The 922,746-nt window shown below is 63.1% G+C and carries 781 protein-coding genes, 14 tRNA genes, 10 rRNA genes, 16 pseudogenes and 2 riboswitches (2 of these 823 cut by a window edge); of the genes and pseudogenes, 417 read left to right on the top strand and 404 right to left on the bottom strand.

Annotation, left to right across the window (positions count from 1 at the left end):
* Both AA0Z93_RS06985 and AA0Z93_RS06990 read left to right on the top strand, forming a co-directional pair.
* Positions 1-746, top strand: the 3' portion of a protein-coding gene (locus tag AA0Z93_RS06985) for a VOC family protein (protein ID WP_413045790.1). 646 nt of this gene lie to the left of the window's left edge; the window shows 746 of its 1,392 coding nt (coding positions 647-1,392); its start codon lies off the left edge, out of view; the stop codon is at positions 744-746.
* A gap of 206 nt (positions 747-952) precedes the next feature.
* Complete coding sequence (locus AA0Z93_RS06990; protein ID WP_413045789.1) at positions 953-2,314, top strand: NorM family multidrug efflux MATE transporter; 1,362 nt, start codon at positions 953-955, stop codon at positions 2,312-2,314.
* Here AA0Z93_RS06990 and AA0Z93_RS06995 read toward each other — a convergent pair.
* Positions 2,311-3,972 carry a putative bifunctional diguanylate cyclase/phosphodiesterase gene (locus AA0Z93_RS06995; RefSeq protein WP_413045788.1) on the bottom strand — a complete coding sequence of 554 codons (1,662 nt, stop codon included), beginning with the start codon at positions 3,970-3,972 and terminating at the stop codon, positions 2,311-2,313. The two genes, AA0Z93_RS06990 and AA0Z93_RS06995, sit on opposite strands and share 4 nt — an antisense overlap.
* Before the next feature lie 236 nt (positions 3,973-4,208).
* On the opposite strand from AA0Z93_RS06995, the gene rep reads away from it, so the two are divergent.
* Together rep and AA0Z93_RS07005 are read left to right on the top strand one after the other, a co-directional pair.
* Positions 4,209-6,218, top strand: coding sequence for a DNA helicase Rep (gene rep, locus AA0Z93_RS07000; protein ID WP_413045787.1), 2,010 nt, complete (start codon positions 4,209-4,211; stop codon positions 6,216-6,218).
* 126 nt (positions 6,219-6,344) lie between these two features.
* The gene (locus AA0Z93_RS07005; protein ID WP_413045786.1) at positions 6,345-6,914 is read left to right on the top strand and encodes a xanthine phosphoribosyltransferase; all 570 of its coding nucleotides are present in this window, start codon (positions 6,345-6,347) and stop codon (positions 6,912-6,914) included.
* Positions 6,915-7,103: 189 nt separating this feature from the next.
* On the opposite strand, the gene AA0Z93_RS07010 is transcribed toward AA0Z93_RS07005, so the two are convergent.
* The 5 genes from AA0Z93_RS07010 to dadA all read right to left on the bottom strand — a co-directional run bounded on the left by AA0Z93_RS07010 (position 7,104) and on the right by dadA (position 12,882).
* Positions 7,104-8,972, bottom strand: a complete 1,869-nt coding sequence (locus AA0Z93_RS07010; protein ID WP_413045785.1) for an acetyl-CoA hydrolase/transferase C-terminal domain-containing protein — start codon at positions 8,970-8,972, stop codon at positions 7,104-7,106.
* 203 nt (positions 8,973-9,175) lie between these two features.
* Positions 9,176-9,601, bottom strand: coding sequence for a c-type cytochrome (locus AA0Z93_RS07015; RefSeq protein WP_413048331.1), 426 nt, complete (start codon positions 9,599-9,601; stop codon positions 9,176-9,178).
* Positions 9,602-9,737: 136 nt separating this feature from the next.
* Positions 9,738-10,286: a cupin domain-containing protein gene (locus tag AA0Z93_RS07020; RefSeq protein WP_413045784.1), complete on the bottom strand. Its 549-nt coding sequence runs from the start codon at positions 10,284-10,286 to the stop codon at positions 9,738-9,740.
* A 99-nt stretch (positions 10,287-10,385) separates the two neighbouring features.
* Positions 10,386-11,459, bottom strand: a complete 1,074-nt coding sequence (alr, locus tag AA0Z93_RS07025; RefSeq protein ID WP_413045783.1) for an alanine racemase — start codon at positions 11,457-11,459, stop codon at positions 10,386-10,388.
* 121 nt (positions 11,460-11,580) lie between these two features.
* Positions 11,581-12,882, bottom strand: a complete 1,302-nt coding sequence (gene dadA, locus AA0Z93_RS07030; protein ID WP_413045782.1) for a D-amino acid dehydrogenase — start codon at positions 12,880-12,882, stop codon at positions 11,581-11,583.
* A 155-nt stretch (positions 12,883-13,037) separates the two neighbouring features.
* Between dadA and AA0Z93_RS07035 the strand changes: the two genes are divergently transcribed.
* Positions 13,038-13,526, top strand: a complete 489-nt coding sequence (locus AA0Z93_RS07035; protein ID WP_028693190.1) for an Lrp/AsnC ligand binding domain-containing protein — start codon at positions 13,038-13,040, stop codon at positions 13,524-13,526.
* Between the two features lie 3 nt (positions 13,527-13,529).
* Here AA0Z93_RS07035 and AA0Z93_RS07040 read toward each other — a convergent pair whose 3' ends face one another.
* Complete coding sequence (locus AA0Z93_RS07040) at positions 13,530-13,883, bottom strand: YkgJ family cysteine cluster protein (protein WP_413045781.1); 354 nt, start codon at positions 13,881-13,883, stop codon at positions 13,530-13,532.
* A 132-nt stretch (positions 13,884-14,015) separates the two neighbouring features.
* Between AA0Z93_RS07040 and AA0Z93_RS07045 the strand changes: the two genes are divergently transcribed.
* A complete protein-coding gene (locus tag AA0Z93_RS07045; RefSeq protein WP_413045780.1) occupies positions 14,016-15,296 on the top strand; it encodes an NAD(P)/FAD-dependent oxidoreductase in 1,281 nt (426 codons plus the stop codon).
* Here the strand turns inward: AA0Z93_RS07045 and AA0Z93_RS07050 are convergent, their stop codons facing one another.
* Positions 15,297-15,692, bottom strand: coding sequence for a DUF1127 domain-containing protein (locus tag AA0Z93_RS07050; RefSeq protein ID WP_413045779.1), 396 nt, complete (start codon positions 15,690-15,692; stop codon positions 15,297-15,299). It lies immediately after the preceding gene.
* On the opposite strand from AA0Z93_RS07050, the gene AA0Z93_RS07055 reads away from it, so the two are divergent.
* Together AA0Z93_RS07055 and AA0Z93_RS07060 are read left to right on the top strand one after the other, a co-directional pair.
* Complete coding sequence (locus tag AA0Z93_RS07055; protein ID WP_413045778.1) at positions 15,691-17,121, top strand: PLP-dependent aminotransferase family protein; 1,431 nt, start codon at positions 15,691-15,693, stop codon at positions 17,119-17,121. The two genes, AA0Z93_RS07050 and AA0Z93_RS07055, sit on opposite strands and share 2 nt — an antisense overlap.
* A gap of 60 nt (positions 17,122-17,181) precedes the next feature.
* The gene (locus tag AA0Z93_RS07060) at positions 17,182-18,738 is read left to right on the top strand and encodes a phospholipase D family protein (RefSeq protein WP_413045777.1); all 1,557 of its coding nucleotides are present in this window, start codon (positions 17,182-17,184) and stop codon (positions 18,736-18,738) included.
* Between the two features lie 10 nt (positions 18,739-18,748).
* Here the strand turns inward: AA0Z93_RS07060 and AA0Z93_RS07065 are convergent, their stop codons facing one another.
* Positions 18,749-19,891 (bottom strand): MFS transporter, encoded by a 1,143-nt coding sequence (locus tag AA0Z93_RS07065; RefSeq protein WP_413045776.1) that lies wholly within the window; start codon positions 19,889-19,891, stop codon positions 18,749-18,751.
* Between the two features lie 101 nt (positions 19,892-19,992).
* Positions 19,993-21,486 carry an aldehyde dehydrogenase gene (locus AA0Z93_RS07070; protein WP_413045775.1) on the bottom strand — a complete coding sequence of 498 codons (1,494 nt, stop codon included), beginning with the start codon at positions 21,484-21,486 and terminating at the stop codon, positions 19,993-19,995.
* A gap of 196 nt (positions 21,487-21,682) precedes the next feature.
* Here AA0Z93_RS07070 and AA0Z93_RS07075 point away from each other — a divergent pair, with 196 nt between their 5' ends.
* Both AA0Z93_RS07075 and AA0Z93_RS07080 read left to right on the top strand, forming a co-directional pair.
* Positions 21,683-22,042 carry a cupin domain-containing protein gene (locus AA0Z93_RS07075; protein WP_413045774.1) on the top strand — a complete coding sequence of 120 codons (360 nt, stop codon included), beginning with the start codon at positions 21,683-21,685 and terminating at the stop codon, positions 22,040-22,042.
* 701 nt (positions 22,043-22,743) lie between these two features.
* Positions 22,744-22,941, top strand: a complete 198-nt coding sequence (locus tag AA0Z93_RS07080) for a hypothetical protein (RefSeq protein ID WP_413045773.1) — start codon at positions 22,744-22,746, stop codon at positions 22,939-22,941.
* Between the two features lie 74 nt (positions 22,942-23,015).
* Here AA0Z93_RS07080 and rpmG read toward each other — a convergent pair whose 3' ends face one another.
* Both rpmG and rpmB read right to left on the bottom strand, forming a co-directional pair.
* Positions 23,016-23,171, bottom strand: a complete 156-nt coding sequence (gene rpmG, locus AA0Z93_RS07085; protein WP_021702025.1) for a 50S ribosomal protein L33 — start codon at positions 23,169-23,171, stop codon at positions 23,016-23,018.
* A gap of 11 nt (positions 23,172-23,182) precedes the next feature.
* Positions 23,183-23,419, bottom strand: a complete 237-nt coding sequence (rpmB, locus tag AA0Z93_RS07090) for a 50S ribosomal protein L28 (protein WP_028693180.1) — start codon at positions 23,417-23,419, stop codon at positions 23,183-23,185.
* A gap of 359 nt (positions 23,420-23,778) precedes the next feature.
* Between rpmB and AA0Z93_RS07095 the strand changes: the two genes are divergently transcribed.
* Positions 23,779-25,365, top strand: coding sequence for an ABC transporter substrate-binding protein (locus AA0Z93_RS07095; RefSeq protein WP_413045772.1), 1,587 nt, complete (start codon positions 23,779-23,781; stop codon positions 25,363-25,365).
* 3 nt (positions 25,366-25,368) lie between these two features.
* On the opposite strand, the gene radC is transcribed toward AA0Z93_RS07095, so the two are convergent.
* The gene (radC, locus tag AA0Z93_RS07100; RefSeq protein WP_413045771.1) at positions 25,369-26,052 is read right to left on the bottom strand and encodes a RadC family protein; all 684 of its coding nucleotides are present in this window, start codon (positions 26,050-26,052) and stop codon (positions 25,369-25,371) included.
* A gap of 125 nt (positions 26,053-26,177) precedes the next feature.
* Between radC and coaBC the strand changes: the two genes are divergently transcribed.
* From coaBC to AA0Z93_RS07135, 7 genes are all read left to right on the top strand, one after another.
* Positions 26,178-27,386, top strand: coding sequence for a bifunctional phosphopantothenoylcysteine decarboxylase/phosphopantothenate--cysteine ligase CoaBC (gene coaBC / locus AA0Z93_RS07105; protein ID WP_413048330.1), 1,209 nt, complete (start codon positions 26,178-26,180; stop codon positions 27,384-27,386).
* Positions 27,387-27,391: 5 nt separating this feature from the next.
* A complete protein-coding gene (gene dut / locus AA0Z93_RS07110; protein ID WP_413045770.1) occupies positions 27,392-27,847 on the top strand; it encodes a dUTP diphosphatase in 456 nt (151 codons plus the stop codon).
* Between the two features lie 99 nt (positions 27,848-27,946).
* A complete protein-coding gene (locus AA0Z93_RS07115) occupies positions 27,947-29,335 on the top strand; it encodes a phosphomannomutase/phosphoglucomutase (protein WP_413045769.1) in 1,389 nt (462 codons plus the stop codon).
* 29 nt (positions 29,336-29,364) lie between these two features.
* Positions 29,365-30,279 (top strand): acetylglutamate kinase, encoded by a 915-nt coding sequence (gene argB, locus AA0Z93_RS07120; protein WP_296266894.1) that lies wholly within the window; start codon positions 29,365-29,367, stop codon positions 30,277-30,279.
* Positions 30,280-30,364: 85 nt separating this feature from the next.
* Complete coding sequence (locus AA0Z93_RS07125; protein ID WP_413045768.1) at positions 30,365-31,018, top strand: CsgG/HfaB family protein; 654 nt, start codon at positions 30,365-30,367, stop codon at positions 31,016-31,018.
* Between the two features lie 27 nt (positions 31,019-31,045).
* Entirely contained in the window at positions 31,046-31,414 is a 369-nt protein-coding gene (locus AA0Z93_RS07130) for a DUF4810 domain-containing protein (RefSeq protein ID WP_413045767.1), read from the top strand.
* Positions 31,411-32,070 carry a DUF799 domain-containing protein gene (locus tag AA0Z93_RS07135; RefSeq protein WP_413045766.1) on the top strand — a complete coding sequence of 220 codons (660 nt, stop codon included), beginning with the start codon at positions 31,411-31,413 and terminating at the stop codon, positions 32,068-32,070. Before AA0Z93_RS07130 ends, AA0Z93_RS07135 begins: the two co-directional genes overlap by 4 nt.
* Before the next feature lie 57 nt (positions 32,071-32,127).
* Here AA0Z93_RS07135 and pyrE read toward each other — a convergent pair whose 3' ends face one another.
* Positions 32,128-32,769 (bottom strand): orotate phosphoribosyltransferase, encoded by a 642-nt coding sequence (pyrE, locus tag AA0Z93_RS07140; protein WP_296266902.1) that lies wholly within the window; start codon positions 32,767-32,769, stop codon positions 32,128-32,130.
* A 79-nt stretch (positions 32,770-32,848) separates the two neighbouring features.
* Here pyrE and AA0Z93_RS07145 point away from each other — a divergent pair, with 79 nt between their 5' ends.
* On the top strand, positions 32,849-33,628 hold the full coding sequence (locus AA0Z93_RS07145) for an exodeoxyribonuclease III (protein ID WP_296266903.1): 780 nt from the start codon (positions 32,849-32,851) through the stop codon (positions 33,626-33,628).
* A gap of 80 nt (positions 33,629-33,708) precedes the next feature.
* Here the strand turns inward: AA0Z93_RS07145 and rph are convergent, their stop codons facing one another.
* Positions 33,709-34,431 (bottom strand): ribonuclease PH, encoded by a 723-nt coding sequence (rph, locus tag AA0Z93_RS07150; protein ID WP_296266905.1) that lies wholly within the window; start codon positions 34,429-34,431, stop codon positions 33,709-33,711.
* Positions 34,432-34,663: 232 nt separating this feature from the next.
* On the opposite strand from rph, the gene AA0Z93_RS07155 reads away from it, so the two are divergent.
* Together AA0Z93_RS07155 and gmk are read left to right on the top strand one after the other, a co-directional pair.
* Positions 34,664-35,527, top strand: coding sequence for a YicC/YloC family endoribonuclease (locus AA0Z93_RS07155; protein WP_413045765.1), 864 nt, complete (start codon positions 34,664-34,666; stop codon positions 35,525-35,527).
* A gap of 12 nt (positions 35,528-35,539) precedes the next feature.
* Positions 35,540-36,169 carry a guanylate kinase gene (gene gmk, locus AA0Z93_RS07160; protein ID WP_413045764.1) on the top strand — a complete coding sequence of 210 codons (630 nt, stop codon included), beginning with the start codon at positions 35,540-35,542 and terminating at the stop codon, positions 36,167-36,169.
* Positions 36,170-36,200: 31 nt separating this feature from the next.
* Here gmk and AA0Z93_RS07165 read toward each other — a convergent pair whose 3' ends face one another.
* Positions 36,201-37,748 (bottom strand): APC family permease, encoded by a 1,548-nt coding sequence (locus tag AA0Z93_RS07165; RefSeq protein WP_413045763.1) that lies wholly within the window; start codon positions 37,746-37,748, stop codon positions 36,201-36,203.
* Positions 37,749-38,267: 519 nt separating this feature from the next.
* Between AA0Z93_RS07165 and AA0Z93_RS07170 the strand changes: the two genes are divergently transcribed.
* The 5 genes from AA0Z93_RS07170 (at position 38,268) to AA0Z93_RS07190 (ending at position 42,889) form a co-directional block, all read left to right on the top strand.
* Positions 38,268-39,143, top strand: a complete 876-nt coding sequence (locus tag AA0Z93_RS07170; RefSeq protein WP_413045762.1) for a LysR family transcriptional regulator — start codon at positions 38,268-38,270, stop codon at positions 39,141-39,143.
* Between the two features lie 141 nt (positions 39,144-39,284).
* The gene (rpoZ, locus tag AA0Z93_RS07175; protein WP_101322874.1) at positions 39,285-39,548 is read left to right on the top strand and encodes a DNA-directed RNA polymerase subunit omega; all 264 of its coding nucleotides are present in this window, start codon (positions 39,285-39,287) and stop codon (positions 39,546-39,548) included.
* 43 nt (positions 39,549-39,591) lie between these two features.
* Positions 39,592-41,700 (top strand): bifunctional GTP diphosphokinase/guanosine-3',5'-bis pyrophosphate 3'-pyrophosphohydrolase, encoded by a 2,109-nt coding sequence (gene spoT / locus AA0Z93_RS07180; RefSeq protein ID WP_413045761.1) that lies wholly within the window; start codon positions 39,592-39,594, stop codon positions 41,698-41,700.
* Positions 41,701-41,723: 23 nt separating this feature from the next.
* Positions 41,724-42,104: a RidA family protein gene (locus tag AA0Z93_RS07185; RefSeq protein WP_296266918.1), complete on the top strand. Its 381-nt coding sequence runs from the start codon at positions 41,724-41,726 to the stop codon at positions 42,102-42,104.
* A 56-nt stretch (positions 42,105-42,160) separates the two neighbouring features.
* A complete protein-coding gene (locus AA0Z93_RS07190) occupies positions 42,161-42,889 on the top strand; it encodes a hypothetical protein (protein WP_413045760.1) in 729 nt (242 codons plus the stop codon).
* Between the two features lie 247 nt (positions 42,890-43,136).
* Here AA0Z93_RS07190 and AA0Z93_RS07195 read toward each other — a convergent pair whose 3' ends face one another.
* Positions 43,137-44,009 carry an NAD-dependent epimerase/dehydratase family protein gene (locus tag AA0Z93_RS07195; RefSeq protein ID WP_413045759.1) on the bottom strand — a complete coding sequence of 291 codons (873 nt, stop codon included), beginning with the start codon at positions 44,007-44,009 and terminating at the stop codon, positions 43,137-43,139.
* 186 nt (positions 44,010-44,195) lie between these two features.
* On the opposite strand from AA0Z93_RS07195, the gene exbB reads away from it, so the two are divergent.
* The 6 genes from exbB to AA0Z93_RS07225 all read left to right on the top strand — a co-directional run bounded on the left by exbB (position 44,196) and on the right by AA0Z93_RS07225 (position 50,897).
* Positions 44,196-45,158 (top strand): tonB-system energizer ExbB, encoded by a 963-nt coding sequence (gene exbB / locus AA0Z93_RS07200; protein ID WP_413045758.1) that lies wholly within the window; start codon positions 44,196-44,198, stop codon positions 45,156-45,158.
* A gap of 3 nt (positions 45,159-45,161) precedes the next feature.
* Entirely contained in the window at positions 45,162-45,590 is a 429-nt protein-coding gene (gene exbD, locus AA0Z93_RS07205) for a TonB system transport protein ExbD (RefSeq protein ID WP_413045757.1), read from the top strand.
* Positions 45,587-46,318 carry an energy transducer TonB gene (locus AA0Z93_RS07210; protein ID WP_413045756.1) on the top strand — a complete coding sequence of 244 codons (732 nt, stop codon included), beginning with the start codon at positions 45,587-45,589 and terminating at the stop codon, positions 46,316-46,318. The genes exbD and AA0Z93_RS07210 overlap by 4 nt, the downstream gene beginning before the upstream one ends.
* A 93-nt stretch (positions 46,319-46,411) precedes the next feature.
* Positions 46,412-47,335, top strand: a complete 924-nt coding sequence (locus AA0Z93_RS07215) for a hydrogen peroxide-inducible genes activator (protein ID WP_413045755.1) — start codon at positions 46,412-46,414, stop codon at positions 47,333-47,335.
* Between the two features lie 2 nt (positions 47,336-47,337).
* Entirely contained in the window at positions 47,338-49,416 is a 2,079-nt protein-coding gene (gene recG, locus AA0Z93_RS07220) for an ATP-dependent DNA helicase RecG (RefSeq protein WP_413045754.1), read from the top strand.
* 77 nt (positions 49,417-49,493) lie between these two features.
* Entirely contained in the window at positions 49,494-50,897 is a 1,404-nt protein-coding gene (locus tag AA0Z93_RS07225) for an HDOD domain-containing protein (protein WP_413045753.1), read from the top strand.
* 17 nt (positions 50,898-50,914) lie between these two features.
* Here AA0Z93_RS07225 and AA0Z93_RS07230 read toward each other — a convergent pair whose 3' ends face one another.
* Positions 50,915-51,289, bottom strand: a complete 375-nt coding sequence (locus AA0Z93_RS07230; RefSeq protein ID WP_413045752.1) for a helicase — start codon at positions 51,287-51,289, stop codon at positions 50,915-50,917.
* A gap of 462 nt (positions 51,290-51,751) precedes the next feature.
* Positions 51,752-52,018 (bottom strand): annotated as a pseudogene (locus AA0Z93_RS07235) (HU family DNA-binding protein); the annotation flags it as partial.
* Positions 52,019-52,337: 319 nt separating this feature from the next.
* On the opposite strand from AA0Z93_RS07235, the gene AA0Z93_RS07240 reads away from it, so the two are divergent.
* From AA0Z93_RS07240 to AA0Z93_RS07260, 5 genes are all read left to right on the top strand, one after another.
* A complete protein-coding gene (locus AA0Z93_RS07240; RefSeq protein ID WP_413045751.1) occupies positions 52,338-52,889 on the top strand; it encodes a chorismate--pyruvate lyase family protein in 552 nt (183 codons plus the stop codon).
* Positions 52,889-53,779 carry a 4-hydroxybenzoate octaprenyltransferase gene (gene ubiA / locus AA0Z93_RS07245; protein ID WP_413045750.1) on the top strand — a complete coding sequence of 297 codons (891 nt, stop codon included), beginning with the start codon at positions 52,889-52,891 and terminating at the stop codon, positions 53,777-53,779. The genes AA0Z93_RS07240 and ubiA overlap by 1 nt, the downstream gene beginning before the upstream one ends.
* A 99-nt stretch (positions 53,780-53,878) precedes the next feature.
* Entirely contained in the window at positions 53,879-54,568 is a 690-nt protein-coding gene (gene phoB / locus AA0Z93_RS07250; RefSeq protein WP_413045749.1) for a phosphate regulon transcriptional regulator PhoB, read from the top strand.
* A 42-nt stretch (positions 54,569-54,610) separates the two neighbouring features.
* Entirely contained in the window at positions 54,611-55,912 is a 1,302-nt protein-coding gene (gene phoR, locus AA0Z93_RS07255; RefSeq protein WP_413045748.1) for a phosphate regulon sensor histidine kinase PhoR, read from the top strand.
* 278 nt (positions 55,913-56,190) lie between these two features.
* On the top strand, positions 56,191-57,531 hold the full coding sequence (locus AA0Z93_RS07260) for a hemolysin family protein (RefSeq protein ID WP_413045747.1): 1,341 nt from the start codon (positions 56,191-56,193) through the stop codon (positions 57,529-57,531).
* Between the two features lie 250 nt (positions 57,532-57,781).
* On the opposite strand, the gene AA0Z93_RS07265 is transcribed toward AA0Z93_RS07260, so the two are convergent.
* The 6 genes from AA0Z93_RS07265 to AA0Z93_RS07290 all read right to left on the bottom strand — a co-directional run bounded on the left by AA0Z93_RS07265 (position 57,782) and on the right by AA0Z93_RS07290 (position 65,757).
* Entirely contained in the window at positions 57,782-58,675 is an 894-nt protein-coding gene (locus AA0Z93_RS07265; protein WP_413045746.1) for a response regulator, read from the bottom strand.
* Positions 58,676-58,835: 160 nt separating this feature from the next.
* Positions 58,836-59,606: a phosphate signaling complex protein PhoU gene (gene phoU, locus AA0Z93_RS07270; RefSeq protein WP_413045745.1), complete on the bottom strand. Its 771-nt coding sequence runs from the start codon at positions 59,604-59,606 to the stop codon at positions 58,836-58,838.
* A 116-nt stretch (positions 59,607-59,722) separates the two neighbouring features.
* Entirely contained in the window at positions 59,723-60,556 is an 834-nt protein-coding gene (pstB, locus tag AA0Z93_RS07275; protein ID WP_296266950.1) for a phosphate ABC transporter ATP-binding protein PstB, read from the bottom strand.
* A gap of 104 nt (positions 60,557-60,660) precedes the next feature.
* On the bottom strand, positions 60,661-62,331 hold the full coding sequence (gene pstA, locus AA0Z93_RS07280) for a phosphate ABC transporter permease PstA (protein ID WP_413045744.1): 1,671 nt from the start codon (positions 62,329-62,331) through the stop codon (positions 60,661-60,663).
* A 17-nt stretch (positions 62,332-62,348) separates the two neighbouring features.
* Positions 62,349-64,637, bottom strand: coding sequence for an ABC transporter permease subunit (locus tag AA0Z93_RS07285; RefSeq protein WP_413045743.1), 2,289 nt, complete (start codon positions 64,635-64,637; stop codon positions 62,349-62,351).
* A gap of 136 nt (positions 64,638-64,773) precedes the next feature.
* Positions 64,774-65,757 carry a phosphate ABC transporter substrate-binding protein PstS gene (locus AA0Z93_RS07290; protein WP_413045742.1) on the bottom strand — a complete coding sequence of 328 codons (984 nt, stop codon included), beginning with the start codon at positions 65,755-65,757 and terminating at the stop codon, positions 64,774-64,776.
* A gap of 486 nt (positions 65,758-66,243) precedes the next feature.
* Here AA0Z93_RS07290 and AA0Z93_RS07295 point away from each other — a divergent pair, with 486 nt between their 5' ends.
* Entirely contained in the window at positions 66,244-66,597 is a 354-nt protein-coding gene (locus tag AA0Z93_RS07295) for a hypothetical protein (RefSeq protein ID WP_413045741.1), read from the top strand.
* 1 nt (position 66,598) lies between these two features.
* On the top strand, positions 66,599-67,105 hold the full coding sequence (locus AA0Z93_RS07300; RefSeq protein WP_413045740.1) for a DUF6392 family protein: 507 nt from the start codon (positions 66,599-66,601) through the stop codon (positions 67,103-67,105).
* 36 nt (positions 67,106-67,141) lie between these two features.
* Here AA0Z93_RS07300 and AA0Z93_RS07305 read toward each other — a convergent pair whose 3' ends face one another.
* On the bottom strand, positions 67,142-68,431 hold the full coding sequence (locus AA0Z93_RS07305; RefSeq protein WP_413045739.1) for an MFS transporter: 1,290 nt from the start codon (positions 68,429-68,431) through the stop codon (positions 67,142-67,144).
* A 415-nt stretch (positions 68,432-68,846) separates the two neighbouring features.
* Here AA0Z93_RS07305 and AA0Z93_RS07310 point away from each other — a divergent pair, with 415 nt between their 5' ends.
* Together AA0Z93_RS07310 and AA0Z93_RS07315 are read left to right on the top strand one after the other, a co-directional pair.
* Positions 68,847-69,245, top strand: coding sequence for an acyl-CoA thioesterase (locus AA0Z93_RS07310; RefSeq protein ID WP_296266960.1), 399 nt, complete (start codon positions 68,847-68,849; stop codon positions 69,243-69,245).
* Between the two features lie 30 nt (positions 69,246-69,275).
* On the top strand, positions 69,276-70,172 hold the full coding sequence (locus AA0Z93_RS07315) for a D-hexose-6-phosphate mutarotase (protein WP_413045738.1): 897 nt from the start codon (positions 69,276-69,278) through the stop codon (positions 70,170-70,172).
* A gap of 28 nt (positions 70,173-70,200) precedes the next feature.
* Here AA0Z93_RS07315 and AA0Z93_RS07320 read toward each other — a convergent pair whose 3' ends face one another.
* The 5 genes from AA0Z93_RS07320 to AA0Z93_RS07340 all read right to left on the bottom strand — a co-directional run bounded on the left by AA0Z93_RS07320 (position 70,201) and on the right by AA0Z93_RS07340 (position 73,832).
* Positions 70,201-70,734, bottom strand: a complete 534-nt coding sequence (locus AA0Z93_RS07320) for a DUF3299 domain-containing protein (protein WP_413045737.1) — start codon at positions 70,732-70,734, stop codon at positions 70,201-70,203.
* Positions 70,735-70,784: 50 nt separating this feature from the next.
* Positions 70,785-71,030 carry a GlsB/YeaQ/YmgE family stress response membrane protein gene (locus AA0Z93_RS07325; RefSeq protein ID WP_413045736.1) on the bottom strand — a complete coding sequence of 82 codons (246 nt, stop codon included), beginning with the start codon at positions 71,028-71,030 and terminating at the stop codon, positions 70,785-70,787.
* A gap of 90 nt (positions 71,031-71,120) precedes the next feature.
* Positions 71,121-72,206, bottom strand: coding sequence for a 5-(carboxyamino)imidazole ribonucleotide synthase (locus AA0Z93_RS07330; RefSeq protein ID WP_413045735.1), 1,086 nt, complete (start codon positions 72,204-72,206; stop codon positions 71,121-71,123).
* An 11-nt stretch (positions 72,207-72,217) separates the two neighbouring features.
* Positions 72,218-72,709, bottom strand: a complete 492-nt coding sequence (purE, locus tag AA0Z93_RS07335) for a 5-(carboxyamino)imidazole ribonucleotide mutase (protein ID WP_296266970.1) — start codon at positions 72,707-72,709, stop codon at positions 72,218-72,220.
* Positions 72,710-72,926: 217 nt separating this feature from the next.
* Positions 72,927-73,832 carry a LysR substrate-binding domain-containing protein gene (locus AA0Z93_RS07340; protein ID WP_413045734.1) on the bottom strand — a complete coding sequence of 302 codons (906 nt, stop codon included), beginning with the start codon at positions 73,830-73,832 and terminating at the stop codon, positions 72,927-72,929.
* Between the two features lie 180 nt (positions 73,833-74,012).
* On the opposite strand from AA0Z93_RS07340, the gene aspA reads away from it, so the two are divergent.
* The 6 genes from aspA (at position 74,013) to AA0Z93_RS07370 (ending at position 80,380) form a co-directional block, all read left to right on the top strand.
* Positions 74,013-75,437, top strand: coding sequence for an aspartate ammonia-lyase (gene aspA / locus AA0Z93_RS07345; protein WP_296266973.1), 1,425 nt, complete (start codon positions 74,013-74,015; stop codon positions 75,435-75,437).
* A 382-nt stretch (positions 75,438-75,819) separates the two neighbouring features.
* A complete protein-coding gene (locus AA0Z93_RS07350) occupies positions 75,820-76,146 on the top strand; it encodes a DUF1778 domain-containing protein (RefSeq protein ID WP_413045733.1) in 327 nt (108 codons plus the stop codon).
* A complete protein-coding gene (locus tag AA0Z93_RS07355) occupies positions 76,106-76,660 on the top strand; it encodes a GNAT family N-acetyltransferase (protein WP_413045732.1) in 555 nt (184 codons plus the stop codon). Before AA0Z93_RS07350 ends, AA0Z93_RS07355 begins: the two co-directional genes overlap by 41 nt.
* Positions 76,661-77,125: 465 nt before the next feature.
* Complete coding sequence (locus AA0Z93_RS07360; protein ID WP_413045731.1) at positions 77,126-78,118, top strand: AraC family transcriptional regulator; 993 nt, start codon at positions 77,126-77,128, stop codon at positions 78,116-78,118.
* 112 nt (positions 78,119-78,230) lie between these two features.
* Positions 78,231-79,271: a histone deacetylase family protein gene (locus tag AA0Z93_RS07365; RefSeq protein WP_413045730.1), complete on the top strand. Its 1,041-nt coding sequence runs from the start codon at positions 78,231-78,233 to the stop codon at positions 79,269-79,271.
* Between the two features lie 2 nt (positions 79,272-79,273).
* The gene (locus tag AA0Z93_RS07370) at positions 79,274-80,380 is read left to right on the top strand and encodes a polyamine ABC transporter substrate-binding protein (protein ID WP_413045729.1); all 1,107 of its coding nucleotides are present in this window, start codon (positions 79,274-79,276) and stop codon (positions 80,378-80,380) included.
* A gap of 139 nt (positions 80,381-80,519) precedes the next feature.
* On the opposite strand, the gene AA0Z93_RS07375 is transcribed toward AA0Z93_RS07370, so the two are convergent.
* Complete coding sequence (locus AA0Z93_RS07375; RefSeq protein WP_413045728.1) at positions 80,520-82,049, bottom strand: PLP-dependent aminotransferase family protein; 1,530 nt, start codon at positions 82,047-82,049, stop codon at positions 80,520-80,522.
* A 90-nt stretch (positions 82,050-82,139) separates the two neighbouring features.
* Between AA0Z93_RS07375 and AA0Z93_RS07380 the strand changes: the two genes are divergently transcribed.
* Positions 82,140-82,769 (top strand): FMN-binding negative transcriptional regulator, encoded by a 630-nt coding sequence (locus tag AA0Z93_RS07380; RefSeq protein ID WP_413045727.1) that lies wholly within the window; start codon positions 82,140-82,142, stop codon positions 82,767-82,769.
* 11 nt (positions 82,770-82,780) lie between these two features.
* Positions 82,781-83,227 (top strand): N-acetyltransferase family protein, encoded by a 447-nt coding sequence (locus AA0Z93_RS07385; protein ID WP_413045726.1) that lies wholly within the window; start codon positions 82,781-82,783, stop codon positions 83,225-83,227.
* Between the two features lie 3 nt (positions 83,228-83,230).
* Here the strand turns inward: AA0Z93_RS07385 and AA0Z93_RS07390 are convergent, their stop codons facing one another.
* Entirely contained in the window at positions 83,231-84,130 is a 900-nt protein-coding gene (locus AA0Z93_RS07390) for a homocysteine S-methyltransferase family protein (protein WP_413045725.1), read from the bottom strand.
* A 105-nt stretch (positions 84,131-84,235) separates the two neighbouring features.
* On the opposite strand from AA0Z93_RS07390, the gene AA0Z93_RS07395 reads away from it, so the two are divergent.
* Positions 84,236-85,057: an ABC transporter substrate-binding protein gene (locus AA0Z93_RS07395; protein WP_413045724.1), complete on the top strand. Its 822-nt coding sequence runs from the start codon at positions 84,236-84,238 to the stop codon at positions 85,055-85,057.
* Complete coding sequence (locus AA0Z93_RS07400; protein ID WP_413045723.1) at positions 85,054-85,875, top strand: amino acid ABC transporter permease; 822 nt, start codon at positions 85,054-85,056, stop codon at positions 85,873-85,875. Before AA0Z93_RS07395 ends, AA0Z93_RS07400 begins: the two co-directional genes overlap by 4 nt.
* A 584-nt stretch (positions 85,876-86,459) precedes the next feature.
* Here AA0Z93_RS07400 and oadA read toward each other — a convergent pair.
* Together oadA and AA0Z93_RS07410 are read right to left on the bottom strand one after the other, a co-directional pair.
* Positions 86,460-88,268, bottom strand: coding sequence for a sodium-extruding oxaloacetate decarboxylase subunit alpha (oadA, locus tag AA0Z93_RS07405; protein ID WP_413045722.1), 1,809 nt, complete (start codon positions 88,266-88,268; stop codon positions 86,460-86,462).
* A gap of 94 nt (positions 88,269-88,362) precedes the next feature.
* Positions 88,363-89,778 carry an acetyl-CoA carboxylase biotin carboxylase subunit gene (locus AA0Z93_RS07410; RefSeq protein ID WP_413045721.1) on the bottom strand — a complete coding sequence of 472 codons (1,416 nt, stop codon included), beginning with the start codon at positions 89,776-89,778 and terminating at the stop codon, positions 88,363-88,365.
* Between the two features lie 189 nt (positions 89,779-89,967).
* On the opposite strand from AA0Z93_RS07410, the gene AA0Z93_RS07415 reads away from it, so the two are divergent.
* Entirely contained in the window at positions 89,968-90,927 is a 960-nt protein-coding gene (locus tag AA0Z93_RS07415; protein ID WP_413045720.1) for a LysR family transcriptional regulator, read from the top strand.
* On the opposite strand, the gene AA0Z93_RS07420 is transcribed toward AA0Z93_RS07415, so the two are convergent.
* The gene (locus AA0Z93_RS07420) at positions 90,872-91,087 is read right to left on the bottom strand and encodes a PA3496 family putative envelope integrity protein (RefSeq protein ID WP_413045719.1); all 216 of its coding nucleotides are present in this window, start codon (positions 91,085-91,087) and stop codon (positions 90,872-90,874) included. The two genes, AA0Z93_RS07415 and AA0Z93_RS07420, sit on opposite strands and share 56 nt — an antisense overlap.
* A 126-nt stretch (positions 91,088-91,213) precedes the next feature.
* Entirely contained in the window at positions 91,214-92,080 is an 867-nt protein-coding gene (gene hexR / locus AA0Z93_RS07425; protein WP_413045718.1) for a transcriptional regulator HexR, read from the bottom strand.
* A gap of 214 nt (positions 92,081-92,294) precedes the next feature.
* On the opposite strand from hexR, the gene uvrD reads away from it, so the two are divergent.
* The 3 genes from uvrD to AA0Z93_RS07440 all read left to right on the top strand — a co-directional run bounded on the left by uvrD (position 92,295) and on the right by AA0Z93_RS07440 (position 96,005).
* Positions 92,295-94,478, top strand: a complete 2,184-nt coding sequence (gene uvrD, locus AA0Z93_RS07430; RefSeq protein ID WP_413045717.1) for a DNA helicase II — start codon at positions 92,295-92,297, stop codon at positions 94,476-94,478.
* Positions 94,479-94,632: 154 nt separating this feature from the next.
* Positions 94,633-95,481, top strand: a complete 849-nt coding sequence (locus AA0Z93_RS07435; RefSeq protein ID WP_413045716.1) for a Tim44 domain-containing protein — start codon at positions 94,633-94,635, stop codon at positions 95,479-95,481.
* Positions 95,482-95,597: 116 nt separating this feature from the next.
* Positions 95,598-96,005, top strand: a complete 408-nt coding sequence (locus AA0Z93_RS07440) for an SMI1/KNR4 family protein (protein ID WP_413045715.1) — start codon at positions 95,598-95,600, stop codon at positions 96,003-96,005.
* A gap of 286 nt (positions 96,006-96,291) precedes the next feature.
* Here AA0Z93_RS07440 and AA0Z93_RS07445 read toward each other — a convergent pair whose 3' ends face one another.
* Positions 96,292-98,055, bottom strand: a complete 1,764-nt coding sequence (locus AA0Z93_RS07445; protein WP_413045714.1) for a cation:proton antiporter — start codon at positions 98,053-98,055, stop codon at positions 96,292-96,294.
* A gap of 288 nt (positions 98,056-98,343) precedes the next feature.
* Here AA0Z93_RS07445 and AA0Z93_RS07450 point away from each other — a divergent pair, with 288 nt between their 5' ends.
* The gene (locus tag AA0Z93_RS07450) at positions 98,344-98,829 is read left to right on the top strand and encodes an acyl-CoA thioesterase (protein WP_296267010.1); all 486 of its coding nucleotides are present in this window, start codon (positions 98,344-98,346) and stop codon (positions 98,827-98,829) included.
* Here the strand turns inward: AA0Z93_RS07450 and pdxY are convergent.
* Positions 98,826-99,698: a pyridoxal kinase PdxY gene (gene pdxY, locus AA0Z93_RS07455; protein WP_413045713.1), complete on the bottom strand. Its 873-nt coding sequence runs from the start codon at positions 99,696-99,698 to the stop codon at positions 98,826-98,828. The two genes, AA0Z93_RS07450 and pdxY, sit on opposite strands and share 4 nt — an antisense overlap.
* A 115-nt stretch (positions 99,699-99,813) precedes the next feature.
* Here pdxY and AA0Z93_RS07460 point away from each other — a divergent pair, with 115 nt between their 5' ends.
* Positions 99,814-100,218: a DUF3301 domain-containing protein gene (locus AA0Z93_RS07460; RefSeq protein ID WP_413045712.1), complete on the top strand. Its 405-nt coding sequence runs from the start codon at positions 99,814-99,816 to the stop codon at positions 100,216-100,218.
* A gap of 3 nt (positions 100,219-100,221) precedes the next feature.
* On the opposite strand, the gene AA0Z93_RS07465 is transcribed toward AA0Z93_RS07460, so the two are convergent.
* The 3 genes from AA0Z93_RS07465 to zigA are packed head-to-tail and all read right to left on the bottom strand — an operon-like array spanning position 100,222 to position 103,068.
* Positions 100,222-101,190, bottom strand: a complete 969-nt coding sequence (locus AA0Z93_RS07465; RefSeq protein WP_413045711.1) for a CobW family GTP-binding protein — start codon at positions 101,188-101,190, stop codon at positions 100,222-100,224.
* A gap of 40 nt (positions 101,191-101,230) precedes the next feature.
* On the bottom strand, positions 101,231-101,863 hold the full coding sequence (locus tag AA0Z93_RS07470) for a DUF1826 domain-containing protein (RefSeq protein ID WP_413045710.1): 633 nt from the start codon (positions 101,861-101,863) through the stop codon (positions 101,231-101,233).
* Positions 101,860-103,068, bottom strand: a complete 1,209-nt coding sequence (gene zigA / locus AA0Z93_RS07475) for a zinc metallochaperone GTPase ZigA (protein ID WP_413045709.1) — start codon at positions 103,066-103,068, stop codon at positions 101,860-101,862. The genes AA0Z93_RS07470 and zigA overlap by 4 nt, the downstream gene beginning before the upstream one ends.
* 102 nt (positions 103,069-103,170) lie before the next feature.
* Here zigA and AA0Z93_RS07480 point away from each other — a divergent pair, with 102 nt between their 5' ends.
* Positions 103,171-103,548, top strand: a complete 378-nt coding sequence (locus AA0Z93_RS07480; protein WP_413045708.1) for a glutamine synthetase — start codon at positions 103,171-103,173, stop codon at positions 103,546-103,548.
* Positions 103,549-103,575: 27 nt separating this feature from the next.
* On the top strand, positions 103,576-104,466 hold the full coding sequence (gene folE2, locus AA0Z93_RS07485; protein WP_413045707.1) for a GTP cyclohydrolase FolE2: 891 nt from the start codon (positions 103,576-103,578) through the stop codon (positions 104,464-104,466).
* 1 nt (position 104,467) lies between these two features.
* On the opposite strand, the gene AA0Z93_RS07490 is transcribed toward folE2, so the two are convergent.
* Entirely contained in the window at positions 104,468-104,995 is a 528-nt protein-coding gene (locus AA0Z93_RS07490) for a DUF3617 domain-containing protein (RefSeq protein ID WP_413045706.1), read from the bottom strand.
* Between the two features lie 128 nt (positions 104,996-105,123).
* On the opposite strand from AA0Z93_RS07490, the gene cls reads away from it, so the two are divergent.
* Positions 105,124-106,563: a cardiolipin synthase gene (cls, locus tag AA0Z93_RS07495; protein ID WP_413045705.1), complete on the top strand. Its 1,440-nt coding sequence runs from the start codon at positions 105,124-105,126 to the stop codon at positions 106,561-106,563.
* Positions 106,564-106,565: 2 nt separating this feature from the next.
* Here the strand turns inward: cls and cfaB are convergent, their stop codons facing one another.
* From cfaB to AA0Z93_RS07550, 11 genes and pseudogenes are all read right to left on the bottom strand, one after another.
* Positions 106,566-107,750 carry a C17 cyclopropane fatty acid synthase CfaB gene (gene cfaB, locus AA0Z93_RS07500; RefSeq protein ID WP_413045704.1) on the bottom strand — a complete coding sequence of 395 codons (1,185 nt, stop codon included), beginning with the start codon at positions 107,748-107,750 and terminating at the stop codon, positions 106,566-106,568.
* Positions 107,751-107,846: 96 nt separating this feature from the next.
* Positions 107,847-109,085, bottom strand: a complete 1,239-nt coding sequence (gene hcnC, locus AA0Z93_RS07505; protein WP_413045703.1) for a cyanide-forming glycine dehydrogenase subunit HcnC — start codon at positions 109,083-109,085, stop codon at positions 107,847-107,849.
* Between the two features lies 1 nt (position 109,086).
* Positions 109,087-110,481, bottom strand: coding sequence for a cyanide-forming glycine dehydrogenase subunit HcnB (gene hcnB / locus AA0Z93_RS07510; protein WP_413045702.1), 1,395 nt, complete (start codon positions 110,479-110,481; stop codon positions 109,087-109,089).
* Positions 110,478-110,783 (bottom strand): cyanide-forming glycine dehydrogenase subunit HcnA, encoded by a 306-nt coding sequence (gene hcnA / locus AA0Z93_RS07515; protein ID WP_413045701.1) that lies wholly within the window; start codon positions 110,781-110,783, stop codon positions 110,478-110,480. Before hcnA ends, hcnB begins: the two co-directional genes overlap by 4 nt.
* Positions 110,784-111,230: 447 nt before the next feature.
* Entirely contained in the window at positions 111,231-111,629 is a 399-nt protein-coding gene (locus AA0Z93_RS07520; protein ID WP_413045700.1) for a hypothetical protein, read from the bottom strand.
* 2 nt (positions 111,630-111,631) lie between these two features.
* Complete coding sequence (locus AA0Z93_RS07525) at positions 111,632-112,198, bottom strand: hypothetical protein (RefSeq protein ID WP_413045699.1); 567 nt, start codon at positions 112,196-112,198, stop codon at positions 111,632-111,634.
* 301 nt (positions 112,199-112,499) lie between these two features.
* A complete protein-coding gene (locus tag AA0Z93_RS07530) occupies positions 112,500-112,718 on the bottom strand; it encodes a DUF4926 domain-containing protein (RefSeq protein ID WP_413045698.1) in 219 nt (72 codons plus the stop codon).
* Positions 112,708-113,136 carry a DUF6883 domain-containing protein gene (locus AA0Z93_RS07535; RefSeq protein WP_413398584.1) on the bottom strand — a complete coding sequence of 143 codons (429 nt, stop codon included), beginning with the start codon at positions 113,134-113,136 and terminating at the stop codon, positions 112,708-112,710. Before AA0Z93_RS07535 ends, AA0Z93_RS07530 begins: the two co-directional genes overlap by 11 nt.
* Positions 113,137-113,162: 26 nt before the next feature.
* Positions 113,163-113,462, bottom strand: coding sequence for a hypothetical protein (locus AA0Z93_RS07540; RefSeq protein WP_413045697.1), 300 nt, complete (start codon positions 113,460-113,462; stop codon positions 113,163-113,165).
* Complete coding sequence (locus AA0Z93_RS07545; RefSeq protein ID WP_413045696.1) at positions 113,459-114,139, bottom strand: pre-toxin TG domain-containing protein; 681 nt, start codon at positions 114,137-114,139, stop codon at positions 113,459-113,461. The genes AA0Z93_RS07540 and AA0Z93_RS07545 overlap by 4 nt, the downstream gene beginning before the upstream one ends.
* Before the next feature lie 35 nt (positions 114,140-114,174).
* Positions 114,175-114,810 (bottom strand): annotated as a pseudogene (locus AA0Z93_RS07550) (hypothetical protein); the annotation flags it as partial.
* 271 nt (positions 114,811-115,081) lie between these two features.
* Between AA0Z93_RS07550 and AA0Z93_RS07555 the strand changes: the two are divergent.
* The gene (locus AA0Z93_RS07555) at positions 115,082-115,348 is read left to right on the top strand and encodes a hypothetical protein (RefSeq protein ID WP_413048328.1); all 267 of its coding nucleotides are present in this window, start codon (positions 115,082-115,084) and stop codon (positions 115,346-115,348) included.
* Between the two features lie 548 nt (positions 115,349-115,896).
* On the opposite strand, the gene AA0Z93_RS07560 is transcribed toward AA0Z93_RS07555, so the two are convergent.
* The 8 genes from AA0Z93_RS07560 to AA0Z93_RS07595 all read right to left on the bottom strand — a co-directional run bounded on the left by AA0Z93_RS07560 (position 115,897) and on the right by AA0Z93_RS07595 (position 130,469).
* Positions 115,897-116,295: a DUF6911 family protein gene (locus tag AA0Z93_RS07560; RefSeq protein ID WP_413045695.1), complete on the bottom strand. Its 399-nt coding sequence runs from the start codon at positions 116,293-116,295 to the stop codon at positions 115,897-115,899.
* Positions 116,295-116,759 carry a hypothetical protein gene (locus tag AA0Z93_RS07565; protein WP_413045694.1) on the bottom strand — a complete coding sequence of 155 codons (465 nt, stop codon included), beginning with the start codon at positions 116,757-116,759 and terminating at the stop codon, positions 116,295-116,297. Before AA0Z93_RS07565 ends, AA0Z93_RS07560 begins: the two co-directional genes overlap by 1 nt.
* An 86-nt stretch (positions 116,760-116,845) precedes the next feature.
* Entirely contained in the window at positions 116,846-117,031 is a 186-nt protein-coding gene (locus AA0Z93_RS07570; protein ID WP_413045693.1) for a hypothetical protein, read from the bottom strand.
* A 23-nt stretch (positions 117,032-117,054) separates the two neighbouring features.
* Positions 117,055-117,921, bottom strand: a complete 867-nt coding sequence (locus AA0Z93_RS07575) for a hypothetical protein (protein WP_413045692.1) — start codon at positions 117,919-117,921, stop codon at positions 117,055-117,057.
* Positions 117,922-117,938: 17 nt separating this feature from the next.
* Positions 117,939-127,475, bottom strand: coding sequence for a hemagglutinin repeat-containing protein (locus tag AA0Z93_RS07580; protein ID WP_413045691.1), 9,537 nt, complete (start codon positions 127,473-127,475; stop codon positions 117,939-117,941).
* 38 nt (positions 127,476-127,513) lie between these two features.
* The gene (locus AA0Z93_RS07585) at positions 127,514-129,217 is read right to left on the bottom strand and encodes a ShlB/FhaC/HecB family hemolysin secretion/activation protein (protein ID WP_413045690.1); all 1,704 of its coding nucleotides are present in this window, start codon (positions 129,215-129,217) and stop codon (positions 127,514-127,516) included.
* A 225-nt stretch (positions 129,218-129,442) separates the two neighbouring features.
* Positions 129,443-130,021 carry a hypothetical protein gene (locus tag AA0Z93_RS07590; protein ID WP_413045689.1) on the bottom strand — a complete coding sequence of 193 codons (579 nt, stop codon included), beginning with the start codon at positions 130,019-130,021 and terminating at the stop codon, positions 129,443-129,445.
* Between the two features lie 13 nt (positions 130,022-130,034).
* A complete protein-coding gene (locus AA0Z93_RS07595; protein WP_413045688.1) occupies positions 130,035-130,469 on the bottom strand; it encodes a DUF3592 domain-containing protein in 435 nt (144 codons plus the stop codon).
* A 287-nt stretch (positions 130,470-130,756) separates the two neighbouring features.
* On the opposite strand from AA0Z93_RS07595, the gene zapE reads away from it, so the two are divergent.
* A complete protein-coding gene (gene zapE, locus AA0Z93_RS07600) occupies positions 130,757-131,830 on the top strand; it encodes a cell division protein ZapE (protein ID WP_413045687.1) in 1,074 nt (357 codons plus the stop codon).
* A gap of 87 nt (positions 131,831-131,917) precedes the next feature.
* Complete coding sequence (locus tag AA0Z93_RS07605; protein WP_413045686.1) at positions 131,918-132,670, top strand: sulfite exporter TauE/SafE family protein; 753 nt, start codon at positions 131,918-131,920, stop codon at positions 132,668-132,670.
* A gap of 34 nt (positions 132,671-132,704) precedes the next feature.
* On the opposite strand, the gene AA0Z93_RS07610 is transcribed toward AA0Z93_RS07605, so the two are convergent.
* From AA0Z93_RS07610 to AA0Z93_RS07620, 3 genes are all read right to left on the bottom strand, one after another.
* Positions 132,705-133,601, bottom strand: a complete 897-nt coding sequence (locus AA0Z93_RS07610) for a hypothetical protein (protein WP_413045685.1) — start codon at positions 133,599-133,601, stop codon at positions 132,705-132,707.
* A gap of 10 nt (positions 133,602-133,611) precedes the next feature.
* Positions 133,612-133,777, bottom strand: a riboswitch (yybP-ykoY riboswitch).
* A 106-nt stretch (positions 133,778-133,883) separates the two neighbouring features.
* Complete coding sequence (locus AA0Z93_RS07615; protein WP_413048327.1) at positions 133,884-135,944, bottom strand: TonB-dependent siderophore receptor; 2,061 nt, start codon at positions 135,942-135,944, stop codon at positions 133,884-133,886.
* A gap of 213 nt (positions 135,945-136,157) precedes the next feature.
* Positions 136,158-137,171, bottom strand: a complete 1,014-nt coding sequence (locus AA0Z93_RS07620; protein ID WP_413045684.1) for a hypothetical protein — start codon at positions 137,169-137,171, stop codon at positions 136,158-136,160.
* 456 nt (positions 137,172-137,627) lie between these two features.
* Between AA0Z93_RS07620 and atzF the strand changes: the two genes are divergently transcribed.
* The 9 genes from atzF (at position 137,628) to AA0Z93_RS07665 (ending at position 151,206) form a co-directional block, all read left to right on the top strand.
* Positions 137,628-139,448, top strand: coding sequence for an allophanate hydrolase (gene atzF / locus AA0Z93_RS07625; protein WP_413045683.1), 1,821 nt, complete (start codon positions 137,628-137,630; stop codon positions 139,446-139,448).
* A gap of 63 nt (positions 139,449-139,511) precedes the next feature.
* On the top strand, positions 139,512-143,150 hold the full coding sequence (uca, locus tag AA0Z93_RS07630; RefSeq protein ID WP_413045682.1) for an urea carboxylase: 3,639 nt from the start codon (positions 139,512-139,514) through the stop codon (positions 143,148-143,150).
* 49 nt (positions 143,151-143,199) lie between these two features.
* Positions 143,200-143,922 carry a GntR family transcriptional regulator gene (locus AA0Z93_RS07635; protein ID WP_413045681.1) on the top strand — a complete coding sequence of 241 codons (723 nt, stop codon included), beginning with the start codon at positions 143,200-143,202 and terminating at the stop codon, positions 143,920-143,922.
* A gap of 65 nt (positions 143,923-143,987) precedes the next feature.
* On the top strand, positions 143,988-145,253 hold the full coding sequence (gene urtA / locus AA0Z93_RS07640) for an urea ABC transporter substrate-binding protein (protein WP_413045680.1): 1,266 nt from the start codon (positions 143,988-143,990) through the stop codon (positions 145,251-145,253).
* An 82-nt stretch (positions 145,254-145,335) separates the two neighbouring features.
* Positions 145,336-146,835: an urea ABC transporter permease subunit UrtB gene (urtB, locus tag AA0Z93_RS07645; protein WP_413045679.1), complete on the top strand. Its 1,500-nt coding sequence runs from the start codon at positions 145,336-145,338 to the stop codon at positions 146,833-146,835.
* A complete protein-coding gene (gene urtC, locus AA0Z93_RS07650; RefSeq protein ID WP_413045678.1) occupies positions 146,835-147,914 on the top strand; it encodes an urea ABC transporter permease subunit UrtC in 1,080 nt (359 codons plus the stop codon). Before urtB ends, urtC begins: the two co-directional genes overlap by 1 nt.
* Positions 147,911-148,762, top strand: a complete 852-nt coding sequence (gene urtD / locus AA0Z93_RS07655) for an urea ABC transporter ATP-binding protein UrtD (RefSeq protein ID WP_413045677.1) — start codon at positions 147,911-147,913, stop codon at positions 148,760-148,762. The genes urtC and urtD overlap by 4 nt, the downstream gene beginning before the upstream one ends.
* 10 nt (positions 148,763-148,772) lie before the next feature.
* Positions 148,773-149,471, top strand: coding sequence for an urea ABC transporter ATP-binding subunit UrtE (urtE, locus tag AA0Z93_RS07660; RefSeq protein ID WP_413045676.1), 699 nt, complete (start codon positions 148,773-148,775; stop codon positions 149,469-149,471).
* Positions 149,472-149,706: 235 nt separating this feature from the next.
* Entirely contained in the window at positions 149,707-151,206 is a 1,500-nt protein-coding gene (locus AA0Z93_RS07665; protein ID WP_413045675.1) for a Fic family protein, read from the top strand.
* A gap of 86 nt (positions 151,207-151,292) precedes the next feature.
* On the opposite strand, the gene AA0Z93_RS07670 is transcribed toward AA0Z93_RS07665, so the two are convergent.
* From AA0Z93_RS07670 to rpmH, 22 genes are all read right to left on the bottom strand, one after another.
* Positions 151,293-151,739 carry a DUF6516 family protein gene (locus AA0Z93_RS07670; protein WP_413045674.1) on the bottom strand — a complete coding sequence of 149 codons (447 nt, stop codon included), beginning with the start codon at positions 151,737-151,739 and terminating at the stop codon, positions 151,293-151,295.
* Between the two features lie 242 nt (positions 151,740-151,981).
* Positions 151,982-153,817: a glutamine--fructose-6-phosphate transaminase (isomerizing) gene (gene glmS / locus AA0Z93_RS07675; RefSeq protein WP_413045673.1), complete on the bottom strand. Its 1,836-nt coding sequence runs from the start codon at positions 153,815-153,817 to the stop codon at positions 151,982-151,984.
* Between the two features lie 2 nt (positions 153,818-153,819).
* On the bottom strand, positions 153,820-154,596 hold the full coding sequence (locus AA0Z93_RS07680; protein ID WP_413045672.1) for a DeoR/GlpR family DNA-binding transcription regulator: 777 nt from the start codon (positions 154,594-154,596) through the stop codon (positions 153,820-153,822).
* Positions 154,597-154,767: 171 nt separating this feature from the next.
* A complete protein-coding gene (gene glmU / locus AA0Z93_RS07685) occupies positions 154,768-156,135 on the bottom strand; it encodes a bifunctional UDP-N-acetylglucosamine diphosphorylase/glucosamine-1-phosphate N-acetyltransferase GlmU (RefSeq protein ID WP_413045671.1) in 1,368 nt (455 codons plus the stop codon).
* Positions 156,136-156,250: 115 nt separating this feature from the next.
* Positions 156,251-156,676, bottom strand: a complete 426-nt coding sequence (locus AA0Z93_RS07690) for a F0F1 ATP synthase subunit epsilon (RefSeq protein WP_296267075.1) — start codon at positions 156,674-156,676, stop codon at positions 156,251-156,253.
* A gap of 44 nt (positions 156,677-156,720) precedes the next feature.
* Complete coding sequence (gene atpD, locus AA0Z93_RS07695) at positions 156,721-158,097, bottom strand: F0F1 ATP synthase subunit beta (RefSeq protein ID WP_296267076.1); 1,377 nt, start codon at positions 158,095-158,097, stop codon at positions 156,721-156,723.
* Positions 158,098-158,124: 27 nt separating this feature from the next.
* Positions 158,125-158,985 carry a F0F1 ATP synthase subunit gamma gene (gene atpG, locus AA0Z93_RS07700; protein ID WP_413045670.1) on the bottom strand — a complete coding sequence of 287 codons (861 nt, stop codon included), beginning with the start codon at positions 158,983-158,985 and terminating at the stop codon, positions 158,125-158,127.
* A gap of 49 nt (positions 158,986-159,034) precedes the next feature.
* Positions 159,035-160,579, bottom strand: a complete 1,545-nt coding sequence (gene atpA / locus AA0Z93_RS07705) for a F0F1 ATP synthase subunit alpha (RefSeq protein ID WP_313738947.1) — start codon at positions 160,577-160,579, stop codon at positions 159,035-159,037.
* Between the two features lie 21 nt (positions 160,580-160,600).
* Entirely contained in the window at positions 160,601-161,137 is a 537-nt protein-coding gene (locus AA0Z93_RS07710) for a F0F1 ATP synthase subunit delta (protein ID WP_296267079.1), read from the bottom strand.
* A 12-nt stretch (positions 161,138-161,149) separates the two neighbouring features.
* The gene (locus AA0Z93_RS07715; protein WP_296267080.1) at positions 161,150-161,620 is read right to left on the bottom strand and encodes a F0F1 ATP synthase subunit B; all 471 of its coding nucleotides are present in this window, start codon (positions 161,618-161,620) and stop codon (positions 161,150-161,152) included.
* Positions 161,621-161,678: 58 nt separating this feature from the next.
* Entirely contained in the window at positions 161,679-161,936 is a 258-nt protein-coding gene (gene atpE, locus AA0Z93_RS07720; protein WP_003097235.1) for a F0F1 ATP synthase subunit C, read from the bottom strand.
* Positions 161,937-162,082: 146 nt separating this feature from the next.
* A complete protein-coding gene (gene atpB / locus AA0Z93_RS07725) occupies positions 162,083-162,952 on the bottom strand; it encodes a F0F1 ATP synthase subunit A (protein WP_296267082.1) in 870 nt (289 codons plus the stop codon).
* A 16-nt stretch (positions 162,953-162,968) separates the two neighbouring features.
* A complete protein-coding gene (locus AA0Z93_RS07730) occupies positions 162,969-163,376 on the bottom strand; it encodes a F0F1 ATP synthase subunit I (protein ID WP_413045669.1) in 408 nt (135 codons plus the stop codon).
* Between the two features lie 148 nt (positions 163,377-163,524).
* Positions 163,525-164,397, bottom strand: a complete 873-nt coding sequence (locus AA0Z93_RS07735; RefSeq protein ID WP_413045668.1) for a ParB/RepB/Spo0J family partition protein — start codon at positions 164,395-164,397, stop codon at positions 163,525-163,527.
* Between the two features lie 9 nt (positions 164,398-164,406).
* Positions 164,407-165,195 (bottom strand): ParA family protein, encoded by a 789-nt coding sequence (locus AA0Z93_RS07740; protein ID WP_413045667.1) that lies wholly within the window; start codon positions 165,193-165,195, stop codon positions 164,407-164,409.
* 18 nt (positions 165,196-165,213) lie between these two features.
* Positions 165,214-165,864, bottom strand: coding sequence for a 16S rRNA (guanine(527)-N(7))-methyltransferase RsmG (rsmG, locus tag AA0Z93_RS07745; protein WP_413045666.1), 651 nt, complete (start codon positions 165,862-165,864; stop codon positions 165,214-165,216).
* The gene (mnmG, locus tag AA0Z93_RS07750) at positions 165,861-167,753 is read right to left on the bottom strand and encodes a tRNA uridine-5-carboxymethylaminomethyl(34) synthesis enzyme MnmG (protein ID WP_413045665.1); all 1,893 of its coding nucleotides are present in this window, start codon (positions 167,751-167,753) and stop codon (positions 165,861-165,863) included. The genes rsmG and mnmG overlap by 4 nt, the downstream gene beginning before the upstream one ends.
* 514 nt (positions 167,754-168,267) lie before the next feature.
* A complete protein-coding gene (gene mnmE, locus AA0Z93_RS07755) occupies positions 168,268-169,638 on the bottom strand; it encodes a tRNA uridine-5-carboxymethylaminomethyl(34) synthesis GTPase MnmE (RefSeq protein ID WP_413045664.1) in 1,371 nt (456 codons plus the stop codon).
* Positions 169,639-169,724: 86 nt separating this feature from the next.
* Positions 169,725-171,407 carry a membrane protein insertase YidC gene (yidC, locus tag AA0Z93_RS07760; protein ID WP_413045663.1) on the bottom strand — a complete coding sequence of 561 codons (1,683 nt, stop codon included), beginning with the start codon at positions 171,405-171,407 and terminating at the stop codon, positions 169,725-169,727.
* A 2-nt stretch (positions 171,408-171,409) separates the two neighbouring features.
* Positions 171,410-171,655: a membrane protein insertion efficiency factor YidD gene (gene yidD / locus AA0Z93_RS07765; RefSeq protein ID WP_413045662.1), complete on the bottom strand. Its 246-nt coding sequence runs from the start codon at positions 171,653-171,655 to the stop codon at positions 171,410-171,412.
* Positions 171,648-172,052, bottom strand: coding sequence for a ribonuclease P protein component (rnpA, locus tag AA0Z93_RS07770; protein WP_296267331.1), 405 nt, complete (start codon positions 172,050-172,052; stop codon positions 171,648-171,650). The genes yidD and rnpA overlap by 8 nt, the downstream gene beginning before the upstream one ends.
* Positions 172,053-172,065: 13 nt before the next feature.
* Entirely contained in the window at positions 172,066-172,200 is a 135-nt protein-coding gene (gene rpmH / locus AA0Z93_RS07775) for a 50S ribosomal protein L34 (RefSeq protein ID WP_002551315.1), read from the bottom strand.
* Positions 172,201-172,785: 585 nt separating this feature from the next.
* Here rpmH and dnaA point away from each other — a divergent pair.
* From dnaA to gyrB, 4 genes are read left to right on the top strand one after another with little or no spacing between them, the layout of a single operon-like run.
* Positions 172,786-174,315 carry a chromosomal replication initiator protein DnaA gene (gene dnaA, locus AA0Z93_RS07780; protein ID WP_413045661.1) on the top strand — a complete coding sequence of 510 codons (1,530 nt, stop codon included), beginning with the start codon at positions 172,786-172,788 and terminating at the stop codon, positions 174,313-174,315.
* Between the two features lie 40 nt (positions 174,316-174,355).
* The gene (gene dnaN / locus AA0Z93_RS07785; protein ID WP_413045660.1) at positions 174,356-175,459 is read left to right on the top strand and encodes a DNA polymerase III subunit beta; all 1,104 of its coding nucleotides are present in this window, start codon (positions 174,356-174,358) and stop codon (positions 175,457-175,459) included.
* 16 nt (positions 175,460-175,475) lie between these two features.
* On the top strand, positions 175,476-176,579 hold the full coding sequence (gene recF / locus AA0Z93_RS07790; protein ID WP_413045659.1) for a DNA replication/repair protein RecF: 1,104 nt from the start codon (positions 175,476-175,478) through the stop codon (positions 176,577-176,579).
* Positions 176,580-176,583: 4 nt separating this feature from the next.
* Positions 176,584-179,004, top strand: coding sequence for a DNA topoisomerase (ATP-hydrolyzing) subunit B (gene gyrB / locus AA0Z93_RS07795; protein ID WP_413045658.1), 2,421 nt, complete (start codon positions 176,584-176,586; stop codon positions 179,002-179,004).
* A 326-nt stretch (positions 179,005-179,330) separates the two neighbouring features.
* Here the strand turns inward: gyrB and AA0Z93_RS07800 are convergent, their stop codons facing one another.
* The 4 genes from AA0Z93_RS07800 to glyQ form a co-directional block, all read right to left on the bottom strand.
* Entirely contained in the window at positions 179,331-180,101 is a 771-nt protein-coding gene (locus tag AA0Z93_RS07800; protein WP_413045657.1) for a lysophospholipid acyltransferase family protein, read from the bottom strand.
* Between the two features lie 62 nt (positions 180,102-180,163).
* A complete protein-coding gene (gene gmhB / locus AA0Z93_RS07805; protein ID WP_413045656.1) occupies positions 180,164-180,691 on the bottom strand; it encodes a D-glycero-beta-D-manno-heptose 1,7-bisphosphate 7-phosphatase in 528 nt (175 codons plus the stop codon).
* A 3-nt stretch (positions 180,692-180,694) separates the two neighbouring features.
* Positions 180,695-182,749: a glycine--tRNA ligase subunit beta gene (gene glyS / locus AA0Z93_RS07810; protein ID WP_413045655.1), complete on the bottom strand. Its 2,055-nt coding sequence runs from the start codon at positions 182,747-182,749 to the stop codon at positions 180,695-180,697.
* Positions 182,746-183,693 (bottom strand): glycine--tRNA ligase subunit alpha, encoded by a 948-nt coding sequence (gene glyQ, locus AA0Z93_RS07815; RefSeq protein WP_313738935.1) that lies wholly within the window; start codon positions 183,691-183,693, stop codon positions 182,746-182,748. Before glyQ ends, glyS begins: the two co-directional genes overlap by 4 nt.
* An 83-nt stretch (positions 183,694-183,776) precedes the next feature.
* Between glyQ and AA0Z93_RS07820 the strand changes: the two genes are divergently transcribed.
* Both AA0Z93_RS07820 and AA0Z93_RS07825 read left to right on the top strand, forming a co-directional pair.
* Positions 183,777-184,328, top strand: a complete 552-nt coding sequence (locus AA0Z93_RS07820; protein ID WP_413045654.1) for a DNA-3-methyladenine glycosylase I — start codon at positions 183,777-183,779, stop codon at positions 184,326-184,328.
* A 39-nt stretch (positions 184,329-184,367) separates the two neighbouring features.
* Complete coding sequence (locus tag AA0Z93_RS07825; RefSeq protein ID WP_413045653.1) at positions 184,368-185,255, top strand: lysophospholipid acyltransferase; 888 nt, start codon at positions 184,368-184,370, stop codon at positions 185,253-185,255.
* A 181-nt stretch (positions 185,256-185,436) separates the two neighbouring features.
* Here AA0Z93_RS07825 and AA0Z93_RS07830 read toward each other — a convergent pair whose 3' ends face one another.
* From AA0Z93_RS07830 to def, 5 genes are all read right to left on the bottom strand, one after another.
* Positions 185,437-185,748: a tetratricopeptide repeat protein gene (locus AA0Z93_RS07830; protein WP_413045652.1), complete on the bottom strand. Its 312-nt coding sequence runs from the start codon at positions 185,746-185,748 to the stop codon at positions 185,437-185,439.
* Positions 185,749-185,762: 14 nt separating this feature from the next.
* Positions 185,763-187,136 (bottom strand): Trk system potassium transporter TrkA, encoded by a 1,374-nt coding sequence (gene trkA, locus AA0Z93_RS07835; RefSeq protein ID WP_413045651.1) that lies wholly within the window; start codon positions 187,134-187,136, stop codon positions 185,763-185,765.
* Positions 187,137-187,157: 21 nt separating this feature from the next.
* Complete coding sequence (gene rsmB, locus AA0Z93_RS07840) at positions 187,158-188,468, bottom strand: 16S rRNA (cytosine(967)-C(5))-methyltransferase RsmB (protein WP_413045650.1); 1,311 nt, start codon at positions 188,466-188,468, stop codon at positions 187,158-187,160.
* Positions 188,465-189,397: a methionyl-tRNA formyltransferase gene (gene fmt / locus AA0Z93_RS07845; RefSeq protein ID WP_413045649.1), complete on the bottom strand. Its 933-nt coding sequence runs from the start codon at positions 189,395-189,397 to the stop codon at positions 188,465-188,467. The genes rsmB and fmt overlap by 4 nt, the downstream gene beginning before the upstream one ends.
* A gap of 61 nt (positions 189,398-189,458) precedes the next feature.
* Positions 189,459-189,965: a peptide deformylase gene (def, locus tag AA0Z93_RS07850; RefSeq protein WP_413045648.1), complete on the bottom strand. Its 507-nt coding sequence runs from the start codon at positions 189,963-189,965 to the stop codon at positions 189,459-189,461.
* A 208-nt stretch (positions 189,966-190,173) separates the two neighbouring features.
* Between def and dprA the strand changes: the two genes are divergently transcribed.
* Together dprA and AA0Z93_RS07860 are read left to right on the top strand one after the other, a co-directional pair.
* Positions 190,174-191,289 (top strand): DNA-processing protein DprA, encoded by a 1,116-nt coding sequence (gene dprA, locus AA0Z93_RS07855; protein ID WP_413045647.1) that lies wholly within the window; start codon positions 190,174-190,176, stop codon positions 191,287-191,289.
* Positions 191,290-191,327: 38 nt separating this feature from the next.
* Positions 191,328-191,885 carry an L-threonylcarbamoyladenylate synthase gene (locus AA0Z93_RS07860; protein ID WP_296267132.1) on the top strand — a complete coding sequence of 186 codons (558 nt, stop codon included), beginning with the start codon at positions 191,328-191,330 and terminating at the stop codon, positions 191,883-191,885.
* 266 nt (positions 191,886-192,151) lie between these two features.
* Here AA0Z93_RS07860 and AA0Z93_RS07865 read toward each other — a convergent pair whose 3' ends face one another.
* Positions 192,152-193,129 carry an NADPH:quinone reductase gene (locus tag AA0Z93_RS07865; protein WP_413045646.1) on the bottom strand — a complete coding sequence of 326 codons (978 nt, stop codon included), beginning with the start codon at positions 193,127-193,129 and terminating at the stop codon, positions 192,152-192,154.
* Positions 193,130-193,259: 130 nt separating this feature from the next.
* On the opposite strand from AA0Z93_RS07865, the gene hemF reads away from it, so the two are divergent.
* Positions 193,260-194,183 carry an oxygen-dependent coproporphyrinogen oxidase gene (hemF, locus tag AA0Z93_RS07870; RefSeq protein ID WP_413045645.1) on the top strand — a complete coding sequence of 308 codons (924 nt, stop codon included), beginning with the start codon at positions 193,260-193,262 and terminating at the stop codon, positions 194,181-194,183.
* Positions 194,184-194,199: 16 nt separating this feature from the next.
* Positions 194,200-195,024: a shikimate dehydrogenase gene (aroE, locus tag AA0Z93_RS07875; RefSeq protein ID WP_413045644.1), complete on the top strand. Its 825-nt coding sequence runs from the start codon at positions 194,200-194,202 to the stop codon at positions 195,022-195,024.
* Between the two features lie 199 nt (positions 195,025-195,223).
* Here aroE and AA0Z93_RS07880 read toward each other — a convergent pair whose 3' ends face one another.
* From AA0Z93_RS07880 to betC, 3 genes are all read right to left on the bottom strand, one after another.
* A complete protein-coding gene (locus tag AA0Z93_RS07880) occupies positions 195,224-196,789 on the bottom strand; it encodes a SulP family inorganic anion transporter (RefSeq protein WP_413045643.1) in 1,566 nt (521 codons plus the stop codon).
* Positions 196,790-196,874: 85 nt separating this feature from the next.
* A complete protein-coding gene (gene choX, locus AA0Z93_RS07885; RefSeq protein WP_413045642.1) occupies positions 196,875-197,801 on the bottom strand; it encodes a choline ABC transporter substrate-binding protein in 927 nt (308 codons plus the stop codon).
* Positions 197,802-197,815: 14 nt separating this feature from the next.
* Positions 197,816-199,333: a choline-sulfatase gene (gene betC / locus AA0Z93_RS07890; RefSeq protein WP_413045641.1), complete on the bottom strand. Its 1,518-nt coding sequence runs from the start codon at positions 199,331-199,333 to the stop codon at positions 197,816-197,818.
* Between the two features lie 109 nt (positions 199,334-199,442).
* Here betC and AA0Z93_RS07895 point away from each other — a divergent pair, with 109 nt between their 5' ends.
* Both AA0Z93_RS07895 and AA0Z93_RS07900 read left to right on the top strand, forming a co-directional pair.
* Complete coding sequence (locus tag AA0Z93_RS07895) at positions 199,443-200,345, top strand: choline sulfate utilization transcriptional regulator (protein WP_413048326.1); 903 nt, start codon at positions 199,443-199,445, stop codon at positions 200,343-200,345.
* A 34-nt stretch (positions 200,346-200,379) separates the two neighbouring features.
* Positions 200,380-200,712, top strand: a complete 333-nt coding sequence (locus AA0Z93_RS07900; protein WP_413045640.1) for a DOPA 4,5-dioxygenase family protein — start codon at positions 200,380-200,382, stop codon at positions 200,710-200,712.
* Positions 200,713-200,770: 58 nt separating this feature from the next.
* Here AA0Z93_RS07900 and trpA read toward each other — a convergent pair whose 3' ends face one another.
* Together trpA and trpB are read right to left on the bottom strand one after the other, a co-directional pair.
* Positions 200,771-201,577: a tryptophan synthase subunit alpha gene (gene trpA, locus AA0Z93_RS07905; RefSeq protein WP_413045639.1), complete on the bottom strand. Its 807-nt coding sequence runs from the start codon at positions 201,575-201,577 to the stop codon at positions 200,771-200,773.
* Positions 201,574-202,791 (bottom strand): tryptophan synthase subunit beta, encoded by a 1,218-nt coding sequence (gene trpB, locus AA0Z93_RS07910; protein WP_413045638.1) that lies wholly within the window; start codon positions 202,789-202,791, stop codon positions 201,574-201,576. Before trpB ends, trpA begins: the two co-directional genes overlap by 4 nt.
* Positions 202,792-202,900: 109 nt before the next feature.
* On the opposite strand from trpB, the gene AA0Z93_RS07915 reads away from it, so the two are divergent.
* Entirely contained in the window at positions 202,901-203,797 is an 897-nt protein-coding gene (locus AA0Z93_RS07915) for a LysR family transcriptional regulator (RefSeq protein WP_413045637.1), read from the top strand.
* Here the strand turns inward: AA0Z93_RS07915 and AA0Z93_RS07920 are convergent.
* A complete protein-coding gene (locus AA0Z93_RS07920) occupies positions 203,794-204,117 on the bottom strand; it encodes a DUF883 family protein (RefSeq protein ID WP_413045636.1) in 324 nt (107 codons plus the stop codon). The two genes, AA0Z93_RS07915 and AA0Z93_RS07920, sit on opposite strands and share 4 nt — an antisense overlap.
* Positions 204,118-204,268: 151 nt before the next feature.
* Between AA0Z93_RS07920 and AA0Z93_RS07925 the strand changes: the two genes are divergently transcribed.
* On the top strand, positions 204,269-204,484 hold the full coding sequence (locus AA0Z93_RS07925; protein ID WP_296267156.1) for a dodecin: 216 nt from the start codon (positions 204,269-204,271) through the stop codon (positions 204,482-204,484).
* Between the two features lie 90 nt (positions 204,485-204,574).
* Positions 204,575-204,796, top strand: coding sequence for a DUF1161 domain-containing protein (locus tag AA0Z93_RS07930; RefSeq protein ID WP_296267157.1), 222 nt, complete (start codon positions 204,575-204,577; stop codon positions 204,794-204,796).
* 52 nt (positions 204,797-204,848) lie between these two features.
* On the opposite strand, the gene AA0Z93_RS07935 is transcribed toward AA0Z93_RS07930, so the two are convergent.
* Positions 204,849-205,853: an LLM class flavin-dependent oxidoreductase gene (locus tag AA0Z93_RS07935; RefSeq protein ID WP_413045635.1), complete on the bottom strand. Its 1,005-nt coding sequence runs from the start codon at positions 205,851-205,853 to the stop codon at positions 204,849-204,851.
* 149 nt (positions 205,854-206,002) lie between these two features.
* Between AA0Z93_RS07935 and AA0Z93_RS07940 the strand changes: the two genes are divergently transcribed.
* Both AA0Z93_RS07940 and AA0Z93_RS07945 read left to right on the top strand, forming a co-directional pair.
* Positions 206,003-206,428 carry an OsmC family protein gene (locus tag AA0Z93_RS07940; protein WP_413045634.1) on the top strand — a complete coding sequence of 142 codons (426 nt, stop codon included), beginning with the start codon at positions 206,003-206,005 and terminating at the stop codon, positions 206,426-206,428.
* 93 nt (positions 206,429-206,521) lie between these two features.
* Complete coding sequence (locus AA0Z93_RS07945) at positions 206,522-206,755, top strand: DUF1161 domain-containing protein (protein ID WP_413045633.1); 234 nt, start codon at positions 206,522-206,524, stop codon at positions 206,753-206,755.
* Positions 206,756-206,803: 48 nt separating this feature from the next.
* Here AA0Z93_RS07945 and AA0Z93_RS07950 read toward each other — a convergent pair whose 3' ends face one another.
* Together AA0Z93_RS07950 and AA0Z93_RS07955 are read right to left on the bottom strand one after the other, a co-directional pair.
* Complete coding sequence (locus AA0Z93_RS07950) at positions 206,804-207,217, bottom strand: hypothetical protein (RefSeq protein WP_413045632.1); 414 nt, start codon at positions 207,215-207,217, stop codon at positions 206,804-206,806.
* A gap of 50 nt (positions 207,218-207,267) precedes the next feature.
* Complete coding sequence (locus AA0Z93_RS07955) at positions 207,268-207,681, bottom strand: hypothetical protein (RefSeq protein ID WP_296267167.1); 414 nt, start codon at positions 207,679-207,681, stop codon at positions 207,268-207,270.
* A 63-nt stretch (positions 207,682-207,744) separates the two neighbouring features.
* On the opposite strand from AA0Z93_RS07955, the gene AA0Z93_RS07960 reads away from it, so the two are divergent.
* On the top strand, positions 207,745-208,854 hold the full coding sequence (locus AA0Z93_RS07960) for an aminopeptidase (protein ID WP_413045631.1): 1,110 nt from the start codon (positions 207,745-207,747) through the stop codon (positions 208,852-208,854).
* Here AA0Z93_RS07960 and AA0Z93_RS07965 read toward each other — a convergent pair.
* A complete protein-coding gene (locus tag AA0Z93_RS07965; RefSeq protein ID WP_413045630.1) occupies positions 208,844-209,494 on the bottom strand; it encodes an HAD family hydrolase in 651 nt (216 codons plus the stop codon). The two genes, AA0Z93_RS07960 and AA0Z93_RS07965, sit on opposite strands and share 11 nt — an antisense overlap.
* Positions 209,495-209,534: 40 nt before the next feature.
* The gene (locus AA0Z93_RS07970) at positions 209,535-210,083 is read right to left on the bottom strand and encodes a gamma carbonic anhydrase family protein (protein WP_413045629.1); all 549 of its coding nucleotides are present in this window, start codon (positions 210,081-210,083) and stop codon (positions 209,535-209,537) included.
* A gap of 104 nt (positions 210,084-210,187) precedes the next feature.
* Between AA0Z93_RS07970 and prlC the strand changes: the two genes are divergently transcribed.
* From prlC to AA0Z93_RS07990, 4 genes are all read left to right on the top strand, one after another.
* Positions 210,188-212,239 carry an oligopeptidase A gene (prlC, locus tag AA0Z93_RS07975; RefSeq protein WP_413045628.1) on the top strand — a complete coding sequence of 684 codons (2,052 nt, stop codon included), beginning with the start codon at positions 210,188-210,190 and terminating at the stop codon, positions 212,237-212,239.
* Positions 212,236-212,514, top strand: coding sequence for a YheV family putative zinc ribbon protein (locus AA0Z93_RS07980; protein ID WP_413045627.1), 279 nt, complete (start codon positions 212,236-212,238; stop codon positions 212,512-212,514). Before prlC ends, AA0Z93_RS07980 begins: the two co-directional genes overlap by 4 nt.
* 137 nt (positions 212,515-212,651) lie before the next feature.
* A complete protein-coding gene (locus AA0Z93_RS07985; RefSeq protein ID WP_413045626.1) occupies positions 212,652-214,676 on the top strand; it encodes a M3 family metallopeptidase in 2,025 nt (674 codons plus the stop codon).
* A gap of 93 nt (positions 214,677-214,769) precedes the next feature.
* A complete protein-coding gene (locus tag AA0Z93_RS07990; RefSeq protein WP_413045625.1) occupies positions 214,770-215,828 on the top strand; it encodes a PA0069 family radical SAM protein in 1,059 nt (352 codons plus the stop codon).
* Between the two features lie 127 nt (positions 215,829-215,955).
* Here the strand turns inward: AA0Z93_RS07990 and AA0Z93_RS07995 are convergent, their stop codons facing one another.
* The 8 genes from AA0Z93_RS07995 to AA0Z93_RS08030 all read right to left on the bottom strand — a co-directional run bounded on the left by AA0Z93_RS07995 (position 215,956) and on the right by AA0Z93_RS08030 (position 229,668).
* Positions 215,956-221,418 (bottom strand): S8 family serine peptidase, encoded by a 5,463-nt coding sequence (locus AA0Z93_RS07995; protein WP_413045624.1) that lies wholly within the window; start codon positions 221,416-221,418, stop codon positions 215,956-215,958.
* Entirely contained in the window at positions 221,375-221,890 is a 516-nt protein-coding gene (locus AA0Z93_RS08000) for a hypothetical protein (protein ID WP_413045623.1), read from the bottom strand. Before AA0Z93_RS08000 ends, AA0Z93_RS07995 begins: the two co-directional genes overlap by 44 nt.
* A complete protein-coding gene (locus AA0Z93_RS08005; protein ID WP_413045622.1) occupies positions 221,891-222,415 on the bottom strand; it encodes a hypothetical protein in 525 nt (174 codons plus the stop codon).
* Positions 222,416-222,604: 189 nt separating this feature from the next.
* Positions 222,605-223,717: a hypothetical protein gene (locus tag AA0Z93_RS08010; protein ID WP_413045621.1), complete on the bottom strand. Its 1,113-nt coding sequence runs from the start codon at positions 223,715-223,717 to the stop codon at positions 222,605-222,607.
* Between the two features lie 353 nt (positions 223,718-224,070).
* Positions 224,071-224,574, bottom strand: a complete 504-nt coding sequence (locus AA0Z93_RS08015) for a DUF5625 family protein (RefSeq protein WP_413045620.1) — start codon at positions 224,572-224,574, stop codon at positions 224,071-224,073.
* Between the two features lie 110 nt (positions 224,575-224,684).
* Positions 224,685-226,100, bottom strand: a complete 1,416-nt coding sequence (locus AA0Z93_RS08020) for an HlyD family type I secretion periplasmic adaptor subunit (RefSeq protein WP_413045619.1) — start codon at positions 226,098-226,100, stop codon at positions 224,685-224,687.
* On the bottom strand, positions 226,097-228,259 hold the full coding sequence (locus tag AA0Z93_RS08025; protein WP_413045618.1) for a type I secretion system permease/ATPase: 2,163 nt from the start codon (positions 228,257-228,259) through the stop codon (positions 226,097-226,099). Before AA0Z93_RS08025 ends, AA0Z93_RS08020 begins: the two co-directional genes overlap by 4 nt.
* Before the next feature lie 44 nt (positions 228,260-228,303).
* Positions 228,304-229,668, bottom strand: coding sequence for a TolC family outer membrane protein (locus tag AA0Z93_RS08030; protein WP_413048325.1), 1,365 nt, complete (start codon positions 229,666-229,668; stop codon positions 228,304-228,306).
* Positions 229,669-230,104: 436 nt separating this feature from the next.
* On the opposite strand from AA0Z93_RS08030, the gene AA0Z93_RS08035 reads away from it, so the two are divergent.
* Positions 230,105-230,824: a carbonic anhydrase gene (locus AA0Z93_RS08035; protein ID WP_413045617.1), complete on the top strand. Its 720-nt coding sequence runs from the start codon at positions 230,105-230,107 to the stop codon at positions 230,822-230,824.
* A 191-nt stretch (positions 230,825-231,015) separates the two neighbouring features.
* Positions 231,016-232,545, top strand: coding sequence for a SulP family inorganic anion transporter (locus AA0Z93_RS08040; RefSeq protein ID WP_413045616.1), 1,530 nt, complete (start codon positions 231,016-231,018; stop codon positions 232,543-232,545).
* A gap of 76 nt (positions 232,546-232,621) precedes the next feature.
* Here AA0Z93_RS08040 and AA0Z93_RS08045 read toward each other — a convergent pair whose 3' ends face one another.
* Positions 232,622-233,263 carry a hypothetical protein gene (locus tag AA0Z93_RS08045; protein WP_413045615.1) on the bottom strand — a complete coding sequence of 214 codons (642 nt, stop codon included), beginning with the start codon at positions 233,261-233,263 and terminating at the stop codon, positions 232,622-232,624.
* Positions 233,264-233,684: 421 nt separating this feature from the next.
* Between AA0Z93_RS08045 and AA0Z93_RS08050 the strand changes: the two genes are divergently transcribed.
* Together AA0Z93_RS08050 and AA0Z93_RS08055 are read left to right on the top strand one after the other, a co-directional pair.
* Positions 233,685-234,317: an SCO family protein gene (locus AA0Z93_RS08050; RefSeq protein WP_413045614.1), complete on the top strand. Its 633-nt coding sequence runs from the start codon at positions 233,685-233,687 to the stop codon at positions 234,315-234,317.
* A gap of 88 nt (positions 234,318-234,405) precedes the next feature.
* A complete protein-coding gene (locus AA0Z93_RS08055; protein ID WP_413045613.1) occupies positions 234,406-236,586 on the top strand; it encodes a M48 family metalloprotease in 2,181 nt (726 codons plus the stop codon).
* A 42-nt stretch (positions 236,587-236,628) separates the two neighbouring features.
* Here AA0Z93_RS08055 and AA0Z93_RS08060 read toward each other — a convergent pair whose 3' ends face one another.
* From AA0Z93_RS08060 to AA0Z93_RS08070, 3 genes are read right to left on the bottom strand one after another with little or no spacing between them, the layout of a single operon-like run.
* Positions 236,629-237,399 (bottom strand): MetQ/NlpA family ABC transporter substrate-binding protein, encoded by a 771-nt coding sequence (locus AA0Z93_RS08060; protein WP_413045612.1) that lies wholly within the window; start codon positions 237,397-237,399, stop codon positions 236,629-236,631.
* A 57-nt stretch (positions 237,400-237,456) separates the two neighbouring features.
* Positions 237,457-238,128 carry a methionine ABC transporter permease gene (locus AA0Z93_RS08065; protein WP_413045611.1) on the bottom strand — a complete coding sequence of 224 codons (672 nt, stop codon included), beginning with the start codon at positions 238,126-238,128 and terminating at the stop codon, positions 237,457-237,459.
* Complete coding sequence (locus tag AA0Z93_RS08070; protein ID WP_413045610.1) at positions 238,128-239,135, bottom strand: methionine ABC transporter ATP-binding protein; 1,008 nt, start codon at positions 239,133-239,135, stop codon at positions 238,128-238,130. The genes AA0Z93_RS08065 and AA0Z93_RS08070 overlap by 1 nt, the downstream gene beginning before the upstream one ends.
* Positions 239,136-239,359: 224 nt before the next feature.
* On the opposite strand from AA0Z93_RS08070, the gene katE reads away from it, so the two are divergent.
* Entirely contained in the window at positions 239,360-241,504 is a 2,145-nt protein-coding gene (katE, locus tag AA0Z93_RS08075) for a catalase HPII (protein WP_413045609.1), read from the top strand.
* Positions 241,505-241,627: 123 nt separating this feature from the next.
* Here the strand turns inward: katE and AA0Z93_RS08080 are convergent, their stop codons facing one another.
* The 4 genes from AA0Z93_RS08080 to zur form a co-directional block, all read right to left on the bottom strand.
* Positions 241,628-242,335, bottom strand: a complete 708-nt coding sequence (locus AA0Z93_RS08080) for a PA5502 family lipoprotein (RefSeq protein ID WP_413045608.1) — start codon at positions 242,333-242,335, stop codon at positions 241,628-241,630.
* A 129-nt stretch (positions 242,336-242,464) separates the two neighbouring features.
* Positions 242,465-243,247, bottom strand: coding sequence for a zinc ABC transporter permease subunit ZnuB (gene znuB / locus AA0Z93_RS08085; RefSeq protein ID WP_413045607.1), 783 nt, complete (start codon positions 243,245-243,247; stop codon positions 242,465-242,467).
* Entirely contained in the window at positions 243,240-244,013 is a 774-nt protein-coding gene (gene znuC, locus AA0Z93_RS08090; protein WP_413045606.1) for a zinc ABC transporter ATP-binding protein ZnuC, read from the bottom strand. The genes znuB and znuC overlap by 8 nt, the downstream gene beginning before the upstream one ends.
* Positions 244,010-244,495: a zinc uptake transcriptional repressor Zur gene (zur, locus tag AA0Z93_RS08095; protein ID WP_413045605.1), complete on the bottom strand. Its 486-nt coding sequence runs from the start codon at positions 244,493-244,495 to the stop codon at positions 244,010-244,012. The genes znuC and zur overlap by 4 nt, the downstream gene beginning before the upstream one ends.
* 65 nt (positions 244,496-244,560) lie before the next feature.
* On the opposite strand from zur, the gene znuA reads away from it, so the two are divergent.
* Positions 244,561-245,499, top strand: a complete 939-nt coding sequence (znuA, locus tag AA0Z93_RS08100) for a zinc ABC transporter substrate-binding protein ZnuA (protein WP_413045604.1) — start codon at positions 244,561-244,563, stop codon at positions 245,497-245,499.
* A 49-nt stretch (positions 245,500-245,548) separates the two neighbouring features.
* On the opposite strand, the gene AA0Z93_RS08105 is transcribed toward znuA, so the two are convergent.
* Complete coding sequence (locus AA0Z93_RS08105) at positions 245,549-246,499, bottom strand: homoserine kinase (protein WP_413045603.1); 951 nt, start codon at positions 246,497-246,499, stop codon at positions 245,549-245,551.
* Positions 246,500-246,567: 68 nt separating this feature from the next.
* Entirely contained in the window at positions 246,568-246,855 is a 288-nt protein-coding gene (locus tag AA0Z93_RS08110) for a DUF2782 domain-containing protein (protein ID WP_413045602.1), read from the bottom strand.
* A 75-nt stretch (positions 246,856-246,930) separates the two neighbouring features.
* Here AA0Z93_RS08110 and polA point away from each other — a divergent pair, with 75 nt between their 5' ends.
* Positions 246,931-249,696, top strand: a complete 2,766-nt coding sequence (gene polA, locus AA0Z93_RS08115; protein ID WP_413045601.1) for a DNA polymerase I — start codon at positions 246,931-246,933, stop codon at positions 249,694-249,696.
* Positions 249,697-250,078: 382 nt separating this feature from the next.
* On the opposite strand, the gene yihA is transcribed toward polA, so the two are convergent.
* A complete protein-coding gene (gene yihA / locus AA0Z93_RS08120; RefSeq protein WP_413045600.1) occupies positions 250,079-250,711 on the bottom strand; it encodes a ribosome biogenesis GTP-binding protein YihA/YsxC in 633 nt (210 codons plus the stop codon).
* Positions 250,712-251,242: 531 nt separating this feature from the next.
* On the opposite strand from yihA, the gene AA0Z93_RS08125 reads away from it, so the two are divergent.
* From AA0Z93_RS08125 to AA0Z93_RS08145, 5 genes are all read left to right on the top strand, one after another.
* Positions 251,243-251,860, top strand: coding sequence for a c-type cytochrome (locus AA0Z93_RS08125; RefSeq protein ID WP_413045599.1), 618 nt, complete (start codon positions 251,243-251,245; stop codon positions 251,858-251,860).
* A gap of 168 nt (positions 251,861-252,028) precedes the next feature.
* Complete coding sequence (gene dsbA / locus AA0Z93_RS08130; protein WP_413045598.1) at positions 252,029-252,664, top strand: thiol:disulfide interchange protein DsbA; 636 nt, start codon at positions 252,029-252,031, stop codon at positions 252,662-252,664.
* 11 nt (positions 252,665-252,675) lie between these two features.
* Entirely contained in the window at positions 252,676-253,551 is an 876-nt protein-coding gene (locus tag AA0Z93_RS08135; RefSeq protein WP_413045597.1) for an endonuclease/exonuclease/phosphatase family protein, read from the top strand.
* Positions 253,552-253,716: 165 nt separating this feature from the next.
* Positions 253,717-255,945 (top strand): diguanylate cyclase, encoded by a 2,229-nt coding sequence (locus tag AA0Z93_RS08140; RefSeq protein ID WP_413045596.1) that lies wholly within the window; start codon positions 253,717-253,719, stop codon positions 255,943-255,945.
* A 60-nt stretch (positions 255,946-256,005) separates the two neighbouring features.
* Positions 256,006-256,782 carry an N-acetylmuramoyl-L-alanine amidase gene (locus AA0Z93_RS08145; protein ID WP_413045595.1) on the top strand — a complete coding sequence of 259 codons (777 nt, stop codon included), beginning with the start codon at positions 256,006-256,008 and terminating at the stop codon, positions 256,780-256,782.
* Positions 256,783-256,925: 143 nt separating this feature from the next.
* Here the strand turns inward: AA0Z93_RS08145 and AA0Z93_RS08150 are convergent, their stop codons facing one another.
* Entirely contained in the window at positions 256,926-258,704 is a 1,779-nt protein-coding gene (locus AA0Z93_RS08150) for a KinB sensor domain-containing domain (protein WP_413045594.1), read from the bottom strand.
* Entirely contained in the window at positions 258,701-260,047 is a 1,347-nt protein-coding gene (gene algB / locus AA0Z93_RS08155; protein WP_296267233.1) for a sigma-54-dependent response regulator transcription factor AlgB, read from the bottom strand. The genes AA0Z93_RS08150 and algB overlap by 4 nt, the downstream gene beginning before the upstream one ends.
* Positions 260,048-260,267: 220 nt before the next feature.
* Here algB and AA0Z93_RS08160 point away from each other — a divergent pair, with 220 nt between their 5' ends.
* The 6 genes from AA0Z93_RS08160 (at position 260,268) to AA0Z93_RS08185 (ending at position 265,727) form a co-directional block, all read left to right on the top strand.
* Complete coding sequence (locus tag AA0Z93_RS08160) at positions 260,268-261,083, top strand: BON domain-containing protein (RefSeq protein ID WP_413045593.1); 816 nt, start codon at positions 260,268-260,270, stop codon at positions 261,081-261,083.
* Between the two features lie 190 nt (positions 261,084-261,273).
* The gene (locus AA0Z93_RS08165; RefSeq protein ID WP_296267238.1) at positions 261,274-261,570 is read left to right on the top strand and encodes a hypothetical protein; all 297 of its coding nucleotides are present in this window, start codon (positions 261,274-261,276) and stop codon (positions 261,568-261,570) included.
* Between the two features lie 44 nt (positions 261,571-261,614).
* A complete protein-coding gene (locus AA0Z93_RS08170) occupies positions 261,615-261,782 on the top strand; it encodes a DUF1328 domain-containing protein (RefSeq protein ID WP_296267240.1) in 168 nt (55 codons plus the stop codon).
* Positions 261,779-262,216, top strand: coding sequence for an inhibitor of vertebrate lysozyme family protein (locus AA0Z93_RS08175; protein WP_413045592.1), 438 nt, complete (start codon positions 261,779-261,781; stop codon positions 262,214-262,216). The genes AA0Z93_RS08170 and AA0Z93_RS08175 overlap by 4 nt, the downstream gene beginning before the upstream one ends.
* A 752-nt stretch (positions 262,217-262,968) precedes the next feature.
* Positions 262,969-264,315, top strand: a complete 1,347-nt coding sequence (gltP, locus tag AA0Z93_RS08180; RefSeq protein ID WP_413045591.1) for a glutamate/aspartate:proton symporter GltP — start codon at positions 262,969-262,971, stop codon at positions 264,313-264,315.
* 182 nt (positions 264,316-264,497) lie between these two features.
* The gene (locus tag AA0Z93_RS08185) at positions 264,498-265,727 is read left to right on the top strand and encodes a nucleoside recognition domain-containing protein (protein ID WP_413045590.1); all 1,230 of its coding nucleotides are present in this window, start codon (positions 264,498-264,500) and stop codon (positions 265,725-265,727) included.
* On the opposite strand, the gene AA0Z93_RS08190 is transcribed toward AA0Z93_RS08185, so the two are convergent.
* From AA0Z93_RS08190 to AA0Z93_RS08255, 14 genes are all read right to left on the bottom strand, one after another.
* A complete protein-coding gene (locus tag AA0Z93_RS08190; RefSeq protein ID WP_413045589.1) occupies positions 265,709-266,737 on the bottom strand; it encodes a DUF5924 family protein in 1,029 nt (342 codons plus the stop codon). The two genes, AA0Z93_RS08185 and AA0Z93_RS08190, sit on opposite strands and share 19 nt — an antisense overlap.
* A gap of 74 nt (positions 266,738-266,811) precedes the next feature.
* Complete coding sequence (locus AA0Z93_RS08195; protein ID WP_413045588.1) at positions 266,812-268,233, bottom strand: M16 family metallopeptidase; 1,422 nt, start codon at positions 268,231-268,233, stop codon at positions 266,812-266,814.
* 33 nt (positions 268,234-268,266) lie between these two features.
* Positions 268,267-269,925 carry a Na/Pi cotransporter family protein gene (locus AA0Z93_RS08200; protein WP_413045587.1) on the bottom strand — a complete coding sequence of 553 codons (1,659 nt, stop codon included), beginning with the start codon at positions 269,923-269,925 and terminating at the stop codon, positions 268,267-268,269.
* A 227-nt stretch (positions 269,926-270,152) separates the two neighbouring features.
* The gene (locus tag AA0Z93_RS08205; RefSeq protein ID WP_413045586.1) at positions 270,153-271,460 is read right to left on the bottom strand and encodes a CitMHS family transporter; all 1,308 of its coding nucleotides are present in this window, start codon (positions 271,458-271,460) and stop codon (positions 270,153-270,155) included.
* Between the two features lie 282 nt (positions 271,461-271,742).
* Entirely contained in the window at positions 271,743-273,701 is a 1,959-nt protein-coding gene (locus AA0Z93_RS08210) for a DUF4105 domain-containing protein (protein WP_413045585.1), read from the bottom strand.
* Positions 273,698-274,018: a DUF2388 domain-containing protein gene (locus tag AA0Z93_RS08215; RefSeq protein ID WP_413045584.1), complete on the bottom strand. Its 321-nt coding sequence runs from the start codon at positions 274,016-274,018 to the stop codon at positions 273,698-273,700. The genes AA0Z93_RS08210 and AA0Z93_RS08215 overlap by 4 nt, the downstream gene beginning before the upstream one ends.
* Positions 274,003-274,347: a DUF2388 domain-containing protein gene (locus tag AA0Z93_RS08220; protein WP_413045583.1), complete on the bottom strand. Its 345-nt coding sequence runs from the start codon at positions 274,345-274,347 to the stop codon at positions 274,003-274,005. Before AA0Z93_RS08220 ends, AA0Z93_RS08215 begins: the two co-directional genes overlap by 16 nt.
* Before the next feature lie 78 nt (positions 274,348-274,425).
* On the bottom strand, positions 274,426-274,743 hold the full coding sequence (locus AA0Z93_RS08225) for a DUF2388 domain-containing protein (RefSeq protein WP_413045582.1): 318 nt from the start codon (positions 274,741-274,743) through the stop codon (positions 274,426-274,428).
* A gap of 292 nt (positions 274,744-275,035) precedes the next feature.
* Positions 275,036-275,248, bottom strand: coding sequence for a DUF1127 domain-containing protein (locus AA0Z93_RS08230; RefSeq protein ID WP_296267266.1), 213 nt, complete (start codon positions 275,246-275,248; stop codon positions 275,036-275,038).
* Between the two features lie 348 nt (positions 275,249-275,596).
* A complete protein-coding gene (locus AA0Z93_RS08235; protein WP_413045581.1) occupies positions 275,597-277,090 on the bottom strand; it encodes an acetyl-CoA hydrolase/transferase family protein in 1,494 nt (497 codons plus the stop codon).
* A gap of 238 nt (positions 277,091-277,328) precedes the next feature.
* Complete coding sequence (locus tag AA0Z93_RS08240) at positions 277,329-278,780, bottom strand: NAD(P)(+) transhydrogenase (Re/Si-specific) subunit beta (protein ID WP_413045580.1); 1,452 nt, start codon at positions 278,778-278,780, stop codon at positions 277,329-277,331.
* Positions 278,777-279,097 carry an NAD(P) transhydrogenase subunit alpha gene (locus AA0Z93_RS08245; protein ID WP_413045579.1) on the bottom strand — a complete coding sequence of 107 codons (321 nt, stop codon included), beginning with the start codon at positions 279,095-279,097 and terminating at the stop codon, positions 278,777-278,779. The genes AA0Z93_RS08240 and AA0Z93_RS08245 overlap by 4 nt, the downstream gene beginning before the upstream one ends.
* Before the next feature lie 11 nt (positions 279,098-279,108).
* Positions 279,109-280,230, bottom strand: a complete 1,122-nt coding sequence (locus tag AA0Z93_RS08250) for a Re/Si-specific NAD(P)(+) transhydrogenase subunit alpha (RefSeq protein WP_413045578.1) — start codon at positions 280,228-280,230, stop codon at positions 279,109-279,111.
* 417 nt (positions 280,231-280,647) lie between these two features.
* Positions 280,648-281,565: a LysR family transcriptional regulator gene (locus AA0Z93_RS08255; protein ID WP_413045577.1), complete on the bottom strand. Its 918-nt coding sequence runs from the start codon at positions 281,563-281,565 to the stop codon at positions 280,648-280,650.
* A 162-nt stretch (positions 281,566-281,727) separates the two neighbouring features.
* On the opposite strand from AA0Z93_RS08255, the gene AA0Z93_RS08260 reads away from it, so the two are divergent.
* From AA0Z93_RS08260 to lapD, 10 genes are all read left to right on the top strand, one after another.
* Complete coding sequence (locus AA0Z93_RS08260) at positions 281,728-282,909, top strand: acyl-CoA dehydrogenase (RefSeq protein WP_413045576.1); 1,182 nt, start codon at positions 281,728-281,730, stop codon at positions 282,907-282,909.
* Positions 282,910-282,922: 13 nt separating this feature from the next.
* On the top strand, positions 282,923-284,143 hold the full coding sequence (locus AA0Z93_RS08265; RefSeq protein ID WP_413045575.1) for a CaiB/BaiF CoA transferase family protein: 1,221 nt from the start codon (positions 282,923-282,925) through the stop codon (positions 284,141-284,143).
* Between the two features lie 527 nt (positions 284,144-284,670).
* Positions 284,671-286,207: ribosomal RNA gene (locus AA0Z93_RS08270) — 16S ribosomal RNA — on the top strand.
* 86 nt (positions 286,208-286,293) lie between these two features.
* Positions 286,294-286,370, top strand: a tRNA-Ile gene (locus tag AA0Z93_RS08275).
* Between the two features lie 6 nt (positions 286,371-286,376).
* Positions 286,377-286,452: transfer RNA gene (locus AA0Z93_RS08280), tRNA-Ala, on the top strand.
* A gap of 257 nt (positions 286,453-286,709) precedes the next feature.
* Positions 286,710-289,601 (top strand): 23S ribosomal RNA (locus tag AA0Z93_RS08285).
* A 126-nt stretch (positions 289,602-289,727) separates the two neighbouring features.
* Positions 289,728-289,843 (top strand): 5S ribosomal RNA (gene rrf, locus AA0Z93_RS08290).
* 109 nt (positions 289,844-289,952) lie between these two features.
* Positions 289,953-290,068, top strand: a 5S ribosomal RNA gene (gene rrf / locus AA0Z93_RS08295).
* Together the 16S, 23S and 5S rRNA genes with 2 tRNA genes alongside form the textbook arrangement of a ribosomal RNA operon.
* 258 nt (positions 290,069-290,326) lie before the next feature.
* Positions 290,327-291,031, top strand: a complete 705-nt coding sequence (gene lapG / locus AA0Z93_RS08300) for a cysteine protease LapG (RefSeq protein ID WP_413049035.1) — start codon at positions 290,327-290,329, stop codon at positions 291,029-291,031.
* Positions 291,032-291,041: 10 nt separating this feature from the next.
* Positions 291,042-292,985 (top strand): cyclic di-GMP receptor LapD, encoded by a 1,944-nt coding sequence (gene lapD / locus AA0Z93_RS08305; RefSeq protein ID WP_413049036.1) that lies wholly within the window; start codon positions 291,042-291,044, stop codon positions 292,983-292,985.
* A 63-nt stretch (positions 292,986-293,048) separates the two neighbouring features.
* Here lapD and AA0Z93_RS08310 read toward each other — a convergent pair whose 3' ends face one another.
* Both AA0Z93_RS08310 and AA0Z93_RS08315 read right to left on the bottom strand, forming a co-directional pair.
* Entirely contained in the window at positions 293,049-293,390 is a 342-nt protein-coding gene (locus tag AA0Z93_RS08310) for a tryptophan synthase subunit beta (RefSeq protein WP_413049037.1), read from the bottom strand.
* Positions 293,391-293,501: 111 nt separating this feature from the next.
* A complete protein-coding gene (locus tag AA0Z93_RS08315) occupies positions 293,502-326,168 on the bottom strand; it encodes an immunoglobulin-like domain-containing protein (protein ID WP_413398573.1) in 32,667 nt (10,888 codons plus the stop codon).
* 720 nt (positions 326,169-326,888) lie between these two features.
* Here AA0Z93_RS08315 and AA0Z93_RS08320 point away from each other — a divergent pair.
* Together AA0Z93_RS08320 and AA0Z93_RS08325 are read left to right on the top strand one after the other, a co-directional pair.
* Positions 326,889-329,045 carry a type I secretion system permease/ATPase gene (locus AA0Z93_RS08320; RefSeq protein WP_413049039.1) on the top strand — a complete coding sequence of 719 codons (2,157 nt, stop codon included), beginning with the start codon at positions 326,889-326,891 and terminating at the stop codon, positions 329,043-329,045.
* The gene (locus tag AA0Z93_RS08325; RefSeq protein WP_413049040.1) at positions 329,035-330,411 is read left to right on the top strand and encodes an HlyD family type I secretion periplasmic adaptor subunit; all 1,377 of its coding nucleotides are present in this window, start codon (positions 329,035-329,037) and stop codon (positions 330,409-330,411) included. The genes AA0Z93_RS08320 and AA0Z93_RS08325 overlap by 11 nt, the downstream gene beginning before the upstream one ends.
* Before the next feature lie 94 nt (positions 330,412-330,505).
* Here AA0Z93_RS08325 and AA0Z93_RS08330 read toward each other — a convergent pair whose 3' ends face one another.
* The 5 genes from AA0Z93_RS08330 to AA0Z93_RS08350 form a co-directional block, all read right to left on the bottom strand.
* A complete protein-coding gene (locus tag AA0Z93_RS08330; RefSeq protein WP_413049041.1) occupies positions 330,506-331,993 on the bottom strand; it encodes a YifB family Mg chelatase-like AAA ATPase in 1,488 nt (495 codons plus the stop codon).
* Between the two features lie 138 nt (positions 331,994-332,131).
* Positions 332,132-332,947: an AraC family transcriptional regulator gene (locus AA0Z93_RS08335; protein ID WP_413049042.1), complete on the bottom strand. Its 816-nt coding sequence runs from the start codon at positions 332,945-332,947 to the stop codon at positions 332,132-332,134.
* An 85-nt stretch (positions 332,948-333,032) separates the two neighbouring features.
* Complete coding sequence (locus AA0Z93_RS08340) at positions 333,033-333,638, bottom strand: LysE family translocator (RefSeq protein WP_413049043.1); 606 nt, start codon at positions 333,636-333,638, stop codon at positions 333,033-333,035.
* A gap of 211 nt (positions 333,639-333,849) precedes the next feature.
* Complete coding sequence (gene mgtA, locus AA0Z93_RS08345) at positions 333,850-336,546, bottom strand: magnesium-translocating P-type ATPase (RefSeq protein ID WP_413049044.1); 2,697 nt, start codon at positions 336,544-336,546, stop codon at positions 333,850-333,852.
* Between the two features lie 959 nt (positions 336,547-337,505).
* Positions 337,506-337,775 carry an accessory factor UbiK family protein gene (locus tag AA0Z93_RS08350; RefSeq protein ID WP_413049182.1) on the bottom strand — a complete coding sequence of 90 codons (270 nt, stop codon included), beginning with the start codon at positions 337,773-337,775 and terminating at the stop codon, positions 337,506-337,508.
* 376 nt (positions 337,776-338,151) lie between these two features.
* Here AA0Z93_RS08350 and glnK point away from each other — a divergent pair, with 376 nt between their 5' ends.
* From glnK to sutA, 3 genes are all read left to right on the top strand, one after another.
* Positions 338,152-338,490 carry a P-II family nitrogen regulator gene (gene glnK, locus AA0Z93_RS08355; protein WP_002555808.1) on the top strand — a complete coding sequence of 113 codons (339 nt, stop codon included), beginning with the start codon at positions 338,152-338,154 and terminating at the stop codon, positions 338,488-338,490.
* Positions 338,491-338,538: 48 nt separating this feature from the next.
* Positions 338,539-339,870: an ammonium transporter gene (locus AA0Z93_RS08360; protein WP_413049045.1), complete on the top strand. Its 1,332-nt coding sequence runs from the start codon at positions 338,539-338,541 to the stop codon at positions 339,868-339,870.
* Positions 339,871-340,329: 459 nt separating this feature from the next.
* The gene (gene sutA / locus AA0Z93_RS08365; protein ID WP_413049046.1) at positions 340,330-340,653 is read left to right on the top strand and encodes a transcriptional regulator SutA; all 324 of its coding nucleotides are present in this window, start codon (positions 340,330-340,332) and stop codon (positions 340,651-340,653) included.
* A 66-nt stretch (positions 340,654-340,719) separates the two neighbouring features.
* On the opposite strand, the gene AA0Z93_RS08370 is transcribed toward sutA, so the two are convergent.
* From AA0Z93_RS08370 to lptM, 6 genes are read right to left on the bottom strand one after another with little or no spacing between them, the layout of a single operon-like run.
* Positions 340,720-341,415 (bottom strand): HAD family hydrolase, encoded by a 696-nt coding sequence (locus tag AA0Z93_RS08370; RefSeq protein ID WP_413049047.1) that lies wholly within the window; start codon positions 341,413-341,415, stop codon positions 340,720-340,722.
* A complete protein-coding gene (gene xerC / locus AA0Z93_RS08375) occupies positions 341,412-342,311 on the bottom strand; it encodes a tyrosine recombinase XerC (protein ID WP_413049048.1) in 900 nt (299 codons plus the stop codon). The genes AA0Z93_RS08370 and xerC overlap by 4 nt, the downstream gene beginning before the upstream one ends.
* Positions 342,311-343,012, bottom strand: a complete 702-nt coding sequence (locus AA0Z93_RS08380; RefSeq protein ID WP_413049049.1) for a DUF484 family protein — start codon at positions 343,010-343,012, stop codon at positions 342,311-342,313. The genes xerC and AA0Z93_RS08380 overlap by 1 nt, the downstream gene beginning before the upstream one ends.
* A 14-nt stretch (positions 343,013-343,026) precedes the next feature.
* Positions 343,027-343,857, bottom strand: coding sequence for a diaminopimelate epimerase (gene dapF / locus AA0Z93_RS08385; protein ID WP_413049050.1), 831 nt, complete (start codon positions 343,855-343,857; stop codon positions 343,027-343,029).
* A gap of 4 nt (positions 343,858-343,861) precedes the next feature.
* Positions 343,862-345,109 carry a diaminopimelate decarboxylase gene (gene lysA, locus AA0Z93_RS08390; protein ID WP_413049051.1) on the bottom strand — a complete coding sequence of 416 codons (1,248 nt, stop codon included), beginning with the start codon at positions 345,107-345,109 and terminating at the stop codon, positions 343,862-343,864.
* A 9-nt stretch (positions 345,110-345,118) separates the two neighbouring features.
* Complete coding sequence (gene lptM, locus AA0Z93_RS08395) at positions 345,119-345,256, bottom strand: LPS translocon maturation chaperone LptM (RefSeq protein WP_296269168.1); 138 nt, start codon at positions 345,254-345,256, stop codon at positions 345,119-345,121.
* A 188-nt stretch (positions 345,257-345,444) separates the two neighbouring features.
* Here lptM and cyaY point away from each other — a divergent pair, with 188 nt between their 5' ends.
* The 3 genes from cyaY (at position 345,445) to rnk (ending at position 346,543) form a co-directional block, all read left to right on the top strand.
* Positions 345,445-345,777, top strand: coding sequence for an iron donor protein CyaY (gene cyaY / locus AA0Z93_RS08400; protein ID WP_413049052.1), 333 nt, complete (start codon positions 345,445-345,447; stop codon positions 345,775-345,777).
* Position 345,778: 1 nt separating this feature from the next.
* On the top strand, positions 345,779-345,988 hold the full coding sequence (locus tag AA0Z93_RS08405) for a DUF1289 domain-containing protein (RefSeq protein WP_413049053.1): 210 nt from the start codon (positions 345,779-345,781) through the stop codon (positions 345,986-345,988).
* Between the two features lie 144 nt (positions 345,989-346,132).
* Positions 346,133-346,543 (top strand): nucleoside diphosphate kinase regulator, encoded by a 411-nt coding sequence (rnk, locus tag AA0Z93_RS08410; protein WP_413049054.1) that lies wholly within the window; start codon positions 346,133-346,135, stop codon positions 346,541-346,543.
* Positions 346,544-346,584: 41 nt separating this feature from the next.
* Here the strand turns inward: rnk and AA0Z93_RS08415 are convergent, their stop codons facing one another.
* The 4 genes and pseudogenes from AA0Z93_RS08415 to AA0Z93_RS08430 form a co-directional block, all read right to left on the bottom strand.
* Positions 346,585-347,430, bottom strand: coding sequence for a hypothetical protein (locus AA0Z93_RS08415; protein WP_413049055.1), 846 nt, complete (start codon positions 347,428-347,430; stop codon positions 346,585-346,587).
* Between the two features lie 171 nt (positions 347,431-347,601).
* Positions 347,602-349,638, bottom strand: a pseudogene (locus AA0Z93_RS08420) (class I adenylate cyclase); the annotation flags it as partial.
* 142 nt (positions 349,639-349,780) lie between these two features.
* Entirely contained in the window at positions 349,781-350,026 is a 246-nt protein-coding gene (locus AA0Z93_RS08425) for a TIGR02647 family protein (RefSeq protein WP_413049056.1), read from the bottom strand.
* Positions 350,027-350,104: 78 nt separating this feature from the next.
* Positions 350,105-350,419: a hypothetical protein gene (locus tag AA0Z93_RS08430; protein ID WP_413049057.1), complete on the bottom strand. Its 315-nt coding sequence runs from the start codon at positions 350,417-350,419 to the stop codon at positions 350,105-350,107.
* 147 nt (positions 350,420-350,566) lie between these two features.
* Here AA0Z93_RS08430 and AA0Z93_RS08435 point away from each other — a divergent pair, with 147 nt between their 5' ends.
* On the top strand, positions 350,567-351,226 hold the full coding sequence (locus AA0Z93_RS08435) for a glutathione S-transferase family protein (protein ID WP_413049058.1): 660 nt from the start codon (positions 350,567-350,569) through the stop codon (positions 351,224-351,226).
* 48 nt (positions 351,227-351,274) lie between these two features.
* Here the strand turns inward: AA0Z93_RS08435 and argH are convergent, their stop codons facing one another.
* On the bottom strand, positions 351,275-352,669 hold the full coding sequence (argH, locus tag AA0Z93_RS08440) for an argininosuccinate lyase (protein ID WP_413049059.1): 1,395 nt from the start codon (positions 352,667-352,669) through the stop codon (positions 351,275-351,277).
* 306 nt (positions 352,670-352,975) lie between these two features.
* On the opposite strand from argH, the gene AA0Z93_RS08445 reads away from it, so the two are divergent.
* From AA0Z93_RS08445 to rsd, 7 genes are all read left to right on the top strand, one after another.
* The gene (locus AA0Z93_RS08445) at positions 352,976-353,722 is read left to right on the top strand and encodes a LytR/AlgR family response regulator transcription factor (protein WP_413049060.1); all 747 of its coding nucleotides are present in this window, start codon (positions 352,976-352,978) and stop codon (positions 353,720-353,722) included.
* Between the two features lie 117 nt (positions 353,723-353,839).
* Positions 353,840-354,781 (top strand): hydroxymethylbilane synthase, encoded by a 942-nt coding sequence (hemC, locus tag AA0Z93_RS08450; protein ID WP_413049061.1) that lies wholly within the window; start codon positions 353,840-353,842, stop codon positions 354,779-354,781.
* Positions 354,778-355,554, top strand: a complete 777-nt coding sequence (locus AA0Z93_RS08455; protein ID WP_413049062.1) for a uroporphyrinogen-III synthase — start codon at positions 354,778-354,780, stop codon at positions 355,552-355,554. Before hemC ends, AA0Z93_RS08455 begins: the two co-directional genes overlap by 4 nt.
* Positions 355,555-355,589: 35 nt before the next feature.
* Positions 355,590-356,699 carry a uroporphyrinogen-III C-methyltransferase gene (locus tag AA0Z93_RS08460; protein WP_413049063.1) on the top strand — a complete coding sequence of 370 codons (1,110 nt, stop codon included), beginning with the start codon at positions 355,590-355,592 and terminating at the stop codon, positions 356,697-356,699.
* On the top strand, positions 356,696-357,934 hold the full coding sequence (locus AA0Z93_RS08465; RefSeq protein WP_413049064.1) for a heme biosynthesis HemY N-terminal domain-containing protein: 1,239 nt from the start codon (positions 356,696-356,698) through the stop codon (positions 357,932-357,934). The genes AA0Z93_RS08460 and AA0Z93_RS08465 overlap by 4 nt, the downstream gene beginning before the upstream one ends.
* A gap of 219 nt (positions 357,935-358,153) precedes the next feature.
* The gene (locus AA0Z93_RS08470) at positions 358,154-358,666 is read left to right on the top strand and encodes a disulfide bond formation protein B (protein ID WP_413049065.1); all 513 of its coding nucleotides are present in this window, start codon (positions 358,154-358,156) and stop codon (positions 358,664-358,666) included.
* Positions 358,667-358,892: 226 nt separating this feature from the next.
* The gene (rsd, locus tag AA0Z93_RS08475) at positions 358,893-359,363 is read left to right on the top strand and encodes a sigma D regulator (protein ID WP_413049066.1); all 471 of its coding nucleotides are present in this window, start codon (positions 358,893-358,895) and stop codon (positions 359,361-359,363) included.
* A 2-nt stretch (positions 359,364-359,365) separates the two neighbouring features.
* On the opposite strand, the gene AA0Z93_RS08480 is transcribed toward rsd, so the two are convergent.
* Positions 359,366-360,031, bottom strand: a complete 666-nt coding sequence (locus AA0Z93_RS08480) for an FKBP-type peptidyl-prolyl cis-trans isomerase (protein ID WP_413049067.1) — start codon at positions 360,029-360,031, stop codon at positions 359,366-359,368.
* A 137-nt stretch (positions 360,032-360,168) separates the two neighbouring features.
* On the opposite strand from AA0Z93_RS08480, the gene AA0Z93_RS08485 reads away from it, so the two are divergent.
* Complete coding sequence (locus tag AA0Z93_RS08485) at positions 360,169-360,972, top strand: AlgP family protein (RefSeq protein WP_413049068.1); 804 nt, start codon at positions 360,169-360,171, stop codon at positions 360,970-360,972.
* Here the strand turns inward: AA0Z93_RS08485 and AA0Z93_RS08490 are convergent.
* Complete coding sequence (locus AA0Z93_RS08490; protein WP_413049069.1) at positions 360,954-361,427, bottom strand: TIGR02444 family protein; 474 nt, start codon at positions 361,425-361,427, stop codon at positions 360,954-360,956. The genes AA0Z93_RS08485 and AA0Z93_RS08490 overlap by 19 nt on opposite strands.
* A gap of 51 nt (positions 361,428-361,478) precedes the next feature.
* On the opposite strand from AA0Z93_RS08490, the gene AA0Z93_RS08495 reads away from it, so the two are divergent.
* From AA0Z93_RS08495 to AA0Z93_RS08505, 3 genes are all read left to right on the top strand, one after another.
* Positions 361,479-363,389, top strand: coding sequence for an ATP-binding cassette domain-containing protein (locus AA0Z93_RS08495; RefSeq protein ID WP_413049070.1), 1,911 nt, complete (start codon positions 361,479-361,481; stop codon positions 363,387-363,389).
* Positions 363,390-363,507: 118 nt separating this feature from the next.
* Complete coding sequence (locus AA0Z93_RS08500) at positions 363,508-364,140, top strand: LysE family transporter (RefSeq protein ID WP_413049071.1); 633 nt, start codon at positions 363,508-363,510, stop codon at positions 364,138-364,140.
* A 148-nt stretch (positions 364,141-364,288) separates the two neighbouring features.
* Positions 364,289-364,531 carry a DUF2789 domain-containing protein gene (locus tag AA0Z93_RS08505; RefSeq protein WP_413049072.1) on the top strand — a complete coding sequence of 81 codons (243 nt, stop codon included), beginning with the start codon at positions 364,289-364,291 and terminating at the stop codon, positions 364,529-364,531.
* A gap of 496 nt (positions 364,532-365,027) precedes the next feature.
* Here the strand turns inward: AA0Z93_RS08505 and AA0Z93_RS08510 are convergent, their stop codons facing one another.
* The 3 genes from AA0Z93_RS08510 to AA0Z93_RS08520 all read right to left on the bottom strand — a co-directional run bounded on the left by AA0Z93_RS08510 (position 365,028) and on the right by AA0Z93_RS08520 (position 368,989).
* The gene (locus AA0Z93_RS08510; RefSeq protein ID WP_413049073.1) at positions 365,028-365,465 is read right to left on the bottom strand and encodes a CBS domain-containing protein; all 438 of its coding nucleotides are present in this window, start codon (positions 365,463-365,465) and stop codon (positions 365,028-365,030) included.
* Positions 365,466-365,626: 161 nt separating this feature from the next.
* Entirely contained in the window at positions 365,627-367,288 is a 1,662-nt protein-coding gene (locus tag AA0Z93_RS08515; protein WP_413049074.1) for a J domain-containing protein, read from the bottom strand.
* A gap of 9 nt (positions 367,289-367,297) precedes the next feature.
* Positions 367,298-368,989 carry an Hsp70 family protein gene (locus AA0Z93_RS08520; RefSeq protein WP_413049075.1) on the bottom strand — a complete coding sequence of 564 codons (1,692 nt, stop codon included), beginning with the start codon at positions 368,987-368,989 and terminating at the stop codon, positions 367,298-367,300.
* A gap of 193 nt (positions 368,990-369,182) precedes the next feature.
* On the opposite strand from AA0Z93_RS08520, the gene AA0Z93_RS08525 reads away from it, so the two are divergent.
* A complete protein-coding gene (locus AA0Z93_RS08525; protein WP_413049076.1) occupies positions 369,183-370,379 on the top strand; it encodes a GGDEF domain-containing protein in 1,197 nt (398 codons plus the stop codon).
* A 120-nt stretch (positions 370,380-370,499) separates the two neighbouring features.
* On the opposite strand, the gene AA0Z93_RS08530 is transcribed toward AA0Z93_RS08525, so the two are convergent.
* From AA0Z93_RS08530 to AA0Z93_RS08540, 3 genes are all read right to left on the bottom strand, one after another.
* Positions 370,500-370,576: transfer RNA gene (locus AA0Z93_RS08530), tRNA-Arg, on the bottom strand.
* Between the two features lie 101 nt (positions 370,577-370,677).
* Positions 370,678-371,541 (bottom strand): ABC transporter ATP-binding protein, encoded by an 864-nt coding sequence (locus tag AA0Z93_RS08535; protein ID WP_413049077.1) that lies wholly within the window; start codon positions 371,539-371,541, stop codon positions 370,678-370,680.
* Positions 371,538-373,121 (bottom strand): ABC transporter permease, encoded by a 1,584-nt coding sequence (locus AA0Z93_RS08540; RefSeq protein WP_413049078.1) that lies wholly within the window; start codon positions 373,119-373,121, stop codon positions 371,538-371,540. The genes AA0Z93_RS08535 and AA0Z93_RS08540 overlap by 4 nt, the downstream gene beginning before the upstream one ends.
* 295 nt (positions 373,122-373,416) lie before the next feature.
* On the opposite strand from AA0Z93_RS08540, the gene AA0Z93_RS08545 reads away from it, so the two are divergent.
* Positions 373,417-374,463, top strand: coding sequence for an ABC transporter substrate-binding protein (locus tag AA0Z93_RS08545; protein WP_413049079.1), 1,047 nt, complete (start codon positions 373,417-373,419; stop codon positions 374,461-374,463).
* Positions 374,464-374,504: 41 nt separating this feature from the next.
* Entirely contained in the window at positions 374,505-375,410 is a 906-nt protein-coding gene (locus AA0Z93_RS08550; RefSeq protein WP_413049080.1) for a TauD/TfdA dioxygenase family protein, read from the top strand.
* Between the two features lie 210 nt (positions 375,411-375,620).
* Here AA0Z93_RS08550 and AA0Z93_RS08555 read toward each other — a convergent pair whose 3' ends face one another.
* The 3 genes from AA0Z93_RS08555 to AA0Z93_RS08565 all read right to left on the bottom strand — a co-directional run bounded on the left by AA0Z93_RS08555 (position 375,621) and on the right by AA0Z93_RS08565 (position 378,035).
* Positions 375,621-376,466: an IS3 family transposase gene (locus AA0Z93_RS08555; protein ID WP_413048345.1), complete on the bottom strand. Its 846-nt coding sequence runs from the start codon at positions 376,464-376,466 to the stop codon at positions 375,621-375,623.
* Complete coding sequence (locus tag AA0Z93_RS08560; protein WP_413046095.1) at positions 376,463-376,822, bottom strand: transposase; 360 nt, start codon at positions 376,820-376,822, stop codon at positions 376,463-376,465. The genes AA0Z93_RS08555 and AA0Z93_RS08560 overlap by 4 nt, the downstream gene beginning before the upstream one ends.
* A gap of 292 nt (positions 376,823-377,114) precedes the next feature.
* Complete coding sequence (locus AA0Z93_RS08565) at positions 377,115-378,035, bottom strand: LysR family transcriptional regulator (RefSeq protein ID WP_413049081.1); 921 nt, start codon at positions 378,033-378,035, stop codon at positions 377,115-377,117.
* A 192-nt stretch (positions 378,036-378,227) separates the two neighbouring features.
* Here AA0Z93_RS08565 and AA0Z93_RS08570 point away from each other — a divergent pair, with 192 nt between their 5' ends.
* The 5 genes and pseudogenes from AA0Z93_RS08570 (at position 378,228) to AA0Z93_RS08590 (ending at position 384,104) form a co-directional block, all read left to right on the top strand.
* On the top strand, positions 378,228-380,621 hold the full coding sequence (locus tag AA0Z93_RS08570; RefSeq protein ID WP_413049082.1) for a TonB-dependent receptor: 2,394 nt from the start codon (positions 378,228-378,230) through the stop codon (positions 380,619-380,621).
* Positions 380,622-380,632: 11 nt separating this feature from the next.
* Positions 380,633-382,309, top strand: coding sequence for an aryl-sulfate sulfotransferase (locus AA0Z93_RS08575; RefSeq protein ID WP_413049083.1), 1,677 nt, complete (start codon positions 380,633-380,635; stop codon positions 382,307-382,309).
* A gap of 333 nt (positions 382,310-382,642) precedes the next feature.
* Positions 382,643-383,154, top strand: a pseudogene (locus tag AA0Z93_RS08580) (GntR family transcriptional regulator).
* Positions 383,151-383,969: pseudogene (locus tag AA0Z93_RS08585) on the top strand (FAD-binding protein); the annotation flags it as partial. The pseudogenes AA0Z93_RS08580 and AA0Z93_RS08585, both read left to right, overlap by 4 nt.
* Entirely contained in the window at positions 383,955-384,104 is a 150-nt protein-coding gene (locus tag AA0Z93_RS08590) for a gamma-butyrobetaine hydroxylase-like domain-containing protein (RefSeq protein ID WP_413049183.1), read from the top strand. The pseudogene AA0Z93_RS08585 and the gene AA0Z93_RS08590, both read left to right, overlap by 15 nt.
* Positions 384,105-384,106: 2 nt before the next feature.
* Here the strand turns inward: AA0Z93_RS08590 and AA0Z93_RS08595 are convergent, their stop codons facing one another.
* Both AA0Z93_RS08595 and AA0Z93_RS08600 read right to left on the bottom strand, forming a co-directional pair.
* Positions 384,107-385,780 carry a GspE/PulE family protein gene (locus AA0Z93_RS08595; protein WP_413049084.1) on the bottom strand — a complete coding sequence of 558 codons (1,674 nt, stop codon included), beginning with the start codon at positions 385,778-385,780 and terminating at the stop codon, positions 384,107-384,109.
* A 53-nt stretch (positions 385,781-385,833) separates the two neighbouring features.
* Positions 385,834-386,163, bottom strand: a complete 330-nt coding sequence (locus AA0Z93_RS08600; protein ID WP_413049085.1) for a hypothetical protein — start codon at positions 386,161-386,163, stop codon at positions 385,834-385,836.
* Positions 386,164-386,286: 123 nt separating this feature from the next.
* Between AA0Z93_RS08600 and AA0Z93_RS08605 the strand changes: the two genes are divergently transcribed.
* On the top strand, positions 386,287-386,757 hold the full coding sequence (locus AA0Z93_RS08605; RefSeq protein ID WP_413049086.1) for an Lrp/AsnC family transcriptional regulator: 471 nt from the start codon (positions 386,287-386,289) through the stop codon (positions 386,755-386,757).
* On the opposite strand, the gene AA0Z93_RS08610 is transcribed toward AA0Z93_RS08605, so the two are convergent.
* Positions 386,746-388,146 (bottom strand): inorganic triphosphatase, encoded by a 1,401-nt coding sequence (locus tag AA0Z93_RS08610; protein ID WP_413049087.1) that lies wholly within the window; start codon positions 388,144-388,146, stop codon positions 386,746-386,748. The genes AA0Z93_RS08605 and AA0Z93_RS08610 overlap by 12 nt on opposite strands.
* A 148-nt stretch (positions 388,147-388,294) precedes the next feature.
* Between AA0Z93_RS08610 and argE the strand changes: the two genes are divergently transcribed.
* Together argE and argA are read left to right on the top strand one after the other, a co-directional pair.
* On the top strand, positions 388,295-389,437 hold the full coding sequence (gene argE, locus AA0Z93_RS08615; protein ID WP_413049088.1) for an acetylornithine deacetylase: 1,143 nt from the start codon (positions 388,295-388,297) through the stop codon (positions 389,435-389,437).
* Between the two features lie 124 nt (positions 389,438-389,561).
* Positions 389,562-390,860 carry an amino-acid N-acetyltransferase gene (gene argA / locus AA0Z93_RS08620; protein WP_413049089.1) on the top strand — a complete coding sequence of 433 codons (1,299 nt, stop codon included), beginning with the start codon at positions 389,562-389,564 and terminating at the stop codon, positions 390,858-390,860.
* A 314-nt stretch (positions 390,861-391,174) separates the two neighbouring features.
* Here the strand turns inward: argA and AA0Z93_RS08625 are convergent, their stop codons facing one another.
* Positions 391,175-392,551, bottom strand: a complete 1,377-nt coding sequence (locus tag AA0Z93_RS08625; RefSeq protein ID WP_413049090.1) for a glutamine synthetase family protein — start codon at positions 392,549-392,551, stop codon at positions 391,175-391,177.
* A 627-nt stretch (positions 392,552-393,178) separates the two neighbouring features.
* Between AA0Z93_RS08625 and AA0Z93_RS08630 the strand changes: the two genes are divergently transcribed.
* The 8 genes from AA0Z93_RS08630 (at position 393,179) to AA0Z93_RS08665 (ending at position 402,594) form a co-directional block, all read left to right on the top strand.
* Complete coding sequence (locus AA0Z93_RS08630) at positions 393,179-394,537, top strand: glutamine synthetase family protein (RefSeq protein WP_296269136.1); 1,359 nt, start codon at positions 393,179-393,181, stop codon at positions 394,535-394,537.
* Positions 394,538-394,583: 46 nt separating this feature from the next.
* Entirely contained in the window at positions 394,584-395,945 is a 1,362-nt protein-coding gene (locus tag AA0Z93_RS08635) for an aspartate aminotransferase family protein (RefSeq protein ID WP_413049091.1), read from the top strand.
* A gap of 262 nt (positions 395,946-396,207) precedes the next feature.
* Positions 396,208-397,305: a polyamine ABC transporter substrate-binding protein gene (locus AA0Z93_RS08640; protein ID WP_413049092.1), complete on the top strand. Its 1,098-nt coding sequence runs from the start codon at positions 396,208-396,210 to the stop codon at positions 397,303-397,305.
* Positions 397,306-397,480: 175 nt separating this feature from the next.
* On the top strand, positions 397,481-398,575 hold the full coding sequence (locus AA0Z93_RS08645; RefSeq protein ID WP_413049093.1) for a polyamine ABC transporter substrate-binding protein: 1,095 nt from the start codon (positions 397,481-397,483) through the stop codon (positions 398,573-398,575).
* Between the two features lie 58 nt (positions 398,576-398,633).
* On the top strand, positions 398,634-399,776 hold the full coding sequence (potA, locus tag AA0Z93_RS08650; RefSeq protein WP_296269132.1) for a polyamine ABC transporter ATP-binding protein: 1,143 nt from the start codon (positions 398,634-398,636) through the stop codon (positions 399,774-399,776).
* 35 nt (positions 399,777-399,811) lie between these two features.
* Positions 399,812-400,693 carry an ABC transporter permease subunit gene (locus AA0Z93_RS08655; protein WP_413049184.1) on the top strand — a complete coding sequence of 294 codons (882 nt, stop codon included), beginning with the start codon at positions 399,812-399,814 and terminating at the stop codon, positions 400,691-400,693.
* On the top strand, positions 400,690-401,553 hold the full coding sequence (locus AA0Z93_RS08660) for an ABC transporter permease subunit (protein ID WP_413049094.1): 864 nt from the start codon (positions 400,690-400,692) through the stop codon (positions 401,551-401,553). Before AA0Z93_RS08655 ends, AA0Z93_RS08660 begins: the two co-directional genes overlap by 4 nt.
* Positions 401,554-401,805: 252 nt before the next feature.
* Complete coding sequence (locus AA0Z93_RS08665) at positions 401,806-402,594, top strand: RHS repeat-associated core domain-containing protein (protein ID WP_413049095.1); 789 nt, start codon at positions 401,806-401,808, stop codon at positions 402,592-402,594.
* Between the two features lie 219 nt (positions 402,595-402,813).
* On the opposite strand, the pseudogene AA0Z93_RS08670 reads toward AA0Z93_RS08665, so the two are convergent.
* Together AA0Z93_RS08670 and AA0Z93_RS08675 are read right to left on the bottom strand one after the other, a co-directional pair.
* Positions 402,814-403,464, bottom strand: a pseudogene (locus AA0Z93_RS08670) (RHS repeat-associated core domain-containing protein); the annotation flags it as partial.
* 15 nt (positions 403,465-403,479) lie between these two features.
* The gene (locus tag AA0Z93_RS08675) at positions 403,480-403,779 is read right to left on the bottom strand and encodes a hypothetical protein (protein WP_413049096.1); all 300 of its coding nucleotides are present in this window, start codon (positions 403,777-403,779) and stop codon (positions 403,480-403,482) included.
* Between the two features lie 227 nt (positions 403,780-404,006).
* Between AA0Z93_RS08675 and AA0Z93_RS08680 the strand changes: the two genes are divergently transcribed.
* From AA0Z93_RS08680 to AA0Z93_RS08690, 3 genes are read left to right on the top strand one after another with little or no spacing between them, the layout of a single operon-like run.
* A complete protein-coding gene (locus AA0Z93_RS08680; RefSeq protein ID WP_413049097.1) occupies positions 404,007-405,095 on the top strand; it encodes an efflux RND transporter periplasmic adaptor subunit in 1,089 nt (362 codons plus the stop codon).
* Complete coding sequence (locus tag AA0Z93_RS08685) at positions 405,092-406,159, top strand: efflux RND transporter periplasmic adaptor subunit (protein ID WP_413049098.1); 1,068 nt, start codon at positions 405,092-405,094, stop codon at positions 406,157-406,159. Before AA0Z93_RS08680 ends, AA0Z93_RS08685 begins: the two co-directional genes overlap by 4 nt.
* Positions 406,156-409,212 carry an efflux RND transporter permease subunit gene (locus tag AA0Z93_RS08690; protein ID WP_413049099.1) on the top strand — a complete coding sequence of 1,019 codons (3,057 nt, stop codon included), beginning with the start codon at positions 406,156-406,158 and terminating at the stop codon, positions 409,210-409,212. The genes AA0Z93_RS08685 and AA0Z93_RS08690 overlap by 4 nt, the downstream gene beginning before the upstream one ends.
* 185 nt (positions 409,213-409,397) lie before the next feature.
* Here the strand turns inward: AA0Z93_RS08690 and AA0Z93_RS08695 are convergent.
* Positions 409,398-410,086, bottom strand: a pseudogene (locus AA0Z93_RS08695) (NYN domain-containing protein).
* Positions 410,087-410,541: 455 nt separating this feature from the next.
* Here AA0Z93_RS08695 and oscA point away from each other — a divergent pair.
* The 6 genes from oscA (at position 410,542) to AA0Z93_RS08725 (ending at position 415,236) form a co-directional block, all read left to right on the top strand.
* A complete protein-coding gene (oscA, locus tag AA0Z93_RS08700) occupies positions 410,542-410,724 on the top strand; it encodes a sulfur starvation response protein OscA (RefSeq protein WP_296269125.1) in 183 nt (60 codons plus the stop codon).
* Positions 410,725-410,780: 56 nt separating this feature from the next.
* Positions 410,781-411,788: a sulfate ABC transporter substrate-binding protein gene (locus AA0Z93_RS08705; RefSeq protein WP_413049100.1), complete on the top strand. Its 1,008-nt coding sequence runs from the start codon at positions 410,781-410,783 to the stop codon at positions 411,786-411,788.
* Positions 411,789-411,872: 84 nt separating this feature from the next.
* Positions 411,873-412,691 carry a sulfate ABC transporter permease subunit CysT gene (gene cysT / locus AA0Z93_RS08710; RefSeq protein WP_296269123.1) on the top strand — a complete coding sequence of 273 codons (819 nt, stop codon included), beginning with the start codon at positions 411,873-411,875 and terminating at the stop codon, positions 412,689-412,691.
* A 13-nt stretch (positions 412,692-412,704) separates the two neighbouring features.
* A complete protein-coding gene (gene cysW, locus AA0Z93_RS08715) occupies positions 412,705-413,583 on the top strand; it encodes a sulfate ABC transporter permease subunit CysW (protein WP_413049101.1) in 879 nt (292 codons plus the stop codon).
* 3 nt (positions 413,584-413,586) lie between these two features.
* The gene (locus AA0Z93_RS08720) at positions 413,587-414,576 is read left to right on the top strand and encodes a sulfate/molybdate ABC transporter ATP-binding protein (RefSeq protein ID WP_296269121.1); all 990 of its coding nucleotides are present in this window, start codon (positions 413,587-413,589) and stop codon (positions 414,574-414,576) included.
* 219 nt (positions 414,577-414,795) lie between these two features.
* Entirely contained in the window at positions 414,796-415,236 is a 441-nt protein-coding gene (locus tag AA0Z93_RS08725) for an acyl-CoA thioesterase (protein WP_413049102.1), read from the top strand.
* A gap of 51 nt (positions 415,237-415,287) precedes the next feature.
* Here the strand turns inward: AA0Z93_RS08725 and AA0Z93_RS08730 are convergent, their stop codons facing one another.
* From AA0Z93_RS08730 to AA0Z93_RS08755, 6 genes are all read right to left on the bottom strand, one after another.
* Positions 415,288-415,764, bottom strand: a complete 477-nt coding sequence (locus AA0Z93_RS08730) for a glycine zipper domain-containing protein (protein WP_413049103.1) — start codon at positions 415,762-415,764, stop codon at positions 415,288-415,290.
* Positions 415,765-415,995: 231 nt separating this feature from the next.
* Positions 415,996-416,838, bottom strand: coding sequence for a DUF3800 domain-containing protein (locus tag AA0Z93_RS08735; RefSeq protein ID WP_413049104.1), 843 nt, complete (start codon positions 416,836-416,838; stop codon positions 415,996-415,998).
* 201 nt (positions 416,839-417,039) lie between these two features.
* A complete protein-coding gene (locus AA0Z93_RS08740; protein WP_413049185.1) occupies positions 417,040-419,367 on the bottom strand; it encodes an FdhF/YdeP family oxidoreductase in 2,328 nt (775 codons plus the stop codon).
* Positions 419,368-419,390: 23 nt separating this feature from the next.
* A complete protein-coding gene (gene fdhD, locus AA0Z93_RS08745; protein WP_413049105.1) occupies positions 419,391-420,218 on the bottom strand; it encodes a formate dehydrogenase accessory sulfurtransferase FdhD in 828 nt (275 codons plus the stop codon).
* A 125-nt stretch (positions 420,219-420,343) separates the two neighbouring features.
* Entirely contained in the window at positions 420,344-421,708 is a 1,365-nt protein-coding gene (locus AA0Z93_RS08750; RefSeq protein WP_413049106.1) for a GTPase/DUF3482 domain-containing protein, read from the bottom strand.
* 129 nt (positions 421,709-421,837) lie between these two features.
* A complete protein-coding gene (locus AA0Z93_RS08755) occupies positions 421,838-423,229 on the bottom strand; it encodes a DUF2868 domain-containing protein (protein WP_413049186.1) in 1,392 nt (463 codons plus the stop codon).
* 55 nt (positions 423,230-423,284) lie between these two features.
* Between AA0Z93_RS08755 and AA0Z93_RS08760 the strand changes: the two genes are divergently transcribed.
* Positions 423,285-423,797: a dihydrofolate reductase gene (locus AA0Z93_RS08760; RefSeq protein WP_413049107.1), complete on the top strand. Its 513-nt coding sequence runs from the start codon at positions 423,285-423,287 to the stop codon at positions 423,795-423,797.
* 310 nt (positions 423,798-424,107) lie between these two features.
* The gene (locus tag AA0Z93_RS08765; RefSeq protein ID WP_413049108.1) at positions 424,108-424,878 is read left to right on the top strand and encodes a ParA family protein; all 771 of its coding nucleotides are present in this window, start codon (positions 424,108-424,110) and stop codon (positions 424,876-424,878) included.
* Here AA0Z93_RS08765 and trxC read toward each other — a convergent pair.
* From trxC to betI, 7 genes are all read right to left on the bottom strand, one after another.
* Positions 424,875-425,309 (bottom strand): thioredoxin TrxC, encoded by a 435-nt coding sequence (trxC, locus tag AA0Z93_RS08770; RefSeq protein WP_413049109.1) that lies wholly within the window; start codon positions 425,307-425,309, stop codon positions 424,875-424,877. The genes AA0Z93_RS08765 and trxC overlap by 4 nt on opposite strands.
* A 28-nt stretch (positions 425,310-425,337) precedes the next feature.
* Entirely contained in the window at positions 425,338-426,798 is a 1,461-nt protein-coding gene (gene selO, locus AA0Z93_RS08775) for a protein adenylyltransferase SelO (RefSeq protein WP_413049110.1), read from the bottom strand.
* Positions 426,799-426,844: 46 nt separating this feature from the next.
* On the bottom strand, positions 426,845-430,147 hold the full coding sequence (gene mscK, locus AA0Z93_RS08780) for a mechanosensitive channel MscK (RefSeq protein WP_413049111.1): 3,303 nt from the start codon (positions 430,145-430,147) through the stop codon (positions 426,845-426,847).
* 40 nt (positions 430,148-430,187) lie between these two features.
* Positions 430,188-431,930: a potassium/proton antiporter gene (locus AA0Z93_RS08785; protein ID WP_413049112.1), complete on the bottom strand. Its 1,743-nt coding sequence runs from the start codon at positions 431,928-431,930 to the stop codon at positions 430,188-430,190.
* Positions 431,931-432,191: 261 nt separating this feature from the next.
* Positions 432,192-433,883: a choline dehydrogenase gene (gene betA / locus AA0Z93_RS08790; protein ID WP_413049113.1), complete on the bottom strand. Its 1,692-nt coding sequence runs from the start codon at positions 433,881-433,883 to the stop codon at positions 432,192-432,194.
* 249 nt (positions 433,884-434,132) lie between these two features.
* Complete coding sequence (gene betB, locus AA0Z93_RS08795; RefSeq protein WP_413049114.1) at positions 434,133-435,605, bottom strand: betaine-aldehyde dehydrogenase; 1,473 nt, start codon at positions 435,603-435,605, stop codon at positions 434,133-434,135.
* A 30-nt stretch (positions 435,606-435,635) separates the two neighbouring features.
* The gene (gene betI / locus AA0Z93_RS08800) at positions 435,636-436,301 is read right to left on the bottom strand and encodes a transcriptional regulator BetI (RefSeq protein ID WP_413049115.1); all 666 of its coding nucleotides are present in this window, start codon (positions 436,299-436,301) and stop codon (positions 435,636-435,638) included.
* A gap of 480 nt (positions 436,302-436,781) precedes the next feature.
* On the opposite strand from betI, the pseudogene AA0Z93_RS08805 reads away from it, so the two are divergent.
* Positions 436,782-438,325: pseudogene (locus tag AA0Z93_RS08805) on the top strand (BCCT family transporter); the annotation flags it as partial.
* Positions 438,326-438,578: 253 nt separating this feature from the next.
* Positions 438,579-438,728 carry a hypothetical protein gene (locus AA0Z93_RS08810; protein ID WP_413049116.1) on the top strand — a complete coding sequence of 50 codons (150 nt, stop codon included), beginning with the start codon at positions 438,579-438,581 and terminating at the stop codon, positions 438,726-438,728.
* Positions 438,729-438,760: 32 nt separating this feature from the next.
* Here the strand turns inward: AA0Z93_RS08810 and AA0Z93_RS08815 are convergent, their stop codons facing one another.
* From AA0Z93_RS08815 to gpmI, 4 genes are all read right to left on the bottom strand, one after another.
* Positions 438,761-439,534, bottom strand: a complete 774-nt coding sequence (locus tag AA0Z93_RS08815) for a divergent polysaccharide deacetylase family protein (protein WP_413049117.1) — start codon at positions 439,532-439,534, stop codon at positions 438,761-438,763.
* 7 nt (positions 439,535-439,541) lie between these two features.
* Positions 439,542-440,867 carry a S41 family peptidase gene (locus AA0Z93_RS08820; protein WP_413049118.1) on the bottom strand — a complete coding sequence of 442 codons (1,326 nt, stop codon included), beginning with the start codon at positions 440,865-440,867 and terminating at the stop codon, positions 439,542-439,544.
* 95 nt (positions 440,868-440,962) lie between these two features.
* Positions 440,963-442,288 carry a murein hydrolase activator EnvC family protein gene (locus tag AA0Z93_RS08825; RefSeq protein WP_413049119.1) on the bottom strand — a complete coding sequence of 442 codons (1,326 nt, stop codon included), beginning with the start codon at positions 442,286-442,288 and terminating at the stop codon, positions 440,963-440,965.
* A 123-nt stretch (positions 442,289-442,411) separates the two neighbouring features.
* Positions 442,412-443,947 (bottom strand): 2,3-bisphosphoglycerate-independent phosphoglycerate mutase, encoded by a 1,536-nt coding sequence (gpmI, locus tag AA0Z93_RS08830; RefSeq protein WP_413049120.1) that lies wholly within the window; start codon positions 443,945-443,947, stop codon positions 442,412-442,414.
* A 205-nt stretch (positions 443,948-444,152) separates the two neighbouring features.
* Here gpmI and AA0Z93_RS08835 point away from each other — a divergent pair, with 205 nt between their 5' ends.
* The 3 genes from AA0Z93_RS08835 to secB are packed head-to-tail and all read left to right on the top strand — an operon-like array spanning position 444,153 to position 445,350.
* Positions 444,153-444,566 carry a rhodanese-like domain-containing protein gene (locus tag AA0Z93_RS08835; protein ID WP_296269098.1) on the top strand — a complete coding sequence of 138 codons (414 nt, stop codon included), beginning with the start codon at positions 444,153-444,155 and terminating at the stop codon, positions 444,564-444,566.
* A 2-nt stretch (positions 444,567-444,568) separates the two neighbouring features.
* Entirely contained in the window at positions 444,569-444,823 is a 255-nt protein-coding gene (grxC, locus tag AA0Z93_RS08840; RefSeq protein WP_413049121.1) for a glutaredoxin 3, read from the top strand.
* A gap of 41 nt (positions 444,824-444,864) precedes the next feature.
* The gene (gene secB, locus AA0Z93_RS08845; protein ID WP_296269096.1) at positions 444,865-445,350 is read left to right on the top strand and encodes a protein-export chaperone SecB; all 486 of its coding nucleotides are present in this window, start codon (positions 444,865-444,867) and stop codon (positions 445,348-445,350) included.
* Positions 445,351-445,407: 57 nt separating this feature from the next.
* On the opposite strand, the gene trmL is transcribed toward secB, so the two are convergent.
* Positions 445,408-445,863, bottom strand: coding sequence for a tRNA (uridine(34)/cytosine(34)/5-carboxymethylaminomethyluridine(34)-2'-O)-methyltransferase TrmL (gene trmL / locus AA0Z93_RS08850; RefSeq protein ID WP_413049122.1), 456 nt, complete (start codon positions 445,861-445,863; stop codon positions 445,408-445,410).
* Between trmL and AA0Z93_RS08855 the strand changes: the two genes are divergently transcribed.
* Entirely contained in the window at positions 445,862-446,305 is a 444-nt protein-coding gene (locus AA0Z93_RS08855) for a hypothetical protein (RefSeq protein ID WP_413049123.1), read from the top strand. The two genes, trmL and AA0Z93_RS08855, sit on opposite strands and share 2 nt — an antisense overlap.
* A gap of 189 nt (positions 446,306-446,494) precedes the next feature.
* Here the strand turns inward: AA0Z93_RS08855 and AA0Z93_RS08860 are convergent, their stop codons facing one another.
* The 7 genes and pseudogenes from AA0Z93_RS08860 to AA0Z93_RS08890 form a co-directional block, all read right to left on the bottom strand.
* The gene (locus AA0Z93_RS08860; RefSeq protein ID WP_413049124.1) at positions 446,495-447,286 is read right to left on the bottom strand and encodes a carbon-nitrogen hydrolase family protein; all 792 of its coding nucleotides are present in this window, start codon (positions 447,284-447,286) and stop codon (positions 446,495-446,497) included.
* Between the two features lie 14 nt (positions 447,287-447,300).
* Positions 447,301-448,983 carry a flavin monoamine oxidase family protein gene (locus AA0Z93_RS08865; RefSeq protein WP_413049125.1) on the bottom strand — a complete coding sequence of 561 codons (1,683 nt, stop codon included), beginning with the start codon at positions 448,981-448,983 and terminating at the stop codon, positions 447,301-447,303.
* Positions 448,984-449,227: 244 nt separating this feature from the next.
* Positions 449,228-449,683, bottom strand: a complete 456-nt coding sequence (locus AA0Z93_RS08870) for an Lrp/AsnC family transcriptional regulator (RefSeq protein WP_413049126.1) — start codon at positions 449,681-449,683, stop codon at positions 449,228-449,230.
* Between the two features lie 126 nt (positions 449,684-449,809).
* Positions 449,810-450,604 carry an OBAP family protein gene (locus AA0Z93_RS08875; protein ID WP_413049127.1) on the bottom strand — a complete coding sequence of 265 codons (795 nt, stop codon included), beginning with the start codon at positions 450,602-450,604 and terminating at the stop codon, positions 449,810-449,812.
* A 131-nt stretch (positions 450,605-450,735) separates the two neighbouring features.
* Complete coding sequence (locus tag AA0Z93_RS08880; RefSeq protein ID WP_413049128.1) at positions 450,736-451,503, bottom strand: NAD(P)-binding domain-containing protein; 768 nt, start codon at positions 451,501-451,503, stop codon at positions 450,736-450,738.
* Between the two features lie 273 nt (positions 451,504-451,776).
* Positions 451,777-452,988, bottom strand: a pseudogene (locus AA0Z93_RS08885) (type II toxin-antitoxin system HipA family toxin).
* Positions 452,989-453,112: 124 nt separating this feature from the next.
* The gene (locus AA0Z93_RS08890) at positions 453,113-453,373 is read right to left on the bottom strand and encodes a helix-turn-helix transcriptional regulator (RefSeq protein ID WP_413049129.1); all 261 of its coding nucleotides are present in this window, start codon (positions 453,371-453,373) and stop codon (positions 453,113-453,115) included.
* Positions 453,374-453,803: 430 nt separating this feature from the next.
* Between AA0Z93_RS08890 and AA0Z93_RS08895 the strand changes: the two genes are divergently transcribed.
* The 3 genes from AA0Z93_RS08895 to AA0Z93_RS08905 all read left to right on the top strand — a co-directional run bounded on the left by AA0Z93_RS08895 (position 453,804) and on the right by AA0Z93_RS08905 (position 457,888).
* Entirely contained in the window at positions 453,804-454,304 is a 501-nt protein-coding gene (locus tag AA0Z93_RS08895) for a sigma-70 family RNA polymerase sigma factor (RefSeq protein ID WP_413049130.1), read from the top strand.
* Positions 454,301-455,290 (top strand): FecR family protein, encoded by a 990-nt coding sequence (locus tag AA0Z93_RS08900; protein ID WP_413049131.1) that lies wholly within the window; start codon positions 454,301-454,303, stop codon positions 455,288-455,290. The genes AA0Z93_RS08895 and AA0Z93_RS08900 overlap by 4 nt, the downstream gene beginning before the upstream one ends.
* Positions 455,291-455,470: 180 nt before the next feature.
* A complete protein-coding gene (locus AA0Z93_RS08905) occupies positions 455,471-457,888 on the top strand; it encodes a TonB-dependent siderophore receptor (protein WP_413049187.1) in 2,418 nt (805 codons plus the stop codon).
* On the opposite strand, the gene AA0Z93_RS08910 is transcribed toward AA0Z93_RS08905, so the two are convergent.
* The 3 genes from AA0Z93_RS08910 to AA0Z93_RS08920 all read right to left on the bottom strand — a co-directional run bounded on the left by AA0Z93_RS08910 (position 457,879) and on the right by AA0Z93_RS08920 (position 459,479).
* The gene (locus tag AA0Z93_RS08910) at positions 457,879-458,613 is read right to left on the bottom strand and encodes a hypothetical protein (RefSeq protein WP_413049132.1); all 735 of its coding nucleotides are present in this window, start codon (positions 458,611-458,613) and stop codon (positions 457,879-457,881) included. The genes AA0Z93_RS08905 and AA0Z93_RS08910 overlap by 10 nt on opposite strands.
* Before the next feature lie 112 nt (positions 458,614-458,725).
* A complete protein-coding gene (locus AA0Z93_RS08915) occupies positions 458,726-458,968 on the bottom strand; it encodes a hypothetical protein (protein ID WP_413049133.1) in 243 nt (80 codons plus the stop codon).
* A 10-nt stretch (positions 458,969-458,978) separates the two neighbouring features.
* On the bottom strand, positions 458,979-459,479 hold the full coding sequence (locus AA0Z93_RS08920; RefSeq protein WP_413049134.1) for a hypothetical protein: 501 nt from the start codon (positions 459,477-459,479) through the stop codon (positions 458,979-458,981).
* Between the two features lie 205 nt (positions 459,480-459,684).
* Between AA0Z93_RS08920 and AA0Z93_RS08925 the strand changes: the two genes are divergently transcribed.
* The gene (locus AA0Z93_RS08925) at positions 459,685-460,650 is read left to right on the top strand and encodes a tetratricopeptide repeat protein (RefSeq protein ID WP_413049135.1); all 966 of its coding nucleotides are present in this window, start codon (positions 459,685-459,687) and stop codon (positions 460,648-460,650) included.
* 136 nt (positions 460,651-460,786) lie between these two features.
* On the opposite strand, the gene AA0Z93_RS08930 is transcribed toward AA0Z93_RS08925, so the two are convergent.
* The 5 genes from AA0Z93_RS08930 to rpsU all read right to left on the bottom strand — a co-directional run bounded on the left by AA0Z93_RS08930 (position 460,787) and on the right by rpsU (position 469,220).
* Positions 460,787-460,863, bottom strand: a tRNA-Ile gene (locus tag AA0Z93_RS08930).
* 16 nt (positions 460,864-460,879) lie between these two features.
* Complete coding sequence (locus AA0Z93_RS08935) at positions 460,880-464,626, bottom strand: bifunctional diguanylate cyclase/phosphodiesterase (protein ID WP_413049136.1); 3,747 nt, start codon at positions 464,624-464,626, stop codon at positions 460,880-460,882.
* A 164-nt stretch (positions 464,627-464,790) separates the two neighbouring features.
* Positions 464,791-466,644 (bottom strand): RNA polymerase sigma factor RpoD, encoded by a 1,854-nt coding sequence (gene rpoD, locus AA0Z93_RS08940; RefSeq protein WP_413049137.1) that lies wholly within the window; start codon positions 466,642-466,644, stop codon positions 464,791-464,793.
* Between the two features lie 67 nt (positions 466,645-466,711).
* Positions 466,712-468,709 (bottom strand): DNA primase, encoded by a 1,998-nt coding sequence (dnaG, locus tag AA0Z93_RS08945; RefSeq protein WP_413049138.1) that lies wholly within the window; start codon positions 468,707-468,709, stop codon positions 466,712-466,714.
* Positions 468,710-469,004: 295 nt separating this feature from the next.
* Entirely contained in the window at positions 469,005-469,220 is a 216-nt protein-coding gene (rpsU, locus tag AA0Z93_RS08950; RefSeq protein WP_002551877.1) for a 30S ribosomal protein S21, read from the bottom strand.
* Between the two features lie 203 nt (positions 469,221-469,423).
* On the opposite strand from rpsU, the gene tsaD reads away from it, so the two are divergent.
* The gene (gene tsaD, locus AA0Z93_RS08955; RefSeq protein WP_413049139.1) at positions 469,424-470,449 is read left to right on the top strand and encodes a tRNA (adenosine(37)-N6)-threonylcarbamoyltransferase complex transferase subunit TsaD; all 1,026 of its coding nucleotides are present in this window, start codon (positions 469,424-469,426) and stop codon (positions 470,447-470,449) included.
* A gap of 41 nt (positions 470,450-470,490) precedes the next feature.
* Here tsaD and plsY read toward each other — a convergent pair whose 3' ends face one another.
* Positions 470,491-471,060 (bottom strand): glycerol-3-phosphate 1-O-acyltransferase PlsY, encoded by a 570-nt coding sequence (gene plsY, locus AA0Z93_RS08960; RefSeq protein ID WP_413049140.1) that lies wholly within the window; start codon positions 471,058-471,060, stop codon positions 470,491-470,493.
* Positions 471,061-471,134: 74 nt separating this feature from the next.
* Here plsY and folB point away from each other — a divergent pair, with 74 nt between their 5' ends.
* Together folB and folK are read left to right on the top strand one after the other, a co-directional pair.
* Positions 471,135-471,491, top strand: coding sequence for a dihydroneopterin aldolase (gene folB / locus AA0Z93_RS08965; RefSeq protein WP_413049141.1), 357 nt, complete (start codon positions 471,135-471,137; stop codon positions 471,489-471,491).
* Complete coding sequence (gene folK, locus AA0Z93_RS08970) at positions 471,482-471,991, top strand: 2-amino-4-hydroxy-6-hydroxymethyldihydropteridine diphosphokinase (protein ID WP_413049142.1); 510 nt, start codon at positions 471,482-471,484, stop codon at positions 471,989-471,991. Before folB ends, folK begins: the two co-directional genes overlap by 10 nt.
* 45 nt (positions 471,992-472,036) lie before the next feature.
* Here folK and AA0Z93_RS08975 read toward each other — a convergent pair whose 3' ends face one another.
* The 11 genes from AA0Z93_RS08975 to AA0Z93_RS09025 all read right to left on the bottom strand — a co-directional run bounded on the left by AA0Z93_RS08975 (position 472,037) and on the right by AA0Z93_RS09025 (position 486,124).
* Positions 472,037-473,275: a multifunctional CCA addition/repair protein gene (locus AA0Z93_RS08975; protein WP_413049143.1), complete on the bottom strand. Its 1,239-nt coding sequence runs from the start codon at positions 473,273-473,275 to the stop codon at positions 472,037-472,039.
* Positions 473,276-473,334: 59 nt separating this feature from the next.
* Complete coding sequence (locus tag AA0Z93_RS08980; RefSeq protein WP_413049144.1) at positions 473,335-474,900, bottom strand: SpoVR family protein; 1,566 nt, start codon at positions 474,898-474,900, stop codon at positions 473,335-473,337.
* The gene (locus tag AA0Z93_RS08985; RefSeq protein ID WP_413049145.1) at positions 474,897-476,171 is read right to left on the bottom strand and encodes a YeaH/YhbH family protein; all 1,275 of its coding nucleotides are present in this window, start codon (positions 476,169-476,171) and stop codon (positions 474,897-474,899) included. Before AA0Z93_RS08985 ends, AA0Z93_RS08980 begins: the two co-directional genes overlap by 4 nt.
* A gap of 142 nt (positions 476,172-476,313) precedes the next feature.
* On the bottom strand, positions 476,314-478,236 hold the full coding sequence (locus AA0Z93_RS08990) for a PrkA family serine protein kinase (protein WP_413049146.1): 1,923 nt from the start codon (positions 478,234-478,236) through the stop codon (positions 476,314-476,316).
* Between the two features lie 281 nt (positions 478,237-478,517).
* Positions 478,518-478,847 carry a thiosulfate sulfurtransferase GlpE gene (gene glpE / locus AA0Z93_RS08995; RefSeq protein ID WP_413049147.1) on the bottom strand — a complete coding sequence of 110 codons (330 nt, stop codon included), beginning with the start codon at positions 478,845-478,847 and terminating at the stop codon, positions 478,518-478,520.
* Between the two features lie 11 nt (positions 478,848-478,858).
* Positions 478,859-479,725, bottom strand: coding sequence for a symmetrical bis(5'-nucleosyl)-tetraphosphatase (locus AA0Z93_RS09000; RefSeq protein WP_413049148.1), 867 nt, complete (start codon positions 479,723-479,725; stop codon positions 478,859-478,861).
* Entirely contained in the window at positions 479,725-480,105 is a 381-nt protein-coding gene (gene apaG, locus AA0Z93_RS09005; protein WP_413049149.1) for a Co2+/Mg2+ efflux protein ApaG, read from the bottom strand. Before apaG ends, AA0Z93_RS09000 begins: the two co-directional genes overlap by 1 nt.
* Positions 480,106-480,224: 119 nt before the next feature.
* Complete coding sequence (rsmA, locus tag AA0Z93_RS09010) at positions 480,225-481,031, bottom strand: 16S rRNA (adenine(1518)-N(6)/adenine(1519)-N(6))-dimethyltransferase RsmA (protein WP_413049150.1); 807 nt, start codon at positions 481,029-481,031, stop codon at positions 480,225-480,227.
* A complete protein-coding gene (gene pdxA / locus AA0Z93_RS09015; protein WP_413049151.1) occupies positions 481,028-482,017 on the bottom strand; it encodes a 4-hydroxythreonine-4-phosphate dehydrogenase PdxA in 990 nt (329 codons plus the stop codon). Before pdxA ends, rsmA begins: the two co-directional genes overlap by 4 nt.
* Entirely contained in the window at positions 482,014-483,333 is a 1,320-nt protein-coding gene (locus AA0Z93_RS09020) for a peptidylprolyl isomerase (protein WP_413049152.1), read from the bottom strand. Before AA0Z93_RS09020 ends, pdxA begins: the two co-directional genes overlap by 4 nt.
* The gene (locus tag AA0Z93_RS09025; RefSeq protein WP_413049153.1) at positions 483,314-486,124 is read right to left on the bottom strand and encodes an LPS-assembly protein LptD; all 2,811 of its coding nucleotides are present in this window, start codon (positions 486,122-486,124) and stop codon (positions 483,314-483,316) included. The genes AA0Z93_RS09020 and AA0Z93_RS09025 overlap by 20 nt, the downstream gene beginning before the upstream one ends.
* Before the next feature lie 131 nt (positions 486,125-486,255).
* Here AA0Z93_RS09025 and AA0Z93_RS09030 point away from each other — a divergent pair, with 131 nt between their 5' ends.
* The 3 genes from AA0Z93_RS09030 to AA0Z93_RS09040 are packed head-to-tail and all read left to right on the top strand — an operon-like array spanning position 486,256 to position 488,719.
* A complete protein-coding gene (locus AA0Z93_RS09030; protein WP_413049154.1) occupies positions 486,256-487,275 on the top strand; it encodes an aminoglycoside phosphotransferase family protein in 1,020 nt (339 codons plus the stop codon).
* Entirely contained in the window at positions 487,272-487,943 is a 672-nt protein-coding gene (gene murU / locus AA0Z93_RS09035) for an N-acetylmuramate alpha-1-phosphate uridylyltransferase MurU (RefSeq protein ID WP_413049155.1), read from the top strand. The genes AA0Z93_RS09030 and murU overlap by 4 nt, the downstream gene beginning before the upstream one ends.
* A 2-nt stretch (positions 487,944-487,945) precedes the next feature.
* A complete protein-coding gene (locus AA0Z93_RS09040; RefSeq protein ID WP_413049156.1) occupies positions 487,946-488,719 on the top strand; it encodes a TerB family tellurite resistance protein in 774 nt (257 codons plus the stop codon).
* Between the two features lie 109 nt (positions 488,720-488,828).
* Here the strand turns inward: AA0Z93_RS09040 and AA0Z93_RS09045 are convergent, their stop codons facing one another.
* Positions 488,829-489,836: an alpha/beta hydrolase family protein gene (locus tag AA0Z93_RS09045; protein ID WP_413049157.1), complete on the bottom strand. Its 1,008-nt coding sequence runs from the start codon at positions 489,834-489,836 to the stop codon at positions 488,829-488,831.
* A 98-nt stretch (positions 489,837-489,934) separates the two neighbouring features.
* Between AA0Z93_RS09045 and AA0Z93_RS09050 the strand changes: the two genes are divergently transcribed.
* The 9 genes from AA0Z93_RS09050 (at position 489,935) to trpE (ending at position 500,664) form a co-directional block, all read left to right on the top strand.
* Positions 489,935-492,328, top strand: coding sequence for a PAS domain S-box protein (locus tag AA0Z93_RS09050; protein WP_413049158.1), 2,394 nt, complete (start codon positions 489,935-489,937; stop codon positions 492,326-492,328).
* Positions 492,325-492,954: a response regulator gene (locus AA0Z93_RS09055; RefSeq protein WP_413049159.1), complete on the top strand. Its 630-nt coding sequence runs from the start codon at positions 492,325-492,327 to the stop codon at positions 492,952-492,954. The genes AA0Z93_RS09050 and AA0Z93_RS09055 overlap by 4 nt, the downstream gene beginning before the upstream one ends.
* Positions 492,955-493,139: 185 nt before the next feature.
* Positions 493,140-494,264 (top strand): ABC transporter ATP-binding protein, encoded by a 1,125-nt coding sequence (locus tag AA0Z93_RS09060; RefSeq protein ID WP_413049160.1) that lies wholly within the window; start codon positions 493,140-493,142, stop codon positions 494,262-494,264.
* Between the two features lie 40 nt (positions 494,265-494,304).
* On the top strand, positions 494,305-495,339 hold the full coding sequence (locus tag AA0Z93_RS09065) for an ABC transporter substrate-binding protein (RefSeq protein WP_413049161.1): 1,035 nt from the start codon (positions 494,305-494,307) through the stop codon (positions 495,337-495,339).
* Positions 495,340-495,403: 64 nt separating this feature from the next.
* The gene (locus AA0Z93_RS09070; protein WP_413049162.1) at positions 495,404-496,651 is read left to right on the top strand and encodes an ABC transporter permease; all 1,248 of its coding nucleotides are present in this window, start codon (positions 495,404-495,406) and stop codon (positions 496,649-496,651) included.
* A 12-nt stretch (positions 496,652-496,663) separates the two neighbouring features.
* Positions 496,664-497,491, top strand: coding sequence for an ABC transporter permease (locus AA0Z93_RS09075; RefSeq protein WP_413049163.1), 828 nt, complete (start codon positions 496,664-496,666; stop codon positions 497,489-497,491).
* Positions 497,492-497,622: 131 nt separating this feature from the next.
* On the top strand, positions 497,623-498,297 hold the full coding sequence (rpe, locus tag AA0Z93_RS09080; protein WP_413049164.1) for a ribulose-phosphate 3-epimerase: 675 nt from the start codon (positions 497,623-497,625) through the stop codon (positions 498,295-498,297).
* Positions 498,294-499,112, top strand: coding sequence for a phosphoglycolate phosphatase (locus tag AA0Z93_RS09085; protein ID WP_413049165.1), 819 nt, complete (start codon positions 498,294-498,296; stop codon positions 499,110-499,112). Before rpe ends, AA0Z93_RS09085 begins: the two co-directional genes overlap by 4 nt.
* Positions 499,113-499,182: 70 nt before the next feature.
* Positions 499,183-500,664 carry an anthranilate synthase component I gene (gene trpE, locus AA0Z93_RS09090; RefSeq protein WP_413049166.1) on the top strand — a complete coding sequence of 494 codons (1,482 nt, stop codon included), beginning with the start codon at positions 499,183-499,185 and terminating at the stop codon, positions 500,662-500,664.
* Between the two features lie 58 nt (positions 500,665-500,722).
* Here the strand turns inward: trpE and estP are convergent, their stop codons facing one another.
* Positions 500,723-502,624, bottom strand: a complete 1,902-nt coding sequence (estP, locus tag AA0Z93_RS09095) for an esterase EstP (protein ID WP_413049167.1) — start codon at positions 502,622-502,624, stop codon at positions 500,723-500,725.
* 370 nt (positions 502,625-502,994) lie between these two features.
* On the opposite strand from estP, the gene AA0Z93_RS09100 reads away from it, so the two are divergent.
* The 4 genes from AA0Z93_RS09100 to AA0Z93_RS09115 are packed head-to-tail and all read left to right on the top strand — an operon-like array spanning position 502,995 to position 506,219.
* A complete protein-coding gene (locus AA0Z93_RS09100) occupies positions 502,995-503,588 on the top strand; it encodes an aminodeoxychorismate/anthranilate synthase component II (RefSeq protein WP_413049168.1) in 594 nt (197 codons plus the stop codon).
* Positions 503,589-503,604: 16 nt separating this feature from the next.
* Positions 503,605-504,654 carry an anthranilate phosphoribosyltransferase gene (trpD, locus tag AA0Z93_RS09105; RefSeq protein WP_413049169.1) on the top strand — a complete coding sequence of 350 codons (1,050 nt, stop codon included), beginning with the start codon at positions 503,605-503,607 and terminating at the stop codon, positions 504,652-504,654.
* The gene (gene trpC, locus AA0Z93_RS09110; protein WP_413049170.1) at positions 504,651-505,484 is read left to right on the top strand and encodes an indole-3-glycerol phosphate synthase TrpC; all 834 of its coding nucleotides are present in this window, start codon (positions 504,651-504,653) and stop codon (positions 505,482-505,484) included. Before trpD ends, trpC begins: the two co-directional genes overlap by 4 nt.
* A 30-nt stretch (positions 505,485-505,514) precedes the next feature.
* Positions 505,515-506,219, top strand: coding sequence for a biotin/lipoate A/B protein ligase family protein (locus AA0Z93_RS09115; RefSeq protein ID WP_413049171.1), 705 nt, complete (start codon positions 505,515-505,517; stop codon positions 506,217-506,219).
* On the opposite strand, the gene crp is transcribed toward AA0Z93_RS09115, so the two are convergent.
* Entirely contained in the window at positions 506,216-506,860 is a 645-nt protein-coding gene (crp, locus tag AA0Z93_RS09120) for a cAMP-activated global transcriptional regulator CRP (protein WP_413049172.1), read from the bottom strand. The genes AA0Z93_RS09115 and crp overlap by 4 nt on opposite strands.
* Before the next feature lie 185 nt (positions 506,861-507,045).
* On the opposite strand from crp, the gene AA0Z93_RS09125 reads away from it, so the two are divergent.
* Positions 507,046-507,468, top strand: coding sequence for an OsmC family protein (locus AA0Z93_RS09125; protein ID WP_413049173.1), 423 nt, complete (start codon positions 507,046-507,048; stop codon positions 507,466-507,468).
* A 47-nt stretch (positions 507,469-507,515) separates the two neighbouring features.
* Here AA0Z93_RS09125 and AA0Z93_RS09130 read toward each other — a convergent pair whose 3' ends face one another.
* From AA0Z93_RS09130 to hemJ, 5 genes are all read right to left on the bottom strand, one after another.
* Complete coding sequence (locus AA0Z93_RS09130; RefSeq protein WP_413049174.1) at positions 507,516-508,559, bottom strand: DUF2157 domain-containing protein; 1,044 nt, start codon at positions 508,557-508,559, stop codon at positions 507,516-507,518.
* Positions 508,560-508,585: 26 nt separating this feature from the next.
* Positions 508,586-509,233, bottom strand: a complete 648-nt coding sequence (coq7, locus tag AA0Z93_RS09135) for a 2-polyprenyl-3-methyl-6-methoxy-1,4-benzoquinone monooxygenase (protein ID WP_413049175.1) — start codon at positions 509,231-509,233, stop codon at positions 508,586-508,588.
* Between the two features lie 94 nt (positions 509,234-509,327).
* The gene (locus AA0Z93_RS09140) at positions 509,328-509,666 is read right to left on the bottom strand and encodes a histidine triad nucleotide-binding protein (RefSeq protein WP_413049176.1); all 339 of its coding nucleotides are present in this window, start codon (positions 509,664-509,666) and stop codon (positions 509,328-509,330) included.
* A 77-nt stretch (positions 509,667-509,743) separates the two neighbouring features.
* Complete coding sequence (locus tag AA0Z93_RS09145; RefSeq protein ID WP_413049177.1) at positions 509,744-510,526, bottom strand: SDR family NAD(P)-dependent oxidoreductase; 783 nt, start codon at positions 510,524-510,526, stop codon at positions 509,744-509,746.
* A gap of 80 nt (positions 510,527-510,606) precedes the next feature.
* A complete protein-coding gene (gene hemJ / locus AA0Z93_RS09150) occupies positions 510,607-511,029 on the bottom strand; it encodes a protoporphyrinogen oxidase HemJ (RefSeq protein ID WP_413049188.1) in 423 nt (140 codons plus the stop codon).
* A gap of 145 nt (positions 511,030-511,174) precedes the next feature.
* Here hemJ and argC point away from each other — a divergent pair, with 145 nt between their 5' ends.
* Positions 511,175-512,209 carry an N-acetyl-gamma-glutamyl-phosphate reductase gene (gene argC / locus AA0Z93_RS09155; protein ID WP_413049178.1) on the top strand — a complete coding sequence of 345 codons (1,035 nt, stop codon included), beginning with the start codon at positions 511,175-511,177 and terminating at the stop codon, positions 512,207-512,209.
* Positions 512,210-512,358: 149 nt separating this feature from the next.
* Positions 512,359-512,709 carry an iron-sulfur cluster insertion protein ErpA gene (gene erpA, locus AA0Z93_RS09160; RefSeq protein WP_296269039.1) on the top strand — a complete coding sequence of 117 codons (351 nt, stop codon included), beginning with the start codon at positions 512,359-512,361 and terminating at the stop codon, positions 512,707-512,709.
* A gap of 61 nt (positions 512,710-512,770) precedes the next feature.
* On the opposite strand, the gene AA0Z93_RS09165 is transcribed toward erpA, so the two are convergent.
* Both AA0Z93_RS09165 and AA0Z93_RS09170 read right to left on the bottom strand, forming a co-directional pair.
* Positions 512,771-513,862 carry an anhydro-N-acetylmuramic acid kinase gene (locus AA0Z93_RS09165; RefSeq protein ID WP_413049179.1) on the bottom strand — a complete coding sequence of 364 codons (1,092 nt, stop codon included), beginning with the start codon at positions 513,860-513,862 and terminating at the stop codon, positions 512,771-512,773.
* Positions 513,863-513,865: 3 nt separating this feature from the next.
* On the bottom strand, positions 513,866-515,275 hold the full coding sequence (locus AA0Z93_RS09170; protein ID WP_413049180.1) for a peptidoglycan DD-metalloendopeptidase family protein: 1,410 nt from the start codon (positions 515,273-515,275) through the stop codon (positions 513,866-513,868).
* A 211-nt stretch (positions 515,276-515,486) separates the two neighbouring features.
* Here AA0Z93_RS09170 and tyrS point away from each other — a divergent pair, with 211 nt between their 5' ends.
* From tyrS to bfr, 55 genes are all read left to right on the top strand, one after another.
* Positions 515,487-516,680, top strand: coding sequence for a tyrosine--tRNA ligase (gene tyrS, locus AA0Z93_RS09175; protein WP_413369209.1), 1,194 nt, complete (start codon positions 515,487-515,489; stop codon positions 516,678-516,680).
* 568 nt (positions 516,681-517,248) lie between these two features.
* A 16S ribosomal RNA gene (locus AA0Z93_RS09180) occupies positions 517,249-518,785 on the top strand.
* Between the two features lie 86 nt (positions 518,786-518,871).
* A tRNA-Ile gene (locus AA0Z93_RS09185) sits at positions 518,872-518,948 on the top strand.
* Between the two features lie 6 nt (positions 518,949-518,954).
* A tRNA-Ala gene (locus tag AA0Z93_RS09190) sits at positions 518,955-519,030 on the top strand.
* 257 nt (positions 519,031-519,287) lie between these two features.
* Positions 519,288-522,179, top strand: a 23S ribosomal RNA gene (locus AA0Z93_RS09195).
* Between the two features lie 126 nt (positions 522,180-522,305).
* Positions 522,306-522,421, top strand: a 5S ribosomal RNA gene (rrf, locus tag AA0Z93_RS09200).
* Between the two features lie 149 nt (positions 522,422-522,570).
* On the top strand, positions 522,571-523,530 hold the full coding sequence (gene birA, locus AA0Z93_RS09205) for a bifunctional biotin--[acetyl-CoA-carboxylase] ligase/biotin operon repressor BirA (RefSeq protein WP_413045568.1): 960 nt from the start codon (positions 522,571-522,573) through the stop codon (positions 523,528-523,530).
* A complete protein-coding gene (locus tag AA0Z93_RS09210) occupies positions 523,520-524,272 on the top strand; it encodes a pantothenate kinase (protein ID WP_413045567.1) in 753 nt (250 codons plus the stop codon). The genes birA and AA0Z93_RS09210 overlap by 11 nt, the downstream gene beginning before the upstream one ends.
* A gap of 7 nt (positions 524,273-524,279) precedes the next feature.
* The gene (locus tag AA0Z93_RS09215; protein ID WP_413045566.1) at positions 524,280-524,705 is read left to right on the top strand and encodes a hypothetical protein; all 426 of its coding nucleotides are present in this window, start codon (positions 524,280-524,282) and stop codon (positions 524,703-524,705) included.
* A gap of 144 nt (positions 524,706-524,849) precedes the next feature.
* Positions 524,850-524,934, top strand: a tRNA-Tyr gene (locus tag AA0Z93_RS09220).
* A 22-nt stretch (positions 524,935-524,956) separates the two neighbouring features.
* Positions 524,957-525,030, top strand: a tRNA-Gly gene (locus AA0Z93_RS09225).
* Between the two features lie 23 nt (positions 525,031-525,053).
* Positions 525,054-525,129, top strand: a tRNA-Thr gene (locus AA0Z93_RS09230).
* Between the two features lie 192 nt (positions 525,130-525,321).
* Positions 525,322-525,397, top strand: a tRNA-Trp gene (locus tag AA0Z93_RS09235).
* Between the two features lie 44 nt (positions 525,398-525,441).
* Positions 525,442-525,810, top strand: coding sequence for a preprotein translocase subunit SecE (secE, locus tag AA0Z93_RS09240; protein ID WP_296269190.1), 369 nt, complete (start codon positions 525,442-525,444; stop codon positions 525,808-525,810).
* 9 nt (positions 525,811-525,819) lie between these two features.
* Entirely contained in the window at positions 525,820-526,353 is a 534-nt protein-coding gene (gene nusG / locus AA0Z93_RS09245) for a transcription termination/antitermination protein NusG (protein ID WP_296269191.1), read from the top strand.
* A 119-nt stretch (positions 526,354-526,472) separates the two neighbouring features.
* Positions 526,473-526,904 carry a 50S ribosomal protein L11 gene (gene rplK, locus AA0Z93_RS09250; RefSeq protein WP_028633698.1) on the top strand — a complete coding sequence of 144 codons (432 nt, stop codon included), beginning with the start codon at positions 526,473-526,475 and terminating at the stop codon, positions 526,902-526,904.
* Positions 526,904-527,599 (top strand): 50S ribosomal protein L1, encoded by a 696-nt coding sequence (rplA, locus tag AA0Z93_RS09255; RefSeq protein ID WP_296269192.1) that lies wholly within the window; start codon positions 526,904-526,906, stop codon positions 527,597-527,599. Before rplK ends, rplA begins: the two co-directional genes overlap by 1 nt.
* Before the next feature lie 201 nt (positions 527,600-527,800).
* Positions 527,801-528,301 carry a 50S ribosomal protein L10 gene (gene rplJ / locus AA0Z93_RS09260; RefSeq protein ID WP_296269193.1) on the top strand — a complete coding sequence of 167 codons (501 nt, stop codon included), beginning with the start codon at positions 527,801-527,803 and terminating at the stop codon, positions 528,299-528,301.
* Between the two features lie 78 nt (positions 528,302-528,379).
* A complete protein-coding gene (gene rplL / locus AA0Z93_RS09265) occupies positions 528,380-528,745 on the top strand; it encodes a 50S ribosomal protein L7/L12 (protein WP_033703494.1) in 366 nt (121 codons plus the stop codon).
* Between the two features lie 220 nt (positions 528,746-528,965).
* The gene (rpoB, locus tag AA0Z93_RS09270) at positions 528,966-533,039 is read left to right on the top strand and encodes a DNA-directed RNA polymerase subunit beta (protein ID WP_313740365.1); all 4,074 of its coding nucleotides are present in this window, start codon (positions 528,966-528,968) and stop codon (positions 533,037-533,039) included.
* A 64-nt stretch (positions 533,040-533,103) separates the two neighbouring features.
* Positions 533,104-537,303 (top strand): DNA-directed RNA polymerase subunit beta', encoded by a 4,200-nt coding sequence (rpoC, locus tag AA0Z93_RS09275; protein ID WP_296269196.1) that lies wholly within the window; start codon positions 533,104-533,106, stop codon positions 537,301-537,303.
* Positions 537,304-537,513: 210 nt separating this feature from the next.
* Positions 537,514-537,885: a 30S ribosomal protein S12 gene (rpsL, locus tag AA0Z93_RS09280; RefSeq protein ID WP_003257088.1), complete on the top strand. Its 372-nt coding sequence runs from the start codon at positions 537,514-537,516 to the stop codon at positions 537,883-537,885.
* A gap of 106 nt (positions 537,886-537,991) precedes the next feature.
* A complete protein-coding gene (rpsG, locus tag AA0Z93_RS09285; protein ID WP_003246741.1) occupies positions 537,992-538,462 on the top strand; it encodes a 30S ribosomal protein S7 in 471 nt (156 codons plus the stop codon).
* Positions 538,463-538,492: 30 nt separating this feature from the next.
* A complete protein-coding gene (fusA, locus tag AA0Z93_RS09290) occupies positions 538,493-540,637 on the top strand; it encodes an elongation factor G (protein WP_413045565.1) in 2,145 nt (714 codons plus the stop codon).
* A 27-nt stretch (positions 540,638-540,664) separates the two neighbouring features.
* On the top strand, positions 540,665-541,858 hold the full coding sequence (gene tuf, locus AA0Z93_RS09295; RefSeq protein ID WP_413045564.1) for an elongation factor Tu: 1,194 nt from the start codon (positions 540,665-540,667) through the stop codon (positions 541,856-541,858).
* Positions 541,859-541,999: 141 nt separating this feature from the next.
* Entirely contained in the window at positions 542,000-542,311 is a 312-nt protein-coding gene (gene rpsJ / locus AA0Z93_RS09300; RefSeq protein WP_003186070.1) for a 30S ribosomal protein S10, read from the top strand.
* Positions 542,312-542,391: 80 nt separating this feature from the next.
* Complete coding sequence (gene rplC / locus AA0Z93_RS09305; RefSeq protein WP_296269199.1) at positions 542,392-543,027, top strand: 50S ribosomal protein L3; 636 nt, start codon at positions 542,392-542,394, stop codon at positions 543,025-543,027.
* Positions 543,028-543,039: 12 nt separating this feature from the next.
* A complete protein-coding gene (gene rplD, locus AA0Z93_RS09310; RefSeq protein WP_296269200.1) occupies positions 543,040-543,642 on the top strand; it encodes a 50S ribosomal protein L4 in 603 nt (200 codons plus the stop codon).
* Positions 543,639-543,938 carry a 50S ribosomal protein L23 gene (gene rplW, locus AA0Z93_RS09315; protein WP_296269201.1) on the top strand — a complete coding sequence of 100 codons (300 nt, stop codon included), beginning with the start codon at positions 543,639-543,641 and terminating at the stop codon, positions 543,936-543,938. Before rplD ends, rplW begins: the two co-directional genes overlap by 4 nt.
* 14 nt (positions 543,939-543,952) lie before the next feature.
* On the top strand, positions 543,953-544,777 hold the full coding sequence (gene rplB / locus AA0Z93_RS09320) for a 50S ribosomal protein L2 (protein ID WP_296269202.1): 825 nt from the start codon (positions 543,953-543,955) through the stop codon (positions 544,775-544,777).
* A gap of 16 nt (positions 544,778-544,793) precedes the next feature.
* Entirely contained in the window at positions 544,794-545,069 is a 276-nt protein-coding gene (rpsS, locus tag AA0Z93_RS09325) for a 30S ribosomal protein S19 (protein WP_013789761.1), read from the top strand.
* An 11-nt stretch (positions 545,070-545,080) separates the two neighbouring features.
* The gene (gene rplV / locus AA0Z93_RS09330; protein WP_003103908.1) at positions 545,081-545,413 is read left to right on the top strand and encodes a 50S ribosomal protein L22; all 333 of its coding nucleotides are present in this window, start codon (positions 545,081-545,083) and stop codon (positions 545,411-545,413) included.
* A 13-nt stretch (positions 545,414-545,426) separates the two neighbouring features.
* Positions 545,427-546,113, top strand: coding sequence for a 30S ribosomal protein S3 (rpsC, locus tag AA0Z93_RS09335; RefSeq protein WP_003255481.1), 687 nt, complete (start codon positions 545,427-545,429; stop codon positions 546,111-546,113).
* A gap of 12 nt (positions 546,114-546,125) precedes the next feature.
* Positions 546,126-546,539 carry a 50S ribosomal protein L16 gene (gene rplP, locus AA0Z93_RS09340; protein ID WP_009397508.1) on the top strand — a complete coding sequence of 138 codons (414 nt, stop codon included), beginning with the start codon at positions 546,126-546,128 and terminating at the stop codon, positions 546,537-546,539.
* Complete coding sequence (gene rpmC, locus AA0Z93_RS09345; RefSeq protein ID WP_002555481.1) at positions 546,539-546,730, top strand: 50S ribosomal protein L29; 192 nt, start codon at positions 546,539-546,541, stop codon at positions 546,728-546,730. Before rplP ends, rpmC begins: the two co-directional genes overlap by 1 nt.
* 2 nt (positions 546,731-546,732) lie before the next feature.
* Positions 546,733-546,999, top strand: coding sequence for a 30S ribosomal protein S17 (gene rpsQ, locus AA0Z93_RS09350; protein ID WP_023534981.1), 267 nt, complete (start codon positions 546,733-546,735; stop codon positions 546,997-546,999).
* Positions 547,000-547,022: 23 nt separating this feature from the next.
* Positions 547,023-547,391, top strand: a complete 369-nt coding sequence (gene rplN, locus AA0Z93_RS09355; RefSeq protein ID WP_011063774.1) for a 50S ribosomal protein L14 — start codon at positions 547,023-547,025, stop codon at positions 547,389-547,391.
* An 11-nt stretch (positions 547,392-547,402) separates the two neighbouring features.
* On the top strand, positions 547,403-547,717 hold the full coding sequence (gene rplX / locus AA0Z93_RS09360) for a 50S ribosomal protein L24 (RefSeq protein WP_016715319.1): 315 nt from the start codon (positions 547,403-547,405) through the stop codon (positions 547,715-547,717).
* Positions 547,718-547,737: 20 nt separating this feature from the next.
* Complete coding sequence (gene rplE, locus AA0Z93_RS09365) at positions 547,738-548,277, top strand: 50S ribosomal protein L5 (RefSeq protein ID WP_023535025.1); 540 nt, start codon at positions 547,738-547,740, stop codon at positions 548,275-548,277.
* Between the two features lie 13 nt (positions 548,278-548,290).
* Positions 548,291-548,596, top strand: a complete 306-nt coding sequence (rpsN, locus tag AA0Z93_RS09370) for a 30S ribosomal protein S14 (RefSeq protein WP_296269204.1) — start codon at positions 548,291-548,293, stop codon at positions 548,594-548,596.
* 209 nt (positions 548,597-548,805) lie between these two features.
* Entirely contained in the window at positions 548,806-549,198 is a 393-nt protein-coding gene (gene rpsH, locus AA0Z93_RS09375) for a 30S ribosomal protein S8 (protein ID WP_296269205.1), read from the top strand.
* 12 nt (positions 549,199-549,210) lie between these two features.
* Positions 549,211-549,744, top strand: a complete 534-nt coding sequence (gene rplF, locus AA0Z93_RS09380) for a 50S ribosomal protein L6 (protein ID WP_060478898.1) — start codon at positions 549,211-549,213, stop codon at positions 549,742-549,744.
* Positions 549,745-549,754: 10 nt separating this feature from the next.
* Entirely contained in the window at positions 549,755-550,105 is a 351-nt protein-coding gene (rplR, locus tag AA0Z93_RS09385) for a 50S ribosomal protein L18 (RefSeq protein WP_003255467.1), read from the top strand.
* A gap of 3 nt (positions 550,106-550,108) precedes the next feature.
* Positions 550,109-550,609 carry a 30S ribosomal protein S5 gene (gene rpsE / locus AA0Z93_RS09390; protein WP_003255465.1) on the top strand — a complete coding sequence of 167 codons (501 nt, stop codon included), beginning with the start codon at positions 550,109-550,111 and terminating at the stop codon, positions 550,607-550,609.
* 2 nt (positions 550,610-550,611) lie between these two features.
* On the top strand, positions 550,612-550,788 hold the full coding sequence (gene rpmD / locus AA0Z93_RS09395) for a 50S ribosomal protein L30 (protein ID WP_029614570.1): 177 nt from the start codon (positions 550,612-550,614) through the stop codon (positions 550,786-550,788).
* 3 nt (positions 550,789-550,791) lie between these two features.
* Positions 550,792-551,226 carry a 50S ribosomal protein L15 gene (gene rplO / locus AA0Z93_RS09400; protein ID WP_043192539.1) on the top strand — a complete coding sequence of 145 codons (435 nt, stop codon included), beginning with the start codon at positions 550,792-550,794 and terminating at the stop codon, positions 551,224-551,226.
* Positions 551,227-552,558, top strand: coding sequence for a preprotein translocase subunit SecY (gene secY, locus AA0Z93_RS09405; protein WP_028695413.1), 1,332 nt, complete (start codon positions 551,227-551,229; stop codon positions 552,556-552,558).
* A gap of 27 nt (positions 552,559-552,585) precedes the next feature.
* The gene (rpmJ, locus tag AA0Z93_RS09410) at positions 552,586-552,702 is read left to right on the top strand and encodes a 50S ribosomal protein L36 (protein ID WP_002555468.1); all 117 of its coding nucleotides are present in this window, start codon (positions 552,586-552,588) and stop codon (positions 552,700-552,702) included.
* 130 nt (positions 552,703-552,832) lie between these two features.
* Positions 552,833-553,189, top strand: coding sequence for a 30S ribosomal protein S13 (gene rpsM, locus AA0Z93_RS09415; RefSeq protein ID WP_003255457.1), 357 nt, complete (start codon positions 552,833-552,835; stop codon positions 553,187-553,189).
* A gap of 18 nt (positions 553,190-553,207) precedes the next feature.
* Positions 553,208-553,597 (top strand): 30S ribosomal protein S11, encoded by a 390-nt coding sequence (gene rpsK / locus AA0Z93_RS09420; protein WP_003255454.1) that lies wholly within the window; start codon positions 553,208-553,210, stop codon positions 553,595-553,597.
* Positions 553,598-553,612: 15 nt separating this feature from the next.
* On the top strand, positions 553,613-554,233 hold the full coding sequence (rpsD, locus tag AA0Z93_RS09425) for a 30S ribosomal protein S4 (RefSeq protein ID WP_028695415.1): 621 nt from the start codon (positions 553,613-553,615) through the stop codon (positions 554,231-554,233).
* A 22-nt stretch (positions 554,234-554,255) separates the two neighbouring features.
* Positions 554,256-555,257 carry a DNA-directed RNA polymerase subunit alpha gene (locus AA0Z93_RS09430; protein WP_296269207.1) on the top strand — a complete coding sequence of 334 codons (1,002 nt, stop codon included), beginning with the start codon at positions 554,256-554,258 and terminating at the stop codon, positions 555,255-555,257.
* Between the two features lie 42 nt (positions 555,258-555,299).
* On the top strand, positions 555,300-555,686 hold the full coding sequence (gene rplQ, locus AA0Z93_RS09435) for a 50S ribosomal protein L17 (RefSeq protein WP_028695417.1): 387 nt from the start codon (positions 555,300-555,302) through the stop codon (positions 555,684-555,686).
* A 171-nt stretch (positions 555,687-555,857) separates the two neighbouring features.
* The gene (locus AA0Z93_RS09440; protein ID WP_413045563.1) at positions 555,858-557,297 is read left to right on the top strand and encodes a catalase; all 1,440 of its coding nucleotides are present in this window, start codon (positions 555,858-555,860) and stop codon (positions 557,295-557,297) included.
* 163 nt (positions 557,298-557,460) lie between these two features.
* Positions 557,461-557,925, top strand: coding sequence for a bacterioferritin (gene bfr / locus AA0Z93_RS09445; protein WP_296269209.1), 465 nt, complete (start codon positions 557,461-557,463; stop codon positions 557,923-557,925).
* 71 nt (positions 557,926-557,996) lie between these two features.
* Here bfr and uvrA read toward each other — a convergent pair whose 3' ends face one another.
* Positions 557,997-560,831, bottom strand: a complete 2,835-nt coding sequence (gene uvrA, locus AA0Z93_RS09450; RefSeq protein ID WP_413045562.1) for an excinuclease ABC subunit UvrA — start codon at positions 560,829-560,831, stop codon at positions 557,997-557,999.
* 129 nt (positions 560,832-560,960) lie between these two features.
* Between uvrA and AA0Z93_RS09455 the strand changes: the two genes are divergently transcribed.
* Complete coding sequence (locus AA0Z93_RS09455) at positions 560,961-562,352, top strand: MFS transporter (protein ID WP_413045561.1); 1,392 nt, start codon at positions 560,961-560,963, stop codon at positions 562,350-562,352.
* 9 nt (positions 562,353-562,361) lie between these two features.
* Positions 562,362-562,928, top strand: a complete 567-nt coding sequence (locus tag AA0Z93_RS09460; protein WP_413045560.1) for a single-stranded DNA-binding protein — start codon at positions 562,362-562,364, stop codon at positions 562,926-562,928.
* A 401-nt stretch (positions 562,929-563,329) separates the two neighbouring features.
* Here AA0Z93_RS09460 and AA0Z93_RS09465 read toward each other — a convergent pair whose 3' ends face one another.
* Together AA0Z93_RS09465 and AA0Z93_RS09470 are read right to left on the bottom strand one after the other, a co-directional pair.
* Positions 563,330-563,641: a hypothetical protein gene (locus AA0Z93_RS09465; protein WP_413045559.1), complete on the bottom strand. Its 312-nt coding sequence runs from the start codon at positions 563,639-563,641 to the stop codon at positions 563,330-563,332.
* A 4-nt stretch (positions 563,642-563,645) separates the two neighbouring features.
* Complete coding sequence (locus AA0Z93_RS09470; RefSeq protein WP_413045558.1) at positions 563,646-563,834, bottom strand: hypothetical protein; 189 nt, start codon at positions 563,832-563,834, stop codon at positions 563,646-563,648.
* A 161-nt stretch (positions 563,835-563,995) separates the two neighbouring features.
* On the opposite strand from AA0Z93_RS09470, the gene gcvA reads away from it, so the two are divergent.
* Both gcvA and AA0Z93_RS09480 read left to right on the top strand, forming a co-directional pair.
* Positions 563,996-564,889, top strand: coding sequence for a transcriptional regulator GcvA (gene gcvA, locus AA0Z93_RS09475; RefSeq protein WP_413045557.1), 894 nt, complete (start codon positions 563,996-563,998; stop codon positions 564,887-564,889).
* Positions 564,890-564,981: 92 nt separating this feature from the next.
* Entirely contained in the window at positions 564,982-565,686 is a 705-nt protein-coding gene (locus tag AA0Z93_RS09480; RefSeq protein WP_413045556.1) for an SDR family oxidoreductase, read from the top strand.
* 125 nt (positions 565,687-565,811) lie between these two features.
* Here AA0Z93_RS09480 and AA0Z93_RS09485 read toward each other — a convergent pair whose 3' ends face one another.
* Together AA0Z93_RS09485 and AA0Z93_RS09490 are read right to left on the bottom strand one after the other, a co-directional pair.
* On the bottom strand, positions 565,812-566,801 hold the full coding sequence (locus AA0Z93_RS09485) for an asparaginase (protein ID WP_413045555.1): 990 nt from the start codon (positions 566,799-566,801) through the stop codon (positions 565,812-565,814).
* 141 nt (positions 566,802-566,942) lie between these two features.
* The gene (locus tag AA0Z93_RS09490; protein WP_413045554.1) at positions 566,943-568,385 is read right to left on the bottom strand and encodes an alanine/glycine:cation symporter family protein; all 1,443 of its coding nucleotides are present in this window, start codon (positions 568,383-568,385) and stop codon (positions 566,943-566,945) included.
* Here AA0Z93_RS09490 and AA0Z93_RS09495 point away from each other — a divergent pair.
* The 4 genes from AA0Z93_RS09495 (at position 568,384) to AA0Z93_RS09510 (ending at position 571,380) form a co-directional block, all read left to right on the top strand.
* Entirely contained in the window at positions 568,384-568,569 is a 186-nt protein-coding gene (locus tag AA0Z93_RS09495) for a hypothetical protein (RefSeq protein ID WP_296269217.1), read from the top strand. The two genes, AA0Z93_RS09490 and AA0Z93_RS09495, sit on opposite strands and share 2 nt — an antisense overlap.
* Positions 568,562-569,380, top strand: coding sequence for an XRE family transcriptional regulator (locus tag AA0Z93_RS09500; RefSeq protein WP_296269218.1), 819 nt, complete (start codon positions 568,562-568,564; stop codon positions 569,378-569,380). Before AA0Z93_RS09495 ends, AA0Z93_RS09500 begins: the two co-directional genes overlap by 8 nt.
* Before the next feature lie 190 nt (positions 569,381-569,570).
* The gene (locus AA0Z93_RS09505) at positions 569,571-570,455 is read left to right on the top strand and encodes a sugar nucleotide-binding protein (RefSeq protein WP_413045553.1); all 885 of its coding nucleotides are present in this window, start codon (positions 569,571-569,573) and stop codon (positions 570,453-570,455) included.
* On the top strand, positions 570,448-571,380 hold the full coding sequence (locus AA0Z93_RS09510) for an NAD-dependent epimerase/dehydratase family protein (protein WP_413045552.1): 933 nt from the start codon (positions 570,448-570,450) through the stop codon (positions 571,378-571,380). The genes AA0Z93_RS09505 and AA0Z93_RS09510 overlap by 8 nt, the downstream gene beginning before the upstream one ends.
* Positions 571,381-571,455: 75 nt before the next feature.
* Here AA0Z93_RS09510 and AA0Z93_RS09515 read toward each other — a convergent pair whose 3' ends face one another.
* The 5 genes from AA0Z93_RS09515 to AA0Z93_RS09535 form a co-directional block, all read right to left on the bottom strand.
* The gene (locus AA0Z93_RS09515; protein ID WP_296269221.1) at positions 571,456-572,139 is read right to left on the bottom strand and encodes an OmpW/AlkL family protein; all 684 of its coding nucleotides are present in this window, start codon (positions 572,137-572,139) and stop codon (positions 571,456-571,458) included.
* Between the two features lie 104 nt (positions 572,140-572,243).
* Complete coding sequence (locus AA0Z93_RS09520; RefSeq protein WP_413045551.1) at positions 572,244-572,813, bottom strand: DUF3299 domain-containing protein; 570 nt, start codon at positions 572,811-572,813, stop codon at positions 572,244-572,246.
* Positions 572,810-574,075: an ABC transporter permease gene (locus AA0Z93_RS09525; RefSeq protein WP_413045550.1), complete on the bottom strand. Its 1,266-nt coding sequence runs from the start codon at positions 574,073-574,075 to the stop codon at positions 572,810-572,812. Before AA0Z93_RS09525 ends, AA0Z93_RS09520 begins: the two co-directional genes overlap by 4 nt.
* The gene (locus AA0Z93_RS09530; RefSeq protein ID WP_413045549.1) at positions 574,075-574,785 is read right to left on the bottom strand and encodes an ABC transporter ATP-binding protein; all 711 of its coding nucleotides are present in this window, start codon (positions 574,783-574,785) and stop codon (positions 574,075-574,077) included. The genes AA0Z93_RS09525 and AA0Z93_RS09530 overlap by 1 nt, the downstream gene beginning before the upstream one ends.
* Positions 574,786-575,367: a DUF2796 domain-containing protein gene (locus tag AA0Z93_RS09535; protein WP_413045548.1), complete on the bottom strand. Its 582-nt coding sequence runs from the start codon at positions 575,365-575,367 to the stop codon at positions 574,786-574,788.
* 135 nt (positions 575,368-575,502) lie between these two features.
* Here AA0Z93_RS09535 and AA0Z93_RS09540 point away from each other — a divergent pair, with 135 nt between their 5' ends.
* Both AA0Z93_RS09540 and AA0Z93_RS09545 read left to right on the top strand, forming a co-directional pair.
* Positions 575,503-575,862, top strand: coding sequence for a hypothetical protein (locus AA0Z93_RS09540; protein ID WP_413045574.1), 360 nt, complete (start codon positions 575,503-575,505; stop codon positions 575,860-575,862).
* A gap of 79 nt (positions 575,863-575,941) precedes the next feature.
* Complete coding sequence (locus AA0Z93_RS09545; RefSeq protein WP_413045547.1) at positions 575,942-577,444, top strand: hypothetical protein; 1,503 nt, start codon at positions 575,942-575,944, stop codon at positions 577,442-577,444.
* Positions 577,445-577,495: 51 nt separating this feature from the next.
* Here the strand turns inward: AA0Z93_RS09545 and trxA are convergent, their stop codons facing one another.
* Genes trxA through AA0Z93_RS09560 form a run of 3 tightly spaced genes read right to left on the bottom strand, consistent with a single transcriptional unit; the run spans position 577,496 to position 579,517 of the window.
* Positions 577,496-578,371 carry a thioredoxin gene (trxA, locus tag AA0Z93_RS09550; RefSeq protein WP_413045546.1) on the bottom strand — a complete coding sequence of 292 codons (876 nt, stop codon included), beginning with the start codon at positions 578,369-578,371 and terminating at the stop codon, positions 577,496-577,498.
* Between the two features lie 29 nt (positions 578,372-578,400).
* Positions 578,401-579,060, bottom strand: a complete 660-nt coding sequence (locus AA0Z93_RS09555; protein WP_413045545.1) for a class I SAM-dependent methyltransferase — start codon at positions 579,058-579,060, stop codon at positions 578,401-578,403.
* Position 579,061: 1 nt separating this feature from the next.
* A complete protein-coding gene (locus tag AA0Z93_RS09560) occupies positions 579,062-579,517 on the bottom strand; it encodes a YbaY family lipoprotein (RefSeq protein WP_413045544.1) in 456 nt (151 codons plus the stop codon).
* 106 nt (positions 579,518-579,623) lie between these two features.
* Between AA0Z93_RS09560 and nrdR the strand changes: the two genes are divergently transcribed.
* From nrdR to AA0Z93_RS09610, 10 genes are all read left to right on the top strand, one after another.
* Positions 579,624-580,088 carry a transcriptional regulator NrdR gene (gene nrdR / locus AA0Z93_RS09565; RefSeq protein ID WP_413045543.1) on the top strand — a complete coding sequence of 155 codons (465 nt, stop codon included), beginning with the start codon at positions 579,624-579,626 and terminating at the stop codon, positions 580,086-580,088.
* Between the two features lie 2 nt (positions 580,089-580,090).
* Positions 580,091-581,221: a bifunctional diaminohydroxyphosphoribosylaminopyrimidine deaminase/5-amino-6-(5-phosphoribosylamino)uracil reductase RibD gene (gene ribD / locus AA0Z93_RS09570; protein WP_413045542.1), complete on the top strand. Its 1,131-nt coding sequence runs from the start codon at positions 580,091-580,093 to the stop codon at positions 581,219-581,221.
* A 43-nt stretch (positions 581,222-581,264) separates the two neighbouring features.
* Complete coding sequence (locus tag AA0Z93_RS09575; RefSeq protein WP_413045541.1) at positions 581,265-581,930, top strand: riboflavin synthase; 666 nt, start codon at positions 581,265-581,267, stop codon at positions 581,928-581,930.
* Between the two features lie 23 nt (positions 581,931-581,953).
* Positions 581,954-583,045, top strand: a complete 1,092-nt coding sequence (gene ribBA, locus AA0Z93_RS09580; RefSeq protein WP_413045540.1) for a bifunctional 3,4-dihydroxy-2-butanone-4-phosphate synthase/GTP cyclohydrolase II — start codon at positions 581,954-581,956, stop codon at positions 583,043-583,045.
* 91 nt (positions 583,046-583,136) lie between these two features.
* On the top strand, positions 583,137-583,613 hold the full coding sequence (ribE, locus tag AA0Z93_RS09585; protein ID WP_413045539.1) for a 6,7-dimethyl-8-ribityllumazine synthase: 477 nt from the start codon (positions 583,137-583,139) through the stop codon (positions 583,611-583,613).
* Positions 583,610-584,110 (top strand): transcription antitermination factor NusB, encoded by a 501-nt coding sequence (nusB, locus tag AA0Z93_RS09590; protein WP_296269235.1) that lies wholly within the window; start codon positions 583,610-583,612, stop codon positions 584,108-584,110. Before ribE ends, nusB begins: the two co-directional genes overlap by 4 nt.
* Before the next feature lie 18 nt (positions 584,111-584,128).
* The gene (gene thiL / locus AA0Z93_RS09595; RefSeq protein WP_413045538.1) at positions 584,129-585,094 is read left to right on the top strand and encodes a thiamine-phosphate kinase; all 966 of its coding nucleotides are present in this window, start codon (positions 584,129-584,131) and stop codon (positions 585,092-585,094) included.
* Between the two features lie 274 nt (positions 585,095-585,368).
* A complete protein-coding gene (locus tag AA0Z93_RS09600) occupies positions 585,369-586,109 on the top strand; it encodes a substrate-binding periplasmic protein (RefSeq protein ID WP_413045537.1) in 741 nt (246 codons plus the stop codon).
* Between the two features lie 90 nt (positions 586,110-586,199).
* Positions 586,200-586,817 (top strand): GTP cyclohydrolase II, encoded by a 618-nt coding sequence (gene ribA / locus AA0Z93_RS09605; protein ID WP_413045536.1) that lies wholly within the window; start codon positions 586,200-586,202, stop codon positions 586,815-586,817.
* Positions 586,818-586,910: 93 nt separating this feature from the next.
* Positions 586,911-587,729, top strand: coding sequence for a cobalamin-binding protein (locus tag AA0Z93_RS09610; RefSeq protein ID WP_413045535.1), 819 nt, complete (start codon positions 586,911-586,913; stop codon positions 587,727-587,729).
* A gap of 188 nt (positions 587,730-587,917) precedes the next feature.
* Here the strand turns inward: AA0Z93_RS09610 and dxs are convergent, their stop codons facing one another.
* The 5 genes from dxs to pobA all read right to left on the bottom strand — a co-directional run bounded on the left by dxs (position 587,918) and on the right by pobA (position 593,542).
* Positions 587,918-589,813 carry a 1-deoxy-D-xylulose-5-phosphate synthase gene (dxs, locus tag AA0Z93_RS09615; RefSeq protein ID WP_413045534.1) on the bottom strand — a complete coding sequence of 632 codons (1,896 nt, stop codon included), beginning with the start codon at positions 589,811-589,813 and terminating at the stop codon, positions 587,918-587,920.
* A gap of 162 nt (positions 589,814-589,975) precedes the next feature.
* Positions 589,976-590,863, bottom strand: coding sequence for a (2E,6E)-farnesyl diphosphate synthase (gene ispA / locus AA0Z93_RS09620; RefSeq protein ID WP_413045533.1), 888 nt, complete (start codon positions 590,861-590,863; stop codon positions 589,976-589,978).
* Positions 590,860-591,105 carry an exodeoxyribonuclease VII small subunit gene (locus AA0Z93_RS09625; RefSeq protein WP_413045532.1) on the bottom strand — a complete coding sequence of 82 codons (246 nt, stop codon included), beginning with the start codon at positions 591,103-591,105 and terminating at the stop codon, positions 590,860-590,862. The genes ispA and AA0Z93_RS09625 overlap by 4 nt, the downstream gene beginning before the upstream one ends.
* Positions 591,106-591,417: 312 nt before the next feature.
* Positions 591,418-592,059 carry a 3,4-dihydroxy-2-butanone-4-phosphate synthase gene (gene ribB, locus AA0Z93_RS09630; protein WP_413045531.1) on the bottom strand — a complete coding sequence of 214 codons (642 nt, stop codon included), beginning with the start codon at positions 592,057-592,059 and terminating at the stop codon, positions 591,418-591,420.
* A gap of 79 nt (positions 592,060-592,138) precedes the next feature.
* Positions 592,139-592,280, bottom strand: a riboswitch (FMN riboswitch).
* Between the two features lie 77 nt (positions 592,281-592,357).
* Entirely contained in the window at positions 592,358-593,542 is a 1,185-nt protein-coding gene (pobA, locus tag AA0Z93_RS09635) for a 4-hydroxybenzoate 3-monooxygenase (RefSeq protein WP_413045530.1), read from the bottom strand.
* A gap of 125 nt (positions 593,543-593,667) precedes the next feature.
* On the opposite strand from pobA, the gene AA0Z93_RS09640 reads away from it, so the two are divergent.
* From AA0Z93_RS09640 to AA0Z93_RS09660, 5 genes are all read left to right on the top strand, one after another.
* On the top strand, positions 593,668-594,543 hold the full coding sequence (locus AA0Z93_RS09640; protein WP_413045529.1) for a helix-turn-helix domain-containing protein: 876 nt from the start codon (positions 593,668-593,670) through the stop codon (positions 594,541-594,543).
* Positions 594,544-594,683: 140 nt separating this feature from the next.
* Positions 594,684-595,112 (top strand): TOBE domain-containing protein, encoded by a 429-nt coding sequence (locus AA0Z93_RS09645; protein WP_413045528.1) that lies wholly within the window; start codon positions 594,684-594,686, stop codon positions 595,110-595,112.
* A 261-nt stretch (positions 595,113-595,373) separates the two neighbouring features.
* Positions 595,374-596,357, top strand: coding sequence for a DUF1852 domain-containing protein (locus tag AA0Z93_RS09650; RefSeq protein WP_413045527.1), 984 nt, complete (start codon positions 595,374-595,376; stop codon positions 596,355-596,357).
* Between the two features lie 28 nt (positions 596,358-596,385).
* A complete protein-coding gene (locus AA0Z93_RS09655) occupies positions 596,386-597,414 on the top strand; it encodes a methionine synthase (protein ID WP_413045526.1) in 1,029 nt (342 codons plus the stop codon).
* Between the two features lie 385 nt (positions 597,415-597,799).
* On the top strand, positions 597,800-598,240 hold the full coding sequence (locus AA0Z93_RS09660) for a hypothetical protein (protein ID WP_413045525.1): 441 nt from the start codon (positions 597,800-597,802) through the stop codon (positions 598,238-598,240).
* 68 nt (positions 598,241-598,308) lie between these two features.
* On the opposite strand, the gene AA0Z93_RS09665 is transcribed toward AA0Z93_RS09660, so the two are convergent.
* Positions 598,309-599,265 (bottom strand): hypothetical protein, encoded by a 957-nt coding sequence (locus AA0Z93_RS09665; protein WP_413045524.1) that lies wholly within the window; start codon positions 599,263-599,265, stop codon positions 598,309-598,311.
* Positions 599,266-599,398: 133 nt separating this feature from the next.
* On the opposite strand from AA0Z93_RS09665, the gene AA0Z93_RS09670 reads away from it, so the two are divergent.
* The 4 genes from AA0Z93_RS09670 (at position 599,399) to AA0Z93_RS09685 (ending at position 603,811) form a co-directional block, all read left to right on the top strand.
* Positions 599,399-599,734, top strand: a complete 336-nt coding sequence (locus AA0Z93_RS09670; protein ID WP_413045523.1) for a hypothetical protein — start codon at positions 599,399-599,401, stop codon at positions 599,732-599,734.
* A 46-nt stretch (positions 599,735-599,780) separates the two neighbouring features.
* On the top strand, positions 599,781-600,311 hold the full coding sequence (locus AA0Z93_RS09675; protein ID WP_413045522.1) for a sigma-70 family RNA polymerase sigma factor: 531 nt from the start codon (positions 599,781-599,783) through the stop codon (positions 600,309-600,311).
* Between the two features lie 2 nt (positions 600,312-600,313).
* On the top strand, positions 600,314-601,282 hold the full coding sequence (locus AA0Z93_RS09680; RefSeq protein ID WP_413045521.1) for a FecR domain-containing protein: 969 nt from the start codon (positions 600,314-600,316) through the stop codon (positions 601,280-601,282).
* An 84-nt stretch (positions 601,283-601,366) separates the two neighbouring features.
* Positions 601,367-603,811, top strand: coding sequence for a TonB-dependent siderophore receptor (locus AA0Z93_RS09685; RefSeq protein ID WP_413045520.1), 2,445 nt, complete (start codon positions 601,367-601,369; stop codon positions 603,809-603,811).
* 9 nt (positions 603,812-603,820) lie between these two features.
* On the opposite strand, the gene AA0Z93_RS09690 is transcribed toward AA0Z93_RS09685, so the two are convergent.
* The 6 genes from AA0Z93_RS09690 to AA0Z93_RS09715 form a co-directional block, all read right to left on the bottom strand.
* On the bottom strand, positions 603,821-604,291 hold the full coding sequence (locus tag AA0Z93_RS09690; RefSeq protein WP_413045519.1) for a nuclear transport factor 2 family protein: 471 nt from the start codon (positions 604,289-604,291) through the stop codon (positions 603,821-603,823).
* An 81-nt stretch (positions 604,292-604,372) separates the two neighbouring features.
* Entirely contained in the window at positions 604,373-605,206 is an 834-nt protein-coding gene (locus AA0Z93_RS09695) for a hypothetical protein (RefSeq protein WP_413045518.1), read from the bottom strand.
* A gap of 56 nt (positions 605,207-605,262) precedes the next feature.
* Entirely contained in the window at positions 605,263-607,104 is a 1,842-nt protein-coding gene (locus AA0Z93_RS09700) for a hypothetical protein (RefSeq protein WP_413045517.1), read from the bottom strand.
* 12 nt (positions 607,105-607,116) lie between these two features.
* The gene (locus tag AA0Z93_RS09705) at positions 607,117-608,676 is read right to left on the bottom strand and encodes an OmpA family protein (protein WP_413045516.1); all 1,560 of its coding nucleotides are present in this window, start codon (positions 608,674-608,676) and stop codon (positions 607,117-607,119) included.
* A 504-nt stretch (positions 608,677-609,180) separates the two neighbouring features.
* Positions 609,181-610,905, bottom strand: a complete 1,725-nt coding sequence (gene poxB, locus AA0Z93_RS09710; RefSeq protein ID WP_413045515.1) for a ubiquinone-dependent pyruvate dehydrogenase — start codon at positions 610,903-610,905, stop codon at positions 609,181-609,183.
* A 216-nt stretch (positions 610,906-611,121) separates the two neighbouring features.
* On the bottom strand, positions 611,122-613,038 hold the full coding sequence (locus tag AA0Z93_RS09715) for a methyl-accepting chemotaxis protein (RefSeq protein WP_413045514.1): 1,917 nt from the start codon (positions 613,036-613,038) through the stop codon (positions 611,122-611,124).
* Positions 613,039-613,835: 797 nt separating this feature from the next.
* On the opposite strand from AA0Z93_RS09715, the gene AA0Z93_RS09720 reads away from it, so the two are divergent.
* The 6 genes from AA0Z93_RS09720 to AA0Z93_RS09745 all read left to right on the top strand — a co-directional run bounded on the left by AA0Z93_RS09720 (position 613,836) and on the right by AA0Z93_RS09745 (position 618,129).
* A complete protein-coding gene (locus AA0Z93_RS09720) occupies positions 613,836-614,735 on the top strand; it encodes a tyrosine-type recombinase/integrase (RefSeq protein WP_413045513.1) in 900 nt (299 codons plus the stop codon).
* Positions 614,732-615,307: a tyrosine-type recombinase/integrase gene (locus AA0Z93_RS09725; protein WP_413045512.1), complete on the top strand. Its 576-nt coding sequence runs from the start codon at positions 614,732-614,734 to the stop codon at positions 615,305-615,307. The genes AA0Z93_RS09720 and AA0Z93_RS09725 overlap by 4 nt, the downstream gene beginning before the upstream one ends.
* Positions 615,304-615,912, top strand: coding sequence for a hypothetical protein (locus AA0Z93_RS09730; protein WP_413045511.1), 609 nt, complete (start codon positions 615,304-615,306; stop codon positions 615,910-615,912). Before AA0Z93_RS09725 ends, AA0Z93_RS09730 begins: the two co-directional genes overlap by 4 nt.
* 113 nt (positions 615,913-616,025) lie before the next feature.
* Positions 616,026-616,202 carry an AlpA family phage regulatory protein gene (locus AA0Z93_RS09735; protein ID WP_413045573.1) on the top strand — a complete coding sequence of 59 codons (177 nt, stop codon included), beginning with the start codon at positions 616,026-616,028 and terminating at the stop codon, positions 616,200-616,202.
* Entirely contained in the window at positions 616,199-617,743 is a 1,545-nt protein-coding gene (locus AA0Z93_RS09740; RefSeq protein WP_413045510.1) for a replication endonuclease, read from the top strand. The genes AA0Z93_RS09735 and AA0Z93_RS09740 overlap by 4 nt, the downstream gene beginning before the upstream one ends.
* 95 nt (positions 617,744-617,838) lie before the next feature.
* Positions 617,839-618,129 carry a hypothetical protein gene (locus tag AA0Z93_RS09745; RefSeq protein ID WP_413045509.1) on the top strand — a complete coding sequence of 97 codons (291 nt, stop codon included), beginning with the start codon at positions 617,839-617,841 and terminating at the stop codon, positions 618,127-618,129.
* On the opposite strand, the gene mobV is transcribed toward AA0Z93_RS09745, so the two are convergent.
* The 12 genes from mobV to AA0Z93_RS09805 form a co-directional block, all read right to left on the bottom strand.
* Positions 618,103-619,098, bottom strand: a complete 996-nt coding sequence (gene mobV / locus AA0Z93_RS09750) for a MobV family relaxase (RefSeq protein WP_413045508.1) — start codon at positions 619,096-619,098, stop codon at positions 618,103-618,105. The genes AA0Z93_RS09745 and mobV overlap by 27 nt on opposite strands.
* 3 nt (positions 619,099-619,101) lie before the next feature.
* Complete coding sequence (locus AA0Z93_RS09755; RefSeq protein WP_413045507.1) at positions 619,102-619,479, bottom strand: hypothetical protein; 378 nt, start codon at positions 619,477-619,479, stop codon at positions 619,102-619,104.
* Between the two features lie 402 nt (positions 619,480-619,881).
* Positions 619,882-621,225: an ATP-dependent nuclease gene (locus AA0Z93_RS09760; protein ID WP_413045506.1), complete on the bottom strand. Its 1,344-nt coding sequence runs from the start codon at positions 621,223-621,225 to the stop codon at positions 619,882-619,884.
* Entirely contained in the window at positions 621,225-622,181 is a 957-nt protein-coding gene (locus tag AA0Z93_RS09765) for a reverse transcriptase domain-containing protein (RefSeq protein ID WP_413045505.1), read from the bottom strand. The genes AA0Z93_RS09760 and AA0Z93_RS09765 overlap by 1 nt, the downstream gene beginning before the upstream one ends.
* A gap of 933 nt (positions 622,182-623,114) precedes the next feature.
* Positions 623,115-623,816 (bottom strand): LexA family transcriptional regulator, encoded by a 702-nt coding sequence (locus tag AA0Z93_RS09770; protein ID WP_413045504.1) that lies wholly within the window; start codon positions 623,814-623,816, stop codon positions 623,115-623,117.
* Between the two features lie 383 nt (positions 623,817-624,199).
* Entirely contained in the window at positions 624,200-624,727 is a 528-nt protein-coding gene (gene ppa / locus AA0Z93_RS09775; RefSeq protein ID WP_413045503.1) for an inorganic diphosphatase, read from the bottom strand.
* 93 nt (positions 624,728-624,820) lie between these two features.
* Positions 624,821-625,636: a zinc-dependent peptidase gene (locus tag AA0Z93_RS09780; RefSeq protein ID WP_413045502.1), complete on the bottom strand. Its 816-nt coding sequence runs from the start codon at positions 625,634-625,636 to the stop codon at positions 624,821-624,823.
* Positions 625,637-625,645: 9 nt separating this feature from the next.
* Positions 625,646-626,293, bottom strand: a complete 648-nt coding sequence (locus tag AA0Z93_RS09785) for a DedA family protein (protein ID WP_413045501.1) — start codon at positions 626,291-626,293, stop codon at positions 625,646-625,648.
* Between the two features lie 384 nt (positions 626,294-626,677).
* Positions 626,678-627,535: an ethanolamine ammonia-lyase subunit EutC gene (eutC, locus tag AA0Z93_RS09790; RefSeq protein ID WP_413045500.1), complete on the bottom strand. Its 858-nt coding sequence runs from the start codon at positions 627,533-627,535 to the stop codon at positions 626,678-626,680.
* Positions 627,536-627,544: 9 nt separating this feature from the next.
* On the bottom strand, positions 627,545-628,939 hold the full coding sequence (locus tag AA0Z93_RS09795; protein WP_413045499.1) for an ethanolamine ammonia-lyase subunit EutB: 1,395 nt from the start codon (positions 628,937-628,939) through the stop codon (positions 627,545-627,547).
* Between the two features lie 48 nt (positions 628,940-628,987).
* Complete coding sequence (gene eat, locus AA0Z93_RS09800; protein WP_413045498.1) at positions 628,988-630,436, bottom strand: ethanolamine permease; 1,449 nt, start codon at positions 630,434-630,436, stop codon at positions 628,988-628,990.
* Between the two features lie 343 nt (positions 630,437-630,779).
* On the bottom strand, positions 630,780-632,300 hold the full coding sequence (locus tag AA0Z93_RS09805) for an aldehyde dehydrogenase family protein (RefSeq protein ID WP_413045497.1): 1,521 nt from the start codon (positions 632,298-632,300) through the stop codon (positions 630,780-630,782).
* Between the two features lie 266 nt (positions 632,301-632,566).
* Here AA0Z93_RS09805 and AA0Z93_RS09810 point away from each other — a divergent pair, with 266 nt between their 5' ends.
* The 4 genes and pseudogenes from AA0Z93_RS09810 to AA0Z93_RS09825 all read left to right on the top strand — a co-directional run bounded on the left by AA0Z93_RS09810 (position 632,567) and on the right by AA0Z93_RS09825 (position 636,819).
* Positions 632,567-634,498: a sigma-54-dependent Fis family transcriptional regulator gene (locus AA0Z93_RS09810; RefSeq protein WP_413045496.1), complete on the top strand. Its 1,932-nt coding sequence runs from the start codon at positions 632,567-632,569 to the stop codon at positions 634,496-634,498.
* Positions 634,499-634,564: 66 nt separating this feature from the next.
* Positions 634,565-635,914: a UDP-N-acetylmuramate:L-alanyl-gamma-D-glutamyl-meso-diaminopimelate ligase gene (gene mpl, locus AA0Z93_RS09815; protein WP_413045495.1), complete on the top strand. Its 1,350-nt coding sequence runs from the start codon at positions 634,565-634,567 to the stop codon at positions 635,912-635,914.
* Positions 635,911-636,540, top strand: a complete 630-nt coding sequence (ubiX, locus tag AA0Z93_RS09820) for a flavin prenyltransferase UbiX (protein WP_413045494.1) — start codon at positions 635,911-635,913, stop codon at positions 636,538-636,540. The genes mpl and ubiX overlap by 4 nt, the downstream gene beginning before the upstream one ends.
* Positions 636,537-636,819: pseudogene (locus AA0Z93_RS09825) on the top strand (YceK/YidQ family lipoprotein). Before ubiX ends, AA0Z93_RS09825 begins: the two are co-directional and overlap by 4 nt.
* 347 nt (positions 636,820-637,166) lie before the next feature.
* On the opposite strand, the gene AA0Z93_RS09830 reads toward AA0Z93_RS09825, so the two are convergent.
* The 3 genes and pseudogenes from AA0Z93_RS09830 to AA0Z93_RS09840 all read right to left on the bottom strand — a co-directional run.
* Entirely contained in the window at positions 637,167-637,808 is a 642-nt protein-coding gene (locus AA0Z93_RS09830; RefSeq protein WP_413045493.1) for an oxidoreductase, read from the bottom strand.
* A gap of 161 nt (positions 637,809-637,969) precedes the next feature.
* Positions 637,970-638,659, bottom strand: a pseudogene (locus AA0Z93_RS09835) (C13 family peptidase); the annotation flags it as partial.
* Between the two features lie 74 nt (positions 638,660-638,733).
* Positions 638,734-639,715 (bottom strand): annotated as a pseudogene (locus AA0Z93_RS09840) (MORN repeat-containing protein); the annotation flags it as partial.
* 258 nt (positions 639,716-639,973) lie between these two features.
* On the opposite strand from AA0Z93_RS09840, the gene AA0Z93_RS09845 reads away from it, so the two are divergent.
* Genes AA0Z93_RS09845 through AA0Z93_RS09855 form a run of 3 tightly spaced genes read left to right on the top strand, consistent with a single transcriptional unit; the run spans position 639,974 to position 641,649 of the window.
* Positions 639,974-640,336 carry a CidA/LrgA family protein gene (locus AA0Z93_RS09845; protein ID WP_413045492.1) on the top strand — a complete coding sequence of 121 codons (363 nt, stop codon included), beginning with the start codon at positions 639,974-639,976 and terminating at the stop codon, positions 640,334-640,336.
* Positions 640,333-641,049, top strand: a complete 717-nt coding sequence (locus tag AA0Z93_RS09850) for an LrgB family protein (RefSeq protein WP_413045491.1) — start codon at positions 640,333-640,335, stop codon at positions 641,047-641,049. The genes AA0Z93_RS09845 and AA0Z93_RS09850 overlap by 4 nt, the downstream gene beginning before the upstream one ends.
* Positions 641,050-641,058: 9 nt before the next feature.
* Complete coding sequence (locus AA0Z93_RS09855; RefSeq protein WP_413045490.1) at positions 641,059-641,649, top strand: LON peptidase substrate-binding domain-containing protein; 591 nt, start codon at positions 641,059-641,061, stop codon at positions 641,647-641,649.
* A 29-nt stretch (positions 641,650-641,678) separates the two neighbouring features.
* Here AA0Z93_RS09855 and AA0Z93_RS09860 read toward each other — a convergent pair whose 3' ends face one another.
* On the bottom strand, positions 641,679-642,995 hold the full coding sequence (locus AA0Z93_RS09860; RefSeq protein WP_413045489.1) for a bifunctional DedA family/phosphatase PAP2 family protein: 1,317 nt from the start codon (positions 642,993-642,995) through the stop codon (positions 641,679-641,681).
* Between the two features lie 4 nt (positions 642,996-642,999).
* Positions 643,000-643,710: a DNA-3-methyladenine glycosylase gene (locus tag AA0Z93_RS09865; protein ID WP_413045488.1), complete on the bottom strand. Its 711-nt coding sequence runs from the start codon at positions 643,708-643,710 to the stop codon at positions 643,000-643,002.
* A gap of 304 nt (positions 643,711-644,014) precedes the next feature.
* Here AA0Z93_RS09865 and AA0Z93_RS09870 point away from each other — a divergent pair, with 304 nt between their 5' ends.
* From AA0Z93_RS09870 to AA0Z93_RS09935, 14 genes are all read left to right on the top strand, one after another.
* The gene (locus tag AA0Z93_RS09870; protein WP_413045487.1) at positions 644,015-645,286 is read left to right on the top strand and encodes a glutamate-5-semialdehyde dehydrogenase; all 1,272 of its coding nucleotides are present in this window, start codon (positions 644,015-644,017) and stop codon (positions 645,284-645,286) included.
* Position 645,287: 1 nt separating this feature from the next.
* Entirely contained in the window at positions 645,288-645,947 is a 660-nt protein-coding gene (nadD, locus tag AA0Z93_RS09875; RefSeq protein ID WP_413045486.1) for a nicotinate-nucleotide adenylyltransferase, read from the top strand.
* Between the two features lie 43 nt (positions 645,948-645,990).
* Positions 645,991-646,413, top strand: a complete 423-nt coding sequence (rsfS, locus tag AA0Z93_RS09880) for a ribosome silencing factor (protein WP_413045485.1) — start codon at positions 645,991-645,993, stop codon at positions 646,411-646,413.
* Between the two features lie 9 nt (positions 646,414-646,422).
* The gene (gene rlmH / locus AA0Z93_RS09885) at positions 646,423-646,890 is read left to right on the top strand and encodes a 23S rRNA (pseudouridine(1915)-N(3))-methyltransferase RlmH (protein WP_028695508.1); all 468 of its coding nucleotides are present in this window, start codon (positions 646,423-646,425) and stop codon (positions 646,888-646,890) included.
* A 16-nt stretch (positions 646,891-646,906) separates the two neighbouring features.
* Positions 646,907-648,799, top strand: coding sequence for a penicillin-binding protein 2 (mrdA, locus tag AA0Z93_RS09890; protein ID WP_413045484.1), 1,893 nt, complete (start codon positions 646,907-646,909; stop codon positions 648,797-648,799).
* Between the two features lie 38 nt (positions 648,800-648,837).
* Positions 648,838-649,941: a rod shape-determining protein RodA gene (gene rodA, locus AA0Z93_RS09895; protein WP_413045572.1), complete on the top strand. Its 1,104-nt coding sequence runs from the start codon at positions 648,838-648,840 to the stop codon at positions 649,939-649,941.
* A 17-nt stretch (positions 649,942-649,958) separates the two neighbouring features.
* Positions 649,959-650,969 (top strand): lytic murein transglycosylase B, encoded by a 1,011-nt coding sequence (gene mltB / locus AA0Z93_RS09900; protein WP_413045483.1) that lies wholly within the window; start codon positions 649,959-649,961, stop codon positions 650,967-650,969.
* A complete protein-coding gene (locus AA0Z93_RS09905) occupies positions 650,970-651,986 on the top strand; it encodes a septal ring lytic transglycosylase RlpA family protein (RefSeq protein WP_413045482.1) in 1,017 nt (338 codons plus the stop codon).
* Positions 651,987-652,162: 176 nt separating this feature from the next.
* Positions 652,163-653,323, top strand: coding sequence for a D-alanyl-D-alanine carboxypeptidase family protein (locus tag AA0Z93_RS09910; RefSeq protein ID WP_413045481.1), 1,161 nt, complete (start codon positions 652,163-652,165; stop codon positions 653,321-653,323).
* A gap of 73 nt (positions 653,324-653,396) precedes the next feature.
* The gene (locus AA0Z93_RS09915; RefSeq protein WP_028695514.1) at positions 653,397-653,672 is read left to right on the top strand and encodes a DUF493 domain-containing protein; all 276 of its coding nucleotides are present in this window, start codon (positions 653,397-653,399) and stop codon (positions 653,670-653,672) included.
* The gene (gene lipB, locus AA0Z93_RS09920) at positions 653,672-654,319 is read left to right on the top strand and encodes a lipoyl(octanoyl) transferase LipB (protein WP_413045480.1); all 648 of its coding nucleotides are present in this window, start codon (positions 653,672-653,674) and stop codon (positions 654,317-654,319) included. Before AA0Z93_RS09915 ends, lipB begins: the two co-directional genes overlap by 1 nt.
* A gap of 2 nt (positions 654,320-654,321) precedes the next feature.
* The gene (gene lipA / locus AA0Z93_RS09925; RefSeq protein ID WP_413045479.1) at positions 654,322-655,335 is read left to right on the top strand and encodes a lipoyl synthase; all 1,014 of its coding nucleotides are present in this window, start codon (positions 654,322-654,324) and stop codon (positions 655,333-655,335) included.
* An 86-nt stretch (positions 655,336-655,421) separates the two neighbouring features.
* Positions 655,422-656,357, top strand: a complete 936-nt coding sequence (locus AA0Z93_RS09930; RefSeq protein ID WP_413045478.1) for a S66 peptidase family protein — start codon at positions 655,422-655,424, stop codon at positions 656,355-656,357.
* A 296-nt stretch (positions 656,358-656,653) separates the two neighbouring features.
* Positions 656,654-658,822, top strand: a complete 2,169-nt coding sequence (locus AA0Z93_RS09935; protein WP_413045477.1) for a TonB-dependent siderophore receptor — start codon at positions 656,654-656,656, stop codon at positions 658,820-658,822.
* A 193-nt stretch (positions 658,823-659,015) separates the two neighbouring features.
* On the opposite strand, the gene AA0Z93_RS09940 is transcribed toward AA0Z93_RS09935, so the two are convergent.
* The 5 genes from AA0Z93_RS09940 to leuS all read right to left on the bottom strand — a co-directional run bounded on the left by AA0Z93_RS09940 (position 659,016) and on the right by leuS (position 664,992).
* Positions 659,016-660,332: a lytic murein transglycosylase gene (locus AA0Z93_RS09940; RefSeq protein ID WP_413045476.1), complete on the bottom strand. Its 1,317-nt coding sequence runs from the start codon at positions 660,330-660,332 to the stop codon at positions 659,016-659,018.
* A 61-nt stretch (positions 660,333-660,393) separates the two neighbouring features.
* Complete coding sequence (arfA, locus tag AA0Z93_RS09945; protein ID WP_413045475.1) at positions 660,394-660,558, bottom strand: alternative ribosome rescue factor ArfA; 165 nt, start codon at positions 660,556-660,558, stop codon at positions 660,394-660,396.
* An 88-nt stretch (positions 660,559-660,646) separates the two neighbouring features.
* Positions 660,647-661,684: a DNA polymerase III subunit delta gene (gene holA, locus AA0Z93_RS09950; protein ID WP_413045474.1), complete on the bottom strand. Its 1,038-nt coding sequence runs from the start codon at positions 661,682-661,684 to the stop codon at positions 660,647-660,649.
* A 36-nt stretch (positions 661,685-661,720) separates the two neighbouring features.
* Positions 661,721-662,326 (bottom strand): LPS assembly lipoprotein LptE, encoded by a 606-nt coding sequence (gene lptE, locus AA0Z93_RS09955; RefSeq protein ID WP_413045473.1) that lies wholly within the window; start codon positions 662,324-662,326, stop codon positions 661,721-661,723.
* A gap of 59 nt (positions 662,327-662,385) precedes the next feature.
* On the bottom strand, positions 662,386-664,992 hold the full coding sequence (gene leuS, locus AA0Z93_RS09960; RefSeq protein WP_413045472.1) for a leucine--tRNA ligase: 2,607 nt from the start codon (positions 664,990-664,992) through the stop codon (positions 662,386-662,388).
* A gap of 227 nt (positions 664,993-665,219) precedes the next feature.
* Here leuS and AA0Z93_RS09965 point away from each other — a divergent pair, with 227 nt between their 5' ends.
* Positions 665,220-665,534: a hypothetical protein gene (locus tag AA0Z93_RS09965; RefSeq protein WP_413045471.1), complete on the top strand. Its 315-nt coding sequence runs from the start codon at positions 665,220-665,222 to the stop codon at positions 665,532-665,534.
* Between the two features lie 132 nt (positions 665,535-665,666).
* Entirely contained in the window at positions 665,667-666,428 is a 762-nt protein-coding gene (locus AA0Z93_RS09970; protein WP_413045470.1) for a YdcF family protein, read from the top strand.
* 309 nt (positions 666,429-666,737) lie between these two features.
* Here AA0Z93_RS09970 and lnt read toward each other — a convergent pair whose 3' ends face one another.
* The 4 genes from lnt to AA0Z93_RS09990 are packed head-to-tail and all read right to left on the bottom strand — an operon-like array spanning position 666,738 to position 670,585.
* Positions 666,738-668,255 (bottom strand): apolipoprotein N-acyltransferase, encoded by a 1,518-nt coding sequence (gene lnt / locus AA0Z93_RS09975; RefSeq protein ID WP_413045469.1) that lies wholly within the window; start codon positions 668,253-668,255, stop codon positions 666,738-666,740.
* Between the two features lie 8 nt (positions 668,256-668,263).
* Positions 668,264-669,103: an HlyC/CorC family transporter gene (locus AA0Z93_RS09980; RefSeq protein WP_413045468.1), complete on the bottom strand. Its 840-nt coding sequence runs from the start codon at positions 669,101-669,103 to the stop codon at positions 668,264-668,266.
* 5 nt (positions 669,104-669,108) lie between these two features.
* Positions 669,109-669,597 carry an rRNA maturation RNase YbeY gene (ybeY, locus tag AA0Z93_RS09985; RefSeq protein WP_413045467.1) on the bottom strand — a complete coding sequence of 163 codons (489 nt, stop codon included), beginning with the start codon at positions 669,595-669,597 and terminating at the stop codon, positions 669,109-669,111.
* On the bottom strand, positions 669,590-670,585 hold the full coding sequence (locus AA0Z93_RS09990) for a PhoH family protein (RefSeq protein ID WP_413045466.1): 996 nt from the start codon (positions 670,583-670,585) through the stop codon (positions 669,590-669,592). The genes ybeY and AA0Z93_RS09990 overlap by 8 nt, the downstream gene beginning before the upstream one ends.
* Positions 670,586-670,823: 238 nt before the next feature.
* Here AA0Z93_RS09990 and AA0Z93_RS09995 point away from each other — a divergent pair, with 238 nt between their 5' ends.
* Complete coding sequence (locus AA0Z93_RS09995; RefSeq protein ID WP_313740780.1) at positions 670,824-671,150, top strand: DUF1820 family protein; 327 nt, start codon at positions 670,824-670,826, stop codon at positions 671,148-671,150.
* Positions 671,151-671,162: 12 nt separating this feature from the next.
* Here AA0Z93_RS09995 and AA0Z93_RS10000 read toward each other — a convergent pair whose 3' ends face one another.
* The 4 genes from AA0Z93_RS10000 to AA0Z93_RS10015 all read right to left on the bottom strand — a co-directional run bounded on the left by AA0Z93_RS10000 (position 671,163) and on the right by AA0Z93_RS10015 (position 674,589).
* The gene (locus AA0Z93_RS10000) at positions 671,163-671,708 is read right to left on the bottom strand and encodes a tetratricopeptide repeat protein (RefSeq protein ID WP_413045465.1); all 546 of its coding nucleotides are present in this window, start codon (positions 671,706-671,708) and stop codon (positions 671,163-671,165) included.
* A 141-nt stretch (positions 671,709-671,849) separates the two neighbouring features.
* Positions 671,850-673,133 (bottom strand): glutamate-1-semialdehyde 2,1-aminomutase, encoded by a 1,284-nt coding sequence (gene hemL, locus AA0Z93_RS10005; protein ID WP_413045464.1) that lies wholly within the window; start codon positions 673,131-673,133, stop codon positions 671,850-671,852.
* Positions 673,134-673,150: 17 nt separating this feature from the next.
* Entirely contained in the window at positions 673,151-673,774 is a 624-nt protein-coding gene (gene thiE / locus AA0Z93_RS10010; protein ID WP_413045463.1) for a thiamine phosphate synthase, read from the bottom strand.
* Positions 673,775-673,791: 17 nt separating this feature from the next.
* Entirely contained in the window at positions 673,792-674,589 is a 798-nt protein-coding gene (locus tag AA0Z93_RS10015) for a hydroxymethylpyrimidine/phosphomethylpyrimidine kinase (protein ID WP_413045462.1), read from the bottom strand.
* 341 nt (positions 674,590-674,930) lie between these two features.
* On the opposite strand from AA0Z93_RS10015, the gene amn reads away from it, so the two are divergent.
* Entirely contained in the window at positions 674,931-676,394 is a 1,464-nt protein-coding gene (gene amn, locus AA0Z93_RS10020) for an AMP nucleosidase (protein WP_413045461.1), read from the top strand.
* A 6-nt stretch (positions 676,395-676,400) separates the two neighbouring features.
* Positions 676,401-677,030: a pseudouridine synthase gene (locus AA0Z93_RS10025; RefSeq protein ID WP_413045460.1), complete on the top strand. Its 630-nt coding sequence runs from the start codon at positions 676,401-676,403 to the stop codon at positions 677,028-677,030.
* 235 nt (positions 677,031-677,265) lie between these two features.
* Here AA0Z93_RS10025 and AA0Z93_RS10030 read toward each other — a convergent pair whose 3' ends face one another.
* Complete coding sequence (locus AA0Z93_RS10030; RefSeq protein ID WP_413045459.1) at positions 677,266-677,469, bottom strand: DUF2788 domain-containing protein; 204 nt, start codon at positions 677,467-677,469, stop codon at positions 677,266-677,268.
* Between the two features lie 58 nt (positions 677,470-677,527).
* The gene (locus AA0Z93_RS10035; protein ID WP_296269314.1) at positions 677,528-678,004 is read right to left on the bottom strand and encodes an Lrp/AsnC family transcriptional regulator; all 477 of its coding nucleotides are present in this window, start codon (positions 678,002-678,004) and stop codon (positions 677,528-677,530) included.
* A 397-nt stretch (positions 678,005-678,401) separates the two neighbouring features.
* On the opposite strand from AA0Z93_RS10035, the gene AA0Z93_RS10040 reads away from it, so the two are divergent.
* Positions 678,402-679,328: a DUF6515 family protein gene (locus tag AA0Z93_RS10040; protein WP_413045458.1), complete on the top strand. Its 927-nt coding sequence runs from the start codon at positions 678,402-678,404 to the stop codon at positions 679,326-679,328.
* Positions 679,329-679,635: 307 nt separating this feature from the next.
* Here the strand turns inward: AA0Z93_RS10040 and AA0Z93_RS10045 are convergent, their stop codons facing one another.
* On the bottom strand, positions 679,636-680,907 hold the full coding sequence (locus tag AA0Z93_RS10045; RefSeq protein WP_413045457.1) for an Hsp70 family protein: 1,272 nt from the start codon (positions 680,905-680,907) through the stop codon (positions 679,636-679,638).
* 163 nt (positions 680,908-681,070) lie between these two features.
* Here AA0Z93_RS10045 and cbpA point away from each other — a divergent pair, with 163 nt between their 5' ends.
* Complete coding sequence (gene cbpA, locus AA0Z93_RS10050; RefSeq protein ID WP_413045456.1) at positions 681,071-682,027, top strand: curved DNA-binding protein; 957 nt, start codon at positions 681,071-681,073, stop codon at positions 682,025-682,027.
* A gap of 2 nt (positions 682,028-682,029) precedes the next feature.
* A complete protein-coding gene (locus AA0Z93_RS10055) occupies positions 682,030-682,335 on the top strand; it encodes a chaperone modulator CbpM (RefSeq protein WP_413045455.1) in 306 nt (101 codons plus the stop codon).
* Between the two features lie 128 nt (positions 682,336-682,463).
* Here the strand turns inward: AA0Z93_RS10055 and AA0Z93_RS10060 are convergent, their stop codons facing one another.
* On the bottom strand, positions 682,464-682,979 hold the full coding sequence (locus tag AA0Z93_RS10060; RefSeq protein WP_413045454.1) for an N-acetyltransferase family protein: 516 nt from the start codon (positions 682,977-682,979) through the stop codon (positions 682,464-682,466).
* 892 nt (positions 682,980-683,871) lie between these two features.
* Here AA0Z93_RS10060 and AA0Z93_RS10065 point away from each other — a divergent pair.
* Complete coding sequence (locus tag AA0Z93_RS10065) at positions 683,872-684,174, top strand: hypothetical protein (protein ID WP_413045453.1); 303 nt, start codon at positions 683,872-683,874, stop codon at positions 684,172-684,174.
* A gap of 163 nt (positions 684,175-684,337) precedes the next feature.
* On the opposite strand, the gene cycA is transcribed toward AA0Z93_RS10065, so the two are convergent.
* The 9 genes from cycA to cbiE form a co-directional block, all read right to left on the bottom strand.
* Positions 684,338-685,729, bottom strand: coding sequence for a D-serine/D-alanine/glycine transporter (cycA, locus tag AA0Z93_RS10070; protein WP_413045452.1), 1,392 nt, complete (start codon positions 685,727-685,729; stop codon positions 684,338-684,340).
* 461 nt (positions 685,730-686,190) lie between these two features.
* Positions 686,191-687,549, bottom strand: coding sequence for a PepSY-associated TM helix domain-containing protein (locus AA0Z93_RS10075; RefSeq protein ID WP_413045451.1), 1,359 nt, complete (start codon positions 687,547-687,549; stop codon positions 686,191-686,193).
* Positions 687,550-687,880: 331 nt separating this feature from the next.
* Positions 687,881-689,938: a TonB-dependent copper receptor gene (locus AA0Z93_RS10080; RefSeq protein ID WP_413045450.1), complete on the bottom strand. Its 2,058-nt coding sequence runs from the start codon at positions 689,936-689,938 to the stop codon at positions 687,881-687,883.
* A 61-nt stretch (positions 689,939-689,999) separates the two neighbouring features.
* The gene (locus AA0Z93_RS10085) at positions 690,000-690,458 is read right to left on the bottom strand and encodes a DUF2946 domain-containing protein (protein ID WP_413045449.1); all 459 of its coding nucleotides are present in this window, start codon (positions 690,456-690,458) and stop codon (positions 690,000-690,002) included.
* Positions 690,459-690,477: 19 nt separating this feature from the next.
* The gene (locus AA0Z93_RS10090; RefSeq protein WP_413045448.1) at positions 690,478-690,960 is read right to left on the bottom strand and encodes a copper chaperone PCu(A)C; all 483 of its coding nucleotides are present in this window, start codon (positions 690,958-690,960) and stop codon (positions 690,478-690,480) included.
* 47 nt (positions 690,961-691,007) lie between these two features.
* A complete protein-coding gene (locus tag AA0Z93_RS10095) occupies positions 691,008-691,394 on the bottom strand; it encodes a DUF2946 domain-containing protein (protein WP_413045447.1) in 387 nt (128 codons plus the stop codon).
* Between the two features lie 212 nt (positions 691,395-691,606).
* Positions 691,607-692,344 carry a cobalt-precorrin-6A reductase gene (locus AA0Z93_RS10100; RefSeq protein ID WP_413045446.1) on the bottom strand — a complete coding sequence of 246 codons (738 nt, stop codon included), beginning with the start codon at positions 692,342-692,344 and terminating at the stop codon, positions 691,607-691,609.
* Positions 692,341-693,435 (bottom strand): cobalt-precorrin-5B (C(1))-methyltransferase, encoded by a 1,095-nt coding sequence (locus tag AA0Z93_RS10105; protein ID WP_413045445.1) that lies wholly within the window; start codon positions 693,433-693,435, stop codon positions 692,341-692,343. Before AA0Z93_RS10105 ends, AA0Z93_RS10100 begins: the two co-directional genes overlap by 4 nt.
* Complete coding sequence (gene cbiE / locus AA0Z93_RS10110) at positions 693,428-694,639, bottom strand: precorrin-6y C5,15-methyltransferase (decarboxylating) subunit CbiE (protein ID WP_413045444.1); 1,212 nt, start codon at positions 694,637-694,639, stop codon at positions 693,428-693,430. The genes AA0Z93_RS10105 and cbiE overlap by 8 nt, the downstream gene beginning before the upstream one ends.
* A 132-nt stretch (positions 694,640-694,771) precedes the next feature.
* Between cbiE and cobG the strand changes: the two genes are divergently transcribed.
* From cobG to AA0Z93_RS10140, 6 genes are all read left to right on the top strand, one after another.
* Entirely contained in the window at positions 694,772-696,103 is a 1,332-nt protein-coding gene (gene cobG / locus AA0Z93_RS10115; protein WP_413045443.1) for a precorrin-3B synthase, read from the top strand.
* On the top strand, positions 696,096-696,722 hold the full coding sequence (locus AA0Z93_RS10120; protein ID WP_413045442.1) for a precorrin-8X methylmutase: 627 nt from the start codon (positions 696,096-696,098) through the stop codon (positions 696,720-696,722). Before cobG ends, AA0Z93_RS10120 begins: the two co-directional genes overlap by 8 nt.
* Positions 696,719-697,453, top strand: a complete 735-nt coding sequence (locus AA0Z93_RS10125) for a precorrin-2 C(20)-methyltransferase (RefSeq protein WP_413045441.1) — start codon at positions 696,719-696,721, stop codon at positions 697,451-697,453. The genes AA0Z93_RS10120 and AA0Z93_RS10125 overlap by 4 nt, the downstream gene beginning before the upstream one ends.
* Complete coding sequence (gene cobJ, locus AA0Z93_RS10130; protein WP_413045440.1) at positions 697,441-699,147, top strand: precorrin-3B C(17)-methyltransferase; 1,707 nt, start codon at positions 697,441-697,443, stop codon at positions 699,145-699,147. The genes AA0Z93_RS10125 and cobJ overlap by 13 nt, the downstream gene beginning before the upstream one ends.
* Positions 699,148-699,236: 89 nt before the next feature.
* Positions 699,237-699,929 (top strand): hypothetical protein, encoded by a 693-nt coding sequence (locus tag AA0Z93_RS10135; protein ID WP_413045439.1) that lies wholly within the window; start codon positions 699,237-699,239, stop codon positions 699,927-699,929.
* 105 nt (positions 699,930-700,034) lie between these two features.
* Positions 700,035-700,670, top strand: coding sequence for a hypothetical protein (locus tag AA0Z93_RS10140; RefSeq protein WP_413045438.1), 636 nt, complete (start codon positions 700,035-700,037; stop codon positions 700,668-700,670).
* Positions 700,671-700,917: 247 nt separating this feature from the next.
* On the opposite strand, the gene AA0Z93_RS10145 is transcribed toward AA0Z93_RS10140, so the two are convergent.
* The 7 genes from AA0Z93_RS10145 to prmA all read right to left on the bottom strand — a co-directional run bounded on the left by AA0Z93_RS10145 (position 700,918) and on the right by prmA (position 711,176).
* Positions 700,918-703,680: a response regulator gene (locus AA0Z93_RS10145; protein WP_413045437.1), complete on the bottom strand. Its 2,763-nt coding sequence runs from the start codon at positions 703,678-703,680 to the stop codon at positions 700,918-700,920.
* A 337-nt stretch (positions 703,681-704,017) separates the two neighbouring features.
* Complete coding sequence (purD, locus tag AA0Z93_RS10150; protein ID WP_413045436.1) at positions 704,018-705,313, bottom strand: phosphoribosylamine--glycine ligase; 1,296 nt, start codon at positions 705,311-705,313, stop codon at positions 704,018-704,020.
* Positions 705,314-705,496: 183 nt separating this feature from the next.
* Positions 705,497-707,104: a bifunctional phosphoribosylaminoimidazolecarboxamide formyltransferase/IMP cyclohydrolase gene (gene purH, locus AA0Z93_RS10155; RefSeq protein ID WP_413045435.1), complete on the bottom strand. Its 1,608-nt coding sequence runs from the start codon at positions 707,102-707,104 to the stop codon at positions 705,497-705,499.
* A 78-nt stretch (positions 707,105-707,182) separates the two neighbouring features.
* Complete coding sequence (gene fis / locus AA0Z93_RS10160; protein ID WP_008093076.1) at positions 707,183-707,503, bottom strand: DNA-binding transcriptional regulator Fis; 321 nt, start codon at positions 707,501-707,503, stop codon at positions 707,183-707,185.
* On the bottom strand, positions 707,500-708,513 hold the full coding sequence (gene dusB, locus AA0Z93_RS10165) for a tRNA dihydrouridine synthase DusB (RefSeq protein ID WP_413045434.1): 1,014 nt from the start codon (positions 708,511-708,513) through the stop codon (positions 707,500-707,502). The genes fis and dusB overlap by 4 nt, the downstream gene beginning before the upstream one ends.
* Positions 708,514-708,796: 283 nt before the next feature.
* Positions 708,797-710,131 carry a DUF3426 domain-containing protein gene (locus AA0Z93_RS10170; RefSeq protein ID WP_413045433.1) on the bottom strand — a complete coding sequence of 445 codons (1,335 nt, stop codon included), beginning with the start codon at positions 710,129-710,131 and terminating at the stop codon, positions 708,797-708,799.
* Positions 710,132-710,291: 160 nt separating this feature from the next.
* A complete protein-coding gene (gene prmA / locus AA0Z93_RS10175; protein WP_413045432.1) occupies positions 710,292-711,176 on the bottom strand; it encodes a 50S ribosomal protein L11 methyltransferase in 885 nt (294 codons plus the stop codon).
* Positions 711,177-711,348: 172 nt separating this feature from the next.
* On the opposite strand from prmA, the gene AA0Z93_RS10180 reads away from it, so the two are divergent.
* Entirely contained in the window at positions 711,349-715,257 is a 3,909-nt protein-coding gene (locus AA0Z93_RS10180) for a hypothetical protein (protein WP_413045431.1), read from the top strand.
* A gap of 57 nt (positions 715,258-715,314) precedes the next feature.
* Here AA0Z93_RS10180 and accC read toward each other — a convergent pair whose 3' ends face one another.
* From accC to AA0Z93_RS10210, 6 genes are all read right to left on the bottom strand, one after another.
* Positions 715,315-716,670: an acetyl-CoA carboxylase biotin carboxylase subunit gene (gene accC / locus AA0Z93_RS10185; RefSeq protein WP_296269347.1), complete on the bottom strand. Its 1,356-nt coding sequence runs from the start codon at positions 716,668-716,670 to the stop codon at positions 715,315-715,317.
* 17 nt (positions 716,671-716,687) lie between these two features.
* Positions 716,688-717,149, bottom strand: a complete 462-nt coding sequence (gene accB / locus AA0Z93_RS10190) for an acetyl-CoA carboxylase biotin carboxyl carrier protein (RefSeq protein ID WP_413045430.1) — start codon at positions 717,147-717,149, stop codon at positions 716,688-716,690.
* 94 nt (positions 717,150-717,243) lie between these two features.
* A complete protein-coding gene (gene aroQ / locus AA0Z93_RS10195; RefSeq protein WP_413045429.1) occupies positions 717,244-717,696 on the bottom strand; it encodes a type II 3-dehydroquinate dehydratase in 453 nt (150 codons plus the stop codon).
* A gap of 163 nt (positions 717,697-717,859) precedes the next feature.
* Positions 717,860-719,641: a protein-disulfide reductase DsbD gene (locus AA0Z93_RS10200; RefSeq protein WP_413045428.1), complete on the bottom strand. Its 1,782-nt coding sequence runs from the start codon at positions 719,639-719,641 to the stop codon at positions 717,860-717,862.
* Between the two features lie 332 nt (positions 719,642-719,973).
* A complete protein-coding gene (locus tag AA0Z93_RS10205; protein WP_413398578.1) occupies positions 719,974-721,935 on the bottom strand; it encodes a methyl-accepting chemotaxis protein in 1,962 nt (653 codons plus the stop codon).
* Positions 721,936-722,235: 300 nt separating this feature from the next.
* A complete protein-coding gene (locus AA0Z93_RS10210) occupies positions 722,236-723,810 on the bottom strand; it encodes a diguanylate cyclase (RefSeq protein WP_413045427.1) in 1,575 nt (524 codons plus the stop codon).
* Between the two features lie 340 nt (positions 723,811-724,150).
* Here AA0Z93_RS10210 and AA0Z93_RS10215 point away from each other — a divergent pair, with 340 nt between their 5' ends.
* The 4 genes from AA0Z93_RS10215 to speA all read left to right on the top strand — a co-directional run bounded on the left by AA0Z93_RS10215 (position 724,151) and on the right by speA (position 728,480).
* Positions 724,151-725,215, top strand: coding sequence for a DUF2333 family protein (locus AA0Z93_RS10215; RefSeq protein ID WP_313741397.1), 1,065 nt, complete (start codon positions 724,151-724,153; stop codon positions 725,213-725,215).
* 1 nt (position 725,216) lies between these two features.
* Positions 725,217-725,756, top strand: coding sequence for an NUDIX hydrolase (locus AA0Z93_RS10220; RefSeq protein WP_413045426.1), 540 nt, complete (start codon positions 725,217-725,219; stop codon positions 725,754-725,756).
* 209 nt (positions 725,757-725,965) lie between these two features.
* On the top strand, positions 725,966-726,334 hold the full coding sequence (locus AA0Z93_RS10225) for a translation initiation factor Sui1 (protein WP_413045425.1): 369 nt from the start codon (positions 725,966-725,968) through the stop codon (positions 726,332-726,334).
* Positions 726,335-726,566: 232 nt separating this feature from the next.
* Entirely contained in the window at positions 726,567-728,480 is a 1,914-nt protein-coding gene (speA, locus tag AA0Z93_RS10230; RefSeq protein WP_296269356.1) for an arginine decarboxylase, read from the top strand.
* Positions 728,481-728,810: 330 nt separating this feature from the next.
* Here the strand turns inward: speA and AA0Z93_RS10235 are convergent, their stop codons facing one another.
* Positions 728,811-730,145, bottom strand: a complete 1,335-nt coding sequence (locus AA0Z93_RS10235) for an MATE family efflux transporter (protein WP_413045424.1) — start codon at positions 730,143-730,145, stop codon at positions 728,811-728,813.
* A gap of 262 nt (positions 730,146-730,407) precedes the next feature.
* Here AA0Z93_RS10235 and AA0Z93_RS10240 point away from each other — a divergent pair, with 262 nt between their 5' ends.
* Positions 730,408-735,315, top strand: a complete 4,908-nt coding sequence (locus AA0Z93_RS10240; protein WP_413045423.1) for an alpha-2-macroglobulin family protein — start codon at positions 730,408-730,410, stop codon at positions 735,313-735,315.
* Between the two features lie 334 nt (positions 735,316-735,649).
* Here AA0Z93_RS10240 and AA0Z93_RS10245 read toward each other — a convergent pair whose 3' ends face one another.
* Positions 735,650-735,943, bottom strand: coding sequence for a hypothetical protein (locus AA0Z93_RS10245; RefSeq protein ID WP_296269359.1), 294 nt, complete (start codon positions 735,941-735,943; stop codon positions 735,650-735,652).
* Between the two features lie 65 nt (positions 735,944-736,008).
* On the opposite strand from AA0Z93_RS10245, the gene pbpC reads away from it, so the two are divergent.
* A complete protein-coding gene (gene pbpC, locus AA0Z93_RS10250; RefSeq protein WP_413045422.1) occupies positions 736,009-738,363 on the top strand; it encodes a peptidoglycan glycosyltransferase PbpC in 2,355 nt (784 codons plus the stop codon).
* A gap of 169 nt (positions 738,364-738,532) precedes the next feature.
* Here the strand turns inward: pbpC and AA0Z93_RS10255 are convergent, their stop codons facing one another.
* The 8 genes from AA0Z93_RS10255 to AA0Z93_RS10290 form a co-directional block, all read right to left on the bottom strand.
* Complete coding sequence (locus tag AA0Z93_RS10255; RefSeq protein ID WP_413045421.1) at positions 738,533-739,309, bottom strand: response regulator transcription factor; 777 nt, start codon at positions 739,307-739,309, stop codon at positions 738,533-738,535.
* A 111-nt stretch (positions 739,310-739,420) separates the two neighbouring features.
* Positions 739,421-739,891 (bottom strand): prepilin peptidase, encoded by a 471-nt coding sequence (locus AA0Z93_RS10260; protein ID WP_413045420.1) that lies wholly within the window; start codon positions 739,889-739,891, stop codon positions 739,421-739,423.
* A 407-nt stretch (positions 739,892-740,298) separates the two neighbouring features.
* Positions 740,299-740,859 carry a DUF4136 domain-containing protein gene (locus AA0Z93_RS10265; protein WP_413045419.1) on the bottom strand — a complete coding sequence of 187 codons (561 nt, stop codon included), beginning with the start codon at positions 740,857-740,859 and terminating at the stop codon, positions 740,299-740,301.
* Between the two features lie 17 nt (positions 740,860-740,876).
* On the bottom strand, positions 740,877-741,509 hold the full coding sequence (locus AA0Z93_RS10270; protein ID WP_413045418.1) for a DUF4136 domain-containing protein: 633 nt from the start codon (positions 741,507-741,509) through the stop codon (positions 740,877-740,879).
* A gap of 23 nt (positions 741,510-741,532) precedes the next feature.
* On the bottom strand, positions 741,533-742,282 hold the full coding sequence (locus AA0Z93_RS10275) for a methyltransferase domain-containing protein (RefSeq protein WP_413045417.1): 750 nt from the start codon (positions 742,280-742,282) through the stop codon (positions 741,533-741,535).
* A complete protein-coding gene (locus tag AA0Z93_RS10280) occupies positions 742,279-742,584 on the bottom strand; it encodes a MazG-like family protein (RefSeq protein ID WP_413045416.1) in 306 nt (101 codons plus the stop codon). The genes AA0Z93_RS10275 and AA0Z93_RS10280 overlap by 4 nt, the downstream gene beginning before the upstream one ends.
* Positions 742,585-742,664: 80 nt before the next feature.
* A complete protein-coding gene (locus AA0Z93_RS10285; RefSeq protein WP_413045415.1) occupies positions 742,665-743,858 on the bottom strand; it encodes a MaoC/PaaZ C-terminal domain-containing protein in 1,194 nt (397 codons plus the stop codon).
* Position 743,859: 1 nt separating this feature from the next.
* Positions 743,860-745,212 carry a 3-oxoacyl-ACP reductase gene (locus tag AA0Z93_RS10290; protein WP_413045414.1) on the bottom strand — a complete coding sequence of 451 codons (1,353 nt, stop codon included), beginning with the start codon at positions 745,210-745,212 and terminating at the stop codon, positions 743,860-743,862.
* A gap of 246 nt (positions 745,213-745,458) precedes the next feature.
* Here AA0Z93_RS10290 and AA0Z93_RS10295 point away from each other — a divergent pair, with 246 nt between their 5' ends.
* Positions 745,459-746,736: an acetyl-CoA C-acetyltransferase gene (locus AA0Z93_RS10295; RefSeq protein ID WP_413045413.1), complete on the top strand. Its 1,278-nt coding sequence runs from the start codon at positions 745,459-745,461 to the stop codon at positions 746,734-746,736.
* Positions 746,737-746,767: 31 nt separating this feature from the next.
* Here AA0Z93_RS10295 and AA0Z93_RS10300 read toward each other — a convergent pair whose 3' ends face one another.
* The 6 genes and pseudogenes from AA0Z93_RS10300 to AA0Z93_RS10325 form a co-directional block, all read right to left on the bottom strand.
* A complete protein-coding gene (locus AA0Z93_RS10300; protein ID WP_413398586.1) occupies positions 746,768-747,535 on the bottom strand; it encodes a methyl-accepting chemotaxis protein in 768 nt (255 codons plus the stop codon).
* Positions 747,536-747,625: 90 nt separating this feature from the next.
* Positions 747,626-748,711 (bottom strand): annotated as a pseudogene (locus AA0Z93_RS10305) (cache domain-containing protein); the annotation flags it as partial.
* 121 nt (positions 748,712-748,832) lie between these two features.
* Entirely contained in the window at positions 748,833-750,776 is a 1,944-nt protein-coding gene (locus AA0Z93_RS10310; RefSeq protein WP_413045412.1) for a methyl-accepting chemotaxis protein, read from the bottom strand.
* A gap of 256 nt (positions 750,777-751,032) precedes the next feature.
* Complete coding sequence (cueR, locus tag AA0Z93_RS10315) at positions 751,033-751,431, bottom strand: Cu(I)-responsive transcriptional regulator (protein WP_413045411.1); 399 nt, start codon at positions 751,429-751,431, stop codon at positions 751,033-751,035.
* Positions 751,428-753,827, bottom strand: a complete 2,400-nt coding sequence (locus AA0Z93_RS10320) for a heavy metal translocating P-type ATPase (RefSeq protein ID WP_413045410.1) — start codon at positions 753,825-753,827, stop codon at positions 751,428-751,430. Before AA0Z93_RS10320 ends, cueR begins: the two co-directional genes overlap by 4 nt.
* Positions 753,828-753,881: 54 nt before the next feature.
* Positions 753,882-754,268 carry a hypothetical protein gene (locus AA0Z93_RS10325; protein WP_413045409.1) on the bottom strand — a complete coding sequence of 129 codons (387 nt, stop codon included), beginning with the start codon at positions 754,266-754,268 and terminating at the stop codon, positions 753,882-753,884.
* 149 nt (positions 754,269-754,417) lie between these two features.
* On the opposite strand from AA0Z93_RS10325, the gene AA0Z93_RS10330 reads away from it, so the two are divergent.
* From AA0Z93_RS10330 to AA0Z93_RS10340, 3 genes are all read left to right on the top strand, one after another.
* A complete protein-coding gene (locus tag AA0Z93_RS10330; RefSeq protein ID WP_413045408.1) occupies positions 754,418-754,615 on the top strand; it encodes a heavy-metal-associated domain-containing protein in 198 nt (65 codons plus the stop codon).
* A gap of 427 nt (positions 754,616-755,042) precedes the next feature.
* On the top strand, positions 755,043-756,218 hold the full coding sequence (locus AA0Z93_RS10335; protein ID WP_413045407.1) for a multidrug effflux MFS transporter: 1,176 nt from the start codon (positions 755,043-755,045) through the stop codon (positions 756,216-756,218).
* Between the two features lie 477 nt (positions 756,219-756,695).
* The gene (locus AA0Z93_RS10340) at positions 756,696-757,406 is read left to right on the top strand and encodes an ArsR/SmtB family transcription factor (RefSeq protein WP_413045406.1); all 711 of its coding nucleotides are present in this window, start codon (positions 756,696-756,698) and stop codon (positions 757,404-757,406) included.
* A gap of 8 nt (positions 757,407-757,414) precedes the next feature.
* Here AA0Z93_RS10340 and AA0Z93_RS10345 read toward each other — a convergent pair whose 3' ends face one another.
* The 6 genes from AA0Z93_RS10345 to AA0Z93_RS10370 all read right to left on the bottom strand — a co-directional run bounded on the left by AA0Z93_RS10345 (position 757,415) and on the right by AA0Z93_RS10370 (position 763,272).
* Positions 757,415-758,362 (bottom strand): adenosine deaminase, encoded by a 948-nt coding sequence (locus tag AA0Z93_RS10345; protein WP_413045405.1) that lies wholly within the window; start codon positions 758,360-758,362, stop codon positions 757,415-757,417.
* Between the two features lie 115 nt (positions 758,363-758,477).
* The gene (locus AA0Z93_RS10350; protein WP_413045404.1) at positions 758,478-759,830 is read right to left on the bottom strand and encodes an 8-oxoguanine deaminase; all 1,353 of its coding nucleotides are present in this window, start codon (positions 759,828-759,830) and stop codon (positions 758,478-758,480) included.
* A 118-nt stretch (positions 759,831-759,948) separates the two neighbouring features.
* Entirely contained in the window at positions 759,949-760,635 is a 687-nt protein-coding gene (locus tag AA0Z93_RS10355) for an SDR family oxidoreductase (RefSeq protein WP_413045403.1), read from the bottom strand.
* A 391-nt stretch (positions 760,636-761,026) separates the two neighbouring features.
* Positions 761,027-761,611, bottom strand: a complete 585-nt coding sequence (locus tag AA0Z93_RS10360) for an IMPACT family protein (RefSeq protein WP_413045402.1) — start codon at positions 761,609-761,611, stop codon at positions 761,027-761,029.
* 9 nt (positions 761,612-761,620) lie between these two features.
* Positions 761,621-762,283 (bottom strand): TetR/AcrR family transcriptional regulator, encoded by a 663-nt coding sequence (locus tag AA0Z93_RS10365; RefSeq protein WP_413045401.1) that lies wholly within the window; start codon positions 762,281-762,283, stop codon positions 761,621-761,623.
* Between the two features lie 71 nt (positions 762,284-762,354).
* The gene (locus AA0Z93_RS10370) at positions 762,355-763,272 is read right to left on the bottom strand and encodes a LysR family transcriptional regulator (RefSeq protein WP_413045400.1); all 918 of its coding nucleotides are present in this window, start codon (positions 763,270-763,272) and stop codon (positions 762,355-762,357) included.
* A 118-nt stretch (positions 763,273-763,390) separates the two neighbouring features.
* Here AA0Z93_RS10370 and AA0Z93_RS10375 point away from each other — a divergent pair, with 118 nt between their 5' ends.
* The 10 genes from AA0Z93_RS10375 to recD all read left to right on the top strand — a co-directional run bounded on the left by AA0Z93_RS10375 (position 763,391) and on the right by recD (position 781,400).
* Positions 763,391-764,737, top strand: a complete 1,347-nt coding sequence (locus AA0Z93_RS10375) for an aspartate aminotransferase family protein (protein WP_413045399.1) — start codon at positions 763,391-763,393, stop codon at positions 764,735-764,737.
* A gap of 69 nt (positions 764,738-764,806) precedes the next feature.
* Positions 764,807-766,300, top strand: coding sequence for a CoA-acylating methylmalonate-semialdehyde dehydrogenase (locus AA0Z93_RS10380; RefSeq protein WP_413045398.1), 1,494 nt, complete (start codon positions 764,807-764,809; stop codon positions 766,298-766,300).
* A gap of 541 nt (positions 766,301-766,841) precedes the next feature.
* Positions 766,842-768,378 (top strand): 16S ribosomal RNA (locus tag AA0Z93_RS10385).
* A gap of 86 nt (positions 768,379-768,464) precedes the next feature.
* Positions 768,465-768,541 (top strand) — tRNA-Ile (locus AA0Z93_RS10390).
* 6 nt (positions 768,542-768,547) lie between these two features.
* Positions 768,548-768,623: transfer RNA gene (locus tag AA0Z93_RS10395), tRNA-Ala, on the top strand.
* A gap of 257 nt (positions 768,624-768,880) precedes the next feature.
* A 23S ribosomal RNA gene (locus AA0Z93_RS10400) occupies positions 768,881-771,772 on the top strand.
* Between the two features lie 126 nt (positions 771,773-771,898).
* Positions 771,899-772,014: ribosomal RNA gene (rrf, locus tag AA0Z93_RS10405) — 5S ribosomal RNA — on the top strand.
* A 151-nt stretch (positions 772,015-772,165) separates the two neighbouring features.
* The gene (gene recC, locus AA0Z93_RS10410) at positions 772,166-775,648 is read left to right on the top strand and encodes an exodeoxyribonuclease V subunit gamma (RefSeq protein ID WP_413049007.1); all 3,483 of its coding nucleotides are present in this window, start codon (positions 772,166-772,168) and stop codon (positions 775,646-775,648) included.
* Positions 775,645-779,340 carry an exodeoxyribonuclease V subunit beta gene (gene recB, locus AA0Z93_RS10415; protein WP_413049006.1) on the top strand — a complete coding sequence of 1,232 codons (3,696 nt, stop codon included), beginning with the start codon at positions 775,645-775,647 and terminating at the stop codon, positions 779,338-779,340. The genes recC and recB overlap by 4 nt, the downstream gene beginning before the upstream one ends.
* Positions 779,337-781,400 (top strand): exodeoxyribonuclease V subunit alpha, encoded by a 2,064-nt coding sequence (gene recD / locus AA0Z93_RS10420; protein ID WP_413049005.1) that lies wholly within the window; start codon positions 779,337-779,339, stop codon positions 781,398-781,400. Before recB ends, recD begins: the two co-directional genes overlap by 4 nt.
* A gap of 26 nt (positions 781,401-781,426) precedes the next feature.
* On the opposite strand, the gene AA0Z93_RS10425 is transcribed toward recD, so the two are convergent.
* Positions 781,427-781,792 (bottom strand): SHOCT domain-containing protein, encoded by a 366-nt coding sequence (locus tag AA0Z93_RS10425; protein ID WP_413049004.1) that lies wholly within the window; start codon positions 781,790-781,792, stop codon positions 781,427-781,429.
* A gap of 113 nt (positions 781,793-781,905) precedes the next feature.
* Positions 781,906-782,856, bottom strand: a complete 951-nt coding sequence (locus tag AA0Z93_RS10430; protein ID WP_413049003.1) for a LysR family transcriptional regulator — start codon at positions 782,854-782,856, stop codon at positions 781,906-781,908.
* A gap of 134 nt (positions 782,857-782,990) precedes the next feature.
* On the opposite strand from AA0Z93_RS10430, the gene AA0Z93_RS10435 reads away from it, so the two are divergent.
* Positions 782,991-784,517 carry a CoA-acylating methylmalonate-semialdehyde dehydrogenase gene (locus tag AA0Z93_RS10435; RefSeq protein ID WP_413049002.1) on the top strand — a complete coding sequence of 509 codons (1,527 nt, stop codon included), beginning with the start codon at positions 782,991-782,993 and terminating at the stop codon, positions 784,515-784,517.
* Between the two features lie 10 nt (positions 784,518-784,527).
* A complete protein-coding gene (mmsB, locus tag AA0Z93_RS10440) occupies positions 784,528-785,415 on the top strand; it encodes a 3-hydroxyisobutyrate dehydrogenase (protein ID WP_413049001.1) in 888 nt (295 codons plus the stop codon).
* 90 nt (positions 785,416-785,505) lie between these two features.
* On the opposite strand, the gene AA0Z93_RS10445 is transcribed toward mmsB, so the two are convergent.
* The 7 genes from AA0Z93_RS10445 to AA0Z93_RS10475 all read right to left on the bottom strand — a co-directional run bounded on the left by AA0Z93_RS10445 (position 785,506) and on the right by AA0Z93_RS10475 (position 791,943).
* Positions 785,506-785,850: a cupin domain-containing protein gene (locus tag AA0Z93_RS10445; protein ID WP_038411964.1), complete on the bottom strand. Its 345-nt coding sequence runs from the start codon at positions 785,848-785,850 to the stop codon at positions 785,506-785,508.
* 99 nt (positions 785,851-785,949) lie between these two features.
* The gene (locus tag AA0Z93_RS10450; RefSeq protein ID WP_413049000.1) at positions 785,950-786,882 is read right to left on the bottom strand and encodes a phosphatidate cytidylyltransferase; all 933 of its coding nucleotides are present in this window, start codon (positions 786,880-786,882) and stop codon (positions 785,950-785,952) included.
* A 1-nt stretch (position 786,883) separates the two neighbouring features.
* Positions 786,884-787,507 (bottom strand): lysophospholipid acyltransferase family protein, encoded by a 624-nt coding sequence (locus AA0Z93_RS10455; RefSeq protein WP_296265371.1) that lies wholly within the window; start codon positions 787,505-787,507, stop codon positions 786,884-786,886.
* A 9-nt stretch (positions 787,508-787,516) separates the two neighbouring features.
* Positions 787,517-787,951 carry a hypothetical protein gene (locus tag AA0Z93_RS10460; protein WP_413048999.1) on the bottom strand — a complete coding sequence of 145 codons (435 nt, stop codon included), beginning with the start codon at positions 787,949-787,951 and terminating at the stop codon, positions 787,517-787,519.
* A 267-nt stretch (positions 787,952-788,218) separates the two neighbouring features.
* Positions 788,219-789,529, bottom strand: coding sequence for a phosphatase PAP2/dual specificity phosphatase family protein (locus AA0Z93_RS10465; RefSeq protein WP_413048998.1), 1,311 nt, complete (start codon positions 789,527-789,529; stop codon positions 788,219-788,221).
* On the bottom strand, positions 789,526-791,283 hold the full coding sequence (locus tag AA0Z93_RS10470; RefSeq protein ID WP_413048997.1) for a bifunctional alpha/beta hydrolase/class I SAM-dependent methyltransferase: 1,758 nt from the start codon (positions 791,281-791,283) through the stop codon (positions 789,526-789,528). The genes AA0Z93_RS10465 and AA0Z93_RS10470 overlap by 4 nt, the downstream gene beginning before the upstream one ends.
* Positions 791,284-791,325: 42 nt before the next feature.
* On the bottom strand, positions 791,326-791,943 hold the full coding sequence (locus AA0Z93_RS10475) for a CDP-alcohol phosphatidyltransferase family protein (protein WP_413048996.1): 618 nt from the start codon (positions 791,941-791,943) through the stop codon (positions 791,326-791,328).
* A gap of 190 nt (positions 791,944-792,133) precedes the next feature.
* Here AA0Z93_RS10475 and AA0Z93_RS10480 point away from each other — a divergent pair, with 190 nt between their 5' ends.
* Positions 792,134-792,898 carry a sulfite exporter TauE/SafE family protein gene (locus tag AA0Z93_RS10480; protein ID WP_413048995.1) on the top strand — a complete coding sequence of 255 codons (765 nt, stop codon included), beginning with the start codon at positions 792,134-792,136 and terminating at the stop codon, positions 792,896-792,898.
* Here the strand turns inward: AA0Z93_RS10480 and AA0Z93_RS10485 are convergent.
* Positions 792,888-793,202, bottom strand: coding sequence for a putative quinol monooxygenase (locus AA0Z93_RS10485; RefSeq protein WP_413048994.1), 315 nt, complete (start codon positions 793,200-793,202; stop codon positions 792,888-792,890). The two genes, AA0Z93_RS10480 and AA0Z93_RS10485, sit on opposite strands and share 11 nt — an antisense overlap.
* 170 nt (positions 793,203-793,372) lie before the next feature.
* Between AA0Z93_RS10485 and AA0Z93_RS10490 the strand changes: the two genes are divergently transcribed.
* From AA0Z93_RS10490 to ggt, 3 genes are all read left to right on the top strand, one after another.
* Positions 793,373-793,960, top strand: coding sequence for an NAD(P)H-dependent oxidoreductase (locus AA0Z93_RS10490; protein WP_413048993.1), 588 nt, complete (start codon positions 793,373-793,375; stop codon positions 793,958-793,960).
* A gap of 90 nt (positions 793,961-794,050) precedes the next feature.
* Entirely contained in the window at positions 794,051-794,947 is an 897-nt protein-coding gene (locus tag AA0Z93_RS10495) for a LysR substrate-binding domain-containing protein (RefSeq protein WP_413048992.1), read from the top strand.
* Between the two features lie 73 nt (positions 794,948-795,020).
* Entirely contained in the window at positions 795,021-796,688 is a 1,668-nt protein-coding gene (ggt, locus tag AA0Z93_RS10500) for a gamma-glutamyltransferase (protein WP_413048991.1), read from the top strand.
* A 310-nt stretch (positions 796,689-796,998) separates the two neighbouring features.
* On the opposite strand, the gene AA0Z93_RS10505 is transcribed toward ggt, so the two are convergent.
* Positions 796,999-798,915 carry a methyl-accepting chemotaxis protein gene (locus AA0Z93_RS10505; RefSeq protein WP_413048990.1) on the bottom strand — a complete coding sequence of 639 codons (1,917 nt, stop codon included), beginning with the start codon at positions 798,913-798,915 and terminating at the stop codon, positions 796,999-797,001.
* Positions 798,916-799,177: 262 nt separating this feature from the next.
* Positions 799,178-800,074, bottom strand: a complete 897-nt coding sequence (locus AA0Z93_RS10510) for a neutral zinc metallopeptidase (RefSeq protein WP_413048989.1) — start codon at positions 800,072-800,074, stop codon at positions 799,178-799,180.
* Positions 800,075-800,279: 205 nt separating this feature from the next.
* Between AA0Z93_RS10510 and pcaH the strand changes: the two genes are divergently transcribed.
* Together pcaH and pcaG are read left to right on the top strand one after the other, a co-directional pair.
* Positions 800,280-800,999, top strand: coding sequence for a protocatechuate 3,4-dioxygenase subunit beta (pcaH, locus tag AA0Z93_RS10515; RefSeq protein ID WP_413048988.1), 720 nt, complete (start codon positions 800,280-800,282; stop codon positions 800,997-800,999).
* A 10-nt stretch (positions 801,000-801,009) separates the two neighbouring features.
* A complete protein-coding gene (pcaG, locus tag AA0Z93_RS10520) occupies positions 801,010-801,615 on the top strand; it encodes a protocatechuate 3,4-dioxygenase subunit alpha (RefSeq protein ID WP_413048987.1) in 606 nt (201 codons plus the stop codon).
* Positions 801,616-802,021: 406 nt separating this feature from the next.
* On the opposite strand, the gene trmA is transcribed toward pcaG, so the two are convergent.
* Positions 802,022-803,107 (bottom strand): tRNA (uridine(54)-C5)-methyltransferase TrmA, encoded by a 1,086-nt coding sequence (gene trmA, locus AA0Z93_RS10525; protein WP_413048986.1) that lies wholly within the window; start codon positions 803,105-803,107, stop codon positions 802,022-802,024.
* On the bottom strand, positions 803,104-804,399 hold the full coding sequence (locus AA0Z93_RS10530) for an NCS2 family permease (protein ID WP_413048985.1): 1,296 nt from the start codon (positions 804,397-804,399) through the stop codon (positions 803,104-803,106). The genes trmA and AA0Z93_RS10530 overlap by 4 nt, the downstream gene beginning before the upstream one ends.
* A gap of 410 nt (positions 804,400-804,809) precedes the next feature.
* On the opposite strand from AA0Z93_RS10530, the gene AA0Z93_RS10535 reads away from it, so the two are divergent.
* Positions 804,810-805,286 (top strand): GNAT family N-acetyltransferase, encoded by a 477-nt coding sequence (locus AA0Z93_RS10535; RefSeq protein ID WP_413048984.1) that lies wholly within the window; start codon positions 804,810-804,812, stop codon positions 805,284-805,286.
* A gap of 8 nt (positions 805,287-805,294) precedes the next feature.
* Here AA0Z93_RS10535 and AA0Z93_RS10540 read toward each other — a convergent pair whose 3' ends face one another.
* Positions 805,295-806,518 (bottom strand): MFS transporter, encoded by a 1,224-nt coding sequence (locus AA0Z93_RS10540; RefSeq protein WP_413048983.1) that lies wholly within the window; start codon positions 806,516-806,518, stop codon positions 805,295-805,297.
* 709 nt (positions 806,519-807,227) lie between these two features.
* Here AA0Z93_RS10540 and AA0Z93_RS10545 point away from each other — a divergent pair.
* Genes AA0Z93_RS10545 through AA0Z93_RS10555 form a run of 3 tightly spaced genes read left to right on the top strand, consistent with a single transcriptional unit; the run spans position 807,228 to position 809,844 of the window.
* The gene (locus AA0Z93_RS10545) at positions 807,228-808,670 is read left to right on the top strand and encodes a cytochrome ubiquinol oxidase subunit I (protein WP_413048982.1); all 1,443 of its coding nucleotides are present in this window, start codon (positions 807,228-807,230) and stop codon (positions 808,668-808,670) included.
* A gap of 3 nt (positions 808,671-808,673) precedes the next feature.
* Positions 808,674-809,681: a cytochrome d ubiquinol oxidase subunit II gene (cydB, locus tag AA0Z93_RS10550; RefSeq protein WP_413048981.1), complete on the top strand. Its 1,008-nt coding sequence runs from the start codon at positions 808,674-808,676 to the stop codon at positions 809,679-809,681.
* Positions 809,682-809,694: 13 nt separating this feature from the next.
* Positions 809,695-809,844, top strand: coding sequence for a DUF2474 domain-containing protein (locus AA0Z93_RS10555; RefSeq protein ID WP_413048980.1), 150 nt, complete (start codon positions 809,695-809,697; stop codon positions 809,842-809,844).
* Between the two features lie 32 nt (positions 809,845-809,876).
* On the opposite strand, the gene AA0Z93_RS10560 is transcribed toward AA0Z93_RS10555, so the two are convergent.
* Entirely contained in the window at positions 809,877-810,995 is a 1,119-nt protein-coding gene (locus AA0Z93_RS10560) for a methyltransferase (RefSeq protein ID WP_413048979.1), read from the bottom strand.
* Positions 810,996-811,089: 94 nt separating this feature from the next.
* Positions 811,090-811,803: an autoinducer binding domain-containing protein gene (locus AA0Z93_RS10565; RefSeq protein ID WP_413048978.1), complete on the bottom strand. Its 714-nt coding sequence runs from the start codon at positions 811,801-811,803 to the stop codon at positions 811,090-811,092.
* A 202-nt stretch (positions 811,804-812,005) separates the two neighbouring features.
* Here AA0Z93_RS10565 and AA0Z93_RS10570 point away from each other — a divergent pair, with 202 nt between their 5' ends.
* The gene (locus AA0Z93_RS10570) at positions 812,006-812,782 is read left to right on the top strand and encodes a ferredoxin--NADP reductase (RefSeq protein ID WP_413048977.1); all 777 of its coding nucleotides are present in this window, start codon (positions 812,006-812,008) and stop codon (positions 812,780-812,782) included.
* A 52-nt stretch (positions 812,783-812,834) separates the two neighbouring features.
* Here AA0Z93_RS10570 and mscL read toward each other — a convergent pair whose 3' ends face one another.
* The gene (gene mscL / locus AA0Z93_RS10575; RefSeq protein WP_028696186.1) at positions 812,835-813,254 is read right to left on the bottom strand and encodes a large-conductance mechanosensitive channel protein MscL; all 420 of its coding nucleotides are present in this window, start codon (positions 813,252-813,254) and stop codon (positions 812,835-812,837) included.
* 175 nt (positions 813,255-813,429) lie between these two features.
* Between mscL and radA the strand changes: the two genes are divergently transcribed.
* Positions 813,430-814,803 carry a DNA repair protein RadA gene (radA, locus tag AA0Z93_RS10580; RefSeq protein WP_313740377.1) on the top strand — a complete coding sequence of 458 codons (1,374 nt, stop codon included), beginning with the start codon at positions 813,430-813,432 and terminating at the stop codon, positions 814,801-814,803.
* 388 nt (positions 814,804-815,191) lie between these two features.
* Here radA and AA0Z93_RS10585 read toward each other — a convergent pair whose 3' ends face one another.
* Together AA0Z93_RS10585 and AA0Z93_RS10590 are read right to left on the bottom strand one after the other, a co-directional pair.
* Positions 815,192-816,709, bottom strand: coding sequence for a nucleobase:cation symporter-2 family protein (locus AA0Z93_RS10585; RefSeq protein WP_413048976.1), 1,518 nt, complete (start codon positions 816,707-816,709; stop codon positions 815,192-815,194).
* 263 nt (positions 816,710-816,972) lie between these two features.
* On the bottom strand, positions 816,973-817,338 hold the full coding sequence (locus tag AA0Z93_RS10590; RefSeq protein WP_413048975.1) for a PilZ domain-containing protein: 366 nt from the start codon (positions 817,336-817,338) through the stop codon (positions 816,973-816,975).
* Positions 817,339-817,507: 169 nt separating this feature from the next.
* Here AA0Z93_RS10590 and AA0Z93_RS10595 point away from each other — a divergent pair, with 169 nt between their 5' ends.
* The 3 genes from AA0Z93_RS10595 (at position 817,508) to yjiA (ending at position 820,945) form a co-directional block, all read left to right on the top strand.
* On the top strand, positions 817,508-819,574 hold the full coding sequence (locus tag AA0Z93_RS10595) for a carbon starvation CstA family protein (protein WP_413048974.1): 2,067 nt from the start codon (positions 817,508-817,510) through the stop codon (positions 819,572-819,574).
* Between the two features lie 18 nt (positions 819,575-819,592).
* Complete coding sequence (locus AA0Z93_RS10600; RefSeq protein WP_413048973.1) at positions 819,593-819,790, top strand: YbdD/YjiX family protein; 198 nt, start codon at positions 819,593-819,595, stop codon at positions 819,788-819,790.
* 156 nt (positions 819,791-819,946) lie between these two features.
* Entirely contained in the window at positions 819,947-820,945 is a 999-nt protein-coding gene (yjiA, locus tag AA0Z93_RS10605) for a GTPase (RefSeq protein WP_413048972.1), read from the top strand.
* A gap of 53 nt (positions 820,946-820,998) precedes the next feature.
* Here yjiA and AA0Z93_RS10610 read toward each other — a convergent pair whose 3' ends face one another.
* From AA0Z93_RS10610 to AA0Z93_RS10620, 3 genes are all read right to left on the bottom strand, one after another.
* Complete coding sequence (locus tag AA0Z93_RS10610) at positions 820,999-821,559, bottom strand: hypothetical protein (RefSeq protein WP_413048971.1); 561 nt, start codon at positions 821,557-821,559, stop codon at positions 820,999-821,001.
* Positions 821,560-821,731: 172 nt separating this feature from the next.
* Positions 821,732-822,985 carry a serine hydroxymethyltransferase gene (gene glyA, locus AA0Z93_RS10615; protein ID WP_413048970.1) on the bottom strand — a complete coding sequence of 418 codons (1,254 nt, stop codon included), beginning with the start codon at positions 822,983-822,985 and terminating at the stop codon, positions 821,732-821,734.
* 223 nt (positions 822,986-823,208) lie between these two features.
* Complete coding sequence (locus tag AA0Z93_RS10620) at positions 823,209-826,967, bottom strand: EAL domain-containing protein (RefSeq protein ID WP_413049033.1); 3,759 nt, start codon at positions 826,965-826,967, stop codon at positions 823,209-823,211.
* A gap of 328 nt (positions 826,968-827,295) precedes the next feature.
* On the opposite strand from AA0Z93_RS10620, the gene AA0Z93_RS10625 reads away from it, so the two are divergent.
* The 3 genes from AA0Z93_RS10625 (at position 827,296) to gdhA (ending at position 831,112) form a co-directional block, all read left to right on the top strand.
* Complete coding sequence (locus tag AA0Z93_RS10625; protein WP_413048969.1) at positions 827,296-827,718, top strand: hypothetical protein; 423 nt, start codon at positions 827,296-827,298, stop codon at positions 827,716-827,718.
* A gap of 142 nt (positions 827,719-827,860) precedes the next feature.
* Entirely contained in the window at positions 827,861-829,528 is a 1,668-nt protein-coding gene (gene ettA, locus AA0Z93_RS10630) for an energy-dependent translational throttle protein EttA (RefSeq protein WP_413049032.1), read from the top strand.
* A 243-nt stretch (positions 829,529-829,771) separates the two neighbouring features.
* The gene (gdhA, locus tag AA0Z93_RS10635; protein WP_413048968.1) at positions 829,772-831,112 is read left to right on the top strand and encodes an NADP-specific glutamate dehydrogenase; all 1,341 of its coding nucleotides are present in this window, start codon (positions 829,772-829,774) and stop codon (positions 831,110-831,112) included.
* A 421-nt stretch (positions 831,113-831,533) separates the two neighbouring features.
* On the opposite strand, the gene AA0Z93_RS10640 is transcribed toward gdhA, so the two are convergent.
* From AA0Z93_RS10640 to AA0Z93_RS10655, 4 genes are all read right to left on the bottom strand, one after another.
* On the bottom strand, positions 831,534-832,025 hold the full coding sequence (locus tag AA0Z93_RS10640; protein ID WP_413048967.1) for a GreA/GreB family elongation factor: 492 nt from the start codon (positions 832,023-832,025) through the stop codon (positions 831,534-831,536).
* An 81-nt stretch (positions 832,026-832,106) separates the two neighbouring features.
* Positions 832,107-832,466 (bottom strand): hypothetical protein, encoded by a 360-nt coding sequence (locus tag AA0Z93_RS10645; protein ID WP_413048966.1) that lies wholly within the window; start codon positions 832,464-832,466, stop codon positions 832,107-832,109.
* A gap of 129 nt (positions 832,467-832,595) precedes the next feature.
* Positions 832,596-834,449 (bottom strand): DUF4105 domain-containing protein, encoded by a 1,854-nt coding sequence (locus tag AA0Z93_RS10650; protein WP_413048965.1) that lies wholly within the window; start codon positions 834,447-834,449, stop codon positions 832,596-832,598.
* A gap of 75 nt (positions 834,450-834,524) precedes the next feature.
* Positions 834,525-835,013 carry a DUF3015 domain-containing protein gene (locus AA0Z93_RS10655; protein WP_296265555.1) on the bottom strand — a complete coding sequence of 163 codons (489 nt, stop codon included), beginning with the start codon at positions 835,011-835,013 and terminating at the stop codon, positions 834,525-834,527.
* A 238-nt stretch (positions 835,014-835,251) separates the two neighbouring features.
* On the opposite strand from AA0Z93_RS10655, the gene AA0Z93_RS10660 reads away from it, so the two are divergent.
* From AA0Z93_RS10660 to AA0Z93_RS10680, 5 genes are all read left to right on the top strand, one after another.
* Positions 835,252-837,690: a Lon protease family protein gene (locus AA0Z93_RS10660; RefSeq protein ID WP_413048964.1), complete on the top strand. Its 2,439-nt coding sequence runs from the start codon at positions 835,252-835,254 to the stop codon at positions 837,688-837,690.
* Between the two features lie 163 nt (positions 837,691-837,853).
* Positions 837,854-838,192 carry a hypothetical protein gene (locus tag AA0Z93_RS10665; RefSeq protein WP_413048963.1) on the top strand — a complete coding sequence of 113 codons (339 nt, stop codon included), beginning with the start codon at positions 837,854-837,856 and terminating at the stop codon, positions 838,190-838,192.
* Between the two features lie 124 nt (positions 838,193-838,316).
* On the top strand, positions 838,317-838,805 hold the full coding sequence (locus AA0Z93_RS10670; RefSeq protein ID WP_413048962.1) for a TIGR00645 family protein: 489 nt from the start codon (positions 838,317-838,319) through the stop codon (positions 838,803-838,805).
* A gap of 111 nt (positions 838,806-838,916) precedes the next feature.
* The gene (locus AA0Z93_RS10675) at positions 838,917-839,222 is read left to right on the top strand and encodes a DUF6482 family protein (RefSeq protein ID WP_413048961.1); all 306 of its coding nucleotides are present in this window, start codon (positions 838,917-838,919) and stop codon (positions 839,220-839,222) included.
* 87 nt (positions 839,223-839,309) lie between these two features.
* The gene (locus AA0Z93_RS10680) at positions 839,310-839,927 is read left to right on the top strand and encodes an FKBP-type peptidyl-prolyl cis-trans isomerase (protein ID WP_413048960.1); all 618 of its coding nucleotides are present in this window, start codon (positions 839,310-839,312) and stop codon (positions 839,925-839,927) included.
* Positions 839,928-839,988: 61 nt separating this feature from the next.
* On the opposite strand, the gene AA0Z93_RS10685 is transcribed toward AA0Z93_RS10680, so the two are convergent.
* The 3 genes from AA0Z93_RS10685 to AA0Z93_RS10695 form a co-directional block, all read right to left on the bottom strand.
* Positions 839,989-840,237, bottom strand: coding sequence for a hypothetical protein (locus AA0Z93_RS10685; protein ID WP_413048959.1), 249 nt, complete (start codon positions 840,235-840,237; stop codon positions 839,989-839,991).
* Between the two features lie 150 nt (positions 840,238-840,387).
* Positions 840,388-840,729: a zinc ribbon domain-containing protein YjdM gene (locus AA0Z93_RS10690; RefSeq protein ID WP_413048958.1), complete on the bottom strand. Its 342-nt coding sequence runs from the start codon at positions 840,727-840,729 to the stop codon at positions 840,388-840,390.
* A 118-nt stretch (positions 840,730-840,847) separates the two neighbouring features.
* Positions 840,848-841,816: a polyprenyl synthetase family protein gene (locus AA0Z93_RS10695; RefSeq protein ID WP_413048957.1), complete on the bottom strand. Its 969-nt coding sequence runs from the start codon at positions 841,814-841,816 to the stop codon at positions 840,848-840,850.
* A 244-nt stretch (positions 841,817-842,060) separates the two neighbouring features.
* Here AA0Z93_RS10695 and rplU point away from each other — a divergent pair, with 244 nt between their 5' ends.
* The 5 genes from rplU to AA0Z93_RS10720 all read left to right on the top strand — a co-directional run bounded on the left by rplU (position 842,061) and on the right by AA0Z93_RS10720 (position 846,110).
* Positions 842,061-842,375 carry a 50S ribosomal protein L21 gene (gene rplU / locus AA0Z93_RS10700; protein WP_296265572.1) on the top strand — a complete coding sequence of 105 codons (315 nt, stop codon included), beginning with the start codon at positions 842,061-842,063 and terminating at the stop codon, positions 842,373-842,375.
* A 38-nt stretch (positions 842,376-842,413) separates the two neighbouring features.
* Positions 842,414-842,671, top strand: a complete 258-nt coding sequence (gene rpmA, locus AA0Z93_RS10705; protein WP_023533198.1) for a 50S ribosomal protein L27 — start codon at positions 842,414-842,416, stop codon at positions 842,669-842,671.
* Positions 842,672-842,916: 245 nt separating this feature from the next.
* Positions 842,917-844,140, top strand: a complete 1,224-nt coding sequence (gene cgtA, locus AA0Z93_RS10710) for an Obg family GTPase CgtA (RefSeq protein ID WP_413048956.1) — start codon at positions 842,917-842,919, stop codon at positions 844,138-844,140.
* Positions 844,141-844,523: 383 nt separating this feature from the next.
* On the top strand, positions 844,524-845,642 hold the full coding sequence (gene proB / locus AA0Z93_RS10715) for a glutamate 5-kinase (RefSeq protein WP_413048955.1): 1,119 nt from the start codon (positions 844,524-844,526) through the stop codon (positions 845,640-845,642).
* Positions 845,643-845,654: 12 nt separating this feature from the next.
* Positions 845,655-846,110, top strand: a complete 456-nt coding sequence (locus tag AA0Z93_RS10720) for a CreA family protein (protein WP_413048954.1) — start codon at positions 845,655-845,657, stop codon at positions 846,108-846,110.
* A 249-nt stretch (positions 846,111-846,359) separates the two neighbouring features.
* Here AA0Z93_RS10720 and mksF read toward each other — a convergent pair whose 3' ends face one another.
* Genes mksF through mksB form a run of 3 tightly spaced genes read right to left on the bottom strand, consistent with a single transcriptional unit; the run spans position 846,360 to position 851,075 of the window.
* Positions 846,360-849,143 (bottom strand): Mks condensin complex protein MksF, encoded by a 2,784-nt coding sequence (gene mksF / locus AA0Z93_RS10725; RefSeq protein WP_413048953.1) that lies wholly within the window; start codon positions 849,141-849,143, stop codon positions 846,360-846,362.
* Positions 849,140-849,811, bottom strand: coding sequence for an Mks condensin complex protein MksE (mksE, locus tag AA0Z93_RS10730; protein ID WP_413048952.1), 672 nt, complete (start codon positions 849,809-849,811; stop codon positions 849,140-849,142). Before mksE ends, mksF begins: the two co-directional genes overlap by 4 nt.
* Positions 849,801-851,075, bottom strand: a complete 1,275-nt coding sequence (mksB, locus tag AA0Z93_RS10735) for an Mks condensin complex protein MksB (RefSeq protein ID WP_413048951.1) — start codon at positions 851,073-851,075, stop codon at positions 849,801-849,803. The genes mksE and mksB overlap by 11 nt, the downstream gene beginning before the upstream one ends.
* A 318-nt stretch (positions 851,076-851,393) precedes the next feature.
* On the opposite strand from mksB, the gene AA0Z93_RS10740 reads away from it, so the two are divergent.
* The 3 genes from AA0Z93_RS10740 to AA0Z93_RS10750 all read left to right on the top strand — a co-directional run bounded on the left by AA0Z93_RS10740 (position 851,394) and on the right by AA0Z93_RS10750 (position 853,468).
* On the top strand, positions 851,394-852,191 hold the full coding sequence (locus AA0Z93_RS10740) for an energy transducer TonB (RefSeq protein WP_413048950.1): 798 nt from the start codon (positions 851,394-851,396) through the stop codon (positions 852,189-852,191).
* Entirely contained in the window at positions 852,188-852,643 is a 456-nt protein-coding gene (gene rimI, locus AA0Z93_RS10745) for a ribosomal protein S18-alanine N-acetyltransferase (RefSeq protein WP_296265587.1), read from the top strand. Before AA0Z93_RS10740 ends, rimI begins: the two co-directional genes overlap by 4 nt.
* Positions 852,644-852,766: 123 nt before the next feature.
* Positions 852,767-853,468, top strand: a complete 702-nt coding sequence (locus AA0Z93_RS10750; protein ID WP_413048949.1) for a DUF3053 family protein — start codon at positions 852,767-852,769, stop codon at positions 853,466-853,468.
* Between the two features lie 107 nt (positions 853,469-853,575).
* On the opposite strand, the gene AA0Z93_RS10755 is transcribed toward AA0Z93_RS10750, so the two are convergent.
* Positions 853,576-853,947 (bottom strand): DUF2628 domain-containing protein, encoded by a 372-nt coding sequence (locus tag AA0Z93_RS10755; RefSeq protein WP_413048948.1) that lies wholly within the window; start codon positions 853,945-853,947, stop codon positions 853,576-853,578.
* Between the two features lie 64 nt (positions 853,948-854,011).
* Here AA0Z93_RS10755 and AA0Z93_RS10760 point away from each other — a divergent pair, with 64 nt between their 5' ends.
* The 3 genes from AA0Z93_RS10760 to AA0Z93_RS10770 are packed head-to-tail and all read left to right on the top strand — an operon-like array spanning position 854,012 to position 856,039.
* Complete coding sequence (locus AA0Z93_RS10760) at positions 854,012-854,716, top strand: transcriptional regulator (protein WP_413048947.1); 705 nt, start codon at positions 854,012-854,014, stop codon at positions 854,714-854,716.
* A gap of 26 nt (positions 854,717-854,742) precedes the next feature.
* A complete protein-coding gene (locus tag AA0Z93_RS10765) occupies positions 854,743-855,099 on the top strand; it encodes a RidA family protein (RefSeq protein WP_413048946.1) in 357 nt (118 codons plus the stop codon).
* Between the two features lie 28 nt (positions 855,100-855,127).
* Entirely contained in the window at positions 855,128-856,039 is a 912-nt protein-coding gene (locus tag AA0Z93_RS10770; protein WP_413048945.1) for a pyridoxal-phosphate dependent enzyme, read from the top strand.
* A 179-nt stretch (positions 856,040-856,218) separates the two neighbouring features.
* On the opposite strand, the gene AA0Z93_RS10775 is transcribed toward AA0Z93_RS10770, so the two are convergent.
* Both AA0Z93_RS10775 and AA0Z93_RS10780 read right to left on the bottom strand, forming a co-directional pair.
* Positions 856,219-857,031 (bottom strand): IS3 family transposase, encoded by an 813-nt coding sequence (locus tag AA0Z93_RS10775; protein ID WP_413398588.1) that lies wholly within the window; start codon positions 857,029-857,031, stop codon positions 856,219-856,221.
* On the bottom strand, positions 857,028-857,387 hold the full coding sequence (locus AA0Z93_RS10780) for a transposase (protein WP_413048944.1): 360 nt from the start codon (positions 857,385-857,387) through the stop codon (positions 857,028-857,030). The genes AA0Z93_RS10775 and AA0Z93_RS10780 overlap by 4 nt, the downstream gene beginning before the upstream one ends.
* 12 nt (positions 857,388-857,399) lie before the next feature.
* Between AA0Z93_RS10780 and AA0Z93_RS10785 the strand changes: the two are divergent.
* Together AA0Z93_RS10785 and AA0Z93_RS10790 are read left to right on the top strand one after the other, a co-directional pair.
* Positions 857,400-858,329 (top strand): annotated as a pseudogene (locus tag AA0Z93_RS10785) (IS30 family transposase); the annotation flags it as partial.
* A gap of 162 nt (positions 858,330-858,491) precedes the next feature.
* Positions 858,492-858,815 (top strand): annotated as a pseudogene (locus AA0Z93_RS10790) (IS66 family transposase); the annotation flags it as partial.
* A 62-nt stretch (positions 858,816-858,877) separates the two neighbouring features.
* Here AA0Z93_RS10790 and AA0Z93_RS10795 read toward each other — a convergent pair.
* The 3 genes from AA0Z93_RS10795 to AA0Z93_RS10805 all read right to left on the bottom strand — a co-directional run bounded on the left by AA0Z93_RS10795 (position 858,878) and on the right by AA0Z93_RS10805 (position 861,421).
* On the bottom strand, positions 858,878-859,339 hold the full coding sequence (locus AA0Z93_RS10795; protein WP_413048943.1) for a toxin-activating lysine-acyltransferase: 462 nt from the start codon (positions 859,337-859,339) through the stop codon (positions 858,878-858,880).
* A 4-nt stretch (positions 859,340-859,343) separates the two neighbouring features.
* Positions 859,344-860,849, bottom strand: a complete 1,506-nt coding sequence (locus tag AA0Z93_RS10800) for a hypothetical protein (RefSeq protein ID WP_413048942.1) — start codon at positions 860,847-860,849, stop codon at positions 859,344-859,346.
* Positions 860,850-861,226: 377 nt separating this feature from the next.
* Complete coding sequence (locus tag AA0Z93_RS10805; RefSeq protein ID WP_413048941.1) at positions 861,227-861,421, bottom strand: response regulator transcription factor; 195 nt, start codon at positions 861,419-861,421, stop codon at positions 861,227-861,229.
* A gap of 244 nt (positions 861,422-861,665) precedes the next feature.
* On the opposite strand from AA0Z93_RS10805, the gene AA0Z93_RS10810 reads away from it, so the two are divergent.
* Genes AA0Z93_RS10810 through AA0Z93_RS10820 form a run of 3 tightly spaced genes read left to right on the top strand, consistent with a single transcriptional unit; the run spans position 861,666 to position 866,489 of the window.
* The gene (locus AA0Z93_RS10810; RefSeq protein ID WP_413049030.1) at positions 861,666-862,919 is read left to right on the top strand and encodes an HlyD family secretion protein; all 1,254 of its coding nucleotides are present in this window, start codon (positions 861,666-861,668) and stop codon (positions 862,917-862,919) included.
* A gap of 10 nt (positions 862,920-862,929) precedes the next feature.
* On the top strand, positions 862,930-865,083 hold the full coding sequence (locus tag AA0Z93_RS10815) for a peptidase domain-containing ABC transporter (RefSeq protein WP_413048940.1): 2,154 nt from the start codon (positions 862,930-862,932) through the stop codon (positions 865,081-865,083).
* Complete coding sequence (locus tag AA0Z93_RS10820; protein WP_413048939.1) at positions 865,080-866,489, top strand: TolC family protein; 1,410 nt, start codon at positions 865,080-865,082, stop codon at positions 866,487-866,489. The genes AA0Z93_RS10815 and AA0Z93_RS10820 overlap by 4 nt, the downstream gene beginning before the upstream one ends.
* Before the next feature lie 631 nt (positions 866,490-867,120).
* Here the strand turns inward: AA0Z93_RS10820 and AA0Z93_RS10825 are convergent.
* On the bottom strand, positions 867,121-867,600 hold the full coding sequence (locus AA0Z93_RS10825) for a hypothetical protein (protein WP_413048938.1): 480 nt from the start codon (positions 867,598-867,600) through the stop codon (positions 867,121-867,123).
* A 1,137-nt stretch (positions 867,601-868,737) separates the two neighbouring features.
* Between AA0Z93_RS10825 and AA0Z93_RS10830 the strand changes: the two genes are divergently transcribed.
* Positions 868,738-869,850, top strand: a complete 1,113-nt coding sequence (locus tag AA0Z93_RS10830; protein ID WP_413048937.1) for an SbmA/BacA-like family transporter — start codon at positions 868,738-868,740, stop codon at positions 869,848-869,850.
* Between the two features lie 28 nt (positions 869,851-869,878).
* Entirely contained in the window at positions 869,879-871,024 is a 1,146-nt protein-coding gene (locus AA0Z93_RS10835) for a cupin-like domain-containing protein (protein WP_413048936.1), read from the top strand.
* A 219-nt stretch (positions 871,025-871,243) separates the two neighbouring features.
* Here the strand turns inward: AA0Z93_RS10835 and AA0Z93_RS10840 are convergent.
* The 3 genes and pseudogenes from AA0Z93_RS10840 to AA0Z93_RS10850 all read right to left on the bottom strand — a co-directional run.
* Positions 871,244-872,533 (bottom strand): annotated as a pseudogene (locus tag AA0Z93_RS10840) (DUF927 domain-containing protein); the annotation flags it as partial.
* A 461-nt stretch (positions 872,534-872,994) separates the two neighbouring features.
* Positions 872,995-873,071: transfer RNA gene (locus tag AA0Z93_RS10845), tRNA-Met, on the bottom strand.
* Between the two features lie 95 nt (positions 873,072-873,166).
* The gene (locus tag AA0Z93_RS10850) at positions 873,167-874,105 is read right to left on the bottom strand and encodes a FecR domain-containing protein (RefSeq protein ID WP_413048935.1); all 939 of its coding nucleotides are present in this window, start codon (positions 874,103-874,105) and stop codon (positions 873,167-873,169) included.
* 181 nt (positions 874,106-874,286) lie between these two features.
* On the opposite strand from AA0Z93_RS10850, the gene AA0Z93_RS10855 reads away from it, so the two are divergent.
* From AA0Z93_RS10855 to AA0Z93_RS10870, 4 genes are all read left to right on the top strand, one after another.
* On the top strand, positions 874,287-875,510 hold the full coding sequence (locus AA0Z93_RS10855; protein ID WP_413048934.1) for an MFS transporter: 1,224 nt from the start codon (positions 874,287-874,289) through the stop codon (positions 875,508-875,510).
* Between the two features lie 197 nt (positions 875,511-875,707).
* A complete protein-coding gene (locus tag AA0Z93_RS10860; protein WP_413048933.1) occupies positions 875,708-875,836 on the top strand; it encodes a hypothetical protein in 129 nt (42 codons plus the stop codon).
* 121 nt (positions 875,837-875,957) lie between these two features.
* Positions 875,958-877,133, top strand: a complete 1,176-nt coding sequence (locus AA0Z93_RS10865; protein ID WP_413048932.1) for an MFS transporter — start codon at positions 875,958-875,960, stop codon at positions 877,131-877,133.
* A gap of 974 nt (positions 877,134-878,107) precedes the next feature.
* The gene (locus AA0Z93_RS10870) at positions 878,108-878,944 is read left to right on the top strand and encodes an RHS repeat-associated core domain-containing protein (RefSeq protein ID WP_413048931.1); all 837 of its coding nucleotides are present in this window, start codon (positions 878,108-878,110) and stop codon (positions 878,942-878,944) included.
* A 244-nt stretch (positions 878,945-879,188) separates the two neighbouring features.
* On the opposite strand, the gene AA0Z93_RS10875 is transcribed toward AA0Z93_RS10870, so the two are convergent.
* The 5 genes from AA0Z93_RS10875 to AA0Z93_RS10895 all read right to left on the bottom strand — a co-directional run bounded on the left by AA0Z93_RS10875 (position 879,189) and on the right by AA0Z93_RS10895 (position 886,010).
* The gene (locus AA0Z93_RS10875) at positions 879,189-881,663 is read right to left on the bottom strand and encodes a TonB-dependent siderophore receptor (protein WP_413048930.1); all 2,475 of its coding nucleotides are present in this window, start codon (positions 881,661-881,663) and stop codon (positions 879,189-879,191) included.
* A 93-nt stretch (positions 881,664-881,756) separates the two neighbouring features.
* On the bottom strand, positions 881,757-882,719 hold the full coding sequence (locus AA0Z93_RS10880) for a FecR domain-containing protein (protein WP_413048929.1): 963 nt from the start codon (positions 882,717-882,719) through the stop codon (positions 881,757-881,759).
* Positions 882,712-883,227 (bottom strand): sigma-70 family RNA polymerase sigma factor, encoded by a 516-nt coding sequence (locus tag AA0Z93_RS10885; protein WP_413048928.1) that lies wholly within the window; start codon positions 883,225-883,227, stop codon positions 882,712-882,714. Before AA0Z93_RS10885 ends, AA0Z93_RS10880 begins: the two co-directional genes overlap by 8 nt.
* 259 nt (positions 883,228-883,486) lie before the next feature.
* On the bottom strand, positions 883,487-884,719 hold the full coding sequence (locus AA0Z93_RS10890) for a TIGR03862 family flavoprotein (RefSeq protein WP_413048927.1): 1,233 nt from the start codon (positions 884,717-884,719) through the stop codon (positions 883,487-883,489).
* Positions 884,720-885,095: 376 nt separating this feature from the next.
* Entirely contained in the window at positions 885,096-886,010 is a 915-nt protein-coding gene (locus tag AA0Z93_RS10895; protein WP_413048926.1) for a histone deacetylase, read from the bottom strand.
* Between the two features lie 323 nt (positions 886,011-886,333).
* Between AA0Z93_RS10895 and AA0Z93_RS10900 the strand changes: the two genes are divergently transcribed.
* The 6 genes from AA0Z93_RS10900 to AA0Z93_RS10925 all read left to right on the top strand — a co-directional run bounded on the left by AA0Z93_RS10900 (position 886,334) and on the right by AA0Z93_RS10925 (position 891,747).
* Complete coding sequence (locus AA0Z93_RS10900; RefSeq protein ID WP_413048925.1) at positions 886,334-886,903, top strand: GNAT family N-acetyltransferase; 570 nt, start codon at positions 886,334-886,336, stop codon at positions 886,901-886,903.
* 94 nt (positions 886,904-886,997) lie between these two features.
* The gene (gene tesB / locus AA0Z93_RS10905; RefSeq protein WP_413048924.1) at positions 886,998-887,867 is read left to right on the top strand and encodes an acyl-CoA thioesterase II; all 870 of its coding nucleotides are present in this window, start codon (positions 886,998-887,000) and stop codon (positions 887,865-887,867) included.
* On the top strand, positions 887,864-888,454 hold the full coding sequence (locus AA0Z93_RS10910; protein ID WP_413048923.1) for an HAD family hydrolase: 591 nt from the start codon (positions 887,864-887,866) through the stop codon (positions 888,452-888,454). Before tesB ends, AA0Z93_RS10910 begins: the two co-directional genes overlap by 4 nt.
* A 346-nt stretch (positions 888,455-888,800) precedes the next feature.
* The gene (locus AA0Z93_RS10915) at positions 888,801-889,913 is read left to right on the top strand and encodes an ABC transporter substrate-binding protein (protein ID WP_413048922.1); all 1,113 of its coding nucleotides are present in this window, start codon (positions 888,801-888,803) and stop codon (positions 889,911-889,913) included.
* On the top strand, positions 889,910-890,971 hold the full coding sequence (locus AA0Z93_RS10920) for a FecCD family ABC transporter permease (RefSeq protein WP_413048921.1): 1,062 nt from the start codon (positions 889,910-889,912) through the stop codon (positions 890,969-890,971). The genes AA0Z93_RS10915 and AA0Z93_RS10920 overlap by 4 nt, the downstream gene beginning before the upstream one ends.
* Positions 890,968-891,747: an ABC transporter ATP-binding protein gene (locus AA0Z93_RS10925; protein ID WP_413048920.1), complete on the top strand. Its 780-nt coding sequence runs from the start codon at positions 890,968-890,970 to the stop codon at positions 891,745-891,747. Before AA0Z93_RS10920 ends, AA0Z93_RS10925 begins: the two co-directional genes overlap by 4 nt.
* Here the strand turns inward: AA0Z93_RS10925 and AA0Z93_RS10930 are convergent.
* Positions 891,744-892,403 (bottom strand): hypothetical protein, encoded by a 660-nt coding sequence (locus AA0Z93_RS10930; protein ID WP_413048919.1) that lies wholly within the window; start codon positions 892,401-892,403, stop codon positions 891,744-891,746. The two genes, AA0Z93_RS10925 and AA0Z93_RS10930, sit on opposite strands and share 4 nt — an antisense overlap.
* Positions 892,404-892,497: 94 nt before the next feature.
* Positions 892,498-893,961, bottom strand: coding sequence for a M48 family metallopeptidase (locus tag AA0Z93_RS10935; RefSeq protein WP_413048918.1), 1,464 nt, complete (start codon positions 893,959-893,961; stop codon positions 892,498-892,500).
* A 472-nt stretch (positions 893,962-894,433) separates the two neighbouring features.
* Here AA0Z93_RS10935 and AA0Z93_RS10940 point away from each other — a divergent pair, with 472 nt between their 5' ends.
* Positions 894,434-895,381 (top strand): helix-turn-helix transcriptional regulator, encoded by a 948-nt coding sequence (locus AA0Z93_RS10940; protein WP_413048917.1) that lies wholly within the window; start codon positions 894,434-894,436, stop codon positions 895,379-895,381.
* A gap of 69 nt (positions 895,382-895,450) precedes the next feature.
* Here AA0Z93_RS10940 and AA0Z93_RS10945 read toward each other — a convergent pair whose 3' ends face one another.
* Positions 895,451-897,118: a phosphoethanolamine transferase gene (locus tag AA0Z93_RS10945; protein WP_413048916.1), complete on the bottom strand. Its 1,668-nt coding sequence runs from the start codon at positions 897,116-897,118 to the stop codon at positions 895,451-895,453.
* Positions 897,119-897,474: 356 nt separating this feature from the next.
* Here AA0Z93_RS10945 and AA0Z93_RS10950 point away from each other — a divergent pair, with 356 nt between their 5' ends.
* Positions 897,475-898,218: a phosphatase PAP2 family protein gene (locus AA0Z93_RS10950; RefSeq protein ID WP_413048915.1), complete on the top strand. Its 744-nt coding sequence runs from the start codon at positions 897,475-897,477 to the stop codon at positions 898,216-898,218.
* 166 nt (positions 898,219-898,384) lie between these two features.
* Positions 898,385-899,284, top strand: a complete 900-nt coding sequence (locus AA0Z93_RS10955) for an SDR family oxidoreductase (protein WP_413048914.1) — start codon at positions 898,385-898,387, stop codon at positions 899,282-899,284.
* Between the two features lie 68 nt (positions 899,285-899,352).
* Here the strand turns inward: AA0Z93_RS10955 and ychF are convergent, their stop codons facing one another.
* The 8 genes from ychF to AA0Z93_RS10995 all read right to left on the bottom strand — a co-directional run bounded on the left by ychF (position 899,353) and on the right by AA0Z93_RS10995 (position 906,148).
* Positions 899,353-900,453 carry a redox-regulated ATPase YchF gene (gene ychF / locus AA0Z93_RS10960; protein WP_413048913.1) on the bottom strand — a complete coding sequence of 367 codons (1,101 nt, stop codon included), beginning with the start codon at positions 900,451-900,453 and terminating at the stop codon, positions 899,353-899,355.
* Between the two features lie 22 nt (positions 900,454-900,475).
* Positions 900,476-901,060 (bottom strand): aminoacyl-tRNA hydrolase, encoded by a 585-nt coding sequence (pth, locus tag AA0Z93_RS10965; protein WP_296265634.1) that lies wholly within the window; start codon positions 901,058-901,060, stop codon positions 900,476-900,478.
* Between the two features lie 76 nt (positions 901,061-901,136).
* Complete coding sequence (locus AA0Z93_RS10970) at positions 901,137-901,739, bottom strand: 50S ribosomal protein L25/general stress protein Ctc (RefSeq protein ID WP_413048912.1); 603 nt, start codon at positions 901,737-901,739, stop codon at positions 901,137-901,139.
* 120 nt (positions 901,740-901,859) lie between these two features.
* Positions 901,860-902,801, bottom strand: coding sequence for a ribose-phosphate pyrophosphokinase (locus AA0Z93_RS10975; protein ID WP_028696334.1), 942 nt, complete (start codon positions 902,799-902,801; stop codon positions 901,860-901,862).
* A 46-nt stretch (positions 902,802-902,847) separates the two neighbouring features.
* Positions 902,848-902,922 (bottom strand) — tRNA-Gln (locus tag AA0Z93_RS10980).
* Between the two features lie 34 nt (positions 902,923-902,956).
* Positions 902,957-903,796, bottom strand: a complete 840-nt coding sequence (gene ispE / locus AA0Z93_RS10985; protein WP_413048911.1) for a 4-(cytidine 5'-diphospho)-2-C-methyl-D-erythritol kinase — start codon at positions 903,794-903,796, stop codon at positions 902,957-902,959.
* A gap of 3 nt (positions 903,797-903,799) precedes the next feature.
* Complete coding sequence (gene lolB / locus AA0Z93_RS10990) at positions 903,800-904,417, bottom strand: lipoprotein insertase outer membrane protein LolB (protein ID WP_413048910.1); 618 nt, start codon at positions 904,415-904,417, stop codon at positions 903,800-903,802.
* A 3-nt stretch (positions 904,418-904,420) separates the two neighbouring features.
* On the bottom strand, positions 904,421-906,148 hold the full coding sequence (locus AA0Z93_RS10995) for a tetratricopeptide repeat protein (protein ID WP_413048909.1): 1,728 nt from the start codon (positions 906,146-906,148) through the stop codon (positions 904,421-904,423).
* A gap of 166 nt (positions 906,149-906,314) precedes the next feature.
* Between AA0Z93_RS10995 and hemA the strand changes: the two genes are divergently transcribed.
* The 5 genes from hemA to murI are packed head-to-tail and all read left to right on the top strand — an operon-like array spanning position 906,315 to position 911,040.
* Entirely contained in the window at positions 906,315-907,592 is a 1,278-nt protein-coding gene (gene hemA / locus AA0Z93_RS11000; protein ID WP_413048908.1) for a glutamyl-tRNA reductase, read from the top strand.
* Positions 907,589-908,671, top strand: a complete 1,083-nt coding sequence (gene prfA / locus AA0Z93_RS11005) for a peptide chain release factor 1 (protein ID WP_413048907.1) — start codon at positions 907,589-907,591, stop codon at positions 908,669-908,671. The genes hemA and prfA overlap by 4 nt, the downstream gene beginning before the upstream one ends.
* Positions 908,671-909,501 carry a peptide chain release factor N(5)-glutamine methyltransferase gene (gene prmC / locus AA0Z93_RS11010; RefSeq protein WP_413048906.1) on the top strand — a complete coding sequence of 277 codons (831 nt, stop codon included), beginning with the start codon at positions 908,671-908,673 and terminating at the stop codon, positions 909,499-909,501. Before prfA ends, prmC begins: the two co-directional genes overlap by 1 nt.
* On the top strand, positions 909,495-910,250 hold the full coding sequence (locus AA0Z93_RS11015; protein ID WP_413048905.1) for a molybdopterin-synthase adenylyltransferase MoeB: 756 nt from the start codon (positions 909,495-909,497) through the stop codon (positions 910,248-910,250). Before prmC ends, AA0Z93_RS11015 begins: the two co-directional genes overlap by 7 nt.
* On the top strand, positions 910,243-911,040 hold the full coding sequence (gene murI / locus AA0Z93_RS11020; RefSeq protein ID WP_413048904.1) for a glutamate racemase: 798 nt from the start codon (positions 910,243-910,245) through the stop codon (positions 911,038-911,040). Before AA0Z93_RS11015 ends, murI begins: the two co-directional genes overlap by 8 nt.
* Positions 911,041-911,061: 21 nt before the next feature.
* Here the strand turns inward: murI and AA0Z93_RS11025 are convergent, their stop codons facing one another.
* The 5 genes from AA0Z93_RS11025 to AA0Z93_RS11045 all read right to left on the bottom strand — a co-directional run bounded on the left by AA0Z93_RS11025 (position 911,062) and on the right by AA0Z93_RS11045 (position 916,131).
* Positions 911,062-911,742, bottom strand: a complete 681-nt coding sequence (locus AA0Z93_RS11025; RefSeq protein ID WP_413048903.1) for an SDR family NAD(P)-dependent oxidoreductase — start codon at positions 911,740-911,742, stop codon at positions 911,062-911,064.
* A gap of 20 nt (positions 911,743-911,762) precedes the next feature.
* On the bottom strand, positions 911,763-913,181 hold the full coding sequence (gene phrB / locus AA0Z93_RS11030; RefSeq protein ID WP_413048902.1) for a deoxyribodipyrimidine photo-lyase: 1,419 nt from the start codon (positions 913,179-913,181) through the stop codon (positions 911,763-911,765).
* 40 nt (positions 913,182-913,221) lie between these two features.
* Positions 913,222-914,094, bottom strand: coding sequence for a MerR family transcriptional regulator (locus AA0Z93_RS11035; protein WP_413048901.1), 873 nt, complete (start codon positions 914,092-914,094; stop codon positions 913,222-913,224).
* Entirely contained in the window at positions 914,084-915,052 is a 969-nt protein-coding gene (locus AA0Z93_RS11040; RefSeq protein ID WP_413048900.1) for a YbgA family protein, read from the bottom strand. Before AA0Z93_RS11040 ends, AA0Z93_RS11035 begins: the two co-directional genes overlap by 11 nt.
* A 92-nt stretch (positions 915,053-915,144) precedes the next feature.
* Entirely contained in the window at positions 915,145-916,131 is a 987-nt protein-coding gene (locus AA0Z93_RS11045) for an NAD(P)/FAD-dependent oxidoreductase (protein ID WP_413048899.1), read from the bottom strand.
* Between the two features lie 187 nt (positions 916,132-916,318).
* Between AA0Z93_RS11045 and AA0Z93_RS11050 the strand changes: the two genes are divergently transcribed.
* Both AA0Z93_RS11050 and hemH read left to right on the top strand, forming a co-directional pair.
* Positions 916,319-917,224 carry a TIGR01777 family oxidoreductase gene (locus tag AA0Z93_RS11050; RefSeq protein WP_413048898.1) on the top strand — a complete coding sequence of 302 codons (906 nt, stop codon included), beginning with the start codon at positions 916,319-916,321 and terminating at the stop codon, positions 917,222-917,224.
* 14 nt (positions 917,225-917,238) lie between these two features.
* Complete coding sequence (hemH, locus tag AA0Z93_RS11055; RefSeq protein WP_413048897.1) at positions 917,239-918,255, top strand: ferrochelatase; 1,017 nt, start codon at positions 917,239-917,241, stop codon at positions 918,253-918,255.
* Between the two features lie 57 nt (positions 918,256-918,312).
* Here the strand turns inward: hemH and AA0Z93_RS11060 are convergent, their stop codons facing one another.
* Positions 918,313-919,587: a uracil-xanthine permease family protein gene (locus tag AA0Z93_RS11060; protein ID WP_413048896.1), complete on the bottom strand. Its 1,275-nt coding sequence runs from the start codon at positions 919,585-919,587 to the stop codon at positions 918,313-918,315.
* Between the two features lie 2 nt (positions 919,588-919,589).
* Positions 919,590-920,228 (bottom strand): uracil phosphoribosyltransferase, encoded by a 639-nt coding sequence (upp, locus tag AA0Z93_RS11065; RefSeq protein ID WP_296265666.1) that lies wholly within the window; start codon positions 920,226-920,228, stop codon positions 919,590-919,592.
* 164 nt (positions 920,229-920,392) lie between these two features.
* On the opposite strand from upp, the gene AA0Z93_RS11070 reads away from it, so the two are divergent.
* The 3 genes from AA0Z93_RS11070 (at position 920,393) to AA0Z93_RS11080 (ending at position 921,901) form a co-directional block, all read left to right on the top strand.
* Positions 920,393-920,950, top strand: a complete 558-nt coding sequence (locus AA0Z93_RS11070; RefSeq protein WP_296265668.1) for a hypoxanthine-guanine phosphoribosyltransferase — start codon at positions 920,393-920,395, stop codon at positions 920,948-920,950.
* A gap of 119 nt (positions 920,951-921,069) precedes the next feature.
* Complete coding sequence (locus AA0Z93_RS11075; RefSeq protein ID WP_413048895.1) at positions 921,070-921,540, top strand: hypothetical protein; 471 nt, start codon at positions 921,070-921,072, stop codon at positions 921,538-921,540.
* Between the two features lie 70 nt (positions 921,541-921,610).
* Positions 921,611-921,901, top strand: coding sequence for a PA4642 family protein (locus AA0Z93_RS11080; protein ID WP_413048894.1), 291 nt, complete (start codon positions 921,611-921,613; stop codon positions 921,899-921,901).
* Between the two features lie 67 nt (positions 921,902-921,968).
* Here the strand turns inward: AA0Z93_RS11080 and mqo are convergent, their stop codons facing one another.
* A protein-coding gene (gene mqo, locus AA0Z93_RS11085; RefSeq protein ID WP_413048893.1) for a malate dehydrogenase (quinone) crosses the window boundary here: on the bottom strand, positions 921,969-922,746 show its 3' portion. The gene runs 728 nt beyond the window's last position; the window shows 778 of its 1,506 coding nt (coding positions 729-1,506); the start codon falls outside the window, past its right edge; the stop codon is at positions 921,969-921,971.

The raw sequence follows: 922,746 nt of genomic DNA on the forward strand, positions 1-922,746 counted from the left end.
TGGTGGCCTTCAAAGGCCCGCACATCAACCACCTCACCCCGCGCACGCTGGACATCGACGCCATCCAGGCCGGCATGCCGGTCAAGGGCATCGCGCCCAAGGCCGTGATCGAAGGCCCGCCCGCCCGGCGCCATCCGATCCTGCTGCGCCAGACCAGCTTCAAGGCCTTGCAGGAACGGGTCGCCTTCCTTGGCCAAGGCGACATGGGCAGCCACACCGCGCGCTTCGGCGAGATCGAGCAACGCGGCGCGGCGCTCACGGCCCATGGCCGTCGGCTCTACGACCGGTTGCTCGATGCCACCCGCACAGCCCTCGGCGGCGCGCCGGCCGAAGCCAATGCAGAACGCTACCGCACGCTGCTGGCCGAGACCTTCGCCGCCTTTCCGGACGACCTGAAGCAGATGCGCGAAGAGCACCTGGCCTATTTCCGCTATTTCCCCACCGAACGCGGTCTGGCTGCGCGCAGCGATCCCAACCGGCCGCTGACCTGGGGGGCGCTGATCGCGGCCGGGCATGTGCAGGTCGAGCCACTGGTCTACGAAGACTTCCTGCCGGTCAGCGCTGCCGGCATCTTCCAATCCAACCTGGGCGACAACGCCCAGGCCGAATACGGCGGCAACGCCAACCGCGAGGCGTTCGAAGCCGCCTTGCAGATGCCTGTGCTGGACGAGCTGGCGCTGTACGCGCAGAGCCAGTACCGCTCCATGCAAGCCTGCGCAGCGGCACTGGATCTGCCCAACCTGTAAGCGTTGAGGGCGCTCGTATGGGGGCTGCGTAGTAGCGCTGCACATGATTGCGCAGGCTCGCCCGTCCAATGGGCCTGGCGTCGCGCCTGGGCATACGGACCCGCGCCGCATGACCCCGATGCCAGGACGCGGTGCACAATTGCTTTTGTACAACGCCGGCCCAAGCCTCAGAATCGGCGGTCCGCCCCGCTCACTCGAAGGCCATCATGCACGTCGCTCCGCTCACCGAACTCAAAGCCCTGTTGCGTCTGGCGGGGCCGCTGATCGCCTCGCAACTGGCGCACATGCTGATGGTGCTGACCGACACCTTGATGATGGCCCGCATCAGCCCCCAGGCCCTGGCCGGCGGCGGCCTGGGCGCGGCCAGCTATTCGTTCGTGTCGATCTTCTGCCTGGGCGTGATCGCGGCCGTAGGCACCCTGGTGGCGATCCGCAAGGGCGCCGGGGACATCGCCGGCGCCACACGCCTGGCGCAGAACGGCCTGTGGCTGGCCTGGGGCCTGGCCCTGCTGGCCGCCCTGGCGTTGTGGAACCTCGAGCCGCTGTTGCTGCTGTTCGGCCAGGATCCGCAAAACGTCGCCAGCGCCATGCAGTTCATGACCGTGCTGCCCCTGGCCCTGCCCGGCTACCTGACCTTCATGGCCTTGCGCGGCTTCACCAGCGCCTTGGGCCATTCCACCCCGGTGATGGTCATCAGCCTGGTCGGCACCGTGCTCAACTATCTGTTCAACCACGCGCTGATCGAAGGTTCGTACGGCCTGCCGCACCTGGGGCTGATGGGCATCGGCCTGGTTACTGCGGTGGTGTCGCTGGGCATGGCCATCGCCCTGGCGCTGTACATCCGCTGGCACCCGATCTACGCCCCCCACCCGCTGCGCCAGGGCCTGGCGCGGCCGTCGCTCAAGGCCCTGCGCGAACTGCTGCGCCTGGGCCTGCCCATCGGCGGCACCTACATGGTGGAGATCGGGCTGTTCGCCTTCGCCGCGTTGTGCATGGGCGTACTGGGCAGTACCGAACTGGCGGCACATCAGGTGGCGTTGCAGATCGTCTCTACGGCCTTCATGGTGCCGACCGGCCTCTCCTATGCGGTGACCATGCGCGTGGGCCTGTACTTCGGTGCTGGCCGATTGCTCGCCGCGCGCAGTGCCGGGCGGGTCGGCATCGGCTTCGGCGCCGCGCTGATGTTCGGCTTCGCCGCGTTGTTCTGGCTACTGCCCGAGGCGCTGGTGGGGATCTTCATCGACCGCGACGATCCGGCCTTCGCGGCCATCTTCGAACTGGCCGTGGCGCTGGTGATGGTGGCCGCCTGGTTCGAGCTGTTCGACGGCGTGCAGACCATCGCCATGGGCTCGATCCGCGGTTTGAAGGACGCCAAGACCACCTTCCTCATCGGCCTGGGCTGCTATTGGCTGGTCGGCGCGCCCTGCGCCTGGCTGTTCGCCTTCACCCTCGGCCACGGCGCGGTCGGCATCTGGTGGGGCTTGGCGCTGGGCCTGGGTTGCGCTTCGGTGGCGCTGACCTTCGGCTTCGAGTGGCGCATGCGCCGCTTGCTGGCCCGCCAGGCTTAGTTGGCCAGCGCGCGGCTGGCGCCACTGAGCAGGTAGGCCTTGAGCGCGTCGATCGGCAGCGGTCGGCTGACCAGGAAGCCTTGCACCTGGTCGCAGCCGAAACCGCGCAACCACTCCAGTTGCTCGTCGCTTTCCACGCCCTCGGCCACCACTTCCAGGTTGAGGTTGTGCGCCAGGTTGATCATGGCCGGCACCAATTTGCAGTTGTCCTTGTGGGCGCCCATGCCGGCGACGAAACTGCGGTCGATCTTGAGCAGGGTGATCGGCAGACTGTTCAAGTGCACGAACGACGAAAAACCGGTGCCGAAGTCGTCCAGCGAGAAGCGCACGCCCAGGCGCCCGAGGGCATCCATGGTCTGGCGCACCTGCTCGTTGCGGCGCATCACTGCGGTTTCGGTCAGCTCGAACTCCAGCCAGCGCGCATCCACGCCATGTTCGGCGATCAACCGGCTCAGGGTCGCCAGCAACTGGCTGTCCTGGAACTGCCGGAAGCTCAGGTTCACCGCCATGTGCAGCGGCGCCAGGCCGCTGTCTCTGAGGTGTTGCATATCACGCAGGGCACGCGAGATGACCCAGTAACCCAGCGGTACGATCAGCCCGCTCTGCTCGGCCAGGGGCACGAACTCGCTCGGTGGCAGCAGCCCGCGTTCGCCGTGGCGCCAGCGCACCAGCGCTTCCAGGCCGACGATGCGTCCATCGCCCAGACTCAGCCGGGGCTGGTAGTGCAGCTCCAGCTCGTCGCGGCGCAGCGCCCGGCGCAGTTCGCTTTCCAGGTCGGCCAGGCTGCGCGCGTTGCTGTTGATGCGTTCGTTGAACAGGTGGAAGGTGCAGCCCTGCACGGCCTTGGCCTGGCGCATGGCGATGTGCGCGTGCCACATCAGCGGGTCGGCGCCGCTTTGCGCGCGGGCATGGGCCAGGCCCAGGCTGCTGCCCAGCAGCAGGCTTTCGCCGTCGATCCAATAGGGTTCGGCCAAGGCCTCGGTGATGCGTTCGGCGATGCGCTGGGCGCGGTCGCCGTCGTGCCGGGTGTCGATCAGCAGGGCGAACTCGTCGCTGCCCAGGCGCGCCAGTCGATCGCCAGGCTCCAGCTGCTTCTGTAGGCGCGCCACCACTTGCAGGATCAGGCGGTCGCCGCCTTGGTGGCCAAGGGCGTCGTTGACGTGGCGAAAGTTGTCCAGATCGAGGTGGCCCAGGGCCAGGCCATGCCCTTCGTTCTGCGCCAGGCGCGCGCTGAGCAGGGCCTGGAAGCCCTGACGGTTGGCGATGCCGGTCAGGGGGTCCTGCTTGGCCAAACGCTGCAAGGTACTGAGCAGCAGGCCGCGCTCGCGCACATGGCGCAACGAACGGCGCATCACATCGCCGTCGAACTGGTCGCGTACCAGCCAGTCGCTGGCCCCGACCGGCGCGGTCGAGGGCTCGGCGTCGAGCAGCAGGATCGTCGGCAACGCGCAGCGCCCCGGCGCCGGTTGCAGGCTGGGGGTGGCCAGCAGGATGGCCTGGCGATCGTCGGCGAACAGACGGTCGACCGCGTCCCAGCTCGGCGCCTCCAGCAACACCATCCGGCCTTCGAGCCCCTGTAGGCAAAGGCGCAATTGCACGGCCCATTCCGGGTCATCGGCCAACAACAGCAAACGCAAGGGTTCGGCAGGCGCAGACACGCAGGCTCCTTAGACGCAAAAGGCATGGCGACGGACGACCGTATGCTACTCCACAACTGGAAATGGTTCTCAACAAAATAGAGGCACATTGCCGCATATCGCGTCGCATTCTGTCGTGCATGCTGCGCCAAAGCGCACGCGGCGGCAAATGTCATTTGCACGGCGGACGGTCGCGCCATGGCCGTGCATGCCTGCTAGAATGCGCGGCTATTTTCTGGCCACCCCCGGTTTACCGCATGTCCCGACTCAACCCCCGGCAGCAGGAAGCGTGCGACTACGTCGGCGGCCCCCTCCTGGTCCTCGCCGGCGCAGGTTCGGGCAAGACCAGCGTGATCACCCGCAAGATCGCCCACCTCGTACAGAAGTGCGGCATCCGCGCCCAGTACATCGTCGCCATGACCTTCACCAACAAGGCCGCGCGCGAAATGAAGGAACGGGTCGCCACCCTGCTGCGCCCAGGCGAAGGCCGCGGGCTGACGGTCTGCACCTTCCACAACCTGGGCCTGAACATCATCCGCAAGGAGCACGCGCGCCTGGGCTACAAGCCCGGCTTCTCGATCTTCGACGAGACCGACATCAAGGCCTTGCTCTCGGACATCATGCAGAAGGAATACGCGGGCGACGACGGCATCGATGAAGTGAAGAACATGATCGGTGCCTGGAAGAACGACCTGATCCTGCCCGCCCAGGCCCTGGAAAAAGCCCGCAACCCCCGCGAGCAGACCGCCGCCATCGTCTACACCCACTACCAGCGCACGCTCAAGGCGTACAACGCGGTGGACTTCGACGACCTGATCCTGCTGCCGGTCAAGCTGTTCGAAGAGCACCGCGACGTGCTCGAACGCTGGCAGAACCGCGTGCGCTACCTGCTGGTGGACGAATACCAGGACACCAACGCCAGCCAATACCTGCTGGTGAAGATGCTCATCGGCCAGCGCAACCAGTTCACCGTGGTCGGCGACGACGACCAGTCGATCTATGCCTGGCGCGGTGCGCGTCCGGAAAACCTGATGCTGCTCAAGGAGGACTACCCCTCCCTGAAAGTAGTGATGCTCGAGCAGAACTACCGCTCCACCAGCCGCATCCTGCGCTGCGCCAACGTGCTGATCGCGCACAACCCCCACGCCTTCGAAAAGCAGCTGTGGAGCGAGATGGGCGTGGGCGACGAGATCCGCGTGATCCGCTGCAAGAACGAGGACACCGAAGCCGAGCGCGTGGCCATGGAAATCCTCACCCTGCACTTGCGCACCGACCGCCCCTACAGCGACTTCGCCATCCTCTACCGGGGCAACTACCAGGCCAAGCTGATCGAGCTCAAGCTGCAGCACCACCAGGTGCCGTATCGCCTGTCGGGCGGCAACAGCTTCTTCGGCCGCCAGGAGGTCAAGGACCTCATGGCTTACCTGCGTCTGCTGGTCAACCCCGACGACGACAACGCCTACCTGCGGGTGATCAACGTGCCGCGTCGGGAGATCGGCTCGACCACCCTGGAGAAACTCGGCAACTACGCCACCGAACGCGGCGTGTCGATGTACGCCGCCAGCGAGGAGCTGGGCCTGGGCGAACACCTGGATGCGCGCTATACCGAACGCTTGCAGCGCTTCAAGCATTGGCTCGACGGCGTGCGCCACAAGGTCGCGCTGGACGATCCGATCGCCGCGCTGCATGCCATGGTCCGTGACATCGACTACGAAAACTGGATTCGCCAGAACACCGTCAGCGACAAGGCTGCGGAGTTCCGCATCAGCAACGTCTGGTTCCTCATCGACGCCCTGAAGAACACCCTCGAAAAAGACGAAGAGGGTGACATGACCATCGAAGACGCCATCGGCAAGCTGGTCTTGCGCGACATGCTCGAGCGGCAGCAGGAAGAGGAAGACAACGCCGAAGGCGTGCAGCTGATGACCCTGCATGCGTCCAAGGGCCTGGAATTTCCGTACGTGTTCATCATGGGCATGGAGGAGGAGATCCTCCCGCACCGCTCCAGCATCGAAGCCGACACCATCGAAGAAGAACGCCGCCTGGCCTACGTGGGCATCACCCGTGCCCGGCAGACGCTGGCCTTCACCTTCGCCGCCAAGCGCAAGCAATACGGCGAGATCATCGATTGCACCCCCAGCCGCTTCCTCGACGAATTGCCGCCCGAGGATCTGGCCTGGGAAGGCTTGGACGACGCTCCGGTGGAGGTCAAGGCCGCGCGCGGCAATACTGCCCTGGCCGACATCCGAGCCATGCTCAAACGCTGACCGAGCGCCGAATTCGCAACTGAACCCACACGACGTCGCGACCCCGGTCGAGACGCACTTGAAGCATTCAACCTTTGCCCCGGCATCATGGGCCGGGGCCATTTTCGTGACATCGAGGACACCACCGTGGAAGCACTGCAGCAGAAGATTCGCGACGAAGGCATCGTGCTTTCCGACCAGGTTCTGAAAGTCGATGCGTTTCTCAACCATCAGATCGACCCGGCCCTGATGCAGTTGATCGGCGACGAATTCGCCCGCCTGTTCGCCGAGGCGGGCATCACCAAGATCGTCACCATCGAAGCTTCGGGCATCGCCCCGGCGGTGATGACCGGTCTGCGCCTGGGTGTGCCGGTGATCTTCGCGCGCAAGCACCAGTCGCTGACCTTGACCGAGAACCTGCTGACCGCGTCGGTGTATTCGTTCACCAAGCAGACCGAGAACACCGTGGCCGTCTCGCCGCGCCACCTCAACAGCAGCGACCGTGTGCTGGTGATCGACGATTTTCTGGCCAACGGCAAAGCCTCGCAGGCGCTGATCTCGATCATCAAGCAGGCCGGCGCCACCGTCGCGGGCATCGGCATCGTCATCGAGAAGTCGTTCCAGGGCGGTCGCGCCGAGCTGGACAGCCAGGGCTACCGCGTGGAATCGCTGGCGCGGGTGAAATCGTTGGCAGGTGGCGTGGTGACGTTCCTGTAAAAAGAGCGGGTGAACCCACCTCTTTAGCTGCGTCGAACCTGTTGTGCCATAGGAACGGCCGACCCGCGCTCCGACAGACCGGTGCTTCGCCGACGAGATACGCGTTTGGTGCAGGAGCGGCCGGTTCGGCGCTCCTGCACGGATTTGCGAAGGCCAGCGTGATTACACGGAGCACCGAACCAGCCGTGCCTATGGATGGCTGGTCGCTTGCAATGCGGCCAACAGCAAACGCCGTTGCAGCTTTTGCTTGAAGCCTTCGGGTGCCTCCAGCTGCATGCGCCGCACATGCGCGGCATAGGCCTCCGGCAGCGGCGCGCTCAGCGCAGCCTTGGCCAGCTCCAGCGCCTTGCCGGGTTTGGCCCGGCGCTTGAGCCAGTCCAGCGCCCGCAGCAGATCGGCCTCTTCGTCGGTGAAGTCGCTGCCCAACGGGAAGTCCGAGAAGAACTGCGCGTGGCGCGCACGAATCCGCTCCAAGCGTTCGGGGTAGTTGTCGGTGAACCGTGCAGGGAGTCGAAAATCCTTGGCCAATTTGCCGGCTTTCTTGGCCTGGTCCATGAGGCCCGCTTGGAAACGCGAATCGCACACTGCCAGCAATCGCGCGATCACCTCGCTGTCGGTCTGCCCGCGCAGGTCGGCGATGCCGTACTCGGTCACCACGATGTCGCGTAGATGGCGCGGGATGGTGCAGTGGCCGTACTGCCAATACAGGTTCGAACTGACCTTGCCCTGCGCCTCGCGCCAACTGCGCAGCAGCAATACCGAGCGCGCGCCCTCCAGCGCGTGGGCCTGGGCGACGAAGTTGTACTGCCCGCCCACGCCGCTGAGCACCCGACCGTTTTCCAGTTGGTCGGCCACACCGGCGCCCATCAGGGTCGCGGCGAACACCGTGTTGACGAAACGCGCGTCGCGACGCTGACGCCGCTTGCGCGCCTCGTCGCCGTGCAACTCGTTGATGAAGCTGATGGCGGTCATGGCGAAACGTTCGCGCTCGGCCAGGGGCATGTCGCGCAGGTGCTGGTAGAAACGTCGCGGGCCGAGGAAGAAGCCGCCATGCACCAACGCACCGTCTTCGTCGGCCGGGCGCCTTACGATGCCGGCCTCGGCCAGCACCAACAGGCCGTTGACGAACATTTCGCTGCAACCGTACAGCCCCTGCGCAAAGGGTTCGAGGCCGCCCTCTTCGTCGATCAGCGCTTGCCAGGGGCTCAGGTCCAGCGCTTCGAGCAAGCTCCGGTACCCGCCGTTGTGCTGCTCGCGGGCCAAGAGCGCCGCAGCCACCGCATCGCCCATGGCGCCGATGCCGATCTGCAAGGTGCCGCCATCGCGTACCAGGGCGCTGACGTGCAGACCGATGCAGTGGTCCTGGGTGGTCACCGGCATGTTGGGGGTGGAAAACAGACGGCGCTGCTCGGGTTCTGCGATCAGCAGGTCGAACTGGCTTTCGCTCAGCTCGGCATCGCCCGGCATGTACGGCAGCTCGGCGTGCACTTGACCGAGCACGAGAATGGTTTCGCCTGCCGCGCGGCGCTTGGCGACCATGGGCAGCAGGTCGAGGGTGATGTCCGGGTTGCAGGCCAGGCTCAACTGGCCCGGCCGTTCGGGCGTGGTCGCCACCAGCTGCGCCACCAGGTTCAGGCCCTTGGCGTTGATATCGCGGGCAGCGTGGCTGTAGTTGCTGCTGACGTAGTCCTGCTGCGCGGCGTCGCTGTGCAGCAAACTGCCGGGCTGCATGAAGAACTGCTCGACACGGATGTTGCCCGGCAGACGGTCGCGGCGCAGGTCGGCCAGGTATTCCAGTTCCTGGTAGTCCGCGAAGACCCGTTCGACGAAGGCCTCGAGAAAACGTCGCTGCAAGCCATCGCCCAAAGGCGGGCGCCCCAGGCTCAGGGCCGTGTAGATCGTGAGGCGCCGTTCGGGGCAGTCGCGGATGCGCGCATACAGCGCGTTGACGAAGGCGTTGGGTTTACCCAGGCCCAGGGGCAGGCCCATGTGGATGTGGGCCGGAAGCTGCGCCAGCACTTGGTCTACCGCCTGATCGATCGAGCACCGTTGCGCCATCGTGGCCTCCATGAGCGTCCGGGGATGCGCACGTTGGACCCATGTTCAGGCGCTTTTGCTGCACGCTTGCTCGATGTGTGCGCCGCCCGTGCGTATGTCATCCGTCGCAGCGAGCGGCTGGCGATGCAGTCTCCCTGCGAGGGTCGGTGCAACCTCGGACAGGCACTGCGCGGCGTCTGGACAGATTGCGCCAGACGTTGCGGTTACAGGCCCGACATCTTCTGGATCGCCTGCTTGAGCTCGGCGTCCGAGCAATCGGCGCACGTACCGCGGGGCGGCATGGCGTTGAGGCCGGTGATGGCCTTGGCGAGGATGCCGTCGAGCCCCCCCTGATGGTCGGCCCGTTCCTTCCAGGCGGCAGTGTCGCCGATCTTCGGCGCACCGAGCAGGCCGGGGCCGTGGCAGGCGTTGCAGTGCTTGGTGATCACCTCATCGATGTTCTTCGCACCGCCCGCACCGCCGGCCGTCGCCGCCACCTCCATGCCTTTGCATTCCTGCCCCTGGACGCACACCTGCCCCACGGGCGCGAGGCGCCTGGCAAGGTCGTCGTCGGTCGTCGCCTGGGCACCGAGCGCCCACAGGGCGAGCATAACGGCTGGGAGGGCCAGCCTCTTCTTGATCTGGTTCACGCATACACCCTCATGGTGGCTGATCTCGCCCACGGCCACGGTCCACGCGGGCGCCGGGAGTATAACGACAAGCCCCGGGCGCCGGAACGACCCCACATTGCAAAGGGCTATCGAACCGCCGATAGCCTGCGCCAGATCAAAAGTTCGAGGGGGTGGCAGCGCTGATCAGCCGCGCAGGTTCTGCGAAGGGATTGCGGAAACGATGCGGACGGGTGCTTTCGAAGTAATAGCTGTCGCCGGCTTCGAGGATGAAGGTCTCGTGGCCGACCACCAGTTCCAGGCGCCCTTCGAGCAGAATGCCGGTCTCCTCGCCATCATGGGTGAGCATCTCGATGCCGGTGTCGGCACCTGGCGGATAGATCTCGTTGAGCAAGGCGATGGCGCGATTGGGGTGGGATTTGCCGACCAGCTTCATGGTCACGGCGCCGTCGGAGATGTCGATCAGCTCGTCGGCCTTGTAGACGATCTGCGCGGTGCTTTCCGGCTCCAGCTCGACGGAAAAGAACTCGACCATCGACATGGGAATGCCGCTGAGCACCTTGCGCAGCGAGCTGATGGAAGGGCTGACGCTGTTCTTCTCGATCATCGAGATGGTGCTGTTGGTCACCCCGGCGCGCTTGGCCAACTCTCGTTGGGAGAGGCCCTTGAGCTTGCGAATGGCTTGCAGTCGTTCGCCAACGTCCAAAGCGGAGCCTCCTGAAACGGTCGAATAGCGGCAAATGTGGCCGATATGATGGCGACCGCGTTCAGGATTTACAACACCGCTGCCTGTGCGTCGGCTGCGTCACTCGCCCGCGTAATCGCGTGGCACGCGCTTGAGGTTGCAGAAGATCTGATACGGGATGGTGCCGGCCTGGATCGCCACGTCGCTGGCCAGCACCTGCTTGCCCCACAGTTCCACCGGGCTGCCGACCACCGCCTCGGGCACGTCGCTCAGGTCGACGCAGAGCATGTCCATCGACACCCGCCCGATCAACCGCGTGCGCTTGCCGGCCACCACCACCGGCGTGCCCGTGGGCGCCTGTCGGGGGTAACCGTCGGCATAACCCATGGCCACCACGCCGACGCGCGATGCCTGCGGCGTGGTGAAGTGGCCGCCGTAGCCCACCGGCTCGCCGGCTGGCAGTTCGCGCACGCTGATCAGGCGCGATTGCAGGGTCATCACCGGTTGCAGGCGCGTGGCTTCGGCCTGGGGCACCTCGAAGGGCGTGGCGCCGTAGAGCATGATGCCGGGGCGTGCCCAGTCGCTGCGCACCTGGGGCCAACCCAGCACGGCCGGCGAATTGCTCAGGCTGCACTCGGCCGCCAGGCCCTCGCGGGCGGCCTGGAACACCGCCAGCTGCTGCGCGGTGGTCTCGACGTCGAGCTCGTCGGCGCGGGCGAAGTGGGTCATCAACACGATGCGCGCCACCTTGCCGCTGGCCAGCAGCCGCTGGTAGCCGTCGCGGTATTCGAGCGGCGACAAGCCGGCGCGGTGCATGCCGCTGTCGAGCTTGAGCCAGATCTTGAGGGGCTTGTGCACAGGCGTTCGTTCGATGGCCTGCAACTGCCACAGTGAATGCACCACGCACCACAGGTCGTGCTCGGCGATCAGCGCCAGCTCGCTGGCCTCGAAAAAGCCTTCGAGCAGCAGCACCGGTGCCTCGATCCCCGCCGCGCGCAGTTCCAGCGCCTCTTCGATGCAGGCCACGGCGAAGCCGTCCGCCTCGGCTTCCAGTGCCAGCGCGCAACGCACCGCGCCATGGCCATAGGCATCGGCCTTGACCACGGCCAACGCCTTGGCGCCAGATAGCTCGCGGGCGAGACGGTAGTTGTGGCGCAAGGCCTGGAGGTCGATCAGGGCACGGGCGGGACGCATGTCTGCAGCCTTCTGGCAGGTCGGGTGGAAAGACGAACCCAGGCACGCCATGGCCCGGGTTTGCAAAGGCCGGCATGCCGGCGCTGGTTTCGCAGGGCCGGCACACCGGCCCTGTAGGCGATTACGAGTGGGCCGGCGTCGGCTGGCCCTGGCGAGCGGCGCTCTGCCCATGGCCATAGCGCGAGATGTCCAGCCCCGCCGCACTGATCTGCGGCGTCTTGCGCGCGATCAGATCCGCCAGCAAACGCCCGGAACCGCAGGCCATGGTCCAGCCCAGGGTGCCATGGCCGGTGTTGAGGAACAGATTGCGCAGCCGGGTGGCGCCGACGATGGGCGTGCCATCGGGGGTGGCCGGACGCAGACCGGTCCAGAACTCGGCCTGGCGCAGGTCGCCGCCGCGAGGATAGAGATCGTTGACGATCATCTCCAGCGTTTCTCGTCGGCGCGGGTTGAGACCGAGGTCGAAACCGGCGATTTCGGCCATGCCGCCCACGCGGATGCGCTCGTCGAAACGGGTGATCGCTACCTTGTAGGTTTCGTCGAGGATGGTCGAGGTCGGCGCCATGGCCGCATCGGTGATCGGCACGGTCAGCGAATAACCCTTGAGCGGGTAGACCGGCGCCTTGATGCCGAGCGGCTTGAGCAGCTGCGGGGAGTAGCTGCCCAGGGCCAGCACGTAACGATCGGCGGTCTCCAGCTTGTCGTCGATCAGCACACCGTCGATGCGCTCGCCGCTTGCCTGCAACTGCTGGATGTTCTGCCCGAAACGGAATTCCACACCCAACTGCCGGGCCATCTCGGCCAGGCGCGTGGTGAACAGCTGGCAGTCGCCGGTCTGGTCGTTGGGCAGGCGCAGCGCGCCGGCGAGGATGTCCTTGACCCCGGCCAGGGCCGGCTCGACCCGGGCGATGCCGTCGCGGTCGAGCAACTCGAAGGGCACACCGGAACGTTCCAGCACGGCGATGTCCTTGGCGGCGGCATCGACCTGGGCCTGGGTGCGGAACACCTGGGTGGTGCCCAAGGTGCGGCTCTCGTAGGCGATGCTGGTTTCGGCGCGCAGCTCGTCGAGGCAGTCGCGGCTGTACTCGGACAGACGCACCATGCGTTCCTTGTTCAGGGCATAGCGGCTGGCGGTGCAGTTGCGCAGCATCTGCGCCATCCACAGGTACTGGTCGACGTCGCCGGTGAGCTTGATGGCCAGGGGCGCGTGGCGTTCGAGCAGCCACTTGATGGCCTTGAGCGGCACTCCTGGCGCGGCCCAGGGCGAGGCATAGCCGGGCGAGATCTGGCCGGCGTTGGCAAAGCTGGTTTCCATGGCCACCGCCGGCTGGCGATCGACCACGGTCACCTGAAAACCTTGCCGGGCCAGGTAGTAAGCGCTGACGGTGCCGATCACACCGCCACCCAGTACCAGAACTCGCATTGTCGCTTCCTTTGCGCGGCGTGCCGCGGGCATTCGCTGAGGTGGATGAGAATGGGCGCAGTATAAAAACTACCCGCCAGTGCATTCCACTGTATAAACGCCTATATTTGGCGACAATTCTCGGCACTTTCGCCTTTCACGGAGGGGCATCCCCTATGAGAACCCAGCATCAGAGCAAGCGCGAACTGGACAAGATCGACCGCAACATCCTGCGCATCTTGCAGAACGACGGACGTATCTCGTTCACCGAGCTGGGCGAAAAGGTCGGCCTCTCCACCACGCCCTGCACCGAGCGCGTACGCCGCCTGGAGCGCGAGGGCATCATCATGGGCTACAACGCCCGCCTCAACCCACAGCACCTGAAGGGCAGCCTGCTGGTGTTCGTCGAAATCGGCCTGGACTACAAGTCGGGCGACACCTTCGAGGAATTCCGCCGCGCCGTGCTCAAGCTGCCCCACGTGCTGGAGTGCCATCTGGTGTCGGGTGACTTCGACTATCTGGTCAAGGCGCGGATTTCCGAAATGGCCTCCTACCGCAAGCTGCTCGGCGACATCCTGCTCAAGCTGCCCCATGTGCGCGAGTCGAAGAGCTACATCGTCATGGAAGAAGTCAAAGAGAGCCTGTGCCTGCCGATTCCGGATTGAGCCTCAGACCAGCACCTGCCGGGTGCTGGCGATGAAGCGGTGCACCAGGCGCTCGGCCTCGGGTTCGATCGGCGTCTTTGGCCCGCGGCCGCGGGGGCAGGCCATGCGCGGCGTGGTGCCGAACAGTCGGCAGATCATCGGTCGGTTTTCGTACACGGTGCAGCCATCTGGCCCAAGATGCACGCAGTCCAGGCGCTCCAGCGCCGCCGCCTGCTCGGCCGCCGACTTGCGCGGCAGGCAGGCCATTTCCTCGCTGGAAGTGGTCACCGGCCCGCAGCAGTCGTGGCAGCCGGGTTCGCAGGCGAAGGTGGGGATCAGCTCGCGCAGAAAGTGGATCTTGTGGCGGTTGTCGGGCATCGGCAAAACACAGGGTCGGGAAAATGGCCCGCCAGTGTAAGGCAAGCGTCTGGCCTACCCAATCGCCCAGGGGTTGGCGCGGTGCAAAGGCAGCGCTTATCCTCGCCTCCTCGCCTTGCCCAGGACATACCCATGCCACACGCCGCTTCCTATTACGCCGCCAGTAGCGTGGCCCAACCCGATCATCCTGCGCTCAGTGGGATGCAACGCGCCGACGTCTGCATCGTCGGCGGCGGCTTCTCCGGGGTCAATACCGCCATCGAACTCGCCGAGCGCGGCCTCTCGGTGATCGTACTGGAAGCGCAGCGCATGGGCTGGGGCGCCAGCGGGCGCAACGGCGGACAACTGATTCGCGGCGTCGGCCATGGCCTGGAGCAGTTCCGCAAGACGCTCGGCGACGACGGTGTGCGCAGCTTGAAGCTGATGGGCCTGGAAGCGGTGGAGATCGTGCGCCAGCGTGTCGAGCGCCATGCCATCGCCTGCGACCTGACCTGGGGCTACTGCGACCTGGCGAACAAACCCGGCGAGCTGGACGGTTTCGCCGAGGACGCCGAGGAACTGCGCGGCCTGGGCTATGCCCATGAGCTGCGCCTGGTCAGCCAGGCCGACATGCACCAGGTGGTGGGCAGCCAGCGCTATGCCGGCGGCCTGATCGACATGGGCTCGGGGCACCTGCACCCGTTGAACCTGGCATTGGGCGAGGCGGCCGTGGCCGCGCAACTGGGCGTCGGTCTGTACGAGGCATCGCCCGTCACGCGCATCGACTACGGCCCGCAGGTGGTGGTGCACACCGCCCAAGGCCAGGTCCGTGCCGACACGTTGGTGCTGTGCTGCAACGCCTACCTCAACGGCCTCAACCGCGAGTTGGGCGGCAAGGTGCTGCCGGCCGGTAGCTACATCATCGCCACCGAGCCACTGGGGGAAGAACGCGCCCGTCAGTTGCTGCCGCAGAACATGGCGGTGTGCGACCAGCGGGTGGCCGTGGACTACTACCGACTGTCGGCCGACAAGCGCCTGCTGTTCGGCGGCGCCTGCCATTACTCGGGACGCGACCCGCAGGACATCGCCGCCTACATGCGGCCGAAGATGCTCAAGGTGTTCCCGCAACTGGCCGATGTGCGCATCGACTACCAGTGGGGCGGGATGATCGGCATCGGTGCCAACCGTCTGCCGCAGATCGGTCGCCTGGCCAGCCAGCCCAACGTGTTCTACGCCCAGGCCTACTCCGGGCATGGCCTGAACGCCACGCACCTGGCCGGGCGCCTGCTTGGCGAGGCCATCAGCGGCCAGGCCGGCGGGCGCTTCGAACTGTTCGACAAGGTGCCGCACATGACCTTCCCCGGCGGCCAGCACCTGCGCTCGCCGCTGTTGGCGCTGGGCATGCTCTGGCATCGGCTCAAGGAGCTGGTGTAGTCAGCCCTTCCAGAACGGTTTGGCGGCTTCCGCGTGGGCCTGTTGCAGGCTCAGGCCCACATCGCGCAGTTCCGCCTCGGTCAGCGTCAGCAGGGCCTGGCGGGTGTGCCAGCGGCGCAGCAGGCGCTGCAGGCGTGTCGGCCTGGGTTGGGCGCCGCGCTCGTCGAGCGCGACGGGCTGAATGTCCGATGTCGGCGAAACCTCGCTGAACCCATTCATGGTGGCTGCTTCCTGATCGTGGCTGGACAGGAGCATAGGATGCCGCGCGCCGCGCCCGAGGATACAGATCCAATCAAAGACGATTAAACCCACACAGATCGCGCCGAAGCAGGCATGAATGCTGTATTTTCCTGCGATCTGTACCGGTTTCTCCCGTTCACCCCAGGAGCGTGTCATGACGCTGTACGTCAACCTCGCCGAATTGCTCGGCACCCGCATCGAGCAGGGCTTGTACCGTCCGGGCCAGCGCCTGCCCTCGGTGCGCGCGCTGAGCCTGGAACATGGCGTGAGCCTGAGTACCGTGCAGCAGGCCTACCGCCTGCTCGAAGACAACGGCCTGGTCTCACCGCGGCCGAAGTCCGGCTACTTCGTCAACGAGGGGCGCAGCCAGGCGGCGCTGCCTGCGGTCAGTCGGCCGGCGCAACGGCCGGTGGAAATCTCCCAGTGGGAGCAGGTGTTGGACCTGATGAGCAGCACTCCAAGCCGCGAGGTGATCCAACTGGGGCGTGGCATGCCCGACGTCGACACCACCACTCTCAAGCCCCTGCTGCGCAGCCTGGCGCAGCTCAGCCGGCGCCTGGACATGCCTGGGCTGCATTACGACACCATCCACGGCAACCTGCGCCTGCGCGAACAGATCGCCCGCCTTACCCTCGATTCCGGCTGCCACCTGGCCGCCACCGACGTGGTGGTGACCACCGGTTGCCACGAGGCGCTGTCGTGCGCCATCCGCGCGGTGTGCGAACCGGGCGACATCGTCGCAGTGGAGTCGCCGAGCTTCCACGGTGCCATGCAGACGCTCAAGGGCTTGGGCATGAAGGCCATGGAGATTCCCACCGATCCACTGACCGGGATCAGTCTCGAAGCGCTGGAGCTGGCGTTGGAGCAGTGGCCGATCAAGCTCATCCAGGTCACCCCCAGCTGCAACAACCCGCTGGGCTACGTCATGCCCGAGGCGCGCAAGAAAGCCCTGCTGAACCTGGCCCAACGCTTCGATGTGGCGATTCTCGAAGACGACGTGTATGGCGATCTGGCCTACACCTACCCCCGCCCACGCACGATCAAGTCGTTCGACGACGACGGCCGCGTGCTGCTCTGCAGTTCGTTCTCCAAGACCCTGGCGCCGGGCCTGCGGGTGGGCTGGGTGGCACCTGGGCGTTACCTGGAGCGGGTGCTGCACATGAAGTACATCAGCACCGGCTGCACCGCCGCCCAGCCGCAGCTGGCGATCGCCGACTTCATCGCCGAAGGCCATTACCAGCCGCACCTGCGCCGCCTGCGCAGCCAGTACCAACGCAGCCGCGATGTGATGAGCGATTGGGTGGCGCGGTATTTCCCGGCCGGCACCCGCGTCAGCCGTCCACAGGGCGGGTTCATGCTGTGGGTGGAATTGCCCGAGCACTTCGATACCTTGCGGCTCAACCGGGCGTTGCTCGAACAAGGGGTACAGATTGCCGTGGGCAGTATCTTTTCCGCCGCCGGCAAATACCGTCACTGCCTGCGCATGAACTACGCCGTGCGCCCCTCGGCCGAACTCGAAGCCGCAGTGTGCCGTGTGGGTGAAACCGTGGGGCGTCTGCTGGCAGAAGACGACAGTGCCGGGTAACTTTGTGCTGCCCTGCAGGGTCAATACCTGCGGACTCACCGCGTACAGGACGCCTCCATCTTGAAACTCCAGCGAGCACTGCCTCTCGTACTGGCGCTGCTGTTCGGCCTGGCCGGTTGCGCCAGCGTCAGCCCACCACGCCAGACCAGCCAGGCCCTGCCCGCCGAGCAATCGCCATTCGGCCGCTCGGTGCTGAGCCAAGCGGCGGTCCACGACGGCCGTTCCGGTTTCCGTCTGCTGCCCAACAGCACCGAAGCCTTCCATGCCCGCGCCGAGCTGCTGCGCAACGCACAGACCAGCATCGACCTGCAGTACTACATCGTCCATGACGGCCTCAGCACCCGCGCCCTGGTCCACGAACTGCTCGCTGCCGCCGACCGCGGTGTGCGCGTGCGCGTGTTGCTCGACGACACCACCAGCGACGGCCTGGACAGCCTGATCGGCACCCTCGCCGCCCACCCCAACATCCAGATCCGCGTGTTCAACCCGCTGCACCTGGGCCGCAGCACGGGCTTGACGCGCACCGCCGGGCGCCTGTTCAACCTGTCGCTGCAGCACCGGCGCATGCACAACAAGTTGTTCCTGGCGGACAACAGCATGGCCATCGTCGGTGGTCGCAACCTGGGCGACGAATACTTCGACGCCGAGCCCAACCTCAATTTCACCGACATCGACATGCTCGGCATCGGCCCGATCGCCGACCAGTTGGGCCACAGCTTCGACCAGTACTGGAACAGCGCCCTGAGCCGGCCAATCATCGATTTTCTCTGGCGCGAACCCGACGCCGACGCCCTCAAGACCAGTCGCCAGCGCCTCGACGCCTCGCTGGCCAAGGCGCGGGTCGAGCGCAAGGCACTGTACGACCGGCTGATGGCCTGGCAACGGGCACCGCGCCTGGCGCAGTGGCGCAAGGAGCTGATCTGGGCACATGGCCAGGCGCTGTGGGATGCGCCGAGCAAGGTGCTGGCCAAGGACGAACCCGATCCGCAATTGCTGATGACCCAGCAACTGCTGCCCGAGCTACAGCAGGTGCAGCACGAGCTGATTCTGATCTCGGCCTATTTCGTGCCGGGCAAGACGGGCTTGGTCTACCTCACCGGCCGCGCCGACCAGGGCGTAAGCGTCAAGCTGCTGACCAACGCCCTGGAAGCCACCGACGTGCCAGCGGTGCATGGGGGTTACGCACCCTATCGCCGCACCCTGCTCGAACATGGCGTGCAGCTGTTCGAGCTGCGCCGCCAACCCGGCGACCCCAGTTCCACGCACGGCTTGAATTTCCGTGGCAGTTCCGATTCCAGCCTGCACAGCAAAGCGATGGTCTTCGACCGGCACAAGACCTTCGTCGGCTCGTTCAACTTCGATCCGCGTTCGGTGCTGTGGAACACCGAGGTAGGCGTGCTGGTGGACAGCCCGAAACTGGCCGAATACACCCGTGCGCTGGCCTTGCAGGGCATGGCCCCGGACGTCAGCTACCGACCCGAATTGCAGGACGGCAAGCTGGTGTGGATCACCGAGGACAACGGCCAGATCCATACCCTGACCCGCGAGCCCGGCGGCCTGTGGCGACGCTTCAACGCTTGGGTGGCCCAGGCGGTAGGGCTGGAGCGGATGCTCTAGCGCGGCCGGCTCATGCCTTGGCGGCGGGCGCGAACGCGCCGGGGCGCTGGGTCAGCCAGACCAGTCCCGCAGCGCCGGCGGCCATGATCCACAGCAGCGCATGGCCGCTGATCCACTGGCTGCCCGCCCCGGCCAGCAATGGCCCGAGCAGGCAGCCGATGCCCCACAGCTGGGCCACGTGGGCATTGGCCCTGACCAACGCATCGTCCCGATAGCGCTCGCCGATCAGCACCAGCGACAAGGTGAACAGGCCACCGGCGCTGGCGCCGAACAGCACCCACAGCGGCCAGATCGCAGGCGTATGCAGCAGTAGCGGGATCGTCAGGCTGGCGATCAGCAAGATCACCGCGCAGCCGGTGAACAGCAGACGCCGCGACAGGCGATCGGCCAGCGCGCCGATCGGCAGTTGCAGCACCGCATCGCCCACCACCACGGTACTGACCATGAACAGTGCCAGCTCGGCGGTGAAACCTTGCTGCAGGCAATACACCGGCAACAGCGTCAGAATCATCGCCTCGAAGGCGGCGAACAAGGCGATGGCCCAGGCGATCACCGGCAGGCTGCGGCAGAAGCCGGCCAGGTCGCGCAGGCCGACACTGCACGCTTCGGTGACGGGCGCGCCGTCACGGCCCAGCAGTATCAGCGGCGACAGCAGCAACAGCCCGGTGGCGGCCCAGAAACCGAAATCGTCGCCCGAGCCCAGTACGCCCAGCAGCAGCGGCCCGGCCAACTGGCTAAGGGCGTAGCTGCTGCCATACAGCGCCACCAGACGCCCACGCCACTGCTCGACCACCAACTGGTTGATCCAGCTCTCGCCCAGCACGAACACCACGGTCAGCGACATGCCGATCAATAGGCGCAGCCCCAGCCACAAGGGGTAGCTGGGCAGCACGGCCACCAGCGCGATCGACAGCGCCCCGCCCCAGAGGCACAGACGCATCGCTGCCGGCACTCCGACCCAACCCGCCAGCCGGCTGGCGAAGCTCGCCCCCAGCAGCACGCCCAGCGCCGGCATGGCGGCCATCACGCCGATGGCGAAGCTGCCGTAGCCCTGCTGCTCCAGGCGCAGCGACACCAGCGGCATGCTCACGCCCAGCGCCAGGCCCACGCTCAAGACGGCCGACAGTACGGCGAAATAGGTTGCCCAGCGCATGGCGGTTCCTTGGCAGAAGTGTGCGAACGACAGAAACGGCGCAGCCGGACCGACGTATCGGCCCGGCTGCGGGTACGGCCTCAGGGGCTTGGACTGGGCCGTTAGAGCTTGATCCAGGTAGCCTTCAGCTCGGTGTATTTCTCCAGCGCATGCAGCGACTTGTCACGGCCGTTGCCCGACTGCTTGAAGCCGCCGAACGGCGCGGTCATGTCGCCGCCATCGTACTGGTTGACCCACACGCTGCCGGCGCGCACGGCGCGGGCGGTCTTGTGCGCCTTGGAGATGTCCGCCGTCCAGATGCCTGCGGCCAGACCATAGGGCGTGTCGTTGGCGATGGCGATGGCTTCTTCGGCAGTGTCGAAGGTGATCACCGACAGCACGGGGCCGAAGATCTCCTCCTGGGCGATCTTCATGGCGTTGGTCACGCCGTCGAAGATGGTCGGCTCGACGTAGGTGCCGCCGGTCTCTTCGAAGATGCGTTTGCCACCGGTGAGCAGCGTGGCGCCGTCCTGATGGCCGGCATTGATGTACGACAGTACGGTGTTCATCTGCTGGGTATCGACCAGGGCGCCGACGGTGGTCGCCGGGTCCAGCGGGTTGCCCGGCTTCCAGGCCTTGAGGGCCTCGACCACTTTTGGCAGGAACTGGTCGCGGATCGAGCGCTCCACCAGCAGCCGCGAGCCGGCGGTGCACACTTCGCCCTGGTTGAAGGCGATGGCGCTGGCCGCTGCCTGGGCGGCGGCGTCCAGGTCGGGGGCGTCGGCGAAGACGATGTTCGGGCTTTTGCCACCGGCTTCCAGCCAGACGCGCTTCATGTTCGACTCGCCGGCATAGATCATCAGCTGCTTGGCGATGCGGCTGGAGCCGGTGAACACCAGGGTGTCGACGTCCATGTGCAGGGCCAGGGCCTTGCCCACCGTGTGGCCGTAGCCGGGCAGCACGTTGAGCACGCCGGCGGGGATGCCCGCCTCGATCGCCAGCTGGGCGATGCGGATGGCGGTCAGCGGGGATTTCTCCGACGGTTTGAGCACCACCGAGTTACCGGTCGCCAGGGCCGGGCCGAGCTTCCAGCAGGCCATCATCAAGGGGAAGTTCCAGGGCACGATGGCCGCGACCACACCGACCGGCTCGCGGGTGACCAGGCCAAGCTGGTCGTGGGGCGTGGGCGCCACCTCGTCGTAGACCTTGTCGATGGCTTCGGCAGTCCAGTGCACGGCATTGGCCGCGCCGGGGATGTCGATGCTGGAGGAATCGCCGATCGGTTTACCCATGTCGAGGGTTTCCAGCAGCGCCAGCTCTTCGACGTTGGCGCGCATCAGCTCGGCGAAGCGGATCAGACGCGCCTTGCGTTTGGCCGGGGCCAGTCCCGACCAGACGCCGGAATCGAAGGTGGCGCGGGCGTTTTCCACGGCCCGGTTGGCGTCGGCTACGTCGCAACTGGCAATCTTGGCGAGGAAGCGACCATCGACCGGGCTGAGGCAGTCGAAGGTTTCTCCGGCGCTGGCGTCGGTGTACTCGCCGTTGATGAAGGCGCGGCCTTCGATCTTCAGTTGCTGTGCACGTTGTTCCCAATCCGCATGCGTCAGGGTGGTCATACCCAAATCCTCCTCTTGTAAGGGTGCAACGCCGCACTGAGGGCGCGCAGGCGTTGTCTGAAAATACTGGCCGGGCAACGAGTGCGCACAGGCGCTAGCACCCTAAACCAGGCCGATCAAACTATCAATATATTTGACATGATCGGCATTTAAGACCTCATATGTTCATTTTATTAAACATTCACGGGGATCCATCATGAGCATCGCCACCATCATAGACTTCGCCCAGGCCCTGACCGAGGCCGAGCGCTACCGACCGGCCGCGGAAAAAATTCTCGCCGGCGATCCCGACCAATTGATCTATAACCACTATGCCAGCCCATGTGGCCAGTTCGCTGCGGGCGTGTGGGAAGGTGCCATAGGACGCTGGACGGTCAACTACACCGAGCACGAGTACTGCGAGATCGTTCAAGGCGTGTCGGTGCTGCGCGACGAAGCCGGCGATGCGAAAACCCTGCGCGCGGGTGATCGCTTCGTGATTCCCGCCGGCTTCAAAGGTAGCTGGGAGGTGTTGGAGCCGTGCCGCAAGATCTATGTCATGTTCGAGGCTACTTAGGCTCCACACCGAGCTTTGACATACCCGTCAGGCGAGACGGGAACAGGTGGTCGCGCAGGGTTCGGGTTCGTGCTGCAGGCCAGGCGCTGCAACGGTTTCGGCAGCCTGACGCAGGCTGCAGCCTTCCGCACAAAGCCTGGCATTGAGTACGCTGTGCCATTTGTCTGATGCAGTCTGCAAGCGACTGCGCTCGACCATCGCGCCGCTCACTCGGAGCACGTCACTGAAGGAGATAGGCCATGGCTACAGATACCCTTGTTTCGGCCAAGCACCTGCTTGGTTCGGTGTATGGGAAAGTGTCAAACCCTACGTCCGCGAGCTGACGGGCCTGCGCAGGGCCATCGAAGCTGGCGAGACGGCGACCGAGCAATGGCCAATGATCGCGTCTCCCACGTCGTTGACGACGCAGGCCGCATCACCGACCCGTACATCGCATGACCCCGAAACCGCCAGCGTCATTTTCGAAAGACCCGCGTTCGCAAGACCGCGGGTCTTCCATGTCCGCGACGCCCTCTTCTTCTCTGCGAACGGGCGTGCCTCACCTCACGGGCATGCGGTCAGGCTCTCGATGCCCGATGCTCCAGGCGTATATGACAGGCACTGAAGCGGTGCCGTCCTAAATACCTAACGCGGGCTGGCGCTACGAGCGCTGGATCATGGGCGCGCTCAATGTCGAGCACTTCTTGTACAGGAGAAACACCATGACCACAGATCCACTCGCTCCAGCACGCCATGTGATCGGCTCGCGTTATGTCGCAAGTGTCAAACCCTACATCCTTGAGTTGACCGGTCTGTCCCAGGCCGCAGGCCCCGGCGATGTGACCACCATGGACATCCGCAGCGACCGCGTTCTTATCCAGGTGGACGACGGCCAGATCGCCGAGTTGGTGATCCGCTAAGTCGGCTCCGCATTCGAGCGCATAAAAAAACCCGCCTCCTTTCGGAGGCGGGTTTTTTTCAAGTCGCCGATCAATTACTTGATCTTGGCTTCCTTGTAGGTCACGTGCTTGCGGACGACCGGATCGTATTTCTTGATCTCGATCTTGTCCGGGGTAGTACGCTTGTTCTTGTCGGTGGTATAGAAGTGGCCAGTGCCAGCGCTCGATACCAGACGGATCAATTCACGCATGATGCTCTCCCTTAAACCTTGTTGCCGGCGCGACGGATGTCGACCAGGACGGCATCGATGCCGCGCTTGTCGATGATACGCATACCTTTGGCGGAAACGCGCAGACGCACGAAACGCTTCTCGGATTCAACCCAGAAACGGTGATGCTGCAGGTTCGGCAGGAAACGACGACGGGTTTTGTTGTTTGCGTGGGAAATGTTATTCCCGGTTACCGGACCCTTACCGGTAACTTGACAGACTCTCGACATGCCTCAGCCCTCTAAAACCACATGCCCAACCCGGCATGGGTTGGCCGCTTAATCTCTCAGTCTTGGCGCCAGGCGCCGTATTTCAGGGGTCTTATTCGACCGGACCCGCTTGCGCGGCAGACCGAGCCCCTAGAAAAGAGCGCTGCTTTATACCAGAAAGACTTGTGCACAACAACTCTCCGCGTACATCGGAGCACGCCAGCACGGCTGCGGTCGGCCCGTGCGCAAGGCTGACGAAGCTTGCGCCGTTCGTCGCCGAATTAATCGCCAAGGCTGTGGTCATTTGCAGGCATCACCCCTACTGTAGGACGTTTCCAGCCAGAACCGGCCGATAGCCACCGACCCATCGAGGATTCCCCATGCGTGCCGCCGCGCTTTGCTTCGCGTTTTCTTCACTGTTTGCCGCAGGCATCGCTCAGGCCGCCCCGCTGGTGGTGTGCACCGAAGCCAGCCCCGAAGGGTTCGATGTGGTGCAGTACAACTCGCTGACCACCACCAATGCCTCGGCCGACGTGCTGATGAACCGCCTGGTGGAGTTCGACGCCGCGCAAGGCAAGGTCGTGCCGAGCCTGGCGCAGAGCTGGAACGTCTCATCCGATGGGCTGACCTACGACTTCACCTTGCGCAAAGGCGTGAAATTCCACAGCACCGCCTACTTCAAGCCCAGCCGCGAGCTGCAGAGCGACGACGTGCTGTTCAGCTTCCAGCGCATGCTCTACCCGGCCCACGCCTGGTACAAGACCGCGCCGGGCGGCTACCCGCATGCCCAGTCGCTGCAACTGGGCAGCCTGATCAAGTCGGTCGAAGCGCCTACGGCCGATACCGTACGCTTCACCCTCGACCACCCCGACGCCACCTTCCTTGCTACCCTGAGCATGGGCTTCGCCTCGATCTACTCGGCCGAATACGCAGACAAACTGATGAAGGCCGGCACGCCGGACAAGCTCAACAGCCAACCCATCGGCACCGGTCCCTTCGTGTTCCAGCGCTTCCAGAAGGACGCCCAGGTGCGCTACCGCGCCAACGCCGACTATTTCGCCGGCAAACCGGCCGTCGACCCGCTGATCTACGCGATCGCGCCGGATGCCACCGTGCGCCTGCAAAAGCTCAAGCGCAACGAGTGCCAGGTGGCCTTGTCGCCCAAGCCGCTGGACATCGCCGAGGCGCAGAAGGACAGCACCTTGCAAGTGGCCAGCACGCCGGCCTTCATGACCGCCTTCGTGGCCTTCAACAGCCAGCACCCGCCGCTGGACAAACCCGAGGTGCGCCAGGCCATCAACCTGGCGTTCGACAAGCACGCCTACCTGCAAGCCGTGTTCGAGAACACCGGCACCGTGGCCGACGGGCCTTACCCGCCGACCACCTGGAGCTATGCCAAGAACCTCCCCGGCTACCCCACCGACCTGACCAAGGCCAAGGCGCTGATGACCAAGGCCGGCCTCGCCGACGGCTTCAGCACCACGATCTGGACGCGTCCGTCCGGCAGCCTGCTCAACCCCAACCCGAGCCAGGGTGCGCAGATGTTGCAGAAAGACCTCGCCAAGCTCGGTATCAAGGCGCAAATCCGCGTGATCGAATGGGGCGAGCTGATCCGCCGCGCCAAGCAGGGCGAGCACGACCTGCTGTTCATGGGCTGGGCCGGCGACAACGGCGACCCGGACAACTTCCTCACGCCGCAGTTTTCCTGCGCCGCCGTGCAGTCGGGCACCAACTTCGCGCGCTTCTGCGACCCGCGCCTCGACCAGCTGATCAGCGCCGGCCGCACCACTGCCGACCAGAGCGTGCGTAGCCGTCTGTACCAGCAGGCGCAAACGCTGATCCAGCAACAGGCGCTATGGTTGCCGCTGGCGCACCCGTCCGCTTCCACCTTGCTGCGCAAAGGTGTCGAGCACTATCAGGTAAGCCCGTTCGGACGCCTGGACTTCACCAAGGTCAGCGTCGACTAGGATTCAGTCGGTCGAAAACCAGCCGTGCTCGACCATCGAGTACGGCTCTTCGTCGCCGACGATGATGTGGTCGAGCACGCGCACATCGATGACCCGCAACGCCGATTTCAACGCCAAGGTCAGACGCAGGTCGTCCTGGCTGGGCTCGGGCACGCCCGAAGGGTGGTTGTGACAGAGGATGACGGCCGCCGCATTGCGCGCCAGCGTGCGGCGGATCACATCGCGCGGGAACACGTTGGCGCGGTCGATGGTGCCTTGGAACAGCACGTCGAAACCCAATGGACGCAAGCGAATGTCGAAAAACAGACAGGCGAACACCTCGCTGGCCTCGTGCCGCATCATCGACTTCAGGTAGCGCCGGACCTGGCTCGGCGATTCCAACGCCGGCCCGCGCTCGATGGACTCGGCCAGGTGGCGTCGGCCGATTTCAAGCAAGGCCTGAAGCTGGGCGTAACGTGCCGGCCCCAGCCCCATCTCGCCGAGAAACGCCGCCCTGTCGGCTTCGAGTACCTGACGCAGGCCACCGAAGCGGGCGAGCAAGCCGCGCGCCAGATCGACCACGTTGCGGCCGGGCAACCCCGAACCGAGCAGCACCGCCAGCAGTTCGGCGTCCGACAGCGTATCGGCACCTTTTTTCAGCAGTTTTTCCCTCGGCCGCTCCGCCAACGGCCACTCCCTGATGTTCATCGTCGCTCCTTGTGTGCTAATGCGGCGTATTTGGGCGCTGTGTTAACCTATTTCGTCCCGTAAATGCGACGATCCGCCGCAGGCAGATTCGTCGCCGCATGCTTTCTCTGGAAAAAGGCCTTTCTATGCAGCGGCTGTATCGCAAGCGCATCGTGCTCGGCGTGGGAGGTGGCATTGCCGCCTACAAAAGCGCCGAGCTGATTCGCCGGCTCCTGGAACACGGTGCGCAGGTGCGCGTGGTCATGACCCGCGGCGGTGCCGAGTTCATCACCCCGCTCACGCTGCAGGCGCTGTCGGGCCACCCGGTGCACCTGGACCTGCTCGACCCTGCTGCCGAAGCTGCGATGGGCCACATCGAACTGGCCAAATGGGCGGACCTGGTACTCATCGCGCCCGCCACCGCCGACCTGATGGCGCGCCTGGCCCAGGGCATGGCCAACGACCTGCTGACCACCCTGGTGCTGGCCACCGATGCCACCGTGGCGGTTGCGCCAGCGATGAACCAGGCCATGTGGCGCGATCCGGCCACCCAGGCCAACCTGGCGCTGCTGCAACAACGCGGCCTCCAGGTGTTCGGCCCGGCGTCGGGCAGCCAGGCCTGTGGCGATGTCGGACTCGGGCGCATGCTCGAGGCCACCGACCTGGCCTGGTGCGCGGCAGAAAGCTTCAAGCGCCAGTCGTTGACCGGCAAGCATGTGTTGATCACGGCAGGCCCTACCCAGGAAAACATCGATCCGGTGCGCTACATCACCAATCATAGTTCCGGGAAGATGGGCTTCGCCTTGGCCGAAGCCGCCGCCGAAGCCGGGGCCAGGGTGACCCTCGTCACCGGCCCCGTGCACCTGCCGACGCCCGACCGCGTCACGCGCATCGACGTGGTGAGCGCGCGCGACATGCTCGCGGCCTGCGAAACGGCCATGCCGTGCGACCTGCTGATCGCCTCCGCTGCAGTCGCGGACTACCGCCCTGAAGTCATCGCCCCGCAGAAGCTCAAGAAAGATCCCACAACCGGTGACGGCATGCTGCTGCAGATGGTGCGCAATCCGGATATCCTCGCCACCCTGGCCGGTCGTAGCGACCGCCCCTTCAGCGTAGGCTTCGCGGCCGAAACCGAACATTTGCTCGACTACGCCACGCGCAAGCTCAAGGACAAGAACCTCGACCTGATCGTCGCCAACGACGTGGCCAATCCCAGCATTGGCTTCAACAGCGAGGAAAACGCCTTGACCGTGATCGACCGCCAGCAGCAAACCCTCTTCGCGCAGACCAGCAAGGGCAAGATCGCCCGGCAACTGGTCGGCTTCATCGCCGAACGACTCAATCAGGTTCAATAAGCTCCATGCACGCTCTCCAAGCCAAGATCCTCGACCCCCGCCTGGGCACCGACTTCCCGCTGCCGCAATATGCCACGCCCGGCTCCGCCGGCCTCGACCTGCGCGCCCTGCTGCAGCAGGACACCGTGCTCGAACCCGGCCAGACCCTGCTCATTCCCACGGGCCTTTCGATTTTCATCAGCGACCCGACCCTGGCCGCGCTGGTGTTGCCGCGTTCGGGCCTGGGCCACAAGCACGGCATCGTGCTGGGCAACCTGGTAGGCCTGATCGACTCGGATTATCAGGGCGAGCTGATGGTCTCGTGCTGGAACCGCGGCCATGCGCCCTTCACCCTCACCGTCGGCGAGCGCATCGCCCAGCTGGTACTGGTGCCGGTGGTGCAGGCGCAGTTCGAGATCGTCGAGGACTTCGCCGCCACCGAGCGCGGCGAAGGCGGCTTCGGCCACTCGGGCACCCGATAGCGCCACGCTTGGCCGACAAGGCGCCCGTGTTCGAACCGATCGACGACACTGGCGTCAAACGGCGCTCCGCGCCACGAGCGATTTGCCAGAGCACAGCCCATGAGCCCTATGCCTCCCACTCTGCCGGCCAGTATCTTCCGCGCCTACGACATCCGTGGCGTGGTCGGCCGCGACCTGCACCCCGATACTGCCTACTGGATCGGCCGCGCCATCGGCGCGCAGAGCCTGGCCCAAGGCGAGCCGCAGGTGGCGGTGGGCCGCGACGGGCGGCTGTCCGGGCCGCTGCTGGTCGAGCCGCTGATGCGTGGCCTGGCCGAAGCCGGTTGCCAAGTCAGCGACGTCGGCATGCTGCCTACGCCCGCGCTGTACTACGCAGGCCACGTGCTGCCCGGCCGCTCGGCGGTGATGCTCACCGGCAGCCACAACCCGCCCGACTACAACGGTTTCAAGATCGTCATCGCCGGCGACACCCTGGCCGACGAGCAGATCCAGGCGCTGCTGACGCGCGTGCAGACCAACGACCTGAGCCAGGGCGAGGGCCGGGTGCAGCGCGTCGACATCCTCGCGCGCTATCAGCAGCGCATCGTCGACGACGTGCGCCTGGCCCGGCCGCTCAAGGCCGTGATCGACTGCGGCAACGGCGTGGGCGGCGTCATCGCCCCGCAACTGCTGAGCGCGCTCGGCTGCGCAGTCACGCCGCTGTATTGCGAGGTCGACGGCACCTTCCCCAACCACCACCCCGACCCCGGCAAGCCCGAGAACCTCCAGGCGTTGATCGCCAAGGTCCGGGAAACCGGCGCCGACATCGGCCTTGCCTTCGACGGCGATGCCGACCGGGTGGGCGTGGTGACCAACCGCGGCACCGTCATCTATCCCGACCGCCTGCTGATGCTCTTCGCCCAGGACGTGCTGGCACGCCATGCGGGCGCCGGGGTGATCTTCGACGTCAAGTGCACCCGGCGCCTGCCTGCCCTGATCGAGGCCTGCGGCGGCCACGCGGTAATGTGGAAGACCGGGCATTCGTTGATGAAGAAGAAGCTGAAGGAAACCGGTGCCTTGCTGGCCGGCGAGATGAGCGGCCACTTGTTCATCCAGGAGCGTTGGTACGGTTTCGACGACGGCCTGTACGTCGCCGCGCGCCTGTTGGAGATCCTCAGCCACAGCGAGGTCGATGCCGAAACGCTGTTCGCAGCGTTTCCCGACGATGTTTCCACACCGGAAATCCACATCGATGTGACCGACGCGAGTAAATTCAGCATCATGGCTGCGCTGCAACGCGACGCCGATTGGGGCGAAGCACGCCTGACCACCCTCGACGGTGTGCGCGTGGACTACCCCCATGGCTGGGGCCTGGTGCGCGCCTCCAACACCACACCGGTGCTGGTGCTGCGTTTCGAGGCCGACGACCAAGCGCAGTTGCAACGCATCAAGCACATTTTCCGCACGCAGTTGCTGCGGGTCGCACCCGACCTGCAACTGCCATTCTGACCGACTCTCTGTCCTGCCTGGAGCCCCGCATGACCCTCGAACGCGATGCCGCTTCCCAAGTCGCCAAGGTATTGTCCGAAGCGCTGCCCTACATCCGCCGCTTCGTCGGCAAGACCCTGGTGATCAAGTACGGCGGCAACGCGATGGAGAGCGAAGAGCTCAAGACCGGCTTCGCCCGCGACATCGTGCTGATGAAGGCCGTGGGCATCAACCCGGTGGTGGTGCACGGCGGCGGTCCGCAGATCGGCGACCTGCTCAAGCGCCTGTCCATCGAGAGCCACTTCATCGACGGCATGCGCGTGACCGACGCCGCGACCATGGACGTGGTGGAAATGGTCCTCGGTGGCCAGGTCAACAAGAGCATCGTCAACCTGATCAACCGCCATGGCGGCAGCGCCATCGGCCTGACCGGCAAGGACGCCGAGCTGATCCGCGCCAAGAAACTCAAAGTCAGCCGCCAGACCCCGGAAATGACTTCGCCGGAAATCATCGACATCGGCCACGTCGGCGAGGTGGTCGGGGTCAACACCGAACTGCTGAACATGCTGGTGCGCGGCGACTTCATCCCGGTGATCGCGCCCATCGGCGTGGGCGCCGACGGCGAGTCGTACAACATCAACGCGGACCTAGTCGCCGGCAAGGTGGCCGAGGCGCTGCAAGCCGAGAAGCTGATGCTGCTGACCAACATCGCAGGCCTGATGGACAAGCAAGGCAAAGTGCTCACCGGCCTGACCACCGAGCAGGTCAACGAGCTGATCGCCGACGGCACCATCTACGGCGGCATGCTGCCGAAAATCAAATGCGCCCTGGAAGCGGTGCAGGGCGGCGTGACCACCTCGCACATCGTCGATGGCCGCGTACCCAACGCCGTGCTGCTGGAAATCTTCACCGACAGCGGGGTCGGCACCCTGATCACCAACAAGCAGCAGGCGCCGAACGCCTGATCGCTCAACGCCCCGGGTCCGCCCGGGGCTCGCACTTCGCAAACCCTGGAGAAACAGCGTGAAATACGCATCACATGGACTCGTGATGGCAGCCGCCATCGCTATCGGGTCGTTGGCTGGCTGCGCCACCGAAACCTCTACCGCCGTCGCCGTACAGCAGGTCGAAAGCGTCAACCGTCCCTACAGCGGCGTGCGTGCGCCCATCGCCGTGGGCAAGTTCGACAACCGTTCCAGCTACATGCGTGGCATCTTCTCCGACGGCGTCGACCGCCTCGGCGGCCAGGCCAAGACCATCCTCATCACCCATTTGCAGCAGACCAACCGCTTCAGCGTGCTGGATCGCGACAACATGAGCGAAATCCAGCAGGAAGCGTCGATCAAGGGCCAGGCCCAGCGCCTGCGCGGCGCCGACTACGTGGTGACCGGCGATGTCACCGAGTTCGGCCGCAAGGAAGTCGGCGACCACCAGCTGTTCGGCATCCTGGGCCGCGGCAAGACTCAGATCGCCTACGCCAAAGTGGCCCTGAACATCGTCAACATCAGCACTTCGGAAGTGGTGTATTCCACGCAAGGCGCAGGCGAGTACGCCCTGTCGAACCGCGAGATCGTCGGCTTCGGCGGCACCGCGAGCTACGACTCCACGCTCAATGGCAAGGTGCTCGACCTGGCCATGCGCGAGGCGGTCAACAAATTGGTCACGGCCGTGGACAACGGTCAATGGAACCCCCGCGCCCAGTAAGCGGCGCTGCGACAAGGAAGCCTTTCGATGAACATCGCCCCCGTGGCCTGGCGCAATGGCGCCGGCCTCGTGCTGGCCAGCCTGCTGCTGGCCGGCTGCAACGCACCCAAACCGCTGTACCAGTGGGAAAGCTACCAACCGCAGGTCTATCAGTACTTCAACGGCCAGTCCAAGGAAGAACAGGCCCTGGCGCTGGAGCGCGACCTGGAGAAGATCAAGGCCAAGAACGGCGCCGTGCCGCCGGGCTATCACGCACAATTGGGCCTGCTGTATTCGGGGCTGGGCAAGGACGATCAGATGGTTCAGCAGTTCGTGACGGAAAAGGCGCTGTTTCCTGAGTCGGCGGCCTACATGGACTTTCTGCTGAGCAACGCCCGCCAAGGAGCCAAGCCATGATCGAGCGATTCGCCGGTTGGATCGCAGGGATCTGCGTGCTGGCCTTGTTCGCCGGTTGCGCCGAGCGCCAGAGCGTGGACTATTCGGCCTACAAACAGAGCCGTCCCAAGTCGATCCTGGTCCTGCCACCGCTGAACCAGTCGCCTGACGTCAAAGCCACCTACAGCATGCTGTCGCAGGTCACCTATCCGCTGGCAGAGGCCGGTTATTACGTCATGCCGGTGGCCCTGGTGGCCGAGACCTTCAACCAGAACGGCATGACCCAGCCCGATGACATCCATCAGTTGCAGCCCCGCAAGCTGCACGAAATCTTCGGTGCGGATGCCGGTCTGTACGTGACGGTGAGCGACTACGGTACGAGCTACATGGTGATCAGCAGCGCCACCACCGTGACGGCGAGCGCCAAGCTGGTCGACCTGAAGACCGGATCGACCTTGTGGACCGGCAGCGCGACGGCTTCAAGCGCGGAAAACCAGCAGAACCAGGGGGGCTTGATCGGCATGCTGATCATGGCGGCGGTCAACCAGATCGTCAGCAGCGCCCAGGACGACGCCGGTTATCCGATCGCCGGCATCACCAGCGCACGCCTGCTCTCGCCCCACCCCAACGGCGGCATCCTCTACGGGCCACGCTCGCCGAAGTACGGCACGGACTGACGTGGCATGAGGCAATGAAAAAGGCGACCCGTAGGTCGCCTTTTTCATTGCCCGGACTCAGATGCCGTAACGCGCGCGGTAGGCTTCCACCGCCGGCAGATGCTGCTTGAGCTGCGGATCGTCGGCCAGGAATTCCAGCACCTGGGTCAGCGAAACGATGCTGACCACTGGGATGGCGAAGTCCCGCTCGACTTCCTGAATCGCCGACAGCTCGCCGTTACCGCGCTCTTCGCGGTTCAGGGCGATGAGGACTCCAGCCGGCTTGGCGTTCTGCGCCGAAATGATCTGCATCACTTCGCGAATGGCGGTGCCGGCGGTGATCACGTCGTCGATGATCAGCACGTCACCGGCCAGCGGCGCGCCGACCAGGCTGCCGCCCTCGCCGTGGTCCTTGGCTTCCTTGCGGTTGAAGCACCAGGGCACGTCGAGCTGATGCTGCTCGGCCAGCGCCACGGCCGTGGCCGCCGCCAGGGGGATGCCTTTGTAGGCGGGGCCGAACAGCACGTCGAAGGGGATCTTGCTGTCGACGATGGCGGCGGCGTAGCAGCGACCCAGTTGCGCCAGGGCGGAGCCGCTGTTGAAGAGGCCGGCATTGAAGAAATAAGGGCTGGTACGCCCCGATTTCAACGTGAACTCACCGAAGCGCAGAACACCGCGATCGATGGCAAAACGAATGAAGTCCCGCTGATACGGTTGCATGTAAGTCCCGAATATTACGGATTTAGCTAAATGGGTTGAGCTCGGGTATCATACACGCACGAGATTTATGGGGCCATTTATGCGGATCATCAGTGTGAACGTCAATGGCATTCAGGCGGCGGCCGAGCGCGGTTTGCTCAGCTGGCTTCAAGCCCAGAATGCCGACGTCATCTGCCTGCAAGACACCCGCGCCTCGGCCTGTGAACTCGACGACCCAGCTTTCCAGCTCGATGGCTATTTCCTTTATGCCTGCGACGCGGAGGTGCCTGCCCAAGGGGGTGTGGCGCTCTACTCGCGGATGCAGCCCAAGGCAGTCATCACCGGCCTGGGTTTCGAGGCAGCCGACCGTTACGGGCGTTACCTGCAAGCGGATTTCGACAAAGTCAGTATTGCCAGCCTGCTCTTGCCTTCGGGCATGAACGGCGACGCGGACTTGAACCAGAAGTTCAAGTTGATGGACGACTTCGGCAAGTACCTGGATAAGCAACGGCGCAAGCGCCGCGAATATATCTATTGCGGCTCGTTGTATGTGGCGCAGCAGAAGTTGGATATCAAGAACTGGCGCGACAGCCAACAGTCACCCGGTTTCCTGCCACCCGAGCGCGCCTGGATCGATTCAATCGTGGGCGACATGGGCTATGTGGATGCGCTGCGCGAAGTCAGCCGCGAAGGCGACCAGTACAGCTGGTGGCCGGACAACGAGCAGGCCGAGATGCTCAACCTGGGCTACCGGTTCGACTACCAGTTGCTCACGCCGGGCCTGCGCCGCTTCGTACGCAGCGCACGCCTGCCGCGCCAGCCACGCTTCTCGCAGCATGCGCCACTGATCGTGGACTACGACTGGACGCTGACCATCTAGGCCTTTCGCACAGCGCCCAAGGCCGCTCCAGATACGAAAAAGCCGACAGCGATGTCGGCTTTTTCGTGTCTGCCAAGGGCTCAGTCGGCCAGTGCGGCCGTCTGCAGTTCGAAGATCTCGTTCATACCCTTCTGCGCCAGGGCCAACATGGCATTGAAGTCTTCTGGCTGGAACGGCGCGCCTTCGGCGGTGCCCTGGACTTCGATGAAGCCGCCGGCACTGGTCATGACCACGTTCAGGTCGGTCTCGGCGGCGGAGTCTTCGAGGTAGTCGAGGTCCAGCACCGCTTCGCCTTTGTACATGCCCACGGAAACGGCCGCGATCATGTGCTTGAGCGGGTCGCCGCCCTTGAGCCCGCCGCGCTTCTTGATCACGCGCAGGGCATCGACCAGGGCCACCATGGCGCCGGTGATCGACGCGGTGCGGGTGCCGCCATCGGCCTGGATCACGTCGCAGTCGACGTACAGGGTGATGTCGCCGAGCTTGCTCATGTCCAGCGCCGCGCGCAGCGAACGCCCGATCAGGCGCTGGATTTCCAGGGTGCGGCCGCCCTGCTTGCCACGGCTGGCTTCGCGCTGGTTACGCTCGCCGGTGGAGCGCGGCAGCATGCCGTATTCGGCGGTCAACCAGCCTTGGCCCTGGCCCTTGAGGAAACGCGGAACGCCGTTTTCGACGCTGACGGTGCAGATCACCTTGGTGTCGCCGAACTCGACCAGCACCGACCCTTCGGCGTGCTTGGTGTAGTGGCGGGTGACGCGGATCGAGCGGAGTTGGTCGGCGGCGCGACCACTTGGACGTTTCATCTGGAGTTCCTGTACCGGGATTCGAATCTGCCGAGCATTATAGGGATGCGCGCCCGATGGCGACATGCCTATCGTCGCGGCGCGCTACCCCACCCCTCGCCAGCGCCCCACTCGACTGGCCGTCGCGGCGCCCCAAGGGCCGCTTGGGCGCCACTGCCGCACTGCGCTACAATCCCGCGCCTTGCAGCCCGAACGCTTTCCTCTTTCCCTACCCTTCGCGAGGTCGTTTCCCATGGTGCACAGCATGACCGCTTTTGCTCGCGTCGAGCGCGCCGGCAGCCAAGGCACCCTGGCCTGGGAGCTGCGCTCGGTCAACCACCGCTACCTCGAACCCCACCTGCGCCTGCCCGAAGCCCTGCGCGACCTCGAAGGCGCGGTGCGCGAAGGCCTGCGCCAAAGCCTGTCGCGCGGCAAGGTGGAATGCACCCTGCGCCTGGCCGAAGAAACCGCCGGCAAGCCGCTGCAGGTCGATCGCGAGCGCGCCGCGCAGCTGGTCGCCGCCGCCGAAACGGTGGCCGGCCTGATCCGGCAGCCGGCCCCGCTCAACCCCCTGGAAGTCTTGGCTTGGCCTGGCGTGCTGGTGGCCGACGCCAGCGATCCGCAAGCGCTCAATGCCGAGGCTTTGGGCCTGTTCGACGAAGCGCTCGAGGAGCTGCTCGCAGGCCGTGTGCGCGAAGGCCGGGAACTGGCCCGCCTGATCGGCGAGCGGCTCGACGCCATGGGCCAAGAGGTCGCCACCCTGCGCACCCTGGTGCCACAGATGCTGGCCGCCCAACGGCAAAAGGTGCTCGACCGCTTCCACGACATGCAGGCCGAGCTCGACCCGCAGCGCCTGGAACAGGAGATGGTCCTGCTGGCGCAGAAAAGCGATGTCGCCGAAGAGCTCGACCGCCTCGAAACCCACATCACCGAAGTGCGCCGCGTGCTCAAGTCCGCCGGCGCGGCCGGTCGGCGCCTGGATTTCCTGATGCAGGAGCTCAACCGCGAAGCCAACACCCTCGGCTCCAAGGCCTTCGACCCGCGCAGCACGCAAGCGGCCGTCAACCTCAAGGTGCTGATCGAACAGATGCGTGAACAAGTACAGAACATCGAGTAAGGCCATCCCACGATGAACCACAGCAGCGGCACTCTCTACATCGTTTCCGCCCCCTCCGGGGCCGGCAAGACCAGCCTGGTTTCGGCGCTCACCGCGCCTGGCAGCGGCGACGCGAACATTCGCGTCTCGGTCTCGCACACCACCCGTGCCATGCGCCCGGGCGAGCAGCACGGGGTGAACTACCACTTCGTCGACCAGCCACGTTTCCGCTCGATGATCGAGCAAGGCGATTTCCTCGAGCATGCCGAAGTGTTCGGCAACTTCTACGGCACCTCGCTCAGCGCCCTGCAGCAGACCCTGGACGAAGGCTTCGACCTGATCCTGGAAATCGACTGGCAGGGCGCGCAACAGGTGCGCAAGCTGATGCCCGAGGCGCTGTCGATCTTCATCCTGCCGCCGAGCAAAGAGGCGCTGCGTCAGCGTCTGGACGGCCGCGGCCAGGACAGCGAAGCGATCATCGCCGGGCGCATGAGCGAAGCGGTCAGCGAGATGCGTCATTACGACGAATTCGACTACGTGATCGTCAACGACGACTTCCAGACTGCTCTGGAGCAGCTCAAGGCGGTGTTCCTGGCCAATCGCGTACGCCTGCGCAAACAGCAGCAGCGCCACCGGGCGCTGCTCGAACAACTGGTCAGCTGATGGACACGAGGGGCTCGCCAGAGCCCCTCGTTCATTCCGGCAGGTGCAGCGTCGCCTGCTGGCGCAAGGTGGCGCCGAGGAAGTAGGCCGGCGCCCGCAGCCGCGATAGCACCATCAACACGATTCCCAGCAGCGAGATGATCGCCGCGATCACGAACACCAACCCCAGGCCGCCCACGTGCGAACCGCTGCCGAAGTCCGGCGAAGCGCTGTCGATGGCCGTGCGCACGAAGATCACCGAGAGGATGGCGCCGCCCAGCAGCGGGCAGAGGCCGCGCATCACGAAGTGCCGTACACTGCTGAACAGGCTGCGGCGGAAGTACCAGACGCAGGCGAAGGCCGTCAGCGAGTAATAGAAGCAGATCATCATGCCCAGCGCGGTGATGGTGTCGGCCAGCACGTTCTCGCTCAGGCTGCGCATGGTGACGTAGAACACCGCCGCCGCGACGCCGGCGCAGATGGTGGCGTAGCGTGGCGTCTGCGAGCGTGGGCAGACCTTGGCGAAACGCCGTGGCACCGCGCCGTAGTAACCCATCGCCAGCAATGTGCGCGCAGGCGACACGAAGGTCGACTGCAACGACGCGGCGGTACTGGCCAGCACCGCCACCGACATCATGATCGCCAGCGGCCCCATGACCGGCCCGGCCAAGTGGGCGAAGACGTTCTCCTGAATGCGCGGATTGCCCAGGCCCAGGCCGACCTCGCTGATGCCGGCGAACTGCAGGGTGGCGATGCCCGTCAGCAGGTACAGGCAGAGGATCAGCAGCACCGTCCAGGTGGCTGCCTTACCGGGCACTTCCTCGCTGCCGACGGACTCTTCGCTGACCGTCAGGCAGACGTCCCAGCCCCAGAAAATGAAGATCGACAGCGACAACCCAGCGGCGAAGGACGAGAAGTTCTCGACGCCGAACGGGTTGAACCACGACAGCTCGAACGCCAGCGGTGGCGGCGCCGTGGTTTCACCGAAGGCGGCGAAGGCGAAACCGATCAGCACCAGCAGCTGCAGGGCCACCAGCCCGTACTGCACGGTCATGGTGGTACCCATGCCGCGGCAACAGATCCACACCGCCAGGGCGATGAAGGCGCAACAGGTACCGATGTTGATCAGCAGATTGTCCGCCAGCGCGGCCAGGCTTTGCTCGCCGGTGATCTGGGCGAGGAACAGGTAGAAGAAGTCCACCGCCACACCGGCGAGGTTCGACAACACGATGGTGGTCGCCACCACCAGGCCCCAGCCGCCGATCCAGCCGATCATCGGCCCGAAGGCACGCGCCGACCAGGTGAAGGAGGTGCCGCTGTCGGGCTCGGCGGCGTTGAGTTCGCGGTAGCCCAGGGCGACCAGCAGCATCGGCAGAAAGCCGACGATGAACACCGCGGGCAAATGCGCGCCGACCTCGCGCACGGTCGGCCCGAGCGCGCCGGTCAGGGTGTAGACCGGCGCGATGGTGGAAATGCCCAGCACCACACTGGCCAGCAGGCCCAGGCTGCCTTTGGCCAGCCCTTTGCCAGACGAGGCAGTGGCGCCGCCGGCTTGCCCGGACGCAGCCGGAGGACGATCGGCGTGTGTGTAGTCGCTCATGAGTCCCTGCCATTGCTATGGGTAGTGTTTTCACAGGCCCTGCATGCAGGCGTGCGCTCGGGTATCGGGAGTTGCTGGCTCGACGCTGGCACGGTCATCGACCGGCTTCAGCGCGCGGCGCGGCGTGGGGCTTGCGCAGCGTCGCAGTGCGGCGCGCAGGCATGGCCCACACCGGGGGCGTCATTGTAATGATGCAGCTCGGCCTGTGAAGGCGAGTCGATGAAAAGAGCGTAGGGATAGGTGATGCGGCCAACGCATGGCGCGCAGCGATTGAGGCGAACAGGGTCGTAGACAAGGGATACCACCGTCATGGCCGTACGGCCTCCGATTCGCAGCCGTGTCGCGGAATACGCCGAGCGGCACATGCGACAAGGGGGAGGACGCGGGGTGTTGTTATTGTTCAGTGCCCGTCGAGGGGCGTGGGCCCGTGGCCCGCCGATTGATTCCCGGATGCGGTTTCACTATAAAATGGCCCCCGCGCAACAGACACTGGCATTTAGGCAAGCAGAGCGTGCATCCATGCAATATCAAATCACCCATGCCGACCTCTCGCTGGTCCTGGCCCTGGAGCGTGGACGCTCGCTGGCCAAGGCGGCGGAGTTGCTCAAGGTCGATGTCTCGACGGTGTTTCGCTCCATAAGGCGACTGGAGTCATCGCTGGGCACCGCACTGTTCGTCAAGAGCCGCAAAGGCTATCTGCCCACTGACACGGCGCAGGCCTTGGCCGAGCAGGCCGAACGCGCGGAAGTGGCGCTACAGGCGGCACGCATCGCCCTGACCAGCGGCGAACAGGTGGTCAGCGGCACGGTACGCCTGACCTGCACCGAGGCGGTGCTGCACGGGCTGCTGCTGCCGGCACTGGCCAGCTTCATGCCCAACTACCCGGCGCTGTCGCTGGAACTGGGCACCTCCAACACCTTCGCCAACCTCAGCCGGCGCGACGCCGACATCGCCCTGCGCCTGACCAACGCGCCGCCGGAGCATCTGGTCGGGCGCTGCCTGGGCTCGACCTCGTATGTGCTGTGCGGTCGTCCGGAGCTGCGCGAACCCTTGGCGCAGGGCGTGCACCACGTGCCATGGATCACCCCGGACGACTCGATGCCCGATCACCCCACGGTGGCCTGGCGCAACCAGCAGCATCCCAGCCTGATCCCGCGCTACCAGTGCAGCGGCATGTCCACCGTGGCGCAACTGGTCAGCAGCGGCATGGGCGTCGCGGCGCTGGCCGATTTCACCGTGCCGACCCTGCCGGGCATCGAAGCCCTGAGCGGGCCGCTGCCGGGTTGCGATACCCAGCTGTGGCTGCTGACCCGCCCCGATTGCCGGGCCTTGCGCTCGGTGCAGACGCTGTTCGAAGAGCTGACCCCACGGCTGCGCGAGGCCTTGCAACGTTAGACGGATGCCCCGATGTTCATCGCACGCCGGCGGAGACCGCCCTGCAAAACAGCGCTTCCCTATTGGCTGGTGATTTTTTAAACTACCCAGTCCGCCCGCCCAACCTGGGCACGCCCACCGTATTTGCTACCGAGGAACACCATGGCCCGCGTAACCGTAGAAGATTGTCTTGAACACGTGGATAACCGCTTTGAGCTGGTCATGCTGTCGACCAAGCGCGCTCGCCAGCTGGCCACCGGTGGCAAAGAGCCTCGCGTGGCGTGGGAAAACGACAAGCCTACCGTCGTTGCCCTGCGCGAAATCGCCGAAGGCATCATCACCAACGAATTCCTGGCCGCTGAAGAAATCGTCACCGAAGACCCGGTATTCGCCGCCTTCGAAGACGAGTCCAACGAGGCCGTCTGATTGAAGCCAGGTCGACGCCGAATGCTGTGCCAGAGGTGAACCCATGCCGAGCATAGACGCCCTCGCCGATCGGCTGTCGAACTACCTTGGGCCCGAACAGGTCAACCTGGTCCGGCGTGCCTATTTCTACGCCGAACAGGCCCATGACGGCCAACGCCGTCGCAGCGGCGAGCCCTACGTGACCCACCCCCTCGCGGTGGCGAACATCCTCGCCGAAATGCACATGGACCATCAGAGCCTGATGGCCGCCATGCTGCACGATGTCATCGAAGACACCGGCATCGCCAAGGAAGCCCTCAGCCAGCAATTCGGCGAAACCGTCGCCGAGCTGGTCGATGGGGTCAGCAAGCTGACCCAGATGAACTTCGAGACCAAGGCCGAAGCCCAGGCCGAGAACTTCCAGAAGATGGCCATGGCCATGGCGCGCGACATCCGCGTGATCCTGGTCAAGCTGGCCGACCGCCTGCACAACATGCGCACGCTGGAAGTGCTGTCGGGCGAGAAACGCCGCCGCATCGCCAAGGAGACCCTGGAAATCTACGCGCCCATCGCCAACCGGCTGGGCATGCACACTGTGCGCGTGGAATTCGAAGACCTCGGCTTCAAGGCCATGCACCCGATGCGCTCCTCGCTGATCAACCGCGCGGTCAAGAGCGCGCGGGGCAATCGCAAGGAAATCGTCGCCAAGATCGAGCACTCGCTGGCCAACTGCCTGGCCGAAGACGGCATCGAAGGCGAGGTCAGCGGCCGGCAGAAGCACCTCTACGGCATCTACAAGAAGATGCGCGGCAAGCGCCGCGCCTTCACCGAGATCATGGACGTCTATGCCTTCCGCATCGTCGTCGACAAGGTGGACACCTGCTATCGCGTGCTGGGCGCCGTGCACAACCTGTACAAGCCGTTGCCGGGGCGCTTCAAGGACTACATCGCGATTCCCAAGGCCAATGGCTACCAGTCGCTGCACACCACGCTGTTCGGCATGCACGGCGTGCCCATCGAAATCCAGATCCGCACCCGCGAAATGGAAGAGATGGCCAACAACGGCATCGCCGCCCATTGGTTGTACAAGTCCAATGGCGACGAGCCGGCCAAGGGCAACCATGCCAGGGCGCGGCAGTGGGTCAAGGGCATCCTCGAACTGCAGCAACGCGCCGGCAACTCCCTGGAGTTCATCGAGAGCGTCAAGATCGACCTGTTCCCGGACGAGGTCTACGTCTTCACGCCCAAAGGCCGGATCATGGAGCTGCCCAAAGGCTCCACGGCGGTGGATTTCGCCTATGCGGTGCACACCGATGTGGGCAACAGCTGCATCGCCTGCCGCATCAACCGCCGTCTGGCGCCACTGTCCGAACCGCTGCAAAGCGGCTCCACGGTCGAGATCGTCAGTGCTCCAGGCGCCCGGCCCAATCCGGCCTGGCTCAACTTCGTGGTCACCGGCAAAGCGCGCACGCACATCCGCCATGCCCTCAAGCAACAGCGCCGCTCCGAGTCGATCAACCTCGGCGAGCGCTTGCTGAACAAGGTCCTGACCGGCTTCGACAGCAGCCTGGACCAGATCGCCCCCGAGCGCGTCCAGCCGATCCTCGACGAGTACCGTCTGGAGCTGCTCGAAGACCTGCTCGAAGACATCGGTCTGGGCAATCGCATGGCCTACGTGGTCGCGCGGCGTCTGCTGTCCACCGAAGGCGAACCGCTGCCGGCCCCGGAAGGACCACTGGCCATTCGCGGCACCGAGGGCCTGGTGCTCAGCTACGCCAGGTGCTGCACGCCGATTCCGGGCGATCCGATCGTCGGCCACCTGTCGGCAGGCAAGGGCATGGTCGTGCACTTGGAAGACTGCGGCAACATCAGCGAAATCCGCCACAACCCGGAGAAATGCCTGCAGCTTTCCTGGGCCAAGGACGTCACCGGCGAATTCAACGTCGAACTGCGCGTGGAGCTCGAACACCAGCGCGGCCTGATCGCCTTGCTGGCCAGTAGCGTCAACGCCGCCGACGGCAACATCGAAAAAATCAGCATGGACGAGCGCGACGGTCGCATCAGCGTGGTCCAACTGGTGGTCAGCGTGCACGACCGCGTGCACCTGGCCCGCGTGATCAAGAAGCTGCGTACCCTGACCGGTGTGGTGCGTATCACCCGCATGCGTGCGTAGTCCGTCAACCGCAAGGAGTCATCATGACCAAGACTGTCATCACCAGCGACAAGGCCCCGGCCGCCATCGGCACCTACTCCCAGGCGATCAAGGCCGGTAACACCGTGTACATGTCGGGCCAGATTCCGCTCGATCCCAAGACCATGGAGCTGGTCGAGGGCTTCGAAGCCCAGACCGTGCAAGTGTTCGAGAACCTCAAGTCGGTGGCCGAAGCCGCCGGCGGCTCGTTCAAGGACATCGTCAAGCTGAACATCTTCCTCACCGACCTCAGCCACTTCGCCACCGTCAACGAAGTGATGGGCCGCTACTTCCAGCAGCCCTACCCTGCCCGCGCCGCGATCGGCGTGGCCGCCCTGCCCAAAGGCGCGCAGGTCGAGATGGACGCCATCCTCGTCATCGAGTGATGCCCCCGCTGACGGGCCGCAGCGTCCGTCACACCCTCTGCAATAAGGTCCCTACCATGAAACATGCCCTGTCCCTCGCACTGGCAGCCCTGGTTCTGAGCGGCTGCGCCAGCCACAAACCCGAAGATTTCAAAGGCACCTGGATCAACCAGCACGCCATCGATGTCGCCAGCAAAGGCACCAGCCTGCGCAAGGCCCTGTCCGAAAACGGCCCGGTGCTGGAATGGCGGATCGATGTCGACCAGCAGAAAGCGTCGCTGAGCAACGGTTTCGAAGCCGCCGACGGCCACCTGGTGGCGGACAAGAACGACTGGCAGGTCACCTTCGACGCCGGCCAACGCGAATCACTGAGCATGGACGGCCAGGAGCTGGTCCAGGCGCCCGGCAAACTGGGCGGCAAGCAGGTCTTCGAACGTAGCAGCGCACCGTCCAACACGCCGCTGGGCGGCGCGTTCGAGAAAGCCCTGTACCAGGGCTACCTGGGCGGCAACTGGAAGATCGTCGAGGGCCCTGGGCAAGGTAACTACGCTCAGTTCCGCGACGACGGCATGGTCACCGGCCTGCCGGGCCCCGACCGCTACGCGCTGTGCCTGGCCGGCGACTGCGCGACCATGAGCGGCGAAAACGACAGCCTGTGGCTGGAGCGCGAACAGCGCGGCTCGCCGTGGATCTTCAAGCGTGACGGCAAGACCCTGGAAATCTTCCAGGCTGTGAACCGCGCGCAGCCCAACGAAATGCCGCAACTGGCGGCAGGCGAACGTCGCTGGGTGCTGGAAAAGCAATAACGTCGAGATGCGCGCCGAGCTTGGCCAGGTGAAAGCCTGGCCAAGCTCTGATGCCACTCAGTTGAGCAGAAGTCGTGTCACCTGGGGCTGCTGCGCAACTCATCGCGGCTAAACCGGTGCGCCGGCCGGCCGCTACGACATGATTTGTGATAGCGGCTTTAGCCGCAACGGGCTCCTACAGAATTTGTAGGAGCGGCTTTAGCCGCGATGGGCTGCGCAGCAGCCCCAATGGCTTAGCTGACGAGTATCAGGCCAGGTCCTGCCCTTCATTGCCTCGCAGAATCGCCGCATAGCCTTCTTTATAGCTGGAATACTGCGGCGCCCAACCCAAAGCACGGGCGCGGACGTTGCTGCAACGCTTGCTGCCGGAACGCCTGACGCGCTGCTCGTCGGACCAGTGCGTCACCTCCAAATACTCGCGCAGCCACGCGACCACCTCGGCCAGCGGCGCCGGCGCGTCGTCGACGCCCAGGTAGTGCTCGTCCAATGCCACACCTTTGGCGTCCTGCTCCAGCAAAAAGGCCAGCAGACCCGCAGCATCGTCGGCATGGATGCGGTTGCCGTACAGCGGCGGCTCCTGCGCCACCTGGTAGCCCTGGCGCACCTGATTGAGCAGCCATTGTCGGCCTGGACCATAGATGCCGGTCAGGCGTACCACGCTGGCCGGGATGCCGCTGTCCAGCGCCAGCCGCTCGGCTTCGAGCATCAAGCGTCCCGAATAGCCGTCGGGTTCGGTGGCAGATGTTTCGTCGACCCATTCGCCATGCTGCTGGGCATACACGCTGCTGCTGGAAACGAACAGCAGGCGACGCGGGCGCTGGCCCTGGTCCGCCAACCAACCCAGGACCCGGCGCATGCCCTCGACATAGGCCGCCTGATAACCGGCCTCGTCGTGCTGGTTGGCCGACACGCAATAGATCAGGTAGTCGGGGCAACGCGCCGGCCACGCTGGAGGTATTTCAGGCTGCTCGAGGTCGCCGCGGATCGGCATGACGCCTTCCGGAAGCCGCTCGACGGAGCGCCGAAGCCCGCTCACCGCCCAGCCCTTGGCCAGCAGGCGACGCGCCAGGCGCCCACCTACATCGCCGCATCCTACAAGCATCGCGTAAAGCTCTGACATGGTGCCGCTCCAAAATCCAAAGGTTGAGCCTAGCCACACCTGAGGTTCCAGGTCCAACGATCCGACAAAAAAGAAACCTTATTACTTTTGTTAACAAGAATTAATTGCAATAATGGCGCCCTCTTTGTTCTCGGCCTTCCGCGAGGCCGTGGTGACGTCAATTCTTCTTCATCAGGTCCGGCCAGCATGAAACCTATCTCCCCTTCCGCTTCGCCAACCCCGTCGCGTGCCTGGCGCGCCATCGCCGCGCTGATGTTCAGCCTGGTCGTGGCACCCGCGGCACTGGCCGATGAACCTGCCGCGAACACCGCTCCGGCGGCCACCAGCGCCCCGGCCGCCGCCGCGCAAACGCCCGCCGCCGATGCGCCGGTCGCTCCGGCAGCAGGCGACACCGCCGCACCTGCCAGGGACGCCGACACCCAGGCTCTGGTCGAAGACACCAGTTTGGGCATGGCCCACGACTTGTCCCCATGGGGCATGTACAAGAACGCCGACATCGTGGTGAAGATCGTGATGATCGGTCTGGCCATCGCCTCGCTGATCACCTGGACCATCTGGATCGCCAAAGGCTTCGAGCTGATGGGTGCCAAGCGCCGCCTGCGCCGTGAAATCGCCGCGCTGAAGAAATCCGCCACCCTCAAGGAAGCCAGCGACGTTTCCAGCAAGGAAGGCACTCTGGCCCATACCCTGGTGCACGATGCCTTGGAGGAAATGCGCCTGTCGGCCAATACCCGCGAGAAGGAAGGCATCAAGGAGCGCGTGAGCTTCCGCCTCGAGCGCTTGGTCGCCGCCAGCGGCCGCAGCATGAGCAGCGGCACCGGCGTGCTGGCCACCATCGGTTCCACCGCGCCGTTCGTGGGCCTGTTCGGCACCGTGTGGGGCATCATGAACAGCTTCATCGGCATCGCCAAAACCCAGACCACCAACCTCGCCGTGGTCGCACCCGGCATCGCCGAAGCGCTGCTGGCCACCGCCCTGGGCCTGGTCGCCGCGATCCCGGCCGTGGTCATCTACAACGTCTTCGCCCGCTCCATCGCCGGCTACAAGGCGCAGGTGTCCGACGCTTCCGCGCAGGTGCTGCTGCTGGTCAGCCGCGACCTCGACCACCAGGGCGAGCGCACCGTCCCCCACATGGTGAAAATGGGGTAAGCCATGGGCCTGCATCTTAACGAGGGCGGGGACGACCTCGCCGAAAACCACGAGATCAACGTCACGCCGTTCATCGACGTCATGTTGGTGCTGCTGATCATCTTCATGGTCGCCGCGCCCCTGGCCACGGTCGACATCAAGGTCGACCTGCCGGCCTCGACCGCCAAGCCCGCGCCAAGACCGGAGAAACCGGTGTTCGTCAGCGTCAAGGCCGACCAGAAGCTGTACGTCGGCGACGACCAGGTACCGACCAACGCCCAGCTCGGCCCGATGCTCGACGCCAAGACCAAGGGCGACAAGGAAACCACCATCTTCTTCCAGGCCGACAAAGGCGTGGACTACGGTGACCTGATGGAAGTCATGAACACCATGCGTGCGGCCGGCTACCTGAAGGTCGGTCTGGTCGGTCTAGAGACGGCAGCGAAGAAATGACGAAGACGCGGCGAACACTGGCGCGTTATGGCGGCAGCCTGGCCCTTGTGCTCGGCCTGCATGCCGTTGCCGTGCTGCTCCTGCTCGACTGGTCGGTGCCCCAGCCCATCGAACTGCCGCCGGCAGCGATGATGGTCGAACTGGCGCCCCTGCCCGAACCGGCGCCACCACCACCGCCCAAAGTGGTGCCACCGCCACCGGCACCGGTCGAGGAACCGCCGCTGCCGAAGGTCGCCGAGGCGCCCAAGCCCAAGATCGCGATTCCCAAGCCGCCCAAGCCCAAGCCCAAACCACAGCCGCCCAAGCCTGTGAAAAAGCCTGAGCCGCCCAAGGAAGAGCCGCCCAGCGAACAAGTGGCCGAGACGCCGCCCAGCACCGAGCCGCCGAAGAAATCGGCCGCACCGGCGCCGAGCATCGCCTCCAACAGCAAAGCGCTACCGACGTGGCAGAGCGACCTGCTGCGCCATCTGGCCCGCTACAAGCGCTATCCGGAAGATGCGCGCCGCCGTGGCTTGCAGGGCATCAACCGCCTGCGCTTCGTGGTCGATGCCGAGGGCAAGGTGTTGTCCTTCTCGCTGGCCGGGGGTTCGGGTAGCGCAGCGCTGGACCGCGCCACGCTGGAGATGATCCGCCGGGCGCAACCGCTGCCCAAACCGCCCGCCGAGCTGCTGAACAACGGCAGCATTGAGGTGGTGGCGCCGTTCGTCTACTCCCTGGACCGGCGCTGAAACACAGGTTCTGTCATCCGTTGGCAGGTCTGATAACGTGCGTCTATCGATTGCAGCCGCTATGCTGGCCTCGCAACTTCATGGACGCACGTTATGACCCTCACTGAACTCCGCTACATCGTCACCCTCGCCCAGGAACAGCACTTCGGCCACGCCGCCGAGCGCTGCCACGTCAGCCAGCCGACCCTGTCGGTAGGCGTGAAGAAACTCGAGGACGAACTCGGCGTATTGATCTTCGAGCGCAGCAAGAGCGCCGTACGCCTGACCCCCGTCGGTGAGGGCATCGTCGCCCAGGCGCAGAAGGTCCTGGAGCAGGCCCAGGGCATCCGCGAGCTGGCCCAAGCCGGCAAGAACCAGCTCACCGCCCCGCTCAAGGTCGGCGCCATCTATACCGTCGGCCCGTACCTGTTCCCGCACCTGATTCCGCAACTGCACCGCGTCGCACCGCAGATGCCGCTGTACATCGAGGAAAACTTCACCCACGTGCTGCGCGACAAACTGCGCAACGGCGAACTGGACGCGGTGATCATCGCCTTGCCGTTCAACGAGGCCGACGTACTGACTCTGCCGCTGTATGACGAGCCTTTCTACGCCCTGATGCCCAGCGACCATCCGTGGACAGCGCGCAAGACCATCGACGCCGCGGAGCTCAACGACAAGAGCCTGCTGTTGCTGGGTGAAGGCCACTGCTTCCGCGACCAGGTGCTGGAAGCCTGCCCCACCTTGAGCAAGGGCGGCGACTCGCGCCATACCACCGTGGAGTCCAGCTCGCTGGAGACCATTCGCCATATGGTGGCCTCGGGCCTGGGTGTATCGATCCTGCCGCTGTCGGCGGTCAACAGCCACCATTACGCACCCGGTGTCATCGAAGTTCGGCCTCTCACGGCGCCGGCGCCGACGCGCACCGTAGCCATCGCCTGGCGCGCCAGCTTCCCACGGCCCAAGGCGATCGAGATCCTTGCCGACTCCATCCGCTTGTGTTCGGTGGTCAAGCCGGCGGCAGAGCAGTCGGCCTGAGCATGAGCGAGCTGTCGAACGTATCGGTCACCGCGCTGAAGGGCGTCGGCGAGGCCATGGCCGAAAAGCTGGCCAAGGTCGGCCTGGAAAACCTGCAGGACGTGCTGTTCCACCTGCCCGCGCGCTACCAGGACCGCACCCGCGTGGTACCCATCGGCGAGTTGCGTCCGGGCCAGGATGCGGTGGTCGAAGGCGTGGTCAGCGGCAGCGACGTGACCATGGGCAAGCGTCGCAGCCTCGTGGTACGCCTGGGCGACGGCAGCGGCACGCTGACCTTACGCTTCTACCATTTCAGCAATGCGCAAAAGGAAGGCCTCAAACGCGGTACCCACCTGCGCTGCTACGGCGAAGCGCGGCCCGGTGCTTCGGGCCTGGAAATCTACCACCCCGAGTACCGCGCGCTGACCGGCGACGACACCTCGCCACCGGTGGAACAGACCCTCACACCGATCTACCCGAGCACCGAAGGCCTGACCCAGCAGCGCCTGCGCGCGCTGTGCCAGCAGAGCCTGTCCATGCTCGGCCCGCGCAGCCTGCCCGACTGGCTGCCCGCCGAGCTGATCCGCGACTACCACCTGGCGCCGCTGGATGAAGCCATCCGTTACCTGCACAACCCGCCCGCCGACGCCGACGTCGACGAGCTGGCCGAAGGTCACCACTGGGCCCAGCATCGCCTGGCCTTCGAGGAACTGCTGACCCACCAGTTGTCGCAGCAACGTCTGCGCGAGAGCCTGCGCAGTCTGCGCGCCCCGATCCTGCCCAGGGCCACGCGCCTGCCGGCGCAGTACCTGGCCAACCTCGGTTTTACCCCTACCGGCGCGCAGCAGCGGGTGGGCAACGAAATCGCCTACGACCTCAGCCTGCACGAGCCGATGATGCGCCTGGTGCAAGGCGATGTCGGCGCCGGCAAGACCGTGGTGGCGGCACTGGCGGCGTTGCAAGCGCTGGAAGCCGGCTACCAGGTGGCGCTGATGGCGCCGACCGAGATTCTCGCCGAGCAGCACTACATCACCTTCAAGCGCTGGTTCGAACCGCTGGGCCTGGAAGTCGCCTGGCTGGCCGGCAAGCTCAAGGGCAAAGCCCGCGTCAGCGCGCTTGAGCGGATCGCCAGTGGCGCGCCGATGGTGGTCGGCACCCACGCGCTGTTCCAGGAAGAGGTCAAGTTCAAGCGCTTGGCCCTGGCCATCATCGACGAGCAGCACCGCTTCGGCGTGCAACAGCGCCTGGCCCTGCGCAAGAAAGGCGTGGACGGCGAGCAGTGCCCGCACCAGTTGATCATGACCGCCACGCCCATCCCGCGCACCCTGGCCATGAGCGCCTACGCCGACCTCGACACCTCGGTGCTCGACGAGCTGCCGCCCGGACGTACGCCGGTCAATACCGTGCTGGTGGTCGACAGCCGGCGTTTCGAAGTGGTCGAGCGGGTACGCGCCGCCTGTGCCGAGGGGCGCCAGGCCTATTGGGTGTGCACGCTGATCGAAGAGTCCGAAGAGCTGACCTGCCAGGCGGCGCAGAGCACCTTCGAAGAGCTGGGCAGCGCCTTGGGCGAGCTGAGCGTCGGGTTGATCCACGGTCGCATGAAGCCTGCGGAAAAAGCCGCGGTGATGGCCGAGTTCAAGGCCGGCAACCTGCAGCTGCTGGTAGCGACCACGGTCATCGAAGTCGGCGTGGACGTGCCCAATGCCAGCCTGATGATCATCGAGAACCCCGAGCGTCTGGGGCTGGCGCAATTGCACCAACTACGCGGCCGCGTCGGTCGAGGCAGCGCCGTGAGCCATTGCGTGCTGCTGTACCACCCGCCGCTGTCGCAGATCGGCCGCGAACGCCTGGGCATCATGCGCGAAACCAACGACGGTTTCGTCATCGCCGAGAAAGACCTCGAATTGCGTGGCCCCGGCGAGATGCTCGGAACCCGCCAGACCGGCCTGCTACAGTTCAAGGTTGCCGACCTGATGCGCGATGCCGACCTGCTACCGGCCGTGCGCGACGCGGCGCAGGCCCTGCTCGCACGCTGGCCCGAGCATGTCACCCCCCTGCTCGACCGCTGGCTGCGCCACGGCCAACAGTACGGCCAGGTTTGACGGCCATCTCAGACTCGATCCAGCCGGGTGATCGGCTGCTCACATTTCGCGATTGTAGGAACATTCTGGACCCGACCATGACTGAAGCTGCCCTCGACACCGCAACTCCGCGCGCGCCATCCGTGATCCGGCTGTTGCTCGACAAACTCGGCGTGGCCTACCGTGAGGTGCAGGACCACCCCTCGCTGCCGGCCGAGCGCAGGGTGCAGGCGATCCTGCTGGACGACGAGGTCGGCGCCTTGATGGTGCTGTTCGCCCAAAGTCAGTTGCTCGACCTCAAACGCCTCGAAGAGCTGACCGGGCGCAAGCTGGTGGCGGTGTCGGGTTCGCGGCTCAAGACCATGCTCGACAAGCACGCGCTCAAGGCGCTGCCCGGCATTCCGGCACTGACCAGTTCGCCCTGCCTGTACGAGCAGGACCTGCTCAAGGGCGAGTCGGTATTGCTCGAATCGGGAGAAACCGGGCTGCTGCTGGAGCTGCCGCGCGAAGCCTTCGAACGCCTGCTGACCAAGGCCAGCGCCGGCCGCTTCGGCCAGAACGTGCAGTGCATCCAACCCAACTTCGACCGTCCCGGCGACGACTCCAGGGAAATCTTCCAGGCCGTGCAGGCCTTCACCGCGCGACGTATCCAGCAGCGCCTGGAACAGACCATCGAAATCCCACCGCTGGCCGACACTGCGCAGAAGATCATCAAGCTGCGTGTAGACCCCAATGCCAGCGTCGACGACATCACCAGCGTGGTCGAGACCGACCCGGCCCTGGCCGCGCAGGTGGTCAGTTGGGCAGCCTCGCCCTACTACGCCTCGCCCGGCAAGATCCGTTCGGTGGAAGACGCCATCGTCCGCGTGTTGGGTTTCGACCTGGTCATCAACCTGGCCCTGGGCCTGGCGCTGGGCAAGACCTTGAGCCTGCCCAAGGACCAGCCGCAGCAGATGACGCCCTACTGGCAGCAGGCGATCTACACTGCGGCCGTCATCGAAGGGCTAAGCCGCGCCATGCCGCGTGACGGCCGCCCGGAAGTCGGTCTGACGTACCTTGCCGGGCTGCTGCACAACTTCGGTTACCTACTCCTGGCCCACGTCTTCCCGCCGCATTTCTCGCTGATCTGCCGCCATCTGGAAGTGAACCCGCACCTGTCGCATACCTATGTGGAGCAACACCTGCTGGGTATCAGCCGCGAGCAGATAGGCGCCTGGCTGATGAACCTGTGGGACATGCCCGAAGAGCTCACAGCAGCACTGCGCTTCCAGCACGACGCCAGCTACAGCGGCGAGCACGCCGCCTATCCCAACCTGGTCTGCCTGGCCAACCGTCTGCTGCGCGAGCGCGGCATCGGCGCCGGCCCGCAGGCACCGATTCCGGACGAGCTGCTGGCGCGCCTGGCGCTAACCCGGGAGAAAGCCAACGAGGTGGTCAATCGGGTGCTCGACGCCGAAGCACTGCTGCGCGAACTGGCCTCGCAGTTCAACGCGCCGCATTGAGCCGAAGCCAACGCGCTTCAGCTTCTTTTCTTGGGCTTGAGGTACTTCATCAGGCCCTGAAACCACATCACCAGGGCCGGGTTGCCCTTGATCTGAATGGCTTTGTCCTGAATGCCCTGCATGAATGCCAGCTGCTTGTTGCCGGCTTGCAGGGTGGCGAAGCCGTAGGCAGCATCCTTGAAGGCGATGGCGAATGCGGGCGCGGTGTGCAGGCCCGCGCGGCTGGTGATGCGTTGGTCGCGGACCTGGAAGTGTCGGCCGATCCTGCCGTCCAGCGTCTGCATCTGAAAAATCAGGTCCTTGCCTTCGAGCTGCTTCTGGAAGGCGGGATTGTTACGGCTGGCGCGCGCCATGAGCAGTCCCATTGCCCATAACAGAAAACGAAACTTCATTGACGCTTCTCGACTAGAAAGTGACTAGAGATCGCATTCTATCCACAAAAAATTGAATGCGCTCCAGTTTGCTGGGGCGTTCGTATACGAAAGAATGGCTCGCTCGTAAGCGTAATGTCGGTCAGTCAAGCAATCAGGGCCGCTTGGCGGTCCATCGCGGCTAAAGCCGCTCCAACAGGAAACGCACGGTCTGTATCGGTAGGAGCGGCCGGTTCGGCGCTCCGATTAGCCGCGATGGGCTGCAGAGCAGCCCTAAGCAACACCGTTCCGACCCAACGGGCTAGCATTGCGCCCGTAGGCGCCCTTCCTGCTTGTGTGGTAACGCCCGATTTACTTGCTAGCCCGGTTGCTGGCCTTGCTAGCGGATGCGGGCTTGGCCTTGCCGGCAGCCGGGGCGGCGGTTTTGCCGCTGGCCTTGGCGTCTGCCTTGCCGGCAGCCTTGGCAGGCGCGTCGCTGGGCACATTGATCAGTTCGCGCAGGTTCTTGCCGGGCTTGAAAGCGACGGTGTTGGTCGCCTTGATCTTCACCGGCTCCCCAGTTTGCGGGTTCTTGCCAGTGCGCGCGCCACGGTGGCGCTTTTCGAAGGTGCCGAAACCGACCAAGGTGACGGAGTCCTTGTCCAGCGCGCCAGTGATCGACTCGAGAATCGCGTTGAGTACCCGATTGGCCTTGTCTTTGGTCAAATCGGTTTTTTCAGCGATCACAACGGCGAGTTCGGGTTTACGCATAAATGAAGCCTCATTGACGGGATTTTTTTTGTTATGCCGTGCTGCCCGGGAAGGCAGCGCCAAGGCACCGTAGGCTCTAACCTGCGGTAGTCGGCAGTGAGGATGGCACGCTACCCCCACCCACGCCAGTTCCGAAAACGGCATTGTCGCCCGAAGGTAATGCCATAGCTGCCATACCCGACAGCTTTAGCGCCAATACGCGAAGTTATGGTGCTGCAGAGGGCATGGCACGGGCCGTAGCGCGTCCCGGCCATGGGCTGGAAAATTTCGCAACCATGCTAAGCTCGGCGCCTTTCCAGCCTGTTATCAGCGTACCGACGTGCCTCACACCACCCCGCAAGCAGCCACTGCCGCGTGGCTGACCCAACTGCCGCCCGCTACCGCGCCGGCACTCCTCGACTGGTTGTTCGACCAAGGGTCGCTGACCCGTCGGCTCACCGCATTGTCGGCCCAGCATTTCTCCGTCACGCCGCTGAACGAAGGCTGGCAGCCATTGCGCGCCGATGAGTGCCAGGCCCTGGGCCTTGCGCCCGGCGCCGAGGGTTGGGTGCGCGAGGTATACCTGCGCGGCCACGGCCAGCCCTGGGTCTTCGCCCGCAGCGTGGCGGCGCGCGCGGCCCTGGAGCGTGGCGGATTCGACCTGGAAACCCTGGGTTCGCGCTCGCTGGGCGAGTTGCTGTTCAGCGACGACGCCTTCATCCGCCACCCTTTGCAGGTGTGCCGCTACCCAAGCGCCTGGCTGCCCGCCGAGGCCCGCCACGAAGGGCTGTGGGCGCGCCGTTCGCGTTTCGAGCGCGACGGCCTGAGCCTGCTGGTCGCCGAGATCTTCATGCCTGCCCTGTGGCAGGCCGCCGCCAAGGAAGCCCGCTGATGTACCTGCAGCTGCTCAAGTCGCTCAATCGCCTGCACCCCCGCGCGTGGGACTTCATCCAACTGAGCCGCATGGACCGCCCGATCGGCATCTACCTGCTGCTCTGGCCCACGCTGTCGGCGGTGTGGATCGCCGGCGACGGCGCGCCGAGCCTGGCCAACGTGCTGATATTCGGCCTCGGCGTGGTGCTGATGCGCGCCGCCGGCTGCTGCATCAACGATTTCGCCGATCGCAAGGTCGATGGCCACGTCAAGCGCACTGCCGACCGGCCGCTGGCCGCCGGGCGCATCCGCTCGCGCGAAGCCCTGGCCCTGTTCGCCACTTTGGTCGGGTTGAGCTTCGCGCTGGTGCTGTGCACCAACGCCACCACGGTGTGGCTGTCGTTCGGCGCCCTGGCCCTGGCCGCCTGCTACCCGTTCATGAAGCGCTACACCTATTACCCGCAGGTGGTGTTGGGCGCGGCCTACGCCTGGGGCATCCCCATGGCCTTCACCGCCGCCAACGGCGAACTGCCCGCTGCCGCCTGGCTGCTGTACATCGCCAACCTGTTGTGGACGGTCGGCTACGACACCTATTACGCCATGGTCGACCGCGACGACGACCTGAAGATCGGCGTGAAGTCCACGGCGATCCTGTTCGGCGAAGCCGACCGGACGATCATCCTCAGTTTGCAGTTGCTGTCGCTGGGCTGCCTGCTGCTGGCGGGCAACCGCTTCGAGCTAGGCGGCTGGTTCCACCTGGGCCTGCTGGGCGCGGCGGCATGCTTCACCTGGGAGTTCTGGTCGACCCGCAGCCTGGAGCGCGACGCCTGCTTCAAGGCCTTCCTGCACAACCATTGGGCCGGGTTGCTGGTGTTCGTCGGCGTGGTGCTGGATTACGCACTGCGCTGATGGCCAAGGGCCTGGACCCAGGGCGTTTGTCACACAGCTGCAATAATTCCGTTATCTAATGCGCTGCACGACACAGTCACCCCAGGAGAGGTCTCGAGCATGGCAGGCAGAAGCATTCTGATCGTCGACGACGAAGCGCCCATTCGTGAAATGATCGCCGTGGCGTTGGAAATGGCCGGCTATGAATGCCTCGAGGCCGAAAACTCGCAGCAGGCCCATGCCATCATCGTCGACCGCAAGCCCGACCTGATCCTGCTCGACTGGATGCTGCCCGGCACCTCCGGCATCGAGCTGGCCCGGCGCCTGAAGCGCGACGACCTGACCGGCGCCATTCCGATCATCATGCTCACGGCCAAAGGCGAAGAGGACAACAAGATCCAGGGCCTGGAAGTGGGCGCCGACGACTACATCACCAAGCCTTTCTCACCCCGCGAGCTGGTCGCCCGGCTCAAGGCCGTGCTGCGCCGCACCGGGCCTGCCGACAGCGAGTCACCCATCGAGATCGGCGGCCTGCTGCTCGATCCGATCAGCCACCGTGTGACCATCGATGGCAAGCCCGCCGACATGGGCCCCACCGAATACCGCCTGCTGCAGTTCTTCATGACCCATCAGGAGCGGGCCTACACCCGCGGCCAGTTGCTCGACCAGGTGTGGGGCGGCAATGTGTACGTCGAAGAGCGTACGGTCGATGTGCACATCCGCCGACTGCGCAAGGCGCTGGGCGAAGTCTACGAAAACCTGGTGCAGACCGTGCGCGGCACGGGCTACCGCTTCTCGACCAAGAGCTGACCTGCGGCGCGTGCCGCCCGCCTACCGTGCAAGGACCGTCCATTGAACCAGAACTGGCATGCGACCCTGATTCGCCATCTGCTCGTGCTGATCAGCCTGTGCCTGCTCGGCGGGTTGATCAGTGGCGAATATGGCTGGAGCCTGGCGGTCGGGCTGGCGCTGTACCTGGGCTGGACCCTCAAGCAGCTGCTGCGCCTGCACGCCTGGCTGCGCAACCACCAGCCCGACGAAGCGCCGCCGGACGGCTACGGCCTGTGGGGCGAGGTGTTCGACAGCATCTACCACCTGCAACGCCGCGACCAACGCGTGCGCGGCCGCCTGCAAGCGGTGATCGACCGCGTCCAGGAGTCCACCGCAGCGCTGCGCGACGCAGTGATCATGCTCGACAGCGACGGCAACCTGGAATGGTGGAACCGCGCCGCGGAAACCCTGCTCGGCCTCAAGACACCGCAGGACGGCGGCCAGCCGGTGACCAACCTGGTGCGCCACCCGCGCTTCAAGGAATATTTCGAAGGCGAAAACTATGCCGAGCCTCTGGAGATCCCGTCGCCCATCAACGACCGCCTGCGCGTGCAACTGAACATCACCCGCTACGGCAACAACGAACACCTGATGCTGGTGCGCGACGTGACCCGCATCCACCAGCTCGAACAGATGCGCAAGGACTTCGTCGCCAACGTGTCCCACGAACTGCGCACCCCGCTGACCGTGATCGCCGGCTACCTGGAAACCCTGCTCGACAACGTCGACGAGGTGAACCCGCGCTGGGCCCGCGCGCTACAGCAGATGAGCCAGCAGGGCGCGCGCATGCAGACGCTGCTCAACGACTTGCTGCTGCTGGCCAAGCTCGAAGCCACCGACTACCCCTCCGACAACCAGCCCGTGGCGGTCGATGCGCTGCTCAAGACCGTCCAGGCCGACGCCCAGGCGCTGTCCGGCCCGCGCGGCCAACGGATCAGCCTCGATGCCGAACCGGGTGTACGCCTCAAGGGCAGCGAGTCGGAGCTGCGCAGCGCCTTCTCCAACCTGGTGTTCAACGCCGTCAAGTACACCCAGGAGGGCGGCAGCATCCGCATCCGCTGGTGGGCCGACGCCCAGGGCACGCACCTGACGGTACAGGACTCGGGCCCCGGCATCGAAGCCAAGCACCTGCCGCGCCTGACCGAACGCTTCTACCGCGTCGACTCGAGCCGCGCTTCCAACACCGGCGGCACGGGCCTGGGCCTGGCGATCGTCAAGCACGTCCTGCTGCGCCACCGGGGGCGGCTGGAGATCAGCAGCGTGGTCGGCCATGGCAGTACCTTCACCTGCCACTTCCCTTCCAGCCAGATCGCAACCCTGTAGGAGCGTCCGGCCGGCGCTCCGGTTTAGCCGCGATGGCCGGCAAAGCCGGGCCAAAGGTCTATACCTGACCTACCTGAAAAAACTCGACCCACGGTAAGCAAACCCCTGCACTACCCCTCACAGGTGAACCGGAGCGCCGTCTGCCCGCTCGTATATGCCTGTGTGGGCACCATGCTTTGCTTTTACAGTCTCAACCGCTACATTGGATCTCTTGTGCCAGCCCGTGCTGGCACTTTTTGTCTCTTCCCACTACCGACGGACCCCGTAAAAAATCCATCATGGACCCTTCCCCTGCGTTTAGCCTTTCCTCGTTGTTTGCCGATTTCGGCATGATTCTGTTCGCACTGTTCCTGGTCTTGCTCAACGGCTTCTTCGTCGCCGCCGAGTTCGCCATGGTCAAGTTGCGTGCCACCCGCGTCGAGTCGATCGCCGAACTGCACGGCTGGCGCGGCGGCATCCTGCGTAAGGTGCACAGCCAGCTCGACGCTTACCTGTCGGCCTGTCAGTTGGGCATCACCCTGGCGTCCCTGGGCCTCGGCTGGGTCGGCGAACCGGCGTTCGCCCACCTGCTCGAGCCGCTGTTGGCCTATTTCGGTGTCGATAGCCCGGAATTGATCAAGGGCATCTCGTTCTTCGTCGCCTTCTTCGTCATTTCCTACCTGCACATCGTGGTCGGCGAACTGGCGCCCAAGTCCTGGGCGATCCGCAAACCCGAGCTGCTGTCGCTGTGGACGGCGGTGCCGCTGTACCTGTTCTACTGGGCCATGTACCCGGCCATCTACCTGCTCAACGCCAGCGCCAACGCCATCCTGCGCATCGCCGGCCAGGGCGAGCCCGGCCCGCACCATGAGCACCACTACAGCCGCGAAGAGCTCAAGCTGATCCTGCATTCGAGCCGCGGCCACGATCCGAGCGACCAGGGCATGCGCGTGCTGGCCTCGGCCGTGGAAATGGGCGAATTGGAAGTGGTCGACTGGGCCAACTCGCGCGAGGACATGATCAGCCTCGACTCGCGGGCGCCGCTCAAGGAAATCCTGGCGATGTTCCGCCGCCACAAGTTCAGCCGCTACCCGGTATACGACACCGAACGCGGCGAATACACGGGCCTGCTGCACATCAAGGACCTGCTGCTGGACATGGCCGAAGCCGATCATGTGCCGGAGACCCTCGACCTGGAAGACCTCACCCGCCCGCTCGAGCGCGTGTCGCGGCACATGCCGCTGTCGGAGCTGCTGGAGCAGTTCCGCAAGGGCGGCGCGCACTTCGTGCTGGTGGAGGAAGCCGACGGCAAGGTGATCGGCTACCTGACCATGGAAGACGTGCTGGAAGTGCTGGTCGGCGACATCCAGGACGAACACCGCAAGACCGAGCGCGGCATCCTCGCCTATCAGCCCGGCAAGTTGCTGGTGCGTGGCGACACACCGTTGTTCAAGGTCGAGCGGCTATTGGGCGTCGACCTCGACCACATCGAGGCCGAAACCCTGGCCGGTCTGGTCTACGAGACCCTCAAACGCGTGCCTGAAGAAGAAGAGCTGCTGGAGGTCGAAGGCCTGCGCATCATCATCAAGAAGATGAAAGGACCGAAGATCGTGCTGGCCAAGGTGCTCAAGCTCGATTGATCTGCAGTAACCCCAGATGGCCATGGGTCGGCTGCGCCGCCCATCGCGGCTGATCGGAGCAGCGAACCGGCCGCTCCAACAGGAAACGCGTATTTCAAGGGAGCACTCTGACCTGTAGGAGCGGCTTTAGCCGCGATGGGCGGCAACGCCGCCCCGCGGCGGCAATGCATGCTGCCGACGAGAACGCCGTTGCAGCGCCACCGGCTCAGGTGCGCTCGAAGTGTGTCACCCTCACCCACCGCCCTACCGGTCAAGCGCCCGGCGTGAAGTGTTTCTGTGCGGTACCGCGAGCGATCAGGCGGGAGATGTAATCGAGCTTCTGCGCATCCTGGTCGACGAACTTGAACGTCAGTTGCAGCCAGTCGCTGTCAGGACGGGCTTCGAGCGCGGCGATAGCATGCAAGTAGCCGTTCAAACGCGCCACCTCGGCGCTCTCGCCCTGCTCCAGGTCGAGCACGGCGCTTTCCAGCACCTGCGGTAAGGTTTCGCCGCGGCGTACCACCAGCAAGGCTTCCTTGAGGCTCAGTGCCTTGATCACGCAGCCCTGCGCGCCACTGGCCAAACGCAACTGCCCCTGGCCACGGCCCGTCGGGGCTGGCGTCGGCGCGCTGGGCGCACGCACGGGCGCCACCGACGCCTGCGGCGAAGCAACGGCGGCGGCCTTGACCGTTTCCGGACGCCCGCCGGTCAATGCGCTCAGCGAATCGTTGGCGAACGCGGAACTGGCCCGCGCCGGCACGCCACTGAGCAGCAGTTCGAGCTTGCCGGTCTTGCTCAGGGCCTTCTTCACCTTGGTCAGCAACTGCTCGTTGGTGAACGGCTTGCCGACGAAGTCCGACACACCGGCCTGGATGGCCTGGATGACGTTTTCCTTGTCGCCACGGCTGGTGACCATGATGAACGGCATACCCTTCAGGGTCGGCTGCTGACGGCACCAGGCGAGCAGCTCCAGGCCGCTCATTTCGGGCATTTCCCAGTCGCACAGGACCAGGTCGAACGGTTCCTTGGCCAGCAGGGTCATGGCCTTGCGGCCGTTGACGGCGTCTTCCACGGCGATGCCGGGAAAGGCGCTGCGCAGCGCCTTTCTGACCAGATCGCGGATGAACGAAGCGTCGTCCACCACCAGCACTTTGACTTTACTCATCGAGACTCCTCATCTACCCCGCTAGCATACCGCTCAATAGTGGCATTTTGCCAAAATCGCGTTCGAACGGGCCGCGCGTCCAGCGCTTGCCCAAGCGTCGATGCCGGGCCGGAAACGACGACGCCCGGCATGGGCCGGGCGTCGTGACACACGCGCAATACTATTTATCGTCAGGCGACGGCGGAACATTAGCCAGCAGCGCATCGTCGGCCGCCTCGCCCTGCACTTCGGCGGTCATGCGTTTGAGGCCCATGTGCCGCACGTCGGTGCCGCGCACCAGGTAGATCACCAGTTCGGAGATGTTGCGCGCATGGTCGCCGATACGTTCGAGCGAGCGCAGCGCCCAGATCACGCTCAACACCCGCGAGATCGAACGCGGGTCTTCCATCATGTAGGTCACCAGCTCGCGCAGCGCAGTCTTGTACTCGCGGTCGATGGTCTTGTCGTATTGCGCCACCGACAGCGCCAGATCGGCGTCGAAGCGGGCGAAGGCATCCAGCGCGTCGCGCACCATGTTGCGCACCTGGTCGCCGATGTGCCGGACCTCGACGTAGCCGCGGGGCGACTCGCCCTCCTCGCACAACTGGATGGCGCGGCGGGCGATCTTGGTGGACTCGTCGCCGATGCGCTCCAGGTCGATCACCGACTTGGAGATGCTGATGATCAGGCGCAGGTCGGAGGCCGCCGGCTGGCGCCGGGCGAGGATGCGCACGCACTCCTCGTCGATGTTGCGCTCCATCTGGTTGATCTGCACATCGACGTCGCGCACCTGTTGCGCCAAGCCCGAATCGGCTTCGATCAGCGCGGTGACGGCATCGTTGACCTGTTTCTCCACCAGCCCACCCATGGCCAGCAGGTGGCTGCGCACCTCTTCGAGTTCGGCGTTGAATTGCTGGGAGATGTGGTGGGTGAGGCTTTCTTTGTTGATCATGCTATCGCTCCGCGATGAAGCTTCGAGCAGCAAGCTTCAAGCTTCAAATATGTCCGTGTCGTACCTGAGAAAAGTGCCCACCGCCATGCCGACAGCCCAGCGACGTGCAGCGGCCACTAGCCATAGCGGCCGGTGATGTAATCTTCGGTCTGCTTCTTCGACGGGTTGGTGAACAGCGTATCGGTATCGCCGAATTCCACCAGCTTGCCCATGTACATGAAGGCCGTGTAGTCCGACACCCGCGCGGCCTGCTGCATGTTGTGGGTGACGATAACGATGGTGTACTTGGACTTGAGCTCGTAGATCAGCTCTTCGACCTTGAGGGTCGAGATCGGATCCAGGGCCGAGCAAGGTTCGTCGAGCAGCAGCACCTCAGGTTCCACGGCGATGGTGCGGGCGATCACCAGACGCTGCTGCTGGCCGCCGGACAAGCCCAGCGCCGAGTCATGCAGACGGTCCTTGACCTCGTCCCACAGCGCCGCGCCCTTGAGCGCCCACTCCACGGCTTCGTCGAGTACGCGCTTCTTGTTGATGCCCTGGATGCGCAGGCCGTATACCACGTTCTCGTAGATGGTCTTGGGGAACGGGTTGGGCTTCTGGAACACCATGCCGACGCGGCGGCGCAGCTCGGCCACCTCCTCGCCCTTGCGGTAGATGTTGTTGCCGTAGAGGTTGACCTCACCCTGCACGCGGCAGCCGTCGACCAGGTCGTTCATGCGGTTGAAGGTGCGCAGCAGGGTCGACTTGCCGCAGCCGGATGGGCCGATGAAGGCAGTCACGCGCTGCTTGGGAATGTTCATCTTCACGTCGAACAACGCCTGCTTGTCGCCATAGAACAACGACAGGCCCGGCACTTCGATGGCCACGGTCTCTTCGGCCAGGCGCAGGCCCTGCTTGTCGCGACCCAAGGCAGACATGTCGATGCCGTGGTTGTGGGATTCGTGCTGCATGGTCTAACTCCGTCTTTAGCTGCAAGCGGTGAGCTGCACGCTGCAAGTTGGGGCACAAGCGGCAATCGGCTTGCCGCTTGTGGCAAATAGATATTGGCTGCGACTCAGCTGTCGAGGGCCTTGTACTTCTCGCGCAGGTGGTTGCGAATCCATACCGCCGAGAGGTTGAGGGTGGCGATCACCAGCACCAGCAACAGCGCCGTGGCGTACACCAGCGGCCGCGCCGCTTCGACGTTGGGGCTCTGGAAGCCGACGTCGTAGATGTGGAAGCCCAGGTGCATGATCTTCTGGTCCAGGTGCAGGTACGGGTAGTTGCCGTCGAGCGGCAGCGACGGCGCCAGCTTGACCACACCCACCAGCATCAGCGGCGCCACTTCGCCGGCGGCGCGCGCCACGGCGAGGATCATGCCGGTCATCATGGCAGGGCTGGCCATCGGAATGACGATCTTCCACAGCGTCTCGGCCTTGGTCGCACCCAGGGCCAGGGAACCTTCGCGCACCGTGCGCGGGATGCGCGCCAGGCCTTCCTCGGTGGCCACGATCACCACCGGCACGGCCAGCAGCGCCAGGGTCAGCGAGGCCCACAGCAGCCCGGGCGTGCCCAGGGTCGGCGCCGGCAGGGATTCGGGGAAGAACAGTCGGTCGATCGAGCCGCCCAGCACGTAGACGAAGAAACCCAGACCGAAGACGCCGTAGACGATGGCCGGCACGCCGGCCAGGTTGTTCACGGCGATGCGGATCAGCCGCGTCACCGGGCCCTGCTTGGCGTATTCACGCAGGTACACCGCCGCCAGCACGCCGAACGGGGTGACGATCACCGCCATGATCAGGGTCATCATCACCGTGCCGAAGATGGCCGGGAAGATGCCGCCTTCGGTGTTGGCTTCGCGCGGGTCGTCGCTGAGGAATTCCCATACCTTGCTGAAATAGGTCGCCAGCTTGGTGGGGATGGACATGGCATTGGGCTGGATGGCGTGGACCACCTTGCTCAGGTTGATCTCCACCTCGCGGCCGTTGCCGTCGCGGGCCACCAGGCTGTCGCGGGCGAAGGCCTGGTGCAGGCTGCCTAGACGCTCCTCGATGGCCTTGTAGCGGTTGTTCAGCTCGGCGCGCTCGGACTCCAGGTCCGCCTGGGCGGCGGCGTCCAGCTTGCCGTCGAGTTCGAGCTTGCGGCCTTGCAAGCGCAGGCGTTCGAGGCCGTGGTTGATGGCACCGATGTCTTTCTTTTCGAGACTCTGCAACTCGTCGTTGAGCTGGCTGGCGCGCTTGAGTCGCGCCTGCAGCTCGTTCCAGGCCTGAGCGCCTTGGGCCACCACGCGGTCGCCTTCCTTGACGCTGACCAGGTAGCCGTAGAAGTTGCCCCACTCGCGGCGCTCCAAGGCCATCAGGCCGGCGGGCTTTTGCTGGTCGACCAGCCATTCGCCGACCACCCAGCTGAAGTCGTTGCCATTGAGGTCGCGGTTACCGATCTTGATCAGTTCGCGGGTCATGAACTCCGGGCCTTCGTCGGGCACCGGCAGGCCGGCACCCTTGAGACGGGCGCGCGGCACCTCTTCCTTCTGCACCACTTCGCCGACCAGCACGTGATCAGCCTGGCCCGGCACCTTGTAGGTGGCCTGGATCAGGTCGGCCGGCCAGAAGTGCGCCAGGCCGCGCACGGCGATGACCGACAGCAGACCGATGGTCATGATCACCGCGATGGCTACGGCGCCACCGCTGATCCAGACGCCGGGGGCGCCGCTCTTGAACCAGCCTTTGAGGGAATCCTGTTTCACGGATCTCTACCTTCCTATCAAAGCGACGAGTATTTCTTGCGCAGACGCTGGCGAATCAGCTCGGCCAAGGTGTTCATGACGAAGGTGAAGAGCAGCAGCACCAAGGCGGCGAGGAACAGCACGCGGTAATGGCTGCCGCCGACTTCGGACTCCGGCATCTCCACCGCCACGTTGGCGGCCAGGGTGCGCATGCCTTCGAACAGGTTCATCTCCATCACCGGAGTGTTGCCGGTGGCCATCAGCACGATCATGGTTTCGCCCACCGCACGGCCCATGCCGATCATCAGCGCCGAGAAGATGCCGGGGCTGGCGGTCAGGATGACCACGCGGGTGAGGGTCTGCCACGGCGTGGCGCCCAGCGCCAACGAGCCCAGGGTGAGGCTGCGCGGCACGCTGAACACGGCGTCTTCGGCAATGGAGTAGATGTTCGGGATCACAGCGAAGCCCATGGCGATGCCCACCACCAGGGCGTTGCGCTGGTCGTAGGTGATGCCCAGATCGTTGCTGATCCAGTGGCGCATGTCGCCGCCGAACAGCCAGTTTTCCAGGAAGGGGCTGACGCCCAGGGCGAACCAGCCGATGGCGACGATCACCGGGATCAGGATCGCCGCTTCCCAACCGTCGGGCACGCGCAGGCGGATCGACTCGGGCAGACGGCTCCAGGCGAAGCCTGTGAGCAGAATGCCCAGGGGCAGGATCATGAACAGGCTGAACACACCCGGCAGGTGCCCTTCCAGGTACGGCGCCAGGAACAGGCCGGCGAAGAAGCCGAGGATCACCGTCGGCATCGCTTCCATCAGCTCGATCACCGGCTTGACCTTGCGGCGCATGCCGGGGGCCATGAAGTAAGCGGTGTAGATGGCGGCGGCGATCGCCAGGGGCGCGGCCAGGATCATGGCGTAGAAGGCCGCCTTGAGGGTGCCGAAGGTCAGTGGCGACAGGCTCAGCTTGGGTTCGAAGTCGGTGTTCGAAGCCGTGGACTGCCAGACGTACTGGGGCGCGTCGTAGTTCTCGTACCAGACCTTGCCCCACAGCGCGCTGAACGACACTTCCGGGTGCGGGTTGCGCAGGCTCAGCGGCAGCAGCTTGCCGCCTTCCTCAATGACGATGCGGTTGGCCCGTGGCGACAGCGCCAGCACGCCCGCGCCCTCGGCGACCGGCTCGACCAGCAGGGTGCGGTGCGCGGTGCTGTGGAACACGCCCAACTGGCCTTCGCTGTCGAGGGCGACGAAGCCCTTGCGGCGCTCTTCGGCGTCGATCTGCACCACTGGCGCCTTGCCCAGCTGGAAGCTGCGGATCAGCTTCAGGCGCTGTTCGCCGTCGGGGTCGCGGGCCATGAACCATTGGCTGAGGCCGCCTTTGGAGTCGCCGAAGATCAGCGAGATGCCGCCGACCAGCTGGCCGCTGGCGGTGATTTCGGCCTGGCCGTCTTCGAGCAGCTTGTAGCGGCCGTTGAGGCTCTTGTCACGCAGGCTGAACACGTCGGCCGTGGCACGGCCGTTGACCACGTAGAGCCATTGCTGGCGCGGATCGACGTAGAGGGCTTTGACCGGCTCGGACATCTGCGGCAAGGCGATGCGGTTCTGCTCGCTGGTGACCTCGCCGGTCATCATGTTTTCTTCGCGGGTGATCTGCACCACTTGCAGGCTGGCGCCGACCGAACCTGCCAGCAGCAGGTTCTCACCGTTGAGGTTGACGCTGACGTGCTCCAGCGCTCGGCCCTGCTCGTCGAGCACGAACGGCTGCTCGCCGTAGGGGAAATCGACGCCGGGGGCGATGGACTTCTTGCCGTCCGGGTAGGTGATCTTGTAGCTGTGGTGGAACAGCAGCGCCTGGCCGTTGGACAGGCCCAGAGCGACCAACGGGCTACCGGGCTGGTCGCTGCCGATGGAGGTGACCTGCACACCGGCCGGAATCGGCAGGTCGACGCGCTTGAGCTCGGCACCGCTTTTCGTGTCGAAGAACAGCACCTGGCCCTTGTCGGAAACGCGCATGCCCACCAGGTTCTGCTCTTCGAGGGCGATCATCAGCGGCTTGCCGGCGTCCTGCTGCAGCCAGGTCGGTGTGAGGGCGTCCTTGCGGGTCAGCTCGGCGCCTTGGAACAACGGCAGCACCACGTAGGCCAGGTAGAAGAAGATCAGCGTGATGGCGGCCAGTACGGCCAGCCCGCCGACCAGGACGTACCAGCGGGTCAGGCGGTCCTTGAAGGCCCGCACACGGCGTTTGCGTTGCATTTCCGGCGTATTGAAATCAATCCGCGCGGGAGGGGAATTTTGGGTCATGGTGGAGTTGGCCAGATCATTCATGCGCACACCCTAGCGGTCCCGTATGACAGAAACATGACAGTGCAGTGACGCAAAAAAGCCCGCGGCTCAGGGGTGCTGGCTGCGGACTGAAGAAGAGGTGGAAGGGCCCGCCAGGCGGCCCTTCCGGGGTGCTCGATTACTTGGCGTGGGCCAGGCCCAGATCGTTCAGGGTCTTCTCGACGACCTTGGCCGGCAGCGGGATGTAACCGTCCTTGACCACCACCTGCTGACCGGCCTGCGACAGCACCAGCTTGATGAACTCGGCGTCCAGCGGGGCCAGCGGCTTGTTCGGCGCCTTGTTGACGTAGACGTAGAGGAAGCGCGACAGCGGGTACTTGCCGTTCAGGGCGTTCTCTTCGTTGTCTTCGATGAACTCGCCGCCGTCTTTCTTGGCCAGCGGCACGGTTTTCACGCTGGCGGTCTTGTAGCCGATGCCCGAGTAGCCGATGGAGTTGAGCGAGCTGCTGATCGACTGCACCACCGAGGCCGAACCTGGCTGCTCGTTGACGTTAGGCTTGAAGTCGCCTTTGCACAGGGCTTCTTCCTTGAAGTAGCCGTAGGTGCCCGACACCGAGTTACGGCCGAACAGCTGCAGCGGCTTGCCAGCTAGGTCGCCGGTCACGCCCACGTCGCCCCAGGTCTTGACGTCGGCCTTGGCGCCGCACAGGCGGGTGGAGGAGAAGATGGCGTCGACCTGGGCCATGGTCAGGCCCTTGATCGGGTTGTCCTTGTGCACGAACACGGCCAGGGCGTCGACGGCCACTGGGATGGCGGTGGGCTTGTAGCCGTACTTCTGCTCGAAGGCCTGCAGCTCGACGTCCTTCATCTTGCGGCTCATCGGGCCAAGGTTGGCGGTGCCTTCGGTCAGCGCCGGCGGCGCGGTCGAGGAACCGGCAGCCTGGATCTGGATGTTGACGTTCGGGTATTCCTTTTTGTAGGCCTCGGCCCACAAGGTCATCAGGTTCGCCAGGGTGTCGGAACCAACGCTGGAGAGGTTGCCCGACACGCCAGTGGTCTTGGTGTAGGTCGGGATCGAGGGATCGACAGCGGCGACCGCATTGGCGGTGGCAACGCCAGCGGCGGCGAATGTCAGGGCCGCCATCAAACGCTTCAGTTTCATGCCTTGCTCCTAGCAGAATATCGAGGGGTTCAGGTCAGAACGGGGGCCAGTATCGGAGGGCCGTGTGACCACGATATGACTCCTATGTGACAAATAGATGAAAGGCCATCACCTGGTGTGGGGATGGCCTTTCATCTATTCAGGCAGCGGTCAGAACTCGCGGCGATCTCTGAACATCAGGTAGATCGGGTCGATGCCAGCGTCGGGAGCGTATGTCGATGTAGCGCCATCGGAGAATCCCTTCCATGAGCATCAAGAATGCTTAGGTGGCTTCATAACTTGCTCAACACCCCAAATTGATTCTATTTACAAATAAATTTTACGTAACACTCTAAAACCCCGCCCTCTGCGCCTGATACAAATTCATTAACAATCTGCCACATCCTCTTGCATAAAAGAAAATACAACGGGTGGCATGAACTCTTCGTTAGTGCAAAATTGAAAGCGTTCCCTCTCTACTTACCGAACTAGCAAGAGCCCAACTCCATGCCGCCCAATTCGTCCATCGAGTGCTTCACGGTGCCGATCATTTTTCCTGAAGCGTTGATCATTGCTCTACAGAAAAAATGCCCGCTGATCAGCCATGCCAAAGCTAACGAGATATTGCTCAACGCCCCGTCAATCGCCCTGCCTGTTGACTTCCTGCCTCGATTCCATCTGGCAGCGAACATAGTCAGACAAGAGAAAGATACCGTGGCTGAAGAAGCCGAAAACTTACCGTTCGGTATCGACCTTTTCTTCACAGCTTTAAAAGTTTCATGGACAGATTCCGAAATCGATATCGATGATTTAAAAGAGCAAGTTACCAACCTGTATCGAAATAACGGGTGGCTGGAATAAAATGCATGTACTCGAACATTGGCTACAGCACCTGGGAAAAACGCACTCCGAACTCATACAGCAAGGCGTGCTACCGGACCGACCACGCGAAATACTGTTTGATGGATTCGATGCCGAAACCTGTTTTCCATTGCCAGGCGTGGAGCTGGAGTTTTCAACTGATGCCGCTCGACTGACGTGTATACATGCGAACGTCATCAGTACATTCGATGGCGAACCTGCCTACGGCGGCCCACTTCCCGCGCCGCTACAGCAGGTCAGAACACGCCAGGCCGCCATCGATCTGCTCGGCGCGCCCCTTCGATCGCAGTCTCCGTTCAGACTTCCTAAGCCCATAGGTCGTACTGGAGGATGGGACACCTTCAGCTTCGACGAGACCTATGACCCGCCTACTTCGGTGATGTTTCTGTACACACCCGAGCTGAACGTGTCCTGCCTGAGTTTCTTCTTGGGTAGATTGCAGGCTGAGCCGGATCCGGGAAATACCGGCCTCCACGGACACGACTGAATCGGCGGGCTGGTTATTCGGTTGAAACCATAGCCATCAACGTTTCTGAGCCAACAGATACAGCCCGATCGCCAACCCCAACCCACACAACCCCGCCACGTAATACGCCGGCGCCATGGGGCTGAACTTGAGCAGCGCGGTCACCACCATCGGCGTCAGGCCGCCGAAGATGGCGTAGGCCACGTTGTAGGAAAACGACAGCCCGGTGAAGCGCACCGCAGCCGGGAACGCCTTGACCATGACGAAGGGCACCGCCCCGATCACGCCGACGCACAGGCCGGTGACGGCATACAGCGCGAACAGCAGTTCGGGGTGCGTGGCCAGGCTGTGGTAGAAGGTCCAAGAACTGGCCAGCAGCAGCAAGCTGCCTACAACCAGCACGCGCCCGGCACCGAAGCGGTCGCACAGCCAGCCGGTGCCGATGCAGCCCAGGCTGAGCAGGATGATCGCCAGGCTGTTGGCCTTCAGCGAGTCGGTGGGGCTGACGCCGTAGAAGGTCTGCAACAGCGCAGGGGTCATGAGGATCACCACCACGATGCCGGCCGACAGCAGCCAGGTCAACAGCATCGACAACAGCACCGCACGCGGGTGGTCGCGCAGCACCGCGCGCAACGGCAGTTCCTCGGCCAAGGCCTTGCGTTGCTGCATCTCGGCGAACACCGGGGTCTCGTGCAGCCAGCGGCGCAGGTACACCGAAAACAGGCCGAACACCCCGCCCAGCAGGAACGGGATACGCCAGCCGTATTCGGCCACCTCTTCGGCGCTGTACACCGAGTTGATCAGCGTGGCCACCAGCGAGCCCAGCAGGATGCCAGCGGTCAGGCCTGCGGTCAGGGTGCCGCAGGCGTAGCCGGTGTTGCGCGCCGGCACGTGCTCGGACACGAAGACCCAGGCCCCCGGCACTTCACCGCCGATGGCCGCGCCCTGGATCACCCGCATCAACAGCAGCAGCATCGGCGCCCACAGGCCGATCTGCGCGTAGGTGGGCAGCAAGCCCATGATCAGCGTGGGCACGGCCATCATGAAGATGCTCAGGGTGAACATCTTCTTGCGCCCCAGCAGGTCGCCGAAGTGGGCCATGACGATGCCGCCCAGGGGGCGCGCCAGGTAACCGGCCGCGAAGATGCCGAAGGTCTGCATCAGGCGTAGCCATTCGGGCATCTCCGGCGGGAAGAACAGCTTGCCGACCACCGTGGCGAAGAACACGAAGATGATGAAGTCGTAGAACTCCAGCGCGCCGCCCAGGGCCGAGAGGGACAAGGTCTTGTAATCGTTGCGGGTGAGCGGGCGCGCGGGCTGCTCGTTGGAAAGGGGCACGCTGGTCATCGTTTGGCACTCTTGTTGGGCATGCAGGCCGCGTAGGCCGCGGCTTCTGGAATGGGCGAGCGAGGAAGATAACAAATTGATCGCACCGACTCATAGGAAGCTAACGAGATGAATGCTTTTCATGAAGAAGCGGTCTTTTCTATTGGAAACGCTCTATATACTCAGCAGCTTGTAGGAAAAGGTTATTTTTGGTGTGGGACGTTGCGTGAAAACGTCGGTCGGTATGCTCAGGCGTGTCGCGCTGTTTCGCTCCAGCCCGCTCGCTGTAAAGAAATGGGCGTAGTATGTGACCGCCCTCGTCGTTCACACCGCGCCTTCGAGGCTTGCCCGAACAGTCGCCCCGTAGCGATCGCGCGTTCCACACAGCACCTGCTACGCCCTCTCACGAAGCGTCACGGGTCAGAGGCCCCTCGGCATGATTGAGCTCGAACAAGAAGATCCCATCCCGCAAGGCGACCTGGCCTTGCAGATCACCGCACTACCGCGGGAAACCAACGGCTTCGGCGACATCTTCGGCGGCTGGCTGGTGGCGCAGATGGACCTGGCCGGCACAGCCATGGCCAGCCGCATCGCTGGCGGCCGCGTGGCCACCGTGGCCATCGACCGCATGGCGTTCCTGGTACCGGTCGCCGTCGGCGCGCAGTTGTCGTTCTACACCCAGACCCTGGAAATCGGCCGCAGCTCGATCCAGATGATGGTCGAGGTGTGGAGCGACGATCCGCAGTCCGGCGAATGGCGCAAGGTCACCGAAGCCGTGTTCGTCTTCGTCGCCATCGACAGCAGCGGCCGCACCCGCGCCGTACCGCAACGCTAGGCGCTGGCCCATCAACCGACAGGACCGCGAATGACCTCTGCCAACATCGAAACTCTCACGCTGGGCGCACTCGCGTGCTGGCGTATCACCACCGCCCAGGCCGAACTGGTCATCGCCCGGCAGGGTGCGCAGATCCTGCGCTACCAACGGACCGGCGAAGCGCCGCTGCTGTGGCTGAGCGAAGAGGCCCTGTTCAAGCAGGGCAAGTCGGTACGCGGCGGAGTGCCGGTCTGCTGGCCGTGGTTCGGCGATCTGCGGCGCAATCCCCAGGCCGTGCAGGCGATGTACGGCGGCGAGCCGCCACCGGCGCATGGTTTGGTGCGCGGCCGCGACTGGCAACTGCTTGGCGTCGAGGAGCATGGCGACATCCTGCAGCTCGAATTCGACCTGCCCGAGGCGCAAGGCGCGCTGCCCGACTGGCCGCACAGCGTCGAACTGCGCCTGAAGGTGACGTTGGGCGACACCCTGCAAGTGACCTTGAGCAACCGCAACCTCGGCCCGCAACCGGTCACCCTGAGCCAAGCGCTGCACACCTACTTCGCCGTGGGCGACGTGCGCCAGGTGCAGGTGCACGGCGTGGAGGGGCTGGCCTACATCGAGACCCTTGCCGACTGGGAACAGCGCACCCAGCCAGGCGCCCTCACCTTCGCCGGCGAAACCGACCGCATCTACCTGGACCCGCCCGAACGCTTCAGCATCGTCGATCCACGGCACGACCGGCGCATCACCTTGCACACCCAGGGCTCGCGTTCGGCCGTGATCTGGAACCCCTGGACGGAACGCGCGAAGGCCCTGCCCGACATGGGCGACGAGGCCTGGCAAGGCATGCTGTGCATCGAGACCGCCAACGCCTGGCACGACGTACTCACCCTCGCCCCCGGCGCCCATCACAGCCTGTCGGTCACGATCGGCAGCGAATCGCTGTAACGGCCCCAAGCCGCATCGCGGGCCTCGCTCAGAGGTCCGCGTCTTCCACCACCCGTACGTTCTGCGCGTCCAGCGCGTAGGCCGCGTCGGCCAGGTCGTTGTTGACCTTCTCCACCTTCAACGGCCCGGTGACCCACAGCGGCGTGTAGATGTCGTCGATCTTCAGTCCTTTCGGATAACGCACCAGCACCAATTGGTTGGGCGGCGGTGGCGGGACGTGGATGCAGGCGCCCGGATAGGGCACCAGGAAGAACAGCGTGCTGTTGCCCTTGGCGTCGCTTTCCAGCGGCACCGGATAGCCGCCCAGGCGGATGCGCTTGCCATCCATCGTGGCGACGGTCTTGGTGGAATACATCACGGCGGGCAAGCCCTTGCTCTGCTTCAAGCCGCCCTTGGCGGTGAAGGTACCCATGGCCTCGGGCGAGTCATGGTCGATCTCGGGCATGGCTTCGAGGGCTTTCTGGTCCGACTTGGGCATCAGTTCCAGCCAGTCGGTTTCGGGGAGTTCGGCGTGGACCAGGGTGCTGGCCAGGATAAGCGGGAAGAGCAGGAACGCGCGCATGGAATGCTCGGCAACTCAGTGGGATGAATTGCCGGGCATTCTATCTGCAATCAGCGCTTCTTGATGAAGCCGTAGATCACCAGCAGGATGATGGCGCCGACCAGCGCACCGAAGAAGCCTGCCGCTTCGCCCGCGTGGTAGATGCCCAGTGCCTGGCCGCCGTAGGTGGCGACCAGCGAGCCTGCGATACCCAGCAGGATGGTCATGATCCAGCCCATGCTGTCGTCGCCGGGCTTCAGAAAGCGTGCCAGCAGGCCGACGATGAAGCCGATGAAGATAGTTCCGATGATGCCCATTGGCGATCCCTCCTAGATAAATGAAACGCACCGACGGCCGCGTGGGCCGTTGGCGTGTGTCATCTCAGAGGGCAGGAAGGCCGACGAGGTTCAATTCGCCGCGATCAAAGCCTCTACCTCGGCGATCCTGGCCCGCAGGGCAGGCATGTCCGCGCAGCGCAGGGTGGCATGGCCGACCTTGCGCCCGGCCTTGAAGGCCTTGCCGTAGTGGTGCAGGTGGCAATCGTCGATGGCGACGGCCTTGGCCACATCGGGCACGCTGCCGATGAAGTTGAGCATGGCGCTCTCGCCGACCTTGGCGGTCGAACCCAGCGGCAACCCGGCCACGGCGCGCAGGTGGTTCTCGAACTGGCTGCACTCGGCGCCTTCGATGGTCCAGTGCCCTGAGTTGTGCACGCGTGGCGCGATTTCGTTGGCTTTCAGCCCACCGTCGACCTCGAAGAACTCGAAGGCCATGACGCCGACGTAGTCGAGTTTTTCCAGCACCCGGCCGACGTAGTCTTCGGCCAGCGCCTGCAAGGGGTGCGCGTCGCTCGCCACCGACAGGCGCAGGATGCCGCTGTCGTGGGTGTTGTGCACCAGCGGGTAGAAGCGCGTTTCGCCGTCGCGGCCGCGTACGGCCACCAGCGACACTTCGCCGGTGAACGGCACGAAGCCTTCCAGCAGGCACGGTACGCTGCCCAGTTCGGCGAAGGTGTCGACCACGTCGGCGGCGCTGCGCAGCACCTTCTGGCCCTTGCCGTCGTAACCCAGGGTGCGGGTCTTGAGCACGGCCGGCAGGCCGATGCTGGCGACCGCGGCTTCGAGGTCGGCCTGGGAGAGGATGTCGGCGAAGGCCGGGGTGGGAATGCCCAGGTCGCGGAACAGGCTCTTTTCGAACAGGCGGTCGCGGGCGATGCGCAAGGCGTCGGCACTGGGGTAGACCGGGACGAACTGCGAGAGGAAGGCCACCGTTTCGGCCGGCACGCTCTCGAATTCGAACGTTACCAGGTCGACTTCATCGGCCAGTTGGCGCAGGTGGTCCTGGTCGCCGTAGTCGGCACGCAGGTGCTCGCCCAAAGGGGCGGCGCAGGCGTCCGGCGCCGGGTCGAGGAAAGCGAAGTTCATGCCCAGCGGAGTGCCCGCCAGGGCCAGCATGCGGCCGAGCTGGCCGCCGCCGATTACACCGATTTTCATGGATGTGAGCCTCAGGCCTGACGCGGATCGGGATGGTCCAGCACGGTGTCGGTCTGCTCCGTGCGGAACTGCTTGAGCGCGGCGTGGAACTGCGGATGCTTGGCGCCCAGGATGCTGGCCGACAGCAGCGCGGCGTTGACCGCCCCGGCGCGGCCGATGGCCAGCGTCGCCACCGGCACACCGGCGGGCATCTGCACGATCGACAGCAGCGAGTCGACGCCCGAGAGCATCGAGGACTGCACCGGCACGCCCAGCACCGGCAGGTGGGTCTTGGCCGCGCACATGCCCGGCAGGTGCGCCGCGCCGCCGGCACCGGCGATGATCACCTCGATGCCGCGGCCTTCGGCCTCTTCCGCGTACTGGAACAGCAGATCCGGCGTACGGTGCGCCGAGACCACTTTCACCTCATAGGGAATGCCGAGTTTTTCCAGCATATCGGCGGTGTGGCTAAGGGTGGACCAATCGGACTTGGAGCCCATGATCACGCCAACCAGTGCACTCATCGTCGAGCCTCTCCTGCAAGCGCCTGCCGGCGCGCTAAAAGCAACAAGCCACGCTGGGAACCGGCGTGGCTTGTCGTATGGATTCTGATCGACCGGTGCGGCCGAAGGCGCGGGATTATAGCCTAGTGCGGTGCGGGCCGCACACCCCCGCAAGCACAGAGCGGATCAAAGGGCAAGCTGTCTCGCGAGACAACTTTTCTCCCTTCGCCACCGCGCCTCAACCCTGGTTGCCGGCCGATTCCAGCTTGCGCCACAACAGACGCACGTTGGCCTTGCGCACCAGGGCGCAGCGGTACAGACGAATCTCCAGCGGTACGTGCCACTGCGCCGCGCCGCAGATGGCCAGCTCGCCGCGCTCCAACTCACCGCGCATCGACAGGCGCGGCACCCAGGCCACGCCCATGCCTTCCAGCGCCATGCTCTTCAGGCTGTCGGCCATGGCCGTCTCGCACACCGTGGTGTAGCGCAGGCTGCGCTGGCGCAGCAGCAGGCTGACCGAGCGCCCGAGAAACGCGCCGGCGCTGTAGGCCAGCAATGGCACGCTGGTGTCGCCCTCCAGGTCGAACAGCGGTTTGCCGTCGTCGCCCACGGCGCACACCGGCAGCATTTCCGTGGTGCCCATGTGCAGCGAAGGGAAGATCTCGGCGTCCATCTGCAAGGCGGCATCGGGGTCGTAGAAGGCCAGCATCAGGTCGCAGCCGCCCTCGCGCAGGGCATGCACGGCTTCGCCGACGTTGGTGGCGACCATGCGCGTGGCGATGTTGAGGCCGTCGTTGCGCAGTTGCGCCACCCAGTGCGGGAAGAACCCCGAGGCCAGCGAGTGCGCGGCGGCGATCTGCACCACCTCGCCCTGCCCGCCTTCGAGGTGGTGCAAATGGCGCAGCACTTCGCCCAGCTGATCGACCACGGTACGCGCCGTGACCAGAAACAGCTGCCCGGCTTCGGTCAGCTCGATGGGCGTGCGCGACCGGTTGACCAGGGTCAGGCCCAGCGCGGCCTCCAGGCTGCGGATACGGCGGCTGAAGGCCGGCTGGGTGACGAAGCGCCGCTCGGCGGCCTGGGAAAAGCTGCGGGTGGCCGCCAAGGCGCTGAAATCTTCCAGCCATTTGCTTTCGAGGTTCATGAAGCTCGTCTCCCGCGCGCACCAAAATGGAACACGCTCGTTGATCAATCCGCGTCACATCAATCGGTATGCCGTTTGTGCATAGGTTAGCGTGCATCAGCATTGGCCGCAAAAACCGCGCAGGCCTAGGATTGGCGGCATTCCGGCACATGCCGGGGCCAACTCGAGATGATATCCATCATGTCCGCTGCTGCATCGTTCCGCGTCGAAAAAGATCTGCTTGGCACCTTGGAAGTCCCTGCCGATGCCTACTACGGCATCCAGACCCTGCGCGCCGCCAACAACTTCCACCTCTCCGGCGTGCCGCTGTCGCACTACCCGAAGCTGGTCGTGGGCCTGGCCATGGTCAAACAGGCCGCCGCCGACGCCAACCGTGAGCTGGGCCACCTGAGCGATGCCAAGCACGCCGCCATCAGCGCCGCCTGCGGTCGTCTGATCAAGGGCGACTACCACGAGCAGTTCGTGGTCGACATGATCCAGGGCGGGGCCGGCACCTCGACCAACATGAACGCCAACGAGGTAATCGCCAACATCGCGCTGGAGGCCATGGGCCACCAGAAGGGCGAGTACCAGTACCTGCACCCCAACAACGACGTGAACATGGCGCAGTCGACCAACGACGCCTACCCCACCGCGATCCGTCTGGGTCTGCTGCTGGGCCACGACGCGCTGCTGGCCAGCCTCGACAGCCTGATCCAGGCCTTCGCCGCCAAAGGCGAGGAGTTCAACCACGTCCTGAAGATGGGCCGCACCCAGCTGCAAGACGCCGTGCCGATGACCCTGGGCCAGGAATTCCGCGCCTTCGCCACCACCATGACCGAAGATCTCAACCGTCTGCGTTCGCTGGCACCGGAACTGCTCACCGAAATCAACCTGGGCGGCACCGCCATCGGTACCGGCATCAACGCCGACCCCGGCTACCAGGCTTTGGCCGTGCAGCGCCTGGCGCTGATCAGCGGCCAGCCGCTGGTGCCGGCCGCCGACCTCATCGAAGCCACCTCCGACATGGGCGCCTTCGTGCTGTTCTCCGGCATGCTCAAGCGCACGGCGGTCAAGCTGTCGAAGATCTGCAACGACCTGCGTCTGCTGTCCAGCGGCCCGCGCACCGGCATCAACGAGATCAACCTGCCGGCGCGCCAGCCGGGCAGCTCGATCATGCCGGGCAAGGTCAACCCGGTGATTCCGGAGGCCGTCAACCAAGTGGCCTTCGCCATCATGGGCAACGACCTGGCGCTGACCGTGGCGGCCGAAGGCGGCCAGCTGCAGCTCAACGTGATGGAGCCGCTGATCGCCTACAAGATCTTCGACTCGATCCGCCTGCTGCAACGCGCCATGGACATGCTGCGCGAGCATTGCATCGTCGGCATCACCGCCAACGAACAGCGCTGCCGCGAACTGGTCGAGCACTCCATCGGCCTGGTCACCGCGCTGAACCCGTACATCGGCTATGAAAACGCCACCCGTATCGCCCGCGTCGCCCTGGAAACCGGCCGCGGCGTGCTGGAACTGGTGCGCGAGGAACAGTTGCTGGACGAAGCGATGCTCGACGACATCCTGCGCCCGGAAAACATGATCGCTCCACGTCTGGTGCCGCTGAAAGCGTAACCGACCGCAACACCCGTCTCACCAGGTCGGGGGGACTAGACACCTCCTCACCTTTCGAGGGCCCGCGCACATGCGCCGGGCCCTTTTTTTATTCTTTGCGAAACCCTGGAAACACAAGCGATATCGCTGTCGGTTGGGCTTGGGTTGAAGGTTGTGACTAGGCGCCCGCAAGATTCACAGCCTGTACGTACGGGAACCGTACACGCTTTACAAGCGATTTCGGTACGGGTATCGTACGTACGAAGTCCAAAGACTTGTTCAATTCCATGGAGAGGAAAATGTAATGTGTAATACCCCAGCCTCGGGACGCAGAGTTGCGCACTCTGGAATTAACTAGAAAAAGGAATTCTAATTTTACTTGATACCTCTGTAGGTGAAAAATATGGCAACCCCCGTCGATAGCTTAGACGCTAGCAAAAGCGCTCGTTTAGATCTGAAAACGACCGAATTCGCAAAGGAGTTCATCCGTAAAGCTGCTGCTATCTCAGGCTTGGACATGACGTCGTTCATCATGTCGTCTGCCTTTGAAAAAGCAGAAGCTGTCATGTCGAGTTACAACAGGCTCCAGCTCTCCAGTAGAGCGTTCGAGAGACTGCATGAGGTTTTACGAGACAGTGAAACCGATGCAACGCCAACCGATGAATTGGTGCGATTGATGAGGCTGAAAAATGAGCGCACAAGCGCAAGAGAACGAAAATTACGTAGTTGACAATCAACTCAAAGACAATATCGAGAACTACAAACTCTCGAAAAGCTTTTCTTGTGGCCAGCCCGCCCTTGATAACTACTTCTTTTCCAAATTGAAGCGTGCACTGAAAAGCGAGAATGTGGGAGCGCTGGGCGTTGTCAATGAACAGGGCGAGCTTTTCGGATTTTGCACGTACACGTTCGAATTCCTCGTCCGTAAGGCAGTGGCCGCGGTGGCCCCGCAGAGCAACCAGCCCCGTGAGGTTCCGGCCGTGAAGCTGAGCGTGCTGGCTGTGGATGGCAAGTATCAAGGTCTTGGTATTGGTACTGAGTTGCTGATGCATACGCTGGAAAATACACTGCGTGTCCACGAGATCATTCCTGTAAAGGGCTTGTATCTCGACGCGGTGGAAAGCGCGGAAGCATTTTATGCTAAGTTGGGATTCAAGAAGTTGGACAACCCCTCGGCTCCAGCCGGATGTATTCCGATGTTCCTACCTATCAAAGTCATCGCGAATGCTGTGTCACTGAGCTAGCGGTCACTGTCAGTCAGACACTGTCCAAGACTGATGTACCGCAGGGTGTCTTTGTCTTTCCGGGATTAGTGAATACGCGTACTCGCTGCTGCAATTGAAAAACGCTAGCCTGGCGGGTAGGCTCCTCCGGCTTCTGAGCACTGGTCAGGTCAGGCGAGTTTTCCTTATAACAATATTTATTTCCAGACCCACGCTGGCCTGCAGGGTCACTAGGCGTTGTCTGAAAATTCCTTATGCTTTTCCATGCCACTTTGAAATCGCCTGTGTCGCCATTCCAGGCTCGGCACCCCCCCTACTTTTACAAGGCCGCCATCGGCCTCGCTTAGCCTTCGTCTGAGTAATTTTCAGAAAAAGCCCCCGATCGTAGCGAAACAGATCACGGATCTCCTCTCTTCGTCATCGGTAACCACCCACCCGGCATACAACTTGCTCTCCTATGGCTTCCAGCCCCCTCGGACAGCCAGCATGCTGCACAGCCACCTCACCACCCTCAACGCGGTTTCGCTGATCCTCACGACGTTCGCAGCGCGCGGCGTCGATGCGCGTCTGCTGCTCGACGGCAGCGGCATCACCCCCGCCGACCTGGGCCGCGCCGACGCGCGCATCACCACCCAGCAGGAGTTGCAGGTGTGCGCCAACGCTGTGGCCCTGCGTGCCGACATCGGCCTGGAACTGGGGCGGCGCATGCATGTGTCGAGCTACGGCATGCTCGGCTATGCCCTGCTCTCCAGTGCCACTTTGGGTGACGCCCTGCGCCTGGCGCTGCACTTTCCGGCACTGCTGGGAACAATGTTCCAGCTGCGCCTGATCGAAGACGGACCCCGGGTCTGGCTCAGCGCCAGCGAACACCATGACGCGCCGGGCCTGGCGGCTTTCAACGCCGAGTTCTGCCTGGTGTCGCTCAAGGTCATCTGCGACGACCTGCTCGGCCGCCCGCTGCCGCTGCTGGGCGCGCGCTTCCAGCACCCGCGCCCGGCCTATCGACCGGCCTACGCACAGACCTTCGCCGGCCCGCTGACCTTCCAGGCCGACGACAACGCCTTCGCTTTCGACCGTCATTGGCTGGACACCCCGCTGCCCCTGGCCGACCCCATCACCCACCAGGCCATGGCCGAGCGCTGCCGACGCCTGAACCTGGAATTCACCGGCCGCCAGGCCTGGCTCGGGCGCATCCGTCTGTTGCTGCAGCAGCAGCTCGACGCCGCGCCCGGGCTGGAGGGCCTGGCGCGGCAGATGAACTGTTCCTCGCGCACCCTGCGCCGGCACCTGCACAGCCTGGGCAGCAGCTACCAACAGTTGCTCGACGAGTTGCGCTTCGAACGTGCCAAGCAATTGCTGACCGAAGCCCAGGTGCCGATCCACCGCATCGCCGAGGCCCTGGGCTTCAGCGAGACGGCGAGCTTCCGGCACGCCTTCCAGCGCTGGAGCGGCATGGCGCCGCGGCACTACCGAGGCTGAAGGTCAGGCACACGGCTTGGCCATATCCATCCCTTTTTGGCCGCACGCACCGTCCAGGCTCGCCTGTCGCACCCAGCACAATGGCCGCACGCCAGTGAACCGGAGACCCCACATGCTGACGATCTATTCGGATGACCACCGCCTGCACCACGGCCGCTGCGAGTTGATGGACGGCCAGCTGATGCCGTGCTTCGAAATGCCGGCGCGGGCCGACCACGTGCTCGAACGGGTCAAAGCGCGCCAATTGGGCGAAGTGCGCGGCCCCACCGATTTCGGCCGCGCACCGCTGCAACGCGTCCACAGCGCCGCCTATCTGGACTTCTTCGAGGGCGCCTGGGCGCGCTGGGCGCAGCTGGGCCGCGACGGCGACCTGCTGCCCTTCACCTGGCCGGCGCGCACGTTGCGCTCGCTCAAGCCCACCAGCCTGCTGGGCGAACTGGGCTATTACAGCTTCGACGCCGGCGCGCCGATCACCGCCGGCACCTGGCAGGCCGCCTACAGCGCCGCGCAAGTCGCGCTGACCGCCCAGGCTGCCATCGAACGAGGCGCCTCTGCCGCCTTCGCCCTGTGCCGCCCGCCGGGGCACCACGCCGCTGCCGAAGTCATGGGTGGCTACTGCTACCTGAACAACGCCGCCATCGCCGCCCAAGCCTTTCTCGACCAGGGTCGGCGCAGGGTGGCCATCCTCGACGTCGACTACCACCATGGCAACGGTACGCAAGACATCTTCTACGCCCGCAACGACGTGCTGTTCGCCTCGATCCACGGCGATCCCCAGGCGGAATTCCCGTTCTTCCTCGGCTATGCCGACGAGACCGGCGAAGGTGCAGGCGTTGGCTACAACTTCAACTACCCACTGCCGGCCGGCAGCGACTGGGCGGCCTGGAGCGTCGCGCTGGACCAGGCCTGCGAACGCATCGCCGGCTTCGACGCGGATGTGCTGGTGATTTCCTTGGGTGTGGACACCTTCAAGGACGATCCCATCTCGCAGTTCAAGCTCGACAGCCCCGACTACCTGGCCATGGGCGAGCGTATCGCCCGGCTCGGCAAGCCGACCCTGTTCGTCATGGAGGGGGGTTACGCGGTAGCGGAAATCGGTATCAACGCAGTCAATGTGCTGGAAGGTTTCCAGCGCGCGCAATCGGGAGCCTGAACATGCTGCGACGCACCTCTGTCTTCGCCCCGCTCCTCGCCGCCGGCCTGCTGCTGGGCGGCGCGCTTGACGCCCAGGCCGAACAGCGCACCCTGCGCGTGTACAACTGGTTCGACTACATCACCCCGCAGACCCTCACCGACTTCAAGCAAGGCAGTGGGGTCAACCTGGTCTACGACATCTTCGACACCAACGAAGCCTTGGAAGCCAAACTGCTGACCGGTAATTCCGGGTACGACGTGGTGGTGCCGTCCAACGTGTTCCTCGCCAAGCAGATCGAGGCCGGGGTGTTCCAGCCGCTGGACCGCAGCAAGCTGCCCAACTGGCAGCACCTGGACCCGGCCCTGATGAAGCTGATCGAGGGCAACGACCCGGGCAACAAGTTCGCCGTGCCCTACATGTACGGCACCGTGCTGATCGGCTTCAACCCGGAGAAGGTCAAGGCCGCGTTGGGCGACGCCGCGCCAGTGGACAGCTGGGACCTGATCTTCAAGCCGGAGAACCTCTCCAAGCTCAAGGGTTGCGGCGTGGCGTTGCTCGACTCGCCCTCCGAGATCCTGCCTCTGGCGCTGGCGTACCTGGGCCTGGACCCCAACAGTGCACAGCCCGCCGACTACAAGAAGGCCCAGGACCTGCTGCTGAAGATCCGCCCCTACATCACCTACTTCCACTCCTCCAAATACATGGCCGACATCGCCAACGGCGACATCTGCGTGGCGGTCGGCTACTCGGGCAGCTTCTCCCAGGCCGCCAACCGCGCGCGCGAGGCCGGCAACGGCGTGGTGGTGGACATGCGCCTGCCCAAGGAAGGCGCGCCGATCTGGTTCGACATGCTGGCCATTCCAAAGAACGCCGCCAACCCGGACGACGCCCACGCCTTCATCGACTACCTGCTGCGCCCCGAGGTGATCGCGCCGATCAGCGATTTCGTCGGCTACCCCAACCCCAACAAGGACGCCACAGACAAGGTCAGCCCGGCCATCCGCAACAACCCCAACCTGTACCCGAGCGCCGAGACGATGGCCAAGCTGTACACCTTGAAGCCCTTGCCGCGTGATGCCGAGCGGGCGCGGACGCGGGCTTGGACGCGGATCAAGTCGGGCACCTGAAGCACAGCGCTTGGTGACGGCTCGAAGGGGTATGCTTGGCGCACGACATCGAGCCGCCAGCAGACGCGTTCGATGTGCATCAGGCACCTAAGGACGTAGTCGCCGAGGTCAGCGGGTATTGCCCGCAGACTCCGGTCACCTACCTGCGCCAGGCCTTGCGCAAACGCATCAGGGCCTCGGCGATCTGCCCTTCCGGTACCGCCGCAAAGCCCAGCACCAGGCCTGCCCGGGCGTCGAGCGGCGCGTCGCTGTCTTCGAGCCAGTAACCGCTCAAGGGATTGATCTCGACGTCTACCCCAGCCGCCCGGGCCACCAGTTCCTGCTCTCTGGCAAAGTTATCCACAACCAGCCGGACGTGCAGCCCTGCCGCGATCTCGGGCATGGCCGCCAACCCCGGTACGTCCGTCGGCCAGCCCGCCTTGAGCACGTTGCGCCGGCTCAGCGCCGCCTTGCGCATACGGCGGATGTGCCGCTGGAAATGCCCCTGGGCCATGAATTGCGCCATGACGCATTGGCTGCCGACCTCCGAATGTCGCACGGCCAACGCCTTGGCCTGGCTGAACGCCTGCACCAGACGGGGCGGCAACACCAGGTAGCCCAGGCGCAAGGCCGGAAAGGCGACCTTGCCGAAGGTGCCGACGTACAACACGCGGCCATGCCGGTCCAACGCCGCCAATGGCGCCAGGGGCGCACCGCTGTAGCGGTACTCGCCGTCGTAGTCGTCTTCGACGATCCAGCCGTCCTGGCGTTCGGCCCAGGCCAGCAGCGCCAGGCGCCGGGCCAGGCTCAGGGTGACGCCGGTGGGGTACTGGTGCGCAGGCGTGACATAGGCCAAGCGGCAATCGCCGAGCGCAGCCAGGTACGCGCAGTCCATTCCGTCCTCATCGACCGGTACGCCCAGCACACGAGCCCCGGCCAGGGCGAAGGCATTACCCGCAGCGCGGTAGCCTGGGTTTTCCACAGCGATGCGGTCCCCAGGCCGTACCAGCAGCTGTGCACAAAGGCTGATGGCTTGCTGCGAGCCGCTGGTGATCACAATTTGTTCAGCAGTGCAGGTGAGACCACGCGAGCGACGCAAGTAGGTAGCGATCAATTCGCGCAGGGCAGGTTCCCCTGCCGGGTTTCCATACCCGAGCTGCGCAGGGTCAGGGTTGCGCCAGAAACCCGCTTGCAGCTTGGCCCACACGTCGAACGGGAACAGATCGAAGGCCGGCACGCCGACGCGAAAAGCCCTTGGTTGACCCGTGCTTGGCAGTGGCAGGTGATGGTTTTTTAGCCGGTTCAAAGGGTCGATGAGGTCGCTCGAGCTGGATGAATGCTCAGTATCAGATGTGCAGAATGTGGATAAACCTGTTGATAACCTACGGGATAACCCTGTGGACAGATGTGTGGATAGTTTTTCGAGGTGGCTGACGTAAGTGCCGTCGCCTACCCGGCTTTCGATGAAGCCCTCGGCATACAGCTGATCGTAAGCACGCATCACGCTGTTGCGTGAAAGCCCCAGCATCTGCGCCAGGTCGCGAGTGGCAGGCAGCCGCGTGCCGCTACCCAGACGCCCATCCAGCACACGCTCGCGCAGGGCTTGGTAGAGCTGTTGGCTGAGACCACGACGGCGGTCGAGCACGAGCCCCGCCGGGTCGAAGGGCAACGCATGGGTAGGCTGGCGCACAGGATTGGTCCTATGAAATCGATAGGTAATGGTGCTTATAACGAACCATTAGCCTGCCTAGGATGGCCGTACTCCACAAGGATCAGCGCCATGTACGCGAGCAAACCCCACCAGGAACACGATCTCGAACTTCTGCACGGACACATGCTGGACACACGCTTGGCGATACTCGTCAGCCAAGGGCCCGCAGGGTTGCAAGCGACCCACCTGCCCGTCCTGGTGAAAACCGACGAAGGCCCGTTCGGCATGGTCTATGCGCACCTTGCCCGTGCCAACCCGCAGTGGCGCGATTTCGCGCACGGTCTCGAAGCGCTGCTGGTGTTTCCCGGGCCCGACGCTTATGTCAGCCCCGGGTACTACCCCAGCAAGGCGAGCAACCCCAAGGTGGTGCCCACTTGGAACTATACCGCCGTGCACGCCCATGGCCCGGTCGAGGTGATCCACCAGGCGGCGCCACTGCTGGCCATCGTCAGCGAATTGAGCGAGCGCCATGAACGCTCGCGGCCCGTGCCGTGGCAGGTGGCGGACGCACCTGCCGACTACCTCGAAGGCATGCTGCGCGCCATCGTCGGCATTCGCCTGCCCATCACCCGCTTGCAGGGCACGCGCAAGCTCAGCCAGAACCGCTCGGCCGCAGACCTCGCCGGTGTGCGTGAGGCACTGGGCGCCAGCTCCGATCCTTCGAACAATGCACTCGCAGCGCAGATGCGCGCCCTTTAAGGAGCACCAACATGCCGAACGTCACCCTACGCCCCGTCACCGCCGACGACCATGCCGCCTGGCTGGCCCTGTGGCAGGCGTACCTGAACTTCTACGAAACCGATCTGGCCGACGAGATCAGCGCCAGCACCTGGCAACGCCTGCTCGACCCCAGCGAACCGACCCATTCGGCGCTGGCCTGGGTCGATGGCAAGGCCGTGGGGATGGTCAATTGGATCTACCACCGCTCGAACTGGAGCATCGGCAACTCGTGCTACCTGCAAGACCTGTACGTCGATGCTCGGCAGCGCGGCCTGGGCATCGGTCGGCAGTTGATCGAGCACGTCTACCACACGGCCCAGGCGGCCGGCTGCGGCAAGGTGCACTGGCTGACCCACGAAACCAACGCCACCGCCATCGGCCTCTACGAGCAGGTGGCGGAGCGGCCGGGATTCATTCAGTTCCGCCGCAACCTGTAGGGCTCAGCGCAGGTTGGCCTTGAGTTGGGCGATGTGCTCGGGGCCGATGCCGCAGCAACCGCCCAGCAGGCTGGCGCCGCGGGCGCGCCAGTCTTGGGTCCAGCGCAGGTAGCCGGGTGGGTCGAGGTCGTCGCGCAGTTCGTCCAGGCCATCGTTGGCCGTGGCGTCCTTGGGTTGCGGCGGGAAAGCGTTGGCGTAGGCACCGATGGCGATGTCCACGCCCAGGCGCGCGAACACCGCCTTGGCCGCATCGATGGCCGCGCCGATGACTTCGGGCTGGCTGCAGTTGAACAGCAAGGTCTGCACGCCCAACGCGGCCACCGCCTCGGCCGCTGCGCTGACCGGCTCGCCGGAGCGCAGGCGCGGGTTGTCGTCGGTGTCTTCGTCCTGCAAGGTGAAGGACACCCAGAACGGTTTGCCGTCTTGCGGCAGGCGCGCGCGGATGGCCTGCACCTCGGCGATGGCGCTCTGGGTTTCGGCCAGCCACAGGTCCACGTAGGGCGCCAGACCGCGCAGCAAAGGCGTCAGCACCTCGTCGACCCGCTCTGCGGTGTACAGGTCGGGACGGTAGGAGCCGAACAGCGGCGGCAGCGAGCCGGCCACGCGCACCGGCTGCGCGCCGATGTCGGCGGCGCTGCGGGCCAATTGGCCCGCCGTCGCGGCCAGGGCCTGGCCTTCGGCGGCGAAACGCTCCTCACCGATGTGGAACGGCACCACCGCGTAGCTGTTGCTGGTGATGACACTGGCGCCCGCTTCGATGTACGCGCTATGCACGGCCACCACCGCTTCCGGTGCCTCGCTCAAGGCCAATGCCGACCACTCGGGCTGACGGAACGGTGCGCCACGGCGCTGGAGTTCGCGGCCCATGCCACCGTCGAGAATGATTAACGGACGTTCGCTCATATAATTTCCACTGCTATCGATATGAATAAAATTCACTAGTGACTTAATAGTTATAACTATTAAATATCGCCATTCGAATTTTTTAAAACTATTTCAGGTATATCCATGCGTTTTCCCGCCCTTCTGAGTGCAGGCCTGCTGGCCTTGAGCGTCGTGACCCAAGCCCATGCGGGCGAAACGCTGGAGCGGGTGGAATCGCGCAAGGAGCTGGTCAACGTGTTGATGGAGAGCTATCCGCCGTTTTCCTTCCTCAACGCGCAGAACCAGCTGGACGGTTTCGACGTGGACGTCGCCAAGGCCGTGGCCGACAAGCTGGGCGTCAAGCTGCGCCTGGAAACCCCTTCCTGGGACGTGATCGCCGCCGGGCGCTGGAGCGGCCGCTACGACATCTGCATCTGCTCGATGACACCGAGCAAGGCGCGCGCGCAGGTGTTCGACTTCCCGGTGGAGTATTACGCCTCGCCTGCGGTGATCGTAGTCAACACCAAGGACGAGCGCATCCATTCGGCCAAGGACCTCGACGGCCTGAAGGTCGGCCTGACCAGCGCGTCGAGCTATGAGAGCTACCTGAACAAGAACCTGGTGATCGAGGGCGCCGAAGACAAGAAGATCGACTACCCCTTCGACATGGTGCAGATCGCCCCCTACGACACCGACAACGTAGCCTTCCAGGACCTGGGCCTGGGTGCCGGCGTGCGCCTGGACGCCATCCTCACCAACCTGGTCACCGCCCAGCCGCGCCTGAACCAGGACAAACGCTTCAAGCTGGCCGGTGCGCCGTTGTACGAAGAGCCCAATTCGGTGGCCATCGAAAAAGGCGACCCGGAGTGGGACGCCAAGGTTCGCGCGGTGTTCGCCGAACTCAAGGCCGACGGCACCCTGGCGCGCCTGTCGCAGAAGTGGATCGGTGCCGACATCAGTAAATGAGTAGCCATCGACCTGAATCGGGGCCTAACACGCATGCGCCAGGCCCGCGCCTGTTCGGCTTTCGCACGCGCCTGTACCTGACCTGGCTGGCTTTGCTGGCGGTGTTCGTGGGGTTCTTCCTCAGCTTCGATCTGCAGTTCGCGATCATCGTCGAGAAGTTTCCCAACCTGGCAGGCTTCAGGCTCGGCCCCAACGGCTTTCTGCAAGGCGCGGCACTGACGCTGTTCCTGTGCCTGTGTTCGATCGTGGTGTCGGTGGCCCTGGGCTTCGCCGCGGCGCTGGCGCGCTTGTCGCGCAGCGCGGTGCTGCTGGGCATCGCCAGCTTCTACACCTCGTTCTTCCGCGGTACGCCACTGCTGATCCAGATCCTGCTGATCTACCTGGGCCTGCCGCAGATCGGCCTGGTGCCGGGCGCGATCAGCGCCGGCATCATCGCCCTGTCGCTGAACTACGGCGCCTACCTCAGCGAAATCTTCCGCGCCGGCATCATCGGCGTCGCCCAGGGTCAGCGCCAGGCCGCCCTGGCCTTGGGCATGCGCCCCGGCACGATCTTCTGGCACGTCACCCTGCCCCAAGCCATGCGCACCATCATTCCGCCCACCGCCAACCAGTTCATTTCCATGCTCAAGGACTCGTCGCTGGTGTCGGTGATGGGCGTGTGGGAAGTGATGTTCCTGGCGCAATCCTACGGCCGCTCCAGCTACCGCTATCTGGAAATGCTGACCACGGCGGCGGTGATCTACTGGCTGCTGTCGATTGCGTTGGAGTTGGTGCAGGCGCGGTTGGAGCGGCATTTCGGCAAGGGGTATCAGCGCTAGGCGCTTATGTCCGACTGGACTTTATCGGGTACGGCCAGGCCCCTTCACTATGCCTATCTGCAGGCCTAAGGGTGCGAATACGGTGTTGAGCGGCGTACAGCTTCCGCCTACTCCTCTCGCCTTCGGATTCAGTTGCTCCAAAGACGCAAGCGGCGGGTTGAGTACAGGTCAGTGTATTCCTTGGGGCCTGTGTTTCTAGTTGGCACGCGTCTTAGTGTGGGAGCGGCTTCAGCCGCGATGGCCGGCAAAGCCGGCCTAATCCAGGCGACACGACCCCTGACAGATCGCGGTGGCTGGCTTGGGCCTGCGGTGCAGGCCATCGCGGCTCAAGCCGCTCCTACAGGGTAAGCAAGCCCTTGAGGATTACGCGTTCGTTAAGCGACCGGCTTGGCGCGTCAACAAGGGGTAGAACTCAAATTCTGGATGGGGGTCGCCAGTTCTTAACGATCAGCCGCTTGATACGGCCAAGCGCTTCAGCGAAAAGCATCTGCTGGAGGCTTGACCAGAAACAAAGCATCAATACGGTTTCAACTGACCGGCACTAGCCTGCGCTTTCCCTTCATGACCTTTAGTGCAGGCCGCTATCAGCCTTCCACCTCCACCAGAATTTCCCCCGGCGTCACCCGATCGCCCTTGGCCACATGGATGGCCACGACCTGGCCCGCGATCGGCGCCTGCACTTCGGTTTCCATCTTCATGGCCTCGGTGATCAGCACCGCCTGGCCGGCCTTGACCGTGTCGCCTTCCTTGACCAGCACATCGACGATGTTGCCCGGCATGCTGGTGCTGACGTGGCCTGGAGCGCTAGCCTGCTTGCGCTTGCTGCCACCGCCGCCGACGAACTCGTTGAGCGGCTCGAACACCACTTCCTCGGGCATGCCGTCGATGGACAGGTAGAAGTGGCGCTTGCCCTCGGCCTTCACGCCGACGCCGGTGATGTCGACGCGGTAGGTCTCGCCGTGCACGTCGATGACGAACTCGGTTGGCACGCCCTCGCCGTCCGGCGCAGCCACGGCGCCGGCTTCCGGGATCGGCAGCAGCACTTCGGGGGTGAGGGTGCCGGCTTCGCGCTCTTCGAGGAACTTGCGCCCGATGTCGGGGAACATGGCGAAGGTCAGCACGTCTTCTTCAGAGCGCGCCAGGGCGCCGATGTCGCCGCGTAGCTTGGCCATCTCCGGCTTGAGCAGATCGGCCGGGCGCACGTCGATCACCTCTTCGCTGCCGATGGCCTGGCGCCGCAGGCTTTCGCTGACCACGCCCGGTGCCTTGCCGTAACCGCCTTGCAGATACAGCTTCACTTCGTTGGTGATGGTCTTGTAGCGCTCGCCGGCCAGCACGTTGAAGAAGGCCTGGGTGCCGACGATCTGCGAGGTCGGGGTCACCAGCGGCGGGAAGCCCAAGTCTTCGCGCACCCGCGGGATCTCGGCCAGCACTTCGCCCATGCGGCTCAACGCGCCTTGCTCCTTGAGCTGGTTGGCCAGGTTGGAAATCATCCCGCCGGGCACCTGGTTGACCTGCACGCGGGTGTCCACGGCGGTGAATTCGCTTTCGTACTGGTGGTACTTCTTACGCACGGCGTAGAAGTACAGGCCGATTTCCTGCAACAGTTCCAGATCCAGGCCGGTGTCGTACTCACTGCCCTTGAGCGCCGCGACCATCGATTCGGTGCCGGGGTGGCTGGTGCCCCAGGCGAAGCTGGAAATGGCGGTGTCGATGTGGTCGGCGCCGTTTTCCACGGCTTTGAGCTGGCACATGGCGGCCAGGCCGGCGGTGTCGTGGGAGTGGATGAACACCGGCAGCGACTGCTCGGCCTTGAGCGCCTTGACCAGTTCGCCGGTGGCGTAGGGCGTGAGTAGGCCGGCCATGTCCTTGATCGCGATCGAATCGCAGCCCATGGCTTCCATCTGCTTGGCCTGGGTGACGAAGGCCTCGATGGTGTGCACGGGGCTGACGGTGTAGGCGATGGTGCCCTGGGCATGCTTGCCGGCGGCCTTCACCGCTTCGATGGCCACGCGCAGGTTACGCACGTCGTTCATGGCGTCGAAGATGCGGAACACGTCGATGCCGTTGACCGCCGCCTTGGCCACGAAAGCCTTGACCACATCGTCGCTGTAATGGCGGTAGCCGAGCAGGTTCTGCCCGCGCAGGAGCATTTGCAGGCGCGTGTTGGGCAGCGCGGCGCGCAGCTTGCGCAGGCGCTCCCACGGGTCTTCCTTGAGGAAGCGCACGCAGGCGTCGAAGGTGGCGCCGCCCCAGACTTCCAGCGACCAGTAGCCGACTTTGTCGAGCTTCTCACAGATCGGCAGCATGTCTTCGGTGCGCATGCGCGTGGCCAGCAGCGACTGGTGGGCGTCACGCAGGATGGTGTCGGTTACGTGGATCTTCTTGGACATTCTTATCTCCTTTGAGCGGCAGGCTCTTCAGCTGCAAGCGGCCGGTGAAGGTGGACCGGCTTCGACTTGCGGCTGGACGCAGGCCGCTCGAATTTCAAAGGCCTGCGTGGGCGGCGATGGCGGCGGCGATGGCCAGGGCCAACTCTTCGGGTTTGCGCTTGATCGAGTAGTTGGTCAGTTCAGGGTGGGCTTCGACGAAGCTGGTGTTGAACTGGCCGCTACGGAATTCCGGGTTGCGCAGGATTTCCTGGTAATACGCGGCGGTGGTCTTGACCCCTTGCACGCGCATGTCGTCCAGGGCGCGCAGGCCGCGGTCCATGGCTTCTTCCCAGGTCAGCGCCCAGACCACCAGTTTCAGGCACATGGAGTCGTAGAACGGCGGAATGGTGTAGCCGGTGTAGATCGCCGTGTCGGTGCGCACGCCCGGGCCGCCGGGGGCGTAATAGCGGGTGATCTTGCCGAAGCTGGGCAGGAAGTTGTTCTTCGGGTCTTCGGCGTTGATGCGGAACTGCAAGGCGAAGCCGCGGTGGACGATGTCTTCCTGCTTGACCGACAGCGGCAGGCCCGAGGCGATGCGGATCTGCTCGCGGACGATGTCGATGCCAGTGATTTCTTCGGTGATGGTGTGCTCGACCTGTACCCGGGTGTTCATCTCCATGAAGTACACCTCGCCATCGGCGAGCAGGAACTCCACGGTGCCGGCGTTCTCGTAGTTCACCGCCTTGGCCGCGCGCACCGACAGGTCGCCGATGTAGGCGCGCTGTTCGGGGGTCAGCTGTGGGCTGGGGGCGATCTCGATGAGCTTCTGGTTACGTCGCTGGATCGAGCAGTCGCGCTCGAACAGGTGCACCACGTTGCCGAAGCTGTCGCCGAGGATCTGCGCCTCGATGTGCTTGGGATTGACGATGCACTTTTCCAGGAACACTTCGGCCGAGCCGAAGGCCTTGGTGGCCTCGGAAATCACCCGGGGGAAATTCTGCTCCAGCTCTTCGCGGCTGTTGCAGCGGCGGATGCCGCGCCCGCCGCCGCCGGAGGTGGCCTTGAGCATCACCGGGTAGCCGATGCGCTCGCCTTCGCTCAGGGCCTCGTGGATGTCCGCCACGTTGCCTTCGGTGCCGGGGGTGACCGGCACGCCCGCCGCGATCATGGCGCGGCGCGCTTCGGTCTTGTCGCCCATGCGGCGAATGACTTCGGCGGCAGGGCCGATGAACTTGATCCCGCGCTCGGCGCAGATTTCCGCAAGTTCCGCGTTTTCCGAGAGAAAGCCGTAACCCGGATGCAGCGCATCGCAGCCGGTTTCCACCGCCAGGTTCACCAGCTTGCGCGGGTTCAGGTAACCGGCCAGGGGCTCGGCACCGATGCTGTAGGCCTCGTCGGCACGCTTGACGTGCAAAGCATGGCGGTCGGCATCGGAATAGATCGCTACCGAACGGATACCCATCTCGGCGCAGGCCCGCACGATACGGACCGCAATTTCACCCCGGTTGGCGATCAGGATTTTTTTTATCACTTGGAGTCTTCCCAAAGCCGTGGAACGTAACGAGCCGCATCAGGGGCTCGACGCGTGACCGGATGTTTCAGCCGGTCGCACCTGCAACGTAGCGCCGTAGGATGATAAACAAAAATCAATATTTGTTAGGACGTGCATTAGGCAAAGCTTATAGTTGCCACACCGTTCATGGCCCAAGGTTCGCTGAATATGCGTAAGTCATTGATGCGCATGACATTGCGTCAATTACAGGTTTTCAACGAAGTGTGCGACTTGCGTTCCTACAGCCGCGCCGCTGAAGAGATGTCGCTGACCCAACCCGCCGTGAGCTTGCAGATCCGTCAGCTCGAGGAGCTAGTCGGGCAGCCGCTGTTCGAGTACGTCGGCAAGAAGCTCTACCTCACCGAAGCGGCCGAAGCCCTGCAACGCGCCAGCCGCGACATCTTCGGCCGCCTGGAAAGCCTCGACATGCAACTGTCGGACATGCAGGGCTCGCTGCAAGGCCAGTTGAAGCTGGCGATCGAATCCAGCGCCAAGTACTTCGTGCCGCACGTGTTCGCCGCCTTCAAGCAGCGCAACCCGGAAGTGAACCTGACGCTGACGGTGGTCAACCGCGCGCAGGCCATCCGGCGCCTGTCGGACAACCGCGACGACCTGCTGATCATGTCGATGGTGCCCCAGGACATGGGCCTGGATTTCCTGCCCTTCCTGAACAACCCGATCGTCGCCGTGGCGCCCAACGACCATCCGCTGAGCCAACGCCAACAGCTGCGCTTGCAAGACCTGGAACCCTACCCCCTGCTGGTGCGCGAGCAGGGGTCGGGCACGCGCAAGGCCTGCGAGGAGTACTTCAAGGAGAAGCGCGTGCACTTCGCCGAAACGCTGGAAGTGGCCTCCGGCGAAGCGCAGCGCGAGTGCGTGGTGGCGGGGCTGGGCATCGCCCTGCTCACCCGCCATGCGGTGAGCCTGGAGCTGGCGCGGGGCCTGCTCACGGAGCTGCCGGTGGAGGAGCTGCCGTTGTACCGCAGTTGGTGCGTGGTGCAGTCCAAGGCCAAGCGCCAGTCGCCGGTGGCGCTGGCCTTCGCGGCGTTCATTCGCAGCGAGCGTGCGCTGATCAGTGAGATTGTCGAGCGCTTCTCGGGGACGCCGCCGTCACCTGCCAGGGGCTGATCTCGGGGGAATCGGGAAAACAGGCGATGTCGCGCAGCAGTTGGCGCTGGTCGCAGTAGCTTTCGATGGCGCGGCGATATTCCATGCGGCGCTGGTCGCGTTCCTGCTGCTTGCGCGACTTGGCGTTGGGTTGGTACGAACCGTCTTGTTCACGAATCATGACCTGTCTCCCAGACTGGATGCGGGAATCCAGCCTGGCGCGAGCCCTTGACGGTTTGATGCCAGGCGGATGACAGAATCGTGAAATTCGCCGTGTGAGCAGGATTTGACGATCAGGTGTGTCGGATCAATCTTCAGCCGTCTTGATCGACTTGGGCGACAGCCGCAGGCTGCGCAAGCTGCGCTTGACGCTCTTGAGGTGGTTGACCAGGTTCGGCCCACGGGCCATGGCTACGCCCATGGCCAGCACGTCGATGACCACCAGGTGGGCGATGCGCGAGGTCAGCGGAGTGTAGATTTCGGTGTCTTCATGCACGTCGATGGCCAGGTTGACCGTGGACAGCTCGGCCAGCGGCGTTTGGCTCGGGCACAGGGTGATCAGGTTGGCGCCGGTTTCGCGCACCAGGTTGGCGGTGATCAGCAAATCCTTGGAACGGCCGGACTGGGAAATGCACACCGCGACGTCGCCGGGTTTGAGCGTGACCGCCGACATCGCCTGCATATGCGGGTCGGAATAGGCCGCGGCGCTGAGCAGCAGGCGGAAGAACTTGTGCTGGGCATCGGCCGCCACCGCGCCGGAGGCGCCGAAACCGTAGAACTCCACGCGCTGGGCATGGGCCATGGCCTGCACGGCCCGTTCGAGGGCCTCGGGGTCCAAGTGCTCGCGCACTTCCATCAGGGTATGCAGAGTGGTGTCGAAGATCTTCAGGCTGTAGTCGGCGACCGAGTCGTCTTCGTGGATCGCGAACTGCCCGAAGCTGGCGCCCGCCGCCAGGCTCTGCGCCAGCTTGAGCTTGAGGTCCTGGAACCCGGTGCAACCGATCGCCCGACAGAAACGCACGATGGTCGGTTCGCTGATGCCGACGCTGTGCGCCAGATCGGCCATCGAACTGTGCATGACGGCGGCGGGGTCCAGCAGCACGTGGTCGGCGACCTTGAGCTCCGATTTACGCAGCAGATGGCGCGATTGGGTGATGTGTTGCAACAGATTCACGGGCGGGACTCGTAAAGGATCGACAGGCAGAATGTAGCTTTCTTGTAGTTATACTACATGCCTGCCGAAGCGCCCAGTTAAACCCACCTGGCACTTTGTCCAGACCCTGCGGCCTGCGCCCGCCGACATCGGGGCGATCAACGGCTACCTCCTACCGCGAATTATTCGTCTCCGGGCGTTTGCCCCGCCCCTGCCCCGGCCCTAGAATGGCCGGATGCCTAACGACGACCTCTCTCTGCTCCTCAACTCCCTCAACGACGCCCAGCGCCAGGCCGTAGCGGCCAAGGTCGGGCGGCAACTGGTGCTGGCCGGTGCCGGCTCCGGGAAAACCCGCGTGCTAGTGCATCGCATCGCCTGGCTGATCCAGGTCGAGCACGCCTCGCCGCATTCGATCCTGTCGGTGACCTTCACCAACAAGGCCGCTGCCGAAATGCGCCAGCGGATCGAACAGCTGATGGGTATCAACCCGGCCGGCATGTGGGTCGGCACCTTCCACGGCCTGGCCCATCGCCTGCTACGCGCCCATTGGCAGGAAGCGCGCCTGGCGCAGAATTTCCAGATCCTCGACAGCGACGACCAGCAACGCCTGGTCAAGCGGGTGATGCGCGAACTGGGCCTGGAAGAGCAGAAATGGCCCGCGCGCCAAGCGCAATGGTTCATCAACGGGCAGAAGGACGAAGGCCTGCGCCCGCAGCACATCCAAGCCGGCGGCGACCTGTTCCTGGCTACCATGCGCGAGGTCTACACCGCCTACGAATTGGCCTGCGAGCGCGCCGGGGTGATCGACTTCGCCGAACTGTTGCTGCGCGCCCTCGACCTGTGGCGCGACAACCCCAGCCTGCTGCAGCACTACCAGCGGCGCTTCCGCCACTTGCTGGTGGACGAGTTCCAAGACACCAACGCCGTGCAGTACGCCTGGCTGCGCCTGCTGGCCAAAGGCGGCGACAGCCTCATGGCGGTGGGCGACGACGACCAGTCGATCTACGGCTGGCGTGGCGCCAAGATCGAGAACATCCACCAGTACACCGCTGACTTCCCCGACGCCGAGCTGATCCGCCTGGAGCAGAACTACCGCTCCACCGGCGGCATCCTCAAGGCCGCCAACGCCCTGATCGTCAACAACAGCGGACGCCTGGGCAAAGAGCTGTGGACCGACATGGGCGAAGGCGAGCCGCTGACCCTGTACGCCGCCTACAACGAGCACGACGAAGCGCGCTACGTGGTCGAGACCATCGAGAGCGTCATCAAGCAAGGCAGCAAGCGTAACGACATCGCCATCCTCTACCGTTCCAACGCCCAGTCGCGGGTGCTCGAAGAGGCGCTGCTGCGCGAGCGCATCCCCTACCGCATCTACGGTGGCCAGCGCTTCTTCGAGCGTGCCGAGATCAAGAACGCCATGGCCTACCTGCGCCTGCTCGAAGGCCGTGGCAACGATGCGGCCCTGGAGCGGGTGATCAACGTGCCGCCGCGCGGCATCGGCGAGAAGACCGTCGAGGCCATCCGCGAACATGCCCGCCACAGCCAGGTGTCGATGTGGGAGGCCATGTGCCAACTGCTCGCCGGCAAGGGCCTCAAGGGCCGCGCGGCCAGCGCTCTGGGCGCCTTCATCGAGCTGCTCGAGCAACTGGCGGCGAAAGTGGCCGACATGCCGCTGTACCTGATGACGCAAACGGTCATCGAGCAGTCCGGGCTGATCGTGTATCACCAGGAAGAGAAAGGTGAAAAGGGCCAGGCACGGGTGGAAAACCTCGAGGAACTGGTCAGCGCGGCGCGCAACTTCGTGCCCAGCGCCGAAGACGCCGAACTCACCGAGCTGTCGGCCTTCCTCGGCCATGCGTCGCTGGAAGCCGGCGACGCCCAGGCCGAAGAGCACGAAGACAGCGTGCAGCTGATGACCCTGCACAGCGCCAAGGGCCTGGAGTTCCCCCATGTGTTCCTGGTGGGCCTGGAAGAAGGCCTGTTCCCGCACAAGATGAGCCTGGAAGAACCGGGGCGTCTGGAAGAGGAGCGTCGTCTGGCCTACGTGGGCATCACCCGGGCCATGCGCCAACTGGTGATGACCTATGCCGAGACCCGCCGGTTGTATGGCAGCGAAACCTACAACAAGGTGTCGCGTTTCGTACGCGAGATCCCGCCTGGGCTGGTGCAGGAAGTGCGCCTGTCGAACTCGGTCAGCCGGCCCTTCGGCGCCACCGCCACGCCGGCCAGCAGCCTGTTCGCCAACGCCAGCATTCCGCAGACCGCTTTCACCCTGGGTCAGCGCGTGCAGCATTCGGTGTTCGGCGAGGGCGTCATCCTCAACTTCGAAGGTTCCGGTGCCCAGGCGCGGGTGCAGGTCAACTTCGAAGAAGGCAGCAAATGGCTGATGTTGGGCTACGCCAAGCTCGAGCCGGTCTGATCCTATTACAGGGGCCGAGGAGTTTTCCTACGGCCCTGTCAGATTGGCCCTTCACAAATTTAGGCAAAAGCTCGTAACACTCCGGCGCTGGTCAGCGGTCTAGCAACCTGTGCACCATTCGCGCGTGCAATCCACAAGACGGGAAATCCCACTTATGCAACGTTTTCTTAGCATCGCCCTGGCCCTGTGCCTTGGCCTGACGCTGAGCCTCGATGCCAACGCCAAGCGTTTCGGCGGCGGCAAGAGCTCGGGCTCGGCGCCCATCCACCAGACCCGCCAGGCGGCGCCTGCCTCGCCAACCCCAGGCGCTGCGGCCACCGCGCCAGGCCGCGCCCCCGCTGCGGCCAGCGGTGCTTCGCGCTGGCTCGGCCCCCTGGCCGGCATCGCCGCCGGCGGCCTGCTGGCCTCCATGTTCATGGGCGACGGCTTCCAGGGCATGCAGCTGTTCGACATCCTGATCATGGGCCTGATCGCCTTCCTGGTGTTCCGCTTCATCGCCGCCCGCCGCCGCAAGCAGCAGGCCGACATGGCCCCTGCCGGCCACGCGCCGTACCAGCGCGAAGTGCAGCAGCCCGTGCAGCAGCCCACCTTCGGTGGTGGCACCGCTGCCCCGGCGCCGACGATCAACGCGCCGGCCTGGTTCAACGAAGCCAGCTTCCTGGCCGCTGCCCGCTCGCACTTCCAGACCTTGCAACAGCATTGGGATGGCAACGAGATGGACAAGATCGCCGAGTTCGTCACCCCGCAACTGCTCGAGTCGCTCAAGCGTGAACGTGCCAGCGAAACCGAGGGCTTCAAGTCGACCTACATCGACGACCTCGACGTACAGCTCGACGGCGTCGACGATCGCGCCGACATGACCATCGCCACCCTGACCTTCCGCGGCGTGGCCAAGACCTCGCGCTTCGAGCAGGGCGAGGCGTTCAGCGAAAGCTGGCACATGCAGCGCGCGCAGGGCGAAAACCAGCCTTGGCTGCTCGCCGGTATCCGCCAGAACGGCTGATCCAGAGCGCTTCATACAAAACCCCCGGGTCGCTCCCGGGGGTTTTTTGCTTTAAGCCCAGCGTGTGACTAGGGTATAAACCGCTGCATTGCCAACAAGGTTAGAGGATGTAAACCGTGGAAGAAGTGATCGAACAGCTCCGTGAAGCCAACGAGCCTGTGCCCGTGCCCCTGGAGCTTCCTGACGAAGACCAGCTGGTCGAAATCGAAGAACAACTGTTCATCAACATTCCTTTCGTGTTCAAGGAGTTCCTGCTGCACGTCAGCGATGTCGTGTATGGCTCCCTCGAGCCGGTCACCGTCACGGACCCGCAGTCGCACACCTATCTGCCCGACGTCGCCTCCAATGCCTGGGACGCCGGCGTGCCACGCGACCTCATCCCGCTGTGCCAGGACGGGGACGACTACTACTGCGTGGAAGAAGACGGCACCGTGGTGCTGTGGAGCGGTGAAGAGGAACTGGTCCTGGACGAGAGCTGGGAGTCGGTCTGGCACTGGGCGCGGGACGTCTGGCTGGAAAGCTGATACTCCGCACTACTACATACAAGGCTCCGTAGCACGGTAATGCCGGGTCGTTAGCAATTGGGGCCGCTTTACGGCCCATCGCGGCTAAACCGGAGCGCCGGCCGGCCGCTCCTACGGGGTACGCCTACCCTGTTGGAGAAGCCGGTCGGCTCCGGTCAGCCGCGATGGCCCGAAGAGCAGCCCTGTAGGAGCGGCCGGCCGGCGCTCCGGTTTAGCCGCGATGGGCTGCAGAGCAGCCCCAATGGTGACTGAACAGCATTGCCATACCACAAGGCCTTCGCGCCTCTCAGGAGTGGGACTGGTCGCGGTTGTTCTCCAGCGTCTCCAGCAAGGCGATCTGCATGCGCGTATGCACGCGGATGAACCAGCGCCACAGCACTGCCACCACCACGGCGGCCACCACGGCGATGATCAGCAGCAGCTCGTTGGTCGGCAGAATGCTGGCCGACAGCGCCGACAGCAGGAAGAAGATCACCAGCAACGACAGCAGCGGAATGACTTCGGCGACCACTCGCCGCACCCGTTGCGTATGCCGTCCCGCCATGTCGGGCGTGACGCCCATTTCCGCCAGCAGCATCGACAGCGCCTTGAGCTTGCGGTACGCGGCGATCAGGAACGGCAGCGATAGCAACAGCGCCGCGCCCCAGATCAACCCCTTCTGTTGCCCGACATCGCTCACCCACTGGCTCAACCACAGGCCCAGGCGGCTGGCGAAGTAGCCACCGCTGAAGAAGATGGCGATCACCAACGCCAGGTTCACCCCCACCTGCAACAGGATGCGCCGGATCATCGCCGCCAGCATCGCGCCCTCGCCCTGCGGCTGGATGCTGCGCAGCCACTCGCCGTACAGCGACAGCACCCGGCCGAGACGCTTGGGCATCACCCTGCCCAGCTTGAGCGACAACGGATCGGCGGCGCGGATCAGGTAGGGCGTGAGCAGGGTGGTGATGGCCGACACGGCCACGGCCACCGGGTAGAGAAAGTCGCTGGTCACTTGGAGCGTCATGCCCAGCGCCGCGATGATGAAGGAAAATTCGCCGATCTGAGACAGACCCATGCCCACCCGCAGCGAAGTGCGGCCATCGTTGCCGGCGATGAACGCGCCCACGCCGCACGACAGCATCTTGCCCAACACCACCGCGCAGGTGATGACCACGATCGGCCAGGCGTAGTCGACCAGCACCTGCGGATCGATCATCAGGCCGATGGCGACGAAGAAGATCGCGCTGAACAGGTCGCGCACCGGCTCGATCAACCGTTCGATCTTCAGCAACTGCCGCGACTCGGCCATGATCGCGCCGATCAGGAAGGCGCCCAGCACCATGCTGTATTCGAGCTTGACCACCAGCAGGCAGAAGCCGAAGCACAGGCCCAGCACGGTGATCAGCAGCATTTCGTTGCTTTCGAACTTGGCCACGTAGGCCAGCAGCCGCGGCACCAACAGGATGCCGATGACCAACGCCACGATCATGAACAGCGACAGCTTGCCGACCGTGGAGAACACCTCGCCGGAGCTGACCGTGCCGCTGACGGCGATGCCCGAGAGCAAGGCGATGATGCCGATGCCGAGAATGTCTTCGACGATCAGCACGCCGAAGATCAACTGCGCGAAGCGCTCGTTCTTCATCTTCAGGTCGTTGAGCGCCTTGACGATGATGGTGGTCGAGGAGATCGCCAGGATGGCGCCGAGGAACAGCGAATCCATGGTGCTCCAGCCGAACCAGCGGCCGATCTCGAAACCGATCCAGATCATCAGGACGATTTCCAGAAACGCTGCGATGAACGCCGTGGCGCCTACCTTGAACAGTTTGCGCAGGCTGAACTCGAGCCCTAGGCAGAACATCAGGAAGATCACCCCCAGCTCGGCCAGGATCTTGATGGTGTCTTCGTCGTGGATCAGGCCGAAGGGCGGAGTGTGCGGGCCGATGATGAAGCCGGCGACGATGTAGCCGAGCACGACCGGTTGCTTGAGCCGGTGGAACAGAATCGTCACCACCCCGGCGACCAGCATGATCACCGCCAGATCCTGAATGAAGCTGATGGCATGCATGGCGTGGTTCTCCTTGTTCGATGCACGGGGCCGGTCCCGGCGCTGCCCAGGCCATGGGCAATGCCGAGTACGGAATGTTCTGGAAGTGGTAAGCCCATGTTGCATGGGCGCAGTCAGGGTAACATCGCACCCTGCCGCGAACGGTCGGTGCAATATGCCGAAACAGATCGCCCGCCCAGGGCCCTCGAACGGCCGGGCGTGACGCGCCCGCGACGCTCAGCGTCCGGTAACCGAATCCACACCCTGAAGGGGAAGACCGTGCCTTCGACAACCCACCAAGAGCCGCTTATGGAACCTGGAAACGCCCAGTTGACGATGACCGTCCTGATGACACCGGACATGGCCAACTTCTCCGGCAACGTCCACGGCGGCACGCTGCTCAAGTACCTCGACGAAGTGGCCTACGCCTGTGCCAGCCGCTATGCCGGCAGCTATGTGGTGACCTTGTCGGTGGACCAGGTGATCTTCCGCGAGCCGGTGCACGTCGGTGAACTGGTGACCTTCCTGGCCTCGGTCAACTACACCGGCAACACCTCGATGGAAGTGGGGATCAAGGTGGTGACCGAGAACATTCGCCAGCGCTCGGTGCGCCATTCCAACAGCTGCTTCTTCACCATGGTCGCGGTCGACGACCAGCGCCGCCCGGTGCCGGTGCCGCCCCGCCAGCCCCAGGACAGCGAGAGCAAGCGGCGTTTCCTGCAAGGCCAGCAGCGCCGGCAGATCCGCCAGGAACTGGAGCAGCGCTACAAAGACCTGAAAACCGACGGCGTTTAAACCGTCAGCGGCGTGGCCTCGAAGCGCACCCGCGGGTGCGCGATGCGGTCCTGGGCGCGCACCAGTTGCAGCTCGTAGCTGGCGCAGGCCTGGGTTTCCAGCAGCACTTCATGCACGGCCGAAGCGGCGAACTCGAAGGCCTGCAGCCAGGTGTCGCCGAGCAGCACACGGGCCAGGAACAGGCCTGAGGTCAGGTCGCCCACGCCCACCGGCTGGCGCGGGAAGGCCAACAGCGGCCGGCGCAGGTGCCAGGTGTGCTCGGCCGTGACCAGCAGCATTTCGAAGGCATCGGCGGCGCGCCCCGGATAGGCCAGGTGTTTGACCAGCACCACCTGGGGGCCGCGCGCCAGCAGGCTGCGGGCCATGCCGACGCAGTCTTCCAGGGATTGCGCGCGGCGGCCGCAGAAGGTGTCCAGTTCCAGTTGGTTGGGGCACAGGATGTCGGCCTTGGCCAAGGCATGCTGCAACAGGAAGTCGCTGACCGCGGCCGGCACGCTGCAGCCCTTCTCGGCATGGCCCATCACCGGGTCGCACAGGTACAGCGCCTTGGGATTGCTGGCCTTGATGCGCTCGACCCCGGCCAGGATCGCCCGGCCCTGCTCGGCGCTGCCCAGGTAGCCCGACAGCACGGCGTCGCACTCGCCCAGCTCGCCGATGGCGCTGATGCCCTCCACCAGCGCCGGAATCTGCGCCGGCGCCAGCACTTCTCCGGCCCAATGGCCATACTGCGTGTGGTTGGAGAACTGCACGGTGTTGAGCGGCCAGACGTTCACCCCCAGGCGCTGCATCGGGAACACCGCCGCGCTGTTGCCGGCGTGGCCGAACACGACGTGGGACTGGATGGCGAGCAGGTGCGGTGTACGTTTCATGCAGGGATTTTCCAAAACGGTAAGGATTCGCGCCGCGCAGTATGAACCCCAAGACCACCTGTACGACAGGCCGACGACGCAGTTAAGCTGCGCCGTCCCGTTTGGAGCCGAGCCCATGTTGACCCTGGAAAACCTTTTCGTCCTGATGCTGCTGGCCAGCGCCGGCGCGTGGATCTGGCACAACCACGGGCTGCGGGAGAAAGCGCTGGAACGGGTCAAGCAGCATTGCGCCAAGCTCGACCTGGAATTGCTCGACGATGCCGTGGCGCTCAAGCGCATCGGCTTCGCCCGCGACGCCAAGGGCAGAAAGCGCCTGGCGCGCATCTACAACTTCGAATTCACCGTGACCGGCGAGCAGCGCCACCCAGGGGTGGTCACGCAGTTCGGTGCCCACACGATGCAGATCGAACTGGCGCCCTACCCCTTCGACGTCCAGACGCCACCCGCCAGTGCGCCCAAGGCCGACAACGTCGTGGAGATGCAGCAATGGCGTCGCCAGCACGACCGTTGGCATCCCTGAGGGTTACGCCAGCAGGCAGGCGCTGAAAGCCTGGGTCAGACGTTCGGCCTCCTGGGGCTGGTCGAAAATCAGCTCGAGGCGGGTGTCTTTGCGCCAGTGGCTGGTCTGCCAAGCGACAGGGTCGGGCGCCAATCCGTTACAGGATGTCCAGCCGGCTTCGCTGTGGATGACGCCCTTGGCGCGTTTCCAAGGCTCTCGCTCGAGCATGGCTCGAATGCGAGCGCTGGAAAATTGCAGGCTGGGATGCCAGCGCCAGCCTATGCTCCAACCGCCCTCGCCCTCGGCGGCTTGCAAAATCGGGCTGTGGATATCTTTCCAGAGCACGCCCATGTTCGCATCAGTATCCACAGGCCGATCAAATGCAGAATTCTCCACGGGATGAATCGATTCTGCGAACGGCAAGTTGTGGAAAACTATTTCGCCATGATTTGTCCACAGCCTCTCTATCTCAGGCAGTTTAGAGGTTATCAACAGCCGCTGGGAATCACCCACAGTTGCTGACTTGTTGATAACTAACAGGCCCGCCTCGCTCAACGCGCACGTATGGACTTCTGGTAAGGCTTCGCCCCGTGCCAATGCCTGCGCATCCAGCACCATGACCATCGGCTGAACCGCCAGCACCCCGCGCCAGGGCGTCTGGCGCAGCTGTTCCAGCAATTGCAGGGGGTGGCCGAGGCCGGAGGGCTCGATGAACAGGCGGTGCGGCTCGATGCGCCGCAGAAGTCGGCCCAAACCGACCTGAAACGGCACACCGTTGACGCAGCACAGGCATCCGCCCGCCACTTCCGCGATTTGCAGCCCTGGCTCGTCGCGGCTGAGCAAGGCGGCATCCAGCCCCACTTGGCCGAATTCGTTGATCAACACCGCCCAGCGTTCCTGCGCCGGACGCTGCGCCAACAGGCTGCGCAATACGCTGGTCTTGCCGGCCCCCAAAGGGCCGGCGATGAGATGGGTCGGAATGTTCTGGAGCATGGTCACAGCCGTGGATAAAGTTATCCCCAACTATGGCGGATCACGCCAGCCAGTCAAGGCTAAGCAGCAAACGACGTTCGCCCACAGCGGTTTCGGGCGACCTGTGGATAATTCCATACCCTTCATTTCCCTGGAATTTTTCGCCTTTAAGGATGCCCACATCGCCCGTACACAACCGTTGAATTTTATCCACAGGGGCCGAAAAGGCGTGCAAACGCGTACGGTCCAGGCACCCTTCAGGCAACCACTCGCTGCCCGCCCCGGCATAAGTGCTCAGCAATCGCAGAGGGACATGGTCAACGTGGAAGCGCGGACACATCGCGCCTTCCAGCACTTTCAAGCGCAGCCCCACCCGCCGTGCACCGAGCAGGCAGGTATAGGCTGCCACCAGCCAGGTGATGTCGGCGACGAACGCTTCGTAGCCATGCACATCGGCAGCGCCTGGGAGCAGCCCCGACAACACCGGTGTGCGCTGTTCGTCGACCTCGATGACGCGTTCGTCGGCCAACGGCCGCTCCAAGCCGACCACCAGGGCGGCGAAGTCTTCCACCTGGGGCGGCAACTGGCGCTGCCAGACCGCCAGGTTGACTTCGTCGCGCAAGATTTCGGCCAGTACCTGCGGCGAGCGATCGAACACTTGGTAGACATCGCGGCAACGTGTTTGGGCGATCATGCGGCGGCCTCCTCGGTCCAGGGCCCGAAGGGGTCGTCCAGGCGCAGCCAGCCCATGGGGCCGGCCGCCATTTCGCTTTCGCTCAACAGGCAGGCTTCCAGGTCGGTGGATAACCGTTCGAAGTCGATGCCCTGGCCGATGAACACCAGTTCCTGACGGCAATCACCCACCTCAGGCGTCCAGTGCCTGAAGACCTCGGCGGCCTCGTCGCGGTCCTGCGGCCACTGCGTACGCGGCACGAAGCGCCACCAGCGTCCGGCCAGACCGTGCCGCATCATGCCGCCGGCCTGCGACCAGCTACCGGCTTCCTGATACTTGCTGGCCAGCCAGAAGAAACCTTTGGAGCGCAGCAGCCGACCGTTCTGCCACGGCTGGTGGATGAAGTCGTAGAAGCGTTGCGGGTGGAAGGGACGGCGGGCCTGCCAAGTGGTGGCGGCGATGCCGTAAGCCTCGGTCTCGGGCACATGTTCGCCGCGCAGCTCCTGCAGCCAACCCGGCGCCTGCGAAGCCTGCTCGAAGTCGAACAGCCCGGTGTCGAGAATCCGCGCCAGCGGCACCTGGCCCATGAGCATGGGCAACACCTGCGCACGCGGGTTGAGGCGCTGCACGATGGCGGTGAGTTCTTCGCGCTCGTGCTGGCTGACCAGATCGATCTTGCTCAGCAGAATCACGTCGGCGAATTCCACCTGCTCGATCAGCAAGTCGCTGATGGAGCGCTCGTCGTCTTCGCCCAGGGTTTCGCCACGGCTGGCCAGGGCGTCGGCGCCTTGGTAGTCGGCCATGAAGTTGAGCGCATCGACCACGGTGACCATGGTGTCTAGCCGAGCGAGGTCCGACAGGCTGCGGCCCTGTTCGTCGCGAAAGGTGAAGGTCTCGGCCACCGGCAGCGGTTCGGAGATGCCGGTGGACTCGATCAGCAGGTAATCGAAGCGCCCCTCCTGGGCCAGGCGCGCCACTTCCTCGAGCAGGTCTTCGCGCAAGGTGCAGCAGATGCAGCCGTTGCTCATCTCCACCAGCTTCTCTTCGGCGCGGTTGAGGCTGACGTTGCGCTGCACGTCGCTGGCGTCGATGTTGATTTCGCTCATGTCGTTGACGATCACGGCTACGCGCAGTTGCTCGCGATTGCGCAGTACATGGGTGAGCAGCGTGCTTTTGCCGGCGCCGAGAAAGCCGGACAGCACGGTGACGGGTAGACGGTTGGACATGGTTGGGCCTCATCGACAGGCGCATTCGAACGATGCGTTTGTAATACGTTATATTATAACAATACAATGGCGCAAAGCCGTTTCTGTCCCTTCGGTGTCAAAATGATCCTCCGTCTTTTGCTCGTATCGCTGCTGGTATCGCTGTGCCCGTTGGCCCACGCCTTGCCGCACGCCGATCTGTCGTTGTGCACACGGTCTGCCACCTTAGTGGCCTGTAAGGATGGCCACGGCAATTACTACAGCGTGCGCAGCGTCGGCACCACGCTGTACCTGCGTGGTTACGACGCTGCGGGCAGGCGCTTATGGGCGCAAACCAACGAGCGCTACGGCCCTCTGACGTTCTTCACCGGCCTTGCTTCCAACGGGGAGGCCTGGGTGGGTTACAGCCGGCGCGTTGGCTGGACGTCCATCAGCCGTGTCTCGAGCTCCAGCGGGCAACGTTTCAATCTGCATTGCAGCTTGATCGGCGGCTGCCGCTGATTTTTCCTTTTCGTAGCAGGTGTTCCCATGACCAGCCTCGTACTCCCCGACATCGCCGCACAAACCACCCCCTCCGCCACGGCACTGAGTTGGGTAGGCATGTGTGGAATCGCTTTACCGATCCAGTTGCAAGGCCAACGCATGAACGCCACGGCCGACGCCGGCGTCAGCCTCGACGATACCCAAGCGCGCGGTATCCATATGTCTCGTCTGTATCTGGCATTGGAAACCCTGGAAGCCGCCGAACTCACGCCTGACCACTTGCGCAGCCTTCTGCAGACTTTTCTTCACAGCCATGAAGGGCTATCTAAAGCTGCCTACGTGCGCCTGCGTTGCGAGCTCATGCTCAAGCGTCCCGCCCTGATCAGTCCTTTAGCGGGTTGGAAGCACTATCCCGTCGAGATCGACGCGCGCTTGGTCGATGGAATGTTCCACGTGGAACACACTGTGGAAATCGCTTACTCCTCGACTTGCCCGTGCTCGGCAGCCCTGGCGCGACAACTGATCCAAGACCGCTTCGTCGCACGCTTCGGGACCAGCGACCACTTGTCCCACTCAGCCATCGTGGATTGGTTGGGCACCAGTGAGGGCATTGTCGCCACCCCCCACAGCCAACGCAGCCGGGCGGTCATCAAGGTGCGAATGGCAGAATCGGCCGTGTCGTTACCGACGGTAGGGTTGATCGACACTCTGGAGCAGGCATTGGGCACGGCCGTACAGACCGCTGTGAAACGCGCAGACGAACAGGCGTTCGCCCTGGCCAACGGGCAAAACCCAATGTTCTGTGAGGACGCAGCGCGCCGGCTGCATAAGGCGTTGTCAGGTGAGCGAACGCTGCAAGCGTTTCACCTGCGCGTGGAACATGCAGAAAGCCTGCATGCCCACGATGCGGTGGCGGAAAGCCAATGGCGTTGGTAGATCAAGTACGGGGGCGGATGTTGCCGCAGTCGCTGCCCTGCCAGGTGGCACGGGTGTTCATGCTGCCCTTTTGCTGCACGCCCGACGCGTTGAACGTACCGCTCACTTGCGTGACGAATTCACGGTCGCTGAGGAAAGTCGCCGTGCCGGTACCTTGCGCACGCGGGCAGCTGAACTGGAACTTCCACACGTTGCCCTGACGGTCAGTGATCTTTTGCGTGCAGCCGGACTGTGGGTCCTGCAAAGGAATGTCGTTGGTGTTGACCTGCTGCTGGGTCAGGCACGAGCGCACGCCCTTGCCGGCAACCGTGATGCCCTGCTTAGCCAACGCGCCTTCCATCATGGCCCGCTGCTCAGGCGGCAGATTTTTCAGCTGGCCGAGCATGAAGTCCATATCAGGCAGTGGCTTGCCATCGACTTGCATGTTGCTGGTGGTCAGTTCCCACAAGCCTGGCTGCAGCATCTGGGCCTGCAATGCAGGTGAGGAAAGGCCCAAGGCCAGGGCTAACAGTGGCAGACGCATGTTCATGGATGAAAGCTCCTCAAAAGTGCCGGCCCCAAGCCGGACCCAAGCTTAGACGCCGTTTCGGCGTACGGGTTGCACGCCGCCCAGGGTTCGTGGTCAGTAGATCATCGTCCACGGATTGCAGACTCTACATGGATTACCACAGCCCGTACTTCTTCGGTTATCTGCTCGGCTTCGTCCACGTGTGCGGCGGCGCCGCCGCGCTGCACGCGCTGTTCACGGTGCGCACCGCCCAAGGCGCGATCGCCTGGGCCATGTCGTTGCTGTTCATTCCTTACCTGACGCTGATCCCCTACCTGATCTTCGGCGCACGCTCGTTCCCGGCCTACGTCAAAGCGCGGCGCCAAGCCAACCAAGAGTTGCACGCCGCCATGGCCGACCTCGACTGGCGGCCCTGGGTGGAGGAAGCGCTGGCGGCGCGCGAGTCGGAAAGCTACCGCGCCCTGCGTGCCATGCCGCGCCTCAGCCGCATGCCCTGCCTGGCCAACAACCAGATCGCATTGCTGGTGAACGGCAAGGCCACCTTCGAAGCCATCTTCCAGGCCATCGAAAATGCCCGTGACACGGTGCTGGTGCAGTTCTTCATCATCCACAACGACATCATCGGCAAAGAGCTGCAGCAACTGCTGCTGAAGAAAGCGGCCGAGGGCGTACGCATCTTCGTGCTCTACGACCAGGTCGGCAGCCACGCCCTGCCCGGCCGCTACGACCAGACCCTGCGTGACGGCGGCGTGGAAGTCGCCTCCTTCGCCACCCGCCGTGGCTGGTTCAACCGCTTCCAGGTCAACTTCCGCAACCACCGCAAGATCGTCGTGGTCGACGGCAAGGTCGGCTTCGTCGGCGGGCACAACGTGGGCGACGAATACCTGGGCGGCAACCCGAAGCTGTCGCCGTGGCGCGACACGCACGTGGAGGTGACCGGCCCGGTGCTGGCCTGCTTGCAGGAATCGTTCGCCGAAGACTGGTATTGGGCCACTCGCCGCTTGCCGCCACTGATCCTGCAAGACAGCTACCCGGACGATGGCGTGCTGTGCCAGGTCCTGGCCAGCGGCCCGGCCGACCCGCAGGAAACCTGCGCATTGTTCTTTCTGGAAGCCATCCACTCGGCGACCAAACGGGTGTGGATCACCAGCCCCTACTTCATCCCCGACGAGGGCATTTCCGCCGCGCTGCGCCTGGCCGTGTTACGTGGCGTGGACGTGCGCATCCTGATCCCGGCACGCCCCGACCACCGCATCGTCTACGCCGCCACTACGCTGTACGCCCTCGAAGCCGTACGCGCCGGCGTGCGTGTCTTCCGCTACCAGCCAGGCTTCGTGCACCAGAAGGTGGTGCTGGTCGACGACGAGATCAGCGCCATCGGCAGCGCCAATCTCGACAACCGCTCCTTCCGCCTGAATTTCGAAATCATGCTGCTGACCATCGACCGCCAGTTCGCCGACGAGGTGGAACACATGCTGCTGGAGGACTTCGAACACTCCCACGAGATCAGCCCGCAGGAGCGTCGCGACACGCACCGCCTCGACCAATTGGGCATGCGCATCGCGCGGCTCATCTCTCCGATCCTCTAACGTCAGCGGTACAGGTCGTCACGGGTCCAGGGCAGATCGTGACGGCCATCGGCATAGGGCTTCACGGCCAGCACCTGGTGCAGGTTGATCCAGCCCCGGGCGAAGGCATGGGCACAGCCGGCCAGGTACAGGCGCCAGATCCGCAGCGTCTGCTCAGGTACCAAGGCCGCGGCGCGGTGCAATTGGTTCTCCAGGTTCTGGCTCCACAGGCTCAAGGTGCGCGCGTAGTGCAGGCGCAGGCTTTCCACATCGACCACCTCCAGGCCCGCCTCGCCACAGGCCTGGCTGATCATGCACAGGTGCGGCAGCTCGCCGTTGGGGAACACATAGCGGTTGATGAACGCGCCCGCGCCCTTGCCCACCGGTCGGCCGTCCACGCATCTGGCGGTGATGCCGTGATTCATCACCAGGCCGCCCTCGCGTACTGCGCCGAACAGGGTTTTGCAGTACAGCGCCAGATTGGCATGGCCGACGTGCTCGAACATGCCGACACTGACCACCTTGTCGAAACGACCGTCCTGGGGCAGCTCGCGGTAGTCGAGCAATTGCAGCTCGACCTGGTCCGCCAACCCCTCCTCGTCCACCCGCTGTCGCGCCAGCGCCAACTGCTCCTTGCTCAGGGTGATGCCGAACACCCGCGCGCCATATTCGCGTGCTGCGAAACGCGCCAGGCCACCCCAACCGCAACCGACATCCAGCAGGTAGTCGCCCGCTTGCAGGCGCAGCTTGCGGCACAGGTGGTCGAACTTGTGTTGCTGCGCTTCGTCCAGCGTGTCGTCCGGCTCGCGGAAGTAGGCGCAGGAGTAGACCATGTCGCGGTCCAGCCACAGCTGGTAGAAGGCGTTGGAGACATCGTAGTGGTAGGCGATGGACGCCGCGTCGGTCTGCTTGTCATGGGCAGCGCGTACCGGTAGCGGATCGTCACCCTCCTTGAGGAAGGCTTCGCTCAGCTCGTCGCACACGCGCACCGCTTCGCCGATGTCGCCTTCCAGCTCCAGTTTGCCGTCGACGAAAGCGGCGCCCAGGGTGTCCAGATTGGGGTGGGTGAGCAGGCCGATGAGCTGCGGTTCCTTGACCAGCAAGGTCACTTGGGGGTCAGGGCCCAGATCGAAATGGTGGCCGTCCCATAACTTCAGGCGCAGCGGCAGGTGCAGCGTTTGCAGCGCAGGTGGAAGTTGCCCAAACATGAATCTCCCCTCCCATGAATGAACGGGCGCCCCTGCCAGCGGGACGCCTCCGGGAGTGAGATTAGTTCATTGGTGCGGACTTTCCCGTATGTCCACTCAGGCCGGAGCGGCCACCTTGGCGAAACGCCGCGCCAGGAACGGCGTGATGTCCAGCGGCAACGCTTCATCGTGCAGGGCCTTGTCCAACATCACCCCGGTGATCGCCGAGGTCAGCATGCCGGTGCGGAAATGCCCACAGGCGTTGTAGTACCCCGGCATGTCGTCCACCGGTCCCAGGATCGGCAGCTCGTCCGGAGAACCGGGCCGCAGGCCAGCCCAGGTGCGCTTGAGGTTGACCTGCTCCAGCGCCGGCACGCAGCGGATGGCGCCCTGCACCAGGCTGCCGATTTCGGGAAAGGTGGTGGTGACGTCGAAGCCCTTCTCTTCGGTGGTGCTGCCGATGAGGATTTCGCCGTTGTCCTTCTGCGCCATGTAGCAATCGCTGGTGGTGATGCAGCCGTCGAGCAGCTTGGGCAAGCGTTCGGTGAGCACGATCTGGCCTTTCACCGGCTTGACCGGAATGGCCGTACCGGTGGCCCACTCGCTGAGTTCGGCGGCCCAGGCGCCGGCGGCGTTGATCAGGGTGTCGCAATGGAAGTCGCCGGCCTGCTCGGTGCGCACGCCCTTAACCCGCCCGCCATGGTGCAGCACATCGGTGACGCGGGTATTGAGGTACAGGTCGACGCCGTTCTGCCGCGCCGCCTCCATGTACGCATCGCCCAGGCGGAACGGGCTGAGCTGGTGGTCGCAGAGAAACTCCAGCGCGCCTTTGGCCTGCTCGGTGACCGCAGGCTCGCTGTCGCGCAGGGCCTTGCGGTCGAGCCAGCGGATCTGGTCCTGCAAGTGTGGGATGTGCTTGACGATGTGCTCGGCGTAGAGCTGGTCTTCGTCGTCCTGGATCACGTATTTGAGGCCCGTGCGCTCGAACTTGAAGTCCATGCCGTGGCGCTCGATCAGCTCCTGGTGCAATTGCGGGTACAGGGCGTTGGACTGCAATGCCAGGTCGAAAAAACACGGCGGCAGGATGTGCGGCGTGCTCGAGTCCACCGCCACCGCCGCACCCTGGGCCTGGCGCTTTGCCTGCGACGAGAGCATGCGGAAGAAGATCACCCCGCAGCCCAGGCCCACCGATTCGCCGATGGCCCACAGCCCGCCGGCCGAGGCGCGGGTGGCGTTGCCCGGGCGCTTGTCGTCGATCAGGGCGATGCGCAGGTTGCCGCGCTTGGACAGTTGGTAGGCGCAGGAGGCGCCGATCACCCCGGCGCCGGCGATCACGATGTCGTAGGTCTTGTTCATGTCAGGCCTCCGTGCCCAGGTCTTTGAATGCCGAAAACGGTACCGGATCGACCGGAAAACGCGGCCGCAGCCAGCCCACGTCGGCGCGCCCGGTGGCGGCGCGCAGGCGGTCGCTGCAATAGCCCACGCACATCCGCCCCTGGCAGTCGCCCATGCTCACGCGGGTGCGCATCTTCAGCCCGGCCATGTCTTGCACGCCCTGCTCCAGCGCGAGATCGATGGCCTCGCGGGTAACCTGCTCGCAGCGGCAGATCACCGTGTCGGCCTGCGGCAGCTCGATCTGCGCCGGCCCGCGCGCGGTATAACGCTCGACCCCGGAGCGGAAGCGCTTGATGCCCGCCAGTTGCCCCAGGTAGCGCTCGCGCCGCTCGATGGCCTGCGCAGCATCGAGCACACCGCGCTGCTGCAGGATCGACACCGCCGCCAGGCGCCCGGTGAGCATCGCCGCCTCGCCGCCGCGGATGCCGGCCATGTCCCCGGCCAGGTGGATATGCGGCAGGCTGCTCTGCTGCCACACGTTGCACTCGGCGCGCAGGTAGCCGTCGGCGCTGAAGCCATGGGCCAGGCCCAACTGCTGGCTGAGTTGCGTGCGCGGGATGAAGCCGTAGCCCACCGCCAGGGTTTGCACCGACTCGCGCTGCACCCGGCTCAGGTCGGCTTTCCACGCCTGGTCGTAGGGTGCCACGCTCACCTCGCTCAACTCGCCTTCGCCCCGCGCCTCGACCACCCCCCAGCCGTAGTGCATGGGGATGCCGTGCAGCTTCAAGTACGCCAGCATGCTCAAGCCATCGAGGAACAGTTGCGGTTTGTTCATCAGCGCCAGGCTTTCCCGCGCGATGCGGTGGAAGGCGCACGCCTCGTACACTCCCGCCACCTTCGCCCCGGCCGCATGCAGCTGGCAGGCCACCAGTGGCAGCAACGGCCCGGTGCCGGCGATCAAGGTGCTGCCCAGCGGCTTGACCACGTTGCTCTTGATCTGCAACTGCAAACCACCGAGCAGGATCACCCCCGGCAAGGTCCAGCCGGGAAACGGCACGTTGCGCTCATGGCACCCTGCGGCCAACACCACCTGTTCGTAGGCCACCGGCTGCAAGCGCTCGTGTTCGTCGAGCACCATCAGGCTGTGCTCGTCGCCGCCGACCACTCGGCTGTTCAAGCGCAGGTCGACGTGCTCGGCGCAGGCTGCGAACTGAGCATGCAACGCTTTTAACGCCTTGCTATAGCGCGCGCCCAGATACCCCAGATCGACCCCGGCCCGCAGCGGCCCGCGATACACCACGCCACCCGGGCGCGACGCTTCGTCGATGAGCACGCACCCCACCCCCTCCCCCGCCAACTCGATGGCCGCCGCCATCCCCGCCGACCCACCGCCGACGATCACCGGACGCACGTTCATGGCCGCACCTCCCCGATGATGGCATTGACCTGGGTCTCCACACGCATGCCGGCACGCACCAGGGTCTGACACGCGCGACGCTTGGGGCGGCCGTCGATAGCGACCAGACAGCAGTGGCAAACGCCCATGCCGCAGAAGGCACCGCTGACCTGCCCATGGTCGTTGCGCGCGAGCTGGCGCAGGCCGACGGCGTTGAGGACGCTGAGGACGGTTTCGCCGGGGGTGGCGGTGACGGGGGTGCCGTTGATGTTGAGGGGGATTTGGTCGGTTGGGAGAGGTTGGATGTCGAGGGTTCTGTCCATGAGGGGGCTGCCTTGCCGTTGGTTTGAAAGGAGGGGCAAGGGTACGGGGGGGCGGCGAGGGAGGAATTGACTTGGAGCGGGGGATTGGGTGGATAGGCGGTAGTGGGGTGTTGGCGGAGGGCAATCTATGAGGCGAAGGGAGTACTTGGGCGGGTTTAGGAATCGCAATCCTGTTGGCAAACCGTGGACTGCAAGTCCTCCGCCATTACTGAGAACATCCTCGACGAACGTTGTCATGTTCTGCTGTCGTACGGAAAGATCTTCTACATTCCCCGTCCGCGAAGTTTTTACTTCAGTGAACGCAAGACGTCCGTCTGGCGTGCGGCTGACGATGTCGATGCCGTTACCACTGCGGTTCTGCACAGCGAAGATGTTAGTATGGTTGTTGTCGCGCAAGAAGACTTTAGAGATATCTTCACCTAGGTCACCAACCTGCTGATTGGTTAACTACAAATGGTCTATCCAGTCGCCAGACTTGATGGTAGATCTGCTCTTCACGTAATCGCTGTACTGAGCTTTGTACTTCTCAATATTACCCTCAATATCTATAGAAATAAATCCGCCCCCCCTTTCCTCTACGGACAGAGCCGTCGGCTTGATCTTCATCGGCGTAAACTCCGTCAAGACCCCTAAAACCTTTGACCTATGAAATATAAAACTTTTTCCTCCACCTAACGGAAGAATCCTATCTATTACACAGAAAATTATTTCAGGATTTTCTATCTCGACCTTTTCATAATTTTCGTAATTTTCATAATTTTCTGAGCAACCCCCAGTTATGAGGAAAGGCTTATAGTCAATAATAACAAGCCATCCCTCCAACTCAACTTCATCCCCAATATTCACTACTACCTCTCTATCACCATAGCATTGACACCTGTTGACATAGCACCATCTAACAGGCCTTTTTGTACGCCTCTGGGACCTACGTACGGGTCTCGCGTCATGTAATAATTTACGCCATCGATCGACTCAACACTATCGACAATAATGAAGTGCCTTCCTTGGCCGGCAGGAACTTGAACAATAACGCTTGCCCCTTCTATCAGCGCCTTGTTCAATTGATCAGGTAGCATTGTTTTATTAACGGTGTTCTTCACTTCCGCTTTAGATATAACGTTCGATAGCTCCATAGTATTGACACCGGTTGGCCTGACTCCATTTGCGAAGCTTCCGATTACCTCATCAAGGCTAACGGTTGCACCTGTTTTGTCAGTAATCGTCATTGCTGCGCAGGCTGGTCCGCATACAGGCGCATCACCTTGTAGAACAACCGAGCCTTTTGGTTGATATGGGATTGTTTTAGGCGCTCCAGCGATACCGCCTGCACCATCAACAGAAGTATCTGTTATCGCTCTCGTTCCGCCTCCGACTTCCCCCGCAGTGAACCCCAGCAACCCCGTCGCATTGAGCACCGCCTGTGCCCCATACACGCTCTCTGAGCAGGCGTCGCCTCCTTACCGGTGATAGGATCCACACCACTCAACGCCATCCAGCTCTGGCAGCCAATCCCTACCGGGCCCATTCCGGCGCAACCGGTGCCTGGTTTCTTTTAGAAGTTTTGTCCTAAAAAATCGAGAACCCAAGTGCCCTTAGTTATTCGGCCTTGAGATCTCGCAAGTATTGCAGCTGAGTTTCACTCACACTATCTTGGAAAAAAATTTATGACTTTTATAGACCAGACCTCGTTCTACAGAGATACCTGCGGGTTCGCATCTAATCATCGAGATGAAATTGATCAGAGGATAATACAAGCTGCGCAACTGTGCACCCGTGCTCGTCGCAAAACTCTATTTCATAGCCCTCAACTGGCTGGCTATATATTTCAATAATCGCCCCTTTCATCCTAGCAAACACCCCCTCCTCTGGTGTATCCTCAACTAAGACAATCACATCAAAAAGCGAATAATTCAACTTATAGCTCTCACTTGACATAAAGGATCGCTATTTTAGGGGTAGCGGAGCGCGAATCGTATATCCAACCTGTACGGACGGTCGCCGTATTCCCGTTTGGTCCCGTTATGGGCATATCTATAGTTCTGCGCTGACCAAATTTATCTGAAGCGCCTGACTTGGCAGGATAAATATTTGTACCTTCCCAAATTTTCGCTATCAAAATTTCAGCATTCGACTGGTTATAGCCCAGCACCGACTCAAAGACTTTCGTTTTGTTACCACTTACAGAATGCGCTGTATTCGATGCATCGGATTTCACTTCTCCCGAATTAATCACCGCTTTTTCTGCATTTATTAACCGGCCCGGTGCTTGGGTCTGAAATGCCTGCAGCTCAAGTGTGCCTACAGTGTAGATAAGCTGATCTTTACTTATCGCAACAGGGATACTGGAAAATATATGAGCGGAAGCTTACCCTTACGCCATCAATTATTTTGCTTCAACGTTTTTATTAAACTATCAAATTCTTGAGCAACGAATTCCTTTTCCTCTGGCGAAAGCAATACATTCATAATCTGGTTATCAGTAACACAGTCATATACATCTATGCCAATCCAACCTTTAGACCAAAACTCTACAGTTCCCAGCTTATTGAACCCTTCTAATTCTATCCTTTCAAGGTCACCAAAATCCCCATCAGTAAATGATGTGTAGGTTAGAGAAAAACCCTTTAAAATTGGTTTTACTCTTTCATCAAACCAAGACCTATCCATAAGACTTTTCACTTCTCACCTAGAATTTCAATATTCTTGATGGCCGGCAAGTGCTCGCCGCCCTGCTTATTAAGCAAGAACTGCTGAGACTTACCTGTATCAGGACCGATCATCTTGAACCAACCATCCTTCCCGCCTTGCAGCAAACTGTTAGCTGGAACATCAAACTCAACATAGACAAAGCCTTTGGGAGCAGCCCCTTTAAAGTCAGCGCTGCCGTTGGTCGAAATGAAGGTTTGTCCTCCACCGCCTTGCACCGCTTTATTTGTATTTTGCATTTGTGCCAGCTCGCTACGAGACATCCATCTTCCTACACGAGTGATGCTGACACTGTCGATGACCTTGGTTTCGCCAAGCTTTAATGGAGTATTGACTGTCGCTTTTGCAACACCTCCAACCCCCGTAGTCAACCCCAGCAACCCCGTTGCATTGAGCACCGCCTGTGCCCCATACAACGCTCTCTGAGCAGGCGTCGCCTCCTTACCGGTGATAGGATCCACACCACTCAACGCCATCCAGCTCTGGCAGCCAATCCCTACCGGGCCCATCCCTGCGCAACCGGCGTCGAATTGCTCCTTGGCCGTATCATCCAGCCAGACCTTGGTGGCCGCCACTTTCGCAGCAGTTTGCGCTTTGAAGGTCTCTGTTTGCTCAGGACTGGCCAACTCTAACAAGAACTCACGGCCCAAATTCGTCTCGGTGGTCTTGCTCGAAACGACACAGCCGCCACATCCCGCCCAGCCTGCAACGTGCCGTAATTGGTCACATCCCGACCCGCCGACACCGCCAGATCCTGCCGAGCGCTCACGCCACTCCCAGCATCCGTCACCGTGCGGTACCCCGCCCCATCGCGCACCTGGATCGCCGTACGCTCGTTGGTAACATCGCCACGCACCGCCGCCAGGCTCACGTTCTCCCCGCGAATCTGCCCCGCCATGGCGTTGCGGATGCTGTCCTGCGCAATCAACTGCAGGTTGTTGCCCGCCTCCACCAGGCCGCCCTGGTAGATGCTGCCGCCACTGCTCACGCTCAGGTCGCGGCTGGCGCGCAGGGTCCCGACGTTGACCAGATCCCCGCCGCTGATCAGGTTCAGATCGCGGCCCTGGATCAGGCTGCTGCCGCGCACGTTGCGGGCGTCCACCTGGGCCAGGTACAGGGTCGACACCAGCACGGTCTGGCCCTCGACGCCGCGGTTTTCCATCCACACGATGTCATGGGTCAGCGCGCCGACCTGAGCGCCGGTCAGGGTCACGCCCAGGCTCAGGTTGAGGGCGTCTTTGCTGGCCAGGGCGTTGTCTATTAGGTACTGGTCGTAGTCGCTGACCAAGCCGTCGGCGAGGAAGCGCTGGGCGTTTGGTGCGTTGAGACGTGTAGGCGAAGGGTTTATAGTCCGCCCGTCGCTCACAGGCGACTCAGGTTTGGCGACCTGACAGTAGAGAGATGCGCAAGCTCGTAGCTTTTTTGCAGCTAGCTGTGCGCCTGCAAAGTCGTTTTATGACGGCTGTGCGTGGGAGACCTTTGGGTCTGCCGGTTTTCTCTACTGCCGGTTCGCCAACCTACGTACAGCTGTCACCCATTCGTTTGGCGACGTTTGAGTGATGGCATTCATCACTCAGGTAGAGAGTCTCAGCATGAATCGATATATTCCGCTTACCGGCCTTGATTCGAATGTTCCTGCGCTGTTGATTGATGCGCAGGCGCCAATTCATGTTCTTCATGATGCTGCTGTATATCGTATTCGTACGGTGACCGAAGCGTTGGAAAGTTTTGCATGCCTCGAAGGCATAAATGAAGACATGAATTTTATAGATTCTTGGGTAAAGCTACTAGCGACTCAATTGAGAGACGGCTGCGACTTGCTGGATGTAGTCAATAGAAAGCTCAACTCTGAGAGTTAACTTCAGAATGGGCAGTCGAAATATTACTGCCCACCTACCTAGGCTAGGTTGTTAAAGAACAAAATCCCATCAATCAAATCAAGGGTTAGAGTAGATCATTCACTAGAAATCCGCAAACAAGCACCTAAATAAACTGACACTCTCGAGACAGAATCTCATTGGCAAAAATATTTTCTCTAAACTCAAAAATTACCCATAAGCATTAAAGCTGAAAATTGGTTTAGAAAGTCGAACGACTAGCATTCTCAAAATTCGATCTCTATATCCAAAGTTAATAATAATCGGAAATCCTCCATCAGCTTTCAAACTCTAGTACAGGCATGTACAGCTAGATGCAAGAGAGGCGTGTTTTGTATTTAAGCTTTGCTCCTGCTGAGAAACGGAAAAACTTTCTCCATTCCCCTTATGCTATCGCTCCTGTCCTGACAGGGCGCGGTCAGTAAGGTATACAGTCCAGATGATGCGTGCTCGTGTAATGGAACAGTCCCAACGCTGGCTTTCAAATGCCCAACTTCGAAAAGGGACGCCTTAAAGCAGAGTAGCCTCTTTCAACTCAATAGCTTTAAGCTGACATCGCCTGTCAAGAAAAACGTACTAAACGCTTCTTTTACGATGGCTAAATCCAAGCAGACTAACTCACCGTTCCAAAGATTACCTAAAATCTCACACTCAGTGCCTTTTAGTGCCGGATTAGAATAGGAACGCATAACGTAATCCAACCCATCATCTGCACCTAAGGATAAAATATACCTACCATTGTCACACAAGACCTGCAGAATTTGCGGGCCTATGTCTGGGCTATCAACAATACTTAAAGTGAGGGAACCACCCTTCTTTTTAATTTTATCAAGATAGTGTTCAATGTCACGCCAGTCCGGGAAATTGTTATGCCCCCCGTGAGCCTGATCACCCATCCCAATCACCCAAGACAAAGAATATTTTTTCATCAGTTTAATTCTTTAATGGAGCGCATGCCGGGTTTCCAATACAGGGTTTTGCCTGTAACAACCTCATTAACCTCAAGATACTTCAAGCCGGCTTTTTCGGCCGCCGCTGCAATATCCCCTCGACAATAACCACAAACCGCCTGACCCTCAACCTTGAGAGACATTGTTGCCCCTTGGGTTTTTCCAGCATTATAAGTTTGCTGTATGACCCCAATTTCAGCATGTGCAGTTGCCATGTTTGCATTTGGCAAAGGTTTACCAGATGAACCTATCTTTGCATTTACACGATCAGCTATAAGGGTCGGCTGATCAAATTTTGCTTCAAAACCGGGTCTTGCCGTCTGGTTTACATCAGTGAACGTCTGATCGCCAATTTTAACTTCCGCTTTTACTTTCGGAGCAATTGTTTCCGGGCTACCTCCAATCTCCGCTTTAAACCCCAGCAACCCCGTCGCACTGAGCACCGCCTATGCCCCATACAACGCTCTCTGAGCAGGCATCGCCTCCATACCGGTATGGGACCCACACCGCCCAATGCTATCCAGCTCTGTCAGCCAATCCCTACCGGACCCATCTTTGCGCAATCGGCGTCGGGTCGCTCCTCGGCCGCATCATCCAGCCAGGCCTTGGTGGCCGCCATGTCCGCATCGATTTGCGCTTTTAAGCTTTGAAGCTTTGAAGCTTTGCCTATCCCATCTGAACCGCGGTCAGTAAGGTAGGCAGTCCAATCTAACAAGGACAATTCCTGAATTCTAAATTTTAACTAAAGAAACTTCTGAAGGCGCCCTCAACTTTTACACAAATATTATCAGGCTTGAAAATTAAATTATCTAATTCAGAAATCTCAAAATTTAGTAAGGGATTTGCAACTACAGGCGACCTCAATCCGCACTTTTGGCGAACTTTAATAATTGCAAAAACCTCAAAAGGAATTAAGTCAAACGGTGGGTTTTTGAACTCAGGATCCCAAGCCCCACCTTTGTCTTCGGAGTTAGCCAAGTGATATTGACATACCGCATCCAACACACTGGCAAGCTGTTTCTCATCTGACCAGCTATCTATAACGCTCTTATAGATGCCGAGATCCATAGACTCAATCAGAGCAGGTGCACTTCTACCCGAATAGACAGAATAGAGCCACAGCATGAAAGGTTCAAATCGACGATTTTTGAGATAGCCGTGATCAACAGCTCCATCAGCAGTTAACATTCCGACAAGCACATCGGCGACCGACTCCGCTAGATCGCACTTATCCGCAGCAATGAAGCATGCGAGTAGGCAACCTGCGCTGCTCAACTGATTAGTCAAATTCGGGGCCCTTCTAATATTTTGAAGGAAACTCGTAGTCGAAAAAACCTTAGCCCTGAGCATTAACACCCAATAACGGTAAATAATCGCTCGGGACGTTTCCTCCCAGCCAGAAATATCATTGGCATAAATAGAAACCTCTCCCTGTATACCGTGACAAGCTGCAAGTATGCTCAATGAATCAGACACATTGCCCAAACCCTCTAACGACTCACAGGCAAGATCTTCTTTAAGATACTCAAGCTCTTGAGCTACCATCCCATCCGACTGAGACAGCCAGTGCCGATGCTGCTCAAGGATTCTTTCTATTTTTTTCACCCTAATAGACCCCTCAGTCAATTACGCGCCCAAGGTGAGACCCGCAATACTTCACCCTGTAAGTCAACGCCGATCAAATTACCACTCACGTTTTCAGGCGAACGTCTGAACTCTCTAAGCATCTGCCTAGCCTGCTGCTGCTCTACCACGCTAATGCTCTTGTAACGTCCTTGTCGACTGGCCGCCTGACCCAGAACATCCTCGACGAACGTTGTCATGTTCTGCTGTCGTACGGAAAGATCTCCTACATTCCCCGTCCGCGAAGTTTTTACTTCAGTGAACGCGAGACGTCCGTCTGGCGTGCGGCTGACGATGTCAATGCCGTTGCCACTGCGGTTCTGCACAGCGAAGATGTTAGTATGGTTGTTGTCGCGCAAGAATACTTTAGAGATATCTTCACCTAAGTCACCAACCTGCTGATTGGTTAGCTTCGAAAGATCCTTGCCTCGGATAGATGAAAACAGATCAAGTGTCGTACCCGAAGTAACGGCCACATCTGTCTGACCTAGTCCCTTAGCAACACCTCCAATCCCCGCAGTCAACCCCAGCAACCCCGTCGCATTGAGCACCGCCTGTGCCCCATACGACGCTCTCTGAGCAGGCGTCGCCTCCTTGCCGGTGATGGGATCCACACCACTCAACGCCATCCAGCTCTGGCAGCCAATCCCTACCGGGCCCATCCCTGCGCAACCGGCGTCGAATTGCTCCTTGGCCGTATCATCCAGCCAGACTTTGTTGGCCGCCATGTCCGCAGCAGTTTGCGCTTTGAAGGTCTCTGTTTGCTCAGGACTGGCCAATTCTAGCAAGAACTCACGACCCAGGTTCGTCTCGGTGGTCTTGCTCGAAACGACACAGACTTTATTACCGATGGAGCAGGCCACCAAGTCGCCTGGCTGGTGGCTGACAGCTGGAGTCTTGAGGAAGTCATCCTCAGTCCCCGCTGTTTCAGGTAATACTGAACTCGCTTTCTTCAAAAGCTCGCTGATGTCTTCAGACAGCGCTTGGCAGTTCGCCGAAGACACGCCTTTGCAAGACTCGGCAAACTCTTTCTGCTTCATCTGCAGCGTGATGTCTTCGGCGCCGCGCAACTGATTGTTTTCGACCGCATTTTTGGCTGCCTCAGCCCCCGCCAATGCATTGGCCGAGTCGCCCCCAGCGATACCGCCGGCCAAACCTCCCGCCAACGTCGACAACGCAGAAATCTGCTGTTTCTGGGTTTCGGTAAGTTGATCGGCAGGTGTGTCAGGGTACAACTGCGAGGCAACCAACTCACCGATGCTGGCGCCTGCGGCCCCCGCAACGGCGGAGTTCTGTTGGGACTTGGCGAGTACCGCGCCAAGCACGGCATGGGCCATCAGTCGTGCTTGAAGATCGTCACCCGTGTTGTCTTTGATGATGCCGGCGATGTACGGCGCTGAGGCCCCTACCGCCGCCTGGCCCAAGTTACCCGCAGCAAGCCCCTGAACTGCGGCCGTAACTGCTTGGGCCGCGCGTTGCAAGCTGCTGCCGGTACCATAGGTGTCCATGGCCTTTTTATAAGCGCTGGTACCTTGCAGCGCCTCCACATACGCAAGACGATCTTCATAGGAGGCATTGGGATCAGCGCCAGGCATGTTCTTGTCGCTCAGCTCTGCCTGTGCCGCTTTGGCCGCTTCGATGGACCCCTCTGTCCGGATGATATCCATCGACTGGCTGGCAATATCGGCAATCAACTGAGCCTGACGTAGGCGCTTTTGCTCTTTTTCCTTGTCGAAAATAGGGCTCAATGCGTTATTGGCGTGCTCTACATCGCGATTCAAAGCAGACACATCCTGCTGCTGCCCTTGCGCGTTACGGATGTTGATCGCGCCTTCCGATATCGCTGAATAGGTTGTGCTGCTGGCGTCGCCTTGATGCTTGGAACCGGAGAGGAACAGGCTACTCATGTTGCCCGTGAACGGCGTACCGCTAGACCCGCCCGTACCGCCGGTCACACTTTGCGACTGGCTTGTGAAGTCGGCCTTGTTGCTGATGTTCGACCAACCCAGGGTGCCAGTGCTCAGGCTGTTCTTATCAGCACTTGCAGTGCTACCGATAACGCTGCCATCAAGCTGGGTGTGGTTGCCCACGTTGAGCTGATAGCCGTCTTTGCCCGCAAAAAGCCCCGTCTGCTCCGAGACGCTATCGAAGTCCGACTTGATCTTGTTCTGGCTGACGCTCAGTGATCCACCGCCCGTCATGGTGCCGAACGTGAAGCTGGCGCCTCCGCTGACATTGGCCTGTTTGCTGTCGTAGCGATCCGTATCCTGCTGACTGCTCAGCGTCAGATTTCTTTTCACGTCCGCGACGATTCGCTGCGCGCTCGCCTGGGCACCTTCCAAGGTAGTGTCACGGCCACTGTTGATCGTCAGCTGGTTCCCGGCATTGACGGTAGTTTCCGTCCAGACCGTACCGTTACCCTGCTGCTTTCCAGAACCGGAGTTGCCGTTGGCGAATACGCTCAAACCAGCGCCACTGGAGCCAAACCCAAAACTGAGCCCGACTGCGCCACCGCTGCTTTTGTTGCTGCCGTCGAGCATCTGCGTATTGAGGCCGGAACGTAGATCGATATCCCTGGCCGCAGACAACAGAATGTCGTTGCCTGCTTGAAGCTTGCTGCCCTGGATGACGATATCGCCGCCAGTATCGCTCGACTGCTGATTGCCAGTGGCGACTATGCTGAGATTATTGCCAGCGGTGAGGCTGCTGCCCTGGCTGACGACTTGTTCTTCAAGTTGCTTGGAACTGGACTTCTGACTGCCCAGCGAGAGTGCCAGGCCAAAGAAGCTTCCCGCTTGTGCACCGGACTCCAACGCCTGTGCCGCCTGCCACGACTGATACCCAGACAGGCCTGCCTTGACGCCTTGCAGCGCAGTGAGGCGGCTGTCCTCTTCGCGTTTGGCCTCCTGGACGTTTTGTACGGTGGTGTTCACCGCCTCGCCGACTACGCCGGAGAGCGCCAGGGTCAAACCAGACTTCTTGCTTTCGCGTTGCGATTGCGTGGATGCCTCGTTGGCGGCATCGGTGATGCGCACGTTCTGGCCGCCGAGCCTGATGTCCTTCCCTGCCACGATATCCGATGCGATGACATCGACATTCTTGCCCGCCGAAACATTGACATCGCCTAACACACTGCCGACCGTACTTCCCCTTTGCGTCTGGCTGACAGTGCCTTGCTCAAAGGAGTCTTTTGCCGAACCCAGCGTAATGCCGATACCGCCACTTTCCATAAGGCCCGACTTTTTCGTGACCTGACGATGCTGCGCCGTAAAGTTTTCGGCGGCGCTGTCAATCCGCACGTCGTTGCCTGCGCGGATGTTGGTTTCGTTTGTCGACACCACGTTGCTGCCAACAATCGAGACGTTACGTCCAGCCTGTACCGATGTGGTATCACCGCTCAACGTCGAACCGTTTGTGGAAGTAGTAGTCGCCGAATCGCTGCTCATCTTGCGGGTCGTGGAAAAACCGAATCCGCTCGACTTGGATTTTGCAGTCTGGGTGAAGTGGGTGTTCTGGGCTGCGTCGAGATTGACGTCATTGCCTGCCAGGACCGCGACTCCACCGTCTGTGGTCTTGACGGCGGAACCGATGAAATTCACATCCCTTGCTGCAGCAACCGTGCTGCTTCCTTGGGACTCGATGACAGACCCAACGGCTTGCGTGGTGTTGTCCTCGGACATCTTCGAACTTTTCTTACCCCAAGACCCCTTTTTGGTTTGAGCGTAATACGAAGACTTCGAGGTTTCGCCAGCCTCCAAGTTGATGTCGTTATTGGCATACAAATACGCCTCATGCCCTGCAACGACCTTGCTTGCAACCAATGTGGTATCGCGGCCGGTAATGCTGGTGAAGTCTTGTCCTGCCGTCAAAACACCATTGGCGCGAGTCGTCTCTCCATTCGAAGACGCCGTCCGTTTTTTCCCACTCTTTTCCTTCACGTCCACGTTATGCACATCGATCCCGGATACCACAGACAGATCGCGGCTTGCTTGGACGTTCAAGTCTTTGGCAGCGGTGGCATTGGCGGCCCGCACGTTGATATCCCGCTGGGCATCTACACCGATATCGCCTTCTGCGGTGACATTGGAGCCGAGATTTTTTATATCCGTCGTTATGACCGACCGATGCCCGCCTTGAAAAATCTCGTGCTTCTCGCTGGAATCCGTCTTCGCCAGCAAATTAACGTCATTACCCGCCTGCAACGCCACATCCCGCCCAGCCTGCAACGTCCCATAGTTGGTCACGTCCCGACCGGCACTCACAGCCAGATCCTGCCGAGCACTCACCCCGCTCCCGGCATCCGTCACCGTGCGATACCCCGCCCCATCGCGCACCTGAATCGCCGTGCGCTCGTTGGTAACATCGCCACGCACCGCCGCCAGGCTCACGTTCTCGCCGCGAATCTGCCCCGCCATGGCGTTGCGGATGCTGTCCTGCGCAATCAACTGCAGGTTGTTACCCGCTTCCACCAAGCCACCCTGGTAGATGCTGCCGCCACTGCTCACGCTCAGGTCGCGGCTGGCGCGCAGGGTGCCGACGTTGACCAGGTCGCCGCCGCTGATCAGGTTGAGGTCGCGGCCCTGGATCAGGCTGCTGCCGCGCACGTTGCGGGCGTCCACCTGGGCCAGGTACAACGTTGGCACCAGCACGGTCTGGCCCTCGACGACGCGGTTTTCCATCCACACGATGTCATGGGTCAGCGCGCCGACCTGCGCGCCGGTCAGGGCCACGCCCAGGCTCAGGTTGAGGGCGTCTTTGCTGGCCAGGGCGTTGTCCATCAGGTAGCGGTACTGGTCGTAGTCGCTGACCAGGCCGTCGGCGAGGAAGCGCTGGCCGGTCTGGGCCAGCACGGCGTCGCGGATCAGGCGTTGTTCATAGAGGCCGTCGCCCAGGCGCCGCCAATTGGCGTCGGGGCCGATGTCCAGGCGGTCGAGCAGGTAGTCGGAGCCGAGGAAGCGTGACAGGTCGGTGAGGTTGGGGTTGGTTTCGATCAGGTAATGGCCGTTCGGGTCGGGGTTGCGCACGAACAGGCCGTAGTCGCCCTGGGGCAACTGGAACGTAGGGCCGGCGGTAGGGTCGACCGCTGCGAACGGAATGCCGCTGTAGTCCACCGGTGTGATGGTGGTCTGGCCATTGGCGTCGGTCACGCGCTGCACGCTGGGCAGTGCGCCCACAGTAGCGGCGCTGGCGTCGACGGCCTGTTTGTTGAGGGTGATGTCGATGCCGCCGACCGGTACGCCGGTCTGGTCGTCGCCCAGCTTGCCGGTAAGGATTTCCAGGGCGTTGTGCTCGCTCACCGAGCCGTTCTGCACGCTGCGGGCGACGTTCAGGTTGACCGTGCCGCCGGCTTGCAGGGTGGCGGCATAGAGCGGCTTGGTGCTGTCGCTCCAAGTCGTGACGTTGCTCTCTTCGCTGAAGCGTGCGTCGGCCGAACGGGCCTTGAGCAGCTCGAAGCGCGCCAGGTCGAAATTGCCGGCGGCTACGGCAGCGTTGAAGGCCGGGACGTCGATGTATTCCATCTGGTCCCAGTAACCGGTGTCGATGCGCCCGGGCGTGCCGATGACGATCTTCTGCTGGCCGGTGCGCTCGGTGGCGCCGAGGTTGAGCAGGTCGTTGGCAGTGATGCTCAGGTTGCCGTTGGCCGCCAGCAGGCTGTAGCGGTTCTGCACGTCGCTGGCTTGGATGGTGAGGTCTTTACCGGCCACCAGACGCGCGCCGGGGCTGTCCTGGATGGCGCGCTCCAGCAGGGTTTGTTCGATGGTAATGGTGCCGCGCTTGAACGAGTCGTGGCCGCCGCAGTGCTGGCCGCACACCCAGCTCAGGCTGCCGCTGACGATCGACTCGCCCAGCTCGAAGCTGGCCTTGGCGTTCTCCACGCTGGCGGCATTCAAGGTGATGGCACCTTCGCTTTCGACGGTGCCGGACAGGTTGCTGAAGCGCTGCGCGGCGCTGCCGTCGCGATTGGCGACGCTCAGGTCGCCACGGCTGTACACGTCGCCATAGAGGTTGCTGAACACCTGCGCACGCAGCGCCATGGCGCCGCCGCTGAACAGCAGGGTGTCGGGGTCGTTGCTGATGCGCTCGGCGTTGAGCGTGACCGCGCCTTGGGCGCCGAGGGTGCCGCGGTTGAGGATCTGCGCGGCGTCGATGGCCAGGGCCTGGCGGGCGGTGAGGTAGCCGAGGTTGTCGAGGCTGCCGGTCAGGCTCAGGCGGGCGTCGCTGCCGGCGCCGATGCGGCCACCGTTCTGCGTGACGTTGGCGGCGCTGATGGCCACCAGGCCTTGGGCCGACAGACGCCCGCTGTTGTTCAGGTCGCCGCTGAGGTTGAGGGTCAGGTCGCCGTCGCTGAGCAGCTCGCCGCCGTTGTCGAGGCTGGCGAGGTTCAAGGTCAGGCCGCTGGCGCTGGCCAGGCGGTCGCCGGCTTGCAGGGCCAGCGTATCGCTGGTGTAGGTCAGGGCGCGGTTGAGCTGCACGCTGCCCAGGCCGTCGACCTGGCCGAACTGCCAGTCGCCAGCGCCCAGCGCGGTGATGCGTCCGCCGGCACCGCTGACGCGGTCGAAGGCCAGGCTCAGCAAGCCTTCGCCTGCGTGTTCGATGCGCCCGCCGCGGTTGTCCAGCAGGGCGGCTTTGAGGCTGAAGTCGGTGCTGCCAGCGGCGATGCTGCCATTCTGGTTGAGCAGGCTGCCGGTCAGTTCCAGGCGGCTGAGGTCGTTTGCCGCGGCCTGGGCCGTGGCGAGGCCCACAGGGGAATTGCCGAGGGCGCGCAACTGGCCGTCACGGTTGTCCAGGGTCGCAGCGCTGAGCGTGAAGCGGTCGTTGGCTTCGATCAGGCCGCTGCGGTTGTCCACCTGGTCGGCAGTGAGGTCGAGGATCTCGCCGCTGATCTGCCCGCCTTGGGTGTTGGTCAGGGTAGTGCCGGTCGAGCGTAACGCGGTCTTGGCGAACAGGGTGCCGCCAGTGTTGTCGAGGGTGCCTACGTTCAGCGTCAGGCCGCCGACCAGGCTGGCCACGGAGCCGGCCTTGCCGTTCTGGCTGCCATTGTCCAGGCGCCCGGCCGTGATCTCGACGCTGTCGCCCTGGACGATGCCGCCCAGGTTGCTCAGCGCCGCCTGGCCCAGTTGCAGGGCGGTGGTGCCCGCAGTGGCGAGCACGATGCCGGCGTCGTTGTTCAGCGCGCCGCCCGTGTAGCGCAGGCCGTCGCTGCCGGCGACCAACTGGCCGCCCTGGCCGTTGTTCAGGGTGTCGGCGTGCAGGTCCAGGCGCTGGCCGCGCAAGCTGCCGCCACGGTTATCCACAGCCGCGGTGCCGTCCAGCGCAATGCTGTGCTGGCCGGCGTCGACGATGCCGGTGAGGTTGCTCAACACATCGCTGACGCGCAGCTGCACGTCGCCGCCGTCGCTGACCAGCGCGCCTTTGCCGTCGTTGTACAGGCGCTGGGTGTCGAGGCTCAGGCTACGGCCGATCACCGTGCCGCCGCTGTTGTCCAGCCAGGCGCCGCGCAGCAGCAGGCTGCCGTCGCTCTGCACCCGGCCGCCGTCGTTGAGCAACTGGGCCTGGGTGGCGCTGCGGGCGAAGTCCAGGCTCAGGCCCTGGATGCCGGCGGCCAGCAGGCCTTGGTCGCGGTTGTCCAGGCGCGTGGCGGTGATGGCGAGCTGTTCGCCGACGATCTGCCCTTGGCGGTTGTCGAGCTGGCCGGCGCCGAGGTCGAGACGTTCGCCGATGATCTTGCCCTGGCGGTTGTCGAGGTCGGCCTTGGGCGCGGTCACGCGGATGTCGGTACCGAGCAGGCTGCCGTTGCGGTTGTCGAGGCCGGTGGTGGCGAGGTCGAGGTTGCCGGTGACGGCCAGCAGGCGCCCGCCCTGGTTGTCGACTTGGCCTGTGGACAAGTCCAGGTGCCGCTGGGCCTGCACCGTGCCGTCGCGGTTGTCCAGACGCGTGCGCGCAGCGATCTGCGCGTCGCCGCCGCTGGCCGAGAGCAGGCCGGCGCGGTTGTCGAGGGTGTCGCTGCTCACGTTCAGCGTTTTGGCGTCGATCTGCCCGGCGGCGTTGTCGAGGGTGGCGGCGTTGAGGGTCAGCTGGCCGTTGACGACCTGCAGCAGGCCTTCGCGGTTGTCCAGCCGCGCCAGGTCGAGGGTGACGTCCTGTCCGTTGCCGAACAGCAGCACCCCGCCCAGGTTAACGATGGCGGGCGCCGCCACGAACAGCGCCTGTTCGCCGACCACGCGGGCGGCCTTGCCTTGGTTGTTCAGGGTGGCGCTGGTCAGCTGAGTGCGCTGGGCCTGGAGCACGCCGCTGTTGTCGATGCGTTGGCTGGCCTCGACGGTCAGGTTGCGGCTGGCTTGCAGGGCCCCGCCGTTGTCGAGCGAGGCGGCGCGCACGGTGACGTCGCCAATGGCGTTGCGGCTGTTGTCGTTTTCGATGCCGGCCGCGACGGTGCCGGGGTTGCTGAGCGTGCCGGCGTCGATCTCGACCCGCTCGCGGGCCGCCAGGCTCTGGCGGTTCACCAGCTCGCCGGGGGTGCGTACGTTGACGCTGTTGGCGTAGGCCTTGCCGGTCATTTCGACACTGGGGGCGGTGACGTTCAACGCACCCTTGGCCGAGGCCTGGGCCATGTTCAACTGGCCGTTGGCGTCGATCTGGATGTCGCCGGCGCTGGCGGCCAGGTTGCCGGCGGTCTTCACGCCCACGCCCTGCTCGGTGCCCACCAGCTTGATGGTGTCGGCGTACATGCCGCCAAGCGCCGAGGAGTCGATGGCCAATTGCGGTTTGTCGGCCGGATCGCCCGGGCGCGGGGTGGCGGCCAGGGTGTCGGCGTCGACGTCGTTGGCGCCGGCGACCACGTTGAGCCGCTTGGCGTAGAGGTCGGCGTTGAGCTTGGCCGAGCGGGTGATGAGGTCGAACTGGTCGATGTTGCTGGCGTCCAGCCCCTGCCCTTCGATGCTGATGCTGCCGCCATCGACCGCGAAGTGGTCGAGCTTGCCGGTCGCGTCCAGCACGGGCTTGCCGGTGCTGAGGGTGACCCGCGGCGTGTTGATGAAGCCGCACCCGTTGCACGTCACGCCATGGGGGTTGGCGACGATGACCCGCGCCGACTGCCCGGCCACTTCGGTGTAGCCCTTGAGCTGGGTGGCGTTGGCGCCGTTGACTTCGTTGAGGATGGTGCTCGCCGCACGCCCGCCCAACTGCTGGTTGCCGAGGATGTTGCCGCCCAGTTGCGTGCCCTGGATGGCTTGGGTCGAGTTGTTGAGGATCAGCCCCTGGCTGTCGACGTTGTAGCGCTGGTACTGGTTGTGCGACAGGCCCGCGGCATTGGGCGCGGCGATGTTGACCACCGGCACACCGTTGCCGGCCTGGCCGACGCTGGTGTGGGTGGTGCCGCTCACGGCGATGCCGTCGGCCATCGCCCAGATCGGTTGCCAGAACATGACGTTGGCCAGCAGCACGGCCAGCAGACGCTTGGGCAGGCCAAGGAAGTTCGGCCGGTCGGCGAGTGCGGCGGTGGGTTGGGCAGCCAGGGCCAAGTGGCGAACGTCCATGTGGGCAACCTCGAAGCTACGTCGTCGACGAGCGAAAATTAAAGATAGAAATCCATGCGGAAGTAGATTGGTGCTTCGCGGTCGAGCACGTCCGGACGTTCCAGGGAATGGGCAAAGGTGACCGAGGCGGCGACGTGCTCGCCGCGGGCGAACAGTTCCAGCGAGTTGCTGCTCAGGCGGCCGTGCTCTTCGCCGTTGTAGCGGTCGTTACGAATCACGCCCTGGTCGTAGCCGAGGGCCACGCCGTATTCGCCGAGCACCGGGCGCAGCGCGTCGAAGGTCACCGGGCGGGTCCAGCGCAGTTCGTTGCGCCAGTAGCCGCCGCTGTCGCCGGTCAGGAACTGGTCCTTGTAGCCGCGTACCGACGACGACCCGCCCAGGCTCAGGCGCTGCGGGCTGAAGAGCGCGTCTTCGCTGCGCTGGCCGGTGGCCAGGCTGGTGAAGGCCAGGCGTTCGCCCCACAGCTCGAACGGCTGCAGGTAGCTGAGGGTGCCGGTGTACTTGCGGTAGCGCGCGTCGGCCTCGCCCGGGCCCGGATCGTGGCTGCCCTGGGCGTCGAACAGGCCGATGCCCTGCTGCATGCCCAGGTCGAGGTTGACGAAGGCCGAGCCGATGCGCCGGCCGTGGTTGATGCCCACCTGCGCTTCGCTGATGCGGTTGCTGCTCAGGTCCAGCCGGGTGTCGCCGAAGAAGTTGTTGGTGCGGATGTGCGCCAGGCCCAGGCTGACCGAGGTCTTGCTCAGCGTGTCGCGGTGGATCACCCGCTCGGCGCTGAACTGGTGGGTCTGGCTGTCGCCGTCCTGTTCCACTTCGCTGCCTTGCACGTCGATGCGCGAGCGGTAGTGGCTTTCGCTGTAGAAGTAGCTGAAGGTCCACCAGCCCCAGGGAACGTTGTATGCCAGCAGGCCGTTGCGCGAGCTGCGCTGGTGGTCGCTGACCGCGTCGTGGCCGCCGCGCACGCTGAACTGGTCGGCCAGGCCCAGCGGGTTGTCCCAGTCGAGGCCGGCGTTCCACTGCTGCTCGCCGGTGCTGCGCAGGCCGTCGTTGTTGCGCGACAGGCTCGCCCGCCAGGGCTTGTCGGCTTCGTTGCGCACCAGCACGTCGCTGCCGCCGACGTTCTGCCCAGGGCTCAACTCCATCTGCACCCGGTTGGACGGCAGGCGGTTGAGCTGGTCGACCATCTGCTCGATCTCGCGCAGGTCGAGGGGTTGGCCCTCTTCGCCGGGAAAGGTCATCGCCAGTTCGCGCTCGGACAGGCCGCTGCCGGCGTCGCCGCGCAGCCTTTCCAGGGTGCCTTCGACCACCAGCACTTGCAGCCGACCTGTGGATAAGTCCTGCTGCGGCAGGTAGGCGCGGGTGGTGACCCAGCCTTTGTCGAGGTAATGGTCGGTGATGGCCTTGAGCAGCCCGTTGAGCTGCGCCACGCCTAGGCATTGGCCTTGGTAGGGCGCGGTCAGCGCCTGGCGCTCGCGGTCGCTCAGGGCCTTGGCGTCTTGCAGTTCGATCCGTTGGATGTCGAAGCAGCGGGTGTCGGCGGGCGCTTCGGGCACGGCGGGGGCGGCCTGTTTGCCGGGCAGGTCTTGCAGCTCCTGCAGGCGGCGGCGTTGCTCTTCGAGCAGGCGGTCCTGGCGGTCGCGGATGAGGTCTTGTTCGCCCGGAGTCGCGGCGAAGGCGGAGAAAGACGCTGCGAGGCTCAGCAAGGCCACAGCGGGGGCCATCCACATCCTTGTAGAAACGGGCATAGAAATTCCATTGGAAATGCGGGAGATGCGCGCAGGAGGCGTCAAGATGGCAGCGGATGCCAGCGATCTGACATCATCTGTAACATTGGTGACACTGACCGTTTTCGGCAGGAAAAATTCCCCGACGCGTGAGTACGGGGAACTGGGTACGCAAGAATGCGACGCGCGGTACATGTGAAAAGGGGCAGACCGAGCGTACGTGCAGTGGGTCGATATGCCCTCTTTCTAGAACAAACCGCCCAATGTAACGGTGACCCCACCCCCCGCCTGCACCCCAGCGTTGACGCCCGCCGTGAGGATCACCCCCTTGGCCGAGCGCAGCAGGCGCACCGCGCTGTCGTGGGGCAGCAGCAGGTTACCGATGGGCGTAACGGTGGCGACGGTCATGGCCAGCAGCTTGGCGTCCAGCCCGAACAGCATGGCCGAGCCGCTGGCACCGGCGAGCAGGCCCACGCCTCCTTCGAAGAACACGCAGGCCCCGGTAAAGTCCTCACGCTGCAAGCCGCGCTCGGCAACGGCATCGGCGACCAGGATTCGGCCGACGGCCGGAAAGTCTTCGGTGGCCCCTGCCCCGCCTACGCTCTTGCCGCGGATGTTCAGGTTGATCTTGCCGAAGCGCGGCAACCGCGCGCCGAGCCCGGCACCTATCCCCACCGAGCCGTAGCGGAACTGGTGGTCCTTGCCTTGCGGATCGATCACGGTCAGCGCGCCGCCAGAGGCCGCGGCGAACAGCACGGTCAGGCCGCCGCCGGTAGCAGTCTTGTAGCGCCAGTCGCTGACGTTGACCGGAAGTGGAATGTGCATAGGTACGTCCTTGTCAGGGCCGGGCCGAACGGCGCCGGCGAATCCATGTGGCCAGGTGGTAGCCGCCGCCCATCGTGGCGGCCACGGCGAACGACCCCACCAGCAGGCTGGCGCCCCACAGCGCGCCGCGGTCTTCGATGATGGCCGTGCGGGCCGGCGCTTCGGCCTGGTAGCGCACGCCGACCGGGTCGCCCACCGCATAGCCGAAGATCAGCCCATCCTCGGGGTAGCTGAACGCTTGGCCGGTGGCGTCGGTGAAGTCGATTTGCGGGTGGCTGCCGCCAGCGTTCAGTGCGCTGACGTGGCCGTCGGCGCGCAGCGCCTGGGCGAGAAAGGCGTGGCGCGCCTCGACCATCGAATAGGTGGCGAGCAGCAGGCACAGGCCCAAGGGCAGAAAGATCGCCGCGCGCAACAGATCGCCGCGAGGTTGGGTTGGCGGGCTTGCCATGAAAGATTTCCCTACATCGTCCGTGAGTGGGGCGTATTGCAATCAATCGATGGAGCAAATGCAAGCGGCCCGGTGTGAGCGCCTTGGCAAAGGCTGCAATCGATCGGCGCCGACGGCGGGCATCTGGGCTGGCCTGCTTGGCGAGCACGGTGGATGGCAACCCCCCTTCGCACACGGCGTGCGAGGCATTGTGCCTGCATCGTCCGCTCGCCTGCGCCGACGGCTATTCCTTCATCCCTCGCCTGCCTTCTAGAATGGCCGCTCCTGGCCCACTAGAAAGCCCGCCAATGACCTCAACCCAACCCGGCGCCACCATCGTCGCTGCCCTGCACGCCACGGCCCAACAACGCGGCTATAGCCTCGACCCCTTCCAATGCTCGGCCATCGAGCGCTTGGGGCAGATGGCCGACGCGCTGCTCGCGCCGCGCCGTCGCAGTGCCGCACGCAGCGTCTACCTGTGGGGCCCGGTGGGCCGCGGCAAGAGTTTCGTACTCGACGGTTTCTTCGATGCCGTCGCCCTGCCGCACAAGCGCCGTGTGCACTTCCATGCCTTCTTCCGCGAACTGCACCAGCGCCTGTTCGACCACCTCGACAGCGGCCAGGCCATGGACAAGGCCTTGGACGACCTGCTCGGCGACTGCCGGCTGCTGTGCTTCGACGAGTTCCACCTGCACGACATCGGCGACGCCATGCTCATCAGCCGGCTGTTCAAGGCCCTCTTCGGCCGGGGCATAGCGCTGTTGGTCACTTCCAACTACGCGCCCGGACAGTTGCTGCCCAATCCGCTCTACCACGAGCGTTTCCTGCCCACCATCGCGCTGATCGAGCAGCACATGGACGTGCTCGCCGTCGCCGGCGAAGTGGACTACCGCGGCTTGACCAGCGCCGAACCGGACCCGTTCCACCAGGGCGCCTACCTCTGCCCCGGCAACCCGGCCCAGCGTCAGGCCCTGGGCCTGCCGCAGCGCCCCGCCCGCGCCCACGACATCAAAGTCGGCCACCGCCTGCTGCGGGTGCTGGGCGCCGAGGGACGGACCCTGCACGGCTCGTTCAAGCACCTCTGCGAAGGCCCGACCGCCACCATGGACTACCTGGCGCTGGTGGCCGACCACGACCGCTGGATTCTCGAAGACCTGCCGCAGCTCTCCAGAGCTTCGGCGGCCGCGCAGCAGCGCTTCATCAACCTCATCGATGTGCTGTACGACCGCCGCTGCCAGGTGTTTCTGATCAGTGCGCTGCCCTTGCACGAAGCCTTGAACAGCGCGGAAGCGGCCGATCTTTCCCGCACCCGCAGCCGCCTGTCGCAGTTGCGCCAGATCGCGGCGCTGGACGATGCACCGGTGTGCGCCGATCCTGGCTGAGCCGGCGCCATCGAGCCGAACGACCGGTTTTTCGTTCGGAAAAAACAGGCCCGAGACCGGACCATTCACCACAGGAAGTCGTCTGCCATGGAAGAAGCGTTGTCGTTGGGTGGGTCGAGTTACGCCGTCGTGTTCGCAACGCTGTTGGGCGCCTACGTCATCTTCGGCATCGCCGGGTTCGGCTCCGCGCTGATCGCCAGCCCCGTGCTGGCGCTCTACATCCCCATCGCCAAGATCGTGCCGCTGCTGGCGCTGATGGACCTGTGCGCCGCCTGCATCAACGTCAGCCGCGACGGACGCAAGGCCGACTGGCGCGAGCTGCGCCGGCTGGTGCCGATGATGGTGCTGGGCAGCCTGGTGGGTGCGGCGATCCTGCTCACGGCACGGCCCGAGGGCCTGTTGCTGGCCCTGGGGCTGTTCGTGGTCGGCTATGCCTTGTATTCACTCAGCGGCCTCAAGCCCCAACGCCGCTTCGGGCCGGCCACGGCCATTCCCTTTGGCGGCGTGGGCGGGGTGTTCAGCGCGTTGTTCGGCAGCGGCGGCTTCATCTACGCCATCTACCTGAGCGGCCGGCTCGACAGCAAAGACGCCTTGCGCATCACCCAGACCACCCTGATCGGCCTCAGCACCCTGACCCGCGTGGTGCTGTTCGCGCTGGCCGGGGTGTACCTGGACACTTCGCTGCTGTGGCTGGCGCTGTCGCTGGCGCCGGGCATGGTGCTGGGGATTACGCTGGGGCGGCGGATGACTTTGAGGATGTCGCGCGAGCAGTTCCTCAGGGTCATCAACCTGGTGGTGTTGGGGTCGGGCATCGTGCTGATTCTGCGCTACTGCCTGTAGCCGAAGGTCGCCGACGCTGTGTCCGCCCAGGGATTCACTGGCTGGCCTTCTTCGCCGAGTCCTGGGAGGTGATCGCGGCAACAGGTGGCACCAGCTCCAGCACGCGATCGCGCCCTCCTTCGGCGAGCAGATAGGTGCCTTCGGCAGTGCGCACGATGGATTGCGGCGCCTTGAGGAACGACAGGATGGTCTGCCGCCCGCCCTGGGGGTCGACCAGCAGCAGGCGGGCGCGGTGGGTGGCGTCTTCAGTTATCCACAGGCCGCGTTGGTCGCACATCAGAAACGTCGGCTGGTTCAGGTTGGCCAGCACGACCGGGTCGCGGCGGTCCTGGGTGAGTTGGCGGACCTGGCCGGCCTTCTTCTGCGTGTAGAGCAGGCGGCCGTCCGTGCAACGGGTGATGGATTCGGCCTCGTCGAGCCGGTCGCGCAACACGGTCAGCGAGCGGTCGCTCCAGCGGTAGCGCAGCAGGCGGCCATCCTCTTTGCGGTCCTCGATGGCATACAGGTCGTCGCCATCGTTCCATAGCCCCTGGACGTTGTGGCCTTCGAACAATGGGGTGACCTTGCCTTGCTTGAGCAGGCTGACCATGGCGCCCCCCACTTCCTGGCTGAACACCCATCCGCCCTGGGCTGCCGCCATGCCGTCGGGTTTCGACAACTGGCTCACCACGCTCTGGCGCGTGCCATCGGCATGGATGCGCACGATGCTGCCTTTGCCGTCGCGCAGTTCCTGGCTGACCATCAGCGAGCCGTCGGCCAGCGGCGCCAGGGACGCGGCCTTGGGTACGTTCGTGTGGTTGACCTGAACGCGCCAGCCGGCAGCCGCTTGCACCGGGTAAAAGCTCTGCCAGGCGAAGAAACCCAGCGTGGCGACGAGCAGTACGCCAACGACGCACAGCAGGGTTCGGAAGAGGGGGAAAAAAGTGCTCAAAACGATGATCCCGTCGGGCTGTGGATCAACGACGCCACCACACGCCCGACGTTAGGCATGGAAGCGTCGTTGGTCTTGCCAACCCGAAGGTGTCTGCGCCACGGCGGATGCCGAGCATGTTGACGCAGACGCTCTGTGCCCAAGCCCAGAGCCGGCTACTCCCCAACGAAGGTGCGCCACTCTAGCGGCTCGGATGTCAAAAAAGGATCAACGCCGCGCGCAGTGCCGGTTTTCGAACGCGAGCGCCGCAAGGCACGCTCGTCCGGTGGGCGGCCTGCACGATCAATACTTCCAGGTTACCGACGCCGTCAGGTTGCGCGGCGCGCCGTAGCTGGCGGTGGTGGCGTTGTTGTACAGCGACAGCAGGTATTTGCGGTCGGTGAGGTTGTTCAGGTTGAGCGATGTGCTCCAGTGGCTGTCGATGTCGTAGCTGCTCATCAGGTCGACCAGGCCGTAGGCGTTCTGCGCAATGGCACCGTTGTTGTCGTTCTCCACTTTGGTCTGCCAGCTGACCCGCGCACCGACCTTCATCTGCGGCAGGCTCGGCAGGCGGTAGGTGGCCATGGCGCGGATCGCATGGGCGGGCACGTACTTGCGGGCGCGGTCGCCGTCGTCGTTGTCGATGTGTACGTAGGTGTAGCCGGCGAGCAGGTCCACGCCTGGGGTCACTTCGCCCGAGGCTTGCAGCTCGACGCCGTGGCTCTTCACGTCGCCTGGGATGGACAGGTTCTGGCTGCCGTCGAACACGGTGCTCACGACCACGTTGCGCTGCTCGGTCTTGAACAGTGCGCCGGTCAGGTGCAGGCGCTGGTCCAGCACACTGCCCTTGATGCCGACTTCCATGCTCTTGCCTTCCAGCGGGTCGAGCAGGCGACCGTCCAGGCCGACCGCGTTGTACTGCGGGCTGTAGATCTGGGTCCAACTGCCGTAGACGCTCCAGGCGTCGTTCAGGTCGTAGACCAGGCCGGTGTAGGGCGTGACCTTGCCGTGTTCGCGGGTGTAGTGCTCGGTGTCATAGCTGGTGCCCTTGCCGTCGGCGCTGAGCATGCGCGCACCGACGATCCAGTGCAGGTCGTCGGCCAGGCTGAAGCGGGCGCCGCCGAAGATGCTTTTTTGTGTGTCCTGGAAGTTTTGTCCCAGCGCTTCGCTGGTGGCACCGAACGTGGGCATGGGCGTGGCGCCCGCCAGAATCCCCGAGAAAGAGGTGCCGAAGGCGCTACCATTTTCGAGGTCCTCGTCGTACTCCTGGCCCTTCTGGTGGGTGCGCCCATAGGCCGCGCCGAAGGTCAGTTGGTGCTCGCGGCCGAACAGGCTGAAGGGACCTTGCACCTTGGCTTCACCGATCAGCTGGTGCGCCTCGCTGCGGGTGTGGTTGGCATAAGCACCCGCCACATCGTCGGTGACCGAGCCGACATACAGCATGTTGGTGTTCTGCTTTTCCTGAATGCCGGTGGCGGTCAGGGTCGCACTCCAATCATTGCCGAAATCGTGCTTGAGCTCGGCGAAGGCGCGCTGGGTGTGCAGGTTCCAATAGGTCCACGGCTGGCCGATGTTGCTGCTGCGGCTGCTGTAGTGGATCGGATTGCCGCTGCTGTCGACCAACGGCAGGTTGCCCCAGGTGCTGCCGTTGGCATCGCTGTTGTGCTGAGACAAGCCTAGGGTCACGGTGTCGGCGTCGGACAGGTCGAACGCCAGCAAACCCGCCGCGATGTTGCGCTCGTGGCTGTAGCGGTCCATCCACGAGTTGCCCTTGTCGTGGGAATAGATGAAGCGGCCACGCACGTTGCCGCTGTCGGTCAGCGGGCCGGCGACATCGACGTCCACACGGCGGCCGTCCCAGGAACCGACCGAAGTCTCGACCTGCGCCTGGAAGGTATCGGTCGGGCGCTTGCGCACGAAGTTGACCGTGGCCGAGGGGTTGCCCGCCCCGCTCATCAAGCCGTTGGCGCCGTGCAGCACGTCGATCTGCTCGTATTCGGCCAGGTCCTGCTCGCCCACCAGCACGCTGCTGACGAAGGGCATGCCCACGCCGTCGTACTCGAAATTGTTGATGTCGAAACCGCGCGAGGTGAACTGGGTGCGGTCGGTCTCGGTCTGCTCGACGGTCACCGACGGCGCGGCGCGCAGGGCGTCCTTGATGCCGGTGATCTTGAAGTCGTCCAGTTCCTGGCGGGTGATGGTGGTCACGCCCTGCGGCGTCTGCTTGTCGGTCAGGCCGAGCTTGGTGGTGCTGGACGACGCCCTGCCTTCATATCCTTCGCTCGGGCCTTCGTCGCGGTTCTGCACGCTTTCGACCTGGATGGCGGGCAGCGTGAGGTCGTCGGCCGCGTGAACGATGGGCATGGCGCTGCACGCGCCGACGAGCAGCAGGCGGGCAGGAAGATGAGTTTTCAAGGCGGTGTCCTGGGCAGGGCGAATGGAAATGGGAGGCGTTTCTGTTAGGCCTGGGAAACTACCTTAAATGGGAAAGTTTCTTGATAAATAATTTTTCATGTTCACCCGTGTCAGCTTGTGGCATCTCAGGCTGAAACTCCCGGGCTGTGCGGCATGCAAGGCTCAGCGGTCGGGGAACACATCGCGGGCCACTTCCGGCGCGGCGAACAACCGGGTCGCGTCGTGGCCCACGCCGTCGATCTGCCATTGCCGGTGTCGGATGGGCAGTTGCCAGCGCCGCGCCAGGTCCGCTTCGTAACGCAGGTAGTCGAGCTGCCGCTCGACGCGGGTGCGGCCCTGGAGCTGCGCACCGCAGGCGCGGTCCATCACCCGGTCGTCGGGGTGGTCGTCCAGGCGCCCGACCAGGTAGGTGACGTCGCGGGCGGCATAGCGCTGGAACACCTGCCGCGGGCTCAGGCCCTGGGACGTGAAGTAGTCGGGCGCGCCGTTCAGGCCATAGCGGTACTGGTCGTAGTCCGGGCACGCCTGCAAGGAAGCCGTTTCGAAGCGCTCGCCTTGCAGGCGCGTGGCGTCCAGGTAGAGGTAGGACGATGGGCTGGACACCACGTAGCGCACGGCCAGGCCAGGGCGCAACGTCTGGTCGCCGCTGCCGAGCAGGGCGTAGCGTTGCATCAGTTGGCCCCCGGCCGAATGGCCGATGAGCACGATCTCCTGGAGTGCCGGAAAGCGTTGGCGGTCGCCGAGGTAGGTCAGCAGGTCGTCGAGCACCGTGAAACCGGCGATGCCGGTTCGGCCGCTCGACGAGGGCGTGCCGTGCATCCAGCGGTTCCTGGCCCACAGCGGCATGGTGGGCGTGGCGGCCCGGTCGTTGGGCGTGAGGAAGCGAGGCGCCAAGAGGAGCGTGTCGGCCGGGGTGAAGCCGGCGTGCTCGAGCAGGGTCTGGCCACTGGCGTAGTAAGCGTCGGCGTTGCGCTGCACGCCATGCACGATGACCACGGCACGCCGCACGGGAAGGCTGGGGCGTTGCAGGTCGGCGTTCGCGAAGGCCTGCAGGTCGTAGGGTGCTGGAGCGCCCAGGTGCAGGGTTTGCGGGGCGGCAAAGGTATGCGCGGTCAGCAGGCTGGTGAGCAGCACCAGGCAAACGCGTATGAAGGTATGCACGGCGCGCGGAGGCATGGGGCTACCTGCTGCTGGGGGTGGGCCGAGGGCACCTGCCGCGTTGCCAGTGATTGGGCTGGCGCCGCGAGATGAGTGACGAGCAGGATGGCAGCAAGCCGGCCGCGAGTGCCAATGAAACCTATCTCAAGGGGCACGCGTTCCCTTGGGCGATTTCGGTGTCGTGGCAGCGAACCGGCCGCTCCAACAGGAAGCGTGTATTTCAAGCTCACTGACCTGTGGTAGCGGCCGGTTTGGCGCTCCGATCCATTGTCTTCATAGCACTGCGGCCCTTCAGACACTTCAACACACTCACCAAATTGATGCGCATGCCCTCACGATGTGCACGCCTGGTGGGTCAACGCAGTCGGCTTCGACGGAAAAATTCGATAACCACCTGTTTACATTGAACATTCCATAATTGGCCCAATGCTTGCTGAGTCGGTTGCATAACTTGGATACAACATGGAATCCGCTATGCACATCGAACGATCACCCTGCTTCGGTTGGACGGTCAGCGAATGGATCGCAGCCTATCGGAAGCAGTCGCTGACCCCAGAGAGTCTACTGGCGCTGCTGGATGCATTCCCAAGTGACGACCGTGCCTGGATCAGCCTGGTCCAACGCGAGCAATTGACCGCGCAATTGGCGGAGCTGGAGCAGCGCCTCGCGGCAGTCGAGGGCGACCTCGACCGGTTGCCGCTGTACGGCGTGCCGTTCGCGATCAAGGACAACATCGATGCGGCAGGCTGGCCGACCACGGCCGCCTGCCCGGCCTTCGCCTACGTCGCCGCAAGCGACGCGGCCGTGGTCGGCAAGCTGCGTGCCGCCGGGGCGATCCTGATGGGCAAGACCAACCTCGACCAGTTCGCCACCGGCCTGGTGGGCACACGCTCCCCCCATGGCGCAGTGCCCAACAGCTTCGACCCCGACTACGTCAGCGGCGGGTCGAGCTCCGGCTCGGCGTCGGTCGTCGCGCGCGGGCTGGTGGCGTTTTCCCTGGGCACCGATACCGCAGGCTCCGGGCGGGTGCCCGCCGGCTTCAACAACATCGTGGGCCTCAAACCCACCAAGGGGCGGCTGTCCAACACTGGCCTGGTGCCAGCCTGCCGGACCGTCGACTGCATTTCGGTGTTCGCCTTGACCGTCGACGATGCGCAAACGGTGGCCGCCATCGCGGCCGGCTTCGATGCGACTGACGCCTATTCGCGGCCCAACCCCAATACCGCACCGGTTGCCATCGGCAACAAGCTTCGCCTCGCGATCCCGGACAGGCTGGAATTCTTTGGCGACGGCCAGAACCAGGCGGTGTTCGAACGGGCGTTGGCCACCTTCGAAGCGCTGGGCGCAGACATCACCCCCATCGATTTCACGCCCTTCCGCCAGCTGGCCGAGCAGCTCTATTACGGCTCCTGGGTCGCCGAGCGCACCGTCGCGGTGGAGGACATGCTGGCCCGCGCCCCCGAGGCGATCGACCCCGTGGTGCGCGGCATCGTCGAAAACGGCCTCGCCTACACCGCGCGCGATGCGTACAAGGCCGAGTACCTGCGCGCCGAGCTGAGCCGCCGGATCAACGACGGCCTGGCCGGCTACGACGCGCTCCTGGTGCCGACCTCGCCGACCCTGCGCACCTTGGCGGAAATGGACGCGGAGCCGGTGCTGTTCAACTCGCAGTTCGGCTACTACACCAACTTCACCAACCTGGCGGACCTCTCGGCGCTGGCGCTTCCGGCAGGCCTGCGCAGCGATGGCTTGCCCGCCGGCATCACGCTGATCGCCCCCGCCTGGCACGACCTGGCGCTGGCCGATGTGGGCAAGCGTTGGCAGGCCCACCTGAACCTGCCGCTCGGCGCAACCGGCCGTGCTTTGCCCGAGCCCACGCACGCCCCAGCGGCCCAGGCGCCGGGCAGCGTGCGCGTTGCCGTGGTCGGCGCCCATCTCACGGGCATGCCGCTGAATTTCCAACTGACGACCCGCAATGCGGTGCTGGTCGAGCAGACCCTGACGGCCGACCACTACCGCCTCTATGCCCTGCCCGGCACCGTGCCGCCCAAGCCCGGCCTGGCACGTGCGGACAGCGGCGGCCCGATCGTCGTTGAACTCTGGGACATGCCCATCGCACGTTTCGGCGAATTCGTGGCCGAGATCCCCGCCCCGCTGGGCATCGGCAACCTGACCCTGGCCGACGGCCGCACGGTGAAAGGCTTCATCTGCGAGCCCTGGGCACTGGCCGGCGCCCGCGACATCACCGACTTCGGCGGCTGGCGCGCCTACATCGCCAGCGTGCAGAACGCCTGACCACGCGCCTCCCGGCAATCGGGAGGCCACCCCCGCCATTCGCGCCACTACAGGGAGCGCAGCATGTTCCAGACCGTCCTGATCGCCAACCGCGGTGAAATCGCCGTGCGTGCCATTCGTACCCTCAAGGCTCTGGGGGTCAAAGCCGTCGCCGTCTATTCCGAGCCGGACCGCAATGCCGCGCATGTGCTGATGGCCGATGTCGCTGTCGCCCTGGAGGGCGAAAAAGCCGCAGACAGCTACCTGCGAATCGACAAGATCCTTGCCGCCGCCAGGCAAACGGGCGCCCAGGCGATCTACCCCGGCTATGGCTTCCTGTCGGAAAGCGCGGAGTTCGCCGACGCGTGCGAAGCGGCCGGCATCGCCTTCATCGGCCCGACGGCCGAGCAGATCCGCGAGTTCGGCCTCAAGCACAGGGCCCGGGAGCTGGCCGCTGCCGCAGGCGTGCCCATGACCCCAGGCACGGCCTTGCTGGACAGCCTGGAGCAGGCCTTGCAGGAAGCCGAGCGCATCGGCTACCCGGTGATGCTCAAGAGCACGGCGGGCGGCGGTGGCATCGGTCTGACCCGCTGCGACGACGCCGCCAGCCTGCGCGAGGCCTACGACGGCGTGAAGCGCATGGGCGAGCAGTTCTTCCGCGATTCGGGCGTGTTCCTCGAGCGTTTCATCGATCGCGCACGGCACATCGAAGTGCAGGTGTTCGGCGACGGCAAAGGCCGCGTCGTGGCCCTGGGCGAGCGCGACTGTTCCTTGCAGCGGCGCAACCAGAAGGTGGTCGAAGAAACCCCGGCGCCGCACCTGCCGGCCGCGACCCGCGAAGCGCTCCATCGCGCGGCGGTGAAGCTGGGCGAGTCGGTGCACTACCGCAGCGCCGGGACCATGGAGTTCATCTACGACGGTGCCTGTGACGCGTTCTACTTCCTGGAAGTGAATACGCGCTTGCAGGTCGAGCACCCCGTGACGGAGATGGTCACGGGCCTGGACCTGATCGAGTGCATGCTGCGGGTCGGCGCCGGCGACGCCCTCGATTGGGCTGCGATGGCGCGGGCGCCGCAGGGCTGCGCCATCGAAGTGCGTATCTATGCGGAAGACCCGCTGAAGCACTTCCAACCCAGCCCAGGCGTGCTGACCGAGGTGTTCTTCCCCGACGATGTGCGCGTCGACGGGTGGGTGAGCACGGGCACCGAAGTGTCGGCGTTCTACGACCCGATGATCGCCAAGCTGATCGTGCATGCCCAAAGCCGGGAACAGGCGATCGCCAAGTTGCAGGCCGCCCTCGGCGCGACGCGCTTGCACGGCATCGCCAGCAACCTCGACTACCTGCGGCAGATCGTTGCCGAGCCGCGCTTCCTGGCCGGTCAGGTGTGGACACGGCTGCTCGACGACTGCGCGTTCAAGGCCAGCGTCATCGAGGTGCTCGAGCCTGGCACCTACAGCAGCGTGCAGGACTATCCCGGGCGCCTGGGCTACTGGAGCATCGGCGTGCCGCCCTCCGGGCCGATGGACGATTACGCGTTCCGCCTCGGCAACCGCATCGTCGGCAACCACGAAAGTGCGGCCGGTCTGGAATTCACCTTGCAAGGGCCGACCCTGCGCTTCCACTGCGATGCGGTGGTCGCGCTGACGGGCGCGCAGTGCCCGGCCGAGGTCGACGGCGAGGCGGTACCCTATTGGGCGCCGATCCACGTCAGCGCAGGGCAGGTGCTCAAACTCGGCCGCGCGCTGGATGGCTGCCGAACCTACCTGGCGGTGCGCAACGGGCTGGATGTGCCGGTCTACCTCGGCAGCCGCTCGACGTTCGCCCTGGGTCAGTTCGGCGGGCATGCCGGACGCACGCTACGGCCTGCCGACATGCTGGCCATCTCGCAGCCCGATCTGCCGGCGTGCACCACCCCGGCGCCGGTCGGCGCGCCTTGTGCGGCGCCTGCGCAATTGATTCCCGAGTACGCCACAGCCTGGGACATCGCCGTGCTCTACGGCCCCCATGGCGCGCCGGACTTCTTCACCGCCGAGTCCATCGATGCGTTCTTCGCCACCGAGTGGGAGGTGCACTACAACTCCAACCGCCTGGGCGTGCGGCTGTCCGGCCCCAAACCCACCTGGGCGCGGGTCGATGGCGGCGAGGCGGGCTTGCACCCGTCGAACGTGCACGACTGCGAGTACGCGATCGGCGCCATCAACTTCACCGGCGACTTCCCGGTGATCCTGGCCAAGGATGGCCCGAGCCTCGGTGGCTTCGTGTGCCCGGTCACGATCGCCAAGGCCGAGCTGTGGAAAGTGGGCCAGATCAAGCCGGGCGACAAGCTGCGCTTCCACCCCATCAGCTTCGAGCAGGCCCAACTGCTGGAGCGCGCTCAAGAGCAAAGCCTGGCCACCCTGGCGCCGGCCAAGGCCGAGCGCTTGCCAGCGCCGTCGCTCGTGCCAGGGGCGACTTCGTCGGCCACCGTACTGGCGGAGATGGCTGCCGACGGCACCCGTCCGCGCGTGGTCTACCGCCAGGCCGGCGACAACTACGTGCTGATGGAGTACGGCGACAACGTGCTCGACATCGCCTTGCGCCTGCGCATCCACGTGCTGATGGCGGCGCTCGAGGCCAATCCGCTGCCAGGGCTCGAGGAACTGGCGCCTGGCGTGCGTTCCCTGCAACTGCGTTACGACAGCCGGGTGCTGCACCAGCGCACGCTGATCGAGCGCCTGATCCAGCTCGAACATGAGTTGGGCGACGTCACGCGCTTGAAGGTGCCGACCCGTATCGTCCATCTGCCCATCGCCTTCGAAGACAGCTCGACCCTGAGCGCCGTGGAGCGTTACCGGGAAACCGTCTGCGCCGAAGCGCCCTGGTTGCCCAACAACGTCGATTTCCTGCAACGCATCAACGGCCTGGCGCACCGCGATCAGGTCAAGGACATCGTCTGTCAGGCCAGTTATCTGATCCTGGGGTTGGGCGACGTGTACCTCGATGCGCCCTGCGCCGTGCCGCTCGACCCTCGCCATCGCCTGCTCAGCTCGAAGTACAACCCGGCCCGCACCCATACGGCCGAAGGCGCCGTGGGCATCGGTGGGATGTACATGTGCATCTACGGCATGGACTCTCCCGGCGGCTACCAGTTGGTCGGGCGCACCCTGCCCATCTGGAACAAGTATTCGAAGAACGCCCAGTTCAAGGACGGCCAACCCTGGCTGCTGCACTTCTTCGACCAGGTGAAGTTCTACCCGGTCGAGGAGGATGAACTCAACGCCTTCCGCGAGGCGTTCCGCGAAGGGCGCGCGCAGATCCGCATCGAGGAGACGCAATTCGATTTCGCCGAATACACGCAATTCCTCGCGGCCAACGCGCCCAGCATCGCCGACTTCCAGTCGCGGCAGAAGCAGGCCTACGAAGCGGAGGTCGAGCGCTGGAAAGAGGCTGGCATCGGGCAACCGCAGGCCCTCGCCGAGGCCGCGGTGGCACAGGCGCCGGAGCATCCCGGGCAGCGGGTCTGCGCCGACCTCAACGGCAACGTGTGGAAGGTCCTGGTGGAGGAAGGGCAAGCGGTCGAGGCCGGGGAAAAGCTCGTCGTCATCGAGGCGATGAAGATGGAGCTCGCCGTGGTGGCGCCCGTCGCCGGCACGGTGGCGGCGATCGGTTGTGTGCCTGGTAGGCCAGTGGTGCCGGGCGATGTCCTGGTCTACATCGACGCGCACGAAACGGCCGACGTTTGAACATGATCCGGACACGCCGTGAAGGCGTGTCCGTCACTGGATAGCCGACATGCAGATTTCATCCCCGAACATGACCAAAGATCGCCCCGACAACCTGGTCGAGCGGATCTACCAGCAGCTCAAGAACGATATCTTCGAGTTCCGCCTGCTACCGGGCGACCGCTTCAGCGAGGGTGCGGTGGCACAGCGCATGGAGGTCAGCCGCACACCGGTGCGCCAGGCGCTCTATCGGCTCGAGCGTGAAGGCTATCTGGAGGTGTATTTCAGAAGCGGCTGGCAGGTCAGGCCTTTCGACTTCAACTACTTCGAAGAGCTGTACGACGTGCGCATCGTGCTGGAGCTGGCGGCCGTGGGTCGCCTGTGCCAGCTCGAAGCGCAAAGCCATCCGCTGCTGGAATCGCTCAAGGCGACCTGGCTGGTCGCAGAAAACGACCGTCTGGACGACAGCAAGACGGTCTCGGCGCTGGACGAGCGTTTCCATTGCGCACTCGTCGAAGCGACAGGGAATGGTGAGATGGCGCGGCTGCATTACGAAATCACCGAGAAGATCCGCATCATCCGGCGCCTCGACTTCACCCAGGAGCCGCGCATCGCCGCGACCTACGAAGAGCATGGACGCATCCTCAGCGCGATCCTGCAGCGCCGCACGGACAACGCGCAGCAGTTGCTCAAGGCCCACATCGAGGTCAGCAAGAAAGAAGTGCGCAAGATCACCCTGCACATGCTGCACGTCGCACGGCAGCGGGCGCAGCTGAAGTCGGTGAATCCCTGAAGCGTCGATTCGACTGCCCAGATGTACCCACACAACAACACTTCCCAACGTACTGGAGCGCCTGCATGAAACGTCGCAGTCTGATCAAAGCTTTCACGTTGTCCGCCTCGATCGCCGCCCTGGGTTTGACCTGGACCGTCCAGGCGGCCGAGACCATCAAGGTCGGCATCCTGCACTCGCTGTCCGGGACCATGGCGATTTCCGAGACCTCGCTCAAGGACATGGCGTTGATGACCATCGAGCAGATCAACGCCAAGGGTGGGGTCAACGGCAAGCTGCTGGAGCCGGTGGTGGTCGACCCGGCCTCGAACTGGCCGCTGTTCGCCGAGAAGAGCCGGCAGTTGCTGACCCAGGACAAGGTCGCGGTGGTGTTCGGCTGCTGGACGTCGGTGTCGCGCAAATCCGTGCTGCCGGTGTTCGAGGAACTCAACGGCCTGCTGTTCTACCCGGTGCAGTACGAAGGCGAAGAGATGTCGCCGAACGTGTTCTACACGGGGGCCGCGCCCAACCAGCAGGCGATCCCGGCGGTGGAATACCTGATGAGCGAGGAAGGCGGCGCGGCCAAGCGCTACTTCCTGCTCGGCACCGACTACGTCTACCCGCGCACCACCAACAAGATCCTGCGCGCCTTCCTGCACTCCAAAGGCGTGGCCGACAAGGACATCGAAGAGGTCTACACCCCGTTCGGCCATGCCGATTACCAGACCATCGTCGCCAACATCAAGAAGTTCTCCGCGGGTGGCAAGACGGCGGTCATCTCCACGGTCAACGGCGATTCGAACGTGCCTTTCTACAAGGAGCTGGCCAACCAGGGCCTGAAGGCCACCGACGTGCCGGTGGTGGCCTTCTCCGTGGGTGAAGAGGAACTGCGCGGCATCGACACCAAGCCACTGGTAGGCCACCTGGCCGCATGGAACTACTTCGAGTCGGTACAGAACCCGGTCAACGCCCAGTTCGTCTCCGACTGGAAAGCCTACGCCCAGGCCAAGCACCTGCCGGGCGCCGACAAGGCGGTGACCAACGACCCGATGGAAGCCACCTACGTCGGCATCCACCTGTGGGCCCAGGCCGCCGAGAAGGCGGGCAGCACCGATGTCGACAAGGTCCGCGAGGCGCTCGCCGGGCGGACCTTCGACGCACCCTCGGGCTTCACCCTGACCATGGACAAGACCAACCATCACCTGCACAAGCCGGTGATGATCGGCGAGATCCAGGACGACGGGCAGTTCGACGTGGTCTGGCAAACCGAGCAGCCGCTGCGGGCGCAGCCGTGGAGCCCGTTCATTCCGGGCAATGACAAACGCCCCGACCATGCGGTGAAGGGCAACTGATCCCTGCAGCCCCGTCGCTGGCGAGCCGGCGATGGGGCGCTGGAGCGCACCACCCACCGTTACCCAAAAGGGACCCTGTTCCATGCCCAAGGCCCTCTACCGACTCCTGCTTTCCCTGTGCCTGCTGCTGCCCTGCGCCACGCACGCCAGCGAAGCCGACTATTTTGCCGCCGCCAAGCCCAACGAGCAGGCGCGCCTGCTGCAAGACTGGGCGGCGCTGCCCGACCCTGCCCGGCTGGGCCTGCTGGCGTCGTTGCAACAAGGCCGCCTCGGCGCCGACGACACCCGCAAGCTGCGCTTGAACAACCGCCTGCGCGGGCTGGTAGCCAACGCCCTGGCCAGCCACCAGTTGCTCAGCGCCGATGCGGCCGTGCGCCTGCAAGCCGCCCAGCAATTGCAGAAGAGCGCGCAACCGGCCCAGGTCGCGTTTCTCGACCGTCAGTACGCCCAAGAGCGGGACGACAGCGTGCACGCCGCCCTCGGCCTGGCCCTGGCCAACCTGCAACTGGGCGCCGCCGAACCCTCCGTGCGCCTGGCTGCCGTACGGTTGCTCGGCGAGACCGGCGACCCCATGGCCCGCACCCGCCTCGAGGCCCTGCTCGACCCGGCCGTGGAAAGCGACGCCGGCGTGCGCACCGCCGCGCAAACCAGCCTGGCCCAGGTCGAGCGCAAGCTGCTGATCGGCGAAATCCTCGGCCAGGCCTTCAGCGGCCTGTCTCTGGGGTCGATCCTGCTGCTGGCCGCCCTGGGCCTTGCCATCACCTTCGGCCTGCTCGGGGTGATCAACATGGCCCACGGCGAGATGCTGATGCTTGGCGCCTACACCACCTACGTGGTGCAGATCGCGGTCCAGCGCTACGCCCCCGGCGCGCTGGAGTTCTATCCGCTGCTGGCCCTGCCGGTGGCGTTCGCCGTCAGCGCCACAGTCGGCATGGCCCTGGAGCGCACGGTGATCCGCCACCTCTACGGCCGCCCGCTGGAAACCCTGCTCGCCACCTGGGGCATCAGCCTGATCCTGATCCAGGCCATCCGCCTGGCATTCGGCGCGCAGAACGTCGAGGTGGCCAACCCGGCCTGGCTGTCCGGCGGCATCCAGGTGCTGCCGAACCTGGTACTGCCGTGGAGCCGCATCGTCATCATCGGCTTCGCCCTGTGCGTGGTGCTGCTGACCTGGCTGCTGCTCAACCGCACGCGCCTGGGCCTCAACGTCCGCGCGGTAACGCAGAACCGCAACATGGCCGCCTGCTGCGGTGTGCCGACCGGCCGTGTGGACATGCTCGCCTTCGGCCTCGGCTCGGGCATCGCCGGGCTCGGTGGCGTGGCCCTGAGCCAGGTCGGCAACGTCGGGCCGGACCTGGGCCAGAGCTACATCATCGATTCCTTCCTGGTGGTGGTGCTCGGCGGCGTCGGGCAACTGGCCGGCAGCCTCTGGGCCGCCTTCGGCCTGGGCATCGCCAACAAGCTGCTGGAACCGCAGATCGGTGCGGTGCTCGGCAAGATCCTCATCCTTGCGCTGATCATTCTGTTCATCCAGAAGCGTCCGCAAGGCTTGTTCGCCCTCAAGGGACGGGTAATCGACTGATGAACCAGCCACTGCTTGTCACCGCCACGCAAAAGGCCGGCGCGAAACTGTCCCTGGCCCTCGGCGCCATCGTCCTTGCCGTGCTGCTCGCCCTGCCGCTGCTCTCGCTGCTGCCGGAAGGCCATACCCTGCACGTCTCGGCCTACACCCTGACCCTGGTCGGCAAGATCCTCTGCTACGCCATCGTCGCCCTGGCCCTGGACCTGGTCTGGGGCTACGCCGGCCTGCTGTCGCTCGGCCATGGCCTATTCTTCGCCCTCGGTGGCTACGCCATGGGCATGTACCTGATGCGCGAAGCCGCCGGCGACGGCCTGCCGGCGTTCATGAGCTTCCTGTCGTGGAGCGAACTGCCCTGGTACTGGGCCGGCACCCAGCATTTCGCCTGGGCCCTGTGCCTGGTGGTGCTGGCGCCCGGGCTGCTGGCCCTGGTGTTCGGCTACTTCGCCTTCCGCTCGCGGATCAAGGGCGTGTACTTCTCGATCATGACCCAGGCCCTGACCTTCGCCGGGATGCTGCTGTTCTTCCGCAACGAAACCGGCTTTGGCGGCAACAACGGCTTCACCAACTTCCGCACCCTGCTGGGCTTCGACATCACCGCGCAGGGCACCCGCGCGGTGCTGTTCCTGCTGACCGTGGCCCTGCTGGTGGGCAGCCTGTTGCTGGGCTGGCGCCTGGCGCAAAGCAAGTTCGGCAGGGTCCTGACCGCACTGCGCGACGCCGAGAACCGGTTGATGTTCTGCGGCTACGATCCGCGTGGCTTCAAGCTGTTCGTCTGGGTGCTGAGCGCCGTGCTCTGCGGCCTGGCCGGGGCGCTGTACGTGCCGCAGGTGGGCATCATCAACCCCAGCGAGATGTCGCCGACCAACTCCATCGAAGCTGCCGTATGGGTCGCTCTGGGCGGGCGCGGCACCCTGATCGGCCCGCTGCTCGGCGCCGGTCTGGTCAACGGTATGAAGAGCTGGTTCACCGTGGCGTTTCCCGAGTTCTGGCTGTTCTTCCTGGGCGCGCTGTTCATCCTGGTCACCCTGTACCTGCCCAAGGGCGTGGTCGGCCTGCTGAAGAAAAGGGGCGAACAATGAGGTTCCCGTCTGTCCATCCCGAATTCATGCTGGAGCCGATCATCGACGAGGGCCGTGGCCGCGACGCCATCGGCCTCGGCAGGGGCGTGTCTGCGGGCCTCGACGCTCGCCACGGCACGGTGCTGACCCTGGAGGACATCAACGTCAGCTTCGACGGTTTCAAGGCCATCGATGGCCTGAACCTGTACATCGGCGTGGGCGAGCTGCGCTGCATCATCGGCCCCAACGGCGCCGGCAAGACCACCCTGATGGACGTGATCACCGGCAAGACCCGCCCCAGCAGCGGCAAGGCCTGGTTCGGCGACACCCTCGACCTGACCCGCATGAGCGAAGTGCAGATCGCCCAGGCCGGCATCGGCCGCAAGTTCCAGAAGCCCACGGTGTTCGAAGCGCTGACGGTGTTCGAGAACTTGGAACTGGCGCAGAAGACCGACAAATCGGTATGGGCCTGCCTCGGCGCGCGGCTCAGCGGCGAGCAGCGCACGCGGATCGATGAAGTGCTGACCACCATCCGCCTCGAGGCCTCGCGCCACCGCCCGGCCGGCTTGCTGTCCCACGGGCAGAAGCAGTTTCTCGAAATCGGCATGCTGCTGATGCAGGACCCGCACCTGCTGCTGCTCGACGAGCCGGTGGCAGGCATGACCGATGCCGAAACCGAGTTCACCGCCGAGCTGTTCAAGCGCCTGGCCGGCAAGCACTCGTTGATGGTGGTGGAGCACGACATGGGCTTCGTCGGCAGCATCGCCGACCAGGTCACCGTGCTGCACCAGGGCAGTGTGCTCGCGCAGGGGTCTTTGGCGCAGGTACAGGCCGATGAACGGGTGATCGAGGTCTATCTGGGGCGATGAGGACAACACCATGCTGAAAATCGATTCGTTGCACCAATACTACGGCGGCAGCCACATCCTGCGTGGCGTGTCGTTCGAGGCCAAGGTCGGCGAAGTGACCTGCCTGCTCGGCCGCAACGGCGTGGGCAAGACCACCTTGTTGCGCTGCCTGATGGGCCTGGTGCCGGCTCGCGAAGGCAGCATCCACTGGGAAGGCCAGGCCATCACCCCGCTCAAGCCGCACCAGCGGGTGCAGGCCGGTATCGCCTACGTCCCACAGGGCCGCGAGATCTTCGCGCGCCTGACCGTCGAGGAAAACCTGCTGATGGGCCTGTCGCGCTTCGGCGCCGGCGAAGCCAAGCAGGTGCCATCCTTCATCTACGAGCTGTTCCCGGTGCTGTTGCAGATGAAGCACCGCCGTGGCGGCGACCTCTCCGGCGGCCAGCAGCAACAGCTGGCCATCGGCCGAGCCCTGGCCAGCCGGCCGCGTTTGCTGATCCTCGATGAGCCTACCGAGGGTATCCAGCCTTCGGTGATCAAGGAGATCGGTGCGGTGATCGGGAAGTTGGCGGCGCGGGGGGACATGGCGATTTTGTTGGTGGAGCAGTTCTATGACTTCGCTGCGGAGTTGGCCGACCAGTATCTGGTGATGTCGCGGGGGGAGATCGTTCAGCGGGGGTGTGGGGAGGATATGGAGGTTGAGGGGGTGCGGGGGTTGGTGGCGATCTAGGGGGGGGACAAGGCTTGGACTAGCCTGGTCGATGGCTAATCGACCTCAATTTCCGTATCAAGCCGTCCATCTGTAGCCGGCCCGGCTCATATGCATTCTGCACACCACGAGAGGCGCAAAGCATGGAGAAAGTAATTGCGCGACGATTTTCGGTTAAAATTTTCTAAGCGTTCGGACCGAATTTTAAAAAAATCTTCGTGCGGTTAAGAAAATCTGGTCATCGGTGGGGGAATGAATGGGAAATCTGGTGGGTTACGCCCATTTGATCGATGCGATGGGGCTGAAGGCTATCGCGGTAAAAAGGCCTGCACTTGTTCAACCCGTCACTCGCATCGAGCGGATCAACGGTGCGCTCGCAGTGCCGCAGACGGTGGCACCCGAGGCGGGTGATTTTCTTGCCCACATCATCTTTGCCCTCAAACATGAGGGCGTTGACCTCTCTATTTTGGCGCAGGCTCTGCCTCGCATTGAAGGCCGATTGCTCGTACAGGCCATAACCCAATCCCCCAGCAGCGGCTATCTGCGCAAAATCTGCTTTCTCTGGGAAGCTTATTCCGACCGTTCACTGGACTATACGGATAAGCCTCGAGGCTCCAGCGTCCTGCTTTTTGATCCGGAGCGATACATCACGGGCCCATCGGTGCGAAACAACCGATGGCGCGTGGACTTCAATGGTTTAGGGACGCTCCAGTATTGCGCAACTGTAGAGCGCACGCCTGAGGTCCAAGCCCTGCTCAAATACGACATTCTAGGGCGTTCGAAGGAATTCATTGCCTCCCTGCCGAAGGGGATGATGGACCGCGCCATCAATTGGGCGTACTTGAGCGAGACAGATTCCTCCTTCGCGATTGAAAAGGAAGCACCTAGCCAGCAGAAGTCAGAGCGTTTTATCCAGTTGCTGCGCCAGGCGCATGACCGCCAGCCGCTCACTGAAGACTACTTGGTTTCACTACAAAACAATGCGATTTCCCAACCGCTTGAATGGGCAGTGGCTTTCCGGCATGAACAGAATCACCTGACCAACTCCTTTCGTGGAGCGGCAGGGGTGACCTATGTCCCGCCGCCTCCAGAGCTTTGTCGGGATCTGATGTTCGAACTCATGGCCTTTGCAAACCGTGCGCCTCTGGAACTTGATCCTTTAGTGGCCGCTGGCATTACCTCTTTCGGGTTCGTTTTCTTGCACCCCTTCATGGATGGTAATGGTCGACTGTCGCGCTTCTTGATACACCAGGCGTTATGCTGCAGCGGTGCACTGGAGAACGGTTTATTACTGCCGGTTTCCGTCGCCATGAAACGAGAAGAGCAACGTTATCTTGAAGCGCTGCAAAGCTTCTCGAAACCCGCGCGGCAATTCTGGGACGTTCGTTGGATTGATGCCGACAACATGTCACTCGACTTCATCGGCGACCCAAGCCTCTACCGCTATTGGGATGCGACCGAATGTGTGGCCTTCACGCTGGAAATGGCCAAGCGCGCATTGGAAATCGAGTTGAGGGAGGAAACCGAGTACTTGCAACGCTACGACACGTTGTTCAAGGTGGTTAATGACAACTACGACGTGCGCGGTAGCCTCTTGAGTAAGCTGATCATGCAGTGCTTGGACCAGAACGGGGTCGTATCGAAGGGCCGGCGCAAGCAATACAACGGGTATATTCAAGAGGAGGTTTTCGACTTCCTAGAAGAGCACGCCCAGGCCCTTTTGGCAGAGGCCGATGCAGAGCCGGATGAGCGATAGTCCGGCAACTGCGGCGACTGAATGGCTAACAGCGAGCGTCATCTAAACGTTACGGGGTATCGAAAGCCGATGCGCGCCAGTGACCGCTATTGGCTGAAAGCGGACATTCGCTGATCGCTGATCTGTCGTAGTCGTTTGAAATCAAAACATGGGTTGCCATACAAAAAGCTTGGGGAATGGACATCCGAATTTCTGTCAGGACGGGCGTGCTCATGGTCAGGAAAAAACGGGAGATCGTGATGATGCGGAGCAGAGTCAGCCCGATACACCTGCTTTTTCTCAAAAGGGCTGAAAAACATGTAAGAGTAATTCGTCAGCGATTGCAGCCGCAGTAACCACCACCAGCCGTGCGGTAGATCAATCCTGAGGTGCCATCCCTTTTCACGCTTCTCCAAACTCGCAGCGGTGCCTCCAAGCTCCTCAGCGACCATGGCATGAAGGTATGGGATCAATTCGTCAGGGATGGATTCGCTTCTACCGAATTCTGGAGTATCTATCGACAAGGAAAACAATGTGCCCACGAACTTCAGCACATTCGGCTGTTGTTTAGCCTGCTCCAGGTGTTGCCCACACAGCGGCAACTGAATGAGAGTCCCGCTACCAGGCACGCTGGCGATTGTGGTTCTAGCGCCTACACTACCCCCACCAACGAGCGAGGCTGCCGATCTGGGCTAACGGGTATGCCCAGAAACGGTAAACCCCCGTAATCACGGGGGTTTGCGCATTGTGTCAATCTATAATCCGTGCAACCAACGCTGTACTGTCTACCAGCGCCTCACTCCACCGTCACCGACTTCGCCAAATTCCGCGGCTGATCCACATCCGTCCCTTTCAACACCGCCACGTAATACGACAGCAACTGCAACGGAATCGTATACAGGATCGGCGCCAGCGCATCGATGATGTGCGGCATGTTGATCACATGCGTGCCTTCGCCATTGCTCATCCCCGCCTGCTCGTCGGCGAACACCACCAGCTCGCCGCCCCGCGCGCGCACTTCCTGCAAGTTCGATTTCAACTTCTCCAGCAGTTCGTTGTTCGGCGCTACGGTAACCACCGGCATATCGGCGTCGACCAGGGCCAGCGGGCCGTGCTTGAGCTCGCCGGCTGGGTAGGCTTCGGCGTGGATATAGGAGATCTCCTTGAGCTTGAGCGCCCCTTCCATGGCCACCGGGTACTGCGCGCCGCGGCCGAGGAACAGGGTGTGGTGCTTGTCGGCGAACAGCTCGGCGGTCTTCTCGACGGTGCCGTCCATGGCCAGGGCTTCGCCCAGGCGGGTCGGCAGGCGGCGCAGTTCTTCGACCAGCTCGGCTTCGACGCCGGCTTCGAGGGTGCCACGCACCTGGCCCAGGGCCAGGGTCAGCAGCATCAGCGACACCAGCTGGGTGGTGAAGGCCTTGGTCGAGGCCACGCCGATCTCAGGTCCTGCCAGGGTCAGCAGGGTCAGGTCGGATTCGCGCACCAGCGAGCTGATGCCGACGTTGCAGATGGCCAGGCTGCCGAGAAAGCCCAGGGCCTTGCCGTTGCGCAGCGCGGCCAGGGTGTCGGCGGTTTCGCCGGACTGCGAGATCGAGACGAACAGGGTGTCGGGCTGCACCACCACCTTGCGGTAGCGGAACTCGCTGGCCACTTCGACCTGGCAGGGAATGCCGGCCAGGCTTTCCAGCCAGTAACGGGCGACCATGCCGGCGTGGTAGCTGGTGCCGCAGGCGACGATCTGCACGTTGCGCACCTTGGTGAACAGCTCGGCCGCTTGCGGGCCGAAGGCCTGCACCAGCACGTGGTCCTTGCCCAGCCGGCCTTCGAGGGTGCGCTGCACCACGTCGGGTTGCTCGTGGATTTCCTTGAGCATGAAGTGCCGGTATTGGCCCTTGTCGGCCGCTTCGGCGCCTTCGTGGTACTGCACGGTCTCGCGCTGCACGGCCTGGCCGGCCTGGTTCCAGATGCTGACCTGCTCGCGCTGGATTTCGGCGATGTCGCCTTCTTCGAGGTACACGAAGCGATCGGTGACCTGGCGCAGGGCCAGTTGGTCGGAGGCGAGGAAGTTTTCCCCGATGCCCAGGCCGATGACCAGCGGGCTGCCGCTGCGCGCCGCCACCAGGCGATCGGGCTGCGCGGCGCTGACCACGGCCAGGCCGTAGGCGCCGTGCAGACGCTGCACGGCGGCCTTGACCGCATCGGCCAGGTCCGGGGTGGTCTTCAGGATGTTGTGGATAAGGTGGACGATGACTTCGGTGTCGGTCTCGGACGCGAACACGTAGCCCAGGCCCTTGAGCTCTTCGCGCAGGGCTTCGAAGTTCTCGATGATGCCGTTGTGCACCACCGCTACGTCATGGCTGGAGAAGTGCGGGTGGGCGTTACGCTCGGTCGGCGCGCCATGGGTGGCCCAGCGCACGTGGGCGATGCCCAGTTGGCCGGCCAGCGGGTCGGCGGCGACGGCGCTTTCCAGCTCGCGCACCTTGCCGGTGCGGCGGCAGCGCTGCAAACCCTGCTGGGCACCGTAGACCGCCAGGCCGGCGCTGTCGTAGCCGCGGTATTCCAGGCGCTTGAGGCCTTCGATGAGGATGGTCGAAATGTTGCGTTCGGCGATGGCGCCTACGATTCCACACATGGTCATTGCTCCTGGCTGATCGTGGCGCAGATCAGGGTCACGCCACGGGCTTTGATCTGTTCGCGTGCCTCGGCGGGCAGGCGGTCGTCGGTAATCAGGGTGTTCACTCGGCCCCACGGCAACTCGAGGTTGGGAATCTTTCGCCCGACCTTGTCGGACTCAACCATCACAATCACTTCACGGGCCACTTCGGCCATCACCCGGCTCAGGCCCAGCAGCTCGTTGAAGGTGGTGGTACCGCGTTCCAGGTCGATGCCGTCGGCGCCGATGAAGAGCTGGTCGAAGTCGTAGGAACGCAGCACCTGTTCGGCGACCTGGCCCTGGAAGGATTCGGAATGCGGGTCCCATGTGCCGCCGGTCATCAGCAGCACCGGCTCGTGCTCCAGCTCGCCGATGGCGCGGGCCACGTGCAGGGAATTGGTCATCACCACCAGGCCTGGCTGGCGGCCGAGCTGGCCGATCATGGCAGCGGTGGTGCTGCCGCTGTCGATGATGATGCGCGCGTGCTCGCGAATGAGCCCCACTGCGGCACGGGCGATGGCCTGCTTGTAGGCCGAGACGGGTTGCACAGGCTCGGCCAGCAGTTCCTGCGGCACGGTCACCGCGCCGCCATAGCGCCGCAGCAGCAGACCGTTGGCTTCCAGGGCGGCGAGGTCTTTGCGGATGGTGACTTCGGAGGTTGCGAAGCGTTTGGCCAAGGCATCGACACTGACCTCGCCCTGCTCGGCCAGCAGGGCAAGGATGTTATGGCGACGTTGGGGCGTGTTACGTTTCGACATTGGAATTTTAAGTTTCGATTCGAAAGATAATGGTCGCAATCAAAACTCAGATGGGTGGCTTCGTCAAGGACAGTTTGCTTGTGGATATCTGTCTTAGCCTGAGTTGCGGCTAACCCATTAACGATGAAGCCGACTTATCCACAGTCGGCTCCATTTACAGCTGATGCCCGATCAAGGCTTCTTGATCTTCTCCGGGCGCTTCCACCCGTCGATATTGCGCTGCCGCGCGCGCCCCACCGCCAACTGCGCGGCTTCGACGTTCTGCGTAATGGTCGAGCCCGCCGCCGTTGTGGCGCCCGAGCCGATATCCACAGGCGCCACCAGGGCGCTGTTGGAGCCGATGAACACGTCTTCGCCCAGCACGGTGCGGAATTTGTTCGCGCCGTCGTAGTTGCAGGTGATGGTGCCGGCGCCGATGTTGCTGCGCGCGCCGATCTCGGCATCGCCCAGGTAGCTCAGGTGCCCGGCCTTGGCGCCTTCGCCCAGGTGCGCATTCTTCAGTTCCACGAAGTTACCCACATGGGCCTTGGCCTCCAGCACGCTGCCCGGGCGCAAGCGTGCGAACGGGCCGGCATCGCTGCCCTCGCCCAGCACCGCGCCGTCGAGGTGGCTGTTGGCTTTGACCACCGCGCCTTTGCGCAGGGTACTGTCCTTGATCACGCAGTTGGGGCCGATCTGTACGTCGTCTTCGATGACCACGGTGCCTTCGAGGATCACGTTGATGTCGATCAGCACATCGCGGCCGACAGTGACTTGGCCGCGTACGTCGAAGCGCGCCGGGTCGCGCAGGGTGACGCCCTGGGCCATAAGGCGGCCGGCTTCGCGGAACTGGTAGTGGCGCTCGAGCTCGGCCAGTTGCCGACGGTCGTTGGCGCCCTGCACTTCCATGGCGTGGTACGGCTGTTCGGTGGCGATCGTCAGGCCGTCGCCGACGGCCATGGCGATCACGTCGGTAAGGTAGTACTCGCCTTGGGCGTTGTCGTTCGACAGACGATCCATCCAGTCGGCCAGACGCGCGGCCGGCAGCGCCAGGATGCCGGTGTTGCCCTCGCGAATGGCTTTCTGCGCTTCGCTGGCGTCCTTGTGCTCGACGATGGCGGTCACCTGGCCTGCGTCGTTGCGCACGATGCGGCCGTAGCCGGTGGGGTCGTCCAAGGTGACGGTCAGCAAGCCGAGCTGCTGCTCGGTGACTTTGGCCAGTAGGCGCTGCAGGGTTTCGACTTCGATCAGCGGCACGTCGCCGTAGAGCACCAGCACCGTATCGGCGGTGATCGCCGGCAGCGCCTGGGCGACGGCGTGGCCGGTACCCAGTTGCTTGTCCTGCATGACGAAATTCAGGTCGTCGGCCGCCAGACGCTCGCGCACCTGCTCGGCGCCATGGCCGATCACCACGTGGATGCCCTGGGGCTGCAACTGGCGTGCGCTGTGGATAACGTGGCCGAGCATGGAATTGCCGGCGACCGGGTGCAGTACCTTGGGCAGCGCCGAGCGCATGCGGGTGCCCTGGCCTGCGGCGAGAATGACGATATCGAGGGACATGGAAACTACCAATGCTGGGCGGTCAGGCGCTGACCGATGGGAAATGGGACCGCGCAAAAAGAAAAAGGGTAGCCGATGGCTACCCTTTTTCTCAATCTGCCTGAAGCGTGCGGGATTAACCGCCGAACTTCTTGCGGATCTGCTGGACGGTGCGCAGCTGCGCTGCAGCCTCGGCCAAGCGCGCGGATGCGGCGCTGTAGTCGAAGTCGGCACCTTTTTCGTTCAGGGCCTGCTCGGCTGCCTTGACGGCGTTCTGAGCAGAAGCTTCGTCCAGGTCTGCAGCACGTTGCACGGTATCGGCAAGCACCTTGACCATGTTCGGCTGCACTTCGAGGAAACCACCGGAGATGTAGAACACCTCGCGGTCGCCGCCCTGCTTGGTCAGCGTGATCGGACCAGGCTTGAGATTGGTGATCAGCGGCGCGTGGCCCGGAGCGATACCAAGATCACCCAGGTTACCGTGCGCAACTACCATCTCGACCAGGCCGGAGAAGATCTCTCCTTCCGCGCTGACGATATCGCAATGGACTGTCATAGCCATCTGCTTGCCTCAACCTGATTAGCGCCCCTTGCGGGGCGCCGGGATTACAGTTTCTTGGCTTTCTCAACCGCTTCTTCGATGCCGCCGACCATGTAGAACGCTTGTTCTGGCAGGTGGTCGTAGTCACCTTTGAGGATGCCGCTGAAGCCAGCGATGGTGTCTTTCAGGGAAACGTATTTGCCCGAGGCACCGGTGAAGACTTCGGCCACGAAGAACGGCTGCGACAGGAAGCGCTGGATCTTACGAGCGCGCGATACCAGTTGCTTGTCGGCTTCGGACAGTTCGTCCATACCCAGGATGGCGATGATGTCTTTCAGCTCTTTGTAGCGCTGCAGGACATACTGGACGCCACGGGCGGTGTCGTAGTGCTCGTTGCCGATCACGTTCGGGTCCAGCTGGCGCGAAGTCGAGTCCAGTGGATCGACCGCTGGGTAGATACCCAGGGAGGCGATGTCACGGGACAGTACGACGGTGGCGTCCAAGTGGGCGAAGGTGGTCGCAGGCGATGGGTCGGTCAAGTCGTCCGCTGGTACGTATACCGCTTGGATCGAGGTGATCGAACCTTGCTTGGTGGAGGTGATGCGCTCTTGCAGAACGCCCATCTCTTCGGCCAGGGTCGGCTGGTAGCCTACGGCCGACGGCATACGGCCGAGCAGTGCGGACACTTCGGTACCGGCCAGGGTGTAACGGTAGATGTTGTCGACGAACAGCAGAACGTCGTTACCTTCGTCACGGAACTTCTCGGCCATGGTCAGGCCAGTCAGTGCCACGCGCAGACGGTTTCCTGGCGGCTCGTTCATCTGGCCGTAGACCAGAGCAACTTTGTCCAGAACGTTCGAGTCCTTCATCTCGTGGTAGAAGTCGTTACCCTCACGAGTACGCTCACCCACACCGGCGAACACGGAATAACCGCTGTGCTCGATGGCGATGTTACGGATCAGTTCCATCATGTTGACGGTCTTGCCGACACCGGCACCACCGAACAGACCGACTTTACCGCCCTTGGCGAACGGGCAGACCAGGTCGATGACCTTGATGCCGGTTTCCAGCAGGTCGTTGCCGCCCGCTTGTTCAGCGAAGGAAGGCGCGGCGCGGTGAATGCCCCAACGCTCTTCTTCGCCGATCGGGCCAGCTTCGTCGATCGGGTTGCCCAGGACGTCCATGATGCGGCCCAGGGTGGCCTTGCCGACTGGCACGGAGATGGCGGCACCGGTATCGGTGACGTCCAGGCCGCGCTTCAAGCCTTCGGTGGAGCCCATCGCAATGGTACGAACCACGCCGTCGCCCAGCTGCTGCTGAACTTCGAGGGTGGTTTCCGCGCCTTGTACTTTCAGCGCGTTGTAAACACTCGGCACGACATCACGTGGGAATTCCACGTCGATGACGGCGCCGATGATTTGAACGATACGTCCGCTACTCATAGCTGGATCCTCTGAATATGTGAACCGTTAAACCGCGGCAGCGCCGCCGACGATTTCCGAGATCTCCTGGGTGATCGCAGCCTGACGCGCCTTGTTGTAGATCAGCTGGAGTTCGCTGATCAGGTCACCGGCGTTGTCTGTGGCGTTCTTCATGGCGATCATCCGGGCCGCTTGTTCAGCGGCGTTGTTCTCGACCACCGCCTGATAGACCTGCGATTCCACGTAACGCACCATCAGGCCGTCCAGCAGCTCTTTGGCATCGGGTTCGTAGAGGTAGTCCCAGTGGTGCTTGAGTTCTTGATCCGGGGTTGCAACCAACGGTACCAACTGCTCGACCGTAGGTTTTTGCGTCATGGTATTGATGAACTTGTTCGACACCACGCTGAGACGGTCGATACGGCCATCGAGGTAGGCATCGAGCATCACTTTGACGGAGCCGATCAGATCGTTGATCGATGGCGCCTCGCCCAAGTGGCTGATGGCTGCTACGACGTTGCCGCCAAAGCTGCGGAAGAACGCCGCACCCTTGCTGCCGATCACGCACAGGTCGACTTCGACGCCCTGTTCGCGGTTGTCGTTCATGTCCTTGACCAAGGCCTTGAACAGGTTGGTGTTCAAGCCGCCGCACAGACCACGGTCACTGCTCACCACGATATAACCGGCGCGCTTCACAGGGCGGTCGATCATGAACGGGTGGCGGTATTCCGGGTTGGCGTTGGCCAGATGACCGATCACCTGGCGGATACGCTCCGCATAGGGACGGCTAGCAGCCATGCGCAGTTGAGCCTTGCGCATTTTGCTGACCGCCACTTTTTCCATGGCGCTGGTAATTTTTTGCGTGCTTTTGATGCTCGCAATCTTACTGCGAATCTCTTTTGCGCCTGCCATGTATCACCTATCAGGTTAGCAAGCGGGGGCACGAAGCCCCCGCTGCGGCTTACCAGGTCTGGGTGGCCTTGAACTTCTCGATGCCGGCTTTGAGGCCTGCGTCGATTTCGTCGTTGAAGTCGCCCTTGACGTTGATCTTGGCCATCAAATCGGCGTGATCGCGGTTGAAGAAGCCGATCAGTGCTTGTTCGAAGCTGCCGATCTTGGCGATTTCGACGTCGGTCAGGAAGCCACGCTCAGCGGCGTACAGCGACAGCGCCATGTCCGCGATGGACATTGGGGCGTATTGCTTCTGCTTCATCAGCTCGGTAACGCGCTGGCCATGTTCGAGCTGCTTGCGGGTCGCTTCGTCCAGATCGGACGCGAACTGGGCGAAGGCCGCCAGTTCACGGTACTGAGCCAGCGCGGTACGGATGCCGCCGGACAGCTTCTTGATGATCTTGGTCTGAGCGGCACCACCTACACGCGATACCGAAACACCGGCGTTCACTGCAGGACGGATGCCCGAGTTGAACATGGCCGATTCCAGGAAGATCTGACCGTCGGTGATGGAAATCACGTTGGTCGGAACGAACGCGGAAACGTCGCCAGCCTGGGTTTCGATGATCGGCAGTGCGGTCAGCGAGCCGGTTTTGCCGACTACGGCACCGTTGGTGAACTTCTCGACGTACTCTTCGGAAACGCGCGATGCACGCTCCAGCAGACGGGAGTGGAGATAGAACACGTCGCCTGGGTACGCTTCGCGTCCTGGCGGACGGCGCAGCAGCAGGGAGATCTGACGGTAGGCCACGGCCTGCTTGGACAGGTCGTCGTAGACGATCAGGGCGTCTTCACCGCGGTCACGGAAGTATTCGCCCATGGTGCAGCCGGCATAAGGTGCCAGGAACTGCAGTGCGGCCGATTCCGAGGCGCTGGCGGCAACGATGATGGTGTTGGCCAGGGCACCGTTTTCTTCCAGCTTGCGCACGACGTTGGCGATGGTCGACTGCTTCTGGCCGACGGCCACGTAGACGCAGAAGATGCCGCTGTCTTTCTGGTTGATGATCGCGTCGATCGCCAGAGCGGTCTTACCGATCTGACGGTCACCGATGATCAGCTCGCGCTGGCCACGGCCGACCGGGATCATGGCATCGACAGCCTTGTAGCCAGTCTGTACAGGCTGGTCTACCGACTTACGCCAGATCACGCCAGGTGCGACTTTCTCGACGGCGTCGGTTTCGGTGGTGGCCAGTGGGCCCTTACCATCGACCGGGTTGCCCAGGGCGTCGACGACGCGGCCCAGCAGGCCTTTGCCGACCGGCACTTCGAGGATGCGACCGGTGCACTTGGCGCTCATGCCTTCGGCCAGGGTGGTGTATGCACCCAGGATGACGGCACCAACGGAGTCTTGTTCCAGGTTCAGCGCCATACCGTAGACGCCGCCTGGGAACTCGATCATTTCGCCGTACATGACGTCGGCCAAGCCGTGGATCCGGACGATACCGTCGGAAACGCTGACTACGGTGCCTTCGTTACGGGCTTGGGAGCTGACATCGAGTTTCTCGATGCGGCCCTTGATGATTTCACTAATTTCGGAAGGATTGAGTTGCTGCATTGCTCTGCTGCCCCTTCAAACTCAAGATTTCAATGCTTCGGCCAGTTTCGCGATCTTGCCGCGAACAGAGCCATCGATTACCAGGTCGCCTGCGCGGATGACGACGCCGCCGATCAGGCTGGCATCCTCCGACGCGTGCAGGCGAACTTCCTGGCCTAGCCGTGCACTGAGAACCTTGGCGAGTTTGTCTTGCTGTTCTTGGTTCAATGCAAACGCACTGGTGACTTCCACATCGACGGATTTCTCCTGTTCGGCCTTGTACAGGTCGAACAGCGACGCGATCTCCGGCAGAAGCAGGAGGCGGTCGTTTTCCGCAACGACGTGGATGAAATTACGTGCTTGTGCATCGAACTTGTCACCGCACACGTCAATGAACGTGGCGGCCTTTTCTGCGCTCGTCAGTCGCGGGGCCTTGAGCAGGCGCTGCATCGTATCGTCTTCCGATACCGCAGCAGCCAGGCCGAGCATGGCTGACCAATTGGCCAGTTGCTGCTGGGCCTGGGCATGCTCAAAGGCAGCCTTAGCGTAAGGTCGGGCCAACGTGGTCAGTTCTGCCATGATCGCCCTCGCTTAAATTTCAGCGGCCAGTTTGTTAACCAGCTCCGCATGCGCGTTTTGATCGATTGTGGCGCCAAGGATCTTTTCAGCACCGCCAACGGCCAGGGCACCCACTTGGGCACGCAGGGCGTCTTTGACGCTGTTCAGTTCCTGTTCGATCTCGGCCTGAGCCTGAGCCTTCACGCGGTCAGCTTCGACACGGGCCTGTTCACGGGCCTCGTCTACCAGCTGAGCAGCACGTTTCTTGCTCTGCTCAATGATTTCAGCCGCCTGTGCTTTTGCTTCGCGCAGTTGCTGACCCGCTTTTTCTTGGGCCAGCTCCAGGTCACGAGCAGCGCGGTTGGCAGCGTCCAGGCCGTCGGCAATCTTCTTCTGACGCTCGTGCAGAGCAGTGATGACCGGAGGCCATACGTACTTCATGCAGAAGACGACAAAAATCAGGAAAGCAACGGATTGGCCAATCAGGGTTGCATTAATATTCACGCCAACACCTCGCTCGGTCTTCGTTCATCACAGCCATTCACTCGTTGGAAACGAGTGATCAGCCGGCGATCTGACCAACGAAGGGGTTTGCGAAGGTGAAGAACAGAGCGATACCAACGCCGATCATGGTTACGGCGTCGAGCAGGCCCGCAACGATGAACATCTTGACCTGCAGCATCGGAACCATTTCTGGTTGACGAGCAGCGCCTTCCAGGAATTTGCCGCCCAGCAGGCCGAAACCAATGGCGGTACCCAGAGCACCCAGACCGATCAGCAGAGCAACAGCGATAGCGGTAAGACCAACTACAGTTTCCATCTTTCCTCCCGACTTTTACGTCGTATTGGTTAGGTTTTTCAGTTTGAAGCGATAAACGGGATCGTTCGGTACAACTGCCCTTGCGGACGTTTTAAGCCCTCCCCCCCAAACAGCGGGGGGAAGACTATCAGACACGCCAGGCGGTCTTAATGATTATCTTCGTGGGCCATCGACAGGTAGACGATGGTCAGCATCATGAAGATGAAAGCTTGCAGGGTGATGATCAGGATGTGGAACACCGCCCACGCCCACTGCAGCACCACACCCAGGCCGCTCAGCCAGAGCAGGCCGGAACCGAACATGACCGCGATCAGGATGAACACCAGCTCGCCGGCGTACATGTTGCCGAACAGTCGCAGTGCCAACGAGATCGGCTTGGCGATCAGGGTGACGAACTCGAGCAGGAAGTTGACCGGAATCAGCAGGATCTGCAGGAAGATGTTCTTGCTGCCGAACGGGTGCAGGGTCAGCTCGCCGATGAAGCCGCCCAGGCCCTTGACCTTGATGCTGTAGAAGATGATCAGCGCGAACACGCAGAAGGCCATGGCCAGGGTCGCGTTCGGGTCGGTGGTGGAGACGGCGCGGAACGGAATGTGCGGATCGCCCGAGATCAGGATCGCCAGTTGCGGGATCCAGTCGACCGGAATCAGGTCGACGGCGTTCATCAGGAACACCCAGACGAAGATGGTCAGCGCCAGCGGTGCGATCACCGGGCTGCGGCCGTGGAAGGAGTCCTTCACGCTGCCGTGGACGAAGTCCACCATCACTTCGACGAAGTTCTGCAGGCCGCCAGGCTGGCCGGAAGTGGCCTTCTTGGCTGCCAGACGGAAGATGAACAGGAAGATCAGACCCAGGGCGACCGACCAGCCGAGCGTGTCCACGTGGAACGCCCAGAAGCCCATCGCTTTGGCTTCTGCAGCCGAATGGGCGAAGCCCCAGGTGCCGTCTGGTAGTTGACCGTAGGTCAGGTTCTGCAAGTGGTGCTGGATATAGCCCGAAGCGGTTTCTGCTGCCATGGTTGCCTCAAACGCCCTAAGGTCTCGAAAGTCTTTTATTCATGAGCAGGGGTGCGAACCAACTGACCAGAAGGGTCAGTACGAAGACGCCGAATACAGCCAGCGGCTCCAGGGGTTTCACGCCTGCGAAGGTCAGTGCGAACAGCACTGCCGTCAAAATCATCTTGCCTGCTTCGCCCGCATAGAACGACTTGACGATGGCCTGTGCTGCCCTGGCACCGCTGAAGCGGAATGCCTTCCAGGCGAAGTACAGATTCGGTAGCCAGGCAATCAGCCCCCCGCAGAGACCTGAATAACCACTGACCGCGCCTTGCCACAGCCACAACACCAGAGTCGCCAGCAGGAAAACGATGCATTGAGCCAGCAGTACCGGAAAAACCGCCCAGCGATGGAAAGGCAGGCGGTTTGGCGTGCGGATTTCCATCACAACTGCTCCTCGAAAGTCGACCGTCAAGCCAGCAACGACTTGGCATAATTTGTGCCGACAAAATGCGCGCAGAGTATAGGGGTGGATTAACCCCTATTCAACTCTTGGTAGTGATTTCCGCCTACACGCTACAACCGCAATTGTTTCAGCGAATGTGGGCAAGTACACCTTGCAACTCGTCCAGGGAGTTGTAACGAATCACCAGCTGGCCTTTGCCCTTGTTGCCATGGCGAATCTGCACCGCAGACCCCAAACGCTCTGCCAAACGCTGTTCGAGGCGGGTGATGTCCGGATCGGACGGGCTGGCTTCGACCGGCTCACTTGGCCCGTTGAGCCACTGGCGCACCAGTGCCTCGGTTTGGCGCACGGTCAGCCCACGTGCGACAACATGACGCGCCCCTTCCACCTGCCGTTGTTCGTCCAAACCGAGCAGCGCACGGGCATGGCCCATTTCCAGGTCGCCGTGGGCCAGCATGGTCTTGATCGCCTCGGGCAGCGAAATCAACCGCAGCAGGTTGGCCACGGTCACCCGCGACTTGCCTACGGCGTCGGCCACCTGTTGCTGGGTCAGTTCGAATTCCTGCTGCAAGCGCTGCAGCGCCATGGCCTCTTCCAGAGGGTTGAGGTCTTCGCGCTGGATGTTCTCGATCAGCGCCATGGCGATGGCCACTTCGTCGGCCACCTCGCGGACCATGGCCGGCACGCTGTCCAGACCGGCCAGCTGGGTGGCGCGCCAACGCCGTTCGCCGGCGATGATCTCGAAGCGCGATTCGCCGATGGGGCGCACCACGATCGGCTGCATCACCCCATGGGTACGGATCGACTGGGCCAGTTCCTCGAGCGCCTGCTGGTCCATGTCGCGGCGCGGCTGGTACTTGCCGCGCTGGATCTGCTCCACCGGCAGTTGCTGCAGTTCCTTGCGGTCGATCTGGACAGCCTGCTCTTCGAGCGCGCTGACGGACGGACCGCTGAGCAGCGCATCCAGCCCACGTCCCAGACCTCGTTTCTTAACGGCCATGCGCGATCCTCAGAGTGCCTTCGCAGTGCGTGATTGACGTTGCCGACGCACCAGCTCGCCGGCCAGTGCCAGGTAGGCCTGGGCGCCGCGCGACGACTTGTCGTAGGCCAGGGCCGGCATGCCGTGGCTCGGCGCCTCGGCAAGGCGGATGTTGCGCGGAATGATGGTGTCGTAGAGCTGCTCGCCGAAGTGTTCCTTGAGCTGCGCCGAGACTTCGTTGTTCAGGCTCAGGCGCGGATCGTACATGGTCCGCAGCAGGCCTTCGATGCGCAGCTCCGGGTTGAGCTTGGCGGCGATGCGCTTGATGTTGTCGACCAGGTCGCTCAGCCCTTCGAGTGCGTAGTATTCGCACTGCATGGGGATGATCACGCCGTCGGAGGCCACCAGCGCATTGAGCGTCAGCATCGACAACGAGGGCGGACAGTCGATGAGGATGAAGTCGTAGTTGTCGCGAATCGGCGCCAGCGCATTGCGCAAGCGGCTCTCCTTCATCTGCATTTCCAGCAGCACCACTTCGGCTGCGGTGAGGTCGCGGTTGGCCGGCAGCAACTGGAATTCGCCATGCTCGGAATAGTGAATGGCCTGGCTCAGGTCGCACTCACCGATCAGCAGGTCGTACACCGAGTGTTCGAGCTCATGCTTGTCGACGCCGCTGCCCATGGTGGCGTTGCCCTGCGGATCGAGGTCGATCAGCAACACACGGCGCTTGGTCGCTGCCAACGAGGCAGCGAGATTGATACAGGTGGTGGTCTTGCCTACGCCACCTTTCTGGTTCGCGATCGCGAATACCTTAGCCATTATTGCGCGTGTTCCCTGTCATGCCTTGCGGCGCAGTGTCAGTAAATGGCGCTGGCCCTGGCAACCGGGGACGGTCAAGGCCTGTTCGCTTTCCACTGTGAAGTCAGGCGGCAATGCTACCAGTTCATCGGCAGGATGCAGCCCCTTCATTGCAAGCCATTGCGTGGAGAGGTCGCCGAGGTGGCGCGTCCAGTTGGTGAAGTTCTCCATGCTGCTGAACGCACGGGAGACGATGCCACTGAACGGTTCGGCAGGCTGGAAGGCTTCCACGCGGCTGTGGACAACTTGCAGGTTGTCCAGCTTCAGCTCCATTTTCACCTGGGTCAGGAAGCGGGTTTTCTTGCCGTTGCTGTCCAGCACCGTGACCTGTTTGTGCGGATGCAGGATGGCCAGCGGAATGCCTGGCATACCGCCGCCGCTACCCACGTCCAGCCAACGCTGGCTGTCGCTGTGGATAAACGGCATGACGCTCAGGCTGTCGAGCAGGTGGCGCGACACCATTTCGTCCGGGTCGCGTACCGCGGTCAGGTTGTAGGCCTTGTTCCATTTGATCAACAGGCCCAGATAGGCCAGCAGCAGTTCGTGCTGACGCGCGTTCAGGGCAACGCTCAGTTGCTCGGCACCTGTGGACAACTCTCTGGCGTGTTGCGGGGAAACCTGCTCGCTCAAACGTTCAACTCCAGTTCGCGACCGGCGCCGCGTTTCTTCAGATGGATCAGCAACAGGGAAATCGCCGCCGGCGTGACGCCCGGAATGCGCGAGGCCTGCCCCAGGGTTTCGGGGCGGGTCTGGCCGAGCTTGCCCTGGATCTCCTTGGACAGCCCGGAAATCCCGGTGTAGTCGATATCCACAGGCAGGCGGGTGTCTTCGCTGGCGCGCAGGCGGGCGATTTCGTCCTGTTGGCGGTCGATGTAGCCGGCGTACTTGGTCTTGATCTCGACCTGCTCGGCCACCTGCGCCGGTACCGCCTCGCCGCCGGTCACTTCGATCAGGCCGGCGTAGTCGACTTCCGGGCGGGTCAGCAAGTTGAGCAGGCTGTACTCATGGCTCAGGGGCGTACCGAATTTTTCCGACACGGCATCGCCCTGCGGGGTATTGGGGCGTACCCAGGTGCTCTTGAGGCGCTGCTCTTCGCGCTCGATGCCTTCGCGCTTGGCGCAGAACGCGGCCCAACGTGCGTCGTCGATCAGGCCTAGCTCGCGGCCCTTTTCGGTCAGGCGCAGATCGGCGTTGTCCTCGCGCAGGATCAGCCGGTATTCGGCGCGCGAGGTGAACATGCGGTACGGCTCCTGGGTGCCGAGGGTGATCAGGTCGTCCACCAGCACGCCGATGTACGCCTCGTCCCGGCGCGGGCACCAGCTGTCCTTGCCCTGCGCACGCAGCGCAGCGTTGGTGCCGGCCAGCAGACCTTGCGCGCCGGCTTCTTCGTAGCCGGTGGTGCCGTTGATCTGCCCGGCGAAGAACAGACCGGCGATGACTTTGGTTTCCAGGCTGTACTTGAGGTCGCGCGGGTCGAAGTAGTCGTACTCGATGGCATAACCCGGACGCACGATGTGCGCGTTCTCCATGCCGCGGATCGAGCGCACCACTTGCAGCTGTACGTCGAAGGGCAGCGAGGTGGAGATGCCGTTGGGATACAGCTCGTGGGTGTTCAGGCCCTCGGGCTCGATGAACACCTGGTGGCTGTCCTTGTCGGCGAAGCGATGGATCTTGTCTTCGATCGACGGGCAGTAACGCGGGCCGATGCCTTCGATCATGCCCGAGTACATGGGCGAGCGGTCGAGGTTGGCGGCGATGATCTCGTGGGTACGTGCGTTGGTGTGGGTGATCCAGCAACTGACCTGACGCGGATGCAGTTGCGCGTCGCCCATGAACGACATGACCGGGATCGGTGTGTCGCCGGGTTGCTCGGTCATTACCGAGAAGTCCACCGAACGGCCGTCGATGCGCGGTGGCGTACCGGTCTTCAGGCGACCGACGCGCAGCGGCAGTTCGCGCATGCGCTGGGCCAAGGCCATGGCGGGCGGATCGCCGGCGCGACCACCGGAGTAGTTCTGCATGCCGATGTGGATAAGTCCGCCGAGGAAGGTGCCGGTGGTCAGTACCACGGCATCGGCATGGAAACGCAGACCCATCTGCGTGACCACGCCTTTGACCTCGCCCTGTTCGACGATCAAGTCGTCGCAGGCCTGCTGGAATATCCACAGGTTGGGCTGGTTTTCCAGGATCTCGCGTACCACCGCCTTGTAGATGGCACGGTCGGCCTGAGCACGGGTGGCCCGCACCGCAGGGCCTTTGCGGTTGTTCAACACGCGGAACTGGATGCCACTCATATCGGTGGCCAACGCCATGGCGCCGCCGAGCGCATCGATCTCTTTGACCAGATGGCTCTTGCCGATGCCGCCGATGGCGGGGTTGCAACTCATGTGACCGAGGGTTTCCACGTTGTGGGTCAGCAACAGGGTTTTCACACCCATGCGTGCTGAGGCAAGCGCAGCCTCGGTACCGGCATGGCCGCCGCCGATGACGATCACTTCAAAACGGGAAGGGAAATCCACCACGCACCTCGTGCCTGTTTTTGCGAATAAAGAAGGTAAGCCGGCAAGTATAGGGAATTCACCCCTCGCAAAGAAACCGTCTGAGCAAAATTTGATCAGGCTGTGGATGAGTGGCAGTTATAGAAATTAACAAGGTAGATATTTAAAAAGCTTTACTGCTGTTACTACTCTTATGCACACCGCGATCTGTGGATAGATTCACATAAGTCTTTAAATACGTGGCATGCAGCGTTTCAAAACCCTGTGGCTCACTACCTATGAGCTATCTGCATAAGCCTGTGTAGGCTGTGTATAACTAGCCTATTTACACACAACGTGTTTTTTCCTTAGGCAAAGAGCCTGCTTATCAACTGAGCTTAGGCGCAGTTTTCCACAGGGCTTAGCTGGGCATAATTGTTAAGCAATGGGAGTCTGGAAAGGGGCAACGAGAGGAAGAAACGTGGCGTGCCTGTGCATAAGCGGCACGTATCGGCGCTGCCCCCTCACGGACGAAGGGGGCGAATGGCACCGAAGGTCATTTACCGATACAGAAGCTCGAGAAGATGCGACCGAGCAAATCGTCCGAGCTGAAAGCGCCGGTGATTTCGCCCAAGGCCTGTTGAGCCTGTCGCAGGTCTTCGGCCAGCAGCTCGCCAGCGCCTGCCAGGGTCAGTTGGGCGTGCCCGTGCTGGAGATGGTCGCTGGCCAGGCGCAAGGCTTCCAGATGGCGACGACGGGCGCTGAACCCGCTCTCTGCGGTCTGCTCGTAGCCCATGCAGGCCTTGAGGTGTTCGCGCAGCAGTTCCAGGCCCTGGTCGCCCTGCTTGGCGCTCAGGGTGATGGTGACATGGCCGTCTGCGCTTCGCTGCAAGCCAACCGCCTCACCGCTCAGATCGGCCTTGTTGCGAATCAGGGTGACCGTACCCGGCGCAGGCCGCTGCGTCAGGAACTCCGGCCATAGCGCGAACGGATCGGCCGCTTCCGGCGCCGTGGAGTCCACGACCAGCAGCACCCGATCGGCCTCGCCGATGGCCTTGAGGGCACGCTCCACGCCGATACGCTCGACCTGGTCGCTGGTGTCGCGCAGTCCTGCGGTATCGACCACATGCAGTGGCATGCCGTCGATGTGGATATGTTCGCGCAGGATGTCCCGTGTCGTGCCGGCGATGTCGGTGACGATCGCCGCTTCGCGCCCTGCCAGCTGGTTGAGCAGGCTCGACTTGCCGGCATTGGGCCGGCCGGCGATCACCACCGTCATGCCGTCGCGCAGCAACGCGCCCTGCCCGGCTTCGCGCTGCACTGTGGACAACTCGCGGCGCACCGCTTCGAGCATCGACAACACATGGCCATCGGCGAGGAAGTCGATTTCCTCTTCCGGGAAGTCGATGGCGGCCTCGACGTAGATACGCAGTGCGATCAACGCCTCGGTCAAGGAGTGCACGCGCTTGGAAAACTCACCTTGCAACGAACGCAGGGCGTTGCGCGCCGCCTGTGCCGAGCTGGCTTCGATGAGGTCGGCGATGGCTTCGGCTTGGGCCAGGTCGAGCTTGTCGTTGAGAAAGGCCCGTTCGCTGAACTCGCCGGGCCGCGCCAGACGGCAGCCCAGCGCCACGCAGCGCTGCAGCAGCATGTCCAGCACCACAGGCCCGCCATGGCCTTGCAGCTCCAACACGTCCTCGCCCGTAAAGGAATTGGGGCCAGGGAAGAACAGCGCGATGCCTTCGTCCAGTACCAGGCCATCCTCGGCGCTGAACGGCCCGTAGTGGGCATGGCGGGGCTTGAGCGCCCGACCGGTGATGACCTCGCCGGCTTTCTTGGCCAGCGGCCCCGACAGCCTGACGATGCCGACGCCACCACGACCTTGAGCGGTCGCGATGGCGGTGATGGTTTCACGCGCGGTGTGCATGCTCGAACGCCTCCATTGGCTGAATCTCAGATAGCAAAACGCCCCACGATGGGGGCGTTTTTATTCACAGGTTAGACCGCAGCCTGTCAGACGACCGCTTTCTTGTTGGCCGCCTCGATGCGACGGGTGATGTACCACTGCTGCGAGATCGACAGGCAGTTGTTCACAACCCAGTACAGCACCAGACCCGCCGGGAACCACAGGAAGAAGAAGGTGAAGATGATCGGCATCATTTTCATCACCTTGGCCTGCATCGGATCCGGCGGCGTCGGGTTCAGGCGCTGCTGGATGAACATGGTGGCGCCCATGATGATCGGCAGGATGAAGAACGGATCCTTGATCGACAGGTCGGTGATCCACAGGATCCACGGCGCCTGGCGCATCTCGACGCTTTCCAGCAGCACCCAGTACAGGGCCAGGAATACCGGCATCTGCACCAGGATCGGCAGGCAGCCGCCCAGCGGGTTGATCTTCTCTTTCTTGTACAGCTCCATCATCGCCTGGGACATCTTCTGGCGATCGTCGCCGAAGCGTTCCTTGAGCGCGGCCAGTTTCGGCGCCACGGCGCGCATGCGGGCCATGGATCGGTAGCTGGCGGCGGACAGCGGGAAGAACAGGCCTTTGATCAGCATGGTCAGCACGATGATCGACCAGCCCCAGTTACCCAGGATGCTGTGGATATGTTGCAGCAGCCAGAAGATCGGCTGGGCGATGAACCACAGGAAGCCGTAGTCGACGGTCAGCTCCAGGCCTGGGGACAACTCTTTGAGTTTGGCCTGGCTCTTGGGGCCGGCGTACAGCACGGCGCTGGTTTCGGCCTTGCCGCCGGCTGGCACGCTGATGGCAGGACCGGTGTAACCGATGATGTAGTTGCCTTGGCTGTCTTTGCGCGTCTGCACCACGTTGTTTTCGGACTTGGCGGGAATCCACGCCGTCACGAAGTAGTGCTGCAGCCAGGCGACCCAGCCACCGGATACGGTTTCTTGAAGGCTGCCCTTGTCCATGTCTTTCATCGACACTTTCTTGTAGGGCTCTTCCTTGGTCCACAGCGCAGCACCCAGGTAGGTGGCGGTGCCGGTCGCGGTGCTCGAAGAAGGATCGGAGCTGGCGTCACGCTTGAGCTGGGCGAACAGGTTGCCGTTCCAGGCCTGAGCGCTCTGGTTGTCGATCAGGTAGCTGACGTTGAGGTCGTACTCGCCGCGCTTGAAGCTGAAGCGCTTGATGTAGTTGACGCCATTGTCGCTGAACTTGAGATCGACCACCAATTGCTGCTGGCCATCAGCCAGTTGGTAGCTCTTCTGCTCGGCCGCGTACAGCGGGCGACCGCTGCTGCGGGCGTCCGGGCCGTTGGCACCGGTCAGGCCGCTTTGCGCGAGGTAGACGCGCTCACCGCCGTTGTCGAACAACTGGAAAGGAATTTCCGGGTGGTCTTGGCGACGCGGGTAAGTGGGCAGGGTCAGCTGGACGATGTCGCCACCGACCGGGTCGATAGCCAGGTTCAGGACATCCGTCTTGATCCGGATCAGGTCCTTGCTGACCGCCGCAGGGGCCAGTTCGGTCGGGCTGGATTCAGCAGTGGTGCTCGGCACATCGGCATTGGCACCGCTGTTACCGGTCGCCGTGGTGTCCGGCAAAGCCGGTGCGGCGTTATTGGCAGCAGCATGCTGAGTCGGCAAGGCGGCCTGCCCATAGTTCTCGTTCCATTTCAGGACCAGAACGTAGGACACGATTGCCAGGGCGACGATCAGGATCGTGCGTTTAATATCCATGATTACTCGGCTATCGAAGAAGTTCGGGAGGAAGGCGCTGGCGGAACGGGATCATAACCACCGTCGTTCCACGGATTACATCGCCCCAGGCGACGAACGGTTAGCCACCCACCACGCAAGAGGCCATGGCTTTCGATGGCTTCATAGGCGTAACAGGAGCAACTGGGGTAGAAACGACAGTGACTGGCCATCAGTGGACTAATGGCGTAGCGGTAAAACTGGATCGGGACGAGTGCCAGTTTACGCATCGTGACTGTCTACCCCTGCGGTGTCGGCAGTGACCGCTGGAGAGGGACGACTGCGTACGAGCCGTTTCCAGAGCTTGCCAAAATGTTGGTGCAATTCTGGGTTTTCTATCTCGCCCAACCCCTTGCGCGCGACGATCACGATGTCGAGACCAGCAAGGCTCTGCTGGTTCCGGCGAAAGGAATCACGCATCAAACGTTTGAGGCGATTGCGCTGAACGGAGAGCTTGACGCTCTTTTTCCCGATCACCAGGCCTAGCCGTGGCAGGTCGAGACCGTTTTCACGCGCAAGGATCAGCAGGTTTTTCCCTGGAACCTTGCCGGTTGGGGAGTCGAAGACCGCTTTGAAGTGCCGAGGTATAAGCAGTCGCTTATCCCGACTGAAGTCCTGACTCACCACCTGTGCCGGAGAATCAAACAGCCAGACGCTTACGGCCTTTGGCACGACGACGCGACAGGACGGCACGGCCGTTCTTGGTGGCCATGCGAGCACGGAAGCCGTGGGTGCGAGCGCGTTTGATGGTGCTGGGTTGGAAAGTACGTTTCATGGCGTGTTACCTGGTTTGTAGACAACGGGTCGGAATGACCCCTTTTTAAGAGACCGGCGATTCTAGAGAAAGCAAGGCCATAGGTCAATTTCCAACCAACCTTTACTTGTGACCTGTGGTCGGCGAACCGGGCGTGGTTCGAGGCTGATTTCTCCCCGAGCCCTCAGCGTGGACAACATTGAAAATAAAGAGAGACATATAAAAAGCTTTTTTAAAGAATCTATAACTCTTAGCTAGCCTCCGCTCTGTGGATAACTGCCGGAGGCCCAGTAAAAACAAGCTGTACAGCGAATGACAAGTCTGTCTGTAATCGGTGCTGCAGGTGTGCTGCGCCTGAGTTCAACCTGTGGATATCTTGGTGGTTTACCCACAACTGAGTTATGCACAGGCTAATGCCCAGGGTTGTGCATAGACCTCAATGGCGGTTATCCACAGAGCTTATGCACAAGCTTAAAAGGCATATCCGTCGAAATATGGCGTATTCGTCTTATCCGAACTGGCGGTGCCGTGTGGATAAGTTTCCCTCGTATCGGTACAATAGCCGGCTTGTTTTGGCCTAGCGGCTCTCAAATTCAGGGGATACCTGTGTCAGTGGAACTTTGGCAGCAGTGCGTCGAGCTCTTGCGCGATGAGCTGCCTGCTCAACAATTCAACACCTGGATACGTCCACTACAGGTCGAAGCCGAAGGCACCGAGCTGCGCGTCTACGCGCCCAACCGCTTCGTGCTCGACTGGGTGAACGAAAAGTACCTCGGCCGCTTGCTCGAGCTGATCGGTGAGCATGGCAATGGCATGGCCCCTGCCCTTTCCTTATTAATAGGCAGCAAGCGCAGCTCTGCGCCTCGTGCGGCGCCCAATGCGCCGGTCAGCGCGGCCATGGCGGCAGCCAATCAGCAACAACAGGCCGTTACCCCAGCCAGCGTGCCGGCCAGCGAACCTGTGAGTAAGCCGACCGTGGAGTTCGGTCAGGGCAACCAGGTAGACCACGCCTCGTCCCGGGAAAGCTTCGACGCCATGGGCGACAACGCGCCTGCGCCGGTGCCGAGCCCGCGCACCGAGCAGCGCACCGTGCAGGTCGAAGGCGCCCTCAAGCACACCAGCTACCTGAACCGCACCTTCACCTTCGAAACGTTCGTCGAGGGCAAGTCGAACCAGTTGGCGCGTGCCGCCGCCTGGCAGGTCGCCGACAATCCCAAGCATGGCTACAATCCACTCTTCCTTTATGGCGGCGTGGGTCTGGGCAAGACGCACCTCATGCACGCTGTGGGTAACCACCTGCTGAAGAAGAACCCAAATGCCAAGGTCGTGTACCTGCACTCCGAGCGCTTCGTCGCGGACATGGTCAAGGCGCTGCAGCTGAACGCCATCAACGAGTTCAAACGGTTCTACCGTTCGGTGGACGCCTTGCTGATCGATGACATCCAGTTCTTCGCGCGCAAGGAACGGTCACAGGAAGAGTTCTTCCACACGTTCAACGCCCTGCTCGAAGGCGGTCAGCAGGTGATCCTCACCAGTGACCGTTACCCCAAAGAGATCGAAGGTCTCGAAGAGCGTCTGAAGTCGCGTTTCGGCTGGGGTCTGACGGTCGCAGTGGAACCGCCGGAGCTGGAAACCCGGGTTGCCATTCTGATGAAGAAGGCCGATCAGGCGAAGGTCGACCTGCCCCACGATGCGGCGTTCTTCATCGCCCAGCGTATCCGTTCCAACGTACGTGAGCTCGAAGGTGCCTTGAAACGGGTGATCGCCCATTCGCACTTCATGGGCCGCGACATCACCATCGAATTGATCCGCGAATCGCTCAAGGATTTGCTGGCGCTGCAAGACAAACTGGTCAGTGTGGATAACATCCAGCGTACCGTGGCGGACTACTACAAGATCAAGATCTCCGATCTGTTGTCCAAGCGTCGCTCGCGCTCGGTGGCCCGTCCTCGTCAAGTGGCCATGGCGTTGTCCAAGGAGTTGACCAACCACAGTCTTCCCGAGATCGGCGATATGTTCGGCGGCCGCGACCACACCACGGTGCTGCATGCCTGCCGCAAGATCAACGAACTCAAGGAATCCGACGCGGACATCCGCGAGGACTACAAGAACCTGCTGCGTACGCTGACCACCTGATGCGTATGCGCACCGCTTATTGAAGGCAAGGGACTAGACCATGCATTTCACCATTCAACGCGAAGCTTTGTTGAAACCTCTGCAACTGGTCGCAGGGGTCGTCGAGCGCCGTCAGACCTTGCCGGTCCTGTCCAACGTGCTGCTGGTGGTCCAAGGCCAGCAGTTGTCGCTGACCGGTACCGACCTCGAGGTCGAACTGGTCGGTCGCGTCCAGTTGGAAGAGCCTGCCGAGCCCGGCGAAATCACCGTTCCGGCGCGCAAGCTGATGGACATCTGCAAAAGCCTGCCCAGCGACGTGCTGATCGACATCAAGCTCGACGAGCAGAAGCTGCTGGTCAAAGCGGGCCGCAGCCGCTTCACGCTGTCGACGCTGCCGGCGAACGATTTCCCCAACGTCGAGGAAGGTCCTGGTTCGCTGACCTGCAATCTTGAGCAAAGCAAACTGCGGCGTCTCATCGAGCGCACCAGCTTCGCCATGGCCCAGCAGGACGTGCGCTACTACCTCAATGGCATGCTGCTCGAAGTATCTACCGATACCCTACGCGCCGTGGCCACCGACGGTCACCGCCTGGCCCTGTGCGCCATGCAGGCGGCGATCGGCCAGGCCGAGCGGCATCAAGTGATCGTGCCGCGTAAGGGCATCCTCGAACTGGCACGTCTGCTCACCGATCCCGAGGGTATGGTCAGCATCGTGTTGGGTCAGCATCACATTCGCGCCACCACGGGGGAATTCACTTTCACCTCGAAACTGGTCGATGGCAAATTCCCCGACTACGAGCGCGTCTTGCCCAAGGGTGGCGACAAGTTGGTGATCGGCGATCGCCAGGCACTGCGCGAAGCGTTCAGCCGTACCGCGATTCTATCCAACGAAAAGTACCGCGGTATCCGTCTGCAACTGGCCAGTGGGCAGTTGAAGATTCAGGCCAACAACCCCGAGCAGGAGGAAGCCGAGGAAGAGATCAGCGTCGATTACAACGGTGCTTCGCTGGAGATCGGTTTCAACGTCAGTTACTTGCTGGACGTGTTGGGCGTCATGACCACTGAACAGGTGCGTCTCATCCTGTCCGATTCCAACAGCAGTGCGTTGCTGCAAGAAGCCGGCAACGACGACTCGTCCTACGTCGTCATGCCGATGCGCCTGTAACTGCCCAGACGCCTCTATGTCGCTTCTACGCGTTTCAGTCACCGCGGTGCGCAACCTGCACCCGGTGACCCTTTCTCCGTCCCCACGCATCAACATCCTCTACGGCGACAACGGCAGTGGCAAAACCAGCGTGCTGGAAGCCGTGCACCTACTAGGCCTGGCACGCTCGTTTCGCAGCACGCGACTTACGCCAGTGATCCAGTACGAGCAGCCGACTTGCACGGTATTTGGCCAGGTGTCGCTGGAGAGCGGTTCCACCAGCAGTTTGGGCGTATCCCGGGAGCGGCAAGGTGACTTCACTATCCGTATCGACGGGCAGAACGCACGAAGCGCCGCACAGCTTGCAGAATTGTTGCCTCTGCAACTGATCAACCCCGACAGCTTCCGTCTACTCGAAGGCGCCCCCAAAGTTCGCCGGCAGTTCCTGGACTGGGGAGTGTTCCACGTGGAACCTCGCTTCATGGCCACCTGGCAGCGCTTGCAGAAGGCCCTCAGGCAGCGGAACTCATGGCTGCGGCATGGTACACTCGACAGTGCATCGCAAGCCGCCTGGGACCGCGAACTGAGCGCTTCCAGCGACGAGATCGACGAATATCGCCGTAGCTATATCGCCGCATTGAAGCCTGTCTTCGAAAAGACCTTGAGCGAGTTGCTCGACCTTGAAGGCCTGACACTCAGTTACTACCGAGGTTGGGACAAAGACCGGTCGCTTGCCGAAGTGCTCGCTACCTCCCTTCAGCGCGACCAGCAAATGGGACATACCCAGGCGGGGCCGCAGCGCGCCGATCTGCGCTTGAGACTGGGCGCACACAACGCTGCCGATATCCTTTCTAGAGGCCAGCAGAAGCTGGTCGTATGTGCCCTACGGATCGCACAGGGGCATTTGGTCAACCAAGCTCGTCGCGGACAATGCATCTATCTGGTCGATGACCTGCCCTCCGAGCTTGATGAGCAACACCGACGCGCATTGTGTCGGTTGCTCGAAGAATTGAACTGCCAGGTGTTCATCACCTGCGTAGACCACGAATTTCTGCGGGAGAGCTGGCAGAAGGAAACGCCAGTCGCTTTGTTCCACGTGGAACAAGGCCATATCACCCAGACACACGTCCATCGGGAGTGAAGGCATGAGCGAAAATCAAACGTACGACTCTTCCAGCATCAAGGTGTTGAAAGGGCTGGATGCCGTGCGCAAGCGTCCCGGCATGTACATTGGCGATACCGACGACGGTAGCGGCTTGCACCACATGGTGTTCGAAGTCGTGGATAACTCGATCGACGAAGCCCTGGCCGGCCACTGCGACGACATCACCGTCATCATCCACCCGGATGAGTCCATCAGCGTCCGTGACAACGGCCGCGGCATCCCGGTCGATGTGCATAAAGAAGAAGGCGTCTCGGCGGCCGAGGTCATCATGACCGTGCTGCACGCCGGTGGTAAGTTCGACGACAACTCGTACAAGGTATCCGGTGGCCTGCACGGCGTGGGCGTGTCGGTAGTGAATGCCCTGTCCGAAAAACTGATTCTGACCGTACGCCGCAGCGGCAAGATCTGGGAACAGACCTATGTCCACGGCGTGCCCCAAGAACCGATGGCGGTCGTAGGCGAAAGCGAAACCACCGGTACCCACATCCACTTCAAGCCCTCGGCCGAAACCTTCAAGAACATCCACTTCAGCTGGGACATCCTGGCCAAGCGGATTCGCGAGCTGTCGTTCCTCAATTCGGGCGTGGGCATTCTGCTCAAGGACGAGCGTTCGGGCAAGGAAGAGTTCTTCAAGTACGAAGGCGGTCTGCGCGCCTTCGTGGAATACCTGAACACCAACAAGACGCCGGTGAACAGCCAAGTCTTCCACTTCTCGGTACAACGTGATGACGGCGTAGGCGTCGAAGTGGCGTTGCAGTGGAACGACAGCTTCAACGAGAACCTGCTGTGCTTCACCAACAACATTCCCCAGCGCGACGGCGGCACCCACTTGGTGGGCTTCCGTTCCTCGCTGACCCGTAGCCTGAACAACTACATCGAGCAGGAAGGCCTGGCGAAGAAGAACAAGGTCGCCACCACCGGTGACGATGCGCGTGAAGGTTTGACCGCGATCATCTCGGTCAAGGTGCCGGACCCCAAGTTCAGCTCGCAGACCAAGGACAAGCTGGTTTCCTCGGAAGTCAAAACCGCAGTCGAACAGGAGATGAACAAGTATTTCTCCGATTTCCTGCTGGAAAACCCGAACGAAGCCAAGGCCGTGGTCGGCAAGATGATCGACGCGGCACGCGCCCGTGAAGCCGCCCGCAAAGCCCGCGAAATGACCCGTCGCAAAGGCGCGTTGGACATCGCCGGCCTGCCGGGTAAATTGGCCGACTGCCAGGAAAAGGACCCTGCCCTTTCCGAGCTGTACCTGGTGGAAGGCGACTCGGCAGGTGGTTCGGCCAAACAAGGTCGCAACCGCCGCACGCAGGCCATCCTGCCGCTCAAGGGCAAGATCCTCAACGTCGAGAAAGCTCGCTTCGACAAGATGATCTCCTCCCAGGAAGTAGGCACGTTGATCACTGCCCTGGGCTGCGGCATTGGCCGCGACGAGTACAACATCGACAAGCTGCGCTACCACAACATCATCATCATGACCGATGCTGACGTCGACGGTTCGCACATCCGTACCCTGCTGCTGACCTTCTTCTTCCGTCAGTTGCCGGAGCTGGTCGAGCGCGGCTATATCTATATCGCTCAGCCGCCGCTGTACAAGGTCAAGAAAGGCAAGCATGAGCAATACATCAAGGACGACGAGGCCATGGAGGAATACATGACCCAGTCGGCCCTCGAGGATGCCAGCTTGCACTTGGACGAGTCGGCACCGCCGGTGTCCGGCGTACAGCTCGAAAGCCTGGTGAACGACTTCCGTGCGGTCACGAAGACCCTCAAGCGCTTGTCGCGTCTGTATCCCGAAGCGCTCACCGAGCACTTCATCTACATGACGGAGATCACCCAGGAGCATCTGGGCAATCACGCGCACATGCAGGCTTGGCTGGCTAATTACCAAGAGCGTCTGCTCAATACTCAGCGCTCTGGCCTGGTGTACAAAGCCAGCCTGCGCGAAGACAAGGAGCGTAACGTTTGGCTGCCTGAAGTCGAGATCGTCTCGCACGGAACTTCGAGCTACGTGACCTTCAACCGCGACTTCTTCGGCAGCAACGACTACCGTTCGGTGGTCAACATCGGTAACAAGCTCAGCTCGTTGTTCGGTGAAGGTGCCTACGTGAAGCGTGGCGAGCGCCGCAAGGCGGTCTCGGAGTTCAAGGAGGCCCTGAACTGGCTGATGACCGAGTCCACCAAGCGCCACACCATCCAGCGCTACAAAGGTCTGGGCGAGATGAACCCGGATCAGTTGTGGGAAACCACCATGGACCCAACGGTGCGTCGCATGCTCAAGGTGACGATCGAAGACGCCATCGGTGCCGACCAACTGTTCAATACCCTGATGGGTGATGCGGTCGAGCCACGGCGCGACTTCATCGAGAGCAATGCGCTGTCGGTGTCCAATTTGGACTTCTGATTCAGATCGCAGCCAGACAAAAAGCCCCGGTCAGCCGGGGCTTTTTTTGCCTGAAAAGTCATCGTATAGGCTGACCCTGCCCTACCGAATCCCCAGTAGGCAGGGACAGGCTGCCCTTGACTGGTCACCGACTATCGTCTGTGGGTAAACGGCAAAAAACAGGTAAGAAAAAACCGGCATAAAAGCCGGTTTTTTTAAACGCATAAAAAACTTATGCACGATTTCCCGAAAATCTGGATTTCTTGAAATATCTATCTATTTCAATGACTTATCTATTGGATGGGCAGCTTTTCAGAATAGTTGCTCACATCTTATCCACAGAATGGTCAAGCGACCTGCTCGGCACCGGAATCGGCCATCGCTGGCAGTGAACCCAATGCCCTTTGGGTCGCCTCGTTCCATGCCTGAGCACGCTCGTTGAGCTCTGCGATGGCGCGCGGTCCGCTTCCGTTGGCGTACATCGGCTCACCAATCACCACCTCGATCACCCCTGCCCGCTTGTTCCAACCGGTCTTGGGCCAGAACTTGCCCGCGTTGTGCGCGATAGGTAGCACTGGCAAGCCCGCGTTGACCGCCAGCGCCGTGCCGCCGCGGGAGAACTTGCCGACTTCGCCAAAGGGCACACGCGTACCTTCCGGGAAGATCAGTACCCAAATGCGCTGCTTGAGCAGTTCGTCGCCCTTCTTGGCCACCTGACGCAGGGCTTCCTTGGGGTTGTCACGGTCGATGGCGATGGGGCGCAGCATGGCCATGGCCCAGCCGAAGAATGGCACGTACAGCAGCTCACGTTTGAGCACCTGACTCAGTGGCGAGAAATAGGCCGAAAGGAAAAAAGTTTCCCATGTGCTCTGATGGTTGGACAGGATCACGCAAGGCGTGTCGGGCACATGCTCGGCGCCGGTGATCTTGTAACGGATGCCCAACACCACTTGAGCCAGCAACACGGCGAAGCGACACCAGTAGACGTTGATGAAGCGGTAGCGCTGGCGGAACGGCAGGAACGGCGCGATGAAGAAACTCAGCGTGCACCACAGCAATGAGCTGCTCCCCAGCAGCAGGTAAAAAAGAAAGATTCTGATCGCCTGCAGGATCGACATAGTGGCATGTACCGTTGCGGGGCCTGCCCGCCTGAGAAAAAGTGCGCCTCGAGGCGCACCGTTTAAATTAGGGCCTGGGCCACGCAGGCCAGGTCGTCGTAAATCAGGGTGCCGGTCGGCACGCCCTTGGCCAACGTGCGTTCGCCTTTGCCGGTCTTGACCAGCACCGGCTGGGCGCCGACCGCCAGGGCCGCCTCCAGGTCGCTACGGCTGTCGCCGACGAACCAGACCCCTTCGAGCGGCTGCCGATAGTGCTCGCCGATCGTCACCAGCATGCCCGGCTTGGGCTTGCGGCAGGCGCAGTTTTCGTCGGGACCGTGCGGGCAGTGGACGACCAGCCCAAGCGAACCGCCCTGCCCGGCCACCAACTCGCGCAGACGCGCGTGCATGGCGTCGAGGGTTTCGAGCGGGTAATAGCCGCGCGCCAAGCCCGATTGGTTGGTGGCGACCGCCACCGTCCAACCGGCCTTGCTCAACTGCGCGATGGCCTCGATCGAGCCGGGAATGGGGATCCATTCCGACAGCGACTTGATGTACGCGTCGGAGTCGAAATTGATCACCCCGTCCCGATCAAGTATCAGCAGCTTCAAGGCTCACCCCAGCAACGAGATGTCGGCCACGCCCAGGAACAGACCGCGCAGGCGGCTGAGCAGGGCGTAACGGTTGGCGCGCACCTTGGCGTCCTCGGCGTTGACCATCACCGCCTCGAAGAAGGCGTCCACCGGCTCGCGCAGCGCGGCCAGGCGCGCCAGCGTTTCGCTGTACTGGCGGGCTTCGGCCATCGGTTGCACGGCATGGTCGGCCTGCTGGATGGCCGAGTACAGCGAGAACTCATTGGCGTTGTCGAAGTACTTGGGCTCGACCTGGGGCGAGATCGCGCCTTCGGCCTTGCTCAGCAGGTTCGACACACGCTTGTTCACTGCGGCCAGCGCCTCGGCTTCGGGCAAGCGGCGGAAGGCCTGCACGGCCTGCACACGCTGGTCGAAGTCCAGCGCCGAGGTGGGCTTGAGGGCGCGCACCGAGAGGTAGGTGGCGACGTCGATGCCTTCGTCTTCGTAACGCGCGCGCAGGCGGTCGAAGATGAACTCCAGCACCTGGTCGGCCAAGCCCTGGACCTTGACCGTGCTGCCGAACTGGGCGACGGCGTACTGTACGGCTTCGATCAGGTCGAGCTCGAGCTTCTTCTCGATGAGGATGCGCAGCACACCCAGCGCGGCGCGGCGCAAGGCATAGGGGTCTTTGCTGCCGGTGGGCAGCATGCCGATGCCGAAGATGCCGACCAGGGTGTCGAGCTTGTCGGCGATGGCGACGGCGGCACCGGTCAGGGTTTCCGGCAGTTCGGCGCCGGCACCGCGCGGCATGTACTGCTCGTTCAGCGCCAGGGCGACGTCTTCCGGCTCGCCGTCGTTGAGGGCGTAATAGAAACCGGCGATGCCTTGCATCTCGGGGAACTCGCCGACCATTTCGGTGGCCAGGTCGCATTTGCTCAGCAGGCCTGCGCGGGCGGCGCGCTGGGCGTCACCGCCAATGCGCGGAGCGATCAGCGCCGCCAGCTTGGAGACGCGCACCGCTTTGTCGTAGACGCTGCCCAGTTGCGCCTGGAAGACCACGTTCTTGAGGCGCTCGTTGAAGGTTTCCAGCGGCTGCTTCTTGTCCTGCTTGAAGAAGAACTCGGCGTCGGTCAGGCGTGGGCGCACGACTTTCTCGTTACCCTGCACGATCTGCTGCGGGTCGCGACTGTCGACGTTGGCCACGGTGATGAAGCGCGGCAGCAACTTGCCGTCGTCGTCGAGCAGGCAGAAGTACTTCTGGTTGTCCTGCATGGTGGTGATCAGCGCTTCCTGCGGCACTTCGAGGAAACGTTCCTCGAACGAGCACACCAGCGGCACGGGCCACTCCACCAGAGCGGTCACTTCATCCAGCAGCGCAGGCGGTACGATGGCACTGCCGCCCTGTTGACGGGCCAGCTGGTGGGTACGTTCGGCGATCAGTTCGCGGCGCACGGCGAAATCGGCGATGACCGAGGCTTTCAGCAAGTCTTCGGCATAGTTCGCCGGGCTGGTGATCAACACCGGCTCCGGGTGGTGGAAGCGGTGGCCACGGGAGTGGCGGCCGGCCTTTTGCGACAGCAGGGTGCAGTCGACGACGTCATCGCCCAGCAGCATCACCAGCCACTGCGGCGGACGCACGAACTCTTCACGGCTGGCGGCCCAGCGCATGCGCTTGGGAATCGGCAGGTCGTTGAGCGAGTCTTCGACGATGGTCGGCAGCAGGTCGCGGGTGGCCTTGCCGGGAATGTGCTGAGAGAAGCGCAGTTTGGGGCCGCTCTGGTCGATCTCGGCCAATTCCACGCCACATTTCTTGGCGAAACCCAGCGCCGCTTGGGTCGGGTTGCCGTCGGCGTCGAAGGCGGCCTGGCGCGGCGGACCGTCGATGTTGATGCTGCGGTCGGGCTGGTGCAGGTCGAGCGCACGGATCAGCACGGCCAGACGGCGCGGCGCGGCGTACACGTGCTTGCCGGTGAAGCTCAGGCCGGCGGCCTGCAGGCCTTTCTCGATACCGGCCAGCAACGCATCGCCCAGGGCCGCGAGGACTTTGGGCGGCAGCTCTTCGGTACCCAGCTCAACCAGGAAATCTTGGGTACTCATTCTGTAATCTCCAGCTTGGCCAACACTTCGTCGCGCAGTTCGGGGGTCGCCAGGGGGAAGCCCAGGCGCGCACGCGCCATCAGATAGCTCTGTGCTACGTCGCGGGCCAGGGTGCGCACGCGCAGGATGTAGCGCTGGCGTTCGGTCACCGAGATGGCACGGCGGGCGTCGAGCAGGTTGAAGGTGTGCGACGCTTTGAGGACCATTTCGTAGGTCGGCAGCGGCAGGTCGAGCTTGATCAGGCGGTTGGCTTCGCTTTCGTAGAAGTCGAACAGTTCGAACAGCTTCTCGACGTTGGCGTGCTCGAAGTTGTAGGTCGACTGCTCCACTTCGTTCTGGTGGAACACGTCGCCGTAGGTGACCACGCCGAACGGGCCATCGGCCCAGACCAGGTCGTAGACCGAGTCGACGCCCTGGATGTACATGGCCAGACGCTCCAGGCCATAGGTGATTTCACCGGTGACCGGGTAGCACTCGATGCCGCCGGCCTGCTGGAAGTAGGTGAACTGCGAGACTTCCATGCCGTTGAGCCAGATTTCCCAACCCAGGCCCCAGGCGCCGAGGGTCGGCGATTCCCAGTTGTCTTCGACGAAGCGGATGTCGTGGACTAGCGGGTCCAGGCCGATCGCCTTCAACGAGCCGAGGTACAGCTCCTGGAAGTTGGCGGGGTTGGGCTTGAGCACCACCTGGAACTGGTAGTAATGCTGCAGGCGGTTGGGGTTCTCGCCGTAGCGCCCGTCGCCGGGACGGCGGCTCGGCTGCACGTAGGCCGCGTTCCAGGTTTCCGGGCCGACGGCGCGCAGGAAGGTGGCGGTGTGGAAAGTGCCGGCGCCTACTTCCATATCGTAGGGCTGAAGCACCACACAACCTTGCTCGGCCCAGTACTTCTGCAGGGCGAGGATCAGGTCTTGGAAGGTACGCACGGCTGGCGTAGGCTGGCTCACGAAATTCACCTGTATCTGGGGATGCGGATGTAAAGAGCGGGAGTATAACCCGTTTCGCCTCGCCCTCTACGTATTGGAGCCTTATGCCACGCTGCTTTTGGTGTACCGACGATCCGTTGTATCAGGCCTATCACGACCATGAATGGGGTACGCCGCGGCGTGATCCGGCGTTGCTCTTCGAGATGCTTTTGCTCGAAGGGTTCCAGGCGGGGCTGTCGTGGATCACCATCCTGCGCAAGCGCGAGCGCTACCGCAAAGTCCTGTACGGCTTCGATCCGGTGCGCCTGGCGCAGATGAGCGATGCGCGCATCGAGGCGCTGATGCAGGACGCGAGCATCATCCGCAACCGCCTCAAGCTCAACGCCGCGCGGCGCAACGCCCAGGCCTGGCTGGCTGTGGATAACCCCGCCGAGTGGTTGTGGTCGTTCGTCGGCGGCGAGCCCAAGGTCAACCATTTCGCCAGGCACAGCGACATTCCCGCCTTCACCGAAGAATCGGTGGCCATGAGCAAGGCGTTGAAGAAAGCCGGCTTCACCTTCGTCGGCCCGACCATCTGCTATGCGCTGATGCAGGCCACCGGCATGGTCATGGACCACACCACCGATTGCGATCGCTACGCCGAGCTGGTGCGCTGACAGGTACAATGCGCCGCTTGCAGCTATGAGGAATGCCCTGTGGAAAAATTCAAAGGCGCCGTGATGGTCGGAGCCTTGCGCCTGTTGGCCAAGCTCCCGTGGGGCGGCGTACAGCGGGTGGGCGCCGGTCTCGGCTGGTTGATGTGGAAACTGCCCACCGGCTCGCGCAACGTGGTGCGCATCAACCTGGCCAAGTGCTTCCCGGAGATGGACCCCACCGAGCGCGAGCAGTTGGTCGGCCGCGCCTTGCGCGACATCGGCAAATCCTTCGTGGAAAGCGCCTGTGCCTGGATCTGGCACCCGCAACGCTCCATCGACCTGGTCAAGGAAGTCGAAGGCCTGGAAGTGCTGCAACAGGCGTTGGCTTCGGGCAAGGGCGTGGTGGGCATCACCAGCCACCTGGGCAACTGGGAAGTGCTCAACCACTTCTATTGCAACCAGTGCAAACCGATCATCTTCTACCGCCCGCCCAAGCTCAAGGCGGTGGACGACCTACTGCGCGAGCAGCGGGTGCAGATGGGTAACCGCGTGGCGCCGTCGACCAAGGAAGGCATCTTGAGCGTCATCAAGGAAGTGCGGCGCGGTGGTCAGGTGGGTATTCCCGCCGACCCGGAGCCGGCGGAATCGGCCGGCGTGTTCGTGCCTTTCCTCGGCACCCAGGCGCTGACCAGTAAGTTCGTGCCGAACATGCTCGCCGGCGGCAAGGCGGTCGGGGTCTTCCTGCACGCCTTGCGCCTGCCCGACGGTTCGGGCTTCAAGGTGATTCTGGAAGCGGCGCCCGAGGCCATGTACAGCCTGGACGTCGCCGAGTCGGCGGCGGCCATGAGCCAGGTGGTGGAGCGCTATGTGCGGGCGTACCCGAGCCAGTACATGTGGAGCATGAAGCGCTTCAAGAAGCGGCCGGCGGGTGAGGCGCGCTGGTACTGAGGGCGGCATGGCCGATCGCGAGCCACAGGGCTCTTCCTGTCAGCCACTGCGATTCAGCAGGTTGACGATGTGGCCCGATTCGGGCCGGCTGCGCCGGCCATCGCGGCTAAAGCCGCTCCCACAGGGGGCTGGCGCTGCTACCAGCGCCGGTTTCGCATTCCTGAGAGGCCGGCATCGGCGTTTACCGGGTCTTGTTCAGCTTCTTGAGAAACACCGACATCTCTTTCTCGGCCTGCTTGTCGCCGTGGGCCTGGGCCGCAGTGACCCCCTCCTCCCACGCCTGGCGCGCTGCGTCCAGGTCGCCTTGCACTTGATGGGCCTTGCCGAGCAGCTTCCACGCCGCCGAATACTTCGGGTCCTGCTCCACGCAACGGGCCAAGTGCAACGCCGCTTCGGCGCCGTTGCCCTCGTCGAGCCAGGCCTTGCCCAGGCCGAAACGCAGCAGCGGGTTATCCACACCCTTGGCCAGCATCTTTTCCAGCGACTCACGCATTTTTCCGACTCCTGCTAGAAGAAACTCAACCCTACGTGGAACAGCTTTTCCACGTCACGTATGTGCTTCTTGTCCACAACGAACAGGATCACGTGATCGCCACTCTCGATCACCGTGACGTCGTGGGCGATCAGCACCTGTTCGGCGCGGATGATCGCGCCGATGGTCGTCCCCGGCGGCAGCGTGATCTCGGCGATGGCCTTGCCCACCACCTTGCTCGACTTGGCGTCGCCATGGGCCACGGCCTCGATGGCTTCGGCCGCGCCGCGGCGTAGGGAGTGCACGCTGACGATGTCGCCACGACGCACGTGCGCCAGCAGCGTACCGATGGTCGCCAGTTGCGGGCTGATGGCGATGTCGATCTCGCCGCCCTGCACCAGGTCCACGTAGGCCGGGTTGTTGATCAGCGTCATCACCTTGCGCGCGCCCAGGCGCTTGGCCAGCAGCGACGACATGATGTTGGCCTCGTCGTCGTTGGTCAGGGCCAGGAAGATGTCGGCTTCGGCGATGTTTTCTTCGAGCATCAGATCGCGGTCGGAGGCGCTGCCCTGCAGGACCACGGTGCTTTCCAGGGTGTCGGACAGGTGCCGGCAGCGCGCCGGGTTCATCTCGATGATCTTGACCTGGTAGCGGCTTTCGATGGCTTCGGCCAGGCGCTCGCCGATCTGCCCGCCGCCTGCGATCACCACGCGCTTGTTGCTCTCGTCGATGCGCCGCAATTCGCCCATCACGGCGCGGATGTCGCGCTTGGCAGCGATGAAGAACACCTCGTCGTCGGCTTCGATCACCGTGTCGCCTTGCGGCTTGATCGAACGGTCGCGGCGGAAGATGGCCGCCACGCGGGTGTCGACGTTGGGCATGTGGGCGCGGATCTGGCGCAGTTGCTGGCCGACCAGCGGCCCGCCGTAATAGGCCTTGACCGCCACCAGCTGAGCCTTGCCGCCGGCGAAGTCGATCACCTGCAAGGCACCGGGCTGCTCGATCAGACGCTTGATGTAGTTGGTCACCACCTGCTCGGGGCTGATCAGCACATCGACCGGGATGGCCTCGTTGTCGAACAGCTCGCGGCGTGTGAGGTAGGCCGCTTCACGCACCCGGGCGATCTTGGTCGGGGTGTGGAACAAGGTGTAGGCCACCTGGCAGGCGACCATGTTGGTTTCGTCGCTGTTGGTCACCGCCACCAGCATGTCGGCGTCTTCGGCGCCGGCTTGGCGCAGAACCGTGGGCAGCGAGCCGCGGCCCTGTACGGTGCGGATGTCGAGGCGGTCGCCGAGGTCGCGCAGGCGCTCGGCGTCGGTGTCGACCACGGTGATGTCGTTCGCTTCGCTGGCCAGGTTCTCCGCCAGGGAACCGCCTACCTGACCGGCACCGAGGATGATGATCTTCATCGGCTGTCTTGCCCTTCGTGGTTATCCGCGCGCGGCGGCGATCTTGATCAGTTTGGCGTAGTAGAACCCATCGTGGCCGCCTTCCTGGGCCAGCAGCTGGCGGCCATGGGGTTGGCGCAGGCCGGCGTCGGTGGCCAGGTCCAGCTTGCGGGCACCGGGGGTACGGGCGAGGAACGCGGCGACCACCTCGGTGTTCTCGGTGGGCAGGCTGGAGCAGGTGGCGTAGAGCAGCATGCCGCCCACTTCGAGCGTGGGCCACAGGGCGTCGAGCAGCTCGCCTTGCAGGCTGGCCAGCGCCGGGATGTCGTCGGCCTGGCGGGTCAGTTTGATGTCCGGATGGCGACGGATCACGCCGGTGGCCGAGCACGGGGCGTCGAGCAGGATGCGCTGGAACGCCTTGCCGTCCCACCAACTGGCGGTGTCGCGGGCATCGCAGGCGATCAACTGGGCGTCGAGCTGCAAACGGTCGAGGTTCTCGCGCACGCGCGTCAGGCGCTTGGCTTCGAGGTCGATGGCCACCATCTGCGCCAGGCCCGGCTCGGCTTCGAGCAGGTGGCAGGTTTTGCCGCCCGGGGCGCAGCAGGCATCGAGCACGCGCTGGCCGGGGGCCAGTTCCAGCAGGTCGGCGGACAGCTGCGCGGCTTCGTCCTGCACGCTGATCCAGCCTGCGGCGAAGCCCGGCAGGCCGCGCACGTCGCACGGCGTTTGCAGCACGATACCGTCTCGGCTGTAGCGGCAGGCGCTGGCGGCGATGCCGGCTTGCGTGAGCAGGGCCAGGTAGGCGTCGCGGCTATGGTGGCGGCGGTTGACCCGCAGGATCATCGGCGGGTGGGCATTGTTGGCGGCGCAGATGGCTTCCCACTGCTGCGGCCAGAACGCCTTGAGCGACTTCTGTAGCCAACGTGGGTGGGCGGTGCGCACCACCGGATCGCGCTCGAGTTCGGCGAGCAGGGCTTCGCCCTCGCGTTGCGCGCGGCGCAGCACAGCGTTGAGCAGGCCTTTGGCCCAGGGCTTTTTCAGCTTGTCGGCGCAGCCGACGGTTTCGCCCAGCGCGGCGTGGGCCGGGATGCGCGTATAGAACAACTGGTACAGGCCCACCAGCAGCAGCGCCTGCACGTCGGTGTCGGCGGCCTTGAACGGCTTTTGCAGCAGTTGCGCAGCGAGCAGGTCCAGGCGCGGCTGCCAGCGGGCGGTGCCGAAGGCCAGGTCTTGGGTGAGGCCGCGGTCGCGTTCCTCGACCTTGTCCAGTTGCGCGGGCAACGAGCTGTTCAGGGACGCTTTGCCGCTGAGGACGGCGGCGAGTGCGCGGGCGGCAGCCAGGCGTGGGTTCATTGGCCGAGCACCTTGCCGTCGGCGAATTGCTCGCGGCGACTGTTGAACAGGTCGCTGAAGGCCAGGGCCTTGCCGCCGGGCAGTTGCAGGCGGGTCAGGCTCAGCGCCTGTTCGCCGCAGGCGACCACCAGGCCCTGCTTGCTGGCGCTGAGGATTTCGCCTGGCGCGCCCTGGCCTGTGCACAACTGCGCGCCGAGCACCTTGAGGCTTTGGCCGTCGAGCGTGGTGTGGCAGATCGGCCAGGGGTTGAAGGCGCGGATCAGGCGTTCCAGCTCCACGGCCGGGCGGCTCCAGTCCAGGCGCGCTTCGTCCTTGTTGAGCTTGTGCGCGTAGGTGGCCAACGCGTCGTCCTGCACCTCGCCGTGCAGCGAGCCGTCCGCCAGGCCGGCGATGGCGTGCAAGACGGCGGGTGGGCCCAGCTCGGCCAGACGATCGTGGAGGCTGCCGCCGGTGTCATCGGCAGCGATCGGCGTGACCACCTTGAGCAGCATGGGCCCTGTGTCCAGGCCGGCTTCCATGCGCATCACCGTCACGCCGCTTTCGCCGTCGCCGGCTTGCACGGCGCGCTGGATCGGCGCCGCGCCACGCCAGCGGGGCAGCAGCGAAGCATGGCTGTTGATGCAGCCCAGGCGCGGGATGTCGAGCACGGCTTGCGGCAGGATCAGGCCATAGGCGACCACGACCATGAGATCGGGCGCCAGCGCTGCGAGCTCGGCCTGGGCCTCGGCGTTGCGCAGGGTCGGCGGCTGCAGCACGGGAATGTCGTGGGCCACGGCCAGTTGCTTGACCGGGCTGGGCATGAGTTTCTGCCCGCGCCCGGCGGGGCGGTCCGGTTGGGTGTAGACGGCTACCACTTGGTCAGGGCCGTCGAGCAGGGCCTTGAGGTGTTCGGCGGCAAACTCGGGGGTGCCCGCAAAGACAATGCGCATCACGTTCTCGCTTCGGAAAAGAAAAAGGCTTGCCGCAGCAAGCCTTCTGGAAGGTAGGGGCTCAAGCCTGCTGGCGGTGCTGTTTTTCCAGCTTCTTCTTGATCCGGTCGCGCTTGAGTTGCGACAGGTAGTCGACGAACAGCTTGCCGTTGAGGTGGTCCAGCTCGTGCTGGATGCACACCGCCAGGAGGCCTTCGGCTTCGAGCTCGTAGGGCTGGAAGTCGCGGCCCAGCGCTTTGATGCGCACGCGCAGCGGGCGGTCGACGTTCTCGTAGAAGCCGGGTACCGACAGGCAGCCCTCCTGATACTGGCCCATGTCGTGGGTCAGTTCTTCGACTTCGGGGTTGATGAAGACCCGCGGTTCGCTGCGGTCTTCGCTCAGGTCCATCACCACCAGGCGCAGGTGCACGTTGACCTGCGTGGCGGCGAGACCGATGCCCGGCGCTTCGTACATGGTTTCAAACATGTCGTCGATCAGCTGGCGCAGGTCGTCGTCGAACACGGTCACCGGTTTGGCGAGAGTGCGCAGGCGCGGGTCCGGAAATTCGAGGATGTTCAAAATGGCCATAGGGTCAGGCAGTCACTGTGCGTTTGGTTGAAAACTGAACACACATAATAAAGGGAATCGTGGCGTTCGGCACCTGGCAAAGGTCGGCTAGGGTGTCACAGGTCGTTTTGGCACCCATCCAATCGACAGGTTTTCAGACCATTATCAACAGAGTTATCCACAGGTTGTGCCTTCCCGCTCGGCCTCTCTGGATCAAGGAAGATCACCCATGCCACCTGCGTTTTCCCCGACTTGCCCACCGGCCGAACTGGAGGCGCGTCTGCGTCTGCATAGCTTGCCTGAGATCGGCCCGCGGCGCTTCCAGATGCTGATCGCTGCCTTCGGCGATGCCGCTTCGGCACTCTCGGCACCTGCTCTGGCCTGGCGTTCGTTGGGCATTCCTGTCACCAGCAGCGAAGCGCGGCGCAGCCCGGAACTGCGCGCGGCGAGCCGTGCCGCAATGGCCTGGTTGGAGCGTCCGGCCCAGCATTTGCTGATGTGGGACGACATCCGCTACCCGGCGTTGCTGCGCGAAATCGACGATGCGCCGCCGCTGATTTTCGTCGCGGGCGATCCGGCGCTGCTGGAAACCCCACAGCTTGCCGTGGTCGGCAGCCGCCGCGCCACGCCACCGGCGCGAGATACGGCCACCGCATTTTCGCGCTGCCTGGCCAAGGCCGGATTCACCATCACCAGCGGCTTGGCGCTGGGTATCGACGGCGCTGCGCATCAGGCGGCGATGGACGTCGGCGGGCGCACGTTGGCGGTGCTCGGCAGCGGTCTGCAAAAACTTTATCCACAGCGCCACCGCGAGCTCGCACGCCGCATATCCGAAAGCGGTTCGGCCCTGCTGTCGGACTATCCGCTCGACGCCGGTCCCATGCCCGCCAACTTCCCCCGGCGCAACCGCATCATCAGTGGGCTCTCGCTCGGCGTACTGGTGGTCGAGGCAGGGCTGGCCAGCGGTTCTTTGATCACCGCACGGCTCGCCGCCGAGCAGGGCCGCGAGGTGTATGCCATTCCCGGCTCGATCCACCATCCAGGCTCCAAAGGCTGCCACCAGTTGATTCGCGACGGCGCACTGCTGGTGGAGAACGTCGAGCAGATCCTCGACAGCCTGCGCGGCTGGCAGAACCTGCCGCCGGCACCCGTACCCACGGCCCTACCCGCGAAATCCAAGGCTCATCCTCTGCTTGCGCTGCTGCATGCCTCCCCGCATACCAGCGAAGCGTTGGCCGCGAGCTGCGACCAGCCGCTGAGCCAAGTGCTGGCCAGCCTCAGCGAACTCGAGATCGACGGCAAAGTCAGTTGTGAAGCCGGTCGTTGGTTTGCCCGCTCCGGCTAAGTAAACTGCGCCTCGGCCTTGAATGCGGAGAGACAGCAATGGTGAGCAGTTGGCGTGTGCAACAAGCCGCGCGCGAGATTCGGGCGGGCGCGGTGATCGCCTATCCGACCGAAGCGGTCTGGGGCCTGGGCTGCGATCCTTGGGACGAAGAGGCGGTGTATCGCCTGTTGGCGCTCAAGTCGCGGCCTGTGCACAAGGGCTTGATCCTGGTGGCCGACAACATTCGCCAGTTCGACTTCCTTTTCGAAGACTTCCCCGAAGACTGGATCGAGCGCATGGCCGCGACCTGGCCAGGGCCCAACACCTGGCTGGTGCCGCATCAGGATCTGCTGCCCGAATGGGTCACCGGCGAGCACGACAGCGTGGCCCTGCGCGTCAGCGACCACCCGGTGGTGCGCGAACTGTGCGCATTGGTGGGGCCGTTGATTTCCACCTCAGCCAACCCTGGCGGTCGCCCGGCGGCGAAGACACGGCTGCGGGTCGAGCAGTATTTCCATGGGCAGCTCGACCATGTGCTGGGCGGTGCGCTGGGCGGGCGCAAGAACCCGAGCGTGATCCGCAACCTGATCACCGGCGAAACCGTACGGCCGGGCTGACGGTGCGGAGGTGATCGGTTCGGCGCTCCGATCAGCCGCGATGAACGGTACGCTGCCCCAACGAGCAATTCACTGTGCCCGACGGAGCGCAGTTGTAGTTATCAGGGTGGCTGGTCTGGATCTGGTGGAGCGGCTTAAGCCGCCCCGACGAACACTTCGCTTATACCTGATGGGGCGCGATTGCGGCCGTTTGGGGCGGCGGTGCCGCCCATCGCGACTGAAGTCGCTCCTACAGTAGTCGCTTCCACAGTCGTGACCCCCGCACCTCAAGGCAGCAGAATCGTGGAACCCACCGTACGCCGTGCCGACAGCTCGGTCTGTGCCTTGGCCGCTTCGCGCAGCGGGTAGCGCTGTTGGATGTCCACGCTGAGCTTGCCGCTCTCGATCATGGCGAACAGGTCATCGGCCATCGCCTGGGTGTTTTCCGCCGTATTGGCGTAGGTCGCCAGGGTCGGCCGGGTCACGTACAGCGAACCCTTCTGTGACAGAATCCCCAGGTTCACGCCCGTGACCGCCCCCGAAGCATTGCCGAAGCTGACCATCAAGCCGCGTGGTTGCAGGCAGTCGAGCGAGGTCAGCCAGGTATCGGCGCCGACGCCGTCGTACACCACCGGCACCTTCTGCCCGTCGGTCAGCTCCAGCACGCGCTGGGCCACGTCTTCCCGGCTGTAGTCGATGGTCGCCCAAGCGCCCAGGGACTTGGCCCGTTCGGCTTTCTCGGCGCTGCCGACGGTGCCGATGACCCTAGCTCCCAGTGCCGCCGCCCATTGGCAGGCCAACGAGCCGACGCCGCCGGCGGCGGCATGGAACAGGATGGTCTCGCCGGGTTTTACGGCATGGGTCTGCTTGAGCAGGTACTGCACCGTCAAACCCTTGAGCATGACGGCCGCCGCCTGCTCGAAGCCGATGCCGTCCGGCAGGTGCACCAAGTTGGCTTCGGGCAAGGTGTGCAGTTCGCTGTAAGCGCCCAAGGGCCCTGTGGCATAGGCCACGCGATCACCGACCTTGAAACGGGTGACGCCCTCACCGACGGCGTCGACCACCCCAGCGCCTTCGGTGCCCAACCCCGACGGGAGTGAGGGCGGCGCATACAGCCCGCCGCGGAAATAGGTATCGATGAAATTCAGACCGATGGCGCGGTTGCGCACACGCACCTGCTGAGCGGCCGGTGGCGCAGGGTCGAACTCGACCCATTGCAGGACTTCGGGGCCGCCATGCTGGCTGAACTGGATTCGCTGGGCCATCGTGCACTCCTGAGTAGAGGGGAAACGAGCCCTCTATCGGACGCCTTTGCTTGATGTCCGTCAACTGCGACGCGTCTTGGCCGGGTGGTATGCTACCCGGCGAAATTTTCTGCCCCTGCCAGGTGATCCGATGTCCAGCCGTACCGAGGCCGTGAAGGCCTACCTGCTCGATCTGCAAGACCGCATCTGCGCCGCCCTCGAACACGAAGACGGCAAGGCCCGCTTCGTCGAAGACGCCTGGGTGCGCGAAGCGGGCGGCGGCGGCCGAACCCGTGTCATCGGCGAAGGCCAACTGATCGAAAAGGGCGGGGTGAACTTCTCCCACGTGTTCGGCAACGGCCTGCCCCCTTCGGCCAGCGCCCATCGCCCGGAATTGGCCGGGCGCGGTTTCGAGGCGCTGGGCGTGTCGCTGGTGATCCACCCGTACAACCCGCACGTCCCCACCTCGCACGCCAACGTGCGTTTCTTCATCGCCGAGAAGGAAGGTGAGGAAGCCGTGTGGTGGTTCGGCGGCGGCTTCGACCTGACCCCGTACTATGGCCACGAAGAAGACTGCATCCACTGGCACCGCGTCGCCGAACAGGCCTGCGCGCCTTTCGGCGCCGACGTCTACCCGCGCTACAAAGCCTGGTGCGACCGCTATTTCCACCTCAAGCACCGCGGCGAGCCGCGTGGCATCGGCGGGCTGTTCTTCGACGACCTGAACGAATGGGGCTTCGACACCTGCTTTGCCTTCATCCGTGCCATCGGCGATGCCTACGTCGAGGCATACCTGCCGATCGTGCAGCGCCGCAAGCACCTGCCCCATACCCCCGAGCAGCGCGAATTCCAGGAATACCGCCGTGGCCGTTACGTGGAATTCAACCTGGTCTACGACCGCGGCACGCTGTTCGGCCTGCAATCGGGCGGCCGCACCGAATCGATCCTCATGTCGCTGCCGCCGCAGGTGCGCTGGGGCTACGACTGGAAACCCGTGCCCGGCAGCGAGGAGGCTCGGCTGACCGAGTACTTCCTGCAAGACCGCGACTGGCTCGGTGAGCCCAACTGTGGATAACCAAGGAACCCTGCCCATGGATCAATACGTCGTCTTCGGCAACCCGATCGGCCACAGCAAATCGCCGCTGATCCAGCGCCTGTTCGCCGCACAGACCGGCCAGGCCCTCGAATACAGCACCTTGCTGGCGCCACTCGACGAGTTCACCGACTGCGCCTTGGGCTTCTTCAAGCTGGGCAGTGGCGCCAACGTCACTGTGCCGTTCAAGGAAGAAGCCTACCGCCTGTGCGACAGCCTCAGCGCCCGCGCCCAGCGTGCCGGTGCGGTGAACACCTTGAGCAAGCGCGAAGACGGCGGTGTGCATGGGGACAACACCGACGGCGCCGGCCTGGTCCGCGACCTGACCGTCAACGCCGGGCTCGACCTGACCGGCAAGCGCGTCCTCATCCTCGGTGCGGGGGGCGCGGTGCGTGGCGTGCTGGAGCCGATTCTGGCGCTGCGCCCGCAATCGCTGGTGATCGCCAACCGTACGGTGGAAAAGGCTGAGCAACTGGCCCAAGCCTTCGCCGATCTGGGACCGGTGGTGGCCAGCGGCTTCGCCTGGTTGCAAGAACCGGTGGACCTGATCGTCAACGCCACCTCGGCGAGCCTGGCCGGCGAGCTGCCGCCGCTGGCCGACAGCCTGGTCGAGCCGGGGCGCACGGTGTGCTACGACATGATGTACGGCAAGGAACCGACGCCCTTCTGCCAATGGGCCGAGCGCCTGGGGGCGGCGAAGACGCTCGACGGCCTGGGCATGCTGGTGGAGCAGGCGGCCGAAGCGTTCTACCTGTGGCGCGGCGTGCGTCCGCAGACCGCGCCGGTGCTGGATGAACTGCGTCGGCAACTGACGCGTACCTGATGAACCCAGCCCCCGGCCCTGATGCCAGTCAGTTGAATCGGAATGGTATTGATTGGGGCCGCTTGGCGGCCCATCGCTCCGATCAGCCGCGATAGGCGTCCAACATCAAGGGTTGTCCACCTTGTGGGAGCGGCTTTAGCCGCGATGGGCTGCAAAGCAGCCCCAATCACTCAACCGACGGGCATTGATCCTGGCCCCGTCAGCCCTCGAACCGGACCGGACAGCCCGCCGCGCCTTCGAGCTTCTGCAATTCCTCGACCACCTGCACCGGCGCGCAGCGCAGGGTCAGGCTGCCCCCGGCGCGCTGCAGGCGGCGTGCCTCGCGGTGCAGCATGTCGACGCCCGAATAGTCGATGAAATTGATCTGCTGCGCCTCGATCACCACGTGCGGCCCTTGGCAGCGTTGCAGCCGCACTTGCAGGTAATGCGCCGCGCCGAAGAAGATCGACCCGCCTACGCGCAGCACGTCCACCTCGCCGTCGCGGCGCTGCTGCAAACGTGGCCGCGAGGTGCGCTTGAGGTAGAAGAACAGCGACGCCAGCACACCGGCATAGATCGCGGTCTGCAGCTCCAGCAGCAAGGTCGCCGCGGCGGTCAGGGCCATCACCAGAAATTCCGAGCGGCTGACCCGGAACAGCGCACGCACGGCGCGAAAGTCGAGCAAGCCCCAGCAGATCAACAGGATGCTGCCGGCCATCGCCGGAATCGGCAGATGTGCGATCAACCCGGCGCCCACCAGCGCGAACAGCCCTACCCACAATGCGGAAAACACCCCGGCCATGGGCGAGCGCGCACCGGCGTCCAGGTTCAGGCCCGAGCGGGTGAAGGAGCCGGCCGACAGGTAGCCGGAGAACAAAGGGCCGACCATGTTGGAAAGCCCTTGCCCACGAATTTCCAGGTCGGCGTCGATCAACTGCTCGGAGCGCGCCGACAGCGAGCGGGCGATGGACAGGCTGGTGACCAAGCCGAGCATGCCGACCGCCACCGCACTGGGCAGCAGGCGCAAGATCAGCTCGACGTCGAGCAATGGCAATGGGCTCAAAGGCGGCAACTGACCGCTGAACGCCGGCACCCGCGGCACCTGGCCGAACCAGCCCGGCAGCAGCCAGGCCACCAGGCTGACCGTGACCAGGCTTATCAACAGGCCCGGCCAGCGTGGACGCAGCAGCTTGAAGGCCAGCCCCATCAGTAGCGTTGCCAGGCCCAGCGCCAACGAAGGCCCATCCACCTCGCCGGCATGGCTGAGCAAGGCCTGCAACGATCTCAGCGCCGTGCTCTCGCTCGGCAGGTCCAGACCCAGCAGGCTGGGCAACTGGCCCAGGGCGATCACCACCGCCGCGCCCAAGGTAAAGCCCAGCACCACCGACTGCGAGACGAAATTCACCACCGTGCCGAAGCGCAGCAGGCCCAGCAGCCACTGGAACACTCCCGCCAGGAAAGTCAGCAGCAGTACCAGGGTGACGTAGTCGGCGCTGCCGCTGACCGCCAACGGCCCGATGCTGGCGTACAGCACGATGGAAATCGCCGCGGTCGGGCCGCAGATCAAGTGCCAGGACGAGCTCCACAGGCAGGCCACGACCACCGGCACGATGGCCGCATACAAGCCGTATTCGGCGGGCAGGCCGGCGATCAACGCATAGGCGATCGATTGCGGCAGCGCCAGAATGGCGCCGCTCAGGCCCACCAGCAGGTCCTGGGCCAGGCTGCGGCGGTTCTGGCGCGGCAACCAGGCGAGAAACGGCAGCAGTCGGGTCAGGCGGGGCATGGCACGGCGATCCGTCGGGCAGGGGTAGGCGGAGGGTGAACGGCGCACGCCATTCGGGCAAGCCGGATGTGTGCGTCGGCCAGGATCAAAGGGCCGACTTCACCGCGCTCAGCCCTTCCCCGCCCGCTTTACGGGTCACCCCCGCCAGCCAGGCATCGAGCACGTCGGGATGCGCCTTGATCCAGTTTTTCGCCGCCGCGTCGAAGCTGACTTTCTTCTCCACCACCTCGGCCATGATTGCGTTCTCCATGTGGAGGGTGAAACGCAGGTTGCCCAGCAGCTTGGCAGGGTTTGGGCACTGCTCGGCGTAGCCGTTGCGCACCAGGGTATGCACCTGGCCCTTGCTGCCGAACCATTTTTCGCCACCGGTGAGGTAGCGCATCTGCAACTGCACGTTCATCGGGTGCGGCGTCCAGCCGAGGAAAGCGATGAATTTCTTGCCCTTCACGGCGCGGTCGACCTGGGTCAGCATCGCCTGCTCGCTCGACTCCACCAGCTTCCACTTGCCCAGTGCGAAATCGTCGTGGTCGATGATTGCCTTGAGCGAGAGGTTGGCCGGTGAGCCGGCGCTGATGCCGTAGAGCTTCTGGCCGAACTGGTCGGCATGCTTGTGCAGGTCGGCGAAGTCCTTCACGCCGGCCTCCCACACATACTCCGGCACGGCCAGGGTGAACTCGGTGCCGTCGAGGTTGCGCGAAAGCTGCTGCACCTGGTGGCTTGCGACGAACTTGTCGTAGAAGCCTTGCTGCGCGGGCATCCAGTTGCCGAGGAAGGCGTCGACTTTGCCGTCCTTGAGCCCGCCGTAGATGATCGGCACGGCCAGGCTGTCGATCTTGACCTGGTAGCCGAGGTTTTCCAGCAGCAGACGGGCGATGGCGTTGGTCGAGGCGATGTCGCTCCAGCCGGGGTCGGCGAGTTTCACCGTAGCGCATTGCGCGGCTTCGTCGGCCTGGACGGCGGTGGCACCCAGGCCCAGGGCCAGGGTCAGCAAAAGGGTGGAACCTGCGTTCATGGGAGTCTCTCTGTTCAATCCAGGGGGGCGGGCTGTGGATAACGTGCCTTGCGCTCGAGGTCGTCGAGATCGATGTGGTTACGCATGTACTGCTGGCTGGCGTCGACCAGGGGTTGATGGTCCCAGCTGGTCAGCGTGCCGATGGCCAGCGCCTCGCCCACCAGGCGCCGGCGGCGTTGGCTGGCCAGCACCTGCTGGCGCAGGGCGGGCACGTCCCAACGCTGCCTGGCCTCGTCGATGAAGGCGCGCAGCAGTACCTGGTGATCCAGGCTGTCGGACAGATTCTCCCGCTCGTGCGGGTCGCGTTTGAGGTCAAAGAGTAGACAAGGGTCGTCTTCGCTGTAGACGAACTTGTAGTCGCCACGGCGAATCATCAGCAAGGGGCCGAGCGTACCTTCGGCCATGTACTCGCCGAACACCTCGTCGTGCCCGCCCTGCCCTTGCAGATGGCCCAGCAATGAGCGGCCGTCCAGGGGCAGGTTCGCCTCTACCCTGCCACCGGCCAGTTCCACCAAGGTGGGCAGCAGGTCACAGGTGGACACCGAAGCGGCGACCCGGGCGGCGGCGAAGCGCTTGGGCGCGTGCACCAGCAGCGGTACGCGGGCGGACATCTCGAACCAGTGCATCTTGTACCACAGCCCCCGCTCGCCGAGCATGTCGCCGTGATCGCCCGAGAACACGATCAGCGTGTCGTCGGCCAGGCCGCATTCTTCGAGGGTGCGCAGCAGCTTGCCGATGTTGTCGTCGATGTAGCTGCAGGCGCCGAAGTAGGCACGCCGCGCGTCGCGGACCTTGTCTTCGGGCAGGGGTTTGTCCCACAGGTCATAGACCTTGAGCAGGCGCTGGGAATGCGGGTCCTGCTGGTCTTGGGCCAAGATTTCGCGGGGCATGGGGATGTCTACGTCCTGATACAGGTCCCAATAGTGGCGCGGGATGGTGTACGGGTCGTGGGGGTGGGTCATCGATACCGTGAGGCAGAAAGGCCGGCCGCTGTCTTCGCGCACATGGTCGTAGAGGTACTGACGCGCCTTGAACACCACTTCTTCGTCGAAATCCAGCTGGTTGGTGCGCACGCAGGGGCCGGCCTGCAGCACCGAAGCCATGTTGTGGTACCAACTGGGACGCACGTCGGGCGCGTCCCAGTTGACCGCCCAGCCGTAGTCGGCCGGGTAGATGTCGCTGGTCAAGCGCTGTTCGTAGCCGTGCAGTTGGTCGGGTCCGCAGAAGTGCATCTTGCCCGACAGCGCCGTGTGATAACCCAGGCGGCGCAGGTAGTGGGCGTAGGTGGGGACGTCGGCCGGGAAATCGGCGGCGTTGTCGTAGGCGCCGATGCGGCTGGGCAACTGGCCGCTGACCAGGGTGAAGCGCGACGGGGCGCACAGCGGGCTGTTGCAGTAGGCCGAATCGAACACCACGGCCTGTTCGGCCAACTTGGCCAGGTGCGGCATCTTGATCGGTGAGGCGCCATGGATCGGCAGCAGGGGCGCGGCCATCTGATCGGCCATGATGAACAGGATATTGGGTCGCTTCACGGCTGCCTTCCATCGTCGAGGGTTATGGGGAATGCTTGCCGACGAGGATGGAGCTGTGGATAACTGCGGTAAACCCCTGCGCGGGCAATGACTGGGATTAGCCATGCTTATGTTCGAACACCTTGCCGGGCTCTCGTTGGATACCTTGCGTGTGTTCGAAGCCGCCGCCCGCCTGCGTAGCTTCACCGCCGCCGCCGTGGCGCTGGGGACCACGCAGCCGGCCGTCAGCCAGCAGATCAAGCGCCTGGAGGCACAACTCGACACGCGGTTGTTCGACCGTATCTACCGCGGCATCGAGCTGACCGAAGCGGGAGAAGCCTTGTTCGAGCAGATCCACCTGGGCTTGCAGACCATGGACGAGGGCGTGGCCAAGGCCTGCGGCCGCGGACAGCGCGAAGTGCTGCAGGTGGCGACCGACTTCGCCTTCGCCGCCTTCTGGCTGATGCCGCGACTGGCGCGCTTCCATGCGGCTTATCCACAGGTGGACGTCAGCCTGGTCACCGGTGAGCGCGGCCAGGCCATGCTGCGGCCCGACATCGACGTGGCGGTGCTGTTCGGCGACGGACGGCCGCACCAAGGGGAAAGCCGCTGGCTGTTCGACGAAGAGGTCTACCCCGTGTGCAGCCCGCGCTTGAGCGGCGGCGAGCCGATGTCGGCCACCGCCTTGCAGCGCTTGCCGCTGCTGCACCTGCGCGGCGAGCAGGCCAGCCGCTGGTTCGACTGGGCCGGCCTGTTCCGCGGTTACGGCGTCACCACCCCGCCGCCGCCGGGGCAGCTACGCTTCGACAACTACACCCTGCTGATCCAGGCGGCCATCGCCGGCCAGGGCGTGGCCATCGGCTGGCGGCACCTGGTGGATGGGCTGGTCGAGCAAGGCTTGTTGTGCAGGCCCTTGCCCGGCAGCTTGCGCTCGGCGCGCGGCTATTACGCACTGCTGCCACCGCGCAAGCGTCGTGGGGCGCTGATCGAACGCTTCGTCGACTGGCTGGAGCAGGAGCGCGCGCTTCAGTGATACTGGCGTGCGGCCATGGACTTGAGGAGCGACCGTGCAAAGAATCCAGGGCTATCACGCCCACGTGTATTACGACGCCTCGACCTTCGACCAGGCACGCGCCTTGTGCGAAGAAGCCACCCGCCTGTTCGCGGTGGGCATGGGGCACATGCACCAGCGGCCCGTGGGTCCGCACCCGGACTGGAGCTGCCAGTTGTCGTTCGCGCCGGAGCTGATCGGCGTGGTGCTGCCATGGCTGGCGCTCAACCGCGGCGGGCTGGTGGTGTTTCTGCACCCGCTGACCGGCGACGACCTGGCCGACCACCGTGACCATGCCATTTGGATGGGCGCGGTCAGGCCGTTGAACCTGGCGCTGTTCACGCGCTGAAACGACACGGGGCGGGCAACCCTGAACGTTGCCCGCCCCGTGCGAGGACGCAAACGGCCTAGCGTGCGTTGCGCACACCTTTGGCCAGCGCCGAGCACAGGCTCAACACATCGTCCACCGCCTGGTCGGCGTTGCCGGCCTGGGCGATCTTGTCGACCAGGGCCGAGCCCACCACCACGCCATCGGCCAGCCGCGCGATGGCCGCTGCCTGCTCAGGTGTGCGGATACCGAAGCCGACGCTGATCGGCAAGTCGGTGTGCCGACGCAGACGGGCGATGGCGCGCTCGACGTGCTCGCTGGTGGCCGAGCCCGCACCGGTCACACCCGCCACCGACACGTAGTAGACGAAGCCCGAACTGCGCTCGAGCACGCGCGGCAAGCGCGCATCGTCAGTGGTCGGTGTGGTGAGGCGGATGAAGTCGATGCCGGCGGCCTGGGCGGGGGTCGCCAGCTCGCCGTCGTGCTCGGGCGGCAGGTCGACGATGATCAGGCCATCCACGCCGGCGTCCTTGGCATCGGCGACGAAGCGCTCGACGCCGAAGCGATGGATCGGGTTGTAGTAGCCCATCAACACGATCGGCGTGGTCTGGTTGCCGACACGGAATTCGCGAACCATCTGCAGGGTTTTCGCCAGGTTCTGGCCGGCTTCCAGGGCGCGCAAGGTCGCCAACTGGATCGCCACGCCGTCGGCCATCGGATCGGTGAAGGGCATGCCCAGCTCGATCACGTCGGCACCGGCTTCGGGCAGGCCCTTGAGGATGGCCAGGGAGGTGTCGTAACCCGGGTCACCGGCGGTGATGAAAGTGACCAGTGCCGCACGGCCTTCGGCCTTGAGCTCGGCGAAGCGTTGTTCGAGACGGCTCATGCCTGTTTCTCCTGGGCGGCCATGTGGTTCATCACGGTTTGCATGTCTTTGTCGCCGCGCCCGGACAGGCACACCACCATCAGATGGTCTTTGGGCAGGGTCGGCGCGCGGCGCATGGCTTCGGCCAGGGCATGGGCGGTTTCCAGCGCCGGAATGATGCCTTCCAGGCGGCAGCTGGCGTGGAAGGCGTCGAGCGCTTCGTCGTCGGTGATGCTGACGTATTCGACGCGCTTCACTTCGTGCAGGAAGGCATGCTCCGGGCCGATGCCGGGGTAGTCCAGACCTGCGGAGATCGAGTGGGCGTCGGTGATCTGACCGTCGTCGTCCTGCAACAGATAGGTGCGGTTGCCGTGCAGCACGCCAGGTACGCCACCGTTGAGGCTAGCCGCGTGCTTGTCGGTGCTCACGCCATGGCCACCGGCTTCCACGCCGATGATGTCGACGCTGGCCTCGTCGAGAAACTCATGGAACAGACCCATGGCGTTGGAGCCGCCGCCCACGCAGGCGACCAGGCTGTCGGGCAGGCGGCCTTCCTTTTCCTGCATCTGGGCACGGGTTTCCTTGCCGATGATGGCCTGGAAGTCGCGGACCATGGCCGGATACGGGTGCGGGCCGGCCACGGTGCCGATCAGGTAGAAGGTGTTGTCGACGTTGGTGACCCAATCGCGCAGCGCCTCGTTCATGGCGTCCTTGAGGGTGCCGGTGCCGGAAGTGACGGGCACGATCTCGGCACCCAGCAGCTTCATGCGGAACACGTTGGCCTGCTGGCGCTCGATGTCGGTGGCGCCCATGTAGATCACGCAGGGGATACCGAAGCGTGCGGCGACGGTGGCGGTGGCCACCCCGTGCATGCCGGCGCCGGTTTCGGCGATCAGGCGCTTCTTGCCCATGCGCCGTGCCAGCAGCACCTGGCCGATGCAGTTGTTCACCTTGTGCGCGCCGGTGTGGTTGAGCTCTTCGCGTTTGAAGAAGATCTTCGCACCGCCGCAGTGCTCGGTCAGGCGTTCGGCGAAGTACAACGGGTTGGGGCGGCCGATGTAGTCGCGCTGGAAATAGACCAGTTCTTCGAGGAAGGCCGGGTCGGCCTTGGCCGCTTCGTATTCGCGGGCGAGGTCCAGCACCAGTGGCATCAGGGTTTCAGCTACGTAGCGGCCACCGAACGAGCCGAACAGGCCGTCGGCATCGGGGCCGGCGCGGTATTGAGTCTGGGTCATGGGTGCTCCGGGGCGTGATGACTTGAGTGATGGGCTTTACTCTAACCACACCGGCATCCGCTGAAAACCGATAAGATTGCACGCACCTGTCAGGAAAACTCACCTATCCATGCGCGACGAACTTCCTCCGCTCAATGCCCTGCGGGCCTTCGAGGCGACCGCCCGGCTGAACAGCGTCAGCCAAGCGGCCGAGGCGCTTCATGTGACCCATGGCGCAGTCAGCCGACAGATCAAGGTGCTCGAAGAGCATTTGGGCGTGGCTCTGTTCGTCAAAGACGGACGCGGCATCAAACTCACAGATGAAGGGCGGCGGCTACGCGACGTCAGCAGCGAAGCGTTCGACCGTCTGCGCAACGTCTGTGCGCAATTAGGGCGGGACGAGCGCGACGCACCGTTCGTGCTGGGCTGCTCGGGCAGCCTGTTGGCACGCTGGTTCATTCCACGCCTGGGTCGGCTCAAGGCGGATTTGCCCGAGCTGCGCCTGCACCTGTCGGCAGGCGAAGGCGACCTTGATCCGCGGCGGCCGGGTCTGGATGCGCTACTGGTCTATGCCGAACCGCCGTGGCCGGCCGACATGCAGGTGCACGTGCTGTTGGAAGAGCGCATCGGCCCGGTACTGAGCCCGCATTTCACAGGCTTTGCGCGGTTGCACGACGCAGCGCCCCACGCCTTGCTCGAACAGCCGCTGCTGCACACCACCTCACGGCCCCAGGCTTGGCCGAACTGGGCCGAGCAGCAAGGACTGGCAAGCGCGGATCTGCAATGGGGGCAGGCTTTCGAGCATCTGTACTACCTGCTCGAAGCGGCAGTGGCGGGATTGGGCGTGGCGATCGCGCCGGAGCCGTTGGTAGCGGACGACATCCGTGCAGGAAGATTGGCTGCACCTTGGGGCTTCACCCCTACCCGTGCAGCCTTGGCGCTATGGGTGCCACGGCGCGCCGCAGACGGGCGCGCCGAGCAACTGGCGCAGTGGCTGCGCTGCGAGCTGCAGCGCCAGCTCGATTAGTTGCGACGGCAGACCAACCAGGCGGCCAGCAAGCCCAGTACGCCTACGGCAACGCCTGCGGTGACCACCGGATTTTCCTTGGCATAGTCGCGGGTGGCGATGCCGGTTTCCTTGGTGCGGGTCTTCACTTCTTCGTAGGCGTCGCCGATCACGCTGCGCGAGTGGCGCAGGGCGCTTTCGGCGTTGCTGCGCAGCGCCTTGAGGGTTTTCTGCGATTCTTCGGTGGCATCGCCTTTGAGACTTTCCAGGGTGCTGAGCAGGTTTTCGATCTCGGCCTGCATGCTTTCCAGCGAAGTGTTGCGCACGGATTTGCGGGACATAGTGGTGCTCCTTAGCGGTGATGGGCTGTAGGCATTGCGACTGTGGCCTTGGCGGAAAGTGCAATCGAACTTTTCCCCTCGGACACGGCTCGCAGATAAACCAGGCCTGCACGATCAGGCACTAGTCAACGCCACCCCAAGGAGCATGTTCATGAGTGATCATCACACTTACAAGAAGGTCGAATTGGTAGGTTCTTCGCGCACCAGCATCGAAGACGCGATCAACAACGCGTTGGACGAAGCCAGCAGCAGCCTGAAGAACATGGAATGGTTCGAAGTGACCGAAACCCGTGGCCACATCGAAGACAACAAGGTCGGCCACTTCCAGGTCACCCTGAAGGTCGGCTTCAAAATCGCCAATAGCTGAGACCGGCCAAGCCGCGCTCGGCAAGCCGGTTGATGTGCTGCCATACGGCAGCGTCTTGACCCCCATCTCATCCGTTCAAGGAAAACAGCGATGAAGAAATGGCTCGTGGCCTCTGGCCTGATGATGTTGGCGACCGGTGCGATGGCAGCGGGCAAGCCGTGCGAAGAGCTCAAGGCGGAAATCGCCGCCAAGCTCGATGCCAAAGGTGTGCAGAACTACACCCTGGATGTGGTCGATAAGGGCACGCCGGAAGGCAAGGTCGTAGGCAGTTGCGAAGGCAACACCAAGGAAATCGTCTACCGCCGCGACTGAAACGAATGGCCGGCCCGTAGTCGAAAAACCACGGGCCGGCATTCAACCGTTATCAACGCTGCTTCAGCACCTCAGCCAACAATTCGTACGACCGGATCCGGTCGGCATGCTCATACAGATCGCACGTGAAGATCAGCTCGTCCGCGCCGGTCTGCTCCAGCAAGACATCCACCTTCGCCTTGACCTTCTGCGGGCTGCCGATCATGGCCAGGCCCAGGAAGCTGCTGACTGCTTCGCGTTCGTGAGGCAGCCAAAGGCCGTCCATGCTCGCCACCGGCGGGCGCTGCATCAGGCTCTGTCCGCGCATCAGCGCAAGAATGCGTTGGTACACCGACGTGGCCAGATACTCGGCCTGTTCGTCGGTGTCGGCCACCACCATCGGCACACCGAGCATCACGTAAGGCTTGTCGAGCACGGTCGACGGCTTGAAGTGGTTGCGATAGGTGCGAACGGCCTCGTGCATCAAACGCGGGGCGAAATGCGAGGCGAAGGCGTAGGGCAAGCCACGCATGCCGGCCAGTTGCGCGCTGAACAGGCTCGAACCCAGCAGCCACAGCGGCACGTCGGTGTCGTAGCCTGGCACGGCGATCACCCGTTGGTCGTCGGTGCGCGGGCCGAGGTAGCGCGACAGTTCCTCGACGTCGTCGGGGAAATCGTCGGCGCTGCCTGAGCGCTCGCGGCGCAGGGCACGGGCGGTCATCTGGTCGGAACCGGGCGCGCGACCCAGGCCCAGGTCGATGCGATCCGGGTACAGGCTGGCGAGCGTGCCGAACTGCTCGGCGATTACCAGGGGCGCGTGGTTGGGCAGCATGATTCCGCCCGAGCCGACCCGAATGGTCGAGGTGCCGCCCGCCAGGTAGCCGATCAGCACGGCGGTGGCGGAACTGGCGATGCCGTCCATGTTGTGGTGTTCGGCGACCCAGAAGCGGTTGTAGCCCAGACGCTCGGCGTGGCGCGCGAGGTCGAGGGAGTTGTGCAGTGACTGCGCCGGGCCTGCGTCGTCGCGCACGGGCACAAGATCGAGCACTGAATATTTGAAGCCGGACGATGCCGTCATGAAAGCCTCCGCTGGAAATGGTTGGCCTGAGGCCTTATGACGTTGTATGGGCGGAATCGGTCGATTCAATGGCCGAACGGGGATTGCTCTGAACTTGCCGTAAGCGATGTCCTCAGAATTTGGGTACCTATCCATGCCCAGGAGGCATCATGAAAAAGACAGCATCGGCGGTTTGGCAAGGCGGCATCAAAGACGGTAAAGGCACCATTTCCACCCAGAGCGGCTCGCTGAAGGAAAACCCCTACGGCTTCAATACCCGCTTCGAAGACGTGCCGGGCACCAACCCCGAAGAATTGATCGGCGCTGCGCACGCCGGCTGCTTCTCCATGGCCCTGTCGCTGATGCTCGGTGAAGCCAGCCTGACGCCAGAGCGTATCGACACCAAGGCGGAAGTGACTCTGGAAAAGCAAGGCGAGGGCTTTGCCATCACCGCCGTGCACCTGATTCTCAAGGCCAAGGTGCCAGGCGCGACCGAGGAGCAGTTCAAGGAGATCGCCAACAAGGCCAAGGAAGGTTGCCCGGTGTCCAAAGTGCTCAACGCCAAGATCAGCCTTGACGCCAGCCTGGTCGTCTAAGGCATCGGTATAGGGCTCAAGGCCCGCAACTGGAACGGCTCCCCGTGGTCTACACGGAATCGGCAGCCAGACTGCCATCACCGGAGCCGTTCCATGACCCGCCTCGCATTCGCAGTGCTGGCCTCTCTGATGTCCACCCTCGCCGTAGCGGCGCCCAAGCCGTGCGACGAACTCAAGACCGAAATCGAAGCCAAGATCCAGGCCAGCGGTGTGGCGTCCTACACCCTGGAAATCGTGCCCAATGGCGAAGTGACCGACCCCAACATGGTGGTGGGCAGCTGTGAGAACGGCAGCAAGAAGATCATCTACCAGAAGAACGATCAGTAACGCCCGATCGGGCCTCTCCAAGGCGTGTCGCACCCTGCGTGGCCAGGCTCAAGGGATGCAGAACACCCGGTTTGGCTCGTCGACCAGCACCCGCCGTTGCGCATCGTACAGGTAGACGCGCGGCTGCATGGCCGGCGCGCGGGCTTCCAGGCGGTAGCGCTGACCGGCTTCGAAGCGGTCGAAGCGCACGGTCAGATAGCAGGTACGGTCGGTGGGATCGAGGGAAAAACCGCCCGAATTCATCTCGTAATCGAAGCGCACGACCAGTTCGTGCTTGCCCGGGCTCATCTGGAAATACCGGCCGTCCCCCAGCCGCTCCCCATCCAGGCGGTCTGCCATCAGCAGCCGGCCGGGCGTGATGGTGTACAGGTCGACCCACGCCTGCTGCGGATCGACGGGCGGCAGCGGGCTGGCGCACCCTCCCAATACGGTTAAAGCGATCAGCATGATGGGCTGGCGCATGGTCAAGTTCCTGAACGGCAAGGTGCTGAGCATAGCGCCTGGCGCGTGCCTCAAGTGCGTTGACAACCGGCCGGGGAGCCCTGGCCGATCATTTGCTGGCGCTCGTCGTACAGCTTGATCCATGGATGGAAGCCGGTACTGCCGGCTTGCAGACGATAGCGCTCGCCAGCGTTGAAGTCGGCGAACGACAGGTTGAGCTGGCAATCGCGCTGCAACGGCGCTTCGCCGGCGCCGATGTTGCTCGGCGAGACGGCGAACTGATAGCGCACGGTCAGTTCGTGCTTGCCGGGTGGCACTTCGAAGTAGCGGGCGTCTTGCCAGTCGCGGTCGTCTACCTGCACGGCGTCGAGCGAAGTATCCGCGTGCGGTGCGAGGTCGATCCAGGCTTGCTGCGGATCGGGATCGGGCAACGTGGAGCAGGCGCTGATCAGTAGCAGGCCGCTGGCGGTGATGAGCATACGCATGGCAAAGCTTCCCCAAGGCAAGATAGTCTTCGATGCATTGGCCATTGAGCGGGATCGACACCCTTGAAACTTCGTCGCGTTGCGTTCGAGCGCCCTGGCCGCGGGCTTCTGGACTACGTTTTCAGGGGCTTTGTTCCCGGCGTGGCGCTGCTTCTGCTGAGCGGTTGCAGCTCGGTCGGCTATTACGGCCAGCTGGCTCAAGGCCAGTGGCAGCTGTTGCGTGCCCGCCAGCCAGTGGCCCAAGTGATCGACGATCCACACACCCGCCCTGCCCTGCGCCAGCATCTGCAACGGGCGGAAGCTGCGCGCGCGTTCGCCAGCGCGCAGTTGCAGTTGCCCGACAACCAGAGCTATCGGGTGTATGCCGACCTGGGCCGGCCCTTCGTGGTGTGGAACGTGTTCGCCACGCCCGAGCTGTCGTTGCAGCCGACCACCCACTGCTTCCCCATCGCCGGCTGCGTGGCCTATCGCGGCTACTACCGCCAGGGCGCGGCGCGCGGTGCGGCGGCGTTGCTGCGCCAGCAGGGGCAGGACGTCTACGTGGGTGGGGTCGAGGCCTACTCGACCCTGGGCTGGTTCGACGACCCGATCCTGTCTTCGATGCTCGGCTGGGGTGACGAGCGTCTGGCCACCCTGATTTTCCATGAGCTGTCGCACCAGCAGGTGTACGTGCAGGACGACACCGCCTTCAACGAGTCTTACGCCACCTTCGTCGAGCAGGAAGGCACCCGCCAATGGCGCGCCGCCCAAGGGCTGGCGGCGCCCAACGACAGCGCACGGCAGCAGCGCGAGCAGTTCGTCGCCCTGGTGCTGCGCAGCCGCGAGCGCTTGCAGGCGATCTATGCAGGCTCCGCCAACGACCCGGCCAAGCGTGCGGCCAAGGCGGCAGAGTTCGCCCGCTTGCGCGCCGAGTACCGACAGCTGCGCGATGGACCCTGGCATGGCGATGGCCGCTACGACGCCTGGGTCTACGGCCCGCTGAACAACGCCAAGCTATTGCCCTTCGGGCTGTACGACCAATGGGTACCGGCCTTCGCGGCGCTGTACCGCCAAGTGGGCGGCGACTGGCGCCGTTTCCACCAACAAGTCGCCGCCCTGGGTCGGCTACCGGCCGCAGCGCGCAATGAGCGGCTGCAAAGGCTGGCACCGCCGCACGAAGCGCTTAGCGACTGACGAACGCCTGGTGCATCTCGGCCAGGGTGGCGAAATGGAAGGCCGGGGCCTGGGCCTGGAGCTCTTCCGGGCTGCCGAACCCGTAGCCCACGGCGATGGCCTGCAAGCCGTTGCTGTGGGCGCCGATCAGGTCGTGCTTGCGATCGCCGATCATCAGGGTGTGCGCCGGGTCTAGGCCTTCTTCGTCGAGCAGATGGCGGATCAGCTCGACCTTGTTGGTGCGCGTGCCGTCGAATTCGCTGCCGTAGATGACCTTGAAGTGCTGGTCGAAAGCGAAATGCCGGGCGATCTCGCGGGCGAATTCCCAGGGTTTGGAGGTGGCGATGTACAACGTACGATCCTGCTCGCCCAGTGCTGCCAGCAGTTGCGGCACCCCGGCGTAGACTTGGTTTTCGTACAGGCCGGTGACGCGGAAGCGCTCGCGGTAGAAATTCACCGCCTCCCAGGCCTTGGCCTCGTCGAAGCCGTAGTTGTGCATGAAGGCCTGCAACAGCGGCGGGCCGATGAAGTGCTCCAGGCGCGCCAGGTCGGGCTCGTCGATGCCCAGCTTGGCCAGCGCGTACTGGATCGAGCGGGTGATGCCCAGGCGGGGGTCGGTGAGCGTGCCGTCGAGGTCGAAGAGGATGTTTTGCTGATGCATGGGGCGTGTCCAATCGTTGAATGCGTCGACGCCTGGGGCGTCACTCGGGCCGGTCGAAACCTTCGGCCAGGTGCTGGTCCTTGAGCCTGACGTAGTTGCCGGCGCTGTAGGTGAAGAAGGCCCGCTCCTTGTCGTTCAGCGGGCGCACTGCCTTGGCCGGGCTGCCCACGTAGAGAAAGCCGCTTTCCAGGCGTTTGCCCGGAGGCACCAGGCTGCCGGCGCCGATGATCACTTCGTCTTCGACCACGGCGCCGTCCATCACCGTGCTGCCCATGCCCACCAGGATGCGGCTGCCCAGGGTGCAACCGTGCAGCATGACCTTGTGGCCGATGGTCACGTCGTCGCCGATCAGCAGCGGGAAACCGTCGGGGTTGAAGGGGCTGGCATGGGTGATGTGCAGCACGCTGGCGTCCTGCACGCTGGTGCGCGCGCCGATGCGGATGCGGTGCATGTCGCCGCGAATCACGACCAGCGGCCACACCGAACTGTCGGCGCCGATCTCTACGTCACCGATGACGACCGCCGAACGGTCGACGAAGGCGCGGGCGCCCAGAACCGGGGTGTGCTGGGAAAACGAGCGAATGGCCATGGAAATAGTGCCTCTCTTGCGAACTCATAGGCAGGCTGCTTGCTGCGGTCGGCGTCGATTGTAATTAAGATGGGGCAGTGTTTCTTCTGCCAAGGTGCCAAACCGTGAGTGCGACCAACCCGCTTCTGCAGTCCTATGACCTGCCGCCCTTCTCGTCGATCCGCGCAGAGCACGTGCTGCCAGCGGTCGAGCAGATCCTGGCCGACAACCGCGCGGCCATCGCGCGCCTCCTCGAAAGCCAGGGCCAACGCCCCACCTGGGAAGGCCTGGTATTGGCGATGGACGAACTGAACGACCGCCTGGGCGCCGCCTGGAGCCCGGTCAGCCACCTCAACGCCGTGTGCAACAGTGCGGAACTGCGCGAAGCCTACGAGGCCTGTCTGCCCGCCTTGAGCGCCTATTCCACCGAACTGGGGCAGAACCGCGCCCTGTTCGACGCCTATCAGGCCTTGGCCAACAGCCCCGAAGCCGCCGGCTTCGACGCGGCGCAGAAGACCATCCTCGAACAGGCCCTGCGCGACTTCCGCCTCTCGGGCATCGACCTGCCTGCCGACCAGCAGCAGCGCTATGCCCAGGTGCAGAGCAAGCTCAGCGAACTGGGCAGCCGCTTCTCCAACCAACTGCTCGACGCCACCCAGGCCTGGAGCAAGCACGTCACCGACGAAACGGCGCTGGCCGGCCTGCCGGATTCGGCCAAGGCGCAGATGGCCGCCGCCGCCCAGGCCAAGGGCCTCGACGGCTGGTTGATCACGCTCGAATTCCCCAGCTATTACGCGGTGATGACCTACGCCAGCGACCGCGCCCTGCGCGAAGAGCTGTACGCCGCCTACAGCACCCGCGCTTCCGACCAGGGCCCGAACGCCGGCCAGTTCGACAACGGCCCGGTGATGCACGAACTGCTCGACCTGCGCCAGGAACTGGCCCAGCTGCTTGGCTACGGCAACTACGCCGAGCTGAGCCTGGCCACCAAGATGGCCGAGAGCAGCGATCAGGTGTTGAGCTTCCTGCGCGACCTGGCCAAGCGCAGCAAACCCTTCGCCGCCCAGGACCTGGCCCAGCTCAAGGCCTATGCCGCCGAGCAGGGCTGCGCGGAGCTGGCCAGCTGGGACGTCGGCTACTACGGCGAGAAACTGCGTGAGCAGCGTTACAGCGTTTCGCAGGAAGCGCTGCGCGCCTACTTCCCCATCGACACGGTGCTCTCGGGCCTGTTCGCCATCGTCCAGCGCCTGTACGGCATCGAGATCGCCGAACTCAAGGGCTTCGACACCTGGCACCCGGACGTGCGCCTGTTCGAGATCACCGAGAACGGCCAGCACGTGGGGCGTTTCTTCTTCGACCTGTACGCCCGCGCCAACAAGCGTGGCGGCGCCTGGATGGACGGCGCCCGCGACCGCCGTCGCACCGCCGCTGGCCAGTTGCAGAATCCGGTGGCGAACCTGGTGTGCAACTTCACCCCGGCCGAACCCGGCAAGCCCGCGCTGCTGACCCACGACGAAGTCACCACGCTGTTCCACGAGTTCGGTCACGGCCTGCACCACCTGCTGACGCGCATCGAACATGCCGGCGTTTCGGGCATCAACGGCGTGGCCTGGGACGCGGTCGAGCTGCCCAGCCAGTTCATGGAGAACTGGTGCTGGGAGCCCGAAGGCCTGGCCTTGATGTCGGCGCATTACCAGACGGGCGCCCCGCTGCCCCAGGACCTGCTGGACAAGATGCTCGCGGCGAAGAACTTCCAGTCGGGCATGATGATGGTGCGCCAGCTGGAGTTCTCGCTGTTCGACTTCGAGCTGCACGCCACTCACGGCGACGGTCGCAGCGTGCTGGAAGTGCTCGAAGGCGTGCGCGACGAAGTCACGGTGATGCGCCCACCGGCCTATAACCGATTCCCCAACAGCTTCGCGCACATCTTCGCCGGCGGTTATGCGGCCGGTTACTACAGCTACAAGTGGGCCGAAGTGCTGTCGGCCGACGCCTTCTCGCGCTTCGAAGAAGATGGCGTGCTCAACGCCGAGACCGGTCGCGCGTTCCGTGAAGCGATCCTGGCCCGGGGTGGGTCGTTGGCACCAATGGTGCTGTTCGTCGATTTCCGCGGACGCGAGCCTTCGATCGATGCCCTGCTGCGTCATTGTGGGCTGAGCGAGGCCGCGGCGGCATGAGCGAGGGCGATGCCATGAAAACCAAGAAACGCTTCATCGCCGGGGCGGTCTGCCCGGCGTGCAGCGAGCCGGACAAGCTGATGATGTGGAACGAAGACGGCACGCCGCACCGTGAATGTGTGGCCTGCGGTTTCAGCGACACGCTCAACGAGCAAGGCTTGTCGGTGCCAAAGGAGCTGGGCACGCGGGTCAACCATCTGGCGCCCAAGGCGGCGCCGGTGCAGGTGCAGGCCGTGCAGTTCTTCCCCAATCCGAAGCTGAAGAAGCCGCAGTGAGCCATGCAGGGTCGCCCCCGTGGGCGGCCCTTTTCCCATCGCGCGCCTTTGCCCCAGGTGACATATAGTCACCGCGGCCCTATGCACATGCTCATCCAGGCTCTCGCGCTCCTTGATCCAGACGAGCGAGCTTGCCCATGACCCACGACAACCCTCTCCTGCAACCCAGCGACGTACCGGTCGACTATCCGGCCGTGACCCTGGGGAACGCCCGCGAAGCGTTCGAGTACGCGCTCGACGCCCACCGCGAAGGCATCGCCCGCATCATCGAAACGCAAAGCGCACAGCCCACCTGGGACGATCTGGTGTTGGCCGTCGACGCTCTCGATGCCCAGCTGTTGGCGGTGCTGATCGGCCTGTCGCCCCTGACCTACCGCGGCCAGGACTGGGTCGCGCTGTTCCAGCAAAGCTACCCGCGCCTGCTCGGCCGGTTCGACGAGAAGCTGGCCGGTGGCGAGTTGCGGGCGTTGTACCAGCAGTTGGCCGACAGCCCGTCCGGGCAGGGCCTGGACGCCCATGAGCGAGCCGTGCTGCATTGGTACGGGCAGGCCTTCGTCCTGCAAGGCGCGGCCCTCGATGAACCGAAGAAGCAGCAAGTCGTGGATTTGCAGCAACAGGTGTTGCAGCGGGCCATGCAGTTCGCGGCCAACCTGCAATTGGCCGGCACCTGCGTGACCGAGGCCGATCGCCTGCAAGGGCTGCCGGCCAGGGTGCTGGAGGAACTGGCAGGCAAAGCGCGCCAGGCCGGCGTCGAAGGCTGGTTGATCGGCACCGACAAGGCCACCACCCAGGCGATCCTCGAGCAAGCCGCCGACCGCGACCTGCGCGAAGCGGTGTACCGCCGCCATCACCAGCGTGGTCTCGGTGCCGACGGGCAGACCGACAATGGTCAGCTGCTGCTGGAGATGGCCGACTTGCGTGACCGACGCGCCAAGCTGCTGGGCTTCGCCGACCACCCGACGCTGAGCCTGCAGAGCAAGAGCGCAGGCTCGCTCGAAGCGGTGCTGGCGTTGCTCCACGATCTGGCCGATCGCATGCGGCCGCTCATGCTGCTGCGTCGCGCCGAGCTGCAGAGCCTGGCGGACGAGTTCGGCCTCGACACCTTGCAGCCTTGGGACCGGCACTACGTGCAGACCCTGGCGCATCGGCGCACCGAGCTGTTGGACATGAACGTGCTGCGCGAGCATTTCCCCTTGTCGAAGGTGGTCGAGGCGCTGTGCGCACTGGCCGATCGTCTCTTCGGGCTGCAATTGGTGCGTCCGGACGTGGCGATTGCGGTGTGGCAGGACAGCGTGCAGGCCTTCGAGGTCTGGCTCGAACATGCCCATGTGGGCTACCTCTACCTCGATGCGGTGCAATACCCCGGCAAGCAGGCCGACCTGGTGGAAACCCGCTACGTGCACAATCGTCGGGTCGATGCCGAGGGAAAATTCCACCCAGCGGTGGTCATGGTGTTCAACGACGTGCCAGCGGCGGTCGAGGGCGGCGAGCCTTTGCTCGACCACTTGGCGCTGCGCAAGGTGTTCCACGAATTCGGCCATGCGCTACAGCACCTGCTGGTACGTACCACCAACCACGTCAACTCCGACGTGACCGGCCTGGGCGCCGATGGCGTCGAGGTGATCAGCAAATTGATCGAGCGCTGGACCTGGGACCCGACCTACCTGGTGTCGATCTCGAGCCACCATCAGCACGGTGGGCAGTTACAGCAGACGCAGGTCGCTGCGCTGCTGGAAAGCCTGCGCCGCGCCGAGTTCGACAAGGCCGTCGAAGACCTGAGCCTGGCACTGTTCGACCTCGACCTGCACGCCACCCCGCACGATGGCCGCAGCCTGGAAGAGCGCTTGCGGCAGGCGCGCGACCGCTGTGGCTACTGGCCGCTCGAAGAGCATGAACACCCGGCGCACGGCTTCGACCACCTGTTGGGCTACTACGATGCTGGCTACTACGCCTATGTCTGGTCCGACGTACACGCATTCGACCTGTTCTCGCGCTTCCAAGCCAACGGCCTGCTCGACCGGCCCACGGGGCGGGCCTTGCAGAACGCGCTGCTCGACGCGGGCGCGGCCCAGCCACTGCGCGAAGGCATGCGGGCGTTTCTGGGACGCGAAGCCAACGCCGACGCATTCATGGCCTGGCACGGCCTGGCACCGGCTGAGTGAAAGTCGTCGCCTGAGCCAGGGGCGAGCTGATCGACGGGGCTGGAGGGTATGAGCGATACTCGCTACTGTATGTGCATACAGTCAGAGGTCGACATGAACCCTCCCGCTCCGCAAAAAGGCCGTGGTACGGCCCACAACCCGCACAACCGTTTCGCGCCCAGCCAGTCCCACGCCGTGGACGACGGTTGGCATCAGGAAGTGCCGCTCACCCAGGGCACCGAAGTGCGCATCGAGCAGGCCAAGACCATCATCGCCCGCAACACCTCACCCGACCTGCCGTTCGATCGCTCGATCAATCCCTATCGGGGCTGCGAGCACGGCTGCATCTACTGTTACGCCCGCCCCAGCCACGCCTACTGGGACCTCTCGCCGGGGTTGGATTTCGAAACCAGGCTGATCGCCAAGAGCAATGCCGCCGAAGTCCTGGAACGGCAACTGAGCAAACCCGGCTATGTCTGCGCGCCGATCAACCTGGGCGCCAACACCGATCCCTACCAGCCCATCGAGCGTGAACATCGGCTCAGCCGGCGCCTGCTCGAAGTGCTGCTGCGCTTTCGCCATCCGGTGACCATCGTCACCAAAGGCTCGCTGGTACTGCGCGACCTCGACCTGCTGGTGCAACTGGCGCGCCTGCGCCTGGTGCGGGTGATGATCAGCCTCACCACCCTGGACGACGGCCTCAAGCGCGTGCTCGAACCGCGTGCCGCCGCACCCCAGGCACGCTTGCGCGCCATTCGCGTGCTGCACGAAGCGGGCGTGCCGGTGGGCGTGATCTGCTCGCCGATGATTCCGATGATCAACGACAGCGAACTCGAACACCTGCTGCAAGCGGCCCGCGACGCTGGCGCGCAGAGTGCGGCCTACATGCTGCTGCGCCTGCCGCTGGAAGTGGCGCCGCTGTTCGAGCAATGGCTGCACGACCATTACCCGCTGCGCGCCAACCACGTGCTGAGCCTGATCCGCCAGAGCCGCGGCGGTGAGCTGTACGACAGCCGCTTCGGCGCACGCATGCGTGGAGAGGGGGTGTTCGCGCAATTGCTCGAGCAGCGTTTCAGCAAGGCGTCGCGGCAGCTGGGGTTCGCCGGGCGTGAAGCGTTGAAGCTGGACTGCTCGGCGTTCGCGGTGCCGGGGGAGCAGATGGCGTTGTTCTGAGCCAGGTCGATAGGGCTGAGCAACGGCGTGGTCGATCGCACCTGGTGCTTACAGAGGCCCATCGTGGGCAAGCAGGTGCCTTGGGCTCGACTTTGAGCACTCAAGGTCACCCGCATTCACGGTCAACTCATTGCCAATTGGCCGCGAGCACCGGCTGCACCGTTTGTGCGTGCGTCGCGTCGAAGTTGGGCAGCGCCGGGGGCGCGGGAGCAAAGGCGGCCATGGCCTGCACCAGCTGATCGGCAGTCAGCGCCAGATCTTCCGGGCGCCCTCGAGCGATGTCTACACCGCCCGACGTTTTCGTCCAAGCCTCGGCCCGTAATTTATCGAGCCGCAGCGGATCCAGCGGGGTGCTAGCAGTCTTGGTGTCATCGAACGGTACCGCTTCGAGAGTTGGACCCACTCTGCCGATGTCCCTATGGGCGAGCACCTCGGGTCCAATCGGCCTGAGCGCACGCAGCTCGGCAAGGCGCTCTTCGATCGACTGGTGGGTAGGTCGTACACGTGTCGCCGACTCGATTCGCTCGTTCACAGCGGCCAGTCGCGCTGCAATGTCCGATCGCATTTCGATATCGACCGGAAGGTTGCGAATCCCATCTGCAAGCTCGAACGTTGCGGGGCGGTCGCGAGCAACGGCTGCGCCAAGAAGCCTTTGCTCTGGTGCCGGCCCATCGACAGGCTGAAGGCCAGGTATCTCTGTAATCTCGGACGTCTCAGGCTGTACGGGTGTGGCGATTGCGTGTTGCAGCGGTGCCGACTCGGGCTGCTCGCCTTCCAATGGCAGGTGCGCGGTTGCGAAGATGAAGTCGTTGGCATCGAGTTGCGAGACTTCGAGGGTGTCGAGGTAGAGCAGCTTCACCGGCTGTTCGGCGCCTCTGAGCACCTGCGTGCTGACATCGACCCCATGGATCTGCGGCAGACCGTTGAAGTTGCCGCGTTCCTGCTTGACGATGCTCAGCTCTTCGAAGCGCGTCACGCCAATCTGGCTCAAGTCGATCTTGTCGATGCCATGGCGGAAACCGCGCAAGACATTGCCATAGTCTTTGGCCTCAGGTTGATGGCTGATGACGAAGCGGTCAGCGGACGCTCCATCCGGGCCATAGACCGTACCGGCCAAAGCAAATACGAACTGCCCGTCGGGCCCGGTCGTCAAGCTGATCCCTTCTGCGCCACCGTTGAGCACGACGGTTCCGGTTTGCAGATTTTGTTCGGTTTTCGCTTCCAGGCTATTGATGTAACGCGCAGGAGGGGAAAAGCGATCTTGGAAACCGAAGTGGGCTGCGCTGAGGCTTTCCACAGTTTGGCCGCTGAGCAGAAGCTGTTGGCCACCTCCAAGGTCGACTCGAACGTCTGTGTCCTGCTGCGTCATGACCAAGTCAGCGAATGATTTGTCAGCAAAGCCCACCAGATTGATCACTTCAGGCTTGTTGGTTTCGAAGCGATGAATGGTGTCCTGGCCGCCCTCACGCCGCTGTACCACGAACAGGTCCTGGCCGCTGCCGCCGGTCAGGCTATTGATGCCGCGACCGCCATGAAGCAACGCGTCCTCAGGCCCGGCCACCAGGGTGTCGTTGCCATCGCCGCCGATCACGTTGTGTACGGTGGCTGGGTTGGTCAAGGTTAGCGCCGCTCCGGCCACATGGGCCAAGCCGGTTTCCAGCGACACCTCCACATTGCCGCTGACTGCCGCGAAGTTCAGCGTGTTGCGCCCGCCTGCCGTGCCATTGACCGCATCGTCCAATACACCGCGCTCGGCTTGGCTTTGCTGGGCGACGGGGAACTCATCGGTATAGAAATAGGTGTCGTCAGCATTGTCGGAGCTGCCGTACAAACGCAGCGCCCAGTTGTTGAGGGTGACAGGCTCACCGCCAGCGGCATCCGTCAGCTCCAGCGCCCAAGTGCCGGCGGAACGCTCGCCCAGGTGGTGAGTGCTCATGAAGCTGTAGACGAAGGCGCCGGAGCGGGTGCTGCCGACGTCGGTATCGCTGGCGCCGGTCGTGCCTTGGGGTACCTTGCCATGGCGGTCGAGCAGCACGCTGCGCTGGCCGCTCGGCGAAACCAGCACCAGACCGACATCGCCCAACCGACCCAGGGTCGCGTCCAGCTCGACCTCGACATGCTCGACTTTCAGCCCAGCCGCCACCTGCAGTTCGTTGCGCAGACTGCCGCCGGCGCTGAGTGCTTGGGCCAGCTCCCCGCTGCTGGCAGTCAGAACGCCCTCATCGGCGCCAACCTGTTTCGCGGTCCAGCTCTCTGCCAGCCGAACCGCCGCACGGGCGTCCACCTTGCCGAAACCGTAATCGTGGCTGGCATGCAGGCCGCCGCCGTTCCAGTGACGTGCTCCGTTATGCGTCCACTGCGTGGCAGGGTCGTCGAGGCGTGCGGCCGATAGCGCCAGGATCTGCTGCACGTCGCGGTAGCCCAGATTGGGGTTGGCTTGCAGCATCAGCGCGGCGATGCCGGAAACGATCGGCGCGGCGAAGCTGGTGCCCTGCATGCTGCTGTAGTCATTACCGAAGGTGGAGCCACGTTCGGTCTGCAATTGCCGGCTGGTGGACAGCACGTTGCTGCCGGGCGCCGATACCAGCAAGCTGGCGCCAGGGTTGGAAAACGGTGCCGAACCCAGCTGCAAAGTCGACAGGTCGGCCTTGGCATTGATGGCCCCGACCTGGATCGAGAAGCGGTTGTTGTTGGTCAACGAGCCCTGTGCGCTTCCTCCCGCCGCCCGCTGGTTGCCACCGGCGGTGACGATCACGGTGCCAAGACCGCCGCGGCCGTTGTGGGCGGCAGAGCGTACGGTGGACAACAACGCACTGGCGGTGTTGAGGCTGCCGCGCGACACATTGCCCAGGGCGAAGTCGGTCTTGAACCCCCAACTGTGGTTGGCCACGTCGAAGTTCACCATGTTGCCCAGCCCGGTCAGGTCGTCGCCTCGGTTGGCCAGGTAGAAGCCGCCGAGGGTCGCGCCATGGGCGACGCCCACGCCGCCCTGTTCGTTGCGCCCCGCGACCATCACTCCAGCGACCATGGTGGCGTGGTTGGAAGCCAGGGCGGGAAGCACGCCTTTTTCGCGTTGCGAGACGAGCCAAGGCTGATCGACATTGGCGGCGAGGTCAGGGTGCTGGATGTCGAAGGTTTCCGGTGCCGTGGCGAACTCGCCACCCGGCTCGAACATGCCGATGCGTACGCCCTTTCCCGTGTAGTCCTGCCAGACCGGCAGGATGTTGGTGTCGCTCAAGTACCACTGCTGCGCTGCCAGCGGATCGCCGGGCAGCTGCGCATCCAGCAGCGCAACGCTGGCGCGCATTGGCGCGGTTTCGCCACTGCTCAACGCCACCACCGAGGCCGCTGGATTGCCTTGGGCATCGACGATGCCGTATTTGAAGCCCATGGTGCCGGTGTAACCGGGTTGCGGGGTGAACAGCACATCGCCCTGCTCGTTCAGGCTCACCGTACCCCCTACGGCTTCACCAACACCGTCCAGGCGCAGGCCGCCTTGGCTGCCCAGCAGCAAATCATTGGCCAGCAGGCTCGCTGCACTGATCAGGTGCGCCCGTGTGCGCTCGAAGGGAACCCCTTCGTGATCGACCTTCAGTACGTCCGGCACTGGCATGGCGTTGGGGGTTTGCAAGTCGACAGCGGAAATGTTCGAGAAATTGAGCTTCTGGACGTTCTTCAAGGTGACGGTGCCGTCCCGACCAGCCACCTTGTCGGCCACCACATAGCCTTCGGCGCTACGCGTGATCTCGTATTCGCCGTGGGTGCCGTGCAACGTGACCAGATTGGTCCCACCGTCGCCATCGATGCTGGCATTACCATGGCCCACTTCGATGACGTCGTCACTGGCGCCGCCGTAGATCTGGTCTGCCCCGGCCCCGGCATGGATCACGCTGCCGCTTTGCGCGCCGTAGATGGTATCGCCGTTGGGGCCGGCGTAGATGACTGCTTTGCCGCTGCCACCGATGATGGTGTTGTGTCCGGTGCCGCCCACCAGCACGTCCGTGCCGGCACCGCCGACCAGTGTCGAATGGCCCGTGCCGCCTTTCAAGAACACGCCGAGATGGCCGCCGCTGATGAGCCTGTCGTTGCCGTCACCGCCTTGGGCGATGGTCAATCCGGCCTGCGCCAGGTTCAACGTGGCGCCTTCCTTTCCCACTACGATGGCCGTGTCGCGACCGCCATTGCCGTGGATATTGGCTGGGTCGTCCGAGGCACTGATGACGAAGACGTCATCTCCGGCCCCGCCGTTGTACGTGTTGCTACCTGCTCCGCCTGCCAACCAGCTGCCAGCGGGCGCGGCATTCAAAGTGTCGTCGCCTGGCCCGCCGAGCAGGTTGTCCACACCCAATGCGGCCGCATCCAATGACACTCCGGTAGCGCTCAGGCTGGAGAAGGCCTTGGTGGTACGGCTGTTGGCGCCCGAGGTGGTGGAGGTGATACGCAGCGCCCCCTCCTCATGGGCGACGGTGTTGCTGATCGACTCACCGAGGAAGTCCACCGCCAGCATCTCCTGCTGGTTGCCATTGAGCGTGAAGGTGCCGCTGGCGAGCACACGGTTGCCATCGAGCGCTCGTTGTTCGGTCGACGCCGGTCGCACGCTGATCTGGGTGATGCCCAGTTCGTCGAGCGTCTTGAATTCGCCGGCATCGACCTTGGCGTCATGGCTGGCGTCGACCCACACGCGCAACTGCTGCCAGACCGGATCGCTGGCGTCGATGACGCCATCCTGGTTGCCGTCTTCGCTGGCCAAGGCATCGAAGCCATGCTTGAAGCGCTTCTCACCCGCCGCGCCCTCGGCGCCTGCCTGGCCTTTGTAGTACTCGGAGAACATCTGGCTGACATTGCCGATCTGCCCGCTGCCGTCGTCGATCACCAGCATCCCGGTGGCGCGGTCCGCCCAGCCACTGCGTTTGAGCGTGCCACTGTGGTCGGTGTCAAACAGCACGGCGTCGGTGAGATCGCTCATGCGCACGCCGCTGCCGGTGAGGTCGAGCAGCAAAGGGTCGACGTAGGTATTGAACGCCGCCATGGACGACAAGCCGTTGAGGACCATGGCGTTGCGCAGGCCGAAGTTGGGCTGTTGCGCTTCGGGGGTGGTGTAGAACGAGGACAAGTGCGCGTTGGGCCGCACGTTTTCGTCGAGCTGAACTTCACCTGGGCGCACCCCACCGGTAGCGAGCCCGGCCATTTGGGTGGAGGCGAAGTCGGTCGCGTTCAGCAGGCCGCCGGGCGCGGAAATGCGGTGGGTGGCGGAACGGGATACGTGGCCGTTGGCGACGTCGTCCTGGGCTTGGGTTTCGTTTTCGATGTGTTGTTGGGGTTGCGGGGAGGGGGTGATGTCGTGCTCGATTGACGGGTTGGCGTCCGTCGTTGGGGTCTCACCCTCACCGGCGCCGAACAGTTGGAATACTTTATAGGCGTTGTCTGCGGCGTAGCGATTGAGCTCTTTGGCGAGCTTCCACGGCGGAATGGCGTCAAACAGTTCGAAACTCCATAGGTAGCGTTGTAAGCCTGCAGCGTTTTGCAGGATTGCAATAGTCAGGTTTTTAGCGTATTCCGAGCCTTCGCCTGGGATTTGTACAAAAATCACGGCCAAGGCCTAGTGTCTCGATCGGCAACTGGTCGGCAATGGTGCCGGCCCAATTCCAGTTTTCAAGATTCAAGTGTCTAACCGCCGACTGTACGTCCTTGTTTATAACTATATCAACTGAAGGAAATCCGCCGTTTGAAATAACCGTCTCGGCGACATCGATAGCTAGTTTATTCGATGCTACTTGAAAGTCTTCATCAGTCAGCGAGCGTCCTTGGCTGGCTGCTGCAAATACCATCGATCCTCGTACGATCTCGTTGAAAGCAGTTCCGTCATTGGAATTTATCGAGCTGGCGCTTTTGAGCCAGTTGGACGCAATGGTCAGGTCCTCTAAAGCTGCTCTGTCGCTTGTCGCGAATCTTTCGGCATCGACAATATTTTTTAAGTACGAATACATTTCTGGATATTTTGCGTTGTCTTTCAGTGCCTGAAGTTCTGAGATTTGCGCGGGAGACAAGGTGACGGTATTCATTTACTTTTCCTTTTGATCCATAATTTTGTTCACGTAGGTATAAACAAAGTCATCCATTTTTTTTAGGTCTGTATATCTGGTTTCATACTGGTAATTCACAATCGCGCCGTTAATTAGTCGCTCTGCAAGCCAGGTGCGACCCCGTTTCTTGACAACCACAAGTTCGGCACCTTGGCCGATAAATGTATACTTGGTTTCATGGGGTGTATTGTAAACCTTGAGTCCGCCATTCTCTCTTGAAAAGTATATTTCATTTATATTTGCCGAAAGGTCATAGTGACCCTCTATAAAAACTAATCTGAGGTCTATTTGGTCAGGCTCTCTTCTATAATCAATAGCTGCGACTTCCAGAAGGCTTAGTCGAATTGATATTGTGTTTCCCTCCATATAGCTAATCGTTTTGCATTCTTTTTCCGTTAAGTTAAGTGTGTAGGTTTTATCGTTTCTCGCGTCATGCAAGGAACAAGCTATTGCGGTATAGCTGGTCAGCATGGCTGTTGTAAAAAGCACCGTCTTCTTGCGCATGTGAAGTCCCCTACATAAATAAACTTGCCCTCGGCTCCGCCTGCCTGTTGGTTTATCTGTAAACAAGCGCTCGAAATTTTTCATTCGACGAATTTTGGCGTGAACTAAGGGCTATAAGTCGCATAAAATAAAATTGCAGCTCCCTGGCCTCGTCTGAAGTGGTTTGGCTTCTTTAAGCATGTCAACGCACTATGCTAGTGAGCCGCAAGAAGATGCTGGGTTATACTTTTTGGTAAGCGATGTTTTAGTGTGAATTTTGGTAAATGCAACATGATTTCTGCCAATAGGTATGTAATTAACATCGGTGAGATCAATCATGTGTACGCCGCTGCCGGTGAGGTCGAGCAGCAAAGGGTCGACGTAGGTATTGAATGCCGCCATGGACGACAAGCCGTTGAGGACCATGGCGTTGCGCAGGCCGAAGTTGGGCTGTTGCGCTTCGGGGGTGGTGTAGAACGAGGACAAGTGCGCGTTGGGCCGCACGTTTTCGTCGAGCTGAACTTCACCTGGGCGCACCCCACCGGTAGCGAGCCCGGCCATTTGGGTGGAGGCGAAGTCGGTCGCGTTCAGCAGGCCGCCGGGCGCGGAAATGCGGTGGGTGGCGGAACGGGATACGTGGCCGTTGGCGACGTCGTCCTGGGCTTGGGTTTCGTTTTCGATGTGTTGTTGGGGTTGCGGGGAGGGGATGATGTCGAGTTCCACCGGGCTGGAAGACTCAGGCGGTTTGCGTACGTCGGAAGCATTGAGCCAGATGCATTTTTGGCCTTCTTTGTCTTCGTAGTAATCGCCGCGGCGGACCAGGTCGTCACGGATGATATTGGCGCCGTGGGTGTAGAAAAGGTCTTTGATGTTATCGTCGTTGAAGACTGGGAGTATGTCACCCTGCTCATTTTCGGGGTTTAGCCCAATAACGGTAAGCGCGGCATAAGTATAATCTATACAGCTATTAGTTAGGGCGTTATACCGGCTAGTATCAAATCCATAGTTTTCTGGATGTTTTGAGAAATCGATAAGTTTAGTGTACTGGGATGCACTTATGCCGATAGTTATTTCTTTCGTCGTCTCTCGATAAGCTTGGTCATCGTAGATAGATACATCTCCTGCGCCATACGGGGTTCCAGATTTAGATTGGAATCCGGAGCTTACAGACGAACTCACTCCATCATTAAAAGAGTACCACATATGACCGGCTGTCGATTTGGTTATATCCCCTTTTTTGTGATTTTCGCTGTCTGCTTGATGTTCGTATCCTGCTCCAATTGTCGCTATTTTTATCGTTAGAGAGTGGCTTTCTTTGCTCATTTTATTCTCAATTAACCAGTTTTATGGGTTGAATCATTGAGTTGTTGATATGCTTAAGGGAGTGCTTGATTGGTTTCGATGTGATGTGAGTGTTAGAGCGTTTGTGGTGCCTTATTATGGTTTCATAGCGATCCTATAGGGGGCTTTGGGAGTGGGTGAAAGTGAGAGCTAGATTACTAGACTCAGCCTTTGCTTTATTCAATACGACCAAACTGTTGTGAGATGATTTTCTCGATCGGGCGTTTGCTGTAAAGAAGTCATAACGGCCAAGAATTTTAGAGGGCCGACTATTCATGAGGCGCATCTTCACTATGAGAGGGTGATATGCCTACTCGACCAAAAGTAATCCGGGTCTAATTTTTATTTGAACGGAAGCTCCTGTATAAACCATGCATTTCGATATTTTCAAATTTCAGATTTTTATCTATAAGTCTCATAACCACTTTGTAATTACCAGGTGGTAGTTTGACTGTATGGACCTGCCTCATGTCAGCATGAAACGTACGTCCGCCAAGCGAATAGGTTCGAGTCCAGTAAGTGCCATCGACAGAAAATTCTCGATTGAGATATATTCGGTTATCTCTATGCACCGTAATTTGAACATTAATGGGAGTGCCGTTGTCATGAGCCGTGCCGGTGATCTTTTCTTGCTTATCGATGTCGCTTAGTTTTTCAGGCCGAACGAACGCTAAAGAAAACGCATAATGTTTTTCCCTGTGTGCAACAAATTCGGCGCTGCTCACCCGTGCATCTTCTATCTTCTCAAACGGCTGCAGGATGTCTAGCGGTGCAGGCAATATCAGCCAGAGAAATGTTTCTTTAATTATCCACAGCCAAAAGTATGTGTATTCGATCATTTAAAACTCCTGGGTCTTGAATTGCTTGTGGTTGGATGCCGTGTAGCTTTTTATAACCATTGATGCTTGATCAAAACCATCAAGATCGTTGATAAAAACGCTCGTTGGGCTCACCGCTCCCGCAAACTTTCCTGCACATGCTGTTGCAACGGGCTCAGGAAATAACTGATCACACTTCGCTGGTCCGTCTTGATCTCCGCGCTTACTGCCATACCTGGCGTCAACGGCACTTCCTTGCCCTTCACCTGCAAGTGGTCCTGCGCCAGCCGAATCCGGCTGCTGTACACCAGGCCTTTGCGCTCATCTTCGATGGCATCGCGCGACACGCTCAGCACCTCGCCCTCGACGGTGCCGTAGCGGGTGTAGGTGAAGGTCTCGACCTTGACCGTCACGGTCTGGCCGGCCTGGACGAAGCCGACGTCTTTGTTCTCAAGTAGCGCCTGGACCTCGACCGGCTGGTCGTGCGGGACGATGACCATCAACGCCTGGGCGGGGGTAGCCACACCGCCGACAGTATGTACGGCCAGCTGCTGCACGGTGCCTGCCACGGGCGCGAGCAGTTGTGTGCGTGCTTCGTGGTAACGCGCTTTGGCCAGCGCCTGGCGCAGGCTGGCAACGTTCTGCCCGGCGGTTTGCTGCAGATCGAGCATGCTGCGCCTGGCCTGCGCGACCACGCCTTCGCGGCGTTTGCGGGCTTCGGCCTGGGCCGCATTGGCTTGGCGCACGCTGTCTTGCTGCATTTGTAACTGGCGCTGTAGGTCGAGATGGGCCTGGTGCTTGTCGAGGTATTCGTGGCGAGCGACGTATTGCTGCGCCAGCAAGTGACGGTAGTCCTCGGCCAGTTGCGCAGCGATCGGCAGCGTTTTGCGCAGCCCGGCAACTTGGGCCTGGGCCGCCTGGATCTGCACGCCATGGCGCTGCACCTCGGCTTCGGCTTGGTCAAGGTTGTTACGGTATTCCTGGTATTGGCCTTGCACCCAGTACAGGGCATCGCGAACCGCAGGGGTGTCGACCGTGGACAAGTCGCCTTGCAGGGCTTGAGGCGCCCGGCCATTGGCGATCGCGTCGAGCAGGGTCGTGCTACGGGCGACGTCGATGCGGGCGGCCATCAGCTCGCTTTCGCTGCGGCGCACCTCGGCATCGGCGGTGGTCGGGTCCAGCTCCAGCAGCAACTCACCGGCCTCTACGCGTTGGCCGTCGGTGACGTGGATGGCTTTGACCACAGCAGTTTCACTGGGCTGGATCAGCTTGGTCCGACCGCTGGGGACCACCTTGCCACTGGCCACCGCGACCACATCGATTCGGCCCAGGCACGCCCACAGCAGCGCCAGGCCTGCGAACGCCATGATGCCCCACGCGAACCAGCGCGGTGCGGGGTGCGGCGGCGCGTCCTGAAGCGCCAACGCGGCGGGCAGGAAGTCGATCTCATGGCGCAGCCGAGCGGGTGCGGCGCCGGTTTTGCGCTGTGCCCAGGCCTGTTTCCAGGCGAAGCGGTAACGTTGCCAGAGTGTGGTCTCGATCGTCATGGGCGTGCCCCGCTGGCCATCGCTGGCGCATCGGCATGTTGCAGCCGGTGCAAGTGCGCGTAATGGCCGGCCTCCAAGGCAAGCAGCTCGGCATGGCTGCCTTGCTCGACGATCTGCCCACGCTCCACCACGACGATGCGATGGGCTTCACGCACCGCCGAGAGGCGATGGGCGATGATCAGCACGGTGCGACCCTGGCAGATCGAGCGCATGTTCTGTTGGATGATGCGTTCGGACTCGTAGTCCAGCGCACTGGTGGCTTCGTCGAAAATCAGAATGCGCGGGTCGCCGATCAAGGCGCGGGCAATGGCGATACGCTGGCGCTGGCCACCGGACAACGAAGCGCCGTGCTCACCTACCAATGTGTCGTAGCCTTCGCTGAGCTCCAGGATGAAGTCATGTGCTCCGGCCAAGCGTGCGGCCTGCATGACCTCTTCCAGCGGTAGGCCAGGGGCGCTGAGGGCGATGTTGTCGCGAATACTGCGGTTGAACAGCATGTTGTCCTGCTGGACCACGCCGATCTGCCGCCGCAGGGAACTGGGCTCGGCGAGGGCGACGTCCATCCCATCGACCAGTACTCGCCCCCGCTCGGGCACGTATAAACGCTGCAGCAGCCGAGTCAGCGTGCTCTTGCCGGAACCGGAGCGGCCAACGATGCCGATCACCTCGCCCGCTGCGATCTCCAGGCTCACCCCACGCAGGACTTGCGAGCCATCGGCGCGGTAGCGGAAGTGCACTTGGTCGAATTCGATGCGCCCTTGCAATGGCGGCAAGGCGCTGCGCGCCGAGGTCGAGCATTCGCTGCGGGCATTGAGGATGTCGCCCAGGCGTTGCACGGCAACCCCGGTTTGCTGGAAATTGCTCCACAACTGCGCCAAACGCATGATCGGCTGTGCCGCACGGCCTGCCAGCATGTTGAAGGCGATCAATTGGCCGACGGTCATCTGCCCTTCGATGACCAGTTTCGCGCCCAACCAGAGAGTGGCGACGGTCACCAGCTTACCGATCAGCCCCACGCTTTCGTTGACCAGATTCGACAGCAGTTGAGTCTTGAAGGCGGCCGCCACGTAGGCCGCGAGCTGGCCGTCCCAACGCTTGAGCACCAGGGGCTCGACCGCCATCGATTTGAGGGTGTCGATGCCGGTGACTGTCTCGACGAGAAACGCCTGATTGTCGGCGCTGCGGTTGAAGCTCTCCTGCAACCGCTGGCGCAGTATCGGTGTCACCAACAGCGAAATCAGCGCATACAGCGGTAGGGAGGCGACCACGATCAAGGTCAACCAGCCGCTGTAATGGAACATCACGCCGATGAAGACCAACGAAAACAGCACGTCGATCATGACGGTCAATGTGTTGCCCGTGAGGAAGTTGCGGATGGTTTCGAGCTCGCGGACCCTTGCCACCGAATCGCCGACCCGACGCGCCTGGAAGTACGCCAGCGGCAGATGGATCAGGTGCTGGAACAGGCGGGAACCGAGTTCGACGTCGATGCGGCTGGTGGTGTGGGCGAAGACGAAGTGCCGCAGCCCGCTGAGGGCCGTTTCGAACAGCATGATGCCCAGCAGCCCGAGGGCGATCACATCCAACGTGGTGAGGCTCTGGTGCACCAGTACCTTGTCCATCACCACTTGGAAGAACAGCGGCGTGAGCAAAGCGAACAGTTGCAGCACGAGCGAGACCAGCAGGACTTCGGCCAGCAGCTTGCGATGCTTGACGATGGCGGGAATGAACCAAGTGAAGTCGAAGCGCGAGGCCGGCCCGCCAGGTGCAGTCGCTTCGGTTCGTACCATCACCAGCGTGCCGTCCCATCGTTGCTCCAGGGTGGCCTGGTCGATGACTTGAGGGCCATGTGCTCTCGGATCCTGAATCAGGATCTGTTGCTGTTCACAACGAGCGATGATGAAGAATTGGCCATCACGGTCCATGGCGATGGCGGGCAGGGGCGTGGTGGATAAGCGTTGCGGGCAGGTCTCGACACGCTTGGCTTTGAACCCGACTTTGCCCGCTGCGGTTAATAGCCCCGCGAGGTCCAGGCAAGCGCGGTCAAGGCCGAGCTCATGGCGAAGCTGGTCTGCGCAGGCTGCCAGGTCGTGAAAGCGAGCCAGGATCAGCAGGCAGGTAAGGCCGCTGTCTTGAGGGGCGATAGGGTCTTCAGTCATGAGACGTCCATGTAGAACGGTACGGTTTGGTAGGAAACGAAGGGTTAGCCGGAGCGGCTGGTTTCAGGCGGCTCGCCTGCCTGTGCAGGGGGCAGCAGCAGGTCATGCGGGCGATCGCTGTGCGCACGCAAATGTCGGGAAAGTTCGACCAGGTCTTGGTGAGCAAGGCTGCCCGCCGCCTGTCTGAGCCTCAGCGTGTCGAGGATGTAGGCGTAACGGGCATCGTTGTACTCACGCACGGCGCGGTACAGGCGGCGCTCGGCATCGAGCACGTCGGCGGTGTTGCGTGAACCAAGCACCTGACCGACCTGGCTGGCTTTCAGCGACGCCTGACTCGAGCGGATGCTCTGCCGACGCGCGTGCACTTGCTCGATGTCGGCGTTGACTGCGCGATGGAGGTTGCGGATTCGCAGGACGAGCTCGCGGCGCAGGTCTTCATGCTCGTGCTGGCGTTGCGCCAGACGCTCGGTGCTCTGGCGTACCTGCGAAACGGTCAGACCGCCGAGGTAGAGCGGAATATTGAGTTCGACGGCCAAGCGGGTTTCGGCAAAGGGGCCGCTATAGCCGACCTGGCCGAGCGTGCTCTGACGCCACGACACCACAGCATCGAGCGTAGGGGCATGGCCGGCCTGCCGCTGGCGAATGCGCTGCTCGGCAACGCCGAGGGCTTCGGTGCTGGCCAGCAGACCAAGGTTGCCACGCAGCCCCTGCTCGACCCAGGCCCCAGGGTCATTGGGCTCAGGACGCTGGATGGGCAATGCGTGGGTAATGCCGACGATCTCGGTATAGGTCTGCCGAGTCAGGCGGTTGAGCGCTTCGAATGCATCGGCCACTTTGCGCTCGGCGCGCTTGTGATTGGCCAGAGCGTTGTCGTAGGCCGCCTGAGCGTCCAGTACATCGGTAATGTTGGCAGCACCATCGGTCAGCCGTGCACGGGCCTGGTCTTGCTGGCGTTGGAGGGCTTTGACTTCGGCCGTATTGGCGGCCAGGGCATCGATGGCCCTGAGCGTGTCGAAATACACTTCGGCCGTTTGCAAGATCAGAGCTTGCTCTTTGTCGGCGAGCTCCAGTTGTGCCTGGTTTGTGGCAGCCTTGGCGGCTTTGAGGCCATACCAGCGATCGAGACGAACCAGAGGCTGAGTCAGATTTGCCTGATACCCGATGCCTTTACGCGTCTGCGGACCTGCTACGAGGTCGTCTTGGGCGGTCTCGGCAGTGGCACCGAGCGTAAGCGCAGGGAGAAGACCTGCCTGCGCTTGTGCGACATCTTCACGTTGCGCCTGGAACTGATGGCGCGATGCATTCAGCCGGGCGTCTTGCGCTACGGCCTGTGAATAGACACGTAACAGATCGACCGGCTCGGCATAGGCCAAGGGCGGTACCACGAAGACTGGAAGGCCGCGAAGCATGACTTGAAGCAGGATGGCATATCGAGTCACGGCAGTTCACGCTTGGCTGAGCAATAGGGAATGTCAGCTTAGGGCGATGAAAAGTCTGCTAGAAATCAGAAAACCACCTCGTGATTTGTGGGGAATTTCCCAACGTCCCATTTCGCTTACATGCCACCGGTGATACCTGTGTTGGCACTATTACCAACCAACAATTTCACTCATACCCCTTGGCATCTGATACTTTTTTGCTATTATCAAATTCCCGCCAAAACGCTCTAGGACGCACGTTCCAGAGTCGTCGCAATTAAGTTTCAGTTAAGTTTTCTTCTATAGCGTAGGAAATCAGTCCCAAGCGGCTGTGATTAATTACCTGTGCGTGTCATCTAAATCCCCGCATAGCACTCATTTTTCCCCGGTAACATGGACTGTACGCCCACCGCCTAGAGGATGAACCATGCCCGTCAAAGACCCCAACAAGGCCGTTCCGGCCGCTCCGGTCGAAAGCGCCGAGAGCGCGATGAAACACATCGTCGACGGCTTCCTGCGGTTCCACACCGAAGTCTTCCCCGAGCAGCAAGAGCTGTTCAAGAAACTGGCCACCGCGCAGAAGCCGCGCGCCATGTTCATCACCTGCGCCGATTCGCGCATCGTGCCCGAGCTGATCACCCAGAGCTCGCCAGGCGATCTGTTCGTCACCCGTAACGTCGGCAACGTGGTGCCGCCCTATGGGCAGATGAACGGCGGTGTTTCCAGCGCCATCGAATACGCGGTCATGGCCCTGGGCGTGCACCACATCATCATCTGTGGCCACTCCGACTGCGGCGCCATGCGCGCGGTGCTCAACCCGCAATCGCTGGCCAAGATGCCCACCGTGTCCGCCTGGCTGCGCCACGCCGAAGTGGCCCGTACCGTGGTCGAAGACAACTGCTCTTGCGGCACGGAGCACGAAAGCATGCAACTGCTGACCCAGGAAAACGTCATCGCCCAGCTGCATCACTTGCGCACCCACCCTTCGGTGGCGTCGCGCCTGGCCGCAGGCCAGCTGCACATCCATGGCTGGATCTACGACATCGAGACCAGCCAGATCAAGGCCTACGACGCTGCCGGCGACCGCTTCCTGCCGCTGACCGAAGGCGACTCGATTCCTTGCGCCACTCCGAGAGGCCGCTACTAAGCGACCCACGTTGAACATGCCTTGATAGCCGGCCGTACCCTGTGGGTACGGCGCGGTCATCGCTTTCCCCGAAACGACCCTGTTCGTGCTGCCGGACTTTCCCCTGGCGGCTTGCGCCTGCGCGCCGTTCGGGAACCTTGTGTGCGACCGGCCAGTGGAATGGCTGGGAAATTGGAAAGGAAAGGAGCGTCATGGTGAACGTCACACAGATCAAAGCGGCCCTGCCGCGCGAGTTATTGGCTTCGGTCGTGGTCTTTCTGGTGGCCCTGCCGCTGTGCATGGGCATCGCCATCGCTTCGGGCATGCCGCCGGCCAAGGGCCTGATCACCGGCATCATTGGCGGCCTCGTGGTGGGCTTCATCGCCGGCTCACCGCTGCAGGTCAGCGGCCCGGCCGCAGGCTTGGCGGTGCTGGTGTTCGAACTGGTGCGCGAACATGGCATGGCCATGCTCGGCCCGATCCTGTTGTTGGCCGGCGTGCTGCAACTGCTGGCCGGGCGTTTGCGCCTGGGCTGCTGGTTCCGGGTGACAGCGCCGGCGGTGGTGTACGGCATGCTCGCCGGTATCGGCGTGCTGATCGTGCTGTCCCAGGTGCATGTGATGTTCGATGCTTCTCCACAGCCCTCGGGTATGGCGAATCTCGTGGGCTTCCCCGCCACGGTGATGGCGGCGCTGCCGCTGGAAAGCCCGGGCGCCGGCTGGCAGGCCGGCCTGTTGGGCCTGGGCACCATCGCACTGATGTGGGGCTGGGAACGCTGGCGGCCGCAACGCCTGCGCTTCGTACCGGGTGCCCTGCTCGGCGTGGCGGCGATGACCGGTTTGAGCCTGTGGCTGGCGCTACCCGTCAACCGGGTGGTGGTGCCGGCGGACCTGTCCGAAGCGATCGACTGGCTGCGCTTCGACGACCTGCTCAAGCTCGCCGATCCTTCCCTGCTGATCGCCGCCTTCGCCCTGGCCTTCATCGCCAGCGCCGAAACCCTGCTGTCCGCCGCCGCAGTGGACCGCATGCACAGCGGCCAGCGCTCGGACTTCGACCGCGAACTGTCGGCCCAGGGCGTCGGCAACATGCTCTGTGGCGTGCTCGGCGCGTTGCCGATGACCGGTGTGATCGTGCGCAGCTCGGCCAACGTTCAGGCCGGCGCGCAGACGCGGGCTTCGGCGATTCTGCATGGCGTCTGGCTGCTGGCCTTCGTGGTGGCGCTGAGCAGCGTACTGCAGCAGATCCCCATCGCCAGCCTGGCTGGGGTGCTGGTGTACACCGGCGTCAAACTGGTGGACTTCAAGGCCTTGCGCAGCCTGGGCCAGTACGGCCGCATGCCGATGCTGACCTACGCCGTGACCGCCCTGGCGATCATCTTCACCGACCTGCTGACCGGCGTGTTGCTGGGCTTCGCCATGACCCTGCTGACCCTGGCGCTGAAAGCGGCGCGCCTGAAGATCAACCTGGTCGAGCTGGACCGGCCCGCACACATGGAACTGCGTCTGACCGGCGCCGCGACCTTCCTCAAGGTGCCGGCGCTGACCCAAGTGCTGGAAACCGTACCGGCCGGGACCACGTTGCACGTGCCGTTGGGCAATGTCACCTACATCGACCATGCCTGCCTGGAATTGCTGGAGGATTGGGGGCGCAGCAACCAGGCCCACGGTTCGCGCTTGTGGATCGAGCAGCGCCGCTTGAAGCGGCGCATCGAGGGGCAGATGCGCAGTTCGGCGGGGGCCTGATCGGCGTCGACGATGGCGCCGAATGAGAAGGGGCTGATGTCAGCCGGGCCGCTGGGCACCGGCTGACGATCGCACCTCAGGCCATTGATTCCAGCGCCACGCCCCACTGGCGCGACAGGCACGGCCAGCGCTTCCAGGCCGCGCCGGTCTGTGGGCTGCACAGCGTGTCGCGGTACTGCTCGACCGACTCAACGGCAAAACTGTCTTCGTCGAGCAACTGCTCGACCGAATGGTGCACCACCTCGTCCAGCTGGTTGGCGAAGGTCTCGCCGATCAGCTGGTGGGCGATCAGGTTGGCGACCGTGGTGTCCAGAGGAATCAGCGGCTGGCTGAAATGGCGGATGTACAGGTCGTTGACCTCCTCCACCAGACGGTGCGCCAGGTAGGCCTCGTCCAGCAGGCATTCCAGCCCGACATGGCCCTCGATTTCGCTCGGCGGCAGTAGAAAGTAAGCTTCGGCGATCTTCAGGACCGGTTTGATCTGCGCCTCGATACCCGCTTCGCGCGACACCGCATGCGCGGCTTCGAGCAACTCGGGGACCTGCTCGATGTAAGCGCTGACGAAGCGCGCCAGCGTGCCGCGCGCGTCTTGCTCGGGCAGTTGGATGAGCGGGTGCAGGTGGGGCAATTGCTGTTCCAGGCGTTGCTCGAGCTGGCCGGTCAGGCGCTCGTGTCGATGGGCTTGGGTGATCTGCTCGCGTAAAGCGGCAATGTTCATGACAACTCCAGGGGTAGGGCAGGACATACGGAAGCCACTAAGGTAGCTCGGTATGCCAAATGCTTAAGACCGATTAGTCATAACGCTTTGCACCATTTAGGTGCTGAGATATATAGCGTTGCAGTTTTTGAGCTGAAACCCAGTAATGACGGGGCCTGTAGCCTATTCTAGAACGGCTGAGAACCATTCTTGCTCACGCGATCGAATGGATTTGTTCACAATCGATACACCGTTTTGAAATCTTTCCTGTGATAGCAGACCACTTTTCGCTCTTGGGCGAAGCACGTTGGATGACCTGCTGCGCACCTGATTTTCCCTCTCTGCGGTACTCCCGGTATCTACCTCTACGGCGCTCATGCCTGGCCCGTCGCGCCTGGCTCAGGTACCGTGTCGCGCGTCCCCCCATCCGGTAGCCCTTGCCATGAGCCGAACCCAGAAAACCGTCGTCGTCCTCGTCGCCCTGGCAGCGCTGATCGCCGGCCTGATCGTCAACCAGGCGCTCAACGGCAAAGCCCGTTTCAATCCCGAAGCACTGACCGCAGCCGGCATCATCCTGCTGCCGCAAAGCCGCGCGCTGCCGGAGGTCGGCATGACCGACCAGGACGGCCAGCCGGTGAACCTTGCTCAGCTCACAGGCAAGTGGTCGCTGGTGTTCTTCGGTTACACCTATTGCCCGGACATCTGCCCGACCACCCTGGCGCAGCTGCGCGAGGTGAAGCGACAACTGCCCGAGCAGGCGCTGGAGCGCTTGCAGGTGGTGCTGGTGAGCGTCGATCCCGAGCGCGACACCGCCACCCAGCTCAAGCAGTACCTGGCTTATTTCGACAAGAACTTCATCGGCCTGCGCGGGTCGATTGGCGATACCCAGACGTTGGCCAATGCCTTGAGCATTCCGTTCATCCCAGCCGACACGCGCAAGCCGGGCTATACCGTGGACCACAGCGGCAACCTGGCGCTGATCGGGCCGGACGGACGGCAACGGGGCTTCGTTCGGGCGCCGTTCAGCACGCAGAAACTGGTCGAGCGTCTGCCCGACTTGTTAGAGCACGACTGAACATCACCGCCTGCGTGGGCAGACGATCATTTTCACAGCAAGGAGCAGAGCATGGCATGGCAATGGGGCAAGGGCGGGGGCTATGGCCATGACGCATGATCAACGAATTCTGGGCTGGCGACTGGTGTTGCTGCCTTTACTGTTATTGCTCATGGCCCTGTGGCAAGGCCAGCGCGCCGACACCTCGCGCACCGAGAGCCTGGAGCTGCAAAGCGAGCTGCAAGGCTTCGTCCTCAACATGCAGCAGTTGCAGGCCGAGGGCTCGCGCCAGCGCATCGACATCGGCGGTCAAGCGCATTCCCCAGCGCTGGCCGAGGCGTTGGCCCAACGCAAGCTGCACCAGGTCGACCGCGAGGTCACCATCGCGCGCATCGGTGGTTGGCTACCGGGCGTCTCGCAAGGTTTCGCAGGCCTGTTGCTGCTGCTCGGCGCGGCATCGTTGCTGGCGCTGCATTGGGCGGGCAAGGCCGCGTTGCGCTCCAGGGATCGTCTGGTCAGCCTGTTCTATGTAGGCCGGCAGGTGCTGCCTACGGTGCTGATGGCCTCGATGCTGCTGCTGACCGTCACGGTCGTGCTGGAAATCGCCTACGAAGCACTGTGGCTGTTCACCCTCGAACAGAGCTCGTCGGGGGTGATGAAGCTGCAAATGCTGGTGGGCATCGTCATGCTCGTCATGCTCTGGCCGTTGTACCGCTTGCCGTGCCAGCTCAAGGCCATGAGCCAAGTGTTCGACAGCGAGCCGCACGCCATTTTCGGCACCTCGTTGGCCGAGGCCCAGGCACCGGCCCTGTGGGCACGGGTGCGCGGGTTGGCGACGCGCCTCGACGCGCTGTTGCCGGACCACATCGTGGTGGGCTACCTCGACGGCTTCTACGTGACCTCCAGCGACGTCGAACTGAGCCCGAGCGCGCAGCGCCTGCAAGGGCGCACCCTGTATGTGCCGCTGCCGCTGTTGGCGCTGCTCGACGCCCACGAGACCGATGCGGTGCTCGGCCATGAGCTGGCGCACTTCTCGGGCCAGGACACCGACTACAGCATCCGCTTCATGCCCATCTACGACGGCGCCTGGCGCAGCGTGGGGGTGCTGGGCGAACGGATGGAAGGCGGTTTTCTGCAAGGCTTGCTGACCATGCCGGCCTATGGCTTGGCGGTGCACTTCATGCAGTGCTTCGACCGGGCCGTGAGCCATTGGAGCCGCAACCGCGAACTGTTGGCCGACGCCACCGCCGCGCGCTTGGAAGGCGCCCAGGCCGTAGTCGATTCGCTGGTGCGCACCACTGCCTTGGGCTCGGTGGTGGAGGCTTGTCTGGACGACTGGTGCCAGCAGCCCGAAGCCTGGCCCGACGACGTGTTGCAGGCCCTGTTGCAGCGCTTGGCCACGCAGCCCCCACGCTTGCCCGAAGGCGAGCTGGACACCCAGCTCCCCCACCCTAGCGACACACACCCGCCGACCATCCAACGTATCCAGGCGCTGGGCCTGAACCTGGGCGCAGTGCACGCCGGCAACGGCCTGCGTCCGGTAGTGCCGCAGGCGGCCCTGGCCACTCTCGAGCAGGCGCTGCCCGGCGCGCCGATACTGGCGCGGCAATTGAGCGTCGAACTGGGCGAGCGCCTGGTGCAGAACCGCACGGAGCTGCGCCAGGACCTGCAAGCGCGCGTGGAGGCGGTGCAGGCGCGCTGCGTGCTGCACGAAGGCGCGCAGGTACGCGGGCGGCTGGTCATGGCGTTCAGCCTGGCGTTCGGCATCGGCGGCCTGGCCGTGGCGCTATGGCCCCACGCCCATACCGCCAAACCTGCTCTGCTGACCTTCTTCCACATCCTGGGCGGGACGTTGTTCGTGCTGGGCGTGCTGTTCGCCGCGATGGGCTGGCGTTTGGTGCGCCGCGCAGACACCCCCGCGCTGATCTTCGATGCGCACACCGTGCGCTTCGCCAATGCCCCGGAACCGTTGCCGCTGCATCTGATCGACGGTTTCCGCTTGCTGGTCGGCAGTGGCGTCGGCGTGCAATTCAAGCTCGACGACCAAGCCCCTCTACCGCTGTTCCACAAGCCGCGCTTCTTCGCCCCCGATGCCAAGTTCAAGCCCAAGACGCGCCTGATCACCGTATTGCTGACGGGCTGGCGCGTGGACGGCAAGGCGCTCAAGCCCCAGGCACTGGCGGAGCTGGTAGGCAAATATGTGGAAGGTGGGCATGCGCATCGGGCGCTGCATGCGCTGGACCAGCCGGCGCCTGTGGCGGCCAGCGCGCTGGCCGACGCCGAACGCTGAGGAGGGCTGCTCACGCGGGCGCGTGAGCAGTGCAAGCGAGCTTCAGAACGCCGGGATCACCGCGCCTTTGTACTTCTCGCTGATGAATTGCTTCACTTCGGGCGAGTGCAGCGCCTCGGCCAGCTTCTGCATGTCGGCCGAGTCTTTGTTGTCCGGGCGCGCGACCAGGATGTTCACGTAGGGCGAATCCTTACCTTCGATGGCCAGGGCGTCCTTTTCCGGGTCGAGCTTGGCTTCCAGGGCGTAGTTGGTATTGATCAGCGCCAGGTCGACCTGGGTCAGCACACGCGGAATGGTGGCCGCTTCCAGTTCACGGAATTTCAGGTTCTTGGCGTTGCCGGTGATGTCCTTGACCGTAGACGTGATGTTGCCGTTGTCCTTGAGCGTGATCACCCCGGCCTTGGCCAGCAGCAGCAAGGCGCGGCCGCCGTTGGTGGCGTCGTTGGGAATCACCACGGTAGCGCCGGTAGGCAGCTCATCGAGCTTTTTCAGCTTGTCCGAATACGCGCCCAAGGGCTCGAGGTGCACGCCGGTGACGCTGACCAGATCGGTGCCACGGGCCTTGTTGAACTCGTCCAGGTACGGCTGGTGCTGGAAGAAGTTGGCGTCCAGGCGTTTCTCGGCCACTTGCACGTTGGGCTGGATGTAGTCGGTGAACTCTTTGACCTTGAGCTCCACACCCTGCTTTTCCAGCAGCGGTTTGACCACATTGAGGATCTCGGCGTGCGGCACCGGGCTGGCGGCGACGGTCAGGGTATCGGCCTGGGCCGAGAACGCCGCGACGGCGGCGGCCAGAGCAAGCAGTTTCTTCATCAATCACTCCTCATGGGGGCCAGGGCGGCCGACGGACGTCGGCCGATCCGAATCCGCTTATTTGCGGGAAAAATGCACGACCAGCCGGTCGCCGACGCTTTGCAGCACTTGCACCAGCAGCAACAGCAGCACCACGGTCACGACCATGACGTCGGTCTGGAAGCGCTGGTAGCCGAAGCGGATGGCCAGATCACCCAGCCCGCCCGCACCGACCACACCGGCCATCGCGGTATAGGACACCAGCGTGATGGCAGTGACGGTGATGGCGGCAAAAATACCTGGACGGGCTTCGGGCAGCAGCGCGTTGGTGATGATCTGCCGGGTGGTGGCGCCCATCGACTGCGTGGCCTCGATGATGCCGCGGTCCACTTCGCGCAGCGCGGTTTCCACCAGGCGGGCGAAGAACGGTGTGGCACCGACCACCAGCGGTGGAATGGCCCCGGCCACCCCCAGCGAAGTGCCGGTGATGAGCACGGTGATCGGAATCATCACGATCAGCAGGATGATGAACGGCAGCGAGCGCAGCACGTTGACCACCAGCGACAGCAGCGCGTACACCCCCTTCTGCTCGAACATCTGCCGCGGCCCGCAGAGGAACAGCAGCACGCCCAGCGGCAGGCCGAGCAGCACGGTGAACAGCAACGAGCCGAACAGCATGATCAGGGTGTCGCCGGTGGCGAGCCAGATCTCGCTCCAATCGACGTTGGCGAAGAAATTCATGGCGTCCATCAACGCAATACCTCCATGTGGACATCGGCAGCGGCGAAGCGGGCGAACGCGGCGTCCATGTCACCGCCGGTCACGGCCAGGGTCAGCTGCCCGTAGGGCACGTCTTTGATGCGGTCGATGCGCCCGGCCAGGATGCTGTAGTCGACCCCGGTCTCGCGGGCCACGGTGCCCAGCAGCGGCGCGTAGGTGGCCTCGCCCTGGAAGGTCAGGCGCAGGATGCGGCCCGGCACGTGGGCGAAGTCGTCGCGCTGTTCGTGCTCGTCGACCTGCTCGTCTTCCTGCACGAAACGCTTGGTGGTGGAGTGCTGCGGGTGCAGGAACACATCGGCGACGCTGCCCTGTTCGACGATCTGCCCGGCGTCCATCACCGCCACGCGGTCGCAGACTCGGCGGATCACGTCCATTTCATGGGTGATCAGCACGATGGTCAGTTTCAGCTCGCGGTTGATCTCGGCCAACAGTTGCAGCACCGAAGCGGTGGTTTGCGGGTCGAGGGCGCTGGTGGCCTCGTCGCACAGCAGGATCTTGGGGTTGGTGGACAACGCGCGGGCGATGCCCACCCGTTGCTTCTGCCCGCCCGACAGTTGCGCCGGGTATTTCTTGGCATGCTCGGACAGGCCGACGCGCGCCAGCAGCTCGGTGACCCGCTGGTCGATAGCGCCGCGCGACAGTTCGCCGCCCAGGATCAGGGGCAAGGCGACGTTGTCGGCCACGGTCTTGGACGCCAGCAGGTTGAAATGCTGGAAAATCATGCCGACCTGCTGGCGGAACCGGCGCAGACCATCGGCGTTGAGGGCGGTGACGTCTTCGCCGTCGACCACGATCTTGCCGCCGCTTGGGTTCTCCAGACGGTTGATCAGGCGCAGCAAGGTGCTCTTACCGGCGCCGGAATGGCCGATCAGGCCGAACACCTGGCCGTTTTCGATACGCAGGTCGGTGGGATGGAGGGCGGGGATGTCCCTACCGGCGACGCGGTAGGTCTTGTGCACATGTTGGAACTCGATCACGTAGCGAACCTTGTGGGGCGCAGGGAAGGGTTGTACGGCGGTGAGCCGAAACCGCGCATTTTAGCCTTTTCCGGGTAGCGTTCTTAGCATTTATTTCACCGATCACCTAACCGACCGTCATATCGCGACCCTTGGTAAATCCGATGGAACGACGGCGGAACCCCCTCAGTCACTAGCTGAACGAGCCCGAATGGGCAGCCTGATAATGATGAGGAGTACCCGAGATGCCGACCAACAAGACGCCGGATTCCAAGCACAGTGAGGTTGCCGGGGTCGACACACCCGACAAGGCCAACACCAACGCCAAGCTGCAGAGCCTGGGCGATGTGCGCAGCGACGCGACCGGCCAGGCCCTGCGCACCAACCAGGGCGTAAAGATTTCCGATAACCAGAACACCCTCAAAGCGGGTGCGCGCGGGCCTTCGCTGCTCGAAGACTTCATCATGCGCGAGAAGATCACCCACTTCGACCACGAGCGCATCCCGGAGCGCATCGTCCACGCCCGCGGCACCGGCGCGCATGGCTATTTCGAGAGCTATGGCGACCACAGCGCGCTGTCCAAAGCCGGTTTCCTGAGTGAAAAAGGCAAGATCACTCCGGTGTTCACGCGCTTCTCCACCGTGCAGGGCCCACGCGGCTCGGGCGACACCGTACGCGACGTGCGCGGCTTCGCCGTGAAGTTCTACACCGACGAAGGCAACTTCGACCTGGTGGGCAACAACATGCCGGTGTTCTTCATCCAGGACGCGATCAAGTTCCCGGACTTCGTGCATGCCGTGAAGCCCGAGCCGCACAACGAAATGCCTACCGGCGGTTCGGCGCACGACACCTTCTGGGACTTCGTCTCCCTGGTGCCGGAATCGGCGCACATGGTGGTCTGGGCGATGTCCGACCGCGCCATTCCGCGCAGCCTGCGCATGATGGAAGGTTTCGGCGTACACACCTTCCGTCTGATCAACACCGAGGGCAAGGCGAGCTTCGTCAAGTTCCACTGGAAGCCCAGCAACGGCGTCAACTCGGTCCTGTGGGACGAGGCGCAGAAGCTGGCCGGTAAAGACACCGACTACCACCGCCGCGACCTGCGCGAAGCGATCGAAACCGGTGACTACCCCGAGTGGGAGCTGGGCGTGCAGATCGTGGCAGAAGAAGACGAGCACAAGTTCGACTTCGACCTGCTCGACCCGACCAAGATCATTCCGGAAGAACTGGTACCGGTGACCCCGCTGGGCAAGATGGTGCTCAACCGCAACCCGGACAACTTCTTCGCCGAAGTCGAGCAGATCGCCTTCTGCCCGGGCCACATCGTGCCGGGCATCGACTTCACCAACGACCCGCTGTTGCAAGGTCGTCTGTTCTCCTACACCGACACCCAACTGAGCCGTCTGGGTGGGCCGAACTTCCACGAGATCCCGATCAACCGTCCGGTCGCGCCGAACCACAACAACCAGCGCGACGCCATCCACCGCCAGACCATCCACAAGGGCCAGGCCTCCTACGAGCCGAACTCGATCGACAGCGGCTGGCCGAAGGAAACCCCGGCCGGCCCGAAAGACGGTGGCTTCGAGACTTATTACGAGCGCGTCGACGCGCACAAGGTGCGTGAACGCAGCGACTCGTTCTCCGACCACTTCTCGCAGGCGCGCCTGTTCTACAAGAGCATGAGCAAGAACGAGCAGCAGCACATCATCAAGGCGTACAGCTTCGAGTTGGGCAAGGTCGAGCGCGAGTACATCCGTGCGCGCCAGGTCAACGAGATCCTGGCCAACATCGACCTGGAACTGGCGGCGGCCGTGGCGGCCAACCTGGGTTTGGAGGCGCCGAAGAAAGGCACCGTCGAGGTCAAGGAATCGAGCACCAAGACTTCGCCGGCCCTGAGCCAGATGAACCTGCCCGGCACGGTCGGCATCAAGGGCCGCAAGATCGCCCTGCTGGTGGCCGATGGCGTCGATGGCGCCAGCGTCGACCGCCTGACCAAGGCCTTCGAAGCGCAAAGCGCCCGCGTTCTGCTGCTCGGCCCATCCAGCGCCCCGGTGAAAACCGCCGACGGCAAGGAGCTGAAAGTCGATGCGTCGATGGAAGGCATGCCTTCGGTGATGATCGACGGTCTGTGGGTACCGGCCGGCAAAGCCGCCCTGGAAGCACTGGGTAAGAGCGGCCTGGCCAAGCACTACCTGCTCGAGGCGTACAAGCACCTCAAGCCGATGGGCCTGGCTGCCGACGGCAAAGCCTTGCTGACCACTCTGGGCCTGGCCGAAGACAAAGGCCTGCTGTTGGGCGATGACAAACAGGCTGTGGACAGCTTCGTGGCCGTGCTCAAGGAGCACCGCGTGTGGGAACGTGAGGCTGCTGCCGAAGCGATTCCTGCCTGATAGCGGGCTTGGCGGCGCTGGCTCGGGTCAGCGCCGCTGCGGGTCAGGGATGACCTGAATTCAGTAGCGAAAAAAGGGGCAAACCGAATGGACGGTTTGCCCCTTTTTCGTTGTCGATCGGGCTTAGGGCTTCGGCGTGATCAGCACGGCCCGCGCCGACAGCTTGCGCTGGATTTCATGGCGCTGCTCGAGGGCAAAATCCGGGTCCAGGCTGTGCACACGTTTGGCGAGCAGCGTTTTCAGCCAAGGCGCGTCCTGGCTGCGCGGCACCTGGAACACCACCTGGCAGTGGTAATTGACCACATCGGCAGCGATGTCGTCGAGCTGGCGGCGCATGGCTTCGATGTCGGTGGTGTGCAGAGCGATCACCGTGCTTGGTGCGGTGGGGTCGATGACGCGCGCCTTGGGCTTGGCTTCGGCGGCCTGCAACGCAGCCTCGGCCTTGGCCAGTTCGACCTTGCGCGCCTGCGCGACCGAATCGCCACCGACCACGGCAGGCGCCTGGGGCATCAAGGCGCGGGCACGGGCCAGGGCAGTGGCAGCAGCGTTGACATCGCCCTTCTGCAACACGATCTGGCTGCGCTGCAGATACGCCTCGGCCAGTTGTCGCTGGAACGGCTCGATACGGGCGTCGTCCGGCGTCTTGGCCTGCAAGGCACTGAGCTGGTCTTCGGCCGTGGCCAGTTCGTGGCTGGCGATGGTCTGTTGCAGTTGCGCCCAGGCATCGGGCTGGGCCGCCACGCTCGGCGGCTCGGCGGGCTGATGGGAACAGGCGCCGAGCATCAGCGAAAAGACGGCAAGGAGTAGGTAACGGGTAGCGAACGGCTTCATTCCTGCGACTCTCTGATTGCGCAAAAAAGCGAGCAAGTCTACACCCAGGTGCGCACGCTCGAAAACAGCTCTTACAGACCCTTTACCCAGGCAAAGGTTGCAGGGTGTGCGGGCGCACACCTCGGCACCTCAGCGTTTCGGCAGGGCCAGGCTCAGCAAGAATAGCACCGCCGCACAGACCACGATGGAGGGCCCGGCCGGCGTGTCCTTGAACCACGACATCGCCAGGCCCGCGCAGACTGCAACGATACCCAGCAGGCTCGCGCCGACCGCCATCTGCTCGGGCGAGCGCGCGTGGCGTTGCGCGGCCGCAGCGGGAATGATCAGCAGCGAGGTGATCAGCAGCACACCGACGATCTTCATCGCCACGGCAATGACCACGGCGATCAGCAGCATCAGCGCCAGGCGCAGGCCGGCCACGGGCAGACCTTCCACGGTGGCCAGCTCTTCGTGCACGGTCACCGCCAGCAGCGGACGCCAGAGCACGGCGAGCAGCACCAGCACCAGTGCGCTACCGCCGACGATCCAGGCAAGGTCCGTGGGGCTGATGGCCAGCAGGTCGCCGAACAGGTAGCCCATCAGGTCGATGCGCACGTCGTGCATGAAGCTCAGCACCACCAGGCCCAGCGACAACGTGCTCGGCGCGAGGATGCCCAGCAGCGTGTCGGAGGCCAGCGGCTGGCGTTGCTGCAGGGTCACCAGCAGGATCGCCAGCAGCAGGCAGCCGACGGTGACGGCGAGGGTCGGGCTCACGTCCAGGGCAAAGCCCAGCGCCACTCCGAGCAGCGCGGCGTGCGACAAGGTGTCGCCGAAATAGGCCATGCGCCGCCACACCACGAACGAACCCAAGGGTCCGGCCACCAGCGCCAGCGAAAGACCTGCGAGCAGGGCGTAGAGAAGAAAATCAGCCATGCTTGCAGTGCGCTCCGTGGACGTGGTGGGCTGGGGTGACGACCGCGCCGTGCAGGTCGTGGCTGTGGTCGTGGTGGTGGTGGTAGACGGCAAGGTTCGGCGCGGTCTGGCCGAACAGCTCGACGAAGGCCGGATCGCCGCTGACCTGCTCCGGATGGCCCGAGCAGCAGACGTGGCGGTTCAGGCACACCACCTGGTCGGTGGCGCTCATCACCAGGTGCAGGTCGTGGGACACCATCAGCACGCCGCAGCCGTAACGGTCGCGCAGACGGGTGATCAGACGGTACAGCTCGGACTGACCGACCACGTCCACCCCCTGAACGGGCTCGTCGAGCACCAGCAGCTGCGGCTTGCGCAGCAAAGCGCGGGCCAGCAGCACGCGCTGCATTTCGCCGCCTGACACGGTCTGGATCGGGCTGTCGATCACCTGTTCGGCGCCCACTTCCTGCAACGCCGACAACGCGGTGGCACGGTCCACGCCCGGCACCAGGCGCAGGAAGCGCAGCACCGACAGCGGCAGGGTCGGGTCCACCTGGATCTTTTGCGGCATGTAGCCGATGCGCAGGCGCGGTTGGCGCCACACCGTGCCCCGGTGCGGTTTGAGCAGGCCGAGCACGGCGCGCACCAGGGTGGTCTTGCCGGCGCCGTTGGGGCCGATCAGGGTGACGATCTGTCCCGGCGCGACCGTCAGGTCGATCTGGTCGAGCACGGTTTCGCCGGCAAAGCTCACGCCCACCTGCTGCAGCCGGATCAGCGCCTCGCTCATGCCGCGCTCCGGCAGTTGCCGCACAGCCCGACCACTTCCACGGTCTGGTGCTCCACGCTGAAACCGACTTCGGCCGCGCTGGCCAGGATCGCTTCGCTGATGCTCGCCTGCTCCAGCTCCAGCGCCACATGGCAGCCCTTGCAGATGAGGAACTGGCCCTGGTGCGCATGTTCGGGGTGGGTGCAGCCGATGAAGGCGTTGAGCGAGGCGATGCGGTGCACCAAGCCGTTTTCCAGGAGGAAATCCAACGCGCGGTACACGGTGGGCGGTGCGGCGCGGCGGCCGTCCTGTTCGCTCAGCACGGCGAGGATGTCGTAGGCACCGAGCGGCTTGTGGCTTTGCCAGACCAGCTCCAGCACACGCCGACGCAAGGCGGTCAGACGCAGGCCTTGGCGCGCGCAGAGCTCGTCGGCTTCGGTCAGCGCGCTGTGCACGCAGCGGGAGTGGTCATGGGGACGATGGGCCAGCGGGGTCATGGACATGGGCAGCGACGGTTCTGGATAGAGACGTTATTATGTTACCTCTTATGCACAGTCGAGTATTCACCATGGCCCGATTCCTGGCTTTTTTTGTCGCTTTCATCACTTTCACAGCCCACGCCGACGTGCGTGTGCTGACCAGCATCAAACCCTTGCAGCAGATCGCCGCCGCGATCCAGGACGGCGTGGGCAGCCCCGATGTGCTGTTGCCGCCCGGTGCTTCGCCGCACCATTACGCCCTGCGTCCTTCCGACGTGCGCAAAGTCGCCAATGCCGACCTGCTGTACTGGATCGGCCCGGACATGGAAAACTTCCTGCCACGGGTCGTCGGCTCGCGTGACAAGCCGACCGTGGCGGTGATGACGCTCAAGGGCATACGCCTGCGCCACTTCGGCGAAGACAGCCAGAGCCATGCCGACCATGACGACCACGATGCCCATCCAGCCTCCGACAGCGCCGACGAGCACGACCACGACCACCGTCCCGGCAGCGTGGACGCCCACCTGTGGCTGTCCACCGCCAACGCCCGCGTGATCGCGGCGAAAATGGCCAGTGACCTGATGCGTGCGGACCCGGCCAATATCCCGCGCTACCAGGCCAACAAGAAAGCTTTCGTCGAACGTCTCGATGCCCTGGACGCCCGGATCAAGACCCGCGTGGCGGGCATCGCCGACAAACCCTACTTCGTCTTCCACGAAGCCTTCGACTACTTCGAAGAAGCCTACGGCCTCAAGCACACCGGCGTGTTCAGCGTGGCTTCGGAAGTGCAGCCCGGCGCCCAGCACGTCGCGGCCATGCGCGAGCGCCTGCAGGCGGTGGGTAAGACGTGCGTGTTCAGCGAACCGCCGATCCGCCCGCGCCTGGCCGAAACCCTGACCGCCGGTCTGCCGGTGCGCCTGGCCGAGCTGGACGCGCTGGGCGGCACCGACCCGGTCGACGGTCACGGTTACGAGCGCCTGCTGGAAAAGCTCGGCACCGACCTCGCCGGTTGTCTCGAGCAGTTGTAAGCCCGAGCGCTGGGAAACGGCCGGGCGCGCCAGGCGCCCGGCCTGTCCTTTACAGGGCGAAGGGCAGTGTCAGCGTCACCTGTTGGCGTTGTGCCAGACGCACCTCGAATTCGCGGGGGTCGTGGATCATCACGTCCCGCCCGGCGAACGACTTGGCGGCGATCAGCCGCGACAGCCAGAAGCGCACGCAGGCTACACGCAGCATCACCGGCCATAGTTCGGCTTCGCCTGCGGTGAAGGGCCGCAGCGCCGCGTAGGCGCCGAGCAGCGCTTGGGCGCGGGGCAGGTCGAGGGCGCCGGCGGCGGTGCTGCACCAGTCGTTCAAGGCGATCGCGATGTCGTACAGCATCGGCCCGGAGCAGGCGTTGTAGAAGTCGATCACGCCGGTCAGATGGGTACCTTCGAACATGACGTTGTCGCGGAACAGGTCGGCGTGCAGGTTGGCCTGCGGCAGGGCCAGGATCGACCTCTGGTGCGTGGCGATCTCTTGCAGTGCCGCTTCCAGCAATTGCCGTTGCTTGGCGTCCAGTTCCGCGGCGAGTTCGGCGCCCGAGGCCAGCATCCACTCCAGGCCTCGATCGGTGCGCCGCTCGATGGGGCGCTCGCGGGTGGCCAGGTGGATGTGCGCCAGCAACTCGCCGACCTGTGCGCAATGCTGGTTGTTCGGCGTCTGGATGTGCTTACCCGACAGCCGCGGCTGCAACAGCGCCGGCTTGCCGCACAGATCGCGCAGGGCGGTGCCGTGGCAGTCGCGCAGAGCGTAGGGTACGGGCGTATCGGCGTCGTGCAGCACGTCGAGCAATTCGATGAAGAACGGCATGTCCTCGCTCGGACCGCGCTCGATCAGCGTCAGCACGAATTCACCCTGCTCGAGGCTGACGAAGAAGTTGCTGTTCTCGGTCCCGGCGGCGATGCCTTGGAAGTCCAGCAGACGGCCCAGTTGATAGGGTGCCAGAAAGGTTTCCAGCTCGGGCCGGGTGACGGGGGTGAAAACTGACATGATGAACGTTTGCCCATGCGGGCACTGCCGCTGGGCAGTGCCGGTTGATGTGAAGGGTGCGGATCAGGTTACCACTCGAAGATTTTCCACGACGGGATCAGCATGTCGGGCTGGTCGGAGCGGATGAAGTTGCCGTCCGAGCCGTCTGCGCGCACCAGAAAATAAGGTTTGCCGTGTTTCGGCGTGACTTTGATCGCATACAGGAAACCGTTCTGTCGGTATTCCTGGATGGTGCGGTCGCCTTCCGTGCGGATGGTCACTTCGGGATCGGCCGAAGGGGCGTCGTCCGCCGCCAGGGTGACGACAGGCATGGTTGCCAACAGGCCGAGCAGTAACAGGCGATTGAATGTCCGCATGATAACCTTGTCCCTTTATCGTCAATGATCCTGGCTATTCTAGCGCCGGACCCGTCGAAAAGGTTGATTGCCCTCATGAGCCTAGCGCCCCTCGTCCTGGTGGACGGTTCCTCCTACCTGTACCGCGCGTTCCATGCGCTGCCGCCACTGACCACGTCCAAGGGCAAACCTACGGGGGCGGTCAAAGGCGTGCTGAACATGCTCAAGAGCCTGCGCCGACAGTACCCCGACAGCCTCTTCGCCGTGGTCTTCGACGCCAAGGGCGGCACCTTCCGCGACGCTCTGTTCGCCGAGTACAAGGCCAACCGTCCGAAAATGCCCGACGACCTGCGCGTGCAGGTCGAGCCATTGCATGCCAGCGTGCGCGCCATGGGCTATCCGCTGCTGTGCATCGAAGGCGTGGAGGCCGACGACGTCATCGGCACCCTGGCCCGCAGCAGCGCGGCGCAGGACCGCCCGGTGATCATCTCCACCGGCGACAAGGACATGGCACAACTGGTCGACGGCCACATCACCCTGGTCAACACCATGACCGGCAGCGTGCTGGACGTCGCCGGCGTGCACGAGAAGTTCGGCGTGGGCCCGGAGCACATCATCGACTTCCTGGCGCTGATGGGCGACAAGGTCGACAACATCCCAGGCGTGCCCGGTGTAGGCGAGAAGACCGCCGTAGGCCTTCTGACCGGCATCGGCGGCGGTCTGAGCGAGGTCTACGCCAACCTCGACAAGGTCGCGGGGCTGTCGATCCGCGGCGCCAAGACCCTGGCCGGCAAGCTCGAAGAGCACCGCGACGCGGCGTTCATGTCCTACGAGCTGGCCACGATCAAGATCGACGTGCCGCTGGACATCGAAGTCGAGGCGCTGGTGTGTGCCGAGCCCGACCATGAAAGCCTGATCGCGTTGTACACCGAGATGGAGTTCAAGAGCTGGATCGCCGACCTGCAACGCGACGCGGCCCGGGCCGGCGCAGCGGTGGCGCCGGCCAAGGCGCCGGTGGAGAAGGTCGAGGCCAGGTACGAGGTCATCCTCGACCAGGCGCGCTTCGAGCACTGGCTGGAGCGGTTGAACAAGGCCGCGCTGTTCGCCTTCGACACCGAGACCACCAGCCTCGACGCGCAACAGGCGCAACTGGTCGGCCTGTCGTTCGCCATCGAGCCGTACGAAGCGATCTACATCCCGCTGATGCACGACTACGAAGGCGCACCGGCGCAACTCGATCGCGACACCGTATTGCTGGCGCTCAAGCCGTTGCTGGAAAACCCGGCCAAGGGCAAGGTGGGGCAGAACGCCAAGTACGACATCAACATCCTGGCCAATTGCGCCATCGGCGGCGACCCGGACAACGGCATCGAAGTGCGCGGGGTGGCCTACGACACCCTGCTCGAATCCTACGTGTACAACTCCACCGCCACCCGCCACGACATGGACAGCCTGGCCCAGCGCTACCTGGAACACACCACCATCACCTTCGAAGACATCGCCGGGCGCGGCGCGAAGAAGCTCACCTTCAACCAGATCCCGTTGGAGAAGGCCGGCCCCTATGCCGCCGAAGACGCCGACATCACCCTGCGCCTGCACCATGCCCTGCAAGCCCTGTTGGCGCAGACCCCCAGCGTGCAGCCGGTGCTGATGGACATCGAAATGCCCCTGGTGCCGGTGCTGGCCAAGATCGAGCGCCAGGGCGCGCTGATCGACCCTGACCTGCTGCACGTGCAGAGCGGCGAACTGGGCACCAAGATGGCCGAGTTGGAGAGGCGCGCCTTCGAGCTGGCCGGTGAAGAGTTCAACCTCGGCTCGCCCAAGCAGTTGGGTATGATCCTGTACGACAAGCTGGGCATGCCGGTGCTGAACAAGACCTCCAAGGGCCAGGCCTCCACCGCCGAAGCAGTGTTGGCCGAACTGGCCGAGATGCAGTACCCGCTGCCCGAAGTGCTGATGCAATACCGCACCATGAGCAAGCTCAAGAGCACCTACACCGACAAGCTGCCCGAGCAGATCAACCCGCGCACCGGGCGCATCCACACCTCCTATCAACAGGCGGTGGCGGCGACCGGGCGCTTGTCGTCCAGCGATCCGAACCTGCAGAACATCCCCATCCGCACCGCCGAAGGCCGGCGCATCCGCCAGGCGTTCGTCGCCCGGCCCGGCTACACGCTGCTGGCCGCGGACTATTCGCAGATCGAGTTGCGCATCATGGCCCACTTGGCCAAGGACGAAGGCCTGCTGCACGCCTTCCGCAACGACCTGGACGTGCACCGCGCCACCGCCGCCGAGGTGTTCGGGGTGGAGCTGGAGGCGGTCAGCAACGACCAGCGGCGTAGCGCCAAGGCGATCAACTTCGGCCTGATCTACGGCATGAGCGCCTTCGGCCTGGCGCGGCAGATCGGCGTCGACCGCAAGCAGTCGCAGGACTACATCGACCGCTACTTCGCCCGCTACCCAGGCGTCTTGGCCTACATGGAGCGCACCCGTACCCAGGCGGCCGAGCAGGGCTTCGTGGAAACCCTGTTCGGCCGCCGCCTGTACCTGCCCGACATCAACGCGAAGAACCCGGCGCTGCGCCGCGGCGCCGAGCGCACTGCGATCAACGCACCGATGCAGGGCACGGCCGCCGACATCATCAAGCGGGCGATGGTCACCGTCGACGCCTGGCTGACCGAGAGCCGGCTGGATGCGCGGGTGATCCTGCAGGTGCACGACGAACTGGTGCTGGAGGTGCGCGAAGACTTGATCGACGAAGTGTCCGAGCAGATTCGCCTGCACATGAGCGGGGCCGCGCAGCTCGATGTGCCGTTGCTGGTCGAAGTGGGCGTGGGCGCGAACTGGGACGAGGCGCATTGACAGGAGTGGGTTCGATGTCGATCGGCTAGACCCAAGCAGTGTCATTTGGGGCCGCTATGCGGCCCCAGTTACTCGACTGACAGGCGTCGGGAACGAATCTGCATCTGGCAACACAGCTTTCACACGTTTGCACGAAACATTGAAATTGTTCGAACGACCCAGGAACTAAATCGGTGAAACGCGACTCAGACGCACTGAATGGCTGAACAAGCCGTTCATGCTCCTATGTTGTGTTAAGTGTTGGCAGATATCCGGACCCCGCCCTAGCGGTCCGGGCTTGGACCCCGAACTTCCCCCTCCCCCTATGAAGTCCGGGGTTTTTTTTGCCTGCGATTCGGCAGCCGGAGCACGCCGGGCGCTCTGAAGACGCCCGTTCGCAACCTCATTCGGCGATCTTGTCTTCCAGCTCCATCCACCCGGCCAGCACGCCGTAGGCTTCTTCCAGACCCTGGCGCTTGGGTGCCGAGAACAACTGGATGGTGACGCCCTCGCCCCAGCCCTTGCGGATTTCCGACTGGACCTTGAGCAACGTGTTCTTCGCCGCGCCGAAGGTGAGCTTGTCGGCCTTGGTCAGCAGGATGTGCATGGGCATGCCGCTGGCGCGCGACCAGTCGAGCATCATCTTGTCGAAGTCGGTCATCGGGTGGCGCACGTCCATCATCAGGATCACGCCGCGCAGGCATTCGCGCCCGCCCAGATAGGCTTCGAGGTGGCGCTGCCAGTGCTGCTTGAGCGGAATCGGCACCTTGGCGTAGCCGTAGCCGGGCAGGTCGACCAGGCGGCGTTCGTCGTCCAGGGCGAAGAAGTTCAGCAACTGGGTGCGGCCCGGGGTTTTCGAGGTGCGCGCCAGGCTGGCGTGGGTCAGGGTGTTGAGGGCGCTGGACTTGCCGGCGTTGGAGCGGCCGGCGAAGGCCACTTCGTAACCCTGGTCGGTCGGGCACTGGTCGACCTTGGCGGCGCTCAAGGCGAAGGTGGCTTTCTGGCACAGGCCGAGGATGGGGTTCTTGACTTGCATGGGATATCCGATGTGGGTGTTGCCGAGGCCAGGCGTCGTGGCCCCTGCGGCAAGCGGTGTCGTTTCCGTTTGGCGGGCGGAAGTATATAATGCCCCAGTTTTTGTGTGCGCATTATCCCAGCGTAGGGTGATGCGCAGGGGGCGCCGAACAACAGCTAGCGCGTCAGAACGCAGCCGGTCCCCAATCCTGAAGGTCATCGCGCACGATGAAATGGCTACGGGTCACCCGTCCATGCCATCGTTTTCGGCGCTCAGGCTACACAGGGTCCTACGGCGTTGTACAACCGCACGTGTGCGGTGCGCACGCCAAGCAGGCTCGCCGGCACCCGAAAAGGCTGCCAGGCTGGCCGGGAACCTCGGCCGACGCGGGATACGTGGACATCGGTGATGCAGCTCACCCAGGGTTTCAAGGCTATGCCGCGTGTGGATTGTGCACGGACTGCAGTACCGAGGACTACCGATTGGTCATCCTCCGGATGATCGGCAGTCCCGATACCTAACATTTCACCCTTAGCCGTGTTGGATGAGCTGATGAACAAACTATTCGCGAGTCTGCTGTTGACCCTGGGCGTCACCGGTGCAGCCAGTGCTGCGCAACCGATCACCGGCGATGCCGCCGCAGGCCAGGGCAAGACCGCTCTGTGCGGCGCCTGCCACAACCCCGACGGCAACAGCCTGGCGCCCAATTTCCCGAAACTGGCCGGCCAGGGCCAGCGCTACCTGGAAAAACAGCTGCACGACATCAAGAGCGGCAAGCGCCCGGTGTTGGAAATGACCGGCATGCTCGAAGGCTTCGACGACCAGGACCTGGCCGACATCGCCGCCTATTTCGCCAGCCAGAAGGGCTCGGTGGGCGCCGCCGATCCCAAGTTGGTCGAACGTGGCCGCGCGCTGTTCAACGGCGGCGACCTGGACAAGGGCATGCCCGCCTGCACCGGCTGCCATTCGCCGGATGGCGCGGGGCTGGCCCTGGCCGGTTTCCCGCACCTGAGCGGGCAGCACGCGCAGTACGTGAGCAAGCAGCTCACCGACTTCCGCGAAGGCAACCGCACCAACGACGGCGATGCCATGACCATGCGCACGATCGCCAGCAAACTCAGCAACAAGGACATCGAAGCCATTTCCAGCTACATCCAGGGGCTGCATTAACCTTGGGTTAATGCGCGGCAGCGAGCATCCGCAGGTTCGGCCTCGTCCGGCGGCTGGGTCACCGACCCTTTTTCCGCGCGCTGCCGGTACACTACAGAACTCGTCCCGTCCCGACCTGTCACAGCACGGTCGGCTACGAGGCGACCCATGACTGCCCAGGAGTGAAGCATGCGTAAACTGATTCTCAGCGCCACGCTGGTCGCCGCCAGCGTATTCGGTATGGCCAGCGTCCAGGCCGCGGAACCTGCCAAGGCAGGCGAGCAATACATCGAGCTGAGCAACCCCGTTCCCGTTTCCCAGCCTGGCAAGATCGAAGTGGTCGAGCTGTTCTGGTACGGCTGCCCGCACTGCTACCACTTCGAGCCGACCCTCAATCCCTGGGTCGAGAAGCTCCCAGAAGACGTCAACTTCAAGCGCGTGCCGGCCATGTTCGGCGGCCCTTGGGACGCCCACGGCCAACTGTTCCTGACCCTCGAAGCCATGGGCGTCGAGCACAAGGTGCATGCAGCCGTGTTCGATGCCATCCAGAACCAGCGCAAGCGCCTGACCGATCCGAACGACATGGCCGAGTTCGTGGCCACCCAGGGTGTCGACAAGGACAAGTTCCTCGCCACCTTCAACTCGTTCGCCATCAAGGGCCAGGTCAACCAGGCCAAGGAACTGGCGAAGAAGTATGAAATCACCGGCGTGCCGAGCATGGTCGTCGATGGCAAGTACCGCTTCGACCTGGGCACCGCCGGCGGTCCGGAAGGCGTGCTGAACGTGGCCGACCAGTTGATCGCCAAGGAGCGCGCCGCCAAGTAGGTGGCGATGCCATGCGCCGCACCAGCCCCTTGCGCGGTATCGGCCTGCATCAGCCACAGGTCAACGAGCATCACCTGCAGGCCACCGGCCTGCCGGCGGATGGTCGCCTGCGGCTGCTCAGCTTCAACATTCAGGTGGGCATCAGCACCGAGCGCTACCGGCACTACCTGACCCGCAGCTGGCAACACCTGCTGCCGCACACCGGGCGCGCCGGCAACTTGCAGAAGATCGGCCAGCTGCTGGCCGATTTCGACTTGGTGGCCTTGCAGGAAGTCGATGGCGGCAGCCTGCGCTCGGGCTACGTCAACCAAGTGGAGCACCTGGCACAGCTGGGCGCCTTTCCCTACTGGTACCAGCAGCTCAACCGCAACCTCGGGCGCTTCGCCCAGCACAGCAACGGCGTGCTCAGCCGGCTCAAACCGCAGCAGCTCGAAGACCACCCGCTGCCCGGGCCTTCCGGGCGCGGTGCGATTCTGGTGCGTTTCGGCGAGGGCGAAGAAGCCTTGATCGTGGTGATGATGCACCTCGCGCTCGGTGCCAAGACCCGCGCCCGGCAACTGGCCTACGTGCGGGAACTGATCGGTGGCTATCGGCACCAGGTGCTGATGGGCGACATGAACACCCATGCCTCCGACCTGCTCGAACATTCCCCCCTGCGCGATCTCGGCCTGGTCGCACCCCAGGTCGAGGCCACCTTCCCCAGTTGGCGCCCCCAGCGCTGCCTGGACCACATCCTGCTCAGTCCCTCGCTGGCCCTGGAGCGCGTCGAGGTGCTGGCCCAACCGATCTCCGACCACCTGCCGGTGGCCGTGGAGATTCGATTGCCCGACGCGCTGACTGTGGATAACCTGCCGGCTTTGAGCCAGACCCTGTCTGAAAAGTCCTGATACTCGTCCATGCGGCGTTGAAAACCGGCTCGGAATGCTCATGTACTCCAGTACACTCCGCTTCCTCACCGGTCTTCGCCTTGCCTGGCCTTCGTCTCAGAACTTTTCAGACAGGGTCCGGCAGGCCACGCGCCTCCCGCCACCCTCCCCTCGCGGACCTTGGGCATGACAGACGACGCCGAGCGTTGGAAAGAGAAGTACTTCAAGAGCCTCGAGCAGCAGGAGAAACTCGAACGTCGCTGGGATGCCCGCCTCGACCTGTTGCGTCGAGGGCTGGTGCGCAGCTCGCTCGCCGCCGAGGGCAGCGACCAGGCCGTGGACCAGTGCATGAAGGAAATGCGCGAGGTCATTCGCAGCGACAGCATGGACGGCGGTCTGGCCGCGCTCATTCCCCGTCTCGAAAAAGCTGTGCTCGACTCCGAACACCGTCGCGAAACGCGGATGAACCAAGTGCGCGAGGCGTTGACCTCGCTGGTGCAACAGCTGCAAAGCCTGCCGTTGCCAAGCGAACAGCTGCGGGCCCTGAAAAAGCTCAGCAAGAAGCTCGATGGCGGGGTCAGCCAATCCCGTGAACTGCCGCCGTTGCTGGGCGAGCTCAGCGGTTTGCAGGAGCGCGCCCTGGCCTCGCTGCACAAACAGGCGGACGAGGCGCGTCCGGGCTTTTTGCAGCGGCTGTTCGGCACGCGCGAAGCCGAACCGGCGGCGTCGGAGCCTGGGCAGCCGAACGTGGCGCAAGCGGCGGTGGCCGCGCCAGAGGTCAGCGAAGTTGTCGCCCCCCTGGCGCCCGTGCCTGCGCCTGCACTCGAAGCCGCTGCGCCGGCCTCTGGCGAAGGGCTCGCCGTTGCCTTGCCCGACGCGAAAACGCCCACTGCCGTAACCGGGTCGGCTGTATCCGAACCGGTGCCGGCTGCTGTCGTAACGGCAACGTCGCCTCCCAGCGCACCCGCGAGCGTCGAGCGAGCCAAGGCGTCCGGCGCCCAACCTTCCGCCCCGGCCCCGCTCGATGCGGATGTCACGGCGCCGGCACCTGGCGCCGCCCCATTGCCCCCGCCCGCCGATGCAGCGAGCGATGATCTACCCTCCCCGGCTACGGCATTACCCACCGCATCTACCGCTGACGAAGATGCTGGCGAGGTCAGTCAGCCCGCAACGCAACCCGAACCGACGCTCGCCCCCATTGCAACGCCATCGGTGGTGTCCAGTCCTACCGTCGAGCCACTGTCGCTCGCCGATATCGAGCCCATACCGGCACCTGCGCAGACCGTTGCGCTGGCGCCCTTGACCGACGCCTTCACCGACGCAAGCGGCGAAGACGCCCTCTACGCCCTGCCCCACGCCGTCGAGCCGCCCTATAGCCAAGTGGCCGCGCACATCGAGCACACCCTGCTCGGCCTGCTCGACGACCTCAGCCTGCCCGAGCGCTACAAGGACCAGGCCCTGGCCATGCGCGAGCGGGTCGCCCGAGGCTTGAACTGGTATGAACTGATCCCGATCCTCGACGATCTCGCCGTGCTGATGCTGGCGATCAACGACAGCGGTCAGCACGAATTCGAAGCCTATCTGCAAGCGCTCAACGCCCGACTGGAGGCCTTCCATGCCCACCTGCGCGACGCCAGCGCCGGGCATGCCGACAATCAAACGGCCGCGCGCCAGCTCGACAGCCAGTTGCGCGAACAGGTCGACGGCCTGCAGCACAGCGTGCAAGGCGCACAGGACCTCGACAGCCTCAAGCAGGTGCTCGATAGCCGGCTCGAAGGCCTACTCGGCACCCTCGACCAGCATCGACAGGCCCGCGACCACCGCGAGCAGGATCTGGCCGAACGCCTGCAAGGCTTGGCCGCACGCGTGGCGGGCATGGAGCAGGAAGCCCTCGGCTACCGCGAACACCTCGAAGAGCAACGCCAGAAAGCCTTGATCGACCCGCTTACCGGCCTGCCCAACCGTGCCGCCTGGAACGAGCGCCTGGCCCAGGAGATGCACGTCTGGCAGGCCCGGGGCGGGCACTTGTCGATGGCCATTCTCGACCTCGATCACTTCAAGCGCATCAACGATGGATACGGCCATCTGGCCGGCGACAAAGTGCTGAAACTGGTCGCCAACGTGTTGCGCAAGCGTCTGCGTGGGAGCGATTTCATGGCGCGTTTCGGTGGCGAGGAATTCGTTCTGCTACTCCCGCAGACCCCGCTGGAACAAGCCATGCAGCAATTGCAAAGCCTGCGCGCGGCGGTCGAAGCCTGCCCGTTCCACTTCAAGAGCGAGCCGGTCACCATCACCACGTCGATCGGTTGCAGCGTGTTCCGTTCGGGGGAGTCTGGCGAAGCGGTGCTGGGCCGCGCCGACAAGGCGCTGTACCGGGCCAAGGCCCAGGGCCGCAACCGTGTGGAACAGGGCTGAGCGACGCGCAGGCTTGCGCTATGCTAGTGCGCCCTGACCTCTGCAGGCCTACGCCAAGCCATGAAAGCCCTGTTCACCTCCCTGCTGCTCCTGCTCCTGGCCGGTTGCTCCACCGGCCTGCGCATCGACCGCGACCACGTCTCGGCGAACCAGGACAACCGTATCCAATTCGTCGTCCTGCACTACACCAACGCTTCCCTGGAGCGCTCGCTGGCGCTGCTGACCCACGGCGAAGTCAGCAGCCACTACCTGATCGGCGACGGCCCGGCCACGGTCTACCAGCTGGTCGACGAAAGCCGCCGCGCCTGGCACGCCGGCGACAGCCAGTGGGACGGCCGCACCTGGCTCAACTCCACCTCCATCGGCATCGAGATCGTCAACCCAGGCTTCACCGACACACCACAGGGCCGCGTCTGGCACCCCTACAGCGAGGCGCAGATCCAGTCGCTGATCGCCCTGCTCAAGGACATCGTCAAGCGCAATGGCATCCAGCCGCGCTACATCGTCGGGCACAGCGACATCGCACCGCTGCGCAAACAGGATCCGGGACCGTTGTTCCCTTGGAAGCGCCTGGCCGACGCCGGCCTCGGTGTCTGGCCCGATGCCAATGCGGTGGCCCAGCAGCAAGCCTGGTTCGCCAGCAACCCGCCGTCGATCGCCTGGTATCAGCAACAACTGGTCCGCTTCGGCTATGCCGTGTCGCAGACCGGCGAGCTGGACGAGGCCACCCGCCACGTGCTGGCCGCGTTCCAGATGCGCTTCCGTCCTCAACGCTTCGACGGTCAACCCGACGCGCAGACCGCCGCCATGCTGCAGGTGCTCAACCGCACGCGCTGAGGCGCCATGTTGCGAGTATGGGGTGCGAGGGGCTTCCACCTGCTCAGCGGGGCCATCGGCCTGATGGCCGTAGCGGCGGTCGGATTGAGCGGCGTCGAGCGAGGGGGCGTGGGTGGGGCCTTTGCGAACCCCACCGCTTCACTTCAAACCGGCAGTGCCATATAGAACTGGGTGCCTTGGCCGGGACGCGAAAATACACCCATGCGGCCACCGTGCAACTGCACGATTTCCTTGCACAGGGCCAGGCCCAGGCCCGCGCCGCCTTTCTTGCGCCCCACCTGCACGAACGGCTCGAAGATCCGCCCCTGCTGGCCATAGGCGATGCCCTCGCCGCTGTCCTCGACACTGATGATCACCCGCTCGGCGTGCCGCCGCGCGTGCAGACGGATGTGCCCATCGCTCGGGGTATGGCGGATGGCGTTGTGCAGCAGGTTGTCCAGCACCCGGTCGAGCTGGCCGACGTCGGCCTGAATGCGCGGCAACGGCAGCTCCATGTCGATCACCAGCTCGATGCGCTTGTCGCTGGCCGACGCCTGGAAACGCTCGTGCGCGCGCGCCAGTAGGGTTTCGACGTCGCACGGCGCCACGTCCAGTTTCTGCAAGCCGTTCTGGTAGCGGGAGAAATTCAACAGGTCGTTGATCAGTTGGGTCAGGCGCTGCATTTCCTCGCCGATGGTGTCGAGCAGATCGCTCTCGCGGGTATCGGCGGGAAACTTGATGCGTTCGCGGAACAGGCCGAAGGCCATGTGCATGCCGGTGATCGGCGTGCGCAGTTCGTGGGAGGCACGCAGCACGAACTCGCTGCGCACCCGTTCGAAGGCGCGTTGCTCGGTCACGTCGCGCAGCACCATGACCGCACCCAGGATCGGCCCTTGCGGGTGGCTGACCGGGGTCAGGCTGTAACTGAGCAGGCGCGTGTCTTCGTCGATCTCGAAACTCAGGTCGTCGGGCGGCCGGTCCAGGTTGCCGCCGCGCAGCACCTGGCGCAGTTGCTGCTGCAGCTCGGGACGCTCCAGGGCCTCTTCCAGCGGAGTGCCGATACGGCCGCTGTCCCAGCCCAGCTGGCGCTGGGCCACGGGGTTGAGATGCGCCAGGCAGCCCTGCGGGTCGATGATCAGCAAGCCGTCGTCGATGCTGTCGAGCACCGCCTGCAAGCGTTGCTGGCCGGCCAGCAGCTCGTCGATGTTGGTGGCCTGGTGTTTGCGCAGGGCATCGGCCATCAGCCCGAAGCGGCGGGTCAGCTGGTGCATCTCACTGCCTTGGGCGATCGGCAGGGTCACGTCGAAATTGCCACGCCCGACCTGATCGGCCGCGCGCGCCAAGGCCTCGATGGGCAAGCCGAAGCGCCGGGCGATGCTGTGCGCCGTAATGAACCCCAGTACTAGCACGGCCAGGCCCATCAGGCCCAGCACACCGCCGACCAGCCAAGCCTGGTCGTGGTTGCGTTCTTCGCTGCGGTTGATTTCGTCCAGGGCTTTGGTGCTGGAGGCGATTAGGCTACGCCGCACGCCGTCGAAGGCCATACCCAACGGCTGTTCCAGCCCCATCTCGCGCCATGGCGTGGCGCTTTGCCGATAGGCCTGGAGAAAACCCAGGTAGCTGCTGCGGACCTGTTCCAGGCCGCTGCGCCCTCCGTCCTCTTGCAAACCTTGGTCCACCAACTGCTGGAACTGCGTTTGCAGGTCGCCGAGGCTTTCCCGGTTGGGCGATTCGTCGAGGATCTGGCTCAACTGCTCGCCGAGGTTCTGCCGCAGCTTCACGCCCAGTTCCAGGACATGGCGGGTGTCGCTCAGCAGGCGCTCCTGCATCGAGGCCATCTGCACCACGCTCACCAGCCCCAGCAGCAGGCCCAGCAAGGCCACGGTGATCAGCGCCGAGATGCTGAGGAACATCCGCGTGCGCAACTTCATCGTCCACTTCACAGGTTGTACTGCTTGCGCTTGCGGTACAGCGTCGAGGCATCGATGCCCAAGGTCTTGGCCGCTTGGTCCAGGGTGTCGCTGGTGGCCAGCACCGCGCCGATGTGGGCGCGCTCCAGTTCGTCCAGGCTCAAGGCCGCACCCACGCGAGGCGCGTTGCCCGTGGGCTGTTCGCCCATGCCCAGGTGGCTCACCTCGACCCGCTCTTGCGGGCAGATGATGCTGGCACGCTCGATGACGTTGCGCAGTTCCCGGATGTTGCCCGGCCAGCGGTAGTTGAGCAGCGCCGCACGGGCCTCGTCGGAGAAGCCGCGGGCCGGGCGCGAGTAGTCCTTGACGAAGCGCGCCAGGAAACGCTCGGCCAGGGTCAGGATGTCTTCGCTGCGTTCGCGCAGCGGCGGCAGGTGCAGGGTGATGACGTTCAGGCGATACAGCAGGTCTTCGCGGAAACGCCCTTCGCGCACCATCTCCTCGAGGTTGAGGTTGGTCGCGGCCAGAATGCGTACATCGGCGCGGCGAGTGACCGGGTCGCCCACGCGTTCGTATTCCTTGTCCTGGATGAAGCGCAGCAGCTTGGGTTGCAGGGTCAGCGGGAAATCGCCGATCTCGTCGAGGAACAGCGTGCCGCCGTCGGCCTGGTTGACCCGGCCCAGGGTGCTTTCGCTGGCGCCGGTGAACGCCCCGCGGCTGTGGCCGAACAGTTCGCTTTCCATCAGTTCTGCGGTCAACGACGGGCAGTTGATGGTCACGCACGACTTGCGCGCGCGCTTGCTCCAACCGTGGATGGCGCGAGCCAGCTCGCCTTTGCCGGTACCCGACTCGCCCAGAATGAGGATGTTGGCATCGGTAATGGCCACCTGACGCGCGGTTTCCAGCACCACCATCATGGCCGGGCTGTGCGAGTCGAGACCGTCTTTGGGCTTGCGCACCTCGCCTTCCAACGCTTCCAGGCGCGCCGACAGCTGACGCACTTCCAGTTGCTTGGCGGTGGCCAGGCGCAGTTGGTCCGGGCTGCAGGGTTTGACCAGGTAGTCGGCAGCGCCGGCCTGGATGGCATCGACGGCAGTGTCGATCGCCGAGTGGGCGGTGACGATCACTACACGCATCCAGGGTGCCTGGATGCGCATCTGCGCCAGCACGTCCAAGCCGTTGTCTTCACCTAGACGCAGGTCGAGGAAGCACAGGTCGAACACCTGGCGCTGCAACAAGGTTTCGGCCTGGGACGCGCTGTTGGCCGTGGCGACGCTGTACCCCTCATCCTCAAGGCAGTAGCGGAAGGTACGCAGGATGGCGGATTCGTCGTCCACCAGCAGAATGCGGCCTTGGTTATCCGGGGCGGATTCCATTTTTCCTACGCTCCTTTGGGAATAGTCAGACTTAGTGTCGGAAATATCGGGCAAGTTGCATGGTCTTTTTCTGACATATGCGGAGTTTGCAATGCTAGCTGGTTGCCCGTGTGTTGGCTAACTCGTTGAAACCTTGAAGTTTTTCAGCGATTTCCGCGCATGGCATGGCAGTTGCGCCGTCCGCCGGTTCGAAAATATTTAGAAACGACAGGAGATTTACATGAAGCGCGCCCCTTTCGCCCTCCTCGCCATCGGCCTGCTGGCCAGCGCCACTGCACTTGCCGACCCCGTGCAAAACGCCCGGTTGGAAGGCAGCGTGCAGACGGCGCTGTCGCTCAACCGTGTGTTGAATCCATTCAGCATCCAGGTCGCCATAGAAGAAGACCAGGCGCGTCTCACTGGCGAAGTCGAGAACGAGGTCGAGCGGGGTCTGGCCGAGCGCGTGGCGTTGGCCACCAAAGGCATTTCCCAGGTCGACAACCAACTGAAGGTCAACCCGGAGCTGGTCGAACACCCGCTCGAAGCCCGCGCCTATGCGCAACGCCTGGACGACGCGACGCTGGCAGCCATGGTGCGCGCGCGTCTGGTGTGGAGCCGAGTGACGGAAAAGGCGCCGATCGAGGTTGAAAGCCGTGACGGTGTGGTGACCCTGCGTGGTCGGGTCGCCAGTGCCGAGGCCAAGGAGTTGGCCGGGGTGGTGGCCCGCACCACCGAAGGCGTGCACCTGGCCAACAACCTGGTCAGCCTGGACAGCGCCGCCATGGCCGAAGCGCGCAATGCCCCGGTCGACGCTCCCTCCGGACCCCAGCCCAGCGACAGTTGGATCATCGACAAGATCCAGAACAGCTACCGCTTCAGCCGCAACCTGGACGGCGCGACCATCCGCGTGGTGAGCGAGGAAGGCATGGTGCGGTTGTCGGGCGATGTCGTCAGCCAGGCACTGAAGACCGTCGCGGTCGATATCGCCCGGCAAATCGTCGGAGTGCGCGGCGTGGACGCCGACATGCTGAAGGTGTCGACCAAGGTAGAAGGCTGAACCGTGCAGATTGCACGTGCAAAATGCACGACCCCTGGGAGGGTATCGTGCAGGATACATTCTCGGGAACTTTTCAGAAGTGGGTTAAGCCCTTGATTTATAAGTAATTTATTTGTTTTCAAAAGCTGGCATGCAGGCTGCAATCATCTGGATACGTTCGAAAAGAAAAATTTCAGTAGGAGCAGCCGGCATGACTCGCCAGACCACCCACACCAAGCAGACCGCCAACACCTTGCCCATGGGCAAGCTCCTGCTGCTTGGCGTCGCGCTGGTACTGACGGTGGTCGCCGGCCAGTTCTACCACAGCGTGCAGACGGCCCGTCTGGCCGACCAGGTCGCCGCGCAAACCGCTCTGCTCGCCAAGATCCAGGCCACTCGCACCCAGTCGCTGGTACAGGCTGCCGAGACGCCGACCCAAGCACCGCAAGCCAAGGCTTCGCCTGCCACCATCGACACCGTAGTTCCTCAGGAACGTTGGGTCTTCTGAAGGCCCGACTCACTGATCTCATAAAGACAGATAGGAGAATCACCATGCTGAGTTGGGCCATTACCTTCTTGATCATCGCCATCATTGCCGGTTACTTCGGTTTCGTAGCAGTCGCTGGCGCCGCCACAGGGATCGCCAAGATCCTGTTCATCCTTTTCCTGGTGCTGTTCGTCGCTTCGTTCTTCTTCGGCCGAGGCCGTGGCCGTCCATGAAGACCTTGCTCAAGCGCACGCTGGCCGCTGCCCTGTTGTTGGGTAGCGGTTCAGCCGTGTTCGCGGCCAACGACGGCCAGGTGTACCTGAACCAGTTGCTCGGCTCGGATGCCGAGTACCGTGAGGCCTGGAAGGATGCCATCGACAATCAGGAGCGGTTGCCGGACTGGGTGGTCAACCTGTCGGGCAATACTCAGCAACAGATGTCGGCTGTGATCGAAGAAGGTGACAGATACCTGGTCGGCTCGCTTTGCGAGACCCAGGAGACGTGCGCCTCGAAACGCTTGGTCGCAGCGTTCAGCTGGGACAAAGACGACGCATACGGTTTGCTCGTCGAGGGCCCGAAAGCGGTATCGCCCAGCAGCGAGGTGAATTACCGCTGGATCGGCAAGCCCGACGAAGGCATGAAAGCCCTGCTGCGCGAGCAGCTTTGAAGACCAGGGCGGTTGCCGGCCTAAGCACTGCGACCGCCCGCTGTAATCATTTGGAAGCGGAACTTCCTTAACGTTTTAGCTTCCATGATGCGCCGCACCGGTGAGGTGCGGCACATGACCAGGGGGTCGGGCTGTTCTGGCGGTGGCTGAGCCGGAGTGGCCTAGGGGTACAGGGAGTGCCTCCGTAAAGGGCCGGGTCAGGAAAGGCAGCATCGGATGGTTCAGGTCATAGCCGCAGGCAGACCTGACCTCCGAAGCTCCAATAATCGGCACAAACTCAATCGACGCTGTGTAGCGTTTGAGTAGGAAAGGTCCGATCAGAGATTTTTTCCTGCCACACATCGATTTTTTTCGCTCCATTCGCATCCCTTCTTCTGCGGCTCGACGACCATTCGGATTGTCGAACAAGCAGCGTACGCTTTCCGCCATCTCGCCTGAACGTTCGCCATGCGACTCTCCGTACCTGTTCGGTAATCCGAACAGCGTCCCCAAACCTTCCAAAAAGCCGATTTTCGAGCACATTTGCTTATGCCGATTCGGCATGGGGTAATCGTTTCCGGCATTAGACTGGTCTGCCCACCGTGGCAATAGTTGCGGCCTTTTCGCGGGAGCGAGCCACGACCCGGCCGCCTGCGGTGATCTCTCATGGAGCCCGCCCAACGGAGCAGCAGCTTACTCGTGACCCGGCCAGATGGCTCTGGCACGGGTGTTTCCAGCCGGCGCCCATGTCCACTACAACAAAGGGTAACGACATGAAGAAGGCAAAACTGAGCCTTGCCTGGCAGATCGTCATCGGCCTGGTGCTGGGTGTTGCGATCGGTGCGGTGCTGAATCATTTCAGTGCAGAAAAGGCATGGTGGATCAGCAACGTCCTGCAACCGGCCGGTGACATCTTCATTCGCCTGATCAAGATGATCGTGGTGCCCATCGTGGTCTCCTCGCTGATCGTCGGTATCGCCGGTGTGGGCGACAGCAAGAAACTTGGCCGGATCGGCCTGAAGACCATCGTCTATTTCGAAATCGTCACCACCCTGGCCATCGTCGTCGGTCTGGTGCTGGCCAACGTCTTCCACCCGGGCACCGGCATCGACATGAGTACCCTGGGCACCGTAGACATCTCCAAGTACCAGGCCACCGCAGCCGAGGTGCAACATGAGCATGCCTTCGTCGAGACGCTGCTCAACCTCATCCCGTCGAACATCTTCGCCTCGCTGATGCGTGGCGAAATGCTGCCGATCATCTTCTTCTCGGTGCTGTTCGGCATGGGCCTGTCGAGTTTGCCGAGCGACCTGCGCGAGCCGCTGGTTCGCACCTTCCAGGGCGTATCGGAAACCATGTTCAAGGTCACCCACATGATCATGAACTACGCCCCCATCGGTGTATTCGCGCTGATCGCGGTGACGGTGGCCAACTTCGGCTTCGCCTCCCTGCTGCCGCTGGCCAAGCTAGTGGTGCTGGTGTACTTCGCCATCGCCTTCTTCGCCTTCATGGTGCTGGGCCTGGTGGCGCGCCTGTTCGGCTTCTCGGTGATCAAGATCATGCGCATCATGAAAGACGAGCTGATCCTGGCCTACTCCACCTCGAGTTCGGAAACCGTGCTGCCACGGGTGATCGAGAAGATGGAAGCCTACGGCGCGCCGAAGTCGGTGTGCAGCTTCGTGGTGCCCACCGGCTACTCGTTCAACCTCGACGGCTCGACCCTGTACCAGAGCATCGCCGCCCTGTTCATCGCGCAGCTGTACGGCATCGACCTGTCGATCGGCCAGCAACTGCTGCTGGTGCTGACCCTGATGGTCACCTCCAAGGGCATCGCCGGCGTGCCGGGCGTATCCTTCGTGGTGCTGCTGGCGACCCTGGGCAGCGTGGGCATTCCGTTGGAGGGCCTGGCTTTCATCGCCGGCGTCGACCGCATCATGGACATGGCGCGCACCGCCTTGAACGTGATCGGCAACGCCTTGGCCGCCCTGGTCATCGCCCGTTGGGAAGGCATGTACGACTCGGCCAAAGGCGAGGCGTACTACAACTCGCTGCCGCACATGGCCGGTAAGCAAGTTGCGACCGGCGCCGCCACCCGCTCCTCGCAGGCGGTAAAGCAGTAAGCCACCTCTGTGCGGGTTCGCCCGCATTCTGAAAAGCCCCGGTGGGTCGTCACAGCGTTCGTTCGTCCGAACCGTGACGTCCCATCGGGGCTTTTCCGTGCCATGCCGATGGCGACAGGCGCGTGCCCCGGTGGTGGTGGCGACTGCGCTATGATGCGCACTTTTTCCAGGGAGACTCGTAAATGCTCAACGGCCTGTGGCTCGGCTTTTTCCTGGTAGGCGCCATCTCCGCCTTGGGGCAGTGGCTGATCGGCGGCAACGCCGGGATTTTCGCGGCCATGGTGGAAAGCATCTTCGCCATGGCCAAGCTGTCGGTGGAAGTGGTGATTCTGCTGTTCGGCACCCTGACCTTGTGGCTGGGCTTCTTGAAGATCGCGGAAAAGGCCGGCATCGTCGAATGGCTGGCCAAGGTGCTCGGGCCGCTGTTCGCCCGGCTCATGCCGGAGGTGCCCAAGGGGCATCCGGCGCTGGGCCTGATCACCATGAACTTCGCCGCCAACGGCCTGGGCCTGGACAACGCCGCCACGCCCATCGGCCTGAAGGCCATGCGTGCCCTGCAGGAGCTCAACCCCAGCAGCACCACGGCGAGCAACGCGCAAATCCTCTTCCTGGTGCTCAACGCCTCCTCGCTGACCTTGCTGCCGGTGACCATCTTCATGTACCGCGCCCAGCAAGGCGCGCCCGATCCGACCATGGTCTTCCTGCCGATTCTGCTGGCCACCAGCGTCTCGACCCTGGTGGGCCTGCTGTCGGTGGCGGTCATGCAGCGCCTGCGCCTATGGGACCCGGTGGTGCTGGCTTACATGATCCCCGGCGCCTTGCTGCTGGGCGGCTTCATGGCCTTTCTCGGCACCCTGTCGGCCGCGGCGCTGGCCAGCCTGTCGTCGATCCTGGGCAACCTCACGCTGTTCGGGGTGATCGTCACCTTTCTGGTGATCGGTGCGCTGAAGCGGGTCCAGGTGTACGAAGTGTTCGTCGAAGGCGCCAAAGAGGGCTTCGACGTGGCCAAGAGCCTGTTGCCGTACCTGGTGGCCATGCTGGTTGCCGTCGGCGTACTGCGCGCTTCCGGCGCCCTGGAGCTGGCCTTGGACGGCATCCGCCATGCGGTCGGCTGGATGGGCCTGGATACGCGTTTCGTCGACGGCCTGCCCACGGCGCTGGTCAAGCCGTTCTCCGGCAGCGCGGCACGGGCGATGATGATCGAGACCATGCAGGCTCAAGGTGTGGACAGTTTCCCGGCGCTGGTGGCCGCGACCATCCAGGGCAGTACGGAAACCACCTTCTACGTGCTGGCGGTGTATTTCGGCGCGGTCGGCATCCAGCGCGTACGCCATGCCGTGGGCTGCGCCTTGCTGGCCGAGTTGTGCGGCGTGGTGGCGGCGATCTGCGTGTGCTACTGGTTCTTCGCCTGAGCGTCGGCGATCACCTTGAAGCGCAGCACGCCGATCACCTGGCCGTCTTCGGTCAGTACCCGCACCTGCCAGCGGCCGACCGGGTCGGGTGGGAAATTCTGCTTGTGGCTCCAGGCGCGGTAGCCTTCCTTGCGCCCGCCGCGGATGTCCAGGGCGATGCGGTCGACTTCTTTACCGTCCTTCTGCCACACGTGGTAGATGCGTTCGTTGAGCCCGCGCGGCGCATTGATCGAGGTGTAGGCGTACAAACCATTGCCGCCGATGCGGCTGGCCGGTACCTCCTTGAGCGAGTCGCCCGGCTCGCGGTTGTTGACCTGGGTGCTGACGGCCACCTCGGTCATCCACAGCGTCGCCGGCGGCACCCACGAACGTAACAGCCAGCCCCCAGCGCCCACCGCCAGGGTGATCGTCACCAACGCCACGGCATTGCGCCAGTTGTTGATCGGAAAGCTGCTGACCAGGCTGGGGAAGGACAGCGCCATGGCGGCCACCAGAGCCAGCTTGAAGCTTTGCGCGGTGGTCAGGTGCAGGATGATCGGCAAGGCGGTGAGCAGGGCGGCGAACAGCGTCAGCATGTGCAGCGCCATGAACAGCCAGCGCCGTGGCGCCAGCCAGCGGTAGTACAGCGGATCGACGATGGAGATCAGCCCCGCAGCCGCCAGCAGCCCGGTGAACACCGACTGGCCGCTGTTCCAGGTAGTGGTGACGAAGAAGAACGGCAATACGAAGAACAGGCTTTCCTGGTGGATCATCTGCGTCGCGTAGCGCAGCAGCGGCTGAGGGATCTCGCGCTTGAACAGGCGTGCGAACAGTTTGGTCAGGCTGTTCTCCAGCATCAGCCAGACCCAGCTGACCAGCAGCACGATGGCGATCCAGCTCGCCAGGCTGGCCTGGCGGTCGACCAGAATGAAGCTGCCGATACCCGACAGGAAGCCGCCCAAGGCGATCACGCCAGGGTAGCGTTTGAGCAGTTCGATGACGCGTTGCACGAGGCGAGGAATGGGCAGCATGGGTTAGCGACAAGACCCTGAAAGAAGAGCTGCGTCGGCGCGAGTGCCGACGCTGGCCGAAGGATAGCGCCGAATCATCGTTGCCGTGTAGCGCCGCTGGGGCGGGGCGCCGGTTGGCGTCGCCGGCGGCGCAAAAGACCGATGGCCAGGGCCGGTAGCAGCATCAAGGCCAGCAGCAGGCCGATCCAGCCATACAGGCCGTCGTACCCCAGTAACGGCTGCTCGATGCGTAGGTAGCCTGGGGACTTGAGCAATTGCGCCAAGGCGGCGTTGGTTTCTTTGAGGCTGACCTTGCGCAGTGCGGCGATCGGGTCTTTGTAGCGACCGTCTTCATAGTTGTTGAGCCCGCCCCAGTAATAGTCGGCCAGGGCGCTGTTGCCCTGGGTGGTCCAGCTTTCCCGGGCGATGGCCGCTTCCTTGATGCGGGCGAAGGTGGCAGGGTCGAGCCCGTCCTTGCGCAGTTGCTCGAACAGCGCTTCGAAAGCGCTGACGGCCGCATCGACGTCGTCGCGCTCCAGGTCCGCGGTGAGGCTGAGCATGCCGCTGTCGCCGTAGCTTTCGCGCTTCACCGAGGGGCCATAGGACAGCCCGTGGCGCAGGCGCAGCTGCTGATACAACGCCCAGTCCAGATAGCGCGACAGCAGCTCCAGGGTCTGGTCATGGTCGGTATCGAGTACCGGTTCGATGAATAGCCAGCTCAGTTTGGCGGTGTCGCCCAGCCAGCCCCGGTTGAGCGTGCGCCTGGCCTCGGCCTGATGGGTGATGGTGTCCAGATCGCGACGCTCGCCGGGTTCGGTGGCCGGCAGTTCGGCGAAGGTGCGCTCCAGGTAGGCGGGTAGCAGCTTGTCCAGGCCGCCGACGACGATCAGGGTCATGTTGTTGGCGGCGTACCAGTGCTCGCGCGCCTGCGTGACCTGCTCCAGGCTGAAATCGGTCACGTCGGAGCGTTCCGGGCATTTGAGGCCCAACTCCTGCGCCACCTGTTCGGTGGCGCGCTGGCCGATGTCCTGGCGGTCCAACCAGCGCTGCAGATGGCCGTAATGGCCGCCGTCCTCGCGTTCGATGATGGCTTTGGCGGTGGCCAGCGCTTTGGCGTCGATGTGTGTGTCGCGCACGATCGCCAGCAGCAGGTCGAGCACCTTGCGTTGATTACGCGCCGGGGCCTCGATGACGAACGTGGTGTCGGCGCTGCTGGTGAAGGCGTTCCATTCGCCGCCCAGCGCTTGCAGGCGCTCCTCGAGACCGCCTTCGCCGGATGCGTCGATGCCGCTGAACAGCAAGTGTTCGATCAAGTGCGGCAGCTCGCGCTGCTCGCAAGGGAAGTCGTCCAGGCCCACGCCGACCACCAAGCGGATCGACACATGGTCGCGCTCGTAACCCGATTTCAGAATCACCTGCAGGCCATTGGGCAACAAGTAGCCTTCGACCTGGGAGCGGTCGAGCGCCAGTGATGGCAAGGCGGCGAGCAACAGGCAGACGAACATCAGGTAACGCATGGGCAGGTCCGGCACTCTCCGAGATGAGCGGGTTCAGGCTTGACGGGGCTCCTCGGCCTCGTTGTCGAGCAGCAGCCCGCCGGTATCCGAGCCGCCCAGTACCACATAGGCACTGCTGCAGAACAAAGAGTTCAAACGCTTCATGTCGGCGATCAGCTCCAGGTGCAGCGAACTGGTCTCCAGGCTTTGCACCACCTTGCGCTGCAGACGGCTGACATGGGCGTGGGCCAAACGCCTTTCCTGGGCACGGAAACGGCGCTTTTCGCGCAGCAGCAGGCGCGCGCTTTCCGGATCGGCGCTGAGGAATACCGAGAGGCCGAGGCGCAGGTTGGCCAGCAGCTGCTCCTGCAAGCCGGTCAGCTCGTCCAGGCCCACGGCGGAGAACTCGCGGCGCTGGCTGGTCTTCTGCTGCTGGACCTTGCGCAGCATGCGTTCGATCAGGTCGCTGGACAGCTTGAGGTTGATCGCCAGCTCGATGATTTCGGCCCAGCGCCGGTTGTCGTGCTCGCTGAGATCTTCGCGGCTCATCTGCGCCAGATACAGCTTGATGGCGCTGTACAGCGCATCAGCGTCTTCGCCCAAGGCCCTTACCCGTGGGGCCATTGCCGGCTGGGTGCCGCGCAGCGCGCCGAGCATGGCGGTCAGCAGGTTGTCGACGATGTCGCCCAGGCGCAAGGTTTCCCGCGCCGCGTTGGCCAGGGCCAGGCTGGGCGTTTCCAGGGCCGAAGGGTCGAGGTGGCGCGGCAGGGTCTGGCTGTCGCCGCTGTCCTGCTCGGGCAGCAGGGTGTCGCAGATGCGCCCCATGTACTTCACCGTGGGCAGCATCAGCAGGCAGCGCAGGGTGTTGTAGAGCAGATGGAAGCCGATCACCAGTTCCTGGGGGCTGTAGCTCAGGCTGTCCATCCAGCCCACCAACGGGTTGAGCACAGGGATGATCAGCACCAGGCCGATCAGCTTGTACAGCAGGCTGCCCAGGGCCACGCGGCGCCCAGCGGTGTGCTGCATGCGCGCACTGATGAAGGCCAGCAGACCACTGCCGATGTTGGCGCCGACCACCAGACCGATGGCTACCGGCAGGCTGATCAGCTCCGAGCCGGCGAGCGTCGCGGTCAGCAGCACGGCGGCCAGGCTGGAATACGAGATCATGGCGAACAGCGCACCGACCAGGGCGTCGAGCAGGATGTCGCCGGTCAGCGAGGCGAACAGCACACGCACGCCTTGCGCCTGGGTGATGGGCGCTGCGGCCTGCACGATCAGCTCCAGCGCCAGGATGATCAGCCCCAGGCCGATCGCTACACGGCCCATCTGGCCGATGCGCGTCTGCTTGCGCGACAGGAAGAAGATCACCCCCACGAAGATCAGCAGCGGCGACAGCCACGACAGGTCGAAGGTCAACACCCGGGCCATCAGCGCCGTGCCCACGTCGGCACCGAGCATGATCACCAGCGCCGGGGTCATGGCCATCAGGCCCTGGCTGACGAACGAGGTGACCAGCATCGCCGTGGCGTTGCTGCTCTGCACCATGGCCGTGACCACGATGCCGGCGATGAACGCCAGCGGACGTTTGTCCATGTTCTGGCCGATCACCCGGCGCAGGTTGGAGCCGTACACCCGCAGGATGCCGGTGCGCACGATGTGCGTGCCCCACACCAACAGGGTGACGGCCGATAGCAGGTTGAGCAGGGTCAGCATGGGCAAGCCCCCCTTCGAACGATGCCCTGAGCGGGCCAATGGATGACGCGGTGAGCCTGGCCCTGGACGGGCGATTCTGGCAGGTCTCACTCAAGCTGTAGTTGCCTTGGGCAATGGCTGCCAGCTTGGCATGGCTGAAATATATTTGAAACATTTGCGGCGGTGGAGGCCGCATCGAAGCGGCCGGCACGCCTTCAGCCCAGGCGCGCCGGTGCGGGGAGGGCGTCTCAGAGGCTCCCAAACAGCGGGAAGATACCCATCAGCAGCGCAGCCAGCAGAATGCACAGGCACACCAGAACGGCCCATTTCAGGGTGAAGCGCTGGTGGTCGCCGAACTCGATGCCCGCCAGGGCCACCAGCAGGTAGGTGGAAGGCACCAATGGGCTGAGCAGATGCACCGGCTGGCCGACGATCGACGCACGGGCCATTTCCACCGGGCTGATGCCGTAGTGGCTGGCCGCTTCGGTCAGTACCGGCAGCACGCCGTAGTAGAAGGCGTCGTTGGACATGAAGAAGGTGAACGGCATGCTCACGATGGCGGTGATCACCGCCAGGTACGGCCCGAGCGCCTCGGGAATGACCGCCAGCAAGCTCTTGGACATGGCCTCGACCATGCCGGTCCCGGACAGGATGCCGGTGAAGATACCCGCTGCGAAGATCAGCCCGGTGACCGCCAGCACGCTGCCGGCATGGGCGGCGATGCGGTCCTTCTGCTGTTGCAGGCACGGATAGTTGACGATCATGGCGATGCTGAAGGCCACCATGAACAGCACCGGCAGCGGCAGGAGCCCGGCGATCAGCGCCACCATCAAGGCGGCGGTCAGCGCACCGTTGAACCACAACAGTTTCGGCCGCCGCGCTTCGGGAAACTGCGAGACGCTGATGTCGCCGTGGTCGATGTCGTCGGTCGGCAGGCGCAGCTCGCCGAGCCGGGCACGTTCGCGCTTGCCGTAGGCGTAGGCGATGGCGAGGATCGCCAGCACACCGGCGACCATGGCCGGGATCATCGGCACGAAGATGTCCGACGGATCGACCTGCAAGGCACTGGCCGCACGGGCGGTGGGGCCGCCCCACGGGGTCATGTTCATCACGCCACCGGCGAGGATGATCAGCCCGGCCATGATCCGCGGGCTCATGCCCAGGCGGCTGTACAGCGGCAGCATGGCCGCGCAGCAGATCATGTAGGTGGTGGCGCCGTCGCCGTCGAGCGAGACCACCAGCGCCAGCACGGCGGTGCCGACCGACACCTTCAGCGGGTCGCCCTTGACCAGCGCGAGGATCTTGCGCACTGCCGGGTCGAACAGGCCCGAGTCGATCATCAGCGCGAAATAGAGGATGGCGAACATCAGCATCACGCCGGTGGGCGCGAGCTTGCTGATGCCCTGCAGCATCATCGGCCCGATATCGCCGGCGAAACCGCCGAACAGGGCGAACAGAATCGGCACCAGGATCAGGGCGATCAAGGCCGACAGGCGCTTGGTCATGATCAGGTACATGAAGGTGATTACCATGGCGAAGCCGAGGAAGGTCAGCATGGCGGTACTCCAGGCGTAGGGATGCGAACGGGCAAGACGCGTCGGGTCAGCGCGGGACGGGCGGGGCCGGGAGTAGCGGAAGGGGAAATGCGGGCGCGTGGGCACGGAAGGACATCGAAATCACCATTTTATTGTTGTTGGAGTGGCCAGGCGCGAGGCCTTGGCGGACCGGTCTATTGCCGGTCATGGCGACATCCTAGTGGGCGAAGCTTTCAACCAGCTTTCGCGCCGAACGCTGCGACGGAAGGTCGGCGCCGCTTGTGCGGCGCTCAAGGTGGATGCTCAGGGCAGTTGCAGACCGCCTGCGGCCTTGTGCAGCGAACGCAAATGATCGCCGATCAGGCGGGTATTGGCTTCGACCGCCGAGATTTCCTTGGCCCGGTCCGGCGAGAGCAGGGCGCGTACTTCCTTGTCCAGGTTGGTGCTCAAGCGCAGCAACTGGGCCTGGCGCTCGCCGGCGGTCTTCTCCAGGTAGGCGCGTTCGGCCGGCTGCGGCAGGCCGTAACCCTGGGTGCCGAGCAGTTCTGCGGGGCGGCTGAGGAAGCCGCTGTTGGCCAGCATCTGTTGCAGCACGTCGTTGGCGTTGTCGACCGAGCCGTCCTTCGACGTGCTGGCGTTGAGGTAGCGCTGCTTGACCTCGTCCTGGGCCAGCAGCAGCTGGCGGCGCAGGCTGGCCTGCTCGAGCAGCAACAGGGCCGCGCTGGTACGCAGGTCGGCCTTGGGGAACCAGGCACGGCGTTTTTCGGCATCCTGGGCCAGCCAGTCCTCGACGTTCTTCTGCGGCACCGGCAGCTGTTTGCGCAGCACTTCGAACATGGCTTGGAAACGGTCGCGGTAGGAGTCGAAGCGATAGCCCAGACGCAGGGCGCGGCGCGGATCGTCGAGCACGCTGGTATCGGCCAGGCCACGGCCCTTGAGCACTTCCAGCAAGCCGTTGGGCATGATGCTGTCCAAGTCGTTGAAACGTGGATTGCCAGTGCCGCTACGTAGCAGCTTGAGCGACTCCACAGCGCAGTTGTTGGACAGGAAGTAATAGTTGCCGTCGTAGCTCCAGTGCATCTCGGCGGCCTGACGTACCACGTTTTCCACCTCTGTGCGGCTCAGCTTCAAGGGCACGGAGGCCAGGCTGCGCAGTTCGGTCTTAGTGTATTCGTCGATCACCTGGCCCAGCGGCAGCACGAACAGCCGCGACGGGTAGTTGCCGACCAGGCCGTCCCAGCTCGACAGCTGCACGTCGTTGACGAAGGCGCGGTACGACAGCACCAAGTGTTGGTCGAGGTCCAGCCGGCAATCCGGACCGCGTGGCCGGCCCGGGGCGCAGATGACCAGGCGCAGCATGCTGTGGCCCCAGCGGCTGACCCAGTTCTGGTTGGCCTCGGCCAGCAGGTAGTCGACTTCGTAGACGCGCTCGGGGTCGATCTCGCCCAGAGGCTGGCGGGCGAAGTCGTTGCCGGCGTTGATGAAGGGCAGGCTCTTGGCGCAGGTGTCCTGCTCAGGCGCCCAGCCGAAGTGCTCGCGCAGGTACTGGTTCAGGGCCGGGCGGCGGCAGCCGTAGCTAGGGTCGAGGAGGAAGTACTCCATGTTCACCGCCACGAACTCCTTCGGGCTGCTCAGTTCGTAGGCATCCGGGCTGCGCACGTTCTGGCCGTTCCTGTGCTCGCGCTCGCCGCGGCGGCCGACGTACTGCTGCCAGCCGGCAAGGTCGAGCAGGCGCGGGTCGTCGCTCAAGGTGAAGCGGCGCTCGGTCTGGCCGCGGCATTGCTCGGGCAGGCCGATCTTGCCCAGGCTGCCGAGCTGGCGTTGGCAGCGGTTGAGCAGCGGGCGTTCGGCGGCCGACCACAAGCGTGCGCGGTCGTAGATATGGGTGAGTTCGTGCAGCACGGTGGCCAGCAGCTCCTCGCGCACCGTACCGTGCGGGCGCTGGGTCTTCTGCGTGGCGGCGCTGCCGTCGACCAGGCCGGGCAACAGGCGCTGGTTCAGATCGAGGGTGTCGACCAACGAGGCCTGACCATAGGCATCGGCCGGCATGCTCACGCTCCAGCTGACGCGCACACGGCGGTCGAGTTGCTCCTTGAAGCGCGGCGGCAGCTTGCTCATGGCTTCGTCGAGCAGGGTCTGGGTGGCCTGGCGCTGCGCGGCATCGAGGCCGGTGTCTTGCAACTCCAGACGTAGATCGGCCAGTACGGGCGTGCCCAGTAACGTCAGTGCGCAACCGAGAAGCCAGGCACGCACGCCCTTCACAGTGCCAGGATGGCTTCTGCGAGCGCCTGGTCGCTGGCTCCGCGTGCCTCGGGCAGGCGTTCGCGCAAGGTGCCGAAGGCGGCTTCGAGCTGGGCGCCGCGGATGTCGCCATTGGTGGCGACGAAGCTGGCAGCGTCGTCATGGGCCTCGCGTACGATTTTGGAGTCGCGGATCGAGGTGGTGGTGTCGGAGGTGAAGTCGATCGAACGGCCGAAGGCGCGGACGATGATGTTGCTGGTGGCCACCAGCGTTTGGGCCTGGGCCAGGTCGGCCAGCAGGAACAGCCCCAGGGTGGCGGCGATCAGCGGTTTACGCATGGAGCATCTCCAGAAAATACGGTGGCATCGAGGATGGGGCATTGGACGAGGATTGCGCGCGCCAGTTCAAGGTCGTCGGCAGATTGTGCGGGCCGGGCCTGGCGCAACGCCAGCAGTGCTGCTTCGAGGCGCGCGCCGCGTATCCGTCCGGCACTGGCGACGAACGCCGCAGCATCGTCACGGGCTTCGGACAGCAGCTTGCGGTCGAAGGGTGCGGTGGTCAGTTGGCTCGTGCCGTAGCTGCCGATCACCAGCCCTTGGGTAGTGGTATCGAAGGCGAAGGCCTGGGGCAGGGCCAGTAGACAGGTCAAGGCAAACGGATAACGCATGGGCGCTCTGGGTGGCGGCGGTTGAGCGGGCGCGGCCGGTCCGCCGCACTGGTTTTAGCCAGCGCGGCGATGGCGGCGTTACAGCGCGAGGATGGCCTGGGCCAATTGCGCGTCGCTGGCCTGCAGGCTGGGCGCCTGCTGACGGATGAAGCTGAACGCGCTTTCCAGTTTCGCTCCGCGGATCTCGCCTTGGCTGCCGACGAAACTGGCGGCATCGTCACGGGCGGCTCGAACGATCTTGTTGTCGCGCAGCGAAGAAGAGGCGTCGGACGTGGCATGGGTGGAGGCGGCGATGCCGTCGACCACGGCGTCGGTAGTGACGATGAAGCTGGAGGCATGGGCAGTGCCGGCCAGGGTGAGCAACAGCGCAGCGCCGAGCAGCGTTTTACGGGACATGGGAAGAGACTCCTGACTAAGTCGAAGATCGATCTGCGTATCGGACGCTCGCAGTGGCCGTTAGGGTACGTCTGCCACAAGGCTTTCTGGCAGAGGCGCAACGGCAACATAGCACGTGGAGTTATTTCCAGATGTAAGTTATCTAGAACTGTACCTGCATAAAATTGGTTTCAGGAAACTGTACTTGTCTTGGCTCTGATCTTCCCAGTTCGGCTCTTGGAATGAAAAAACCCGTCGCAGTTCCCTGCGACGGGTTTTCAGAAGCGCTGCCGGCAAGCCGGCCAGCCGGGGCTCAACGCCAGAACGGCTTGCCCAGCTCTTCATAACGTTGCGACTCGCTAATACCAGCATCGGCCAGCAGGCGCGCGTCGAGACGGGCCAGTTGGCGACGGCTGGACAGACGGCGCTGCCACAACATCAGGGTAGAAAAAGCACGCAGCGGCAGCGAGGCCTGGGCGTTGGAGGATTGTTCGAAAGCCAGATCGGAACTGAGTGTACGTTCCATGATGTCGTCCTTCCGCTTATGGCGGGATTAGATAGTGATTAACTGGTGCCAATCATCCTCCTCCCGTGTCCAGAACAGTAGGTACAGTTCATGGGTATTGCGTACGTTCAGTTAACTGTGAAATGCGGCTGTTGCACCTGAAAACGGCAAAACTGTACTGGTCTGCACTAATTAAGTGCAAAATCATCTTCACCGTTCGTTGTTGATGGCGCTAATCACTGGATTGATAAGTACAGTAGAACAGTTTCATGGAGTTTGCAGCGTACAGTACACGCACAAAAATAAAACCCGCCAAACACGCCGTTTCAGGATCCGGCATGTCAGGCGGGTCCGCTTTCTCGAGGGTGCCTACACCGCCAGCATGCGCCCCCCCTCCTCGAGGTTTTCATGCCAGCTCAACGCCTCGCGCAGAATGTGCGGCGTGTGCCCACCGCGCTCGCAGGCACGGGTGAAGTAGTCGTCGAGGGCAGCGCGGTAGTCCGGGTGCACGCAGTTGTCGATGATGACCCGTGCCCGCTCGCGCGGCGCCAGGCCGCGAAGGTCGGCCAGGCCTTGTTCGGTGACCAGAATGTCGACGTCGTGCTCGGTGTGGTCGACATGGCTGACCATCGGCACCACGCTGGAAATGGCGCCGCCTTTGGCGATCGACTTGGTGACGAAAATGGCCAGGTGCGCATTGCGGGCGAAGTCGCCCGAGCCGCCGATGCCGTTCATCATTCGCGTGCCGCACACGTGGGTGGAGTTGACGTTGCCATAGATGTCGAACTCCAGCGCCGTGTTGATTCCGATGATGCCCAGGCGCCGCACCACTTCCGGATGGTTGGAGATCTCCTGCGGGCGCAGCACCAGCTTGTCCTTGTAGCGCTCCAGGTTGCCGAACACATCCGCGTTGCGTCGTTCGGACAGGGTGATGGAACTGCCGGAGGCGAAGCTCAGCTTGCCGGCATCGATAAGGTCGAAGGTAGAGTCCTGCAGTACTTCGGAATACATGGTCAAGTCTTCGAAGGGCGAGTCGATCAGGCCGCACATCACGGCGTTGGCGATGCTGCCGATGCCGGCCTGCAACGGGCCAAGACGGTTGCTCATACGCCCGGCGTCCACTTCCTGTTTGAGGAAGGCGATCAGGTGATCGGCGATGCCCTGGGTTTCGTGGTCCGGCGGCAGCACGGTGGACGGCGAGTCGGGCTGGTCGCTGATGACGATGCCGACGATCTTCGCGGGGTCGATGGGGATGGCGCGGCTGCCGATGCGGTCGTCGACCTTGACCAGCGGAATCGGCGTACGGGTGGGCCGATAGGTCGGGATATAGATGTCGTGCAGGCCTTCCAGGTTTGGATTGTGCGACAGATTGATCTCGACGATCACACGCTTGGCGAAAATGGCGAAGCTGGCCGAGTTGCCCACTGAGGTGGTCGGCACGATATGCCCCTGCTCGGTGATCGCCACCGCCTCGATGACGGCGATGTCCGGCAGCTTGAGTTGCTGGTTGCGCAGTTGCTCCACGGTTTCCGACAGGTGCTGGTCGATGAACATGACTTTGCCGTCGTTGATCGCGCGGCGCAGCGTGCTGTCGACCTGGAAGGGCATGCGCCGGGCCAGCACGCCGGCCTCGGTGAGTTGCTTGTCGAGGTCGTTGCCCAGGCTGGCGCCGGTCATCAGGCTGATCTGCAACGGCGATTGGCGCGCGCGCTCGGCCAGCGCATGGGGCACGGCCTTGGCCTCACCGGCGCGGGTGAAGCCGCTCATACCGACGGTCATGCCGTCTTCGATCAGGCCAGCGGCGTCGGCTGCACTCATTACTTTGCCGTGCAGGGAGGACAAGCGAATACGATCACGGTACATGGGTTTTTTCTCAGGCTACTCAAGCAAGATGCGCAGTCTAGTGCGTTCGCCGAGTGCCGTCCCACGACCAAGGTCTATGAAAGGTGGGGTTTTGGGAGCTGTTCGTCAGATGAAGCCTCCGTCCCACCGCTTTGCGCAAAAGGGCGGATATGCCGGTGGAAACGCCGCAGGCTGCGATACGACCGACCGCGACCCGGCGCTGCTTCTCTTCTATATATAGAAGAGAAGCAGCCTGGGCTCACTCCACCGCCTTGACCATGTCCTCGATGACCTTCTTGGCATCGCCGAACACCATCATGGTCTTGTCCAGGTAGAACAGCTCGTTGTCCAGGCCCGCATAACCGCTGGCCATCGAGCGCTTGTTGACGATGATGGTCTTGGCCTTGTAGGCCTCCAGGATCGGCATGCCGGCGATCGGCGACTTCGGATCGGTCTTGGCCGAAGGGTTGACCACGTCATTGGCGCCCAGCACCAAAACCACGTCGGCCTGGCCGAACTCGGCGTTGATGTCCTCCATTTCGAACACCTGGTCGTACGGCACTTCGGCCTCGGCCAGCAGCACGTTCATGTGCCCTGGCATGCGACCGGCCACCGGGTGGATGGCGTATTTCACCGTCACGCCGTTGTGCACCAGCTTTTCGGTCAATTCCTTGAGCGCATGTTGGGCACGGGCCACGGCCAGGCCGTAGCCCGGTACGATGATCACGCTGTCGGCGTTGCTGAGCAGGAAGGTAGCGTCGTCGGCCGAACCCGATTTGACCGGGCGTTGCTCGCTGGAGCCCGCTGCAGCCGTGGTACCGGTATCGCCGCCGAAACCGCCGAGAATCACGTTGAAGAACGAACGGTTCATCGCCTTACACATGATGTACGACAGGATCGCCCCGGACGAGCCTACCAGGGAGCCGGCAATGATCAGCATCGAATTGTTCAGGGAGAAACCGATTCCGGCTGCCGCCCATCCCGAGTAGCTGTTGAGCATCGATACCACTACCGGCATATCGGCACCGCCGATGGGGATGATGATCAACACGCCCATGACGAAGGCCAGCGCCAGCATCAGGGTGAAGGCGCTGTAATGGCCGGTGAAGGTGAATACCAGGCCCAGCGCCAGTGTGGTCAGGCCCAGAATCAGGTTCAGCTTATGCTGGCCGACGAACTGTACCGGCGCACCTTGGAACAAGCGAAACTTGTACTTACCTGACAATTTCCCGAAGGCGATCACCGAACCGGAGAATGTCACGGCCCCGATGGCTGCGCCAAGGAACAGCTCCAGGCGGTTGCCGGTGGGAATCGGGTCGCTGATCGACGCGACGATGCCCATCGACTGCGGCTCGAGCACCGCCGCGATGGCGATGAACACCGCAGCCAGGCCGATCATGCTGTGCATGAAGGCGACCAGCTCGGGCATCTTGGTCATTTCCACGCGCTTGGCCATGACCGAGCCCGCCGTACCGCCGAGCAACAAGCCGACGAGCACATGACCGATGCCTGCGGTGACCCCGCTGTTGCCCAGAGAAAGTGCGCCCAGCTTGTAGATCAGGCCGACGGTGGTCAGGATCGCGATGCCCATGCCGAGCATGCCGAAGAAATTGCCCCGGCGTGAGGTGGTCGGGTGCGACAGCCCCTTGAGCGCTTGAATGAAGCAGATCGAGGCGAGCAGATAGAGAACGGTGACCAGGTTCATGCTCATGGTTGCGTGCGCCCCTCGGTTTTGACTTTCTTCTTGAACATTTCCAGCATGCGCCGGGTGACCAGAAAACCACCGAACACATTGACGGCCGCCAAGGCCACGGCCAGGGTGCCCATCACTTTGCCGGCCGGAGTCACGGTCAGTGCCGCGGCCAGCATGGCGCCGACGATGACGATGGCGGAAATGGCGTTGGTCACGGCCATCAAGGGGGTGTGCAGCGCCGGAGTGACGTTCCACACCACGTGGTAGCCCACGTAGATGGCCAGCACGAAGATGATCAGGTTGTAGATACCATCGGAAATCAGCATGTGTTCCATTGCCTTGCTCCTTAGCCGTTCTTGCGCACGACCTGGCCGTCGCGGCACATCAGGCATGCGGCGACGATGTCGTCTTCGAGGTTGATCACCAGGGCACCGTCCTTGTCGAACAGCAGCTTCATGAAATCCAGCAGGTTGCGGGCGTACAGCGCCGAGGCGTCGGCCGCTACCTGGGCGGGCAGGTTGGTCGGCCCGACGATGGTCACGCCGTTGGCGTCGATCACTTGATCGGCCACGGTCAGGGGACAGTTGCCGCCCTGTGCGGCCGCCAGGTCGATGACCACAGAGCCCGGCTTCATCTGTGCCACTGTGTCGGCGCCGAGCAAGGTCGGTGCCTTGCGTCCGGGGATCAGAGCGGTGGTGATGACGATATCGGCCTGTTTGGCGCGCTCGTGCACGGCCTGGGCCTGGCGCTGCATCCAACTGGCGGGCATGGGGCGGGCATAGCCACCCACGCCTTGGGCGCAATCGCGCTCCTCATCGGTCTCGAACGGCACGTCGAGAAACTTCGCGCCCAGGGATTCGATCTGTTCCTTGACCGCAGGGCGTACGTCGGACGCTTCGATCACCGCACCCAGCCGCTTGGCCGTGGCGATCGCCTGCAAGCCGGCGACACCGGCGCCGAGGATCAGCACACGCGCAGCTTTCACCGTGCCAGCGGCTGTCATGAGCATGGGCATGAAGCGCGGATAGTGGTGAGCGGCGAGCATGACTGACTTGTAGCCGGCAATGTTGGCTTGCGAAGACAACACATCCAGGCTCTGCGCCCGCGAGGTGCGCGGCGCGGCCTCCAGGGCGAAAGCGGTGATGCCTTGCGCGGCCATCTTGGCGATCAGCTCGTCATTGAACGGGTCGAGCATGCCGACCAGCAGCGTACCGCTGCCGATCTGTGCCAGTTCCTGATCGCTCGGGGCGACCACCTTGAGCACCAGTTGCGCGCCGAACGCATCGCCGGCAGTGCCCAGGGACGCGCCTATGGCCTCATAGGCACTGTCCTGGATACTGGCCTTGAGACCGGCACCACGCTGGACGGTGACCCGATGGCCTTGGGCGATCAGTTTTTTGAGGGTTTCCGGGATGGCGGCGACGCGCGTCTCGCCCGAATGCGTCTCGAGAGGGATACCAATATGCAAGGCATGTCTCCTGCAGTGACCTTGATCTTGTTCGAAGCCAGCCCACTGCGATTGGTGTGGCTGGGGTGTCCATTGGCCGTTACACCGCCGAATCCGGGGCGGGCGAAGCATTTTGCAGAGGTCGCGGCAGGCCTTCAACCGGTTTTGGAGTGAGACCATATCAAAACTACAAGTCAGGCTGTGACCGTATGTCGCATCTTGTAGCACGCGTACCAGTAGCGGCAGGCGTTTCAGAGAATACGTCGTAAAACAGGGCATAACCGAGAAAAAATCTGCTTTCAGTCAAAGATTTCAAAAAAAATTATCAGCTAACGCTATCGGCCTGTCAGTTTTTGACCGATCGGGCTCTGCATAAATAATTTCTTAGAGGCGACATAAGCGTACATATGTAGGTTTAAATATATTTTGACTACGAGGTTAGCTTTCTTCTCGAGTGTTACCGCAAGCCACGTATTGCTTGGCGTTGTCGACCAGCCACCGACGAAACGCGCCGAGCGATTCGGAGGCCACCTTGCGCTCGGGAATCATTAGATAGTAGGCCTTGTCGCTGGTCAGAACATGCCTGTGAGCGACCACCAACCTACCCTCCAACAACTCTCGCTGGATGAGAAAAGGCGGAATCAGCGCAATGCCCATCTGGTGCATGGCCGCCTGGGCCAGCATGGAAAACAATTCGTAACGCGGGCCGGCCAGATCCTGGGCGATGCTCAAGCCCAGCGAGCCGAACCACTGCCGCCAGGCGTAGGGGCGGGTGGTCTGTTGCAGCAGGGGCAGGGCGGCGATCTGCTCGGCTGACAGCGTGTCCTGGCAGCCGAGCAGATCGGGGCTGCATACCGGCAGCGGGTTTTCGCTCATCAACCGGTGTGCCTGGGTACCTGGCCAGTCGGCGTCGCCAAAATAAATGGCGGCGTCGAACGTGGTGTCGGCGAACAGGAAGGGGCGGGTGCGGTTTGTGAGGTTGACGGTGATCTGCGGGTGCTCGGACTGGAAATCCTTCAGCCGCGGCAGTAGCCATTGCGTACCGAAGGTCGGCACCACGGCCAGCTCGATCACGCTCGCGCCCTGCTGACGCATGACCGACAACGTGTCGCGCTCGACCGCATCCAGCTGCGTCGCGACTTGGCGACTGTACGACAGGCCGGCCTCGCTGAGCTTCACGCCGCGCTGCGAGCGTCGGAACAGTTCGACGTTCAAGAGCGCCTCCAGCCCGGCGATCTGTCGGCAGACGGCGCCTTGGGTCAGGGACAGCTCCTGAGCCGCCTTGGTAAAGCTCTCGTGGCGCGCAGCGGCTTCGAAGCAGATCAGTGCGGTGGTACTGGGGATGGTACGTCGCATGTACGTTGGGCTCACTCTCTAGAAGCGCTTATGGATGAAAATTTCGATTTCCGAAGTGAGAAATTAGCACTGATGGGTGTGTATTCGTGGTTTGTCGGATGGGCCGATCGGGCCTAGCATCCATCCACTTCAACACTTTTCTCACACCTGAGGATTTCGCCCATGGCCGACAAGGCGCATTTCAACTGGATCGATCCGTTGCTGCTCGACCAGCAGCTCACCGAAGAAGAGCGCATGGTGCGTGACAGCGCCTTCCAGTTCGCCCAGGACAAGCTGGCGCCACGCGTGATCGAAGCCTTCCGCCACGAACGGACCGATGTTGCGATCTTCCGGGAGATGGGCGAAATCGGCCTGCTCGGCGCGATGATTCCGCAAGCCTACGGCGGCAGCGGCCTCAACTACGTGTGCTATGGCCTGATCGCCCGGGAGGTGGAGCGCATCGACTCGGGCTATCGCTCGATGATGAGCGTGCAGTCATCCCTGGTGATGGTGCCGATCAACGAATTCGGCAGCGAAGCGCAGAAGCAGAAATACCTGCCCAAGCTGGCGAGCGGGGAGTGGATCGGCTGCTTCGGCCTGACCGAGCCCAACCATGGGTCCGACCCAGGCGCCATGATCACTCGGGCGCGCAAGGTCGACGGCGGCTATCGCTTGAGCGGCGCGAAGATGTGGATCACCAATAGCCCCATCGCCGACGTGTTCGTGGTCTGGGCCAAGGACGATGAGGGCGATATCCGCGGTTTCGTTCTGGAAAAGGGCTGGGAGGGGCTAAGCGCTCCAGCGATTCACGGCAAGGTCGGGCTGCGCGCGTCCATCACCGGTGAGATCGTCATGGACAACGTCTTCGTGCCCGAAGAGAACCGTTTTCCCGAAGTGCGCGGCCTCAAAGGTCCGTTCACCTGTCTCAATTCCGCGCGCTATGGCATTTCCTGGGGTGCACTGGGGGCGGCGGAGGCGTGCTGGCACACCGCTCGCCAATACACCCTCGACCGTCAGCAGTTCGGCCGGCCCTTGGCGGCCAACCAGCTGATCCAGAAGAAGCTGGCCGATATGCAGACCGAGATCACCCTGGGGTTGCAGGGTTGTCTTCGTTTGGGGCGAATGAAGGATGAGGGTACGGCGGCGGCGGAGATCACCTCGATTATGAAGCGCAACTCCTGCGGCAAGGCGCTGGACATCGCACGGCTGGCGCGCGACATGCTCGGCGGCAATGGCATTTCGGACGAGTTCGGCGTGGCCCGTCATCTGGTCAATCTGGAGGTGGTCAACACCTATGAAGGCACCCATGACATCCATGCGCTGATCTTGGGAAGGGCGCAGACCGGTATTCAGGCGTTCTATTGATAGAGGAGCGGATATGGGCGCGCTATCGCATGTACGGGTGCTGGACCTGTCGCGGGTATTGGCCGGGCCGTGGGCTGGGCAGATCCTCGCCGACCTTGGCGCAGACGTCATCAAGGTGGAGCGGCCAGGCAAGGGTGACGACACCCGTGCCTGGGGGCCGCCCTTCCTACAGAGCGCCAACGGACGCAGCACGGGCGAGGCGTCCTATTACCTTGCGGCCAACCGCAACAAGCGTTCGGTGACCATCGACTTCACCCAGGCGAAAGGTCAGGCGCTGGTGCGGGCCTTGGCGGCCGAGTCGGATATCGTCATCGAAAACTTCAAGGTCGGCGGGCTGGCAGCCTATGGACTGGACTACGAAAGCCTCAAAGCGATCAATCCCAAGCTCATCTATTGCTCCATTACTGGGTTCGGCCAGACCGGGCCCTATGCCAAGCGCGCGGGATACGACTTCATGATCCAGGGCTTGGGTGGGTTGATGAGCCTGACCGGACGGCCGCAGAGTGAAGCCGGTGCGGGGCCGGTGAAGGTGGGGGTGGCATTGACCGATATTCTTACGGGACTCTACTCGACGTCTGCGATCCTGGCCGCCCTGGCCCACCGTGAACGGACCGGAGCCGGTCAGTGCATCGACATGGCGCTGCTCGACGTACAGGTCGCGTGCCTGGCCAACCAGGCCATGAACTACCTGACCACGGGCAATGCGCCACAACGCTTGGGTAATGCCCACCCGAACATCGTTCCTTATCAGGACTTTCCTACGGCCGATGGTGATTTCATCCTGACGGTGGGCAACGACGGGCAGTTCCGCAAGTTCGCCGAGGTGGCAGGGCAGCCGCAGTGGGCCGATGACCCACGGTTCCACAGCAATGCCTTGCGCGTTGCTCATCGCGCTGAGCTGATCCCGCTGATTCGGCAGGTGACGGTGTTCAAGACCACGGCGCAGTGGGTAGAGCAGTTGGAGCGTGCGGGGGTGCCCTGTGGGCCGATCAATGACCTGGACGGGGTATTCAAAGATCCGCAGGTGATTGCGCGTGGGCTGGCCATGAGTCTGCCCCATGCGCTGGGTGGAGTGGTGCCGCAGGTGGCCAGCCCGATTCGCTTGTCCGAGACGCCGGTGGAATATCGCCGTGCACCCCCTTTGCTGGGTGAGCACACCGAGTCGGTGTTGAAGGACGTGCTTGGATTACACGAGGGCGAACTGGTCGAGCTCAGGGCGGCGGCTGTTATATAGGAGGGATTTAAGGCGTTGAAGGTAAAAGACATTTATTTCAAATAAGCGCTTGACGCCTCCTCAGATCTCTTTATACTGCGCACCACTTCCGGGGCAAACGGAACGGAAAACTCCTTGAGATTCAATGAGTTGAACGTTTTCTGAAAGCTGGAAGCGTTTCGATCTACTGATCGGCAGCGGTGAAAAAAGGCAGTTGACAGCAGGTTGTAACGCTGTATGATTCGCCTCCCGCTACGAGAGATCGCAGCGAGCCAAGTGGTTGAAGTTGAACGAGATTCTCGCAAAACACTTCAAAATAAACACTTGACAGACACTGAGGACAGCGTAGAATGCGCGCCTCGGTTGAGACAAAAGGCTCAACCAACCGCTCTTTAACAATTTGAATCAAGCAATTCGTGTGGGTGCTTGTGAGTACGGACTGATAGTCACCAAGATTATCAGCATCACAAGTGGCCATGCGAGAAATCACATAGTCATTTGAGATTGCTGAGCCAAGTTTAGGGTTTCTTAAAAACCCAAGCAGTATTGAACTGAAGAGTTTGATCATGGCTCAGATTGAACGCTGGCGGCAGGCCTAACACATGCAAGTCGAGCGGATGAGAAGAGCTTGCTCTTCGATTCAGCGGCGGACGGGTGAGTAATGCCTAGGAATCTGCCTGGTAGTGGGGGACAACGTTTCGAAAGGAACGCTAATACCGCATACGTCCTACGGGAGAAAGCAGGGGACCTTCGGGCCTTGCGCTATCAGATGAGCCTAGGTCGGATTAGCTTGTTGGTGAGGTAATGGCTCACCAAGGCGACGATCCGTAACTGGTCTGAGAGGATGATCAGTCACACTGGAACTGAGACACGGTCCAGACTCCTACGGGAGGCAGCAGTGGGGAATATTGGACAATGGGCGAAAGCCTGATCCAGCCATGCCGCGTGTGTGAAGAAGGTCTTCGGATTGTAAAGCACTTTAAGTTGGGAGGAAGGGCAGCTAGCGAATACCTGGTTGTTTTGACGTTACCGACAGAATAAGCACCGGCTAACTCTGTGCCAGCAGCCGCGGTAATACAGAGGGTGCAAGCGTTAATCGGAATTACTGGGCGTAAAGCGCGCGTAGGTGGTTTGTTAAGTTGGATGTGAAAGCCCCGGGCTCAACCTGGGAACTGCATCCAAAACTGGCAAGCTAGAGTATGGTAGAGGGTGGTGGAATTTCCTGTGTAGCGGTGAAATGCGTAGATATAGGAAGGAACACCAGTGGCGAAGGCGACCACCTGGACTGATACTGACACTGAGGTGCGAAAGCGTGGGGAGCAAACAGGATTAGATACCCTGGTAGTCCACGCCGTAAACGATGTCAACTAGCCGTTGGAATCCTTGAGATTTTAGTGGCGCAGCTAACGCATTAAGTTGACCGCCTGGGGAGTACGGCCGCAAGGTTAAAACTCAAATGAATTGACGGGGGCCCGCACAAGCGGTGGAGCATGTGGTTTAATTCGAAGCAACGCGAAGAACCTTACCAGGCCTTGACATGCAGAGAACGTTCCAGAGATGGATCGGTGCCTTCGGGAACTCTGACACAGGTGCTGCATGGCTGTCGTCAGCTCGTGTCGTGAGATGTTGGGTTAAGTCCCGTAACGAGCGCAACCCTTGTCCTTAGTTACCAGCACGTTATGGTGGGCACTCTAAGGAGACTGCCGGTGACAAACCGGAGGAAGGTGGGGATGACGTCAAGTCATCATGGCCCTTACGGCCTGGGCTACACACGTGCTACAATGGTCGGTACAGAGGGTTGCCAAGCCGCGAGGTGGAGCTAATCTCACAAAACCGATCGTAGTCCGGATCGCAGTCTGCAACTCGACTGCGTGAAGTCGGAATCGCTAGTAATCGTGAATCAGAATGTCACGGTGAATACGTTCCCGGGCCTTGTACACACCGCCCGTCACACCATGGGAGTGGGTTGCACCAGAAGTAGCTAGTCTAACCTTCGGGGGGACGGTTACCACGGTGTGATTCATGACTGGGGTGAAGTCGTAACAAGGTAGCCGTAGGGGAACCTGCGGCTGGATCACCTCCTTAATCGACGACATCAGCCTGCTGATGAGCTCCCACACGAATTGCTTGATTCATTGTACGAAGACGATGCTGTAACGCGACCCTGTTATAGGTCTGTAGCTCAGTTGGTTAGAGCGCACCCCTGATAAGGGTGAGGTCGGCAGTTCAAATCTGCCCAGACCTACCAGCTTCTGGGGCCATAGCTCAGCTGGGAGAGCGCCTGCCTTGCACGCAGGAGGTCAGCGGTTCGATCCCGCTTGGCTCCACCACCTTTTAGCATCGTTTGCTGTTCAGAACTTAGAAATGAACATTCCACCCAGGTCATCGGGTGCGCTGAATGTTGATTTCTGACTTTTGTCAGATCGTTCTTTAAAAATTCGGATATGTGATAGAAATAGACTGATGGCCACTTTCACTGGTGGTGATCAGGCTAAGGTAAAATTTGTGAGTTCTGCGCGAGAGCGCAACATGCGAATTTTCGGCGAATGTCGTCTTCACAGTATAACCAGATTGCTTGGGGTTATATGGTCAAGTGAAGAAGCGCATACGGTGGATGCCTTGGCAGTCAGAGGCGATGAAAGACGTGGTAGCCTGCGATAAGCTTTGGGGAGTCGGCAAACAGACTGTGATCCAGAGATCTCTGAATGGGGGAACCCAACCAGCACAAGCTGGTTATCTTGTACTGAATACATAGGTGCAAGAGGCGAACCAGGGGAACTGAAACATCTAAGTACCCTGAGGAAAAGAAATCAACCGAGATTCCCTTAGTAGTGGCGAGCGAACGGGGACCAGCCCTTAAGTTGGTTTGAGAGTAGTGGAACGCTCTGGAAAGTGCGGCCATAGTGGGTGATAGCCCCGTACACGAAACGCTCTTATCAATGAAATCGAGTAGGACGGAGCACGAGAAACTTTGTCTGAATATGGGGGGACCATCCTCCAAGGCTAAATACTACTGACTGACCGATAGTGAACCAGTACCGTGAGGGAAAGGCGAAAAGAACCCCGGAGAGGGGAGTGAAATAGATCCTGAAACCGTATGCGTACAAGCAGTGGGAGCCTACTTTGTTAGGTGACTGCGTACCTTTTGTATAATGGGTCAGCGACTTATATTCAGTGGCGAGCTTAACCGAATAGGGGAGGCGTAGCGAAAGCGAGTCTTAATAGGGCGTTTAGTCGCTGGGTATAGACCCGAAACCGGGCGATCTATCCATGGGCAGGTTGAAGGTTAGGTAACACTGACTGGAGGACCGAACCGACTACCGTTGAAAAGTTAGCGGATGACCTGTGGATCGGAGTGAAAGGCTAATCAAGCTCGGAGATAGCTGGTTCTCCTCGAAAGCTATTTAGGTAGCGCCTCATGTATCACTGTAGGGGGTAGAGCACTGTTTCGGCTAGGGGGTCATCCCGACTTACCAAACCGATGCAAACTCCGAATACCTACAAGTGCCGAGCATGGGAGACACACGGCGGGTGCTAACGTCCGTCGTGAAAAGGGAAACAACCCAGACCGTCAGCTAAGGTCCCAAAATCCTGGTTAAGTGGGAAACGATGTGGGAAGGCTTAGACAGCTAGGAGGTTGGCTTAGAAGCAGCCACCCTTTAAAGAAAGCGTAATAGCTCACTAGTCGAGTCGGCCTGCGCGGAAGATGTAACGGGGCTCAAACCAGGTACCGAAGCTACGGGTATCACCTCTGGTGATGCGGTAGAGGAGCGTTCTGTAAGCCTGTGAAGGTGAGTTGAGAAGCTTGCTGGAGGTATCAGAAGTGCGAATGCTGACATGAGTAACGACAATGCGAGTGAAAAACTCGCACGCCGAAAGACCAAGGTTTCCTGCGCAACGTTAATCGACGCAGGGTTAGTCGGTCCCTAAGGCGAGGCTGAAAAGCGTAGTCGATGGAAAACAGGTTAATATTCCTGTACTTGCAGTTATTGCGATGGAGGGACGGAGAAGGCTAGGCCAGCTTGGCGTTGGTTGTCCAAGTTTAAGGTGGTAGGCTGAGATCTTAGGCAAATCCGGGATCTCAAGGCCGAGAGCTGATGACGAGTTGCCTTTAGGCGACGAAGTGGTTGATGCCATGCTTCCAAGAAAAGCTCCTAAGCTTCAGATAACTGGGAACCGTACCCCAAACCGACACAGGTGGTTGGGTAGAGAATACCAAGGCGCTTGAGAGAACTCGGGTGAAGGAACTAGGCAAAATGGCACCGTAACTTCGGGAGAAGGTGCGCCGGTGAGGGTGAAGGACTTGCTCCGTAAGCTCATGCCGGTCGAAGATACCAGGCCGCTGCGACTGTTTATTAAAAACACAGCACTCTGCAAACACGAAAGTGGACGTATAGGGTGTGACGCCTGCCCGGTGCCGGAAGGTTAATTGATGGGGTTAGCGCAAGCGAAGCTCTTGATCGAAGCCCCGGTAAACGGCGGCCGTAACTATAACGGTCCTAAGGTAGCGAAATTCCTTGTCGGGTAAGTTCCGACCTGCACGAATGGCGTAACGATGGCGGCGCTGTCTCCACCCGAGACTCAGTGAAATTGAAATCGCTGTGAAGATGCAGTGTATCCGCGGCTAGACGGAAAGACCCCGTGAACCTTTACTATAGCTTTGCACTGGACTTTGAATTTGCTTGTGTAGGATAGGTGGGAGGCTTTGAAGTGGGGACGCCAGTCCTCATGGAGCCATCCTTGAAATACCACCCTGGCAACTTTGAGGTTCTAACTCAGGTCCGTCATCCGGATCGAGGACAGTGTATGGTGGGTAGTTTGACTGGGGCGGTCTCCTCCCAAAGAGTAACGGAGGAGTACGAAGGTGCGCTCAGACCGGTCGGAAATCGGTCGTAGAGTATAAAGGCAAAAGCGCGCTTGACTGCGAGACCCACACGTCGAGCAGGTACGAAAGTAGGTCTTAGTGATCCGGTGGTTCTGTATGGAAGGGCCATCGCTCAACGGATAAAAGGTACTCCGGGGATAACAGGCTGATACCGCCCAAGAGTTCATATCGACGGCGGTGTTTGGCACCTCGATGTCGGCTCATCACATCCTGGGGCTGAAGCCGGTCCCAAGGGTATGGCTGTTCGCCATTTAAAGTGGTACGCGAGCTGGGTTTAGAACGTCGTGAGACAGTTCGGTCCCTATCTGCCGTGGACGTTTGAGATTTGAGAGGGGCTGCTCCTAGTACGAGAGGACCGGAGTGGACGAACCTCTGGTGTTCCGGTTGTCACGCCAGTGGCATTGCCGGGTAGCTATGTTCGGAAGAGATAACCGCTGAAAGCATCTAAGCGGGAAACTTGCCTCAAGATGAGATCTCACTGGGATCTTGAATCCCCTAAAGGGCCGTCGAAGACTACGACGTTGATAGGTTGGGTGTGTAAGCGCTGTGAGGCGTTGAGCTAACCAATACTAATTGCCCGTGAGGCTTGACCATATAACACCCAAGCAATCTGCCAAGACGCAGGTTGGGTGCAAGACGCATCGCCGAAGATTCGCACACAGATCATCACATATCCGAATTGGCTGGCCCGTCGGCAACGACGTACCGGCAACCGAATTTCTTGACGACCATAGAGCATTGGAACCACCTGATCCCATCCCGAACTCAGCAGTGAAACGATGCATCGCCGATGGTAGTGTGGGGTTTCCCCATGTGAGAGTAGGTCATCGTCAAGATTCATTTCGCAAAACCCCTATCTGCGTGAGCAGGTAGGGGTTTTGTCTTTAAGTAGAGACTACAGAGATTCGCAGGTACGTCCCTCGGACGGGCCCGCACACAGAATTTCTTGACGACCATAGAGCATTGGAACCACCTGATCCCATCCCGAACTCAGCAGTGAAACGATGCATCGCCGATGGTAGTGTGGGGTTTCCCCATGTGAGAGTAGGTCATCGTCAAGATTCATTTCGCGAAACCCCTATCTGCGTGAGCAGGTAGGGGTTTTGTCTTTTCACGGCTTTGAAAATCCTAGAAGCAGCTCCGAAAATAAAACCGAAAACGAACCTATCATAGGGCTAGCGAATCTAGAGGCTCAGGGGAATGGACTGAGCCAGGACCGCCCCAGGCCACACCGTTAGTCGAAACACCCCAAGATGATGGCTAAGTGCGATTGCGTTCTAGCGAAGCCGGTCGCACCATCGCTGCACTCGATGTTTTGAATGGATTCCTCAGTGGCGATCACCAGGATGCTCACAGCTGCCGCGCGGCGTTGCGGCCTTGCCGTACTGCTAGGCTGTCTGCTGCTGAGCGGGCTGCATGCGGAATGGGACTTCTCGCTGATCAGCCGCCGCGCCGAAGCCCTGTACGGGCCATTAGGCACAGGGCAGGGTCGGATCGATGCTTGGCAAGCCATGTTGGATGACCCTCGCTCAGGCAGCGAGCAGGCGCGTCTTGAGCAGGTCAACAGCTTCTTCAACCGGCAGTTGCGTTATGTCGAAGACATCGACCTGTGGCATGAAACCGATTACTGGGCCACTCCTGTGCAATCGCTGATGAAGGGTGCTGGAGATTGTGAAGACTATGCGATCGCCAAATACTTCAGCCTACGGCATATGGGTATACCTAGCGAAAAGTTGCGTATCACCTACGTTAAAGCGCTGCGGCAAAACCGTGCGCACATGGTACTCACCTACTACTCGACGCCCCAGGCACAACCTCTGGTATTGGACAGTCTGATGGATGCCATCAAACCCGCCAGCCAGCGGCCCGATCTGCTTCCCGTGTATGCATTCAATGCCCAAGGCCTTTGGCTACCGGGTGCGGGAGGCAACCGCAAGGTCGGAGATACCAAACGCTTGTCGCGCTGGCAGGACGTCTTGAAGAAAATGCAGGCCGAAGGATTTGCGGCCGACTCGATCGATTGAAGGAGCGCGGATGTCCCTGTTCAAACAATTGCTGTTGGCAATCTGCCTGTTTCTGCTGATCGCCTTCAGCGGCAGCTTCATCGTCAGCCTGGAGAGTTCGCGTAGCCAATATGTGAACCAACTGCGTTCACATGCACAAGACGCGGCTACGGCGCTAGCGCTGTCACTGACGCCCAACATCGACGACCCGGCCATGACCGAGCTGGTGGTCAGCTCGCTGTTCGACAGCGGCTATTACGCCAGCATTCGTGTCATCGACCTCGATACCGACAAGGTCCTGGTCGAACGCCAGGCCGAACCTGACAGCGGCGGTGTCCCACGCTGGTTCGTCGGCTTGATCGGCCTGGGCGCTGAAGGGGGCGATGCGATCGTCAGCCGCGGCTGGCAGCAGGCTGCACGTGTCGAGGTGGTCAGCCACCCCATGTTCGCGTTGGCCAAGCTCTGGCAGAGCGCCCTGGGCAGCCTGGCCTGGCTGCTGCTATGTGGCGTGATCAGCGCCGTGCTCGGTGCGCTGCTGCTGCGGCGTCAACTGCGCCCTCTCGATGCCATGGTCGCGCAGTCCCAGGCCATTGCGCGTCGCGAGCTGGTGAGCATCTCCCCGATACCGCGTACGCCCGAACTGCGCCGTGTGGTGCTGGCCACCAACCTCATGGTGGAAAAGCTCAAAGCCCTGTTCGCCGAACAAGCCGAACGCACTGAGAAGCTGCATGCCGAATCGTATCAAGACAGCCTCACGGGCCTGGCCAATCGGCGGTACTTCGAGATGCAGTTGGCGGCGAAGGTCAGCAACCTCGAAGAGACCCGCGCCGGCTACCTGCTGCTCTTGAGGGTCATGGACCTCAGCGGCCTGAACCTGCGCCTGGGTGGGCAGCGCACCGACCAACTGCTGCAAGCCGTCGGTCAGCAGCTGCAACGCGCCTGCGCCCGGCACCCGGAAACCCATGATCTGATCACCCGCAGCCGCGGCGGTGAGTTCGCCGTGCTGGCCCCGGGCATGGTGCACGAAGATGCCGTACGCCTTGCCCAGGCGCTGACCGCCAGCCTGCAGGACCTGCATGCCACCGGTGCTAGCGACATCAGCCCGATCGCCTGCATAGGCGTCGCCCCTTACAATCCAGGCGATGCGCCCCAGGCGCTCCTGAAACTCGCCGACGAGGCCCTGGCGCGTGCGGAGAGCCAGCCCGAGCCCGGCTGGGTCTGCCTGGAGCAGGGAATGTCGACACAAGCGGCCGACAGCCAGCACGCTTGGCATGAGCGCCTTGACCGTGCATTGGACGAGGGGCTGTTCGCGCTGTTCCTGCAACCGGTAGTCGACGCCGGCAATGCCGAGCGGGTGCTGCATCACAAAGTCATCTCTCGTCTGGACGACGGTGCCGAAGTGCTGGCCGCCGGCCGTTTCCTACCCTGGCTGGAGCGTTTCGGCTGGACGCCCAGGCTGGACCTGTTGGTGATCGAGAAGGTCCTGCAGCACCTGCGCGAGCATCGTCAGCCGCTGGCCCTTAACCTGTCGGGTGCGATCCTGACCGATCCCGTAGCCCTGCAACGCGTGTTCGACTTGCTGGGCAGGCACAGCGCCGTCGGTCCGCACCTCACCCTCGAAATCGGCGAAGAACAGCTGCCCGAGCAGGCCAAGCTCGAGGAGCTGACACGTCGTCTGCACGCATTGGGCTTCGCCGTGGCCTTGCAGCGCTTTGGCGGTCGTTTCAGCATGATCGGCAACCTCTCCGATCTGGGGCTTGCTTACTTGAAGGTCGACGGCAGCTACATCCGCAACATCGATACCGAACCGCACAAGCAGCTGTTCATCGAGGCCATTCAGCGCGCAGCCCACAGCATCGACATTCCGCTGATTGCCGAGCGGGTCGAAACCGAGGGTGAGTGGCGGGTGCTCAAAGAGATGGGTGTGCAAGGCATCCAAGGGCAACTGACTGGTGAGCCGGCGCCCTGGCGTTGAGCGACGCAAGCGCGGGTTCGGCCAAGGTGGCTTGAACCTGCGCCGTGCAGGGCGTCGCAAGCATCAGATCAAACCGCTGTCGGCATCCTCCTCGATGAGATCGGTGAGGCTGCCAAGCGCCTTACGTGCCTTCTTGCGTTGATTGAGCTTGGTCTGCGCGCCTTGTGGCAAGTCGCTCAGATGAATCACACCCTTGGTGGTCAATACCTCGATCAGGTCTTCCAGTACCCGAATCATGTCCAGATCGCTCTGCTTGAGCTGTTTCAAGCCATTCTGCAGCTGATCGTCGGAGAACCACTCCTGAATCTCGGCATGGTCGGCCGGCAACTCCTCGGTGTACCCCTCATAAGGTGTGGCTTGCACCTGTTGCAGCTTGCCCCGCGCATTGCGGTGGACGTAGAACATGGCGAATCCTCAAGACGATGGTGCGTTGTTGTAGTGATCAGCATAGGCAGGCTGTGCGCGCCTGCCCGGGTTTCGCCGATGCCAGCGACCCTGAGGCCGCCGGCCTGCGGATCAAGTGTTGGAGTTGTCGATCTTGATGGTCGGGTCCGCGCCGCTGATCAGCGAGTTGATGGACGTGTTCGACCAGTTGACACCTTCGAGCTTGATCGACACATCGGCGTTGGCCAGGCCCCCTGCCGCGTTGAGCTTGCCGTCGCTGCTGATCTGCAAGGTCGACTCCCCTCCGACCGTGGTGATCTTCAGATAGTTGTCGATGGTGCTGCCACGCTCGCCCTGCAGCAAGTCGCTGAGGTCGAGGCGATCGCCTTCGCTAGGTTTGAAGTCCTTGATCACGTCGTTGCCGACGTCGCCGGATTTCCACACGAAGGTATCGGCGCCCGAACCACCGCTGAGGATATCGTCGCCCTTGCCGCCCACCAACACATCGTTGCCGCTGCCACCGAACAGCATGTCATTGCCTTCGCCGCCGTAGAGGGTATCGTTGCCGCTGCCGCCGAGCAGAATATCGTTGCCCTTGCCGCCGTCCAACGTGTCATCGCCGCCTTGGCCGAAGATCAGGTCGTTGCCGGCGCCACCCATGAGGGTGTCGTTGCCGTCGCTGCTGCGCGAGACGTCGAACTCGGTGTAATGCTCGGACACGTATTGGTGCATCATCCGCGCATCCACATCGCCTGCGTCCACGCCCAGCTTGTTGGCCACGTAGTTCTGAATGGCCTCCACGCCCGAACCTGGGATCGAATCGAAGCTCACCAAGTCGCCGAAGATGATGTCGTTGCCGTCACCACCGTTGACCTGGTCGTTGCCCGGCTGGATCACCTCGGTATGGCCGAGGATGGCATCGGCGAGCTTGCTCGAGTCGATGTTGTATTGCGGCACGCCATCGGTGTCGTACTTGGCCAGATCGCTGGCCTTGAGTTCTGGCCCAAGGCCGATCGCCTCCACCGAGCTCAGCGCCGCGAGCAGCTTGTAGCCTTCCAGCGAGTTGCTCAAGGTGGCGTCATTGGTGCTGCTACCGGCACCTGCACGGGTCGACAGCTCGTAACCACCGTTGCCTTCGGCGCGAACCATGCCCGTGGTCACGTTGCTCCAACGATAACCGAACCAAGTCAAGACAAGCGTTTGCGCAACCAAGTTGCCGCTACTGTCGATCGAAACCCGGTTGCTGGAATCGAGTTGATAGTTCGTGACTGTATTGCCTGCCTTGTAGCTGATGGTGGACAGGAAGGAATCCAGCGTGACCGAGCTGTTCGCCAGCGTCGGGTTACCCTGCTCCCCAGTCTGGTAGTAGGTCGGCTGTCCGTCGGTGATGAAGAAGGTCTGGTTGGTACCGGTGCTGCCCGCATCCTTGAGGTTCTGGAACCAGTTGGCGGTGGTCTTGAACGCATCTTCGTAGTTAGTGCCGCCATCGGAACTCAAGGTCTGCAGGGCTGTGAGCAGGGTCTGCAGGCCGGCGTCGTTGAGTTTCACCGCAACGGTGCTCTTCACCTGTGTGGCGAAGTCCACCAGCAGGACGTTCACGGTGCCCGACAGGTCGCCCTTGACGCTTGCGGCCAAGGTCTGGAACACCGACTTCAATGACGCTTGGGCATCCGACACGCCTTTGCTACCCATGCTCCCCGACGTGTCGACCACGAAGGCAAGGTTGTAGTCCTTGCCCTTGACCACGTGCAGACCAGTGACATCCGACACGATGATGTCGCTGGCAACGGTACCGGTGCCCACATCGTTGCCGGCGCTGAGGTTGCTGGTGGCATAGGTGTCCGGGTACACGGTGACCTTCAACGAGCCCTCGGTGGTCGCAGTGCTGCCGCCAACGCTTTCGCTGGAGACCGACGTCACCTTCACGTCGAACTGACCGTAGTAGTAGGCCGGTGGCTTGATGACCAGGCTGGCCATGTTCCACCCGCTGACGTCCACGGCGGTCGCGCCCACGGTCAGGCTGTGGCCTGCGTTGTCGCTGACCACGGAGCCGGCCGGGATACCGCTGAGTTTGACCGACAGGGTTTCCGAACCGTCGGTGTCGGTCAGCGTACTGGTGATGCCGACCAGTTTGACGCTGCCGTTCTCCGGCCCTTCGTTGAGCTTGTAGCCGTCGTAGTAGCCCTGGCCGCTGCTGCCGTGCAGGTCCGAAACGCTGACGCCTGCGTTGATCAGCGCGGTGACGTTCTGGTACATCGGCACCGCAGCGCTGTTCAAGTCACCGGCCGTGCCGTTGCCGACCTTGACGTTGATGTCGTAGCTGCCCGGACCTGCCTGGTTGGCGTGGTAGATCTCCACGGTGTAGTAGCCGTTGGTGGTCGGGGTGTAGCTGCCCGACACCGTGCCGCCGCCGCCCCAGGTCGAAGTGACCACGTTCTTGCCGCCAATGGTGACCAACACGCTGTCGTCGGCCACGCCGCTGAAGGTGTAGGTCTTGCCGGCTTCCAGGTAGATCAGGCCCGACGTTTTCGAGCCGGTGTTGGGGCTGACGTTGGCATCGGACTGCACGTTGGTGACGGACTCGCTTTTGCTCGCCGCACCGGAGTTGGCGAACACGGTTTTCAACGCGTCGCCCGTGATGCCGTTGCCGTTGGTGCCCAGGCCGTTGAGGCTGTTCCACGTCTCTTTGGTCAGGCCCAGCGAATTGACGTTGTTGGTACCGATGCTGAGGGTCGGCGCGTCGGCAACCGGTGTGATGTCGACTTTCAGCGTGGCTTCGCTGCCCGGGGTGATGCCGTCGGTAGGCTTGAACTTGACCTGCGCGTAGTCCGCCTGCTTGTTGCCGACGCCGCTGCCGCCGTAGGCGTCCACACCCGACTGGTTGGCCAGCGGCACGAACTTGAGCTTGCCGGCGGCGATGTCGGCCTGGCTGATGGTCTGGTTCAGCGTCACGTTTACCCAGGCGGTGCCGTTGTTGTATTTCAGGCTGCCCAGGTCAGGCAGTTTGGTGATGGTCACACCCAGGCTCGACACCGGGCTGTCGACGTCGCTGACGTTGAAGTTGCTCCAGGTCAGCACCAGGTCGGTGTCTTCGATGCCGGTGACGGCGCCGCCGGCCGAGACCGGTGCGTCGTTGACCGCGATGACGTTGACCGTGGTGGTGGCGGTGTTGGAGACGTTGACGCCGTCGGTCACGGTGACGGTGATCACGCGCGGTGTGGTGCTCGGGTCCTCGCTGGAGTTGTAGAACGAGATGTTCTTGATCGCCTGGGCATAGTCGGCCAGCGAAGCGTTGCCGCTCAGGGTCAACACCACCTTGCCGTCGGTGCTGCTGGCGCTGATGGTGATGCCGTTGACGCTGTTGCCCAGGTTGAGTGCGTCGCCTGCCTGGCGGTTGGTCAGCGTAATGGTCGCGCCGGTCAACTGGGTGCTGTCGAAATCGGTGATCGAAAGGTCGACATCGCCGATCGACACACCACTGGCCTGGTTCTCGGTGAAGGTGACCTGATAGTCGCCGCCGGTCTTGCCACTGGAGTCGTTGGCGTCCAGATCCAGCACCGGTGCCGGCTCGAACAGTTGCGTCGTGACGCTGCCCGCGGTGCCGCTGACCACCAAACCTTCGAAGTTGCCGCCCGTGGTGGAGTCGACCTTGACCGTGAAGGTCTCGGTGCCTTCGGTGATGTTGTCCTTGATGGTCGGCACGCTGAAGGTGGCCTGGGTACTGCCGGCCTTGATCACCACCGAGGCAACGCCCACGTAGTCGGCGCCGTTGGTAGCGGTGCCACTGTAACTGAGCTTGACCGTGACATCGGTCTGCGGCGCGTTGCTCAGGGTCAGCGTGTAGGTCGCGTTGTTGCCCTCGGCGACCTGGCTGCTGCCAGTGATGCTCAGCGTGGTGTTGTTGATCGTGTCGGTCACCGAGGTCACGGCCGGGGTGCTGACGTAGGTCAGGTTCTCGAAGTTGCCACCTGTGGCATTGGTGATCTGGGCGCTGACGGTGGAAGCACCGATGTACACGTCGTCCGCCGGGGCCGCGACGGTTACGCTGCCGCTGCTCTGGTTGGCGGCGATGGTGATGGTCTGGCCGTTGCTGAGGGTGACCGTCACAGGGGTGCCGGCCGGGTTGCTCAGGGAAGCGGTATAGACGATCGAACCACCCTCGGCCACGGTCGGCGTCGCGCTCAGGGTGAGCGTGGTGGTGTCTTGCACATCGGTGACGGTAGTGGTGGTGATCGCCTTGTTGGCCACCAGATTTTCGTAGTTGCCGCCGCTCACGGTGCTGATGCTGTTGGTGACAGGCGCGTGGCCTTGGTAGACATCGTTGCTGACCGGCGTGCTGACGGTGCCCGAGCTCTGGCCGACGGCAATGGTGATGGTTTCGCCGTTGGCGAGTTTCACCACGACAGGCGTGCCGGTGACTGGGGCGCTGACGGTCGCGGTGTAGACGACCGAGCCGCCTTCGGCGACCGATGGGGTAGCAGTTAGGGTTACGGTCGAAGTGTCGACTACGTCGGTGACGGTGGTCGTTACAGCGGCTTTGTTAGCGACGAGGTTTTCGTAGTTGCCGCCAGAGACGCTGCTGATGTTGTTGGTGACAGCGGCGTGACCGACATACACGTCGTTAGTGACCGGGGTCGTGGCAGTGCCGGAGCTCTGGCCGACTGCAATGGTAATGGTCTCGCCATTGGCGAGTTTCACCACGACAGGCGTGCCGGTAACCGGTGCGCTGACGCTAGCGGTGTAGACGATCGAGCCACCTTCGGCGACCGATGGGGTGGCGGTCAGGGTTACGGTCGAAGTGTCGACCGTGTCGGTCACGGCCGTGGTCACGTTGCCTTGGGTCGCGATCAGGCTTTCGTAGTTGCCTCCCGCGACGTTGCTGATGCTGTTGGTGACAGCAGCATGGCCGACGTAAACATCATTAGTGACCGGGGTCATGACGGTGCCGGAGCTCTGGCCAACGGCAATGGTGATGGTTTCGCCATTGGTGAGTTTCACCACAACCGGGGAGCCGGTCACCGGCGCGCTGACGCTGGCGGTGTAAACGATCGAACCGCCTTCGGCTACCGACGGGGTAGCAGTCAGGGTCACGGTCGAAGTATCGACTGTGTCAGTGACTGTGGTGGTTACAGCGCCCTGATTAGCAACCAAGTTTTCGTAATTACCACCCGACACCGTAGCGATGTTGTTGGTTACAGCAGCATGGCCCACATAGACGTCGTTGCTAACCGGAGTCGTGGCGGTGCCGGAGCTCTGGCCAACGGCGATGGTGATGGTTTCGCCATTGGTGAGTTTCACCACAACCGGGGAGCCGGTCACCGGCGCGCTAACGCTGGCGGTGTAAACGATCGAACCGCCTTCGGCTACCGATGGGGTGGCGGTCAGGGTCACGGTTGAAATATCGATTGTGTCAGTGACTGCGGTGGTTACAGTGCCCTGATTAGCGACGAGGCTTTCGTAGTTGCCGCCCGAGACGTTGCTAATGCTGTTGGTGACAGCAGCATGGCCAACGTACACATCGTTAGTAACTGGTGTGGTGGCAGTGCCGGAACTCTGGCCAACGGCGATGGTAATGGTTTCGCCATTGGCGAGTTTTACCACAACCGGAGAGCCAGTTACCGGGGCGCTGACGCTGGCGGTGTAAACGATCGAACCGCCTTCGGCTACCGACGGGGTAGCGGTCAGGGTCACGGTCGAAGTATCGACTGTGTCAGTGACTGTGGTGGTTACAGCGCCCTGATTAGCAACCAAGTTTTCGTAATTACCACCCGACACCGTAGCGATGTTGTTGGTTACAGCAGCATGGCCCACATAGACGTCGTTGCTAACCGGAGTCGTGGCAGTGCCGGAGCTCTGGCCGACAGCGATGGTGATGGTCTCGCCGTTGGCGAGTTTCACCACAACCGGGGAACCAGTTGCCGGAGCGCTGACACTAGCGGTGTAAACGATCGAGCCACCTTCGGCGACCGATGGGGTGGCGGTCAGGGTTACGGTCGAAGTGTCGACTGTGTCAGTGACTGCGGTGGTTACAGTGCCCTGATTAGCGACGAGGCTCTCGTAGTTGCCGCCCGAGACGTTGCTGATGCTGTTGGTGACAGCAGCATGGCCAACGTACACATCGTTAGTAACTGGTGTGGTGGCAGTGCCGGAACTCTGGCCAACAGCAATGGTGATGGTCTCGCCATTGGCGAGTTTCACCACAACCGGAGAGCCAGTCACCGGCGCGCTGACGCTGGCGGTGTAAACGATCGAACCGCCTTCGGCTACCGACGGAGTAGCGGTCAGGGTCACGGTCGAAGTATCGACTGTGTCAGTGACTGCGGTGGTTACAGTGCCCTGATTAGCGACGAGGCTCTCGTAGTTGCCGCCCGAGACGTTGCTAATGCTGTTGGTCACAGCAGCATGGCCAACGTACACATCGTTAGTAACTGGTGTGGTGGCAGTGCCGGAACTCTGGCCGACGGCGATGGTGATGGTCTCGCCGTTAGCGAGTTTCACCACAACCGGGGAGCCGGTCACCGGCGCGCTAATGCTGGCTGTGTAAACGATCGAACCGCCTTCGGCTACCGACGGAGTAGCGGTCAGGGTCACGGTCGAAGTATCGACTGTGTCAGTGATTGTGGTGGTTACAGCGCCCTGATTAGCAACCAAGTTTTCGTAATTACCACCCGACACCGTAGCGATGTTGTTGGTTACAGCAGCATGGCCCACATAGACGTCGTTGCTAACCGGAGTCGTGGCAGTGCCGGAGCTCTGGCCAACAGCAATGGTGATGGTCTCGCCATTGGCGAGTTTCACCACAACCGGAGAGCCAGTTACCGGCGCGCTGACGCTGGCGGTGTAAACGATCGAACCGCCTTCGGCTACCGACGGAGTAGCGGTCAGGGTCACGGTCGAGGTGTCGACTGTGTCAGTAACAGTGGTCGTTACAGCACCCTGATTAGCGACGAGGCTTTCGTAGTTGCCTCCTGAGACGTTGCTGATGCTGTTGGTGACAGCAGCATGGCCAACGTACACATCGTTAGTAACTGGTGTAGTAGCAGTGCCGGAACTCTGGCCGACCGCAATGGTAATGGTCTCGCCGTTAGCGAGTTTCACCACGACAGGCGTGCCGGTAACCGGAGCGCTGACGCTAGCGGTGTAAACGATCGAGCCACCTTCAGCTACCGATGGGGTGGCGGTCAGGGTCACGGTCGAATTATCGACCGTGTCGGTCACGGTCGTGGTCACGTTGCCTTGAGTCGCGACCAGGTTTTCGTAGTTGCCACCCGAGACGTTGCTGATGCTGTTAGTCACAGCAGCATGGCCGACATAAACATCATTAGTGACCGGAGTCGTGGCGGTGCCAGAGCTCTGGCCGACGGCGATGGTGATGATTTCGCCGTTGGCGAGTTTGACTACGACAGGCGTGCCGGTAACCGGAGCGCTGACGCTGGCGGTGTAAACGATCGAGCCACCTTCAGCTACCGATGGGGTAGCGGTCAGGGTCACGGTCGAATTATCGACCGTGTCGGTCACGGTCGTGGTCACGTTGCCTTGGGTCGCGACCAGGTTTTCGTAGTTGCCACCCGAGACGTTGCTGATGCTGTTAGTCACAGCAGCATGGCCGACATAAACATCATTAGTGACCGGAGTCGTGGCAGTGCCGGAGCTCTGGCCGACGGCGATAGTGATGGTTTCGCCGTTGGCGAGTTTGACCACGACTGGGGAGCCGGTAACCGGTGCGCTGACGCTGGCGGTGTAGACGATCGAGCCACCTTCGGCGACCGACGGGGTAGCGGTCAGGGTCACGGTCGAAGTATCGACTGTGTCAGTGACTGTGGTCGTTACAGCACCCTGGTTAGCAACCAAGTTCTCGTAGTTGCCGCCTGAGACTGTGGTGATGTTGTTGGCGACGGCGGTGTGGCCCACATAGACGTCGTTGCTAACCGGGGTCGTGGCAGTGCCGGAGCTCTGGCCGACGGCGATGGTGATGGTTTCGCCGTTGGCGAGTTTCACCACAACCGGGGAGCCGGTAACCGGTGCGCTGACACTGGCGGTGTAAACGATCGAGCCACCTTCAGCTACCGATGGGGTGGCGGTCAGGGTCACGGTCGAATTATCGACCGTGTCGGTCACGGTCGTGGTCACGTTGCCTTGGGTCGCGACCAGGTTTTCGTAGTTGCCACCCGAGACGTTGCTGATGCTGTTAGTCACAGCAGCATGGCCGACATAAACATCATTAGTGACCGGAGTCGTGGCAGTGCCGGAGCTCTGGCCGACGGCGATAGTGATGGTTTCGCCGTTGGCGAGTTTGACCACGACTGGGGAGCCGGTAACCGGTGCGCTGACGCTGGCGGTGTAGACGATCGAGCCACCTTCGGCGACCGACGGGGTAGCGGTCAGGGTCACGGTCGAAGTATCGACTGTGTCAGTGACTGTGGTCGTTACAGCACCCTGGTTAGCAACCAAGTTCTCGTAGTTGCCGCCTGAGACTGTGGTGATGTTGTTGGCGATGGCGGTGTGGCCTACATAGACGTCGTTGCTAACCGGAGTCGTGGCGGTGCCAGAGCTCTGGCCGACGGCGATGGTGATGGTCTCGCCGTTAGCGAGTTTCACCACGACAGGCGTGCCGGTAACCGGTGCGCTGACGCTGGCGGTGTAAACGATCGAGCCACCTTCAGCTACCGATGGGGTGGCGGTCAGGGTCACGGTCGAATTATCGACCGTGTCGGTCACGGTCGTGGTCACGTTGCCTTGAGTCGCGACCAGGTTTTCGTAGTTGCCACCCGAGACGTTGCTGATGCTGTTAGTCACAGCAGCATGGCCGACATAAACATCATTAGTGACCGGAGTCGTGGCGGTGCCAGAGCTCTGGCCGACGGCGATGGTGATGATTTCGCCGTTGGCGAGTTTGACTACGACAGGCGTGCCGGTAACCGGAGCGCTGACGCTGGCGGTGTAAACGATCGAGCCACCTTCAGCTACCGATGGGGTAGCGGTCAGGGTCACGGTCGAATTATCGACCGTGTCGGTCACGGTCGTGGTCACGTTGCCTTGGGTCGCGACCAGGTTTTCGTAGTTGCCACCCGAGACGTTGCTGATGCTGTTAGTCACAGCAGCATGGCCGACATAAACATCATTAGTGACCGGAGTCGTGGCAGTGCCGGAGCTCTGGCCGACGGCGATAGTGATGGTTTCGCCGTTGGCGAGTTTGACCACGACTGGGGAGCCGGTAACCGGTGCGCTGACGCTGGCGGTGTAGACGATCGAGCCACCTTCGGCGACCGACGGGGTAGCGGTCAGGGTCACGGTCGAAGTATCGACTGTGTCAGTGACTGTGGTCGTTACAGCACCCTGGTTAGCAACCAAGTTCTCGTAGTTGCCGCCTGAGACTGTGGTGATGTTGTTGGCGACGGCGGTGTGGCCCACATAGACGTCGTTGCTAACCGGGGTCGTGGCAGTGCCGGAGCTCTGGCCGACGGCGATGGTGATGGTTTCGCCGTTGGCGAGTTTCACCACAACCGGGGAGCCGGTAACCGGTGCGCTGACACTGGCGGTGTAAACGATCGAGCCACCTTCAGCTACCGATGGGGTGGCGGTCAGGGTCACGGTCGAATTATCGACCGTGTCGGTCACGGTCGTGGTCACGTTGCCTTGGGTCGCGACCAGGTTTTCGTAGTTGCCACCCGAGACGTTGCTGATGCTGTTAGTCACAGCAGCATGGCCGACATAAACATCATTAGTGACCGGAGTCGTGGCGGTGCCAGAGCTCTGGCCGACGGCGATGGTGATGATTTCGCCGTTGGCGAGTTTGACTACGACAGGCGTGCCGGTAACCGGAGCGCTGACGCTGGCGGTGTAAACGATCGAGCCACCTTCAGCTACCGATGGGGTGGCGGTCAGGGTCACGGTCGAATTATCGACCGTGTCGGTCACGGTCGTGGTCACGTTGCCTTGGGTCGCGACCAGGTTTTCGTAGTTGCCACCCGAGACGTTGCTGATGCTGTTAGTCACAGCAGCATGGCCGACATAAACATCATTAGTGACCGGAGTCGTGGCAGTGCCGGAGCTCTGTCCGACGGCGATAGTGATGGTTTCGCCGTTGGCGAGTTTGACCACGACTGGGGAGCCGGTAACCGGTGCGCTGACGCTGGCGGTGTAGACGATCGAGCCACCTTCGGCGACCGACGGGGTAGCGGTCAGGGTCACGGTCGAGGTGTCGACTGTATCGGTCACGGTCGTGGTCACGTTGCCTTGGGTCGCGACCAGGTTTTCGTAGTTGCCACCCGAGACGTTGCTGATGCTGTTGGTGACAGCAGCATGGCCCACATAGACGTCGTTGCTAACCGGAGTCGTGGCAGTGCCGGAGCTCTGGTCGACGGCAATGGTGATGGTCTCGCCATTGGCGAGCTTGACCACGACCGGGCTACCAGTAACTGGTGCATTAACGCTCGCGGTGTAGGTAATCGAGCCGCCTTCAGCAACAGACGGGGTCGCCGTCAGAGTTACAGTAGTCGTGTCCTGTACGTCGGTGACTTGCGTGGTGACCGGTGCCTGATTAGCTACCAAGTTCTCGTAGCTGCCGCCCGATACGGTGGTGATATTTGCCGTGACAGGTGCGTGGCCTTGGTAGACGTCATTACTTACTGGAGTGTTAACCGTGCCCGAAGTCTGGCCGACCGCGATGGTGATGCTCTGACCATTGCTCAGCGTGACCACTACCGGCGAGACAGTTACAGGCGAAGCGACAGTCGCGGTGTAGACGATCGTGCCGCCTTCAGCGACGGATGGGGTGGCCGACAGCACCACAGCGGTGGTGTCTTGAACATCAGTAACGGTTGTGGTGACCGGTGTTTGATCGGCGGCCAGGTTTTCGTAGTTGCCACCCGAGACGCTAGCGATGCTGTTATCGACCGGCGCATGGCCTTGATAGACATCGTTGCTGACCGGAGTCGTAACGGTCCCCGCGCTTTGACCGACGGCAATGGTAATGGTCTCGCCATTGGCGAGCTTGACCACGACCGGGCTTCCAGTAACCGGTGCATTGACGCTGGCGGTGTAAGTGATCGAGCCGCCTTCGGCAACGGACGGTGTTGCTGTCAGCGTTAAGGTAGTGGTATCGATCGTATCGGTAACAGCGGTAGTGACGGCCGCTGGATTAGCTACCAAGTTCTCGTAGCTGCCGCCCGATACGGTGGTGATATTTGCCGTGACAGGTGCGTGGCCCTGATAAACGTCGTTGCTAACCGGAGTGTTGACGGTACCGGAGGTCTGGCCAACCGCGATGGTGATGTTTTGACCGTTGCTCAGGGTGACCACTACTGGCGACCCAGTTACAGGCGAAGCGACAGTCGCGGTATAGACGATGGTGCCGCCTTCGGCGACCGAAGGGGTAGCCGACAACACTACGGTGGTGGTGTCCTGAACATCGGTAACTTGTGTAATGACTGGTGCTTGGTTAGCTACCAAGTTCTCATAGTTGCCACCGGCGACATTGGTAATGTTGGCGGTTACTGGGTCATGACCTTGGTAGACGTCATTGCTGACCGGGGTATCAACGGTACCGGAAGTCTGGCCAACCGCAATGGTGATGCTCTGGCCGTTACTCAGCGTGACGACTACTGGCGAGTCGGTTACAGGCGAAGCGACGGTTGCGGTGTAGACGATCGTGCCGCCTTCGGCGACCGATGGGGTGGCCGAGAGCACCACGGTAGTGGTGTCTTGAACATCAGTGACCTGCGTAGTGACTGGCGCTTGGTTGGCCACCAAATTTTCGAAGTTGCCGCCGGAAACGTTAGTGATGTTAGCGGTTACCGGGGCGTGGCCTTGGTAAACATCGTTGTTAACCGGCGTGCTGACACTACCTGAAGTCTGACCAGTCGCGATGGTGATGCTCTGACCATTGCTCAGCGCGACCACTACTGGCGAACCAGTTACAGGCGAAGCGACAGTCGCGGTGTAGACGATCGTACCGCCTTCGGCGACCGACGGGGTGGCCGACAACACCACGGTAGTGGTGTCCTGAACATCAGTGACCTGCGTAGTAACTGGCGCTTGGTTGGCTACTAGGTTTTCGTAGTTGCCGCCTGAAACGCTAGCGATGCTGTTATCTACAGGCGCATGACCTTGGTAGACATCGTTGCTGACCGGAGTCGTGACGGTCCCCGCGCTTTGACCCACAGCAATAGTAATGGTCTCGCCATTGGCAAGTTTGACCACGACCGGGCTACCGGTAACCGGTGCATTAACGCTCGCGGTGTAGGTAATCGAGCCGCCTTCAGCAACAGACGGAGTCGCCGTCAGAGTTACAGTAGTCGTGTCCTGTACGTCGGTGACTTGCGTGGTGACCGGTGCCTGATTAGCTACCAGGTTCTCGTAGCTGCCGCCCGATACGGTCGTGATGTTTGCCGTGACAGGTGCGTGGCCCTGATAAACGTCATTACTTACTGGAGTGTTAACCGTGCCAGAAGTCTGACCGACTGCGATGGTAATGCTCTGACCATTGCTCAGCGTGACCACTACTGGCGAACCAGTTACAGGCGAAGCGACAGTCGCGGTGTAGACGATGGTGCCGCCTTCAGCGACGGATGGGGTGGCCGACAGCACCACAGTAGTGGTGTCTTGAACATCGCTAACGGTTGTAGTGACTGGGGTTTGATCGGCGTTCAGGTTTTCGTAGTTGCCACCCGAGACACTAGCGATGCTGTTATCAACCGGCGCATGGCCTTGGTAGACATCATTGCTGACCGGAGTCGTGACGGTCCCCGCACTTTGACCGACGGCAATGGTGATGGTCTCGCCATTGGCAAGTTTGACCACGACTGGGCTACCAGTAACGGGTGCATTGACGCTGGCGGTGTAGGTGATCGAGCCGCCTTCGACAACGGACGGGGTTGCCGTCAGGGTTACGGTAGTAGTGTCTTGGACATCGGTCACTTGTGTAGTAACCGTTGCAGGATTTGCTTCTAGGTTCTCAAAATTGCCGCCGGAAACACTGGTGATGTTGGTAGTTACCGGAGCGTGACCCTGATAAACATCGTTGCTAACCGGAGTGTTGACGGTACCGGAAGCCTGGCCGACTGCGATGGTGATGCTCTGACCATTGCTCAGCGTGACCACTACCGGCGAGCCAGTTACAGGCGAAGCGACGGTCGCGGTGTAGACGATCGTGCCGCCTTCGGCAACCGACGGGGTCGCTGTCAGAGTTACAGTAGTCGTGTCCTGTACGTCGGTGACTTGCGTGGTGACCGGTGCCTGATTAGCTACCAGGTTCTCGTAGCTGCCGCCCGATACGGTGGTGATGTTTGCCGTAACAGGTGCGTGGCCCTGATAAACGTCATTGCTTACTGGAGTGTTAACCGTGCCAGAGGTCTGGCCTACTGCGATGGTAATGCTCTGACCATTGCTCAGCGTGACCACTACTGGCGAACCAGTTACAGGCGAAGCGACAGTCGCGGTGTAGACGATGGTGCCGCCTTCAGCGACGGATGGGGTGGCCGACAGCACCACAGTAGTGGTGTCTTGAACATCGGTAACGGTCGTGGTGACTGGGGTTTGATCGGCGTTCAGGTTTTCGTAGTTGCCACCCGAGACGCTAGCGATGCTGTTATCAACCGGCGCATGGCCTTGGTAGACATCATTGCTGACCGGAGTCGTGACGGTCCCCGCACTTTGACCGACGGCAATGGTGATGGTCTCGCCATTGGCGAGCTTGACCACGACTGGGCTACCGGTAACCGGTGCATTAACGCTGGCGGTGTAGGTGATCGATCCGCCTTCAGCAACAAACGGGGTCGCCGTCAGGGTTACGGTAGTCGTGTCCTGTACGTCGGTGACTTGCGTGGTGACCGGTGCCTGATTAGCTACCAAGTTCTCGTAGCTGCCGCCCGATACGGTGGTGATGTTTGCCGTAACAGGTGCGTGGCCTTGGTAGACGTCATTACTTACTGGAGTGTTAACCGTGCCCGAAGTCTGGCCGACCGCGATGGTGATGCTCTGACCATTGCTCAGCGTGACCACTACCGGCGAGACAGTTACAGGTGAAGCGACGGTTGCGGTGTAGACGATCGTGCCGCCTTCGGCGACCGACGGGGTGGCCGAGAGCACTACCGCAGTGGTGTCCTGAACATCAGTGACCTGCGTAGTAACTGGCGCTTGGTTGGCTACCAAGTTTTCGTAATTGCCACCCGAGACACTAGCGATGCTGTTGTCGACCGGCGCATGTCCTTGGTAGACATCGTTGCTGACCGGAGTCGTAACGGTCCCCGCGCTTTGACCGACGGCAATGGTGATGGTCTCGCCATTGGCGAGCTTGACCACGACTGGGCTACCGGTAACCGGTGCATTAACGCTGGCGGTGTAGGTGATCGATCCGCCTTCAGCAACAGACGGGGTCGCCGTCAGAGTTACAGTAGTAGTGTCCTGTACGTCGGTGACTTGCGTGGTAACAGGTGACTGATTGGCTACCAAGTTCTCGTAACTGCCACCCGATACGGTGGTGATGTTTGCCGTGACAGGTGCGTGGCCCTGATAAACGTCGTTGCTAACCGGAGTGTTAACCGTGCCAGAGGTCTGGCCTACTGCGATGGTAATGCTCTGACCATTGCTCAGCGTGACCACTACTGGCGAACCAGTTACAGGCGAAGCGACAGTCGCGGTGTAGACGATGGTGCCGCCTTCAGCGACGGATGGGGTGGCCGACAGCACCACAGTAGTGGTGTCTTGAACATCGGTAACGGTCGTGGTGACTGGGGTTTGATCGGCGTTCAGGTTTTCGTAGTTGCCACCCGAGACGCTAGCGATGCTGTTATCAACCGGCGCATGGCCTTGGTAGACATCATTGCTGACCGGAGTCGTGACGGTCCCCGCACTTTGACCGACGGCAATGGTGATGGTCTCGCCATTGGCGAGCTTGACCACGACTGGGCTACCGGTAACCGGTGCATTAACGCTGGCGGTGTAGGTGATCGATCCGCCTTCAGCAACAAACGGGGTCGCCGTCAGGGTTACGGTAGTCGTGTCCTGTACGTCGGTGACTTGCGTGGTGACCGGTGCCTGATTAGCTACCAAGTTCTCGTAGCTGCCGCCCGATACGGTGGTGATGTTTGCCGTAACAGGTGCGTGGCCTTGGTAAACGTCGTTGCTTACCAGAGTGTTAACCGTGCCCGAAGTCTGGCCGACCGCGATGGTGATGCTCTGACCATTGCTCAGCGTGACCACTACCGGCGAGACAGTTACAGGTGAAGCGACGGTTGCGGTGTAGACGATCGTGCCGCCTTCGGCGACCGACGGGGTGGCCGAGAGCACTACCGCAGTGGTGTCCTGAACATCAGTGACCTGCGTAGTAACTGGCGCTTGGTTGGCTACCAAGTTTTCGTAATTGCCACCCGAGACACTAGCGATGCTGTTGTCGACCGGCGCATGTCCTTGGTAGACATCGTTGCTGACCGGAGTCGTAACGGTCCCCGCGCTTTGACCGACGGCAATGGTGATGGTCTCGCCATTGGCGAGCTTGACCACGACTGGGCTACCGGTAACCGGTGCATTAACGCTCGCGGTGTAGGTTATCGATCCGCCTTCAGCAACAGACGGGGTCGCTGTCAGAGTTACAGTAGTCGTGTCCTGTACGTCGGTGACTTGCGTGGTGACCGGTGCCTGATTAGCTACCAGGTTCTCGTAGCTGCCGCCCGATACGGTAGTGATGTTTGCCGTGACAGGTGCGTGGCCCTGATAAACGTCATTACTTACTGGAGTGTTAACCGTGCCAGAAGTCTGACCGACTGCGATGGTGATGCTCTGACCATTGCTCAGCGTGACTACTACTGGCGAACCAGTTACAGGCGAAGCGACAGTCGCGGTGTAGACGATGGTGCCGCCTTCTGCGACCGATGGGGTGGCCGATAGCACCACAGTAGTGGTGTCTTGAACATCGGTAACGGTCGTGGTGACTGGGGTTTGATCGGCGTTCAGGTTTTCGTAGTTGCCACCCGAGACACTAGCGATGCTGTTGTCGACCGGCGCATGTCCTTGGTAGACATCGTTGCTGACCGGAGTCGTAACGGTCCCCGCGCTTTGACCGACGGCAATGGTGATGGTCTCGCCATTGGCAAGTTTGACCACGACCGGGCTACCAGTAACCGGCGCGTTAACGCTGGCGGTATAGGTGATCGAGCCGCCTTCAGCAACAGACGGGGTTGCCGTCAGGGTTACGGTAGTCGTGTCCTGCACGTCGGTGACTTGCGTGGTGACCGGCGCCTGATTAGCTACCAAGTTCTCGTAGCTGCCGCCCGATACGGTAGTGATGTTCGCCGTGACAGGTGCGTGGCCTTGGTAGACGTCATTACTTACTGGAGTGTTAACCGTGCCCGAAGTCTGGCCGACCGCGATGGTGATGCTCTGACCATTGCTCAGCGTGACCACTACTGGCGAACCAGTTACAGGCGAAGCGACAGTCGCGGTGTAGACGATCGTGCCGCCTTCTGCGACCGATGGGGTGGCCGATAGCACCACAGTAGTAGTGTCTTGAACATCAGTAACGGTTGTGGTGACCGGTGTTTGATCGGCGGCCAGGTTTTCGTAGTTGCCACCCGAGACGCTAGCGATGCTGTTATCGACCGGCGCATGGCCTTGATAGACATCGTTGCTGACCGGAGTCGTAACGGTCCCCGCGCTTTGACCGACGGCAATGGTGATGGTCTCGCCATTGGCGAGCTTGACCACGACTGGGCTACCGGTAACCGGTGCATTAACGCTGGCGGTGTAGGTGATCGATCCGCCTTCAGCAACAGACGGGGTCGCCGTCAGAGTTACAGTAGTAGTGTCCTGTACGTCGGTGACTTGCGTGGTAACAGGTGACTGATTGGCTACCAAGTTCTCGTAACTGCCACCCGATACGGTGGTGATGTTTGCCGTGACAGGTGCGTGGCCCTGATAAACGTCGTTGCTAACCGGAGTGTTAACCGTGCCAGAGGTCTGGCCTACTGCGATGGTAATGCTCTGACCATTGCTCAGCGTGACCACTACTGGCGAACCAGTTACAGGCGAAGCGACAGTCGCGGTGTAGACGATGGTGCCGCCTTCAGCGACGGATGGGGTGGCCGACAGCACCACAGTAGTGGTGTCTTGAACATCGGTAACGGTCGTGGTGACTGGGGTTTGATCGGCGTTCAGGTTTTCGTAGTTGCCACCCGAGACGCTAGCGATGCTGTTATCAACCGGCGCATGGCCTTGGTAGACATCATTGCTGACCGGAGTCGTGACGGTCCCCGCACTTTGACCGACGGCAATGGTGATGGTCTCGCCATTGGCGAGCTTGACCACGACTGGGCTACCGGTAACCGGTGCATTAACGCTGGCGGTGTAGGTGATCGATCCGCCTTCAGCAACAAACGGGGTCGCCGTCAGGGTTACGGTAGTCGTGTCCTGTACGTCGGTGACTTGCGTGGTGACCGGTGCCTGATTAGCTACCAAGTTCTCGTAGCTGCCGCCCGATACGGTGGTGATGTTTGCCGTAACAGGTGCGTGGCCTTGGTAAACGTCGTTGCTTACCAGAGTGTTAACCGTGCCCGAAGTCTGGCCGACCGCGATGGTGATGCTCTGACCATTGCTCAGCGTGACCACTACCGGCGAGACAGTTACAGGTGAAGCGACGGTTGCGGTGTAGACGATCGTGCCGCCTTCGGCGACCGACGGGGTGGCCGAGAGCACTACCGCAGTGGTGTCCTGAACATCAGTGACCTGCGTAGTAACTGGCGCTTGGTTGGCTACCAAGTTTTCGTAATTGCCACCCGAGACACTAGCGATGCTGTTGTCGACCGGCGCATGTCCTTGGTAGACATCGTTGCTGACCGGAGTCGTAACGGTCCCCGCGCTTTGACCGACGGCAATGGTGATGGTCTCGCCATTGGCGAGCTTGACCACGACTGGGCTACCGGTAACCGGTGCATTAACGCTCGCGGTGTAGGTTATCGATCCGCCTTCAGCAACAGACGGGGTCGCCGTCAGGGTTACGGTAGTCGTGTCCTGTACGTCGGTGACTTGTGTGGTGACCGGTGCCTGATTAGCTACCAGGTTCTCGTAGCTGCCGCCCGATACGGTGGTGATGTTTGCCGTGACAGGTGCGTGGCCCTGATAAACGTCATTACTTACTGGAGTGTTAACCGTGCCAGAAGTCTGACCGACTGCGATGGTAATGCTCTGACCATTGCTCAGCGTGACCACTACTGGCGAACCAGTTACAGGCGAAGCGACAGTCGCGGTGTAGACGATGGTGCCGCCTTCAGCGACGGATGGGGTGGCCGACAGCACCACAGTAGTGGTGTCTTGAACATCGCTAACGGTTGTAGTGACTGGGGTTTGATCGGCGTTCAGGTTTTCGTAGTTGCCACCCGAGACACTAGCGATGCTGTTATCAACCGGCGCATGGCCTTGGTAGACATCATTGCTGACCGGAGTCGTGACGGTCCCCGCACTTTGACCGACGGCAATGGTGATGGTCTCGCCATTGGCGAGCTTGACCACGACCGGGCTACCAGTAACTGGTGCATTAACGCTGGCGGTGTAAGTGATCAAGCCGCCTTCGGCAACGGACGGTGTTGCTGTCAGCGTTACGGTAGTGGTATCGATCGTATCGGTAACAGCGGTAGTGACGGCCGCTGGATTAGCTACCAAGTTCTCGTAGCTGCCGCCCGATACGGTGGTGATGTTTGCCGTGACAGGTGCGTGGCCTTGGTAAACGTCGTTGCTTACCGGAGTGTTAACCGTGCCCGAAGTCTGGCCGACCGCGATGGTGATGCTCTGACCATTGCTCAGCGTGACCACTACCGGCGAGACAGTTACAGGTGAAGCGACGGTTGCGGTGTAGACGATCGTGCCGCCTTCGGCGACCGACGGGGTGGCCGAGAGCACTACCGCAGTGGTGTCCTGAACATCAGTGACCTGCGTAGTAACTGGCGCTTGGTTGGCTACCAAGTTTTCGTAATTGCCACCCGAGACACTAGCGATGCTGTTGTCGACCGGCGCATGTCCTTGGTAGACATCGTTGCTGACCGGAGTCGTAACGGTCCCCGCGCTTTGACCGACGGCAATGGTGATGGTCTCGCCATTGGCAAGTTTGACCACGACCGGGCTACCAGTAACCGGCGCGTTAACGCTGGCGGTATAGGTGATCGAGCCGCCTTCAGCAACAGACGGGGTCGCCGTCAGAGTTACAGTAGTAGTGTCCTGTACGTCGGTGACTTGCGTGGTAACAGGTGACTGATTGGCTACCAAGTTCTCGTAACTGCCACCCGATACGGTGGTGATGTTTGCCGTGACAGGTGCGTGGCCCTGATAAACGTCGTTGCTAACCGGAGTGTTAACCGTGCCAGAGGTCTGGCCTACTGCGATGGTAATGCTCTGACCATTGCTCAGCGTGACTACTACCGGCGAACCAGTTACAGGCGAAGCGACAGTCGCGGTGTAGACGATCGTGCCGCCTTCAGCGACCGATGGGGTAGCCGATAGCACCACAGTAGTAGTGTCTTGGACGTCGGTAACAGCTGTGGTGACCGGCGTTTGATCGGCAGCCAAGTTCTCGTAGCTGCCGCCGGATACGGTAGTGATGTTTGCCGTAACAGGTGCGTGGCCCTGATAAACGTCATTGCTTACTGGAGTGTTAACCGTGCCCGAAGTCTGTCCGACCGCGATAGTGATGCTCTGACCATTGCTCAGCGTGACCACTACTGGCGAACCAGTTACAGGCGAAGCGACGGTCGCGGTGTAGACGATCGTGCCGCCTTCAGCGACCGATGGGGTAGTCGATAGCACCACAGTAGTAGTGTCTTGGACGTCGGTAACAGCTGTGGTGACCGGTGTTTGATCAGCGGTCAGGTTTTCGTAGTTGCCACCCGAGACGCTAGCGATGCTGTTATCGACCGGCGCATGGCCTTGATAGACATCGTTGCTGACCGGAGTCGTAACGGTCCCCGCGCTTTGACCGACGGCAATGGTAATGGTCTCGCCATTGGCGAGCTTGACCACGACCGGGCTACCAGTAACCGGTGCATTAACGCTCGCGGTGTAGGTGATCGAGCCGCCTTCTGCAACAGACGGGGTAGCCGATAGCACTACAGTGGTGGTGTCTTGAACATCAGTAACGGTTGTGGTGACCGGCGTTTGATCAGCGGTCAGGTTTTCGTAGTTGCCACCCGAGACGCTAGCGATGCTGTTGTCGACCGGCGCATGTCCTTGGTAGACATCGTTGCTGACCGGAGTCGTAACGGTCCCCGCGCTTTGACCGACGGCAATAGTGATGGTCTCGCCATTGGCGAGCTTGACCACGACTGGGCTATCAGTAACCGGTGCGTTGACGCTGGCGGTGTAAGTGATCGAGCCGCCTTCAGCAACAGACGGGGTCGCCGTCAGGGTTACGGTAGTCGTGTCCTGTACGTCGGTGACTTGCGTGGTGACCGGCGCCTGATTAGCTACCAAGTTCTCGTAGCTGCCGCCCGATACGGTGGTGATGTTTGCCGTGACAGGTGCGTGGCCTTGGTAGACGTCATTACTTACTGGAGTGTTAACCGTGCCAGAGGTCTGGCCGACCGCGATGGTGATGCTCTGGCCATTGCTCAGCGCGACTACTACTGGCGAACCAGTTACAGGCGAAGCGACAGTCGCGGTGTAGACGATCGTGCCGCCTTCGGCAACCGACGGGGTAGCCGATAGCACCACGGTGGTGGTGTCCTGAACATCAGTGACTTGCGTAGTAACTGGCGCTTGGTCGGCTACTAAGTTCTCGAAGTTGCCGCCCGATACGGTGGTGATGTTTGCCGTGACAGGTGCGTGGCCTTGGTAGACGTCATTACTTACTGGAGTGTTAACCGTGCCAGAAGTCTGACCGACTGCGATGGTGATGCTCTGACCATTGCTCAGCGTGACCACTACCGGCGAGCCAGTTACAGGCGAAGCGACGGTCGCGGTGTAGACGATCGTGCCGCCTTCGGCGACCGACGGGGTGGCCGAGAGCACTACCGCAGTGGTGTCCTGAACATCAGTGACCTGCGTAGTAACTGGCGCTTGGTTGGCTACCAAGTTTTCGTAATTGCCACCCGAGACGCTAGCGATGCTGTTATCGACCGGCGCATGGCCTTGGTAAACATCATTGCTGACCGGAGTCGTGACGGTCCCCGCGCTTTGACCCACAGCAATAGTAATGGTCTCGCCATTGGCGAGCTTGACCACGACTGGGCTATCAGTAACCGGTGCATTAACGCTCGCGGTGTAGGTTATCGATCCGCCTTCAGCAACAGACGGGGTCGCCGTCAGGGTTACGGTAGTCGTGTCCTGTACGTCGGTGACTTGCGTGGTGACCGGCGCCTGATTAGCTACTAGGTTCTCGTAGCTGCCGCCCGATACGGTGGTGATGTTTGCCGTGACAGGTGCGTGGCCCTGATAAACGTCGTTGCTCACTGGAATGTTAACTGTGCCAGAAGTCTGACCGACCGCAATAGTGATGCTCTGGCCATTGCTCAGCGTGACCACTACCGGCGAGGCAGTTACAGGCGAAGCAACAGTCGCGGTATAGACGATGGTGCCGCCTTCAGCGACCGATGGGGTGGCCGAAAGCACCACGGTAGTGGTGTCCTGAACATCAGTGACTTGCGTAGTGACTGGTGCTTGGTTGGCCACCAAATTTTCGAAGTTGCCGCCGGAAACGTTAGTGATGTTAGCGGTTACCGGGGCGTGGCCCTGGTAAACATCGTTGCTAACCGGCGTGCTGACAGTACCTGAAGTCTGACCAGTCGCGATGGTGATGCTCTGGCCATTGCTCAGCGCGACCACTACTGGCGACCCAGTCACAGGCGAAGCCACAGTCGCGGTGTAGACGATCGTGCCGCCTTCGGCGACCGACGGGGTGGCCGAGAGCACTACCGCAGTGGTGTCCTGAACATCAGTGACCTGCGTAGTAACTGGCGCTTGGTTGGCTACCAAGTTTTCGTAATTGCCACCCGAGACGCTAGCGATGCTGTTATCGACCGGCGCATGGCCTTGGTAAACATCATTGCTGACCGGACTCGTAACGGTCCCCGCGCTTTGACCGACGGCAATGGTGATGGTCTCGCCATTGGCAAGTTTGACCACGACCGGGCTACCGGTAACCGGTGCATTAACGCTCGCGGTGTAGGTAATCGAGCCGCCTTCAGCAACAGACAGGGTCGCCGTCAGAGTTACAGTAGTCGTGTCCTGTACGTCGGTGACTTGCGTGGTGACCGGTGCCTGATTAGCTACCAAGTTCTCGTAGCTGCCGCCCGATACGGTAGTGATATTTGCCGTGACAGGTGCGTGGCCTTGGTAGACGTCATTACTTACTGGAGTGTTAACCGTGCCCGAAGTCTGGCCGATGGCGATGGTGATGCTCTGACCATTGCTCAGCGTGACCACTACCGGCGAGACAGTTACAGGTGAAGCGACGGTTGCGGTGTAGACGATCGTGCCGCCTTCTACGACCGACGGGGTGGCCGACAACACTACGGTGGTGGTGTCCTGAACATCGGTAACTTGCGTAGTGACTGGCGCTTGGTTGGCTACCAAGTTTTCGTAGTTGCCGCCCGATACGGTAGTGATGTTTGCCGTAACAGGTGCGTGGCCCTGATAAACGTCATTGCTTACTGGAGTGTTAACCGTGCCCGAAGTCTGGCCGACCGCGATAGTGATGCTCTGACCATTGCTCAGCGCGACCACTACTGGCGACCCAGTTACAGGCGAAGCGACGGTCGCGGTGTAGACGATGGTGCCGCCTTCTGCGACCGATGGGGTGGCCGATAGCACCACAGTAATGGTGTCTTGGACGTCGGTAACAGCTGTGGTGACCGGCGTTTGATCAGCGGTCAGGTTTTCGTAGTTGCCACCCGAGACGCTAGCGATGCTGTTGTCGACCGGCGCATGTCCTTGGTAGACATCGTTGCTGACCGGAGTCGTAACGGTCCCCGCGCTTTGACCGACGGCAATGGTGATGGTCTCGCCATTGGCGAGCTTGACCACGACTGGGCTACCGGTAACCGGTGCATTAACGCTCGCGGTGTAGGTGATCGATCCGCCTTCAGCAACAGACGGGGTCGCCGTCAGGGTTACGGTAGTCGTGTCCTGTACGTCGGTGACTTGTGTGGTGACCGGTGCCTGATTAGCTACCAGGTTCTCGTAGCTGCCGCCCGATACGGTGGTGATGTTTGCCGTAACAGGTGCGTGGCCTTGGTAGACATCATTGCTTACTGGAGTGTTAACCGTGCCCGAAGTCTGACCGACCGCGATGGTGATGCTCTGGCCATTGCTCAGCGCGACCACTACTGGCGAACCAGTTACAGGCGAAGCGACAGTCGCGGTGTAGACGATCGTGCCGCCTTCGGCAATTGACGGGGTAGCCGATAGCACTACAGTGGTGGTGTCCTGAACATCAGTGACCTGCGTAGTAACTGGCGCTTGGTTGGCTACCAAGTTTTCGTAATTGCCACCCGAGACGCTAGCGATGCTGTTATCGACCGGCGCATGGCCTTGGTAAACATCATTGCTGACCGGAGTCGTGACGGTCCCCGCGCTTTGACCGACGGCAATGGTAATGGTCTCGCCATTGGCGAGCTTGACCACGACTGGGCTACCAGTAACCGGTGCATTAACGCTCGCGGTGTAGGTGATCGAGCCGCCTTCAGCAACAGACGGGGTCGCTGTCAGAGTTACAGTAGTCGTGTCCTGTACGTCGGTGACTTGTGTGGTGACCGGTGCCTGATTAGCTACCAGGTTCTCGTAGCTGCCGCCCGATACGGTGGTGATGTTTGCCGTAACAGGTGCGTGGCCTTGGTAGACATCATTGCTTACTGGAGTGTTAACCGTGCCCGAAGTCTGGCCGACCGCGATGGTGATGCTCTGACCATTGCTCAGCGTGACCACTACTGGCGAACCAGTTACAGGCGAAGCGACAGTCGCGGTGTAGACGATCGTGCCGCCTTCTGCGACCGATGGGGTGGCCGATAGCACCACAGTAGTAGTGTCTTGAACATCAGTAACGGTAGTGGTGACCGGTGTTTGATCAGCGGTCAGGTTTTCGTAGTTGCCACCCGAGACGCTAGCGATGCTGTTATCGACCGGCGCATGGCCTTGATAGACATCGTTGCTGACCGGAGTCGTAACGGTCCCCGCGCTTTGACCGACGGCAATGGTAATGGTCTCGCCATTGGCGAGCTTGACCACGACCGGGCTACCAGTAACCGGTGCATTAACGCTCGCGGTGTAGGTAATCGATCCGCCTTCAGCAACAGACGGGGTCGCCGTCAGGGTTACGGTAGTCGTGTCCTGTACGTCGGTGACTTGTGTGGTGACCGGTGCCTGATTAGCTACCAGGTTCTCGTAGCTGCCGCCCGATACGGTGGTGATGTTTGCCGTAACAGGTGCGTGGCCTTGGTAGACATCATTGCTTACTGGAGTGTTAACCGTGCCCGAAGTCTGACCGACCGCGATGGTGATGCTCTGACCATTGCTCAGCGCGACCACTACTGGCGACCCAGTTACAGGCGAAGCGACAGTCGCGGTGTAGACGATCGTGCCGCCTTCGGCAACCGACGGGGTAGCCGACAGCACCACGGTGGTGGTGTCCTGAACATCAGTGACTTGCGTAGTAACTGGCGCTTGGTTGGCTACCAAGTTTTCATAGCTGCCACCCGAGACGCTAGCGATACTGTTATCGACCGGCGCATGGCCTTGGTAAACATCATTGCTGACCGGAGTCGTAACAGTCCCCGCGCTCTGACCCACAGCAATGGTGATGGTCTCGCCGTTAGCAAGTTTGACCACAACCGGGCTACCGGTAACCGGTGCATTAACGCTCGCGGTGTAGGTAATCGAGCCGCCTTCAGCAACAGACGGGGTCGCCGTCAGAGTTACAGTAGTCGTGTCCTGTACGTCGGTGACTTGCGTGGTGACCGGTGCCTGATTAGCTACCAAGTTCTCGTAGCTGCCGCCCGATACGGTAGTGATATTTGCCGTGACAGGTGCGTGGCCTTGGTAGACGTCATTACTTACTGGAGTGTTAACCGTGCCCGAAGTCTGGCCGATGGCGATGGTGATGCTCTGACCATTGCTCAGCGTGACCACTACCGGCGAGCCAGTTACAGGCGAAGCGACAGTCGCGGTGTAGACGATCGTCCCGCCTTCTGCGACCGACGGGGTGGCCGACAACACTACGGTGGTGGTGTCCTGAACATCGGTAACTTGCGTAGTGACTGGCGCTTGGTTGGCTACCAAGTTTTCGTAGTTGCCGCCCGATACGGTAGTGATGTTTGCCGTAACAGGTGCGTGGCCCTGATAAACGTCATTGCTTACTGGAGTGTTAACCGTGCCCGAAGTCTGACCGACCGCGATGGTGATGCTCTGACCATTGCTCAGCGCGACCACTACTGGCGAACCAGTTACAGGCGAAGCGACGGTCGCGGTGTAGACGATCGTGCCGCCTTCAGCGACCGATGGGGTAGCCGATAGCACCACAGTAGTAGTGTCTTGGACGTCGGTAACAGCTGTGGTGACTGGCGTTTGATCGGCAGCCAAGTTCTCGTAGCTGCCGCCGGATACGGTAGTGATGTTTGCCGTAACAGGTGCGTGGCCCTGATAAACGTCATTGCTTACTGGAGTGTTAACCGTGCCCGAAGTCTGGCCGACCGCGATAGTGATGCTCTGACCATTGCTCAGCGTGACCACTACCGGCGAGTCAGTTACAGGCGAAGCGACAGTCGCGGTATAGACGATGGTGCCGCCTTCTGCGACCGACGGGGTAGCCGACAGCACCACGGTGGTGGTGTCCTGAGCATCGGTAACTTGCGTGGTAACTGGCGCTTGGTTGGCTACCAAGTTCTCGTAGCTGCCGCCCGATACGGTGGTGATGTTTGCCGTGACAGGTGCGTGGCCCTGATAAACGTCATTACTTACTGGAGTGTTAACCGTGCCCGAAGTCTGGCCGACGACGATAGTGATGCTCTGACCATTGCTCAGCGTCACCACTACCGGTGAGCCAGTTACGGGCGAAGCGACAGTGGCGGTGTAGACGATCGTGCCGCCTTCGGCGACCGACGGAGTAGCCGACAACACCACGGTGGTGGTGTCCTGAACATCGGTAACTTGCGTGGTAACTGGCGCTTGGTTGGCTACCAAGTTCTCGTAGCTGCCGCCCGATACGGTGGTGATGTTTGCCGTGACAGGTGCGTGGCCCTGATAAACGTCATTGCTAACTGGGGTGTTAACCGTGCCAGAAGTCTGGCCGACGGCGATGGTGATGCTCTGACCATTGCTCAGCGTCACTACTACCGGCGAGCCAGTTACGGGCGTAGCGACAGTCGCGGTATAGACGATGGTGCCGCCTTCGGCGACCGACGGAGTAGCCGACAACACCACGGTGGTGGTGTCCTGAACCTCGGTAACTTGCGTGGTAACTGGCGCTTGGTTGGCTACCAAGTTCTCGTAGCTGCCGCCCGATACGGTGGTGATGTTTGCCGTGACAGGTGCGTGGCCCTGATAAACGTCATTACTTACTGGAGTGTTAACCGTGCCAGAAGTCTGACCGACTGCGATGGTGATGCTCTGACCATTGCTCAGCGTGACCACTACCGGCGAGCCAGTTACAGGCGAAGCGACGGTCGCTGTGTAGACGATCGTGCCGCCTTCTGCCACTGACGGGGTAGCCGACAACACTACGGTGGTAGTGTCCTGAACATCGGTAACTTGCGTAGTGACTGGCACTTGGTTGGCTACCAAGTTTTCGTAGTTGCCGCCTGACACACCTACGATGCTATTGGTGACTGGCGCGTGACCTTGGTAGACATCATTAGTGACTGGAACATTGATGGTCCCCGAGCTTTGACCAACAGCGATGGTAATGGTCTGGCCGTTCGCCAAAGTCACCAGGACTGGACTGCCAGTTACCGGCGCGCCCACCGAAGCGGTGTAAGTAATGACACCACCTTCAGCAACCGACGACGCAGCCGTCAGCGTGACGGTGGTCGTATCGATGGTGTCTGTGACGGAAGTAACTGCCGGTGCACCATTGACTGCCAAGTTCTCGAAGTTGCCGCCGGTAGCATTGGTGATACGTGCACTAACGTTGCCGCCGTCGACGTACGGATCATCGCCCGGTGCAGCGACAGTAACGCTGCCCGAAGTCTGATTGGCCGCAATGGTAATGACTTGGCCGTTGCTCAAGGTGACGGTAACCGCCGTACCGGCCGGGTTGCTCAGCGTAGCGGTGTAAACAATCGAACCGCCTTCAGCGACCGAAGGTGTAGCCGCAAGCGACAAAGTCGTCGTCGTGGCCACATCTGTAACGGCGGTTGTGACCGTCGACTGATCAGCTACCAGGTTTTCGTAATTGCCACCCGAGACGTTGGTAATGTTGGTGCTTACTGCAGTGTTGCCTTGGTAGGCGTCGTCAGCCACCGGAACGTTAACGGTCCCCGAGCTTTGACCAACAGCGATGGTAATAACTTGGCCATTGGCAAGCGTGACAATCACAGGCGTGCCTGTGACGGGCGCGCCTACCGAAGCGGTGTAAGTAATCACGCCGCCCTCAGCAACCGACGACGCAGCCGTCAGCGTGACGGTAGTCGTGTCGATGGTGTCGGTGACCGCCGTAACCGCCGGTGCACCATTGACCGCCAAGTTTTCGAAGTTGCCGCCAGTAGCATTGGTGATACGCGCACTAACATTGCCGCCGTCGACGTACGGATCATCGCCCGGTGCAGCGACAGTAACGCTGCCCGAAGTCTGGTTGGCGGCAATGGTAATGACTTGACCGTTGCTCAACGTCACCGTGACTGGAGAGCCCGCTGGGTTGCTCAACGTCGCCGTGTAAACGATCGAACCGCCTTCAGCAACGGACGGGGTGGCTGCAAGCGACAAAGTTGTAGTGGTGGCTACGTCAGTAACAGTCGTCGTGACCGGCGATTGGTCAGCGACCAGGTTCTCGTAGTTGCCTCCCGAGACGTTGGTGATGTTGGTAGTGACCGGGGCATTGCCTTGGTAGGCATCGTCAGCCACCGGAACGTTAACGGTCCCCGAGCTTTGACCAACAGCGATGGTAATAGCTTGGCCATTGGCAAGCGTGACAATCACAGGCGTGCCTGTGACGGGCGCGCCTACCGAAGCGGTGTAAGTAATCACGCCGCCCTCAGCAACCGACGACGCAGCCGTCAGCGTGACGGTAGTCGTATCGATGGTGTCGGTGACCGCCGTAACTGCCGGTGCACCATTGACTGCCAAGTTCTCGAAGTTGCCGCCAGTAGCATTGGTGATACGCGCACTAACATTGCCGCCGTCGACGTACGGATCATCGCCCGGCGCAGCAACAGTGACGCTACCCGAAGTCTGGTTGGCCGCAATGGTAATGACTTGGCCGTTGCTCAAGGTCACTGTGACTGGGGAGCCAGCCGGGTTGCTCAACGTCGCTGTGTAAACGATCGAGCCGCCTTCAGCGACCGCAGGTGTAGCCGCCAGCGACAAAGTCGTCGTTGTGGCCACATCTGTAACGGCCGTTGTGACCGTCGACTGATCAGCTACCAGGTTTTCGTAATTGCCGCCCGAGACGTTGGTGATGTTGGTGCTTACTGGAGCGTTGCCTTGGTAGGCATCATCAGCCACAGGAACGTTAACAGTCCCCGAGCTTTGACCAACAGCGATAGTGATGGTCTGGCCGTTCGCCAAAGTCACCAACACCGGGCTACCAGTTACCGGCGCGCCTATCGAAGCGGTGTAGGTGATGACACCACCTTCAGCAACCGACGATGCAGCCGTCAGCGTGACGGTAGTCGTGTCGATAGTGTCGGTGACTGCAGTGACTGCCGGTGCACCATTTACTGCCAAGTTCTCGAAGTTGCCACCGGTAGCGTTGGTGATCTGCGCGCTGACATTGCCGCCATCTACATACGGATCATCGCCCGGCGCAGCAACAGTAACGCTGCCCGAAGTCTGGTTGGCGGCAATGGTAATGACTTGACCGTTGCTCAACGTCACCGTGACTGGAGAGCCCGCTGGGTTGCTCAACGTCGCCGTGTAAACGATCGAACCGCCTTCAGCAACGGACGGGGTGGCTGCAAGCGACAAAGTTGTAGTGGTGGCTACGTCAGTAACAGCTGTCGTGACCGGCGATTGGTCAGCGACCAGGTTCTCGTAGTTGCCACCCGAGACGTTGGTGATGTTGGTAGTGACCGGGACATTGCCTTGGTAGGCATCATCAGCCACAGGAACGTTAACAGTCCCCGAGCTTTGACCAACAGCGATAGTGATGGTCTGGCCGTTCGCCAAAGTTACCAACACCGGGCTACCAGTTACCGGCGCGCCTATCGAAGCGATGTAGGTGATGACACCACCTTCAGCAACCGACGATGCAGCCGTCAGCGTGACGGTAGTCGTGTCGATAGTATCGGTGACCGTGGTAACTGCCGGTGCGCCATTGACCGCCAAGTTCTCGAAGTTGCCGCCGGTAGCGTTAGTGATCTGCGCGCTGACATTGCCGCCGTCGACGTACGGATCATCGCCCGGTGCAGCAACAGTAACGCTGCCCGAAGTCTGGTTGGCGGCAATGGTAATGACTTGGCCGTTGCTCAACGTCACCGTGACTGGAGAGCCCGCTGGGTTGCTCAACGTCGCTGTGTAAACGATCGAGCCGCCTTCAGCGACCGCAGGTGTAGCCGCCAGCGACAAAGTCGTCGTTGTGGCCACATCTGTAACGGCGGTTATGACCGTCGACTGATCAGCTATCAGGTTTTCGTAATTGCCGCCCGAGACGTTGGTGATGTTGGTGCTTACTGGAGCGTTGCCTTGGTAGGCATCATCAGCCACAGGAACGTTAACAGTCCCCGAGCTTTGACCAACAGCGATAGTGATGGTCTGGCCGTTCGCCAAAGTTACCAACACCGGGCTACCAGTTACCGGCGCGCCTATCGAAGCGGTGTAGGTGATGACACCACCTTCAGCAACCGACGATGCAGCCGTCAGCGTGACGGTAGTCGTGTCGATAGTATCGGTGACCGTGGTAACTGCCGGTGCACCATTTACTGCCAAGTTCTCGAAGTTGCCACCGGTAGCGTTGGTGATCTGCGCGCTGACATTGCCGCCATCTACATACGGATCATCGCCCGGCGCAGCAACAGTAACGCTGCCCGAAGTCTGGTTGGCGGCAATGGTAATGACTTGACCGTTGCTCAACGTCACCGTGACTGGAGAGCCCGCTGGGTTGCTCAACGTCGCCGTGTAAACGATCGAACCGCCTTCAGCAACGGACGGGGTGGCTGCAAGCGACAAAGTTGTAGTGGTGGCTACGTCAGTAACAGCTGTCGTGACCGGCGATTGGTCAGCGACCAGGTTCTCGTAGTTGCCACCCGAGACGTTGGTGATGTTGGTAGTGACCGGGACATTGCCTTGGTAGGCATCATCAGCCACAGGAACGTTAACAGTCCCCGAGCTTTGACCAACAGCGATAGTGATGGTCTGGCCGTTCGCCAAAGTTACCAACACCGGGCTACCAGTTACCGGCGCGCCTATCGAAGCGATGTAGGTGATGACACCACCTTCAGCAACCGACGATGCAGCCGTCAGCGTGACGGTAGTCGTGTCGATAGTATCGGTGACCGTGGTAACTGCCGGTGCGCCATTGACCGCCAAGTTCTCGAAGTTGCCGCCGGTAGCGTTAGTGATCTGCGCGCTGACATTGCCGCCGTCGACGTACGGATCATCGCCCGGTGCAGCAACAGTAACGCTGCCCGAAGTCTGGTTGGCGGCAATGGTAATGACTTGGCCGTTGCTCAACGTCACCGTGACTGGAGAGCCCGCTGGGTTGCTCAACGTCGCTGTGTAAACGATCGAGCCGCCTTCAGCGACCGCAGGTGTAGCCGCCAGCGACAAAGTCGTCGTTGTGGCCACATCTGTAACGGCGGTTATGACCGTCGACTGATCAGCTATCAGGTTTTCGTAATTGCCGCCCGAGACGTTGGTGATGTTGGTGCTTACTGGAGCGTTGCCTTGGTAGGCATCATCAGCCACAGGAACGTTAACAGTCCCCGAGCTTTGACCAACAGCGATAGTGATGGTCTGGCCGTTCGCCAAAGTTACCAACACCGGGCTACCAGTTACCGGCGCGCCTATCGAAGCGGTGTAGGTGATGACACCACCTTCAGCAACCGACGATGCAGCCGTCAGCGTGACGGTAGTCGTGTCGATAGTATCGGTGACCGTGGTAACTGCCGGTGCGCCATTAACCGCCAGATTCTCAAAGTTGCCGCCGGTAGCATTTGTGATGCGTGCGCTGACATTGCCGCCATCTACATACGGATCATCGCCCGGCGCAGCAACAGTAACGCTACCTGAAGTCTGGTTGGCGGCAATGGTAATGACCTGACCGTTGCTCAAGGTCACCGTGACCGGAGAGCCGGCCGGATTGCTCAAGGTCGCGGTATAGACAATCGAGCCGCCTTCAGCAACGGACGGGGTGGCTGCAAGCGACAAAGTTGTAGTGGTGGCTACATCAGTAACAGCCGTCGTGACCGGCGATTGATCGGCGACCAGGTTTTCAAAATTACCACCCGTGGCACCGGTGATGCTGACGCTGACCGGAGCCTGCCCAGCGTAGGCATCGTCAGCCGGGGCCGGAGCATCGATACTGGCAGTGGATTGGCCCGCCTGGATGACCAGCGTCTGGCCATTGGACAAGGTAACGGTTACCGGGGTTTGCGCCGGGTTGGTCAGCGCCACGGTATAGGTGATTACGCCACCCTCGGTCACGCTGGGCGTAGCGCTCAGAGTAAGCGTGGTGGTGTCGATGGTATCGAGAATCTGTGTCACGGCCGGTGTGGTATCGGCTAGCACGGGTTCGCCGCCACCGCTGCCGCTGACGATGCTGGCCGAGACATCGCGGTCATCGACGTAGACGGTGTCGCCGGGATTGACGTTGACGTTGACGGTACCCTGGCTTTGCCCGGCCGGGATAAGAATTACGGCGCCGTTGGACAGCGTCAAGCTCAGGTCCGAGAGCGGAGGACGGTTGACCGTGGCGGTATAGATGATCACACCGCCAGCTTCGCTGACGGTAGGTGTTGCGGCCAGCGTCACCGTGAGGGTAGTAGGGTCTGTGGCAGTATTCCCGCCTCCAGTCCCTGTATCGGTCCCGGTTCCAGTCCCGCCCCCGGTTCCGGTCCCTGTACCGGTCCCGCCCCCGGTTCCAGTCCCTGTACCGGTCCCGCCCCCGGTTCCAGTCCCTGTATCGGTCCCGGTTCCAGTCCCGCCCCCGGTTCCAGTACCTGTATCGGTTCCAGTCGCATTCCCCGCGCTAGTATCCTGCCCAGCAGTCTGTACATCGTCGGCGGCAGCCGCGAACTGCAGCGGTTCGGTCGGGTAGCCAATGGTCGGATCGACCTCACCGCCCACCTCGCTCAGCAGCACGAAGCTGTGACCGCCACCCGCAGCACCGCCTGGGTTTCCGGTCTGTCCGGCGGCAGGTGCTTCCAGCTCAGTGGTCGGGTCGAGACCGGCGGCGATCGCTTGCTGCAGCTCTTGCACCGATGGCGCGGACTGCGCGGTGGCCTCGCTCAGCTCGGCCGCTTGGTCAGGCACATTGGCAGACCACTGCGTATCGCGGCCAAGGTCCAGCATGCGGCCATCGGTGAACTCCAGGGTGACGGCACCCGCTTCGCCAGTGAGGATCTGCTCGCCGGCATAGATCCGGTCGCCTTCGATCAAAAACCGCCGTACACCTTCTGCCGAAACGGCAACAACTTGACCTACGATGGTTTTGACGATGGCGACGACACTGCTCATTGGACCTTCTCCGGTTGGATCCTCTGTCGGCCGGTAGGCCTCGCACGTCCGCGTGCGCGTATGAACAGAAGAGAGTTGCAATGCCGCTGATAGCGGCAAACTGCTTAAAGTGTGGTTAACGCGCTAAATAAACGTGTCGCGGAAAAAAGCGTGACCCAGTCGAAATTTCACGCAAATTGGGAACATGACATATCGAAAATCTGGTAGCTGCCAATTCTTACTTTTGCACTAGCTGGGATGCAATAGCTCAGACGGTGTAATCGGTAAGTAAATCACCTCTGCCACCACGCTGGGTTTCCCAGCATAGCCGCTCTGCAACGGGACGCGCGGGCAGAATTCCTCGATATTTCTGGCGTGATGCCTCTATGATGGCCATTCCAGGTACGTCACACCGCTGCAGGATGCGCGATCCTGAAAAAAATCGCCTTGCATCCACTTGATCTACGGTTAGGCTTGAGGCATTGAGTGACGAATATTTCATATTTCGGCATCGACGCTTCGAAGTTTAGGCGCTGGTAAATGAGATTGTTTTTCCGCTTGACGAGCCGTGGCGAGGTTTGAACTTTGCCATAAAACGCAGCGTCTGCACTGTGCAGTTGTTATGAACCGAATCTTGGGGTGTGCGCGATCGTTGCGGTGCCCTTTTGAAGTCCCAGATTCCGCCGCCATACGTTGCCACGGCGTCTGGTCGAACCCCGCAAGCTTGGAGTGAGTGCCCGCGTGGAATCCGAAGTCAGTCGAGTGCACCTCAGCCATGACCCCCGCAGTCAACATGACGATCCGCTGCTCGACAGCCTGTTGACGCTGTGCGTCCTGCATCAGAAACCCGCCAGCCGTGCCATGCTCACGACCGGCCTGCCGCTTCCCGCGCAACGTCTGAGCCCGGAACTGTTGCCTCGTGCTGCGGCCCGTGCGGGGCTGCAAGGGCGTCTGTTGCAGCGCAAGCTTCAGGACATTCCAACGATCGCCATGCCTGCCATGCTGCTGCTCAAGCGCGGCCGCAGCGCCGTGCTGTTGGGGTGGGAGGGCGAAGACACGGCCCGCTTGCTGCTCAGCGAGAGCGACGGCGGCGAAGTGCGCATCACTCGGGAAGCGTTGGAAGACGACTACAGCGGCAAAGTGTTTTTCGCACAGCCCCAGCACAAGTACGACGTCAACCATGGCAACCTCATCCCGCGTGCCAAATCCTGGTTCCGCGACACCCTGCTGCGCAGTAAATGGCTCTACGCCGACGCCATCGCCGCCAGCTTGATCATCAACATCATCGCCATGGCGGCGCCGTTGTTCGTCATGAACGTGTATGACCGCGTGGTGCCCAACCAAGCCACTTCGACCCTTTGGGTGCTGGCAGTGGGCATCGGCCTGGCCTATGTCTTCGACCTGGTCCTCAAAGGCTTGCGCAGCCTGTGCCTGGACCTGGCCGGCAAAAAGACCGATTTGATCATCTCTGCCACGTTGTTCGAACGCATCGTCGGCATGGCCATGAAATACCGCCCCGCGCGGGTCGGCAGCTATGCGCAGAACATCCATGAGTTCCAAGGGCTGCGCGACTTCCTGGCATCCTTGACCCTGACCAGTCTGATCGACCTGCCGTTCACCCTGCTGATCCTTATGGTGATCGCCATCATCGGCGGTCATCTGGTGTGGATTCCGGTCCTGGCCTTCCCGCTGGCGCTGGGCATCGGCTACGCCTTGCAAAAACCGTTGATGGCGACCATGGAACGTACCATGGCGTTGGCCTCCGAACGCCAGTCGAGCCTGATCGAAACTCTGGCGGGTCTAGATGCTATCAAGGTCAACAACGCCGAGAGCGAACGCCAATACCTGTGGGAGCAGACCCTGGGCACGCTCAGCCGGCTCGAATTGCGGGTCAAGGTGCTGTCGGGCCTGGCCATGAACATCACCATGCTGATCCAGCAACTGGCCGGTGTGGCGATGATCTGCGTCGGCGTCTACCTGATCATCGCTGGCGATCTGAGCATGGGCGGCCTGGTGGCCTGCTACATGCTCAGCGGTCGTGCGCTCGGCCCGCTGGGCCAACTCAACGGGCTGCTGGCGCGCTATCAGCAGGCCAAGGTCACCATGACCGCCACCGACCAGATGATGAGCCTGCCGCAGGAGCGCAATTTCGAAGAGCGCCCGCTGAGCCGCCAAGTGCTACAGGGCGCTCTGGAGTTCCGTGGTGTGGACTTCACTTACCCCAATCAGCAGAACAAGGCGCTCAAGGGCATCAATCTGATCATCCGTCCTGGCGAGAAGGTCGGCATCATCGGCCGTAGCGGTTCCGGCAAAAGCTCGCTGGCCAAGCTGATCGTGGGCTTGTACGAGGCCGAAAACGGCTCGTTGCTGGTCGATGGTGTGGACATTCGGCAGATCGACGTCAGCGAGCTGCGCCATAACGTCGGCTATGTGCCGCAAGATATCCAACTGCTGGCCGGCACCCTGCGCGACAACCTGGTCAGTGGCGCGCGCTATATCGAAGACGAACTGATCCTGCAAGCCGCCGAGCTGTCGGGCGTGCACGAGTTCGCCCGCCTGCATCCGGACGGCTATGAGCTGCAAGTGGGTGAGCGCGGGCAAAACCTGTCCGGTGGCCAACGGCAGAACGTCGCCCTGGGCCGCGCGCTGTTGCTCAGCCCGCAAATCCTCTTGCTCGACGAGCCTACCAGCGCCATGGACAACACCGGCGAAGAACGCCTCAAGCAACGGCTACAGGCGGTCATCGAAGGCCGCACCGTCTTGCTGGTCACCCACCGCGCTTCCTTGCTTTCGCTGGTAGACAGGCTGATCGTCATCGACCGCGGCAGCGTAGTGGCCGACGGTCCGAAAGCGGCTGTCATGGATGCACTGAAGAAGGGGCAGATCAGTGTCGCTTAAGTTCGATATCGGCCAGTTCAAGAACGGCCTGCGCGAGTACTTCAAGGGCAAGCGCTCGCTTGCCGGGCAACCTCTGCCAGAGGTCAACAAGGCCCTGATCGAGGATGCTCCTCGCGTGGTGCGCCTGACCATCTGGGGCATTTTGCTGTTCTTCCTGTGCTTCGTGCTGTGGGCCTGTTTTGCACCCATCGATGAAGTGACCCGAGGCGAAGGCAAAGCCATTCCGTCCTCGAAAATCCAGAAGGTGCAAAATCTCGAGGGCGGCATCGTCGCCGAGATCTTCGCCAAGGAAGGCGAGGTGGTGGAAATCGGTCAGCCTCTGCTGCGTTTGGACGAAACCCGCTTCGTTTCCAACGTTGGTGAAACCGAAGCCGAGCGTGTGTCCATGGCCTTGCGCGTCGAGCGCCTGAGCGCCGAAGTCGAAGGTCGGCCGTTGCAGATCGACGACAAGCTGCGCCAAGCCGCCCCGAGCCAGGCCGCCAGTGAAGAGTCGCTGTACCAGAGCCGTCGCCAGCAACTCAACGATGAGCTGGGTGGTTTGCAGCAACAGCTCGTGCAGCGCCAGCAGGAACTGCGTGAGTACGGTTCCAAGCGTGCGCAATACGCCAACAGCTTGCAGCTGCTGCGCCAGGAAATCGGCATGTCCGAACCCTTGGTGGCCAAGGGCGCGGTATCGCCTGTGGAAATCCTGCGCCTGCGCCGTTCGGAGGTGGAGATCCGTGGCGAAATGGACGCCACCGCGCTGGCCATTCCCCGTGCGGAAGCCGCCATCAAGGAGATCCAAAGCAAAGTCGAGGAAAGCCGCGGCAAATTCCGTAGCGATGCGCTTACCCAGCTCAACGAGGCGCGCACCGACCTGAACAAGGCTACCGCGACCAGCAAAGCGCTAGACGATCGGGTCAACCGCACCATGGTGACCTCGCCCGTACGCGGGATCGTCAAGCAGCTGCTGATCAACACCATCGGCGGGGTGATCCAGCCGGGCAGCGACATCGTCGAGATCGTCCCGCTGGACGACACGTTGGTGATCGAGGCGAAGATCCTGCCCAAAGACATCGCCTTCCTCCATCCCGGGCAGCACGCCACGGTCAAATTCACGGCCTACGACTACACGATCTACGGCGGGCTGGATGCGACCCTCGAACAGATCGGCGTCGACACCATCACCGACGAAGACAAGAAAACCACCTATTACCCCATACGCCTTCGTACCGAGCGCAGCCACCTGGGCAGCGACACCAAGCCGTTGCTGATCATTCCAGGCATGGTCGCCACGGTGGATATCAAGACCGGCAAAAAGACCATCATGAGCTACTTGCTCAAGCCGATCATCAAAGCGCGGGACGAGGCGTTGCGCGAACGTTGATGAGGGTGTAGCGCTTGAGCGAACGCCCCTTGATTGGGGCATTTTCTTAGTCATCGGTGTAGCTGGGCCGGTGCGATGGCTGCGCGCATGCGGCTCAACTCCCCGGCCGGTATTGCAGCGCTTCACCGAGGTGCGTGCGGCGGATGCTGGGCGCTCCGTCGAGGTCCGCCAGGGTGCGCGCCACCTTGAGCAAGCGATGCGCCGCGCGCAACGACAAGCTCAAACGCTCGCAGGCGTTTTCCAGCCAGGCCTGGTCATCGCTGCTCAAGGCGCAATGGGCGTGCAGGCCCTGCATGTCGAGAAAGGCGTTGGCACGGCCTTGACGCTGCTGTTGCAGGTTGCGCACTTCGGCCACCCGCTTGGCGATGTCGGCGCTGCGCTCGCCGCTGGGGGCCTGGCTGAGCACGGTGCTTTCGCGGGCGACGGTGAGGTGCAGGTCGATGCGGTCGAGCAAGGGGCCGGAAAGCTTGTTGCGATAGCGCTGGATCTGCTCGGTGCTGCAACGGCAACGACCGCTGGGGTCAGCCAGATAGCCGCAGGGACAGGGGTTCATCGCCGCCACCAACTGGAAGCGCGCCGGGAAGCGGGTTTTGTCGCGCGCCCTGGCCACCACGATCTCGCCCGATTCGAGCGGCTCGCGCAGCACCTCCAGCACCCGCCGCTCGAACTCGGGCAACTCGTCGAGAAACAGCACGCCGTGGTGCGCCAGGGTGATTTCCCCAGGCCGTGGCCGGCTACCGCCGCCGACCAGTGCCGGTCCCGACGCGGAGTGATGCGGATGGCGGAACGGACGCTGTGGCCAAGCGTTGAGCGGGCCATGGCCGCTGACCGAGCGGATGGCTGCCACTTCCAGGGCCTCCTGCTCGTTGAGCGGCGGCAACAGGCCCGGCAGGCGGCTGGCCAGCAAGGTCTTGCCAGTGCCGGGAGGGCCGGTGAACAACAGATTGTGTGCCCCGGCCGCCGCCACGGTGAGCGCCCGCTTGGCCGCCACTTGCCCTTGCACGTCGCACAGATCGGGGTAGGGGTGGCTATGGAGGATCAGACCGTTGGCCGCGTAGGGCGTGAGCGGCGTCTGGCCCGTCAGATGCCCGACCAATTCCAGCAGGTGGCCGATCGCATAGACCACCAGGCCACTGGCCAGGCTCGCTTCCTCGGCGTTTTCCTTGGGCACCACCAGCGCGCGCCCGGCCTCGCGCGCGGCCAACGCTGCCGGTAACACGCCCTGCACTGCACGCAGCGCGCCCGACAATGCCAGCTCGCCGAGGCACTCGTATTCACCGAGGTGGACGGCCGGCACCTGGCCATTGGCAGCGAGAATGCCCAAGGCGATGGCCAGGTCGTAGCGACCGCCGTCCTTGGGCAGGTCGGCGGGCGCCAGACTGAGGGTGATACGCCGGGCCGGATACTCCAGCTGGGAGTTGACGATCGCGCTGCGCACCCGGTCTTTGCTTTCCTTGACCGTAGCTTCCGGCAGACCCACCAAGGTGAGGGTCGGCAAGCCGTTGGCCAAGTGGGTTTCGACGCTGACGGCAGGCGCCTGGACGCCCACCTGGGCGCGGCTGTGGACGAGGGCTAGGGCCATGGACACTCCGTTGTCACCAAGGGGAACCGCTTCCTGCGGCAGGGCAAGCATAGGCGGCGCAGCGGTTGCGGGAGGTGGCCAATCGAGACAAAATTTTGCGCGTCTGTCGCATTGCGCGCCCAACGCCGGGCCGCGGCTCTATCGGGCCTGGTCTATCGAGCGGCACCAGCGCGCCGGTGAGACGCCGAAGGCTTTCTTGAAGTGCCTGGTCATGTGGCTTTGATCGAAGAAGCCGGCCTCCATCGAGGCATCGACCAATGATTTGCCTGCGAAAACCGCAGCCTTCATGCGGTCGAGGCGGCGCATGGTCAGGTAGCGGTGGGGGCTCGTGCCGAAATAGACGCGATAGTCCTTCGACAGGCTCCATTTGTCTCGGCCAGTGCATTCGGCCAGATCGTCCAGGCTGATCGGCCGCTGAAGGTTGTCGAGCATGTACTCACGGGCACGGTCCGCGGCCTTGAAACAACTGGCGCCCGCAGTGGCACGTTCGCCGCATACCGCCTGCAACGTGGTGAACAGTTGGAAAATGGCGTCGTCCTCTTCCAGCGGATCAAGCGGCACGTCCAATGCGCAAAGGATGTGGTCGGTCGCGGCGGCGACCCGAGGATCACTGGAAATGCCCCCTTGCAAGAAAGGCAGTGGCTTGCCATGCAGCACCTGCTGAGCCAGTTCGGGCGTGATGTACAGCATCCTGTAACGGAAACCCGAATCGTTGCCGGCGTGACCGTCGTGCTCTTCGTCGGGGTGCAGAACGAGGGTTTCTCCAGGCAGGCTGTTTCGCTGCTCGCCGCGATAGCGAAAGCTTTGTACGCCCGACAGGGTTCGACCGATGGCATAGGTGTCATGTCGATGGGGGGCGAAACCGTGCGCGCTGAAGAACGCTTCCAACCGCTCGAGTTTCGAGGTGTGGGGCGAATGCCGTACCCAATCCTTGGTGGATGGAAGCTCGATCACGATGGTTGCTCCAAGCGTTCGGGTGCTTTGGCATGGCGTCGACCGCCAGCCTGGTCGGATGTTTGGCAGTGTATGTCTTCCATCCTCAGACATGAATCCAGAAATCGTGGAGCATCAAGGCCGCGCATACCGCCAGCACACAACCCATCAAGCGATTGAACAGATTGAAATAAGCATCCTTGGTGATTCGCCTGCCAAGAACGGCACCTAGCAACGAGTAGCTTCCAGGGGCGCCGGCGCCGCCAAGTGCAATCATCATCGATACCACGGCGATGGTCACTCCAGTGATGTGGGCCGCCGGAAACATCACGGTAGTAATGGGCAGCACCACCATCATGCCTTTGGGGTTCAAGGCCTGAATCAGAAACCCGTTCCAGAATGTCAGTGGTTTTTCCGCCGGCCATACCTGTTCGGTTTTGCCAGGCAAGACCACGTGTGAAGTGAATACCTTGAATGCCAGGTACAACGTGTAGAGGCCGCCGACGAGTGCCAGATAGGGCAGTGCACTGCGCGATAGCAACGCCTCGCCGGTGTAGCCGAACAACAGGAGCAACGTGAACATCGCGCAGCCTACGCCCATGAAAAATCCAAGGGTTCGGCGAACTTGCCCCGTCAATCCGGCATTCAGCCCCATCACATTGACGGGCCCTGGGCTGTACATGACGCTGAAGGCGTACAAAAATATTTCCATGTCGTGCTGTCCTGGTCGAGTGCTGTGCACGCACCTTAAGACGAGGCATCGAGCCTTTCTTGTACGTTCTTGGGTTGAGCGGGCAAGGCAGGAAAGCTGTCGACACAGGACGCATCGATAGACACGTTTTTCGCTTGAACGTCGAGGCCACATTCGCCGCGCAAGGCCGCGATGAATATGGCCTGGGTGTTGCCGCGCAGGGTTCGCTGGTTCAGAACCACTGGCCGAAACGGCGGATATACAAAGCTTTCATGCCTTGGGAAACCAGGCAATAGCTCAGCAAGGTCGCGACCAGCCAAGGGAAGTAGTCCCACGGCAACGGCACTAGCCCGATTGTCGTGCCCAACGTCGAGAACGGGATGTAGATGCCCACGCACATCACCAGACCTGTAGCCAGAACCACCGGCCAGGCCGCCGTGCTTTGGAAGAACGGGACCTTGCGGGTACGCAGCATGTGCACCACCAGGGTCTGCGACAGCAGGCCTTCGATGAACCAGCCTGACTGGAACAGCGCCTGCATCTCCACGCTGTTGGCGGCGAACACGTACCACATCAGGGCGAAGGTGGTGATGTCGAAGATCGAGGAGGTGGGCCCGATCCACAGCATGAAACGGCCAATGTTGCTGGAGTCCCAATTGCGTGGGCGGCTGAGGAATTCCTTGTCCAGCTTGTCCCAGGGCAGCGACAGCTGCGAGAAGTTGTAGAGCAGGTTCTGCAGCAACAGGTGCAAGGCCAGCATCGGCATGAACGGAATGAACGCACTGGCTACCAGTACCGAAAACACGTTGCCGAAATTGGAGCTGGCGGTCATGCACAGGTACTTCATGATGTTGCCGAAGGTTTCGCGACCTTTGACCACGCCTTCTTCGAGCACTAGCAGGTTCTTTTCCAGCAAGATGATGTCGGCCGACTCCTTGGCGATGTCGGTGCCGCTGTCGACCGAAATGCCCACATCGGCGTCGCGCAGGGCAGGTGCGTCGTTGATGCCGTCTCCGAGAAAGCCAACCGTGTGGCCATTGCCCTGCAACGCCTTGAGCACGCGCGATTTCTGTAGCGGGGTCAGTTTGGCGAATACCGTACGCCGCTCCACTTCGTTCTTGAGCTCGGCATCGTCAAGGCGGTCGAGCTCATGGCCCAGCAAGGGCTCACCTGGCTCGAGGCCGACCTGGCGGCAAATCGTGCCGGTGAGCAGTGCGTTGTCGCCGGTCAGTACCTTCACTGCCACGCCCAGGTTCTGCAAGGCGGCGATGGCCGGGCCGGCGGTGTTTTTGGGCGGATCGAGGAACGTCAGTAGCCCCTGCACTACCAACCCGTGTTCGTCGTCGGTCGAGTATTGATCCTTGGTCTGGTCGGCCGGGATCTTTCGTGTGGCCAGCAGCAGTACGCGCAAACCCAGGGCGTTGAACCCGTTTGCCTGGTCGAGCAGCATTTGCCGGTGCGCATCGTCGAGCGGCAGGGTATGACCGTCGCGTCGCACATGGTGGGCGACGGCAAGCATTTCTTCCACAGCGCCTTTGCTGACCATGAGGTGCCGGCCGACACCGTCATCGACCACTACCGACAAGCGCCGGCGGACGAAATCGTAGGGCAACTCGTCGACCTTGGCGTAAGTCACCGGTGGCTGGAAGTGGGCCGCAGTCTGCGCGAAGCTCAACACCGCTCGGTCCATCAGGTTGCGCACGCCGCTCTGGTGATGGCTGTTCAACCAAGCCAGTTGCAACAGCTCGGGGTCTGGGCGGCCATCGGGGTCGACGTGCTGTGCGAGCACGATACGATCCTGGGTGAGAGTGCCGGTCTTGTCCGTGCAGAGTACGTCCATCGAGCCGAGGTTCTGAATGGCGTTCAGGCGCTTGACCACGACCTTGCGGCGGGCCATGGCCATGGCACCTTTGGCCAGATTGGCGCTGACGATCATCGGTAGCATTTCAGGGGTCAGACCCACGGCGACCGCCACGGCGAACAGGAACGCTTCGAGCCAATCGCCCTTGACCAGGCCGTTGAGCATGAACACCACTGGCACCATGACCAGCATGAAGCGGATCAGCAGGCGGCTGACGCTGTTGACGCCGCGGTCGAAGGCGGTCGGAGGGCGTCTGCCACTCAGCGACTTGGCCAACGAGCCGAAGTAGGTCCGTGCCCCGGTCGCCACGACCACGGCACGCGCACGGCCGCTGATGACGTTGGTGCCCATGAAGCAGACGTTGGGCAGGTCGAGCAGATGGCTCGTGTCGTCGGGGCTGTGTTCGGCCCATTTTCGCGCGACGTTGCCAAGCGCATCGTACTTCTCGACCGGCAGGGCTTCGCCAGTGAGCACCGCTTGGCTGACGAACAGATCGCGCGATTCGATCAAGCGCACGTCGGCCGGAATCATGACGCCTGCCGACAATTGCACGATATCGCCGGCCACCAGCTCGCTCATCGGCACATCACGCAAGGTGGGCGCTTGAGAGCCATGCTCGCGGCGCTGCACGGTGGCAGTGGTGCGCACAATGGCCTTGAGCGCTTCGGCGGCCTGATTGGAGCGGTATTCCTGCCAGAAACGCAGCACGGCACTGAAATTGACCATGCTCATGATGATGATGACTTTGGTGAGGTCGGCCTCGTCGTTTTCACCGGCGCGCATCGGCAGCCAGTAGTCGGTGACGAAGCTGATGCCGGCGAGGATCAGCAGTACGTAGATGAAAGGGTTGTGCAGCGCTAGCAGGAACTGCAAGGCCGGTGCTGGCGGCTTGCCGCTATCGACCTGATTGCGGCCATCGCGCTGCAAGCGCTTGGCGGCCTCGCCATCACTCAGGCCTTGCTCGCTGGCGTCGAGATTGGCATAGGTCACGGCCAGCCCGTTGTAGGCCTCACGGGCGACATGCATGGAGAGTTTTGGGGAAGAGACAATGCAGTTTTTTACGGCCATGGGGGTGCTCCTGTCACAAGAGGCGGCGCGACGAGATGCACACACCATTCTGAGATGAACGCAGGTCGCGACGCCTATAGCCAGTTGAAATAAGTAACGCTTGCTCGAAGAGGGAAGCTCGCCAGCGAGTTTCGAAAGCATTGAAAATGTCGAAGTGCCTGCCAGGTATTTCCACGGCTGCGCGCTCGTTCCATGAAGTCAAACTAATGAATGACCGCACACTTCCGTTAAAAGAAAACGCCTATGATTTTATCTTTATGGGCTTCTAATGTTCGGTTACTTAATTAAAATGTCACCCATAGAACATTGAATCGACCCGTAGGTCGTTCATGGGCAGGCATTGCGGTTTCAGGCCGAGGGGACGATGGTCATGAGCAATCTGCCAGATGGCACAAGGCCCGCAATGATCCGCCATGGGCAGGTTCGAACCCGCCGCTAGCGGGCTTGCACGGGTCAGGAAGGGGGGAAGCGGATGACCGCGGAGCCAGTCGAGTACGAAAAGTGCGAAGTGCATTGGCCTGCCTCCAGCCAGTCCGATACCGGAAGGCGAGCACGAGCGAGCGGCAGGCGCTAACTCGAATTTACCGAGCGAGGTATCAGGATCGGGATGTTTATCTGAGCGTCTGACCGTTGCAATGTGCAAGGGCCAGCCTCCGTCTGTTGACCATGTCCATTGAACGCTTCGATTGATAGGTAATTTGCTTTGCTAATGAAGTGGGGGAACTTTAGTAACGGGCAGTACGGACGTCAACCCGAAGAAGTTGCTTTAAGTGGAATAGGGTGGAATTAGTAGTCTGAAAAGTTTGTAGGAAACTTTCCCAAGCGGAATACCGTGCCGATCGAAGTGCAGGCAAGCAGCGCCAAAAGCCTACAGCGTGGGCGGACTGGATGCCCATTCGTTAGCCATGGGCCGCTTGGCAGCCCTGATCCGGATCACCGTATCCGAATACGGCGGCTTGTCAGTCCTGTTCCGGCGTAGCGGGTGTAAGGCGTGTCTCGAGTTCGGCCACTTGCTGTTCGAGCTTCTCGAGGCGGGCTCGCGTGCGTGCAAGCACTACCATTTGGCTATCGAATTCTTCCCGACTGACCAGGTCCAGCTTGCTGAACGCACCCTGCATCAACGCCTTGAACTGGCTTTCGATTTCGCCGCGAGGTTGTGTGGCGTCGCCGCTGAACAGGCGTGAAGCCTGATCGCTGAGGGCGTCGAGAAAGGCTTTGGGCGCGAGCATGATCGAGCTGTCCGTGAAGGGAGTGAGAGGCGCGAGTGTAGCATGGCGAATTCCATGCTTCAGGCTGCACGGTTTTTGCGCACTGATGCCCTTTGCTGTGCACTGCAATTGTGCATGCTCAACGCCAATAACCAGTGGCCCTTGCTCGATCTCGCCCCGCAATGCTCCTAACTCAAGGGCTTGGTCGATTTGGCAAGGTTTCTGCAATGCCATCCCATGACAGGCACCGGAGTAGGCCCAACACGACGTCAATCGGTTACTGAGTCGGCAGTGAACGGGACGACGCCATCGACGCGTTACAAAGCCAAGCGCTGCGCTTAGACTTGAGACGGGTTTGTTTTCCTGGGGCAAGTCCATCAAATCGGGAGAGAGTTGCATGAAACTAGTCACTGCCATCATCAAGCCGTTCAAGCTGGACGATGTCCGCGAATCGCTGTCGGAAATCGGCGTACAGGGCATCACCGTCACCGAAGTCAAAGGTTTCGGTCGGCAAAAAGGTCACACCGAGTTGTACCGCGGCGCCGAATACGTCGTCGACTTCCTGCCCAAGGTCAAGATCGACGTCGCCATCGACGACAAGGACCTGGACCGGGTCATCGAAGCCATCACCAAGGCGGCCAACACCGGCAAGATCGGTGACGGCAAGATCTTCGTGGTCAATCTGGAACAGGCGATCCGTATCCGTACCGGCGAAACCGACACCGACGCGATCTAACGCCGCAGCACCGCCTCAGCAAACCCCAACGCCCCAGGAGATAACAACATGACTCTGCGTCAGATCGCAGGGCTTGGCGCCCTGTTGCCGCTCGTAATACCAGGCCTTGCCTTGGCCGACGAAACTGCCCCGGTGCTCAACTCCGGCGATACCGCCTGGATGCTCACCGCTACCGCCCTGGTGCTGTTCATGACCATTCCAGGCCTGGCTCTGTTCTACGGCGGCATGGTGCGTTCGAAGAACGTGCTGTCGGTCATGATGCAGTGTTTCGCCATCACCGGCCTGATCAGCCTGCTGTGGGTCATCTACGGCTACAGCCTGGCGTTCGACACGACGGGCATGGAAAAAGGCGTGACCAATTTCAGCTCCTTCGTAGGTGGCCTGTCCAAGGCGTTCCTGAGCGGTGTCACCCCTGCCAGCCTGACCTCGGCCACGGCGCTGTTCCCGGAAGCGGTGTTCATCACCTTCCAGATGACTTTCGCCATCATCACCCCCGCACTGATCGTCGGTGCCTTTGCCGAGCGCATGAAGTTCTCCGCCATGCTCGTCTTCATGGCCATCTGGTTCACCCTCGTCTACGCACCGATCGCGCACATGGTCTGGAGCGGTGACGGTGCGCTGATGTGGGATTGGGGCGTGCTGGACTTCGCCGGCGGCACTGTGGTGCACATCAATGCCGGTATCGCCGGCCTGGTCTGCTGCCTGGTGCTGGGCAAGCGCAAAGGCTACCCCACCACGCCCATGGCGCCGCACAACCTGGGCTACACCTTGATCGGCGCGGCCATGCTGTGGATCGGCTGGTTCGGCTTCAACGCAGGCTCTGCCGCGGCTGCCAATGGCACCGCCGGCATGGCCATGCTGGTCACTCAGATCGCCACTGCCGCTGCGGCGCTGGGCTGGATGTTCGCCGAGTGGATCGGCCACGGCAAACCGAGCGCTCTGGGTATCGCCTCCGGCGTGGTGGCGGGCCTGGTGGCCATCACCCCGGCGGCCGGTACCGTCGGCCCGATGGGCGCCCTGGCGATCGGCTTGATCTCGGGCGTGGTGTGCTACTTCTGCGCCACCAGCCTGAAACGCAAGCTTGGCTATGACGACTCCCTCGACGCCTTCGGCGTACACGGTGTGGGCGGCATCGTCGGCGCGATTCTGACCGGTGTGTTCGCGGCACCTGCCCTGGGCGGCTTCGGCGCGGTCACCGACATCGCTGCGCAAGCCTGGGTGCAGACCAAAGGCGTGCTGTTCACCGTAGCCTACACCGCTGTGGTCACCTACGTGATCCTGAAAGTGCTGGACAAGGTGATGGGGCTACGGGTCAACGAAGAAGAAGAGGCAATCGGTCTCGACCTGGCTCAACACAACGAGCGCGGCTACAACCTGTAAGCGCGATGCCACGACAATCAGCCCGGCTCGCCGGGCTTTTTTTTATCGAAGTGTTCAACAATCCAGGTTGCGCTTCGCCCTGTGCCTCGTCGCGCCCATGCGGTCAAAAAACTTACAGGTCATGGCGCCTTCAGAGCGCTTTGCTTTTTCTGCGGGCGCGCTAGAATGCGCGCCACAGTGCATTTCGCGGTACGGACGAATGGTGTTCGTCGAGTGCACAACGGGCATTGGGACGGGCGCTTCGAGCCAGCCTCGAGCCGCTGCGACACGCATACACCACCTGAGACGGGCACACCCCTTTTGCGACAATCCACCGCTCAGCGCCTTGCGCCCAACAGGCGCTGCTGAGCGTGCAAATCGGGGCGCACTGCGTGGAATTATTTCTGTTGATCGCCTGTCTACGGCGTCAACAGGCGAAAAAACCAACTACATCTGCTTTTCGCAAGTCATGAGGCACATATGAGCGACGACGATCTGGAAAACGACGAACTCGAAGTAGGCGACGAGGACGAGGCTGACGAGGGCCTCGAATCCGCCGCCGAAGATGGCGCAGAAGACGCAGCTGTCGACGACAGCCCCGCACCGGCCGCCAAAGGCAAGGCCAAGGCCGTTTCGGTAGAGGAGCTGCCCAGCGTCGAAGCCAAACAGAAGGAGCGCGATGCGCTGGCCAAGGCCATGGAGGAGTTTCTGTCCCGTGGCGGCAAGGTGCAGGAGGTCGAGGCCAACGTGGTCGCCGATCCGCCCAAGAAGCCGGACAACAAGTACGGCAGCCGCCCTATCTGAGTTGTGCTGCACCCGAAAAGCCCGCCGTCGCTGCGGGCTTTTTCATGCCTAGCGGATTCGTGCCCGTCAGGCCCAGCGCGCAAGCACGTCCGGCAATTGCGACAGGCGCTGGATCTGCGCATCCGGCGCGACCGGCCCTTTCCAGGGCAAGCCCCGTGGGTTGAACCACACCGCTTTGAGACCGGCACGTTGCGCTCCGGCGATGTCGTCGCCCGGGTGGTCGCCTACGTGCACCGCGCCCGAAGCAGCCACGCCGCTACGGCGCAAGGCTTCGAGAAAAGGCGCTGGGTCGGGCTTGCCGATGCCGACGTCCTCGGCGCACAGAGCGAAATCGAAATAATCCGCCAGGCCCAGTCGCCGTACATCGGCATTGCCGTTGGTGACCACACCCAAGGCGTAACGCTGGCCGAGCAGCTCCAGCATGGGTTGCACCTCGGGGAAGATCTCCAGCTGGTGCCGTGCGTGCAGGAAGGTTTCGAAACCCTCGGCGGCCAATGCTTCGGCGGTCTGCTCGTCGTAACCGGCGTCAGCCAGGGCATGGAACAGCACCCGCCGTCGCAGCTCGCTGATGCGATGCTTGAGGCCAGGCTCCGCCAGCACCAGCCGAGCGCGCACGTCTTGCAGGTGCTCGACCGGCATTGCCGCCAGCTTGGGCGTGTTGGCCTGCAGCCAGTCGCGTAGGACGACTTCGGCGCTGGCGATCACCGGGGCGGTGTCCCACAAGGTGTCGTCGAGGTCGAAGGTGATCAGCTGGATGCTCATGGGTCTGTGCCTTTCGTGCGTTTGGCCCGGGGGTGGGCGCTGTCGTACACCGAGGCCAGGTGCTGGAAGTCCAGGTGGGTATAGATCTGCGTGGTGCTGATGTCGGCGTGGCCGAGCATCTCCTGTACGGCGCGCAGGTCCTGGGACGATTCCAGCACGTGACTGGCGAAGGAGTGGCGGAGCATGTGCGGGTGCAAGTGTTGGCCCAGCTCGCGCTCGCCGGCGAGCTTGAGGCGCATCTGAATCGCGCGCGGGCTGAGGCGTCGACCCTGGCGGGTGATGAACAGCGCGTCGTCCAGCGGAGCGCCGAGCCCGCGTATTTTCAGCCAGATGTGCAAGGCTTCGCGGGCCTTGCGGCCCACCGGTAGGATGCGCGTCTTGTTGCCTTTGCCGAGCACCTGGACCAGGCCGTCGCCCAGATCCAGATGGGCGCGGTCCAGTTGCACCAGCTCGGACAGGCGCAGGCCGGAGGAATAGAACAGTTCGAGAATGGCCTGATCGCGGCGGGCGATGAAGGTGTCGTCGACGCCGCCGTCGAGCAGTTGCACGGTGCGGTCGGTGTCCAGGGTCTTGGGCAAGCGCCGTTCGCCCTTGGGCGGCGACAGGCCTGCGGCGGGGTCGTGCTGGCACAGGTCCTCGCGTACCAGATAACGGTACAGGCCGCGTATGGCCGACAACAGCCGGGCCAGGCTGGCGGACGACTGCCCGTCGTGGTGCAGCCGTGCCACGAGCTGACGCACTTGCTGCAACTGCAGGTCGGTCCAGCGCTCGATACCCTGCTTGGCGCAGTAGTCGAGCACCTTCTGCAAGTCGCGTCGATAAGCCAGGCGCGTGTGCTCCGACACCTGGCGCTCATTGCGCAGATGCGCGCAATAGGCGTCCAGCTCGACGTTCATCAGCGCACCGAGCGCAGGGTTTGGGTGAAACGCGGAATCACGCGACCCAGTACGTCGGCGATGTGGCTGAGAAACAGCGAGCCGACGCTGCTCTTGTAATGCTGGGGATCACGGCTGCCGAGGGCCAGTACCCCATGCAGGCCCTGGTGTTCGAGGGTGGCGACGGCGCTGGAGCCGACATCCTTGCGCTGTTGCTCGCCGAACAGGAACGTCAGCTCATGCTCGCGCAGATTGCCGCTGACCGGCTTGCCACCACCCATCAGCGCACCGATGGCCACCTGCGCCTCGCTGCTGGGGACCCACCGACCCACGGGCGTGGCGTGCTCGCTGAACAGGATCAGGCTGACGAAGGGTACCTTGAAGTCCTGGCGCAGGCTGTCTTCAACGGCGATCACCACTTCTTCCAGGCTGCCCGCATCGAGCAGGTCGAGGATCAGGCGGCGGGTCTTGTCGAACAGCCGGTCGTTGTCGCGAGCGACGTCCATCAACTGGGACAGCCGATGGCGCATCTCGATGTTGCGCTCGCGCAGCAGCTTGAGCTGGCGTTCCACCAGCGACACGCTGTCGCCGCGCTGGTGGGGAATGTGCTGTTCGAGCAGCAGTTCGTCGTGTTCGGCGAAGAACGTCGGGTGTTCGCGCAGGTAGGCGATCACCGCTTCGGTATCGAGGCTCGTGGCCTGGGGTACTGGCTGATCGGTCATGGGCGCTTACTCGGTTAGAGGCGAACCTGTCCTTCATAGACACGCACTGCAGGGCCGGTCATGCGCACCGGCAGGCCCGGGCCGGCCCACTCGATGTGCAAGCGGCCGCCGGGCAGGTCGAGGCTCACCGGCGAATCCATCCAGCCTTGGCTGATCGCCGCTACGGCGGCAGCGCAGGCGCCTGTGCCGCAAGCCTGGGTTTCCCCGGCGCCGCGTTCCCAGACCCGCAGTTTGGCATGGTGGCGGTCGACGACCTGGATGAAGCCGGCGTTGACCCGTTGCGGGAATTGCGGATGGTGTTCGATCTTCGGCCCCAGGCCGTGCACCGGCGCGCTGTCGATGTTTTCGACGCGCAGCACCGCGTGGGGGTTGCCCATCGACAGCGCGGCGATCGGATACGCCTGGCCGTCGATTTCCAGCGGATAACTCAGCGCCTGGGCCGGTGCCACGAACGGGATGTCGGTCGGCACGAAGCGCGGCGGCCCCATGTCGACGCACACTTGGCCATCGTGCTGTACGTCGAGTTCGATGATGCCGCTCTTGGTTTCGACACGGATCAGCTTCTTCGCGGTCAGGCGCTTGTCCAGCACGAAGCGCGCGAAGCAGCGCGCGCCGTTGCCGCACTGCTCGACCTCGGAGCCGTCGGCGTTGAAGATCCGGTAGCGGAAATCCACTTCCGGGTTGCTCGGCGCTTCGACGATCAGCAGTTGGTCGAAGCCGATGCCGGTATGTCGGTCACCCCATTGCCGGGCGTGCTTGGGCTGGATATGCGCGTGCTGACTGACCAGGTCGAGGACCATGAAGTCGTTGCCCAGGCCATGCATCTTGGTGAAACGCAGCAGCATGGGTTCACTCCGGCAGCAGGCTTTCGCCGGCGAACAGTTCGGGGATGGTCTCGCGGCGACGCACTTCGAAGGCTCGGTCGCCGTCGACCAGCACTTCGGCGCAGCGGCCACGGGTGTTGTAGTTCGAACTCATGACGAAGCCATAGGCGCCTGCCGACCCCACCGCCAGCACGTCGCCTTCGGCCAGGGCCAGAGTACGCGACTTGGCGAGGAAGTCGCCGGTTTCGCAGATCGGCCCGACGATGTCGTAGTCGCGGCCGGGCTCGGTGCGCGGAACGACGGCGCTGACGTCCATCCAGGCCTGGTACAGGGCCGGGCGGATCAGGTCGTTCATCGCTGCGTCGACGATGGCGAAGTCCTTGTGCTCAGTGTGCTTGAGGTATTCCACGCGGGTCAGCAGCACGCCGGCATTGGCCACGATATAGCGGCCCGGTTCGAACACCAGGGCCAGATCGCGCGTACCGATACGCTCGCGTACGGCTTGGATGTAGTCGGCCACCTGCGGCGGCTGCTCGTCGCGATAGCGCACGCCGACGCCGCCGCCGAGGTCGAGGTGGCGCAGGTGGATGCCGCACTCGCCCAGGCGGTCGATCAGCATCAGCAAACGGTCGACCGCGTCGAGGAAGGGCTCCAGCGTGGTCAGCTGCGAGCCGATGTGGCAGTCGACCCCGACGACGTCCAGGTTCGGCAACTGCGCCGCACGTACGTACAGCGCTTCGGCGTCGCCGATGGCGATGCCGAACTTGTTTTCCTTGAGGCCGGTGGAAATGTACGGGTGGGTGCCGGCGTCGACGTCGGGGTTGACGCGCAGCGACACCGGGGCCTGCTTGCCGAGTTCGGCGGCGACCACTTGCAGGCGCTCGAGCTCATCGGCCGATTCCACGTTGAAGCAGTGCACGCCCACTTCCAGGGCGCGGCGCATGTCGTCGCGGGTCTTGCCTACGCCGGAGAAGACCACGCGATCGGCACGCCCGCCGGCAGCCAGCACACGCTCCAGCTCGCCGCCGGAGACGATGTCGAAGCCTGCGCCCAGTCGCGCCAGGACGTTCAGCACGCCCAGGTTGGAGTTGGCCTTGACGGCATAGCAGACCAGGTGCGAAGTGCCCTGCAGGGCATCGACATAGCTGCGGTACTGCGCTTCGATGTGCGCGCGCGAATAGACGTAGGTCGGCGTACCGAAACGCTCGGCGATGGCCGACAGCGCGACGTCTTCCGCGAACAGTTGACCGTCGCGGTAGTTGAAAGCGTCCATGGAAACCCCTTAGTGCTGGTGCGACGTGTGCTTGCCTTGGCCGTCTTTGCTGTCGTCAGGCAGGTACAGAGGACCTTTCTGGCCGCAGGCCGAAACGAGGCAGGCCACCGCGACCAGCGCCGCGAGGGAGGAAATCAGACGCTTCATGGGCGAAATCCTTTGAAATAAGCAGTATTTGCGCCCGAGTATACCCAGCACCCGGCACCTTGCCTATGTGAGCGCCCGTCGGCCTGACGGCCTGATCCGTGGCGATCGGCGCTAATCTTTGCATTCCCGGCAAAGCGCCCGTATCTTGCCCGGCTTGCCTGTCAGCCGCCCTTTCCGAGGTTCCCGCAATGAGTTTGAGCGAAGCACATTTCCACGATCTGGTCGACGCCACGCAGCAGGCGCTCGAAGACCTGTTCGACGAAAGCGGCATGGACCTGGACATGGAAAACTCCGCGGGCGTACTGACTGTGACGTTCGAAAACGGCAGCCAGCTGATCTTCAGTCGTCAGGAGCCGCTGCGCCAACTGTGGCTAGCCGACCGTTCCGGTGGTTTCCATTTCGACTACGACGAAGAAAGCGGCAAATGGACCTGCGAGAAAAGCGAAGAGCTGCTGGGTGAAATGCTCGAACGCATCGTCTGGGAGCGGGCGGGCGAGAAACTGGATTTCTCCGAGATCTGACATGAGCACGCCTGTCCGCCCTCCCAAGCCGCTCTACAGCAACGTCAGCCCGGCGGTGAAGTCGCCGTGCATCAGCATCTGCCGACTCGACGAACACAAGGTGTGCACCGGCTGCCAGCGCCCGGTCGAACATATCCGCGAGTGGCGTTCGGCCGACGACGCCCGGCGCCGGGAAATCTGCCGCCAGGCCGAGGCACGCCGCCAAGCCTGAGGCGTGGGGTTGAGTATTCGCCCGGCTGTGTTAGGGTCGGTCGATGCATCGCTGACGCCATACGTCTCCATGAACCCCGCCCTTGGGCGGGGTTTTGCTTTATTCGCCGGCTGATATTTCCGTTCAAAGGAGCCTGACTGGATCATGAGCACCAAGCCTTCCCTCATTCTCACCCGACTGGACGTACAGCGTCTGGAGCAACTCATCGACAGCCTCGACGAATCCGTGCCGGGCGTGCTCGCCCTGCAGGAAGAGATCGACCGGGCCGAGCAGGTGGTGGGACATGAGGACGTGCCGACGGGTGTGGTGACCATGAATTCCCGGGTGCATTGCCAGGAGCAGGGCAGCGGCAAGGACTATCACTTGACGCTGGCCTACCCCAGGGACGCCGGCAAGGAGCACCACGTATCGGTGCTCGCGCCTATCGGTGGGGCGTTGCTGGGGTTGTCGGTAGGCGATGAGATCGACTGGCCAGCGCCCGGTGGCAAGACGCTCAAACTCAAGCTGCTGGCGGTAGAGTATCAACCAGAGGCAGCAGGCGATTACGCCCTGTGAGTGGATGGGAGGCCCGGCGCCTTGGGCCTCCTGCAAGCCGGTCAGTTGCCGCGCATTGCCTGCGCGCGCAGTCGGCAGGCATGGATGCAGTTGTCGACCAGCCGACTACGCAGCGTCCAATCGGTGTTGATGATGGCGAATTTCTGGATATAGCTCTGCAGATCCCGAGACTCGAACCACAAATCTAGCTTGTCGCTGAAGTCGTCGGGGGTGAACACCCCTTTGTTGTATTTGGCGCATTGGATCGACCAGAGCTTGCCACTGCGATTCCGATCCGCTGCCTGATCCATGAACGTCTTGAGCTCGTCGGTCGAAGGCGTGTTTTCACCCATCCATACCTGTTCCACACCCGGCCAATGCTCACCACGTTTGGCATGGTGGTAGGCGATGACCACGGTTTTTCCAGGATGCTCGTGCCAGAGTCGGTCCAGTGTCAGGTCACGCAACGCGTGCGGGATCAGGCGCTGACCCATGTGCTTTCGCAACATGTCCTGCAGCCATGTGTGCTCGTTGTCGCCGAAGTTGTCCAGTTCGTGGAAATCGAGGATGACGATTTCCCGCTGATTGGCGGGATCGTCGTAGAAGTGGTTCAGCCGGTTGATCACATCGCCAAGCAGCGTGCGCCCCGATGGATTCAGATGGTAGAGCTTGTAGCGGCCGATTTCGTCCGGGGTGTACTCGCGGTTGGCGCGCACCCGCAGATCGAGCACCCGGACGCCGTTCCGGATCTGATCGATACACGGCACATCCTGGGTCACTTCCTGGGGTACGGTCAAAGTGTCGGCTTGTTTATCCATGCCCGAGTCGTGGCTGCCGGGCAGGATCAACTGGTCGATGCGCAAGCAGCCGATTTCGGGCGAGTCGCCCATCCAGTGTTGGTGATTCATAGAGCGCTCCTCGAGGGTTCATGAGGGCGCAAGCATTGGGCTTCGCTGGTCCACGGTGCAGTGGGAAACGGCACCCGGATGGTGCGCGCTCGGCATGCTGCTTGCCGATTTGACAAGGCTCTATCGAACCTGGCCTTCAGTCGCTGCTCGGAGGGCGGGCCATTTCCCGAATTCAACGCTGTCGAGCAGCGCTTCGATGCGGTGCTCGATAGCCTTTGCGTGGAGAGGACAGAAGCAGCGTACTTTCAACCGCGGCCGCCGTCGGTCCTGGCCCAGCTCCTCGTGCAAGTCGCGCAGGTACCGCACCAGAGCATCCTTGCCGTGATAGCGCTGCACCAGCACTTCGTTCCAGCTGTTGAGGGTGACCTGATCGAGGCTCGACACCCAGTGTCCGCATGAGCCTGCATTGCTCGACACGCCGGGGCGCGGGTTCGTTTTCGGTGCATGGCAGGCGCGGTCTGGTTGCAGCGGGTCGATCCCGACATTGACCAGCAACAGAACCTCGTTCGCCACGCTGGGCTGTAGCAGGTCCGTGTCGCTGATGGCCGACAGTGGCAGCGGCAGATGCTGGCGCAAGCAGCTCAGGATATGAGACAGCTCTCGCTCGTCCAGATCGCTGGTGCCTGGGTGCAGCGCCAGACGTGTGCCGCTGTCGATCACGCCGTTGCGGTGCGCCCAAGTGAGCAGCTCGACCAGCCCGCGATTGCGTTTGATAGGGGTGATGGCCAGCCATGCATGCGCCGTCAGGTTGCCGGGATACAGCGCCCAATGATGGCTGCCGGGGTCCTGTCGGTTGGGCGAATGCACCAGGGTCAGAGCGCTCTCGGCCAGATCCGGCGCAATGCCGGGGTTGATGACTTCGATCTTGCCGGCGCGGCGCTCGAAGGCGGCATACAGGCGGCGCCCCAGGACGTCCAGATCACGCTGTTCGGCGCGGCTGTCGGCCCTGCTGTCACGGGCATAACGGGTCAGGAAACGGTAGGCGTGATTCAGTTCCATCACCAGTTCGCTGCGCGACTGCAGCACCTGGCCGACCTTCCACTGGCTGCGGCTGTCGAGCAGCCGTAGCGTGCGTTCGTCCCAGCCCCATTCCTCGGTCAGGCGCCGCAGCAGGTTGCGCTGCCAGCCGCTGCAGCCTTGTTCGGCGCTGCCGAGCTTCAGGTCGACCTTGAGGTAGAGGCTGCGCCGTACCAGTTCCAGACGCCGGGTTTCACCACGGCTCAGCAGGTATCGCTCGATGCGCCTGTACACCATCACGTAGGGGTCGAGCTCGTCGAGGTCGAGACGGTTGGCGTACACCGCAGCCTTGAAATCCAGGCTCAGGCAGCGCAAGGCGGGATGATCGCCGGCGTAGGCTTCGGTCAGGAGCAGTTTGAGCAATGACTTGTACGGCGATTCGAGGCCCTTGTAGAGCTGCCAGAGTCCGGCACCGACGAATTCCTTGGGCGGAATCCATGCCAGATGGCCCAAATCGAAATGTTCGTGGCGATGGATGAGGCGTTTGTCGAGCAGTGCCTGGACGTAGGCCTGGTAGCGACCCTCTTCGCACATCGGTATCAGCCACCACAGAGGCGTCTGTCCGGCCAGCCAGATGGCAGTGCGGTAGAACTCGTCGAGCAACAGATAGTGCTGGGTATGGCCGCAATCGTCGGAGCTCAGTGTGCCCGCGCGCGCTCCGCGGGCAAAGCCGGCGCAGTCGATCAGGAACAGATGGGCGTCGGCGCCCTGGGTCGCGGCCCAGCTTTCCAGCACCTGACATTTGTGCCGCAGCTCGGCCAGCGCTTCGCCATCGAGGTCGGCGCGGTGGCACACCCATACGTCCATGTCGCTCTGCTCGGCCTGCGCCAGGGTGCCGAGGCTGCCGATCAGGTAAAGGCCCAGAAGCGGGCGAAGGGCATCGCCGCGCTGTGGCCCGTACTCGAAAGCGCGGGTCAGGCGCCGGGCCTCGGCCAAGGCGTCGAGCCCCGGCTCGAAGCCGGCGATGCCCGCAGGGGTGGTGCCCGAAACGTAGCCGGGCAGCAGCGGGTGGTTGATGTGCAGCAGGAGCGGCAGCAGGGTCAACACGCGCTGCTGGCGGCTCGACAAGCCCTCCCGAGCACGCCATAGGCGCCCCTGACTGAGCTGCAGGAAGCGCGCACGCAGAGTGGCCAGCACCTTGCGATCGATGCCTTGGGCAAGGTCTGTGCGAATCTCGTGGGGATGATCCATTGCGCACTCGGCGGCGGGGGCTGCGCGAGTTTAGCCTGAGTGGCAGGTAGGAATAAGAGGTCGGTGAAAAATTGGCGTCATTTTTACAGCGATGCGGCCAAGCCGCTGTTACCTGGCTTGGCCCGTTTTGCGCGGCGACCCGTCAGGCCGGCTGTGCGACGCCGAGGATGGTCAGCAATTGCTGCGCGCTTTGCGCAGCGTCGATGCCCAGGCTGGTCAGATAACCGCCATCGGGCTGGCTGAGCAGTTGTTTGTCATGCAGGCGCTGGGCAGCGTCGATCAGAACGGGAGAAGCGTTGCTGTGAACTTTGATGCCTTCTTGAGTGCTATCGAGGTTGAACAGAGCGAGGACTTCGAGTTCAGCGATCAGGTCAGGGGTAAAGGACATGGCGACTCCAGACTTCCGAGGATGGAGGACGGCGCCGCCTGCGGTTGGGCAGCGCCTGAGCCTGGAGTGTAGTCAGACTTATTCGTCGTCGCCTTGATCGATCGCAGCGACCAGTTCCGGGGGCAGCTCGGGTAGCGCGCGCAGAGCCTGCTCGTACCAGGCGGTGTCGAACGGGCGGTCGTCGGCCAGCATGTTCTCGATCTCGAAGGTCAGCACCATGGCCATCAGTATCAGGCTGTCTTCGCGCGGCACGCCTACGAGGGTCAATTTGTTCAGCGTGGCCTTGGTTGCTGGCGGTTCGCCGCTGGCGATCTGGTTTTCGATGACTTCGATCAGCGCGTCTTGTGCGGAGGGTAGATCATCGTCGTTGTCGAAATCGTCGGACTGGTTCATGGCAGTGCTCCTGAAAGGTGAAGGCTCAGTCTGCCATGCCTGTCCTGGCAATGTCCGCCCATCGATCGCAGGCATGACGCTGGTCAGCGCCACGGCGACGGGCTATAAACCCCCGTTCCCACCCCACACGGCCTGGAGGCTGTTCCAATGCTCAAGCTGCATGGTTTTCCGGTAAGCAACTACTACAACATGGTCAAGCTGGCATTGCTGGAGAAGGGCGTACCCTTCGAGGAGGTGCAGTTCTTCCCGGGGCAGACGTCCCAGGCGCTGTCGGTCAGCCCGCGCGGCAAGGTGCCGGCGCTGGAGACCGAGCACGGGCTGCTCAGCGAGACCAGCGCGATCCTCGACTACATCGAACGCACCCAAAGTGGCACGCCGCTGCTGCCGAGCGACCCTTTCGCCCAGGCAAAGGTGCACGAACTGATGAAGGAAGTGGAACTGTACATCGAGCTGCCGGCACGCACCTGCTACGCCGAATCCTTCTTCGGCATGCCGGTGGAGCCGCTGGTGAAGGAAAAGGCCCGTAGCGAGCTGCTCGCAGGCTTCTCGACGGTCGAGCGCAATGGCAAGTTCGCCCCCTATCTGGCAGGCGAGCAGTTGACCTTGGCCGACGTGATGTTCGCGTTTTCCGTGGACCTTGCGGCCGCGACCGCGAAGAAAGTGCTCAACCTCGATCTGCTGGCCGATTTCCCGAAAATCGCCACCCTGCTCGCCAAGCTGGGCGAGCATCCGCACATGGCGAAGATCCGCGCCGACAAGGATGCCGCCATGCCCGGGTTCCTGGAGATGATGCGCAACAAGAAGTGATGCGTCGCACAAGCGATGCGAAGGCGGGGGCGCTGGCGCCCCCAGGCTTCAACGCGCGGCCAGAAGCGCCTGGCCGCGCACGACGGCGGCGCGGACCTGCGCCGGTGCGGTACCGCCGATGTGGTCACGGGCATTGACCGACCCTTCCAAGGTCAGCACCGCGAACACGTCCTGCTCGATCTGGTCGCTGAACTGGCGTAGCTCGTCGAGGCTCATCTCGGCCAGGTCCTTACTGCTGTCGACCCCGTATCTGACCGCATGGCCGACGATCTCGTGGCAATCGCGGAAAGGCAGGCCGCGGCGCACCAGATAATCGGCCAGGTCGGTGGCGGTGGAGAAGCCGCGCAGTGCCGCTTCGCGCATGATGGCATGGCGTGGCTTGATCGCCGGGATCATGTCGGCGAAGGCGCGCAGCGAGTCGCGCAGGGTGTCGGCGGCGTCGAACAAGGGCTCCTTGTCTTCCTGGTTGTCCTTGTTGTAGGCCAGCGGCTGGCCTTTCATCAGGGTCAACAGGCCGGTCAGTGCACCGAAGACACGGCCGCTCTTGCCACGCACCAGTTCCGGCACGTCGGGGTTTTTCTTCTGCGGCATGATCGAGCTGCCGGTGCAGAAACGGTCGGGCAGTTCGATGAACTGGAACTGCGCACTGGTCCACAGCACCAGCTCTTCGGAGAAGCGCGACAGGTGCATCATCGCTACGCTGGCCGCAGCGCAGAATTCGATGGCGAAGTCGCGGTCAGAAACGCCGTCGAGCGAGTTGCCCGACACCGCTTCGAAGCCCAGCAGCGAGCAAGTCAGGTTGCGGTCGATCGGGTAGGTGGTACCGGCCAGCGCTGCGCTGCCCAGCGGCATGCGGTTGGTGCGCTTGCGGCAGTCGACCAGGCGCTCGTAGTCGCGGCTGAGCATTTCGAACCAGGCCAGCAGGTGGTGGCCGAAGGTCACCGGTTGCGCGGTTTGCAGATGGGTGAAACCGGGCATGATGGTGTCGGCTTCGCGTTCGGCCTGCTCCAGCAGACCCTGCTGCAGGCGGGTGATTTCCGCCAGGATCAGGTCGATTTCGTCACGCAGCCACAGACGGATGTCGGTGGCGACCTGGTCGTTGCGGCTGCGTCCGGTGTGCAGTTTCTTGCCGGTGATGCCGATGCGGTCGGTCAGGCGCGCTTCGATGTTCATGTGCACGTCTTCGAGGTCCACGCGCCAGTCGAACTCGCCGGCTTCGATCTCGCACTGGATGGTCTGCAGGCCGTCGACGATGGTGTCGCGTTCGGCATCGGTCAGCACGCCGACTTGCGCCAACATGCTGGCGTGGGCGATCGAACCCATGATGTCGTGGCGGTACAGGCGCTTGTCGAAGTCGACCGAGGCGGTGAAACGGGCGACGAAGGCGTCGACCGGCTCGCTGAAGCGGCCGCCCCACGACTGATTGGTCTTGTCGGTGGTCATGGATTCACTCATTGCAGGCGTGAAGAAAAGTGCCGCCGATGATATCAGGGGTTATCCGGCCTGTCGCAGGACGCGGGACCGGGTAACGGTCGGCCATTTATGTGGATCGACTTCACAACGATCGATTCATGGATTGAACGGCAGCGTTCCAGGGAGCGTCTACAGTTGCACAGAGGCTCGGCAGAAACTGTCCGGTCGCTGAATCTTTGGCCATTGCATCGGTCTAGAGCGTGATTGCGGTGCCGGTCTGCCGCCACCTGTCTACGCATCGCCCGTGCGAGACTCACTCAGGAATCCAGCGTAATCATGAATGTCCTGATCGTTGACGATGAATCCCAGTCCCGCGACCGTCTCAACCGGTTGTTAGGTGAATTAGAGGGTTATTCCGTGCTGGAGCCGAGCGCCACGAATGGCGAAGAGGCTCTGGCGCTCATAGACAGTCTCAAACCCGACGTCGTGCTGCTCGACATCGGTATGGAGGGGCTTGACGGCCTGCAGGTGGCAGCACGACTGTGCGAGCGCGAAGCGCCGCCTGCAGTGGTGTTCTGCACAGGCGACGACCAATACGGCAGCGAGGCGTTTTCCGACAGCGGTTTGAGCTATGTCACCAAGCCCGTCGAATTGGCCGCACTGCGCGACGCCCTGCGCAAGGCCGAGCGGCCGAACCGTACGCAGTTGGCCAAGCTGACCCGTCCGGCCAATGAAGCGGGCGGCGGTCCGCGCAGCCACATCAGCGCGCGCACGCGCAAAGGCATCGAGCTGATTCCTCTGGCGCAAGTGGTCTACTTCATCGCCGATCACAAATACGTGACCCTGCGCCATGAAGGCGGCGAAGTGCTGTTGGACGAGCCGCTCAAAGCGTTGGAAGACGAGTTCGGTGACCGCTTCGTGCGCATCCATCGCAATGCGCTGGTATCGCGCGAGCGCATCGAGCGGCTGCAACGCACGCCGCTCGGCCATTTCCAGCTTTACCTCAATGGCCTGGACGGCGATGCATTGACCGTCAGCCGGCGGCATGTCGCCGGCGTGCGCAAGATCATGCCGCAGCTCTGAAGAACGTAACCCAGGGCCCCTTTGTGCGCCAAGGAAGGCGTGCCATGACCTGGGTCTGCTGGCCAGGCCAGGTGATTTGCTATCATCGGCAGCATTTCCTTTGCCTCGGTGTGCTCCATGTCTACCCGCGAAATCCGCATCGCCACCCGTAAGAGCGCGCTTGCCCTTTGGCAGGCCGAGTATGTGAAGGCACGTCTGGAGCAGGCTTATCCCGAGTTGCACGTGTCTCTGGTGCCCATGGTCAGCAAGGGCGACAAGCTGCTCGACGCGCCATTGGCGAAGATTGGCGGCAAGGGCTTGTTCGTCAAGGAGCTGGAAACGGCATTGCTGGAAAACCAGGCAGACATCGCTGTCCATTCCATGAAGGACGTGCCGATGGATTTCCCCGAAGGTCTGGGGCTGTTCTGCATCTGCGAGCGGGAAGACCCGCGCGACGCATTCGTGTCCAACCGTTTCGACAGCCTGGATGCCCTGCCGGCCGGCAGCGTGGTCGGCACATCCAGCCTGCGCCGCCAGGCCCAGTTGCTGGCACGCCGGCCCGACCTGCACATCCATTTCCTGCGCGGCAACGTCAATACCCGCCTGGCCAAACTCGATGCCGGCGAATACGACGCCATCATCCTGGCAGCGGCGGGCTTGATCCGCCTGGGCTTCGAAGGCCGCATCACTTCCACCATCAGCGTCGAAGACAGCCTGCCGGCCGGTGGTCAGGGCGCAGTGGGTATCGAATGCCGCAGCGAAGACACCGAAATCCATGCCTTGCTGGCGGTGCTCGACCATACCGACACGGCCGATCGGGTAAGCGCCGAGCGCGCCTTGAACAAGCGTCTCAATGGCGGCTGCCAAGTGCCGATCGCCTCCTATGCGGTGCTCGAAGGCGAGCAGCTGTGGTTGCGTGGGTTGGTCGGCCAGCCAGATGGCGGGCAGTTGCTCACCGCACAGGCCCACGCGCCGCGCACCGATGCCGAGGCGCTGGGGGTGCAGGTGGCCGAAGCGTTACTGGCGCAGGGTGCGGGTGAGATCCTCAAGGCCGTTTACGGTGAGGCCGGCCAACCTTGAGCGGCTGGCGTCTGCTGCTGACGCGCTCGTGCGAAGACAGCCAGGCGGTGGCCGATTATCTGGGTGCGGCCGACATCTTTTGCAGCAGCCTGCCGTTGCTCGACATCGAGCCGGTGCCCTTGGCCGCAGCGCAACGGGCTTGCCTGGACAGGCTGCGCGACTATCGGGCGCTCATCGTGGTCAGCAAGCCGGCAGCGCGGCTGCTGTTGCAGCATCTGCACGGCGCTGGGCTGCAAGCACCCATGCAGGCCTGGTTTACCGTGGGCGAAGCGACCGGACACGTCCTAGGGTCCCATGGCCTGCAGGTCAGCTGGCCGAACGACGGCGACGACAGCGAAGCGTTGCTGGCATTGCCAGCGCTGGTCCAGGCGCTGGCGACGGACCGGCCGCGGGTGTTGATCGTGCGCGGAGTGGGAGGTCGCGAACTGCTGGCCGAGCGTCTTGCCGAGCAAGGTGCTAGGGTCGATTATCTGGAACTGTATCGCCGTGGCCTGCCGCCTTATGGCCCCGGCGCGCTGACCGAACGGGTCGACGGGGAACGCCTCAATGGCCTGGTGGTCAGCAGTGGGCAAGGTCTTGAACATTTGCACCGACTGGCGGGCGTCGATTGGCCTCGTCTGTCAAGAATGCCGTTATTCGTGCCTAGCCCACGTGTTGCCCAACAGGCGCGCGAGCTGGGTGCGCAACAGGTTGTGGAATGCCGTGGCGCCAATGCCGCGGCCTTGCTGGCAGCCGTGCAGCGCAGTGCTGTACCTGCCTTGTCAGGGTGCTAAGCCATGGGCGGCGCCCCTCTGCGAAGGATGGATACGTGAGCGAAACTGTCTTGTCCAAGAACGATCAGCCCTCGGCGCCGGAAACGCCGAAAGCCCCGCCGGTCAAGCCTGCCAAATCCGCCAAGCGCTCGGGCGCAGGCGTTGCGACCCTGGCCCTGTTGTTGGGGGTGGCGGGTGTCGCCGCTGGCGGTTGGAGCGTATGGCAGGTGCGCCAGTTGCAAGGCAGCGAGCAAGGGCAGGGGCAGAGCCTGCAAGCGCTCAACGAGCGAGCCAACGCCCTGCAGCAACGCGAACAGCAGATCACCACGCAGTTGGCCAGCCTGCCGGCGGCCAATGTCCTGGAAGACCAGCGCCGCCTGGTGGCGCAGCTTCAGGGCGATCAGCAGCGGCTGGGGCAGCGTGTCGAAACCGTACTGGGCGAAAGCCGCAAGGAGTGGCGCCTGGCCGAAGCCGAGCATTTGCTGCGTCTTGCTACCTTGCGGCTGTCGGCCTTGCAGGACATCGCCAGCGCCCGCGCCCTGGTCGAAGGCGCGGACCAGATCCTGCGCGAGCATAGCGATCCGGGCGCCTTCGCTGCCCGTGAGCAGCTGGCGCGCAGCAAGGCTGCGCTCGACAGCATCGAACAACCCGACCGCACTGGCCTGTTCCTCGAACTGGCCGCGCAGCGCGAGCAAGTGGCACGGCTGAGCGCGCAAACCCCCGAATTCGACGCCAATGCCGATGCCATGGGCGCCCTGAAGGGCGAGGGCGACGTGGCGACCCGGCTATCGCGCTGGGGGCAGCAGGTTTCGAAGTACTTCCAGGTCGAGTTCGACGCCGACAAGAACGTCAAGCCGCTGCTCGCCGGACAGTCGCTGAACCAACTGCGCCTAGCGTTGAGCCTGACCCTGGAACAAGCCCAGTGGGCTGCGCTCAATGGCGAGGCCAGCGTGTATGACAAGGCCCTGGACGAAGCGCGCAGCGTGCTGGTGGCCAACTTCAACCCCGACAACCCGCAAAGCAAAGCCATGCTCGAAAGCCTCAACCAACTGGCCGAGCAGCCTGTCGCAGTCAAGGTGCCCGACCTGAGCGAAAGCCTGGCGGCCGTGCAGACCTACATCCAGCGTCGCAACCAGCCAAGCGAGAACGAAGGGGCCAAGCCATGAAGCGCGCTTACCTGCTGACGGTCTTCGCGATCGTCGTTGCGGCGGCGCTGGGCATCGCCATCGCCAAGCACAGCGGCTACGTAATGATCGCCTACGGCGGCTTCCGCTATCAGTCCGGCCTGTGGGCGGCGCTGGGCGCGCTCTTGGTGGTGGTGCTGGTACTCGGATTGCTGCGCTATCTGATCGGTCTGTTGCTGACCTCCACCGGCGTGATCAACCCCTGGTCGCGCCGCAACCGCAGCCGCCGCACGCGCATCGCCATCGAGCAAGGTCAGTTGGACTTGGCCGAGGGTCGCTGGGCCAGTGCCCACAAGCACCTGCGCCGTGCTGCCGAAGCCGAGCGCCAGCCCCTGCTGTTCTACCTCGGCGCTGCACGGGCCGCCAACGAACTGGGCCAGACGCAAGAGAGTGACGCTCTGCTCGAGCGTGCCCTGGAGCGTCAGCCCCACGCAGAACTGGCCATCGCCCTTGCCCATGCGCAATTGCAAATGGACCGTGCCGACAACGACGGTGCCCTCGACACGCTGCAGGCCATGCAGGAGCGACATCCCAATAATGTGCAGGTGCTGCGCCTGTTGCAGCGGCTGTACGTGGAACGTGGTGACTGGCCTGCGCTGGTGCGCCTGTTGCCCGACCTGCGCAAGCACAAGGCGCTACCCGCCAACGAGCTGGCTTTGTTGGAACAGCGCGCTTGGGGCCAGAATCTGGGCCTTGCGATCACCCGCGGCAAAGAGGGCAACACGGCACGTCAGTCACTGGAGCGCACTTGGCAGCAACTCACCGCCGCGCAGCGCCAGGAGCCGCAACTGGTATTGGCCTATGCCGAGCAGATGCGTCAGGCCGGTGCCCAGGAAGAGTCGGAGCGGGCACTGCGTGCCGCCATCAAGCGCCAATACGAAAGCCATCTGGCGCGCTCGTACGGGCTGGTCCGCGGCGAAGACCCGGTGCGCCAGTTGCAAACGGCCGAAGGCTGGCTGAAAGACCATCCGCAAGACCCTGGTCTGCTGCTGACCTTGGGCCGGTTGAGCTTGCAGAACCGCTTGTGGGGCAAAGCGCGCGATTACTTCGAAAGCAGCCTGCGCCTGGAGCGCAACCCCGAAGCCTGCGCCGAGCTGGCCCGCCTGCTGGGCGCCTTGGGTGAAACCGAGCGTAGCAACCAGTTGTTCCAGGAAGGGCTGAACCTGCTGGACGAGCGCCTGCTGGCATTGCCACTGCCGGAAACGGTTCGTGCCTGAGCGAACCTCTCGGCTCCCCAAGCCAGGGGAGCCGGGACCTGTTTATTTTTCCTAGGCGTATTGCAATGAGTTACCTCTTGTCCTAGGCCACTTCTTACATTTGTTTACCTCCTTTCTCGATAAATTAAGCGACTTGTCCGCTCTGTAGTGCCTTGAAACAGAGGACACCTTTCCTTACCGTCTCAAGCCACTGACTCATCTCCGGGAATGTCACCTCCTATGTCGCTGTTTCGGCTGCGCACTTTATTCTTGCCCGCTGTACTGGCCTCGCTGACGCTGCTGGTCGGTTCGTTGAGCCTGCTTCCCCAAGCCGGTCTCGAACGATGCGCATTGTGCTATAGCCAGCGTTTCCTACTCGCCAGTTATCTTGTGTTGGGCGTATGCGCGATGATCCATGCGCCGGATCGGCGCAGCGCACGGCGCTATGCGCTTGGCCTGTTGGGGTGCGCGGCACTGGGGGGCTGGTTGGCGGCGCGCCAGGTCTGGTTGCAGGGCAGCTATGAAACGGCGCAGGCCTGCTCGGTGCCGCTCACGACCCTGCTCGATCTGCCTGTGGGGCAACTGCTGCAACAGCTGTTGCTGGGCGTGCCGAGCTGCTCGCCGATCCGCTGGAGCTTCCTCGATCTGACCTTGCCGGAATGGAGCCTGCTGGCATTTCTCGGCTTGGCATGCCTGCCTTTGTCACACCTGCTGAGCTACCGCTTTCGCCGTTTGACCAACCAATTCACCTGAGCCGTTCGGGCCAGAGCGGTCGACCGGCGGTGCCCCTCGCCCGGATTAAACGCTTGTATGAAGTTAGTGCGCTGCGTACCTTGATGGCCGTGACGTGCGGGAATAATCTCCCACATCGCATACTGAAAAATACACGTGCTCGATGTCCTTTTACTGATGTTATTCATGTGCTGCACGGTGGCAGCACCCAGTGCGAGGGCATCCATCCACAAGGGACGAGACCGCCATGTTAGAGAGTTGTCAGAACGCCCAGGAACGCTGGGGTGGGGTTCACCAGCTGATCGACCGCTGGCTGGAAGAACGCCACGAGCTGGTCAAATCCTTCAGAGCGCTACGCGACGCCAAACCGGCTTTCGCCGATAAACAGCACAACACCGGTTTCTGCGAAATCCTCGTCGACTATGTGTCCGGTTGGCATTTCGGTATCTGCGAACAGCTGATCAACGAGGCCAAGGCATTCGGTGACGACCGCGCTTTGCGTCTGGCCGACGAGATCAACCCGCGCATCGACGAAATCACTCAGATCGCCCTGGCGTTCAACGACCATTGCGAGCAAGCCGCATGCACGGACAACGAGCGTTTCGCCAAAAAGCTGGGTGAGCTGGGCAGTTTGTTGCGTGAACGCTTCGAGCTCGAAGACTGCCTGATCGAAGTGCTGCACAACGCACACAAGGAAGAAGAAGCGTTGAAGGTGTAGCGCTAGCCCGCGACATCCAGCAATTCGATTTCGAATACCAGAGGTGTATAAGGCGCGATGAGGTCTCCCGCGCCTTCGGCGCCATAGGCCAAGGGCGAAGGCACGACCAGACGCCACTTGGCGCCCACTTGCATGGCTGGAAGCGCCACCTGCCATCCCTCGATCACCGAGCTCAGGTTGAACCACTGCGCTGCGTGGCTCTGATCGAACACACTGCCATCCGGCAACCTTCCTACATAGCGTACCTGGACCCGCCCATTGGCCTGCGGCTGCGCGCCTGTGCCGGGCGTCAGCACCTCATACAGCACGCCCTTGGCCAGTGCCTGTGTGCCGGGGCGGGCACGCTGCTCGGTCATGAAGCGTTGCTCGCTTGCCTGGGCCTGGTCGATCCGCGCCTGTTCGGCCAGCGCGGCGGCCTGTGCTTCATGCTGTTCGAGCAGCCCTTGCATGCGTGCCTGGTCGAGTTTGGGCGGCTGGCCACGGTACGTGTCGCCGAGCCCTTCGAGCAGCGCCTCGATCTGCAGGTCGGGCACTTCCTGGCGTAGCCGCTCGCCCAGGCTGGCGCCCAGGCTGTAGGCCAGGTCATGCCGATCGGTTTGCTGGGTATCGGCGGCGACTGCTGCCAGAGGCATGAATAGGCACAGAGCGAACATCGGATGACGGGACACGGCGAGCTCCTCGAATCGAGCGGCAAGTATGCCAGCGTTATTTCACATTGAGTGCAGGCCCATTGCGGTCGGGCTCTAGCAGGCCAGGCAGCAGAGGCTTAGTATGAGTCGCACTTTCGTCAGCCAGGATGTCCATCATGTCGGCAAAGAAGAAACCCGTAAGTACGCCGTTGCACCTGCTTCAACAACTGTCGGACAGTTTGTTGGAACACTTGGAAGAGGCCTGTGCGCAAGCCCTTGCCGACGCCGAGAAACTGCTGAGCAAACTGGAGAAACAACGGGTCAAGGCCCAGGACAAACTTCACGACGCGCGCGCGAAGTTGCAGGATTCGGCTAAGGCGGGCAAAGCCAAGGCACAGGGCAAGGCACAGAAAGTTGCTGGCGAATTGGAAGAACTGCTCGATTCGCTCAAACAGCGCCAATCGGAAACCCGCACCTACATCCAGCAACTCAAGCGCGACGCTCAGGAAAGCCTGAAGTTGGCCCAAGGTGTCGGCAAGGTCCGCGAAGCGGCGGCCAAGGCCCTGGAACAACGGGCAGCCGATGCCAAGGCCGGCCCTGCCGACGTTTCGAATAAAGCCGCGCCAGCACCGGGCAAACCCGCACCTGCCAAGCCCGTGCCACGCAAGCCGGCCCCTGGCAAGCCGGCAGCCGGCAGAACGACCGCCAGCACGCCGACCTCCAGCGCTGCTGCGGTGCCAGCCGCGGATCGACCGGCACCGCGTAAGCCTGCGGTGAAGCGCGTACCGCGTCCTGCGCTCGACGAAGTGAGCGAAGCCGCCGGCCCATCCGCAGGATCTGCGGGCCAAGCCTCGGCGAAGCCGACACCACGTAAGCCGGCGCCGCGCAAGCCTGCTGCCAAGCCCCTCGCAGCAGAACCCAAGCCGGCTGACAGCCAAGCCGCCACGCCTGCGGGCGAGACTCAGTCCTCCGACGCGTGAAGGGTCTGCGCCGCGACGCGCAGCACCGCTAGCGCGTCGTGGTGCTGGCTGGCTGGCGGTGCCAGCCACGCCAGCCAATCGCTCCCTCCGCCATCGCCCGTCGGCCACTGGCTGGAGCAGCACGCCAGACGCTGCAACAGCGTCCGTTCCGCATCCAACTCCAACTGTTTGACACGCTCGCGCAGGCTGGCCAGCGCCGAGTCCTCCTGCGCCATCGCTTTCCAGCTTCGCCGCAGCTCCCGTAACGGCGCCACGACCTGCTCCTGCCATGGCGTGCAGACCGCACGCAGCGCCTGCACACGATCCTCGCTCGGCGCCACGCGGCGCGCTTGCAACCAAGTGGCGCACAGCAGCAGGCAGACATCGGCGCCTTGTTCCTGCAACGCCAGACAAGCCGCTTCGACGCCATTGCGGCCATACAATGCCAGGGCGAAATTCCATAGATCGGTAGGCATGTCGGGCCTCGCACTAAAGGGCCGAGGAAGCTGGTAGACTCCGCGACCATCATGATCAGACTATCGAACCTCACTTTACAGCGTGGTCCCCAGCGCCTGCTAGACAGCGCCGAAATGACCCTGCACACCGGCCACAAAGCCGGCCTGATCGGCGCCAACGGTGCCGGCAAATCCAGCCTGTTCGCCTTGCTGCGCGGCGAGCTGTCGCCCGACGGCGGCGACTGCCAGGTGCCGGGCGACTGGCGCATCGCGCACATGCGCCAGGAGGTCGACACCCTCGACCGCGTGGCTGTGGACTACGTGCTCGACGGCGACCTGCGCCTGCGCCAGGTGCAGCGCGAGCTGGAGGCTGCCGAGCAAGCCCACGATGGCACCGCTCTGGCGCGCCTGCACAGTGAGCTCGACAGCGCCGACGGCTATACCGCCGATGCCCGTGCGCGCAAGTTGCTGGCGGGATTGGGCTTCAGCAACGAGCAGATGGACCGGCGCGTCGGCGACTTCTCCGGTGGCTGGCGGATGCGTCTGAACCTGGCGCAGGCATTGATGTGCCCGTCCGATCTGTTGCTGCTCGACGAACCGACCAACCACTTGGACCTCGACGCCATCCTCTGGCTCGAAGACTGGCTCAAGGGCTACCCCGGCACACTGCTGCTGATTTCCCACGACCGCGATTTCCTCGATGCGGTGGTCGACCACGTGTTGCACGTCGAACAGCGCAAGCTCAACCTCTACAAGGGCGGCTACAGCGCGTTCGAGCGCACCCGTGCCGAGCGCCTTGCACAGCAGCAACAGGCCTACGAGAAGCAACAGGCCCAGCGCGCGCACATGGAAAAGTACATCGCCCGCTTCAAGGCCCAGGCCACCAAGGCCCGCCAGGCGCAGAGCCGGATCAAGGCGCTGGAGCGCATGGAAGAGCTGTCCGCCGCCCATGTCGATTCGCCCTTCGACTTCGTCTTCCGCGAATCGCACAAGCTGTCCAACCCGCTGCTCGACCTCTCCGAAGGCCAACTCGGCTATGCCGACAAAGTGGTGCTGGCCAAGGTCAAGCTGCAACTGGTGCCCGGTGCGCGCATCGGTCTGCTGGGCCCGAACGGCGCAGGCAAGTCGACCCTGATCAAGAACCTGGCCGGTGAGCTGCAACCCATCGCCGGCCGGCTGGTGCGCGGCGAGAACCTGGCCGTAGGCTACTTCGCTCAGCATCAGCTCGACTCGCTCGACGACAAGGCCAGCCCCTTGCTGCACCTGCAGCGCCTGGCTCCCAGCGAGCGCGAGCAGACCCTGCGCGATTTCCTCGGCGGCTTCGATTTCCATGGCGACCGTGTCGATGAGCCGGTACTGAACTTTTCCGGCGGCGAAAAGGCGCGCCTGGCCCTGGCCCTGATCGCCTGGGAACGGCCCAACCTGCTGCTGCTCGACGAACCCACCAACCACCTCGACCTGGAAATGCGTCTGGCCCTGACCATGGCCCTGCAGGAATTCAGCGGCGCTGTGGTGGTGGTTTCCCACGACCGGCATCTGCTGAAAAGCACCACCGACGACTTCCTGTTGGTGGCCGAAGGCAAGGTCGAGCCGTTCGATGGCGATCTGGACGACTACAGCCGCTGGTTGCTCGACTACCGCCAGCGCAGCGCGCCGGCCGCGACCGGCACCGTCAATCCGGACAAGACCGACAAGAAGGCCCAGCGCCAGGCCGCCGCCGCTCTGCGCCAGCAACTGGCACCGCACAAGAAGGCCGCCGACAAGCTGGAGACCGAACTGGGCAAAGTGCACACCCAGCTCGCCGAGATCGAAACCGCGCTGGGTGACAGCGGCCTCTATGAGGCGGCGCGCAAGGACCAACTGCGCGAACTGCTGGCGCGCCAGACCACGCTCAAGCAGCGTGAGGGCGAATTGGAAGAGGCGTGGATGGAAGCCTTGGAAACCCTGGAGTCGATGCAGGCCGAACTCGAAGCCTTGTCGTGAAATCCACCCCGTTGCCGCTGCGGTCGGCGGAACGGGGCAGACGGTTACTAAAAAACTGGCGGTTTTTTCTGCGGCCGCTTAGCGTAACGTCCTGTAAAAATTTCAGACGAGGTATGCGATGTCCATTGAAACCTGGTTGGCGTTCTTCGCCGCGTCCTGGGTGATCAGCCTTTCGCCAGGTGCGGGTGCCATCGCCTCGATGTCCAGTGGCCTGCAATACGGCTTCTGGCGCGGCTATTGGAATGCGCTGGGCCTGCAACTGGGGCTTTTGATGCAGATCGCCGTGATCGCCGCTGGCGTGGGCGCCATCCTCGCGGCTTCCGCCACCGCATTCCAAGTGATCAAGTGGTTCGGCGTGGGTTACCTGGTCTACCTCGCCTACCGTCAATGGCGCGCCCTGCCCATGGACATGAGCGACGATACCGGCGTCCGCCCGCTGGGCAAGCCACTGGTGCTGGTGGCACGCGGCTTTCTGGTCAACGTCAGCAACCCCAAGGCCCTGGTGTTCATGCTGGCCGTGCTGCCGCAGTTCATCGATCCGCATGCTGCGTTGCTGCCGCAGTACCTGACCATCGCCGCCACCATGGTCTGTGTCGACCTGCTGGTCATGGCCGGTTACACCGGGCTGGCCTCGCGGGTGCTGCGTCTGTTGCGTACGCCGCGCCAGCAGAAACGCCTCAACCGCACGTTCGCCGGGCTGTTCCTGGGCGCCGCGACCTTCCTCGCCACCCTGCGCCGCGCGCCGCTCTGATCCGTCCGATCGGCTGCGCCGCCGAAGATTTCAGGAACCTGCGCCCACTGCGCTGCTGTCTACGTTGAAGTGGGTGTGGCAATCGCCCGCCTCGACGTCAACCAGCCGGCGTAATCCAATCCCCTCGGGCCGGCGCAGAGGAGGCAACATGGACGCACCAATTCATCCTTTTTCCGAAATCTTCCAGCAACTGGGTCTGGATGACGACCCGGTCGAAATCGACCGCTGGCTGACCACCCATGGCCCGTTGGACAACGACGTCAAACTGGTCGACGCACCGTTCTGGACCGATGCCCAGCGCGCGTTTCTGAAGGAAAACTACATCGCCGACTCGGACTGGATCGTGATGATCGACCAGCTCAACGTGGCGCTGCACGAGCATAAAGACTGATTTTCTACCGGCATGTCGATCCATTACCCTGAGCGACCGAGCCGTCGCTCCGACCGATGGGTGTAGGAGGATCCAGAGTCGCGGACAGGATTCTCAGACAGTCACGACCGTCTGCGCGGGGCCGGTTCGACGCTTCGATCAGCCGAAATTCGGCCCAGCCCGACTACGGTAAGCTGCCAAAAAAAGCTGTTTATCCCGAAGCGGGCCGGCCAAGCCGGCCATCGCGGCTAATCGGAGCGCCGAACCGGCCGCTCCTAAAAAAGCGTGGCCTCCCTGCATCATTTGACGATAGAAAGCAGCGCTGGCTCAGGAATGATCACCCTGTGGGAGCGGCCGGCCGGCGCACCTGTTTAGTCGCGATGGGCGGCGAAGCCGACCTGTTACAAACAACGCCACCTAATTTCGTGAAGCTGCATAGGCTGCTTGGGTAGCTGCAGCGACCCTTGCAATCGACCTCGAACGCCATTGAGCAGCCTCCAAAGCCCGAAACCTACTTTCACTCCCCGCGAATATACTGCTCCAACTGCGCAATCAGCCCCGCCTGCTCGGCAATGGTCTCCTTGACCAGGTCGCCAATGGACAACAACCCCAACAGCTCCCCGTTGCTCACCACCGGCAAGTGGCGCAAATGGCGGTTGGTCATCAGGTTCATACAGTATTCGAGGTTCTGCTTGGGCTCCACCGTCACCACGGGTGAACTCATGATTTCGCGCACCGGAGTCGCCGCCGACGAGCGACCTTTGAGCACCAGTTTGCGCGCATAGTCGCGCTCACTGACGATGCCGACCACCTGACCGTCTTCCACCACCGGCAAGGCACCGATGTTCTTCTCCGCCAGCAGCTTGAGCGCCTCGAGCACCGACTCGTCCGGCCCGATGGTGTAAGTGGTCTGGTGTTCGGATTTGGCCTTGAGGATTTGTTCGACGTTTTTCATGGGGGCCTCTGCGGAAGTGGAATCGACGAGCGCTCGCCGGTTGCGCAAGCATCGTGCACGGCGCGCCAGGGGGCAACGCAGAAAACGGCATCGACCCGATTGAAAAACGCCATGAGGTTTCGATTGTCGGATTCTGCCCCGAACGCCTCTATGCGCACCGCTCAGGTGAAGACCAGGCTGAACACGATCATCAGCAGCAACCCGCCCAACATGATCAGCCCCTGCTTGAGCACAGAGTCGCTGAGCGGCACATGCCACCATGCACGTTGCAGCCAGGCGGCAGGCGAGTCGCCGCGCGTCACCACATCGACGAAGCGGACCGCGCCGAGCAGCGTCAACGGCCCCAGCAGCCAGCCTACAGGTGGCAGTTGCAGTGACCAGACGGACACCAGTGCAGTCGGCAACAGACAGGGCAGCAGGTGACGCAGCACGAGTACGCCATTGCCCTGGCGTACCAAGTTCCTGGGCAGCAGGCGCAGGCTGAGCTCGACATCGGCCGACACACGTGCGCGCGCCACCTTCGCCCATAGGCGCAACACGTAATGGCCTACCCCCACCAGCAACGAGGCGAACGCCAGCGGTATGCCGACCGTCAACAGCAGGCTGTCGTCCCCATCCGCACGGGTCACCATCATCGCGCTCAATACGGACCACAGCAGCAAGATCGTGTACATGTGCGCCCAGCCCCAATAACCGCGCGGCGACCAGGCGCGCCAGTCGACGAAGGCTGTACGTCGCAAGCGCTCCGGTAATTGCGGGTAGATCGCCAGCACCTCTTCGAGGCCTGCGCAGGCTTGCCAGTCTTCGAGCGTGAAACGATCGGCCCACTGTCGACGTTGCGCCGGCGCAAGGTCGGCGAACAGGAACCAGGCGGCTCGCTGCGCTGCATCGGCGGGCGGCAGGGCAAGACGCTCGCGCAACGACGCTTCCCACTGGAAGCCCGCTTGGCGCTGACTCAAGATCTGCCACTGGCCGGCATCACCCGGCAGATGGCCAAGGGTTTCGTCCCAGCCGTTCAACGCACAGACCTGCTCGAAGAAGGCCGGTGGCCAACCTTCGGCGTGCAGCAGCAGGTCGGCGAGTCGTTCCTGAAAGCGCGTGCGGCGGTCAAGAGGCGCCAGCCAGGCGCTTGCCAAGGCCGTGCGCATGAGTTCGAGCGCGTGCGGATGCCGACCTTGCGCCATCGCCTCGCGCAACTGGCCGAGCAGGCGCGTTGCCAATCGATCGGCGAGCGCTTCCAGCTCGACCATGGGCAGATGGGGCGCCTGCATGGCGCTCAGCCAGTCCAACCTGGACTGCGCCCAGTCGAGCGCTGCGAAGTCCATGCGTTGTACGCAGCGGCGTAGCAGGTGGCGCTCGAACGCATTCTCCAAACCAGCTTGACGAGCCTGGGCCAAACCCAGGTCGAGATCCCCGTCGAGCAGCGTTTCGATCGATGCCGCGATGTCCAGCGCAGCCGTGGCTGTGGCTGTTGCTGGCGCTGGTGCTGCGGCAGGCAGCGGCTTGTCGACATCATCCATCGCTTCGATGGGATGGGCAGGGGCGGACAGGGGCGGCGGCACCTCCAGATCCATGGCGCCGCTCACTGGGCGCGGTCGTGCACCATTGACATCGACATCGACATCGACATCGTCCTCGGCCTCATCTTCGGTATGTCGCTCGCGCCAACGGGCCTGCTCCAACGCTCCTTCGTAGGCCTCGCGCAGCCGCTGGAACGCGGCCGGATCTTCGTCGGGGCGATGGATTTTCAGCAGCCGTGCGTAAGCGCGCTTGATGGCGCGCTCGTCGGCATCGCGGGCCAGCCCCAAGGTTTTCCAATGCATGGCCGAGCCTCACAGACGACGTTCGAGGTATTCGAGCTGCTCTACTAGCCTGACCCGCGCTTCGCGCAACGCTCGCTCGTCCTGACGCTCCAGTACGTATTGGAATTGCTTGGCCAGATCGGCGACATGCTCGCGGGTATCGCCCAGACTCTCTTGGTACAACCGCTCCAGGCGAGCCATCAACAGGCTGTTCACCTGCTGGTCGCGCGGGTGCACCTTGAGGGCCGCCAGGGCCTGGAGACGCTCGGCGACCTCTTCGGGACTGAGCACGCCGGGATTGTTCTCGATCACCAGGGTGCGCCGTTCGCCGGTCAGCGGAATGTGCACCTGCGCTTCGAGCAAGCCATTGATGTCGTAGGTGAAGCGCACCTGGACGCTGACCTCGCCACGTTTTTTCGGTGGTACCGGTACTTCCAGCTCGCCGAGAAAGATGTTGTTGCTCACCAGGCGGCTCTCGCCCTGAAAGATGCGCACCCTGACCACCGTCTGCGCCTCGTCGAGGGGGTACACCGTCTGCTCGCGGCTGACCGGCACCACGCTGTTGCGCTCGATGATCGGCAGGTACAGGCCGTCGATGCGGCGCTGACCTTCGCTGGACGTGGTCTCGATCCCCAGGGTGTAAGGGCTGACGTCGGTCAGCACCACCTCTTCGAGCGAAGCATGCCGAGCTTTGAGCGCTGCCTGGATGGCCGCGCCCTGGGCCACGACTTCGTCGGGGTTGAGCTGCATGGCCGGAAAGCGCCCGAACAGGCTGGCGACCAAGCGCCGCACCAGTGGCATACGCGACGTCCCGCCGACCAGCAGCACCTCGTCCAGATCGGCAGCCTTGATGCGCGCATCGCGCAAGGCCCGCTCGATCGGCGCGCGCAGGCGGTCGAGCAAGGGTTGGTAAAGGCGGGCGAGATCGTCCTGGGTGATCGCCAGGCTCCATTCATGTCCGCCGTCGCGTACCGTGAAGGTGGTGTGCGGTTGCTGGCCTAGTGCGTGGCGTACCCGCTGCGCCTCGCGCCGCAGGCGCTGGACCAGTGCGCCTTCGGTCGCCGTCGGCAGGGGTTGGGCGTGCGCGGCCGCGCGCACATGAGCGACCAGCAAATCGTCGAAATCCTCACCGCCGAGGAAGTTGTCACCGGCGCTGGCGCGCACCTCCATGACCCCTTCGAACAGTTCGAGCACCGAAACGTCGAAAGTGCCGCCGCCCAGGTCGAAGACCAGGAACGTGGCCTCTTCCTTATGGTGCAACCCGTAGGCGAGCGCCGCCGCTGTGGGTTCGTTGATCAGCTTCTCGACCTTCAGCCCGGCCAATTGGCCGGCGACGCGCGTGGCCTTGCGCTGCGCATCGCTGAAATAGGCGGGCACGCTGATCACCGCCTCGGTCACCGGCTCGCCCAGGTAGCGTTCGGCGTCTTCCTTGAGGCTGCGCAGCAGCAGGGCCGACAGCTCTTCGGGGCGGTAGGCGCGTTCGCCCACCAGGGTCTCGCGGGCGCTGCCCATGTGCCGCTTGAACAGCGCGGTAGTGGCCTGCGGATGCGTCTGCAAGCGCTCGCGAGCAACGTCGCCGACGATCAGTTCGCCGTTGTCGTCCAGGCCGACCACGCTGGGTGTGAGCAACTTGCCGAGGGCGTTGGGGATGAGCTGCGCGGTGTCTGCGTTCCAGACCGCCACCAGGCTGTTGGTGGTGCCCAGGTCAATGCCGATGATCATGTCCACTCCTTGTTTGTACGCGGCACATCGGTGGTGCCTCGTCGACATGGGGTATTAGAGCGATAGGCGGGTAAAGGTTCGATGAGCGGTTGATTCGAGGGGGTTATAGGCTCGGCATAATCCGCTTAATTGATGGCATTAAGTCATCATTGCTGTTGTCGGATTTTAACTTCCCTACCTCCACTGGTGCAGCATGTCCACCCCCGTTCCCGACCGCCCTTGCCCGCAAGACCCAGGACTGCTCGAAGCGGTCGAGCGCAGAATGGTTTCAGGCGGCGCGGCACTTCGATTCGACGATGAGCTGGAACGCCGCTACGAAGCCGACACGCAGAAACGACGCCTGCGCTTTCTGACGTCCGTCGGCATTGGCGGCGCCTGCGTCTATAACGTATTTCTGCTCAGCGACTGGCTGGCCCTGCACGATATGTTCGCGTACGTCGCATTGGGTCGCGTAGGCCTGATCACGCCGATGATCGTCCTGCTGCTGCTGCTGAGCCAGCGGTTGAGCGCCCGGTGGGCACTGGAAGCGGTCGCTGCCACCGGTACCGTACTGGCGTCCCTGATGCCGTTGCTGGTGATGATCCATAGCGAAAGTCCTTACCGACTCCACTACCAACTGGGCATGCTGCTGCTCATGGTCTACTGCACCGTGATTCAACAGTTGCCCGTGCGTTATGCCTCGCTAGCCTTGGGATGCATGCTGACGATCCAGTTGGTGACGACTTGGATAGCCGGGTTCATGGACGTAGTGACCTGGCAGGCCAACGCGATGTTGTACTTTTCAACGGCGGTCCTGCTGTTGATGGCTTCCTACTTTCTGGAGCGGGGTAGCCGCTTGAGCTACTTGTTCGCCCTACGCGGACGGTTGCTGCAGGAGCAGCTGACCGAAATGGCCCGAACCGATCCGTTGACCCGATTGTTCAACCGCCGCTATCAAGGTGAAGTCATCGCCTCGACCTGGGAACAGGCGCTGCGCACGCCGACCCGCGTGGCCGTGATTCTGCTGGATATCGACCACTTCAAGACCTACAACGACAGCTATGGGCACATGCAGGGCGATACCTGCCTCAAGTTGCTGAGCCATACCATCCACCACGCTGCCCAGGAGGCAGGGGCGCTGACGTTCCGCTTCGGCGGCGAGGAGATGCTGATTCTGATGGTGGGTGCGCAGGCGAACCAGGCGCGTGATCTGGCCGAGATAATTCGCGCAGCGGTGCACGAGCTGAACGTGCCTCATCCGGTGCTGGGCCACCAGGCACGGGTGAGTATCAGTTTGGGCTTGGCTGAGGGCGTGGCGCCCTTTATCAGTGCAGGCGCATTGATCGGCTCGGCCGACACGGCGCTGTACGCTGCCAAGGGTGCTGGGCGTAATTGCTTGAGGTGTGCGTAGTCCGGTCGTTGCCGGTCCTGCCATGTTCAAAGCTGGGCGATGCGTGGCAAAACGGCGGGACAGGCTGGGCAGGGATGCTGTCAGAAACGCTGACCCCTTGTGACACAAGGGGAGGAAAGATGGCGCACTCGGCGGGATTCGAACCCACGACCACTGCCTTCGGAGGGCAATACTCTATCCAGCTGAGCTACGAGTGCAACGGGGCGCAATCATACCCATGTCTGCCCATGGCGTCCATTGCCTTGATTCGTGGGCCTTTTCCCTAGTCGTTGTCAGGCGAGAGCCTGCACACAGCCCTTCACAGCGCGATCAACTCCGGCCGCAACCCCTCCACCCGCGCCGGCTGCACCTGCCGATACCCCTCATCCCCGGTGATTTGATGCAACACCCGCTCGCGCAGCCCATGCAAGGCCACTCCCGTACGCTGCCTGGGGTGGGGCAGGTCGATGTCGACCACCGACTTGATCCGTCCCGGCCGGGGTTCGAGCACCACTACGCGGTCGGCCAGGTAGGTGGCTTCTTCGGCGTCGTGGGTCACCAGCAAGGTGGTGATCCCCGAGCGTTCGCGGATCGCCAGGAGTTCGTCCTGCAACTGCTGGCGGGTGAGGGCGTCGAGGGCGCCGAAGGGTTCGTCGAGCAGCAGGATGCGTGGGCTGGCCACCAGGCCACGGGCGATGGCCACGCGCTGGGCCATGCCGCCGGAGAGTTGGTGCGGGTAGGCCGTCTCGAAGCCCGACAGCCCGACCAGCAGCACGTGTTCGTGGATGCGTCGGGCGCGCTCGCCCTGAGTCAGGCGCTCGTTGACCAGGCCCAGGCCGATGTTCTGCTCGACGCTCAGCCAGGGAAACAGGCGATGCTCCTGGAACACGATGCCGCGTTCGGCGCCGATGCCTTGCACGGGCTGGCCGTCGATCCGGATGCTGCCGCTGAAGTCCGTGTCCAGGCCCACCAGCAAGCGCAGCAGGGTCGACTTGCCGCAGCCGGAGGCGCCGACGATGGCGATGAATTCGCCTTCGTCGATGGCCAGGTTGAAATCGCGGATGGCTTCCAGCGCCTGGCCATCGACGGTGAATGACTTGCCGACCCGTTCGAAGCTCACCAACGGCGGGATATTGTGCTGCTGGTTGGCGGCGGTCAGGGTCGAGGTGTTGAAAGCGTTCATACGGTTCTCCAGCGCGTGGCGCGTGATTCCAGGTGTTGGCCCAGGTAGCCCAGTGCGGCGCCGATCGCGCCGATCAACACCATCGCGGCCATCACCTGGTCCATGCGAAACAGTTGTTGGGCGCCCAGCATCAGGCTGGCGATGCCGCCGTTGGAGGGCATGAAGTATTCGGCGCCGATGGTGCCCAGCCAGGCATAGATCAGTGACAGGCGCAGGCCGGCGAAAATGGCCGGTGCCGCGCCCGGCAGCACCAGCAGGCGCAATCGCGCGGGCAATCCCAGGCGCAGCGCACGGGCGGCTTCGTCCAGTTGCGGCGAAAGGCTGGCGATGCCGCGCTGGGTGGCGATCAGCAGCGGGAAGAAGGCGGCCAACGCCACGAACACCACTTTGGCCCCTTCGCCCAGGCCGAACCAAGCGGTGAGCAGCGGCACCCAGGCGAACAGCGCCACCTGGCGCAAGGCCGACAGGCTGGGGCCGAACAGGCGCTCGGCGGTGGACGACAGCGCCAGCAGCAAACCCATCGCGAGCCCGGCGCTGCCGCCGAACAGCAACCCGGCCAAGGCGCGTTGCAGGCTCAGGCGCAGCGCCTCGACCAACGTGTCGTCGGCCAGGCCCGTCCACAGGCTGTTCAGCACATCGAGCGGCGAGGCGAGGATGTTGCGGTCGATCCAGCCGAGGCTGACCGTCAGTTGCCACGACACCAGCAATGCCACCGGCACCAGCAAACCCAAGCCACCTCCTGTCGCCAGGCCCTGAGGCCGCTCGCCGGTGGCCGGCTGCGGCCAGTACAGCGCGCGCCGTTCGAGTGCCGAAAAGCCGCGTTCCATCAGCGCACCGAGCACGCCGATCACCAGGATGCACAGCAGCACCAGGTCGAGCATGAACAGTTGCCGGCCCCAGACCATCAGGTAGCCGATGCCTTCGCTGGAGGCCAGCAGCTCGACCGCCAGCAGCGACGTCCAACCTGCCGCCAGCGCCTGGCGCACACCGGCGAGGAACGAGGGCAGGGCCGCCGGCAGCAGCAGACGCAGGAACACCAGGTGCGCGGGCAGGCGCAAAGTGGCCGCCGCTTCGCGCAGTTTTGGCTGGGCGTCGCGCACGCCGACCAGGGTGTGCAGGGTCACCGGCACCACCACGGCCTTGACCAGCACCACCAGCTTGAGCAGCTCGCCGATGCCGAAGAACAACATGAACAACGGAATCCAGGCCAGGGTGGGAATCTGTGCCAAGCCGATGAAGGTCGGCAGCACCAGGGTTTGCGCGCGCCGCGAGGCGCCCAGCCAACTGCCCAGCAACAAACCTGCGGCGACGCCCGCCGCCAGCCCCCAGGCCAGCCGTTGCAGGCTTATCCACAAGTGCTCCCATAGCTCACCGGCACCGAATTCCAGCGCGCTCTGCCACACCAGCGATGGCGCCGGCAGGATCTGCTCGCTCATCCAGTGATCGCGGCTGGCCACCCACCACAGGGCCGCCACGGCCAACGGCAGCAGCCAAGGTAGCAAGCGGCTCGGCACCTGCACGCGGTGCCAGGGCGATGACCCGCCATAACCGGGTGCAGGGGTGGATAAGGTTCGGCTCATCAGGACCTCGCGAACGCGCACTAGCTTATGCGTTTTAGTAATTAAAAAATCTGATTAATACCCTCAAGGGATAAGAGCATGGCTTTCATACGGCCGGGAAGGGCAGCGGCTTTGCGTATTTCTCATATTTTTCATGCGTCGCTTGCATGCGCAGCGCAAGGCCGCGTGGCTGCTCATTTATGCGAAAGGGTTATTTGAAAATAGGCTTTTGGTCTTTGTGGGTGATCGGCCGGCGAGCCTAGTTTCTGTCCGTCACACCGGTGCCGCCGGTAGCCGATCGCCAGGAAGCCAGACCATGCACAGACCCCTTCGCCACCTCGCCAGCGCTTTCGCCCTGGCCCTGCTCGCCACCGCGCCTTGGGCGGCCCTGGCCGCACCCGCCAAGCCCGAGGCCATTCGCATCGCAGTGCCCGACCTCAGCGCCGGCAGCAAGCACAGCGCCGCCGGGGTGGTGGACGTGCTGCGCGACCAGCAACTGCTGGAAAAGGAGTTCGCCCGCGACGGGATCCTTATCGAATGGCTGTTCTTCAAGGGCGCCGGCCCCGTGGTCAACGAAGCCTTGGCCAACAAGCAGGCCGACTTCGCCTACCTGGGCGATCTGGCCGCGATCATCGGCAAGGCCAGCGGCCTCGATACCCGCGTGCTGTCGGCCGGCGTGCGTGGCGTGAAAAGCTACCTGGGCGTGGTGCCGGGCTCGGGCATCAAGACCCTGCAAGACCTCAAGGGCAAGCGCGTCGCGGTGTTCCGCGGCACCGCCAACCAGCTCTCGTTCGCCAGCGCCCTGGCCAGCCAGGGGTTGTCGGAGCGCGACCTGAAGGTCATCAACCTCGACTTCAACGCCTCCAATGCCGCCCTGGCCGCGCGCCAGATCGACGCCACCTGGGGCCTGTCCAACATGATCTCGCTGCGCGACCGCGGCCTGGTCGAACTGCCGGTCAACTCCCGCGATCTCGAAGGCGCAGGCAGCACCCAAGCGGTGCTGCTGGGCACTGGCGACTTCATTCGTCAGTACCCCGACCTCGTGGCGCGCCTGGTCAAGGCGCAAGAACGCGCGGCGCAGTGGCTGCGCGACGAGAATAACCGCGAGGCCTATGTCGATTTGGTCGCCAGCAACGCCAGTTGGCCCAAGAGCATCCTGCAAGGCGAGCTGGCTGACGAAAACCTCGCCCATTACTTCGATCCGCGCCTGGACGCCGAATTCGTCGGCCTGCTCCAGCAAGGCGTGGACCTGGCCGCCAAGGAGCGCCTGATCCGCCGCAGCTTCAAGGTGGCGGACTGGATCGAACCGCGCTTTCTCGATGCCGCCCTGCAACAGGACCAGGCCGCCCAGGCCGCCCGCTGAACCCGAACGCCCCCAACGACCCGACCCTGAGGAACATCGCAATGAGCAATGCCGCACTCGCTACCGTACCCACCACCCTCGACCTGGACATCCACCCCATCGGCGGGCGCATCGGCGCCGAAATCCGCGGCGTCAAACTGTCCGCCGACCTCGACGCCGCCACCGTGGAAGCCATCCAGGCCGCTCTGTTGCAGTACAAGGTGATTTTCTTCCGGCAACAGCAGCATCTGGACGACCAGCAGCAGGAGGCTTTCGCCACCTTGCTCGGCGATCCGGTCGCCCATCCCACCGTGCCCGTGGTGGACGGCACCCATTACGTGCTCGAGCTCGACGGCGCGCAGGGCCAGCGCGCTTCGTCGTGGCACACCGACGTGACCTTCGTCGACGCCTACCCCAAGGCCTCGGTGCTGCGCAGCGTGGTGGCCCCAGCCGCGGGCGGCGACACCGTGTGGGCCAACACCGTCAGCGCCTACGAGGGCCTGCCGGCGCCGTTGCGCGATTTGGCCGACAAGCTCTGGGCGGTGCACAGCAACGACTACGACTATTCGGTGATCCGCCCCGACGTCAGCGCCGACAAGCTCGAGCGCTACCGCAAGGTGTTCACCTCCACGGTGTACGAGACCGAGCACCCGGTGGTGCGCGTGCACCCGCTCAGTGGCGAGCGCGCCTTGCAGCTGGGGCATTTCGTCAAGCGCATCAAGGGTTATTCGGCCACCGATTCGGCGCACCTGTTCGGCTTGCTGCAAAGCCATGTGACGCGCCTGGAAAACACCGTGCGCTGGCGTTGGCAGGCGGGCGATGTGGCGATCTGGGACAACCGCGCCACCCAGCACTACGCCGTGGACGACTACGGCACCCAGGAGCGCGTGGTGCGCCGCGTGACCCTGGCCGGCGAAGTGCCGGTGGGCGTGGATGGGCAATTGAGCCGAACGACGCGCAAAGGCTGACGGCAGACGCTGTGCGCTGAGAGGGACATCGGCGCTGCCTGGATTGGGCCTGCTGCGCCGGCCATCGCGGCTAAAGCCGCTCCTACAGAATGGCGTCGGCCACCCCAGCCTTCGCGGCTCCTACAGGAGGGCACGGTTGTTCCGTACAACACACATCCCTTGTAGGAGCGGCTTTGAACTGGTCAAGTAATTTTGGACACCGGTTAAGGTTCATGCCGCTATCTTAAGCTTTTCCTCCATGGCTACCGGTGTTTCATAGCCGTTGTAGCTGTGGAGGCGCTTGAGGTTGTAGCGCATGAGATAAGCTTGGATATCCACTCGTGCCTGAGATTCGGTCTCGTAACCACCTGCTGGCATCCATTCTGATTTCAATGCGCCGAAGAATCGTTCCATAGCGGCGTTATCCCAGCATTGGCCCCGATGGCTCATGCTCTGGTTCAAGTTGTACTCATCGAGTGCGGCCCTGAATTTATGGCTGGTGTACTGACAGCCCTGATCTGAGTGAAACATCACACCCGCCGGCCTACCGCGCGATTCGGCAGCCATGCGCAGGGCATTACAAGCCAAATTGGCATCGGCAATCATCGAGAACGCCCAACCAACCACTCGACGGGCATAGAGGTCAATCACAGCGGCCAGGTACAACCAGCGCCTGCCAACCTGGATGTAAGTCACATCGCCACACCAAACCTCATTGATCGTCGAAACCTTGAAATTGCGCTTCAGCTGATTCTGCGCGATCAATGCTTCTGCCCCGGATGACCGATACCGGTGCGGCCTGCGTTGTTTACACTTCAGGCCAGCTTCGCGCATTAGTGTGCGCACCTTGTATCGCCCCACCTCGTGTCCTTCACGGCGTAATTCCTGCACCAGCGTTCGTGAACCAGAGGCACCTCGCGACGCGTTGAAATGCTTGACTGCAAGCAGGCGCAGAGCATCTCTGGCCGGATTTTCACGCCCTTGCCGTTTGCGCCACGCGTAGAAGCTGCTGCGCTTGACCCCAAGCACGCGGCAGCAGTCGATAACAGGATATTGCTCACTCAGCTCGTTGATCAGCGAAAACGATCTTTGGAGTCCCGAAGCAGAAGAGCACTGGCCTTTTTTAGGATTTCGATATCCCGATCTTTTTGCCGAACCAACGCTTCGAGTTCTTCAATTCGTTGCTGCTCGGGGGTGATCGCTTTGGCTCCAACTGGAACCTTGCCGGCTCGCTCTTCGCGCACCTGCTCAACCCAACGACGCAACGCCGTGGGCCCAAGCCCAAGGGCCGCGCAGACTTCGGGGACTGACTGACCACCGTCCAGCACCATTTCGGCAGCTTGGACTTTGTATTCTCTTGAGTAAGATTTACGCACTGATTTTGCCTCCAGTTGGGCGCCATCATAGCGCCCGATGAAGGTGTCCAAAATCATTAGGCCACTTCACTTCAGCCGCGATGGCCGGCGCAGCCGGCCTGATCCAGCCACCGCGATCCATCCGAAAAAATGCGATGCCTGAATAACGTCGGCCATCCCAGACTCCGCGGCTCCCACAGGGGGCAGGGTTATTACCTGGAACGCCAAGTCCTTGTAGAAGCCGCCGGTTCGGCGCTCCGATCGGCCGCGATGATCGACGCAGCCGGCCAGAACCGCTTCCGGAAAGTCCCTGACCGCACCCCTCGCGACCAGGGGCTTTTTCCTGGAAGCGAGCAATCTGCGTCGGCCTCTAGCCAGCGTCCTGCCCATCACAGGCGATCAGATGCCCGACCAGCCCCAGGGCCAGCGGCGACAGTCTGTAGCGGGCGCGGGTGACGATGCCGTAATGGGTGTAGAACGCCGCGTCCTGCTCGGCCGTGAGGTCGGCCAGGGTCAAGGCCACCAGGCCCTGTTCCATCTGGTACGGACGCAGGTTGCCCTGGCAGGCGATACCCAGGGTGTCGGACTGCAGCACCACATTGAGCAGCGCATAGCCATGCTCGCATTCCACCGTGGGCAGGAAATCCTGGCGGCCGCTCAGGTCGCTGAGCACCTTGCGGATGGCCGGAGGGCGAAAGGTCGTTGCCAAGGGGTAGTCGAACAAGTCCCGTGCCAGCACCTGGGAGCGTTGCGTCAAGGGATGGCCCTGGCGGCAGCAGAAGTGCCAGCGCTGGGGTTGCAGCAGCTGTACCTGGTAATCCGGGTCGCTGTCGAACTGGCGCGTGTCGGCGACGAAGAACTCGATCTCCTCGGCCACGAGCTTTCGCTGCAAGGCCTGCCAGTTGTCGACCTGAAAGCAGGTACGCGCCGCCGGGTACTGCCCGACGAAACGCGCCACTGCCCGCGGTACCAGACCGCCGGCCGGCGCAGGGCCGGAGCCGAAGCGCACCACCCCGGCATTGGCGCCGTTGAACTGGCTGATCTCGGTGGTCAGGTCATGCACGCCATGCACCAGCCGCCGCGCGTGTTCGAGCACTAGCAGGCCTTGGTGGGTAGGCTCCAGATCGCGACTGCCACGGTCGATCAAACGACAGCCGACGTTGTGCTCCAAGGTCTGGATGCTACGGCTGAACGCCGATTGCGACAGGCTCACCGCCGTAGCCGCAGCCACGAAGCTGCGGTGCTCGACGAGGGCGATGTAGTGGCGGAGTTGGCGCAGGTCTATATGCATTTTCTACATGGAAACTTTCGGTGGAATGCAATTGAAGAGAAGGGTCTGGAAACTTATAAAGGGTCTCTATTATTCCTAGAAATATGATTTGAAAATATTTATAGACCCAAATCGAATATAAAAAGCCAACGCCGCGATTCGGTTCCGCCAACGGAAATGCTCGCCAGGTGCCCATGCCTCAAGGAGCATGCAATGTCCCGATTTGACCCGCGGCCGAGCCGTACCGCGCTATTCGCCTTGCAACCGCTGACCGCCGCCGTGCTGGTCGCAGCGCTGAACCCCGGGCAGTCCATCGCCGCCGAAGCGAACGTGGCCGCAACCGCCGCCACACAAGCCAGCCCCACCCAGGCCTCCACCGTGAGCGCCACCCCGGCCGCCAACCAGGCCTCGCAGCTCGGCACCGTGACCGTCAACGCCCGCCGCCGCGAGGAGACTTCGCAAAGCGTGCCTACGGCCATCAGCGTGCTCGGCAGCGAAACCCTGGAAACCCAGCGCATCTACCGCGTCCAGGACATCCAGCAACTGGTGCCCAGCACCAACGTGTCGTATTTCCATGCGCGCCAGTCGAGCATCTCCATTCGCGGGCTGGGCAACAACCCGGCCAGCGACGGCCTGGAAGGCAGCGTGGGCGTGTACCTGGACAACGTCTACCTCGGCCGCCCCGGGATGGCCGTGTTCGACCTGCTCGACGTCGACCAGCTCGAAGTGCTGCGCGGCCCGCAAGGCACCCTGTTCGGCAAGAACACCACGGCGGGCGTGTTGAACATCACCACGCGCAAGCCCACCTTCCAGCGCGAAGGCAGCGTGCAGTCCTCGCTCGGCGAAGACGGCTACTGGCAGACCCAGGGCAGTCTGTCCGGGCCGATCACCGACACCCTGGCCGGGCGCATCAGTGCCTACCGCACCGAAGACGACGGCTATGTGAAGAACGTCCACAACGGCGATGACCTCAACGGCGGCAAGTGCCAGGGCTTTCGCACCCAACTGCTGTTCCAGCCCAGCGACACCTTCGACCTGCGCTGGATCGGCGAGTACAACGAAGAAGACTCCGACAACGGCACCCTGGCGCTGTTCAGCACCGGCCCCACCATCAACGGCGTGAACCGCTACGAAACCCTGGCCGCGCGTGCCGGTGCCACCCTGGTGGACGGCAAGAAGCGCAAGGTCAACCTCGACTCCAAGCAGCAGGTCACAGTGTTCCAGGGCGGCACGTCGGTGGAGGCCAACTGGACCCTGCCCAACGACTTCACCCTGACCTCCATCAGCGCCTACCGCTGGTGGGACTTCACCCCGCGCAACGACGATGGCTTGAACGTACCGGTCTATTACAACGCCGGCGTCTCGGTACGCGACAAGCAGTACTCGCAGGAAATCCGCCTGGCTTCGCCCACCGGCGGCGCGTTCGACTACGTATTGGGCGCCTATTACTTCAAGCAGGATCTGGACAACCAGCTGGCCTATGCCTATGGCCCACTGGCCGACATCTGGAGCGCTACCCCCAACGGCGCCCTGGCCAATGTCGACAGCCTCAGCGACGGCCACATCGACACCGACAGCTACGCGCTGTTCGCCCAGGGCACCTGGCACCTGACCGACCGCCTGGACTTCACCGCCGGCATCCGCGGCACCTACGAAGAGAAAAGCGCTTGGGTGACCCGTGATGCGCCCACCGGTGGCGCGGCGGTGACCGGCGCTGCGGCGACGGCGCGCCGTGGCCGTGTCGGGGTCTACGATTCGGGCGACCTCAACCAGTACAGCTTCAGCCCCTCCGGCCTGCTCAGCTTGAGTTACCAGTTCACCGACGATGTGCTGGGCTATGCCAGTCTGTCCCACGGCGAGAAGTCGGGCGGCGTGAACCTCAGCGTGGGCGCCGCACCGACCGCCGGCACCGACTCGCTGATCGTCGGCACCGAGCGCATCGACAACACCGAACTCGGCGTCAAGAGCACGCTGCTGGACCGCCGTCTGCTGCTCAACGCCAACCTGTTCTGGGCCGACGTGCACGGCTACCAGGCCAACGTCTACGACCAGGTCAACCGCGTGCAGTACCTGGCCAACGCCGGCAGCGTGCGCTCGCGGGGGCTGGAGTTGGAGGCCACGGCACTGCCGATTCGCGGCCTGACGGTGAACGTCAACGGCTCCTGGAACGATGTGCGCTACACCGACTACGAAGACGCGCCCTGCCCGCCGGAAGTGAGCTTCGCCACCGGCGCGTCCAGTTGCGACCTGACCGGCCATCAAGTGGTAGGCGCCTCCAAGTACATCGCCAACGTCAACACCCAGTACAAGTGGCAGGTGAACGAGCGCATCGAGCCGTACGTCACCGCCAGCTACGCCTGGCGCTCCCGCGCCGTGGGCACCCTCGACGACTCCGAATACGGCCAGATCCCCAGCTACGCCGTGGTCAACCTGTCCGGCGGCGTGCGCCTGAACCAGGACGACGGCGTGCTCGACCTGTCGCTGTGGCTGAAGAACGCCGGCGACAAGACCTATTTCACCAGCCTCTGGAATTCCGCCAACGGCGGCTACTCCGGCGTGCTCGGCACCCCCCGCACCCTGGGCGCGACCGCCCGCTACGACTTCTGAGGAGCTGTTCGATGAATGCCAAGACGCAAACCCCCGACCTGCCCGAAGGCGCCTGCATCACCGCCCGCGTGCCCGAGCGTGGCCAGGCGCTGCTCGGCGACGTGGTGGTCAACCCCTACCGGCTGGCGCCGCTGACCGCCGTGATCCGTGATGGCGGACGCGTGCTGAGCGATGTGCACGTGCGCGTGCTGGGCCGCGGCGAGCGCGGCGTTGACATCGCTTATGCCGTGTCCAACCGGTCGCTGTGGACCTATGGCGGCATTCCGGTGTTCGGGCTTTACCCCGACCACGTCAACCAGGTGGACGTCACCTACAAGCTCGACGGCGAGCGGCTGCGCGAGCGTTACGCGATCTACGCGCCTGCCGTGCGTCTGCCGGTGGTGGCCAGCCAGACCGCCGCGCTGCCGGAGGTGGAGCCGATCAAGGTGGCGCCCGGTTTCGAGCGGCGGCTGTATCTGTTCAACCATCTGCTGGGCGATATCCCCGGTGGCCGCGCCTTCAAATGGAACGGCCTGGGCGGTGCGGCGGAGTGGGACCAGGTGGGCAACAACTGGATCGCCGACAGCAACGGTGACGTGCGCTGGTACCTGGACATCGAGCAGATCCACGATTCCAACCGCCGCGACGGCCTGGGCGGCACCATGGGCTTCCAGCAGACCCGCGACGGCAAGCTGATCTGGGGCCAGGGCCAGACCTATTCGAAGTTCGACCTGCTCGGTCGACGCATCTGGCAGCGCAACCTGCCCGACAAATTTGCCGACTTCTCGCACGAAATCCGCGAAACGGCCCATGGCACCTACCTTTTGCGGGTCGGCACCAGCGACTACCGCCGCCCCGACGGCAAGCGCGTACGCTCGATCCGCGACCACATCATCGAGGTCGACGAGGCGGGCGACGTCGTCGACTTCTGGGACTTGAACCAGATCCTCGACCCCTATCGCGGCGACCTGCTCGGCACCCTGGGCAAAGCCGCGCTGCAATTGCCCCACGGTGTGACCAAGCAGGACGATCGCCTGGCCAACGAGCTGGCCGAAGGCGATCTGCCGTTCGGCGACACACCGGGCGTAGGCACCGGGCGCAACTGGGCGCACGTCAACGCCATCGACCACGATCCGGCGGACGACAGCCTCATCGTCTCGGCGCGTCATCAAGGAGTGGTGAAGATCGGCCGCGACAAGACCGTGAAGTGGATTCTCGCCTCGCCCCAGGGTTGGCCTGCGCGGCTGCAGGACAAAGTGCTCAAGCCGTTGCAGAGCCAGGACTTCGATTGGTCGTGGACCCAGCACACTGCCTGGCTCACCGGCAAAGGCACGCTGACGGTGTTCGACAACGGCTGGGGCCGCGACTTCGCGCCGACCAAGCTCACGGGCAACTACAGCCGCGCAGTGGAGTACCGCATCGACGAGGCGCAGGGCACGGTCGAGCAGGTCTGGGCCTATGGGCAGGAACGTGGCGACGAGTGGTACAGCCCCGTCACCTCAGTGGTCGCCTATCGGCCCGAAACCGACACCCAGTTCATCTACTCGGCATCGGTCGGCTTTCTGACGCCGGAGAAGCTCACCACCACGGTGCTCAACGAAGTGCGGCGGGGCACTCAGGAGGTGTTGGTGGAGCTGAAGGTGCACAGCCGACAGCCCGGAAGCGTGGGTTACCGCGCGCTGATCATCGATCTCGACAAGGCGTTCTGAGCTGGCGAGGCTGCGACCTGGCGCTCCCCGCACCAACATGGCTGACTTGGAATCTCTCGATTGTTGGAGCGGCTTTAGCCGCGATGGGCGGCAGCGCCGCCCCAGCACAGGCACCGCCAAGCACCTGACGGAAACCGATCATAGCCATTGGGCCTGCTGCGCAGGCCATCGCGGCTGATCGGAGCGCCGGACCGGCCGCTCCCACAGGGGAGCGTGCCTTCTGCGAGCAACGCATATCCATATGCAAACTCGGTATTTCTCACCTCGGAACGCGCAACGGTACTCCCCGGCCATAACTTGTCATAACAAGTCGAACCATCCGTGAAGAGTCCCATGGCCGAACTGCTCCCTCTCTCGCCCGTACCGCTATATACCCAACTCAAGGGCTTGCTGCGCGAGCGCATCCTCGACGGCACCTACCCGCCGCACAGCCGCATGCCCTCGTAGCCGCGCGCTTGCAGGTCGAGGAGGGCAGCCTGGTCACCGAGATTCGCCGGGTGCGGCTAATCAACCGCGAGCCGGTTTCGCTCGAACTGACCTGGCTACCCAAAGCGGTGGGCGAGCGTCTGGAAAAAGCCGACCTGGTCACCCGCGACATCTTCCTGCTGCTGGAAAACGATTGCGGCATCGCTCTCGGCCATGCCGACCTGGCCATCGACGCGGTACTGGCCGACAGCGACCTGACCCAGGCCCTGGATGTGGAAGAAGGCTCGCCGATCATGCGCATCGAACGCTTGACCCACACCGCCGACGGCACGCCGCTGGACTTCGAACACCTCTACTACCGCGGCGACGCCTTCCAGTATCGCCTGCGCATCGACCGCCAGAAGGGGGCCAAGGCATGACCATCCAGACTCAGGACTACGACATCATCGTGATCGGCGGCGGCACCGCCGGGCCGATGCGGCGATCAAGGCCAAGGAGCACGACAAGCATCTGCGCGTGCTGCTGCTGGACAAGGCCAACGTGCGCCGCAGCGGCGCCATCAGCATGGGCATGGACGGCCTCAACAACGCGATCATTCCCGGCCACGCCACGCCGGAGCAGTACACCAAGGAAATCACCGTGGCCAACGACGGCATCGTCAACCAGGCCGCGGTGTACGCCTACGCCACCCACAGTTTCGAGACCATCGAGCAGCTCGACCGCTGGGGCGTGAAGTTCGAAAAGGACGAAACCGGTGACTACGCCGTAACGAAAGTCCACCACATGGGCGCCTACGTGCTGCCCATGCCCGAAGGCCACGACATCAAGAAGGTGCTGTACCGCCAGCTCAAGCGCGCCAGGGTCGAGATCACCAACCGCATGGTCTGCACCCGCGTGCTGCTCGACGACCAGGGCGCGGCGGCCGGCGTGCTGCTCGGGCCACTCGACTTCCGGGGTGTGGGTCAACGAGAAGGCCGAGACCAGCGTCCAGGGCTTGCACGCCGCCGGTGACATGGCTGCCGTGCCGCACAACTACATGCTCGGCGCCTTCACCTACGGCGGGTTCGCCGGGGCCGGCGCAGCGCGCTATGTGGCCGGTCGCGAGCTGGCCGCTGTCGATACCGAGCAGGTCGAGCGCGACCTGGCGCAGATGAAAGCCAACGACCCCCACGAGCCGATGCGCGCCATGGAGATGACGGCGATCCGCGACTGCGCCGAGATGGCCGCACGGAGCGTCTCGAATTGCAGGGGGTACGGCGTGCAATTGGTGTTCAGCGACGGACACGACTGCGGCATCTACCCCTGGGATTACTTGCGCGAGCTGGGCAGTACGCCGGACGAATCGGCGCAGGCCCGGGTGGGTGGCTGAAGTCACGCGCATACCCTCAAGACCTCCTGCTCGCTGGTGACACCGGCCGCCACCTTGTCTTCACCGCACTGGCGCAGACTGCGCAGCCCTTCGCTGGCCGCCAGCTGACGCAGACGCTGCACGTCGGCGTCGGCGTCGAGATGCTCGCGTAGCGCGTCGCTCATCACCAGCAGTTCGAACAGCCCAGTGCGCCCGTGGAAGCCAGTGCCGCGGCACTGTGCACAGGCGCCGCTCCCCGGAAACGTCCGGGCCAGGCACTGTTGGCACAGCATGCGCACCAGCCGCTGGGCCATGACCCCGACCAACGTGGCCTTGATCAGGTAGGTGGCCACGCCCAGCTCCTGCAAACGGGTGATGGCGCTGCACGCGTCGTTGGTGTGCAGGGTCGAGAGCACCAGGTGCCCGGTGAGCGCCGCCTGGATCGCCACCTGGGCCGTCTCCTGGTCGCGGATCTCACCGATCATGATCACGTCGGGGTCTTGGCGCAGCAAGGCGCGCACGCCGCTGGCGAAACCCAGATCGAGAGCGGCGTGCACTTGCAGTTGGTTGAGCGCCGGGTGCAGGCGCTCGATGGGGTCTTCGATGGTGCACAGGTTGACCTGTGGCGAGGCCAGGCGGTCGAGGCTGGCGTACAAGGTCTGGGTTTTGCCCGAGCCGGTCGGGCCGGTGACCAGGATCATGCCTTGGCGTTGTCGCAGCAGGTGTTCCCAGCGTTGCAGCACCACCCCTTCCAGGCCCAGACGGGTGAAGTCCTGCTGTAACTGTTGCGGGTCGGACAGACGCAGTACCAGTTTTTCCCCGAACGGCGTAGGCAGGCTCGACAAGCGCAGTTCGATCTCCTGGCCGCTCGGCAGCCGGCTGTGCAGGCGGCCGTCCTGGGGGCGGCGCTTCTCTGCCACGTTCATTCGCCCCAGGTGCTTCAGGCGGCTGGTGACGGCCAGGGTCACACCCGTGGGGAAGGCATAGACCGGGTGCAGCAGCCCGTCGATGCGGTAACGCAACTGGCCTTTGTCGCGCCGCGGCTCCAGGTGGATGTCGCTGGCGCGCTGTTCCACGGCGTACTGCAGCATCCAGTCCACCAAGGCCACGATGTGCGCGTCTTCGGCGCTGGCGGTCTCGAGGGTGCGGTTCTTGGCGAGCAGTCGTTCGAGCTGCGCCACGCCTGCGCCATGCTGATGGTCGGCACCGGCCACTTGCCGCGCCAGTTGCCCGCAAGCCGCACCGATCTGGCGGATCGACACCGGGTTGGCCATGACCCTATGGATCGGCCGGCCCAGGCTGCGCAGCAGGTCGGCTTCCCACTCACGTTGGTAGGGTTGGGCGCTGGCGATGGTGACGCCGCTGGCGTCGGCAGCGACCGGCAGGATGCCGTGGCGCTGGGCGAACGCCGTGGAAACCAAACCTGCGGCGTGGCTCAAGTCCAGTTGCAACGGGTCGAGGTGCCGGTAAGGCTGGCCGACCTTGGTCGCCAGCCATTGGCACAAGCCGTCGAGGTCCAGGGTGGCGCTCGGGTCGTTCTGCGCCAGGCTGGCGATCAGTTCCAGCGGATGCGTCTGTGCCTGGTGCTTGGCGGCGTCGAGCACCGCCAGCGCGGTGGTGGCCGACAGGCGCTGCTCGGCCAGCAAGGTGTCGAGCAGGCGGTTGAGGTCGAGGTTGTGGTCGGGCGTGGCGAACATCGCAGGCATCCTTGCCGGGAAAGGGTCGGCCAAAGGTAGCCCGCGTCACGCGGTCACATGGCGCAATGGCTTTGCCGAATCTTGCCGGGCTCTTGAAGGGTCACCTCAGCCACGCAGACGAGGTTGCGCATCTTCTGCGCGATCAGCTCGGCACGTGGCCAGCTCAAACCGCCCACTTCGATACCCACGGTGAGCAGATCGTCCTGCTGGCTGGCCTGGATCGCGTGGGGCGTCAGCGATTGCAAGGCGAACAGGTTGAGGATGCGGCACAGGCTGTCGGGTTCGGCTTCGACCGTTACGTGGTAGCTCACGCACAGGGGCGCAAGGCTGGGTGCGAAATGGTCGGGGCGGGTGGGGGTGTCGAGTTGGACGAATGCGTTCATGGCGATCTCCAGAAGTCGGGAGCATTCTGGCATGCGCCATTTGCAATTATTTCGCTATGATTCGTCTGATTCTAGGGGTCGACAGATCGTCTGATTCGCAGAAATACGTTTGGAGAATCGATCATGCAAAGCGAGCTGGATGCCTACGACCGCCGCATCCTCGAGGTGCTGCAAGAAGATGCTTCGCTGTCCAGCGCGCAAGTGGCCGAACGCGTGGGTTTGTCGCAATCGCCTTGCTGGCGGCGCATTCAACGCTTGAAGGAAGAGGGCGTGATCCGCGCGCAGGTGACGCTGCTGGATCGCAAGAAGGTGGGGTTGAACACGCAGATCTTCGCCGAAGTGAAGCTCAACGCCCACGGTCGCTCGAACTTCGCCGAATTCACCGACGCGATTCGGGAATTTCCGGAAGTGCTGGAATGTTACGTGCTGATGGGATCGGTGGACTTTCTGTTACGCATCGTGACCTCAGACATCGAGGCCTACGAGCGTTTCTTCTTCGAAAAGCTGTCGAACGTGCCGGGCATCCAAGAGGTGAACTCGATCGTCGCGCTGTCGGAGATCAAGTCCACCACCTGCCTGCCATTAGCGCGTTGAGGCGGATTTGAGCAGGTACTTCCAGCCGCGGCTCTGATCGACTGCGCGCGCCTGTTCGATGCGGGCTTGGAGCAGTTGCTCGCGCACCTCGGCTTCGTCGTCGCCCAACGGCTGCTCGGCCAACTGCTGCAGCTTGTTGAGGTCGCCGTACAGGCGGTCGAGCTGCGGCGCCTCGAGCACTTCGCGGGCATGGTGCAGCCAGCTTTGCAGGCGCTCGATGCGCGGCAGTTGCTCGCCGAGGTCTTCGGGGCGCTGTACGTAAAGCGACAGTTGCAGGTCGCGGCCTTCCTCGCCCAGCAGGTGCATCAGCCAACTGGCCAATTGCGCCTTGCCCTGGCGCTCGCCGCGCTTGCTGCGCTCGACGGTCCAGCTGCGGGCCAGCAACCAGCGCGAGGTTTCCAGCGAGAACTGACCCCAGCGCGGGTCTTCCAGCTCTTCGGCGAACTGCTCGGGCGCGGCGCGGCGGATGTCTTCGTCGTTGTTGCCGGCCTGGACCAGTGGGCGCCAGTCTTCAAGCAGTGCGTCGAGGCTGGTGCGCAATGCGCGTGTGGTAGGGCGTGGCGCGGCCTGGCCAAGGCTGGCGACCAGCGCACGCAACTCGGCCAGGCACTTGACCCAGTCTTGCAGCAGGCTCCAGTGGCCATTGTGGCGGTATTGCTCGGCCAGGCGCTGGCTGCTGCCCAGCAGCTGCCAGGCCAGGGCGGCGAAGGCGTCGTCCAGGGCCATGTCCGACGCCAGCTCGGTGGCCGGCAGGTTCAGGTCGTAGCTGGACGGGTCGAGCAGGCGGTAGCCGCGCTCGGCCTTGCTGATGTCGCACGGCATCAGGGCATGCGTGGCGGCCAGTTCGGCGGCCAGTTCCAGCAGCGCCTCGGCGTTGCCCTCACGCAATTCCAGCTCGACTTCGCAGATCTCTTCCTTGCGTTTGCCCGCCACGACCGAGCCCTGGTCGAGTGCGACTTCGATCACCACTTTCGCCTTGCCGCGACCCCAGGCGATTTCGGCGTATTCGCGGGTGAAGTCGGTGCTGAACAGCGGCTTGATGGTTTTCTTGTCGAGCGCGGCCAGCGCCTCGGGCCAGCAGCTGGCGTCGAGTTTTTTCAGGTCGAGCTTGGGTTTGTCCAGCTGCCATTCGAACTCTTGGCGCTCGGACAGCCCGGCCACGCTGCGGCCGCGGCATTTGAGGGTCTGGATGACGACCTCGCCGTCGCGGCGCAGGCGCAGCGCCACTTGAGCGGCGGACAGCTCGCCTTCGGCGGTGTCGAAGTATTGGTTGGTCAGCTCGCGGGTCTGCCAGCCGGACTTGTTGCGCTTTTTCAGCAAGGGGTGCTCGCGCAGGGCGGCAAGGGTCTCGCGGCTGGCGCGGAGTTTGAGTTCGGTTTCTGTGGGCATCGCGGGGCTCGGAGCAGGGGCGTGAATGTTCGCCAGTCTACAGCAGTCGCGCGCCCACCGCTGCGCCGGGCCGTCGGTCAAGCGGGAAGCCTTGCCCCAAGCGCTACCCGCGTTGCTATGATGGCCGCAGATCATCAGGAGAGCGCGCATGCCACTGCCATCGTTGAAAGAACAGTTCGCCGCGCTGATCGCCGCGCCTTCCGTCAGTTGCACCCAGCCGTCGCTGGACCAGTCCAATCGTCCGGTCATCGACCTGCTCGCCGGCTGGCTGGGCGACCTGGGCTTCACCTGTGAAATCCAGCAGGTCACCCCCGGCAAGTTCAACCTTCTGGCCACCCGCGGCAGCGGCCCGGGCGGTCTGGTGTTGGCCGGGCACAGCGATACCGTGCCGTTCGACGAGCAGCTGTGGCGCACCGACCCGCTCAAGCTGACCGAGCAGGACGGTCGCTGGATCGGCCTGGGCAGTTGCGACATGAAAGGCTTCTTCGCTCTGGTGATCAAGGCCGTGCAGCCATTGCTGGCGCACGATTTCAAGCAGCCGCTGCTGATCCTCGCCACGTGCGACGAAGAAAGCTCGATGTCCGGCGCCCGCGCCCTTGCCCAAGCCGGGCAACCGCTCGGGCGCGCCGCAGTGATCGGCGAGCCCACCGGGCTGCGGCCGATCCGCATGCACAAGGGCATCCTCATGGACCGCATCGACATTCTCGGGCGCAGCGGCCATTCCTCCGACCCGAGCCTGGGCCACAGCGCGCTGGAAGCCATGCACGCGGTGATGGGCGAGTTGATGGGCCTGCGCCAGCAATGGCAGAACACCTACAGCAACCCGCAGTTCTCGGTGCCCACACCGACCCTGAATTTCGGCTGCATCCACGGCGGCGACAACCCCAACCGCATCTGCGGCCAGTGCTCGCTGGAGTTCGACCTACGGCCGCTGCCCGGCATGGACGTCGAGCAACTGCGCGCGGCCATCGGCGCCAAACTGCGGCCCGTGGCCGAGCGCCACGAGGTGAAGATCGACTACGCGCCGCTGTTCCCCGAGGTGCCGCCTTTCGAACAGGCCGCCGATACCGAACTGGTGCGCCTGGCCGAACGTCTGACCGGGCATGCCGCAGAAGCCGTGGCTTTCGGCACCGAGGCGCCGTACCTGCAACAGCTGGGCTGCGAGACCATCGTGCTCGGTCCGGGCGACATCCGCTGCGCCCACCAACCGGGCGAATACCTGGACATGTCACTTCTGGACCCGACCGTGCGTCTATTGCGGGATCTGATCCAGCACTACTGCCTGCACTAAACCACCCGCCACCGTTTTTCGTCTTGCCACAAGGAGCGTACGCGTGACCGCAAGCCTGTTCCGACGATGATCCTGAACGCCGTTCGCATCTCCGTTCTCCGTCCACTTAGCCACAGGCCCCGTCATGCCCGAATACGTCAATTGGTTGCGCCATGCTTCGCCCTACATCAATGCCCACCGCGACTGCACCTTCGTGGTGATGCTGCCCGGTGAAGGTGTCGACCACCCCAACTTCGGCAACATCGTCCACGACCTGGTGCTGTTGCACAGCCTGGGCGTGCGTCTGGTGCTGGTACACGGTTCCCGGCCGCAGATCGAAAGCCGCCTGGCCGCCCGTGGTCTGGCCCCGCGCTACCACCGTGGCCTGCGCATCACCGACGCGCCGACCCTGGAATGCGTGATCGACGCCGTGGGCGCGCTGCGCCTGGCCATCGAGGCGCGCCTGTCGATGGACATCGCCGCCTCGCCCATGCACGGCTCACGGCTGCGCGTCGCCGGCGGCAACCTGGTCACCGCACGGCCCATCGGCGTGCTGGAAGGCATCGATTACGTACACACCGGCGAGGTGCGGCGCATCGACCGCAAGGGCATCGGGCGCCTGCTCGACGAGCGCTCCATCGTGCTGCTGTCGTCGCTGGGCTACTCGCCGACCGGCGAGATCTTCAACCTGGCCTGCGAGGACGTCGCCACCCGTGCCGCCATCGAGCTGGGCGCCGACAAGCTGTTGCTGTTCGGTGCCGAGCCGGGCCTGCTGGACGAAGGCGGCAAGCTGGTGCGCGAGCTGCGCCCGCAACAGATTCCGCCGCACCTGGCGCGGCTGGGCAGCGACTATCAGGGCGAGCTGCTCGATGCCGCGGCCCAGGCGTGCAAGGGTGGGGTGATGCGTAGCCACATCGTCAGCTATGCCGAAAACGGCGCGCTGCTGACCGAGCTGTTCACCCGTGACGGCAGCGGTACGCTGGTGGCGCAGGAGCAGTTCGAGATCGTCCGCGAAGCCACCATCGAGGACGTCGGCGGCCTGCTCGATCTGATCAGTCCATTGGAAGAACAGGGCATTCTGGTGCGGCGCTCGCGGGAGGTGCTGGAGCGCGAAATCGAGCAGTTCAGCGTGGTCGAGCGCGAAGGCATGATCATCGCTTGCGCGGCGCTCTACCCCATCGCCGACTCTCAAGCCGGGGAGTTGGCTTGCCTGGCGGTGAATCCCGAATACCGCCATGGCGGGCGCGGCGACGACTTGCTCGAACGCATCGAAAACCGCGCGCGGCAGTTGGGGCTGGACACGCTGTTCGTGCTCACCACCCGCACCGCACACTGGTTCCGCGAACGCGGCTTCGCGCCCAGCGGCGTGGAGCGGCTGCCGGCGGCGCGCGCGTCGCTGTACAACTTCCAGCGCAATTCGAAGATTTTCGAGAAGTCGATTTGAGGGCGAGGGGCGCGGGCTGTAAAAAGAGGCGTTGAGGCCGTTCAATCCAGCTCAGCGAGGACGCTTTGGCACCCTCGCTCACCTTCTGGCAGAGCAGAACGCCGCTTCCGGGGGTAATGCTGAATAGTTGAGCAGTTGGGGGCCGCCTTGCGGCCCATCGCGGCTGAAGCCGCTCCTACAGGATAAGCATGACCCTGTTGGAGCGGCCGGCCGGCGCTCCGGTTTAGCCGAGATGGGCTGCAAAGCGGCCCCAATTAACACTGTTTCGGCTTAACTGACCGGCGTTGTCCCCGACGACGGCGTTTCCATTCGCATCAGACCGTATGCAAGTACCAGTTGTACTCGAGGTCGGAGATGGAATGTTCGAACTCCTCCAGCTCGCTTTCCTTGCACGCGACGAAGATGTCGATGTACTTCGGATCGATGTACTTGTTGAGGATCTCGCTGTCGTCCAGCTCGCGCAGGGCGTCGCGCAAGTTGTTCGGCAGGCTCTGCTCGAGCTGCTCGTACGAGTTGCCTTCGATCGGTGTGCCGGGCTCGATCTTGTTGGTCAGGCCGTGGTGCACGCCGGCCAGGACGGCGGCCATCATCAGGTACGGGTTGGCGTCGGCGCCGGCCACGCGGTGCTCGATGCGCACCGCGTCGGGCGAGCCGGTGGGCACGCGCAGGGCCACGGTGCGGTTGTCCAGGCCCCAGCTCGGCGCGTTGGGCACGTAGAACTGCGCGCCGAAGCGGCGATACGAGTTCACGTTCGGGCACAGGAAAGCCATGGATGCGGGCAGGGTCTCGAGCACACCGCCGACGGCGTGACGCAACGCGGCGTTCTGCTCGGGATCCTCGCTGGTAAAGATGTTGTTGCCGTCTTTGTCCAGGATCGAAATGTGTACGTGCAAGCCGTTGCCTGCCTGGCCCGGATAGGGCTTGGCCATGAAGGTGGTGTCCATTTCATGGTCGTAGGCGATGTTCTTGATCAGACGCTTGAGCAGTACGGCGTAGTCGCAGGCCTTGAGCGCGTCGGGCACGTGGTGCAGGTTGACTTCGAACTGCGCCGGGGCGCTTTCCTTGACGATGGCGTCGGCCGGAATGCCTTGCTCCTTGGCGCCTTCGAGGATGTCCTGCAGGCAATCTGCGTATTCGTCGAGATCGTCGATCAGGTAGACCTGCGTGGACTGCGGACGCTTGCCGGAAATCGGCGAGCGCGGCGGCTGCGGCCGGCCGTTCACGTTCTCCTGGTCGATCAGGTAGAACTCCAGCTCGAACGCCGCGCAGATGGTCAGGCCCATGTCGGTGAACTTGCTCACCACTTGGCGCAACACTTCCCGCGGGTCGGCGAAGAACGGCTCGCCTTCGATTTCGTGCATGGTCATCAGCAGTTGCGCGGTGGGGCGCTTCTGCCAGGGTTCGTTGGAGAGGGTGTCGGGAATCGGATAGCAGATGCGGTCGGCATCGCCGATGTCCAGGCCCAGCCCCGTGCTTTCGACGGTCGAACCGTTGATGTCGAGGGCGAAGAGGGAGGCCGGCAGGTTGATGCCTTTCTCGTAAACCTTGTGGAGGCTGGTGCGCTCGATGCGCTTGCCGCGCACCACACCATTCATATCTGCAATCAGAAGGTCAACGTAGAGAACCTCAGGATGTTCCTTAAGGAACGCGTTCGCTTCGTTAAGCTGAACGGCACGCGGGGGTACCGACATGATGCAACACCTTTGTTGTTAAAAATATCAATCAAGGGGGGCTTGCCAACTCAGTCAATCGGAAAGCGTTTGCCAAGTCAAGCCAGGCCCCTGATGCCCTTAAATGGCTCATCTGCGGCAGATTTGCTGCAATTTGGGGCTCGGCATTATGTGCCATTTTAGTCGAGAACGGATATAGCGCCCTTGGCGTATTCTATTTTTTACAGGGTAGTTGTATAAAAAAATGGACACCGCTAAGCTCCGACTCACCCAGAACAGAACAATACGAGGGTGTCATGGTCCGCGTCCGTCGACCTGAAAAATCCGTCTGTCCATCGTCGGCAGCGGGCTGGCACGCAGGTGGTGGCATCGTTGCCAGGCAAGCGCCGGCGCGCTGCGCACTGACCACAATAGTTGACGTTGCCGTGCGCTCACCTCGCGCCGGGGGTATGCGCCTTCCCTCTGCCCACAGGCTTTGTCTCGATGATGGCTCATCATGCAGGCCGTTTTGCTTTAGCCATACTGTGCAGCCAGAATCAAAACGCAGGCCCGTCCAGGCGGTCTGATGCAGCGTGCCGGCCTTCGTCGGCAGCCGCATGACCCCACCCTGCGCGTATTCGCCGGGTCATACCATCCTCTGAGGTATTTATGAGTAACAACCTCGACCAGCTCACCGATTGGTTGAAAGAACACAAGATCACCGAAGTCGAATGCCTGATCAGCGACCTGACCGGCATTACCCGCGGCAAGATTTCACCCACCAACAAGTTCATCGCCGAAAAAGGCATGCGTCTGCCCGAGAGCGTGTTGCTGCAGACCGTGACCGGCGATTACGTCGATGACGACATCTATTACGAGTTGCTCGATCCGGCCGACATCGACATGATCTGCCGCCCCGACGAGAGCGCCGTCTACCTCGTGCCCTGGGCCATCGAACCCACCGCTCAGGTGATCCACGACACCTACGACAAGAAAGGCAATCCGATCGAGCTGTCGCCGCGCAACGTCTTGAAGAAAGTGCTCAAGCTTTACGCCGACAAGGGCTGGCAGCCCATCGTCGCGCCGGAGATGGAGTTCTACCTGACCAAGCGCGCCGAAGACCCGGACTTCCCGTTGCAGCCGCCGGTCGGCCGCTCCGGCCGCCCGGAAACGGGCCGGCAGTCGTTTTCGATCGAGGCCGCCAACGAATTCGACCCATTGTTCGAAGACGTCTACGACTGGTGCGAATTGCAGGAGCTGGACCTCGATACACTGATCCACGAAGACGGTACCGCGCAGATGGAGATCAACTTCCGTCACGGCGACGCACTGCACCTGGCCGACCAGATCCTGGTGTTCAAGCGCACCATGCGCGAGGCCGCGCTCAAGCACAACGTGGCCGCGACCTTCATGGCCAAGCCCATGACCGGCGAGCCGGGCAGCGCCATGCACCTGCACCAGAGCGTGATCGACCTCGCCACCGGCAAGAACATCTTCGCCAACGACGACGGCAGCATGAGCGCGCTGTTCCTCAACCACATCGGCGGCCTGCAGAAATTCATCCCCGAGGCGCTGCCGCTGTTCGCGCCCAACGTCAACTCGTTCCGCCGCTTCCTGCCCGACACCTCGGCGCCGGTGAACGTCGAGTGGGGCGAAGAGAACCGCACCGTCGGCCTGCGCGTGCCGGATGCCACGCCGCAGAACCGCCGTGTCGAGAACCGTTTGCCCGGCGCCGATGCCAACCCCTACCTGGCCATCGCCGCCAGCCTGCTGTGCGGCTACATCGGCATGGTCGAGGGCATCGAAGCCAGCGCCCCGGTGGTGGGTCGTGGCTACGAGCGGCGCAACCTGCGCCTGCCGCTGACCATCGAGGATGCCCTGGAGCGCATGGAAAACAGCCGTGCCCTGGAGCAGTACCTGGGCAAGAAATTCATCGCCGGCTACGTCGCCACCAAGCGCGCCGAGCATGAAAACTTCAAACGCGTCATCAGTTCCTGGGAGCGCGAGTTCCTGCTGTTCGCAGTCTGATCAATCCTGGGCCGCTGCGGCGGCCCGTGGCCCAATGGAGAAGCACATGAGCGTCGTCAACCCGCAAACCCGTGAATGGCAAGCCCTGAGCGGCGAGCACCACCTTGCGCCCTTCAGCGACTACAAGCAGCTGAAGGCCAAGGGCCCGCGCATCATCACCAAGGCCAAGGGCGTGCATTTGTGGGACAGCGAAGGCCGGCAGATCCTCGACGGCATGGCCGGGCTGTGGTGCGTCGCCGTCGGTTATGGCCGCGAAGAGCTGGTGCAGGCCGCCGAAAAGCAGATGCGCGAGTTGCCGTACTACAACCTGTTCTTCCAGACCGCCCACCCACCGGCGCTGGAGCTGGCCAAGGCCATCACCGAGGTGGCGCCAGCGGGCATGAGCCATGTGTTCTTCACCGGCTCCGGCTCCGAAGGCAACGACACCGTGCTGCGCATGGTCCGCCACTACTGGACGCTCAAGGGCAAGCCGCACAAGCAGACCCTGATCGGCCGGGTCAATGGCTACCATGGCTCGACCGTGGCCGGCGCGAGCCTGGGCGGCATGAGCGGCATGCATGCCCAGGGCGGTCTGCCGATTCCCGGCATCGTGCACATCGCGCAGCCCTATTGGTTCGGCGAAGGCGGCGACATGACGCCAGAGGCATTCGGCACCTGGGCCGCCGAGCAGCTCGAGCAGAAAATTCTCGAAGTGGGCGAAGACAACGTCGCGGCCTTCATCGCCGAGCCGATCCAGGGCGCGGGCGGGGTGATCATTCCGCCCGACACCTACTGGCCGAAGATCAAGGAAATCCTCGCCCGCTACGACATCCTGTTCGTGGCCGACGAAGTGATCTGCGGCTTCGGGCGCACCGGCGAGTGGTTCGGCTCCGACTACTACGACCTCGAGCCCGACCTGATGACCATCGCCAAAGGCCTGACCTCTGGCTACATCCCCATGGGAGGGGTGATCGTGCGCGACGAGGTGGCCAAGGTGATCAGCGAAGGTGGCGACTTCAACCACGGCTTCACCTATTCCGGCCATCCGGTGGCCGCCGCCGTGGGCCTGGAAAACCTGCGCATCCTGCGCGACGAGAAGATCATCGATAAGGCCCGCAGCGAAGCGGCACCGTATTTGCAGAAACGTCTGCGCGAATTGCAGGACCACCCTCTGGTGGGCGAGGTCCGCGGTCTGGGCCTGCTCGGCGCCATCGAGCTGGTCAAGGACAAGGCCACGCGCAGCCGCTACGAGGGCCAGGAAGCCGGGATGATCTGCCGCAACTTCTGTTTCGACAACGGGCTGATCATGCGCGCCGTGGGCGACACCATGATCATCGCGCCGCCGTTGGTGATCAGCCATGCCGAAATCGACGAGCTGGTCGAGAAGGCGCGCAAGTGCCTGGACCTGACCTTGCAAGCGCTCGGTTGAAGCCAGGCTTTTTCAGGCAGCACTCAGCGAAATGGCACTAACCGCTTGGATTGCCCGTCTTGGTTGAAACGGCGCGGGTTAACTTGCCAGACTATGTCTGTAAGAAAAGCGCCGAATGCAGGGTCGATAAATACGCAGCCAAACGCAGCGACGCGTTTGCCTGCGAGCCGATCCAACCCTCATTCGGCGTCTTTTCGGGCAACACCTGGTGACGTAGGGCTGTTGAACCACTGAACACGACAAAAAATCTGGAGCACTACACATGAAGAAAATGGGCAAGACGCTGCTGGCCGCTTCCCTGATGGGCGCCGTGGCCACCTCTGCCATGGCGGACGACAAGGTGCTGCACGTCTACAACTGGTCCGACTACATCGCCACCGACACCGTGGCCAAGTTCGAGAAGCAGAGCGGCATCAAGGTCGTGTACGACGTGTTCGACAGCAACGAGACCCTCGAAGCCAAGCTGCTGGCAGGCAAATCGGGCTATGACATCGTAGTGCCGTCGAACAACTTCCTGGCCAAGCAGATCAAGGCCGGCGTCTACCAGGAACTGGACAGGTCCAAGCTGCCGAACTGGAAGAACCTCGACGAAGACCTGCTCAAGGCCGTGGGCGATGCCAGCGACAAAGGCAACCAGCACGCCTTCCCGTACATGTGGGGCTCGATCGGCATCGGCTACAACCCGGAGAAGGTCAAAGCCGCGCTGGGCGTGGACAAGATCGATTCGTGGGACGTGGTGTTCAAACCCGAGAACATCGCCAAGCTCAAGAGCTGCGGCGTGAGCTTCCTCGATGCGCCGACCGAGATGATCCCGGCCGCGCTGCATTACCTGGGCAAGCCGACCGACAGCAAGGACAAGGCCGACCTCAAAGCAGCCGAAGACCTGTTCCTGAGCATTCGCCCGTCGGTGAACTATTTCCACTCCTCCAAGTACATCTCGGACCTGGCCAACGGCAATCTGTGCGTTGCGGTCGGCTACTCGGGCGACCTGGAGCAGGCCAAGACCCGCGCCCACGAAGCGGGCGACAAGGTCAAGCTGGCCTACAGCATTCCCAAGGAAGGCGCCGGCACCTTCTACGACATGGTCGCCATCCCCAAGGATGCCGAAAACGTCGAAGCCGCCTACAAGTTCATGGACTTCCTGATGCAGCCGGAAATCATGGCCGAAATCACCAACGCCGTGCGCTTCCCGAACGGCAACAAGGCCGCGACCCCGTTGGTGGACAAAGACATCACCAGCGATACGAGCATCTATCCGTCGGCTGACGTGAAAAAACACCTCTACGCGATCAGCGACCAGGACCAACAGACCCTGCGCCTGATGACCCGCAGCTGGACCAAGATCAAATCGGGCAAGTAAGCCCGTTCGGCACCCTCTGGGCCGGGGCTTTCCGGCCCGAGCGGTGAGCAAGGCACATGAATATTGCGGCAGCCGGCCTACACAGGTAAGTTGCGCGCCGGTTTAGGCTCTGTACGAAAAGCCTGCGCGGATACGTTGGCCGTGACCCTGGGCACACTTTGCGAGGACCACCCACTTGTCTATTTCTATGTTGCGCAAGGCCTTGATGGCCGGCGCGGGGCTGACGCTGGCATGCAGCGTCCAAGCGGCGGGCACGGTACACCTGTACAACTGGTCCGACTACATCGGGCCGACCACGTTGGCGGATTTCGAGAAAGCGACCGGTATCAAACCGGTGCAGGACGTGTTCGACTCCAACGAAACCCTGGAGGGCAAACTGCTGGCCGGTCGCACCGGCTATGACGTAGTGGTGCCGTCCAACCATTTCCTCGGCAAGCAGATCAAGGCGGGCGCGTTCCAGAAGCTCGACCGCGACCTGCTGCCCAACTACGCCAACCTCGACCCGGCGTTAATGAAACGTCTGGAGAAGAACGACCCTGGCAACCAATATGCCGTGCCCTATCTGTGGGGCACCAACGGCATCGGCTACAACGTCGACAAGGTCAAGGCCGTGCTCGGCGTCGACAAGATCGACTCCTGGGCCATGCTGTTCGAGCCGGAAAACATGAAGAAGCTTTCGCAGTGCGGGGTCGCCTTCCTCGACTCGGCCGACGAGATGCTGCCTGCCGTGCTCAACTACATGGGCCGGGACCCCAACAGCAGCAACGCCAAGGACTACCAGGCCGCCGAGAAGAAACTGCTGGCCGTGCGTCCGTACGTGACCTATTTCCACTCCTCGAAATACATCACCGACCTGGCCAACGGCGACATCTGCGTGGCCGCCGGTTTCTCCGGCGACGTGTTCCAGGCCAAGTCTCGCGCCGAAGAAGCCAAGAAGGGCGTGCACCTGGCCTATGCCATTCCCAAGGAAGGCGGCAACCTGTGGTTCGACGTGCTGGCGATCCCCAAGGACGCGCGCAATGCCGAGCAGGCCCATACCCTGATCAATTACCTGCTCGAGCCCGAAGTGATCGCGCAGGTGAGCGACTACGTCGGCTACGCCAACCCCAACCTCAAGGCCAAGGCCCTGATGGACCAGGCGGTGGCCACCGACCCTGCCGTGTACCCGGCGCAGGATGTGCTGGACAAGATGTTCGTCAACGCCGAGTTGCCCCCCAAGGTGCAACGTCTGATGACCCGCAGCTGGACCAAGGTCAAGTCGGGCAAGTAACCCTCCGGGCCCGTCCCTGAAGCGGCGGGCCGTCACATCCTGTTGGGAGTTTCCATCCATGCCACTCGCCTCCGGCGCCCACAAGAAAGCCCTCGAAGGCGCCCAGCAGCCCAAGCAGGTGCTGGTCAAGATCGACCGGGTAACGAAAAAATTCGACGAGACGGTCGCCGTGGACGATGTGTCCCTGGAAATCCGCAAAGGCGAGATCTTCGCCCTGCTGGGCGGTTCCGGGTCCGGCAAGTCGACCCTGCTGCGCATGCTCGCCGGCTTCGAGCGCCCCACCGAAGGGCGGATCTTCCTCGATGGCGTCGACATCACCGACATGCCGCCCTACGAGCGGCCGATCAACATGATGTTCCAGTCCTATGCGCTGTTCCCGCACATGAGCGTGGCGCAGAACATCGCCTTCGGCCTGCAACAGGACAAGATGCCCAAGGCCGAGATCGACGCGCGCGTGGCCGAGATGCTCAAGCTGGTGCACATGACCCAGTACGCCAAGCGCAAACCCCACCAGCTTTCCGGTGGCCAACGCCAGCGGGTGGCCCTCGCTCGTTCGCTGGCCAAGCGCCCCAAACTGCTGCTGCTCGACGAACCGATGGGCGCGCTGGACAAGAAATTGCGCTCGCAGATGCAACTGGAACTGGTCGAGATCATCGAGCGGGTCGGCGTGACCTGCGTCATGGTCACCCACGATCAGGAAGAGGCCATGACCATGGCCCAGCGCATCGCCATCATGCACCTGGGCTGGATCGCGCAGATCGGCTCGCCGGTGGACATCTACGAGACGCCCACCAGCCGTCTGGTGTGCGAGTTCATCGGCAACGTCAACCTGTTCGACGGTGAAGTGATCGACGACGCCGAAGGCCACGCGCTGATCGCCTCGCCGGAGCTGGAACGTGCGATCTACGTCGGCCACGGCGTCAGCACCTCGGTGGAAGACAAGCACATCACCTACGCGCTGCGCCCGGAGAAGCTGCTGATCACCACCACCCAGCCGACCTTCGAGCACAACTGGTCGCGCGGCAAGGTCCATGACATCGCCTACCTGGGCGGACATTCGGTGTTCTACGTCAAGCTGCCCAGCGGCAAGGTCGTGCAGTCGTTCGTGGCCAACGCCGAGCGCCAGGGCGCGCGGCCGACCTGGGACGACGAAGTGTACGTGTGGTGGGAAGACGACAGCGGCGTGGTACTGCGCTCATGAAAATCCGCAAGCTCAAGCGAGCCTTCAAACGCCTGGTGCCGGAAGGTCGGCATCTGGTCATCGGGGCACCGTTCCTCTGGCTGTTCCTGTTCTTCATGCTGCCGTTCTTCATCGTGCTGAAGATCAGTTTCGCCGAAGCCGACGTCGCCATCCCGCCCTACACCGAGATCTACACCTTCGTCGAAGACAAGATCCAGATCGTGCTGAACCTGGCCAACTACGGCCTGCTCGGTGAAGACGAACTGTACCTGGCGGCCTACCTCGGCTCGCTCAAGGTGGCCTTCATCAGCACGCTGCTGTGCCTGTTGATCGGCTACCCGATGGCCTATGCCATCGCCAATGCGCGCAAGGACATCCAGACGGTCCTGCTGCTGCTGATCATGATGCCGACCTGGACGGCCATCCTCATCCGCGTCTACGCCTGGATGGGCATCCTCAGCAACAACGGGCTGCTCAACAGCTTCCTGATGTGGCTGGGGCTGATCGACCAGCCGTTGCAGATCCTCAACACCAACCTGGCGGTGTACATCGGTGTGGTCTATTCCTACCTGCCGTTCATGATCCTGCCGCTCTACGCCAACCTGGTGAAACACGACCAGAGCCTGCTGGAGGCGGCGTCGGATCTGGGGTCGAGCACCTTCAACAGCTTCTGGAAGATCACCGTGCCTTTGTCGAAGAACGGTATCATCGCCGGCTGCATGCTTGTGTTCATTCCGGTGGTGGGCGAGTTCGTCATTCCCGAACTGCTCGGCGGCCCGGAGACCCTGATGATCGGCAAAGTGCTGTGGCAGGAGTTCTTCAACAACCGCGACTGGCCGGTGGCGTCCGCCCTGGCGGTGGTGATGCTGGCGATCCTGATCGTGCCCATCCTGCTGTTCAACCGTAGTCAGGCCAAAGAGCTGGAGGGCAGGGCATGAAGCGTTTCGGTTTCTCGAAGCTGATGCTGGTACTGGGCCTGGTGTTCATCTACCTGCCGATGGTCATCCTGGTGATCTACTCGTTCAACGCTTCCAAGCTGGTGACGGTGTGGGGCGGCTGGTCGGTGAAGTGGTACGTGGGCCTGCTCGACAACACCCAGCTGATGGGCTCGGTGATGCGCTCGCTGGAGATCGCTCTGTACACCGCCGTGGCGGCGGTGGCCCTGGGCACGCTGGCGGCCTTCGTGCTCACCCGCATCACGCGCTTCAAGGGTCGCACGCTGTTCGGCGGCCTGGTCACCGCGCCATTGGTGATGCCCGAAGTGATCACCGGTCTGTCGCTGTTGCTGCTGTTCGTGGCCATGGCACAGATGATCGGCTGGCCACAGGAACGCGGCATCGTCACCATCTGGATCGCCCACACCACGTTCTGCGCGGCCTATGTGGCGGTGGTGGTGTCGGCGCGTCTGCGCGAGCTGGATCTTTCCATCGAGGAAGCGGCGATGGACCTGGGCGCGCGGCCGTGGAAGGTGTTCCTGCTGATCACCATTCCGATGATCGCGCCGTCGCTGGCGGCGGGCGGCATGATGTCGTTCGCGCTGTCGCTGGACGACCTGGTGCTGGCGAGCTTCGTTTCCGGGCCGGGTTCGACGACCTTGCCGATGGAAGTGTTCTCGGCGGTGCGCCTGGGCGTGAAACCGGAGATCAACGCAGTGGCCAGCCTGATCCTGCTGTCGGTGTCGCTGGTGACCTTCCTGGTCTGGTACTTCAGCCGTCAGGCCGAAGAGCGGCGGCGCAAGGCGGTGCAGTTGGCGATCGAAGAAGGCGCCATGGCCAATGCCGGCCAGGCTGGGAACTAAGGTCGACGCGAGTCGTAACGCCGTTTGGTTGAAACCCTTCGCGGGCAAGCCCGCGAGGGGCTCGAAGCTGAAGCCAGGGCGTTTCCCCCCTTCTGGACAGCTCTGGATTGCTGCTTTCCAGGCGTCTCGAGAATCCCCGTTCTGGTGCGACTGGCATTTCTGCCAGTTTTCGCCGATTGATGTTTCGCTCAGAGTTCTTTATGGACGAGCACTCTTTAGCGACGTCAATAAATCATTCAGGGCGGTAATGTCATGAGCACCTGCACACCAAAAGAGCGAGCGGAAATGCCTATAAGCTACACTGCATATGGATACGCGGATTGCGCTGAAAATGAAAGGGCACTGCGCTATGCGGGCGAACATACGTGGGGTCGAACCTACCTTCTAGGCAATGGCTATCGAAACTACAGTCCGATGCTGATGCGTTTTTTCTCCCCAGATGAATACAGTCCTTTCGCCCAAGGTGGGATCAACGCGTATGCTTATTGCTCGGGTGATCCGGTCAACTTCTCCGACTCGAATGGACGCGTGCGAACCAGAATTGCCCATGTGCCTCAACAAAAAAAGGTCGAATCATTGCCTGAAAGGCCGGTTGGAAATGTGCAGCCGCAGCCAGGCCAACAGAATCGGCAGCCCGCTGCCGAAGGGAACCAAGCACCTCGTCCTGCCAATGCGAACTACCGAGCGCGTAAGAATCGCACTCGCCACGTCGATCCAGTCTCGAGAGCGCGCTATCGTCTGAATGTAGGCTTGCGGGAAGGCAGCATTGATCCGCAGATAAATAACCGTGGGCGTCCAACGATTAAAAAGTCCGAGGCCGAAATTCTACATGTCCTCAACAAAATGAGTAGACACACATTCAAACATTTGAATGCTGATAAAAGCCGACTTGCGCGCTTCATCGTTATCGAGAGCAAGCTCATTGGGGAAAATCCACTCGCTAACTTACGTGCGGCTTTTCCCAAGATGCCCAATGACAGGACTGAGAGAATGGCCTACTCTGTAGATCGTCACTTGGCTCAAATCAGATCGGAGCAATGACAAGCTAATGTTCTATGGTCGTCCACACTCCGCCCCGCGCTGGCTGTCAGGTGGCTGATTGACGGCATGCGCTGATGTGGTTGACAAAGCGACTGCGGGTTACGCTGCGTAACCCGCAGGCTGAATAACGTTTTGCCTGCTTGCGCACCGGACTTGCCGGAGTGCATGCCTGATACAGTATGGGCCCTGCCGGCTTTAGAAAAGCTAATGGCTCGTCCCTCACGACTCCCGCCGTACTCGGCTGTTAGTTACTGATAAGTTTTGCGTCTGTTGGGGATTTATTTGGCTAGACTGTGATTGGCTGTAAGTAGAGAACTGAGCGTTTTCCGAAGCTATTGCTTGCCGATAGGTCGGGAGAGGATTCAATATAACATGTGCTTGAGGACGATTGAGCAACATCATTCCTTCTCCCATCGAGTTCTGAACTGCTAAGTTGAAAGCTGTAAGATTGGCCCGCATGAGAGCGTCAGGGTCGCCACGTCCAATGGCGTCATGGAATGCTAATGTATCCGACGGGTTGTCAGAAAGCACAGTGTTCAAGCGTGACTGTCTATGCACCAAATTCTTCAGTTTAGGTGCTGCAAAGTGGCCCAGCGACAATCCACCGACAAGCGCGCCTATCACATATAGCGATGCCCGTGTGACTTTGGAATCTACTAAGCTCCCTGCAACAACGCTCGCCACCGCAGCCGCTCCGAGCAGCACGCCGATTCCATAGCTGTAAATGCTCCTGAAGTATCGACCTGAGGGATCGACTCTATTGACTGGATCGTTCGCGCAATAGGCGTAAGCATGTATGCCGCCTTTATCGAACGGGCTGAAGCCGTCGGGCGTAACGAACCGCTTGAGGCCTGGGCTGAATTGGCGATGGCCATTACCGAGAAATTAGCCGTCCGTGACTCGGTCCAGAAGCTCGCCGTTGAATGCCAGAGGGTCGAGTGGGCGAGCTACGGCAGGGCATTGACCATAAGGGGTATACGAAAAGTTACGCATGCCCGTGTCACAGTGCCCGCTCATTACGGAATTGGAGTTGCCCACTGCCAACAGGGTATTTGGCGTCGCGTTGGAGAAGCACTGCGCGAGCAGTCCGTCCTGGTGACGAAAAATCGAGCGAGCCATGGATGTGGCTAGCTCGGTTGCCAGTCGATTGTTTTGGTAAAAACGACGAACTTGGTCCTTGGACATGCATGGATCCTTGTCACGTGGTTGAGAGGGGCTCGCCAGCGCGTTACGAGCAGGGATGCAGTGGCATTGTCGATTGAGGGCCGCTAGCGGACCACTGGCATAATTGTCAGTAACGCTGTTACCGTCCAACGTTGTCGATATTCCGGTCGAACTGCAGGATCATCGAACCTTGAACCGGCATGACAGTCGCATGCCACGAATCTTTTGCGCGCAAACAAGGAGCGAGCATGGCGGTGATGCGTCCAGTGCTGGTCGTGTGCCTCGGGCTGGCGTTCGTGCTGTCCGGCTGTGAGCGGGAAGCCGAAACCCCGCAGTTGCCCAGGGTGGGCGTCATGCGCGTCGAGCCGCAGAATTTTGCGGCGTCGGTGGTGCTGACGGGCGACGTGCAGGCACGGGTGCAGACCGACCTGTCGTTCCGCGTCGGCGGCAAGATCGTCTCGCGCAGCGTCGATGTGGGCGACCACGTCAAGGCCGGCCAGGTACTGGCACGGCTCGATCCCAAAGACCTGAAGAACAACGTCGAGTCGGCCAAGGCCGAGGTCTTCGCCGCCCAGGCGCGGGTCGCGCAAAGCTCGGCGGCCTTCGTGCGCCAGGAAAAGCTGCTGCCCAAGGGCTATACCAGCCGCAGCGAATACGATGCCGCGCAAGCGGCCGTGCGCGGCAACCAGAGCGGCCTCAAGGCCGCCCAGGCGCAATTGGCCAACGCCAACGAGCAGCTGAGCTATACCGCTTTGGTGTCGGCGGCCGATGGCGTGATCACCCAACGCCAGGCCGAAGTCGGCCAGGTGGTGCAGGCCACGCAACCGATGTTCCGCCTGGCCGCCGACGGCGACCGCGATGCGGTGTTCAACGTCTACGAGTCGCTGCTGATGACCCCGGCCAGCAATGCGAGCATGACCGTGCACCTGCTGGAAAACCCCAGCGTGCAGGCCCAAGGCGCCGTGCGCGAAGTCACCCCGACGGTATCGGCGCAGAGCGGTACGGTGCAGGTCAAGGTGGCGCTGCGCGACGTGCCCGCTGCCATGCCGCTCGGCGCGCCGGTGACCACCAACGCCAACAGCCAGGGCCAGTCGAGCATCGAGCTGCCCTGGTCGGCGCTGAGCAAGACCTTGCGCGAGCCGGCGGTGTGGGTCGTCGGCGAAGGCGACAAGGTCGAACTGCGCCCGGTGCGCATCGCCCGTTACCTGACCGGCAAGGTGATCGTCAGCGCCGGCATCAAAGGCGGCGAAACCGTGGTCATCAGCGGTGCGCAACTGCTGCACCCTGGCATGCAGGTCGAACAGGTCGCGGCCAAGGACGGAGGAGCGTTGCCATGAAGCCTTTGTTGTGGATGTGCGCCAGCCTATGCCTGCTGGCCGGTTGCGGTAAGGACGAAGAAAAACCCGAGCCCGTGCGCCCGGTGCTCTCCACCGTGGTCGAGGAACAATCCCAAGCGCAGCTCGGGCGTTTCGCCGGCACCATCCAGGCGCGCTACGAAAGCACCCTGGGCTTTCGCGTGTCGGGCCGCATCGCCCGCCGCTGGGTGGATGTCGGCGCTTCGGTGAAGGCCGGCGAGACCCTGGCCACCCTCGACCCGACCGACCAGCAGAACCAATTGCGCGCCGCCGAAGGCGACCTGGCGCGGGTGCAGGCACAGCAGATCAACGCCCAGGCCAACGCCGGCCGCCAGCAGCAGCTGTACGACCGTGGCGTCGGTGCCCAGGCCCAGCTGGACATCGCCCAGACCGACCTGAAAACTGCCGACGCCTCCATGGCCCAGGCTCGTGCCTCGGTCAGCCAGGCTCGCGACCAGTTGGCCTATGGCACGCTGAAGGCCGATCACGCCGCCGTGGTTACCGCCTGGCACGTCGAAGCCGGGCAAACGGTGAGCGTCGGCCAGGAAGTGGTGACGCTGGCACGCCCCGATGTGAAAGAGGCGGTCATCGACCTGCCCATCGCCCTGGCCGAACGCCTGACACCCGCCATGACCCTCACTGTGGCTTCGCAACTCAACCCGGCGCTCAACACTACCGCCAGCCTGCGCGAACTCGAACCCCAGGCCGACGCCACTACGCGTACGCGTCGCGCGCGTCTGAGCCTCACTTCCACGCCCTCCGGCTTCAATCTCGGTACCTCGGTGAGCGTCAGCCTGACCGCGGCGATCAGCGCGCGCAGCGAGCTGCCGCTGACGGCACTGCGCGAACGCGACGGCAAGGCCCAGGTGTGGGTGGTCGACACCGAACGCAAAACGGTCGACCTGCGCGATGTGACCGTGCTGGAGCGCGGAGAAAAGACGGCGGTGCTGAGCGCAGGGGTCAAGCCTGGCGAGCGCGTGGTGATCGCCGGCGTCAACAGTCTCAAGCCAGGCCAGCAGGTCACGTTCGGTGAGGAAACACCATGAAAGGCGGCTTCAACCTCTCCGACTGGGCGCTGCGCCATCAGTCGTTCGTCTGGTACCTGATGTTCGTCGGCCTGTTGATGGGGGTGTTCTCCTATTTCAACCTGGGCCGCGAAGAAGACCCGTCGTTCACCATCAAGACCATGGTCATCCAGACCCGCTGGCCCGGTGCGACCCAGGACGAAACTCTGTACCAGGTCACCGACCGCATCGAGAAGAAGCTCGAAGAGCTCGACTCGCTCGACTACGTCAAGAGCTACACCCGCCCCGGCGAGTCGACCATCATGGTGTTCCTGCGCGACACCACCAAAGCCGGGGACATTCCGCAGATCTGGTACCAGGTGCGCAAGAAGGTCCAGGACATCCGCGGCCAGTTCCCCCAAGGCATCCAGGGCCCCTCGTTCAACGACGAGTTCGGCGACGTGTACGGCTCGATCTACGCCTTCACCGCCGACGGTCTGACCATGCGCCAGCTGCGCGACTACGTCGAGCAGGTGCGCGCCGAGGTGCGCGAGGTGGAGAACATCGGCAAGGTCGAAGTGGTCGGCACCCAGGACGAGGTGCTCTACCTGAACTTCTCGGTGCGCAAACTGGCGGCCTTGGGCATCGACCAGCGCCAGGTCATGCAGGCCCTGCAAGCGCAGAACAAGGTGACCCCAGCCGGAGTCATCGAGGCCGGGCCCGAGCGCATTTCGGTGCGCACCACCGGGCAGTTCGCCTCGGAGAAGGATCTGCAGAACGTCAACCTGCGCATCAACGACCGCTTCTTCCGCCTGGCCGACATCGCCACCATCGAACGTGGCTACGTCGATCCGCCGGCACCGATGTTCCGCTATAACGGCCAGCCCGCCATCGGTCTGGCCATCGGCATGCAGAAGGGCGGCAACGTGCAGACCTTCGGCGAGCAGCTCAAGCTGAAGATGGACGAAGTCACCGGCGAGCTGCCGGTCGGTGTCGGCGTGCACAGCGTCTCCGAACAGGCCGAAGTGGTGAAGAAGGCCGTCGGCGGCTTCACCAGCGCGCTGTTCGAAGCGGTGATCATCGTGCTGGTGGTGAGCTTCGTCAGCCTCGGCGTGCGCGCGGGCCTGGTGGTAGCGCTGTCGATTCCGCTGGTGCTGGCGATGGTGTTCGTGTTCATGGAGTACAGCGGCATCACCATGCAGCGGATTTCCCTGGGCGCGTTGATCATCGCCCTGGGCCTGCTGGTCGACGACGCCATGATCACCGTGGAGGTGATGGTCACCCGGCTGGAGGCCGGTGACAGCAAGAAAGACGCCGCCACCTTCGCCTACAAGTCCACGGCCTTCCCCATGCTGACCGGCACCCTGGTCACCGTCGCCGGCTTCGTGCCCATCGGCCTCAACGCCAGCTCGGCCGGCGAATACACCTTCACCCTGTTCGCGGTGATCGCCGTGGCTTTGCTGGTGTCGTGGGTGGTGGCGGTGTTCTTCTCGCCCGTGCTCGGCGTGCACATCCTAAGCGATGCCAAGGGCAAGCAGCACGAGAACAAGCCGGGGCGCATCGCCCGTGGTTTCGAGCACGGCCTGTTGTGGAGCATGCGCCATCGCTGGCTGACGATCATCCTCACCATCGTGCTGTTCGCCCTGGCGGTGCTGGGCATGCGCTTCGTGCAGAACCAGTTCTTCCCGTCTTCGGACCGGCCGGAAATCCTCGTCGATCTGAACCTGCCGCAGAACGCTTCGATCGAGGAAACCCGCCGCACCGTCGACCGCCTGGAGGCCACGCTCAAGGACGACAAGGACATCGACCACTGGAGCACTTATATCGGCCAGGGCGCGATCCGCTTCTATCTGCCCCTCGACCAGCAGTTGCAGAACCCCTTCTATGCCCAGTTGGTGATCGTCAGCACGGGCCTTGAGCAGCGCGGCGAGCTCATCGCGCGGTTGAAGAAACGCCTGCGCGAAGACTTCGTCGGCATCGGCAGCAACGTACAGTCGCTGGAGATGGGGCCGCCCGTGGGCCGGCCGATCCAGTACCGGGTCAGCGGCAAGGACATCGACCAGGTGCGTCGCCATGCCATCGAGCTGGCCGGGGTGCTCGACGCCAATCCCAACGTCGGCGACATGATCTACGACTGGAACGAGCCGGGCAAAGTGCTGCGCGTCGACATCGCCCAGGACAAGGCGCGGCAACTGGGCCTGTCGTCCGAAGACGTGGCCAACGTGATGAACAGCATCGTCAGCGGCGCGCCGGTGACCCAGGTCAACGACGAGATCTACCTGATCGATGTCGTGGCCCGCGCGCAGGACAGCGAACGCGGCTCGCCCGATACCTTGCAGAATCTGCAGATCCTGACCCCCAACGGCACGTCGATCCCGCTGCTGTCCTTCGCCACCGTGCGCTACGAGCTGGAGCAGCCGCTGGTGTGGCGCCGCGACCGCAAGCCGACCATCACTCTCAAGGCCTCGGTGCACGGCGACATGCAGCCCACGGACCTTGTGGCCGAACTGCAACCGAAGATCGACGAGTTCGCCGGCAAGCTGCCCACAGGCTATGAAGTGGCGGTGGGCGGCACGGTGGAGGAGAGCGGCAAGGCGCAAGGCCCGATCGCGAAAGTGATTCCGCTGATGCTGTTCCTGATGGCGACCTTCCTGATGATCCAGCTGCACAGCGTGCAGAAGCTGTTCCTGGTGATCAGCGTGGCGCCGCTGGGCCTGATCGGTGTGGTGCTGGCGCTGGTGCCGACCGGCACGCCCATGGGCTTCGTGGCGATCCTGGGGATTCTGGCGCTGGTCGGCATCATCATCCGCAACTCGGTGATTCTGGTGACCCAGATCGATGCCTTCGAGGCCGAAGGTTACACGCCATGGGATGCGGTGGTGGAGGCCACCAACCACCGTCGCCGCCCCATCCTGCTCACCGCCGCCGCGGCCAGCCTGGGCATGATCCCCATCGCCCGCGAAGTGTTCTGGGGGCCGATGGCCTACGCCATGATCGGCGGCATCATCAGCGCCACGCTGCTGACGCTGCTGTTCCTGCCGGCGTTGTATGTGGCTTGGTACAAGATTCGGGAGCCGCAGAAAGGAGCTGAGTGACGGATGGCGGTATTGCTGTTGAGCAAGCGCTAGAGGGGGGCGCTTGATGCTCAATGATTCATCATGAGTATCAATACTTCATTGAGCGCAGATCAGACGAAGGGGCTGTTTGGCCCCTTCGCTGTGTAGGCTGCATGGTGTAGGCATATGATCTGGCGTGCGCCAGATGCTAAAAATGCTTAGCCCTACCAGTAGTCAGGCTTGTCAGCAGGTTTCTTGCGGGTGGGTACACGGGCGGAAATTGATGTGCGGCCAGCTCTTCGTTTGTCACCACGTGCCGCATCCAATCAGCATATTGTTTCAGCGACCCCGGCACCGTTCGTTTGATTCCTTCGCGGTGCGGCAGGATCACACCCACACGCATCGTTGGGAAATCTTCGCGGATGGCCCTAAGCGCTGGAGTCATATCGGTATCGGCCGAGACTAGAACCAGCTGCTCAATACGCTGTTCGGGTGGTAGCGCCGCTTGATGTACCGTGAGTCGATACATGCTGATTGCGATATGTACGTCCGTTTCTTTTTCCTCAAGCTTCCAGATTTCGACCTGATTAGCTCGGGAGGCCGGCGTCTGCTTGTCGACAAAGCGCGGCGCTTTACCGGATTCGAGCTGGTGACGGCCGTACAACACATTGACGTTGCGAGCAATCAAAGCTCTTAGGTAGGTGTCCTGTGCCTCTTTCGAAACCGAGCCTCGGCTCGCTAGAGAAGGTTTGACGCCAGAAGTGAAAAAACTGACGGCCTCCACCGTGCTGCCGGGGTGCTCTACATGAACGATATGGCTCAGCAGCGCTTGAATATCGAGCCACTTGTATTGAGTGCCTGCCAAGAGGCCATAAAACATGTTGTGACCGTCCACAAAGCAAGCAGTGCGCAAAATTTCTCTTCCCTAGAGACGAAAAAACCGGCCAGAGGCCGGTTTTTTCACCCCAACGGCCAGCGAACTGAATCGCTGCGTACGGGGCTGAGTAGTGCCTGAATAGTTCCTCATTCTCGCAGCAAACACAATACCGGATGATCATTTATTCAAGATCTACTGCCTCCGCTACAGCGCATCACGCTAAGGCCAGCAAAAACGGCCTGCGCAGCGTTGACTCGCCAGATGATGGGCCAAGAAACGGCGTCATTGCACCAATTCGGCTTGCAATGACACACCCTGCGGTCATCTTGTCAATTACTGCGGAGCAAATGGAATCGAAGCATACCAACAAAACGGTTATATAAAAATTCTTAAACAGTATTTTTAAGAATAAATCGCGCTCATTACTATAGCCCCCACGCCAGGCGCCATTTCCTACGACACTGCCCGGCATTCACGACTGGAGAACGAGCATGAGTGCCAATCTGCGCAGCATCGACGGACAAGACGAAGCCACCCTTCTGCGGGAAATCCAGAACGCGCTGCGCAACCTGCGCTTCGGCGCGGTGGAGATCACCGTGCACAACGCCCAGGTGGTACAGATCGAGCGCAAGGAAAAATTCCGTCTGCAACAGCCCGGCGGCAAACCGAGCTGATCACCAGTAGCCCTGCCTAAAACAACATGCACAACATGCCTATCGGGAGCTTCACCATGTCCATCCGCCGTTACGCCCTGGCCGCCCTGGCCAGTGCCGTGTTTGCCGGTTCTGCCATCGCCAAGGATTACGAACTGCTCAACGTGTCCTACGACCCGACCCGTGAGCTGTACCAGCAGTACAACGCCGAATTCATCAAGCACTGGCAGCAGAGCCACCCGGACGACAAGGTCAAGATCCAGCAATCCCATGGCGGCTCGGGCAAACAGGCCCGTGCGGTGATCGACGGCCTGCGCGCCGACGTGGTGACCCTGGCCCTGGCCGGCGATATCGACGAGGTGGCCAAGCTCGGCAAGACCCTGCCGGAGAACTGGCAGACCCGTCTGCCGGACGCCAGCACCCCATACACCTCGACCATCGTGTTCCTGGTGCGCAAGGGCAACCCCAAAGGCATCAAGGATTGGGGCGATCTGATCAAGAAGGACGTCTCGGTCATCACCCCGAACCCCAAGACCTCCGGCGGCGCCCGCTGGAACTTCCTCGCCGCCTGGGCCTATGGCTTGAAGGCCGGCGGCAGCGAAGACAAGGCCAAGCAATACGTGCAGGAGCTGTTCAAGCATGTGCCGGTCCTCGACACCGGTGCCCGTGGCTCGACCATCACCTTCGTCAACAACGGCCAGGGCGACGTGCTGCTGGCCTGGGAAAACGAAGCCTTCCTGGCGCTCAAGGAAGACGGCGGCGCCGACAAGTTCGACATCGTCGTACCGTCGCTGTCGATCCTCGCCGAGCCACCGGTGGCCGTGGTCGACAAGAACGCCGAGAAGAAAGGCAACACCGAGATCGCCACCGAATACCTCAAGCACCTGTACAGCCCGGCTGGGCAGGAGATCGCTGCGCAGAACTTCTACCGCCCGCGCGACGAGAAGGTCGCCGCCGAGTTCGGCAAGCAGTTCCCGAAACTCGATCTGGTAACCATCGACAAGGACTTCGGCGGCTGGAAGACGGCGCAGCCCAAGTTCTTCAACGACGGCGGTGTGTTCGACCAGATCTACCAGGCGCAATGACCGGCTGATCCAAGCCACACCCTTCAGTAGCCTGTACCGGCCCGGGATTGTCCCCGGGCTTGGTGCGTTCAACCAGGGACTTTTATGTCGCGACGTATTTCCCCCGTCATACCCGGCTTCGGGCTGACGCTGGGCTACACCTTGGTGTATCTCAGTCTGATCGTGCTGATACCGCTGGCCGCCATGTTCATCCATGCCTCGCAGCTGACCTGGGAGCAGTTCTGGGCCATCGTCACCGCGCCGCGGGTCATCGCCGCGCTCAAGCTGAGCTTCGGCACCGCCTTGCTCGCCGCCATCCTCAACGGTCTGATCGGCACCCTGTTGGCCTGGGTGTTGGTGCGTTACACCTTCCCCGGGCGCAAGATCATCGATGCGATGATCGACCTGCCGTTCGCCCTGCCCACGGCGGTGGCCGGCATCGCCCTGACGGCGCTGTACGCGCCGGCCGGCTGGGTCGGCCAGTTCGCCACCGACCTGGGCTTCAAGATCGCCTATACCCCACTGGGCATCACCCTGGCGCTAACCTTCGTCACGCTGCCGTTCGTGGTGCGCACGGTGCAGCCGGTGCTGGCCGACATTCCGCGTGAAGTGGAAGAAGCTGCCGCCTGCCTGGGGGCGAAACCCTTGCAGGTGTTCCGCCATGTGCTGGCACCGGCGCTGCTGCCGGCGTGGCTGACCGGTTTCGCCCTGGCTTTCGCCCGCGGTGTGGGCGAGTACGGTTCGGTGATCTTCATCGCCGGCAACATGCCGATGAAGACCGAGATCCTGCCGCTGCTGATCATGGTCAAGCTCGACCAATACGACTACACCGGCGCCACCGCCATCGGCGTGCTGATGCTGGTGGTTTCCTTCATTCTGCTGCTGCTGATCAACCTGTTGCAGCGGCGCATCGAAACCCCGTGAAGGAGGCTTGCCCATGTCCGCTTCATCCTTAGGCCACGGCGCCTCCGCCAACGCCAATGCCGCCCGGCGCGGCAGCGCCACCGCCCGCCGCGTGCTGATCGGCTCGGCCTGGTTGGTGTTCACCCTGTTCCTGCTGCTGCCGCTGTTCATCGTGGTTTCGCAGGCCCTGAAAAATGGCTTCGGCACCTTTTTCGAAGCGATCTTCGAACCTGATGCGCTCGCCGCCCTGCGCCTGACCTTGCTCGCCGTCGTGATCTCCGTGCCGCTCAACCTGGTGTTCGGCCTGAGCGCCGCGTGGTGCGTGAGCAAGTACGACTTTCGCGGCAAGAGCATCCTGGTCACGCTGATCGACCTGCCGTTCTCGGTTTCGCCGGTGATCGCCGGCTTGGTCTACGTGTTGATGTTCGGTGCCCAAGGGCTGATCGGCCCGTGGTTGCAGGACCACGACATCCAGATCGTGTTCGCCCTGCCTGGCATCGTGCTGGCGACCATCTTCGTCACCGTGCCGTTCGTGGCCCGCGAGCTGATCCCGCTGATGCAGGAGCAGGGCACCCAGGAAGAAGAGGCGGCGCGTCTGTTGGGCGCCAACGGCTGGCAGATGTTCTGGCACGTGACCCTGCCGAACATCAAATGGGGCCTGATCTACGGCGTGGTGCTCTGTACCGCGCGGGCGATGGGCGAGTTCGGCGCGGTGTCGGTGGTCTCCGGGCACATCCGCGGCGTGACCAACACCCTGCCGCTGCACGTCGAGATCCTCTACAACGAATACAACCATGTCGCGGCCTTCAGCGTGGCCAGCTTGCTGCTGATCCTGGCGCTGTTCATCCTGCTGCTCAAGCAGTGGAGCGAATCCCGCATTAACCGCCTGCGCCACAACGCAGCGGAGGACTAATTCATGTCGATCGAAGTTCGCAACGTCAGCAAGCGTTTCAACAGTTTCCAGGCCCTGAACGCCATCAACCTGGACATCCACAGCGGCGAGCTGGTGGCTTTGCTCGGCCCGTCCGGCTGCGGCAAGACCACCCTCTTGCGCATCATCGCCGGGCTGGAAACCCCGGATGACGGCAGCATCGTCTTCCACGGCGAGGACGTCTCCGGCCACGACGTGCGCGATCGCAACGTCGGTTTCGTGTTCCAGCACTACGCGCTGTTCCGCCACATGAGCGTGTTCGACAACGTCGCTTTCGGCCTGCGCATGAAGCCCAAGGGCGAACGCCCCAATGAGAGCCAGATCAAGGCCAAGGTCCACGAGCTGCTGAGCATGGTGCAGCTCGACTGGCTCGCCGACCGCTACCCCGAGCAGCTCTCCGGCGGCCAGCGCCAGCGTATCGCCCTGGCCCGTGCGTTGGCGGTCGAGCCCAAGGTATTGCTGCTCGACGAGCCGTTCGGCGCGCTCGACGCCAAGGTGCGCAAGGAGCTGCGCCGCTGGCTGGCGCGGCTGCACGAGGACATCAACCTGACCTCGGTGTTCGTCACCCACGACCAGGAAGAAGCCATGGAAGTGGCCGACCGCATCGTGGTGATGAACAAGGGTGTGATCGAGCAGATCGGCTCGCCGGGCGAGGTGTACGAGAAGCCGGCCAACGACTTCGTCTACCACTTCCTCGGCGACTCCAACCGCCTGAGCCTCAGCGAGGGCCAGCACGTGCTGTTCCGTCCGCACGAGGTGTCGCTGTCGCGGCACGAAACCGAAGGCCACCATGCCGCAGAGGTGCGCGACATCCGCCCGCTGGGCGCGACCACGCGCATCACCTTGAAGGTGGAAGGGCAGAGCGAGCTGATCGAGGCCGAAGTGGTCAAGGACCACGACAGCTTGACCGGCCTGGCGCGTGGCGAGACGCTGTTCTTCCGGCCCAAGGTCTGGCAGCAGGTGCAGGACGTCTGAGGCGGTCGATGGGCTAAGCGATGACGGGACAAGTCGGGCGCCGTCAGCGATTGGCCCCTATCGGTCGCAAGGCCGACGCCGCTGAGAACACCAACGCCGGAGCCGCTCACGCTGCTCCGGCGTTGGTGCGTCCAGGGCCGGGCTTCGTCGAGGGGGGTTTTCGCAACGCTGCGGATTCTGCTTCACTTGACGGCTCATCGCCCACGGACGACAGCCACCATGACCACTGCCCTGCAGCGCATCCACTTCAACCATTCCCATCCGATTCTCACCCGCCCGCACGACCACGACCTGCACGGCCATGTGTCCGGCGCTTCGGTGCATGCCTATTTCGAAACCGCTTTGCAGGCCTTCCTGTTGCAGGAGGCCGAACTCGACTTGCGCGAAGGGCCGCTGGCGGCGTTCGTGGTCAGCTCGTCGGCGGACTTCTTCGCACTGCCGGGATTTCCCGACGTGTTGGAAGTGGCGTTGGGAGTGAGTCGATTGGCGGGGAGCACGGTGGAGTACCGGCTGGGCCTGTTCCGCCCGGGTGAGCCGGAGCCCTGCGCGGTTGGGCGGGTGGTACAGGTATTCGTCGAACGCGCCAGCGGCCGGCCGGCGAGCTTGCCTGAGGCGTTACAGCAGTTGTTGGCGGGTTTGCAGCTGCCCGAGCCCCTGTGAAAAGGCCCCGTCCGTTGGACAGGGCCTGATGTGGACAGCAACCGCCTTCGATCAGCGATGATGGCGATGGTGCTTGGGGCCGTGGTGCTTGCGGTGGCCGTAATGACGACCACGGTCATGACGGCGGTCGTCGTAACCGCGGCGGGCATCGCGATCGTTGCGATCGGCCCGATTGCCCATGTAGTTGCCCAGTGCGCCGCCCGCGCCGCCGCCTGCCGCCGCGCCGATCAGGCTGCCGGTGCTGCCGCCTACGGTGCGGCCGATGACGTTGCCACCCGCTGCGCCCAGGCCACCGCCAATGGCGGCTTCGCCACGCTGGCGCTTGTCCGCGCCCACGGCGCTACCGGCAGCACCGCCCAGGCCAGCGCCGATGGCCGAACCCGTGCTACCGCCGACGGACTGGCCTACTACCGAGCCCAGTACGCCACCCAGTGCGCCGCCGATGCCGGCTTCGGTGTTTCCGCCGGCTGAGGCGACACCGCTGACCAGGCCCAAGGACAACAGGAGCATTACGCAGGACTTTTTCATCGATCATGTCTCATAGGGATGACGGGGCCGAATGTGCCGTCACACTTGCGCCCTGGCAACGCAAATCCGACGAATAGCACGCAAGCTAACGATTTGGCTAAGTGTTTGTTTTAGCTATGAAACTTTGTCCCGAAAGCACGGTCATACGCTACTTGGGAAAAGCCCTGGCCGTTGCGGTCGGGGCTTTTTCGTCCTTGTCGAAGGCTTGACACCCACACCCGACGTCTCGACTCACGGCTCGCCTGCAAGCGCTCCAGCGGCATTGGGCATCGTCTCTCCGGCTAACTCTGCCGGGATCTCGGCAGTCCTCTGATGTTCCATGCCACTGCCTGGCAGGATCACCTTTGCAATGCGGGCAGAGAAGTATTTATCGAATGGCTCCAGCTCCGAGTACTCATCGGGCACGAGTAACAAAGCGGTCAGGCGTCCGATCAGGCCGCAGATCCAGTCAGCGCATTGAATAGTCTGGAACAAGTGGCTTTCGGCCTGAATGGGTGGTTCGATGAGAGTTCTGCACTTTTCCGAGGCATCCTCGAACATAGCCAGTGTGCAAACCTCGACGTTGGTCTCGCGCCACTCATTACCAGCGCGTTGCTCATCAAGCATCAGCATGAAGGTCGAGCCGCTCTGAGCACAGAACTTGTCGATCTTGCGCACGGATTGTAGAAGTTGGCGCTTGAACGTCTCGGTCGAGTTGTGGGCTATAGGGTCGGTGGTCTTGTGCTCGCCTGTGTAAAACACAGAGCCGCCAATTTTTTCGATGTGGTTCAGAAGACGAAAGGTGGTGCGGCGCAGTTGCTCATACTGGGTGACATTCCGAAGTGCATACAGCTGCGAGCCTTTTTTCTCCCACTGGTACGCCGGTAGATTTCTTGGATTGTCGTTGGCCAGATCGTACTTAAGAAGCTGACACTTGGCTTTGTAGAAATAGATCGCAAACTCTCGGATTTCACTGGCAGGCAGGACCAGACCAGCAAAACCGAAAGCTGGATGCGTTTTGTATTTTGGGTGATTGCGAGAGACGAATTGACCGACGTGCCCGAATTCATCCAAGTACGCGACGTAATGCGTCATTGCAACCGGATTCCTTACTCCAAAAACACGAAAACCCGCTGCTTTCGCTAGGCGGGTCTCGGAAGGTAGGCACGAAAGCGAGCTCTCATGCGTTAGGGACAATGATACTCAAGGTGACACACGTGTCAATCTGAGTGAATGGCTGAACCGAAGCCTTAACAATGCAGCATGTTTCCCAGGGCAGTGCGTAGCATCACCCGATCAAAGAATCCGCCCGTTATCCCGCGCCCGCTCCAGCTTAATCGCCACGAACTTCGAGGTCGGCGTATGGCTGCCGGCGCCCACGCTGTCCAGCGGCACCAGGGGGTTCACCTCCGGATAGTAGGCCGCCGCCTGACCCGCCGGAATGTCGAACGCCAACAAGGTGAAACCGTGCACACGGCGCACATGCTCGTCGCCCCACAACGACACGATGTCGACCTTCTGTCCCGGCTGGAAGCCCAGGCGGACGATGTCGGCTTCGTTGACGAACAGCACGTCGCGCTGGCCGCGCACGCCGCGGTAGCGGTCGTCCATGCCGTAGATGGTGGTGTTGTACTGGTCGTGCGAACGCATCGACTGCATCACCAGATCCGGCACTTGGCCGCTGGCCAGCACCCGTGGGTCGATCAAGGTGTCTGGCAGCAGGTTGGCCTTGAAGTTGGCGCGGCCGTTGGTCGTGGCCCAGGCCCGACGCGCTGCGCTGTTGCCCAGGTAGAAACCGCCGGGGTTTTGCAGACGCAGGTTGAAGTCGGTGAAGCCGGGAATGGTATCGGCGATCAGTTCGCGGATGCGGTCGTAGTCGGCCACCAGCCAGTGCCAGTCGACCGGTTTGTTGCCCAGGGTGGCAGCGGCGATGCCGGCGACGATCGCAGGCTCCGAGCGCATCTGTTTGGACAGCGCCTTGAGCTGGCCGTTGGAGGCGTGGACCATGCTGAACGAGTCTTCCACGGTCACCGCCTGCGGGCCGTCGGCCTGCACGTCGATGTCGGTACGGCCCAGGCACGGCAGGATCAACGCGTGCTTGCCGTGCAACAGGTGGCTGCGGTTGAGTTTGGTACTGATCTGTACGGTCAGGTCGCAGTTGAGCAGGGCCTGGGCGGTGCGCTCGGTGTCGGGCGTGGCCTGGGCGAAGTTGCCGCCCAGGGCGAGGAACACCTTGGAGCGACCGTCGAGCATGGCCTGGATCGCTTCGACCACGTTGTGGCCGTTGTGGCGCGGCACCTGGAAGCCGAAGCGCTGTTCGATGGCATTGAGCAGCGCCACCGGGGGACGCTCGTTGATGCCCATGGTGCGGTCGCCCTGCACGTTGCTGTGGCCGCGTACCGGGCACAGGCCGGCACCGGGCACGCCGATGTTGCCGCGCAGCATCTGCAGGTTGACCAGTTCCTGGATGGTCGGCACCGAGTGGCGGTGCTGGGTGATGCCCATGGCCCAGCACATGATCACGCGCTTGCCCTTGCAATACATGCGCGCGGCCAGTTCGATGTCTTCCAGGCTCAGGCCGGACTGCTCCTGAATGTGCGCCCACGGCGTAGCGTCGACCACCGCGAGGTACTCGTCGAGGCCATGGCCGTGTTCGGCGATGAAGGCGTGGTCGAACACCGCCGGCTCGCCTTTGGCTTGCGCGTCGCGCTCCCATTGCAGGGTGAACTTGGCCATGCCGCGCATCAGCGCCATGTCACCGCCCAAGGCCGGGCGCAGGAAGGCGGTGTTGGTCGGCTTGTCGCTGTTGGTGAGCATTTCCAGCATGTGCTGCGGGTGCTGGAAGCGCTCCAGGCCACGCTCCTTGAGCGGGTTGATGCAGACCACCTGAGCGCCGCGCTTCACCGCGTCGCGCAGCGGGTCGAGCATGCGCGGGTGGTTGGTGCCGGGGTTCTGGCCCCAGACGAAGATCGCATCGGAATGCTCGAAGTCGTCGTAGGTGACCGTACCCTTGCCGACGCCGACGCTCTGGCCCAAGGCCACGCCGCTGGCTTCGTGGCACATGTTCGAACAGTCGGGGAAGTTGTTGGTGCCAAAGGCGCGCACGAACAGCTGGTACAGGTACGCCGCCTCGTTGCTGGCCCGGCCGGAGGTATAGAACTCGGCCTGATCGGGGCTTTCCAGGGCATTGAGGTGCTGGGCGATGAGGGCGAAGGCGCCGTCCCAGTCGATGGGTTTGTAGCGGTCGCTGTCGGCGTCGTAGACCATCGGCTCGGTCAGGCGGCCCTGGTACTCGAGCCAGTAGTCGCTCTGCTCGCGCAGCGAACTGACGCTGTAGCGGGCGAAGAAGGCCGCATCGACGCGGCGCTTGGTGGCTTCCCAGTTGACCGCCTTGGCGCCGTTCTCGCAGAACTTGACCATGCCGCTCTCGGGCGAATCGCCCCAGGCGCAGCCGGGACAGTCGAAGCCGCCGTTCTGGTTGGTCTTGAGCATCGCGCGCAGGTTCTTCAGCGCGTTGTCGCTGCCGATCCATGCCTTGGTCACGCTGATCAGCGCGCCCCAGCCGCCGGCAGGGCCGGGGTAGGGTTTGTAGCGCGGGCTGGATGCAGGGGCGTTGTCGGGGATCTTTTGATGCGAGCTCACGATGGCTACTCCGACGCGGGGCTGTAGACCCGCGGTGCGCTGTGTTTGGGCAAATGGATCAGGTTGAGGTTGTGCTTGCGCGCCCATTGCAGGGCGAGACCGGTGGGCGCCGAGAGGCTGACCAGGGTCTGGATGCCGGCGCGCAGCACCTTTTGAATCAGTTCGAGACTGCAGCGGCTGGTGACGATGGCAAGGCCGCCGTCAGTGTCGATGCGCTGGCGCAACAGGGCGCCGATCAGCTTGTCGAGGGCATTGTGTCGGCCGATGTCTTCGCGGCCCATCCGCAGTTCGCCGTGGCGGTCCATGAACAAGGCGGCATGCACCGCACCGCAGTGCTGGCCCAGCGGCTGGAAAGCGTCGATGCGCTGGCGCAGATCGGCCAGCCAGGCCGCGGGTGGCAGGGGCGCGCCAGGCAGTGCATTCAAGTCGGGCAGCGCCTGTTCCAAGGCCTCGACCCCGCACAGGCCGCAGCCGCTGGTACCGGCCAACTGCCGGCGCTGGTCCTTGAGCTGCCAGAAGGCGCGGCTGGCGATCTCGACATCGGCGTACAGCGCCGAACCGCTGCCCGAGAGCGTGATGTCGTAGATGTCGTCGGTGCCTTCGACCAGCCCGCTGCCAATGCTGAAACCGACGACGAAGTCGTCCAGATCGGTGGGGCTGACCAGCATCACGGCTTGGTTCAAACCGTTGTAGGCGATGGCCAGGGCCACTTCCTCGGCCAGGGGCGTAGAGGCGCGCGCCTCGTCGCCGAGCTGGGCGTAGCTATAGCCGTTGCTGGCGGCAGGCAAGGTGAGCGAGGTGGATGCCGCGCAGACCGGAGGCATGCTGTTCATCGAGGCGGATCACCGAAGGGATAGGCTTATAAGCCTAGGCCCAGCGTGGAGATGCGTCTAATCGCTTGCTTCGATGCTTCGATAGACCGCGTCGATCGGTCGCACCCCGGGTGCCGGTGCCGTTATTACAGGGCCTCCACCAGCACACGAATCTGCTCCTGGCGCTCGCGCTGATCGAGCCGTGGCCTGGGGTTGAGGATCGACCATTGCGGATGGGCGCGGGCCTTGTGCAGAGCGGCGGGCAGCTTGCCCTCGCGCCAGGTGCGCTCGGCCGGCGCCGACAGCGCGATGCTACCCTGCGCGGCGTGGCCGCGGGTGTCCAGAGCCTGCATCAGTTGCTGTTGGCGCAAGGCCAGCAGGCGCAGCACGGTGTCGTCCACGGTCAGCTCGCGCTGGCCCTTGAGCTTGCCCATCAGCCGCCCGCCGTAGCTGCGTGCGGTCTGCAAGGCGCCGCCTGCGATGGCACCGGCCAGCGCAGCGGCGCCCAGGGTCAGGCCGCCCAGCAGCAGGTCGACGCCGGCACCGGCAGCGGCACCCGCAGCAACGCCGCCGCCCAGGCGCACGCCCAGTTGACGCAGGGTTTCGGGGTTGAACAGGTCGTCGCCCCAGCGCCCGTCCAGCAGCGGCACTTCGTCGGCCGCTGCGTCGTCCCGGCGGAAGGCATACAGCGCCAGCAGGGCTTCGACGCATTGCTGCTCGCGCTGGCGCACCGCCTGGCGCAGGGCGGCGGTCGCTGCGGCTTGCGCGGCGGGCTCGGTATCGACACTGCGCCGGCACGCCGCGCAGTCGATGAGCAGCTCGGCGATCAGCCGCTTGCCGTTGGCCTGACGTGCCAGGCGCTGGGCCTGCTGGTCGGCGACCAGCCGCTGCAAGGCGGGGCGGGCGTTTTCCAGCAGCAGGGCCAGGCTGTCGTAGAGACGCTGCTCGCCGTCTTGCGGCGGCGCCACGCTGTCGAAGCGCACCAGAGCGTGCAGGCCGAGGCGGGCCAGGGCTTCGCGCCATTGCGGCTCGCGGTGCTGCTCGCTGGCGACGAAGTTGAGCACCGGCAGCAGGGGTTTGCCGCAACTGGCCAAGACCTCCAGTTCGTCGCGGTATTTGGCCAGTACCGGCTCGCGGGCGTCGATCACGTACAACCCCGCATCGCTGGCCAACAGTTGGCGCAGCACCTTGGCTTCCTGTTCGAAACGCTGGCGCGCCTCGCTGCCTTGCAGGAAGCGTTGCAGCCGCGCCGGGCCGTCGAGGCGCTCGCCGGGGCGCTCCAGACGCTCCAGGTGTTCGAGCAGGGCGATGGCATCTTCCAGGCCGGGCGTGTCGTACAGCTCCAGCAATGGCTGGCCGTCCACCGACAGGCGCGCGCCTTCCACATGACGGGTGGTGCTGGGGCGGTGCGAGACCTCGCCGAAGGTCACGTCGCGGGTGAGGGTGCGCAGCAGCGAGGTCTTGCCGACGTTGGTGTGGCCCACCAGGGCGAGCTTGAGAAGTTCGGTCATGCGTGGGCTCCTGCGGGGCCAGTGTAGGCAGCGAAGTCGAGTCCAGGTTGGCGCAGCCCGGTGCGAGCGGTGATGGGTTTGCTTGCGCTCGATGGGCGGTCGCGCAGCCGCAGGTTCGATATCGGCCGCTCAATCATGGCCATGCTCCAGCCAAGCGAGCGGCGAGCGTTCGCTGTGGGTCAGGCCCAGCCGCTCGAGCGCTTCGTGCCAGTCGCCCAGGCGCGTGGCGTCCAGGGTTTCGCCGGCGACGGCCGGCAGCAGCCAGATGCGCGTGGCGCCCGCATTGCGCGCCAGCTCCGCGAGCAGCGCCAGGCTGCCGCGGTCTGGCGAGCGCTGCGGGTCGCAGGCGATCAGCAGGCGCTGGGGAGGAAAGCGCCCGAGCTGCTCGAGCAGGCGGTTGCGCGAGGCGCGGCTGTCGAGCAGGCCGGCGTCGCTGACCGTGGCGGGCAATGCAGGTGGCCAGGGGCGTCGGTCGTCCAGCTCCAGGCCGACCAGCAGGGCGCCATGGCTAACCAGTTCGGGTGCGGACCACTCGGTCTGGGGCAACGCTGCGGGGGCCGGGTCCTGTACGCCCAAACGCTCGCTGCTGGGCATCAGCACGTCGCGCAACTGGCGGTAGGCCGGCAGCTCGAGGTCCAGTTCCAGGCGCGCGCGGCCCTGGCGCCAGCGCCACAGGCACAGCGCCGCCAGCAGCAGACGCGGCACCAGGCCATACACCAGCACCACGCCCAACAGCCAGCCGGCCCAGGCCTGGCGCGCCGCCTCCAGCGCCGGCTGGGGCGCGCCGCTGGCGCGGATCATCGCTTCGCTGGGAATGCTGAAGCCAAGCAAGGCGGGCAGGGCGCCGAGGGTCTGGGTCAGGTCGATGAACGGCTCGGCGGCCAGCAGCGTGGTTTCCCAGACGAAGCCATAGCGCCGCCCGGCCAGCAGGGTCAATAGCATGCTCAGCGCGCTGAGCATCGCCAGCAGCCACAAGCCATGCACCCACAGCCCGAGCAACCAGCGCGACAAGCGCCGGCGCTCCAGCATCACCAGCAGCGCTGGCGCCAACTGCGCGGCCTGGGCGTCGCGCGCCAGGCGCTCGGCGAGCCATAGCCACAGGCGCCCGAGCCCCGCGCCATGCTCGCCCGACAGCCAGAAGCCCACTGCCCAGCCCAGCAGCATCAGCAGGTTCAGGCCCAGCAGGCTACCCAGCGCCCAGAACACGTTGACCGGCCGCGCGCCATCGCCCAGTGCGGCAAAGGCGAGGCCTGCGCCACTGAGCACGGCGAACAGCATCAAACCCAGCAGCGCCAGGCGCGCGCCCTGCTTCCAATGGCGCAGCGCCGTGACCATGCCGTCGCGCTCGGCCAGCCACAAGGCACGGCGCTCGATGCGCTGGGCCAGGTCGCCGCCTTGCTGGCGGGCCTGGCGGTTGGCCTCTTGATCGTCCAGCAGGCCGGCGTGTTCTTCGCGCAGACGCACCGCCTCGGTGAGCCAGCGCGTGTCGAATCGGGTCAGTCCAGTCACAGGCTCTTCCAGTGCGAGATCGAGGGGTGGAAGCATAACCCAGGCAGGGTTTGCTATCCTCGCCGGCATGACCACACCACTCTCCCTCAGCCTGATCGCGGCCCTCGCCGAGAACCGCGTCATCGGCATCGACAACTCCATGCCCTGGCACCTGCCAGGGGATTTCAAGTACTTCAAGGCCACCACCCTGGGCAAGCCGATCATCATGGGCCGCAAGACCTGGGATTCGCTCGGTCGACCGCTGCCGGGGCGGCTCAACCTGGTGGTCAGCCGCCAGGCGGGTCTGCAACTCGACGGTGCCGAAGTGTTCGCCTCGCTGGAGCAGGCGCAGCGGCGCGCCGAGCAGTGGGCCGCCGAGCAGGGCGTCGACGAGGTGATGTTGATTGGCGGCGCGCAGCTCTATACCCAGGCGTTGGCGCAGGACCTGGTCAGCCGCATGTACCTGACCCAGGTCGAGCTGAACCCGGTGGGCGACGCGTGGTTCCCGGCGTTCGAGGAAAGCCGTTGGCAACTGACCTCTAGCGCACCGCAACCCAGCGACGGGCCGGGATACCGCTTCGAGGTGTGGGACAAGCGCTAGGTTGCCGTATGAAGGCGGCGGTGGTCTCAACTTGGCCGATGCAGGGCGGGGACCGTATCCGATCGCTGCCATTTGAGCGCGTACAGCAGCCAGACTCATGCACACTGCTGCTCAGCAAACATTGGTTACAGGATCGCCAACGGCGCATCCCGTAACTGGTGACTAGCCACAGGCCGTAGTTTCTGTAGGCATCGACTGAAAAACCATATTCCGAAAGCCTCGAATTGAAAGCGCTTCACGGCGCCGACGCTAGTAATGCAACAAACCCCACCACATACTCGATCCCTCGTTGACAGAGGGAGGGCTTTCCATGCGGCGCGCGGTGTTCAATCAAAAGGGTGGCGTAGGCAAATCCAGCATCGCCTGCAACCTGGCGGCGGTCAGTGCCCATGAAGGGTATCGAACCCTGTTGATCGACCTGGACGCCCAGGCCAACTCCACCCAGTACCTCACGGGCCTGACCGGCGACGACATCCCCTTGGGCATCGCCGACTTCTTCAAGCAGAGCCTGGCCGGCGGCCCGGCCGCCAAGAAACATAAGGTGGATATCCACCATACCCCCTACGACAACCTGCACCTGGTGACCGCCAACGCCGAGCTGGCCGACCTGCAACCCAAGCTCGAGGCCAAACACAAGATCAACAAGCTGCGCAAACTGCTCGACGCGCTCGACGAAGACTACGAGCGCATCTACATCGACACCCCGCCCGCCCTGAACTTCTATGCCGTCTCGGCCTTGATCGCCGCCGACCGGGTGTTGATCCCCTTCGACTGCGACAGCTTCTCGCGCCAGGCGCTATACGGCCTGCTGGCGGAAATCGAAGAGCTCAAGGAAGACCACAACTCGGGCCTGGTGGTCGAAGGCATCGTGGTCAACCAGTTCCAGGCCCGCGCCAGCCTGCCGCAACAGATGCTCGACGAACTGCTCGGCGAAGGCCTGCCGGTGCTACCGGTGTACCTGGCCAGCTCGGTGAAGATGCGCGAGTCGCACCACGCCAGCCAACCGCTGATCCACTTCGATCCCAAGCACAAGCTCAGCCGGCAGTTCGTCGAGTTGCACGATGTGTTGGAGCGGGGCTAGACCCCTTCGCTGCTCAACCACTGCATCAACGCCTGCAACGGAAACGCCCCTGCCTGCCGCGCCGTTTCGCGGCCGCTCCTGAACAGGATCAGGCTGGGGATGGAGCGGATGCCCAACTGCGCCGACAGCGTGCGGTTGGCTTCGCTGTCGAGCTTGGCCAGGCGGCAGCGGCCGTGCAGTTGGCGCGCGGCCTGGGCGAAGACTGGGGCGAAGGCCTTGCACGGGCCGCACCAGTCGGCCCAGACGTCGACCAGCAGCGGCAGGTCGCCTTTGATCTGGCTCGGGTAGCTCTGTTCGCTCAGGTCGAACGGTGCCGTCAGCAGCATCGGCTGCTTGCAGCGGCCGCATTTGGGCGCATCGACGAGGCGCTCGGCGGGCAGGCGGTTGAGGCCGTCGCAGTGCGGGCAGGGGATCAGCAGTGGGTTTGGCATGGTTGCACCTGTGGCAATGGACGGTCTGTCACGACGAACAACTGATTTCCAGATGCTTGCCCCAATCCGGCGGCCGCTGCGCATAGGCCTGCATCCCGGGCTGCTCCTCGAAGGGGCGGCTGAGCACCTGGTGCAGTTCGCGCACCACGCTGTAATCGCCGGCCTCGGCCGCCTCGATGGCCTGCTGGGCCAGGTAATTGCGCAGGATGTACAGCGGGTTGACCGCATGCATACGGTCACGCCGACCTTCGGCATTGTTCGGTTCGCGTGCGCAGCGGGCGCGGTACGCCTCGCCCCATTGGTCGAACGCCGCCAGGTCGACGAACTCGTCGCGTACCACCTGCAAGGCCGCGTCCACCGGCTGCTCGCCCAGGTGGCGGAAGAACAGCGTGTAGTCCACGCCGCCGCGTTGCATGCACTGCAACAGTTGTTCGACCAGCGCCATGTCGTCGTCTTCGGCCGTGGTCAGGCCCAGACGACGGCGCATCAGGTCGAGGTAATGGGCCTGGTACAGCGGCAGGAACAGGCTCAGCGCCTCCTGCAAGGCTTCCACCTCGATGAAGGGCGTCAGTGCCTGGGCCAGCGCACTCAGGTTCCAGTGCGCGATGGGCACCTGGTTGCTGTAGCTGTAGCGGCCACGGTCGTCGGAGTGGTTGCAGACGAAGTTGGCGTCGAAATCGTCGAGGAACGCGAAGGGGCCGAAGTCGAAGGTGATGCCCAGAATCGACATGTTGTCGGTGTTCATCACCCCGTGGCAGAAGCCATAGGCCTGCCAGTAGGCGATCAACTCGGCGTTGCGCTCGACGATGCTGCGGAACATCGCCAGGTACGGCAGCGATTCCGTTTGGCATTCGGGGTAGTGTTGCTCCAGCACGTAGTCGAGCAACTGCTGCGCCTGTTCCGGCTGCTTGGTGTAATAGAAGTATTCGAAGTGGCCGAAGCGCACATGGCTCTGCGCCAGGCGCAGGAGCATGGCGGCGCGCTCCTGGGTTTCGCGCCAGACCACAGTGCTGGAGCCGATCACGCACAGCGCGCGGCTGCTGGGAATGCCCAGCGCGTGCAGCGCCTCAGAGCCCAAAAACTCGCGGATCGAGGAGCGCAGCACCGCGCGGCCGTCGCCCATGCGCGAGAAAGGCGTCTGCCCGGCGCCCTTGAGATGCAGGTCCCAATGCTCGCCAGCCTCGTTCACCACTTCGCCGAGCAGCAGCCCACGGCCGTCGCCAAGGCGCGGGGTATACCCGCCGAACTGGTGGCCGGAATACACCATGGCCCGCGGCTCGGCCCCTTCCCAGAGCTTGTGGCCGCTGAACAGCTCGGCGAACAGCGGCTGTTCGGCGACCGCCGGGTCCAGGTCGAGCAGGGCCATGGCGGCGGGGCTGGCCACCACCAGGCGCGGGTCGGCGATGGGATCGGGCAGCACTTCGACTGAGAACGCGTCGCCCAGGCGGGCGAAGCGGGTGTCGAAGCTCAATTGATCGAGGGTTTTCACGCGGCTTCTCCAGGTTGTTCTGGCGTCGGTCTAGGTGTGAGTCTTGTCAGTCCGGTGCAGTGCCATCGGGCTTGCGCGGATCGAGACCGATCATCTGTTGCCGTCCACCCTTGGTGTCCATCAGGAACACTTCCACCTGACGCACGGAAATCTTGATGCCGTGCTCGCGGAAGGCCTTGTCGATGTAGCGGTTGACCTCGTCCAGCGTCGGATTGCGGTCGCCCAGGTCGCGCACGTGCATGCGCAGTTCGTGCTCCAGGGTTTCGCCGAAGTTGAGGAAGTACACCAGGGGCTCGGGGTCCTTGAGCACTCGCGGGTTCTCTTCGGCGCCCTTGAGCAGCAGCTCGCGCACCAGCTCCAGGTCCGAGCCGTAGTCGATGCCCAGCTTGAGGGTGACGCGGGTGATGGTGTCGGTCAGCGACCAGTTGATCAGCTGGCCGGTGATGAAGGTCTTGTTCGGAACGATGATGTCCTTGCGGTCGAAATCGGTGATGGTCGTGGCGCGGATGCGGATCTTGCTCACCGTGCCGGACAGGTTGCCGATGGTGATGGTGTCGCCGATGCGCACCGGGCGCTCGAAGAGGATCATGATGCCGGAGATGAAGTTGGCGAAGATCTCCTGCATGCCGAAGCCCAGGCCCAACGACAGCGCCGCCACCAGCCATTGCAGCTTGTCCCAGCTCACGCCCAGGGTGGCCAGGGTACTGACGATACCGACCCCGACGATCACATAGGACAGCAGCGTGGTGATGGCATAGGCGCTGCCCTGGGCCAGGTTCAGTCGCGACAGCACCAGCACTTCCAAAAGGCCCGGCAGGTTGCTGGCCAAAGCGATGGTGATGCCGCCGATCACCAGCGCGCCGAGCAGGTCGCCCAGGCTGATCGGCACCAGGCTGGCGGCCGCGCCCGTGCCGCTGCTGTATTCGTAGAGGGTGAAGTTGTTGAGGTAGGCGAACACGCTGAGCAGGTCCGACCACACCCAGTACAGCGCGGCGATGAAGCCGCCGAGCAGCGCCAGGCGAATCAGGCGCAGCGATTGCTGGTTGACCTGCTCGATGTCCAGGGCCGGCTCTTCGATCACCACCTCGCCGTCGAGCCCTTCCTTGCTGGCCTGGCGTTTGCTGATCGCGCGCTGGTAGGCCAGGCGCCGCGCCGCCACCGACAGGCCGCGCATGAACGCCGCTTCGATCACCAGCCAGAACAGCAGCAGGTAGAGGGTATAGATCAACCGGTCGGTGAGTTTCAGCGCGGTGTAGTAGTAGCCGAAGCACACCGCCACGAACAAGGCGATGGGCAGCGCGGTGAAGGCCACGCCCACCGCCTTGCGGAACAGCGAAGTGTCGCGGTGCGCCGGGCTGCTCAGCAGCAGACGGCTGAGCAGCAGCGCCATCAGCGCATAGCAGGCCAGGACCACGGCGATGCCGAACACGTCGTCGGCCAGGGCCGAGGGCTGATGCTCGGCCACCGCCACTACACCGACCAGGGCCAGTACCACCGTGCCCAAGCGACGTACCCAACCGCGCAGGAACTGCACCTGTGGCTTGTACCAGCGGAAATGCACCTCGGCCACACCGCCCGGGGAGAGGATGCGGTAGGCGGTATAGAACACCAGCCAAGCTTGCGCCAGTTGCCACAGGGCCGCGCCGAGGTTGGCGTTCTGCCCGCGGGCATCGATCTGCAAGGCGTAGCTGCACAGCGCCAGGGCCAGGCTCAGCGGCATGGCCAGCAGGATGTTGATCAGGATCGCCTGGGGCGTGTGCCACTGGCTGTCGCGTTTGAAATGGCCGATGTCCTGGTGGACCTTGTTCAACTGCTCGTACAGGTAGGTGCGCCGCCACAGCAGCGCGCCGATGGCCAGCAGCAGCGGCAGGAACAGCAGCGGGTGCTGGGCCAGGCCACTGCCCAGCTCGGTCACCCCGGAGGCCCAGGGCAGGTCGCCGATCTGTTCGATCAGGCGTTCGGGCGCATAGCGCAGCCATTCCAGGTCCAGCGCCTTGTTGCTGGGGATCCAGAACATCTGCTCTTCGAGAGTGATGCGCAGGTTCTGCGCCGTGCTGAACAGCTGCTTCTGGTTGAGCTGCAGGGTGATCGACTCGTTGAGCACTGCCGACAGCTCGCGGTTGAGCCGCTCGAGCAGGTCGCTGCGGGTGATGGCCACTTCCAGCAGAGCCTTGCGCAGGACGGGCGTGACGTTTTCCTGCGGCTGGTCGGCCAGCAGTTTCTCCACGTAGGCGCCCGGCGTGCTCATCTGCTCGCGCTGTTGGTTGACCTCGAACTGATACAGGCGGATGTCGGCGATCTGGTCGGCCAGGTCGCGGTCGAGCTTGAGGTGCGGCAGCGCCTGCTTCTGCTTGTAGAGGATCTTGGACAGCAGCAGGCTGCCCTTGAGCACGTTGATCTGCTCGTCCAGGGCCTGGTCGGCCTGGGTGACGTTGTCGAGCTGCTGCTTGACGCGCAGGTTCTGCTGGGTCAGCTCGTTGAGACGGTCGGTGCTCTTGAGCAGGTAGTCGGACAGCTCCAGGTTGTTGGCGCTCTCGCTGGCCAGCAGGGTGCTGCCACCGGCCTTCTGCGCTTCCAGCGACTGCTGGGTGACGGCCTGTTGCGACTGGGCCAGGCGTTTGCCGTTGATCAGGGTTTGCAGGTCCTGGATTTCCTGCTCCAGGCGTGTGGCCTTTTCGATCAGCAGATCGTGTTGGGCGTTGCCCAGGTCTTGCAGCAGGCCGTTGCCGGCCAGCTCCCGGCGGCGCAATTGGGTCAGGGCATTGAGCGACGCCAGTTCCGCGTTGAGCTGGTTGCGCTGGTCGGTGCTGAGGGTCTTGCCGTTGTCTTTGCCTTGCTTGAGCAGGTTGTTGATCTGCTGGGTGCGGCTTTGCGCGTTGCTGATCTCGGCCTGGGCGCGCTCGGGGCGAGTCTGCGAGTTGATGATCAGGCTGTTGGCTTCGGACAGCGCCTTTTGCAGGTCGCCTTGCTGGGTGCTGCGCTCGCTGAGCAGTTGTTCGAGCTGTGGTACGTCGAGCTTGCCGTAGCGCTGCGCCACCGGCGCGGGCTGGCTGGCCTTGAGCTGGTTGAGCTGCTGCTGGCTGTCGTTGATTTCCTTGGGCGCGTCGGCCAGCTGCACGCGCAGGGCGTCGAGCTTCTGCTGGCTGTCGTCGCGGCTGTCGAGCCAGGAAAGGGTCTTTTCCAACAGCTGTTGCAGCGCTTTCTGATCGGCTTCGGGCAGTTTGCGCTCGGCGATCTTGTCGAGACTTTGCTGGACGCTGTCGCTGGTGGGCGCTTCGGCGGCCACGCCGGCCAGGGGAAGGAGCAGGCACAGCCCGAGCAGGGCTGTGCGGAGTACGCGCGGGAGCATAGGCAGAATTCTTGAGATGCCGGGGGCAGTTGGCGAAGGTTCAGAGGAACAACCCAGGACCGGGTCGAGCGCCCTCGGGGAATTTGACGCCGACTTTCATGATCTTGTTCCCCTCCATCAGCGCAATGGTCCACAGCGTGCTGTGCCATTCGATCTGGTCGCCCACCACCGGGGCGCCGCCGACCTTCTGGCGAATGAACTGCGCCAGCGGCATGCGGCTGTCCAGCCCATCCAGTTGCAAACCGTACAGCGCGGCGACCGCGCCCAGCTCGGCATCGCCTTCGAGCACGAAGTCGCCGAAGAAGCGCAGGTCCAGGCCGCGTTGCGGTGCCTGGCTGAACAGTTTGCCCAGGGCCGGCAAGTCGTGTTCGTGGCCGATCACGCAGAGCATGTCGTCGACTTGCAGCACGGTACTGCCCGAGGGGTGCAGCAGTTCCTCGCCGCGGAACAGTGCGGCGATACGCGTGCCCGGTGGCATCTTCAGTTCGCGCAGGGCCGCGCCGATGCACCACTTTTCCTGGCCCAAACGGTAGACGAACAGCTCCCACTCGCTGGTGATGTGCACCTCCAGCGCTGAACGCGAGATCGGCGCCGGGTCGGGCGGGACGGTGACCTTCAGCAGTTTGGCCATCCACGGCAGGCTGGTGCCCTGCACCAGCAGCGAGATGAGCACGATGAAGAAGGCCAGGTTGAAGAACAGCTGCGCCTGCGGCAGCCCGGCCATCAACGGGAACACCGCGAGGATGATCGGCACGGCGCCGCGCAGGCCGACCCAGGCGATGAAGGCCTTTTCGCGGTCGTGGAAGGCCTTGAACGGCAGCAGCGCGGCGAACACCGACAGCGGCCGGGCGACCACGATCATCCACAGCGCCAGGCCCAGGGCCGGCACGGCGATGGGCAGCAGGTCGTGCGGGGTGACCAGCAGGCCCAGCACCAGGAACATGCCGATCTGCGCCAGCCAGGCCATGCCGTCGAGCATGTGCAGGATGCCGTGGCGGCTGCGGATCGGCCGGTTGCCCAGCACCAGGCCGCACAGGTACACCGCCAGGAAGCCGCTGCCGTGCAGGGCGTTGGTCAGGGAGAACACCACCAGGCCGCCGGCGATCACCAGGATCGGGTAAAGGGCGCTGGCCAAGTTGATGCGATTGACCGCTTGCAGCATCAGCCAGCCGCCGCCCAGGCCCAGCAGGCCGCCGATGCCGAACTCGCGGATCAGGTGGCCGAGCAGGCTCCAGTGCAGGCCGGTCTGGTTGCTGGCGATCATCTCGATCAGGGTGACGGTGAGGAACACCGCCATCGGGTCGTTGCTGCCCGATTCGATCTCCAGCGTGGCGGTGACCCGCTCGTTCAGGCCTTTGCCGCCCAGCAGCGAGAACACCGCCGCGGCATCGGTGGAGCCGACGATGGCACCGATCAGCAGACCCTGGATCAGGCTCAGGTCGAACAGCCAGGCGGCGACCATACCGGTCAAGGCCGTGGTGATCAGCACCCCGACCGTGGCCAGCGACAGCGCCGGCCACAAGGCCACGCGAAAGCTCGCCACCCGCGTGCGCAGGCCACCGTCGAGCAGAATCACCGCCAGGGCCAGGTTGCCCACCAGATACGCGGTCGGATAGTTGTTGAAGATGATGCCGCCGCCGTCGACGCCGGCGATCATGCCCACGGCGAGAATGATGACCAGAATCGGAATGCCCAGGCGCGAAGACAGCGAGCTGACCAGAATGCTCGCACCCACCAGCAAGGCGCCGATCAGGAACAGGCTGTTGATGGTGCTTGCATCCAAGGGCGTGTACTCCAGCGTGTTGCGGGGGAAGGCAGACCTGCTGGGGAATTGGCTAGCAGGTCGCATGCCAATCGATTCTAACCTGATGAATTGTCAGGCTGTAAAGCGTTTCTGCAGATGTATAAAAAGGGACCTTTGGAAGGTTGATGTTGGCCTGTTAAGCAATTGGGGCTGCAAAGCAGCCCCAAGCAACTTATGTCAGCTTGACCGACCGGCAGCCCCCTAAAGGCGCCCTCTTGCAAGCAGACGGCCCAGCCAGGATCAGCCCTGCTTGACCTCACGCATCGCCTGGCCCTTGACCGGCGCACCATTGGCCACGTGGTAGGTCGCGGTACTGCGCGGCAGTGGCGCGCGGTTGCGGATCTTGTCGGCGATTTTCTCGGCGATCATGATCGTGGTGGCGTTGAGGTTGCCGGTGATGATGATCGGCATGATCGACGCATCCACCACGCGCAACCCTTGCATACCGTGCACGCGGCCCTGGCCGTCGACCACCGCCATGTCGTCGTCGCCCATCTTGCACGAGCAGGACGGGTGATAAGCCGTTTCGGCGTGTTCGCGGATGAACTTGTCCAGTTCTTCGTCGGTTTGCACGTGCTCGCCCGGGCTGATCTCGCGGCCGCGGTACTGGTCCAGCGCGGGCTGGGCCATGATTTCGCGGGTCAGGCGGATGCCATCGCGGAATTCCTGCCAGTCCTGCTCGGTGGCCATGTAGTTGAACAGGATGCTCGGGTGCTGGCGCGGATCTTTGGATTTGACCTGCACGCGACCGCGGCTGGGCGAGCGCATCGAACCCATGTGCGCCTGGAAGCCGTGCTCCTGCACACCCTTGCTGCCGTTGTAATTGATCGCCACCGGCAGGAAGTGGTACTGGATGTTCGGCCACTCGAACTCGGGGCGGCTGCGGATGAAACCGCCCGCTTCGAACTGGTTGCTGGCGCCGATGCCGGTGCCGTTGAACAGCCATTCGGCGCCGATGGCCGGCTGGTTCCACCACAGCAGCGACGGGTACAGCGAGACCGGCTGGGTGCAAGCGTATTGCAGGTACAGCTCCAGGTGGTCCTGCAGGTTCTCGCCGACGCCCGGCAGGTCGTGCACCACAGGGATGTCATGGCTTTCGAGCAGCGCGCGCGGGCCGACGCCGGAGCGTTGCAACAGTTGCGGGGTGGCGATGGCACCGGAGCTGACGATCACTTCCTTGCGTGCGCGCACTTCGATGCGCTCTTCGCTGTCGCCGTGCAGGTAGGTCACGCCTACGGCGCGCTTGCCGTCGAACAGGATGCGGTCGCTCAGGGCATGGGTGACGATGGTCAGATTCGGGCGCTTCTTGGCCTGGTCGAGGTAGCCACGGGCGGTGCTGGAACGGCGGCCGTTCTTGGTCACCGAACGGTCCATCGGGCCGAAACCTTCCTGTTGGTAGCCGTTGAGGTCGTCGGTGCGCGGATAACCGGCTTGCACGCCGGCTTCGACCATGGCGTTGAACAGGGGATTGTTGCCGGGCTTGGGCGTGGCCACGCTGAGCGGGCCGTCGCCGCCGTGGTAGTCGTTCGGGCCGATGTCGCGGGTTTCGGCCTTGCGGAAGTACGGCAGGCAGTCGAGGTAGGTCCAGTCTTCCAGGCCGGGCAGCTTGGCCCAGCCGTCGAAGTCCATGGCGTTGCCGCGGATGTAGCACATGCCGTTGATCAGCGACGAGCCGCCCAGGCCTTTACCGCGGCCACATTCCATGCGGCGGTTGTCCATGTGCGGCTCTGGATCGGTCTCGTAGGCCCAGTTGTAGCGGCGGCCTTGCAGCGGGAAGGCCAGCGCGGCCGGCATCTGCGTGCGGAAGTCGAAACGGTAGTCCGGGCCGCCGGCTTCGAGCAGCAGCACGGTGGTGCCGGCGTCTTCGGTCAGGCGCGTGGCGAGGGTGTTACCGGCCGAGCCGGCACCGACGATGATGTAATCGTATTCCATGGGAGAGCTTCCTCCGGAAGCAGTGGCGGCTTCGCGTTTCAGGCTTCTCGAGGAAGCGGCGCGAAGCTCGCGCGATGAATGGGGATCAGGCAGGTTGCACGTTTTGAGCGGTGCGCATGGAGGTCGGTTCGAAACCTTCGAGCGCCAGGGCTCGCGCTGATCGACGACTGTCGAGCGCCAGCCACTGCGCACGTCCTGCAAGGGCCGGCGGCATCACGCCGCCGGCGCGCGCTTGCAGGCGGCGACCGGTCAGAACACCGACGCGTAGTCGCCCAGCTCGACCTGCACCGACTTGATGCGGGTGTACTGCGCCAGGGAACTGATGCCGTTTTCGCGGCCCACGCCCGACTGCTTGTAGCCGCCGACCGGCATTTCCGCCGCCGACTCGCCCCAGGCGTTGATCCAGCAGATGCCGGCTTCGAGCTGGTGGATGATGCGGTGCGCGCGGCTCAGGTCGTTGGTGCACACGCCTGCGGCCAGGCCGTAGTCGGTGTCGTTGGCGCGGCGGATCGCTTCTTCTTCGGTTTCGTAGCTGAGAATGCTCATGACCGGGCCGAAGATTTCTTCCTGGACGATGGTCATGTCGTCGCGGCAGTCGGTGAACACGGTCGGCGCCACGAACGCGCCTTTGGCCAGATCGCCATCCTGCAGCCGCTCGCCGCCGCACAGCAGGCGCGCGCCTTGCTCTTTGCCCTTGGCGATGTAGCCCAGCACGCTTTCCATGTGGGCGAAGCTGACCAACGGGCCGAAGTTGGTGTTCTCGTCTTCCGGGTTGCCGACGCGGATGCGCGCCACGCGCTCGAGGATCTTGGCTTCGAAGGCCTGCTTGAGCGAGGCCGGCACGAACACGCGGGTGCCGTTGGTGCACACCTGACCGGAGCTGTAGAAGTTGGCCATCATGGCGATGTCGGCCGCGCGATCGAGGTCGGCGTCTGCGCAGACGATCAGCGGCGACTTGCCGCCCAGTTCCATGGTGACTTCCTTGAGCGAGGAGCTCGAAGCACTGGCCATGACTTTCTTGCCGGTGGTGGTGCCGCCGGTGAAGGAGATCTTCTCGATGCCGGGGTGCTCGGTGAGCAGGCCGCCGACGTCGCGACCGCTGCCGGTCAGCACGTTGAACACGCCCGCCGGCACGCCGGCTTCGGTGTAGATCTCGGCCAGTTTGAGGGTGGTCAGCGAAGTGACTTCGCTCGGCTTGAAAATCATCGCGTTGCCTGCGGCCAGCGCGGGTGCGGACTTCCACAGGGCGATCTGGATCGGATAGTTCCACGCGCCGATGCCGGCGGTGACGCCCAGCGGTTCGCGGCGGGTGTAGACGAAGGAGCTGTCGCGCAGCGGGATCTGCTCGCCTTCGATGGCTGGCACCAGGCCTGCGTAGTACTCGAGCACGTCGGCGCCGGTGACGATGTCGACATAGCGGGTTTCGGAGTACGACTTGCCGGTGTCGAGGGTTTCCAGCATGGCCAGCTCGTCGTTGCGCTCGCGCAGAATGTCCACGGCGCGGCGCAGGATGCGCGAACGCTGCATGGCGGTCATCGCGGCCCAGACTTTCTGGCCGCGCGCGGCGCTTTCTACCGCTTTCTCGACGTCGGCGCCGTTGGCGCGCTGCACGTGGGCGAGCACTTCGCCGTTCGCCGGGTTGACGGCTTCGAAGGTTTCACCGGAGCTGGCGTCCACGTAACCGCCGTCGATATAGAGTTTTTGCGTTCCGAAACGGGCCATAGTGTCCTCGCAAGTGCAGTTTGAATGTGGCTATGCGCGTCGCGCCTGTGCCGATTGGGCAGTGGTCGCGCACGCTTGTTCAGAAACGTGGGCGTCGTTGCCCGTGGGTCGCTGCTTAGCCAGTTGTAGATCCATGTATTCGTAGGCGATGCGTACTGCCTGGTCGGTGTCGAAGGCGTCGCCCGACAGCGCGCCACGCAACCATAAACCGTCGATCAACGCTGCCAGGCCGCGGGCGGCGCTGCGTGCCTGATCGGCCGGCAGCGCGCGGCGGAACTGGTAGCACAGGTTGGAATACAGGCGGTGGTCGTTGATCCGCTGCAACCTGTGCAAAGACGGCTGGTGCATGCTGGAAGCCCAGAAGGCCAACCAGGTTTTCATTGCCGGGCCGGTGACCTGGCTGGCGTCGAAGTTGCCTTCGATGATCACTTGCAGCTGGGCACGGGGACGGGTGTCGGTCAGTGCCTGGCGGCGGGCGATCACGCCTTCGTTGAGCATGTTCATGATGTGTCGCATGGTCGCTGCGATCAGGCCGTTCTTGTCCCGAAAGTAGTGACTGATGATGCCGTTCGACACACCGGCCAAGCGGGCAATCAGCGCAATGCTGGCATCTCCCAGGCCTACTTGATCGACCGCTTGCAGCGTGGCGTCGATCAGTTGCTGACGGCGAATGGGTTGCATACCGACCTTGGGCATCGTGCGTTCTCCTCAGGCCTGGCGAGTGGGCGAGCAGCGTCCGACTCGGCGAAGACCAGTCTATTTTGTTTTGATTGAACGTTCAATCAATAAAGAATAAGCTCTGCGACAATTTGTGCCATTGACAGCATTCAAGCGGCTCTTGGCGGCGCAGATTGCGTACCTCAGAAAAGCGTGAAACCCCCGGAAAACAAGGCGTTGACGGGTGAGAGCGATTGCAGGGACAGATTCCGCCGCAGCCTGCGACAGCCATGCGGCCGGCCTTCGCAGTGGAGGCCGAACCTGTGTTTTTGCAACGATTCGAGCCGGGTGCACGATTTCCAAGGTGCTTTTATAACACCTGAAGCAGTAGGGCTATTGCACCAATTGCTCGGGAAAAGACTGATTAGCCTCCACTGCCGCATCCCCTGGAGCCTTCGTGCAATGAGTTCTGCCTCCCTTACCCAAGCCCCCGCCGAGAGGGTCCGGGTCAACCGCGTGGTGTTCTGCACCTCGGCACTGTTGATCCTCGTCCTGACCGCCCTGCTGATCGCCGCGCCCGATGCCGCCGGCCGCGCATTGGGCCTCGCCCAGTCGTGGCTGACCCGCACGTTCGGCTGGTACTACATGCTGGTCATCTGCAGCTACCTGGTGTTCGTCGTCTACCTGGCGTTTTCCGATTTCGGCAAGCTCAAACTCGGCGGCAAGGACGACACCCCCGATTTCAGCTACGGCGCCTGGGCCGGCATGCTGTTTTCCTCGGGCATCGGCATTTCGCTGCTGTACTTCGGTGCCTCCGAGCCGCTGGACCATTACTTCAACCCGCCCGAAGGCACTTCGGCCAGCCTGGCCGCCGCGCGCGAGGGGCTGCAACTGACCTTCCTGCATTGGGGCCTGCACGGTTGGGCGATCTACGCTCTGGTGGGCCTGGCCGTGGGCTATTTCGCCTATCGCCACAACCAGCCGCTGGCATTGCGCTCGGCGCTGTACCCGCTGGTCGGCGAGCGTTGGGTCAAGGGTGCAGGCGGCAACGCGGTGGACATCTTCGGCATGTTCGTCACCTTGCTGGGCCTGGTGACCAACCTCGGCATCGGTTCGATGCAGGTGGCCTCGGGCCTGGAGTATCTGTTCGGCATGGATCACAGCAAGACCAACTTGCTGGTGGTGATCCTGACCATGGCTTCGGTGGCCACCGTAGCGGCCGTCTCGGGCGTGGAAAATGGCATCCGCCGCCTGTCCAACCTGAACATCTGCCTATTCAGCGGCTTGCTGATCTTCGTCCTGCTGGGCGGCGAGACTCTGCACCTGCTCAACGGCTTCGTGCAGAACGTGGGCGACTACCTCAACGGTTTCGTGCTCAAGACCTTCGACCTCTACGTCTATGAAGGCGCCGGCGACAAGTCCGAGCGCTGGCTGGGCCTGTGGACCGTGTTCTATTGGGCCTGGTGGATTTCCTGGGGGCCGTTCGTAGGCATGTTCATCGCCCGCATCTCCAAGGGCCGCACGGTGCGCCAGCTGGTCTGCGGCGTGTTGCTGATCCCGCTGGGCTTCACCCTGGCCTGGCTGTCGATCTTCGGCAACACCGCGCTGGACCTGGTGATGAACCATGGCGCGGTGGAGCTGGGCAAGACCGCGGTCGAGCATCCGTCGATGGCGATCTACCAACTGCTGGAATACTTCCCGGCGTCGAAGATCGTCATCGGCGTGGCCATCTTCGTCGGCTTCGTGCTGTTCCTCACTCCAGCCGACTCCGGCGCGGTGATGATGGCCAACCTGTCGTGCACCGGCGGCAAGGTCGACGAGGACGCGCCGCACTGGATGGTGGTGTTCTGGTCGGTCGTGATCACCCTGGTGACCATCGGCCTGCTGCTGGCGGGCAATTTCGAAGCCATGCAGACCATGGTGGTGCTGGCCGGGCTGCCGTTCTCGGTGGTACTGGTGCTGTTCATGTTCGGCCTGCACAAGGCCATGAAACAGGACATGGCCACCGAGCAGGAGCGCGCCGAACTGGCCGCCCGTGGCCGGCGTGGCTTCAGCGAGCGCCTCACCCAGCTGGAGCTGGAGCCGACCCAGGCCGTGGTGCAGCGCTTCATGGACAAGAAGGTCAGCCCGGCGTTGCGCGAAGCGGCCGAGCTGCTGCGCGGGCAGGGCTTCGAAGTGGAAAGCCGTCTCGGTCAGTCGCGCAACATGATGGGCCTGCGCGTGCTCATGGAAGAAGGCAACCCGTTCGTCTACGAAGTGAGCCTGGACGGTTACCTCGCCGCGCCCAGCGAAGCGCCGGTGGAAGGCGAAGCCGACGTGCGCCAGCGTTTTTACCGTGCCGAGGTGTACCTGCACGACGGTAGCCAGGAATACGACCTGATGGGCTTCACCCCCGAGCAGATCGTGCGCGACGTGCTCGACCAGTTCGAAAGCCACCGCCAGGTGCTGACCCGCGTCTACAGCTGAATCCAGTCGGCGCCTCGGCAAGGGCGCCGGTTTCAGCGGTTGCGGTAGCGCCCGTGGCTGCCATGGCCGGGCATGGCCTGGTTGCTGCGCTCGGCGATCATCTGCTTGAGCGGGATCCACTCGATGCCCTGGCCTTTCAGCCGGGGCATCTGCTTTTCCAGCACCTCGAGGGTCTGCGGATAGGGGTGGCCGATCATCACCACCGAGCCTTGCTTGCGCGCCAGTTCGACGGCCACCTGCAGTTGCCCGGCGATGGCCTGCGGGGTGCGCACATCGTCCAGGAACACGTCGCGCGACACGTTGGCCAAGCCGATGTCCTGGGCCTTGGCCGCTGCCACCGTCGCTGCGCTGGTACGGCTGTCGACGAAGAACAGGCCGCGCCGTTGCAGCTCGCCCATCAGCCAGGCCATGGGCGCGGGCTGCGCGGTCATGCGGCTGCCCATGTGGTTGTTCACTCCAGCAGCGAACGGCACTTTCAGCAGCGCGGCGTCCAGACGTTCGGCCAGGGTGGCGATGGGCAGTTCCGGATGCCAGGCATAGGGGCCGGTAGCCGGGTCCATCGGCATGTGCAGGATCACGGTCTTGCCGGCCTTGTGCGCCTGGCGGGCGAAATCGCTGGCATGGGGCGTGTCGGGCATGATCGCCAGGGTCACCGGGCCGGGCAGGGCCAGGGTGCGGCTGTCGCGCTCGGTGTTCTGGCCGAGGTCGTCGATGATCAGGCTCAGGTAGGCTTTGGGCGGTTGGGCCGACGCCGTGGACGCGGCGCCGGCCAGCAGGCAGAGCAGGGCGGTAGCCAGGAAACGCATGGCCCTGTCAGTTGCGCTTGGTGACGTTCAGCCCTTTGAGCAGGCTCAAGGCCTGGCTCAACTGGAAGTCGCCATCCTGTGGACGTTCCTTGCCGGCCGTGCGCGGCGTGGCTACCGTCGGCCGGTCGGCACCGCCGTTGCCATTGCCCAGGTGGCCTTTGAGGTCGGCTTCCTTGAGGCTTTCGCTGTCGTCGTCGGCGGTGAGCTTGCCCGAACGCACTTCGATGTCCGGCACGATGCCCTGAGCCTGGATCGAACGGCCGTTGGGGGTGTAGTACAGCGCGGTGGTGAGCTTGAGCGCGCGGTCGTTGTTCAGCGGCAGCACGGTCTGCACCGAGCCTTTGCCGAAGCTGTCGGTGCCCATCAGCACGCCGCGTTTCTGGTCCTGCAAGGCGCCGGCGACGATTTCCGAGGCCGAGGCGCTGCCACCGTTGATCAGCACCACCAGCGGTACGCCCTCGCTGGCATCGGCCGGATCGGCGGAGAAACGCAGCTCGGAGTTGGCGATACGGCCCTTGGTGTAGACGATCAAACCCTTGGTCAGGAAGTGGTCGGCCACTTCCACGGCCGACTGCAGCACGCCACCGGGGTTGTTGCGCAGGTCCAGCACCAGGCCCTGGAGCTTCTTGCCGTTGTCTTTGCGCAGCTTGGCCAGGGCCTTGGCGACTTCTTCGCCGGTCTTGACCTGGAACTGGGTGATGCGGATGTAGCCATAGCCGCTTTCCAGCAGTTGGCTCTTCACGCTTTTGACCTGGATCACGGCGCGCGCCAGGGTCACGTCGAAGGGGTTGCTGCCGTCGCGGATCAGCGACAGGGTGATCTTCTGACCGATCTTGCCGCGCATCTTGTCCACGGCTTCGGACATGCTCTGGCCGCGCGTCGGCGCGCCGTTGATCTTGACGATCAGATCGCCCGCCTGGATGCCTGCGCGCGAAGCCGGTGTCTCGTCGATGGGCGACACCACCTTGAGGAAGCCGTCGTCCATGCCCACTTCGATGCCCAGGCCGCCGAACTCGCCGCTGGTGCTTTCCTGCAGCTCCTGGAAGTCTTCCGGGCCCAGGTAGGCCGAGTGCGGGTCGAGGTTGCTGAGCATGCCTTTGATGGCGTTTTCCAGCAGGGTCTTGTCATCCACGGGTTCGACGTAGGCGGCCTTGATGCGGTCCATCACTTCGGCGAAGGTGCGCAGTTCGTCCAGCGGCAGCGGCGCGTTGGCGGTCACCTCCGTGGCCGGCACCGCAGTGCCTGGGGCAGGCTGCGCGGCCGAGGCCAAAGGGGCGCCGACGACCAAGGCGATGGTCAGGGCCAGCTGGGTGAGGCGGGGCGAGTGCAGCATGTCGAACGAACTCCTGATCCTGATCCTTGTGACGCTCCGCACGGAGCCTCTGGGGCAGCCTGTGTGAGCGCCACGTCGTATAGACGCAAACGAGCTTAACCGCGACACCACTGCGATGGATCGGCAGGGCGACCTTGTTGACGGATGGCGAAATACAGACCTGCACTTTCCTGGCCGCCGCTGTCGCCAACGGTGGAAATGGCCTCACCGGCCTTCACGATGTCCCCGGCATGTTTCAACAGGCTTTGGTTGTGGCCGTACAGGCTCAGATAACCGTTGCCGTGGTCGAGAATGACCAGTAGCCCGGCACCGCGCAACCAGTCGGCGAACACCACGCGGCCTCCATGCACCGCCCGCACCTGGGTGCCGGGCGAGGCACCGATCAGCACCCCGTCCCACTTGGCGCGCGCATCGTTGCCACGCGCATCGCCGTAGCGTGCCAGTAGTCGACCATTGACCGGCCAAGGAAGTTTTCCGCGGGCCGCAGAAAAAGCCCCGCCATAGCTGGCGCCATCGCTCGAAACCACCGGCCCCAGCGGTTGTCGAGGTTTGGCGGCAGGCTCTTCGACCGGCTCCGGTTCGCTGCGCGCCGCGCCGCGGGCCTTCTCGGCCTCGGCGCGGGCCAGGGCTTCCTGCTGGCGGCGCTTTTGTGCCTCCTGCTCGGCCAGCAGCGCCCGCTGCCGCGCTTCTTCGGCCTCGCGGGCCTGACGGGCAAGGGTCTCCTCGATGGTCTTGAGCACCTGGTTGAGGTCGGCCTGGTCCTGCTGGCGCGCCTGCAACGCCTGGTTGCGCTGCTTGAGGTCGCCGTTGATCTTGGCCAGCACCTGCCGGCGCTCGCTGCGCACCGCTTCGAGGTCGTGCATGCGGCTGTCGAGGTTGCCGCGCTCGGCCAGCAACTGCGCCTGTTGGCGCGAGATGTCCTGTTCGACGCCGGCCAGCTGGCTGAGGGTCTGGTTGAAGGCGCGCAACTGCTCCAGGCGCGCTTTGCTCAAGTAGTCGTAATAGGTGAGGGTGCGGGCGAATTTCTCGGGGTTCTGCTGGTTGAGCAGCAGCTTGAGGTATTCCTCGCGACCGCTCTGATAGGCCGCACGGGCCTGGATGGCGATCAGGCGTTGCTGTTCAACGCGGGCGCTCTGGAGTTTTTTTTTCTCTTTATCGAGGCGCTCCAGCTCGCCTTCGGTCTTTTTTAGTTGCTGTTGCAGGGCCTCCACCTGCTTTTCCAGCGTACCGATTTCGGTTTCGGTGGTTTGCAGGTCTTTCTGCACACCGGCTTTTTCCGCCTGAACCTTGCCGAGCGCGTTCTGCAGTTCGGCGATGTCCTTGCGGGTGGCTTCCAGTAGTTGCTGGGTCTGCGCGCGCTCGTCGGCAAAGGCCGGATTGAGCAGGCACGACAAGGCGAGGGGAAGAAGTGCACGGAGCATGGGAAAGGCGTACCAGGTTGGAGAACGACCTAGTATGCCCGCCCATGCCGGCAAAAAAAACGCCCTGCCGAATCTGCGGCAGGGCGTTGGTCCGCAATGCCCGGCATCGGGCTCGGCTCGCCGTCAGGCGTCGAGCAGGATCGACGTGCCGGTCATCTCCTTGGGAATTTCCAAGCCCAGCAAGGTCAGCATGGTCGGCGCTACGTCGGCCAGCACGCCACCCCCGCGAACTTTGAGCGGGCGTTTGCCGATATAGATGAACGGCACAGGCTCCGTGGTGTGCGCGGTATGCGCCTGGCCGGTGGATTCGTCCTCCATCTGTTCGACGTTGCCGTGGTCAGCGGTCAGCAGCGCTTCGCCGCCGACTTTCTCCAACGCATCGACCAGCCGGCCGACACAGGTGTCCAGCGCTTCCACCGCCTTGACCGCCGCATCGAACACGCCGGTGTGGCCGACCATGTCGCCATTGGCGTAGTTGACCACGATCACGTCGAAGCGCTGTTGCTCGATGGCTTCGACGATACGGTCGGTGACTTCGGGCGCGTTCATCTCCGGCTGCAAGTCATAGGTGGCGACTTTCGGCGACGGAATCAGGATGCGCTCCTCGCCCTCGAACGGCTCTTCGCGCCCGCCGGAGAAGAAGAAGGTGACGTGGGCGTACTTCTCGGTCTCGGCGATGCGCAGCTGGGTCTTGCCGTGCTTGGCCAGGTACTCGCCCAGCACGTTGTCCAGGCTGGCCGGGCCGAAGGCGGCCGGTGCCGGAATCTTCGCCGAATACTGGGTCAGGCCGATGAAGGCCGCCACCTTGGGCAGGCGCGCGCGCGGGAACTCGTTGAAGTCCGGCTCGACGAACACGCGCGACAGCTCACGGGCACGGTCGGCGCGGAAGTTCATGAACACCACCGCGTCGCCGTCTTCGACCGTGACCGGCGCGCCGATGCGCGTGGCCTTGACGAATTCGTCGCTCTCGTCGCGCGCATAGGCTGCCTGCAAGCCGGCCACGGCGCTGTCGGCGCTGTAGTCAGCGGTGCTGTCGACGATCAGGTTGTAGGCGGCGCTGACGCGATCCCAGCGGTTGTCACGGTCCATGGCGAAGTAGCGGCCGATGAGGCTGGCGATGCGGCCCTTGCCGAGCTTGGCGAAGGTGGCGTCGAGCAGCTCAAGGGAAGCCTGGGCGCTACGCGGTGGGGTGTCGCGGCCGTCGAGGAAGGCGTGCAGGTAGATTTTCTCGGCGCCGCGCTGCGCGGCCAGCTTGGCCATGGCGACCAGGTGGTCCTGGTGGCTGTGCACGCCGCCGTCCGACAGCAGGCCGAGAATGTGTACCGCCTTGCCGACGCCAGCGGCTTTGTCCACCGCACCGGTCAGCACCGGGTTGCCGAAGAACTCGCCGTCACGAATGGCCTTGGTCACGCGGGTGAAGTCCTGGTACACCACACGGCCGGCGCCGAGGTTCATGTGACCGACTTCGGAGTTGCCCATCTGCCCGTCGGGCAGACCGACGTCCATGCCCGACCCGGAGATCAGGCCGTGCGGCTGGGTGGCGCGCAGGCGGTCGTAGACCGGCGTCTTGGCGGCGGCAATGGCGTTGTATTCAGGGCTTTCGCTGTGACCGAAACCATCGAGGATGATCAGGACCAGGGGTTTAGGCGTGCTCGTCATCAATCCCACTCACGGTTGCTTGAAGGTGATAAAGACCCACATTTTAGGGCAATTCTCCCAGAGACTGCGAATAATCCTCCGGCTGGTCGAGCAGCGCCCCGACAGGCTGGTCGGCAAAGCGTGCCGCCGCCTGCCGGCCGGGCTGTGGCGGGTGCGGGGCGGTGTGTATACTGGCCGGCATTTTCACTCGCTTGGAACAGCCCTGATGGTTGAGAAACTGCTTCAATTTGCCTCAGAAAACCTTCTTTTGGTCACCGTCTTCGTTGTTCTGCTGGTGCTGCTGTTGCTCAACGAACTGCGCCGCGGCGGCAAGAGCCTGAGCACCGGCCAGCTGACCGCGCTGGTCAACGCCGACAAAGCCGTGGTCATCGACGTGCGCACCAACAAGGAATACGCCGGTGGCCATATCGTCGGTGCCGTGAACATCCCCCACGACAAACTGCTGGGCCGTACCGCGGAACTGGAAAAGCACAAGGGCAAGACTTTGATCCTGGTCGATGCCATGGGCCAGCAGGCCGGTACCCTGTGCCGCGAGCTGCTCAAGTCCGGCTTCGACGCCGCTCGCCTGAGCGGTGGTGTGTCCAGCTGGAAAGCCGACAACCTGCCATTGGTGAAGTGACCATGAAGAAAGTCATCGTCTACTCCAGCGACTACTGCCCCTACTGCATGCGCGCCAAGCACCTGCTGCAAAGCAAAGGTGTGGCTTTCGAGGAGATCCGCGTCGACGGCAAACCACAGTTGCGCGCCGAAATGAGCCAGAAGGCCGGCCGCACTTCGGTCCCGCAGATCTGGATCGGCGCCACGCACGTGGGCGGTTGCGATGAGCTGCATGCCCTGGAGCGCGCCGGCAAGCTCGATGCCTTGCTGCAGCCCTGACTTCACGCCTCGTTCAATTTCATTGGAAAAAAGGACCCGTCATGACCGAACAACAGAACACCGGCGCTGCCGCCGAAGACACCTCCCCGCAATTCTCCATGCAGCGCATCTACGTGCGCGACCTGTCGTTCGAGGCGCCGAAAAGCCCGGCGATCTTCCGTCAGCAGTGGGAGCCGAGCGTCGGCCTGGATTTGAACACCAAGCAGAAGGCCCTGGACGGCGACTTCCATGAAGTCGTGCTGACCCTGTCGGTCACCGTCAAGAACGGCGAAGAAGTGGCGTTCATCGCCGAAGTGCAGCAGGCGGGTATCTTCCTGATCAAGAACCTCGACGCCGCGTCCATGAGCCACACCCTCGGCGCGTTCTGCCCGAACATCCTGTTCCCATACGCCCGCGAAACCCTGGACAGCCTGGTCACCCGTGGCTCGTTCCCGGCCCTGATGCTCTCGCCAGTGAACTTCGACGCGCTGTACGCGCAAGAAATGCAGCGTATGCAGGAAGCTGGCGAAGCGCCTTCGCTGCAATAAGCGAACGCGGGTCCGCCCGGGTAGGAGCGCCGTCCCGGCTGCTCCTACCTCCCTCCCTCAGGCAAAACCCTGTTGCCGCCACGCCTCGTACACCGTCACCGCCACCGTATTGGACAGATTCAAGCTGCGACAGCCCGGACGCATGGGCAGGCGCAGGCGTTGTTCGGGCGGCAGGCTGTCGAGCACCTCGGCGGGCAAACCACGGCTTTCCGGGCCGAACACGAAGGCATCGCCTGGCTGGTACGCCACCTCGTGGAACGGGTGCGACGCCTTGGTGGTGAACGCGAACAGCCGCGGTTGTCCAAGGCTTTCCAGGCACGCTTGAAGGCTGGCATGGCGTTGCAAGGTCGCGTACTCGTGGTAGTCCAGCCCGGCGCGGCGCAGGCGCTTGTCGTCCAGCTCGAAACCCAAGGGCTCGATCAGGTGCAGGTGGCAGCCGCTGTTGGCGCACAGACGGATGATGTTGCCCGTGTTCGGCGGGATCTCAGGTTGAAAGAGGATGACGTGAAACATGCACGGCTCCAGGCAGGCACAGGAAAATGACGCGCATTCTACCCTCGAACCGGACCCGCGTCCGAAGGCGCGGCGGCGCATGCTGCTGGCACTGGCGTTGTTCGGCACCCTGGTAGGACTGATGATCGGCCGCCTCACCACGCCCACCCCAAGCACGCTGGAGCGGATCGAGGTGGTCGACGGCGGCCTGGACCTGTGGTTCGACCACGAACCCAAGCTGCATGGGGAAACCGTTCAGGGCACGGTGGCGCTGCTGTTCGATGCGCAAGGCAAGCCCGCGCGGGGCCAGTTGCGTCTGGCTGGAAAGCCGGTCGGCTGGCGTGTGCAGCGCAGTGACAAGGGCTTGTTGCTGACGGTGGTGGCCGCACGCCCTCTGCAGGGTGACTGGACTGGCGCAGAGGACGCGGGACGCTGGCGAGTGCAGGTGCGACTGCACGAATAAAAGAGGGGATATCTCGGCCTGCCTGTACCAAGGTCCCCAAAACTGGAGGTACCAAGGGTATTGCAGGTGTCGTGCCAAGTTGCGATGTGCCGTATAAACGGGATGTTTCTCGGGTTTGCTCCGTTTACAGCCACCTGCCAGGCATCCCTATGGTGCAGTCGGCACAGGATCGGTGCACGCAGCCGCTGTTCAAGCCTTTATGTGCAGATCACGGCGGAGATCGTCGAGGTAGGGGTAGGCCGCTCGGCCTTGCAGCAACTGTTCGCGGTCGATGTCGGCCAGCAATTGGCAGGGCGCCCGCCCGCCCATGGCCAGCAAGCTGCCGTCGGGGCCGACGACGCTACTCTGCCCGCAATAGGCGATGTCGTCTTCCTGACCGCAGTAGTTGGCGTAGACCAGATAGCACTGGTTTTCCTGGGCCCTGGCACGCACGGTGACCTGGCAGATGAAGTCGTAGGGCGCCATGTTGGCCGTGGGCACCAGGATCAACTCGGCCCCGGCCAGCGCCAGCTGCCGGGCATTCTCCGGAAACTCGATGTCGTAGCAGATCAGCAGGCCGAGTTTCCAGCCGTTCAACTCGATGATCGGGCAGGGCGCGTCGCCGGCGCTGAACTGGGCGCGGTCCAGCTCACCGAACAGGTGGGTCTTGCGGTAGTTGCCCAGGCGCTGGCCTGCGGCATCGATCAACTGCACGCTGTTGTACACGCGCCCATCGGCGCCGCGCTCGGCGTAGCCGTAGACCACGGCGAGGGCATGGGCCTGGCAGAGCTGGGCGATGGCCTGGGCCGAGGCGCCGTCGGCAGCCTCGGCCAAGTGCTCCACCGCCGTACGGCCGATGGCGTAGCCGCTCAGGAACATTTCCGGACATACCAGCAATTGCGCGCCGCAGGCTGCGGCGCGTTGCATCTGCTCGCCCAGACGTTGCAGGTTGCCGGCGATGTCCAAGGGCTGTGGGATGGTTTGGAAAACGGCGATACGCATTGCTGGCTCCTAAGTCAGTCGGGCAGGGCGATCGGGCCTATTTCGTGGAACACGTCGCCCGGCCCTGGGTTTTCGCTGTGGGTGCGCCCGCCGTAATGGGCAAGGATGCCCCACACCGCGTTCAACGACGTTTGCACCGCGCCTTCGACCCATGCCGGGGTCCACGACACGTCGTCCCCGGCGAGGAAGATGCCACGCTGCTCGCTGGGCAGGTCGGCCTGCATGAAGTGCGCGTACATACGCTGGTTGTAGCGGTAGTGCCCGGGCAGCGCGCCTTTGAAGGCGCCGAGGAAGTACGGATCGGCTTCCCAGGAAATGCTGATCGGGTCGCCGATGATGTGTCCGGCGATGTCGGTGCGCGGGTAGATCTTCTTCAGGGCTTCCAGCGCCAGTTGCACGCGCTTTTCGGTAGGGTGCGGCAGCATCTTCAGCGCATCGCTCATCCAGGCGTAGGACAGACAGATGACCCCGGGTTTGTCGTCGCCGTTGTCGAACAGGTAGGTGCCACGGGTCAGGCGGTCGGTGAGGGTCATGCTCATCAGGTCGCGGCCGGTGTCCGGGTCTTTGTCTTTCCAGAACGGCCGGTCGACCATGACGAAGGTTTTCGAGGCTTGCATGTAGCGCGTGCGGTCCAGGGCCATCCACAGCTTTTGCGAGAACAGCGCCTCTTCGCAATCGATCTGCGTGGTCAACAGCCAGCTCTGGCAGGTGACCAGCACAGCGGCATAGTGCCGGGCATTGCCCCAGCTGTCGGTCACCGCCAGCAGGCCATCGGCCGCACGGGCGATGCGCTTGACCCCACTGCGCGGCGCGCCGCCATGCAAGGCGCTGAGGCTGGTGCCGCTGGGCCAGTGCGCGCACCGTTCCGGCACGTGCCGCCACAGGCCCTGCGGCACCTGCTCGACGCCACCGACCACCAGGTGCTGGTGGTCGTCGCAGTTGGTCATCACCACGCGGAAGATTTCCAGCATCGAATTGGGGAAGTCCGAATCCCAGCCGCCGGTGCCGAAGCCGACCTGGCCGAACACCTCGCGGTGCAGGAAACTCAGTTTGGCGAAGGATTTCGAGGTGGCGACGAAATCGTAGAAGGTGCGGTCGTCCCACAGCGGCACGAGCTTGTCCCACAGCTGCTTGAGCCGCGGCACGTCGCGGTCGCGGATGGCCTGCTGGATGTCGCCGAAGCTGGCCCGCTCCTCCAGCGCATCGGCCCAGGCCTCGGCCACTTCGTTGAACAGGGCGGGCAGGTCGGCGGCGCTTTGCGCATAGTGGGTCTGGCCCTCAAGGTCGATCACCGTGCTGCCGGAGGCGGGCGTCAGCGGGTTGGGGAACGGGCGCGTCTCCAGCCCCAGCTTGTCGACGTAGTGGTAGAAGGCCGTGGACGATACCGGGAAGCGCATCCCGCCCAGTTCGGCGACGATGCCGTCGGTACCGTTGAAGGCTTGCGAACGCAGGCGTCCGCCCAGTTTGGAAGCCTCGTAGACCACGGGTTTGAGGCCCAGCTTCATCAATTCGTAGGCTGCGACCAGGCCGGCGATCCCCGCACCGACGATCGCCACTTCCTCGCCGTGCCGATCGGCCGGAATGCTGCCCAACCCTGCCGGGTGCTCCAACCAATCGTCGAACGCGAAGGGGAAGTCCGGACCGAAGATGGTGATGGGGGCCTTGCCGTCAGCGGGGTGGCGGTTGTGCTTGTTCATGACCTGACCTTACCAGTGGGGCTGCGCATGACGGAGCCTGAGTATAGGAAGTGCATCCAGCCTGGCCAGGTATCGTGGTTCGCTTCGGTGTGTAGGAAGCGTTGCCTGTGGACCCGATGCCGGGAAGATGCCTGAGGGTCAGTGTAGAGAGGGCAACGCTCGTAGATAAGACGCAATCCGTCAGCGTTTCGCCCATTCTCCGAACAGAACGACGAAGCCTACGGAGCTTTCGACGAAATCAGCGTCATTCGCTGCGATCGAGCTTGTGACTGAGGATGATCGAGGTCGTGGTCTTTTCGACCCCTTCCACCCCACCGATCTGGTCCAGCGACTGGTCGAGCTGCTCGGGCGAGTCAGTGCGCAGCCAGGCCACGTAGTCGAACTCTCCGCTCACCGCGCACAGCTGCTGCACCTGGCCCATGGCGCTCAAGCGCTTGACCACGTCCTTGCCTGAACGCGGCCGCACCTTGATACCGACATAGGCCTGCAAACCGCCCTCCAGCAAGCCTTGCCCGAGGCGCACGCCGTAACCGGTGATGACCTGGGCCTTTTCCAGGCGGGCCAGGCGCGAGTTCACCGTGGTGCGGGCAATGCCCAGCGCCCGTGCCAGGGTGGCGACGCTGGCGCGGGCGTTGACTTGCAGCAGTGAGATCAAATGACGATCCGTGTCGTCCAGGGTCACGGGGCGTGTAGGCGACATGACGAGTCTCTGTAGGCGGGGGAGAGCAGACTAGCCACCGGCCAGGGCGGTCGGCAAGTCCGAAACTTCGCGACTGCAATTACCTGCCCCGTGTCGCGCCGCGCCTTCGAAATCGCCGCAGCGCCCTCATTGGCTCGAACGGCTGTTCCTCTGCTCAGGGGTCGAGGCGGCAGGCTGATGCAAGTGCCCACCGGTCGGGTCCTCGATCTGGAACGGCTTGCCGTGCCGTCCGCCGTCGGCGTCCGGATCGGGGCGGGGGATGGCGATGTCCGCACGCTGCCGCTTGGTTTTGGCGGTGTCGATGCCCAGCCGCGTGTTGCGCTGCTCGACCATCGCCGCGTCCGCCTGGCCGTCGGCGGTGAAGCCCATCATCAGTTGCGGCACGCCTACCGGCAGGTTCTTGTCCTGATCGGTATGCCAGGTGTGCCAGGTCTTGCCGTAGGTATGCGCCAGGCGCTCCATCAGCGCATGCTCCGCAGGCGCCGGGATGCCCGGCGCGACCAGTTGGCCCGAGGACACTTCATAGCCGTGGCTGTGCCACAAGGCTTTCTCTTTGGGCGGCAGACCGGCGAACAGCTTCTCGTCGATGATGTACTCCACGCCCATGATCTTCGCGTCCTCACGATTGCCGTCGAAGATCACGCACTGGATCACGTCCTCGTTGAGGATCGAGCAGTAGTGGTGCGCTTCCATCTGCACGTGCGGATGGCCGCTGTAGAAGTGGAAGCCGTCGAGGTAGGCGTTGATCTTGGAAATCGGCGTTTTGGCCTGCAAGGTGGCGGCGCCGGCTTCGAGCAGTTGGGTCTTGGCGGACTCGGGACGGCCCGGCGCGTCGACCGCCGATTGGGTTTTCGGCGCGGCGCAGCCTCCGATCAGGGCGCAGGCGAGGGGGAAGGCGGCGAGCAGGTGAGGCGGGCGCATGGCAGTGGTCTCTTGGCGTGTGTGCAGCAGAGGACCGCGCCGCCAGGCGGCTCGTTCAGCGCGTGTGGCCGCAGCGGGGCAGCGATGCACCCATGCCCCTTCCAGCGTTCAGACAACCCGACTCGGTTGGCTCAGTGTTCCCGCTCGAGGTTGAGCAAGACCGCCTCGAACGCTGAAAGCCACGGTGCAGAGACCTGCCGATCGCGCAGCATGTCCACGCCTTGGCGGGTGAAAGTGCCAGGCGTGGCGATCGTGTTTCCTAGCTTTTCCAGGTCCGTATCCGGGCTATGCCGAGCGCTGGCAAGGCAGTCCTGCAAGTTGCTCAATACTAGTTGCTTGGCCTGTGCTTGTGGCAAACCCTGGTCGATGAACCATTGCTGCAGATCTTGCAGCCAGAAATAGAACCAGCCGTTCATACAGGCGGCCACGGTAGCCACTTCGAAGGCGCTTTCCGCTTGCAGCGCGATGAACGTGCCCAAGGGTGTCAGCAGTTGTCGGACAGCCTCGTCGTCGGGATAGGTCACGACGGTCGTGGCGTTGATCTCGGCCGCATAGGAAAGCATGGCCCTGACCACCTTCGCTTCAGGGAAATGCCGAGCCAACACATTGCAACCCATGCCCGCGACCAGTGAGATCAGCGTCTTGTCGGCGCCTATCGTCACCTCGCCTGCCAACTGCGCGACGACGTCCGGACGCACGCCCAGCAGCAGCACGCTCGAGCGCTCGACCACCCTTTGGTTGTCCGGCATCACCTGGCAGTCGAACTGCTCCTGTAACGCCAGCGCGCGTCGTTCGTTGCGTGGCGAGAGGTGGATGGCGCCGATATAGCCGCCACGACGTAGGCCGCGCACGACTTTCTCGGTCAGTTCGCCGACGCCCAGGATGCCTATGCTGTGCATGCTCGCTCCAGATTTGGATGGAAGGTAGGCAGTGTGGCATGTCAGCGGCCGCGCCACTTGCGATCTGGGTTCGTGCCGGACCTATCAGCTTCAAATGCCAAATGAAAATCACGCGGATGCGTGCTGCAGGTGTGTGGACACCAAGCGTCCACAATTCACCCCTGAATTTGGAATCCGCGTTTCCAGCTCAGGCGCTGTCTACATATTGTCAGTGCCTTGGATGCATAGCGCTGCGACGTTGGCACTCGCGGTGTCAGGCCTATAAATGCACGGTCAACGTTTTTTCGCCAATAGCTCGGAGCGGCCGATGGTTTCCCGACTGCGCTCAGGCTTTAGCGGCCCCGAGAAGCCTGCTGACTCGATGGCAGCATCCAAACCGCGAAAATGAGGTGCGGCTTTGGGACTGCGCAGTGTTTCCATGCCTTCGTTCCAAGCATGCACCATGTGTTTGGCTACATGACGCCAGGCAGGTTCGTTTTTCGAAGCCTCGATCACTTCCCTGCCGACCTCTACAGCGGATTCGCACAGCTGCTCTACCATGGCCGCATATTTTCGTGGCGGTATCCCCAGCACAGCTTTGAAAAAGGTTTCCAATGATCGGCCCGGTGTCCAGGTTTGCCTTCCACCGATGGACAGACCGGGGGGGTTATTGGCGAAACGTGGATACGCCTGGGTCGTCACCACGTCATAGACCGGGGTGAATGCCACATCGGCATGCGAGGTATAAAGCAGTGCAATGTTCTTCGCGTGGCAGTCGGCATTGCGGACCACATAGTTGATCAGCAGTTGCCATCCCAAATGCTCACGTTGCGCCTGCAGCCGTTCGGCAGGGATATAGGCCCGCGCGGCGTTTCAGACCCGCTCGACCGTAGGGACGTACTTTTCATGGGGCAGCAAGCCCAGCAATCCACAGGCGTCTTCCAGGCCGCAGCGAGGGAGGCCTTGTTCACCCACATCGAATCGATCCACCACCAAGATCTTGCCATCATCGGACATTCGGCAAGCGGCCACTCGAACCACATCAAGCCGTGCGAGCACGCGCATGGTGTAGAATTCATTGAAACCGAGAAAGGGCGTGGAGTCATCGGAGCCTTTGATAATGTGCAGGCCTGTGCGTAACGTCGGTTTGCCCAATGGCGCTAACGGTTGAGCCGTGTCGCTGGCAATGAACTTCGGGACCACACCTGACACGGCCACGCGCGCATATTGCCGTACCAGTGTCGCAAAGCGTTCATTGGTGTTTTCTGCCTTAAGCAGGTGTTCGATCTCCAAAGGAGCCATCTCGACACCCGGTGAAAAACCTTCAGGGCTGACCGAAACTCGGCCTATGCCGCTACCCCCCACTATGGCCAATAGCGACAGGTCTGTGCCATCGAGCAACGGCCCAAACTCCTCGCGGATGACACCTAATAAATACCCTTCAGGCAGATTTTGTCGAAAGAAGGGAAATAGGTCGCGGGGCCAGCGCCATGGTGCCTCGCGCACGGATATCGTCAGGCTGACGAAGTCAGCCGGTGCCGCACCGGGAACATACTTTAAAACGTCTCGTCACGCTCCCGATACAATTTGGCCACTAACTTCGAACTGACATAGACATCCAGAATCATGTTCACAGGCTCCCTGACCGCTGTTCGTTAAGGATGTCTTCGACCGTGCGCTCGTGGCCCACCTTGACCAGCTTCAGGTCATAACCCGCTGCTTCCAGCAACCGAAGCAGAACCGATACGCTCATGTCGCCCTTGGCCAACGTTTCCATGCGCGCCACCGTTGTGCGTGAGACGCCAGCACGGTTGGCCAGGGATTCTTGGCTCAGCCTTGCATCGCCACGTGCTTGTTTCAGCATTTCGGAAACGTCATAGAGAGAGCTCATGTGACACCTTCGGAAAGGGGGAAAATCAAGGTAGAGCGTGGGAATGTAGCTGTTGAGTCCAATCCGCTCAACATGGAAAAACAGAGAATTGTATCTCCCGGGCTACAAAAAAACTCTTTTTTTCGTATTTTTGTAGCCTTAAGGATACATTTTTGAAGCTTGATTTTCCTGACAAGCTCGAGCTCTCCTGAGCAAAGCCCCAAACGCTCGCACGGTAAAACCTGACCGTCGATACCTGCCTCCTTGTGCTTGCATCCCGTTAAGCAAATTGAAGCTCAAGACCTGTTTTGAAGCAGAAGCCGTTCTTCCGAATGGATCAAGCAATACTTGCTCCTAGCATTCCCTTCGGCACCATGTCGCGATTGCAAATCCCCCACTACTTGCTCACAATGCGACCAATTATCATTTACGCAGCGCTCGGACGCGCCCTATGCCTTCCCATCACCCGAGCTTGACCACCCTTTACGTCGACCACCACCGCTGGCTGCAGGCTTGGCTGAAAAGCAAACTGGACAACGCCGCCGACGCGGCCGACCTTGTCCAGGACACCTTCATCCGGCTGCTCAACCGTCGCGAGCGGCTGGAGCTGAAAACCCCTCGCGCCTTCCTGCGCACCGTCGCCAAGGGCCTGGTGATCGACCATTGGCGGCGTGGGGAAATCGAGCGTGCCTACCTCGAAGCCCTGGCCCTGCGGCCGGAACTGGAGTCGCCTTCGCCCGAATCCCGCGAGCTCATCCTCGAACTGCTCGAACGCATCGCGCGCATGCTCGACGGCTTGAAACCCAAGGTGCGGCAGGCGTTCCTCCTGGCGCAGTGCGAAGGCTTGTCCCATCAGCAGATCGCCGCGCGGATGGGCATTTCGCTGCGCTCGGTGGAGCGCTACATCGCCGATGCGTTGTACCACTGCTACCTACTGCGATACGCCGCGTGAACGCTGCCCCAGGGGCCGAGCCGCCTTGCGAGGCGGTGGTCAGGCAGGCCATTCAGTGGTCCTTGCGCTTGCAGGCCCATCCGCGCGACGCGCGGCTCTACCAGCAATGCCAGCATTGGCGGGCGCAGACGGACGAGCATGAGCGGGCCTGGCAGCGGGTGCAGGCGCTCAACGGCGAGCTGAGTGCGCAATTCGGGGCGCTGCCCGCGCCTGGTGTGGCGGTCGAAGCGCTGGAGCAGAGCCGGCAGCGGCTGGACCGGCGCCAGGCGCTCAAGTTGCTGTCGGGCGTAGCGGTGCTCGGGTCCGCCGCTTGGTTGACCCGCGAGCTGGCGCCCGTGCAGGCATGGCGCGCCGACTACGCCACGGGCGTCGGCCAGCGCGGCAGCTTCCGCCTGGCCGATGGCACGCGGCTGCAACTCAACACCGACAGCGCAGTGGACCAGCACTTCACCGCTCACCACCGCTCGATCAGCCTCACGCGCGGGGAGATCCTGCTGGAAACCGAGCCCCGGCCATCGGCCGACAACCGGCTGCCGTTGCAGGTCCGTAGCGAGCACGGCGTGTTCGAAACCTTGGGCGGGCGGTTCGTGCTGCGCCAAGGCAAGGGCCAGACCCGGCTGAGCGTGACCGCCGGCCAGGTGCTGATCCGTCCGTTCAACGCCAGCCCGATCGAAGCCCACCCCGGCCAGGATTACCGCGTCAGCGCCACGCAAGCGTTGCGCGTGGCGCAGCCGGACATGGACGCCGCCGCCTGGGTCGACGGCCTGATCGTCACCCGCGGCATGCGCCTGCACGACTTCCTGGCCGAGGTGGCGCGTTACCGCCAGGGGCATGTGGCCTGTACCGACGACATCGCTGACCTGCGCCTGTCCGGGGTGTTTCGCCTGGAGGACACGGACAAGTTGCTGGCCGTTCTGACGCAGACGCTGCCCGTACGCGTGGAGTACCGCACGCGCTGGTGGGTCACCCTGCGGCGTCAGGCCTGATCTTTTTTGGCGGGTTTTGCGCAGTCGTCCGGCTATGAGGGAATCACCCCCTCGACTCCACCCTTTACGGAACTCCCGATGACCCGGCAACTGACCTCTTTCCAAGCGTGCTCGTCCGTCGATCGCGCCGGCGCACGCCGCAACCGCCTGAGCAGTGCGGTTCGGCTCGCGACCCTGACCATGGCGCTGGGCGTCGGCGTCCTGTCGGCGCACAGCCAGGCCCAGGAAACCACGGCCGTCGCCGCCAGCACGCGGACGTACGCCATCGCACCCGCACCGCTGGGCGAGGCGTTGAACCAGTTCGCACGCCAGGCGGGCATCACCCTGTCGGTCACACCGCAACAGACCACCGGCGCACAGTCCCCCGGTTTGCAGGGTCAGTATTCGGTCGAGCAGGCCCTGGCGCTGTTGCTGAGCGGTAGCGGCTTGCAGGCTGTCGCCGCCGACAACGGCAGCTACGTGCTGCGCACCGCGCAGGAGGGCGACGTCCTGTCCCTGTCGGCGACGGACGTGCGCGGCTTCACCCTGGGCAACGCCCTGGGCAGCGTCGACGGCTACAACGCGACCCACAGCCAGGTGGCGACCAAGACCAGTACCGCGCTGGTGGAAACCTCGCAATCGGTGTCGGTCGTGACCCGCCAGCAGATGGACGACCAGGGCGCGCAGACCGTCGCCCAGACCATGCGTTACACCCCCGGTGTGCTGACCAACCCCTATGGCGCCACCCACCGCTACGACTACGTGGCCATGCGCGGCTTCAACGACGGCGCGGTGGACAACATCTACCTCGATGGCCTGAAGTCGATGGGCGACAGCGGCACCTTCAGCACCATGCAGGTCGATCCGTACTTCCTCGAGCGCGTCGACATCCTCAAAGGCCCGTCGTCGGTGCTCTACGGCCGCAGCTCCCCCGGTGGCCTGGTGGCGCTGACCAGCAAGAAGCCGCTGTACACGCCGTACCACCAGATCCAGGCCACCGTAGGCACCCAGGGCCAACGCGGCGTGGGTTTCGACTTCAGCGGGCCGATCGATGACGACAAGCGCATCGCCTACCGTCTGATCGGCCTGGCGGACAAATCCGACACGCAATTCGATCACGTCGAGGAAAAGCGCTTCGCCATTTCGCCCACTGTCAGCATCGACTTTTCCGAAGACACCTCGCTGACGTTGCAGGCCTACCTCCAGCACGACCCCGAGGGTGGCTACCACGGTGGCGTACCCGCAGACGGCAGCCTGCACCAGCGCAACGGCCGGCGCATTTCCGAGCACTTCTTCGATGGCGAGCCGAACGTCGATGGCTACAGCCGGGATCAGCAGTCCTTCAGCTACCAGTTCGAGCACCGCTTCAACGACGTCTTCACGGCTCGTCAGAACTTTCGCTATCAAGATTCGAAAGTCGAGCTCGACCAGATCTATGGCTATGGCTGGACCACATCGACCAGCGACGAGCTGAACCGCTACTACTCGGGCGGCAAAGAGCGTCTGCATGCCTTCATCGTCGACAACATGCTGCAAGCCGACTTCTTCACCGGCAGCGCCAAGCACACGCTGCTGCTGGGCGCCGACTACCAGCGGCGCAAGACGGTGGTGGACTGGAGCAGCGGCGCGGTGGCCCCGCTCGATGCCTTCGATCCGGTCTATGGCGACGACGCGATCGACTACTACAGCCCCACCAGCTACCTGCGCCGCCTGGAGCAGACCGGGGTCTATGCCCAGGACCTGATCGAGTGGGACCAGTGGCGCTTCTCCCTGGGCCTGCGCAACGACTGGGTCACCACCTCGGACGAAAACCGCATCGCCGAGTTCGGGCGTCCGGAAGGCACCAAAATCGAGGACAAACGCACCAAGACCACCGGCCGCGCCGGTGTGCTCTACCTGTTCGAAAACGGCATCGCGCCGTACCTGAGCTACTCGGAATCCTTCAACCCCAACTCCTATTCCGACAACACCGGCAGCCCGCTGGCGCCTACCGACGGCACGCAATGGGAAGCCGGGATCAAGTACCAGCCGCCGGGCACGGACGATCTGTTCACCGCGTCGGTGTTCCACATCGAGCAGGAAAACCTGGCCTCCAAGCTGCCGCAAGAGAACTTCTACCGCCCCGTCGGCGCCGTACGCTCCCAGGGCCTGGAACTCGAAGCGCACATGCAGTTGACCGACAACTTCAAGTTGCTGGGCAGCTACACCCTGACCGACATCGAATATTCGAAGTCGATGCCCAGCACCTTCAGCACGGCCGGCAACGTCATCGACAACAAGGGCAATTCGCCGACCCAGGCGCCGAAGCACATGGCCTCGCTGTGGGGCGACTATGCGTTCGACAGCGGCGCGCTGGACGGTCTGCGGATCGGCGGCGGCGTGCGGTATGTGGGCTATAGCTGGGCCGATGCCGAGAACACCATGAAGGTGCCGTCGTACACGCTGTTCGACGCATCGGTGGGCTATGACCTGGGCAAGGTGGGGCTCAAGGGCGTGGATGTGCGGGTCAATGCCAACAACCTGACGAACGAATCCTATGTCGCATCGTGCGCGAGCCTGAGCTATTGCTACCTGGGTGAAGAGCGCAATGTGAATGCCACGGTGAGTTATCAGTTCTGAGGAAGTTCGGTCTTCTGCAATCGGGTGCGTGCGCCTAGCGCATCGAGCTGTTCTTGCAAAGGCCGCAGCCGTTTGCCCACGCCGCTCGCTGCTTTCAGCGGCGGCGTGTCGGCGAGCGCCAGGGTTTCTTTCAGTGGTAAACCGAGGTGCTTGCTCACCAGCTGGACGACGCGCAGCTTCTGGGGGCCGAGGTCGGTGACGATCAGGTCGCCCGATTCGAAGTCGCTCGGGTCGTAGGGGGCAGAGCCGGACGAGGGCTCTTCTTCCATATCCGCAAGTTGCTTGCGCGCGTCGATGACCTCTTCCCAGAACGCATTCGCGGGGCCGGCTTCGGCTTCGATCAGGGCCTGGAGTGGGTGGATGTCTTGCGTTTCTGCCAATGCCTGCAACAGCCGGGCAAAAGTCTCCAGATTCGGCGCGATCTCCACCGCATCCCAACGTCCGGCGCCATGTGGCGCGTAATGGACCGGGTAGCCGCGGTCGGCTTGGTTTGCGGCGATGAAGATGGGGTCGTCGAGTCCGGTTTGCGCGATGGCATACCACTCGGGATGCCATGCGCCGTCCGCTTCGCTCACCAGGCTTTGGCCGGTGTGGCCGTGGGTGCGCATGCCTGTCTGAAAGGCTTCCAGAGTGTCGAAGTGTGCGTAGTGCGTGGGCAGGAGAGGGTCGCCTATGACGATGGGGTGAGCCAGGAAGGTTTGCAGCAGAGCGGTGAAGCGTGGCATGAGGTTCTCCGACAGGGTACGAGGCGAAGGCTATCGATCGACGTGCTATTGATGGCCTGTTGTCCCCTGTGATGTTTGTGCACAGACATCGTCGAGAAGCTCTTTCAGGGCTCTAGTCCTCTTCCGTGAACTTACGCCGTGTCGAGAAAAGCGTAATACCCAGTAGTACAGCCAGCACCGTCAGCAAATCTAGGTCAAAGCCCAGCACCTCTTGCTCACCTCCTTTGAAAATGCCGACCACGCCGATTGCCAGCAGCGCCAAGCCTAGCCATTTGCGCAATGGGTAGGGTTTGAGAAATTGAATGAGGAGCGCGCCTAGTACCAACAGGGCGAGTGTTTGCGTGATATAGGACATATGCAGTTCCTTAGACCTTGATGACCAGCGTCCTGCCAGAGCGCTGCGGGCCGATCCCGCCATTGACTTCTCCTTCGACGCTGACCAGTACGTCGCCTGCATGCAGGTTCGGCAGAACCCCTTTAAGGTACCAGGCGACACCTGCCGCCACGCCTGTACCTGAAGCCCAGCCAATGAGCGGCCCGCCCAACGCACCTACACTTCTGGCTGCACCTCCTGAGGCCGCAGCAATCCCCTTTGCAACGTTGCCGCGTGTAGTGTTGATAGCATCGGCCTGCTGTCGAGTCAGGGGGCTGGAGATACGGATTGTCAGTAAGCATGGCAGGTTTCGAGCCTGCATTCGGTCGTACATCTCGACGACCATTCTATTGACCTCATAATGGGCGCGTTTCGCTTCGCCAAAGTGCAACTCGCGCAGACGACCTCGGTCGCTTTCCATGAGGGTGATTTGAGTCAGCGTGAAGACGATCCCTTCCTCGGACCTGTACTGCGTGGTCTTTTCGAGCTTCATGCGCGTATCCATTCGTGCCTGAAGCTGGTGATTTTCCAAAAACGGTGATCAAGATACAAACGATCTCTGATGGAAATCCTCAAGGAATCTGCCGTTTTGAGCGTGGTAACGCAGAAGTACTACAAACCTGCTCCGCCAGCCATTGTCTTGTTGGCTTTTACACACGCCTTTTAAAATAGCCGGCCCTCACAAGGTAGGAAACACCATGTGGTTCATGAATAAAAAAACGCTCAGTGACGAGCAAGCGACTGCCCTCAATGACCAGGCCTGGACAGCGTTTCGCGCGCAGGATCTGGACACCGCGCAGGAGTGCTTCCAGACCCTTGCCAAGGCGTGTCCCGCCGACGCACGTTGGATGAATGGCGTTGGCGCGGTGAGCCTGGCACGTGACGATCGCGCCGATGCCCGTAGACACTTTCAGATGGCCGCCGATCGTGACTATCCCGGCAGCCACTACAACCTCGGCATCATGGCCTACCAGGACGGCAACCACGACGTCGCCCGCCGACACTTTCAAAGGGCTGCCGAGCACGATTATCCGGGCAGCCACTACAACCTCGGCAGCATGGCCTTCCAGGAGGGTGATCACGACACCGCCCGCCAATATTTCCAGAAAGCCACCGAGTACGATTGTCCCCGCAGCCACTTCTACCTTGGCAGCATGGCCTATCAGGATGGCGACCACGATGCCGCCGTCGAGCACCTCGACAACGCCATGCGCCACGATCATCCGGAGGCGCTGAACCTGCTCGGCGACGTCCATCTGGATGCCGAGCGCTATCCGCAGGCTGAGCAGGCCTACCGGCGTGCGGCCGAGCTGGGCAATGTCGACGGCTACAACAATCTTGGCCTTCTGTACTTGCAGCTCGAAGACTATCAGCAGGCCAAGCAGGCGTTGTTGCAGGCCCTGCAATCGGACCACGTCTTCGCCCAGCACAATCTGGCTGTGGCCTATCACCGCCTGGGCGAGCTCGAAGCGGCCGAGCGCTGGTACCTGATCTCCTTTTCTCTGCACGGCAACCTTCAGTCGCTGGAGAACCTTGGGCATGTCTATGGGGACAGTGGGCGTGAGGTCGAGGGCCAGGCGCTGGTCGCGGCCTCCGACAAGCTCTACGAGGATCAGCCTCTCAACGATTACGAGCAGGCGTTGATCGACCGGTTGCTGGCCTGAGCACGATGACGTTGTGCAGAATGCTCAACGCCTCTTGAGAGAGGCGCTGGATTTGTACCTTTGGGCCATAGCGTTGTATCTGGCGTGTTTGCCCCAAAAACGCAAAAAGCCGCGCAATGCGCGGCTTTCGACAAGATGGTGGGCCCACACGGACTCGAACCGTGGACCAAAGGATTATGAGTCCTCTGCTCTAACCGACTGAGCTATAGGCCCTCAGAAGGAGGCCGGATTATAACGAGGGATCACCCCTACTGCCATCCGAAAGATCCGAAAGTGCTATGCGAAGAAACAATCCTGCGAATTCCCGTGCCGGCAAGGGCAGGCTGACGATGTATCCCTGGATCTGCTCACACCCCTCGGCGGCCAGGAACTGCTGCTGCGCCTGGGTTTCCACGCCTTCGGCGATGATGGTCAGCTGCATGCTGCGCCCCAGGGCGATGATGGCGCGGGCGATGGCGGCGTCGTGGGCGTCTTCGGGCAGGCCGCGGATGAAGGATTGGTCGATCTTGAGGATGTCCAACGGCAAGCGCTTGAGGTAGCTCAGCGAAGAGTAACCGGTACCGAAATCGTCGATGGCCAGTTGCACACCGAGCTGCTTGAGCTCGTCGAGCACGGCCAGGGCCTCTTCGGCCTGGCTCATGATGAAGTTTTCGGTGATCTCCAGTTGCAGGTCGCCGGCATCGAGCTGGTAGGTGTGCAGCAGTTGCTCGATGCGCTTGGCCAGGTTGGGTTGGCGCAGCTGTGCGCCGGCCAGGTTGATGGACAGCGGTCCGAACGCTTGGTACTGGCTTTTCCATTGCTGCATCTGCTTGCAGGCTTGCTCAAGCACCCAGTCGCCGATTTGCAGGATGCTGCCGTTGTCTTCGGCCAGGTTGATGAAGTGCTCGGGCGGTACTTCGCCGAAGGTCGGGTGGTTCCAGCGCACCAAGGCTTCGGCACCGACCAGGGCTTGCGTCTTGAGGCTGAGCTTGGGTTGGTAGCACAGGCTCAGCTCGTTGCGTTCGATGGCGCGGCGCAGCTCGTGCTCCAATGCGATGCGCTCGTTCGCCTGGGCGGTGAGGTCGCTGGTATAGGCTTCGACGCGGTTGCGGCCCTTGGCCTTGGAGCGGTACATGGCCGCGTCGGCGTTGCGGATCAGGCTGGCGACATCGGTACCGTCCTGCGGGTACAGGCTGATGCCGATGCTGGCACTGGTGAAGAACTCGTGTTCGCCCGCCTGGAACGGTGCGACGAAACACGCCAGCAGCTTGTTGGCGATGGCGCTGGCGTCGCTGGGGCGGTGCAGGCCCGGCAGCAGGATGATGAATTCGTCGCCGCCCAGTCGCGCCACCGTGTCGACGTCGCGCACCTGCTCCTTGAGCCGGTGCGCGATGCCCTTGAGCAACAGGTCGCCCACCGGATGGCCGAGGCTGTCGTTGATGTGCTTGAAACGGTCGAGGTCGAGGAACAGCACCGCACCTTGGTGGCTGGTGCCATGGGCGTCGGCAAGGGCGTTTTGCAGGCGGTTTTCGAACAGGGTGCGGTTGGGCAGGCCGGTGAGCGGGTCGTGGTGGGCCTGATAGTCGAGCTTGGCCTGGGCGTGCTTGAGGCTGGAAATGTCGGCGAAGACCGACACGAAGTGGGTGATCTCGCGCTCGTGGTTGCGCACTACGCTGATGGTGACCCAGCCGGGGTACATCTCGCCGTTCTTGCGCCGGTTGTAGATTTCGCCCTGCCAATGGCCTTCTGCGGTGAGCTGATGCCACATGGCGGCATAGAAGGCGCTGTCGTGATGCCCGGAGGCCAGCAGCCGCGGCGTTTGCCCGAGCGCCTCGATTTCGCTGTAACCGGTGATCTCGCTGAAAGCCCGGTTCACCGCGCTGATGTGTTGGTCGGTGTCGGTGATCAGCACGGCTTCGGCGGTGTTCTCGAACACGGTGGCGGCCAGTTGCAGCTTTTCCTGCATCAAGTGGCGCTCGGTGATGTCGCGGGCGATGGTCAGCATGCAGTCGACGCCGGCGATCGGCAGTGGCCTGACCGACAGCTCGCACAAGCGAATCTGGCCGTCACTACGGCGGATCAGGCAGCTGAAGTCCCGCACGAAGCCGTCGCGTTTGAGCAGCCCGACGAGTCGCTGGCGCTCTTCCAGGTCGGCCCAGATGTTCAGGTCCACGGCTGTCTGGCTGCCGCGCTTGGTGTTGAGGTTGTAACCCGTCAAACGGCAGAAGCCCTCGTTCGCCTCGATCAGCAAGCCATCGCTCTGGCGCGAGAGCAGCAGGCCATCGGGCGACGCATGGAACGCCTTGGCGAACTTTTCCTCGGAGGTTTGCAGTTGCTGCTGGGTTTCTTTCAATTGGCTGATGTCGCGCACGGCCACGACCAGAACCAGGACGCCATCGAGGTCGAAGGTCTCGGCAGAGGTGAGGCCAGTGAAGCGTTGGCCATCACTGCGCAGGAAGGTCATTTCCAGATTGCGGATACCGCCGTGGTGCAAGCGCTCCAGAAGCCCTGGGGAATCGTCTTCGACCTCCCACAGACCGAGCTCCGTCGCCGTGTGGCCGACGACTTCGCTGCGCGTCAGGCCGGTCTGTGCTTCGAAGGCTTCGTTGACTTCCAGCAACCGGCCATCGCTGTGCCGGGCGATGACCAGGATGTCGGGGCATTGCTCGAACACCGAGGCGAACTTCTGTTCCGATGACCGCAGCGCATGCTCGGTGCGCTTGGTCTCGCTGATGTCGATCATCAGCCCGCGCATCAGCGGCGCATGGCCCTGCCTGATCATGCTGACGATGTTGCGCACCCACAAGGTGTGGCCATCGGCGCAGATCACCCGATAGTCGAAGCTGTGGTGGCGGCTGGCGGCGGTCTCGCGCTCGCAATAGGACTGGGCACGCAAAACATCGTCAGGGTGCAGGATGCTGTGCCAGAACCCAGGCTTGAGCCAGTCCTTGAGCGGGTAGCCCAACAGGCCTTCGGCATGGGGCGAGACGTAGCTGAACGTGAAATCCTCGGCATTGGCCTCCCAGGCTACTGCCGACAGGCTTTCGACCAAGCTGCGGTAGTGGTACTCGCTGCTGCGCAGCTCCTGCTCCAGGGCCATGCGCCGGGATATTTCCGAACTCAGCCGGCGATTGATGCGCATGACCATGGCCAGCCCGGCGATGAGCAACAGCAACGCCGGCAGGCCATAGACCAATACGTCGTGCCACAGGCTGCGCTGGTCGAGCACATCGGCCACCCAGCGGCGTTGAATCTCGCTCACTTCGGTTGCCGAGAGGTCGGCCAGGACCTTGTCCAGGATCGTCACCAGAATCGCATTTTCACGTGGCGCGGCCATCGCCAGTTGGTAGCGGTAGGGCGTTTGACCACTGATGTGCAGGCCATCGAGCTTGGTTTCGCGCAGACTCCAGATGCTCGATGCCAGATCGCTCACCACCGCGTCTACCTGTCCGGTGGCCAAGGCCTGCAAGACCGAATTGACGTTGGGTAGGGTCACCAGACTGAGGTCCGGATGGTGGGTGCGCAGCAACTCGTGGGGTGCGTAGTCTTCCACTACGGCGATCTTCAAGCCATACAGGTCGTGCAGGTTACGCGGCTGTGGGCCGCCTTTGCGTGCCAGGATGACGATAGGAAAGTCCAGATAGGGACGGGTGAACGACAGGTACTCCTGACGCGCGGGCGTCGCCATGATGGCTGCGAGCAGGTCGACGCGCTGAGTGCGCGCCTGGTCGAGCATGTGCGCCCAATCACCGGGTGCGACGGGTTGCATGGCCACGCGCAGGCGCTGTTGGATCAGCGCTATATAGTCGGCCGACAGACCTTGGAAGGGGCCTGCGCCGCTACGGAATTCGAAAGGCGGCCAGGCACCGTCGCCACCCAGGCGCAACTGTGGATGAGCCCTGAGCCAGGCGTTTTCTTCTGTGGTGAGGGTGAGGGCGCCGGCGGTTGCCGTCCAGGTGGCAAGAAACAGGGTGAGCAGGGCCAGCGACAAACGCATGAAGGGGTCTCGATCCGGGAACATGTCAAACGAGTGTAGACCGGCATTGCGAGTGTGCTCGGCTTCGCGAGGTATTGCTTGGCAGAACGCTGAAAGCTGCGGTCTAGACGTGCGCTTGCACAATCGCCACAAAGAAAAACCCCGGCCTGGGCCGGGGTTTGTCATCACTCGTCGAGGAAGGAGCGCAGGTGCTCGCTTCGCGTCGGGTGGCGCAGCTTGCGCAGCGCTTTGGCTTCTATCTGACGGATGCGTTCGCGGGTTACATCGAACTGTTTGCCGACCTCCTCGAGGGTATGGTCGGTGTTCATGTCGATGCCGAAGCGCATGCGCAGCACCTTGGCTTCGCGTGCGGTCAGCCCGGACAGTACGTCACGGGTAGCCTCTTTCAAGCTCTCGACCGTAGCCACATCGATCGGGGACTGCATGGTCGAGTCCTCGATGAAGTCGCCCAGGTGCGAGTCTTCGTCGTCGCCGATCGGCGTTTCCATGGAGATCGGTTCTTTGGCGATCTTCAGGACCTTGCGGATTTTGTCCTCAGGCATCTCCATGCGCTCGCCCAGTTCTTCCGGGGTCGGCTCGCGACCCATTTCCTGCAACATCTGCCGGGAAATGCGGTTGAGCTTGTTGATCGTTTCGATCATGTGCACCGGAATACGGATGGTGCGCGCCTGGTCGGCGATGGAGCGGGTGATCGCCTGACGAATCCACCAGGTGGCGTAGGTCGAGAACTTGTAGCCGCGGCGGTATTCGAACTTGTCCACCGCTTTCATCAAACCGATGTTGCCTTCCTGGATCAGGTCGAGGAATTGCAGGCCACGGTTGGTGTATTTCTTGGCGATGGAAATGACCAGACGGAGGTTCGCCTCGACCATTTCCTTCTTGGCGCGGCGTGCCTTGGCTTCGCCGATGGACATGCGGCGGTTGATGTCCTTGATTTCAGCAACGCTCAGACCGGTCTCTTGTTCGAGGTCGATCAGTTTCTGCTGGCAGGCCACGATGGCCGCGTCTTTCTCGCCCAGGGCCGCAGCCCATTTGGTGCTGCGCTTGGCAAGGTCACCGCTCCAGGTCTGGTCGGTTTCATTGCTGGGGAACAGGCGCAGGAAGTCGGCACGCGGCATGCGGGCATCGCGCACGCACAGCTGCATGATGGCGCGCTCTTGTGCACGCAGACGCTCCAGGGCACTGCGGACACGCTCGACCAGCGCCTCGAACTGTTTGGGCACCAGCTTGATCGGCATGAACAGCTCGGCCAGCGCGGCCATGGCGGCCAGGCTGTCCTTGTGCGCACGGCCGTGCTTCTTCAGCACCTTGAGCGTTGCGTCGCGCTGCTCGGCGACCGCGCCGAAACGCTGACGGGCCAGCTCTGGATCGGGACCGCTCTCGACTTCGTCTTCGCTGTCGTCGCCGTTATCGTCGCCGTCTTCTTCCTCGTCGCCTTCCTGCTTGGCCGCAGCGGGCTTGGCACCTGGAATGGGCACTTCGTCGTTGGGCGAGGCGATGTTGTCGTCAGGGTCGATATAGCCGCTGAAGACGTCGGACAAACGGCCCGCATCGGTGGTGACGCGTTCGTATTCGCTGAGGATGTGGTCGACGGTGCCCGGGAAGTGGGCGATGGCGCCCATGACTTCACGGATGCCTTCCTCGATGCGCTTGGCGATTTCGATTTCGCCTTCGCGGGTCAGCAGTTCGACGGTACCCATTTCACGCATGTACATGCGCACCGGGTCGGTCGTACGGCCGATATCGGTTTCAACGGCCGCCAACGCTGCCGCAGCTTCTTCGGCCGCGGCTTCGTCGGTGTCGGCTTCCGCCAACAGAAGGGCATCCGCATCCGGAGCACTCTCGAATACGTTGATCCCCATGTCGTTGATCATGCGGATGATGTCTTCCACCTGTTCCGGATCTGAAATATCCTCCGGCAGGTGGTCGTTGACCTCCGCGTAAGTCAGGTAGCCCTGCTCACGACCGCGGGTGATCAACTCTTTGATACGAGACTGCTGTTGCGCTTTTCCGGACATAACACCCTATCCACTGAAGGTCTTGGCGGGCAAAAAACAAGCCGGGGATTATACCCGAGCAAGGACCTCACGCGCCAGTTGAGGTCGGGGTTTGTGCTGGAACATGACGAATGAGCAGGGCGACCAGTTCGGTTTTTTCCTCGCTCGACAGCGCAGGCCCATGGCCGCTATCGCTTAGACGCGCCTTTTTCATCAGATGTTCAAGCCTTCGCTCGCGCTGACGAGCGGACAAGCTGGTTATGGTGTCGATGAACTGTTGTTCAAGGTTTTCGCCGTCAATCAACCACTCCTTTTCAGCCAGAGCCCGCAGCAATCGACCCTGATCGGTGCCGTGCCAGCGTGCGATGAGTTGCATCGAGCTTAGTCGAGGATTCTTCTGCGCCGCTTCGATCAGGGCCACGAGCAACTGGCTGTAGACATGCTCTTCGTCGGCGAAGTGGCTGGCGTTCTCGACCTTGCCGGCCAGCAACGGATGGTGCAGCAGGGTACGCAGCGCCGACAGGGTGGGCGGTTCCACGGGTGCCGGCACCCGTGGTGGTGGCTCGCGGCGGTCGTCGCGCTGCCAGGGCTTGCCGCCTTTTTTCCACGGTTTGTCCTGCCACTGTTTCTTGCCTTGGCCTTTTTGTGCGCCCCACGAGGGTTGTTCCTGATGGCCGGCGTAATGCTCGACGTGCGGCATGTCGCCGTAGTCGGGAGTGAAGGTGGCCATGGCGTCGTAGTCATAGCCAGGATCGTAATCGGGCGCGCTGGCGGGCGGCGCGCTTTGCGCCAGTTGTTCGACTTGCTGCGGGTCGAGGCCGGTGATCTCGCGCAGTCGGTTGCGCATCAGCTGGCGCAGGTTGGCGCCCGGCACCTGCTCGATCAGCGGCGCTGCCAGGGTAGCCAGATGCGCCTTGCCTTCCAGCGAGCGCGGATCGGCCTCGTTGCTCAGTTGCTCGAAGAAATAGTCGGCGAGCGGCTGCGCATGCTGGTTGATGCGGGCGTGGAAGGCATCGGTGCCCTCGGCGCGCACCAGAGTATCGGGGTCTTCGCCTTCGGGCAGGAACAGGAAGCGCGCTCGGCGGCCGTCCTGCAGGCTCGGCAGGGCCGATTCCAGCGCCCGCCAGGCCGCCTTGCGCCCAGCCTGATCGCCGTCGAAGCAGAACAGCACGCTGGGTACCACTCGGTACAAGCGCTTCAAGTGTTCTTCGCTGGTCGCGGTGCCGAGGGTGGCCACTGCGTTGCGCAGGCCTTGCTGGGCCAGGGCGATGACGTCCATGTAGCCTTCGACGACGATGATCTCGTCGAGGTTGCGGTTGTGCTTGCGGGCCTCGTACAGCCCGTACAGCTCCTGGCCTTTGTGGAACACCGGGGTTTCCGGCGAGTTCAGGTATTTGGGCTTGTCGTCGCCCAGCACCCGACCGCCGAAAGCGATGACGCGCCCGCGACTGTCGCGAATCGGGAAGATCACACGGTCACGGAAGCGGTCGTAACGCTTGCCGCTCTCGGCGTTTTCGATCAACAAGCCGGCATCGATCATCACCTTTTGTTGCAAGGTGTCGGCGCCCAGATGCTTGAGCAGGTTGTCCCAGCCGGGTGGTGCGAAGCCCAGGCCGAAGTCGCGTGCGATCTCGCCGGACAGACCACGGCCTTTGAGGTACTCGACCGCAGACTTGCGCGTCGGATGGTTGCGCAGCGCCTGGCGGAAGAACTCGGCGGCCGCTTCGAGCAATGGGTACAGCGGCGAGTCGGTCGGCTGGCGCGGTTTCTGGTTGCGCCGGCCTTCCTCGCGCGGAATTTCCATGCCGGCTGCGCGGGCCAGCTCCTCGACCGCCTGGGGGAAGTCCAGGTTGTCGTGGTCCATGATGAAACCGAGCGCGTTGCCGCCGGCACCGCAGCCGAAGCAGTAGTAGAACTGCTTGTCGGGGCTGACGGTGAAGGAGGGGCTTTTCTCCTTGTGGAACGGGCAGCAGGCGGACAGGTTCTTGCCGGTCTTCTTCAACTGCAGGCGCGAGCTCACCACATCGACGATGTCGGTGCGGTTGAGGAGGTCATCGATGAAACTCTGCGGAATCAGCCCGGCCATGGCGGTCTCGTCATCTGGCGACTGGCAAGTTTAGACGCCCGCGCGCAAACGCAACGTAGCGGCCAGTGATGAAAAAGAAAGGAATGCGGGGTGGAACGTGCGCGTGGGTGGCCTCGGAAGGCCCGTCAGTAAAACGTGCACCACTGGTCGAAGACCAGGCCTGACGAATGTCGCGAAGTGCCCGTGGCTTGTGCCGGGGCGCCCAAAGCGCATGGCTCAGGGATTGAAACTACAACTGCCATTAGCCCGGCGCGATGGCCGGGCTTTGGCAGAAGCTTTGCGACGTGCGTCTGTATCAGTACAGGCGAACGGCGCGGCGCTGTTCGCGCTGAACCTTCTTGGCGTGACGCTTTACAGCGGCGGCAGCTTTACGCTTACGCTCCGAAGTCGGCTTCTCGTAGAACTCGCGGCTGCGAACTTCAGCCAATACACCGGCTTTTTCGCAGGAGCGCTTGAAGCGACGCAGAGCTACGTCGAAGGGTTCGTTCTCTTTAACTTTGACGGCTGGCATCCAGGGCTACCTTATTCATTACCGGGGTAGACGGACTCCTGGCAAAACAAAGGTGTGCTGGAGAACGTCGGTTTTCAAGGGTTGCGGATGTTACCCCGTCGCCAGCAGGAATGCAAAGCCTCTGATCGAAAACCGCTGGTCGGTACCTGGCGCGGCGACTATCATGCGCCGCTTCGAATTCAGCCTCCACAAGGCACGCACCCATGTTAGTACTGGGCTTGGAAACATCCTGCGACGAGACTGGCGTCGCATTATATGACAGCGAGCGCGGTCTGTTGGCCGATGCCCTGTTCAGCCAGATCGACCTTCACCGCGTCTACGGCGGCGTGGTGCCGGAGTTGGCCTCACGCGACCACGTCAAGCGCATGCTGCCGCTGATCCGCGAAGTCCTGGCCAGCGCCGAGCGTGTACCTGGCGACATCGACGCCATCGCCTACACCGCAGGCCCGGGTCTGGTCGGTGCCTTGCTGGTGGGGGCGTCCTGCGCGCAGGCATTGGCTTTCGCTTGGGACATTCCAGCCCTGGGCGTGCACCACATGGAAGGCCATCTGCTGGCGCCGATGCTCGAAGCGCAGCCACCGGCATTCCCGTTCGTCGCTTTGTTGGTGTCGGGGGGGCATACCCAACTGGTTCGGGTCGACGGTATCGGCCAATACCAGCTGCTGGGCGAGAGCCTGGACGACGCCGCCGGCGAGGCGTTCGACAAGACCGCCAAACTCATCGGCCTCAACTACCCAGGCGGTCCGGAAATCGCTCGCCTGGCCGAGCGCGGTACACCGGGGCGCTTCAAGTTCCCACGGCCCATGACCGATCGGCCAGGACTGGAATTCAGCTTCAGCGGCCTGAAAACCTCGACCCTCACCGCCTGGCAACAGTGCTGCGCTGCAGGCGACGACACCGAACAGACCCGCTGCGACATTTCCCTGGCGTTCCAGCAGGCGGTGGTCGATACCTTGACCATCAAGTGCAAGCGCGCCCTGCAGCAGACCGGCCTCAAGCGTCTGGTCATCGCGGGCGGCGTGAGCGCCAACAAGGCGCTGCGGGCCTCGCTCGAGGACATGCTGGCGAGCATCAAGGGCAACGTCTATTACGCACGCCCGCAGTTCTGCACCGACAACGGCGCGATGATCGCCTATGCCGGTTGCCAGCGTTTACTCGCCGGGCAGCGCCAGGACCTGGCGATCAGCGTGCAGGCCCGTTGGCCGATGGAGCAGTTGCCGGCGATTTGAGCCTGCATCGGTTGCAGGGGCGCTGTGCGGCCCTTCGGCATTCAGAAATGCCGCTCGCGCCCTGCCCACAGGTCGCGCAGGTTGCTGCGGTGGCTCCAGACGATCAGCAAGGTAAGCAGAGTGACCGGCAGCAGGGCGTCGGCCTGGCGCCAGGCCAGCAGTGGCAAGGTCAGCGGGGTAGCGATCAAGGCGGCGAGGGAGCTGGTGCGGCTCAGATGCAAGGTCAGCGACCAGGCCCCGATCGCCAACAGGGCCGCCGGCGGGTACACCACCATCAACATGCCGGCGGCGGTGGCCACGCCCTTGCCGCCATGGAAGCGGAAGTACACCGGGAATACGTGGCCTACCACGGCACATAGGCCGATCCAGGCCTGCGCTTGCAGGTCGAGGCCGGCCAGCTTGGCCAGCAGTACCGGTACGCTGCCCTTGCACAGGTCGCCCAACAGGGTCAGGATCGCCATTCGGCGGCCCGCCAGCCGCAGCATGTTGGTGGCGCCGGCATTGCCGGAGCCGCTCGAGCGCGGGTCGGGGCTGCCTGCCAGTCGGCTGAGGACGATGGCGAAGGACAGTGAGCCGAGCAGGTAGGCAAACAGTGCCAATGACCAAAACATGCTAACTATTCCGGGCGAGAACGCCCCGATTCTAACGGCGCCAGTCGCCCTTGTCGTGCTGTGGAGAGAAGTGCTTGGACAGAGTGTTCATCGAAGGCCTGGAAGTCGATACCGTCATCGGCGCCTATGACTGGGAGCGCGACATTCGGCAGTGCCTGCGCCTTGACCTGCGCTTTGCCTGGGACAACCGCCCTGCCGCCGCCGACGACGACCTGAGCCTGACGCTCGACTACGCCACCGTCACCGCGCGTATCCAGGCATTCGCCGAGCAGGCGCGTTTCGAACTGGTGGAAACCTTCGCCGAGCGCTTGGCCGCGGCCTTGATGCAGGAATTCGGCATCGCCTGGATGAGCCTGAAGGTGACCAAGCCGGGCGCCATCCCGGCAGCCCGCGGTGGTGTTGGCGTGGAGATCGAGCGCGGATGTCTCTGAGCACGGTATATCTGGGGCTGGGCAGCAACATCGAGCGCGAACGCCATCTGTGCGCGGGGCTCGATGCGCTGGCCGATCTGCTGAGCGACATGCGTTGTTCGGCCGCTTTCGAAAGCGATCCGGTGGGCATCAAGAGCGGCCCGTTCATCAACCTGGTGGTCACCGGCCAAACGACGCTGCCACTGCTCGAACTCGACCGACGCCTGAAATTCATCGAGGCCGACAACGGTCGCTATGCCGCAGATCGCAAGGGCTTGCCGCTGGACATCGACGTATTGATGTTCCGCGACTGGCACGGCACCTTCGATGGCTTGGTACTGCCCCGTGCCGAGATCCTCAAGAATGCCTTCGTGCTCTGGCCGTTGGCACTGCTCGCGCCCGACCTGCAGCACCCGCTGGCTGGCAAAAGCATGGCGCAGCTGTGGCAAGAGGCCGACATTCGACAAGTGCTCGCCCCGGTATCGTTCGAATGGCGCGGCAGGCAACTCACTGCCATGTGATGAGCGGCGGCCCGGCCCGGTATGGGGAGGGCCGAACGTTGGGCATCAGCCTTTCGCAGCCATGCGTGCCGCTTTGAATGCCTTCAATGCATTCAGCCGCTCGCGCTTGATCGCATCGCCCAAGGCCTTGCCGGCCAGTCCCTGATCGATCAGGTGCTGCGCGCTGGCAGCGCGGGCTACCTTGGCCGCTTCGCGCAGGTACTCGGCCTGTAGATAAGGTCGATTCTCCAGGCCCAATCGGCCGCGAGCGTCCATTTCGCATGCGGCGATGAAGTCTTCGAAGCGCTGTGGACGTCGGTACACGTCGAATTTTTGCAGCAGCTCCAGCAGCGTGTCTGGCCGCAATTCCAGCGCGCGATGGCCGTGGGTATGGTATTCGCCGACCAGTAGCGCCAGTTCCTGGCATTCCTTGGGCGCCTTGAAGCGCTGGTTGACCGCCTTGATCAGCTTCACACCCCGATGTTCGTGGGCGATATGCCGCGGCCATTGCTCCGGAGGCGTGGTGCCCTTGCCCAGGTCGTGCAGCAGGCAGGCCCAACGCACGCTCAGCGGCTGACGGTGCAGCGCAGCCTGTTGCAACACCGCCAGGGTATGGACGCCACTGTCGATTTCCGGATGATGGGCTTCGGGCTGCGGCACGCCGAACAGTGCGTCGACTTCCGGCATGAGCTGCGCGAGCGCGCCGCAATCGCGCAGCACTTGGATGAACACCTGTGGCTGCGCCTCCATCAGAGCGCGTTCGATTTCCTTCCAGCTGCGCTCGGCAGTCAGTGCTTGCAGCTCGCCCGACTCGCTGATCTGGCGCATCAGCGCCAGCGTTTCTTCGGCCACGCCAAAGCCAAGAGGTGCATAGCGGGCAGCGAATCGCGCCACGCGCAGCACGCGCAAAGGGTCTTCGGCGAAAGCAGGGGAGACGTGACGCAGCAGCTTGGCTTGCAGATCGCGTTGCCCATGATAGGGGTCGTACAGGTTGCCCTGTTGATCTTCGGCCATGGCGTTGATGGTCAGGTCACGGCGGAGCAAGTCCTGCTCCAGCGTCACCTCGGGGCTGGCGTGAAAGGTGAATCCGCCATAACCGCGACCGCTCTTGCGCTCGGTGCGGGCCAGGGCGTACTCCTCGTTGGTCCTGGGATGCAGGAATACCGGGAAGTCGGCGCCCACTGGGCGATAACCCTGCTCGTGCATCTGTTCGACAGTGGCGCCCACCACCACCCAATCGACATCGCTTACGACGAGGCCGAGCAAACGGTCGCGTACCGCGCCGCCAACTTTGTAAATGTGCATAAACGTCTCCAGTGCAGGCCCACAGCATACCCTGTGAGCCTACACTGGCGTGCGTCGCCTCATGGATGGCGGGCGGCCATGTCCAGGCGCCCATAGTCATGAGCTTCGCCATGTTCGCTGCGCGGTGGCATGTGATGGGTTTTCATCACCTGTTCGCCTTGTACGGTTTCCAAGTGCACGTCGAAGCCCCACAACCTGTGGAGGTGGCGCATGACCTCTTCGGTGGAATCGCCCAGAGGCTTGCGGTTGTGCTGTTGATGGCGAAGGGTCAGCGAGCGGTCGCCGCGGCGGTCGATGCTCCAGATCTGCACGTTCGGCTCGCGGTTGCCCAGGTTGTACTGGGCTGCCAATTGTTCACGGATTGTCCGATAACCCGATTCGTCATGGATGGCCGGCACCAGCAGGTCGTCACGCTGGTCGTCATCCAGAATGCTGAACAGTTTCAGGTCGCGCATCACCTTGGGCGACAGGTATTGCAGGATGAAGCTCTCGTCCTTGAAGCTGCTCATGGCGAATTTCAGGGTGGGCAGCCAGTCGCTACCGGCGATTTCCGGGAACCAGTGACGATCCTCGTCGGTGGGGTGCTCGCACATGCGACGTATGTCGGTGTACATGGCAAAACCCAGTGCGTAAGGGTTGATACCGCTGTAATAGGGACTGTCGAAGCCGGGCTGGAACACTACGCTGGTGTGCGACTGCAAGAACTCCATCATGAAGCCGTCGGTCACCAGGCCTTCGTCGTAGAGATCGTTCATCAACGTGTAGTGCCAGAAGGTGGCCCACCCCTCGTTCATCACCTGCGTCTGGCGCTGTGGGTAGAAATACTGCGCGATCTTGCGCACGATACGCACCACCTCCCGCTGCCAGGATTCGAGCAGTGGCGCATGTTTCTCGATGAAGTAGAGGATGTTTTCCTGCGGCTCTGCGGGGAAACGTGCGAAGTCCCTGCCATCATCTTTTTCCGCGCTTTTCGGGATGGTGCGCCAGAGGTCGTTGATCTGCCGTTGCAGGTACTCTTCGCGTTCGGTCTGGCGCCGGCGTTCCTCTTCGGCGGAAATGGGGTAGGGCCGTTTGTAGCGGTCGACGCCATAGTTCATCAGGGCGTGGCACGAGTCGATGAGGTCTTCCACGGCGTCGATACCATGGCGTTCTTCGCACTGGCTGATGTACTGCTTGGCGAACACCAGATAGTCGATGATCGAGGTGGCGTCGGTCCAGGTGCGGAACAGGTAGTTGCCCTTGAAGAAGCTGTTGTGCCCGTAGCAGGCATGGGCGATCACCAAGGCCTGCATGCACATGGTGTTCTCTTCCATCAGGTAGGCGATGCACGGATCGGAGTTGATCACGATCTCGTACGCCAGCCCCATCTGGCCACGTGTATAGGACTTCTCGGTGCTGAGGAACTGCTTGCCGTAAGACCAGTGGTGATAACCCAAGGGCATGCCCACCGAAGCATAGGCGTCCATCATCTGTTCGGCGGTGATCACCTCGATCTGGTTGGGGTAGGTGTCCAGAGCGTAGCGCGCGGCCAGACGACTGATCTCCCTGTCGTAGGTCTGGATGAGCTCGAACGTCCACTCGGAACCGGTGGAAATGGGTTGGCGTCGCTGGGCTCTGGCGGTCATGTGGCTAACCTGCGCTGGAAGAGTTCACGGAAGACCGGGTAGATGTCACCGGCCGAGACCAGTTGCTGTTGGGCGAACGTGTCGGGGAAGGCTTCGCCCATGCGCTCGTACTCGTACCACAGCGCCTGGTGTTCGCGCGGGGTGATCTCGACGTAGGTGTAGTACTGCACATGGGGCATGATCTGCTTGGACAGGATGTCTCGGCAGATGGGCGAGTCGTCGTTCCAGTTGTCGCCGTCCGAAGCTTGGGCAGCGTAGATGTTCCAGTCGTTGGTGGGGTAGCGCTCGGCCATGATCTCCTGCATCAGCTTGAGCGCGCTCGACACGATGGTGCCGCCGGTTTCCCGCGAGTAGAAGAACTCTTCTTCGTCCACCTCGCGGGCGCTGGTGTGGTGGCGGATGAACACCACGTCGATGCGGTCGTAATTACGCTTGAGGAACAGATACAGCAGGATGAAGAAGCGCTTGGCGATGTCCTTGGTGGCTTGGGTCATGGAGCCGGACACGTCCATCAGGCAGAACATCACCGCTTTGGAGCTAGGGTTGGGCTGCTTGACCAGCAGGTTATATTTGAGGTCGAAGGTGTCGAGGAAGGGCAGGCGGTTGATGCGCGCCCGCAACCGCTCGATTTCGGCCTCGACCGCTTGGATGTCGGTGAAATTGGCCGGCTCTTCCACTTTCAGCCGGGCCAACTCGGCTTCGGCCTTGCGCAACGCCGCGCGGCTGCTGCCGGTCAGTGCGATGCGCCGGGAGTGGGCCGAACGCAGCGTGCGTACGATGTTGATGCGCGACGGGTTGCCCTCGCTGCTGACACCGGCGCGTACGGTCTTGAAGGTGTCGGTGCCGTTGAGGTGCCGCTTGACCAGATTGGGCAGCTCCAGGTCCTCGAACATGAATTCGAGAAACTCTTCCTGGGTGATCTGGAAGACGAACTCGTCCATGCCTTCGCCGGAGTTGCCCGCCTTGCCGGGGCCGCTGCCGCCACCACCGCCGCCCTTGGGCCGGGCGATCTGCTCACCGGCCGTGAACTCCTTGTTGCCCGGATGCACAATGGTCTGCTTGCCACCACGACCATGGTGCAGCACCGGCTCGTCGATGTCGCGGCCTGGGATGCTGATCTGTTCGCCGTGCTCCATATCGGTGATGGAACGCCGGCCGACGGCCTCTTCGACCGCCTTTTTGATGTGGTCACGGTAACGCCGCAAGAAGCGCTGGCGATTGACCGTGCTCTTGTTCTTGCCGTTCAGGCGTCGGTCGATTACATAGCTCATGGTTCCTCCGGTCGCTGGGAGCAGCTGCAAGCCATAAGCCTCGCGCTGCAAGCAAGAGCAGCTGGCACTGGGCAAAACCCTGGCACCGGGCTCACGCCCGATGCTCCAGAGGTTTGGCAGCCGAAGCCTGCCACTTGCCGCCTTACTGCGATTTCCTGACCCGCAGGTACCATTCCGACAGCAGACGTACCTGCTTATCGGTATAGCCACGTTCCACCATCCGCGTGACGAAGTCGTTGTGTTTTTTCTGGTCCTCTTTGCTCGCTTTGGCGTTGAAACTGATGACCGGTAGCAAGTCTTCGGTGTTGGAGAACATCTTCTTCTCGATCACCACCCGCAGCTTCTCGTAGCTCAGCCAGCTTGGGTTCTTGCCGTTGTTGTTGGCGCGCGCACGCAATACGAAGTTGACGATTTCGTTACGGAAGTCTTTCGGGTTACTGATGCCTGCCGGCTTCTCGATTTTCTCCAGCTCTTCGTTGAGGGCCACGCGGTTGAGGATCTCTCCGGTTTCCGGATCGCGGTACTCCTGGTCCTGGATCCAGAAGTCGGCGTACAGCACATAGCGGTCGAAGATGTTCTGACCGTATTCGCTGTAGGACTCCAGATACGCGGTCTGGATTTCCTTGCCGATGAACTCGATATAGCGCGGCGCCAGGTATTCCTTGAGGAAGCGCAGATAGCGCTCGCGGGTTTCGGCGGGGAACTGTTCCTGTTCGATCTGCTGTTCCAGCACATACAGCAGATGCACAGGGTTGGCCGCCACTTCGTGCGGGTCGAAGTTGAAGACCTTGGACAGAATCTTGAAAGCGAAACGTGTGGACAGACCGTTCATGCCTTCGTCGACGCCGGCCGTGTCGCGGTATTCCTGGATCGACTTGGCCTTGGGGTCGGTGTCCTTGAGGTTTTCGCCGTCATAGACCCGCATCTTCGAATAGATGTTGGAGTTTTCCGGCTCCTTGAGCCGCGACAGCGAAGTGAACTGCGCCAGCATCTTCAGCGTGTCCGGTGCGCAGTGGGCCTTGGCCAACGAGCTGTTGGCGAGCAGTTTGTCGTAGATTCTGATCTCGTCGCTGACACGTAGGCAGTACGGTACCTTGACGATATAGATCCGGTCGATGAACGCCTCGTTGTTCTTGTTGTTGCGGAAGGTATGCCATTCCGATTCGTTGGAGTGCGCCAGCAGAATCCCGGTGTAGGGAATTGCGCCCAAGCCTTCGGTGCTGTTGTAGTTGCCCTCCTGGGTAGCCGTAAGCAACGGGTGCAGCACCTTGATCGGCGCCTTGAACATCTCGACGAATTCCATCAGCCCCTGGTTAGCTCGGCACAGCGCACCCGAATAGCTGTAGGCATCGGCGTCGTTCTGTGGGAATTCTTCCAGTTTGCGGATATCGACTTTGCCTACCAGCGCCGAGATGTCTTGGTTGTTCTCGTCGCCCGGCTCGGTCTTGGCGATGGCGATCTGATTGAGGATCGAGGGATAGAGCTTCACCACACGGAACTTGGAGATGTCGCCGCCGAATTCCTGCAGGCGCTTGGTAGCCCAAGGCGACATGATGGTGCTCAGGTAGCGTCGGCTGATACCGTACTCTTCTTCGAGGATGGCACCGTCTTCGTTGGCATTGAACAGACCCAAGGGCGACTCGAAGACCGGCGAACCCTTGATGGCATAGAAAGGCTCTTTCTCCATGAGTTGCTTGAGCTTTTCGGCAAGGGACGATTTACCGCCGCCGACCGGGCCCAGCAAGTAGAGAATCTGTTTCTTCTCTTCCAGGCCTTGGGCGGCATGCCGGAAGTAGGAGACGATCTGGTCGATGCATTCTTCCATGCCGTGGAAATCGGCGAATGCGGGATAACGGCGAATGACCTTGTTGGAAAAGATGCGCGACAACCTGGAGTTGGTGGAAGTGTCGATCAATTCCGGCTCACCGATCGCCGTCAGTAGCCGTTCGGCTGCCGAGGCATAGGCGCGGCGGTCTTCCTTGCACAGCTCAAGGTACTCTTGAAGCGAGAGTTCCTCTTGTCGCGTCGACTCGAAACGCTGTTGGAAATGGCTAAAAATGCTCATGACGTCACCTCGCTCGATACGTGGAGCCGACGTCGGATCATTCAGCTGATGCTGGCAGGCAAGCGGTGCTACCGATTGCCGTTATCCCCCCCAGAACACCTGTGTACCGCTGCCGATGACCCGCGCGCCGGTGTACCGGCTCTCCCCTGTTTGGATGGCCTGGGCTTAAGGATAGTTGGTTCTGCGCAAGGTCAAGGACGGAAGGAAGAGATCGCCTCTTCCAATTGCATCGGTCGAGGCGCAAGCCCGCGGCCAACGCGGGCTGTAGAGACTATGAAAAATTATTCCGGCTGGCCTTGGGCGATCGCGTCCGGGTAGGTGCTGTGCCACAGCTCGAAACCACCGTCGAGGCTGTATACGTCAGAGAATCCCTGCCCAACGAGGTATGCCGCAGCGCTCTGGCTGGAGTTGCCGTGATAGCAGACAACGACGGTCGGCGCATCGAGGTCGGCTTGGCGGATGAAATCGGCGACCGAGTGGTTGTCCAGGTGCTGAGCACCTTGGATGTGCCCGCCGCCGAAGGCTTGCGGATCGCGGATGTCGACCACCACGGCGCCTTGCTCGCGCAGGGCTTGGGCTTGCTCGGGGGAAATGCGCTTGAACTCGCTCATGGATGTCTCCTTCAGGGCTGGTCTATGGGGTGGGCAAGGGCGGCCGCAGTGCGCAGCGCGCCGCCTTCGGCGCAATCGCAACGGTAGTATTGACCGTTGTCGAGGTCGTACAGGGTCATGGCACCGCCCCAGACGCAGCCGGTGTCCAGCGCGATCACGCCAGGTTCGCTGACCCGTCCCTCGAGCGCGGCCCAATGGCCGAAAATGATGTCGACGTGCCGCGAGCGGCGGCCTTTATGGGCGAACCAGGGCTTGTATCCCTTGGGCGCGTCGTCCAGACCTTCCTTGCTCTTGAAATCGAGCTTGCCTTCGGCCGTACAGAAACGCATGCGGGTGAAATAATTGGTGATCACTCGCAGGCGCTCCACGCCGGTCAGGCGCTTGCTCCACTTGTTCGGTTCGTTACCGTACATGCCGTCGAGGAAAGGCTTGAGACGTTCATCGTCGCGCAACACCTGCTCGACCTCGGCGGCCAGCTCCAGCGCCGTACCCAGGGTCCACTGCGGGGGGATGCCGGCATGTACCATGGCCACTGCGCGCGGCTCGTCGTAGTGAAGCAGTTTCTGCTGACGCAGCCAGCCCAGCAGTTGCTCGGCGTCTGGCGCTTCGAGCACCTCGCGCAGCGTATCGCCCTTTTTCAGTCGATCGATGTTGCGCCAGGCCGCCAGCAGATGCAGGTCGTGATTGCCGAGCACGCAGACCAGCGAGTCGCGCATGCTGTAGAGAAAGCGCAAGGTCTCCAGCGATTCGGGGCCGCGGTTGACCAGGTCGCCGACCAGCCACAGCCGGTCGACCGAAGGGTCGAACTTCACGCGTTGCAACAGGCACTTGAGCGGTTGCAAACAGCCTTGCAGGTCGCCGACCGCGTATACCGCCATCAGTGCAGCGCCCCAGGCACGGCCAGGCGGAACGGCGCGATCGAGGCTTCGAACTGTGTGCCGTCATCGGCCAGCATCTGGTAGCTGCCCTGCATGGTGCCGACCCGTGTGGCGATCACCGAGCCGCTGCTGTAAGTGTGCGAAGCGCCGGGCGGGATGGAGGGCTGCTGGCCGACCACTCCGGCGCCGCGTACTTCCTCGACCTCGCCATCGCCGTTGGTGATCAACCAATGGCGGGAGATCAGGGTGGCGGTCACGTTGCCAGTGTTGTGCACGGTGATCGTGTAGGCAAAGGCGAAGCGCAGAGCGTCGGGGTCGGACTGGTCTTTGAGGTAACGGGTCACGACGCTGACGTCGATCTGGTAGCGGGGATCGGACATGCAAGGGCCTTGGGCAGAGAGGCGGCAACGGCAATGGTTGCAGTCTAGGGCATTGAAGGGGATACCGACCAGCCGATGGGCCGACCGGTACACCTGATGCGCAGGGCTTACCGTTGCGCTCAGGCGCCGGCTTGTTGGGCGGCCAACTGATCGGCCAGGCGCACGAAGGCGCTCAGATCGAGTTGTTCGGGGCGCAGGCTGCCATCGACGCCAGCAGCCTCGATCGCGGCATTGTCGAGCAGGCCCTTGAGTGTGTTGCGCAGGGTCTTGCGGCGCTGGTTGAAGGCTTCGCGGACCACCCGCTCGAGCAGGGCAGGGTCTTTGGCCGGGTGCGGCGGCGTTGCATGGGGCACCAGGCGGACGATGGCCGAGTCCACTTTGGGCGGTGGGTTGAACGCTCCAGGGCCGACATTGAACAGGTGCTCGACCCGGCAGTGGTACTGCACCATGATCGACAGCCTTCCCCAGTCCCCGCCGCCTGGGCCGGCGGCCATGCGTTCGACCACTTCCTTCTGCAGCATGAAGTGCATGTCGCGGATCAGATGGGCGTGGGCCAACAGGTGGAAGATCAACGGCGTGGAGATATTGTAGGGCAGGTTGCCGACCACTTTCAGGCTGCGTTCGGGCACTTGCAACTGGTTGAAGTCGAACTTCAACGCATCGCCCTGGTGCAGGCGGAAGTTGTCGCAGTGGCGGAACTTGTGCTGCAGGATCGGCACCAGGTCCTTGTCCAGCTCGACGACGTCCAGGTGTGCGCCGCTGTTGAGCAGCCCTTCGGTGAGGGCGCCCTGGCCAGGACCGATTTCCAGCAGGTGTTCGCCTGGTTTGGCGTGGATGGCGCGCAGGATGCGGTCGATGACGCCAGCGTCATGCAGGAAGTTCTGCCCGAAGCGCTTGCGCGCCCGGTGTTGGTAATGCTCGTTCATGGTCGGTTCTCGGCCATCTGGTAGGCGGTTTCCAGCGCGACGCGCAGGCTGCCGGTGTCGACGCGGCCAGTGCCGGCGAGGTCCAGCGCGGTGCCGTGGTCGACCGACGTGCGAACGATCGGTAGGCCCAGCGTGACATTCACCGCAGCGCCGAAGCCCTTGTACTTGAGCACGGGCAGGCCTTGGTCGTGGTACATCGCCAGCACCGCATCGCAGTGCTCCAGATATTTGGGGGTAAACAGGGTATCGGCCGGCAGGGGGCCGCGCAGGTCCATGCCTTCGCTGCGCAGGCGCTCCAGGGCGGGTTCGATGATGTCGATTTCTTCGCGGCCCAGGTGGCCGCTCTCCCCGGCATGGGGGTTGAGGCCGCAGACCAGGATGCGCGGCTGGGCGATGCCGAACTTGTCACGCAGGTCGTTGTGCAGAATGCGCGTGACCCGCTCCAGTCGCTCGGCAGTGATGGCGTCGGCCACCTCACGCAACGGCAGATGGGTGGTCACCAGCGCGACCCGCAGGTCGCCGGTGGCGAGCATCATCACCACTTGCGCGGTGTGGGTCAGCTCGGCCAGGAATTCGGTATGGCCGGAAAAGGCGACGCCTCCTTCGTTGATCACGCCCTTGTGCACAGGGGCGGTGATCATGCCGGCAAAGTCGCCGTTCAGGCAGCCCAGGCCAGCGCGCGTCAGGGTTTCCAATACGAAAGGCGCATTGGCCTTGTCGAGCTTTCCAGCCATCGCAGGATGGGCCAGAGGGGTGTGCCAGACGTAGAGGCTGCCTGCCGGTGCGGGTGCGTCCGGCCACTGGCCGGGTGCCACCAACTGCAGGTCGATCACCAGCCCCAACTGCGTGGCCCGCTCGTCGAGCAGGTCACGGTCGGTGATGGCGATCAGGGGATGGGGCTGGGCCTGGGTGGCGAGCAGCAGGCACAGGTCAGGACCTATGCCGGCCGGTTCGCCCGGGGTGAGCGCGAAGCGCAGTGGCTTCACTGTGCGGCCTGGTCGGCGCCAGGCAGCTTGATTTCGACGTAGGCTTCGTCGCGAATCTGGCGCAGCCAGGTTTGCAGCTCTTCGTCGTACTTGCGGTTGCGCAGCACGCTCAGGGCTTGTTGCTCACGCGCTTGCTCGGTGCTGTCGGTGGCGCGACGGCCCAGCACTTCCAGCACGTGCCAGCCGTATTGGGTGCGGAACGGACGGGTCACCACGCCTTGCTCGGCGGAGGCCATCTGCTCGCGGAACTCGGGCACCAGGCTGTTGGGGTCGACCCAGTTCAGATCGCCGCCGTTGAGCGCCGAACCCGGATCTTCCGAGAAGCTTTTCGCCAGCTCGGCGAAATCCTCACCGTTCTTGATGCGCTCGTAAAGACGCTCGGCCAGTTGCTCGGTCGCCGCGTCGCTACGGATCTCGGTGGGTTTGATCAGGATGTGGCGCACATGCACTTCGTCACGCAACACGTTGGCAGTACCGCCGCGCTTCTCCTCGAGCTTGAGGATGATGAAGCCGTTGGGGATGCGAATGGGCTGAGTGATGTCGCCCGTGCTCATGCTGCCCAGCAGTTTGGCGAAGTCCGGTGGCAGTTGCCCGGCTTTACGCCAGCCCATCTCGCCGCCTTCCAAGGCGTTTTCGCTGGCCGACTGGGAAATCGCCATCTGACCGAAGTCCGCGCCCTGGCGCAACTTCTGGTACACGTCGCCAGCCTTGCGCGCAGCCGCCTGGATGGTGTCGGAGTTGGCGCTTTCGGGCGTGGGAATGAGGATGTTGGCCAATCGGTACTCTTCCGACAGCTGCATCTTGCCCATGTCCGAAGCGAGGAAGTTCTTCACTTCCTGCTCCGATACCTGAATACGTTCGGCGACCCGGCGCTGGCGCACGCGGCTGATGATCATCTCGCGCTTGACCTGCTCGCGGGCGTCCTCGAACGACAGGCCGTCGTGGGAGAGCGCGGCGCGGAACTGGTCCAGCGACATGCCATTGCGCTGGGCGATGGTGCCGATGGCCTGGTTCAGTTCTTCGTCGGTGATGCGGATGCCGGAACGCTCGCCCAGTTGCAGTTGCAGGTTCTCGACGATCAGTCGTTCGAGCACTTGCTGTTGCAGCGCGCCGGCTGGCGGCACGCCGCCGCCGCGCTTGGCGATGGTCTGCTGGACTTCGCGGGTACGCTGATCCAGTTGGCTCTGCATGACCACGTCGTTGTCGACGATGGCCACCACACGGTCCAGAGGCTGCACGGCGGCATGCACCGCGCCACTCAGCATTGCGACGCCCAGCAGCGCTGGGCGGAGGCGATCAAAAAGCTTGTTCTTCACGTTCGCGGTAACCTTGAATGCCTTGGTCGAGGAAGGATTCGACTTTCTTGCCAGCTACGCTGCCGAGGCCCTTGAGGACGACTTGCAGGAAGATGCCGTGGTCACCCTTCTCGTTTTGTGGGGCCGCCTGGCTGTAATCGTCGAAGTCGAGCCAGTAACGGTTGATCAAGCGCAGTTTCCAGCAGCAGTTGTCGTACTCGAAACCGCCCATGGCTTCCAGGGTGCGGTTGCGGTTGTAGTCGTGCTGCCAGCGGGCGATGACGCTCCACTGCGGGACGATCGGCCAGATGACCGAGAAGTCGTGCTGCTGGATCTTGTAGTAGTCCTTGACGTAGTTCGCATCGCCCGGATTGCCGTAATCGCCGCCCACTTTCCAGGTACCGGTCGAGGAGTCGAAGACGACTTGGTCATTGCGGTAGCGGTAGCCGAGGTTGACGATCTTGTTCGGCTCGTCCTCAGGCTGGTAGTGGAACATCGCGCTGCCCGAACGGGTGCTGTGGCTGTCCGGATCCCAGTTGAAATCGGAGTTGAAGCGCCAGTCGCGGTTGAAGCGGTAGCCATAGACCAGTGCGTACGGCGAGACGTCCGACGTGCTGCCCTCGCGATCGCGATAGTCGATGCCTGGCAGTTGCACTTCGCGATCCTTGAAGTACAGGGCTTGGCCGATGCTGAAGGTCTGGCGCTCGAAGCCGTTGTCCTCGATCCAGCGCGTGGTCACGCCCAGCGACAGCTTGTTCTCGTCGCCGATGCGGTCGGTGCCGGAGAAGCGGTTGTCGCGGAACAGCGAGTCGTAGCTGAACAGGGTTTCGGAGGTGTCGAAGAGCGGAATGTCCTTCTGGTCCTTGTTCGGCACGTACAGGTAGTACAGGCGCGGCTCGAGGGTCTGGCGGTAGTTGGTGCCGAACATCGAGGTGTTGCGGTCGAAGTACAGGCCGCTGTCGACGCTCAGGATCGGGATCGAGCGGTCGATCGAGCTGCTGTAGCTACCGTAGCCCGCTAGCGAGGACTGCGCCTGAGCCTGGGCCTTGCCCTGGCCGTCCAGGTCCAGATCGTATTGGGTGTAGACGTATTTCAGCTTGGGCGTGACATAGCCGTAGCTGTTTTCCATCGGCAGGCTCATGGACGGCGCGAGGTTCAACCGTGTGCCGTTGGCCCGTGCGATGCCTGTGATGTTTTCATCGATGCGCTGGCCGGTTGCGATGCCGCCGACACTGTCATCGAGGTTGCCGTCTTTGTTGAAAACGAGGCCATCTTTCAGATCGCGGTCGAACCGTACCGCTTCCGTCTCGTACTCGAAGTTCAACCCGCCCGGCTGGAACGGCAGCGTGCCGTTGAGGGTGATCTGCGGCAGGCGGTTGTAAGGCGTGATCTGCGAAATGGTCGCCATTTCATAGGCATGCGCATTCAACCGTGCGGTGTAGGTGTCGCCCCGGTAAGTCAGTGCGCCTTGCTGGTCGAGGATGTCTTTGCTCTCGACGCCGATCTGGTCGGACTCCAGGTCCTGGAAGTAGAACGGGTCGCTGATGTCGGTGTAGTTCACCTCGGTCATCAGACGCTCGTCCAAACCGCCCTTGTGCTGCCAGTTGACCATCCAGCGGCGGTCCTGGTAGTCGGTCTGGTCCTTGCGCTCGTCGCTGCGGTCGTTCAGGTAACCGCCGCCGAACTGGCCTTCGCTCGATTCGGTGAGGTAGCGGAACTCGCCTTCCATCAGCATGCCGCGCTTGGTCATGTAGCGCGGGTACAACGTGGCATCGTAGTTCGGTGCCAGGTTGAAGTAGTACGGGGTGACCAGCGTGAAGCCGGAGTCGCTGCTGGTGCTGAACGACGGTGGCAGGAAGCCGGACTGGCGACGGTCGTCGATGGGGAAGTAGATATAAGGTGTGTAGAACACCGGAATATCCTTGACCCGCAGGGTGACGTTGGTCGCGGTACCGAAGCCGGTGGCCGGGTTCAGCGTGATGTTGTTGCCCTTGAGCTGCCAGGCGTTGCTGCCCGGTTCGCAGGTGGTGTAGGTACCGTCCTTGAGCCGGATGATGGCGTCTTCGGCCCGCTTGGCGTACAGCGCGCTGCCGCGGATGTGCGACTTGTGCATCACGTACTCGGCGTTGTCGACCTTGGCCGCGCCCGTGTCGAGCTGCACTTCGGCCTGGTCGCCGACCACCAGCGAGCCGTTGTCGCGCAGCTTGACGTTGCCCTTGAGTTCGCCGCGGTTCTCGGTCTGGTAGAGGTTGGCCTCGTCGGCCTGCAACTGCATGCTGCCCTGGCGCATGACCACGTCACCGGCCAGGGTCGCGACCTGCTGCTCCTGCTGGTAGCGGGAGACCTTGGCGTTGAGGTAGGTCGGCGACTCGTCCTTGGGCGTGGTGTCGTTCATGCCAGGACGGCTGGGCTCGACGTAGGCGCCACCGCAGTACGGGCCGGTCTCGGCCAGTTGCGCGGGGGTGAGCTTGTCGCGCGGGACCCAGTCGAGGTGGCTGTAGTCGGCGCTGCGCGACTTCAGGCCGCGGCCTTTGGCCTCGGTCACCAGTACGGGCTTGTCTTGGGCGGCGTCGCTACCTTGCGCGACGTCGCCCTGGTCACCGGCGGCTTGCGCGGCGCCCTTGTGCACAGGCCGTGGGGGAAGGTTGTCTTTGGCTTGCGGCTTGCAGTCCCAGCCACCCGAGGCGGACACTTGGCAGGCGAACTGCTCGGCAGCCATCACCTGCGGCGCGGCCAGGGGTTGCAGGGCCAACAGGCCGCCGGTCACCAGCAACGGAAACTTTCTACGAAACGCGGGGGATTTCAATGCCATCTTATTAGTCCGGGCTTCCTGCGTGCCATCTGCCCGCGTGTGGGGGCCGCACGCCTCTCGATGGTCTGAAAAAGATGCTGGATAATAAAGCATGACCCGCTTGACGGCTAGGGCCGTCGGAGACCCATGTAATGCCCGAACACGATGTACGCCTGCAACACCTGACCGAGTGGCTGAATGAGCAGCTGCCGATCCTCTTCGCGAACAATGGCTGGGGCGCCGTCCCCGCGGGAACGTTGACCGCCGCCAGCAGCGATGCCAGTTTCCGCCGTTACTTCCGCTGGCAGGGCGGCGAGCGCAGCCTGGTGGTCATGGACGCTCCGCCCCCCCAGGAAAACTGCCAACCGTTCGTCGATATCGACCAACTGCTGAGCGAAGCGGGCATCAACGTGCCGCGCATCCATGCCCAGGACATCGCCCGCGGTTTTCTGCTGCTGAGCGACCTCGGCCGCCAGACCTACCTCGACGTGATCGACGAACACAACGCCGACAGCCTGTTCGGCGATGCCATCGAGGCGTTGCTGGCCTTCCAGCAGATGCCTGCGCAGGCGCCCCTGCCTCACTATGACCACGCACTGCTGCGCCGCGAGATCGAGCTGTTCCCGCAGTGGTACGTCGGCCACGAACTCAAACTGACCCTGACCCCGGCCCAGCAGGCCACCTGGCAGCAGATCAGCCAGCAGTTGATCGACAGCGCCCTGGCACAGCCCAAGGTGTTCGTGCACCGCGACTACATGCCGCGCAACCTCATGCTCAGCACGCCCAACCCTGGCGTGCTGGACTTCCAGGACGCGGTCTACGGCCCGGTCACCTACGACATCACCTGCCTGTTCAAGGACGCCTTCGTCAGTTGGCCGCAAGCGCGGGTCGACACCTGGCTGCGCAGCTACTGGACCCGCGCGCGGGCGGCGGGCATTGCGGTGCAGGCCGACTTCGACGCCTTCCAGCGCGCCAGCGACCTGATGGGCGTGCAACGCCACCTCAAGGTCATCGGCATCTTCTCGCGCATCTGCCACCGCGACGGCAAGCCGCGCTACCTGGCCGACGTGCCGCGCTTCTTCGCCTATATAAAGGAAGTGATCGAACGCCGACCGGAGCTCGCCGCCCTGGGCCAATTGATCGACGAGCTGCAGGCCGGGGCCCGCCCATGAAGGCCATGATCCTGGCCGCCGGCAAAGGCGAGCGGATGCGGCCGTTGACCCTGCACACGCCCAAACCGCTGATACCGGTGGCCGGACGGCCGCTGATCGAACATCACCTGCGCGCCTTGGCCGGCGCAGGCTTCACCGAGGTGGTGATCAATCATGCCTGGCTGGGCCAGCAGATCGAGGACCACCTGGGCGACGGCAGCCGTTTCGGTCTGCGTATCCGCTATTCGCCGGAGGGTGAGCCGCTGGAAACCGGGGGCGGCATCTTCCAGGCGCTGCCCTTGCTGGGCACCGAGCCCTTCGTGCTGATCAACGGCGATATCTGCACCGACTACGACTTCGCTGCTCTGCGCCGGCCGTTACGCGGTCTTGCCCACCTGGTCCTGGTCGACAACCCCAGCCATCACGGGCGCGGCGATTTCCGTCTGCTCGACGGCCAGGTGCAGGATGGCGACGAGCATGCCGCCAATCTGACCTTCAGCGGCATTTCCGTGCTCGACCCGGCTTTGTTCGACGGTTGCCAGCCGGGGGCTTTCAAGCTGGCGCCGCTGCTGCGCCAAGCGATGGAGCAAGGGCGCGTGAGTGGCGAACATCACCGCGGGCGCTGGGTCGACGTCGGTACGCCGGAGCGCCTGGCCGAAGCCGAACGCCTGATCAACGGGCAGCCTTGAGCATGTGGTGGCCGAGTACGTTGGTGGGCGCGAGCGCGGGTTTTGCCGTGGCGAGCATTCCAGGCGCCTTGCTCGGCGGACTGCTTGGCCAAGCCTTGGACCGGCGCCTGCGCGTGCGCTGTTGGGCCGACCTGGTCGACCGCTTGCGCGGCCATGGCCCGCTGGGCGACGAAGAGCTGCTGTTCTTGCTGCTGGGGCGGCTGGCCAAGAGCGAAGGGCGCGTCGAGCCAAGCCACGTGCGCCAGGCTCGCGATGAAATGCAGCGGTTGAATCTGTCGGAGCCGGCGCGGCTGCGGGCGATAGAGGCGTTCAACCGCGGCAAGGCCGGCAAGGACCGCCTGGGCCATCACTTGCGACGGATCAAGCAGCAGGCCCATGCCAGCGAAGGCACGGTGCGCGCCTGCTGGCGCATGGTATGGGCCGACGGCAAGGCCGGGCGGCGCGAGCACGCTTTGGTGGCCGATTGGGGGGCGCAGCTGGGGCTTGGGCGCTTGCAGGTACAGGCCCTGGCCCGCGACTACGCGCCAAGCACCGCGTGGCCCAGTCCGGTCGAAAAGCCGGCCCTGACCTATGCGGCTGCGCTGCGTCTGCTGGGTGTGAACGCTGGCAGCGAACCGCGAGCGATCAAGCAGGCCTATCGACGGCTGCTCAGCCAGCACCATCCCGACAAGCTGCAAGGCCAGGGCGCCAGCATCGCCCAGGTGCGCGCCGCTACCGAGCGTACCCGCGAGCTGCATCTGGCCTATGCGGTGGTGCGCAAGCGCCATGGGTTGTAAGGGCGCACCGACGTATCAGGTGAGCGCACCGACCGCTCGCTCGCAGGTCATTAGGGACGGCGACCTTTGCCCGACGGGCGCGAATCGCCATTCCAATGCCCCCCGGCGCTTACGGCGACCCGCTCAACCAGCCTTTGACCCGCCTGAACACCTGCTCCTGCTGCGCCGCACCGTCACCGGGCGCAGCGATCAGCGACAGTTGCCGATATGGGCTGTCCTTGACCCGCTTGGTGGCCTGCAAGCGTTGCTCGGCCGCGCGTTTGTCCTGATCGCGAATGGCGTAATAGATGTCGGCGGTGGGCACCTTCAGTGTCGGCAACAGGCTCTGCAGTGTGTCGTCGACGCGCGCCGGGGTCTGCGCGGCCACCATCACCAGTTTCTGCACTTCGGCAGGCTGCTGTTCGCTGATGAAACGCGCCGCCCAGTAGGCGCCACTGCCATGCCCGAGCAGGACGATGGTCTGCGCGTTCTGCGACTGGGCGTAGGCGATCGCCGCCTTCAAACGGGCGAAGATGCGTTCGGCATCGGCCTGCTGGTGCTGGTCGCCAGCCTGCGCCGCGTCGGTGCTTTCGGCACTGTCGGGCTCAGGCGAGGTGGCTTGGGCGACGTTGGCGTTGGCATCGTCCGGTGTGTCCTTGGCCGGCGCCGTCTGCCCATCGGCGGGCGCGGGCGTGGTGCTCGGCGATTCGCTGCGCGCCTGTGGCTGTTCGGCGACCAGATCGGGGAGAGTGACGCTCAGGCTGTGCCAACCGCTGTCGGGCAGCTTTTGCCGCAGCGGGCCGACGCCGTTGGGCCAGTCCGCGCTTTCGCCGGCACCGGGCACGATGATCACCGCACCCTTGGGTTCGGCGTCGTTGGCCGGTTTCCACAAAGCCAGAAAGCTATCGCTGCCGGCTTGCAGCGTACGCTGCTCGTCCTTGGGCACCAAGCGCTGCAAGGCCTGGGCATCGTCCGCACTGCGCTCGGCCAGGGGCGGTCTGGGCGCCGGCGCGGTGGCCGGTGTCGCTGAGGCAGCCTCGGACGCTGGCGGTGCCGGTTCATCGACAGCATGCGCAACGGGCAACAAGGCAGTAACTAGGCAAAAGGCCACCAGCGGCGGACGATAAAGTGAGAACATCGGCTTACCCAGCGTCAGAATGTTCCTCGCAGACTAATGGTATTTTCCTTCCCAGGCCACGCATGATGGCCACCCCTTTGCCCGGATGCGCGTTAGCGATGAATCCCGTTCGTTGGCTGTTGATGCTCTGCTGCTGGTGCCTGCTCAGCGGTGCGGCCGCGGCGCAAGCGGCGTCGGTCAGTCTGGAACCGGCGCAGCGCCAGTGGCTCGACGCCCACCGCAGCCTGCGTGTGGGCTTGGTGCTGCAAGCGCCTTATGCCCAGTTCGACCGCCGTCTACAGCAGTTGTATGGGGCCAACGTCGAGCTGGTCGCCTGGCTGGCGCAGGCCCTGCGCCTGGACCTCACGTGGCGCAATTTCACTGACCAAGCCGCGCTGGAACGGGCTTTGCTGGCCGGCGAGATCGACTTCGCTCCCGGTCTGACCCAGACCCAGGCCAGCTTGCGCGTGTGGCTGTTCAGCGATCCCTACATGCGTATCCCACAGCGCGTGGTCGGCCTGCGTACTGGCGCGGTAGCGGTGGAGCTGGAACGCCTGGGCGTCGACGAGCGGGTGGCGGTGCGCATGCCCAGCACGCTGGCCGATTACCTGCGCAGCAACTACCCCCAGCTCAACCTGCAAGGCGTGCCCAACGAGCGCACGGCCTTGCAGTGGACGGTGGGCGGGCAAACCGCCTATGCGGTGCTCGACGAAGCGCAACTGAGCCGTCTGTCGCGGGAGAGCGAGTTCGCCGACCTGGCGGTGGTCGGCGACATCGGCCTGCCGCAACTGCTGCGCATCGGTTCGCGCCCCGACTGGCCACTGCTGGCCGAGGTGCTGCAGCGCGGGGTGCAGGCCATGCCCGGCAAGACGCTGGAGCAGATCCATCAGCGCTGGTTGCAGCCCAAGTACCCGCGCTTCGCCGAATCCGCCGGCTTCTGGCAGAACCTGGCGCTGCTGCTGGGCGTGCTGCTGCTGTGCGCCGTGGCCATTCTGGTCTGGCAACGCCGCCAGCAGCGCCAGCTCGAGCGGCACCTGCTGGCGACCCGCGAGAAACTCACCGAACGACAGATGCGCGAAGAGTCCCTGCGCTTGAGCCAGTTCTCCCTCGACCAGAGCGCCATCGGCATCCTCTGGGTCAATTGGGACAGCCACGTGCGCTATGCCAACCAGTCCGCCGAGCGCATGCTCGGTTACCGCGAAGGCGAACTGCTGGATCGGCCGCTGATCGATGTCGAGCCCAGCCTGCACATGGACCGCTGGCTGGAGGTGTGGAAGCGCGCCCGTAGCGGTGACGACATCGAACACGTCGAAAGCCACTGCCAGCGGGTCGACGGCACGCTGCTGCCGGTCGACCTGTCGATGTCGTTCCTGCGCTTTCGCGATGGTGAATACCTGGTGGTGTTCCTCACCGATGTCACCGAGCGCCGCCGGGCCCTGGCCGCCCTGCGCGAGAGCGAGGCGCGCCTGAAGGGCATCGCTGGCAACGTGCCCGGCCTGGTCTTTCGCCTGGAACGCGATCCCAGCGAAGGCAGCCTGGAGTTTCCCTACATCAGCGAAGGCAGCCAATCGCTGGTCGGCTATTCGCCGGCCAGTCTGCAGCACCCGGCCATGGGCCTGCGCGGCCTGGTCCATCCCGACGACCGCGCCGATTACCACCGCGTGCAGGACCTGGCCCTGGCCAACGACCAGGATTGGTCATGGCAGGGCCGCATCCTCACCTGCCAGGGCGAACAGCGCTGGGCCGACATCCAGGCCAGCAGCCGGCACCTGGGCGACGGTCGCGTAGTGTGGGACGGCGTGGTCTGGGACATCACCCAGAGCAAGCGCGCCGAGCAGGCATTGGAACGTTCGCAGGAACAGTTGCGCGAGCTGTCGGCGCACCTGGAAAGCGTGCGCGAAGAAGAGAAGGCACGCATCGCCCGCGAGGTGCATGATGAGCTCGGGCAGATGCTGACGGTGCTCAAGCTCGAGGTCTCGATGTGCGAACTGGCCTACGCCGAACTCGACCCTGGCCTCCAGGAGCGACTGTCGAGCATGAAGCGCCTGATCGCCCAGCTGTTCCAGCTGGTGCGCGACGTGGCCACGGCCTTGCGCCCGCCGATCCTCGACGCCGGCATCGCCTCGGCCATCGAGTGGCAGGCACGCCGCTTCGAGGCGCGTACGCAGATTCCTTGCCTGGTGCGGGTGCCCGAATCGCTGCCGGTCTTGAGCGACGCCAAGGCCACCGGTTTGTTTCGCGTGTTGCAGGAAGCGCTGACCAACGTCATGCGCCATGCCCAGGCGCACACGGTGCAGATCGAACTGGTGCACGAGCACCCGCTGCTGCGCATGACCGTGATCGACGACGGCGTGGGTTTCCGCCCCGACGCGTCGCGGCCGACCTCGTTCGGCCTGGTCGGCATGCGTGAGCGGGCCCTGATGCTGGGCGGCAGCATGACCTTGGACAGCGAGCCCGGCGAAGGCACCAGCCTGAGCGTGGCCATTGCAGTGGAACAGGAGGGACGCGTGTGATTCGAGTAGTGGTGGCCGAAGACCACACCATCGTTCGGGAAGGCATCAAGCAACTGATCGGACTGGCCCGCGACATGCAAGTGGTGGGCGAGGCGGGCAATGGCGAGCAGGTGCTCGACACCCTGCGCGGTACGCCGTGCGAAGTGGTCTTGCTGGACATTTCCATGCCGGGCGTCAGCGGTCTGGAAGCGATCGCACGGATTCGTGCGCTGAACGACCCGCCGGCGATCCTCATGTTGTCGATGCACGACGAGGCGCAGATGGCCGCCCGGGCGCTGAAGGCCGGCGCGGCGGGCTATGCGACCAAGGACAGCGATCCGGCGCTGTTGCTCACTGCCATTCGCCGCGTGGCGGCCGGCGGGCGCTACATCGACCCGGCGCTGGCCGACCGGATGATCTTCGAAGTCGGCCTGACCGATTCGCGGCCGTTGCACACCTTGCTTTCGGAGCGCGAGTTCTCGGTGTTCGAGCGTCTGGCCCAAGGCGCCAACGTCAACGACATCGCCCAGCAACTGGCGCTGTCGAGCAAGACCATCAGCACCCACAAGGCGCGGCTGATGCAAAAGCTGCAAGTGCATTCGCTGGCCGAGCTGGTGAAATACGCCATGGCGCACAAACTGCTGTGACCCTCGGCCAGGGGCAGGCGGTCGGCACTGCCAGGTAGCTGTCCAAACGCGACAAGCGTGTAGGGATCGCCCTACACGCAATCTTCCATTCGGATGATGGCATTCTCTCAGCACCGCCGATTTTCCCCGCTCCAGACCTCCACTAGCCTGTGCACACGGCAGTCATCCAATAAAAAGGTGCAGGTATGAGTGAGGTGAATTCGAGCGGCGCGGTCGGCGAGACGCTGGTCAGCTTTCGCGGCGTACAGAAGAGCTACGACGGCGAAGCGCTGATCGTCAAGAATCTCAACCTGGACATCCGCAAAGGCGAATTCCTCACCTTGCTCGGCCCGTCCGGTTCCGGCAAGACCACCAGCCTGATGATGCTGGCCGGTTTCGAAACGCCCACCGCTGGGGAAATCCAGCTTGCCGGGCGCTCGATCAACAACGTGCCGCCGCACAAGCGCGACATCGGCATGGTGTTCCAGAACTACGCGCTGTTCCCGCACATGACCGTGGCCGAAAACCTCGCCTTCCCCTTGAGCGTGCGCAACCTGAGCAAGACCGACATCAGCGAGCGGGTCAAGCGCGTGCTCAACATGGTGCAGCTCGACAGTTTCGCCAAGCGCTACCCCGGCCAGCTCTCCGGCGGCCAGCAGCAGCGCGTGGCCCTGGCCCGTGCGTTGGTGTTCGAGCCGCAACTGGTGCTGATGGACGAACCCCTCGGCGCCCTCGACAAACAGCTGCGCGAACACATGCAGATGGAGATCAAGCACATCCACCAGCGCCTGGGCGTGACCGTGGTCTACGTGACTCATGACCAGGGCGAGGCGCTGACCATGTCCGACCGCGTGGCGGTGTTCCACCAGGGCGAGATCCAGCAGATCGCCGACCCGCGCACGCTGTATGAAGCGCCGAGCAACACCTTCGTCGCCAATTTCATCGGCGAGAACAACCGCCTCAACGGCACCTTGCTGCAACGTGACGGCGAACGTTGCCAGGTGCAGCTCGGCCGTGGCGAGCGGGTCGAGGCGCTGGCGGTGAACGTCGGCCAGCCGGGCGAGGCGGTGACCCTGTCGATCCGCCCGGAGCGGGTACGTCTCAATGGCCACAGCGAACAGTGCGCCAACCGTTTCTCGGGCCGCGTGGCCGAATTCATCTACCTGGGCGACCACGTACGGGTGCGCCTGGAGGTGTGCGGCAAGACCGATTTCTTCGTCAAGCAGCCGATCGCCGAGCTCGACCCGAGTCTGGCCGTAGGCGACGTGGTTCCGCTGGGTTGGGCGGTCGAGCACGCCCGTGCCCTGGACCCTGTCGCCCAAGCCCATTGAAGGTGTCTGTCACCAACGTCCTACCGTGGAGAAAACAATAATGCACAAGCAGTTGAAACTGACCGCCCTGGCGCTGGGCCTGACCCTCGCCGGCCAGGCTATGGCCGCCGACCTCACCGTGGTGTCCTTCGGCGGCGCCAACAAGGCCGCGCAGGTCAAAGCCTTCTACGAGCCATGGGAAAAGGCCGGCAAGGGCAAGATCGTCGCCGGCGAGTACAACGGCGAGATGGCCAAGATCAAGGCCATGGTCGACACCAAGAGCGTGTCGTGGAACCTGGTCGAGGTGGAGTCGCCGGAGCTGGCGCGCGGCTGCGACGAGGGCATGTTCGAAGAACTCGACCCTGCCTTGTTCGGTAACGAGTCCGACTATGTGAAAGGCGCCATTCAGCCCTGCGGCGTCGGCTTCTTCGTCTGGTCCACGGTGCTGGCCTACAACGCCGACAAGCTCAAGACCGCCCCCACCAGCTGGGCCGATTTCTGGGATACGAAGAAATTCCCGGGCAAGCGCGGCCTGCGCAAAGGCGCCAAGTACACCCTGGAATTCGCCCTGATGGCCGACGGCGTAGCGCCCAAGGACGTCTACAGCGTGTTGGGCACCCAGGAGGGCGTGGACCGTGCCTTCAAGAAGCTCGACGAGCTCAAGCCGAGCATCCAGTGGTGGGAAGCCGGCGCCCAGCCGCCGCAGTTCCTGGCCTCGGGTGACGTGGTCATGAGTTCGGCCTACAACGGCCGCATCGCTGCGGTGCAGAAGGAAAGCAATCTGAAGGTGGTGTTCAACGGCGGCATCTATGACTTCGACGCCTGGGCCATCCCCAAGGGGGCGAAGAATGCCGAGGAGGCGAAGAAGTTCATCGCCTACACCCTGCAGCCTGAACAGCAGAAGGTCTATTCCGAGAACATCGCCTATGGCCCGGCCAACGGCAAGGCGGTCGATCTGTTGTCGGCCGAGGTGAAGCAGAACATGCCCACCACGCCGGAGAACATCGCCAATCAGGTGCAGATCGACGTGGCTTTCTGGGCCGACAACAGCGAACAGCTGGAGCAACGTTTCAACGCTTGGGCTGCGAAGAAGTAATTTCGCGCTGAGGGGGCGCCGGCTCGGCCGGCGCGCCTGGTTTTTCCTGATTCCGGAGTCCGTCATGGCCATTGCAGTGCCCCTCAACGAAGGTGCAGGTCCCAACCTCAAGCAGCGCCTCAAGCGCGCCGAGCGGGTCAACCGCTGGAAGGCGCAGGCGTTGATCGCGCCGCTGGCGCTGTTCCTCCTGCTGGTGTTCCTGGTGCCCATCGCGGCGCTGCTGTACAAGAGCGTCGGCAACCCGGAAGTGGTCGGCGGTCTGCCACGCACGGTGCAGGTCATCGAGCAGTGGGACGGCACCAGCCTGCCGGGCGAAGACGTCTACCGCGCCCTCAGCCAGGACCTGGCCGAAGCGCGCAAGAACCAGACCCTGGGCGACCTGTCCAAGCGCCTGAACATGGAGCTGGCCGGCTACCGCAGCCTGTTGGCCAAGACCGCGAGAGCGTTGCCGCTCAAAAGCGAGCCCGCCTCCTATAAAGAAGCCTTGCAGGGCATCGATGAGCGCTGGGGCGACCCCGCCTATTGGCAGGCGATCCGCCGCAACACCAGCAGCGTGACCGCGTTCTACCTGCTGGCCTCGGTCGACCATCGCATCGACGATCTGGGCGAACTGGCCAAGACTTCGCCCGACCAGGCCATCTACCTCGACATCTTCGCCCGCACCTTGTGGATGGGCGTGGTGATCACCGGCATTTGCCTGTTGCTGGCCTACCCGTTGGCGTACCTGCTGGCCAACCTGCCGACCCGGCAGAGCAACCTGTTGATGATCCTGGTGCTGTTGCCGTTCTGGACCTCGATCCTGGTACGCGTGGCGGCGTGGATCGTGTTGTTGCAATCGGGCGGCCTGATCAACAGCGCGCTGATGGCGCTGGGCATCATCGACCAGCCGCTGGAACTGGTGTTCAACCGCACCGGGGTGTACATCTCGATGGTGCACATCCTGCTGCCGTTCATGATTCTGCCGCTGTACAGCGTGATGAAGGGCATTTCGCCCAGCTACATGCGTGCGGCCATTTCCCTGGGTTGCCACCCGTTCGCCAGTTTCTGGCGCGTGTACTTCCCGCAGACCTATGCCGGGGTCGGCGCCGGTTGCCTGCTGGTGTTCATCCTGGCCATCGGCTACTACATCACCCCGGCGCTGCTCGGCAGCCCGAACGACCAGATGGTCAGCTACTTCGTGGCCTTCTACACCAACACCAGCATCAACTGGGGCATGGCGACCGCGCTGGGCGGCCTGCTGTTGCTGGCCACCGTGCTGCTGTACCTGATCTATAGCTGGCTGGTCGGCGCCAGCCGCCTGCGCCTGAGCTGAGGAGCGTTCGTCATGCTGAGCCCTTACATGTCGCCCATAGAGCGGGCGTGGTTCTACGGCCTGCGCATTCTCTGCGGCCTGATTCTGCTGTTCCTGGTGCTGCCGGTGCTGGTGATCGTACCGCTGTCGTTCAACAGCGGCAGCTTCCTGGTGTACCCGCTGCAAGGCTTCTCGTTGCAGTGGTACCAGGATTTCTTCGGCTCGGCCGAATGGATGCGCGCCCTGAAGAACAGCATCATCGTCGCCCCGGCGGCCACGGTGCTGGCCATGGTCTTCGGCACCCTGGCGGCGATCGGCCTGACCCGTGGCGATTTCCCCGGCAAGTCACTGGTGATGGCCCTGGTGATTTCGCCCATGGTGGTGCCGGTGGTGATCATCGGTGTGGCCAGCTACCTGTTCTTCGCCCCGCTCGGGCTGGGCAACAGCTTCCTGTCGCTGATCCTGGTGCATGCGGTGCTCGGCGTGCCGTTCGTGATCATCACCGTGTCGGCCACGTTGCAGGGTTTCAACCACAACCTGGTGCGCGCTGCAGCCAGCCTCGGCGCCTCGCCGCTGACCGCGTTCCGCCGGGTGACCTTGCCGCTGATCGCACCGGGGGTGATTTCCGGTGCGCTGTTCGCCTTCGCCACCTCGTTCGACGAAGTGGTAGTGACGCTGTTCCTCGCCGGCCCCGAGCAGGCGACCTTGCCAAGGCAGATGTTCAGCGGCATCCGCGAGAACCTCAGCCCGACCATCGCGGCAGCGGCGACCTTGTTGATCGCGTTTTCGGTGGTGCTCTTGTTGACCCTGGAATGGCTGCGCGGGCGTAGCGAGAAGTTGCGCACCCAGCAGCCGGCCTGACCCGATCGGTAGGGGAGCGGGCGCCTGCCTGCCCCCACCTGCCTTGGCCGACACGGATTGATACCAATCAGCGCCGAAGCATTCCCCTGAGTTACAATGCGCGCCACCGTGATTCCGCCAACAGGTGCGCCATGCAGCCCTACGCTATTGCCCCCTCCATCCTTTCCGCCGATTTCGCTCGTCTGGGCGAGGAAGTCGACAACGTGCTGGCCAGCGGCGCCGACATCGTCCACTTCGATGTGATGGACAACCACTACGTCCCCAACCTCACCATCGGCCCGATGGTCTGCTCGGCCCTACGCAAGCACGGCGTCACCGCGCCGATCGACGTGCACCTGATGGTCAGCCCGGTCGACCGCATCATCGGCGACTTCATCGAAGCCGGCGCCACCTTCATCACCTTCCACCCCGAAGCCACCCAGCACATCGACCGCTCCCTGCAGTTGATCAAGGACGGCGGTTGCAAGGCCGGCCTGGTGTTCAACCCGGCCACCAGCCTGGAGGCGTTGAAGTACGTGATGGACAAGGTCGACATGGTCCTGCTGATGAGCGTCAACCCAGGCTTCGGCGGGCAGAAGTTCATTCCCGGCACCCTCGACAAGCTGCGCGAGGCCCGCGCGCTGATCGATGCCAGCGGGCGCGACATCCGGCTGGAAATCGACGGCGGCGTCAACGTCAACAACATCCGTGAAATCGCCGCCGCCGGCGCCGACACCTTCGTCGCCGGTTCGGCCATCTTCAACGCCCCCGACTACCGCGAAGTGATCGACAAGATGCGCGCCGAACTGGCCCTGGCGCGCCCATGAGCGGCTTCGAGCAGCTGTTCCCAGGCACGCTGCCCCGGCTGGTGATGTTCGACCTCGACGGCACCCTGGTCGACTCGGTGCCTGACCTGGCCAGTGCCGTGGACCACATGCTGCTCGAACTGGGCCGTCCGCCCGCAGGCCTCGAAGCGGTCCGCCAGTGGGTCGGCAACGGCGCGCCGGTGCTGGTGCGCCGGGCGCTGGCCGGCGACATCGAGCACGCCTCGGTCGACGACGAGCTGGCCGAGCGCGGGCTGGCGCTGTTCATGGAGGCTTACGCCCGCAGCCATGCGCTGACGCAGGTCTACCCCGGCGTGCGCGACACCCTGCGCTGGCTGCGCGCCCACGACGTGCCGATGGCCTTGATCACCAACAAGCCCGAGCGCTTCGTCGCGCCGCTGCTCGACCAGATGAAGCTGGGCGAATTCTTCAAGTGGATCATCGGCGGCGATACCCTGCCACAGAAGAAGCCCGACCCGGCCGCACTGCTGTTCGTCATGCAGATGGCCGGCGTCAGCCCGCAGCAGGCCTTGTTCGTCGGTGACTCGCGCAGCGACGTGCAGGCTGCCAAGGCCGCCGCCGTTCCCTGCGCAGCGCTCACCTACGGTTACAACCATGGCCGCCCGATCAGCGAAGAAACGCCGAGCCTGGTGATCGACGACCTGCGCCTGTTGATCCCCGGTTGCGTCGTCACAGCCACTGGGATAACGTTGCCCGACCTCAAACCGTCCAAGCACAGAGAGCCTCCCGTGGTGGTCACCGGCAAATTCTGGATGAAAGTCATCAAGGCCCTGGCCCGCTGGCGCTGGCGCGCCTGACGCCCCCCGCCGACACCTGTCGGCCCGCCCGTTCGCCTTCATCCATTGCTGTCCGCCCCTGAGGCTACCCATGACCCGCGAAGAATTCCTGCGCCTGGCCGCTGCCGGCTACAACCGCATTCCCCTGGCCTGCGAAACCCTGGCCGACTTCGACACGCCGCTGTCGATCTACCTCAAGCTCGCCGACCAACCCAACACCTATCTGCTCGAGTCCGTCCAGGGTGGCGAGAAGTGGGGCCGTTATTCCATGATCGGCCTGCCGTCGCGCACCGTACTGCGCGTGCACGGCTATCGGGTGAGCGTTCTGGAAAACGGCGTCGAGGTGGAACGGCACGAGGTCGAAGACCCCCTGGCCTTCGTCGAAACCTTCAAGGATCGCTACCAGGTGGCCGACATCCCCGGCCTGCCGCGCTTCAACGGCGGCCTGGTCGGCTACTTCGGCTACGACTGCGTGCGCTATGTGGAAAAGCGCCTGGGCGCCTGCCCCAATCCCGACCCGTTGGGAGTGCCCGACATCCTGCTGATGGTCTCGGATGCGGTGGTGGTGTTCGACAACCTGGCCGGCAAGATGCACGCCATCGTGTTGGTCGACCCAGCCGACGAACAGGCCTACGACCTCGGACAGGCCCGCCTGCAAGCCTTGCTGGCCACGTTGCGTGAACCGATCGTGCCACGCCGTGGCCTTGACCTCTCGGCCCTGCCAGCCGCCGACCCGCAATTCCGTTCCAGCTTCACCCAGGGCGACTACGAGCGCGCGGTGGAAACCATCAAGCAGTACATCCTCGCCGGCGACTGCATGCAGGTGGTGCCGTCGCAGCGCATGTCGATCGACTTCCAGGCCGCGCCCATCGACCTGTACCGCGCGCTGCGCTGCTTCAACCCGACGCCATACATGTACTTCTTCAACTTCGGCGATTTCCACGTGGTGGGTAGCTCGCCGGAAGTGCTGGTGCGGGTCGAAGACGAACTGGTCACCGTGCGCCCCATCGCCGGCACGCGCCCGCGCGGTGCCAACGAGGAGGCCGACCGCGCGCTGGAAGACGACCTGCTCTCGGACCACAAGGAAATCGCCGAGCACCTGATGCTGATCGACCTGGGCCGCAACGACGTGGGCCGGGTCTCGGCCACCGGCAGCGTGCGCCTGACCGAGAAGATGGTGATCGAGCGCTATTCCAACGTGATGCACATCGTGTCCAACGTCACCGGTCGCCTGCGCGAGGGTCTGACGGCGATGGACGCCCTGCGCGCGATTCTGCCGGCCGGTACCTTGTCGGGGGCGCCGAAGATCCGCGCCATGGAGATCATCGACGAGCTGGAGCCGGTCAAGCGTGGCGTGTACGGCGGGGCAGTGGGTTATTTCGCCTGGAACGGCAACATGGACACCGCCATCGCCATCCGCACGGCAGTGATCAAGAACGGCGAGCTGCACGTGCAGGCCGGTGGCGGCATCGTCGCCGACTCGGTGCCGGCGCTGGAATGGGAGGAAACCCTGAACAAGCGTCGGGCGATGTTCCGCGCCGTGGCCCTGGCCGAGCAGACGCCCAACGTCTGACCCGTTCCAGATGAAAAGACGGCGCTCTGGTGAGCGCCGTTTTTCGTGGTGGCGGCGGTCAGAAGTCCAGGCTCAGCGCCAGGTTGAGGCTTTGCTGGGTCACGGCATCGCTTTGGCGCCAGTCGTAATTGCCACGCAGGGTCAGGCCGGGTGCCAGGGCCTGGCTCAGGCCTACGCTGGCGCGGGTCAGGTTGCTGTCCGGGCGGTAGCCGGTGAGGGTGAAGTCGTTGTCGGGCAGGCTGGTCAGGTGCAGCGTCACGTCCTGCTGGTCGTTCTCGAACTCATGCTCGCGTGCCACTTCGGCGAACAGGCGGGTGGCCGGCGCTACTTGCAGGCTGCCGCGCAAGCCCGCGCCCAGGCGGCGTGAAGTGCGTTCCTGATAGTCCATGCCCAAAGCCGTGGCGCGTTGGCCGCGCTCTTCGTAGCCATCGACCTTGACCCGTGCGTAGTCGGCGCTGAGGAAGGGCGACAACTGCCAGCGGCTTTCGACAGAGGCCAGGTCGAAGCCCACCCGACCGGTCAGCGCCCAGGCCTCGCCGTCGGTATCGCCTTTTTCGCTGCGTTCGTTCACGCCCAGGGCGAAGGTGCGCTGGAGGTCGCGATAGTCCAGGTGCCCGGCGGTCAATGCAGCATCGGCCCACCAACGGTTCTGGCGAAACTCGGCGAAAGCGCTGGCCAGATAACTGTCGAGGCGGTACGTCGAGTCTTGGGCACCGGCTTCCAGCTTCTGCCGGTACACCCCGCCGGCCAGGCCTACGCGCCAGGCCTGGTTCAGGCGGTAGCTGCCGCCCACGGTCAGGTTGTACCCGCGTCCATCGCCTTTGGCCGCGCTGCGCTGGCCGTCGAAGTCCAGATCCTGTGCGCCGGTGGCGACGATGGCCTGCCATTGGCCGATGCCTTGCCAAGGGGTTTGCCACTGAGCGCGCAGTTCGTCCTGCTGTGCACGGATGCCAGCGTGGGCCATTTCCGGCAGCAGCGTCAGTTCCCACGGAGCGGCGAGAATCGAGTAGCCGTAGTCGGCGATCAACCGCTGGCCGGCGATGGTGGGGTGGACCGAGTCGTTGAACAGCAGCTTGGTTGGGTCGGGGGTGGTGCCGTCCATGCCGTAACGCGGGTTTTGCGTACAGCCGTCGCCGCTGTAGCAGGTGGCGATCAGGTTCTGGTCGGTCGCCAGGCCGAACTCGCCGGGGTTGGCGAGCGCTTCCTTGAGCAGGGCAGGCACGTTCAGCGGGATGATTTCGGCGTCGATTTGCCGGAGTTGCGCGACCAGTGCCTGGTTGAAGACGCCGGACAACTGCGACAGCGGGCCTTGCATCGGTGTGCCCGCGTAGTTGGGGGTTTGCCCCAGATCGGGCAGCAGCCAGACCATCATGTAGCGGGCGCCACCCTGTTGCAGCGCTTGCGCGCTGGCTGCCAGGCGTGTGCCGGCCGCCGCGGCGCTGGCGGGGCTGGTGACCAGGCCTTGGAGGAAGTCGTTGCCGCCGCCGGTGAGGTAGTACAGCGCGTTGGGGTCGGCGCGCAGGCCGTTGGCCAGATAGCCCGGGCGCTCGCGCAGCACCAGGCCGGCGAAGTCTTTGCCGGGCGGAATCACCAGCTCCGAGGTGTCGGTGATCGAATCGAGCACCTGCTGGGTGGTGTAGCCGCCTACGGCCCAATTGTTGCCGTCCGCCAGTTGGTTGATCTGGTTGTACAGCGATGTAGAAGGGCCGAGTTCGCTGGCGCCAAAGCCCAGCTTGCCGCCGAGGATCATCGGCGATACGGGCGCGTAGTCACCATTGGCTTCGCGGTTGGTGAAGCGCAGGCCGGGCGCTCGCCCAGTCGCGTCGGGAAACTGCCCGGCATCGCTCAGGCTGTCGCCGAACACCATCAGCGTGGAGTAGGGGTTGGGTGCCGCCATGGCCTGGCTGCCGGCAAGCACCAGCAAGCCCAGCAGCGTTCGCAGGAAAGGAGGTTTACGCATGTGTGGATTCCGCTTCGTTGTTGTTATTGGGTCGAGCCCTTCGAACATAGCAAATCCGCACATCGGGGTAATTCAACACTTCGTTTGCCAGGCGCCGTGGTCTTGTTGCGCCCGCTTCGCCGGTAGGCTACTGTGCGATCTCGAATGAGCGAGACCTATCCCGTGTTGATCGTCAGCAAACTCTTGATGCGCGTTATCAAGGCCCACGCCCGTTGGCGTTGGCGCGCCTGACTTTATCCCCTGCCGGTCCGCCCGGCCCGTTTCCGATTGCTTCTCCGATGCGTCGATCACTGCCCAGGCAAATGGCCTGCGGCTGTGCCCGACCTCGAAGCACACACTCAAAGTCAGTGGAATCAAGAGGTCCAGCCCGATGTTACTGATGATCGACAATTACGACTCCTTCACCTACAACGTCGTCCAGTATCTGGGCGAGCTCGGCGCCGAGGTCAAGGTCATTCGCAACGACGAAATGTCCCTGGCCCAGATCGAGGCGTTGAACCCTGAACGCATCGTCGTCTCGCCCGGGCCGTGCACGCCCAGCGAGGCCGGGGTTTCCATCGAAGCCATCCTGCACTTTGCCGGCAAGCTGCCGATTCTGGGCGTGTGCCTGGGCCACCAGTCCATCGGCCAGGCCTTCGGCGGAGATGTGGTGCGCGCGCGCCAAGTCATGCACGGCAAGACCAGCCCGGTGCACCACCACGACCAGGGCGTGTTCGCCGGCCTCAACAACCCGCTCACCGTGACCCGCTACCATTCGCTGGTGGTCAAGCGCGACACCCTGCCCGAATGCCTGGAAGTGACGGCCTGGACATCGCTGGAGGACGGCTCGATCGATGAAATCATGGGCCTGCGTCACAAGACCCTGAACGTCGAAGGCGTACAGTTCCACCCCGAATCGATCCTGACCGAGCAGGGTCACGAACTGTTCGCCAACTTCCTCAAGCAGACCGGCGGCCGCCGTTAAGGACAACCCAGTGAGCATGGACATCAAAACCGCGTTGAACCGTATCGCCAGCCATCTGGACCTGAGCACTGCGGAAATGAGCGACGTCATGCGCCAGATCATGACCGGGCAGTGCAACGAAGCGCAGATCAGTGCCTTCATGATGGGCATGCGCATGAAGAGCGAAAGCATCGACGAGATCGTCGGCGCCGTGACGGTGATGCGCGAGCTGGCCAGCAAGGTCGAACTCAAGACCCTCGATGGCGTGGTCGACATCGTCGGCACCGGTGGCGATGGCGCGAACATCTTCAACGTCTCCACCGCCTCGGCGTTCGTCCTGGCCGCGGCCGGCTGCACGGTCGCCAAGCACGGCAACCGCGCAGTATCGGGCAAGAGCGGCAGCGCCGATCTGCTGGAGGCGGCGGGTATCTACCTCGACCTGACCCCGGTCCAGGTGGCGCGCTGTATCGACAGCCTGGGGATCGGCTTCATGTTCGCGCAGAGCCATCACTCGGCGATGAAGCATGCCGCAGGCCCACGTCGCGACCTGGGCCTGCGCACGTTGTTCAACATGCTCGGCCCGCTTACGAATCCGGCTGGCGTCAGGCACCAGGTGGTCGGGGTGTTCAACCAGCAGCTGTGCCGTCCGCTGGCCGAAGTGCTGCAGCGGTTGGGCAGCACCCATGTGCTGGTGGTGCATTCCAAGGATGGCCTCGATGAGTTCAGCCTGGCCGCGCCGACCTTCGTCGCCGAATTGAAGCATGGCGAAATCAGCGAGTATTGGATCGAACCCGAGGACCTCGGTATTCAAAGCCAGAGCCTGCACGGTCTGGCCGTCGATACCCCGGCAGCCTCGCTGGCGCTGATCCGCGATGCCCTGGGGCGGCGCAAGAGCGAAAGCGCGCAGAAGGCGGCGGAAATGATCGCCCTCAATGCAGGCGCCGCGCTGTACGCCGCCGACCATGCGCCGACCCTCAAGACCGGTGTCGAGATGGCGCACGATGTGCTTTACACGGGTTTGGCCTGGGAGAAGATGCAGGAGCTTGGCGCGTTTACGGCGGTATTCAAAGTGGAGAATCAAGCATGAGCCTACCCACGGTGTTGGAAAAGATCATCGCCCGCAAGGTCGAGGAAGTGGCCGAGCGCAGCGCGCGCGTCAGCCTGGCGCAACAGCTGGAGCTGGCCAGGGCAGCCGATGCGCCGCGTGGTTTCGCCCAGGCGCTGATCGAGCAGGCCAAGCGCAAGCTGCCGGCAGTGATCGCCGAAATCAAGAAGGCCTCGCCGAGCAAGGGCGTGATCCGCGAGCATTTCGCGCCTGCAGAGATCGCCGCCAGCTATGAGAAGGGTGGCGCCACATGCCTGTCGGTGCTGACCGACATCGACTATTTCCAGGGGGCCGACGCTTACCTGCAACAGGCCCGTGCGGCGTGTGGCCTGCCGGTGATCCGCAAAGACTTCATGGTCGACCCTTACCAGATCGTCGAGGCCCGTGCGCTCGGCGCCGACTGCGTACTGTTGATCGTCGCCGCCTTGGACGATGGGCGCATGGCCGAGCTGGCCGCGACGGCCAAGGATGTCGGGCTCGACGTGCTGGTGGAAGTGCACGACAACGCCGAGCTGGAACGTGCCCTGACCCTGCTCGACACCCCGCTGGTAGGCGTCAACAACCGTAACCTGCATACCTTCGAGGTCAGCCTCAAGACCACCCTCGAACTGCTGCCGCGCATTCCTCGCGGTCGCTTGGCCATCACCGAGAGCGGCATCCTCAATCGCGCCGATGTCGAATTGATGGAAATCAACGAGGTATATGGCTTCCTGGTCGGCGAGGCGTTCATGCGCGCCGAGCAGCCAGGCCTGGAACTGCAGCGCCTGTTCTTCCCTGGACGCCCGGTGCAGAGCACCCAGGCCCTGGACTGATCACCGACCATGGCTGACGGCGAGCGCGACATGACTCAACCCGTGATGGCATTCACTGTCGAACGAGGCCTCCAGGCCGAGCAGGACCTCCTGGCGGCAGTGTGTCGCGGCGAGCAGGAAACGGCGTCGCTGTTCTGGCAGCCCACCGATCGCGCGTTGGTCATGCCCAGACGCATGAGCCGGCTGCCCGGTTTCGCCGATGCCAGCGCGGCGTCGGCCGCCAACGGCTGGCCCGTGTTGCTGCGTGAAACCGGCGGCGAACCGGTGCCGCAGTCGGGCGCCACGGTCAACATCGCGTTGGTCTACGCCGCGCCGCGCAGCGAGGGCGACCATGGGCGCATCGAGTTGGCCTACCAACGGTTGTGCGAACCCTTGTGCGAGGCGCTGCGTGCATGGGGTGGTGAGGCGTCGGTGGGCGAGATCGACGGCGCCTTCTGCGACGGTCGCTACAACGTCAACCTCAACGGCCGCAAGCTGGTCGGCACTGCCCAGCGCTGGCGTCAGGGCTTGGGTGGCAAGCGCCCAGTGGTGCTGGTCCACGGTGCGTTGCTGCTGGAAAACGAGCGTGAGTCGATGGTTGCTGCGGTCAATCGTTTCAACATCCATTGTCAACTCGATCAACGTTGCCGCGCCGACAGCCACATCGCCTTGCGCGAAGCGGTGCCACACCTCCCTGTGTTCGAACCACTGGCGCAGACCTATGCGCAGTTACTCGCGGCCATTGCTCGGCATTAACGGGTGCCGTAGACCACCATGGTCTTGCCTTTGACGCTGACCAAATTGCGCTCTTCCAGGTCTTTGAGCACGCGACCGACCATTTCCCGTGAGCAACCGACGATACGACCGATTTCCTGACGGGTGATCTTGATCTGCATGCCGTCGGGATGGGTCATGGCATCGGGTTGCTTGCACAGGTCCAGCAGGCAGCGGGCCACGCGCCCGGTCACGTCGAAAAAAGCCAGGTCGCCGACTTTGCGTGTGGTGTCGCGCAGCCGTTGGGCGATTTGTCCACCAAGCGCGTAGAGGATGTCCGGCTCCTGGCGCGCCAGCTCGCGAAAACGCTCATAGCTGATTTCCGCCACTTCACACTCGCTTTTGGCCCGTACCCACGCACTGCGCTGGCGGGGCTGGCCAATGCTTTCGAACAGGCCCAGCTCACCGAAGAAGTCGCCGCTGTTGAGGTAGGCGATGATCATCTCTCGCCCTTCGTCATCCTCGATCAGGACCGTGACCGAGCCTTTGACGATGTAGGCCAACGAGTCTGCCGTGTCACCCGCGCAGATGATGTTGCTCTTGGCCGGATAACGGCGGCGCTGGCAATGCACCAGCAATTTGTCGATGTTCTTGATCTTGGCGGAAAGCGCGGACGCGACCATCACGAAATCCTGTTCGGTAAAGCAAAGGGGAAAGAGAAAAAGGATTGCTGGCAATGTGCCGGTGAATTGGCGCCAGATTATCAGACACTTCCTACAGCAACGCCAGAAATCCCCACACGGCTTTTCCGTAATCCAGACAAGGACTAAGCTGGCAACCTTTTTCCAAGCTTCCTGGAGTTTCACAGATGAAGGCACGCATCCAATGGGCCGGTGACGCCATGTTCCTCGGCGAATCGGGCAGTGGTCACGTAGTGGTCATGGACGGCCCACCCGAGGCCGGTGGCCGTAATTTGGGCGTACGTCCCATGGAAATGCTGTTGCTGGGCCTAGGGGGCTGCAGCAGCTTCGACGTGGTGAGCATCCTGAAGAAGTCGCGTCAGGCGGTGGAAAGTTGCGAAGCGTTTCTCGAAGCCGAGCGCGCCAGCGAAGACCCTAAGGTTTTCACCAAGATTCATCTGCGTTTCGTGGTCAAGGGGCGCGGGCTGAAAGAGGCGCAGGTCAAGCGTGCGGTCGAGCTGTCGGCGGAGAAGTACTGCTCGGCGTCGATCATGTTGGACCGCGCGGGTGTGGAAATCACCCACGGTTACGAAATCGTCGAGCTGGGCTGAGCTTCGATCCAGGGCGTGGCGCATACGGCCGCGCCTTCGATCAGCTCTCAGCGTCGTAGCGCGGGAAGGGCCTGTTGCACCCATCCTGGCAGGCGACCGCGCAGCTGTTCGGTGAGCCGCTCTCGACGCTTCTGATAGGCCAGGCCGCCCGCGATCACGCCCAGGCCGAGCAGTGTCAGCACCAGAGGGAACAGCAGCGAATCGGCGAACACGTCATGGGCGAGGTAGCCCAGATACAGCGCCACGCCCAAGGCGCCGAAGGTCATGAAGACCGGGCGGCGCAGCAGCAGCGCCAGCGCCATCAGCACCAGGTTGATCAGGCAATAGCCGAACTTGCCCAGTTCGGTACCGCTGTCGAGCGCGGTCAGTCCACCCCAGAAGGCCAACAGGCCTGCCAGATAGCCCCAGTGGGCATAGTCGTCCCGGGTTCTTCCATCGACCAGCACCGACACCAACAACAGCGCCAACCCGAACCAGACCGACACCTCATTGCGTTGCGTCCAGTCCAGCTCAGGGCCGTACAGGTAGGCGCTGAGGTCCATGGACATGAACCACAACGCCAGTGCCATAGGCATCACGATGAATGGGAAGGGCACCGCGCGCAGCATCGACAGGCCTGCGACCACCGTGCTGACTTCCATCAGCAGCCATTGGCCGCGCACGTAGCGGTAGTAGTCGGGATAGTCTGCCATCCCCTCGGTGAATGGCCAGAACCCGGTGACTCGCTGCAAAGCGAATACCGCCAGGGGCACGATGCTGACGGCTACGGCGGCCAGTACGCCTGCGGCGATGGGCTGGGCTCGGCGCTGCAAGGTCAAGGCAAGGACGGTGAGCGAGGCGACGTAGAGCGAGCTGATCGCCAGCAGGGCGCCATCGCCGATGCTCATCCAAGCGACGGTGAGCAGCCAGCCCATGGCAGCCATGATCAGCACCGCTCCACCGTAGAAGGCTGCGTGAGCCGATTGAAAGCTCGGTCGAGCAGCACGGCCTTGGGCTTCCAGGAAGGTCAACAGAGCACGGTCCTGGCCGGGCTGGAGCACCCCGGCCTCCACCGCGCGGGCCAGGTCGTCGGCGTCGAAGCGCTGCTGCATGGCGTGGCCCTCGGGGGGGGTGAGTGTCAGATCCTGTAGGTACTTTTGGTCATGACCTTGGCCAATAGGCTCATGCCGAAGCGCACGGGAGCTGGGAAGCGGTAACCGCCGGCATCCAGCGCGGCCTCTGCGTGATGCTCCTCGTCCGAGCGCATCTGCTCGAGAATGGCGCGGGATTTGGCATCTTCGGCAGGAAGCTGCTGCAGGTGCTCGTCCAAGTGCTTACAGACCTGACGCTCGGTGGCCGCGACGAAACCCAGGCTGACCTTGTCGCTGACCAGTCCGGCGAAGGCGCCGATACCGAACGACATGCCATAGAACAGCGGGTTGAGCACGCTGGGATGGCTGTTCAGTTGGCGGATGCGCTGCTCGCACCAGGCCAGGTGGTCGATCTCTTCTTCGGCCGCATGTTCCATGGCGCGCCGCACTTGCGGCAATTTGGCGGTCAGGGCCTGACCTTGATAGAGGGCCTGGGCGCAGACTTCACCGGTATGGTTGATGCGCATCAGCCCGGCGATGTGGCGGCTTTGACGATCGTCGAGCTCGACGTTCGGTTGCACGACCGCTGGCGACGGACGGGAAGGTTGGCCGCTGAAGGGCAGCAAAGTGCGCATGGCCGTGTCGGCCTGCAGCAACAAGCGATCGAGCGGCGAGTAGTGACGTTCGGTAGCCATCGGGCACCTCCGCAAAAGTGTGCCCAACAGTCTACCTCAATCGTGGGAAAGGCGATTGCCCCGGGTCATCTCCCGGGCATTACCACTGTAGGCATCAGCCCGGCGGCCAGTTCATCTGGCGCTGACCCAGCACATGCAGATGGATGTGGTAGACGGTCTGGCCGCCCAGCTCGTTGCAGTTCATCACTACGCGGAAACCCTCCTCGCAACCTTGTTCGATGGCCAGGCGCTGGGCGGTGAACAGGATATGTCCGGCCAGGCCTTTGTCCTCCTCGGTCAGGTCGTTGAGGGTGCGGATGGGCTTTTTCGGAATGACCAGAAAGTGCACCGGGGCCTTGGGGTCAATGTCGTGAAAGGCCAGTACCTGATCATCTTCGTAGATGATCCTGGCCGGAATTTCCCGGTTGATGATCTTGGTGAAAATCGTGTCCACAACGCTGCTCCATGATGGTGGGGGTCGCAGGGAGTGTACCCAGCCAGGCGATGCTCGCCCATCATTCCTGTAATCGGCTAGCGCAGGCCGGAAGGGCAGTAGCGCCGGTGCAGCATGCCGGCCAGCTTGCGCGTCAGCCAGCGCGGCAACAGGCGCGGCATGAAGGCCAACCAGCGGTTGCGGCGGCCGGGCATGATCAAAGCGTGATTCCTGTCCAATGCACGCACGGTGAACAAAGCCACTTCTTCGGGGGACAGGCAGCGCTTGCTACCTTCGAGCCGCTCGATGGGCCGCTGCGCTGAACGCACGGGCCCAGGACACAGCAGCGAAACCTTGATGCCCGTACGTTTGAGCTCCTCGCGCAAAGCCTCGGTGAAGCTCATCACGTAGGCTTTGCTCGCTGCATAGGCGGCCATCCACGGGCCTGGGGCGACACCGGCCAAGCCGGCGACGTTGAGGATCTGCCCGCCGCCATGCACGGCCATCAGGTTGCCCAATGCGTGACAGAGGCGGCTCAGCGCCAGCACGTTGACTTCCAGCAGATCCTGCTCGTCGGCCCATTCATGGGCGAGGAACGGACCATAGGTGCGCAACCCGGCGCAATTGACCAGCAGGTCGATGCGGCGCTCGCCCTCCTCCAGCTCCAGTACGAATCCGGAAAGACGCAGCGGCTGGCTCAAATCGCAGGCCCGGAACAGCACCTCCACACCGAAGCGCTGGGTCAACTCGAGAGCGACCGCTTCGAGCGGCTCGCGCTGCCGCGCCACCAGAATCAGGTTGCGCCCGCGTCGCGCCAACGCTTCCGCCAGCGCCAGGCCAAGGCCGCTGGACGCTCCGGTGATCATGGCGTAACGGGTCATGCAGCGCTCCTGGGGCGGCTAGGGGGCGCTAGTGTACAGCGTGCCCCTCGCGGTGCCACGGCCTGTTTCGTCAAACCCGGTCAAAACGGTTTGACCACCACCAGGGCGACGATGCACAGCAGTAACAGCACCGGCACTTCGTTGAACCAGCGGTAGAACACATGGGTGCGCGTGTTGGTGCCGGCAGCGAAACGTTTGCGCTGCGCACCGCAGACGTGGTGGTAGCCGGTCAGCAGCAGCACCAGGGTCAGCTTGGCGTGCATCCAGCCCTGGCTGAGCCAGCCTGGGGTGAGGTAGAGCATCCAGATACCGAAGGCGAAGGTGGCGATCATCGCCGGGTTCATGATGCCGCGGTAGAGCTTGCGCTCCATGGTGACGAAGCGCTCGTGGCTGATGCTGTCGGTGCTTTGTGCGTGGTAGACGAACAGCCTCGGCAGGTAGAACAGGCCGGCGAACCAGCAGACCACGCTGACGATGTGCAGCGCTTTGATCCAGAGATACAGCATGGGAAAGCTTCCTTCAGGTTTTCACGGTGCGCAGATAGTAGTAGCCCTGTGTCGCCAAGCGTTAATCGAGTGTTGTGGCAGGCGTAAGCGATCCCTATCATCGAAGGCTTTCCAGTGGCTTCGTTGATAAGGGGCAAGCGTCATGATCAAGGTCGGTATCGTCGGCGGCACGGGTTACACCGGTGTCGAACTGTTGCGTCTGCTGGCGCAACACCCGCAAGCCGAGGTGGCTGTCATCACCTCGCGATCGGAAGCGGGCGCGGCGGTGGCCGACATGTATCCGAACTTGCGCGGCCACTACGACGAGCTGCGATTCACGGTGCCCGACAGCCAGACCTTGGGCGCCTGCGACGTGGTCTTCTTCGCTACCCCCCATGGAGTCGCGCACGCCCTGGCCGGTGAGCTGCTGGCTGCCGGCACCAAGGTCATCGACCTGTCGGCCGACTTCCGTCTGCAAGATCCCGTCGAGTGGGCCAAATGGTACGGCCAACCCCATGGCGCTCCGGAGCTGCTCGCCGATGCCGTGTATGGCCTGCCGGAAGTCAACCGCGAAAAAATCCGCCACGCACGCCTGATCGCGGTGCCGGGCTGCTACCCGACTGCCACGCAACTGGGCTTCCTGCCCCTGCTCGAAGCCGGCGTGGTCGATGCCAAGCGTCTGATCGCCGACTGCAAGTCGGGTGTCAGCGGAGCCGGACGCGGCGCGGCAGTCGGCTCGCTGTTCTCCGAAGCGGGCGAGAACATGAAGGCTTATGCGGTGAAAGGCCATCGTCATTTGCCGGAAATCAGCCAAGGTCTGCGTCTGGCGGCAGGTGGCGACATCGGCCTGACGTTCGTACCGCACCTGACGCCCATGATCCGCGGCATCCACTCCACGCTCTACGCCACACTGCTGGACACTTCGGTCGATCTGCAGGCGCTGTATGAAAAACGCTATGCCGGTGAGCCTTTCGTCGACGTCATGCCGGCCGGTAGCCACCCAGAAACCCGTAGCGTGCGTGGCGCCAACGTCTGCCGTATCGCTGTGCACCGTCCGCAGGGCGGTGACTTGGCCGTGGTGCTGTCGGTGATCGACAACCTGGTCAAAGGCGCTTCTGGCCAAGCGGTGCAGAACCTCAACATCCTCTTCGGGCTGGACGAGCGTATGGGCTTGAGCCATGCCGGCATGCTGCCGTAACCGATCCGAGTGCCGGGCCTGCCCTGTGCAGGCCGGGTGGTGAACAGGATATCGCACACCCATCGGGACAATTGTTGACCAATTTTCTCGGAGAAGCGGATAATACGCGCCATCGAGTTTTGTTACGGCGTCCTGCCGGGAGAATCTACATGAGCGTTGAAACCTTCACTCCTACGGGTCTGGAATTTACCCACGGTGCTGCGCACAAGGTGAAGACCCTGGTCAGCGAAGAGGGCAATGATCGGCTGAAGTTGCGTGTGTTCGTCACGGGCGGTGGTTGCTCGGGCTTTCAATACGGCTTCACGTTCGACGAGGACGTGGCCGAAGACGACACCATCGTCGAGCGCGAAGGCGTGTCGCTGGTAGTCGATTCCATGAGCTTTCAGTATCTGGCGGGTGCCGAGGTCGACTATCAGGAAGGTCTGGAAGGTTCGCGCTTCGTGATCAAGAACCCCAATGCCACCACCACCTGTGGCTGCGGTTCGTCGTTCTCCATCTGACGCTTTGCCCGATACGAAAACGCCGCGCATTTGCGCGGCGTTTTCATTTTCGGTGTTCGCCTCAGGCAGGGTAGAGGGCGCCCAGTACCCTCAAGCCCTTGGCTGCCGTCACGCTAGGACGGTTGCCGGGCAGGCCTTGCAGGCAACAATGCGCCAACCAGGCGAAGGCCATGGCCTCCACCCAGTCTGGATGCACGCCATAGGTTTCGGTGCTATGCACTTGGGCCGAGGGCTGCAACGCTGCCAGTCGACGCATCAGTGCGCCGTTGCGCGCCCCGCCCCCACACACCAGCAGCTTTTGCGTGCCGGGCTGGGCATTGTCCAGGGCGTCGCAGATGCTGCGAGCCGTAAGTTCGAGCAGGGTGGCTTGCACGGTTTCGTCCGATAAGCCTGGCAAGGTCGCCAGATGCCGGTCGAGCCAGGCCAGGTTGAACACTTCGCGGCCCGTGCTCTTCGGGCCGGTGCCTGCGAAAAAAGGGTCTGCCAGTAGCGCGTCCAGTAAGGCCGGGTCCATGCGGCCGGAAGCCGCCCAGGCCCCATCGGCATCGTAGGTGGCGCCGCGCTTGCGCTGGATCCAGGCGTCGAGCAAGACATTGCCCGGCCCGCAATCGAAACCTTTGACCGGCTGGTCCTGGGCGAGCAGGGTGACGTTGCTGAAACCGCCTACGTTTAGAACGGCAAGTCGTTCACCCAGATGGCCGAACAGCGTTTCATGGAAGGCCGGTACGAGCGGCGCGCCTTGCCCACCGGCCGCAACGTCGCGTCGCCTGAAGTCGGCCACCACGCTGATACCGCTGAGCTCGGCCAGCAACGCCGGGTTACCGATCTGTACGGTGAAACCACGGGCAGGCTCGTGGCGTACGGTCTGGCCGTGGCTGCCGATCGCCGTGATTGCCTCAGGCGTCAGCTGCTGCGCTGCCAGTAGCTGGGCTATGCCTTCTGCGGCCAGGCGTGCCCAGCGGTTTTCCGCCAGGGCCGAGCGAGCGATTTCATCCGGGCCGCTGGCGCACAGTTCCAGCAGATCATTGCGTAAATCCGCCGGCATCGGTAGATAGTGCGTGGCGAGCAGCCGGGGCTGCTCATCCTGCTCGACCAAGGCGATGTCCAATCCATCCAGGCTGGTGCCAGACATGACCCCTATATAAAGCGCCATGGGTCAGCGCTTGTTCGAAGCGAGCATGGTGGCTTTTTCCTGATCCATGCGAGCGATCAGAGGCTGGCTTTGCTGCAGGAACCGCTGGCGCTCGGCCTTGGCGATAGGCTCGGACATCGGCACCTTCTGGCTCAGCGGATCGACGTGTACGCCGTTGACCTGGAACTCATAGTGCAGGTGCGGGCCGGTGGAAAGGCCGGTGGTGCCGATGTAGCCGATGACCTGACCCTGCTTGACCGTGCCGCCGGTCTTCACACCCTTGGCAAAGCCCTGCATGTGGCCATAGAGGGTTTGATACTTGTTGCCGTGGGCGAGGATGATGGTGTTGCCGTAGCCGCCGCGGCGACCGGCCAGGACGACTTTGCCATCGCCGGCTGCCTTGATCGGCGTACCGCGTGGTGCGGCATAGTCGACACCTTTGTGGGCGCGGATCTTGTTCAGGATCGGGTGTTTGCGGCCTGCCGAGAAGCGCGAGCTGATGCGGGCGAAATCGACCGGCGTACGGATGAACGCCTTGCGCAGGCTGTTGCCATCGGCGGTGTAGTAACTGGTGTTGCCTTGTTTGTTGGTGTAGCGCACGGCGGTGTAGGTCTTGCCGCGGTTGGTGAAGCGCGCCGAGAGGATATTGCCGGTGCCGACGACCTTGCCGTCCATGACCTTCTGCTCATAGACCACGTCGAATTCGTCGCCTTGGCGGATGTCCTGGGCGAAGTCGATGTCGTAGCCCAGCACACGCGCCATGTCCATGGTCATGTTGTGCGACAGCCCGGCGCGTTGAGCCGAGGCAGACAGCGAGCTTTTGATCACGCCGTGGGCGTAAGCGGTACGCATCACTGGCTTGCTGATTTCACGGCTGAAGCTATAGCCCTTGTCCGAGCGGGTGAGGCGAATGCTTTCCAGGTTGCTGACCTTGCTGTGCAAGCTGGCCAGTTGGCCATCCTTGTCCAGTTCGAACTGCAGGATTTGCCCGTGTTTGAGTTGACTGAATTGTTTCGCCTGCTTGTTGCTGGCCAGCAGGTCGTGCACGGCATTCGCGGGCAGTCCGACCTTGGCGAACAGCGTGGATAGGGTGTCGCCCTTGGCGACTGCCACTTCACGGTGGCCCGACAGCACTGGTTTCTTCTCGACGGCAGGTTGCGCGGCCTGCTCGGTCTGCGCCTGGGCAGGATTGTCGATTTGGGCGAATGGCGAGCTGGTGGCTTGTTCGGTTTGCGTTACCGGGGCGTCGGTGGCGCTGTCCTTGAGTGCGTCGGCGGGGTTGTCCAGCTCGAGGTTGAGGGTGGTTCGCTTGGCTTCCACTTCGCTGGAAGGGAATACCAGCAGGGCAAGACTCAGGAGCGCGGCAAGGCCGCTGGCGGCGAGTAGGTGGATCTTGGGATACAGCCGAGGCGCCTTTGGATTGTTTTTGGTCATAAGGGTGCTTTGAAAAAAGGTGAAAAGGAAAAGATGAATGACATTATGAAGATGAAATAACTGTATAAAATATAACCAAATTCATCCGCGCGCAAGGGCGCGTAGACGCTGCGGATCGTTCACTAAGTCACAAGATTTTGCAAAACTTGTATTTGACGGCCGATCTTGTATGGTTGGCTCCTTTTGAACCCTGAGCCTTGCGGATCTGTTTATGAAGTCGGTGGAAGAGCAGCTGGCGCTTATCAAGCGTGGTACGGAAGAGGTACTGGTCGAATCTGAGCTGGTCGAGAAGCTCAAGCGGGGCGAGCCTCTGCGTATCAAGGCGGGGTTCGATCCTACTGCGCCGGATCTGCATCTCGGGCACACGGTCTTGATCAACAAGCTTCGCCAGTTCCAGGATTTGGGTCATCAGGTCATTTTCCTGATCGGCGACTTCACCGGCATGATCGGCGATCCGAGCGGCAAGAGCGCGACGCGCCCGCCGCTTACCCGTGAGCAGGTGCTGGACAATGCCGAGACCTATAAGCAGCAGGTCTTCAAGATCCTCGACCCGGCAAAGACCGAGGTGGCGTTCAACTCCACGTGGATGGACAAACTGACCCCGGCCGATTTCATTCGCCTGGCTTCGCAGTACACTGTAGCGCGCATGCTTGAGCGCGACGATTTCGACAAGCGTTATACCGGCAACCAGCCGATCGCCATCCATGAGTTTCTGTACCCCCTGGTGCAGGGCTACGACTCGGTTGCATTGAAGGCTGACGTGGAGTTGGGTGGCACCGACCAGAAATTCAATTTGCTGATGGGGCGCGAGCTGCAGCGCGCGTACGGGCAGGAGGCTCAGAGCGTGGTGACCCTGCCATTGCTCGAAGGGCTCGACGGCGTGAAGAAGATGTCCAAGTCGCTCGGCAACTATGTAGGCATTCAAGAAGCGCCGGGTGTGATGTACAGCAAGCTGGTGTCGATTCCCGATACTTTGATGTGGCGATACTTCGAGTTGCTCAGTTTCCGCAGCATGGAGGAGATCGAGCAGCTGCGAGCCGACGTCGAGGCGGGCGCCAATCCGCGCGACGTCAAGATCAAGCTGGCCGAGGAGATCGTTGCTCGTTTCCATGGGGAAGAAGCTGCCGCCAATGCGCATCGTGCGGCCGGTAATCGTATGAAGGATGGTGAGCTTCCCGAGGATCTGCCGGAAGTCGTGCTGGAGGTGGGCGAGGACATGCCCGTCGCTGCCGTCCTTAATAAAGCAGGGCTGGTGAAGAACTCGGCAGCGGCGCGTGATCTGTTGGCGGCGGGCACAGTGAAGGTCGATGGCGAGGTTGTCGATCGCAGCTTCGTGTTCGCTCAAGGCTCCACCCATGTCTGCCAGGCAGGTAAGAAAGCGTTCGCACGGATCGTCCTCAAATAGAAGCAACCCTGGTTTGCAGTGATTGCATAAAGGAGGCGAAAGCCTCCTTTATGCATTTGAGGGGGGATGGAAACTATTTTGAAATAAGCGCTTGACGCCTCCTCAGATCTCTTTATACTGCGCACCACTTCCGAGGCAAACGGAACGGAAAACTCCTTGAGATTCAATGAGTTGAACGTTTTCCGAAAGCCGGAAGCGTTTCGATCTACTGATCGGCAGCGGTGAAAAAGGCAGTTGACAGCAGGTTGTAACGCTGTATGATTCGCCTCCCGCTACGAGAGATCGCAGCGAGCCAAGTGGTTGAAGTTGAACGAGATTTTCGCAAAACACTTCAAAATAAACACTTGACAGACACTGAGGGCAGCGTAGAATGCGCGCCTCGGTTGAGACGAAAGGCTCAACCAACCGCTCTTTAACAATTTGAATCAAGCAATTCGTGTGGGTGCTTGTGAGTATGGACTGATAGTCACCAAGATTATCAGCATCACAAGTGACCATGCGAGAAATCACATAGTCATTTGAGATTGCTGAGCCAAGTTTAGGGTTTCTTAAAAACCCAAGCAGTATTGAACTGAAGAGTTTGATCATGGCTCAGATTGAACGCTGGCGGCAGGCCTAACACATGCAAGTCGAGCGGATGAGAAGAGCTTGCTCTTCGATTCAGCGGCGGACGGGTGAGTAATGCCTAGGAATCTGCCTGGTAGTGGGGGACAACGTTTCGAAAGGAACGCTAATACCGCATACGTCCTACGGGAGAAAGCAGGGGACCTTCGGGCCTTGCGCTATCAGATGAGCCTAGGTCGGATTAGCTTGTTGGTGAGGTAATGGCTCACCAAGGCGACGATCCGTAACTGGTCTGAGAGGATGATCAGTCACACTGGAACTGAGACACGGTCCAGACTCCTACGGGAGGCAGCAGTGGGGAATATTGGACAATGGGCGAAAGCCTGATCCAGCCATGCCGCGTGTGTGAAGAAGGTCTTCGGATTGTAAAGCACTTTAAGTTGGGAGGAAGGGCAGCTAGCGAATACCTGGTTGTTTTGACGTTACCGACAGAATAAGCACCGGCTAACTCTGTGCCAGCAGCCGCGGTAATACAGAGGGTGCAAGCGTTAATCGGAATTACTGGGCGTAAAGCGCGCGTAGGTGGTTTGTTAAGTTGGATGTGAAAGCCCCGGGCTCAACCTGGGAACTGCATCCAAAACTGGCAAGCTAGAGTATGGTAGAGGGTGGTGGAATTTCCTGTGTAGCGGTGAAATGCGTAGATATAGGAAGGAACACCAGTGGCGAAGGCGACCACCTGGACTGATACTGACACTGAGGTGCGAAAGCGTGGGGAGCAAACAGGATTAGATACCCTGGTAGTCCACGCCGTAAACGATGTCAACTAGCCGTTGGAATCCTTGAGATTTTAGTGGCGCAGCTAACGCATTAAGTTGACCGCCTGGGGAGTACGGCCGCAAGGTTAAAACTCAAATGAATTGACGGGGGCCCGCACAAGCGGTGGAGCATGTGGTTTAATTCGAAGCAACGCGAAGAACCTTACCAGGCCTTGACATGCAGAGAACGTTCCAGAGATGGATCGGTGCCTTCGGGAACTCTGACACAGGTGCTGCATGGCTGTCGTCAGCTCGTGTCGTGAGATGTTGGGTTAAGTCCCGTAACGAGCGCAACCCTTGTCCTTAGTTACCAGCACGTTATGGTGGGCACTCTAAGGAGACTGCCGGTGACAAACCGGAGGAAGGTGGGGATGACGTCAAGTCATCATGGCCCTTACGGCCTGGGCTACACACGTGCTACAATGGTCGGTACAGAGGGTTGCCAAGCCGCGAGGTGGAGCTAATCTCACAAAACCGATCGTAGTCCGGATCGCAGTCTGCAACTCGACTGCGTGAAGTCGGAATCGCTAGTAATCGTGAATCAGAATGTCACGGTGAATACGTTCCCGGGCCTTGTACACACCGCCCGTCACACCATGGGAGTGGGTTGCACCAGAAGTAGCTAGTCTAACCTTCGGGGGGACGGTTACCACGGTGTGATTCATGACTGGGGTGAAGTCGTAACAAGGTAGCCGTAGGGGAACCTGCGGCTGGATCACCTCCTTAATCGACGACATCAGCCTGCTGATGAGCTCCCACACGAATTGCTTGATTCATTGTACGAAGACGATGCTGTAACGCGACCCTGTTATAGGTCTGTAGCTCAGTTGGTTAGAGCGCACCCCTGATAAGGGTGAGGTCGGCAGTTCAAATCTGCCCAGACCTACCAGCTTCTGGGGCCATAGCTCAGCTGGGAGAGCGCCTGCCTTGCACGCAGGAGGTCAGCGGTTCGATCCCGCTTGGCTCCACCACCTTTTAGCATCGTTTGCTGTTCAGAACTTAGAAATGAACATTCCACCCAGGTCATCGGGTGCGCTGAATGTTGATTTCTGACTTTTGTCAGATCGTTCTTTAAAAATTCGGATATGTGATAGAAATAGACTGATGGCCACTTTCACTGGTGGTGATCAGGCTAAGGTAAAATTTGTGAGTTCTGCGCGAGAGCGCAACATGCGAATTTTCGGCGAATGTCGTCTTCATAGTATAACCAGATTGCTTGGGGTTATATGGTCAAGTGAAGAAGCGCATACGGTGGATGCCTTGGCAGTCAGAGGCGATGAAAGACGTGGTAGCCTGCGATAAGCTTTGGGGAGTCGGCAAACAGACTGTGATCCAGAGATCTCTGAATGGGGGAACCCAACCAGCACAAGCTGGTTATCTTGTACTGAATACATAGGTGCAAGAGGCGAACCAGGGGAACTGAAACATCTAAGTACCCTGAGGAAAAGAAATCAACCGAGATTCCCTTAGTAGTGGCGAGCGAACGGGGACCAGCCCTTAAGTTGGTTTGAGAGTAGTGGAACGCTCTGGAAAGTGCGGCCATAGTGGGTGATAGCCCCGTACACGAAACGCTCTTATCAATGAAATCGAGTAGGACGGAGCACGAGAAACTTTGTCTGAATATGGGGGGACCATCCTCCAAGGCTAAATACTACTGACTGACCGATAGTGAACCAGTACCGTGAGGGAAAGGCGAAAAGAACCCCGGAGAGGGGAGTGAAATAGATCCTGAAACCGTATGCGTACAAGCAGTGGGAGCCTACTTTGTTAGGTGACTGCGTACCTTTTGTATAATGGGTCAGCGACTTATATTCAGTGGCGAGCTTAACCGAATAGGGGAGGCGTAGCGAAAGCGAGTCTTAATAGGGCGTTTAGTCGCTGGGTATAGACCCGAAACCGGGCGATCTATCCATGGGCAGGTTGAAGGTTAGGTAACACTGACTGGAGGACCGAACCGACTACCGTTGAAAAGTTAGCGGATGACCTGTGGATCGGAGTGAAAGGCTAATCAAGCTCGGAGATAGCTGGTTCTCCTCGAAAGCTATTTAGGTAGCGCCTCATGTATCACTGTAGGGGGTAGAGCACTGTTTCGGCTAGGGGGTCATCCCGACTTACCAAACCGATGCAAACTCCGAATACCTACAAGTGCCGAGCATGGGAGACACACGGCGGGTGCTAACGTCCGTCGTGAAAAGGGAAACAACCCAGACCGTCAGCTAAGGTCCCAAAATCCTGGTTAAGTGGGAAACGATGTGGGAAGGCTTAGACAGCTAGGAGGTTGGCTTAGAAGCAGCCACCCTTTAAAGAAAGCGTAATAGCTCACTAGTCGAGTCGGCCTGCGCGGAAGATGTAACGGGGCTCAAACCAGGTACCGAAGCTACGGGTATCACCTTTGGTGATGCGGTAGAGGAGCGTTCTGTAAGCCTGTGAAGGTGAGTTGAGAAGCTTGCTGGAGGTATCAGAAGTGCGAATGCTGACATGAGTAACGACAATGCGAGTGAAAAACTCGCACGCCGAAAGACCAAGGTTTCCTGCGCAACGTTAATCGACGCAGGGTTAGTCGGTCCCTAAGGCGAGGCTGAAAAGCGTAGTCGATGGAAAACAGGTTAATATTCCTGTACTTGCAGTTATTGCGATGGAGGGACGGAGAAGGCTAGGCCAGCTTGGCGTTGGTTGTCCAAGTTTAAGGTGGTAGGCTGAGATCTTAGGCAAATCCGGGATCTCAAGGCCGAGAGCTGATGACGAGTTGCCTTTAGGCGACGAAGTGGTTAATGCCATGCTTCCAAGAAAAGCTCCTAAGCTTCAGATAACTGGGAACCGTACCCCAAACCGACACAGGTGGTTGGGTAGAGAATACCAAGGCGCTTGAGAGAACTCGGGTGAAGGAACTAGGCAAAATGGCACCGTAACTTCGGGAGAAGGTGCGCCGGTGAGGGTGAAGGACTTGCTCCGTAAGCTCATGCCGGTCGAAGATACCAGGCCGCTGCGACTGTTTATTAAAAACACAGCACTCTGCAAACACGAAAGTGGACGTATAGGGTGTGACGCCTGCCCGGTGCCGGAAGGTTAATTGATGGGGTTAGCGCAAGCGAAGCTCTTGATCGAAGCCCCGGTAAACGGCGGCCGTAACTATAACGGTCCTAAGGTAGCGAAATTCCTTGTCGGGTAAGTTCCGACCTGCACGAATGGCGTAACGATGGCGGCGCTGTCTCCACCCGAGACTCAGTGAAATTGAAATCGCTGTGAAGATGCAGTGTATCCGCGGCTAGACGGAAAGACCCCGTGAACCTTTACTATAGCTTTGCACTGGACTTTGAATTTGCTTGTGTAGGATAGGTGGGAGGCTTTGAAGTGGGGACGCCAGTCCTCATGGAGCCATCCTTGAAATACCACCCTGGCAACTTTGAGGTTCTAACTCAGGTCCGTCATCCGGATCGAGGACAGTGTATGGTGGGTAGTTTGACTGGGGCGGTCTCCTCCCAAAGAGTAACGGAGGAGTACGAAGGTGCGCTCAGACCGGTCGGAAATCGGTCGTAGAGTATAAAGGCAAAAGCGCGCTTGACTGCGAGACCCACACGTCGAGCAGGTACGAAAGTAGGTCTTAGTGATCCGGTGGTTCTGTATGGAAGGGCCATCGCTCAACGGATAAAAGGTACTCCGGGGATAACAGGCTGATACCGCCCAAGAGTTCATATCGACGGCGGTGTTTGGCACCTCGATGTCGGCTCATCACATCCTGGGGCTGAAGCCGGTCCCAAGGGTATGGCTGTTCGCCATTTAAAGTGGTACGCGAGCTGGGTTTAGAACGTCGTGAGACAGTTCGGTCCCTATCTGCCGTGGACGTTTGAGATTTGAGAGGGGCTGCTCCTAGTACGAGAGGACCGGAGTGGACGAACCTCTGGTGTTCCGGTTGTCACGCCAGTGGCATTGCCGGGTAGCTATGTTCGGAAGAGATAACCGCTGAAAGCATCTAAGCGGGAAACTTGCCTCAAGATGAGATCTCACTGGGATCTTGAATCCCCTAAAGGGCCGTCGAAGACTACGACGTTGATAGGTTGGGTGTGTAAGCGCTGTGAGGCGTTGAGCTAACCAATACTAATTGCCCGTGAGGCTTGACCATATAACACCCAAGCAATCTGCCAAGACGCAGGTTGGGTGCAAGACGCATCGCCGAAGATTCGCACACAGATCATCACATATCCGAATTGGCTGGCCCGTCGGCAACGACGTACCGGCAACCGAATTTCTTGACGACCATAGAGCATTGGAACCACCTGATCCCATCCCGAACTCAGCAGTGAAACGATGCATCGCCGATGGTAGTGTGGGGTTTCCCCATGTGAGAGTAGGTCATCGTCAAGATTCATTTCGCAAAACCCCTATCTGCGCGAGCAGGTAGGGGTTTTGTCTTTTCTGCGCGTGCAAACATGCGCCCATCTCGATGCCGTTGTTCCTATGCATTTTTTCAGGGCGTGGCTATCATGCCAGCCTCATTCAGAATCGAGACTGGCATGCTGAAGTTGTTGAACCTCCTCAAAGATGGCCGCTTTCACTCAGGCGAAGAACTGGGCGCTGCTTTGGGAGTGAGTCGCAGCGCTGTCTGGAAGCAATTGCAGAGCCTGCAGTCCGAATGCAGCCTGACCATCCACAAAGTACGCGGACGGGGCTATCAGCTTTCGGCACCTTTGCAACTGCTCGATCCCCAAGCCATAGGTGGGCATGACCAGGCGCCACAATGGCCCGTATTCGTGTATGAGACTATCGACTCGACCAATGCCGAAGCGTTGCGACTGGTCGGACAGGGGCGCTCGGCGCCTTTCCTTGTCGTAGCGGAAAGCCAGACTGCAGGGCGTGGCCGTCGTGGCAGGCAATGGGTTAGTCCCTTTGCCGAGAACCTCTACTACAGCCTGGTATTGCGGGTAGACGGCGGTATGCGCCAGCTCGAAGGGCTGAGTCTAGTGGTTGGCCTGGCTGTGATGCGTTCGTTGCAGGCGTTAGGTGTACGTGGCATAGGCCTGAAATGGCCGAACGATGTGCTAGTTGGTGACCAGAAAATTGCTGGAATTCTGCTTGAGCTGATAGGTGATCCGGCAGATATCTGTCATGTGGTCATGGGCATAGGCATCAACGTGAACATGCAAGCCAACACCGAGGTTGATCAGCTATGGACCTCGGTAAAGCGCGAAACCGGTAAAGGCGTCGATCGCAATCATCTGGTGGCGATACTGAGTAGGCAATTAGGCCAAGAGCTAGAGCGGCATCGTCGACATGGGTTTGCTGTATTTCGAGAGGAGTGGGAGCAAGCGCATGCCTGGCAGAACCGAGAGGCTTCATTGATAGCGGGTAGCACCCGTGTCGATGGGACTGTCCGCGGTATCGATGCGCAAGGCGCCCTACGGCTTGAAATTGACGGCATTGAAAAGAGCTTCAGCGGTGGTGAGCTCAGTCTGAGGTTGCGTGATGATTCTTGAGCTCGATTGCGGTAACAGCTTTATAAAATGGCGAGTCATAGCTGCTGCAGATGCAACGATCATAAACGGCGGTATCGTCGACTCGGACGAGCAGCTTTTGCAGGCTCTCGCCACCAGTCACCCAGAGGTACAGCTAGTAGCGTGCCGAATGGTCAGCGTCCGCAGTGAGGAAGAAACGGCAGTGCTAAGCGCGGCCCTGCGCGAAGCCTTCGCTGTAGAGGTGCAGGTTGCAGCGCCGGCCAAAATACTCGCTGGCGTGCGCAATGGTTATGAGGATTATCAGCGTCTGGGCATGGATCGTTGGCTGGCGATCCTGGGTGGCTTCCATCTGGCTGGCAGAGCATGCTTGATCATCGACTTCGGCACTGCAGCGAAGGCGGATTTCGTAGCGGCGGACGGTGAGCATTTGGGTGGCTACATATGCCCGGGCATGCCGCTAATGCGCAGCCAACTACGTACCCACACTCGGCGGATACGCTATGACGACGCCTCGGCAGAGCGCGCGATGGTCAGTTTGGCGCCAGGCACTTCTACTGTCGAGGCGGTGGAGCGCGGCTGCGTGATGATGCTGCAAGGCTTTGCCCGTTCACAAATAGACCAGGCAACGGCGCTGTGGAGGGAGGACTTTACTGTGTTTCTCACCGGCGGCGACGCGCCATTGGCAAAAAGTGCTGCTCCTCAGGCTCGCATCGTGCCTGACTTGGTGTTCGTTGGACTCGCGCTCGCCTGCCCTATGCATTGAGGTATCTATGCGCTGGTTATTCATGCTGCTGCTCGTGCTCAACATCGGCTACTTCGCCTGGTACCGACATGAGGCGCCATTGCGAGTCAAGGATGTCACGCCCGTATCGCTGTACAAGGGAGGGCAGCAGGAAATCCGTTTGATACGCGAGGCTGGAGTAGGGCACACGGTGCGCAAGCGAGATGAGTGCTTAGTGGTGGGCGGGCTGCGAACCGAAGAAGAGCAACAGTCTCTGCGTCAGCGCTTGATCAGTCTGGATATCTCCACCGAAAGCGTACCGCGCGGACTGCCAGGAGAGGCGGGTTATTGGTTGCAAGTAAATGCCCAAAGCGAACGTTTGCTGGATGAGCCGGTGCTTTTGAGTCTTTCCAAGGATTTCAAAGACTTAAAACATAAAATTATTTTATGCGGGGGGGTTGCAAGTGCTGGTTAGCTTGATAGAATGGCGCCCGCTTCGCAGGGAAGACCGCTCAGGTGGTTGAACCGGAAGCTACTGTCGAATGAGCTAACCTCAAGATTTAAATGAGAAAAAGCTTGACAGTAGGACGGCAAGAGTTGAAAATGCCGCCCACGCTTAGGAGGGGTTCCCGAGCGGCCAAAGGGATCAGACTGTAAATCTGACGTCTTCGACTTCGAAGGTTCGAATCCTTCCCCCTCCACCATTTTGCGAGAGCTGCAAGCTCCGCGGGTATAGTTTAGTGGTAGAACCTCAGCCTTCCAAGCTGATGATGCGGGTTCGATTCCCGCTACCCGCTCCAAGTTTGCTGTTTTCAATGTGTTTGCTCTTGTAGCTCAGTTGGTAGAGCACACCCTTGGTAAGGGTGAGGTCAGCGGTTCAAGTCCGCTCAAGAGCTCCATATAGACAAAGGCAGATATGAAAATATCTGCCTTTGTTTTATCAGGAAGACCAGATTCGCTTTCTGGTAAAAGCGCCAGCAGCCAACGATTCGCAAGGCTAGCAGCGCGCAGGGCTGATAGAAAAACGCCCTAACAAGTGGTTGATTTCCCAAGGTCAGATCGGCATAATGCGCCGCCTGATACAGCGTTAAAGGTCAGTAGCTCAATTGGCAGAGCGACGGTCTCCAAAACCGTAGGTTGGGGGTTCGATTCCCTCCTGACCTGCCATTCACCTCGGCGTGATTGGCTTTCTTCTTACAGGATCCTCCTCGATGACTCCCAAAACTGAAGCCCAAGAAACACGTTTCGATCTGTTCAAGTGGCTGGCTGTCGTAGCTTTGGTTGTCGTTGGTGTGGTGGGTAATCAGTATTACTCCGCAGCGCCAATCCTGTATCGCGTACTCGCATTGCTCGCTCTGGCTGCTGTAGCAGGCTTCGTTGCCCTGCAGACGGCGAAGGGCAAGTCGTTCTTTGCGCTCGCGAAGGAAGCTCGCACCGAGATCCGTAAAGTCGTGTGGCCAACCCGCCAAGAAACCATGCAGACCACGTTGATCGTTGTGGTCGTAGTGCTGGTCATGGCGTTGCTGTTGTGGGGTCTCGATTCCCTGCTCGGCTGGTTGGTTTCCTTGATTGTTGGTTAAGGGTGTCCCGTGGCTAAGCGTTGGTACGTCGTGCATGCTTACTCGGGTTACGAGAAGCATGTAATGCGCTCCTTGATTGAGCGTGTAAAGCTTGCTGGCATGGAAGACGTTTTTGGCGAAATCCTGGTTCCTACCGAGGAAGTCGTCGAAATGCGCAATGGCCAGAAGCGCAAGAGCGAACGAAAATTCTTCCCTGGCTATGTATTGGTCCAGATGGAGATGAGCGAAGGCACTTGGCACCTTGTCAAAGATACGCCTCGCGTGATGGGTTTCATCGGCGGTACCGCAGACAAGCCTGCGCCTATCACTGATAAAGAAGCTGAAGCGATCTTGCGCCGCGTTGCGGACGGTAGCGCCAAGCCCAAGCCCAAGACGTTGTTCGAGCCGGGTGAGACCGTACGTGTCACCGATGGCCCGTTTGCCGATTTCACCGGTAACGTCGAAGAAGTTAACTACGAAAAGAGCAGGTTGCAGGTTGCAGTGCTCATTTTCGGCCGCTCTACTCCGGTAGAGCTCGAGTTCGGCCAGGTCGAGAAGGTCTAGCGGAACGACGCATCCCATACCCCGCAGCCCTATGTGCTGCGGGGTTTTGTCGTCACTGGGATAAAACGCAAGTCATCCGGGGAGCCATCTGGCGTTCGTACCCGATTTTGGAGTAGCTCATGGCTAAGAAGATTCAGGCTTACATCAAGCTGCAAGTTAAGGCCGGCCAGGCCAACCCAAGCCCGCCCGTTGGTCCAGCACTGGGTCAACACGGCGTGAACATCATGGAGTTCTGCAAGGCCTTCAACGCCCGTACTCAGGGTCAAGAAGCCGGCCTGCCGACTCCCGTGATCATCACCGTCTACAGCGACCGTAGCTTCACTTTCGAAACCAAGAGCACCCCTGCCTCGGTTCTTCTGAAGAAAGCCGCCGGCCTGACCAGCGGTTCGGCCCGTCCGAACACCGTCAAAGTCGGTACCGTGACCCGTGCCCAGCTGGAAGAGATCGCCAAAACCAAACAGGCCGATCTGACTTCTGCTGACCTGGACGCTGCCGTGCGCACCATCGCCGGCTCTGCCCGCAGCATGGGCCTGAACGTGGAGGGTGTGTAATGGCTAAGCTGACCAAGCGCCAAAAAGCTATCGCTTCGAAAGTCGAAGCAGGCAAGAGCTACAGCTTCGAAGACGCCGCCGCTCTGCTGGCTGAGCTGTCTGCTGTCAAGTTCACCGAATCGTTCGACATCGCTGTCAACCTCGGCGTCGATCCGCGTAAATCCGACCAGGTCGTTCGTAGCGCTACCGTGCTGCCGCATGGCACTGGCAAGACCGTACGCGTGGCCGTCTTCACCCAGGGCCCAGCTGCCGAGGCCGCTCTGGCTGCCGGCGCTGACCGCGTAGGTATGGACGATCTGGCAGCCGAAATGAAAGGCGGCGACCTGAACTATGACGTCGTCATCGCATCGCCTGATGCCATGCGCGTCGTAGGTCAGCTGGGCCAGGTTCTGGGTCCTCGCGGCCTGATGCCTAACCCGAAAGTCGGCACCGTGACCCCAGACGTAGCCACCGCGGTTAAAAACGCCAAGGCTGGTCAGGTTCGCTACCGTACCGACAAGAACGGTATCATCCACACTTCCGTTGGCAAGGTTGGCTTCGAAGCCATCAAGCTGAAGGAAAACGTTGAAGCCCTGATCGCCGATCTGAAGCGTATCAAGCCAGCTTCTTCGAAAGGTATCTACGTCAAGCGCGTTACCCTGAGCACTACCATGGGTCCAGGCCTGGTCATCGACCAAGGTTCGCTCGACGTATAAGCGACAATGCCGGCACGGGTTGACCGTGCCGGTAGCAAGAGATTGGGGTCCCTGCCTGGCGGGGGCTATCCAAGACCGTAGGCGACGCAAGTCTTAAACCCCCAGCCTACGCAGATGGTGCTCCCGGTTCGTTATCGAATCAGACACCAAAACGACATCCGGCTTCGGCCAGATGAAACGGTTAAAACCAGGAGTAAACCCGTGGCAATTAAACTCGAAGACAAGAAGGCCATCGTCGCTGAAGTCAACGAGGCTGCCAAAGTCGCTCTGTCTGCTGTCGTGGCTGATGCCCGTGGCGTGACTGTAAGCGCAATGACCGGACTCCGTAAAGAGGCCCGTGAAGCTGGCGTCTACGTACGTGTCGTACGTAACACCCTGCTCAAGCGCGCCGTTGCCGATACTGAATTCAGCATCCTCAACGACGCCTTCACTGGCCCTACCCTGATCGCATTCTCCAACGAACACCCGGGCGCTGCTGCTCGTCTGTTCAAAGAATTCGCCAAGGGTCAGGACAAGTTCGAGATCAAGGCAGCTGCGTTTGACGGCAATTTCATTGCCGCCAACCAGATCGACGTGTTGGCTACCTTGCCGACCCGTGACGAAGCTATCGCTAAGCTGATGAGCGTGATCCAAGGCGCTACCAGCAAGCTGGCTCGTACACTGGCAGCCGTTCGCGACCAGAAAGAAGCTGCTGCGGCCTAAGCCTGCGCATCTGCTTTCAAAATCATACGTTTAATTTGATGGCTGCGTAGGCTGTCACCCCAATACAGGATTTAAGTCATGTCCCTGACTAACGAGCAAATCATCGAAGCAATCGGCCAGAAAACCGTTCTGGAAGTTGTTGAGCTGATCAAAGCAATGGAAGAAACCTTCGGCGTTACCGCTGCTGTTGCCGCCGCTGGCCCAGCTGCTGCCGCTGCCGTCGTTGAAGAGCAAACCGAGTTCAACGTCGTTCTGCTGGAAGCTGGCGAGAAGAAGGTCAACGTGATCAAGGCAGTTCGTGAACTGACCGGTCTGGGCCTGAAAGAAGCAAAAGAGAAAGTAGACGGCGCTCCTCAGGTCGTTGCCGAAGGCGTTTCGAAAGAAGCTGCTGAAGACGCCAAGAAGAAGCTGGAAGAAGCAGGCGCTAAAGTCGAGCTGAAGTAATTTCGACTGTGCGACTCCAGCCTGAGCGTTAAGCGAAGGCTGATGGCTGGTGGCTTAGGCCACCGGCCTTTTTCCGTTATTGGTGGTCGATCGTTTTCGACCCCGGTAACGAGCGGTAAACACCCATAGTGGGTGGCGCAAACCACGGGGTTTGCACGATTTTCTGGCTGCTCCCGCCGGGAGAAGCCAAACAAGCAGGTGACCAAGCTGGGGAACGCTGATGGCTTACTCATATACTGAGAAAAAACGTATCCGCAAGGACTTTAGCAAGTTGCCGGACGTCATGGATGTGCCTTACCTCCTGGCCATCCAGCTGGATTCGTATCGCGAATTCCTGCAAGCGGGAGCATCCAAGGATCAGTTCCGCGACATAGGCTTGCACGCGGCTTTCAAATCGGTATTCCCGATCATCAGCTACTCCGGCAATGCTGCCCTGGAGTACGTAGGCTATCGCCTGGGCGAACCAGCCTTCGATGTCAAGGAATGCGTACTTCGCGGTGTGACCTTCGCAGTGCCACTGCGGGTCAAGGTGCGCCTGATCATCTTCGACAAAGAGTCGTCGAACAAAGCGATCAAGGACATCAAAGAGCAAGAAGTCTACATGGGTGAAATCCCCCTGATGACTGAGAACGGTACCTTCGTTATCAACGGTACCGAGCGTGTGATCGTTTCCCAGCTGCACCGTTCGCCTGGCGTGTTCTTCGACCACGATCGTGGCAAGACCCACAGCTCCGGCAAACTGCTGTACTCCGCCCGTATCATTCCTTACCGCGGTTCGTGGCTGGACTTCGAGTTCGATCCGAAAGACTGCGTATTCGTCCGGATCGACCGTCGCCGCAAACTGCCGGCTTCGGTACTGCTGCGCGCGCTGGGTTACGGCACCGAGGAAATCCTCGACACCTTCTACACCACCAACGTCTTCCATGTGTCGGGCGAACAGCTCAGCCTGGAGCTGGTGCCTCAGCGCCTGCGTGGTGAAGTCGCCGCGATGGACATCCACGACGAGAACGGCAAAGTCATCGTCGAGCAGGGCCGTCGCATCACCGCCCGTCACGTCAACCAGCTGGAAAAAGCGGGCGTGAAAGAGCTCGCGGTGCCGATGGAATACGTACTGGGTCGCACCACGGCCAAGGCCATCGTGCATCCGGCTACCGGTGAAATCATCGCCGAGTGCAACACCGAGCTGACCACCGACCTGCTGGTCAAGGTCGCCAAGGCTCAGGTAGTGCGCATCGAGACGCTGTACACCAACGACATCGACTGCGGTCCGTTCATCGCCGACACCCTGAAGATCGACACCACCGGCAACCAGTTGGAAGCGCTGGTCGAGATCTACCGGATGATGCGTCCTGGCGAGCCGCCAACCAAGGATGCTGCCGAAACCCTGTTCAACAACCTGTTCTTCAGTGCCGAGCGCTACGACCTGTCTGGCGTAGGCCGCATGAAGTTCAACCGTCGTATCGGTCGTACCGAGATCGAAGGTTCGGGCGTGCTGAGCAAGGAAGACATCGTCGAGGTGCTCAAGACCCTCGTCGACATCCGTAACGGCAAAGGCATCGTCGACGACATCGACCACCTGGGTAACCGTCGCGTCCGCTGCGTAGGCGAGATGGCCGAGAACCAGTTCCGCGTTGGCCTGGTGCGCGTCGAGCGTGCGGTCAAGGAACGTCTGTCGATGGCCGAAAGCGAAGGCTTGATGCCGCAGGACCTGATCAACGCCAAGCCGGTCGCGGCCGCGGTGAAAGAGTTCTTCGGCTCCAGCCAGCTGTCGCAGTTCATGGACCAGAACAACCCGCTCTCCGAGATCACCCACAAGCGCCGCGTCTCAGCGCTCGGCCCGGGCGGTCTGACCCGTGAGCGCGCGGGCTTCGAAGTCCGTGACGTACACCCGACCCACTACGGCCGCGTGTGCCCGATCGAGACCCCGGAAGGTCCGAACATCGGTCTGATCAACTCCCTGGCGGCCTATGCCCGCACCAACCAGTACGGCTTCCTGGAAAGCCCGTACCGTGTGGTGAAGGAAGGCGTGGTCAGCGATGACATCGTGTTCCTGTCGGCCATCGAAGAAGCTGATCACGTGATCGCCCAGGCTTCGGCCGCGATGAACGAGAACAAGCAGCTGATCGACGAACTGGTCGCTGTGCGTCACCTGAACGAGTTCACCGTCAAGGCGCCGGAAGACGTCACCCTGATGGACGTCTCGCCCAAGCAGGTTGTCTCGGTCGCCGCGTCGCTGATTCCGTTCCTCGAGCACGACGACGCCAACCGTGCGTTGATGGGTTCGAACATGCAGCGTCAGGCTGTACCGACCCTGCGCGCCGACAAGCCGCTGGTAGGTACCGGCATGGAGCGCAACGTTGCGCGTGACTCCGGCGTTTGCGTCGTGGCGCGTCGTGGCGGTGTGATCGACTCGGTCGATGCCAGCCGTATCGTGGTCCGTGTTGCGGACGACGAAGTCGAGCCGGGCGAAGCCGGTGTCGACATCTACAACCTGACCAAGTACACCCGCTCGAACCAGAACACCTGCATCAACCAGCGCCCGTTGGTGAGCAAAGGTGATCGGGTCCGTCGCAGCGACATCATGGCCGATGGTCCGTCCACCGACATGGGTGAGCTGGCGCTGGGTCAGAACATGCGCATCGCCTTCATGGCATGGAACGGCTTCAACTTCGAAGACTCCATCTGCCTGTCCGAGCGCGTCGTTCAAGAAGACCGCTTCACCACGATCCACATCCAGGAACTGACCTGTGTGGCGCGTGACACCAAGCTTGGCCCAGAGGAAATCACTGCGGACATCCCGAACGTGGGCGAAGCCGCGCTGAACAAGCTGGACGAAGCCGGTATCGTTTACGTCGGTGCCGAAGTCGGCGCCGGCGACATCCTGGTGGGCAAAGTCACTCCGAAAGGCGAGACCCAGCTGACACCAGAAGAAAAATTGCTGCGTGCGATCTTCGGTGAGAAGGCCAGCGACGTCAAAGACACCTCCCTGCGTGTGCCGACCGGTACCAAGGGTACGGTCATCGACGTACAGGTGTTCACCCGTGATGGCGTCGAGCGCGACAGCCGTGCGTTGTCGATCGAGAAGATGCAGCTCGACGAGATCCGCAAGGACCTCAACGAAGAGTTCCGCATCGTCGAAGGCGCGACTTTCGAGCGTCTGCGTTCGGCCCTCAACGGCCAGTCCGTCGATGGCGGCGCTGGCTTGAAGAAAGGCACCGTGATCAGCGATGAGGTCCTCGACGGCCTCGAGCGCGGCCAGTGGTTCAAGCTGCGCATGGCAGAAGACGCCCTGAACGAGCAGCTGGAAAAAGCCCAGGCTTACATCGTCGATCGTCGCCGTCTGCTGGACGACAAGTTCGAAGACAAGAAGCGCAAGCTGCAGCAAGGCGATGACCTGGCTCCGGGCGTGCTGAAGATCGTCAAGGTTTACCTGGCCATCCGTCGTCGCATCCAGCCAGGCGACAAGATGGCCGGTCGTCACGGTAACAAAGGTGTAGTCTCGGTGATCATGCCGGTCGAAGACATGCCGCATGACGCCAACGGTACTCCGGTCGACGTCGTGCTCAACCCGTTGGGCGTACCTTCGCGTATGAACGTCGGGCAGATCCTCGAAACCCACCTGGGCCTCGCGGCCAAAGGCTTGGGCGAGAAGATCGACCGTATGCTCGAAGAGCAGCGTAAAGCCGCAGAACTGCGTGGCTTCCTGACCGAGATCTACAACGAGATCGGCGGTCGTCAGGAAAACCTCGACGAGTTCTCGGACGAAGAGATCATCGCCCTGGCGAACAACCTGAAGAAAGGTGTGCCAATGGCTACACCGGTCTTCGACGGTGCCAAGGAAAGCGAAATCAAGGCCATGCTGAAACTGGCAGACTTGCCGGAAAGCGGCCAGATGCAGCTGTTCGATGGCCGTACCGGTAACAAGTTCGAGCGTCCGGTGACCGTTGGTTACATGTACATGCTCAAGCTGAACCACTTGGTGGACGACAAGATGCACGCGCGTTCCACTGGTTCCTACAGCCTGGTCACCCAGCAGCCGCTCGGTGGTAAGGCGCAGTTCGGTGGTCAGCGTTTCGGGGAGATGGAGGTCTGGGCGCTGGAAGCCTATGGCGCCGCCTACACCCTGCAAGAAATGCTCACAGTGAAGTCGGACGACGTGAACGGCCGTACCAAGATGTACAAGAACATCGTGGATGGCGATCACCGTATGGAGCCGGGCATGCCCGAGTCCTTCAACGTGTTGATCAAAGAGATCCGTTCGCTCGGTATCGATATCGATCTGGAAACCGAATAACACGTGACGCGAGGGGAGCGGGGCTGGTAATCGCCCGCTTCCTGCTCCGCCAGGAGGAAAGGCCTTGAAAGACCTACTGAATTTGCTGAAAAACCAGGGTCAAGTCGAAGAGTTCGACGCCATCCGTATCGGTCTGGCGTCGCCTGAAATGATCCGTTCGTGGTCGTTCGGTGAAGTCAAAAAGCCGGAAACCATCAACTACCGTACGTTCAAGCCCGAGCGTGACGGCCTGTTCTGCGCCAAGATCTTTGGCCCAGTCAAGGACTACGAGTGCCTGTGCGGCAAGTACAAGCGCCTCAAGCACCGCGGTGTGATCTGCGAGAAGTGCGGCGTTGAAGTTGCGCTGGCCAAGGTTCGTCGTGAGCGCATGGCGCATATCGAACTGGCTTCGCCGGTCGCTCACATCTGGTTCCTGAAGTCGCTGCCGTCCCGTATCGGCCTGCTGATGGACATGACCCTGCGTGACATCGAGCGCGTGCTCTATTTCGAGAGCTACGTCGTCATCGATCCGGGCATGACCACGCTGGAAAAAGGTCAGCTGCTCAACGACGAGCAATACTTCGAAGCACTGGAAGAGTTCGGTGACGACTTCGACGCCCGCATGGGTGCCGAGGCTGTCCGCGAGCTGCTGCACGCCATTGACCTGGAGCACGAGATCGGCCGCCTGCGCGAAGAGATTCCGCAGACCAACTCGGAAACCAAGATCAAGAAGCTGTCCAAGCGCCTCAAGCTGATGGAAGCCTTCCAGGGCTCGGGCAACCTGCCTGAGTGGATGGTCCTGACCGTGCTGCCAGTCCTGCCGCCGGACCTGCGTCCGCTGGTACCGCTGGATGGCGGCCGCTTCGCGACCTCCGACCTGAACGACTTGTATCGTCGGGTGATCAACCGTAACAACCGTCTCAAGCGCCTGCTCGATCTGTCGGCGCCGGACATCATCGTGCGCAACGAAAAGCGCATGCTGCAGGAGGCGGTCGACGCCCTGCTGGACAACGGCCGTCGCGGTCGCGCCATCACGGGTTCGAACAAACGTCCGCTGAAGTCCCTGGCCGACATGATCAAAGGTAAACAAGGTCGTTTCCGTCAGAACTTGCTCGGTAAGCGTGTGGACTACTCCGGACGTTCGGTAATTACCGTAGGTCCGACCCTGCGTCTGCACCAGTGCGGTCTGCCGAAGAAGATGGCCCTCGAGCTGTTCAAACCGTTCATTTTCGGCAAGCTGGAAATGCGTGGCCTGGCGACCACCATCAAGGCCGCCAAGAAGATGGTCGAGCGCGAGCTGCCAGAGGTCTGGGACGTCCTGGCCGAAGTCATCCGCGAACACCCCGTGCTGCTCAACCGTGCACCGACCCTGCACCGCCTCGGCATCCAGGCGTTCGAGCCCGTGCTGATCGAAGGCAAGGCGATCCAGCTGCACCCGTTGGTCTGTGCCGCGTACAACGCCGACTTCGACGGTGACCAGATGGCCGTTCACGTGCCGCTGACCCTGGAAGCCCAGCTCGAAGCGCGCGCATTGATGATGTCGACCAACAACATCCTGTCGCCAGCCAACGGTGAGCCGATCATCGTTCCTTCGCAGGACGTTGTACTGGGTCTGTACTACATGACCCGTGAAGCCATCAACGCCAAAGGCGAGGGTCGCGTGTTCGCCGACCTGCAGGAAGTCGACCGCGTATTCCGCGCCGGCGAGGCTGCCCTGCACGCCAAGATCAAGGTGCGTATCAACGAAACCGTGCGTGAGCGCGACGGTTCCGAGGTCAAGAACACCCGTATCGTCGACACCACCGTCGGTCGTGCGCTGCTGTTCCAGGTTGTACCGGCAGGTCTGCCGTACGACGTGGTCAACCAGCCGATGAAGAAGAAGGCGATCTCCAAGCTGATCAACCAGTGCTACCGCGTGGTTGGTTTGAAAGAGACCGTGATCTTCGCAGACCAGTTGATGTACACCGGTTTTGCCTACTCGACCATTTCCGGCGTCTCCATCGGTGTCAACGACTTCGTCATCCCCGACGAGAAGGCCCGCATCATCGGTACCGCTACCGACGAAGTGAAGGAAATCGAGAGCCAGTACGCCTCCGGTCTGGTCACCCAGGGCGAGAAGTACAACAAGGTCATCGACTTGTGGTCGAAGGCGAACGACGAAGTCTCCAAGGCGATGATGGCCAACCTCTCGAAAGAGAAGGTGATCGACCGCCACGGTGACGAAGTCGATCAGGAGTCCTTCAACTCCATGTACATGATGGCTGACTCGGGTGCGCGGGGTTCCGCTGCACAGATCCGTCAGTTGGCCGGTATGCGTGGTCTGATGGCCAAGCCTGACGGCTCGATCATCGAAACGCCGATCACTGCGAACTTCCGTGAAGGTCTGAGCGTACTGCAGTACTTCATCTCGACTCACGGTGCTCGTAAGGGTCTGGCGGATACCGCCTTGAAAACTGCGAACTCCGGTTACCTGACTCGTCGTCTGGTAGACGTGGCGCAGGATCTGGTAGTAACCGAGATCGATTGCGGTACCGAACACGGTCTGCTGATGACGCCGCACATCGAAGGCGGTGACGTCGTCGAGCCGTTGGGTGAGCGCGTACTGGGCCGTGTCATCGCCCGTGACGTGTTCAAGCCGGGTACCGAAGACGTGGTCGTGCCGGCAGGCACCTTGGTCGATGAGCAGTGGGTCGAATTCATCGAACTCAACAGCATCGACGAAGTGATCGTGCGTTCGCCGATCAGCTGCGAAACCCGCTATGGCATCTGCGCCAAGTGCTACGGTCGCGATCTGGCCCGTGGTCACCAGGTGAACATCGGTGAGGCCGTGGGCGTCATCGCTGCACAGTCGATCGGTGAGCCGGGTACCCAGCTGACCATGCGTACCTTCCACATCGGTGGTGCTGCAAGCCGGACCTCGGCTGCCGACAGCGTCCAGGTGAAGAACGGTGGTGTGGTACGTCTGCACAACCTCAAGCAGGTCGAGCGCGCCGATGGCAACCTGGTTGCCGTATCGCGTTCCGGCGAGCTGGCCATTGCCGACGAATTCGGCCGTGAGCGCGAGCGCTACAAGCTGCCTTACGGTGCCGTGATTTCGGTCAAGGAAGGTGACAAGGTCGATGCTGGCGCAATCGTCGCCAAGTGGGACCCGCACACCCACCCCATCGTGACCGAGCTGAAAGGTACCGTGACCTTCGTGGGCATGGAAGAAAACATCACCATCAAGCGTCAGACCGACGAATTGACCGGCCTGACCAACATCGAAGTTCTGGACGTCAAGGATCGCCCTGCCTCCGGCAAGGAAATCCGTCCGGCGATCAAGATGGTCGATGCCAATGGCAAGGACCTGTACCTGCCAGGTACCGACGTACCGGCACAGTACTTCCTGCCTGCCAACGCCTTGGTCGGTGTGGCTGACGGTGCGCAAATCGCAGTGGGTGACGTTCTGGCACGTATTCCTCAGGAAACGTCGAAGACCCGTGACATCACCGGTGGTCTGCCACGTGTTGCCGACTTGTTCGAAGCACGTCGTCCGAAGGAAGCGTCGATCCTCGCAGAGGTCAGCGGTACCATCGCGTTCGGTAAAGAGACCAAGGGCAAGCGTCGTCTGGTCATCACCCCGACCGACGGTAGCGATCCGTACGAAGAGCTGATTCCGAAGTGGCGCCACCTGAACGTCTTCGAAGGCGAACAGGTCAACCGCGGCGAAGTCATCTCGGACGGCCCGAGCGACCCGCACGACATCCTGCGCCTGCTGGGCGTCAGTGCGCTGGCCAAGTACATCGTCAACGAGATCCAGGACGTCTACCGCCTGCAGGGCGTGAAGATCAACGACAAGCACATCGAGACCATCTTGCGTCAGATGCTGCGTAAAGTTGAGATCGCCGAGTCGGGTGATTCGACCTTCATCAAAGGCGATCAGATGGAGCTGACCCAGGTACTGGTAGAAAACGAGCGTCTGGCTGGCGAAGACAAGTTCATCTCCAAGTTCTCGCGCGTGCTGCTGGGTATCACCAAGGCCTCGCTGTCGACCGAATCGTTCATCTCCGCGGCTTCCTTCCAGGAAACCACGCGCGTGCTGACCGAAGCGGCCGTCACTGGCAAGCGTGACTACCTGCGCGGTCTGAAAGAGAACGTGGTCGTGGGTCGTCTGATCCCGGCGGGTACCGGCCTTGCCTACCACAGCGAGCGCAAGCGTCGTCGTGATGCCGACAAGCCACTGCGCGTGAGCGCCAGTGAAGTGGAAGCGGCGCTGACCGAAGCGCTGAACTCCAGCGGCAACTGAGTCGAAGGCGGGGCCTCGGCCCTCCTTCCCGCGTCCGGGTGACATGAAATGTCACCGATGACCGGGCAGGAGGGGCGAGGCCTTTGTCTTGACTGGCCGCAATATCCTCTTTAGACTTTTGTACCCTTAAATTTGGTGAGGCTCCGTCTCGCCAATTTTTGGCTTTCTTGCAAGACAATAGCGTCGCAAGACAATCAGTGGAGCTAGTAGATGGCAACTATCAACCAGCTGGTACGTCAGCCGCGTAAGCGTACCGTCGAGAAATCCGACGTACCTGCGCTGCAGAACTGCCCGCAGCGTCGTGGCGTGTGCACTCGTGTGTACACCACCACGCCGAAAAAACCTAACTCGGCACTGCGTAAAGTATGCCGTGTGCGCCTGACCAACGGTTTCGAGGTTTCCTCGTACATCGGCGGTGAAGGCCACAACCTGCAGGAGCACAGCGTCGTCCTGATCCGTGGCGGCCGTGTAAAAGACTTGCCAGGTGTGCGTTACCACACCGTTCGCGGCTCTCTGGATACTTCGGGCGTTAAAGGCCGTAACCAGGGTCGTTCGAAATACGGTACCAAGCGTCCGAAGTAATCGGCCGTTTGCAGACAATCTTTTTTTTGAGTCGATAAGAGTAAGGTCGGGCAGGGGTCGAAGACCCACGTCCCGGGCTAACCTGAAGACCGTTTGAGGGCTTATCATGCCAAGACGTCGTGTAGCAGCAAAACGTGAGATTCTGGACGATCCTAAGTACGGATCCCAAATCCTCGCCAAGTTCATGAACCACGTGATGGAAAGCGGCAAGAAGGCCGTAGCCGAGCGCATCGTTTACGGTGCCCTGGATACTGTCAAAGCGCGCAAGAACAGCGACCCCCTGGAAATCTTCGAGAAAGCTCTCGACGCCATCGCTCCGCTGGTCGAAGTAAAGTCCCGCCGTGTAGGCGGTGCCACTTACCAGGTCCCGGTTGAAGTTCGTCCGTCCCGTCGTAACGCGCTGGCAATGCGCTGGCTCGTAGACTACGCCCGCAAGCGCGGCGAGAAGTCCATGGCCCTGCGTTTGGCCGGTGAGCTGCTGGATGCCGCTGAAGGCAAAGGTGCTGCAGTCAAGAAGCGTGAAGACGTGCACCGTATGGCCGAAGCCAACAAGGCGTTCTCGCACTACCGCTTCTAATTCAAGCATTACACTTTTTGCGAGGGCTTTATGGCTCGTACTACAGCAATCAACCGCTACCGTAACATTGGTATTTGCGCGCACGTTGACGCGGGCAAAACGACCACTACCGAGCGGATCCTGTTCTACACAGGTTTGAGCCACAAGATGGGCGAGGTGCATGATGGCGCCGCGACCACCGACTGGATGGTGCAGGAGCAGGAGCGGGGTATTACCATTACCTCCGCTGCCGTTACCACCTTCTGGAAAGGCTCCGTTGGTCAGTACGACAACTACCGTGTCAACGTCATCGACACCCCCGGCCACGTTGACTTCACCATTGAAGTAGAGCGTTCGCTGCGTGTGCTCGACGGCGCGGTCGTCGTCTTCTGCGGTACCTCCGGCGTTGAGCCGCAGTCCGAAACCGTATGGCGTCAGGCCAACAAATACGGCGTTCCACGTATCGTCTACGTGAACAAGATGGACCGTGCCGGCGCGAACTTCCTGCGCGTCGTAGGTCAGATCAAGAACCGCCTGGGTCACACTCCGGTTCCGATCCAGCTGGCCATCGGTTCGGAAGATAACTTCCAGGGTCAGGTCGACCTGATCAAGATGAAGGCTATCTACTGGAACGAAGACGACAAAGGCACCACCTATCGCGAGGAAGAAATTCCTGCCGATATGCTGGAGCTGGCTGAAGAATGGCGCAACAACATGGTTGAAGCCGCCGCCGAAGCCAACGAAGAGCTGATGAACAAGTACCTTGAAGAAGGTGAGCTGACCGTCGACGAAATCAAGGCAGGCCTGCGCGCGCGCACCCTGGCCAGCGAAATCGTTCCGGCCGTCTGCGGTTCGTCGTTCAAGAACAAGGGTGTTCCCCTGGTTCTCGACGCCGTCATCGAGTTCCTGCCTGCGCCGACCGAGATCCCTGCAATTCAGGGCATCAACCCGGACGACAAGGACCTGGACAAAGAAGACCCGGCCGTTCGTAAAGACGAGCGTCATGCAGACGACGATGAGCCGTTCTCGGCTCTGGCGTTCAAGATCGCAACCGACCCGTTCGTGGGTACGTTGACCTTCGTTCGCGTCTACTCCGGCGTTCTGAGCTCTGGTGACTCGGTCATCAACTCGGTCAAAGGCAAGAAAGAGCGCGTTGGCCGTATGGTGCAGATGCACGCCAACCAGCGTGAAGAGATCAAGGAGGTGCGCGCTGGCGACATCGCTGCCCTGATCGGCATGAAAGACGTGACCACAGGCGAAACCCTGTGCAACGCCGACAAGCCAATCATCCTCGAGCGTATGGACTTCCCAGAGCCGGTCATCTCCCTGTCCGTCGAGCCGAAAACCAAGGCCGACCAAGAGAAGATGGGTATCGCTCTCGGCAAGCTGGCCCAGGAAGACCCGTCGTTCCGCGTCAAGACCGACGAAGAAACCGGCCAGACCATCATCTCCGGTATGGGTGAGCTGCACCTGGACATCCTCGTTGACCGCATGAAGCGCGAATTCAACGTCGAAGCCAACATTGGTAAGCCTCAGGTTTCGTACCGCGAGAAGATCACCAAGTCCAACGTCGAGATCGAAGGCAAGTTCGTTCGTCAGTCGGGTGGTCGTGGTCAGTTCGGTCACTGCTGGATCCGTTTCTCGGAGCCGGAAGTCGACGCGAAAGGCAACATCACCGAAGGTCTGGAATTCAAGAACGAAGTCGTCGGTGGTGTGATTCCTAAGGAATTCATCGCCCCGATCCAGAAAGGTATCGAAGAGCAGATGAAAAACGGCGTCGTTGCCGGTTATCCTCTGATCGGCCTCAAGGCCACGGTATTCGACGGTTCGTACCACGACGTCGACTCCAACGAAATGGCGTTCAAAATCGCTGCTTCCATGGCAACCAAGCAACTGGCCCAAAAAGGCGGTGGCGTGGTGCTGGAGCCGATCATGAAGGTCGAAGTTGTAACCCCGGAAGACTACCTGGGTGACGTGATGGGTGACCTGAACCGTCGTCGTGGTCTGGTACAGGGTATGGATGAGTCGGTCTCCGGCCGCGTCGTCCGCGCTGAAGTTCCGCTCGGAGAGATGTTCGGTTACGCGACCGACGTTCGTTCCATGTCTCAGGGTCGCGCAAGCTACTCCATGGAATTCTCCAAATACGCCGAAGCTCCGTCGAACATCGTCGAAGCACTCGTTAAAAAACAAGGCTAATCCCCTTTAGGCAAGAGGTTCACTGTCGTGGCTAAAGAAAAATTTGATCGTTCCCTTCCGCACGTTAACGTTGGCACCATCGGCCACGTTGACCACGGTAAAACTACCCTGACCGCAGCTCTGACCCGCGTCTGCTCCGAAGTTTTCGGTTCGGCCGCCGTTGAGTTCGACAAAATCGACTCGGCTCCAGAAGAAAAAGCGCGCGGTATCACCATCAACACCGCTCACGTCGAATACAACTCGACCATTCGTCACTACGCTCACGTCGACTGCCCAGGTCACGCTGACTACGTGAAGAACATGATCACCGGTGCTGCCCAGATGGACGGCGCGATCCTGGTTTGCTCGGCCGCTGATGGTCCGATGCCACAAACCCGTGAGCACATCCTGCTTTCCCGTCAGGTTGGCGTTCCGTACATCGTGGTCTTCCTGAACAAGGCTGACCTGGTAGACGACGCTGAGCTGCTGGAACTGGTCGAGATGGAAGTTCGCGACCTGCTGTCCACCTATGACTTCCCAGGCGACGATACCCCGATCATCATCGGTTCGGCTCGTATGGCGCTGGAAGGCAAAGACGACAACGAAATGGGCACCACCGCTGTCAAGAAGCTGGTCGAAACTCTGGACAGCTACATCCCAGAGCCAGAGCGCGCTATCGACAAGCCGTTCCTGATGCCGATCGAAGACGTGTTCTCGATCTCGGGTCGTGGCACCGTGGTAACCGGCCGTATCGAGCGCGGCATCGTTCGCGTTCAAGATGCTCTGGAAATCGTTGGTCTGCGCGTTACTCAGAACACCACCTGCACCGGTGTTGAGATGTTCCGCAAGCTGCTGGACGAAGGCCGTGCTGGCGAGAACTGCGGCGTTCTGCTGCGTGGTACCAAGCGTGACGACGTTGAGCGTGGCCAGGTTCTGGTCAAGCCAGGTTCGGTCAAGCCGCACACCAAGTTCACCGCAGAAGTCTACGTTCTGTCGAAGGAAGAAGGCGGTCGTCACACTCCGTTCTTCAAAGGTTACCGTCCTCAGTTCTACTTCCGTACCACTGACGTGACCGGTAACTGCGAACTGCCGGAAGGCGTTGAAATGGTAATGCCAGGTGACAACATCCAGATGGAAGTCACTCTGATCAAAACCATCGCAATGGAAGACGGCCTGCGTTTCGCCATCCGTGAAGGCGGTCGTACCGTCGGCGCCGGCGTCGTAGCCAAAATCATCGAGTAATCACTCGACCGATTGAAAAAGCCCCCGCTCAGCGGGGGCTTTTTTTATTGGGTTGACACTAAATGGGGGCGTCTATAGAATCACGCCTCCTTTTAGCGGGCCTATTGCGCCCGTTGGGAACAGCCTGGAGTCTGAAATCCAATGCAAAATCAGCAAATCCGTATCAGGTTGAAGGCTTTCGACCATCGCCTGATCGACCAATCCACCCAGGAAATCGTGGAAACCGCGAAACGTACTGGTGCACAAGTGCGTGGTCCTATTCCACTGCCTACCCGTAAAGAGCGTTTCACCGTTCTGGTTTCCCCGCACGTCAACAAAGACGCGCGTGACCAGTACGAGATTCGCACTCATAAGCGTGTTCTGGACATCGTCCAGCCAACGGATAAAACCGTTGATGCGCTGATGAAGCTCGATCTTGCGGCAGGTGTGGAAGTACAGATCAGCCTCGGCTAAGACTTCGGTCTTGTCCGTGTAACGCTCTGAAATGGGCGGCCATAGCGGGTGAAAGCCCCGTACACTCATGAGGTTACAACATGACTATTGGTGTAGTCGGTCGTAAATGCGGCATGACCCGCGTTTTCACCGAAGAAGGTGTCTCCATTCCGGTCACGGTCATTGAGATCGAACCGAATCGCGTCACCCAGTTCAAGACTGAAGAAACCGATGGCTACCGTGCAGTGCAAGTCACTGTCGGCGAGCGTCGCGCCTCGCGCGTGACCGCAGCTCAAGCCGGTCACTTCGCCAAAGCAAACGTTGCCGCTGGTCGCGGTGTCTGGGAGTTCCGTCTTGAAGAAGGCGAGTTCCAGGCTGGCGACTCGATCAAAGCTGAACTCTTCACTGCAGGCCAGCTGGTAGACGTGACCGGTCAGTCCAAAGGTAAAGGCTTCGCCGGTACCATCAAGCGCTGGAACTTCCGTGGTCAGGACAATACCCACGGTAACTCCGTGTCGCACCGTGTCCCAGGTTCCATCGGCCAGTGCCAGACTCCTGGTCGTGTGTTCAAGGGCAAGAAAATGTCCGGCCACATGGGCGCCGAGCGCGTGACTGTGCAGTCCCTGGAAGTTGTTCGCGTAGACGTTGAGCGCAACCTGCTGCTCGTCAAAGGTGCCGTTCCAGGCGCTACTGGCGGCGACGTGGTTGTACGTTCGGCTGTCAAGGCTCGCGGTTAAGGGGAAACTGACATGCAACTTAATGTAAATGACGCTCAGGCGATCGAAGTTTCCGAACTGACCTTCGGTGGCGAATTCAACGAGACGCTGGTCCACCAAGCAGTCGTGGCCTACATGGCTGGCGGCCGTCAAGGCACCAAGCAGCAGAAGACTCGTTCCGACGTTTCCGGTGGCGGCAAGCGCCCATGGCGTCAGAAGGGTACTGGTCGTGCTCGTGCCGGTACTTCGCGTGGTCCAATCTGGCGCGGCGGTGGTGTCACCTTCGCAGCTCGCCCTCAAGATCACTCGCAAAAGCTCAACAAGAAGATGTACCGCGCAGCCCTGCGCTCCATCCTCGCTGAGCTGGTGCGTAGCGATCGTCTGGTCGTGGTTCAGGACTTCGCTGTTGAAGCCCCGAAAACCAAAGACCTGCTGAACAAACTGAACGGCATGGGCCTGAACGACGTACTGATCGTTTCGGACGATGTTGATCAGAACCTGTACCTGGCTGCCCGCAACCTGCCGCACGTCGACGTACGTGACGTTCAAGGTTCCGATCCGGTCAGTCTGATCGCATACGAGAAAGTGTTGATCACTGTCTCGGCCGTGAAGAAATTCGAGGAGCTGCTGGGATGAACCAGGAACGCGTATTCAAAGTCCTCCTTGGTCCGCACGTTTCCGAGAAGGCTACCGTTCTGGCTGAGAAGAAAGGCCAGTTCGTATTCAAGGTTGCTACCGACGCAACCAAGCTGGAAATCAAGAAAGCTGTCGAAGGCCTGTTCAACGTCAAAGTTGAAAACGTGTCGACTGTCAACGTTCTGGGTAAAACCAAGCGTACCGCACGTGGTCTGGGCAAGCGTAATGACTGGAAGAAGGCGATCGTCTCCCTTCAAGCCGGCCAAGATCTCGATTTCAGCAGCAGTGCTGAGTAAGGAAGGGGTGCATCATGGCAATCGTTAAATGCAAACCGACTTCCCCTGGCCGCCGTTTCGTGGTCAAGGTGGTCAACAAGGAGCTGCATAAAGGCGCTCCTCACGCACCGCTGCTCGAGAAGAAATCGAAGTCTGGTGGTCGTAACAACAATGGCCGCATCACCACGCGTCACGTCGGTGGTGGTCATAAGCAGCACTACCGTATGGTCGACTTCCGTCGCAACGACAAAGATGGCATCCCTGCCACTGTCGAGCGTATCGAATACGATCCAAACCGTACTGCTCACATCGCCCTTCTGTGCTACGCAGATGGCGAGCGTCGCTACATCATCGCACCGAAAGGTGTGAGTGCAGGCGACCAGCTGATCGCAGGTGCCCTGGCTCCAATCAAGGCCGGCAACTCGCTGCAGCTGCGCAACATTCCAGTTGGTAGCACCATTCATGGTGTCGAACTGAAGCCTGGTAAAGGTGCCCAGATCGCTCGTTCCGCTGGTGCTTCGGCACAGCTGATCGCTCGTGACGGTGTCTACGTGACCCTGCGTCTTCGTTCTGGTGAGATGCGTAAAGTACTGGCCGAGTGCCGTGCGACCCTGGGCGAAGTCTCGAACTCCGAGCACAGCCTGCGTTCGCTGGGTAAAGCTGGTGCCAAACGCTGGCGTGGCGTTCGCCCAACCGTTCGTGGTGTTGCCATGAACCCGGTTGACCACCCGCATGGTGGTGGTGAAGGTCGTACCTCCGGTGGTCGTCATCCGGTATCGCCATGGGGCTTCCCAACCAAGGGTGCGAAAACCCGTGGTAATAAGCGTACCGACAATATGATCGTCCGTCGTCGCAAGTAACTAGAGGGATACGACAGTGCCACGTTCTCTGAAAAAAGGTCCTTTCATCGATCTTCACCTGTTGAAGAAGGTCGAAGTGGCGGCGGAAAAGAACGATCGCAAACCGGTGAAAACCTGGTCGCGCCGTTCGATGATCCTGCCACAAATGGTCGGTCTGACCATTGCTGTACACAACGGTCGTCAACACGTCCCCGTTCTGGTGAACGAAGACATGGTCGGCCACAAACTGGGCGAGTTCGCCGGTACCCGCACTTATCGTGGGCACGTGGCTGACAAGAAAGCCAAGCGTTAAGGGGTTAGGAAATGGAAGTAGCCGCTAAGTTGTCGGGCGCTCGAATCTCCGCCCAGAAAGCCCGCTTGGTCGCCGACCAGATCCGCGGGAAGAAGGTGGGCGAAGCGCTCAACCTGTTGGCCTTCAGCAGCAAAAAAGCCGCTGAAATCATGAAGAAAGTCCTCGAGTCGGCCGTAGCCAACGCCGAACACAACGAAGGCGCAGACGTTGATGACCTGAAGGTCTCCACCGTTTTCGTCAACGAAGGGCGTTCGCTGAAGCGCATCATGCCGCGTGCCAAAGGCCGCGCTGATCGCATCGTCAAGCGGTCTTGCCATATCACTGTCAAGGTTGCGGACAAGTAACGGAGTCGATCAGATGGGTCAGAAAGTACATCCCACTGGCATTCGCCTGGGAATCGTCAAGGAGCACACCTCCGTCTGGTACGCAGACGGTGCTACTTACGCAGATTACCTGTTGAAGGATCTGAAAACACGTGAGTACCTCCAAGACAAATTAAAAAGCGCGTCCGTAAGCCGTATCGATATCCATCGTCCGGCCCAAACTGCACGCATCACCATCCACACCGCTCGTCCCGGTATCGTTATCGGTAAGAAAGGTGAAGATGTCGAGAAGCTGCGTCAGGACCTGACCAAGCAGATGGGTGTGCCTGTGCACATCAACATCGAAGAGATCCGCAAGCCGGAACTCGACGCCATGCTGGTTGCGCAAAGCGTAGCTCAGCAGCTGGAGCGCCGCGTTATGTTCCGTCGCGCTATGAAGCGCGCCGTTCAGAACGCCATGCGTATTGGTGCCAAGGGCATCAAGATCCAGGTGAGCGGTCGTCTCGGCGGTGCCGAGATCGCACGTACCGAGTGGTATCGCGAAGGTCGTGTGCCTCTGCACACCCTGCGTGCCGATATCGACTACAACACCTACGAAGCTCACACCACCTACGGTGTGATCGGTGTGAAGGTTTGGATCTTCAAAGGCGAAGTTATTGGTGGTCGCCAAGAAGAGCTGAAACCACAAGCACCAGCGCCTCGTAAAAAAGCTGCTAAGTAAGGGGTACGCCAAATGTTGCAACCTAAGCGTACAAAATTCCGCAAGCAGATGACTGGCCACAACCGTGGTCTGGCACTGCGCGGTAGCAAAGTCAGCTTCGGCGAATTCGCCCTGAAGGCTGTTGCTCGCGGTCGTCTCACCGCCCGTCAGATCGAGTCCGCGCGTCGTGCGCTGACCCGTCACGTTAAACGTGGCGGCAAGATCTGGATCCGTGTATTCCCGGACAAGCCTGTCACCAAGAAACCTCTCGAGGTTCGTATGGGTAAAGGTAAGGGTTCCGTGGAGTACTGGGTTGCCCAGATCCAACCAGGCAAAGTCCTGTACGAGATCGAGGGTGTTTCTGAAGAGCTGGCGCGCGAAGCTTTCGCCCTGGCTGCTGCAAAGCTGCCTCTCGCCACCTCCTTTGTTAAGCGGACGGTGATGTGATGAAAGCGAATGAACTTCGTGAAAAATCGGCACAGCAGCTGAACGAGCAACTGCTCGGCCTGCTGCGCGACCAGTTCAATCTGCGTATGCAGAAAGCAACTGGCCAGTTGGGGCAGTCGCACCTGCTCTCGCAAGTTAAGCGTGACATCGCTCGCGTGAAAACTGTGCTCAACCAGCAGGCAGGTAAGTGATCATGGCTGAAGCTGAAAAAACCGTCCGTACGCTGACTGGCCGTGTCGTCAGCGACAAAATGGACAAGACCATCACCGTATTGATCGAGCGTCGCGTCAAGCACCCGATCTACGGCAAATACGTTAAGCGTTCGACTAAGCTGCACGCGCACGACGAAACCAACCAGTGCAAGATCGGCGACAAGGTTTCGATCACCGAAACTCGTCCGCTGGCCAAGACCAAGTCCTGGGCACTGGTTGAAGTCCTCGAACGCGCTGTTGAAGTCTAAGGGCTAGGGGTCGGAGAAATTTTATGATTCAGACTCAATCCATGCTCGATGTGGCCGATAACAGCGGCGCTCGTCGCGTCATGTGCATCAAGGTGCTCGGCGGTTCCCACCGCCGTTACGCCGGCATCGGTGACATCATCAAGGTTACCGTCAAGGAAGCGATTCCTCGCGGTAAGGTCAAAAAAGGCCAAGTGATGACCGCCGTTGTTGTCCGTACCCGTCATGGTGTACGTCGCGCTGACGGTTCCATCATTCGTTTCGACGGTAACGCTGCTGTTCTGCTGAACAACAAGCAAGAGCCGATCGGCACTCGCATCTTCGGGCCAGTGACCCGTGAACTTCGCAACGAGAAGTTCATGAAGATCGTCTCGCTCGCCCCTGAAGTGCTCTAAGGAGATCCGACATGCAAAAGATTCGTCGTGACGACGAGATCATCGTGATCGCCGGCAAAGATAAAGGTAAGCGCGGTAAGGTGCTGAAGGTGCTCGCTGACGACCGTCTGGTCGTTGGTGGGGTCAACCTGGTCAAGCGTCATACCAAGCCTAACCCGATGGCGGGCGTACAGGGCGGTATCGTCGAGAAAGAAGCGCCTCTGCACGCTTCCAACGTTGCCATCTTCAATGGCGAAACCAACAAAGCTGACCGCGTTGGTTTCAAGGTTGAAGACGGTAAGAAAATTCGTGTCTTCAAGTCGACCCAAAAAGCGGTTGATGCTTGAACACTGCTAGGTAGAAGACCATGGCACGACTGAAAGAGATTTACCGGAACGAAATCGCTCCCAAGCTTAAGGATGAACTTAAGCTTTCGAACGTGATGGAAGTTCCACGCGTTACCAAAATCACCCTGAACATGGGTCTGGGCGAAGCGATCGGCGACAAGAAAGTCATCGAGCACGCCGTTGCCGACCTGGAAAAGATCACTGGCCAAAAGCCAGTCGTGACGTTCGCTCGTAAATCCATCGCTGGCTTCAAAGTGCGCGAAGGATGGCCGATCGGTGTCAAGGTGACGCTGCGTAGCGACAAGATGTACGAGTTCCTGGACCGCCTGCTGGCGATCTCCCTGCCACGTGTCCGCGACTTCCGCGGCCTGAATGCCAAGTCCTTCGATGGCCGTGGCAACTACAGCATGGGCGTGAAAGAGCAGATCATCTTCCCGGAAATCGATTACGACAAGATCGATGCTCTGCGCGGTTTGGACATTACCCTGACCACCACTGCTCGTTCGGATGACGAAGGCCGCGCTCTGCTGCGTGCATTCAAATTCCCGTTCCGCAACTGATTGGAGTAGGAAAATGGCCAAGAAGAGCATGAAAAACCGCGAGCTGAAGCGTCAGCTCACGGTAGCTAAGTTCGCCAAAAAGCGTGCTGAACTGAAAGCGACCATCGTCGACCTGAACGCTTCCCCGGAAGACCGTTTCGCCGCCGTTGTCGCTCTGCAGAAGCAGCCACGCGACGCAAGCGCTGCGCGCCTGCGTAACCGCTGCCGCCTGACCGGTCGTCCGCACGGTGTTTACCGTAAGTTCGGCTTGTCCCGTAACAAACTGCGCGAAGCTGCAATGCGCGGTGACGTACCGGGTCTGGTCAAGGCCAGCTGGTAAGCTCGGTAAGTCAGAACACCGTGGCGGAAGGGGAACCTTCCGACCGCCGGTGACTCTGCAACGAAACAAGCCCCTTCATGGGGCTTGTTTCGTTTTTGTCTTGTGTCTAGAATGACCGGCTCACCTGGGTCCGGGCCTATTGCCCTGCCTGCTCAGGTGGTTGTGATAGCCGCAAGGCTAATAATTCTTGTATCAGGAGCATCTAGCCCATGAGTATGCAGGACCCGTTAGCGGACATGCTAACTCGCATCCGTAATGCCCAGATGGCTGAGAAGTCAGTCGTGAGCATGCCTTCTTCGACATTGAAGGTTGCGGTTGCCAAAGTTCTGAAGGACGAAGGTTACATTGCTGGCTATGAAGTCAGCGCTGAAGCCAAGCCTTCTCTCTCCCTTGAACTGAAGTACTTCGAAGGCCGTCCGGTCATCGAAGAACTGAAGCGCTCCAGCCGTCCAGGTCTGCGCCAGTACAAATCCGTTTCTGACCTGCCGAAAGTTCGTGGCGGTCTGGGCGTATCCATCGTCTCCACCAACAAAGGTGTGATGACTGATCGTGCTGCGCGGGCTGCCGGTGTTGGCGGCGAAGTGCTCTGCACTGTGTTCTAAGGGGGGATAGGCATGTCTCGCGTCGCTAAGAACCCCGTTAAGCTGCCATCGGGCGTCGAAGTCAAATTCGCCGGTCAGCAGCTTTCGGTGAAGGGTGCCAAGGGCACTCTCGAACTGAACGTTCACTCGTCTGTTGAAGTTACCGAAGAATCTGGTGAGCTGCGTTTCGTCGCTCGCAACGGTGATCAGCAAGCTCGCGCCATGGCCGGTACTACCCGTGCTCTGGTGAACAACATGGTCCAAGGCGTAAGCCAAGGCTTCGAGCGCAAGCTCCAGCTGGTCGGTGTTGGTTACAAGGCACAGGCAAAAGGCACCGTCCTGAACCTGGCCCTGGGCTTCTCGCACCCAGTGGACTACGAACTTCCAGCCGGCATCACCGCTGAAACCCCAAGCCAGACCGACATCCTGATCAAGGGTATCGACAAGCAGCTGGTGGGTCAGGTGGCCGCTGAAATCCGCGGTTTCCGTCCGCCAGAGCCGTACAAAGGCAAAGGTGTGCGTTACGCGGACGAAGTAGTCCGTCGTAAAGAAGCCAAGAAGAAGTAGGGCCTAGCAAATGACCGACAAAAAAGTTATTCGACTGCGTCGCGCTCGCAAAGCACGCCTGAAAATGCACGAACTCGAAGTCGTGCGCCTCTGCGTGTTCCGTTCGTCGCAGCACATCTATGCCCAAGTCATTTCGGCAGACGGCAGCAAGGTTCTGGCAAGCGCCTCGACCTTGGACAAAGACCTGCGTGATGGCGCCACTGGCAACATCGACGCGGCCACTAAGGTTGGCAAGCTGGTCGCTGAGCGTGCGAAAGCCGCTGGTGTATCTCAAGTTGCCTTTGACCGTTCCGGCTTCAAGTACCATGGCCGCGTCAAAGCGCTGGCTGATGCTGCTCGTGAAGGCGGGCTGGAGTTCTAAGTTATGGCAAATAACGATCAAAAGCGCGACGAAGGCTACATCGAGAAGCTGGTTCAAGTTAACCGCGTAGCCAAAACCGTCAAAGGCGGCCGTATCTTCACCTTCACCGCGCTGACCGTGGTAGGTGATGGCAAAGGCCGTGTTGGTTTCGGCCGTGGCAAATCGCGCGAAGTACCTGCTGCGATCCAGAAAGCCATGGAAGCTGCTCGTCGCAACATGATTCAGGTCGACCTGAAAGGCACCACTCTGCAGTACGCCACCAAGGCCGCCCACGGCGCCTCGAAGGTCTACATGCAGCCTGCCTCGGAAGGTACCGGTATCATCGCCGGCGGCGCCATGCGTGCCGTCCTGGAAGTTGCTGGCGTTCAGAACGTTCTGGCCAAGTGCTACGGTTCGACCAACCCAGTGAACGTGGTCTACGCCACCTTCAAGGGTCTGAAAGCCATGCAATCTCCTGAATCCATTGCTGCCAAGCGCGGCAAGAGCGTCGAGGAGATCTTCTGATCATGGCTACCGTTAAAGTAACGCTGATCAAAAGCACCGCTGGCCGCCTGCCTAACCACATTCTGTGCGTTAAAGGCCTGGGTCTGCGTCGCATCGGTCACACCGTAGAAGTCCAAGATACTCCCGAGAACCGCGGGATGATCAACAAGGCTTACTACATGCTGCGCGTTGAGGGTTAATCGATGAAACTCAATGATCTGAGTCCAGCGCCGGGTTCCCGTCGCGAGAAGCATCGTCCGGGTCGTGGTATCGGTAGCGGTCTGGGTAAGACTGGCGGCCGCGGCCACAAAGGTCAGACCTCCCGTTCCGGTGGCACCATTGCTCCAGGCTTCGAGGGTGGTCAACAGCCGCTGCATCGTCGCCTGCCGAAGTTCGGTTTCGTTTCCCTGAAAGCCATGGATCGAGCCGAAGTGCGTCTGTCCGAGCTGGCCAAAGTGGAAGGCGACATCGTCTCCGTGCAATCCTTGAAGGATGCCAACGTGATCAACCAGAACGTACAGCGTGTGAAAATCATGTTGTCTGGCGAAGTCACCCGTGCAGTCACCATCAAGGGTATCGCCGCCACCAAAGGTGCGCGTGCGGCTATCGAAGCAGCTGGCGGCAAGTTCGAGGAATAAATGGCTAAGCAAGGTGCTCTCTCTTCGCTCGGTAAGGGCGGGATGTCGGAACTCTGGGCTCGTCTGCGCTTTCTGTTTCTGGCGATCATCGTCTACCGGATCGGCGCACATATCCCGGTGCCTGGCATCAATCCCGACCGTCTGGCGGATCTGTTTCGGCAGAATGAGGGGACCATTCTTAGCTTGTTCAACATGTTTTCCGGTGGTGCGCTGGAGCGCATGAGCATCTTTGCATTGGGGATCATGCCGTACATCTCGGCATCGATCATCATGCAGCTCATGACCGCTGTCAGTCCGCAACTGGAGCAGTTGAAGAAGGAAGGTGAAGCTGGCCGTCGCAAGATCAGCCAGTACACCCGCTACCTCACTGTAATCCTGGCATTGGTTCAAGCGATTGGCATGTCCATTGGCTTGGCCAACCAGGGCGTGGCGTTTTCTGTTGGCCTCGGCTTCCATGTCGTCGCCGTCTCCACCTTCGTGGCAGGCGCGATGTTCATGATGTGGCTGGGTGAGCAGATCACCGAGCGCGGTGTGGGCAACGGTATCTCGATGTTGATCTTCGCAGGTATCGTTGCCGGTCTTCCGAGAGCAATCGGGCAGTCTTTCGAGTCTGCGCGTACTGGCGATATCAACATTTTCGCCTTGGTCGCAATCGGGTTGCTGGCAGTAGCGATCATCGGTTTCGTGGTGTTCATTGAGCGTGGTCAGCGTCGTATCGCCGTTCACTACGCCAAGCGTCAGCAGGGCCGTAAGGTCTTCGCTGCGCAGACCAGCCACTTGCCGCTCAAGGTGAACATGGCAGGGGTCATCCCAGCCATTTTCGCCAGCAGCATTCTGCTGTTCCCGGCTTCGCTGGGTGCCTGGTTCGGTCAGTCCGAAGGTATGGGCTGGCTGCAGGACATCTCGCAGTCGATCGCTCCTGGTCAGCCGTTGAACATCTTGCTGTTTAGTGCAGGGATCATCTTCTTCTGCTTCTTCTATACAGCGCTGATGTTCAATCCGAAAGACGTAGCGGAAAACCTGAAGAAGTCCGGTGCCTTTATTCCGGGTATCCGTCCAGGTGAACAGTCGGCTCGCTACATTGATGGCGTTCTGACCCGTTTAACCATGTTCGGTGCTCTATACATGATGGCCGTATGCCTGCTCCCCCAGTTCCTGGTGGTGGCTGCAAACGTGCCGTTCTACCTTGGCGGGACCTCGTTGCTGATTGTGGTAGTGGTTGTGATGGACTTCATGTCCCAAGTACAATCGCACCTCGTTTCGCACCAGTACGAATCCCTGATGAAGAAAGCCAACCTGAAAGGCTACGGTGGCAGCAGTCTGCTGCGCTGATACGCCCCTAAGGTCGAGGAGTCGGTAATGAAAGTTCGTGCATCGGTGAAAAAGCTGTGCCGTAACTGCAAGATTATTCGCCGCGAAGGTGTCGTGCGCGTGATCTGCAGCGCGGAACCGCGTCACAAACAGCGCCAAGGCTGAGTGTGATTGTGCTTTAAGCCCAGCAGCTAGTGCGCTGCTGGGTTGATTAATCGTTTCTACAGCGATATTATCTCGCGCCCTATTTCTTGGCTTCCGGGGCGTAGGTAGCTGTCAATTGGAGTCCCACTGAATGGCCCGTATTGCAGGCGTCAACATTCCAGATAACAAGCATACTGTTATCTCGCTGACCTACATCTATGGTGTCGGTCGCACCACTGCGCAGAAAATCTGTGCAGACGCTGGCGTAAACCCAGCCGCAAAGATCAAGGATCTGAGCGACGAGCAAATCGAAACCCTGCGTGGCGAAGTCGCGAAGTTCACCACCGAAGGTGACCTGCGTCGTGACATCAACATGAAGATCAAGCGCTTGATGGACCTGGGCTGCTACCGCGGTCTGCGCCATCGTAAAGGTCTGCCGGTTCGCGGTCAGCGTACCAAGACCAACGCACGCACCCGTAAGGGCCCGCGTAAGCCGATCCGCAAGTAACCGCCCAGGAATATAGACATGGCAAAACCTGCTGCTCGTCCTCGTAAGAAAGTCAAAAAGACAGTGGTTGATGGCATCGCCCACATCCATGCGTCTTTCAACAACACTATCGTGACCATCACCGACCGTCAGGGCAATGCTTTGTCCTGGGCGACCTCCGGTGGTTCCGGTTTCCGTGGTTCGCGCAAATCCACCCCGTTCGCAGCTCAGATCGCTGCCGAACGTGCTGGTCAAGCTGCGCTGGAATACGGTCTTAAGAACCTCGACGTCAACGTCAAGGGTCCAGGTCCAGGTCGTGAGTCCGCCGTTCGTGCTTTGAACAGCTGCGGCTACAAGATCGCCAGCATCACCGACGTGACGCCAATCCCGCACAACGGGTGCCGTCCGCCGAAGAAGCGTCGCGTGTAATCAGGAGACAGATAAATGGCACGTTACATTGGTCCAAAATGCAAACTGTCTCGCCGTGAAGGCACTGACCTGTTCCTGAAGAGCGGCGTTCGCGCTCTGGAATCGAAGTGCAACATCGAAGCAGCCCCAGGTATCCACGGCCAGCGCCGTGGCCGTCAGTCCGACTACGGTACCCAGCTGCGCGAGAAACAAAAAGTCCGTCGTATCTACGGTGTTCTGGAGCGTCAGTTCCGCGGTTACTACCAAGCGGCAGCCTCGAAAAAAGGCGCCACCGGTGAGAACCTGCTGCAACTGCTCGAGTGCCGTCTGGATAACGTCGTCTACCGTATGGGCTTCGGTTCTACCCGTTCCGAGTCCCGCCAGCTGGTTTCGCACAAAGCGATCAGCGTCAACGGTAAGACTGTGAACATTCCATCCTACCAAGTTCGTCCGGGTGACGTGGTCTCGGTTCGCGAGAAATCGCTGAGCCAGCTGCGCATTGTTCAAGCCCTTGAACTGTGCGCCCAGCGTGGCCGAGTTGAGTGGGTCGATGTGGATGCTGCTAAAAAGTCGGGCGTTTTCAAGAACGTTCCTGCTCGCAGCGACCTGTCCGCCGACATCAACGAAAACCTGATTGTCGAGCTCTACTCCAAGTAAGGGCTAGAAAATAGGTGCATCCATGCAGATTTCGGTAAATGAGTTCCTGACACCCCGCCACATCGATGTGCAGGTTGTCAGTCCTACCCGCGCCAAGATCACGCTCGAGCCTCTCGAGCGTGGTTTCGGCCATACCCTGGGCAACGCGCTGCGCCGCATCCTGTTGTCCTCCATGCCTGGCTGTGCAGTAGTCGAGGCCGAGATCGAGGGCGTACTCCACGAGTACTCCGCGATCGAAGGTGTACAGGAAGATGTCATTGAAATCCTGTTGAACCTGAAAGGCCTGGCTATCAAGCTGCACGGTCGTGACGAAGTTACGCTGACCTTGTCGAAAAAGGGTTCGGGGGTGGTTACCGCTGCCGATATTCAGCTGGATCATGATGTCGAGATCGTCAATCCCGATCACGTAATCGCGAACCTGGCGTCCAACGGCGCCTTGAACATGAAGCTCACCGTAGCTCGTGGTCGCGGTTACGAGCCGGCCGACTCCCGTCAAACCGACGAAGACGAAAGCCGCAGCATTGGCCGTTTGCAGCTGGACGCTTCGTTCAGCCCGGTGCGTCGTATCGCCTACGTGGTAGAGAACGCCCGTGTTGAACAGCGTACCAACCTGGACAAACTGGTCATCGATCTGGAAACCAACGGTACCCTGGATCCTGAAGAGGCTATCCGCCGCGCTGCAACCATCCTGCAACAGCAGTTGGCTGCGTTCGTCGACCTCAAAGGTGACAGTGAGCCGGTAGTGGTTGAGCAGGAAGACGAGATCGATCCGATCCTGCTGCGCCCGGTAGACGACCTTGAACTGACCGTACGTTCGGCCAACTGCCTGAAGGCGGAGAACATCTACTACATCGGCGACCTGATTCAGCGCACCGAAGTAGAGCTGTTGAAAACTCCTAACCTCGGCAAGAAGTCCCTGACTGAAATCAAGGACGTGCTGGCTTCGCGTGGTCTGTCTCTCGGCATGCGCCTCGACAACTGGCCGCCTGCAAGTCTTAAGAAAGACGACAAGGCGACTGCCTGATCGTCGTAACCACCGAACGTAGTGTTTGGTAAGGAATGAATCATGCGTCATCGTAAAAGTGGACGTCACCTGAGCCGTACCAGCTCTCACCGTAAAGCTATGTTCCAGAACATGGCGGTGTCGCTGTTCGAGCACGAGCTGATCAAAACTACCCTGCCGAAAGCCAAAGAACTGCGTCGCGTTGCCGAGCCGCTGATCACCCTGGCCAAGGAAGACAGCGTTGCCAACCGTCGTCTGGCCTTCGACCGTACCCGTTCGAAAGCTATCGTTGGCAAACTGTTCAACGATCTGGGCAAGCGTTACGCCACCCGTCAAGGCGGCTACCTGCGCATCCTCAAGTGCGGTTTCCGCGCTGGCGACAATGCGCCAATGGCGTACGTCGAGCTGGTTGATCGTCCTGTTGGCGGTGCTGTAGAAGCTGCTGAATAAGACGTCAGTCTGATCACAAAAAAACCGGGCCTAGCGTCCGGTTTTTTTGCGCCTTAATATTGTCGAAGGCTATCGATTTCAAAGCATCAATCAATTAGAGCAATAGGCCGTCGGTCGGCATACTTCTCCTCAAGCCACCCAGTTGGCAATGCCATTCGTTCAGGAGAGCACATGACCACGATCCTCACTACCGCCAGTGGCGCCCCCGTCGCCGACAATCAGAATTCCCGCTCTGCTGGACCACGAGGTCCGTTGATGCTGGATGACTTCCATCTGATTGAAAAGCTTGCCCACTTCAACCGTGAAAACATCCCTGAACGCCGTGTGCACGCCAAGGGCTCCGGTGCCTATGGCACCTTCACGGTAACCCGCGACATCAGCGCCTATACCAGCGCACGTATGTTCGAACAGATCGGCAAGCAAACCGAGACTTTCCTGCGCTTCTCCACTGTTGGTGGCGAGCGTGGTTCGGCCGATACCGAACGCGACCCGCGCGGCTTCGCCCTCAAGTTCTATACGGAGGAGGGCAACTGGGACATCGTCGGCAACAATACGCCCGTGTTCTTCATCCGTGATCCATTGAAGTTTCCTGATTTCATCCACACGCAGAAGCGCCACCCGCAGACCAACCTGAAGAATGCCCAGATGATGTGGGACTTCTGGTCGCATTCGCCCGAAGCTTTGCATCAGGTCACCATCCTGTTCTCGGACCGGGGCATACCCGACGGTTACCGGCATATGCATGGTTTCGGCAGCCACACCTACAGTTTGGTGAACGCTGCGGGTCAACGCACTTGGGTGAAATGGCACTTCAAGACCCAGCAAGGCATCAAGAACCTGTCCGTAGCCGATGCCGCACGTTTGGCCGGTACCGACCCCGATTATGCTCAACGCGATCTGTTCGAGGCCATTGACCGTGGCGACTATCCGAAATGGACCGCCTGCATCCAGGTCATGAGCGAAGCGCAAGCGGCCAACCGCGAAGAGAACCCGTTCGACGTCACCAAGACCTGGTCGCAAAAAGAATTCCCATTGATCGAAGTGGGTGTGCTGGAACTCAACCGCAATCCGCTCAACTACTTTGCCGAAGTCGAACAAGCCACCTTCGGACCGAGCAACATGGTGCCTGGGGTAGGGCTCTCGCCCGACCGCATGCTGCAAGGTCGCGTGTTCGCTTATGCCGATGCCCATCGCTACCGTGTAGGCACCAATCATCAGCAGTTACCGGTCAATGCCCCACGCTGCGCCGTGCACAGCTACCAACGCGACGGTGCCATGGCCCAGGGCACGTATGGTGCGGCACCGAACTATGAGCCTAACAGTTACAGCGACGCGCCCAAGCAGTCTGCGCGTCATGCGGAACCGGCGCTGCCGCTCAGCGGTGCGGCTGATCGGCACGACCACCGCGTCGATGGCGACTACTTCAGTCAGGCCGGGGCGCTGTTCCGCTTGATGAGCAGTGAGCAGCAGACATTGTTGGTCAACAATATTGCCGGTGCCATGGCAGGGGTGAGCGATGATGTCATCGAGCGGCAGCTGGGTTATTTCTACGAAGCGGACCCGCAATACGGGGAAGGGATCGTCAAAGCCTTGGGGCGCAATCTCGCCTGACTCTTAATGCTAAGAAGAACCGCCCGCATTTGGGCGGTTTTTCAATGAATATCACTACCGTTTACCGACTTTTTTGCAAGGATTTTCCTCTTTTTCAGTGACCTCCAATGGATCGTGGTTCACACTATGTGCATACCGCTATCACTCAGGGAGTATCACGTCGATGTTAGGTCACCCGGACGTAATCGATTATCTCAACACGTTGCTGACGGGCGAACTGGCAGCACGCGATCAGTATTTCATCCACTCGCGCATGTACGAAGACTGGGGTTTGTCCAAGCTCTACGAGCGCATCAACCATGAGATGGAAGAAGAAGCGCAGCACGCCGATGCCCTGATGCGCCGCATCCTGATGCTCGAAGGCACGCCGCGCATGCGCCCCGACGATCTCGACGTAGGGACTACGGTGCCGGAGATGATCGCAGCCGATCTGCGCCTGGAATACAAAGTCCGCGCTGCCCTGTGCAAAGGCATCGAGTTGTGCGAACTGCACCAGGACTACATCAGCCGCGACATCCTGCGCGTGCAGTTGGCCGATACCGAAGAAGACCACACCTACTGGCTGGAAAAGCAGCAAGGCCTGATCAAATCCATCGGCTTGCAGAACTACCTGCAATCGCAGATGTGACAGCATCTGCGCAAGCATGAAAGAGCCCCGCCCGGAAAACCTGGCGGGGCTCTTTTTTGACCGCGTGAAGCCTAGGCGCGGTCGCGTTCGAGCAATGGCTTGAGGTAGTGCCCGGTATAGGACTGTTTCGCCTTGGCCAGCTCTTCCGGTGTGCCGCTGGCAATGATCTGCCCACCTTTGGAACCACCTTCAGGGCCCAGGTCCACCAGCCAGTCGGCCGTCTTGATCACGTCCAGATTGTGCTCGATCACCACCACGGTATTGCCGTGGTCGCGCAGACGGTGCAGCACATCCAGCAACTGTTGAATGTCTGCGAAGTGCAGGCCGGTCGTGGGTTCGTCGAGTATGTACAGCGTCTTGCCGGTATCACGCTTGGACAGCTCGCGCGACAACTTCACGCGTTGTGCTTCACCACCCGAAAGCGTCGTGGCCGACTGCCCAAGTTTGATATAGGACAGGCCTACGTCCATCAGCGTCTGTAGCTTGCGCGCCAGGGCAGGGACGGCGTCGAAGAAGCCACGCGCCTCCTCGATGGTCATCTCCAGCACCTCGTGGATGTTCTTGCCCTTGTACTTCACTTCCAGCGTCTCGCGGTTGTAGCGCTTGCTCTTGCACACGTCGCAGGGCACATAGACGTCGGGCAGGAAGTGCATTTCCACCTTGATCAGACCGTCGCCCTGGCAAGCCTCGCAGCGACCGCCCTTGACGTTGAAGGAGAAGCGTCCTGGCCCATAGCCGCGCGAGCGTGATTCCGGTACCCCGGAGAACAGCTCACGGATGGGTGTGAACAGCCCGGTATAGGTGGCTGGGTTGGAGCGCGGCGTGCGACCGATAGGGCTCTGATCGATGTCGACCACTTTGTCCAGATGCTGCAAGCCGTCCATGCTGGTATGCGCGGCGGCCTCCAGGCTGGTGGTGCCATTGAGCGCAGCGGCGGCGAGCGGGTAGAGGGTGTTGTTGATCAGAGTCGATTTGCCCGAACCCGAGACACCGGTCACACAGGTCAGCAAGCCGATCGGCAATTCCAGATCGACATTCTGCAAGTTGTTGCCGCGCGCGCCCTTGAGCTTGAGCGACAGCTTCTTGTTGCGCGGCGTACGTTTGGCCGGCACGACGATCTTCTTGCGCCCGGACAGGTATTTGCCCGTCAACGAATCCGGATGCGCCATGACTTCTTCAGGCGTGCCCTCGGCAACGATGGCGCCACCGTGGACACCGGCACCCGGTCCGATATCGACCACATAATCCGCCAGGCGGATGGCGTCTTCGTCGTGCTCGACCACGATCACGGTGTTGCCCAGGTCGCGCAGGTGGTTGAGCGTACCCAACAGACGGTCGTTGTCGCGCTGGTGCAGGCCGATGGAGGGCTCATCGAGGATGTACATCACCCCCACCAGGCCCGCGCCGATCTGGCTGGCCAGACGAATACGCTGCGCCTCGCCGCCAGACAGGGTTTCGGCGCTGCGGTCCAGCGTCAGGTAGTCGAGGCCGACGTTGACCAGGAACTGCAAGCGTTCGCAGATTTCCTTGAGGATCTTCGAGGCGATCTCGCCGCGGCGTCCGGTCAATGTCAGCTGGTCGAAGTAGCCACTGGCATCGCCGATCGGCATGTTGGTGACCGCAGGCAGGGTCTTTTCGCCGACCCAGACGTGCCGCGCCTCACGTCGCAGACGCGTGCCGCGGCAATCGGGGCAGGGCTGGGTGCCGAGGAACTTGGCCAGCTCTTCGCGTACGGTCGACGATTCGGTCTCACGATAGCGCCGCTCCAGGTTTGGCACGATGCCTTCGAAGGGGTGCGAACGCTTGACGATGTCGCCCCGGTCGTTGAGGTATTTGAAGTCGACGTTCTGCTTGCCGCTACCCTGCAGGATGACCTTCTGATGATCTGCCGACAGCTCGCCGAACGGCTTGTCCAGGCTGAAGCCATATTGCTTGGACAGCGAGCCGAGCATCTGGAAGTAGTAGACGTTGCGCCTGTCCCAGCCGCGAATCGCACCTTCGGCCAAGGTCAGCTCGCCGTTGACCAGGCGCTTGATGTCGAAGAACTGCTTGACCCCCAGGCCATCACAGGTCGGGCAGGCGCCGGCCGGGTTGTTGAAGGAGAACAGTTTGGGTTCCAGCTCGCTGATGGCATGGCCGCAGATCGGGCAGGCGAAACGCGCCGAGAAAATGGTCTCCTCGCCGTTTTCATCGTCCATGGGCGCGACCAATGCGATGCCGTCGGCCATCCGCAGCGCGGTCTCGAACGACTCGGCCAGACGCTGTTGCAGGTCGTTGCGCACCTTGAAGCGGTCGATCACCACATCGATGCTGTGCTTCTTCTGCTTGTCGAGCTTGGGCACCTCATCGAGCTCATAGAGCTTGCCGTTGATGCGCGCACGTACGAAGCCTTGTGCCCGCAGCTCGTCGAACACCGCCAGGTGCTCGCCCTTGCGCTCGCGCACCACGGGCGAGAGCAGCATCAGCTTGGTACCCTCGGGTTGCTCGAGCACCAGGTCGACCATCTGGCTGACGGTCTGGGCTTCCAACGGAATGTCGTGGTCCGGGCAGCGCGGTGTACCGACGCGGGCGTAGAGCAGGCGCAGGTAGTCATAGATTTCGGTGATGGTGCCGACGGTGGAACGAGGGTTGTGCGAGGTGGATTTCTGTTCGATGGAAATGGCCGGCGACAGACCTTCGATCGTGTCGACGTCAGGCTTTTCCATCATCGACAGGAACTGCCGCGCGTAGGCCGAAAGCGACTCCACGTAGCGACGTTGCCCCTCGGCGTAGAGGGTGTCGAAGGCCAGTGAGGACTTGCCGGAACCGGACAGCCCGGTAATGACGATGAGCTTGTCCCGTGGAAGGGTCAGATCAATATTTTTCAGGTTGTGGGTACGTGCCCCACGGATCAGGATTTTGTCCACTGCAGCCTCGCTTGGCGGGCATAAACGAAAAAGTATACGGCCCCCTGCCATCACGCGGCAAAGCGTCGCGTATATGCCCATAAGCGGTCCGACTGATAGAATCGCCGCCGGTTCACACGAGGTTTATCCATGCACGACACCCATAGCGAACGCATGAGTGGCACTGAAACGCGCGCCGCAGGCGGCCTTGCCCTGGTCTTCGCCTTTCGCATGCTGGGCATGTTCATGGTGCTGCCGGTGCTGGCGACCTACGGGATGGACCTGGCAGGTGCCACCCCGGCGCTGATCGGCCTGGCCATTGGCGCCTATGGCCTGACCCAGGCGGTATTGCAGATCCCGTTCGGGATGATTTCCGACCGCATCGGCCGTCGGCCGGTGATCTACCTCGGCTTGCTGGTGTTCGCCCTGGGCAGCGTGCTGGCGGCGCAGGCCGACTCCATCTGGGGCGTGATCCTGGGGCGGGTGCTGCAAGGGGCGGGCGCGATCTCCGCGGCGGTCATGGCGCTGCTGTCCGACCTGACCCGCGAGCAACACCGCACCAAGGCCATGGCCATGATCGGCATGAGCATCGGTTTGTCGTTCGCCGTGGCGATGGTCGTCGGCCCGCTGCTGACAAGTGCCTTCGGCCTGTCAGGCCTTTTCCTCGCCACAGGGGCGCTGGCGGTGGTGGGGCTGGCCATCGTGGCCTTCGTCGTGCCGAGTGCGCACAGCACGCTGTCGCACCGCGAATCGGGCGTCGCCCGCCAGGCCCTGGGGCCCACCCTGCGTCATCCCGACCTGCTGAGGCTGGACCTGAGCATTTTCGTTCTGCACGCCATCCTCATGGCCAGTTTTATCGCCTTGCCGCTGGCCTATGTCGGTGCGGGGCTGCCCAAGGAGGAACACTGGTGGGTGTACCTGACCGCCTTGCTCATTTCATTTTTCGCAATGGTGCCGTTCCTCATCTACGGCGAGAAGAAGCGCAAGATGAAGCGCGTGTTGCTTGGGGCGGTCGGTGTGCTGCTGCTGGTGGAGGTGTTCTTCTGGCAATGGGCTGACAACTTGCGCGGACTGGTCATCGGCACCGTGATATTCTTTACGGCGTTCAACCTGCTCGAGGCGTCGCTGCCTTCCCTGGTCAGCAAGGTGTCGCCCGCCGGCGGCAAAGGCACGGCCATGGGGGTGTATTCCACCAGCCAGTTCCTCGGCGCGGCGTTGGGCGGCATTCTCGGTGGCTGGTTGTACCAGCACGGCGGCTTGAGCGTGGTGTTCCTCGGATGCGCAGCGTTGTGCGTGGTGTGGCTGGTGGGCACCGTGGGTATGAACGAGCCGCCCTATGTGACCAGCCTGCGCCTGCCGCTGACGCCCGAGGCGATGCGTGACGCCGGGCTGGCTGAACGCCTCATGGCTGTGCCGGGTGTGACCGACGCCGTGGTGGTGGCAGACGAAGCTGCCATCTACATCAAACTGGATACGAAAATTTTGGATCGCACGACCTTGGAACGGCTGGTCAACCCAGCTCCAGCGGCGTGCGAAGCCTAGGAGAACGTTATGGCCCGTGGGGTTAACAAAGTCATTCTGGTCGGTACCTGCGGTCAGGATCCCGAAGTCCGCTACCTGCCCAACGGTAACGCCGTGACCAACCTGAGCCTGGCCACCAGCGAGCAGTGGACTGACAAGCAGTCCGGGCAGAAGGTCGAGCGTACCGAGTGGCACCGTGTGTCGCTGTTCGGCAAGGTCGCCGAGATCGCCGGCGAATACCTGCGCAAGGGTTCGCAGTGCTACATCGAAGGCAAGCTGCAGACCCGCGAGTGGGAAAAGGACGGCATCAAGCGTTACACCACCGAAATCATCGTCGACATCAACGGCACCATGCAGCTGTTGGGCGGCCGTCCGCAGAACCAGCAGGGCGGCAACGACGGTTACAACCAGGGTGGCGGTCAGCAGCAGTACAACCAGGACAACGGCCAGCAGCAATACAACCAGGCGCCACGCCAGCAGGCCCAGCGCCCGCAGCAGGCACCGCAGCGGCCGCAGCAGCAACAGCAGCAACCGGCGCAACAGCAACAGCAGCCAGCGGCGGATTTCGACAGCTTCGATGACGATATTCCGTTCTGATCTGCAGCTTTTCCAGAGCCGCAAACACTAAAGCGAGGCCATTGACTTGGCCTCGCTTTTTTATGGTTTATGTAATGCAGAATCAAGTCTTGATATGGAGTGCTTGGCTCTATACGTTTATATAGCGCAAAACCAAGGTACGTCGTCTCGCAGCTGCTTCCATAAATGAGTCGAGACCGACCAAGTGGTTAGGGCCCAGCGTTGCTCTTGCTACGGATTCAGTTCGGATTCGCCAGCGCCGGCATCCACGATATTCACGTTGAAGATTTGTTCAATGACTTGTCTTGGTCCTTGATTGAGGCTCCAAGTGAAGATAACCAAAACACCCAGTAACAGTACAAATATGACCGAGGCCACCACGCCTTGAGAAACATCGAGCCAGAAGCTTGGTCTGTAACGTTTTATTTCGCTCGTAAGCTTCGCATCATAATATTTTCAAGTTCTTCAGCTCTGGTTTCCAAGGTGATCGTAAGGAAGTCCTGAGCCAGCTTATCCGCTTGGTTACGGTATGCCTGGAGCTGAAACTCCGAGTTGCTCACCTCGTGGAAATGAGACAGGTCAGTGTCAGCAGGCGCCCGCCCGTGACGGGCTTCGAAGCTTTTGACGAATTCGATTTTTTGCCGTTTGTAGAGAGAGTAAGCAATGATCTCAAGGATGTCGTCTTCACTCTTTACCAGCTCAGTATAGATGAAGTTATAGCTTCCTCTTTCCATAGGGTCACGCCTTCCGGAGTCGAGCCGATGCGGTTTCAAACGCTGACCTTATTTCGTCTGCGCTTTGACAGTTGCTATAGATGATGTCGCCCACTTCCAGCGGAAGTTCGCTGCGCAGGCCGCCTTTACGTCTGGCGAGCTTGGAATTGGCTTCTGTTACAAGCTTTTTCGAGAAAAGAACTTTGAATTTCATAAGGCGGTTCCTCAAAAACCTGATAGGGATCATAGCAGCAACCTCCCCCCAGGACATGTGGCCGAAGCTGCCACTGAGGACGCTATGACCCTGCCCGTAAAAAACCCAAACAGTGTGCGAAAATCGATTTCATCCCACGTATACGCCAAGTGCACATTCCCATGCCCGACGCTTTCCCCACCCTCCCACCGCTCAACGCCCTGCGCATCTTCGAAGTGGTCGCCCGCCACCTGAACTTCCGCCTGGCCGCCGAAGAGCTCGGCGTCACCCAGGCGGCCGTGGCCCAACAGGTCCGGGGGCTGGAGGCCAAACTGGCGGTGCGCCTGTTCGAGCGCCTGCCACGGGGCCTGGCGCTGACCGATGCCGGGCGGGCCTACAGCGGCAGTGTGCGCAGCGCTTTATCGATGATCGACGAGGCCACCCGCTTGCTCAAACCCGAGCCGCTGCACGTCACGGTCAGCGTCACCCCGAGCTTCGCTTCGAAATGGCTGATTCCACGGCTGGGCAGCTTTGCCCAGTGCCACCCCGAGATCGATCTGCGGGTGCTGGCGACCGAACGGCTTTCGCACTTCCAGACCGATGGGGTGGACCTCGCCGTGCGTTATGGGGTGCCTGGCTTCGGCCCAGGCTTGCACGTGGAACGGTTGTTCGAACAGTGCATCGTCGCGGTGGCGAGCCCGATCCTGTTCCACGACAAGGCCATGCCTGGCCGTTTCGAAGACCTGCAACGCTTCGCCCTGCTGCACGATGCCCACGACCACTGGCCGGCCTTCACCGCCAGGCTGTTTCCGGAACATGCGTCGCTCATCACCAAGCACATGCGTTTCAACCAGACCTCCCTGGCGATCGAGGCTGCCATCGGCGGGCAGGGTATCGCCCTGGCCACCGCAGCCTTCGTGGCCCAGGACATCGCGGCAGGTCGGCTGGTGCAGGTGTTCGAACAACGACTCAGCCTTGAGCAAGGCTTCTACCTGGTCTGGCCGCACAAGTCGCGCAATGCGCCGCTGCTGCTGCAAGTGGCACAGTGGCTTAAGAATCAGGCAGGCAGTAGCTGAGCTATCGTCTCGACAAACCCCGGCTGCCTCCCTCGCGGCGTACCACGTTGCTACCTTCACAGCATCTGAACGAACACAGCCCTGGAGGCAACATGACAGTAGAAAAAGTAGCGATCATCACCGCCGGCGGTAGCGGCATGGGCGCGGCTGCGGCGCGGCGACTGGCCGCCGATGGCTTCAAAGTGGGCATCCTGTCGTCGTCGGGCAAAGGCGAGGCGCTGGCCCACGAACTGGGCGGCATCGGCGTCACCGGCAGCAACCAGTCGACCGCCGACCTGCAGCGTCTGGTCGATGCGGTGATGGCCGAATGGGGGCGCATCGACGTGCTGGTCAACAGCGCCGGCCACGGCCCGCGCGCGCCGATCCTGGAGATCAGCGACGAGGACTGGCACGCCGGCATGGACACCTACCTGCTCAACGTCATCCGCCCCACGCGGCTGGTGGCGCCGATCATGCAGCGGCAGAAGGGCGGCGCCATCATCAACATTTCCAGCGCCTGGACCTTCGAGCCCAACGCACTGTTCCCGACCTCGGCCGTGTTCCGTGCGGGCCTGGCGGCCTTCAGCAAGATCTTCGCCGATAACTTCGCCGCCGATAACGTGCGCATCAACAGCGTGCTGCCCGGCTGGATCGACAGCCTGCCGGCGACCGACGAGCGTCGTGACAGCGTGCCGCTCAAGCGCTACGGGAGGAGCGAGGAAGTCGCGGCGACCATAGCCTTCCTGGCCAGCGACGGTGCGGCCTACATCACCGGGCAGAACCTCAAGGTCGACGGTGGCGTTACTCACGGCCTCTGAAACGCGACTGGAACCGCTGCTGTTTCAGCAGCGCTCCGGCCATGGCCCGAACAATGAAAAACGGCGCCTGCTCATAGGGAGCAGGCGCCGTTTGGCTTTGCACGGAGTAGGGACATCCCACCCGATCAGGCACGCTCGCCGCATAGATCCAGCTGGAACCAGTGGCCGGCCGTCTCCCTGTCCAACCCCGCGCCCAGCAAGCCGAACAGCTTGCCCAACGCCGCCTCGCGGGTCATGCCGCCACCGCTGAGCAGCCCGGCGTCGCGCAGGCGGCTGCCGGCCGCATAGGTGTCGAACACCACCGAACCTTCGGGGCACTGGCTGATGGCGACCACCAACACACCCTGCTGGCGCGCCGTATGCAGCGCGTCGAGCAGTGCCAGGTCGTCGGACGGCCCGGTGCCGCTGCCGTAGCACTCCAGCACCAGCCCGCGGATGCCGCTGGCCAGCAGCCCGTGCAGGTGCTCGGCGCCAAGGCCGGGAAACACCGGCAGTACCGCGAGCTTGACCGGCTGGCGCGCCTGGCGATAGCTCAGCGTGGCGGGCAGCTTGGCGGCGCGCTCGCCCTGGCGATGGCGGGCCGGCGCGGTGAACGCGTCGAACGCCTCGCTGCGCAGCTTGGACGCTCGGCAGCCGTGCAGCAACTGGCCGTGGAAGAACAGCTGTACGCCGTTCTGCAAACCCTGCTCGAACTGGCGCAGGGCGCCGATCAGGTTGTCCCAGGCGTCGCTGTCCGGCGTGCCGGCCGGCAGCATGGAGCCGGTCAGCAGCACCGGCACCGGCAGGCCCAACAGCAGGAACGACAGGGCAGCGGCGCTGTAGGCCAAGGTGTCGGTACCGTGCAGCACCAGCACACCATCATGGCCGTCGTGCTCGACCGCTTCGACGATGGCCTCGCGCATCGCCAGCCAGTTGGCCTGCTGCATGTTGGCGCTGTCGATCAGCGGATCGAGTTCGCGCAGCGCCCAGCGCAGTTGCGGGGCATCGCTGCATTGCGCCAGATGATCGCGCATACGCGCTTCAAAACCGCCGGCCGGGGCCAGGCCCTCGGGGGTTTCCAGCATGCCGATGGTGCCGCCGGTGTAGAGGACGAGAAGGTTGTTGACTGCACGCATGGCGCATTCCTTAGCGAGATCAGACTCGAGCGCAGCCCATACCGACGGCGACCCGGCGCGGCTGGGCGCTGGATCGTCGGGCGGGTGCATTGGGGCGAAGCTTACGTCAGCCGCCCGCGGACGGGGCGGCTGGCACAGGGCTCAGCGCAGGGGTTGCGCCTGGCCGACCGTGGCGTCGGTGGCGACGGTCTGCTGCGGGTTGGCCGGCCAGGCGGCACGGTCCAGGTCCAGGTCGGTGAACTGGCTGGAGTCGAACACCGGCTGCTTGACGCCGGCGCGGCGCTGGGCGTCGTAGTCGCGCATCACCCGCAGGCCGACCTTGAACAGCAGGGTCAGGGCGATCAGGTTGACGAACGCCAGGCAGGTCATGGTGATGTCGGCGAAGGCGAACACGGTCGACAGGTCTTGCGTGGAACCCCAGATCACCAGCACCAGTACCAGCACGCGGAAGCCCATCAGCACGGCGCGGTTGCGGGTCAGGAACTGCAGGCTGTTCTCGCCCAAGTAGTAGTTGTAGAGGATGCAGGTGAAGACGAACAGCGACAGCGCGACGCTGACGAAGATGCGCCCCCAGTCACCGACCACGGCGGCCAGCGAGTTCTGCGTCAGCACGATGCCGTCGCCTTCGAAGCCTGGGGTGTAGAAGCCCGAGAGCAGGATCAGCAATGCGGTGCAGGTGCAGATCACGAAGGTGTCGAGGAACACGCTGAACGCCTGTACCACGCCTTGCGCGCCAGGGTGTTTGACGGCGGCCACGGCAGCCACGTTCGGGGCGCTGCCCAGGCCGGCTTCGTTGGCGAACACGCCGCGCTTGACGCCCATGACGATGGCGCTGCCCAGCAGGCCGCCGAAGGCAGGGTCCAGGCCGAAGGCGCTCTTGAAGATAGTTGCCAGCATGGCTGGGACGTGTTCGATCTGCGTGCCGATCACGTAGAGGGTCACGCCGATGTAGGCCATGGTCTTGATCGGCACCAGCAGGTCCGACACCTTGGCGATGCGCTTGATGCCGCCGATGAAGGTGATGGCCAGCAGCACGGCCAGCACGATACCGGTGTGGGTCGGCTCGAAGGCGAAGGCATTTTGCAGCGAGTGGGTCACGGTGTAGGACTGCAGGCCGATGAAGGCGAAGCCGTAGGTGACCAGCAGCAGCAGCGAGAAGACGATCGCCATGCCCTTGAATTTCAGGCCGTGCAGGATGTAGTACGCCGGGCCGCCGCGGTACAGGCCATCGCCGTCGGCGCGCTTGTAGACCTGGGCCAGGGTGCATTCGAAGAAGCTGCTGGCCATGCCCACCAGGGCGGTGACCCACATCCAGAACACCGCACCTGGGCCGCCCAGGGTCACGGCGATACCGACGCCTGCGATGTTGCCGGCGCCGACGCGGCCGGCGAGGCTGAGCATCAGGGCCTGGAACGAGCTGAGTTGGCCTGCCTGGCCGCGAAGGGATTCCTTGAAGACCCCGAACATGTGGCCGAAGTGACGGAACTGCACGAACCGCGAGCGGATCGTGAAGTAGCTACCCAGGCCGACGATGAGCACGATGAGAAGCTTCCCCGAGAGGAAATCGTTGAGTGCTTCGAGCATGAAAAGAACCTCGATTCTTATTTTTCGCGTTGGACACCAGCAGGCCGCCCAGGGGCAGCGCTACTCAATGGGGCGCATGGTTGGCTATGACAAGAAGGGTTACAATTTCGCGGCTTGGTCCGAATTGATGCGACTTGATGCTATACTGGCGCGCTTCGCATCAGATGGAACCCGCCATGAGTGAGCATTTCGCCCTCAACCTCAAGCTGGCGTGCAGCCATTACCGCTCTATTTCCGAGGTTTGCCGGAAATTGGCGATGAATCGCGCGCAGTTCAACAAGTACCTCAGCGGGCAGAGCCATCCGACGAGCTACAACCTCAAACGCATCGGCGACTTCTTCGGTGTCGAGGACTACGAGCTGGGCCTGCCGCCCGACCAGTTCGCCCGGCTGATCGGCGCACGCAACGGCGCAGACGCCGAAAGTGCGCAGGGCGACCCGATCGCCGAACTGTTCCAGCCTTTGCACGAGCATGGCGGCAATCTGTCGCGTTATTGCGGCTACTACTTCGAATACGCCAACTGCATGTCGGTGCCGGGCACGATCCTGTTGTCGCTGGTGCACCTGCGTGAAGAACGCGGGCGTTTCCTGTTCGAGCGCCAGGAACGCCAGGAGCGGACCAGCAGCAGCAACGTGCAGGCCGAAGACTGGGTACGTTGCCGCTACCTGGGCGCGGCGTTCCAGCTGCAAGACCGGCTGTTTCTGGTCGACTACGAGTCGCTCACCTTCAACGAGATCAGCCAGACCATTCTGATCCCCAGCTTCAAGAGCCGGGTGACGCGCCTCAATGGCCTCAAGACCGGCGTTTCCAGCGGCGATCGGCGCAACCCGGCCTGCACCCGTGTGGTCTGGGAGTATCTGGGCGAAGACATCAACCGCATCAATGCCTACCGCCAGGTGAAGCTGTATCAACCGGACGACCCGCGCATCGACGACGACGTGCGCGAACGGCTGAGCGTCGGGCCGATCAGCCATGGGTTGTTCGAAATCGAATGACGCGCCTCCTCAGCAAACCTGTCGGCTTCGAACATTGGAGCTCATGCGGTAGGCGGTAGACGCAATTTCCAGCAGCGGTGGGCATCGACCTTGATCGTGACGGCAATCGCCGGCACCGGGGGTTGTACTTCCCTGGATGGACACCTCACAATGTTCGCTTTCCTTTCATCTGTTCGGATCTGTTGACTCTATGCGAATGCGCTTGATGCTGTTGGGTGGTGGCAATGCCCTTGGGCAAGCGTTGATTCGCCTCGGAGCCGAGGACAACATCGGGTTCCTGGCGCCGCGTCCACCGGATCAGGGCTGGGATGCCGCCAGCCTGACGCAACTGCTCGACGACCACCGCCCCGACGCGCTGGTCAACCTGGCCTACTACTTCGACTGGTTCCAGGCCGAGACCGTCAGCGACGAACGCCTGGCGCAGCAGGAGCGGGGTGTGGAGCGCCTGGCGCAACTGTGCCAGCACCATCAGATCACGCTGGTGCAACCTTCCAGCTACCGGGTGTTCGACGGCTCGCGCGCCACGGCCTACAGCGAAAAGGACGACCCCGTCCCCCTGGGCCAGCGTGGCCAGGCGCTGTGGCGCATCGAGCAGAGCGTGCGCGCCGCTTGCCCGCAGCACGTGCTGCTGCGCTTCGGCTGGTTGCTGGACGAAAGTGTCGATGGCCTGCTGGGGCGTTTTCTGACACGCGCCGAGCAACACCGCGAATTGTTCCTGGCCGACGACCGCCGCGGCAATCCCACCCCCGTAGACGACGCGGCGCGAGTGATCCTTTCGGTGCTCAAGCAGCTCGATTGCGCATCGCCGCTGTGGGGCACCTACCACTACGCCGGCAATGAAGCCACCACACCGCTGGTGCTCGGCCAGGCGATTCTTGCCGAGGCCGCGCAGCGCCACCCGCTCGCCGTGCAGGCGCCCACCGCCCAAGCCCACGCCGCCAGTGCCGACGCCAGCGAAGAGCCGCAGAACGCGGTGCTGGCCTGCAAGAAGATTCTGCACACCTTCGGCATCAAACCGCGCGCCTGGCGCTCCGGTCTGCCACCTCTACTGGAGCGCTTCTACCGAAATGTCTGATGCCCCCATTCTGATTACCGGCGGGGCCGGCTTCATCGGCTCGCACCTGTGCGACGCCTTGCTCGAAGGCGGCCATCGCGTGCGCGTGCTCGACGACTTCTCCACCGGCAAGCGCAGCAACCTGCACGTGCAGCACCCGCACCTGGAGGTGATCGAGGGCAACGTGGCCGATGCGGCGTTGCTGTCGCGCGCTGCGGCCGGTTGCGCCGCGGTGGTGCACCTGGCCGCCGTGGCCTCGGTGCAGGCGTCGGTCGACGATCCGGTGCAGACTCATCAGAGCAACTTCATCGGTACCCTGAACGTCTGCGAAGCCATGCGTGTGCACGGTATTCGCCGTGTGCTGTATGCCTCCAGCGCGGCGGTGTACGGCAACAACGGCGAAGGCCAGGCCATCGGCGAAGACACGCCCAAGGCGCCCTTGACGCCTTATGCCGTGGACAAGCTGGCCAGCGAGCAGTACCTGGACTTCTATCGCCGCCAGCATGGCCTGGAGCCGGTGGTTCTGCGCTTTTTCAACATCTTCGGGCCGCGTCAGGATCCGTCTTCGCCGTATTCCGGAGTCATCAGCATCTTCGCCGAGTGTGCGCAGCACCAGCAGCCGATCACGCTGTTCGGCGATGGCGAGCAGACCCGCGACTTTCTCTACGTCGGCGACCTGGTGCGGGTGATGGTGCAGGCGCTGATGCAGCCGGCGGTGCAGGAGGGGGCAGTGAACATCGGCCTCAATCGGGCTACGTCGCTCAATGGGTTGCTGGCAGCGCTCGAAGAAGTCATCGGCAGCTTGCCCCCGGTCAGCCATCAAACGGCGCGTGCAGGCGACATCCGTCACTCACGGGCAGACAATACACGCCTGCTGCAGCGCTTCACCCTCGACCGACCCACGACATTGGTGGACGGCCTGCGCCAGCTACTCGGTAAGGCCTGACACGCGCGCCGCCCGAAACGACGACGCCCCACGCCTGGCAGACCAGGGTGGGGCGTCGTGCTGTAAGGGGGGCGGTCAGAACTTGTAGCCAAGACCCACCATGTACACCCAAGGATCGACTTCCAGGTTGACCTTGGTGGTGCCCACGCCCAGGGCGCTCGGGCCGTCGATGGTGGCCTTGGTGTTGATGTCGACGTACCAGACGGCGGCGTTGAACAGCAGGTTGTCGGTCAGCATGTAGTCCATGCCCACTTGCCCGGCCAGGCCGATGGAGTCTTGCAGCTTCATGTTGCTGAAGCCCTGCTGCTTGCGCGTGCCGCTCAGCTCTTCGTCGAAGAACAGCGTGTAGTTCACGCCGACGCCCGCGTAGGGCTGGAACTTCGAGGAGGGTTCCATGGGATAGTACTGCAGCGACAGGGTCGGTGGCAGTTGCTTGATGTCGGCCAGCTTGCCGTCCAGGCCCGCGCCCAGACCTTTGACGCCCACGGTGTGCTGGAAAGGTGTGGCGGCCAGCAGCTCGACGCCGACGTGGTCGGTGAGCATGTAGGCGAATGCCAGGCCCAGTTGGGTGTCGCTGTTCAAGGTGGCTTTGGTGCCGGAGACCCGGGCGCCGTCGAGCTTGATTTCGCCGCTGTCTTCGTTGGGCGCGGTGGTGATGGCGCCGGCGCGCAGGATGAAATCGCCAGCCTGGTGGGCGTTGGCCACCGGCGCTGCCAATGCCAGGGCAACGAGCGAGGCGCCGAGCAAGGACTTATTCATGGGTGCTCCGAAAGGACGTGAGAAAAGAGTGGCGCCATGTTACGGAGCGGCTCTAGCCCAAGGTTTGACACAGCTCAACGAAACGGCGGTGCCTGGGAACCTTCTCACTTCAATTCGTACGCGTAGATCTTCTCGGCCTCCATCTGGTAGCCCGACGCTGCCAGTTCGCTGGTGGAGTGGGCGACCTTGAGCGTGCCCTCGATCCAGTAGGGCTGGTAGAGGTCCTCCACGCGCACGCCCATCTCGCTGAAGATATGCACGATCTGGTTTGCCGGCGGCGGCGGCACGTGGATGCACGCGCCGTAGTAGGGCACCAGCAGGAATTCGGTGGTGCGGCCTTCCTCGCTGACTTCCAGCGGCACGATGTAGCCCGGCAGCTTGATCGCCTGGCCGTCGAGCGCTTGCACCACCGGTGCGTCCGGTGCCGGTTGCTGGGCGGCGGGCGCCGATTCGGCCGACAGCGCATCGCTCAGCTGCGACAGATCGTGCAGCGGCGCCAGTTGCGGCTCGATCACCGGCGCGCCTTCGGGAATCAGCGCCGGCCAGTCCAGCTCGCGGGGCTCGCCTGCCCAGGCCAGACTGGCGAGCAGCACCAGCAGAAGCAGGCACAGACGCCCGGCCGACAGCCGCAAAGGACCGTAGCGCCTGACGCGCGCAGAAGTCGACGGACTCATAGGTGGATCGACAGGCCGTCGGCCAGCGACTGCCGGTAGGCGCGCCAGGCCGGCACGCTGCCCATCAGCAGCGCGGCGCCGAGGATGATCGCCAGCAGGCTCCACTCGTGCGCGCTGGGCCAGGCCAGTGGCAGGTAAAGACCGTAATTGGCCTGCACGTAACCCTGGGCCAAGGCGATGGCCGCGTACAACAGGCCGAGCCCGGCAACGATGCCCGCCACGGCCAGGGCCAGCGCCTCGAGTACCAGCAGGCCCGCCACGTGCCACGGCCGCGCGCCCACCGAGCGCAGGATCGCCATTTCCCGGCGGCGCTCGTTGAGGCTGGTGAGGATGGCGGTCAGCATGCCGATCAGCCCGGTCAGCACCACGAACAGGGATACGACGAACAGCGCCTGCTCGGCCGTGCCCATCAGGCTCCACAGCTCCTGCAACGCCACCCCCGGCAGAATCGCCAGCAACGGCTCGCTACGGAATTCGTTGATCTCCCGTTGCAGGCTGAAGGTGGCGATCTTGTTGTTCAGCCCCAGCATGAACGCCGTGATGGCCGTGGGCTGCAAGTCCATGCCACGTGCCTGCTCGGCGCTGACTCGACCGGCGCCGCGCGCGGGCACGCCGTTATGCCAATCGACGTGGATCGCTTCCATGCCGGCCAGGCTGATGTGCAGGGTGCGGTCGACCGGGGTGCCGGTGCGTTTGAGGATGCCGACCACGGTGAAGGGTTTGTCGTCGTGCTTGACCAGGCTGACCGCGGCGATGCCGTGGGCCAGCACCAGGTGGTCGCCCAGTGTGTAGTGCAGGGCTTGGGCCACTTCGGCGCCCAGCACCACCTCGAACGGGTCGTCGGCGAAGGCGCGGCCATCGGCCAGTTGCAGGTGCTGGCGGTGGCCGTACTGATAGTGCTCGAAATACGCCTCGCTGGTGCCCATCACCCGGTAGCCGCGGTGCGAGTCGCCGAGCGAAATGGGGATGGCCCACTTCACCCGCCGGTCGTTGGCGTAGTGCTCGAAGCTGTCCCAGCGGATGTTGTTGGTGGCGTTGCCGATGCGAAACACCGAGTACAGCAACAGGTTCACCGAGCCGGAGCGGGCACCGACGATCAGGTCGGTGCCGCTGATGGTGCTGGCGAAGCTGGCGCGTGCCTCGGTGCGCACCCGCTCCACGGCCAGCAGCAGGCATACCGACAGGGCGATGGCGAAGGCGGTGAGCAGGGCGGTGAAGCGTCGGTTGGCCAGGCTGGCCAGGGCAAGACGAAGCAGGTACATCAAGCCTCCTGGGGCGTGCTGGCGCGGTTGAGGTCGGCGAGCGACAGGTGGCGGTCGAACAGCGTGGCCAGGCTCTGGTCATGGCTGACGAACAACAGGCTGGCGCCGGCGCTGCGGCATTCCTCGAACAACAGGCGCAGGAAACTTTCCCGGGTGTCGGCGTCCAGCGCGGAGGTGGGTTCGTCGGCGATCACCAGCTCCGGTTGGCCGATCAGCGCCCGGGCGGTCGCCACACGCTGTTGCTGGCCGATCGACAGAGTGTCGGCGCGGCGGGCCTGCAAGGCGGGGTCGGCCAGGCCCAGGTGGCTCAGCAACGCTGCTGCGGCCTGGGCGATGCTGCCGTGGCGCTGGCTGGCGCGCTGCGCTCGGCTGACGGAGAAGCGGCAGGGCAGCTCGACGTTTTCCCGCACCGAGAGGAACGGCAGCAGGTTGAACTGCTGGAAGATGTAGCCGGTGTGGTCGACCCGGAAGCGATCGCGCGCGCCCTGGCCCAGCTCGCCCAGGTCCTGGCCGAGCAGGCGCACGCTGCCGTGCTGCGGCCGGCTGACGCCGCCGAGCAGGCCCAGCAGAGTGGTTTTGCCACTGCCGCTCGGGCCTTTGAGGAACAGCGTCTCAGCGGCCTGCAACTGGAAGTGCGGGATGTCCAGCAATGCCGGCTGGCCAGGCCAGGCGAAACGCAAGTCGCTCAGTTCGATCAGCGCCTGGCTCATTCAGAACGCGACCACGGCCTTGCCAGGGGCGGTTTCCACGCCTTTCTGGCCGTTCGGTCCGATCAGTTGCACGTTGATCTTCTGGGTTTGCGGGAAGGTCTTGAACAGCGGGCCGAGGTCGAGCTGGGTGAGCTTGGCTGGGGTGGCGCAGGTGAGCTGGTAGTGTGCGTGCACGTCGGCGTGCTGGTGGCCGTGCTCATGCTCGTCGCCATCATCGTCATCGTCGGCATGGGCCGCATCGCCGAACAGTGGGCTTTCCAATTCCTGGTCTTCCACCGTGCAACCGGCCGCTTGCGCCAGGCCGAACAGCTTCAGCGGTTGCTCCAGCTGCTGGCGGGCGGCGGCGACCTTGGCCTTGTCGGCGTCGCTGCTGGCCGCATGTTCGAAGCCGACGATGTTCATGGCCGGGCTGTCCAGTTCCAGTTCCAGCGTATTGCCGTCGAATACGGCATTGAGCTTGGCCACACCATGCTCATGGGCACCGAGGCTGCCATGGGCATGATCGTGGTCGTGTTCGTCGTGGGCGTGGGCCACGGCCAGGGGTAGCAGAGCGAAAGGCAGGGCGAGCAGCAGACGACGCATGGACGACTCCGAAGCGGGTGCGGAAAGATTTAGTAATGTTATAACAACTTTTTGATCTCGCGCCAGCCTGCTTGGCGAAGGTTTCATGTCGTGGGAGCATGGGCGCCATCAATGACTTGGTTCAAGGAAGGCACTTTGAGAATCCGCGGACACATCGGCGACTGGCCGGTAGACCTGACCCTTGAACTCGAGCCGGAGGAATGGGCGCAGTTGGGGCGTCAGCCAGAGCCTTCAGCGATCGGCGAGACCGTGCAAGCGAGCACGCGGCCTGCCATACCCCGGAACGATGATCACTGGACGGCTGCCTGCGATCTATTGCGTCAGGCAGGTGCGTGGGAAGGGCCTGTGTTGTTGGCGCGACTGGAAGCGCTCGTCGGTAATGCTGCGGGCGCCAAGCGCCTTCTGGTGCGGCTGCGCCACAGCCCTCAGGTCAAGGTGGAAAGCGCCGCAGATGCGCCGGTGTTTCGTTGGGTCGGACCTGATCGGCCATCCTGACCTGACATTTCTGCCAGTGGTCGAGCGTCACCCTCTGCATGAGTATGTCCCTCTACGCTCATACTCGACGGTGGCAGACATGGCAGACTACGAACGCAAGACCACGCAAGGGCTCGATCACGACAGTGCCCTGGACGGGTGGCCGTTCCTGGTCTGTTATGAGAAGGCTGTGCTCGACAGTCATTGGCGAGCGCATCCGATTCAGTCTCGCGAAGGCGGTTTTGCGGCCCGGTCGCTAAGGTTCGAGACGGCCACGTCCTCTACCAGTGCCCAGTACGTGAACTGCACACTGGGCGACATGCGATTGCAGACCCGTTCGGGATCGGAGTTCCAGGCTTTTCTAGTCGTCAGGCGCAGGTTTCTTGACGGCGCAACGGTGGACCTGCATCCATACCCAGGCGCGTCGACACGGCTGATCACTGAAATACGCCGGTTCAATGAGGCAGTCGCTACAGACCTTTGTCTGGAAATACCCCTCCACGAAAATCAAGGACAATACGACGGTCAGAGGGTCATCTACGGATGGGCGTTGCGCCCACAGTTCTTCTGGGATGATGACGAAGGAAAAAATCCTGACACGTCGGCGGCGTTGCCCTACGCGTTGTACTTCAAAAGCCTGCCCCAAAGTGAGCAGTTCATCGAACTTGCAGATTCACTGATGCAGCGTGGCAACGTGCTCAAACCTCTGGACTTCAAGGTGTATCCGAGCAAAGACTTCAAGAAGCTCGTACTCAACCCCATGGTCTCTGATCTGAGTAACGGCGTCTTTGCCCCTGACTACCCGCCTTATGCGAGTGCTATCGGTACTCCGATCGGCTTGCTGCTCGATCAGTCCGTGCATCCCAGCGCGTCCCTGACGGCTGAAGACCTCCAGACCGTACCGGGTTTGTTCATGCCTCTGGCCGAGGTGCAAGGCTGCACGGTGAGGGACGAGGCTCCGGTCGTCGTCGCTGAGTTCGCTTTACAGGATTCCCCATCGCAGAGCGCCGAACCCGTAACCGAAAGCTTCAGCCTTGAGCCGCTCGTCACCGTCATCGAGCCTTCACAGACCCCGACCTTCACGTTTACAGCTTCCAGCCCTGGAACTTCCGAACCGGAGTGGGTCCTGCTGGATGGCGGGAAGATCGATCCCGACGGATGGCGGTGTCGCTACAGGCCTCGTCCACTGCGTGGGTCGAGTACGGATGAATCGTCAACGGTGGGGACAACGCTCTGGACAGTATCGGAGGTCGACGAAATCAAGGTGCGTTTCAATGACCAGGTGTTCACATCCTGGGCCGTTGTGCTGCGACGTCCACCCAATGGCTATATTCGCCTGATCGAGATGGTCAACGGCGCCGCAACGTTCAACCTGTGCTTCACCGGCCCCGAGGGGGAAGTGCGCGTACCCCTCAACGAAACCATATGGGCCTGCCAGAACTGCGACATAAATTCGATGGGTGTGATGTCGCATTGGGGCTCGAATCCGGTGTGCATCATCAGAGCCTATCGGCAGTTGGACAACCAATTCATCTGGGGTGTATTGGTCGTCCCTTATCCACTGTTCGATATCGCTCAGGCAATGAGCCTGGGCATTGCTTGAGCGGTGCTGGTTGCAGCTGACCTTGCAAGGTCGCTGCACCCTTGGGCACTTTCAGTAGATGGCTGCGAAAAGCTTGCGCCGGTACACCGTCACCAGTGGATGCTCGTTGCCGAGCAGCTCGAACACCTGCAGCAGGGCTTTGTGCGGCAAGCCTTCGGCATAGCTGCGGTTGCGTTGGAACAGCTTGAGCAGACCATCGAGCGCCGCCTCGTACTGCTGGCGCGCCAACTGCTGGATGCACAGCTGATAGGCTGCTTCGTCGTCGTCCGGGCTCTGCGCCAGGCGGCTTTTCAGTTCGGCGGCTTCCGGCAGGCTGGCGGCCTGGCGCAGGAAGGTCAGTTGCGCCTTGGCGCCGGCCAGGGCGGCCTTGTGCTCGTCGGACTTGACCGCGTCGAGTACCGCCTCGGCCTCGCCCAGCTCACCGCGCTCTGCCAGGCAGCGCGCATAGAGGATCAGCGCCGCGGCATTGCCGTTGTCTTCGGTCAGCACTTGCTTGAGTAGCGCTTCGGCCTCGCCGAAGCGGCTCTCGGCGAACAACGCCTCGGCCTGTTCGAGCGGGGACGCCGAGGCGGGTGCGGGTAATTGCACATGCGGCTCGAGCAAGGCGCGAACGGCCGACTCCGGTTGCGCGCCGGCGAAGCCGTCAACCGGCTGGCCATCCTTGAACAGCACCACGGTCGGCAGGCTGCGGATACCGAACTGGGCGACGATCTGCTGCTCGACGTCGCAGTTGACCTTGGCCAGCAGCAGTTCGCCCTGATACTCCTCGGCGATCTTCGCCAGCATCGGCATCAGTGCCTTGCACGGTGCGCACCACTCGGCCCAGAAGTCCACCAGTACCGGTTTGTGAAAGGAGTTCTCGATCACCGACTGCTGAAAGTCGGCATCGGTGGCATCGAAGATGTACGGCGTGTCGGTAGCGCTCATCATGGTTCTCGCAAGGCGGTGTGGCGCCACTATAAAGGCTGGCGCGTCGCGTGGTACAGGCTGACCCGGCGGAATTCGTGGGGCTCGGCCAGGTCGGGCAGGGTCAAGGCGTGCAGCACCCCGAGGGGGCGGTATAGCGGGTGGTCGAAGTCGCGTACCCGCGAGTCGGCGACCAGCGCCTGGCGCCCGCGGCTGAGGAACTGGTCGAGCAGCGGCAGGTTGGCGCGATCGTAGAGCACGTCGGCCACCAGGATCAGGTCGAAGCGGTCGGCTTCGGCGAAAAAATCGTCGCTATAGCCCAGGCTCACGTCGTTGAGCCGGGCGTTGGCGCGGCAGGCCTGCAAGGCCAGCGGATCGAGGTCGCAGGCCACCACCTCACTGGCGCCGGCACGAGCCGCGGCGATGCCGGCGATACCGGAGCCGGCGCCGAAGTCCAGCACGCGCTTGCCGCGTACCCAGTGCGGCTCGGCCGCCAAGTAGCGGGCCAGGGCCAGGCCGCTGGCCCAGCAGAAGCTCCAGTAGGGTGGCTCTTCGAGGATGCGCCGCGTTTCGTCGGGGCTGAAGGCGCGGTCCATGTTGCGTTCGTCGAGCAGCCACAGGCGCAAGTCGGTGTCCGGCAAGGGCGCGGCCCACAGGCGCGCTTCGCCGATCAATGCGCTCAAGGCGTCTTGCAGCGCCTGCACCGGCAAATTACGGCGCCTTCTCGAAGCGCAGCGGGCCGGTGGCCTGGGTCTGGGCCTGGGTGATGCGCAAGGACGCCATGTGCAGGATCAACTGCCCCGACTGGCTGGCGCGGCCGCGCAGCTCGACCCGCGCATTGGCGGGGAAGGCTTCGGGGTTGAAGCGCAACTGGTACGGCATGGGCAGGCCGGTGCCGGTCAGGGTGCTGTTGGCCAGCAAGCGCTGCGGGCGGCCTTTCTCGTCGATCACCAGCAAGGCCAGCTCGACTTCGGCGCCGCGTGGAATGTCCATCAGCGAGCCACTGAGCTCGCGCTGGTAGCTGGGCAGTGGGCCGAGCGCTTCGGGCAGCTTTTGCGTGACTTTCGCCGGGGGCGTGGCCGGCGCCTGGACAGGCTTGGGTTTGTCGCTGCCGCACGCAGCGAGCAAGGCGGCGCAGCACAGCACGATGAGCGCACGAGGGTGCATGGGGAAATCCTTCAGGAGGCAGATTTGCCTGATGGTAAACCCTTTGGCTTGTCTTGCCAGTGGGATGCGCTACCATGAGACCCCCTTTTTTCTGTTGCCTGCCACCATGCACTGTCCCTTTTGCGGTGCCAACGACACCAAGGTCATCGATTCGCGTCTGGTCGCCGAGGGTGAGCAAGTGCGCCGTCGCCGCGAATGCCTGGCCTGCGGCGAGCGTTTCACCACCTTCGAAACCGCCGAACTGGTCCTGCCGCGACTGATCAAGCAGGACGGCACCCGCCAGCCCTTCGACGAAGACAAACTGCGCGCCGGCGTGCAGCGCGCCCTGGAAAAACGCCCGGTGAGCGTCGAGCGGCTGGAGGCGGCGCTGGCCCATATCAAGCACAGGCTGCGCGCCACTGGCGAGCGCGAGGTGAAATCGCTGGTGGTCGGCGAACTGGTGATGGCCGAGCTGCGCAAGCTCGACGAAGTCGCCTACATCCGCTTCGCCTCCGTCTACCGCCGTTTCCAGGACCTGGACGAGTTCCGCGAAGAACTCGACCGCCTGGCCCGCGAACCCGCCAAAGAGTGAGCATGCCCAGCCAGACTCCCGCTCTCGACGCCCAGTACATGGCGCGTGCCCTGGAACTTGCCCGCAAAGGCCTGTACAGCACCCACCCCAACCCCCGTGTGGGCTGCGTGATCGTGCGCGATGGCGAGGTGGTCGGCGAAGGCTGGCACGTGCGTGCCGGCGAGCCGCATGCCGAAGTGCATGCGTTGCGCCAAGCCGGCGACAAGGCCCATGGTGCCTGCGCCTACGTCACCCTCGAACCCTGCAGCCACCATGGGCGCACGCCGCCCTGCGCCGAGGCGCTGGTGCAGGCAGGGGTGGCGCGTGTGGTCGCGGCCATGCAAGACCCCAACCCACAAGTGGCCGGCCGTGGTCTGGCGCGTCTGGCCGCGGTCGGCATCGACGTCGCCAGCGGCGTGCTGGAAAGCGAAGCGCGGGCGCTCAACCTGGGCTTTCTCAAGCGCATGGAACACGGCCTGCCCTACGTGCGCGCCAAGCTGGCCATGAGTCTGGACGGGCGCACCGCCATGGCCAGCGGCGAAAGCCAATGGATCACCGGCCCCGCCGCGCGTGCCGAAGTACAGCGCCTGCGCGCGCGTTCCAGCGTGGTGCTCAGCAGCGCGCAGAGCGTACTGGCCGACGGCGCGCGGATGACCGTGCGTGGTGCCGAACTGGGCTTGGCTCCCGAACTCACGGCCCTGGCCGAATCGAGGCCGCCCCTGCGCGTGCTGATCGACGGGCGGCTGCGCCTGCCGCTGGAGGCGCCGTTCTTCCAGGCCGGGCCGGCCCTGGTCGTCACCGCTGGCGAAGACGACCCGCGCTATGCCGCCGCTGGCCATGAACTGCTGCGCCTGCCGGGCCAGGACGGCCGGGTCGAGTTGGCCGCCGTGCTGCCGGCGCTCGCCGCGCGCGGGGTCAACGACGTGCTGCTCGAAGCCGGTCCGCGCCTGGTCGGTGCCTTCGCCCAGCTCGGCCTGATCGACGAATATCGCCTGTTCGTCGCCGCCACCTTCCTAGGCTCCAGCGCCCGACCCTTGCTGGACTGGCCGTTGAACACCATGGCCGAGGCACCACGGCTGAAAATCACCGGCATGCGCGCAGTGGGCGACGACTGGTGCGTCACCGCCGTGCCGCAGCTCGCCAGCGACGTATAATGCCCGACTTGCCCCGTGCAGCCCCGTTCCCGAGGAGGACACCATGTTCACCGGCATCATCGAATCGATCGGCACCATCCGCAGCCTGACCCCGAAAGGCGGTGACGTGCGGGTCTACGTGCAGACCGGCAAGCTCGACCTGGGCGACGTCAAGCTCGGCGACAGCATCGCGGTCAACGGCGTGTGCCTGACCGCCGTGGAACTGCCGGGTGACGGCTTCTGGGCCGACGTCAGCCGCGAAACCCTCGACTGCACCGCATTCGTCGACCTCAAGACCGGCAGCCGCGTCAACCTCGAAAAGGCCCTGACGCCCACCACCCGCCTGGGTGGACACCTGGTCAGCGGCCACGTCGACGGCGTCGGCGAGATCGTCTCGCGCAGCGATAACGCTCGCGCCATCCAGTTCCGCGTACGTGCGCCCAAGGAACTGGCCAAATACATCGCCCACAAGGGCTCGATCACCGTCGACGGCACCAGCCTGACGGTCAACGAGGTCGATGGCGCCGAGTTCGAGCTGACCATCGTCCCGCACACCCTGTCCGAAACCATCATGGCCGACTACCGCGCAGGGCGTCGGATCAACCTCGAGGTCGACCTGCTGGCCCGTTACCTGGAGCGCCTGCTGCTGGGCGACAAGGCGGCCGAGCCGCACAAGGGCAGTGGCATCACCGAAAGCTTCCTGGCCGCCAACGGCTTCTTGAAATCCTGAATGAATTGAGAAGGGGGTGCCGCGTGGCGCTCAACAGCATCGAAGAACTGGTCGAGGACATCCGCCAGGGCAAAATGGTCATCCTCATGGATGACGAAGACCGCGAGAACGAAGGCGACATCATCATGGCGGCCGAGTGCTGCCAGGCCGAGCACATCAACTTCATGGCCAAGCATGCCCGCGGCCTGATCTGCATGCCGATGACCCGCGAGCGCTGCGAAACCCTCAGGCTGCCGCTGATGGCGCCGCGCAACGGCTCGGGCTTCGGCACCAAGTTCACCGTGTCGATCGAGGCCGCCGAGGGCGTCACCACCGGCATCTCCGCCGCCGACCGGGCGCGTACCGTGCAGGCTGCGGCCGCCCGCGACGCCAAGGCCGACGACATCGTCAGCCCCGGGCACATCTTTCCGCTGATGGCCCAGCCCGGCGGCACCCTGGCCCGCGCCGGGCATACCGAAGCCGCCTGCGACCTGGCGCGCATGGCCGGCTTCGAGCCGAGCGGGGTGATCTGCGAAGTGATGAACGACGACGGCACCATGTCCCGTCGCGCCGAGCTCGAGTTGTTCGCCGCCGAGCACAACATCAAGATCGGCACCATCGCCGACCTGATCCACTACCGCATGATCCACGAGCGCACCGTGCAGCGCGTCGCCGAACAGGTGATGGACACCGAGCTGGGCGCGTTCAACCTGGTCACCTACCGCGACGCGGTCGAAGGCGACGTGCACATGGCCCTGACCCTGGGCGAGATCCGCGCCGAGGAGCCGACCCTGGTGCGCGTGCACAACATGGACCCGCTGCGCGACCTGCTGCTGGTCAAGAGCCCCGGGCGCTGGAGCCTGCGCGCGGCCATGGGCGCAGTGGCCGAGGCCGGCAGCGGCGTGGTGCTGCTGCTCGGACATCCGCTGGACGGCGACCTGCTGCTGGCGCACATCCGCGAAGCGGCGGGCGAAGCGCAGCTCAAGGCGCCGACCACCTACAGCACCGTCGGCGCCGGTTCGCAGATCCTGCGCGACCTTGGCGTGCGCAAGATGCGCCTGATGAGTTCGCCGCTGAAGTTCAATGCGATATCCGGATTCGATCTGGAAGTTGTAGAATACGTGCCCTCCGAGTGATGCCAGGTGCCGCCAACGGCCTGACGCTCGAGTCCGAACCCTGCCGAGGCCGCCCCTGTGCGGCCTCGCTATTGAATATGAGATTCCCGGAATGAACCTGAAGACCATCGAAGGTACTTTCATCGCCCCCAAAGGTCGCTTTGCCTTGGTGGTTGGCCGCTTCAACAGCTTCGTCGTCGAAAGCCTGGTCAGCGGCGCCGTCGACGCCCTGGTTCGCCACGGTGTGAGCGAGAGCGACATCACCCTCATCCGCGCACCTGGCGCCTTCGAAATCCCGCTGGTGGCGCAGAAGGTCGCCCAGCAGGGCGAGTACGACGCCATCATCGCCCTGGGCGCCGTGATCCGTGGCGGCACCCCGCACTTCGAATACGTCGCTGGCGAATGCACCAAGGGCCTGGCCCAGGTTTCGATGGAGTTCGGCGTACCGGTCGCCTTCGGCGTGTTGACCGTCGATTCGATCGAGCAAGCCATCGAGCGTTCCGGCACCAAAGCCGGCAACAAAGGCGCCGAAGCGGCCCTTTCGGCCCTGGAAATGGTGAGTCTGCTGGCGCAGCTGGAGGCCAAGTGATTAGCGACGAGAGCGATCGTTTCAACCCGCGCGATCCGCAGCCTGCCGATGCCGGCAAGCCCTCCAAGAGCAGCAAGCGCCGTGAAGCCCGCAAGCTCGCGACCCAGGCGCTGTACCAGTGGCACATGGCCAAGCACTCGCTGAACGAAATCGAAGCGCAGTTCCGCGTCGACAACGAGTTCACCGACATCGACGGCGCCTACTTCCGCGAGATCCTGCACGGGGTTCCGGCGATCCGCGACGAGATCGACCAAGCCCTGGCGCCTTGCCTGGACCTGTCGCTGGAAGAGCTCGACCCGGTCGAACTGGCCGTGCTGCGCTTGTCCACCTGGGAGTTCATCAAGCGCGTCGACGTGCCATACCGTGTGGTGATCAACGAAGGCGTGGAGCTGGCCAAGGTCTTCGGCGCCACCGACGGTCACAAGTTCGTCAACGGCGTGCTCGACAAGCTGGCACCCAGCCTGCGCGAAGCCGAAGTCAAGGCCAACAAGCGCTGATCCTGGCGCCGGCGTGCCATGGGTGAGTTCGAGCTGATCAACCATTACTTCGCCGCTGCGCCTTGTGCGCAAGGCGGCGAGGGCGTGGCCCTGGGCATCGGTGACGACTGCGCGCTGCTCGACCTGCCGCCGGGCGAACAGCTGGCGGTGTCCACCGACACCCTGGTTGCCGGCGTGCATTTTCCTGCGGCATGCGACCCCTTTCTTCTCGGCCAGCGCTCGCTGGCCGTCGCGGCCAGCGACCTGGCGGCCATGGGCGCGCAGCCCGTGGCCTTCACCCTGGCGCTGACCCTGCCCAACGTCGGCGCGGCATGGCTCAAAGGCTATGCCGAAGGCCTGCAACGCATGGCCGAGCAGTGCGGCCTGAGCCTGATCGGCGGCGACACCACGCGTGGCCCGCTGAGCCTGACCCTGACCGTATTCGGCCGCGTGCCGGCAGGCCAGGCCCTGCGTCGCAGTGGCGCGCAGCCGGGCGACCTAGTGTGCGTCGGCGGCGCGTTGGGCGATGCGGCCGGTGCGCTGCCCCTGGTGCTCGGCACGCGCCAGGCCGGCGAGGCCATCGCAGCACCGCTGTTGGCGCGGTACTGGTCGCCGGCCCCGCAATTCGACTTGGGTTTGCGCCTGCGCGGACGTGCCAGCGCCGCGCTGGACATCTCCGACGGGCTGCTGGCCGACTGCGGGCATATCGCCAAGGCATCGGCGGTGGCGCTGGACATCGAACTCGCCAAGGTGCCGGTGTCCGCCGCGCTGGTCGCTTTGCTCGGTCAGGACGGTGCGCTGCAAGCGGCGCTCAGCGGTGGCGACGACTATGTCCTGGCCTTCACCCTGCCGCCTGCGCACCTCGCCGCGCTGACCCAGGCTGGCGAAGCGGTGCATGTGCTCGGGCGCGTGCGGGCCGGGCAGGGCGTCAGCGTGCGCGATGCCCAGGGCAACGACGTGACGCCAGCGCAACGCGGCTATCAGCATTTCCCGCAGGTCCCCTGACCGATCAGCAGTGCCGGTGCAGTTCGTGTCACCCTCGATCTGGCGCAGACCCTGGCCGATCGGTTGAATCGACGGGTAGGTGTACGGCGGGTCGAGCACCGTGCCCAGCGTCATCCTGAGCGGAACGCTTGCCTGCGAGGGGAGGCGGGCACTGATGCGGATGCTTGCCTAGGCTGTAGAGACGCCGTGCCTATTCGGCGCGCGGCGACGTCGAACGCAGCGGATGGAGCCGAATGGTTCGGCACGTTGCGTCGTTCATCAAGGAATCGAGTCGATGGTCGTGAAAACTGTCTCGTTGGCGCTCTGGCTTTTGCTGACCGGCGCGGCCGCCGCCGCGCCTGCCCCTGCGCAGGTACGTCTGGTCAGCGAGCAGTGGCAGGACTATACCGAGGCGGACGGCACGGGCCTGGCCTGGGACGTGCTGCGCCAGGTGTTCGAGCCGGCCGGGGTGCGGGTGGTGGCGCAGAGCGCGCCCTACAGCCGGGCCATTGGCCTGGTCAGGCGGGGGGAAGCGGATGCCTGGGTCGGCTCCTACCAGAATGAGAGTCCCGACAATCTCTACCCGCACTGGCATTTCGACGTCGACCACATCTACGCCCTGAGCCTTGCGCAAGGGCCGGTACCCACGCCCGCCACCATCGGCCACTACCGCCTGGCCTGGGTACGTGGTTACAACTACGCCCGTTACCTGCCCAACGTCGACGACGGCCGCGAAGTACAACGCCGTGAAGGCATTCTGCCAATGCTCGAACACGACCGAGTGGACTTCTACATCGACGCCCTCAGCGAAATCGACTACGTGCTCGGCCAGTCCGACCAGCCTCAGCGTTTTCGCCGCACTCACATCGCCGAGTTGCCCCTGTACCTGGCTTTTGCCGACAGCGACGCCGGGCGAGCCTTGCGCGACCTGTTCGATCGGCGCATGGAGCAGCTGACGCGCAATGGCGAGCTGAAAGCGATCTTCGAGCGCTGGCAGCAGCCCTATCCCTTTACCGCCCATGGCCGGCCGCAGTGAGTGCCGCTGGGTTCGGCCTGCGCACAGGCATAGGGTCTGCTGATACAATCGCGCCACGTGAAACCTCAAGTTACCAATCAGGAGCACAACGTGCCCGTCGTCTTTGTTGCCGCCTCTAAACTCCCGACGCCTTTTGCAACCTTCACCATGCACGGCTTTCTCGACGAAGCCACCGGCCGCGAACACGTGGTGCTGAGCCTGGGTGACATTGCCGATGGCCAGCCGGTGTTGGGGCGCTTGCACTCCGAGTGCCTGACGGGAGATGCCTTGTTCAGCCAGCGCTGCGACTGCGGTTCGCAGCTCGAAGCCGCGCTGCAGGCCATCGCCCGTGAAGGCCGTGGCGTGCTGCTGTACCTGCGTCAGGAAGGCCGTGGCATCGGTTTGCTGAACAAGATCCGCGCCTACGAGTTGCAAGACGGCGGCGCCGACACCGTAGAGGCCAACGAACGCCTGGGCTTTGCTGCCGACCAGCGTGACTACGGCATGTGCCTGCCGATGCTCGAGCACTTGGGCGTCACCTCGCTGCGCCTGATGACCAACAACCCGCGCAAGGTCAAAGCCCTCACCGACATGAACATCCACGTCAGCGAGCGTGTGCCGCTGCACACCGGGCACAACCCGCACAACTCCCATTACCTGGCCACCAAGGCGGGCAAGCTGGGGCACATGATGGGCGACGAGCATCAGGGCGAAGTGCCGCAGGCGTGAGCCCGACGGGTCTTCACCACGCCTGTGCCGCTCGGATGCGCCCTGTTCGAAGCGCACTGGGCCGTATGCCGTCACACGAAGGCGTCTGACCGAATGCGCGCACTGTGGCTGGGCATGTGGCTTTGCTCGGGCCTGGCGTTCGCCGACGCACCGCTGCGCGTAGTCAGCCTGGCGCCGTCGATGACCGACATCATGCTCGAATTGAACGCCCAGGACCTGCTGGTCGGTGTGCTCGACGGCAACGAGCGGTCCGCTGCGGTGCGCCACCTGCCCACGGTAGGGCGCTACGGGCAGCTCGACCTGGAACGCTTGCTCAGCCTCCAACCCGACCTCCTGCTGCTCTGGCCCGGCGCCGTACCGGCCGCCCAGCGCAAGCAATTGGACCGTCTGGGCATCGCCACTTTCAGCAGCGACCCGCACACCCTCGACCAGTTGATCGAACGGATCGAAGCCCTCGCCACGCGCATCGGCCGCGCCGAAGCCGGGCAGCGCCATGCCGTCGCGCTGCGCCAGCGGCTCCAGGCCCTACGCACGCACTACGCACGGGCAACGCCGGTGCAGGTGTTCTACCAAGTGTGGGATTCGCCGCTGTACACCCTGGGAGGTCGGCAGATCGTCAGCGATGCCCTGAGCGTATGCGGGGCGCACAACGTCTTCGCCGACCTGCCGCAGCCGGCCCCGTTGGTCAGCATAGAATCGGTGGTTCAGCGCGATCCGCAGGTGATTCTGGTCGGCGAACCGCGCCAGCTCGTCGCCTGGCAGGCCTGGCCGCAGCTCGATGCCGTGGCCGCTGGGCGCGTGAAGGTGGTGCCGGACAAGGGCCTCGAGCGACCCAGCGGGCAGATGATCGAAGCGACGGCACGGCTATGCGCCGTGTTGGAAGCTACAGCGCCGGCGCTCAGGCAGCGCTGAACAGGCATGGGCGGCCGGCTCGGCGCTCCGATTAGCCGCGATGGCCGGCGGCGCCGGCCCAATGGCCTTAATCCAGGCCGCACAGGATGAATGCGGCGCCTAGATCAGGGCCGCGTTGCGGCCCATCGCGGCTGATCGGAGCGCCGAACCGGCCGCTCCCACAGCGAGCACTTTAGGTGCGGCCGCTCTTACAAACCCAGCTTGGCCAGACGCGCGCGGATCGAGGCTTCGATACCGGCCGCGTCCAGGCCGCATTCGGCGAGCATCTGCGCAGGTTTGGCGTGTTCCACGTAGGAGTCCGGCAAGCCCAGTTGCAGCAGCGATTTGAGCACCGCCTCACGCGCCAGCAGCTCACCGACGGCCGAGCCTGCGCCGCCCATGATGGCGTTCTCTTCGATCGTCACCAGCAGTTCGTGGTTGGCGGCCAGTTCCAGTACCAGCGCTTCGTCCAGCGGTTTGACGAAACGCATGTCGACCACCGTGGCATCCAGCGTCTCGGCCACTTGCAGGGCCTCGGCCAGTTGCACGCCGAAGGCCAGCAGCGCCACCTTGCTGCCCTGGCGACGGACCACGCCCTTGCCGATCTCGAGGGGCTGCAGCTCGCGGGAAATCGGCGCGTTCGGGCCGGTGCCACGGGGGTAGCGCACGGCGGCCGGGCCATTGTAATGGTGGCCCGTGGTGAGCATCGCGCGCAGTTCGTTCTCGTCGCTCGGCGTCATCACCAGCATGCCGGGGATGCAGCGCAGGTACGACAGGTCGAAGCTGCCGGCATGGGTCGGGCCGTCTTCGCCCACCAGGCCGGCGCGGTCGATGGCGAACAGCACGTCGAGGTTCTGCACCGCGACGTCGTGGATCAACTGGTCGTAGGCGCGTTGCAGGAAGGTGGAATAGATCGCCACCACTGGCTTGCTGCCTTCGCAGGCCATGCCGGCGGCGAAGGTCACCGCATGCTGCTCGGCGATGGCCACATCGAAGTAGCGTTCCGGGTAGCGTTCGCTGAAGGCCACCAGGTCCGAGCCTTCCTTCATGGCCGGAGTGATGCCGACCAGGCGTGGATCGGCAGCGGCCATGTCGCACAGCCACTGACCGAACACGCTGGAGTATTTCGGGCCGCTGACGGCCTTGGGCGCGGCCGGCTGGTCCACCGGTTCCAGCTTGGTGATGGCGTGGTAGACGATCGGGTCCACTTCGGCGGGCGCGAAGCCCTTGCCCTTCTTGGTCACCACGTGCAGGAACTGCGGGCCCTTCAGATCGCGCATGTTACGCAGGGTGGCGATCAGCGTGGGCAGGTCGTGGCCGTCGATGGGGCCGATGTAGTTCCAGCCCAGCTCCTCGAACAGCGTGCCGGGCACCAGCATGCCCTTGGCGTATTCCTCGGTGCGGCGGGCGATTTCCCAGGCGCCCGGCAGGCGCGACAGCACTTTCTTGCTGCCCTCGCGCATGCTGGCGTAGGTGCGGCTGGAGAGGATCTTGGCCAGATAGTTGGACAGGCCGCCGACGTTGCGCGAAATCGACATGTCGTTGTCGTTGAGGATCACCAGCATGTCGGCGTCGACTTCCGGCGCGTGGTTCAGCGCCTCGAAGGCCATGCCGGCGGTCAATGCGCCGTCGCCGATCACGGCGATCGACTTGCGCGCCTGATCCTGCTGGCGGGCGGCGATGGCCATGCCCAGCGCGGCACTGATCGAGGTGCTGGAGTGCCCCACACCGAAGGTGTCGTAGACGCTTTCGGCGCGACGTGGGAAAGCGGCCAAGCCGTCTTTCTGGCGCAGGCTGAGCATCTGTTGGCGACGACCGGTGAGGATCTTGTGCGGATAGGCCTGATGGCCGACGTCCCACACCAAGCGGTCGTCGGGAGTGTCGAAGACGTAATGCAGGGCGATGGTCAGCTCGATGACGCCAAGGCCTGCACCGAAGTGCCCACCGGTCTGGCCCACGCTATAGAGCAGTTCCAGGCGCAACTCGTCGGCCAGGGTCTCCAGGTCGGCTTCGGCCAGGCGGCGCAGGCCGTCGGGCGTATCGGCGCGGTCGAGCAGCGGCGTGACCGGGCGTTCGCGGGGAATCTCTTGAAACGTCGTGGGCATCAGGCGAGTCGTTATAGGTTCGAAGACGTGGCAGTTTACCCCATCGGAGGAAAAGCTGCCCATGGACCGGGCGACGCAAGTCCGCTAAGGCGGACGGCGCCGGCCTGTGGCTGACCAGCGATGATGGGGTGCGATCGGGTGCTCGCGGCGCGGCGGCGTGCGTCAGTGACGACGCTCGACGATGTAGCGCGCAAGGGCCCGCAGGGGCTCGGCAGCTTCGCCCAACCCTTGCACTGCGACCAGCGCCTGGTCGCGCAGTTCGATGGCGAAGGCTTTGGCGGCATCCAGGCCGAGCAAGGCGGGGTAGGTCGGTTTGTCGCGGGCGATGTCGGCGCCCTGGCGCTTGCCGAGGGTGGCCGTGTCGCTTTCCACGTCGAGGATGTCGTCCTGCACCTGGAAGGCCAGGCCCACCGCACGGGCATAGGTCTGCAACGCCTCGAGCTGGGCAGGCTGTGCGCGACCGCTGGCCAGGGCGCCGAGGCGCACGCTGGCTTCGATCAGCGCGCCGGTCTTGTGTCGGTGCATGAAGGCCAGGGCCTGCTGGTCGAGGATCTGACCGACCGAACCGAGGTCGATGGCTTGGCCGCCGACCATGCCCGCCGGGCCGGCGGCGCTGGCCAGGGTCTGCACCATGCTCAGGCGCAGCGCTTCGCTCTGCGTGCTCAGGTGCGGGTCGAGCAGGGCGCTGAAGGCCAGGCTTTGCAGGCCGTCGCCGGCGAGAATCGCGCAGGCTTCGTCGAACGCCTTGTGGGTGGTCGGCTGGCCGCGGCGCAGGTCATCGTCGTCCATGGCCGGCAGGTCGTCGTGCACCAGCGAGTAGGCATGGATCAGCTCGACCGCGCAGGCCGCGCCGTTGGCCGCTTCGGCCGGCGCGCCCAGGGCTTCGCAAGCGGCGTAGGCCAGCAGCGGGCGGACCCGCTTGCCGCCGTTCATGACGCTGTAGCGCATGGCCGCGTAAAGGCGTTGCAGTTCTGGGGATGGGGCGTCGAACAGCGGTTGCAGGGCGGCATCGACCCGCGCCTGGCAGGTGGCCTGGTAGGCCGCGATCATGCTTCGGGCTCCGGGTCGAAAGGACGTGCCTTCAGCTCACCGTCACGCTCGAGCAGGATCTGCACCTTCTGCTCGGCCTGGGCCAGGGCGTCCTGGCAGTCACGGGTCAGGCCGATGCCTTTCTCGAACGCCGCCAGCGAGTCCTCCAGCGAAAGCTCTTCGTTTTCCAGGCGTTCGACCAGGGTCTGCAGCTCGGCGAGGGATTGTTCGAAATCGATGGAGGCTTTCTTGCGGGGGGCCATGGCGACGGTCTCGGTGGCGATGTCTATAACGGCGGGACACTAGCAGAGCGGGGCAGGGCTAGCAAATGGCTACGTGTCATGCCCGGGCGCACCCGAGCGCCGAGAGCGTGTGCGCTTTCCCTGCAAGGCCTGCTCGACCCTCGAACGCCTCAGCGCCTGTGTCGAGAGGCCGAGGCGCCGAGTGGCCGTGCCAGGTAGAGCGCTTCGGCGCCTGGCTCGGTAAGCGACCGAGCCAGGCGCCCGTTCAGACCGCCAGCGTCAGGTGCTGGCGCCCTGCCGGCCCGGGCGAAAGGCCACCGAGCCGGTTCGCGCTCACACGGCCAACGCTTCGCGCGCGCTCATGGCCTTGCGGTATTGCGCCAGCTCTTCGATGGTCAGCACCGGCAGCTGGTACTGGCGGGCATAGGTGCGCACCTGTTCGCCGCGGGCCATGCTGCCGTCCGGGTTCATCAGTTCACAGAGCACCGCAGCCGGGCGCAGACCGGCCAGTCGCGCCAGGTCCACCGAGCCTTCGGTGTGGCCACGGCGGGTCAGCACGCCGCCATTGCGCGCGCGCAGCGGGAAGACATGGCCAGGGCTGACGATGCGCCGGTCGCCTGGGGTGGAGTCGAGCGCCGCCTGGATGGTGGTGATGCGGTCCTGGGCCGACACGCCCGTGCTGACGCCTTCGGCGGCTTCGATGGTGACGGTGAAGCCGGTGCCGTGGCGGGCCTGGTTATTGGCCACCATGGGCGCCAGTTCCAGGGCATCGACCGTGGCTTCGTCCAGGCACAGGCAGACGATGCCGCTGCAGTCGCGGATCATCATGGCCATGCTCGACAGCGAGAGGTTTTCGGCGGCGGCGATGATGTCCGCTTCGTCCTCGCGGTCGTCGTCGTCGAGCAGCAGCACGGGCAGGCCGGCCTGGAAGGCGGCGATGGCGGCCGCGACGTTGGGGAATTGCGGGGTGGACATGGAAACGCTCCTCGTAACAGATCGATGAACGTCTCGGGGCGAACACAATGCGCGTGCAGGTACCCACCGGGGCACCTGGCTACGCCTTCTTTCATCCGGACTATGACCGTCGGCTCTGGAGTCGCACCAGATCTGCTGACCTCCGACCGGGTCGGAGCGCTCGCGGGCTCATCTTTCGATTTACCGCCGGTGGGGACTTGCACCCCGCCCTGAAGACCCGGCCAGCATACAGGCAAGGGTAGGCCCCTTGGCAACCGCGCGCGTCTACGACGTTGCTTGGGCAGGGGCCACGGACGCTTCACTCGATCGGCTCGTAGGGCAGCCCCACATAGTTTTCGGCAATGCTCTGGCGCCCCGCCGGCGAGCCGACGAAATAGTCCAGCTCGGCCTGCTGCATGCGTTGGCTGAAGGCGTCGGTGTCGGGGAAACGGTGCAGGAGGCTGGTCATCCACCAGGAAAACCGCTCGGCCTTCCAGACCCGCTTCAGGCAAACCGCCGAATAGCGTTGCAGCAGGTCACGGCGGCCTTCGCCATAGACCTTGCGCAGGATGCGGTACAGCGTGCTGACGTCGCTGGCCGCCAGGTTCAGACCCTTGGCTCCGGTCGGCGGCACGATGTGCGCCGCGTCCCCGACCAGAAACAGCTCGCCGTATTGCATGGGCTCGACCACGAAACTGCGCAACGGCGCGATGCTCTTCTCGATGGACGGGCCGGTCACCAAGCTGTCGGCGATGGGCGCCGGCAAGCGGCGCTTGAGCTCGGCCCAGAAGCGCTCGTCCGACCAGTCCTCGACCCGCTCCTGGTTGTCCACCTGGATGTAGTAGCGGGTGCGTGTGGGCGAGCGCAGGCTGCACAGGGCAAAGCCGCGCTCGTGGCTGGCGTAGACGAGCTCGTGGTTGACCGGCGGAGTATCGGCCAGCACGCCCAGCCAGCCGAAGGGGTAGACCCGCTCGAAGGTCTTCAGCACGCCTTCGGGAATCGACCGGCGCGACACACCGTGGTAACCGTCGCAGCCGGCGATCAACTCGCAGTCCAGGCGCATCGGCTGGCCGGCGTGGGTGAACGTGACGTAGGGCTTGCCGCTCTTGAGGCCGTGCACGGCCACGTCGCTCGCGCTGTAGAAGGTGGGCGCGGCAGTGTCGGCGCGGGCCTGCATGAGGTCGCGGGTGACCTCGGTCTGGCCGTAGATCATCACGCGCTTGCCGGCCGTGAGCTGCGCCAGGTCGATGTGCGCCAGGCGGCCGTCGAAGGCCAAGTCGAAACCGTCGTGGAGCAGGCCTTCGCGGTCCATGCGCGCACCCACTCCCGCTTCGCGCAGCAGGTCGACCGTGCCCTGTTCCAGCACGCCCGCGCGGATGCGGCCGAGCACATGCTCGGCGCTCTGGCGTTCGATGATGACGTTGTCGATGCCGGCCCGTTGCAGCAGTTGGCCGAGCAGCAGGCCCGAGGGGCCGGCGCCGATGATGGCGATCTTGGTATGCATTGTTGTTATCCTCACGGGCACTGCGGCCCAGGGTTTTTTTATCGAGCGTCTGCATTTTTGGCGGGTGGCACGCAGGAAAGAAGGCACTTTCCACGTACGTTCCTGGACTTTTCGAGGGTTGCGCCATGGCTCAGGCCGCGCTGTCGGTACCGGTCTTCAAGTTGTATGGCGAAACCGCCTGGCCGACCCCGGACTTGCTGCATTGCGAGTCGATTCCCGCCAGGAGCCGCTTGCACGACTGGCAGATCAAGAGCCACCGCCACGCGGACCTGATCCAGTTCCTGTACGTGCAGGCGGGCAGGGCACAGGTGTCGATCGAGGGCCAGGCACGCCAGCTCGGCCCCGGTACCTTGCAAGTGGTGCCGGTGATGAGCATCCACGGTTTCCGCTTCTCCGAAGACATCCAGGGCTGCATCCTCAGTCTCGCCAAGCCGGCCCTCGACGCCGTGGGTGCCGGCCTGCAAGGCCAGCCGTTCGACCAACCCGGCGCCTATGCGGCCGGGGCCGATCGCGGCCATCTGGACGACCTGTTCGCGCGGCTGCTGGACGAGTACGCCGTGCCACGCGCCGAGCGCGAGCTGATGTTGCACGCCTTGCTCGGCGCACTGCTGGTGTGGATCGCCCGCCGTGCCACCGAGCAGCCACAGCCGGCGGCGAGCGCGCAGGGCCGCGGGCAGCAGCATGTGGCGCAGTTCAACAGGCTGATCGAGCGGCACTTCAAGACGCACCGGCCCCTCGACTTCTACGCCCAGGCCATCGGCGTCAGCACCGCCCACCTCAACGCCCTGTGCCGACAGTTGGCCGGGCAGTCGGCATTGCAACTGCTCAACCAGCGCTTGACCCTCGAAGCCAAACGAAACCTGGTCTACACCGCCATGACCGTCAGCGAGGTCGCCGATAGCCTGGGCTTTAGCGAGCCTGCGTATTTTTCACGTTTCTTCAAGCGCGAAACCGGCTGTACGCCCAAGGGCTTTCGTCTGCAACGGCGTGGGCTGAGCTGAATACCGATGAGCGCTTTGACGCACAGGCAGGGTGCATCCGGGCATCTGTGAACTCAGTGTCCACGCTTGCACAAGCATTGGAGCGAACCGATCATGCGGCCACGATGTTCCGACTCCCCTAAACCCCATAGGATCTATCCATGAAAGTCAGTGCCCGTAACGTGTTCAAAGGTCAGGTCAGCCAGGTCCAGGAGGGCGCAGTGAATGCGGAAGTCGCTTTGACGCTGGCCGGCGGCGAGCAATTGGTCGCCGTGGTGACCATGGAAAGCGTGCGTAACCTCGGCATCGCGGTTGGCAAGCAAGCGCTGGCCCTGGTCAAGGCGCCCTGGGTCATGTTGATGACCGACGCCAGCGACATTCGCCTGTCGGCGCGCAACTGCCTCGAAGGCACTGTGGTCAGCGTCAACCATGGCGCGGTCAATGCCGAAGTGGTGATCGAGCTGGCCGGTGGCACCCAGGTGTATTCGATCGTCACCCGCGAGGCCGTCGAGGAGTTGAAATTGGCTCAAGGTGCCAGGGCCACGGCGATCATCAAGGCATCGCACATCATCCTGGGTGTACCCGCCTGAAATCAGCGGTGAACGGGGACCTGTCATTCTCCGTCAAGCGTTGGCTGCAGGTCCCAAGAGGTTCATCCACCGCGCTTCGGCGCGCGGTCATCTCGTCTCAACATGAATCCTGCTAAAGATCTTTTGAAAAAGGCTCATTAGTCGTCGTCGGCAGCCCTCCCTACACTGGCCCCCATCAGAACGGTGTTCCTACCCCCGCGCCAGCGTCAGCCAGTCGGGTAGGCACTGAACGTTCCCAACGCATCAGGGTGCCGGACCGACATGGCCAACGACTTCGTCTTCACCATCAAGCGCATTCGCTTCGATGAGCACTACCGGCCCGCGGAGAACACGCGGATCACCACCAATTTCGCCAACCTGGCCCGCGGCGAACGCCGCCAGGCCAACTTACGCAACACCTTGCAGATGATCGACAACCGCTTCAACGCTCTGGCCCATTGGGATAACCCCAATGCGGACCGTTACGCGGTGGAGCTGGACATCGTGTCGGTGGCGATGCAGGTGGCGGCGCCAGGCGTCGAAGGCCAGGGCACTGCGCTGCCGCTGATCGAAATGCTCAAGACCACCGTGCTCGACCGGCACACCGGCGAGCGCATCGACGGCATCGTCGGCAACAATTTCTCCTCATACGTGCGCGACTACGATTTCAGCGTGCGTCTGCCGCAGCGTACCGGCGCGAGCGAGGCCCCGGCGCAGTTCGGCGAGTTGCATGGCAAGCTGTTCAAGTGCTTCGTCAATTCGGCGGACTACCGGGCCCATTTCGGCAAACCGCCGGTGATTTGCCTGAGCGTGTCCAGCAGCAAGACCTACCAGCGCTGCGAAAACCACCACCCGGTACTGGGTTACGAGTACGTGCAGAGCGCGCACTCGCTGACCGACGACTACTTCGCCAAGATGGGCTTGCAGGTGCGCTACTTCATGCCCGCCAACAGCGTCGCGCCCCTGGCGTTCTATTTCGCCGGCGACTTGCTGGCCGACTACACCGCTCTGGAACTGATCAGCACCATCAGCACCATGGACACCTTCCAGAAGATCTACCGGCCCGAGATCTACAACGCCAATTCGGCGGCCGGCAAACGCTACCAGCCCAGCCTGCAGCACGAAGACTACTCGTTGACGCGCATCGTCTACGACCGCGAAGAGCGCAGCCGCCTGGCCCTCGAGCAAGGCCGCTTCGCCGAAGAACATTTCATCAAGCCCTACGGCGCCCTGCTCGAGCAGTGGTCCGCCGCTTACGCGCTTTGACACGCCCCGGACACAAGGTTATCGCCCGATGAACAAGCTGCTTCCCACCTCCACCGCCGGCAGTCTGCCCAAACCCGCCTGGCTGGCCGAACCCGAAACCCTCTGGTCGCCCTGGAAACTGCAGGGCGCCGAGCTGCTGGAGGGCAAGCAGGACGCGCTGCGCCTGGCCCTGCACGAGCAACGGCAAGCGGGCATCGACATCGTCAGCGACGGCGAGCAGACCCGCCAGCACTTCGTCACCACCTTCATCGAGCACTTGGACGGCGTCGACTTCGAGCGTCGCGAAACCGTGCGTATCCGCGATCGCTACGACGCCAGCGTGCCCACCGTGGTGGGTGCGGTGAGCCGGCAGAAGCCGGTGTTCGTCGAGGACGCCAGGTTCCTGCGGGCGCAGACCGACCAGCCGATCAAGTGGGCGCTGCCCGGCCCCATGACCATGATCGACACGCTGTACGACAACCACTACAAGCGCCGCGAAAAGCTCGCCTGGGAGTTCGCCAAGATCCTCAACCAGGAAGCCCGGGAACTAGAAGCGGCGGGGGTCGACATCATTCAGTTCGACGAACCGGCGTTCAACGTGTTCTTCGACGACGTCAACGACTGGGGCGTCGCTACCCTGGAGCGCGCCATCGAAGGCCTCAAGTGCGAAACCGCCGTACACATCTGCTATGGCTACGGCATCAAGGCCAATACCGACTGGAAGAAGACCCTGGGTTCGGAATGGCGGCAGTACGAGGAGGCTTTCCCCAAGCTGCAGCAGTCCAGCATCGACATCGTTTCACTGGAGTGCCACAACTCCCATGTGCCGATGGAGCTGATCGAACTGATCCGCGGCAAGAAGGTGATGGTGGGCGCCATCGATGTCGCCAACCACACCATCGAAACCCCCGAGCAAGTGGCCGACACGCTGCGCAAGGCCTTGCAGTTCGTCGATGCCGACAAGCTCTACCCATGCACCAACTGCGGTATGGCGCCGTTGCCGCGCCATGTGGCCAACGGCAAGTTGCGCGCGTTGAGCGCGGGGGCGCAGATCGTGCGGCGGGAGCTGACGCGCTGAAGCTGCGGTGCGCGTGCCCAATGCCGATCATTCAAGCAATCGGGCCCGCCTAACGGCTCGCCACGACACACCTCTACTGCCGAAGACTCCATGTCCAGGCCCAAAGCTTGCACGCTCAAGCCCCCTGTAGGAGCGGCTTTAGCCGCGATGGCCTGCGCAGCAGGCCCACCAACTACAATCGGATTCCGTCAGTTGCTCAATGGCCCCTCGATATAGGGCAACGCGGCCGCCCATCGCGGCTAAACGCAACGCCGAACCGACCGCCCCAACAAGGTCATCAGGTTGTGATTCCCAAACGCTTTGTTGTGAGCCACGGCCAGGCGCTTGGCACCTCGACACACGCCCCGTTTAATGCAGTCCATCTGACTTTCGAGGATCGAACACCATGTTGAAGTACCGCAAATGGGCCGCTGCCCTGATCGCCTCCCTGGCCTTGCTGAGCAGCCTGGCCCACGCTGAAGATCGCCCACCGGTGGCCGACAAGGTCGTGGCCTATGGCGGCGAGCACGGCGTCAAGGTCTGGACCCTGCGCATCGGCGAGCGCAGCGCCAACGAAGCGCTGGTGCAGGTCGAGGGCGTGGACAACGACTGGAACATGCGCATCCAGAAGATGAAGGTGGAGAAAACCGACAAGCGCACCACTTACTTCACCACCGTCGACGGCAAGCCGTACGCAGCCCTGATTATCCAGGGATCGGACAGCTGGAGCCCCAGCGAGCTGTACCTGCCGGGCGAGTCGCAGGTAATCAGGGTCGCGTATTCGGACGGGTTGTCGGAAGCGGGGAATGCGCAGGCGTTTTTGACTGATTATCTGAATCAGAAGTGATCGGTATCTCTTTGGCTGAATCGCGCCGATCACGCGCTTGAGTAGCGTTGTCGCACTGCCGCGTCCGATCACAAAGACGCGGCGGTGTCCGTTACAGAGGAGGGTATTACTGCAGGTTCAGGCGCGTAAGACGCTTTGGCGGGGTCGACGAACACCAGCGGTGCCAGCACCTCCACCTGGCCACTCTCATCGATCAAAGGCTCGAATCCCTTCATCGAAAACCTAGCCATGGCGGCTATGACCGCCGCGTCCAGTTCGGCGTTGCCCGAGCTGCGTGCGATACTGATTTTCGGTACTTGGCTGCCGGCACTGAACACCATTCGCAAGGTTGCATCGTTCACCGGGCCCGCCGCCATGGCTGCCTCCCGGACAGCCAGCACCGGCAGCGATTTGAGTCGCGGCGACATTTGCCCATGCGTAGCACGTACCCAGAGGTACTGATACCGCTGTCGTTGCGCGTTATCGAGCGTCTGCCCCTGCGCATGCAGGCGTGCTACTGCGTTCCAAGCCAGGTCGTCGAATCGGCGGATGGCGCCGATATACAGGCGCATGGCGGCGGCAGGGTCCTTGGCACCGCCCTTGCCTTGCTCGAGCAGGCGGCCGAGCTCGACTGCACCGGCTTCTTTGGCAAGACGGTAGAACAGTCGGGCTTTACGCAAATCCATAGGCTCCGCTAGTCCTTGTTCGGCCATCCACCCTAGAAACACGTAGGCCAGCGGGTTGCGTGGCGCAGCGGTCTGGAACAGCTCACGCGCCTTGTGCAGGTCTTGAGCGACGCCATACCGTTCCCCTTTGAAATACAGCGTGCCCAGCATGGTCATGCAGCCAGGATTGCCCGCCAGCGTTTGCGCCTCCAAGTAAGCGATGGCCTGCGTAGGCACCGGCAGGTCGTTGGTGAGGGCGATACACCGTAATGTGGCAAGTTCGTTGTCCGAGGCGGTGCGGGGGACTTCTATGTAGGGTCGGGCGCCATTACAGCCCGCAATGAATGCCAGGCCCAGCAGGACCAAAAGCCGCTTGCGCATGAGTGTCGTGTGTCCTTGTCGGTGGGCGCGTCCTGCGCAAAACATGCAGATTCGGTCAGGCAGGCCGAAAACAGGCGACCGGTTTGGCAGTGGAGCGTTTTTGAACGGGGAAGACCTTAAAGGACCGTTCACGATGGGCCAAGAACTCATTCGTTACTTTTTAGCCAGTTTCTTTGCAAAACATGCCGGTCTGTCAGACGTACGAGCCGTCGAGGAGGCTTATGACAAAGGCGGCCACTGGCAGAAAAGAAAACCTGCAATGCGAAATAGAAACCCATACCTGCTTCAGCACATCGATGTGGAAGGCGCCGTTCTGGCTCTAGCCGCAAGCAGGCTTCCAGGCCGCGACTCATCGATGACGGCAGAAAACCAACAATGGATCTGGCCGATCCATATTTGCCGCGAGAAAGGATCGACGGCAGCAAGTCCCCGACCACCTCGCATTGTGGTAAATGCGCCGCCCGACTAATATCGCGAACACTTCTCATTAGCTGCGTCGCCTCGTCGGGTCTACCATGTCCTCCCCCCATGCCCTCGATCACCCCGTACACCGCCTGTACACGCAGCACGCGCCGTGGCTGCTGAGGTTTCTCGGCCGTCGGCTGGGTAGCCGCATGGATGCGCCGGACCTGCTGCACGACACCTTCATGCGCGTGCTCGGCCGGCCGCGAATGCCGACCGATGAAGCCGGGGAGCGGTCGTTTCTGGCCGCCATCGCCAGCGGTTTGTGCATCGATCGCTGGCGCCGCCGGGAAGTGGAAAGCGCCTATCTGGCTGCGCTGGCCAGCCAACCGAACGCGGTGCAGCCTTCGCCCGAACAGAGCGCCATGGTGCTGGAAACCTTGATCGAGGTGGATGCCATGTTGGCCAGCCTGCCGCCTAAGGTGCGCGAAAGCTTTCTGCTGGCACAGCTCGACGGCATGCCCTACCGGCAGATCGCCGAACGCCTGGGGGTCAGCGAGCGCATGGTGAAGAAGTACATGGCCCAGGCGTTCGTGCATTGTGCGGTGCTGGGCGCGGAGCTCGACGGCGTGCTGGTGGAATGAGCATGGCGCCGGTCGGCCGCATCCGCCACGCCACCCTGCAACAGGCGGCGCAGTGGTACGTCGCATTGCAAGAGGCCGATTGCCCCGCCACGCTGCATCAGCAATGGCAGCACTGGCTCGCCCAGCACAGCGAGCACCAGGTGGCCTGGCACTACGTGGCGGGCGTGGGCGAACGCTTCGCGCCACTGCGCGAGCAGCCGGCGCCAACCGGGCAGGTGCTCAGGCAGGCGCGCACACCGGGCCTCACGCGTCGCCAAGGCGCCAAGGCACTGGCGTTGCTGGGTGTCGGCTCGCTGCTGGGGATGACGGGCTGGCGGGTCGCGGACCAGGCCGGCTGGACGGCGGACGTCGCCACGGGCGTCGGCACCCGGCGCCAGGTACGCCTCGACGATGGCAGCCAGCTCTGGCTCGGGCCGCGCACTGCGCTGGACACGCGCTTCGGCGGCTATGCCCGCGAGCTCGACCTGCGTTTTGGCGAGGTGCTGTTGCAAACCTCTGGTCGCGACAGCCGACCGCTGCGCATCAGCACCGAGTGCGGTGTGGTGCAGGTGGCCTCCGGCATGGCGCGCCTGGGTGTCCAGCAGCGACAAGGCCACACACGCTTGAACGTCTACCAAGGCCAAGCGAGTGTTTCCACGGCGCGCGGTCGTCTGCGCCAGCCAGTGCTCGCCGACCAGTCCATCGATTTCACGGCGACCCGGCTCGCCGCGCCCATGGCTGCGCAGGCTGCGGGCGAGTCTTGGACCTGGGGCGTGCTGGCGGCCGACGCCATGCCCTTGTCCGAGCTGGTCGACACGCTCGGCCGCTACCGGCATGGCCACCTGGGCTATGCGCCTGCCATCGCCGACCTGGCGGTGATGGGCACCTTTCCCTTGGACGACACCGAGCAGGCCTTGCGCCTGCTCGAGGCGGCGCTCCCTGTGCGGGTTCGGCGCCTGACCGACTGGTGGGTCAGCGTCGAACCTGCGTGAGGCAAACATAATTTCCCAATGGGTTCCCTTTTCCGGGCGTCGTCCGGTTCATCCCTTAGCACTCACTGTCTTCTGGGGATCACCATGCAGCCGCACCGCTCTTTCACCCTTTGTTTGGCGTTGTTCGCGCCTTCGACACTCTTTGCTCTGACGTCCTTGGCGCTCGCGTCGGGCACGGCGCAGGCCGCGCAGGCGGGCAGCGAACGAGGGTTCGACATCGCCGCAGGGTCTTTGAGCGGCGCGCTCAACCAGTTCAGCCGGCAGGCCGGCATCTACCTGGTAGGCAGCGATGCGCTGGCGCGGGGCAAAGTCAGCAACGGGCTGCGCGGGCGCTACGGCGTCGAGCAGGGGCTGCAGGCGCTGTTGCAGGGGTCGGGGCTGCAAGCGGTGGCGCAAGGCGCGTCCGGTTATGTGCTGCAGCCGGCGCCGGTGGCGAGCGGCGATGCCCTCGAGCTGCAGCCGACGTCGGTTACCGGCGCCCAGGTGCCGAGCGCCAACGCGCAAGCGGATGTCGGCTATCGCGCCGTCCAGTCGACCACCGCGAGCAAGACCAGTACCTCCCTGGCCGACACCCCGCGCTCGGTGTCGGTGGTGACGCGCCAACGCATGGACGACCAGAAATCCCAGACCCTGACCGAGGTGCTGGGTTACGTGCCCGGCATCTTCGCGCCGCCGTTCGCTGCCGGTGACGGCCAGGCGGGTGATCTGTTCTTCATCCGTGGCTTCAATGCGACTGACTACGGCTACGGCCTATTGCGCGACGGCCTGCGTGTGCAGGGCAACCGCTACGACACCACCAGCGAACCCTATGGCCTGGAACGCGTGGAAGTGTTCAGGGGGCCGACGTCCATCCTGTATGGCGAAAACGCCCCCGGTGGCGTAGTCAACCTGGTTAGCAAGAAGCCGACCCAGGACGCTCGTGGCCAGTTGCAACTGAGCTACGGTAGCCACGCGCGCCAACAACTGGGCATCGACGTGTCCGGGCCGCTCGACGATAGCGGCAACGTGTTAGGGCGCATGGTCATGCTCGGCCGCAAGTCGGGCACACAGGTGGATCATCAGCCGGACGATCGCCTTTATCTCGCGCCATCGCTGACGCTCAACCTCGACGATGCCAACACCTTGACCGTGCTGGGCACCTACCAGCGCGACCGCACGCTCATGGAGCTGGGCTACCCCGCAGCAGGCACCTTGCTGCACAACCCCAACGGCAAGATCGACAAGAGCGCGCTGCTCGGCAACCCCGACTGGGACGATTTCGAGCGCGAAACCTGGACCCTGGGTTACGAGTTCGCTCACATCTTCAATGACGCTTGGCAGTTCCGCCAGAACTCGCGGTACATGCAGTCGCGCATCGACCGCCAGGAGATCTGGCCGGGTAACCTGAACAACGGCGGTTTCGGCACCGTAGTGACGAACACGGCGTACGACCGCGACAACAAGTCCATCGCCTATTCCCTGGACAACCAGCTCGAAGGCAAGGTCCAGACGGGCGCGGTGGACAACACCGTGCTGCTGGGCGTGAGCCTGGACCGCACCTCGTTCAACCAAGACTGGAACGCAGGCTTCGGTGGCCGCGTGAATGTCTTCGACCCGGTCTACACTGGCCCGCCCGTGACCGCGACCGCAGTGCAGAACGCCTTGCTCGAACAGACCCTGTACGGCGCCTACACGCAGTTGCAAAGCCGGGTGGACAACTGGGTGCTGCTGCTGGGCGGGCGCTACGACCGGGTCAACAGTACCTACCGCAACAAGGCCGGCACCCTCAACGCGCCTGCCGACCTGGACTACTGGGACGGGCAGTTCACCTGGCAGGCCGGCCTGATGTACCAGTTCGACAACGGTGTGTCGCCGTACCTGAGCTATTCCACGGCCTACAACCCGACCCAGCAGGTCTCCAGCACCAGCGGCCCGCTCGAACCCACCACCAGCGAGCAGTACGAAGTGGGCGTGAAGTACGAGCCGGTCGGCTGGAAGACCGCCATCAGCGCCTCGGTGTACGACCTGCGCAAGAAAGACGATTCCCTGTACGACAGCACCGTCGGCGACTACCGCAACGTCGGTCGCAGCCGCGCCAAGGGCGTGGAGCTGGAAATCAACAGCGACCTGACCGATAGCCTCAGCCTGACCTCGGCCTACACCTACACCGATTCGCGCATCACCCAGGACGCGCCCGGCTCGCTGCTCGAAGATCGGCAAATGACCGGCGTACCGCGCAACCAGCTGTCGCTGTGGGCGAACTACCGCTTCCTCGACGAGGGGCTCAAAGGCCTGCGCATCGGCGCCGGCGTCCGTCACTTCGACAGCACCTTCGCCTACACCAGCCCGGCGTTGTACGGCACGCTCGACAGCGGCGACGTCACCTTGGTCGATGCGGCAGTGGGGTACGCGATCGACGCGCAATGGTCGGCCGAACTCAATGCGCGGAACCTGCTGAACAAGGAGTACGCGACCGGCTGCAACAACGCCGGGCGTTGCTACTGGGGAGAGGAGCGCACGTTGCTGGCGACTTTGACTTACAACTGGTGAAGCACCGATTCAAAACGGTGTATTGCTATTGGCCACTTGCGCCGGCACATCCTGGATCACGTCCCAGTGTTCGACGATCTTGCCCTGGCGCACGCGGAAGATGTCCACGACGGCCTGGCCACGGTCGCTCGCACCGTCAGTGGAATGCACATGCAGGTAGACCAGATCGCCGTCGGTGGCGCTGCGCACGATGCGGGCGCGCGACTGCGGATGGTCTTTGAAGTAGCCGGTGAAGTAGTCCACGAACGGCGCCTTGCCGTCCGGCACGCTGGGGTTGTGCTGTTTGTAGTCGTCCGTCACCACCTGCGCCGCTTGTGCCACGTCGTGCTGGTTGAAGAAGCGTTCATAGAACTGGATGACCAAGGCGCGGTTGGCCTCTTCGGTGGCCAGGTCGCGGGGTGCGGGGGCGGCAGAGGCGGCGGCGCTTGCGGCCAGCAGGACGGCGGCGGTGAGCGCCAGCGTTTTCAGAGCGTGTGCCATGCTGAGTTTCCTTCTAGTGGACGACATCGAATCAGGGAACGATGGTGCACCTGGCAGCGCAAGGCCGCCAGGCTGATCCGGCTATTCGACAGCCGTCGTCAACTCAGGATTGCCAAAGCCTGCAAGCGTGGCGTTCGATTCCTTGAAGTAGGTGCTCCAGAACTGTTCCAGGTTCTGGATCATCTTGCCGCTGCGGTAGCCGTTCTTGGCGGTGGTCGGTATGAACGCAGCGCCGTGCACGTAGACGCGCGCGCCGTTGAAGTCGCCCAGCAGGTGTTGCTTCTCGACCTTGGCGATTTCGGCCTTCGGATCGATCTGACGGATGCCGTTGGACTGGTAGAAGCTTGCGAAGTCGCTGTACTCCAGCATGTCGGACATCACCAGGACGACGTGCTCGTCGACGCCTTCGGCCTTGGCCATGTCCTCGCCCACGGCTTTGAGGCTGAACAGGATTTCACTGCGGGGAATGTCCGAACTGGACTTGCCCATGGTGGCGGCGAAGGCCTTGCCGAAGCCTTTGAACAACTGCGCCGGTTGGTTCTTCAGGCAGGACTGGAATTTACGCGTAGCCATCATCGGTACGCTGCCCAATACCTTTTCGTCGATCGGCCGCTCCAATTCGCCGGCATAACGCAAGCGGGTGTAGTGGCCTTCGAGGTACGCGCTGAAGGCGTACAGACGGATCTTGTCGCCTGGCTGCATGAAACGCTTGATGTGGCCCCAGGCCGTGCGTTGCAGGTCTTGGGTCAGGGGCGTGGTCTGGTCCACGACGACGGTCAGCATGCGGCCGGACGGCGCCGTGCGGAACGCGTCGATGCGGGCTTGGGCGTAGCAGCTGGGTACGTCGTTGCGCTCGGCTGCCAGCAGCGCGGTGGGTGCTAGCAGCAGCGCCAGCGCCAGGCTCTTGAAGTTCATGGTGCCTCCGGAAATGGGGTAGGGCGGCTGCGCGAGGACGCAGCCGCTCGGTCGCGCTAGACGCTTTGCTTGACCATCAGTTGCAGGCGGCGCGCGCGCTTGATGGTATCGAGGTCGGTGCCTTTGGCGGTTGCCACGAACGCCAGGTCGTCCTCGTGGAACTCGGTCAGGTCACCGAACTGGTGCGGGTCGAAAGCGCCGGCTGCTGGTGCTGTGGGCGCCGCTGCCACAGGTGCCACAGGGGGCGCAAGAGGCGCTGGCGGCGCCTGCACGACGGCCACCACCGGCTGGGTTTCCACGGGCACGTTCACTTGCACGGCCACGGTCGGTGCCGGTGCCGCCGCCGCCGCGGCCGGTGCCAGGAAGGTTTTCGCTACGCTGCGGAACGTGTCGCGAAGCTGGAACAGGGCAGGGTCATCGATCTGGTTCAGGCGTGGCAATGCGACGCGAATGATTTCATCGATGCGCGCAGCATCGTTGTTGGCGATCGCCATGTTCAGGTCGGCGGTGGACTTCTTGATGTAGTTTTCCAACACCGCCCGGCTGTCCTTGCCCAGTTGGTCGGCGATGGCTTTCTGATCGGCCCAGGCCCTACCCGCATCCTGCTCTTCGATGAAGCGGTTGAAGGTGCGGCGCACGTTGTCTGTGCGCAGTGCCTCGCGATCGCCGCCTTTGACGCGGAACCGCGCCAACTGCAGCGCCTGCAGCTTGCCGAGGGCCGATTGGGCGTCGTTGGCGATGCTGCGCGCTTTGCCCTGGTGGTAACGGGTGAACTCGCTGGCGCTGGAGAACTTGTGCACCAACTCCCAGGCCTTGCGCGAGTAGGTGCCGGCGAAACCGTAGGTGTAGGCCAGGAAGGTCGAGGTGAACTGGATGAAGATGAACAGGGCGCTCAATACCGCGAACGTCACGAGGCTGGCGCGGTGCAGCGCATCGATCTGGTCCTGGGCGGATTTGCCGGCAGTGTCGTTGGCGATGGACTGCATCTCGCTCGGCAGCGGGAAGTCGTCTTCGCTGCTGGCCGGGAAATCGTCGGCGCCTTGCGAGACGGCCGGGGGGTTGGCGATCAGTTCGGCCTCTTGTGCGTTGAGCGTCTCGGTACGCACCCAGAACGCGGCCACGGCCAGAATGACGATGAACAGGGCATAGCCGATCACGATGCCGTAGCGCCTGGCCGGCATGGCGCCATCCTGCGGCACCTTCACCCGGTTGAGCATGCGCTGGTATTCAGGGCGCTCGTCGTCGATGTGGGTGTTGTCGATGGTCACGATGTCACGGGACACCATGTCGCCATCGGCACCGCCGTGACGCAGCTCCTCGTAGCCCATGATCTTGCTGACGATGTTGTTGAGGTAGAGCTGGCGGCCGGCGAACTCGGACAGGAACACGCCGATGATCGAGATGACCAGGCCGATGCCGAATGCGCCTGCCACGGCGGTGTCGGGGGTGGCGAGCGTCAGCGCGAACGGCGCGAGCGCGTAGCCGAACGCCGTGGCTTCGATCAGCATCAGGACGATGATGATCGCCCACATGGCGAAGCCTTTCTCCTTGCGGTTGTCCTCGCCGATCTTGCCCAGGTAGTCCTGGCAGCGCTTGAAATGCGCTTCGGACGGCTGGTGGTCGCGGTAGTAGGTTTCGTATTTCAGGTTCAGTTGGTTTTCCGACTCGTAAAAGCCGACGGCGTCCGGGTTCTTCGGCGTTGGCTGCTCCTTGGAGCCCGGATTCTTCACCCAATGCGCCAGGTAGCCGACCCAAGGGGTGTTGATGCGCGCCTTCATCAAGGCGTAGCGCACCTCGTACCAGTGGATGATGATCGGGATGGCCAGGAACGTCAGCAGGACGATGGGCAGGACGACGTGCCAGTAGCTGGCGAAAAACGTCTGGATGGTTTCAAGCATGGGTACTTCTCCTTAGCCGCGCTTCAGCGGTCGGAACTGCGCCACATAGGCGTCACCCTGTTTCGGGTAATAGATTTCGCCGGCCACCGCATTGCCTGCGCGTTTGTCGAACACGATGTCCATGCAGGACACCGGGGCGCTCTTCTGGTCGAGCGCGAACACGCGGTAGAGCACCTGGATTTCACCTTCGTAGGTGTTGGCCACCGACTTGAAGGCGGCGGAATCCTGCTTGCTGGCGGTACCGACGTTCGAGGTGAACTGCATGAGCGGGGCACCGGCGGCGGCACCGCTGCCGCGTAGCACTGCAACCGGGCCGACGGCGGCCACATGGCCGTTGACTTTGCTTGCCCAGACGCCGCCGTTGAGGCCCGGCAGGAAATCGATGGTCGAGTAGTCCTTCAGCGCCGTGCCGGTGGCCAGGTTCTTCACTTCGCCTGCGACTCGTGGCAGATCGCCAACGCATGAGGTGGCGGGCGCATCCGCGTAGGCTGGCGTGATCAGGGAAAAGGTCGAGCGCTTGGGCTGGATGCTCGATGCCAGCATCGAGCTGGTCGTGGTCACCGGCACGCCGCCAAAGTCGATGCCGCCTTTGCCTGCGAGTTGCACCACGGCCTCAGGGGTGGCGGCAGGTGTGGGCGCCTTCTCGCTGACTGGAGCGGGCGGCTTGGCGGGCGTGCCCACGGGCCGCTTCGCCGTGGTGGCGACGCGCGTGGTCCTGGTTGTGGGGTCAGGCTTGGCGGTGGCCTTTTTGGCCTTGGGCTTGGCCGTGTCCTTGGAGGCGACGGCGGTGCCATGGGCCAGGTACTTGGCGCTGGAGCGTTCTTCACGCACGCGCTGCGCCAGAACCTGCTCGTTGTCGACTTCGACGATCTCGACCCGGCGGTTCTTGGCCTTGCCGGCGTCGGTGCTGTTGTCTGCCACGGGCCGTGCCGAGCCTGCGCCCTGGAAGAAGATGTCCTGCTTGGGCACGCCGATCGCGGCCATCAGGTCAGCGACAGTTTGGGCGCGTCGCTCGGACAGGCGCTGGTTGACTTCGGCACCGCCCGACGAGTCGGTATGGCCGACCACCAGAAGCTTCTTGGCGGACGCCCCTCGCTGGGTGGCGGCGCGATCGCGCGCGAATTCCTGGGCCATCACGCTCAGCTTGCGATAGCCCTCGCTGGTCAGGGTTGCCGAACCCGAAGGGAACATCTCGGCGACTTCGATCTGCGCTTCCACACCGACGGACTTCGTCTGACCGCGGGCATCGACCATTTGCACTTCCCGCACGTCAGCGGTCAGCCCCTGTTGGGCCGCCACCGCCTTCAGACGATCGACGCGCTGCTTGTACGCATAAAGACCGGCACAGCCCACCGCTCCGCCAGCGACGGCGCCGCTGGCAATCTGTTTGCCGTTGCCACCGGCGGCCGCGACGATGGCGCCGACGGCGAGCGAACCGATGACGGCGCCGGCACCACAGGCAAATCCGTCGGAACGATCGCCCAGGGTTTTATCGATCGTCGCGCAACCACTGAGGCCCACGGCAATGGCCGTAGCGAGTACTGTGCGCTGCATTGTCTTGGTGTTCAGCATTCCCTTCCTCTTCCTTCGGCCCAAACCGGGCGAATACCAGCGTTTGCGCTGAAACGGGCGCAGCGTCGGCCATGGTTTTGGTATGTGGATGGCGCCGCGACGGCGTCATCGGACGTTCATGCTCTGGGGGCACCGGCCGAATCGACCCTGCGCAGCCGATTCGCTCAAGGCGTGATCGAGTGCGAGCGTATGACAGGAGGGGAGGTAGAAAGCGACTCCATGCTCTGTGCTATGCGCCGTCCAGGGCGGTACGTGGCAGTTTGCTACCTTACTGTTTCAGTATCCGGATGTGAATAAGTACGTCGGGTCGTCGGAAGGGCCAGCCTCCAGACGTCCGGCGTCGACCTTCGGCCGAACGAACGGGGGGATTCTACGCGCAATTGGGCTCGATGTTGCCGTCTTTGCCGGGGTTGCTCGAACGCCTCGAAGCAGAGACCCGCAGACGTTGCCTGCGGGCCGAGGGGTGCAGCCTGCGCGCCGGTCACACACCGGCCCGCGGAGCCGCTAGCGCAGCAGGTTGGTTTTGGCCAGGTCCAGCACCTCGTCACCGCGCCCGCTCATCACCGCTTTGAGCATGTACAGGCTGAAGCCCTTGGCCTGTTCCAGCTTGATCGCCGGAGGCATGACCAACTCCTGGGTGGCGGTGACCACATCGACCAGCACCGGGCCATCGTGCGCCAGGGCACGGCGCAGGGCGTCTTCGAGGTCTTCCGAGCGCTCCACGCGAATCCCCAGAATGCCCATGGCGTTGGACATGGCGGCGAAATCGGGATTGCGCAACTCGGTGCCGGTGTCGAGGTAGCCCGCCGCCTTCATCTCCATGGCGACGAAACCCAGCGAGGCATTGTTGAACACCACCACTTTCACCGGCAGTTGCAACTGCGAGAGCGAGATGAAGTCACCCATCAACATGCTGAAACCACCGTCGCCGCTCATGGAAATGACCTGACGGCCCGGGAAGGCTGCCTGCGCACCCATGGCCTGTGGCATGGCATTGGCCATCGAGCCGTGGTTGAACGAACCGACCAGGCGACGCTGGCCGTTCATCTTCAGGTAACGCGCCGCCCAGACGGTGGGCGAACCGACGTCGGCGGTGAAGATCGCGTCTTCGCTGGCCAGCTCGCTGAGCAGGCGGGTGACGTATTGCGGGTGGATCGGCCGGTCGCCCTTGGAGGGCACCGCGAGATCGTCCAGACCCTGGCGGGCCTTGCCATAGGCTTTCAGCGCATCGTCGAGGAAGCGCCGGTCGGTCTTGCGCGTCAGCCGTGGCAGCAGGGCGTCGAGGGTTTCGCCGACATCCGCAGCGATGCCCAACGACAACGTGGCGCGGCGGCCCAGCGCTTGTGGGTCACGGTCGACCTGCACGATCTTGGCGTCGCTCGGGAAGAATTGCCGGTAGGGGAAGTCGGTGCCCAGCATCACCAGCGTGTCGCAGTCCATCATCGCGTGGTAGCCGGAGCTGAAGCCGATCAGGCCCGTCATGCCGACGTCGAAGGGGTTGTCCCACTCCACGTGCTCCTTGCCGCGCAGCGCATGCACCACCGGCGCGCCGAGCGCGTCGGCCAGGGCCACCACTTGGTCATGGGCGCCCGCGCAGCCGCTGCCGCACAGCAAGGTTACGTTGTGGCTGTCTTCCAGCAGGTCGGTCAGGCGCTGCAGGTCGGCTTCGGCGGGCAGGATGCGTGGTTGCTGCAACGCAGGCCAGGCCGCCGGCTTTTCCTCGACCTCCAGCAGCGACACGTCGCCGGGAATCACCACCACCGCCACACCGCGATTGAGGATCGCCGAGCGCATGGCACGGTGCAGCACCTGCGGCATCTGCGCCGGGTTGCTGACCAGCTCGATGAAATGGCTGCATTCCTTGAACAGTTCCTGCGGGTGGGTTTCCTGGAAGTAGTTCAGGCCGATCTCCGAAGAGGGGATCTGCGCAGCGATGGCCAGCACCGGCACGCGGTTGCGGTGGCAATCGAACAGGCCGTTGATCAAGTGCAGGTTGCCCGGCCCGCAGCTGCCGGCGCACACCGTCAACTCGCCGGTCACCGCCGCCTCGGCCCCGGCGGCGAAGGCCGCGACTTCCTCGTGGCGCACATGCATCCACTCGATGCTGTCCATGCTGCGCAGGGCGTCGGTGAGGCCGTTGAGGCTGTCGCCGGTAAGGCCCCAGATCCGTTTGATGCCGGCCTGTTCGAGGGTGGAGGCCAATTGCTGGGCCATGTTGATCTTTGCCATGAATACTCCAGGTGCGAAGGTAAGCGATGGAGTAGTGACAGGCGTGCGGCGGGGGCTGTTCGTTTTTGTGCGTGAACGAATCGTCATGTGGCGTGCCACGTCCGTGGCTCTGCCGCAAAACCCGTGCGCACACCGAGGGCTGCCCTTCGCGCCGACCGTCCAGCGCGAAGCGGCAAGCCCCTAGCGCGTCCACGCGCGCAGGCCTCGCAGCGCCGGTCAGTCCACCTTGAACCGCCCCACCAGCCGCTGCTGCTGCTCGGCCAGGCGCGCCAGTTCGCGGCTGGTGGAGGCCGTCTGCTCGGCACCAGCGCTGACCTGGATCACCAGCATGCTGATGTCGTTGACGTTGCGGTGGATTTCCTCAGCGACCTGGCTCTGCTGTTCGGTCGCCGACGCCACTTGGATGTTGCTGTCGCTGATGTTGGCCATGCCATCGGTGATCTGCTCGAGCAGTTCGCCTGCCCGCACGATATTCCTCGCGCCTTCCTGGGCCTTGCCCAGGGTCTCTTGCATGGACGTCGCTGCCCGCTCGGAGCCCGATTGCAGATTGGCGATCATGCTCTGGATGCTGACGGTGGAGTCCTGGGTTTTCTGCGCCAGATTGCGCACTTCGTCGGCCACCACGGCAAAGCCGCGGCCTTGCTCCCCCGCACGCGCCGCTTCGATCGCGGCGTTCAGGGCCAGCAGGTTGGTCTGTTCTGCAACGCCACGGATCACGTCCAGCACCGAGGAGATCGAATCGCTCTCGCCCTTGAGTTCGTCGATGATGGTCGCCGTCTGCGCCGCCTGTACTTCCAGCCCCTTGATAAGGTCGATGGTGTTGCCGATCTCGGTCTTGCCCTGCACGGTGCTGGCATTGACCCGCTGCGACATGTTGGCGGCGTCCGTGGTGCTGCGCGCCACGTCCTTGACCGTCGAGCTCATCTCGCTGATGGCGGTGACCACCTGATCGGTGCCCTGGCGTTGCTGCGCCACGTTGTTGCTGGTCTGCAGCGCCACCGCCGAGGATTGCTCCGCCGCCGTGGCGACCTGCGCCGTGGCACTGCCGATCTCGGCGATCACTTCATCGATCTGCATGACCATGTTGTCCAGGTTGCGCGCGATTTCGCCGAACTCGTCCTTGCCGGTGTACTGGGTGCGGGCCGTCAGGTCACGGGTGGCCAGCGCCACCAGCGTGCGGTTCACGTCCACCACCGCCACGCGGATGTTGCGGATGATCAGCGAGGCCAGGCACAGCACCGCGATCAGCATCAGCACCACCATGGCGCTGGCCAGGTACAGGCTGTGTTCGGCAGTGCTGCGTTGCGTGTCCGCCAGGCCCACCACGGTCAGCCCCAGCTCCGCCTCGACCTTGGCCATCATGTCGATCCGCGTAGTGGCGAGGTTGAACCAGTCTTCCGGTTTGATATTCAGCGGCTCGCCCAGGGGCGTGTCGAAGCCGAGCTTCTGCAAACGTGCCACTTCCAGCGAGGCGGGCTGCTGCAATACCGTCTCGAGCCTAGCCTTGTATTCGGCCGGCGCCCAGCGCTGGAACGCCTCGAAGTAGCCGGAGAACTCGCCCATGTTGCGACTGAAGCGCGACAGCAGCGGCGCATCGAAGCGGTTCTGGTTGAACGCCAGGCCCAGCAGCACCCGCTCGCGACCCGAGCGCTCCTTCATGTCCGCGAACTGGTTGAGCGAACTCAGGGCGCGCAGGATCTCGGGGTCTTCGATACTGGTTTCGAGCGTGTAGGAAAAGCCGATCAGATTCTTGATCAAGTCAGTGAAGCGCGCACCGGACTCAACGTTGTTGATGGCCAACGTGTCGACGCTGCGGCGCAGATCGGCCAGGTCGTTCAGTGCACGCAGCATCTTGTCCGGCACCGGCAGCCCTTCCAGCGACTGGGCGCGCATCGCGTTCACCGTTTGGTCGGTTTCACCACGCAGGCTGTGCAGTTTGTCTTGCATGGTCTTGCCGTTACTGCCCAGAAACACGCCGCTGGCGCCACGTTCGCGCTGGATGGTGGTGACCACATCGCTCAATTTCCTGGCCGCGTTGGTGGCGTTGACGGCGCGGTTCATCTCACTCAGGGTTTCGCGTTTGTCCGCGACATAGATACCCGCGAAGGCCAGGAAGCCTAAAAGGGGAAACATCAGGATCAGTAACAGCTTTGCACTCAAAGGGGCATTTTTCAGCACGGCAGGCCTCATCAATTTCATACGGTAGGTACAGCAACTTCGGGCGCCTGTTCTGGGAAGTCGACGTTTGGTGGACCGAAGATGGCTTGTAGGGGCCTGCCATGGCCTTTGCAATGTGTCCGTTTGAACGGTTTCGGCTGCAATGAGATAAGCTTGATAGTGCAGGTGTAACTTTATTTTGCTCCGGCGGTGGCACTCAAAAGATCGGGCGTTGGATGCATGAACATTCTGAACCGCTCTATCGACGGCGACATCGGCCGCGAATAATAGTTCTCCAGGTTTTCGCGTTTTCTTCTTGATCCTCCAGCCCAGGCCGTCGCCTCTTGCCTGGGCCCAAACTAGAACTCCAGGAGGTTCCTACAGTAAAAGGAGATGTCTATAAGTAGAGAGTCAAAAAATTTTCATTTCGGCATACGGCTCATATCTATGTGGACGTAAACGTATTTGTAACGCTCTAGGCTAGGCTGAAAATTGCTGTTTCTCAGGCTCGAGAAAATAGCTTGGTGACCTTGGGATTTATTAAGAAACGTATGCGATCTGTACAGTGGGTTGCCGATAACGCATTGATGAAATGCTTTCGGCGAAATCTGAAAAGAGCTTGAAACCAGCGGGCGTGATCAGTTGACCGTGACAGGTCAAAGACTCGATTGTCTTGGTCATTGGTGTGTCGACGAAGACTTCCTGTCTATCTCTACCCTCGCTTGAGCATCGGTAGGAAACTCTCTCGATCAATGGTGAATGTCGGGAGACGCATGCCTCGTCTCAATCCTTTGGTTTTCCAGGGGTCGGTGGGCATTGGTGGATTTTTACAGGGCATTAAAAAGCCGGCTTGTGGCCGGCTTTCATTATGTACAGTAGCATCCGACAACCTCCGCTATCCCCTTGTTTTACGGCGCATTGGCGGTAGTATCTGTCCATTAGCGTTCGTTGAGATTCGGGTGAATCCAGCGATTTGGTGTGGGTCAAGGTGTGGGTGTGATGCGATGTCGAAATTGACAGCAGCAGGGGTCAAGAGCCTAGCTAAACTGGCAGTGCCCGGGATGACCAATGACGGCAGGGGCCTTTATCTCCAAATTAGTAAAACTGGTGGAGTCAGTTGGATTTTCCGCTACAAGGTGGAAGGGAAATCCAGGTACATGGGCATTGGAGCGTATCCCGCTGTTTCCCTATCTCATGCCAGAGAAGCGACTGATCTACCTCGTCGGCAGCTTGCACAGGGAATTGACCCGCTAGAAGCGCGTGCATATGAGGAGGAATCTCGCAGGAAAGCATCCAGCGCCGAGCAGGCGCGGACGGTTACGTTCACAGCGGCAGCACAGCGTTATCGAGAAATGCATGGTGGGGCTTGGTCTGAGAAATGGTACCTGGGCTGGTGGCGAAAGCTTGAACTGTATGCATTTCCGGTCGTAGGAGACCTACCAGTTGGAAGTGTAGATACCAATGCCGTGCTTAAGATACTTACTCCCATATGGTCTTCAAAAACGCGCACCGCTGACGAAGTACGTGGTCAGATCGAAAATATTCTCGATGCTGCTAAGTCCTTGGGCTGGCGCGGAGGAGAAAATCCAGCACGGTGGCGGGGACATCTCATTAACCTGCTCGACAATAAAGAGAAAAAAAGGCAAGGAAGCGAGAGCATCACGCGGCGATGAGTTGGGATAAAGTTCCTGTCTTGATGTCTCAACTTGCCGGGATGAAAAGCCGTGACTCATATGCCACTCGCTTACTGATTTTAACCGGCGCGCGAAGTCAAATGGTACGTCTGGCCACTTGGCATGAGTTTGACTTGAAGTCAAAGGTGTGGTCGTTGAGTGCCGAAAGAATGAAAATGGAAGTTCCTTTCAGAATTCCTCTCGCGGATGAGGTTATTAATTTGTTAGAGGAGCTGAAGGCATGTGCAACTTCAAAGTATCTGTTTCCTGGAAGAGGGGCTAGTGGCGCTATGCACGCAAATGGTGTTAGGGCTCTTCTCCATGGTCTTGGGTATGTCGATATTACGCGGCATGGTTTCCGAAGCACATTTAGGGATTGGGCCTCTGAATGCACGCATTTTCCGCGAGAAGTATGTGAGATGGCCCTGGCGCATGATGAGCGCAATCAAACAGAGAGTGCGTATTCCCGAACTGATTTCTTTGATAAACGCAGCATTTTGATGAATGAGTGGGCACGGTTTGCTACACGTGGATCTGTTGATAAAATCTCTGATAAAGGAAGCGATTTGTGAGGGGGACGGATACGCCAACCTTCAAGGCCATGGGGAGTGCAATTCTCAATCTTTATGACGAGATTGTCATGGAGGTTCGAGGTTCAACTGAGCCGCTTGAGTTTTCAAGGATGAAATGCATCGTCGAAACAATATGCTTGCTTGTCGAAGATGAGGAGCTAAGGGCGGTTGCTTTAGGGGGCTTCATTGAAGGAATATCTAAACTTGAAAAGGTTGCAGACGGGAATCCTGAGCTTCGTAGGGGAATAGCCATTGGTGCCCAAACTCTATTGGGCTCGATGTGGGACGTCGCTATGGATGTTGTAACTCGTCGAATCCAATCCGAACTAATTCGGATGGCCCCAATTATTAGTAAAAATGAGCAGAAAGAAATTGTCATAAAGTTTGCGAGAGAAACGGCTCGTAAATTTTGGGCTCATGATACTCATCAGCAACTCCGTAGTAGCAGCATGGCCGATCTGGTATACAGGTATCTGGTTGAGGTGGGGTTGGCTGATCACTTGCCTGGCTCTCATGAGCGCCTTAAAGAGTGGATCAAGTCAGAAGCGCCAGGTTACGCCACTGCAGGAGGACGGCCTAAGAAACCCCCAAAAGCGTATCGGTAATGGGTATTTTCGATACGGTCAGGGGTTTTAAGTTGTCAATTTATCGCTAATGTTCATGGTCATTCATCTTTGCATCGAAAGAAGCCTGGAGTTTGACCGTGAATCGTCGTGTTATGCGTTTGCCAGAAGTTATAAAAGCTACCGGCTACAAGCGTTCAGCTATCTACCAACTGATGCGGGAAGGGAAATTTCCGAAGTCTAAGCCTCTTGGCGCTCGCGCAGTGGGGTGGTGTTCCGATGACGTCCAAGCTTGGGTGGATACCCGTCTCGATGCTGGTGTTCAAGCATGATGGACGTTGTTCATTCTACGTCTGCCGGTATTGCTACTCCCGCCGATGTTTTTGAAGATCTTTTCCCAACAAAGCCCCAGGTTGGTTTTTATTTCAATACCGAGTGTGAGTACGGCTATTTTGATGGCTGGGACGATGACATCCTGTTTTCGATTATTCCAGGTCTGGAATCTCCGCTTGATCAAATAACTGGATACGATGAAATTGGCTTGACGGAGATGGCGCGAGTGATAGCGTTGAGTCACGAACAGTATCTGAAAACCGCTAGCCAGGCTGATCAGATTGTTCATGTACACTCATCTCACGCATTTGGTATTTCGTTACGCATTACGAAACGCTCAACGCTTATTGGCTTAGTTGGCAGGCTCAGTGATGCTCGCTGGTGGCGTCGGCAGATAAACCGAGTTGCAGATCAAAGAAGAGAACACTTGGCGCAAATGAAGCGTCAACTCGGTAGAGCAGCGGGAGAGCAGTGCTGTAGTGCCGCTACTATGTCGATAATGAAGGCAAGGAAGGCCAAGACCGATGCGTACTTGAGTCGATCTTATAAAGCTGTCAGTAGTACCCTTGAATATAGCAAGCCAGTGGTTTTCAATCTTTTGGAAGTGGCCCGTTCGCAGCAAGCTAACAGGATCAATGAGCTATATCTGGACATAAAGGCTATGGAGGAAATTGCTAGTGGAAAAGGGTGGGGGTGGTTGTTCCTTACCCTGACCGCACCAGGTGAGTTTCATTCCAATCCGGCATTCGGAAGAAACAGCTATAATCCTAAGTTAAGCCCTCGTGATGCTAATATTTTTCTAGGGAAAGACTGGAAAGCAATCAGAGGTGCATTAAAGGAGCAAGGATTTAAACCATCAGATAGTTATTTTGGCTTCAGGGTTACAGAGGTTCATGAGGATGGATGTCCGCACTGGCATGTTCTAATTTTTCACGAGTCTGGGGTGGCGGCGGTAGTCGAAAAGACCATGGGGCGGCTCTATAATGATAGGCCTGGTTCATATTTTGAAAAAAATAAAGATAAAATCATTCGTATAGGATTAACCAAAGATAACCCTCTTGCGGCGAGCGCGGCGAGCTACATTTTTAATTATCTTTGCTTTGCTCTTTCAGGGGGCGATGACAGTTCATCATCAAGTACAGCCTACAAGTACCAGTGCGCTGTTAAAGCCATGGGCGCCAGGCAATACCAGTTATTCGGCATAAGGGGCTCTCATGGCAAACTCAGGGCTCTAGCAAAGGTAAAGCGGTTGCCGGATTGTCCTCCCAATATTTTACAGCTTGCAACCCGTCTGCATGTTGATAAGGGAGTAGAAGGTCGCAAAGAAACTCAACTGAAAGCTAGAATGGACTTCCTCCTAAGTGAGGCTAGCAAGGTCACGTTTATCAAGGAGCTTGGCTTGAATGATTTTGGTGAATCTGTAGAGAGAATAATCGGCCTGAAACACCAGGATGATGATTCAGGTGTAATGATTTCCGGATTTTGTGAGGATATTGACGAAAAGGCAGCCGTGAAAATTTTGGAACAAGCTTTATCGTAAGGAACGCAATTGTTGTTAATTATTCAAGAGGGGCTGAGGCGTCTCTGTTCTGCATAATCCAAGCCCTGATCGCCGGTAGGTTCTGAGGAAATATTATGTCATCTGATTTTGCAAAAGCATTTCTTGAGATCAAAGTCTTCATTGCAGAAGGGGGCAAAGCTTCTCAGTGGTTCGCGCAAGCTTATGCATCCTGGTATTGGGTTACTGATTTTTGGGGCGTCAACTTAAATGGATATGAGCGCTTAGATTCTGGAAATAAAAGGTTGTTCGTAAAGATGTTGAATTTGCGTGAGCTGGATGGCTGGACAGATTCGGAACTGCACAATGTGGCGCTCTTTGCGGTTGAACACTGGAACTTGCTACCTCCCAAGCGAGATGGGGCTTAAGTCAGGTTGCATCACAGACCTTCTTGCTGGTGCGTGATTATTTGCAGAAATATATTTGTCAATAACGTGCTGCATTGAATCCGCCCTTGCTCTTTCTGTTGCTAGCTGTGAGCCAAGGGCGGTAAGTTCTAACTGGCTTTCGTTGAATTGAACTTCTCGCTCGTTAAATTCATCAGCCAATTTCCTAAGCTTCAGCTCTGCACAGGAAACTTCCATTTCGCGTCTAACAACTGCGTTCTCCCGCGAGCCACGAGATTTCCTCCTGCGGCGTTCCATTGATACTCCGAGAGCGTTCGCGCTTGCAAGCGACTCTGCCTGTATCCAAGCTTCTGTTTCAAGGCCTAGAGCCTTCGCTGCGTAGTCTAGCGCGGTAAGCTTCGGAGCTTCCCCTGTGGTTGTAAGTAGTCGATAAAACGAAGCTACCTCATCATGTTTTGCTTTCGACCCGCTGACGCCACGTGAAAGCCCTCGAATGGAACCACAACTTGAGTGAAAGCTATCCTGTAGCTCTCGCATGAGTTTAGGCCCCCCTAAAAAATCCCTAGCGCTCAGCCGTCCATCCGCTGTTAGTGGTAGCACATATGCTACTAAATGTGGGGTGGACTCATCCAGGTGTACAGCTGCACTTAGAACGTTAGCCGCTCCGTGACGGTCGCGAAGCCACGATAATGCATCTCGAAAATAGCCATTTCCTAAATCGTCGAGTCGACCACCATGGCGTTTGAAGGCCTCCGGGGAGGCTGTGATCAGATACTCAATTCCAAGTACCGCATCAATTCGACGTTTTGCGGGAAGTTTATTTTTAAATGCACCAATCAGCTGAAATGTATTTTTTGCACCAGTCACTCTGTTTAGACTTGACATTCCAGGAGCGGCATTCGGTGTTGGCTGTTCCCTGAAAGTGTGACGAGCAGACCTGGCAATTGCACCAAAACTCTTTAGTTTTTTTGCGCGAATTATTGAGTACATATATCACCCTAGCGTCGAAGGAGTATCGTAGGTGAGTCTGGGATTTCCCGTAATAGCATTGGTTTCTTTTGGCTGGTATAAGATTTCCAGTAATAGTTGTATTGTCTGCATGATTAAGTCTAGAAGAGAGGCATCTACTATAAAGAGCTCGCCTTTTGGGCTATCCAGTCTTTCGGCCATTCCCCAGTCTTCTATTTCATGCATGGCCATCCAAACATTTTCGGGTATGTTCTTACGTGGAATGTAATAGTCTTCACCGCTGCGCTTTAAACTGGGAGCCCATGTGATGATTTCATGGAATTCTGATTTCAAGCTTTGAGCTGTAAATTGATTGCCGGCTTGTAACCACATTGCGCAGTTATCTTTGCTCAAGTTTTTCATTGCGAATTGCACCGTCGCTTATTATTGTTACCAATATTATGCAAAGGGAGTGCAAGGTGTTGCAATAACATAAATCATATGTGTAACCCACTACGCTTCCGTTCCGGAAGGTGGGCCAGCGTGCCGCTGGACTGCACGTCGCTTCGCTCCTTAAAAGCAACAGCCCAGGGATCGCCCTGGATGCTCGGGGATGGGGATAAAAACCTCATCCCCACCCCTTGCATAGTTTGCGATTAAGCACTGCCTCAAGGGTTCGCTACGCCACTATCCTCGCCCGTTCCTGCTCGCTGTGCTGCGCGGGCTGCGGCCTCCGGTAGTGCCCTTGACCCTCAGAAATATGTGCTGGTGGAGAATCAAAGGCGGGCTTCATTCGCCTTGGCGCGAAACTTTTCTAGTATTATTTTAGATAGGCATATTCAAAAAATCTTGAAGCACCTTGCAAATTTCTTTTGTCTTGTCAGGATACTGTTCATTTAAGTAATAATACAGGTTTTGGTAGGAAATTCCGAACTCCCTCTTTATCGCCTTGATAAACTTCTTGTCAAGTTTGTCTCCCCGCAGTTGCTCAGCTAGAGGAGCTGGCAAGGTGAAGAGACCGTTTTGGTAGTCTTCAAAAATCTTTTTTTCGATGCTTAAAAATGGAATGCAGTATGTTTGGTTCTTTCTGCCGTTACGAGTGCCTTCATAATCCCCATCAAGGATAGCAAGGACGTTATTCTCAGGGCCAAAAAAGCCTTCGCCTATATTTTTCTGTCGCAGTTGAGCCACATTGTCCCCGCCGCCAACAGGAATAATTTGATAGGTGTAAAAGCTTGGGATTTTTTGGGTGGTGATCAGGAATTTGAAAAAACCTTCTAGCGCAGGATCTTCGGTGAGGATGTAGCGATCCCATCCATAAAAGCCAAACAGTACAGATTTTACGTAATTGTACGAAACTGGCTTGGTTCTTATCGCATCTTCCTCGCAACTCATATAGTGAAGCTCGCCATCTTCCATGGTTCGCATTATTGCCATTGAGTGCGTGGTAAATACGATGCTTACGTTTTCTGCTTTGCAGAAATCTCTGAGCCATTTAATCAAACGGCTTTGAGCAGCAGCGTCCAAAGATATGTCAATTTCGTCGATGACTATTAGTTTGGAGCTGCCTTTTATTTTTCTATAGAGTGATATTAAAAAGAACTCGCCGGAGCTCAGGTGGTCTTCTCTAACATATCTATCATCTTTTAAGGGCATTATATAAAAAGATGTCTTACCTACCCGGACTTCTTTTAGCTCTGCGAACTTATTGTTTCCATAAACGCCTGCCAGTAACTGTATGAGCTCTTCGGGAATATGATATTCCTCAAGCATTACAGCGGTTCTTATCTCGTTATCGGCAGAGCTGATGCTTTGGAATGTATTGAATCTTTGTCCCCAAGGTATGGGTAGTTCAACCTCAATCTGTTTCTTTAATTCTTGAGGGAACACATCTTTGCTGTTTAGGTCTTCAAGCTCATGGTCGTACTCAAAGTTATACGTGGCCCCATTGCACATATAGCTTATTTTGCTTCCAGGCTTGATGGCACCAGCCTGCGCCATTTTCGAAAATGTGTCGGAAATTTTGAGATTTCTGATCGATTTAATAAGAGTAGTTTTGCCTACACCATTTTTACCAACAATGCAGGTTAAGCCATTTTCATTAATGTTGAGATCAACGCGAAGCTTGGATATGTGCTGGATATTGCTAACTTCGATGGATAGTTGCATCACGAAGCCACCGAGATATGTATTATTTTATCGACTGTTGCTGTCCCGTACTTTTTTCGCAACTTGTCTAGAAAGCTAGGGTCTACAGTGTTTATGTAATTCAATTGTCCCGAGAATTTTTTTAGAGCCTTATCCAAGTCTGCTTCTTTGAAGAAAGATTGAAACATTTTCTTGTCTTTTAGAAGTAGATGCATTGCTGTTTCTGTTCGTTTCTTTAACTTGCCATCAACAGATACTTTGCCGTTTGGTAAGATTGCAATACCTAGAATTCTTATTTTTTCGCCTGGGCGAATTATTTTCGTCTTTTGCGGATTTAGTTTGATGGAACTATTAAGTTCTTCATTTAGAAGCTCAGTTACCTTGGAGCTCAACGAGTTCATCCAGGTATCATCGGTGCCGGACACGATTATGTCGTCAGCATACCTAGTGTAGATTAGTGAGTGCTCGTTGCACCAAGCTAATAACCGTTTGTCAAAACTGAGCAAGCAGGCATTGCTTATTGCTGGAGACGTTGGATAGCCTGGCGGGAGCGCGCCTTCAATTGTTACCAAGTCTAATATTCTTTCTATCCAAGTCTCGATGTCAGCGATGGGGCACTGATCAATGGCGGATAAGATAGTTTTCTTTATGATTTCTTTGGTTATATTTCCAAAGAAATTTTCTATATCAGACTGAAAGAAGAATTTGTTGTCAGCATGCTTTTCGACAGCATTAACAACGTTAACTCCTTTTCGATATGAGTAGACGACATCTTTTTCAACGGGGAGGCGATCAAATAGTACGCGACTAAGAAAGCTCAAGTAATGTTTTAGTGTTTTGCCAGGGCTGAATACAGCTCTTCCTTCAAATTCTATCCTGGAGTACGCCTGGCTAACATCCAGACTTGCAAACTCCGAGAAATCCAAATTTCCTCGAAATGTTGCAAAAAACAATTGGTCTAAAGGTCTTTTGTTCATCGCTCAATTGCTCAATTCGTCAGCTTAAATCAGCAACAGTTCGTTTCTGAAATTCGTGTCAAACGATTATGATAGTCGATTCCAAGTGGGTTATCGACATGTTTGAAATTTCACGGGCAGACGCTTTAAGCAGTTGTTGATCGCATTAGCAATGCTGGGGCTGGAACGCTAAATTAATCGTGGTGACCGCTTTGCCTTTTGCAGTGGCAAGGCATGATCTAGGCTAGAGTCCGGAGTGTTTTGCGTTTTACTGAGGGGGCAAACGGAAGGAAGAGAGAGGGAAAGCTACGGAGAATCTAATTTTTTCTCCTTACTATCTGTGTAGGCATATGCTGTTTTCAGCATAAACCTACACAAACGTAAGACGGAGACTAGACACCTGTAGAGGCCAGCATTCCAAACCGACTGGAGATACTCCTAGTCACTGGCATGAGCTGATCATAAGCGATGCCTCACGTACACGCAAGGCTGGAGGGTACGAACTCAGCTGCTAATCCTCATGACCGTCGCGAGCCTTCCGCCCCTTCAGGGGCAGAAGAAAGCACGAGTGGGACGGTTTGAGCGTGGCCCTGGGGTGAAGCTAAGGCCCCGCACCCAACCTAGAAAAAAATTAAACTCGCTTCCCAAAGCAGCCGTGTGGGTCTAGGTGTGGGTCAGATCCGAAGGCGAGGGCTGACCACCTATATTTTCGGGGGGGAGAAGAAATAAAAAGCCGGCTTGTGGCCGGCTTCTCGAGGGCAGTCTTGGCTCGTTTTTGACAAGCCGCAACCGCCTTGAACGGTATGACCTCGACGGGCCATGAAAGGAAAGAACAGTCGCCGCAAGGGCCCTGTTCCACCCGCTACGCCGCGTCGTGTGCGGCCAGGGGCAAAAAGTGACGGCAAGGATACAAGCCCGCGCCGCGCTTGCCCAGCACAAACTATCCCGGCCGCTTCACTGCGGACGCTGCTGGCGCAGGTGCGAGTACCAGAACACCCAACCGAACACGTACAGGTCCTGGATGCGGCGCTGGGCGGGGGAGAAGCGTTCGGTAGGGTGGTTGAGGCGGTCGTGGCTGTGCAGGCTGAGCACGTCGCGGTCGCCGAGGCTCAGTTGATGGATGCGCAGGCGGCCGTTGTGCAGCAGGGCGTAGGTTTCCCCTTCCACCACGCGGGTGCAGCTGCGGTCGACGGCCAGCAGCGCGTTGCGCGGGATCACGGGGGTCATGTTGTGCGCAGGCATGGCCATGCACACCACGTTGCGCGGCGCGATGCCGAGGGCGTCCAGGGCCTGCTGCGGCAGCAGCACCTGGCGCGCGGTCACCGGCTTGAGCAGGCCGGCGTCGAGCCGGTGCAGGGGAAAGCGTGTCTGCGCGCCTTCGGCGGCCAGCAGCAACGAGGCCTGCCGGACGTGGCCAGGCACGGTGGCGCGCGGACGCAGGATGGGGTCGGGGTGTTTGGGGCCTTCGCCACATTTCAACCAACGGCGGTGCACGCAGAACAGGTCGGCGATCTCGTCCATGCGCGCCAGGGGCACACCGCGTTTGAACCAGTTGTTGATGTGTTGCGGCGAGACGTTGCGCTGGGCGGCAAAGTCGGACGGGGTCAGGTTGCACTCCTGTAGGAGCGCCTTCAAGCGATCACCGGAATTGTTCATGGGAACAGTTTAGCGGCGCGGCCGTATGCGAAACATCAACAGGACGTTGAGTGGATCGGGAACGGCGTAGGGGGTCTGTAGGACGGCGGTGTAGGACGTTGTAGTACGAACTCTAAACGCCCAGAGGGAAGGTCCACTCTGCGGGTGTAAAAAACCTGCCGAAGTAGCATTGCCGCTCATTGAAGTGACTAGGGCCGCCTTGCGGCCCATCGCGGCTAATCGGAGCGCCGAACCGGCCGCTCCAACAGAAGATGCGTATTCTGTTGGAGCGGCCGGTTCGGCGCTCCGATTAGCCGCGATGGGCTGCAGAGCAGCCCTATTGATACTGACCCGGCTCGACTGAACAGCATCGTGCCGAAGCAGGGTTTTCCGCTGCGGCGCTATCAGCCCTTGTAGGCTTCGACCGACTTGGTGATCGCGGCGCGGGCGGCATCGGCGTCGTCCCAGCCTTCGATCTTGACCCACTTGCCCTTCTCCAGATCCTTGTAGTTGGCGAAGAAGTGCTCGATCTGCTGGATCAGCAGCGCCGGCAGGTCGGTGTATTCCTTCACGTCGACGTACAGCTGCGACAGCTTGTCATGCGGAACGGCGATGACTTTGGCGTCGCCGCCGCCGTCGTCGGTCATGTTCAGGATGCCGACCGGACGGGCGCGGATCACCGAGCCTGGGGCGACCGGGTAAGGGGTCACGACCAGCACGTCGAGGGGGTCGCCGTCGTCGGCCAGGGTGTTGGGGATGAAACCGTAGTTGGCCGGGTAGAACATCGGGGTGGCCATGAAGCGGTCGACGAACAGGGTGTCGCTGTCCTTGTCGATTTCGTATTTGATCGGCGCGTGGTTGGCCGGGATCTCGATGGCGACGTAGATGTCGTTCGGCAGGTCTTTACCGGCCGGAATCTTGCTGTAGCTCATTGGGCAAAGCCCCCCTGTTAGGACCGAAAAAGTGGCGGCGATTATAGGCACATTCCACAAGGGCATGCCATGTCCGGCCTGTGTGGCGTGGCCTCAGGCCGGATCTGGCCCATAGGCGGGGTCTTCGGCCTGTAGGCGTTGCAGACGCTCCAGCGGCGATTGCCGATAGAACAGCGCCAGTTGTCGGTAGACCTCGGGGTAGGCCTGCGCGAGCAGGTCGGGCGCGCTGAAGAAGTACTCGCTGGTGACGGCGAAGAATTCGGCAGGGTTTTCGGCGGCGTAGGGGTCGATGACGGTCTCGGCGTCCGGGTCGGCGTCGAGCTGGCGGTTGAGGTCGTCGAAGGCCGTCTGCATGGCGCTGGCCCAGTCGCCGACGGGCATGCCGCGGTGCAGCGGCGGCAGGCCGTTGGCGTCGCCGTTGAGCATGTCGAGCTTGTGCGCCAGCTCGTGGACGACCAAGTTGTAGGCCTCCCAGCCACCGCCGGCCAGCACTCCCGGCCAGGCCATGATCACCGGCCCCTGCTGCCAGGCTTCGCCGCTGTGCTCGCCATTCCACACATGTTCCACGCCGCTGCCGTCGCGGTGGCGCTGCGGGCTCTGGAAGTCGTCGGGGTAGAGGATCAGCTCGTGGAAGCCCTGGTACCAGTCGTGCTCGCCCAGATGCAGCAGCGGCAATTGCGCCTGGGCGGCGAGGAACAGGCGCTGGGCATCGTCGAGTTCGACGCCTGGCAGCAAAGTCAGGTGCTTGTCGTGCAGGAACAGCACGCTGGCTTCGCGCAGCCAGCGGTCTTCATCGGCGCCGATGCCGTCGAGCATCGGCAGTCGTTCGCGCACCTGCTGCCACAGGCTGGCCTCCACCGGGTAGCGGGCCAGGGTGCGGCGTCGGCGCCAGGCGCTTAACGACCACATGGGCGCGCCTCAGTGGGCCTTGGCGGCGCGTCCGAAGCGGCTGCGCAGCAGGCCCAGGATCATCGGAATCAGCGACAGCAGAATGATGCCGACCACCATCAGCGACAGGTGCTGCTTGATGAACGGCACGTTGCCGAAGAAATAACCCAGGGTCACCAGGCTGCCGACCCACAACACCGAGCCTGCCACGCTGAATGCCAGGAAGCGCACGTACTGCATGTGCGCGATGCCGGCCACGAAGGGGGCGAAGGTGCGCAGGATCGGCAGGAAACGCGCCAGGGTGACGGTCTTGCCGCCATGACGCGCATAGAATTCGTGGGTTTTTTGCAGGTAGTCGCGGCGGAAGATCCTCGACGAAGGATTGCGGAACAATCGCTCGCCGGCCGTGCGGCCGATGACGTAGTTGGTGCTGTCGCCCAGGATCGCCGCAATGGTCAGGAGACCTGCGAGCAGCACCGGGTCCATGCCGCCACCGGCTGCTACGGCGCCGGCGATGAACAGCAACGAATCGCCCGGCAGGAACGGCATTACCACCAGGCCCGTTTCGCAGAAGATCACCGCGAACAGGATGGCGTAGATCCACGGACCGTAGTTGGAGACCAGCACATCGAGGTAGTAGTCGAGATGCAGAATGAGGTCCAGCGGATTGAATTCCATGTACAGCACCTGTGTTCGGGTCCCGCGGCGACGGGCGAGCGACGATGGACTGCGCGCGGGTGGCGAGCGTCCTTGCCTGAGAGGGTGGGTAAAATTTCGTACGCAATAGGGAAGGCATTATACGGGCAACTTCGGAAAGTGCCCGTGGAGTTTGTAGCGGGGGATTACTGGTGAAGGCGCACAGAGGCCAGGTGGGCCGATCGGCCGAAATGGCAGGCGATGCCGGCTCAACAGCCCAGGCCCTGGACACTGGCGGTGCCTGGGCCGGGCCGCGTCGCAGCCTGCGGCAACTGCGCGGCGCATCGACACGGCCGGCTCCAATCAACCGGCTTGCCGGCCAACCTTCAACCCCCGGGCGGTTCCACGAAGAATCGCCCACGCCTCTCAGTCATTACCCAACAGGAAATTCCCGGTTTTCTTGGCGGCCGCCTCTTCGCCAATGCTCTGCACCTCGGCCTCGTCCTTGAGCGTGACCCCCGACAGCTGGCGCCGACAGGCCTCGCGCATCAGGTACAGCAGGCGGTGGGCGGCCATGCCGTAGCTCAGGCCTTCCAGACGCACGTTGGAGATGCAATTGCGCGCCGCATCGGTCAGGCCGACGCGAGGCGCGTAAGTGAAGTACACCCCCAGGCTGTCGGGCGAGCTGAGCCCCGGCCGCTCGCCGATCAGCATCACCGTCATGCGCGCGCCGAGCAGTTGCCCGACCTCGTCGGCCACCGCCACTCGCCCTTGCTCGACCAGCACCACCGGCGCGCGGCGCCAGCCGTCGGCGGCGGCCTGTTCGTCGAAGCGCTTGAGCAGTGCGGCGCTGTGGCGATGCACGGCCAGGGCAGACAAACCATCGGCGATGACGATGGCCAGGTCGACACCATCCGGATGCCGCTCGGCATGCTCGCGCAACCGCCTGGCCGAGTCCTCGGCCAACCGTCGGCCCAGGTCGGGGCGTTGCAGGTACTCGTGGCGGTCGCTCGCCGCGCTGTGCAGCAGCAGGGTTTCGTGGCCAGCGCCGTGCAGTTGCTGGCTCAGGGCGTCGTGGTCGAACGGCAGGTGCACCGCGTCGCGCGCCTGGGCGTGGGCGAACTGGAAGTCGAGTTGGGCGGCGGTGGGCAGGCTGGTGCCGGTGCGGCCAAGGGCGATGCGTGCGGGCGTCAGGGTGCGCAGGGCCAACCAGGGATTGTCCAGGGTCGGGGAGGCGGAAGGGTCGCAAGCAGTGGCGGCAGGTTCGAGCGTTGAACGGTCCATGGTCACCTCTCAGGCCAGTTGCGCCAGCGCCTGGCGGAATGCCGGCGGCAGGTTGTCGCCGAAACGCACCCGGCCATCGGCCTGGGTGAAGATCCCGGTGCGTTCGAGCCAGGCCTCGAATTCCGGCCCGGGCCGCAGCCCCAGGGTTTGCCGCGCGTAGAGCGCGTCGTGGAACGAGGTGGTCTGGTAGTTGAGCATGATGTCGTCCGAGCCCGGAATGCCCATGATGAAGTTGATCCCGGCCACGCCCAGCAGCGTCAGCAGGGTGTCCATGTCGTCCTGGTCGGCCTCGGCGTGGTTGGTGTAGCAGATGTCGCAACCCATCGGCACGCCGAGCAGCTTGCCGCAGAAGTGGTCTTCCAGGCCGGCGCGGATGATCTGCTTGCCGTTGTACAGGTATTCCGGGCCGATGAAACCGACCACGGTATTGACCAGGAACGGTTTGAAATGCCGGGCCACGGCATAGGCGCGGGTCTCGCAGGTCTGCTGGTCGACGCCATGGTGGGCGTTGGCCGACAGCGCGCTGCCCTGGCCGGTCTCGAAGTACATGAGGTTTTGCCCGGCCGTGCCGCGTTTGAGCGACAGGCCCGCCTCGTAGCCCTCCTGCAACACGCTGAGGTTGAACCCGAAGCTGGCGTTGGCCGCCTCGGTGCCGGCGATGGACTGGAACACCAGGTCCAGCGGCACGCCGCGGTTGATCGCCTCGATGGAGGTGGTGACGTGGGTGAGCACGCAGGCCTGGGTCGGAATCTGGTAGCGCTCGATCACCGCATCCAGCATCTCCAGCAACGCGCAAATCGAGGCGGTACTGTCGGTGGCCGGGTTGATGCCGATCATGGCGTCGCCGTTGCCGTACAGCAGGCCGTCGAGAATGCTCGCGGCGATGCCGGCCGGCTCGTCGGTGGGGTGGTTGGGTTGCAGGCGCGTCGACAGGCGCCCGCGCAGGCCCATGGTGCCGCGGAACGCAGTGACCACGCGGATCTTCTGCGCCACCAGGACCAGGTCCTGCACGCGCATGATCTTCGACACCGCCGCCGCCATTTCCGGCGTCAGCCCCGGTGCCAGGGCACGCAGGCTGCGCTCGTCGGCCGCCTCGCTGAGCAGCCAGTCGCGCAGGCCGCCCACGGTCAGGTGGCTGACCGGGGCGAAGGCGGCGGCGTCATGGCTGTCGACGATCAGCCGGGTGACTTCGTCGTCTTCATAGGGAATCAGCGCTTCGTTGAGGAATTCGCGCAGCGGGATGTCGGCCAGGGCCATCTGCGCCGCCACGCGCTCGCCGTCGTTGCTCGCCGCCACGCCGGCCAGAACGTCGCCCGAGCGCGCCGGGCTGGCCTTGGCCATGACTTCCTTGAGGCTGTCGAAGCGGTAGAGCAGGTGGCCGATGCTGTGTACGTAACGTGCCATACGGGTTCTCCAGAGCGCCGCAGGGTCAGCTGCGGCGCGGCTCGGCGATCAGTGCAGGGCCTCTTCGGCGTCCTGGATCGCGGCGAATTCTTCTTCCGGGGTGCCGGCCACCAAGTGGTGGCGGCTGTAGAAGGCGAAGTAGGCGATCAACACCCCATAGATCACGGCGGCGCCGATCACCACCCGCGGATCGACCAGGAACCCTGCGACCACGGCGATGCAGGCCAGCACCAGGGCCACGCCCGAGGTGAAGATGCCGCCCGGCGTGCGGTACGGGCGGGCCATCTTCGGCCGGCGGATGCGCAGGGTGATGTGCGCGGCCATCATCAGTACGTACGACAGCGTCGCGCCGAACACCGCCACCAGGATCAGCAGGTCGCCCTGGCCGGTCAGCGACAGGGCGAAGCCGACCAGGCCGGGAATCACCAGGGCCAGGACCGGCGCCTTGCTCTTGTTGGTCTGCGACAGCTTGCGCGGCAGATAGCCGGCGCGCGACAAGGCGAAGATCTGCCGCGAATAGGCGTAGATGATCGAGAAGAAGCTGGCGATCAAGCCGGCCAGGCCCACCAGGTTGACGAAGGCGCCCATCCAGGTCGAGCCGCCATAGGCTTTGGCCAGGGCTTCGACCAGCGGATTGCCCGAGGCCTTGAGCGCTTCGGAACCGGCCGCGCCTGGGCCGATGATCAGGATCAGCAGGGCGAAGGCCAGCAGCACCAACATCGCGCCGATCAGGCCACGGGGCAGGTCGCGTTTGGGGTTCTTGGTTTCTTCCGCGGCCAGCGGCACGCCCTCGACCGCCAGGAAGAACCAGATCGCATAGGGAATCGCCGCCCACACGCCGACGTAGCCCAAGGGCAGGAAGCTGCTGGCACCGACGGCGTCGGTCGGCGCGATGTCGAACAGGTTGGCTGCATCAAAATGGGGCACCATGCTCACCAGGAACACCACCAGTGCGATCGCGGCCACGGCGGTGATGGCGAACATCAGCTTCAAGGCCTCGCCGACCCCCAGAATGTGGATGCCGATGAAGACGATGTAGAAGGCCAGGTAGATCATCCAGCCGCCGATGCCGAACAGCGACTCGCAATAGGCGCCGATGAACACCGCGATGGCGGCGGGGGCGATGGAGTATTCGATGAGGATCGCCGTTCCGGTGAGAAAGCCGCCCCAAGGGCCGAAGGCGCTACGGGCGAAGCCGTAGCCACCGCCGGCGGTGGGGATCATCGACGACAGCTCGGCCAGCGAGAAGCACATGCACAGGTACATCGTGGCCATCAGCAGGGTGGCCAGGAACATGCCGCCCCAGCCACCCTGGGCCAGGCCGAAGTTCCACCCGGCGTAGTCGCCGGAGATGACGTACGCCACCCCCAGACCCACCAGCAGTACCCAGCCGGCGGCGCCTTTTTTCAGTTCGCGTTGCTGGAAGTAGTCGGAGCCGACGTTCTCGAAGTCGACCGAAGGGTTGGCCGGCGCAGAGCCGGAGTGATCGCTTGGCATAGTGTTCACCTGTTGTTTTTTTGCGCTCCGCAAACGCTGCGGAGGTGTGTGGTGATCGGTGCTGCAGGAAGCGGGCCAGAGCGCTTCGAAGGCCGGTCTGGTTGTTGTGTTATTCGGCTGGTACGTGGAGCCGGCCGGTCTCCACAGGGGGTGAGCTAGCCCTCCCTCCCAAATTGTAGGAGCGGCTTTAGCCGCGATGGGCGGCAGCGCCGCCCCAATGGCCCTGCTTCGCTACAGCAGGTCGATCTGCATCGCCTGACCTAGGCCGGCTACGCCGTCCATCGCGGCTTAAGCCGCTCCTACAGAGGAAGGCGATGGTCATCGCGGCTGATCGGAGCGCCGATCAGAAGAACCCCAGCGGATTGATGTCGTAGCTCACCAGCAGGTTCTTGGTCTGCTGGTAGTGGTCGAGCATCATCTTGTGGGTCTCGCGGCCCACGCCCGACTTCTTGTAGCCGCCGAACGCGGCGTGCGCCGGGTACAGGTGGTAGCAGTTGGTCCACACGCGGCCGGCCTTGATGCCGCGGCCCATGCGGTAGGCGCGGTTGATGTCGCGGGTCCAGACCCCGGCGCCGAGGCCGAACTCGGTGTCGTTGGCGATCGCCAGGGCTTCGGCTTCGTCCTTGAAGGTGGTGACGCTGACCACCGGGCCGAAGATCTCCTCCTGGAACACGCGCATCTTGTTGTTGCCCTTGAGCAGGGTCGGCTGGATGTAATAGCCGGTCGACAGCGCGCCTTCGAGTTGCTCCACCTTGCCGCCGGTGAGCAGTTCGGCGCCTTCCTCCTGGGCGATCTTCAAATACGACTGGATTTTCTCGAACTGCTGCTCGGAAGCCTGGGCACCGACCATGGTCTCGGTGTCGAGCGGGTCGCCGCGCTTGATCTGCAGCACCTTCTTCATCACCACGTCCATGAACTGCGGGTAGATCGACTCCTGCACCAGCGCCCGCGACGGGCAGGTGCACACTTCGCCCTGGTTGAAGAAGGCCAGCACCAGGCCCTCGGCGGCCTTGTCGATGAAGCTCGGTTCGGCCTGCATGATGTCTTCGAAGTAGACGTTGGGCGACTTGCCGCCCAGCTCCACGGTGGACGGAATGATGTTCTCGGCCGCACACTTCATGATGTGCGAGCCCACCGGGGTGGAACCGGTGAAGGCGATCTTGGCGATGCGTTTGCTGGTGGCCAGGGCCTCGCCGGCTTCACGGCCGTAGCCTTGCACCACGTTGAGCACGCCCTTGGGCAGCAGGTCGCCGATCAGTTCCATCAGCACGCTGATGCCCAGCGGCGTCTGCTCGGCCGGTTTGAGCACCACGCAGTTGCCGGCGGCCAGGGCCGGGGCGAGTTTCCAAGCGGCCATCAGCAGCGGGAAGTTCCACGGGATGATCTGCCCGACCACGCCCAGCGGCTCGTGGATGTGGTAGGCGACGGTCTTTTCGTCGATCTCGGCGGCGCCGCCTTCCTGGGCGCGCAGGCAGCCGGCGAAGTAGCGGAAGTGGTCGACGGCCAGGGGAATGTCGGCGTTGAGGGTTTCGCGGATCGGCTTGCCGTTGTCCCAGGTTTCGGTGATGGCCAGCACTTCCAGGTTCTGCTCGATGCGGTCGGCGATGCGCAGCAGGACGTTGGAGCGCTCCTGCACCGACGTGCGGCCCCAGGCGTCGGCGGCGGCATGGGCGGCGTCCAGCGCCTTGTCGATGTCCTTGGCGGTGGAGCGGGGGAACTCGGCGATGGGCTGGCCGTTCACCGGCGAGGTGTTGGTGAAGTGCTGGCCTTCGACCGGCGGGACGAACTCACCGCCGATGTAGTTGCCGTAGCGCGTCTTGAACGAGACCTTGGCGCCGTCGGTACCGGGATGTGCGTAACGCATGGTGTGTCTCCTGATCGATTTATGTTTGTGGAGGAGTGGCAAAGCCTAGAGCAAAGGTCGGGCCAGTGCCTGCGAGCCCAGGTGTCACGCGGGGTTGCGCCCGATGGCGCAGAGCGTGCGGCAAGCTGGTGTGACACTGGTGACACGTTCGCCGTGACGTTTCGTATCGGTTTTGGCACGTTGCGTGGGCCTGTGCCGCACGCCCCATTGCAAAGGCCCGGTCGCTGGAGGATGCTCGGGGAAATCCTTCTGTGCAGAAACACGCGATGAACAGCCGCTCGTTCAGCCGTCATGCCCGCCAAGTGCTCACCGTCGCCAACGGCCAACCCATGGGTGCGGGCAGCGACCCGTCGATCGCCCGCTCCTGGTTGCGCTGCCTGGAGGACTACCACCTCGATCCGGCCCTGGCCCAGGCGCCGGCCGTGCTCGAACACGCCCACGTGCAGCAGGGCCGCCAGCGTCTGGGCCAGGTGCTGGAAATCGCCGGTACGGAAATGCACAGCCTGCATCAGCAACTCAGCGGCGCCGGGCACGCGGTGCTGCTCACCGACGCCCAGGGCATCATCCTCAACTGCCTGACCGCGCCCACCGAACAGCGCACCTTCGAGCGCGCCGGGCTGTGGCTGGGCGCCGACTGGAGCGAGGCGCGCGAAGGCACCAACGGCATCGGCACCTGCCTGGTCGAGCGCCAGCCGCTGACCATCCACCAGGACGAGCACTTCCGTGGGCGGCACACGGGGCTGACCTGCTCGTCGAGCCCGGTGTTCGACCCCCAGGGCGAACTGCTGGCCGTGCTCGATGTTTCCTCGGCGCGCACCGACGTGTCGCGGCAGAGCCAGTTCCACACCATGGCGCTGGTCAGCCTGTCGGCCAAGGTCATCGAGCGCTGCTATTTCCTGCGTCAGTTCGAGCACCTGTGGCTGCTGCGCTTTCACGTGCAGGCCGAGTCGGTGGGCTTGTTCAGCGAAGGGCTGCTGGCGATCGACGGCGAGGGTCGCATTCAGGCGGTCAACCAAGGCGCGCTGAACCTGATCGGCGCGCCGCGCAGCGGTGTGCTGGGGCAGTCGGTGGAGCGCTTCTTCGCCTGCCGCCTCGACGACCTGCTGGCCCGCGCCGCGCCGCAGGGCAGCGCAGTATGGCCGCTGACCACCCACCAGGGCCGGGCGCTGTTCGCCAGCTTGCGCGGCCAGCCGCCGCAGCCTGTGTGGACGGTGCCGGCCAGTGCGCCGCCTGCGCGCAAACCCGCTGTGCAGGGCTGTTGGGTCGACCCGGCCTTGCAAGACGACTTCCGCCGCGCCGTGCGCGTCTTCCAGCGCGACGTGCCGCTGCTGCTGTGCGGCGAAACCGGCTGCGGCAAGGAAGCCTTCGCCCAGGCCGTGCATCAGGCCAGCGACCGCCAGGGCCGACCGTTCGTGGCGATCAACTGTGCGTCGATTCCGGAAAGCCTGATCGAGAGCGAGCTGTTCGGCTACCGCGGCGGCAGTTTCACCGGCGCGCGCAAGGAAGGCATGCGCGGCAAGCTGTTGCAGGCCGACGGCGGCACCTTGCTGCTGGACGAGATCGGCGACATGCCCCTGGCCTTGCAAACCCGTTTGCTGCGTGTGCTGGAGGACCGCCAGGTGGTGCCCATCGGCGGCGAGCCGCGGCGCGTCGACGTGCGCATCATCAGCGCCACCCACCGCCATTTGCTGGAGCGGGTCGAGCAGGGCAGCTTCCGTGAAGACCTGTACTACCGCCTCAACGGCCTGGAGATCGGCTTGCCGGCCGTGCGCGAACGCAGCGATCGGGGGGCGCTGCTGGACATGTTGCTGGCCGCTGAGGCGGCGGGGCAGGCCATCGTTCTGGAGCCGGCCGCGCGCCAGGCGCTGCTCGACTTCGCCTGGCCGGGCAATGTGCGGCAGATGAAGAACGTGTTGCGTGCCGTGGTCGCCTTGAGCGAGCAGGGGCGCATCACCCTGACCGATTTGCCGGCCGTGGTGCGCAGTGGCACAGGCGGCATCGCCTCAGCGCCAGTTGCGCCGATCGAGCGAGCGTCGCCGGCCCTGGGCGGCGAGCTGGACCTCGCCGAGCGCACTGCGTTGCTCGACCTGCTGCAAGCCCGACGCTGGCACCTGACCCAGGTCGCCGAGCACTTGGGCATCAGCCGCAACACCCTGTACCGCAAGCTGCGCAAGCATGGCATCCGCCGCGGCGACTGAGCGAAACAGCGGGTGCGCTTTGCCTAGGGCTGGGCTACCCTGCGTCGACGTTTTGCGAGGTCGATCATGCACATTCACATTCTCGGTATTTGCGGCACTTTCATGGGCTCCCTGGCGGTATTGGCCAAGGCGCTCGGGCATCGCGTCACCGGCTCCGATGCCAACGTCTATCCGCCCATGAGCACCCAGCTCGAAGCCCAAGGCATCGAGCTGACCCAAGGCTACGACCCGGCGCAACTGCAACCGGCACCGGACCTGGTGGTGATCGGCAACGCCATGTCGCGCGGCAACCCGGCGGTGGAATACGTGCTGAACAAGGGCCTGCCCTACGTGTCCGGGCCGCAGTGGCTGGCCGACCACGTGTTGCAGGGGCGCTGGGTGCTGGCGGTGGCCGGCACCCACGGCAAGACCACCACCAGCAGCATGCTGGCCTGGGTCCTGGAGCATGCCGGCATGAGCCCGGGCTTCCTGATCGGTGGCGTGCCGCAGAACTTCTCGGTGTCGGCGCGCTTGGGCGAAACGCCCTTCTTCGTGGTCGAGGCCGACGAATACGACAGCGCCTTCTTCGACAAGCGCTCCAAGTTCGTGCATTACCACCCGCGCACCGCGATCCTCAACAACCTGGAGTTCGACCACGCCGACATCTTCCCCGATCTGCAAGCCATCGAGCGGCAGTTCCACCACCTGGTGCGCACCATCCCCAGCGAAGGCCTGGTCATCCACCCGACCCGCGAGCAGGCGCTGGCGCGGGTGATCGACATGGGTTGCTGGACCCCGGTGCAGACCACCGGCGAAGGCGGTCAGTGGCAGGCGCGCCTGCTCAGCGCCGACGGTTCGCGCTTCGAAGTGCTGTTCGACGGCCAGGTGCAAGGCACCGTGCAATGGCCACTGACCGGGCGGCACAACGTCGACAATGCCCTGGCCACCCTGGCTGCCGCACGCCATGTGGGCGTGGCGCCCGCGCTGGGCATCGAGGGCCTGAGCGCCTTCAAGAACGTCAAGCGGCGCATGGAAACCATCGCCGAGGTGCAAGGCGTCACCATTTATGACGACTTCGCCCACCACCCCACGGCCATCGCCACCACGCTCGACGGCCTGCGCAAACGGGTCGGCGAGGCGCCGGTCATCGCCATCATCGAGCCGCGCTCCAACTCCATGAAGCTCGGCGCGCACCGCGACGGCCTGCCGGAAAGCGTCAACGATGCCGACCAGGTGATCTGGTACGCCCCGGCCAACCTCGGCTGGGACCTGGCAGCCACCGCCGCCGAGTGCCGCGTGCCCTCGGTGGTGGCCGACAGCCTCGACGCGATCATCGAACGGGTCAAAGGCCAGGCGCGCCCCGGCACCCATGTGGTGATCATGAGCAACGGCGGCTTTGGCGGCCTGCACCTGAAGCTCGCCGAGGCCCTGCGATGAGCGGGCCGCAACGCGTCACCCTGGCCATGACCGGGGCCTCGGGCGCGCAATACGGCCTGCGCCTGCTCGACTGCCTGGTGCGCGAAGACCGCGAGGTGCATTTCCTGATCTCCAAGGCCGCGCAACTGGTGATGGCCACCGAGACCGATGTCGAACTGCCGGCCAAGCCGCAGGCGGCGCAGGCGTTCCTCACCGAATACACCGGCGCCTCCGCCGGGCAGATTCGCGTGTACGGCAAGGAAGACTGGATGTCGCCCGTGGCCTCGGGCTCCGGCGCGCCGGCGGCGATGGTGGTGGTGCCGTGTTCCACCGGCACGCTGTCGGCGATCGCCACCGGCGCGTGCAACAACCTCATCGAGCGGGCCGCCGACGTCACCCTCAAGGAACGTCGGCAACTGATCCTGGTGCCACGCGAGGCGCCGTTCTCGACGATCCATCTGGAAAACATGCTCAAGCTGTCGAACATGGGCGCGGTGATCCTGCCGGCGGCGCCGGGCTTCTATCACCAACCGCAGACCATCGACGACCTGATCGACTTCGTCGTGGCGCGGATCCTCAACCTGTTGGACATCCCGCAAGACATGCTGCCGCGCTGGGGCGAGCACCATATCGGCAGCGATCTGTGAAGCCGCTGCTGCTGGCCGCTGCCGCGCTGTTGAGCGGCTGTGCCACGGTCGGCACGCTCAACGCTAAGCAGCCCGACGCGCCCGTGGTCTATGCCGGCACGCGGCTCGACCTGTATGCCTTGGAGGGCGGCTGCTGCGCCGAACAACGCTTCGGTACCGCAGCGCCGACCTTGCCAGGGCTGGACCTGCCATTCAGTGCGCTGCTCGATACCCTGTTGTTGCCGCTGTCGATACCGGCCAGCCTTTGGCTGGCGGCTTAGCGCCACTGGCGGGCTGTAGCGCGTGAATGGATCGGGGAAGGTATTGCGCCACCAGGCCGGCGTCGCCGGCCATCGCGGCTAAAGCCGCTCCTACAAAGGTCGGCGTTGCTGGCCATCGCGGCTGATCGGAGCGCCGAACCGGCCGCTTCCACAGACCAGTGAGCTGCTTGATGAATACACGCCCGTGTAGGAGCGGCTTCAGCCGCGATGGACCGCAAAGCGGTCCTAGTCCAGACGCCGCTTTGATCCCAGTGGACCCGGCTCATAACCTTAAGACCGGCGCTGCCTGCCATCGCGGCCAATCGGGGCGCCTAACCAACCGCTTCGACATACCCCTGGCTTGCCGGCATCAAGCCATACCACCGCTCATTTCCCCAGACGGCGCAGCTCGTCCGACTCTACCACGCGCACGCCATCCTGTTCTTCCAGCGCCAGGCGCCACAGCGCGCGGGCCAGAGTGCAGGCCTCGATGCCCTTGTATTTGCCGGGAATCAGGCGGGCCAGAGGCGCCGCCAGGCGCTCGCCCAAGCGCTGGTTCAGGCGTTCGCCCAGCAGCAGGGAAGGGCGGGCGATGGTCAGTTGCGACCAGCCCTGTTGCTTGAGGGCTTCTTCCATTTCGCCTTTGACACGGTTGTAGAACGCAGACGAGCCAGTGTCGGCGCCGATCGCGCTGATCACCAGCAGATGCCGTGCGCCCATTTCCCGCGCACGCTTGCCAAAGGCCTCGACCAAGTCCAGGTCAACGGCGCGGAAGGCCGCTTCCGAGCCGGCTTGCTTGATCGTGGTGCCCAGGCAACAGAAAGCGATGTCGACGTTGCCGGTGAGCGTCGGCAGCCGGTCGGCCAGTTCGCCGGTAGGGTTGTCCAGATGCGCGTGCTCGGCCAGAGGGCGCCGCGTCGGCGCCAGGACGCGACTGATGGTGGGTTCACTGAGCAGGCGGTCGAGCAGATGCTCGCCGGTCAGGCCGGTAGCGCCGGCGATCAAGACACGCTGGGGCGTCAGGTACATACGGTATCTCCCTTGTCAGTGTGAAAGCGGCCCATCGCCATCCATGCTCGATTCCAGCCTAGGAGGGGTCCCCAACCGCGGCGGGCTGCAAAACGGGCTCGCCGCAGCTTTTGCAGTCGTGCCGACGAGTTTACCGTGGGTGCCGGCGGCCCGTAGGCGCCCTACAGGTTCAACGCCTGCTCGGCTTGCTGGCGGCGCAGGCGCTGCCAGTGTGCGATCACCCCCGAAGGCGCCCAGATCTGCGGTTCAGAGGCTTCGAAACCTTCACGGCGTTCTCGTTCGGCAACACTGGCGCGGGCCAGTTCAAACGCCTGTTTCAGATCGTCGGTCTGGTTCAGCGCCTGGGCGAACAGGGCATCGCCGAAGTAGGTGAAATCCGCCTCTTCCGAACAGCCGAACGACACCCGGTCGGCCCGTGCGGCGGTCATGATCAGCGTGCGTTCGTCCTTGAGCGGGGCAATGTAGCCCCCGGAATAGCAGGCCGAGACCACCACCACCTTGTCGCGCTGCTTGAGCGGCGCGAGCACGCTGGCCAGCTCGTCGGCCGCCAGGTCGGCCAATTGCAGGCGCGGCTGGTCGAGCACCAGTTGGTGGTCGGCGCTGCCATGGGTGGTGAGGTAGATGAACACCAGGTCGTCGTTCGAGGTGCGCTCGGCCAGCGCCTGCACGGCGCGGCGCAGGCTTTCGCGGGTGGCCATGGGCCGGGTCGCCATGCTGTCGCGGTGGTTGACCAGGGTGATCTGGCCGGTGGCGCCGAAGCGCACCTTGAGCAGATTGCTGACGTAGTCAGCTTCGCGCAGGAACACGCTCTGCTGGCCGTCGCCGGCCACCACCAGGCTGTATAGCCCCGTGGCAGGCTTGGCGTGCCGCGCCTGGCCCGCCTTGGAATCCCTGGCCGAGGAGCCCGGCGCCACACCGTGCGCCTGCGGCAGCCGCGCCAAGGCCTGGTCGAGCAGGGCGCCCTGGTTGAGCAGTGCCAGGTCCAGCGGGTCGGGCAGCAGGTGGCCGCGCTCGTCGCGCACGCGCACACCGTTGACCCAGACACCGGCTTCCACACGGCCGTCGGCGTAGGTCAGGCGACCCTCGCCGTGGTAGGTGTCGTTTTCGAATGCGCCCTGGTACTGGCTGCCGTCGGGCAGTTGCAGATGGCCCTGGCCGGAGAAGCGCCAGTCGCGGAACAGCCCTTTGTAGTGGCTACCGTCGGCGCCGAGCAGTTCGCCTTCGCCGGCCAGCGCGCCGTCCTTGAACGGGCCGATCCATACATCGCCTTCGGCGTTCTCGTAGCGGCCGCGGCCTTCCAGGCGGTTGTCCTTGAATTCGCCGATGTACTGCTCGCCCTCGACACTGTCGAAGGTGCCGCTGCCTTGCAGCTGGCCGTCGACGAAGGTGCCGCTGAAACGGTTGCCGCTGGCGTCGCTGCGCACCCCGGCGCCGTTGGGCTTGCCGTGGCTGAACAGGCCCTGATAGCGGCTGCCGTCGGCCATCTGCAGTTCGCCGGCGCCCTGGTACTGGTCGTCCACGAACTGGCCGCGGTACAGCTGGTCGTGCTGCTTGAGCGTGCCGTCGCCGTCGCGCCGGCCCTGCTTGAAGGTGCCGCTGTAGTGGCTGTCGGGCGTGGTCAGGTCGCCCAGGCCGTCGAACAGCCCCTGGACGAACTGGCCGCGATACACCTCGCCATGGCTGCCGTGCCACTCGCCGTCACCGTGCCATTGGCCATCGTGGAAGCCGCCTTGGTAGTAGCTGCCGTTGGGATAGTCGATGCGTCCTTGGCCTTGCAGCAGGCCATTGACCACCTCGCCCCGGTAACGGCCGCCGTCGGGCAGGCGCGCGTCCGGCGGCGAAAGCGGCTCGCCCTCGCCGCAGGCCGCGAGCAGCAGGGTCAATGCAAGGGGCAGCAGTGGGCGCATGACGGAGTCCGGCTGGAAAATCGGCGAGTATGCCGCAGATTGCCTGCGCGCCGACAGCCATCGACCCGTGCCGCGCATCGCCTTCGGACGAACAGCGCGACGGCGCGGCATCGCGCGCCTGCCAGAGGTCGCCGGCATCACCGCTGGCGGGCCCCGAAGGCCTGCGCGGCCGGTCAAGGGAACAAGTTTACGGCCCCGGTCGGCCGATGCCGCCGGCTCGCGTGCGTATAATGGCCGCCTCGCTCGAAGGAGGTGCCTATGTTGTTGCGCGGATTGACCTGGTTGGTGTTGTTCCAGTTGCTGGGCACGGCACTCAACCACCTGCTGCTGCCCATGTTGCCGGGGCCGATCGTCGGTCTGTTGCTGTTGCTGGCCTGGCTGATGGCCAGGGGCGAGGTCGGCCAACCGCTGAGCGAGGCATCGTCGAGCCTGTTGCGCTACCTGCCGCTGCTGCTGGTGCCGCCGGCGGTAGGCGTGATGGTCTACGCCAAGGACATCGCCGCCGACTTCTGGGCCATCGTCGGCGCGCTGGTGATCTCCTGCGTGCTGAGCCTGGTGCTGGCCGGCGTGCTGATGCAGAAGCTGATCCACCGCCAGAGCGCGCGCAAGGAGCAGCCATGACTCCCGACGTGCAGGGCGCGTGGGCGGCCGTGGTGCACCACCCGCTGTTCGGCATCGGCATCACCTTGGGCGCCTACCAACTGGCGGTCGCGGCCTACGAAAGAACCCGCTGGATCTTCCTGCAACCGGTGCTGGTGTCGATGCTGCTGCTGATCGGTGTGCTGCTGTCGTGCGGCATCCAGTACGGCGAGTACCGCAAGAGCACCGAGATCCTCAACGTCCTGCTGGGGCCGGCCACCGTAGCGCTGGCAGTGCCGCTGTACCTGAACCTGCGGCGCATCCGCCAGTTGTTCTGGCCGACCTTCACTACGCTGGTGATCGGCGGTGTGTTCGCCACCCTGACGTGTGTGGCGTTGGGTTACGCTTTCGGCGCCGAGCACATGATCCTGATGACCATGGCGCCCAAGTCGGTGACCTCGCCCATCGCCATGCTCGTGGCCGAGCAGATCGGCGGTGTGGCGGCGCTGGCGGCGGTGTTCGTGCTGATCACCGGGGTACTGGGCGCCATCGTCGGGCCGGCGCTGCTCGACCGCTTCGGCGTGACCCACCCGGAGGCTCGCGGTATGTCGTTGGGCATCACGGCGCACGCGGTGGGCACTTCGGTGGCGTTGCAGGAAAGCGATGAATGTGGCGCCTTCGCGGCGCTGGCGATGAGCCTGATGGGCGTGGCCACCGCGGTGTTCCTGCCGCTGGCGGTCAGCCTGGTGACCTGAGGACGCGACATGACGTTACCGCTGTTTCCGCTCAATACCGTGCTGTTTCCCGGCTGTCTGCTCGACTTGCAGATCTTCGAAGCACGCTACCTGGACATGATCGGCCGCTGCATGAAGCAAGGCGAAGGCTTCGGCGTGGTGTGCATCCTCGACGGCGAGCAGGTTGGCCACGCTCCCAGTGGCGTGGCGACGATCGGCTGCGAGGCGGTGATCCGCGACTTCGTGCAGCAGGAGAACGGCCTGCTGGGTATTCGCGTCGAGGGTGCTCGGCGTTTCCAACTGGGCGAAACCCAGGTGCGCAAGGACCAGCTGCTGGTCGGTGAAGTCGAGTGGCTGGCCGAGCAGGCCGACAGCCCATTGCTCGAACAGGACGACGACCTGCTGGCGCTGCTGCTGGCCCTGGGCGAGCACCCGATGGTCAAGTCCCTGGACATGCCCCAGGCGGTCAACGGGCGGCAGTCGTTGGCCAACCAGTTGGGGTACCTGTTGCCGTTTCTGGAGGAGGACAAACTTCGATTGATGGCCACCGACGCGCCCGCGCAGCGCCTGGACAGCATCCAGGCGTTGCTCGAGCAGTTGCAGGGCGAGGTGATCGGCTGAGGCCGGCGGGCGCCCTCGCGGCGCCCCTTTCAGTACTGGTAGCGCAGCAGCGCGGCGGGCAAGGCGTGGAAGGCGAAGAACGCCATCAGCGCGGCGCAGGCCGGCAGCACCAGCCACCATACCCGCACCGGCATGGCCGGCAGGGGCTCGCGGTTCTGCACCAGGGTCAGGGTCAGGGCGCACACGCAGCAGGCCAGCAAGGTGCCGGCCAGGATGTCGGTCGGCCAGTGCGCGCCGAGGTAGACGCGCGACAGGGCGATCGCCAGGGCCGGCAGGCAGCCCAGCAAGACCCAGGTCAGGCGCATCCGCGTCGGCTGGCCGCGCCCGGCCAGCACCGCCAGCACCAGGAAGAAGGCGAACGAGGCCGAACTGTGCCCACTGGGCATGCTGTAGCTGGTCAGTGGCTCGGTGAGCACTTCGGGGCGTGCGCGGGCGAACAGCCATTTCAAGCTGCCATTGCCGACTGCGGTGCCGATCAGCGCGCAGCCGGCGAACAGCGCATGGCGCCATTGCCGCACCAGCAGCAACAGCCCGGTCAGCAGCCCGCCGAGGTAGAACTGCGTGCGGAAATCGCCCAGCCGGGTGATCAGCACCACGGTGCCGTCCAGGGCCTGGCGACGATGTTCCTGGACCAGGGTCATCACGCCCTGGTCGAAGTCGTGCAGCCAAGGCCAGCCGACGAACACGGCGATCAGCGCCAGCAGGCACAACCCACTGATCAGGCGGCTGCCGTGGCGGTGGTCGCGGATGCTGCTGTTCAGGCTGACCACGATCAGCAGCGCCAGGGTGCCGACGACGATGCCGGCCTGGGGCCAGAAGTCTTCCGGTAGCGGCAGGCGAATGGCTGCGCCGGCCGCCCAGCCGGGCAGCAGGTAGGCCACCGACCAGCCGGCGGCGGCCACCAGGCTGACGGCGACGAAACGCAGCAACGGCATGTCGAACATGCCCGCGACCATCGGCAGCATCGGCCGCAGGGGGCCGATGAAGCGGCCCACCAGCAGGCTGGCGATGCCATAGCGCTTGAAATAGGTCTCGGCGCTGCCGATCCATTCGGGGTGGTGGCGGATCAGCGGCAAACCGCGAATGTTCTGGTGGAAATACTTGCCGATGGCGTAGGACAGCGCATCGCCGAGCAGACCGCCGGCGAAGCCCAGCAAGAGGGTTTCCCCCAGGGTGAAGGCGCCGCTGCCGGCCAGTACCGCCACTGCGAACAGCAGCACGGTGCCGGGCACGATGATGCCGGCGATGGCCAGGCACTCGATGCAGGCGATGAGGAAGATGGCCATGCCCAGCCATTGTGGGTTGGCACTGAGCCAGGTGGTGAGGCTGTCGAGCCATTGGCCCATGATGTCAGTGTCCTTCGTTCGGGGTGGAGGAGGCCTTGAGGATGGAGAAGTCCTGCCCTTCGACTTGGCCCCGGCGAAGCGGGTTCCGCGTGCAGAAGCGGGCATAGGCGGCGTCGACGAAGCGATAGGGCAGGTGCTCGTCGCGGCCGTGGGGAATGCCCAGGCGCGCGGTCTGGATGATCTGCGGTACCGCGATGCCGCAGTCCTCCACATAAAAGCGCTGCGGGTCGAAGCGCTGCGCGTCCCAGTGCGGCACCTTCAGGCCCAGGGCACGGCAGAGCAGGGTCTGGCCGGCGCACAGGCGCCCGTCGGGGCGCGGGTTGCCGCTGGCGTCGGGGTTGTTCAGCTGCATGCGTGTCAGGCTGTTGGCATCGCTGAGGGCGTCGGTCCAGGGATAGGCCGACTTGATCAGCACGGCGTTGCCCGGCCCGTGGGCGCTGAAGTTCAGCGAATCGCCCCCGCGCGCGTAGTACATGTAGATGTGCCCGCCGCCCAGAAACAGCGCCTTGCGCTTTTCGGTGAAGCCCAGTGAGGCATGGCTGCCCTTGTCGCTGAGGTAATACGCCTCGGTCTCGATGATCCGCACGGCCAGCCACAGGTCGCCTTGGCGGTGGCGGATGACCTTGCCGAGCAGGTCTTTGGCCAGGGTCTGGGCGTCGCGGTCGAAGAAGCTGTCGGGCAGGGCCGAGGGTGGGTGAGGGGCTGGGTTCGTCATGGGGATCGGCTTCCAGGCGAAAAGACCGGGATCATAGCAACGAATGACGGACCGCAGCGCTGGCCTGGTGCCTGTACCAAACCCATGGCCATTGGCGCCACACCGGCCATGCCCCCGCAAACACGGGTCATGTTGAAAAACCAAGACACGTACCAAGCCAAAATCGGACAATTCCGATACCTACCGTTACATCTTTCTGACCTTGTAACTGGGACATTTACTACCATCCGCCACCCACCGCTGGGCGTATACCGGCGCGCCCGCTATAATCAGCCGCTTTCCCCTTCGCCAAGACACCGCACCCATGACTGAGTCCGTTCTTGACTACATGACCCGCCTGGGTCGCGCCGCCCGCGAAGCCTCGCGGGTCATCGGCCGTGCCAGCACCGCGCAGAAGAACCGCGCCCTGCAGGCCGCCGCTGCGGCGCTGGACGCTGCCCGCGATGAGCTGACCGCCGCCAATGAGCAAGACCTGGCCGCCGGCCGCGCCAATGGCCTGGAGCCAGCGCTGCTCGACCGTCTGGCGCTGACCCCGGCGCGCATCGACGGCATGATCACCGGCCTGCGCCAGGTCGCCGCGCTGCCCGATCCGGTCGGGGCGATCCGCGACATGAGCTACCGGCCCTCGGGCATTCAGGTCGGCAAGATGCGCGTGCCGCTGGGCGTTGTGGGAATAATCTACGAGTCGCGTCCGAACGTGACCATCGACGCCGCCAGCCTGTGCCTGAAGTCGGGCAACGCGACCATCCTGCGCGGCGGCTCCGAAGCCATCCACTCCAACCGCGCCATCGCCCGCTGCATCCAGCGCGGCCTGGCCGACGCCGGTCTGCCGGCCGCGGTGGTGCAGGTGGTCGAGACCACCGACCGTGCGGCGGTCGGGGCGTTGATCAGCATGCCCGACTACGTCGACGTCATCGTGCCCCGTGGCGGGCGCAGCCTGATCGAACGCGTCAGCCGCGAAGCCCGCGTGCCGGTCATCAAGCACCTCGACGGCATCTGCCACGTCTACGTGGCCGAGCACGCCGACTTGGCCAAGGCCCAGCGCATCGCCTTCAACGCCAAGACCTACCGCTACGGCATCTGCGGCGCCATGGAAACCCTGCTGGTCGACCAGCACGTGGCCCAGGCCTTCCTGCCCGGCATGGCCGAGGCTCTGATCGAGAAGGGCGTGGAACTGCGCGGCTGCGAGCGGACCCGCGCCATCGTCGATGCCCAGCCGGCCAGCGAAACGGACTGGCACACCGAATACCTGGCGCCGATCCTGTCGATCCGCGTCGTCGACGGCTTCGAGCAGGCCGTCGAGCACATCAACCATTACGGTTCACACCACACCGACGCCATCGTCACCGAGCACCAGGGCCAGGCCCGACGTTTCCTCTCCGAAGTCGATTCGGCGTCGGTGATGATCAACACGCCCACCTGCTTCGCCGACGGTTTCGAATACGGCCTGGGCGCGGAAATCGGCATTTCCACCGACAAGCTGCACGCCCGCGGCCCGGTCGGTCTGGAAGGCCTGACCTGCGAAAAATACGTGGTGATCGGCGACGGCCAACTGCGCGGCCAGGAGCCGAGCTGAATTGACCGCATCTTCGCCAGCCCGGCGCATCGGCATTCTGGGCGGAACCTTCGACCCCGTGCACATCGGCCACCTGCGCAGCGCGCTGGAAGTGGCCGAGCTGATGCAGATGGACGAACTGCGCCTGCTGCCCAATGCCCGCCCGCCGCACCGCGACACACCGCAGGTGACCGCGCAAGACCGCCTGGCCATGGTGCGCCATGCGGTAGCCGGCACGGCGCAACTGAGCGTCGATGCCCGCGAGCTGGCGCGCGACAAACCGTCGTACACCATCGACACGCTCGAATCGTTGCGCGCCGAACTCGCCGCCGACGACCAGCTGTTCCTGCTGCTGGGCTGGGACGCGTTCTGCGGCCTGCCGGGCTGGCACCGTTGGGAAGAGCTGCTGCAACACTGTCACATCCTGGTGCTGCAACGCCCGGATGCCGATGTCGAACCCCCTTTCGAGCTGCGCAACCTGCTGGCTGCGCGCTCCGCGAGCGATCCCACCGCCATGCCCGGCCCGGCGGGGCACATTTCGTTCGTCTGGCAGACCCCGCTCGCGGTGTCCGCTACGCAGATCCGACAGCTGCTGGCCAGCGGCAAGTCGGTGCGGTTCCTGGTGCCGGACGCAGTACTGGCCTACATCGAGGCGCACGGTCTGTACCGTGCGTCCAATTGAAGGTGCCACGGGCACCTCACCCAACACGTTGAACGAGTTTGATATGACCAAGCAGAAAATCCACGGCGAAGAACTGGTCGAACTGACCAAATCGGCGCTCGAAGACGTCAAGGCCCAAGACATCCAGGTGATCGACGTCCGCGACAAGCACAGCCTCACCGACTACATGATCATCGCCACCGGTACTTCCAACCGGCAGATCAACGCGATGCTGGAAAAGGTCCGCGAAGCGGTCAAGGCCAAGGGCGCACAGCCCCTGGGCGAAGAAGGCAAGGGCGACAGCGACTGGGTGCTGCTCGACCTCAACGACGTCATCGTGCACATGATGACCGCCGCTGCCCGCCAGTTCTACGACCTGGAGCGTCTGTGGGTCGGCGCCGAGCAGAGCCGCGCCGCCGACGGCAAGCACCACAGCCCTGAGAACAGCACCCACGACTACTTCGAAAAACTCAAGGACCGGGAATAGGTCGGCGCCATGCGTCTGCGTCTGATCGCGGTCGGTTCGCGCATGCCCAAGTGGGTCGAGGAAGGCTGGCACGAGTACGCCAAGCGCCTGCCTGCGGAGATGGCGCTGGAGCTCGTGGAGATCCCGCTGAACACCCGGGGCAAGAACGCCGACGTCACCCGCCTGATCCGTCAGGAGGGCGACGCCATGCTGAGCAAGGTGCAGCCGGGCGAGCGCATCGTCACCCTCGAAGTGCACGGCAAGCCCTGGAGCACCGAGCAGTTGGCGGGCGAGCTCGACCGCTGGCGCCTCGATGCGCGCACCGTCAACCTGATGGTCGGCGGTCCGGAGGGGCTGGCCCCGCAGGTGTGCGCGCGGGCCGAACAGCGTTGGTCGCTGTCGCCGCTGACGCTGCCGCACCCGTTGGTAAGGATACTGATCGGCGAACAGATCTATCGCGCCTGGACCGTGCTGTCCGGGCATCCCTACCATAAATAGCCTGTAAGCCTGACCGATGTCGCAGCCGATCCGCCTCAAGGACCACGAGAAAGACGCCCGTCTGGTGCGCAAGCGCGTCGTGGTCGGCGCCGTGGCGGTCACCTTGCTGATCTGCGTGCTGATCGCGCGCCTGTACTTCCTGCAGGTCGTGCAGTACGACTACCACTCCACGCTGTCGGAGAACAATCGGGTGCACGTGCAGCCGATTCCGCCCACCCGTGGGCTGATCTACGACCGCAACGGCGTGATCATCGCCGACAATCGGCCAAGCTTCAGCCTGAGCATGACCCGCGAACGCGCCGGCAGCGACTGGCCGCAGGTGCTCGACGCCATCGTCGAGGTGCTGCAACTGAGCGAAGACGACCGCGTGCTGTTCGAAAAGCGCATGCGCCAGGGGCGGCGGCCGTTCGAGCCGGTGCCCATCCTGTTCGAGCTGACCGAAGAGCAGATCGCCCGCGTGGCGGTCAACCAATTCCGCCTGCCCGGCGTGGAAGTGGTGGCGCAACTGGTGCGGCACTACCCCCAGGGCGCGCATTTCGCCCATTCGGTGGGCTACGTGGGGCGGATCAACGAGAAAGAGCTCAAGACCCTCGACCCGGTCAACTACAGCGGCACTCACCACATCGGCAAGACCGGCATCGAGCGTTTCTACGAAAGCGCCCTGCATGGCCAGGTCGGCTACGAAGAGGTCGAGACCAACGCCCGCGGCCGCGTGCTGCGCGTGCTCAAGCGCACCGATCCCAAGCCCGGCAAGGACATCGTGCTGAGCCTGGACATCAAGCTGCAGGAGGCCGCCGAAGCGGCGCTGGGCGGACGGCGCGGCGCGGTGGTGGCGCTCGATCCACGCACCGGCGAGGTGCTGGCGATGGTCAGCCAGCCGAGCTTCGATCCCAACCTGTTCGTCACCGGCATCAGTTTCAAGGCCTATGCCGAACTGCGCGATTCGATCGACCGACCGCTGTTCAACCGCGTGTTGCGCGGGCTGTATCCGCCAGGCTCGACGATCAAGCCGGCCGTGGCCATCGCCGGCCTCGACAGCGGCGTGATCAACGCCGGCAGCCGGGTGTTCGACCCCGGCTACTACCAACTGCCCAACTACGACCACAAGTACCGCAACTGGAACCGCAGCGGTGACGGCTGGGTCGATCTCGACACAGCGATCATGCGTTCCAACGACACCTACTTCTACGACCTGGCGCACAAGATGGGCATCGATCGCTTGTCGGCCTACATGAACAAGTTCGGCATCGGCCAGCGTGTGTCGCTGGACATGTTCGAGGAATCGGCCGGACTCATGCCGTCGCGCGAGTGGAAGCGCGCCACCCGCCGCCAGGCCTGGTTCCCCGGCGAAACGCTGATCCTCGGCATCGGCCAGGGTTACATGCAGGCAACGCCCTTGCAGCTGGCCCAGGCCACCGCGCTGATCGCCAACAAGGGCGTGTGGAACCGTCCGCGCCTGGCCAAGACCATCGAAGGCGAGCCGCCGGTGGACGAAACGCCCATGCCCGACATCGTCCTGCGCGACCCGTCCGACTGGAACAAGGTCACCCACGGCATGGAGCAGGTGATGCAGGGCGCACGCGGCACCGCGCGCAAGGCCGCGCTCGGCGCGCAGTACCGCATCGCCGGCAAGAGCGGCACCGCGCAGGTGGTGGCGATCCGCCAAGGCGAGAAATACGACCGCAACAAGCTCCAGGAGCGCCACCGCGACCATGCCCTGTTCGTCGCCTTCGCCCCGGCCGAAAAGCCCGAGATCGTGATTTCGGTGATGGTCGAGAACGGCGAGTCGGGATCCGGTGTGGCCGCGCCCGTGGTGCGCCAGATCATGGACGCCTGGCTGCTCGATGAACATGGCCGGCTCAAGTCCGCCGCCGTGCCTGCCACCGTCGCCGAGGAACCGGCCCCGTGATGAACAATTTCGACCGCATGCTCTCCAGCGAAGACGTGATGCGTCGCCGCGCGAGCTTTCTGCAGCGCATCCATATCGATGGGCCGCTGCTGCTGATCCTTCTGACCCTGGCCGCCGGCAGCCTGTTCGTGCTGTATTCGGCCAGTGGCAAGAACTGGGACCTGCTGCTCAAGCAGGCCTCGTCCTTCGGTCTGGGCCTGGTGTCGATGTTCGTCATCGCCCAGCTCGAACCGCGCTTCATGGCGCGCTGGGTGCCGCTGGCCTACCTGATGGGGGTGATGCTGCTGGTGGTGGTGGACGTCATGGGCCACAACGCCATGGGCGCCACGCGCTGGATCAACATCCCCGGGGTGATCCGCTTCCAGCCCTCGGAATTCATGAAGATCATCATGCCGGCGACCATCGCCTGGTACCTGGCCAAGCGCACCTTGCCGCCGCAGCTCAAGCACGTGTTGATCAGCCTGGTGCTGATCGGCGTGCCGTTCATCCTCATCGTGCGCCAGCCCGACCTGGGCACCGCGCTGCTGATCCTCGCCTCCGGCGCCTTCGTGCTGTTCATGGGCGGGCTGCGCTGGCGCTGGATCCTCAGCGTGCTGGCCGCGGCGGTGCCGGTGGCGGTGGCGATGTGGTTCTTCGTCATGCACGACTACCAGAAGCAGCGCGTGCTGACCTTCCTCGACCCGGAAAGCGACCCGCTGGGCACCGGCTGGAACATCATCCAGTCCAAGGCCGCCATCGGCTCGGGTGGGGTGTTCGGCAAGGGTTGGCTGCTGGGCACCCAGTCGCACCTGGACTTTCTTCCCGAAAGCCACACCGACTTCATCATCGCCGTACTGGGCGAGGAGTTCGGTCTGGTGGGCATCTGCATGCTGTTGATCATCTACCTGCTGCTGATCGGCCGCGGCCTGGTCATCACCGCGCAGGCGCAGACCCTGTACGGCAAGTTGCTGGCCGGTAGCCTGACCATGACGTTCTTCGTGTACGTGTTCGTCAATATCGGTATGGTGAGCGGCCTTCTGCCAGTGGTGGGCGTGCCGTTGCCCTTCATCAGCTATGGCGGAACTTCATTGGTGACGCTGCTGTCAGCGTTTGGCGTTTTGATGTCGATCCACACGCATCGCAAGTGGATCGCGCAGGTTTGAATAAGGTGAACAATTACATGCAAGTCGTGCGTGGCTGGGTGGCTCGTCAAATGCCGTGGATCGGCGCCCTGGGCCTGCTTGGCGCTGCCGCGCAGGCCTGCGCCGGGGATTACGACGGCTCGCCGCAAGTGCGGGCGTTCGTCGCCGAGCTGACCCGCGACCACGGCTTCGCCCCCGAGCAGTTGCAGGCGGTGTTCGCCGAAGTCGAGCGCAAGCAGTCGATCCTCGACGCCATTTCCCGGCCGGCCGAGCGCGTCAAGCCGTGGAAGGACTACCGTCCGATGTTCCTCACCGACGCGCGCATCGCCCGCGGGGTGGACTTCTGGCGCCAGCACGAGGCCACCCTGGCCCGGGCCGAGCAGACCTTCGGCGTGCCTGCGCAGGTGATCGTGGCGATCATCGGCGTGGAAACCTTCTTCGGCCGCAACACCGGCAACTACCGGGTGATCGACGCACTGTCGACCCTGGGCTTCGACTACCCGCCGCGCGCCGACTTCTTCCGCAAGGAACTGCGCGAGTACCTGCTGCTGGCCCGCGACCAGCAAGTCGATCCGCTCAGCCTCAAGGGTTCCTACGCCGGCGCCATGGGCTTGCCGCAGTTCATGCCCAGCAGCTTCCGCGCCTATGCCGTGGACTTCGACGGTGACGGCCACATCAACATCTGGAACAACGCCGACGATGCCATCGGCAGCGTCGCCAGCTACTTCCAGCGCCATGGCTGGGTCGAGGGCGAAGCGGTGGTCAGCCGCGCCCAGGTCAGCGGTGCGCAGGCCGACCAGGGCCTGACCCAGGGCATCGAACCGGCCAGCACGGTCGCTCAGTTGCGTGCCCTCGGCTGGTCGAGTCAAGATGCGCTGCCCGACGATCTGCCGGTCACGGCGTTCCGTCTGGAAGGCGAAAACGGCCCCGAATACTGGATGGGCCTGAAAAATTTCTACGCGATCACCCGCTACAACCGCAGCGTGATGTATGCCATGGCGGTGCATCAGTTGTCCGAGCAGCTGGTCAAGGCACGAGGCGTCAACTAAATGCGCGAATTCTTCACAGCGAACACCTTGAAAGTCCTGGGCTGCCTGACCGCCGCGCTGGTCTTGGCGAGCTGCTCTTCCAGCCGTCCTACCAGCACCACTGCGAAAGCCCCCAAAGGCGGCGCGATCGTACGCGCCCAGCCGGGCCTGGACATCAACCGCGCGCACAAGGACGGCGCGCCCTGGTGGGACGTGGACGTCAACAAGATCCCCGACGCCACGCCGACCCTGCACACCGGCCCCTACAAGGCCAACCCCTACACGGTGCTGGGCAAGACCTACTACCCGATCCAGCAATTCAGCAACTACCGCGCCGAAGGCACGGCGTCGTGGTACGGCACCAAGTTCCACGGCCAGAACACCGCCAACGGCGAGGTCTACGACCTGTACGGCATGAGCGCGGCGCACAAGACCCTGCCGCTGCCGGCCTACGTGCGGGTGACCAATCTCGACAACCAGCGCAGCGTGATCCTGCGGGTCAACGACCGTGGGCCGTTCTATTCCGACCGCATCATCGACCTGTCCTACGCCGCCGCCAAAAAGCTCGGTTACGCCGAGATCGGCACCGCGCGGGTGCGCGTCGAAGGCATCGACCCGCAGCAGTGGTGGGCCCAGCGCGGGCGTCCGGCACCGCTGGTGCTCAAAGAGCCACAAGTGGCGCAGACCCAGCCGCTGCCGGCCAGCACCGGTGGCGTCGAGCAATGGACGCCACCGCCGCAGCAGCACGCGGCCGCCGTGGTGCCGGTACAGGTGGCGAGCAATCCCGCGCCCGTCGGCAACGGCGCGATGTTCCTCCAGGTCGGCGCCTTCGCCAACCCGGACGCGGCCGAGCTGCTGCGCTCCAAGCTGAGCACCATGGTCAGCGCGCCGGTGTTCATCAGTTCCATCGTGCGTAACCAGCAGACCTTGCACCGTGTGCGCCTGGGGCCGATCGGCAGCCAGGGCGAAGTGCAGCAGATGCAGGACAGCGTGCGTCTGGCCAACCTGGGTCAGGCCAAGCTGGTCACCGCCGACTGAGGCAATCGGTCGGTTTTTGTCATGAATCGGCAGGCACGGCCATGTACAATGGCCGTTTTTGCCCGCCAGCCCCTTTCCTGGGGGCTGAACATTGATGTGGGGCGTGGCCCGGAAACTCGGTACCTGTGCCGCTTCTGCCCACGAACATCAGACCTTAAGCGATTTACGAGAGACGGATGAACATCACCAAACTAGCCCAACGCCTATGCCTGCCCGTGCTGCTGATGATCATGCCCGCTGCCTTCGCGGCGGAGCAGATGGTGCCGGCCGCCCCACAACTGGCCGCCAAATCCTACGTGCTGATGGATGCCGCCAGCGGCAACGTGCTGGTCGAGAACAACGGTGACGAGCGCCTGCCGCCTGCCAGCCTGACCAAGCTGATGACCGCCTACATCGCCACCCTCGACATCCGCCGCGGGCAGATCGGCGAGAACGACCCGGTCACCGTCAGCGAAAACGCCTGGCGCACCGGCGGCTCGCGCATGTTCATCAAGGTCGGCAGCCAGGTCACCGTCAGCGACCTGCTGCACGGCATCATCATCCAGTCGGGCAACGACGCTTCGGTGGCCCTGTCCGAGCACATCGCCGGCAGCGAAGACGCTTTCGCCGACATGATGAACAAGACCGCCGCCGATCTGGGCATGAGCAACAGCCACTTCATGAACCCGACCGGCCTGCCGAACCCCGAGCATTACTCGTCGGCCCACGACATGGCCCTGCTGGCGCGCGCGATCATCAACGAAGATCCGGCCCACTACGCCATCTACTCGCAGAAAGAGTTCTTCTGGAACAACATCAAGCAGCCCAACCGCAACCTGCTGCTGTGGCGCGACAAGACCGTCGACGGTCTGAAAACCGGCCACACCGAAGAAGCCGGCTACTGCATGGTGTCTTCCGCCGTACGTGACGGCCAGCGCCTGATCGCCGTGGTCTTCGGCACCAACAGCGAGCAGGCCCGCGCGGCCGAGACGCAGAAACTGCTGACCTACGGCTTCCGCTTCTACGAGACCCAGACTTTCTACCAGAAGGGCACGGAACTGGCGCAGGCGCCGGTGTGGAAGGGCGCTACCTCGCAAGTCAAGGCGGGCCTGGCCAACGACCTGACCATGACCATGCCCAAGGGCCAGCTCAAGCGCCTGCAAGCGTCGATGACCCTCAACCCGCAACTGACCGCTCCCATCGCCCAGGGCGACGTGATCGGCAAGGTCGAGGTCAAGCTGGACGACAAGGTGGTGCACAGCGCCGACCTGATCGCCCTGGAAGCCGTCGAGGAAGGTGGCTTCATCCGCCGTATGTGGGATAGCATTCGTCTATTCTTCTATGGCTTGTTCAACTGACACGTGACCCCGGCAAGCCCCCGCCCATGGTGGGGGCTTCGTTGTTGCCACGGCTAACGAGGCCGTTACCGCCATGAGCGAAGCAGACGTCAAGTCGCACAAAATCGAATTTCCCTGCGCCGACTACCCGATCAAGGTCATCGGCGACACCGTGGTCAATTTCCGCGACACGGTCATCGAGATCCTCAAGAAACACGCTGAAGTCGATCTCTCCACCCTGGCCGAGCGCCAGAGCAAGGAAGGCAAGTACACCACCGTGCAACTGCACATCGTGGCGACCAGCGAAGACCAGTTGCACGACATCAACAGCGCCCTGCGTGCCACCGGCATCGTGAAAATGGTGCTTTGATGCCCGCCTGCCTGGGGTTTCGCGTGCTTGGCCTGCAACCGTACGAACCGGTGCTCGAGGCCATGCGGCGTTTCACCGGGCAGCGCACCGCCGCCACGCCGGACGAAGTCTGGCTGGTCGAGCACCTGCCAGTGTTCACCCAAGGCCAGGCCGGCAAGCCCGAACACCTGATGCTCACCGGCGACATTCCGGTGGTGCAGACCGAGCGCGGTGGCCAGGTCACCTACCACGGGCCGGGCCAACTGGTGGCCTACCTGCTGTTGGACGTACGCCGCCTGGGCATCGGCGTGCGCGAGCTGGTCAGCCGCATCGAAGCCAGCCTGGTGGCGCTGCTGGCCAGCTACCAGGTGCATGCCGCCGCCAAGCCCGATGCGCCGGGCGTCTATGTCGATGGTGCGAAGATCGCCTCGCTGGGCCTGCGCATCCGCAACGGCTGCGCTTTCCACGGCCTGGCCCTGAACGTCGACATGGACCTGGCGCCGTTTCGCCGAATCAACCCCTGTGGGTATGCGGGGCTTGCCATGACCCAGCTACGCGACCACACAGGCCCGATCGAACTCGACGAGGTCAGGACGAGGCTGCGCGAACAGCTGGTCAAGCACCTCGACTACGCAGAGCAGACGACCCTCACGGGCGGAATCGACTGAATATGACTACTGTGCAAGAAGCCGTGCCGAACCTCATCGCCAGCGACGCGCCGCGCCGCCAGCCGCCGAAGAAAGTCGAAGCCGGCGTCAAGCTGCGCGGCGCCGAGAAGGTCGCGCGCATCCCGGTGAAGATCATCCCCACCGAAGAACTGCCGAAAAAGCCCGACTGGATCCGCGTGCGCATCCCGGTCTCGCCCGAGGTCGACCGCATCAAGCAACTGCTGCGCAAGCACAAGCTGCACAGCGTCTGCGAAGAGGCGTCCTGCCCGAACCTGGGCGAGTGCTTCTCCGGCGGCACCGCGACCTTCATGATCATGGGCGACATCTGCACCCGTCGCTGCCCGTTCTGCGACGTCGGCCACGGTCGTCCGCGGCCGCTGGACATCGACGAGCCGAAGAACCTCGCCGTGGCCATCGCCGACCTGCGCTTGAAGTACGTGGTGATCACTTCGGTCGACCGCGACGACCTGCGCGACGGCGGCGCCCAGCATTTCGCCGACTGCATCCGCGAGATCCGTGCGCTGTCGCCGGGCGTGCAGCTCGAAACCCTGGTGCCGGACTACCGCGGGCGCATGGACGTGGCGCTGGAAATCACCGCCAACGAGCCGCCGGATGTGTTCAACCACAATCTGGAAACCGTGCCGCGCCTGTACAAGGCCGCACGCCCGGGCTCGGACTACGACTGGTCGCTCGACCTGCTGCAGAAATTCAAGCAACTGGTGCCGCACGTGCCGACCAAGTCCGGCCTGATGCTGGGCCTGGGCGAAACCGACGAGGAAGTCATCGAGGTCATGCACCGCATGCGCGAGCATGACATCGACATGCTCACCCTCGGCCAGTACCTGCAACCGTCGCGCAACCACTTGCCGGTGCAGCGTTTCGTGCACCCCGACACCTTCGCCTGGTTCGCCGAGGAAGGCTACAGGATGGGCTTCAAGAATGTGGCCTCCGGGCCGCTGGTGCGTTCGTCCTACCACGCCGACCAGCAAGCGCACGAAGCCAAGATCAAGCTCTGATCGCGACATGTGCCGACAGTGCCGATGTGTACCGCAAGGTACCATCGGCATTTTTCGTTCAGGGCCATGGCCTTTGAGGAGTGAAGATGCGCGGTCTGCAACCCGTTACCCAATTGCCCCGAGCGCTGCGCGCCGGTGCCTGCTTCGCCGTGGTGGCCCCGGCCGGCCCTGCGCGACTCGACGCGGACAAGGCCCAGCGCTGGTTCGCCGAGCGCGGCTATCACTGCCGCCTGTATCCCAGCGTGACGTCGGCCGAAGGCTATCTCGCCGGTAGTGACACGCAGCGTCTGCAAGACCTGCACGACGCCTTCGCCGACCCAGGCATCGACGCCATCCTGTGCATGCGCGGCGGTTACGGCAGCATGCGCCTGCTCGACGGCCTGGACTTCGAGCTGATCCGCCGCCACCCCAAGCCGCTGATCGGCTACAGCGACATCACTGCGCTGCACACCGCCGTACAGCGCCATACCGGGCTGGTCACCTTCCATGGCGCGATGCTCAACGCCGACCTGCTCGGCGCCAAGACCGAACCTACCGAGGCCTCGTTGTTCGAGCAGTTGAGTGGGCGTTTGCAGAGCGGTGCGCCAATTGTCCATCCCGCCGCTTGGCCGCTGACCGAGATCGTTCCGGGCTCGGCCAGCGGTGTGTTGCTGGGGGGCAACCTGTCGATGCTCGGTGCGACCCTCGGCACGCTGGCGCAGGCCAATCTCGCTGGCAGCATCCTGTTCATCGAGGACGTCAACGAGCCGCTTTACCGGGTCGATCGGCTACTGACCCAATTGCGTCTGGCCGGCCTGTTGCAAGGTGTGAAGGGGGTGCTGGTAGGGGATTTCGCCGGCATCACCGTAGCGGCGCTGACGCCTCTGTTACGCGACCTGTTCGAGCCGCTACGGATTCCGGTATTGGCCGGGTGGCGCAGCGGGCATTGCGACCCGAACGTCTGTCTGCCGCTCGGGGCGCGGGTCAGGCTCGACAGTACGGCGCGCACGTTGCACGTGGAGCAGGCATTGTTCGCGGTTTGACACTCTGCCGCAGGCAGTACGAAACAGATCCGTCAGTGCGGGCATCGGCCGCGTACTCGCCCTGCCAAGGAGGGCGGGGTGTGTTCCAGCCCGCACGAACGCGCTGGTTGTCAGGTCCACGAAGCGGCCAACCCATTCGCTGTAAACCCGCTCGATCTCATGTCCTCGTAACAAATTGTTGCAAGTGATAATAATTAGTATTTAAATCTCGCCGCCACAGGCGTGTCCTGCGGCAGACATAGGTGGCAGCACCCCTAAAAGCGCCGTTCGAGCGCCGCGGGACATCAGGAGATGAAATGAGAGCGGGTTTTCAGTTGCGCACCTTGGCGGTGCTGGGCATGGGCATGCAGGTCCTGCCCGTATTCGCCGTCGAGGCGGTCAGTTCGGCCGCAGGCACTGGCACGAGCATCGCGCTACCGGCGTCCAGCGTGACGGCCGAGCAGATACGCGAACGGGCCGACGGCCCTGTACCTGGCTTCGTTGCGCGCCAGGCGGGGGCGGCGACCAAGACCGACACGCCGATCCAGGAAACGCCACAGTCGATCTCGGTAATCGGTCGCGAACAGCTCGACGATCGCAACGTGACTGACCTCAATCAGGCGCTGCATTACACGGCTGGGGTCAACACCTCGTACAGCAACGATACCCGTAACGATGCCTTCACCCTGCGCGGTTTCAGCGCCGATTTCTTCTACCTCGACGGCACGCGTCTACCTGCGGTGCCCGGTCGCGCACTGGACCAGTTCCGCGTCGATCCCTACCAGCTCGAGCGCATCGAGGTACTCAAGGGGCCAGCATCGGTGCTTTATGGTCAGGGCGAGCCGGGCGGGGTGGTGAACATGGTGTCCAAGCGGCCTACCGACTACGCGCGCGGGCAGGTGGATGCCCAGGTGGGCAGCCATGACCGTTATCAGCTGGGCGCCGATGTGTCCGGCCCGGTGGAAGGCAACGACAACATTCTGTACCGGGTCATCGCCCAACAAACCAGCAGCCGCAACGAAGTCGATTCGGTGCATGGCACCCGTACGCTGCTGGCCCCCTCCTTGACGTTCCGCCTGGGCGAGGCGACCTCGCTCTCGGTGATGGCCAGCTACCTGCGCGACGACACCATGGATTCGAACAACTTCCTGCCGTACTACGGCACGGTGCACCGTACCCATCTGGGCCAGCGTATCCCCACCAGCCTGGCGACCAGCAACCCGAGCTACGAAAACTACGACAAAACCCAATATTCGCTGGCGTACCTGCTCGAACACGCCTTCAACGAAGACTGGTCGTTGCGCCAGAATTTCCGCTATTCCCATGTCGATCTGGACAACCAGGCGCTGTTCGGCTACGCCCTGAGCAACGATCAGCAGACCATCCAACGTGCGGCCATGAACCTAGGGTCGAGCTTCAACAACTTCGATTTCGATAACCAGGTTCAGGGCCACTTGAGCACCGGCGAAGTCGACCACACGCTGTTGATGGGCCTGAACCTCACCACACAGAACTTCTACGACAGCGAAGGCTACGACTACGGCTACGCGCTGAACCTGTACGACCCCACGGCACTGCGCGGCAGCATCGCCAAGCCGGACTTCAACGACACCCGCACCCATCAGGTACAGACTCAGACGGGTCTGTACCTGCAAGACCAGATGAAGCTGAACAACTGGGTGCTGGTGGTCAGTGGCCGGCAGGACTGGGTGTCTACCAAGAACGAAGACAACCTGGCCGATACCCGGCAGGACAGCCACGACGATGCCTTCAGCGGCCGTGTCGGCCTGATGTACGAATTCGACTCGGGCCTGGCGCCGTATTTGAGCTATTCAACCTCATTTCAGCCGGTACTGGGCAGCGGGGCGGGCGGTACGCCTTTTTCCCCACTCAAGTCCAAACAGTGGGAAGCAGGCCTGAAGTACCAGCCGCCTGGAATGAACGCGACGCTTTCGGCGGCTGCCTTCGACCTGCGTCAGGACAACACCCTGACCGACTCGCCTGACCCCAGCGTGTTCACCAGCGTGCAACAGGGCCAGATTCGCAGCCGTGGTCTTGAATTCGAAGCCACGGCAGAACTGACCCGCAACCTTAAGTTGCTCGGTGCCTATACGTTGCAGAACGTCGAAGTCACCAAAGGCGGGCCTACCGATGTGGCCGTGGGCAACGCACCGACCGCGACCCCGCGCCACCTTGGCTCGCTGTGGCTGGACTACACCCTGCACGAGGGCTCGCTCGACGGCCTGGGCTTCGGGGCTGGCGTGCAATACGTCGGCTCGACCTACGCCAACGCTGCCAATACCCTGCGCGTCGATTCGTTCGCCGTGCTTGATGCCGCGGTGCACTACGACGTCGAGGACTGGCGTTTCGTGCTGTCAGGCAACAACCTGCTGGATAAGCAATTCGTGTCCCGCTGCGGCAGTGCTACCCGGTGCCAGTACGGTGACCGGGCAGAGGTGCTGCTCAGTGCCCGTCGCGCGTGGTAATGGCAAGCGTTCGTAGCACGCATTAAGCCCTGCCGGCGCCTCATGGCGTCGGCACGGTCGTATGCGCGGGAAGGTCAGGTTGGGCGAATGGAGCGCTCGGCGATGTAGCTGTAGCGCGATGAGCGAGCCGGCGCTTGGCCGGCTGACATCGTTCGAAGCCGCGCCGCAAGGATTGGCCGGCGCGTAGCCAGGCTCAGCGGCCGCGCAGGCTATCGAGCAGCTTGTGCGTCGGATACCCATCCGCCGGCCAGCCCAGCGCCTGTTGCGCGGTGCGGATGGCTTTGCGGGTGTTGGCGCCGATGATGCCGTCGGCGTTGCCAGCCGAGTGGCCGCTGGCATTGAGCAGGTTCTGCAGCTCCACGCGCTCGCTACGGCTCAGAGGCGTGTCGTCTTTCGGCCAACTGCCGGCGATGAAGCCCCAGCCGGAGAAGCGGTCGCCCAACAGGCTCACTGCCAAGGCGTAAGACGAGGAGTTGTTGTACTTGAGGATGGCGCGGAAGTTGTCCAGCACCAGGAACGCCGGGCCACGAGCGCCCGCCGGCAACAGCAGCGCTGCGGACAGCTCGTTACTGCCGGCCGGCAGTTGGGTGCCAGCCGGCAGGGTGACGCCCATCTGCAACCACTCGCTGACCGCTTTGCGCTGGCTGCCATCGGCCTGCCAGTAGTCGAAGCCTGCAGGCACTCGGACCTCGAAGCCCCATGGCTGGCCGCGCTTCCAACCCGAGCTTTGCAGGTAGTGGGCGGTCGAGGCCAGGGCGTCGGGCGTGCTGTTCCAGATGTCGCGGCGTCCGTCACCGTCGAAGTCGACGGCATGGGTGTTGTAGGTGGTGGGGATGAACTGGGTCTGGCCCATGGCCCCGGCCCAGGAGCCGCGCATGGCCTCGGGCTGGATGTCGCCGTTCTGCAGAATCTGCAAGGCGGCGATCAGCTGGTCCTGGGCGAACTGCGGACGCCGACCTTCGTAGGCCAGGGTGGCCAGTGAACGGATCACCGATTTGCTGCCCTGGAACTGGCCGAAGTTGCTCTCCATGCCCCACACCGACACCAGTATCTGCCGATCGACGCCGTAGCGCTGTTCGAGCTGGGCCAGCAGATCGGCGTGCTGTTGCAGCAGGCGCTTGCCGTTGCGTACCCGCAGCGGCGACAGCGCACCGTCGAGGTATTCCCAGACCGGGCGGCTGAATTCGGGTTGGCTGCGATCGGCCTTGATCACGTCCATGTCGGGCGTGACGCCGGAGAAGGCACGGTCGAACAGGCTGGCGCTGATGCCGGCCTGCAAGGCTTGTTCACGGAAGCCCGCCTGCCATTGCGCGAAGGTTTGTACGGGCTGGATTTCGCTGCCGGCATCCACATTGGCCGTGGTCAGCCCGATGACGGGCGCAGGTTGCGCAGGTGCCAGGGGCACGGCGTCGGCGGCGGTGGGTTTTTCCGCACAGGCGACCAGCAGGACGAGGCTGGATGCTGCGATCAATTGGCGGGATTGCCAGCGAGGGAAAAGACTGGGGAGCATGCACAGATCCAGGGATTACAGGACAGACGACGACCATATCATGCCTGTGCGGCGATTGCTTTCATGCCGCCAGAAAGGAAGAAGCCTCCCAATCTTTCGATTGGAAGGCTTCGCGTCGGTAGCTGCCTTTGCCTTTGCCGGGACGTTCCTGGCGGCAGCGGAACAGTGGCTGGGCAACGATGGATTTGGCCTTGTTCGGGCCGTGTTTCTGGAGCCGTTTGCTCATGGCGATGTCCTGAGGCGGGGTAGGGAAGCGCGCACTTTAGGACCGGTGGCAGGCAGGGGCCAATTGAATGTCTCAATCGGCGCGCGGTTCACTGCGCCGGCAAGGCCAGACGCTGTCCGGCCATCAGCAGGGTCAGGCGGCTCAAGCTCACCCAGGGGCAACCTTCGGCCTGGCCTTTGATCTGCGCGTCGATGCGTTGGGCATCCTGCAATAGCTGCGCCCAACGTTGCGCACTGAGGCGTTGCAGAGCTTTGCTGACCAGCGGCCGGCGTTTGTCCCAGATCGGCGGCTTGGCCTGGCTGAAGGCCTTGTCCAGCGGCACGCCCTGGCTGAACTGTTGCGCCAGCCCGGCCAGCGAGCGCAGCTCACGGGCCAGCGCCCAGAGGATCACCGGCGGTTCGACGCCTTCGCCACGCAAGCCTTCGAGGACACGCAAGGCATGCCCGGCATCACCGTTGAGGATGGCATCGACCAGGCCGAACACGTCGAAGCGGGCGCTGTCGGCCACGGCAGCCTGAACGGTCTCGAGGGTGATCTGACTGCCCTCGGCCAGCAGCTTGAGCTTCTCGATCTCTTGGGCGGCGGCCAGCAGATTGCCCTCGACCCGCGCGGCGATCAGCTCGACCGCCTCGCGCTGCGCAGACAGCCCGGCTTGGGCCAGACGTTGATTGATCCAGTTGGGCAGTTGGTGGGCATCGACCGGCCAGATCTGCACGAACTGGCAATGCGGCCCTTCGAGCAGGGCTTTGCCCCATTTGCCACGTTGGGCGCTGGCATCGAGTTTGGGTAGGCTGATCAGCAGCACGGTGTCTTCGGCAGGCCGGGCACAGTACTCGATCAGCGCGGCACCGCCTTTGTCACCGGGCTTGCCCGACGGCAAGCGCAGTTCCAGCAGGCGCCGCTGGGCGAACAGCGACAGGCTGGCCCCGGCCTGGAGCAGGGTGCCCCAGTCGAAGTTGGCATCGGCGCTGAACACCTGGCGTTCGTCGAAGCCCTGCCGGCGCGCGGCGGCGCGGATGGCGTCGGCAGCTTCCTGGCACAGCAGCGGGTCATCGCCACTGACGATGTAGACCGGTGCCAGGTCGCCTTGCAAGTGTTTGTTGAGCTGGGCGGGAGCGAGCTTCATGGGGTAGGGCGGGGCACAGGCGTGCCCCGTTCAGGCTCAGTTGGCCGGGATTTCCATCGGCGATTGCTGGGGCGTGGCGTCTTGCGCACGGCGCGCGGCGTCCAGGGCTTCGGCGTCGGCCTTGGCGCGCAGGTCGGCTTTGCGTTGCAGCTCGTCGAGGCGCGAAGGCGTCAGTTGCTGCAAACGTACCACCAAGCGTTGCACCAGCTCGTTGCGCATTTCCTTGCGCACCTTGCTGGCTTCCTGGCTGGAGCCGATGACGTTGTTGCCGTCGCGTACGTAGACTTTGTTCACTTCGATCTTGTCTTGCAGCAGCGTGGCGTCGTTCAAGCCTTTCACCGCGTAGTCCACTGCGGTGGTCAGCTCGTATTCGGCCGTGCGCGAGCCGCCGGTGTAGCTGGCTGCACGCTGGTCTTCGCGCTCGTTGAGCAGCACCAGATGGTAAGGCGCGCCGCCGTAGAGCTTTACGCCGCTGTTTTCCAGGGTGTTGCGCAGCTGCTTGACCGTCTCGCCGTAGGCGTTGCGCGCCGTGACGTCCAGTTCCTTGATGCTCAGTTCGTTGGTGCCAGTGCCGCGCAACTGGAAACCGCAGGCGCTGAGCATGACGGCCAGGCCCATCACCAGCAGATTGCGTTTGATCATGTTGTAGCTCCCTTGTGGGCCGATTCCGCCTGCCCGCCCTCGGCGCGCAGGCGTTGCCATCAGTTGGCGACGATGTTGACCAGCTTGCCCGGTACCACGATGACCTTGCGAATCGTCAGGCCATCGATGAAGCGCAGGACGTTTTCGTTGCTGCGTGCCGCGGCTTCGACTTCTTCGCGGCTGGCGGCGGCAGGCATTTCCACCTGGCCACGCAGCTTGCCGTTGACCTGTACCACCAGCACGATGCTGTCCTGCACCAGCGCGGATTCGTCCACGACAGGCCAGGCGGCATCGATCACCGCGCCGTCATGGCCGAGGTGGTTCCACAGCACGTGGGAGATGTGCGGGGTGATCGGTGCCAGCAGCAGGCTGACGGCCTCCAGGCCTTCGTGCAGCAAGGCACGGTCTTGTGCGCTGGCTTGCGGGGCTTTCTCCAGCACGTTCATCAGGGTCATCACCTGGGCGATGGCGGTGTTGAACTTGTGGAACTGACCCACGTCGGTGCCGGCCTGGCGGATCGCCGAGTGGATGGCGCGGCGGATGGTCTTCTGCGCATCGTCCAGGGCAGCGATGTCGAGCGAGCCGGGCAGGCCCTGGGCGACATGGGCCTGGGCCAGACGCCAGACGCGACGCAGGAAGCGGCTGGCGCCTTCGACGCCGGAATCGGACCACTCCAGGCTGGCATCGGGCGGCGAGGCGAACATCATGAACAGGCGGCAGGTATCGGCGCCGTAGGCGTCGATCATCGACTGTGGGTCGACGCCGTTGTTCTTGGACTTGGACATCTTCTCGGTGCCGCCGATTTCCACCGGCTGGCCGTCGCTTTTCAGACGTGCGCCAATGATCTTGGCCTTGGCATCGCGCTCGAGCTCGACATCGGCCGGGTTGAACCAGTCCTTGCCGCCGTTGCTGGCCACGCGGTAGTAGGTCTCGGCGACCACCATGCCCTGGGTCAGCAGGTTCTTGAACGGCTCGTTGGAGGTGACCAGGCCTTCGTCGCGCATCAGCTTGTGGAAGAAACGCGCGTACAGCAGGTGCAGGATGGCGTGTTCGATGCCGCCGATGTACTGGTCCACCGGCAGCCAGTGGTTGGCCGCTTTCGGATCGACCATGCCGCCTTCATAGTGGGGCGAGGCATAGCGGGCGAAGTACCAGGACGACTCGACGAAGGTGTCCATGGTGTCGGTTTCGCGCTTGGCCGCGCTGCCGCACTTGGGGCAGATGCATTCGTAGAACTCGGGCATGCGCGCCAGGGGTGAGCCGGCGCCGTCGGGCACGACGTTTTCCGGCAGGGTCACGGGCAGCTGGTCTTCGGGCACCGGCACGTCGCCACAGGTGGCGCAGTGGATGATCGGGATCGGGCAGCCCCAGTAACGCTGGCGGCTGATGCCCCAGTCGCGCAGGCGGAACTGGGTGCGCGACTTGCCGAGATTCTTGCCGATCAGCGCGGCTTCCATGGCGTCGAAGGCGCCGCTGAAGTCCAGGCCGTCGAACTCGCCGGAGTTGATCAGCTGGCCGTGCTCGCCGTAGGCGTCCTGCCACTCGCTGCCGACTTCGTCGCCCAGGCTGGTGCGCACCACGGCCTTGATCGGCAACTGGTACTTGCGGGCGAATTCGAAATCGCGCTCGTCGTGGGCAGGCACGGCCATCACCGCGCCGTCGCCGTAGTGCATCAGCACGTAGTTGGCGACCCATACCGGCAGCTTCTCGCCGGTCAGGGGGTGCTCGACGCGCAGTGCGGTCGGCATGCCTTTCTTTTCCTGGGTGGCCATGTCGGCCTCGGCCACGCTACCGGCCTTGCAGGCATCGATGAACGCTTGCAGCTCGGGGTCATTCTGCGCCGCCTGGGTGGCCAGCGGGTGCTCGGCGGCGACGGCCACGTAGGTGGCGCCCATCAGGGTATCGGGGCGGGTGGTGAAGACTTTCAACGTACCGCTATGGCCGATGCTGGCCTGGTCATAGGGGAACTGTACTTCCATGCCGCGCGACTTACCGATCCAGTTGCGCTGCATGGTCTTGACCTGCTCGGGCCAGCCCGGCAACTCGTCGAGGCTTTCCAGCAGCTCGTCGGCGTAGTCGGTGATGCGGAAGTAGTACATGGGGATTTCGCGCTTCTCGATCAGCGCGCCCGAACGCCAGCCGCGACCATCGATGACCTGCTCGTTGGCCAGCACGGTCTGGTCGACCGGGTCCCAGTTCACGGTGCCGTTCTTGCGGTAGATCACGCCTTTTTCGAACAGGCGGGTGAACAGCCATTGTTCCCAGCGGTAGTAGTCCGGCTTGCAGGTGGTTACTTCGCGCGACCAGTCGATGGCCAGACCCAGGCTCTTGAGCTGGGTCTTCATGTAGTCGATGTTTTCGTACGTCCACTTGGCCGGCGCGACATTGTTCTTCATCGCGGCGTTTTCCGCCGGCATGCCGAAGGCGTCCCAGCCCATGGGCTGCAGCACGTTCTTGCCGAGCATGCGCTGGTAGCGGGCGATCACGTCGCCGATGGTGTAGTTGCGCACGTGCCCCATGTGCAGCTTGCCGCTCGGGTACGGGAACATCGATAGGCAGTAGTAGGTGTCTTTGCCTGGCTGTTCATTGACGGCGAACGACTGTTGCGCGTCCCAGAAAGACTGGGCGGCGGCTTCGATATCACGGGGCGTGTATTGTTCGTGCATGGCTACTTTTTGCTGAGAGAGGAAAGACCCTGTTCCAGGCAGCGCGAGCTCGCTGCGTCCGGTACTCCGGCGTCGATGGAGTGAGCGCCGTAGCATACATGAGCGCCGCCGCCGGTGGCTAACCAATCTATGCCGGGGGGCCGTTGGTCGCGGCGGCCTGCTGCTTTGGCGAGTGACGCTAAGCTCAGGGCTGGGGGAGATGTCGTTATCTTCGAAGAGGTGAGTAGATGGGAGATTCGCAGCTAAGCAAGACCAAACCTGAGGTCTACGAACGTCTGATCGACCGCCTGGGTCTGGCGCTGGAAACGGCCAGAACCGCAGCCAGGCTGCGCGACCAGGCACCTGTCGAGCTGGAGTTGCGCGGCTTGAGCCAGGCCGAGTTCGAGGTGATCAAGGCCTGGTTGAAGGTGCACGCGCAAGGCCGCCTGGGGCAGGCCGGCAGCGACCCGCAAGCAGCTACCGGCACGGCCAGAATCGTCTGGCTTAAAGACAGGAAACGCCCAGACGTCGCCGCCAGGCCGCGCACGCCGACCCTCAGGTAGATACGGCCTCCACGGCCTTTCCAGCCCGCTTCCGGGCTTTCATTACACGCTCTCGACTTGATCGGCGTCCGTTGCCCTTGAGGGCCGGCGCCGATCCTCCTAGTCTGCACGCCTTGTCATGAGGTATGCGCCATGCCCCTTCGCTTTTTCATCAAACAATGGCTGTTGCCGCCCGGTGTGCTGATCCTCTTGCTGCTGCTGGGCTGGTGCCTGCGCGGGCGCTTCCCGCGGCTTTCGACCCTGTGCTTCGTCATGGGCCTGGCCGGTCTGTGGCTGATGAGTCTGCCGTTGGTGGTGCAGCAGGGCGCGCGTCTGCTGGAGCGCGAGGCGCCGCTGGCAGTGCAGGCCTGGCCGCAGTTGGCGCAGCAGGCGGAGGCCATCGTGGTGCTGGGCGCCGGCCGCGAACGTGGCGACCCGGCCTGGGGCGGCAGCGACCAGCCGAGCTTGCTGGCACTGGAGCGCATGCGCTTCGCGGCGAACCTGGCCAAGGCCTCTGGCCTGCCGCTCCTGACCAGCGGCGGCCTGCATTTCGGCGAGCCGCCCAGCGAGGCGCAGTTGATGGCCGAACGTCTGCAAGCGGATTTCGGCGTTGCCGTGAGCTGGCAGGAGGGGCGCAGCCGCACCACCTGGGAAAACGCCGTCTACAGCGCCGAGGTGCTGCAACCCCTGGGCAAGCGCCGCATCGTGCTGGTGACCCAGGCCTGGCACATGCCGCGCGCGCGCTGGAGTTTCGAGCGCGCAGGCTTCACGGTGATCGCGGCGCCGATGGGCGCGCTCGGCAGTGCCGAAAGCCGACCCTTCGCCGGCCTGTTGCCGGAGAGCCGGGCCATTGGGCAGAACGCACAGTTGTTGAACGAGGCGTTGGGGTTGCTGGCGTATCGGTTGTTCTATTGAGGTACAGGTGGGGGCTCGGCCTATTTCGACCTGATACTCCGTTGGCGGTCAAGCCTTCGAGGTTTTTGGGTGAGTGCGTACTGCTGTCGGAAAGCGTCGCTGCCGTCAGGCCGGCGGTGCCGGCCACCGCGGCTGCACCGGAGCGCCGGCCAGCCGCTTCTACAGGTGTCAGTGCACTGCTTGATGAATACACGTCCCTGTAGGAGCGGCTTGAGCCGCGATGGGCTGCAGAGCAGCCCCAAGTGACACTACCCCTGTTCAACTGACTGACATCAAACGCCGCCCCAGACCTTTTTGGACCTAGAGCCTTCAAAGCGCCCGGGCTTTGACCCGAGACAGTAGCGCCCAGCCCAGCAGCAGCGCACAGAGCAAGCCCAGCGGCCACGAACGCCATTGCAGATAGGGCGTCAGCTGCTGCATCGGTACCACTTCCCCGTAGAGAATCGCCTGTTCGAACTGCGGCACCTCGGCGGTGATGCGGCCCTGCGGGTCGATCAACGCCGTGACGCCGTTGTTGGTGGCGCGGATCATCCAACGGCCGGCCTCCAGCGCGCGCATTTGTGCCATCTGCAAGTGTTGCAGCGGGCCGATCGAGGTGCCGAACCAGGTGTCGTTGCTGATCGTCAGCAGCAGGTCGCTGCGCGCCGCAAGACCCGCAGCGAACTCCGGATACACCACCTCGTAGCAGATGTACGGCGCGATCCGGTAGCCCTTGGCCTGCAATAACGGCTGGTCCGCCGGCCCGCGGGCGAAGTCGGACATCGGCAGGTTGAAGAACTCGATGGCGCCGCGCAGCAGGTCTTGCAGCGGCACATACTCGCCGAAGGGCACCAGTTTCTGCTTGAGGTAGGTGCCGCTGCCTTCGCCGGTGGCGGTTATGCCGTTATAGAAGCGACGCTGCCCGTCGACTTCCTCGCGCACCGGCACGCCTGTGATCAGCGCCGAGTGCCGCCCGCTGGCGAAGCCGCCCATCATGTCGATGTAACCTTGGGCCTGGTCCTTGAGGATGGGCACGGCCGTTTCCGGCCAGACCAGCAGGTCCACGGGCTTGGCGTTCAGGCTCAGGTCGCGGTACAGCGCCAGTTGCGCATTGATGTGCGCCGGGTCCCATTTCAAGTCCTGCTCGACGTTGCCCTGGATCGCCGCCACGCTCAGTGGCTCGCCCGCAGGGCGGGTCCAGGCGTGGCCTTTGAGGGCCACGCCGACGATCCAGGGCGCGACCAGCAGCAGTGCACCCAAGGCCAGGGCCTTGGGTTGCGCGCGCAGGCGATACAGATTGCACAGCAGCGCCGCACTCAAGGCCAGGACGAACGACACCAGCCACACGCCGCCCAGCGGCGCCAGGCCTGCCAAAGGTCCGGCCAATTGGCTGTAACCGGCATATAGCCAAGGGAAACCAGTGAGGAACCAGCCTCGGAAGGCCTCCTGCAGCAGCCACAGCGCGGCGAAGCTCAAGGCATCGGCCAGCGGCGCGTCGCGGCGGCGCAGCCAGCGCGCCCAGACCCAGGCGGGTAGGGCGAAGAACCAGGCGACGCCGGCGAAGAACGCCACTAGCAGCAATACCGCCAACAGCGGCGAGGCGCCGCCGTAGGTGGTCATGCTGACGTAGATCCAGCTGGTGCCGGCGCCGTACAGGCCGAAACCGAAGCACCAGCCGCGGCCCATGGCCTGACGTGGGCTCAGCTCGCGCAGACCGGCGTAGAACAGGGCGATCGACAGCAAGGCCAGCGGCCACAGGTCGAAGGGCGCCAGGGCCAGCAGGGTCGAGGCGCCGGCCGCCACGGCCAGCAGATTACCGGGCCAGCCGGGACGGGTGATCCAGCGCATGGGAGTCCTTAACGGTTGATCGGGGTCAGGCGCAGCAAATGGATGCGTCGGCTGTCGGCGTTGAGGATACGGAAGCGCCAGGTGCCGATTTCCGTGGTCTCGTTGCGCTTGGGCAGATGGCCGAAGGCCGTCATGACCAGACCGCCGACGGTGTTGAAGTCTTCGGTGGAGAACTCACCGTCGAAGAACTCGTTGAAGTTGTCGATGGGCGTCAGCGCCTTGACCAGGAAGTCGCCGTTGGGCAGCGGCTTGATGTAGCTGTCTTCCTCGACGTCGTGCTCGTCTTCGATGTCGCCGACGATCTGCTCGAGCACGTCCTCGATGGTCACCAGGCCCGCCACACCGCCGTATTCGTCGACCACGATGGCCATGTGGTTGTGGTTGGCGCGGAACTCGCGCAGCAGCACGTTGAGGCGCTTGGACTCAGGCACGAAGGTGGCCTGGCGCAGCAACTGCTTGATGTCGAAGCTGTCGCCGTTTTCCTTGAGGATCAGCGGCAGCAGGTCCTTGGCCAGGAGAATCCCGAGCACATCGTCGTGGCTTTCGCCGATCACCGGATAGCGCGAGTGCGCGGCGTCGATCACCGCAGGCAGGAACTCGCGGGGCGTCTGGCTGGCCTTGATGCTGATCATCTGCGAGCGCGGCACCATGATGTCGCGCACCTGCAGGTCGGCGACCTGGATGGCGCCTTCGACGATGGCCAGCGCTTCGCTGTCGAGCAGCTTGTTCTGATGGGCTTCGCGCAGCAGCTCGAGAAGCTCCTGGCGGTTTTTCGGCTCATGGGCAAAAGCCTGGGTCAGTTTACCCAGCCAGGACTTCTGCCCGTTGCTCGATCGGTCTTCGCTCATGGCGGTTACTCGTGTTCCTTGCAGTGGTCGGTGTGTGAATGGTCATCGTCGGCGTAGGGGTCGGGGTGACCCAGCTCCGCCAGTAGCGTGCGTTCCAGGGCTTCCATCTCCTCGGCTTCCTCATCGTCGATGTGGTCGTAGCCGAGCAGGTGCAGGCAGCCGTGGATCACCAGGTGTGCCCAATGCGCCTCGAGTGCCTTGCCTTGCTCGCGGGCCTCGCGCTCGACCACCGGGATGCAGATCACCAGGTCGCCGAGCAGCGGGATGTCGAGCAGTTCCTCGGGCACGTCGGCGGGGAAGGACAGCACGTTGGTGGCGTAGTCCTTGTGCCGCCAGGTGCGGTTCAGCTCGCGGCCTTCGGCCTCGTCGACCAGGCGGATGGTCAGCTCGGAGTCGGCGCTGCGCTGGCGCAGCGCCAGTTCGCACCAGCGGCGCAAGTCGGCGTCGCCCGGGGCCGCCGCGCTGGAGGCCCGTTGCAGATCGAGTTCAAGCATCTTTGCCAGGCGCCTCGGCGGCTTGCAGGGCTTCGAAGCGGTCGTAGGCTTCGACGATGCGTTGCACCAGCGGGTGGCGCACCACGTCCTTGGGCTCGAAGTGGGTGAAGCTGATGCCTTCGACGTCCTTGAGCACATTGATCACGTGCGCCAGGCCCGACTTGGTGCCGCGCGGCAGGTCGACCTGGGTGATGTCGCCGGTGATCACCGCCGTGGAGCCGAAGCCTATGCGGGTGAGGAACATCTTCATCTGCTCGAGCGTGGTGTTCTGGCTCTCGTCGAGGATGATGAAGCTGTTGTTCAGCGTGCGACCGCGCATGTAGGCCAGTGGCGCGATCTCGATCACCTGGCGCTCGATCAGCTTGGCCACGTGCTCGAAGCCGAGCATTTCGTACAGGGCGTCGTACAGCGGCCGCAGGTAGGGGTCGATCTTCTGCGCCAGATCGCCGGGCAGGAAGCCGAGCTTTTCGCCCGCCTCGACCGCCGGGCGCACCAGCAGGATGCGCCGCACCTGTTCGCGCTCCAGCGCATCGACCGCGCAGGCCACGGCGAGGTAGGTCTTGCCGGTACCGGCCGGGCCGACACCGAAGTTGATGTCGTTGGCGAGGATCTTCTGCACGTAGCGCTGTTGATTGACGCCGCGTGGACGAATGGGGCCTTTGCGCGTGCGCAAGGAAACGCTGACCTCGTTCACGGCCGGGTTGTCGATGTTTTCCACCGAGGACTCCTGCAGATACAAGTGGACGATTTCAGGGGACAGTTCGGTGGCCTTGGCCTCGCGATAGAGGCGGCGCAGCAGCTGTTCGGCGTTGGAGGTGGCTTTGGCTTCGCCAATCAGTTCGAACTGATTGCCGCGGTTGCGGATTTCGATGCCCAGGCGTTGTTCGATCAGCCGCAGGTGCTCGTCGAACTGGCCGCTCAAGTTGGCGAACCGATGGGCCTCGAAAGGCTCGAGGAGGAAACGATGGGGAGGCGTGGGTGCGTTCAAGGTGGTTTTTGGCCGCTCGACGGCAATGAATGTGGCTGAAGAATAACCCCTGAATGACAGCGACGAAAGCACTGAAACGATCAAGGGTCGGCGAAAGACGATCCCCGCCCCGGCTGGCGATTCGGGTGGCGGCGGTAAAGCCTTGCTGGCATTGGTGATCCTGCCCGGTGGCCAATCTACGGGGGCGTGGCTCTGCTATGATGCCGGCCCTTTTCCCGCATGTATTTTCCTATCGACCATGAGCAAGCCCGAACCTGCCATCTACAAAGTGATCTTCCTCAACCAGGGCCAGGTCTTCGAACTGTATGCCAAGCAGATCTTCCAGAGCGACCTGTGGGGTTTTCTGGAAATCGAGGAAATCGTCTTCGGCGAGCGCAGCCAGCTGGTGGTCGATCCGGGCGAAGAAAAGCTCAAGGCCCAGTTCGAGGGGGTGATCCGCAGTTTCGTTCCCATGCAGTCGATCGTGCGCATCGACGAAGTGGAGCGTCTGGGAACGGCGAAGATCAGTGAGGCCAAAGGTTCGGGTAACGTCATGCCCTTCCCGATGCCAGCGCCTGAGCGCTGAGACCGGTCCGGTTCAAGGCAGCGGCGCGAACGGCGAGCGCCCCTCGGCGGTCTGCAACTCCAGGAGGTACTTGCGGAAAATCTGCCCCAGCACCTGGGTAGCATGCTCCAGCTCTTCGCGCGGCATCTGTTCGGTGACCTCGTCGGCCATGTCCAGCGCATCTTCGGCGCCGTTGACCGCCGCCATCTTCAGCAGGATGTAGGCCTGTACGTGGTTGGCCTTGACCCCTTCACCCCGGAAGAACATGCCGCCAAGCCGGTACTGGGCCTGGGCATGGCCTTGCAGAGAAGCCTTCTGGAACCAGTCGAGGGCCTTTTGCAGTTGCTGCGGGGACTGCGTATAGAAGTGCTCGCCTAGTTCGTACTGCGCCTCGGCCTCGCCGGCTTCGGCCAGACGCTCACAGGTTTGCAGCGCCTGCTTGAGGTCTTGGGGCTGAGTGTTGAGCGTGCAGCGGCCCGTGGCTGGGATCAGCAACGAGTTGCCTTCCTCTGCCAGCGACAGCAGGGGCGTGGCAAGCAACAGGCACCCCAGGGTCAGGGCGCGGCCGGTGCGGTTCATGGGGATAGACTTACCTCTGCAAAGCTGCGGCCAATGTCTCTGGTGGCACATTATGGGATAAGCGAGGCAAACCTTACAAAGATTTACGCGAAATTCTATGGTGGGGACGCCAAGGCCCGTCCCCACCGTGTTGCCGTCTGCTTATTCGAGCTTGGCGAACGCGCGCTCGGCGGCGTCGAGGGTGATCCGCAGCTCGGCGTCGCCATGGGCGATGGAGGTGAAACCGGCTTCGAACGCGCTCGGCGCCAGGTACACACCGCCTCCGAGCATCAGGTGGAAGAACCGTTTGAAGCGCTGCGCGTCGCTGGCCATGACGTCGTCGAAGGTGACGATGTCGTCGGCGCCGCTGAAGTACAGGCCGAACATGCCGCCCGCCTGGGTGGTCACGAACGGAATGCCCGCCGCGTCGGCACGTTCCTGCAGGCCTTCGAGCATGCGGCTGGTATAGTCGGTGAGCTCTTTGTGGAAGCCTTCGCGGCTGATCAGACGCAGGGTGGTCAGGCCCGCCGCCATCGCCAACGGATTGCCCGACAGGGTACCGGCCTGATAGACCGGGCCGAGCGGGGCGATGCATTCCATGATCGCGCGCTTGCCGCCGAAGCAGCCGACCGGCATGCCGCCGCCGACGATCTTGCCGAAGGTCGAGAGGTCCGGGGTGACGCCATAGTGGCCTTGGGCGCCGCCGAGCGAGACACGGAAACCGGTCATCACTTCGTCGAAGATCAGCACCACGCCATGCTTGTCGCACTGCGCGCGCAAGCCTTCGAGGAAGCCCGGCGCGGGCGGCACGCAGTTCATGTTGCCGGCTACCGGCTCGACGATGATGCAGGCCACGGTCTGGCCCACTTCGGCCAGGGTCTTCTCGACTTCGGCCAGGTCGTTGAAGGGCAGGGTCAGGGTGTGCTTGGCAAAATCTGCCGGCACGCCCGCCGAGCTCGGCACGCCCGAGGTCAGCAGGCCGGAGCCGGCTTTGACCAGCAGGCTGTCGGAGTGGCCGTGGTAGCAGCCTTCGAATTTGATGATGGCATCGCGCCCGGTGTAGCCGCGGGCCAGGCGAATGGCGCTCATGGTGGCTTCGGTGCCGGAGCTGACCATGCGCACCATCTCCATCGACGGCACGATCGAGCAGACCAGGTCGGCCATTTCGGTTTCCATCGCCGTCGGCGCGCCGTACGACAACCCGTGCTGCAACTGCTTGCGCACCGACTCCAGGACGTCCGGGTGGCCATGGCCGAGGATCATCGGGCCCCAGGAACCGACGTAATCGACGTAGCGTTTGTCGTCCTCGTCGACCACGTAGGCGCCTTCGGCGTGTTTGAAGAACAGCGGGGTGCCGCCCACGCTGCGGAAGGCGCGAACCGGCGAGTTGACGCCACCGGGAATGTGTTTCTGGGCTTGGGCGAACAGGTCTTCGGAACGGGACATGGGTGAACTCTCTTGAATCAGGAAGCGAACAGGGCGTTGAAGGCGCGGGCGCGGCGGGTGACATCCTGCGCGCTGTCGGCACCGAACAGGCCGTGGATCACCGCCAGCAGGTCGGCGCCATGGGCGACCAGCGGGGCGGCGTTGTCGAGGGTGATGCCACCGATCGCGGCGATGGGCAGCTTGATCGCGGCGCGGGCCTGGGCCAGCAGTTCGAGGCTGGCCGCCGGCGCGCCGGGTTTGGTGACGGAATTGAAGAAGCGGCCGAAGGCGACGTAGCTGGCGCCTTCGGCGGCGGCCTGGGCGGCCAGCCCCAGGCTGGCATGGCAGGTGGCGCCGAGCACCGCTTTAGGGCCGAGCAGTGCGCGTGCTGGGTTCAGCGGGCCGTCGGTCTGCCCCAGGTGCACGCCGACGCCAAGGCGCGCGGCCAGTTCGGCGTCGTCGTTGATGATCAACTGCGTGCCGTAGCGCTCGCACAGGCGCAACAAGGACTCGGCTTCCTTCATACGGCGGCCGGCGTCGTCGCTCTTGTCGCGGTACTGCAGCAGGCACACGCCGCCGTCGAGCGCTGCCTCGACATAGGGCAGCAGGCGCCCGGCCAGCAGGTGGCTATCGGTGATGGCGTAGAGACCGCGTAGGGCCATGGCAGACCTCGTGCTGTTCAGGAACAGAAATCCAGGGGCAGACGGCGCGGCACGAACTGGCCGCGGCCGAGCCGCTCGGCGTCGCGCAGGGTGCGCCAGGTGTAGTCGAGGGCGCTGGGCACCGCGCTGTGCAGTTGCTCGCCCTGGGCCAGGCGGCCGGCGAGGGCGCTGGCCAGGGTGCAGCCCGAGCCGTGGTAGCTGCCCGGCAGGCGCTCGCAGGTCCAGGTCAGCGGCGCGCCGCCTCGGCGGTACAGACGGTTGTGGATCTGCGCTTCGTCGCCATGCCCGCCGGTGATCAGCAGGTTGCGGCAAAACGGCAGCAGCACCTCGGCGCATTCGTCGGCGCTGCCCTCGGGCAGCTCGGCGAGGATGCGCGCTTCGGGCAGGTTCGGCGTGGCGATCAGGGCCAGCGGCAGCAAGCGTTCGCGCAGCGCATAGCCGACTTCGTCCTTGCCCAGCCGGCCGCCGCCGCCGGCGCGTAGCACCGGGTCGCAGATCATGGGCAGGTGCGGATGGGCCGCCAGCAGTTCGGCGACCGTGTCGACCATCTCGATGGAGCCGAGCATGCCGAGCTTGACCGCCGCGACTTCGGAGTCGGCCAGCACGGCGTTGGCCTGGGCCAGCACCCATTCGCGGTCGAGCACGCGGAAGTCGGTGACGTTGACGGTGTCCTGCACGGTCAGCGCGGTCACGGCCGGGGCCGCATGGCAACCTTGCGCCAGCAGGGCTTCGATGTCTGCCTGCAAGCCGGCGCCGCCACTGGGGTCGTGGCCGGAGAGACAAAGGACAACAGGGCGTGAGCTGTAGATATTCATGGTCGGCGAGCTTAACACCAAACCGCTTGGTGCGAATCGGGCCTGACCGGTTTGTATGACGAGCCGTTACCCCTGCCTGTCGAGTGGATACAGTGCCCTGACCGATGCATGCCAGGCCGTCGCTCGAAGCGGCTGACGCGACGCTCGGCGAGGGTCGATCGGCAGCCGTCTGGTCGGCATCGCACGTGTCTACGGCAGGCTGTCCGGGCGCAGCGAAGGCGACGTGCGGACGGCGCGGACGCAGCGTCCGGCAAGTGGATTGATGGCGCGTGGCCGGGGATGTATTTCCCGCGCAACCGAGGCAAGATGGACGCCTGCATGTCCCAGACAGGAAGCACAGTGTGAGCCACGCGTTTGAAGTCGTAGATACCCCCGAACAGGCCGTCGACCGTCTGGCGGCCTTGCATCAACAGGCCACCGGGGCCCTCAGCCAGGCCCTCAAGCGCTACCTCAAGGACCGTACCGAACCCACCGCCGCCGAGCGGGCGCTGTACCGTTACCCGGCCATCCGTCTGACCTACGCCAGCCAGGGCGAGGTGGCGGCCACCACGCGGGCCTATGCCAAGGTCCAGGTCGATGGCGTCTATAGCGTCACCGTGACCCAGCCCGAGGCCTTCCGTGGCTACCTGCTCGACCAATTGCGGCCGTTGATGAACGACTACACCGTCACCGTCGAAGTGGGCATGAGCGAGCAGAGCATTCCCTACCCCTATGTGGTCGATCAGGGCGACGAACTGGCCGGCAGCGGTATCACCGCTGCGGCGCTGGCGCGGGTCTTCCCCAGCACCGACCTGTCCGCCGCCACCGACGACATCGCCGACGGCCAGTGGGACTGGGGCAACGCCGAGGCCTTGCCGCTGGCGCTGTTCGACGCCACCCGCGTGGACTTTTCCCTGCGCCGCCTGGTGCATTACACCGGCAGCGACTGGCGCCACGTGCAGCCGTGGATCCTGCTGACCAACTACCACCGCTACGTCGACCAGTTCATCGCCCACGGCCTGGAAAGACTGCGCCAAGACCCGCGCTTCGTGCGCCTGGTGCTGCCGGGCAACGTGATCGTCGACAAGGCCATGGACGAAGTGCAGACCCAGGCCCTGGTCGCCAGCGTGGTCTGGCACCGCTACCAGATGCCGGCCTATCACTTGATCGCCGCCGACGGCGACGGCATCACCCTGGTCAACATCGGCGTCGGCCCGTCCAACGCCAAGAACATCACCGACCACCTGGCCGTGCTGCGCCCGCACTGCTGGCTGATGATCGGCCACTGCGGTGGCCTGCGCCAGTCGCAGACCATCGGCGATTACGTGCTGGCCCATGCCTACATGCGTCGCGACGGCATTCTCGACCGCGTGGTGCCGCCGAACATTCCCATCCCGGCCCTGGCCGAGGTGCAGCTGGCCTTGCAGGAGGCCGCGGCGCACGTCACCGGCGAGCGCGGCGACGAGCTGAAAAAACGCCTGCGCACCGGCACCGTACTGACCTACGACGACCGCAACTGGGAATTGCGCTGGGCCCAGGAGCGACCGCTGATCAACCTCTCGCGGGCCGTGGCAGTGGACATGGAAAGCGGCACTATCGCCGCCCAGGGCTACCGCCTGCGGGTGCCCTACGGCACCTTGCTGTGCGTGTCCGACAAACCGCTGCACAGCGAAATCAAACTGCCGGGCTCGGCCAATGCCTTCTACAACCGCGCCGTGAGCCAGCACCTGAAAATCGGCATCGCCGCCCTGGACCTGCTGCGCACCGAGCTGAACGCGCTGCACTCGCGTAAACTGCGCAGCTTCGACGAGCCGCCGTTCCGCTGAGGTCGCATGCCCCCGCCATCCCGTTCCAACCCGCGCCGTCCCTCGGCGCGGTCTTCCGCCACACGGCGCCCGCCCAAGGCGCCACCGGCCGAGCCGCGGCTGGTCCTGCTGAACAAACCCTTCGATGTGCTGACGCAGTTCAGCGACGGCGAAGGGCGCGCCACGCTCAAGGACTTCGTCGACATTCCCGGCATCTACCCGGCCGGGCGGCTGGACCGCGACAGCGAAGGCCTGTTGCTGCTGACCAACGACGGGCGTTTGCAGGCGCGCATTGCCGACCCCAGGCACAAGCTGGCGAAAACCTATTGGGTGCAGGTCGAGGGCGAGGTCAGCGAGGCGCAGTTGCAGCAGTTGCGCAAAGGCGTCGTACTCAACGACGGGCCGACCTTGCCAGCTCAAGCGCGCGCGCTCGAAGAGCCAACGCTGTGGCCGCGCACACCGCCCGTACGCTTTCGCAAAAGCGTACCGACCTGTTGGTTGGAGCTGGTCATCCGCGAGGGGCGCAACCGCCAGGTGCGCCGCATGACGGCGGCAGTCGGGCTGCCGACGCTGCGCCTGGTGCGGGTGAGGATCGGCGATTGGGCCTTGGAGGGGTTGGCGCCGGGGGCGTGGCGTGAGGTGCCGGTGCCACGCTAGACCTTGTACGTGAAGTGCCTGCGCGATGATCAGGCTGCGTTGACAACAAGCCGGAAGGCCGGCCCCGGCGGAATGCTCATTTACAACCCGTAAACTCCGCTTCCTTGGCTAGGCGCCCCCGGCTAGGCGCCCCCGGCTAGGCGCCCCCGCCGGTTTTCGCAGGGTCGCCATCGGCCTTGTCTGGTCGTCGCCCGGCGATTTTTTGTACAAACCCTGGTCGCCGCACGTGCCTGCGTCACACGCCCTCGATCAACGCCACCGCCACCGTTTTGACGACGAACGCCATCACGCCCAGGCCCAGTACGAAAAACAGGATCAGCGTGCCCAAGCGCCCGGCTTTGGATTTCTTCGCCAGATCCCAGACGATGAAACCCATGAAACCGACCAGCGCACTGACCAGGCCGATCATCATCCATGCTTCGAACACTGCCGGGTCCATCGCTGCGCTCCTTCAAGGGTGGTTCGACCGGCGAGCATACCCCACCGGTCGCTGCGATTCAGCGCAGGTGGGTCAGCGGCATCTCGGTGCTGGCCAGTACCTGGTTGAGCACGAAGCTCGAGCGCACGCTGGTGACGCCTTCGATACGGGTCAGGCTGCCGAGCAGCAGTTTCTGGTAATGGTCCATGTCGGGCACCACGACCTTGAGCTGGTAGTCGGCGTCCATGCCCGTGACCAGGCTGCATTCGAGCACCTGCGGCAGGCTGCGGATCACCGCTTCGAAGCTTTCGAAGCGCTCGGGGGTATGCCGGTCCATACCGATCAGCACGTAGGCGGTCAGGCTCAGGCCCAGTTTCTTGCGATCGAGCAGGGCCACCTGGCGGGAAATGTAACCGTCGTCTTCGAGCTGTTTGACCCGCCGTGAGCAGGGCGAGGGCGACAGGCCGATGCGTTCGGCCAGTTCCTGGTTGGAAATGCGCGCATCGCGTTGCAGTTCTTCGAGGATGTTCAGGTCGTAGCGATCGAGTTTGCTCATGTTCAAGGCCTTGTCTGTGCAGATTGCGGCGAATTATCGAATCATAGTAAAAAATTGCGCAAGCAGTATTTGAATCAGCAATATTCGCAATCTTGTGCCGGGTCGCTTGCCCTATCGTTATCAACAGAATCACTGCTCGGACAACAGTCCACGGCGAGGCGCCTCAGACAGGCGCTCGCGGCCAGGCCATCCCACCGGATCCGTCAGGCCCCCGAGCTACATCCAGTCCAGAAGACCGGGTGAGGTGAGCCGACGTTATCCACGTCGAGCACGGACGACCATTCGAGAGGGAGGCCCCCAGCGGTCTCCCTTTTTTAATGCGCGCGATTCACCGCCCAGGCGCACGGTGCGGGTAGACTCGACGGCGTTGATGCCAATGTCGGTCGAGGGTGGTGCGATGAAATCAGGTTTCGCTCAGTGGGCGATTTTGGGTGTGGTGTGCATGGGGCTGGCCGCGCCTGTGCCGGCCGCACCTTTGCAGGCCGCACCTTTACCAGCCGAAGTGCCGTCGTCGGCAACCGGACCGAACGAAGGCGCTGCTGCGCAGAACGCGCCGGGCCATTCGCCGCTCAATTCCCGCGACGAAGTCTGGCAGACGCAGCCGGCGCGCCCCGGTTTCTACCGCGACATCCCCCGTCGCGAAGGCGACTATCGCTCATGGCAAGCCGGCGGTCCCGGTCAGCGCCCTGGCGGCGATTGGCCGGGTCGACCGCATGGGCAGGGCAACGGCTGGGGCGGTGGCCCGCTGTTGCGGCCTGGGCAGCGCATCGACGGCTTCGCCGAGCGGCATTGGAAGATTCCCTATCACGGGCAGGACTACTTCTATTCGGGCGGGTACTGGTATCGGCCGTACGGCAACGCCTATGTGGTCGTCACCCCGCCCTACGGCTTGCAGGTCGACGGGCTGCCGGACTACGCCCAGGAAGTGTGGCTGAACGGGCAGCCGCTGTTCATCGTGGCCGGCGTCTATTACCAGTACCTGCCGGACATCGGCCAGTATCGGGTGGTCGACCCGGCGGCGATGCAGCCGCAGCCCGTACCGCTGCCTGCGCCCCAGCCTTCGCCGGCGCCGCGGCCCATGCCAGGCCCTGTGCCGCAGCCTTCAACGGGCGCGGCGCCGGCCATCGACGTCGAGCCGCTGTACGGCCAAGGCGCGCAGCAACAGCAGCAGGACGGCGCCCAGTGTTATCAATGGGCCGTGAGCCAGTCCGGGTTCGACCCCGCCAACGCGCCCTATGCCCCCGCCCAATCGGTCTGGCAGGCCTACCAGCAGGCCCTGGGCGCCTGCCTGCAGGAGCGCGGCTACCGCCTGCAATCGCGTTGAGCCTGGCGATGGCGTTCGCCGCGCCGCAGCGGGCGTCATGTCTGTCGATAGGGGGGAGGTACTGGGGCCGCTGCGCGGCCCATCGCGGCTGAAGCCGCTCCTACAGGGAGTGCGCATCCCATGCGGCGTGCGCACTCCCTGTAGGCGCGGCCGGTTCGGCGCTCCGATCAGTCGCGATGGCCGGCGAAGCCGGCCTATTGGCCCCAACGCGTTGTGACGAGAAATGAACAGTATTCAAGTCGCCAACCACATCGCACACCTGCGCGAATGAATCAAAACCCTGGCCAATCGCCCCCGCACGCTGTGGTCACACCGTGCCATAGCGCTTGCGCGCTTCGATCGCCAAGCCGCTGCCGATGCTGCCGAAGATGTTCCCTTCCACATGCCGCGCGTTGGGCAGCATGGCCGCCACGCTGTTGCGCAATGCCGGGATACCGCTGGAACCCCCCGTGAAGAACACCGTGTCCACCTGCTGCTCGCTCACCCCGGCCTTGGCCAGCAGCTCGCGCACGCTACCGCGCACCCGCTCGAGCAACCCGTCGATGGCGCTTTCGAACAGCGCGCGGGTCAGCTCGGCGCTCAGTTCCGGTTCGACCCGGCTCAGGTCGATGCGCCGCGAAGGCTGCGCGGTGAGATCGATCTTGCTGGCTTCCACTTCCATCGCCAGCCAGTGTCCGGCGCGTTGCTCGATCAGGTTGAACAACCGGTCGATGCCCAGCGTGTCTTCAATGTCGTAGCGCATGCTGCCCAAGGCCAGCTGCGACTTTTTCGAGTACAGCGCGTTGATGGTGTGCCAGGTGGCGAGGTTCAGGTGGTAGCTGGTCGGCATCAGCGCCTGGCTCTTCATGCGGCTGCCGTAGCCGAACAGCGGCATGACGCCTTGCAGGCTCAACTGCTTGTCGAAGTCGGTGCCGCCGATGTGTACGCCGCCTGTGGCGAGGATGTCGCTGTGGCGGTCGTCGAGCAGGTGGCGCTCGGGCGAGAGGCGGATCAGGCTGAAGTCGGACGTACCGCCGCCGATGTCGACGATCAGCACCAGCTCTTCACCGCCGATGTTGGCTTCGTAGTCGAAGGCCGCGGCGATCGGCTCGTACTGGAACGACACGTCCTTGAAGCCGATCTTGCGCGCCACCTCGGCCAGGGTGTCTTCGGCTTCCTGGTCGGCGGCCGGGTCTTCGTCAACGAAGAACACCGGGCGGCCCAGCACCACCTGCTCGAAGCTGCGCCCGGCCTCGGCCTCGGCGCGCTGCTTGAGCTCGCCGATGAACATGCCCAGCAGGTCCTTGAACGGCAACGCCGTGCCCAGCACGCTGGTGTCGTGCTTGATCAGCTTGGAGCCGAGCAGGCTCTTGAGCGAACGCATCAGCCGGCCTTCGTAACCTTCGAGGTATTCGTGCAGGGCCAGGCGGCCATACACCGGACGGCGTTCTTCGAGGTTGAAGAACACCACCGAGGGCAGGGTGATCTTGCCGTCTTCCAGCGCGATCAGCGACTCGACGCCCGGACGGTGCCAACCGACCGTGGAATTGGAGGTGCCGAAGTCGATGCCGCAGGCGCGGGCCGGGGAGAGGTCAGACATGAAAAAAAGCTTCCGGAGGCAAAACGGCCGCGCAGTGTATGCGAGCCGACAGCTAAATCAAGACCGGCCATCCGTTGCAAGAAGCGCCCAAACGGATCTTGAACCGCTATCCTTGGGCCTTATCTACAGTTGCAACATGTAACTTCACATTGGTGACCCTTGGATGGACTTCAAAGACTACTACAAGATATTGGGCGTCGAGCCGAGCGCGGATGACAAGGCCATCAAAGCCGCCTACCGCAAGCTGGCGCGCAAATACCACCCCGATGTCAGCAAGGAGCCCGGCGCCGAAGACAAATTCAAAGAGGCCAACGAGGCCTATGAAGTGCTGGGCGACGCGCAGAAGCGGGCCGAATTCGACGAGATCCGCAAATATGGCGGCCAGCACGGCCGGCCGTTCCAGGCCCCACCCGGGTGGGAGAACCGCGGCGGCGGTGGCGGCGGCTTCGACAACGGCGACTTTTCCGATTTCTTCAGTTCGATGTTCGGAGCCCGTGGCGGCAGCCCGTTCGGCCGTGGCCAACAGCAGCAGCGCAGCGCGGGGCGCCGCGGGCAGGACGTGGAGCTGGAACTGGCGATCTTCCTGGAAGAAACCCTGAGCAAGGACTCCAAACAGATCAGTTTCCAGGTGCCGCAGACCAATGCGATGGGGCAGCGCACCGGCTTCACCACCAAAACCCTCAACGTGAAGATTCCTGCGGGCGTGACCGACGGCGAGCGCATCCGCCTCAAGGGCCAGGGCGCGCCGGGTCTGGGCGGGGGCGCCAATGGCGATCTGTTCCTGACCCTGCGTCTGGCGCCGCATCCGCAGTTCGACGTCGAAGGTCACGATCTGATCATCACCGTGCCCCTGGCGCCTTGGGAGGCCGCGCTGGGCGCCAAGGTCGCGGTGCCGACCCTGACCGGGCGCATCAACCTGACCATCCGCCCCGACAGCCAGAGCGGCCAGCGTCTGCGCGTCAAGGGCATGGGTTTGACCAACAAGCAGGGCGAGCGCGGCGATCTCTACGCGCAGCTCAAAGTGGTCATGCCTAGCCAATCCGATGCTAAAGCGCGTGAGCTGTGGAGCAAACTTTCCGAACAGGCCGCCTTCGACCCGAGGGCCAACTGGAGCAAGTGACCATGAGCCGCACCCTGATCGTGCAACTGGACCTGCATACCCTGTGTCGCGAGGCCGACGTATCGGCCGACTGCGTGATCGAGATCGTCGAGCACGGCATCGTCGAGCCGCAGGGGCGAACGCCGCAAGACTGGCTGTTCGACGATCAGGCGCCGCTGCGCACCCGCCGGGCGGTCAAGCTGCATCGGCAATTGCAGCTGGAATGGGAGGGCGTAGCGTTGGCGCTGGAGTTGCTCGAGGAGGTACAGCAGTTGCGTACCGAGAACAGCAGGTTGCGCCAGCAGCTGGGACGCTTCACCCAGCGCTGACCTGAAGCGCCGCGATCAGGCGGCTGCGGGGCAGCACTCAGGTGGTCCGGGTGGTCGTCCGCGGCCCTGGACGCCCTCCACCGACTCTCGATTCCACGCTGGATGCCACGAGGCTTTCCAGGCGGTGCCTACGGCGGGGTTGGTTGGTCGTCCAGCTGCAGTTGCATGAAGGTCAAGTCCAGCCAACGGCCGAACTTCACGCCCACCTGGGCCATTTGCCCCGTCACGGCAAACCCCAAACGCTCATGCAGGCGGATCGAAGCGGCATTGCCGCTCTCGATGGCCGCCACCATCACATGTTTGCCGCAGGTGCGCGCCTGCGCGATCAGTTCGGCCATCAGGCGTGGCGCCAGGCCTTTGCCGCGTTGGTCGTGGCGGATGTACACCGAGTGTTCGACCGTCAGCCGGAAACCCTCGAACGGGCGCCAGTCGCCGAACGAGGCGTAGCCCAGCACGCCGCTGTCGTCGACGGCCACCAGGATCGGATAGCCCTGCTGCTGGCGGGCGGCGAACCAGGCCTGGCGGTTGGCGAGGTCGACCGGCACCTCGTTCCAGATCGCCAGGGTGTTGTGTACCGCGTCGTTGTAGATGGAGAGGATGCCGGGCAGGTCGTCGGGGGAGGCTGGGCGGATGGCTAGGGTCATGTGGGCTATTCGTTGGAAGTTGAAAAATTGGGACGGGGCGCGGGGGAGGTCGGCGTCGATGCCAGTTATAGGCATGATGGAGGCTTGGCGTCCAGCTTACGAGTTTCGAAGGAGGGCCTTGTGCCAAGCGACCGGCAAGTTGCGTCTCTTGGGGGTTCGAGTTGAAGCGTTGGGCCGGCTGCGCCGTCCATCGCGGCTGATCGGAGCGCCGAACCGGCTGCTCCAACAAAGTGGGCTACAGCCCGATCGACATCACCACGCGATCCTTGTGGGAGCGGCTTTAGCCGCGATGGGCGGCAGCGCCGCCCCAGTTCAGGCGGTGTAAAGCTCGGCATGCTGCCCAGCTCTATCCCTGGCGCTAATGGGATGCGGTATGCCTATAGGGGGTGGAGGATGGCGCTGTTGCTATTGGGCCGGCTGCGCCAGCCATCGCGGCTGAACCGGAGCGCTGGCCGGCCGCTCCTACAGGGGGGTGGGATGCCCTATGAGTACTGTCTTTTTGCGGTTGAGTGGGATGCCGAACGGTCGCTGCTGTAGAGGTTAGCGAACGTTTTGACAGCCTTTGGGATCTTGAGTACTGTGCCGCACCGCAGTAGATTCTGCGGCACGGGATTGGCGTCCCAGACAGGACAGAGTTTGAGCATGGCTGCCAACGGCAGTGGTGTTCTGCATGGCTGCACCCTCTATGGGCGGCGCCGTGTGTGGGAGCCTTCGGGCTCACCGGTTCTCTGTCCGGCACGCCAACCCGCACGGCTCCGCTCACCTATATTGGCGTATGGGTAAGGAGCGACATTACAGAGCGTTGCAAGGAGTAGCCCATGCTTGAGAAATCCATCCCAGATCCACCCCGCTTGTCGTTCGAACGTCTCTCCGATGCCCGAGAGGTACGCCCATGAGCCTACCCTCATGTACCCCTCCTGATCCGAACGCACCCCGCTCAGTCACCGCCTGTATAGCCTTCGGCACCTGCAATTATGCCCACCCCCCGACGTTCACGGTTCGCCAGGGGATCGACAGTGAAGATGCACTGGTATGTGCAGTCGCGGCATTGAGGGCGGCCTACGAAACCAATGCCATCGCGCTGGAGAAAGCAGTCGAGCCGACGCGCAGCCTGCTGGCGGCAACGGAAAACTCGCTGGAGAAAGGCCTGGCCTTAACCGAGGCCGTTTTGCAAGGCATCGAGGCCGAGCGCTGAAATGAAAAAGGGCGCCCTTCGTGTCTGAAGTGCGCCCTCATTGCCACGCGACCCTTGGCGCAGCTGCCGTGTCCTGAGTGCGAGCCGACAGGCCATCGGCAGCACCAGCCAGTGAGTCGCGGACGCTCCTCATGCTTGAGGAACGCCCATCATCGCCCTGCGCTCAGCGGCGCAATTGCCGTTTGCTACGCACGAATCGATACGTCACCGCCAACACCACGAACCAGATCGGCGTCACCACCAGCGCCGAGCGGGTGTCGGCTTCCAGGCTCAGCAGCACCAGAATGAAGGCGAAGAACGCCAGGCACACGTAGCACATCACGCGGCCGCCCGGCATCTTGTACTTCGACGCCAGGTGCAGGGCCGCGCGGCGTTTGCGGTAGGTCAGGTACGACAGCAGGATCAGCGTCCAGACGAACATGAACAGCACCGCCGACACGGTGGTGACCAGGGTGAAGGCCTCGACCACGTCAGGCACCAGGTAGATCATCACCGCGCCCAGCATCAGGCACAGGCACGAGAACAGCAGGCCGTTGGCCGGTACCGCGCGGCGCGACAGCTTTTCGAAGGCTTTCGGCGCGTCGCCTTCCTGGGCCAGGCCGTAGAGCATGCGGCTGGTGGAGAACACGCCGCTGTTGGCCGAAGAGGCCGCCGAGGTCAGCACCACGAAGTTGATGATGCTCGCCGCCGCCGGCAGGCCGGCCAGCACGAACAGCTCGACGAACGGACTCTTGCCCGGCACCACATCGCGCCACGGCGTCACGGCCATGATGGCGATCAGCGCCAGCACGTAGAACACGATGATGCGGATCGGAATCGAGTTGATCGCCCGCGGCAGGGTGCGCTCGGGGTTCTTCGCTTCGGCGGCGGTAGTGCCCACCAGCTCGATGCCGACGAAGGCGAACACAGCGATCTGGAAACCGGCGAAGAAGCCCATCAGGCCATGGGGGAACATGCCCTCGTCGTTCCACAGGTTGGCCAGTTGCGCGGTGCGCCCGCTGGGCGACTCGAAGCCGGTGACCACCATGTATAGGCCGGTGGCGACCAGGCCGAGGATGGCGACGATCTTGATCATGGCGAACCAGAATTCGGTTTCGCCGAACATCTTCACCGTCACCAGGTTCAGCGACAGCAGCACCGCCACGCAGGTCAGCGCCGGTATCCACTGCGGCAGGTCGGGAAACCAGAACTGCGAGTAGGCGGCGATGGCGATGACGTCGGCGATGCCGGTGATCACCCAGCAGAACCAGTAGGTCCAGCCGGTGAAGTAACCGGCCCAGGGACCGAGCAGGTCGGCGGAAAAGTCGATGAAGGATTTGTACTGGAGGTTCGACAGCAGCAGCTCGCCCATCGCCCGCATGACGAAGAACAGCATGAAGCCGATGATCATGTAGACGAAGATGATCGACGGGCCAGCGAGGCTGATGGTCTTGCCCGAGCCCATGAACAGGCCGGTGCCGATGGCACCGCCAATGGCGATGAGCTGGATGTGGCGGTTGGTCAGGTTGCGTTGCAGGTGCTGGTCATCGGGCGCAGCTTGGGTAGTCCGGGTCATGGTCTGCATTCCATTAGAAGGCCGTCTTCTGAAGAGACGTAGCCGCGTAGGCTACCATGGCCTCCACCTGGCGTAGCGCGACAGATCGACACGAGGGAAGCGGTGCAGGTGTGGGTTGCAGCCGCTTTTCCTGTCCAGTGGGTGGTGGTTGGGTTGGGCCGGCAACGCCGGCCCAGTTCAAGTAGTGCATTTCTACAGAGGAATCGCAGTGGCTGGTGTGGGCCGGCGTTGCCGGCCATCGCGGCTAAAGCCGCTCCTACAGGTCAGTGCACTGCTTGATGAATACACGCCCCTGTCGGAGCAGCCGGTTCGGTGCTCCGATCAGCCGCGATGGCCGTGCCAGCGGCCTTGGAGTCTACCCCTGAGTCCAATGGGTGAATCACACTGTGGGAACTGCATTCGCACAGCTGTCAGTGCTCTCGAAACGTACCGACTGGACCCCAGGTGACGATGGATTTGCTCTAACCCGTCAGACGCTGCCGGCGCACCACCAGGTTATCCACAACCCACAACACCAGCATCGACACCCCCACCAGCGGAAACATCACGCCCAGCACCAGCATCACCGCCACCGCGGCCTTCCAGCGCGGCAGGTCGTGGCGCAGTGGCGGCACGCCCAGGCCGCCAGCGGGTCGACGCTTCCACCACATCACCAGGCCGCTGACCGAGCCCAGCAGGATCATCAGGCACACCAGCAGCACGATGATCTGGTTGGCCGCGCCGAACATCATGCCTTCGTGCAGCTTCACGCCCAGCTCCGTGGCACGGGCGGCGGTGTTGTAATCGCGCCAGCCGACCTCGGCCAGGACGCGGCCGTCGTATTGATCGACATGCAGGGTGGCGTCGTTGCGTGGGTCGTCGGCGAACACCGAGACGGTGAACACGCCTTCCGCGCCGGTGGGCAAGGTGATGCTGTAGCCGGGCGCCACACGTCTGGCCGTGGCGATGTCCTCGACCTGCTGCAGGCTGACCTGCGGCGCGGCGGGCCCGCTGGACGTCATGTGGTGGCCGGCATGTTCGGCGTGGGCGCCCGATTGCGGCATGGGGGTGTTTTCCACCGCCCAGGGCACGGTCTGGCGGTGGGCCTGGTTCAGCTCGCCGGCCTGGCGGGTGGACTGCGGCACGTCGGTCCACATCGCGGCGGGAAAGCGGTTCCACAGCTCGGCGTACTGCTTGCCCCAGAACCCGGTCCAGGTCATGCCGCTGAGCAGCATCACCAGCAGCAGGCCGGCGCCCCAGAAGCCGCTGACCGCGTGCAGGTCGCGCCACCACAGGCGCCCAGTGGCGGTCTTGCGCAGCCACAGTACGCCGCCACGCCGCCCGCGCGGCCACCACAGGTACAGACCGGAGACCACCAGCACGATGCCCCAGCCTGCGGCCATTTCGATCAAGCGGTCACCCAAGGTGCCGATCATCAATTCGCTGTGCAGCGCCCGGGCGATGGCCTGCAGGTTGCGCTTGCCGTCCTGCTCGCCCAGCACCGCGGCGCGGTAGGGGTCGACGAACACGTTCAGCTCGCGGCCGGCATCGTGCACCACGAATTGCGCGCTGCGGTCGGCGGCCGCAGGCGGCAGGTATTGGGCGACATGGGCCTTGGGGTAGGCCTGCTGCACGGCGGCCAGCAAGCGGTCGGCGTCCTGGCGGTGATGCTCGGCCTGCACCACCAGCAGAGAGCGGTACATCAACGGGTCGAGCTGGGGTTTGAACAGGTAGACGATGCCGGTCAGCGCCAACAGGATCATGAAGGGCGCGACGAACAGCCCGGCGTAGAAATGCCAGCGCCAGGCCAGGGAATAGAACGATGTACGGGGTGCACGCAAGAGAACCTCCAAGGACGGGCATGGGTGGATGCCCGTCGGCTAAGCATTCGTAATCAGTGGGGCTGCCTTGCGGCCCATCGCGGCTGATCGGAGCGCCGGACCGGCCGCTCCCAGGAAATGGCGCCCGTCCGTGGGCGCGGTTCAGCCACGATGGGCCGCACAGCGGCCCGGTCACGTGATCGATGGCATTGGGACAGTGGAGCGGTCCGCGCGGGCGCTGGGGTTTTTCCAGGGTCTTGGCGCATCGCGTTCCATGCCTATCCCAACCCATCGGTAGAGGACGCGGCTCAGGCCGCGCCCATTGGGTCATGGTCGACCGAAGCGAGCACCGTCAGAAGCTGATATCGACCTTGGTCCACAGCGTTCGTCCCGGTTCGTTGACCGCTTGCGGGTCCAGCGCCGGGTAGCCGAAGCCGGCGTTGCCGGCCAGGTTCAAGTGCTCGGAGTAGGCTTTGTCGAACAGATTGTCCACCCCCGCGCTGAGCTTGAGGTTGGCGTTGACCTTGTAGGCGCCGTTCAACGAGAACACGCCGAAACCTGCGCTTTGGTCGTAGTCCTTGCCCACCACGTTGCCTTGGTTGAGTGCCACACGGTGCTGCGCCGAGGCCAGGCGCCAGAGGCTGCCGACGCTCCAGCGGTCGCGGCTGTAGGTCAGGCCCAGGCGGCTTTCCAGGGGCGGCATCTGTGGCAGCGCGCGGCCGTCGCTGCTGTTCTTGCCCCAGGCGTAGGCCAGGGTGGCATCGGCTTTCCAGTGCTCGGTCAGGGCGTAGGCCGCGCCCAGCTCGCCGCCCATGATGCGGGCGTCGATGTTGCGCGCCTGGCTGGCGCCCATCATGGCGCCGGCATAGTCGAACAGGATGAAGTCGCGCACCTGACCTGCATAAGCGGATGCCCAGGCCTCCAGGCGCTCGTCGCGGTACTGGATGCCGACATCGAGTTGCGTGGTCCTCTCGGGCTTGATGGCATCGAAAGCGTTGACCGAGCCCATCGGGCCCGTTTTCGGCGAAAACAGTTCCCAGTAGTCCGGGAAACGCTGGGCGTGGCCCAGGCCGATGTAGGTGGTGGCGTTCAGCGCGGTCAGGTCGTGCTCGTAGCGCACGAAGCCGCTGGGCAGGGTGTCGGCGCGGGTGTCGCCATGGGTGGCCAGGCCCTGGCGATAGTCCTTGGCCGAGGCGCGGTCCAGACGCGCGCCACCGATCAGCCGGTCGCCGCCGCTGGCGTACCAGGTCAGCTCGCCGAAGGCACCGTAGTCGTGAAAGTCGGCGTCCTTGGTCCAAGGCTGGCCCTTGTGCGCATCGACGCCCATGCCGCCACGCTTTCGGTGCTCGTTGGTCTGCGCGTCCAGGCCACCGATCAGTTGCACGTCTTCCCAGCGCCAGGTGGCCTTGACCCGACCACCCAAGGTACGGCGGTCGACGTTGCTGACCATGGGCATGCCCATCATGCCGCTCCCCGAGGGGCGGCGCAGGCTGTAGTTGTCCATCACATGATCGGCGTAGTTGTAGTAAGCCTGCGCCTCAAGCTTGTCCAGCACTTCGCCGAGGTTGGATTTCTCGAAACGCAGGCCCAGGCTCTCGCGCTTGAACTGCGAGCCGTCCATGCCGCGCCCGGCGTAGCGCGATTCGCCATCGCCCTTGCCGGCGGTCAGCTCCAGCAGGGTGTCGGCGTCGGGCGTCCAGCCCAGGGCGACATCGCCGTTCCATTTGTCCCAGCGCGATGGCACACGGTCGCCGTGGCCGTCGTCGTAGTCGCCGGCACGCGACTGGTTGCCGACGAAGCGCGCGTAGCCTTCGCTGTTGCCGGCGGCGGCATCCAGCACTTTGTCGAAACGGCCGTTGGAGCCGACCAGCAGGCTGGCATCGACGCGGCTGCCGAGGGTGCCGAAATGTTCCGGTTCGCGCTCGAACAACACCGTGCCGGCCGAGCCGCCCGGGCCCCAGAGCACGCTTTGCGGGCCTTTGATGACGGTCAGGCGGTCGTAGGTTTCCGGGGCGATGTACGACGTAGGCGCGTCCATACGGTTGGGGCAGGCGCCGAGCATCAGGCCGCCGTTGGTGAGGATGTTCAGGCGCGAGCCGAACATGCCGCGCAGCACCGGGTCGCCGTTGGTGCCGCCGGCGCGGATGGCGGAGAAGCCGGGGATGGTTTTCAGGTAGTCGGCGCCGTCGCTGGCCGGCACCGGTTGGCGAGGGTCCTTGGGGTTGGTGGTGACGGTCAGCGGCGAACTGGGCGCCACGGCGGTGATGACCGTGGGGCTCAACTCGCTGTCGGCGGCCGATGGAGCGGGCGCGAGGTCGGCGGCCAGGGCCATGGGTGCGATGAGCGAGCCACAGAGCAGGGCGATGCTGCCGCGCAGGGACAATGCGGAAACGGGGATACAGCCAGACATAAGGATTCCAGTCGATCGGTCAGGAGTGGGCGCGAAGCACAGGGCTTCGGCGGTAGAGGCGTCAGACGATCGACAGGCTGGGCGGCGCGCGGCTGCGTGCGCCGGGGAATACGGCCTGACGGCCATGCCCACTGCGTACGGGCGCTGCCACATGCAGGGGCGCGGGTGTGTGGCCGAAGGTGAGGGGGCTGAGGGTCTGCGGCAGGGCCGGGCAGTTGAACAGCAGGCTGCAATAGCCGCACTGCTCCCACAGCACGTGCAGGTGGCCGTCGTTGCCCGTACCGTGGCCCGCATGGGTGCCATGCTCGGCCATGGCGACTTGCCCGGCCGCGGGCATGTCCATGGCCATGTGCGCCGGCATCGGCATGGCCATGCCGGCGTGATGGTTCATCGGCATCGACTGGGAAACCAGCGGGCCGATGAAGATCATCCACATGGCGAACAGGCTCAGCCAGCTGCCACCGACGCGCCTGCGGGCAGGGCGGGTGGTGCGGCGGGGCCTGTGGCGCAAAAGGCTCATGGAGGACGTGAGCTAGCGGTCAGTGGGCGTGGTCGTGGCCTTGTTGCGTGGCCGGCGCCTGCTGCTGCACGGCGACTTGCACGGTGATGTCCCCGGCGCGCTCGAAGTGCAACGTCAGCGGGAAGCGCTGGCCGGCGACCAGCAGGCTGCGGTCGCTGGGTTGCAGGATCATCACGTGGTAGGCGCTGGGGGCGAACACCAGGTCCTGGCCGGCCGGCACGGCGACGCTTGCGACCTGTTGCATGCGCATCGCGCCGCTGCCCGACTGCACGTGCTCATGCAACTGCGCTTGGCGGCCGACGGGTGTGTCCACCGACAGCAGCCGGTCGTCGCGCTTGCCGTTGTTGTGCACCACGAAATAGGCCGCCACGTTCGGCGCGTTGGGCGGCAGGGCCAGGGACCAGGGATGGGCGATGTGCAGGTCGCCGACGGTGTATTCATGGGCACTGGCGAATGCGCCGGGCAGCAGCAGGGCGGCCACGACGAGGGCTTGCTTGAGCATGGTGAAGCTCCGATCGATTGAGGTTCAGGCAGGTGGCGCTGGAGCACTCAAGCGACGGGGGAGGCGCGGGGATTGATGCCGGGCCAGAGCTGGCGCGGTGTGGATCGATAGATGGGGTGTTCGTCGAGCGCGCCGAGGAGGCGCTGCGGCGGATGGCGCACTTGCAGCGGCTGGCCGCCCAAGGCCAACAGGGGCGCCGCGCCCGAACAGCACCAGCAGTGCTGCATGTTGGAATGTTCGTCGTGGGGCTGGCCAAGGTCGATCCTGGCCAGCCCTTGCACTTCGACCAGCGCCTTGCCGCCGCTGGAACAGAACGCACCCCACAGCAACTGATCCGCCGCGCCCTTGGGCGTGGCGGCGGACAGCGGCATGGCCAGCATATTGAACAGCACTGCCAGGCAGGCGATCCAGGCGATGTGGCGACGTGGGGGCATGGAGAGATCCGGTCAGGAATCAGCGGCGTATTGTACGGCGCAGTATAGGGAAATATCGCCGGGTGCGGTGATGTGCCGCAGTGGTGCCCCGTCGTCGCGCTGCCCGGCCGCTCCAACAGGCCTGCACGCTCAGGAAATACGCGTATCCGTGTTGGAGCGGCCGGTTCGGCGTTCCGATTAGCCGCGATGGCCTGCAGCGCAGGCCAACCCGATTAGTTACCCACAACGCTCGAAGGCGGCAGCGCGGCCAGCAGCGATGCCACTTGGAAAAATTCACGGTCCACCGCCGGCAACGGTGGGCGCTTGAGCACCAGTACTGGAATGCCACGCTCGCGCGCCACCTCCAGCTTGGGCTCGGTGGCGACGCTGCCGCTGTTCTTGCTCACCAGCACATCGATCCGCCGCGTGGCGAACAGCCTGCGCTCTTCGGCCAGCAAGAAGGGACCACGCGCGCCGATCACCTCGCAGCGCGCGTTGCCGGGGCAGGCATCGAGGGCGCGCAGGGTCCAGAATTGCCGCGCAGGAATTTCGTCCAGGTGCGCCAGCGGCTCGCGGCCCAAGGTGAACAAAGGCCGCGCGAAAGGCGCGAGGGCGTCGATCAGCTCGGGCCAGTCGGCGACCTCGCGCCAATCGTCACCAGGCCGAGGCTGCCACGCCGGCCGACGCAGTGCCCAGCAGACCACGCCGGCGCTGCGCGCGGCCTGCACGGCGTTGGCGCTGATCTGCGCAGCGTAGGGGTGGGTGGCGTCGATCAACAGCGTGATGCCCGCCTCGCGCAGGTAGCCCGCCAGCCCCTCGGCACCGCCATAGCCGCCCACACGCACCTGGCAGTTCAGGTCGTGCGGTACGCGGCCGATGCCGGCCAGGCTGTAGACGTGCTCCGGGCCCAGGCGCCGGGCGATGGCCAGCGCTTCGCTGACGCCCCCCAACAACAGGATGCGTTCGCTCATGGGCGCCCCGCCGTGCCGACGATGCCGCCCTGGCGGTCGATGGCGAACACCTCCACCTGCACCTGGGCCGGCACCACGCTGCGGGCGAAGGCCAAGGCATGGGCGCACACCGCATCGCCCAGACCGATGCCCGCCGCATGGCTCAAGGCCAAGGCTTGCTGACTGGTGTTGGCGCCCAGGATGGCCTGTTGCAGCGCGGCGTCGGCGCCGAGGTCGGCGGCCCAGCCGGCCAGTTGCGGCAGGTCGATGCTGGAATGGCGGCTGTGCAGGTCCATGTGCCCGGCGGCCAGCTTGCTGATCTTGCCGAAGCCGCCGCACAGGGTCAGGCGCGCCATGGGCACCCGGCGCAGGTGCTTGAGCACCGCGCCGACGAAGTCGCCCATCTCGATCAGGGCGATGTCGGGCAGATCGTAGACCCGGCGCATGGTGTCCTCGCTGGCGTTGCCGGTGCAGGCGGCGATGTGCGTGTAGCCATTGCTGTGGGCGACGTCGATGCCCTGCTGGATGGAGGCGATGTAGGCGGCGCAGGAAAACGGCCGGACGATGCCGCTGGTGCCCAGGATCGACAGGCCGCCGAGAATGCCCAGGCGCGGGTTCATGGTCTTGAGCGCCAGTTGCGCGCCGTCGCGCACGTTCACCGTGACCTCGAAACCGCCGGCGAAGCCCGATTCGTGTGCCAGTTGCGCCAAGTGCTCGCTGATCATGCGCCGCGGCACCGGGTTGATCGCAGGTTCCCCGACCGCCAGCACCAGGCCGGGGCGGGTCACCGTGCCGACCCCTTCGCCGGCGACGAAGCGCACGCCGGGCGCATCGAGCAGGCGCACCTGGCTGTAGAGCAGGGCGCCATGGGTCACGTCCGGGTCGTCGCCGGCGTCCTTGAGCGTGCCGGCTTCGGCCATTTCGCCTCGAACACGGCAGAACTCCAGGCGCATCTGCACCACTTTGCCCTTGGGCAGGGTGATGTGCACGGCATCGCAGTCCTGGCCACTGAGCAGCAGGCGCGCGGCGGCCAGGCTCGTGGCGGTGGCGCAACTGCCGGTGGTCAAGCCGCTGCGCAGAGGGGCAGGGGCCTCACGGGTCTCTTCACGCATCGACGGGCTTGACCACGTCGAGCAGGGTGATCGGCAACGCTTGGCGCCAGGTGTCGAAGCTCCCCAGGGGCTGCGCCTGGGCCACGTGCAGGCGGGTCAGGTCGCCGCCGTGGCGCTCGCGAAAGTGCGCCAGGGCCAGTTCGCTTTGCAGGGTCACGGCATTGGCCACCAGCCGTCCGCCCGGGCGCAGCGCCGCCCAGCAGCGCTCCAGCACGCCTGCGCGGGTGACGCCGCCGCCGATGAACAGCGCATCCGGGGTTTCCAGACCGTGCAGAGCGTCGGGTGCTTTGCCGCGTATCAGGTGCAGGCCGGGTACGCCGAGCGCTTCGCGGTTGAACTCGATGAACGCCTGGCGCCCTTCGTCGGCCTCGATCGCCAGGGCGCGGCAGCTGGGGTGGGCGCGCATCCACTCGATGCCGATCGAGCCGCAACCGGCGCCGACGTCCCACAGCAGCTCGCCCGGGCGCGGCGCCAGACGCGCCAGGGTCATGGCGCGCACATCGCGCTTGGTCAGTTGGCCGTCGTGGCGAAAGGCATGGTCGGGCAGGCCGGCCAGGGGCGACAGGGGCACGGCCTGAGGCCCGGCCAGGCATTCGATGGCCACCAGGTTGAGCGGCGCCAGCGGACCGTGGGGCCAGGCGTCGGCCCGACCGCGCAGGCAGCGCTCTTCAGCGCCGCCCAGGTGTTCGAAGACCTGCAAACGGCTCGGGCCGAAGCCGCGTTCGGTCAGTAGCGCGGCCAGCGCCGCCGGGCTGTCGCCGTCGTTGCTCAACACCAGCAGGCGCACGCCGCTGTACAGGTGCGCGTTGAGCGCGCTCAGGGGGCGCGCCACCACCGACAGCACCTGCACCTCCTGCAATGGCCAACCCAGGCGCGCTGCGGCCAGGGCGCAGGAGGAGGGCATCGACAGCACGTGCAGCTCGTCGGCAGGCACCTGGCGCGCCAGGCTCGCGCCGACGCCATAGAACATCGGGTCGCCGCTGGCCAGCACGCACACCGGCTCGCCGCGCTGCGCCAGCACCGGCGCCAGGGAAAACGGGCTGGTCCACGGTACCTGCTGGCCGGTCACGCAGCGCGGCAGCAGCGCCAGTTGGCGCGGGCCGCCGAAAATCTGCCGGGCACCGAGCAGCGCGCGGCGGGCCTGTTTGCCCAGGCCGCTGAAACCGTCTTCGCCGATGCCTACTACTGTCAGCCAGGGTGTCATGGGGTCCTCTGAAGTGTCTGTGCGCCATCATTGCCGGGCGCGCCGACGACGGCCCTCGACCACCGGCTTTTCATGCCGCCGGACAAAGCAGGCATAATACCGCGCCTTCTCCCCCGAAGCGCTCTTTGACGATTGCCGGATACCCCCTTGAAGCAGGCCCAGCCCCTCGACATTTCGCCTCGCCCCTCGGCTTGCCCCGGGTTGTGGCGCATCGTTGCCGCCCGTGACGGCGGCATCTGCCGCATCAAGCTGCCCGGCGGCGCGCTGTCGGCTGCCCAGGCCGAAGCGCTGGCCGAGGCCGCCGAGCGCTATGCCGGTGGGGTGATCGAGGCGACCAACCGCGCCAACCTGCAGATCCGCGGCATCGGCAACCAGCACTCGGCCCTGATCCAGCACTTGCTCGACGCTGGCCTCGGTCCCCGCGAAGCGGCCGGCGACGACGTGCGCAACCTGATGCTCAGCCCGCTGGCCGGCCTCGATCCGCAGCGCGTGGTGGACACCCGACCCTTGGCCGCGCAGATCCTCGCGCTGCTGGAAAACACCCCGGCGTTCCACCAGCTGTCGGCCAAATTCGCCGTGCAGCTGGACGGCGGCGAGGCATTGGCGATGCTCGACCACCCCCACGACCTGTGGTTGTCGGCGCTGACGCTCGACGGCGAGCCCTGGCTGGGCTTCGGCCTGGCGAGCTCGCCGGCGACCGGTACCGTGCTCGGCGCCGTTCGCCGGGAACGGGGCTTGGATGTGGTGCGCGCGGTCCTCGAAGGTTTCCTGACGCACGCCCGCACCGACCAGTCGCGTATGCGCCAAGTGCTCGAGGACATACCCGCAGACACCTTCGTGCGGGGCCTCGACCTCGACCTGCGCCGCGACCCCGCCGTGCTGGGCTGGCGCCGCGCGCGCCCCCCCGTGAGCTGGTTGGGCAGGCTGGCGCAGTCGAGCGGCAGCGCCCTGGGCGTCGCCCCGCCACTGGGCCGGCTTAACCCGGCGATGCTGCGCGGCGCCGCCCGCATCGCCCGCGAGTGGGGTGACGGCAGCCTGCGCCTGAGCCCGTGGCAGAGCCTGGTGCTGCCCAATCTCGACGAGGCGCGGCAGCCCGCCGCCCTGGCCCGCTTGGCCGCGCTGGGCCTGCTCTGCGCCGACGACCAGCCGTTGGCGCGCCTGATCGCCTGTACCGGCAGCAACGGCTGTGCCAAGGCCCTGGCCGACACCAAGGCCGACGCCCGCGCCCTGGCGGACGTCATCGGCCCCGGTACGCCGGCCAGCGTGCACCTGAGCGGCTGCCCCCGCACCTGCGCCGCCGCCCACGTGGCGCCGGCGACCTTGCTGGCCCGCGCACCGGGCCGCTACGACCTCTACTTGCGCGACCCGCATGTGCCGGGCTTCGGCCTGCTGCGCGGGTCCGACCTTACCTTGAAAGACGCAGGCGCCTTGCTCGCCCTGCAGACGGAGCACCTTGATGATTGACTACATCCGCGACGGTCAGGAGATCTATCGCAATTCCTTCCGCATCATCCGTGAGGAAGCCCGCCTGGAGCGCATCCCCGCCGACCTGGAAAAGCTCGCCGTGCGGGTCATCCACGCCTGCGGCATGGTCGAAGCCATCGACGGCCTGCAATTCTCCGAAGGTGCCGGCCGCGCCGGGCGCGAGGCGCTGTTGGCCGGAGCGCCGATCCTGTGCGACGCGCACATGGTCGCCGAAGGCATCACCCGTGCGCGCCTGCCGGCCAGCAACCCGGTCATCTGTACCCTGCGCGACCCCAGCGTGCCGGACCTGGCCAAGACCGCCGGCAACACCCGTTCGGCGGTGGCGCTGGAGCTGTGGCGGCCGCACCTGGAGGGCGCCGTGGTGGTGATCGGCAATGCGCCCACCGCGTTGTTCTACCTGCTGGAGATGCTCGACGCCGGCGCGCCCAAGCCCGCGCTGATCCTGGGCTTCCCGGTCGGTTTCGTCGGCGCGGCGGAGTCCAAGGCCATGCTCGCCGCCGACAGCCGCGGCGTGCCGTTCGTGATCATGCAAGGGCGGCTGGGCGGCAGCGCCATGGCGGCGGCCGCGGTCAACGCCCTGGCCACGGAGGTGGAATGATGCAGACGCGAGGACGCTTGCTGGGCCTGGGCGTCGGGCCGGGCGACCCGGAACTGATCACCGTCAAGGCCCTGCGCCTGCTGCGCGAGGCGCCCGTGGTGGCGTACTTCGTCGCCAAGGGCAAGCGCGGCAACGCTTTCGGCATCATCGAAGGACACTTGCAGGAGCAGCAGATCTTGCTGCCGCTGGTGTACCCAGTGACGACGGAAGCGCTGCCGGCGCCGTTGTCCTACGAACAGATCATCAGCGACTTCTACGACGAAGCCAGCCTGCAGGTCGCCGCGCACCTGGATGCCGGCCGCGACGTGGCGGTGATCTGCGAAGGCGACCCGTTCTTCTACGGCTCCTACATGTACCTGCACGACCGCCTGGCCGAGCGCTACGAGGCGCAGGTGATTCCGGGCGTGTGCTCGATGCTCGGCGGCGCCTCGGTGCTCGGCGCGCCGCTGGTGTACCGCAACCAGAGCCTGTCGGTGCTCTCCGGCGTGTTGCCGGCCGAGGACCTCAAGCGGCGCCTGGCCGACGCCGATGCGGCGGTGATCATGAAGCTGGGCCGCAACCTGCCGAAAGTGCGTGAAGTGCTGGTGGAACTGGGCCTGGACGGCCGCGCGTTGTACGTCGAGCGGGCGACCATGGGCAACCAGCGCATCGTGCCGCTGGCCGAGGTCGATCCACAGTCCTCGCCGTATTTCTCGCTGATCATCGTGCCGGGGGAAAAATGGCAGGGTTGAACCTCAGTGCACCGGCCATCGTCGTGCTCGGACCGGGCAGCCTGGCTACCGCACGCCGTGTGCAGGCCTGTTATCCACACGCGTCGATCCACGGCTTGCAGGGACGGGTGGACGATGTCGATCAGTCGTTCGAATCGTTCGGCGAGCACCTGCGCGCGCTGTACCGGCAGGGCACGCCGATCCTGGCCTTGTGTGCCGCCGGCATCGTCATCCGCAGCCTGGCTGGGGTGCTCGGCGAAAAAGAGGCCGAGCCACCCGTGCTGGCCTTGGCCGAAGACGGCAGCGCGGTGGTGCCTTTGCTCGGCGGTCTGAGCGGCGTCAACCGCATGGCCCGCGAGCTGGCCGCGCACCTGCAGGTGCAGGCGGCGATCACCACCAGCGGCGAGCTGCGTTTCGGCACCTGCCTGCTCAACCCACCGGCGGGCTATGTGCTCGCCGATCTGGAGCAGGGCAAACGCTTCGTCTCCGATCTGCTCGCCGGTGAGCGACTGCGCATCGAGGGCCAGGCGCCTTGGCTCGATGCCGCGCAGCTTCCGTACAGCGAACAGGGGCAGCGCACTTTGCACGTCGGTTGGCAGGCGCGGCCGAGCAGCCGCGACGAACTGTCGATCCATAGCCGCTGCGTGCTGGTAGCGATCGGTGCCGACACCGTCGACTTGACCGGGCAAGTACGCAACGCCTTGCACCTGGCAGGCGTTGCAGAGCCTGCCCTGGCGTGTCTGCTGGCGGCCGACGCGCAGATGGCCGACCCGGCGCTGCACGCCGCCGCCGACGCCTTGCAGGTGCCGCTGCGCTTTGCCGCAGGCGCCGACGGCCTGGAGCGATGGTTGGCCAGCACGCTGCCCGAAGCCACCCGCCAGCGGATCGGAGCGCTGCAGGTGGTCGTGGCCCCGGCGCCACTTTCGCCCGAGCGGATCGGCACACGGCGCGGTCGCCTGTCGGTGGTGGGCCTCGGCCCAGGTGCCGCGCAGTTGATGGTGCCGGCGGTGAAGCAGGCCCTGGCCGTCGCCCAGGACGTGCTCGGCTACGAAACCTACGTGCGCATGGCCGGCCCGTTTCGCGACGACCAGCGCCTGCACTGCACCGACAACCGCGAAGAGCTGCAACGTGCCGGGCATGCGTTCGAGCTGGCCGCCCAGGGCCGCTCGGTGGTGGTGGTGTCTTCGGGCGATCCGGGGGTGTTCGCCATGGCCGCCGCGGTGCTCGAAGCGCTGCATGCTTCGAACGAACCGAGCTGGCACCGGGTCGAGCTGGAGATCCTGCCCGGCGTTTCGGCGTCGCTGGCCACGGCGGCCTGGGCCGGCGCGCCATTGGGCCACGACTTCTGCGTGATGTCGCTGTCGGACAACCTCAAGCCCTGGTCGATCATCGAGACCCGTCTCGACCTCGCTGCCCGGGCCGACCTGGTGCTGGCCTTCTACAACCCGATCTCCAAGTCCCGCCCGCATCAGCTGGGACGGGCGCTGGAGGTGGTGCGCCGGCACCGCGCGTGCGAGACGCCCGTGGTGCTGGGGCGCGACGTCGGCCGGCCCGGCGCCACCCTCAAGGTGGTGAGCCTGGGGCAATTGACGCCCGAGATGGTCGACATGCGCACCATGGTCCTGGTCGGCTCTTCGACCACCTGCACCTTCCCCCGCGCCGACGGCAGCCAGTGGGTGTACACCCCGCGCTGGTACCCCGCGCCGCCTGAGTGAGGGAAACGTTTCGAGCCGCCATCTTCGCGCCGGCTTTTCTAGAGTGAGCCCCCCGTCACAACGGACGGGCTTACTTGAGGAAACCAGCTATGAGCGATACGTCCCAAACCCCTATCAGCGAAGATTCGGCAGCCTTGGTCGATACCGTCGTCACCACCTACCGTGCCGGTATGTCGACACAGAATCGGCTGGATGCGCAGAACAGCTTCCAGTTCGCGGCCCTGGCGGCCAGCGTCGAGTTCAGCCGCAAGGATGAGCGCGAGCAGTGGTTCGACCGTATGGTGGAAGTGCTGCGCACGTGCGGTTGGAGCGTGCAAGAGCGCTCCTATGACAAGCAGACCGCTTCGAGCACCAGCATCACCGTAGGCTCGGTAGCGCTGAACGTCTTTGGCGCAGTGGGCCGCGCGGCACTGGGCGGTCCGATCGGCCAAGCCTTGGGTGCCCTGGCCGAGCGAGCTTTCAGTGGCTTGGAAGCCATGACCAAGGACGTCGAGGTGTTCCTCTCCAAGAAAAAGAACACCTTGCACGGCCTGACCGGCATCGTCGGGTGCGTCGAGTCCGAAGGTTTGCTGCACATGGTGGTCAGTGCCGTGGACGCCAAGACCCCGGACAATGACCTCGACGTACTGAGCATCAATGTCCACATCGAAGGAAACGAGTTCTACAAGGGCACTGCAGTGTTGACGTTCAACAGCGCTGTCTACGCCAACGTGCGCGAAGAAATCCTCAACAAGCTGGGCGCCCACGCCACCGAAGGCGTGCTCGCCATCAAACTGCCCTGACCCAGCGCCCCGGGTACGCCAGCCGAAGGCGGCGTATCCGACCCAGGCATCGTCCATTCCATCGTCAAGCGACGCAGCACCCCGTGTGCTGCGCCGGAGGTGCACATGAATACTCCAGGAGCTGCCGTGGTCGGTAGCAGTGTCGTTTCCTTCATGCCGCAAATCGACCGAGCGCAACGCGAGTCGATCATGCTGGCGCTATTGATGGCCGAGCTGACTACGGCGCAGGTGTACAAGGAAGGGCTGGTCACGGATTGGTACGATTACTACCGCAGGCAGTTGAAGTTCTACGGTTGGGATGCGCTCACCGCCCAGCAGGTGCACTGGCCCGACGAGCAACGCGCGCGGATACGCGACAAGGCCTTGCAGGTGATCGGTGAGGCGGCAGGCGAGCGGCACGTCGAAACCATGCGCCTGGCCTATACCGGGCTGCACGACGCACCGCCGACGCTGCTGCAGTTCGAGCGCAGTGCCATCGAGCACGGCAGTTTCCGTTTATTGCCTTGCGGGCCGAGCAGCGACGGGCGCATCGACATGGTGCTGTACCACGAGACACTGACGGCGCAGCACAGAACGGCCGGTTTTCTCTTTCGCGAGCGGCGTGACACCCGCGTCAAGGCCGAGCTGGTACGCTTCGACGTGCGCGTGTTCGACCAGGAGTACCGGGCGAAAGTGGCCAGGTCTCTGGCCGCCCAGCAAACTCGGCAAATTCACGAATTGCGCCTCAGTCCTTCCGCCTGACCCACTGCCTGGCCTGTCGCCAATGCCCAGCGTTTCGCCCGGCGGCCTAGGCTCTGTCTGAAAAGTCCTGATACTCGTCCATGCTGCGTTGAAAACCGGCCGGAAGGCCGGCCCCGTCGGAATGCTCATGTACTCCAGTACAGTCGGACGCGACCCCGGCCGTTCCTCGCCGGTTTTCGCGGGGCCACCTTGGCGGGGCCGCCTTCGGCCTTGCCTGGCCTTCGTCTCAGAACTTTTCAGACAGAGCCTAGGCGCCGCCGGCGGGCGGCGGTCTTTGTCCGGCCCAGCGCTGGATCAACTCGCGCAGTTGCGAGAGTTCCACAGGCTTGGCCATGTGCCCGTCCATGCCCGCCGCCTTCGCCCGCTCCTTGTGCTCGCTGAGGATGTGCGCGGTCAGCGCCACCACCGGCGTACGGGCATGCCCATGGGCGGTTTCCCATTCGCGCAGCCGTTCGGTGGCGGAAAAACCGTCGAGCACCGGCATTTCACAATCCATCAGCACCAGGTCATAGCGCTGCGACTTCATCGCCTGTAGCGCTTCATCGCCGTTGCTGGCGGTGTCCGGCTCCAGGTTGAGCTTGCCCAACATGCCGCGGATCACCTTGGTGGAAATGCTGTTGTCTTCGGCGACCAGAATGCGGAAGTCGCTCGGCAGCACCAGCGCCGCCGCAGGTCCGGGCGTCGGCGGTGATCCGTACTGCTCGCGGCCACGCTGGGCCAGCTCCTCGGCCAGTGTGGTCTTGAGCGTATAGCCGGCCACGGGCTTGGCGAGAATGCGCTTGATCCCCGCATTGCGCGCGATGACCTTGCTCGGTGCGTTGCTGATGCCGGTCAGCATCACCACGAGGATGTCGTGGTTCAGGCTCGGATCTTCCTTGATCTTGGTGGCCAGTTGCATGCCGGTCATGCCAGGCATGTTCTGGTCGAGCAGGACCACATCGAAGTAGTCGCGCAGGTGCGCCTTGGTGCGCAGCAGCGCCAGTGCTTCCTTGCCCGAAGGCACCGCGCTGACGTTCATGCCCCAGGCGGTGCACTGCTGCACCAACACCTTGCGGCACGTGTCGTTGTCGTCCACTACCAGCACGCGGGCGTCGCGCAGCGGGCCGTCGAGGTCGGTGGTGGGCTGCTCCAGACGCGCCGGGTCCAGCGGCAGGGTCAGCCACAGGTTGTTGCCGACCCCAGTGCTGGTCTTGATGCCGAACTCGCCCTGCATCAGGCCGATCAACTGTTTGGCGATGACCAGCCCCAGGTGGCCCCCGAGTTTGTTGCTGGAGAGGAACTGATGGCTGTGCAACTCGGCCTGCAGCAAGGCTTCGCGCTCAGGGCGCGGCATCGGTTCGCCGCTGTCCTGCACGGTGATGCGCAGACGCGGCCGCTCGCTGCGCTGGTCGAGCGCGACGACCAGCAACACCTCGCCCTGCACGGTGTTCTTCACGGCATTTTCCAGCAGGCTCGACAAGGCCTGACGCAGCCGCGTCGGATCGCCACTGACCACCTGCGGCACGTGCGGATGGACGAAGCTGATCAGCTCGATGTTCTGCTGCTCGGCTTTGCCGCGGAAAATGTTCAGGCAGTCTTCGACCAGGGCGTTGAGGTCGAACTGCACATCGTCCAGCTCGATCTGCCGTGATTCGAGCCGGGACAGGTCGAGAATCTCGTTGATCAGGGTCAGCAGTTCGTTGCCGGCGCTGTGGATGGTCTGCACGTAATCGCGTTGTTTGACCGACAACGGCGTCCCGAGCAGCAATTCGGTCATGCCCAGCACGCCATTCATGGGCGTGCGGATTTCATGGCTGATCTTGGCCAGGAACTCGGCCTTGGCGTTGATCTCGGCATCGCTGGCGGCCAGGGCGCGGCTGGCACGGAAGCGCTCCTCACTGATCCGCCACAGACGTTCGCTGACGGCGAAGTTGAGCAGCAGGCCGCTGAGTACCGCCAGGCCCATTAGCATGCACAGCAGCCAGGGGGTAGGTGTGCGGGTCAGGCCGAGCAGGGCCGGCAGCAGCACCAGGCCCCCCGCGTTGAAGATCAGCATGGCCAGGCAGAATGGCCGCGCCGGCGCGTAGCCGCGGTGCCAGTGCCATAGGCCGACCGACAGCATGGTGGCACTGCTGAGGATCGACAGCGCGTAGGTGATCAGGCTCAACGGCAGGGTGTCGACGAACAGCAGCAGCAAGCCGCCAAGGCCGGTGGACACCATCACGATCTGCAACACGCGGCGCAGCCGTGGGGCGCCACAGGCGGCGAAATAGTGCAGGGTGAAATACAGCCCGGCCATGCCGGCCAGGACCAGGGTCAGGTAGGCCGCCGGGGTCTGGGCGCTGTGCCAGAGCTGCCACCAGGGGCCGCTGAGGTTGAGCAGGATCAGTGCGCTGAGCAGCATCAACGCATGGTACAGGCCCAGCACCAGCGCGGTGGTCGAGCGGGTTTTGCCGAAACGCGCCAGATTATCGAGGATCAGCATCAGCATGCCGCCGATCAACAGGCCGAAAAGCAACGGCAGGCGCTGGTCGGAGGCTGCCTCGGCCGGCGATTCGAGGCTGATCGCAGGGCGCAACTGATGCTCGGACACCAGCCGCAGGTACACCTCCAGCGGGCGCTCGCTGCTGGGCAATGGCAGCACGTGCTCGCTGCCGCGCAGGGTCGGACTGCTGCCGTCCAATTGCACGCCATGATGCCATTGGCGCACGATCTTGCCGCCGTCCAGGGCATACAGATCGAGGCGGGAAAGGTCGGGAGCGAACAGGCGCAGCAGACGCTGCGGGTCGCCGGGTTCGAGGCGGTAGTGCAGCCACAGCGCCTGATCGGGGCTGGCAGCGTCGAGCTGGTCGAGCGCCTGCGGGCTGAATTGGCTGAGGTAGCGCGCCGAGCGTACGTCGCTCAGTTGCAGGTTGGCCTGCTCATCGAGCAGCATCGACCAGCCTTCGCGTTCCTCGGCCAGGGCCGGAAGCAGGCACAGCGCGGTCAGCAGGCTGACGATCAAGGCAATGGCGATCCGAAGCCGACGCAAGACGAAATCCCTTCTTAGCTCACTAGGCTCTGTACGAAAAGCCTTGATACTTGGCCATGCTGCGTTGAAAACAGACTGGATCGCCAGCCCGGGCTGGGCGCCCCCGACAAAATGCTCACGTACTACAGTACGCTCCGCTTTTTCGGCTAGGCGCCCCCACCTGTTTTCGCGGGGCCGCCATCGGCCTTGCCTGGCCGGCGTCTCAAGACTTTTCGTACAGACCCTAGCCGATTGGCCACTATTGGCGGCGCGTCTGCACGAACACAGGGCCGACAGCGCAGGCTCGGTCAGTCGAGCGCCGCGCAAGCCACAGGGCCGCGCGACGCGGTACACAGGCTCAGTCGTGGTGCTCGCCGCGTTCGCGGGCGATGGCGCGGTAGCCGATGTCGGTACGGTAGAAGCTTTGCTCCCAGCTCACCAGTCCGGCCAGACGATAGGCCTGTTCCTGCGCCAGCGCAACGCTCTGGCCCAACGCCGTGGCGCACAACACGCGACCGCCGTTGGCCACCACCTCACCGTTTTTCAAGGCGGTGCCGGCATGGAACACCTTGCCGTCGAGCTTGGCCGCCGCCACCAGGCCGTCGATCACCTGGCCCTTGGCGTAGTCGCCCGGATAGCCACCGGCGGCCAGCACCACGCCCAGGCTCGGCTGCGGGTTCCACTGCGCTTCGACCTTGTCCAACGCCTTGGCGAACGCCGCTTCCACCAGCAGCACCAGGCTCGACTCCAGGCGCAGCATGATCGGCTGGGTTTCCGGGTCACCGAAGCGGCAGTTGAATTCGATGACCTTGGGGTTGCCGGCCTTGTCGATCATCAGCCCTGCGTACAGGAAACCGGTATAGACGTTGCCTTCCTCGGCCATGCCGCGCACGGTAGGCCAGATCACCTGATCCATCACCCGCTGGTGCACCTCGGCGGTGACCACCGGGGCAGGGGAGTAGGCCCCCATGCCGCCGGTGTTGGGGCCGGTGTCTTTGTCGCCGACACGCTTGTGGTCTTGGCTGGTGGCCATGGGCAGCACGTTGTGGCCGTCGACCATGACGATGAAGCTGGCTTCCTCGCCATCGAGGAACTCTTCGATGACCACCCGCGATCCGGCATCGCCGAACGCGTTGCCGGCCAGCATGTCGCGCACCGCGTCTTCGGCTTCCTGCAGGGTCATGGCGACGATCACGCCTTTGCCTGCGGCCAGGCCATCGGCCTTGATGACGATCGGCGCGCCTTTCTCTTGCAAGTAGGCCAGGGCCGGCTCGATCTCGGTGAAGTTCCGGTATTCGGCGGTGGGGATCTTGTGCCGGGCCAGGAAGTCCTTGGCGAAGGCCTTGGAGCCTTCCAGTTGCGCGGCGGCCTGGGTGGGACCGAAGCAGTCCAGGTTGCGGCTGCGGAACAGGTCGACCACGCCTTTGACCAGCGGCGCTTCAGGGCCGACGATGGTCAATTGCACGTTCTGCTCGGCGAAGTCCGCGAGCTGTTCGATGGCGGTGACGTCGATGGCGACGTTCTCGCACTTGGCCTCGGTGGCGGTGCCGGCGTTGCCGGGGGCGACGAAGACTTTCTCGACGCGCGGGTCCTGCGCGACTTTCCAAGCCAGGGCGTGCTCACGCCCACCGCTGCCAATAATCAAAACCTTCATGTCAAAAACCTCGAATGCTGTCAGGCGTGAGTACGGGCCTCACGCTGAACAAGGTCGCGATGAGGCAGGTAGATGCAAGGCGGGGCCGGTTTCGCTGAGCGGAGTTGCCTCCTGGCAATGAGCATCAGCGAAACCGGCCCCAACGCAGCAGATGCCTGCCTCAGCGCGGCCGATTGTCGTATGTCAATGGCGGAAGTGGCGCATGTTGGTGAAGACCATGGCAATGCCAGCCTCGTCGGCCGCTGCGATCACCTCGGCATCACGCATCGAGCCGCCCGGCTGGATCACCGCGCTGATGCCCACTTTGGCGGCATTGTCGATGCCGTCGCGGAACGGGAAGAACGCGTCTGAGGCCATGACCGCGCCCTGCACCTGCAGACCGGCGTGTTCGGCCTTGATGGCGGCGATGCGCGCGGAGTTGACGCGGCTCATCTGGCCGGCGCCGACACCCATGGTCTGGCGCTGCTTGGCGTAGACGATGGCGTTGGACTTGACGAACTTGGCCACCTTCCAGGCGAACACCAGGTCATGGATTTCCTGTTCGGTCGGGGCGCGCTTGGTGACGATCTTCAAGTCGTCGGCGCCGATCATGCCGTTGTCGCGGCTCTGCACCAGCAGGCCCCCGTTGACCCGCTTGAAGTCCCAACCGGCGGCGCGCTCGGCCGGCCACTCGCCGCATTCGAGCAGGCGCACGTTCTGCTTGGCGGCCACGACGTCGCGGGCAGCCTGGGAGATTTTCGGCGCGATGATCACTTCGACGAACTGACGCTCGACGATGGCTTGGGCCGTGGCGCCGTCCAGCTCGCGGTTGAAGGCGATGATGCCGCCGAAGGCCGACTCGCTGTCGGTGGCGTAGGCCAGCTCGTAGGCCTGGCGGATGCCGCCGTCTTCCTCTGGTACCACGGCCACGCCACAAGGGTTGGCGTGCTTGACGATGACGCAGGCCGGTTTGACGAAGCTCTTCACGCACTCCAGCGCGGCGTCGGTGTCGGCCACGTTGTTGAACGACAGTTCCTTGCCTTGCAGCTGGACGGCGGTGGAGATGCTCGCCTCGCCCTTGTTGGCTTCGACGTAGAACGCCGCGCTCTGGTGCGGGTTCTCGCCGTAGCGCATTTCCTGGGCCTTGACGAACTGGCTGTTGAAGGTGCGCGGGAAGGCGCTGCGCGCTTCGGTGCCGAGGGTGTCGCGGGACTGGTCGATGGTGCCCAGGTAGTTGGCGATCATGCCGTCGTAGGCGGCGGTGTGCTCGAACGCCTTGAGCATCAGGTCGAAGCGCTGGGCGTAGGTCAGGCCACCGGCCTTGAGGCCGTCGAGGACGCTGGCGTAGTCGCTGGCGTTGACCACGATGGCGACGTCTTTATGGTTTTTCGCCGCCGAACGGACCATGGTCGGCCCGCCGATGTCGATGTTCTCGATGGCGGTCGGCAGGTCGCAGCCGGGCTTGGCGATGGTGGCTTCGAACGGATACAGGTTCACCGCTACCAGGTCGATCGGCTGGATGCCGTGCTCGGCCATGATGGCGTCGTCGGTGCCGCGACGGCCCAGGATGCCGCCGTGGATTTTGGGGTGCAGGGTCTTGACCCGGCCGTCCATCATTTCGGCGAAGCCCGTGTAGTCGGCCACTTCCACCGCGTTCACGCCGTTATCCTTGAGCAGCTTGTAGGTGCCGCCGGTGGACAGGATCTCGACCCCGAGCTGTTGCAGCTCACGGGCAAATTCGAGGATCCCGGTCTTGTCGGAGACACTGATCAGGGCGCGGCGAATTGGCAGGCGGGTAGTCTGGTCGGTCATTTCGGATTCCATAACGCGGTGGAGTCAGCAAAAAAGGCGTCTCTTATCAGGAGCCGCCTTTTCGGGTTGGATTCTGGATCAGAGCAGGTCGTACTGCTTGAGCTTCTTGCGCAGGGTACCGCGGTTGAGGCCGAGCATTTCGCTGGCCTTGGTCTGGTTGCCCTTGACGTAATTCATCACACTTTCCAGCAACGGCGCCTCGACCTCCGAAAGCACCAGGTTGTACACGTCCGTGACAGTGGCGCCTTCGAGGTGGGCGAAGTAGTTGTGCAGCGCCTTTTCGACGCTGTCGCGAAGGGTCTGGCCTTCTTCGCTCGGCGTGTTGAGGTGCTGTTTCAGGTTGGCGTTGTCGCTCACGGGCGTTGTTCCACTCACTAATGTCTCGGTCATCATCGTCATGCGGCCACCCCTCGTCCGTCCTCTGTCCCAAGGTGCTCTCGACGCGCCTGGAAGTACGCGGCGATGTCGTCGCGTTGGGCCTGCGTGTCTTGCAGCGCGTTGAACCGGGTGCGAAATTCCTTGCCGCCGGGTCGTGTCGCCAGGTACCAGCCAACGTGCTTGCGGGCGATACGTACACCCATCACCTCGCCGTAGAAGGCGTGCAGCGCGGCCAGGTGCTCCAGCAGGATGCGTTCCACTTCGTCCAGCGCCGGGGCCGGCAGGTGCTCGCCGGTTTCCAGGTAATGCGCGATCTCGCGAAAGATCCACGGCCGCCCTTGGGCGGCGCGGCCGATCAACAGCCCGCTGGCGCCAGTGGCCTGCAAGACATCGCGGGCTTTTTCGGGCGAGGTGATGTCGCCGTTGGCGAAGACCGGGATCGACACCGCCTGGGCGATGGCCGCGATGGTGTCGTATTCGGCTTCGCCGGTGTACAGGTCGGCCCGGGTACGGCCATGCACCGCCAGGGCCTGGATGCCTGCCTGCTCCGCGATCTTCGCCACGTTCAGGCCATTCTTGTTCGCGCGGTCCCAACCCGTGCGGATTTTCAGCGTGACCGGCACGTCCACCGCGCCGACCACGGCGTGGAGGATGTCCCTGACCAGCGCCTCATCTCTCAATAAAGCAGAGCCTGCAGCTTTGTTGCAGACTTTTTTCGCCGGGCAACCCATGTTGATGTCGATGATCTGCGCACCGGCCTCGACGTTGGCGCGGGCCGCCGCAGCCAGCATCTGCGCGTCGCCACCGGCGATCTGCACCGAGCGCGGCTCGGGATCGCCTTCATGGATGCGGCGCAGACGCGACTTGCGGCTGTTCCACAGGCTCATGTCGCTGGTGACCATCTCCGACACCACCATCCCCGCGCCCAGGTGCTGGCAAAGGGTACGGAAAGGCTGGTCGGTGACCCCGGCCATGGGCGCAAGGATCAGATTGTTGTTCAGTGTGTAAGGGCCGATGCGTACCGCCGACATAGGTGTTCCCTGTTGTGGGGCCGGATCATGGGCGTTCGAAAAAGGGTGGGCATGATACCCGCTCTGGATGACTGGATAAAGACGGAATTGGATAAAATCTGAGCAGTTGCCAAGGCATCGGCCAGTTTCCCGCGACGAGCGGCCAGCCCATTCGGCTCCGTATCGAGAACCGCGATGCGCCTTCTCGGGGCAGGCTGCATCGAAAGGCCTCAGGCCTGCACTACGCCGCGTTTCGTTGGCCTCTAGGAACCACACCGCTGAGGCCGGATTCGGAGTGTTCGGCTTACTCCGGCGAGCGGAAGCTCAAACTGTAGTTCACCGCCTTCGGCCCCGGGTCGAGAATGTCCAGGGCGATATGGATCGGTGTCTGGCTGGGCATGTCGCCGCGTCCCGCCAGCTCCCCGGACAGGTACTCGCTGGGCTTGAAGCGTCGACTGGCGATCAGTTGGCCGTTGAGGTCGGCGAAGCGCAGCTCGAGCTGCGGGAACGGCTGACTGAACGGCGCGCGGTTGTAGATGATCGCATCGACGATCAGCGCGCCCTTGAAGTCGGGGTGGCTACGCACCACCAGGTTGCTGCTCTTGATGCGCTGCACGTCCACGCGGGTCGGCACGGTGCAGCCCACGAGCGGGCAGACCTGCTGGAACAGCGGGCGGTAGCTGTCCTGCCGGGCCAGTTCGTCGAAGTGGTAGGCCACGTATTGGTAGGCCAGCACGCCGAGAGCCAGCACGCAGGCCAGGCCCCATAGCAAACGTCGTCCCCAGCGTGGCGGTGGCGCTTCCCAGCCCAATTGCAGCGGGTCGTCGACCACATCGATCAAAGGTTCGCTGCGCAGGCCGCGCGCTGGACGCGGGCCGAGGCTCGGTTCCAGGCGCTCCTCGGGGGCTTGGCCATGGTCCGGCTCGTCGGCCTGCGCACGGGCCGACAGGCGTTCGCCATAGGGTTCGTCGTCCAGGGCACTGAGGCCGTCCAGGGATGCCACGTGTTCGTCGGGCAGCGGCTTGCCCAGACGCGGCTGCTCGTCGGTGAAGGGTTCCGGCGCATCGGCGTCCAGGCGCAAGGTCGGTTCGGTGCGCGGATCGTCGTGGCGTTCGTCGGCTTGCGGGGTTTCCACCAGGGTGGGCACAGGTGCGATGGGTAACGCCGATTCGTCGGCATGGCCACGGTCGGCGGTGCCGAAGGGTTCGTGCAGGTGTTCGTCGAGCCCGATGTCGTCGCGCCGGGCGTGCAAGGGCGCATGCTGCGCCGCGTCGTCGGAAGGCACGGCGGTGTGCCGGCGTTCCAACGTGGCCAGTGCCTGGTCGAGGTCCAGAGCGTCGAGCGCCGAATGGGTGGCGTCCCAGTCGGCCTGGGTCGACGCGACGGGCGCCACCGCCACGGGCGGCAGGCTCGGTTCGGTGGGCCTCGCCGTTGGCACCGCAGGCGGCAGACCGTCGGCTGCGGCTGCCAGCGCCTGGCCGGTGGCCGCCTGGCTTTGCTCCAGCAACTGTCGGGCCGCGCTGAACACGTGCAAGCATTGACCGCAGCGCACTACGCCACGGGCCACGCTCAACTGGTGATGCGTCACGCGAAAGCGTGTCTGGCATTGCGGGCACTGGGTGACGAAGCTGTCGGTCATGCGGCGGTCCGTGGTGGTGGGCGGAAAGTGATTTCAGACGTTACACGACACCTGAACGATACGGCGCGCTCGCGCGGGCCGGTGGCCCAACGCCGCGGACGCTCGGCAGGCCCGCTCCAGGCCTTGCGCACAGGCTGCGCCAGGCCCTGGGGCAGGGGTTTCACCCTGCGCGGCGGCGGCCACTGATGCGTACCCAGCCGTCGCGCTCGGCGATCGGGTCGAGGTCGAACGCGTCGGCATAGGCCGCCGCCACCTCCTCGCCCTGTTCGGCGAGAATGCCCGACAGCGCCAGCGACCCGCCCTCGCGCACCAGGCCGGCCAGTTGCGGGGCCAGCGACACCAGCGGCCCGGCCAGGATGTTGGCGACCAGCACGTCGGCCTGCATGGCCGGCATGTGTTCGGGCAGGTACAGGGCCAGGCGCTGTTCGGCGATGCCGTTGCGCCCGGCATTGTCGCGCGAGGCTTCCAGCGCTTGGACGTCGATGTCGGTGCCGACCGCTTCGCGCGCGCCCAGCAGCAGCGCGGCGATGGCCAGAATGCCCGAGCCGCAGCCGAAATCCAGGACCTGCGTGCCTTGCAGGGGCTGGCCGTCGAGCCACTCCAGGCACAGCGCGGTGGTGGGGTGAGTACCGGTGCCGAAGGCCAGGCCCGGGTCGAGCAGCAGGTTGACGGCTTCAGGCTCGGGCGCGTCATGCCAGCTCGGCACGATCCACAGACGCCGACCGAAGCGCATGGGCTGGAAGTTGTCCATCCAGCTGCGCTCCCAATCCTGGTCTTCGATCACCTCGGCATGGTGCTCGGGCAGCGCGGCGCCAGTGAGCAATTGCAGGTGGGCGAACACCGCCTGCGGCTCGGCGTCGGCTTCGAACAACGCCAGCAGGTGCGTGTTGGACCACAGCGGCGTGGTGTTCAGATCGGGTTCGAAGATCGGCTGGTCTTCGGCGTCCATGAACGTGACCGATACGGCGCCGACTTCGAGCAGCGCATCTTCGTAGGTTTCGGCTTGTTCCGGGCTGATGGCCAGGCGTACTTGCAGCCAGGGCATGGCGGGTACCTCAGAAAATCGACGGGGCAGCGGCAGGGCTGCGCAAAGCGCGCAGTCTACGCCAGGCACCGGGAAATGGGGAACTCCCGCGCTGGGACAGCAATAAATAGCCCTTGCTCAGGCAGCACGCGGCGCAGGGTAGCGGCCCTTTCGTCTGCCTGGAGCCTTCCCTGTGAGCACATCGACCGATACCCCGCTGGTGCCTGCCGCCATCGCCACGACACTCGACCGGCTGGTCGCGTGGACCGTGCACGTCGAACCGCGCCTGCGCGCCCAGCCGCGTTTTCTCGAAGTGCTGGAAGAGCAGGTCGGCGTCGAGTTGCGGACCTACTTTCCAGGACCGATCGACCCGCGCTTCGTCCAGGACATGCTCGACGCCGCCTTGCTGCGGCACATCGATCAGGCGCCGCCAGTCTACGACCAGGCCCGGCACGCGCCTTGGCGTTGGGAAGGCCTGAGCGTCCAGGAAGTCCCCGAAGTGCGCCGCGAAATCACCTTGCAACTGGTCGAGAGCTTGGGCAGCCGTTTGCTGGAGCATTACGAGGACGCCGTGCGTCGCTATTGGAGCTCCACACCGGCGGGCATCGACGCGGCCCAAGACTTCCGCTCGTGCCTCGATGCCTGGCTGGACGCCCACCTCCAGGCCATGGGCGAAGCCTTGCAGCCGCAGGCCCTGACCGGCATGGACGCGCCAGGGGTGCGCCTGCTGATCGAGTCGCTGCAACAGACCTGGCACGAGCAGGCGGTGTTGCCGGCCCTGGCCAGCGACGCGCAGCGCGGGGCCATCGACCGTTTGAGCAGGGCGCAACTGCCGGACTGGCGCAAACGGCTCGACGATGCGCAGAGCGCGCGCCTCACCGAGGCGCTGGAACTGTGGCGCGCCGCCGAGCAGCGCGCCATGGTGTTGTTTTCACCGGTGATCGACCTGCAATCCCATATACGCCAACGGCTCGGTGAAGCGCTGCGCGAGCAGTGCGACAACGAGCTCTCGCCCGATTTGATCCGCCTGCGCCTGCTGCGCCACGCTGCCCCCGACCGCCCACCCGTCGAGCTCACGCTGAGCGAGCTGGCCAGCCGCGGTGCGCTGGACCTCGAGCCGCTCTACCAAGTCGTCGACATCAGCAGCGCCGTACGCCTGGGCGCAGTGCCCACGGTCGAGCAGGTGCGGCAGTTGCTGTCGGGCGCCGACTACCTGGCCGGCTACCCCGAGGCGCTGCGCCAGCACGCCGCGCAGACCGAGGTGCACAGCGCGCTGCTCGATGCGGCCGACCTGGCACTCAAGTACAGCGCGCGGGTCGGCGCTTATGCCGGGCACATGACCGACGTCCAGCATGCACGTGTGCTGGAGGTGGCGGCCGGCACCGGCGCGGGGGTCGTGGTCAATGGCGTGCGTGTGTTCGGGGCGCTGTGCGCCGATTTGCGCGTGTTCGCCCTGAGCGGCGACGCAGGCAGGCCGCAGACGTTGCTGCTGCATGCCCCCGGCAAGCCCGACGGGCAGGAGTGGGTGGTGCTGCGCTCGCCCTTGCAACTGTCCGAAGAGTTGGTGGGCTGGTTGCGCGAGGCACCGGGGCGCGCGTATGTGCAGGCGCAGGTAGCGTTGGCCGAACGCGAGCGGGTGGCCCAGGCGATCGAAGCGGTGCTGGAAAAGCCCAGCGGCTGGTCTGCCGAACAGGAGCACCTGAGCCCATTCGACGGTTATCGCCAAGCGCTCGAGCACAGCGTGCGGGCGCATCTCCAGGCCCGGCTCGACGAGGCGTCGGAAAACCAGGTACCGGCCTGGTACAGCGCGCTGGCGCTGGAAGAACAGCGGGCGATCAACCTGCTGCGCCAGCAGGCGGGCCATGCCGAGCAAGACTTTGCCGATGCCCTGGGCGGCTGGCAGAGTTTCCAGCGCTACGCGCGTGGCGCCATCGCCCAGGCCATCGAACCCTACCTACGCAGCAAGGGGCTGGAAGAGGCGGTCGATCCCGAGTCGATCATCATCGATTACCGGCCAGGTCTGGTGGACGGCCGCGTGGCGTCGGTCAACCTGGTCGATCTGGTGAGCTTCGGCTACGACGACAACAGCGGCATCGACCACCCCGAGCATGGCGTGCGCTCCAGCGTCGGCCAAGACCTCAGCGCCCTGCGCAGTGCCGATCTGGCGCGCTATGCGCGGCGCGCCTACCTGGGCGAAAGGTACGCGGCGGCGATGCGCGCCCAGCACCTGCAAGGCGCCGACTACGGCCTCAAGCGTCAGACCTTCGCCCGCGCCCTGGCCACCGGCATGCACCGCGACGTGCGCGAGGCCTTGGCCAGGGGGCACATCGACCGCGCCACCCATGCAGGGCTGATGGCCCGCGTCAATGCCTTGGCCGCGACCGTTACCCTGGACTTGCCTCAGGACACGGCCGAAACCGTGTTGGATACCTCCGGCCTGGTGCGGCTCACCGTGGCTGACGCGCCGATCCTGGGCGTGTACGTGTTCCGCTGGATGCAGGGCGGTACGGTTCGGGACTGGCTGTACACCCCCGTCGCACCCGACGGCATCCGGCTGCGCCCTTACGCCGAGCTCGACCGCGCGGCGGGCGGGTCGTTGCGCGGTCACCTGCTGGCGCGCACGCGCCTGGAGCAGCACGCGGCCGTGCTTGCGCGCTTGCAAGCGTTGGCCCGCGGCGACGGCCATCGCGATGCGCTGCGCCGGCTCAATCAGGTGGCGGGCCTGGCGAACGAGTACGACCTGTACATCGAGCACGCATTGGCCGATGTCGAGGACGCTACCGCCAGCCGCGCCGAGGTGATCCGCGACCAAGTGGTCAAAGGCCTGCTGTTCGCCGTGCCGTTGAGCATGGTCTGTGCGCCCTTCGCAGCCTTCATCGGCGCCTGGTTCGTTGCCGCCGCGCTGCGCGAGGCGGTCATCGCACACACTAAGGGCGATACGGCGCGCGCGCTGCAAGCCTGGTTGGAGGTGTCCTGGGGCGCGCTTGGGCTGTTGGCCCACCTGCCCGGTGTGAGCCTGCAGGCGGTCAGGCCGCTGGTGCGCGATGTGTACCGGTATGGATCGCGACCACGTCCCGGATTGAGCCAGGCGACTCGCCAGCCGGTCATGCGCTTCGATCGGCGTTGGGCCGTGCGGCATGCACCGCCGACCTTGCACGAAGTCGGCGAGGAAGGGATTTGGGCCGGCACTTGGCGCTCCACGGCCAGCGCCGATGCCAGCGGCGCCGAATACTTCATCCGCCAGCAAGGCCGGTTGTACAAGGTCGAATACGACAAGGCCCATGACACGCTGCGTGTGGTCAAGGGCAACAACCCCGCCAGCTATCACCGCGAAGCCATAGTCCTGGGGCCACAGGGGCGCTGGCTGCCCAACAGTACCGGCCTGCGCGGCGGTGCACCGGCACGCGACGCGGGGCGCATCACCAGCCCTCGGCAGATCACAGGCGGCGCTGGCCAGCCGGACAACCGGCGTGGCGCGCTGCAAGGCGAAGCGGTGGTGGCGCGCCTGGGCCGCGAAGCCGACGACAACTACCTGTTCACCCTCAATGCCCAGACCTGCGTGGCCGTGTCGCTGTACAACCCCACCACCCAGGCCGGCGCGGTGATCCATTTCGACCACAACATCAAGCCCTTGATCGAGCAGTCGGTGCATGGCGTGCTGGCGCGCATCCGCAGCCAGGCTTCGGACAGGGTCAGCGCGGTGATGGCCGGCGGCGATTGGCTGGGGGGCGAAAGCATCGGCGAGCCGGTGCGCGCCGTATTGCGCCAGAACGGCCTACGGCCGACCTGGGAGCATTGGTCCTGGTCCAGCTGTTTCGGCAACACCTACGGCATGACGCTGGACCTGCGCACCGGCCTGACCCGGGTCTATACCCTGCACGGCGACCTGGTCGAGCGCGTGCTCGATCCGCTGCTGCGCTCGGCGCAGCAGGGCGCGCCGGGTCCGCTGGCGTTGCGCGCGCGGCAGTTCATGGGCCGGGTACGCTCCGAGCCGCTGGTGCAGGGCAGCGATGGCGTAGTGCGCAACCGTGCGGGTGCCGCAGTAGGCAGCGCCGATTACCAAGAGCATGCCATCAGCCTGGTGGAGGTCAGCGGCCTGTGAAAACGACAGCCCCGGCGCAAGGCCGGGGCTGTTTTTGGTCATCGCATCACTGCTCGATCAGTCCTGGTTGGCCAGTTTGTGCTCGAGGTAATGGATGTTGATGCCGCCCTTGCAGAACCCTTCATCGCGCACCAGGTCGCGGTGCAGCGGGATGTTGGTCTTGATGCCGTCGACGACGATCTCGTCCAGGGCATTGCGCATACGCGCCAGGGCTTCTTCGCGGTCCTTGCCGTAGACGATCAGTTTGCCGATCAGCGAATCGTAGTTCGGCGGTACCGAGTAGCCGCTGTACAGGTGCGAGTCGACCCGTACGCCGTTGCCGCCCGGCGCGTGGAAATGCTTGACGGTGCCGGGGGAGGGGATGAATTTCTTCGGGTCCTCGGCGTTGATCCGGCATTCCAGCGAGTGGCCGCGGATGACCACGTCTTCCTGGCGGTACGACAGCTTGTTGCCGGCGGCGATGCTGAGCATCTCCTTGACGATGTCGATACCGGTGACCATCTCCGAGACCGGGTGCTCGACCTGGACGCGGGTGTTCATCTCGATGAAGTAGAAGCTGCCGTTCTCGTACAGGAACTCGAAGGTGCCCGCGCCGCGGTAGCCGATCTCGATGCACGCGTCCACGCAGCGCTTGAACACTTCCTGGCGCGCGGTTTCGTCGATGCCGGGGGCCGGCGCTTCTTCCAGCACCTTCTGGTGGCGGCGTTGCAGCGAGCAGTCGCGGTCACCCAGGTGGATGGCGTTGCCCTGGCCGTCGGAGAGCACCTGCACTTCCACGTGGCGTGGATTGGTGAGGAATTTCTCCAGGTACACCATCGGGTTGCCGAACGCCGCACCGGCTTCGGTACGGGTCAGTTTGGCCGAGGCGATCAGATCCTCTTCCTTGTGCACCACGCGCATGCCGCGGCCACCGCCGCCGCCAGCGGCCTTGATGATCACCGGGTAGCCGACCTTGCGGGCGATTTCCAGCGCGGCGTCTTCGTCTTCGGGCAGCGGGCCGTCGGAACCCGGTACGGTCGGCACGCCCGATTTGATCATGGCGTGCTTGGCCGAGACCTTGTCGCCCATCAGGCGGATGGTGTCGGCTTTCGGGCCGATGAAGGCGAAGCCGGATTTCTCGACCTGCTCGGCGAAATCGGCGTTTTCGGCCAGAAAGCCGTAGCCGGGGTGGATCGCCGTGGCGCCGGTGACTTCGGCCGCCGCGATGATCGCCGGGATGTGCAGGTACGATTTGTTGGACGGCGCCGGGCCGATGCACACCGATTCGTCCGCCAGGCCCAGGTGCATCAGTTCGCGGTCGGCCGTGGAGTGCACGGCGACGGTCTTGATACCCAGCTCTTTGCAGGCACGCAGGATGCGCAGGGCGATTTCACCCCGGTTGGCGATCAGGACTTTTTCGAGCTTCCCAGACATCGTTGGCTCTCCGCGCTTCAAACGACGGTGAACAGCGGCTGGTCGAACTCAACCGGCTGACCGTCTTCGACCAGGATGGCATCGATGACGCCGCCGATGTCGGCTTCGATGTGGTTCATCATCTTCATGGCTTCGACGATGCACAGGGTGTCGCCCTTCTTCACCGATTGACCGACTTCGGCGAAGTTCGGCGAGGTCGGCGACGGCTTGCGGTAGAAGGTGCCGACCATCGGCGAGCGGATCACGGTGCCCTTGAGCGCAGGTGCGGCGGCTTCGCCAGCCGGCGCGGCAGCGACCGGTGCGGCAGCGGCGGCAGGCGCAGGGGCGGCCATCGGAGCGGGTGCGTAGAACTGCTGGCCGGCCGGGGTCTTGCTGTGACGGCTGATGCGGACGGACTCTTCGCCTTCCTTGATCTCCAACTCGTCGATGCCAGACTCTTCCAGCAGCTCGATCAGTTTCTTGACTTTACGGATATCCATTAAGCGACTCCCAGGATTCGGTCGGGGATGTAAATTGAAAACGTATCAGCAACGTTCAGTCGAAGCCGCGGCCCAAGGCCACGGCTGTGTGTCATCAGGGCTGTGCGTGCGCAGCCAGGTGTTCGAACGCGGACTCCAGGGCCAGGCGATAGCCCATGGCGCCCAGGCCGCAGATCACGCCGACCGCCACGTCGGAAAAGTAAGAGTGGTGACGGAACGGTTCGCGCTTGTGCACGTTGGACAGGTGCACTTCGATGAATGGGATGCTCACCGCCAGCAATGCGTCACGTAAGGCGACGCTGGTGTGGGTGAACGCCGCCGGATTGATCAGGATGAAATCGACGCCTTCGTCGCGCGCGGCGTGGATACGTTCGATCAGCACGTGCTCGGCATTGCTCTGCAAAGCGTGCAGGCGATGACCCTCAGCATGGGCGCGTCGCTCCAGGTCCTGATTGATCTGCGGCAGCGTAGTGGCGCCATAGTGGCCCGGTTCGCGGGTGCCTAGCAGGTTCAGGTTGGGGCCATGCAGCACCAGTAGGGTTGCCATCTGCGATTCCTTGGTTTTGTAGGGCAATTCGACACAGCGCGGCGACTATGCCGCAAACCGCTTTGAGTGTCCAGTTCCCGGCAATAGTCAGCACGATGAGCGAGGTTCGCCCAAAGTACGTGACTAAAAGCCAGAAATGAGTCACTTGGGTGACAAGTGGGCGTCAGGGCAGAAGTTTGCTGCGTACTCGGCCCAAGGTGGCGACGAAGTCGTCGACGTTCACTTCGCCCACCACGCGGTCTGCGCGCAGTTCGTCGCCGTTCGCCGCAAAGAACAACAGCGCGGGTGGGCCGAACAGGCCGTAGCGGTCGAGCAGGGCGCGCTGTTCGGCGTTGCTCTGGGTGATGTCCAGGCGCAGCAGGGTGAAGTCGTTCAAAGGTCGCTGCACGGCCGGGGCGTTGAGCACTTCGTGTTCGATGACTTTGCAGCTGATGCACCAATCGGCGTACCAATCGAGCAGCACCGGGCGGCCGGCGGCCTTGGCCTCGGCCAGCGCGGCGTCGAGCGCGGCCGGGGTGCTCAGGGTCTGCCAGCGCTCGGCGCCGGCGGCGGTCTGGGCCACGCCGGGCGCTGCGGCCTGGGGCAAGGGGCGCAGCGGGTCGCCCTGGCCGCTCAGCGCGCCGTACCAGCAAGCCAGGCCATACGTGAGCAACAGCAGGCCCAGCAATTGCGCCAGGCGCTGGTGCGGGGTCTTCACCTGCGCCCACTCCAGGGCGCCGAGGAACAGCGCTACGCCCGCCGCCAGCAGGCCCACCAACAGCAGCGTCGCCGGCCCCGGCAGCACACGGCTGAGCAGGCCGATGGCCAGCCCCAGCAGCAGCACGCCGACGGCGTTCTTCACGGTGTTCATCCAGGCGCCGCTCTTGGGCAACCAGGCCGCTCCGCCCACGCCGACCAGCACCAGCGGCGCGCCCATGCCCAGGCCCAGGGCGAACAGCTTCAGCGCACCGCCCAAGGCATCGCCGCTGGCGCTGATGTACAAGAGGGCGCCGGCCAGCGGCGCGGAAACGCAAGGCGATACCAGCAGGCTCGACAGCACGCCGAGCACCGCCGCGCCCAGCAGCGAGCCGCCGCGGGTGCGCTGGGCCATGCCGTCCAGGCGGTCGCTCAAGCGTTGTGGCAGCTTGATCTCGAACAGTCCGAACATGGCCAGGGCAAACAGCACGAAGAACAGCGCAAAGGGCACCAGTACCCAGGGCGATTGCAATTGCGCCTGCAGGTTGAGGCCGGCGCCGAACAGCCCCATCAGCGCGCCCAGCACGGCGAAGCTCGCCGCCATCGGCACCACATAGGCCAGCGACAGCGCCAACCCGCGACCGCCGCCCACCTGCCCACGCAGTACCACGCCCGAGAGGATCGGCAGCATCGGCAGCACGCAGGGGGTGAAGGTCAGGCCGACACCGGCGAGGAAGAACAGCAGCAGGGATTTCCAGGTCCAGCCCTGTTCGGAGGCAAGGCCTGCGGCTCCAGCGGCGGGGCCGTCTCCGGGAATGCTCAGGCGCTGCGTCTGCGGCGGGTAGCACAGGCCTTTGTCGGCGCAACCCTGGTAGCCCACCAGCAGGGTGAAGGCTTGCGGTACGTCCTGGCGCGGCACACGGATGTCGACTACATCGTGGTACACCTCGACGTCGCCGAAGAACTCATCGTGCTTGGCCTGGCCCGGCGGAATCTGCGCCGCGCCCAGGGCCAGCCCCGCCGGTTCGCTGTGGAACTGGAAACGGTGCTTGTACAGGTAATAGCCGTCGGTGGCGACGAAGCGCAGGGTGACGCTCTGCGCGTCGCTCTTGACCAGGCTCAGCTGGAAGGCCTGCTCGACCGGCAGGAAGTCGGCCTGGTTGCTGCCAGGCGCTGCGCCCAGGGTGGCGCTCGGTCGGTCGCCGAGCAGCCCGGCGGCGAAGGCGGGGCTGGCCAGCAGCAGGATCAACAGGAAAAACAGGCGGCGCATGGCGGACTCGCTAGGTGGAACGTGCGCGCATGATAGCGGAGTTGCCGGCAAGGGTCATGGATGCCACATGGCGCTCCAGGCGTCGCGCGCCCGTTTGGGACAAGACACGCGTATCGCCGTGTTCGATCCGTCGTCCAGAGCACATGGGCGACCGGGTCCTTTGCTGCCTACGCCGGGCTCAAGCGCTACTCGCAGGTCTTGTGTGCGGGTTCCTTGCAACCGGGCGCAACACGCATTGCTGCATTCAGCCGCCGCTCAGACAGAACGGATGACCGATCGCTCGGCGCCCGTGCCAGCGCCGGACGGTTTTTCTGGCCATCGATGCGGGTTCATCACACCCGAAACGCGCGCACCGCCGTGTTCAGCTCGCCGCCCAGGCGCAACAACTGGCCGCCTTGCTCGCGCCCTTCGCCGATGCGTTGCAGGTTGTCGTTGCCCAAGGCATGGATGCGCTCGCTGTGGTCGCGGATCTCGCCGACGGCGCCGCGCTGCTGGGCGGTCGCTTCGGCGATGCGCACGGCCGTGTCGGCGATGGTGGCGATGGCGCGCACGATCTCGTCCAGCGCGCCGTCGGCGGCCTGGGCCTGGCTGGCGGTATGGCGGGCATGCTCGAGCTGCGCGCGCATACCCTCCACCGACTGGCGTGCAGCCTGTTGTAGGCGGTCGATCAGGCTTTGGATTTCGCCAGTGGCGCCGGTGGTGCGCTGGGCCAACGAGCGCACTTCGTCGGCGACCACGGCGAAGCCGCGGCCCATCTCGCCGGCGCGGGCGGCCTCGATGGCCGCATTCAGGGCCAGCAGATTGGTCTGTTCGGCGATCGAGCGGATCACCGTCAGCACGCTGCCGATGGTGGCCGATTCCTCGGCCAGCTGCTCGATGCTGCGCGCATTGCCCTGCACCTCTTCGACCAAGGTGCGCAAGCCCGCCAGGCTGCTGCCGATCACCTGCTGGCCCTGGGCGACCGCGCTGCCGGCGTCCTGGCTGGCGCCAGCGGCGGCGCTCGCGTCGCTGGCGACCTGGACGATGGTGGCTTCCAGTTCGCCCAAGGCGTCGCGGATCAGCGCGGTATCGCCGGCCTGGCGTTCGGCGCCGTCGTGCAAAGCGCTGCTCATGTCGGCCAGGGCGTGGCTGCTGCCGCCCACCTGCTCGGCGTGGTGGCGCAGCGTGCCGATCAGCTCCACCAGGTAATGGCGCAGGCGGTTGAGCGAGGCTTGGATGTCATGCAGTTCGCGGTTGCTGCGGCCCAGGGCGATGGGCTGGGCGAAATCGCCCTCGGCCCAGCGCGACAGAGCCGGAGCCAGGTTGCTCAGGGTGCGCGCAAGGCGGCGCTGGAGGGTGTCGATGAGCACGGCGATAAGCAGTATCAGCGCGATCATCAGGCCTTGCAGGGTGCGCACCTCGCTCTGGATCTGGCCGTGCAGGGCGCGCACTTGCGGCTCCATGGCGGCGATCGCGCTGCGCACCGCGCCCAGGCGCTGTTCGGTGCTGGCGGCCAGGGCGGCGCGCTGCTCGATCTGCGCGCGGGTGCGCTGCAGTTCGGTCGGGTAGCGGTCGATGAGGCTGCGCAGTTGGCGCTTGAGGTCGATGCCCAGGTCTTGCGGAGCCTTCTCGGCGTCGCTCTGCAAACCCATGAGCGCGGCGAAGTCGTCGCTGCCCGAAGTCGCTGCAGCGTTCACGCCGAGCAGGGGCAGGGCGTCGAGCAGGCTGGCCTGGGCATCGATCAGTTGCAGTTCGCGTTGCACCTCGTCGGCCAACTCGGCGCGACCGCTGCTGACCAGCTTGTCGCGTGCCAGGGACAGCCGCGCCAAGTGCACGGCGGCGTCCAGCAGCGGCGTGCGATAACCGTCGGCGGCGGAGCCGCCGCCATCGGCCGCATAGCGCGCCAGTTGCTCGAGGGTCGCGCCCAGCTCGCGTTCGGCCTGCAACAGCAGGGCCTGCGGGTCGGCGGCCAGCTTGCCGGCGGCCAGCAGGTCGGCTGCGGCGAAACGCTGCAGGTCGTCCAGGCTCGGGTGCAGTCCGTCGGCCAAGGCTCCGGGCCAGGCGCTCAGGCTTTCCTGCAGCTGCTCGATGGCTTGGATGGCGGCGGCGTGGCGCAGCGCATCGCCACTGCCCAGGTAGGCCTGGACGTTGGCGGCGCCTTCGTTCTGGAAGCGCTGGGCCAAGGTCAGGTAGCGTTCCATCATCTGGTACGGGCGCTGCAAGGCCTGCTGCGACCACCACAGGGTCGCGCCCAAGGCGATGCACACCGTTACCAGCAGCAGGGTGTTGAGGTTGGTCAGCAGCTTCAGACGCATGGCCGCGCACTTCCGGCAGGGGGATGACCGCGCTGACGGTATTGCCAATTGATGACCGGTTGATGACGGCAATCGCCTGCAGCCGCTCCTGCAGTGAGGGCCAAGGCGTAGGCAAGGCTAATCGAAGTGCCGAACCGGCCGCTCCCCCAGTGAAATCAGGCCAATTTGTAGGGGCGGCCGGTTCGGCGCTCCGATTAGCCGAGATGGGCGGCAGCGCCGCCCTGATCCAGGCGCCACATCGATCCTGGGCGGTGTGGGTCAAGGCCATCGCGGCTACTTAGAACACCTGACCGGCCGCTTCTACGAGGCAGGGTCGGCTTTCAGGACGCAGTTGCGGCCGCTGTGCTTGGCAGCGTACAGCGCTTCGTCGGCGATGTTGCCCAGCAGCGAGGCGTCCATGCCGTCACCCAGGCTGGCCACGCCCGCGCTGAAGGTGCAGTTCAGCGGCTGCGGATGGGCCGGGTAGTGCAGCTCGGCAAAGCGCTGGCGCAGGTCGTCGAGCAGGCGATAGGCCGCGTCCAGTGGCGTGTCGGGCATCACGATGGCAAACTCCTCGCCGCCGTAGCGCCCGATGAAGTCGGTGCGCCGCAGACGCTGACGCAGGAATAGCGCCAGGCTCTTGAGCACGCGGTCGCCGGTGGGGTGGCCATGCACGTCGTTGATGCGCTTGAAGTGGTCGATGTCGAGCATGGCGAAGCTCAGCGGCTGGCCTTCCCGGCGCGCTCGATGGCTGCAGTCTTCGAGCAGCTGCAGGATGTGCGTGTGGTTGTACAGCCCGGTCAGGCTGTCGCGCACCAGCCGCGCCTGCAAGAGACGCGCACGGGCCGCGCGGTTGTGCACCGTGGTGACCAGTTGCCGAGCCTGCACCGGCTTGGTGAGGAAGTCGTCGCCGCCTTCGCTCATGGCCTCGAGCTGCTTGTCCAGATCGGCTTCGGCAGACAGGTAGATGATCGGCACGCTCACGTAGCGGTCGTTATGGCGAATGGCCCGTGCCAGTTCCGAGCCGGTGCAGCCCGGCATGTACATGTCGAGAATGATCAGGTCGGGCTGGAAGTCGGCCAGGATGTCCATGGTGCGCAGCGGCTCGATGAGCACCCGCGTGGCGATCCCCGCGTGCCTGAGCATGCGCTCGGTATACAGCGCCTGGGCGCGCGAGTCGTCGATGATCAGCACGCGGAACGGGTCGAGGTCGGCGGAGTCGTGCAAGCGTTCGATCTTTTCCAGCAGCGCGGAGGCCTCCAGCGTGCCGGTGAGGAACGCTTTGCCGCCGACCCGCGCCGCGCTCAGCCGTGCGCAGGTGTCGTTGTCGTCCTGGCTGAAGAACAACAGCGCCAGCGGGGGTTCGGCGTCGGCTTGCAGGGCCTGGGCCAATTGCAGGCCGCGACCGGGGCCGGCGAAATCCACGTCCAGCACCACGATTCCCGGCGGCGCCTCGGCCAGCGCGCTGCGCAAGGCGTCGACGCTGTCCAGGGCCTGCGCCGCCAGGCCGAAGAACGCCAGTTGCTGGACCAGCCGCTCGGCCGCTTGCGCATCTTGCAACAACAGGTACAGCGGCCGGCGCAAGGCCGGCAGGAGCACATCGTCGAACTGGTCGTCACGGCGCAGGCTGCTGCGGGCCAGTTGCTGGATCAAGGGCGCAAGCGCATCCAGCGCGCCGGCCGGCAATGACGGCTGGCCTTCGAGCAGCGGCTCGAGCTGTGCGCACAGCGCCTGGGCCGCAGCCACTTGTTGCGCGTGCTCGCACTGCTCGGCGGTCCGCCACAGGCGCAGGCTCGCCTTGTGCAGGTAGCGCAGGCCGGTGCGGGTCGGATCGGTGTGGTGCAGGCGTTGCCAGAGCAGCAGGACATCGCGGGTTTGTTGCAGCACTTGGTGCATGCGCGAAGACCTTGAGGGGACGGAGGGGGGGGTAAGGGGTGGGTTCATGGGCTCACTGCGGTCGCAGTCCGATAGTGGCTCCATGCTAGCACTGCTCGGGGGCCAACTGCCCGCTGCCATGCGACAAAATGCACCATCTTTCTACACGGGCCGCCGAGCGGTGAGTCGCGTATGCGCATGAAGGCGTCTGCTTTATAGTGCCGAGCCGGTGATCTGCCGTGGCACCCTAGCGTTACCCTGTGGTCCAAGGCCCAGGCCCTGTCGTGAAAGCGCCTGCCCATGGTGGGGTGGTTTCCGTACAACGTTTCGCACTCGACGTGACTGATTAAGGACAAAAGCCATGCTGGACTGGAAAAAACGCGAGGCCGCCGACGCGCCGAGCGAGCGGGCCGAATCCCGCAAAGCCACCCCCCGACGCCGTGGCGGCATCTGGGGCCGCACTCTGGCTGCGGTCATCGGTGTGTACCTGCTGGTGTGCATCGGCCTGAGCTGGTACTGGAGTCAGGAGCCCGACCTGTTCCCGGTGCAGCAGACCGCGCAGACCGCCGCCCAGCAGTCCGGCCAGAAGATGGTCGTGGGCTACACCACCGTCGAAACCCTGAAGAACGTCTCCGGCACCCTGCTGAACAAGCCGGGCGGCTACATCGCCAACGACCGGTTCCCGCCAGGCCTGTGGATGGACAACATGCCGAGCTGGGAATACGGCGTGCTGGTCCAGGTGCGTGACCTGTCCCGCGCACTGCGCAAGGACTTCGCCCGCTCCCAGTCGCAGTCCACCGAGGACGCGGACCTGGCCAAGGCCGAGCCGCGCTTCAACTTCGACCACAAGAGCTGGATCCTGCCATCGAGCGAATCGGAGTTCGAGGAAGGCATCAAGTCGCTGTCGCGTTACCAGGCGCGCCTGGCCGCCGGTGACAAGGGCGCGATCTTCTACACCCGGGCCGACAACCTCAACAACTGGCTGGGCGACGTCGCCACCCGTCTGGGTTCGCTGTCGCAGCGCCTGTCGGCGAGCGTCGGTCGGGTCAAGCTCAACAGCAACCTGAAAACCGAAGCCATCGTGCCTGGCCAGGCGCCGCAGGTGGACGAGGAGCTGGTGGAAACGCCTTGGCTGCAGATCGACAACGTGTTCTACGAGGCCCGTGGCCAGGCGTGGGCGCTGTCGCACCTGCTGCGCGCCATCGAAGTCGACTTCGCCGACGTGCTGGCGAAGAAGAACGCCACGGTCAGCGTGCGGCAGATCATCCGCGAGCTGGAAGCCTCGCAGGAACCGCTGTGGAGCCCGATGGTGCTCAACGGCAGTGGCTTCGGCATGTGGGCCAACCACTCGCTGGTGATGGCCAACTACATCTCCCGTGCCAATGCCGCAGTGATCGACCTGCGTCAGCTGCTGTCCCAGGGCTGACATGCCGATCGACCCCTTGGAGGCCGCGCACCGCGCGGCCTCCGATGTCGAGCGGGTCGCCTGGGTGGACGCCCAGGACCGCTTGCTCGGCGCCCTGCCGCGGGCCGAACTGCGCGAGCGCGCGCTGATCGGCCGTGGCACGTTCATTCTCCTGTTCAACAGCCAGGGCGAGCTGTGCGTACACCGCCGCACCTTGAGCAAGGCGCTGTACCCCGGTTACTGGGACGTGGCCGCCGGTGGCATGGTCGGGCCCGACGAAAGCTACGCGCAGTCGGCCGCCCGTGAGCTGGAAGAAGAGCTGGGCGTGAGCGGCGTGGCATTGCGCTTCCACGAAAAGTTCTTCTTCGACCAACCCGACAACCATTTGTGGTGCGCGGTGTTCTCTGCGGTGTGGGACGGCCCTTTGCGCCTGCAACCCGAAGAGGTGCTGGAAGCGCGCTTCGTCAGCCTCGACCAAGCGCAAGCCGACAGCCTGAGCAAACCCTACTGCCCCGATTCCCTGGCCGCGTTGCAACGCTACCGTCGCGCGCTCGGCCGTTGACCTGGCGGCGCCTCCGGCAAGGTCGCAAAACAGGCGCAAAATGGCGCATTCCGCTACTTGGGCCTTAGGCTTTTTCTGGTTAAACTGCGCGCCCTTTATGGGTTGCCGCGTGTACCGCGACAATCAGCGCCGCCCCTGCCAGAGTGGGGCCTCGCGGTCGGCCCGGCACCAGGCTCGATCAGTTTCTGCCCTCAACAAGAGGCACGAACGTGGCCAAGAAATCCTCCTCCTTCGCCGCCCTCGGCGGTCTGGTCTATTCCACCGATGCCGGCCGCCATTGCCCCGACTGCAGCCAGCCGGTCGATGCCTGCATCTGCCAGCAGCACGTGCCGCAAGGCGACGGCATCGCCCGCGTGCGGCGCGAGAGCAAGGGCCGTGGCGGCAAGACCGTCACCACCATCAGCGGCCTGGCCCTGGCGGCCGAGCCGTTGAAAGCGCTGGCCACCGAACTCAAGCGCCGTTGCGGCACCGGCGGCGCGCTCAAGGATGGCGTCATCGAAATCCAGGGCGAGCATGTCGAACTGCTGCTCGCCGAACTGACCAAGCGCGGCTTCACGGCCAAGAAGTCGGGCGGTTGAACGCTGCGCGCCGGTGCGTTGCCGGTGACTTCGGGCGCCGTTCGACCCGACCGCGTGTCATCTGTGAACCCAGGCCTTTGCGGCGGCAGCCCAGGTTTTTACCCCTGCGTTTCTAAACTCGCTTGTGCAACCGGGGTCTATCCCCAGCATGGACGAACCGTCACTTTCAGCTTCTACACTGCCTGCCACCGTGCATTGGGCCGTGTTCTGACTTTTCTAATAGGGGACTTGAATGTCCGTACGACGCACACGCAAAGACGATGGCAGCCAGTGGACCGTGGCCGACAGCCGCAGTGTTTATGGCATCCGCCATTGGGGCGCAGGCTATTTCGCCATCAATGAAGCCGGGCGCGTGGAAGTGCGCCCCAACGGCCCCGACAGCTCGCCCATCGACCTCTTCGAGCAGGTCGACGAGCTGCGTCAGAGCGGCCTGAGCCTGCCGCTGCTGGTGCGTTTCCCCGACATCCTGCAAGACCGCGTGCGCCAGCTCACCGGCGCCTTCGACGCCAACATCGCGCGCATGGAGTACCAGAGCCAGTACACCGCCCTGTATCCGATCAAGGTCAATCAGCAAGAAGCGGTGGTCGAAAACATCATCGCCACGCAGAACGTCTCCATCGGCCTGGAAGCCGGCTCCAAGCCCGAGCTGCTGGCCGTGCTGGCCCTGGCGCCCAAAGGCGGCACCATCGTCTGCAACGGCTACAAGGACCGTGAGTTCATCCGCCTGGCGCTGATGGGCCAGAAGCTGGGCCACAACGTGTTCATCGTCATCGAGAAAGAGTCGGAAGTGGCCCTGGTGATCGACGAAGCCGCCGAGCTCAAGGTCAAACCCCAGGTCGGCCTGCGCGTGCGCCTGTCGTCGCTGGCGTCGAGCAAATGGGCCGACACCGGCGGCGAGAAGTCCAAGTTCGGGCTCTCGGCCGCGCAGTTGCTGTCGGTGGTGCAACGCTTCAAAGACGCCGGCCTCGATCAGGGCATCCGCCTGCTGCACTTCCACATGGGCTCGCAGATCGCCAACCTGGCCGACTACCAGCACGGTTTCAAGGAAGCCATCCGCTACTACGGCGAGCTGCGCGCGCTGGGCCTGCCGGTCGACCACATCGATGTCGGCGGCGGTCTGGGCGTCGACTACGACGGCACCCATTCGCGCAACGCCAGCTCGATCAACTACGACATCGACGACTATGCCGCCGTGGTGGTGGGCATGCTCAAAGAGTTCTGCGACGCCCAAGGCCTGCCGCATCCGCACATCTTCTCCGAGAGCGGCCGGGCGCTGACGGCGCACCACGCCATGCTGGTGGTGCAGGTCACCGACGTCGAGAAGCACAACGACCAGGTGCCGACCATCGAAGACAAGGCCAGCCTGCCGGAAACCGTGCAGTGGCTGGTCGATCTGCTCGGCCCGACCGACATCGAGATGGTCACCGAAACCTACTGGCGCGCTACCCACTACATGAGCGACGTGGCTGCGCAGTACGCCGACGGCAAACTCAGCCTGTCCGAAAAGGCCCTGGCCGAGCAGTGCTATTTCGCCGTGTGCCGACGCCTGCACAATTCGCTCAAGGCCCGCCAGCGCTCGCATCGCCAGGTGCTCGACGAGCTCAACGACAAGCTGGCCGACAAGTACATCTGCAACTTCTCGGTGTTCCAGAGCCTGCCCGACACCTGGGCCATCGGCCAGGTGCTGCCGATCCTGCCGTTGCACCGCCTGGACGAAGAGCCGCTGCGCCGCGCCGTGCTGCAAGACCTGACCTGCGACTCGGACGGCAAGATCAACCAGTACGTCGACGAGCAGAGCATCGAGACCAGCCTGCCGGTGCATGGCATCAACGAAGGCGAAGACTACCTGCTGGGCATCTTCCTGGTCGGCGCTTATCAGGAAATCCTCGGCGACATGCACAACCTGTTCGGTGACACCGACTCGGTGAACATCTACCAGAACGCCGACGGCAGCGTGTACCACGCCGGCATCGAGACCCACGACACCATCGAGGACATGCTGCGCTACGTGCACCTGTCGCCCGAAGAGCTGATGACCCACTACCGCGACAAGGTCGCCAGCGCCAAGATCAGCCCGCGCGAGCGTACCCAGTATCTCGATGCGCTGCGCCTTGGGTTGACGCGTTCGTCGTACCTGTCGTCCTGAATCGCGGGTGTTTCGGGTGTCCCGTCTCCGGCGAGCCGAACGGCGGCGTCACCCGCGCTGGTGGAGCGGGCTGGATCAGGGCGTCGCCGCCGCCCATCGCGGCTGAACCGGTGCGCCGGCCGGCCGCTCCCACAGAGTCTCCTGCAGAGACGCGGTCGCCCGGGAGTGCAGCAACCTCGCAGGAGCGGCCGATTCGGCGCTCCGATCAGCCGCGATGGCCGGCGTAGCCGGCCCAACTGCCTACGACGCCGTGCTTGCTGTCAAACCGCAGAGGCTGGCCCGCGTTGCAAGCCCGGCAGCTGACCGCAAGCACTCCCTCTGCCCCCACCTTCAAACCCAACCGCCCATCCTGCGCACGCGCCAGGCCACCGCGCCCAGCGTCGCCGCCCGTAGCGCCATGAACGCCAGAAACGCCAACCACAGGCCATGGTTGCCCAGCCCGCGCAAGGCCAGGGCCAGCGGCAAAGCGAGCAGCACCGACAGCAGCATGGCGTTGCGCATCTCCCGTGCCCGCGTGGCGCCGATGAACAGCCCGTCGAGCAGGTAGCTCCACACCGCCACCAACGGCAGCAGCGCCAGGTACGGCAAATACGGGTAAGCCGCCTCGCGCACGCTGGCGATGTCGGTCTGAACGTCGATGAACAGGTGTCCGGCGCCCAGGAACAGTGCCGCAAAGCCCAGACTCACCAGCAACGACCAGCCCCCGGCCACCACCAGCGAACGGCGCAACACCTCGCGTTGGCGGGCGCCGATGGCGTGGCCGCACAGCGCCTCTACCGCGTGGGCCAGGCCGTCCAGCGCATAGGCGGTGAGCAGCAGGCCATTGAGCAACAGCGCGTTGGCCGCCACCGTCGCCTCGCCCAGCCGCGCGCCTTGCACGGTCAGCAGCAGGAATACGCATTGCAATGCCAGGCTACGCAGAAAGATGTCGCGGTTCACTGCCAGCAGCGGGCGCCAAGCCTGCCAGCGGTGCAGGGCCGGCCACGCCATGCGCCCCGGGTGGGCGCGCAGCGCCGGGCGGGTCAGGGCCAGGCCGAGCAGGGCGGCGCTCCACTCGGCGATCACCGACGCCCGCGCCGAACCGACCACACCCCAGTCCAGCCCCAGCACGAACCACAGGTTCAAGGCGATGTTCAGCAGGTTGGTAGCCAAGAGGATCGCCAGGGGCGCGCGGGCATTCTGCGTGCCGAGGAACCAGCCCACCAGCGCATAACTGGCCAGCGCCGCTGGCAGCCCGAGCAGACGGGTGTGGAAAAAGTCCTGGGTGGCCTGTTGCAGGGCCGCGCTGGGTTGCATGACGTGCAGCGCCAACTGGCTGAAGGGCAGGGCGAGCAGGCCCAGCAGCAGCGCCAGGCCCACCGCCAGCAGCAAACCCTGGGCCAGCACCTGGCGCAACGCCGCGCCGTCACCACGCCCGGCTGCCTGGGCGGCGAAGCCGGTGGCGCCCATGCGCAGAAAGCCCATCAAACCCATCATGAAGGTGAACAGCACCGCGCCCACCGCCACTGCGCCCAACTGATGGGCATGCGGCAAATGGCCGATCACCGTGCTGTCGACCAATGCCACCAGCGGCACGCTGACGTTGGACAGGATCATCGGCGCGGCCAGTGCCCAGACCTTGCGGTGGGTGGCGCGGTGGCGCCAATCGGTCAGCAGTGAAGGCATGCAACTCCAGAAGGTTCGGGCGTGACGACAGGTGCCTGGGAAACGACCCTCAGCGGTGGACGCGGGCAGCCGATCGGCGCAGGAAAACCGCACATTCTACCGGGCTCCGGGCAAGTGGACATATTTTGTAAAATCCTCTGCGTCAGCGAGCAACCAATCCCTGCGAACGAAGTCTCAGCTCAGGCACCCATCCGAGTGAATCGTTTCCCGGTGGGCTATAGTTTCCGCCCTTACGACCACGCTGCCGAAGAGTTCCTTCCTCATGTTCAACAAAGGATTGTTGCTGGCCTGTGCGCTGGCCCTGCTCAGTGCCTGTGATTCCTCCACCTCCGAGGCGCCCAAGCCCGTCCCGACGGACACGCCGACCGCGGCCGCGCCCACCCAGGCCGCGCCGAGCAAGCGCGAAGACCCGGCGGTGCTCGCCAAGCGCTATGCAGGCCGCGAGCTGAGCGTGCTGGACGTCTCGGAAGTGCAGCTCGACGGCGCCAGCGCGCTGTCGGTCAGCTTCTCCGCGCCGCTCGACGCCGAGCAGGACTTCGCCGGCAAACTGCACTTGGTCGACACCGTAAAGGGCAAGGTAGACGGCGCCTGGGAGCTGTCGAACAACCAGATGGAGCTGCGCCTGCGCCACCTCGAACCGCAGCGCAAGTTGGTGCTCACCGTCGACAAGGGCCTGCTGGCGGTCAATGGCAAACAGCTCGCCAGCGAAGTGGTCAGCCGCCTGGAGACCCGCGACATGCAGGCCACCGTAGGCTTCGCCAGCCGCGGTTCGCTGCTGCCCACGCGCCTGGCCGAAGGCCTGCCGGTGATCGCCTTGAACGTGGCCAAGGTCGACGTCGACTTCTTCCGGGTCAAACCCGAGCAACTGTCGAACTTCCTGGTCAACTGGGGGCGCAACAGCAGCCTGTACGCCTACCAGTCCAAAGAGACCCTGGAGATGGCCGAGCTGGTCTACAGCGGCCGCTTCGACCTCAACCCCGCGCGCAACACCCGCGAAACCGTGCTGCTGCCGATCGCCGGCATCAAGCCGCTGCAAGAGCCGGGCGTGTACCTGGCGGTGATGCGCGCCTCGGGCACCTACGACTACTCCCAACCGGCCACGCTGTTCACCTTGAGCGACATCGGTGTGTCGGCGCACCGTTACCGCGACCGCATCGACGTCTTCGCCCAGGCGCTGGACGGCGGCAAGGCAATGGACGGCGTCAAGCTCGAACTGCACGACGACAAAGGCAAACTGCTCGCCCAGGCCAGCACCGACGGTGACGGCCACGCGCAGATGCCGATCGACGCCAAGGCCGATACCCTGATCGCCACCCAAGGCGTGCACACCACGCTGTTGCGCCTGAACACCGCCGCACTGGACCTGGCCGAATTCGACATCACCGGTCCTCAGGCCAACCCCTTGCAGTTCTTCGTCTTCGGCCCGCGCGACCTGTATCGCCCAGGCGAAACCGTGCCGCTCAACGGCCTGCTGCGCGACCAGGACGGCAAACCGGTCAAGGCCCAGCCGGTGAACGTGGAAGTACGTCGCCCCGACGAACAGGTCAGCCGCAAATTCGTCTGGGAGGCCGACAGCAACGGGCTGTTCCAGTACCAGCTGCAACTCTCCGGCGAAGCGCCGACCGGCCGCTGGCAGCTGCTGCTCGATCTGGGCGGCGGGCGCAAACAGACCTACGAATTCCTCGTCGAAGACTTCCTGCCCGAACGTCTGGCCTTGGAGCTCAAAGGCAGCCCCACGCCGCTGAGCCCCGAGCAGCCTGCGCACATCCAGGTCAACGGCCGTTACCTCTACGGCGCCCCCGCCGCCGGCAACCGCCTCAGTGGCCAGGCCTACCTGCGCCCGCTGCGCGAAGCCGTGCCGGCGCTGCCGGGCTATCAGTTCGGTTCGGTCAGCGAAAGCGACCTGAGCCAGGACCTGGAGCTCGACGAAGTCACCCTCGACCAGGCCGGCAAGGCCAGCCTGGACATCGAAAGCCGCTGGGCCGAGGCTCGCTCGCCCTTGCAACTGACCGTCCAGGCCAGCTTGCAGGAGTCCGGTGGCCGGCCCATCACCCGCCGTTTCGAACAACCGATCTGGCCGGCCGAACGTCTGCCGGGCCTGCGCGGGCTGTTCGACGGCGAAGAGACCGACGGCGATGCCCCGGTGCAGTTCGAAGTGCTGGTGGCCGACCGCGATGGCCACAAACTGGCCGCCGACGACCTCAAGGTCCGCTTGATCCGCGAGCGCCGCGACTACTACTGGAACTACTCGCAGGACGACGGCTGGAGCTACAACTTCAACGAGAAATTCCTTACCGAAAGCGAAGAGACCGTCAGCGTCAAGGCCGGCGCCACCGCCACCCTGAGCTTCCAGGTGGAGTGGGGGCCGTACCGCGTCGAGGTGGAAGACCCCGAGACCGGCATCGTCTCCAGCGCACGCTTCTGGGCCGGCTATCGCGCCCAGGACAACGCCGAAGGCGGCGCCGTGCGTCCCGACCAGGTCAAGCTGGCGCTCGATAAACCGGCCTATGCCGACGGCGACAGCGCCCAGGTCACCGTCACCCCGCCTGCAGCGGGCAGCGGCTACCTGATGGTCGAGTCGGCCGACGGCCCGCTGTGGTGGCAGGCCATCGACGTACCGGCCGAAGGCAAGACCTTCGACATCCGCCTGGACCCGAAATGGGCGCGCCACGACCTGTACGTCAGCGCCCTGGTGATCCGCCCGGGCGAGCGCAAGGTCAACGCCACGCCCAAGCGCGCCGTGGGCGTGCTGCACCTGCCGCTGCAACGCGGCGACCGCAAGCTGGCGCTGACCCTGCAAGCGCCCGAGAAGATGCGGCCCAAGCAGCCGCTGAAGGTCAAGTTCAAGGCCACCAACGCCGATGGCAGCGTACCCAAGCAGGTGCGTGTGCTGCTCTCGGCGGTGGACGTCGGCATCCTCAACATCACCGACTTCAAGACCCCCGACCCCTTCACCGGCATGTTCGGGCGCAAGGCCTACGGCGCCGACCAACTGGACATCTACGGCCAGTTGATCGAAGCCGGCCAGGGCCGTCTGGCCAGCCTGGCCTTCGGTGGCGACGCGGCCATGGCCAAGGGCGGCAAGCGACCCAACACCACGGTGACCATCGTCGCCCAGCAGAGTGTGCCGGTGACCTTGGACGATAAGGGCGAGGGCGTCGCCAGCGTCGACATACCCGACTTCAACGGCGAGCTGCGGCTGATGGCCCAGGCCTGGAGCGACGACCACTTCGGCGTCGCCGAAGGCAAGACCGTGGTCGCCGCGCCGCTGATCGCCGAACTGTCGGCGCCGCGCTTCCTGGCTGGCGGCGACCGCACGCGCCTGGCCCTGGACCTGGCCAACCTGTCGGGCCGTGCCCAGCAGCTGACCGTGCAACTGCACAGCGAAGGGCAGATCGGCCTGATCGGCCCGACCGAGCAGCAGGTCAGCCTCAGCGAAGGCCAGCGCAGCACCTTGATGATCCCGGTGCAGGCCGAAGGTGGCCTGGGGCAGGGCAAGGTGCAGGTGCAGGTCACCGGCCTGCAATTGCCCAACGAACCCACCAGCGTCTATACCCGCGACTGGACCCTGGGCGTGCGCCCGGCCTACCCGGCGATGCTCAAGCACTACCGCGTGGCCTTGAAGGACCAGCCGTGGAGCCTGCCGGACAATGACCTGGCGGCCTTCGAGCCGGCTGGCCTGGAAGCCAGCCTGGCGCTGTCGAGCCGGCCACCGTTGAACCTCGCCGAGCAGATCCGCGCTCTGCAAGCCTATCCCTACGGCTGCCTGGAACAGACCACCAGCGGCCTGTACCCCTCGCTCTATGCCGATGCCGACAGCCTCAAGCGCCTGGGCATCAAAGGCGAGCCGGCCGAGGTGCGCAAGCGCAAGATCGAGGCCGGCATCGAGCACCTGCTGGGCATGCAGCGCTACAACGGCAGCTTCGGCCTGTGGAGCAGCGACAGCGAGGAGGAATACTGGCTGACCGCCTACGTCACCGACTTCCTCCAGCGCGCCCGCGAGCAAGGCTACGGCGTGCCGGCCGACGCCCTGAAGAAGGCCAACGAGCGTCTGCTGCGCTACTTGCAGGAGCGCAACCTGATCGAAGTCGACTACAGCGACAACGCCGAGCACACTCGCTTCGCCGTGCAGGCCTACGCTGCCCTGGTGCTGGCCCGCAACCAGCAAGCGCCGTTGGGCGCGCTGCGCAGCCTGTTCGAGCGGCGCACAGACGCCCGCTCGGGCCTGGCGCTGGTGCAGTTGGCTGTGGCGCTGGACAAGATGGGCGACAAACCGCGCGCCCAGCAGGCTTTGCAGACCGGCTTGAGCATCGGCCGCGGCAAGGGCTGGTTGGCCGATTACGGCAGTGCGCTGCGTGACCAGGCGTTGATCCTGTCGTTGCTGCAAGAGAACCAGCTGGCGACCGATCAGGTCGACCAGCGCTTGTTCGCGCTGTCCGACGAACTCGCCGCCAACGGCTACCTCTCGACCCAGGAACGCAACGCGCTGTTCCTCGCCGGTCGCGGCCTGCTCGGCAAGCCCGAAGGCGCCTGGAAGGCGCGGCTGGACAGTGCCGGCGAAGTACGCGAGCTGGACAACGCCGAATCCGGCCTGAAGCTGGAAGGCCCGCTACTGGCCTCGCCACTGAGCGTGCAGAACCAGAGCGGCGACACCCTGTACCAGCAGTTGACCCTGTCAGGCTATCCGCGTCAGGCGCCGGCACCGGTGAGCAACGGTATGGAGATCCGCCGCGAGTACCTGGGCCTCAATGGCCAGCCGTTGAACCTCGGCAACCTGCGCAGCGGCGATCTGGTGCTGGTGCACCTGGCGCTCAAAGCCAAGGAACGCGTGCCGGATGCCCTGGTCGTGGACCTTCTGCCGGCCGGCCTGGAACTGGAGAACCAGAATCTGGCGCAAAGCTCGGCCAGTCTGGACAACGCCAGCAGCGCGGTGAAGGAATGGCGCGATTCGATGCAGAACGCCAGCGTGGTGCACCAGGAGTTTCGTGACGACCGCTATGTCGCCGCACTCAAGCTGGACAACTACGGCACCACCCACCTGCTGTACCTGGCCCGCGCGGTAACACCGGGCAGCTACCGCATTCCGCCGGCGCAGGTCGAGTCGATGTACCGCCCCAACCTGAACGCGGTGGGCGAAAGCCAAGGGGAGATGCAGATCAAGGCCCGCTGAGGGGGCCGTCGGGGCAGGCCAGCGTCGCTGGCCTGTGGGCGAGCGGACGTGGTGCGGACCGAGCTGAACGAGCCCCATACCGGTCGATCAAGGGATTGGGGCTGCTTAGCGGCCCATCGCGGCTAATCGGAACGCCGAACCGGCCGCTCCTACAGAATATGCATCACCCCGTAGGAGCGGCTTCAGCCGCGATGGGCTGCAAGGCAGCCCCAAGCAGCATGACTTCGATCCAACTGACTGACATCGGGACGGGGCATAGCTTCCCTGACTCATTCCCCTGGCAAAACCACGCCTGACTCAGCTCTTCCAGACCAAACAAGATTTTAGTCCCGCCTCAATGCACCACCCAACTCATCACCCACAATCCCAGCAACAGCCAGACGATGCCCAGCACGATCGACGCACGCATGAACGCACGCACTGCCGAAAACAGCAGCATCAAACCGACGATCAATGCCGCGATGCTGACCAGCGACGTGTCCATGCCCAGGGTTCGGGACAGGCCGTCGATGAAATTGCCGCCGGCGTTGGCCAGCAGATTGAACAGGCCGCTCAAGGCATCGACGATGATGCGGATCAACGATCCCAGCGCCTGGCCCAGCCATTCGAAAAAGCCTTCTACATGCATGATTACGTCCTGATGAATGAATCGGTGTCAGCGCTTTGGCCATGGCCGGGGCAGGTCGGTTCCCGATGCCCAGTCTAGCGCGCCCGCGCAGCCGCGCCGGACGCCTGTGCCGCGGCGCGATGCTGGCGGTCCTGCTGGTACTGGCGCTGCTGTGGGTGGCCGACCGCCTGTGGCCGCTGCCGCTGCCCGGCGACGACCTGGCCCGCGTGGTGCTGGCCGAAGACGGCACGCCCCTGTGGCGCTTCGCCGATGCCGATGGGGTTTGGCGCTACCCGGTCACCGCCGAGCAGGTCTCGCCGCTATACCTGCAAGCGTTGCTGACTTACGAAGACCGCTGGTTCTACCGCCATCCCGGGGTCAACCCGATGGCCCTGGCCCGCGCGGCCTGGCTCAACCTGCGCGGCGGGCGCGTGGTCTCGGGCGGCAGCACCCTGTCGATGCAGGTGGCACGCCTGCTCGACCCCCACGACCGGACCCTGGGCGGCAAGCTGCGCCAGTTGTGGCGCACGGCGCAGCTCGAATGGCATCTGTCGAAAGCGCAGATTCTGCAGATCTACCTCGACCGCGCGCCCTTCGGCGGCACCCTGCAAGGGGTGGCGGCGGCCAGCTGGGCGTACCTGGGCAAGTCGCCGCTGCACCTGACCCATGCCGAAGCGGCCTTGCTCGCCGTGCTGCCCCAGGCGCCCAGCCGCCTGCGGCCCGACCGCCACCCGAAACGCGCCCAACGCGCGCGCGACAAGGTGCTGCAACGGCTGGCCGACTATGACGTCTGGCCCGCCGAGCGGTTGCAGGAGGCCCGTGAGGAGCCGCTGCTGCTCGCGCCGCGCCAGGAGCCGGCCCTGGCGCCGCTGCTGGCGCGGCGGCTGAACACCCGAGACAGCCCGGCGCTGATCCGCACCACCCTCGACGCCGCCTTGCAGCGGCGCCTGGAAGACCTGCTGCTGGGCTGGCGCGCGCGTCTGCCGGAGCGCACGTCGGCGGCCATTCTGGTGGTGGAGGCCAAGACCATGGCGGTGCGCGCCTATCTGGGCTCGATCGAGATCGGCGATGCGCGGCGCTTCGGGCACGTGGACATGGTGCATGCCCTGCGTTCGCCCGGTTCGACCCTCAAGCCGTTTCTCTATGGCATGGCCCTGGACGACGGGCTGATCCATTCCGAGTCGCTCTTGCAGGACGTCCCGCGACGCTACGGCGACTATCGGCCGGGCAACTTCTCCAGCGGCTTCAGTGGACCGGTGGCGGCCAGCGCGGCCCTGGCCCTGTCGCTCAACCTGCCAGCGGTGCAGCTGCTCGAAGCCTATGGCCCCAAACGTTTCGCCGCGCAATTGCGCACAGGCGGTGTGCCGTTGGCCTTGCCGCCGCTGGCCGAACCCAATCTGTCGCTGATCCTCGGCGGCGCGGGCAGCCGTCTGGAAGACCTGGTCGGCGGTTATGCCGCGTTCGCCCGTCAGGGGCACAGCGCGCGGATTCGTCTGCAACCGCAAGATCCATTGATCGAGCGACGGCTGCTGTCGCCGGGGGCCGCGTGGATCGTGCGACGCATCCTCAGCGGCCAGGCGCGCCCCGACCGCGACCCCCGCGCCGAGCTGGTGCAGCGTCCGGCCCTGGCCTGGAAGACCGGCACCAGCTACGGTTTTCGCGATGCCTGGTCGGTGGGCGTCGGGCCGCGCTACCTGATCGGCGTGTGGATCGGTCGCCCGGACGGCACGCCGGTCGCGGGGCAGTTCGGCCTGGCCTCGGCGGCGCCGCTGATGCTGCAAGTGCACGACCTGTTGAGCAACCGCGACAGCCAGCGCGGCATCGTCACCCCGGTCGAGCCGGTGCCGGACAGCGTCGGCGTGGCAGCGATCTGCTGGCCGCTGGGCCAGCCCCTGCCGCGTCGCGACGACAACTGCCGTCGGCAGCGCTTCGCCTGGACGTTGCAGGGCACCACGCCGCCGACCTTGCAGGCGGGCGACCAGCCTTTGGGCCTGGGTTTGAGTGAAACGCTCTGGGTCAATCCCCAAGGCCTGCGCGTGGATGCCAGTTGTCCCGGCGCGCGGAGGCGCCAGGTGGCCTTGTGGCCGGCGCCGCTGGAGCCCTGGCTGCCGCGCCAAGAGCGCCGCGCCGCGCGGTTGCCGGCCGTCGATCCCCAATGTCCGCCGCAGGTGCCGGTCAGCGCGCCGCCGTTGTCGATCGTCGGCGTGCGCGCCGGCGACCACCTGCGCCGACCCATCGGTAGCCGCGAGCCGTTGCAGGTGCAAGTCTCGGCCTTGGGCGGCGGTGGGCGGCGCTGGTGGTTCGTCAACGGCGAGCCGCAGGGCGAGACCCTCGACCAACAGGCGTTGACGGTGTCGTTCCAGCAGACCGGGCGGGTCGAGCTGAGCGCGCTGGACGAGAGTGGCGAAACGGCGCGGGTGGAGTTTCAGGTCAGCGAGTAGGGCAAGGCATAGTGCCGGTCGGTTGAGCAACCGAGGCCGCTTTGCAGCCCATCGCGGCTAAAGCCGCTCCTACAATATGTAGGAACGGCTTTAGCCGCGATGGGCTGCAAAGCAGTCCCAATCGACACTGATTCGGCTTGACTGGCTGGCATTGCCCCCAAGCCAATCCTCAATGCGCCATGAAGCGCTGATGCACAGGCGAGGTATGCGGTGTCAGCGCCAGGGCCAATTGCGTACGGTTGTGCATGTGGGTCAGGCGCAACACTTGCGACACGTACAGTTTCACGGTGTTCTCGGTGATGCCCAGTTCACAGGCGATCTGGAAGTTGGTCTTGCCCAGGCTGACCAGTTGCGCCACTTCCAACTGGCGCGGCGACAGCTTCTGGAACAGCGCCGGCAGTTCGGTTTCGGCTTCCGCCGGGTCGGTGGCCCGCCGTTGCAGGTTGTTGCCGCGAGCGCGCTCCAAGTCTTGGTACAGCTCGTCGATGGACTCGGCCAAATGATGCAGACGCTGGTTGAGGCTGCCCAGTTCGCGGGCCTGGCGCAGGCGTTCGAGCAGCGAAGTTTCCTGGCGACGTAGGCCCTGCAGCAGTTCGTCGAAGTCCACCGGTTGCTGGTAATAGTCGGCGATGCCTTCACGAAGGGCGCGTATCAGGTCGGCCTTGTCGGCATGGCTGGTCAGCAGAATCGCCTCGACCAATCTGGGCGGGTAGGTGACGGCCTTGAGTTGGCGGACCAGTTCGATGCCGTCGGTGCCCGGCAGGTGCAGATCGCAGAGCACCAAGCCGATGGCGCTGTCGTCCTGATAGTGGACCAGTGCCTGTTCGGCGCTATCGGCCGTGATACAGCGATAGCCCTGTCGCGTCAGCACCTTGCTCAATTCATCGAGCACGGTGGGTTGGCTATCGACGATTAGCACTTTGATCTCACTGAAAGCTTTACTCATGGTCAACTCCCTGTTGTTTGACGGCTGGCGTCCTGTGCCAGCCGGTTACGGCAAGCGAATGTAGAAGCGCGCTGAACACCGTACAGCGCTGTGGGCGATGCATCGTGGATGTCACTGGATCCAGACCGAGGTCAGCACGAACCCTACCAACACGTAGGGGGCGAACGGCTGCCTTTCATTCATCCGCTCGGCCATGGCCTGGAGGCGTTTCTTGATCTTGGGGTTGAGCAGGCTCAGCAGGCGTCGGCGAAACAACAGCCAGACCAGCACGCAAACACCTGCACCGATGAACGTGCCGAGCACGTATTCATGGCTGCTGGCCACGGCCAGGGCGGCCAGCAGCTTCACGTCGCTGGCGCCGAGCCGGCCCAGCCAGTAGCCGGGCAGGGTCAGCAGCATGACGATGGCCAGACCCAGGCCAGCATCGCTCGCTTGCGCCCCCAACCAGCTATGGCCCATGGCGAACAGCCAGAGCAAGGCGCAGGCGCCGACGCCCAAGGTCAGGTATTCGGAGATCTGTCGCTCGCGCACATCCTGTTCACTACACAGGGCCAGCCACATCAAGAGAACCATGCTGTGCATCGACGATTGCCATCCTTGTTCTGAAACGATGCCGCGCAGGTCACCGGTCTAGGCATCGTGGACTACAGGCCATTGTCTGAAGAAATTTCCTACAACTTAGGCATTAGGGTAGACGCGAAAGGGACGACTGCTAGGGTCGGATGGCAAAAAGACAGAGTATCTGTATCTGATCCGTTGTATTAATCGGCAACTGTACTGTTTTCCTATGAATCACACCTGTAACGCAGGGTTCGCCCGTCCAAGCGCTACGCATCGGTCCTGCTTGGCGCTGCACCCAACGCAAATGGGGGCCGGCGCTCGTCTGGCTCGCGGCCTTCGAGCGCCTATCCTTCGTGCTTTCGATCTAAGCGCAAACGATGTTGCGGTCGCTGCTGGGGACGTAAGCCGCACGGACACCTGTACCATCATCACCGAGGTGGATAGTTGCTCATCAACTGCGTGACGGTTTTCTGGATCGCTGCGCTACGTTCCTGCGGAGTAGGCGGATAGTTGCTCATCATCTGCTCGGCACTGCCACGCCAGACCAGCTTGCCGTCGCGGCCATCGAACAGATCGACCTGGATGGTCGCCACCTTGTAGTCGACGCTGCGCGTTTCGTTGAACATCGGCCCGCCCCAGTAGCCGTTCCAGTAACCGCCCCAGGCACCGCCATAGTGGGTGGTGATTTCGCGTTGGCGGTCTTCGACGATCAGGTAGGCACGGGCCTTGACGTCGGCACCGCTACCGCCCTGGGCCGGCCGCAAACCGCGCTGGTCGAGCTGCCCGGCCAGCGCTTGGCGGATGCGCTGCTCGGTGAGGTCGCTCTTGATGCGCGGGTCGTCCGGGCGGTATTGCAAGGCCGGTTCCTGCCAGGCCCACGTGCGATAACCGGCGAAGTCCCGGCTGGCATCGTAGTCCTGTTGCACGTTGGAATTGGCACAGGCACCCAGCAGAAGTGCGCAGGCCAGTACAGCGAGAGGGCGCAGCATGGTGATGTCTCCGAGCGTCAACGTGGGGGATAGCCGCTGAGCGCCTTCTGCACGGTCTGGCGCAGGGCGTTCTCGCGGTCACGGATGGAGCTTGCGCCAATACCGGTTTCGGCGCTGGCGCTCCAGACGGCTTGGCCGTCGCGGGCATCGAACAGTTCGATGTGCACCACGCTGACATCCACCTGGTAGGTGCGCACGATCGGCACGCTGCCATAGGCCCCGTAGCCGTCGCGATAGCCGCCGTAGCCGACGCCGCCGTAAGGGCGGTTGTAGTAGGGGTCGTAGCTGTCGTAGTCGCGCACTTGGCGCGTACGGCGCTCGGTACGCAGGTCGGCGCTGACCAGCAAGTCGGGCTGGCCCGAGCGGGCCGGGCGCAGGCCTTGCTGGTCGAGCGATTCGGCGACCATCTGCGCCAATTGCCCAGGATCGCTGTTGGCGCTACCGTGCGGCAGACGGCCATCGCGCCAGGCCCAGCTGCGGTAGCGCCCGTAGTCGCGGGTCGGCGCCGGGTAGGCGCTGGCGTCGAACGTGGCGGCGGCCTGCGCCGGTGCGGGAGGCAGAGGACGGCTACTGGCCACGTAAGGGTTGGCGCTCTGGCAACCGGCCAGGACGATGGGCAGCAAGGCCAAGCACAACAGACGATTGAACATGTCTCCTCCTGGGCGTCGACCGTTCAGCGCGGTCGGCAGATCCAGTGCAGGTAACGGCCAAGCCCGGCGAAAGCGGGATGGCGTCGATGGGCCAGCTCCATGTCCAGCAGGTCGGCCAGGGCGGCCTTGTCCTGAAATTCTCTGGGCATGTAGTCGTGAAAGACTCTGACGCCGCTTTCCTGTATGACCTGCCAGTGGGGTGCAAGTTGCGTGCGCAGTTCCCGCGGATCGAGTGGGCGTTGCGGGGTCAGGCTCTGCTTCTCGCCAGCCAATCGATTGCTGCGCAGCTTGCGGAAATGGCCCTTGACCAGGTTGCGGTAGACCAACGCGTCGCGGTTGTAGAAGGCCAGCGACAGGTGGCCGTCAGGGGCACACAGGCGGTGCAGAGTCGGCAGGATGGCCCGCGGCTCGGCGAGCCACTCCAGCACGGCATGGCACAGCACCAGGTCGTACGGCGCCTGTACTTGCTCGCTCAGCGTCTGCCAGGGCGCCTGGACGAACGTGGCCGTCTGGCCGGCATCGGCAAAACGCTGGCGGGCGCCTTCGAGCATTGGCGCGGCGGGTTCGGCGAGGGTCACTTCATGGCCGTTCTGGGCCAACCACAGGGCCATGTGGCCCAGACCCCCGCCGATGTCCAACACCCGCAGAGGTCGCGCCGGCAGTGCTTCGAGCAAGTCGGCCTGCAACACCGCCAAGCGGATCGCCCCCTTGGCGCCGCCATAGATCTTCTCTGCGAAACGGGTGGCCAGCGCGTCGAAATGGCGGTCGTTCATTTGCCGAACCGCCGTTCGCTGTCGGCCAGCTTGGCGCGTACCACGTGGTCCATGTCCAGGCCCAGCTCACTGCACAGCAGCAACAGATAGAGCACCACATCACCGATTTCCTGGCCGGCGTGGGCCAGTTGCTCGGGCGGCAGGCGGCGCGACTCGTCTTCGCTCAGCCACTGGAAGATTTCCACCAGCTCGGCCATTTCCACGCTGGCGGCCATGGCCAGGTTCTTGGGGCTGTGGAAGCGTTGCCAGTCGTTGGTGTCGCGGATGCGGTGCAGGCGTTCGGTCAGTTCTTGCAGATTCATGAGGGTCTCCTTGGCCGCATAGCTTCCGGCGCGCTCCGCCGCAAAGCAAGCGCGCCGATGCCGGGGCAGGCCTGGTCACCTCACAGCGCTGTCCAGCGACCGGACATGTGCAGGCGCTGCTCCTTGCCTTCCAGGCGCAGTGTTCCGCAGGGCCCTGCGGGGCTTGCGCTGAGCACCACCTCGGCAGGCAGGCGTACGGGTTTGTGGAAGTCGACCTCGAAGCGGTAGCCCGCTTCGGGCAGATGCGTGCGCAGCGCCGCCAAGGCCATGGCCTGGTTCCACATGCCATGGGCGATGGCGCTGGGGAAGCCGAACAGGCGGGCGCTCAAGGCGCTCAGGTGAATGGGGTTGTAGTCGCCCGCGACCTTGGCGTAGCGCCGACCGATGTCGCTGTCGGCGTACCAGCGCGTGGCTTCGGTCAGACGGGTTGGGTCGTCGGTGCCGGCCGGCCCGGTCACTGCCATGGCGGCGATGTCGGCCGGTTCCTCGACAGGCGGGGCGGCGGTGGCGTCCAGTTCCACCGCGCTGGCACTTGCAAAGCCATCGAGCTCGTTCCCGACCCCGACCCCGACTGCGCTGCCTTGCGATTCGATTGCCATTGGCGCAGCCACGGCGTCTGTTGGGGCTGCCTTAGAGGCGGCAGTGCCGTCATGCAGCGCTGTCGCCGAAGCGACAGGCGTATCGAACGCGGTCGCAGGGGGAGCAGACGTCGATTCGCTCACCGGTGGCATGGCCGTGGCGTCGAGGCCGCTCGTCGATGTCGGGGGCACCGGGTCTTGTTCGGCCGCTTCACGTGCCGGCGCATCGAGCTTGAGGTCGCGTACCAGCATGCGGCTGGTCTCGCGCCAGAGCAGGCCCAGGCCGTCGCGGGCTTCGCTGATCAGATCGAAGGTGCCGCCCTTGGCGTGGGGTTGCAGATTCTCGGCCCAGACCTGCACGTGCAGGCCATCCACACCACCCAATGGACGGTACACCTCGATGCCATTGTGCAAGTGCACCAGCCCCAGCAAGGGAAAGGGGAAGTCGGCGCGGGTCAGCAGCTGCAGTTGCAGATCGAAGGCCATCACGTGCGGATAGGTGGCCGGCAAGCGGCCGTCGTCCGGGAAATGGCACAGGTTGCGATAGGCCGCAAGATTCTGCGGTTGCACTCGCGCGTAACAGCGCAAGCCTTGGGCAGGCAGGCTGACGCCGGTGATCTTGCGCTTGCCCACGGCGCGCAGGTAAAGGCTGGCACGCGCATCGGGCGCGTGCAGGTCGAGCCAGGGTCGAGTCATCTCAGGCTCCCATCAATGCTTGGCCGCAGACCCGCAGGGTCTGGCCGGTGATTGCGCCGCTGCCGGCCTGGCCGAGCCAGGCCACCGCCTCGGCGACATCCTGCGCCCGCCCGCCCTGGCCCAGCGAGCTGAGGCGCCGGCCCGCTTCGCGCAGGCCCATGGGCATGGCGGCGGTCATGTGGGTTTCGATGAAGCCGGGGGCCACGGCGTTGATGGTCGTGCCGTGCGCCGCGAGCTGGGGCGCCATGGCCTGGGCCAGGCCGATCAGCCCGGCTTTGCTGGCGGCGTAGTTGGTCTGCCCGCGGTTGCCGGCGATGCCGCTGACCGAGGCCAGCAGCACGACGCGCGCGGCGCTGCCCAGGCGTCCGGCGTCGAGCAGGGCTTGGGTCAGGCGTTGCGGCGCCTTGAGGTTGACCGCCAGCACCGAATCCCAATAGTCGGGGGTCATGTTGGCCAGGGTCTTGTCGCGGGTGATGCCGGCGTTGTGCACCAGAATGTCGACGCCTTCGGGCAGGCCATCGATCAGTTGCGCGGCCGCATCGTCCGCGCAGATGTCCACAGCCAGGGTACGGGCGCCGAGGCGTGCGGCCAGGGCGTCGAGGTCTTTCCGCGCAGCGGGCACATCGAGCAGCACCAACTCCGCACCATCGCGGGCCAGGGTTTCGGCGATCGAAGCGCCGATACCGCGCGCCGCACCGGTGACCAAGGCGCGGCGCCCCGCCAGGGGACGGCTCCAATCGCCGACCTGCGCGTCGCAGGCCGTGAGGCGCAAGACCTGGCCGGAGACGAACGCGCTCTTGGGCGAGAGGAAGAAGCGCAGGGCGCCTTCGAGCTGCGCCTCGGCGCCTGGGCTGACGTAGAGCAATTGCGCGGTGGCGCCGTTGCGCAGTTCCTTGGCCAGCGATCGGCTGAAGCCTTCCAGGGCGCGTTGCGCGACGCTGGCCGACAGCTCGCTCACTTCCTCGGGGGGGCGCCCGAGGATCACCACATGGGCGCTAGGCGCCAGGCTGCGCATCAGCGGCTGGAAGAATTCTCGCAACTGCCGCAGTTGATCGCTGTCGGACAGATGACTGGCGTCGAACACCACGGCTTTGGCTTTCTTGCCCAGGCCGGCGACCCAGACCGGCGCCTGCAAGTCGGCGCTTTCATAGCCGTAGAGCTCGTCGCTGAGGCTTTTGCCCAGGCTTAGCACCTGCTGCGCCAGTGGCCCGCCGCCGAGTATCAGGGCGCCCTCGACCGGGCGCATGCGGCCCGCTTGCCAGCGCTCCAGCGAGGCGGGCTGGGGCAGGCCGAGGGCGTCGACCACGCGTCGACCGAGGGCGGAGTTGGCAAAGCCGATGTAGCGGTCGCTCATGGGGAAGGTCTCCTGGAAGGGCAAACATGCAGTGTGGACCCACTTCGCCGGCGGGTCGTTCGAAGCGGTGAAAAATCCGTATCGCCACGGGCAGCCATGCGGGGCAGAGGCGTTTCGCTCAGCCTTGCAGCATAGCCAGGCGTGGACGGCCTTCGCCACCGACCCTGCGCGCCAGCGTCTATCGTAACGGTTTACAGAGCGGCCCCATGACCGGGCCGATCATTGAGTTTCAGGAGGAACGCAGACATGCGCAGCACTCGTCGGGTCGCCATTCTGGGCGGCAATCGCATCCCCTTCGCCCGTTCCAACGGCGCCTATGCCACTGCGAGCAACCAGGCGATGCTCACCGCCGCGCTCGAAGGGCTGGTCGAGCGTTATCGGCTGCACGGCCTGCGCCTGGGCGAAGTGGTGGCCGGTGCGGTGCTCAAGCATTCGCGCGACATGAACCTGACCCGTGAGAGCGTGCTCGGCTCGCGCCTGTCGCCGCAGACCCCGGCCTACGACGTGCAGCAAGCCTGCGGCACCGGCCTGGAGGCGGCCTTGCTGGTGGCCAACAAGATCGCCCTGGGGCAGATCGACAGCGCCGTCGCCGGCGGCGTCGACACCACTTCCGACGCACCCATCGCCGTCAACGAAAAGCTGCGCCGCATTCTGCTCGCCGCCAGTCGCGGCAAAAGCCTGGGCCAGCGCCTGAGCCCCTTGCTCGGTTTGCGTCCGGCCCAGCTCAAGCCGGAGCTGCCACGCAACGGCGAACCCCGCACGGGGCTGTCGATGGGGCAGCATTGCGAGCGCATGGCGCAGACCTGGCACATCGAACGCAGCGCCCAGGACGAACTGGCGCTGCACAGCCACCAGCGATTGGCCGCGTCCTATGCCGAAGGCTGGCACGACGACCTGCTTACGCCGTACTTGGGGTTGGTACGTGACAACAACCTGCGTCCCGACCTCAGCCTGCAACAGCTCGGCCGGCTCAAACCGGCCTTCGAGCGTAGCGAAAAAGGCACGCTGACCGCCGGCAACTCCACCCCGCTCACCGATGGCGCCTCGTTGGTGCTGTTGGCCAGCGAAGACTGGGCGGCCGCGCGCGGGCTGCCGGTGCAGGCCTACCTGGTGGACGGGGAAACCGCCGCGGTGGATTTCGTCGACGGCAAGGAGGGGCTGTTGATGGCCCCGGTGTATGCGGTGCCGCGTCTGCTGGCGCGCAACGGCTTGAGCCTGCAGGATTTCGACTACTACGAGATCCACGAAGCCTTCGCCGCCCAGGTGCTGTGCACCCTCAAAGCCTGGGAGGACGAGGAATTCTGCCGCACCCGGCTTGGCCTGGACGGCGCCCTGGGCGCCATCGACCGCAGCAAGCTGAACGTCAAGGGCAGCTCCCTGGCGGCCGGGCATCCGTTCGCCGCGACGGGCGGGCGTATTCTGGCGCACCTGGCCAAACTGCTGGCCAAGGCCGGCAAGGGCCGCGGGCTGATCTCGATCTGCGCGGCCGGTGGGCAGGGCGTGACGGTTATCGTCGAGCGTTAGTACGAGCGAGCCGGCTTCGCCGGCCCGTCCCTCAAGTCCGGAACCGTCGCACCAAAGCATCCAGCTCGTTGGACAACCCCGCCAGGCTCTGCGAGTCCTGCCGCGCCGCCTGGGCCAGTTCCGCCACCAACTGCGCATCGCCATGGATCTGCGCGATGTGCCGGTTGATGTCTTCGGCCACCTGATGCTGCTCCTCGGCGGCGGTGGCGATCTGCGTGTTCATGTCGCGGATCACGTCCACCGAATCGCGGATCTGGCCGAAGCTGTCGCGGGCCATGCCGATGCGCGTCACCGACTGCACCGACACTTCCAGGCTGGCGTGCATCTGCCCGGCCACTTCGGCGGTACGGCTGGCCAGGTTGCCCAGCAGGCCGTCGATTTCGGCGGTGGAGTCGGCGGTGCGCTTGGCCAGGGCGCGCACTTCGTCGGCCACTACGGCGAAGCCGCGGCCCTGCTCGCCGGCCCGCGCCGCTTCGATGGCGGCGTTGAGCGCCAGCAGGTTGGTCTGTTCGGCGATCGAGCGGATGGTGCCGAGAATCGACTGGATGGCGTTGCTGTCGCGCTCCAGCTGCTGGATCGACTGCGCCGATTGCTCTATCTCCTGGCTCAAGCGGTCTACGCTGGACACCGCCGCATCGATCTGCGCCTGGCCTTCGCGGGCCTGCAACTGGCCGCTGTCGGCCGACTGCGCGGCCTGGCTGCACGAGCGCGCGACTTCGTTGGCGGTGGCGACCATCTCGTGGAAGGCGGTGGAAACCATGTCCACCGCTTCGCGCTGGCGCCCGGCCGCATCGGCCATGTCGCCGGAGACGCGGGTGGCATTGGCCGAGGAGCTGAGAATCTTGCTCGCGGAAACGCCGATGTTCTGGATCAGGCTGCGGATGGCGCCGAGGAACTGGTTGAACCAGCCGGCCAGTTGCGCGGTTTCGTCGCGCCCGCGCACTTCCAGGCTGCGGGTCAGGTCGCCTTCGCCCTGGGCGATGTCTTCCAGGCCGCTGCTGACGCTGTTGATCGGCCGTACGATGAGCTTGGCGAAAGCCGCGCCGACGATGGCGAACAGCACCGCCAGCACCAGCGCGATGGTACCGATCACCCAGCTCAGGCGCGTGACGCTCTGCATCACTTCGCCTTGCTCGATCAGGCCGATGAAGGTCCAGCCCAGTTGCTCGTCGGGGTAGACGTTGGCCATGTAGCGCACGCCGTCGATTTCCACTTCCTGCATGCCCTTGCCGGCTTTGGCCAGGGTCGCGTAGTCACCGCCCAGGCTGTCGAGCTGCTTGAAGTTGTGGCTGGCGTCGTGGGCGTCGACCAGCACGTTGCCGTTGCTCTCGATCAGCATCAGGAAGCCGCTTTCACCGAGCTTGATCTTCTTCACCATGTCGGTCAGGCCGTTGAGCGAGACGTCGACGTTGACCACACCGCCGTTGGCGCCGAAGGTGTTGGCCACGGTCATGCCGGTGGCGATCAGCGTCATGTCGTCGGGGGCCCAGTAGTACGCGGCCGAACGCACCGGCTTGCCCGGCGCGCTCATCGCCGATTTGTAGAAGGGGCGCACGCGCGGGTCGTAGCCGTCGAGTTTGTCGCTCTTCGGCCAGCCGACGTAACCGCCATCCGACACTGCGTAAGAAACGTAGGCGTAGGCCGGGTGGGTCTTGGCCATGCGGTCGAACGCCGCCAGCATCTCCTGCGAGGGTGGAGTCAGCTCGTAGGACGGCTTGGCCGCCATGTACTTGTTCAGGTCGGCGCCTGCCGCTGCGAGCATCGGTTGCGCGGCCAGGTACTGGACGTTTTCGTCGATGCCTTTGAAGAAGATGCTCATGGCATTGCCGACTTGGCGGATTTCCCGGCTGCTGTTTTCCACGAAATCGTCGCGTGCTTCGTCGCGCAGGTTGAGCACGACGATGGCCGCGACCACGGCGATCGGCAAGCCGGCGATGACCGCGAAGGCCCAGGTGAGTTTGTGCTTGATGTTCATCTACTACGCTCCGGCTTGTTGTTGTCTGGCAAGGCAGTGGTGTGGGCGAAGCAACGATTGTCAGGTAGAGCGTATGCGGCGGATGTGACGCACGCCGGTCAGGGCGTGCGCCAGGGTGGTTTCAGGTGCGGAAACGCTTGACCAGCGTATCCAGTTCGTTGGAGAACCCCGCCAGGTTCGCCGAGTCCTCACGCGCCGAATGGGCCAGTTCCGCGACCCGCTGCGCATCGCCGTGGATCTGCGCGATGTGCCGGTTGATGTCTTCGGCCACCTGGTGCTGCTCCTCGGCGGCGGTGGCGATCTGCGTGTTCATGTCGCGGATCACGTCCACCGATTCGCGGATCTGGCCGAAGCTGTCGCGGGCCATGCCGATGCGCGTCACCGACTGCACCGACACTTCCAGGCTGGCGTGCATCTGCCCGGCCACTTCGGCGGTACGGCTGGCCAGGTTGCCCAGCAGGCCGTCGATTTCGGCGGTGGAGTCGGCGGTGCGCTTGGCCAGGGCGCGCACTTCGTCGGCCACTACGGCGAAGCCACGGCCCTGCTCGCCGGCCCGCGCCGCTTCGATGGCGGCGTTGAGCGCCAGCAGGTTGGTCTGTTCGGCGATCGAGCGGATGGTGCCGAGAATCGACTGGATGGCGTTGCTGTCGCGTTCCAGTTGCTGGATCGACTGCGCCGATTGCTCGATCTCCTGGCTCAGGCGGTCGACGCTCGACACCGCCGCATCGATCTGCGCCTGGCCTTCACGGGCCTGCTGCTGGCCGCTGTCGGCCGACTGCGCGGCCTGGCTGCACGAGCGCGCGACTTCGTTGGCGGTGGCGACCATCTCGTGGAAGGCGGTGGAGACCATGTCCACCGCTTCGCGCTGGCGCCCGGCGGCGTCGGCCATGTCGTTGGACACCCGGGTGGCGGTGGCGGAGGCTTCGAGGATCTTGTTCGCCGAGCCGCCGATGTGCTGGATCAGGCTGCGGATCACACCGAGGAACTGGTTGAACCAACTGGCCAGCCGCGCGGTTTCGTCGCGGCCTTGCACGGCCAGGCTGCGGGTCAGGTCGCCTTCGCCCTGGGCGATGTCTTCAAGACCGCGGCTGACGCCGTTGATCGGGCGCACGATGACGGTGGCGAAGGCGGTGCCCGCCAGGGCGAAGAGGCCAGCCAGCACCAGGGTGATGATGCCGATCAGCCAGCTCAAGCGGGTGCTGCCTTGCATCACTTCGCTTTCCTCGATCAGGCCGATGAAGGTCCAACCCAGGGTGTCGTCGGTATAGACGTTGGCCATGTAGCGCACGCCGTTGAGTTCGACTTCGTGGCGGCCCTTGCCGGCCTTGGCCAGGATCGCGTAGTCACCGCCCAGGCTGTCGAGCTGCTTGAAGTTGTGGCCGGCGTCGTGCGGATCGACCAGCACGTTGCCGTTGCGCTCGACCAGCATCAGGTAGCCGCTCTCGCCGATCTTGATGTTCTTCACCAGGTCCGTCAGGCCGTTGAGCGAAACGTCGATGTTGACCACGCCGCCACTGCTGCCCAGCGGATTGGCCACCGTGCGCACGGTGCTGATCAGCACGGCGTCGTCGGCGGCCCAGTAATAGGCGTCGGTACGCAAGGTCTTGCCGGGGTTGGCCATGGCCAGCTGATACCAGGGCCTGGGACGCGGGTCGTAGCTCGCCAGCTTCTGCCCGGCCGGGTAGCCGACGTAGCCGCCGTCGGACACGGCATAGGCCATGTAGGCGTACTGCGGATGGCTGGCGCCCAGTTGCTGAAGTATGGCCAGCACTTGCTGGTCCTGTTCGCCCAGCACGTTGGAGGCGTCGGCGGTCAGGTACTTGTTGAGGTTGCTGCCCGAGGCCGCCAGCACCGGTTGCTGGGCCAGGAACTCGACGTTCTGGTCGATGCCCTTGAAGAACAACTGCATGGCGTTGCCGACCTGACGGATTTCCCGGGTGCTGCTGTCGACGAAATTGTCGCGCGCGTCGTTGCGCAGATTGACGATCACCAAAACGGCAACCAGAACGATGGGCAGGCCTGCGATGACAGCGAAGGCCAAGGTGAGTTTTTGTTTGATATTCATTCACGCTCCAGACATCGACTACGGAGCGAACGTCGCCCGTGTCAGTGCATCGGCGGACGACCGTTTTTGTAAAGGCGAATTCGCACTTTCATTGACTTTGGTCGCGTCTGGAACGGTTTTGTCGTATCCAGGCCAGCCAGGCCGGGTCAGCCAGGCCGGGTCAGGCCAGGCCGGGGCAATCCAGGCCGGGGCAATCCAGGCCGGACCAGACGGTGGTCGGCAGGCGCGGTGTAGGCCCGCCGTTTCGAGCGTCCGTTCAGTGGCAGTGACCCTGGGCCAAGTCCTTGAGGATCGGGCAATCGGGTCGGTCGTCGCCCTGGCAGCCGGCGACCAGCTCGCCCAGGGTGTCACGCAGGCTGTGCAGTTCGGCGATGCGTCGGTCCAAGGTTTCGATGTGGCGCTGGGCCAGGGCCTTGACGTCGGCGCTGGCGCGTTGGCCGTCCTGCCAGAGCGACAGCAGGCGTGCCACTTCGTCGAGGGAAAAGCCCAGATCGCGGGAGCGCTTGATGAAAACCAGGCGGTGCAGGTCTTCGGCCTGGTACAGACGGTAACCGCTGTCGCTGCGTACGGCCGGGGCGAGCAGGCCGATGGTTTCGTAATGGCGGATCATCTTGGCACTGAGCCCGCTGCGGCGGGCGGCTTGACCGATGTTCATAGGTGCTCCGAGGGAAGTTCGGCAGGGCGCCAGGTGTTCAGCCACAGGGCATTGCCCACCACGCTGACGCTCGACAGCGCCATCGCCGCACCGGCCAGCACCGGATTGAGGTAGCCCAGGGCCGCCAGAGGAATGCCCACCAGGTTGTAGATGAACGCCCAGAACAGGTTCTGGCGGATCTTGGCGTAGGTCTTGCGGCTGATCTCCAAGGCTGCCGGCACCAGGCGCGGATCGCCGCGCATCAGGGTGACGCCGGCGGCCTGCATGGCCACGTCGGTGCCGCCGCCCATGGCGATGCCGATGTCGGCTGCGGCCAGGGCCGGGGCATCGTTGATGCCGTCGCCAACCATCGCCACCACACCATCGGCCTTGAGCCGGGTCACATGGGCAGCTTTGTCGGCTGGCAGCACCTCGGCCTGCACGTCGTCGATGCCCAAGGCTTGGGCTACCGCCTGGGCGCTGCCGCGGTTGTCGCCGGTCAGCAGGTGGCTGCTGATGCGCTGTGCGTGCAGCGCCTGGATGGCCGGGCGTGCACCGGGCTTGAGGCTGTCGCCGAAGGCGAACAGCGCCAGCAGGCGCGGCGTGGAGCCGCGTTCGATCAGCCAGGACAAGGTGCGGCCTTCGGTCTCCCAGGTATGCGCGTCGCCGGCCAGGTGGTCGGCGGTCAGGCCGGCTTCGTCGAGCAGGCGGCGGTTGCCCAAGGCCAGTTCGCGGCCCTCGACGCGCCCGGCGATGCCGCGTCCGGTCAACGACTGGCTGTCCGCCACGGGCGGCACGTCCAGCCCTCGCTCACGGCATTGCTCCAGCACGGCCTTGGCCAACGGGTGCTCGCTGCCGCGTTGCAGGGCGCCGGCCAGGCGCAGCGCATCGTCGAGGTCGCCATGGACGGCCCGGCTGTGGACGATGCGCGGGGCGCCGGAGGTGAGGGTGCCGGTCTTGTCGAACACCACCCGGTCGACCGCATGGGCGCGCTCCAGGGCTTCGGCATCCTTGATCAGAATGCCATGCCGGGCGGCCACGCCGGTGCCGGCCATGATCGCCGCCGGGGTCGCCAAACCCAAGGCGCAGGGGCAGGCGATCACCAGCACGGCCACGGCGTTGATCAGCGCCACTTCCAGTGCCGCACCGCTCAGCCACCAGCCGAACAGGGTCAGCAGCGCCAAGACCAGCACGGCCGGGACGAACACCTGACTGACCCGGTCGACCAGTTTCTGGATCGGCGCCTTGGCGGCCTGGGCGTCTTCGACCAGACGGATGATCCGCGCCAGCACGGATTCGGCGCCGAGCGCCTGGGTACGCACGATCAGCTGTCCTTCGCCGTTGATGGCGCCGCCCGTCACACGGTCGCCGGGCTGCTTGGGCACCGGCAGGCTTTCGCCGCTGATCAGGGCTTCGTCGGCGTGGCTGTGGCCTTCGAGCACTTCACCGTCGACCGGGAAGCGTTCGCCCGGCTTGACCAGTACCTGGTCGTCCAGCCTCAGCTGGCCGATGGCGACCGCTTCCTCGCGGCCCTCGACCAGGCGTACCGCGCGTTCCGGGCGCAGCGCTTCCAAGGCGCGGATGGCGCTGGCGGTCTGGCGTTTGGCGCGGCTTTCCAGGTACTTGCCGAGCAGCACCAGGGCGATCACCACGGCGCTGGCTTCGAAGTACAGGTGCGGCTCCATACCGGCAGGGGCGTTGGCCCATTGATACAGGCTCAGGCCATAGCCGGCGCTGGTACCCAAGGCGACCAGCAGGTCCATGTTGCCGGCCCCGGCACGCACGGCCTTCCAGGCCGCCACATAGAAGCGTGCGCCGAGCACGAACTGCACGGGAGTGGCCAGCGCGAACTGCGCCCAGGCCGGTAGCATCCAGTGCACGCCGAACGGCTGCAGCAGCATCGGCAGCACCAAGGGCAAGGCGAGCAGCACGGCGGCCAACACTGCGAAGCGCTCGTTGTGCAAGCGGCGCTGAGCGTGCGCGGCGTCATCGTGGGCGGTATGCGGCAAGCTGGCGCTGTAGCCGGCCTTGCTCACCGCATCGATCAGCACTGCGTCGTCCAGGCTGGTGATCAGCTCGATGTGCGCACGCTCGTTGGCCAGGTTGACGTTCGCTTGGCGCACGCCCTGGACCTTGTTCAGCGCACGCTCCACGCGGCCGGCGCACGAAGCGCACGTCATGCCGTCGACCTGCAACTCCAGGGTACGGACCGGCACCTGGTAGCCGGCCGTGTGTACGGCATCGAGCAAGGCCGGCAGGCTGCCGGCGGGTGCTTGCACGCGGGCCTGTTCGGTGGCGAGGTTGACGCTTACGCCTTTGGCGCCGCTGACCTTGGCCAGGGCGCGTTCGACGCGGCCGGCGCAACTGGCGCAGGTCATGCCGGCGATGGGCAGTTGAAAGGTGGTGGATGCAGACATGGCGCTCACTCCCGGTATCAGGCCGTCAGCTTCAACCTTGCCATGCGGGTAAGGTCAATAGCCCAGGCCGGCGCGGGTCAGGTGCAGGCCGCCCTGGCTGATGGCGATACGGTATTTGTCGATCTGTCCGGCCTTGAGGTTCAAGCGCTGATTGCGCTGGTTTTCCAACCCCGCGCTGCACCCGGAAACCTGTCCCGGCAGCAGCCGCAAACGCACATCCACCGGCCCTGGCGGCAGGTTGAAGGCGGTCGACTGTTCCTGGAACAGGCGCCCGGACAGTTGGTCGTTCAGGTAGATGCCGATCTCGCAGTTGGTCGCCACTTCCAGGCGCTCGCGGGAAATGATCAGCACGCTGTACTGTGCGTTGTCTTCGGCGATGGCGGGGGGCGCGCTGGCCAGTAGGCCCAGCAGTCCGAAAACACCCAATGCTGCCCTGATCATGAAAGGTCTCCTGCCCATGCGCTCGTCGAGCGACCAGCTTGGCCGAGCCGCGCGCAGATTGCCAGCCCGGTGAAACATTGCCCCTTGACCTTGCCGCCGTGGCAAGGTTGAGACTGCTGGACAACCCACTGCAAACGAGGTGAAGAGCGATGCAATTATTCAACGTGCAAGGCATGACCTGCGGCCACTGCGTGAAGGCCGTGACCCAGGCCGTTCAGGCTCAGGATGCAGCGGCCAAGGTCGATGTGGACCTGGCCGGCAAGCAGGTGCGTGTGGACAGCCAACTGCCGGGTGAGCAGATTCTGGGGCTGATTCGGGAAGAGGGGTATCAAGCGGAGCTCGCTTGAGGCTGCGTTTTGCGCACGGCCTGGAAGATGGGCCGGTGGTCCTCCAGGACCGCTCAACGGATCTGTCCATGGCAGGCAGACCAGCGCGCCTGCCGCTCCAAGCGTGCCGTGTAGATACTCTGTTGGCAGTCAATCCTTCACCGAGGGCTTTTCGGTGAGTGCGTACTGCTGCCGGAAAGTGTCGCTGGCATGAGGCCGGCGATGCCGGCCATCGCGGCTAAAGCCGCTCCTACAGGTGGTCTGTTGGCAGTCAAGTCCTTGTTGAGGGCTTTGGGGGAGTGCGTACTGCTGCCGGGAGGTGTCGCCGGCCCAACAGCCACAACCCCCAATCCCTGTTCCACCCACCCCACCCAGAGACAGGTTTCCCCCCTAGGCCCCGCCAGGAGGAGTAGACTGAGCCGTTTGCTTAGCCTGCTACGGATTACCGATGAACCTTCGAACAGTACTCATCCTGGGCGCACTCAGTGCTTTCGGGCCCTTGGCGATCGACTTCTACCTGCCGGCCTTTCCGGCCATGGCCCTGGCCTTCGCCACGGATGCCGAACACATCCAGACCACCTTGGCCGTGTACTTCCTGGGCCTGTCCCTGGGCCAGTTGGCCTACGGCCCGGTGGCCGACCGCTATGGCCGGCGTGGGCCGCTGTTGTTCGGCGTCGGCCTGTTCGTGGTGGCCTCGCTGGCGTGCGCCTTCGCCCCCAATCTGGAGACGCTGATCGCCGCACGTTTCGTCCAGGCTTTGGGCGGTTGCGCCGGCATGGTGCTGTCGCGAGCCATCGTCAGCGACACGTGCGATGCCGTGCAATCGGCCAAGGTCTTCTCGCAATTGATGCTGGTCATGGGCTTGGCGCCGATTCTCGCGCCGATGCTCGGTGGCGTGCTGGTCAACGGCGCGGGCTGGCAGGCGATCTTCCTGATCCTGGCGTTGTTCAGCGGCGCCTGCCTCGCGGCAGTGGCCCTTGGCCTGCCGGAAAGCATGCCGGCGCACATCAAGCGCGCACCGCTGTCCGGCGCAGGCAGGGCCTACCTGCAACTGCTGCGCGAGCGCGTCTTCGTCGGCCATGCCCTGACCGGCGGCATCGCCATCGCCGGCATGTTCGCCTACATCGCCGGCTCACCCTTCGTCTTCATCACCTTGTACGGCGTGCCGGCCGAGCATTACGGCTGGTTGTTCGGCATCAACGCGGCAGGTTTCATCCTCACCGCGCAGGTCAACGCGCGTCTGCTTTCGCGAGTGGGGCCGGCGACGCTGCTGGCGCGTGCGGTGTGGGTCTATCTGGGTGGCGGCTTGGTGCTGATGGCGATGGCCGTTCTGCACCCGGTGCAGTTATGGCCACTGCTGGTGCCACTGTTCGTCTGTATCGCCAGCCTGGGCTGCATCGTACCCAACGCTTCGGCTTGCGCCATGGCGGGTAAGGGCGCCCGCGCCGGCAGCGCTTCGGCCCTGATGGGCTGCCTGCAATTCAGCGTGGCCTCGGCCGCCGCAGCGTTGGTCGGCGTGCTGGCCGACGGCAGTGCGGTGCCCATGACGCTGGTGATCAGCCTGTGCGGTGCCCTGGTGGTGACCGCGGCGTACCTGACCCGGCGCTGGCAAGCCAAGGCTTGAGGATCGAGTGGCCCACGTGCGTCGGTCTCGGACGTACGCAGGGCTATCGGTGTAGCTGCGCTGTCAGCTGTAGATGTGTCTGTTTTTGCTGCAATACCTGTGGAAGCAAGTCGTCGGCAATATCCTCTGCTCGGCCGGATGGCCTGCTCGCGAAATACCGTCTGACACTTGAGCTTTTGGCTCATCGCCGCCTACCAGCGAGATGCTGACAATGGAGACGTTTCCTCAATGGGTGACATCACCCTCTGCATCTCGGCCACTAAGCCGTGCCTAGCCGGCCACAGACGCCGCCGGCTGCCGGCTTATACTCGCCCCTGACAGGCCGGCCAGGCAGTCGCCCTGGCCTTCCGCAGTGCCGGGGTGCGGCAGATGGCCAGGGAGGTTCGGCGGCCATTCCATTACCCCCAGCCAGCGTGTATCAGGCGTCGTGCAGGCCCTGATCGACGAATCACTATCTCGTAAGGGAGCAGCGCAGATATGAAAGCAGTGAGCAGCATCAGCCGTATTGCCAGCTTGATGGCCGATCCCAAGCGCAGTGCCATGCTCTGGGCCTTGATCGACGGCACACCGCGGCCCACCGCCGAGCTGGCGATGATGACCGGGCTGACCTGCTCGTCGGCCTGCGCGCACCTTTCACTGTTGTCCACGGCCGGCCTGCTGCGACCGGAGTCGCGCGGGCGCAAGCGCTACTTCCGCCTGGCCACGCCAGAGGTCGGTGCTGCGGTCGAGGCATTGGCCAACCTGGTGGTCGACCCCGAGCAGTCCCGCCGCGGCACCTTTCCCTTGCAGATTCCGCTGGCCATGCGTCGGGCGCGGCTGTGCACCGATCACTTGGGCGGCGAAATAGCGGCCGAACTGTATCAGCGCCTGACGGACGCGGGCTGGCTGGAGCGCCATGGCGAACAGTTGCTGGTGACACCCTTGGGCAGGGTCGAGTTGGAAAGCATTGGCGTCTTCATCGATGCCCTGGCGCCTCAGCACAGCCGGGGTGGTGTGGTTTGCCATTGCAGCGAATGGAGCGATCAGGGCCCGCACCTGGGCGGTGTGCTGGGGCGGGCCTTGTTCAAGTTGTTCGTGCAATCGGGCTGGGTGCGCGAACAGGAGGGCGGACGGGCGTTGCAGACCACGCCCCTGGGCATTCAGCAGATCAGCCGCATCGCCCGGGTCGACAATCTGCAAGTGGGCTGATCCTGGACTCAGGCCAGACGCGCGTCGAGGCTGTTCTGCGCCAAGCGCTTGGCCTGGTCCTCGGTCATGCCGAGGTGTTGGTGCAAGGCATGGAAGTTTTCCGTCACGTAGCCACCGAAGTAGGCCGGGTCGTCGGAATTGACCGTCACCTTCACGCCGCGCTCGAGCATGTCGAGGATGTTGTGCTGGCTCATGTGGTCGAACACGCACAGCTTGGTGTTGGACAGTGGGCAGACGGTCAGCGGGATCTGCTCGTCGATGATGCGTTGCATCAGGCGTTCGTCCTCGATGGCGCGCACGCCATGGTCGATGCGCTTGATCTGCAACAGGTCGAGGGCTTCCCAGATGTACTCGGGCGGGCCTTCTTCACCCGCGTGCGCCACCGCTACCAGGCCTTCGCCACGAGCGCGCTCGAACACGCGTTGGAACTTGCTCGGCGGGTGGCCTTGCTCGGAGCTGTCCAGACCGACGGCGACGAACGCGTCACGGAAAGGCAGGGCCTGGTCGAGGGTCTTCTGCGCTTCATCTTCGCTCAGGTGGCGCAGGAAGCTCAGGATCAGCCCGCTGCTCACACCCAGTTGCTGCTGGCCGTCACGCAGGGCCTGGCGAATGCCGTTGAGCACCACTTCGAAAGGAATGCCACGGTCGGTATGGGTTTGCGGGTCGAAGAACGGTTCGGTGTGGATCACGTTTTGCGCCTTGCAGCGCAGCAGATAGGCCCAGGTCAGGTCGTAGAAGTCCTGCTCGGTCTGCAAGACCCCGGCGCCTTGGTAATAGAGGTCGAGAAATTCCTGCAGGTTGTTGAAGGCGTAAGCGCTGCGCAGCGCTTCGACATCGTTCCAGGGCAGGGCGATCTTGTTGCGTTCTGCCAGGGCGAATAGCAACTCGGGCTCCAGGGAGCCTTCGAGGTGCATGTGCAATTCGGCCTTGGGCAAGGCATTGAGCCAGTCATACATGGAGTTGGGTCTCGATCAGGAACGGTTGTGGTCATTCTACTGGAATTTTTTCTCGGAGCCCGACCCGCGTCCTTTCGGCGCAGGGTGGCGACCCAGCGCGAGCCGGGCGGGCCGGTCAACCGATCAGACGCTGCGCGGCCTGTCGGTGATCGGCGATCAGACCTTGCAGGTCCAGCCCCTGCACCTGGCCATCCACCACCCGCCAGTGGCCGCCGATCATGACCCGGTCGGCGCGGTCGGCGCCGCACAGCAGGAGGGCCGACAGCGGATCGTGGCTGCCTGAGAAACGCAGTTCGTCGAGACGGAACAGGGCCAGGTCGGCCTGCTTGCCCACCGCCAGACTGCCAATGTCTTCGCGTCCGAGCAGACGCGCCGAGCCCAGGGTAGCCCAGCCCAGTACCCGCTGTGGGGTGATCGCTTCGGCGCCGTAGCGCAAGCGTTGCAGGTACAAGGCCTGGCGCGTTTCCAAGATCAGGTTGGAGGCGTCGTTGGAGGCCGAGCCGTCCACGCCCAGGCCGATGCAGGCGCCGGCCTCTTCCAGCGCCAGTGTTGGGCAGATGCCCGAGGCCAAGCGCATGTTCGAGCTTGGGCAGTGGCATATCCCGGTGCCGGCCGCGCCCAGCCGGGCAATCTCGTCGGCATCGAAATGAATACCGTGGGCAAGCCAGGTACGCGGCCCGAGCCAGCCGACGCTGTCGAGGTAGTCGACGGTGCGCAGACCGAAGCGTTGCTGGCAGAAAGCTTCTTCGTCGAGGGTTTCGGCCAGGTGGGTATGCAGGCGCACGTCCAGCTCGTCGGCCATCTCGGCACTGGCGCGCATGATCTGGGGCGTCACCGAAAACGGCGAGCACGGTGCCAGGGCGATCTGAATGGTCGCGCCAGCGCCTCGCTGGTGGTAATTACGGATCAGGCGCCGGCTGTCTTCCAGGATCACCTCGCCCTGCTGCACGGTCTGCTGGGGCGGCAGACCGCCTTCGGCTTCACCCAGGCTCATCGAGCCGCGAGTGAGCATGGCGCGCATGCCCAGCTTGTGTACGGCTTCGATCTGCACATCGATGGCTTCTTCCAAACCTTGCGGGAACAGGTAGTGATGGTCGGCCGCCGTGGTGCAGCCCGACAGCAGCAGTTCGGCCAAGGCCACTTCACTGGCCAGGGCCAGGGATTTTGGGGTCAGGCGTGCCCAGACCGGGTACAGGGTCTTGAGCCAGGGAAACAGTGGCTGGTTGACTACCGGCGCCCAGGCGCGGGTAAGGGTCTGGTAGAAGTGGTGATGGGTATTGATCAGGCCGGGCAGGACCACATGCTCGCGGGCATCGAAGACCTGCTCGCAAGGTTGCGTGGGCCGTTGGCCCAAGGGGACGAGTTCGCTGATCCGGCCGTCTTCTATCACCAGGCCGCCACGGGCGTCTTGGACGTTGGCGGTGAAGATGGCAAGCGGGGTTTTCAACCAGATACGGGTCGCAGGCATGGCGCCGGCTCCTCTGAAAGTGGGTTCAGGTAAGCCAGCTCAGTGTTGCCCTGTCTGCTGATCCAGGTCCGCCGTGGGCGAGGCACCGACTATAGGGCCTCGCGCTGCGGCGTTCAATTCACCAGGTGAGGGTTTCGCCCTGGAAGTCGATGAAGCGCAGGCCCGGTCGTCCGCGCTGGGCAGTGATCTGCTCGACCAGACCACGGGTGCTGGTCTGCACGTCGAGCGGCGCGTTGTCGCCGCCCATGTCGGTTCTTACCACGCCCGGGTGCATGGCCAGTACGGTCAGGTCGGGGCGCTGCAACTGCACCACGAAGCTGTTGATCATCGAATTGAGGGCAGCCTTGCTGGCCTTGTACAAGCAGATTTCGCCGCCGTTCGGGCTGGTCACGCTGCCCAGACCCGAACTCATGAAGGCCAGTACGCCGCGATCCCGATCGATCTGACCGACCAAACGGCTGGCCACCCGGATCGGGGCGACGGCATTGGTCATGAACAGTTGGCCGACATCGTCCAGGGTCACGCTTTGCGGCGATTGCGGCTGCGGGCCCATGACGCCGGCATTGACGAACACCAGGTCGAAGACCTGGCCTTGCAGGCGCTGCACCAGGGCATCGAGCTGGGCATCGTCGTTCATCTCCAGCGTTTCGACCTGCACGCCAGGCACTGCCTGCAAGGCTTGAGCTTTGCTCGGGTCGCGCACGGTGGCCATGACATTCCAACCCGCTTCACGCAGACGCTCGGTCAAGCCGAGCCCCAGGCCACGGGAGGCACCGATGATCAGAGCGGTAGGTGTAGTGGACATGCGGCGTTCCTCGAAAAGTTGAAGAATGCCGGAGCATACCGCAACCCTTGGCGCTCGGACGTCGACTTGGTCCACAAGGTGCTGTTCAAATATTGATCAATGCCTTGCAAGCCAAGCCTCGCGCGGCTTAGCGGCGATCGCGCACGGGTTATCCACAAGCTCCTCCACTGCAACTGTGTGCAAGCATGCAAGAGCGTCGGTCGTTGCAGGATCAGTTTTCCCCAAGTGCACAGCTTGTGTGTAACTTGTGCGCAAACGGTGTATCGACTGCGTGTATGTGGCCATTGATCGATTATTGATCAATAGCCTGCAGCCCTTGATACGGCTGGCGTGCGGCGCTATGCCCCAAGGTTATTCACAGGCAGGCACACAGTAGTTGTGTGCAACTCCATCACCGTCGTTGCAAGCGGATTCGCCCGCGGCTCAAGTCGGCCAGTTGCGTTTGCAACATGTCCAGGTGGGTCTCGGCGAACGCCAACTCCAGATCGACGCCTTCGGCGGTGAACCGCTCATCCATCATCAACCCATCGATCTCGGCCAAACGCAGTTTCACCAGCGCCAGCTCGCTGAAAGCGCAACTGCAGGTGAAGTGGCTGCGCTGTACCAGCAAACGCTTGGCAGCCTGTTGCAGGCATTTGTTCGCGCCGCCTCCGTAGGCCCGGGCCAGCCCACCAGTACCCAGCTGAATGCCGCCATACCAGCGGATCACCAGCACCACGACCTGATCGCAATCCTGCGCCTCGATGGCCGCCAGGATCGGCCGGCCCGCCGTGCCGCCCGGTTCGCCGTCGTCGTTGCTGCGGTATTGACCACCGATCTTCCAGGCCCAGCAATTGTGCGTCGCGGCCAGGTCGCTGTGCTGGGTAATGAACTGCGCGGCCTCGCCGGGTGTGGCGATGGGCGCGGCCAGGGTGATGAAGCGGCTCTTGCGAATTTCTTCACGAAACTCGCAGGGCTCGAGCAGGGTAGAGGGCATAGGTCCGGATCAAACGGGCGATTTTACGCCGCAGCCTTTGAGAATGATGTGAATGAGGTTGTTGCTGGCCTCTTCGATGTCCTGCTTGGTCAATCGGCTACGGCCGGTCACCTGGCAAATCTGCGTGGCGAAGTCGGCATAGTGCTGGGTGCTGCTCCACAGCAGGAAGATCAGGTGCACCGGATCGACCGGGTCCATCTTGCCCGCGGCGATCCAGGCTTCGAACACGGCCGCGCGGCCACGGAACCACACGCGGTAGTCGGCCGAGAAATATTCGTTCAGGCATTGGCCGCCGCTAATCACTTCCATGGCGAAGATGCGCGAGGCTTGCGGATTGCGCCGGGAGAACTCCATCTTGGTGCGGATGTAGCGGCTCAGCGCTTCGCCCGGATCGTCTTCCACGCTCAGGGCGTTGAAGGTGCTGTCCCACAGCTCGATGATGTTGCTCAACACCGCGATGTACAGGCCCAGTTTGTTGGTGAAGTAGTAGTGCAGATTGGCCTTGGGCAGGTCGGCCTTCAAGGCGATGGTGTTCATGCTGGTGCCCTTGAACCCGTGGCGGGCGAACTCGTCCTCGGCGGCCTGAATGATGGCGCGCTCGTTTTTCTGGCGAATGCGGCCGGCGGGCTTGCTCGAGGTGGAGTTGCTGTGCGCGGGGACTTCAAGGGTCATGGACGATTCCGTCAGTTCTGGATGGTACGGATTGTCAGACAGATTACCTGCCTGTGCACATCAGACAAACCCTAGCGTGTCGCCGCCAGGCTATCCAAAAAGCGCTGCAGCACCAGATTCGGACGCCGGTCCTTGCGTGTCACCCAGCTCAGGCTCAGGTCATGGAAGCGCTGCGTCGGTTTGAGCGCGCGCAGGCGACCCTGCTGGACCCAGAAACTGGCGTAGTGGTCGGGCAGGTAACCGATGTAGCGCCCGGTCAGGATCAGGAACGCCATGCCTTCGCGGTCCGACGCACTGGCCGTGCAGTGCAGCGCCTGGTAACAGGCTTGCGCCTGGGCCGGCAGCCGGAAGGTGGGGGCGATGGCGTCCTGGCTGTTGAGGCGCCCATCGTCGATGTGCGCATCGTCGGCGAAGAACAGCGGGTGGCCTACCGCGCAATAGAGCAGTGAGCGTTCGCTGTACAACGGCTGGTACTCGAGTCCCGACAGCGGGCTGGTCTGCGGCACGACGCCCACATGCAGGCTGCCGTCCAGCACGCCTTGCTCGACCTGACTCGGAGCGATCATGCGGATCTGGATGCGTACCTCCGGCCCCCGATCCTTCAGCTCGGCCAGGGCATGGGTGATGCGCATGTGCGGCAGGGTCACCAGGTTGTCGGTCAGGCCGATGTTCAACTCGCCGCGCAGGTGCTGGTGCAGGCCGTTGACCTCGGTGCGGAACGACTCGAGGGCGCCGAGCAACTGCAAGGCCGACTGGTAAACCTCGCGCCCTTCCTCGGTCAGCGAGAACCCTGCACGGCCGCGTTGGCACAGGCGCAGGCCCAGCCGTTGCTCCAGGTCCTTCATCTGCTGGCTGATGGCCGAACGGCCGATCCCCAGAATGGTTTCTGCGGCCGAGAAACCTCCGCACTCCACCACGCTGCGGAAAATCTTCAACAGGCGAATATCGAAATCACTGACCTGGGCGAGTGCCTCGGGACGTCGGCTCATTAGTTTAGTGCGCCACTGACTGAAGATTAGAAATGTTGAGTTTTCCAGACTTTATCGCCGTGCCAGTTTATCGGCAAACGCAACCATCGTTGTCTGATCGTCTTTCGAGGAACCGCCGATGAACATGCCTGAGAACGCGCCCGTGGGTATCGCCAGCCAGCTCAAGCTGGATGCTCACTGGATGCCCTACACGGCCAACCGCAATTTCCATCGCGACCCGCGGTTGATCGTGGCGGCCGACGGCAATCATCTGGTGGACGACAAAGGCCGAAGAGTGTTCGACGCTCTGTCCGGGCTTTGGACCTGCGGCGCCGGCCACACCCGCAAGGAAATCGCCGACGCAGTCAGCCGACAGCTGGCGACGCTCGATTACGCACCGGCCTTCCAGTTCGGTCATCCGCTGGCGTTCCAGTTGGCGGAGAAGATCACCCAGCTCACCCCGGGCGACCTCAATCATGTGTTCTTCACAAACTCCGGCTCCGAGTGCGCCGACACTGCGCTGAAGATGGTCCGCGCTTACTGGCGCCTGAAAGGGCAGGCCAGCAAGACCAAGATCATCGGCCGTGCGCGTGGCTATCACGGGGTCAACATCGCCGGCACCAGCCTGGGCGGTGTCAACGGCAACCGCAAGATGTTCGGGCAATTGCTCGACGTCGATCACCTGCCGCACACCGTGCTGCCGGGCAACGTGTTCAGCAAGGGCCTGCCGCAGCAAGGCGGTGTTGCCCTGGCCGAGGAAATGCTCAAGCTGATCGAGTTGCACGACGCTTCCAACATCGCCGCCGTGATCGTCGAGCCGCTGGCCGGCTCGGCGGGTGTGCTGCCGCCGCCGGTGGGCTACCTCAAACGCCTGCGTGAGATCTGCACCCAGCACAACATCCTGCTGATCTTCGACGAAGTGATCACCGGCTTCGGACGCATGGGTGCCATGACCGGCGCCGAAGCGTTTGGCGTCACTCCGGATCTGATGTGCATCGCCAAGCAGGTCACCAACGGCGCCATCCCCATGGGCGCGGTAGTGGCCAGCAGCGAGATCTACCAGACCTTCATGAACCAGCCTACGCCCGAATACGCGGTGGAATTCCCCCACGGCTATACCTATTCGGCGCATCCGGTCGCCTGTGCGGCAGGTATCGCGGCGCTGGATCTGTTGCAGAAGGAGAATCTGGTACAGGCCTCCGCCGAACTGGCGCCGCATTTCGAGACGTTGCTGCATGGCTTGAAGGGCGCCAAGAACGTGGTCGACATTCGCAACTACGGTCTGGCCGGTGCCATCCAGCTCGCCGCGCGCGACGGCGATGCCATCGTGCGGCCCTACGAAGTGGCCATGAAACTGTGGCAGGCCGGCTTCTATGTGCGCTTTGGCGGCGACACCCTGCAATTCGGCCCGACCTTCAACACCCAGCCCCACGAACTGGATCGCTTGTTCGATGCGGTGGGCGAGCACCTGAACCGCATCGATTGACCGCTTTCGCTTGGACGACGGGCGCGGCATGCCGCGCTGGTCCCTTCCTAATTGTTTACGGAGTTTTGCATGAGCATCGTTCAGCATCTGATCGACGGCCAGTTGGTGTCCAATGGCGGACGTACCGCCGACGTCTTCAACCCAGCCACCGGCCAGGCCACCGGCAAGGTCGAACTGGCCAGCCAGGCCACTGTGCAACAGGCCATCGACTCGGCCGCTGCCGCTTATCCCGCCTGGCGCAACACGCCCCCAGCAAAGCGCGCGCAGGTCATGTTCCGTTTCAAGCAGTTGCTTGAGCAGCACGAGGCGCACATCGCCCAGTTGATCAGCCAGGAGCACGGCAAGACCCTCGAAGACGCTGCCGGTGAGCTTAAACGTGGCATCGAGAACGTCGAATTCGCCTGCGCCGCACCGGAAATCCTCAAGGGTGAGTACAGCCGCAACGTAGGGCCGAACATCGATGCCTGGTCCGACTTCCAACCGCTGGGCGTAGTCGCTGGCATTACACCCTTCAACTTCCCGGCCATGGTGCCGCTGTGGATGTACCCGCTGGCCATCGTCTGTGGCAATGCATTCATCCTCAAGCCGTCCGAGCGCGATCCGAGCTCGACGCTGTATATTGCCCAGTTGCTGCTAGAGGCTGGCTTGCCCAAGGGCATTCTCAATGTCGTGCATGGCGATAAGGAAGCGGTCGACGCGCTGATAGAGGCGCCGCAGGTCAAGGCGCTGAGCTTCGTCGGTTCCACACCGATCGCCGAATACATCTATGCCGAAGGCACCAAGCGCGGCAAGCGCGTGCAAGCCCTGGGCGGGGCGAAGAACCACGCGGTGCTGATGCCCGACGCCGACCTCGACAATGCGGTCAGTGCCTTGATGGGCGCGGCTTATGGTTCGTGCGGCGAGCGCTGCATGGCAATCTCGGTAGCCGTCTGTGTGGGAGATCAGGTGGCGGACGCCTTGATCGGCAAATTGGAGCCGCAGATCAAAGCGTTGAAAATCGGTGCCGGCACTTCCTGTGGTCTGGATATGGGGCCGCTGGTGACCGCCGCCGCACGCGACAAGGTCGTCGGCTATATAGAAGAGGGCGTGAGCGCCGGCGCTCAGTTGGTGGTCGATGGCCGTGGCCTGCGCGTTGCAGGCCACGAGGATGGCTACTTCCTGGGCGGCACGTTGTTCGACAAAGTGACCGCAGACATGCGCATCTACAAGGAAGAGATCTTCGGGCCGGTGCTGTGCGTGGTGCGTGTGCAGAGCCTGGAGCAGGCCATGCGGCTGATCAACGAACACGAATACGGCAATGGCACTTGCATCTTCACCCGTGATGGCGAGGCGGCGCGGTTGTTCTGCGACGAGATCGAAGTGGGCATGGTGGGGGTCAACGTGCCCTTGCCGGTACCGGTGGCTTACCACAGCTTCGGCGGTTGGAAGCGCTCGTTGTTCGGCGACCTGCATGCCTACGGTCCGGACGGTGTGCGCTTCTATACCCGTCGCAAGGCCATCACCCAGCGCTGGCCACAGCGCAAAAGCCATGAAGCATCGCAGTTCGCGTTCCCAAGCCTGTGATATAGAAGGGGAGGCCATATTTAGGCCTCCTTTGTTCTTTTTGAACTATTTCGAAATAAGCGCTTGACGCCTCCTCAGATCTCTTTATACTGCGCACCACTTCCGGGGCAAACGGAACGGAAAACTCCTTGAGATTCAATGAGTTGAACGTTTTCTGAAGGCCGGGAGCGTTTCGATCTACTGATCGGCAGCGGTGAAAAAAGGCAGTTGACAGCAGGTTGTAACGCTGTATGATTCGCCTCCCGCTACGAGAGATCGCAGCGAGCCAAGTGGTTGAAGTTGAACGAGATTCTCGCAAAACACTTCAAAATAAACACTTGACAGACACTGAGGGCAGCGTAGAATGCGCGCCTCGGTTGAGACGAAAGGCTCAACCAACCGCTCTTTAACAATTTGAATCAAGCAATTCGTGTGGGTGCTTGTGAGTACGGACTGATAGTCACCAAGATTATCAGCATCACAAGTGACCATGCGAGAAATCACATAGTCATTTGAGATTGCTGAGCCAAGTTTAGGGTTTCTTAAAAACCCAAGCAGTATTGAACTGAAGAGTTTGATCATGGCTCAGATTGAACGCTGGCGGCAGGCCTAACACATGCAAGTCGAGCGGATGAGAAGAGCTTGCTCTTCGATTCAGCGGCGGACGGGTGAGTAATGCCTAGGAATCTGCCTGGTAGTGGGGGACAACGTTTCGAAAGGAACGCTAATACCGCATACGTCCTACGGGAGAAAGCAGGGGACCTTCGGGCCTTGCGCTATCAGATGAGCCTAGGTCGGATTAGCTTGTTGGTGAGGTAATGGCTCACCAAGGCGACGATCCGTAACTGGTCTGAGAGGATGATCAGTCACACTGGAACTGAGACACGGTCCAGACTCCTACGGGAGGCAGCAGTGGGGAATATTGGACAATGGGCGAAAGCCTGATCCAGCCATGCCGCGTGTGTGAAGAAGGTCTTCGGATTGTAAAGCACTTTAAGTTGGGAGGAAGGGCAGCTAGCGAATACCTGGTTGTTTTGACGTTACCGACAGAATAAGCACCGGCTAACTCTGTGCCAGCAGCCGCGGTAATACAGAGGGTGCAAGCGTTAATCGGAATTACTGGGCGTAAAGCGCGCGTAGGTGGTTTGTTAAGTTGGATGTGAAAGCCCCGGGCTCAACCTGGGAACTGCATCCAAAACTGGCAAGCTAGAGTATGGTAGAGGGTGGTGGAATTTCCTGTGTAGCGGTGAAATGCGTAGATATAGGAAGGAACACCAGTGGCGAAGGCGACCACCTGGACTGATACTGACACTGAGGTGCGAAAGCGTGGGGAGCAAACAGGATTAGATACCCTGGTAGTCCACGCCGTAAACGATGTCAACTAGCCGTTGGAATCCTTGAGATTTTAGTGGCGCAGCTAACGCATTAAGTTGACCGCCTGGGGAGTACGGCCGCAAGGTTAAAACTCAAATGAATTGACGGGGGCCCGCACAAGCGGTGGAGCATGTGGTTTAATTCGAAGCAACGCGAAGAACCTTACCAGGCCTTGACATGCAGAGAACGTTCCAGAGATGGATCGGTGCCTTCGGGAACTCTGACACAGGTGCTGCATGGCTGTCGTCAGCTCGTGTCGTGAGATGTTGGGTTAAGTCCCGTAACGAGCGCAACCCTTGTCCTTAGTTACCAGCACGTTATGGTGGGCACTCTAAGGAGACTGCCGGTGACAAACCGGAGGAAGGTGGGGATGACGTCAAGTCATCATGGCCCTTACGGCCTGGGCTACACACGTGCTACAATGGTCGGTACAGAGGGTTGCCAAGCCGCGAGGTGGAGCTAATCTCACAAAACCGATCGTAGTCCGGATCGCAGTCTGCAACTCGACTGCGTGAAGTCGGAATCGCTAGTAATCGTGAATCAGAATGTCACGGTGAATACGTTCCCGGGCCTTGTACACACCGCCCGTCACACCATGGGAGTGGGTTGCACCAGAAGTAGCTAGTCTAACCTTCGGGGGGACGGTTACCACGGTGTGATTCATGACTGGGGTGAAGTCGTAACAAGGTAGCCGTAGGGGAACCTGCGGCTGGATCACCTCCTTAATCGACGACATCAGCCTGCTGATGAGCTCCCACACGAATTGCTTGATTCATTGTACGAAGACGATGCTGTAACGCGACCCTGTTATAGGTCTGTAGCTCAGTTGGTTAGAGCGCACCCCTGATAAGGGTGAGGTCGGCAGTTCAAATCTGCCCAGACCTACCAGCTTCTGGGGCCATAGCTCAGCTGGGAGAGCGCCTGCCTTGCACGCAGGAGGTCAGCGGTTCGATCCCGCTTGGCTCCACCACCTTTTAGCATCGTTTGCTGTTCAGAACTTAGAAATGAACATTCCACCCAGGTCATCGGGTGCGCTGAATGTTGATTTCTGACTTTTGTCAGATCGTTCTTTAAAAATTCGGATATGTGATAGAAATAGACTGATGGCCACTTTCACTGGTGGTGATCAGGCTAAGGTAAAATTTGTGAGTTCTGCGCGAGAGCGCAACATGCGAATTTTCGGCGAATGTCGTCTTCATAGTATAACCAGATTGCTTGGGGTTATATGGTCAAGTGAAGAAGCGCATACGGTGGATGCCTTGGCAGTCAGAGGCGATGAAAGACGTGGTAGCCTGCGATAAGCTTTGGGGAGTCGGCAAACAGACTGTGATCCAGAGATCTCTGAATGGGGGAACCCAACCAGCACAAGCTGGTTATCTTGTACTGAATACATAGGTGCAAGAGGCGAACCAGGGGAACTGAAACATCTAAGTACCCTGAGGAAAAGAAATCAACCGAGATTCCCTTAGTAGTGGCGAGCGAACGGGGACCAGCCCTTAAGTTGGTTTGAGAGTAGTGGAACGCTCTGGAAAGTGCGGCCATAGTGGGTGATAGCCCCGTACACGAAACGCTCTTATCAATGAAATCGAGTAGGACGGAGCACGAGAAACTTTGTCTGAATATGGGGGGACCATCCTCCAAGGCTAAATACTACTGACTGACCGATAGTGAACCAGTACCGTGAGGGAAAGGCGAAAAGAACCCCGGAGAGGGGAGTGAAATAGATCCTGAAACCGTATGCGTACAAGCAGTGGGAGCCTACTTTGTTAGGTGACTGCGTACCTTTTGTATAATGGGTCAGCGACTTATATTCAGTGGCGAGCTTAACCGAATAGGGGAGGCGTAGCGAAAGCGAGTCTTAATAGGGCGTTTAGTCGCTGGGTATAGACCCGAAACCGGGCGATCTATCCATGGGCAGGTTGAAGGTTAGGTAACACTGACTGGAGGACCGAACCGACTACCGTTGAAAAGTTAGCGGATGACCTGTGGATCGGAGTGAAAGGCTAATCAAGCTCGGAGATAGCTGGTTCTCCTCGAAAGCTATTTAGGTAGCGCCTCATGTATCACTGTAGGGGGTAGAGCACTGTTTCGGCTAGGGGGTCATCCCGACTTACCAAACCGATGCAAACTCCGAATACCTACAAGTGCCGAGCATGGGAGACACACGGCGGGTGCTAACGTCCGTCGTGAAAAGGGAAACAACCCAGACCGTCAGCTAAGGTCCCAAAATCCTGGTTAAGTGGGAAACGATGTGGGAAGGCTTAGACAGCTAGGAGGTTGGCTTAGAAGCAGCCACCCTTTAAAGAAAGCGTAATAGCTCACTAGTCGAGTCGGCCTGCGCGGAAGATGTAACGGGGCTCAAACCAGGTACCGAAGCTACGGGTATCACCTCTGGTGATGCGGTAGAGGAGCGTTCTGTAAGCCTGTGAAGGTGAGTTGAGAAGCTTGCTGGAGGTATCAGAAGTGCGAATGCTGACATGAGTAACGACAATGCGAGTGAAAAACTCGCACGCCGAAAGACCAAGGTTTCCTGCGCAACGTTAATCGACGCAGGGTTAGTCGGTCCCTAAGGCGAGGCTGAAAAGCGTAGTCGATGGAAAACAGGTTAATATTCCTGTACTTGCAGTTATTGCGATGGAGGGACGGAGAAGGCTAGGCCAGCTTGGCGTTGGTTGTCCAAGTTTAAGGTGGTAGGCTGAGATCTTAGGCAAATCCGGGATCTCAAGGCCGAGAGCTGATGACGAGTTGCCTTTAGGCGACGAAGTGGTTGATGCCATGCTTCCAAGAAAAGCTCCTAAGCTTCAGATAACTGGGAACCGTACCCCAAACCGACACAGGTGGTTGGGTAGAGAATACCAAGGCGCTTGAGAGAACTCGGGTGAAGGAACTAGGCAAAATGGCACCGTAACTTCGGGAGAAGGTGCGCCGGTGAGGGTGAAGGACTTGCTCCGTAAGCTCATGCCGGTCGAAGATACCAGGCCGCTGCGACTGTTTATTAAAAACACAGCACTCTGCAAACACGAAAGTGGACGTATAGGGTGTGACGCCTGCCCGGTGCCGGAAGGTTAATTGATGGGGTTAGCGCAAGCGAAGCTCTTGATCGAAGCCCCGGTAAACGGCGGCCGTAACTATAACGGTCCTAAGGTAGCGAAATTCCTTGTCGGGTAAGTTCCGACCTGCACGAATGGCGTAACGATGGCGGCGCTGTCTCCACCCGAGACTCAGTGAAATTGAAATCGCTGTGAAGATGCAGTGTATCCGCGGCTAGACGGAAAGACCCCGTGAACCTTTACTATAGCTTTGCACTGGACTTTGAATTTGCTTGTGTAGGATAGGTGGGAGGCTTTGAAGTGGGGACGCCAGTCCTCATGGAGCCATCCTTGAAATACCACCCTGGCAACTTTGAGGTTCTAACTCAGGTCCGTCATCCGGATCGAGGACAGTGTATGGTGGGTAGTTTGACTGGGGCGGTCTCCTCCCAAAGAGTAACGGAGGAGTACGAAGGTGCGCTCAGACCGGTCGGAAATCGGTCGTAGAGTATAAAGGCAAAAGCGCGCTTGACTGCGAGACCCACACGTCGAGCAGGTACGAAAGTAGGTCTTAGTGATCCGGTGGTTCTGTATGGAAGGGCCATCGCTCAACGGATAAAAGGTACTCCGGGGATAACAGGCTGATACCGCCCAAGAGTTCATATCGACGGCGGTGTTTGGCACCTCGATGTCGGCTCATCACATCCTGGGGCTGAAGCCGGTCCCAAGGGTATGGCTGTTCGCCATTTAAAGTGGTACGCGAGCTGGGTTTAGAACGTCGTGAGACAGTTCGGTCCCTATCTGCCGTGGACGTTTGAGATTTGAGAGGGGCTGCTCCTAGTACGAGAGGACCGGAGTGGACGAACCTCTGGTGTTCCGGTTGTCACGCCAGTGGCATTGCCGGGTAGCTATGTTCGGAAGAGATAACCGCTGAAAGCATCTAAGCGGGAAACTTGCCTCAAGATGAGATCTCACTGGGATCTTGAATCCCCTAAAGGGCCGTCGAAGACTACGACGTTGATAGGTTGGGTGTGTAAGCGCTGTGAGGCGTTGAGCTAACCAATACTAATTGCCCGTGAGGCTTGACCATATAACACCCAAGCAATCTGCCAAGACGCAGGTTGGGTGCAAGACGCATCGCCGAAGATTCGCACACAGATCATCACATATCCGAATTGGCTGGCCCGTCGGCAACGACGTACCGGCAACCGAATTTCTTGACGACCATAGAGCATTGGAACCACCTGATCCCATCCCGAACTCAGCAGTGAAACGATGCATCGCCGATGGTAGTGTGGGGTTTCCCCATGTGAGAGTAGGTCATCGTCAAGATTCATTTCGCAAAACCCCTATCTGCGCGAGCAGGTAGGGGTTTTGTCTTTTCTGCGCGCTGCAAAATCAGCTGACACTTGCATTTCGCTTCCAAGTTGCGGCATCCCCAGTCAGATGGCATCGTTTCCTCTCGAAAAGCCCAGGTAGCCCTATGTCTCAGTCCGAGTCCATCACCCCCGGTTTCATGGTCATCCACGGCAACCGCTCGGACGACCTGCGCAACCTGGTGGTGGAATGGATGCGTCTGTATCCGTTACGGCCGCTGGAAAATGAAGTGGTCCTGGTGCAGAGCAACGGTATCGCCCAGTGGCTGAAAATGGCTTTGGCCGCAGACGCCGACGACGGCGGCTGCGGTGTGGCCGCTGCGATCGATGTGCAATTGCCCGGCAGCTTTCTTTGGCGTCTGTATCGATCCGTACTGGGCCGCTCGGAGATCCCGGAAATCTCGGTACTCGACAAAGGCCCTTTGACTTGGCGCTTGATGCGGCTACTGCCCATACTCATCCAGCAACCGCTGTTCGCCCCCCTTGCACGTTTTCTCAACGACGACCGGGACATGCGCAAGCGCTATCAACTGTCCCAGCGTCTGGCCGATCTTTTCGACCAGTACCAGGTGTATCGCGCCGATTGGCTGGAAGATTGGGCCGAAGGCCGTTACCAGCTGCGCAGCGGGCGTGACGAGCTTCGTCCGCTTGCCGAAGGCAACCAATGGCAAGCCGCGCTGTGGCAAGCCTTGCTGCAGGATGTCGGTACCGAAGGTATGGCGCAGAGCCGAGCCGGCGTGCATCAGCGCTACATGCATAGCATCGAGACCGCACAGACCGCTCCTGCCGGGCTACCTAGCCGGGTGATCGTGTTCGGCATCTCGTCGCTGCCCGCCCAAGTGCTGCATGCGCTGGCCGGGTTGTCTCGATTCACCCAGGTCCTGTTGTGCGTGCACAACCCTTGCCGCCACCACTGGGCCGACATCGTCGCCGACAAGGATCTGCTGCGTCGCGAGTACCGCCGCCAGAACCGCAAGCCAGGCATACCGCTGCAGCTCGATGCCACCAGCCTGCACCAGCACGCGCAACCGTTACTCGCCGCATGGGGCAAGCAAGGCCGCGATTACATCGCTCTGCTGGACGAATTCGACCAGCCGGACAGCTACCGCGGGGCGTTCAGCGACGGCAAGATCGACCTGTACAGCGACGAGCCGGCGCAAGCCCTGCTCAACCAGTTGCAGGACGACATCCTCGAACTGCGTCCGCTCGCCGAAACCCGCGAGGTCTGGCAACCCGTCGATCCTGCCACCGATGATTCGATCCGTTTCCACATCGCCCACAGCGCCCAACGCGAAGTGGAAGTGCTGCACGACCAACTGCTCGAACATTTTTCCCGCAACCCTGCGCTCAACCCCCGGGACATCATCGTCATGGTCCCGGACATCAACGGCTATGCGCCACACATTCGCGCAGTGTTCGGCCAAGTGCCGCGCGAAGATAAACGCTTCATCCCGTTCACCCTGAACGACCAACTCCAGCGCGGTCGCGATCCGTTGCTCATCGCCCTGGAACACCTGCTGCAATTGCCCGACAGCCGTTTCGCCGTCGGCGAAATACTCGACTTGTTGGACGTGCCCGCCATCCGTGCCCGGTTCGACATCCCAGAGCAATCCTTGGCCGTTCTGCACCGTTGGATCGAGGGCGCAGGCGTGCGCTGGGGGCTGGATGCGCGGCAGCGCACAGCGCTGGGGCTGCCTGCCAGTATGGAGCAGAACAGCTGGCGCTTTGGCTTGCGACGCATGCTGCTGGGCTATGCCGTAGGCAGCGGCGAGGGTTTCGCGGGGGTAGAGCCCTACGACGAAGTAGGGGGCCTGGACGCCGCATTGGTAGGACCATTGTTCGCTTTGATCGACCGCCTCGATCACTGGTACCAAGCCCTGCTCGAACCTGCCGCCCCGGCTGCCTGGGGTCAGCGTTTGCAAGGCTTGGTCAACGACTTCTTCAAACCCGAGGACGAGCACACCGAATACCTGCTGATCCAGCTCGACGAACTGCGCGATCAATGGCTGCAAACCTGCGCCTCGGTCGAGCTCGAAGAGCCACTGCCGTTGACGGTGGTACGCGAAGCCTGGCTGGCCGGGCTCGACCAAGGCGGCTTGAACCAGCGCTTCCTCGCAGGTTCGGTGAATTTCTGCACGCTCATGCCGATGCGCGCCATTCCCTTCGAGATGGTCTGCCTGCTGGGCATGAACGACGGCGACTATCCGCGCGCGCAACCGCCGCTGGATTTCGACTTGATGGCCGCCGATTACCGCCCCGGCGACCGCTCCCGGCGGGAAGACGACCGCTATCTGATGCTCGAAGCCGTGCTGTCGGCGCGCAACCACCTGTACATCAGTTGGGTAGGTCGCAGTATCCGCGACAATACCGAGCGCCCACCTTCGGTGCTGGTTGGACAGTTGCGCGACCACTTGGCTGCCGGATGGCGCTTACTCGGCGACATGCCCGACACCGAATCGTCAGACGGTGGTCAGGCGTTGCTTCACGCGCTGACGCTGGAGCATCCCTTGCAGCCCTTTAGCATTCGCTACTTCCAAGCAGGTACGTCGGCTCTGTTCAGTTATGCCCGTGAATGGCAGGCCGTGCATGAGCCTTGCGCAGCACAAATGCCATTCGATCGCCTGCAACCGTTCCAACCAGACGGGCCATTGGCGATCGAGGTGCTGACCAACTTCCTGCGCAACCCAGTGAAGCATTTCTACACCCAGCGCCTGAAGGTGCATTTCGAACAGGTACAAGGGGCCCTCGAAGAGGCCGAACCCTTTACGCTCGATGGGTTGCAGCACTACAACTTGAGCACCGATCTGTTGGAAGCTGCGCTCAAAGGCGGTGATGGCGAACTCGATGTCCGCCTGCGCAATCAGGCCAACAGGCTCCAGGCCACCGGTCGTCTGCCCATGGCCGGCTTTGGCGAGTCGCTGCAAGCCGAACTGATCGCGCCGCTGCCAGACCTCATCGGCCGTTACCAAGCCTTGCGAGTGCGTTGGCCCATCCCGGTAGAGAGTGCCTTGCCTCTGTATTTCGCTGCCCATGGGATTGAAGTCGAAGGCTGGCTCGCGAACCTGCACGAAGCGAGCGACGGCGGCCTGCTGCGCGTCACCTTGCTGGCCAATGCGATCAACACCCGCAGCGGGCGCAAGTGGCCGCGCTTGATCGACAGTTGGGTGCATCACCTCATGGCCTGTGCACAGTGTTTGCCGTTGCACACAGCGGTAGTCGCGACCGACACCACCTTGTTGCTGCCGCCGCTGAGTGCCGACATGGCCAGTAGCGCGCTGAGCGATTTGCTTCTGGCCTGGCGGCAAGGCATGGCCGAGCCTTTGCCGGTCGCGCCGCGCACCGCGTTCGCATTCCTCGCTGGCAAGGATCGGGAAGCTGGCCTGAAAGCTGCCCAAGTCACGTATGAAGGTTCCGAATTCAGCCAAGGCGATGCTGGCGAGCGTGCCCGCGACATGGCTCTGGCCCGGCAGTATCCGGATTTCGCTGTACTGACGGCCGACGAATCGTTCGAAGGCTGGGTGCAGGCGCTCTACCAACCGTTGTTCGAGGCCCCATGGGCTGACCTGCAAGCCCAGGAGACCAAGCGATGAGCGAAGCCGCCAGCCGCCCCCTTGCCTTGACCTTCCCGTTGCGCGGCAGCCAACTGATCGAAGCCAGCGCCGGCACCGGCAAGACTTTCACCATCTCGGCCCTCTACCTACGTCTGATCCTGGGTCATGGCCTGGACGACAGCGGCTTTGGCCGTGAATTGCTGCCCCCGCAGATCCTCGTGGTGACCTTCACCGACGCAGCCACTAAAGAGCTGCGCGACCGCATCCGCGCGCGCCTGGCCCAGGCGGCGCAGTTCTTCCGTGACGAGATCGCCGCGCCCGACGCATTGGTCGCCGAGTTGCGCGACGACTATCCCAGCGATACTTGGCCACTCTACGCCAGCAAACTGGACGCCGCCGCCCAGTGGATGGACGAAGCCGCGGTGTCGACCATCCATGGTTGGTGCCAGCGCATGCTGCGTGAGCACGCTTTGGACAGCGGCAGCCTGTTCACGCAAAGCCTGGAAACCGACCACAGCGAGTTGCTCAACGAAGTCGCCCGCGATTACTGGCGGCAATTCTGCTACGGCATGCTGGGCGAGACCCTGGCCTGGGTGCGCGAGCACTGGCAGTCACCCGCGCATCTGCTGGCGCGTGCCAAAGGCTTGCTCGGCAGCGCCGGGCCACTGGAAGACGACGCCCATCCCGCGCAACACATCGAAGGTGGTCTGCACCGACGGCAGGAAGCCTTGGCCAGCATCAAGCAGCCTTGGGGCGCTTGGATCGAGGAGCTGCGCGCACTGCTGATGCAGGGCATTGCCGACAAGACTGTCGACGCACGCAAGCTGCAAGTGCGCTACGTCGAGCCCTGGCTGGATTCACTGAGCCAATGGCATGCCGATCCGGACAGCCATCAGCTGGACCTTGGCAAAGGCTTCGAACGGCTCACCCCTCAAGGCCTGGCCGATGCCTGGAAAGGCACACCGCCCAGCCACGTCGCACTGGAGGCCATGCTCACCTTGCGTGAGCGCTTGCAGCAGTTGCCCGACCCTGGCGCGGATGCGCTCGATCATGCCGCTGCCTGGATCTCCACGCGCTTCGAAAACGAAAAGCGTCGCCGCGCCGAGATGGGTTTCGACGACATGCTCCTGCGCCTGGACGCGGCCCTGCGTGGCGATGCGGGCGAGGCGCTGGCGCAGATCATCCGCGAGCAGTTCCCGGTGGCCCTGATCGACGAGTTCCAAGACACCGACCCTGTGCAATACCGCATCTTCGAGCGCATCTACCAGATCGAACAGAACCGCCAGGACCTGGGTATCTTTCTGATCGGCGACCCCAAGCAGGCCATCTACGCGTTTCGCGGCGCCGACATCCACACTTATCTGCGCGCGCGGCGTGCCAGTGCCGGCCGTTTGCATAGCCTGGGCACCAACTTCCGCTCCACCGAGGCCATGGTCTCTGCCGTCAACCGCGTGTTCGAACAGGCCGAGGCCCGGCCCGAGGGGCGTGGCGCCTTCCTGTTCCGCAAGGGCGGGGACAATCCGGTGCCGTTCCTGTCGGTGGCCGCCAAGGGGCGCAAAGACACCCTGATCGTGCAGGGCCAGGCGCAAGCGGCATTGACCTTCTGGACCCTGCCCAGCGAAAAACCGGTGGCCAAAGGCACCTACCGCGACCAGCTAGCACCGGCCTGCGCCAGCGAGATCGTGCGCCTGTTGGAGCTGGCCAAGACCGGCGAGTGTGGGTTCGTCGACACCAACGGCGCACGGCGCCCATTGGCCCCGGCCGACATCGCCATCCTGGTGCGCGACGGCGGCGAGGCCCAGGCCATTCGCAGCCAGTTGCGCGCCCGTGGCGTGCGCAGCGTGTACCTGTCCGACAAGGAGTCCGTGTTCCGCAGCCAGGAAGCCCTGGACGTACTGGCCTGGCTGCGTGCCTGCGCCGAGCCGGACGCCGACCGCCTGCTGCGTGCCGCCCTGGCCAGCGTCACCCTGGCGCGCCCCCTGGCCGAGTTGGAAGCGCTGAACCGCGACGAACTGGCCTGGGAAGCGCGGGTCATGCAGTTTCGCGACTATCGCACGCTGTGGCGCACCCAAGGGGTGCTGAGCATGCTGCGCCGGCTGCTGCACGACTTCGAGCTGCCGGTGCGCCTGACCGCCCGTGCCGACGGCGAGCGGGTGCTGACCAACCTGCTGCACCTGACCGAACTGTTGCAACAGGCTTCGGCCGAACTGGACGGCGAACAGGCCTTGATCCGCTATCTGGGGGAACGTCTGACCAGTCAGGCAGACGGCGGCGAGGAACAGGTGGTGCGCCTGGAAAGCGACGAGCAGTTGGTCAAGGTGGTGACCATCCACAAGTCCAAGGGCCTGGAGTACCCATTGGTGTTCCTGCCCTTCGTCTGCAACACCCGCCCGGTCGACGGCAGCCGCTTGCCGGTCGGCTGGCACGACGAACGCGGCGAGCTACGCATGACCATGACGCCGGACGAAACCGTCATCGCCGCCGCCGACGATGAGCGCCTGGGCGAAGACCTGCGTCTGCTGTACGTGGCCCTGACCCGCGCCCAGTACGCCTGCTGGCTGGGCGTTGCGGACCTGAAGCGCGGCCGCGAGAGCCGCTCGGTGCTGCATCGTTCGGCTCTGGGTTACCTGTTGGGCGGTGGGGAGCCACTGCCGGCTTCCACTGACCTGAGCGCTTGGCTGACCGAGGTGCGCGGCAGCAATCCGGCGGTACAGGTGCAGCCGCTACCCGAGACCAGCGATCGGGTCTACACCCCAGTGCGCAGCGAGCGACGCCTGCAACCGGCGCGCGAGCCCGGTCGACGCGCCGCCGAATACTGGTGGATCGCGTCCTACAGTGCCCTGCGCATCGCCGACAGCATCAGCGGCGAACTGGCGCCCGACAGCCTGCGCGCGCAGAACCTGCTCGACGACGAGCCGCTGGGCAACGCCAACGAACTGGCGCCCGGCCAAGGCTCGATCCACCAGTTTCCGCGCGGCCCGCACCCGGGCACCTTCCTCCACGGCCTGCTGGAGTGGGCTGCGCGCGAAGGGTTCGGACAATTGTCCGCCCAGCCCGAGGCGCTGCACGATGCCGTGGCGCGGCGCTGCGCCACCCGCGGATGGGATGGGTGGATACCGACCCTGGAGCACTGGTTGAACGCCATGCTCGGCGTTGCGCTGCCGCTGGGCGAGGGTGCCGAAGTGCGCCTGTGCGACCTGGCCGATTACCGCTACGAAATGGAGTTCTGGTTCGCCAGCCGCGAGGTCGATGTGGTGCGCCTCGACACGCTGGTGCGCCAGTACACCCACCAAGGTGCGCCGCGCGCGGCGGCCGAGGGCGGTCGGCTCAATGGGTTGTTCAAAGGCTTCATCGACCTGTGTTTCGAGCATGAGGGCCGCTATTACGTGGCGGACTACAAGTCCAACTGGTTGGGTGCGGACAACGCCAGCTATTCCATGGCGGCCATGGAGGTGTCGATTCTCGAGCACCGCTACGACCTGCAATACGTGCTTTACCTGCTGGCTCTGCATCGCCAGCTCAAGGCGCGCCTGAGCGATTACGACTACGACCGCCACATCGGCGGCACCGTGTTCATCTTCCTGCGCGGGCTTGGCGCGCGAAGCCGCGGGGTGTATTTCAGCCGGCCGCCCAAGGCCTTGATCGAACAGCTCGACCTGCTGTTCCAAGGCAAGCTGCACACCTTGGCCACTGCGGCCCAGGTCGATCTTTTCGCGGAGAATCGCCCATGAGCGACCTGTTCACTCCTCCTGCTGCCCAGACAGCACCGTCGCTGGCGTCCAACGCAGGCCTGTTCGCCCTGCTGAGGCGCTGGGTGGGCCGTGGTTGGCTGCGCGCGCTGGACCTGGCCCTGGTGCGCTTTCTCGATGAGCAAGCGGCGGGCGAACAGCCGCTGGTGTTGCTCGCCGTTGCCCTGACCAGCCATCAGCTGGGCCATGGCCACGTCTGCCTTGACCTGGCACAGACCCTGGCCGAGCCCGATTTCGCGCTGTCGTTACCGCCCGAGGGCGAGGACAGCCAGACGGTGGAAGTTTTGCCGTCCAGCGTCATGGCCGGCCTGGCGCTGACCGACTGGGTCCATGCTCTGAACCGTTCGCCGTTGGTGGCGCCAGACCTGCACGGCCCGAGCGACCGGCCCCTGGTGCTCAGCGGCGAGCGCCTGTACCTGCGCCGTTACTGGACGTACGAGCGGGCCGTGGAAAGCAGTCTGCGCACGCGCCTGGCTTTACCCTTCGACGTGCCGGACGACCTACCCACCAGGCTCGCCGGTCTGTTTCCAGCATCCGCCACCTCGGGCATCGACTGGCAGAAGCTGGCCTGCGCCCTGGCCACCCGCGCGGCGCTGAGCATCATCACCGGCGGCCCCGGCACCGGCAAGACCACCACGGTGGTACGCCTGCTGGCACTGCTGCAAGGCCCACGGGTGGAGGCCGATCGGCCTTTGCGCATCCGCCTCGCCGCGCCGACCGGCAAGGCCGCCGCGCGGCTCACGGAATCCATCGGCGCCCAGGTGCAGAGCCTCGACGTGGCGCCGGCGATCAAGGCGCGTATTCCCACCGAAGTGACCACCGTGCACCGCCTGTTGGGCAGCCGGCCCGGCACCCGGCATTTCCGCCATCATCGCGGCAATCCGCTGCCGCTGGATGTGCTGGTGGTCGACGAAGCCTCGATGATCGACCTGGAGATGATGGCCAACCTGCTCGAAGCGCTGCCGCCACGGGCGCGGCTGGTGCTGCTCGGCGACAAGGACCAACTGGCCTCGGTGGAAGCCGGCGCGGTGCTGGGCGACCTGTGCCGCGACGCCGAAGCCGGCTTCTACAGCCCGGCTACCTGGGCCTGGCTGGAAGCGGTCGCCGGCCATTCGCTCGAAGCGACTGGCTTGCGCGAGGGCGACCCGCAGCGCCACGCCTTGGCCCAGCAACTGGTGATGCTGCGCCACTCACGGCGCTTCGCCGAGGGCAGCGGCATCGGCGAGCTGGCCCGCGCGGTGAACGAACAGCGCGCCGCCGATGCCCGCCGCGCGCTGAACGACACCAGCCTTATCGATGTGGTCAGTTGCCGCCTGCGCGGCGAGCAGGACCACGCGCTCGACCGCCTGCTGATCACCGGCAGCGGCCAGGGACGCGGCAATGCCGGCGGGTATCGACACTATTTCGATGTACTGCAGCGCCAACGCCCCGCAGCGGACACGCCCCTGGCCGACCCTGCCTGGTTGGCTTGGGCCGGCCAGGTCCTGACGGCCTTCGACCGCTTTCGTCTGCTTTGCGCGGTGCGCAAGGGGCCGTGGGGCGTAGAAGCCGTCAACCAGCGCGCCACCTGCGCCCTGCAAGGCGCCGGGCTGATCGAGGGCGACCACCAATGGTACGAAGGCCGCCCGGTGCTGATCACCCGCAATGACTATGGCCTAGGCCTGATGAACGGCGACATCGGCGTGACCCTGCGCCTGCCCGAATCCGAACACAACCAGCACCTCACCCTGCGCGTGGCTTTCCCGCGCAACGACGGCCAGGGCGGCGTGCGCCTGGTCCTGCCCAGCCGCCTGAGCGATGCGGAAACCGTCTACGCGATGACCGTGCACAAGTCGCAAGGCTCGGAGTTCGAACACACGGCGCTGATCCTGCCCGACGTACTCAACCCGGTGCTGACCAAGGAACTGGTGTACACCGGCATCACCCGCGCCCGGCAATGGTTCACCCTGGTGGAGCCGCGGGTGGGGGTGTTCGAAGAGGCGGTGAATCGGCGGGTGAGGCGGTTGAGTGGGTTGATGCTGGAGGCGGGTGGGGCCGTATGAAACCGCCGGCACCCGCTATCGATGCTTCAGGCGCCCAGCAATGCCTGCTTTTGCTTGTTGAACTCGTCCTCGGTCAGCACGCCTCGTGTTTTCAAGTCCGCTAGCTTTTCCAGTTCGTCGGCGATCGATGGCGTCGAAGCGGCAGAACCGGCATTGGAGCGGGCGATGGCCTTGATCGATTCCAGGTGGCGCTCGTTGTCGGTGGCAAGCTGCGCTTCGCGAGCCGACTCCTCGTTCAGATCACTGACGATCAAACCAATGATCAAGCCCAGCAGGGGCGAGGTGAATAGCGACAATAAGGTAAAGCCCCAGAAGCTACGGCCCTTGGAGCTGGCCAACATGCCTACGCCCATCGATAGAAAAATCCATAACGCGATGATCAAAGCGCCCATTTCAATAGCTCCCTGGCTGTTTTAAGTATTGATTCGCGCGGTTTTATAGCATATGGCCATGATCGCGGTGCAGTTTTCCCACTCATGCGGCTCAGGGTGACCGTGTGGCGGCATCAAGGCCTTGGAAACTGCAGCGCACAGCGGCGTCCATCCAACAGTGCTTCGTTCGCTTGGATCGCTTCACGTATGTAATCCCACACCAACACGATCCGCCGCAATTTCCGCAAATCCTCCCGACAGTACATCCAAAACTGCCGCGTCACCTCCACCTCCCTCGGCAACACCTCCACCAACCGCGCATCCTGCGCCGCGATGAAGCACGGCAGGATCGCCAGCCCGTGCCCCTGTACCGCCGCCGTGTACTGCGCGATCACGCTGGTGCTGCGCAGCGGTGCGTGGGCCTCGGGGATCAGGTGGTTGAGGTAGAGCAGCTCGGCGCTGAAGGCGAGGTCTTCCACGTAGCTGATGAAGCGGTGCTGGCGCAGGTCGCCGAGGGTTTCCACCGGTCGGTGGCGCGCCAGGTAGTCGGGCGTGGCGTACAGGCGCAGGCGGTAGTCGCACAGCTTGCAACACACGTAGGCGCCGTGTTCGGGGCGCTCCAGGGCGATGACGATGTCGGCCTCGCGCTTGGACAGGCTGATGAAGTGGGGCAGCGGCAGGATGTCGACGGAAATCGCCGGATAGGTGTCGACGAAGTGGCTCAGCTGCGGGGTGACGAAGAAGCTGCCGAAGCCTTCGGTACAGCCGATGCGCACATGGCCCGACAGCGCCATGCCCGAGCCGGACACCTGCTCGCAGGCCATGTGCAGGGTGCTTTCGATGGACTCGGCGTAGCCCAGCAGACGCTGGCCTTCTAGGGTCAGCAGAAAGCCGCTGGTGCGCGACTTTTCGAACAGCAGCGTACCGAGCGCCTGTTCCAGCGCGGCAATGCGCCGCGATACCGTGGTGTAGTCGACGCCCAGGCGCTTGGCCGCGCTGCTGGCCTTGCGCGTGCGGGCCACTTCGAGAAAGAACTTCAGGTCGTCCCAGTTCAGGGTGCCGAGGCGGGTAGGGTCTTTTTGCATGACGATCCGGTTTTTTTATTAGGTTTTACGGGATGTTTGCACATCTATACTGAAATGCATCCTGATGGCGCCATGCCTGCATCGCAGCAGGCGCCTTCGATCGCGTCCTTACAACAATTCCAAGGAGAACGCCGATGAATGCCCCGCAACAACCCCATGACACCCAAGTCCAGTCGGCCAAGCTGCTGATCGACGGGCAGTGGGTCGAGTCCCAGACCCGCGAATGGCGCGATGTGGTCAACCCGGCCACCCAGCAGGTGCTGGCGCGGGTGCCGTTCGCCACCGAGGCCGAAGTCGAGGCGGCCGTGGCTGCGGCGCAGCGCGCGTTCCTGACCTGGCGCGAAACCTCCATCGGCGTGCGCGCGCGTATCATGCTCAAGCTGCAAGCGCTGATCCGCGAGCACAGTGCGCGCATCGCCCGGACCTTGAGCGCAGAACAGGGCAAGACGCTGGCCGATGCCGAAGGCGACATCTTCCGCGGCCTGGAAGTGGTCGAGCATGCCGCCGCCATCGGCACCTTGCAGATGGGCGAGTTCGCCGAGAACGTGGCCGGTGGCGTCGACACCTACACCTTGCGCCAGCCCATCGGCGTCTGCGCGGGCATCACGCCGTTCAACTTCCCGGCGATGATCCCGCTGTGGATGTTCCCCATGGCCATCGCCTGCGGCAACACTTTCGTGCTCAAGCCTTCGGAGCAGGACCCGCTGTCGACCCTGATGCTGGTAGAGCTGGCGCTGGAAGCGGGGGTGCCGGCCGGAGTGCTGAACGTGGTGCATGGCGGCAAGTCGGTGGTCGACGCGTTGTGCACGCATCCGCAGATCAAGGCCGTGTCGTTCGTCGGCTCCACCGAGGTGGGCACCCATGTGCACAGCCTCGCCAGCCAGCATGGCAAGCGGGTGCAGGCGATGATGGGGGCGAAGAACCATGCCGTGGTGCTGCCCGACGCCAACCGCACGCAAACCGTCAATGCCTTGGTGGGCGCCGCCTTCGGCGCGGCAGGCCAGCGCTGCATGGCCACTTCGGTGGCGGTGCTGGTGGGCAAGGCGCGCGAGTGGCTACCGGATATCAAAGCTGCCGCCAGCCGGCTCAAAGTCAATGCCGGCGGCGAGCCGGGCACCGACGTCGGCCCATTGATCTCACGGCGCGCCCAGGAGCGGGTGCTGGGCCTGATCGAGCGCGGCGTGGCGCAAGGCGCGGTGCTGGAGCTGGATGGCCGCGACGTGCAGGTGCCGGGGTACGAGCAGGGCAACTTCGTCGGGCCGACGCTGTTCTCCGGCGTGACCACCGACATGGACATCTACACCCAGGAGATCTTCGGCCCGGTGCTGGTGACCTTGACGGTCGACACCCTTGACGAGGCCATCGCCCTGGTCAACCGCAACCCCTTCGGCAACGGCACCGGCCTGTTCACCCAGAGCGGGGCGGCGGCGCGCAAGTTCCAGAGCGAGATCGATGTGGGCCAGGTGGGCATCAACATTCCCATTCCGGTACCGGTGCCGCTGTTCAGCTTCACCGGTTCGCGCGGCTCGAAACTGGGCGACCTGGGGCCTTACGGCAAGCAGGTGGTGCAGTTCTACACCCAGACCAAGACCGTGACCGCTCGCTGGTTCGACGACGACAGCGCCCAGGACGGCGTGAACACCACCATCAGCCTGCGTTAAGGAGGTCGGCATGCGTATCGCATTCATCGGTCTGGGCAACATGGGTGCGCCGATGGCGCGCAACCTGCTCAAGGCCGGCCAGCAATTGAACCTGTTCGACCTCAACCCTACCGTGCTCGCCGAGCTGCAAGGCCTGGGCGGCCAGGTCAGCGCCTCGCCCAAGGAGGCCGCCAGCACGGCGGACGCGATCATCACCATGCTGCCCGCCGCCGCCCACGTGCGCAGTGTGTACCTGGGCGAAGAAGGCGTGCTGGCGGGTATCCGCGCCGGAACGCCGACGCTCGATTGCAGCACCATCGACCCGCAGACCGCCCGCGAGGTCAGCCAGACGGCGGCAGACCAAGGCGTGGACATGGGCGATGCGCCGGTCTCGGGCGGCACCGGCGGCGCGGCGGCCGGCACCCTGACCTTCATGGTCGGCGCCAGTGACGCGCTGTTCGCCACCTTCAAGCCGGTGCTGGCGCACATGGGGCGCAACATCGTGCATTGCGGAGGCGTGGGCACGGGCCAGATCGCCAAGATCTGCAACAACCTGCTGCTCGGTATTTCGATGATCGGCGTCTCGGAAGCCATGGCCCTGGGCGACGCGCTGGGCATCGACACCCAGGTGCTGGCGGGGATCATCAACAGCTCGACCGGGCGGTGCTGGAGTTCCGATACCTACAACCCCTGGCCGGGCGTCATTGATACGGCGCCTGCTGCGCGGGGGTATACCGGCGGTTTTGGTGCAGAGCTGATGCTCAAGGACCTGGGCCTGGCCACCGAGGCGGCGCGCCAGGCGCAGCAGCCGGTGATCATGGGTGCGGTGGCGCAGCAGTTGTACCAGGCGATGAGCTTGCGCGGCGAAGGAGGCAAGGACTTCTCGGCGATCGTCGAGGGGTATCGCAAGCGCGGGTGAGGAGCATGCTGAAGCGGCAGGCGCGTTTTTCCTGCAAGCCTGGAACGACTTCGCCCGCATTGAGCGGGCGAAGCGGGCCACCGACGCGAATCAGGCGAAGACGAAGTACTTGCGCACCGTCTCGACCACTTCCCAAGTGCCTTTCATCCCCGGTTCGATCACGAACACGTCGCCGCCTTTGAGGTGCTTGGGCTCTTCGCCTTCGGGGGTGATGATGCAGTAGCCCTCGAGGAAGTGGCAGAACTCCCACTTGTCGTAGTTCACCTCGAACTTGCCTGGGGTGCAGATCCAGGTGCCCATGATCTTGCTGCCGTCGGCCGACAGGTAGGCGTTGAGGTTGACCGTATGCGGCTCGCCGCCGATGCGCTTCCACTTGGTGGCGTCGACCACAGGCGTCGGGCAGGTTTCACGCAGAACGGTGATGAAATCGGACATGTGCAGGCTCCTAGGCGGGCGGATTGACGGGCAACCATAGGCGCAATGGCCGAGCCCCAGTTGCCTGGGCTCGACCCCTAAGTGTCTGGCCGCGCTGTTTCACGCCCACCAGTAGCGCACGAAGTGGAAGAACACGGGGGCGGCGAAGCACACCGAGTCCATGCGGTCGAGCATGCCGCCGTGGCCTTCGATCATGTGGCCCCAATCCTTCACGCCGCGGTCGCGCTTGATCGCCGACATCACCAGCCCACCGAAGAAGCCCATGGCGTTGACCACCAGCGCCAGCAAGGCCGCCTGCCAGAAACTGAACGGTGTGATCCAGCACAGCAGCGCGCCGACCAGCGTCGCCAGCGCCACGCCACCGAGCAGCCCTTCGAGGGTTTTGGACGGCGACAGGTTCGGCGCCACCTTGCGCTTGCCGAACAGCTTGCCGCACACGTACTGGAGCACGTCGCTGAGCTGCACCACCAGGATCAACCAAGCGATCAGCAGCAGGTTGCGGCCTTCGTAGCCGGGGATATCTAGGGTCATCAGCGCGGGCACCGTCGACACGCAATACACCGCGATCATCAACCCCCACTGCACCTTGGAGGTGCGCTCCAGAAAACGTGTGGTGTCGCCGCCCAGGCTCGCCAGGATCGGCAGCAACAGGAACACATAGACCGGAATGAAGATGCTGAACAGCCCGTACCAGTCGCTGGCGATCAGCAGGTACTGCACCGGCAAGGCGATGTAGAAGGCGGCTGCCAGGGCCGGATAGTCGCTGCGCCGGGTCGGGGTGAGGGTCATGAATTCGCGCAGGGCATAGAACGATACGCCGTAGAACAGCACGATCACGCCGTACTTGCCGAACACGAAGGCGATGCCGATCACCAGCACCATCACCCACCAGGCGTTGATGCGCGCGTTGAGGTTGTCGATGACCGGGTGCGGGCCGGCGCCGGCGCGCCATTTGAGCAGGCGGCCGATGACGCTGGCCAGCAGTAACAGCGCGCCGATGCCGGCGAACAGCGAAAGGGTGTTGTCGTCCATGTCAGGCCTCCTTGGGGGCCAGGGTGAGCAAGGCCAGGCGGGCCCGTTCGAGAAAGTCCGGCTTGCTCTCGCCAGGGAGCCGGTGCAGGGGTTCGCCGAAGCTCAGGGTGCACAGCAGCGGCAGGGGCAGAGCGCGGCCTTTGGGCATGACGCGGTTGAGGTTGGCGATCCACACCGGCACCAGTTCGATCTGCGGGTGGGCCGCCGCCAGGTGGAACAGGCCGCTCTTGAACGGCAGCAGCGGCTCGTCGCCCAGGTTGCGTGTGCCTTCGGGAAAGAAGATCAACGAATCGCCCTGGGCCAGGGCGTCGAGCACCGGTTGCAGAGGGCTGTCGAGGGTGTCGCTGCGCTGGCGGTCGATCAGCACGGCATTGAAGACCTTGCGGATGATGAACTCGCGCAGGCCCGGCTTGCACCAGTAGTCGGCGCCGGCCACCGGACGGGTGCGCTTGCGCAGGGCGTCGGGCAGGGACGCCCAGAGCAGCACGAAGTCGCCGTGGCTGCTGTGGTTGGCGTAGTACAGCCGCTGCACCGGCTGCGGCGTGCAACCCAGCCACAGGGCGCGGGCGCCGGTGATCAGGCGGGCGGCGGAAGTAATGCTGAAGGCGGTGAGGTCAGCGAGCATGGGGCGCGGTCATCCGAGCAAGGGCAGTGTCAGCAGGGTAGCCAACAGCAGCAGGATTTGTAGGCCCAGGCACAGGGCCTGGCGGCGCAGCAGGGCCAAGGCGCCCCGGCTGCGTGCCGGCCAGTCGTGGGGGCTGGCGGTATGAGGCTTCAAGTGCAGCGCCTGCAGGGCATGGTCCAGGGCCAGGGTGTCGTCGTCCAGCGCCGCGCCGCTGTCGGCCATGCGGGCGAACAGCTCGGCGTCCAGCGCCACGCGCACGGCCCAGTACTTGTGCGCAAGCCCCAGCACCACCAGCAGCACGGCCCCCGCGCTCGCCCAGGGCACCAGCGGAGCGCCGAGCAGGGGCGCCAGCGCATAGGCAGCCGCGAGCAGGGTGATACCGTCGGACACACGCTCCAACTGCGCGCCGCGGCGCAGTAGGGTGGCGACGACGAACAGGTTCATGGGCACGGCTCCGTCGGCATCGAACTTCGGCGTCGCCCGCTTGGCAGAAACACATCAGAGCGCGTCGGTTGCAGCCTTGCGACCCGGTGGCGGTTCCCAAGCCTACCTCCAGTCGAGGCAGGACCTGTCGATGATCGGTACGCGGGAATGTTCGACTGCGGCCTCGCGATCGGGCTTCGCTTCATCGACACACCCTCGGTCGATCGATGCCTGTCGATGGTCGCTGTGCAGGCGCGTTCGGCTGCGGTTTCACAATCGCAGATCGCTTCACGCTGTGCGCTCCAGCCGGCCCAACACCTGCCGGTGGTCCGCATGCAAGACGACCGTAGGCCGTGCCAGACGAATCAGCGCCTCGGCAGCCTGCAACGTGGCGCAGCGCCGGGTCAGCAGCAGCCAGGCCGCCACCGCGCTGGCGCTGCGCGAGTAGCCCAGGGCGCAGCACACCAGTACCGGACCGTGCTGGCGCAGGGTTTCGATGTCGGCCGCCGCTTGCGTCAGCACCGCGCCATCCGGCACCACCAGATCGAGGCTGGGCAGGCTGCGGTAGTGGGGCACCTGCGCCGCGCAGCGCAGCTCGGCGCACAGGTCGACGATGGCGACGAAAGGTGCGGCATCGGCATGGTTCGGCACGCGTCCCAGGTAGACCCCTTCGCAGATCTCATCGCAGCGCGGCCGCTTTTTGGTCCAGAACCAGGCATTAAGCCTGGCCCCGAGCACATACGGCGCCAGCAGCATACGGGCCGCCACCGACAACTGCCCATCGGCACGCTTCTGGAAGCCTTCGGGCCCCAACAGCGCGTAGTTGAGCGCCACCAGCAGCAGCGCCACGGCAGGCCACAGCAAGACCAGCGCGCCGCCGCCGAGCGTCAGTGCCAGGGCTGTCAGCAAGGCCGCACCCAGGGCATAGATCCCCGCCAGTCGCCAGCAGCGAGGGCCGCGGCTGAACCGCGCATGCTGCCAGGGCAATGCGCCCTGCGTCGGCCACAGCCACACACAGAGCAACCCCACCAGCGCGCCGCTGGGTACATCGATGAAATGGTGCTGCCAGGTGGTCAGCACCGACACCCCGATCAGCGCCATCCAGCCATGCACCAGCCAGCGCCAGGGCTGGGCGTGCACATGCCGGGCGAACATGGTCCAGACGATCGCCAGTAGCGCGATGTGCAGCGACGGTGCCTGGTTGAAGGGTTTGTCGAAGCCCATCAGCACGTCGAACAGCCAGCCGAACAAGCCGTCCAGCGCGGGGCGCTCGAAGGTGAAGCGCAGCGGCCAAAGCAGAAAGCCCGCCACGCACAGCACCTGCGCGCTGAGCAGGGCCAGAGCATGGCGGTCCATTTCGCGGCGGCTCAGAGGCAACAGGAAGGACAGGCCGTAGAGCAGATCGATGGACCAGTACGGAATGATCGTCCACGGCCACAGCGGCACCCGATGCTCCCATTCGAACACCAGGGTGCCGACGTCAGCGCGCGTGGCGGTGTGGCTGTTGCTCAGGCCATAGCTGATGAAGAACAGCGGCCCGAGCAGCAGCAACCACAGCACGCCACGGCGGATCAGCCCCGTTTCGCGCACCGCCGTCATCCACGCACCCGTTGCGCCAGGCTGACGCTGAAGATGCCCCATTCGTCGATGCGCTGGGCGATCTTGCGAAAGCCTGCGGCCTCGACCAACTGGTCCATCTCGGCCTGGCTGCGGCGGCGCATGACCCAGGCCTGCCCTTGGCGGTGGCTGGTCAGGGCGCGGGCGATCATCTCCAGTTGCGGGTGCCAGGGCTGGCCGGTGTAGACCAGGTAGCCGCCGTCTTCGACCGCATCGGCCAGGCCCGCCAGAGAGTTGCCGACCAGGGCGTTGCTGGCGAACAGCTCGTACAGCCCCGACACCACCGCCAGGGTCGGCCGTGGATCGAGGGCGGCCAGGCTGGCGCGGTCGAAGGCGTCTGCTTGGACGAAGCGGGCGATGTCGGCCAAGCCTTTCTCCTGGATCAGCGCGCTGCCTCGTTGCACGTTCAGTTCGCTGTAGTCGCGCAGCAGGATCGAGTCGGGTTTTTCCGTCAGGGTGTGCAGTGCTTCGAGAATGTAGCGCCCGTGCCCGGCGGCGATGTCGACGATGTGCACCGGTCGCTGCGTTTCACGCAGGCGGGCGATGGCCTCGCGCAGCAGTTCTTCGGCATGCAGCTTGCGCTGGCGGATGCCGCGCCAGCCGATGGCGTCGAGGTAGTTGCGGTCGATGGCTCGGCCCAGCTTGCCTTTGCCGGTAGCCTGGTTGCGGTACACGTAGTCCAGGGTGCTGCCCGAATCGAAGCCGGTGTCGAAGCCTAGTTTGACCCCTTCGGAGAAGCCTTGGCCCAGGCGTAAGCCGGCGCGGGTGGCGCGCCAGTACAGCGCCCGTGGCGAATGGGGCGGCAGCGGCGCGGCCAGGCTTTCGGCTTCGGCCAGGCTGGCACCGACGCGGTCGGCATCGAGCAGCGAAACGGGCGCGACGGGCGCATCGAAACAATGCGTGACGAAGCGCCTGATCCGCGCCAGGGCATGGGCACGGTCGCGCTCGCCCAGGGTGTCGTGGAAGAAGCCCGGCAGCACGTGCATTTCCTTGCGCGCGCTGCCCAGGCGCTCGAAGAAGCGCTCCTGCGGGGCGCGCTCCACCACGAAGTCGGCGCCCGACACCAGCAACTGCGTCGGCACCTGGATCGCCTGGGCATCGGCCACCACGCGGTCGGCGGCATCGTACAACCCCAGCAGCATGGTCACCGAGATCGGCCGGCTGATCAGCGGGTCGGCCTTGTACGACATCACGCGGTCGGGGTCGTGGGTCAGCAGGCGCGGTTTGACGTAGCTGTTGACGAAGAAGTTGCCGCGCAGCGCCTTCATCAGTTTCAGGCCGGGGCGGGCGAAGGGTACGTAGAGCTTGACCTTGAATGCCGGCGAGGCCAGCACCAGACAGCGCACCCTGGGGTTGTAATCGTGGGCCCAGGTGGCCACCACGACGGCGCCGACGCTTTGCGCCAGCACCACCATGTCCTGTTCTTCGATGCCGTGGCGCTCGTGCAGGTGCTCGATGAACGTCTGTACGTCGCGCACGCTGGTGGCGAAGCTCGGGCTGTCGCCGCGAGCACCAGGCGACAGGCCATGGCCGCGGGCGTCCCAGGCGAAGAAGTCGTAGCCGGCCATGTCCAGTTCGTCGGCCAGGTGCGCCAGGCGCCCGCCGTGCTCGTGGCCGCGATGGAACATCACCACGGCGCGGCGCGGCTGGTGTTCGCTCAGCGTGGCGGGCCAGTGGCGGTAATGCAGGTCGACACCGTCGTGGGTCGGGAAATGCAGCGATTGCGCTTGGCGCATGGCGAAAGTCCTTGTCCGACAGAGAAGTGCAGCGGGTGGGTTTCAGGGGGTGGTTCGACGCGCTTCGAGAAGCCCGCGGCGCACCCGGTTGTACAGGGTATAGAGCGACAGCAGCAGAATCAGCGCCAGCAGCCCGTTGACCCAGCTCGCGGCCAGCAGCCCCAGGCCTACGCCGGTGCCGAGTACGCCGAAGGCGAAAGCGCGGTCGCTCTTGCCCATGGGGCCATCGTAGCGGCGCGAGGCGCCCACCAAGGGGCCCATCACCCCGGCGTATTCGCTGACCACGGCCAGCACCACCACCAGCACCACCAGGCTCGGCGACACGCCCGGCAGCAGGGCGAAGGGCAGGTACAACGCGGCGTCGGCAACGATATCGCACAGCTCGTTGAGGTAGGCGCCCAGGGTCGATTGCTGGCCGAACTCGCGGGCGAGCATGCCGTCCACGGCATTGAGCGCCATGCGCAGCAGCATCCACAGCGGCACCAGCAGGAACAGCGCCGTGGCCTCGGGGCGCCAGACCAGCAGCAGGCCGAGCAGCACCGAGACCGCGGCGGCGGCCAGGGTGACCTGATTGGCCGTGACGCCACGCTCGTACAGGCGCTGCACGCTGGGGCGCAGCAGGGCTTGGAAGCGGGGTTTGAGCTGGTAGATCGACGGCATGCGAAGGATCCTTTCAGGCTGCGACGGTCGGCGAGTGTGCGTGGCCCGCGCAGGCACGGCAAGGCCGCACCGCGCAGACTGTATCACCGGGCGCTGCACGCCAGGGCCGGTCGAGGCCTGGGCCATTGCGCAGGTCGGTGCCGTAGTCCTTGAGTTGTCAGCGCTCGCGGTGCCAGGCACGATGCCTGCCATGCACACATTCATCGGTTTCTATCAGGACATCGGCGCCGCGCTTTCGTTGCTGGTGCTGCTGACCTTCCTCCTTGCTGGCGCAGTCAAGGGCGTGATCGGCCTGGGCCTGCCCACGGTCGCCATGGGCCTGCTGGGGCTGGGCCTGCCGCCGGCCCAGGCGGCGGCGCTGCTGATCGTACCGTCGACCGTGACCAACCTGTGGCAACTGGCCTTCGGCGGGCACCTGCGCACGCTGTTGCGGCGCTTGGGCAGCCTGTTGGCGATGATCTTCCTCGGCACGTGCCTGGGCAGCCTGTGGCTGGGCATCGACAGCGGGCCGTGGGCGGCGCATGCCCTGGGCGGCGCCTTGGTGGTGTATGCGCTGTACGGGCTGGCCGGCCCGCAACTGCGCGTGGCGCCGCGGCACGAGCGTTGGCTGGGGCCTCTGTGCGGATTGGTCACCGGGGTGGTGACGGCCGCTACCGGCGTGTTCGTCATGCCGGCCGTGCCTTATCTGCAAAGCCTGGGCTTGAGCCGCGACGAGATGGTGCAGGCGCTGGGCCTGTCGTTCACGGTGTCGACCCTGGCCCTGGCGGTGGGCCTGGCAGGGCAGGACGCTCTGGGTGGTCAGGCGCTGGGCGCCTCGCTGTTGATGCTGCTACCGGCGCTGCTGGGCATGTTCGCCGGCCAGTGGCTGCGCCAGCGCATCAGCCCGACGCTGTTCAAGCGTTGCTTCTTCGTCGGGCTGGGCCTGCTGGGGCTGCACCTGCTGCTCAACGGCTAGCCGAAGAGGGGCTGAGCATCTCGATGCGCTGAACGTCGAACTCGCCTTCCAGGTATTCGGCGCGCTGCTCGACGAAGGTGCGCATGTGCGGCAGGGCCATGTGCGCGTTGAAGTCGTGTTCGCTGGCCCAGACTTCGAAGAAGATGAACAGGCTCGGGTCTTCCAGGTCGCGCAGCATGTGGTATTCGATGCAGCCCGGTTCGCGCCGGCTCGGCTCGACATAGGCGCGGAACAGGCGTTCGAAGTCGTCGGCGCGTTCGGGGTGGGCCTTGGCTTTGAGGATGAAGGCGTGCTGTTGGGCCATGGGTAGGATTCCGCGTAAGTTGAAGTGCGAGTCTATGACAACAGTAAGGCCGGTATTCGTGATTCTCGCGCAATTATCATTTGCCCCGCCGTGGCTGTTTCCCGCGCCCGAGGCTGGTTAGTCTGCCGGCCTTCTTAGCGATCCGGTCGGCAACGACCCCGAGGCCTCCCATGAAAAACATTCTTCTGCTCAACGGCGGCAAGCAATTCGCCCACTCCGACGGCCGTCTCAACCAGACCCTGCACGACGCCGCCCTGGCGCACCTGGACCGCGCCGGTTTCGAGCTGCGCCAGACCTTCATCGATGGCGGCTACGACGCCGAACGGCAGGTGCAGGACTGGCTCTGGGCGGACGTGGTGATCTACCAGATGCCCGGCTGGTGGATGGGCGCGCCGCACACCGTCAAGCAGTACATGGACGAAGTCTTCACCGCCGGCCACGGCAGCCTGTACGCCAACGATGGCCGCACCCGCGCCGATGCCTCGCAGAAATACGGCAGCGGCGGCCTGCTGCAGGGCAAGCGCTACATGATCTCCGCGACTTGGAACGCACCGCAGCAGGCCTTCGACGACCCGAGCGACTTCTTCGAAGGCAAGGGCGTCGATGCCGTGTATTTCCCCTTCCACAAGGCCCACCAGTTCCTCGGCATGCGCGGGTTGCCGACCTTCCTCGCCACCGACGTGATGAAGCGCCCCAACGTCGAAGCCACCGTCGCCGCTTACCAGGCGCACTTGAGCGAGGTGCTGGGCCAGGCTTGACGCGCCATGGCGTACGCAGGCGACAAGGCTTGCGATCCTGTGCATGAGCCGCTATCTAGTTCGGTTCATTCCGCAACAGGCCCGTGCGCTGTGAAGACCCGCTCCGAAGAACTCCAGGTATTCGTCACGGTGATCGATTGCGGTTCGATCTCCGCCGCCGCCGAGCAACTGGCGCAGACGCCTTCGGCGCTCAGCCGCACGCTGTCGCGCCTCGAATCGCGGTTGGGCGTGACCTTGCTCAACCGCACCACCCGGCGCATGGAACTGACCGAAGAAGGGCGCTTCTTCCTCGAACGCGCGCGGCTGATCCTGGCGCAGATGCACGACCTGGAAGAGCACCTGGCGCTGCACCGCCAGCAACCGGCCGGGCGCCTGCGGGTCAACGCCGCCGCGCCCTTCATGCTGCACGCCATCGTGCCGTGGATCGGCGAATTCCGCCGCGCTTACCCGGGCATCGAGCTGGAGCTGAACACCGATGACCTGATCATCGATCTGCTCGAACAGCGCACCGATGTCGCCATCCGCATCGGCGAACTGGCCGACTCCAGCCTGCACGCGCGCTCGCTGGGATGCAGCCCGCTGCTGGTGCTGGCCAGCCCCGACTATCTGGCGCGTCGCGGCACGCCGACCACGGTCGAGGCGCTGGAAGAGCATTGCCTGCTCGGCTTCAGCCAGCCGGAAAGCCTCAACCACTGGCCGCTGCGCCACGCCGAGGGCGACCGCTGGCGCATCCGCCCGCGCCTCCTGGCGTCCAGTGGCGAGACCTTGCGGCAACTGGCGCTGGCCGGGGAGGGCATCGTCTGCCTGTCGCACTTCATGACCCACCAGGACATCCGCACAGGCCGTTTGCAGGTGCTGCTGGCCGAGGCCAACAGCGGCTACCGGCAGCCGATCCATGCGGTGTATTACCGCAATACCCAGCTGGCGCTGCGCATCCAGTGCTTTCTCGACTTCATCCAGCACAAGCTCGCCGCCTACGCCTGTTGAAACCCGTTTGCGCTGCGCCTTGCCTTGGGCCTTAATGGGCAGTCAAGAAGAACAATTACCAAGGAAAGCGCCCATGCGTATCGTCATGTTCCAGTCCCTGGCCGTCACGGCCTTGCTGCTGAGCAGCCCCGCCAGCTTCGCGGTGACCCTCGAAGGCGGCGCCGTCGCCGCGCCCGACCAGTACGCGGCCAAGGTCGCCGCCGACATCCTCAAGCGCGGCGGCAACGCGGTGGATGCCGCGATCGCCACCGCTTTCACCCTGGCGGTGACCTACCCCGAAGCGGGCAACATCGGCGGCGGTGGCTTCATGACCCTGTTCGTCGACGGCAAGCCGTATTTCCTCGACTACCGCGAAGTGGCGCCCAAAGCCGCCACGCGCAACATGTACCTGGACGACAAGGGCGAACCCATCGAGAACCTGAGCCTGGTCGGCGCCCGCGCCGCTGGGGTGCCGGGCACGGTGATGGGAATGTGGGAAGCGCATCAGAAGTTCGGCAAGCTCAAGTGGAGCGAACTGCTCACCCCGGCCATCGGCTACGCCAAGAACGGTTTCGTCGTCGCCGAGCAGCAGTACCAGTACCGTGAAGACGCCAAGGGTCTGTTCAAGGACGGCACCAACTTCAACGACTATTTCGCCAGCATGCAGGCCGGCCAGCCGTTCAAGCAGCCAGAGTTGGCCATGACCCTGGAGCGCATCGCCGACAAGGGCGTCAGCGACTTCTACCAGGGCCGCACCGCCGAACTGCTGGTCGAGCAGATGCAGGCCGACAAGGGCCTGATCACCCGTGCAGACCTGGCCGACTACAAGGCCGTGTGGCGCGACCCGATCGCCATCCAATGGCGCGGCAACGTGGTCTACACCGCGCCGCCGCCAAGCTCGGGCGGCGTCGCCCTGGCGCAACTGCTGGGCATCAAGGAAGACCGCGCCGCCGACTTCAAAGGCGTGGCGCACAACTCGGGGCGTTACATCCATCTGCTGGCCGAGATCGAGAAGCGGGTGTTCGCCGACCGCGCCGATTATCTGGGCGACCCGGCCTTCACCAAGGTGCCGGTCGATCAACTGATCGCCAAGGACTACCTGGCCAAGCGCGCCGCCCAAGTGAACCCCACTGCCATTTCCGCTACCGACGGGGTGAAACCGGGGCTGGAATCGCACCAGACCACGCATTTCTCCATCGTCGACAAGCAGGGCAACGCCGTCAGCAACACCTACACCCTCAACCTCGACTATGGCAGCGGTGTGGTGGTCAAGGGTGCGGGTTTCCTGCTCAACGACGAGATGGACGACTTCAGCGCCAAGCCTGGTGCGGCCAACGTGTTCGGCGTGGTGGGCGGGTCGGCCAATGCCATCGAACCGGGCAAGCGCATGCTCTCGTCGATGAGCCCGACGCTGGTCACCCGTGACGGCAAGGTCACCCTGGTGCTGGGCACGCCCGGCGGGTCGCGGATCTTCACCTCGATCTTCCAGGTGATGAACAACCTCTACGACTACGCCATGCCGCTGGACAAGGCCGTGGCCGCGCAACGCGTACACCACCAGTTGCTGCCCAAGGACACGATCTATTTCGACAGCTACGCGCCGCTGCAAGGGCCGGCGGCCGATGAGCTGAAGAAGATGGGCTATGTGCTGGAGGACCAGGGCTGGAACATGGGCGACGTGCAGGCCATCCGCGTCGAGGGCACCCGCCTCGAAACGGCGTCCGACCCGCGTGGGCGAGGGCAGGGCATCGTGGTCAAGTGACTTGGACGAGCCGGCCCACGCCGGGCGAAACGGTTTTCTGACAAAGCGCGTGGCTGGGTTGGGGCGGCTCTGCCGCCCATCGCGGCTAAAGCCGCTCCCACAAGGCCATTGCATGTCCAAGTTTTGGGTGCAGTCCACGTGTGTGGGAGCGGCTTGAGCCGCGATGGCCGGCACAGCCGGCCTAACCCAGGCGAAACAGTTTCCCCGGCAGATCGCGGTGGTTAGTTTGAGGCGGCGGCGACGCCATCCAGACACAGCAGGAGAACGGCGGGCGCTGAACCTGGGTTCAGCGCCCGCCATAAAGCGCCGATCAGACCTTGAACTGGCTGACCAACATCTGCAGATGACCGCCCAGACGCGCCAGCTCCACGCTGGCCGTGGCGGTCTCGTTGCTGGCCGAAGCGGTCTGTTCCGACACATCGCGCACGTTGAGGATGCTGCGGCTGATTTCCTCGGCCACCGCGCTCTGCTGCTCGGCGGCGGCGGCGATCTGCTGGTTCATGGCCTGAATGTTCGACACCGTACCGGTGATGCTGCTCAGCGAAACGCCGGCCTTGCGTGCCAGCTCGACGCTGCTGTCGGTCAGCTCGCGGCTGCCGAGCATGATCGAGGCGACCTGCTGGGTGCCGCGGTGCAGGCCGGCGATCAGGGCCTCGATCTCTTCGGTGGACTTCTGCGTGCGCTGCGCCAAGCCGCGTACTTCGTCGGCGACCACGGCGAAACCACGCCCGGCCTCACCGGCGCGCGCCGCTTCGATGGCGGCATTCAACGCCAGCAGGTTGGTTTGCTCGGCTACCGACTTGATCACATCCATGACGCTGCCGATCTTCTGGCTTTCCTGCTGCAAGGTGTTCATCGCCTCGCTGGAACGGTGCACTTCACCGGCCAGGCGCTCGATCTGCTCGACCGCTTCGCCCACCACCTGCTCGCCCACGCGGGCTTCGCCGTCGGCGCTGGTCGCCGCGCGCGAGGCCTGTTCGGCATTGCGCGCCACTTCCTGCACGGTGGCGGCCATTTCGTGCATGGCCGTGGCCACTTGGTCGGTTTCGATCTTCTGGCTGTTGGCCCCGGCGTTGGTCTGCTCGGTGACCGCCGACAGTTCCTCGGCGGCGCTGGCGATTTGCGTCACGCTGTCGCGGATGCCGCCGATCAGTTCGCGCAGGGTAGTGGCCATGTGGCTGATGCTTTGCTGCAGCACGCCCAGCTCGTCACGGCGCGTCACGCGCACGTTGTGGGTCAGGTCGCCATGGGCGATGCGATCGACCACGCCCAACGTTTCCTGCAAGGGTTTGGTGATCTGGCGGGTGATGAGCACCGCTGCCACGACACCGAACAGCAGGGCCAGCAAGGTCGCGGCGATCTGCAAGGTGCGCGCCTGGGCGCTTTCGCTGTCGCGGCGATCGAGCTGGAGCTTGTACAGGGCTGCGCTGGTCTTGACGATGTCTGCACCTTCGACGGTCATCTCCTGGCGCGCGGTGGCGATGGTCGCCACGGCTTCGCGGAAGGCCTGGAGGGATTGGCCGTAACCTTGCAGCTGCGTGGCGAAAGGCTGCACCGCAGGTTCGCCGGGCAGTTGCCGTTGCAGTTCGTCGGCTGCCAGGCGGGTCGCTGCGAACTGGTCGAGCGCGGCCTTTTCCTGGGTGGCGCTGGTGTCGGCGATGTAGCTGCGCACGTTCACGCTCAGGCGCAGAAACTGTTGGCGGGCGTTGCTGATGAGTTGGTAGTTGGCGAGGCGCGTGGCATCGGCCTCCGGCCGGGCGAGCAGGTCCTTGGCCAGCGCTTCCAGGGCCGCATCGGCCTCGGCGGCGGCAGTGCGCATACGCGTGCGTGCCGTGTTCGAAGCGGCGTAGCCACCACGCATCAGGTTCAACGACACCTTGTATTGTTCGATGGTCTTGCCCAGCTCGCCGAGCAGGCGCACGTTCTCCTCGCTCTTGAAGGACTTGGCCAGGCGTTGCTGTTGGGCGCTGAAAATGTCGAGCTTGGTCTGGACGTTGGTCGCCGAAGCGTCGTCGCCATTGGCGATCATGTATTGCAGGCGCGCGACGCGCAGTTCGGTCAGGTCGTTGTTGAGCTGGCCGATATCGCTCATCCAGTTGCTGCGGTCGATCAGACCGCCCACGCTGAACCAGCCGGTCAAAGCCAGTAGACCGGTCAAAAGCAGGACCAGGCCAAAGCCCAGTCCCAGTTTTAAGTTGACGCTGATGTTGGCAAACCAGCTGTTCATTGCACACGCTCCCTGAAGAAATTTCGCTCACTTGATTCGTCATCGCGGGGCGTTTTTGTTCTTCAGAGCCCGCGGATACCCGAGGGTTATCGGCTGGCATCGCGTTAGCTGAAACGCTTTTTCAGCAGAATTTTCCTGGGAAAATCTGGCTATGGGCCATCACTGGCGGTACTGGTCGCGAACGGCACGAGCGCACGGGTAGGGAAGAGTGCCGAAACGCACGCGGGCCGCCCGAGGGCAGCCCGCGTTCGAAGCGTTGGGTTTACAGGTTACGTGCGTTGAACGTGTCGCACTGGGTAGCGTCGCCCTGCTCGAAGCCGGTCTTGAACCAGCGCACGCGCTGCTGCGAAGTACCGTGGGTGAACGAGTCGGGAACCACACGGCCCTGGCCCTGCTGCTGCAAGCGGTCGTCGCCGATGGCGTTGGCCGCATTCAGCGCTTCGTCCACATCGCCCGGCTCCAGCCAGTTCAGGCGTTTCTGCGCCTGGTAGGCCCACACCCCGGCGAAGCAGTCGGCTTGCAGCTCCTGACGCACCAGCAGACCGTTGGCGCCTTCCATGCGCTCGCCGCGTTGACGGGCGGCTTGCACTTCTTTGGATACGCCGAGCAGCGTCTGTACGTGGTGGCCGATTTCATGTGCGATCACGTACGCCTGGGCGAAGTCGCCGGCGGCGGAGAAACGGGTTTCCATTTCGCGGAAGAACGACATGTCCAGGTACACGCGCTGGTCGGCAGGACAGTAGAACGGCCCGACCGCCGCCGAGGCGAAGCCGCAGGCCGAATTGACCTGGCCGCTGAACAGCACCAGTTTGGGCTCGCGGTATTGCTGGCCCGACTGGGCGAACAGGGCTTTCCAGGTGTCTTCGGTATCGCCCAGGATCGAGGAAACGAAAGCGGCTTGCTGGTCATCGGCCGGGGGCGTCTTGCCTTCAGTGCCGGCCGGAGCGGCCTGGCGCTGTTCGACCTGCCCACTTTGCCCGGTCAATTGGCCGAGGATCTGCAACGGGTCCTGGCCGGTCAGCCAGCCGATGCCGACGATCAGCAGGATCGCTCCCAGGCCCAGGCCCTTGCCACCGCCGAAGCGCATACCGCCGCCCCCGCCACCCGAACCTCGGGCATCCACTACGTTGTCGCTGCGCCGGCCTTTTCGCCAATCCATGAGAGTCTCCTGCAATAAGCTGTATGAGTTTCGCGCGAAGCGATTAGTTCAGGTGGTCGAAACATTGCAAACGCGGGCTCTATCCATAACCAATTCGATAAGCGAGATGGTGCCATTTTCAATGTTCAGGCGGCGTTACCTCACGGAAACTGCATGTCCGTCTGCCACGCACAGGCGCCCACAATTCCAAGAGAGGACAACGGCCATGCCCGCCGAGGACAATCGCCGCTTCGTGATCCGTGATCGCAACTGGCACCCCAAAGCCCTGACCCCCGACTACAAGACCTCGATCGCCCGTTCGCCGCGCCAGGCGCTGGTGAGCATTCCACAATCGATCAGCGAAACCACCGGCCCGAATTTCGCCCACCTGGGCTTCGGTGAGCACGACCACGACCTGCTGCTCAATTTCGACCACGGCGGCTTACCCATCGGCGAGCGCATCATCGTCGCCGGGCGCGTGCTGGACCAGTACGGCCACCCGGTGCCCAACACCCTGGTGGAAATGTGGCAGGCCAATGCCGGCGGCCGCTACCGGCACAAGAACGACCGGTATCTGGCGCCGCTGGACCCGAACTTCGGCGGCGTCGGCCGTTGTCTGAGCAACCGCGACGGCTTTTACAGCTTCCGCACCATCAAGCCTGGCCCCTATCCCTGGCGCAACGGCCCCAACGACTGGCGGCCGGCGCACATCCATTTCTCGGTGAGCGGCCCGTCGATCGCCACCAAGTTGATCACCCAGCTGTATTTCGAGGGCGATCCGCTGATCCCGATGTGCCCGATCGTCAAATCCATCGCCAACCCCGAGGCGGTGCAGCAACTGATCGCCAAGCTCGACATGGGCAACGCCAACCCGATGGACTGCCTGGCCTACCGCTTCGACATCGTCCTGCGCGGCCAGCGCCAGACCCACTTCGAGAACCGCTGAGGAGCTCCACATGCCTATTCAACTGCTGCCGGAAACCCCCTCGCAGACGGCGGGGCCGTATGTACACATCGGTTTGGCGCTACAGGCTGCCGGCAATCCGCCACGGTCCGAGGAAATCTGGAACCGCCTGGCCAAGCCCGAGGCCCCCGGCGAGCACATCCTGCTGATCGGCCACGTCTATGACGGTAACGGGCACCTGGTGCGCGATTCCTTTCTGGAGGTGTGGCAGGCCGATGCCCAAGGCCAGTACCACGAGGACTACAACCTGGAAAGCACCTTCAACAGCTTCGGCCGCACCGCCACCACCTTCGATGCGGGGGAGTGGACGCTGCACACGGTCAAGCCAGGCGTGGTGAACAACGCAGCGGGTGTGCCGATGGCGCCGCACATCAATGTCAGCCTGTTCGCCCGGGGCATCAACATCCATCTGCACACGCGGCTGTATTTCGACGATGAAGCCGAGGCCAACGGCAAGTGCCCTGTGCTCAATCTGATCGAACAGCCCCAGCGCCGCGAAACCCTGATTGCCCAGCGTTGCGAGGTGGACGGTAAGACGGCTTATCGGTTCGACATGCGTATCCAGGGCGAAGGGGAGACGGTGTTCTTCGATTTCTGAACCGCTGTAGGGAAGGGCGGTTTAGGCGTTCCGATCGACCGCGATGCTGCGGCGTATTGCGGCAGCCGTAGGCTGCGTTTGAAGCGAGGCGGCGTTGCCCCATGTTGCGACTGCAGTCGTTTCAACAGGACTATACGGCCTTTGTATTCAAAACTCGGGTTTCGTCCTTACCCAGCAGCACCTGTAGGGGCTGTAGGACTTGTAAGACTTGTAGGAGCGGCTTCAGCCGCGATGGCCGGCAGCGCCGGCCCAATGGCCGCAATGCTTCTCCACAGGGGGGTGAGCGGCGCCTGATTTGGGGCGGCGTTGCCGCCCATCGCTACTAAAGTCGCTCCTACAAAGTTCACAGGGTTCATAGGGTTCATAGGGCCCATGAGGCCCATAGACCCCACACGACCTGCCGCCCTCAACGCCGAACCAGCAACACTCCGCTTTCCATATGGTGGGTATACGGGAATTGGTCGAACAACGCGCAGCGCTCGATGCGGTGGGTGTCGTGCAGTTGGGCGATGTTGGCGGCCAGGGTCTCGGGGTTGCAGGAGATGTACAGGATGCGCTCGAAGCGCCGGGTCAGCTCGCAGGTGTCCGGGTCCATGCCGGCGCGCGGCGGGTCGACGAATACGCTGCCGAAGGCGTACCGCTTGAGGTCGATGCCCTGCAAACGGCGGAACGGCCGCACTTCGTTCAGCGCCTGGGTCAGTTCCTCGGCCGAGAGCCGCACCAGGGTCACATTGTCGATGCCGTTCTCGTCCAGGTTGCTCAAAGCGGCGTTGACCGACGTCTTGCTGATCTCGGTGGCCAGTACCTGGCGCACGCGAGTGGCCAGCGGCAGGGTGAAGTTGCCGTTGCCACAGTACAGTTCGAGCAGATCGTCGTCGCGTTCGCCCATGGCCTCGAAGGCCCAGCCCAGCATCTTCTGGTTCACCGTGCCGTTGGGCTGGGTGAACGCACCTTCCGGCTGACGATAGCTGAACACCCGGCCGGCGACTTCGAGTTTCTCCAGCGCATAGTCGCGACCAATCACCAGGCGCTTGCCCTTCGAGCGGCCGATCACGCTTACCTGCAACTCGCTGGCCAGCGCTTGTGCGGCGGCTTCCCAGGCCTCGTCGAGGGGGCGGTGGTAGCACAGGGTGACCATCGCATCGCCCGCCAGGGTGGTGAGGAACTCGACCTGGAACAGGCGGTTGCTCAATGCCTCGTTGGCTTGCCAGGCGGCCTTGAGGCGCGGCATCAAGTCGTTGATGCGCTGGCTGGCGATGGGGAAGTCGTCGATCAGGATCGCCTGGTGCTTCTCGCCGGGGGCGAACATCGCATAGTGGCGCTCGCCGCCTTCGCGCCACAGGCGAAACTCGGCGCGTAGGCGGTAGTGGTATTGGAGCGAATCGAACACCGCAGGTTCCGGTGCATCGAACGGCGCCAGCAGCGCGCGCAGGCGCTCGGCCTTGGCGTTCAGTTGCTCGGTGTAGGTGGAGGGGTCGAAAGCGGCACTCATGCGTTGAACCAGCCCAGCTTGATGACGAACAGAATGGACAGGATCACCAGCGCTGCGTTCAGGTCGCGGTAGCGGCCGGAGATCAGCTTGATGGCGGTCCAGGCGATGAAGCCGAAGGCGATGCCGTTGGCGATCGAGTAGGTCAGCGGCATGGCCAGGGCAGTGACCACCACCGGGGCGGCCTCGGTAATGTCGTCCCAGTTGATCTCCGCCAGGCCCGAGGCCATCAGCACCGCCACGAACAGCAGCGCCGGCGCGGTGGCGAAGGCCGGTACGCTGCCGGCCAGCGGGGCGAAGAACAGGGCCAGCAGGAACAGCACGGCGACCACGATGGCGGTCAGGCCCGTGCGACCTCCAGCGCTGACGCCTGCGGCCGACTCGATGTAGCTGGTGGTGGTCGAGGTACCGAGCAGCGAGCCTGCCATGGCCGCGGTGCTGTCGGCGATCAGGGCGCGGCCCATCTTCGGCATGTGCCCGTCCTTGCCCATCAAGCCGGCGCGCTTGGCCACGCCGATCAGGGTGCCGGAGTTGTCGAACAGATCGACGAAGAGGAAGGCGAATATCACGCTGATCAGCGCCACGTCGAGGGCGCCGGCGATGTCCAGTTGCAGGAAGGTCGGCGCCAGCGACGGCGGCATCGACACCACGCCTGCGAAGGGCGTCACGCCCAGCACGATGGAGGCCACGGTCACGGCCAGGATGCCGATCAGCACCGCACCGCGCACCTTCAGCGCTTCCAGGCCGACGATCAGGAAGAAGCCCAGGGTGGCGAGGATCGGCGCTGGGTTGCGCAGATCGCCCAGGCCCACCAGGGTCGCCGGGTTGTCGACGACGATACCGGCGTTGTGCAGGGCGATCAGCGCCAGGAACAGACCGATGCCGGCGGCGATGGCCGAGCGCAGCGGCAGCGGAATGCTGTTGACGATCCACTCGCGGATGCGCAGCACCGAGAGTACGAAGAACAGCACCGCCGAAACGAACACCGCGCCCAGCGCGACCTGCCAGGTATGGCCCTGGTGCAGCACCACGGTGTAGGTGAAGAAGGCGTTCAGGCCCATGCCCGGTGCCAGGGCGATGGGGTAGTTGGCGATCAGGCCCATGGTCACCGAACCGATGGCCGCCGCCAGGCAAGTGGCGACGAACAACGCGCCCTTGTCCATGCCGGTCTCGCCGAGAATGCTCGGGTTGACGAACAGGATGTAGGCCATGGCCAGGAAGGTGGTGACGCCCGCCAGTATCTCGGTGCGTACGTTGGTGTTGTGTGCTCTTAGTTGAAACAGCCTTTCCAGCATGCCCGCTCCCAAGTCGCCGTCGGCGCCGTGAATGTATCGACCCCAAGAGCAAAGCACAGGCGGCCAAGACTGCTAATGCCGGTCAGTCATGCAACCGGGGCCGCTTGGCGGCCCATCGCGGCTAAAGCCGCTCCCACAGGCGCAATCCTGTAGGAGCGGCTTTAGCCGCGATGGGCTGCAAAGCAGCCCCGATTGACGCTGCTTCGGCTCAACTGACTGGCATCGGCCAAGGCTGCCGTGTTTTATCCGGGGCGGAAAAAAGCCGCGCATCATACCAGCATGCTTGGCGAGCGGTAGGTTCTGTCTGAAATGTCGGGGTGGGAAGGCGACGCAAGGTGAGGGCGCAGGTGTTCGAAGGCTTCGGTACTGCCTTCAGGCTACACTGCGCTTCCGCCCGAGAGCCGACGCCTGTGCAACTGATCGACTACCGCGACCTCACTCAGGCCCAGCAAGCCCAAGTGCTCGACATCCATCTGCCGCCCGAGCAACGGCGCCATGCCGGCGATGCGGCCAGCGCGCTGTACCTTGCACGTAATCCCAGCGAGCAGCAGCGCTGCCTGGTGCTGGTGCACAGGCACGTCCCGCGCGGCCTGCTGCTGCTTCAGCGCGGCGTGTTCCTGCCTGCCTGGGCCGCAGCGGATGCGGCGATGCTGATCGCCTTGCAGGTCGATCGGCGCTACCAGGGCCAAGGGCTGGGGCGTGCCTGCTTGCAGGCCCTGCCGGCGGTGGTGCGGGCCCTATGGCCGGACATCGGTCGTCTGCAACTGTCGGTGGCGCCCGACAACCACCTGGCGCAGCGGCTCTATCGCCATAGCGGGTGGAGCGACAGCGGGCTCGGTCATCGCGCCCGCGACGGATACGAGCTGAGCATGAGTTTCGCGCTGTGAGCGTCGCTTCATACCTTGATCTCACTGTGTAACCGGTCGCGATTGGCCAGGGTCGGGAACAGCTTGATCCATACCCCGGTCACCACCAGCGTGCCGACCCCGCCCAACACCACCGCCGGCACTGTGCCCAACCAGTGTGCGGTGACCCCCGATTCGAACTCGCCGAGCTGGTTCGAGGCGCCGATGAACAGGCCGTTCACGGCGCTGACCCGGCCGCGCATCTCATCGGGCGTCTCCAACTGCACGAAGGCGCTGCGGATCACCATGCTGATCATGTCGGCTGCGCCGAGCACCACCAGCACCGCCAGCGAAAACCAGAAGGACGTCGACAGGCCGAAGGCGATGGTGGCCACGCCGAACACGGCCACGGCGGTGAACATGGTGCGCCCCACCTTGCGTTCGAAGGGAAAGCGCGCCAGCCACAGCGACATCAGCAAGGCACCGACCGCCGGCGCCGAACGCAACAGGCCCAGGCCCATGGGACCAGTGAACAGGATGTCCTTGGCGAATACCGGCAACAGCGCCGTGGCGCCGCCCAGCAGCACGGCGAACAGATCGAGGGAGATGGCCCCGAGGATGTCCTGGCGGCTGCGGATGAAACGGATGCCGGCCAGCAGCGACTCCAGGCTGGCGCGGCCGCGCTGGGCCACTTGCGCGCGTACGCTCAGGCTCAGGGTCAGCAGGCAGGCGATGGCGTACAGCAGCACGGTCGGGCCGTACACCCAGAGGCTGCCGAAGGCGTACAGGAAACCGCCCACCGCCGGTGCGACGATGGTCGCCGATTGACTGGCCGAAGCGGACGCCGCGACCGCACGTGGGAACAGGCCCGGCGGCACGATGTTGGGCAGCAGCGCCTGGGTCGCCGGCATTTCGAAGGCGCGGGTGGCGCCGAGCAGGAAGGCCAACGCGAAGATCAGCTCGCGGCTAACGTTGTCGGTGGCACTGCCCAGCGCCAGGCCAAGCGCGATCAAGCCTTGCAGGGTCTGGCACAGCGCGGCCACGCGGCGCCGGTCGTAGCGGTCGGCGACATGCCCGGTATGCAGCATGAACAGCACACGCGGGGCGAACTCCACCAGACCCACCAGGCCCAGGTCGAGTACGTTGCCGGTGAGCTGGTAGAGGTGCCAGCCGATGGCCACGGTGAGCATCTGGAAACCGCTGGCGGTAAATACCCGGGCGAACCAGAAGGCGACGAAGGGGCGGTGGTGGCGGAGCAGAATGGGGTCGGACATGGAGGTGAGTGTCAGCCTGTGAGAGATTCTGGAGTTGTCGCCAAGTCTTCCAAGCGACCAGCTGGGCGGGGCGGCCGGTTCGGCGCTTCGATCGGCCGCGATGGCTTGCGCGTCAGGTCCAATAGCCGCGATCGGTTTCCGTCGGGGACTCGACGGCGCCTAAAGTGGGGCGGCTCTGCCGCCCATCGCGGCTAAACCGGTGCGCCGGCCGGCCGCTCCTACAGGTCCGTGTGCCATCGGAAAATACGCGTTCCCTGTAGGAGCGGCTTCAGCCGCGATGGACGGCAAAGCCGCCCCAAAGGCCACGCCCGTATTTCGCCAGGTCACAGGCAGTGCCCCGATCAAAATCGCTTCACGGCCCATCGCAGCTGAACCAGCGCCGCTGCGACCGCCAACAGATGTACGTCGGCTCAGAGTATCACCTGATTGTAACAAACAGTTGCTGCTTGCCGACTCCGGCACATCCTGCGCTCCCGGTAAACCCGGTGAGACCTTCCGTCACGCGGCATTCGACCACAGACCGTACTGGGCGCTGGAAGACTATGCTGGGGTCACATCCGTTGATCTGGATCAAAACGATCCACCCCAATGGGTAGCCATACCCCCTTGATCCGACCGAACAATTCCAACGCACGGCGCTCGATACACCAGGGGGCAGTAGCGGAGGGCCGCGCGCCCTGCCGCCGGATCACCTGACGAGGAAATGCCCATGTTCGGTCTCGAAGCTTTGGAGCTTGCCCGAATCCAGTTCGCCTTCACCGTATCGTTCCACATCCTGTTCCCCGCCATCACCATAGGCCTGGCCAGCTACCTGGCCGTGCTCGAAGGGCTGTGGCTGAAAACCGATCGGCAGGTCTACCGCGACCTCTACCACTTCTGGTCGAAGATCTTCGCCGTCAACTTCGGCATGGGCGTGGTTTCGGGGTTGGTGATGGCCTATCAGTTCGGCACCAACTGGAGCCGCTTTTCCGAGTTCGCCGGCTCCGTCACCGGCCCTTTGCTGACCTATGAAGTGCTCACCGCCTTCTTCCTCGAAGCGGGCTTCCTCGGCGTCATGTTGTTCGGCTGGAACCGCGTGGGCCGCGGCCTGCACTTCTTCGCCACGCTGATGGTGGCCCTCGGCACGCTGATCTCGACCTTCTGGATCCTGGCTTCCAACAGCTGGATGCAGACCCCGCAAGGGCACGAGATCGTCGACGGGCGGGTGATTCCGGTCGATTGGCTGGCGATCATCTTCAACCCCTCGTTCCCCTACCGCCTGCTGCACATGTCGGTCGCAGCCTTCGTCGCCACGGCCTTCTTCGTCGGCGCTTCGGCGGCCTGGCACCTGCTGCGCGGACGCGACAATCCGGCGGTGCGCAAGATGCTCTCGATGGCCATGTGGATGGCGTTGATCGTGGCGCCGGTACAGGCCGTGATCGGCGACTTCCATGGCCTCAACACCCTCAAGCACCAACCGGCGAAGATCGCCGCCATCGAAGGCCACTGGGAAAATCCGCCGGGCGAGCCGACGCCGTTGATTCTCTTCGGGCTGCCGGACATGCAGGCCGAGACCACCCGCTACAAGGTCGAGATTCCGGTGCTGGGCAGCCTGATCCTGACCCACAGCTTCGACAAGCAAGTGCCGGCGCTCAAGGAGTTCGCGCCTGAGGACCGGCCCAACTCCACGGTGATCTTCTGGTCGTTCCGGGTGATGGTGGGCCTTGGCATGCTGATGATCCTGGTCGGCCTGTGGAGCCTGTGGCTGCGCCGTACGGGTGGACTGTACAGTTCGCGGCCCTTCCTTTACCTGACGCTGTGGATGGGACCGTCCGGGTTGATCGCCATCCTCGCCGGCTGGTTCACCACCGAGATCGGGCGCCAACCCTGGGTGGTGTATGGGCTGATGCGCACCGCCGAAGGTGTGTCGAACCACAGCCAAACCCAGCTGGGCTTCACCCTGGTGATGTTCGTGGTGGTGTACTTCGCGCTGTTCGGCACCGGCCTGGGCTACATGATGCGCCTGGTACGCAAGGGCCCGCACACCGGCGAAGGCAACCAGCCGCGCCCGGGCGGCCCTGGGCGCAAACGCACGCCGGCGCGGCCGCTGTCGGCCGCAGAAGAAGGCTCTGGCAACGATGCCGGATCTGCGCGTCTGAACGAGGGGAACTGAAGCATGGATATCGATCTTCCGCTGATCTGGGCCGGCATCATCATCTTCGGCGTGATGATGTACGTGGTGATGGACGGCTTCGACCTGGGCATCGGCATGCTCTTTCCCTTCGTGCCGGCCAAGACCGACCGCGACGTGATGATGAATACCGTGGCGCCGGTCTGGGATGGTAACGAAACCTGGCTGGTGCTCGGTGGGGCCGGGCTGTTCGGCGCCTTTCCGATGGCCTACGCGGTGGTGCTCGAAGCCCTCTATCTGCCGCTGATCCTGATGCTGGTAGGGCTTATCTTCCGCGGCGTGGCCTTCGAGTTCCGCTTCAAGGCCAGGGATGCCAAGCGCCACTTGTGGGACAAGGCCTTCATCGGCGGCTCGCTGGTGGCGACCTTCTTCCAGGGCGTGGCGCTGGGTGCGTTCATCGAAGGCTTCAAAGTGGTCGACCGGCACTACGCCGGAGGCTCGCTGGACTGGCTCACGCCGTTCAGCCTGTTCAGCGGCCTGGGCCTGATCGTGGCCTATGCGCTGCTGGGCGCGACCTGGCTGATCATGAAGACCGACGGCCCCTTGCACCAGCGCATGCATCAACTGGCCAAGCCCCTGGCTCTGGTGCTGCTGGCAGTGATCGGCGTGGTCAGCCTGTGGACGCCGCTGGCCTATGGGCAGATCGCCGAACGCTGGTTCAGCCTGCCCAACCTGATCTGGTTCCTGCCCGTGCCGATCCTGGTGCTGGTGACCTTCTACGCCTTGCTCAGGGCGGTGGCGCGCGGCAGCCATTACGCGCCTTTCCTGCTGACCTTGGTATTGATCTTCCTTGGCTACAGCGGCCTGGGCATCAGCCTGTGGCCGAACATCATCCCGCCATCCGTGTCGATCTGGGAGGCCGCCGCGCCGCCGCAGAGCCAGAGCTTCATGCTGGTGGGCACGCTGTTCATCCTGCCGTTGATCCTGGGCTACACGTTCTGGAGCTACTACGTGTTCCGCGGCAAGGTCGGCCACGACGATGGCTATCACTGAGGAGCGACGGCCCATGAAGCATGAACCCTGCGAGACGCCAACGCCCTTGTGGCGGCGGCTGGGCTGGCTGGCGCTGATCTGGCTGGCCAGCGTGGCCAGCCTGGGCGTGTTCGCCTGGCTGATGCGCCTGTTCATGAGTGCGGCGGGCCTCACGACCCACTGATCGCGCGCACCGCGCACGGCCCGGGCGTGCGCCTATTTGCGCGCTTTGAGGATGACGAACTTGGGCGTGGCCGCTACCTGCTCCACGCCGCGGAACAGCCGCGCCAGCTTGCTGTGATAGCCCAGGTGGCGGTTGCCGACGATGTACAGCGCGCCGCCTACCACCAATGCCTCGCGTGCCTGTTGGAACATGCGCCAGGCGAGGAAGTCGCCGACCACCTGCTGCTGATGGAACGGTGGATTGCACAGCACCACGTCCAAGGATTGCTTGGGGTGCCCGGCCAAGCCGTCGGCGGCGATGAAATCGGCCGGTCGCTCGCCGAGCGCCGCACGCCAGTTCTCCTCGGCCGACTGCACCGCCATGTACGACTCGTCCACCAGGGTGTAATGCGCTTCGGGGTTGCGCAGAGCACTGGCGATGGCCAGCACCCCGTTGCCGCAGCCCAGGTCGGCGACCCGTGCGCTGCCGAGGTCGTTCGGCAGGTGCGGGAGGAAGGCACGCGTGCCGATGTCCAGGCCTTCGCGGCAGAACACGTTGGCGTGGTTGACCAGCGTCAGTGGCGGCGCATCGAGCAGGTAGCGGGTGGGGTAGGGCGAGACGGCGATGGGCCGTTCGCTGGCGGTGGCCGTCAGCAGGCGGGCCTTCTTCTGCGCCAGCGAGGCCTGTACGGGGCCTACGTACTTTTCCAGCAGGTCGCCTGCGGCGCGCGGCAGGTGCTTGACCATGGCGCCGGCGATCACCTGGGCGCCCGGTGCCAGTCGGCCTTGCAGGCGGATCAGTTGCTCTTCGAGCAGGGCCAGGGCCTTGGGCACACGCAGCAGCACGTAGTCGAACGGCCCCTGCCAGGTGGCGCTGGCCGGCACGAACGGCACTTCGGGCCTGGCATTGCGAGCCAGGTTCTTGTCCAGCGCCAAGTGGGCCAGGTACGAATCGCCGCTGCTGACCACCGCCACATGGCCGCTCAGGCTCGCAGCCAGGGCACCGAAGCTGTCGTTGAGTACCAGCACGCGGCTGTGCGCGGCAGGCGTCAGCGCGGCCATATGTTGCAGCAGATACTCGTCGGCGGCGTCGAAGGCCTGCAACGGATCATTGGCTTGATCGGGCTGGCGGATCAACTGGAGGTCGGCGAAGGGAGACGTTAGCGAAGGCATGGGGCAGACCCTGAAGGGAATCGTCCGGCCGCCTGGGCGACCCTGGTTGGGCGCGGATTCTACAGGGCTTTGCCAAGGGAGGGGCAGGTCGGCTTCAGATCATGCCATGCATGGCGGCGATGGCGATGGCGCCGGCTTTGTTCGAGGCGTTGGTCTTGGTGATGACGCTGCGGATGTGGAAGTTCACCGTGCTCTGCGACAACGAGAGGATGCAGGCGATGTCGGCGGCGGTCTTGCCCGCTGCAGACCAGCGCAGCACCTCCATCTCCCGGTCGCTCAAGTGCGCGACGGGTGACTCGGCCTCCAAGCGGACCCGATGGTGCTCACCGATCAAAGCATGCAAGGTGTTGCACAGCCACAGGACTTCAGCACCCTTTTCGTAAAACTCGGCCATGCCGATCTTGCCCGAAGGGCGCGACACACTGAGGTGGCTTTCGAAACCGCGCAAACCATGCACCGCTTGGGTCCAACCATGGCGCAAGCCGTGTTTGCAGGCAGCGTGTCGGTACCGGGGGCAGGCCGCGAAGTGCGCTTCGTCCCACAATACCGGCAGCGTGGTGTGGTGGCACATGGATCTGATCGGATCGATCTGGCTCAGCTCTTCGCGCTCGTATTGTTCGTTCCACTCGGCCGGATAGTTGTTGTAGCACAGCAGGTTGGTACCGCGGGCTGCGCTTTGCACGTGCAGGCGCAAGCCCAAGTGGGTCATGCCTAGGGCTTGGGCCAATTCGATCGAGCGGTCAAAGATCGCGGTGGGCTCTCGTTTTTCCAGCAGATCCTGCAATTGTCTGGACGTCCAATGTGGCATTGCGATTCCCCGGAGCCTTTAGCAGTCAGGTTAAGACAGTACCCAGTGTAGGGAATGTCTGAAGGTGAAGTTCTGCTTTTTCGCTATAAGTGTCTTTCGGTTTAATCATTTAGAACGGTTGGCACTATAGTCCCGCGACTTGAGTGGTTTTTATCCGGGCGGCTTTGCGCCACACTGGCGTACCTGTTTCCCGGAGTGTCCCATGACCGCCAGCGCCGACAAGTTCACTGCCCAGACCCTGCTGGACGTCCAGCCGTTGACCCCGAACCTGTTCAGCCTGCGGGTGACCCGCGATGCCGGTTTCCGCTTCCGCTCCGGTCAGTTCGCGCGTTTGGGGGTGACCAAGGCCGATGGCAGCATCGCCTGGCGTGCCTATTCGATGGTCAGTGCACCCCATGACGAATACCTGGATTTCTTTTCAATTGTTGTGCCAGGTGGAGAATTCACCAGCGAGTTGAGCCGCCTGGGCGAAGGCGACACCCTGCTCATCGACCGCCAGGCCTTCGGCTACCTGACCCTGGACCGCTTCGTCGGTGGGCGTGACCTGTGGCTGCTGGCCACCGGTACCGGGATCGCGCCATTCATGTCGATCCTGCAGGATTTCGAGGCCTGGGAACGGTTCGAGTCGATCAAACTGGTGTATTCGGTGCGCGAGGCCAAGGAGCTGGCTTACCTCGACGAGATCGCCGGGCTCGAGCGGCGCGATTACCTGGCCGAATTCGCCGGCAAGCTGCAATTCATTCCGGTGGTCACCCGCGAAGCGCATCCGGGTGCATTGAATGCGCGCATCACCACGCTGATCGAAACCGGTGAGCTGGAACGGGCGGCAGGGCTGGCGTTCTCGCCCGAGCATTCGCGCATCATGCTGTGCGGCAACCCGCAGATGATCGACGACACACGTCAGGCGTTGAAGGCGCGGGATCTGCAATTGAGCTTGAGCCGGCGGCCTGGACAGGTGGCGGTGGAGAACTACTGGTAATAAGGAAGGGCAAAGACAGAAGGGCCGCCTTGCGCGGCCCTTTTGCATGGGCTCAGGGCAATCTGTTCTGGTTCTGCGTCTTGAGCAGGTCGCGGATTTCGGTCAGCAACGTCTCCTGCGGCGTTGGGGTCGGCGGTGCGCTCGGAGCGACCGCTTCTTCGCGCTTGAGGCGGTTGATGGCCTTCACGCCCATGAAGATGGCGAAGGCGACGATGATGAAGTCAATCACGGTCTGGATGAATTTGCCGTAGGCCAGCACCACCGCCGGGACATCGCCCTGGGCGGCCTTGAGCGTGATGGCCAGGTCGCTGAAATCGACGCCGCCGATCAGCAGTCCCAGCGGTGGCATGATCACATCACCGACGAACGACGAGACGATCTTGCCGAACGCCGCGCCGATGATGATGCCGACGGCCATGTCGACGACATTGCCTTTGACCGCAAAGGCCTTGAATTCCTTGATCACGCTCATGGTGTGTTTCCTTGTAACGAAGTGAGAATGTGCTCGCAGTGTAGCCAGCATCGGTTGCATGCGTTGCGCATGCTGCAAGTGACTGTAATGCCAGCCAATAGTTTTAGCCGATGAGCGCCCGCAGTACAGATGCAAGGGTCGGTTATGATGGTGGCTTTTTCCAGGAGACCGACCCATGGCCAAGGCCAAGCGCTTGTATGGCTGCACCGAGTGCGGCGCCACCTTCCCCAAGTGGGCGGGCCAATGCGGCGAGTGCGGCGCCTGGAACACCCTGGTGGAAACCCAGATCGAGAGCGGCGGCGCGGCGGCGCCCAGCAGCGGGCGTGCCGGCTGGACCGGCCAGCAGGCGCAGCTCAAGACCCTCGCCGAAGTCAGCGTCGAGGAAATCCCGCGCTTCACCACCAGCAGCGGCGAACTCGACCGCGTACTGGGCGGCGGTCTGGTCGACGGCTCCGTAGTGCTGATCGGCGGCGACCCCGGCATTGGCAAGTCGACCATCCTCTTGCAGACCCTGTGCAACATCGCCACGCACATGCCCGCGCTGTACGTCACCGGCGAGGAGTCGCAGCAGCAGGTGGCGATGCGCTCGCGCCGTCTGGGCCTGCCCCAGGACCAGCTCAAGGTGATGACCGAAACCTGCATCGAAACCATCATCGCCACCGCCCGCGCGGAAAAGCCGCGGGTGATGGTCATCGACTCGATCCAGACCATCTTCACCGAGCAACTGCAATCGGCGCCGGGCGGCGTGGCCCAGGTGCGCGAAAGCACGGCGCTGCTGGTGCGCTATGCCAAGCAGAGCGGCACGGCGATCTTCCTGGTCGGCCACGTCACCAAGGAAGGCTCATTGGCCGGGCCGCGCGTGCTCGAGCACATGGTCGACACCGTGCTGTATTTCGAAGGCGAGTCCGACGGTCGCCTGCGCCTGTTGCGGGCGGTGAAGAACCGCTTCGGCGCGATCAACGAACTGGGCGTGTTCGGCATGACCGATCGCGGCCTGAAAGAGGTGTCGAACCCATCGGCGATCTTCCTCAACCGCGCCCAGGAAGCGGTACCGGGCAGTGTGGTCATGGCCACCTGGGAAGGTACGCGGCCCATGCTGGTCGAAGTGCAGGCGCTGGTCGACGACAGCCACCTGTCCAACCCGCGGCGCGTGACCCTGGGCCTGGACCAGAACCGCCTGGCCATGCTGCTGGCCGTGCTGCACCGCCACGGCGGCATCCCCACCCACGACCAGGACGTGTTCCTCAACGTGGTCGGCGGGGTCAAGGTGCTGGAAACCGCGTCCGACCTGGCCTTGCTCGCGGCGGTCATGTCCAGCCTGCGCAACCGGCCGCTGGCCCATGGTTTGCTGGTGTTCGGCGAGGTCGGCCTGTCTGGCGAGGTGCGGCCGGTGCCCAGCGGCCAGGAGCGGCTCAAGGAAGCGGCCAAGCACGGCTTCAAGCGCGCCATCGTGCCCAAGGGCAACGCACCGAAGGATGCGCCAGCGGGGTTGCAGGTGATTGCGGTGACGCGGTTGGAGCAGGCGTTGGATGCGTTGTTCGAGGAGTGATACTGCGTGCCAGCGGCTTGCCAGCTACCTTGGCTGGAACAGAAAACCCCGCATGGGCGATGCTGTTCGCTCAACTCCGATGTTGCCCCGTCCAGGGCTGTACAGCAGCCCTGACCCAGGCGATGCGCTACTGCCAAGCTGCTGATGTCGTGGCCATCGGGCCGGCGATGCCGGCCATCGCGGCTAAAGCCGCTCCAACAAGAGCGCAGTACTGTTGGAGCGGCTTTAGCCGCGATGGACCGCAAAGCGGTCCCGGTACAGGCTACGCCTAATGGTGGTCAGTAATGGTCAAGCGGCGGTCGGTTCGGCGCATTCACGAGAGTGCACGGATAAAAAAGAGGCCTCGACGATGCGCATCGAGGCCCCTTGTACCAATCGGGCAATCGACTCAGTGTTCGGCCACGGTCTTTCGCCGTGCCGAGGGCGTGTCGGCCGCATCGACGTCGAGCAGCGGCACTTCGTGCCCTTCGGCGTCATATAGATGGCCGTCCTTGAAGTAGTCGCCATCACGCAGCGCCGAGATGTCCGAATAGTGGATGGTGCGCTCGTAGCCGGCGGCGAATACCGAAGGGTTCTGCGGGTTGCCGGCGGTGAAATGGTTGAATACCAGGTTGAGCACGATGGCCATGATCGCCGCCGAGCTGATGCCCGAATGGAAGATGGTCTCGAACCAGCTGGGGAACTGATGGTAGAACGTCGGTGCGGCGATGGGGATCATGCCGAAACCGAGCGAGGCCGCGACGATGATCAGATTCACGTTGTTCTGGTAGCTGACCTTCGACAGGGTACGGATGCCGCTGGCGGCCACCGTGCCGAACAGCACGATTCCGGCGCCGCCGAGCACCGGCGTGGGCACTGCGGCGATTACCCGGCCCATCACCGGCAGCAGGCCGAGCACTACCAGGATCACACCACCGGTCGCCACCACATAACGGCTCTTGACCCCGGTCACGGCCACCAGACCGACGTTCTGGGCGAAGGCGCTCTGCGTGAATGAGCCGAACAAAGGCGCGAGGATGCTCGACGCCATGTCCGCGCGCAGGCCGTTGCCCAGGCGTTTGGAGTCGACCTTGGTGCCGATGATGTCGCCCACCGCCAGGATGTCGGCCGAGGTCTCCACCAGGGTCACCATGATCACGATGCACATCGACAGGATCGCGGCGAGGTGGAAGGTTGGCATGCCGAAGTGCAGGGGCGTCGGCATCGCCAGCATCGGACCCTGGCCGACGCCACCGAAGTCGGCCATGCCCAGCGCCCAGGCGATCAGCGTGCCGATCACCATCGCCAACAGGATCGAAAGCCGCGACAGCGCGCCGCTGCCGATCTTGCTCAGTAGCAGCACGATGGCGAACGTCAACGCGGCCAGGCCGATGTTGGCCACGCTGCCGTAATCGGCGGCGGTGCTGTTGCCGCCCATCACCCAGCGCGCAGCGACCGGCATCAGGGTCAGGCCGATGGTGGTGATAACGATGCCGGTGACCAGCGGCGGGAAGAATTGCGTGATGCGCGAAAACACCGGAGTGATCAGCAGGCCGATCAAAGAGGCCGCCATCACCGCGCCCAACACGGCGGGCATGCCGCCACCGCCTTGGGTACCGAGAATCGCGCCCATGGTCGCCACCCCGGCGAACGACACCCCTTGCACCAACGGCAACTGACAACCGAAAAAGGGCAGGCCCAGGGTCTGCAACAGGGTCGCCAGGCCACCTGCGAACAGCGAGGCGGCGATCAGCAGGCCGATGTCCGCTGGCGCCATGCCGGCAGCCTGACCGAGGATCAGCGGTACGGCGACGATGCCGCCGTACATGGTCAGAACGTGTTGCAGGCCATAGGCGAGGTTGGCGCCCAGACCGAGGTTTTCGTCTTCGGGCCGGGCGGGGGAGGAGGCACTAGGGGACGGGGTCATGGAGCAGGCTCTCTCGAATTATTGTTGTCATGGCACTACTGGGAGAAATCGTACCGAAGGCACCGTAGTGATTGTATACAATATTTCGAAGAAGACTTCTGTCGCCCGGTTTCCAGGCTTTTACCAGGCAGGAAAAACCACCCTGTTACCAGGCGTGTTGCCTGTACTAGAGCGGTGTATACAAAAATTTTCCCACCGCCAATAAAGTTGTCCGAATAGACAGAAAAGCCCGTTTGCTGACTTAGTTGGCCCGCTAAATAATCTTAATATTCGATAAGTTCGCCCAGTTCTCGCTGCATTTCCGTTTCATCGGCCAGATTCAATTCCACCAGCCTGTGCAGATGGCTGATCGAGTCGATGTCCATCGAGGTGCAAGCGAAGCCCAGCCGGCTCGCCTCCTCATGGCGCAGTTCGACCTGCATGCGCACGAGGACCTCGGCGCCCAGTTGCACCCTGGCCTCGAACGGTCGGGTGAGGTCGACTTGCCAGGCAACCGGGCGCTCGATCAACAGGCCCTTGAGCGACAGGTCGATGAGTGCGACCGGCCAGCATTGCCCGTGCTGGCAGAGTTGTGTGGCCGCATCGAAAGGAATGCGTTGGAAACGTCGACGTTCGCGGTTCTCGCCCATGTTGAAACCCTCGGAAGTGCATCGGCTGCGTGTGGCGGCTTGCGTTCGCGCGAGCGCTGGCGAATCTGTCTGCAAAGGCTCTAGACCAAAGCAGATGTGGCAATGCGCAAGCACTCGCCCTAGACTCGGTGAGCGGCGTTATTCCAATAATCCAGCTGGAAGTAAAACCATGAACAACAATAATAGCCTGCTGCGCCACATACCGTGGCTAGCGCTGGCAGTCATAGGGGCCTGTGCGCTGGGCGTGGTCGCCCTGCGTCGGGGCGAAGCGGTCAATGCCTTGTGGATCGTGGTCGCGGCGGTTGCCTTGTACCTCGTCGCCTATCGCTACTACAGCCTGTTCATCGCCACCAAGGTGATGCAACTCGACCCGCGCCGGGCGACGCCTGCGGTGCTCAACAACGACGGTCTGGACTACGTGCCGACCAACAAGCACATCCTGTTCGGCCACCACTTCGCGGCCATCGCCGGTGCCGGCCCCCTGGTCGGCCCGGTACTGGCGGCGCAGATGGGCTATCTGCCAGGCACCCTGTGGTTGATCGCCGGCGTGGTTCTGGCCGGCGCGGTGCAGGACTTCATGGTGCTGTTCCTGTCCACCCGACGTAACGGCCGCTCGCTGGGCGACATGGTGCGCGAAGAGATGGGCCGCATTCCCGGCACCATCGCCCTGTTCGGGTGCTTCCTGATCATGATCATCATCCTGGCGGTGCTGGCGCTGATCGTGGTGAAAGCCCTGGCGGAGAGCCCGTGGGGCATGTTCACGGTGATGGCGACCATTCCGATCGCGATGTTCATGGGCATCTACATGCGCTATATCCGCCCAGGGCGCATCGGCGAGATCTCGCTGATCGGCGTGGTGCTGTTGCTGCTGTCGATCTGGGTCGGTGGCCTGGTCGCCGGCGATCCGGTGTGGGGCCCGGCCTTCACCTTCACCGGTGTGCAGATCACCTGGATGCTGGTGGGTTACGGCTTCGTCGCCGCCGTGCTGCCGGTGTGGCTGGTGCTGGCGCCACGCGATTACCTCTCCACCTTCCTCAAGATCGGCACCATCCTGGCCCTGGCCATCGGCATTCTGATCCTTGCGCCCGAGCTGAAGATGCCGGCCCTGACCCAGTTCACCGACGGCACTGGCCCGGTGTGGAAAGGCGCGCTGTTCCCGTTCCTGTTCATCACCATCGCCTGTGGCGCAGTCTCGGGTTTCCATGCGCTGATCTCCTCGGGCACCACACCCAAGCTGCTGGACAATGAAACCAACGCGCGCTACATCGGCTACGGCGGCATGCTGATGGAATCGTTCGTCGCCATCATGGCCATGGTCGCCGCCTCGGTGATCGAACCCGGCGTGTACTTCGCCATGAACAGCCCGGCGGCCATCGTCGGCAGCGACGTGGTTTCGGTGGCGCAGACCGTCAGCAGCTGGGGCTTCATGATCACCCCCGACCAGCTCGAGGCAGTGGCCCGCGACATCGGTGAGCACACCATCCTGGCCCGTGCCGGCGGCGCGCCGACCCTGGCCGTGGGGATCGCGCAGATCCTGCACCAGGTGCTGCCAGGCGAGAACACCATGGCCTTCTGGTACCACTTCGCCATTCTGTTCGAAGCGCTGTTCATCCTCACCGCGGTCGATGCCGGTACCCGCGCCGGTCGCTTCATGTTGCAGGACCTGCTCGGCAGCTTCGTACCGGCGCTCAAACGCACCGAGTCGTGGGTCGCCAACATGATCGCCACGGCCGGTTGCGTGGCGCTGTGGGGCTACCTGCTGTATCAAGGCGTGATCGATCCGCTGGGCGGCATCAACACCCTGTGGCCGCTGTTCGGCATCTCCAACCAGATGCTGGCCGGTATCGCCCTGATGCTCGGCGCCGTGGTGCTGGTCAAGATGAAGCGCCAGCAATATGTTTGGGTGACTTTGCTGCCCGCCGTGTGGCTGCTGATCTGCACCACCACCGCTAGCCTGATCAAGCTCTTCGACGCCAACCCGGCGGTCGGTTTCCTGGCCTTGGCGAACAAGTACAGCACCGCGCTGCAAGCCGGCCAGGTGCTGGCGCCGGCCAAGGACATCGGGCAGATGCAGCACGTGGTGTACAACGCCTACACCAACGCCGGCCTGACCGTGCTGTTCCTGGTGGTGGTGTTCAGCATCCTGTTCTTCGCCTTGAAAGTCGGCTACCGCGCTTGGAACCACAAGGAGCGCACCGACAAGGAAACCCCGTTCCAGGCTTTGCCTGAAGCCTGACCAGAGAGGGCTGCGGCCATGTTCAACGACCTGGGGAAACTGGGTAAGTACCTTGGGCAGGCCGCCCGCCTGATGGTGGGCATGCCTGACTACGACAACTATGTCGAACACATGCAGCGCACGCACCCGGACCAGCCGGTGATGAGCTACGAGGCGTTCTTTCGCGAACGCCAGGAAGCCCGTTACGGCGGCAAGGCCGGGCCCAAGTGTTGTTAGGCGTGGCCCGCCATCTGCCGAGCGAAGCGCAAGCGAACCTGCCTGCGCGCCGCCACCTCGGGGCGTACCGGCCCTGACGCCACACCCTGCCTGAACCTGTGGGAGCCCGGACAACCGCGCTCCCACATTCATTTTCGGCTCCATGGAGGTATCTGCGTGCAAACGCCCATTCCCGTCACCGTCCTCACCGGCTTTCTCGGCGCCGGCAAGACCACCTTGCTCAAGCACATGCTCAAGGCCGAGCACGGTCTGAAGATCGCCGTGATCGAAAACGAATTTAGCGAAGCCGGGATCGACAGCCAGTTGCTCGGCGACGAGCCGGTGCAGGTCATGACCCTGGCCAACGGCTGCGTATGCTGCACCATCCACACCGACCTGACCAAAGCCCTGTACCTGTTGCTCGAACGCCTCGACGCCGGCGAAATCGCCTTCGACCGCCTGGTGATCGAGTGCACGGGCTTGGCCGATCCGGCCCCTGTGGCACAGACCTTCTTCATCGACGAAGAGCTGCGCGAGCGTTACCTGCTCGACGGCATCATCACCCTGGTCGACGCCCTGCATGCGGACGTGCATCTGACCCAGACCATCGCCCAGGCGCAGGTGGGCTTCGCCGACCGCCTGCTGCTGAGCAAGACCGACCTGGTGGAGCCTGCCGCCGTCGAGGCTTTGCGCGAGCGGCTGGGGCGGATCAACGGCCGCGCCGCGATTCGGGTGGTCGAGCAGGGCCGTATCGAACTTGCCGAACTGCTCGACGTGCGCGGCTTCAACCTCAACCCGGACCTGGGCCTGCGCCCGGCCCCGAGCCTGCGTCCGGTGCTCAAGCCAGCCACGCCCGACCGCATTTCCACCCTGGTGCTGCGCAGCGATACGGCGTTGGACATCGACCGCCTCAGCGATTTCATGAACGGGTTGCTCGAAGCGCACGGCAAACAGTTGCTGCGCTACAAAGGCGTGCTGAACATCGCCGGCGACGAGCGCCGCCTGGTGTTTCAGGGTGTGCTCAAGCTGTACGGTTTCGACTGGGACGCCGAGTGGCGCGAAGGGGAGTTGCGCGAGAGCGTCATGGTGTTCATCGGCGATGAATTGCCCGAGCAGCAGATCAAGGAGGGGTTTGCGGCGTTGGGCAAAAATCCGCCAGCGACGGCGCCCGATTGATTGCGCTTCGAAAACGGCGAAGCGCGCCTGAGCCGACGCGCTTTACCGGTGGGTCACGCTTCGTCGGGCTGGCTGACCCAGGGCACGTTCCGCGCCACGATCTTCAGCGTCCAGAGCAGCGGTGCGCCTGCCGACAGGGTCAGGTAGGTGTGGGGCGAATGGTTGCGTCTGCCCAAGGCGATCGGCCTATCGCCCGCTTTCAGGCTTACGGGATGGGTGTCGTGCGGTAGGTCTCTGAGGTCGACGTTCTGACCGCCGGGTGTCTCGAGCGTGATCGGCTGTGGATTGGGTTCATGCACGCAGCCCAAACCGAGGTAGGCGCCATCGATCCGCTTGATGCCTTTACCGAAATGCTTGCCCGGCTCACGCACGTACAGGTGATAACCGGACGGGGTGTGGCGACAGTAGAACAGCAGCGGTGCCACCTGTTCGTTTGCCCGGCAGCCAAGCAGATGCGAGTCGTTGCGCACCGTACTGACCAGCCCCGGCAGTACGCCCGCACCGCCCAGGCGGTTTATCCACACAGGCGCGCCGTGCAGAGACTCCAGCGTCTGCACCGGATGGGCATTCAGGCTCAGGGTGGCGAGGAAAGACAATTGTCGTGGGGTGGGCATGTCGAGGCTCCTGACCAAGGCACGGGGCATGCTCCTTGAACCTCTCTGCGTACGGCAGTTGGCACTGCTTCCGTAAGCCAGCGCTGCACCGAACGCGCGGCCCAGGTACTGCCCTTTCCCACCCTCCACAAAAAAGCCCGACTAACGAGCCGGGCTTTTTGCACCACTGCGATTACTGACCGTAAACCGGCAGCTTCTTGCAGATGGCCTGGACCTTCTCACGCACGGCGCCGATCACCGCTTCGTTGTTCAGGTCGGCCAGGATGTCGCAGATCCAGCCGGCCAGCTCGCGACACTCGGTTTCCTTGAAGCCGCGGGTGGTCACGGCCGGGGTGCCGAAGCGCAGGCCCGAGGTGACGAATGGCGAACGAGGGTCGTTGGGCACCGAGTTCTTGTTCACGGTGATGAACGCTTTGCCCAGAGCTGCATCGGCGTCTTTGCCGGAGATGTCCTGCTTGATCAGCGAGAGCAGGAACAGGTGGTTCTCGGTACCGCCAGAGACCACGTCGAAACCGCGCTCGATGAACACGCCGGCCATGGCCTGGGCGTTTTTCACCACTTGCTGCTGGTAGGCCTTGAACTCAGGCTGCAGCGCTTCTTTGAAGCAGATCGCCTTGGCCGCGATGACGTGCTCCAGCGGGCCGCCCTGGGCGCCGGGGAAGACGGCCGAGTTGAGCTTCTTCTCGATGTCGGCGTTGGCACGGGCCAGGATCAGGCCGCCACGTGGGCCGCGCAGGGTCTTGTGGGTGGTGGTGGTGACCACATCGGCGAACGGCACCGGGTTGGGGTACACACCCGCCGCGACCAGGCCGGCGACGTGGGCCATGTCGACGAACAGGTAGGCACCGACCTTGTCGGCGATTTCGCGGAAGCGGGCGAAGTCCAGCACCTGCGAGTAGGCCGAGAAGCCGGCGACGACCATCTTCGGCTTGTGCTCGACGGCCAGACGCTCGACTTCGTCGTAGTCGATCAGGCCATTGCCGTCGATGCCGTACTGCACGGCGTTGTACAGCTTGCCCGACGAGCTGACGCTGGCGCCGTGGGTCAGGTGGCCGCCGTGGGCCAGGCTCATGCCCAGGATGGTGTCGCCGGCCGACAGCAGGGCCAGATAGACCGCCGCGTTGGCCTGGGAACCGGCGTGCGGCTGGACGTTGGCGTAATCGGCGCCGAACAGCTGCTTGGCGCGGTCGATGGCCAGTTGCTCGACCACGTCGACGTGCTCGCAGCCGCCGTAGTAGCGTTTGCCTGGGTAGCCTTCGGCGTACTTGTTGGTCAGCACCGAACCCTGGGCTTCCATGACGGCCGGGCTGGTGTAGTTTTCCGACGCGATCAACTCGATGTGATCCTCCTGGCGCAGCGCTTCTTGCTGCATGGCTTCGAAGAGCTCTGCGTCGTACTTGGCAATGGTCAAATCACGGCTGAACATGGCGGTCCTCAAGGATCGGGCTGGAAAGGGCGAGCATTCTACAGCATTGCTGAGCTGCTAGCTGCACGGGCGGCTGCAAGTGATAAGCGGCAAGCGGCATACCTAGAAAGCACGCTGCCTGCGTCGTGGATGCGCTGGCGTAGGCAGGCGCGGCGAAGGCCGGGCGCCGTAGGCATCTTTCTATCCCACGGCGCTTGGGTGCTCGATCCGACCCACCGCCGTCTCACCCCAACATGAACAGCGTTTCGTTGCTGAACTGCGCCTCGAACTGGTTGGCCGGCATGGGCCGGCCGAACAGGTAGCCCTGCACTTCGTCGCAGTCGTGCTCGCGCAGGAACTCCAACTGTTCGTGGGTCTCGACGCCTTCGGCGATCACCGCCAGGTTCAGGCTGTGGGCCATGGCGATGATGGCGCGGGCGATCTGTGCGTCCTGCTCGCCGGAGGGCAGGCCGTCGACGAAGGTGCGGTCGATCTTGAGCACGTCGATGGGGAACTGCTTCAAATAGTTGAGCGAGGAATAACCGGTGCCGAAGTCGTCGACGGCAATGCTCAAGCCCAACTGCTTGAGGCTGTCGAGAATCTGCATCGCTTCGTTGACCTCGCGCATCAGGATGCTTTCGGTCAATTCCAGCTCCAGGCAGGCCGGCGGCAGGCCGCTTTCCTTGAGGATGGTGGCGATGCGCGTGCCCAGCTGGCCGTCGGAGAACTGCCGCGCCGAGAGGTTGACCGATACCTTCGGCACCCGCACGCGCGCTCTGCGCCAGGCCATGAGCTGCCGGCTGGCCTCGCGCAATACCCAGTCGCCGACGTCGACCACCAGCCCCAACTCTTCGAGCACGGGGATGAAGTCGCCCGGCGGCACCAACCCGCGCCGCGGATGGCGCCAGCGCAACAGCGCCTCGGCGCCGGTCAGGCGCTTGCCGTCGCCGCTGAACTGCGGTTGGTAATAAAGGATGAATTCGTTCTGCTCCAGGGCATGACGCAGATCGCTTTCCAGTTCCAGGCGCTCCAGGGCGCTGGCGTTCATGTCGGCCTGGTAGAACTGGAAGTTGTTCTTGCCGCGCTCCTTGGCGTGATACATCGCCGTGTCGGCGTTCTTCATCAGCTGGCTGAGCTCGCTGCCGTCCTGCGGGCTCAGGGCGATGCCGATGCTGGCGGTGACGAAGAACTCGCGGTTCTCCAGCACGAAAGGCCGTACCAGGCTGGCGAGGATGTTTTCGGCGACATGGATGGCGCGGTTGAGCGAGGCTTCGCGGGTCGGCTTGGGCTGCAGCAGCAAGGTGAACTCGTCGCCGCCCATGCGCGCCACGGTGTCGTCGTCATGCACGCAGGCCAGCAGGCGCTCGGCCATGTCCTTGAGCATGCGGTCGCCAGCGGCGTGGCCGAGCGAATCGTTGATCGGCTTGAAACGGTCCAGGTCGAGGAACATAAGCACCACCCAGGAGGTGCTGCGCTGGGCCTGTTGCAACGCAGTGTGCAGGCGGTCCTGGAACAGCGTGCGGTTGGGCAGGTGGGTCAAGGCGTCGTAGTAGGCCAGGCGGTGGATGCGCTGCTCGCTGGCCTTGCGCTCGCTGATGTCGGTGAAGAAGCACACGTAGCTGGCCAGGTCGCCTTCGTCGTCGAACACAGCCGTCACACCGACCCAGGCCGGGTAGTGCTCGCCGCTGCGGCGCTTGAGCCACACTTCGCCTTCCCAACTGCCGCGCTGGTGCAACTGCTTGAGGACGTAACGCAGGTGCGCTTCCTGCTGGCTGTCGACCACCAGCATGGTCGGCAATTGGTCGAGCACGTCGCTCACGGCGTAGCCGCTGACCCGGCTGAAGGCCTCGTTGGCCTGCACGATGTAGCCGGCCGGGTCGGTGATCAGAATGGCCGAGGTGGAGTGCTCGAAGACCGTGGCGGCCATGCGCAGGTCTTTCTCGGCGCGGCGCTGCTGGCTGATGTCGCGGCCAACGCCGAGGATGCCCTCGAAACCGCCGTGCTCGTCCCAGACCAGTACCACCCGCAGCTCGATGGGGATCTTGCGGCCGTCGGCGCGCAGGCAGTCGAACAGGAACAGCTGGGTCGGCAGTTCCAGGCGCAGGTGCTCGAGCTGTTCGGCGTCGTCCAGGGCGTGGGTGACCTGCTCCAGCAGGCGCAGGACGCCGCTGAGCTGGGCCGGGTTGGCGATGGTCGATTGCCAGCCGTTGTCGAATACCCAGTCCACTTCGTAACCGAGCACCAACTGTACCGAAGGGCTGATGTAGTTGAGCTGCAACTGGCCATCGGTGGAAAAGATCACGTCGCTGATGCTTTCGGCCAGCATGCGGTAGCGCTGTTCGCTGTCGCGCAGCGATTCGCTGGCCTCGATCTGCACCGTGACGTCCTTGCCCACGCCGATGATGCGCACCACCTGGCCTCGCTCGTCGTGGGTCAGCACTTGCTCGCGGATGTCATAGCAACGCCAGGTGCCGTCCTGATGGCGGAAACGCGTCTGGTAATGCAGAGGTTGGTTCTTGCCGGCCCCACGATGGTGCCAGCGTTGCGCGCGGTACTGTTCGGCGTCTTCGGGGTGCATCAGCAGTTCCCAGAAACGATCGCCCATCTGCGCCAGCTCCGCACGGGTGTAGCCCAAGGTCTGGCCCAGGTGGCGGTTGCTGAAGATCATCTGCTGGCTTTGCACGTCCTGCACGTAGAGCTGGTCGGGCACCGTGCGCACCACGTCCGACCAGAAGCTTTCGCGTTCGAGCAGCGACAGCTCGACCTGTTTGCGGCTGGTGATGTCGCTGATGCTGAGGATTACGGCCTGGTAGTCGCGGGGCTCGGGCAGCCGCACCATCAGCCACAGGTGCAGTTCGCTGGCATCGGGCGCGGGCAGGCGCATCTCCAGTTCCAGCTGCTCGCGCTGGTCGAGCACCGCGTAGATCAGTTGCATACCGATGCTGTCGCGCTCCTCGATCGAGCTTTCGATCAGCCGGCGCCAGGTGCTTTCGTTGGAGTCGACACCCAGCAGGCGACGCGCCACCAGGTTGGTTTCGGTGATCCTCAGCTCTTGCAGCAACGCGCGGCGCAGGTTCGGGTCCAGGGCCAGGCTGTGTTTCAAGGCGGCGCGGTTGCCGACATGATGGCGCTGCAACTGGCCCGGAAGGCTGGACAGGTCGAGCACGCACAGGGCCACACCGGTGCCTTCGAAGATGTCGTGGTAGCGGCGGCGGTCGGCCTGCAAGGCGCGTTGGCGACGACGCAGGTTGAACAGCGCGAGCACCGGCAGGCAGGCACACAGCACCACCAGCAGGTACTTGCCGATCAGGGCTGGAAGCAGTTGCTCACGTACGCGCTCGGTGTCGAATACGCCGCGCAATTGCCAGGGACTGTGGGCGAGGAAGCTGAGCATGACGCTGTCCAGCTTGCCCTGTTCCACACTGCCGCCATGGGTGTCGGGGTGCCCCAGCAGGACTTGCGCATTGCGGCTGTTTTCCAGCAGCCACAGGGGATCCTTGGCGCCTTGCAGACGTTGGCTGAGGGTTTGCAGGTAATCGGCCGACAGGCGCAGTCGCCAATAGCCGCCTGTGCTGTCCGAAGGCAGGACGCCCGGCTGTTGCAGCAGCAGGTAGAGGGTCTGGCCGTCGGCGCTGTTGGTGTAGAAGAAACCTTGGTCCTTGCCCAAGGCGAACGCGCCTTGCAACGCATCGCGATCGGGGGTCGACGGGGCGCTGTCGAGCTGTACCTGACCGTCTGCGTCCAACCAGGCCACGCCCTGGAGCGCCGGCAGCTTCTGCCGCCAGGCTTCGATCAGCCCCGGCAGGGCACCGGGTTCGGGCACTTGGGCATGAGGTTGCATCAGGTTGATGGCCTGTTGCGCCTGCAACGCCATGTTCAGTTCCAGATGCTCGGCAAGCTCTGCGCTGGCGCTCAGGCTCTGCTCGCGCTGTTCGGCCAGGGTGGCGCGAAACTGCGCGAGCAACTGCCAGGCCAGCAGGCCCAGCAGCACCAGCACGATCATGGCCAAGGCACCCTTGAGCGAGCCACCGAAGGGCTTGGCGGGTGCGGGGTTGCCCGATGAAGGGCCCGGCGGTGGAGTGGTGATAGTCAAGCGCTCATCCTGCGAAAGGGCTGGCAAGGGCAGGGCGTGGGAAAGCTGTCGGACAGGCCACCGAGGCGATCGAGTGGCCGGCGCACTATAGTCCGCAATCGGGGATGGCGCCCAGCGTGCGCGGCATTATGGCAAAGTGCTACGTCGCTGTCCTGCCGTCCTGTCGGTTCGGCAGCCAGCGCTGGGTGTGCGAGAATGCCGGCCGTTTCAATGCCTGTGCTTTACGGAGAAACCCGGTTTGGTTACCCACTATTCCACCAACGGCCTGCAGGCCGCCTGCGGACGTACCGCGCAAACGCTGGTCAGCACTGGCGTGAGCGAGCAGGTGTCGTGCAAGTCGTGCCAGCGCACGCTGCTCAAGCCGGCGGCGACCAGCGTCGCCAGGTCGCCGTCCCTGGCCGAGCTGCGCAAGCAGGCCAAGGCCGCCGCCACGCCCGCTGCGCCCAGCGCGAGCACGAGTACAAGTACGCCGCCGCGTCACTCGCCGGTCTCGGGCGAAGCCCTGGTCCGCGTAACGCCCGTGCAAGCCGAGACGCCACAGGCTACGGCCATGCCAACCGAGCGCACTGCAAGCTTCAGCGTCAAGGCGGCCTGGGCCGCCAAGCTGACGGCGCAAGGCCATCGCGCGCCGCGCGGCAAGCTGCGCAAGACCCGCGGCTGAGCCGAGCGGGTGGCGATGCCCGGCACGCCTGCCCGTCTGTGCAACGTCGCGACTTGACGTAGAATGGCGCACTTTGTTCCACGACATCTCCTAACGCCTGCGCTGGCGTCGATGTCCTTACCTATATAGAGAGGGCTTGGTTTTGGCTCAATACGTCTACACCATGCATCGGCTGAGCAAGGTCGTGCCGCCGAAGCGCGAAATCCTCAAGAACATCTCGCTGTCGTTCTTCCCGGGCGCCAAGATCGGCGTGCTCGGCCTCAACGGCGCGGGCAAGTCGACCCTGCTGCGGATCATGGCCGGGGTCGACAAGGAATTCGACGGCGAAGCCCGTCCGATGCCCGACATCAACGTCGGCTACCTGCCCCAGGAGCCACAGCTCGACCCGAGCAAGACCGTGCGCGAAGTGGTCGAAGAAGCCGTCAGCGTGATCAAGGACGCCCAAGCGCGTCTGGACGAGGTCTACGCCGCCTACGCCGACCCGGACGCCGACTTCGACAAGCTGGCCGCCGAACAGGCCAAGCTCGAAGCCATCCTCCAGGCCGCCGACGGCCACAACCTGGAGCGTCAGCTCGACGTCGCCGCCGACGCCCTGCGCCTGCCGGCCTGGGACGCGAAGATCGAACACCTTTCCGGTGGCGAGAAGCGCCGCGTGGCACTGTGCCGTCTGCTGCTGTCGGCCCCCGACATGCTGCTGCTCGACGAACCGACCAACCACCTGGACGCCGACTCGGTGGCTTGGCTCGAGCGCTTCCTGCACGATTTCCCCGGCACCGTGGTGGCCATCACCCACGACCGTTACTTCCTCGACAACGTCGCTGGCTGGATTCTCGAGCTCGACCGCGGCGCCGGTATCCCGTACGAAGGCAACTATTCCGGTTGGTTGGAAGCCAAGTCCGACCGACTGGCACAGGAATCCAAGCAGCAGAGCGCCCATGAAAAGGCCATGAAGGAAGAGCTGGAGTGGGTGCGCAAAGGCGCCAAGGCCCGCCAGTCCAAGTCCAAGGCCCGTCTGCAGCGCTTCGAAGAACTGCAATCGCAGGAATTCCAGAAGCGCAGCGAGACCAACGAGATCTACATTCCGGCCGGGCCGCGCCTGGGCGACAAGGTCATCGAATTCAAGAACGTCTCCAAGGGCTACGGCGACCGCGTGCTGATCGACGACCTGTCCTTCGCCATGCCCAAAGGCGCCATCGTCGGCGTCATCGGCGGTAACGGTGCCGGTAAGTCGACCCTGTTCCGCATGCTCATGGGCAAGGAACAGCCCGATTCGGGCAGCATCGAGATCGGCGACACCGTGCAGCTGGCCTGCGTGGACCAGAGTCGCGAAGACCTCGACGGCAGCAAGACGGTGTTCCAGCAGGTGTCCGACGGTTCCGACCAGATCCGCATCGGCAGCTACGAGATTCCGTCGCGTACCTATGTCGGGCGCTTCAACTTCAAGGGCGGCGACCAGCAGAAGTTCGTCAAGGACCTTTCCGGCGGTGAACGTGGCCGCCTGCACTTGGCCCTGACCTTGAAGGAGGGCGGCAACGTCCTGCTGCTCGACGAACCGTCCAACGACCTCGACGTCGAAACCCTGCGTTCCCTGGAGGAAGCACTGCTGGACTTCCCCGGCGCCGCCATCGTGATTTCCCACGATCGCTGGTTCCTGGACCGCGTGGCAACGCACATCCTGGCCTACGAAGACGACTCCAACGTGGTCTTCTTCGAAGGTAACTACACCGAGTACGAAGCCGATCGCAAGAAACGCCTGGGCGATGCCGCCGCGCAGCCGCACCGGGTTCGACACAAGAAGCTGGCGCAGTAAAACGCCAGCGGTTGCACAAGAATGGGGCCTTTCGAGGCCCCATTTTCGTGCTTACGCAAGAATGCCGGAGCGCTCTATACCGGGATTTATCCGTCTCAATGATTTAACATTTTGTATACATTTATATAAAACGCACCATTTATTTTCATAAAAACGACATTTTGCACTGTTGTTGTGCGAAGGCTTCTTGTTAGAGTCGGGCAAAAACCAACAAGTCCAACCCTCTTTGGTGAGATGTCTAGCATGATCGAATCCGTCGACTCCTTCCTGGCCCGCCTGCAACAGCGCGACCCTGGCCAACCCGAATTCCATCAAGCCGTCGAAGAAGTGCTGCGCAGCCTTTGGCCGTTCCTCGAAGCCAACCCGCATTACCTGCAAGCGGGCATTCTCGAACGCATGTGCGAGCCTGAACGGGCCGTGCTGTTCCGCGTGTCGTGGGTCGACGACCAGGGCAAGGTGCAGGTCAACCGCGGTTTCCGCATCCAGATGAGCAGCGCCATCGGCCCGTACAAGGGCGGCCTGCGCTTCCACCCGTCGGTGAATCTCAGTGTGCTGAAATTCCTGGCCTTCGAGCAGGTGCTGAAAAACTCGCTGACGTCCCTGCCCATGGGCGGCGGCAAGGGCGGTTCGGACTTCGATCCCAAGGGCAAGAGCGATGGCGAGGTCATGCGCTTCTGTCAGGCGTTCATGAGCGAGCTGTATCGCCACATCGGCGCCGATGTCGACGTACCGGCCGGTGACATCGGCGTGGGTGGGCGTGAAATCGGCTTCCTGTTCGGCCAGTACAAGCGCTTGGCCAACCAGTTCACCTCGGTGCTCACCGGCAAAGGTATGAACTACGGCGGCAGCTTGATCCGCCCCGAAGCCACCGGTTACGGCTGCGTGTACTTCGCCGAAGAAATGCTCAAGCGCAAGCAGTCGAGCTTCGACGGCCAGCGCGTGGCCATCTCGGGTTCCGGCAACGTCGCGCAGTACGCCGCACGCAAAGTCATGGACCTGGGCGGCAAGGTCATCTCGCTGTCCGACTCCGAAGGCACGCTGTACTGCGAATCGGGCCTGAGCGAAGCGCAGTGGGAAGCGGTGATGGCACTGAAGAACGTCAAGCGCGGGCGCTTGAGCGCGCTGGCCGGCGAGCTGGGTCTGGAGTTCCGTAAGGGACAGGCGCCCTGGTCGCTGCCGTGCGACATCGCCTTGCCCTGCGCCACGCAGAACGAACTCGACGCCGATGCGGCGCGCACCTTGTTGGCCAACGGCTGCGTGTGTGTGGCCGAAGGTGCGAACATGCCGACCACCCTGGAGGCCGTGGACCTGTTCATCGACGCCGGCATTCTCTTTGCCCCGGGCAAAGCCTCCAACGCCGGTGGCGTGGCCGTGTCAGGGCTGGAAATGTCGCAGAACGCCATGCGCCTGCTGTGGACGGCGGGGGAAGTGGACAGCAAGCTGCACGGCATCATGCAGTCGATCCACCACGCCTGCGTGCATTACGGCGAAGAGGCCGACGGCAGCGTCAACTACGTGAAGGGTGCCAATATCGCCGGTTTCGTCAAAGTGGCCGACGCCATGTTGGCGCAGGGGGTGGTGTAGGCCGGCCACCCTTCGGCTGGTAGCGCTGTGCTTTGGAAGCGGTCCGTCTTGCTGGCACGGCGTTCGATTCGGCAGGGATGCTCGAAGGTGCCGCAACTGGCGGCGTCTTCAAGTCCGATGGGCAATGCCTTGGGCCGGCCGGGCTTTTTCAGTCGGGCATCGTTTGTAGAGGCGACCGCTCGGCTCTGGGGCGCTCGCCGGTGGCTACCGAGCAAAAGCAATGGCTGAGGTTGTGTTTCTTCTGCCGATTGCCCCAGGGTCTGCACCGGGGCGGCGCTGCCGCGCATCGCGGCTGAAGCCGCTCACCCAGGGATTTTTGCGCATCAAGGGTGAGGGTATCTCTATAGGGGTTTGCAAATTCCGGTGGGAGCGGCTTCAGCCGCGATGCGCGGCAGCGCCGCGCCAATGGCCTTCACCGTTCCTATGCCTCGATCGCAATCACCTCGATCAGCAGATCGCCTGCCGGTCGTTTCCAGACCACCTCATCGCCCGGCGCTGCACCCAGCAGCGCCTGCCCCAAGGGCGAACCCCAATTGATCAGGCCATGCGTGGCGTCGGCTTCGTCTTCGCCGACCAGGCGCACCTGCTGCTGGTGGTCGTGCTCGTCAGCGAAGGTAACGCGGCTGCCGATCTGCACCTTGTCGGTCGAAGTGGGGGTGGGTACGGGCTGTGCGCTCAGCACCCGTGCGCTGAAATAGCGCAGGTCGCTTTCGTTGTCGGCCAGGCGCTGCTGATCGGCGCGTTCACCTTGGGCTTGCAGCTCGCGACGTTCGGCATTGAGTGCTTCCACCCGTGCCTGCAATTGCGCGAGGCCGTGTGCGGTGACGTAATTAGTCTGCTCGCTGATGCGCCGCTCGACAGGCTGGCTGGCCTGTGCGGCGGCGTGGTCTTCGTTGACGAATGCTCGGCTCATGTGGTCCTCCTTTGCCGTAGGACCGTGGCAACAGGCGGGTCGTTTCAGTCGATGTCCGACAGTGCTTGTGCCTGAGAGGGTCTATTCATGACGAAAAGCGCGGGCATTGTCGCGGTTCTTTTCCCGTTGCCAGTCGCGATCGCGCTCATTGCCAAAAGGCTCGCTCTCATCGTGCAGGTTCTGCCCGGCTTGCAGGCTCTGGCATTGGCGAAAACCATCGTCCCAACCGGTTTCATATTGGCGCTCGGCAAGGTAGCGCGGCACGTTCTTGCGAAAATCCCCCACCCTCAGCCCAGCCGCATGGCGACCACTGCCGCAGCCGTCCTGATAACCGTCGGCGTAGGCAGGCGGGTAACCGTCCTTGAGCATCTGCTCGTGGGTCGATTGGCAACCGCCGAGCAGTATCGCTATCCACAACAACCCGAGCCAGTACCGCGCCATAGCCACGATCTCCACGTCATGGAGTCAGTGTAGGCGCAGGATTGTCAGGGCGAGGTCAAAAGAATGTCGGATTGCCATTAATCTGCGCACGTCCCGAGGGCGCAAGCCCTTGAGCGGGTCGGCAACGGATCAGTAGTGGTACCACTTCATTTCCAGCATCACTTCGTTCTGCGCCGAGGCCAGGTGGCTGAATTCGCGCTTGGCGCTCAGGCGCAGGCCCAAGTTGCGGGAAATTTCCCATTGCTGGTTGAGGCTCAGGCTGCGGCGCACTTCGCCATTGGTGAAGAAGTCGCTCTTGGCTTCCAGGCTCAGGTTGCCCAGGCCGTTGCGCCACAGCACGCCGCTGTTGAAACCGGCTGCGGGCGAGATGAACTCGGCGAAGTCGTTGTGGTGTTCGACCCGCACCGTGCCCAGGGCGAAGCCCAGCACATCGTCGCCCAACTGCCAGGTGCCGCCCGCGCCGCCGTTGACGTGGCTGACCAGCACCTCGTCGCCATGCTTGCCCGGCACCCGCTCCAGGCCGCCGGCCACTTGCCACGACCAAGGCTTGAGCAGGTCGTTGCGCGGCGTCAGCGAACGGATGGTGGCCAGGTCCAGGCGTTGCACTTGCCAGTCGTTGCCCTCGTACTGGCGCACTTTGAGCTGGAGGATTTCGATCTGCGCGCCAAGCGGGAAGCCGTAGGCGTTGTCGTTCAGGTCGTGGTAAGCCATGCGCAGGCCGTATTCGGCATAGGCGCGATCGTCGCGGGTGCCCAGGCCCAGTTGCCAGGTGCGCGACTCGTGGCCCTCTTCGGGCAAACCGGGTTTCTCGATGTCCAGCGGCGGCGGTGGGTTGCGGTTGATCGCCCGCAACAGCTCGAAGCTGCGCGCAGCCTGCGCCGGGTCGCGTGCCTGGCCGTTGGCACGGTAGCGCTCCAGGCGGTAGGCCGCGTCTTGCACCAGAGCCTGGCGCTCGCGGGGCAGGGCGGTGAAGGCCGGGCTTTGCAGATGCTGGATGTCGGCGCTCAAGGCCAGCACTTGCTGGGTTTCTTCGGCTTCCAGCGGCTCGGCGCGCGCCAGCAACTCGCGTTCGCGCGAAGGGCGATAACGGGTGTCGGCCACCAGGCCCGCCTGTTTCACCGCCTTGACGGTGTCGGTAGGGATGGCGGTGAGCGGGAACTGCGAAGTCAGGTCCAGGCTCGGCCGCGCCACTTGCAACAGCTCCAGCAGGCGATAGGAGCAGTTTTCGTCGAAGAAGAAGTAGTCGAACTGCACCTGCTTGAGTTCCCAGACATGCTCGACCATGCGCCCGGTTTCCTCGGGCGTCAGGTTCAACTGGTACTCCCACAGGTCGCGGTTTTCCAGGCTGCGGTATTCCGACAGCTTGGCCTGGTAGGGCATCAGCGCGAACAGCCCCGGATAGCCACCGGCCAAACCTTTCCAGGCATACAGGATGCTGTTGTCGCTGCCTTCGATGTAGGCACCGAAGTTGATGGCATAGCTGAGCAGGGAGGTCTTGTTGCTGTGCGTGTCGGCCTGGTCGATGCGCAGCAGGGTGTGGCCGAACATCGACGACGGGCTGTTCAGATAGGCCGCCGGAAAGATCAGCGCGGCGCTGTGCGGCGCCACATCGTCATACCAGGCGCGGTAGTCGCCGCATTCGGGTTGCGGCAGATCGTGCAGGGCGAGTTGCTCGCGCAACCAGCGGGTACGCGCCGGAAATACGCATTGGGCATGCTGGTTGCCCAGGCTCGCCGGGGCGTAGAGCGCATCCACCGTGGCGCTCAGTTCGCGCTCGGGATGATGTGCGCCGTCTTCGGCGAGAAAGAATTTGGGATCGTCGACATAGCTGCGCCAGCCGCCTAGCTTGCCGCTTTCATAGTGCCCCAAGGCAACCCAGTAAGGCTGGGCGGCGAGCTGTTGTGCGCGGGCTTGGTCGATATGGGAGGCGGCATGCAGCGGAGTGCTGACGCTGAGCGCCAGGAGCGAAAGGCGTTTGAGCATGTCGGGCAACTAGTCAGGAGGGTGCCGATAGAATGCACGAACCCGCCCTGTCATGCAGGGCGGGTTGGGCAGGACTTACGCTTCGGTAGCGTACTTGGCCAGTTGCGGGTCGTTTTTCAGGACCGCGAGGGTGTTGGTGTGAACGGTTTCGGCGTTGGCATCGGCGCTGCTGAAGATCTGCTGGAAGTGGTCGTGGGTGACGGCCGCGAAGTGCTCGCGATCCTGTGGTGCCACGCCCAGTACCACAGCGTAGGTGGTCAGGGCTTCGCCCTGGCCTTGCGCCATGTCTTCGGACAGCTCGTTCATCATGCCATTCATGGCCAGCCAGGACTTGCCGCCGTAGGTCAGCGAAGCCTTGGTCGAGCAGCCGTTGGTGCCGGAGGTCATGCCGAAGGTGGCGTTGCCGGAGGTGCCGTTGGTGGTGGAAGCCAGGAAGTGGGCTGGGGTGCCGCGCTGGCCTTCGAACAGCATGTTGCCCCAACCGCAGTTCGGGCCGCCTGGCGCTTCGGCCATGGCGTTCAGCGATGCAGCAGCAAACAGGGTACCCAGAAGAATCCGTTTCATAGCATTGTTCTCTTTTTCGTGGACGTTCCAATGGTCGAGTCCCGGCGCTCGTACGCCAGGCCGGAGAGGTATTGATCCTCCCGCGCAGTTTGGAGTTTAGGCAGTGTGTAAAGGTTGCGTGGTCAAGTAGGAAAAATTTACCGCTGCAACGCTGCGACATAAAGTCCCGGCGAGCCTTGCCAGCGGCGCGCGGCGAGCCCCAGAATGGCCCATCGCCCCGCCGAATTAAGGAAGCCCAATGCCCGATCCTGTTGCCTCGCGCCTGCGTCTGGCGCCGCAAGCCCTGACCCGGCGTTTCTCCGCTGAACAATTCGCCTTCTCCACCACCGACGACCTCGAACCTTTCCGTGGCGTGCTCGGCCAAGAGCGCGCCGTCGAGGCTTTGCAGTTCGGCGTGGCCATGCCGCGCCCGGGTTACAACGTCTTCGTCATGGGCGAGCCGGGCACCGGCCGCTTCTCCTTCGTCAAGCGCTACCTCAAGGCCGAGGGCAAGCGTCAGAAGACCCCTGCCGACTGGGTCTACGTCAATAATTTCGAAGATCCGCGCGAGCCGCGTGCCCTGGAGCTGCCCTCCGGTACCGCGGGCGAGTTCGTCGCCGACATGCACGGCCTGATCGACAACCTGCTGGCCACCTTCCCGGCGGTGTTCGAACACCCGTCCTTCCAGCAGAAGAAGGGTGCCATCGACCGCACCTTCAACCAGCGCTACGACCAGGCCCTGGACGTCATCGAGCGCGCTTCGCTGGAAAAGGACATCGCGCTGTACCGTGACAGCAGCAATGTCGCCTTCACCCCCATGGCCGATGGCAAGGCACTCGACGAAGCCGAGTTCGCTCAGCTGCCTGACGAGGTGCGCGAGCGCTTCCACCAGGACATCGCCGCTCTGGAGGAGCGCCTCAACGACGAACTGTCGAGCCTGCCGCAGTGGAAGCGCGAATCGAACAACCAGTTACGCCAGCTCAACGAAGAGACCATCACCCTGGCCCTGCAACCTCTGCTGGCGCCGCTGTCGGAAAAGTACGCGGAAAACGCAGGCGTGTGCGCCTACCTGCAATCGGTGCAGTTGAACCTGCTGCGCACGGTCATCGAACAACTGGTCGAGGACAGCAAGACCGACGCAGTCGCGCGCAAGCTGCTCGAAGACCAGTACGTGCCCAGCCTGATCGCCGGCCATGACGGCAACAGCGGCGCACCGGTGGTATTCGAGCCGCACCCGACCTACGACAACCTGTTCGGGCGCATCGAGTACAGCACCGACCAGGGCGCGTTATACACCTCCTACCGGCAACTGCGCCCCGGTGCCCTGCACCGTGCCAATGGCGGCTTCCTGATCCTCGAAGCGGAAAAGATGCTCAGCGAGCCGTTCGTCTGGGACGGCCTCAAGCGCGCCTTGCAGTCGCGCAAGCTGAAAATGGAATCCCCGCTCGGCGAGCTGGGCCGCGTGGCGACCATCAGCCTTACCCCGCAGGTGATTCCGCTCAGCGTGAAACTGGTGATCATCGGCTCGCGCCAGCTGTATTACGCGTTGCAGGACCACGATTCGGACTTCCAGGAGATGTTCCGCGTGCTGGTCGATTTCGACGAAGACCTGCCCCTGGTCGACGAGAACCTCGAGCAGTTCGCCCAGTTGCTGCGCACCCGCACCAACGAAGAGGGCATGGCCGCGTTGACCAGCGACGCGGTGGCGCGTCTGGCCACCTACAGCGCGCGTCTAGCCGAGAACCAGGCGCGGTTGTCGGCGCGTATCGGCGATCTGTTCCAGCTGGTCAGCGAGGCCGATTTCATCCGCCAACTGGCCGGCGACAGCATGACCGACGCCGGCCACATCGAGCGTGCCCTGCGCGCCAAGGCCACGCGCACCGGACGTGTGTCGCAGCGCGTGCTCGACGACATGCTCGCCGGCATCATCCTGATCGACACCGACGGCGCGGCCATCGGCAAGTGCAACGGCCTGACCGTACTGGAGGTGGGCGATTCGGCCTTCGGCATGCCCGCGCGGATTTCCGCCACGGTGTATCCGGGCGGCAGCGGCATCGTCGACATCGAGCGCGAGGTCAACCTGGGCCAGCCGATCCACTCCAAGGGCGTGATGATCCTCACCGGTTACCTGGGCAGCCGCTATGCCCAGGAATTCCCCCTGGCGATTTCCGCGAGCATTGCGCTGGAGCAGTCCTATGGCTATGTCGATGGCGACAGCGCCTCGCTCGGCGAGGCGTGCACGCTGATCTCGGCCTTGTCGCGCACGGCCCTCAAGCAATGTTTCGCCATCACCGGCTCCATCAACCAGTTCGGCGAGGTACAGGCGGTCGGAGGCGTCAACGAGAAGATCGAAGGCTTCTTCCGCCTCTGCGAAGCCCGCGGGCTGACCGGCGAGCAGGGCGTGATCATCCCGCGCGCCAACGTCGCCACGCTGATGCTCGACGAACGTGTGCTCCAGGCGGTGGAGGCAGGGCAGTTCCATGTCTATGCCGTCAGCCAGGCCGACGAGGCCTTGAGCCTGCTGGTCGGCGAAGAGGCCGGCGTGCCGAACGAGCAGGGCGAGTTCCCTGAGGGCAGCGTCAACGCCCGTGTGGTCGAGCGCCTGCGTTTCATCGCCGAGATGGTCAGCGAGGAAGACATCAAGGAGGCGGAAAAGGAGCGTCTGGAAGACCTTGTGGCACAGGGCAAGCCTGCCTGAGTCAAGAAACCGGCGCTGAAGGCGATGTGCTACCGTTCGGCGCCGGTTTTTCAACTGTGCGATGGGCTCGACTACGCTGATATCCAGAGCGCTCCAGCCTCGCAACGAAACCGGCCGGTCCGTTCGTGTCCCTAATCCGGTGTTCTTCAGAGGGGCCGCCACCATGCGCAACCTCAGCCTCACTCGCCAGTGCCTTGGCCTGGTAACCCGTATCGAATGCTCCATTCGTCCACTGGCCGGCGATACCGGGATGTGGACGCTGCTGTTCGCCGCCGGCATGGCGGGCGAGCAACCTTCGGCCATCAAGGCGCAGGGCCCGTTCCATGGCCCGGCGGTGGCCGAGTCGGTCTTGAATGCCATCGTCGACAGCCTGACCTTGCACGGTTACCAGGTCACCGAAGCCCCGCCCATCTGGTGCCTGCATCTGCAAGCCCAACTGCGCAAGATCAACGGCGAGCGCTGCCGCAACCTGGGCGATTACCAGTTCCGACCCGAGACATAAAGGGTCATATATTTCCAGGTCCAGCGACCGATAAAGCGCACTCGATTGCCTTGCATCAGGCTTTTGCTGTCACAGGCGGCTGGCTATACTCGCGCACGCTTTTCCCACCTCACGAGTCGCCCCCATGGAACGTTTGCTCGAAAACGCGATGTACGCCTCCCGCTGGCTGCTCGCGCCGATCTACTTCGGCCTGTCGTTGGGCCTGCTGGCCCTGGCCTTGAAATTCTTTCAGGAGATCATCCATGTCCTGCCCAATGTCTTCGACATGGCCGAAGCCGACCTGGTGCTGGTCATCCTCTCGTTGATCGACATGTCGCTGGTCGGCGGTTTGCTGGTGATGGTGATGTTCTCCGGCTACGAGAACTTCGTGTCCCAGCTGGACATCGACGAAGGCAAGGAAAAACTCAGCTGGCTGGGCAAGATGGACTCCACCTCGCTGAAGATGAAGGTGGCCGCGTCCATCGTGGCGATTTCCTCCATCCACCTGCTGCGGGTGTTCATGGACGCGCAGAACATCTCGCCGCAATACCTGATGTGGTACGTGATCATCCACATGACCTTCGTGGTCTCGGCGTTCGTCATGGGCTACCTCGACAAACTGACCAAGCACTGAAAACCTGCGTCTGCCGCGCACCGGACCAACGGTGCGCGGCGGCGCTTGTGCTTTTTCCAGGGCTGTACGAAGAATGCTCACTCTGGTCGAATTTTCCGATGAGGTGTGCCTATGAATCTGCAGCAACTTCAGACCGAGGCCGTCGCCGGCCGCATCGAAGAAATCAACGTGATCGGTATAGAGGGCGGGGATTACCTGCTCGAAGCCTGCATTGCGGGCAAGCCGCACCCGCTTTCCGACGCCAATGGCGAACGCCTGCGCGTGCGCTCGGTGACCGAGGCTCGCGAACTGTTGCAGAACGTGCCCGTGGAGTCGATGTTCCTGGTGCACTGGTCGGTGCACGACGAGATGTGCGGCGTGGGCGTGCGCCCTGAACAAGACCTCAAGGTGGCCATTTCGCCCCGCCCGACCTGGTAGCTGATTCGCCGCCGAGGTGTGTGCTAGGCTGCTCGCCCTTCATCATACAAGGGCGTGGCAGTCGCACGTCCGTAGCGGAGCAAATCCATGTCCGAACTCAACCTGTCCACCGACGAAACCCGCGCCAGCTACGGCATCGGCCGCCAACTGGGCGGCCAACTGCGCGACAACCCGCCACCAGGCGTCAGCCTCGAGGCCATCGTCGCCGGCCTGACCGACGCCTTCAACGGTGCCGAGAGCCGCGTCAGCGAGGCCGATATGTCGGCCAGCTTCAAGGTCATCCGTGACCTCATGCAGGCCGAAGCGGCTGCCAAGGCCGAAGCGGCCGCCGGCGCCGGCAAGGCCTTCCTGGCCGAGAACGCCAAGCGCGAAGGCGTGACCACCCTGGCTTCGGGCCTGCAATACGAAGTGGTCAACACTGGCGACGGCGCCAAGCCGGGCCGCGAAGACACCGTGCGCACCCATTACCACGGCACCCTGATCGACGGTTCGGTGTTCGACAGCTCGTACGAGCGCGGCCAGCCTACCGAATTCCCGGTCGGCGGCGTGATCGCCGGTTGGACCGAGGCGCTGCAACTGATGAACGCCGGCAGCAAATGGCGTCTGTACGTGCCGAGCGAATTGGCCTACGGCGCTCAAGGCGTTGGCAGCATCGCCCCGCACAGCGTGCTGATCTTCGACATCGAGCTGCTCGACGTTCTGTAACCTGCCGCATACGCGAAGCGCTTACGGGCGCTTCGCCACTTCTCGTCCGCCCTCTCTTCGTTCAATGCCCCCACTGTGCACCGACCGGGCGCAAGGCTCTGGCATAGCAGAATAGAAACAGGTTTCGCACCAGCTCCTTGAGCACCACCGGCTCGCAGGAGTTCAGACCGCTCAGGTCCAGATCCCCTTGTTCGCGCAATTCGTCGATGGCTTCCTGTTCGAGCACGGCGCAGACCTCGCCGGTCTCGCGATGCAGGATGCGCAGGTACGGGTGTGGACGGTCGAGCCAAGCGTCGATGAGGTAGGTCATGGGAAAGGTCTCCTTGGAAATCATTTCCAATGAGAATAATTCTTATTATCAGAATAGCAAGTGCCTATTGGCGGATTTTTTCTCTCCGGTATAGGCATCCCGTTGCGGGAGAGGGCAGGGCTGCCCTTGGCAGCCCTGTTCGGTCGAACGTCAGACCTTGCGCACGAACTCGGACTTCAGTTTCATGGCGCCGATGCCGTCGATCTTGCAATCGATGTCATGGTCGCCGTCGCACAGGCGGATGTTCTTGACCTTGGTGCCGACCTTGACGACCAGGGACGAGCCCTTGACCTTGAGGTCCTTGATGACGGTGACGGTGTCGCCGTCCTGCAGAACGTTACCGACCGAATCCTTCTTCACCACCTCGTCGCTGGCCGCTTCGGCTTCGCCGCTGGTCGACCACTCGTGGGCGCACTCCGGGCAGACCAGTTGGGTGCCATCTTCATAGGTGTATTCGGAATTGCATTGGGGGCAGGGCGGCAAAGAGCTCACGACGGTTCCTTTAGACGAGCGTTGAAAGGCGCACATTGTATAAGGTTTTGTCGAGCGGGGCAGGGGAGTTTTGCGCGTCGGTGTGCGGCGGCTGCCGTACACCGACCAGGGGAGGGCGTCAGTGCGTACGGGCGACGGCGAACTCGCTGAGTTCGACCAGGGCGTCGCGGTAGACGCTCGCCGGCAGTACGTTCAGGCATTCGATGGCGCGGGCGACGTAGTCGCGGGCCATCTGCGCGGTGTAGTCCAGGGCGCCGCAGGCTTCGACGGCCACACGAATCTGCTCGAGGTCTTCGATGCCGCCTTTCTGGATCGCCTGGCGCACCAGGGCGGCCTGCTCGGCGGTGCCTTCGCGCATGGTGTAGATCAGCGGCAGGGTCGGCTTGCCTTCGGCCAGATCGTCGCCGACGTTCTTGCCCAGGGTTTCCGAGTCGCCCTTGTAGTCGAGCAGGTCGTCGACCAGTTGGAAGGCCACGCCCAGGTGGTCGCCGAAGGTGCGCAGGGCCTCGCGCTGAGTTTCGTCGGCGTCGGCCAGGGCGGCGGCGCTGTGGGTGGAGGCTTCGAAGAGCATGGCGGTCTTGCCGCGGATGACCTCCATGTACACCGCTTCGCTGGTGCTGGCGTCGCGGACCCGCGACAGCTGCAGCACTTCGCCTTCGGCGATGACGCGAGTGGCCCGCGAAAGGATCTGCATGACCGACATCGAACCGAGCTCGACCATCATTTCGAAGGAGCGCGAATAGAGGAAGTCGCCCACCAGCACGCTGGGCGCGTTGCCCCACAAGGCATTGGCGGTTGAGCGGCCGCGGCGCATGCCGGACATGTCGACCACGTCGTCATGCAGCAGGGTGGCGGTGTGCAGGAACTCGATGGTCGCGGCCAACAGGCGCAGGTCGTCGCTTTCACGGCCCAGGGCCTTGCCGCAGAGCAGGACCAGCAACGGACGCAGGCGCTTGCCGCCCGCCGAAGTGATGTAGTCGCCGATCTTCGATACCAGCGGTACGCGCGAGGTCAGCTGTTTCTTGATGATCTCGTCGACGGCGTGAAAGTCTTCCGCCACCGCGCGGTAGAAGGTCTGGGGTTGCATCGGCTGCTCCATTGGGGGTGCGCGGCATGCTAGGTCGCGGGTTACGGCGTGTCAAGGCGCGTCCGGCCTGGCAATGGGGCGAGGCTTGCAAGGCCATCTTGGCTTGCGTACAATCGCGCACCCTACTTTCCTGGGCAGCACCTGCCTTACGCAATTGCATCGGGCCTTCCCAGCTCATGCAGCCATGCCAGCCAATACTCTTCCTATAAAGCGCTGGGTGAGCAGGATTATCGGAGAAATACCCATGTCTTACGCAGTAATCGTTACCGGCGGCAAGCAGTACAAAGTCGCTGAAGGTGAATTCCTCAAGGTCGAGAAGCTGGAAGTCGCCACTGGCGAATCCATCACGTTCGATCGCGTTCTGCTGGTTGCCAACGGTGACGCCGTCACCATCGGCGCTCCAGTCGTCGCCGGCGCTACCGTCGTTGCCGAAGTCGTGTCGCAAGGTCGTCACGATAAAGTGCGCATCATCAAGTTCCGTCGTCGTAAGCACCACATGAAGCGTATGGGCCACCGCCAGTGGTTCACCGAGATCAAAATCACCGGTATCCAGGCTTAATCGCCTCGGTCCCCTGAATTTATTTGGAGAATTGAACCATGGCTCACAAGAAGGCTGGTGGTAGTACTCGTAACGGTCGCGACTCAGAATCGAAACGCCTTGGCGTGAAGATGTACGGCGGCCAGGTGATCAAGCCGGGCAACATCATCGTTCGCCAGCGCGGCACCGAATTCCACCCAGGCTACGGCGTGGGTATCGGCAAGGATCACACCCTCTTCGCGAAAATCGAAGGCGTGATCAAATTCGAGAAGAAAGGCGAGTTCAACCGCCGTTACGTGAGCATCGTCGCCGCTTAATCGCGACGTCGCTCTCGAAGCCCCGTCACGCGACGGGGCTTTTTCATTTGTGTCATTTGTGGTGAGCCTCTTGCAAAGCTGTTTGTTTGGGCTGCCGGCGTGGTGTGTGGCGATCGTTCGAAAGGGGCCTGTTTCAGCCCGTTTCGCGCAGCGCTTGAGGTCGTACGGGGCCGCCGCGCTCATCTTTGCAAGAGCCTCAGGTTATTCAGTTATTCAGCTCGCCCGTAGGCGAGAGGCGGTTTCTAATGAAGTTTGTTGACGAAGTATCCATCAAGGTCAAGGCCGGTGACGGCGGTAACGGTTGCATGAGCTTCCGCCGCGAGAAGTTCATCGAGAACGGCGGCCCCAACGGTGGCGACGGCGGTGACGGCGGTTCGGTGTACATGGTGGCCGACGAAAATCTCAACACCCTGGTCGACTACCGTTACACCCGCCACCACGAAGCCCAGCGCGGCGCCAACGGCGGCAGCACCGATTGCACCGGCAAGAAAGGCGAAGACCTGTTCCTGCGCGTGCCGGTCGGCACCACGGTGATCGATGCCACCACCCAGGAAGTGATCGGTGACCTGATCACCCCTGGGCAGAAACTGATGGTCGCCCAAGGCGGCTGGCACGGCTTGGGCAACACCCGTTTCAAGTCCAGTACCAACCGCGCGCCGCGCCAGACCACGCCAGGCAAGCCAGGCGATCAGCGCGACCTGAAGATGGAAATGAAAGTGCTGGCCGACGTCGGTCTGCTGGGCCTGCCCAATGCCGGCAAGAGCACCTTCATCCGCTCGGTCTCGGCCGCCAAGCCGAAAGTGGCCGACTATCCCTTCACTACCTTGGTGCCCAATCTGGGTGTGGTCAGCGTCGACCGCTGGAAGAGCTTCGTCATCGCCGACATTCCCGGCCTGATCGAAGGCGCTTCCGAGGGCGCGGGCCTGGGTATCCGTTTCCTCAAGCACCTGGCGCGTACCCGCGTGCTGCTGCACCTGGTGGACCTGGCGCCGCTTGACGAGAGCAGCCCGGCCGACGCCGCCGAAGTGATCGTCAACGAGCTGACCCGCTTCAGCCCGTCGCTGGCCGAGCGCGAGCGTTGGCTGGTGTTGAACAAGTCGGACATGATCATGGACGACGAGCGCGACGAGCGCGTTCAGGAAGTGGTCGAGCGTCTGCAATGGGAAGGCCCGGTCTACGTGATCTCGGCCATCTCCAAACAGGGTACCGAGAAGCTCAGCCATGACCTGATGCGCTACCTCGAAGACCGCGCCGACCGCCTGGCCAACGACCCGGCGTTCGCCGCCGAGCTGGCCGAGCTCGATCAGCGCATCGAAGACGAAGCCCGCGCCCAGCTGCAAGCCCTGGACGATGCCCGCACCCTGCGCCGTACTGGCGTGAAGAGCGTGCACGACATCGGCGACGACGATGATTGGGACGACTTCGAAGACGACGAAGACGGCCCGGAAATCATTTACGTGCGCGACTGATCGCCCGCAGCAAGTTGCAGTACACTGGACGCCGCTCATTCGAGCGGCGTTTTGGTTTCCAGGCCCTGTATGAAAAGGGTTTGCATGTGGACGAAAAAAAGCGCGCGCAGTCTCTGATGCCGGTTAGCCAAGCGATTAGGGCCGCTTAGCGGCCCATCGCGGCTGAAGCCGCTCCTACAGGTTCATATTCGGTTTGTAGGAGCGGCTTTAGCCGCGATGGGCTGCAAAGCAGCCCCAACGAACGGTATCTCGGCTTGACTGACGGGCATCAGGCGCAGTGCTTGTCCGGCGCAGCGCCATGCTTTCGTCGGCCGCATGCAAACCGATTTCATACAGCGCCTGCGACAACGGTATCTACGGATTCGACATAGGTTGGAAAGACGATGCGGAGCAAGGTGACAGGTGCGCGGCGCTGGGTGGTGAAGATCGGCAGCGCCCTGCTGACGGCCGACGGCAAAGGGCTGGACCGTGGTGCCATGGCGGTGTGGGTCGAGCAGATGGTGGCCTTGCGCGAGGCCGGTGTGGAACTGGTGCTGGTGTCTTCCGGCGCGGTGGCAGCCGGCATGAGCCAGCTGGGCTGGACCACGAGGCCTAGCGCGATGAACGAGCTGCAAGCGGCGGCGGCCCTGGGCCAGATGCGTCTGGTGCAGGCCTGGGAATCGAGCTTTGGCGAGCATGGCAAGCACACCGCACAGATTCTCCTGACCCACGACGACCTGTCCGACCGCAAACGCTATCTCAACGCCCGCAGTACCTTGCGCACCCTGGTGGAACTGGGCGTGGTGCCGGTGATCAACGAGAACGACACGGTGGTCACCGACGAAATCCGCTTCGGTGACAACGACACCCTGGCCGCCCTGGTGGCCAACTTGGTCGAAGCCGACCTGCTGGTGATCCTCACCGACCGCGACGGCATGTTCGATGCCGACCCGCGCAACAACCCCGATGCGGCGCTGATCCACGAAGCCCGCGCCGACGACGCCAGCCTCGACGCCGTGGCCGGCAGCACCGGTGGCGCGTTGGGCCGTGGCGGCATGCAGACCAAGCTGCGCGCTGCGCGCCTGGCAGCGCGTTCCGGCGCCCATACGATGATCATCGGCGGGCGCATCGAGCGCGTACTCGATCGGCTCAAGGCCGGCGAACGTCTGGGCACCTTGCTCTCGCCCGAACGCGGCATGCTCGCCGCGCGCAAGCAGTGGCTGGCCGGGCATCTGCAAACCCGCGGCACACTGGTCCTCGACGACGGTGCCGTGCAGGCGCTCAAAGAGGCGCACAAGAGCCTGCTGCCGGTCGGCGTGAAGACCGTGCAGGGCAGCTTCCGGCGCGGTGAGATGGTGGTCTGCGTCGATACGCAGGGCGTCGAGATCGCCCGCGGCCTAGCCAACTACAGCGCCCTCGAGGCGCAGAAAATCATCGGTCAGGCGTCGGACGCGATCCAGGGCATCCTGGGTTACAGCGCCGAGCCTGAGCTGGTCCATCGCGACAATCTGGTCCTGGTCTGAGGAAGTCATGCAATGCTGAAGAAGATGATTGTGGCGGCGGCGCTGGCCATGCCGCTGCTGGCCAGCGCCGAAGAGATCGGCCAGGTGTCGACGGTGTTCAAGTTCGTCGGGCCCAACGACCGTATCGTGGTCGAGGCGTTCGACGATCCCAAGGTCGAAGGCGTGACCTGCTACCTGTCGCGCGCCAAGACCGGCGGGCTCAAGGGTGGCCTGGGCCTGGCCGAAGATCGCGCCGAAGCCTCGATCGCCTGCCGTCAGGTGGGGCCGATCAACTTCAAGGGCGATCTGAAGGATGGCGAAAGCGTGTTCAAGGAGCGCACCTCCTTGGTATTCAAGACCATGCAGGTAGTGCGCTTCTTCGACAAAAAGCGCAACACGCTGGTGTACCTGGTCTATAGCGACCGCGTGATCGAAGGCAGCCCGCAGAACGCGGTGACGGCGATTCCGATTTTGCCTTGGGCGCAATGATCTGAGCCGCTGCATATGGGCTGATGCCGATCGCGGACAGGTGGCGGTTATTGAGAGCGGCTTCGGCCCCCAAAGCCGGGTACTGCACAGGATCCCGATGATGAGGTTGCAGCCATTGGGCCGGCTGTGCCGGCCATCGCGGCTGAAGCCGCTCCCACAGGGGCAATGACTAGCGGCCATTGTTACAGAGGGTAATGGCTGGCGGCCGCTGTAGGCATGGGCTGAGCGCCAGCCGACCCCGATACCCCATCACAACGGGCTGATGTACTTCCAGTCCGACTCATCGATGTAGATCCCATTCGGCCCACTGCCACCTTCCAGATCGATCGCCACCTGCGCCGACACCTGCGGCTTGACGCTCGCCAGGATTGGTACGAAGCCCAACTGCTGGCTGGTTTCCAGCAGTGCCGCCTGATTGCGTTCGTCGATGTCGGCGGCCTCGTCCAGGTAGTAGGGCAGGCGGATGCGGCTGGCCAGGTCGCGGTCCATCAGGTGCAGCAACAGGTACATGTTGGTCAGCGCCTTGATGGTCATGGTGGTGCCGTTGGACGCCGCACCGTCGATGTCGGCATGGATCACCGGCTGGCCGTTGATCTTGGTGATCTCGAACGCCAGCTCGAACAGCTCCTTGAGGCCCAGCTGGTTATGGTTGGCCGCCACCAGGCGCGCCAGGTATTCCTTGGCCTGCTCGTTCTTCTGGTCCTGCTCGACGCTGTGGCTGAGGTCGAATACCGACAGCGTCTCGCCTTCCTCGTATTGCCCGGCGCTGTGGATGATCTGGTCGATGTGGCGCAGGGCTTCCTTGTTCGGCGCCAGCACCACGCGGAAACTTTCCAGGTTGGAGACCTGGCGCTTGTTGATCTCGCGGTTGAACAGCGCCAACTGGTGTTCGAGGCTGTCGTAGTCGCTGCGGATGTTGCGCAAGGTCCGAGCGATGTCGGTGACCGCCGCGCGACGCGCCTTGGCCAGGGTCAGGGCTTCTTCGCTGCGGTGCGAATAGGCGTTGATCAGCAGGTGCAAACGCCGCTCGAGGTCTTCCTCGTTGTCGAACTTGGCCACGCCTTTGAGGCGCACCTGGGCATAGAGCATCTCGATCTGGTTGTCGACCCGTTGCAGTGCCTGCCAACTGTCCTGGTAGTCGCTCAGCAAGGGCAGCAGGTTGTCCATGGAATCGTCGACCACCTCCATGAACGGCGTGCCCTGCGGCATGTCGCTGGGCAACAGTTGGCGACGCCGCAGGGCATCGTCCAGGGTGCGCTGCTTGGCCTCCAGGTCCGCCAGTTGCCGGCCGACCAGTTGCAGCTTGGCCGACAGTTGCTGCACGCGCTCGGTGAACGCATCGCTGGAGCGCTTGAGCTCGTCCTGGGCCGCTTCCAGTTGCGCCAGTTGCTCCAGTTTTTCCCCTTCCTCGACGCTCAGCGTCTGGCTGCGGCGGAAATCCTCCAGCGCCTTCTGCGCATCCAGCACCCGTTGGTACAGCGCCTCGCTCTGCGCCTTGCTGGCGCTGCGGTCGTGGGCCACCGACTGTTGGGTCTTGAGCTGTTTGAGCTCCTTTTCCAGGCGCTCTTTCTGATCGCGCAACGCGGCACGGTCGGCCAATGCCTGCAACGCGGGCGGGTCGATGTGCGACAGGTCGATGGACAGGCCCGGTGCCTCGAAACGCTCGCCCTTGAACCGGTCGAGCAGCGCTTCCAGGGTCTTGACCCACTGCGCGCCTTCATCCAGAGCGATGCCGTGCTCGCCCAGCGGCAGGCTGAACAGTGCGCCGTTGAACAGGCGCATCAGGCGGTCGACGTCCGGCTGCGAGAACTCTTCGCGCAGGCGCGCGTAGCTGTTGTTGTCGGCATGGTCGAGCTGTTGGCGCACGCCTTTGAGACGCTGCTCCAGATCGCGCAGGCGCTCGTCGAGGTCTTCGCTGGAGAACTGCCGCGAGTGGGCCAGTGCGCCGGCCAGCTCGTCGTGGGCGTCCTTGGCCGCCAGCAGTTGCTGTTCGAGCTGCTTGACGTCGTCGACCAGGGCGAAACGCTGCTTGAGCACCGACAGCTCGCCCAGCCAACGCTGGCAGCCGGTGATTTCGCGCTCCAGGCGCATCAGCTCCTGGGTACCGCTGCGCTGGGTGCTCTGCAGGTTGTCCTGCTCGGCGCGGTAGTGCTCGGCCTGGATCACCAGCTCTTCCTTGCGCGCCAGGGCATAGTCCTGCCAAGTGCCGAGCAGGTTGTCGAGCAGCGGGGAAATCTTCTGCAACTTACCGCGCAGCACGTCGCGCTGGGCCACGCCGCCGGCCAGGGCTTCGATCAGCGGGCCGGCGGTGACCAGGGCGTTGTAGTCCTGCTCCATGCGGCGCACGTCGCGGAACGCTTCTTCGCAAGCGGCGATGTAGTCGACGCTGCCCGAGCGCAGGCTGTGTTCGAAGGCGTCGAGGAACAGCTGCTTGAGCTTGGCCGCAGTGATTTCGCGCATGTGCAGCAGGTTGATGAACAGCGCGCGGAAGGTCTTGAGGCTGTGTTCGCTGGTCGAGCGCAGCGGGATCAGGGTCAGGTCCAGCGGCACCGAGGTGTGCCCGCCGACCAGCAGGCGGCGCAGCTCGTCGGGCTTGAGTTCGTAGGCTTTGAAGCCGTGGCGCTCGAGGTTGGCGAACAGCTCCTTCTGGCGCAGGCAAGTGTCTTCGTGCTGGTAGTGGGCCAGGTCCAGCGCGCCCTGGTAGGCGAAGAACTGGTGGCCGAAGCCGCCGCCCGGCCCGCGCCCGACCACGCCGACTACGTGTTTGCCGTGGGGCAGGTCGAGTTCGCAGAGGATGTAGCTGGTGTCGCTGGCGAAGTAGAAGCGCCGCGACTGCTCCAGGCTGTACTTGCCGAAGCTCATGTCCGACATACGCGCCAGGATCGGAAACTGCAAGGCGTTGATCGACGCCGACTTGCCCAGATTGTTGGCGCCGTACACCGACAGCGGCTGTTCCAGCGGGAACAGGCCGAGGCTGTAGCCGGCCGTGTTGAGCAGCGCGAAGCGGCGGATGCCGTAGCGTTCCTGGCTCATGCGTCGTGCTCCTGCTGTTGTTCGCGGATGGCGCGGGCCAGGGCTGCGTCTTCGTCTTCGTCCGCAGGCTCGGTGTCGTCATCGCCTTCATCGGCCAGGGCCGGGGTCGGCAGGGGCAAGGCGCTGTGCAGGGTGGCGGCGAGGTCGCGGTCCTGCTGCACCGACAGGCACACGTCGAGGAAACGGTGCATCGGCGGCAGGAAGCGGTACACGCCGCCTTCTTCATGGGCGAAGCCCAACTGCGTCATGCGGCGCAGGATCTTCTCTTCGAGGTCTTCGACGCTCTGCACTTCGGCCTGTTGGAACAGCTCGCGGTACTTGTCGAGCAGCGACGGCAGTTCGTCGCGGCCCAGGCTGCCGCCGTCGAGCACCGCCAGCGGGTCGCGGCCCTGGTCGGCGAGGTGCTCTACAAGGATGAAGGTGAACAGCGACAGGCGCTGGGCGGTCTTGTTGACGTGCGCGGCGGCCTGCTCGGGCACGAAGTAGTAGAAGCCGCGGGTATCGCACACCAGTTCGAAGCCCAGGGCCTTGAACAGGGTGCGGTACTGGTCCTGGAAGTTCGACAGTTGCGCGTACAGCTCCGGGTCGCGGCGGCTGACGTGGAAGCCTTTGAACAGCTCGCGGAAGATCGGCGCCAGCTGGGACAGTTCGGAAAGATCAAGATGCATGGACGGGGCTCGCGTTGGAGTCGGGCGTGGCGTCGCGGCTGGAGGTCAGGGCGCAGGAGTGCAGGCTGACCCGGTGTTCGCGGGTGGCGTAGTCGCGCCGCTCTAGCCGCTGGCGGCTGAAGCGTTTGTCTCGCGACAGGCGCGAGAACCAGTACAGCAATTCGTCGGTGGCGCCTTCGGGCTCCTGCTCCAGCAGCCAGACCATGAGGTCGGGCATCGGCAGGGCCTCTTCGCAGCGCTGGAGCATTTCCTTGACCGTGCGCGGCGCCTGGGCCAGGTCGCGTTCGGTGCGGTGGGCCTTGGGAAAGCGTGTCGGTTTGGGTTCGAAGCGGGCCAGGGCGTACACATAGGCTTCGACCTGGCTGGCGCTGCCGAGAAACGTGCTCTGCGGCCGGGTGAACAGCGGCAGGGCGGCATGGGGCAGGGCGTCGAGGCCCTTGCGCCGGATCACCGCCAGGGCCAGGGCGGCGCCACGGGTGACGGCATTGTGCCGGCGCGCTTCTTCGCGCAGCGGCAGCAGCAGTTCGCGGGCATGGCGCAAGGTCAGCTGGGCGCTGGTCTGCATTTCCAGGATGCGCGCGTGGGTGCGCAGGAGCATGTCGTCATCGACCAGATGGCCCAACCGTGCCTGTTCGCCCAGCAGCGTGAGCAGCACGCTTTCCACCTGGCGCACGCCACGCTCGAAGGCACCGTCGGCGTTGACCAGCTGGATCATCGGCTCGACGTATTCGTCCCAGGTGGCCAGCACCTCGGCGTAGCGCTGGCGCAGGGGGATCTGTCGGCTGCTGGTCTTGGCCCGCTCGGCCACCGCGACCAGGGCCTGCTCGTCGTTGTCGAGCTTCTTCAGGACGTCGCGCACGCGCATGTCGAGCAGGCGCAGCTGGCGCGCCAGATCGTCGCTGTCGCGATTGTCGAAGGCGTCCTGGATGTGCCCGGCCAGACGCTCGAGGTGGCGCAGGTAGGCTTCGATCTCCAGGCACAGACCGAGGCGGTGTTCGCGGCGCAGGTAGGCGAGGAAATCGTGGATCTGCGCATTGAGCTCGAAGCGGTTGGGGCTCTTGGCCACCGGCACCAGGATGTCCAGGCGAATCCACTGGTCGAGCAGCTGGGTGATGTCCTGCGGCGTGCTCTCGGGCTGATGCCGCGCCAGGTGCTGGCGCAGCTCGACCAGGCTCAGGGTGCCCTGGTCGAAGCGCTCGCACAGCGGTTCGAGCAAGGCCCAGTGTTCGGCGAGGGCGCGCAGGACGCGCTTGGGTTCGATCATGGTGGGTCGACTCGTTGCCCGGTGAAAGGCGGCGATTGTACTGCATCCGCAGGGTGGGGTTTCACCCCCATGGGCAGAGGAAGTCTGTGCTTGCGCGGGGCTGCCGGGTGCGCGCCGACACGGCTGGCGCAGGGGTAGATGAACAATGGGGTCGGCAAGGGCGAGCCGGGTAAGGGTTTGCTGCGCTTCTAACGGTCGGGTGTCGCTTGCCAGCCCGGCGAAGCGAGCAGGCGCAGGCCACATTTCCGTCCGGGCGTTGCGGTAAAACCCGTGCAACAACGGTAGAATGCCGACCTGTTTTCCCCGGACGACCCTGCCGTGCTGACCGAGCCCCGCCGCCGCGCCTACCTTTCCGCCATGCAAGTGGTGCACTGGCTGCCGCGCGCCGAGCTGCCGTTCGCCGCGCCGTCGCGGCCCGAGCTGCTGCTGCCGGTGGCGCTGCCCGAAGAGCCGCTGCTCGATCCTGCGCCGGTGGCGTCTGCCCCCCCGACAGCCGTCGCGCCCGTACCACGGCCCAGCCCACGCCCGGCCGAGCGGCCGAAGATCGAAGTGCCGCGCCCGAGCAGTACGGCCAAGCCTGCCACCCCTGCAGCGCAAACCGAGAGCAAGACACCGGCGGCCAAGCCCGCGCGGGTCGCACCGCCGCGCTTCGCCCTGCAGCTGCTGCGCGCCGGCAACTGCGCGCTGCTGGTGGAGCTCGCCACCGGGCAGCCGTTCCAAAGCCGCGACCCGTCGTACCTGCTGCTCAAGGACATGCTGCGCGCCGCCGGCCTGCCGGACGCTCCGCAGATCGTCGGCGAGCCGGTGCGCTGGCCGATGCTGATGCGCGGCAACCTCGACCAAGGCCCGGACGCGGCGCGCGAATTCGTCCAGGCGTTCGTTCAGGCCCGGCTGGAAGATGCCCCTTGCACCTGCCTGTGGCTGGTCGGCCTGCCGGCCATGCGTTTCGCCGGCGCCGCCGAAGAATCGGCCTACTACCAAACGCTCGAGGTCGACGGCCTGGGTACTGCCTGGGCGCTGCCGGGCCTCGAACTTCTGATGGACGAGCCGCAGCGCAAGGCCGATGTCTGGAAAGCCATGCGCCAGCTGATGGCGCGCTGGAAACCCGTCGCATGAGTGACTCGATCACCTTCCGCCCCATGACCGAGGCGGACCTCGATGCCGTACTCAAGATCGAATACGCCGCCTTCAGCCACCCCTGGACCCGCGGCATCTACCAGGATGCGCTGAAATCCTACGAAGTCTGGTTGATGTTCGACGGCCAGCAGCAGGTGGGGCATGGCGTGATCAACGTCATCATCGACGAAGCGCACCTGCTCAACATCACCGTGAAGCCGGAAAACCAGGGACGCGGCCTGGGCCTGCGCCTGCTCGAACACCTCATGGCCCGCGCCTGGCAGCTCAACGGCCGCGAGTGCTTCCTGGAGGTGCGCGCGAGCAACCAATCGGCGTATCGGCTGTACGAGCGTTTCGGCTTCAACGAGATCGGTCGGCGCCGCGACTATTACCCCTTGGCCGGGGGGCGGGAGGATGCGTTGGTGATGGCCTGTACCTTGTTCGAGGACTAGCCGAGGCGGGCACTGCCTTTCTGTGCAATACCGCACAGCGTGAAGAAGCGGGTAAAACTTCGCCGTGTCGCGTCGGACTAATGCCGGTGACACCACCCCCTTACTTCTCGGAGATCCATCGACATGCACGTCTCGTTCCGCTCCAAATGGCTGTTGGCCGCCGTCCTGCCCCTGGTGCTCGCTGCGTGCGGCGACAGCGAGCCCGATCAGCGGGCGGCCTTCAAACAGTTCCTGCAGACCCGCATTCTCGACAAGCCGGGCGTGCATGTGCCCAAACCCTCGGCGGAAGAGACCAAAGCGTTCGGCGACTATGCTTCGCACTATGCGGTGATCACCGATTTCAACGCGAAGATGGATGAAAACACCAAGTCCCTGAGCGGGGTCACCAAAAGCGTGTCGGTGCGTTCTCTGGATGACATCCTCAAGCACCGCGAGGATCTCAAGACCGTGCAAGCCTTCATGAACGACGCCTCTGGCCAGTACAAGAAAAACCTGGCCGAAGCCGATGCAGCCCATGCGCAGCTCAAGCAGCCCGAGGACCTTGAACTGGTCTATGACAAAGCCTACGAGCGCGTAGTCAGTACCCCGGCCAAAACCTTCCTGGAAGTTTTGCCGCAGGTGAATGCTGGCGTGGAAGCCATCGAGGACGTAGCCGATTACCTCGAGGCGCATAGGGCGCAAATCAAGATCGATGGCCTGAAGACCGAAGTGCAGGATCCGCAGGTACTGGCAGAGCTGAACAAACGGCTACAAGTGGCCTCCGAGCGCAGTGCGGCACTGGTGAATGCGCAGGCCCGCTTGCGCGGTGTAATGCTCGGTCAGTGAATCCAACCCCTTGAGCGGCGCGACAGGGCAACGACCTTGCGCTGTTCAAGGGCGCTCGTGCGCCTCTTATCGAGAGGCGGCTGCGTTCGACACGGCGGGTCGAACGCTCAAATCCAACGCATACCTTCGAACGGGGTCCGGCTTTTCGAGCCTTTGACCCGCGTCAGGTAATAGCTGTACTTGGTCGACAGCCCCCACAGCACGGACAGGCCTACGCCGAGGCCTCTGTCCACGGACGTGGGAATGACGGTATCCGTCGCGATTTCGACGATGACTTCAACCAACGTGATCAGGCCGACGATTCCGAGGAACGCTAGGTTCTTGCGCCATAGGCCGAGTACGAACCAGTGGATCGGGCCGAAGAAGTAGCCGAATCGTGCAGCGTTCCTCAAGGCTGCTGACAGTACACGCCTGCCCACCCGCTCCGGCGGCTGAAGAAGGGTTTCAACATTTTGTTGGTTGAAAAAGCTTTTAAGCAACGTTTTGTTGAATAGCAGAGGAGTGGAATGCTAACTTTGCACAAATTGTTGAAGAGCTCGATCGATGAATCCTTCTTTTTTCTTCGACGAAGACGCCGTGCTGGCACTGCTGCAGGCCACCGTACGGGTAGTCGGCAGCGTTCTACCCGGAAATGCCGAGCTGGTGCTGCATGACCTGCGCCAGCCTGAGTACTCGATTGCCGAAATCGCCAACGCCCATGTCAGCGGTCGCAAGAAGGGCGATTCGGTGCTTGCCGGCATGCGCGCCGACAAAGCCTTCAGCGCAGCCCTGGAAGAAAAGCGCGAGCGGGTGTCGCTGCTGTTGGACTACCCGACCTTCTCCTGCGAGGGCACCGCATTGCGCAGTAGCACCGCCTTCTACCGCGACAGCCATGGCCGCGCGTTCGCCGCGCTGTGCATCAATGTGGACAACGCTGGAGTGCTCGACGCCATCGGCGTGCTGCGGCGTTTGGTGGGCGATGCCACGGATGCTGCGGCGCATTCGCCACAGGCCATCGAGCCCGCCGTCGAGCCAAGCCTGGGCAACATCGAAAGCCTCATGGGCGAAATCATCAAAGGCGCCACCGAACAGAGTCCGGGCGATGGTCGCGCCAATACCAAGCGCGCCAATCTGCTCGCGGTGCAGCACATGCAGGAGAAGGGGATTTTCCTGATCAAGGGCGGGGTGGAGAAAGCGGCAGCTGCCCTCGGGGTGACCCGCTACACCATCTACAACTACCTGGATGAGCTCAAAGGCATGGAAGGCTGATGCCGCATTCCAGTCAGGACATTCAAATGAAACGTTACGACAGCCATTTGCCTTACCCCTTCGCGCGCGCCGTGGAAGCCAACGGTTTTCTGTTCCTCTCCGGTCAGGTGTCGATGGATGCCGAGGGCGCGCCCGTCCATGGATCGGTGGAAGCGCAGACACTGCTGATCATGAAGAATATCCAGGCAACGCTCGAGTCCTGCGGGTCGTCCCTCGAGCGCGTCGTGAAAGTGGCCGTCTGGCTTTCGGACATGGCACATTTCCAGCGTTTCAATGCCGCATACCGCTCGTGCTTCACCGAGGGTTTTCCGGCACGTACCACCGTAGTGAGCAAACTGGCGTTCGATCTGGACGTCGAAATCGAAGTCCAGGCCGTGGCCTGACGAGCATCTTGATCGCGGAGCCGAAAGCATGCCCCTGAGCATCAACACCCCACTGCTTGAATCCTTGCCCCTGAGCCGGCTCGCCGGCACCAGGGTGTGGATGAAAATGGAAGCGCTGCAGCCTTCGGGCTCGTTCAAGATCCGCGGCGTGGGCCACGCCTGCGAGCAGCACCACGCCCGCGGCGCCGAGCGTTTCATCTCGTCTTCGGGTGGCAACGCCGGGCTTGCGGTGGCCCACGCCGGGCGGAAACTGGGTGTGCCCGTGATCGTGGTCGTGCCGCAAACCACCTCGGCGCGAGCCAGGCATCTGCTGGGCCTGGAGGGGGCCGAAGTCATCGTGCACGGCACGTCCTGGTTCGAAGCCAACGAGCTCGCCCACTCGTTGCTGACGCCTACGGACGCCTTCGTACATCCGTTCGACGATCCGCTTCTGTGGGAAGGGCATGCCTCGATGATCGACGAGGTGGTCGCAGAAGGCGTTCGCCCCGATGCGGTCGTGCTGTCCGTAGGCGGTGGCGGGTTGTTGGCAGGCGTCGATGAGGGCTTGCGCCGCAACGGCCTTGGCAGTGTGCCGATCTATGCGGCAGAGACGCAGGGGATGGCCTCGTTCAATGCTTCGGTCAAGGCCGGCCAGTTGACGGAGCTTGCGGCATTGTCCGGCGTGGCCACTACGCTGGGGGCTCGACAGGTCTGCCAGCGGGCGTTCGACATCTCCAGGGAGCGCCCCGTGGTGCCGCTGCAGGTCACCGACCGAGAGGCCGTCGCGGCGTGCCTGGGCTTCCTGGACGACCATCGCACTCTGGTCGAGCCGGCTTGCGGCGCTTCGCTGGCGTTGCTTTATGGCAACAAGGTCGGCCTGGGCGGGTTCGGCAACGTGCTGGTGATCGTGTGTGGCGGCTCGACGGCAACTGTCGAGTCGCTCACCGGTTTCGATGGCTGACAGCTGTCAGGTGGCGCCCGCACGCATCGCACTCTCTGCCGTGCCCAGCCGCTGCGCGCTCGCGTGTTCGCTGGATGGGCAGGTAGCGCTTAGTGCTTGCAGGCGCAAGTTTGAACTGGTCAAGTAATTTTGGGCACCGGTTAAGGTTCATGCCGCTATCTTGAGCTTTTCCTCCATGGCTACCGGTGTTTCGTAACCGTTGTAGCTGTGGAGGCGCTTGAGGTTGTAGCGCATGAGATAAGCTTGGATATCCACTCGTGCCTGAGATTCGGTCTCGTAACCCCCTGCCGGCTCCATTCTGAGTTCAATGCGCCCAAGAATCGTTCCATAGCGGCGTTATCCCAGCATTGGCCCCGATGGCTCATGCTTTGATTCAAGTTGTACTCATCGAGTGCGGTCCTGAATTTATGGCTGGTGTACTGACAGCCCTGATCTGAGTGAAACATCACACCCGTCGGCCTACCGCGCGATTCGACAGTCATGCGCAGAGCATTACAAGCCAAATTGACATCGGCAATCATGGAGAACGCCCAACCCACCACTCGACGGACATAGAGGTCAATCACAGCGGCCAGGTACAACCAGCGCCTGCCAACCTGGATGTAAGTCACATCGCCACACCAAACCTCATTGATCGTCGAAACCTTGAAATTGCGCTTCAGCTGATTCTGCGCGATCAATGCTTCTGCCCCGGATGACCGATACCGGTGCGGCCTGCGTTGTTTACACTTCAGGCCAGCTTCGCGCATTAGTGTGCGCACCTTGTATCGTCCGACCTCGTGTCCTTCACGGCGTAATTCCTGCACCAGCGTTCGTGAACCAGAGGCACCTCGCGACGCGTCGAAATGCTTGACTGCAAGCAGGCGCAGAGCATCTCTGGCCGGATTTTCACGCTCTTGCCGTTTGCGCCACGCGTAGAACCTGCTGCGCTTGACCCCAAGCACGCGGCAGCAGTCGATAACAGGGTATTGCTCACTCAGCTCGTTGATCAGCGAAAACGATCTTTGGAGTCCCGAAGCAGAAGAGCACTGGCCTTTTTTAGGATTTCGATATCCCGATCTTTTTGCCGAATCAGCGCTTCGAGTTCTTCAATTCGTTGCTGCTCGGGGGTGATCGCTTTGGCTCCAACTGGAACCTTGCCGGCTCGCTCTTCACGCACCTGCTCAACCCAACGACGCAATGCCGTGGGCCCAAGCCCAAGGGCCGCGCAGACTTCGGGGACTGACTGACCACCGTCCAGCACCATTTCGGCAGCGTGGACTTTGTATTCTCTTGAATAAGATTTACGCACTGATTTTGCCTCCAGTTGGGCGCCATCATAGCGCCCGATGAAGGTGTCCAAAATCATTAGGCCAGTTCAGTTCGACGCCAGTTGCAGCCTGAGCGCTATGAAGCCAGCGCTGCCGGTGCCCGAGCGCACGCCCTCAGACACGTCCCAAGGCGCGACAAGATTCTTGCCCCTGACTGTGAACTGTTCCAAGTCGTGCGCAGCATGTTGGCCAAAGGCTGGTCTCCTCAGCAAATTGCCGCGTGACTCAAGAACTACTGGCCTAACAATCCCGAGCGGCATGTGAGTCACGAAACGATCTACCTGACAATTCATGCATACCCACGCGTCGAGCTGAAGCGCCAACTCATCGGTTACCTGCGCCAGGGCGGCAGCAAGCGGCGTGCTCACAGCACTGCGTCAGCTCGGCGCGAGCGCTATCCAACTGAACAGAATATTCGCTACCGGCCTGAAGAGGTCGAAGGTCGGCAAGTGCCAGGTCATTGGGAAAGCGACCTGATCATGGGCGCAAACAGTTGCTCGGTAGTGGCGACGATGGTCGAGCGCACGAGCCGCTTCGTGATCCTGGCCAAGTTGGATGCGCCCACCGCAGATGCCGCGCTGGAGGCAATGACGCGAGAACTTTCGCGGATGGCACCGGCGCTGCTCAAAACCATGACCCACGACCAAGGCAGCGAGATGGCCAAGCATGAAGAGCTGACAGCGCGTACGGGAATGAAGATCTACTTCGCTGATCCGCACAGCCCTTGGCAAAGAGGCAGCAACGAGAACACGAACGGCCTGCTCCGGCAGTACTTACCCAAGGGCACCGATTTGTCGCTGGTAAGCCAGGAGCGGCTGGACGAGATTGCCGACTTGCTTAATACCCGACCTCGTCAGACATTGGGCTGGAAATTCCCTGTTGAAGTGTTGACGGATCATCTGCAATTGCTGGCGACCAATCGGCTCAACACTATCTATTGGCTGTTGCACTTGGAACCTGAGGCCGCCCACTCAAAGTGAATGACCCAACTGACCTAATGCAATACCAGCGTCGCTGACGAGCCATTTGCGATAGACACTGAACCACTGCCTTCCTGCGACATTGATGCCGAGCTTTTCGGCACTATGTGGCCACTGAACGGAATGGTAGAAAAGGTTAAAATTCCGGACCTGTCGCGTACCGCTTTGGGCAAGGCGGTGGGCTATCTAGCGAATAACTGGAGCAGACTTGAATAATATGTTGAGTGCAGCTAACTGCTGCTGGATAGCAAGCGTGCGGAGAATGCGATTCGGCCATTTGTGATTGGCCGCAAGAACTGGATGTTCAGCGACTCGCCGCAAGGTACCATTGCCAGCGCACAGATCTACGGCCTGATCGGAACCGCCAAAGTGCACCGGCGTGAGACCTATGCCTAGCTGCGCCATGTGCTGGAGCGGTTGATGGCGGCGCAGAGTATGGAGGATTACAAGGCGCTGCTACTTTGGGAATGCCCGGCTACTACCTGAAAGCAAGCGACGTAGATCGCTAAGCAACACACGGCATATGGATCGTTTAGCTACAAGGACATTCAAATCCTGCAGCTCCCAATTCGCCGGATCGAATAATCAGCACGTCTGCGTGCCCAGGAAATCTCACTGACGCCAGATTCGCGTAAGAGTTTCCTAAGCATGACCAATGCCTCTTTGACAGCGCCACCAGGGAAGCAGAAATCGATCACCCAAGCCCGCCCACCCTCATTCCACTCACTGGGATGCAACAGAAAATTAGGGTCCTGCACAAATCTTTCTTCTGTATCAGGCGCCAGATGCGCCCAGGTCAGAAAACCTCGGGGGCTAGATGATGAGTCGAAGAGCATGATGAACTGAGAGTGTTCAATAGCGGGTGCGAGCCAGTAGCACAACGTTCGTATCTGAAAACTTGAAGAACGTCGGCAGCCGGCCATGACCAAGGCCGCGTGGCCCAGCATCGTCGCCTTGTCATTGAGCCTGTCATCCCGGCAACTGGTCAGCAGGTTGTAATATCTGTTCATCTTTTTAGCTCGCCAGACCAGGGTAGAAGCTTAATACGTGCTTGATTTCATCATCGCCATCGGCTTCGGCCTGCAACTCCTTCAGGGTCAGCGATTGTGTAGCACGCTTGGGTAAGGTGAAGCTGCCGGTTTCAGGATTAAAGCTGATGGCCAGTGTGGCAGTGGACCAGAACGGCAAGGCGTTCGGCTGTTCATGGCCGAGGTTGAAGCGTGCTGCAAACAGCGCGTGGTCTTGCAAGGTATGCAGGGCCGCCCTCCGGTCATCGTCTGGTTTGTCGTCGAGGGCTTCAATCTGGCTTTGCAGCTCATGCAACACGCGATGGCTACGGTTCAGCCGCGTGGTATTGATCAGCAGAGCGAGGTGCAAATGCTGGCGGTCGATGCAGTGATCGCCAGCAGCCTGCGCAACCCTGTCAAACAGCTGTCCGTAACTTGAGCGCAGTTGAGCGGCTAGCGTTGGGTTACTCGCCAGCCAGGCCGGGCCGACTGCTACAGCGTCCTGGCCCAGGCCAGACAACAAAGCGTGAAAAAGTGGTCCACTCCAGCGTTCATATCCGTCCCAACCCACAGTGTCGACTATGGAGGTGACCGTAAACTCGTCAAGCTCCAGAGCGCGGTGAAGTGTCCTGGCGAAGGTGGTGAACTCAGAGGTATTTTCAACTGCACGCAACAACCAAAGCGGGAACCCGGCCTGAGCAACCTCATACAGGTAAGTGTAATGATTGTAGCGTTGGGTAAAGTGCTCCATAGTCGTTTGCCAAAGGCATAGCGAAACGTCATCTTCAACGACCGTATATTTGCCCAAGTAGTAACACATGCTCTGCAGGCTTTGCAGGGCGGGAAGGTACTCGGTATTAAAACGATCGATGCTGGAGCGATCGTGTATAACGTCGCTAGTGAAAATACGAACACCGCTTAGGTCCAGCCAGCCGCCTGCCAGTGAAATATTGGATGCGCTGACATTGAAATGGATAACGTGCTTTGCTCGCGCAGCCGCGAATTGCTCGGCGTAGCGGTCGGCCAACTCAACAAGGCCGCTTTTTAGGCGTTGTTCGAGTGTGGGCGGGATGATCGAGCCCGGCACCGTGGGGAGAAATTCGACAAGCCGGTGAATTGCCCGCTTTACCCGTATCGCATCCTCGCCCAGACCATCTAGGCGATTTTGTCTGAAGTAAACGGACCTGATGAAATGCGCAGGGCGCACAACCGGTTGGCGCACGAGAAGGCCGCGTTTCAATGTTCCTTTCCTGGTGCCGTAAGTTAGGCCTGTATCAAGGATGGCGAATGTACGCGTCGCTCCGAAAGGCAGCACAGACTCGATGATCTCTGCCCAGATTGATTCGTAAAGCGCGGTGGTCAGCGACAAATTGCCATCCCCGTGGTCTATGTCGACATCGTGACCAACCAGGGCATTGGCACCCAGCCCCTTAAGTTGCCAAGTGCCATCGAACCCGCAGCGCGCTCCGCCGCCGTTACTGAGAATACCGTCGCCGCCATAGCGTTCAGCCATGAAAGTCTTGCGCGGTGCACTGTCGCACCGCGGTAAGTCCTCAGTTTTGATCAAGTAACTGTAGGAAGCAAGCACGGTTTCCGAAGTCTGTTGTTGACACAGCGATTCGTTGAGATAAATAACTTTACCTCCTTCAAAAAAACTGTATCGAATGGGACGAATACTTCGTACAGCTCATTTAGTTGAGCTGCTTTCTTTTCTGAAACGTTCATCTGCATGGCATAATTTAGACAGCGGTGGGCGGACTGGTGCCGTCACTGCCAATTTAAGTTTAGAATTGGCGGGGCAGGGACCGTTTATACCCTGCTACAACGCCCAAGCGCCACCCTGCAGGTGTAGGGTGGCCTCGAGTTCGAGAGTGTGAATAATAAAGCGTTTTAGGCAAGCGATGTCAGTGAATGGACAAAAATCGCTAGTTCGACACGGCTGCTGACGTTTAATTTTTTAAATATCGAAGACAAATGATCTCTGACGGTATGATGGCTAATACCCAATTTTTTCCCGATTTCTTTGTTGCTCAACCCTTTTGATAAATAGTGAATGACGTCATGTTCTCGTTCCGTGATGTTCAACGTGTAGCTCCTTATTGCTGTAGTCATCGACCGTCAACCAGCGGTTGGCATAAATCGAGTGGCTGCGTGTACTGCTTTACTCGTGGCAGCAATGGGACGAGCGGCTCGATCAACTATTTAATGCGGAGATTCTTTTTTTTTCGATACCGAGAGTGGATTCTTGACGCGACTGGTCCTGTCGCGTTGAGCCGGGATCATGACGGCCGGCCAAGTAAAGGATGATTACGTGACAGGTAAGGCCCCCTTGTTTCGGCATGAAGCTCTGTCCGCGCGACAGAGCAACTGGCTGGGTGACATCATGCTTGTAAGACCCGTTTCCTTCACCGTGATGGCACTCGTGGCATTGTTGCTCGCGGTGATGGTCGTGAGTTTTTTCTTCTACGGCAGCTATACCCGGCGCAGCGCAGTGTCGGGCCAACTGGTCCTTTCATCCGGGCAGTTGAAAATTCACGCGCCGCAGTATGGTGTCGTGCTGGAGCGTTTCGTCGAAGAGGGTCAACTGGTAGAACAGGGGGCTAGGCTGTTGCTGATTTCCAGTGAGCGTTCAGTTGATTCTGGGCCTGTCCAGGCAGAGGTTAGTGACCAGCTCAAGCACCAGCGTGATTCCCTAGAGGAAGAACTGCGCAAGCAACATCAGCTGCAAGTCGAAGCGCGCCTGAGCCTCGACAGCAAAGTGCAAAGCCTGACTCAGGAGCTGAAAACGCTGGTCCAGCAAATCGCCAGCCAACAGCGGCTTGTGCAACTGGCCAGCAATGCTGCAGATCGATACCAGGGCCTCATGGATAAAGGCTACATTTCCATGGACCAGTTGCAACAGCGGCAGGCCGAGCTTCTTGGTCAGCGCCAGAGCCTTCAGGGATTGGTGCGCGAGTCCACAGTACTTAAACAGCAGTTGATCGAGCGCCAGCACGAGCGGGCCGGGCTGGCCTCGCTGCATGATAATCAACTGGCCAGCATTGGCCGCTCACTGTCGTCGCTGCAGCAGGCGCTGATCGAGAGCGAAGCTAAGCGCTCATTGGTCATCATGGCGCCGCAGCCAGGCATGGTCACTTCCATCCTAGCCGAGCCGGGGCAGGTCGTAGAAAGTTCGAGATCACTGATGACCCTAGTGCCCGCGGATGCGAGCCTGCAAGCGGAACTGTATGTACCCAGCAAGGCCATCGGCTTCATCCGGTCTGGCGATGCTGTGCTGCTGCGTTACCAAGCCTACCCCTATCAAAAGTTCGGCCAGCATCATGGCCAAGTGATTTCCGTTTCCAGAACTACGCTTTCGGCCGCCGAGCTTGCCAATGTTGTGGGGACCGTGCCGGGCTTGGGGGGCAGCGGCGAACAGATCTATCGCATTCGCGTGGGGATACAGAAACAAGCAGTGCTGGCTTATGGTGAATCCCGCCCGCTGCAGGCAGGCATGCTGCTTGAGGCGGATGTTCTGCAAGAAACTCGGCATTTATACGAGTGGGTGCTCGAACCGCTCTACAGCCTGACCGGCAAGCTTTAGGAATGCATGCATGAACTACATTAATGCCATTACTCCCACACTGGGACGTCGCCTGCCGCTCATCCTGCAGACGGAGGCCACCGAGTGCGGACTCGCTTGCCTGGCCATGATAGCTGGTCTATACGGGCACCATACGACGCTAATGGAGCTGCGCCGGGAGTTCAGCGTCTCGCTCAAAGGCATCACCCTCAGGCAATTGATGCAGACCGCGCAGCGACTCGAGCTTGGCACCCGAGCGGTAAGGCTGGAGCTGGGCGACTTGAACAAGCTCAAGTTGCCATGCGTGCTGCACTGGAACTTCAACCATTTCGTGGTGCTTAAGGCAGTCAACGGGCAGCGCTTGACCTTGCATGATCCTGCACAGGGAGTACGGCAACTTAGCCTGGCCCAGGCGAGCAACAGTTTCACTGGCGTTGCACTAGAGGTCTGGCCCGAGCAGGGCTTCGAACAGCAGGCTAGCAAGCCTCAACTCGGCTTGACGAGAATGCTGGGGCGCATCAGCGGGCTTTACCGCGGGCTGGTCCAAGTATTGCTGTTGGCGCTGGCGCTGGAAGTGTTCTCGCTAGTTAGTCCGTTCCTGTTACAATGGACGCTCGACAATGTTCTGGTTACCCAAGACCGCGACCTGTTGAACACGTTAATGATTGGCTTTGGCCTGTTGCTGCTGATGCAGCAATTAGTCAGTACCATGCGGTCTTGGGTTATGATGCACATGAGCACTTTGCTAAGCGTGCAATGGCGGGCAAATGTATTTAGCCACCTGTTACGCCTGCCTATCCAGTACTTCGAGAAGCGCCATCTGGGCGATGTGGTCTCTCGCTTCGGGGCTGTTGACGAAATTCAGCATACATTAACTGCTGCGTTCTTTTCGACGATTCTCGATGGCCTGATGACCATTGCTACCTTGGTACTGATGTTCCTGTACAGCCCATTGCTGGCGATGATCGCGATATTGGCTATGCTCGCCTACATTTGCGTGCGCTGGGTATGGTATGGCCCTCTACGCCGTGCCAGCGAAGAGCAGATCGTGCATGCAGCCCGCCAACAGAGCCACTTTCTTGAAACCCTGCGCGGTATACGCACGCTAAAGCTATTTCAACGGCAAAGCGAAAGGCGTTCCACCTGGCTGGGGCTGCTAGTAGCGCAGATCAACGCGGGATTACGCACACAGAAACTGCAGCTGCTCTATACCCAGTTGAATGCGTTGATCTTCGGCCTGGAAAACCTGTGTACTATTGGCTTTGGTGCTGCTTTGGTGATGGACAACCACTTCACGGTGGGAGTGTTAATAGCGTTCATGGCGTACAAAGGCCAGTTTGTCAGCCGTGTGGCAAGTCTAGTTGACCACCTTTTCGAACTGCATATGCTGCGTTTGCAGGGCGAGCGACTGGCTGACATCGTCCTGCAGCCGCCCGAGGAGCAGCGCGATGCGTCTCAATCGGTGAACTGGCCAGCCGGGCGGATGAGCATCGACATTCATAACCTCAGCTATCGTTACTCCGAGCATGAACCGCTGGTGCTTGATGGAATCGACCTGCGCATTGCTCCCGGAGAGTCCGTTGCCATCACCGGGACTTCCGGATGTGGCAAGAGCACTCTGGTGAACGTGCTGCTTGGAGTACTGCCGCCCACCAGCGGCCAGATCCGCATGGCTGGGCATGAGCTGCGCCAGCTTGGTCTGGAGTCCTGGCGCGGGAGGATCGGCACGGTTATGCAGGACGACTGCCTATTCGCAGGTTCACTTTTGGAAAACATCACATTTTTCGAAACAAGTCCTGACTTGGAATGGGCAACGAATTGCGCACGCATGGCAGCTATCGATGCCGACATTGCGGCCATGCCAATGGGCTACAACACTCTGGTAGGCGACATGGGTACCGTACTGTCCGGCGGGCAGAAACAACGCGTGTTGTTGGCAAGGGCACTCTACCGGCGACCAGACATACTCATTCTTGACGAGGCCACAAGTCATCTCGATGTCGTTAGCGAGCAATGTGTCAATGCTGCAGTGCGCGCACTCGACGTGACACGAATCATCGTTGCCCACCGCGCTGAGACGATCGCCTCCGCAGATCGGGTAGTGCGTCTCGATGCGGGGCGGGTGGTGCTTGATCAGCGGACTGTGTGCGTATCCTCAGACCTGGGCGAAGCTATCACGCCATGAGAGCAGATGTCTTCAAACGTTGCCTGCTAGCGCTTATGTGCACATGGGCGTCCTGCACCGATGCACTGGACATGTTCTCGACGGACGCCGCCGTGGCGCCTGCCGCTGTGCTCGATGGCATAGGCCTGGGCGCCGCCTGCGCGGATGGAGCGCTGCCGGAGGTGCTTAGCCTGGAGATCATGGTCGAGCGGGTATTGTGCCATGACCCGCAGGTCCGATATGCCTGGGCACAGGCCAAGGCACAGGCAGCGCAGGTTGGAATAGCGCGCTCGGCGTATCTGCCTAGGCTCGATGCCACAAGTTCCTACAGCCGCGGTCACAATGCCACACATTACGAACAGACAGACTCCTCCGAAGGGCGTCAACGTCAGCTGGACCATCGTCTGAGCCTGAGCTGGGTGCTGTTCGACTCTGGCCAGCGTGAGGCCAACGTGCGCAATGCCCGTCAGTTGCTGGTGGCGGCTAATGCCAATCAGAATGAGCGCTTGCAAGAGGCCTTCGTGCAGGCAGCCAGCTTGTACTACGAAGCCCTGGCCGCCCAAGATAGGCAACGGGCCGCCGAACAGGTTGCCGCGTTGGCCACCGAGAATCTCAAAGACGCCAGCGCCAAGTTCGATGCTGGCGCCGCCGCGCTGAGCGACCGCCTGCAGGCGCAGACCGCGTATTCGCAGGCTAGTCTTGACTTGATTCGCGGCCAAGGCGTGATGCGCGAAGCCGAAGGCCAGATCGCCGTGCGCATGGGACTGGCGCCGCAGACTCGACTCATACTAGCGCAAACGCTGACGCGACGGCCGGATACCACCTTCGTAAAAGGTCTGGATACACTTCTTGAGCAGGCCGGCAACGACCATCCTGCATTGATCTCCGCTAGGGCGAAGCTGGAGGCAGCAAAGTCAGCCGTCGCCGAACGCCAGGCTGCCGGCCGCCCATCGCTGTCGTTAGTTGCCTCACTGTCGGATATTAAGACCCATCAATCCATGGCGTTCGACGGCGATAGCCATATCCGTGATAACAGCGTTGGTCTTCAAGTCAGTATCCCGCTGTTCGAAGGGTTTGGCCCTTCCTATCAGGTTCGGGGGGCACGGGCCAGGGTGCAGGCCCAGGAAGCAGAACTGGACGATGCTCGGCAGCGTGTGGCATTGGAGTTGTGGGCCAGTTATCAGGCCCTCGGTACCGAAACTCAGGCGTTGAACAGGACCGCTGAATGGGTCGAGCAGGCAGTGCTCGCCCTGACCGTAATCCAAGGACGTTATCGCTCTGGAGTGGGTAGTATGATCGAGCTGCTCAATGCTTCTTCTGCTTATGCAATGGCAGAGCAGGAGCATATTGCTGCATTAAATGGCTGGCACCGTGCGCGATTGCGTCTAGCGGCGAGCTTGGGACGCCTAGGTTTCTGGGCAATTTGATCACTGCTGCAGAAAATTTTATTGGCGCTACTAGTAGCTATAGGGTAAAGCCCAAAATTGTCTATGTAACCATAGAGATTTTGTAAAGCCGTAAGACATAGCAGTAGAAGAACTCGAGATGATTGCAGTTGTCTTTATTCCTCGCACGATAGTATATATTGCGACACTTGGAGTCGTTAATTATCTCGATAGTGAGATCGGTGATGGGAGTATTAACGGAGCTGATCTGGCGCTGGCGGCAGGAGCTGATGCTCTAACTCGGTTCCTTTACCTGACCTGCCGGCGTCGACTTAATCTTTATGGGACGACCGCAGGGCTTGGTGACGGAGTCATAACAAGCGGTGGGCGACATGTCGGGAAATAACTGCAAAGGTGCCTATATCGGTGCCGGTAATCTGCCTATGATTTTTTTACTCCTCTTAGCCAAGCAGCGCTAGGCACGCTGCCACTCGGGTGCAAATCTCAGCTATCTCGAAAGTGCGTAGTAACAGGGCGGCTATAAAATTCTTTCGATGGCGCGCCATAAGGCTCAGGAGCGATAAACTGTTATCTGCTAACTACTTTCAAGTTTAAAGAGGCTGGCAGCATGAAACTTCGAGCACCCTTAAGTTATTTTTAAATGTTCGCTTCGCTAAGTTGATGTGCTTTCAACACTGGTCAGCATTGTTAGCAGATTTGCAACTTTAGTGTAGGGGCCTTTCAATTTAAGGTTTAAGCCTTGAGCCGTCATTGTGATCTTTTCGCTGCGGCAGCGAAAAAACAGGCTGAACATTTTTTTTGGCACAAAATATTCACCCTTTTCGTTTTGCATATAGCCAAAATTTCTAAGGGCACTATCCACTGCCATTTTTGAGTTTTGGCTTTTCAAATTAATCTCTGAGAGTGCTTGGTCATAATACATGGCCTTTAAGGTTATGACGGAAAATGTAAACATCCCGCCAAAGGCCGCCGCTGTTAAAAAGCCAGACGTAATTTCAGTTTCTTTGAGGATAAAGAATACCAATAGCGTTAAAGCGGCATTGAGTAAAATCCTCTCAAATAGTGCAAGAGCTTTCAGTGGGTCTTGTAATAGTTGATCGCTCAACTTTATGCGTTTTAGAGTATATTGCATCTTTGGGCTCAACCTGACCGCAGTGGTGGTAGTAGATGTGCTGGCGCACCCTTTAAGTGCGCCATGATCACCAAATGCTGATTAGGACCCGACTGTTTGCGGGAAGCCCATTGTTCCTGCGAACACCGAAGGATCCCAAGCTCTAGCGGAATCCCTGAATGCGTTGTAAGTCGCTTCCCCTGCCACCGCCCCTGCTCCACTGCCAATTGCAGCACCAGAGGAAGGGCCGAAGCCCAATCTCGAGCTGATAGCTGAGCCCACTGCGGCACCTACGGTGCCAGCTGCGGTTGTCACGAAAGTTGTACCAGCATCAGCGCCGGAAATCCCAGCGACTTCGTATTCAGTTAGGTCTCTCATTGGATCAATATCCTTATTAGACGATTTTTACTAGGTGGTACATTTTGAAGGGGTGATGGTGAACATTCATTTTAACAGCGATGGGGCATAGGGCCACCCCTACATCTGTAGGGGTGGCCATAAAGAGTTGCTGGGAGATTGGTGACTGTAAGCCATAGAAGGTGCGGCGAATGCAAAGTCAAAGGGTCAGAACAAGCATGGGCAAATCAACCCGATGGGCCTTGTAAATAAGGGTATGGGTGCACTAGGTTTTGCAGTGATGAGTGTAGCTGTATCGGGCATAATCATAGCACTGGCAGCAGCCTATCTAGGAAAAATATGTATGTATCAAGCGCGAATTGATGGCAGCCACCATAACTACTTCCACTCTTGCATTGGATTATAGGGCAAATAAAATTGAGTACACCTTAATTTTTCTTGGCACTGGCTTTTCATAAGAGTAAAGAGCCACTAAACCAAGCTCTAAAATTGCTGAGACGCCACTCAAATAGGGCATAAACTGTCGAAGAGTGGTCGGAATGGCATTCGGCTTAATCTGAGCATGTGACTAATTCAAAGTCTTTCAACATAGTATAAAAAATAATTTTCTCGCAAATCCTGATAGATCCTAGGCGAAGCCCTACACCTGTAGGGTAGTTATCGTGGCAGCTCACGAATAAACTAGTGACGGTAGCTAAAGGATGCTACCGCCCTTTGCGCGTTTTGCTTTGAGTAATCGCCCGAAGAGAATAATTAGGGGGCACACTCCCAAAATAATGATCATTCAAACCGTGACGCCAAATGAATTATAAAATCAGCAAAGGGCATTGTGAAAACCTTGACGAAACGTCGTTTCTTCGCAATACATTTAGGGTGGTGTCGTTGTATTGGCGAAGCGAAGAAAAGGTCTTCGCTTGGTGTTCGTTGCTTGCGCTGGTCGTTTTGTCTCTTCTTGCGGTAACCACTGCACTGGCAATCAACGAATGGTACAAGCACTTCTATAATTCCATTCAGAACCATGATCCCTATACCTTCTACAAATTGGTGCTGATTTTCCTCGGAGTCATGCTGTTTTCTGTACTGCGCTCGGTGTTGATCACTTATTGGGTTGATGTATTTGCGTTGAGGTGGCGACGTTGGTTGACCAATCATTACCTTTCGGCATGGATTGTCGAGTCAATCCGCCCTCAGCAGATCGAAAAGCAGGTCGACAATCCTGACCAGCGCATTGCGGAGGACATAAATAAGTTTACGTTCGAGACCATTGATTTGGCCTGCGGTATTTTCTATACGTTGGCCAGTATCGTATCTTTCAGTGCGGTATTAATTGGAATATCGGGCAGTGCACAACTGTTAGGTGTCACGGTTCCCGCCTACATGTTTTGGGCTGCCATTGTTTATGCAGCTCTAGGCACCTGCGTCAGCCAGAAAATTGGTTTCAAATTGGTATCCTTAAGCAATAATCAGCAGCGCTCCGAAGCAGACCTGCGTTACTTCTTGATTCGCTTCCGCGACAGTTCCAGTGATCAGGAAGCCTTCTCCGGCCGCCACGGCGAGAAAGACCGAATAAGCGAGAGACTGGATATCAGTCTAGCGAACATGCGCCGTACCATTCGCGTGAAAATGCGACTGTCACTATTCACGGAGAGTTACGGTCAGCTCTCCCTGATATTTAGCAGCCTGCTGGCTGTGCCCCGGTTTTTCTCCGGTGCCATAATGTTTGGCGAGGTCATGCAGATCAACTCGGCGTTCGGTAACCTTTGCGAGAATCTTAGCTGGTTCATCAATGCCTATCACCGCCTGGCCGACTGGAAAGCCACAACGGACCGGTTGATCTCATTCGATGGCGCATTGGCCGAGCGCTGCGCAATCGAAGGTGTGGTGCATGAGCACGGAACTGTATTCGCAAAGTAGTCTGAAGCGATTTTGATTGGAGATCGATATGTTATTGCAGTCCGCGCTGTCGTCGTTATTTGCGCGAGCTAATGAAGTGGGGGTTGCCGGCATCTTCCAGTTCGTGTTTTCCGGACAGCAACACTTCTGGGTGCGTGCGCCGGCTTCCGCCCAGGTTCATACGGGTAGGCATCCGCAGGCAGATGTGACTATCGCCATGGACACATCAGTATTTCTCTCAATCATGCGGGGAAAGTCCGATATTGAAGCGCTCTTTGCCCAAGGGCAGCTCAAAATCTCAGGGCGCCTCGGTCTGGCGACATTGCTTCCGCAACTAGTCAATCGAGCATTATATGGCGGCGGTGGGGAGCGGGTAGAGATGGACCGCCGCTACCCAGCCCGGCCTCGCTTCAGCGAGCAATTGTCGGCTAGTCTTGACAAGCATGACGTCATCGAGCGACGGGCCGCGCAACAGATTTCGGTACACGAATTCACAAACCAATACCGGGCGGTCGGTAAACCTCTGGTGCTAAGCTCGGCGCTCGACGATTGGCCATTGGCAAAGATGTCAGTGGAGCAAGCCCTAGAGCATTTTTCCGACGTACAGGGCATCAGTCGGCACGGGCAATACGCCGATCGTGCGTTTCTTTCTGAGCGTGAGTTCAAGGCCGTAAAGGTAGTGGATTTTGTCGCTGGGATGAAACATGCAAGCCAACCAACCAGTGACGAACCAGCAGCTTACATGGGAAATAACCAACTGCCGCGGCAGTGGATGCACCTGATCCGGTTTCCCGAGTTGTTTGAGCGCTCTCAGTACATAGCGCCAAGGTTCTGGTTAGGGCCCGTTGGCACCCTGACGCCACTTCACCGAGATGACTCCGATAATTTGTTCGCCCAAGTCTGGGGTGAGAAATCGATATTGCTGGCCGCTCCGCATCATCGCGAGGCTTTGGGTAGTTGGGCAACCTCACCAGATGGCGGCTTGGAAGGATGTGATTTCAATCCGGGCAAGCCGAACTGGGAAGACTTCCCGGCAGCCAGGAATGTGGACTTTCTGCACGTTCGATTGGGCCCCGGCGACCTTCTATTTTTGCCTGAAGGCTGGTTTCATCAAGTCTCTTCGTTAACGATGTCGCTGTCGATCAACTTCTGGACCCATTCGGTACGCGTACCGGGTAAAGATTGCTTCGGCTGACGACTACCACATTGCACCCAAACCTACTCAGTCAATCCGCGTCTTATCAATGACCGCGGTTTTAGCATTGCCTAAATTATTTTTCCCTCCAGCAGCGTGGTCGGCTGCTACATGGGGCGCACATCCAGCGTTTTGGGTCGCGATGTGCTTGGTTCGCGCAATGTTTCCCAAACACGATTGGATTAACTACCAGAAGGTCGTAGATAAGTGGCCGGCATAGAGCTCTTTGTTCACCGCATTAAGGTCCATGCCGCGAAAGATCTCAGAGCGCCATGCTTCGAGGAGGACGTAACAGGTCGTCGTGGTGTGCAGCGTGTCGCCGACCCCATGCTCCATCGCTTTGCGAAAGCCCAGGCGGTCGATTGTCCGAGGCCCATGCTCATCCACTTTCGCGGCCGCCGACTCCCAGCGCGTAAAGCGGCTCTCCCCGAAGCGCTCGATCACTTGGCGCAGACGCGCAAGGATGGCGTCACCTTCCAAGTTCCCTGCGTCACCTCGCTCCGCTAGCCAGGCCCTCAGGCAAACGCGGGCGGAATCGATAGCTAAACCGTCTGGCCATCCTGTAACGCCCAGGGCGGTGGCAAGTTCTCCTGCTGCTGCCAAGCCAAAGCGCGTAGCGGCGCGATGCGCCTGTCCGCTGGCGCTGGCGGGCAGTGCTTTCGCTGCAAAGCACTCCATGGTGCTGCACACCATAGCGGTGTAAGCACACAGCTTGACCGGGTCGCAGAGGGCGGACAGAAATGCCAGTGCCGCAGAGCCATAGAATCTGTTCACTCTGGCTTTCAGTGCATCTGACAGCGCAGCAGCATCCTCAAACCCGTGCAACTCCTCGAACAAACCCACTCCCTTGCTCGCGTCTGCCGGGACTGCAAGCAAGCGTACCTCCATGCCAGCTTTCAGGTCTTTGTTCGCTTCGGCCATCTGTTGCGCGAGTGTCCTCTCTCCGATCGAAAGGAACAGCAACCGCCACTCTTGCACCTGGCGCCCTGACATTCCTCGATCACTTGCCCGCGCCTTACCGGTGCCGTTGCCCAGCATGTAGACCGGTTCGCCAATGATCCGTGGATCACACTCCGATCTCATCGAGCACCAAAAGGCCATCCGAATGCGCGGCCGCGATGCTTTCCAAGGCGTTATCGGTAGAGCGCCACGAGCGGACCAAGCGCGGGCCACCCCATATCGACGCTGCAACTTGCAGGTGGGTGGTCTTGCCGCCGGAGCTGTCGCCATACAGATGAAAACCGCCGGACTCCTGGCCAAGCAGGTGCAGCACTGCGCCCGCAAAAGCCACGCACACCACAAACGCCAGTCGGTGATTACCTACACACCGTGCGCCGATCTGCTGTTGCCACTGCTCCAGCGTACCGGCCTGGGTGATAGGTGGCAGTTGGGCACTGGCCTCGTAAAGTGCAGATACTCCGGGCTGGCTCCAATTTGCCGATCCGGAACTAGGTAGGCGTCCCCATGCCAGCCCAGGCGAGTAACCAAACGGGCGCGCTTCGAGCCGTCGCAGCACTGATGAGTTGCGCGGTGCGTTGAAGCTCTGCTGAATGTTTACCTGTCCAGCCCCCGGTCTAAGCGTAGGCAGCATCGCCACTTCGCTTCACTCCCCTGGTTAAAAGCTCGGGCGCTTATCGTTCATGCTGGGGAGCGCCGTCAGGTCGGCCAGTTGTACTATCAGCAGCTGCTCGCTTTCGCACAGTAATACGGGTGCCGAGCGGCGTTCAGCCAACTTGTCGAGATTCAATAATGATCGCGGTTCAGGCAAGCCCTGACAGCGCAGGCCACCGAATCAATTGAGATGTTTCGCACACGGAAGACGCAAATGCTTTACGAGCCGTGCTGCTTTCATACACGGGTAAACACGGCGGCAAGATAAGGGTAGAAAGGTGATGTGGCGGAAACGAAAAAGCCCGCACAAGGCGGGCTTCTTGGTTGCTTGACGATGCGCACATCGTCTAGCAGATGTTTGGTGGCTACACAGGGACTTGAACCCCGGACCCCAGCATTATGAATGCTATGCTCTAACCAACTGAGCTATGTAGCCAACTGGCGCGCATTATTCTCTTCGCCGACGCCCCTGTCAACACTCCCTGTGAAAAAAATCCGCACGCTTTCAGAAACTTAGGCCAATGCCCTCGATCATCGCACCAGCAACCACTGGCCGAGCACGTCGTGCAGCTGCAATCGCTGATCGGCGGCCAGGCGCTGAAGGGTATCGGCAGGGCGGTCCAGGTCGAAGTCGCCGCTCACCTGGCGGTGGGCCGTCTGTTCGTCCAACAGCCACAGCCGTTGCCCCTGGTAGCTCGCCAGACGCTCCAACACCCGACCCAGCGGCAGATCCTTGGCGATCAGGTGGCCTTGGCGCCAAGCGTCGGCGGTCTTCGTATCGATCTTTTCCGCCTGGTACAGGCCCTGGCCGTCGAACGTCAGCCGCTCGCCGGTCGACACCAGACGCTGCTCGCCATTCTGCTGCACCACCGCCTTGCCGTTGAGCACCTGCACTTCGTCGTGATCGGCATGCCGAGCGATCAGCAGGCGCGTACCGAAGACCTGGATACGTGCCTCGCCCACTTGCACATCCAGTTCGCGGCCGTCCAGGTTCACCTCCAGCGACACCTGGCCCTGCACCAGTTGCAAATGCCGCACGCGGCCGCGCAGGTCGAGGTTCATCGCGCTGGCGCTGTCCAGGTGCAGTGTGGAGCCTTCGCTCAAGCGCACCGTGCGCCGTTCGCCGGCATCGGTGTGCAGTTGGCTGGCCTGGCGCTGCGCCCACGGCCAGTAGAGGTAGGCGAGGGCGGTCAGGCTCAGGATGAACAACATGCCCAGGCAGATGCCCAGGCGGCTCTTGCGCAGTGTCATCACCTGGGGGCGCGGGCGTGCTTGCACGGGCACAGGCTGTAACCGGTGCAGGCGGGCTTCCAGGCGGGCATAGGCCTGGGCGTTGACCGAGTCGCTGCGCCAGGCGTCGAAAGCCTGGCGCAGGTAGATGTCGCAGTCGGGATGTTGCAGCAAGGCGAACCATTCCAAGGCATCTTGATCGGGGTCGGATTGGTGCTGCAAGGCGGGCATCGGGCTCATCGATCGGGCGGCTCGCAAAGGACGTGGGGAAGGCCGGAGCGGCAGTGGGCAATGTGCCAGCGATGCTATTTATATTGAGAACCATTTGCAAGTACGTGCCGGATGGGTGGTAAAAAAGGTAGCTAAGTAACGAGTTGTTTCCGGATAATCGACCTCCACTCCGCCCACGGACGATCCGGCCATGGCCAGCAGCAGTACGCAGACCTCCACCGCCCCCAGCCCGACGAACCCCGCCAATAGCCTGGTGGTGTCGATCATCGGCTTCTGCGCCCTGGCGCATTTGATCAACGACCTGATCCAGTCGGTGCTGCCGGCGATCTATCCGATGCTCAAGGTCAACTACGACCTGAGCTTCACCCAGATCGGCCTGATCACCCTGACCTTCCAGGTCACCGCCTCGCTGTTGCAGCCCTGGGTGGGCTTCTTCACCGACCGCCGGCCGACGCCCAACCTGTTGCCGTTGGGCACGCTGTGCACGCTGGTGGGCATCGTCATGCTGGCGTTCGTCGGCAGTTTCGCCATGATCCTGCTGGCTTCGGCGCTGGTCGGCATCGGCTCCTCGACCTTCCACCCGGAAACTTCGCGCATCGCGCGCCTGGCCTCGGGCGGGCGCTTCGGCCTGGCGCAGTCGACTTTCCAGGTCGGCGGCAACACCGGTTCGGCTTTCGGCCCGCTGCTGGCGGCGGCCATCGTCATCCCGTTCGGGCAGACCCACGTGGCCTGGTTCGGCCTGGCGGCGCTGTTCTTCTTCGGCGTGACGCTGAAGCTGCGCGGCTGGTATGCCCGGCACTTGAACCAGGCCAGGGCACGCAAAGCCGTTCCCGTGACCCACGGCCTATCCCGTGGCCGGGTGGTCGGCGCGCTGGTGATCCTGGGGCTGTTGGTGTTCTCCAAGTACTTCTACATGGCCAGCTTCACCAGCTACTTCACCTTCTACCTGATCGAGAAATTCGACCTCTCGGTGGCCAGTTCGCAGTTGCACCTGTTCCTGTTCCTCGGCGCGGTGGCGGCAGGCACCTTCTTCGGCGGCCCCATCGGCGACCGCATCGGACGCAAGGCGGTGATCTGGTTCTCGATCCTGGGCGTGGCACCGTTCACCCTGGCGCTGCCCTACGCCGACCTTTTCTGGACCACCGTGCTCAGCGTGATCATCGGCTTCATCCTGGCCTCGGCCTTCTCGGCCATCGTGGTCTATGCCCAGGAACTGGTGCCCAACAGCGTGGGCATGATCGCCGGGATCTTCTTCGGCCTGATGTTCGGCTTCGGCGGCATCGGCGCGGCGCTGCTGGGCTATGTGGCCGATCTGCGCGGCATCGAGTACGTGTACCACCTGTGCTCGTTCCTGCCGTTGTTCGGCTTGTTGACGGTATTGTTGCCTTCCACGAAGAAGGCTGCGAGCAAGTAGGCCGATGGCGCTGTGGCCCAGCGCGCAGGGGTGGACCGAGACGATGTTGGCATCCACCGCCTGCGCCCGCCACGCGCATGATGCCCCCGCTCGTCGACCCGGGTCCCGCCAGCGCGTCCGATTGACGGGGCAGGGCGGCTGGCCTAGAGTCGCGGCTCCTGCCCCTTTCTACAGCACACCTCATGCGCCGCTTCTCCATGCCTTCGCTAGCCTGCCCGCCTGACCTCCAGGCCCGCTATCGCGCCTGGCCGAGCGACACGGTGCTCAAGCGCCGGCGCAGCGTGCTGTTCGCCTTCACCTTCTCGCCCCACCTGCACCTCGTCTGATTCGCGCTGCCGAGCCGTAAGCGGTTGGCTGCGCCCGTGTCCGCACTTTCGAGTGTCGGCCGATGGAATCTGTGCGGCCCGTGCCTGTGGGCCGCCGAACGTGTCTTCGAGGAACGATGTGATGAACCTGCGTTTGTTGGTGGGGCTGCTGTTCGCCGTCTCGGTGGTGGGTTTCAGCCTGGGTGCGACCTTGCCGTTGGTGTCTCTGCGTTTGCAGACGGCAGGTGCCAGCACCCTGGAAATCGGCATCGTCTCGGCGATTCCTGCCGCAGGTATGATGCTCTCGGCCTTTCTGGTCGACGCCTGCTGCCGGCACCTGACCCGACGGGTCATCTACCTGCTTAGTTTCGGCCTGTGCATGGCTAGCATCGTTTTGCTCGACTGGGGTTTCGCCACGCTCTGGCAACTGGGCCTGCTGCGTCTGATGCTGGGGTTGGGCATGGGGGTGGCGATCATCCTCGGCGAATCGTGGGTCAACGAGCTGTGCCCGGAGCACAACCGCGGCAAGATCATGGCCTTGTACGCCACCTGCTTCACCGGCTTCCAGGTGCTGGGCCCGGCGCTGCTGTCGCTGCTGGGCGCACAGAGCCCGTGGCTGCTGTGGTTGGTCAGCGGGTGCTACGGCCTGGCGCTGCTGTGCATCGTGCTCAGCGTACCCAACGACCGTGTGGCGCATCCCGAAGACGACGTAGGCTTCGGCCTGGCCGGGTTCTTCCGGGTGGCGCCGGCGTTGTGCATGGGTGTGCTGTTCTTCTCGTTCTTCGACGCCGTGGTGCTGTCGCTGCTGCCGATCTATGCCACCGGCCACGGCGTGGCCGTAGCCGTGGCGGCGTTGATGGTGACCGTGGTGTTCGCCGGCGACATGCTGTTCCAGCTGCCGCTGGGCTGGTTGGCCGACCGGGTCGAACGTACTGGCTTGCACCTGGCTTGCGGCATTGTGGCGATGCTGATCGGCTTGGCGCTGCCATGGCTGTTGCAGGCGCAATGGTTGCTGTGGCCAATGCTGGTGCTGCTGGGCGCAGTAGCGGGGGGCATCTATACCTTGGCGCTGGTGCTGATCGGCCAACGCTTCAGCGGCCGCGATCTGGTGATGGCCAATGCCAGCGTGGGCTTGCTGTGGGGCATCGGTAGCCTGGTCGGGCCGCTGGTCAGCGGCGCGGCGATGACGGCCGCGCCGCACGGGTTGCCGGTGGCATTGGCGCTGATGGCGGGGTTGTTCGTGGGATTCGCCTGGCGCGCTTGTCGGCACAGTCCGAGCCGTGCCGAGTTGGCTCAGGCTCTGTCTGAAAAGCCTTGAGACTCGGTTACGCTGCTTTAAAACAGCCCGGTGGGCGGTCGCGTCGGAATGCTCATCTACGCCAGTAAACTCCGCTTCCTCGGCTGTTTTCGCGTGGCCGCCATCGGCCTTGTCTAACTTTCACTCAAGACTTTTCAGGCAGAGCCTAGGCGATCGAAGTACCTGACTCTCCACCTACACATGCCAAGATGAGGTTGGCTCGAATGCGGGATTCAGCGGCCTTTACGCTGGCGGGAGCGACGAAGCCGTTCGATGTGCTCTTCGTCGCTCAGCTCAATCGGGGCAGCAGGTCGGCCGGCTTTCATATAGTTGCTCCAGAGCTTTTTATGCTGAAAGCCTAGACCGCAATATGAGTTTTGCTTGCGAAACATCACACTAGGGTCTGTACGAAAAGTCTTGAGACGCCGGCCAGGCAAGGCCGATGGCGGCCCCGCGAAAACAGGCGAAAAAGCGGAGCGTACTGTAGTACGTAAGCATTTTGTCGGGGGCGCCCAGCCCGGGCTGGCGATCCAGTCTGTTTTCAACGCAGCATGGCCAAGTATCAAGGCTTTTCGTACAGAGCCTAGGTAAATACGGACATGGGCGTTGCAACAATGAGGCCGTATGTGATGCGGCCTGGCGCGCTGTAGTTATGGTTGCCAGTGTTGGCCTGTCGGGACCAAAGTTGCCCGTACCTCAGGGCAGGCGAGGCGGCGTGGCGGTGGTGACGGCGGTCGAGCACGCACATCAAAGTCTGGAAAATCCTATCTATCGGCTTCTACCAAACGCCACTCGTGCAAACGGGTTGAGCGCACGTTCGGTGAGCTAAGCGGACTTCTTGAGTCGTGGCACATTCTGCTGTGCTCGCGAAGTCGGGCGTTGGTTGCAGTGTTGGTCAGAACCGTGCTCAGGCGGTTGACTATCAAATCTGTCAGTTGCGCGATCCGCCCAAGTGTCGAATAGTCATCGTCGTGTAAGACGATGGGGAAATCCAAATGGCGGTTACTATCCGTGGTATGAGTAAGCAGGCCTTTCAGGGTGTAACAGTGAGTTATTCGCCTTACGGAAACTATGCTATTACTTGCAAGCAGCGCGCCAGCCTTGGATACGACGGCGAATACCTCGATCCTCACACTCAATCCTATTTTTTAGGGCGAGGCTATCGCAGCTACTCCCCAAGGCTGATGCGCTTTGGAAGCCCTGATAGTCTGAGTCCTTTCCTGCGAGGTGGAATAAATGCCTACGCTGCGTTTGGCAATAATCCTATAGGATGGACGGATCCAGACGGCCATGCGCCTCAGAAACCCAAGAACATGCAGTTCTATAAGGATAAGGCGACCTTGTTGAACAGCTCTCCTGAAGCGACCAGCGCTCGACAAGTCGTCAGAAAAAAACATGACCTATCGAAAATTCCAGTGCTGGAGGATTCTGAACCGCATGAGTATGCTGAGTACTTGAAGCAATTTCGAGCCATGACCGATGTTTCTGATTCGTCCTTTCAAGTTATCGTCCGTGGCTCCCAAGTCAAGGCTATTCGGAAACCTCACAAATTTGTTTTTACTCGCGATGCGGAGCTGATTACGGGTGATGAACGGTCTGTCGAGTTCGCTCACCCAATGCTTAACTTTTTCTCTGAAAAAAATCCAGGTGTGATCTCTGCAGGTTATATTACTTGGAAAGATAAAGATAATAGTGTGAACGTCTCGGATTACTCAGGCCACTATTACCTAAGCGCCGCCGGTCGAACGACGGGTGAACCCGTCGTTTCCTACTTGAATGCGTTAGGGTTGAAAGCGAAGCTGGTCAGGTCGCAAGGGGTGATGCCCCAATGAATCCTCCGCCCTGCGCCGGGAGCAGACAGCTGATGCATACAAACCGCTAAAAATTTCTTGGACGAAAATAAAAACCACATGATGTGAATTGGCAATGTATGTGCTCGCCTACCGAGCCCGTTCCAAATGGGTGAAGAACGGGCTGCTTTGGGGCTGTATCACGGCCCTGGCAGATGAGCTCCAGCGCTGAATATTACTCAGCAAACGTCCATTTTTTGTCTCATGCTAGTTCGCACAAGCTGCTTCAAAATGTGCCACGCAGCGTCACCGACACGTTGCGCGGATCGCCCCAGTAGTAGCCTGTGGCGGTCGGGGCCACCTGGCGGTAGTACTTGCGGTCGAACAGGTTGTTGGCGTTGAGCTGCACCGAGTAATGCTCGTCGAAGCGATAGTTGACCAGCGCGTTGTACACCGCGTAGCCCGACTGCGATGCCTCCACCGCGCCGCTGCGGTTGTAGATGCTGCTCTGCGCCTGCACGCCGCCGCCCACGGTCCAGGCATGCAGTTCGCCCGGCAGGCGGTAACTGGTGAACAGGCGCAGCATGCGCTTGGGGTCGGTGGTGCGGATGGCGTTGCCGGTGTTGCTGGTGGTGTCCTTGAGGTATTCGGTGGTGTTGTAGGTGTAGCCGCCGCCCACGTTCCAGTCGGGCAGCACCTCCCCGGAGATTTCCAGTTCGAAGCCCTGGCTGCGGTTCTTGCCCGCCGCGACCTTGCAGTAGCCGGTGGCATAATTGGGCAGGCACGGGTTGGGGCCGCTGATGTCGTCCAGGGCGTTGCCCACCTGGTAGATGCGGAACAACGCCAGCGAGGTGTTCAAGCGCCCTTCGTAGAACTCGCCCTTGATGCCGGTCTCGTAGGCTTCGCCGGTCACCGGCGCGAGCACCGAGCCGCTGACGTTGGTGGCGGTCTGCGGGTTGAAGATCTCGGTGTAGCTGGCGTAGGTGCTGAAGTTTTCGTTGAGGTCGTAGATCAGCGCGGCATACGGCACCACCTCGTTGTCGACGCTGAACTTGCCGCTGCTGCGTACGTTGTTTTCCTGCTCGTAGTCGTACCAGTTGGTGCGCGCGCCGACGATGGCGGTGAGCGAGTCGGCCAGGGAAATGCGCCAGGTGGCGTAGGCGCCTTCCTGGGTGGTGCGGGTGCGTACCGGGTGTGCGGTGACGGGAATCTTCGGGTTGGCCAGGCTGGTCTTCGGGTCCCACTGGCGCAGGTCGAACAGGCCCGATTGGGTGTTGGCCGTGGCCGAAGCGTAGGAGTCGTTGCGGATGCGCTCGACGCCGAGCATCAGTTCGTGGGTGCGGCCGAACAAGTCGAACGGGCCGTTGAGGGTGGCGCTGAGGTTGTTCTGCAGGCTTTCCCCACCGTCGCCTTCGACCACCTGGTAGCTCATCAGATAGGGGTTTCGGGTCGGGTTGCTGTCGCCAGCGGCGCGGGTGATGTAGGTCTGCTTGAAGCCGTCGTCGGCCAGTTCGAAATGGGTGCGCTGGGCCATCAGCTTGAGCGACCAGTCATTGTCGAAACGGTGCTCCAGTTCGGCGAAGGACTGCAAGTTGCTGCGGTTCCAGCGGTTCCAGTCGGCGCCCAGGTAGGTGCTGCGGCCCAACGGCAGCGGTTTGCCGTCGTAGTCGGCGGGCAGGTTGCCCCAGGCGCCGGTGGCATCGAGTTTGGTCCATTCCAGGCCTGTGGTCAGCGTGGTGCTGTCGGCGAGGTCGAAGGCCAGCACGCCGTACAGGACCTCTTTGCGTTCACTGCGCGAGTCCTGGAACAGGTCGCGGTCGTCGTGCACGGCGATCATTCGGCCACGCACGCTGCCGGTTTCGGTCAACGGCCCGGACAGGTCGGCCACGTAACGTTGGCTGTTCCAACTGCCGAGGGTGACGCTGCCTTCGCCCTGGAACTCGGCAGTGGGGCGTTTGCGCACCAGGTTCACGGTGCCGGACGGATTGCCGGCGCCACGCAACATGCCGGTGGCACCGCGCAGGATCTCCGCACGGTCGATGATCGCCGCGTCGCTCTGCACGAACGAGCCGCCGCCGCTGCCTTGGACCACGGTGGCGCCGTCGTACTGGATGGCGTCGATCGAGTAGCCGCGCGAGTAGTACTGCACCCGCTCGCTGTCGAACAGGTTGACCACCACGCCTGGGGTCTGCTCCAGCAGGCTGGTGAGGTTGGTGATGTTCTGGTCCTTGAGGCGCTGGCTGGTGACCACGGTCACCGACTGCGGCGTGCGGCGCAGGCTTTGCGCGGTCTTGCCAATGGTCACCGCACCGGTGGTGTAGGAACCGGTGTTTTCCGTGGTCACGCCCAAGTGGTTGCTGGAAATGCTGGTAGCGCCCAGTTCCAGCGCGCCGCCCAGGTCCATGGCCGGGATCAGCAGAAAGCTGTCGTCGCCCTGGGCTTGGGCTTGCACGCCACTGCCTTGCAAGAGGATCGACAGCGCTTCGGCGTTACTGTGGCGGCCCTGGACGCCCGGGCTTTGCTGGCCTTGCAGGCTGGAGGCGTCATACGACAGATTGAGCCCGCCTTGGCGTGCCAGTTGATCCAACGCGCCAGCCAATGGCCCGGGCGCGATGCGCCAGTCGCGCGGTTGAGCCTGCTCGGCGGCTGCGGCGTAGCCGATCGGAGACAGGCCGGCGGTGCCGGCCAGGGTCAGACCGAGCAAGGCCGCGCGCACGGCGCCGTACAGTCGATCATGGCGGAAGAAGGCGGGGTGCATCATGAAACGCTCCTGAAGGTTGAGACCACTTTTCGGGCTTTATTCCTTCAGGCCGCACGAGAATGAGATTCCACCTCATTTAATTTCACGTTTTTTTCACACCTGCCCGACGTTCACCCAATAGCGGGTGCGGTAGTGCACCTGGATAGGCAGGTTGCGGGCGAGCAGACGCAGGATCTGGTCGGTGTCGGCCAGCTGATAGGTGCCCGAGACCTTGAGCTCGGCCACGGGGTCGGCGCAGCGCAGGTAACCGGGGCGGTAGCGCGACAGTTCGTCGAGGAACGCGCGCAGCGGCACCTGCTGCACGCTGAGCACACCGTCGGTCCAGCCCCAGGGGTCGACCTGCAAGTGCGCCGTCTGCAAATGACCAGCGCGGTCGAGTTGCCAGACCGTACCCGGGGTGAGCGCGCGCAGGCCATCGCCGACCCCGGTCAGGGACAGCTCGCCGCGCTTGACCGCCAGCAGCAGCCCCTTGGCGTCTTCGCGCAACAACACCTGAGCGTCGCGGGTCTCGAACTGACCGAAGCGGGTGGCGATATGGAAGGGGCGGGGGTCCTGAGCATTGCTGTCGAGGCTGACCTCGCCATGCAGCAAGGTCAGCTGGCGTTGCTCGGCGGTGAAGCGCAGATCGATGGCGCTGTCTGTGTTGAGCTGGATACGGCTGCCGTCGCTGCCATGCAATCGGCGCCGTTCGCCTGTGGCGGTGCGGCTGTCGGCCAGCCACTGGTTCAGCCCCAGCGGCTCGCGCCCGGCCCAGCCCACACCCGCGGCCATGGCCAGTACGCCGAGCAGTTTGAGCTGGTCGCGGCGGGTGATGCGCTGGCGATGCGTGCCTTTCAGGGTGTTGCGGCTCAGTTCGGCCGGCAGGCCGGCCAATTCGTCGCCCAGACTGCTGACCCGTTGCCAGGCCAGCGCATTGTGCGGGTGGCTGCCCAGCCATTGCTGGAACTGCCGTTCGACCTGTGGAGCGGGGCGGTCGTAGCGTAACCGCACCAGCCATTGGATGGCCTGGTCGACCTGGGCCTGGCCGGGCGTCGGGGCAGGTGCGCGCTCAGGCATCGGCGTAGCGCAACCGATAACAGACACTCAAGGCCCGGGCCAGGTCGCGTTCCACCGTGGCCCGCGACACACTCAAGCGCTCGGCGACCTGCGCGATGCTCAAGCCATCGAGCTGCGCCAGCAGAAACGCCTGGCGTGCGCGGGGTTTGAGGCGGTGCAGCGCTTGGTCGAGGCGTTCGAGGGTATCGAGGATCACCAGCCGCGCTTCTTCGCTGGGCACTTCATGTTCGGGCAGGTGGGCCAGGCTTTCCAGATAGGCCCGCTCCAGGGCACGGCGGCGCAACTGGTCGATCATCAGGCCGCGGGCGATGCTGCTGAGGTAGGCGCGCGGTTGCTTGAGCGGCGCCGCCTGGCGTGCGCGCAGCAGACGTACGAACGTGTCTTGGGCGAGGTCCGCAGCGTTGTCCCGACAGCCGACCCGCGCCCACAGCCAGCCGCGCAGCCAGGCGTGGTGAGTTCGGTAGAGCAGATCGACCTCGGCCGGTTGCAGCGTGTGATTGACCTGCATGACGATGAAAGCCCAGAGTGGAATGGAGGAATGATTGTTAATCGTTCTCAATTCTATGCGGGCAGCTTGGGATCGGGCAATGGTGCCCCTTGATTAATTGACGATCAGCGAGCGAGGGCGTATCGGTCGCAGGTTTGTCCGCCCTGGGCTATGAGGCGGCTTTCGATGCGGTCGTTGACGTCACGCAGGGTGAGCGGTAGCAGCGTAGAAGCCGCGAAATGCCTACGGCGACTCTATGAACTGACCGAAGGGCCTGCGCTCATAAGCCCAACCAGCGCAACGCACCACGGCCGGCACGCACACCGCTGGCGAAGCAGGCGGTCAGCAGGTAGCCACCGGTCGGGGCCTCCCAGTCGAGCATTTCCCCGGCGCAGAACACGCCGGGCAGGGTCTCGAGCATCAAGTCGGCGTTCAGTGCTTCGAAGCGCACACCGCCAGCGCTGCTGATCGCTTCATCCAGCGGGCGGGTGCGCACCAGGGTGATCTCCAGTGCCTTGATGGCCGCCGCCAGACGGCTCGGGTCGGCAAACACAGCGGTGTCGGTCAACTCGCGCAGCAGCCCGGCCTTGACCCCGTCCAGGCCCAATTGACCGCTGAGGTGCTTGGCCATCGAACGCGAGCCGCGAGGCCGCGCCAAGGCCTGGACGATCTTGTCCACAGGCTTGTCGGGCAGCAGGTCGAGCAGCAGCGTGGCCTGCCCGTCGCGCTCGATGGCCGCGCGCAACGACGCCGACCAGGCGTACACCAGGCTGCCTTCCACACCCTGGGCGGTGAGGATGAACTCGCCTTTGCGCGGCGCGGCACCGGGTACCGACAGGGCGATGTTCTTCACCGGCGCGCCCGCATGTTTGTCGCGCAGCAGCTCGCTCCAGCCCGTCACCTCGAAACCGCAATTGCTCGGCCGCAGCGGCGAGGTATCCACACCCCGGGCTTGCAGCCATGGCACCCAGGCGCCATCGGAACCCAGGCGTGCCCAACTGGCGCCGCCCAACGCCAGCACCACGGCGTCGGGCCGCACGTCCCGTTCGCCTGCGGCATCGACCATGCGCAAGCTGCCGTCGGCGTTCCAGCCTTGCCAGCGGTGGCGGGTGTGGATGACCACGCCGGCCTCGCGCAGCCGCTTGAGCCAGGCGCGCAACAGCGGCGCGGCCTTCATGTCGCTGGGAAACACGCGCCCCGAGGTGCCGACGAAGGTGTCGATGCCCAGGCCATGGATCCATTCGCGCAACGCGTGGGCGTCGAAGTCGTGCAGCAGCGGCTGCAAGGCGTGCTGGCGTTCGGCGTAACGCGCCAGAAAGGCAGGCGCGGGTTCGGAATGGGTGATGTTCATACCGCCCACGCCGGCCAACAGGAATTTGCGCCCTACCGACGGCATGGCGTCGAACACCTCGACCGCTACCCCTGCCGCGGCCAGGACTTCGGCGGCCATCAGCCCGGCAGGGCCGGCACCGATCACGGCAACGCAGGGGGCTGGGCGGGGAATGTCGGTCATGATCGATGGCAAGCTGTGGAAAAGAGGGCCGGCATTCTACCCCAGCACGTACGCGGGTGGCACTGTACGAAAAATATACAGGGTGCTGTAGGCCACGATCCGTAAGGGCTGCGTGGCCTTTCCCGCAGGTTATCCACAGTCGGTTCCACAGTGATTGTGGGTAAAGAGCGACAGTCATTGCCCCGAGACGGAATGCGTGTGCGCTTTTGGGCCTAAGCGGAAGACTTGTTTATCGATGAACGAACGCCGATTGTGGATAAGCGAGCCGAACAAGCCATTCCAGCAGGCTGTACAAAAAACGTACAAGACGCCGCAGGCTTTGATTCATATAGGCTACAGCGCTTTTCCAGCAGCTTATCCACAGCCGGTTCCACAGTCATTGTGGGTAAGCGAACACCCGTGCCGCGCTGTGGTGAAGGATGCCATGGCGGCGGGCAAGCGCGGCGCGGTCCTTACTGTAGCCGCCGCCGATCACGCCCATCACCGGGATGTCGCGGGCCAGACAGCGGCGCAGCACGCATTCGTCCCGCGCCGCCACGCCGGCGTCGGTCAGTTGCAGGTAGCCGAGCGCATCGTCCTTGTGCACGTCCACCCCGGCGTCGTAGAGCACCAGGTCCGGCTGGTACAGCGGCAGCAGGTAGTCCAGCGCCTGCTCCACCACCTGCAGGTAGGCCGCGTCGCCCATGCCGCGCGGCAGCGGGATGTCCCAGTCGCTGTCGGCCTTGCGCGCCGGAAAGTTCTGCTCGCAGTGCAGCGACACGGTGACCGCCTCGGGCGTGTCTTGCAGGATGCGCGCGGTGCCGTCGCCCTGGTGCACGTCGCAATCGAAGATCAGCACGCACTGCACGCGCCCGGCTTCGAGCAGATAGCGGCTGATGATCGCCAGGTCGTTGAATATGCAGAAGCCGGCCGGATGGTCGTAATGGGCATGATGGGTGCCGCCGGCGAGGTGGCAGGCGACGCCGTGGCGCAGGGCCATTTCGGCGGTCAGCAGCGAGCCGCCCACCGCACGCACGGTGCGTCGTGCCAGGGCTTCGCTCCAGGGCAGGCCGAGGCGGCGTTGGTCCTCGCGGGACAGTTCGCCGTGCAGGTAACGGTCGATGTAGGCCGGGTCGTGGGCCAGGGCGAGGATGTCGCGGGGGCAGATCTCGGGGCGGATCAACGCTTCGTCATGGGTCAGGCCGCTGTCGACCAGGTGATCGCGCAGTAGGCGGAATTTGTCCATCGGAAAGCGATGCTCGGCGGGGAACTCCGGGCTGTAGTCGTCGTGATAGATCAGCGGCAGGGGCATGGTCAGCTCGTGGGTAGGCCAGTGGTCATCTTGCCAGTTGGGCGGCGGTGGCGAACAGCGTAGGCGCGCTGCGCAGCGACGGGCCATGGGCCCAGGTCCGGCACTGTACGTGTCGCGGGTCGATGGTGGGGCCGGTTTCGGACCGAGCGCGCAGCGATCTGCGTCTGGTTCACGCAGGGTCCACGTTCGTCGTCCCGGTCACATGCCCGCTTCGCGGCCTTATCCACAGGCTAGCTGACGGCGCTCAGCCTTTTACCCTACGCTTGCCCTATCGGCCCGCGCACTACGCCGTAGATTGCACCGCCGTTCTCCGGAGCCTCGCCATGACCCTCATCGCCACCTTGGAAAGCCCGCGCCTGATCCTGCGTCAGTGGCGCGACGAAGACCTCGACGAGTTCGCCGCGCTATGCGCCGACCCGCAGGTGATGCGCTACTTCCCGGCACCCCTGACGCGTTTGGAGGCCGCCGCCCTGATGGGCCGCCTGCGTGGGCACTTCAACGAATACGGCTTCGGTCTGTGGGCGCTGGAGCGCAAGGACAGCGGCGCCTTCATCGGCATGACCGGGCTGCTCAACGTCACGTTCGACGCACCTTTCACGCCGGCGGTGGAGGTCGGATGGCGCCTGGCGCGGCGCCATTGGGGGTTGGGGCTGGCCAGCGAAGCGGCCTGGGCCTGCCTGCGCTGCGCCTTCAGCCAGTTGCGTCTGGACGAGGTGGTGTCGTTCACCACGGCCAGCAATCTGCCGTCGCAAAAGGTGATGCAGGCCATCGGCATGCAGCTCGACCTCGGTGGCGCTTTCGACCATCCGCGCCTGCCGGCCGACCATCCGCTGCGGCCACATGTGCTGTACCGCATCGACCTTGCACAATGGCTGCACACCGTGCGCGCTTGAAGGGATTGGATGCGGGGTGGCGCCGACAAACCCTGTATCATTCCTGCCCATGAAACGCCGAAGTGCGGACACGCCTTGCTAGGAGAAACAACCGATGAGTGAAGTGCTGGACGACCTGGTCGACCTGCTGAGCCTGGAAGCGATCGAAGAAAACCTGTTCCGTGGCCGCAGCCAAGACCTGGGCTTCCGCCAACTGTACGGCGGCCAGGTGCTGGGCCAGTCGTTGTCGGCCGCCAGCCAGACGGTCGAAGACGCCCGTCACGTGCACTCGCTGCACGGCTACTTCCTGCGCCCGGGCGACGCCAGCATGCCGGTGGTGTATTCGGTCGATCGCGTGCGCGACGGCGGCAGCTTCAGCACACGTCGGGTCACGGCGATCCAGAAGGGCCAACCGATCTTCACCTGCAGCGCCTCGTTCCAGTACGACGAGGAGGGTTTCCTGCACCAGGCGGCGATGCCCCAAGTGGCGGGGCCGGAGAACCTGCCGAGCGAGCTGGAGCTGGCCAGCACCCTGGCCGACCACCTGCCCGAGCGGCTGCGGGAAAAGGTCTTGCGGCCCAAGCCCATCGAGATCCGCCCGGTGACCGAGCGCGACCCGTTCAACCCCACGCCCGACGATCCGGTCAAGTACGTCTGGTTCCGCGCCGACGGCACCTTGCCGGACCTGCCCGCGCTGCACAAATACCTGCTGGCCTATGCCTCGGATTTCGGTCTGCTGACCACCTCCCTGCTGCCCCACGGCAAGTCGGTGTGGAACAACGACATGCAGATCGCCAGCCTCGACCACTCGTTGTGGTTCCACGCCAACCTGCGTGCCGACGAATGGCTGCTGTACGCCACCGATAGCCCCTGGGCCGGCAACGCCCGCGGCTTCAACCGCGGCAGCATCTACAACCGCGCCGGCCAACTGGTGGCGTCCTCCAGCCAGGAAGGGCTGATCCGCCACCGCAAGGATTGGGCATGAAGCTGCAAGACATCCGCCACTGGGTCTTCGACATGGACGGCACCCTGACCGTGGCGGTGCATGATTTTGCCGCCATCCGCGTGGCCCTGGACATCCCGCCGCAGAGCGACATCCTCGGCCACCTGGCCGGACTACCGGCCGACGAGGCCGCCGCCAAGCACGCCTGGCTGCTCGAACACGAGCGCGACCTGGCCCTGGGCTCGCGGCCGGCACCGGGCGCCGTGGCGCTGGTGCGCGAGCTGGCGGGGCGCGGTTGCCGCCTGGGCATCCTCACCCGCAACGCGCGCGAGCTGGCCCACGTCACGCTGCAGGCCATCGGCATCGCCGAGTGCTTTCCCAAGGCGCATATCCTGGGCCGCGACGAGGCCGAACCCAAACCCAGCCCCGAAGGCTTGCTGCATATCGCCCAGGCATGGAGCGTGGCGCCGGCCGAGATGGTGATGGTCGGCGATCACCACATCGATCTGGACTGCGGGCGGGCGGCGGGCACGCGCACGGTGCTGGTCAACCAGCCGCACAACGCCTGGCCGGAACTGGCCGACTGGCACGCCGCCGATTGCCGGGCGTTGCAGGGGCTGTTGGGATGAGCTGACGCGGACCTTGCAAGTGCGAAGGGGGCCTGTTCGATAGCCGTTCCAGCGCGCGCCGCATAACTGACGGGCATCACCCACAACCGCTCAGGTCGATGTAACTGCATGTAATGGCACTGCCTGCGGTGGCAGACCATTACATTCCCGCCAAGCCGCGATAGAAGGCAAGTCTTTAGAATGGCGCCGCTCGAATGCGATTCATTCGCTATGGCGCTGTCTGGCACGAACGCGTGCGCATGAATTCGCCATTGCCCACACGTGCCCGCGGATCGCACGCCCCCTGCGCGTACGGCACTCGAGCGCTGCGGCATCCGCCGCCGTCCACCGACCTGGAGTTCCGCCCATGAACCGCACCCCCACCTGGCGGCGCCTGCTGCCGTTGCTCGCCATCGTCTGTTGCTGGCTGGGCCTGGCCACGCCAGCCAGCGCAGTCGAAGTCACCGATGTCCTGGGCCGTACCGTCAAGCTCGACCACGCGCCCCAGCGCATCGTGCTCGGCGAAGGCCGGCTGTTCTTCGCGCTGGCCTTGCTCGACCGCGACAACCCATTCCAACGCGTGGTCGGCTGGCAGAACGACATGCGCCTGCTCGACCCGCACACCTATGAGGTCTACGCCAAGCAGTACCCGCAGATCGCCAAGCTGCCGCTGATCGGTCAGGCGTCGGAGCAGAGCGTCAGCGCCGAGCAGATCCTGGCACTCAAGCCGGACCTGGCCATCTTCAGCATCGCCGGCGAAGGCCCGACCCAGCACAGCCCGGTGGCCGACCTGCTGGCCAAGGCCGGCGTTCCGGTACTGTTCATCGACTTCCGCGTGCAGCCTATCCGCAACACCCGGGTCAGCCTCGAAGCGCTGGGCACCTTGCTCGACCGCAAGGCCCAGGCACAGGCCTTCCTCGACCTGTACGACCGCCACCTGCAACGCGTCGAGCAGGCTGTCGCCGGCATCGAAGACAGCGAGCGGCCCAAGGTCTTTCTCGAATTGCTGCCCGGCGTCTGGCAGGCGCCGGGGCATACCACCGGCAAGAGCGGCTTGGGCAGCGTGGTCGACGCCGTGGGCGGACACAACATCGCCGCCGAGGTGATCCCCGGCGCTTTGGGCGACGTCAGCGTGGAATACGTGCTGCAACGCGACCCCGACGTGTACATCGCCACCGGCAACCGTGCGCCGGGCGTGCTGCTCGGCGCAGGCGTGTCCCAGAAGACCGCACAGGACAGCTTGGCGCGCATCACCGCACGCCCCGAGTTCGCCCCGCTGCGGCCGATCCAGCAGGGCCAGGCCCATGCCCTGTGGCACGACTTCTACAACTCGCCGTTCAACATCCTGGCGATCGAAGCCATGGCCCGCTGGATCCACCCCGAGCGCTTCGAGGAGCTCGACCCACAGGCGACCCTGGCCGAGATCAACCAACTGCTCAAGGTCGATCTGCAAGGCAGCTACTGGATCGACGCGAAATGACGGCACAGCCCTCTGGCGACGCGCTACTGGCCGCCGCACGCTATCGCCGCCTGCTGTGGCGACGCACCTGGCTGGTCGCAGGTCTGGCGCTGCTGCTGGCGCTCGCCGTGCTCGGCGACCTGGCCAGCGGCGCTTCAGGCATGGGCCTGGCGCAACTGCTGCACGGCGTGTTCGACCCGGCCAGCCTCAGCGCCACCGAACGGGTGATCATCTGGAACGTGCGCCTGCCCTATGCCCTGATGGCCGTGCTGGTGGGCGCGGCGTTGTCGCTGGCCGGCGCGGAAATGCAGGCCATCCTCGACAACCCGCTGGCCAGCCCCTTCACCCTGGGCGTGTCGTCGTCGGCGGCGCTCGGTGCCTCGCTGGCGATCGCCTACCCGCTGGGCGTCGCATGGCTGGCGCCCAGCGTGCAGGTGCCCTTGATGGCCTTCGTCTTCGCCTGCCTGTCGGTGCTGTTACTGCAGGCGATGTCACGCCTGCGCGGTGCCGGTGTGCAGAGCCTGGTGCTGTTCGGCATCGCCCTGGTGTTCAGCTGCAACGCGCTGGTGTCGCTGTTGCAGATGCTGGCCAGCGAAGACGTGCTGCAACAACTGGTGTTCTGGACGCTGGGCAGTCTGGCCCGGGCCAACTGGGATTCGTTGACCCTGCTGGCCATCGTGCTCGCCGCCGTGCTGCCGTTCTCGCTGCGCGCCGCACCGGCCATAACCCTGCTGCGCATGGGCGAAGACCGCGCCCGCAGCTTCGGCGTGGACACCCGCCGCCTGCGCCGCGCCTCGCTGCTGCGCATCAGCCTGCTGGCGGCCACGGCGGTGGCGTTCGTCGGCACCATCGGGTTCGTCGGCCTGGTGGGGCCGCACATCGCACGCTTGCTGGTGGGCGAGGACCAGCGTTTCCTGCTGCCGGCCAGCGCGCTGGTCGGGGCCTTGCTGCTGGCGCTGTCGTCGGTGGCGAGCAAACTGATCCTGCCGGGCATGATCGTGCCGGTGGGCATCGTCACCGCCTTGGTAGGCGTACCGGTGTTCGTGGCGCTGGTGTTCCGTAGGGGGAGAAACCTGTGAGCCTGTCGATCGACGAGCTGTACGTGGCCTATGGCGCACGCGGGGTCATCCAGGGCCTGAGCCTGCCGCCGCTGCCCAGCGGCAGCCTGGTGGCGCTGGTCGGCCCGAACGGTGCCGGCAAGTCCACCTTGCTGCGCGCGCTGGCCGGGCTGGAACCGATGAAAGGGTCGGTGACCCACGACGGCGTCGACGTGACCCAGTTGAATTTCGCCGAGCGTGCCCGGCGCCTGAGCTACATGCCCCAGCAACTGCCGCCCGGCATTGCCTTGGGCGTACTGGAAAGCATCATCGTCGGCCTGCGCGTCGGCGGCGCCGAGCATCCCGCCGCCCTGGCCTTCGAGGCGCTGCGCCAGTTGGGCATCGAGCACCTGGCCGATCGCGGGCTCGACGCGCTGTCGGGCGGACAGAAGCAGTTGGTGGCGCTGGCCCAGCTGTTGGCGCGCAACCCCCAGGTGCTGTTGCTCGACGAACCCACCAGCGCGCTGGACCTGCACTACCAGCTGCGGGTGATGGACGCGGTGCGCCAACGGGTGCAGGCCCAGCGCCTGCTGGCCGTCGCCGTGCTGCACGACATCAACCTCGCCGCCAGCCACGCCGACACCCTGGTGATGCTCGACCGGGGCCGCGTGGTGGCCTGCGGTACCCCGGAAGACGTGTTGCGACCGGCGCTGCTGGCCGAGGTGTACGGGGTGCAAGCGCGGGTCGAACGCTGCTCGCGCGGGCGGTTGCAGGTGCTGGTCGATAGGGCGGTGCTGCAACCCAAGGGCGCTGCCTAGCGCGCTTGCAGAGCGTCCAGCTGCTGCTGGGCGTGGGCGGCCATACGGTAGGCGTCCAGCATGGCGGCGATCTCTTCGATGTTCAGGCGACGGCCGTTGCACATCAAGCCGGCCGAGTTGATGCGGATGTGCGGCGTGGGCTTGGCCAGGGCCATGGCCTGGTTGCCGAACAACTGGAACGTGGCACGGTGCTTGGGCAGTGGGGCGCCGGGGCGCAGGGTCAGCTTTTGCAGGGTGGCCATGCCTTCGTCCTTGACGAAGATCTCGGCGATGTCGGTCAGCTCGACCGGCGCGTCCAAGGTGTCGACCGTCAACTGCCGGCGATTCAAGCGCATGAACACGGCCTTGCCGGCGTTACGGTGCTGCCAGGTCAGCGCGAGGAAGATGACCACCATGACCAGGGCGAAAATCGTCATCTTGTTGCTGCCGGCATGAATGCCGTACCCCATCATGATCAGCGCGCCCAGCAGCAGGATCGGCCCCCATACCTTGAAACGCGTCGTGTTGGTGAACTCGCTCTGTTCCGGCACCTGGGCGATGACCGCCTTCAGTTCGTCGACCACCTGCTGGCGGCCGGCCGCCTGGGCCTGGCTGTGCTCGCGGGTCAGCGACTCGGCCAGGTTGGCCAATGGATCGGGGTTCTGGGGTGTGCTCATGGTGGGGTTTCCTGATGGCGGATGAAGATGATGGGCGGCCGCCGGACAGCGGCCTGGGAAAAAACGGGCGAGCCTTGCCCAGGGGCGTCGACGGTCATGCCCAGGCCCCGGCGGAGTCAGTTGACGAAGAGGCCTGGGTCAGGTGGGCGAACCACTGCCGGTCGCTGTCACGGGGCATGCGGGTGGCTTCGGCGAGCAGGCTCGCGTCGAGCTCCACGCCCAGCTGGCGAACGCGGCTGGCCGTCGAAGGGTGGGTGTCGAACGGATGGTCGATGGCCTGTTCCAGCACACGGTCGTCCAGGTGCACGGGGGTGTCGCGCAAGTGCTCGGCCAACGCCTGGATCAGGTTGGGGTGGCGACCCTGGTTGAGCAGCCGCTCGATCTCGCCGTCCAGGGCGATCACCCGCAGCAATGCCTGGCAGAACAGGCGCTCGCCGGCTACCTGGGCGCCGCTGCGGTCGGCGACCAGTTCCTGGGCACGGCTCCAGTGGTGCACCGCCACTTGGAAGTGATGAAGGAACTGCGCGGTGATCCAGATGGCGGGCCGCTCGATCCACGCCGGATCGTCATCGGCGGCGCGGATCATGGCGAAGTGCACGCACATCAGCCTGAACTGTGCTGCCACTTCGCTGCCACGTTCGGTATCGCGGCTGCTGAAGTGCCCCAGTTCGTGGCCGATGATCGCGGCGGTTTCCTGCTGGCTCAGGGTCGACAGGTACGTCAGCGGCAGGTACAGCGTGCGGCCGCTGAGCACTTGCTGCGACGGCTGCAGGGTGAAGTCGACGCTGGTGACGAAAAACGACTGGTCCACGCCTACCACGATGTGGTCCGGTACGGGCGCGCCCAGGTTGTTGGCCAGGCGCTCGACCCAGGCCCATAGCTGCGGCGCCTCGTTGCGGCCAAGCCCGCGGCCGAGAAAGCTCGACACGGGCGCCTGCATCTCGTACCAGCGTTGGCGCAGGCGCTCGATCAGCATCACACCGATGGCCAACACCCCCAGCACCGGTATGGCGGCCAGGGCGATGGCCCAGCCGCCGGCCTTGAAATGGCTCCAGCCATAGTCGATTTCGTACAGCAGGATCACCCCGAGCGAGCCGACCAACAACCCGGTGTAGGCCACCAGCCAGCGGCCCAGCACGTGCCAGCTCTGGCTCAGGTGGTCGTGCAGGTACCGTTGCGATTTCAGCGCGCGCCAGGCGTCCAGGCGCAGCTTGATCCAGGTGGCCGGGCCGGCCAGCAGGGCCGCCAGCGCCAACAGATAGGCGAGGGTGGCCAGGAGCTGGCGCAGGCGCAGGGACGTGCGGTCGGCTTCGGCTTGGCCCACCGTCCATTCGAAGTGTTCGCGCCGGCCTTGTGGGGTCATGACCTGGGTACGTTCGGCATACGAAAGCTGTTGCAGCAACGCGTCGCTGGGGGCGTCCAACCACTGCTGCATGATCTGCGCTTCTTCCAGCACGCTGTCGGCCCGCCAGCTCTGCAGGCTGCTCCAGGCCATCAGGGCCAGAGGCAGCAGCAGGATCGTCAGGGGCCAGGCCAGTTGCCGCAGGCGGTTCATCATCGTTCAACCTCGGGGTGGGGCTGCGGCACACGGCGGTGCGCGCTTGGAGCGTTCGGGAGGGCTGGGGCGAGCGATGGCCCATCGACCGTATGGCGCGCCGTGGGCTTGCCAGCGCCGTCGCGCATCCACACCAGGGCAGGCAGGGGTCGCAGGGTGAAATTTCCCGCCCCATCCATGGTCTATTGCGTCTGATCGGCCTCCCTGGCAAAAGCCCATGACGCCCGCGGCGCGAGGACTGTCTGGCCCACCATGGGCGGTCAGGCGCGGCAACGTGCGGCAGGCATCGCTTGGGTCGAAGCCGCGCGCGGTTCGCTTTCGCGGCCTGAGGTCGGTATTGAAGGCAACCCCAGGCGATCTGCCAAGCACCTGAGCCGTTGCTCACAACAAAGAAGCCGTTGCTCACAACGCCCAATGGATCCGCTGTGATGGCGTTATCATTCACACCGCCCCACAGTCCCCCGGACACATGTCGATGAAAGCCTGGAACCCCTACCTGGATACGCACTTCGTATACGACCACCCTGCGGCCCTGGCCAAAGCGGGGGTGCTGGACGACAGTGCGCAGCAGGTGCTCGGCAGCGCCATCGGCCACTACCGTGCCCGTACCGTGCGCCCGCACTTGCAGTATTTCGACTGCGACCTGCAATTTCCCGAGCCGCTGCGCATCGACAAGGTGCTGCCCGGCAGCCTGTGCCTGGTCCATGTGCTCGATGGGCAATGGCAGCACAAGGTCGACGGCCAGCTCAACCGCTACACCTTGGGCGGCACCCACTGCCTGGGTTTGAGCGAAAGCATGGAGGCCGTGGACCAGCTGCCGGGCGGCAGCCACGCGCGGATGGCGGGCTTGCGCATCGCCGGCGATTTTCTCCACGAGCTGGCCGAAGAGGACGAAACCCTGCGCCCGCTGCTGAGCCTGCTCGACAACGGCATGCAGTTCGCCGAATTCGGTCGCTGCAAGACCATGGGCGTGCTGCTCGAGCGGCTGTACCACTCGCCGTATGTCGGTGTGCTGGAGCGGTTGAACCAGGAAAGCCTGAGCCTGGCGGTGCTGGTCGAGCTGGCGAACTTTCTCAAGGGTGAGCCGGCCCGCCCCGATCCCGCACCGCGCGGCCAGTGCGACCTTGCCCACGAAGCCCGCCGTGTGCTCGACGAGCACCTCGTCGATCCGCCGGGCAGCCTGGCCCTGGCCCGTCAGCTAGGTGTGGGCGAAACCACCCTGCGCCGGGCGTTCGCCAACGTCTATGGCCAGTCGATGCTGCAGTACCTGCGCCAGGCGCGCATGGAACTGGCGCGCACCCTGCTGCGCCAGCGCAAGTGGCAGGTGGCGCAGATCGCCTTTCGTCTGGGCTACGCCAACCCGGCGAACTTCAGCAATGCCTACAAGGCGCATTTCGGCCACCCGCCCGGGGCCGAGGCCTAGGCTCTGTCTGAAACGTTCTGAGACGAAGGCCGGGCGTGCCTGTCACGCGGCAGGCAGCGCCCAACGGCTTCAACTGGCGGCGGCCATCGCCTTGGCGGGTCGGGTACTGGCCAGGTGGCTGGGCTTGCAAGCCGAGAACAGGTCCAGTGCGGGGTCGTAGACCCGCGTCCGCACTTGCAGCAGGCCCAGCATCGAGTGGAACAGATTGTCCTGGCTCAGCGGGGCGCTGCGGTTGCGCGCCAGGCAATCCATGTCGACACCGACGGCCTGCTGGTAGGTGTCCGACAACCACACCAGCAACGGCACGTGCTTCTGCTGATCGGGTGCGAGCATGTAAGGCGTGCCGTGCAGAAACAGGTTGAACTCGCCCAACGACTCGCCGTGGTCCGACAAGTAGACCATGGCCGTGGCGACGTGCGCCTGGTTCTTGCGTAGCACGTCGAGCAACTGGGCCAGGACATGGTCGGTGTAGAGCAACGTGTTGTCGTAGCCGTTGACGATGCTGGCGCGGCTGCACTGGTCCAGCGCATTGCTCTTGCATACCGGCGTGAAGCGCTCGAAGGTTGCCGGGTAGCGCTTGTAGTACTCGGGGCCGTGGCTGCCCATCTGGTGCAGCACCAGAACGGTGTCCTGATCGAGGTGGTCGATCAGCGTCTGCAGCCCTTGCAGGAGAATTTCGTCGCGGCACTCGTGGTCGGCGCACAGGGCAGGGTCGGTGGCATTGCTGAGGTTGACCACGGTCGCGCTGGCACAGGTGCCTTTGCAGCCCGATTGGTTGTCGCGCCAAAGCACCTGCACCCCGGCGCGCTTGAGCACGTCGAGCAGGCCTTCGCGGTTGCTGACGGCCGCCGCGCTGTAGCCCGCACGGCCCAGGTTGGAAAACATGCAGGGCACCGAGACTGCCGTTTCGGTGCCGCACGAATGCATGTCGGAGAACGCGACCAGCCCCGGCACCTGGCTCAATTCGGGGTTGGTGTCGCGAGCGTAGCCCAGCAGGCTGAAGTTCTCGGCGCGAGCGCTTTCGCCGACGACCAGCACGGTCAGGGATTTGTGTGTCTGGTTCGCCGCGGACTGTACGCGCACGGCGTCTTCGCCGATACGTGTGAAGGGTTTCTGCGAACTGGCCACCTGCTCGCGCACATAGTTGATGGAAGCGCCAATGTAATTGCTCGGTACGACCATTAAATGTAATTCATGGTGGTTGCGCAGTAACGACGACAGGCCTTGATAGTTGATCAGGGCTACACTGGCGATCCCTACGGCACAGCCGGCAGTCACCAAGGTTTTACTGAGCAGGCCGGGTAACCATCGGCGGTAATTGACGGGCGTTCGCCACAGCAATAAGGATGGGGCCAGGCCCAACAGTGCCATATAGGCGAAGAGTGTCGGCGACAACAGATCGCGTACTTCCGTGGCATTGGTTTCTGCGGCGTTACGCAGCATGCCAGTATCGATCAAGATACCGTAACGGTTCATGAAATACGTTACACCTGCGCTGACCATGAACAATGTAATCAGTACGGGTTTGAACAGTTTCGGTATGGCCAGCCAACTGAGGATGGCCGTGAACACGCCGAACAGCAGCGCGGCGAATGCTGCCGTCAGGCGCCAGCCCGCGTCGCCTGCCGCGGTTATCGTATCGAGATGGCGCCACAGCGGCAGGTTGAAGGCGCCCAGCAGAAACGCGCTGGCCAGCACCGTGACGATTTCGGGGCGCACAGGTTTTATCTTGGGCATGGTCGTGATCTTTCGGAAGAAAGTGATGATGCAGGGGCGTGAGCCGTTCTTGTAAGGCGCAAACGTTAATCAGGCAATCATCAAGTTTTCGTGAAAGCAGGGTTGGCTATTTGTAATTATTCGTAGGGCATTTCTCAGTGTCCATGTGCAGTGGATGAATGATTATTTAAGTGTGCAGTTGAGGGCCGGCTCAACGATTTTTTTACAAGGTTTTCACTATTAACCCATGTCGGTCGCACTACTGTCGCGGCGCAATCGACTCGCCGACTTGCCTTTCAAGTAGAAGCGTTCTTTCACATCGAGTGGCCACCTGTATGCGTCCTGCCACCACTCTTTCCTCACTGCGGAGTTCCTGCATGGCTACCAGACTTTTGTCCACCCCTTCGCGGCCGTTCGATTTTCGTCTGGCGCTGGGCGTGCCCTTGTTGCTGATGGCACTGATGCTAGTGTTCGACATGACGCCGATCGATTTTCGGCTCGAACAGATGTTCTACCAGCCTGGCGTGGGTTTCATCGGACGCAAGAGCTACTGGCTGGAGAACATCCTGCACGACCGGGTCAAGCAAGCGGTGATCGCGTTGTCGGTCGCGCTGTTCGTGGCGTTCGTGGTCAGCTGGTTCTACGCCCCGCTGCGGCAATGGCGCAGGCCCTTGGGCTACGTGGTGCTGGCGCTGAGCCTGACCACCTCGGTGGTGATGCCGTTGAAGATCGCCACGGGCGTGCACTGCCCTTGGAGCCTCAGCGATTTCGGCGGTAGCGAGACTTACACGCCGTTGCTGGCGCATCGTGCGGAAACCGACAAACCCGGCCTGTGCTGGCCTGGTGGTCATGCGTCCACGGGGTTCTCGCTGATAGCGCTGTTCTTCGCTTTGCGCGACCGTCGCGTCAAGGCTGCGCGGGTGGCGCTGGTGCTGGCGCTGACGTTGGGCGTGGTGCTGTCGCTGGGGCGCATGGCGCAGGGCGCGCATTTTCTCTCGCACAACGTGTGGACGCTGTTGATCGATTGGACGATCTGCGTGTTGTGCTACCGCTGGCTGGTGTGGCGACCGGCGTCGGGCAAGGTCAGGGGTGCGACGGGTGCGGTGCGCCTTAGTCAGTGACGCTGTGCAGGCGCACTGCCAAGCGGGGCTAGCAGCTCCGCTGGCGAGCGCAAGTCGCCGAATCGTGGCGGTCGTCGTTACGACCTGTGCGATGGGCGAAAAAGACGGAACGTCTTGCGCTTGGCTGCCATCCCAACCCTAACGCCCTCATGACTGGAGCTGCATCGTGCCAACCGAAAATCAATTTTCCATGCAAAACCCGCTCACCCAATACCCGCAACCCGAATTTCCCAAACAACCGCAGACTGCCCCAGGCACTGTCCATGATCTGCAACCCAAAGCGGATCACGGCGAAAGCAGTTACAAGGGATTTGGCCGCCTGGCTGGGCGCAAAGCGCTGATTACCGGCGCAGACTCGGGTATCGGCCGAGCAGCGGCAATCGCCTTCGCACGTGAAGGGGCGGATGTCGTACTCAATTACCTTCCTTCGGAAGAAGCGGACGCGCGTGAAGTCGTCGAGCTGATCGAGGCCGCCGGACGCAAAGCGGTAGCCATACCCGGCGATATCACCAGCGAAAACTTCTGTCAGCAGCTGGTTGCCCAAGCGGGCCAAGCGTTGGGCGGGCTCGATATCCTGGTCAACGTCGCTGGCAAGCAGACGGCGCAAAAAGATATCGCGGATTTGACGACCGAGCAGTTCGAACTGACGTTCCGCACCAACGTGACCGCCATGTTCTGGCTCTGCAAAGCCGCGCTGCCGCTCATGCCGGCCGGGGCGACCATCATCAACACCGCGTCGATCCAAGCTTACCAGCCCTCGGAAACGCTCTTGGATTACGCGCCGACCAAGTCGGCCATCGTTGCCTTTACCAAGGCGCTGTCCAAGCAGGTGATCGGCAAAGGTATTCGCGTCAACGCCGTTGCACCGGGTCCTTTCTGGACGCCTCTGCAGCCCAGCGGCGGCCAGCCCCAAGAAAAAATCCCGGAATTCGGTTCGGAAACACCGATGGGGCGCCCAGGGCAGCCAGCCGAATGTGCGCCCATCTACGTGTTGCTGGCTAGCCAGGAGTCGAGTTACATCACCGGCGAAGTGTTTGGCGTGACAGGTGGCAACACGTTGCCTTGAACACTGTGAGATGACCTCGTGCTGCAATGCGCATTGCAGCGCGAGGTAGAGTGGTCAACGAGCGCTCATTACACGTTGAAGCGGAAGTGCATCACATCGCCGTCCTTGACGATGTATTCCTTGCCTTCCAGGCGCCATTTACCGGCTTCCTTGGCACCGCTCTCACCCTTGAACTGGATGAAGTCTTCGTAGGCCACCACTTCGGCGCGGATGAAGCCCTTCTCGAAGTCGGTGTGGATCACCCCGGCAGCCTGTGGTGCAGTGGCGCCGATGCGCACGGTCCAGGCACGCACTTCCTGCACGCCGGCAGTGAAGTAGGTCTGCAGGTTGAGCAGCTCGTAGCCGGCGCGGATCACGCGGTTCAGGCCAGGTTCTTCCAGGCCCAGGGCCTCGAGGAACATGTCCTTCTCCTCACCGTCGTCCAGCTCGGCGATTTCCGCTTCGATCTTGTTGCACACCGGCACCACCACTGCGCCTTCTTCCTCGGCGATGGCCTTGACCACGTCCAGGTGCGGGTTGTTCTCGAAGCCGTCTTCGGCGACATTGGCGATGTACATGACCGGCTTGCTGGTCAGCAGGTGGAAGCCGCGCACCTGGGCCTTCTCGTCGGCGCTCATGCGCTGCATCAGGCTGCGCGCAGGCTTGCCTTCGGTGAAGTGCGGGATGAGTTGTTCGAGGATGGCTTTCTGCGCCAGAGCGTCCTTGTCACCGCCCTTGGCGTTGCGGGTGACTTTCTGCAGTTGCTTTTCGCAGCTGTCGAGGTCGGCGAAGATCAGTTCCAGGTCGATGATCTCGATGTCGCGCTTGGGGTCGACGCTGTTGGAGACGTGGATCACGTTCTCGTCTTCGAAGCAGCGCACCACGTGGGCGATGGCATCGGTTTCGCGGATGTTGGCCAGGAACTTGTTGCCCAGGCCTTCACCTTTCGACGCACCGGCCACCAGGCCTGCGATGTCGACGAACTCCATGGTGGTGGGCAGGATGCGGTTGGGCTTGACGATCTCGGCCAGGGCCGCCAGGCGCGCGTCGGGCATCGGCACGATGCCGCTGTTGGGCTCGATGGTGCAGAAGGGGAAGTTCTCAGCGGCGATGCCCGATTTGGTCAGCGCGTTGAACAGGGTGGACTTGCCAACGTTGGGCAGACCGACGATGCCGCAATTGAAACCCATGTGAATTCCCCTCTCTAGGAAGTCAGGCCTTTTGGCCGTGCAGCTCGCGCATCGCCTTGGCGAAGTCGCCAGCGAGGACATCCGGCAGCACGCCGAGGGCGTAATCGATGCTGGTGTCGAGCTTGTCCTGTTCGGCGCGTGGCGCACGACCCAGCACGAAATTCGAAACCAGCTTGGCGTCGCCCGGGTGGCCAATGCCAAGCCGCAGGCGGTGGAAATCGTTCTGGTTGCCGAGTTGCGCGATGATGTCGCGCAGCCCGTTGTGGCCACCGTGGCCGCCGCCGCGCTTGAGCTTGGCAACGCCCGGAGGCAGGTCGAGTTCGTCGTGGGCCACCAGGATCTCTTGCGGCGCGATGCGAAAGAAATTGGCCAAGGCCGCTACGGACTGGCCGCTGCGGTTCATGTAGGTGGTGGGGATCAACAGACGAACGTCGCGGCCCTGATGGCTGAATTTTGCCGTCAGGCCGAAATACTTGCGGTCAGCGGTCAAGGAGACGCGCTGGGCGCTGGCGATGCGTTCAACGAAAAGAGCCCCTGCGTTATGCCGGGTCTGTTCGTATTCGGGGCCGGGATTTCCCAGGCCGACGATCAACTGGATGGCGGTCACGTCAGGGGCTCTTCCTTGGGGCAGTCAGGGTAGGGTGCGCGGCACTTTACCCTGACCTACACCGGCGCGCGAGTGATTACTCGGCAGCGCCTTCTTCACCTTCTTCTTCAGCGACGATGCGTGGCGCGTGAACGTTGGCAACGGCTTTGTCGTCGCCGTGGGCCAAGGCCACGAACTCGACGCCTTTCGGAGCTTTGAGGTCGGACAGGTGAATGATGGTGCCGATTTCAGCGCCGTTCAGGTCGACTTCGATGAACTCAGGCAGGTCCTTGGCTTCGCAGGACACTTCGATCTCGGTTTCGGTGTGCGAGATCTCGCCGCCGTTCTTGACGGTGGTTTCTTCGTTGACGAAGTGAACCGGAACCTTGGCGGTCAGCTTCTGGCCAGCGACGACGCGAACGAAGTCGGCGTGCATGATGAAGCCTTTGGCCGGGTGACGCTGCATGGCCTTGACGATGACGTTCTGCTTGGCGCCGTCGACGTTCAGTTCCAGAACGTGGCTGAAAGCCGCTTCGTTTTCGAACAGCTTGGCGATTTCCTTGGCCACGATGGTCAGGGATTGCGCTTCTTTATCGCCACCGTAGACAACGGCAGGGATGTTGGCGGAGTGACGCAGGCGGCGGCTCGCACCTTTCCCCAGGTCAGTACGCGCTTGGGCGTTCAGGGTGAATTCGTTCATGTTGTTTCTCCAAAATAGCCTCCCGGTGGCGTTTGCGACCAGCGCCAGTCGGGAAGGGCAAAAAAGCCCCGCCCCAACAAGAGGTTGGGGCGGGGCGCTTTTCGTCAGGGTCGGTTCCGCTTAGCGGAACATCGCACTGATCGATTCTTCGTTGCTGATGCGGCGGACCGCTTCAGCCACTACCGGTGCGATATCCAGTTGGCGGATACGGTCACAGGCTTGAGCAGCGGCGGACAGCGGGATGGTGTTGGTCACCACCAGCTCGTCCAGAACCGACTTCTCGATGTTCTCGATCGCACGGCCGGAAAGCACAGGGTGGGTGCAATAGGCATAGACCTTTGCGGCACCGTGTTCTTTCAAGGCCTTGGCCGCGTGGCACAGCGTGCCGGCGGTGTCGACCATGTCGTCTACCAGGATGCAGGTGCGCCCTTCGACATCGCCGATGATGTGCATCACTTCGGAGTGGTTGGCCTTTTCGCGGCGTTTGTCGATGATCCCGAGATCGACACCCAGCGACTTGGCCACGGCACGTGCACGCACGACGCCGCCAATGTCCGGGGAGACGATCATCAGGTTATCGAAACGCTGGTCTTCGATGTCGTCGACCAGTACGGGCGAGCCGTAGATGTTGTCGACGGGAATATCGAAGAAGCCTTGGATCTGGTCAGCGTGCAGGTCGACGGTGAGTACACGGTCGATACCGACGACAGTGAGCATGTCAGCCACCACTTTGGCGCTGATGGCTACACGTGCCGAACGCGGACGGCGATCTTGGCGGGCGTATCCGAAGTAGGGAATCACGGCGGTGATTCGCGACGCTGAGGAGCGGCGGAAGGCATCGGCCATCACTACCAGTTCCATCAGATTGTCGTTGGTTGGAGCGCACGTGGGCTGGATGATGAAGACGTCTTTACCGCGGACGTTTTCATTGATCTCAGTGCTGATCTCGCCGTCGGAGAACTTACCGACAGAAACATCACCCAGTGGAATATGCAGCTGACGTACTACACGCCGAGCCAGATCGGGGTTGGCATTCCCCGTGAAGACCATCATCTTGGACACGCGCAGTACCTGAAGGCTGAGGGTAACCTGGATGAGAATAGGAAAATGGCAGGGGCGGCTGGATTCGAACCAACGCATGGCAGGATCAAAACCTGCTGCCTTACCGCTTGGCGACGCCCCTGTATCTGTTGCTGCGAATACGGAGTATTCGACTTCTAGAGCAGGCTTTGCAGCTTGCGATGCAACATCGAAACGTTGCTACCTTTAGCGACAAACCCTGTTTGGGTCTCTGAAAGAAGGGCCAGAACTCTATCAGCTTCGGCTTTGCTTGGGAAGGCCCCAAACACGCAACTTCCAGTACCGGTCAATCGAGCTTCCGTGTATTTACCCAATGAAATCAGCGCATTGCGAACTTCTGGATAACGTTGCTCTACCACCGGCTGGCAGTCATTACGACTGTTTCCCTCGGGAACGGGGCGCATCTTAAGGGGGAGGGAATCACGTGTCAACTGTGGATGCGAAAAAATTTCTGCTGTGCTGACAGACACTTGCGGCACCAGCACCACATACCAAGGCTCGGCCGGATCGACCGGCGTCAGTCGCTCGCCTACCCCTTCGGCAAAGGCGGCGTGCCCGCGTACGAACACCGGCACGTCGGCGCCCAGGCCAAGGCCCAGGTCGGCCAGCCGGTCGTGGCTCCAGCCCAGTTGCCATAGGTGGTTCAACCCCAGCAGCGTGGTCGCGGCATCGGAACTGCCGCCACCGATGCCGCCGCCCATGGGCAGCACCTTGTCGAGCCAGATGTCGGCGCCCAGGATACAGCCGGCGCGCTGCTGCAACTGCCGCGCCGCGCGCACGATCAGGTTGCTGTCGTGGGGCACTGTGGCTAGGTCGGCATGCAAGTGGATCTGGCCGTCCTCGCGTACCGCGAAGCGCAGGGTGTCGCCATGGTCGAGGAACTGGAACACGGTTTCCAGCAGGTGGTAGCCGTCGTCACGCCGCCCGAGGATGTGCAGGAACAGGTTGAGCTTGGCCGGCGCGGGCAGGGTCAACATGGCTCAGTGGCCCAGCTGGCGAGGTTGCCAGTCCTTGACTACGAGGGTCACGTCGATCTTCTCGCCATGCAGCTTGATGCGCTCGGGCAGCCAGTAGCCGTTCTGCTCGGCATAGCTCAGGTACTCCACTTGCCAGCCATCCTGGGCCAGGCGTGCCAGGCGGCTGTCGCCGTCGAGGGTGAGCTGGCTCTTGCTGTCCGGTGCCGGTAGGCCACGGACCCACCACACCAGGTGCGAGACCGGCAGGCGCCAGCCCAGCTGCTCTTCCAGCAGCGTTTCTGGGTTAGGCGCCTCGTAGCGGCCCTGGTTGGCCACTTCCAGCACCACCGCGCCGGGGCGGCCGGTCAGCCGCGCCGCGCCGCGGCCGAGCGGGCCGGACAGGCGGATGTCGTAGTAGTCCTGGCGCTGCAGCCAGAACAGCGTGCCGCTGCCCGAATCTTGCGGCGCGCGGATGCCGACCTTGCCATTGATCTGCCAGCCGTCGAGTTCGCTCAGGTGAGCTTTGTGCTGGCGCCATTGTTGCGCGTCGCCCTGGCCCTGTACGGCCTCTTTGGAACCGAAACCGGCGCAACCGGCGAGCAGGGCGACCAGGCTGAAGGTGATGCAGTGGCGCAGAAACATGTCTTAGAGAGCCTCGGATCCCGTCAGGCGCCGGATGGTCTGGCGCAGGACGGTGCTGTCGGATGAATTTTCCAGGCCCTGGTTCCAGACCTGGCGTGCTTCGCGGCGCTTGCCGTTGGCCCAGAGCACTTCGCCCAGGTGAGCGGCGACTTCGGGGTCGGACAAGCGCTCGAACGCTTTGCGCAACGCGCGCTCGGCGTCGTCGAGGTTGCCCATGCGGTAATTGACCCAGCCCAGGCTGTCGAGCACGGCCGGGTCTTCGGGGGTGATGCTCAAGGCTTTCTCGATAAGGCGCTTGGCCTCGTCGAAGCGGGTGGTGCGGTCGGCCAGGGTGTAACCCAGCGCGTTCAGCGCCATGGCGTTTTCCGGCTCGCGGGTGAGGATGGCGCGCAGGTCTTTCTCCATCTGCGCCAGGTCGTTGCGCTTTTCCGCCAGCATGGCCCGGCTGTACAGCAGGTTGAGGTCGTCGGGGTAGCGCTGGATGGCCTGTTGCAGCACCTGGTCGGCCTGGGTGGTCTTGTCGTTGTTGCTGTAGGCCTCCGACTCGATCAGGTACAGCTGGATGGCGGAGTCCGGCTGCGCTTCGCGGGCTTCGGCGAGCAGGCGCGAGGCCTCGCGGGCGCGGCCGTTGGCGATCAGGATGTCGGCCTGGCGCAGTTGCGCGGCCAGGTAGTCCGGGCCGGGCGCCACCAGCGCGTACTCGCGCAATGCGGCTTGCGGGTCGTTGCGCTGCTCGCGGATGCGCCCCAGGTTCAAATGCGCGGCATCGGCGTTGGCGTCGCGCTCGACCAGCTCCTGCAAGTAGCCTTCGGCTTCGTCCCAGTCCTGATTCTCCAGGCTGACCAGCGCCAGCGAATAACGCAGGTCGTCGTCTTCGGGGTACTGCTGCACGAGGCTGACGAACTCGGCCTTGGCCTCGGGGATGCGATCGAGTTCGACCAGGGTGCGTGCGTAGGTCAGGCGCAGACGCTTGTCTTCGGGGTTGTCGCGGATCGCGCCGCGCAACAGCGGCAGCGCTTCGTCGCCGCGCTCGAGGGTTTGCAGCAGGCGCGCGCGCAACAGGATCGGGGCGATCTCGCCGTCCTGGGCCGGGTGCGATTCGAGCAGCTCTAGCGCCTCTTCGCTCTTGCCGTCCTGGTTGAGCAGCAGCGCCTTGCCGAAAATCAACTGGCCGTTGGCCGGGTGTTTGTTCAGCAGACGGTCGAAGCTTTGCAGCAGACCGTCGCGGGTGCTCTGGTCGGTTTCGGCCGCCGACAGGGCGAGAAAGTCGAAGTGGGTGTCGCCCTTGGCCTGCAAGACCTTTTCCATGGACGCCATCGACTCGTCGTAACGGCCGGCGCGCGCCAGCTGGATGGCGGCGGCGCGTTGCGCTTCGAGGTTGTCGGGGTCGTTCTTGGCCCAGAGCAGGGCGGTGTCCAGCGCCGGCTCGTCGGCGCCCAGGTATTCGGCGATGCGGTAGGCCCGTTCCGAGACGGCGGAGTCTTGCGTCTTTTCGGCCTGGTCGACGTAGTTGGCCAGGGCGATGTCGAAACGGTTGCGCTGCCCGGCGAGTTCGGCCACCAGCAGGCTGTAGAGCGTGTCGGGCTTGAACGAGCCATATACCACCGGTTCGGCCGGGGCCTCTTCGGCCGCCTCTTCAGCCGGCGCCTGGGACGCGCTCGGGTGGGGTGCCAGGTTCTGGCAGCCCTGGAGCAGGGCGAGGGCAAGCAGCAATGCGTAGCGTCTGTTCATAAGGAGCTTAAGAGGGCTAACCGGCGGTCTGGGAATGATGACACAAGCGCTGGGGCAAACCCACCAACGATGCGCTCGGTTTATAGGGACAATAGCGAACGGTGGTTGTTCTGAATCCTGCGAAGTAGGACAATTATCGGCTTCTCGTCACAATCAGCGACCTCGCATGGCCTTTCTTGCACTCGGGATCAATCACAAGACTGCCTCGGTCGACGTACGCGAGCGCGTAGCGTTCACCCCCGAGCAGTTGGTCGATGCCCTGCAGCAGCTCTGTCGCCTGACCGCCAGCCGCGAGGCGGCGATCCTCTCGACCTGCAACCGCAGCGAACTCTATATAGAACAGGACGCCCTGGCCGCCGACAGCGTGCTGCAATGGCTGGCCGACTACCACCGCCTGAACCTCGACGAGCTGCGCGCCTGCGCCTACGTCCACGAAGAGCACGATGCGGTCAGGCACATGATGCGCGTGGCCTCCGGGCTCGACTCGCTGGTGCTGGGCGAGCCGCAGATTCTCGGCCAGATGAAGTCCGCCTACGCCGTAGCGCGCGAGGCCGGCACCGTAGGGCCGTTGCTAGGGCGGTTGTTCCAGGCCACGTTCAGCGCCGCCAAGCAGGTGCGTACCGACACGGCCATCGGCGAGAACCCGGTGTCGGTGGCGTTCGCCGCCGTGAGCCTGGCGCGGCAGATCTTCAGCGACCTGGGTCGCAGCCAGGCGCTGCTGATCGGCGCCGGCGAAACCATCACCCTGGTCGCCCGCCACTTGCATGAACAGGGCGTGCGGCGCATCGTGGTCGCCAACCGCACGCTGGAACGCGCAAGCCTCTTGGCCGAGCAGTTCGGCGCCCATGCCGTGCTGCTCGCCGACATTCCGCAAGAGCTCGCCAACAGCGACATCGTCATCAGCTCCACGGCCAGCCAATTGCCGATCCTTGGCAAGGGCGCGGTGGAAAGCGCGTTGAAACTGCGCCGGCACAAGCCGATCTTCATGGTCGACATCGCCGTGCCGCGCGACATCGAGCAGGAAGTCGGCGAGTTGGACGACGTCTACCTCTACACCGTCGACGACCTGCACGACGTGGTCGCGGAAAACCTCAAGAGCCGCCAGGGCGCGGCCCAGGCCGCCGAAGAGCTGGTCGCGGTCGGTGCCGACGATTTCATGGGCCGCTTGCGCGAGCTGGCGGCGGTCGACGTGCTGCGCGCCTACCGGCAACAGAGCGAGCGCCTGCGCGACGACGAATTGCAGAAGGCCCAACGCCTTCTGGCCAATGGCGGCAACCCGGAAGAGGTGCTGGCGCAGTTGGCCCGCGGCTTGACCAACAAACTCCTGCACGCCCCCAGCGTGCAATTGAAAAAGCTCTCTGCCGAAGGCCGCGTCGATGCGCTGGCCATGGCCCAGGAACTCTTCGCCCTCAACGAGGGCTCGACGGACAAAACCCCGCAATGAAAGCGTCGCTGCTCAATAAACTGGACACGCTCCAGGACCGCTTCGAAGAACTCACCGCCTTGCTGGGCGATGGCGAAGTCATCGCCGACCAGGCGCGCTTTCGTACCTACTCGCGTGAATATGCCGAAGTCGAGCCCGTGCATGCGGCCTACCAGGCCTGGCGCAAGGTGCAGGACGACCTCGAAGGCGCCCAGGCCCTGCTCAAGGACAGCGACCCCGACCTGCGCGAAATGGCCGTCGAAGAAGTACGCGAAGCCCGCGAGCGGCTGACCGGGCTGGAGTCGCAGTTGCAGCGCATGCTGTTGCCCAAGGACCCCAACGACAACCGCAACGTGTTCCTCGAAATCCGAGCCGGCACCGGCGGCGACGAGGCGGCGATCTTTTCCGGCGACCTGTTCCGCATGTACTCGCGCTACGCCGAGAAACGCGGCTGGCGCCTGGAGGTGCTGTCCGAGAACGAAGGCGAGCACGGCGGCTACAAGGAAATCATCGCCCGGATCGAAGGCGAGGGCGTGTACGCCAAGCTCAAGTTCGAATCCGGCGCCCACCGCGTGCAGCGCGTGCCGGAAACCGAAAGCCAGGGGCGCATCCACACCTCGGCCTGCACCGTGGCCGTGCTGCCCGAACCCGACGAGCAGGTGGCGATCGAGATCAACCCGGCCGACCTGCGGGTCGACACCTACCGCGCCTCGGGCGCGGGCGGTCAGCACATCAACAAGACCGACTCGGCGATCCGCATCACCCACTTGCCCACCGGTATCGTGGTCGAGTGCCAGGAAGAGCGCTCCCAGCACAAGAACCGCGCACGCGCCATGTCCTGGCTGTCGGCCAAGCTCAACGACATCCAGACCAGCGCGGCGCAGAACGCCATCGCCAGCGAGCGCAAGCTGCTGGTGGGTTCGGGCGACCGCTCCGAGCGCATCCGCACCTACAACTACCCACAAGGGCGGGTGACCGACCACCGCATCAACCTCACCCTGTATTCGTTGGACGAAATCCTCACGGGCGGCGTGGATGCGGTGATCGAACCGCTGTTGAGCGAATACCAGGCCGACCAGTTGGCCGCCTTGGGGGACTGATGACCATCATCGCCAGCCTGCTGCGCAACGCGCAGTTGTCCGAATCGCCCACTGGGCAACTGGATGCCGAGCTGCTACTCGCCGCCGCCCTGGGGCGAACCCGCAGTTACCTGCGCACCTGGCCCGAGCGCATCGTCGAGCGCGACGCGGCGCAGCGCTTCGAAAGCTATCTGCAGCGCCGTCGCGAGGGCGAGCCGGTGGCCTACATCCTCGGCCAACAAGGGTTCTGGACCCTGGACCTGGAAGTCGCCCCCGACACCCTGATTCCCCGCCCCGAAACCGAGCTGCTGGTGGAAACGGCACTGGCCGTATTGCCTGGCGGCCCTGCGCAGGTACTGGACCTGGGCACCGGCACCGGTGCCATCGCCCTGGCCCTGGCCAGCGAGCGCCCGGTCTGGCAGTTGACTGCAGTGGACCGCATCCGGGCCGCCGTGGCCCTGGCCGAGCGCAATCGCCAGCGCCTGGGGCTGGGCAACGTGCGGGTGCAGCTCAGCCACTGGTTCGAGCAACTGGCCGGGCAGCGCTTCGCCATGATCCTCAGCAACCCACCCTACATTCGCGAGCAGGACCCGCATCTGGTGCGTGGTGACGTGCGCTTCGAACCCAGCAGCGCCCTGGTGGCGGGCCACGACGGTTTGAGCGACTTGCGCCAGATCATCGAACAGGCGCCGCAGCATCTGTTGCCGGGCGGCTGGCTGCTGCTCGAGCATGGCTACGATCAGGCCGAGGCGGTGTGCGCACTGCTCACCGAGCACGGATTCGTCGATGTCGAAAACCGTATCGACCTGGGTGGGCAGCCGCGGATTTCCCTGGGGCGCCTGCCATGTTGAGCGACGAGGAGCTGCTGCGTTACAGCCGTCAGGTGCTGCTGTCGCAGGTCGACATCGCGGGTCAGTTGCGTCTCAAACAGGGCAGGGTGCTTCTGGTCGGGTTGGGCGGGCTGGGTTCGCCTGCGGCCTTGTACCTGGCCGCAGCGGGCGTTGGCGAGCTGCATCTGGCCGACTTCGACACCGTCGACCTCACCAACCTGCAACGTCAGGTGCTGCACGACAGCGCTAGCGTCGGCTCGAGCAAGGTGGACTCGGCCTCGAGTCGCTTGCAGGCGCTCAATCCGCATGTGCGTCTGGTCGCCCATCGCCAGGCATTGGACAGCGACAGCCTGGCTGCCGCCGTCGCCGATGTGGATGTGGTGCTCGACTGCTCCGACAATTTCGCCACCCGCGAAGCGGTCAACGCGGCCTGCGTCGCAGCTGGCAGGCCACTGGTCAGCGGCGCGGCGATTCGCCTGGAAGGGCAGTTGTCGGTGTTCGACACCCGGCGCCCCGAAAGCCCCTGCTACCACTGCCTGTACGGGCATGGCAGCGAGGCGGAGCTGACCTGCAGCGAAGCGGGCGTGATCGGGCCGCTGGTGGGGCTGGTGGGCAGCCTGCAAGCGTTGGAGGCGTTGAAGCTGCTGGCCGGCTTCGGCGAGCCGCTGATCGGTCGTCTGTTGCTTATCGACGGCTTGGGCACACGCCTGCGCGAGCTGCGGGTCAAGCGCGACCCGGCCTGCGCCGTCTGTGCCGAGCGCCATGGCTGAGCGCGCCGCGCCGGTGGGCGTGATGGATTCGGGTGTCGGCGGGCTGTCGGTGTTGCGCGAGATTCGGCACCTGCTGCCGCAAGAATCGCTGCTCTATGTCGCCGATTGCGGGCATGTGCCGTACGGCGAAAAATCGGCCGATTACATTCGCGAGCGCTGCCGGCACATTGCTGGCTTCTTTCGCGAACAGGGCGCCAAGGCCATGGTCCTGGCATGCAACACCGCAACCGTGGCCGCAGTCGCCGACTTGCGCGGCCTCTATCCGGATTGGCCGCTGGTCGGCATGGAGCCGGCGGTCAAGCCGGCGGCGGCGGCCACGCGCTCGGGCGTGGTCGGCGTGCTGGCGACCACCGGTACGTTGCAGAGCGCCAAGTTCGCCGCATTGCTCGATCGCTTCGCAGGCGATGTGCGGGTGGTCACGCAACCTTGCCCGGGGTTGGTGGAATGCATTGAGTCGGGTGATCTGCACAGCCCGCATTTGCGCCGGCTGCTGGCAGGTTTCGTCGAGCCGCTTCTGGCTGCCGGGTGCGACACCTTGATCCTCGGTTGCACCCACTATCCTTTCTTGCGCCCGCTATTGGCCACTTGGGTGCCGAGCGAGATCGCCATCATCGATACGGGTGCGGCCGTTGCGCGGCAGTTGCAGCGACTGTTGCGCGAGCGCGAGTTGCTGGCCAGTGGGCCTGCCCGCGAACCCGCTTTCTGGACCAGCGCCGAGCCTCAGGCGCTTGGCGCTGTCCTGCCTTTGCTCTGGGGTGGGTCAGGCAGCGTGCAGCATCTGCGACCGTAAGAGATACTGCTTGCAGTCGAGTCAGAACGACTTCAGCGGCCACAGCGTGCGCAGCCCGAGGGCTTCGAAAACGATCTCTTCTTCGCGATCGGGCAGTCTCGCCAGAATCTCGGTCGCAGCGCTCTGTGCCGTCCAGTGCTCCGGAATTTTGGGTACGGAATGCTTTGAAGGCGGCGCATAGGGTGTGATGACGGTCAAGTCGATACCCGATGCTTTGAGCTGAGCGCGTTTTGTCCGCAAGCGCTCTGGCAGGCTGGTCGCGGCGCAGGCGGGAAAACTGGGGTCGGATAGTTTCGCAGCGGTGTAAAGGTTGAGAATCACTGCGACGTGTGGGCGCCGAGCTTCTATCAAAAGCGGCAGCGCAGCGTCCAGATAACGCTCCACAGCCTCGGTGTTGGTTTTGATCAGCGCCTGGAGGAGCTGGCTTTCGGTGGTGTCGGCAGGCAAGTAGTCGCAGGCACCAGCGTTGATGATCAGCGTATCCAGAGCGCCCCATTCGCGTTTCAAGCGATCGGCCTGTTGCTGGGTATCGCCATCAAGTGCTGATAGACGATTGCCATGGCGCCTGGCCATGGCATGAAATTGCAAGTTGTTACGTCCACTGGCTGCCACGCGTGCGCGTTGGTCGACCAATTGTTCGATCAGGGCCGCGCCCAGCCCATTGGTGCTGGCCGTGACCCAGAAACTCTGTGAATCATCCACGATCCTGCCCCCTTGTACTGTCAACGGGGGAGGTTTTTGAACGCCTCCAGCGCGCGTTGACGACTGCTATCGAGACTGACTATAGGCTTTGTATACGTATTTGTAGCAAGTCGTGTCTTCGATTTGACAGGGAAGTGAATACTTTTCTTGTCTAGCTGGTCAAGCTCGGGCAGCCAGTGGGCGATGAAACGCCCTTCAGGATCGAATCGCTGAGACTGAGTGACGGGGTTGAAAATACGGAAATACGGCACCGAATCGGTACCCGTGGAAGCGCTCCACTGCCAACCCCCGTTGTTCGCGGCCAAGTCGCCGTCGATCAGGTGGCGCATGAAGTGTCGCTCACCTTCGCGCCAGTCGATCAACAGGTTCTTGCTCAGGAACATGGCGGTCACCATGCGCAGGCGGTTGTGCATCCAACCCGTTTCGAGCAGTTGGCGCATGGCGGCATCGATCAGGGGAAAGCCGGTGCGTCCTTCCTGCCAGGCGCGTAATTCCTCCGGCGCCTTGCGCCAGGGCAGCGCTTCGGTGTGCGAGCGGAACGCACGGTGCATCGACACCTGTGGGTAGCCCACCAGAATGTGTTTGTAGAATTCGCGCCAGATCAGTTCGCCGATCCAGGTCTGCACACCACGGTTACCGCTGTCCAGTTCGCCCTGGTTGCACGCCAGCGCAGCGTGCAGGCACTGGCGCGGTGAGATCACGCCCGCCGCGAGGTAGGCCGAGAGTTGGCTGGTGCCGGGGCGGGCGGGCAGGTCGCGGGCGACATCGTAGTCTTCGATGGTTTCGTCGACGAAACGCTGCAGTCGAGCCTGGGCCTCGGTTTCACCGGCTGGCCACTGCTTGCGCAGGTTCTCGCTGGGTTTATCGAAGCCTTCGATTTGGTGTGGAATGGAATCGCTATGGATCGACAGCGGGGCTTGCGCCTCGATCGGGCCGGCGCTGTCGGGAACGCCGACCTGCAAGCGCTCCATGCAGACTTTCCTGAACTGCCCGAACACCTGGAAGTAACCGCCGCTGCGGGTCAGGATGCTGCCGGGTTTGAACAGCAATTGGTCGAGGTAGCTGTGTGCGCCAACGCTCTGGGCCTGCAAGGTTTCGCGAACTGCGTCGTCGCGGCGTTGCTCGTTGACACCGTACTCGTCGTTCCAATGCACCGCCTCGATCTTGTGCTGCTGGCAAAGATGCAGCACGGCCTTGGGTACCTCTGCCCAGGTATCGCAGGTGCGTATCAACAGCGGGATGTGCAGGTCATCGAGTTGCTTGCGCAATTCGCGCAGATTGCGCAGCCAGAAGTCGACCTTGCACGGCGCTTCGTCGTGCTGCAGCCACTGCTTGGGGCTGACGATCCACAGGGCCAGGGTAGGGCCGCGTTCGCAGGCGGCCGTCAGCGCGGTATTGTCGGTGACGCGCAGATCGTTGCGCAGCCAGATCAACTGCATGAAAATTCTCCAACGGCCCGAATAAAGTAATGCGGCCCACTCACCTGGCGCGCAGACGCTGAAACTCGCGTAGCGCGTGTGGCGGGCTATCGAACAGGTGCAGGTTGGCAAGCGCCAGTGCGCGCAACTCGGCTTCGTGGATGCTTGCCGCCAGCCCACCGAGCAGCACCGGTTGGGTCGTTTCCTGCAATGTCCTGAGCAGCGTGGCACGCTCGAGTTGGGCGCCGACGCACAGCAGCACCGTACTTGGTTTCAACTGCGCGATGGCATGCCGCAATTGCCCCAGACCGATGGACTGCTCCAGCACCACGACGGGCTGCCCGGTGCTGCTGAGCAGCCAGGCGCATAGCCATACATCGGCGCTGAAGGCGCTGTCGTCTTCCTGCACGATCAGCACAGGTTGGCCGTCGAGGAGCTGATTGTCGTGATAGACCCGCGCGCCCAGCTTGCTGCGCAGCCAAGTGTGAAAGAACGCCTGCTCCAGGCGCGCGTTGAACCCGCTGCGCCAGCGCTCGGCCAGCTGTGCCAACAGCGGCAGCAGCAGGTGTTCGCATAGGGTTATCGACGGGTACAGGGCCATGACCTGGTTGAGATGGTGATCGAGGCTACGTGGTGACAGATGGGTGACGGCATCGGCCAACTGCTGGCAGCGAACTTGCCAATCGCCCTGGGGGGCGACGCTGGGTTTGCGGTCCAGCAGCTCGCGCACTTGGCCGACGGATGCGCCGCGCGCCAACCAGTGCAGGATGTCCTGCACGCGCTGGACCTGATCAGGACCATAGAGCCGGTGGCCCTTGGCCGTGCGATGCGGTACCAGCAAGCCATGGCGGCGTTCCCAGGCCCTGAGGGTGACGGGGTTGACCCCGGTCAAACGCGCCACGTCGCGTATGGGAATGAGCTGTTCAGAGTGCATTGCGCAGCCCGAGCTTGGCTGGATGCGGGTGCAGGTAGGCCTGCTGCATCAGATAGGGGTCGGGATGGTTGCGCAGGTGGTGCTTGAACAGCGTCAGCGGCACCACCAAGGGCACGCTGCCATTGTGGTACTGCTCGATCAGTTGCTGCAGTTCCTCGCGGTCGTCACTGTCGAGCGCATCGCGCAGGTAGCCGGTCATGTGCTGCAGCACGTTGCAATGCGTGCCGCGGTTGGCGCAACGGCGCAAGGCCTGCATCAGGCGGCTGAAATAGCGCGCGCCCACTTCGTTGGGGTCGTCGTCGCGCTTGAGCGTGCCGAGCAGCCGCCCGATGTCACGGTAGGCCTGCGGATTGTTGGCCATCAGCAAGTACTTGTAGCGCGAATGGAAGGCGATGATACCGCCACGGGTCAAGCCCTGAGCGAGCAGTGCCTGCCAATCGATGTACGCGTACACACGGCTGATGAAGTTTTCCCGCAGCACCGGATCGTGCAAGCGGCCTTCCTCTTCTACAGGCAGATCGGGACGCTGTGCGGTGAAGGCTTCGGCAAAAGCGCCGCGGCCACCTTTGAGTGCCGGACGTCCGCCGCTCTGGTACACCTTGACCCGCTCCAGCCCGCAAGATGGCGATTTCTGCATGAACACATAGCCGCAAAGGTCGTCGAGGTGCTTGGCCATGTAGTTGCCGTATTCGCGCAAGGGCGCGGAAAAGTCCTGGCTGGCATCGCGGGTGCCGACCACCTGCGGATGGTCCGGGTCGCCGATCAGGCGGATGGGCTCACGGGGGATGCCCAGGCCGATGGCCACTTCCGGACAGACCGGCACCCAATCGAACTGCTCGTCGAACAGCTTGTGGCACAACGAAGACGCTTTGTGACCGCCGTTGTAGCGTACGTTGTCGCCGACCAGGCATGCGCTGATGCCGATGCGGAACTTGCCAGTTGAAGAAGTCCCCGTCATTACTGCCCCCGGATTCTTGTACAAGGTAGAAAACTTATACAAGTAATACCCACGATCGCCAGGCGTCGTTCAATAAAAACGCTCGCCGCCGATCAGTCCAAGTACTCCAACAGCCTGCGTGCCGCCTCCTGGCCGCTCAACCAGGCGCCTTCCACGCGCCCCGACAGGCACCAGTCGCCACAGGCATACAGGCCTTGATCGGGATCGCCCAAGGCTCCCCACTCGTGATTGCCGGCAGGGCGCGCGTACAACCAGCGGTGCGCCAGCGAGAAGATGGGCACCGGCACCACGCATCCGACCAATTCGGCGAACGCGCCACTGAGCTGCTCGATCGCCTGGTCCTTGCTCAGGTCGATGTGCTGCTTGCTCCAGTGTGCACTGGCATGCAGCACCCAGGTGTCTGGTTGGTCAGCGCGGCCGGGCTTGCTGGGGTTGCGCGCCAGCCAGTCGATCGGGTTGTCCTGCACGAAGCAGCCTTGCATGGGCGTTGCCAACGGTTCGGCGAAGCCTACGGCGACGGCCCAGGTCGGCTCCATCTGCACACCAGCGGCGATGCCCGCAAGCTTGGGCACGGCGGCCAGGAGCGGCGTGGCCTGGGGCGCGGGAACGGCAATCACCACCCGCTCGTAAGGGCCATGGGTGGTGCCTTGAGCATCCTGGAGATGCCAATAGTCGACGCCTCGAAACACTTCCGTGATGCGGCACTCGAACTTCACCGTCATGCCATCCAGCAAACCACGGGTGATGGCGCTCATACGCGGCACACCGACCCAGCGGGTCTGTTCGTCGGGCGAGGGCGTCAGTTGGCCGTCGCGGGCGTTGTACAACTGCGGCTGCCACTGCGCGGCCCAGCCTGCCGCCACCCATTGCCGTACTTGCTCGACGAAACGCCGATCGCGTGCGGTGAAGTATTGCGCGCCCAAGTCGAGCGCGCCGACTTCGCTGGCCTTGCTGGCCATGCGTCCGCCGCTGCCGCGACCCTTGTCGAACAGATGCACGGTCCGCCCAGCCGCTTGCAAGGCCTGGGCAGCCGACAAACCGGCGATGCCGGCACCGATGATGGCAATGGGTACAGTCATGATGGCCTCTTGTTGAACCCTGCTTGGGTCAGCCTACGCCGCTGGGCTAACCTGTACAATGTGTTGAACTTGTATAAGGTTATACCGCCATAAATTCCAGCCTGATTGATCAATCAGTAAGCGTTGGGTCAAACGAGCATGGTGGTCTTGAGCATGGACCACAGCTGTACAACACGAGGACACTGCGATGCATATCCTACTGACCGGCGGTACGGGGCTGATTGGTCGACACCTTTGCCGCTTCTGGAGCGCCCAAGGCCATCGTTTGACGGTCTGGAGCCGCTCGCCCCGGCAGGTGGAAAAACGCTGCGGGCCTGGCGTGCGTGGGGTCGCGCGGCTGCAAGACATCGCCGACGACGAACCGCTGGACGTGGTGGTCAACCTGGCAGGGGCACCGATCGCCAGTCGACCCTGGACCAGCATGCGCCGGGTGGAGCTGTGGAACAGCCGTATCACGTTGACCGAACAGCTGCTGCGCTGGCTCGAGGGCCGGACGCAGCGCCCCGAAGTGTTGGTATCGGGTTCGGCGGTCGGCTGGTACGGCGATGGGGGCGAGCGCGAATTGACCGAAGCCTCGGCGCCGGTCAAACCCGATTTCGCCAGCCAGCTTTGCGTCGCCTGGGAAGAAACCGCCTCGCGCGCGCAGGGTTTGGGCATACGTGTGGTGCTGGTGCGCACCGGTTTGGTGTTGGCCAGCGACGGCGGTCTGCTGGCGCGCCTGCGCTGGCCATTCAAACTGGGCCTTGGCGGGCCGATCGGCAACGGTCGGCAGTGGATGCCGTGGGTACATGTGGACGATTACGTGGCACTGGTCAACTTTCTGGTGCGAAACCGCGATGCCAGCGGTCCGTATAATGCCTGCGCGCCAGAACCTGCACGCAACCGCGACTTCAGCCAGTGTCTGGGGCGTGCGTTGCACCGGCCGGCCTTCATGCCGCTGCCGGCCCCATTGCTCAAGCTCGGCCTGGGTGAACTGTCGGTACTGCTGCTGGGCGGTCAACGGGCCTACCCGGCACGGCTGCTGGAAGCGGGTTTCAGTTTCAGCTACACCGATCTGCAACCGGCCTTGGACGACCTGTCCAAGGCTCTCTGACATTAGGATGCTGCATGACCGATCACGCCTTGCTGCTGGTCAACCTGGGCTCTCCAGCCTCGCCCTCGGTAGGTGACGTACGCCGTTACCTGGACCAGTTCCTCATGGACCCTTACGTGGTCGACCTGCCTTGGCCGCTGCGCCGCCTGTTGGTGTCGCTGATCCTGATCAAGCGGCCCGAGCAGTCGGCCCACGCCTATGGCTCGATCTGGTGGGACGAAGGCTCGCCACTGGTGGTGCTGACCCGCCGCTTGCAGACCGCCATCACACCGTACTGGCCACACGGCCCGGTGGAAATCGCCATGCGCTACGGCCAACCGGCGCTGCCCGAGGTGTTGGCGCGTCTGGCCGCGCAAGGCGTTCGCCAGGTCACCTTGGCGCCGCTGTATCCACAGTTCGCCGACAGCACCGTCACCACCGTCATCGAGTTGGCCAGACAGACCATCGATGAGCACGAACTGCCGTTGCAGATGCGCGTGCTGACCCCGTTCTACGACGATCCGAGCTACATCGAGGCCCTGGCCGATAGCGCCAGACCTTACCTCGACCAGGGTTACGACCACCTGCTGCTGAGTTTCCATGGCCTGCCCGAACGCCACCTGAAGAAACTCTTTCCCAAAGGCACCCGGCATGACCTGCGCGCCGCGCAGTGCTGCGTAGATGCCAGCCCGCAAGTGCGCGCGGTGTGCTACCGCGGTCAGTGCCTGGCTACCGCCGCTGCCGTGGCCAAGCGGTTGGGCATTGCCGACGGCAAATGGTCGGTGTCGTTCCAGTCGCGCCTGGGCCGCGACAAATGGATCGAGCCTTACACGGAAAACCGCTTGGACGAGTTGGGCAAGGCTGGGGTGAAGAAATTGCTGGTCATGTGCCCGGCCTTCGTCGCCGACTGCATCGAGACTCTCGAAGAGATCGGCATGCGCGGCAGCGAGCAGTTCGTCGAAGCCGGCGGGCAGGAGCTGGTGCTGGTGCCGTGCCTGAACGATGACGCACGGTGGGCGCAGGTGTTGGCGGGGCTCTGCGAGCGGGCCTGAGCCTAGAAACGACGAACCGGCCTGGAAGGGCCGGTTCTATCAGGTGTTGCCTGACGATCAGGGCAACTGGTCGTCCAGCGTCTTGTTCTTCCAGCCGTCGTTGCCCGGCAGGATGAGGTTCAGCGCAATGGCGACCACCGCGCACAGCGCGATGCCCTTCAAACCCCAGTCGTCCGGGCCGTCGCCGCTGCCGATGAGCACGCCGCCGATGCCGAACACCAGGGTCACCGAAACGATCACCAGGTTGCGCGCCTCGGCCAGGTCGATCTTGTGCCGGATCAGGGTGTTCATTCCCACCGCGGCGATCGAGCCGAACAGCAGGCAGAGGATGCCGCCCATGACCGGTACCGGGATGCTCTGCAGCAGCGCACCGAACTTGCCGATGAAGGCCAGGGTGATGGCGAACACCGCCGCCCAGGTCATGATCTTCGGGTTGTAGTTCTTGGTCAGCATCACGGCGCCGGTCACTTCGGCGTAGGTGGTGTTGGGCGGGCCGCCGAACAGGCCGGCAGCCGTGGTGGCCAGGCCGTCGCCAAGCAGCGTGCGGTGCAGGCCAGGCTTTTTCAGGTAGTCGCGGCCGGTCACGCTGCCTACCGCGATCACGCCGCCGATGTGCTCGATGGCCGGCGCCAAAGCGACCGGCACGATGAACAGGATCGCCTGCCAGTTGAAGGCCGGCGCGGTGAAGTTGGGCAGCTCCAGCCAAGGCGCAGCGGCGATCTTGGCGGTGTCGACCACGCCGAAGGCGAACGCCAATGCGAAGCCCACCAGCACGCCCGAGATGATCGGCACCAGGCGGAACATGCCCTTGCCGAACACCGCCACCAGCAACGTGGTGAGCAGGGCCGGCATGGAGATCAGCATGGCCGTCTGGTACGGCATCAGCGCCGTGCCGTCACCGCTTTTGCCCATCGCCATGTTGGCGGCGATCGGCGCCATGGCCAGGCCGATGGAAATGATTACCGGGCCGATCACCACCGGCGGCAGCAGGCGGTCGATGAAGCCGGTACCTTTGACCTTCACCATCAGGCCCATGAAGGTGTAGACGAAACCGGCCGCCATCACGCCGCCCATGGTTTCGGCCAGGCCGAACTGCCCCTTGGCGAGGATGATCGGCGTGATGAAGGCGAAGCTCGATGCCAGGAACACCGGCACCTGACGCCCGGTGACCAACTGGAACAGCAGCGTGCCGATGCCTGCCGTGAACAACGCGACGTTGGGGTCCAGGCCGGTGATCAGCGGCATCAGCACCAGGGCGCCGAATGCCACGAAGAGCATCTGCGCGCCCGAAACGACCTGGCGCCAGAGCGGGTCGTCGAAGCCGTCCTGCATGGTCAGGCGTCCTTCTGCTTGGTGCCGAAGATCTTGTCGCCGGCATCGCCCAGGCCTGGCACGATGTAGGAGTCTTCGTTCAGACCCTGGTCGATCGAGGCGGTGAAGATGCGCACGTCCGGGTGGGCCTTTTCGACCGTGGCGATGCCTTCCGGGGCGGCCACCAGCACCATGGCGCGGATGTCCCGGCAGCCAGCGCGTTTGAGCAGGTCGATGGTCGCGACCATGGAATTGCCGGTGGCCAGCATCGGGTCGATGATCAGGGCCAGGCGCTGGTTGATCTCCGGCGCGAGTTTTTCCAGGTAGGTGTGGGCTTGCAGGGTCTCTTCGTTGCGCGCTACGCCCACGGCACTGACCTTGGCGCCCGGAATCAGGCTGAGCACGCCATCGAGCATGCCGATGCCGGCGCGCAGGATCGGCACCACGGTGATCTTCTTGCCGGCGATCTTCTCGACCGGCACCTTGCCGCACCAGCCGTCGATTTCGTAGGTTTCCAAGGCCAGGTCCTGGGTGGCCTCATAGGTCAGCAGCGCGCCGACTTCCTGGGCGAGTTCGCGAAAATTCTTGGTGCTGATGTCGGCGCGGCGCATGAGGCCGAGCTTATGGCGGATCAGCGGGTGGCGGATCTCACGAGTGGGCATAGAAGGAGGGCTCCGGAAGGCGGGCAAAAAAACCGCGCTAGATTAATCTATTCAGCTCGGCATGTCGTCCAGCATTGTGGACGTTAGTGCAGATTCGCTTGATCTGCGGCGAACGGATGCGTACCTTTGCCCGCTTTTCCATTTCCACGCCCCTGGAGCGCGCCATGTCCGCTGATCTCGAGCATATCCGTCAAGTCATGCACGAGGCTGACTGCCTGTACACCGAAGCCGAAGTGGAAGCCGCCATCGCCAAGGTCGGCGAGCACATTTCCCGCGAACTGCACGACAAGAACCCCGTGGTGTTCTGCGTCATGAACGGCGGCCTGATCTTCGCCGGCAAACTGCTCACCCACTTGCAGTTCCCGCTCGAAGCCTCGTACCTGCACGCCACCCGCTACCGCAATCAGACCAGCGGCGGCGAGCTGTTCTGGAAGGCCAAGCCGGAAGTCTCGTTCATCGACCGCGATGTGCTGATCGTCGACGACATCCTCGACGAGGGCCATACCCTGGGCGCCATCGTCGACTTCTGCAAGCATGCCGGCGCTCGCGCCGTGCACACCGCCGTGCTGATCGACAAGGACCACGACCGCAAGGCGCGGCCCGAGCTCAAGGCCAACTTCGTCGGCTTGCCATGCATCGACCGTTACATCTTCGGCTATGGCATGGACTACAAAGGCTACTGGCGCAATGCCAATGGCATCTTTGCCGTCAAAGGGATGTGATGTTTCGCCAGCCCGGTCCGCCGGACGTCTCCGCGCACCGGGCTGGCCCAGCATTACGCGTGTGAATCGGCGCGCGATGGGGTGTGCTAGGCTGGCGGCTCATGCCAAGGAGCCTTCCAATGCGCGCACTCGTTCCGCTGCTGCTGGCCGTCAGCCTGCCGTTATCCGCCGCGCCCCTGCATAGCCAGTTCCTGCCCCCGGACGATCAGTCCCTGCGTGAACAGGCGCCCAACGCCCAGCAGTTGCTGCAAGTCACCGACTATACGGTGGTGGTCGGGGCGCAGCGGCAGTCCGACCAGCAGCCGATTCCTATCACCTCCAGTCTGCAGATCGCGCTCAAGGGCAAGCCGCTCAACAAAGGCGCCACCCTGAGTCAGGTGCTGCTGACCTTCGATGCCGAAGGCGGCAAGAGCCTGAAAAAGCCGCTCTACGATCCAGCCTCGCGGCGCTTGACCCTGACCTACCCGGTCAGCGACTACCGGGTGATCATGGACCTGCTGCGCAACGAGACCGTCTACGTGCAGTTCCTCACCTACGACAACGGCCACATCTGGGCCGACTTGCACACCGGCATGGTACGTACGCGTTGAGGGCGATCGGCGCGCAGGGTTACACTGCGGCGCTTTGACGTTCTGTGACCGAATTCAGCCGGAGCCTTTGATGCGTAAAGACAAGAAGCAGGTAATTGGTGATGAGATCAGCGATGAGTACATCAAGGCCTTTTTGCAGTTCGAGCCTGCCGATGGCGTGACTTCGCCCTCGCTGCACAAGCTGGTCAAGGCCTACCGCGGCCTGCGCATCGACGACTTCGAGCGTTTCGTCGGCTTCTTCGTCGAAGCCGGCTTCGATCTGGACGGCAAGGACGCGCAAGGCCAGACCTTCGCCGAGCAGATCGCCGACCAGCGCACGGCGCCCGAATACATCGAGATCATCGACAAAGCCCGGCGCTGAAGTTTCGCGGCCACAAAGCAGCACCCAAAAAAAACGCCCCGAAGGGCGTTTTTTTCATGCAGACGGATCAGGCATAGTCCTGCGCCGGATGGGTCTCCACCATACGCAGCGTGGCATCGTTGTCTGCGCTGATGCGCCGGTACAGCGCGGCATCGGTGGCCAACGCTTTCTCGCGGGCCGGGAAGATCGCTTGCAGCTTGGCCGCCCAAGCACCCTTGGCCTGATCGGGGAAGCAGCGCTCGATCAGCTCGAGCATGATCGACACCGTCACCGAAGCGCCAGGCGAGGCGCCGAGCAGGGCCGCCAGGCTGCCGTCCTGGGCTGCGACCAGTTCGGTGCCGAACTGCAGCACGCCGCCTTTTTTCGGATCTTTCTTGATGATCTGCACACGCTGGCCTGCCACTTCCAGACGCCAGTCTTCGGCCCTGGCCTCGGGGTAGAAGCGGCGCAGCGATTCCAGACGCTGCTCCATCGACTGCATCACTTCGCTGACCAGGTATTTGGTCAAATCCATGTTGTCGCGGGCCACCGCGAGCATCGGGCCGATGTTGCCCATGCGCACCGAGAAGGGCAGGTCGGTGAACGAGCCATGCTTGAGGAACTTGGTGGTGAAGCCGGCATAGGGGCCGAACAGCAGCGAGGTCTTGCCGTCCACGACGCGGGTGTCGAGGTGCGGCACCGACATCGGCGGCGCACCGACCGCGGCCTGGCTGTAGACCTTGGCCTGGTGCTGGCGAACGATGTCCTGGTTGTCGCAGCGCAGCCACTGGCCGCTGACCGGGAAGCCGCCGTAACCCTTGCTTTCCGGGATGCCCGAGGCCTGCAACAGCGGCAGCGCCGCGCCA

The organism is Pseudomonas phoenicis, from assembly GCF_047302395.1.
GTDB lineage: Bacteria > Pseudomonadota > Gammaproteobacteria > Pseudomonadales > Pseudomonadaceae > Aquipseudomonas.

Coding starts and splice junctions, on each gene's coding strand:
- AA0Z93_RS09500 (WP_296269218.1), top strand. CDS start 568,562: ATGAGTGAGCATTTCGCCCTCAACCTCAAGCTGGCGTGCAGCCATTAC.
- AA0Z93_RS09930 (WP_413045478.1), top strand. CDS start 655,422: ATGCGCGGTCTGCAACCCGTTACCCAATTGCCCCGAGCGCTGCGCGCC.
- AA0Z93_RS10545 (WP_413048982.1), top strand. CDS start 807,228: ATGTTCGGTCTCGAAGCTTTGGAGCTTGCCCGAATCCAGTTCGCCTTC.
- glnK (WP_002555808.1), top strand. CDS start 338,152: ATGAAACTAGTCACTGCCATCATCAAGCCGTTCAAGCTGGACGATGTC.
- znuC (WP_413045606.1), bottom strand. CDS start 244,013: ATGAGCGAGGCGCTGATCCGGCTGCAGCAGGTGGGCGTGAGCTTTGCC.
- AA0Z93_RS10585 (WP_413048976.1), bottom strand. CDS start 816,709: ATGACCCCGTCCCCTAGTGCCTCCTCCCCCGCCCGGCCCGAAGACGAA.
- leuS (WP_413045472.1), bottom strand. CDS start 664,992: ATGCACGAACAATACACGCCCCGTGATATCGAAGCCGCCGCCCAGTCT.
- rpmH (WP_002551315.1), bottom strand. CDS start 172,200: ATGAAACGTACTTTCCAACCCAGCACCATCAAACGCGCTCGCACCCAC.
- radC (WP_413045771.1), bottom strand. CDS start 26,052: ATGAACATCAGGGAGTGGCCGTTGGCGGAGCGGCCGAGGGAAAAACTG.
- katE (WP_413045609.1), top strand. CDS start 239,360: ATGCCGACCAACAAGACGCCGGATTCCAAGCACAGTGAGGTTGCCGGG.
- AA0Z93_RS10510 (WP_413048989.1), bottom strand. CDS start 800,074: ATGGATTGGCGAAAAGGCCGGCGCAGCGACAACGTAGTGGATGCCCGA.
- AA0Z93_RS10260 (WP_413045420.1), bottom strand. CDS start 739,891: ATGCACAGCATGGTTCTCTTGATGTGGCTGGCCCTGTGTAGTGAACAG.
- AA0Z93_RS07305 (WP_413045739.1), bottom strand. CDS start 68,431: ATGACCAGCGTGCCCCTTTCCAACGAGCAGCCCGCGCGCCCGCTCACC.
- AA0Z93_RS10895 (WP_413048926.1), bottom strand. CDS start 886,010: ATGCCCCTGCCGCTGATCTATCACGACGACTACAGCCCGGAGTTCCCC.
- AA0Z93_RS08240 (WP_413045580.1), bottom strand. CDS start 278,780: ATGAGCATGAACCTGGTCACCGTTCTCTATCTGCTCGCCTCGATCTGC.
- rplK (WP_028633698.1), top strand. CDS start 526,473: ATGGCTAAGAAGATTCAGGCTTACATCAAGCTGCAAGTTAAGGCCGGC.
- AA0Z93_RS07230 (WP_413045752.1), bottom strand. CDS start 51,289: ATGAAGTTTCGTTTTCTGTTATGGGCAATGGGACTGCTCATGGCGCGC.
- AA0Z93_RS08835 (WP_296269098.1), top strand. CDS start 444,153: ATGGTTGAGAAACTGCTTCAATTTGCCTCAGAAAACCTTCTTTTGGTC.
- AA0Z93_RS10040 (WP_413045458.1), top strand. CDS start 678,402: ATGAAATCAGGTTTCGCTCAGTGGGCGATTTTGGGTGTGGTGTGCATG.
- AA0Z93_RS08380 (WP_413049049.1), bottom strand. CDS start 343,012: ATGACCGATCAGCCAGTACCCCAGGCCACGAGCCTCGATACCGAAGCG.
- AA0Z93_RS07295 (WP_413045741.1), top strand. CDS start 66,244: ATGCCGCCCAATTCGTCCATCGAGTGCTTCACGGTGCCGATCATTTTT.
- AA0Z93_RS07195 (WP_413045759.1), bottom strand. CDS start 44,009: ATGTCAGAGCTTTACGCGATGCTTGTAGGATGCGGCGATGTAGGTGGG.
- AA0Z93_RS10560 (WP_413048979.1), bottom strand. CDS start 810,995: ATGCCTTCGCTAACGTCTCCCTTCGCCGACCTCCAGTTGATCCGCCAG.
- AA0Z93_RS08230 (WP_296267266.1), bottom strand. CDS start 275,248: ATGGAACGTACACTCAGTTCCGATCTGGCTTTCGAACAATCCTCCAAC.
- lipA (WP_413045479.1), top strand. CDS start 654,322: ATGACTACTGTGCAAGAAGCCGTGCCGAACCTCATCGCCAGCGACGCG.
- eat (WP_413045498.1), bottom strand. CDS start 630,436: ATGCCAAGCGATCACTCCGGCTCTGCGCCGGCCAACCCTTCGGTCGAC.
- aroQ (WP_413045429.1), bottom strand. CDS start 717,696: ATGGCAACCCTACTGGTGCTGCATGGCCCCAACCTGAACCTGCTAGGC.
- AA0Z93_RS10280 (WP_413045416.1), bottom strand. CDS start 742,584: ATGAATCTGCAAGAACTGACCGAACGCCTGCACCGCATCCGCGACACC.
- rpoD (WP_413049137.1), bottom strand. CDS start 466,644: ATGTCCGGAAAAGCGCAACAGCAGTCTCGTATCAAAGAGTTGATCACC.
- AA0Z93_RS07915 (WP_413045637.1), top strand. CDS start 202,901: ATGCGCGACGAACTTCCTCCGCTCAATGCCCTGCGGGCCTTCGAGGCG.
- AA0Z93_RS08255 (WP_413045577.1), bottom strand. CDS start 281,565: ATGCGACGTACCATCCCCAGTACCACCGCACTGATCTGCTTCGAAGCC.
- AA0Z93_RS08505 (WP_413049072.1), top strand. CDS start 364,289: ATGGACGCACCAATTCATCCTTTTTCCGAAATCTTCCAGCAACTGGGT.
- AA0Z93_RS08890 (WP_413049129.1), bottom strand. CDS start 453,373: ATGAGCTCTCTCTATGACGTTTCCGAAATGCTGAAACAAGCACGTGGC.
- estP (WP_413049167.1), bottom strand. CDS start 502,624: ATGCGTAAACCTCCTTTCCTGCGAACGCTGCTGGGCTTGCTGGTGCTT.
- pdxY (WP_413045713.1), bottom strand. CDS start 99,698: ATGAAACGTACACCGCACCTGCTCGCCATCCAGTCCCACGTCGTGTTC.
- AA0Z93_RS10540 (WP_413048983.1), bottom strand. CDS start 806,518: ATGTCCGACCCCATTCTGCTCCGCCACCACCGCCCCTTCGTCGCCTTC.
- AA0Z93_RS08610 (WP_413049087.1), bottom strand. CDS start 388,146: ATGCCCACAGAAACCGAACTCAAACTCCGCGCCAGCCGCGAGACCCTT.
- AA0Z93_RS09600 (WP_413045537.1), top strand. CDS start 585,369: ATGGTCGTGAAAACTGTCTCGTTGGCGCTCTGGCTTTTGCTGACCGGC.
- AA0Z93_RS08545 (WP_413049079.1), top strand. CDS start 373,417: ATGCACAGACCCCTTCGCCACCTCGCCAGCGCTTTCGCCCTGGCCCTG.
- coaBC (WP_413048330.1), top strand. CDS start 26,178: ATGCAGCGGCTGTATCGCAAGCGCATCGTGCTCGGCGTGGGAGGTGGC.
- AA0Z93_RS09640 (WP_413045529.1), top strand. CDS start 593,668: ATGGCTCAGGCCGCGCTGTCGGTACCGGTCTTCAAGTTGTATGGCGAA.
- aroE (WP_413045644.1), top strand. CDS start 194,200: ATGGATCAATACGTCGTCTTCGGCAACCCGATCGGCCACAGCAAATCG.
- AA0Z93_RS08735 (WP_413049104.1), bottom strand. CDS start 416,838: ATGACGCATTACGTCGCGTACTTGGATGAATTCGGGCACGTCGGTCAA.
- AA0Z93_RS08560 (WP_413046095.1), bottom strand. CDS start 376,822: ATGATTTTGGACACCTTCATCGGGCGCTATGATGGCGCCCAACTGGAG.
- AA0Z93_RS10425 (WP_413049004.1), bottom strand. CDS start 781,792: ATGGGCGCTTTGATCATCGCGTTATGGATTTTTCTATCGATGGGCGTA.
- AA0Z93_RS08035 (WP_413045617.1), top strand. CDS start 230,105: ATGCCCGTCAAAGACCCCAACAAGGCCGTTCCGGCCGCTCCGGTCGAA.
- AA0Z93_RS09165 (WP_413049179.1), bottom strand. CDS start 513,862: ATGGCGCTTTATATAGGGGTCATGTCTGGCACCAGCCTGGATGGATTG.
- AA0Z93_RS08520 (WP_413049075.1), bottom strand. CDS start 368,989: ATGATCATCGGCATTGACCTGGGCACCACCAACAGCCTGGTGGCGGTC.
- radA (WP_313740377.1), top strand. CDS start 813,430: ATGGCCAAGGCCAAGCGCTTGTATGGCTGCACCGAGTGCGGCGCCACC.
- AA0Z93_RS08050 (WP_413045614.1), top strand. CDS start 233,685: ATGAGCCGAACCCAGAAAACCGTCGTCGTCCTCGTCGCCCTGGCAGCG.
- tsaD (WP_413049139.1), top strand. CDS start 469,424: ATGTTAGTACTGGGCTTGGAAACATCCTGCGACGAGACTGGCGTCGCA.
- xerC (WP_413049048.1), bottom strand. CDS start 342,311: ATGAACGTCGAGCTGGACGCCTATTGCGCGCATCTGCGCAATGAGCGC.
- fusA (WP_413045565.1), top strand. CDS start 538,493: ATGGCTCGTACTACAGCAATCAACCGCTACCGTAACATTGGTATTTGC.
- atpG (WP_413045670.1), bottom strand. CDS start 158,985: ATGGCAGGCGCAAAAGAGATTCGCAGTAAGATTGCGAGCATCAAAAGC.
- AA0Z93_RS09045 (WP_413049157.1), bottom strand. CDS start 489,836: ATGTTCTCACTTTATCGTCCGCCGCTGGTGGCCTTTTGCCTAGTTACT.
- AA0Z93_RS08820 (WP_413049118.1), bottom strand. CDS start 440,867: ATGCTGCACTCGCCCCGCCTCACCCAGCTGGCCCTGACCATCGCCTTG.
- rpsM (WP_003255457.1), top strand. CDS start 552,833: ATGGCCCGTATTGCAGGCGTCAACATTCCAGATAACAAGCATACTGTT.
- AA0Z93_RS10640 (WP_413048967.1), bottom strand. CDS start 832,025: ATGAGCCGAGCATTCGTCAACGAAGACCACGCCGCCGCACAGGCCAGC.
- AA0Z93_RS07185 (WP_296266918.1), top strand. CDS start 41,724: ATGACCAAGACTGTCATCACCAGCGACAAGGCCCCGGCCGCCATCGGC.
- AA0Z93_RS09720 (WP_413045513.1), top strand. CDS start 613,836: ATGCCTCGTCTCAATCCTTTGGTTTTCCAGGGGTCGGTGGGCATTGGT.
- AA0Z93_RS08625 (WP_413049090.1), bottom strand. CDS start 392,551: ATGTCGGTACCCCCGCGTGCCGTTCAGCTTAACGAAGCGAACGCGTTC.
- AA0Z93_RS10685 (WP_413048959.1), bottom strand. CDS start 840,237: ATGACCTACCTCATCGACGCTTGGCTCGACCGTCCACACCCGTACCTG.
- AA0Z93_RS10120 (WP_413045442.1), top strand. CDS start 696,096: ATGATTGACTACATCCGCGACGGTCAGGAGATCTATCGCAATTCCTTC.
- AA0Z93_RS08990 (WP_413049146.1), bottom strand. CDS start 478,236: ATGAGCATTTTTAGCCATTTCCAACAGCGTTTCGAGTCGACGCGACAA.
- AA0Z93_RS10480 (WP_413048995.1), top strand. CDS start 792,134: ATGCACACATTCATCGGTTTCTATCAGGACATCGGCGCCGCGCTTTCG.
- lnt (WP_413045469.1), bottom strand. CDS start 668,255: ATGCGCTGGATCACCCGTCCCGGCTGGCCCGGTAATCTGCTGGCCGTG.
- hemL (WP_413045464.1), bottom strand. CDS start 673,133: ATGTCCCGTTCCGAAGACCTGTTCGCCCAAGCCCAGAAACACATTCCC.
- AA0Z93_RS10945 (WP_413048916.1), bottom strand. CDS start 897,118: ATGCCCAAGATAAAACCTGTGCGCCCCGAAATCGTCACGGTGCTGGCC.
- AA0Z93_RS08730 (WP_413049103.1), bottom strand. CDS start 415,764: ATGAAAAAGTCCTGCGTAATGCTCCTGTTGTCCTTGGGCCTGGTCAGC.
- AA0Z93_RS09610 (WP_413045535.1), top strand. CDS start 586,911: ATGCGCGCACTGTGGCTGGGCATGTGGCTTTGCTCGGGCCTGGCGTTC.
- AA0Z93_RS10365 (WP_413045401.1), bottom strand. CDS start 762,283: ATGACCCTTGAAGTCCCCGCGCACAGCAACTCCACCTCGAGCAAGCCC.
- AA0Z93_RS09210 (WP_413045567.1), top strand. CDS start 523,520: ATGATTCTTGAGCTCGATTGCGGTAACAGCTTTATAAAATGGCGAGTC.
- AA0Z93_RS08600 (WP_413049085.1), bottom strand. CDS start 386,163: ATGAACGCATTCGTCCAACTCGACACCCCCACCCGCCCCGACCATTTC.
- lapD (WP_413049036.1), top strand. CDS start 291,042: ATGTCCCTGTTCAAACAATTGCTGTTGGCAATCTGCCTGTTTCTGCTG.
- AA0Z93_RS10430 (WP_413049003.1), bottom strand. CDS start 782,856: ATGCAAAAAGACCCTACCCGCCTCGGCACCCTGAACTGGGACGACCTG.
- AA0Z93_RS08760 (WP_413049107.1), top strand. CDS start 423,285: ATGACCACACCACTCTCCCTCAGCCTGATCGCGGCCCTCGCCGAGAAC.
- rplV (WP_003103908.1), top strand. CDS start 545,081: ATGGAAGTAGCCGCTAAGTTGTCGGGCGCTCGAATCTCCGCCCAGAAA.
- lysA (WP_413049051.1), bottom strand. CDS start 345,109: ATGGACGCTTTCAACTACCGCGACGGTCAACTGTTCGCGGAAGACGTC.
- gcvA (WP_413045557.1), top strand. CDS start 563,996: ATGCCCGACGCTTTCCCCACCCTCCCACCGCTCAACGCCCTGCGCATC.
- AA0Z93_RS07935 (WP_413045635.1), bottom strand. CDS start 205,853: ATGACGGCATCGTCCGGCTTCAAATATTCAGTGCTCGATCTTGTGCCC.
- AA0Z93_RS10355 (WP_413045403.1), bottom strand. CDS start 760,635: ATGTCCACTACACCTACCGCTCTGATCATCGGTGCCTCCCGTGGCCTG.
- urtD (WP_413045677.1), top strand. CDS start 147,911: ATGAGGTTCCCGTCTGTCCATCCCGAATTCATGCTGGAGCCGATCATC.
- AA0Z93_RS10235 (WP_413045424.1), bottom strand. CDS start 730,145: ATGCCTTCACTGCTGACCGATTGGCGCCACCGCGCCACCCACCGCAAG.
- AA0Z93_RS07145 (WP_296266903.1), top strand. CDS start 32,849: ATGCGGATCATCAGTGTGAACGTCAATGGCATTCAGGCGGCGGCCGAG.
- AA0Z93_RS09530 (WP_413045549.1), bottom strand. CDS start 574,785: ATGAGCCAGGCGCTGATCGAACTGAGCGACTTGCGTTTCGCCTGGCCT.
- alr (WP_413045783.1), bottom strand. CDS start 11,459: ATGCGTCCCGCCCGTGCCCTGATCGACCTCCAGGCCTTGCGCCACAAC.
- rplL (WP_033703494.1), top strand. CDS start 528,380: ATGTCCCTGACTAACGAGCAAATCATCGAAGCAATCGGCCAGAAAACC.
- AA0Z93_RS10825 (WP_413048938.1), bottom strand. CDS start 867,600: ATGCAATATACTCTAAAACGCATAAAGTTGAGCGATCAACTATTACAA.
- argA (WP_413049089.1), top strand. CDS start 389,562: ATGCCCGAATACGTCAATTGGTTGCGCCATGCTTCGCCCTACATCAAT.
- atpA (WP_313738947.1), bottom strand. CDS start 160,579: ATGCAGCAACTCAATCCTTCCGAAATTAGTGAAATCATCAAGGGCCGC.
- AA0Z93_RS10850 (WP_413048935.1), bottom strand. CDS start 874,105: ATGAGCCCGATGCCCGCCTTGCAGCACCAATCCGACCCCGATCAAGAT.
- rimI (WP_296265587.1), top strand. CDS start 852,188: ATGAGTGACTCGATCACCTTCCGCCCCATGACCGAGGCGGACCTCGAT.
- hemH (WP_413048897.1), top strand. CDS start 917,239: ATGACCGATCACGCCTTGCTGCTGGTCAACCTGGGCTCTCCAGCCTCG.
- AA0Z93_RS08170 (WP_296267240.1), top strand. CDS start 261,615: ATGCTGAGTTGGGCCATTACCTTCTTGATCATCGCCATCATTGCCGGT.
- AA0Z93_RS08435 (WP_413049058.1), top strand. CDS start 350,567: ATGCTCAAGCTGCATGGTTTTCCGGTAAGCAACTACTACAACATGGTC.
- AA0Z93_RS10290 (WP_413045414.1), bottom strand. CDS start 745,212: ATGAGCGACCGCTACATCGGCTTTGCCAACTCCGCCCTCGGTCGACGC.
- cls (WP_413045705.1), top strand. CDS start 105,124: ATGGATTACCACAGCCCGTACTTCTTCGGTTATCTGCTCGGCTTCGTC.
- AA0Z93_RS08640 (WP_413049092.1), top strand. CDS start 396,208: ATGAAGAAAATGGGCAAGACGCTGCTGGCCGCTTCCCTGATGGGCGCC.
- AA0Z93_RS08880 (WP_413049128.1), bottom strand. CDS start 451,503: ATGCACAGCATAGGCATCCTGGGCGTCGGCGAACTGACCGAGAAAGTC.
- znuB (WP_413045607.1), bottom strand. CDS start 243,247: ATGGCTGATTTTCTTCTCTACGCCCTGCTCGCAGGTCTTTCGCTGGCG.
- AA0Z93_RS09855 (WP_413045490.1), top strand. CDS start 641,059: ATGACGTTACCGCTGTTTCCGCTCAATACCGTGCTGTTTCCCGGCTGT.
- AA0Z93_RS09910 (WP_413045481.1), top strand. CDS start 652,163: ATGAACATCACCAAACTAGCCCAACGCCTATGCCTGCCCGTGCTGCTG.
- zigA (WP_413045709.1), bottom strand. CDS start 103,068: ATGTCCAACCGTCTACCCGTCACCGTGCTGTCCGGCTTTCTCGGCGCC.
- AA0Z93_RS07820 (WP_413045654.1), top strand. CDS start 183,777: ATGCCACGCTGCTTTTGGTGTACCGACGATCCGTTGTATCAGGCCTAT.
- thiL (WP_413045538.1), top strand. CDS start 584,129: ATGGGTGAGTTCGAGCTGATCAACCATTACTTCGCCGCTGCGCCTTGT.
- AA0Z93_RS10055 (WP_413045455.1), top strand. CDS start 682,030: ATGAGCCGCACCCTGATCGTGCAACTGGACCTGCATACCCTGTGTCGC.
- AA0Z93_RS07190 (WP_413045760.1), top strand. CDS start 42,161: ATGAAACATGCCCTGTCCCTCGCACTGGCAGCCCTGGTTCTGAGCGGC.
- AA0Z93_RS10835 (WP_413048936.1), top strand. CDS start 869,879: ATGTTATTGCAGTCCGCGCTGTCGTCGTTATTTGCGCGAGCTAATGAA.
- rpmJ (WP_002555468.1), top strand. CDS start 552,586: ATGAAAGTTCGTGCATCGGTGAAAAAGCTGTGCCGTAACTGCAAGATT.
- AA0Z93_RS07355 (WP_413045732.1), top strand. CDS start 76,106: ATGAGCGCACAAGCGCAAGAGAACGAAAATTACGTAGTTGACAATCAA.
- AA0Z93_RS09650 (WP_413045527.1), top strand. CDS start 595,374: ATGGCCAACGACTTCGTCTTCACCATCAAGCGCATTCGCTTCGATGAG.
- purH (WP_413045435.1), bottom strand. CDS start 707,104: ATGACCGACCAGACTACCCGCCTGCCAATTCGCCGCGCCCTGATCAGT.
- ychF (WP_413048913.1), bottom strand. CDS start 900,453: ATGGGTTTCAATTGCGGCATCGTCGGTCTGCCCAACGTTGGCAAGTCC.
- AA0Z93_RS07665 (WP_413045675.1), top strand. CDS start 149,707: ATGGGAAATCTGGTGGGTTACGCCCATTTGATCGATGCGATGGGGCTG.
- AA0Z93_RS10610 (WP_413048971.1), bottom strand. CDS start 821,559: ATGCCCACCCCACGACAATTGTCTTTCCTCGCCACCCTGAGCCTGAAT.
- AA0Z93_RS10060 (WP_413045454.1), bottom strand. CDS start 682,979: ATGACCCTAGCCATCCGCCCAGCCTCCCCCGACGACCTGCCCGGCATC.
- AA0Z93_RS09905 (WP_413045482.1), top strand. CDS start 650,970: ATGCGCGAATTCTTCACAGCGAACACCTTGAAAGTCCTGGGCTGCCTG.
- AA0Z93_RS10325 (WP_413045409.1), bottom strand. CDS start 754,268: ATGATCAGGGCAGCATTGGGTGTTTTCGGACTGCTGGGCCTACTGGCC.
- AA0Z93_RS09430 (WP_296269207.1), top strand. CDS start 554,256: ATGCAGATTTCGGTAAATGAGTTCCTGACACCCCGCCACATCGATGTG.
- AA0Z93_RS07920 (WP_413045636.1), bottom strand. CDS start 204,117: ATGTCCCGCAAATCCGTGCGCAACACTTCGCTGGAAAGCATGCAGGCC.
- AA0Z93_RS07075 (WP_413045774.1), top strand. CDS start 21,683: ATGAGCATCGCCACCATCATAGACTTCGCCCAGGCCCTGACCGAGGCC.
- cobJ (WP_413045440.1), top strand. CDS start 697,441: ATGGCAGGGTTGAACCTCAGTGCACCGGCCATCGTCGTGCTCGGACCG.
- AA0Z93_RS08045 (WP_413045615.1), bottom strand. CDS start 233,263: ATGAACATTGCCGCTTTACGCGAGCAGATCACCCAAGCCCATCGACAC.
- AA0Z93_RS10245 (WP_296269359.1), bottom strand. CDS start 735,943: ATGCATGTAGAAGGCTTTTTCGAATGGCTGGGCCAGGCGCTGGGATCG.
- folE2 (WP_413045707.1), top strand. CDS start 103,576: ATGACCAGCCTCGTACTCCCCGACATCGCCGCACAAACCACCCCCTCC.
- AA0Z93_RS07400 (WP_413045723.1), top strand. CDS start 85,054: ATGAGTAGCCATCGACCTGAATCGGGGCCTAACACGCATGCGCCAGGC.
- AA0Z93_RS08105 (WP_413045603.1), bottom strand. CDS start 246,499: ATGTCAGTTTTCACCCCCGTCACCCGGCCCGAGCTGGAAACCTTTCTG.
- glmU (WP_413045671.1), bottom strand. CDS start 156,135: ATGTCCCTCGATATCGTCATTCTCGCCGCAGGCCAGGGCACCCGCATG.
- dnaN (WP_413045660.1), top strand. CDS start 174,356: ATGCATTTCACCATTCAACGCGAAGCTTTGTTGAAACCTCTGCAACTG.
- AA0Z93_RS10460 (WP_413048999.1), bottom strand. CDS start 787,951: ATGAACCTGTTCGTCGTCGCCACCCTACTGCGCCGCGGCGCGCAGTTG.
- AA0Z93_RS10170 (WP_413045433.1), bottom strand. CDS start 710,131: ATGACCGACAGCTTCGTCACCCAGTGCCCGCAATGCCAGACACGCTTT.
- betI (WP_413049115.1), bottom strand. CDS start 436,301: ATGCCCAAGGTCGGTATGCAACCCATTCGCCGTCAGCAACTGATCGAC.
- AA0Z93_RS07065 (WP_413045776.1), bottom strand. CDS start 19,891: ATGCGCTGGGCAACCTATTTCGCCGTACTGTCGGCCGTCTTGAGCGTG.
- pobA (WP_413045530.1), bottom strand. CDS start 593,542: ATGCATACCAAGATCGCCATCATCGGCGCCGGCCCCTCGGGCCTGCTG.
- AA0Z93_RS08935 (WP_413049136.1), bottom strand. CDS start 464,626: ATGCGTTTGTCGCTGGCCCTGCTCACCCTGTTTCTTGCCACCTGGACG.
- AA0Z93_RS08005 (WP_413045622.1), bottom strand. CDS start 222,415: ATGCGCAAGAAGACGGTGCTTTTTACAACAGCCATGCTGACCAGCTAT.
- rpsN (WP_296269204.1), top strand. CDS start 548,291: ATGGCCAAGAAGAGCATGAAAAACCGCGAGCTGAAGCGTCAGCTCACG.
- atpD (WP_296267076.1), bottom strand. CDS start 158,097: ATGAGTAGCGGACGTATCGTTCAAATCATCGGCGCCGTCATCGACGTG.
- AA0Z93_RS07225 (WP_413045753.1), top strand. CDS start 49,494: ATGACTGAAGCTGCCCTCGACACCGCAACTCCGCGCGCGCCATCCGTG.
- AA0Z93_RS08220 (WP_413045583.1), bottom strand. CDS start 274,347: ATGCGTTATCCGTTTGCCTTGACCTGTCTACTGGCCCTGCCCCAGGCC.
- AA0Z93_RS08445 (WP_413049060.1), top strand. CDS start 352,976: ATGAATGTCCTGATCGTTGACGATGAATCCCAGTCCCGCGACCGTCTC.
- AA0Z93_RS07620 (WP_413045684.1), bottom strand. CDS start 137,171: ATGCCTCCGCGCGCCGTGCATACCTTCATACGCGTTTGCCTGGTGCTG.
- AA0Z93_RS09125 (WP_413049173.1), top strand. CDS start 507,046: ATGAAGGCACGCATCCAATGGGCCGGTGACGCCATGTTCCTCGGCGAA.
- rplX (WP_016715319.1), top strand. CDS start 547,403: ATGCAAAAGATTCGTCGTGACGACGAGATCATCGTGATCGCCGGCAAA.
- AA0Z93_RS09575 (WP_413045541.1), top strand. CDS start 581,265: ATGTTCACCGGCATCATCGAATCGATCGGCACCATCCGCAGCCTGACC.
- rpmG (WP_021702025.1), bottom strand. CDS start 23,171: ATGCGTGAATTGATCCGTCTGGTATCGAGCGCTGGCACTGGCCACTTC.
- urtC (WP_413045678.1), top strand. CDS start 146,835: ATGAACCAGCCACTGCTTGTCACCGCCACGCAAAAGGCCGGCGCGAAA.
- AA0Z93_RS09170 (WP_413049180.1), bottom strand. CDS start 515,275: ATGACCAAAAACAATCCAAAGGCGCCTCGGCTGTATCCCAAGATCCAC.
- AA0Z93_RS08500 (WP_413049071.1), top strand. CDS start 363,508: ATGTCCATTGAAACCTGGTTGGCGTTCTTCGCCGCGTCCTGGGTGATC.
- AA0Z93_RS07320 (WP_413045737.1), bottom strand. CDS start 70,734: ATGCGCGCGTTCCTGCTCTTCCCGCTTATCCTGGCCAGCACCCTGGTC.
- mscL (WP_028696186.1), bottom strand. CDS start 813,254: ATGAGCGTGATCAAGGAATTCAAGGCCTTTGCGGTCAAAGGCAATGTC.
- AA0Z93_RS10240 (WP_413045423.1), top strand. CDS start 730,408: ATGTTCAACAAAGGATTGTTGCTGGCCTGTGCGCTGGCCCTGCTCAGT.
- AA0Z93_RS10800 (WP_413048942.1), bottom strand. CDS start 860,849: ATGGCTGAACGCTATGGCGGCGACGGTATTCTCAGTAACGGCGGCGGA.
- AA0Z93_RS07360 (WP_413045731.1), top strand. CDS start 77,126: ATGCTGCACAGCCACCTCACCACCCTCAACGCGGTTTCGCTGATCCTC.
- ubiA (WP_413045750.1), top strand. CDS start 52,889: ATGTACCTGCAGCTGCTCAAGTCGCTCAATCGCCTGCACCCCCGCGCG.
- AA0Z93_RS08080 (WP_413045608.1), bottom strand. CDS start 242,335: ATGAAGCCGTTCGCTACCCGTTACCTACTCCTTGCCGTCTTTTCGCTG.
- nrdR (WP_413045543.1), top strand. CDS start 579,624: ATGCACTGTCCCTTTTGCGGTGCCAACGACACCAAGGTCATCGATTCG.
- gltP (WP_413045591.1), top strand. CDS start 262,969: ATGAAGAAGGCAAAACTGAGCCTTGCCTGGCAGATCGTCATCGGCCTG.
- AA0Z93_RS08985 (WP_413049145.1), bottom strand. CDS start 476,171: ATGAGCTATGTAATCGACCGACGCCTGAACGGCAAGAACAAGAGCACG.
- mksF (WP_413048953.1), bottom strand. CDS start 849,143: ATGAGCCAGGAACGCTACGGCATCCGCCGCTTCGCGCTGCTCAACACG.
- AA0Z93_RS10970 (WP_413048912.1), bottom strand. CDS start 901,739: ATGAACGAATTCACCCTGAACGCCCAAGCGCGTACTGACCTGGGGAAA.
- AA0Z93_RS10555 (WP_413048980.1), top strand. CDS start 809,695: ATGAAGCATGAACCCTGCGAGACGCCAACGCCCTTGTGGCGGCGGCTG.
- AA0Z93_RS10665 (WP_413048963.1), top strand. CDS start 837,854: ATGCGCAACCTCAGCCTCACTCGCCAGTGCCTTGGCCTGGTAACCCGT.
- AA0Z93_RS09680 (WP_413045521.1), top strand. CDS start 600,314: ATGGCGCCGGTCGGCCGCATCCGCCACGCCACCCTGCAACAGGCGGCG.
- AA0Z93_RS09655 (WP_413045526.1), top strand. CDS start 596,386: ATGAACAAGCTGCTTCCCACCTCCACCGCCGGCAGTCTGCCCAAACCC.
- AA0Z93_RS10140 (WP_413045438.1), top strand. CDS start 700,035: ATGAATACTCCAGGAGCTGCCGTGGTCGGTAGCAGTGTCGTTTCCTTC.
- rplO (WP_043192539.1), top strand. CDS start 550,792: ATGAAACTCAATGATCTGAGTCCAGCGCCGGGTTCCCGTCGCGAGAAG.
- AA0Z93_RS08415 (WP_413049055.1), bottom strand. CDS start 347,430: ATGAATCACCAACACTGGATGGGCGACTCGCCCGAAATCGGCTGCTTG.
- AA0Z93_RS11050 (WP_413048898.1), top strand. CDS start 916,319: ATGCATATCCTACTGACCGGCGGTACGGGGCTGATTGGTCGACACCTT.
- AA0Z93_RS07955 (WP_296267167.1), bottom strand. CDS start 207,681: ATGCGTATGCTCATCACCGCCAGCGGCCTGCTACTGATCAGCGCCTGC.
- atpB (WP_296267082.1), bottom strand. CDS start 162,952: ATGGCAGCAGAAACCGCTTCGGGCTATATCCAGCACCACTTGCAGAAC.
- AA0Z93_RS09145 (WP_413049177.1), bottom strand. CDS start 510,526: ATGACCCGTTACGCCATGATCACCGGAGCGTCCAGCGGCCTTGGCCTG.
- AA0Z93_RS08200 (WP_413045587.1), bottom strand. CDS start 269,925: ATGCTGACCCTGCTCAACCTGCTATCGGCCGTCACCCTGTTGGTGTGG.
- AA0Z93_RS10855 (WP_413048934.1), top strand. CDS start 874,287: ATGGCCAGCAGCAGTACGCAGACCTCCACCGCCCCCAGCCCGACGAAC.
- AA0Z93_RS08510 (WP_413049073.1), bottom strand. CDS start 365,465: ATGAAAAACGTCGAACAAATCCTCAAGGCCAAATCCGAACACCAGACC.
- rplF (WP_060478898.1), top strand. CDS start 549,211: ATGTCTCGCGTCGCTAAGAACCCCGTTAAGCTGCCATCGGGCGTCGAA.
- AA0Z93_RS09460 (WP_413045560.1), top strand. CDS start 562,362: ATGGCCCGTGGGGTTAACAAAGTCATTCTGGTCGGTACCTGCGGTCAG.
- rpsL (WP_003257088.1), top strand. CDS start 537,514: ATGGCAACTATCAACCAGCTGGTACGTCAGCCGCGTAAGCGTACCGTC.
- AA0Z93_RS07330 (WP_413045735.1), bottom strand. CDS start 72,206: ATGAAAATCGGTGTAATCGGCGGCGGCCAGCTCGGCCGCATGCTGGCC.
- AA0Z93_RS07265 (WP_413045746.1), bottom strand. CDS start 58,675: ATGAGTAAAGTCAAAGTGCTGGTGGTGGACGACGCTTCGTTCATCCGC.
- cfaB (WP_413045704.1), bottom strand. CDS start 107,750: ATGTTTGGGCAACTTCCACCTGCGCTGCAAACGCTGCACCTGCCGCTG.
- mltB (WP_413045483.1), top strand. CDS start 649,959: ATGCAAGTCGTGCGTGGCTGGGTGGCTCGTCAAATGCCGTGGATCGGC.
- AA0Z93_RS08605 (WP_413049086.1), top strand. CDS start 386,287: ATGCAAAGCGAGCTGGATGCCTACGACCGCCGCATCCTCGAGGTGCTG.
- AA0Z93_RS10865 (WP_413048932.1), top strand. CDS start 875,958: ATGAACCTGCGTTTGTTGGTGGGGCTGCTGTTCGCCGTCTCGGTGGTG.
- AA0Z93_RS07080 (WP_413045773.1), top strand. CDS start 22,744: ATGACCACAGATCCACTCGCTCCAGCACGCCATGTGATCGGCTCGCGT.
- rsd (WP_413049066.1), top strand. CDS start 358,893: ATGTTAGAGAGTTGTCAGAACGCCCAGGAACGCTGGGGTGGGGTTCAC.
- rph (WP_296266905.1), bottom strand. CDS start 34,431: ATGAAACGTCCAAGTGGTCGCGCCGCCGACCAACTCCGCTCGATCCGC.
- hemF (WP_413045645.1), top strand. CDS start 193,260: ATGTCCAGCCGTACCGAGGCCGTGAAGGCCTACCTGCTCGATCTGCAA.
- AA0Z93_RS09495 (WP_296269217.1), top strand. CDS start 568,384: ATGAAAAGAACCTCGATTCTTATTTTTCGCGTTGGACACCAGCAGGCC.
- AA0Z93_RS08660 (WP_413049094.1), top strand. CDS start 400,690: ATGAAGCGTTTCGGTTTCTCGAAGCTGATGCTGGTACTGGGCCTGGTG.
- AA0Z93_RS08540 (WP_413049078.1), bottom strand. CDS start 373,121: ATGAGCCGAACCTTATCCACCCCTGCACCCGGTTATGGCGGGTCATCG.
- polA (WP_413045601.1), top strand. CDS start 246,931: ATGAGCCTAGCGCCCCTCGTCCTGGTGGACGGTTCCTCCTACCTGTAC.
- AA0Z93_RS07615 (WP_413048327.1), bottom strand. CDS start 135,944: ATGCCCATCGTTCACGCGGCCGACGACCTCACGCTGCCCGCCATCCAG.
- AA0Z93_RS07045 (WP_413045780.1), top strand. CDS start 14,016: ATGCCACACGCCGCTTCCTATTACGCCGCCAGTAGCGTGGCCCAACCC.
- AA0Z93_RS10210 (WP_413045427.1), bottom strand. CDS start 723,810: ATGCACCAAGTGCTGCAACAAACCCGCGATGTCCTGCTGCTCTGGCAA.
- gpmI (WP_413049120.1), bottom strand. CDS start 443,947: ATGACGAGCACGCCTAAACCCCTGGTCCTGATCATCCTCGATGGTTTC.
- rplE (WP_023535025.1), top strand. CDS start 547,738: ATGGCACGACTGAAAGAGATTTACCGGAACGAAATCGCTCCCAAGCTT.
- AA0Z93_RS09030 (WP_413049154.1), top strand. CDS start 486,256: ATGCCCGAACACGATGTACGCCTGCAACACCTGACCGAGTGGCTGAAT.
- lptM (WP_296269168.1), bottom strand. CDS start 345,256: ATGAAGCGTCTGATTTCCTCCCTCGCGGCGCTGGTCGCGGTGGCCTGC.
- trmA (WP_413048986.1), bottom strand. CDS start 803,107: ATGAGTGCCGCTTTCGACCCCTCCACCTACACCGAGCAACTGAACGCC.
- AA0Z93_RS09770 (WP_413045504.1), bottom strand. CDS start 623,816: ATGAACAATTCCGGTGATCGCTTGAAGGCGCTCCTACAGGAGTGCAAC.
- AA0Z93_RS08205 (WP_413045586.1), bottom strand. CDS start 271,460: ATGCTGACCTTCCTCGGCTTCGCCATGGTAATCACCTTCATGTACCTG.
- AA0Z93_RS08550 (WP_413049080.1), top strand. CDS start 374,505: ATGAGCAATGCCGCACTCGCTACCGTACCCACCACCCTCGACCTGGAC.
- AA0Z93_RS10890 (WP_413048927.1), bottom strand. CDS start 884,719: ATGACCGACATTCCCCGCCCAGCCCCCTGCGTTGCCGTGATCGGTGCC.
- AA0Z93_RS10590 (WP_413048975.1), bottom strand. CDS start 817,338: ATGGGCGAGAACCGCGAACGTCGACGTTTCCAACGCATTCCTTTCGAT.
- cysT (WP_296269123.1), top strand. CDS start 411,873: ATGTCGCGACGTATTTCCCCCGTCATACCCGGCTTCGGGCTGACGCTG.
- AA0Z93_RS08160 (WP_413045593.1), top strand. CDS start 260,268: ATGAAGCGCGCCCCTTTCGCCCTCCTCGCCATCGGCCTGCTGGCCAGC.
- erpA (WP_296269039.1), top strand. CDS start 512,359: ATGAGCGTTGAAACCTTCACTCCTACGGGTCTGGAATTTACCCACGGT.
- AA0Z93_RS07445 (WP_413045714.1), bottom strand. CDS start 98,055: ATGCATGCCATCAGCTTCATTCAGGATCTGGCGGTGATCATGCTGGTC.
- AA0Z93_RS09060 (WP_413049160.1), top strand. CDS start 493,140: ATGAGTGAGGTGAATTCGAGCGGCGCGGTCGGCGAGACGCTGGTCAGC.
- AA0Z93_RS08000 (WP_413045623.1), bottom strand. CDS start 221,890: ATGAATACCGTCACCTTGTCTCCCGCGCAAATCTCAGAACTTCAGGCA.
- dnaG (WP_413049138.1), bottom strand. CDS start 468,709: ATGGCCGGGCTGATTCCGCAGAGTTTCATCGATGACCTCCTCAACCGC.
- rpsK (WP_003255454.1), top strand. CDS start 553,208: ATGGCAAAACCTGCTGCTCGTCCTCGTAAGAAAGTCAAAAAGACAGTG.
- AA0Z93_RS09715 (WP_413045514.1), bottom strand. CDS start 613,038: ATGTTTCCCCTTTTAGGCTTCCTGGCCTTCGCGGGTATCTATGTCGCG.
- AA0Z93_RS10940 (WP_413048917.1), top strand. CDS start 894,434: ATGAAAGCCTGGAACCCCTACCTGGATACGCACTTCGTATACGACCAC.
- AA0Z93_RS10885 (WP_413048928.1), bottom strand. CDS start 883,227: ATGCAGGTCAATCACACGCTGCAACCGGCCGAGGTCGATCTGCTCTAC.
- AA0Z93_RS08665 (WP_413049095.1), top strand. CDS start 401,806: ATGAGCACCTGCACACCAAAAGAGCGAGCGGAAATGCCTATAAGCTAC.
- AA0Z93_RS10530 (WP_413048985.1), bottom strand. CDS start 804,399: ATGCTGGAAAGGCTGTTTCAACTAAGAGCACACAACACCAACGTACGC.
- glmS (WP_413045673.1), bottom strand. CDS start 153,817: ATGTGTGGAATCGTAGGCGCCATCGCCGAACGCAACATTTCGACCATC.
- AA0Z93_RS10680 (WP_413048960.1), top strand. CDS start 839,310: ATGTCCGAACTCAACCTGTCCACCGACGAAACCCGCGCCAGCTACGGC.
- AA0Z93_RS07860 (WP_296267132.1), top strand. CDS start 191,328: ATGGTGAGCAGTTGGCGTGTGCAACAAGCCGCGCGCGAGATTCGGGCG.
- AA0Z93_RS07895 (WP_413048326.1), top strand. CDS start 199,443: ATGTTCGAACACCTTGCCGGGCTCTCGTTGGATACCTTGCGTGTGTTC.
- AA0Z93_RS09465 (WP_413045559.1), bottom strand. CDS start 563,641: ATGGAAAGAGGAAGCTATAACTTCATCTATACTGAGCTGGTAAAGAGT.
- AA0Z93_RS10675 (WP_413048961.1), top strand. CDS start 838,917: ATGAATCTGCAGCAACTTCAGACCGAGGCCGTCGCCGGCCGCATCGAA.
- AA0Z93_RS11035 (WP_413048901.1), bottom strand. CDS start 914,094: ATGCACTCTGAACAGCTCATTCCCATACGCGACGTGGCGCGTTTGACC.
- AA0Z93_RS10300 (WP_413398586.1), bottom strand. CDS start 747,535: ATGGCCGATGCGGCCGGGCGCCAGCGCGAAGCGGTGGACATGGTTTCC.
- AA0Z93_RS10620 (WP_413049033.1), bottom strand. CDS start 826,967: ATGATCGTGCTGGTGCTGCTGGGCCTGCTGGCCTGGCAGTTGCTCGCG.
- accC (WP_296269347.1), bottom strand. CDS start 716,670: ATGTCTGGGAAGCTCGAAAAAGTCCTGATCGCCAACCGGGGTGAAATC.
- rplN (WP_011063774.1), top strand. CDS start 547,023: ATGATTCAGACTCAATCCATGCTCGATGTGGCCGATAACAGCGGCGCT.
- AA0Z93_RS08065 (WP_413045611.1), bottom strand. CDS start 238,128: ATGGACGCCATGAATTTCTTCGCCAACGTCGATTGGAGCGAGATCTGG.
- lipB (WP_413045480.1), top strand. CDS start 653,672: ATGCCCGCCTGCCTGGGGTTTCGCGTGCTTGGCCTGCAACCGTACGAA.
- AA0Z93_RS08925 (WP_413049135.1), top strand. CDS start 459,685: ATGTGGTTCATGAATAAAAAAACGCTCAGTGACGAGCAAGCGACTGCC.
- AA0Z93_RS09515 (WP_296269221.1), bottom strand. CDS start 572,139: ATGAATAAGTCCTTGCTCGGCGCCTCGCTCGTTGCCCTGGCATTGGCA.
- AA0Z93_RS07740 (WP_413045667.1), bottom strand. CDS start 165,195: ATGGCTAAGGTATTCGCGATCGCGAACCAGAAAGGTGGCGTAGGCAAG.
- yihA (WP_413045600.1), bottom strand. CDS start 250,711: ATGCAAGTCAAGAACCCCATCCTCGGCCTGTGCCAGAAAGCCACCTTC.
- AA0Z93_RS08340 (WP_413049043.1), bottom strand. CDS start 333,638: ATGGAAATATTTTTGTACGCCTTCAGCGTCATGTACAGCCCAGGGCCC.
- gdhA (WP_413048968.1), top strand. CDS start 829,772: ATGATCGAATCCGTCGACTCCTTCCTGGCCCGCCTGCAACAGCGCGAC.
- hcnA (WP_413045701.1), bottom strand. CDS start 110,783: ATGGACAGAACCCTCGACATCCAACCTCTCCCAACCGACCAAATCCCC.
- AA0Z93_RS09785 (WP_413045501.1), bottom strand. CDS start 626,293: ATGGAATTCAATCCGCTGGACCTCATTCTGCATCTCGACTACTACCTC.
- AA0Z93_RS08110 (WP_413045602.1), bottom strand. CDS start 246,855: ATGCGGACATTCAATCGCCTGTTACTGCTCGGCCTGTTGGCAACCATG.
- cyaY (WP_413049052.1), top strand. CDS start 345,445: ATGAGTTTGAGCGAAGCACATTTCCACGATCTGGTCGACGCCACGCAG.
- prmA (WP_413045432.1), bottom strand. CDS start 711,176: ATGCCCTGGCTGCAAGTACGCCTGGCCATCAGCCCGGAACAAGCCGAA.
- AA0Z93_RS07585 (WP_413045690.1), bottom strand. CDS start 129,217: ATGCCCGTTTCTACAAGGATGTGGATGGCCCCCGCTGTGGCCTTGCTG.
- AA0Z93_RS08825 (WP_413049119.1), bottom strand. CDS start 442,288: ATGCTCCGTGCACTTCTTCCCCTCGCCTTGTCGTGCCTGCTCAATCCG.
- AA0Z93_RS07380 (WP_413045727.1), top strand. CDS start 82,140: ATGTACGCGAGCAAACCCCACCAGGAACACGATCTCGAACTTCTGCAC.
- AA0Z93_RS09685 (WP_413045520.1), top strand. CDS start 601,367: ATGCAGCCGCACCGCTCTTTCACCCTTTGTTTGGCGTTGTTCGCGCCT.
- AA0Z93_RS07990 (WP_413045625.1), top strand. CDS start 214,770: ATGAACCCTCCCGCTCCGCAAAAAGGCCGTGGTACGGCCCACAACCCG.
- AA0Z93_RS07490 (WP_413045706.1), bottom strand. CDS start 104,995: ATGAACATGCGTCTGCCACTGTTAGCCCTGGCCTTGGGCCTTTCCTCA.
- AA0Z93_RS07590 (WP_413045689.1), bottom strand. CDS start 130,021: ATGCACATTCCACTTCCGGTCAACGTCAGCGACTGGCGCTACAAGACT.
- AA0Z93_RS07530 (WP_413045698.1), bottom strand. CDS start 112,718: ATGTCAAGTGAGAGCTATAAGTTGAATTATTCGCTTTTTGATGTGATT.
- fdhD (WP_413049105.1), bottom strand. CDS start 420,218: ATGAACAGCATGCCTCCGGTCTGCGCGGCATCCACCTCGCTCACCTTG.
- AA0Z93_RS09100 (WP_413049168.1), top strand. CDS start 502,995: ATGTTACTGATGATCGACAATTACGACTCCTTCACCTACAACGTCGTC.
- AA0Z93_RS07465 (WP_413045711.1), bottom strand. CDS start 101,190: ATGCTCCAGAACATTCCGACCCATCTCATCGCCGGCCCTTTGGGGGCC.
- AA0Z93_RS11070 (WP_296265668.1), top strand. CDS start 920,393: ATGTCCGCTGATCTCGAGCATATCCGTCAAGTCATGCACGAGGCTGAC.
- cbiE (WP_413045444.1), bottom strand. CDS start 694,639: ATGACACCCTGGCTGACAGTAGTAGGCATCGGCGAAGACGGTTTCAGC.
- AA0Z93_RS10435 (WP_413049002.1), top strand. CDS start 782,991: ATGAATGCCCCGCAACAACCCCATGACACCCAAGTCCAGTCGGCCAAG.
- AA0Z93_RS07555 (WP_413048328.1), top strand. CDS start 115,082: ATGAATCGATATATTCCGCTTACCGGCCTTGATTCGAATGTTCCTGCG.
- AA0Z93_RS10205 (WP_413398578.1), bottom strand. CDS start 721,935: ATGCGTCTGAAGCTGCTGACCAACCTCAACACCCTGCTGCTGGTAACG.
- AA0Z93_RS07310 (WP_296266960.1), top strand. CDS start 68,847: ATGATTGAGCTCGAACAAGAAGATCCCATCCCGCAAGGCGACCTGGCC.
- AA0Z93_RS08575 (WP_413049083.1), top strand. CDS start 380,633: ATGAATGCCAAGACGCAAACCCCCGACCTGCCCGAAGGCGCCTGCATC.
- AA0Z93_RS07730 (WP_413045669.1), bottom strand. CDS start 163,376: ATGGAAATCCGCACGCCAAACCGCCTGCCTTTCCATCGCTGGGCGGTT.
- AA0Z93_RS07035 (WP_028693190.1), top strand. CDS start 13,038: ATGAGAACCCAGCATCAGAGCAAGCGCGAACTGGACAAGATCGACCGC.
- AA0Z93_RS08040 (WP_413045616.1), top strand. CDS start 231,016: ATGGTGAACGTCACACAGATCAAAGCGGCCCTGCCGCGCGAGTTATTG.
- AA0Z93_RS09740 (WP_413045510.1), top strand. CDS start 616,199: ATGATGGACGTTGTTCATTCTACGTCTGCCGGTATTGCTACTCCCGCC.
- AA0Z93_RS10125 (WP_413045441.1), top strand. CDS start 696,719: ATGATGCAGACGCGAGGACGCTTGCTGGGCCTGGGCGTCGGGCCGGGC.
- AA0Z93_RS09860 (WP_413045489.1), bottom strand. CDS start 642,995: ATGGGCCAATGGCTCGACAGCCTCACCACCTGGCTCAGTGCCAACCCA.
- AA0Z93_RS08860 (WP_413049124.1), bottom strand. CDS start 447,286: ATGCGTATCGCCGTTTTCCAAACCATCCCACAGCCCTTGGACATCGCC.
- betA (WP_413049113.1), bottom strand. CDS start 433,883: ATGGAATACGATTACATCATCGTCGGTGCCGGCTCGGCCGGTAACACC.
- AA0Z93_RS07115 (WP_413045769.1), top strand. CDS start 27,947: ATGAGCCCTATGCCTCCCACTCTGCCGGCCAGTATCTTCCGCGCCTAC.
- AA0Z93_RS08515 (WP_413049074.1), bottom strand. CDS start 367,288: ATGCATTGGAAAACCTTGGGGCTGGCCCGCGATGCCGACGAGCGCGCC.
- phoU (WP_413045745.1), bottom strand. CDS start 59,606: ATGATCAACAAAGAAAGCCTCACCCACCACATCTCCCAGCAATTCAAC.
- AA0Z93_RS08020 (WP_413045619.1), bottom strand. CDS start 226,100: ATGACGATCGAGACCACACTCTGGCAACGTTACCGCTTCGCCTGGAAA.
- AA0Z93_RS09725 (WP_413045512.1), top strand. CDS start 614,732: ATGAGTTGGGATAAAGTTCCTGTCTTGATGTCTCAACTTGCCGGGATG.
- rodA (WP_413045572.1), top strand. CDS start 648,838: ATGCGTCGCCGCGCGAGCTTTCTGCAGCGCATCCATATCGATGGGCCG.
- AA0Z93_RS10570 (WP_413048977.1), top strand. CDS start 812,006: ATGACCGCCAGCGCCGACAAGTTCACTGCCCAGACCCTGCTGGACGTC.
- AA0Z93_RS10215 (WP_313741397.1), top strand. CDS start 724,151: ATGCTGGACTGGAAAAAACGCGAGGCCGCCGACGCGCCGAGCGAGCGG.
- AA0Z93_RS10370 (WP_413045400.1), bottom strand. CDS start 763,272: ATGAGCCGACGTCCCGAGGCACTCGCCCAGGTCAGTGATTTCGATATT.
- speA (WP_296269356.1), top strand. CDS start 726,567: ATGTCCGTACGACGCACACGCAAAGACGATGGCAGCCAGTGGACCGTG.
- AA0Z93_RS08895 (WP_413049130.1), top strand. CDS start 453,804: ATGCCTTCCCATCACCCGAGCTTGACCACCCTTTACGTCGACCACCAC.
- rsmA (WP_413049150.1), bottom strand. CDS start 481,031: ATGAACGAGCATTACCAACACCGGGCGCGCAAGCGCTTCGGGCAGAAC.
- AA0Z93_RS09940 (WP_413045476.1), bottom strand. CDS start 660,332: ATGCTCCCCAGTCTTTTCCCTCGCTGGCAATCCCGCCAATTGATCGCA.
- tesB (WP_413048924.1), top strand. CDS start 886,998: ATGAGTGAAGTGCTGGACGACCTGGTCGACCTGCTGAGCCTGGAAGCG.
- AA0Z93_RS08535 (WP_413049077.1), bottom strand. CDS start 371,541: ATGAACGCTTTCAACACCTCGACCCTGACCGCCGCCAACCAGCAGCAC.
- AA0Z93_RS08025 (WP_413045618.1), bottom strand. CDS start 228,259: ATGACTGAAGACCCTATCGCCCCTCAAGACAGCGGCCTTACCTGCCTG.
- AA0Z93_RS10270 (WP_413045418.1), bottom strand. CDS start 741,509: ATGTTCAATCGTCTGTTGTGCTTGGCCTTGCTGCCCATCGTCCTGGCC.
- AA0Z93_RS08565 (WP_413049081.1), bottom strand. CDS start 378,035: ATGCATATAGACCTGCGCCAACTCCGCCACTACATCGCCCTCGTCGAG.
- AA0Z93_RS07635 (WP_413045681.1), top strand. CDS start 143,200: ATGCAGATTTCATCCCCGAACATGACCAAAGATCGCCCCGACAACCTG.
- AA0Z93_RS10655 (WP_296265555.1), bottom strand. CDS start 835,013: ATGAAACGGATTCTTCTGGGTACCCTGTTTGCTGCTGCATCGCTGAAC.
- mpl (WP_413045495.1), top strand. CDS start 634,565: ATGCACATTCACATTCTCGGTATTTGCGGCACTTTCATGGGCTCCCTG.
- phoB (WP_413045749.1), top strand. CDS start 53,879: ATGGCAGGCAGAAGCATTCTGATCGTCGACGACGAAGCGCCCATTCGT.
- AA0Z93_RS10600 (WP_413048973.1), top strand. CDS start 819,593: ATGTTCAACGACCTGGGGAAACTGGGTAAGTACCTTGGGCAGGCCGCC.
- AA0Z93_RS08310 (WP_413049037.1), bottom strand. CDS start 293,390: ATGTTCTACGTCCACCGCAATGCGCGGGGCAAGCTGCAACAGGTGCAA.
- secE (WP_296269190.1), top strand. CDS start 525,442: ATGACTCCCAAAACTGAAGCCCAAGAAACACGTTTCGATCTGTTCAAG.
- AA0Z93_RS10455 (WP_296265371.1), bottom strand. CDS start 787,507: ATGCTCGCTGACCTCACCGCCTTCAGCATTACTTCCGCCGCCCGCCTG.
- AA0Z93_RS10450 (WP_413049000.1), bottom strand. CDS start 786,882: ATGGACGACAACACCCTTTCGCTGTTCGCCGGCATCGGCGCGCTGTTA.
- cgtA (WP_413048956.1), top strand. CDS start 842,917: ATGAAGTTTGTTGACGAAGTATCCATCAAGGTCAAGGCCGGTGACGGC.
- rplQ (WP_028695417.1), top strand. CDS start 555,300: ATGCGTCATCGTAAAAGTGGACGTCACCTGAGCCGTACCAGCTCTCAC.
- mgtA (WP_413049044.1), bottom strand. CDS start 336,546: ATGGCCGTAAAAAACTGCATTGTCTCTTCCCCAAAACTCTCCATGCAT.
- znuA (WP_413045604.1), top strand. CDS start 244,561: ATGGCCCGATTCCTGGCTTTTTTTGTCGCTTTCATCACTTTCACAGCC.
- trmL (WP_413049122.1), bottom strand. CDS start 445,863: ATGTTTCACGTCATCCTCTTTCAACCTGAGATCCCGCCGAACACGGGC.
- uvrD (WP_413045717.1), top strand. CDS start 92,295: ATGCCTAACGACGACCTCTCTCTGCTCCTCAACTCCCTCAACGACGCC.
- aspA (WP_296266973.1), top strand. CDS start 74,013: ATGTCCGCTGCTGCATCGTTCCGCGTCGAAAAAGATCTGCTTGGCACC.
- AA0Z93_RS07690 (WP_296267075.1), bottom strand. CDS start 156,676: ATGGCTATGACAGTCCATTGCGATATCGTCAGCGCGGAAGGAGAGATC.
- argB (WP_296266894.1), top strand. CDS start 29,365: ATGACCCTCGAACGCGATGCCGCTTCCCAAGTCGCCAAGGTATTGTCC.
- AA0Z93_RS09485 (WP_413045555.1), bottom strand. CDS start 566,801: ATGCGTGCAGTCAACAACCTTCTCGTCCTCTACACCGGCGGCACCATC.
- trpB (WP_413045638.1), bottom strand. CDS start 202,791: ATGACCCAGACTCAATACCGCGCCGGCCCCGATGCCGACGGCCTGTTC.
- AA0Z93_RS10335 (WP_413045407.1), top strand. CDS start 755,043: ATGAACCTTCGAACAGTACTCATCCTGGGCGCACTCAGTGCTTTCGGG.
- AA0Z93_RS08265 (WP_413045575.1), top strand. CDS start 282,923: ATGGGCGCGCTATCGCATGTACGGGTGCTGGACCTGTCGCGGGTATTG.
- AA0Z93_RS06990 (WP_413045789.1), top strand. CDS start 953: ATGCACGTCGCTCCGCTCACCGAACTCAAAGCCCTGTTGCGTCTGGCG.
- AA0Z93_RS09025 (WP_413049153.1), bottom strand. CDS start 486,124: ATGGCATTGAAATCCCCCGCGTTTCGTAGAAAGTTTCCGTTGCTGGTG.
- AA0Z93_RS10815 (WP_413048940.1), top strand. CDS start 862,930: ATGAACTACATTAATGCCATTACTCCCACACTGGGACGTCGCCTGCCG.
- AA0Z93_RS08405 (WP_413049053.1), top strand. CDS start 345,779: ATGAGCACGCCTGTCCGCCCTCCCAAGCCGCTCTACAGCAACGTCAGC.
- AA0Z93_RS10000 (WP_413045465.1), bottom strand. CDS start 671,708: ATGAACCGCACCGGCCGCGCCCTGACCCTGGGGTGCCTGTTGCTTGCC.
- crp (WP_413049172.1), bottom strand. CDS start 506,860: ATGGTCGCGTCCGCGCTTTCCGCCAAGATCAAGAACATCGACAAATTG.
- prfA (WP_413048907.1), top strand. CDS start 907,589: ATGAAAGCGTCGCTGCTCAATAAACTGGACACGCTCCAGGACCGCTTC.
- AA0Z93_RS10265 (WP_413045419.1), bottom strand. CDS start 740,859: ATGCTGCGCCCTCTCGCTGTACTGGCCTGCGCACTTCTGCTGGGTGCC.
- AA0Z93_RS07480 (WP_413045708.1), top strand. CDS start 103,171: ATGATCCTCCGTCTTTTGCTCGTATCGCTGCTGGTATCGCTGTGCCCG.
- exbB (WP_413045758.1), top strand. CDS start 44,196: ATGAAACCTATCTCCCCTTCCGCTTCGCCAACCCCGTCGCGTGCCTGG.
- AA0Z93_RS07285 (WP_413045743.1), bottom strand. CDS start 64,637: ATGAATGATCTGGCCAACTCCACCATGACCCAAAATTCCCCTCCCGCG.
- AA0Z93_RS10490 (WP_413048993.1), top strand. CDS start 793,373: ATGAAAAACATTCTTCTGCTCAACGGCGGCAAGCAATTCGCCCACTCC.
- AA0Z93_RS09070 (WP_413049162.1), top strand. CDS start 495,404: ATGGCCATTGCAGTGCCCCTCAACGAAGGTGCAGGTCCCAACCTCAAG.
- AA0Z93_RS08260 (WP_413045576.1), top strand. CDS start 281,728: ATGGCCGACAAGGCGCATTTCAACTGGATCGATCCGTTGCTGCTCGAC.
- AA0Z93_RS08215 (WP_413045584.1), bottom strand. CDS start 274,018: ATGCGTAAACCGCTGATCGCCGCCACCCTGGGGCTGTTCCTGCTGGCC.
- AA0Z93_RS09980 (WP_413045468.1), bottom strand. CDS start 669,103: ATGAGCGAAGACCGATCGAGCAACGGGCAGAAGTCCTGGCTGGGTAAA.
- AA0Z93_RS10465 (WP_413048998.1), bottom strand. CDS start 789,529: ATGACGGCGGTGCGCGAAACGGGGCTGATCCGCCGTGGCGTGCTGTGG.
- AA0Z93_RS09760 (WP_413045506.1), bottom strand. CDS start 621,225: ATGCAACTATCCATCGAAGTTAGCAATATCCAGCACATATCCAAGCTT.
- AA0Z93_RS09490 (WP_413045554.1), bottom strand. CDS start 568,385: ATGCTCGAAGCACTCAACGATTTCCTCTCGGGGAAGCTTCTCATCGTG.
- folK (WP_413049142.1), top strand. CDS start 471,482: ATGTCTCTGAGCACGGTATATCTGGGGCTGGGCAGCAACATCGAGCGC.
- AA0Z93_RS08855 (WP_413049123.1), top strand. CDS start 445,862: ATGCACGGCTCCAGGCAGGCACAGGAAAATGACGCGCATTCTACCCTC.
- AA0Z93_RS07385 (WP_413045726.1), top strand. CDS start 82,781: ATGCCGAACGTCACCCTACGCCCCGTCACCGCCGACGACCATGCCGCC.
- AA0Z93_RS07605 (WP_413045686.1), top strand. CDS start 131,918: ATGGAAGAAGCGTTGTCGTTGGGTGGGTCGAGTTACGCCGTCGTGTTC.
- AA0Z93_RS10720 (WP_413048954.1), top strand. CDS start 845,655: ATGCTGAAGAAGATGATTGTGGCGGCGGCGCTGGCCATGCCGCTGCTG.
- glyA (WP_413048970.1), bottom strand. CDS start 822,985: ATGTTCAGCCGTGATTTGACCATTGCCAAGTACGACGCAGAGCTCTTC.
- AA0Z93_RS10470 (WP_413048997.1), bottom strand. CDS start 791,283: ATGCGCCAAGCGCAATCGCTGCATTTCCCGACCCACGACGGTGTCGAC.
- AA0Z93_RS08635 (WP_413049091.1), top strand. CDS start 394,584: ATGAGCGTCGTCAACCCGCAAACCCGTGAATGGCAAGCCCTGAGCGGC.
- AA0Z93_RS07135 (WP_413045766.1), top strand. CDS start 31,411: ATGATCGAGCGATTCGCCGGTTGGATCGCAGGGATCTGCGTGCTGGCC.
- rsfS (WP_413045485.1), top strand. CDS start 645,991: ATGACCAAGCAGAAAATCCACGGCGAAGAACTGGTCGAACTGACCAAA.
- AA0Z93_RS07560 (WP_413045695.1), bottom strand. CDS start 116,295: ATGAAAAAATATTCTTTGTCTTGGGTGATTGGGATGGGTGATCAGGCT.
- AA0Z93_RS08330 (WP_413049041.1), bottom strand. CDS start 331,993: ATGGCCCTAGCCCTCGTCCACAGCCGCGCCCAGGTGGGCGTCCAGGCG.
- AA0Z93_RS07300 (WP_413045740.1), top strand. CDS start 66,599: ATGCATGTACTCGAACATTGGCTACAGCACCTGGGAAAAACGCACTCC.
- AA0Z93_RS07210 (WP_413045756.1), top strand. CDS start 45,587: ATGACGAAGACGCGGCGAACACTGGCGCGTTATGGCGGCAGCCTGGCC.
- AA0Z93_RS08920 (WP_413049134.1), bottom strand. CDS start 459,479: ATGAAGCTCGAAAAGACCACGCAGTACAGGTCCGAGGAAGGGATCGTC.
- ubiX (WP_413045494.1), top strand. CDS start 635,911: ATGAGCGGGCCGCAACGCGTCACCCTGGCCATGACCGGGGCCTCGGGC.
- AA0Z93_RS08145 (WP_413045595.1), top strand. CDS start 256,006: ATGAAAGCCCTGTTCACCTCCCTGCTGCTCCTGCTCCTGGCCGGTTGC.
- AA0Z93_RS09935 (WP_413045477.1), top strand. CDS start 656,654: ATGAGAGCGGGTTTTCAGTTGCGCACCTTGGCGGTGCTGGGCATGGGC.
- AA0Z93_RS08675 (WP_413049096.1), bottom strand. CDS start 403,779: ATGTCCAAGGACCAAGTTCGTCGTTTTTACCAAAACAATCGACTGGCA.
- AA0Z93_RS09745 (WP_413045509.1), top strand. CDS start 617,839: ATGTCATCTGATTTTGCAAAAGCATTTCTTGAGATCAAAGTCTTCATT.
- rsmB (WP_413045650.1), bottom strand. CDS start 188,468: ATGAACCCACGCCTGGCTGCCGCCCGCGCACTCGCCGCCGTCCTCAGC.
- dusB (WP_413045434.1), bottom strand. CDS start 708,513: ATGTCGGCGGTACGCATCGGCCCTTACACACTGAACAACAATCTGATC.
- AA0Z93_RS07055 (WP_413045778.1), top strand. CDS start 15,691: ATGACGCTGTACGTCAACCTCGCCGAATTGCTCGGCACCCGCATCGAG.
- AA0Z93_RS10770 (WP_413048945.1), top strand. CDS start 855,128: ATGCCCCTGAGCATCAACACCCCACTGCTTGAATCCTTGCCCCTGAGC.
- AA0Z93_RS07965 (WP_413045630.1), bottom strand. CDS start 209,494: ATGCATCAGCAAAACATCCTCTTCGACCTCGACGGCACGCTCACCGAC.
- AA0Z93_RS09115 (WP_413049171.1), top strand. CDS start 505,515: ATGACTCAACCCGTGATGGCATTCACTGTCGAACGAGGCCTCCAGGCC.
- AA0Z93_RS08060 (WP_413045612.1), bottom strand. CDS start 237,399: ATGAAGAAACTGCTTGCTCTGGCCGCCGCCGTCGCGGCGTTCTCGGCC.
- AA0Z93_RS10360 (WP_413045402.1), bottom strand. CDS start 761,611: ATGCCCTCTACCCTGCTCGAGCCCTGCGAGTTTCGTGAAGAAATTCGC.
- AA0Z93_RS10650 (WP_413048965.1), bottom strand. CDS start 834,449: ATGCTCAAACGCCTTTCGCTCCTGGCGCTCAGCGTCAGCACTCCGCTG.
- rplU (WP_296265572.1), top strand. CDS start 842,061: ATGTCTTACGCAGTAATCGTTACCGGCGGCAAGCAGTACAAAGTCGCT.
- AA0Z93_RS09995 (WP_313740780.1), top strand. CDS start 670,824: ATGAGCAAGCCCGAACCTGCCATCTACAAAGTGATCTTCCTCAACCAG.
- AA0Z93_RS09130 (WP_413049174.1), bottom strand. CDS start 508,559: ATGCAGCAGCGCTTCGACGCCGACGACCTGGCCCGCGCGGTGGAGGCC.
- AA0Z93_RS07415 (WP_413045720.1), top strand. CDS start 89,968: ATGCGTAAGTCATTGATGCGCATGACATTGCGTCAATTACAGGTTTTC.
- AA0Z93_RS10380 (WP_413045398.1), top strand. CDS start 764,807: ATGAGCATCGTTCAGCATCTGATCGACGGCCAGTTGGTGTCCAATGGC.
- yidC (WP_413045663.1), bottom strand. CDS start 171,407: ATGGATATTAAACGCACGATCCTGATCGTCGCCCTGGCAATCGTGTCC.
- mksB (WP_413048951.1), bottom strand. CDS start 851,075: ATGATCGAACCCAAGCGCGTCCTGCGCGCCCTCGCCGAACACTGGGCC.
- AA0Z93_RS07010 (WP_413045785.1), bottom strand. CDS start 8,972: ATGGCGCAACGGTGCTCGATCGATCAGGCGGTAGACCAAGTGCTGGCG.
- AA0Z93_RS08765 (WP_413049108.1), top strand. CDS start 424,108: ATGCGGCGCGCGGTGTTCAATCAAAAGGGTGGCGTAGGCAAATCCAGC.
- AA0Z93_RS10015 (WP_413045462.1), bottom strand. CDS start 674,589: ATGAATATCTACAGCTCACGCCCTGTTGTCCTTTGTCTCTCCGGCCAC.
- AA0Z93_RS10780 (WP_413048944.1), bottom strand. CDS start 857,387: ATGATTTTGGACACCTTCATCGGGCGCTATGATGGCGCCCAACTGGAG.
- AA0Z93_RS09850 (WP_413045491.1), top strand. CDS start 640,333: ATGACTCCCGACGTGCAGGGCGCGTGGGCGGCCGTGGTGCACCACCCG.
- yidD (WP_413045662.1), bottom strand. CDS start 171,655: ATGCGTAAACTGGCACTCGTCCCGATCCAGTTTTACCGCTACGCCATT.
- cydB (WP_413048981.1), top strand. CDS start 808,674: ATGGATATCGATCTTCCGCTGATCTGGGCCGGCATCATCATCTTCGGC.
- AA0Z93_RS08865 (WP_413049125.1), bottom strand. CDS start 448,983: ATGAACAAGCACAACCGCCACCCCGCTGACGGCAAGGCCCCCATCACC.
- AA0Z93_RS08030 (WP_413048325.1), bottom strand. CDS start 229,668: ATGCTTCGCGGCCTTCCAGTCTTCGTGGTACCGCCCTTGGCCTATGCC.
- AA0Z93_RS09645 (WP_413045528.1), top strand. CDS start 594,684: ATGAAAGTCAGTGCCCGTAACGTGTTCAAAGGTCAGGTCAGCCAGGTC.
- proB (WP_413048955.1), top strand. CDS start 844,524: ATGCGGAGCAAGGTGACAGGTGCGCGGCGCTGGGTGGTGAAGATCGGC.
- AA0Z93_RS10135 (WP_413045439.1), top strand. CDS start 699,237: ATGAGCGATACGTCCCAAACCCCTATCAGCGAAGATTCGGCAGCCTTG.
- dprA (WP_413045647.1), top strand. CDS start 190,174: ATGCCACCTGCGTTTTCCCCGACTTGCCCACCGGCCGAACTGGAGGCG.
- trpE (WP_413049166.1), top strand. CDS start 499,183: ATGACCCGCGAAGAATTCCTGCGCCTGGCCGCTGCCGGCTACAACCGC.
- AA0Z93_RS07680 (WP_413045672.1), bottom strand. CDS start 154,596: ATGTCGAAACGTAACACGCCCCAACGTCGCCATAACATCCTTGCCCTG.
- phrB (WP_413048902.1), bottom strand. CDS start 913,181: ATGCAGTTGATCTGGCTGCGCAACGATCTGCGCGTCACCGACAATACC.
- argH (WP_413049059.1), bottom strand. CDS start 352,669: ATGACCACCGACAAGACCAATCAGTCGTGGGGCGGCCGCTTCAGCGAG.
- rplC (WP_296269199.1), top strand. CDS start 542,392: ATGACTATTGGTGTAGTCGGTCGTAAATGCGGCATGACCCGCGTTTTC.
- AA0Z93_RS08495 (WP_413049070.1), top strand. CDS start 361,479: ATGATCAGACTATCGAACCTCACTTTACAGCGTGGTCCCCAGCGCCTG.
- AA0Z93_RS08590 (WP_413049183.1), top strand. CDS start 383,955: ATGGCCGCACGGAGCGTCTCGAATTGCAGGGGGTACGGCGTGCAATTG.
- AA0Z93_RS08705 (WP_413049100.1), top strand. CDS start 410,781: ATGTCCATCCGCCGTTACGCCCTGGCCGCCCTGGCCAGTGCCGTGTTT.
- AA0Z93_RS08165 (WP_296267238.1), top strand. CDS start 261,274: ATGACTCGCCAGACCACCCACACCAAGCAGACCGCCAACACCTTGCCC.
- AA0Z93_RS07735 (WP_413045668.1), bottom strand. CDS start 164,397: ATGGCCGTTAAGAAACGAGGTCTGGGACGTGGGCTGGATGCGCTGCTC.
- AA0Z93_RS07985 (WP_413045626.1), top strand. CDS start 212,652: ATGACCCACGACAACCCTCTCCTGCAACCCAGCGACGTACCGGTCGAC.
- AA0Z93_RS08175 (WP_413045592.1), top strand. CDS start 261,779: ATGAAGACCTTGCTCAAGCGCACGCTGGCCGCTGCCCTGTTGTTGGGT.
- fis (WP_008093076.1), bottom strand. CDS start 707,503: ATGACGATGATGACCGAGACATTAGTGAGTGGAACAACGCCCGTGAGC.
- AA0Z93_RS08490 (WP_413049069.1), bottom strand. CDS start 361,427: ATGCCTACCGATCTATGGAATTTCGCCCTGGCATTGTATGGCCGCAAT.
- mnmE (WP_413045664.1), bottom strand. CDS start 169,638: ATGCACACCGCGCGTGAAACCATCACCGCCATCGCGACCGCTCAAGGT.
- AA0Z93_RS10025 (WP_413045460.1), top strand. CDS start 676,401: ATGCCCCCGCCATCCCGTTCCAACCCGCGCCGTCCCTCGGCGCGGTCT.
- AA0Z93_RS07365 (WP_413045730.1), top strand. CDS start 78,231: ATGCTGACGATCTATTCGGATGACCACCGCCTGCACCACGGCCGCTGC.
- AA0Z93_RS08010 (WP_413045621.1), bottom strand. CDS start 223,717: ATGAGCAAAGAAAGCCACTCTCTAACGATAAAAATAGCGACAATTGGA.
- ribE (WP_413045539.1), top strand. CDS start 583,137: ATGAACCTGAAGACCATCGAAGGTACTTTCATCGCCCCCAAAGGTCGC.
- AA0Z93_RS10995 (WP_413048909.1), bottom strand. CDS start 906,148: ATGAACAGACGCTACGCATTGCTGCTTGCCCTCGCCCTGCTCCAGGGC.
- AA0Z93_RS08915 (WP_413049133.1), bottom strand. CDS start 458,968: ATGTCCTATATCACGCAAACACTCGCCCTGTTGGTACTAGGCGCGCTC.
- AA0Z93_RS10910 (WP_413048923.1), top strand. CDS start 887,864: ATGAAGCTGCAAGACATCCGCCACTGGGTCTTCGACATGGACGGCACC.
- rplA (WP_296269192.1), top strand. CDS start 526,904: ATGGCTAAGCTGACCAAGCGCCAAAAAGCTATCGCTTCGAAAGTCGAA.
- AA0Z93_RS10795 (WP_413048943.1), bottom strand. CDS start 859,339: ATGAACAGATATTACAACCTGCTGACCAGTTGCCGGGATGACAGGCTC.
- AA0Z93_RS08750 (WP_413049106.1), bottom strand. CDS start 421,708: ATGACCGAACTTCTCAAGCTCGCCCTGGTGGGCCACACCAACGTCGGC.
- AA0Z93_RS07970 (WP_413045629.1), bottom strand. CDS start 210,083: ATGGCCATTCGCTCGTTTTCCCAGCACACCCCGGTTCTGGGCGCCCGC.
- zur (WP_413045605.1), bottom strand. CDS start 244,495: ATGTCCATGACCCCGCTGGCCCATCGTCCCCATGACCACTCCCGCTGC.
- AA0Z93_RS08680 (WP_413049097.1), top strand. CDS start 404,007: ATGGCGGTGATGCGTCCAGTGCTGGTCGTGTGCCTCGGGCTGGCGTTC.
- rpmA (WP_023533198.1), top strand. CDS start 842,414: ATGGCTCACAAGAAGGCTGGTGGTAGTACTCGTAACGGTCGCGACTCA.
- accB (WP_413045430.1), bottom strand. CDS start 717,149: ATGGATATCCGTAAAGTCAAGAAACTGATCGAGCTGCTGGAAGAGTCT.
- AA0Z93_RS10915 (WP_413048922.1), top strand. CDS start 888,801: ATGAACCGCACCCCCACCTGGCGGCGCCTGCTGCCGTTGCTCGCCATC.
- AA0Z93_RS07865 (WP_413045646.1), bottom strand. CDS start 193,129: ATGGCCCAGCGAATCCAGTTCAGCCAGCATGGCGGCCCCGAAGTCCTG.
- AA0Z93_RS09805 (WP_413045497.1), bottom strand. CDS start 632,300: ATGCGTTACGCACATCCCGGTACCGACGGCGCCAAGGTCTCGTTCAAG.
- AA0Z93_RS08350 (WP_413049182.1), bottom strand. CDS start 337,775: ATGCTCGCGCCCAAAGCCTTTCTCGACGCCCTCAGCGATCAGGCTTCA.
- AA0Z93_RS10350 (WP_413045404.1), bottom strand. CDS start 759,830: ATGCCTGCGACCCGTATCTGGTTGAAAACCCCGCTTGCCATCTTCACC.
- AA0Z93_RS11015 (WP_413048905.1), top strand. CDS start 909,495: ATGTTGAGCGACGAGGAGCTGCTGCGTTACAGCCGTCAGGTGCTGCTG.
- AA0Z93_RS08465 (WP_413049064.1), top strand. CDS start 356,696: ATGAAGCGCGCTTACCTGCTGACGGTCTTCGCGATCGTCGTTGCGGCG.
- oscA (WP_296269125.1), top strand. CDS start 410,542: ATGAGTGCCAATCTGCGCAGCATCGACGGACAAGACGAAGCCACCCTT.
- AA0Z93_RS10930 (WP_413048919.1), bottom strand. CDS start 892,403: ATGAGCACACCCCAGAACCCCGATCCATTGGCCAACCTGGCCGAGTCG.
- rpsQ (WP_023534981.1), top strand. CDS start 546,733: ATGGCTGAAGCTGAAAAAACCGTCCGTACGCTGACTGGCCGTGTCGTC.
- dapF (WP_413049050.1), bottom strand. CDS start 343,857: ATGCTGCTGCGTTTCACCAAGATGCATGGCCTGGGCAACGACTTCATG.
- AA0Z93_RS10870 (WP_413048931.1), top strand. CDS start 878,108: ATGGCGGTTACTATCCGTGGTATGAGTAAGCAGGCCTTTCAGGGTGTA.
- recF (WP_413045659.1), top strand. CDS start 175,476: ATGTCGCTTCTACGCGTTTCAGTCACCGCGGTGCGCAACCTGCACCCG.
- AA0Z93_RS10100 (WP_413045446.1), bottom strand. CDS start 692,344: ATGAGCGAACGCATCCTGTTGTTGGGGGGCGTCAGCGAAGCGCTGGCC.
- atpE (WP_003097235.1), bottom strand. CDS start 161,936: ATGGAAACTGTAGTTGGTCTTACCGCTATCGCTGTTGCTCTGCTGATC.
- AA0Z93_RS08910 (WP_413049132.1), bottom strand. CDS start 458,613: ATGCCACGCTTCACCGCTCTGCTGCAAACCTTCCTGGCTCACCCCATC.
- AA0Z93_RS11060 (WP_413048896.1), bottom strand. CDS start 919,587: ATGCAGGACGGCTTCGACGACCCGCTCTGGCGCCAGGTCGTTTCGGGC.
- AA0Z93_RS10645 (WP_413048966.1), bottom strand. CDS start 832,466: ATGGCGCGGTACTGGCTCGGGTTGTTGTGGATAGCGATACTGCTCGGC.
- AA0Z93_RS10670 (WP_413048962.1), top strand. CDS start 838,317: ATGGAACGTTTGCTCGAAAACGCGATGTACGCCTCCCGCTGGCTGCTC.
- AA0Z93_RS09845 (WP_413045492.1), top strand. CDS start 639,974: ATGTTGTTGCGCGGATTGACCTGGTTGGTGTTGTTCCAGTTGCTGGGC.
- AA0Z93_RS10920 (WP_413048921.1), top strand. CDS start 889,910: ATGACGGCACAGCCCTCTGGCGACGCGCTACTGGCCGCCGCACGCTAT.
- purE (WP_296266970.1), bottom strand. CDS start 72,709: ATGAGTGCACTGGTTGGCGTGATCATGGGCTCCAAGTCCGATTGGTCC.
- AA0Z93_RS09050 (WP_413049158.1), top strand. CDS start 489,935: ATGAATCCCGTTCGTTGGCTGTTGATGCTCTGCTGCTGGTGCCTGCTC.
- rpsU (WP_002551877.1), bottom strand. CDS start 469,220: ATGCCAGCCGTCAAAGTTAAAGAGAACGAACCCTTCGACGTAGCTCTG.
- AA0Z93_RS09690 (WP_413045519.1), bottom strand. CDS start 604,291: ATGGCACACGCTCTGAAAACGCTGGCGCTCACCGCCGCCGTCCTGCTG.
- AA0Z93_RS08190 (WP_413045589.1), bottom strand. CDS start 266,737: ATGCTGCCCATTCCTCGCCTCGTGCAACGCGTCATCGAACTGCTCAAA.
- rpsD (WP_028695415.1), top strand. CDS start 553,613: ATGGCACGTTACATTGGTCCAAAATGCAAACTGTCTCGCCGTGAAGGC.
- prmC (WP_413048906.1), top strand. CDS start 908,671: ATGACCATCATCGCCAGCCTGCTGCGCAACGCGCAGTTGTCCGAATCG.
- AA0Z93_RS09480 (WP_413045556.1), top strand. CDS start 564,982: ATGACAGTAGAAAAAGTAGCGATCATCACCGCCGGCGGTAGCGGCATG.
- AA0Z93_RS08235 (WP_413045581.1), bottom strand. CDS start 277,090: ATGTACCGTGATCGTATTCGCTTGTCCTCCCTGCACGGCAAAGTAATG.
- rpmB (WP_028693180.1), bottom strand. CDS start 23,419: ATGTCGAGAGTCTGTCAAGTTACCGGTAAGGGTCCGGTAACCGGGAAT.
- AA0Z93_RS10220 (WP_413045426.1), top strand. CDS start 725,217: ATGCCGATCGACCCCTTGGAGGCCGCGCACCGCGCGGCCTCCGATGTC.
- rplP (WP_009397508.1), top strand. CDS start 546,126: ATGTTGCAACCTAAGCGTACAAAATTCCGCAAGCAGATGACTGGCCAC.
- pcaG (WP_413048987.1), top strand. CDS start 801,010: ATGCCTATTCAACTGCTGCCGGAAACCCCCTCGCAGACGGCGGGGCCG.
- AA0Z93_RS08425 (WP_413049056.1), bottom strand. CDS start 350,026: ATGTCCTTTACCCCTGACCTGATCGCTGAACTCGAAGTCCTCGCTCTG.
- AA0Z93_RS07580 (WP_413045691.1), bottom strand. CDS start 127,475: ATGGACGTTCGCCACTTGGCCCTGGCTGCCCAACCCACCGCCGCACTC.
- rpsE (WP_003255465.1), top strand. CDS start 550,109: ATGGCAAATAACGATCAAAAGCGCGACGAAGGCTACATCGAGAAGCTG.
- plsY (WP_413049140.1), bottom strand. CDS start 471,060: ATGTTTTGGTCATTGGCACTGTTTGCCTACCTGCTCGGCTCACTGTCC.
- AA0Z93_RS10200 (WP_413045428.1), bottom strand. CDS start 719,641: ATGCGCCGCCTGTTTTTCCTGTTGATCCTGCTGCTGGCCAGCCCCGCC.
- AA0Z93_RS08875 (WP_413049127.1), bottom strand. CDS start 450,604: ATGCGCCCGCCTCACCTGCTCGCCGCCTTCCCCCTCGCCTGCGCCCTG.
- AA0Z93_RS08720 (WP_296269121.1), top strand. CDS start 413,587: ATGTCGATCGAAGTTCGCAACGTCAGCAAGCGTTTCAACAGTTTCCAG.
- AA0Z93_RS07980 (WP_413045627.1), top strand. CDS start 212,236: ATGAGCGAGGGCGATGCCATGAAAACCAAGAAACGCTTCATCGCCGGG.
- hemA (WP_413048908.1), top strand. CDS start 906,315: ATGGCCTTTCTTGCACTCGGGATCAATCACAAGACTGCCTCGGTCGAC.
- AA0Z93_RS09470 (WP_413045558.1), bottom strand. CDS start 563,834: ATGAAATTCAAAGTTCTTTTCTCGAAAAAGCTTGTAACAGAAGCCAAT.
- AA0Z93_RS09675 (WP_413045522.1), top strand. CDS start 599,781: ATGTCCTCCCCCCATGCCCTCGATCACCCCGTACACCGCCTGTACACG.
- sutA (WP_413049046.1), top strand. CDS start 340,330: ATGAGCGACGACGATCTGGAAAACGACGAACTCGAAGTAGGCGACGAG.
- AA0Z93_RS08135 (WP_413045597.1), top strand. CDS start 252,676: ATGCGCCGCACCAGCCCCTTGCGCGGTATCGGCCTGCATCAGCCACAG.
- pyrE (WP_296266902.1), bottom strand. CDS start 32,769: ATGCAACCGTATCAGCGGGACTTCATTCGTTTTGCCATCGATCGCGGT.
- AA0Z93_RS08815 (WP_413049117.1), bottom strand. CDS start 439,534: ATGCGTTTCCTGGCTACCGCCCTGCTCTGCCTGCTGGCCGGCGCCGCG.
- urtB (WP_413045679.1), top strand. CDS start 145,336: ATGCCCAAGGCCCTCTACCGACTCCTGCTTTCCCTGTGCCTGCTGCTG.
- trxA (WP_413045546.1), bottom strand. CDS start 578,371: ATGAGCGCTACCGACACGCCGTACATCTTCGATGCCACCGATGCCGAC.
- rpmC (WP_002555481.1), top strand. CDS start 546,539: ATGAAAGCGAATGAACTTCGTGAAAAATCGGCACAGCAGCTGAACGAG.
- AA0Z93_RS07390 (WP_413045725.1), bottom strand. CDS start 84,130: ATGAGCGAACGTCCGTTAATCATTCTCGACGGTGGCATGGGCCGCGAA.
- AA0Z93_RS10445 (WP_038411964.1), bottom strand. CDS start 785,850: ATGTCCGATTTCATCACCGTTCTGCGTGAAACCTGCCCGACGCCTGTG.
- AA0Z93_RS11080 (WP_413048894.1), top strand. CDS start 921,611: ATGCGTAAAGACAAGAAGCAGGTAATTGGTGATGAGATCAGCGATGAG.
- AA0Z93_RS10035 (WP_296269314.1), bottom strand. CDS start 678,004: ATGAGCAAACTCGATCGCTACGACCTGAACATCCTCGAAGAACTGCAA.
- exbD (WP_413045757.1), top strand. CDS start 45,162: ATGGGCCTGCATCTTAACGAGGGCGGGGACGACCTCGCCGAAAACCAC.
- trpC (WP_413049170.1), top strand. CDS start 504,651: ATGAGCCTACCCACGGTGTTGGAAAAGATCATCGCCCGCAAGGTCGAG.
- AA0Z93_RS09865 (WP_413045488.1), bottom strand. CDS start 643,710: ATGACGAACCCAGCCCCTCACCCACCCTCGGCCCTGCCCGACAGCTTC.
- AA0Z93_RS08570 (WP_413049082.1), top strand. CDS start 378,228: ATGTCCCGATTTGACCCGCGGCCGAGCCGTACCGCGCTATTCGCCTTG.
- AA0Z93_RS09965 (WP_413045471.1), top strand. CDS start 665,220: ATGGGAGATTCGCAGCTAAGCAAGACCAAACCTGAGGTCTACGAACGT.
- AA0Z93_RS07395 (WP_413045724.1), top strand. CDS start 84,236: ATGCGTTTTCCCGCCCTTCTGAGTGCAGGCCTGCTGGCCTTGAGCGTC.
- AA0Z93_RS10255 (WP_413045421.1), bottom strand. CDS start 739,309: ATGAGTAAAGCTTTCAGTGAGATCAAAGTGCTAATCGTCGATAGCCAA.
- AA0Z93_RS10935 (WP_413048918.1), bottom strand. CDS start 893,961: ATGATGAACCGCCTGCGGCAACTGGCCTGGCCCCTGACGATCCTGCTG.
- AA0Z93_RS11040 (WP_413048900.1), bottom strand. CDS start 915,052: ATGACGGGGACTTCTTCAACTGGCAAGTTCCGCATCGGCATCAGCGCA.
- AA0Z93_RS07315 (WP_413045738.1), top strand. CDS start 69,276: ATGACCTCTGCCAACATCGAAACTCTCACGCTGGGCGCACTCGCGTGC.
- cycA (WP_413045452.1), bottom strand. CDS start 685,729: ATGACCCGGACTACCCAAGCTGCGCCCGATGACCAGCACCTGCAACGC.
- ggt (WP_413048991.1), top strand. CDS start 795,021: ATGCGTATCGTCATGTTCCAGTCCCTGGCCGTCACGGCCTTGCTGCTG.
- rplD (WP_296269200.1), top strand. CDS start 543,040: ATGCAACTTAATGTAAATGACGCTCAGGCGATCGAAGTTTCCGAACTG.
- AA0Z93_RS10275 (WP_413045417.1), bottom strand. CDS start 742,282: ATGAACGACCGCCATTTCGACGCGCTGGCCACCCGTTTCGCAGAGAAG.
- mobV (WP_413045508.1), bottom strand. CDS start 619,098: ATGTACTCAATAATTCGCGCAAAAAAACTAAAGAGTTTTGGTGCAATT.
- AA0Z93_RS07325 (WP_413045736.1), bottom strand. CDS start 71,030: ATGGGCATCATCGGAACTATCTTCATCGGCTTCATCGTCGGCCTGCTG.
- rpoZ (WP_101322874.1), top strand. CDS start 39,285: ATGGCCCGCGTAACCGTAGAAGATTGTCTTGAACACGTGGATAACCGC.
- ispA (WP_413045533.1), bottom strand. CDS start 590,863: ATGATCGCGGCCTACCAGGCCACCTGCCAGGCGCGGGTCGATGCCGCC.
- AA0Z93_RS08595 (WP_413049084.1), bottom strand. CDS start 385,780: ATGTTCGCCACGCCCGACCACAACCTCGACCTCAACCGCCTGCTCGAC.
- AA0Z93_RS08905 (WP_413049187.1), top strand. CDS start 455,471: ATGGCGCTGGGCGTCGGCGTCCTGTCGGCGCACAGCCAGGCCCAGGAA.
- AA0Z93_RS09660 (WP_413045525.1), top strand. CDS start 597,800: ATGTTGAAGTACCGCAAATGGGCCGCTGCCCTGATCGCCTCCCTGGCC.
- trkA (WP_413045651.1), bottom strand. CDS start 187,136: ATGAAGATCATCATCCTCGGTGCCGGTCAGGTAGGCGGTTCCCTGGCG.
- AA0Z93_RS08185 (WP_413045590.1), top strand. CDS start 264,498: ATGCTCAACGGCCTGTGGCTCGGCTTTTTCCTGGTAGGCGCCATCTCC.
- AA0Z93_RS07470 (WP_413045710.1), bottom strand. CDS start 101,863: ATGATCGCCCAAACACGTTGCCGCGATGTCTACCAAGTGTTCGATCGC.
- grxC (WP_413049121.1), top strand. CDS start 444,569: ATGAAGAAAGTCATCGTCTACTCCAGCGACTACTGCCCCTACTGCATG.
- AA0Z93_RS10285 (WP_413045415.1), bottom strand. CDS start 743,858: ATGACTCGACCCTGGCTCGACCTGCACGCGCCCGATGCGCGTGCCAGC.
- AA0Z93_RS07370 (WP_413045729.1), top strand. CDS start 79,274: ATGCTGCGACGCACCTCTGTCTTCGCCCCGCTCCTCGCCGCCGGCCTG.
- AA0Z93_RS07800 (WP_413045657.1), bottom strand. CDS start 180,101: ATGTCGATCCTGCAGGCGATCAGAATCTTTCTTTTTTACCTGCTGCTG.
- AA0Z93_RS09085 (WP_413049165.1), top strand. CDS start 498,294: ATGAGCGGCTTCGAGCAGCTGTTCCCAGGCACGCTGCCCCGGCTGGTG.
- tyrS (WP_413369209.1), top strand. CDS start 515,487: ATGAAGTCGGTGGAAGAGCAGCTGGCGCTTATCAAGCGTGGTACGGAA.
- AA0Z93_RS09795 (WP_413045499.1), bottom strand. CDS start 628,939: ATGGCACGTTACGTACACAGCATCGGCCACCTGCTCTACCGCTTCGAC.
- rpoB (WP_313740365.1), top strand. CDS start 528,966: ATGGCTTACTCATATACTGAGAAAAAACGTATCCGCAAGGACTTTAGC.
- thiE (WP_413045463.1), bottom strand. CDS start 673,774: ATGGCCCTACGCGGTCTCTACGCCATCACCGATAGCCACCTGCTGGCC.
- spoT (WP_413045761.1), top strand. CDS start 39,592: ATGCCGAGCATAGACGCCCTCGCCGATCGGCTGTCGAACTACCTTGGG.
- AA0Z93_RS10820 (WP_413048939.1), top strand. CDS start 865,080: ATGAGAGCAGATGTCTTCAAACGTTGCCTGCTAGCGCTTATGTGCACA.
- arfA (WP_413045475.1), bottom strand. CDS start 660,558: ATGAGCAAACGGCTCCAGAAACACGGCCCGAACAAGGCCAAATCCATC.
- AA0Z93_RS07450 (WP_296267010.1), top strand. CDS start 98,344: ATGGAACCTGGAAACGCCCAGTTGACGATGACCGTCCTGATGACACCG.
- AA0Z93_RS09625 (WP_413045532.1), bottom strand. CDS start 591,105: ATGGCCCCCCGCAAGAAAGCCTCCATCGATTTCGAACAATCCCTCGCC.
- AA0Z93_RS09755 (WP_413045507.1), bottom strand. CDS start 619,479: ATGAAAAACTTGAGCAAAGATAACTGCGCAATGTGGTTACAAGCCGGC.
- rlmH (WP_028695508.1), top strand. CDS start 646,423: ATGCGTCTGCGTCTGATCGCGGTCGGTTCGCGCATGCCCAAGTGGGTC.
- lapG (WP_413049035.1), top strand. CDS start 290,327: ATGGATTCCTCAGTGGCGATCACCAGGATGCTCACAGCTGCCGCGCGG.
- AA0Z93_RS09560 (WP_413045544.1), bottom strand. CDS start 579,517: ATGCACCCTCGTGCGCTCATCGTGCTGTGCTGCGCCGCCTTGCTCGCT.
- AA0Z93_RS09735 (WP_413045573.1), top strand. CDS start 616,026: ATGCGTTTGCCAGAAGTTATAAAAGCTACCGGCTACAAGCGTTCAGCT.
- potA (WP_296269132.1), top strand. CDS start 398,634: ATGCCACTCGCCTCCGGCGCCCACAAGAAAGCCCTCGAAGGCGCCCAG.
- AA0Z93_RS08015 (WP_413045620.1), bottom strand. CDS start 224,574: ATGATCGAATACACATACTTTTGGCTGTGGATAATTAAAGAAACATTT.
- AA0Z93_RS10475 (WP_413048996.1), bottom strand. CDS start 791,943: ATGCCGTCGATCTACCAGCTCAAACCCCGCTTCCAAGCCCTGCTGCGC.
- AA0Z93_RS10030 (WP_413045459.1), bottom strand. CDS start 677,469: ATGGACCCGGCAGTGTTCGAAGCATGGATGATGATCGGCCTGGTCAGT.
- AA0Z93_RS07170 (WP_413045762.1), top strand. CDS start 38,268: ATGCAATATCAAATCACCCATGCCGACCTCTCGCTGGTCCTGGCCCTG.
- AA0Z93_RS09000 (WP_413049148.1), bottom strand. CDS start 479,725: ATGGCGGTATACGCGGTCGGCGACCTGCAAGGCTGTTTGCAACCGCTC.
- hcnC (WP_413045703.1), bottom strand. CDS start 109,085: ATGAACAAGACCTACGACATCGTGATCGCCGGCGCCGGGGTGATCGGC.
- urtE (WP_413045676.1), top strand. CDS start 148,773: ATGCTGAAAATCGATTCGTTGCACCAATACTACGGCGGCAGCCACATC.
- murU (WP_413049155.1), top strand. CDS start 487,272: ATGAAGGCCATGATCCTGGCCGCCGGCAAAGGCGAGCGGATGCGGCCG.
- AA0Z93_RS10900 (WP_413048925.1), top strand. CDS start 886,334: ATGACCCTCATCGCCACCTTGGAAAGCCCGCGCCTGATCCTGCGTCAG.
- AA0Z93_RS10095 (WP_413045447.1), bottom strand. CDS start 691,394: ATGCCCCCACGTCGCCACATCGCCTGGATCGCCTGCCTGGCAGTGCTG.
- def (WP_413045648.1), bottom strand. CDS start 189,965: ATGGCCATTTTGAACATCCTCGAATTTCCGGACCCGCGCCTGCGCACT.
- AA0Z93_RS08360 (WP_413049045.1), top strand. CDS start 338,539: ATGACTCTGCGTCAGATCGCAGGGCTTGGCGCCCTGTTGCCGCTCGTA.
- ppa (WP_413045503.1), bottom strand. CDS start 624,727: ATGAGCTACAGCAAGATTCCGGCCGGTAAAGACCTGCCGAACGACATC.
- AA0Z93_RS10375 (WP_413045399.1), top strand. CDS start 763,391: ATGAACATGCCTGAGAACGCGCCCGTGGGTATCGCCAGCCAGCTCAAG.
- dsbA (WP_413045598.1), top strand. CDS start 252,029: ATGCGTAAACTGATTCTCAGCGCCACGCTGGTCGCCGCCAGCGTATTC.
- AA0Z93_RS09830 (WP_413045493.1), bottom strand. CDS start 637,808: ATGTACCTGACGCCCCAGCGTGTCTTGATCGCCGGCGCTACCGGCCTG.
- hemC (WP_413049061.1), top strand. CDS start 353,840: ATGTCTACCCGCGAAATCCGCATCGCCACCCGTAAGAGCGCGCTTGCC.
- pbpC (WP_413045422.1), top strand. CDS start 736,009: ATGCCCAGTCTAGCGCGCCCGCGCAGCCGCGCCGGACGCCTGTGCCGC.
- dxs (WP_413045534.1), bottom strand. CDS start 589,813: ATGCCCACGACGTTTCAAGAGATTCCCCGCGAACGCCCGGTCACGCCG.
- AA0Z93_RS08980 (WP_413049144.1), bottom strand. CDS start 474,900: ATGACCGCCAGAGCCCAGCGACGCCAACCCATTTCCACCGGTTCCGAG.
- AA0Z93_RS07420 (WP_413045719.1), bottom strand. CDS start 91,087: ATGATTCGTGAACAAGACGGTTCGTACCAACCCAACGCCAAGTCGCGC.
- AA0Z93_RS07830 (WP_413045652.1), bottom strand. CDS start 185,748: ATGCGTGAGTCGCTGGAAAAGATGCTGGCCAAGGGTGTGGATAACCCG.
- AA0Z93_RS08975 (WP_413049143.1), bottom strand. CDS start 473,275: ATGCACATTTACAAAGTTGGCGGCGCGGTACGCGACCGTTTGCTCGGC.
- AA0Z93_RS09505 (WP_413045553.1), top strand. CDS start 569,571: ATGCGAATGCGCTTGATGCTGTTGGGTGGTGGCAATGCCCTTGGGCAA.
- argC (WP_413049178.1), top strand. CDS start 511,175: ATGATCAAGGTCGGTATCGTCGGCGGCACGGGTTACACCGGTGTCGAA.
- AA0Z93_RS10080 (WP_413045450.1), bottom strand. CDS start 689,938: ATGTCTGGCTGTATCCCCGTTTCCGCATTGTCCCTGCGCGGCAGCATC.
- AA0Z93_RS09765 (WP_413045505.1), bottom strand. CDS start 622,181: ATGAACAAAAGACCTTTAGACCAATTGTTTTTTGCAACATTTCGAGGA.
- AA0Z93_RS07095 (WP_413045772.1), top strand. CDS start 23,779: ATGCGTGCCGCCGCGCTTTGCTTCGCGTTTTCTTCACTGTTTGCCGCA.
- AA0Z93_RS09510 (WP_413045552.1), top strand. CDS start 570,448: ATGTCTGATGCCCCCATTCTGATTACCGGCGGGGCCGGCTTCATCGGC.
- AA0Z93_RS11045 (WP_413048899.1), bottom strand. CDS start 916,131: ATGACTGTACCCATTGCCATCATCGGTGCCGGCATCGCCGGTTTGTCG.
- AA0Z93_RS09545 (WP_413045547.1), top strand. CDS start 575,942: ATGGCAGACTACGAACGCAAGACCACGCAAGGGCTCGATCACGACAGT.
- AA0Z93_RS08370 (WP_413049047.1), bottom strand. CDS start 341,415: ATGAGCATCCAGCTGATCACCTTCGACCTCGACGACACCTTGTGGGAC.
- AA0Z93_RS08430 (WP_413049057.1), bottom strand. CDS start 350,419: ATGAACCAGTCCGACGATTTCGACAACGACGATGATCTACCCTCCGCA.
- AA0Z93_RS07930 (WP_296267157.1), top strand. CDS start 204,575: ATGAAGAAATGGCTCGTGGCCTCTGGCCTGATGATGTTGGCGACCGGT.
- lolB (WP_413048910.1), bottom strand. CDS start 904,417: ATGTTTCTGCGCCACTGCATCACCTTCAGCCTGGTCGCCCTGCTCGCC.
- AA0Z93_RS10485 (WP_413048994.1), bottom strand. CDS start 793,202: ATGGCCCAACAGCACGCCTTCATCCTCAAAGCCAAGGCCCACCCCGAA.
- zapE (WP_413045687.1), top strand. CDS start 130,757: ATGACCTCAACCCAACCCGGCGCCACCATCGTCGCTGCCCTGCACGCC.
- AA0Z93_RS10045 (WP_413045457.1), bottom strand. CDS start 680,907: ATGTCTGACCTCTCCCCGGCCCGCGCCTGCGGCATCGACTTCGGCACC.
- AA0Z93_RS10660 (WP_413048964.1), top strand. CDS start 835,252: ATGCCCGATCCTGTTGCCTCGCGCCTGCGTCTGGCGCCGCAAGCCCTG.
- AA0Z93_RS07350 (WP_413045733.1), top strand. CDS start 75,820: ATGGCAACCCCCGTCGATAGCTTAGACGCTAGCAAAAGCGCTCGTTTA.
- AA0Z93_RS09870 (WP_413045487.1), top strand. CDS start 644,015: ATGACTGAGTCCGTTCTTGACTACATGACCCGCCTGGGTCGCGCCGCC.
- AA0Z93_RS09075 (WP_413049163.1), top strand. CDS start 496,664: ATGCTGAGCCCTTACATGTCGCCCATAGAGCGGGCGTGGTTCTACGGC.
- secB (WP_296269096.1), top strand. CDS start 444,865: ATGACCGAACAACAGAACACCGGCGCTGCCGCCGAAGACACCTCCCCG.
- gyrB (WP_413045658.1), top strand. CDS start 176,584: ATGAGCGAAAATCAAACGTACGACTCTTCCAGCATCAAGGTGTTGAAA.
- AA0Z93_RS10695 (WP_413048957.1), bottom strand. CDS start 841,816: ATGCAACCCCAGACCTTCTACCGCGCGGTGGCGGAAGACTTTCACGCC.
- mksE (WP_413048952.1), bottom strand. CDS start 849,811: ATGCATCTTGATCTTTCCGAACTGTCCCAGCTGGCGCCGATCTTCCGC.
- apaG (WP_413049149.1), bottom strand. CDS start 480,105: ATGTCCGATCCCCGCTACCAGATCGACGTCAGCGTCGTGACCCGTTAC.
- AA0Z93_RS08315 (WP_413398573.1), bottom strand. CDS start 326,168: ATGAGCAGTGTCGTCGCCATCGTCAAAACCATCGTAGGTCAAGTTGTT.
- AA0Z93_RS07710 (WP_296267079.1), bottom strand. CDS start 161,137: ATGGCAGAACTGACCACGTTGGCCCGACCTTACGCTAAGGCTGCCTTT.
- AA0Z93_RS10565 (WP_413048978.1), bottom strand. CDS start 811,803: ATGCCACATTGGACGTCCAGACAATTGCAGGATCTGCTGGAAAAACGA.
- AA0Z93_RS07950 (WP_413045632.1), bottom strand. CDS start 207,217: ATGCGCCAGCCCATCATGCTGATCGCTTTAACCGTATTGGGAGGGTGC.
- AA0Z93_RS07260 (WP_413045747.1), top strand. CDS start 56,191: ATGGACCCTTCCCCTGCGTTTAGCCTTTCCTCGTTGTTTGCCGATTTC.
- AA0Z93_RS08525 (WP_413049076.1), top strand. CDS start 369,183: ATGTCCACCCCCGTTCCCGACCGCCCTTGCCCGCAAGACCCAGGACTG.
- lptE (WP_413045473.1), bottom strand. CDS start 662,326: ATGATCAAACGCAATCTGCTGGTGATGGGCCTGGCCGTCATGCTCAGC.
- AA0Z93_RS08630 (WP_296269136.1), top strand. CDS start 393,179: ATGAGTAACAACCTCGACCAGCTCACCGATTGGTTGAAAGAACACAAG.
- glyS (WP_413045655.1), bottom strand. CDS start 182,749: ATGAGTACCCAAGATTTCCTGGTTGAGCTGGGTACCGAAGAGCTGCCG.
- AA0Z93_RS10090 (WP_413045448.1), bottom strand. CDS start 690,960: ATGCTCAAGCAAGCCCTCGTCGTGGCCGCCCTGCTGCTGCCCGGCGCA.
- rpe (WP_413049164.1), top strand. CDS start 497,623: ATGCAGCCCTACGCTATTGCCCCCTCCATCCTTTCCGCCGATTTCGCT.
- AA0Z93_RS09695 (WP_413045518.1), bottom strand. CDS start 605,206: ATGAACTTCAAGAGCCTGGCGCTGGCGCTGCTGCTAGCACCCACCGCG.
- AA0Z93_RS09065 (WP_413049161.1), top strand. CDS start 494,305: ATGCACAAGCAGTTGAAACTGACCGCCCTGGCGCTGGGCCTGACCCTC.
- ribD (WP_413045542.1), top strand. CDS start 580,091: ATGCCCAGCCAGACTCCCGCTCTCGACGCCCAGTACATGGCGCGTGCC.
- AA0Z93_RS10595 (WP_413048974.1), top strand. CDS start 817,508: ATGAACAACAATAATAGCCTGCTGCGCCACATACCGTGGCTAGCGCTG.
- AA0Z93_RS08485 (WP_413049068.1), top strand. CDS start 360,169: ATGTCGGCAAAGAAGAAACCCGTAAGTACGCCGTTGCACCTGCTTCAA.
- AA0Z93_RS09670 (WP_413045523.1), top strand. CDS start 599,399: ATGGGCCAAGAACTCATTCGTTACTTTTTAGCCAGTTTCTTTGCAAAA.
- rpsJ (WP_003186070.1), top strand. CDS start 542,000: ATGCAAAATCAGCAAATCCGTATCAGGTTGAAGGCTTTCGACCATCGC.
- poxB (WP_413045515.1), bottom strand. CDS start 610,905: ATGGCAAAGATCAACATGGCCCAGCAATTGGCCTCCACCCTCGAACAG.
- betB (WP_413049114.1), bottom strand. CDS start 435,605: ATGGCCCGTTTCGGAACGCAAAAACTCTATATCGACGGCGGTTACGTG.
- pcaH (WP_413048988.1), top strand. CDS start 800,280: ATGCCCGCCGAGGACAATCGCCGCTTCGTGATCCGTGATCGCAACTGG.
- AA0Z93_RS07460 (WP_413045712.1), top strand. CDS start 99,814: ATGTTGACCCTGGAAAACCTTTTCGTCCTGATGCTGCTGGCCAGCGCC.
- AA0Z93_RS08725 (WP_413049102.1), top strand. CDS start 414,796: ATGACCACTGCCCTGCAGCGCATCCACTTCAACCATTCCCATCCGATT.
- AA0Z93_RS07125 (WP_413045768.1), top strand. CDS start 30,365: ATGGCAGCCGCCATCGCTATCGGGTCGTTGGCTGGCTGCGCCACCGAA.
- AA0Z93_RS10765 (WP_413048946.1), top strand. CDS start 854,743: ATGAAACGTTACGACAGCCATTTGCCTTACCCCTTCGCGCGCGCCGTG.
- dadA (WP_413045782.1), bottom strand. CDS start 12,882: ATGCGAGTTCTGGTACTGGGTGGCGGTGTGATCGGCACCGTCAGCGCT.
- algB (WP_296267233.1), bottom strand. CDS start 260,047: ATGGAATCCGCCCCGGATAACCAAGGCCGCATTCTGCTGGTGGACGAC.
- ribB (WP_413045531.1), bottom strand. CDS start 592,059: ATGTCCACCCCGCAATTCCCCAACGTCGCGGCCGCCATCGCCGCCTTC.
- AA0Z93_RS10085 (WP_413045449.1), bottom strand. CDS start 690,458: ATGAGCCTTTTGCGCCACAGGCCCCGCCGCACCACCCGCCCTGCCCGC.
- mmsB (WP_413049001.1), top strand. CDS start 784,528: ATGCGTATCGCATTCATCGGTCTGGGCAACATGGGTGCGCCGATGGCG.
- atzF (WP_413045683.1), top strand. CDS start 137,628: ATGCACATCGAACGATCACCCTGCTTCGGTTGGACGGTCAGCGAATGG.
- AA0Z93_RS10950 (WP_413048915.1), top strand. CDS start 897,475: ATGGCTACCAGACTTTTGTCCACCCCTTCGCGGCCGTTCGATTTTCGT.
- AA0Z93_RS09215 (WP_413045566.1), top strand. CDS start 524,280: ATGCGCTGGTTATTCATGCTGCTGCTCGTGCTCAACATCGGCTACTTC.
- AA0Z93_RS07050 (WP_413045779.1), bottom strand. CDS start 15,692: ATGACACGCTCCTGGGGTGAACGGGAGAAACCGGTACAGATCGCAGGA.
- AA0Z93_RS08245 (WP_413045579.1), bottom strand. CDS start 279,097: ATGGAACACATGCTGATTTCCGATGGTATCTACAACCTGATCATCTTC.
- purD (WP_413045436.1), bottom strand. CDS start 705,313: ATGAAGGTTTTGATTATTGGCAGCGGTGGGCGTGAGCACGCCCTGGCT.
- AA0Z93_RS08870 (WP_413049126.1), bottom strand. CDS start 449,683: ATGTCGCCTACACGCCCCGTGACCCTGGACGACACGGATCGTCATTTG.
- rpsH (WP_296269205.1), top strand. CDS start 548,806: ATGAGTATGCAGGACCCGTTAGCGGACATGCTAACTCGCATCCGTAAT.
- AA0Z93_RS11075 (WP_413048895.1), top strand. CDS start 921,070: ATGCGCGCACTCGTTCCGCTGCTGCTGGCCGTCAGCCTGCCGTTATCC.
- AA0Z93_RS08690 (WP_413049099.1), top strand. CDS start 406,156: ATGAAAGGCGGCTTCAACCTCTCCGACTGGGCGCTGCGCCATCAGTCG.
- AA0Z93_RS09535 (WP_413045548.1), bottom strand. CDS start 575,367: ATGCGTCGTCTGCTGCTCGCCCTGCCTTTCGCTCTGCTACCCCTGGCC.
- AA0Z93_RS08140 (WP_413045596.1), top strand. CDS start 253,717: ATGACAGACGACGCCGAGCGTTGGAAAGAGAAGTACTTCAAGAGCCTC.
- AA0Z93_RS09665 (WP_413045524.1), bottom strand. CDS start 599,265: ATGCGCAAGCGGCTTTTGGTCCTGCTGGGCCTGGCATTCATTGCGGGC.
- holA (WP_413045474.1), bottom strand. CDS start 661,684: ATGAAGCTCGCTCCCGCCCAGCTCAACAAACACTTGCAAGGCGACCTG.
- AA0Z93_RS07435 (WP_413045716.1), top strand. CDS start 94,633: ATGCAACGTTTTCTTAGCATCGCCCTGGCCCTGTGCCTTGGCCTGACG.
- cueR (WP_413045411.1), bottom strand. CDS start 751,431: ATGAACATCGGTCAAGCCGCCCGCCGCAGCGGGCTCAGTGCCAAGATG.
- AA0Z93_RS08125 (WP_413045599.1), top strand. CDS start 251,243: ATGAACAAACTATTCGCGAGTCTGCTGTTGACCCTGGGCGTCACCGGT.
- rplW (WP_296269201.1), top strand. CDS start 543,639: ATGAACCAGGAACGCGTATTCAAAGTCCTCCTTGGTCCGCACGTTTCC.
- AA0Z93_RS07290 (WP_413045742.1), bottom strand. CDS start 65,757: ATGAAACTGAAGCGTTTGATGGCGGCCCTGACATTCGCCGCCGCTGGC.
- AA0Z93_RS08055 (WP_413045613.1), top strand. CDS start 234,406: ATGACGCATGATCAACGAATTCTGGGCTGGCGACTGGTGTTGCTGCCT.
- AA0Z93_RS09705 (WP_413045516.1), bottom strand. CDS start 608,676: ATGCTGAACACCAAGACAATGCAGCGCACAGTACTCGCTACGGCCATT.
- AA0Z93_RS07165 (WP_413045763.1), bottom strand. CDS start 37,748: ATGAGCGACTACACACACGCCGATCGTCCTCCGGCTGCGTCCGGGCAA.
- AA0Z93_RS07880 (WP_413045643.1), bottom strand. CDS start 196,789: ATGCCCCGCCTGACCCGACTGCTGCCGTTTCTCGCCTGGTTGCCGCGC.
- recG (WP_413045754.1), top strand. CDS start 47,338: ATGAGCGAGCTGTCGAACGTATCGGTCACCGCGCTGAAGGGCGTCGGC.
- cbpA (WP_413045456.1), top strand. CDS start 681,071: ATGGACTTCAAAGACTACTACAAGATATTGGGCGTCGAGCCGAGCGCG.
- cysW (WP_413049101.1), top strand. CDS start 412,705: ATGTCCGCTTCATCCTTAGGCCACGGCGCCTCCGCCAACGCCAATGCC.
- recC (WP_413049007.1), top strand. CDS start 772,166: ATGTCTCAGTCCGAGTCCATCACCCCCGGTTTCATGGTCATCCACGGC.
- urtA (WP_413045680.1), top strand. CDS start 143,988: ATGAAACGTCGCAGTCTGATCAAAGCTTTCACGTTGTCCGCCTCGATC.
- eutC (WP_413045500.1), bottom strand. CDS start 627,535: ATGGACCGTTCAACGCTCGAACCTGCCGCCACTGCTTGCGACCCTTCC.
- AA0Z93_RS10750 (WP_413048949.1), top strand. CDS start 852,767: ATGCACGTCTCGTTCCGCTCCAAATGGCTGTTGGCCGCCGTCCTGCCC.
- AA0Z93_RS09700 (WP_413045517.1), bottom strand. CDS start 607,104: ATGCTTGAAACCATCCAGACGTTTTTCGCCAGCTACTGGCACGTCGTC.
- ybeY (WP_413045467.1), bottom strand. CDS start 669,597: ATGCTTGAACTCGATCTGCAACGGGCCTCCAGCGCGGCGGCCCCGGGC.
- rep (WP_413045787.1), top strand. CDS start 4,209: ATGTCCCGACTCAACCCCCGGCAGCAGGAAGCGTGCGACTACGTCGGC.
- murI (WP_413048904.1), top strand. CDS start 910,243: ATGGCTGAGCGCGCCGCGCCGGTGGGCGTGATGGATTCGGGTGTCGGC.
- oadA (WP_413045722.1), bottom strand. CDS start 88,268: ATGTCCAAGAAGATCCACGTAACCGACACCATCCTGCGTGACGCCCAC.
- AA0Z93_RS07155 (WP_413045765.1), top strand. CDS start 34,664: ATGGTGCACAGCATGACCGCTTTTGCTCGCGTCGAGCGCGCCGGCAGC.
- rplR (WP_003255467.1), top strand. CDS start 549,755: ATGACCGACAAAAAAGTTATTCGACTGCGTCGCGCTCGCAAAGCACGC.
- AA0Z93_RS07945 (WP_413045633.1), top strand. CDS start 206,522: ATGACCCGCCTCGCATTCGCAGTGCTGGCCTCTCTGATGTCCACCCTC.
- hcnB (WP_413045702.1), bottom strand. CDS start 110,481: ATGAACGTGCGTCCGGTGATCGTCGGCGGTGGGTCGGCGGGGATGGCG.
- AA0Z93_RS09915 (WP_028695514.1), top strand. CDS start 653,397: ATGAGCGAAGCAGACGTCAAGTCGCACAAAATCGAATTTCCCTGCGCC.
- AA0Z93_RS09525 (WP_413045550.1), bottom strand. CDS start 574,075: ATGTACCTGCTTCGTCTTGCCCTGGCCAGCCTGGCCAACCGACGCTTC.
- AA0Z93_RS07215 (WP_413045755.1), top strand. CDS start 46,412: ATGACCCTCACTGAACTCCGCTACATCGTCACCCTCGCCCAGGAACAG.
- glpE (WP_413049147.1), bottom strand. CDS start 478,847: ATGAGCGAGTTCAAGCGCATTTCCCCCGAGCAAGCCCAAGCCCTGCGC.
- AA0Z93_RS10105 (WP_413045445.1), bottom strand. CDS start 693,435: ATGCGTGAAGAGACCCGTGAGGCCCCTGCCCCTCTGCGCAGCGGCTTG.
- uca (WP_413045682.1), top strand. CDS start 139,512: ATGTTCCAGACCGTCCTGATCGCCAACCGCGGTGAAATCGCCGTGCGT.
- AA0Z93_RS10330 (WP_413045408.1), top strand. CDS start 754,418: ATGCAATTATTCAACGTGCAAGGCATGACCTGCGGCCACTGCGTGAAG.
- AA0Z93_RS10295 (WP_413045413.1), top strand. CDS start 745,459: ATGCGCAGCACTCGTCGGGTCGCCATTCTGGGCGGCAATCGCATCCCC.
- AA0Z93_RS09810 (WP_413045496.1), top strand. CDS start 632,567: ATGAACAGCCGCTCGTTCAGCCGTCATGCCCGCCAAGTGCTCACCGTC.
- AA0Z93_RS10345 (WP_413045405.1), bottom strand. CDS start 758,362: ATGTATGACTGGCTCAATGCCTTGCCCAAGGCCGAATTGCACATGCAC.
- AA0Z93_RS10320 (WP_413045410.1), bottom strand. CDS start 753,827: ATGTCTGCATCCACCACCTTTCAACTGCCCATCGCCGGCATGACCTGC.
- recB (WP_413049006.1), top strand. CDS start 775,645: ATGAGCGAAGCCGCCAGCCGCCCCCTTGCCTTGACCTTCCCGTTGCGC.
- AA0Z93_RS10860 (WP_413048933.1), top strand. CDS start 875,708: ATGCCTTCGCTAGCCTGCCCGCCTGACCTCCAGGCCCGCTATCGCGCC.
- AA0Z93_RS07130 (WP_413045767.1), top strand. CDS start 31,046: ATGAACATCGCCCCCGTGGCCTGGCGCAATGGCGCCGGCCTCGTGCTG.
- rpmD (WP_029614570.1), top strand. CDS start 550,612: ATGGCTACCGTTAAAGTAACGCTGATCAAAAGCACCGCTGGCCGCCTG.
- rplB (WP_296269202.1), top strand. CDS start 543,953: ATGGCAATCGTTAAATGCAAACCGACTTCCCCTGGCCGCCGTTTCGTG.
- rpsG (WP_003246741.1), top strand. CDS start 537,992: ATGCCAAGACGTCGTGTAGCAGCAAAACGTGAGATTCTGGACGATCCT.
- AA0Z93_RS09780 (WP_413045502.1), bottom strand. CDS start 625,636: ATGTGGTCGTTAAGCGCCTGGCGCCGACGCCGCACCCTGGCCCGCTAC.
- coq7 (WP_413049175.1), bottom strand. CDS start 509,233: ATGGCTACCGAACGTCACTACTCGCCGCTCGATCGCTTGTTGCTGCAG.
- AA0Z93_RS07595 (WP_413045688.1), bottom strand. CDS start 130,469: ATGGCAAGCCCGCCAACCCAACCTCGCGGCGATCTGTTGCGCGCGGCG.
- rpsC (WP_003255481.1), top strand. CDS start 545,427: ATGGGTCAGAAAGTACATCCCACTGGCATTCGCCTGGGAATCGTCAAG.
- trxC (WP_413049109.1), bottom strand. CDS start 425,309: ATGCCAAACCCACTGCTGATCCCCTGCCCGCACTGCGACGGCCTCAAC.
- AA0Z93_RS10830 (WP_413048937.1), top strand. CDS start 868,738: ATGAATTATAAAATCAGCAAAGGGCATTGTGAAAACCTTGACGAAACG.
- bfr (WP_296269209.1), top strand. CDS start 557,461: ATGTTAGGTCACCCGGACGTAATCGATTATCTCAACACGTTGCTGACG.
- AA0Z93_RS10875 (WP_413048930.1), bottom strand. CDS start 881,663: ATGATGCACCCCGCCTTCTTCCGCCATGATCGACTGTACGGCGCCGTG.
- AA0Z93_RS10065 (WP_413045453.1), top strand. CDS start 683,872: ATGAGCCTACCCTCATGTACCCCTCCTGATCCGAACGCACCCCGCTCA.
- rnk (WP_413049054.1), top strand. CDS start 346,133: ATGAGCACCAAGCCTTCCCTCATTCTCACCCGACTGGACGTACAGCGT.
- AA0Z93_RS10505 (WP_413048990.1), bottom strand. CDS start 798,915: ATGAACAGCTGGTTTGCCAACATCAGCGTCAACTTAAAACTGGGACTG.
- AA0Z93_RS09520 (WP_413045551.1), bottom strand. CDS start 572,813: ATGAGTCCGTCGACTTCTGCGCGCGTCAGGCGCTACGGTCCTTTGCGG.
- secY (WP_028695413.1), top strand. CDS start 551,227: ATGGCTAAGCAAGGTGCTCTCTCTTCGCTCGGTAAGGGCGGGATGTCG.
- choX (WP_413045642.1), bottom strand. CDS start 197,801: ATGAACGCAGGTTCCACCCTTTTGCTGACCCTGGCCCTGGGCCTGGGT.
- AA0Z93_RS07040 (WP_413045781.1), bottom strand. CDS start 13,883: ATGCCCGACAACCGCCACAAGATCCACTTTCTGCGCGAGCTGATCCCC.
- upp (WP_296265666.1), bottom strand. CDS start 920,228: ATGCCCACTCGTGAGATCCGCCACCCGCTGATCCGCCATAAGCTCGGC.
- AA0Z93_RS07925 (WP_296267156.1), top strand. CDS start 204,269: ATGAGTGATCATCACACTTACAAGAAGGTCGAATTGGTAGGTTCTTCG.
- trpA (WP_413045639.1), bottom strand. CDS start 201,577: ATGAGCCGTCTCGAACAACGCTTCGCCGAGCTCAAGGCCGAAGGCCGT.
- AA0Z93_RS09970 (WP_413045470.1), top strand. CDS start 665,667: ATGCCCCTTCGCTTTTTCATCAAACAATGGCTGTTGCCGCCCGGTGTG.
- fmt (WP_413045649.1), bottom strand. CDS start 189,397: ATGCGCATTGTCTTTGCGGGCACCCCCGAGTTTGCCGCCGAACACCTC.
- dut (WP_413045770.1), top strand. CDS start 27,392: ATGCACGCTCTCCAAGCCAAGATCCTCGACCCCCGCCTGGGCACCGAC.
- gmk (WP_413045764.1), top strand. CDS start 35,540: ATGAACCACAGCAGCGGCACTCTCTACATCGTTTCCGCCCCCTCCGGG.
- AA0Z93_RS08470 (WP_413049065.1), top strand. CDS start 358,154: ATGTCGCTGTTTCGGCTGCGCACTTTATTCTTGCCCGCTGTACTGGCC.
- AA0Z93_RS10760 (WP_413048947.1), top strand. CDS start 854,012: ATGAATCCTTCTTTTTTCTTCGACGAAGACGCCGTGCTGGCACTGCTG.
- trpD (WP_413049169.1), top strand. CDS start 503,605: ATGGACATCAAAACCGCGTTGAACCGTATCGCCAGCCATCTGGACCTG.
- ispE (WP_413048911.1), bottom strand. CDS start 903,796: ATGTTGACCCTGCCCGCGCCGGCCAAGCTCAACCTGTTCCTGCACATC.
- AA0Z93_RS10880 (WP_413048929.1), bottom strand. CDS start 882,719: ATGCCTGAGCGCGCACCTGCCCCGACGCCCGGCCAGGCCCAGGTCGAC.
- pstB (WP_296266950.1), bottom strand. CDS start 60,556: ATGCAGCACGAATCCCACAACCACGGCATCGACATGTCTGCCTTGGGT.
- AA0Z93_RS07340 (WP_413045734.1), bottom strand. CDS start 73,832: ATGAACCTCGAAAGCAAATGGCTGGAAGATTTCAGCGCCTTGGCGGCC.
- AA0Z93_RS08225 (WP_413045582.1), bottom strand. CDS start 274,743: ATGTCCCGTAAAACGCTGCTCGGCGCTGCGCTGTTGCTCACCCTGGCC.
- AA0Z93_RS08685 (WP_413049098.1), top strand. CDS start 405,092: ATGAAGCCTTTGTTGTGGATGTGCGCCAGCCTATGCCTGCTGGCCGGT.
- AA0Z93_RS10340 (WP_413045406.1), top strand. CDS start 756,696: ATGAAAGCAGTGAGCAGCATCAGCCGTATTGCCAGCTTGATGGCCGAT.
- AA0Z93_RS09455 (WP_413045561.1), top strand. CDS start 560,961: ATGCACGACACCCATAGCGAACGCATGAGTGGCACTGAAACGCGCGCC.
- mrdA (WP_413045484.1), top strand. CDS start 646,907: ATGTCGCAGCCGATCCGCCTCAAGGACCACGAGAAAGACGCCCGTCTG.
- AA0Z93_RS09440 (WP_413045563.1), top strand. CDS start 555,858: ATGACCACGATCCTCACTACCGCCAGTGGCGCCCCCGTCGCCGACAAT.
- AA0Z93_RS09040 (WP_413049156.1), top strand. CDS start 487,946: ATGTGGTGGCCGAGTACGTTGGTGGGCGCGAGCGCGGGTTTTGCCGTG.
- birA (WP_413045568.1), top strand. CDS start 522,571: ATGCTGAAGTTGTTGAACCTCCTCAAAGATGGCCGCTTTCACTCAGGC.
- AA0Z93_RS10310 (WP_413045412.1), bottom strand. CDS start 750,776: ATGAATATCAAACAAAAACTCACCTTGGCCTTCGCTGTCATCGCAGGC.
- AA0Z93_RS07070 (WP_413045775.1), bottom strand. CDS start 21,486: ATGACCACCCTGACGCATGCGGATTGGGAACAACGTGCACAGCAACTG.
- argE (WP_413049088.1), top strand. CDS start 388,295: ATGCCACTGCCATCGTTGAAAGAACAGTTCGCCGCGCTGATCGCCGCG.
- AA0Z93_RS08195 (WP_413045588.1), bottom strand. CDS start 268,233: ATGCGTTACCTGATGTTCGTCTGCCTGTTGCTCGCCGCCTTGCCATCA.
- mscK (WP_413049111.1), bottom strand. CDS start 430,147: ATGCTCCCGCGCGTACTCCGCACAGCCCTGCTCGGGCTGTGCCTGCTC.
- recD (WP_413049005.1), top strand. CDS start 779,337: ATGAGCGACCTGTTCACTCCTCCTGCTGCCCAGACAGCACCGTCGCTG.
- AA0Z93_RS07940 (WP_413045634.1), top strand. CDS start 206,003: ATGAAAAAGACAGCATCGGCGGTTTGGCAAGGCGGCATCAAAGACGGT.